This window comes from Pseudomonas sp. XS1P51, from assembly GCF_054897845.1.
On the sequence record NZ_CM142707.1, the window covers coordinates 2219686 to 3134302 of the forward strand.

The 914617-nt window shown below is 59.9% G+C and carries 837 protein-coding genes, 6 tRNA genes, 3 rRNA genes and 25 pseudogenes (2 of these 871 running past the window's edge); 441 read left to right on the forward strand and 430 right to left on the reverse strand.

The genetic code is table 11. From position 1 onward, the window contains the following. The 5 genes from ACYZUD_RS10120 to ACYZUD_RS10140 form a co-directional block, all read right to left on the reverse strand. Positions 1-1065: the 5' portion of an FUSC family protein gene (locus tag ACYZUD_RS10120; RefSeq protein ID WP_462023866.1), read on the reverse strand. The gene continues 954 nt to the left of window position 1, outside the view; the window shows 1065 of its 2019 coding nt (coding positions 1-1065); the start codon lies at positions 1063-1065; the stop codon falls past the left edge of the window. 63 nt (positions 1066-1128) lie between these two features. Continuing rightward, complete coding sequence (locus tag ACYZUD_RS10125) at positions 1129-2034, reverse strand: efflux RND transporter periplasmic adaptor subunit (RefSeq protein ID WP_462023867.1); 906 nt, start codon at positions 2032-2034, stop codon at positions 1129-1131. A 28-nt stretch (positions 2035-2062) separates the two neighbouring features. Further along, positions 2063-2263: a hypothetical protein gene (locus tag ACYZUD_RS10130; protein ID WP_321374973.1), complete on the reverse strand. Its 201-nt coding sequence runs from the start codon at positions 2261-2263 to the stop codon at positions 2063-2065. 359 nt (positions 2264-2622) lie between these two features. Continuing rightward, a complete protein-coding gene (locus ACYZUD_RS10135) occupies positions 2623-3414 on the reverse strand; it encodes an IclR family transcriptional regulator (protein ID WP_462023868.1) in 792 nt (263 codons plus the stop codon). 77 nt (positions 3415-3491) lie between these two features. Further along, positions 3492-4136, reverse strand: a complete 645-nt coding sequence (locus ACYZUD_RS10140) for a TetR/AcrR family transcriptional regulator (RefSeq protein ID WP_462023869.1) — start codon at positions 4134-4136, stop codon at positions 3492-3494. A gap of 144 nt (positions 4137-4280) precedes the next feature. On the opposite strand from ACYZUD_RS10140, the gene ACYZUD_RS10145 reads away from it, so the two are divergent. From ACYZUD_RS10145 to ACYZUD_RS10155, 3 genes are all read left to right on the forward strand, one after another. After that, positions 4281-5744 (forward strand): efflux transporter outer membrane subunit, encoded by a 1464-nt coding sequence (locus ACYZUD_RS10145; RefSeq protein WP_462023870.1) that lies wholly within the window; start codon positions 4281-4283, stop codon positions 5742-5744. A 228-nt stretch (positions 5745-5972) separates the two neighbouring features. After that, a complete protein-coding gene (locus ACYZUD_RS10150) occupies positions 5973-6635 on the forward strand; it encodes an IclR family transcriptional regulator (protein ID WP_462023871.1) in 663 nt (220 codons plus the stop codon). Between the two features lie 52 nt (positions 6636-6687). Next, entirely contained in the window at positions 6688-6966 is a 279-nt protein-coding gene (locus ACYZUD_RS10155; protein WP_462023872.1) for a LysR family transcriptional regulator, read from the forward strand. An 88-nt stretch (positions 6967-7054) separates the two neighbouring features. Here the strand turns inward: ACYZUD_RS10155 and ACYZUD_RS10160 are convergent, their stop codons facing one another. Further along, complete coding sequence (locus ACYZUD_RS10160; protein ID WP_462023873.1) at positions 7055-7819, reverse strand: glucose 1-dehydrogenase; 765 nt, start codon at positions 7817-7819, stop codon at positions 7055-7057. Positions 7820-8133: 314 nt separating this feature from the next. Between ACYZUD_RS10160 and ACYZUD_RS10165 the strand changes: the two are divergent. Next, positions 8134-8301, forward strand: a pseudogene (locus ACYZUD_RS10165) (FAD-dependent oxidoreductase); the annotation flags it as partial. A 98-nt stretch (positions 8302-8399) separates the two neighbouring features. Here the strand turns inward: ACYZUD_RS10165 and ACYZUD_RS10170 are convergent. The 10 genes from ACYZUD_RS10170 to ACYZUD_RS10215 all read right to left on the reverse strand — a co-directional run bounded on the left by ACYZUD_RS10170 (position 8400) and on the right by ACYZUD_RS10215 (position 18144). Continuing rightward, complete coding sequence (locus ACYZUD_RS10170; protein ID WP_462023874.1) at positions 8400-9332, reverse strand: LysR family transcriptional regulator; 933 nt, start codon at positions 9330-9332, stop codon at positions 8400-8402. A 107-nt stretch (positions 9333-9439) separates the two neighbouring features. Continuing rightward, positions 9440-11362: a flavin-containing monooxygenase gene (locus ACYZUD_RS10175; protein ID WP_462023875.1), complete on the reverse strand. Its 1923-nt coding sequence runs from the start codon at positions 11360-11362 to the stop codon at positions 9440-9442. 53 nt (positions 11363-11415) lie between these two features. Beyond that, positions 11416-12333, reverse strand: a complete 918-nt coding sequence (locus ACYZUD_RS10180; protein ID WP_462023876.1) for an alpha/beta hydrolase — start codon at positions 12331-12333, stop codon at positions 11416-11418. 15 nt (positions 12334-12348) lie between these two features. After that, positions 12349-12714, reverse strand: coding sequence for a Rieske (2Fe-2S) protein (locus ACYZUD_RS10185; RefSeq protein WP_462023877.1), 366 nt, complete (start codon positions 12712-12714; stop codon positions 12349-12351). Between the two features lie 3 nt (positions 12715-12717). Next, positions 12718-13029, reverse strand: a complete 312-nt coding sequence (locus tag ACYZUD_RS10190; RefSeq protein WP_462023878.1) for a YciI family protein — start codon at positions 13027-13029, stop codon at positions 12718-12720. Then, complete coding sequence (locus ACYZUD_RS10195; RefSeq protein WP_462023879.1) at positions 13026-13901, reverse strand: intradiol ring-cleavage dioxygenase; 876 nt, start codon at positions 13899-13901, stop codon at positions 13026-13028. Before ACYZUD_RS10195 ends, ACYZUD_RS10190 begins: the two co-directional genes overlap by 4 nt. 43 nt (positions 13902-13944) lie before the next feature. Next, positions 13945-15012 carry a maleylacetate reductase gene (locus ACYZUD_RS10200; protein WP_462023880.1) on the reverse strand — a complete coding sequence of 356 codons (1068 nt, stop codon included), beginning with the start codon at positions 15010-15012 and terminating at the stop codon, positions 13945-13947. Positions 15013-15021: 9 nt separating this feature from the next. Beyond that, complete coding sequence (locus tag ACYZUD_RS10205; protein ID WP_462023881.1) at positions 15022-16485, reverse strand: aldehyde dehydrogenase family protein; 1464 nt, start codon at positions 16483-16485, stop codon at positions 15022-15024. Positions 16486-16576: 91 nt separating this feature from the next. After that, complete coding sequence (locus ACYZUD_RS10210) at positions 16577-17599, reverse strand: hydroxyquinol 1,2-dioxygenase (protein ID WP_065836016.1); 1023 nt, start codon at positions 17597-17599, stop codon at positions 16577-16579. 47 nt (positions 17600-17646) lie between these two features. Next, positions 17647-18144, reverse strand: coding sequence for a cupin domain-containing protein (locus tag ACYZUD_RS10215; protein WP_462023882.1), 498 nt, complete (start codon positions 18142-18144; stop codon positions 17647-17649). A 427-nt stretch (positions 18145-18571) separates the two neighbouring features. On the opposite strand from ACYZUD_RS10215, the gene ACYZUD_RS10220 reads away from it, so the two are divergent. The 10 genes and pseudogenes from ACYZUD_RS10220 to ACYZUD_RS10265 all read left to right on the forward strand — a co-directional run. Beyond that, positions 18572-19831: an outer membrane beta-barrel protein gene (locus ACYZUD_RS10220; protein WP_462023883.1), complete on the forward strand. Its 1260-nt coding sequence runs from the start codon at positions 18572-18574 to the stop codon at positions 19829-19831. A gap of 664 nt (positions 19832-20495) precedes the next feature. Next, positions 20496-21173, forward strand: coding sequence for a GntR family transcriptional regulator (locus ACYZUD_RS10225; RefSeq protein ID WP_462023884.1), 678 nt, complete (start codon positions 20496-20498; stop codon positions 21171-21173). 84 nt (positions 21174-21257) lie between these two features. Beyond that, a complete protein-coding gene (locus ACYZUD_RS10230; protein ID WP_462023885.1) occupies positions 21258-21992 on the forward strand; it encodes an SDR family NAD(P)-dependent oxidoreductase in 735 nt (244 codons plus the stop codon). Continuing rightward, a complete protein-coding gene (locus ACYZUD_RS10235; protein WP_462023886.1) occupies positions 21985-23049 on the forward strand; it encodes a phosphotransferase in 1065 nt (354 codons plus the stop codon). Before ACYZUD_RS10230 ends, ACYZUD_RS10235 begins: the two co-directional genes overlap by 8 nt. Next, positions 23046-24311: an aminotransferase class III-fold pyridoxal phosphate-dependent enzyme gene (locus ACYZUD_RS10240; RefSeq protein ID WP_462023887.1), complete on the forward strand. Its 1266-nt coding sequence runs from the start codon at positions 23046-23048 to the stop codon at positions 24309-24311. The genes ACYZUD_RS10235 and ACYZUD_RS10240 overlap by 4 nt, the downstream gene beginning before the upstream one ends. A 227-nt stretch (positions 24312-24538) precedes the next feature. Further along, positions 24539-25639, forward strand: a complete 1101-nt coding sequence (locus ACYZUD_RS10245) for an ABC transporter ATP-binding protein (RefSeq protein WP_462023888.1) — start codon at positions 24539-24541, stop codon at positions 25637-25639. Positions 25640-25678: 39 nt separating this feature from the next. Beyond that, positions 25679-26707, forward strand: a complete 1029-nt coding sequence (locus ACYZUD_RS10250) for an ABC transporter substrate-binding protein (protein WP_462023889.1) — start codon at positions 25679-25681, stop codon at positions 26705-26707. 82 nt (positions 26708-26789) lie between these two features. Continuing rightward, a complete protein-coding gene (locus ACYZUD_RS10255; RefSeq protein ID WP_462023890.1) occupies positions 26790-28037 on the forward strand; it encodes an ABC transporter permease in 1248 nt (415 codons plus the stop codon). Between the two features lie 40 nt (positions 28038-28077). Further along, positions 28078-28863 (forward strand): ABC transporter permease, encoded by a 786-nt coding sequence (locus ACYZUD_RS10260; protein WP_462025018.1) that lies wholly within the window; start codon positions 28078-28080, stop codon positions 28861-28863. Positions 28864-29425: 562 nt separating this feature from the next. After that, positions 29426-30196: pseudogene (locus tag ACYZUD_RS10265) on the forward strand (alpha-hydroxy acid oxidase); the annotation flags it as partial. A gap of 52 nt (positions 30197-30248) precedes the next feature. On the opposite strand, the gene ACYZUD_RS10270 reads toward ACYZUD_RS10265, so the two are convergent. From ACYZUD_RS10270 to ACYZUD_RS10290, 5 genes are all read right to left on the reverse strand, one after another. Beyond that, positions 30249-30995, reverse strand: a complete 747-nt coding sequence (locus ACYZUD_RS10270; protein WP_462023891.1) for a class II aldolase and adducin N-terminal domain-containing protein — start codon at positions 30993-30995, stop codon at positions 30249-30251. A gap of 58 nt (positions 30996-31053) precedes the next feature. After that, positions 31054-31887: an ABC transporter substrate-binding protein gene (locus tag ACYZUD_RS10275; protein ID WP_462023892.1), complete on the reverse strand. Its 834-nt coding sequence runs from the start codon at positions 31885-31887 to the stop codon at positions 31054-31056. Positions 31888-31914: 27 nt separating this feature from the next. Beyond that, positions 31915-32787: a phytanoyl-CoA dioxygenase family protein gene (locus ACYZUD_RS10280; protein ID WP_462023893.1), complete on the reverse strand. Its 873-nt coding sequence runs from the start codon at positions 32785-32787 to the stop codon at positions 31915-31917. Between the two features lie 35 nt (positions 32788-32822). Continuing rightward, the gene (locus ACYZUD_RS10285; protein ID WP_462023894.1) at positions 32823-34346 is read right to left on the reverse strand and encodes an amino acid ABC transporter permease/ATP-binding protein; all 1524 of its coding nucleotides are present in this window, start codon (positions 34344-34346) and stop codon (positions 32823-32825) included. A gap of 414 nt (positions 34347-34760) precedes the next feature. Then, entirely contained in the window at positions 34761-35735 is a 975-nt protein-coding gene (locus ACYZUD_RS10290; RefSeq protein WP_462025019.1) for a LysR family transcriptional regulator, read from the reverse strand. A 319-nt stretch (positions 35736-36054) separates the two neighbouring features. Between ACYZUD_RS10290 and ACYZUD_RS10295 the strand changes: the two genes are divergently transcribed. The 12 genes from ACYZUD_RS10295 (at position 36055) to argE (ending at position 47812) form a co-directional block, all read left to right on the forward strand. After that, on the forward strand, positions 36055-37305 hold the full coding sequence (locus ACYZUD_RS10295) for a flavin-containing monooxygenase (protein WP_462023895.1): 1251 nt from the start codon (positions 36055-36057) through the stop codon (positions 37303-37305). Between the two features lie 798 nt (positions 37306-38103). Then, the gene (locus ACYZUD_RS10300; protein ID WP_462023896.1) at positions 38104-38529 is read left to right on the forward strand and encodes a RidA family protein; all 426 of its coding nucleotides are present in this window, start codon (positions 38104-38106) and stop codon (positions 38527-38529) included. 28 nt (positions 38530-38557) lie between these two features. Continuing rightward, positions 38558-39736: an ABC transporter ATP-binding protein gene (locus ACYZUD_RS10305; RefSeq protein ID WP_462023897.1), complete on the forward strand. Its 1179-nt coding sequence runs from the start codon at positions 38558-38560 to the stop codon at positions 39734-39736. 55 nt (positions 39737-39791) lie between these two features. Further along, complete coding sequence (locus tag ACYZUD_RS10310) at positions 39792-40796, forward strand: NAD(P)H-quinone oxidoreductase (protein WP_462023898.1); 1005 nt, start codon at positions 39792-39794, stop codon at positions 40794-40796. A gap of 96 nt (positions 40797-40892) precedes the next feature. After that, a complete protein-coding gene (locus ACYZUD_RS10315) occupies positions 40893-41507 on the forward strand; it encodes a glutathione S-transferase (RefSeq protein WP_462023899.1) in 615 nt (204 codons plus the stop codon). Positions 41508-41523: 16 nt separating this feature from the next. Beyond that, entirely contained in the window at positions 41524-41970 is a 447-nt protein-coding gene (locus tag ACYZUD_RS10320) for a type II 3-dehydroquinate dehydratase (RefSeq protein WP_462023900.1), read from the forward strand. After that, positions 41967-42899 carry a 2-hydroxyacid dehydrogenase gene (locus ACYZUD_RS10325; RefSeq protein ID WP_462023901.1) on the forward strand — a complete coding sequence of 311 codons (933 nt, stop codon included), beginning with the start codon at positions 41967-41969 and terminating at the stop codon, positions 42897-42899. The genes ACYZUD_RS10320 and ACYZUD_RS10325 overlap by 4 nt, the downstream gene beginning before the upstream one ends. Positions 42900-43119: 220 nt before the next feature. Continuing rightward, positions 43120-44148 carry an ABC transporter substrate-binding protein gene (locus ACYZUD_RS10330; RefSeq protein ID WP_462023902.1) on the forward strand — a complete coding sequence of 343 codons (1029 nt, stop codon included), beginning with the start codon at positions 43120-43122 and terminating at the stop codon, positions 44146-44148. Positions 44149-44251: 103 nt separating this feature from the next. Then, positions 44252-45106, forward strand: coding sequence for an ABC transporter permease (locus tag ACYZUD_RS10335; RefSeq protein WP_462023903.1), 855 nt, complete (start codon positions 44252-44254; stop codon positions 45104-45106). Position 45107: 1 nt separating this feature from the next. After that, complete coding sequence (locus tag ACYZUD_RS10340; protein ID WP_462023904.1) at positions 45108-45926, forward strand: ABC transporter permease; 819 nt, start codon at positions 45108-45110, stop codon at positions 45924-45926. 62 nt (positions 45927-45988) lie between these two features. Next, positions 45989-46663, forward strand: a complete 675-nt coding sequence (locus ACYZUD_RS10345; protein ID WP_462023905.1) for a DUF1028 domain-containing protein — start codon at positions 45989-45991, stop codon at positions 46661-46663. Further along, on the forward strand, positions 46664-47812 hold the full coding sequence (gene argE / locus ACYZUD_RS10350) for an acetylornithine deacetylase (protein WP_462023906.1): 1149 nt from the start codon (positions 46664-46666) through the stop codon (positions 47810-47812). A gap of 354 nt (positions 47813-48166) precedes the next feature. Here the strand turns inward: argE and ACYZUD_RS10355 are convergent, their stop codons facing one another. The 5 genes from ACYZUD_RS10355 to ACYZUD_RS10375 form a co-directional block, all read right to left on the reverse strand. After that, positions 48167-48667: a flavin reductase gene (locus ACYZUD_RS10355; RefSeq protein ID WP_462025020.1), complete on the reverse strand. Its 501-nt coding sequence runs from the start codon at positions 48665-48667 to the stop codon at positions 48167-48169. A gap of 8 nt (positions 48668-48675) precedes the next feature. Continuing rightward, on the reverse strand, positions 48676-50430 hold the full coding sequence (locus ACYZUD_RS10360; protein ID WP_462023907.1) for an ABC transporter permease subunit: 1755 nt from the start codon (positions 50428-50430) through the stop codon (positions 48676-48678). 48 nt (positions 50431-50478) lie between these two features. Beyond that, a complete protein-coding gene (locus ACYZUD_RS10365) occupies positions 50479-51810 on the reverse strand; it encodes an LLM class flavin-dependent oxidoreductase (RefSeq protein WP_462023908.1) in 1332 nt (443 codons plus the stop codon). Positions 51811-51851: 41 nt separating this feature from the next. Next, on the reverse strand, positions 51852-52922 hold the full coding sequence (locus ACYZUD_RS10370) for an extracellular solute-binding protein (protein WP_462023909.1): 1071 nt from the start codon (positions 52920-52922) through the stop codon (positions 51852-51854). A 76-nt stretch (positions 52923-52998) separates the two neighbouring features. Further along, positions 52999-54117 carry an ABC transporter ATP-binding protein gene (locus tag ACYZUD_RS10375; protein ID WP_462023910.1) on the reverse strand — a complete coding sequence of 373 codons (1119 nt, stop codon included), beginning with the start codon at positions 54115-54117 and terminating at the stop codon, positions 52999-53001. Positions 54118-54488: 371 nt separating this feature from the next. Here ACYZUD_RS10375 and ACYZUD_RS10380 point away from each other — a divergent pair, with 371 nt between their 5' ends. Beyond that, complete coding sequence (locus ACYZUD_RS10380; protein ID WP_462023911.1) at positions 54489-55163, forward strand: DUF1028 domain-containing protein; 675 nt, start codon at positions 54489-54491, stop codon at positions 55161-55163. A gap of 94 nt (positions 55164-55257) precedes the next feature. On the opposite strand, the gene ACYZUD_RS10385 is transcribed toward ACYZUD_RS10380, so the two are convergent. Further along, a complete protein-coding gene (locus tag ACYZUD_RS10385; protein ID WP_462023912.1) occupies positions 55258-56184 on the reverse strand; it encodes a LysR family transcriptional regulator in 927 nt (308 codons plus the stop codon). A gap of 878 nt (positions 56185-57062) precedes the next feature. Here ACYZUD_RS10385 and ACYZUD_RS10390 point away from each other — a divergent pair. The 12 genes from ACYZUD_RS10390 to rutF all read left to right on the forward strand — a co-directional run bounded on the left by ACYZUD_RS10390 (position 57063) and on the right by rutF (position 67745). Continuing rightward, a complete protein-coding gene (locus tag ACYZUD_RS10390) occupies positions 57063-57965 on the forward strand; it encodes a LysR family transcriptional regulator (protein ID WP_462023913.1) in 903 nt (300 codons plus the stop codon). A gap of 140 nt (positions 57966-58105) precedes the next feature. Further along, the gene (locus ACYZUD_RS10395) at positions 58106-58918 is read left to right on the forward strand and encodes an alpha/beta fold hydrolase (protein WP_462023914.1); all 813 of its coding nucleotides are present in this window, start codon (positions 58106-58108) and stop codon (positions 58916-58918) included. 15 nt (positions 58919-58933) lie between these two features. Then, the gene (locus ACYZUD_RS10400) at positions 58934-60052 is read left to right on the forward strand and encodes an LLM class flavin-dependent oxidoreductase (protein ID WP_462023915.1); all 1119 of its coding nucleotides are present in this window, start codon (positions 58934-58936) and stop codon (positions 60050-60052) included. Further along, positions 60052-60447, forward strand: coding sequence for a RidA family protein (locus ACYZUD_RS10405; protein ID WP_462023916.1), 396 nt, complete (start codon positions 60052-60054; stop codon positions 60445-60447). Before ACYZUD_RS10400 ends, ACYZUD_RS10405 begins: the two co-directional genes overlap by 1 nt. Before the next feature lie 60 nt (positions 60448-60507). Then, positions 60508-61470, forward strand: a complete 963-nt coding sequence (locus ACYZUD_RS10410) for a BMP family protein (protein WP_462023917.1) — start codon at positions 60508-60510, stop codon at positions 61468-61470. A 5-nt stretch (positions 61471-61475) separates the two neighbouring features. Further along, on the forward strand, positions 61476-62984 hold the full coding sequence (locus ACYZUD_RS10415) for an ABC transporter ATP-binding protein (protein WP_462023918.1): 1509 nt from the start codon (positions 61476-61478) through the stop codon (positions 62982-62984). Continuing rightward, on the forward strand, positions 62977-64062 hold the full coding sequence (locus ACYZUD_RS10420) for an ABC transporter permease (protein ID WP_462023919.1): 1086 nt from the start codon (positions 62977-62979) through the stop codon (positions 64060-64062). The genes ACYZUD_RS10415 and ACYZUD_RS10420 overlap by 8 nt, the downstream gene beginning before the upstream one ends. Beyond that, on the forward strand, positions 64044-64985 hold the full coding sequence (locus tag ACYZUD_RS10425) for an ABC transporter permease (protein ID WP_462023920.1): 942 nt from the start codon (positions 64044-64046) through the stop codon (positions 64983-64985). Before ACYZUD_RS10420 ends, ACYZUD_RS10425 begins: the two co-directional genes overlap by 19 nt. A gap of 59 nt (positions 64986-65044) precedes the next feature. Next, positions 65045-65446, forward strand: coding sequence for a Rid family hydrolase (locus ACYZUD_RS10430; RefSeq protein WP_462023921.1), 402 nt, complete (start codon positions 65045-65047; stop codon positions 65444-65446). Positions 65447-65524: 78 nt separating this feature from the next. Then, positions 65525-66532: an aldo/keto reductase gene (locus ACYZUD_RS10435; protein WP_462023922.1), complete on the forward strand. Its 1008-nt coding sequence runs from the start codon at positions 65525-65527 to the stop codon at positions 66530-66532. A 56-nt stretch (positions 66533-66588) separates the two neighbouring features. Continuing rightward, positions 66589-67179 (forward strand): malonic semialdehyde reductase, encoded by a 591-nt coding sequence (locus ACYZUD_RS10440; protein WP_462025021.1) that lies wholly within the window; start codon positions 66589-66591, stop codon positions 67177-67179. A 26-nt stretch (positions 67180-67205) separates the two neighbouring features. Further along, complete coding sequence (gene rutF / locus ACYZUD_RS10445) at positions 67206-67745, forward strand: NADH-dependent FMN reductase RutF (protein WP_462023923.1); 540 nt, start codon at positions 67206-67208, stop codon at positions 67743-67745. On the opposite strand, the pseudogene ACYZUD_RS10450 reads toward rutF, so the two are convergent. Beyond that, a pseudogene (locus ACYZUD_RS10450) lies at positions 67731-67988 on the reverse strand (transposase); the annotation flags it as partial. The gene rutF and the pseudogene ACYZUD_RS10450 sit on opposite strands and share 15 nt — an antisense overlap. A 272-nt stretch (positions 67989-68260) precedes the next feature. Here ACYZUD_RS10450 and ACYZUD_RS10455 point away from each other — a divergent pair. From ACYZUD_RS10455 to ACYZUD_RS10475, 5 genes and pseudogenes are all read left to right on the forward strand, one after another. Beyond that, a pseudogene (locus tag ACYZUD_RS10455) lies at positions 68261-69219 on the forward strand (ArdC family protein). Positions 69220-69438: 219 nt separating this feature from the next. Further along, positions 69439-69778: pseudogene (locus ACYZUD_RS10460) on the forward strand (integrase arm-type DNA-binding domain-containing protein); the annotation flags it as partial. A 189-nt stretch (positions 69779-69967) separates the two neighbouring features. Beyond that, positions 69968-70468: an RNA polymerase sigma factor gene (locus ACYZUD_RS10465; protein WP_462023924.1), complete on the forward strand. Its 501-nt coding sequence runs from the start codon at positions 69968-69970 to the stop codon at positions 70466-70468. A gap of 49 nt (positions 70469-70517) precedes the next feature. Beyond that, positions 70518-71468: a FecR family protein gene (locus tag ACYZUD_RS10470; RefSeq protein WP_462023925.1), complete on the forward strand. Its 951-nt coding sequence runs from the start codon at positions 70518-70520 to the stop codon at positions 71466-71468. A 105-nt stretch (positions 71469-71573) separates the two neighbouring features. After that, a complete protein-coding gene (locus ACYZUD_RS10475) occupies positions 71574-74093 on the forward strand; it encodes a TonB-dependent siderophore receptor (protein ID WP_462023926.1) in 2520 nt (839 codons plus the stop codon). A 427-nt stretch (positions 74094-74520) separates the two neighbouring features. Here the strand turns inward: ACYZUD_RS10475 and ACYZUD_RS10480 are convergent. Beyond that, a pseudogene (locus tag ACYZUD_RS10480) lies at positions 74521-74754 on the reverse strand (IS30 family transposase); the annotation flags it as partial. 596 nt (positions 74755-75350) lie between these two features. Here ACYZUD_RS10480 and ACYZUD_RS10485 point away from each other — a divergent pair. The 3 genes from ACYZUD_RS10485 to ACYZUD_RS10495 all read left to right on the forward strand — a co-directional run bounded on the left by ACYZUD_RS10485 (position 75351) and on the right by ACYZUD_RS10495 (position 79657). Then, on the forward strand, positions 75351-77360 hold the full coding sequence (locus ACYZUD_RS10485) for a putative bifunctional diguanylate cyclase/phosphodiesterase (RefSeq protein WP_462023927.1): 2010 nt from the start codon (positions 75351-75353) through the stop codon (positions 77358-77360). 205 nt (positions 77361-77565) lie between these two features. After that, positions 77566-78939, forward strand: coding sequence for an IS1182 family transposase (locus tag ACYZUD_RS10490; protein WP_462023928.1), 1374 nt, complete (start codon positions 77566-77568; stop codon positions 78937-78939). Between the two features lie 433 nt (positions 78940-79372). Next, positions 79373-79657, forward strand: coding sequence for a DUF6555 family protein (locus ACYZUD_RS10495; RefSeq protein ID WP_462023929.1), 285 nt, complete (start codon positions 79373-79375; stop codon positions 79655-79657). Positions 79658-80087: 430 nt separating this feature from the next. On the opposite strand, the gene ACYZUD_RS10500 is transcribed toward ACYZUD_RS10495, so the two are convergent. Next, entirely contained in the window at positions 80088-80762 is a 675-nt protein-coding gene (locus ACYZUD_RS10500; protein WP_462023930.1) for a hypothetical protein, read from the reverse strand. Positions 80763-81069: 307 nt separating this feature from the next. Here ACYZUD_RS10500 and ACYZUD_RS10505 point away from each other — a divergent pair, with 307 nt between their 5' ends. Beyond that, positions 81070-81321: an HAD family hydrolase gene (locus ACYZUD_RS10505; RefSeq protein ID WP_462025022.1), complete on the forward strand. Its 252-nt coding sequence runs from the start codon at positions 81070-81072 to the stop codon at positions 81319-81321. Between the two features lie 110 nt (positions 81322-81431). On the opposite strand, the gene ACYZUD_RS10510 is transcribed toward ACYZUD_RS10505, so the two are convergent. The 5 genes from ACYZUD_RS10510 to ACYZUD_RS10530 all read right to left on the reverse strand — a co-directional run bounded on the left by ACYZUD_RS10510 (position 81432) and on the right by ACYZUD_RS10530 (position 87185). Further along, on the reverse strand, positions 81432-82280 hold the full coding sequence (locus ACYZUD_RS10510; RefSeq protein WP_462023931.1) for an ureidoglycolate lyase: 849 nt from the start codon (positions 82278-82280) through the stop codon (positions 81432-81434). Positions 82281-82314: 34 nt separating this feature from the next. Then, a complete protein-coding gene (locus ACYZUD_RS10515) occupies positions 82315-83055 on the reverse strand; it encodes an SDR family oxidoreductase (RefSeq protein WP_462023932.1) in 741 nt (246 codons plus the stop codon). Further along, positions 83052-84434: an MFS transporter gene (locus ACYZUD_RS10520; RefSeq protein WP_462023933.1), complete on the reverse strand. Its 1383-nt coding sequence runs from the start codon at positions 84432-84434 to the stop codon at positions 83052-83054. The genes ACYZUD_RS10515 and ACYZUD_RS10520 overlap by 4 nt, the downstream gene beginning before the upstream one ends. A gap of 91 nt (positions 84435-84525) precedes the next feature. Then, complete coding sequence (locus tag ACYZUD_RS10525) at positions 84526-86106, reverse strand: aldehyde dehydrogenase (NADP(+)) (protein ID WP_462023934.1); 1581 nt, start codon at positions 86104-86106, stop codon at positions 84526-84528. A gap of 128 nt (positions 86107-86234) precedes the next feature. Further along, complete coding sequence (locus ACYZUD_RS10530; protein WP_462023935.1) at positions 86235-87185, reverse strand: LysR family transcriptional regulator; 951 nt, start codon at positions 87183-87185, stop codon at positions 86235-86237. A gap of 114 nt (positions 87186-87299) precedes the next feature. Between ACYZUD_RS10530 and ACYZUD_RS10535 the strand changes: the two genes are divergently transcribed. After that, positions 87300-88481, forward strand: coding sequence for a fumarylacetoacetate hydrolase family protein (locus ACYZUD_RS10535; protein ID WP_462023936.1), 1182 nt, complete (start codon positions 87300-87302; stop codon positions 88479-88481). Between the two features lie 48 nt (positions 88482-88529). Beyond that, positions 88530-90314: an IlvD/Edd family dehydratase gene (locus ACYZUD_RS10540; protein WP_462023937.1), complete on the forward strand. Its 1785-nt coding sequence runs from the start codon at positions 88530-88532 to the stop codon at positions 90312-90314. Between the two features lie 90 nt (positions 90315-90404). On the opposite strand, the gene ACYZUD_RS10545 is transcribed toward ACYZUD_RS10540, so the two are convergent. From ACYZUD_RS10545 to ACYZUD_RS10555, 3 genes are read right to left on the reverse strand one after another with little or no spacing between them, the layout of a single operon-like run. Beyond that, positions 90405-93095: a response regulator gene (locus tag ACYZUD_RS10545; protein WP_462023938.1), complete on the reverse strand. Its 2691-nt coding sequence runs from the start codon at positions 93093-93095 to the stop codon at positions 90405-90407. Next, positions 93095-95284, reverse strand: coding sequence for an EAL domain-containing response regulator (locus ACYZUD_RS10550; protein WP_462023939.1), 2190 nt, complete (start codon positions 95282-95284; stop codon positions 93095-93097). The genes ACYZUD_RS10545 and ACYZUD_RS10550 overlap by 1 nt, the downstream gene beginning before the upstream one ends. Continuing rightward, the gene (locus ACYZUD_RS10555) at positions 95281-95568 is read right to left on the reverse strand and encodes a hypothetical protein (RefSeq protein ID WP_462023940.1); all 288 of its coding nucleotides are present in this window, start codon (positions 95566-95568) and stop codon (positions 95281-95283) included. The genes ACYZUD_RS10550 and ACYZUD_RS10555 overlap by 4 nt, the downstream gene beginning before the upstream one ends. 432 nt (positions 95569-96000) lie before the next feature. Between ACYZUD_RS10555 and ACYZUD_RS10560 the strand changes: the two genes are divergently transcribed. Genes ACYZUD_RS10560 through ACYZUD_RS10575 form a run of 4 tightly spaced genes read left to right on the forward strand, consistent with a single transcriptional unit; the run spans position 96001 to position 99071 of the window. Continuing rightward, a complete protein-coding gene (locus ACYZUD_RS10560) occupies positions 96001-96522 on the forward strand; it encodes a putative pterin-binding protein (protein WP_462023941.1) in 522 nt (173 codons plus the stop codon). Next, positions 96503-98095: a sensor domain-containing diguanylate cyclase gene (locus ACYZUD_RS10565; RefSeq protein WP_462023942.1), complete on the forward strand. Its 1593-nt coding sequence runs from the start codon at positions 96503-96505 to the stop codon at positions 98093-98095. Before ACYZUD_RS10560 ends, ACYZUD_RS10565 begins: the two co-directional genes overlap by 20 nt. Positions 98096-98104: 9 nt before the next feature. Further along, complete coding sequence (locus ACYZUD_RS10570) at positions 98105-98467, forward strand: response regulator (protein WP_462023943.1); 363 nt, start codon at positions 98105-98107, stop codon at positions 98465-98467. A gap of 1 nt (position 98468) precedes the next feature. Continuing rightward, positions 98469-99071, forward strand: coding sequence for a chemotaxis protein CheC (locus ACYZUD_RS10575; RefSeq protein WP_462023944.1), 603 nt, complete (start codon positions 98469-98471; stop codon positions 99069-99071). 114 nt (positions 99072-99185) lie between these two features. Here the strand turns inward: ACYZUD_RS10575 and ACYZUD_RS10580 are convergent, their stop codons facing one another. The 15 genes and pseudogenes from ACYZUD_RS10580 to ACYZUD_RS10650 form a co-directional block, all read right to left on the reverse strand. Then, positions 99186-100445, reverse strand: coding sequence for an EAL domain-containing response regulator (locus tag ACYZUD_RS10580; RefSeq protein ID WP_462023945.1), 1260 nt, complete (start codon positions 100443-100445; stop codon positions 99186-99188). A 17-nt stretch (positions 100446-100462) separates the two neighbouring features. Next, positions 100463-101518: a protein-glutamate methylesterase/protein-glutamine glutaminase gene (locus tag ACYZUD_RS10585; protein ID WP_462023946.1), complete on the reverse strand. Its 1056-nt coding sequence runs from the start codon at positions 101516-101518 to the stop codon at positions 100463-100465. Then, a complete protein-coding gene (locus tag ACYZUD_RS10590) occupies positions 101515-102012 on the reverse strand; it encodes a chemotaxis protein CheD (protein WP_462023947.1) in 498 nt (165 codons plus the stop codon). The genes ACYZUD_RS10585 and ACYZUD_RS10590 overlap by 4 nt, the downstream gene beginning before the upstream one ends. Next, positions 102009-102845, reverse strand: coding sequence for a CheR family methyltransferase (locus ACYZUD_RS10595; protein WP_462023948.1), 837 nt, complete (start codon positions 102843-102845; stop codon positions 102009-102011). Before ACYZUD_RS10595 ends, ACYZUD_RS10590 begins: the two co-directional genes overlap by 4 nt. 10 nt (positions 102846-102855) lie before the next feature. Continuing rightward, positions 102856-103386 carry a chemotaxis protein CheW gene (locus tag ACYZUD_RS10600; protein WP_462023949.1) on the reverse strand — a complete coding sequence of 177 codons (531 nt, stop codon included), beginning with the start codon at positions 103384-103386 and terminating at the stop codon, positions 102856-102858. 12 nt (positions 103387-103398) lie between these two features. Beyond that, a complete protein-coding gene (locus ACYZUD_RS10605) occupies positions 103399-105027 on the reverse strand; it encodes a methyl-accepting chemotaxis protein (protein ID WP_462023950.1) in 1629 nt (542 codons plus the stop codon). A gap of 34 nt (positions 105028-105061) precedes the next feature. Then, positions 105062-107260, reverse strand: a complete 2199-nt coding sequence (locus ACYZUD_RS10610) for a chemotaxis protein CheA (RefSeq protein ID WP_462023951.1) — start codon at positions 107258-107260, stop codon at positions 105062-105064. After that, positions 107257-107595: an STAS domain-containing protein gene (locus ACYZUD_RS10615; protein WP_462023952.1), complete on the reverse strand. Its 339-nt coding sequence runs from the start codon at positions 107593-107595 to the stop codon at positions 107257-107259. Before ACYZUD_RS10615 ends, ACYZUD_RS10610 begins: the two co-directional genes overlap by 4 nt. A 13-nt stretch (positions 107596-107608) precedes the next feature. Further along, entirely contained in the window at positions 107609-107977 is a 369-nt protein-coding gene (locus tag ACYZUD_RS10620) for a response regulator (RefSeq protein WP_462023953.1), read from the reverse strand. Between the two features lie 32 nt (positions 107978-108009). Beyond that, a pseudogene (locus tag ACYZUD_RS10625) lies at positions 108010-108582 on the reverse strand (methyl-accepting chemotaxis protein); the annotation flags it as partial. 879 nt (positions 108583-109461) lie between these two features. Beyond that, complete coding sequence (locus ACYZUD_RS10630; RefSeq protein ID WP_462023954.1) at positions 109462-110103, reverse strand: response regulator; 642 nt, start codon at positions 110101-110103, stop codon at positions 109462-109464. Further along, positions 110100-113048, reverse strand: a complete 2949-nt coding sequence (locus ACYZUD_RS10635) for a PAS domain-containing sensor histidine kinase (protein WP_462023955.1) — start codon at positions 113046-113048, stop codon at positions 110100-110102. The genes ACYZUD_RS10630 and ACYZUD_RS10635 overlap by 4 nt, the downstream gene beginning before the upstream one ends. Positions 113049-113357: 309 nt before the next feature. Beyond that, a pseudogene (locus tag ACYZUD_RS10640) lies at positions 113358-113957 on the reverse strand (methyl-accepting chemotaxis protein); the annotation flags it as partial. A 303-nt stretch (positions 113958-114260) separates the two neighbouring features. Further along, positions 114261-114974, reverse strand: a pseudogene (locus ACYZUD_RS10645) (MCP four helix bundle domain-containing protein); the annotation flags it as partial. Positions 114975-115276: 302 nt separating this feature from the next. Further along, on the reverse strand, positions 115277-116146 hold the full coding sequence (locus ACYZUD_RS10650) for a LysR family transcriptional regulator (RefSeq protein ID WP_462023956.1): 870 nt from the start codon (positions 116144-116146) through the stop codon (positions 115277-115279). Between the two features lie 99 nt (positions 116147-116245). Between ACYZUD_RS10650 and ACYZUD_RS10655 the strand changes: the two genes are divergently transcribed. The 14 genes and pseudogenes from ACYZUD_RS10655 (at position 116246) to ACYZUD_RS10720 (ending at position 129398) form a co-directional block, all read left to right on the forward strand. After that, positions 116246-117256 carry a DMT family transporter gene (locus ACYZUD_RS10655; RefSeq protein ID WP_462023957.1) on the forward strand — a complete coding sequence of 337 codons (1011 nt, stop codon included), beginning with the start codon at positions 116246-116248 and terminating at the stop codon, positions 117254-117256. After that, the gene (locus ACYZUD_RS10660) at positions 117253-117912 is read left to right on the forward strand and encodes a GntR family transcriptional regulator (protein WP_462023958.1); all 660 of its coding nucleotides are present in this window, start codon (positions 117253-117255) and stop codon (positions 117910-117912) included. Before ACYZUD_RS10655 ends, ACYZUD_RS10660 begins: the two co-directional genes overlap by 4 nt. Positions 117913-118027: 115 nt before the next feature. Next, a complete protein-coding gene (locus tag ACYZUD_RS10665; protein ID WP_462023959.1) occupies positions 118028-118960 on the forward strand; it encodes a 4-hydroxyproline epimerase in 933 nt (310 codons plus the stop codon). Continuing rightward, complete coding sequence (locus tag ACYZUD_RS10670) at positions 118957-120072, forward strand: NAD(P)/FAD-dependent oxidoreductase (RefSeq protein WP_462023960.1); 1116 nt, start codon at positions 118957-118959, stop codon at positions 120070-120072. The genes ACYZUD_RS10665 and ACYZUD_RS10670 overlap by 4 nt, the downstream gene beginning before the upstream one ends. Next, the gene (locus ACYZUD_RS10675) at positions 120065-120301 is read left to right on the forward strand and encodes a (2Fe-2S)-binding protein (protein ID WP_462023961.1); all 237 of its coding nucleotides are present in this window, start codon (positions 120065-120067) and stop codon (positions 120299-120301) included. Before ACYZUD_RS10670 ends, ACYZUD_RS10675 begins: the two co-directional genes overlap by 8 nt. Continuing rightward, entirely contained in the window at positions 120298-121554 is a 1257-nt protein-coding gene (locus tag ACYZUD_RS10680; RefSeq protein WP_462023962.1) for an FAD-dependent oxidoreductase, read from the forward strand. Before ACYZUD_RS10675 ends, ACYZUD_RS10680 begins: the two co-directional genes overlap by 4 nt. Positions 121555-121628: 74 nt before the next feature. Then, positions 121629-122378 carry a PAS domain-containing protein gene (locus ACYZUD_RS10685; RefSeq protein WP_462023963.1) on the forward strand — a complete coding sequence of 250 codons (750 nt, stop codon included), beginning with the start codon at positions 121629-121631 and terminating at the stop codon, positions 122376-122378. A 240-nt stretch (positions 122379-122618) separates the two neighbouring features. Then, positions 122619-123437 carry an ABC transporter substrate-binding protein gene (locus ACYZUD_RS10690; RefSeq protein ID WP_462023964.1) on the forward strand — a complete coding sequence of 273 codons (819 nt, stop codon included), beginning with the start codon at positions 122619-122621 and terminating at the stop codon, positions 123435-123437. A 10-nt stretch (positions 123438-123447) separates the two neighbouring features. After that, on the forward strand, positions 123448-125076 hold the full coding sequence (locus ACYZUD_RS10695; RefSeq protein ID WP_462025023.1) for an aconitase X: 1629 nt from the start codon (positions 123448-123450) through the stop codon (positions 125074-125076). Then, complete coding sequence (locus ACYZUD_RS10700; protein WP_462023965.1) at positions 125069-125734, forward strand: amino acid ABC transporter permease; 666 nt, start codon at positions 125069-125071, stop codon at positions 125732-125734. The genes ACYZUD_RS10695 and ACYZUD_RS10700 overlap by 8 nt, the downstream gene beginning before the upstream one ends. A 10-nt stretch (positions 125735-125744) precedes the next feature. Continuing rightward, positions 125745-126380 carry an amino acid ABC transporter permease gene (locus ACYZUD_RS10705; RefSeq protein WP_462023966.1) on the forward strand — a complete coding sequence of 212 codons (636 nt, stop codon included), beginning with the start codon at positions 125745-125747 and terminating at the stop codon, positions 126378-126380. Beyond that, positions 126373-127095, forward strand: coding sequence for an amino acid ABC transporter ATP-binding protein (locus ACYZUD_RS10710; RefSeq protein WP_462023967.1), 723 nt, complete (start codon positions 126373-126375; stop codon positions 127093-127095). Before ACYZUD_RS10705 ends, ACYZUD_RS10710 begins: the two co-directional genes overlap by 8 nt. A gap of 107 nt (positions 127096-127202) precedes the next feature. After that, a pseudogene (locus ACYZUD_RS10715) lies at positions 127203-127597 on the forward strand (proline racemase family protein); the annotation flags it as partial. A gap of 220 nt (positions 127598-127817) precedes the next feature. Further along, the gene (locus ACYZUD_RS10720) at positions 127818-129398 is read left to right on the forward strand and encodes an aldehyde dehydrogenase (NADP(+)) (protein WP_462023968.1); all 1581 of its coding nucleotides are present in this window, start codon (positions 127818-127820) and stop codon (positions 129396-129398) included. A 141-nt stretch (positions 129399-129539) separates the two neighbouring features. Here the strand turns inward: ACYZUD_RS10720 and ACYZUD_RS10725 are convergent, their stop codons facing one another. Continuing rightward, positions 129540-130547: an Ldh family oxidoreductase gene (locus ACYZUD_RS10725; RefSeq protein WP_462023969.1), complete on the reverse strand. Its 1008-nt coding sequence runs from the start codon at positions 130545-130547 to the stop codon at positions 129540-129542. A gap of 641 nt (positions 130548-131188) precedes the next feature. On the opposite strand from ACYZUD_RS10725, the gene ACYZUD_RS10730 reads away from it, so the two are divergent. The 5 genes from ACYZUD_RS10730 to ACYZUD_RS10750 all read left to right on the forward strand — a co-directional run bounded on the left by ACYZUD_RS10730 (position 131189) and on the right by ACYZUD_RS10750 (position 133767). After that, entirely contained in the window at positions 131189-131395 is a 207-nt protein-coding gene (locus tag ACYZUD_RS10730) for a hypothetical protein (RefSeq protein WP_462023970.1), read from the forward strand. Positions 131396-131709: 314 nt separating this feature from the next. Beyond that, on the forward strand, positions 131710-132189 hold the full coding sequence (locus ACYZUD_RS10735; RefSeq protein WP_462023971.1) for a hypothetical protein: 480 nt from the start codon (positions 131710-131712) through the stop codon (positions 132187-132189). A 156-nt stretch (positions 132190-132345) separates the two neighbouring features. Next, positions 132346-132576, forward strand: a complete 231-nt coding sequence (locus ACYZUD_RS10740; protein WP_462023972.1) for a DUF6555 family protein — start codon at positions 132346-132348, stop codon at positions 132574-132576. Between the two features lie 81 nt (positions 132577-132657). Beyond that, entirely contained in the window at positions 132658-133278 is a 621-nt protein-coding gene (locus ACYZUD_RS10745; protein WP_462023973.1) for a hypothetical protein, read from the forward strand. A gap of 6 nt (positions 133279-133284) precedes the next feature. Beyond that, positions 133285-133767 (forward strand): hypothetical protein, encoded by a 483-nt coding sequence (locus ACYZUD_RS10750; RefSeq protein ID WP_462023974.1) that lies wholly within the window; start codon positions 133285-133287, stop codon positions 133765-133767. 96 nt (positions 133768-133863) lie between these two features. Here ACYZUD_RS10750 and ACYZUD_RS10755 read toward each other — a convergent pair whose 3' ends face one another. Then, the gene (locus tag ACYZUD_RS10755; RefSeq protein ID WP_093223403.1) at positions 133864-134061 is read right to left on the reverse strand and encodes a YbdD/YjiX family protein; all 198 of its coding nucleotides are present in this window, start codon (positions 134059-134061) and stop codon (positions 133864-133866) included. Between the two features lie 15 nt (positions 134062-134076). Then, positions 134077-136134 (reverse strand): carbon starvation CstA family protein, encoded by a 2058-nt coding sequence (locus ACYZUD_RS10760; protein WP_462023975.1) that lies wholly within the window; start codon positions 136132-136134, stop codon positions 134077-134079. A gap of 379 nt (positions 136135-136513) precedes the next feature. On the opposite strand from ACYZUD_RS10760, the gene ACYZUD_RS10765 reads away from it, so the two are divergent. Both ACYZUD_RS10765 and ACYZUD_RS10770 read left to right on the forward strand, forming a co-directional pair. Then, complete coding sequence (locus ACYZUD_RS10765) at positions 136514-137875, forward strand: cache domain-containing protein (protein ID WP_462023976.1); 1362 nt, start codon at positions 136514-136516, stop codon at positions 137873-137875. A 26-nt stretch (positions 137876-137901) separates the two neighbouring features. Further along, on the forward strand, positions 137902-138534 hold the full coding sequence (locus ACYZUD_RS10770) for a response regulator (RefSeq protein WP_462023977.1): 633 nt from the start codon (positions 137902-137904) through the stop codon (positions 138532-138534). Between the two features lie 182 nt (positions 138535-138716). Here ACYZUD_RS10770 and ACYZUD_RS10775 read toward each other — a convergent pair whose 3' ends face one another. The 12 genes from ACYZUD_RS10775 to ACYZUD_RS10830 all read right to left on the reverse strand — a co-directional run bounded on the left by ACYZUD_RS10775 (position 138717) and on the right by ACYZUD_RS10830 (position 150836). Then, complete coding sequence (locus tag ACYZUD_RS10775; RefSeq protein WP_462023978.1) at positions 138717-140051, reverse strand: OprD family porin; 1335 nt, start codon at positions 140049-140051, stop codon at positions 138717-138719. A 123-nt stretch (positions 140052-140174) separates the two neighbouring features. After that, positions 140175-141059 (reverse strand): NAD(P)-dependent oxidoreductase, encoded by an 885-nt coding sequence (locus tag ACYZUD_RS10780; protein ID WP_462023979.1) that lies wholly within the window; start codon positions 141057-141059, stop codon positions 140175-140177. A 60-nt stretch (positions 141060-141119) separates the two neighbouring features. Continuing rightward, entirely contained in the window at positions 141120-142505 is a 1386-nt protein-coding gene (locus ACYZUD_RS10785; protein WP_462023980.1) for an MmgE/PrpD family protein, read from the reverse strand. Positions 142506-142553: 48 nt separating this feature from the next. Then, positions 142554-143333 (reverse strand): SDR family NAD(P)-dependent oxidoreductase, encoded by a 780-nt coding sequence (locus ACYZUD_RS10790; RefSeq protein WP_462023981.1) that lies wholly within the window; start codon positions 143331-143333, stop codon positions 142554-142556. Further along, positions 143330-144178: an N-acyl homoserine lactonase family protein gene (locus tag ACYZUD_RS10795; protein ID WP_462023982.1), complete on the reverse strand. Its 849-nt coding sequence runs from the start codon at positions 144176-144178 to the stop codon at positions 143330-143332. Before ACYZUD_RS10795 ends, ACYZUD_RS10790 begins: the two co-directional genes overlap by 4 nt. Before the next feature lie 233 nt (positions 144179-144411). Next, the gene (locus tag ACYZUD_RS10800; protein WP_462023983.1) at positions 144412-145167 is read right to left on the reverse strand and encodes a carboxymuconolactone decarboxylase family protein; all 756 of its coding nucleotides are present in this window, start codon (positions 145165-145167) and stop codon (positions 144412-144414) included. A gap of 67 nt (positions 145168-145234) precedes the next feature. Next, positions 145235-145624, reverse strand: coding sequence for a cupin domain-containing protein (locus ACYZUD_RS10805; protein WP_462023984.1), 390 nt, complete (start codon positions 145622-145624; stop codon positions 145235-145237). Next, positions 145621-146532 carry an NAD(P)-dependent oxidoreductase gene (locus ACYZUD_RS10810; RefSeq protein WP_462023985.1) on the reverse strand — a complete coding sequence of 304 codons (912 nt, stop codon included), beginning with the start codon at positions 146530-146532 and terminating at the stop codon, positions 145621-145623. The genes ACYZUD_RS10805 and ACYZUD_RS10810 overlap by 4 nt, the downstream gene beginning before the upstream one ends. A 24-nt stretch (positions 146533-146556) precedes the next feature. Further along, the gene (locus ACYZUD_RS10815; protein ID WP_462023986.1) at positions 146557-147891 is read right to left on the reverse strand and encodes an MFS transporter; all 1335 of its coding nucleotides are present in this window, start codon (positions 147889-147891) and stop codon (positions 146557-146559) included. A gap of 57 nt (positions 147892-147948) precedes the next feature. Further along, positions 147949-148344, reverse strand: a complete 396-nt coding sequence (locus ACYZUD_RS10820) for a carboxymuconolactone decarboxylase family protein (protein ID WP_462023987.1) — start codon at positions 148342-148344, stop codon at positions 147949-147951. Between the two features lie 110 nt (positions 148345-148454). Beyond that, positions 148455-149885, reverse strand: a complete 1431-nt coding sequence (locus ACYZUD_RS10825; protein ID WP_462023988.1) for an aldehyde dehydrogenase family protein — start codon at positions 149883-149885, stop codon at positions 148455-148457. 57 nt (positions 149886-149942) lie between these two features. Then, positions 149943-150836, reverse strand: coding sequence for an NAD(P)-dependent oxidoreductase (locus ACYZUD_RS10830; protein WP_462023989.1), 894 nt, complete (start codon positions 150834-150836; stop codon positions 149943-149945). Between the two features lie 170 nt (positions 150837-151006). Here ACYZUD_RS10830 and ACYZUD_RS10835 point away from each other — a divergent pair, with 170 nt between their 5' ends. Beyond that, complete coding sequence (locus ACYZUD_RS10835) at positions 151007-151333, forward strand: NIPSNAP family protein (protein ID WP_462023990.1); 327 nt, start codon at positions 151007-151009, stop codon at positions 151331-151333. 68 nt (positions 151334-151401) lie between these two features. On the opposite strand, the gene ACYZUD_RS10840 is transcribed toward ACYZUD_RS10835, so the two are convergent. Next, the gene (locus ACYZUD_RS10840; protein ID WP_462023991.1) at positions 151402-152085 is read right to left on the reverse strand and encodes a GntR family transcriptional regulator; all 684 of its coding nucleotides are present in this window, start codon (positions 152083-152085) and stop codon (positions 151402-151404) included. Between the two features lie 267 nt (positions 152086-152352). Here ACYZUD_RS10840 and ACYZUD_RS10845 point away from each other — a divergent pair, with 267 nt between their 5' ends. Beyond that, on the forward strand, positions 152353-152583 hold the full coding sequence (locus ACYZUD_RS10845; RefSeq protein WP_462023992.1) for a hypothetical protein: 231 nt from the start codon (positions 152353-152355) through the stop codon (positions 152581-152583). Between the two features lie 198 nt (positions 152584-152781). Here the strand turns inward: ACYZUD_RS10845 and ACYZUD_RS10850 are convergent, their stop codons facing one another. The 3 genes and pseudogenes from ACYZUD_RS10850 to ACYZUD_RS10860 form a co-directional block, all read right to left on the reverse strand. Then, positions 152782-153801: an ABC transporter substrate-binding protein gene (locus ACYZUD_RS10850; protein ID WP_462023993.1), complete on the reverse strand. Its 1020-nt coding sequence runs from the start codon at positions 153799-153801 to the stop codon at positions 152782-152784. Positions 153802-153899: 98 nt separating this feature from the next. Then, positions 153900-154115, reverse strand: coding sequence for a TOBE domain-containing protein (locus ACYZUD_RS10855; RefSeq protein ID WP_462023994.1), 216 nt, complete (start codon positions 154113-154115; stop codon positions 153900-153902). A 155-nt stretch (positions 154116-154270) separates the two neighbouring features. Continuing rightward, positions 154271-154369: pseudogene (locus ACYZUD_RS10860) on the reverse strand (ABC transporter permease); the annotation flags it as partial. Between the two features lie 4 nt (positions 154370-154373). Between ACYZUD_RS10860 and ACYZUD_RS10865 the strand changes: the two are divergent. Next, positions 154374-154490, forward strand: a pseudogene (locus tag ACYZUD_RS10865) (ABC transporter permease); the annotation flags it as partial. Positions 154491-154826: 336 nt separating this feature from the next. On the opposite strand, the gene ACYZUD_RS10870 reads toward ACYZUD_RS10865, so the two are convergent. From ACYZUD_RS10870 to ACYZUD_RS10885, 4 genes are all read right to left on the reverse strand, one after another. Then, positions 154827-156173, reverse strand: coding sequence for a glutamine synthetase family protein (locus ACYZUD_RS10870; protein ID WP_462023995.1), 1347 nt, complete (start codon positions 156171-156173; stop codon positions 154827-154829). A gap of 24 nt (positions 156174-156197) precedes the next feature. Continuing rightward, complete coding sequence (locus ACYZUD_RS10875) at positions 156198-156752, reverse strand: helix-turn-helix domain-containing protein (protein WP_462023996.1); 555 nt, start codon at positions 156750-156752, stop codon at positions 156198-156200. 26 nt (positions 156753-156778) lie between these two features. After that, positions 156779-158068, reverse strand: a complete 1290-nt coding sequence (locus tag ACYZUD_RS10880) for an NAD(P)/FAD-dependent oxidoreductase (protein WP_462023997.1) — start codon at positions 158066-158068, stop codon at positions 156779-156781. Between the two features lie 138 nt (positions 158069-158206). Continuing rightward, positions 158207-159409 carry an NAD(P)/FAD-dependent oxidoreductase gene (locus tag ACYZUD_RS10885; protein ID WP_462023998.1) on the reverse strand — a complete coding sequence of 401 codons (1203 nt, stop codon included), beginning with the start codon at positions 159407-159409 and terminating at the stop codon, positions 158207-158209. 266 nt (positions 159410-159675) lie between these two features. Between ACYZUD_RS10885 and ACYZUD_RS10890 the strand changes: the two genes are divergently transcribed. Then, complete coding sequence (locus ACYZUD_RS10890; protein WP_462023999.1) at positions 159676-160245, forward strand: RrF2 family transcriptional regulator; 570 nt, start codon at positions 159676-159678, stop codon at positions 160243-160245. Positions 160246-160248: 3 nt separating this feature from the next. Here the strand turns inward: ACYZUD_RS10890 and ACYZUD_RS10895 are convergent, their stop codons facing one another. Together ACYZUD_RS10895 and ACYZUD_RS10900 are read right to left on the reverse strand one after the other, a co-directional pair. Then, on the reverse strand, positions 160249-160584 hold the full coding sequence (locus ACYZUD_RS10895; protein ID WP_462024000.1) for a hypothetical protein: 336 nt from the start codon (positions 160582-160584) through the stop codon (positions 160249-160251). A gap of 67 nt (positions 160585-160651) precedes the next feature. Continuing rightward, positions 160652-160870: a hypothetical protein gene (locus ACYZUD_RS10900; RefSeq protein WP_462024001.1), complete on the reverse strand. Its 219-nt coding sequence runs from the start codon at positions 160868-160870 to the stop codon at positions 160652-160654. 170 nt (positions 160871-161040) lie between these two features. Between ACYZUD_RS10900 and ACYZUD_RS10905 the strand changes: the two genes are divergently transcribed. After that, a complete protein-coding gene (locus ACYZUD_RS10905) occupies positions 161041-161280 on the forward strand; it encodes a hypothetical protein (protein WP_462024002.1) in 240 nt (79 codons plus the stop codon). A 13-nt stretch (positions 161281-161293) separates the two neighbouring features. Next, positions 161294-161659, forward strand: a complete 366-nt coding sequence (osmE, locus tag ACYZUD_RS10910) for an osmotically-inducible lipoprotein OsmE (RefSeq protein WP_462024003.1) — start codon at positions 161294-161296, stop codon at positions 161657-161659. Between the two features lie 52 nt (positions 161660-161711). Here osmE and ACYZUD_RS10915 read toward each other — a convergent pair whose 3' ends face one another. Continuing rightward, positions 161712-161915: a DUF2188 domain-containing protein gene (locus tag ACYZUD_RS10915; RefSeq protein WP_462024004.1), complete on the reverse strand. Its 204-nt coding sequence runs from the start codon at positions 161913-161915 to the stop codon at positions 161712-161714. 224 nt (positions 161916-162139) lie between these two features. Between ACYZUD_RS10915 and ACYZUD_RS10920 the strand changes: the two genes are divergently transcribed. Beyond that, complete coding sequence (locus ACYZUD_RS10920; RefSeq protein WP_462024005.1) at positions 162140-162502, forward strand: NUDIX hydrolase; 363 nt, start codon at positions 162140-162142, stop codon at positions 162500-162502. A 5-nt stretch (positions 162503-162507) separates the two neighbouring features. Here the strand turns inward: ACYZUD_RS10920 and ACYZUD_RS10925 are convergent, their stop codons facing one another. From ACYZUD_RS10925 to ACYZUD_RS10960, 8 genes are all read right to left on the reverse strand, one after another. Next, positions 162508-163281 (reverse strand): 1,6-dihydroxycyclohexa-2,4-diene-1-carboxylate dehydrogenase, encoded by a 774-nt coding sequence (locus ACYZUD_RS10925; RefSeq protein ID WP_462024006.1) that lies wholly within the window; start codon positions 163279-163281, stop codon positions 162508-162510. A 126-nt stretch (positions 163282-163407) separates the two neighbouring features. Continuing rightward, complete coding sequence (gene benC, locus ACYZUD_RS10930; protein ID WP_462024007.1) at positions 163408-164421, reverse strand: benzoate 1,2-dioxygenase electron transfer component BenC; 1014 nt, start codon at positions 164419-164421, stop codon at positions 163408-163410. Between the two features lie 10 nt (positions 164422-164431). Next, positions 164432-164920 (reverse strand): benzoate 1,2-dioxygenase small subunit, encoded by a 489-nt coding sequence (gene benB, locus ACYZUD_RS10935; protein WP_462024008.1) that lies wholly within the window; start codon positions 164918-164920, stop codon positions 164432-164434. Further along, positions 164917-166281 carry a benzoate 1,2-dioxygenase large subunit gene (gene benA, locus ACYZUD_RS10940; RefSeq protein WP_462024009.1) on the reverse strand — a complete coding sequence of 455 codons (1365 nt, stop codon included), beginning with the start codon at positions 166279-166281 and terminating at the stop codon, positions 164917-164919. Before benA ends, benB begins: the two co-directional genes overlap by 4 nt. A gap of 143 nt (positions 166282-166424) precedes the next feature. After that, positions 166425-167384, reverse strand: a complete 960-nt coding sequence (locus tag ACYZUD_RS10945) for an AraC family transcriptional regulator (protein ID WP_462024010.1) — start codon at positions 167382-167384, stop codon at positions 166425-166427. Between the two features lie 274 nt (positions 167385-167658). After that, the gene (catA, locus tag ACYZUD_RS10950; RefSeq protein WP_462024011.1) at positions 167659-168588 is read right to left on the reverse strand and encodes a catechol 1,2-dioxygenase; all 930 of its coding nucleotides are present in this window, start codon (positions 168586-168588) and stop codon (positions 167659-167661) included. Positions 168589-168639: 51 nt separating this feature from the next. Next, positions 168640-168930 (reverse strand): muconolactone Delta-isomerase, encoded by a 291-nt coding sequence (gene catC / locus ACYZUD_RS10955; RefSeq protein WP_462024012.1) that lies wholly within the window; start codon positions 168928-168930, stop codon positions 168640-168642. 10 nt (positions 168931-168940) lie between these two features. After that, positions 168941-170089, reverse strand: coding sequence for a muconate cycloisomerase family protein (locus ACYZUD_RS10960; RefSeq protein ID WP_462025024.1), 1149 nt, complete (start codon positions 170087-170089; stop codon positions 168941-168943). A 127-nt stretch (positions 170090-170216) separates the two neighbouring features. Here ACYZUD_RS10960 and ACYZUD_RS10965 point away from each other — a divergent pair, with 127 nt between their 5' ends. Further along, positions 170217-171104, forward strand: coding sequence for a LysR family transcriptional regulator (locus ACYZUD_RS10965; protein WP_462024013.1), 888 nt, complete (start codon positions 170217-170219; stop codon positions 171102-171104). A 77-nt stretch (positions 171105-171181) separates the two neighbouring features. Here the strand turns inward: ACYZUD_RS10965 and ACYZUD_RS10970 are convergent, their stop codons facing one another. From ACYZUD_RS10970 to ACYZUD_RS10980, 3 genes are all read right to left on the reverse strand, one after another. Next, positions 171182-171424 carry a DUF1652 domain-containing protein gene (locus ACYZUD_RS10970; protein ID WP_462024014.1) on the reverse strand — a complete coding sequence of 81 codons (243 nt, stop codon included), beginning with the start codon at positions 171422-171424 and terminating at the stop codon, positions 171182-171184. 119 nt (positions 171425-171543) lie between these two features. Continuing rightward, complete coding sequence (locus tag ACYZUD_RS10975) at positions 171544-172443, reverse strand: polysaccharide deacetylase family protein (RefSeq protein ID WP_462024015.1); 900 nt, start codon at positions 172441-172443, stop codon at positions 171544-171546. Positions 172444-172543: 100 nt separating this feature from the next. Next, positions 172544-173491, reverse strand: coding sequence for an ABC transporter substrate-binding protein (locus ACYZUD_RS10980; protein ID WP_462024016.1), 948 nt, complete (start codon positions 173489-173491; stop codon positions 172544-172546). A 298-nt stretch (positions 173492-173789) separates the two neighbouring features. Between ACYZUD_RS10980 and ACYZUD_RS10985 the strand changes: the two genes are divergently transcribed. The 5 genes from ACYZUD_RS10985 (at position 173790) to ACYZUD_RS11005 (ending at position 177497) form a co-directional block, all read left to right on the forward strand. Then, positions 173790-174776, forward strand: coding sequence for an aliphatic sulfonate ABC transporter substrate-binding protein (locus tag ACYZUD_RS10985; protein ID WP_462024017.1), 987 nt, complete (start codon positions 173790-173792; stop codon positions 174774-174776). Positions 174777-174924: 148 nt separating this feature from the next. After that, a complete protein-coding gene (locus ACYZUD_RS10990; RefSeq protein WP_462024018.1) occupies positions 174925-175773 on the forward strand; it encodes an ABC transporter permease in 849 nt (282 codons plus the stop codon). Between the two features lie 3 nt (positions 175774-175776). After that, complete coding sequence (locus ACYZUD_RS10995; protein WP_462024019.1) at positions 175777-176490, forward strand: ABC transporter ATP-binding protein; 714 nt, start codon at positions 175777-175779, stop codon at positions 176488-176490. A gap of 316 nt (positions 176491-176806) precedes the next feature. After that, complete coding sequence (locus ACYZUD_RS11000; protein ID WP_462024020.1) at positions 176807-177079, forward strand: hypothetical protein; 273 nt, start codon at positions 176807-176809, stop codon at positions 177077-177079. Between the two features lie 190 nt (positions 177080-177269). Continuing rightward, entirely contained in the window at positions 177270-177497 is a 228-nt protein-coding gene (locus ACYZUD_RS11005) for a DUF6555 family protein (protein ID WP_462024021.1), read from the forward strand. A gap of 95 nt (positions 177498-177592) precedes the next feature. Here ACYZUD_RS11005 and ACYZUD_RS11010 read toward each other — a convergent pair whose 3' ends face one another. The 3 genes from ACYZUD_RS11010 to ACYZUD_RS11020 all read right to left on the reverse strand — a co-directional run bounded on the left by ACYZUD_RS11010 (position 177593) and on the right by ACYZUD_RS11020 (position 178826). Further along, the gene (locus ACYZUD_RS11010) at positions 177593-177751 is read right to left on the reverse strand and encodes a hypothetical protein (RefSeq protein WP_462024022.1); all 159 of its coding nucleotides are present in this window, start codon (positions 177749-177751) and stop codon (positions 177593-177595) included. Between the two features lie 65 nt (positions 177752-177816). Further along, positions 177817-178128: an AzlD domain-containing protein gene (locus ACYZUD_RS11015; RefSeq protein WP_162830874.1), complete on the reverse strand. Its 312-nt coding sequence runs from the start codon at positions 178126-178128 to the stop codon at positions 177817-177819. Next, on the reverse strand, positions 178128-178826 hold the full coding sequence (locus ACYZUD_RS11020) for an AzlC family ABC transporter permease (protein ID WP_462024023.1): 699 nt from the start codon (positions 178824-178826) through the stop codon (positions 178128-178130). The genes ACYZUD_RS11015 and ACYZUD_RS11020 overlap by 1 nt, the downstream gene beginning before the upstream one ends. Positions 178827-178985: 159 nt before the next feature. Here ACYZUD_RS11020 and ACYZUD_RS11025 point away from each other — a divergent pair, with 159 nt between their 5' ends. The 3 genes from ACYZUD_RS11025 to ACYZUD_RS11035 all read left to right on the forward strand — a co-directional run bounded on the left by ACYZUD_RS11025 (position 178986) and on the right by ACYZUD_RS11035 (position 181366). Further along, a complete protein-coding gene (locus tag ACYZUD_RS11025) occupies positions 178986-179918 on the forward strand; it encodes a diguanylate cyclase (RefSeq protein WP_462024024.1) in 933 nt (310 codons plus the stop codon). A 47-nt stretch (positions 179919-179965) separates the two neighbouring features. After that, positions 179966-180340: a DUF2784 domain-containing protein gene (locus ACYZUD_RS11030; protein WP_462024025.1), complete on the forward strand. Its 375-nt coding sequence runs from the start codon at positions 179966-179968 to the stop codon at positions 180338-180340. 108 nt (positions 180341-180448) lie between these two features. Further along, positions 180449-181366, forward strand: coding sequence for a LysR family transcriptional regulator (locus ACYZUD_RS11035; RefSeq protein ID WP_462024026.1), 918 nt, complete (start codon positions 180449-180451; stop codon positions 181364-181366). A 10-nt stretch (positions 181367-181376) separates the two neighbouring features. On the opposite strand, the gene ACYZUD_RS11040 is transcribed toward ACYZUD_RS11035, so the two are convergent. Together ACYZUD_RS11040 and ACYZUD_RS11045 are read right to left on the reverse strand one after the other, a co-directional pair. Continuing rightward, positions 181377-182954, reverse strand: coding sequence for a sensor domain-containing diguanylate cyclase (locus tag ACYZUD_RS11040; RefSeq protein ID WP_462024027.1), 1578 nt, complete (start codon positions 182952-182954; stop codon positions 181377-181379). A 207-nt stretch (positions 182955-183161) separates the two neighbouring features. After that, the gene (locus ACYZUD_RS11045) at positions 183162-183689 is read right to left on the reverse strand and encodes a DUF3087 domain-containing protein (protein WP_462024028.1); all 528 of its coding nucleotides are present in this window, start codon (positions 183687-183689) and stop codon (positions 183162-183164) included. Positions 183690-183901: 212 nt separating this feature from the next. On the opposite strand from ACYZUD_RS11045, the gene ppnN reads away from it, so the two are divergent. After that, on the forward strand, positions 183902-185275 hold the full coding sequence (ppnN, locus tag ACYZUD_RS11050) for a nucleotide 5'-monophosphate nucleosidase PpnN (RefSeq protein ID WP_462024029.1): 1374 nt from the start codon (positions 183902-183904) through the stop codon (positions 185273-185275). A gap of 217 nt (positions 185276-185492) precedes the next feature. Next, positions 185493-185933 (forward strand): NUDIX hydrolase, encoded by a 441-nt coding sequence (locus ACYZUD_RS11055; protein WP_462024030.1) that lies wholly within the window; start codon positions 185493-185495, stop codon positions 185931-185933. Positions 185934-186093: 160 nt separating this feature from the next. On the opposite strand, the gene ACYZUD_RS11060 is transcribed toward ACYZUD_RS11055, so the two are convergent. Then, a complete protein-coding gene (locus ACYZUD_RS11060) occupies positions 186094-187131 on the reverse strand; it encodes an NAD(P)-dependent alcohol dehydrogenase (protein WP_462025025.1) in 1038 nt (345 codons plus the stop codon). Between the two features lie 125 nt (positions 187132-187256). Between ACYZUD_RS11060 and ACYZUD_RS11065 the strand changes: the two genes are divergently transcribed. From ACYZUD_RS11065 to ACYZUD_RS11075, 3 genes are all read left to right on the forward strand, one after another. After that, entirely contained in the window at positions 187257-187826 is a 570-nt protein-coding gene (locus ACYZUD_RS11065; protein ID WP_462024031.1) for a TetR/AcrR family transcriptional regulator, read from the forward strand. Between the two features lie 88 nt (positions 187827-187914). Beyond that, positions 187915-188649, forward strand: a complete 735-nt coding sequence (locus ACYZUD_RS11070; protein ID WP_462024032.1) for a substrate-binding periplasmic protein — start codon at positions 187915-187917, stop codon at positions 188647-188649. A gap of 108 nt (positions 188650-188757) precedes the next feature. After that, positions 188758-188982: a hypothetical protein gene (locus ACYZUD_RS11075; protein ID WP_462024033.1), complete on the forward strand. Its 225-nt coding sequence runs from the start codon at positions 188758-188760 to the stop codon at positions 188980-188982. A 127-nt stretch (positions 188983-189109) separates the two neighbouring features. Here the strand turns inward: ACYZUD_RS11075 and ACYZUD_RS11080 are convergent, their stop codons facing one another. From ACYZUD_RS11080 to ACYZUD_RS11130, 11 genes are all read right to left on the reverse strand, one after another. Further along, positions 189110-190537 (reverse strand): FAD/NAD(P)-binding protein, encoded by a 1428-nt coding sequence (locus ACYZUD_RS11080; RefSeq protein WP_462024034.1) that lies wholly within the window; start codon positions 190535-190537, stop codon positions 189110-189112. A 14-nt stretch (positions 190538-190551) separates the two neighbouring features. Further along, positions 190552-191319 (reverse strand): ABC transporter ATP-binding protein, encoded by a 768-nt coding sequence (locus ACYZUD_RS11085; protein WP_462024035.1) that lies wholly within the window; start codon positions 191317-191319, stop codon positions 190552-190554. A gap of 3 nt (positions 191320-191322) precedes the next feature. Next, positions 191323-192663 (reverse strand): ABC transporter substrate-binding protein, encoded by a 1341-nt coding sequence (locus ACYZUD_RS11090; RefSeq protein ID WP_462024036.1) that lies wholly within the window; start codon positions 192661-192663, stop codon positions 191323-191325. Between the two features lie 26 nt (positions 192664-192689). Next, entirely contained in the window at positions 192690-193739 is a 1050-nt protein-coding gene (locus ACYZUD_RS11095; RefSeq protein WP_462024037.1) for a branched-chain amino acid ABC transporter permease, read from the reverse strand. A 4-nt stretch (positions 193740-193743) separates the two neighbouring features. Continuing rightward, positions 193744-194625, reverse strand: coding sequence for a branched-chain amino acid ABC transporter permease (locus ACYZUD_RS11100; RefSeq protein ID WP_462024038.1), 882 nt, complete (start codon positions 194623-194625; stop codon positions 193744-193746). Next, positions 194625-195401: an ABC transporter ATP-binding protein gene (locus ACYZUD_RS11105; protein ID WP_462024039.1), complete on the reverse strand. Its 777-nt coding sequence runs from the start codon at positions 195399-195401 to the stop codon at positions 194625-194627. Before ACYZUD_RS11105 ends, ACYZUD_RS11100 begins: the two co-directional genes overlap by 1 nt. Continuing rightward, positions 195398-196303: an AMP-binding protein gene (locus ACYZUD_RS11110; RefSeq protein ID WP_462024040.1), complete on the reverse strand. Its 906-nt coding sequence runs from the start codon at positions 196301-196303 to the stop codon at positions 195398-195400. Before ACYZUD_RS11110 ends, ACYZUD_RS11105 begins: the two co-directional genes overlap by 4 nt. 190 nt (positions 196304-196493) lie before the next feature. Next, positions 196494-197897 carry an LLM class flavin-dependent oxidoreductase gene (locus ACYZUD_RS11115; protein WP_462024041.1) on the reverse strand — a complete coding sequence of 468 codons (1404 nt, stop codon included), beginning with the start codon at positions 197895-197897 and terminating at the stop codon, positions 196494-196496. Next, a complete protein-coding gene (locus ACYZUD_RS11120; protein WP_462024042.1) occupies positions 197897-198334 on the reverse strand; it encodes an acyl-CoA dehydrogenase in 438 nt (145 codons plus the stop codon). The genes ACYZUD_RS11115 and ACYZUD_RS11120 overlap by 1 nt, the downstream gene beginning before the upstream one ends. Positions 198335-198344: 10 nt before the next feature. Beyond that, positions 198345-199547 (reverse strand): SfnB family sulfur acquisition oxidoreductase, encoded by a 1203-nt coding sequence (locus tag ACYZUD_RS11125; protein WP_462024043.1) that lies wholly within the window; start codon positions 199545-199547, stop codon positions 198345-198347. Positions 199548-199703: 156 nt separating this feature from the next. Next, positions 199704-200267: a helix-turn-helix domain-containing protein gene (locus tag ACYZUD_RS11130; RefSeq protein WP_462024044.1), complete on the reverse strand. Its 564-nt coding sequence runs from the start codon at positions 200265-200267 to the stop codon at positions 199704-199706. On the opposite strand from ACYZUD_RS11130, the gene ACYZUD_RS11135 reads away from it, so the two are divergent. From ACYZUD_RS11135 to ACYZUD_RS11175, 9 genes are all read left to right on the forward strand, one after another. Next, a complete protein-coding gene (locus ACYZUD_RS11135; protein WP_462024045.1) occupies positions 200262-201293 on the forward strand; it encodes a DMT family transporter in 1032 nt (343 codons plus the stop codon). The two genes, ACYZUD_RS11130 and ACYZUD_RS11135, sit on opposite strands and share 6 nt — an antisense overlap. 507 nt (positions 201294-201800) lie before the next feature. Then, positions 201801-202085, forward strand: coding sequence for a DUF3077 domain-containing protein (locus tag ACYZUD_RS11140; RefSeq protein WP_462024046.1), 285 nt, complete (start codon positions 201801-201803; stop codon positions 202083-202085). Next, positions 202082-202348, forward strand: a complete 267-nt coding sequence (locus ACYZUD_RS11145) for a short-chain dehydrogenase (protein WP_462024047.1) — start codon at positions 202082-202084, stop codon at positions 202346-202348. The genes ACYZUD_RS11140 and ACYZUD_RS11145 overlap by 4 nt, the downstream gene beginning before the upstream one ends. Positions 202349-202630: 282 nt before the next feature. Beyond that, positions 202631-205549, forward strand: coding sequence for a monovalent cation/H+ antiporter subunit A (locus ACYZUD_RS11150; protein WP_462024048.1), 2919 nt, complete (start codon positions 202631-202633; stop codon positions 205547-205549). Further along, positions 205549-205893 (forward strand): Na+/H+ antiporter subunit C, encoded by a 345-nt coding sequence (locus ACYZUD_RS11155; protein WP_003202835.1) that lies wholly within the window; start codon positions 205549-205551, stop codon positions 205891-205893. The genes ACYZUD_RS11150 and ACYZUD_RS11155 overlap by 1 nt, the downstream gene beginning before the upstream one ends. Further along, a complete protein-coding gene (locus ACYZUD_RS11160) occupies positions 205890-207575 on the forward strand; it encodes a monovalent cation/H+ antiporter subunit D (RefSeq protein WP_462024049.1) in 1686 nt (561 codons plus the stop codon). Before ACYZUD_RS11155 ends, ACYZUD_RS11160 begins: the two co-directional genes overlap by 4 nt. Next, complete coding sequence (locus ACYZUD_RS11165) at positions 207572-208060, forward strand: Na+/H+ antiporter subunit E (RefSeq protein WP_462024050.1); 489 nt, start codon at positions 207572-207574, stop codon at positions 208058-208060. The genes ACYZUD_RS11160 and ACYZUD_RS11165 overlap by 4 nt, the downstream gene beginning before the upstream one ends. Then, on the forward strand, positions 208057-208335 hold the full coding sequence (locus ACYZUD_RS11170) for a K+/H+ antiporter subunit F (protein ID WP_462024051.1): 279 nt from the start codon (positions 208057-208059) through the stop codon (positions 208333-208335). Before ACYZUD_RS11165 ends, ACYZUD_RS11170 begins: the two co-directional genes overlap by 4 nt. Then, entirely contained in the window at positions 208332-208694 is a 363-nt protein-coding gene (locus ACYZUD_RS11175) for a Na+/H+ antiporter subunit G (RefSeq protein WP_462024052.1), read from the forward strand. Before ACYZUD_RS11170 ends, ACYZUD_RS11175 begins: the two co-directional genes overlap by 4 nt. A gap of 113 nt (positions 208695-208807) precedes the next feature. Here the strand turns inward: ACYZUD_RS11175 and ACYZUD_RS11180 are convergent, their stop codons facing one another. Beyond that, on the reverse strand, positions 208808-209245 hold the full coding sequence (locus ACYZUD_RS11180; protein ID WP_462024053.1) for a DUF3995 domain-containing protein: 438 nt from the start codon (positions 209243-209245) through the stop codon (positions 208808-208810). Between the two features lie 95 nt (positions 209246-209340). Between ACYZUD_RS11180 and ACYZUD_RS11185 the strand changes: the two genes are divergently transcribed. Together ACYZUD_RS11185 and ACYZUD_RS11190 are read left to right on the forward strand one after the other, a co-directional pair. After that, entirely contained in the window at positions 209341-209727 is a 387-nt protein-coding gene (locus ACYZUD_RS11185) for a DUF2946 domain-containing protein (protein ID WP_462024054.1), read from the forward strand. Between the two features lie 89 nt (positions 209728-209816). Further along, positions 209817-211949: a TonB-dependent receptor gene (locus tag ACYZUD_RS11190; RefSeq protein ID WP_462024055.1), complete on the forward strand. Its 2133-nt coding sequence runs from the start codon at positions 209817-209819 to the stop codon at positions 211947-211949. A gap of 122 nt (positions 211950-212071) precedes the next feature. Here ACYZUD_RS11190 and ACYZUD_RS11195 read toward each other — a convergent pair whose 3' ends face one another. From ACYZUD_RS11195 to ACYZUD_RS11205, 3 genes are all read right to left on the reverse strand, one after another. Continuing rightward, a complete protein-coding gene (locus tag ACYZUD_RS11195) occupies positions 212072-213088 on the reverse strand; it encodes an ABC transporter substrate-binding protein (protein ID WP_462024056.1) in 1017 nt (338 codons plus the stop codon). Between the two features lie 117 nt (positions 213089-213205). Next, on the reverse strand, positions 213206-213409 hold the full coding sequence (locus ACYZUD_RS11200) for a hypothetical protein (RefSeq protein WP_462024057.1): 204 nt from the start codon (positions 213407-213409) through the stop codon (positions 213206-213208). Beyond that, entirely contained in the window at positions 213409-213879 is a 471-nt protein-coding gene (locus tag ACYZUD_RS11205; protein ID WP_007907879.1) for a hypothetical protein, read from the reverse strand. The genes ACYZUD_RS11200 and ACYZUD_RS11205 overlap by 1 nt, the downstream gene beginning before the upstream one ends. A 411-nt stretch (positions 213880-214290) precedes the next feature. Between ACYZUD_RS11205 and ACYZUD_RS11210 the strand changes: the two genes are divergently transcribed. The 3 genes from ACYZUD_RS11210 to ACYZUD_RS11220 all read left to right on the forward strand — a co-directional run bounded on the left by ACYZUD_RS11210 (position 214291) and on the right by ACYZUD_RS11220 (position 215301). Continuing rightward, positions 214291-214539 carry a hypothetical protein gene (locus ACYZUD_RS11210; RefSeq protein ID WP_462024058.1) on the forward strand — a complete coding sequence of 83 codons (249 nt, stop codon included), beginning with the start codon at positions 214291-214293 and terminating at the stop codon, positions 214537-214539. 159 nt (positions 214540-214698) lie between these two features. Next, on the forward strand, positions 214699-214929 hold the full coding sequence (locus ACYZUD_RS11215; RefSeq protein ID WP_449643923.1) for a hypothetical protein: 231 nt from the start codon (positions 214699-214701) through the stop codon (positions 214927-214929). 132 nt (positions 214930-215061) lie between these two features. Further along, positions 215062-215301 carry a DUF2789 domain-containing protein gene (locus ACYZUD_RS11220; RefSeq protein ID WP_134099589.1) on the forward strand — a complete coding sequence of 80 codons (240 nt, stop codon included), beginning with the start codon at positions 215062-215064 and terminating at the stop codon, positions 215299-215301. A 160-nt stretch (positions 215302-215461) separates the two neighbouring features. Here the strand turns inward: ACYZUD_RS11220 and ACYZUD_RS11225 are convergent, their stop codons facing one another. From ACYZUD_RS11225 to ACYZUD_RS11285, 13 genes are all read right to left on the reverse strand, one after another. Then, on the reverse strand, positions 215462-217066 hold the full coding sequence (locus tag ACYZUD_RS11225) for a methyl-accepting chemotaxis protein (RefSeq protein ID WP_462024059.1): 1605 nt from the start codon (positions 217064-217066) through the stop codon (positions 215462-215464). A gap of 247 nt (positions 217067-217313) precedes the next feature. Next, complete coding sequence (locus tag ACYZUD_RS11230; protein WP_007907888.1) at positions 217314-217718, reverse strand: TraR/DksA family transcriptional regulator; 405 nt, start codon at positions 217716-217718, stop codon at positions 217314-217316. A gap of 327 nt (positions 217719-218045) precedes the next feature. Beyond that, positions 218046-219068, reverse strand: a complete 1023-nt coding sequence (locus ACYZUD_RS11235) for an ABC transporter permease (RefSeq protein WP_008153855.1) — start codon at positions 219066-219068, stop codon at positions 218046-218048. 57 nt (positions 219069-219125) lie between these two features. After that, on the reverse strand, positions 219126-220691 hold the full coding sequence (locus ACYZUD_RS11240) for a sugar ABC transporter ATP-binding protein (protein WP_462024060.1): 1566 nt from the start codon (positions 220689-220691) through the stop codon (positions 219126-219128). A 70-nt stretch (positions 220692-220761) separates the two neighbouring features. Then, complete coding sequence (locus tag ACYZUD_RS11245) at positions 220762-221688, reverse strand: sugar ABC transporter substrate-binding protein (RefSeq protein ID WP_462024061.1); 927 nt, start codon at positions 221686-221688, stop codon at positions 220762-220764. Between the two features lie 156 nt (positions 221689-221844). Further along, positions 221845-222897: a Gfo/Idh/MocA family protein gene (locus ACYZUD_RS11250; protein WP_462024062.1), complete on the reverse strand. Its 1053-nt coding sequence runs from the start codon at positions 222895-222897 to the stop codon at positions 221845-221847. Positions 222898-223019: 122 nt separating this feature from the next. After that, positions 223020-224030, reverse strand: a complete 1011-nt coding sequence (iolG, locus tag ACYZUD_RS11255) for a bifunctional inositol 2-dehydrogenase/D-chiro-inositol 1-dehydrogenase (RefSeq protein WP_462024063.1) — start codon at positions 224028-224030, stop codon at positions 223020-223022. Between the two features lie 35 nt (positions 224031-224065). Then, positions 224066-225997: a 3D-(3,5/4)-trihydroxycyclohexane-1,2-dione acylhydrolase (decyclizing) gene (gene iolD, locus ACYZUD_RS11260; RefSeq protein ID WP_462024064.1), complete on the reverse strand. Its 1932-nt coding sequence runs from the start codon at positions 225995-225997 to the stop codon at positions 224066-224068. Positions 225998-226127: 130 nt separating this feature from the next. Continuing rightward, positions 226128-226949 carry a TIM barrel protein gene (locus ACYZUD_RS11265; protein WP_462024065.1) on the reverse strand — a complete coding sequence of 274 codons (822 nt, stop codon included), beginning with the start codon at positions 226947-226949 and terminating at the stop codon, positions 226128-226130. A gap of 24 nt (positions 226950-226973) precedes the next feature. Further along, positions 226974-228476 (reverse strand): CoA-acylating methylmalonate-semialdehyde dehydrogenase, encoded by a 1503-nt coding sequence (locus ACYZUD_RS11270; RefSeq protein ID WP_462024066.1) that lies wholly within the window; start codon positions 228474-228476, stop codon positions 226974-226976. Between the two features lie 30 nt (positions 228477-228506). Further along, complete coding sequence (gene iolB / locus ACYZUD_RS11275) at positions 228507-229316, reverse strand: 5-deoxy-glucuronate isomerase (RefSeq protein WP_462024067.1); 810 nt, start codon at positions 229314-229316, stop codon at positions 228507-228509. Further along, positions 229313-230206 carry a myo-inosose-2 dehydratase gene (gene iolE, locus ACYZUD_RS11280; protein WP_462024068.1) on the reverse strand — a complete coding sequence of 298 codons (894 nt, stop codon included), beginning with the start codon at positions 230204-230206 and terminating at the stop codon, positions 229313-229315. The genes iolB and iolE overlap by 4 nt, the downstream gene beginning before the upstream one ends. 160 nt (positions 230207-230366) lie before the next feature. Continuing rightward, the gene (locus ACYZUD_RS11285; protein ID WP_462024069.1) at positions 230367-232304 is read right to left on the reverse strand and encodes a bifunctional 5-dehydro-2-deoxygluconokinase/5-dehydro-2-deoxyphosphogluconate aldolase; all 1938 of its coding nucleotides are present in this window, start codon (positions 232302-232304) and stop codon (positions 230367-230369) included. Between the two features lie 311 nt (positions 232305-232615). Here ACYZUD_RS11285 and ACYZUD_RS11290 point away from each other — a divergent pair, with 311 nt between their 5' ends. Beyond that, positions 232616-233536, forward strand: a complete 921-nt coding sequence (locus tag ACYZUD_RS11290; protein ID WP_462024070.1) for a MurR/RpiR family transcriptional regulator — start codon at positions 232616-232618, stop codon at positions 233534-233536. Positions 233537-233612: 76 nt separating this feature from the next. After that, on the forward strand, positions 233613-234224 hold the full coding sequence (locus ACYZUD_RS11295) for a glutathione S-transferase family protein (RefSeq protein WP_462024071.1): 612 nt from the start codon (positions 233613-233615) through the stop codon (positions 234222-234224). Positions 234225-234454: 230 nt separating this feature from the next. On the opposite strand, the gene ACYZUD_RS11300 is transcribed toward ACYZUD_RS11295, so the two are convergent. After that, positions 234455-235393, reverse strand: coding sequence for a hypothetical protein (locus ACYZUD_RS11300; protein ID WP_462024072.1), 939 nt, complete (start codon positions 235391-235393; stop codon positions 234455-234457). 358 nt (positions 235394-235751) lie between these two features. Here ACYZUD_RS11300 and ACYZUD_RS11305 point away from each other — a divergent pair, with 358 nt between their 5' ends. Both ACYZUD_RS11305 and ACYZUD_RS11310 read left to right on the forward strand, forming a co-directional pair. Next, entirely contained in the window at positions 235752-236435 is a 684-nt protein-coding gene (locus tag ACYZUD_RS11305) for a response regulator transcription factor (RefSeq protein WP_033058247.1), read from the forward strand. After that, entirely contained in the window at positions 236413-237807 is a 1395-nt protein-coding gene (locus ACYZUD_RS11310; protein WP_462024073.1) for a sensor histidine kinase, read from the forward strand. The genes ACYZUD_RS11305 and ACYZUD_RS11310 overlap by 23 nt, the downstream gene beginning before the upstream one ends. Positions 237808-237949: 142 nt before the next feature. Here the strand turns inward: ACYZUD_RS11310 and ACYZUD_RS11315 are convergent, their stop codons facing one another. From ACYZUD_RS11315 to ACYZUD_RS11325, 3 genes are read right to left on the reverse strand one after another with little or no spacing between them, the layout of a single operon-like run. Then, positions 237950-238360, reverse strand: a complete 411-nt coding sequence (locus ACYZUD_RS11315) for an SRPBCC family protein (protein ID WP_462024074.1) — start codon at positions 238358-238360, stop codon at positions 237950-237952. A gap of 27 nt (positions 238361-238387) precedes the next feature. Beyond that, positions 238388-239185, reverse strand: coding sequence for an SDR family NAD(P)-dependent oxidoreductase (locus ACYZUD_RS11320; RefSeq protein ID WP_462024075.1), 798 nt, complete (start codon positions 239183-239185; stop codon positions 238388-238390). 2 nt (positions 239186-239187) lie between these two features. Then, positions 239188-240204, reverse strand: coding sequence for an aldo/keto reductase (locus ACYZUD_RS11325; RefSeq protein WP_462024076.1), 1017 nt, complete (start codon positions 240202-240204; stop codon positions 239188-239190). A 117-nt stretch (positions 240205-240321) separates the two neighbouring features. Between ACYZUD_RS11325 and ACYZUD_RS11330 the strand changes: the two genes are divergently transcribed. Further along, the gene (locus tag ACYZUD_RS11330) at positions 240322-241221 is read left to right on the forward strand and encodes a LysR substrate-binding domain-containing protein (RefSeq protein ID WP_462024077.1); all 900 of its coding nucleotides are present in this window, start codon (positions 240322-240324) and stop codon (positions 241219-241221) included. Positions 241222-241370: 149 nt separating this feature from the next. Here ACYZUD_RS11330 and ACYZUD_RS11335 read toward each other — a convergent pair whose 3' ends face one another. Then, on the reverse strand, positions 241371-242714 hold the full coding sequence (locus tag ACYZUD_RS11335) for an MFS transporter (protein ID WP_462024078.1): 1344 nt from the start codon (positions 242712-242714) through the stop codon (positions 241371-241373). Positions 242715-242999: 285 nt separating this feature from the next. Here ACYZUD_RS11335 and ACYZUD_RS11340 point away from each other — a divergent pair, with 285 nt between their 5' ends. Then, positions 243000-244433: an aldehyde dehydrogenase family protein gene (locus ACYZUD_RS11340; protein ID WP_462024079.1), complete on the forward strand. Its 1434-nt coding sequence runs from the start codon at positions 243000-243002 to the stop codon at positions 244431-244433. A 224-nt stretch (positions 244434-244657) separates the two neighbouring features. Here ACYZUD_RS11340 and ACYZUD_RS11345 read toward each other — a convergent pair whose 3' ends face one another. Next, positions 244658-245944, reverse strand: coding sequence for an OprD family porin (locus tag ACYZUD_RS11345; protein ID WP_462024080.1), 1287 nt, complete (start codon positions 245942-245944; stop codon positions 244658-244660). A gap of 195 nt (positions 245945-246139) precedes the next feature. Between ACYZUD_RS11345 and gcvA the strand changes: the two genes are divergently transcribed. From gcvA to ACYZUD_RS11390, 9 genes are all read left to right on the forward strand, one after another. Continuing rightward, positions 246140-247045 carry a transcriptional regulator GcvA gene (gene gcvA, locus ACYZUD_RS11350; protein ID WP_462024081.1) on the forward strand — a complete coding sequence of 302 codons (906 nt, stop codon included), beginning with the start codon at positions 246140-246142 and terminating at the stop codon, positions 247043-247045. A 94-nt stretch (positions 247046-247139) separates the two neighbouring features. Beyond that, positions 247140-248036 carry an NAD(P)-dependent oxidoreductase gene (locus tag ACYZUD_RS11355; protein WP_462024082.1) on the forward strand — a complete coding sequence of 299 codons (897 nt, stop codon included), beginning with the start codon at positions 247140-247142 and terminating at the stop codon, positions 248034-248036. A gap of 251 nt (positions 248037-248287) precedes the next feature. Then, positions 248288-248647, forward strand: coding sequence for a Zn-ribbon domain-containing OB-fold protein (locus ACYZUD_RS11360; protein WP_462024083.1), 360 nt, complete (start codon positions 248288-248290; stop codon positions 248645-248647). Then, positions 248644-249789, forward strand: a complete 1146-nt coding sequence (locus ACYZUD_RS11365) for a thiolase family protein (protein WP_462024084.1) — start codon at positions 248644-248646, stop codon at positions 249787-249789. The genes ACYZUD_RS11360 and ACYZUD_RS11365 overlap by 4 nt, the downstream gene beginning before the upstream one ends. 4 nt (positions 249790-249793) lie before the next feature. Further along, a complete protein-coding gene (locus ACYZUD_RS11370; protein ID WP_462024085.1) occupies positions 249794-250558 on the forward strand; it encodes an SDR family NAD(P)-dependent oxidoreductase in 765 nt (254 codons plus the stop codon). Positions 250559-250568: 10 nt separating this feature from the next. Further along, a complete protein-coding gene (locus tag ACYZUD_RS11375) occupies positions 250569-251375 on the forward strand; it encodes an enoyl-CoA hydratase/isomerase family protein (protein WP_462024086.1) in 807 nt (268 codons plus the stop codon). Between the two features lie 19 nt (positions 251376-251394). Then, positions 251395-252606, forward strand: a complete 1212-nt coding sequence (locus ACYZUD_RS11380; RefSeq protein ID WP_462024087.1) for a CaiB/BaiF CoA transferase family protein — start codon at positions 251395-251397, stop codon at positions 252604-252606. A gap of 38 nt (positions 252607-252644) precedes the next feature. Beyond that, positions 252645-252854: a hypothetical protein gene (locus ACYZUD_RS11385; RefSeq protein ID WP_462024088.1), complete on the forward strand. Its 210-nt coding sequence runs from the start codon at positions 252645-252647 to the stop codon at positions 252852-252854. Positions 252855-252860: 6 nt separating this feature from the next. Next, on the forward strand, positions 252861-253781 hold the full coding sequence (locus ACYZUD_RS11390) for a LysR substrate-binding domain-containing protein (RefSeq protein WP_462024089.1): 921 nt from the start codon (positions 252861-252863) through the stop codon (positions 253779-253781). On the opposite strand, the gene ACYZUD_RS11395 is transcribed toward ACYZUD_RS11390, so the two are convergent. The 4 genes from ACYZUD_RS11395 to ACYZUD_RS11410 all read right to left on the reverse strand — a co-directional run bounded on the left by ACYZUD_RS11395 (position 253702) and on the right by ACYZUD_RS11410 (position 257977). Next, positions 253702-254295, reverse strand: a complete 594-nt coding sequence (locus tag ACYZUD_RS11395; RefSeq protein ID WP_462024090.1) for a DinB family protein — start codon at positions 254293-254295, stop codon at positions 253702-253704. The two genes, ACYZUD_RS11390 and ACYZUD_RS11395, sit on opposite strands and share 80 nt — an antisense overlap. A gap of 251 nt (positions 254296-254546) precedes the next feature. Continuing rightward, a complete protein-coding gene (locus tag ACYZUD_RS11400; protein ID WP_462024091.1) occupies positions 254547-255656 on the reverse strand; it encodes an NAD(P)/FAD-dependent oxidoreductase in 1110 nt (369 codons plus the stop codon). A gap of 28 nt (positions 255657-255684) precedes the next feature. Next, complete coding sequence (locus tag ACYZUD_RS11405; RefSeq protein WP_462024092.1) at positions 255685-256473, reverse strand: SDR family oxidoreductase; 789 nt, start codon at positions 256471-256473, stop codon at positions 255685-255687. A 295-nt stretch (positions 256474-256768) separates the two neighbouring features. Further along, positions 256769-257977, reverse strand: a complete 1209-nt coding sequence (locus ACYZUD_RS11410; protein WP_462024093.1) for an NAD(P)/FAD-dependent oxidoreductase — start codon at positions 257975-257977, stop codon at positions 256769-256771. A gap of 192 nt (positions 257978-258169) precedes the next feature. On the opposite strand from ACYZUD_RS11410, the gene ACYZUD_RS11415 reads away from it, so the two are divergent. Beyond that, positions 258170-259189, forward strand: a complete 1020-nt coding sequence (locus ACYZUD_RS11415; protein WP_462024094.1) for a GlxA family transcriptional regulator — start codon at positions 258170-258172, stop codon at positions 259187-259189. Positions 259190-259303: 114 nt separating this feature from the next. Further along, complete coding sequence (locus ACYZUD_RS11420) at positions 259304-259621, forward strand: DUF2388 domain-containing protein (RefSeq protein ID WP_462024095.1); 318 nt, start codon at positions 259304-259306, stop codon at positions 259619-259621. A 69-nt stretch (positions 259622-259690) separates the two neighbouring features. On the opposite strand, the gene ACYZUD_RS11425 is transcribed toward ACYZUD_RS11420, so the two are convergent. Both ACYZUD_RS11425 and ACYZUD_RS11430 read right to left on the reverse strand, forming a co-directional pair. After that, positions 259691-260620 (reverse strand): pyridoxal-phosphate dependent enzyme, encoded by a 930-nt coding sequence (locus ACYZUD_RS11425; RefSeq protein WP_462024096.1) that lies wholly within the window; start codon positions 260618-260620, stop codon positions 259691-259693. 103 nt (positions 260621-260723) lie between these two features. Continuing rightward, positions 260724-261515: an SDR family NAD(P)-dependent oxidoreductase gene (locus tag ACYZUD_RS11430; protein ID WP_462024097.1), complete on the reverse strand. Its 792-nt coding sequence runs from the start codon at positions 261513-261515 to the stop codon at positions 260724-260726. 122 nt (positions 261516-261637) lie between these two features. Here ACYZUD_RS11430 and ACYZUD_RS11435 point away from each other — a divergent pair, with 122 nt between their 5' ends. Continuing rightward, positions 261638-262585, forward strand: coding sequence for a GlxA family transcriptional regulator (locus tag ACYZUD_RS11435; RefSeq protein WP_462024098.1), 948 nt, complete (start codon positions 261638-261640; stop codon positions 262583-262585). 123 nt (positions 262586-262708) lie between these two features. Continuing rightward, positions 262709-263368, forward strand: coding sequence for a methyltransferase family protein (locus ACYZUD_RS11440; RefSeq protein ID WP_462024099.1), 660 nt, complete (start codon positions 262709-262711; stop codon positions 263366-263368). Positions 263369-263493: 125 nt separating this feature from the next. Here ACYZUD_RS11440 and ACYZUD_RS11445 read toward each other — a convergent pair whose 3' ends face one another. From ACYZUD_RS11445 to ACYZUD_RS11465, 5 genes are all read right to left on the reverse strand, one after another. Continuing rightward, entirely contained in the window at positions 263494-264162 is a 669-nt protein-coding gene (locus tag ACYZUD_RS11445) for an HAD-IA family hydrolase (protein WP_462024100.1), read from the reverse strand. Between the two features lie 151 nt (positions 264163-264313). Then, entirely contained in the window at positions 264314-264721 is a 408-nt protein-coding gene (locus ACYZUD_RS11450) for a response regulator (RefSeq protein ID WP_462024101.1), read from the reverse strand. A 127-nt stretch (positions 264722-264848) separates the two neighbouring features. Beyond that, positions 264849-265100 carry a pentapeptide MXKDX repeat protein gene (locus ACYZUD_RS11455; RefSeq protein ID WP_462024102.1) on the reverse strand — a complete coding sequence of 84 codons (252 nt, stop codon included), beginning with the start codon at positions 265098-265100 and terminating at the stop codon, positions 264849-264851. A gap of 71 nt (positions 265101-265171) precedes the next feature. Then, positions 265172-265957 (reverse strand): molybdopterin-dependent oxidoreductase, encoded by a 786-nt coding sequence (locus ACYZUD_RS11460; RefSeq protein WP_462024103.1) that lies wholly within the window; start codon positions 265955-265957, stop codon positions 265172-265174. Next, positions 265954-266571 (reverse strand): cytochrome b/b6 domain-containing protein, encoded by a 618-nt coding sequence (locus ACYZUD_RS11465; protein ID WP_462024104.1) that lies wholly within the window; start codon positions 266569-266571, stop codon positions 265954-265956. Before ACYZUD_RS11465 ends, ACYZUD_RS11460 begins: the two co-directional genes overlap by 4 nt. Positions 266572-266743: 172 nt before the next feature. Here ACYZUD_RS11465 and ACYZUD_RS11470 point away from each other — a divergent pair, with 172 nt between their 5' ends. Then, positions 266744-267682, forward strand: a complete 939-nt coding sequence (locus ACYZUD_RS11470; protein ID WP_462024105.1) for a class I SAM-dependent methyltransferase — start codon at positions 266744-266746, stop codon at positions 267680-267682. Between the two features lie 113 nt (positions 267683-267795). Here ACYZUD_RS11470 and ACYZUD_RS11475 read toward each other — a convergent pair whose 3' ends face one another. After that, the gene (locus ACYZUD_RS11475) at positions 267796-268407 is read right to left on the reverse strand and encodes an NAD(P)H-dependent oxidoreductase (protein ID WP_462024106.1); all 612 of its coding nucleotides are present in this window, start codon (positions 268405-268407) and stop codon (positions 267796-267798) included. A gap of 86 nt (positions 268408-268493) precedes the next feature. Here ACYZUD_RS11475 and ACYZUD_RS11480 point away from each other — a divergent pair, with 86 nt between their 5' ends. Continuing rightward, positions 268494-269123, forward strand: coding sequence for a TetR/AcrR family transcriptional regulator (locus ACYZUD_RS11480; protein ID WP_462024107.1), 630 nt, complete (start codon positions 268494-268496; stop codon positions 269121-269123). A 378-nt stretch (positions 269124-269501) separates the two neighbouring features. Here the strand turns inward: ACYZUD_RS11480 and ACYZUD_RS11485 are convergent, their stop codons facing one another. Further along, the gene (locus ACYZUD_RS11485; protein WP_462025026.1) at positions 269502-270125 is read right to left on the reverse strand and encodes a TetR/AcrR family transcriptional regulator; all 624 of its coding nucleotides are present in this window, start codon (positions 270123-270125) and stop codon (positions 269502-269504) included. Positions 270126-270292: 167 nt separating this feature from the next. Here ACYZUD_RS11485 and ACYZUD_RS11490 point away from each other — a divergent pair, with 167 nt between their 5' ends. Beyond that, entirely contained in the window at positions 270293-270733 is a 441-nt protein-coding gene (locus ACYZUD_RS11490; protein ID WP_462024108.1) for a hotdog fold domain-containing protein, read from the forward strand. A gap of 153 nt (positions 270734-270886) precedes the next feature. Here the strand turns inward: ACYZUD_RS11490 and ACYZUD_RS11495 are convergent, their stop codons facing one another. The 6 genes and pseudogenes from ACYZUD_RS11495 to ACYZUD_RS11520 all read right to left on the reverse strand — a co-directional run bounded on the left by ACYZUD_RS11495 (position 270887) and on the right by ACYZUD_RS11520 (position 279577). Then, positions 270887-271609 carry a GNAT family N-acetyltransferase gene (locus ACYZUD_RS11495; RefSeq protein ID WP_462024109.1) on the reverse strand — a complete coding sequence of 241 codons (723 nt, stop codon included), beginning with the start codon at positions 271607-271609 and terminating at the stop codon, positions 270887-270889. A 272-nt stretch (positions 271610-271881) separates the two neighbouring features. Continuing rightward, positions 271882-274483 (reverse strand): annotated as a pseudogene (locus ACYZUD_RS11500) (TonB-dependent siderophore receptor). Between the two features lie 175 nt (positions 274484-274658). Continuing rightward, a complete protein-coding gene (locus ACYZUD_RS11505) occupies positions 274659-277154 on the reverse strand; it encodes a TonB-dependent siderophore receptor (protein WP_462024110.1) in 2496 nt (831 codons plus the stop codon). A gap of 230 nt (positions 277155-277384) precedes the next feature. Continuing rightward, positions 277385-278314, reverse strand: a complete 930-nt coding sequence (locus tag ACYZUD_RS11510; RefSeq protein WP_462025027.1) for a FecR family protein — start codon at positions 278312-278314, stop codon at positions 277385-277387. A gap of 26 nt (positions 278315-278340) precedes the next feature. Further along, positions 278341-278886, reverse strand: coding sequence for a sigma-70 family RNA polymerase sigma factor (locus tag ACYZUD_RS11515; protein ID WP_462024111.1), 546 nt, complete (start codon positions 278884-278886; stop codon positions 278341-278343). A 121-nt stretch (positions 278887-279007) separates the two neighbouring features. Continuing rightward, positions 279008-279577: a YceI family protein gene (locus ACYZUD_RS11520; protein WP_462024112.1), complete on the reverse strand. Its 570-nt coding sequence runs from the start codon at positions 279575-279577 to the stop codon at positions 279008-279010. Between the two features lie 193 nt (positions 279578-279770). Here ACYZUD_RS11520 and ACYZUD_RS11525 point away from each other — a divergent pair, with 193 nt between their 5' ends. Further along, the gene (locus ACYZUD_RS11525) at positions 279771-280529 is read left to right on the forward strand and encodes an SDR family oxidoreductase (RefSeq protein WP_462024113.1); all 759 of its coding nucleotides are present in this window, start codon (positions 279771-279773) and stop codon (positions 280527-280529) included. A 12-nt stretch (positions 280530-280541) separates the two neighbouring features. Here ACYZUD_RS11525 and ACYZUD_RS11530 read toward each other — a convergent pair whose 3' ends face one another. Both ACYZUD_RS11530 and ACYZUD_RS11535 read right to left on the reverse strand, forming a co-directional pair. Beyond that, positions 280542-280973, reverse strand: a complete 432-nt coding sequence (locus ACYZUD_RS11530; RefSeq protein ID WP_462024114.1) for a tetratricopeptide repeat protein — start codon at positions 280971-280973, stop codon at positions 280542-280544. A gap of 72 nt (positions 280974-281045) precedes the next feature. After that, positions 281046-282116 (reverse strand): helix-turn-helix transcriptional regulator, encoded by a 1071-nt coding sequence (locus ACYZUD_RS11535; RefSeq protein WP_462024115.1) that lies wholly within the window; start codon positions 282114-282116, stop codon positions 281046-281048. 82 nt (positions 282117-282198) lie between these two features. Between ACYZUD_RS11535 and ACYZUD_RS11540 the strand changes: the two genes are divergently transcribed. From ACYZUD_RS11540 to ACYZUD_RS11550, 3 genes are all read left to right on the forward strand, one after another. Beyond that, positions 282199-283533 (forward strand): hypothetical protein, encoded by a 1335-nt coding sequence (locus tag ACYZUD_RS11540; RefSeq protein WP_462024116.1) that lies wholly within the window; start codon positions 282199-282201, stop codon positions 283531-283533. A 149-nt stretch (positions 283534-283682) separates the two neighbouring features. Further along, positions 283683-283976, forward strand: a complete 294-nt coding sequence (locus ACYZUD_RS11545; protein ID WP_462024117.1) for a hypothetical protein — start codon at positions 283683-283685, stop codon at positions 283974-283976. A gap of 165 nt (positions 283977-284141) precedes the next feature. After that, the gene (locus tag ACYZUD_RS11550) at positions 284142-285545 is read left to right on the forward strand and encodes a toxin-antitoxin system YwqK family antitoxin (protein ID WP_462024118.1); all 1404 of its coding nucleotides are present in this window, start codon (positions 284142-284144) and stop codon (positions 285543-285545) included. A gap of 61 nt (positions 285546-285606) precedes the next feature. On the opposite strand, the gene ACYZUD_RS11555 is transcribed toward ACYZUD_RS11550, so the two are convergent. Next, a complete protein-coding gene (locus ACYZUD_RS11555) occupies positions 285607-286497 on the reverse strand; it encodes a LysR family transcriptional regulator (RefSeq protein ID WP_462024119.1) in 891 nt (296 codons plus the stop codon). Between the two features lie 134 nt (positions 286498-286631). Here ACYZUD_RS11555 and ACYZUD_RS11560 point away from each other — a divergent pair, with 134 nt between their 5' ends. After that, entirely contained in the window at positions 286632-288068 is a 1437-nt protein-coding gene (locus tag ACYZUD_RS11560) for an amidase (protein WP_462024120.1), read from the forward strand. Between the two features lie 171 nt (positions 288069-288239). Here the strand turns inward: ACYZUD_RS11560 and ACYZUD_RS11565 are convergent, their stop codons facing one another. From ACYZUD_RS11565 to ACYZUD_RS11575, 3 genes are all read right to left on the reverse strand, one after another. Further along, positions 288240-288881 (reverse strand): glutathione S-transferase family protein, encoded by a 642-nt coding sequence (locus ACYZUD_RS11565; RefSeq protein ID WP_462024121.1) that lies wholly within the window; start codon positions 288879-288881, stop codon positions 288240-288242. Between the two features lie 148 nt (positions 288882-289029). Beyond that, the gene (locus tag ACYZUD_RS11570) at positions 289030-289890 is read right to left on the reverse strand and encodes an RES family NAD+ phosphorylase (RefSeq protein ID WP_462024122.1); all 861 of its coding nucleotides are present in this window, start codon (positions 289888-289890) and stop codon (positions 289030-289032) included. Positions 289891-290242: 352 nt separating this feature from the next. Then, positions 290243-291601: an MATE family efflux transporter gene (locus tag ACYZUD_RS11575; RefSeq protein WP_462024123.1), complete on the reverse strand. Its 1359-nt coding sequence runs from the start codon at positions 291599-291601 to the stop codon at positions 290243-290245. A gap of 441 nt (positions 291602-292042) precedes the next feature. Between ACYZUD_RS11575 and ACYZUD_RS11580 the strand changes: the two genes are divergently transcribed. The 3 genes from ACYZUD_RS11580 to ACYZUD_RS11590 all read left to right on the forward strand — a co-directional run bounded on the left by ACYZUD_RS11580 (position 292043) and on the right by ACYZUD_RS11590 (position 293692). Continuing rightward, positions 292043-292315, forward strand: a complete 273-nt coding sequence (locus ACYZUD_RS11580) for a hypothetical protein (protein ID WP_462024124.1) — start codon at positions 292043-292045, stop codon at positions 292313-292315. Positions 292316-292392: 77 nt separating this feature from the next. Continuing rightward, entirely contained in the window at positions 292393-292626 is a 234-nt protein-coding gene (locus ACYZUD_RS11585; RefSeq protein WP_462024125.1) for a hypothetical protein, read from the forward strand. 88 nt (positions 292627-292714) lie between these two features. Then, the gene (locus ACYZUD_RS11590; protein WP_462024126.1) at positions 292715-293692 is read left to right on the forward strand and encodes a Fic family protein; all 978 of its coding nucleotides are present in this window, start codon (positions 292715-292717) and stop codon (positions 293690-293692) included. A 95-nt stretch (positions 293693-293787) separates the two neighbouring features. On the opposite strand, the gene ACYZUD_RS11595 is transcribed toward ACYZUD_RS11590, so the two are convergent. Continuing rightward, positions 293788-294114, reverse strand: coding sequence for a low molecular weight protein tyrosine phosphatase family protein (locus ACYZUD_RS11595; protein WP_462024127.1), 327 nt, complete (start codon positions 294112-294114; stop codon positions 293788-293790). A 43-nt stretch (positions 294115-294157) separates the two neighbouring features. Further along, positions 294158-294847 (reverse strand): winged helix-turn-helix transcriptional regulator, encoded by a 690-nt coding sequence (locus tag ACYZUD_RS11600; protein WP_462024128.1) that lies wholly within the window; start codon positions 294845-294847, stop codon positions 294158-294160. Between the two features lie 104 nt (positions 294848-294951). Between ACYZUD_RS11600 and ACYZUD_RS11605 the strand changes: the two genes are divergently transcribed. Continuing rightward, positions 294952-295893 (forward strand): carbon-nitrogen hydrolase family protein, encoded by a 942-nt coding sequence (locus ACYZUD_RS11605; RefSeq protein ID WP_462024129.1) that lies wholly within the window; start codon positions 294952-294954, stop codon positions 295891-295893. A 29-nt stretch (positions 295894-295922) separates the two neighbouring features. Further along, entirely contained in the window at positions 295923-296357 is a 435-nt protein-coding gene (locus tag ACYZUD_RS11610; RefSeq protein ID WP_462024130.1) for a GFA family protein, read from the forward strand. Positions 296358-296416: 59 nt separating this feature from the next. Here the strand turns inward: ACYZUD_RS11610 and ACYZUD_RS11615 are convergent, their stop codons facing one another. Further along, positions 296417-297613, reverse strand: coding sequence for a hypothetical protein (locus tag ACYZUD_RS11615; protein WP_462024131.1), 1197 nt, complete (start codon positions 297611-297613; stop codon positions 296417-296419). Between the two features lie 518 nt (positions 297614-298131). Here ACYZUD_RS11615 and ACYZUD_RS11620 point away from each other — a divergent pair. The 6 genes from ACYZUD_RS11620 (at position 298132) to ACYZUD_RS11645 (ending at position 303175) form a co-directional block, all read left to right on the forward strand. Next, a complete protein-coding gene (locus tag ACYZUD_RS11620) occupies positions 298132-298641 on the forward strand; it encodes a hypothetical protein (RefSeq protein ID WP_462024132.1) in 510 nt (169 codons plus the stop codon). 346 nt (positions 298642-298987) lie between these two features. Then, on the forward strand, positions 298988-301075 hold the full coding sequence (locus tag ACYZUD_RS11625; protein WP_462024133.1) for a TonB-dependent siderophore receptor: 2088 nt from the start codon (positions 298988-298990) through the stop codon (positions 301073-301075). A gap of 290 nt (positions 301076-301365) precedes the next feature. Continuing rightward, positions 301366-301641, forward strand: a complete 276-nt coding sequence (locus ACYZUD_RS11630) for a metal/formaldehyde-sensitive transcriptional repressor (RefSeq protein ID WP_004575538.1) — start codon at positions 301366-301368, stop codon at positions 301639-301641. A 20-nt stretch (positions 301642-301661) separates the two neighbouring features. After that, positions 301662-302579 carry a CDF family Co(II)/Ni(II) efflux transporter DmeF gene (dmeF, locus tag ACYZUD_RS11635; RefSeq protein ID WP_462024134.1) on the forward strand — a complete coding sequence of 306 codons (918 nt, stop codon included), beginning with the start codon at positions 301662-301664 and terminating at the stop codon, positions 302577-302579. Between the two features lie 39 nt (positions 302580-302618). Beyond that, the gene (locus ACYZUD_RS11640) at positions 302619-302966 is read left to right on the forward strand and encodes a hypothetical protein (protein ID WP_462024135.1); all 348 of its coding nucleotides are present in this window, start codon (positions 302619-302621) and stop codon (positions 302964-302966) included. 26 nt (positions 302967-302992) lie between these two features. Further along, a complete protein-coding gene (locus ACYZUD_RS11645) occupies positions 302993-303175 on the forward strand; it encodes a DUF1289 domain-containing protein (protein ID WP_462024136.1) in 183 nt (60 codons plus the stop codon). Positions 303176-303310: 135 nt separating this feature from the next. Here the strand turns inward: ACYZUD_RS11645 and ACYZUD_RS11650 are convergent. Both ACYZUD_RS11650 and ACYZUD_RS11655 read right to left on the reverse strand, forming a co-directional pair. After that, positions 303311-303427 (reverse strand): annotated as a pseudogene (locus ACYZUD_RS11650) (AsnC family transcriptional regulator); the annotation flags it as partial. A gap of 40 nt (positions 303428-303467) precedes the next feature. After that, positions 303468-304124, reverse strand: a complete 657-nt coding sequence (locus ACYZUD_RS11655; protein WP_462024137.1) for a TetR/AcrR family transcriptional regulator — start codon at positions 304122-304124, stop codon at positions 303468-303470. A gap of 96 nt (positions 304125-304220) precedes the next feature. Here ACYZUD_RS11655 and ACYZUD_RS11660 point away from each other — a divergent pair, with 96 nt between their 5' ends. Continuing rightward, entirely contained in the window at positions 304221-304646 is a 426-nt protein-coding gene (locus ACYZUD_RS11660) for a hypothetical protein (RefSeq protein WP_462024138.1), read from the forward strand. A gap of 109 nt (positions 304647-304755) precedes the next feature. Here the strand turns inward: ACYZUD_RS11660 and ACYZUD_RS11665 are convergent, their stop codons facing one another. From ACYZUD_RS11665 to ACYZUD_RS11685, 5 genes are all read right to left on the reverse strand, one after another. Continuing rightward, a complete protein-coding gene (locus ACYZUD_RS11665) occupies positions 304756-305256 on the reverse strand; it encodes a GNAT family N-acetyltransferase (RefSeq protein ID WP_462024139.1) in 501 nt (166 codons plus the stop codon). A gap of 270 nt (positions 305257-305526) precedes the next feature. After that, the gene (locus ACYZUD_RS11670; protein WP_462024140.1) at positions 305527-306492 is read right to left on the reverse strand and encodes a bifunctional helix-turn-helix transcriptional regulator/GNAT family N-acetyltransferase; all 966 of its coding nucleotides are present in this window, start codon (positions 306490-306492) and stop codon (positions 305527-305529) included. Positions 306493-306567: 75 nt separating this feature from the next. Then, on the reverse strand, positions 306568-307164 hold the full coding sequence (locus ACYZUD_RS11675) for an eCIS core domain-containing protein (RefSeq protein WP_462025028.1): 597 nt from the start codon (positions 307162-307164) through the stop codon (positions 306568-306570). A gap of 146 nt (positions 307165-307310) precedes the next feature. After that, on the reverse strand, positions 307311-307790 hold the full coding sequence (locus ACYZUD_RS11680) for a VOC family protein (RefSeq protein WP_462024141.1): 480 nt from the start codon (positions 307788-307790) through the stop codon (positions 307311-307313). Between the two features lie 92 nt (positions 307791-307882). Beyond that, on the reverse strand, positions 307883-309157 hold the full coding sequence (locus tag ACYZUD_RS11685) for a flavohemoglobin expression-modulating QEGLA motif protein (protein ID WP_462024142.1): 1275 nt from the start codon (positions 309155-309157) through the stop codon (positions 307883-307885). A 195-nt stretch (positions 309158-309352) separates the two neighbouring features. Between ACYZUD_RS11685 and ppk2 the strand changes: the two genes are divergently transcribed. From ppk2 to ACYZUD_RS11725, 8 genes and pseudogenes are all read left to right on the forward strand, one after another. Then, on the forward strand, positions 309353-310174 hold the full coding sequence (ppk2, locus tag ACYZUD_RS11690) for a polyphosphate kinase 2 (protein WP_462024143.1): 822 nt from the start codon (positions 309353-309355) through the stop codon (positions 310172-310174). Between the two features lie 49 nt (positions 310175-310223). Continuing rightward, positions 310224-312008, forward strand: coding sequence for a SulP family inorganic anion transporter (locus ACYZUD_RS11695; protein ID WP_462024144.1), 1785 nt, complete (start codon positions 310224-310226; stop codon positions 312006-312008). Between the two features lie 438 nt (positions 312009-312446). Then, positions 312447-312533, forward strand: a pseudogene (locus ACYZUD_RS11700) (LysR family transcriptional regulator); the annotation flags it as partial. Between the two features lie 115 nt (positions 312534-312648). Beyond that, positions 312649-313053: an antitoxin Xre-like helix-turn-helix domain-containing protein gene (locus ACYZUD_RS11705; RefSeq protein ID WP_462024145.1), complete on the forward strand. Its 405-nt coding sequence runs from the start codon at positions 312649-312651 to the stop codon at positions 313051-313053. Continuing rightward, positions 313047-313739 (forward strand): RES family NAD+ phosphorylase, encoded by a 693-nt coding sequence (locus ACYZUD_RS11710; protein ID WP_462024146.1) that lies wholly within the window; start codon positions 313047-313049, stop codon positions 313737-313739. Before ACYZUD_RS11705 ends, ACYZUD_RS11710 begins: the two co-directional genes overlap by 7 nt. 303 nt (positions 313740-314042) lie before the next feature. Further along, complete coding sequence (locus ACYZUD_RS11715) at positions 314043-314522, forward strand: phage infection protein (RefSeq protein WP_338919374.1); 480 nt, start codon at positions 314043-314045, stop codon at positions 314520-314522. An 87-nt stretch (positions 314523-314609) separates the two neighbouring features. Next, positions 314610-314738, forward strand: a complete 129-nt coding sequence (locus tag ACYZUD_RS11720) for a hypothetical protein (protein ID WP_462024147.1) — start codon at positions 314610-314612, stop codon at positions 314736-314738. Positions 314739-314888: 150 nt separating this feature from the next. Next, positions 314889-315560 (forward strand): class I SAM-dependent methyltransferase, encoded by a 672-nt coding sequence (locus ACYZUD_RS11725; protein ID WP_462024148.1) that lies wholly within the window; start codon positions 314889-314891, stop codon positions 315558-315560. A 2-nt stretch (positions 315561-315562) separates the two neighbouring features. Here the strand turns inward: ACYZUD_RS11725 and ACYZUD_RS11730 are convergent, their stop codons facing one another. The 10 genes from ACYZUD_RS11730 to ACYZUD_RS11775 form a co-directional block, all read right to left on the reverse strand. Further along, the gene (locus ACYZUD_RS11730; RefSeq protein WP_462024149.1) at positions 315563-316258 is read right to left on the reverse strand and encodes a tRNA (adenine(22)-N(1))-methyltransferase; all 696 of its coding nucleotides are present in this window, start codon (positions 316256-316258) and stop codon (positions 315563-315565) included. 160 nt (positions 316259-316418) lie between these two features. Then, positions 316419-317840, reverse strand: coding sequence for a mannose-1-phosphate guanylyltransferase/mannose-6-phosphate isomerase (locus tag ACYZUD_RS11735; RefSeq protein WP_462024150.1), 1422 nt, complete (start codon positions 317838-317840; stop codon positions 316419-316421). Between the two features lie 115 nt (positions 317841-317955). Further along, entirely contained in the window at positions 317956-319044 is a 1089-nt protein-coding gene (locus ACYZUD_RS11740) for a mannuronate-specific alginate lyase (protein ID WP_462024151.1), read from the reverse strand. Further along, positions 319044-320441: an alginate O-acetyltransferase AlgX-related protein gene (locus tag ACYZUD_RS11745; RefSeq protein ID WP_462024152.1), complete on the reverse strand. Its 1398-nt coding sequence runs from the start codon at positions 320439-320441 to the stop codon at positions 319044-319046. The genes ACYZUD_RS11740 and ACYZUD_RS11745 overlap by 1 nt, the downstream gene beginning before the upstream one ends. An 11-nt stretch (positions 320442-320452) precedes the next feature. Beyond that, positions 320453-321967 carry a mannuronan 5-epimerase AlgG gene (algG, locus tag ACYZUD_RS11750; RefSeq protein WP_462024153.1) on the reverse strand — a complete coding sequence of 505 codons (1515 nt, stop codon included), beginning with the start codon at positions 321965-321967 and terminating at the stop codon, positions 320453-320455. Positions 321968-322050: 83 nt separating this feature from the next. Continuing rightward, positions 322051-323439, reverse strand: a complete 1389-nt coding sequence (locus ACYZUD_RS11755; RefSeq protein WP_462025029.1) for an alginate export family protein — start codon at positions 323437-323439, stop codon at positions 322051-322053. A 41-nt stretch (positions 323440-323480) separates the two neighbouring features. Beyond that, complete coding sequence (locus tag ACYZUD_RS11760) at positions 323481-324881, reverse strand: alginate biosynthesis protein AlgK (protein WP_462024154.1); 1401 nt, start codon at positions 324879-324881, stop codon at positions 323481-323483. Continuing rightward, positions 324878-326092 (reverse strand): PilZ domain-containing protein, encoded by a 1215-nt coding sequence (locus ACYZUD_RS11765; protein WP_462024155.1) that lies wholly within the window; start codon positions 326090-326092, stop codon positions 324878-324880. The genes ACYZUD_RS11760 and ACYZUD_RS11765 overlap by 4 nt, the downstream gene beginning before the upstream one ends. A gap of 116 nt (positions 326093-326208) precedes the next feature. After that, the gene (locus ACYZUD_RS11770) at positions 326209-327690 is read right to left on the reverse strand and encodes a glycosyltransferase family 2 protein (RefSeq protein ID WP_462024156.1); all 1482 of its coding nucleotides are present in this window, start codon (positions 327688-327690) and stop codon (positions 326209-326211) included. A gap of 60 nt (positions 327691-327750) precedes the next feature. Continuing rightward, positions 327751-329061 (reverse strand): nucleotide sugar dehydrogenase, encoded by a 1311-nt coding sequence (locus tag ACYZUD_RS11775; protein ID WP_462024157.1) that lies wholly within the window; start codon positions 329059-329061, stop codon positions 327751-327753. A gap of 668 nt (positions 329062-329729) precedes the next feature. Between ACYZUD_RS11775 and ACYZUD_RS11780 the strand changes: the two genes are divergently transcribed. Further along, a complete protein-coding gene (locus ACYZUD_RS11780; RefSeq protein ID WP_462024158.1) occupies positions 329730-330029 on the forward strand; it encodes a hypothetical protein in 300 nt (99 codons plus the stop codon). 616 nt (positions 330030-330645) lie between these two features. On the opposite strand, the pseudogene ACYZUD_RS11785 reads toward ACYZUD_RS11780, so the two are convergent. Continuing rightward, positions 330646-330750, reverse strand: a pseudogene (locus ACYZUD_RS11785) (alpha/beta hydrolase); the annotation flags it as partial. 46 nt (positions 330751-330796) lie between these two features. Between ACYZUD_RS11785 and ACYZUD_RS11790 the strand changes: the two are divergent. Further along, on the forward strand, positions 330797-330958 hold the full coding sequence (locus ACYZUD_RS11790; protein WP_462024159.1) for a DUF2986 domain-containing protein: 162 nt from the start codon (positions 330797-330799) through the stop codon (positions 330956-330958). A 69-nt stretch (positions 330959-331027) separates the two neighbouring features. Here ACYZUD_RS11790 and ACYZUD_RS11795 read toward each other — a convergent pair whose 3' ends face one another. Next, positions 331028-332701, reverse strand: a complete 1674-nt coding sequence (locus ACYZUD_RS11795) for a tetratricopeptide repeat protein (protein ID WP_462024160.1) — start codon at positions 332699-332701, stop codon at positions 331028-331030. A gap of 300 nt (positions 332702-333001) precedes the next feature. On the opposite strand from ACYZUD_RS11795, the pseudogene ACYZUD_RS11800 reads away from it, so the two are divergent. Then, positions 333002-333322 (forward strand): annotated as a pseudogene (locus ACYZUD_RS11800) (phage infection protein); the annotation flags it as partial. Positions 333323-333478: 156 nt separating this feature from the next. Continuing rightward, the gene (locus ACYZUD_RS11805) at positions 333479-334051 is read left to right on the forward strand and encodes a chorismate mutase (protein ID WP_462024161.1); all 573 of its coding nucleotides are present in this window, start codon (positions 333479-333481) and stop codon (positions 334049-334051) included. Positions 334052-334089: 38 nt separating this feature from the next. Here the strand turns inward: ACYZUD_RS11805 and ACYZUD_RS11810 are convergent, their stop codons facing one another. After that, on the reverse strand, positions 334090-335055 hold the full coding sequence (locus ACYZUD_RS11810; protein ID WP_462024162.1) for a GlxA family transcriptional regulator: 966 nt from the start codon (positions 335053-335055) through the stop codon (positions 334090-334092). 105 nt (positions 335056-335160) lie between these two features. Here ACYZUD_RS11810 and ACYZUD_RS11815 point away from each other — a divergent pair, with 105 nt between their 5' ends. From ACYZUD_RS11815 to ACYZUD_RS11850, 8 genes and pseudogenes are all read left to right on the forward strand, one after another. Then, positions 335161-335730 carry a thioesterase family protein gene (locus ACYZUD_RS11815; RefSeq protein WP_462024163.1) on the forward strand — a complete coding sequence of 190 codons (570 nt, stop codon included), beginning with the start codon at positions 335161-335163 and terminating at the stop codon, positions 335728-335730. A gap of 65 nt (positions 335731-335795) precedes the next feature. Beyond that, positions 335796-336281 carry an adenosine-specific kinase gene (locus ACYZUD_RS11820; protein WP_462024164.1) on the forward strand — a complete coding sequence of 162 codons (486 nt, stop codon included), beginning with the start codon at positions 335796-335798 and terminating at the stop codon, positions 336279-336281. Between the two features lie 166 nt (positions 336282-336447). After that, positions 336448-337821, forward strand: coding sequence for a glutamine synthetase family protein (locus ACYZUD_RS11825; protein ID WP_462024165.1), 1374 nt, complete (start codon positions 336448-336450; stop codon positions 337819-337821). Between the two features lie 7 nt (positions 337822-337828). After that, a complete protein-coding gene (locus ACYZUD_RS11830; protein ID WP_462024166.1) occupies positions 337829-339220 on the forward strand; it encodes an aldehyde dehydrogenase family protein in 1392 nt (463 codons plus the stop codon). 3 nt (positions 339221-339223) lie between these two features. Further along, positions 339224-340384, forward strand: coding sequence for an iron-containing alcohol dehydrogenase (locus ACYZUD_RS11835; protein WP_462024167.1), 1161 nt, complete (start codon positions 339224-339226; stop codon positions 340382-340384). Between the two features lie 143 nt (positions 340385-340527). Further along, entirely contained in the window at positions 340528-342093 is a 1566-nt protein-coding gene (locus ACYZUD_RS11840) for an amino acid permease (protein WP_462024168.1), read from the forward strand. Between the two features lie 154 nt (positions 342094-342247). Next, a complete protein-coding gene (locus ACYZUD_RS11845) occupies positions 342248-343519 on the forward strand; it encodes an epoxide hydrolase family protein (protein WP_462025030.1) in 1272 nt (423 codons plus the stop codon). A gap of 119 nt (positions 343520-343638) precedes the next feature. Continuing rightward, positions 343639-343755 (forward strand): annotated as a pseudogene (locus ACYZUD_RS11850) (helix-turn-helix transcriptional regulator); the annotation flags it as partial. Between the two features lie 43 nt (positions 343756-343798). Here ACYZUD_RS11850 and ACYZUD_RS11855 read toward each other — a convergent pair. Beyond that, positions 343799-344188, reverse strand: coding sequence for a c-type cytochrome (locus tag ACYZUD_RS11855; RefSeq protein ID WP_462024169.1), 390 nt, complete (start codon positions 344186-344188; stop codon positions 343799-343801). A gap of 323 nt (positions 344189-344511) precedes the next feature. Between ACYZUD_RS11855 and ACYZUD_RS11860 the strand changes: the two genes are divergently transcribed. From ACYZUD_RS11860 to ACYZUD_RS11875, 4 genes are all read left to right on the forward strand, one after another. Beyond that, positions 344512-346713: an LTA synthase family protein gene (locus ACYZUD_RS11860; RefSeq protein WP_462024170.1), complete on the forward strand. Its 2202-nt coding sequence runs from the start codon at positions 344512-344514 to the stop codon at positions 346711-346713. A 240-nt stretch (positions 346714-346953) separates the two neighbouring features. After that, positions 346954-347403 (forward strand): Ohr family peroxiredoxin, encoded by a 450-nt coding sequence (locus ACYZUD_RS11865; protein WP_462024171.1) that lies wholly within the window; start codon positions 346954-346956, stop codon positions 347401-347403. 94 nt (positions 347404-347497) lie between these two features. Further along, the gene (locus tag ACYZUD_RS11870; RefSeq protein WP_462024172.1) at positions 347498-347950 is read left to right on the forward strand and encodes an Ohr family peroxiredoxin; all 453 of its coding nucleotides are present in this window, start codon (positions 347498-347500) and stop codon (positions 347948-347950) included. Positions 347951-348082: 132 nt separating this feature from the next. Then, complete coding sequence (locus ACYZUD_RS11875) at positions 348083-348544, forward strand: MarR family winged helix-turn-helix transcriptional regulator (protein WP_462024173.1); 462 nt, start codon at positions 348083-348085, stop codon at positions 348542-348544. Here ACYZUD_RS11875 and ACYZUD_RS11880 read toward each other — a convergent pair. Both ACYZUD_RS11880 and ACYZUD_RS11885 read right to left on the reverse strand, forming a co-directional pair. Continuing rightward, complete coding sequence (locus tag ACYZUD_RS11880; RefSeq protein ID WP_462024174.1) at positions 348528-349214, reverse strand: phosphoribosyltransferase; 687 nt, start codon at positions 349212-349214, stop codon at positions 348528-348530. The genes ACYZUD_RS11875 and ACYZUD_RS11880 overlap by 17 nt on opposite strands. 106 nt (positions 349215-349320) lie before the next feature. Next, positions 349321-350211 carry a universal stress protein gene (locus ACYZUD_RS11885; RefSeq protein ID WP_462024175.1) on the reverse strand — a complete coding sequence of 297 codons (891 nt, stop codon included), beginning with the start codon at positions 350209-350211 and terminating at the stop codon, positions 349321-349323. Positions 350212-350480: 269 nt separating this feature from the next. Between ACYZUD_RS11885 and ACYZUD_RS11890 the strand changes: the two genes are divergently transcribed. Continuing rightward, the gene (locus ACYZUD_RS11890) at positions 350481-351044 is read left to right on the forward strand and encodes a GNAT family N-acetyltransferase (RefSeq protein ID WP_462024176.1); all 564 of its coding nucleotides are present in this window, start codon (positions 350481-350483) and stop codon (positions 351042-351044) included. Positions 351045-351097: 53 nt separating this feature from the next. Here ACYZUD_RS11890 and ACYZUD_RS11895 read toward each other — a convergent pair whose 3' ends face one another. Then, positions 351098-352021: a universal stress protein gene (locus ACYZUD_RS11895; protein WP_462024177.1), complete on the reverse strand. Its 924-nt coding sequence runs from the start codon at positions 352019-352021 to the stop codon at positions 351098-351100. Between the two features lie 320 nt (positions 352022-352341). Between ACYZUD_RS11895 and ACYZUD_RS11900 the strand changes: the two genes are divergently transcribed. Then, positions 352342-353268: a universal stress protein gene (locus ACYZUD_RS11900; RefSeq protein ID WP_462024178.1), complete on the forward strand. Its 927-nt coding sequence runs from the start codon at positions 352342-352344 to the stop codon at positions 353266-353268. 24 nt (positions 353269-353292) lie between these two features. Here the strand turns inward: ACYZUD_RS11900 and ACYZUD_RS11905 are convergent, their stop codons facing one another. Both ACYZUD_RS11905 and ACYZUD_RS11910 read right to left on the reverse strand, forming a co-directional pair. Further along, entirely contained in the window at positions 353293-353532 is a 240-nt protein-coding gene (locus tag ACYZUD_RS11905; protein WP_462024179.1) for a DUF2798 domain-containing protein, read from the reverse strand. 58 nt (positions 353533-353590) lie between these two features. Further along, on the reverse strand, positions 353591-354319 hold the full coding sequence (locus ACYZUD_RS11910) for a cysteine hydrolase family protein (protein ID WP_462024180.1): 729 nt from the start codon (positions 354317-354319) through the stop codon (positions 353591-353593). Positions 354320-354472: 153 nt separating this feature from the next. On the opposite strand from ACYZUD_RS11910, the gene ACYZUD_RS11915 reads away from it, so the two are divergent. Together ACYZUD_RS11915 and ACYZUD_RS11920 are read left to right on the forward strand one after the other, a co-directional pair. Then, complete coding sequence (locus ACYZUD_RS11915) at positions 354473-355366, forward strand: helix-turn-helix transcriptional regulator (protein WP_462024181.1); 894 nt, start codon at positions 354473-354475, stop codon at positions 355364-355366. Between the two features lie 23 nt (positions 355367-355389). Further along, positions 355390-355716, forward strand: coding sequence for an NIPSNAP family protein (locus ACYZUD_RS11920; protein ID WP_462024182.1), 327 nt, complete (start codon positions 355390-355392; stop codon positions 355714-355716). Position 355717: 1 nt separating this feature from the next. Here ACYZUD_RS11920 and ACYZUD_RS11925 read toward each other — a convergent pair whose 3' ends face one another. Further along, positions 355718-356176 (reverse strand): GNAT family N-acetyltransferase, encoded by a 459-nt coding sequence (locus tag ACYZUD_RS11925; protein ID WP_462024183.1) that lies wholly within the window; start codon positions 356174-356176, stop codon positions 355718-355720. A gap of 134 nt (positions 356177-356310) precedes the next feature. Here ACYZUD_RS11925 and ACYZUD_RS11930 point away from each other — a divergent pair, with 134 nt between their 5' ends. After that, entirely contained in the window at positions 356311-357747 is a 1437-nt protein-coding gene (locus tag ACYZUD_RS11930; RefSeq protein ID WP_462025031.1) for a M15 family metallopeptidase, read from the forward strand. Positions 357748-357752: 5 nt separating this feature from the next. Here ACYZUD_RS11930 and ACYZUD_RS11935 read toward each other — a convergent pair whose 3' ends face one another. Next, positions 357753-358592 (reverse strand): alpha/beta fold hydrolase, encoded by an 840-nt coding sequence (locus ACYZUD_RS11935; protein ID WP_462024184.1) that lies wholly within the window; start codon positions 358590-358592, stop codon positions 357753-357755. Between the two features lie 107 nt (positions 358593-358699). On the opposite strand from ACYZUD_RS11935, the gene ACYZUD_RS11940 reads away from it, so the two are divergent. Continuing rightward, positions 358700-359320, forward strand: a complete 621-nt coding sequence (locus tag ACYZUD_RS11940; protein ID WP_462024185.1) for a GntR family transcriptional regulator — start codon at positions 358700-358702, stop codon at positions 359318-359320. A 3-nt stretch (positions 359321-359323) separates the two neighbouring features. On the opposite strand, the gene ACYZUD_RS11945 is transcribed toward ACYZUD_RS11940, so the two are convergent. From ACYZUD_RS11945 to ggt, 16 genes are all read right to left on the reverse strand, one after another. Beyond that, entirely contained in the window at positions 359324-360877 is a 1554-nt protein-coding gene (locus tag ACYZUD_RS11945) for an ABC transporter substrate-binding protein (RefSeq protein ID WP_462024186.1), read from the reverse strand. A gap of 66 nt (positions 360878-360943) precedes the next feature. Then, positions 360944-362575 carry a dipeptide ABC transporter ATP-binding protein gene (locus ACYZUD_RS11950; RefSeq protein ID WP_462024187.1) on the reverse strand — a complete coding sequence of 544 codons (1632 nt, stop codon included), beginning with the start codon at positions 362573-362575 and terminating at the stop codon, positions 360944-360946. Beyond that, a complete protein-coding gene (locus ACYZUD_RS11955; RefSeq protein WP_462024188.1) occupies positions 362575-363447 on the reverse strand; it encodes an ABC transporter permease in 873 nt (290 codons plus the stop codon). Before ACYZUD_RS11955 ends, ACYZUD_RS11950 begins: the two co-directional genes overlap by 1 nt. Next, entirely contained in the window at positions 363444-364385 is a 942-nt protein-coding gene (locus tag ACYZUD_RS11960) for an ABC transporter permease (protein ID WP_462024189.1), read from the reverse strand. Before ACYZUD_RS11960 ends, ACYZUD_RS11955 begins: the two co-directional genes overlap by 4 nt. 67 nt (positions 364386-364452) lie before the next feature. Then, a complete protein-coding gene (locus ACYZUD_RS11965) occupies positions 364453-365586 on the reverse strand; it encodes a C45 family autoproteolytic acyltransferase/hydolase (RefSeq protein ID WP_462024190.1) in 1134 nt (377 codons plus the stop codon). 257 nt (positions 365587-365843) lie between these two features. Beyond that, a complete protein-coding gene (locus ACYZUD_RS11970; protein ID WP_462024191.1) occupies positions 365844-367256 on the reverse strand; it encodes a purine-cytosine permease family protein in 1413 nt (470 codons plus the stop codon). A 49-nt stretch (positions 367257-367305) separates the two neighbouring features. After that, positions 367306-368046 (reverse strand): TorF family putative porin, encoded by a 741-nt coding sequence (locus tag ACYZUD_RS11975; RefSeq protein ID WP_462024192.1) that lies wholly within the window; start codon positions 368044-368046, stop codon positions 367306-367308. 103 nt (positions 368047-368149) lie between these two features. Continuing rightward, positions 368150-369892, reverse strand: coding sequence for an amidohydrolase (locus ACYZUD_RS11980; RefSeq protein ID WP_462024193.1), 1743 nt, complete (start codon positions 369890-369892; stop codon positions 368150-368152). 18 nt (positions 369893-369910) lie between these two features. Continuing rightward, a complete protein-coding gene (locus ACYZUD_RS11985) occupies positions 369911-371779 on the reverse strand; it encodes an amidohydrolase (RefSeq protein ID WP_462024194.1) in 1869 nt (622 codons plus the stop codon). A gap of 187 nt (positions 371780-371966) precedes the next feature. After that, positions 371967-372989 carry a helix-turn-helix transcriptional regulator gene (locus ACYZUD_RS11990; RefSeq protein WP_462024195.1) on the reverse strand — a complete coding sequence of 341 codons (1023 nt, stop codon included), beginning with the start codon at positions 372987-372989 and terminating at the stop codon, positions 371967-371969. A gap of 78 nt (positions 372990-373067) precedes the next feature. Then, on the reverse strand, positions 373068-374102 hold the full coding sequence (locus tag ACYZUD_RS11995; protein ID WP_462024196.1) for a sterol desaturase family protein: 1035 nt from the start codon (positions 374100-374102) through the stop codon (positions 373068-373070). A gap of 179 nt (positions 374103-374281) precedes the next feature. Next, positions 374282-374902: a YajG family lipoprotein gene (locus ACYZUD_RS12000; protein ID WP_462024197.1), complete on the reverse strand. Its 621-nt coding sequence runs from the start codon at positions 374900-374902 to the stop codon at positions 374282-374284. A 147-nt stretch (positions 374903-375049) separates the two neighbouring features. Further along, complete coding sequence (locus ACYZUD_RS12005; protein ID WP_462024198.1) at positions 375050-375583, reverse strand: cysteine hydrolase family protein; 534 nt, start codon at positions 375581-375583, stop codon at positions 375050-375052. Between the two features lie 60 nt (positions 375584-375643). Then, entirely contained in the window at positions 375644-376231 is a 588-nt protein-coding gene (locus ACYZUD_RS12010; protein WP_462024199.1) for a putative adenosine monophosphate-protein transferase Fic, read from the reverse strand. Next, positions 376231-376713: a YhfG family protein gene (locus ACYZUD_RS12015; RefSeq protein WP_462024200.1), complete on the reverse strand. Its 483-nt coding sequence runs from the start codon at positions 376711-376713 to the stop codon at positions 376231-376233. The genes ACYZUD_RS12010 and ACYZUD_RS12015 overlap by 1 nt, the downstream gene beginning before the upstream one ends. A 245-nt stretch (positions 376714-376958) precedes the next feature. Further along, a complete protein-coding gene (gene ggt / locus ACYZUD_RS12020; protein WP_462024201.1) occupies positions 376959-378686 on the reverse strand; it encodes a gamma-glutamyltransferase in 1728 nt (575 codons plus the stop codon). Positions 378687-378822: 136 nt separating this feature from the next. Between ggt and ACYZUD_RS12025 the strand changes: the two genes are divergently transcribed. Further along, positions 378823-379338 carry a methylated-DNA--[protein]-cysteine S-methyltransferase gene (locus tag ACYZUD_RS12025; protein WP_462024202.1) on the forward strand — a complete coding sequence of 172 codons (516 nt, stop codon included), beginning with the start codon at positions 378823-378825 and terminating at the stop codon, positions 379336-379338. 14 nt (positions 379339-379352) lie between these two features. Here ACYZUD_RS12025 and ACYZUD_RS12030 read toward each other — a convergent pair whose 3' ends face one another. The 4 genes from ACYZUD_RS12030 to ACYZUD_RS12045 all read right to left on the reverse strand — a co-directional run bounded on the left by ACYZUD_RS12030 (position 379353) and on the right by ACYZUD_RS12045 (position 381925). Then, a complete protein-coding gene (locus ACYZUD_RS12030; protein WP_462024203.1) occupies positions 379353-380171 on the reverse strand; it encodes a helix-turn-helix transcriptional regulator in 819 nt (272 codons plus the stop codon). 4 nt (positions 380172-380175) lie between these two features. Beyond that, positions 380176-380715 (reverse strand): kinase inhibitor, encoded by a 540-nt coding sequence (locus tag ACYZUD_RS12035; RefSeq protein ID WP_462024204.1) that lies wholly within the window; start codon positions 380713-380715, stop codon positions 380176-380178. A 126-nt stretch (positions 380716-380841) separates the two neighbouring features. Further along, complete coding sequence (locus ACYZUD_RS12040) at positions 380842-381435, reverse strand: NUDIX domain-containing protein (protein ID WP_462024205.1); 594 nt, start codon at positions 381433-381435, stop codon at positions 380842-380844. Positions 381436-381487: 52 nt separating this feature from the next. Continuing rightward, positions 381488-381925, reverse strand: a complete 438-nt coding sequence (locus tag ACYZUD_RS12045) for a hemerythrin domain-containing protein (protein WP_462024206.1) — start codon at positions 381923-381925, stop codon at positions 381488-381490. 157 nt (positions 381926-382082) lie between these two features. Between ACYZUD_RS12045 and ACYZUD_RS12050 the strand changes: the two genes are divergently transcribed. Then, positions 382083-382514: a GNAT family N-acetyltransferase gene (locus tag ACYZUD_RS12050; protein ID WP_462024207.1), complete on the forward strand. Its 432-nt coding sequence runs from the start codon at positions 382083-382085 to the stop codon at positions 382512-382514. A gap of 140 nt (positions 382515-382654) precedes the next feature. On the opposite strand, the gene ACYZUD_RS12055 is transcribed toward ACYZUD_RS12050, so the two are convergent. After that, a complete protein-coding gene (locus ACYZUD_RS12055; protein WP_462024208.1) occupies positions 382655-383005 on the reverse strand; it encodes a hypothetical protein in 351 nt (116 codons plus the stop codon). 162 nt (positions 383006-383167) lie between these two features. Here ACYZUD_RS12055 and ACYZUD_RS12060 point away from each other — a divergent pair, with 162 nt between their 5' ends. The 9 genes from ACYZUD_RS12060 (at position 383168) to ACYZUD_RS12100 (ending at position 388182) form a co-directional block, all read left to right on the forward strand. After that, positions 383168-383416, forward strand: a complete 249-nt coding sequence (locus ACYZUD_RS12060) for a hypothetical protein (protein WP_008154823.1) — start codon at positions 383168-383170, stop codon at positions 383414-383416. Positions 383417-383437: 21 nt separating this feature from the next. After that, on the forward strand, positions 383438-383767 hold the full coding sequence (locus ACYZUD_RS12065) for a DUF6388 family protein (RefSeq protein WP_462024209.1): 330 nt from the start codon (positions 383438-383440) through the stop codon (positions 383765-383767). A 27-nt stretch (positions 383768-383794) separates the two neighbouring features. Then, complete coding sequence (locus ACYZUD_RS12070) at positions 383795-384499, forward strand: YoaK family protein (protein WP_462024210.1); 705 nt, start codon at positions 383795-383797, stop codon at positions 384497-384499. A 206-nt stretch (positions 384500-384705) separates the two neighbouring features. After that, complete coding sequence (gene tusD, locus ACYZUD_RS12075; RefSeq protein ID WP_462024211.1) at positions 384706-385098, forward strand: sulfurtransferase complex subunit TusD; 393 nt, start codon at positions 384706-384708, stop codon at positions 385096-385098. A 1-nt stretch (position 385099) separates the two neighbouring features. Next, the gene (tusC, locus tag ACYZUD_RS12080) at positions 385100-385462 is read left to right on the forward strand and encodes a sulfurtransferase complex subunit TusC (protein WP_462024212.1); all 363 of its coding nucleotides are present in this window, start codon (positions 385100-385102) and stop codon (positions 385460-385462) included. After that, a complete protein-coding gene (gene tusB / locus ACYZUD_RS12085; RefSeq protein WP_462024213.1) occupies positions 385462-385755 on the forward strand; it encodes a sulfurtransferase complex subunit TusB in 294 nt (97 codons plus the stop codon). Before tusC ends, tusB begins: the two co-directional genes overlap by 1 nt. Next, positions 385752-386087 (forward strand): TusE/DsrC/DsvC family sulfur relay protein, encoded by a 336-nt coding sequence (locus tag ACYZUD_RS12090; protein WP_462024214.1) that lies wholly within the window; start codon positions 385752-385754, stop codon positions 386085-386087. Before tusB ends, ACYZUD_RS12090 begins: the two co-directional genes overlap by 4 nt. Beyond that, positions 386084-387085 carry a glycosyl transferase family protein gene (locus ACYZUD_RS12095; RefSeq protein WP_462024215.1) on the forward strand — a complete coding sequence of 334 codons (1002 nt, stop codon included), beginning with the start codon at positions 386084-386086 and terminating at the stop codon, positions 387083-387085. Before ACYZUD_RS12090 ends, ACYZUD_RS12095 begins: the two co-directional genes overlap by 4 nt. Positions 387086-387174: 89 nt before the next feature. Beyond that, positions 387175-388182: a glutathione S-transferase family protein gene (locus tag ACYZUD_RS12100; RefSeq protein WP_462024216.1), complete on the forward strand. Its 1008-nt coding sequence runs from the start codon at positions 387175-387177 to the stop codon at positions 388180-388182. A gap of 136 nt (positions 388183-388318) precedes the next feature. Here ACYZUD_RS12100 and cysG read toward each other — a convergent pair whose 3' ends face one another. The 7 genes from cysG to ACYZUD_RS12135 all read right to left on the reverse strand — a co-directional run bounded on the left by cysG (position 388319) and on the right by ACYZUD_RS12135 (position 396240). Beyond that, complete coding sequence (gene cysG, locus ACYZUD_RS12105) at positions 388319-389713, reverse strand: siroheme synthase CysG (RefSeq protein ID WP_462024217.1); 1395 nt, start codon at positions 389711-389713, stop codon at positions 388319-388321. Further along, complete coding sequence (gene serS / locus ACYZUD_RS12110; protein ID WP_462024218.1) at positions 389714-390994, reverse strand: serine--tRNA ligase; 1281 nt, start codon at positions 390992-390994, stop codon at positions 389714-389716. Positions 390995-391009: 15 nt separating this feature from the next. Beyond that, positions 391010-391384, reverse strand: coding sequence for a fluoride efflux transporter CrcB (crcB, locus tag ACYZUD_RS12115; protein ID WP_462024219.1), 375 nt, complete (start codon positions 391382-391384; stop codon positions 391010-391012). Further along, entirely contained in the window at positions 391384-392706 is a 1323-nt protein-coding gene (locus ACYZUD_RS12120) for a replication-associated recombination protein A (RefSeq protein WP_074878169.1), read from the reverse strand. The genes crcB and ACYZUD_RS12120 overlap by 1 nt, the downstream gene beginning before the upstream one ends. A gap of 169 nt (positions 392707-392875) precedes the next feature. After that, the gene (gene lolA, locus ACYZUD_RS12125; RefSeq protein WP_462024220.1) at positions 392876-393499 is read right to left on the reverse strand and encodes an outer membrane lipoprotein chaperone LolA; all 624 of its coding nucleotides are present in this window, start codon (positions 393497-393499) and stop codon (positions 392876-392878) included. A 78-nt stretch (positions 393500-393577) separates the two neighbouring features. Beyond that, positions 393578-395983, reverse strand: coding sequence for a DNA translocase FtsK (gene ftsK, locus ACYZUD_RS12130; protein WP_462024221.1), 2406 nt, complete (start codon positions 395981-395983; stop codon positions 393578-393580). Then, a complete protein-coding gene (locus ACYZUD_RS12135) occupies positions 395980-396240 on the reverse strand; it encodes a hypothetical protein (protein WP_462024222.1) in 261 nt (86 codons plus the stop codon). Before ACYZUD_RS12135 ends, ftsK begins: the two co-directional genes overlap by 4 nt. A 38-nt stretch (positions 396241-396278) precedes the next feature. On the opposite strand from ACYZUD_RS12135, the gene trxB reads away from it, so the two are divergent. From trxB to infA, 4 genes are all read left to right on the forward strand, one after another. Continuing rightward, positions 396279-397238, forward strand: coding sequence for a thioredoxin-disulfide reductase (gene trxB, locus ACYZUD_RS12140; protein ID WP_462024223.1), 960 nt, complete (start codon positions 396279-396281; stop codon positions 397236-397238). Positions 397239-397302: 64 nt separating this feature from the next. Continuing rightward, positions 397303-397983: a leucyl/phenylalanyl-tRNA--protein transferase gene (gene aat, locus ACYZUD_RS12145; RefSeq protein WP_462024224.1), complete on the forward strand. Its 681-nt coding sequence runs from the start codon at positions 397303-397305 to the stop codon at positions 397981-397983. A gap of 58 nt (positions 397984-398041) precedes the next feature. Further along, positions 398042-398749 carry an arginyltransferase gene (locus ACYZUD_RS12150; RefSeq protein ID WP_462024225.1) on the forward strand — a complete coding sequence of 236 codons (708 nt, stop codon included), beginning with the start codon at positions 398042-398044 and terminating at the stop codon, positions 398747-398749. Between the two features lie 111 nt (positions 398750-398860). Continuing rightward, positions 398861-399079 (forward strand): translation initiation factor IF-1, encoded by a 219-nt coding sequence (gene infA, locus ACYZUD_RS12155; RefSeq protein ID WP_002553999.1) that lies wholly within the window; start codon positions 398861-398863, stop codon positions 399077-399079. A 238-nt stretch (positions 399080-399317) separates the two neighbouring features. Here the strand turns inward: infA and clpA are convergent, their stop codons facing one another. Together clpA and clpS are read right to left on the reverse strand one after the other, a co-directional pair. Continuing rightward, positions 399318-401588: an ATP-dependent Clp protease ATP-binding subunit ClpA gene (clpA, locus tag ACYZUD_RS12160; RefSeq protein WP_046032479.1), complete on the reverse strand. Its 2271-nt coding sequence runs from the start codon at positions 401586-401588 to the stop codon at positions 399318-399320. A 30-nt stretch (positions 401589-401618) separates the two neighbouring features. Next, the gene (clpS, locus tag ACYZUD_RS12165; RefSeq protein WP_015094394.1) at positions 401619-401981 is read right to left on the reverse strand and encodes an ATP-dependent Clp protease adapter ClpS; all 363 of its coding nucleotides are present in this window, start codon (positions 401979-401981) and stop codon (positions 401619-401621) included. Between the two features lie 225 nt (positions 401982-402206). Between clpS and cspD the strand changes: the two genes are divergently transcribed. Then, positions 402207-402473, forward strand: a complete 267-nt coding sequence (gene cspD, locus ACYZUD_RS12170; protein ID WP_462024226.1) for a cold shock domain-containing protein CspD — start codon at positions 402207-402209, stop codon at positions 402471-402473. A gap of 82 nt (positions 402474-402555) precedes the next feature. Here cspD and icd read toward each other — a convergent pair whose 3' ends face one another. Next, the gene (icd, locus tag ACYZUD_RS12175) at positions 402556-403812 is read right to left on the reverse strand and encodes an NADP-dependent isocitrate dehydrogenase (RefSeq protein ID WP_462024227.1); all 1257 of its coding nucleotides are present in this window, start codon (positions 403810-403812) and stop codon (positions 402556-402558) included. 509 nt (positions 403813-404321) lie between these two features. On the opposite strand from icd, the gene ACYZUD_RS12180 reads away from it, so the two are divergent. From ACYZUD_RS12180 to nuoN, 22 genes are all read left to right on the forward strand, one after another. Beyond that, positions 404322-406547: an NADP-dependent isocitrate dehydrogenase gene (locus ACYZUD_RS12180; protein WP_462024228.1), complete on the forward strand. Its 2226-nt coding sequence runs from the start codon at positions 404322-404324 to the stop codon at positions 406545-406547. A 229-nt stretch (positions 406548-406776) separates the two neighbouring features. Next, positions 406777-407223, forward strand: coding sequence for an NUDIX hydrolase (locus ACYZUD_RS12185; RefSeq protein ID WP_462024229.1), 447 nt, complete (start codon positions 406777-406779; stop codon positions 407221-407223). Positions 407224-407282: 59 nt separating this feature from the next. After that, a complete protein-coding gene (gene mnmA / locus ACYZUD_RS12190; RefSeq protein WP_462024230.1) occupies positions 407283-408428 on the forward strand; it encodes a tRNA 2-thiouridine(34) synthase MnmA in 1146 nt (381 codons plus the stop codon). Beyond that, entirely contained in the window at positions 408425-409048 is a 624-nt protein-coding gene (hflD, locus tag ACYZUD_RS12195; RefSeq protein ID WP_017339598.1) for a high frequency lysogenization protein HflD, read from the forward strand. Before mnmA ends, hflD begins: the two co-directional genes overlap by 4 nt. Positions 409049-409174: 126 nt before the next feature. Next, positions 409175-410545 (forward strand): adenylosuccinate lyase, encoded by a 1371-nt coding sequence (gene purB, locus ACYZUD_RS12200; protein WP_462024231.1) that lies wholly within the window; start codon positions 409175-409177, stop codon positions 410543-410545. An 86-nt stretch (positions 410546-410631) separates the two neighbouring features. Further along, positions 410632-411801, forward strand: coding sequence for a ribosomal protein uL16 3-hydroxylase (locus tag ACYZUD_RS12205; protein WP_462024232.1), 1170 nt, complete (start codon positions 410632-410634; stop codon positions 411799-411801). Next, positions 411794-412219 (forward strand): GNAT family N-acetyltransferase, encoded by a 426-nt coding sequence (locus tag ACYZUD_RS12210; RefSeq protein WP_462024233.1) that lies wholly within the window; start codon positions 411794-411796, stop codon positions 412217-412219. Before ACYZUD_RS12205 ends, ACYZUD_RS12210 begins: the two co-directional genes overlap by 8 nt. Positions 412220-412539: 320 nt before the next feature. Continuing rightward, the gene (locus ACYZUD_RS12215; RefSeq protein WP_462024234.1) at positions 412540-413301 is read left to right on the forward strand and encodes a secretin N-terminal domain-containing protein; all 762 of its coding nucleotides are present in this window, start codon (positions 412540-412542) and stop codon (positions 413299-413301) included. Positions 413302-413800: 499 nt separating this feature from the next. Next, positions 413801-415126: an isocitrate lyase gene (gene aceA / locus ACYZUD_RS12220; protein WP_053121621.1), complete on the forward strand. Its 1326-nt coding sequence runs from the start codon at positions 413801-413803 to the stop codon at positions 415124-415126. A gap of 588 nt (positions 415127-415714) precedes the next feature. Further along, positions 415715-416128 (forward strand): NADH-quinone oxidoreductase subunit A, encoded by a 414-nt coding sequence (locus ACYZUD_RS12225; protein WP_027616013.1) that lies wholly within the window; start codon positions 415715-415717, stop codon positions 416126-416128. A 10-nt stretch (positions 416129-416138) separates the two neighbouring features. Next, complete coding sequence (locus ACYZUD_RS12230; protein WP_008146035.1) at positions 416139-416813, forward strand: NuoB/complex I 20 kDa subunit family protein; 675 nt, start codon at positions 416139-416141, stop codon at positions 416811-416813. Between the two features lie 72 nt (positions 416814-416885). Then, entirely contained in the window at positions 416886-418670 is a 1785-nt protein-coding gene (nuoC, locus tag ACYZUD_RS12235) for an NADH-quinone oxidoreductase subunit C/D (protein WP_462024235.1), read from the forward strand. 2 nt (positions 418671-418672) lie between these two features. Then, positions 418673-419170, forward strand: a complete 498-nt coding sequence (gene nuoE, locus ACYZUD_RS12240; RefSeq protein WP_008146039.1) for an NADH-quinone oxidoreductase subunit NuoE — start codon at positions 418673-418675, stop codon at positions 419168-419170. Beyond that, the gene (gene nuoF, locus ACYZUD_RS12245) at positions 419167-420522 is read left to right on the forward strand and encodes an NADH-quinone oxidoreductase subunit NuoF (protein WP_150746608.1); all 1356 of its coding nucleotides are present in this window, start codon (positions 419167-419169) and stop codon (positions 420520-420522) included. Before nuoE ends, nuoF begins: the two co-directional genes overlap by 4 nt. Positions 420523-420660: 138 nt before the next feature. Then, the gene (nuoG, locus tag ACYZUD_RS12250) at positions 420661-423375 is read left to right on the forward strand and encodes an NADH-quinone oxidoreductase subunit NuoG (protein ID WP_462024236.1); all 2715 of its coding nucleotides are present in this window, start codon (positions 420661-420663) and stop codon (positions 423373-423375) included. Continuing rightward, positions 423372-424379 carry an NADH-quinone oxidoreductase subunit NuoH gene (nuoH, locus tag ACYZUD_RS12255; RefSeq protein ID WP_462024237.1) on the forward strand — a complete coding sequence of 336 codons (1008 nt, stop codon included), beginning with the start codon at positions 423372-423374 and terminating at the stop codon, positions 424377-424379. Before nuoG ends, nuoH begins: the two co-directional genes overlap by 4 nt. Before the next feature lie 12 nt (positions 424380-424391). Beyond that, positions 424392-424937, forward strand: a complete 546-nt coding sequence (gene nuoI, locus ACYZUD_RS12260) for an NADH-quinone oxidoreductase subunit NuoI (RefSeq protein ID WP_219847839.1) — start codon at positions 424392-424394, stop codon at positions 424935-424937. Positions 424938-424946: 9 nt separating this feature from the next. Continuing rightward, entirely contained in the window at positions 424947-425450 is a 504-nt protein-coding gene (nuoJ, locus tag ACYZUD_RS12265; RefSeq protein ID WP_462024238.1) for an NADH-quinone oxidoreductase subunit J, read from the forward strand. Positions 425451-425452: 2 nt separating this feature from the next. After that, a complete protein-coding gene (gene nuoK / locus ACYZUD_RS12270) occupies positions 425453-425761 on the forward strand; it encodes an NADH-quinone oxidoreductase subunit NuoK (RefSeq protein WP_007946416.1) in 309 nt (102 codons plus the stop codon). Next, the gene (gene nuoL, locus ACYZUD_RS12275; RefSeq protein ID WP_462024239.1) at positions 425758-427611 is read left to right on the forward strand and encodes an NADH-quinone oxidoreductase subunit L; all 1854 of its coding nucleotides are present in this window, start codon (positions 425758-425760) and stop codon (positions 427609-427611) included. Before nuoK ends, nuoL begins: the two co-directional genes overlap by 4 nt. A 39-nt stretch (positions 427612-427650) precedes the next feature. Beyond that, a complete protein-coding gene (nuoM, locus tag ACYZUD_RS12280; RefSeq protein ID WP_462024240.1) occupies positions 427651-429183 on the forward strand; it encodes an NADH-quinone oxidoreductase subunit M in 1533 nt (510 codons plus the stop codon). Positions 429184-429190: 7 nt separating this feature from the next. Then, positions 429191-430654 carry an NADH-quinone oxidoreductase subunit NuoN gene (nuoN, locus tag ACYZUD_RS12285; protein ID WP_462024241.1) on the forward strand — a complete coding sequence of 488 codons (1464 nt, stop codon included), beginning with the start codon at positions 429191-429193 and terminating at the stop codon, positions 430652-430654. 327 nt (positions 430655-430981) lie between these two features. Here nuoN and ACYZUD_RS12290 read toward each other — a convergent pair whose 3' ends face one another. From ACYZUD_RS12290 to ACYZUD_RS12315, 6 genes are read right to left on the reverse strand one after another with little or no spacing between them, the layout of a single operon-like run. After that, positions 430982-432724, reverse strand: a complete 1743-nt coding sequence (locus tag ACYZUD_RS12290; RefSeq protein WP_462024242.1) for an ABC transporter substrate-binding protein — start codon at positions 432722-432724, stop codon at positions 430982-430984. A 48-nt stretch (positions 432725-432772) separates the two neighbouring features. Further along, positions 432773-433045 (reverse strand): DUF2160 domain-containing protein, encoded by a 273-nt coding sequence (locus tag ACYZUD_RS12295; RefSeq protein WP_462024243.1) that lies wholly within the window; start codon positions 433043-433045, stop codon positions 432773-432775. Positions 433046-433055: 10 nt separating this feature from the next. Then, a complete protein-coding gene (locus ACYZUD_RS12300) occupies positions 433056-433856 on the reverse strand; it encodes a carbohydrate ABC transporter permease (protein WP_461978699.1) in 801 nt (266 codons plus the stop codon). 8 nt (positions 433857-433864) lie between these two features. Then, positions 433865-434731 (reverse strand): carbohydrate ABC transporter permease, encoded by an 867-nt coding sequence (locus ACYZUD_RS12305; RefSeq protein WP_462024244.1) that lies wholly within the window; start codon positions 434729-434731, stop codon positions 433865-433867. Next, positions 434728-435825, reverse strand: a complete 1098-nt coding sequence (locus ACYZUD_RS12310) for an ABC transporter ATP-binding protein (protein WP_462024245.1) — start codon at positions 435823-435825, stop codon at positions 434728-434730. The genes ACYZUD_RS12305 and ACYZUD_RS12310 overlap by 4 nt, the downstream gene beginning before the upstream one ends. Continuing rightward, a complete protein-coding gene (locus ACYZUD_RS12315) occupies positions 435825-436919 on the reverse strand; it encodes an ABC transporter ATP-binding protein (protein WP_462024246.1) in 1095 nt (364 codons plus the stop codon). The genes ACYZUD_RS12310 and ACYZUD_RS12315 overlap by 1 nt, the downstream gene beginning before the upstream one ends. 188 nt (positions 436920-437107) lie before the next feature. Between ACYZUD_RS12315 and ACYZUD_RS12320 the strand changes: the two genes are divergently transcribed. Together ACYZUD_RS12320 and ACYZUD_RS12325 are read left to right on the forward strand one after the other, a co-directional pair. Next, the gene (locus tag ACYZUD_RS12320; protein WP_462024247.1) at positions 437108-437290 is read left to right on the forward strand and encodes a hypothetical protein; all 183 of its coding nucleotides are present in this window, start codon (positions 437108-437110) and stop codon (positions 437288-437290) included. Positions 437291-437341: 51 nt separating this feature from the next. Continuing rightward, complete coding sequence (locus ACYZUD_RS12325) at positions 437342-439207, forward strand: sigma-54-dependent Fis family transcriptional regulator (RefSeq protein WP_462024248.1); 1866 nt, start codon at positions 437342-437344, stop codon at positions 439205-439207. A 177-nt stretch (positions 439208-439384) separates the two neighbouring features. Here ACYZUD_RS12325 and cysS read toward each other — a convergent pair whose 3' ends face one another. Further along, a complete protein-coding gene (gene cysS, locus ACYZUD_RS12330; protein WP_462024249.1) occupies positions 439385-440767 on the reverse strand; it encodes a cysteine--tRNA ligase in 1383 nt (460 codons plus the stop codon). Positions 440768-440782: 15 nt separating this feature from the next. Next, on the reverse strand, positions 440783-442480 hold the full coding sequence (locus tag ACYZUD_RS12335) for a glutamine--tRNA ligase/YqeY domain fusion protein (RefSeq protein ID WP_462024250.1): 1698 nt from the start codon (positions 442478-442480) through the stop codon (positions 440783-440785). A gap of 260 nt (positions 442481-442740) precedes the next feature. Between ACYZUD_RS12335 and ACYZUD_RS12340 the strand changes: the two genes are divergently transcribed. Together ACYZUD_RS12340 and lpxH are read left to right on the forward strand one after the other, a co-directional pair. Next, positions 442741-443244, forward strand: a complete 504-nt coding sequence (locus ACYZUD_RS12340) for a peptidylprolyl isomerase (protein WP_403107748.1) — start codon at positions 442741-442743, stop codon at positions 443242-443244. Next, complete coding sequence (gene lpxH / locus ACYZUD_RS12345; RefSeq protein WP_462024251.1) at positions 443241-443969, forward strand: UDP-2,3-diacylglucosamine diphosphatase; 729 nt, start codon at positions 443241-443243, stop codon at positions 443967-443969. The genes ACYZUD_RS12340 and lpxH overlap by 4 nt, the downstream gene beginning before the upstream one ends. Before the next feature lie 97 nt (positions 443970-444066). On the opposite strand, the gene ACYZUD_RS12350 is transcribed toward lpxH, so the two are convergent. From ACYZUD_RS12350 to ACYZUD_RS12380, 7 genes are all read right to left on the reverse strand, one after another. Continuing rightward, the gene (locus tag ACYZUD_RS12350) at positions 444067-445596 is read right to left on the reverse strand and encodes a DHA2 family efflux MFS transporter permease subunit (protein WP_462024252.1); all 1530 of its coding nucleotides are present in this window, start codon (positions 445594-445596) and stop codon (positions 444067-444069) included. A gap of 145 nt (positions 445597-445741) precedes the next feature. Continuing rightward, positions 445742-446944: an HlyD family secretion protein gene (locus ACYZUD_RS12355; RefSeq protein WP_462024253.1), complete on the reverse strand. Its 1203-nt coding sequence runs from the start codon at positions 446942-446944 to the stop codon at positions 445742-445744. 15 nt (positions 446945-446959) lie between these two features. Next, positions 446960-448429, reverse strand: a complete 1470-nt coding sequence (locus ACYZUD_RS12360) for an efflux transporter outer membrane subunit (RefSeq protein ID WP_462024254.1) — start codon at positions 448427-448429, stop codon at positions 446960-446962. Then, complete coding sequence (locus tag ACYZUD_RS12365; RefSeq protein ID WP_462024255.1) at positions 448426-448899, reverse strand: MarR family winged helix-turn-helix transcriptional regulator; 474 nt, start codon at positions 448897-448899, stop codon at positions 448426-448428. Before ACYZUD_RS12365 ends, ACYZUD_RS12360 begins: the two co-directional genes overlap by 4 nt. A 236-nt stretch (positions 448900-449135) precedes the next feature. Continuing rightward, positions 449136-452804 (reverse strand): translocation/assembly module TamB domain-containing protein, encoded by a 3669-nt coding sequence (locus tag ACYZUD_RS12370; protein ID WP_462024256.1) that lies wholly within the window; start codon positions 452802-452804, stop codon positions 449136-449138. Further along, positions 452801-454528, reverse strand: a complete 1728-nt coding sequence (locus ACYZUD_RS12375; protein WP_462024257.1) for an autotransporter assembly complex protein TamA — start codon at positions 454526-454528, stop codon at positions 452801-452803. The genes ACYZUD_RS12370 and ACYZUD_RS12375 overlap by 4 nt, the downstream gene beginning before the upstream one ends. A 65-nt stretch (positions 454529-454593) precedes the next feature. Further along, positions 454594-455244, reverse strand: coding sequence for a GNAT family N-acetyltransferase (locus tag ACYZUD_RS12380; protein ID WP_462024258.1), 651 nt, complete (start codon positions 455242-455244; stop codon positions 454594-454596). A 322-nt stretch (positions 455245-455566) separates the two neighbouring features. Here ACYZUD_RS12380 and xthA point away from each other — a divergent pair, with 322 nt between their 5' ends. Both xthA and ACYZUD_RS12390 read left to right on the forward strand, forming a co-directional pair. Beyond that, positions 455567-456379, forward strand: coding sequence for an exodeoxyribonuclease III (gene xthA / locus ACYZUD_RS12385; protein WP_462024259.1), 813 nt, complete (start codon positions 455567-455569; stop codon positions 456377-456379). Between the two features lie 152 nt (positions 456380-456531). Then, the gene (locus ACYZUD_RS12390; RefSeq protein WP_462024260.1) at positions 456532-457872 is read left to right on the forward strand and encodes a substrate-binding domain-containing protein; all 1341 of its coding nucleotides are present in this window, start codon (positions 456532-456534) and stop codon (positions 457870-457872) included. Between the two features lie 121 nt (positions 457873-457993). Here the strand turns inward: ACYZUD_RS12390 and ACYZUD_RS12395 are convergent, their stop codons facing one another. Together ACYZUD_RS12395 and ACYZUD_RS12400 are read right to left on the reverse strand one after the other, a co-directional pair. After that, complete coding sequence (locus tag ACYZUD_RS12395; protein WP_017339632.1) at positions 457994-458512, reverse strand: ankyrin repeat domain-containing protein; 519 nt, start codon at positions 458510-458512, stop codon at positions 457994-457996. A gap of 96 nt (positions 458513-458608) precedes the next feature. Further along, positions 458609-460447, reverse strand: a complete 1839-nt coding sequence (locus ACYZUD_RS12400; RefSeq protein WP_462024261.1) for a long-chain-acyl-CoA synthetase — start codon at positions 460445-460447, stop codon at positions 458609-458611. Positions 460448-460789: 342 nt separating this feature from the next. Here ACYZUD_RS12400 and ACYZUD_RS12405 point away from each other — a divergent pair, with 342 nt between their 5' ends. Then, positions 460790-461068, forward strand: a complete 279-nt coding sequence (locus ACYZUD_RS12405) for a DUF3509 domain-containing protein (protein WP_462024262.1) — start codon at positions 460790-460792, stop codon at positions 461066-461068. Positions 461069-461253: 185 nt separating this feature from the next. Here ACYZUD_RS12405 and mtnC read toward each other — a convergent pair whose 3' ends face one another. The 5 genes from mtnC to aroC all read right to left on the reverse strand — a co-directional run bounded on the left by mtnC (position 461254) and on the right by aroC (position 465474). After that, a complete protein-coding gene (gene mtnC / locus ACYZUD_RS12410; protein ID WP_462024263.1) occupies positions 461254-461937 on the reverse strand; it encodes an acireductone synthase in 684 nt (227 codons plus the stop codon). A gap of 4 nt (positions 461938-461941) precedes the next feature. Continuing rightward, on the reverse strand, positions 461942-462487 hold the full coding sequence (locus ACYZUD_RS12415) for a 1,2-dihydroxy-3-keto-5-methylthiopentene dioxygenase (RefSeq protein WP_462024264.1): 546 nt from the start codon (positions 462485-462487) through the stop codon (positions 461942-461944). Positions 462488-462585: 98 nt separating this feature from the next. Continuing rightward, a complete protein-coding gene (locus ACYZUD_RS12420) occupies positions 462586-463206 on the reverse strand; it encodes a methylthioribulose 1-phosphate dehydratase (protein ID WP_462024265.1) in 621 nt (206 codons plus the stop codon). Next, positions 463203-464354 (reverse strand): MFS transporter, encoded by a 1152-nt coding sequence (locus ACYZUD_RS12425; protein WP_462024266.1) that lies wholly within the window; start codon positions 464352-464354, stop codon positions 463203-463205. Before ACYZUD_RS12425 ends, ACYZUD_RS12420 begins: the two co-directional genes overlap by 4 nt. Positions 464355-464382: 28 nt before the next feature. Then, complete coding sequence (gene aroC / locus ACYZUD_RS12430) at positions 464383-465474, reverse strand: chorismate synthase (RefSeq protein WP_462024267.1); 1092 nt, start codon at positions 465472-465474, stop codon at positions 464383-464385. A gap of 83 nt (positions 465475-465557) precedes the next feature. Between aroC and ACYZUD_RS12435 the strand changes: the two genes are divergently transcribed. Continuing rightward, entirely contained in the window at positions 465558-466556 is a 999-nt protein-coding gene (locus ACYZUD_RS12435) for an alpha/beta hydrolase (protein ID WP_462024268.1), read from the forward strand. Between the two features lie 132 nt (positions 466557-466688). Further along, positions 466689-467480 (forward strand): hypothetical protein, encoded by a 792-nt coding sequence (locus ACYZUD_RS12440; RefSeq protein ID WP_462024269.1) that lies wholly within the window; start codon positions 466689-466691, stop codon positions 467478-467480. Between the two features lie 81 nt (positions 467481-467561). On the opposite strand, the gene prmB is transcribed toward ACYZUD_RS12440, so the two are convergent. After that, positions 467562-468470, reverse strand: a complete 909-nt coding sequence (gene prmB, locus ACYZUD_RS12445) for a 50S ribosomal protein L3 N(5)-glutamine methyltransferase (RefSeq protein WP_462024270.1) — start codon at positions 468468-468470, stop codon at positions 467562-467564. Positions 468471-468709: 239 nt separating this feature from the next. Here prmB and ACYZUD_RS12450 point away from each other — a divergent pair, with 239 nt between their 5' ends. The 5 genes from ACYZUD_RS12450 to ACYZUD_RS12470 all read left to right on the forward strand — a co-directional run bounded on the left by ACYZUD_RS12450 (position 468710) and on the right by ACYZUD_RS12470 (position 471493). After that, the gene (locus ACYZUD_RS12450; protein ID WP_462024271.1) at positions 468710-469300 is read left to right on the forward strand and encodes a cysteine hydrolase family protein; all 591 of its coding nucleotides are present in this window, start codon (positions 468710-468712) and stop codon (positions 469298-469300) included. A 131-nt stretch (positions 469301-469431) separates the two neighbouring features. Beyond that, positions 469432-469752, forward strand: coding sequence for a hypothetical protein (locus ACYZUD_RS12455; protein WP_462024272.1), 321 nt, complete (start codon positions 469432-469434; stop codon positions 469750-469752). Positions 469753-469839: 87 nt separating this feature from the next. Then, complete coding sequence (locus ACYZUD_RS12460; protein ID WP_017339764.1) at positions 469840-470397, forward strand: Smr/MutS family protein; 558 nt, start codon at positions 469840-469842, stop codon at positions 470395-470397. Between the two features lie 77 nt (positions 470398-470474). Further along, positions 470475-471020: a GTP cyclohydrolase I FolE gene (folE, locus tag ACYZUD_RS12465; protein ID WP_003204506.1), complete on the forward strand. Its 546-nt coding sequence runs from the start codon at positions 470475-470477 to the stop codon at positions 471018-471020. 101 nt (positions 471021-471121) lie between these two features. Further along, on the forward strand, positions 471122-471493 hold the full coding sequence (locus ACYZUD_RS12470) for a glutathione S-transferase N-terminal domain-containing protein (RefSeq protein ID WP_462024273.1): 372 nt from the start codon (positions 471122-471124) through the stop codon (positions 471491-471493). A 180-nt stretch (positions 471494-471673) separates the two neighbouring features. Here the strand turns inward: ACYZUD_RS12470 and ACYZUD_RS12475 are convergent, their stop codons facing one another. Then, complete coding sequence (locus ACYZUD_RS12475; protein WP_462024274.1) at positions 471674-472840, reverse strand: aminotransferase-like domain-containing protein; 1167 nt, start codon at positions 472838-472840, stop codon at positions 471674-471676. Between the two features lie 81 nt (positions 472841-472921). On the opposite strand from ACYZUD_RS12475, the gene ACYZUD_RS12480 reads away from it, so the two are divergent. From ACYZUD_RS12480 to ACYZUD_RS12490, 3 genes are all read left to right on the forward strand, one after another. After that, entirely contained in the window at positions 472922-473365 is a 444-nt protein-coding gene (locus ACYZUD_RS12480) for a MarR family winged helix-turn-helix transcriptional regulator (protein WP_462024275.1), read from the forward strand. A gap of 294 nt (positions 473366-473659) precedes the next feature. Continuing rightward, complete coding sequence (locus tag ACYZUD_RS12485; protein WP_462024276.1) at positions 473660-475009, forward strand: NCS2 family permease; 1350 nt, start codon at positions 473660-473662, stop codon at positions 475007-475009. A 72-nt stretch (positions 475010-475081) separates the two neighbouring features. After that, positions 475082-475708: a LysE family translocator gene (locus ACYZUD_RS12490; protein ID WP_462024277.1), complete on the forward strand. Its 627-nt coding sequence runs from the start codon at positions 475082-475084 to the stop codon at positions 475706-475708. Positions 475709-475913: 205 nt separating this feature from the next. Here the strand turns inward: ACYZUD_RS12490 and uraH are convergent, their stop codons facing one another. Then, positions 475914-476267: a hydroxyisourate hydrolase gene (gene uraH, locus ACYZUD_RS12495; protein ID WP_462024278.1), complete on the reverse strand. Its 354-nt coding sequence runs from the start codon at positions 476265-476267 to the stop codon at positions 475914-475916. 431 nt (positions 476268-476698) lie between these two features. Here uraH and puuE point away from each other — a divergent pair, with 431 nt between their 5' ends. From puuE to ACYZUD_RS12535, 8 genes are all read left to right on the forward strand, one after another. Continuing rightward, entirely contained in the window at positions 476699-477625 is a 927-nt protein-coding gene (gene puuE, locus ACYZUD_RS12500; RefSeq protein WP_462024279.1) for an allantoinase PuuE, read from the forward strand. Further along, entirely contained in the window at positions 477622-478137 is a 516-nt protein-coding gene (uraD, locus tag ACYZUD_RS12505; protein ID WP_462024280.1) for a 2-oxo-4-hydroxy-4-carboxy-5-ureidoimidazoline decarboxylase, read from the forward strand. The genes puuE and uraD overlap by 4 nt, the downstream gene beginning before the upstream one ends. Before the next feature lie 97 nt (positions 478138-478234). After that, positions 478235-479230 (forward strand): allantoicase, encoded by a 996-nt coding sequence (gene alc, locus ACYZUD_RS12510; protein ID WP_462024281.1) that lies wholly within the window; start codon positions 478235-478237, stop codon positions 479228-479230. Positions 479231-479351: 121 nt separating this feature from the next. Continuing rightward, the gene (locus ACYZUD_RS12515; protein ID WP_007988150.1) at positions 479352-479855 is read left to right on the forward strand and encodes an ureidoglycolate lyase; all 504 of its coding nucleotides are present in this window, start codon (positions 479352-479354) and stop codon (positions 479853-479855) included. A 51-nt stretch (positions 479856-479906) separates the two neighbouring features. Continuing rightward, positions 479907-481211: a urate hydroxylase PuuD gene (locus ACYZUD_RS12520; RefSeq protein ID WP_462024282.1), complete on the forward strand. Its 1305-nt coding sequence runs from the start codon at positions 479907-479909 to the stop codon at positions 481209-481211. A gap of 139 nt (positions 481212-481350) precedes the next feature. Beyond that, positions 481351-482718, forward strand: coding sequence for a nucleobase:cation symporter-2 family protein (locus ACYZUD_RS12525; RefSeq protein ID WP_462024283.1), 1368 nt, complete (start codon positions 481351-481353; stop codon positions 482716-482718). 151 nt (positions 482719-482869) lie between these two features. Next, the gene (locus ACYZUD_RS12530) at positions 482870-483655 is read left to right on the forward strand and encodes an outer membrane protein OmpK (protein WP_462024284.1); all 786 of its coding nucleotides are present in this window, start codon (positions 482870-482872) and stop codon (positions 483653-483655) included. A 375-nt stretch (positions 483656-484030) separates the two neighbouring features. Next, a complete protein-coding gene (locus ACYZUD_RS12535; protein WP_462024285.1) occupies positions 484031-484816 on the forward strand; it encodes an outer membrane protein OmpK in 786 nt (261 codons plus the stop codon). Positions 484817-484934: 118 nt separating this feature from the next. Here the strand turns inward: ACYZUD_RS12535 and ACYZUD_RS12540 are convergent, their stop codons facing one another. Together ACYZUD_RS12540 and ACYZUD_RS12545 are read right to left on the reverse strand one after the other, a co-directional pair. Further along, positions 484935-486107: a patatin-like phospholipase family protein gene (locus ACYZUD_RS12540; RefSeq protein ID WP_462024286.1), complete on the reverse strand. Its 1173-nt coding sequence runs from the start codon at positions 486105-486107 to the stop codon at positions 484935-484937. Between the two features lie 171 nt (positions 486108-486278). Beyond that, positions 486279-487211 (reverse strand): lipid A biosynthesis lauroyl acyltransferase, encoded by a 933-nt coding sequence (locus ACYZUD_RS12545; RefSeq protein ID WP_462024287.1) that lies wholly within the window; start codon positions 487209-487211, stop codon positions 486279-486281. 118 nt (positions 487212-487329) lie between these two features. Between ACYZUD_RS12545 and minC the strand changes: the two genes are divergently transcribed. From minC to ACYZUD_RS12580, 7 genes are all read left to right on the forward strand, one after another. Then, positions 487330-488067: a septum site-determining protein MinC gene (gene minC / locus ACYZUD_RS12550; RefSeq protein WP_462024288.1), complete on the forward strand. Its 738-nt coding sequence runs from the start codon at positions 487330-487332 to the stop codon at positions 488065-488067. A 201-nt stretch (positions 488068-488268) separates the two neighbouring features. After that, the gene (minD, locus tag ACYZUD_RS12555) at positions 488269-489081 is read left to right on the forward strand and encodes a septum site-determining protein MinD (protein WP_462024289.1); all 813 of its coding nucleotides are present in this window, start codon (positions 488269-488271) and stop codon (positions 489079-489081) included. Further along, entirely contained in the window at positions 489081-489335 is a 255-nt protein-coding gene (gene minE / locus ACYZUD_RS12560) for a cell division topological specificity factor MinE (protein ID WP_007898843.1), read from the forward strand. Before minD ends, minE begins: the two co-directional genes overlap by 1 nt. 182 nt (positions 489336-489517) lie before the next feature. Then, a complete protein-coding gene (locus ACYZUD_RS12565) occupies positions 489518-490153 on the forward strand; it encodes an RluA family pseudouridine synthase (protein ID WP_462024290.1) in 636 nt (211 codons plus the stop codon). A 182-nt stretch (positions 490154-490335) separates the two neighbouring features. After that, entirely contained in the window at positions 490336-491625 is a 1290-nt protein-coding gene (locus ACYZUD_RS12570) for a M18 family aminopeptidase (RefSeq protein ID WP_462024291.1), read from the forward strand. 282 nt (positions 491626-491907) lie between these two features. Continuing rightward, on the forward strand, positions 491908-492075 hold the full coding sequence (locus ACYZUD_RS12575) for a hypothetical protein (protein WP_462025215.1): 168 nt from the start codon (positions 491908-491910) through the stop codon (positions 492073-492075). Positions 492076-492153: 78 nt separating this feature from the next. Then, positions 492154-494310, forward strand: coding sequence for a mechanosensitive ion channel domain-containing protein (locus tag ACYZUD_RS12580; protein ID WP_462024292.1), 2157 nt, complete (start codon positions 492154-492156; stop codon positions 494308-494310). Positions 494311-494550: 240 nt separating this feature from the next. Here ACYZUD_RS12580 and ACYZUD_RS12585 read toward each other — a convergent pair whose 3' ends face one another. Continuing rightward, the gene (locus ACYZUD_RS12585) at positions 494551-496224 is read right to left on the reverse strand and encodes a DEAD/DEAH box helicase (protein ID WP_008146183.1); all 1674 of its coding nucleotides are present in this window, start codon (positions 496222-496224) and stop codon (positions 494551-494553) included. Positions 496225-496644: 420 nt separating this feature from the next. On the opposite strand from ACYZUD_RS12585, the gene ACYZUD_RS12590 reads away from it, so the two are divergent. After that, positions 496645-497436, forward strand: coding sequence for a crotonase/enoyl-CoA hydratase family protein (locus tag ACYZUD_RS12590; RefSeq protein ID WP_462024293.1), 792 nt, complete (start codon positions 496645-496647; stop codon positions 497434-497436). 111 nt (positions 497437-497547) lie between these two features. On the opposite strand, the gene ACYZUD_RS12595 is transcribed toward ACYZUD_RS12590, so the two are convergent. Further along, positions 497548-498303, reverse strand: coding sequence for a spermidine synthase (locus tag ACYZUD_RS12595; RefSeq protein WP_462024294.1), 756 nt, complete (start codon positions 498301-498303; stop codon positions 497548-497550). A 148-nt stretch (positions 498304-498451) separates the two neighbouring features. Here ACYZUD_RS12595 and ACYZUD_RS12600 point away from each other — a divergent pair, with 148 nt between their 5' ends. Continuing rightward, on the forward strand, positions 498452-499798 hold the full coding sequence (locus ACYZUD_RS12600; protein WP_462024295.1) for a class II 3-deoxy-7-phosphoheptulonate synthase: 1347 nt from the start codon (positions 498452-498454) through the stop codon (positions 499796-499798). 111 nt (positions 499799-499909) lie between these two features. On the opposite strand, the gene ACYZUD_RS12605 is transcribed toward ACYZUD_RS12600, so the two are convergent. Beyond that, entirely contained in the window at positions 499910-501139 is a 1230-nt protein-coding gene (locus ACYZUD_RS12605) for a winged helix-turn-helix domain-containing protein (protein WP_462024296.1), read from the reverse strand. 64 nt (positions 501140-501203) lie between these two features. After that, a complete protein-coding gene (locus ACYZUD_RS12610) occupies positions 501204-501419 on the reverse strand; it encodes a DUF1127 domain-containing protein (protein WP_034150155.1) in 216 nt (71 codons plus the stop codon). 96 nt (positions 501420-501515) lie between these two features. Here ACYZUD_RS12610 and ACYZUD_RS12615 point away from each other — a divergent pair, with 96 nt between their 5' ends. Further along, the gene (locus ACYZUD_RS12615; protein ID WP_462024297.1) at positions 501516-502370 is read left to right on the forward strand and encodes a LysR substrate-binding domain-containing protein; all 855 of its coding nucleotides are present in this window, start codon (positions 501516-501518) and stop codon (positions 502368-502370) included. Here ACYZUD_RS12615 and ACYZUD_RS12620 read toward each other — a convergent pair. Then, positions 502360-503094, reverse strand: a complete 735-nt coding sequence (locus ACYZUD_RS12620; protein ID WP_462024298.1) for a sulfite exporter TauE/SafE family protein — start codon at positions 503092-503094, stop codon at positions 502360-502362. The genes ACYZUD_RS12615 and ACYZUD_RS12620 overlap by 11 nt on opposite strands. A 126-nt stretch (positions 503095-503220) precedes the next feature. Here ACYZUD_RS12620 and ACYZUD_RS12625 point away from each other — a divergent pair, with 126 nt between their 5' ends. From ACYZUD_RS12625 to ACYZUD_RS12640, 4 genes are all read left to right on the forward strand, one after another. Next, positions 503221-504177, forward strand: coding sequence for a LysR family transcriptional regulator (locus tag ACYZUD_RS12625; protein ID WP_462024299.1), 957 nt, complete (start codon positions 503221-503223; stop codon positions 504175-504177). A 69-nt stretch (positions 504178-504246) separates the two neighbouring features. Further along, positions 504247-504708, forward strand: coding sequence for a MarR family winged helix-turn-helix transcriptional regulator (locus tag ACYZUD_RS12630; protein ID WP_462025032.1), 462 nt, complete (start codon positions 504247-504249; stop codon positions 504706-504708). Between the two features lie 366 nt (positions 504709-505074). Beyond that, positions 505075-505494 carry an organic hydroperoxide resistance protein gene (locus tag ACYZUD_RS12635; RefSeq protein WP_462024300.1) on the forward strand — a complete coding sequence of 140 codons (420 nt, stop codon included), beginning with the start codon at positions 505075-505077 and terminating at the stop codon, positions 505492-505494. A gap of 33 nt (positions 505495-505527) precedes the next feature. Further along, complete coding sequence (locus ACYZUD_RS12640; RefSeq protein ID WP_462024301.1) at positions 505528-506541, forward strand: alpha/beta hydrolase; 1014 nt, start codon at positions 505528-505530, stop codon at positions 506539-506541. Between the two features lie 159 nt (positions 506542-506700). On the opposite strand, the gene ACYZUD_RS12645 is transcribed toward ACYZUD_RS12640, so the two are convergent. Continuing rightward, the gene (locus ACYZUD_RS12645) at positions 506701-507270 is read right to left on the reverse strand and encodes an elongation factor P (protein WP_007943632.1); all 570 of its coding nucleotides are present in this window, start codon (positions 507268-507270) and stop codon (positions 506701-506703) included. Positions 507271-507318: 48 nt separating this feature from the next. Beyond that, positions 507319-508461, reverse strand: a complete 1143-nt coding sequence (earP, locus tag ACYZUD_RS12650; RefSeq protein ID WP_462024302.1) for an elongation factor P maturation arginine rhamnosyltransferase EarP — start codon at positions 508459-508461, stop codon at positions 507319-507321. Between the two features lie 124 nt (positions 508462-508585). Here earP and ACYZUD_RS12655 point away from each other — a divergent pair, with 124 nt between their 5' ends. After that, positions 508586-508996 (forward strand): hypothetical protein, encoded by a 411-nt coding sequence (locus ACYZUD_RS12655; protein ID WP_462024303.1) that lies wholly within the window; start codon positions 508586-508588, stop codon positions 508994-508996. 2 nt (positions 508997-508998) lie between these two features. After that, the gene (locus ACYZUD_RS12660) at positions 508999-509481 is read left to right on the forward strand and encodes a GreA/GreB family elongation factor (RefSeq protein ID WP_462024304.1); all 483 of its coding nucleotides are present in this window, start codon (positions 508999-509001) and stop codon (positions 509479-509481) included. Between the two features lie 9 nt (positions 509482-509490). Here ACYZUD_RS12660 and cysB read toward each other — a convergent pair whose 3' ends face one another. The 5 genes from cysB to ACYZUD_RS12685 form a co-directional block, all read right to left on the reverse strand. Further along, positions 509491-510465 carry an HTH-type transcriptional regulator CysB gene (cysB, locus tag ACYZUD_RS12665; RefSeq protein WP_008049066.1) on the reverse strand — a complete coding sequence of 325 codons (975 nt, stop codon included), beginning with the start codon at positions 510463-510465 and terminating at the stop codon, positions 509491-509493. 112 nt (positions 510466-510577) lie between these two features. Then, positions 510578-511081 carry a universal stress protein gene (locus tag ACYZUD_RS12670; protein WP_462024305.1) on the reverse strand — a complete coding sequence of 168 codons (504 nt, stop codon included), beginning with the start codon at positions 511079-511081 and terminating at the stop codon, positions 510578-510580. A 94-nt stretch (positions 511082-511175) separates the two neighbouring features. Beyond that, positions 511176-512081, reverse strand: a complete 906-nt coding sequence (locus ACYZUD_RS12675; RefSeq protein ID WP_462024306.1) for a 5'-nucleotidase — start codon at positions 512079-512081, stop codon at positions 511176-511178. A gap of 24 nt (positions 512082-512105) precedes the next feature. Continuing rightward, the gene (locus ACYZUD_RS12680) at positions 512106-513062 is read right to left on the reverse strand and encodes a putative 2-dehydropantoate 2-reductase (protein WP_462024307.1); all 957 of its coding nucleotides are present in this window, start codon (positions 513060-513062) and stop codon (positions 512106-512108) included. After that, positions 513059-513445, reverse strand: coding sequence for a thioredoxin family protein (locus ACYZUD_RS12685; protein WP_462024308.1), 387 nt, complete (start codon positions 513443-513445; stop codon positions 513059-513061). Before ACYZUD_RS12685 ends, ACYZUD_RS12680 begins: the two co-directional genes overlap by 4 nt. On the opposite strand from ACYZUD_RS12685, the gene ACYZUD_RS12690 reads away from it, so the two are divergent. Together ACYZUD_RS12690 and ACYZUD_RS12695 are read left to right on the forward strand one after the other, a co-directional pair. Then, positions 513444-513887 carry a PilZ domain-containing protein gene (locus ACYZUD_RS12690; RefSeq protein WP_462024309.1) on the forward strand — a complete coding sequence of 148 codons (444 nt, stop codon included), beginning with the start codon at positions 513444-513446 and terminating at the stop codon, positions 513885-513887. The genes ACYZUD_RS12685 and ACYZUD_RS12690 overlap by 2 nt on opposite strands. A 162-nt stretch (positions 513888-514049) precedes the next feature. Then, a complete protein-coding gene (locus ACYZUD_RS12695; protein WP_123432647.1) occupies positions 514050-515126 on the forward strand; it encodes a 3-deoxy-7-phosphoheptulonate synthase in 1077 nt (358 codons plus the stop codon). A 71-nt stretch (positions 515127-515197) separates the two neighbouring features. Here ACYZUD_RS12695 and ACYZUD_RS12700 read toward each other — a convergent pair whose 3' ends face one another. Continuing rightward, on the reverse strand, positions 515198-515485 hold the full coding sequence (locus tag ACYZUD_RS12700; protein WP_020800382.1) for a GNAT family N-acetyltransferase: 288 nt from the start codon (positions 515483-515485) through the stop codon (positions 515198-515200). 639 nt (positions 515486-516124) lie between these two features. Here ACYZUD_RS12700 and oprI point away from each other — a divergent pair. Then, complete coding sequence (gene oprI, locus ACYZUD_RS12705; RefSeq protein WP_003172710.1) at positions 516125-516376, forward strand: outer membrane lipoprotei OprI; 252 nt, start codon at positions 516125-516127, stop codon at positions 516374-516376. Between the two features lie 123 nt (positions 516377-516499). On the opposite strand, the gene ACYZUD_RS12710 is transcribed toward oprI, so the two are convergent. The 3 genes from ACYZUD_RS12710 to ACYZUD_RS12720 form a co-directional block, all read right to left on the reverse strand. After that, entirely contained in the window at positions 516500-517471 is a 972-nt protein-coding gene (locus ACYZUD_RS12710) for a L,D-transpeptidase family protein (protein ID WP_462024310.1), read from the reverse strand. 124 nt (positions 517472-517595) lie between these two features. Then, positions 517596-517889: a hypothetical protein gene (locus ACYZUD_RS12715; RefSeq protein ID WP_003226812.1), complete on the reverse strand. Its 294-nt coding sequence runs from the start codon at positions 517887-517889 to the stop codon at positions 517596-517598. A gap of 56 nt (positions 517890-517945) precedes the next feature. Next, on the reverse strand, positions 517946-518551 hold the full coding sequence (locus tag ACYZUD_RS12720) for an arylesterase (protein WP_462024311.1): 606 nt from the start codon (positions 518549-518551) through the stop codon (positions 517946-517948). Between the two features lie 10 nt (positions 518552-518561). On the opposite strand from ACYZUD_RS12720, the gene ACYZUD_RS12725 reads away from it, so the two are divergent. The 3 genes from ACYZUD_RS12725 to greB are packed head-to-tail and all read left to right on the forward strand — an operon-like array spanning position 518562 to position 522281. Then, positions 518562-519245, forward strand: a complete 684-nt coding sequence (locus tag ACYZUD_RS12725) for an ABC transporter ATP-binding protein (protein WP_438658197.1) — start codon at positions 518562-518564, stop codon at positions 519243-519245. Continuing rightward, a complete protein-coding gene (locus ACYZUD_RS12730) occupies positions 519245-521749 on the forward strand; it encodes an ABC transporter permease (protein ID WP_462024312.1) in 2505 nt (834 codons plus the stop codon). Before ACYZUD_RS12725 ends, ACYZUD_RS12730 begins: the two co-directional genes overlap by 1 nt. Before the next feature lie 34 nt (positions 521750-521783). After that, entirely contained in the window at positions 521784-522281 is a 498-nt protein-coding gene (greB, locus tag ACYZUD_RS12735) for a transcription elongation factor GreB (protein ID WP_462024313.1), read from the forward strand. 3 nt (positions 522282-522284) lie between these two features. On the opposite strand, the gene ACYZUD_RS12740 is transcribed toward greB, so the two are convergent. From ACYZUD_RS12740 to ACYZUD_RS12750, 3 genes are all read right to left on the reverse strand, one after another. Further along, positions 522285-522593: a class I SAM-dependent methyltransferase gene (locus tag ACYZUD_RS12740; RefSeq protein ID WP_462024314.1), complete on the reverse strand. Its 309-nt coding sequence runs from the start codon at positions 522591-522593 to the stop codon at positions 522285-522287. A gap of 248 nt (positions 522594-522841) precedes the next feature. Next, positions 522842-523276: a DoxX family protein gene (locus ACYZUD_RS12745; protein ID WP_095196537.1), complete on the reverse strand. Its 435-nt coding sequence runs from the start codon at positions 523274-523276 to the stop codon at positions 522842-522844. Positions 523277-523379: 103 nt separating this feature from the next. Beyond that, the gene (locus tag ACYZUD_RS12750; protein ID WP_462024315.1) at positions 523380-524801 is read right to left on the reverse strand and encodes an MltF family protein; all 1422 of its coding nucleotides are present in this window, start codon (positions 524799-524801) and stop codon (positions 523380-523382) included. Positions 524802-525036: 235 nt separating this feature from the next. On the opposite strand from ACYZUD_RS12750, the gene ACYZUD_RS12755 reads away from it, so the two are divergent. After that, positions 525037-525843, forward strand: a complete 807-nt coding sequence (locus ACYZUD_RS12755; RefSeq protein WP_462024316.1) for a TatD family hydrolase — start codon at positions 525037-525039, stop codon at positions 525841-525843. Between the two features lie 142 nt (positions 525844-525985). On the opposite strand, the gene ACYZUD_RS12760 is transcribed toward ACYZUD_RS12755, so the two are convergent. After that, positions 525986-527215 (reverse strand): acyl-CoA dehydrogenase, encoded by a 1230-nt coding sequence (locus tag ACYZUD_RS12760; protein WP_462024317.1) that lies wholly within the window; start codon positions 527213-527215, stop codon positions 525986-525988. Positions 527216-527379: 164 nt separating this feature from the next. Between ACYZUD_RS12760 and ACYZUD_RS12765 the strand changes: the two genes are divergently transcribed. The 7 genes from ACYZUD_RS12765 to ACYZUD_RS12795 all read left to right on the forward strand — a co-directional run bounded on the left by ACYZUD_RS12765 (position 527380) and on the right by ACYZUD_RS12795 (position 534804). Further along, positions 527380-528309, forward strand: a complete 930-nt coding sequence (locus ACYZUD_RS12765; protein WP_008148497.1) for a LysR family transcriptional regulator — start codon at positions 527380-527382, stop codon at positions 528307-528309. Between the two features lie 191 nt (positions 528310-528500). Continuing rightward, positions 528501-528902, forward strand: coding sequence for a MerR family transcriptional regulator (locus tag ACYZUD_RS12770; RefSeq protein ID WP_462024318.1), 402 nt, complete (start codon positions 528501-528503; stop codon positions 528900-528902). Positions 528903-529049: 147 nt separating this feature from the next. Continuing rightward, the gene (locus tag ACYZUD_RS12775; RefSeq protein WP_462024319.1) at positions 529050-529949 is read left to right on the forward strand and encodes a hydroxymethylglutaryl-CoA lyase; all 900 of its coding nucleotides are present in this window, start codon (positions 529050-529052) and stop codon (positions 529947-529949) included. 621 nt (positions 529950-530570) lie between these two features. Continuing rightward, positions 530571-531902, forward strand: coding sequence for an IS4 family transposase (locus tag ACYZUD_RS12780; protein WP_462020303.1), 1332 nt, complete (start codon positions 530571-530573; stop codon positions 531900-531902). Positions 531903-532027: 125 nt separating this feature from the next. Beyond that, positions 532028-532930, forward strand: a complete 903-nt coding sequence (locus ACYZUD_RS12785) for a LysR family transcriptional regulator (protein WP_462024320.1) — start codon at positions 532028-532030, stop codon at positions 532928-532930. A 111-nt stretch (positions 532931-533041) separates the two neighbouring features. Continuing rightward, positions 533042-533794 (forward strand): SDR family NAD(P)-dependent oxidoreductase, encoded by a 753-nt coding sequence (locus ACYZUD_RS12790; protein WP_462024321.1) that lies wholly within the window; start codon positions 533042-533044, stop codon positions 533792-533794. 20 nt (positions 533795-533814) lie between these two features. Next, a complete protein-coding gene (locus ACYZUD_RS12795) occupies positions 533815-534804 on the forward strand; it encodes a zinc-dependent alcohol dehydrogenase family protein (protein ID WP_462024322.1) in 990 nt (329 codons plus the stop codon). 118 nt (positions 534805-534922) lie between these two features. Here the strand turns inward: ACYZUD_RS12795 and ACYZUD_RS12800 are convergent, their stop codons facing one another. Further along, positions 534923-536620: an AMP-binding protein gene (locus tag ACYZUD_RS12800; RefSeq protein ID WP_462024323.1), complete on the reverse strand. Its 1698-nt coding sequence runs from the start codon at positions 536618-536620 to the stop codon at positions 534923-534925. 248 nt (positions 536621-536868) lie between these two features. Here ACYZUD_RS12800 and ACYZUD_RS12805 point away from each other — a divergent pair, with 248 nt between their 5' ends. The 4 genes from ACYZUD_RS12805 to ACYZUD_RS12820 all read left to right on the forward strand — a co-directional run bounded on the left by ACYZUD_RS12805 (position 536869) and on the right by ACYZUD_RS12820 (position 542559). Then, positions 536869-538032: an isovaleryl-CoA dehydrogenase gene (locus ACYZUD_RS12805; RefSeq protein WP_462024324.1), complete on the forward strand. Its 1164-nt coding sequence runs from the start codon at positions 536869-536871 to the stop codon at positions 538030-538032. Positions 538033-538044: 12 nt separating this feature from the next. Then, entirely contained in the window at positions 538045-539652 is a 1608-nt protein-coding gene (locus ACYZUD_RS12810) for a carboxyl transferase domain-containing protein (protein WP_462024325.1), read from the forward strand. A 142-nt stretch (positions 539653-539794) separates the two neighbouring features. Next, positions 539795-540610 carry a gamma-carboxygeranoyl-CoA hydratase gene (locus ACYZUD_RS12815; RefSeq protein WP_462024326.1) on the forward strand — a complete coding sequence of 272 codons (816 nt, stop codon included), beginning with the start codon at positions 539795-539797 and terminating at the stop codon, positions 540608-540610. Beyond that, positions 540610-542559 carry an acetyl/propionyl/methylcrotonyl-CoA carboxylase subunit alpha gene (locus ACYZUD_RS12820; RefSeq protein WP_462024327.1) on the forward strand — a complete coding sequence of 650 codons (1950 nt, stop codon included), beginning with the start codon at positions 540610-540612 and terminating at the stop codon, positions 542557-542559. Before ACYZUD_RS12815 ends, ACYZUD_RS12820 begins: the two co-directional genes overlap by 1 nt. Positions 542560-542597: 38 nt before the next feature. Here ACYZUD_RS12820 and ACYZUD_RS12825 read toward each other — a convergent pair whose 3' ends face one another. Next, positions 542598-543251: a LexA family protein gene (locus ACYZUD_RS12825; RefSeq protein ID WP_462024328.1), complete on the reverse strand. Its 654-nt coding sequence runs from the start codon at positions 543249-543251 to the stop codon at positions 542598-542600. A 129-nt stretch (positions 543252-543380) separates the two neighbouring features. On the opposite strand from ACYZUD_RS12825, the gene ACYZUD_RS12830 reads away from it, so the two are divergent. Together ACYZUD_RS12830 and ACYZUD_RS12835 are read left to right on the forward strand one after the other, a co-directional pair. Beyond that, complete coding sequence (locus ACYZUD_RS12830; protein WP_462024329.1) at positions 543381-543722, forward strand: DUF6124 family protein; 342 nt, start codon at positions 543381-543383, stop codon at positions 543720-543722. Positions 543723-544206: 484 nt separating this feature from the next. After that, positions 544207-545358 carry a M14 family metallopeptidase gene (locus ACYZUD_RS12835; RefSeq protein WP_462024330.1) on the forward strand — a complete coding sequence of 384 codons (1152 nt, stop codon included), beginning with the start codon at positions 544207-544209 and terminating at the stop codon, positions 545356-545358. Positions 545359-545448: 90 nt separating this feature from the next. Here the strand turns inward: ACYZUD_RS12835 and ACYZUD_RS12840 are convergent, their stop codons facing one another. From ACYZUD_RS12840 to ACYZUD_RS12850, 3 genes are all read right to left on the reverse strand, one after another. Then, positions 545449-546966, reverse strand: a complete 1518-nt coding sequence (locus ACYZUD_RS12840; protein WP_462024331.1) for a zinc metalloprotease — start codon at positions 546964-546966, stop codon at positions 545449-545451. A gap of 165 nt (positions 546967-547131) precedes the next feature. Then, positions 547132-547677: a cytochrome b gene (locus ACYZUD_RS12845; protein WP_462024332.1), complete on the reverse strand. Its 546-nt coding sequence runs from the start codon at positions 547675-547677 to the stop codon at positions 547132-547134. After that, on the reverse strand, positions 547674-548759 hold the full coding sequence (locus ACYZUD_RS12850; RefSeq protein ID WP_462024333.1) for a catalase family peroxidase: 1086 nt from the start codon (positions 548757-548759) through the stop codon (positions 547674-547676). The genes ACYZUD_RS12845 and ACYZUD_RS12850 overlap by 4 nt, the downstream gene beginning before the upstream one ends. A 156-nt stretch (positions 548760-548915) precedes the next feature. Between ACYZUD_RS12850 and ACYZUD_RS12855 the strand changes: the two genes are divergently transcribed. Both ACYZUD_RS12855 and ACYZUD_RS12860 read left to right on the forward strand, forming a co-directional pair. Then, positions 548916-549422: an RNA polymerase sigma factor gene (locus ACYZUD_RS12855; RefSeq protein ID WP_462024334.1), complete on the forward strand. Its 507-nt coding sequence runs from the start codon at positions 548916-548918 to the stop codon at positions 549420-549422. Beyond that, positions 549419-550171 carry an anti-sigma factor family protein gene (locus tag ACYZUD_RS12860; RefSeq protein ID WP_462024335.1) on the forward strand — a complete coding sequence of 251 codons (753 nt, stop codon included), beginning with the start codon at positions 549419-549421 and terminating at the stop codon, positions 550169-550171. The genes ACYZUD_RS12855 and ACYZUD_RS12860 overlap by 4 nt, the downstream gene beginning before the upstream one ends. A 104-nt stretch (positions 550172-550275) precedes the next feature. Here the strand turns inward: ACYZUD_RS12860 and ACYZUD_RS12865 are convergent, their stop codons facing one another. Beyond that, positions 550276-551112 carry an IclR family transcriptional regulator gene (locus ACYZUD_RS12865; protein ID WP_462024336.1) on the reverse strand — a complete coding sequence of 279 codons (837 nt, stop codon included), beginning with the start codon at positions 551110-551112 and terminating at the stop codon, positions 550276-550278. A 243-nt stretch (positions 551113-551355) separates the two neighbouring features. Here ACYZUD_RS12865 and ACYZUD_RS12870 point away from each other — a divergent pair, with 243 nt between their 5' ends. The 9 genes from ACYZUD_RS12870 (at position 551356) to ACYZUD_RS12910 (ending at position 560961) form a co-directional block, all read left to right on the forward strand. Next, entirely contained in the window at positions 551356-552381 is a 1026-nt protein-coding gene (locus ACYZUD_RS12870) for an ABC transporter ATP-binding protein (RefSeq protein WP_462024337.1), read from the forward strand. After that, a complete protein-coding gene (locus ACYZUD_RS12875) occupies positions 552378-553247 on the forward strand; it encodes an ABC transporter permease (protein ID WP_462024338.1) in 870 nt (289 codons plus the stop codon). Before ACYZUD_RS12870 ends, ACYZUD_RS12875 begins: the two co-directional genes overlap by 4 nt. Positions 553248-553253: 6 nt before the next feature. Continuing rightward, on the forward strand, positions 553254-554048 hold the full coding sequence (locus ACYZUD_RS12880) for an ABC transporter permease (RefSeq protein ID WP_462024339.1): 795 nt from the start codon (positions 553254-553256) through the stop codon (positions 554046-554048). Positions 554049-554055: 7 nt separating this feature from the next. Further along, complete coding sequence (locus ACYZUD_RS12885; protein WP_462024340.1) at positions 554056-554346, forward strand: (2Fe-2S)-binding protein; 291 nt, start codon at positions 554056-554058, stop codon at positions 554344-554346. A gap of 112 nt (positions 554347-554458) precedes the next feature. Further along, positions 554459-555814 carry an FAD/NAD(P)-dependent oxidoreductase gene (locus ACYZUD_RS12890; protein ID WP_462024341.1) on the forward strand — a complete coding sequence of 452 codons (1356 nt, stop codon included), beginning with the start codon at positions 554459-554461 and terminating at the stop codon, positions 555812-555814. Continuing rightward, complete coding sequence (locus tag ACYZUD_RS12895; RefSeq protein WP_462024342.1) at positions 555811-556926, forward strand: NAD(P)/FAD-dependent oxidoreductase; 1116 nt, start codon at positions 555811-555813, stop codon at positions 556924-556926. Before ACYZUD_RS12890 ends, ACYZUD_RS12895 begins: the two co-directional genes overlap by 4 nt. Positions 556927-556944: 18 nt before the next feature. Beyond that, a complete protein-coding gene (locus ACYZUD_RS12900; protein ID WP_462024343.1) occupies positions 556945-558006 on the forward strand; it encodes an ABC transporter substrate-binding protein in 1062 nt (353 codons plus the stop codon). A gap of 316 nt (positions 558007-558322) precedes the next feature. After that, positions 558323-559450 (forward strand): cell division protein ZapE, encoded by a 1128-nt coding sequence (gene zapE, locus ACYZUD_RS12905; protein WP_462024344.1) that lies wholly within the window; start codon positions 558323-558325, stop codon positions 559448-559450. A 197-nt stretch (positions 559451-559647) separates the two neighbouring features. Further along, on the forward strand, positions 559648-560961 hold the full coding sequence (locus ACYZUD_RS12910; RefSeq protein ID WP_462024345.1) for a protein kinase: 1314 nt from the start codon (positions 559648-559650) through the stop codon (positions 560959-560961). 130 nt (positions 560962-561091) lie between these two features. On the opposite strand, the gene ACYZUD_RS12915 is transcribed toward ACYZUD_RS12910, so the two are convergent. Further along, positions 561092-561796 (reverse strand): YebC/PmpR family DNA-binding transcriptional regulator, encoded by a 705-nt coding sequence (locus ACYZUD_RS12915; RefSeq protein ID WP_462024346.1) that lies wholly within the window; start codon positions 561794-561796, stop codon positions 561092-561094. A 230-nt stretch (positions 561797-562026) separates the two neighbouring features. Here ACYZUD_RS12915 and ACYZUD_RS12920 point away from each other — a divergent pair, with 230 nt between their 5' ends. Both ACYZUD_RS12920 and ACYZUD_RS12925 read left to right on the forward strand, forming a co-directional pair. Further along, positions 562027-563355, forward strand: coding sequence for a type VI secretion system Vgr family protein (locus ACYZUD_RS12920; RefSeq protein ID WP_462024347.1), 1329 nt, complete (start codon positions 562027-562029; stop codon positions 563353-563355). 386 nt (positions 563356-563741) lie between these two features. Then, entirely contained in the window at positions 563742-564290 is a 549-nt protein-coding gene (locus ACYZUD_RS12925; protein WP_462024348.1) for a cytochrome b, read from the forward strand. 74 nt (positions 564291-564364) lie between these two features. Here ACYZUD_RS12925 and ACYZUD_RS12930 read toward each other — a convergent pair whose 3' ends face one another. After that, on the reverse strand, positions 564365-565291 hold the full coding sequence (locus tag ACYZUD_RS12930) for a 1-aminocyclopropane-1-carboxylate deaminase/D-cysteine desulfhydrase (RefSeq protein WP_462024349.1): 927 nt from the start codon (positions 565289-565291) through the stop codon (positions 564365-564367). A gap of 157 nt (positions 565292-565448) precedes the next feature. Then, positions 565449-567488: an oxidoreductase gene (locus ACYZUD_RS12935; RefSeq protein ID WP_462024350.1), complete on the reverse strand. Its 2040-nt coding sequence runs from the start codon at positions 567486-567488 to the stop codon at positions 565449-565451. A gap of 210 nt (positions 567489-567698) precedes the next feature. Between ACYZUD_RS12935 and ACYZUD_RS12940 the strand changes: the two genes are divergently transcribed. Both ACYZUD_RS12940 and ACYZUD_RS12945 read left to right on the forward strand, forming a co-directional pair. Further along, positions 567699-568829 carry a carbon-nitrogen hydrolase family protein gene (locus ACYZUD_RS12940; protein ID WP_462024351.1) on the forward strand — a complete coding sequence of 377 codons (1131 nt, stop codon included), beginning with the start codon at positions 567699-567701 and terminating at the stop codon, positions 568827-568829. Between the two features lie 3 nt (positions 568830-568832). Next, a complete protein-coding gene (locus tag ACYZUD_RS12945) occupies positions 568833-569873 on the forward strand; it encodes an AraC family transcriptional regulator (RefSeq protein ID WP_462024352.1) in 1041 nt (346 codons plus the stop codon). A 3-nt stretch (positions 569874-569876) separates the two neighbouring features. Here the strand turns inward: ACYZUD_RS12945 and ACYZUD_RS12950 are convergent, their stop codons facing one another. The 3 genes from ACYZUD_RS12950 to ACYZUD_RS12960 all read right to left on the reverse strand — a co-directional run bounded on the left by ACYZUD_RS12950 (position 569877) and on the right by ACYZUD_RS12960 (position 572054). After that, a complete protein-coding gene (locus tag ACYZUD_RS12950; RefSeq protein WP_462024353.1) occupies positions 569877-570059 on the reverse strand; it encodes a hypothetical protein in 183 nt (60 codons plus the stop codon). Between the two features lie 164 nt (positions 570060-570223). Further along, a complete protein-coding gene (locus ACYZUD_RS12955) occupies positions 570224-571063 on the reverse strand; it encodes a DUF2242 domain-containing protein (protein WP_462024354.1) in 840 nt (279 codons plus the stop codon). Positions 571064-571154: 91 nt separating this feature from the next. Next, positions 571155-572054, reverse strand: a complete 900-nt coding sequence (locus ACYZUD_RS12960) for a LysR family transcriptional regulator (protein ID WP_462025033.1) — start codon at positions 572052-572054, stop codon at positions 571155-571157. A 123-nt stretch (positions 572055-572177) separates the two neighbouring features. Here ACYZUD_RS12960 and ACYZUD_RS12965 point away from each other — a divergent pair, with 123 nt between their 5' ends. Continuing rightward, on the forward strand, positions 572178-573383 hold the full coding sequence (locus tag ACYZUD_RS12965) for an MFS transporter (RefSeq protein ID WP_462024355.1): 1206 nt from the start codon (positions 572178-572180) through the stop codon (positions 573381-573383). Between the two features lie 136 nt (positions 573384-573519). Here ACYZUD_RS12965 and ACYZUD_RS12970 read toward each other — a convergent pair. The 11 genes and pseudogenes from ACYZUD_RS12970 to ACYZUD_RS13020 all read right to left on the reverse strand — a co-directional run. Then, a pseudogene (locus ACYZUD_RS12970) lies at positions 573520-574676 on the reverse strand (transposase); the annotation flags it as partial. A 120-nt stretch (positions 574677-574796) separates the two neighbouring features. Beyond that, the gene (locus tag ACYZUD_RS12975; RefSeq protein WP_462024356.1) at positions 574797-576668 is read right to left on the reverse strand and encodes a SurA N-terminal domain-containing protein; all 1872 of its coding nucleotides are present in this window, start codon (positions 576666-576668) and stop codon (positions 574797-574799) included. A 102-nt stretch (positions 576669-576770) separates the two neighbouring features. After that, positions 576771-576848 (reverse strand) — tRNA-Leu (locus tag ACYZUD_RS12980). Positions 576849-576901: 53 nt separating this feature from the next. Continuing rightward, entirely contained in the window at positions 576902-577174 is a 273-nt protein-coding gene (locus ACYZUD_RS12985; RefSeq protein WP_002552737.1) for an HU family DNA-binding protein, read from the reverse strand. Positions 577175-577320: 146 nt separating this feature from the next. Further along, on the reverse strand, positions 577321-579717 hold the full coding sequence (gene lon, locus ACYZUD_RS12990; protein ID WP_462024357.1) for an endopeptidase La: 2397 nt from the start codon (positions 579715-579717) through the stop codon (positions 577321-577323). 161 nt (positions 579718-579878) lie between these two features. After that, a complete protein-coding gene (clpX, locus tag ACYZUD_RS12995; protein ID WP_054596541.1) occupies positions 579879-581162 on the reverse strand; it encodes an ATP-dependent Clp protease ATP-binding subunit ClpX in 1284 nt (427 codons plus the stop codon). Between the two features lie 106 nt (positions 581163-581268). Continuing rightward, the gene (gene clpP, locus ACYZUD_RS13000; protein ID WP_105344076.1) at positions 581269-581910 is read right to left on the reverse strand and encodes an ATP-dependent Clp endopeptidase proteolytic subunit ClpP; all 642 of its coding nucleotides are present in this window, start codon (positions 581908-581910) and stop codon (positions 581269-581271) included. 93 nt (positions 581911-582003) lie between these two features. Then, positions 582004-583314: a trigger factor gene (gene tig, locus ACYZUD_RS13005; RefSeq protein WP_462024358.1), complete on the reverse strand. Its 1311-nt coding sequence runs from the start codon at positions 583312-583314 to the stop codon at positions 582004-582006. Between the two features lie 420 nt (positions 583315-583734). Continuing rightward, a tRNA-Leu gene (locus ACYZUD_RS13010) sits at positions 583735-583819 on the reverse strand. Positions 583820-583875: 56 nt separating this feature from the next. After that, positions 583876-583951 (reverse strand) — tRNA-His (locus ACYZUD_RS13015). A 40-nt stretch (positions 583952-583991) separates the two neighbouring features. Then, positions 583992-584068 (reverse strand) — tRNA-Arg (locus tag ACYZUD_RS13020). Positions 584069-584347: 279 nt separating this feature from the next. On the opposite strand from ACYZUD_RS13020, the gene folD reads away from it, so the two are divergent. Continuing rightward, a complete protein-coding gene (gene folD / locus ACYZUD_RS13025; protein WP_462024359.1) occupies positions 584348-585202 on the forward strand; it encodes a bifunctional methylenetetrahydrofolate dehydrogenase/methenyltetrahydrofolate cyclohydrolase FolD in 855 nt (284 codons plus the stop codon). 236 nt (positions 585203-585438) lie between these two features. Then, positions 585439-586377, forward strand: coding sequence for a D-alanyl-D-alanine endopeptidase (pbpG, locus tag ACYZUD_RS13030; RefSeq protein ID WP_462024360.1), 939 nt, complete (start codon positions 585439-585441; stop codon positions 586375-586377). 117 nt (positions 586378-586494) lie between these two features. On the opposite strand, the gene ACYZUD_RS13035 is transcribed toward pbpG, so the two are convergent. The 3 genes from ACYZUD_RS13035 to ACYZUD_RS13045 all read right to left on the reverse strand — a co-directional run bounded on the left by ACYZUD_RS13035 (position 586495) and on the right by ACYZUD_RS13045 (position 587749). Then, complete coding sequence (locus ACYZUD_RS13035; protein WP_462024361.1) at positions 586495-586701, reverse strand: hypothetical protein; 207 nt, start codon at positions 586699-586701, stop codon at positions 586495-586497. A gap of 17 nt (positions 586702-586718) precedes the next feature. Then, the gene (locus ACYZUD_RS13040) at positions 586719-586925 is read right to left on the reverse strand and encodes a DUF6021 family protein (protein ID WP_462024362.1); all 207 of its coding nucleotides are present in this window, start codon (positions 586923-586925) and stop codon (positions 586719-586721) included. A gap of 95 nt (positions 586926-587020) precedes the next feature. Beyond that, positions 587021-587749, reverse strand: a complete 729-nt coding sequence (locus ACYZUD_RS13045) for a peptidase C39 family protein (protein WP_462024363.1) — start codon at positions 587747-587749, stop codon at positions 587021-587023. 166 nt (positions 587750-587915) lie between these two features. Between ACYZUD_RS13045 and ACYZUD_RS13050 the strand changes: the two genes are divergently transcribed. Then, a complete protein-coding gene (locus ACYZUD_RS13050; protein ID WP_462024364.1) occupies positions 587916-588086 on the forward strand; it encodes a hypothetical protein in 171 nt (56 codons plus the stop codon). Positions 588087-588159: 73 nt separating this feature from the next. Here ACYZUD_RS13050 and ACYZUD_RS13055 read toward each other — a convergent pair whose 3' ends face one another. Both ACYZUD_RS13055 and ACYZUD_RS13060 read right to left on the reverse strand, forming a co-directional pair. Continuing rightward, positions 588160-588909, reverse strand: coding sequence for a TerC family protein (locus ACYZUD_RS13055; RefSeq protein ID WP_462024365.1), 750 nt, complete (start codon positions 588907-588909; stop codon positions 588160-588162). A 28-nt stretch (positions 588910-588937) separates the two neighbouring features. Then, positions 588938-589180, reverse strand: a complete 243-nt coding sequence (locus ACYZUD_RS13060) for a hypothetical protein (protein WP_008148410.1) — start codon at positions 589178-589180, stop codon at positions 588938-588940. A 278-nt stretch (positions 589181-589458) separates the two neighbouring features. On the opposite strand from ACYZUD_RS13060, the gene nhaR reads away from it, so the two are divergent. Then, a complete protein-coding gene (gene nhaR / locus ACYZUD_RS13065) occupies positions 589459-590358 on the forward strand; it encodes a transcriptional activator NhaR (protein WP_462024366.1) in 900 nt (299 codons plus the stop codon). Between the two features lie 4 nt (positions 590359-590362). Here nhaR and ACYZUD_RS13070 read toward each other — a convergent pair whose 3' ends face one another. Continuing rightward, entirely contained in the window at positions 590363-591517 is a 1155-nt protein-coding gene (locus ACYZUD_RS13070) for an MFS transporter (RefSeq protein WP_462024367.1), read from the reverse strand. A 279-nt stretch (positions 591518-591796) separates the two neighbouring features. Here ACYZUD_RS13070 and sstT point away from each other — a divergent pair, with 279 nt between their 5' ends. Next, positions 591797-593029: a serine/threonine transporter SstT gene (gene sstT / locus ACYZUD_RS13075; protein ID WP_462024368.1), complete on the forward strand. Its 1233-nt coding sequence runs from the start codon at positions 591797-591799 to the stop codon at positions 593027-593029. A 163-nt stretch (positions 593030-593192) separates the two neighbouring features. On the opposite strand, the gene ACYZUD_RS13080 is transcribed toward sstT, so the two are convergent. From ACYZUD_RS13080 to ACYZUD_RS13100, 5 genes are all read right to left on the reverse strand, one after another. Further along, the gene (locus tag ACYZUD_RS13080; protein ID WP_462024369.1) at positions 593193-593702 is read right to left on the reverse strand and encodes a DUF1993 domain-containing protein; all 510 of its coding nucleotides are present in this window, start codon (positions 593700-593702) and stop codon (positions 593193-593195) included. Between the two features lie 85 nt (positions 593703-593787). Continuing rightward, positions 593788-593943 carry a DUF2474 domain-containing protein gene (locus ACYZUD_RS13085; RefSeq protein WP_462024370.1) on the reverse strand — a complete coding sequence of 52 codons (156 nt, stop codon included), beginning with the start codon at positions 593941-593943 and terminating at the stop codon, positions 593788-593790. After that, on the reverse strand, positions 593930-594946 hold the full coding sequence (cydB, locus tag ACYZUD_RS13090; protein WP_462024371.1) for a cytochrome d ubiquinol oxidase subunit II: 1017 nt from the start codon (positions 594944-594946) through the stop codon (positions 593930-593932). Before cydB ends, ACYZUD_RS13085 begins: the two co-directional genes overlap by 14 nt. 17 nt (positions 594947-594963) lie before the next feature. Then, entirely contained in the window at positions 594964-596385 is a 1422-nt protein-coding gene (locus ACYZUD_RS13095; RefSeq protein WP_462024372.1) for a cytochrome ubiquinol oxidase subunit I, read from the reverse strand. Positions 596386-596518: 133 nt separating this feature from the next. After that, positions 596519-598843, reverse strand: a complete 2325-nt coding sequence (locus ACYZUD_RS13100) for an FdhF/YdeP family oxidoreductase (RefSeq protein WP_462024373.1) — start codon at positions 598841-598843, stop codon at positions 596519-596521. 354 nt (positions 598844-599197) lie between these two features. Here ACYZUD_RS13100 and moaA point away from each other — a divergent pair, with 354 nt between their 5' ends. Together moaA and ACYZUD_RS13110 are read left to right on the forward strand one after the other, a co-directional pair. After that, positions 599198-600196: a GTP 3',8-cyclase MoaA gene (gene moaA / locus ACYZUD_RS13105; protein WP_462024374.1), complete on the forward strand. Its 999-nt coding sequence runs from the start codon at positions 599198-599200 to the stop codon at positions 600194-600196. A 5-nt stretch (positions 600197-600201) separates the two neighbouring features. Then, the gene (locus tag ACYZUD_RS13110; protein WP_462024375.1) at positions 600202-601101 is read left to right on the forward strand and encodes a bestrophin family protein; all 900 of its coding nucleotides are present in this window, start codon (positions 600202-600204) and stop codon (positions 601099-601101) included. 173 nt (positions 601102-601274) lie between these two features. Here ACYZUD_RS13110 and ACYZUD_RS13115 read toward each other — a convergent pair whose 3' ends face one another. Both ACYZUD_RS13115 and moaB (ACYZUD_RS13120) read right to left on the reverse strand, forming a co-directional pair. Continuing rightward, positions 601275-602480: a molybdopterin molybdotransferase MoeA gene (locus tag ACYZUD_RS13115; RefSeq protein WP_462024376.1), complete on the reverse strand. Its 1206-nt coding sequence runs from the start codon at positions 602478-602480 to the stop codon at positions 601275-601277. After that, positions 602477-603016 carry a molybdenum cofactor biosynthesis protein B gene (gene moaB, locus ACYZUD_RS13120; protein ID WP_462024377.1) on the reverse strand — a complete coding sequence of 180 codons (540 nt, stop codon included), beginning with the start codon at positions 603014-603016 and terminating at the stop codon, positions 602477-602479. The genes ACYZUD_RS13115 and moaB (ACYZUD_RS13120) overlap by 4 nt, the downstream gene beginning before the upstream one ends. Positions 603017-603311: 295 nt before the next feature. Between moaB (ACYZUD_RS13120) and ACYZUD_RS13125 the strand changes: the two genes are divergently transcribed. The 7 genes from ACYZUD_RS13125 to ACYZUD_RS13155 all read left to right on the forward strand — a co-directional run bounded on the left by ACYZUD_RS13125 (position 603312) and on the right by ACYZUD_RS13155 (position 607532). Further along, a complete protein-coding gene (locus tag ACYZUD_RS13125; RefSeq protein WP_462024378.1) occupies positions 603312-604202 on the forward strand; it encodes a LysR family transcriptional regulator in 891 nt (296 codons plus the stop codon). A gap of 190 nt (positions 604203-604392) precedes the next feature. Next, positions 604393-605220, forward strand: coding sequence for a formate dehydrogenase accessory sulfurtransferase FdhD (locus ACYZUD_RS13130; RefSeq protein ID WP_462024379.1), 828 nt, complete (start codon positions 604393-604395; stop codon positions 605218-605220). 43 nt (positions 605221-605263) lie between these two features. Beyond that, complete coding sequence (moaC, locus tag ACYZUD_RS13135) at positions 605264-605770, forward strand: cyclic pyranopterin monophosphate synthase MoaC (protein ID WP_462024380.1); 507 nt, start codon at positions 605264-605266, stop codon at positions 605768-605770. After that, complete coding sequence (locus ACYZUD_RS13140) at positions 605767-606018, forward strand: MoaD/ThiS family protein (RefSeq protein WP_462024381.1); 252 nt, start codon at positions 605767-605769, stop codon at positions 606016-606018. Before moaC ends, ACYZUD_RS13140 begins: the two co-directional genes overlap by 4 nt. Positions 606019-606021: 3 nt before the next feature. Further along, entirely contained in the window at positions 606022-606483 is a 462-nt protein-coding gene (gene moaE / locus ACYZUD_RS13145) for a molybdopterin synthase catalytic subunit MoaE (protein WP_462024382.1), read from the forward strand. Beyond that, positions 606476-606721 (forward strand): sulfurtransferase TusA family protein, encoded by a 246-nt coding sequence (locus ACYZUD_RS13150; RefSeq protein ID WP_462024383.1) that lies wholly within the window; start codon positions 606476-606478, stop codon positions 606719-606721. The genes moaE and ACYZUD_RS13150 overlap by 8 nt, the downstream gene beginning before the upstream one ends. Before the next feature lie 157 nt (positions 606722-606878). Continuing rightward, positions 606879-607532 carry a YceH family protein gene (locus ACYZUD_RS13155; protein WP_462024384.1) on the forward strand — a complete coding sequence of 218 codons (654 nt, stop codon included), beginning with the start codon at positions 606879-606881 and terminating at the stop codon, positions 607530-607532. Between the two features lies 1 nt (position 607533). Here the strand turns inward: ACYZUD_RS13155 and ACYZUD_RS13160 are convergent. Both ACYZUD_RS13160 and ACYZUD_RS13165 read right to left on the reverse strand, forming a co-directional pair. After that, positions 607534-608037: pseudogene (locus ACYZUD_RS13160) on the reverse strand (cupin domain-containing protein); the annotation flags it as partial. Between the two features lie 188 nt (positions 608038-608225). Next, the gene (locus tag ACYZUD_RS13165) at positions 608226-609044 is read right to left on the reverse strand and encodes a shikimate 5-dehydrogenase (RefSeq protein WP_462024385.1); all 819 of its coding nucleotides are present in this window, start codon (positions 609042-609044) and stop codon (positions 608226-608228) included. A 246-nt stretch (positions 609045-609290) separates the two neighbouring features. Here ACYZUD_RS13165 and ACYZUD_RS13170 point away from each other — a divergent pair, with 246 nt between their 5' ends. From ACYZUD_RS13170 to ACYZUD_RS13180, 3 genes are all read left to right on the forward strand, one after another. Beyond that, positions 609291-609656, forward strand: a complete 366-nt coding sequence (locus tag ACYZUD_RS13170; RefSeq protein ID WP_462024386.1) for a hypothetical protein — start codon at positions 609291-609293, stop codon at positions 609654-609656. A gap of 234 nt (positions 609657-609890) precedes the next feature. Further along, positions 609891-610085 carry a hypothetical protein gene (locus tag ACYZUD_RS13175; protein WP_123409983.1) on the forward strand — a complete coding sequence of 65 codons (195 nt, stop codon included), beginning with the start codon at positions 609891-609893 and terminating at the stop codon, positions 610083-610085. A 112-nt stretch (positions 610086-610197) separates the two neighbouring features. Continuing rightward, complete coding sequence (locus ACYZUD_RS13180; RefSeq protein WP_462024387.1) at positions 610198-610380, forward strand: hypothetical protein; 183 nt, start codon at positions 610198-610200, stop codon at positions 610378-610380. Here ACYZUD_RS13180 and ACYZUD_RS13185 read toward each other — a convergent pair. Next, the gene (locus tag ACYZUD_RS13185; protein WP_462024388.1) at positions 610377-611441 is read right to left on the reverse strand and encodes an AI-2E family transporter; all 1065 of its coding nucleotides are present in this window, start codon (positions 611439-611441) and stop codon (positions 610377-610379) included. The genes ACYZUD_RS13180 and ACYZUD_RS13185 overlap by 4 nt on opposite strands. Positions 611442-611617: 176 nt before the next feature. Here ACYZUD_RS13185 and trhP point away from each other — a divergent pair, with 176 nt between their 5' ends. Next, the gene (gene trhP, locus ACYZUD_RS13190; RefSeq protein WP_462024389.1) at positions 611618-612943 is read left to right on the forward strand and encodes a prephenate-dependent tRNA uridine(34) hydroxylase TrhP; all 1326 of its coding nucleotides are present in this window, start codon (positions 611618-611620) and stop codon (positions 612941-612943) included. 118 nt (positions 612944-613061) lie between these two features. On the opposite strand, the gene ACYZUD_RS13195 is transcribed toward trhP, so the two are convergent. Then, entirely contained in the window at positions 613062-613925 is an 864-nt protein-coding gene (locus tag ACYZUD_RS13195; RefSeq protein WP_462024390.1) for a LysR substrate-binding domain-containing protein, read from the reverse strand. A gap of 96 nt (positions 613926-614021) precedes the next feature. Here ACYZUD_RS13195 and ACYZUD_RS13200 point away from each other — a divergent pair, with 96 nt between their 5' ends. Then, positions 614022-614927: a DMT family transporter gene (locus ACYZUD_RS13200; RefSeq protein WP_462024391.1), complete on the forward strand. Its 906-nt coding sequence runs from the start codon at positions 614022-614024 to the stop codon at positions 614925-614927. A gap of 76 nt (positions 614928-615003) precedes the next feature. Here ACYZUD_RS13200 and ACYZUD_RS13205 read toward each other — a convergent pair whose 3' ends face one another. Together ACYZUD_RS13205 and ACYZUD_RS13210 are read right to left on the reverse strand one after the other, a co-directional pair. Continuing rightward, complete coding sequence (locus ACYZUD_RS13205) at positions 615004-615552, reverse strand: hypothetical protein (RefSeq protein ID WP_462024392.1); 549 nt, start codon at positions 615550-615552, stop codon at positions 615004-615006. A 249-nt stretch (positions 615553-615801) separates the two neighbouring features. Then, on the reverse strand, positions 615802-616014 hold the full coding sequence (locus ACYZUD_RS13210; protein WP_462025216.1) for a hypothetical protein: 213 nt from the start codon (positions 616012-616014) through the stop codon (positions 615802-615804). Between the two features lie 166 nt (positions 616015-616180). Here ACYZUD_RS13210 and ACYZUD_RS13215 point away from each other — a divergent pair. Then, positions 616181-617254 (forward strand): annotated as a pseudogene (locus tag ACYZUD_RS13215) (enolase C-terminal domain-like protein); the annotation flags it as partial. Between the two features lie 118 nt (positions 617255-617372). On the opposite strand, the gene ACYZUD_RS13220 reads toward ACYZUD_RS13215, so the two are convergent. Next, positions 617373-618251, reverse strand: coding sequence for a LysR family transcriptional regulator (locus tag ACYZUD_RS13220; protein WP_462024393.1), 879 nt, complete (start codon positions 618249-618251; stop codon positions 617373-617375). Positions 618252-618410: 159 nt separating this feature from the next. Between ACYZUD_RS13220 and ampC the strand changes: the two genes are divergently transcribed. Then, positions 618411-619577, forward strand: a complete 1167-nt coding sequence (gene ampC, locus ACYZUD_RS13225; protein ID WP_462024394.1) for a class C beta-lactamase — start codon at positions 618411-618413, stop codon at positions 619575-619577. A 50-nt stretch (positions 619578-619627) separates the two neighbouring features. On the opposite strand, the gene ACYZUD_RS13230 is transcribed toward ampC, so the two are convergent. Next, positions 619628-620167 carry a DUF4174 domain-containing protein gene (locus tag ACYZUD_RS13230; protein WP_462024395.1) on the reverse strand — a complete coding sequence of 180 codons (540 nt, stop codon included), beginning with the start codon at positions 620165-620167 and terminating at the stop codon, positions 619628-619630. 177 nt (positions 620168-620344) lie between these two features. Between ACYZUD_RS13230 and ACYZUD_RS13235 the strand changes: the two genes are divergently transcribed. Continuing rightward, positions 620345-620713 (forward strand): VOC family protein, encoded by a 369-nt coding sequence (locus ACYZUD_RS13235; protein ID WP_462024396.1) that lies wholly within the window; start codon positions 620345-620347, stop codon positions 620711-620713. A gap of 18 nt (positions 620714-620731) precedes the next feature. Here the strand turns inward: ACYZUD_RS13235 and ACYZUD_RS13240 are convergent, their stop codons facing one another. Further along, the gene (locus ACYZUD_RS13240; protein WP_462024397.1) at positions 620732-621517 is read right to left on the reverse strand and encodes a sulfite exporter TauE/SafE family protein; all 786 of its coding nucleotides are present in this window, start codon (positions 621515-621517) and stop codon (positions 620732-620734) included. A gap of 204 nt (positions 621518-621721) precedes the next feature. After that, a complete protein-coding gene (locus ACYZUD_RS13245; protein ID WP_462024398.1) occupies positions 621722-622471 on the reverse strand; it encodes a hypothetical protein in 750 nt (249 codons plus the stop codon). 251 nt (positions 622472-622722) lie between these two features. On the opposite strand from ACYZUD_RS13245, the gene ACYZUD_RS13250 reads away from it, so the two are divergent. The 3 genes from ACYZUD_RS13250 to ACYZUD_RS13260 all read left to right on the forward strand — a co-directional run bounded on the left by ACYZUD_RS13250 (position 622723) and on the right by ACYZUD_RS13260 (position 625431). Beyond that, on the forward strand, positions 622723-623871 hold the full coding sequence (locus ACYZUD_RS13250; protein WP_462024399.1) for an aldose epimerase family protein: 1149 nt from the start codon (positions 622723-622725) through the stop codon (positions 623869-623871). 240 nt (positions 623872-624111) lie between these two features. After that, positions 624112-624933, forward strand: a complete 822-nt coding sequence (locus tag ACYZUD_RS13255; protein ID WP_462024400.1) for an aldo/keto reductase — start codon at positions 624112-624114, stop codon at positions 624931-624933. A 30-nt stretch (positions 624934-624963) separates the two neighbouring features. Then, positions 624964-625431, forward strand: a complete 468-nt coding sequence (locus ACYZUD_RS13260) for a DUF1810 domain-containing protein (protein WP_462024401.1) — start codon at positions 624964-624966, stop codon at positions 625429-625431. Here ACYZUD_RS13260 and ACYZUD_RS13265 read toward each other — a convergent pair. Further along, positions 625396-627756, reverse strand: coding sequence for a DNA polymerase II (locus ACYZUD_RS13265; RefSeq protein WP_462024402.1), 2361 nt, complete (start codon positions 627754-627756; stop codon positions 625396-625398). The two genes, ACYZUD_RS13260 and ACYZUD_RS13265, sit on opposite strands and share 36 nt — an antisense overlap. Positions 627757-628096: 340 nt before the next feature. Between ACYZUD_RS13265 and ACYZUD_RS13270 the strand changes: the two genes are divergently transcribed. Continuing rightward, on the forward strand, positions 628097-628537 hold the full coding sequence (locus ACYZUD_RS13270) for a CBS domain-containing protein (protein WP_462024403.1): 441 nt from the start codon (positions 628097-628099) through the stop codon (positions 628535-628537). 127 nt (positions 628538-628664) lie between these two features. On the opposite strand, the gene ACYZUD_RS13275 is transcribed toward ACYZUD_RS13270, so the two are convergent. Further along, the gene (locus tag ACYZUD_RS13275) at positions 628665-629288 is read right to left on the reverse strand and encodes a glutathione S-transferase N-terminal domain-containing protein (protein WP_462024404.1); all 624 of its coding nucleotides are present in this window, start codon (positions 629286-629288) and stop codon (positions 628665-628667) included. Between the two features lie 96 nt (positions 629289-629384). Beyond that, positions 629385-630005, reverse strand: a complete 621-nt coding sequence (locus tag ACYZUD_RS13280) for a cysteine hydrolase family protein (protein ID WP_462024405.1) — start codon at positions 630003-630005, stop codon at positions 629385-629387. Between the two features lie 225 nt (positions 630006-630230). On the opposite strand from ACYZUD_RS13280, the gene ACYZUD_RS13285 reads away from it, so the two are divergent. After that, positions 630231-630554, forward strand: a complete 324-nt coding sequence (locus ACYZUD_RS13285) for a hypothetical protein (RefSeq protein WP_462024406.1) — start codon at positions 630231-630233, stop codon at positions 630552-630554. An 80-nt stretch (positions 630555-630634) separates the two neighbouring features. Here the strand turns inward: ACYZUD_RS13285 and ACYZUD_RS13290 are convergent, their stop codons facing one another. Next, complete coding sequence (locus tag ACYZUD_RS13290) at positions 630635-631729, reverse strand: DUF1615 domain-containing protein (RefSeq protein ID WP_462024407.1); 1095 nt, start codon at positions 631727-631729, stop codon at positions 630635-630637. Between the two features lie 390 nt (positions 631730-632119). On the opposite strand from ACYZUD_RS13290, the gene ACYZUD_RS13295 reads away from it, so the two are divergent. Next, on the forward strand, positions 632120-634333 hold the full coding sequence (locus tag ACYZUD_RS13295) for a TonB-dependent receptor (protein ID WP_462024408.1): 2214 nt from the start codon (positions 632120-632122) through the stop codon (positions 634331-634333). 125 nt (positions 634334-634458) lie between these two features. Continuing rightward, a complete protein-coding gene (locus tag ACYZUD_RS13300) occupies positions 634459-635994 on the forward strand; it encodes an FAD-dependent oxidoreductase (RefSeq protein ID WP_462024409.1) in 1536 nt (511 codons plus the stop codon). Between the two features lie 110 nt (positions 635995-636104). Here the strand turns inward: ACYZUD_RS13300 and hemB are convergent, their stop codons facing one another. The 3 genes from hemB to ACYZUD_RS13315 form a co-directional block, all read right to left on the reverse strand. Further along, entirely contained in the window at positions 636105-637079 is a 975-nt protein-coding gene (gene hemB / locus ACYZUD_RS13305) for a porphobilinogen synthase (RefSeq protein WP_462024410.1), read from the reverse strand. Between the two features lie 124 nt (positions 637080-637203). Next, positions 637204-637977 carry an SDR family oxidoreductase gene (locus tag ACYZUD_RS13310; protein WP_462024411.1) on the reverse strand — a complete coding sequence of 258 codons (774 nt, stop codon included), beginning with the start codon at positions 637975-637977 and terminating at the stop codon, positions 637204-637206. Further along, on the reverse strand, positions 637974-638303 hold the full coding sequence (locus ACYZUD_RS13315; protein ID WP_462024412.1) for a nuclear transport factor 2 family protein: 330 nt from the start codon (positions 638301-638303) through the stop codon (positions 637974-637976). The genes ACYZUD_RS13310 and ACYZUD_RS13315 overlap by 4 nt, the downstream gene beginning before the upstream one ends. Positions 638304-638402: 99 nt before the next feature. Between ACYZUD_RS13315 and ACYZUD_RS13320 the strand changes: the two genes are divergently transcribed. Next, positions 638403-638759, forward strand: coding sequence for a winged helix-turn-helix transcriptional regulator (locus ACYZUD_RS13320; protein ID WP_462024413.1), 357 nt, complete (start codon positions 638403-638405; stop codon positions 638757-638759). A gap of 15 nt (positions 638760-638774) precedes the next feature. Here ACYZUD_RS13320 and ACYZUD_RS13325 read toward each other — a convergent pair whose 3' ends face one another. Both ACYZUD_RS13325 and ACYZUD_RS13330 read right to left on the reverse strand, forming a co-directional pair. Then, on the reverse strand, positions 638775-639617 hold the full coding sequence (locus ACYZUD_RS13325; protein ID WP_462024414.1) for a PhzF family phenazine biosynthesis protein: 843 nt from the start codon (positions 639615-639617) through the stop codon (positions 638775-638777). A 33-nt stretch (positions 639618-639650) separates the two neighbouring features. Beyond that, on the reverse strand, positions 639651-640349 hold the full coding sequence (locus ACYZUD_RS13330; protein ID WP_462024415.1) for a glutathione S-transferase family protein: 699 nt from the start codon (positions 640347-640349) through the stop codon (positions 639651-639653). Between the two features lie 329 nt (positions 640350-640678). Between ACYZUD_RS13330 and ACYZUD_RS13335 the strand changes: the two genes are divergently transcribed. Further along, a complete protein-coding gene (locus tag ACYZUD_RS13335) occupies positions 640679-641353 on the forward strand; it encodes a histidine phosphatase family protein (protein WP_462024416.1) in 675 nt (224 codons plus the stop codon). A 187-nt stretch (positions 641354-641540) separates the two neighbouring features. Here ACYZUD_RS13335 and mnmH read toward each other — a convergent pair whose 3' ends face one another. The 5 genes from mnmH to ACYZUD_RS13360 form a co-directional block, all read right to left on the reverse strand. Continuing rightward, on the reverse strand, positions 641541-642644 hold the full coding sequence (gene mnmH, locus ACYZUD_RS13340; protein ID WP_462024417.1) for a tRNA 2-selenouridine(34) synthase MnmH: 1104 nt from the start codon (positions 642642-642644) through the stop codon (positions 641541-641543). Further along, a complete protein-coding gene (gene selD, locus ACYZUD_RS13345) occupies positions 642644-643678 on the reverse strand; it encodes a selenide, water dikinase SelD (RefSeq protein ID WP_462024418.1) in 1035 nt (344 codons plus the stop codon). Before selD ends, mnmH begins: the two co-directional genes overlap by 1 nt. Before the next feature lie 156 nt (positions 643679-643834). Next, complete coding sequence (locus ACYZUD_RS13350) at positions 643835-644791, reverse strand: quinone oxidoreductase family protein (protein ID WP_462024419.1); 957 nt, start codon at positions 644789-644791, stop codon at positions 643835-643837. A gap of 30 nt (positions 644792-644821) precedes the next feature. Further along, positions 644822-644995 (reverse strand): DUF1427 family protein, encoded by a 174-nt coding sequence (locus tag ACYZUD_RS13355; RefSeq protein ID WP_140667893.1) that lies wholly within the window; start codon positions 644993-644995, stop codon positions 644822-644824. A gap of 257 nt (positions 644996-645252) precedes the next feature. Next, entirely contained in the window at positions 645253-646038 is a 786-nt protein-coding gene (locus ACYZUD_RS13360) for an AraC family transcriptional regulator (RefSeq protein ID WP_462024420.1), read from the reverse strand. Between the two features lie 145 nt (positions 646039-646183). Between ACYZUD_RS13360 and ACYZUD_RS13365 the strand changes: the two genes are divergently transcribed. Next, a complete protein-coding gene (locus ACYZUD_RS13365; RefSeq protein WP_059405408.1) occupies positions 646184-646411 on the forward strand; it encodes a DUF6555 family protein in 228 nt (75 codons plus the stop codon). Positions 646412-646497: 86 nt separating this feature from the next. Here ACYZUD_RS13365 and ACYZUD_RS13370 read toward each other — a convergent pair whose 3' ends face one another. The 3 genes from ACYZUD_RS13370 to ACYZUD_RS13380 form a co-directional block, all read right to left on the reverse strand. Continuing rightward, positions 646498-646665 (reverse strand): metallothionein, encoded by a 168-nt coding sequence (locus ACYZUD_RS13370; protein WP_462024421.1) that lies wholly within the window; start codon positions 646663-646665, stop codon positions 646498-646500. A gap of 151 nt (positions 646666-646816) precedes the next feature. After that, on the reverse strand, positions 646817-647269 hold the full coding sequence (locus ACYZUD_RS13375) for a DMT family transporter (RefSeq protein WP_462024422.1): 453 nt from the start codon (positions 647267-647269) through the stop codon (positions 646817-646819). Positions 647270-647271: 2 nt separating this feature from the next. Further along, positions 647272-647757: a DMT family transporter gene (locus ACYZUD_RS13380; protein ID WP_462024423.1), complete on the reverse strand. Its 486-nt coding sequence runs from the start codon at positions 647755-647757 to the stop codon at positions 647272-647274. A 225-nt stretch (positions 647758-647982) separates the two neighbouring features. Here ACYZUD_RS13380 and ACYZUD_RS13385 point away from each other — a divergent pair, with 225 nt between their 5' ends. After that, a complete protein-coding gene (locus ACYZUD_RS13385; RefSeq protein WP_462024424.1) occupies positions 647983-648918 on the forward strand; it encodes a LysR family transcriptional regulator in 936 nt (311 codons plus the stop codon). Positions 648919-649045: 127 nt separating this feature from the next. Here ACYZUD_RS13385 and ACYZUD_RS13390 read toward each other — a convergent pair whose 3' ends face one another. The 3 genes and pseudogenes from ACYZUD_RS13390 to ACYZUD_RS13400 all read right to left on the reverse strand — a co-directional run bounded on the left by ACYZUD_RS13390 (position 649046) and on the right by ACYZUD_RS13400 (position 652241). Then, entirely contained in the window at positions 649046-649867 is an 822-nt protein-coding gene (locus tag ACYZUD_RS13390) for a methyl-accepting chemotaxis protein (RefSeq protein WP_462025034.1), read from the reverse strand. An 84-nt stretch (positions 649868-649951) separates the two neighbouring features. Further along, positions 649952-650728, reverse strand: a pseudogene (locus ACYZUD_RS13395) (cache domain-containing protein); the annotation flags it as partial. A 196-nt stretch (positions 650729-650924) separates the two neighbouring features. Then, the gene (locus ACYZUD_RS13400; protein ID WP_462025035.1) at positions 650925-652241 is read right to left on the reverse strand and encodes a Na+/H+ antiporter family protein; all 1317 of its coding nucleotides are present in this window, start codon (positions 652239-652241) and stop codon (positions 650925-650927) included. 1517 nt (positions 652242-653758) lie between these two features. Here ACYZUD_RS13400 and ACYZUD_RS13405 point away from each other — a divergent pair. Both ACYZUD_RS13405 and ACYZUD_RS13410 read left to right on the forward strand, forming a co-directional pair. Continuing rightward, a pseudogene (locus tag ACYZUD_RS13405) lies at positions 653759-653815 on the forward strand (hypothetical protein); the annotation flags it as partial. 201 nt (positions 653816-654016) lie between these two features. Further along, a complete protein-coding gene (locus tag ACYZUD_RS13410; RefSeq protein WP_462025036.1) occupies positions 654017-654721 on the forward strand; it encodes a methyl-accepting chemotaxis protein in 705 nt (234 codons plus the stop codon). 144 nt (positions 654722-654865) lie between these two features. Here the strand turns inward: ACYZUD_RS13410 and ACYZUD_RS13415 are convergent, their stop codons facing one another. Genes ACYZUD_RS13415 through ACYZUD_RS13430 form a run of 4 tightly spaced genes read right to left on the reverse strand, consistent with a single transcriptional unit; the run spans position 654866 to position 657461 of the window. Next, entirely contained in the window at positions 654866-656179 is a 1314-nt protein-coding gene (locus ACYZUD_RS13415) for a sensor histidine kinase (RefSeq protein WP_462024425.1), read from the reverse strand. Next, on the reverse strand, positions 656176-656844 hold the full coding sequence (locus ACYZUD_RS13420; RefSeq protein ID WP_462024426.1) for a response regulator transcription factor: 669 nt from the start codon (positions 656842-656844) through the stop codon (positions 656176-656178). Before ACYZUD_RS13420 ends, ACYZUD_RS13415 begins: the two co-directional genes overlap by 4 nt. A gap of 3 nt (positions 656845-656847) precedes the next feature. Further along, positions 656848-657153 (reverse strand): PepSY domain-containing protein, encoded by a 306-nt coding sequence (locus ACYZUD_RS13425; RefSeq protein WP_462024427.1) that lies wholly within the window; start codon positions 657151-657153, stop codon positions 656848-656850. Beyond that, the gene (locus tag ACYZUD_RS13430; protein WP_462024428.1) at positions 657153-657461 is read right to left on the reverse strand and encodes a PepSY domain-containing protein; all 309 of its coding nucleotides are present in this window, start codon (positions 657459-657461) and stop codon (positions 657153-657155) included. Before ACYZUD_RS13430 ends, ACYZUD_RS13425 begins: the two co-directional genes overlap by 1 nt. A 252-nt stretch (positions 657462-657713) precedes the next feature. Between ACYZUD_RS13430 and ACYZUD_RS13435 the strand changes: the two genes are divergently transcribed. Together ACYZUD_RS13435 and queD are read left to right on the forward strand one after the other, a co-directional pair. Continuing rightward, complete coding sequence (locus tag ACYZUD_RS13435) at positions 657714-658793, forward strand: patatin-like phospholipase family protein (RefSeq protein WP_462024429.1); 1080 nt, start codon at positions 657714-657716, stop codon at positions 658791-658793. 74 nt (positions 658794-658867) lie between these two features. Further along, entirely contained in the window at positions 658868-659224 is a 357-nt protein-coding gene (queD, locus tag ACYZUD_RS13440) for a 6-carboxytetrahydropterin synthase QueD (RefSeq protein WP_017339724.1), read from the forward strand. Positions 659225-659334: 110 nt separating this feature from the next. Here the strand turns inward: queD and ACYZUD_RS13445 are convergent, their stop codons facing one another. Then, the gene (locus ACYZUD_RS13445) at positions 659335-662034 is read right to left on the reverse strand and encodes an RHS repeat-associated core domain-containing protein (RefSeq protein WP_462024430.1); all 2700 of its coding nucleotides are present in this window, start codon (positions 662032-662034) and stop codon (positions 659335-659337) included. Between the two features lie 184 nt (positions 662035-662218). Between ACYZUD_RS13445 and ACYZUD_RS13450 the strand changes: the two genes are divergently transcribed. The 3 genes from ACYZUD_RS13450 (at position 662219) to codA (ending at position 665830) form a co-directional block, all read left to right on the forward strand. Further along, positions 662219-663049 (forward strand): alpha/beta fold hydrolase, encoded by an 831-nt coding sequence (locus ACYZUD_RS13450; protein WP_462024431.1) that lies wholly within the window; start codon positions 662219-662221, stop codon positions 663047-663049. A 248-nt stretch (positions 663050-663297) separates the two neighbouring features. Then, the gene (codB, locus tag ACYZUD_RS13455) at positions 663298-664569 is read left to right on the forward strand and encodes a cytosine permease (protein ID WP_462024432.1); all 1272 of its coding nucleotides are present in this window, start codon (positions 663298-663300) and stop codon (positions 664567-664569) included. 13 nt (positions 664570-664582) lie between these two features. Further along, on the forward strand, positions 664583-665830 hold the full coding sequence (gene codA / locus ACYZUD_RS13460) for a cytosine deaminase (protein WP_462024433.1): 1248 nt from the start codon (positions 664583-664585) through the stop codon (positions 665828-665830). A 130-nt stretch (positions 665831-665960) separates the two neighbouring features. Here the strand turns inward: codA and ACYZUD_RS13465 are convergent, their stop codons facing one another. Then, the gene (locus ACYZUD_RS13465) at positions 665961-666953 is read right to left on the reverse strand and encodes a diaminopimelate epimerase (RefSeq protein ID WP_462024434.1); all 993 of its coding nucleotides are present in this window, start codon (positions 666951-666953) and stop codon (positions 665961-665963) included. A gap of 164 nt (positions 666954-667117) precedes the next feature. Here ACYZUD_RS13465 and ACYZUD_RS13470 point away from each other — a divergent pair, with 164 nt between their 5' ends. Together ACYZUD_RS13470 and ACYZUD_RS13475 are read left to right on the forward strand one after the other, a co-directional pair. Continuing rightward, entirely contained in the window at positions 667118-667369 is a 252-nt protein-coding gene (locus tag ACYZUD_RS13470) for a hypothetical protein (RefSeq protein WP_462024435.1), read from the forward strand. Positions 667370-667506: 137 nt separating this feature from the next. After that, complete coding sequence (locus ACYZUD_RS13475; protein ID WP_462024436.1) at positions 667507-668658, forward strand: MFS transporter; 1152 nt, start codon at positions 667507-667509, stop codon at positions 668656-668658. A 117-nt stretch (positions 668659-668775) separates the two neighbouring features. Here the strand turns inward: ACYZUD_RS13475 and ACYZUD_RS13480 are convergent, their stop codons facing one another. The 5 genes from ACYZUD_RS13480 to ACYZUD_RS13500 form a co-directional block, all read right to left on the reverse strand. Next, complete coding sequence (locus ACYZUD_RS13480) at positions 668776-671199, reverse strand: TonB-dependent siderophore receptor (RefSeq protein ID WP_462024437.1); 2424 nt, start codon at positions 671197-671199, stop codon at positions 668776-668778. Between the two features lie 97 nt (positions 671200-671296). Continuing rightward, a complete protein-coding gene (locus tag ACYZUD_RS13485) occupies positions 671297-672280 on the reverse strand; it encodes a FecR family protein (protein ID WP_462024438.1) in 984 nt (327 codons plus the stop codon). Between the two features lie 94 nt (positions 672281-672374). Continuing rightward, positions 672375-672875: a sigma-70 family RNA polymerase sigma factor gene (locus ACYZUD_RS13490; protein ID WP_462024439.1), complete on the reverse strand. Its 501-nt coding sequence runs from the start codon at positions 672873-672875 to the stop codon at positions 672375-672377. Between the two features lie 83 nt (positions 672876-672958). Then, entirely contained in the window at positions 672959-673213 is a 255-nt protein-coding gene (locus ACYZUD_RS13495) for a hypothetical protein (RefSeq protein WP_462009555.1), read from the reverse strand. Positions 673214-673246: 33 nt separating this feature from the next. After that, on the reverse strand, positions 673247-673633 hold the full coding sequence (locus ACYZUD_RS13500) for a DUF6124 family protein (protein ID WP_462024440.1): 387 nt from the start codon (positions 673631-673633) through the stop codon (positions 673247-673249). Between the two features lie 384 nt (positions 673634-674017). Between ACYZUD_RS13500 and ACYZUD_RS13505 the strand changes: the two genes are divergently transcribed. Further along, positions 674018-674617, forward strand: a complete 600-nt coding sequence (locus tag ACYZUD_RS13505; RefSeq protein ID WP_462025037.1) for a transcriptional regulator — start codon at positions 674018-674020, stop codon at positions 674615-674617. Then, positions 674607-675485, forward strand: a complete 879-nt coding sequence (locus ACYZUD_RS13510) for a queuosine precursor transporter (protein ID WP_462024441.1) — start codon at positions 674607-674609, stop codon at positions 675483-675485. Before ACYZUD_RS13505 ends, ACYZUD_RS13510 begins: the two co-directional genes overlap by 11 nt. Before the next feature lie 54 nt (positions 675486-675539). On the opposite strand, the gene queC is transcribed toward ACYZUD_RS13510, so the two are convergent. Next, positions 675540-676229: a 7-cyano-7-deazaguanine synthase QueC gene (queC, locus tag ACYZUD_RS13515; protein WP_462024442.1), complete on the reverse strand. Its 690-nt coding sequence runs from the start codon at positions 676227-676229 to the stop codon at positions 675540-675542. Positions 676230-676510: 281 nt separating this feature from the next. Between queC and tynA the strand changes: the two genes are divergently transcribed. Further along, on the forward strand, positions 676511-678799 hold the full coding sequence (gene tynA, locus ACYZUD_RS13520; RefSeq protein ID WP_462024443.1) for a primary-amine oxidase: 2289 nt from the start codon (positions 676511-676513) through the stop codon (positions 678797-678799). Between the two features lie 124 nt (positions 678800-678923). Here tynA and feaR read toward each other — a convergent pair whose 3' ends face one another. From feaR to paaY, 3 genes are all read right to left on the reverse strand, one after another. After that, entirely contained in the window at positions 678924-679838 is a 915-nt protein-coding gene (feaR, locus tag ACYZUD_RS13525) for a transcriptional regulator FeaR (RefSeq protein WP_462024444.1), read from the reverse strand. Positions 679839-679923: 85 nt separating this feature from the next. After that, the gene (gene paaX / locus ACYZUD_RS13530; RefSeq protein ID WP_462024445.1) at positions 679924-680847 is read right to left on the reverse strand and encodes a phenylacetic acid degradation operon negative regulatory protein PaaX; all 924 of its coding nucleotides are present in this window, start codon (positions 680845-680847) and stop codon (positions 679924-679926) included. Between the two features lie 82 nt (positions 680848-680929). Next, entirely contained in the window at positions 680930-681526 is a 597-nt protein-coding gene (gene paaY, locus ACYZUD_RS13535; RefSeq protein ID WP_462024446.1) for a phenylacetic acid degradation protein PaaY, read from the reverse strand. A 372-nt stretch (positions 681527-681898) separates the two neighbouring features. Here paaY and paaF point away from each other — a divergent pair, with 372 nt between their 5' ends. The 15 genes from paaF to paaZ all read left to right on the forward strand — a co-directional run bounded on the left by paaF (position 681899) and on the right by paaZ (position 697949). Continuing rightward, on the forward strand, positions 681899-682672 hold the full coding sequence (gene paaF, locus ACYZUD_RS13540; RefSeq protein WP_462024447.1) for a 2,3-dehydroadipyl-CoA hydratase PaaF: 774 nt from the start codon (positions 681899-681901) through the stop codon (positions 682670-682672). Between the two features lie 39 nt (positions 682673-682711). Further along, entirely contained in the window at positions 682712-683503 is a 792-nt protein-coding gene (gene paaG / locus ACYZUD_RS13545) for a 2-(1,2-epoxy-1,2-dihydrophenyl)acetyl-CoA isomerase PaaG (RefSeq protein ID WP_462025038.1), read from the forward strand. Between the two features lie 3 nt (positions 683504-683506). Next, positions 683507-685024 carry a 3-hydroxyacyl-CoA dehydrogenase PaaH gene (gene paaH, locus ACYZUD_RS13550; protein WP_462024448.1) on the forward strand — a complete coding sequence of 506 codons (1518 nt, stop codon included), beginning with the start codon at positions 683507-683509 and terminating at the stop codon, positions 685022-685024. After that, on the forward strand, positions 685017-685466 hold the full coding sequence (gene paaI / locus ACYZUD_RS13555; RefSeq protein WP_462024449.1) for a hydroxyphenylacetyl-CoA thioesterase PaaI: 450 nt from the start codon (positions 685017-685019) through the stop codon (positions 685464-685466). The genes paaH and paaI overlap by 8 nt, the downstream gene beginning before the upstream one ends. After that, positions 685459-686670 (forward strand): 3-oxoadipyl-CoA thiolase, encoded by a 1212-nt coding sequence (pcaF, locus tag ACYZUD_RS13560; protein ID WP_462024450.1) that lies wholly within the window; start codon positions 685459-685461, stop codon positions 686668-686670. The genes paaI and pcaF overlap by 8 nt, the downstream gene beginning before the upstream one ends. Positions 686671-686769: 99 nt before the next feature. Then, positions 686770-688095: a phenylacetate--CoA ligase PaaK gene (gene paaK / locus ACYZUD_RS13565; RefSeq protein WP_462024451.1), complete on the forward strand. Its 1326-nt coding sequence runs from the start codon at positions 686770-686772 to the stop codon at positions 688093-688095. 489 nt (positions 688096-688584) lie between these two features. Further along, positions 688585-689574: a 1,2-phenylacetyl-CoA epoxidase subunit PaaA gene (gene paaA / locus ACYZUD_RS13570; RefSeq protein WP_462024452.1), complete on the forward strand. Its 990-nt coding sequence runs from the start codon at positions 688585-688587 to the stop codon at positions 689572-689574. Between the two features lie 137 nt (positions 689575-689711). Continuing rightward, entirely contained in the window at positions 689712-689993 is a 282-nt protein-coding gene (paaB, locus tag ACYZUD_RS13575) for a 1,2-phenylacetyl-CoA epoxidase subunit PaaB (protein WP_003208899.1), read from the forward strand. Between the two features lie 8 nt (positions 689994-690001). Continuing rightward, positions 690002-690763, forward strand: coding sequence for a 1,2-phenylacetyl-CoA epoxidase subunit PaaC (gene paaC, locus ACYZUD_RS13580; RefSeq protein ID WP_462024454.1), 762 nt, complete (start codon positions 690002-690004; stop codon positions 690761-690763). After that, entirely contained in the window at positions 690750-691283 is a 534-nt protein-coding gene (paaD, locus tag ACYZUD_RS13585) for a 1,2-phenylacetyl-CoA epoxidase subunit PaaD (RefSeq protein WP_462024455.1), read from the forward strand. The genes paaC and paaD overlap by 14 nt, the downstream gene beginning before the upstream one ends. Before the next feature lie 33 nt (positions 691284-691316). After that, positions 691317-692393 carry a 1,2-phenylacetyl-CoA epoxidase subunit PaaE gene (gene paaE / locus ACYZUD_RS13590; protein WP_462024456.1) on the forward strand — a complete coding sequence of 359 codons (1077 nt, stop codon included), beginning with the start codon at positions 691317-691319 and terminating at the stop codon, positions 692391-692393. A gap of 202 nt (positions 692394-692595) precedes the next feature. Beyond that, a complete protein-coding gene (locus ACYZUD_RS13595; protein WP_462024457.1) occupies positions 692596-692904 on the forward strand; it encodes a DUF485 domain-containing protein in 309 nt (102 codons plus the stop codon). After that, the gene (locus ACYZUD_RS13600; RefSeq protein ID WP_462024458.1) at positions 692901-694547 is read left to right on the forward strand and encodes a cation acetate symporter; all 1647 of its coding nucleotides are present in this window, start codon (positions 692901-692903) and stop codon (positions 694545-694547) included. The genes ACYZUD_RS13595 and ACYZUD_RS13600 overlap by 4 nt, the downstream gene beginning before the upstream one ends. 34 nt (positions 694548-694581) lie before the next feature. Next, positions 694582-695835 (forward strand): OprD family porin, encoded by a 1254-nt coding sequence (locus ACYZUD_RS13605; protein WP_462024459.1) that lies wholly within the window; start codon positions 694582-694584, stop codon positions 695833-695835. Between the two features lie 59 nt (positions 695836-695894). Further along, complete coding sequence (gene paaZ, locus ACYZUD_RS13610) at positions 695895-697949, forward strand: phenylacetic acid degradation bifunctional protein PaaZ (protein ID WP_462024460.1); 2055 nt, start codon at positions 695895-695897, stop codon at positions 697947-697949. A gap of 63 nt (positions 697950-698012) precedes the next feature. On the opposite strand, the gene ACYZUD_RS13615 is transcribed toward paaZ, so the two are convergent. From ACYZUD_RS13615 to ACYZUD_RS13625, 3 genes are read right to left on the reverse strand one after another with little or no spacing between them, the layout of a single operon-like run. Continuing rightward, on the reverse strand, positions 698013-699563 hold the full coding sequence (locus ACYZUD_RS13615; RefSeq protein WP_462024461.1) for a diflavin oxidoreductase: 1551 nt from the start codon (positions 699561-699563) through the stop codon (positions 698013-698015). A gap of 6 nt (positions 699564-699569) precedes the next feature. Then, positions 699570-699989, reverse strand: coding sequence for a PAS domain-containing protein (locus ACYZUD_RS13620; RefSeq protein ID WP_462024462.1), 420 nt, complete (start codon positions 699987-699989; stop codon positions 699570-699572). Between the two features lie 48 nt (positions 699990-700037). Further along, the gene (locus tag ACYZUD_RS13625) at positions 700038-700388 is read right to left on the reverse strand and encodes a hypothetical protein (RefSeq protein ID WP_462024463.1); all 351 of its coding nucleotides are present in this window, start codon (positions 700386-700388) and stop codon (positions 700038-700040) included. Between the two features lie 434 nt (positions 700389-700822). Here ACYZUD_RS13625 and ACYZUD_RS13630 point away from each other — a divergent pair, with 434 nt between their 5' ends. The 3 genes from ACYZUD_RS13630 (at position 700823) to ACYZUD_RS13640 (ending at position 704918) form a co-directional block, all read left to right on the forward strand. Then, the gene (locus tag ACYZUD_RS13630) at positions 700823-701992 is read left to right on the forward strand and encodes an aromatic ring-hydroxylating oxygenase subunit alpha (protein ID WP_462024464.1); all 1170 of its coding nucleotides are present in this window, start codon (positions 700823-700825) and stop codon (positions 701990-701992) included. Between the two features lie 181 nt (positions 701993-702173). Beyond that, a complete protein-coding gene (locus ACYZUD_RS13635) occupies positions 702174-703835 on the forward strand; it encodes a choline dehydrogenase (RefSeq protein ID WP_462024465.1) in 1662 nt (553 codons plus the stop codon). Between the two features lie 9 nt (positions 703836-703844). After that, complete coding sequence (locus tag ACYZUD_RS13640) at positions 703845-704918, forward strand: GlxA family transcriptional regulator (RefSeq protein WP_462024466.1); 1074 nt, start codon at positions 703845-703847, stop codon at positions 704916-704918. Positions 704919-704920: 2 nt separating this feature from the next. On the opposite strand, the gene ACYZUD_RS13645 is transcribed toward ACYZUD_RS13640, so the two are convergent. Further along, the gene (locus ACYZUD_RS13645; RefSeq protein ID WP_462024467.1) at positions 704921-705649 is read right to left on the reverse strand and encodes a class II aldolase and adducin N-terminal domain-containing protein; all 729 of its coding nucleotides are present in this window, start codon (positions 705647-705649) and stop codon (positions 704921-704923) included. Positions 705650-705853: 204 nt separating this feature from the next. Between ACYZUD_RS13645 and ACYZUD_RS13650 the strand changes: the two genes are divergently transcribed. Both ACYZUD_RS13650 and ACYZUD_RS13655 read left to right on the forward strand, forming a co-directional pair. Next, positions 705854-707323, forward strand: a complete 1470-nt coding sequence (locus ACYZUD_RS13650; protein WP_462024468.1) for an aldehyde dehydrogenase family protein — start codon at positions 705854-705856, stop codon at positions 707321-707323. Between the two features lie 112 nt (positions 707324-707435). Beyond that, positions 707436-708368 carry a choline ABC transporter substrate-binding protein gene (locus ACYZUD_RS13655; RefSeq protein ID WP_462024469.1) on the forward strand — a complete coding sequence of 311 codons (933 nt, stop codon included), beginning with the start codon at positions 707436-707438 and terminating at the stop codon, positions 708366-708368. A 70-nt stretch (positions 708369-708438) separates the two neighbouring features. Here ACYZUD_RS13655 and ACYZUD_RS13660 read toward each other — a convergent pair whose 3' ends face one another. The 3 genes from ACYZUD_RS13660 to ACYZUD_RS13670 all read right to left on the reverse strand — a co-directional run bounded on the left by ACYZUD_RS13660 (position 708439) and on the right by ACYZUD_RS13670 (position 710732). Further along, positions 708439-708813 carry a hypothetical protein gene (locus ACYZUD_RS13660; protein WP_462024470.1) on the reverse strand — a complete coding sequence of 125 codons (375 nt, stop codon included), beginning with the start codon at positions 708811-708813 and terminating at the stop codon, positions 708439-708441. A gap of 109 nt (positions 708814-708922) precedes the next feature. Continuing rightward, complete coding sequence (locus ACYZUD_RS13665; RefSeq protein WP_462024471.1) at positions 708923-709288, reverse strand: hypothetical protein; 366 nt, start codon at positions 709286-709288, stop codon at positions 708923-708925. Positions 709289-709595: 307 nt separating this feature from the next. After that, complete coding sequence (locus ACYZUD_RS13670; protein ID WP_462024472.1) at positions 709596-710732, reverse strand: MFS transporter; 1137 nt, start codon at positions 710730-710732, stop codon at positions 709596-709598. Between the two features lie 100 nt (positions 710733-710832). Between ACYZUD_RS13670 and ACYZUD_RS13675 the strand changes: the two genes are divergently transcribed. From ACYZUD_RS13675 to ACYZUD_RS13685, 3 genes are all read left to right on the forward strand, one after another. Then, complete coding sequence (locus ACYZUD_RS13675; protein WP_462024473.1) at positions 710833-711597, forward strand: AraC family transcriptional regulator; 765 nt, start codon at positions 710833-710835, stop codon at positions 711595-711597. Positions 711598-711694: 97 nt separating this feature from the next. Beyond that, on the forward strand, positions 711695-712816 hold the full coding sequence (locus ACYZUD_RS13680) for an HlyD family secretion protein (protein ID WP_462024474.1): 1122 nt from the start codon (positions 711695-711697) through the stop codon (positions 712814-712816). Continuing rightward, positions 712813-714405: a DHA2 family efflux MFS transporter permease subunit gene (locus ACYZUD_RS13685; protein WP_462024475.1), complete on the forward strand. Its 1593-nt coding sequence runs from the start codon at positions 712813-712815 to the stop codon at positions 714403-714405. The genes ACYZUD_RS13680 and ACYZUD_RS13685 overlap by 4 nt, the downstream gene beginning before the upstream one ends. 23 nt (positions 714406-714428) lie before the next feature. Here ACYZUD_RS13685 and ACYZUD_RS13690 read toward each other — a convergent pair whose 3' ends face one another. After that, positions 714429-714869 carry a carboxymuconolactone decarboxylase family protein gene (locus ACYZUD_RS13690; protein WP_462024476.1) on the reverse strand — a complete coding sequence of 147 codons (441 nt, stop codon included), beginning with the start codon at positions 714867-714869 and terminating at the stop codon, positions 714429-714431. 214 nt (positions 714870-715083) lie between these two features. Here ACYZUD_RS13690 and ACYZUD_RS13695 point away from each other — a divergent pair, with 214 nt between their 5' ends. From ACYZUD_RS13695 to ACYZUD_RS13705, 3 genes are all read left to right on the forward strand, one after another. Beyond that, positions 715084-715590 (forward strand): sigma-70 family RNA polymerase sigma factor, encoded by a 507-nt coding sequence (locus tag ACYZUD_RS13695; RefSeq protein WP_462024477.1) that lies wholly within the window; start codon positions 715084-715086, stop codon positions 715588-715590. After that, positions 715590-716549, forward strand: coding sequence for a FecR domain-containing protein (locus ACYZUD_RS13700; RefSeq protein WP_462024478.1), 960 nt, complete (start codon positions 715590-715592; stop codon positions 716547-716549). Before ACYZUD_RS13695 ends, ACYZUD_RS13700 begins: the two co-directional genes overlap by 1 nt. Positions 716550-716650: 101 nt before the next feature. Continuing rightward, entirely contained in the window at positions 716651-719080 is a 2430-nt protein-coding gene (locus tag ACYZUD_RS13705; RefSeq protein WP_462024479.1) for a TonB-dependent siderophore receptor, read from the forward strand. Positions 719081-719228: 148 nt separating this feature from the next. On the opposite strand, the gene ACYZUD_RS13710 is transcribed toward ACYZUD_RS13705, so the two are convergent. The 3 genes from ACYZUD_RS13710 to ACYZUD_RS13720 all read right to left on the reverse strand — a co-directional run bounded on the left by ACYZUD_RS13710 (position 719229) and on the right by ACYZUD_RS13720 (position 722467). Continuing rightward, positions 719229-720671, reverse strand: coding sequence for a mechanosensitive ion channel domain-containing protein (locus tag ACYZUD_RS13710; RefSeq protein ID WP_462024480.1), 1443 nt, complete (start codon positions 720669-720671; stop codon positions 719229-719231). A gap of 183 nt (positions 720672-720854) precedes the next feature. After that, positions 720855-721481 carry an isochorismate family cysteine hydrolase YcaC gene (ycaC, locus tag ACYZUD_RS13715; RefSeq protein WP_008011497.1) on the reverse strand — a complete coding sequence of 209 codons (627 nt, stop codon included), beginning with the start codon at positions 721479-721481 and terminating at the stop codon, positions 720855-720857. Between the two features lie 119 nt (positions 721482-721600). Next, positions 721601-722467, reverse strand: coding sequence for a pirin family protein (locus tag ACYZUD_RS13720; protein WP_462024481.1), 867 nt, complete (start codon positions 722465-722467; stop codon positions 721601-721603). A gap of 104 nt (positions 722468-722571) precedes the next feature. On the opposite strand from ACYZUD_RS13720, the gene ACYZUD_RS13725 reads away from it, so the two are divergent. From ACYZUD_RS13725 to dkgB, 3 genes are all read left to right on the forward strand, one after another. After that, positions 722572-723480 (forward strand): LysR substrate-binding domain-containing protein, encoded by a 909-nt coding sequence (locus ACYZUD_RS13725; protein ID WP_462024482.1) that lies wholly within the window; start codon positions 722572-722574, stop codon positions 723478-723480. 96 nt (positions 723481-723576) lie between these two features. Next, positions 723577-724116 (forward strand): PaaI family thioesterase, encoded by a 540-nt coding sequence (locus ACYZUD_RS13730; RefSeq protein WP_462024483.1) that lies wholly within the window; start codon positions 723577-723579, stop codon positions 724114-724116. Positions 724117-724323: 207 nt separating this feature from the next. After that, positions 724324-725127 (forward strand): 2,5-didehydrogluconate reductase DkgB, encoded by an 804-nt coding sequence (dkgB, locus tag ACYZUD_RS13735; RefSeq protein WP_462024484.1) that lies wholly within the window; start codon positions 724324-724326, stop codon positions 725125-725127. A 3-nt stretch (positions 725128-725130) separates the two neighbouring features. Here dkgB and ACYZUD_RS13740 read toward each other — a convergent pair whose 3' ends face one another. The 7 genes from ACYZUD_RS13740 to ACYZUD_RS13770 form a co-directional block, all read right to left on the reverse strand. Beyond that, positions 725131-728367 carry a transporter substrate-binding domain-containing protein gene (locus tag ACYZUD_RS13740; RefSeq protein WP_462024485.1) on the reverse strand — a complete coding sequence of 1079 codons (3237 nt, stop codon included), beginning with the start codon at positions 728365-728367 and terminating at the stop codon, positions 725131-725133. Next, on the reverse strand, positions 728368-728994 hold the full coding sequence (locus tag ACYZUD_RS13745) for a response regulator (RefSeq protein ID WP_462024486.1): 627 nt from the start codon (positions 728992-728994) through the stop codon (positions 728368-728370). A 108-nt stretch (positions 728995-729102) separates the two neighbouring features. Beyond that, positions 729103-729516, reverse strand: coding sequence for a response regulator (locus tag ACYZUD_RS13750; RefSeq protein WP_462024487.1), 414 nt, complete (start codon positions 729514-729516; stop codon positions 729103-729105). A gap of 215 nt (positions 729517-729731) precedes the next feature. Continuing rightward, positions 729732-730448 (reverse strand): MgtC/SapB family protein, encoded by a 717-nt coding sequence (locus ACYZUD_RS13755; RefSeq protein WP_462024488.1) that lies wholly within the window; start codon positions 730446-730448, stop codon positions 729732-729734. Between the two features lie 150 nt (positions 730449-730598). Next, on the reverse strand, positions 730599-733301 hold the full coding sequence (gene mgtA / locus ACYZUD_RS13760) for a magnesium-translocating P-type ATPase (RefSeq protein WP_462025039.1): 2703 nt from the start codon (positions 733299-733301) through the stop codon (positions 730599-730601). Positions 733302-733823: 522 nt separating this feature from the next. Continuing rightward, the gene (locus ACYZUD_RS13765; protein ID WP_462024489.1) at positions 733824-735161 is read right to left on the reverse strand and encodes a lysine N(6)-hydroxylase/L-ornithine N(5)-oxygenase family protein; all 1338 of its coding nucleotides are present in this window, start codon (positions 735159-735161) and stop codon (positions 733824-733826) included. A 148-nt stretch (positions 735162-735309) separates the two neighbouring features. Then, positions 735310-735792: a sigma-70 family RNA polymerase sigma factor gene (locus tag ACYZUD_RS13770; RefSeq protein ID WP_462024490.1), complete on the reverse strand. Its 483-nt coding sequence runs from the start codon at positions 735790-735792 to the stop codon at positions 735310-735312. Positions 735793-736222: 430 nt separating this feature from the next. Here ACYZUD_RS13770 and ACYZUD_RS13775 point away from each other — a divergent pair, with 430 nt between their 5' ends. From ACYZUD_RS13775 to ACYZUD_RS13785, 3 genes are read left to right on the forward strand one after another with little or no spacing between them, the layout of a single operon-like run. Beyond that, a complete protein-coding gene (locus tag ACYZUD_RS13775; RefSeq protein WP_462024491.1) occupies positions 736223-737395 on the forward strand; it encodes an efflux RND transporter periplasmic adaptor subunit in 1173 nt (390 codons plus the stop codon). Continuing rightward, positions 737396-739369: a MacB family efflux pump subunit gene (locus ACYZUD_RS13780; RefSeq protein WP_462024492.1), complete on the forward strand. Its 1974-nt coding sequence runs from the start codon at positions 737396-737398 to the stop codon at positions 739367-739369. A gap of 7 nt (positions 739370-739376) precedes the next feature. Then, positions 739377-740771, forward strand: coding sequence for an efflux transporter outer membrane subunit (locus ACYZUD_RS13785; RefSeq protein ID WP_462024493.1), 1395 nt, complete (start codon positions 739377-739379; stop codon positions 740769-740771). 128 nt (positions 740772-740899) lie between these two features. Here ACYZUD_RS13785 and pvdP read toward each other — a convergent pair whose 3' ends face one another. Continuing rightward, on the reverse strand, positions 740900-742528 hold the full coding sequence (pvdP, locus tag ACYZUD_RS13790; RefSeq protein ID WP_462024494.1) for a pyoverdine maturation tyrosinase PvdP: 1629 nt from the start codon (positions 742526-742528) through the stop codon (positions 740900-740902). 245 nt (positions 742529-742773) lie between these two features. On the opposite strand from pvdP, the gene pvdM reads away from it, so the two are divergent. The 5 genes from pvdM (at position 742774) to ACYZUD_RS13815 (ending at position 751086) form a co-directional block, all read left to right on the forward strand. After that, entirely contained in the window at positions 742774-744123 is a 1350-nt protein-coding gene (gene pvdM, locus ACYZUD_RS13795) for a pyoverdine-tailoring dipeptidase-like protein PvdM (protein WP_462024495.1), read from the forward strand. A 31-nt stretch (positions 744124-744154) separates the two neighbouring features. Continuing rightward, positions 744155-745435 carry a pyoverdine-tailoring periplasmic protein PvdN gene (gene pvdN, locus ACYZUD_RS13800; protein ID WP_462024496.1) on the forward strand — a complete coding sequence of 427 codons (1281 nt, stop codon included), beginning with the start codon at positions 744155-744157 and terminating at the stop codon, positions 745433-745435. 143 nt (positions 745436-745578) lie between these two features. Next, complete coding sequence (pvdO, locus tag ACYZUD_RS13805) at positions 745579-746457, forward strand: dihydropyoverdine dehydrogenase (RefSeq protein WP_462024497.1); 879 nt, start codon at positions 745579-745581, stop codon at positions 746455-746457. Positions 746458-746698: 241 nt separating this feature from the next. Continuing rightward, positions 746699-748348: a cyclic peptide export ABC transporter gene (locus tag ACYZUD_RS13810; protein ID WP_462024498.1), complete on the forward strand. Its 1650-nt coding sequence runs from the start codon at positions 746699-746701 to the stop codon at positions 748346-748348. Positions 748349-748629: 281 nt separating this feature from the next. Then, positions 748630-751086 carry a TonB-dependent siderophore receptor gene (locus ACYZUD_RS13815; RefSeq protein ID WP_462024499.1) on the forward strand — a complete coding sequence of 819 codons (2457 nt, stop codon included), beginning with the start codon at positions 748630-748632 and terminating at the stop codon, positions 751084-751086. A 223-nt stretch (positions 751087-751309) separates the two neighbouring features. Here ACYZUD_RS13815 and ACYZUD_RS13820 read toward each other — a convergent pair whose 3' ends face one another. The 6 genes from ACYZUD_RS13820 to ACYZUD_RS13845 all read right to left on the reverse strand — a co-directional run bounded on the left by ACYZUD_RS13820 (position 751310) and on the right by ACYZUD_RS13845 (position 778578). After that, positions 751310-751669, reverse strand: coding sequence for a DUF6124 family protein (locus ACYZUD_RS13820; protein WP_462024500.1), 360 nt, complete (start codon positions 751667-751669; stop codon positions 751310-751312). 646 nt (positions 751670-752315) lie between these two features. After that, positions 752316-753272 carry an alpha/beta hydrolase gene (locus ACYZUD_RS13825; protein WP_462024501.1) on the reverse strand — a complete coding sequence of 319 codons (957 nt, stop codon included), beginning with the start codon at positions 753270-753272 and terminating at the stop codon, positions 752316-752318. Between the two features lie 181 nt (positions 753273-753453). Continuing rightward, positions 753454-765219 carry a non-ribosomal peptide synthase/polyketide synthase gene (locus ACYZUD_RS13830; protein ID WP_462024503.1) on the reverse strand — a complete coding sequence of 3922 codons (11766 nt, stop codon included), beginning with the start codon at positions 765217-765219 and terminating at the stop codon, positions 753454-753456. Beyond that, entirely contained in the window at positions 765219-776228 is an 11010-nt protein-coding gene (locus tag ACYZUD_RS13835; protein ID WP_462024504.1) for an amino acid adenylation domain-containing protein, read from the reverse strand. Before ACYZUD_RS13835 ends, ACYZUD_RS13830 begins: the two co-directional genes overlap by 1 nt. Positions 776229-776483: 255 nt before the next feature. Further along, positions 776484-777218, reverse strand: a complete 735-nt coding sequence (locus ACYZUD_RS13840) for a thioesterase II family protein (protein WP_462024505.1) — start codon at positions 777216-777218, stop codon at positions 776484-776486. 187 nt (positions 777219-777405) lie between these two features. Continuing rightward, the gene (locus tag ACYZUD_RS13845; RefSeq protein ID WP_462024506.1) at positions 777406-778578 is read right to left on the reverse strand and encodes an MFS transporter; all 1173 of its coding nucleotides are present in this window, start codon (positions 778576-778578) and stop codon (positions 777406-777408) included. A 370-nt stretch (positions 778579-778948) separates the two neighbouring features. On the opposite strand from ACYZUD_RS13845, the gene ACYZUD_RS13850 reads away from it, so the two are divergent. From ACYZUD_RS13850 to ACYZUD_RS13860, 3 genes are all read left to right on the forward strand, one after another. Beyond that, positions 778949-780775: a glycoside hydrolase family 15 protein gene (locus ACYZUD_RS13850; RefSeq protein ID WP_462024507.1), complete on the forward strand. Its 1827-nt coding sequence runs from the start codon at positions 778949-778951 to the stop codon at positions 780773-780775. Positions 780776-781089: 314 nt separating this feature from the next. Then, on the forward strand, positions 781090-781479 hold the full coding sequence (locus ACYZUD_RS13855; RefSeq protein ID WP_462024508.1) for a hypothetical protein: 390 nt from the start codon (positions 781090-781092) through the stop codon (positions 781477-781479). Between the two features lie 33 nt (positions 781480-781512). Continuing rightward, positions 781513-782415: an alpha/beta fold hydrolase gene (locus tag ACYZUD_RS13860; RefSeq protein WP_462024509.1), complete on the forward strand. Its 903-nt coding sequence runs from the start codon at positions 781513-781515 to the stop codon at positions 782413-782415. Here ACYZUD_RS13860 and ACYZUD_RS13865 read toward each other — a convergent pair. Then, entirely contained in the window at positions 782384-783367 is a 984-nt protein-coding gene (locus tag ACYZUD_RS13865; RefSeq protein WP_462024510.1) for a GlxA family transcriptional regulator, read from the reverse strand. The genes ACYZUD_RS13860 and ACYZUD_RS13865 overlap by 32 nt on opposite strands. Positions 783368-783458: 91 nt before the next feature. On the opposite strand from ACYZUD_RS13865, the gene inhA reads away from it, so the two are divergent. Then, complete coding sequence (gene inhA / locus ACYZUD_RS13870) at positions 783459-784145, forward strand: isonitrile hydratase (RefSeq protein ID WP_462025040.1); 687 nt, start codon at positions 783459-783461, stop codon at positions 784143-784145. Positions 784146-784214: 69 nt separating this feature from the next. Here the strand turns inward: inhA and ACYZUD_RS13875 are convergent, their stop codons facing one another. Next, a complete protein-coding gene (locus tag ACYZUD_RS13875) occupies positions 784215-784952 on the reverse strand; it encodes an SDR family oxidoreductase (RefSeq protein WP_462024511.1) in 738 nt (245 codons plus the stop codon). A gap of 190 nt (positions 784953-785142) precedes the next feature. Here ACYZUD_RS13875 and ACYZUD_RS13880 point away from each other — a divergent pair, with 190 nt between their 5' ends. Together ACYZUD_RS13880 and ACYZUD_RS13885 are read left to right on the forward strand one after the other, a co-directional pair. After that, the gene (locus tag ACYZUD_RS13880; protein WP_462024512.1) at positions 785143-786078 is read left to right on the forward strand and encodes an AraC family transcriptional regulator; all 936 of its coding nucleotides are present in this window, start codon (positions 785143-785145) and stop codon (positions 786076-786078) included. 186 nt (positions 786079-786264) lie between these two features. Further along, entirely contained in the window at positions 786265-786627 is a 363-nt protein-coding gene (locus ACYZUD_RS13885) for a hypothetical protein (protein ID WP_462024513.1), read from the forward strand. A gap of 674 nt (positions 786628-787301) precedes the next feature. Here the strand turns inward: ACYZUD_RS13885 and ACYZUD_RS13890 are convergent. Then, positions 787302-787790: an SRPBCC family protein gene (locus ACYZUD_RS13890; RefSeq protein WP_462024514.1), complete on the reverse strand. Its 489-nt coding sequence runs from the start codon at positions 787788-787790 to the stop codon at positions 787302-787304. Positions 787791-787987: 197 nt separating this feature from the next. On the opposite strand from ACYZUD_RS13890, the gene ACYZUD_RS13895 reads away from it, so the two are divergent. Together ACYZUD_RS13895 and ACYZUD_RS13900 are read left to right on the forward strand one after the other, a co-directional pair. Next, positions 787988-788908 carry an ADP-ribosylglycohydrolase family protein gene (locus tag ACYZUD_RS13895; protein ID WP_462024515.1) on the forward strand — a complete coding sequence of 307 codons (921 nt, stop codon included), beginning with the start codon at positions 787988-787990 and terminating at the stop codon, positions 788906-788908. A 51-nt stretch (positions 788909-788959) separates the two neighbouring features. Further along, positions 788960-789361: a lysozyme inhibitor LprI family protein gene (locus ACYZUD_RS13900; RefSeq protein WP_462024516.1), complete on the forward strand. Its 402-nt coding sequence runs from the start codon at positions 788960-788962 to the stop codon at positions 789359-789361. Between the two features lie 141 nt (positions 789362-789502). On the opposite strand, the gene peaD is transcribed toward ACYZUD_RS13900, so the two are convergent. From peaD to peaA, 4 genes are all read right to left on the reverse strand, one after another. Then, entirely contained in the window at positions 789503-790621 is a 1119-nt protein-coding gene (peaD, locus tag ACYZUD_RS13905) for a quinohemoprotein amine dehydrogenase subunit beta (protein WP_462024517.1), read from the reverse strand. Positions 790622-790645: 24 nt separating this feature from the next. Then, the gene (qhpC, locus tag ACYZUD_RS13910) at positions 790646-790969 is read right to left on the reverse strand and encodes a quinohemoprotein amine dehydrogenase subunit gamma (RefSeq protein ID WP_008027961.1); all 324 of its coding nucleotides are present in this window, start codon (positions 790967-790969) and stop codon (positions 790646-790648) included. Between the two features lies 1 nt (position 790970). Continuing rightward, a complete protein-coding gene (gene peaB, locus ACYZUD_RS13915) occupies positions 790971-792401 on the reverse strand; it encodes a quinohemoprotein amine dehydrogenase maturation protein (protein ID WP_462024519.1) in 1431 nt (476 codons plus the stop codon). A gap of 95 nt (positions 792402-792496) precedes the next feature. Then, on the reverse strand, positions 792497-794077 hold the full coding sequence (gene peaA, locus ACYZUD_RS13920; RefSeq protein ID WP_462024520.1) for a quinohemoprotein amine dehydrogenase subunit alpha: 1581 nt from the start codon (positions 794075-794077) through the stop codon (positions 792497-792499). 342 nt (positions 794078-794419) lie between these two features. On the opposite strand from peaA, the gene ACYZUD_RS13925 reads away from it, so the two are divergent. After that, positions 794420-794776 (forward strand): hypothetical protein, encoded by a 357-nt coding sequence (locus ACYZUD_RS13925; RefSeq protein WP_462024521.1) that lies wholly within the window; start codon positions 794420-794422, stop codon positions 794774-794776. Between the two features lie 47 nt (positions 794777-794823). Here ACYZUD_RS13925 and ACYZUD_RS13930 read toward each other — a convergent pair whose 3' ends face one another. Further along, positions 794824-795078 carry a DUF1652 domain-containing protein gene (locus ACYZUD_RS13930; RefSeq protein WP_462024522.1) on the reverse strand — a complete coding sequence of 85 codons (255 nt, stop codon included), beginning with the start codon at positions 795076-795078 and terminating at the stop codon, positions 794824-794826. Positions 795079-795350: 272 nt separating this feature from the next. Here ACYZUD_RS13930 and ACYZUD_RS13935 point away from each other — a divergent pair, with 272 nt between their 5' ends. After that, positions 795351-796841, forward strand: a complete 1491-nt coding sequence (locus tag ACYZUD_RS13935; protein ID WP_462024523.1) for an aldehyde dehydrogenase family protein — start codon at positions 795351-795353, stop codon at positions 796839-796841. Positions 796842-796965: 124 nt separating this feature from the next. On the opposite strand, the gene qhpG is transcribed toward ACYZUD_RS13935, so the two are convergent. The 7 genes from qhpG to ACYZUD_RS13970 form a co-directional block, all read right to left on the reverse strand. After that, positions 796966-798255 (reverse strand): flavin-dependent monooxygenase QhpG, encoded by a 1290-nt coding sequence (qhpG, locus tag ACYZUD_RS13940; protein WP_462024524.1) that lies wholly within the window; start codon positions 798253-798255, stop codon positions 796966-796968. Next, positions 798252-798929: a subtilisin-like serine protease QhpE gene (qhpE, locus tag ACYZUD_RS13945; protein WP_462024525.1), complete on the reverse strand. Its 678-nt coding sequence runs from the start codon at positions 798927-798929 to the stop codon at positions 798252-798254. Before qhpE ends, qhpG begins: the two co-directional genes overlap by 4 nt. Beyond that, on the reverse strand, positions 798919-800637 hold the full coding sequence (locus tag ACYZUD_RS13950) for an ABC transporter ATP-binding protein (protein WP_462024526.1): 1719 nt from the start codon (positions 800635-800637) through the stop codon (positions 798919-798921). The genes qhpE and ACYZUD_RS13950 overlap by 11 nt, the downstream gene beginning before the upstream one ends. After that, the gene (locus tag ACYZUD_RS13955) at positions 800637-802541 is read right to left on the reverse strand and encodes a sigma-54-dependent Fis family transcriptional regulator (protein ID WP_462024527.1); all 1905 of its coding nucleotides are present in this window, start codon (positions 802539-802541) and stop codon (positions 800637-800639) included. Before ACYZUD_RS13955 ends, ACYZUD_RS13950 begins: the two co-directional genes overlap by 1 nt. A 247-nt stretch (positions 802542-802788) precedes the next feature. Next, positions 802789-803814 carry a histone deacetylase family protein gene (locus ACYZUD_RS13960; protein WP_462024528.1) on the reverse strand — a complete coding sequence of 342 codons (1026 nt, stop codon included), beginning with the start codon at positions 803812-803814 and terminating at the stop codon, positions 802789-802791. 152 nt (positions 803815-803966) lie between these two features. Further along, on the reverse strand, positions 803967-805196 hold the full coding sequence (locus ACYZUD_RS13965; RefSeq protein ID WP_462024529.1) for a Zn-dependent hydrolase: 1230 nt from the start codon (positions 805194-805196) through the stop codon (positions 803967-803969). A gap of 23 nt (positions 805197-805219) precedes the next feature. After that, entirely contained in the window at positions 805220-806530 is a 1311-nt protein-coding gene (locus ACYZUD_RS13970; RefSeq protein ID WP_462024530.1) for an MFS transporter, read from the reverse strand. Positions 806531-806692: 162 nt separating this feature from the next. On the opposite strand from ACYZUD_RS13970, the gene ACYZUD_RS13975 reads away from it, so the two are divergent. Further along, positions 806693-807625 (forward strand): LysR family transcriptional regulator, encoded by a 933-nt coding sequence (locus ACYZUD_RS13975; RefSeq protein WP_462024531.1) that lies wholly within the window; start codon positions 806693-806695, stop codon positions 807623-807625. Here the strand turns inward: ACYZUD_RS13975 and ACYZUD_RS13980 are convergent. The 6 genes from ACYZUD_RS13980 to ACYZUD_RS14005 form a co-directional block, all read right to left on the reverse strand. Further along, positions 807622-808233, reverse strand: a complete 612-nt coding sequence (locus ACYZUD_RS13980; RefSeq protein WP_462024532.1) for an RraA family protein — start codon at positions 808231-808233, stop codon at positions 807622-807624. The genes ACYZUD_RS13975 and ACYZUD_RS13980 overlap by 4 nt on opposite strands. Then, positions 808226-808618 (reverse strand): RidA family protein, encoded by a 393-nt coding sequence (locus tag ACYZUD_RS13985; protein WP_462024533.1) that lies wholly within the window; start codon positions 808616-808618, stop codon positions 808226-808228. The genes ACYZUD_RS13980 and ACYZUD_RS13985 overlap by 8 nt, the downstream gene beginning before the upstream one ends. Positions 808619-808636: 18 nt before the next feature. Then, positions 808637-810013 carry an MFS transporter gene (locus ACYZUD_RS13990; RefSeq protein ID WP_462024534.1) on the reverse strand — a complete coding sequence of 459 codons (1377 nt, stop codon included), beginning with the start codon at positions 810011-810013 and terminating at the stop codon, positions 808637-808639. A 128-nt stretch (positions 810014-810141) separates the two neighbouring features. Further along, on the reverse strand, positions 810142-811083 hold the full coding sequence (locus tag ACYZUD_RS13995) for a 2-hydroxyacid dehydrogenase (protein ID WP_462024535.1): 942 nt from the start codon (positions 811081-811083) through the stop codon (positions 810142-810144). Next, entirely contained in the window at positions 811080-811835 is a 756-nt protein-coding gene (locus tag ACYZUD_RS14000) for a class II aldolase/adducin family protein (protein WP_462024536.1), read from the reverse strand. Before ACYZUD_RS14000 ends, ACYZUD_RS13995 begins: the two co-directional genes overlap by 4 nt. Next, positions 811832-813133, reverse strand: a complete 1302-nt coding sequence (locus tag ACYZUD_RS14005) for an MFS transporter (protein ID WP_462024537.1) — start codon at positions 813131-813133, stop codon at positions 811832-811834. Before ACYZUD_RS14005 ends, ACYZUD_RS14000 begins: the two co-directional genes overlap by 4 nt. Before the next feature lie 155 nt (positions 813134-813288). On the opposite strand from ACYZUD_RS14005, the gene ACYZUD_RS14010 reads away from it, so the two are divergent. Continuing rightward, entirely contained in the window at positions 813289-814248 is a 960-nt protein-coding gene (locus ACYZUD_RS14010; protein WP_462024538.1) for a LysR family transcriptional regulator, read from the forward strand. Positions 814249-814260: 12 nt separating this feature from the next. Here the strand turns inward: ACYZUD_RS14010 and mrdA are convergent, their stop codons facing one another. Further along, positions 814261-816153: a penicillin-binding protein 2 gene (gene mrdA / locus ACYZUD_RS14015; protein ID WP_462024539.1), complete on the reverse strand. Its 1893-nt coding sequence runs from the start codon at positions 816151-816153 to the stop codon at positions 814261-814263. A gap of 274 nt (positions 816154-816427) precedes the next feature. Here mrdA and ACYZUD_RS14020 point away from each other — a divergent pair, with 274 nt between their 5' ends. After that, positions 816428-817351 (forward strand): TIGR03571 family LLM class oxidoreductase, encoded by a 924-nt coding sequence (locus ACYZUD_RS14020; RefSeq protein ID WP_462024540.1) that lies wholly within the window; start codon positions 816428-816430, stop codon positions 817349-817351. A 104-nt stretch (positions 817352-817455) separates the two neighbouring features. Here ACYZUD_RS14020 and rrf read toward each other — a convergent pair. The 5 genes from rrf to ACYZUD_RS14045 all read right to left on the reverse strand — a co-directional run bounded on the left by rrf (position 817456) and on the right by ACYZUD_RS14045 (position 822655). Beyond that, positions 817456-817571 (reverse strand): 5S ribosomal RNA (rrf, locus tag ACYZUD_RS14025). A 155-nt stretch (positions 817572-817726) separates the two neighbouring features. Then, positions 817727-820618 (reverse strand): 23S ribosomal RNA (locus ACYZUD_RS14030). 235 nt (positions 820619-820853) lie between these two features. Then, positions 820854-820929: transfer RNA gene (locus tag ACYZUD_RS14035), tRNA-Ala, on the reverse strand. 28 nt (positions 820930-820957) lie between these two features. Then, a tRNA-Ile gene (locus ACYZUD_RS14040) sits at positions 820958-821034 on the reverse strand. An 82-nt stretch (positions 821035-821116) separates the two neighbouring features. Next, positions 821117-822655, reverse strand: a 16S ribosomal RNA gene (locus ACYZUD_RS14045). The 16S, 23S and 5S rRNA genes sit together here with 2 tRNA genes alongside, the layout of an rRNA operon. Positions 822656-823325: 670 nt before the next feature. Between ACYZUD_RS14045 and rhtA the strand changes: the two genes are divergently transcribed. Together rhtA and ACYZUD_RS14055 are read left to right on the forward strand one after the other, a co-directional pair. Beyond that, positions 823326-824213 (forward strand): threonine/homoserine exporter RhtA, encoded by an 888-nt coding sequence (rhtA, locus tag ACYZUD_RS14050; RefSeq protein ID WP_462024541.1) that lies wholly within the window; start codon positions 823326-823328, stop codon positions 824211-824213. 171 nt (positions 824214-824384) lie between these two features. After that, positions 824385-824666 (forward strand): hypothetical protein, encoded by a 282-nt coding sequence (locus tag ACYZUD_RS14055; RefSeq protein WP_462024542.1) that lies wholly within the window; start codon positions 824385-824387, stop codon positions 824664-824666. Positions 824667-824681: 15 nt separating this feature from the next. Here ACYZUD_RS14055 and ACYZUD_RS14060 read toward each other — a convergent pair whose 3' ends face one another. Beyond that, positions 824682-825242 (reverse strand): TetR/AcrR family transcriptional regulator, encoded by a 561-nt coding sequence (locus ACYZUD_RS14060; RefSeq protein WP_462024543.1) that lies wholly within the window; start codon positions 825240-825242, stop codon positions 824682-824684. Positions 825243-825335: 93 nt separating this feature from the next. Between ACYZUD_RS14060 and ACYZUD_RS14065 the strand changes: the two genes are divergently transcribed. Both ACYZUD_RS14065 and ACYZUD_RS14070 read left to right on the forward strand, forming a co-directional pair. Beyond that, a complete protein-coding gene (locus ACYZUD_RS14065) occupies positions 825336-826064 on the forward strand; it encodes an SDR family oxidoreductase (protein WP_462024544.1) in 729 nt (242 codons plus the stop codon). A 35-nt stretch (positions 826065-826099) separates the two neighbouring features. Beyond that, entirely contained in the window at positions 826100-826690 is a 591-nt protein-coding gene (locus ACYZUD_RS14070; protein ID WP_462024545.1) for a 2-hydroxychromene-2-carboxylate isomerase, read from the forward strand. On the opposite strand, the gene ACYZUD_RS14075 is transcribed toward ACYZUD_RS14070, so the two are convergent. Further along, positions 826687-827685, reverse strand: coding sequence for a zinc-dependent alcohol dehydrogenase family protein (locus tag ACYZUD_RS14075; protein WP_462024546.1), 999 nt, complete (start codon positions 827683-827685; stop codon positions 826687-826689). The genes ACYZUD_RS14070 and ACYZUD_RS14075 overlap by 4 nt on opposite strands. Positions 827686-827789: 104 nt before the next feature. Here ACYZUD_RS14075 and ACYZUD_RS14080 point away from each other — a divergent pair, with 104 nt between their 5' ends. After that, positions 827790-828710 carry a LysR family transcriptional regulator gene (locus ACYZUD_RS14080; protein ID WP_462025041.1) on the forward strand — a complete coding sequence of 307 codons (921 nt, stop codon included), beginning with the start codon at positions 827790-827792 and terminating at the stop codon, positions 828708-828710. Here ACYZUD_RS14080 and ACYZUD_RS14085 read toward each other — a convergent pair. The 4 genes from ACYZUD_RS14085 to ACYZUD_RS14100 all read right to left on the reverse strand — a co-directional run bounded on the left by ACYZUD_RS14085 (position 828703) and on the right by ACYZUD_RS14100 (position 832922). Continuing rightward, complete coding sequence (locus tag ACYZUD_RS14085; protein WP_462024547.1) at positions 828703-830511, reverse strand: M24 family metallopeptidase; 1809 nt, start codon at positions 830509-830511, stop codon at positions 828703-828705. The genes ACYZUD_RS14080 and ACYZUD_RS14085 overlap by 8 nt on opposite strands. Before the next feature lie 65 nt (positions 830512-830576). Next, positions 830577-831734, reverse strand: a complete 1158-nt coding sequence (locus ACYZUD_RS14090; protein ID WP_462024548.1) for a cysteine desulfurase family protein — start codon at positions 831732-831734, stop codon at positions 830577-830579. Between the two features lie 205 nt (positions 831735-831939). Next, a complete protein-coding gene (locus ACYZUD_RS14095) occupies positions 831940-832554 on the reverse strand; it encodes a LysE family translocator (RefSeq protein ID WP_462024549.1) in 615 nt (204 codons plus the stop codon). A gap of 98 nt (positions 832555-832652) precedes the next feature. Then, the gene (locus ACYZUD_RS14100; RefSeq protein WP_462024550.1) at positions 832653-832922 is read right to left on the reverse strand and encodes a hypothetical protein; all 270 of its coding nucleotides are present in this window, start codon (positions 832920-832922) and stop codon (positions 832653-832655) included. A 413-nt stretch (positions 832923-833335) separates the two neighbouring features. Between ACYZUD_RS14100 and msuE the strand changes: the two genes are divergently transcribed. From msuE to ACYZUD_RS14120, 4 genes are all read left to right on the forward strand, one after another. Then, a complete protein-coding gene (msuE, locus tag ACYZUD_RS14105; protein ID WP_084323526.1) occupies positions 833336-833899 on the forward strand; it encodes an FMN reductase in 564 nt (187 codons plus the stop codon). A 10-nt stretch (positions 833900-833909) separates the two neighbouring features. Then, on the forward strand, positions 833910-835055 hold the full coding sequence (gene ssuD / locus ACYZUD_RS14110; protein ID WP_462024551.1) for an FMNH2-dependent alkanesulfonate monooxygenase: 1146 nt from the start codon (positions 833910-833912) through the stop codon (positions 835053-835055). 111 nt (positions 835056-835166) lie between these two features. After that, positions 835167-836354, forward strand: coding sequence for an acyl-CoA dehydrogenase family protein (locus ACYZUD_RS14115; RefSeq protein ID WP_462024552.1), 1188 nt, complete (start codon positions 835167-835169; stop codon positions 836352-836354). Positions 836355-836378: 24 nt separating this feature from the next. Then, complete coding sequence (locus tag ACYZUD_RS14120) at positions 836379-837482, forward strand: sigma-54 interaction domain-containing protein (protein WP_462024553.1); 1104 nt, start codon at positions 836379-836381, stop codon at positions 837480-837482. Here the strand turns inward: ACYZUD_RS14120 and ACYZUD_RS14125 are convergent. After that, a complete protein-coding gene (locus tag ACYZUD_RS14125) occupies positions 837479-837844 on the reverse strand; it encodes an antibiotic biosynthesis monooxygenase (protein ID WP_462024554.1) in 366 nt (121 codons plus the stop codon). The genes ACYZUD_RS14120 and ACYZUD_RS14125 overlap by 4 nt on opposite strands. Before the next feature lie 95 nt (positions 837845-837939). Here ACYZUD_RS14125 and soxR point away from each other — a divergent pair, with 95 nt between their 5' ends. Beyond that, on the forward strand, positions 837940-838407 hold the full coding sequence (gene soxR, locus ACYZUD_RS14130) for a redox-sensitive transcriptional activator SoxR (protein ID WP_462024555.1): 468 nt from the start codon (positions 837940-837942) through the stop codon (positions 838405-838407). 109 nt (positions 838408-838516) lie between these two features. Here the strand turns inward: soxR and ACYZUD_RS14135 are convergent, their stop codons facing one another. The 3 genes from ACYZUD_RS14135 to ACYZUD_RS14145 form a co-directional block, all read right to left on the reverse strand. Beyond that, positions 838517-839287 (reverse strand): MetQ/NlpA family ABC transporter substrate-binding protein, encoded by a 771-nt coding sequence (locus tag ACYZUD_RS14135; RefSeq protein WP_462024556.1) that lies wholly within the window; start codon positions 839285-839287, stop codon positions 838517-838519. Between the two features lie 74 nt (positions 839288-839361). Beyond that, entirely contained in the window at positions 839362-840027 is a 666-nt protein-coding gene (locus ACYZUD_RS14140) for a methionine ABC transporter permease (protein WP_461953863.1), read from the reverse strand. Between the two features lie 2 nt (positions 840028-840029). After that, positions 840030-841244 (reverse strand): SfnB family sulfur acquisition oxidoreductase, encoded by a 1215-nt coding sequence (locus ACYZUD_RS14145; RefSeq protein ID WP_462024557.1) that lies wholly within the window; start codon positions 841242-841244, stop codon positions 840030-840032. 328 nt (positions 841245-841572) lie between these two features. Between ACYZUD_RS14145 and ACYZUD_RS14150 the strand changes: the two genes are divergently transcribed. The 5 genes and pseudogenes from ACYZUD_RS14150 (at position 841573) to ACYZUD_RS14170 (ending at position 845891) form a co-directional block, all read left to right on the forward strand. Next, positions 841573-842031, forward strand: a complete 459-nt coding sequence (locus ACYZUD_RS14150) for a VOC family protein (RefSeq protein ID WP_462024558.1) — start codon at positions 841573-841575, stop codon at positions 842029-842031. A gap of 296 nt (positions 842032-842327) precedes the next feature. Next, positions 842328-842417: pseudogene (locus ACYZUD_RS14155) on the forward strand (VOC family protein); the annotation flags it as partial. A 222-nt stretch (positions 842418-842639) separates the two neighbouring features. After that, on the forward strand, positions 842640-843515 hold the full coding sequence (locus ACYZUD_RS14160; RefSeq protein WP_462024559.1) for an alpha/beta fold hydrolase: 876 nt from the start codon (positions 842640-842642) through the stop codon (positions 843513-843515). A gap of 97 nt (positions 843516-843612) precedes the next feature. Then, entirely contained in the window at positions 843613-844920 is a 1308-nt protein-coding gene (locus ACYZUD_RS14165) for a dicarboxylate/amino acid:cation symporter (RefSeq protein ID WP_462024560.1), read from the forward strand. A 20-nt stretch (positions 844921-844940) separates the two neighbouring features. Beyond that, a complete protein-coding gene (locus tag ACYZUD_RS14170; RefSeq protein ID WP_462024561.1) occupies positions 844941-845891 on the forward strand; it encodes a LysR substrate-binding domain-containing protein in 951 nt (316 codons plus the stop codon). Between the two features lie 84 nt (positions 845892-845975). On the opposite strand, the gene leuD is transcribed toward ACYZUD_RS14170, so the two are convergent. Together leuD and leuC are read right to left on the reverse strand one after the other, a co-directional pair. Continuing rightward, positions 845976-846590, reverse strand: coding sequence for a 3-isopropylmalate dehydratase small subunit (gene leuD, locus ACYZUD_RS14175; RefSeq protein ID WP_462024562.1), 615 nt, complete (start codon positions 846588-846590; stop codon positions 845976-845978). Continuing rightward, on the reverse strand, positions 846587-848008 hold the full coding sequence (gene leuC, locus ACYZUD_RS14180) for a 3-isopropylmalate dehydratase large subunit (RefSeq protein WP_462024563.1): 1422 nt from the start codon (positions 848006-848008) through the stop codon (positions 846587-846589). Before leuC ends, leuD begins: the two co-directional genes overlap by 4 nt. 428 nt (positions 848009-848436) lie before the next feature. Between leuC and ACYZUD_RS14185 the strand changes: the two genes are divergently transcribed. The 8 genes from ACYZUD_RS14185 to ACYZUD_RS14220 are packed head-to-tail and all read left to right on the forward strand — an operon-like array spanning position 848437 to position 854676. Next, entirely contained in the window at positions 848437-849636 is a 1200-nt protein-coding gene (locus ACYZUD_RS14185) for a PepSY-associated TM helix domain-containing protein (protein ID WP_462024564.1), read from the forward strand. Further along, positions 849633-850175 carry a thiamine pyrophosphate-binding protein gene (locus ACYZUD_RS14190; protein ID WP_462024565.1) on the forward strand — a complete coding sequence of 181 codons (543 nt, stop codon included), beginning with the start codon at positions 849633-849635 and terminating at the stop codon, positions 850173-850175. Before ACYZUD_RS14185 ends, ACYZUD_RS14190 begins: the two co-directional genes overlap by 4 nt. After that, positions 850172-850498, forward strand: coding sequence for a hypothetical protein (locus ACYZUD_RS14195; protein WP_462024566.1), 327 nt, complete (start codon positions 850172-850174; stop codon positions 850496-850498). The genes ACYZUD_RS14190 and ACYZUD_RS14195 overlap by 4 nt, the downstream gene beginning before the upstream one ends. Next, a complete protein-coding gene (locus tag ACYZUD_RS14200) occupies positions 850495-851067 on the forward strand; it encodes a DUF6162 family protein (protein ID WP_462024567.1) in 573 nt (190 codons plus the stop codon). Before ACYZUD_RS14195 ends, ACYZUD_RS14200 begins: the two co-directional genes overlap by 4 nt. A gap of 35 nt (positions 851068-851102) precedes the next feature. Next, positions 851103-852029: a metal ABC transporter substrate-binding protein gene (locus tag ACYZUD_RS14205; RefSeq protein ID WP_462024568.1), complete on the forward strand. Its 927-nt coding sequence runs from the start codon at positions 851103-851105 to the stop codon at positions 852027-852029. After that, positions 852026-852865, forward strand: coding sequence for a metal ABC transporter ATP-binding protein (locus ACYZUD_RS14210; RefSeq protein ID WP_462024569.1), 840 nt, complete (start codon positions 852026-852028; stop codon positions 852863-852865). The genes ACYZUD_RS14205 and ACYZUD_RS14210 overlap by 4 nt, the downstream gene beginning before the upstream one ends. Continuing rightward, positions 852865-853764: a metal ABC transporter permease gene (locus tag ACYZUD_RS14215; RefSeq protein ID WP_218440037.1), complete on the forward strand. Its 900-nt coding sequence runs from the start codon at positions 852865-852867 to the stop codon at positions 853762-853764. Before ACYZUD_RS14210 ends, ACYZUD_RS14215 begins: the two co-directional genes overlap by 1 nt. Next, positions 853765-854676, forward strand: a complete 912-nt coding sequence (locus ACYZUD_RS14220; RefSeq protein ID WP_462024570.1) for a metal ABC transporter substrate-binding protein — start codon at positions 853765-853767, stop codon at positions 854674-854676. A 162-nt stretch (positions 854677-854838) separates the two neighbouring features. Here the strand turns inward: ACYZUD_RS14220 and ACYZUD_RS14225 are convergent, their stop codons facing one another. The 6 genes and pseudogenes from ACYZUD_RS14225 to ACYZUD_RS14250 all read right to left on the reverse strand — a co-directional run bounded on the left by ACYZUD_RS14225 (position 854839) and on the right by ACYZUD_RS14250 (position 860626). Then, positions 854839-855066 carry an MbtH family protein gene (locus tag ACYZUD_RS14225; protein ID WP_007990131.1) on the reverse strand — a complete coding sequence of 76 codons (228 nt, stop codon included), beginning with the start codon at positions 855064-855066 and terminating at the stop codon, positions 854839-854841. Positions 855067-855146: 80 nt separating this feature from the next. Next, the gene (locus tag ACYZUD_RS14230) at positions 855147-856559 is read right to left on the reverse strand and encodes a diaminobutyrate--2-oxoglutarate transaminase (protein WP_462024571.1); all 1413 of its coding nucleotides are present in this window, start codon (positions 856557-856559) and stop codon (positions 855147-855149) included. A gap of 143 nt (positions 856560-856702) precedes the next feature. Next, positions 856703-857187: pseudogene (locus ACYZUD_RS14235) on the reverse strand (GNAT family N-acetyltransferase). Positions 857188-857315: 128 nt separating this feature from the next. Further along, positions 857316-858287: an IS110 family RNA-guided transposase gene (locus ACYZUD_RS14240; protein ID WP_462019512.1), complete on the reverse strand. Its 972-nt coding sequence runs from the start codon at positions 858285-858287 to the stop codon at positions 857316-857318. A gap of 336 nt (positions 858288-858623) precedes the next feature. Continuing rightward, on the reverse strand, positions 858624-859949 hold the full coding sequence (locus tag ACYZUD_RS14245; protein ID WP_462024572.1) for an ATP-binding protein: 1326 nt from the start codon (positions 859947-859949) through the stop codon (positions 858624-858626). Next, positions 859946-860626 (reverse strand): response regulator, encoded by a 681-nt coding sequence (locus ACYZUD_RS14250; RefSeq protein WP_462024573.1) that lies wholly within the window; start codon positions 860624-860626, stop codon positions 859946-859948. Before ACYZUD_RS14250 ends, ACYZUD_RS14245 begins: the two co-directional genes overlap by 4 nt. 275 nt (positions 860627-860901) lie before the next feature. Here ACYZUD_RS14250 and ACYZUD_RS14255 point away from each other — a divergent pair, with 275 nt between their 5' ends. The 5 genes from ACYZUD_RS14255 (at position 860902) to dsbG (ending at position 865868) form a co-directional block, all read left to right on the forward strand. After that, entirely contained in the window at positions 860902-861609 is a 708-nt protein-coding gene (locus ACYZUD_RS14255; RefSeq protein WP_462024574.1) for a hypothetical protein, read from the forward strand. Between the two features lie 102 nt (positions 861610-861711). Further along, complete coding sequence (locus ACYZUD_RS14260) at positions 861712-862404, forward strand: hypothetical protein (protein ID WP_462024575.1); 693 nt, start codon at positions 861712-861714, stop codon at positions 862402-862404. Between the two features lie 115 nt (positions 862405-862519). After that, positions 862520-864256, forward strand: a complete 1737-nt coding sequence (gene dsbD, locus ACYZUD_RS14265; protein ID WP_462024576.1) for a protein-disulfide reductase DsbD — start codon at positions 862520-862522, stop codon at positions 864254-864256. Beyond that, entirely contained in the window at positions 864256-865122 is an 867-nt protein-coding gene (locus tag ACYZUD_RS14270) for a TlpA family protein disulfide reductase (RefSeq protein ID WP_462024577.1), read from the forward strand. The genes dsbD and ACYZUD_RS14270 overlap by 1 nt, the downstream gene beginning before the upstream one ends. Next, the gene (gene dsbG, locus ACYZUD_RS14275) at positions 865098-865868 is read left to right on the forward strand and encodes a thiol:disulfide interchange protein DsbG (protein WP_462024578.1); all 771 of its coding nucleotides are present in this window, start codon (positions 865098-865100) and stop codon (positions 865866-865868) included. Before ACYZUD_RS14270 ends, dsbG begins: the two co-directional genes overlap by 25 nt. A 94-nt stretch (positions 865869-865962) precedes the next feature. Here the strand turns inward: dsbG and ACYZUD_RS14280 are convergent, their stop codons facing one another. Together ACYZUD_RS14280 and ACYZUD_RS14285 are read right to left on the reverse strand one after the other, a co-directional pair. Then, positions 865963-866775 (reverse strand): alpha/beta fold hydrolase, encoded by an 813-nt coding sequence (locus ACYZUD_RS14280; protein ID WP_462024579.1) that lies wholly within the window; start codon positions 866773-866775, stop codon positions 865963-865965. 203 nt (positions 866776-866978) lie between these two features. After that, positions 866979-879962: a non-ribosomal peptide synthetase gene (locus tag ACYZUD_RS14285; protein WP_462024580.1), complete on the reverse strand. Its 12984-nt coding sequence runs from the start codon at positions 879960-879962 to the stop codon at positions 866979-866981. A 372-nt stretch (positions 879963-880334) separates the two neighbouring features. Between ACYZUD_RS14285 and ACYZUD_RS14290 the strand changes: the two genes are divergently transcribed. After that, on the forward strand, positions 880335-880883 hold the full coding sequence (locus tag ACYZUD_RS14290) for an RNA polymerase factor sigma-70 (RefSeq protein ID WP_010461205.1): 549 nt from the start codon (positions 880335-880337) through the stop codon (positions 880881-880883). 111 nt (positions 880884-880994) lie between these two features. Here the strand turns inward: ACYZUD_RS14290 and ACYZUD_RS14295 are convergent, their stop codons facing one another. From ACYZUD_RS14295 to ACYZUD_RS14310, 4 genes are all read right to left on the reverse strand, one after another. After that, positions 880995-882008: a GNAT family N-acetyltransferase gene (locus ACYZUD_RS14295; RefSeq protein ID WP_462024581.1), complete on the reverse strand. Its 1014-nt coding sequence runs from the start codon at positions 882006-882008 to the stop codon at positions 880995-880997. Positions 882009-882159: 151 nt separating this feature from the next. Next, complete coding sequence (locus tag ACYZUD_RS14300; RefSeq protein ID WP_462024582.1) at positions 882160-883014, reverse strand: carbohydrate binding domain-containing protein; 855 nt, start codon at positions 883012-883014, stop codon at positions 882160-882162. Positions 883015-883188: 174 nt separating this feature from the next. Continuing rightward, positions 883189-883983, reverse strand: coding sequence for a substrate-binding periplasmic protein (locus ACYZUD_RS14305; RefSeq protein ID WP_462024583.1), 795 nt, complete (start codon positions 883981-883983; stop codon positions 883189-883191). Positions 883984-884075: 92 nt separating this feature from the next. Beyond that, the gene (locus ACYZUD_RS14310; protein WP_462024584.1) at positions 884076-884702 is read right to left on the reverse strand and encodes a TetR/AcrR family transcriptional regulator; all 627 of its coding nucleotides are present in this window, start codon (positions 884700-884702) and stop codon (positions 884076-884078) included. A gap of 190 nt (positions 884703-884892) precedes the next feature. Between ACYZUD_RS14310 and ACYZUD_RS14315 the strand changes: the two genes are divergently transcribed. The 8 genes from ACYZUD_RS14315 to ppnP all read left to right on the forward strand — a co-directional run bounded on the left by ACYZUD_RS14315 (position 884893) and on the right by ppnP (position 894240). Continuing rightward, complete coding sequence (locus ACYZUD_RS14315) at positions 884893-886683, forward strand: acyclic terpene utilization AtuA family protein (protein WP_462024585.1); 1791 nt, start codon at positions 884893-884895, stop codon at positions 886681-886683. A gap of 12 nt (positions 886684-886695) precedes the next feature. Further along, positions 886696-887565: an SDR family oxidoreductase gene (locus ACYZUD_RS14320; protein ID WP_462024586.1), complete on the forward strand. Its 870-nt coding sequence runs from the start codon at positions 886696-886698 to the stop codon at positions 887563-887565. A gap of 3 nt (positions 887566-887568) precedes the next feature. Then, positions 887569-889185, forward strand: a complete 1617-nt coding sequence (gene atuC, locus ACYZUD_RS14325; protein WP_462024587.1) for a geranyl-CoA carboxylase subunit beta — start codon at positions 887569-887571, stop codon at positions 889183-889185. Positions 889186-889209: 24 nt separating this feature from the next. Further along, positions 889210-890367, forward strand: coding sequence for a citronellyl-CoA dehydrogenase (gene atuD, locus ACYZUD_RS14330; RefSeq protein ID WP_462024588.1), 1158 nt, complete (start codon positions 889210-889212; stop codon positions 890365-890367). Next, on the forward strand, positions 890364-891161 hold the full coding sequence (locus tag ACYZUD_RS14335) for an enoyl-CoA hydratase/isomerase family protein (RefSeq protein WP_462024589.1): 798 nt from the start codon (positions 890364-890366) through the stop codon (positions 891159-891161). Before atuD ends, ACYZUD_RS14335 begins: the two co-directional genes overlap by 4 nt. 149 nt (positions 891162-891310) lie before the next feature. Continuing rightward, entirely contained in the window at positions 891311-893272 is a 1962-nt protein-coding gene (locus ACYZUD_RS14340) for an acetyl/propionyl/methylcrotonyl-CoA carboxylase subunit alpha (RefSeq protein ID WP_462024590.1), read from the forward strand. Between the two features lie 71 nt (positions 893273-893343). Beyond that, the gene (locus tag ACYZUD_RS14345; protein WP_462024591.1) at positions 893344-893886 is read left to right on the forward strand and encodes a 3'-5' exonuclease; all 543 of its coding nucleotides are present in this window, start codon (positions 893344-893346) and stop codon (positions 893884-893886) included. Between the two features lie 69 nt (positions 893887-893955). Beyond that, entirely contained in the window at positions 893956-894240 is a 285-nt protein-coding gene (gene ppnP / locus ACYZUD_RS14350; RefSeq protein WP_010461229.1) for a pyrimidine/purine nucleoside phosphorylase, read from the forward strand. 71 nt (positions 894241-894311) lie between these two features. Here ppnP and ACYZUD_RS14355 read toward each other — a convergent pair whose 3' ends face one another. Beyond that, complete coding sequence (locus tag ACYZUD_RS14355; RefSeq protein ID WP_462024592.1) at positions 894312-895118, reverse strand: MOSC domain-containing protein; 807 nt, start codon at positions 895116-895118, stop codon at positions 894312-894314. A 203-nt stretch (positions 895119-895321) separates the two neighbouring features. Then, positions 895322-896257, reverse strand: a complete 936-nt coding sequence (locus ACYZUD_RS14360) for a chemotaxis protein CheV (protein WP_462024593.1) — start codon at positions 896255-896257, stop codon at positions 895322-895324. Between the two features lie 462 nt (positions 896258-896719). Here ACYZUD_RS14360 and ACYZUD_RS14365 point away from each other — a divergent pair, with 462 nt between their 5' ends. From ACYZUD_RS14365 to ACYZUD_RS14375, 3 genes are all read left to right on the forward strand, one after another. Next, complete coding sequence (locus ACYZUD_RS14365) at positions 896720-897190, forward strand: hypothetical protein (RefSeq protein ID WP_462024595.1); 471 nt, start codon at positions 896720-896722, stop codon at positions 897188-897190. A 344-nt stretch (positions 897191-897534) separates the two neighbouring features. Then, on the forward strand, positions 897535-898428 hold the full coding sequence (locus ACYZUD_RS14370) for a sensor histidine kinase (protein ID WP_462025042.1): 894 nt from the start codon (positions 897535-897537) through the stop codon (positions 898426-898428). After that, positions 898425-899084 carry a response regulator gene (locus tag ACYZUD_RS14375; protein WP_462024597.1) on the forward strand — a complete coding sequence of 220 codons (660 nt, stop codon included), beginning with the start codon at positions 898425-898427 and terminating at the stop codon, positions 899082-899084. Before ACYZUD_RS14370 ends, ACYZUD_RS14375 begins: the two co-directional genes overlap by 4 nt. Here ACYZUD_RS14375 and yegS read toward each other — a convergent pair. Beyond that, on the reverse strand, positions 899068-899985 hold the full coding sequence (yegS, locus tag ACYZUD_RS14380; protein WP_462024599.1) for a lipid kinase YegS: 918 nt from the start codon (positions 899983-899985) through the stop codon (positions 899068-899070). The genes ACYZUD_RS14375 and yegS overlap by 17 nt on opposite strands. 228 nt (positions 899986-900213) lie before the next feature. On the opposite strand from yegS, the gene ACYZUD_RS14385 reads away from it, so the two are divergent. Then, a complete protein-coding gene (locus ACYZUD_RS14385; protein WP_462024600.1) occupies positions 900214-900522 on the forward strand; it encodes a hypothetical protein in 309 nt (102 codons plus the stop codon). A 52-nt stretch (positions 900523-900574) separates the two neighbouring features. On the opposite strand, the gene ACYZUD_RS14390 is transcribed toward ACYZUD_RS14385, so the two are convergent. Together ACYZUD_RS14390 and moaB (ACYZUD_RS14395) are read right to left on the reverse strand one after the other, a co-directional pair. Then, a complete protein-coding gene (locus tag ACYZUD_RS14390) occupies positions 900575-901801 on the reverse strand; it encodes a molybdopterin molybdotransferase MoeA (protein ID WP_462024601.1) in 1227 nt (408 codons plus the stop codon). Further along, the gene (gene moaB / locus ACYZUD_RS14395) at positions 901785-902324 is read right to left on the reverse strand and encodes a molybdenum cofactor biosynthesis protein B (protein ID WP_462024602.1); all 540 of its coding nucleotides are present in this window, start codon (positions 902322-902324) and stop codon (positions 901785-901787) included. The genes ACYZUD_RS14390 and moaB (ACYZUD_RS14395) overlap by 17 nt, the downstream gene beginning before the upstream one ends. Positions 902325-902405: 81 nt before the next feature. Between moaB (ACYZUD_RS14395) and mobA the strand changes: the two genes are divergently transcribed. Next, on the forward strand, positions 902406-903008 hold the full coding sequence (mobA, locus tag ACYZUD_RS14400) for a molybdenum cofactor guanylyltransferase MobA (protein WP_462024603.1): 603 nt from the start codon (positions 902406-902408) through the stop codon (positions 903006-903008). 76 nt (positions 903009-903084) lie between these two features. Continuing rightward, the gene (locus ACYZUD_RS14405) at positions 903085-903306 is read left to right on the forward strand and encodes a YgdI/YgdR family lipoprotein (protein ID WP_462024604.1); all 222 of its coding nucleotides are present in this window, start codon (positions 903085-903087) and stop codon (positions 903304-903306) included. 70 nt (positions 903307-903376) lie between these two features. Here the strand turns inward: ACYZUD_RS14405 and ACYZUD_RS14410 are convergent, their stop codons facing one another. The 3 genes from ACYZUD_RS14410 to ACYZUD_RS14420 all read right to left on the reverse strand — a co-directional run bounded on the left by ACYZUD_RS14410 (position 903377) and on the right by ACYZUD_RS14420 (position 905037). Then, on the reverse strand, positions 903377-904267 hold the full coding sequence (locus tag ACYZUD_RS14410) for a pseudouridine synthase (RefSeq protein ID WP_462024605.1): 891 nt from the start codon (positions 904265-904267) through the stop codon (positions 903377-903379). A gap of 71 nt (positions 904268-904338) precedes the next feature. Then, entirely contained in the window at positions 904339-904659 is a 321-nt protein-coding gene (locus tag ACYZUD_RS14415; protein ID WP_192227859.1) for a transcriptional regulator, read from the reverse strand. 141 nt (positions 904660-904800) lie between these two features. After that, positions 904801-905037 (reverse strand): glutaredoxin family protein, encoded by a 237-nt coding sequence (locus tag ACYZUD_RS14420; protein WP_462024606.1) that lies wholly within the window; start codon positions 905035-905037, stop codon positions 904801-904803. Between the two features lie 209 nt (positions 905038-905246). Here ACYZUD_RS14420 and ACYZUD_RS14425 point away from each other — a divergent pair, with 209 nt between their 5' ends. Next, a complete protein-coding gene (locus tag ACYZUD_RS14425) occupies positions 905247-906959 on the forward strand; it encodes a cation:proton antiporter (protein WP_462024607.1) in 1713 nt (570 codons plus the stop codon). Position 906960: 1 nt separating this feature from the next. Here ACYZUD_RS14425 and ACYZUD_RS14430 read toward each other — a convergent pair whose 3' ends face one another. Then, positions 906961-908169, reverse strand: a complete 1209-nt coding sequence (locus tag ACYZUD_RS14430; RefSeq protein ID WP_462024608.1) for an ammonium transporter — start codon at positions 908167-908169, stop codon at positions 906961-906963. A gap of 327 nt (positions 908170-908496) precedes the next feature. On the opposite strand from ACYZUD_RS14430, the gene ACYZUD_RS14435 reads away from it, so the two are divergent. From ACYZUD_RS14435 to ACYZUD_RS14470, 8 genes are all read left to right on the forward strand, one after another. Continuing rightward, complete coding sequence (locus ACYZUD_RS14435; protein WP_462024609.1) at positions 908497-908811, forward strand: ElaB/YgaM/YqjD family protein; 315 nt, start codon at positions 908497-908499, stop codon at positions 908809-908811. Between the two features lie 2 nt (positions 908812-908813). Continuing rightward, positions 908814-909203, forward strand: a complete 390-nt coding sequence (locus ACYZUD_RS14440) for a phage holin family protein (RefSeq protein ID WP_064676499.1) — start codon at positions 908814-908816, stop codon at positions 909201-909203. After that, positions 909200-909541, forward strand: coding sequence for a hypothetical protein (locus ACYZUD_RS14445; RefSeq protein ID WP_462024610.1), 342 nt, complete (start codon positions 909200-909202; stop codon positions 909539-909541). The genes ACYZUD_RS14440 and ACYZUD_RS14445 overlap by 4 nt, the downstream gene beginning before the upstream one ends. A gap of 124 nt (positions 909542-909665) precedes the next feature. Next, positions 909666-910829 carry an EAL domain-containing protein gene (locus ACYZUD_RS14450; RefSeq protein ID WP_462024611.1) on the forward strand — a complete coding sequence of 388 codons (1164 nt, stop codon included), beginning with the start codon at positions 909666-909668 and terminating at the stop codon, positions 910827-910829. 69 nt (positions 910830-910898) lie between these two features. Next, a complete protein-coding gene (locus tag ACYZUD_RS14455) occupies positions 910899-912227 on the forward strand; it encodes a deoxyguanosinetriphosphate triphosphohydrolase (RefSeq protein WP_462024612.1) in 1329 nt (442 codons plus the stop codon). A 171-nt stretch (positions 912228-912398) separates the two neighbouring features. Further along, positions 912399-912803, forward strand: a complete 405-nt coding sequence (locus ACYZUD_RS14460) for a response regulator (RefSeq protein ID WP_462024614.1) — start codon at positions 912399-912401, stop codon at positions 912801-912803. Positions 912804-913059: 256 nt separating this feature from the next. Next, on the forward strand, positions 913060-913686 hold the full coding sequence (locus tag ACYZUD_RS14465; protein ID WP_462024615.1) for a response regulator: 627 nt from the start codon (positions 913060-913062) through the stop codon (positions 913684-913686). Positions 913687-913694: 8 nt separating this feature from the next. Beyond that, positions 913695-914617, forward strand: the 5' end (the start) of a protein-coding gene (locus ACYZUD_RS14470; protein ID WP_462024616.1) for a transporter substrate-binding domain-containing protein. The gene runs 2722 nt beyond the window's last position; 923 of the gene's 3645 nt are visible here — the first part of the coding sequence; the start codon lies at positions 913695-913697; the stop codon falls past the right edge of the window.

Below are 914617 nucleotides of genomic sequence, written 5' to 3' on the forward strand. Positions count from 1 at the left end.
ATGACGACGAACGCTGATCCCTTTGACGCTGACTTTCTCAGACTTCATCAGGCTCGCATAGAGCAGGGCAAAGCTTTTGAGGTGCTGCGCCAGATCTGCGATCTTGCCCAACAACATGCTCAGCTCGCCATCCTCGTGGGCTACGTCCTCGCTGCGCTCGCGCGCATCCACCATAAACATTTCAAGCCGATACAAATCGCCGGCGGCGGGTATGGCCTGGTGGGCCAGGACGTCAACCAGGTGCTCCAGTTCATTGAGTTCAACCGCCATACGCTGTTGATACACCGGAGTGAGTTGCGCCAGTGCATACGAATCAGTGGTGACCTCGATCGCCAGCTTGTTCATTTCCCGAGCGACCTGCGCTCCCCGTCTACCCCAAGCCCCCTCGAACTCGCAATGATCAGCCAGGTCCGCGTGTTCGATGATGCCGCTAAACACAGCCGACAGCCGCCCCTGCAACTGCTCAGGGTCAGATCCGAACTGCGTGTTGAGGGCAAACACCGATTTGAACAGGCGCCCGGAAGCCAGGCGCAACAAGTCCGAGGTGAACGTTGGCCAGATGCAGGCACTGACAAAAGATGCCCATACAATCCCAGCGATAATAGTGCCGATCCGATCAACGAAAATTTCGTAAATCTCTTCGCTGGTGGGCCCCAGCGTCACCGTCACCATGACCATGAGACAAACGGTTACCGCAAAGATCGCACACAGAAAAGTGAGGTTGGCATCGCGCGTGTGATAGGAAAGTGCGGAGGCTATGAATATAACGATGGCAACCGACAGAGCTGCCATGAGCGGACTTTGTCCGAAAAAATTCATAAGCACCACACCGACGATACCACCCAGCAGCGTACTGAAACATTGAAACAGACACTTTTTCAGTACTTGTGCATGGTCAGGCGCAAAAAACGAAATCATCCCAGTGATCATCGCCCATACCGGGTGTTCAAAGTTCATCAACAAGGCAATGAACAGCGCACCCAGGACCGAAATACTGATTTTGATACCTGTCTTGACGGCAACTTTGTTGCCTAACAGGTATGAATCCAGCGCTGTAGGAGCCATGAAATTTGCCTCGACTTTGCACGAAGGTGCTGCACTTGCTATCTGAAAAAATCGCGCCGGAGCCTACAACAACGATTTTACGTTTTCGCTGAAAGCATGAATAACCGATCGCTGGTCACGCTGATCACCAACTGGCACAACGACTTTCAGCGTGGCCGACATGCCAGAGCTCAAATTGACACCTTCAGGTACCTGATCGATTTTGATGTTGACGGGAATTCGCTGGGCCAGGCGCACCCAGGCGAAGGTCGCCTCGACACTTGGAAGCATCTGATTGCCCGGCGTGCTGTTACTGTTGGAGATACCGCTGTCGATCGATTCCACATGACCTTCGAGCTTCAAGGTCCCGGCCATCAGCCATATTTCGACCTTGTCGCCGATCTTGATACCGGGGATTTTGGTCTCTTCGAAATAGCCGGTGACGTAGTAACTGTCGTCTTTGACCAAGGCCAGGCGATTCACACCACGATTAACGTAGTCGCCTTTTTCCAGTTCAAGATTGATGATCTTGCCCGAGGCTGGCGAGGTATAAGTGGTTCGCGCCAAGTCAATCTTCGCGCTGTTCAGGACGGCGACTGATTGTTTGTAGCTGGCTTGCTTTTCCATCATGTCCAGGCGCGATGTATCGACCTCTTCACGACTCACGGCATCGGCACTCATTTGTGTCCGGCGTTTATAGACGTTGGTCGCCCGATCCCAGCTCACCTTGGCACTGTCCGATTGTGCCTGCGCCAGATCGACGGCGACTTGATAGCGTGCGTGATCCACAGTGAACAGGACATCGCCCGTTTTAACTTCACGGGAGTTCTGCGCATGCAACTCATCAATCCAACCCGATACATCGGGAGCGATATTAACGACATCGGCCCGGACCCTGCCGTCGCGCGTCCAGGGCGTGTACATGTAGCTGTCCCAGATGTAAACCAGGACTACGACAATGGCGCCAATCAGCACCAGTGTCATGGCCATATTTGCGACTCTTTTCATTTTTCGTCTCTCAGAAAGTAATTCGTACCAGGCCGGCGAGGATCAACATGAACAGCAGCATGCCCAGCAAACTTTCATTGCGTTGCATTGAATAGGGAATGATCCGATCCACAACTCGGCTGGTCACAACAGTCACGGCGGCGGCAATCAGCACCATCATGAATATCGGGCTGACCAGCAATCCCTGAAAACTCACTTCGTGCAGCGGCATAACAGGCGATCCTCTGGTTAAAGGCTAAATACGCAAAACTCGATCATCCGACTGCCAGCCATCTCCTGCGCAGGATGGGCCAGGGCGGACAACAACCGGGGCAAATGAATCAGCAAAAGGATGACCACAAGCAATCTCGTATTACGATACAGCATCCCGCCATACGAGACAACTCAGTAACTTTCTAATTTTTGATTTCTGTCCGGTTCTCGCATGGATCAACAAAACGCAGACACAGAAATGCTGCGACCGGCCCAGTCAGGGCCGACGCATCAGGGGTTTGGAATCAGGGGGAATGCCGACACCGGAAGTGCCGCAATAAGCAGTAAAACTGCTAACGCCGCGCCGCCTAACAGAACTTAGCGACTTGCCACAGCGCCCTTGGACATGCGACCGATCTTCTTCTCGATCTCGCGCTTGCAGTCCATCAGCGCCGCTTTGTACGTATCACCATTACGCCCGGCACGGATGCTCGGGGCGATGATGCTGATGGAGTAATTTCCGAGGTAAGTCTCCAGCGCCACGGCAAAGGTGCAGACGCCTTCAATGTGTTCCTGATCATCCACCGCGACGGCAGACTGACGAACGTCTTGCAGTTGGGTAATGAGCTGGGCGCGGGTCAGTGTGTGCTCGGTCAACTCCTGAAGCTTCTTCGGAAGAATGGCTTGCAATGCATCGTCGGAAAACGCAGCCAGCATTATTTTTCCGGCTGCGGTGGCATAGGCGGGAGCCTCGATGCCCACCGAGAAGACAACCCGCAACTCGCGCTCGACAATGATGCAATCGACGACGTTGACCTTGGCGCCCGCCAGCGTCGCCAGGCACACCGACTCGCGAACCTGCGCCGACAAGGAGTTCAGATATTCCCTGACACTGGAGATGATGTCGGCCTGGGTCTGGTGAATAAGCTGCCCGAATGCATGACCCAGGCGAAAACCACCGGATGGGCCGATCGACTCGACCAGGTGCTCTTCCTCTAGCGCAACGATAATACGGTGCACCGTGGATCGCGGCAATTTGACGATGTTGGCAATCGCCGAAAGACTCAGCCCGCCAGAGTTGCTCCCAAGCGCACGTAAAATGGCGGCGGCTCGGGCGATGACCTGGATGCTGGGTTGCTTGCTCTCGACCAGGTCGCTTGGATCAGACATGGAATCACTCCAGAAAAAAAAACATTACATCCCTAACGGCGACAGCTCGCAAATTTATCGCTGCCGATTTCGGTCTGTCAGGCAAGGACGTCGCCGCCACTGACCAGTTCCTGCAGCGTATGAACGAACGGCCCCATCAGTGTCTCGGTGGAATCGGGACTGTGTAGTGACTCGATGACAAGGCCGGTTATGGACAAGGCCATCAGATGAGTCAGCGCATTTAACTGGACCGCTGTGCGCTGTGTCGACATGCCGTCCAAAGCGGTCAAGAGCAACGTCAGTTGGGTCCGCAGGTTATGCTGCGCAACGCGCCAACGGACCACCACCGGACATTCCAGTGCGCCAATTTCGCCATCCTTCAACAAGATGGTGCAGAAGTCTCGGTGGTGTTGGACGTTGAGCGTGTCATTCAGTGCGCGAGCGAAATGCTCGAAACCTGGCGTCGGATCATCCGAGTTCACGAAGAACCCCTCCAGGGGCAATACCGAGGCGTTCATGATCGACAGCAGCAGATCCCCCTTCCCCTTGAAATGCCAGTAAACCGCACCTCGACTTAGACCTGCACATTTCGCGATGTCATCAAGCGTCGAATAGGCGTAACCGTACTTGGCGAACATCCGTGTACCCGCCGCCATCAACCTGATACGCGTCTGTTCTGACTCTTCAACCGTTTTTCTCGCCATGACAATTGTTACCTGATCCTGTGCACCGGTGGATGTCATTCAGCCCTCCACACACCTCGGCATCGCAAAAACCGAGCATTGTAGATGAGCCGCATTATGGTACACTTTCTCGCATTGCGGTACAGTTCAAGTTCCTTGCTTACAAGCTGGCAGTCCACACCCTCAAAAAATCAGGTAAGAACCATGAAGTTGAAAGCACTTATTGTTGCGATTCTGCTGGGCGCCAGCCTGCAGGGTTGCAGCTTGATCCCCGTCTACCACCGGCCCGAAGCGCCGGTGGATCAGAGCTGGCCTCAAGGTCCGGGTTATAAAGCCTCATCAGTGGGTGCGGCCAACAGCGCCAAATCCATCGCTGACTTGCATTGGCAGCAATTTTTTCGCGACCCGGCCATGCGCCAGTTGATCGGGTTGGCCTTGACTAACAACCGGGATCTGCGCCAGGCGGCCTTGAATGTCGATGCTTACCGAGCGCTGTATCGCATTCAGCGCTCCGAGTTGTCACCAACCGTTGACGTCAATGGTTCAGGCAGCAAACAACACCTTCCAGCAGATCGGGCGATTTCCGGGAAGAACGGAACCTATGGCGACTACGAGCTCAATGTCGGCGTCGCGTCCTACGAGCTGGACGTGTTTGGACGTATCCAGAGCCTGGACGAGAGCGCCCTGCAGACTTACCTGTCGACCGAAGAAGCCCAGCACAGCGTTCAGGTGGGCCTGGTGGCCAGTGTCGCCAGCGCTTACCTGACCTGGCGAACAGACCAGCAGCTGCTGCAGATCGCGCAATCGACAATGGACACCTACATCCATGGGCTCAACGTGATGCAGTCCGCCCGCTCTGCCGGCACGACCTCTGACCTGAGCGTGCGTCAGGCACGCACTCTTGTGGACACCGCACGCACCAAGACCCTGTCCTACACTCGCCGGGTCGCCCATGACATGAACACCTTGGCGCTGTTGGTCGGCACCCACATACCCGGCAATCTGCCTGACGACGGCGATTGGACGCAGCGGATGATCGCATCCATTCCGGCCGGTTTGCCTGCGGACATACTGCGGCAACGGCCTGATGTCAGAGCAGCGGAGCGCGACTTGATCGCCGCAAATGCCAACATCGGTGCAGCGCGGGCAGCGTTCTACCCCTCCATCACCTTGACGGCGAATGCTGGCGTGGCCAGTGCACAGCTGTCCCATTTGTTCGCCGGAGGCCAGGGTCAATGGACGTTCATCCCCCAGATCAATATCCCGATCTTCAATGGGGGGCGTTTGAAGGCGAACCTCAATTACGCAGAAATCCAGAAAGATATCCGCGTGGCTGCCTACGAGAAGAGCATCCAGGTCGCCTTCAGTGAAGTCGCCGACGGCCTGGCCTCAGCGGGAGTCTACGACGAGCAACTGCAAGCGCACCGCGATCTGGTGCAAGACAACAGCGCGTACCTGGATCTGGCACTTAATCGCTTCCAGCACGGCGTCGATAACTTCCTGCCCGTCCTGGACGCCCAGCGCAATCTGTTTGCGGCGCGCGAAGAACTCGCTTCCAACCGCTTGTTGCAGCTTCAAAGTCAGGTCCAACTCTACCGCGCCCTGGGCGGCGGCTGGGACGACACGCAACTTGCCAGTGCCAGACATTCCGATACCCATCTCGAATAGCCGAATGAGAACGTTGATATGACGGAGGGATGCCTAGGTTTTCGAGACAGGATGGCATTGGTTAACGGTGGCGGCATCGGCATTGGCCGAGTGACTCACGTGGTGTGCGAGTGATGCCTTGTAATGACGAGAAGTGATATGGGAATTGAATTGGTTGAAAGAAACAGCATCCAGGTTGTCTCCAGAGCCGCCCGAATACTGCGCTGCTTGGAGAGTGAGCCTGAAGGATTGAGCCTTGGCGTTATCGCCACCCGCAGTAATCTGCCCCGTTCGACCGTGCAACGGCTGGTCGACGCGTTGGCCGTCGAACAACTGTTGGATATCGGCAAGAACGGTGTTCGTCTGGGCTCTGCATTGATGCGTCTGGCTTCCCACAGCCACTTCGACATGACCTACAGCGCCCGGGCGCCTTTGGAACGACTGGCGCAACACACCGGCGAAACTTCAGCACTGGTTTATTCCAGCGGCATCGAGTTGATCATGTTGCACGCTGTGGTCTCCAGTCAGGAGTTACGGGTAGCTCCCATGGTTGGCAGTTTTCTCTGTGTGTACGGCACTGCCGCCGGAAAGATTTGCCTGTCCAAGATGAGCGACGAGCAGGTGACCAGCCTGCTGGGTGGCGTAACGGAGCCACTCACCTCAGATACATTGAGCTTGCCGGCGCTGCTCGACGACCTGCGCCATATACGTCAGCAAGGGATTGCCTTCGATCACGAGGAGCATCGTAAGGGGATCGGCTCGATCGCAATAGGCGTCGAGACCACCCAGGGCTTTTATTCCATAACCGTGGTCGGCCCGTCGTGGCGAATTCGCGATCAGCGTGAGCCGATCATCCTGGCGCTTAAAGAATGCCAGCTCAGTCTCAATGCCTCATCTTGCTCGACCGATTGACCGATAGATTCGGCAGATACCCGATGGCCCAAACGATGCCCACGCTCACGCCATGAAAATCAATCTCCGGATTTTTGCCGAGATCGACCTCAATCTGATGGTCGTCTTTATGGTTATTTACGATGAGCGAAATGTCTCGCGCGCGGCGCTCAAGCTTGGCGTCGGCCAGCCGGCGGTGAGTGGCTCGCTGGCGCGGTTGCGTGCGCGTTTTGGCGATCCGTTGTTCGAGCGAATGGGTAGCGGTATGGAACCGACTGCCAAAGCGCACGACATCGCTCATAAGCTAGCGCCTGCAATCAGAACGATCGAGGCGATCCTGGGGCAGCGCTGAAAGATGCACTCAGCGCAATGGCCGCCAGGCGGCCATGCTCTTGATGCCCGGAAACAGTCAGCCAGTCAGACGGTAAGTGATGATCTAGTCAGTGACTGGTCTGGCCGCCATCGATGATGAAAACCTGGCCTGTAGCAAAAGAGGCCATCGGAGAGCACAAGTAAAGAACGGTGCTCGCCAGTTCTTCCGGTTTGCCAGGACGTCCCATCAGCGGCCCGGCTAACACCGCGTCGCGCATATCGGGGTCTGCTAACCAGCGCTGGGTCATGGGCGTCTCGACCAAGCCGGGAGCCAGTGCGTTGACCCGGATCCCTGACTTGGCGTAGTCGACCGCTGCAGCTTTGGTCAGACCGATAACGGCGTGTTTCGCGGCGACATAAGGCGCCATTCCAGGATCGGCAATAACGCCAGCGACCGATGCGGTATTGACGATGACACCACCGCCCGCCTTCAACATATGCCTGATCTGATATTTCAGGCACAAGAACACGCCCTTGACGTCTACCGCCATCACGCGGTCGTACATTCCCTCATCCTGTTCTGCCAAGGGCAATGTCGGCGGTAAGATCCCGGCATTATTGAACGCGCAGTGCAGACCGCCATAGGTCTTCACTGTGGTGTCCACCAGCGCTCGGACTTGGGCGGCATCGGCGACGTTGGTCTTGACGTACAACCCCTCACCACCGGCGGTCTTGATCAACTCAATAGTCTTTTGACCTTCCTCGCTAACATCGCCAACAACCACTTTCGCGCCCCGTTTGGCGAACGCCAATGCTGTAGCACGGCCGATACCAGTACTCCCACCCGTGATCAAGATGACCTGACCGGTAAAATCAAGCAGCTCATCGTTCATGTTCGTTCAACCTCTCATTCGTTAGCGATTCAGTTGAGATGCGCTCTTCACATCTTGGGGCTCCCGGTCCCCATTCGGCGTCACAGACTCAACATTGAAAGATGCCTGTATCACAATGCAGCACACTGTACCATAATGTGAAACATGCTTTGCAAGCTAGAATCTGCCCGTGTCTGGCCGCAGCTGCATCGCGCACCGATTAATTTTTCTCGCCAGCAATGGTATCGAGCCTGGCTCCGCTGTTGCCGTCACCGGTTTGTTCTTTAGGCAAGAGATTGAACGCATGCCAGTCAACATCGTTGTTGTGGGAGGGGGGGGCCGTGATGGGCAGCGTCAAGGTGGAAGGACGGCTGGCCAAGTGCTTTTACGTCTCGCTGTACCGGATGCATCAGGTTGCTCTGTTCGGGTTGGTTCGCACGGACTTGCGCGTGCTGGGTGATCGCATAGGCAGCAGTACCAAAACTCGTCTAAAGCTTCACTAACTGACGCGAACCTGACCTCGGAACACGGATACGCCGGTTCCGGGGCAGCCAAGCCAACACTGCATTTTTTCGCCAGGGCAGCGAACCATCCCTCGCTGTCAGTGGCTCAGGATCCCGCAATCCAGCAATGCCTGGTCCCACTCCGGCACATCACCGATGCGCTCGATCAGAAAGTCGATCAATGTCCGCACCTTGAGGGCTCGACGTTGGGTTTCGGGATACACGGCGGCGAAATCAAAAGATGACAAATGATAGTCGGTAAGAATCGGCACCAGTCGCCCGGCGAGTAGCTCGCTGCTGGCAATGAGCGTCGGCAAGCAAGTGATACCGGCCCCGGCCAGGGCATAGTCACGCAACAGATGGACCGAACTGGAACGCACCTGACCGTGCAAGGTCAGTTCGATACACTCCTCGCCCCGGGTGAATTGCCAGCGATTGCGTGACGGGTAGCCTCCGTAAAGGGCAATGCGGTGATCCTTGAGCTGCTGGGGATGCTCGGGAGCATCATGTTCGCGCAAATACGCGGGCGACGCACAGAACAGCCGATGCACGTTGAACAGCTTGCGCACCACCAGACGCTCGGCCATCGGCGGGAACATCTGGAAGGCAATGTCAAAGCCCTCTTCGATCGGATCGACCACGCGGTCATTGACCACCACATCGAACTCGATCTCGGGATACATAGCGGTGAACTCCGCCAGCATCGGACCCAAATGATCGATCGCGAACCCTTGCAGCACCTGTACGCGCAACTGACCCGTGAGGTTGGAGCGCTGATTGCGCATCTTCTCGGTCAGGCCATGAAAACCGGCGACCATATCGGCGCATTCTTGAAAATAGGCTTCGCCAATGTCCGAGAGTCGAACGTGGCGAGTGCTGCGGTGAAAAAGCGGCGAATTGATGAACGTCTCAAGCTGTTGCACACGATTAGTAATCACTGAGCGGGTCACGCCCAGCTGCTCCGCCGCCTTGGAGAAACTACCGGTCTGCGCCACGTGCACGAACGCCTCAGTGATGAGTAGACGATCCATGACCTCCCCTTTTTTTGTAATGATTGGCTGGAATTCATTTTAGGTGAGTCCGGCACAGCCAGCCGTTTCATAGTAAGGCTGTGCCGGTGATCTCGCCAGCGAAGCGATCAGGAAAGGTGGTAATCGGTCGGCTCGACTTCATGAGTCCGGCGCCAGAACTCTACGGCGTTAAACGGGAAGTTCTGGGTGACCCGTCCTTTGCTGTTCTTGTACCAACTGTTGACCTTGGAGAAGCCCCAGGCGCGCAAGCCATTGGCCTGGTCGACCCTCTGGTTGTAGCTCTCGAACACCTGCGGCTTGATCTCCATGCTCTGGTGCCCCCCCTCCAACAACAGCCGCACGGCATCGACGATATAGGTCGCGGTGAACTCGGAGAATTGAATAATGGTGCTGTACACCACCAGCCCTGTGTTTGGCCCGTACATGCAGAACATGTTAGGGAATCCAGGCACGGTCATGCCCATATAGGCCCGAGCATCGTCATCCTTCCAGACCTCGTGCAGGGCCAGGCCGTTGCGCCCGGTGATGTTGATCGGCATAAGAAACTTGGAGGCATGAAAGCCGGTGCCGTAGACGATCAGATCGAACTCGTATTCAGTGCCGTCGACACAGCAGATGCCCTTGGGCGTGATCGCCTCGATAGGCTGGCGAATCATACTGACGTTGTCGCGCTTGAGCGTCGAGATCCAGGTGCCGTTGTCACGGATGATGCGCTTGCCGCCGACGGGAGAATCCGGAATCAGCACATCGCGCAGGTCCGGCCGGTCAGCGAACTGCGGCTCCATCCAGGCACTGATGTCCCGGCGCAATTGATCGTTGCGCGCCGATACCGCGACTTCTGTCGGTGGGTAATTGACATCGACAACGACATCCTCAAGAAAGCCGACGCTCTGCGGCATGACCATAGCCGCCCGGTACCACAGGCTGTAGTTGGGCAGGTTGGCGAGCAACCATTTACAGCTGTCGGAGATTTTCTCGTGCAGATCGGGCGTGGGTAGCAGCCAGTTGGTGGTGCGCGCGAAGACCTTGAGATCGGCGGCGGTCTCGGCCAATTGCGGGATGAACTGGGCAGCACTCGCCCCCGTGCCGATCACGGCAACGCGCTTACCGCGCCAGTCGACATTGTGGTCCCACTGCGCCGAGTGGAATGCCGGGCCTTGGAACGTCTCTTTGCCAGGAATGGCCGGGATCATCGGCCGATTAAGTTGCCCGACGGCGAACACCACCACGTTGCTGTCGACGCGGGTTTGCCCGGCACTGTCGCGGCAGATTAGTTGCCAGCGCTGGCTGTCTTCGTCCCAATGGGCATCAGTGACTTCAGTGTTAAATTGAATATGCTCATACAGCCCTTTCTCCCGCGCCACCGCCTGCATGTAGCCGAACACCTGTGGGCCGGGTGCGAAACAGTCGTCCCAGGTGCTGCGGGCGAAGGAGAAGCTGTAGAAGAAACTGTTGATGTCGATGCGGCAACCCGGGTAGGTATTTTCGCGCCAGGTACCGCCGACATCGCCGCCTTTCTCATAGACAACAAAAGGCACACCGGCCTGCTTAAAGCGCAACGCCGCGATCATGCCGCTCTCGCCCGCGCCGATGATCACCACCTTAAAGTCACGGCCGGCGGCCACATGTTCTTTATGCCAGCGAGGGGCGCGAGGGTCTTCTTCGGCCGTCACCAGTTCCTCGGCGACCAGGGGCAGATAGGGCTCGATGACAGGACCCATCAGCCAGGTCCCGATGGCGTGCAACTGGTCGCTGGTCGGCCGCGCTGGCACGGGCATCCCACTGTCGCGAAAGGCCATTAGTCTGTGCAAGCAAAATTCTCGCACCTCGGCTTCGACCTCGGCGCTCATCCCGCTTCCCGCCACGCCCATGGCAACGACAGGCTTCCAGTCCGGCTTGAGCACATCGAGTTCGCCAGTCAGGTGCGCGACGGTCATCAGCAAGGTCGGAATATCGGCCCCCTGCAGGTGCCCACGCAGGGTTTCATCATCACATTCAAGGGAAGCCACAGTGGTGTTATAGGTGCTCATATGTAAACCTCTTATTCTTGTTGTCGGGGTATTGACGATCGGTCGTACAAGGCTTAATCGGTCTGCAACCAGGGATCGATCTGCTCACTCAGCCAATCCAACGCCTCGCGGCTGGCACGCAGGAAAGGCATAGTCACGAAGCCATGCATCTGCCCGCTGAAACAGCGTTCACTCACAACGATGCCGGCCTCCGCCAGCCGGTTCGCGTAGGCTTGGCCTTCGTCGCGTAGCACATCGAGTTCCGCAGTCAGCACCACCGCCGGTGGCACGCCACGAAAGTCCATTGCCGCCAACGGTGATGCCGAAACCTGCTGGCGCTCGTTGGCATCCGGCAGGTAGTGATCCCAGAACCAACGCATGTCCTCACGGGTCAGCAACAGTTGCCGTTGCGGATCCAGATAACCTGGCCCGTCGAGATCCGCCTGGGTGGCCGGATAAATCAACACCTGCAAGGCCCAGTGCAACTGGCCACGCTGAGCAGCACGCTGGGCGAACACGGCCGCCAGGTTGCCGCCGGCACTGTCGCCCGCGACGATCAGTGGTCCGTTGGCCGAGCCGGCGAGCTGCTCGCGATGAGCCACTAGCCATTGTGCAGCACGCTCGACGTCATCCAGGGCGGCCGGAAAAGGAAACTCCGGGGCCAGCCGGTAATCGACCAGGACCACAGTGCAGTCGGTACGGTGCGCCAGCTGGCGAGCGAAGTGGTCGAAGTCGTCGGGCCCACCCACGACCCAGCCCCCCCCATGCAAGTAGAGGATGGCGCCGCGTACCGAGGCGCTGGGCGTCAATACACGCAGGCGCGCCCCACCCAATTGCACCTCCTCGACGCTGTGCATGGTCGGCCCCACAGCTGACGGGCGCAGGCTCGTCATGACTTCACGAGCCTCGTAGGGATTCATTAAATGAAACGGTTTCAAGCCGCTCTCGGCCAATTGCTCAAGCAATCGGACAGACTCGACATCAAGTGTCATAGCGTTGCTCTCCTGTCATAGGTGCACCTTCGTGGGTGCGTTCTGAACCTCGGCCAACCACAGCAAGCCGTCCTGCTGGTACACCGGGACGCTGTCCAGATGCGCGCCTTCGCACGGACCATCGATGCAGTGACCATCTTCGAAACGAAACATCGCCCCGTGGTGCGCGCACATCAGCAGTTGCGTCTGATAGGTGCTGAACGACCCCGGTTGATAGTCCAAGGGAATGGAAAAATGCGGGCAGCGGTTGCGGTAGACCCACACCTGCGTACCCCGCCGCACCGCGATCAAGGCAGTGGCTTGGCCTCGCAGCGTCGCCTCAAGCCCGAGTGCTCCACCATCGGGCACCTGATCGAGGGCGCACAGCCTAATATTCGCCACGGCTCATGCTCCCATCTGGGGATTACCCAGTCCCCAGCTCCAAGGCCGGATCTCGACGCGCTCGAACAGTCCGGCCTGGGCATAGGGATCGTCGGCAAAAAAAGCCTCGGCCTCGCTCAAGCTGCCGGCCTCCACCACCAGCAGGGTGCCATTCATGACTCCTTCGCAGTTGCTCAACGTTGGCCCGCCCAGGCACACCACCACACGATGGGGGTGGGGCTCACGCAGGTATTCGCGATGCCTAGGGCGAATCTCCCTGCGCAATGGCTCGTGGTCCGGCTTGTCGGTGGCGAAGATGGCAAAGAACTGGTTCATACCGTGGCCTCCAAGACGAAGTCGAACGTCACGACGTGGAAATCCGTACCGATATCGTATTGCTCGGCCAGTTGATCGCTGGCGAACCGCGGTTCGTACACGACGCGCAGCGAATCCTTGACCCCAAAGACTGCGTCAGAATCAATATAGGGATCGTCGTCGTTGAACAGATGGGTCACCAGGCGTCGATGACCCGGCGCATCGAGCATGAAATGCAAGTGCGCCGGGCGCCACGGATGGCGGCCGCTGGCCTGCAGCAGATCGCCAACCGGGCCGTCGGTGGGGATCGGATAACTCACCGGCACCACACTGCGAATCGCATAGCGGCCCTGTTCATCCGTGCGATAACGACCTCGCAGGTTGCCGTGCGGCTGCGCGACGTCCTGACCCGAGTACTGCCCGTTTTCGGCGGTCTGCCAGACATCCAGGGTGGCTCCCGACAAAGGGTTGCCAGCGGCGTCGCGCACATAACCGGTGATCAACGAGGCGCTGCCGGGAATCAACGCCATGTTTTCGCCGTATTCCCGTTCGGGCATGCCGGCGATGTAGAACGGTCCAAACACTGTGCTCTGCGTCGCCTCGACGCCACTACGGTGCTCGATGGCGTCGACCAGCATGGACAGCCCCAGCACATCCGAGAGCAGGATGAATTCCTGACGCACCACGTCGTCACACTTCTGCCCGGTGGCCGTGAGGAACTGGATCGCCTGCAACCACTCGGCCTCGCTGAGCTCGACTTCGCTGGCAAACTGGTGAAGATGCCCCACCAGTGTCTGCAGCAAAAAGCGCAGGCGTGCATCGGGTGTGTGCGCAAAGCTGTTGATGGCGCGGGCGGTAATCTCACGCTCGGAAGACAAGTCGAGGTTATTCATCTCGTTATTCTCGTGTGGCAATCGACGGACAGCGGCAACACCTTCAGGCCGGTGCATGTCCCTTCAGCGCCCGGGTCAGCAGTGCCTCAATGGCATCCTGTTCGAACGGCCGCGGGTTGTAGTACGGGCTGGCACAGGCAATGCTCGCCGCTTCGGCTGGACCATGCTCGGGAAAGCCGAACTCGACTAACGCCAAGGGAATGCCAAGGCGGCGGTTCAATTCGTACAGCAGCGGCCCGACTTCATCGGCTTGCTCGCCGCCCAATGCTCGTGCAGCGCGGCGCAACGGCTCGGCCGCCGCGCGGCGGTTGTAGTGCGCCGCGTGGGGCAGGACGATGGCGTGGGCCTGGGCGTGCGGCAGGTTGAAGGTGCCGCCGAGGGTGTGACACAGCTTGTGGTGGATCGCCATACCCACCGAACCCAGGCAGATGCCGGCCAGCCATGCGCCTTGCAGCGCCTGACCACGAGCCTCGACGTTTTGCGGGTCGTCGACGATTTTCGGCAGTGCTTGCGCCAATGCGCGGATCGACTCTTCGGCCATCAACGAGATCACCGGGTTGGCGTCTTCGGCGTACAGGGCTTCGATCGCATGGGCCATGGCGTTCATGCCCGAGCAGGCCGACATACCCACTGGCAGGGTCAGCGTCAGCTCCGGGTCGTAGATCACGGTCTTAGGCAGGACCCGTGGATCGCGACCGGTTTTCTTCAACCGGTTTTCGGTCAAGCCGTAGATCGGGGTCATTTCCGATCCGGCGTACGTGGTCGGCACCGCCAGGATCGGCAAGCCGCTGTCCATGGCGATGGCTTTACCCAAGCCGATGGTCGAACCACCACCAACGGCCACACAGCAATCCGCTTCGCGGCGCACGGCCTCCTCGCGAGCCGCTTGCGCGGTTTCCAATGGCACGTGCATCACCGCCTGGGGGTAGACGCCTGCGCTGCGATCACCCAGTAACCGCGCGACCTGTTCGCCCAGTTCCTGTTGCTCTGGGGTAGTCAGGATCAGCGCGCGACGCGCGCCCAGGCGCTGGATTTCGTCACTGAGGCTGGCCAGTTTGCCAGCGCCGAAAATCACTCGGGTCGGCGTGCCTTGATAGATGAATGCGTTCATGGGGTCACCTTAGCGCGGGTAATGGGGAAGGATCTTGGCGTTGACGTTGACCCATACCGAGCGAGCCTCGGTGTAGTCGTGAATGGCGTCGAATCCCATCTCCCGGCCGTAACCGGATTGACCCAAGCCACCGAACGGGCTGCCGGGGCTGACACGCTTGTAGCAGTTGATCCAGCACATGCCGACGTTGATCTGCTCCGCCACACGGTGCGCACGCTGCAGGTCACGAGTCCACAGCCCGCTGCCCAAGCCGTAGTCGGTGCCGTTGGCAATCTCCAGCGCCTCCTCCTCGGTGGAAAAACGCAGCACCGTCACGAACGGGCCGAACACCTCTTCCTGGGCGACACGGTCACCAGGCTTGGCTTCAACGATAGTAGGCTCGACATAGAAACCCGAAGCCAGCGCGGGATCACTTGGCGCCTTGCCACCGGTAAGAATACGGCCGCCCTGCTGGCGGGCGATGTCGACGAACGACAGTACGCGGTCGCGATGCAACGACGAGGTTAGTGGACCCATCTCGGTATTCGGATCCAGGGGGTCGCCCAGGCGAATCGAACGGGCCAGGGTGATGAAGCGCTCGAGAAACTCATCGGCGATGCTTTCTTGCAGCAGCAACCGTGAACCGGCGATGCAGGCCTGGCCCTGGTTGTGGAAGATCGCCCAGGCGGCGCCGTTGACGGCGGCGTCGAGATTGGCGTCTTCGAAAACGATGTTGGCCCCCTTGCCGCCCAGCTCCAGCTGCACGCGTTTGAGGTTGCCTTGGGAGGCTTCGACGATACGCCGCCCAGTGGCGGTAGAGCCGGTGAAAGCGATCTTGGCGACATCATGGTGTTCGGCCAGGCGTTGCCCAGCAGTATGGCCGTAGCCTGGGACGATGTTGACCACGCCGTCCGGGAAGCCCACTTCTTTCATCAGCTCAGCGATGCGCAGCGTCGACAGCGGCGTCAGCTCTGACGGCTTGAGCACCACGGTATTACCTGCAGCCAGCGCCGGGCCCATCTTCCAGCTGGTGAACATCAGTGGAAAATTCCACGGCACGATCTGACCCACGACGCCGATTGGCTTGCGCTGCACGTAGTTGAGAAAGCCTGCGTCGACCGGAATCACCTTGCCTTCTATCTTGTCGGCGATACCGCCAAAATAGCGGAAACAGGCGGCCGTGCGCGGTACGTCGAGGATCCGTGAATCCCGAAGGGGATGGCCAGTATCCAGCGACTCCAGGCGCGCCAGCTCATCACTGCAGGCCTCGATGCGGTCGGCCAGCTTCATCAGCAGCCGCCCCCGCTCAGCGCCCGGCGTGGCCGCCCAGCCTGGGAATGCGCGCTTGGCCGCGGCCACTGCGAGATCGACGTCCTCGGCCTGCGCCGCGGCAATGCGCGTGATCAGCTCGCCGTTGGTAGGGTTGATGACATCGATCTCGCCGCCTTCAAGGGCGGGGACGAACTGGCCATCAATGAACAATTGGTTTTGCATGAGCAAAGACTCCCTGCAGTGCCTGGATAGGCACTGTGAAATGCACTGGTATAAGGATGCCGGCCCAGCCTGAATCGCTGGGCCGCGACAATCAAAACTCGACGGGGTATGGCTTGAGTTCGCCGCTTTCGTAACGCTGAGGCAGGTTGGGGGTAGCGTTTTCCCAGACCAGCAGCATCGAGCGTTTGGTCGAGTAGCCTTGGTGGCGGATGTCGGCGGGCATCGCGCAGATATCGCCGGCGCGCATGGTGATCCGAGCACGGGGATTGCCATCGTCCTTGTCACCGATATCCCAGACGATCTCGTCGCTGAGCTGCAGGAACCACTCGATCCGGTCATTGCCATGCACAATCGGCAGGACGAACTCTTCGGTGGTCGGGCAGAACAGACTGGTTCGGCACACAGAGGTCACCGAAGGGTTCCAGCTAACGTCGGAGCGCGACAGGTACTTGAACAGGCTGAAGGCGTGCAGTTGGCCTTCAAAACCCTCGGCGGCGTGTACTTCGGGCTCGTCCTGGGCCACATCGGCAAAATGGCGGTTGACCGGCAGGTCGTCGCGCAACGGCGAATCCCCTTCCAGACCTGGCATACGCCGAGTGGCAACGCGGAAACGCTCGATTGCCTCGATGTTGTCGCCGTGCTTGCGGCCAAATGCCGTACCGGTTTCGGAAGGTGCGGCAAACGGGTCAAAGCCGGCGTTGGTCCAGTCGCGCAGGATCGCCTTGAAGGTGGCCATGATCTGCGGCGTTTCGAACTGCTCGGTGTAGTCGACACCGGCGGCTTTTAAGACACCATTGAAGGTGCCCGCGTACATGTCGACCTTGCCGTACAGGTTGCGAGTACCAAAGACGTGGTCGAAGTTTACCCAGCCGTAGAAAAAGCCCCACGCCACGTCACGCATGACGGCGCGCAGGAAAGCGTCCGCCGGAATCAGGTGCGAGCGGCGCTCACCCTTGGCCGGCCATTCGATACGGGCGAAGTATTCGTCGCGCGAGAGTTTGAAGGCACCCAGCGTATAAGCCTTGTAGCCGGTGATAGGGTGGGCGGCGCTGGCGTCCACCAGGTTGTCAAACGACAGTGCGTTCTCGGTTTCAACTGCTTCGAGCATAGCCATGATTGGCTCCTGTTATTTTTGGAGTGATGTCGAGGTCAGAACACGGATTATTTCAGGCAGATGTCAGTCCACTTCTCGACGCTGAGCGCGCCCTGCACGGTTTGCAGCAGCAGCACACAGGGGGCGCTGGCTTCGAAGCGATAAGCGCAGCCGGCAGGTAGCAGTGCCTGGTGGCCGCGCTTGAGCAGCACATAGCCCATAGGCCGACCTTTCGGCAGTTCACCAGCAAACTGGCTTCCCTCGCCTTGCGCCGTTGCCGCGTCGAGCTTGAGGAAGTCGACGCGTACGCTGCCGTCGACCGAGATGACGAATTCGTCGTGGGCACAGGTGAACCAGGGAGAAGTGCCTTCAGCGCGCAGCGTTTCGATCACATAGCCGAGATTGAGACCCACGACGACTTTCTCGTAGGGTGCCGATTGTGCGGCGACTTCGAAGATATTGGAGAAGGCATAGTGGCTTTTTTTTCCGGTCACCAGCTCGATAGAGCCCTTGGTGTAGTGCGCCAGCGAGCCGAAAACTGTTTCGAATGCAGATTGAGTACTCATCGTCTTAGCCCTGTTATTTTTGTGTTTGAGTGGCTCAACGTTAAGGCCCCCCCCACGCCCTAACAAGGCCATTATGGGCGAAATGACTGTTCGCGAAACGCGAACAGCGGTCCGGCACCGACCGAGCGCTCGGGCGCCGAAGTAGACGAGTTGTTCGTTTTCGGCGAATTATCTATTCGCCCAGATTGCACTTGTTGTGCGGGGGACGTGAAATTACCGTCTGGGCACTCGACTATAAGAACAACAGGGCCAAGCCATGAGTAACTCCCCCGCCTTTTAGACGATCTTCGGGTCGCGCACGCAATACCCACTGGACAAACAATAACAATAAGGTAATTGCTCTATGCGTATTCCTATCGCTTCGCTGTGCGCAATGTTTTCGTGCACCCTGTGCGCGGCGCCTCCCTCCCAGTCGGGAGAAGGTGACTTGGCAACCTGGCTGATACCTGAGTTGAAAAGAGACACCGGTATTCGCATTTATGGCGTCGTTGATGCGGGGTTTTCACGCAACAATACATCGACCCGTAGTGAGCGCCAAGGCGGCCTGACCAACTTGCCCGTGGCGGGATACGCCGACGAAAAGTTTCAATTGTCCTTTTTCAACCTGTTTATCGAAAAGCCTCTTAATACCAGCTATGTTCCGCGCGCTACGCCACTACCGGGACCGCAGCCTACCGAGGCGTCATTCGGTTTCACTTTCGGGTTGCTCTATGGTCGCGACGGTCAATTTGCGCGAACCACGGGCTGGGATGAGCACTGGGGGGTGAATGAGCCGGGCGCATCAGACTCGGCCAAAGCTCAGCGAAGCCGGCAAAACTTCTACGCGTTTCCCGACCTGTTTGGCACGGCCTATCTGCCTGTTGGCACTGGGATCAGCGTCATGGCCGGGATCTTCGGACCGGGAGTAGGCTACGAGATTCCACCGAACATCCGCATTGCTCGCAACGCTTTTGCTACCAAAACTTATGCATTTGTAACCGAGCCAGCGACCGTCAGCGGTGTCGTGCTGGGTACGAGGCTAATCAGTACCGAATCAAGTCTGCTTGGCGGCGAGCTAGGCATTGTGCAGGGCTGGAATAACCTGAGGGACAATAACGACAGAAAATCGGTGCTAGGCGCAATACGTTGGCGCAGAGCCGACATGCAAGGCTGGATCGATTATGAAGTTCTAATTGGTGACGAGCAGAATAAATCCATCGATGATATTCAAGCACCGACTTCGCGTTTGATTTCATCCAATGGCCAACTCAAGCAGCAACATTCATTGAATGGCTGGTTCGCGCTTAACCAGCATTGGTCAATCGGCGCCGAGGCTGTGTATGGACGCCAAAGTGGCGATGGCAAAGCTGATACTGTCGACATCGTGACAGGTCCACGGTTCTCAGGCGCTCAATGGTGGGGCGTGAACAGTTCGCTGAGTTATCAATATCGCGAAGACCTTATCTTCTCGGCGAGAGCAGAACATTTCGCGGATCCCGACGGCTTCGCACTGTTCCCGGTATCTACAGCTCACGGTGCATTCAACGCGCTGACTTTGGGCTTTCGCTATGAAGCCACGCGTAATCTATCGTTACGCCCTGAGATCCGATATGACTGGTTTACCGGCAGCGATGATGACAAACCTTTTGGCAATGGCAGCGACCGCAAGCAGGCCACCGCGACGGTGCAAATGCTCTATTATTTCTGACCATATACAGTCGCAAGTAATGGATCAATTTGGGGTGTAATCATCGCGGGATGATTGTGAGCTTTCGAAATGTGGGTCGCTTTTTCGTAGCAGGCTGAGACGCTTTATATCTCTTGTTACGGGTAAACATCAGGCTCAACGTACTTTTCCGGGAAGGCCACGCCTTACTTCGATGCAAGGAATCTTAGCGAAATGATGCTTACCGCCTGAAACGTCCTTCGGTCCTGAGAAGCGATAATGCGTCTTTTGCTTGGTGCATATATCTCGACAAAAGGCAAACGTGAACTACTTTTATACTCGCACAGCAATGACGACGCCATTGATTCTACCGCGAGATAATTAACTCTAAATAGTTCAGCAATTGCAGGCGGCTGACTTCAGCCGCCTAGAAGAACAGCTTTAGCTTAAGCACACCCCCCTCAACGTTTGGCGCCACCGTTGAATGACGCGCCCGACGCAAGTTTTGGCCGAAAAGGCCACTGCCCACTGAAAGCGTCGCCAAGGTCATGATTTGGCGAACACCACCTTGAGCACAGCCTCCTCTCTCAACGCCCCAACCGTGCGGGCCAACGCCTATCAATACTGCATGCCAATTTTCGCAAAAGGGTTAATGCATCATGTTGTATAGTCGTTGACCAACCTGTTCCATTGCACTCGGTGATCCATGTCTTACCCCCTCGACGTTATCACTCACACCTATCTGGGCAGCAACGTTTATTCCCAACTGCGCAACGCGTTGATCACAGGCGGGCTCAAACCGGACGATCGACTGCGCATCCGAGAACTGGCCAGTCAGTTGGGGACGAGCGTCACACCAGTACGGGACGCCATTCTGCAACTGGCCAAAGAGAAAGCTCTGGTGCTCAAGACCCCAAAAGACATCAGGGTGCCCGTGCTTGATAGTGCGGCGTATCTGGAAATCCGCACGCTTCGGCTGAATCTCGAAGGTCTGGGCGCCGAAACCGCGGCACGGCTTGCAACTTCCAGCGATCTGGCGCGCATCGATGACAATATCCAACGCAACCTCGAGGCCATCAACAATAATGACCTTCCTGAAGCACTACGCCTGAATAGCGAGTTTCACTTTTTGATCGCGGAAGCCGCTCGCATGCCTCTACTGCGCAGTTATCTGGATAGCTTGTGGATGCGTGCAGGCCCATTGATTGCCCAGGCCTACGCGCACTTTTCCCTGACCATGGCCATCGAGCACCATGTTGAGATACTCGATGCCCTGCGCCAGCAAGATGCCGCGGCGGCCAAGCACGCGATTCAGACGGACATTCTGGATGGCAATCAAAAAATGCTGGAATTCATAGCTGTCAGTCAGGAAGCAGCCTCCTAACGTCAGCTTTTCCTTGAACGGCTATTGACAGCAACTTCGTCTAAAAACATGATGCATCAAACATCAATTGATAGAGATGCGTCCATGAGCGAGAAAAAAAAGCTTCTTTTGACCGGAGCCAGCCGCGGCATCGGCCATGCGACGGTCAAGCACTTCAACGCGGCTGGCTGGGAAGTGTTCACCGCCTCCCGGCAAAACTGGGTCGCTGAATGCCCGTGGGCGGAAGGCTTGCTCAACCATATCCACCTGGATCTGGAGGACATTGACAGTGTCAGCGCCAGCCTGGCGACCATTAAGGAAAAACTGGGGGGACGCCTGGATGCGCTGGTGGACAACGCCGGCGTATCACCAAAAAGCCCGGAAGGCGGTCGACTCGGCGTGCTGGAAACCGATTACGCCACGTGGCTGAAGGTGTTCAACGTCAACCTGTTCTCCACCGCCCTCCTCGCTCGTGGCCTGTTCGATGAACTGAAAGCCGCCCAGGGCAGCATCATCAATGTCACGTCCATTGCTGGTTCCAAGGTGCACCCTTTCGCTGGTGTAGCCTACGCCACTTCCAAGGCGGCACTCTCGGCACTGACCCGGGAAATGGCCTTCGACTTCGGCCCGCACGGGGTTAGGGTCAATGCCATCGCCCCTGGCGAAATCGACACCGCCATCCTGTCCCCGGGCACCGCCGATATTGTCCAGCGGCTGGTTCCGATGAATCGATTGGGCCAACCCGAGGAAGTCGCCTCGTTGATCTATTTCCTGTGCACCAGCGGTGCTTCCTACGTTAACGGTGCGGAAATTCACGTCAATGGTGGCCAGCATGTCTGAGGCGATCATGGACAAGGTGTGTTGCGCCGATTTGATGACCACCGAGGCGCCCAGCGTGTCGCCTGCCGAAGCGCTGGAAATCGCCGATCGGGTATACGGCCTCAAAGGGACGCTGAAGCTGCTGAATGGCGAACGCGATGCCAACTTTCTCATCCAGTCCAGCACCGGCGCCTTCGTCCTGAAATTCATCAATGCGGCCGAAGATCCCAACGTCATCAGCTTCCAGACCCAGGCATTGCTGCACATCGAGGAACATGGCGCACACCTGCCGGTTCCACGGGTGTTGCCCTCGCGCGGCGGCGAAGTTGAACCGAACGTGCGGGTCAACGGGCAGTCACTGACACTGCGCACCGTCAGCTACCTGGACGGCATTTCGCAGAACCTGGGCACGCCCAGCGTCGCACTGATGCACGAACTCGGTACATCCCTGGCCGAAGTCAATCTCGCCCTCAAGGACTTTCAGCATACGGCGGCCTACCGCAACCTGCTCTGGGATGTCGGCCACGCCGAGCGGGTCAGGCCGTATCTGGATTACCTGGACGCCGATCAACTGCCGTTGGTGTCAAGTCTGCTGGACCGCTACGAAACCTCGGTGAAACCGCGCCTGGCCAGACTCAGGGCGCAGGTGATTCATAACGACCTCAACCCGCACAACGTCATGCTCGACTGCGCAACCGGCAGCCGCGTCTCGGCCATCATCGACTTCGGCGACGCGCTCCACGCGCCGTTGATCAACGAGCTGGGGACGGCACTTTCTTACCAGTTCGACGCTGACGCGAGCGATCCGCTATGGCAGATCAAGGCCTTCGTCGCCGCTTACAACGCGCGGATTCCGCTGCAGCGCGAGGAATTGGAGGTGTTAGGCCAACTGATCGCCATGCGCATGGCTATGGCCATCACCATCGCCCAGTGGCGCGCCAGCCTGTATCCGGATAACCGCACCTACGTGCTGCGCAACCTGCGCACCACCTGGAGCAATCTGCAATGCCTCAGCGTCTTGCCCGAAGGGTTGCTGACCCAAAGCCTGATCAACGCCTGCACACCGGAGGCCCCATGAGTTCATCCACCACCGCTGAACTGCTCGTCCGTCGCCAACGCACCTTGGGGGCCAGCTATCGATTGTTTTACGAGGAGCCGTTCGCTCCGGTGCGAGGTGAAGGTGTGTGGCTCTACGACCAGGACAACAGCGCGTACCTGGATGCCTATAACAACGTGGCCTCCGTCGGTCACTGTCACCCTGCCGTGGTCGCGGCGATTGCCGAGCAAAGTGCCCGGCTGAATACCCACACACGTTATCTGCACCCCTCGATCGTCGACTACGCCGAAGATCTGCTCAGCGAGTTTCCCCCGCCGCTCGATAACCTGACCATGACCTGCACCGGCAGCGAGGCGAACGACCTGGCGCTGCGCATCGCCCGCTGCCATAGCGGAGGCACCGGCATCATTGTGACTCGCTGGGCCTATCACGGCGTGACCAGTGCATTGGCCGAGGTATCGCCCTCGCTGGCCACCGGTCTGGCCACTGCCAGCCATGTGCGTCTGGTGGACGCTCCGGATTCCTACCGTCGAACCGCTGATTTCGTCGCCAGCGTCAAAGCGGCGGTGCAAGACATGCAGGCAAAGGGCATCAAGCCCGCGGCGCTACTGGTCGACAGCATTTTCTCCAGTGACGGCGTGTTCAGCCCGGCGAACGGCGAACTGGCGGCGGCCGCGCAGTGCGTACGCGAGGCCGGTGGGCTGTACATCGCCGATGAAGTGCAGCCGGGGTTCGGCCGCACCGGTGGGCAGCGCTGGGGGTTTGCCCGCGACTCGGTGATTCCGGATCTGGTCACGCTGGGCAAACCCATGGGCAACGGCCATCCGGTAGCGGCTGTGGTCGGCCGTTCGGCGCTGTTCGATCAATTCGGTCGGCAACAGCGTTATTTCAATACCTACGGCGGCAATCCGGTGTCCTGCAGCGCGGCCCACGCGGTACTACGGGTGTTGCGCGAAGAAGACCTGCAAGCCAATGCGCTAAAGGTCGGCGACTACCTCAAGGTCGGGCTGCAGGCATTGGCTGAGCGCCATGAAGTGATTGGCGATGTGCGTGGCGAAGGCCTGTTCATCGGCGTCGAGCTGGTGACAGACCGCGAGACGCAAGCCCCGGCAACAAGCGCCGCGGCGGCGGTCGTCAACGGCATGCGCCGCCGTCAGGTACTGATCAGTGCCACGGGGCCACAGACCAACATTCTGAAAATTCGTCCGCCGCTGGTTTTCGCCCGGGAGCATGCGGATCTGCTGCTTGAACGCCTGGATGAAACCTTGAGCAGCCTGAACTAAGCATCACATCTTGCCGAAGCAGGCTTTCCTGAGCCTGCATCGACACCGGCGCAAGCCCCCAATCCGGAGCGACTGAAACACCCTCGCACGGTTGTGGTGCGGCCTCATAAGCGCTTTCACCCGAAGAACCTCGCACCAGGCTGGATACGTTCAGTGGCACGGATTCTGCTTTGATAAAAACATGATGCATCATGCTTCAACACAGAAACACATTTGGAGGGTTTGAGATGACAGGTAACAGTGCCAGCGCTTTCGTCCGCTTCAAAGGGGTGGAGAAAAGTTACGACGGTCTGAAGACCGTGGTTAAGCGGTTGGACCTGGACGTCGCGCAGGGCGAATTCCTCACCCTCCTCGGCCCGTCCGGTTCCGGCAAGACCACCAGCTTGATGATGCTGGCCGGGTTCGAAACCCCGACGCAGGGGCAGATCTTTCTTGAAGGCAATGCCATCGAAAGCGTCCCCGCCCATCGTCGCGGCATCGGCATGGTGTTCCAGAACTACGCCCTGTTCCCGCACATGAGCGTCGCCGAAAACATGGCGTTCCCGTTGCAAGTGCGAGGCATGAGGCGCCATGAGATAGAAACCCGGGTCAAGAAAGCCCTGGAGATGGTGCGCCTGGGCGATCTCGCCAAGCGCTTCCCCGCACAACTGTCCGGTGGCCAACAGCAGCGCATAGCCCTCGCCCGCGCGCTGATTTTCGAACCGAAGCTGGTGTTGATGGACGAACCGTTGGGCGCCCTGGACAAACAGTTGCGCGAACAGATGCAGCTGGAAATTCGTCGCCTGCACCGCGACCTCGGCCTGACGGTGGTGTTCGTCACCCATGACCAGGCGGAAGCCCTGACCTTGTCCGACCGCATCGCGATTTTCAACGATGGTGTGATCCAGCAAGTCGACACGCCGCAGGCGCTTTATGAACGCCCAGCCAACTCGTTCGTGGCCACGTTCATGGGCGATACCAACGTCCTGCCCGGTGTGTTGGGCGCATTCAGTATCGACCACTGTCAGGTGCAGCTTGATCAGGGCGAACAGCTGACAGCCCGCACCACCTCGGGTTTGGCCACCGGCAGCCGCACCTCGCTGTCGATTCGTTCCGAACGGGTCACCCTCGATGGCGACGCCAGTTATGACAGTCGCCTGGCCGGTTGCATCGAGGAATGCATCTATCTGGGTGACCACGTGCGCATCCGTCTGAACGTCGCGGGCAACCACGACTTCAACGTCAAAGTGCCCATTGCCCAGATGCAATCTCACTGGCGCGAAGGTCACCGTGTTCCCGTCTGCTGGCACAGCGCGGACGCCTCGGCGCTCGACGCAATGCCTGCTTGATCCCTCCCCTTCATTGTTGATGACCTCAGGATATTTGCCATGCTCAAGCGTCTAGCCGCACTGACTGTTCTGACTGCCTTCGGTGGCCAGGTAAATGCTCAACCGCTGACCGTCGTGTCCTTCGGCGGTCTGAACAAGGAAGCCCAGGATAAAGCCTTCTATCAACCGTTCACGGCGGCTGGCAAAGGTGCCGTACAGGCCGGGGAATACAACGGTGAAATGGCCAAGATCCGCGCCATGGTGGAAACCGGTCAGGTCAGCTGGGATGTGGTTGAGGTCGAAAGCCCCGACTTGATCCGCGGCTGCGCCGAAGGCCTGTTCGAACCTCTGGACTGGAGCTCTCTGGGCGATGCCAGCAAATTCGTCAACGGCGCCGTCAGTGAATGCGGCGCGGGGATTTTCCTCTGGTCGACCAACCTGACGTACAACAGCGTCAAACTCAAATCCGCGCCGAAAGGTTGGGAATCGTACTGGGACACCAAGACCTATCCCGGTAAACGCGGCCTGCGCAAAAGCGCCAAATTCACCCTGGAAATCGCCCTACTGGCCGACGGTGTAAAACCCGCCGAGCTGTATCAGGTATTGGGCACTCCCGAAGGCGTTGACCGCGCATTCAAAAAACTCGACCTGATCAAACCCGATATTCAATGGTGGGAAGCGGGCGCCCAACCCCTGCAATGGCTGGTCGCCGGCGACGTGGTCATGACGTCGGCCTACAACGGCCGCGTGTCCGCCGCGCAGGGTGAGGGCCATGATTTCAAGATGGTGTGGAATCAGAGCCTGTACGACATCGACAGTTGGGCGATCGTCAAAGGCTCGCCGAACAAGGCGATGGGTGAGCAGTTCATTGCCTTTGCCAACCTGCCCCAACACCAGAAAGTCTTCGCGCAAAACATCCCTTACGGCCCGACCAACAAGGACACGCTGCCGCTGATTGACGCCAAAACCCGGGAGCAACTGCCGACGGCACCGGCCAACCTCGAGAACGCCCTGCAAGTGAACACCAACTTCTGGATCGAACACGGCGAAGAACTGGAACAACGTTTCAATGCCTGGGCGGCACGCTGATCGATTGCCCGCACAGACTGCCCGGATCGCGTCGGCACTGACTGCCGACGCGTCCGGGCCGTGTTGACGAAAGGAGACTCCCATGTCCGAAACGCTCGCCCTTCCCTCCGCGCCCTCAGCGGTTCAGACGCAACGTTTGCAGAGGCAATTACAGGCCACCAAACGGGCTTACATTCGACGTTCGATGCTGCTCATCCTGCCTCTGTTGGCCCTCTTGGTCGTGGGTTTTCTGACACCGATCGGGTCGCTCCTGACCAAGAGCGTGGAAAACCCGGAAGTGGCCAACGCCCTGCCCAAGACCCTGGCTTTGCTGGACAACTGGGATGCCCAGACACTACCAGGTGAATCCGTGTTCAGCAGCCTCGGTGACGATTTACGCAGTGCGCGCAGCAATGGTCAGTTGTTCGCCCTCAATCGGCGGCTGGGTTACGAAAACGCCAGTTTGCGCAGCCTCTCGACCGCCGTGTTGGGCCGGTTGCCGGCCGACGGCGTCAATGCTCGTGACGCGCTGATAAAAGGCATGCCGGCGCTGGCCGACATCAAGACCTGGTCGACCCTCAAACATCTCGGCCAACCCTACACCAGTTTCTACTGGCTGGCCGCCTTCGACCTGAAGATGGACGCCGGCCAGATCCGCGCGGTGGCGCCGGATAAAGCTCTGTACCTGGACGTACTGAAACGCTCGCTGACCATCGCCGGGTTGGTCACCGTTCTGTGCGTCCTGCTGGGCTACCCGCTGGCCTACTGGCTCTCGCGGCAACCGGCCCGACGCGCCAACCTGATGCTGATCCTGGTGCTGCTGCCGTTCTGGACGTCGCTGATCGTGCGCACGGCGAGCTGGATTGTTCTGCTGCAATCGGGCGGCCTGATCAACAACACGCTGATCGATCTGGGCATGCTCGACAAGCCGCTGCAATTGGTATTCAACCGCGCCGGCGTGCTGATTTCGATGACCCACATTCTGCTGCCCTTTCTGATCCTGCCGCTGTATGCCGTGATGAAAGGGATCGACTCCCGCTACGAGCGCGCGGCGATTTCACTCGGTGCCCACCCTTTCACTGCGTTTCGGCGGGTCTACCTGCCGCAGACGTATGCCGGCGTCACGGCCGGTGCGTTGCTGGTGTTCATCATGGCCATCGGTTACTACATCACCCCTGCACTGCTGGGTGGCCCGGGGGATCAAATGATCAGCTACTTCGTGGCGTACTACACCAATACCACCATCAACTGGGGCATGGCGACAGCATTGGGCAGTCAATTGCTGATCATCGTGTTGTTGCTTTATTGGGTGTACGCGAAGGTCTCGCGCCCCGCCAACCGAGCCCCATGAGGAGCCTGCCATGAAGCATGTCGAACCGTTCGAGATCCGCCTGCTGCGCCCTTTTTTAAGCGTCTACAGCCTGGCGTTGCTGATGTTTCTGATCATCCCGATCCTGGTCATCATCCCGTTGTCATTCAATGAGGGTTCGTTTCTGAGCTACCCGTTGAGCGGCCTGTCGTTGCGTTGGTATCGCGAGTTTTTCAGCTCCAGCGACTGGATGCCTGCTCTGCTCAACAGCCTGAAAATTGCCCCCGCTGCGACCTTGCTCGCCACTGTGTTCGGCACCCTCGCTTCGGTCGGACTGTCCCGGGGCGAATTTCGCGGCAAGGGGCTGATCATGGCGATCATGATTTCACCGATGGTCGCACCCGTGGTGATCGTAGCGGTCGGGCTGTATTTCTTTTTTGCCAGCTGGGGTTTGCTCAATAGCTATCTCGGTTTGGTCATCGCCCACGCCGTCCTGGGTGTGCCGTTTGTGGTAATCACCGTCAACGCCACGCTTGAAGGTTACGACCGCAGCTTCACCCGGGCGGCCGCCAGCCTCGGCGCAACACCCTGGTACGGTTTCAAGCGCGTGACCTTGCCGCTCATTGCACCAGGTGTCCTGAGCGGCGCATTGTTCGCCTTCGCCACGTCATTCGACGAAGTCGTGGTGACGCTGTTTTTAGCCAGTCCTTCCCAACGCACCCTGCCGATGCAAATGTTTGCGGGTATCAAGGAGAACCTCAATCCAACCATCGCGGCCGCGGCAACCATGATGGTTCTCAGCGCATTACTGTTACTGCTGGCCATGGAAGCGCTGCGACGTCGAAACGAGCGCATTCGGGGCACCTAACACCGAGCCCTGATCGAGAATGCAAATACGACTAGCTGACATAAATTGTCTCAGCTCAATCCTGCACAGTTGTTGAAATCAAGGAGTCTTACCGGTACTTGTAGATCACCATCTCTTTAGCAGGGAACACACCATGCAACCAAGATTTAAGGTGATCGAGACCACTAGATTGGACGATGGCAGTAGGCAATATAGGGTTGTAGATCTTGTGGCGGGAGGCTCAGCAAGCAAGCATGGCGTATACAAAGTCAGGGCTGAGGCAGAGGCCGTTTGCTCAACATTGAACGCCGAGCATCCAAGGGAGCTGGGGGTACTTCACCGCACCGTTTAGCACCAGCTAATCCTGATATGAGAACGCCCAAAACAGGGTACTATTTGGCCACAGTGAATACCTAAAGAGTTGGTATGGATTCTCGTTCTGAGTGGAGGCTATGTAGCCGCTCAAGGTTCATCTGCTGACACTCACTCTCAGCTTCTTTTCTGGTCTGATAGATTGTCTTCAGCCGACGCTTCTCCTCATTGTCATAGCGGTTGAAGCCTATAGGCGCGGACTGACCGCCATCCGTTCTGGTTTCAACTTTACGTGACGCGTGACCGAACCTTCGTCGAGGACCTGATCGAGCGCGCACGTAACGCCAGCTGCTCGGCACTCGTGGTAACCATGGACCTGCAGGTGTTCGGTCAGCGGCACAAGGACAAGAAGAATGGGCTGTCCATCCCGCCCAGACCGACCCTGCGCAACATCGTCAACATGGCAAGCAAACCGCGCTGGTGCCTGAATATGCTGCGCACCCGCAATCGTCAGTTTGGCAATATAGTCGGCCACGCCAAGGGCGTGGACAACATCAGCTCACTGGTCGACTGGACCCGGGATCAGTTCGACCCGCGGTTGTCCTGGCAGGATGTGGCGTGGATCAAGCAACGTTGGGGCGGCAAGCTGATCATCAAGGGCATTCAGGACCCTGAAGACGCCAGGCTGGCGGTTGAATACGGCGCCGATGCGATCATCGTTTCCAACCATGGGGGACGGCAACTGGATGGCGCGGGCTCATCGATTTCGGCGTTACCGGCGATTGTCGCTGCGGTGGGCAATTACGCCAAGGTCCATCTCGATGGCGGTATCCGCTCGGGTCAGGATGTGCTCAAGGCAATCGCGCTGGGCGCACGCGGCACCTACATCGGTCGCGCCATGCTGTATGGGCTGGGAGCCCTTGGCGAAAAAGGCGTGAGCACGGCCCTGGAATTGATCAGGAATGAGCTCGACCTGTCCATGGCATTCTGCGGCAGGACCGACATCCGCGACGTCAATCGCGAAATCCTGCTCCACCGCTGAGTCAGACTCAGCGCCAGCACCTTATGGTGCCGACGCCGGGCTTGTGCAGGGTTCAGTCGAGTAAAGACGGGTCGGCGTCGATCATCAACTGTTTCATTTCTTCGAAGTGCCGACGGGAGAAATCCGAGATCCCTTCCCAACCCTTGGCGGTTTTCTCGGCCACCTCGTCAGACAGCACTCGCAGCGGTTGGCCGGTGGACCAGGCCGTCACCAGAATCTGGCAGGCACGCTCCAGCGTCCAGATGTCATCGAACGCCTCACCGATATTTGGGGCAATGACCATGACCCCGTGGTTACCCATCAGCAGACGACTTTTACCGTCGAGCAATCCGGCCAGGCGCTCACCCTCGGCCTCGGTGTCGGCCATGCCACCGTACATCCCGTCTACCGCCACGCGGTTGAAATAGCGCGCAGTGTTCTGGTCGATCGGTGGTACATGGGGGTTGGCCAGGCAAGCCACGGCCGTGGTGTAGACCGGGTGCAAATGCAGGACCGCACGCGCTTGCGGCAAGCGTTGGTGAATCTGCCCGTGAATGGCCCAGGCGGTCGAATCGACGTCCGGGTGCTCCGCGCTGACGGGATCGTCAGCGTCCAGCAGCAACAGGTCACTGGCGCGAATGCGGGAGAAATGCTTCCACTTGGGATTAATCAGAAACTTTTTGCCATCGGCCGAAACTGCAGCGCTGAAATGGTTAGCCACCGCTTCGTGCATGCCCAGGTGGGCAACGATACGAAAGGTCGCAGCAAGATCGATGCGAGCCTGCTTCTCGATTGCCTGTTCTTCTATTGCTAAGGCCATGAATTTTTCTCCGCAGGGCGTGACCGCACCGGGGTGCGGCACGCGCTATAGGCTCGTATCAGGGTTTAGGCATCAGCGTGGCGATGTCTTCATCGGTGGGTGCCTGGAAGTTGTACTTCTTCATCAGGGCCGCATATTCAGGGGTGACGCGGTATTTGTTCAGCGCATCGACGAGAGCGTTCTTGACCTCGTCGTTGCCTTTCTTCACGCCCCAGCCGTTGAGAACCGGGTAGATCAGGGTGTCGGAAGAAATCACCACACGACCGCCCAGTTTCTCGACCACACCACGGGCCACTGCCGCGTCGGTGATCTGTGCCTCGACAGCATGGGCGAGTATCGCCTGAGTGGTTTGCGGGTCAGTGGCATATTCACTGATCGCGATAGGCTTCAGGCCATTCTTGACGCAGTACTCCTCCGACAGTTTGTTCATCTGCTGCAACCAGGAAGTTGCCGCCATCGAACCGATCTTGTGACCACAGAAGTCTTCCGGGCGCTTGGGTTGAAACTCGCCGCCCTTGAGCGCCAGGATGGATTCGCCGCTCTTCAGATAGGGAATCATGTCGATGACTTTCACCCGTTCAGCGGTGATGTACATCGAAGAGTTGGTGATATCGAAGCGCCCACCCTGCAGACCTGTGATCAGGTTGGGAAAGCGAGTGTCGACGGTTTCTACCTTGCGCCCCATGACCTTGCCGAGACCGTCGAGAAACTCGATGTCAAACCCTGCAGGGCGATTGTTATCCATGTATTCATAAGGGAAGAAAGTGACATCGGAACCGGCAATAATCTTGCCATCCTGCTGGAAAGCCGAGGCTGCCAACGAGCTCATTGCGACCGCTGCGCCAACCAGGCTCAGGGCAATAGGACGAACAATCTTGTGCAACGCTGTCATGGTGTATCCCCGCAAGGTTAAAAGATGTTAGGCAGTGGCTTGGTCTTGCCCGGCTTGTTGCACAAAGAAAGAGGCGCCACGAGGCTTCTGCGGCAAGCGCATCTGATTCGCCGTGCAGCGCACGAGGCCGCTTTCCTGACCGACCACCATCAGGCCGGAGTGCTCGCTGGGCAGAGGGTTTTCGCCGAATGGCTGCGCGTCTTCAGCGGCATAGACGCCGATGAACAGAGTGCGCGGCAGCTCGGTCTCGTTAGGGCTTGAAGCGTGCAACAACCGCGTGTGCATGAAGCACACGGAACCGGCAGGACCGAAACAGGCAACCGGCGCCTGGCAATGTTCTTCGACGACCTGATCATCCACCGCGCCGGTGAAGCGCTGATCATGCCAGTGCGACCACAGCGGGCCTTTGTGACTGCCGGGGATGACATTCAGCGGGCCGTTCTGCGGTGTCACCTCGCTGACCATCAGCAAGGCGGTGACGATGTCATCGTTACTGTGTGGGGTGAACAGAAAGTCCTGGTGCCACTTCACCTGAGTGGCAGTATGCGGCAGTTTGGAATTGACCTTGCTGTGGTGGAAGCGCGTACCGCCACCGCCAATCAATTGCGCAGAAATTTCCGCCATGCGCGACTGCAACGCGACGCGCCGGTAGGCCGGCGAGATCTCGGTAGGCGAACTCACGCGGCGCAATGAGGGATGATCGGCCCGGTGGTCGCCTTCGAGGTCGAAACGCATACGGCCGTCGATGGTTTCGCCCCAGCCCTGCGCGTGACCACGGCTCTCTTCTACCCACTGGTCGAAGTCGTGCTGCAGCGCAGCCACCTCATCTGCCGCCAGGACCCCTTCCACCACCAAAAAACCGTCCCGGTGGAACTGCTCAACCTGCGATTGCTCGATCATGCTCTTTCCTTCTTGAAACTCGAACGATATAGGGGTCACGCCAGCGAAACATCCTTGAGGAAGGCTTCGATGCGTGGGTTGTGACCGCCGCGCAACACCTGGGGTTGGTCATCGCATACCACGCGGCCTTTCTCCATGAAGACAATCCGGTCGGACACCTTGAAAGCGAAATTCATTTCGTGGGTGACGATCACCATGGTGATGCCTTCCTGCGCGAGGGCTTCGATGACCTGCAGCACCTCGTTGACTTTTTCCGGGTCCAGCGCCGAGGTGGGTTCGTCGAACAGCATGATCTGCGGACGCATCATCAAGGCCCGGGCAATCGCCACACGCTGCTGTTGTCCACCCGACAGTTGATGCGGGTACTTCCAGGCGTGGTCGAGCATGCCCACCTTGTGCAACAGCGCGTAGGCCTGTTGCTTGAGCTCTTGCAGACTGCCGAGGCGGTGGTAACGCGGCGCCATCAGCAGATTGTCGAGCACAGTCAGGTGCGGGAACAGATTGAAGCTCTGGAACACCATGCCGATGTTAAGGCGATGTTCTGCTTGCTCCACGTATTGCGGTTTCTGCGCGCCCTGCCTGTTCAGGTGAATGAAGGGTTGGCCGTTGATCTTGATATCGCCGTTATCGAGCTGCTCAAGACCGTTGAGCAAACGAATCAGCGTGGTCTTGCCCGAGCCGGACGGCCCGATGACCGACACCACTTCACCAGGCTGAACCTGCAGGCTGACGGCACCCAGCACCTCGACACCGTTATAGGCCTTGTGCAATCGGGTAGCTTGCAGCGCCGGAACCTGCGGCTCGCTGGTGGCCGCCCGCGGCACGACTGCTCGCTGTTGTGTCGCCAGCGCCAGCACTTCGGCGCTGGGTACTCGGGAGACATTGCGCTGGTTGACGTCCAGAAACTTTTCGAGGCGTTTGAGCAGGAAGTCGAACACCGTGACGATCAGCACGTAATAGAAGGCGACCGCCGCCATCGTTTCCATCACCAGAAAATTCTGCGAGTAGAGCCGTTGACCGACCATGAGAATTTCGGTCAACGAGATGACGGACACCAGAGAACTGAGCTTGACGATCGATATGTATTCGTTGGCCAGCGAGGGTAATGCCACCCTCAGCGCCTGAGGAATGACCACCCGCCATTGGGTGCCGAAAAACTTCAGCCCCAAGGCACGCGCCGCTTCGGCCTGCCCCTTGTGAATCGACAGGAGACCGCCGCGATGAATCTCCGCCACATACGCTGTTTCGCACAGGACCATCGCCAGCAGGCCGGCCCAGAACGGATCGCCGAGCATTACCGAGGTGGCCGGAAATGCCTGCGGGATGTTGTAGACGAAGATCAGCAACACCAGCAGTGGCACGCTGCGAAACAGCCAGATGTAGGCACGTGCCGGTGCGTTCAGCAACGGACGTTTGGACTGCTTGGCCAAGGCCACGAAAAACCCGAGTCCGATGCTAATGACCCAGGTCACGAAGCTCAGCTTGATCACGGTCCATGTCGCTCGCCAGAACTCGGCATCCAGAAGCAAACCAAACATGTAATTCCAGTCGAATGTCATTCGTCGCCGCGCTCTACAAAAAAATCTGAATGTGCAACCGGGCGCCCCACTTGAACGCGGATCACGGCGTACACCGCTGAAACGAGGTTCATGGAGAGAGGTGCTTACGGTCAATTAGGATTAACTGGAGCAGTGCGTAGGCAGAACCGATGCAGCGCCCACGGTTCTTTCCGGTGCCTTTTGCGTGCAGAGCCGGCCGCTACCGAATCGCGCCAAAAAGGCGCCCCCTCATCTCGCTCGCCGGTCGATGCCGTATTTTGGTGCGACCAGCCCGTGTTGGTCCTCGGGCTCGTCTCATGCCTGCAGTCTGAAGTCTCGGCTCCGTTGCTTAAATTCGTTTCTGATTTACAACTGGGGCGAGAAAATCCGAAGCAGCGTGACAGCGATGCATGATCGACCGTGGTGCGAGCGTGATCACTCGCTGACGCCGGTTGCCCGCACGGCATGGGGATCGAAGAAGCTCGGCGCGGCCATCCCGGGGATGTACTGATCGGAAACGAACATGCGGCAACGCTCGATGAACGCAGACACGACGCGAGACAACTGTGCATTGGTGGCCGTGGCATAGCCCAGTTGCAAGGCGTGCAGGCCGCCCGCCAAGCGAATGCGGATCAAGCGTTTGCCGTCCTGGGAAATATTGCCCTTGGGACGCGCGTTAGCAATGGTATAGCCGACGCCGTTGCCCACCATGGCACGCACGGTTTCAAGGTTGCTGGAACGCATGACGATGTTCGGGGTGGTGCCCGCCTGGATGAACAGACTGAGAAAATATTCCCGACTCCAGGGGATATCCAGCAGCACCATCGGATAGGGTTCCAGGTCCTGCAAGCTGATGGCCGGCAGATGTGCCAGTGGATGGTAATCACCCACCATAACGTAGGGCGGTAACTTCGCCAGGGGCTGGAAGTCGATGTCGGCGCTGGTCGCCAGGTCGTAGGTCAGCGCGATATCGATCTCGGCACTGCGCAGCTTTTCCAGCAATTGCTCATGATCGCCTTCGACCTGAGTGATCCGCACGCCTGGAAAGGCGCGACCGAAACCAAACACCAACTCGGGTGTGATCATCGGTGCCAGCGAATGAAGACAGCCAACTCGCAGCGGCCCGCGCACGGTATTCAGCGACTCCGAGGCGATCGTGTAAAGGTTGCTCATCTGCTCCAGGATGAGCTTGGCCTCTTGCATGACCTGCCGCCCCACTGCCGTGAGCGAGATGCCTTGCGCGTGATGCCGAATGAACAACTGAATGCCTAGCTCCGCCTCCACGTGGGTGATCGCCGCCGAGATAGAAGGTGACGACACATGAATGCGTTCCGAGGCCGCGCTGATGCTGCCGGCCTCCCCGGAAGCGACGAAATATTCCAGCTGGCGTTGAGTAATACGACTGAGCATCACGCCCCTCCACATCGGTAACGAGTTGGCGAACAATAACGCCAACCCTTTGAATGACGTCGCTGCACGGTTCATGCCGGACAGCCTCCGCAGGTCCCTGCACGCGACGGGCGCCATCATCCAATTGCGGATGCTCCAGCGGGGTTCGGTTTTTCCTAAGCTCTACGTTCAAAAAGCATAATTCCTATAAAACCTTTGCCTGATCACACTGGCGCCCTGGCTGGATGAAGTCTGCAAGGCTCCTGTGCCTTCTCGACGTGCTGTCGGTGCTTACGCATCGGCGAAACCGATCAAGGTCGATTCTCTTTAGGAAATTCAAATGTCAGTGGAAAAAATCAACACCTTGGTAGTCGGCGCAGGCCAGGCGGGTATCGCGATGAGCGAACATCTTTCACTCATGGATGTGCCACACGCTGTCCTGGAGCGCAGCCGAGTCGCAGAGCGCTGGCGCTCGGAACGCTGGGATTCGCTAGTTGCCAACGGCCCCGCCTGGCACGATCGCTTTCCAGGCATGAAATTCGAAGGCATCTCGCAGGAAGCATTTCCACCGAAAGAGCGCATGGCGGACTACTTCGAAGATTACGCCGCCATGCTCAAGGCGCCGGTTCGCACAGGCGTCGAAGTCCTCAAGGTAGAGCGTCATGTTGGACGCCCCGGCTTCAAGGTCACGACGTCGGACGGTGTCATCGAAGCCTCCAACGTGGTCGCGGCAACGGGCCCTTTCCAGCGGCCGGCCGTGCCGAATATCGTTTCCGAGCAGGTAAGGGTTCAGCAACTTCACTCTTCGGCCTACAAGAATCCGGGCCAATTGGCCGAGGGTGCTGTGCTGGTGGTGGGCGCCGGGGCGTCGGGCTCGCAGATCGCCGAGGAGCTGCAAAAAGCCGGGAAGAAAGTCTATCTCTCGGTGGGTGAGCACTACCGCCCTCCTCGCTCGTACCGTGGCCGCGATTATTGCTGGTGGCTGGGTGCGCTGGGCCTGTGGGACGAAGTCCGCATCACGCCCAAGAAAAAGCACGTGGCCTTCGCCGTCAGCGGCTATGAAGGCGGCAAGACGGTGGATTTCCGCCGTCTCGCGCATCAGGGAATCACACTGGTGGGGCTGACCAAATCCTGCGATGACGGTGTCATGACGTTCGAACCGGGCCTCGCAGTGAACGTGGCTGAGGGTGATCAAGCTTACTTCGATGTGCTGCGTCACGCAGACGCCTACATCGAGCAGAACGGCCTGCCGTTCCCACCGGAGCCTGAAGCGTGGGAGCTGCTGCCTGATCCGGATTGCCTGACCAACCCGGTGCTGAGCCTGGACCTGGAGCAAGCCGGAATTACAACAATTCTCTGGGCAACGGGGTTCAAGTTCGATTTCAGCTGGCTGCAGGTCAATGCCTTCGATGAGAAAGGCGACCCCTTCCACAAGCGCGGGATCTGCGCAGAAGGCGGGATCTATTTCCTGGGGCTGCCTAACCTGGTGAATCGTGCTTCCTCGTTTATCTACGGGGTGTGGCATGACGCGAAGTACATCGCCGATCACATAGTCTTGCAGAATGATTACATGGCTTATGAGCGGTCCTGAGTCAGGATGGCCGATCGCTGAACAGATGGATCACGCAATACCCTGTAGGAGCAATCGGAGGTTACGACGGTCGCGACGCAGTTTGTCTGACACGCTAGAGACTGGGTGAATATCCATTATTTGTGTGTACTGTTGTTATGGTTCCGCCCTTACGGCGGGTCACTTTTGTAAAAGCGACAAAAGTAACCAAAAACGCTTTGCTCCTAGCTTGGCCCTCCTTCGTCGGGTTCCCTCACTCCGACGACGCTCCGTGGGCACTCGCCGAACGGACATCCATGTCCTGACGGCGCTTGCCGGGCATCCATGCCCGGCAGTCCACTCCGCATCGCCTGCGTTCGGCCTGCCCCAAAGTCGCGTTTGGCGGTGTCTGGACAATTACGTTAGAAAAGCGAAAAGCGCATTTGATCGCTACCACGCGGAGCGTGGGAACCCCGACGAAGGGGGGCCGGATACGGGGAGCAAGGCCTTTTGGTTACTTTTTTCTGGGCCAGCATTCCGGGCTTCTGAAAAAAGTGCCCCTCGTAAGGACAGAACCAATACCAGCATCACCAAAATAACGGATATACACCCAATCCCGGGGTGTCAGACAAACCGCATCGCGACCGTCGTAATTTCCGATGACTCCCACGGGGAACTACGTGCCCCGCATAAAAAAGCCCCACATCTCCCAACGCCAGCCCCCCCCCCTATCCCCTCGTCTTCGGTTTTTCCTAACCAGTACCCCGCGCAAATGCTGGTTTCGTCAAATCAGGGTCAATGTGAAGCTTGAACCATTCACTACCCCAAGAGACGCCAGGCATGCCTACCCATACCCGCATCCGCATGTTCAACACCAAGCAGACCTACCCAAACCAGTCGCTGGACAACGACTTGTGCCAAGCCGTGCGCGCTGGCAACACCGTCTATGTGCGCGGACAGATCGGCACCGATTTCGATGGCAACCTTGTCGGCCTCGGCAACCCGCAAGCGCAAGCCGAGCAGGCGATGAAAAACGTCAAGCAGCTGCTGGAAGAGGCAGGCTCCGACCTCTCCCATATTGTCAAGACCACCACCTACATCATCGATCCTCGCTACCGCGAGCCAGTCTACAAGGAGGTCGGCAAATGGCTCAAAGGCGTATTCCCGATCTCCACCGGTCTGGTGATTTCCGGTCTCGGCCAACCTGAGTGGTTGATGGAAATCGACGTGATCGCCGTCATCCCGGATGACTGGACCGCCGCCTGAATTCCTTGCCCTCGCTACCGGAGCCGCCATGGCCACTGCACAGATCAAGACCTTTGAATCCGCGACAGTGACCGTAAATTCTGCGGCTACACCGGGGATCAACATCGCAGTGCAGCTGGACAAGGTGCTTAAGCGCTTTGGCGAGTCGATTGCGCTGCACGAAGTCTCGCTGAAGATTCAGGAGGGTGAGTTCGTCACCCTCCTGGGCCCCTCTGGCTGCGGCAAGACCACGCTGCTCAATCTGATGGCCGGCTTTGCCGACGCCGACAATGGCGAGATTTTCATCGACGGCCAGTTGGTGACCGAAACCCCGCCTTACCAGCGGGAAATAGGCATCGTGTTCCAGAACTACGCTTTGTTCCCGCATATGAGCGTGGCCAAAAACATCGGCTACGGCCTGCGTATGCGCGGTGTCGCCAAAGCCGAAATAGGCGAGCGCGTCGAGCAGGCTCTGGCGCTGGTCAAGCTGCAAGGCTATGGCGATCGTAAACCCCGTGAGCTCTCCGGTGGCCAGCAACAACGCGTTGCACTGGCTCGGGCACTGGTGATCAGGCCAAAAGTGTTGCTGCTGGACGAGCCATTCTCGGCGCTGGACAAGAATCTGCGCCTGTCGATGCAGATTGAGCTCAAGGACATCCAGCGCAAGCTGGGAGTGACCACGGTGTTCGTCACCCATGACCAAAGCGAAGCCTTGAGCATGAGCGACCGTGTGGTGGTCATGTCCGCCGGCCATGTCCGCCAGGTCGGCACGCCGGATGCGATCTATCGCCACCCACGGGACCCGTTCGTGGCCAGCTTCGTTGGCGACGTCAATGTCCTTTCGGGTCGTTACCTGAGCCGCGATGAACTGGCGACCCTGTCGCTGGGCGACAGCGTGCTGCGCCTGCCGGCCGAGCGGGTACATGCAGACGTCGGCGCGCGCGTGGACATTTATGTGCGGCCGGAGAACATCCGCCTGGGCGCACTCGGCCCGACTACGCTGCTGAGCGCCACCGTGGTGACCCATGTGTTTCAGGGGGGCCATGTCGACATCCATCTTGACGTCCCTGCCCTGGGACAGAATCGCCTGTTCGTCCGCCAGTCCGGGCTCGATGCCTTGACCCGCTGGCCCGTAGGTACCGCCGCCGGCCTGAGCTTCGATGAGGAAGGCGTTTGCGCCTTCGCCGCCGACGTCCCGCCCCCTTTATTGAATTCGAGCACTTCATGACCGCGATCCATCACATAACAATCAACATCAGCGCCTGCGCGACAGGGCAGCCATCATGAGCGCGCTCCCTGAAACCATCAGCGCCATCATCGCTCGCGAGCCAGGTGGACCAGAAGTGCTGCAGCGCGTCGAGCGCTCGATGCCGAGCCCCCAGCCCGGCGAATTGCTGATTCGTGTGGCCGCCGCAGGCGTCAACCGTCCAGACCTGATGCAGCGCAGCGGCATGCCGACGCCGCCAGGTGTCACTGACGTGCTCGGCCTTGAGGCGGCGGGCACGGTGGTGGCTGTGGGGAGTGGCGTTGATGACTTCTCCGTTGGCGACCGCGTCATGGCGTTGTTGAACGGCGGCGGTTACGCGCAGTACTGCGTCGCGTTGGCTGCCCATTGCCTGCCAGTCCCGCCCGAGCTGTCGCTGGTGGACGCCGCCGGGGTGCCAGAAGCGGCGTTCACGGTGTGGCATAACCTGTTCGAGCTGGGGCGCCTGCGTGCCGGCGATACCGTGTTGATTCATGGTGCCGCCAGCGGCGTGGGCAGCTTTGCCGTGCAGTGTGCCCACGCCGCTGGCGCTCGGGTGATTGCCACTGCGGGCGGCGCCGAGAAAGTTGCCATGCTCAAAGCGCTGGGTGTCTGGCGTGCGGTTGATCGCCACTGCGAAGACTTCGTCGCAGTGATTGCCGAATGCACCCAGGGGCGCGGTGTCGATGTGGTGCTCGACAATGTCGGAGGCCCTTACGTTTCGCGCAATCTGGAGGCCATGGCCGCCGGCGGGCGCCACGTCAGCCTGTCGTTCCTGCAAGGCGCGAAGATCGAGCTGGACCTGCAACTGCTGATGCGCAAAAGCCTGAGTCTGACGTCTTCCACGCTGCGACCCAAAAGTGTCGGGGAGAAGACGCGTCTGGCGGCGTGCATTCGCGAAAACCTCATGCCTTGGTTGGCATCAGGCCAGGTGCGGCCGCTGATCCACACCCGCTTGCCGCTTGATCAGGCCGCCGAGGCGCACCGCCTGCTGGAGAGCAATGCCAATCTCGGCAAGGTGCTGCTGATCGCCGGAGCACCGTAGCGCGGCGCTTGGCTACACCAGAAAAGCGCCGCCGAAACCTCAGCACCGCCAGCCCAAACTACGACCCAGAGTCACGCCAGAGTAAGGAAAGCGTCGATGTTCAAATTGTATTACGCCACGACCTCCCCCTACGTGCGCAAGGTCATGGTCACCGCCCACTACCTGGGACTGGCCGAGCAGATCGAGAAACTCGATTCGGCAGCCCACCCGATCAAACGCGACGAGCGCATCGCCGCTTTCAATCCGCTGGCCAAGGTGCCAGCGATGCAAACCGCCGACGGCCTGGCGCTGTATGACAGCCGGGTGATCTGCGAATACCTCGACGCCCATGCCGGCGGCTCGCTGTTCCCGCGCGAGGGCCAGCAACGGTGGATCAGTCTGGCACGCCAGGCCTTGGGCGATGGCCTGCTGGACGCGGCCATGCTGGCGCGTTACGAAACCGTTGCGCGGCCAGCCGAGAAGCAATGGGACGGCTGGCTCGACGGACAACTGACCAAGATCCGCGCCGTGCTCGCAGACATCGAACGTCAGGCCCCGCATTACAGCAACGTCCCCAATGACATCGGACTGATCGCTATCGGCTGCGGCCTTGGTTACCTGGACTTCCGCTTTGCCGAGTTCGGCTGGCGCAACGGCCACCCTGCCACCGCCGACTGGTTTGCCGCATTCGACCAGCACCCCGCCATGGTCGCGACCCGCCCCTTTGAATAACACCCTGGAGTCAGTCATGCCCCGTACCGTGTTTTTTCTCAACGGCCCCAACGCCAACCTTTACGGGCTGGACAAAAACGGCACCTACGGCAGCAAAAGCTTCGCCAGCATCGAGGCCCGCTGTCAGCGCCATGCCGCCGAGCTGGGGCTGCAACTGGAGTTTCGCCAGAGCAACCACGAAGGCGTGCTGGTGGACTGGATTCAGGAAGCGCGTCTGCATGCCGACGCGGTCATCATCAATGCCGCTGGCCTGACCTACAGCTCGGTGCCCATTCTCGATGCGCTGCTTGCCTTCGACGGCCCGATCATCGAAGCCCACATGAGCAATATCTGGAAGCGCGAGAGTTTCCGTCATCACTCTTACGTATCCAAGGCCGCCACCGGCGTCATTGCAGGTCTTGGCGCGCTGGGTTATCGGCTGGCGCTGACGGCCGTAGCGGATCTGTTGGAGGCAAAGCCATGACATCGACTTTGGTGTTCTATAGCCAGCACGACAGTTTCGAGGAGTGGCACACGCTGCTCGCACCGTTGTTGCCGGACGTGCGCATCTGCCAGGAGCAGGACGTCGAGGATCCGGACAGCGTGCACTATGCGCTGGCGTGGAAATCGCCGCAGGGCTTTTTCGCGCGCTATCGGCATCTTCAACTGCTGGTGAATCTGGGTGCCGGTGTCGATTCGCTGGTGGGTCGCGACGACTTGCCTGCGGTGCCCATTACGCGGATCTCCGACCCTGACATGGACCGCATGATGGCCAGCTACGTGCTGTTCGCGGTGCTTCGTTATCCCCGTGATATCCCGGCCTTAGAACGCGCCCAGCGCGAACGGCGCTGGCACTATCTGCACCCGCGCCTGCCTTCCAGCGTGCGGGTCGGTGTGCTGGGGTTGGGTGAACTGGGTGCGTATGCGGCGCTGGAACTGACGCGCCAGGGCTTCGACGTGCGCGGCCGGTCACGCTCGGAAAAACAGTTGGAAAACGTCGCCTGCGTGAACGGGATGGACAGCCTGGACGGTTTTCTCGCCAGCAGCGACATTCTCGTGGTGATGCTGCCACTGACCCCGCAGACCCACGGATTACTGAACGCCGAACGCCTGGCGCTGCTGCCCAGGGGCAGTTGCTTTATCAACGTGTCCCGAGGCGCGGTGGTCGATCAGCAGGCACTCACGGCTGCGCTGACCAGTGGTCAGATCGGTGAGGCGACGCTGGACGTCTTCGACCGCGAACCGCTGCCCCCGGAGGATCCACTCTGGGCGCTCGACAACGTGCTGATCACTCCGCACCTGGCCTCCGTCGCCATCCCGACCACGGCGGCGGCGCAAGTGGCCGACAACATCCAGCGCCTGGCGCGCGGTGAGCCGGTACTGCATCGAGTGGATCCGGCCCGAGGTTATTGAAGCGGGGGAAACGAGACGGTGACTGCGTCGGAAATTCCGATGCACAAGTACAGCAAACGCTGTTTTACCGCATCGGTTGCGCCACTCCATGATGGGTCATGGCTGATCGCTTCTCGGTAATGCCCAGGCCTGCCGGAACCCTGACGTGTGGGGGCTCAGTCAATGTGCGTTGTCCGCCCTGCGATTGTCCTTTTTCAGAATCAGCCAGAAGGAATAGAACATGCTGCGTAACGTCATTGCCTTGACCCTATTGAGCGCGAGCCTGCTGGCCGCCGCGAATGCCAGCGCCGCTGACAAGCTGGTCATCAGCACCTGGGGCGGCAGCTTCAAGGACCTGATCGACGAAGCCATCGGCAAGGAATTCACCAGGGAAACCGGCGTCGAGGTCAAGTACGTTACCGGCGGCACCATCGACCGACTCAACAAAGCCAAGCTGGCCGGCACCGCCGAGTCCGACCTGACCTTCACCACGTCTCATGTGGGCTGGCTGTACACCCACGACAACCTGTTCGAAACCCTGGACATGAGCAAGATTCCCAACGCTGCCAATCTGGTTCACCAGGCCAGACTCAGCTCGGCGCACATTGGGGTGTGGGGCGATGTCTACACCATTGGCTACCGTCCTGATCTGGCGCCCAAGGGCGAGACCTTCGACAGTTGGGAAGACCTCTGGAAACCCGAGCTCAAGGGCACCTTGGCCCTCCCGGACTGGGACCCGAGCCATATCATCACGGTCTCGGCCAAGCTTTCCGGCAGCGACGCCGAGCATTGGGAAAAGGGTGAGGACAAGCTCAAGGCGCTGATTCCCAACATCAAGTCGTTCTACACCAGCGATGCCAACAGCCAGCAGCTGATTGCCACGGGCGAGACGCCGGTGCAGGTGATGCTGTCCATGAACGCCTACCACATGATGGAAGAAGGCGTGAATATCAAACTCGCCATTCCCAAAGAAGGCGCCGTGCTGGGCGTCGATTCGATGGGTATCAACAAGGGCAGCAAGCATGCCGACCTGGCCCATAAGTTCATGAACATCGCCTTGTCGCCGGAGGTGCAAGCCGCTATCGCCAGGATCAACCGTGGCAGCCCGGTGGTGACCAACGCCCATGTCGATCCGGAAATCGCCAGGCTGCCGGGGATGCTGACCACCGCCGCCCAATGGGACGCTACCCTGAACATCGACCCTGAACTGCGCGCCGAGAAATCCGCGGAATGGCGCAAGTGGCTCTCGGAAAACATCATGGCGCACTAAACCCTGCTGCAAGCGCTGCGGCGAGCGCGTCCGGCGCGCCGCCGCAGGCTGATTGTCTTACTCCAGCGGCCAGCTTTCAGGACCGCTCGCCCGGGAAACACCCATGACTCGAAGACCCGCGTTTGTCCTGTGGTTGGTGCTGCCCTCGGCGCTGACCGCCATCGGACTGACCATCGCGATGCTTACCGTGCTGCAATACAGCGTACGCGCCTACATGCCTGGTTCGCTGAACGTTGGCGGCGTCACCCTCGACAACTTCCAGGACTTGTTCAAGCCCCTTTATGCCCAGGCGTTCTTCAACACCGTGTCACTGAGTTTCAAGACCGCCCTGTTCGGTCTGCTGCTCAGCTATCCACTGGCCTACGCGCTGGTCCGCACGCGCACCGGCTGGCTGAAGTCGAGCATCCTGATCATCGCCATCACCCCGCTGTTTCTCGGCGAAGTGGTGCGCACTTATTCATGGATCATTGTGTTGGGCAACAGCGGCTTTCTCAACAGCCTGCTGCTGGCCATGGGCGTGATCGACACTCCGCTGCAATTGATGTTCACCCAGACCGGCGTGGTGCTGGCGCTGGTCCACGTGACGATGCCGATCATGGTGCTGATGCTGGCCACCGGGCTTTCGCACATCGATCCGGCCTACGAAAAAGCTGCAACCAGTCTGGGTGCCGGGCCGATCCGTGCGTTCCTCACCGTGACCCTGCCGCTGTCGTTGCCGGGCATCGTCGCCATCCTCACGACGGCTTTCGCGTGGACTTTCAGCGCCTTCGCCACCCCGCAGCTGATCGGTGGTGGCAAGGTCAGCACCGTCGCCACACTGGTCTATCAACTGGGCTTTTCGTCGCTGAACTTCCCGTTTGCCGCTGCACTGAGCGTCGCCGGCCTGGTGCTGACGATCCTGCTGCTGACGGCGCTCAAGCGCATGACCCGCTCCCTGCAAAGCGTCGGAGGCCATTGAGATGACTCGTTCCAATCGCGACAAATGGCTCGGCCATGCAGGTCGCCTGCTGGTGGGGTTGATTCTGCTGTTCGTACTGCTGCCCACGATCGTGGTGATCATCTCCTCGTTCAGCGGCACCTCGGTGTTGTTTTTCCCGCCCAAGGGATGGTCGCTGCGCTGGTTCGAACGGGCGCTCGCCTACGACGATTTTCGTAAGGGCTTTTATGCCGGGCTCATCGTCACGGCCTGGGCCTCGAGCCTGGCAGTGGTGATCGGCACGACCCTGGCCATCGCGATTCACCGCTATGACTTTCGCTGCAAGCGCGTGCTCGAAGGTGTGCTGCTGTCGCCGCTGTTCATCCCGCACTTCACCATCGGCCTGGGACTGCTGATGCTGGTGGCGCAACTCAATCTGGGGCGTGGCTATGCGCTGGTGATCTTCTGCCACATCGTGCTGGTGCTGCCCTTCGTGCTGCGCAGCCTGTACGTGTCGCTGCATAATCTTGAGCAGCGTATCGAGCTGGCGGCCGCAAGCCTTGGGGCGTCGCCCTTGCGCGTGGTATGGACCATCACCGTGCCGTTGATGATTCCGGGGCTGTTTGGCGGCTGGCTGTTTGCGGCCATTCTCTCGTTCAACGAGTTCACCGCCTCACTGTTCGTCACCACTCAGGCGACCCAGACCTTACCCGTCGCCATGTATAACTACGTGCGCGAATTTGCCGACCCGACCCTGGCCGCGCTGTCGGTGATGTACATTGCCGCCACCGGGACCTTGTTGACGCTGGCCAATCGTTTTCTGGGATTGGGACGCGTGCTGAACGTTGAAGGCGCGCGCTGAGCGCTGCCCGAATATCGCCCGCTATGCTGGCGCCGAACACGTATAGAACAGGATCAAATACCATGACGTTTTCAATCGTTGGCCGTTGCGCCGAAACCGGTCAGTTGGGCATCGCCATCAGCTCGTCGAGCATTGCAGTGGGTGCGCGTTGCCCGTGGTTGCGTCCCGGCGTGGGCGCCGTCTCGACGCAGAACATCACCCTGCCTGCGCTGGGCAACCATGTGCTGGATCAGTTGGTTCTGGGACTGTCCCCCGAGCAAGCGATTGCAACGGTGCCGGCGCACGACGCCTACAGCCGGTTCCGGCAAGTGACAGTCATTGATCACCAGGGCAACACAGCGATCTTCAACGGCACCGAAACCCTGGGCTGCGTTCATTCGGTCGCTGGCGAGCAATGCGTCGGCGCAGGCAACATGCTGGCTGACACCACCGTCATCGATGCCCTGGTCAACGCTTTCGAAACGACGGAGGGACAACTGGCTGATCGTCTGATTGCCGCCATGCAGGCGGCGCTGGCTGCCGGTGGCGAGGCAGGTCCCGTGCATTCGGCCGCCTTGAAGGTGGTAGGCGACCTGAGCTGGCCGATTGTCGACCTGCGCGTCGATTGGGCTGAAGAAGACCCGATCGGCACGCTTGCACAGTTGTGGGCCGACTACCGCCCGCAGATGCAGGACTACATCACACGCGCCCTGGACCCGACCAAGGCACCGAGCTACGGCGTGCCGGGAGATGAATGAATGAACAGCAAGGCGCTACTCGCTGCACTGATCGGTTTCGACACCACCAGCCGCGAGTCCAATCTGCAACTGATCGAATTCGTGCGCGATTACCTCGCCCGGCATCAGGTGCCCTGCGAACTGATCTTCAATGAGGAACGCAGCAAGGCCAACCTTTTCGCGACCCTCGGCGTGGATGATCGTCCGGGTGTGGTGCTGTCTGGCCATACCGATGTGGTGCCGGTCGATGGTCAACCGTGGACGGTGCCGCCGTTCGAACTGAGCGAAAAGGACGGCAAGCTCTACGGCCGCGGCACCGCTGACATGAAGGGCTACATCGCCTGCGTGCTGGCCGCCGTACCGGGTCTGCTGGCCCAGCCGCTGCGCATGCCGGTGCATATCGCCTTGTCCTACGATGAAGAAGTCGGGTGCCTGGGGGTACGCAGCCTGCTCGCCGAGCTTGAACAGCGTCCGATCAAGCCGACGTTGTGCATCATCGGTGAGCCCACGGAACTCAAACCAGTGCTGGGCCACAAGGGCAAACTCGCCATGCGCTGCGATGTGCACGGTGCCGCCTGTCATTCCGCGTATGCTCCGCAGGGGGTGAACGCCATCGAATACGCGGCTGACCTGATTGGCGAACTGGGCCGCATCGGTTCACGACTGCGCGCCGAGCATCTGCAGGACTCACGCTTCGATCCGCCCTTCTCCACCGTGCAGACCGGCCTGATTGGAGGCGGCAAGGCCCTGAACATCGTACCCGCCGATTGCCGCTTCGACTTCGAAATACGCACCCTGCCCGATCAGGATGCCCACCACGTCGCTCAGCAGTTGCAGCAGTACGCGCAACAGCAGGTGGTGCCAAAAATGCAGGCGGTCAACGCCGGAAGTGGCATTCGTTTCTCCGAGCTGTCGTCCTATCCCGGACTGGCGACCGATGCCCATAGCGACGCGGCGAAGCTGATCGCCCAGTGCTGTGGTTCCAGCGAATTCACCACAGTGGCCTTCGGAACCGAGGGCGGGCTGTTCGACGCCATCGGCATCCCGACCGTGGTGTGTGGACCGGGGAGCATGGACCAGGGTCACAAACCTGACGAGTTCGTCAGCGTCGAACAGCTTGAAGCCTGTGATCGCATGTTTGAGCGCCTGACACTGGCGCTGCGCGGGTAAATCCCTACTTGAGGGAACTCCTTCAGAGCCTCGCCGCGATCTTCATCGTTCCACGCTCCGCGCCCCTGTGACGAGGAGCGTCATGCAAGGCATTCCCACGCGGAGCGTGGGAACGAGCAAACGAAATGTCGCCGCAAATCTGCTTCTGCCCGAAGGTCGCAGGAGTCCGGCTTGCCGACGATGGGCTGCGCAGCGGCTCTAAAGCCAAACGCCTCGGTACATCAGACACACCGCACGCTCAGGTCTTGCTGCCGCTTCGCGCCAGATCGCGAGCAAGCTGCGCTCCTACGGGCTCCGCCCAGAATCAAAAGCTTCGCGGGCAAGCCTCGCTCCAACAAAGGCCTGCGGCCAGAATCAAAAGCGATTTAAAACCGAATGGTAACTGCGGTCCACGTACAACAGCACAGGCGATTCGGGCTCACTGAGAATCGCCACCGCCTCGCAGATCAGCACGTCATGGGTGCCGATCTGCATGACATCGACGATGCGGCAATCGAAGTTGGCGATCGCGCCATGCAGCACCGGGGCGCCAGTCTGCAAGGTGGTCCAGGTGCCATGGCCGAAGCGCTCGGCCATCGGCGTCTTGCCGCCGAAAGCCTGGGACAGCGCTTGTTGCGACGAGGCCAGGGTGTTGACGCACAACACGCCGTTTTCCACCACGGCCGCGTACGCCGAAGCGTTTCGGTTCAGGCACACCAGCAGCGTGGGCGGCGTGTCGGTGACGCTGCACACGGCGGTCGCGGTGAAGCCGGTGGCGCCTGCCGATCCCTCACTGGTAACGACATGCACGGCAGAGCCTAGCCGGGCCATGGCGTCACGGAAGGTGGCAATGGCCAGTTGAGGATTCTCGATCATTTGTGCGGTCACGATGCACTCACCTGATGATCTGCGGGACGGAAATATTCCATGAGGGAAAACAGGGCACAGACGATCAACAGCACCACCACCGAAGCGGCGGCCAGGGTCGGTGTGACCTGAAGCAGAATGTCATCCCACATCTGTTTGGGCAGCGTGGTCTTGAGCCCGCCCCCAATGAACATGGCGACGGTCAGTTCTTCGAACGACTGCAAAAAGGCGGTGACCAGCCCGGCGAACATACCGCCCTTGATCAGCGGCAACGTGATCTTGATGAACACCCGCCACGGTGCGGCGCCCAGCGTCGCAGCAGCCTGATCGAGGCGCCAGTCATAATGTTTGAACGTGGCCAGCAACACCACAAAGGCCATCGGCAAGGCGATCACGCTGTGACCGATGATGATCCCGAGGTTGGTGGCCACCAGCGACATGTGCGCGAACAGGTAGAACAGCGACACGGAAATCACGATAGGCGGAACAATCATCGGTGTCATGAACAGCAAGAACGCCAGACCACCCAGCCGACTCCTGCTGCGGGCCAGACCGAATGCCGCCATGGTCGCCAGCAGCAATGTGATCAACGCGGTGGCGACACCGATACCGAATGAGCGAACGGTTGCGCCCACCCACAACGGTGACTGCAGGTATTGGCCGAACCATTTGAAACTCAGGCTGGTCGGCGGAAACGACAGGAAGTTCGATCCGGTGAATGCCATCGGAATGAATGCCAGGATCGGCACGATCAACACGGCAATGATCAGCCATGCATAGCTCGACAACATCCAGTCAGCGCTGCGTACGCCGAACACACGCGTGTAACCCCGCGCCAGCGCATCGCACAAGTCGCCCATCGCACAGCCGATCCCCAGACCGACGCGCCGCATCAAGCCATTGCCTTGGCGCCGGTCACTGGAGGCGCCAGACAAGGTCGACAGGCCGAAGGTACGGTCGTAGATAAAACAGGTGACCAGCGCGGCCAGAACCAGCATGACCGCAATGGCTGCCCCCATCTGCCAGTTCTGCAACTGGTTGATCTGCACGATGATCAGTTGGCTGAGCATTGTGTCCTTCGCCCCGCCCAACAAGGTCGGCGCGATGAAAAAGCCCAGCGCAGAAATGAATACCAACAGCCCGGCCGCCGCCACGCCAGGCATCGAAAGTGGCAGGTAAATCCGCCAGAACTGCTGTACAGCGCTGGCGCCCAGGGTATCGGCGGCCTGGGTCAACTGACGCTCTATCTGGTTCATGATCGGCAGCATGACCACCACCGCCAGGGGCAACATGGTGTGCACCATGGAAAACACCACCGTCGAGCGCTGGAACAGGAGCTCGGCAGGCGTGAAGCCCATAGAGGTCAGCAGATCGTTGATGACCCCGTTACGACCGAGGAACACCAGCCAGGCAAAGTTTTTCACCAGTGCGCTGGTCCAGAAAGGCAACAGCACGAAAAGCGCCGCCATGCGTTGCCGACGCGGACTCAACCGGGCCAGCCAGTAGGCCAGTGGATACCCCGCGAAAATGCACCACAGGGTGGTTTGCAACGCGACGACGAAGGTTGAACTCAAGGTACGGGTGTAAACGCCCCCGGCAAACACTTTGCTGAACGCCGCCAGGGTCCACGCACCTGTGCGTGGATCCTGGAGGCTGACAATCAGCAACTGGAACGATGGATAAAGTAGAAATGCCGCGAGGAACATCACGCCCGGCACCACCAGCCAAAGCGCACTCAGAGACACCCCTCGCGTGCGCGTCGGACTGGACATAACAGTGTGTATCGCTAGCTCAGCCATGGCAGCACTCTCCGGATCAGGTCACGCGTGTCGGTTGGCAGGCCGCGCCAGGCCCAGATGATCACGCAGGGTTTTTCCGGTGTACTCGCTCTTCATCAGCCCGCGTTGCTGGAGCAGCGGCACGACCTTCTCGACGAAGTCCTGCATGCCACCGGGCATGGTGTGGAAAATCATCATGAAGCCATCGGCGGCGCCAGCATCGAGCCATTCCTGCATGTGGTCGGCCACTTGCACAGCCGTACCGCGAAAGGTCACGTTGCCCCGCTCGTAGCGCATGCACATTTCGCGCAGGGTCAATTTCTCGACCCGGATCATGTTGACGATGTAATCGAAATAGGCGCGATGGAAATTGGAGGACGCAGGTATCCGCTCTTCCGGAATCGGCTCATCGAGGGGCAGGTCTGACAGATCAGTTTCAAGATCCTGCGCCAGACGCATGCGCCCGACATCCGGGTGGATCATGCTCTGCAGATGCTGATATTTGGCTTCTGCTTCTTCAGCGGTATCGCCAATGACCACCGACAACCCGGTCAGAATTTTCAGCTCGTCAGGCGAGCGCCCGAACTTCACTACCCTGCCCTTGAGGTCGTCGTAGAAGGCCTTGCCCTTTTCCACCGTCGGGTCAGAAGCGAACACGACCTCCGCCGTTTTGGCCGCGAAATCCTTGCCGGTTTCTGAAGCACCCGCCTGAATGATTACCGGCTTTCCCTGCGGCACACGGGCGATATTGAGCGCGCCGTGTACGGTGAAATACTTGCCGTCGTGATCGACCGGATGCTGTTTTTCCGGAAGGAAATTCAAGCCATTGGCCTTGTCATTGACGAAGGCGTCGTCCTCCCAGGTGTCCCACAGCGCGCCCACTACCTCCATGAACTCATTGGCTTTGTCGTAGCGTTCGGCGTGAGGCGGAAGCTTGTCCAGGCCAAAGTTACGCGCCGCGTAATCGTTGGCGCTGGTGACCACGTTCCACGCTGCGCGGCCATGACTAAGGTGATCGAGCGACGCGAACTGGCGTGCCAGATTGTAAGGTTCCATGAAGCTGGTGGAGGCCGTAGCGCCAAGGCCGATGTGGCGGGTGGCAACCGCCAGCGCCGACAGCAAGGTAATCGGTTCGAACACGTTCATGAACATAGGGAAACGCTTCCACGCGTACAGGTTATCGGTACGTGCAGCGGGCGTATCGGCAATGAAGAAGATGTCGAAACATCCCCGCTCGGCTAACTGGGCCATGGCGATGAAGTGCTCGATGCTGGTGGAGGCGTCGTCCGCCGTGCCGGTCTGCATCCAGGAAGCCGGGTGTGCGCCAGTGCCTTGAACCAGAGTGGCCAAGGCCATGTGTCGGGTGCTGCTCATGTGCAGGATCCTCAATTGATGGACATTGGTAACCGTCGGACTCAACCCAGCATCCATTCCTGGAAGCGCTCGGTGACGGCGTCGTAATTGCTGCCCCACCACACCGAATCCAGCTCGGTCAGGTGCTTGAAGTTTTCCGGTGCGCTCGGTAAGGCACTGGCTCTCTCGGCGGAGATGAACTCGAATGCGCGCTTGTTGCTCGGGCCGTTGGTGGTCAGCGACGAATACACCGCCTGCTGCTCTGGACGCATGCAGAACTCGACGAACTTGCGCGCCAGATCCAGTTTCGGAGTGCCTATCGGAATAGACCAGCCATCCACCGAGTACAGGCCCTCCCACAGCATATTCAGTGGCGCGCCGGAAGCGATGGCGGCATAACCACGAGCGGACCAGGTATCGGAGATATCCACCTCGCCGTTTTGCAGGGTCTGGGTATTCTGTGCACCGGCCGACCACCAGACAGCGACGTCGCCGCGAATCTGGTCGAGCTTTTTGAACGCCCGATCCACATCCAGTGGGTAAAGGTCCTTGCCAGCGACGCCGTCAGCGAGCAACGCCAGTTCTAGTACCCCCCACGGACTTTTGTACAGGCCGCGCCGACCCGGGAATTTCTTGGTGTCCCAGTAATCCGCCCAACTGGCAGGATGCGCGCCGGCGAACTTTTCCTTGTTGTAAGCCATGACGATGCCGAACACAGAGAAGCCCAGCCAGTTGTTGGTGAGCATGCCCGGCAGCACGTCCTGGCCTTTGGCGAACGGAATGTTCAGGTCTGCGAGGTAGTTTTTCGGCTGGGTGAGACGCGCTACGTGGTCCTGGGTGACCATGCTGACGTCCCAGATGTAAGTCTTTGCATCGACCAGCAATTTGAACTGGGTCACCGGATCGGAGTCGTGCGCAACGCCGATCACCTTGATTCCGGTCTCTTTCTCGAACGGCTCATAGAACGCCGTGCGAATCGCAGGTGCCACTGCCCCACCGACATCCGAAACGGTGATCGTCTCGGCACCAAAGGCACGACTGCCAGTCCACAAGCTCGGCACTGCCATTGCAGCAGTGACGACACCGGCCCCCTTGATCACATTGCGTCGCGAAATATTCTTGGCATCTGACATCACTGCGTCCCCGAATTGATTGGCTTTCGAATGATTTGGCAGGCGGGTAAAGCAAATGCGTGCTGCGCAGACAGCATCACGCCGAAAGAAAACGGGATTGATGCGCTTGCCACTCGAGGCCGACCACACTGCCGATGGCCATGGGCGCCTGACCGGAAAGGCGGCGCACGGTCATCAGGTTTCCCGACGCCAGTCGCAGCACGACGCGGGTCTCAACGCCCGCATAGACCGAGTCGACCACCTGGCCTTGCAACATCCCCTGATCTGCCGGGACCACGTTCAAGTGCTCCGGACGAATGATCAGCGCGCCGAGCTTTTCTGGCTGACAGCCGTGCCCTTTTGGCAGCGCAATGATCGCGTCGGCCGTCAGCAGCCGATCGCCCTGCATGACCGCGCCCTCGATCACATTGGAGATACCGATGAATCGCGCGACCGCAACCGTGCGTGGCCGCTCGTACATGGTCTGCGGATCGTCGATCTGTTCGATGCAACCGTTGTGCATCATGCAAATCCGGTCAGACAGCGCCAGCGCTTCATCCTGGTCATGGGTCACGAAAATGATCGTTGAACCGGTCTCCCGGTGCAGCCGCTTGATCTCCATCTGCATGGTTTCGCGCAGCTTGCGATCCAGCGCGGAAAGCGGTTCATCCATCAGGATCAACGAAGGTTTGTAGATAAAGCAGCGCGCCAGGGCCACCCGTTGCTGCTGACCGCCGGACAGTTCACGCGGAAAGCGCTCCTGCATCGCTTCCAGTCCGACCATGGCCAGCGCCTCGCTGATTTGCAGCCGGCTTTCAGCGCGAGAAATGCCGCGCATTTCCAGGGCAAACCCGATGTTCTGGGCCACCGTCAGGTGGGGGAACAGCGCATAGTTCTGGAACACCACACCGATGTCCCGTTGATGGGCCGGCGCGTGCGTCTGGTCTCGATCGTCAATGATGATCCGGCCGCTGCTGGGCGCGACCAGACCGCTGATGATCTGCAACAGCGTGGTCTTGCCCGAGCCCGAAGCACCCAGTAGTGTCAGCAATTCTCCGCTGCGAACTTCCAGATCGAGCGCGTGCAGGGCGTCGATGCTCCCATAACGCTTGCCCAGGCTTTGCACTCGAAGTTTAACCGGCGCGCCCTCCGCGTTCAGGTTCTGCGCCCGGTCTTGATCCGGCGATGTGGCTGGTAGCTTGGTCAGCGTGCTCAATATGATCTCCCCCCGCGAGTCGCCTTAGAAGAGCCAGACTCTGGCCTGAGCGTGTGTGCATGTCGTTAGGTGTGTCGATAGATCTGCAAGTCAAGTGCTAGCGTGTGCCGCGAATCAGGTGGTGGCCTCCAGGGTTGCCGGACCGTTGCATTCTGTTGGGGTCCAGGGGATAGCGAAACGATGTTTTTTATCGTTCGAAGGCAGGAAAAAACTAGGCTCTGTCCAGGCGACGCAGACCTCGTTCAATGCGAGGCTAAGCACTTCTCGATGCGGGGCTCAGCACCTTTCGGATTATCGAGCAGCACAAAAACTCGTTTCGCCTCCGACCCGACCCGACCCGGTCACTTCCCTCCGAACAGGAAGCACACACCATGACGTTCTCCATCATCGGGCGCTGCGTCGAAACCGGAGAGCTGGGCATCGCCATCAGCTCCTCCAGTATCGCCGTCGGCGCACGTTGCCCATGGCTGCAGCCCGGTGTGGGCGCGGTCTCGACGCAGAACATCACCCTTCCCGCGCTAGGTCCGCAGGTGCTCGGGCACATGGAGCACGGCCTGTCTCCGGAGCAGGCTCTGGACAAGGCGCTGACCAGCAATGGCTACAGCCAATACCGGCAGTTGACGGCCATTGATCATCTGGGACGGACTGCGCATTTCAGCGGCAGTCAAACCCTGGGCACGCACCACACGCTGGCCGGCGAGCAGTGCGTCGGCGCAGGCAACATGCTGGCGGACGTTTCGGTGATCGAGGCGTTGGTGCAAACGTTTGAAACCAGCGGTGGGCAACTGGCTGATCGCTTGCTGGCAGCGATGCAAGCCGCTGTGGCGGCGGGTGGCGAAGCGGGTCCTGTTCATTCAGCCGCGTTGGTGGTGGTGGGCGAATTGATCTGGCCGATCATCGACCTGCGTGTCGATTGGGCGCAAGAAGACCCCATCGGTGAGCTCACCAAAATGTGGACGGCTTACCGCCCGCAAATGCAGGACTACATTGTCCGTGCCCTCGACCCTACCAATGCGCCCAGCTATGGCGTGCCCGGCGATGAATGAAGCGTTTCAAGCTTCAAACTGGCTTCTGGCTTCTGGCTTCTGGCTTCTGGCTTTTGCCTTGCAGCTTGTAGCTTGCAGCTTGTAGCTTGTAGCTTCACGCTTCCGCCAGGACATTCATCTTGGGTGCCAATACCTGACGGCAATGATCGACGAACAACTGGGCCGGTTTGGTCAATTGCGCACGGCGCAGCCAGGCCGCCGAAAGCCCTGAGCCGGTCACCTTTTCGGCCAGCGGCACGCACACCAGCCTATGCCCGTCGTAGGTGTATTCGGAGTGTGGCCGGGTGACCAGGATGGAAAACCCGAACCCACAGCCCACCATGCCGCGAACCATCTCGATGGAGGGCGAGCTGAACTGAATATTCGGGGTCAATCCGCGCTCCTGGAAAATGCTCACAAAGTAGGTACGGCTCGGTTGCACATCGAGTAGCACCATGGGCTCGAGCACCAGATCATTCAGCGACACTTTCGCCTGATGGGCAAAACGGTGCCCTTCCGGCAACAGAGCGTACGGTTGTTGAGGCGCCATCAACGGGGCTGTGTCGATGGTGCTGTCCAGGTCGTGCTCATAGAGCATCGCCAGGTCAATACTTCCGGAAGTGAGTGCTTGAACCAGCTCTTGTTGCTCGCCGTCGCGGATGCGGATTTCCACCCCGGGCCAGCGTTCGCGAAAACCGGCAATCAGGCGCGGCAGATACAGCGGCGCCACGGTTTCGAAGCAGCCGATATCGATCTGCCCGGCAACGACGTCGTTGTCGGCCAAAGCGTTCTGTTCGAACTCGTGCGCCACTCGCAATAATTCCTGCGCCTTGCGATAGAAGCGCGCGCCGCCAGGGGTCAAGGAGACGCCTTGGGCATGGTGGCGGATGAACAGCTGGACGCCGAAACTCTCTTCCAGATGCTTGACCGCAGTCGAGACCGAAGGCTGGGCGATATACAGTTTGCGCGATGCCTCGGCCACACTGCCGCATTCGACAGTGGTCACGAAGTATTTCAATTGCCGAAGATTGTAGGCAGCCATTGTCACCTCGAAGTTGGTGAGTGACCGCATCAAAATAGGGCGCACGACCTCGACCGTGGTCGTGAGCGGGCGCAGCCAGGTGGTGAGTGCCCCGTTTCGTCTGGCCTGACGCTCGATGCAGGTTCATGACTACCAGCCCCTTCAAGAAGCGGGCCGCTTTGGCAAGCGACTCGGTTCTCATCGCTTTCCTGTGTGGACGTTGACGAACCAAGCTGCGAGATTCCCTTTCCTCTCCATAGGCCCGCCAACAAATCATGTCTACTTGCTACTCCATTCAAATCACGCCGAAGGGACCATTACCGACCTTCTATTGCATTGCTGAACATCTATAGGGAGCAGGATGCAGCAATTTTCCATGGAGGCGGGGGGTGTAGATATCCGCCGATCACTAACAGCTGAGCGTAGTGAGTCCACGTGAGGTGTTGCCATAATCCAATCGCCGTTGTGGAAGTAACGGCCCGATACCATGGGCAGCGAAAGAGCCGGTTTTCGACCAGATGACACCTCACATTCGCGGATGGGCAGGTGTGTGAATGCAGCCAGGTGCAGCCTAGTGACGTCCCATCAAAATGTACCTGTTGAGAGCTTAATGCATCCCGCTCCTCCCAACGACGACAGTCGAGCGCGATGTCATCCGGCCCAACTCCAGAGGCCATCAGACTGACAGCTAGCAACCCCAAGGCACACCTTGTGCATAGTCCTTGGTGCTGAGTCTCTCAGTACCCGGCCAAGGACCTTCGGCCGCGGTCTCATTCGACACCTTGGGTGACACACTGCTCTGCCTGATCAAGGCAAGGCACCGAATCCGTTCGTCTCGCCTGTTGACCAGATCACAACGGCAGATACATCTGCTTCCCAAGGCCGGTCTGGAGAACACCTTGAACTTCACCGCCTTCCGATACTTCAACGAAGTCGTACAATCCAAAGCGATCCGCCGCGCCGCTGACCGTCTGCACGTCACCCCTTCCGCCGTCAGCCGACAAATCGCGTTGCTGGAGCATGAGCTGGGCACACTGTTGCTCGAACGCACCAATACGGGCGTGGAACTGACCGCAGCAGGCGTCATGTTGGAGCGTTACACCCGCACGCTGTTTCGCGATCTGGAGCGCGTGCGCGAAGGCATTGCAGCATTTCGTTCGCTGGATCAGGGCGAGGTGAAAATTCATGCCATGGAAGGGGTGCTTTCGAGCTTCCTGCCAGAAACGATCGCGGCCTTCCTCCAACTGCACCCGCGCATCGACTTTCAAGTCACCACCTGCTCCAGCGATCTCATCGTCGAGGCTCTGATCCGAGACGAAACCGACATTGGCATTATCTACAACCCCGAGTTGCGCTTTGAAATCAGCGTGGTCGCCGAGCGCAAGGAGCCGGTGGTCTGCTTGGTCGCCAGGCACGATGAACTGGCCTGCGAACCCGTGGTGACCATGCAGCAGTTGTGTAAGCGACCACTTGCCCTCCCTCGCCCAAGCTTCGGTCTGCGCCAGCTGTTCGACCGGACGTCGGAAGCCCGTCAGCTCAAGCCACGCATCATCGTCGAAGCCAACAATCTGGACATTTTGCGGGCTACGGCGGTGCTCGGTGCATGTGTGACGATCGGCCCAGAAATCTCTGCGCGACGGGAGATCGATGCCGGATTGCTCAAGGCTATTCCCATCGATCTCGACGCCTTCAGAAACGTGCGCTCGGCCATCTGCGTGCACCAGGAACGGGTGCCCAGCTACGCCACCAACGCATTTCTCAAGTTTCTCAAGAGCCGCTTCCCACTGGCTGGCGAGGCATGAGGGTGTTCGAATTTGGGCAACATGGCATGCAGCAATCGCAGTTACGTGTCGCCTATTTCCCCGTGCAATAAATAGTCATCCGCGAACATCACCCACAGACATTCGCGACGAAACCGAACAGGGGACGCGAGATGCCGAGCATGTTTACCAATGGAATCCAGACCCACTACCAGATTCAGGGCAGTGGGCCAGCGCTGGTTTTCGTCTCTGGGCTTAGCGGCGCAGGCGGCTATTGGGCACCGCAAGTCGAACTGTTCGCGAAGCACTTCACGGTCGTGACCTACGATCAACGCGGCGCGGGCAAGTCCGACCACCCGGATGAGCCTTACAGTATCAAGACGCTGGCGGATGACCTCCAGGCGTTGATCGAAGGGCTGGAGCTGGATCGGCCGGTACTGATCGGGCACTCCACCGGCGGCGCGATCGGCCAACTGCTTGCCGCCCGCGAACCGCAGTTGCTGGCGGGCATGGTGCTGTACGCCAGTTGGTCGAAATCCGACGCGCATTTCAACTGGTGCTTCCGGATGCGCCGGACCCTGCTGGAAGGCACTTCGCTGGAAGAATACGTCCACGGCAGCGCCTTGTTTCTGTATCCGCCAGATCACATTCGCGCCAACGCCGAGTCGCTGTCGCCTGGCCTGCTAGCGTCTGTCGCCAACTTCCCGGCCCGGGAAATCGTGCTGCGCCGCATCGACGCGATCATGGCCCATGACGCCAGCGCACAGCTGTCGATGATCCGCATCCCGACCCTTGTGGTCTGCGCGGAGGACGACATCCTCACCCCACCCTATCAATCGCGGCTGCTGGCTGAGGCCATCGCCGGTGCCGAACTGCGCATCGTCCCCAAGGGTGGTCACAGTTTTTCGGAGACCGAAACCGCGACGTTCAACCGCATCGCCTTCGACTTTCTAGCCCGCATCGGTTTCGTGCAAACCGACGCCTCAGTCATTTGAATCAAGGAGTTCATCATGCTTGGCAACGACAGCAAAAGCGTGGAATTCGGCGTGTTCCTGCCAGTCGGCAACGGCGGCTGGATCACCTCTACCACCAGCCCGCAGCTTCCCGCAACTTACGATTACAACAAGCAAGTCACGATCCTCGCCGAAGAGCTGGGGTTTGACTTCGCCCTGTCGATGGCCAAGTGGCGCGGTTACGGCGGCCCGTCGCAACACTGGGACATCACTCTTGAAAGCATGACCACCATGGCCGGGCTTGCCGAAGCCACCAGCCGCATCGGCGTGTGGGGCACGGTTCACACGATGGTGTTTCACCCGGCAGTGGTGGCCAAGATGGCCGCAGTGCTCGATCAGATTTCCAAGGGGCGTTTCGGCCTGAACATCGTGTCCGGCTCGAACCCGACCGACCAGGGCCAGATGGGCTTGTGGAAAGACCTCGACCATTCCGAGCGCTATGAAATGGCCGAAGAGTGGCTGACCGTGCTCAAGCGGTTGTGGACCGAAGACCGCGTCGATCACAAAGGCAAGCATTACGAGCTGACCGATTGCATGTCCAACCCCAAGCCCGTCACGCCGCCGCCGATCATCTGCGCGGGGGCCTCCGACCGGGGCTTCCTGTTCACCATGCAGAACTGCACCGGCAGCTTCATGCTCGGCTCCGATCACGACGACTTCATCAAGACCGGTCTGCGTGCCAAGGAACTCGCTGTTCAGCAAGGCAAGCCGGACTTCAAGACCTACGGCCTGTTCACCATCGTCCCCGGCGCCACCGATGCCGAAGCCAGTGAGCGCGTTGTCCTGTACGACTCGGGGGTCGACACCGTCGCGCTGGACAATCAGACCCGCGAATACTCCGGCGACAAGAGCTTCAAGCAGAACACCATGGCTCAGCGTTTCGTCTCCCAGGGCGAACAACGCAATTCCATGACCCGCGCCGCCCTCGTCGGCTCGCCGGAAACCATCGGCGTCAAACTAGCGGAGATCATCAAGGGCGCGAAGCTCGATGGCGTGACCGTCATCGTTCCCGACTTCATCGATGACCTGAAGACAGTGGGCACCGAGGTTCTGGAAGTGCTCGAACTCAACGGTGTGCAGACCAACGCACGTGCCCATCAGAAGGCGCCCCGCTGATGATGACCGGTCCTTTCAATCCGACAGGCCTCAAGCGCCAGACTTACTACAACCACGCCGTCGTGCGCAGCGGCCAGCCGGTGTTCCTGACCGGCCAGGTCGCCTGGGACGCTGAGGGCAACGTGGTCGGCAAGGGCGATATCGACGCCCAGGCCGTGAAGATCTGGGAAAACATCGGGCTGGCCCTGGCCGCGTTCGGGGTCGGCCCGGAAGCGGTGGTCAAGCTCAACACTTACGCGCTGTCTCGGGAAACCATCCCGGCGTTGCATCGCGCCCGCTCAGCGTTCTTCGAGGGTTACGACCTGCCGGCGAGTACTTTTGTGGTAGTGGCCGGGCTCGCCGATCCAGACCTGCTCGCCGAGATCGATGTGACGCTCATTCTGCCGCAAGACTGAACAGATTTCTCAAGCCAGCCCCTTTGCAAACCGTCGCGGTGCGACCAGGAGTTTTTCGACATGAACGTTCATCAAGTCTTAGCGATCGCGGCCACGACCACCCTTGGCTTCGGCTCACTGGCTCACGCTGCCGACGCCCCACGCGTGGCCGCCCTGTTCACCCAGACCGTCACCCAGGGCACTTGGGACAGCGCAGGTTATGCAGGCTTCAAGGCGATGGCTGAGAAAGATGGTTTCAAACCCAGCTACCTGGAAAATACCTCCTACGAATCCGCGCCTGCCGCACTGCGGCAACTGGCCTCCGATGGCGTGAAGCTAATCATCGCGCACTCGTCGGGTTACTCGGCAGCGATCAAGGAAGTGGCGCCCTCCTACCCCAACACTCAGTTCGTGCTCTATTCCTATGAAGGCTCGACCGCCAACCTGCCCAACTATTCAGCCTGGTCGGTGGACTGGGACGAGTACGGTTTCGTGCTCGGCGCACTGGCTGCGTCGGCGAGTAAATCGGGGCACATCGCGGTGATCTCCGGCGAACCGATCCCTTCCGCTGAACGCACGATTCAGTTCATCAAGAAAGGCGCGGCGTACGTCAATCCCAAGGTTCAGGTGGATTCGGCTTACGTCGGCTCCTTCGTCGACGTCGCACGGGCCAAGGAGATCGCCACTGGCCTGATCGCCCGAGGCGCTGACTTCGTGATCCCGTCGGCCGACACCGCCGATGCAGGCATCCAGCAGGCGGCGGACGAAGAAGGCGCGCTGACCATCGGCTCCTACGGCGACCAGTCCAAGGCTTACCCCAACTCGGTGATAACGTCCACGGTGATAAACTTCGACAAATCCTACGCCGACATCGGCAAGGACTACGCCTCGGGCAAGCTCGGCAACCGTATCGTCACCGAGAGCCTGGCGTCCAACGGATGGGGCCTGGTCATGCCGTTTGCCCATGTCGATGCCAACGTGCAAGCCAAGGTTACGAAGGTCATGGACGACTTGAAGGCCGGCAAAATCAAGATCGAAGAGTGACGATCATGCCTGCCCCGGTCATTCAGCTCGATCACGTTTCCAAACGCTACCCCAATGGCTTTCTCGCCCTTGAGAACGTGTCGCTCACCCTTCATACGGGTGAGATCCACGCCCTGCTGGGAGAAAACGGGGCAGGCAAATCGACGCTCATGAACATCCTCTACGGTGTGCATGAGCCTACCGAGGGCGGCGTGCTGATGGAGGGCCGCGAGGTCATCCACCGGCGCCCTGCTGATGCCATCGCCAACGGGATCGGCATGGTGCACCAGCATTTCAAACTGGTCATGCCCTTCACGGTGACCGAGAACCTGGCCTTGGTGGCCAAAGGTGCAAGGCGTTCAGTGTTTCGTCGTCACGCCGATGCCCGCGCCTTCATGGAGCGCTACGGCGTCGATCTGGATCCGGCCGCCGTGGTCGGGCAATTGCCCCTGGCGTTGCAGCAGCGTGTCGAGATCCTCAAGGCATTGGTGAACGAGAGTCGCGTGCTGTTGCTCGACGAACCCTCGACCATCCTGACACCCGCCGAGATCGACAATCTTTACCTCACACTGCGCCACATTCGTGATCAGGGCACAGCCGTGGCGGTGGTCACTCACAACGTCGACGAAGTATTGGCCCACGCCGATCGCTACACCGTGCTCAAGCGCGGCCGTGCCAACGGCACCGGGCTCATCGCCGAAACCAATTCGGCGCAACTGGTCGAGCGTATCGTCGGGCATGCCGTGTCCAACGCCGCACGAATCGGAGGTGAACGAACGGCAGGCGCTGAACGCATGTCGCTGAGCGGCGTTTCATTACGCCCATCCAGCGGCTCACCGGGCCTGCATCAAATCGACCTGACCCTGTGTGCAGGCGAAGTGGTCGGTGTGGCGGGCGTTGAAGGCAATGGCCAGACCGAACTGTTTGACCTGTTGGCGGGGCAACGTCAGCCGGACAGCGGATCGGTCAAGCGCCGTTCTCAGGACGTCAGCGTGGCGCTGGTGCCGCAGGACCGTCATCACGAAGGCCTGTCGCTGGACCTGTCGGTATCACAGAACCTGCTTTACACGCGAATCATGCGTGGGGAATACCGCCGTGCCGGGCTGCTCGATCATCGCGCTATCGGCGAGCAGGCCAAAGTAATGATCGACGCATCCGACATTCGCACCCACTCCCACGCGACCCCTGCCCGATCTCTGTCAGGGGGCAATCAGCAAAAGATCGTCGTGGCGCGCGCCATGAACCAGGCCGCCTCGGTGGTCGTGGTTTACCAACCCACGCGAGGACTCGATGTGGCCGCAGCCGAAGCAGTACTGACGCGTCTGGCACAAGCGGCCGACACCGGCACCTGCGTAGTGATCATCTCGTCGAACATCGAAGAATTGATCCGCGTCTCGGACCGCATTCTGGTGGTCAACGGCGGGCGGATCACAGGCGAAGTCAAAGGAGCGGCCATGTCAGTCGCGGCCATCGGCCCGTTGATGACGCTCGGTCGGCAACCTCATTCAATTTCACTGGAGCCTGTCGATGCCTGAGTCCACCCCACAGATGGCGCCGCTGCGCCGATTACTGGCCAGACTCAGCGTTCCCCTTTCCCTGCGGGTTACCCTCAGCGCCTTCGCTGGCTCGCTGGTCTTAGGGCTGGGCTTGATTGCGATGCTCGGTTTTCCGGTCATGTCAGCGATGCGCGTGGCGGTGGAAGGCTCTTTCGGCGACGCACGGGCTATCGCCGACACTCTGGTGTTCATGACACCGAGGCTGCTGGTCGCACTCGGCGCTCTGGTGGCCATTCGCGGCGGCCTGTTCAATCTCGGCGGCGAAGGTCAGCTGCAAATGGGCGCCATCGGCGCGATGCTGCCCTTCCTGGCGTTCGGCGACATCGGCCCGCTGCTGTTGCCGCTTGCCATTCTCAGCGGTGCACTGTGCGGAGCGCTGTGGGGGGTTATCCCGGCGGTGCTGAAACTGTGGCGCGGTGCCGACGAAATCATCGTGACGCTGCTGATGAACTTCATCGCCATCTACTGCGTGAAGTACCTCGTTCAAGGCCCGATGCGTCCGGCGGGATCGACCTTCAACATGTCGGCACAGTTGCCGCGTGAAGGGATTTTCCTGCCGCTGATCGACGGCACCCGCCTGCATCTGGGCGTGATCCTGGCCGTGGTGATCGCCGTCGCAATCTGGGTCCTGCTGCAACACACCGCCTTTGGCCTGAAGCTGCGCGCCAGCGGCCAGAGTCCCGGGTTCGTGCGCCTGCAAGGGCAGTCGGCGGGCCGGATGATCCTGTCGAGCATGGCGCTGTCCGGTGCCATCGGTGGGCTGGCGGGCGCATTCGAAGTGCTCGGCGTGCAGTACCGCCTGATCGATGGGTTTTCTTCGGGGCTCGGTTTCGAAGGGCTGGCGGTTGCGTTCCTCGCAGGCCTTGAACCGTTCGGTGCAGTGATCGTGTCGCTGTACTTCGGCGCCATCAATAACGCAGCCCTGGCGCTGCAAAGCTCACTGTCGATCCCGGCGGCCCTGGCCGATGTACTCAGCGGCCTGCCGATCCTTCTTCTGGCCGTAATCAGCGGCGTGATGCTCACCAAAGGAAAGCCCGTATGGACCTCAACTCGGTAACGATCGCGCTGTTTCTGGCCGCTGGTGTCCGCATGAGCGTGCCGGTCTTGCTCGCCGCACTGGGAGAATTGGTGTCGGAGCGTGCGGGTGTCTTCACCATCGGTCTCGAAGGCCTGATGTTGTTCGGCGCCATGGCGTCAGCGGTAGGTCTGATGATGACCGGCTCCCCTGTCGCGGCACTGGCAATCGGCATGCTCGGCGGCATTCTCGCCGCCGCTGTGCTGGCGTTGGGCACCGTGCTGGCTCGCGCCAACCAGATCGTGATGGGCATCGGCTTCAATCTGTTCGCCATGGGTGCGACCTCACTGATCCGCCAACTGGTGTTAGTCGATGCGCCTCCGGCGGGATCGATGCGCTCGGTGACGATGATGAAGCTGCCGTGGCTGACTGACCTGCCCGTGGTGGGCCGTGCGCTGTTTTCCCAAAGCCCGGTGTTCTACGTCGCGGTGCTGCTCGCCGTCGCGCTGTGGCTAATGTTTCGCTTCACCCGGCTTGGCCTGCTGCTCCGCGCAGCCGGCGAGAATGCGTCGGCGCTCGACGCCGCCGGCCAGCCGGTCCTTGGCCTGCGTTTCGGCGCCACACTGTTCACCGGGGTGCTGGCCGGTCTGGGTGGCGCTTACCTTTGCATCATCGCCTCGGGTGGCACTTTCATCGACGACATGACCGCCGGGCGCGGTTACCTGGCGATCGCGATTGCCATCTTCGCCCGCTGGATGCCACTGCGCGCACTGCTGGTGGCCCTCGCTCTGGGCATGCTGGAAGCCCTGCAATTTCAGGGGCAGTACCTCGGCATTCAGATCGCCACGCCGTTGCTCATGGCCACCCCATTCGTGATCGCCCTCATTGCCTGGATCGTCATGGGCCGCACAGGGGCTGCACCGACCGATCTGGGCAAGCCGTTCCTGCGCGGCGCAGGACGCTGAGGAAGCGTCATCGACCGGGCCGAGATAACCCCTTTCATAACCACAATCAGGAGTCACACATGAATCAGGCAATCAACCCCGAAGGCTGGATTATCGGCAAGACCGCCACCGGCCTCAACCACCTCAACTGGGGCATCAAAGCCGGTAACCAGGTGTTTGTCGCGGGCATGCTGTCCACCGACCCGGTCGACGGCAGCCTTGTCGGCGAGGGCGATATCGAAGTGCAGACCCGCCGCGTGCTCGACAGCATCAAGGTGGTGCTGGAGTCCGCTGGCAGCAGCATGGACCACGTCACCATGAACCAGATCTTCTTGCGCAATCTGGAGGACTACCACGCCTTCAACGAGATCTACGTCACTTACTTCCCCAACCTTCTGCCAGCGCGTTTCTGCGTGAAGCTGGAAATGGTCAAGCCGGAATTCCTGGTCGAGATAGCCAGCACTGCGGTCATCCCATCCTGATCGATGCATGAGGGTCGGGCGAAACCGCGCGGCCCCTGCAACGAACTGAACCTGTGTTTGTGAGCGAGGGTGCTTTACATGCAATACAGCTATCTGGGCCGCAGTGGCCTCAAGGTTTCCGAACTGTGTCTGGGTACCATGATGTTTGGCGGCGTCACGGACGAAGCAACCTCACATCGGATCATCGCCAGCGCACGTGATAACGGGGTCAACTTTATCGACACCGCCGACATGTACAACAAAGGTGAATCGGAACGCACCGTCGGCCGCGCTATCGCCAGCGAGCGTGATCGCTGGGTGCTGGCGAGCAAGGTAGGCAACCCGATGGGCCAGGGGCCGAACCAAAACGGCATGTCGCGCAAATGGATTCGCGAAGCGGCCCACGGCTCGCTCAAGCGCCTGGGTACCGACTTCATCGACATTCTGTACATGCACAAAGCCGACTTTGACGCGCCCCTTGAAGAGATGGTACTCGCGTTCGCCGACCTGATCCGCGAAGGCAAGATCGGCTATTTCGCGGTCTCCAACTTCAAGGCCTGGCGTCTGGCGGAAACCGTGCGCCTGGCCCGTGAGGCCGGCATTGGCGGCCCGGTCGCTTCACAGCCGCTGTACAACCTGGTCAATCGCGAAGCGGAAGTCGAGATTCTGCCCGCTGCCGCTCATTACGGCGTCGGCACTGTCTGCTACAGCCCGCTGGCAAGAGGCATTCTCACCGGTAAATACCGCGAAGGCGTCATCCCCGAGGCTGACAGCCGCATCGCCCGCGCCGACCCGCGCATGCTCGAAGCCGAATGGCGTCCAGAGTCTCTGGCAGTTGCGGCGAAGCTGGTGGCCTACGCCGAACAGACCGGACGCAAATCGGCGCATCTGGCGCAGACCTGGGTCATGCGCAACGCCAAGGTGACCAGCACACTGGTCGGTCCGAGAACCTTCGAGCAGTGGGACGACGCCATCGCTGCCCTGGCCTGTCCGTGGACGAGCGAGGACGAAACCTTCTGCGATGCCCTGGTTTCCCCCGGCAAGAGTTCGACACTGGGACCGGTCGATCCGCACCACCCCATCGAAGGCCGCATCGCTCGTCTGTGACGGGCAAATTGAAAACGGGCTGTGACTATCGGCCCGTGGATTTCCAGAGGATGACCATGAAACCTGCATTGACCGACGACGCCCTGCGCGTGCTGTTCACCGAGGCTCGCACCCACAACGGCTGGACCGATGAGCCGGTGCCGGATGCGCTTTTGCAGCGTCTGTACGACCTGTTGAAGATGGCCCCGACGTCGGCGAACTGTTCACCCGGGCGCTTCGCATTCCTGCGCACAGCCGAAGCGAAGGAGCGTCTGGCACCGGCCCTTTCAAAGGGCAATCTGGAGAAGACCATGACCGCGCCGGTCACGGTCATCGCTGCTTGGGACACGACGTTCTTCGAGCATCTCCCGACGCTGTTTCCCCATGCCGATGCCAAGAGCTGGTTCACCCACAGCCCCCAGGCGGCTCACGAGACAGCCTTTCGCAATGCCTCGCTGCAAGGCGCCTATCTGATCCTGGCGGCAAGGGCACTGGGGCTTGATGCAGGCGCGTTGTCAGGGTTTGATGCAAAAAAAATCGATGAGGCGTTCTTCAGCGATTCCACCTGGACTTCAAACTTCATTATCAATCTGGGGTATGGCGACAGGACCCGGCTTCACGACCGTCTGCCCCGTCTTGCTTTCAATCAGGCCTGCAGCCTGCTTTGAACATTTCCTGAACTCGGTAACCGATCATGCACAGCACCCCCGTAGCAACCCGGAACGTCGTCGACAACGCCGATGAAGTCGTTCTCACTAAAACCGATTTCCGCAACGCCATGTCCCAACTAGGCGCTGCAGTGAACATCATCACCACGAACGGCCCGGCAGGAAGGGCGGGATTCACGGCCTCAGCGGTTTGCAGCGTGACCGACGAGCCACCAAGCCTGCTGGTCTGTCTCAACCGCAGCGCCTCAGTCTATGAGGCGTTCAAGGGGAATGCTGTGCTGTGCGTGAATGTCCTCGGCGCCGGTCATCAGGACATTTCCAATCTGTTCGGCGGCAAGACGTCGATGGATGACCGTTTTGCAGTTGGCAACTGGTCGCAAGGGCAAGCTGGGTCTCCAGTTCTGGACGATGCGATCGTGTCATTCGATTGCCGCCTGAGTCAGATCATCGAAGTGGGCACCCACGATATTCTGATTTGTGAGGTGGTATCAGTATCCACCCGTCTGGAAGGGCAGAGCCTGATCTACTTCAATCGCCAGTATCACGAGCTGCAGGCCGAAAACTGAGCAACGCAGCACCTCGTTGAACAGCCAGCGAAACAAGGAGCTGTCGCGGAAACGACCGTGCCGATTCTTGGAAAAGGTAGAGTGATTGGGGGCTTCTTCTTCGAGGCTCAAGCGGCAAAACCAGCGGTACACCAGGTTCTAATGAGCCTCTTCGCACAACCTGCGCTCGGAGCGAATACCGTAGCAGTAGCCCGCGACCAGCAGGCGAATCATCAACTCAGGATCAATCCACACAAGCCCTACGTGCTGTTCGAGGTAATCCACATTGAACCAACCGATCACTTAGACCACGCCCCGTTGCTGCAATTGAGTCTGAGCCTACTCCAAGAACCGGGTCAGCCTGCCGCCTTACTGATAGCGCTTGCAGGAGAACACCAGCGCTAAGCGCAATTGGCGGCGCCCAACGCCACATTCGGACGGCATGCAAGACCTGCATCAATCCAGCCCATCACCCAACCGGGGAACCCTCCCCGACGGGCAAGGCGTTCCTCCGTTTTTCTCTCGAGGAAAATGCCATGCGCGATATCTACCAAGACGTGACTGACAAAATCGTTGCCGCTTTGGCCCACGGCGCAGCTCCCTGGATCAAACCCTGGTCCTCCAGTGGCTCCGCTTACATCGGTCATCAACCCTACCCCATCAACGCCATCACGCGACGTCCGTATTCGGGCATCAATTTACCGCTGCTCTGGCCGAGGCCAGGTTGCAGGGGCTCACTCAAGATCGTTGGCTGACCTTCAACCAAGCCAAAAAGACCGGTGGGCACATTCGTAAGGGTGAGCACAGCACTCTGGCGGTGCTCTACAAACCGATGGAGCGCGAGGAACAGACCGAGTCAGGCCAACCCGTACTCGATGAAAACGGTCAGCCCAAGGTCGCTCACTTCGGCATTCTCAGGACGCATTTTCTGTTCAACACCGAGCAAACGGAGGGGCTCGAAATGCTCAATGAAACCCTACTCGAGACGAAACAGAGTGATCCCTTCCAGCCCAAGAGCGCCGCGGAAAATCTGCTGTTACGTTCGGGTGCACACATCGTTCATCGATCTGCCGACGAAGCCTTTTACCACCCGATCAGGGATCTCATCCAACTGCCGACAAAAGCACAATTTCACGATGAAGGCGGGTACTACGCCACGGCACTGCATGAGCTGACGCACTGGACCGGGCATCACGCTCGGTTGCAGCGCGAAGGCATGACGTCAGCCTGTCCGTTCGGCTCGCCAGGCTACGCGTTTGAGGAGTTGATCGCTGAGATGGGTGCTGCGTTTTTATGCGCCTACACCGGTATACAGGGGGAGTTGCGGCATGCGGGCTACATCGACTCCTGGCTCGGCCTGCTCAAGGCTGACAAACGCGCGATCTTTCGCGCCAGTGGTCACGCCCGAAGCGCCTCGGAGTATGTACTCAACCTGGAGCAGCAACTGAAGCGAGCGGTCTTGGACGACTCACTATGCATGAACGATGGAGCTTAATCGTTATCTCACAGTTGCAAACACTTCACAGGTCCCCAGCTCCGCCACTTCAACAAAAAAAGACGTCTACGGACGTCTTTTTTGTGAATAAAATTTAGTTAATTCAACTGCTTAAGATAAATTTTACTCCGTAGGCGAATTTCGAGTTCCGGTCGTTTTGGTATCCCCTACGGTATTCCAGCTACCCGGTGCTAATTTTTGGAATACCAAAAAAGTGGCATGGAGTACTTCTCATGTGCGCTCACCCGCTTCTCCGACCGCCGGCTCAAAGCTGTCAAACCGAAAGACAAGGATTTCGTCCTCAGCGATGGTGACGGGCTTCAGTTGCGAGTCAGGGTCAAACGCTTGCTGCAGTGGAATTTCAAATACAGGCATCCCGTAACAAAAAACCAAATCAACATGGCACTCGGCGTCTACCCGGATATTTCCCCGCGCGTAAACCAGGAAGAAAACGGTTGAGGCCGGAGAGCTGCTTGCGCAAGGCATCGATTCCAAAGCTCACCGCGATGAGCTGAGGCAAGCCAGGCTGGCGGAGACCGAACACACATTCGAGAAACTAAAAAAAATGATGGAAAGGGCCGGTTAGGATCAGCTTACTCCGGCGTAATTTGCTGCAAAAAAAATGTGAGGCATTCCTTTGCTTCCTGCAAGATCCCGATGTTCCTGTTAACGCCCCTAAAACAATAGAGAATACTTATCATTTGAGTTAAGGTGCTCAGCTGTTTATGGCGCCACAGGATGTTGGGCGATGTCTCAAGATCGCGAAAATCTATTAGCTGTGTTCATCGAGAACCGCGCAGCCCTGCAGTCTTACCTCGTCCGTCAATTTGGCAGTGTCAATTTGGCGGAAGACATCACCCAGGAAACCTGGCTAAGGGTCGCCAGTCGCAAACTGAGTCAACATATTGGCAATCCGCGTGCGTATGTATTCCGCATTGCCAAGAATCTTGGAACAGACATTCGCCGTCGCCAGGCGATGGGGATTGAGGTGCAGGCTGAACAAGAGATCGTAGAACAGGTTCCGGCACAAGGCATTGATCCGGCCAGCTCGGCCCAATTCAATAATGAGTTGCAGAGACTTGTACAAGTGGTTGCCCACCTGCCACCGCGTTGCCGTCATATTTTTATTCTCTGCCGTGTCGAAGGCCTCAACCATCAGGAGATAGCTGAACAATTGAACATCTCCAAAAGCACGGTCGTTTCACAAATGGTCAAGGCCATGCAACGAATCGAGCAGGCAATGGAATGAAGGTCTCGTTAAACTCAGTGATCATTCACTGCAGACTGATGTTCAGCGTATGACCCAACAAGACATTAAAACTCCTCTCGACCAAGCGCTGGAGTGGTGCATACGCCTGCAGGACGCTGGCGTTAGCGAAGCCGAGCTAAAGGCGTTCGACGAATGGCTGGCGCATGATCGCGCCCACCATGAAGCGTGGCAGCGTGCCCAACAAGTTTGGAGTACCTCGCGGACTGTCGCCAATGCTTTCGTTGAGTCTCGACGTGCAAAGCCAAAACCTCGCAGATTGTTTCAATGGATGGGCTGGGCTACCGCAGCGCTGATAGTACTGACGGTGGGCAGGATGAATATCTTGCCGCCTATTTTGGCTGATTACCGAACCTCAGTGGCCCAAACCCGTATCTGGAATCTAGAAGACGGCTCATCCATCCAACTCGCCCCTCAGACAGCCCTTGACGTGAAGTTCAGCACCGGAGAGCGGCGGATACTCCTTTATCAGGGCGAGGCTTGGTTTAAGGTGGCTGCCAATCCTTCGCGCCCCTTTATCGTCGAAGCCAGTGACGGAAGTACCCGCGCACTGGGCACGGCGTTCGATGTCAAGATCAAGGACGACAGGGTGGATGTGACTGTCACAGAACACGCCGTGCGTGTGGAGCAGCATGGGCAACAGGTGGACGTGCAGCAAGGGCAGACGCTACGGTACGATCGCACAGGTATTTCTCAGCCACTGGCCATCAACCTGAACCAGCAACTGGCTTGGCGACAGCAGCGCCTTGCCTTTAAGGGGGCGCCGCTGTCAGAGGTCATCGATCAGTTGCAGCCCCACTCTTCGTCGCGCCTGTTGATTACTGACGATGCACTCGACTCCCTGTCTGTCACGGCCGCCTTCGACGCCCAACAACCCATGGCCGCCCTGCAAAGCCTGGCAGTTATTCTGCCGATACAGGTCACCACTTTTGGCCCTTGGCTGACGCTAATTCGTGCTGACGTAAAAAAAATACGCGAATAAGAAAAAGCCTTGTCATTGTAGTTTTCCCCTCGTCCGTCTTAAGCCTTAACCGCAAACAAGAATTATTTGCGGTAAGACCGCCATCACTACGGATACCTGCACCTCATGTCCATTAACCCTGTTCGCCTCACCCCAGCCCCACTCTTCATCGACCGGCTAAAACCGCTGCTGCTGGCCAGCGCCATGGGCTGCGTTGCCTCATTTCCTCTGTCTGCGTCGGCCCAGCAGGATGCCGCGTCTCAGTCCGTTACGAGCCACTACGCAATCAGTACGCAACCGCTTGATGCTGCCATTCTGGAGTGGTCTGCTCACAGTGGCATACAGTTATTCGCCGATGCGGACCTGACGCGGGGCGTTACATCGAGCGCGGTCCAAGGGCAATACACGCCTCTCTCGGCGCTGGAGCAACTGCTCAAGGGCACGGGCCTGAGTTTCATTCTGGGCGAGAACAACCGGGCGTATCTGAAAAAAAAGCCTGATGCGGGCGCAGCCCTCGAACTTGGCGCGACCAACATCCAGGGCCAGGGCATGGGTCAGGCGACTGAGAACTCCAAGTCCTACACCACCGGTTTGACCAGCGTGGGCTCGAAAACCCCCACCAGCCTGCGCCAGACACCGCAGTCGATTTCTATCATCAGCCAGCAAATGATGGCTGATCAGCAGTTGACCGATATCAACGATGCACTGCGTATGACGCCGGGCATTACCGTGCAGAACAGTACCTATCGGACCTTCGACATTCTGTCCCGTGGTTTCAAGATCGAAAACTTCCAACTCGATGGTGCCGCGCCAATGGCGTTGGGGAGTTCGCTGGGCAGCTTCTATTCGTCCAACGTCTACGATCTGGCCGAGTTCGACCACATTGAAGTGTTACGTGGCTCGGCGGCATTGTTCGGCGGCACCGGTGATCCGGGGGGCATCGTCAATATGGTGCGCAAGCGCCCGCTGGACACCTACCAGCTGAAACTCACCGCGTCGGCGGGCAGTTGGGACAACTATCGCCAGGAAGTGGACCTCACCGGCCCGATCGCCTTCGACGGCAAGCTTCGCGGCCGCATGGTGGTTGCCAACACCGATCGGCAGTATTTCATCGATAACCGCAGCACGGAAAAACCGTTCGTTTATGGCGTCCTCGAAGCTGACATCACCGATGACACCATGCTCACCGCCGGTATCCGCTATAACAAAGCCCATGAAAATGGCACGCAAAACTCTGTACCGCGCTACCTCGACGGTTCCGATATCGGTCTGCCGCGTCACACCAGTCTCGGTCAAAACTGGGGTTATACCGACACCACAGGCCGCGAGATTTTCGCCAAGATCGACCATAAGCTCTCAGACGACTGGAAGCTCAACGTTTCCTATACCGATCTTTGGGATGTCGGTTACTTCAAGACCACTACCGTCAGCGGTGTAGGCGTCGATAAGGCGACCGGAGCCGGATTGTCCTGGAGCAGCACGACTGCCAAACAGGAAAACCAGCAGCGCATGTGGGACACCAACCTGTCGGGTACTTTCGATATGTTTGGCCTGAAACATGATCTGGTCGTGGGCGCTGATTATCAGGACGTGACCAGTCGCTGGCTCGGGGTTGCCCGAGTGGTCGGTGGTGCAATCAACCCTTACGACCCGGACAGCACGCCGTTCGCCGAGCCGCCAAACAACACCAACTACACACGTGATTACAGTCCCAACGACCAGAAGCAGTACGGTCTGTATGGCAGCTTGCGCATGCAGCTGGCCGAGCCGCTGCACTTGATCCTTGGCGCCCGTGTACAACGCTACAAATTCGATCAGACCTACAAGACGCTTACTGCGGGCACCTGGAAGACTTCATCGGAAATTTCCATGCGCGAACCGACCAAAGTCACCCCTTATGGCGGTCTGGTCTATGACCTGAATGATGAATGGTCGGTGTACGGCAGCTATTCGGAAATCTACAAACCGCAGGTAAGTTTGCTGAGCGGTTCGGGCTCCTCGCTCGAAGCTATGGAAGGCAAGACCTATGAAACCGGTCTAAAAGGCGAGTTGTTCGGCGGCAGCGTCAACACCAACTTCGCGCTGTATTACACCAAGCGTGACAATCAGGGCGTGCGCGATCCAGCCTATCCTGCCAACGACTATGACTTCTCCGGCAGCTGCTGCTGGATTGGTAGCGGCGAAGTGGTGAGCAAGGGCGTCGACATGGAAGTGTCGGGTGAGATCATGCCTGACTGGATGTTGATGGCCGGTTATACCTATAACCAGAACCACAACAAGAGCTCCAAGACGCTGCTGAGCACCCAGACGCCCAAACATTTGTTCAAGCTGTTTTCCACCTATCAACTGCCGGGTGTGTTGTCGGACTTTAAAGTGGGCGGCGGCGTGAACCTGCAAAGTTCCAACTACTACAGCGGCACGGTGACCAACAGCGGCGGTACCAATACCTATGACTTCGAACAGGCGGGCTATGCGGTCTGGAATGCGTTGGCCGAATACAAGGTCGACGAACACTGGACCGTCACCTATAACGCCAACAACATTTTCGACAAGACGTATTACTCCACCGTGGGATCGACATCCGCCACCAACTGGTACGGCGAACCGCGCAACCACATGCTAACCTTGCGCGGTACCTTCTGGTAATTTACAAGATCCATGAATAGCAAAAAATGATGGTGTTTCAAACAAAACGCCTGGTGCCGTACATCAGGCATTTTGTATACACTGAGACGCTAGAGTCTTTACGAATACTTTATTGGTGCTGTGCCCGAGACGTGCTTTGCAAGCTTTTTAGATACCGGAAAGGACGGAGGATCGCCCACACGCCAAACGTTGTCGACCGTGTTCGCTGAACAAACCGAACCTCACTACACTAATCCGACGTCGTAACGGTCTTTCATGAGGAGGTGTTTAGCTTTCGCCGCTGGAGACTTACCGACTTACGAGTTTTATTAGTTTTTTGATGCCCAGGTGTAAGTCAATGCCGCTTTGGAGTGCCTCGACATTGCAATAATAGTGAGTTCGCATATCTGCGTGCAGTCGGAGCTTGACTCTGCTCTTGGCTGTGGATTCAACCGATCGATGCAACAGACTGGCTAAATCGTTCAGCGGGCGTTTCGTAGTTTAGTGTTTTCCGAGGGCGGCTATTTAGCTACCTTGCCACTTCATTGAGGGTGGCTTGCGAGTGATCCGCAAGATCAGTCCCTTTCGGGAAGTACTGCCTTAACAACCCGTTGGTGTTCTCATTCGATCCCCGCTGCCAAGGACGATGAGGATCGCAGAAGTAGACCTTTATGTCGTCCACCACCGTTAGCGATTCAGCCTCGATTTCTTCACGCGCTTGGTTCGCCATATTGCTCAGTTGCCCACGGTCATTACCAATGTTGGTCACCTCATGGGCATAGGGCTGAGGGAAGCCGTGGCTTCTCATGAGGGAGATGAGTGCTTTTCCAGGAGTTTTTTCCTTCTTTGGACAATTTCTCCCTCAAGTAGATAACTGCACGGGATTAACCCACTGCTAAAAAATGCAGGATACCTACTCAAGAAAATATTTCTAAAAATCCCGCGATTTAAATATCAAAGGAAGACATTTTAAGCTATTAAGCTTTGCAGTGCGATATTAAGCGTTGCATCAGATGCGTTTTCTCCGTTGGTCGCCAGTAGCTACGCCTTAGGTCTAATAGAATTCATGGCATACATATGAGACGGCGCGAAAATCAAGCAATTAATATAAATAATAAAAATTTCCGAGCAGTATCAGTTTGTTGTTATTAGGTGTAATGAATGCCGTACAAAAAATTATCGAGCATCTCAACGTTAATTTAATTTTTCATCTAAGCTTAAGCTTTGGTGGATATTGCCAATAAGAATGGAAGCAGCCGCGTCTACATGAGGTAGCGTATGAGCAATTTACCGCCAGCAAGTCCGCAGGATCCTGAAGCCATTGGGCAAGTGAGTGCCACGCTTAATTTCCTGCGTTGGAGCAAATTAATTCCCAGCAGGTGGGCGCGCCATGGTCTGGTCGTTGTATTGCTGGCGATCAGCGGCTTTGCGGTATGGTCGTCCATAGCCACTGGACGCCTGGGGCAAGAGGCGATCGCCTCAAGCATTCTGTCTGACCACTATTCAGCAGCGGCGACTGCCGTGTTAGCCGCCGAGTCTTTGGAGCATAAATATCGGCTGGACCCCAGCCCTAAAATACTTCGTAATTTCAAAAGCGTCGCGGCGCAACTGAGCATGGCGCTGGAGCGTATTCACCACGCCGGATCGCCTGCCGATCATTTGCTTGTCGAGGATGTTCGTACCTCACTGGTTCCTTATCTGGAAAGCATCTACAAGATGTTCGACGCCGTGGAGCGTGGAGATTCCACGCTGGCGCGCCGAATTGATGAAGAGGAGGCCGACCCGCTGTTCGAAAAGATTGAAAATGTCGTCCTGCAAGCAGCGGCCGCTCACCACCAGGGTTCGATCGCGGCGCTGGAGAAGCTGCGTACACGGGAGTCTTTCAACGCCAATACCACTCCAATCGTTTTTATGGCCGGGCTGCTTCTCGCCAGCTTGTTCGCCCAAGTGCTACGGGGCACGCGTATCGAACTCGACAGTCAGCGCAAGGATGCCCTGCACGCGTCGTTGCATGACAAACTTACCGGGCTGGCCAATCGAACGCTGCTGGCCGACCGTTTCGAGCAGGCACTGCGCCTGGGCCGTCGCCAGGGAACTGACACAGGCCTGTTGCTGATTGACCTCGATCGGTTCAAAGAAGTCAACGATTCACTGGGGCATCACTACGGGGACCGCCTGCTTGACCAGATGGGCAAGCGCCTGCTCAGTGAAGCACGGGAAATCGACACAGTCGCCCGGCTGGGAGGTGATGAGTTTGCGATTCTGCTCCCCTCCGTCGAAGGCCTGGATGGGGCCTTGAAAGCGGCGCGGCGGCTGCACGCGGCGATTACCGAATCGTTCGACATCGATGGGGTCGAACTGGATGTCGAGGCCAGTTTTGGGGTCGTGGTTTCCGGGCTGCACGGTGACGATCCTTCGACACTCATGCAGCGCGCCGACATCGCCATGTATGCAGCCAAGAAGCAGGGCAAGGGCATACTCGCCTACGACCCGGGAGCAGATCGGCGCTCTCCAGAACGCCTGGCAATGCTCGGCGAACTACGGCGAGGTCTGGAGCGAGGCGAATTGTTCCTGGAGTACCAGCCAAAGGTAAGCTTGAGCACGGGAGCAGTCACCGGAGTCGAAGCATTGGTGCGTTGGCAGCATCCGGTACGAGGTCTGGTGAATCCAGATGAGTTCATTCCGTTTGCCGAACTGACCGGAATCATCGGCTCCTTGACGCGATACGTGCTGAACCTCGCGATGTCTCAGGTGCGAGCCTGGGCTGACATCGGGATATGCATACCGGTTGCCGTGAACATTTCTGCACGCAACCTGCTGGACGACAAGTTGGTGTTTCAGATCGTCGATCTACTTGAACACTATAATTTGGCCCCAAACATGATCGTGCTCGAAGTGACCGAGTCCGCGATCATGCTCGATTCCTATGCTGCTCGAACCATCTTGAGGCAGTTACATTCCATGGGTATCCATATCGCCATCGATGATTTCGGCGTCGGCTATACGAGTCTGGCTCAGTTGAAGGATTTGCCCATCAGCGAGCTCAAGATCGACAAATCCTTTGTACTGGCCATGCAGAGCGATCAGGCGAACGAGCTCATAGTACGAAGCGTCGTCGATCTGGGTCATAACCTTGGCATGGCGGTCATCGCCGAAGGCGTAGAAACAGCCGACGTGCTCAATGCGCTGGGTGACTACCACTGCGATATGGCTCAGGGCTTTCACGTCTGCCGACCGGTAAGCGCCGAAGCGTTCATACAATGGTATGAACAGCGAGAGCGCAAATAGTTGAGCAACTTTTACCGAATGGGTTCGTTGGAAGAAAGCCAATCGTATCGCCTGTGGAATGCTGCTAGCTGATATATGCATCCGCATGATTTGCTAGCTCTTACATTCGGTCACTGTCTGCTCATGGCCGATTCTGTTGAAAAAGTAGCTCCTCTGGCTGACCTCCGGCAAAATCTCTGCATTGGTCGGAGGGGGATCACGCAGCATGATGGGACAGTTATCGAGTGGGCAGGAGCGACTGTTTTACTCGTTCAACCTTGAAGATCACATCCCAGCCAATCACCTTCTGCGCAGCATTGATCAGTGTCTCGACCTGAGCGACCTGCGCCATTACCTCGCCGATTTCTATAGCCCGATTGGGCGTCCGTCGATTGATCCCGAACTAATGATTCGCATGCTGATCGTGGGCTATTGCTACGGCATTCGCTCAGAGCGGCGGTTGTGCGAAGAGGCCCATCTGAACCTAGCGTATCGCTGGTTCTGCCGGTTGAGCCTTGAAGATGAAGTCCCCAACCACTCGACCTTTTCCAAGAATCGACACGGCCGTTTTCGGGACAGCGATTTGTTTCGCTGGTTGTTCAATGAGGTGCTGCGTCGCTGCATGGACGCAGGTTTGGTCAAGGGCGAAGGGTTTGCCGTGGACGCTAGCATCATCAAGGCGGATGCGAGTCGGCAGCGCGGCGTACCGGGTGACGAACCGGTTAACTGGAGCGATCCGGTCCTGAGCACTCGCGCCGTGCGTGAGTACCTTGAAGCCCTCGATGAAGAGGCTTTGGCCGAAACGCTACCGAAGCGCCTGTCGCTGACGGATCCTCAGGCTCGCTGGACCGCTGCTCCAGGCGGCCCGGCGTTCTACGCTTATTCCACGAATTATCTGATCGATACCGAGCACGGCGTCATTGTGGATGTGGAACCCACACCAGCTCATCGCACAGCGGAGGTCGAGAGCACCAAGACCATGATCGATCGCGTTGAAGCGCAATTCGACATCAAGCCGGAACGCCTCATCGGTGATACCGCTTACGGGACCGCGCCGATGTTGGCCTGGATGGTGGAGGAAAAAGACATCGAACCGCACGTGCCGGTGTGGGACAAAACGGAGCGCAAGAACGACAGTTTTTCGAGCACCGATGTCCACTGGAATGAAGAGACTGAGGAATACCGCTGCCCGGCCGGCAACGCATTGCGCAGCGAATGGCGAGCCTTCAAGAACGAGCGTTCGCACGTCACAAAAGCCAACACCATCATCTTCCGATCCAGGCAGAGCGAATGCGTAGCGTGTCCGATGAAAGCCAAGTGCTGCCCGAACACTGCGTTCCGCAAAATCGCTCGCAGCGTCCATGAAGCCGCTCGTGATGTGGCTCGGCGCATTGCAGCAACGCTGGCGTATCAGCGCTCTCGCCACGAACGTAAAAAGGTCGAAATGTTGTTCGCCCACCTCAAGCGCATCCTGAAGCTGGATCGCTTGCGACTACGTGGCATGAGTGGCGCGACCGATGAGTTCACGCTGGCGGCTGCGGTACAGAACCTGCGTCGACTGGCCAAACTTACATCTCAAGGGCCACCTGCCACGGGATAGGTGCGTCTGCACGAAGCAAAAAACCTCAAAATAACCCAATAACCGAGCAGCAAAGGTCAACGAAGGGCCGAAAAACCACTCAACGTGGTGAGTAGGTTCTCCAGTGGTTGGCGTGCCTGAGTTCAAGCGAGCTGAAAATCTGACTTTTTCAACAGAATCGGCCGCTTCCCGCCTGACAAAACTTTCATATTTTTCCCTCCTCCGGCGTCCTGCCAACTGCCCCATCTCTCAATCGCTTGCCAAGGTCAGCGGCAGAATCGCACCAGCGGAGCCCCCCATCCTCACCGTACCTCACGAGCAGGACGTCGGCGGCAAGTTGTGCTCACTCGTCCGGCCACAGTCATCTCCTGGTTAATTTACGACGCCAATGCCCAAGCACTTGCCGCAAATGATAATATTTCTCAAGTGAAAACCAAGGACGAGCGCCTAGCCGATGAAGGAAAGTTACGAGATCCATTTTGTGGTCGGCGGATACAAAAAAGTCATCATCATCAAGCGATCGAGCATGTGTGATCTAGAGGCCTGGAAGGCAGCTCTCCTTCATCACGGGGAGTGCGCCGGAACCACCTTCAGCATTCGATACATCTCTGATGCCGTTGAAAGAGCGGAAGATCGCGGCATCCAAAAGGTGCGATGGAACAAAGCAACTCACACCGTGACCTGGAGCGAACGAGACAAACTGGCCCAGAACACAGTTGGGGTAAAAAACATCGAATAGCCCCGGAATGCGCGATGAAGGCAAAAAAGAAAAAGCCCCACCAGCCATCGCTTATATTGGAGCGCCCACTCAGGGCCGCACGCCGTACCGCTACGCAGCATATCGCTCACTACACGGAAACAATCATGCCCACAGAAAACAAATCACTGAGCCGCTGAAGGTTGAGCGCTCGACAGTCATCACCGTCTCGACTCGACTCGACTCGACTCGACTCGATAACGATGCCCTCGAGGACTTGGCCTGCGTGACTGCCTGATCGGCCAGCAGTCGTTCTGGTAATGCGAAAGGAGATGCAGAGGGGGATATGGGGGACAACAGAACAAGACACGCAACAAGATTCGTATTCAGATGAGCACTGGGCGGCGACTGAGCATGCCCTCGCGCGCGGGCTATACGACCGTGGTTACAACAGTTAGAAAAGGGACAAAACTCAACTAGATTTCGTGGCGGCCCACCCACAGGTCTCTGAAGATTTAGTCTGCGTATAAGAGCCCTTCATCTGAGTAGGACTAATAATCTGCCCTTCCATCTGAACTTTGTTTCCAAGCCAATGAGATGCCGTCATATGAACGCTATTGCCTTGAATTGATCCCGAGTCAATTTTTGCATTTGAAAGGTTGCCAGTAATTCTTCCGGTAGATTGATTATGCTGTACTTGCATTTCACTGTTTCCCGTCCCCCAACTACAGGTTTGGGTCATCGACCAGGTACCAGATAAATCATAGGAAACACTATCGGCTGCATTGCTATCCTTGTCACCCCGCGCGTCTCTTCCACCACTCGCCACAGAGGAGCAAACTTTACAAGACTCAAAGGTGATACTTTTTGCCGAGATTTGACTGGTACCGAAAACACTCTCCGGCTCGGTGTTTTTGTTCGCCAGAATCGTTTGGTACGGTGTACTTCCCACGACAAATTGAACTTTAGAGCACTTTTTCTCTGAGCTATGGATAATCAGATCAGCGCCAAAACTTGGTTTAGAGCCATAAGCCTTAACAAATTCAATCGACCCCAAACAACTTCCAATAACTTTTTGACAATCACAGTCAGCCGCAACTGCACTACCAGCCAACGCTAAAGACAAGCAACAAAATAATCTCTTCATAGCTGACCTCGCGTAATTTGGAGTTCGCCGCGGTGACATTCCAAGCATGAGTAAAGCATAAAATTTTCAATGCACCGCTTGGTCGCCGTGGGTTGCGACCCAGGGTCAGGCTATCGAGAAAATCTGCAGGCAAGATTCCGGCGAAGATAGACTGCCAAGCGTTCCGCAGTCCGGACATGGGCCTGCGAAAACCGGCTCAATCGGGAGCAGGCGTTTACACAAAGGGTTAGGGATGAATAATTGAAAGATCATTATTTTCGATCTCGATGGAACCGTACTCGATTCCGCGCCGGGAATTATCGAGAGTCTGACTGTTGCTATACGCCAGCTTGGCCGCGACCTCCATCCGCCCTCGGATATTCAGAGTCTGTTCGGCGTGCCAATGCATCATGTCGTTGCTCAACTTTTAAAACCGTTTAGCGACGACCGGATCACACACTGCCTGGAGCTGTACCGCGCCCATTACCGGCAATATAGGCTTTACAACTCCCCGCGGCCTTGCCCGAAACCATTGCCCGGCTGCGACTGGGTTAGCGTAAGCATTCAACTGCACCAGTGAAGACCTGCCGGGCCAATTTCTTTTGTGTGATCGGCGCTCGCCAGCTTTATACAAACCAACCTCAAGGTCCTTTCTTCCTGATCCAGACCCTGACGCAGTGCCCCACCCAATCAATCCGCCTGCACCGTAACCTGACACTGCTCCCCCAATCCCTCAATACCCAAACGCATGGTCTGCCCCGGTCGCAGGAAGACGGGATCAGGCTTGATCCCCAATCCCACGCCCGGCGGTGTCCCAGTCGAAATAACATCGCCGGGTTGCAGGCTCATGCAACGGCTCAGATACGCAATCAGTTGCGGCACATTGAAGATCAGCGTCCGCGTATTACCTTGCTGGTAACGGTGCCCATCGACTTCCAGCCACAGATCCAGCGAATGCGGATCGGCAATTTCATCGCGCGTGACCAGCCACGGACCGAGGGGGCCGAAGGTATCGAAGCCCTTGCCTTTGTCCCACGTGCCGCCGCGTTCCAATTGCCATTCGCGCTCCGACACATCGTTGATGACGCAATAGCCGGCGACGTGCTCCATGGCATTGGCTTCATCGATGTTGCGCCCGCCTTTGCCGATGACCACGCCCATTTCGACTTCCCAGTCGGTCTTGGTTGCGCCGCGCGGGATTTCGATGTCGTCATTCGGGCCACAGATGGCACTGGTCCATTTGCCGAAGATGATCGGCTCTTTCGGCACTGGCATGTTCGATTCGGCCGCATGGTCGGCGTAGTTCAAACCGATGCAGACAAATTTGCCAACCTGCCCGACACAGGCACCGATACGAGGCTGGCCGGCAACGATCGGCAGGCTGTACGGGTCGATAGCGGCGAGCAGTGCCAGGCTTTCCGGACTCAGGACCTGCCCGGCGATATCCGGCACGTGGGCCGAAAGGTCGCGGATCCGGTTATCGGCATCCAGCAGGCCCGGCTTCTCCGAACCCTTGTCGCCATAACGCAATAATTTCATGTCGCTCTCCTGCTCAAAAAGTACAAACCCGGTTTCAGATACTCATGCCACCGTCGATGATATGCACGCCGCCGGTGGTGTACGCGGAAACGTCGCTGCCCAGGTACAAGGCCAACTGGGCGACCTCTTCGGCGCTGCCGATGCGGCCCATCGGCTGGCGGTCGAGAAACTGCTGATAGACCTGCGCCTGGGCCACACCCTGTTGCTCGGCCTGGGCGGCAATCCGCTGACGCAGCGACGGTGATTCCACAGTACCGGGACAGATCGCATTGCAGCGTATGCCCTGGCCGATGAAGTCCGCAGCGACCGCCTTGGTCAGGCCCACGACCGCCGCTTTGCTAGCGGTATAAGCGAAGCGATTGGGCACGCCTTTGATGCTGGAAACCACCGATGACATGTTGATGATCGAGCCGCCTCCGCGTTGCAGCATGCCCGGCAGAAACGCGCGGATCATCCGGTACATCGACGTGACATTGATGTCCATGGAGCGTGCCCACGCCGCCTCGTCGCATTCCAGAATGTTGCCGCTGTGCACGTAGCCGACGCAATTGAATAGCACGTCCAGCGCACCAATGCGTTCACAGGCCTCGGCAATCGCGCTCGCCGAGGTCACGTCCAACGCGATGGCGGTGACACCCTGGATTCCCTCCAGCCCGCTGACATCGATGTCACTGGCAAACACCTCGGCACCGGCCCGGGCAAAGGCAATGGCGCTGGCCATCCCGATGCCCTGCCCGGCTGCTGTGACCAGCACCCGCTTGTTCTGCATGTTCATGCCGTTTCCAGCGTCGCTGTGGTGACCGCCGTTTTTGGTGTTCTTCCCAGCATCGCTGCGGGAATGGCCAGAATCAGTCCGCCGCTGACAAACAGACACAGCGCCAGCACATAGGTCCCGTTATTGATATTGCCGGTGAGGTTCTCGGCCACGGCGGTGATCATCGACCCGGTGAAGCCGGACAGGTTGCCGATGGCGTTGATCATGCCGATACCCGCTGCAGCCGCGACACCGGATAACACGGTCCCCGGCAACGTCCAGAAAATAGGCATCAGGCTGAGAATCCCCGAGGCGGCGACGCTGAGGAACAGCACGGACAACACCAGGTTGTCGGCAAAAAACGCGCTGAGGATCAATCCCACACCGCCGATGAAGGCAGGAATCGCCGCGTGCATGCGTCGCTCACCCGTGCGGTTGGAGTGCCGTGCGTTGAGCAGCATCACCACCGTGGCCACCGCGTAGGGAATGGCGGTCAGCAGGCCGATGTGCAGGCTGTTAGTGATGCCGGTGCTCTTGATGATCGAAGGCATCCAGAACGCCAGGCCATAGAAACCGGTATTGAAGGTCAACAGGATCAGCACCAGCAACCACACCCGAGGGTTGAAAAACACTTCGCTCAAACGTGAAGCCTTGCCCTGGTTATCGGTTTGCAGGTTGGCCTTGAGCAAGGATTTTTCTGCGGCGGAAAGCCACTTGGCCTTGTCGATGTTGTCGGCCAGGCAGACGATCACCACGAAGGCCATGATGATCGACGGAATCCCCTCGATGATCAGCATCCACTGCCAGCCGGACAGACCATGCACGCCTTGCATGCTGTTCATCAGCCAGCCCGAAAGTATCCCGCCGAGCGTCAGGCTGATCGGCATGGCCATCAGGAACCCGGACATCACCCGGCTTTGCCGATGCGTCGGAAACCAGTAGTTGAGGTACAGAATCACGCCTGGGAAGAAGCCGGCTTCACAGATACCCAGGAGGAAGCGCAACACATAGAACATGGTGTTTGACTGGATACCGAAGAACCCCGCCAACGGCACGGTGTAGGCCACGGCCATGGAGATCACCGCCCAGCTCAGCATGATCCGGGCGATCCAGAAACGCGCGCCGAAGCGATGCAGCAGCAGGTTGCTGGGTACTTCAAAAAGGAAATAGCCCCAGAAAAACATACTGGCGCCCAAGGCATAGATTGTGTTGCTGAACTGCAGCTCGTTGAGCATGTCCAGCTTGGCAAAGCCGATGTTGACCCGGTCCAGATACGCCGCCATGTAGCACAGGAGCAGGACAGGAAGGATGCGCCAGATGACCTTGCGGTAGGTCCGGTCTTCAAAGTCGAGTGCGCTGGCTTGCGCCTGCGCGGGCAAATGCTCGGATATTGTTTGCATGGAGGTAACCCCTGGGCATGTGGACATGCCTGATTGTTTTTATCGAATGGGTCTCGCCGACTGAGCTGTTCACCCGGCGTTGCTGCGATGACTAAAGTGCCTGGATGGTTTTCTCTCCGTTGACCAGGCGCGTCAGCCCCAGTGGATTGCGATTCTTCAAGGCGTCGGGAAGCAAGGCGTCCGGGAAGTTCTGGTAGCACACCGGGCGCAGGAAACGATCGATGGCCAAGGTGCCCACCGAAGTGCCACGGGCATCGGAAGTCGCCGGCCACGGGCCGCCGTGGACCATGGCTTCGCACACTTCCACACCGGTCGGATAACCGTTGACCAGCACCCGGCCGACCTTCTGCTCAAGCAAGGCCACCAGGTCGGCGGACTGTTCAAGTTCGGCCGGCTCCCCGACCAGCGTGGCGGTCAGTTGCCCGCGCAATCCGTGCAAGGCGGCCAGCAGCTCGGCCCGATCGGCCACTTCGACCACCACGGTGGCAGGACCGAAGATTTCTTCTTGCAGCAACTCATTGCCCGTCAGCAACAGGCTGACATCAGCCTGGAACAACTGCGCCCGAGCTTGGTTGCCCTGCTGCGCGAGCCCGGCGAGGTGGGTGATGTGTGGATGCGCCAGCAAGGCTTCGCAACCCTGTCGGTAACTGCGCAGGCCGCCGGTATTGAGCATGGTTTGCGCCGGCTGATCGGCCATCAAGCCACTGAGTGCTTGCACGAAGGCACTGAATGGCGCCGAGCGGATACCGATGACCAACCCGGGATTGGTACAAAACTGCCCCGCGCCCATGACCACCGAAGCGGCCAACTCGGCAGCAATCTGTTCACCGCGAACCTGCAACGCATCCGGCAGCAGGACCACGGGATTGATGCTACTCATCTCGGCAAACACCGGGATCGGTTGTGGTCGCGCAGCAGCCAGATCGCACAGCGCCCTGCCGCCCTTGAGCGAACCGGTGAAACCGACCGCCTGGATCAGCGGGTGCTTGACCAGCGCCGCACCGACACCGGAACCAAAGATCATGTTGAAGACACCGGCCGGCATGCCGGTTTTTTCGGCGGCGCGAATAATGGCGGCGGCGACCTGCTCCGCGGTTGCCATATGCCCGCTGTGAGCCTTGAACACCACAGGGCAACCGGCGGCGAGCGCGGCGGCGGTGTCGCCTCCAGCAGTGGAAAATGCCAAGGGAAAGTTACTGGCGCCAAACACCGCCACCGGGCCGACGCCCAGACGGCACTGGCGCAGATCGAGCCGTGGCAAAGGTTTACGTTCTGGTTGCGGCAGATCGATGCGCGCGCCGTAGAAGTCACCGCGACGCAGGGTCTGGGCAAACAGGCGCATCTGGCCGCTGGTGCGGGATCGCTCCCCCAGGATACGGGCGGGCGGCAAGGCGGTTTCCTGGCAGACCAGCGCCACGAACTCATCGCCCAATGCATCCAGTTCGCTGGCGATGGCCTCGAGAAATTCGGCCCGGCGTGCAGCCGGCAGATTGCGGTAAATCGGGCTGGCCTCTGCGGCAGCCGTGGCAGCAGCGTCCACTTCCTCGACCGTGGCCTGGATAAAAGCCGCGGGCAGCGTTTGCCCGGTAGTCGCATCAACGCTGTGCAGTACCACCGATCCGGCAGCGCTGCGGCCACCGGCGATAAAATTGTGACCGGACAGTTCGGGCATGACAGTCTCCTGACCCAAATGGGAATCTGGTCGGTACTCTACTGCCGCGAATCGATTCTTTCCCAATGGCATTTTTGGATTAACCGATAACGAACCGTTATCGAAATCAACCACCGATCTGCAATGCGTCACCCTGCCTGATCGCCTGCCAAGCGAGCGTTTTCCTTGAGGATTTCGGCAAATTCCAGGGCCGCCCCCACCAGTTGCTCGCCCTTGCGTGTGAGGATGCCGTAGTCCTGTGGCACCAGGTGCAACGGCGTATCCAGGGTTTTGAGCTGGCCGCTGTCGAGCAGCGGATGAACCATGGCATCCGGCAGCATCCCGATCATCGGGCCGCGCTGCAGGACCTGAAGGAACGTCTGCATGGAAATGGTATCGATGGTGTTCCTCGGCATCGACACGCCCGCCTCGGCGAACGCCAGTTCCATCCGCGCGCGAATCGGCGTGCCGACCGGGTAGAGAATCCACGGCAAATCCACCAATTGCTGCAACGAGATCGGGCCGGCGTCCGCGAGCGGATGACGACTGTTGACCACGATGCAAAACGGTTCAGGGGCCAACGGTTGGAAGTCATAGCGTTGCTGCTGGCTTTGATCGGTAAAACGGGCAATCGCCAGATCGAGCCTCTTCTCTTCGAGCATCTCCATGAGGTAGTTGCTGGTCTGCTCCACCACTTCGATCGACAACAACGGCCAGCGCTGTTTGATCTGTAAGATCGCCTCCGGCAATGCCACGGCCGTGGCGGCGAAAATCCCGCCGACCTTGAGATGACCATGGCCGCCTTCGCGCAGGCTGCTGATCTGCTCGACGAACGAGCGGGCATCGTTCAGGGCGATCTGCGCATAGCGCAGCACATGTTCGCCCAGTGCCGTAGGCGGCATGCTGCGTGGCTGTCGTTCGAACAGGGCGAAGCCGAGCAAGCTTTCGATTTCCTTGAGCATCTTGCTGATGGCGGGCTGGCTGAGGTTCATCTGCTGGGCTGCCAAGTGCATGTTGCGCGTACGCCCCAACGTGTCGATCAACAGCAGATGCCTGAATTTGAGCCAGCCGCAGAAGCTGGAGAATGACAGTTCCATCATGAGCATTCCTCGAGGCAACGATAACCAACCGTTATCGTTTACTGAAAATATCTCATTGGAGTTTATCGACTGCCAGCCCTAGCGTGAAGCCTTCAAGAACCAGGAAGATTCGCCATGTCGATATTGCTTACTCCCGAAAACACCCTGCCGGTCGATGGTGTGACCGGTACTCTGATCGGCCGCGCCTGGGTACCGGGGCGGATTGCCGGGCCTTCGCCGATTGTCCTGCGCGCCGATGGTGTGTTCGATCTGTCGGAACGCTTCGCGACCCTGAGCGACTTGCTGGAATCGGACTCTCCCCTTCAGGCCGTGCGGCAGACGCCCGGCACCTTCATTGCCAGTATCGAATCCCTGCTGGCCAACACGGGCGCCGATGCCGATCCAGGCAAACCCTCCCTGCTGCCGCCGCTGGACTTGCAGGTGATCAAGGCCGCCGGGGTCACCTTCGCCGCCAGCATGATCGAGCGTGTGATCGAGGAGCAGGCCGGCGGTGACGCGGCAAAAGCCGAAGCCGTGCGTGCCATTGTGCAGGGCGTGATCGGGGACAACCTGCGCTCGATCGTTCCTGGTTCCGAGCAAGCGATGCAACTGAAAGCCTTGCTGATTGAACAGGGCATGTGGTCCCAGTACCTGGAGGTCGGCATCGGCCCGGACGCGGAAATCTTCACCAAGGCACCGGTCCTGGCCGCCGTGGGCAGCGGCCACCGGATTGGCATTCATCCCGGCTCGAAATGGAACAACCCGGAACCCGAAGTGGTGCTGGCGGTGAACAGCCGTGGCCAGATCCACGGCGCCACCCTGGGTAATGACGTCAACCTGCGGGATTTCGAAGGGCGCAGTGCGCTGTTGCTGAGCAAGGCCAAGGACAATAATGCGTCATGCTCGATCGGGCCGTTCATTCGTCTGTTCGATGAGCATTTCAGCCTGGATGATGTCCGCGCTTGCGTGGTCGATCTGCAGGTGCAGGGCGAGGACGGTTATCGGATGCACGGTTCGAGTTCCATGAGTCAGATCAGCCGCGATCCCCAGGACCTGGCCGGTCAGACCCTCAACGCCAATCACCAATACCCCGATGGTTTCCTGCTGTTTCTGGGTACCCTGTTCGCCCCGACCGAGGACCGCGATCATGTCGGCAGTGGTTTCACCCACAAGCTGGGTGACCGGGTCACGATCAGCAGCCCCTTGCTCGGCAGCCTGCACAACCAGGTCACCCACAGCTGCGACGCCGCACCCTGGACCTTCGGCGTCAGTGCTTTATTGCGCAATCTTGCAACACGCGGTCTGCTCGCACGTTGAAGCCTGAGCCGGTTATCGATTCAACCAATTACAAGAGAGAAATGAATCATGAGTGACACCCCTAAACGGCCACTGCGCAGCGAGCAGTGGTTCAACGACCCTGCCCACGCCGACATGACGGCCCTGTATGTCGAACGCTACATGAACTACGGGATGACCCGCGAAGAGCTGCAATCGGGCCGTCCCATCATCGGCATCGCGCAGACCGGCAGCGACCTGACGCCCTGCAACCGTCACCACATCGAGCTCGCCCAGCGGGTCAAGGCCGGCATTCGTGATGCCGGTGGCATTCCCATGGAGTTCCCAGTGCACCCCATCGCCGAGCAGTCCCGCCGGCCCACCGCCGCACTGGACCGCAACCTGGCTTACCTGGGGCTGGTGGAGATTCTCCACGGCTATCCGCTCGATGGCGTCGTGCTCACCACGGGCTGCGACAAGACCACGCCAGCCTGCCTGATGGCCGCGGCCACCACCGACCTGCCCTCCATCGTCCTGTCTGGCGGGCCGATGCTCGACGGACACCATAAAGGTGAACTGATCGGCTCCGGCACCGTGCTCTGGCATGCGCGCAATCTGCTCGCGGCCGGCGATATCGATTACGAAGGCTTTATGGAAATGACCACCGCGGCGTCGCCCTCGGTGGGTCACTGCAACACCATGGGCACCGCCTTGTCGATGAACGCCCTGGCCGAGGCTTTGGGCATGTCTTTGCCGGGTTGCGCGAGCATTCCGGCACCGTATCGTGAGCGTGGACAGATGGCCTACGCCACGGGCAAGCGCATCTGCGAACTGGTGCGCCAGGATGTGCGGCCGTCGCAGATCATGACCCGGGAAGCGTTCGAGAATGCGATCGCCGTCGCCTCGGCACTGGGCGCATCGAGCAATTGCCCTCCGCACCTGATTGCGATCGCCCGGCACATGGGCGTCGAGCTGAGTCTCGATGACTGGCAACGCATTGGCGAAGACGTGCCGCTGCTGGTCAATTGCATGCCGGCGGGCAAATACCTGGGCGAAGGCTTCCACCGTGCGGGTGGCGTACCGGCCGTGATGCATGAACTGAAAAAAGCCGGGCGCCTGCACGAAACCTGCGAAACGGTCAGCGGCCAGACCATCGGCGAAATCGTCGGCAGCACCCTGACCAGCAATGCGGACGTGATCTATCCCTTCGAAGCCCCGCTCAAACACCGCGCCGGTTTCATCGTGCTCAGCGGCAACTTCTTCGACAGCGCGATCATGAAGATGTCGGTGGTCGGCGAGGCGTTTCGCAAGACTTACCTGTCCGAGCCCGGGGCAGAAAACAGCTTCGAGGCGCGGGCCATTGTCTTCGAAGGCCCTGAGGATTATCACGCCCGCATCAACGACCCGGCGCTGGAAATCGACGAGCGCTGCATCCTGGTGATCCGCGGTGTCGGCACCGTGGGCTACCCCGGCAGTGCCGAGGTGGTGAACATGGCGCCGCCGGCGGCGCTGATCAAGCAAGGCATCGACTCCTTGCCCTGCCTGGGTGACGGTCGCCAGAGCGGCACCTCCGCCAGTCCGTCGATCCTCAACATGTCCCCGGAAGCCGCCGTGGGCGGTGGCCTGGCGCTGCTGAAAACCAACGACCGCCTGAGCGTCGACCTGAATGAGCGGACGGTGAATCTGCTGGTCGACAAGGCCGAGATGAACCGACGTCGCCTGGAGTGGACGCCGAATATCCCGCCTTCGCAAACGCCTTGGCAGGAGCTGTATCGGCAACTGGTCGGACAGTTGTCCACCGGCGGTTGCCTGGAGCCGGCCACCCTGCACTTGCGGGTGATCGCCCGCAGTGGCGAGCCTCGGCATTCACACTGACTGTCGAGCATGAGCCGGGCTGCAAGCGGGCGTGAATGGCCCCCTGCAGCCCCGCTGCTTTTTACCAGACACACTCGTCTCAACAGTCAATCAGCTCGCCAGCCCTCCAACGATCTTCTTCGCCTCTGCAATGGTTTCGGCCAAGTCGGCTTCAAACCGGGACAGCAATGGCGGGAAGTGTTCCAACTGCCGCGCATCCAACGCAAATTGCAGCTCCATTGCCGTCTGCGCCAGGGTTTGCGCACCGACAGTGCCGGCCACCGATTTCATTGTGTGAGCGATGCGGGCCGCCTCGATATAGCTCTGTTGTTCCAGCAAGGTTTCGAGCTTTACGCTTTCCCCTGCGCGTAACTCGATGAATGTTCTCAACAGCTTTTCATAGAAGTCTTTCTTGCCGTAGCAGTACTTCAGGCCCTTGCTGTAGGAGATGCAACTGGCCGGTGAATTGTCCGATGGGGTGGCTGGCAACTCGTCGTCGATCTCATCCGCGACGACTGAAGTGCTCGGCAACCAGCGAGCAATCACGTCGAATAAATGCTCGGGATCAACGGGCTTGCTGATGAAGTCATTCATGCCAGCGGCGATACACGCATCACGATCGGTGGCCGAGGCATGTGCGGTCATGGCAATGATGGGCAGTTGTGCATAGAGCGGATTGCTGCGTATGCGTCGAGCCGTCTCATAACCGTCCATGACCGGCATCTGGATATCCATCAGCACCACATCGAAGTGTTCGGCAAAGACCAGATCCACGGCTTGTTGGCCATTGTCCGCCAGCGTCACGTGCATGTGAGCGATATCAGCCAGCAGCTCAAGGGCCACTTGTTGATTGAAGTCCGTGTCCTCCACCAACAACACACGTTGACCGGCCAGGCGAGAAGACGTCCGGATGCGGTCCTGATGGAGCATTACGCTGGGGGCCAGGCTGGTAGGCTGACCGAAAATCCCGTTGATGCCATCGAACAGCGTCGCTAGCGTCAGTGGCTTGATCAGGAAACCGTCAAAGTTGTACTGGGTGACGCGCTGTCGCACCTCATCGGAGGAATAGGCGGTCATCAGCGCGATCTTGGGTTGCTTGGTCAGCGCTGTGCTGCGGCGGATGAAATGCGCCAGTTTGAATCCATCAATACCCGGCATCATCCAATCGACCAGGACCAGGTCGAAGGGGTTAAGCGTCTCGGCCTCCAACGCCGCCAGCCCCTCGGCAGCCGACTCGACACCCACCCCGATGCACCCTAGCGTCGGCAGCAGCTCCAGGCATATCTGCCGTGCACTGGCACTGTCGTCCACCACCAGCACATGAATACGCCGCATCGCCGGTGCCTGTTCATAAGCGATGCGCTCTACCTGGTGACCTATCGCAAAGGGCACGGTGAAGTAAAATTCGCATCCCGGCTTGCGATCGGGGGTGATGCCGATCTCCCCTCCCATCAGTTCCACCAACTGCTTGCTGATGGCCAAACCCAACCCGGTCCCACCGAATCTGCGGGTGATGGACGTGTCTGCCTGGGTAAAAGGACGAAACAGGCCCGCAGCACTTTCGGCGGACAGGCCGATACCATTATCCCGAACGACAAAACGCAAGCAGGCGCTCTCGCCGGTTTGCGATTGCGCGACGATGCCGAGCATCACATTGCCGCCGGCCGGCGTGAACTTTATGGCGTTGCCGCACAGATTCAACAATACCTGGGTCAGGCGAGTGGGATCGCCGATCAGTGCATCTGGCACCGCCTCGTTCAGATCGACGCGAAAGCGCACCCCTTTCTCTTGTGCTTTGACCCCGACGATCGTGGCAACGCTTTCGATCACCTCCAAGAGACAGAACTGCCGAAGTTCAAGGTCCAGCTTTCCAGCCTCGATTTTGGAGAAGTCCAGGATGTCGTTGATGGTGCCCAGCAGGGCATCTGCAGCGGTGCGGATTTTGGCCAGATAGTCACGCTGCTTCGGTGTCAATTCCGTATTGAGTGCCAGGTGGCTCATGCCAACGATGGCGTTCATGGGCGTGCGGATTTCATGGCTCATATTGGCCAGAAATTCACCTTTGCTGCGATTCGCCAGCTCGGCCACCAGCCGCGCCTCTTCATGGCTACGCTGTAGCTCTACGTGATGTTTGATATTGCGAGAAATCGTTATCGCCATTTGCCGCAGCACCAACGCCACGACCAACACCAACACCCCCAAAGCGATCAATCCCAGGCCGAGCAACGAATTCTGCACCGTTGCGTGAGCCTCTTTCTCCATTGTCTGCTGGTAGTTCCTCAGCTCGAAAACCAATCGATCCACGGCGGCACGGTTGAGCTCATAGTATTGGCTCAAGCGAGCGTAGGAGGCCCTGAGTTGCGGTTGGTCATTGGCGCTCAGCGCCGGCGTCAAGGTGGACTCGACCTCTTTGAAAAAGGCATCGGCGGGGGCGAAAACGTCCTCGTTGATCAAACGCTTGAGTTCAACGGGCAAGTGACTGCGCTGCCAGTACTCCTGGCGTTGATAGAACAGAATCCGCTGGTGTTCCAGGCGCAGTTGTAATGGCCAACGCTCCTCGCTCTTGGCGCTCAGGATCCGATGGGTCAGGAGAAAGCTCTCCACGATGTATTGCGGTGGAGGCAGGATGTCGCCCTCGAGGTTCTTTCCGGCAATGATGCGCTCATACAGATCGCCGCTGATCATCACCGTCGTTACGGTGCGATATGACCACAGTGCCAACACCATCAACGCCAGCGTCACACCCGCCAGCAACAGGGTGAATTGCGCCTTGAGCGGCAGCTCTTTAGTCACTGGTTTCATCACTCCTCCCCTTGCACTGCTTGCTGCTGCCGCGCATGGGCAACACCGATGAAATCAATGAACGCTGCACAGTCCAGTGGTTTGGAGTACCAGTACCCCTGCAACAAGTCACAGCCCTGTGCGGCGAGGAAATTGCGCTGGGCGACCGTTTCCACGCCTTCGGCGACCACCCTCAGACCCAGGCTCTTGGCCAGTTTGATGACGGCCGAGACAAGCGCGGAATCGTTGGCATTGCCGGGAATGTGCTTGACGAACGAACGATCGATTTTCAGTTTCTCGACCGGAAAGGCCATCAGGTAGGACAACGACGAATAGCCGGTGCCGAAGTCGTCGATGGCAATGGAAAAATCGTGACTGGCGAGTTGATGCAGGGCGACAGCCGCCGCGTCGGCATCTGCCATTGCCGTGGTTTCGGTGATTTCCAGTTCAATACTGGTGGCCGGCACGCCCTCTTCGGCCACGATCCGGGCAATTTCATCCGCCAGGCTGGCTTGCTGGAATTGTCGGGGCGACAGGTTTATGGACATGCTCAAGGGGCTGCTGGAGACCGCGTTGAAAATTCTGAGGTGTCGGCAAGCCTCACGGATCACCCAATAGCCGATTTCAACTATTTGTCCCGACTCTTCCGCCATGGGGATAAAGCGGTCCGGCGCCACCATGCCATGCACTGGATGACACCAACGAATCAAGGCTTCGGCACCAATCAGGTTCGCGCTGTCGAGCGCCATTTGCGGCTGGAAGTGCATGACGAACTCCTGCCGCTTGAGTGCATAACGCAGGTCATACTGCAGCGCCAGATCCTGCTGCGTGTGCAGATCCAGTTCGGCGGAATAACAATGGAACTGGCCACGGCCAGCCGCTTTTGCGCGGTACATGGCAGCATCGGCACGCTTGGACAATTCGGAGACATCGCAACCATCATCGGGGTAGATGGCCACACCAATGCTTGCGCCGCTGTGCACGGTTTCACCGTCGATAATGAACGGACGATTCAAGCGCTTTACCAATTTGTCCGCCACATGCGCCGCCAAATGCACATCGCGAATATCACGCAACACCAACATGAATTCATCACCGCCCAGGCGGGCGATAATGTCCCCCTCGCGCACTTCATTGCGTAACACTTCGGCCACATTGACCAGCAACCGGTCACCCGCATCGTGGCCCAGCGAATCATTGATGCTCTTGAATTTATCCAGATCAATGAACATCACCGCCAACCGCTGGCCGTAACGTTTGGCGACGGAGATTTCCTGACTGAGCCGCTCGCGGAACATGGTCCGGTTCGCGAGTCCCGTCAGCGCGTCGTGATAGGCCAACTGGTGCAGTTGCTCCTGGGTGTGCTTGAGCGCACTAATGTCCGAGAAGACCCCTGCATAGTGTTTCAGTACACCGCTTTCGAGATCCGTGATGACGTTGAGCTCCAACCACTTGGGGAACATTTCGCCATTGCTGCGACGATCCCAGAACTCACCCGCCCAATGCCCGCGTTCGCGCAAAGCACGCCAGATCTGTGCTTCATCGCTGCCTTCGGTATCAATGTTCAGCTCACTGGGCCGCAGACCGATGACATCGTTGCGGTTATAGCCCAGCGTCCTGCAATACGCTGGATTGACTTCCAGGAGCCGGGCTCCCGTGTCAGTGATGTACATGCACTCGCCTGTGGTTTCAAAAATATGCTGGTAGATATGCAGGCGCTCTTCCGCGAGACGGCGCGTATTGACCTCTGATTGCAATTCTTGCGTTCGCTCTTTCACCCGTACTTCCATGTGGGCACGCTCGGCCTCCAGAAGCTTGCGCGATTGCATCAGGCCGACGTGGGTGCCAACCCTGGCCAGAACTTCTTCTGGCTGGTAAGGCTTGGAGATAAAGTCCACGGCACCCAGGCGAAATCCCTGCACCTGATCCTCTGTAGCATCTTGCACAGAGATGAACACGACCGGCGTCTTGATGTTGCCGTGCGCCTTCAAGCGACGGCACACCTCGAAACCGTCCATGCCCGGCATGCGGATATCCAGCAGGATCAAATCCGGCGGTCGTGCCAGCGCCTCGAACAACGCCCGTTCGCCGTTATCCACCTGACACACCTTATAACCGGCATCGGACAACAGATCGGCAAGCAACTGACGCGACTCGGGCGCATCGTCGACGACCAGAATTTCCCCCTGGACGGGCAGACCTCGCCTCATCGACGAAAGCCTGCTGCTGTTGAAATATCTACATTGCCAATAAGAATGCTGAAAACTTGAAGACGTTGGCCTTTGAATTTCTGGCCGACGGTTTTTGTATTGATAAGAACGAGTCGGGGCAGGACGCCCGAACCTTGATACCGCTCGCCAGCACGTAAATTGTTGGAATAGTGATATTCACTAGCCGGTTTCGTAATAGCAAAAGAGCAGGCCAACCTTGTGAAAGGTTCTGCTATGGCAAACTGCAGGCACTGAATAGCTCTAGAGATGCTGGCAGCATTCATGTGGTTAGTTCCCGCATATATTTTCTGATTTTTTTAAACGGCATCCTCGCAGCTGATCCATAGCGCGAAGGCATCACTTTCCAGGCCGGTGTCAGGTACTGACATGGCAGTATCCAGGGACCATCGGCTTACAAAAATGAGCCACGTAGCGTCCATGCATAGTGCCGCTCCAGACGACTGGAGGTCAATTCCAGGCCCCCTCGTATTTACTCCTCCAACAGCAGCAATTACCTGCCATCAACTGCGTATTTATCCCTATACAAAAGCCATGGGATACGTCTTAACATCCGCCAACGCTCATTTCCCTGTCCATCCGTAAACAACTGTGGAACAGGCCTGTCAGGGACATGAGGCATTCCGATTGAAAACATTCGCTACCGATATGCGGAAGTGCCTTCCTGCACGATTCCCTCAGGCCAACGAGACCGCAGAATGAAAAGCCGCCTGTATTGCTACTGCTCATTCCTGCTTATCGTTTTCTATCTTCTTTCACCGATACTCCTGGCTCGAGCAGAAGATGACATTCAACAGAAAATCGCATTGAAGCTAAGTTGGCGGGATGATCAAGGCAAACCTGTAGACAAGGCGTTCTCGCTGTCAGACCTGGAACTCATGGCACAAACGGCGATCATGCTGGAGTTGCCAGAGTCATTGGGAGTGGCCGGAGAACATACCTGGCAAGGCGTTCCCCTCCGCAGCCTCATCGCGCTCAGTGGTCGTCGCGCTGACTCCGTGACGGTTTCGGCCCTCAACGGCTATTCAGTCATTGTTCCAGGCAAGGATATTGAGCGCTTTAACCCGACGCTGGCTTATCGACGCGATGGGGTGCTGATGAGCGTGCGGGAAAAAGGGCCGTTCATGCTGATCTATCCCTTTAACAGGTTCTCCGAGCTCAATTGGCAGATTTACGTGAATCGTCAGGTGTGGCAAGTCAATGAAATCACCCTCCAGTAAGCGGGGTGCCCACGCCCAACAGGCCGTAAACGCCCACAAGAGCTGGCTCGCCGAGATTCTCCTTGTCGTCACCATCCTGATGGCTTGCGCAGCCTTGCTGGCGCTGCGCATCACCCAGGAGGAAATGACATCGCTCTCCACCCCCAACCAACACAATGATCTCTGGCTCATCGTTAACATCTCCCGAGAGCTGCAAAGGCTGGAATATGTAGCGCGTCATTGTCTCGTCGAGGCTGATCCGGTCGCTGACTTCGAAGAACTGTCCATTCGCCTTGACGTCTTGCAGAGCCTGCTCGGCCCTGATCAGAATGCTCCGAAAACGTCGACCCGAATCATCTCCGCGCAGCCTGCGGCACAACAGACACTGGCCAGCCTCAGCGAGCGGGTCGAGATATGGAGTCAGCAACTCAACACTCCCGCTAACGCTCGCACAGTCCCCTTACAGATCACTGCGCAGGCAGAGTCTCTGGCAGAGCAAATCAGCCAAGTGGCAGTGGGAGTACACCTGGGCACGTCGCAGATACTCGACAAAGAGCGGTTAGCCCTTTATTGGCGCTTCTCGTTGATCAACTGGATATTACTGGCCTTGTTGTGCGGAATGACTGTCCTGGCGATCAAGCTGATCAAGGGCCGATACCTGCTCAAACGTCTTTCAAGCCATCTCGGCTCCCTCAACATCCGACTGGAAAAACGTGTAGCGCGTCGCACGCGGCAGTTGGCCGAGACCAAATCCCTGCTGATCTTCATCCTCGACGCCAGCCCCAGTGAAGTCACCCTGGCCAATGCCGAAACCGGAGAGGTGTACTTCATCAACCAGCGCCTTCTGGAGCGGCTCGGCCAGGGTCCGGATGTCAATAAACTGTTCATTCCCGAGTTACTGGTGGATGAAAAAGAACGCAGCCGGTTCATGAATGAACTGGACCAATACGGTCGCGTGGACAATTGGGAAGCGCTGATCGCCCCCGACAGTCCGTACTGGAGTTCACTGTCGGTCAAGTTGGTTGAAATCGAAGGAAAGCTTTCCCATCTGCTGTGGGGCTATGACGTTTCAAAGCACAAGAAATTGCTCTCGACCCTTGAGATACAGGCAAGCACCGACCCCATGACCGGCCTCTACAATCGACGCGCCTTTTATGAGCGCAGCCGGCAGGCCCTGGAAGGCTCCAAACGCTATAAGCACCCCTACTCCGTTCTGATGGTCGACATTGATCACTTCAAACGGGTCAATGACAACCACGGACACGCCATGGGTGACGAAGCCTTGCGCTGGATCAGTCGCACCCTGCGCGGCGAACTGCGCGATGTCGACATCATTGGACGTTTGGGTGGGGAAGAGTTTGCCGTAGTCCTGCCCTACACCGATCGGCAACAAGCCCTGGACACCGCCGAGCGTCTGCGCAACACCATCGCCGAAACGGCGATGACCTTTAATGAGGTCAGCCTCAACCTCACCATTTCCGTTGGCCTCGCCTGCCTGACACAGGAAGTCAATAGTCTTGAAAACCTGCTTGATATCGCGGACAAGGCGCTCTATCAGGCCAAAAAAACCGGGCGCAACCGTGTTTATGTCTGAGAGGACACCATGACCAAAAGCTTTCTGATCGTTGATGACAGTCTGATTTCCCGCATGATGACCAAGAACATCGTTATCAAGCTACGTCCCGACTGGGTGATTTTCGAGGCAGCGACCGGCGCGGAGGCCATATCGCTCTGTCAGGCCCACCCGATCGATTTGATCTCAATGGATTTCAATATGCCCGGTATCACCGGTATCGAGGCCGCAACGGAAATTCTCAAGGGACGGCCGAGCACCAGGATCGCCATAATGACCGCCAACATACAGAACGCCATTCAGGCCAAAATACTTGAGTCCGGCCTGACGTTTGTCGCCAAACCCTTCACCGACAGCAAGGGCCCTGAACTTCTCAAAGCCTTGGGTGAATGACATGCAAATGCTATCGAGCATGCAGAAAGACACCCTGTGCGAACTGTTCAATATCAGCATCGGGCAATCCGCCGCGGCCCTGGGTGACATGCTGAACGATGAAGTGCTGCTCTCGGTGCCGGAAGTCCGCTTTGTCACGGTCAACGAAGTGACCGATCACCTGGGCAAGGCCAGCGCCACGATGTACTGCATACGCCAGCCCTTCAAGGGAACGTTCAACGGTAATGCCTTGCTGATCTTCCCTGAAGAAAAGAGCCTGGCGCTGGTGCAGGCCTTGGTGGGCGACCTGCTGTCCGGCAGCGAACTGGCCGAAGTGCAGAGTGACGCACTGCGGGAAGTCGGCAATATCGTCCTCAACTCGTGTATTTCCTCGTTGGCGCAAATGCTCGAAACGTCTTTTGAATGTGGCCTGGCCACAGTAGACAGTGGCGATACCCGCAAGATACTCGGCACACGCGTGCAGAACCACGTGGTCATGCTGATCCAGATCCGCTTCGCATTGAAACAGCAGAATATCGAGGGCTTCGTGGTCTTCGTGATGAACACCACCTCCTACGATGAACTCTTGCATGGAGTGGATGGCTTTATCGCGCGCATCAGCTGAGTCCCGGCCGAGGCGCGCCTCTGCGGATTCCGGGCAGCGTCTCAGTTGAAGCAAAGGCGTGATAGCCCGGGCACCGGTAGGTTGTTCAATGCCTCGGGCAGCTTCCCGTTTGCCTCAAATACCACCGAAAATGCGCCGAAAGAAGCCTTCGGATTTCAACAGTTTTTGCACTCGCTGCTGATTGGCACTCCACCACAGCAGCAAGGCTTCGCCGGGCATGGGTTTCGCGATGAAGTAGCCTTGCGCTTCATCACACCCCAACTCGCGAAGCAGTGCCCAGTCTTTCTGGGTTTCCACCCCTTCAGCGACGACCTTGAGCCTGAGACGGCGGGCAATGTCCAGGGCACTTTCCAGCAAAATCCGCAAATGCACACTTTCGCTCGCGCCATTGACGAACGCGCGGTCTACCTTCAACTCCGAGCAGGGAACCCGCGACAACTGCAACATGCAGGAGAAGCCCGTACCGTAATCATCCACAGACAGACCGAAGCCCTTCAGACGCAAACGCGCCAGCGTTCCCTGGGTAATCGCCAGGTCCGTCATCAGCGCGCTTTCGGTGATCTCCAGCATCAAAAAGTGCGGGGCAATACCGCTGGCCGCCACCCGTTCGATAATGGCGTCTGCCAGTTTCGAGTCCGCCAGCGAACGAGCGGACAAGTTGATCGAGACGCTGATCAGCGTCCCTGCGGCGTGCCATTTTTGGCACTGGCGCAACGACAGATCGAGCATCAGCATGGTGATCGCTGACATGTTGTCGCTACGCTCGACAACATCGAGAAAGTGCCCGGGAAGCAGCAAACCGTGCTCGGGATGTTGCCAGCGAATCAGCGCTTCCACACCGTTCAGGCGGCCATCGTGCAAAGAAATCTTCGGTTGGAAATAGGCGCAAAACTGCTGCTCGCGTAAAGCGGTGACGACCTCTTGCCCGGTCAGCTCCGGCCCCTTTTCGGTCAAGGCCTGAAAGGCACCCCGCTGCTGCACGGAGGCGAAACGCCCGAGACTGGTCGCCAACTGGCTGAGTGTCACGGGTTTCTGCAACACCCCCAGGAGCTTGACGCCCAGGCTCTTACCCATGCTTTCCACAACGCTCAGCAACACACTTTCCCGTGCGCTCGCGACAATCACGGCCGGGTCCATGCCGAGCCGAACCAGCTCGTGCAGAACCTGCACTCCGTCCATGCCCGGCATTTCCAGATCAAGGATGACCACGTCGATAAAAGGATGTTGATGTAACAAGGCGATCGCTTGATGACCATCCTCGGCCTGGTGAACTTCCGTAGCGCCCAGGCGCAAACACAGATCCACGGCAAACTCACGCTGTACCCGACTGTCGTCAACGACCAGGATGCGCTTGGGAGTAATGATCGACTGCATACCCGAATCCCCTTATCTCATTGCCAACTCATCAACAGCGCAGAAATGGCATCGAGCGCGATGGTCTGCTCAGCCCCTCCCAGCTTGATGGCTTCTTTAGGCATGCCGAACACCACGCAGCTTTCCTCGTCTTGCGCATACGTACGGGCCTTTGCGTCGAACAGCTCTTTCAGGCCACGAGCCCCGTCGCCGCCCATGCCGGTCATGATCACCCCCAGCACATTACTGCCGCCCTGCAGCGCAGCAGAGCGGAACAGTACGTCCACCGAAGGCCGGTGCCGGCTGACCAACGGACCGTCCTTGACCTCTACGTAATACTGCGTGCCACTGCGCTTGATCAGCATGTGCCGCCCGCCCGGCGCAATCAGTGCCAGGCCTGGCAACAGCCGATCACCGTCGCATGCTTCACGGACTTCAATGGCGCAGAGCGCGTTCAAGCGCTCGGCGAAACTACGGGTAAAACGCTCCGGCATGTGCTGCACAATGGCGATCCCCGGACACGTGACACCCAGTTCTCGCAACACGACTTCCAATGCCTGGGTTCCCCCCGTGGACGTCCCGAGCACCGCAATTTTTTGCGTTGTGCGCATACTCTGAGGCGCACTGGGGGCATCGGCGGTAACGCTCGCTGACAGCTTGAAGTCGCGGCTCGTTGCTGACTGGCCTTGACGTGGGCGTGCCTGCGCTGCAGCACGAATGGCCGTCACCAGTTCATGTGCACTTTGCTGCAGAAAATCGCGCAAGCCCATGGTCGGCTTGGCCATGACTTCGACCGCACCGGCAGCCAATGCCTGGAGCGTCACATCGGCGTCCTTTTCGGTCAGTGTCGAACAGATCACCACGGGCGTCGGCCGGCTGGCCATGATCTGACGAAGAAAGGTGATGCCGTCCATGCGCGGCATCTCCACGTCCAGCAGAATCACGTCCGGCCAGTTGCCCTGCATTTTCTGCAAGGCAACCAGCGGGTCCATTGCGGTGCCGATGACCTCGATATCTTTATGGCCGGACAACAGCTCCTGCATCACCTGACGCATGACCGCAGAGTCATCGACAATCATTACCTTGATGCTCATAGCGCCCTCTTGCCCCAACTGCCGGGCAATGCCAACGGTGCCCCATGCCGAACCCAGACATCCCCGTTGGAGAGATCAAATCTGAGGTAACGATGACCCCGTCCACCCAGGTCACAGCTGACGACCGCAACCCCTTCGGCACGCAGACAATCCTTGGCGAAACGGATGTTGCGCAGGCCCACGCCATGATGCCCATTGGTCCCGACCAAGGCCTGCGCGCCGCCGAACAACTTGGCTTCGCAATCACGGATATCCAGACCGTTTGCTCTCGCCTGACGCTTCAACCAGAGCAGAGCCTCTTCGCCATAACGGCCATCCAGGGACTGCAGGGCATCACGCAAGCGGGTTGGCAACATGAAATGGCATAACCCGCCCAGTTTCTGCTGTGAATGCCAGAGCGTAATCGTGACGCAGGAACCCAACACGGTTTCGACCTGACAGTCTCCGCCGCCAAAGAACCAGCCGCCTGGCTTGATGAACAGTTTTTCGCTCATGCGCAAACCTTGCGATAAACCGAGGGTGTTATCAGTTCCAATGGCAAGCGGGTGTCATGCAGGGACTCGGAATGGCCGACCATCAGCCAACCGCCCGGCTTCAACCGCTCCAGCACGTTACGCAGCACCAGCAACTTGGTCGGCGGATCGAAATAAATCAGAACATTACGCAGCAGAATCACGTCAAACAAACCCAGGTTGTTTTCCTGCTGCGTGAGATTTCCAGGAAGAAACTCGACACGTGCACGCAGTGACGACTCGACCAGGAAATACCCCGCGTAACGCCCATGACCTCGCAGACAATAGCGCTTGAGATAATGAGGCGGTATGCGCTCGCCGCGACTCATCGGGTACAACCCGCGCTGAGCGTTGATCAGCACTTGGCGGCTGATATCGGAGGCCGTAATCGACCATGGTTTTGGCGAGCGGAAGCTGTCCAGAATCATCGCCAGGGTATAGGCCTCTTCCCCCGTCGAACTGGCGGCACTCCAGACCCGTAACTCGGGACGGGTATGCAGGCTGGGAATGACTTTGGTTTGCAGCAGCTCAAAATGCTTGGGCTCTCGAAAGAAATAGGTTTCGTGGGTGGTGATCAGGTCGATGGCCGTTTCTCGCTCCTCCCCTCCGACCTTCGACACCAGCAGGTTGTAATACGCGCGATAGCTGTCCAGCCCCAATGCGGTCAATCGTTTCGCCAGCCGCCCACACAGCAATGGCTTTTTTACGGCGGTCAACTGGAGCCCGATCTGTTCATGAAAAAACCGCTGGAACAGACCGAACTCCTGATCGCTAATGGTCGATATCAACGTCGTACCCGCATTTTCGACTGCCATGGGCATGCCCCTATTTTTCGATCGAGGCGATGCCGACCAATTCGCAGATTTCGTCAACCGACAGAACCTGGCGGATATCGAGCACTATCACGAACTGCTCGTTCTGATTGAGGATGCCGGCAATGAAGTCAGCACGAATGCGCGCACCGAAGGTCGGCCGCGCTTCCACCTGATTGACCTCGACGGCCAGCACCTCATTGACCGCGTCAACAATGATGCCCAGCATCACGGCTTCGTCTTCCTGTACGACCTCGACAATGACAATGCAGGTTCGCCGACCAATCGCCGTGCGTTCCCGACCGAAGCGCAGCGACAGATCAATTACCGGTACCACCGCCCCGCGCAGGTTGATCACCCCGCGCAGGAAGGCCGGCATCAACGGAATTTCGGTCAGGTAACCGAACTCGATGATTTCGCGAATATGCTCGATGGGCAGCGCGTACAGCTCTTCACCCAGTGTCAGTGTGAGGAACTGCTGAATCAACGGCGCATCTTGCGGAGCCGGTGTGCGGCTCTGACTTTGCAGGCTTAGCGATGACATGGCGACAGCCTCTTAGAATCGAGTGAACGCTGCTTCATCGACTACCTCTTCCTGCAGAGGACGCCGCATCGGGATGACCTCTGCCCGCAAGGGTTTGCGCAGAGGAGCCAAGGCTTTGGTCGCATTCTTCAAGGCTTCGTCACCGATGCGGAAGAACTGGATCATCTCTTGCAGTTGCACCGCCTGAGTGCTCATTTCTTCTGAGGTGGAGGACAGTTCTTCAGAGGCCGATGCGTTGACCTGAGTTGTCTGTGCCAACTGGCCGACCGCCAGATTGATTTGTTCAAGCCCGGTGTTTTGCTCGCGAGAGGCCGAGGTGATTTCCTGCACCAGGTCGGCAGTCCTGCGGATCGAAGGCACCATCTGATCGAGCAACTGCCCTGCCCGCTCGGCCAGGGTCACGCTATCGCTGGCCACGCCACCGATTTCCTGGGCCGCCACTTGACTGCGCTCGGCCAGCTTGCGGACCTCGGCAGCCACTACCGCGAAGCCCTTGCCATGATCACCGGCCCGCGCCGCTTCAATGGCAGCGTTGAGTGCCAGCAGGTTGGTCTGGTAAGCAATGTCATCGATGATGCTGATTTTCTGCGCAATCTGGCGCATGGCGTGGACCATCTGACCGACCGCTTCGCCACCTTCTACAGCGTCCTTGGCCGATTGGCTGGCCATGCTGTCAGTGACTTTGGCGTTCTCGGTGTTCTGGGCCACGGTGGCGGAGATCTCCTCGACCGACGCACTGGTTTCTTCGACATTGGCGGCCTGCTCGGACGCGTTCTGGCTCAGCGCTTCGGAGGATGCGGCCACCTGCTCCGAGGCGGATGCCAGGGAGTCGGCGGTCATGCGGACGTCGCTCATGATCCCGCGCAAACGTCCCACCATCAGCTGCAGGCTGTAGAGCATGCTGGTGGTATCACCGTGGCGCAGTTTCACGTCGACCGTCAGGTCGCCGGCCGCCACACGTTGCAGGGCATCCATGGCGACGGCAGGCTCCCCACCCACCTGGCGGGAGATCACACGGGTAATCAACAACCCCAGGGTCAGGGCCAGCAGAAAGCCGCCAAGCATCAGCGCAATCATGAAATTGTTGATACCGGCAACGATTTGGTCGGCTTCTGTGTTGACCTGTTCGGCGGTTGCGCTATTGACCTCAACCAGGCCGGCGACGGTTTTCAACAAGGCGTCGAACAACGGCTTGGTTTCATTGCGCAGATGGTGGGTCGCTTCAGCCAACTGGTCGGCCTGCAACAAATCAGTCACGGTTTTCGCCGAGGCCAGATAGGCGGGCATCTGCTGGTCATACTGCTCAATCAGGCGTTTTTCCGCATCCACCAGAAACGTCTGACGATAGGCCGAAAATAGCTCGTCGATCTTGCGAATCGATTCCACGTTGTGGGCCAGTTGCACGCTCGTATTGACGGGATCGTTCATTGCCACGGATACATAAGCGCGGCGGTTATGTTGAACCAGTTCGATCTCAAGCTTGTTCAGATCGCGAATCGGCACCAGTCGATCAGCGTACATGGTGGTCATCAGATTGTTGACTTTACCGATGTTGATAACGGCTGCTACACCGATGGCCAGCGAGACCAGGGCAACCACCAGAAACGTGGAGATCAGCTTTGCGCCCAATTTCAGATTCATGAACCACTGCATATTTACTCTCCGACGACTTAAATTAATTCATCACACTGCGATTGACGTCAGGTGCAACTTCCACAGCGCGGCCAGACGCATCGCCCGATAGCGCACTGGCCCGCTGGAGCAGGTTGGCGACATCCAGAATCAAGGCCACGCGGCCATCTCCCAGGATGGTCGAACCACTCAAGCCGCGACTTCTCTGAAACAACATGCCCAGCGGCTTGATCACCGCCTGAAATTCACCCACGAGTTGATCCACCACCAGTCCGGCACGGTTGGCCCCGTGTTGCAGCACCACCAGGCTTTCGCGTCCGCCAGAAGCGCCGGAAATGCTGAACAGTTCACGCAGGCGCAGGAACGGCAAGGGTTCACCGCGCAGGTTGATCAGATGATGTCGCCCCTCCTGCGGGGGAAGGTCGACACACTCGATCACCTGTTCCAGCGGCAGCACGAAGTGCTCATCGCCGACCATGACCTGGAAACCATCGATAATCGCCAGCGTCAGCGGCAAACGGATCCGCACCGTGGTGCCTCTCCCGAAATCACTGAGCACTTCCACTTCGCCGCGCAACAGTTCGATGTTGCGGCGCACCACATCCATCCCCACGCCGCGACCGGATAAGTTGGTGACCTGTTCGGCGGTGGAAAAACCGGGTTCGAAGATCAGGCGAAAGACGTCGGCATCGCTCAGAGGCTGGTCGGGTTGAACCAGACCGCGCTGCACCGCCTTGGCCAGAATGCGGTGGCGATCCAGGCCTCGGCCGTCATCGCTGACTTCGATGACGATGCTGCCGGACTCATGGTAGGCATTCAGACGCAGTGAACCGCTGGCCACCTTGCCCGTCGTCAAACGTTCTTCAGCCGTCTCGATGCCGTGATCCATGGCATTGCGCACAATGTGCATCAACGGATCGGCGAGTCTTTCCACCATCGATTTGTCGAGCTCGGTGTCGGCACCGGTCACCAGCAACTGAATGTCCTTGCCAAGCTCTTTGGAGATGTCACGCACCACCCGCGGGAACCGCTGGAACACTTCACCGATCGCTACCATGCGCAGGCTCAACGACGCATCGCGGATGCTCTCGACCAGCACGGACATCGCTTGCGCCGACTCCTCCAGCATGTCCATATCCCGTCTGAGCGCATGCAGATTGGTCGCTGCACCGGCGATAACCAGTTCGCCCACAAGGTTGATCAACTGGTCCAGCTTGCCGACCTCGACCTTGATGAACACCTGCTCGTGAGCGCGCTTGTCTTCGGCATGTTTCTGTTTGTTCAGCGCCGCGGCCATAACGGGTTGCGGAACCAATTGATCATCCAGCAGCAGGCAGCCAAGCGGCGGTGCGGGCGGGCTCTCGCCCCGTTGACGAGCCAATACGCGATCGAGCTCGGCATGCGTGAGCGCGCCGCTTTGCAGCAATATTTCGCCCAGGCGTTGCGGCGACTCGGGGAGCGCCTTGATCAGGCGCAGGTACTCTTCGATCCGACTATAGGGAGGCAGAATGCGCAACAGGCAATCATCGCGAACGAATTCGAAAACATCCTCGATCTCCTGTTTGCTGGCCATCGATTCGAACTCCAGCTCAAATCCCAGATAGCAGCTTTCCGCATCGAAATGGTGGCTGGCGGGGAGTTGATCGGTGACCGTGTGAAGATGAACGATGCGCCCCAGCTTGCCCAGGTATCGCAGGAAGGACAGCGGGTCCAGGCCGTTGCGCAGAACGTCCGGAGACAGACGCAGGGACAGGTGCCAGAGGTGACTGTTCACCGATTCACCGTGCAGATGTTCCACCGATGATTCGCGCACAAAGACCGGTTCGACTGGCGGCCCTGAATCGCTGTGCGTGCGATCCAGATACTCTTGCAGTTGCTCCAGCAAGTGGGCGCGCAGCACCGCATTCGGCTCCTGCATTTCGCTGCCCTCCTCCACTGCTGTGAGGAGGCTGCCGATGTAGTCGCCGCAGGTCAGCAGCAGCGAGAGCATCGCGCCTTCGACAAACAGCTCCCCCGTGCGCACCTGATCCAGCAGGCTCTCTGCCACGTGGGTGAAACTGACCAGTGACTCAAGACCAAACAGTCCGGCCGAGCCTTTGATGGTGTGGGCGGCACGGAAAATCGCGTTGATCCGTTCCTCCGTGAAACCCTCGTCCTCGATGGCCAGTAATGCCTCTTCCATGGCCGCCAGCAATTCACGTCCTTCTTGCACCAGAGCACCACGAGCGCTGTCCAGATTCATTGGAAACCCTCCTCTTGATTGGACGTGTCCGCCGATGTATCACCCAACTCGTCGACCAGATTGAGCAGCTCCAGCACCTCCCACACGACGGCTGAGTGCCGGACAAAACGGATGGGATTGTTCTGTCGGGCCGCCTCGGCCTTGAATACCAGCAGCAGCTGGACGCCAGCGGTGTCGAAATCCTCGACACCCTCCAGATCGATTTCCAGCGGTTGGCGGGTCTCCAGGGCTTGCAAGAGTTCCTGCAGTACCGCTGCGGCACTGTAGATATTCAGCTCACCGACAAGACTGAGGCCGTGACTTTCAGCTCGTTGAACGTGACGGATCGTCGTCATGGCTGTCGTCCCCTCAAGGCAGAATAAGTTTGGACACAGCGTCCAGCAGGACGGGTGGCTGGAACGGCTTGACCACCCAGGCACGTACGCCGGCAGCCTTGCCTTCGTTTTTCTTGGCCTCGCCCGATTCAGTGGTCAGCATGATCACGGGGGTGAACTTGTAGGCCTGGAGTTGCTTGGCCGCTTTTACAAAGGTGATGCCGTCCATGACGGGCATGTTCACGTCGGAGACGATCAGATTGATCTTGCGACCGTCCAGTTTGCCCAGCGCATCCCGGCCGTCGAACGCTTCCAGTACGCTGTAGCCGGCATTCCTGAGGGCGATACCAACGACCTGACGAAAGCTGCTGGAGTCATCGACGATCAACACTGTCTTTGCCATGAGGCTGCCCCTTGTTTTGATCTTTGCGAGGATTAGAAAAAGGTCACGGATGACTGTTCGACGGGTGCATGGGCGTCGCCACCATGGATGCGGGTCTGTTCCAGCGTGGTGTAACCGGACTCCAGCACTTGCAGCCAGACCTGGGCATCGAGCGGTTCGGCCTCGTGCAGACGCTCCAACAGGCGACGCATGTCCGTGGTGATGTGGGACGTGATCTGGCTGACTCGGTCCTGGAACTGCAAATCGACGAGGACTTCGTTCACTGTGTGCTCGACCTCGCGACTGGAGCCCTGCAACAACGTGATGCGTTGCTCCAGTTGAGCAATGCCTTGGGTCAGCTCACCCAGTACCTGATTCACGATGCCTTCAGCTTCGCGGATCTTGACTCGCTCGGTCTCGGCGACCTGGCCGGCATGCTCGATCAGCTCATGCATGGACCCACCCATGACGCGAACTTTTTCAGTGATTCGTGCACCGGTCGCACCGGACATGGTGGAGAGTTTGCGCACCTCGTCGGCAACCACCGAGAAGCCGCGTCCTGACTCACCGGCACGGGCGGCTTCGATGGCGGCGTTGAGCGCCAGGAGATTGGTTTGCGAGGCGATTTTGGCGACATCTTCGGCCATGCCGAACAGCTCATCGACGAACAGGCCCAGCGTGCGGACCTCCGTCAGAAAGTGCTCGCGCTCGGCGCGGGTGGCGTCCAGAGCAGTGACGGCTTTCGGCAACTCGAGTTGCGCACTTCGGATAACCTCGAAAACGCTGTGGTGGCTGTTGTCGTCAGAGCTCAATGAAATGGTTTCACCCACTTGGCGGCTCATGGCGACGAACTTTTCGGTCAGCCCGCCAGCGGCGTTTTCCGTCTGTGTCCGAGCCAGCTCAACCTGTTTTTCCCACAGCGGCAATACGCTCGACAGCAGTTTGCGCAGGGCCTGTAGCCCGACCGAGTGATCATCCTCAAGAGGGGTTACGGCGCTGTCCACGCAGGCGACAGGTCCCTGCCGCCAGCACAGCCACAGGAAAAAACCTTGTATCACCGCGGCAAGACCCGCCTTCCACCACGCGTCCGCTAGTGCAATGCAAAGCAGAACCGTCAGCAGCAATCCTGTTATCAACACCCAAGGATTGCGCAGCCGACTGCGTGCCGGTTTCAGCTCCATCAGACTCACCCCATCATTTTTATTTTCTGCGGGGTTCTGCTACCTACACAGCGGCGTTCAAGCAAACGAAGACTGCTGGCAGAAGGCCACGCCATCATGGGTAAAGTCTAGAGGGGCGGGTTGAAAGCGACTACGAGTCAATTACGGGGAGCGACTAGGTAAAATAACCTATACGCGAACCGATATAGGCAGGCAGACCGATGAGGCCTGGGGATGCAGGCAACACTTCATCTCGGCAGGAAGAATGACCATGAAACGGGATCGGGCTGGAACAGACGACAAGTCGATTGCAGATAAAAGGACAGATGAGAAAACCTGTCCAGGTTATTTATCAAGATCCAGAATGCCTTGCCGGATGGCATAAACCACGAGACCGGCAAGGTCGCGAATGTTCAAACGCACCATGAGTTGTGCGCGATGAGCATCGACGGTCTTGACGCTGAGGTTGAGCTGGTAGGCAATTTCCTTGTTGGTTTTGCCATTGACCAGCCAGTAGAGCACCTCCCGCTGACGTGCGGTCAGCGTGGCCTCTTCGGGCTCGGAACCTTGTGTATTCATGGCCTCGATAACGCGGCCGGAAATTTTCGGGCTCAGGTAGCGATGCCCGCTCAGTACAGCCTGGATAGCCATCCTCAGCTCGACCTCAGCGGCATCCTTGAGCAGATAGGCAGAAGCCCCTTCCTGCATGGCCTTGAGCACAAAGTCACGGGTATCGTGCATCGACAGCAAAATCACGGGCAGCGTTGGCCATTGAATGCGCAGTCGCTTGAGTGCCTCCAGACCTGATAACCGTTCCATGGTGATATCCATCAGCAGGACATCCGGCTGGTGCAGCTGGAGCAGCCTTTCGACATCGTCTCCGTCACAGCCTTCGGCAACCACTGAATAACCCCAGTCCTCCAGCAAAACCCGAATGCCTGCGCGCACAAGATTGTGGTCGTCCACCAGGACAATTCGAACATTCATGCCTCGTTACCTCGTTCACTATTATTAGTATCTGGGATGATCACCTCTATCTGGGTGCCTTGCCCCGGTGTCGAGCTCACCAAAAACTCGCCGCCCAGAAGCTTGGCTCGCTCCGCCATGCTCATCAGCCCCATGCCACTGCCATCGGATAACGCTGCGTCGTAGTCGAAACCACATCCGTTATCAGCGATTTCCAGGTGAATATTGTCATTGATTCGTGCCAGCCTGATCTCGACAGAACGCGCTGCGGCATGCTTGAGCACGTTATTCAACGCCTCCTGGAAAATCCGGAAAAGCGTGATTTCCACACAGGAGGCCGTGCGCGGCTGCAGCTCGACACAATCGAGCCAGCAACAGACACTTTCCGGCAAGTCGGGCAGGTAATTATCGATCTGCCAACGCATCGCCGCCACCAGTCCCAGGCTGTCCAGCTGCACCGGGCGCAACATCCGCGAGAGATCGCGCACCTTGCTCAACGCTTCGTCGGCAATGCGCACCAACACCGCCTGCCGCAGCTCGATTTCGCCCTCCAGATGACGCTGAATCCCCGAAGCGCTGATTTTGATGCACGTCAGCAATTGCCCGATATCGTCGTGCAATTCACGCGCGAGATGACGGCGTTCCCGTTCCTGCACGTCAATAATCTGGCCGGACAGACGTTGCAAGCGGCCATTGACGGCTTCCAGATCTCCCTGCAACCGACGGTGTTCGCTGACATCCCGCAACATCACCTGAATGCAAGTCTGGCCATCCATCTGCAGGCGCCGGGCAGCCATCTCGACTTCAAACTCGGTGCCATCGAGTCGCCGATAATGCCGCGGCAAAAAGGCGGGCACATGATCGCGCCTCAAGACCAGTGCAAGATCATCCATGAGTTGCTGATGGAAACAGGGGTCGACCAGGCCATAAATATTCAGACCGATGAACTGATCAATCGAGTCAACGGCAAAGAACCTGGCGGCCGTCAGATTGGCAAAGATCACCCGGGCGTCGCGAAAAATCAGCAACCCTTCCGGTAACAGCTCGACCAGCTCGCGATAATGTCGCTCACCTTCGCTTAAACGGTGCTCCACCCGCTTCTGCTCGGTGATATCGAGCAAAGCCCCCAGCAACAGCGGCTTGTCATTATGAGGACGCAACTCACCGCAGAGGAGTACGTTACGCAAATGACCATCAGGCCTGCGAATTTGTAACTCGATATCAAGTCGCTCGCCTTTCAGGGCGCGGTCAAACGCCTTCTGGGCATACCTTCGCTCCTGAGGCACGATGCTGTCTAAAAAGTCCGTATACGTGCATTCACCCGAAGTGGCTGGCAAACCGAATATGCGCGAGCACTCATCCGTCCACATGGCATGTTCGGCACCGACTTCCCAGGACCACACACCCAACCCGGCAATCAACTGGGCCTCAAGTAATTTCTGTTGCGAGACCTTCAACGCATTTTCGGTTTGAAGCTGGGCCGAAATATCATGCAGGCAGGCAAGGACATAGACTTTCTTGCCCAGTTGAATCGGCGAGAAATGCACCTGACAGCAAAAACTGCCCTCTTGATCATCCAGACGCCTGAACTTCAAGGTCGCGCATATCTCTGCTCCGCCAGCGGCGTCGAGTAACAACTGGGCAATCAGCGGCGAAGCCTGGTGATTGTTTAGCTGTTCGGGGTAACAGAGGTCGGCGAATTGATACTTGCCGAGGTGCTCGGCACAGTCGACACCGAACAGTTTTGCAGCGCGTTCGTTGGCCTCCTGGACGCCTGATGAGCCCAGCAAAAGCACACCGTCGCCGATCGACTGAAACAGCCTGCGATAACGCTGCTCGCTACGACCAATACGTCGCCAGGCTGCTGCAAGCCCGACGGACGCCGCCAGGATCACCAGGCAGGTCAGGAAAATCGCAATGAAGGTAAAACGCTTCTGCTCGTTCCAAAGGGCCAGGTACTCCTGTGGCCATCTGGCGACGACAACCTGCAAGGGATAATTCGGTACGGCGGCGCGCACCAGCAGAACATCCTCAAGCCATTCCACGCCCTCTTCATCCGGCGCAAGTGCTTGCGGCGGCAAGCGGCCCTGCTGTCGATACACAGTGCCCTGAAGATCAAGCAAAACGTGTGAAATATTGAATGTGTAGCCACGGCTGGAGAAGTAATCACGCTGCTGCGTCAGCGGTACAAGCGCGCCGACGGTCAACCATTTGCCGTTGGGACATTGGTAACGACGAAACACAGGCAACAAGAGTTTGTCGCCCCGTTGCAGACTGGCCTGGAACCAGACGTCACGACCAACGCCCTGCGGAGGTTGCCAATCAACCCCCTGGAACGCAGCGTCGTACAACGACCAGTGTCGCTCTTCGGCACTGACAAACAGCGGTCCGTTTTGTGGGTCGGAGCCGACAAATTGTGCCAGTTCGTGACTGACCTGGGAGTCCGTCAGCGGCCAGTCCAGACCGAGCAGGTGATTGGCCAGGGCATCCATCGCGAACCTTCGCTGCTCCAGAGCCGTCGCGGTATACCCGGCAATCGCGGCGGCCAGCACCTGCGTACGAAAACTGACCGCACGCTGGCGCTCTTCAAAGTCGCGCCACAACGTCAAGCTGCCCAAGCCGACAATCAGGATGAGCAACGTAGCGCAACAACTCCAAATCAACAGGTAGGGGTGTGAGTCCGGGCGAATACATGTTTTCAGACGCGATACTCGCATAACAATCCGGGGGTCAGCTTCGACATAAGAAATGAGGATGTACGACCAACGCCCTGCAATAGCCCCCCAGTCAATCGAGCCACGCTCGACACAGGGTCGAGTCATCGGGGGAGGCGAATTTAAGGTCGGGGGTTGTCTACGGAAATTGGGCGCACACATTACTACGGAATTTGAAGGGGGTATTTTCAGGCCGACGTACGTTGCTCGAATGACGTTTTTAGCAAAACAGATACCGTTTCCAGTGCTCACAGCACTGACCACGAGTGATAGCTACTGGCCATCTGGATGCAATCATACCCAATTGGCGAGCTGGATCAGTACAAGTCTTTTCCTGGCTTCATTTAGAAAGTATTACCTATAGACCGCCAGAGTTTTCGTACAGAGGACGCAGCCATTCAGGGCCATGCAGTGGTGCAAGGCTGAAAACAGGATGCCGCCCCATGCGCAATCTCGCGCGTTTCGGGCGGCTGAAATACCAGCGCTATCACGGCTGGAGAGATGGCCGTTCGTTCGAACGAGGCGACGCATGCACCTCGAGCCTCGCAACCAAGGGTTGGGCTACATGCGAAACCGATTGACCAGGTGATTAAGATTGAGGGCCAGACGTGACACCTCGCCACTGGCCAACGAGGTCTGCTGAGCGCCATTGTTGCTCTGATCAGAGATGTCGCGGATGGCGATCAAGTTGCGATCGACCTCTCTCGCCACCTGGGCCTGCTCTTCCGCCGCACTGGCAATCACCAGATTCATCCCGTTGATTTCAGTGATCCGCTCGGCTATCAGAGTCAGCGCCTGGTCCGCTTCGCTGGCCGCAGCCTGGCTGCGCGCCGCGAACTCGCCACTCTGCTGCATATCGCGCACCCCCTCTTGGGTGACGCTCTGGATGGCGGAAATCATTCGTTCGATTTCCTGGGTAGAGGTCTGGGTACGCTGGGCCAGATTGCGCACCTCATCAGCGACGACCGCAAAACCACGACCCGCCTCACCGGCTCGCGCGGCTTCAATGGCCGCATTGAGGGCCAGTAAGTTGGTCTGTTCCGCGATGGCACGAATCACGTCCAGCACACGACCGATGTTCGATGCTTCCTCGGCCAACCGGACCACCGTGCTGGTGGTCACGTCGAGCTTGCTGCTGAGCTGATCAATGGTTTCACGCGTGAGCACTACCTGCTTGCGTCCCCCATCGGTCAGCTCCATCGCTTCACGCGAGGCACTGGAGGTACGACTGGCGCTATCTGCAACTTCATCCGCCGCCGCTGACATTTCGGTCACGGCCGTCGCCGCCATTTGCATTTCTTCATTTTGCTGATGGATGCCTTGCGCCGTACCTTCGGTGACGGCCTGAAGCTCCTCGGCCGCGGACGCCAGCTGAGTCGCCGAGCCTTGTATGTCCTGCAGCGTATCGCGCAACGTGGTTTGCATCGTCCGTACTGACTGCTGAACTTCAGTAACTTCGTCTCGCCCTTTCACCTCAATAGACTGGCTGAGATCTCCGGAAGCCACCCGGGCCGCGGCATCCTTGAGCGTCGCCAGCGGCCCGGTGATGCTACGTATAAGCAGCGTTGCGAACACACTGCCGCAAATCAGAACCCCGAGCATCAACACCACGAACATGTTTCGGGTGGACTCATACAGGACGATAGCATCGTCGTAAACCTGCTTTGATTCTTCCAGTTGAATATGGATCAAGTTACTGAATCGATCCGAAAGCGGGTCAATGACCGGGTACAGTTCGTTTTCAACGAAGTGATCAAGCGCCGCTTTGTCGCCACGCTGCAAAATGTCTTTAACGCGATCTATAGGCGCCTGAGCGGCCTCAACAAACTTCGAAAGTTCATCCACCGAGAGTCTTTCTTTCTCGACCATCCTGGTCTTTTGGTAAGCGGACCAGAGCTTGTCGATCTCGTGGTCTGCGTCGGTGACGTCAAGCGCGGCCTGGGCGAAAGTCATCTGACCGCTTCGCGCCTTGTGGCTGGTATCGACGATTTTCACCGCATACAGGTCAGCGATGACTTTCAGATCACGTAGCGGCACCACCCTGTCCAGGTAAACCGTATTGAGGCCGGCAATGCTGCGCTGAAGGGAACTGAGCCCCATCACGCCGACAACGATGCAACCAAGCAACATGGCGCCGACCAGAACAAGGAGCCGGGTTCGAATAGTTAAGTGCAGCATTGGTTATGCTCCTGTTCCATACAACTTGTCAGCGTGATGCAATCTGACAATTATTGGTTGGGTTCAGCGTTAGAATCGGGCAAGTAACGGCACCCAACTATCGACGGTGCGTAGCGGCTATGGAGTGCGGGGATTTATCTGAGTCAGAACTTGATCTTTTCCGCCCGGAAAAGCGGCGAGGCGAACGAAAAAATCATACTTAGATAAAAAACTGCCGTATGTAAGCGGTTTCCTGACGGCAATGCGTAAATCTACTTACACGGGACGATAAGACTGGATCAACGCTCACGGATGCCAACACGTCAGAGCTGAAAGCCATGTCCGATCAACCCCACCATCACCTCACCCGCCTCACTCAACGCCCCCGGGGCCAGCATCAGTCGCAGTTCATGCACGGGCAGTTCAGGAAAGCCGTCAGCAGCGGTCAGCACCCGCATACCTTGACGCACTTGGGCACGGTCGACGATGCCAACGGCCAATCCGGCCTCAATGGCGGTTTCCAGTGCGGTGACTCCGGCACTCATGATGACTGCCCGCCAGCGCCGACCTTGTTGGCCAAGCGCATCGACAGCCACACTCCGGTAAGGGCAACCCTTACCGTGCAATGCAAGCGGGACCGGTTTGGCGAGGTCTGGTGTGTAGTCGTGAGCGGCCACCCAGACAGGTTGGGTGATGCCGAAAGTCTTTATGCAACGCCCGTCCGACGCAGTCGCCTCAACCGGTTCCACCAGCAATGCCATATCCAGTTGTCCCCGCTGAAGGCGGGTGTTCAAGCGCCCGCTGGAGCCGGTTTCCACTTCCAGTTCTATGTAGGGAAAATCCGCCGTCAGGTGCGGCAGCGTACAGCCCAGTACCGCACCGGCGTACTCCTCGGAAATGCCCAGCCTGACTCGGCCACTGGCCACCGGCGCGGTGAAGCTGGCGAGCAACCGGTCATGGAGCAACAACAGCTCAGCGCTTTGCAACGCAAAGCGACGGCCCAGCGGTGTCAGGTTCACGGTCTGGTTGTCGCGCTCAAACAAGCGCCCTCCCGCCAACGCTTCCAGGCGACGAACATGCAGACTGACCGCCGACGGGCTTTTGTTCAAAAAGCTGGAGGCAGCAAGGAATTGCCCAAAGCGCACGATGGCATGAAAGGTACGCAGCAGTTCAATATCAAGCGTCTCGGCCATGATTCATAAATCCTGCATCACTGATGCTGATCGTATCGTTTGATTGCATCACCTGTTCATTCATACCATCGAAATCAGCCCACTGTCAGGTGCCATTCGATGAACGTTGCACACACTCGCTTATCGCTGCTGGGGAGTGGCTTGCTGCTGTTGGCCATGGTCGTCAGTTGGAGCTCCGGTTTCATCGGTTACCGCTATATCGCCGATCAGGGAAGTGTTTACCTGGCCTCTGTGTGGCGCTTCATCCTGGCGGCGGTTGTATTGTTTCCCTTCGCCTGGGCGGATTTGCGTGCCTTGCGCAGCGGCGACGTAGTGCATCAGGCACTGGTGGGGTTGTTCGCGATTGGCGGCTACATCGGCCCGATAGCCGGGTCCATTCAGCTGGGTGTAGCGCCAGGCACGGTCTCACTCATTGCCAATCTGTTGCCACTGACGATTGTGGTGTTGGCGGGTAGCGTGCCTGGGCAACGCACGCGCAGTTGGCAATGGTTGGGGCTGGCGCTGTGCCTGACCGGCATGCTGGTGGCCAGCGGTGCCAGCGTCGAATGGGATGCCGCTGACCTCTGGGTTTATAGCTTGCCGCTGCTGGCAGTTCTCTCCCTGGCGGCGGCCACGCTGTACCAGAAAGCCGCCCCCGGCGCGTCGATGTCCGCTCCGACCGCGTTGTTCATTCAGGTATGTGCAGTGATCCCCGTGTTTGCAGTGCTGGCGTGGGCTGAAGGAGAAATACGGCCGCCAGCCAGCGCAGGTTTTGCAGGGGGCGTTGTGTGGCTGGTGGTTTTCGCGACACTGGGTGGCTACGGATTTTACTGGCTGTGCCTGCAGCGATTCAGTATTCAGCTCATCAGCGGCGCACTGTTTCTGACGCCGCCGGTGACCATGATGTGGGCATGGCTGCAGTTCGGCGATCCGTTGACCCTCAGTGCGATGGTGGGTGTGGGATTGACTCTGTTGGGATTGCCATTGCTGGCGATGAGACCGGTGGACGCGCTTCGTGCCCGGCATCGATCCGGCCCGGGGCATGACCATCGGTCAGAGGCCTGCATAGCCATCGTCAAAGAAAATTCGTATACCATATCTCCAACTCATTCCGAACGACCGCCACCGTGACCCTACCCAAATTCAACGCTCCAGACCTTGGCAATGCGCCTTCGACGTCGGAAATCATCACCCGTCATCTGCGTGACGCCATCGTCGCGGGGCATTTCGCCGAAGACGAGCCGATTCGCCAGGACGACATCGCCCGTCAGTTCAACGTCAGCAAGATTCCGGTGCGCGAAGCCCTCAAGCGCCTGGAGGCCGAAGGCCTGGTGATGTTCCAGCGTAATCGCGGGGCGATGGTCACGCGGGTTTCCGATGCGGAACTGGCGCAGATGTTCGAAGTGCGCATGTTGCTCGAAGACAAGGTGCTGCGCCTGGCCATTCCCAACATGACCGAAGAAACCTTCGCTCGGGCCGAACGCATCTGCCAGGAATTTATCGGTGAAGATGACGTGGGACGCTGGGCCGAGCTCAACTGGGAACTGCACGCCTGCCTCTACGAACCGGCGCAACGACCATTTCTGGTCAGCCTGATCCGCTCGGTCAACGACAAGCTGGAGCGTTACCTGCGCATGCAGATGAGCCTCTCGGCCGGCAAGGACCGCGCCGATCACGAACACCGGGAAATCCTAGCGGCCTGCCGCGCCGGTGACGTGGAGCTGCTCGACGAGCACATCGCCGGGGTCTGCAAGACCCTGTTCGAGCATCTGCCCCACCACCACTGACAGTCTGCCCCCACTGTGCCGATTTCGTCATCGGCACTGGATAAAACCATCAAGCCGGCAAGCACCGCCAGAGGCCACTCTTTCGTTCACTCATCTGAACGGACGTGGCCCTCCCATGAAACGCATCACTGTGATCGACTCCCACACCGGCGGCGAACCCACCCGCCTGGTGACCGCCGGTTTTCCCGATCTGGGCAGCGGCAGCATGGCCGAGCGTCGACAGCAACTGGCCGACCATCATGATCAGTGGCGCGCCGCCTGCGTGCTGGAACCACGTGGCAGCGACGTGCTGGTCGGCGCGCTGCTCTGTGAGCCCGTGGACCCGAGCGCCTGTGCGGGGGTGATTTTCTTCAACAACAGCGGTTACCTCGGGATGTGCGGCCACGGCACCATTGGCCTGGTGGCGTCGCTGGCGCATCTGGACAAGATCGGCCCCGGCGTGCACAGCATCGAGACGCCGGTGGGCACGGTACAGGCGACGCTGCACGAAGACGGTTCGGTCAGCGTGCGCAACGTGCCCGCCTACCGTTATCGCAAAGCGCTGTCGTTGCAGGTGCCGGGTATCGGCCAAGTCACGGGGGATGTTGCCTGGGGCGGTAACTGGTTCTTCCTGATCGCCGAGCATGGTCTGCGCGTTGCCGGCGATAACCTCGATGCGCTGACCGCCTACACCTACGCCGTGCAGCAAGCTCTGGACGTCCAGGGCATTCGCGGCGATGACGGCGGATTAATCGACCATGTCGAACTGTTTGCCGATGACGAGCACGCCGACAGCCGCAACTTCGTGCTCTGCCCCGGCAAGGCCTACGACCGCTCGCCCTGCGGCACCGGCACCAGTGCCAAACTGGCGTGCCTGGCGGCCGACGACAAATTGCAGCCGGGGCAAATCTGGCGTCAGGCCAGTGTCATCGGCAGCGAATTCGAAGGCTCTTACGAAATCCACGGCGAGCGCATCGTGCCGACCATTCGCGGCCGCGCCTACATCAGCGCCGAAGCCAGCCTGATCATCGATCAGGACGACCCGTTCGCCTGGGGCATTCGCCCGTGAGCGAGGGTCGGGTGGCCGATGTGATCGTGATCGGCGCCGGCATCATCGGCGCCGCTTGCGCCCAGGCGCTGGCCCGACGCGACTTGCGCGTGCTGGTGCTGGACGCCGGCCTGCCCGGCGCGACGGCGGCGGGCATGGGCCACCTGTTGGTGCTCGACGACAACCCGGCAGAACTGGCACTCAGTCAATACTCCCTGCAACGCTGGCGCGAACAGGCGCCGACCTTGCCCGACGGCTGCGCCTACCGCAACAACGGCACCCTCTGGCTGGCGGCCAATGCCGAAGAAATGGCGGTCGCCCAAACCAAGTACCAAAACCTGCAGGAACAAGGCGTGGCCTGCGAGCTGATTTCCGATCGTGGCTTGCGCCGGCGCGAACCGGAACTGCGCGAGGGCCTGGAAGGTGGCTTACTGATCAACGGCGACGGCATACTCTACGCCCCGGCGACCGCACGCTGGATGCTCGACGCCCCCAACATCAGCCAACGCCGGGGGCGGGTCAGCGCAGTCGACGGCAACCGCGTGCGCCTCGACGACGGCCACTGGCTGAGTGCCGACGCGGTGATTCTGGCGAATGGCATCCAGGCCAGCGAACTGTGCCCCGAGTTACCGATCGAGCCGAAGAAAGGCCACCTGCTGATCACCGACCGCTACCCCGGAAAAGTCACCCATACCCTGGTGGAGCTCGGTTACGTCACCAGCGCACACAACGCCACGGGCCCATCGACGGCCTGCAACATCCAGCCGCGGCCGACCGGACAATTATTCATCGGCGCCTCGCGACAATTCGACACGACTGATCCGGAAGTCGAAGGCTGGATGCTGGCGAAAATGCTCAGGCGCGCCACCGACTACATGCCGGGCCTGGCTCAGCTCAACGGCATCCGCGCCTGGACCGGTTTTCGCGCGGCGAGCCCCGACGGCCTGCCGCTGGTGGGTCAGCACCCGCAACGCAAAGGTTTATGGCTGGCGGTCGGGCACGAAGGCCTGGGTGTCACCACTGCTCCCGGCACCGCCGATTTGCTGGTCGCACAAATGTTCGACGAAACCCCGCCACTGGCCGCACAACCTTATCTTCCAGAACGCTTTCTCAAGGAGCCTGCACATGCCTGACCTGATGCTGGACGGCCGGACCCTGAGCGTTGCCGAGGGCACCAGCGTCGCGGCTGCTTTGGCCTTGGGCGGCGACGGTTGCAGCCGCACCTCGATCAGCGGCCAGCGTCGCGCACCGCTGTGCGGCATGGGCATTTGCCAGGAATGCCGGGTGACCATCGACGGTCGGCGACGCCTGGCCTGCCAGACACTGTGCCGTGACGGCATGCGCGTGGAGACTCAAGTATGAGCGAGTACGCCGACCTGTTGATCATCGGTGCCGGTCCCGCCGGCATGGCCGCCGCACTCGCCGCCGCGCCGAGCGGTGGCCGCATCGTGCTGCTCGACGACAATCCGCTGCCGGGCGGGCAAATCTGGCGCGACGGCCCAAAGGCCAGCCTGCCGGATCAGGCGCGTCAGATGCGCGAGCGACTGCAGGCGTGCAGCAACATCCGCCACCACTCTGGCACTCGGGTGATCGCCTGCGCCGGACCGAAACAATTGCTGGTCGAAGACGCCGATCGCGGCTGGCTGATCGGTTACGACAAACTGATTCTGTGTACCGGTGCGCGCGAGTTGCTGCTGCCCTTCCCCGGCTGGACGCTGCCCGGTGTGACGGGCGCAGGGGGTCTTCAGGCATTGATCAAGGGCGGCCTGCCCGTGCACGACCAACGCCTGGTGATCGCCGGCAGCGGGCCGTTGTTGCTGGCCAGCGCGGCTACCGCGAAACACCACGGTGCCCGGGTGCTGCGCATCGCCGAACAGGCCTCCACGGCCGCCGTCGCCGGTTTCGCCGCGCAACTGCCACGCTGGCCCGACAAACTGATGCAGTCGTTCACCTTGTTCGACCGTCATTACCGAACCGCAACCCACGTACTGGCCGCCCTGGGCAATGAGCGGCTGGAAGGTGTGCGCCTGCTGCAACAGGGGAAAATCGTCGAACTGGAATGCGATCGCCTGGCCTGTGGTTTCGGTTTGATTCCCAACACCCAGCTCGGCCAGGCCCTCGGCTGCGAACTCGCTGATCAAGCGCTTGCCGTCGATGCCTGGCAGGCGACTGGCCGAACCGATCACTACGCGGCCGGTGAATGCACCGGTTTCGGCGGCAGTGAACTGGCGTTGGTCGAAGGCGCCATCGCCGGTCACGCAGCCGTCGGCGACGCGCATGCTGCCCGGGCGTTGTGGCCTCGGCGGGCGCGCTGGCAAGGTTTTGCCAAGGCCCTCAATCACGCCTTCAGCCTCGGCCCACAACTCAAGTCGCTGGCGCAGGCCGATACGCTGGTGTGTCGTTGCGAAGACGTGCCTTACGCGGCACTGACCGAGCACACCGGCTGGCGCGAGGCCAAACTGGCCAGCCGCTGCGGCATGGGCGCCTGCCAGGGCCGGGTGTGTGGCGGTGCAGTGCAGCACTTGTTCGGCTGGCAACCTTCGGCACCGCGACCACCGTTCAGCCCGGCGCGGATCGAGACCTTGTTGTGCCTGGACGACACCCCGCCGGCCTGAATGCCGGCCCGGGGCTTTCGGGTCCGCTGCCGAGTCTTTATGATCCCGCAGATTGCCCCCAGACACCCAGCGCCATGTATGCCTCGCTCACGACCTTCAAACCCTGCGACCTGCCGACCCTGCTGAGCAGTCTGCAGCCGATCGCTGCGCTGCTCGATACCCTGACGGACGTGGTGTTTTTCATCAAGGACAGCGAAGCCCGCTACGCCTTCGTCAACCAGACCCTGGCCCGGCGCTGTGGCTTCAAGCACAGCGACGAGCTGCTGGGACGTACCGCCGACATGGTTTTTCCGGAACGCTACGGCCCGCTGTACACCGAGCAGGATCGTCGGGTGCTGTCCAGCGGTCGCGAGCTCGCCGACCAGCTCGAACTGCACCTCTATTACGGTAACCAGCCCATCTGGTGCCTGACCCACAAACTCGCCTTGCATGACGAACAGGGTCGAATCGTCGGCCTGGCCGGCATCTCCCGTGATCTGCAGCTGCCACAGTCCAACCATCCAGCCTTCCAGAAACTGGCCGCGGTGGACGCGCATATCCGCACCCACTTCGCACGCCCCATCAGCCTCGCCGAGTTGACCGCCATCGCCGGGTATTCCGTGGCGCAACTGGAGCGCCACTGCAAACGGGTGTTCCAGCTCACCCCACGGCAAATGATTCACAAGGCGCGCCTGGAAGAATCCTCACGACTGTTGCTGGAAACCGACCTGCCCATCACCGAGATTGCACTGCGCTGCGGTTACACCGACCACAGTGCCTTTAGCCGGCAGTTCCGCGCCTTGACCAGCCTGGCGCCCAGCCAATATCGCGACAGCCGCCGCTGAAGCCCCGTCAGTGTTCCTTTAAGGGGCGTCAGGCGCACCGCTGCTCCCTTCTGTAACACCGATCCGATACAGGTCACGCTCGCCCTCCTTGCCCCCTCGACCTTGCAAGCCCCCTAACTCAACGCCTGGGAAGTAATTCTTGCGGGCGCTGTAAAACAGGCACGCTCGCTGCTAATTAAATATCGTATACGAAATTCTCAATACGATTCCAAACAGCACTTCACCCACAACGAGGCCTCTATGAAAAACCCAGCATTTGCCGTAGCCCTCAGCGCTGTTCTCAGTACCTCCTTCATCGCCACCGCCCAGGCGGACAAGCTCGACGACATCATTGGTTCAGGCAAGCTGCGCTGTGCCGTGACCCTGGACTTCCCACCGATGGGTTTCCGTGATGAAGGCAACAACCCGGCCGGTTTCGACGTGGACTACTGCCGCGATCTGGCGAAGATTCTCGGGGTCGAAGCCGAGGTGGTTGAAACGCCGTTCCCGGACCGGATTCCGGCGCTGGTCTCCGGGCGTGCCGACGTGATCGTCGCGTCCACCTCCGACACCCTCGAACGGGCCAAGACTGTCGGCCTCACCGTGCCTTACTTTGCCTTCCAGATGGTCGTGCTGACCCGCGACAACACCGGCATCAACAGCTTCGCCGACATCAAAGGCAAAGCGCTGGGTAACACCAGCGGCACCTATGAAGCCATCGCCCTGGAAAAAGACGTGAAGAACTGGGGCACGGGCACCTTCCGCGCCTATCAGTCGCAAAACGACACGTTGCTAGCGGTCGCCCAGGGTCACATCGACGCCACCGTGGTGACCAATACCGTGGCCGCCGCCACGCTCAAGTCGGGTAAATACAAGAACCTGAAAATCGCCGGTAACGCCCCGTACGTGATCGACTACGTGTCCCTCGGCGCCAAACGCAGCGAGTACGGTCTGCTGCGGTATCTCGACCTGTTCGTGAACCAGCAAGTGCGTACCGGCCGTTACAACGAGCTGTTCACCAAATGGGTCGGCACCGAGATTTCACCCGCCGACCTGACCGTGCCAAAGGTCTACTACTGAGGTGTCCGGCATACCTAGGCCAACCTCTCTGACCGGTCGCAGCCTGGTCGCCGGCGCCGCCCAGGGCGCCCTGCTGTTCGCCGATGTGGGCTTGAGCTTCTGGGGCGGGGTCGATCCGTATACCGGGGAGATCATCGACCGTCACCACCCACTCAGCGGCGAACATCTGGCCGGTCGTGTGCTGGCCATTCCCAGTGGCCGCGGTTCGTGCACCGGCAGCAGCGTGCTGATGGAACTGATCAGCAACGGTCACGCGCCGGCCGCACTGGTACTGGCCGAAGCCGATGAGATCCTGACCCTTGGCGTGCTCGTGGCACAGACCATTTTCGAGCGCTCCCTGCCGGTGCTGTGCATCGGCCGGGAGGCCTTCGCTGCCTTGCGCGGCCAGCATGGCAAGGCCGCCCAGGTCGCCATGCAGATCGTCCTGCGCATGGCGCAACTGCAAGGGGCTCGTCGTCTGGTGGATGTCACTCAGGCACACATCGACGGCTGTATCTATACCGGCCCTGCCAGCCTGCGTTTTGCCGAACAATTGGTGCAGTGGGGCGCAAAAGTGCGGGTACCGACCACCCTCAATTCAATTTCCGTCGACCAGCGCCGTTGGCGTGAGTTGGGCATCGACCCGACGCTCGGCGAACCGGCCAGTGCCTTGGGCGATGCTTATATGGCGATGGGTGCACAGCTCAGTTTCACCTGCGCGCCCTACCTGCTCGACAGCGCGCCGAAGGCTGGCGAGCAAATCGTCTGGGCCGAATCCAACGCAGTGGTCTACGCCAACAGCGTGCTCGGCGCACACACCCTGAAATACCCGGATTACCTGGATATCTGCATCGCCCTGACCGGTCGCGCGCCCCTGATCGGCTGCCATCTGGACGCGCAACGCAAAGCGGGTCTGCTAATCGAGTTGCCCGCGCTGGGCACACTGGACGATGCCTTCTACCCGCTGCTCGGCTACCACATCGGCGCGCTGGCGGGCAGCCGGATTCCTTTGGTGCTGGGACTGGAACAGCGCAAGCCGAGCCTGGACGACCTGAAAGCCTTCGGCGCAGCTTTCGCCACCACCTCCGCCGCGCCGTTGTTTCATATCGCCGGGGTGACACCGGAGGCACTCGATCCGGCACAGGTTCTGGAGCCGGACCTCACGCTGCCGGTGGAGAAAATCCGCCTGCAGGACCTGCTGCTCAGCTGGCATGAACTCAACAGTGCCCGCGACAACCGGGTGGATGTGGTTTCACTGGGCAACCCGCATTTCTCACTCAGCGAGTTCGCCCACCTGGCGCGGCTGTGTCGCGGTCGGCACAAACACCCGGACGTGGTCCTCGCCATCACCTGTGGCCGTGCCGTACTGGAGCAGGCCCGCGAGGCCGGACATATCGCGGTGATCGAAGCCTTCGGCGCCACGCTGGTCACCGATACCTGCTGGTGCATGCTCGGCGAGCCGGTGATCCCGCTGGCCGCAAAAAACCTGATGACCAACTCGGGCAAGTACGCCCATTACGCACCCGGACTGGTCGGTCGCAAGGTGCACTTCGCCAGCCTCGCCGAATGTGTCGACGCGGCCTGCGCCGCCACGGCCAGCGGTCGTCTGCCAGCCTGGTTGCAACCTGCCGCCCACCTGGAGAGCCACGCGCATGTTTGATTACACCTTCCAATGGCGCTCGGCCTTGCGCGCCCTGCCGGACATGCTCGCCGGTGCCCTGGTCACCTTCGAGACGGCGGCGCTGTCGATGATTTTCGGCGTGCTGATCGCCCTCGCCCTGACGGTGATGCGCGAAACCAAAAACCCGCTGCTGCGCGGTATCGGCAACGGCTGGGTGTCGATCGCGCGCAACACACCGTCGCTGTTCCAGATCTACGTCCTCTACTTCGGCCTTGGCTCGCTGGGTTTGCATGTCAGCTCGTGGCTCGCGCTGCTGGCCGGGATCACGTTCAACAACGCGGGTTACCTCGCGGAAAACTTCCGCGGCGGCCTCAAGGCCGTGCCCGGCACGCAAGTGCGCGCCGCGCGTTCGCTGGGCATGAGTGCCTTCCAGGCCTACCGGATGATTATCGTCCCGCAGCTGCTGCGGATCGTGTTCTACCCGTTGAGCAATCAGATGGTCTGGGCGGTGCTGATGACGTCGCTGGGGGTGATCGTCGGGCTGAACAATGACCTCACCGGGGTGACCCAGGATTACAACGTCAAGACGTTCCGCACCTTCGAATACTTCGCCATTGCCGCGGTGCTGTATTACCTGATTGCCAAGGCGATCGTCGCGACAGCCCGGCTGATGGCCTGGCGGCTGTTCCGTTACTGAGGACGTGACCATGTTTACCACCAGTTTTTCCGGGAATGACCTGCTGTTCCTGCTCAATGGCGCCTGGGTCACCCTGCAACTGACGTTCTGGTCGATCATCCTCGGCTCGCTCGCCGGGCTGTTATTCGGCTTGTTGCGAGCGCTGTTGCCACTGGCCTGGGTGCTGGACGTGTTTCGCAGCGTGCCGTTGCTGATTCAGTTTGTGCTGTTCAATTCACTGAAAAGCATCGTCGGTCTGAACATCAGCGCCTTCAGCGTCGGCTGCATCGTGCTCGGGGTTTACGCCGCCGCGTACTTCACCGAGATCGTGCGCGGCGGCGTGCTCTCGGTACCGTTCACCGTGCGCCGGGCCAGTCGTTCGCTGGGCCTGAGCTTCCTGCAGGACCTGCGCTGGATCGTCCTGCCGATGGCCACGCGCGTGGCGTTTCCCGGCTGGCTGAACCTGGTGCTCAGTGTGATGAAAGACACCGCGCTGGTGATGTGGATCGGCATCGTCGAACTGCTGCGCGCCTCGCAAACCATCGTGACCCGCATCCAGGAACCGCTACTGGTGCTGTGCATCGCGGGCCTCATCTATTACGTCATGAGCCTGGTGGTCGCTCGCCTCGGCGCTCGTCTGGAAAGAAGGTGGCAAGAAAATGATTGAGATCGACAACGTACACAAATCCTTCGGCGACCTCGAAGTGGTCAAGGGCGTCAACCTGACGGTGAGCAAGGGCGAGGTGGTGTCGATCATCGGCGGCTCCGGCTCGGGTAAATCGACCCTGCTGATGTGCATCAACGGCCTGGAGCCGATCCAGAAAGGCAACATTCGTGTCGACGGCGTCGAGGTCCACCACAGCGGCACCGACCTCAATCGCCTGCGGCAGAAGATCGGCATCGTGTTCCAGCAATGGAACGCCTTCCCGCACCTGACCGTGCTGGAAAACGTGATGCTGGCGCCGCGCAAAGTGCTGGGCAAGAGCAAGGCAGAAGCCGAGGAACTGGCCGTCCGGCAACTGACCCACGTCGGTCTGGGTGACAAGCTCAAGGCCTTTCCCGGCAAGCTCTCCGGTGGCCAGCAACAGCGCATGGCCATCGCTCGTGCCCTGGCGATGTCGCCGGACTACATGCTGTTCGACGAAGCCACCTCGGCCCTCGACCCGCAACTGGTGGGCGAGGTGCTGGACACCATGCGCATGCTCGCCGAAGACGGCATGACCATGGTCCTGGTGACCCACGAGATCCGCTTCGCCCGGGATGTGTCCGACCGCGTGGCGTTCTTTCGCAATGGCCTGGTGCATGAAATCGGCTCGCCGGACCAGGTCATCGGCAACCCGGTGCACGCGGAAATCGCGGCCTTTCTGAAATCAGTGAAGTAACTGATGGCCGCATCGCGAGCAGGCTCGCTCCCACAGGGGAATGCGATCCATTGTGGGAGCGAGCCTGCTCGCGATGCGGCCCCAACAGACAATAGAAGGAGTAAGCCATGCGCTCATCGAAAGTCATTCATGTAGTCAGCTGCCACGCCGAAGGCGAAGTCGGCGATGTGATCGTCGGCGGTGTCGCGCCGCACCCGGGGCCACCGTATGGGAACAGTCACGCTGGATCGCCAGGGATGAAACCCTGCGCAACTTCGTCCTCAACGAACCTCGCGGCGGCGTGTTCCGGCACGTCAACCTGCTGGTGCCGGCCAAGGACCCGCGGGCACAGATGGCCTGGATCATCATGGAACCGGCGGACACCCCGCCGATGTCCGGCTCCAACTCGATGTGCGTCGCCACGGTGCTGCTCGACAGCGGCATCCTGCCGATGACCGAACCGCAAACCCGGCTGGTGCTCGAAGCGCCGGGTGGATGCCGAATCCGCCGCGCGCATCGCCGCCCTCGACAACGCCGTACCCGCCGCCACACGCCGGGGCGATTCGCTGGCCTGAATCAGCCAAAAGATCGCAGCCTGCGGCAGCGCCTACAGGGATTGTGCATACCCACGAACTATCGGGTGTGCGCAACTTGTGTAGGAGTTGCCGCAGGCTGCGATCTTGGCGGTTTGGCATATAGCAAAAGACATGCTTGAGCCCCCCACTTTTCGACAGGAGTTTTCCATGCCGCAGATCATCGGCCATAACTACATCGGCGGTGCGCGCAGCGCCGCCGGAAATATCACTTTGCAAAGCCATGACGCCCTTACCGGTGAAGCGCTGCCCTACTCGTTCGTGCAAGCCACCGCTGAGGAAGTGGACGCCGCCGCCCAGGCCGCCGCTGCCGCTTACCCGGCGTTTCGCAATCTGTCGGCGAACCGGCGTGCGGAATTTCTTGAGGCTATCGCCGCACAACTGGATGCACTGGACGAAGCGTTCGTTGCGCTGGTAACCCGTGAAACTGCGTTGCCGACCGGGCGCATTCAGGGTGAGCGCGGTCGCACCAGCGGTCAGATGCGCCTGTTCGCTCAAGTCCTGCGCCGCGGTGATTTCTATGCCGCGCGCATCGACCGGGCATTGCCCGAACGTCAGCCGCTGCCACGGGTCGATCTGCGCCAATACCGGATCGGTGTCGGCCCGGTCGCGGTGTTCGGCGCGAGCAATTTTCCGCTGGCGTTCTCCACCGCCGGTGGCGATACGGCTGCTGCCCTGGCCGCCGGTTGCCCGGTGGTGTTCAAGGCTCACAGCGGACATATGGCGACTGCCGAGCAAGTGGCCGATGCGATCATTCGCGCCGCCGAGCAAACCGGCATGCCCAAGGGTGTGTTCAACATGATCTATGGCGCGGGTGTCGGCGAAGCACTGGTCAAGCATCCGGCGATCCAGGCAGTGGGTTTTACCGGTTCGCTCAAGGGCGGCCGCGCCCTCTGCGACATGGCCGCCGCACGGCCACAGCCGATTCCGGTGTTCGCCGAAATGAGCAGCATCAATCCGGTGGTGGTATTGCCCGAAGCCCTGCAGGTACGGGGTGAAAAAATCGCCGGCGAACTCGCCGCGTCGGTGGTGCTCGGCTGCGGCCAGTTCTGCACCAACCCGGGATTGGTGATCGGTATTCGCTCGCCCCGGTTCAGCACATTCATTGAAACCCTCAGCGCGCTGATGGCTGAACAGCCGGGGCAAACCATGCTCAACAGCGGCACCCTCGGCAGCTATGGCAAGGGGGTGCGGGCATTGCGCGCGCATCCGCGAATCACCCACCTGGCCGGGCGCGAACAACAGGGCAAACAGGCTCAGCCGCAACTGTTCAAGGCCGACGCCAGCCTGCTGCTCAACGGTGACCCGCTGTTGCAAGAAGAAGTCTTCGGCCCGACCACGGTGCTGGTGGAAGTGGCCGACAGCGCTGAACTGCAACGGGCGCTGCAGAGCTTGCACGGCCAGCTCACCGCCACACTGATTGCCGAAACCGGTGACCTGCAAACCTACGGAGAGCTGCTGCCATTGCTGGAACAGAAAGTCGGCCGGGTGCTGTTCAATGGCTACCCGACCGGCGTCGAAGTCTGCGATGCGATGGTGCATGGCGGTCCCTACCCGGCGACCTCCGATGCCCGTGGCACCTCGGTCGGCAGCCTGGCCATCGACCGGTTCCTGCGCCCGGTGTGCTACCAGAACTGCCCGGATGCGCTGCTGCCCGACGCACTGAAAAACGCCAACCCGCTGGGAATCGCCCGCCTGGTCAATGGCAGCAGCCACCGCGACCCGATTTAAAAGCACCACTCAAACCAGCAGGAAGCTACCTGCGGGAGCGAGCCTGCTCGCAATGAGGCCATCAGGTTCAACATCTTCGTTGATCCATACGCCGCTATCGCGAGCAGGCTCGCTCCCACAGAATTGGGTATTCCATTTCATTCAGTTCAACAACGCCTTCAAGTCGTTGTACAAGGCCTCGGGAATCTGCACGCCGTCTACCAGGCTGCGGGCTCGCGCCTCATAGCGCCGTTGCGACGGCAAGCGTGCCCCCTGCCCTTCAATGCTCTCGAACAAGACTTCGGCGCGGGCCAGGTGCCGCTCGGTGGCCTCACCGAGAAAGCGCCGCGGATCAAGTGCGATGATCAACTCGCCATGGTACGGCGACGACTTGCTGCCGGCGTCGTAAGCCAGGGATTCGGCACTGGTCAAGTCACCGATCAACGGCCCGGCGATCAACTCCACCATCGCCGCCAGCGCCGAGCCTTTGTGCCCGCCAAACGTCAGCATCGCGCCGGCATCGAGCACCACGTTCGCATCGGTACTCGACTGCCCTTGCGCGTCCACGCCCCAGCCTTCGGGAATCGCTTTGCCGGCACGCCGGTGCAACTCGATATCGCCACGGGCAATCGCACTGGTGGCAAAGTCGAACACAAAAGGATCCTGACCCGAACGCGGCCAGCCGAACGCAATGGGATTGGTCCCGAACACCGGTTGACTCCCTCCCGCAGGCGCGACCCAGGCATGGCTGGGATTACAGGCCAGCGCCACGAGCCCGACAGCGGTGAGCTGCTCGATCTCGACCCACAATGCGGAAAAATGCACACAGCGATTGATCGCCAGGGCCGCAATGCCGTTTGCCCGGGTTTTTTCCTCCAGCAATGGCAGGCCTGCCTGGAACGCCAGTTGGGAAAAACCGCCCGCCGCATCGACCCGCACGATCGAAGGTGCCTGGTCGATCACCTGCGGCGCGGCATCGGCCACGACCTTGCCGGCCCTGAGCGAATTGACACAGCCCAGAATCCGGTACAACCCATGTGAGGCGCAGCCATCGCGCTCGCCAGCGATCACCGTGGCGGCGACCGCCTGAGCGTGTGCAACGTTGAAACCATTGTGCAGCAGGATCGATTCGGCCAGCGTGCGCGCTTCGGTCAGAGACAGTCGGATCATCATCAACTCCTTGGTCAGACCGATCAGACTGGCGCATTGCAGGAACCGCGGCTTGATCGTTTTAGGCTTGGTCGATGACGAATTCGGCACATGTCCAAAGCTGCCGACCGCCCACGGTAACGTCCGCTGCGGTGAAGCAATCTACTGGATGGATGGGGGAGCGATTCAGAGGGTGCAGCCACGGGAAAAGAAAGGGGATCAATGAGCCCAATGCGCAGGTGCGCGAGCAGTTGGCCAAAGTCGCAGCTACATATCCCTGTATTGGCATCAGACTCATTGATCGTTGCCCAGCTCAATGTTGGGCGATTTCCATTGAACCGCAATGGAGATGCATAAGTGCCTTAACAGCAACCCTGCCCTCTTTTTTTAACAAAGCATTCCCTGCACGTCTAATCACCTTTTTTCCGCCCTTATAGGCTCAGGAAATATCCCCTTCAAAACAGGTCGCGATAGAGGCAATAAGCCACGCCACCATTCGTCGCTTATGAAAACGTGGCGGCGAATACTTGACCCTGTCTGGCTTAAGGATTGCTAAGTAGGCCGGTAGCGGCCCCAGAACGACGTAATTCTGACGCGGCGGCAATCACATTAACGCTTAGGACGCCAGCGAAACGCCTGGTCAGTCACCCGGGAGATGTAACGTGTCAACTCTCAATGAAATCGCAGCGAACCACGCGAGAATGGCGAAAGCACTGGCAGGAGAGTCGACCGAAATGTGTGAGCGACAACCCCAGGTAGTGGGTAGTTTCGAAGTCTCATCCAACGATGAGCAACAGCACATTCCCCTGCACCTGATCGCCGGCGTGCAGGACAATCCCCTCGGACTGGCAGCTGGCTACCTGGCCTGACTGTGCTTGATTCGGCTATCCACCCGCTCGACGCGAGTGTCCATCAGCTTGATGGTTTGATCCTTTAGCGCCCTTCGCCATTCAGGCGATGCTCGGCCAGATCGGTGTTGATTCGCTCTCAAGGATCAACTCCGACGCTTTAATTCTTGCGGCGACATTCCCTCATATCCCGTTCGGTATTGTCTTCGCTCGCCTCGGATTCTGTGTCAGTTGCAGTAGGCAATAGAAATAGTGGCATATCGCCTGTATCCTCCTTGGATCCACAGACGTTACGGGCACGTTTCGTACTGAATTTCAGTTTCAAGGAAGATGATATGAATACAGACAAACAGGTCATGATCGCCGCGGGTGTGGGTGTTATCGGCGTGTTGGTGGGCTCATTGATCAGTGGCATTTTCGCTTATCAGACCAGTCAGTCGCTGGTCGACATACAGCGCGCAACCATGAGGTCCGAAGCATCGTTAAAGCTCTTGGAGTACAGATCCAAGGCATACGAGCTTATTACCGTCGCCAGAAGCAAGATGAACGCGGGCAAGCCGGGGGATGTTGAACTTGATGATGCCGCCATGGAACTTGGAAGAGCCGCAGCAATGTGTGCCGCCAGATTCGGTGAAAGCGCCTCCAGACTATGCCTGGAGCTTCAAGTATCTGCTAACCGGTTCGCCAAGGCAGAACAACCGGACAGCAAGAAAGTTTACCAGCAAGAAATATTCGACAAGCTTGAAAAAATAGAGCGCATTTATCGCTCGTCGCAAGAAACTTATATAAGCGAAGCGCTTGGAAGTGCTCATTAGAAGTAAACGCGAAAAATACGCCGGGCATGCCCGACGGCAGGAAGTTTGGCGGGGCAATAGAAACCTCCACATCGGCCGCAATGGACAGGCATCCGAAAAAGAAAAGGAACTGGCATTACGCCACCAATGTCGTAGCGGCATCACCTGGAGAATCGGATGACCTGCGCCCGGCATTTTCAAATCACCTACAGCTTCAACAAGACCCGGCACGTTTTTGTCCAGCAGGACTCCCACATGAGCGAAGAAGATGCCTGGTACTACGCGTGCCTGCACGCTGGTGTGGGTCTTTTATATGGTGAAATCCACACTCAGCAAAATGGCGCGCAACTACGCGAGCATGCTGAAAAGTCCGGTTTGACACAGGTCAAATGGGAGGAACTCCCGTAATGGCGGGAGTTCACGCCAACCAGCAGAGATCGCAACCTCCCGCTACGCTCAACTCAACATCTACAACAAAAGGTAGACACCATGCCTTTGTATCTGAGGTTATCCGCCTGTGTCTTGAGTGTACTTCTCCCGATGCTGCTTGCTGTAAGCAGCGCTCAAGCAGAAGTCAAAAACTGCGAATGCGAATTCAATAGCCGGGACTATCAGGCCTACGGCACCAGAGGTGCCTGTGGTGTATTCATGTACGACAAAGCCAGCATCTGCGAGATCTCCTTCGCAGGCACAGGCGCCAATCCCGAAGTGTTGGACTCGATGCTGGGAACCGGTACTCAACAGGCCCAACTGGACGTTTCTCCCGATATATTCAGCCGCTACCTCGAGTTCGTTCGCACTGGCGATACCAAGCGCCTTAGCGAGCGTGAATTCATAGAGCGCAGCTTACCTGTGCTTGCACGCGCCAGCCTGTTTCGTGCGGCCCCACAAATAGCCGAAGCACCGATCAAGCAGCTGGATGCCCTGGTGCAGGATTTGGCTCGCAAATACAGCGGTGAGTTGGAAGCGGTCTTCCTCGGTGAAAAAGAACCACGCACCTTGAAGTGGGATTCCGAGAGTGACGTCGAAATAGGTCGCGGCTATGTCCAGATCAATTACAAAAAAGATGTACGACTGCGCGTTCTTTACTTCTCGCAAGCACAGAGGTGAAGGCTGATGAACTTCACATGCCTTGAAGAGCTGTCGGACCTCGACCGGACTGGTTTGATCGCAGCAATGATCGGTGCCGCGATTCTGCTGCTCATAGGCCTTGGCTTATCCTTTCGCCTGAAACTCTGGCAGGCACTCACGGAAATCATCTACGACAACATCCACTTGAAGTTACCGCCCCCCCTGCTTTGCGTGATGACAAGCTTCGCCGTGTTGGGAGGCATCTATTGGTGGCTGAATAACCAATACCCGGCCGACAGTATCGTGTTCAGTTCAAAGCCCTGGACACTGGGGGAGATCAAGCAGCGATTGGAAACGGTGTCGGGGGTGGATGTTCAACTCAAGGGCGACGTGGCGAGTTTCGCGATCGATAGACGCATCAGCGGAGCCTGTGCCAGTGATGTGCTGAAATCGATTTGCGACAACTACCGGGACAGGCTTGTTTGCCGCAATGAACCGGGGCGAGTCATCATCGAGCGTAAACCCTGACCCCTTTTGACACGCGCAAAAAAAACGCCGCTCAATGAGCGGCGTTTTTGTTTTTGGCAGTTGAATCGAGTTCAGCCTTGAGGCCTGTGTCGCCCATCAACAGCACTTCGGCCCGGCCTTGCTTCCGTAACGAGCCTCCTGACGTTCGCGAAAGAACGCCTCGTAGTCCATCAGCGGTTTGTCCGGGTGTTTGCTCTGCATATGCTCGACGTAGTTGTCGTAGTCGGGCATGCCGACCATCAGGCGCGCGGCCTGACCGAGGTATTTACCGAGGCGACTCAGGTCATTGAACATGCTGCAATCCCTCGATCAAGCTTGCGGTATCGCCTGGTATGGCGCTTCTTTATCCGTGCGTTCCTTGGTACCCCAGGCGGCAATACCGACCTTGAGTGCGAAGAACAGGATGCTGAACACCACGAACAGGAACAGCGCGGTCAACGTCGCGTTGGTGTAGGCGTTGTAAATCACGTGCTGCATCTGCTCGATGCTCTTGGCCGGCGCGAGTACCTGACCGTTGGCCAGGGCGTCGCTGTATTTCTTCGCCAGTGCAAGGAAACCGATTGCCGGATTGGCGTCGAACAGTTTGATGAAACCGGCAGTGGTGGTGCAGATCAGCAGCCAAACCGCTGGCAGCATGGTCACCCACACGTAGCGCTGGCGCTTCATTTTGATCAGCACAACGGTCGCCAGCATCAGCGCAATACCGGCCAGCATCTGGTTGGAGATACCGAACAGCGGCCACAAGGTGTTGATGCCACCCAATGGGTCGATCACGCCTTGATAAAGCAGGTAACCCCACATCGCCACGCAACCGGCGGTGGCGATCAGGTTGGCGGTCCAGGATTCGGTGCGTTTCAGCGCCGGCACGAAGGAGCCGAGCAAGTCCTGCAGCATGAAGCGTCCGGCACGGGTACCGGCGTCGACCGCGGTCAGGATGAACAGCGCTTCGAACAGGATCGCAAAGTGGTACCAGAACGCCATGGTGTTTTCACCCGGCAGGACACTGTGCAGGATCTGCGCGATACCGACCGCCAGGGTCGGCGCACCGCCGGCACGGGCCAGGATCGTGGTTTCACCGATGTCCTTGGCCACTGCTTGCAGGGCTTCCGGAGTAATGGCGAAGCCCCAGCTGCTGACGGTCTGAGCGACCGAAACAGCGTCGGAGCCAACAATCGCCGCCGGGCTGTTCATGGCGAAGTACACGCCTGGCTCGATCACCGAAGCGGCAACCATTGCCATGATGGCCACGAAGGACTCCATCAGCATGCCGCCGTAACCGATGTAACGGGCATGGCCTTCGCTGGCCAGCAGCTTCGGCGTAGTACCCGAAGCGATCAGCGAGTGGAAACCCGAGACCGCGCCACAAGCGATGGTGATGAACAGGAACGGGAACAGACCGCCCTTCCATACCGGCCCGGTGCCGTCGATGAACTGGGTCAGCGCCGGCATTTTCAGCTCGGGCATGGTGACCAGGATGCCGATCGCCAGGGCGACGATGGTGCCGATTTTCAGGAAGGTCGACAGGTAGTCACGTGGAGCCAGAATCAGCCACACCGGCAACACCGCAGCGACAAACCCATAGCCGATCAGCATCCAGGTGATTTGCACACCGGTGAAGCTGAACGCCTTGGCCCACACCGGATCAGCAGCAATCTGCCCACCGAGCCAGATCGAACCGAGCAGCAGAAACACGCCGATGACGGAGATTTCACCGATACGGCCCGGGCGGATATAGCGCATGTAAATGCCCATGAACATCGCGATCGGGAGGGTCGCCATCACCGTGAACATGCCCCACGGGCTTTCGGCCAGGGCCTTGACCACGATCAGCGCCAGCACCGCGAGGATGATGATCATGATCAGGAAGCAGCCAAACAGCGCGATGGTGCCGGGGATACGGCCCATTTCTTCACGGACCATGTCGCCCAGTGAACGACCATTGCGGCGGGTGGACATGAACAGGACCATGAAGTCCTGAACCGCACCGGCCAGCACCACGCCGGCAATCAGCCACAGCGTGCCGGGCAGATAGCCCATCTGCGCGGCCAATACCGGACCGACCAGCGGCCCCGCGCCAGCGATGGCAGCGAAGTGGTGACCGAAGAGCACGTGTTTGTTGGTCGGCACGTAGTCCAGACCATCATTGTTGAGTACGGCGGGAGTGGCGCGATTGGGATCGAGCTGCATCACCTTGTTGGCGATGAACAGGCTGTAATAGCGGTATGCGACGAGGTAGATAGCGACTGCTGCGACTACGATCCAGAGGGCGTTGATGGCTTCGCCGCGGCGCAAGGCCACGACACTCAGCGCAAACGCTCCCAGGACAGCCACGGCAAACCAGGCGAGGTGTTTAGCCAGACGGGGCATAGCGTGTCTCCTGCCGACAGCCAGTGGACTGCGGCGGTAATTTTTTATAATTGTGTCCGCTGTGCGGAGCTGGCCCAATATCCGCGCATGCCGTCTACAAATAAATCCGCGTTACTACGTACGTGGCATCTACGTAGTTCTACGTAGATGACATGAATCTGCCAGTTGAAATGCCCCCCTGTGGGAGCGAGCCTGCTCGCGAAAGCGGTGGGTCAGACGACATCAATGTTGAATGACAGATTGCATTCGCGAGCAGGCTCGCTCCCACAGGTTTGCATTTCATCACGGCCGCAGGTCATTCCGTCCAGCAGCGCTACTGGGCGCACGTATCTATGGCATATGATGCCCGGCGTTCGCCTTCCCCCGGTCAGGAGCAGAGATGCAGCTCAAACACAAAATCGTCGCGCTCGGGATTCTGCCGCTGGTGTTGGCGATCGCCGTCATCTGCGCGCTGGTGATTTCGCTGAACCGTCAGTTGGGTGATCAACAGGCGCAACTGATCGAAGACAGCATTCTGGCCAGCAAGCGCGCCGAACTGAAAAACTACGTCGAAATGGCGCAAAGCCTGATCGCCCCGCTGTACGACGACGGCCACGGTGATGCGCGCGCCCAGCAACAGGTGCTGGAGGAACTGCGCAAACTCAGCTTCGGTATCAATGGCTACTTCTTCGTGTACGACCGCGAGGGCCGCAGCCTGATGCACGCGCGCCAGGCCGATCTGGTCGGCCAATACCTGTGGGACATGAAGGACCCGCACGGCCTGCCGGTGATTCAGGCACTGCTCAAAAGTGCGCAATCGGGCGAAGGGTTTCAGCGCTACGCCTGGAACAAACCCTCTTCCGGCCAAGTGACCGACAAGCTCGCCTACGTAGTGATGCTCGACCGTTGGGGCTGGATGCTCGGCACCGGCATTTACCTGGAGGACGTTGAACGCGCCACCCAGCAGGCCCGTGACGAAGTGGCCATGGGTATCCGCAAAACCATGCTGGCGATTGCCGTCGTGGCCCTCGTGGCGGTGCTGTTTGTGTTCGCCAGCGGCATGACGCTGAACGTCAGCGAGCATCGTCTGGCCGACAAAAAACTGCAGCGCCTGACCCAGCGTATCGTCAGCTTGCAGGAGGAAGAGCGAACCCGGGTTTCCCGTGAGCTGCACGACGGCATCAGCCAGGTACTTGTTTCCATCAAGTTTCAATTCGAACTGGCCAGCCATGTGCTGGAGAGCGGACAAGACAAGGGCCTGGGTATTTTGAGGGAGGCCACGGAGCGTCTGGGCGAAGCGATTGGCGAAGTCCGCAGCCTCTCTCACGACCTGCGCTCATCCTTGCTCGACACCCTGGGCCTGTCCGCAGCCATCGGGCAACTCGCCGCAGAATTCGAGCAGCGCAGCGGGCTCACGGTGACCTACAACGATAATGAATTTGACTGCCACCTGGTCGATGGCGCGGCGGTCTCATTGTTTCGCATCGTCCAGGAAGGCCTGACCAATATCGAACGCCACGCCCAGGCGACAAACGTCTCCATTACCCTGCACGGCTCTGAACAATCCATACGGCTGACGGTGGTCGATGACGGTATCGGTTTCAATGTCGGCCAGGTCGAACGTCGGCAAGCGGGCATTGGCCTGCGTAATATCCGTGAACGTGTCGAGCATTTTGGCGGTCAGTTCGCCCTGATATCGATGCCGGGAAGAAGTGAGCTGGACGTTCTGCTACCGATGAAAATGCCCGGCGCAAAACGCTGACCCCACAACAAGAGTGAATGCCCGCGATGAACCTGCCCTACCCGATCCGCGTCGCCCTGGTCGACGATCACTCGCTGGTCCGCGACGGAATCAAAGCACTGCTGGCGGTCATGGCCCCCCTGGAAGTGGTGGGCGAAGCCGAGAATGGCGCCGATGCCATCGAGATGGTCGGGCGCTGCCAGCCAGACCTGTTGCTGGTCGACATCAGCCTGCGGGACATGAACGGGCTTGAACTGACGCGGGTGTTACGCAGCCAGTACCCGGCGCTGAAGGTGCTCGTGCTGAGCATGTACGACAATTATGAATACGTGAGTGAATCGGTTCGCGCGGGCGCCAGTGGCTATGTTCTGAAGAACTCCCCGTCACGGGAAATCATTGCGGCGATCGAAGCCATTGCCAGTGGCGGAACGTTCTACAGCGCTGAAATCGCCCAGCGACTCATCGCCGATAAAAGCACCGACAACGAGCTGACGCCGCGCGAGAGCCAGGTGTTGTACAAGATGGCCCAAGGCTTGAACAACAAGGAAATGGCCCGTGAGCTGGACATCAGCGTGCGCACGGTGGAAACCCATCGCTTGAGCATCCGCCGTAAACTCAACATCGACAAACCGGCGGCCCTGGTCAAGTACGCGATCGATCACGGGATCATCTCCCGGTAGCAGGCAATAACACTCAATGGAAACCCGGGAAATTTGTAGGAGCGAGCTTGCTCGCGAAGGACTTCAGGGCACCGCGTACATTCAGGCAGCCCTCGTCATCGTTAACGTCCATCGCGAGCAAGCTCGCTCCTACAAGTGACCGGCATAAACCTCATCAGCCGGGTTTTTCCCTTAGCGTGGCGTTACATGAAGTTGTAGGTGTAGTTGAAGATCAATCGGGTCTGATCCTGGTCGGCGATATTCGTGCCGCCACCACGATAGGTACCGTGACGCACTGTCGTGCCGAAGCCTTTGAGTGCGCCACTCTGGATGACGTAATCAACCCGCATGTCGGTTTCCCATTCTTTCTGATCGGCGCCACCGGCCGCGACGGACTTGATGTCATCGCCGCGCAGATAAGCGATCGAGGCCTTCAGGCCCGGCACACCCATCGGCGCGAAGTCATAAGAGTACTGACCGAAGGTGGTGTTCTCGCCCGCTCGCGCGAACTGGTTGATCACGCTGTCGGTGAACAGATAAAAACTGGCACCGCCCGCCCCCTCATTCGCCAGATTGCCCTGGTTCAACCAGACAAAACCACCGTCGTCGGATACCCGCTGATGACCGAGCATCAGTGCATTGCCACCCAGGGTGTAGGTGAACATCGCCGTCCAGGTCTTGTTGTCGACCTCGCCCGGATTTTTGGCGTAGCCGCCATTGTTGTTGAACATGTAGCCAGCCGTGCCGTTGGCACCGTCGGAGCTGCTGTCGAAATAGCGCAGATCGGTTTTGAAGGACTGGTCATCACCGATGGGCAGCACATGTACCAAACCGAGAAAGTGCTGTTTGTAGAAGTCTTCGAGGTTCGAGTAATAGTACTGCAACGTCAGGTCTTTGGTGACTTTCCAGTCGGCTCCGCCGAAACGGAACTGGTTGCTTTCCTCGGTGCCGCCGGCAACGGACAGACCGGTCCGGTTACTCGACGCACGCCCCGTTGCATGCTCAAGCTGGCCGGCCACAAAGGTCAGGTTGTCGATTTCCTTCGAGGTGATCATGCCACCCTCGAAGGTTTGCGGTAGCACCCGCGCATCGTTGGCCACGAGGATAGGCAGATTGGGGGCCAGGGTGCTGCCGTAACGGGCTTCGGTCTTGGAGAAGCGCGCCTTGGCGGTGGCACCCATGCGACTCCATTCATCCACCGCCGACCCGTCGCTGTCGCTGGGGGTGAAGCTGTTGTTATCGGGATGGTGGCCTTTACCGCCATCAAGGTGAATGCCGACCAGCGCTTGAAGGTCCAGGCCGAAACCGACAGCCCCCTCGGTGAAGCCCGACAAATAGTCCAGTTTGAAACCCTGGGCCCATTCGCGCTGGTCGGCACCGCCCTCCCGGTTGTCGTTGTCGTAGTAGAAATTTCGTGCAGAGACACTGGCTTTACTGTCTTCAAGAAAGGCGGCGTTGGCTGCCTGACTCAGGGTCACGCCCAAGGTCAAACTGGCCAGCGCGATGGATGCAGAGAGCGACTTATTGTTGTTGTACATGTGTACTCCTGAGGTGCATTTTTATTATGAGTGAATCATTCGGCACTACTTCGCCCGACAGCCCCTCTGAAGGGGGCCGCAGTGATAGGGTTGCTACAGCGATTTTTGCTACAGGCGCCTTTGTTAGAGGCCCGCCCACGCTTCGATGTCGAGCACCAGCTCAGTCAGGTCACGCTTGCCGCCGTCTTGCAGCGCCGCGACATTCCACATCTGGCGCAGGCTGCTGCCCACCCACATCGGCACACCCAGCGCCTGGCATTCATCGACCGCCAGGCCGATGTCCTTGCAGACGCTGCCAATGGGAAAGCCAAAGTCGAAAGTGCGCGGCAGTACGTGTTTGGGGAATTTATCCAGGGTCGCGCCGTTCTTGCCGCTGCCGGCATTGATCACCGACATCATCACTTCGGGATCGAGCCCGCCCTTCACCCCGGCGACGAAAGCCTCGGCGGTGATAGCAAAAGCGGTGGTCGAGAGCATGTTGTTGAGCAGCTTGAGCAACTGCCCTTGCCCGGCCTGCTCGCCCACCACGAACACCTTGCCGAAGACATCGAACAGATCGCGCACCTCGGCGATGGCGCCAGGCTTGCCCGCGACCATCATGGCCAGCGTGCCTTTTTGGGCCCCGGCTGCGCCGCCACTGACCGGCGCATCGACGGTTTCAATACCCCGAGCCAAAAGGCCTGCTGCGACTTCCTGTTCAACGCGTGAGCCAACCGTCGACAGGTCGACCAGAATCCGCACCGCAGTACCCTCGACGATGCCATTGGCGCCTAAGGCCACGGCTTTGAAAATCGGCGGATTGGGCAAACTGGTGAAGATGATTTCAGCACTGTTCGCGACCTCCAGGACGCTTTGCGCAACCCGTGCGCCCAGCGCCGACAACTCATCCAGCGCCTTCGCATCCGTGTCGAAGATCACCAGTTGATGGCCCTGCTCGATCAAACGTCGAGCCATGGGCCGCCCCATGACACCTACCCCGATAAATCCAAGCACTCTGTTGTTTGTCATGTCAGTTCCTGAAAATTGAAACCCGTTAAGCCGCGACCCTGTCGCGGCAGAGATCGGCATTCATCTACCGGCGGCGAGTTGCATCACGGCGCTTGCATCCGACGCCTGATCCAGTGACCACAAGGCATCGATCAGCGGCTGAACCGCGCAGCCTGAACGACCGTATTCGGCAAGTTCGCGCAGTTTGCTTTCAAGGTCCGAATCGCTGAGCGGCGCGGCCAGGCTGCCCCGCGAAACCGACACCTTGCGACACAGCGTCTGGCCGGATTGCAGAAAGACCCGGACCTGCGCCGCTTCCACCGCATAGTCGGCGTCATCGATGAACACCAGTTTTGGATACAGTGCCCGCAGCTTCGGGTCGGCGACGGCCGCATCACTGAATTGCGCAAGGCTTGCCTCCCCCGTCGACAAGACCACGGCGACAGCGTGCTGAGCACTGACCTGTGATTCACGTCCGCAGCGGATGTCTGGACGATCAGTCCGTTCGCGCAGCAGCGGGTGGCCGGTCAGCTCGACGCGCACGACGTCGTCCATCGACCATGCCCGTTCTTGATAAAGCGCTTGGCACGCCTCGATCACCGGGTTCAACACCACGCCACAGGGGTAAGGTTTGTAGGTGTTGGCCAACAACGCCCAGCGCTCCCCCAACCCCTCGCTGACCTGGAGAAAATCCGGGCATTCGCCCATGACCCGAAGGAAGCCGCGCTCACCCTCGATCGGTCGCTCGGGGCCGGCAAAACCCTCCTGAGCCAGCAGCGCGGAAAGCAGCCCGTTACGCGCCGCGTTGCCGACGCCGATGCTTTTTGACGCACTACCCAGGGTCTCCACCAGCCCCGAAGACTGGACACTGGCATTGCCCAAGGCCCACATATGCTGTTGCGCATCCAGGCCAAGCAGTTTTGCCGATCCGGCCGCCGCGCCGAAAACCCCGCACGTGGAGGTGATATGCCAGCCACGCTGGTAGTGACCTGGAGAAATCGCCATGCCCAGTCGGCACTCGACTTCAACCCCCAGGACAAAAGCCAGCAGCAGTTGTTCTCCGGTTAACGGCACCGTCTCGGCCAATGCGAACAACGCGGCGGCAACCGGTGCAGTCGGATGGATGATCGTCGGAATATGCGTGTCATCGAAGTCGTAGACATTGGCGCTCATCGCATTCAGCGAGGCGGCATTGAGGATGTCCATGCGCTCTGCGCGCCCGACCAGGCGAGCTTGCTGGCCCGAGCGAAACCGCTCGAACAACGAGATCGCCTTGGCCACATCGGGGTCATTGCACCCGGCCAGACACACCGCAAAATAATTCACCAGTGCCCGCTTCGCCTCGTGCCGCACGGTCTGAGGAATATCGCTCCACTGTGTGCGCTCGATGAACCCGGCCAGTTGTCGTGTCAGCGGCGGCGTTTCCATGGCGCGAGAAGTGTCGGGGCGAACTTCGCCTCTGGTCATGCTTGTCTCCTTCAATGTGGGTCCGGCTTTTGGCTGTCGTCGCGGGATTCAGCTGGCCAGCCAACCATCGTCCACCGGCAAGGTTGCACCGGTGATATGGGTGCCCGAGGCACTGCACAGAAACACCACCAGATCCGCCACATGCGCCGCGTCGATAAACCGCCCGGTGCCCTGTTTGCCCTGCAGGAATTCACGGGTCGCCGTGTCGCGGTCCAGTTGCTTTTGCGCCATCAACGCCGTGAGCCGGCTTTCGATATTGGCGGTCAGTACTGAACCTGGGCACACCGCGTTACAGGTGATGCCCTGCCCCTGCGTCTCCACCGCCACCGCACGGGTCAACCCGAGCAAGGCGGTTTTGGTGGTCACGTAATCGATGCGGTTGGCGATGGCGCGCGAGCCATAGGCGGAGGACATATTGATGATCCGTCCCCAGCCCCGTGCGCGCATGCCCGGCAAGGTCAACTGCACAGCGCGAAAAGCGGCGGTGAGATTGACCGCCAATGCCTGATCCCAACGCTCGCCCGGAAACGCTTCAATGGGTGAAAAGTGCCGGATCACCGCGTTATTGATCAGTACGTCAATGCCGCCCATCTGCGTCTGTGCCGCGTTTATCAGCGCCTCGGTGGCGTCGGGTTCTGTCAGATCGGCACGGACGTAGCAGGCCGCTACGCCATGCTCCCGTTCCAGTGCCTGGCAGGTCGACGTCATGTCCTGCGGCGACTCGAGTCCGTGCAGCACCAGGTTGCAACCGGCAGCGGCCAGGCCTTGGGCCATCGCCAGGCCGAGCCCGCTCGACGACCCGGTGATCAGCGCCGTTTTACCTTTCATGCCAGCGCCCTGGGTGAGCCGATACGGACCGCAAACGAAGGATCGCTCGGGTCCACCGGTGCAAAACGGTTCATGACGTCAGGATCATGCCCGGGGATGACCACCGCGCTAGGTTGTTCCTGCAGCCATTGGCGGATTTGCGCATAACCCTGGTACATGTCGGCCAGACTATCGAGCACGGCAAAAGGACGGTCCTGTTCCAGTTCTTCGTAATAGTGAATGGCGTCCGACGCGAGGATCACCGGCCCTTCAGGCATTTGCACCACAACCGCCAGTTGGCCCGGGGTATGACCGCCGATTTCGTAGAGCTCGATACCCGGGATCAAGGTGTTGCGAGGCTCGTCGAGCAAGGTGATGCGCCCCGCGTCGGCAAGCGCCTGAATGAACTGGATATCCAGAGGGTCGGTGTGGTGAGCGTACTGTGGCCGCTTGCCCATGTCCGTCGACCAGAAGTCGAACTCTTTGCGCGACATGACGATTTTCGCGTTGGGATACAGATCGAGATTGCCGGCGTGATCGTAGTGAGCGTGGGTCAACACCAACAGCTTGACCTCGGCCGGATCGATCCCCAGGCGCGCCAGTGCATCGGCCGGGGCAACCACCGGCTGACGGCGACGTGCAATGGCGGCTTCGGGGCTGAACCCGGTGTCGATGACGATGGTCTGGTCAGCGTTGCGGAAGATCCAGAAGAAATAATCCATGGTGATTTCGGCATCCGGCTCTTTGTAGGCGCGGAAGTTGTAATAGCACTCGCTTTTGGTGGTTTGCCGAGTGCCGTAACGCACGATGATGACTTCTGGATCGGTCCAGTCGGGCTTCACGGCAGCCGCTAATATGGTGTTCATATCTGACTCCTGAGGAGAAGAATGCATGGGCTTCCCATGACGCCGATCAGTTAAACGAAAATGACCCAATGTAGGAGCGAGCTTGCTCGCGATGAACTCCAGAGCCCCGCGTTTACCCAGTAAACACGCGCCTTCGTTAACGACCATCGCGAGCAAGCTCGCTCCTACAATTTCCTTGACTGATCGGCATGGTGGGCGTCCCACGCTTTTATTTTTATAGGGTTGTTTGATTGCTACCGGGTCTCGCCAAGCGCCTGTTCGAGCATCGGCGCCGCCAGCAGCGCACCGTGTATGCCGATGACACTGACGATCTCCAGCATCTCCATGATTTCCTCGGCCGTCGCGCCATAGCGCAACGCGTTTCGCATGTGCAGTTTCAAACCCGGAACATAGAGGTGAGTGGCGGCGGCATCGAAGGCGCAGTAGATCAGTTCCTTGATCTTCGGCGGCAGGACACCGGTGCGCCAAGGCACCGAAGAAAAGTCGACATAGGCTTCGAACAACTCCGGGTCGAGCTCCAGCAAACCTTCCCAGGACGAATGCCAATAGCCACGGTTTTTCACGAAGCTGTCCTTGAGCGCTTCGCGCCTGGCATCCCGCGGTGCCGGTCCGTTGCGCAGCCCTTCCTCCTCCAGCACTTCCAGCAGCACCGGCACGCCGACGTTCGAGGCATGGATGCCAACGGTGCTGATCAACTCCAGCACTTCCATCAATTCTTCAGCGGTGGCGCCATGCTTGATCGCCGCGCGCAAATGCTCCTGAACGCCCGGCGCATACAAATGCGTGGCAGCGGCATCGGCGGCAATGGCGATGAAGGATTTGACCTTGTTCTCCAGGTGGTTCTTTTTCCACGGGACCGCAGCAAACCCCGAGTACGCTTCGAGAAAACCGGCATCCAGACGCAGGATGCTGTCCCAAGCCGGGCTCCAGGCACCGCCCGCATAAATGAAAGCCTGTTTTACGTGCTGCTGTTTTTGCGTAAGCATCATCGTCTTTCCTTCATCAAGGGACCCCGGCGAACGGCACCGCCCGCCGGGATATCGGGCTATTGACCGGTCATCGCGCTGCGCGCAAATAGTCCTGATCCGAGACCGCTTCCTCCCAGACGGTTTTACCGATGGAGGTCGCCAGATGGACCATGAAGTTGGTGGTATTGGCGCCGTGCCAATGGCGCTCGTGCGGACCGATCCACACCGTGTCGCCCTGGCGAATGACTTCGGGCTCACGGCCTTCGATGCAGATCCAACCGCTACCGGCGCTGACGTAGAGCACCTGGCCTTGCTCATGGCTGTGCCAGAAGGTGCGTGCACCCGGTGTGAACGACACGTTGTTGATCGTGACACCGTCAGTGGTCGGCATCACCGGATCGGCCCAGACCACTCCGGTGAATGTCGACGACCGTTGCTCTGAAACGGCGCCACTGGCGTTACCGTGAATAACCTTCATGCCTTGCCTCCTGATGGTTCTGTGTGAAGCCGGATGCCGCCGGACATGTCGCCAATGGCATCCACTACCTTGTTGCTGATCTGGTCGCCGTAACCCAAGGCCACTTGCAGGCCGAAACTGGCCAGCGGCCCGGACGCATTGAGTGATGCGACACCGAGTTCACGGGCGCGCTCGATGTAGAGCACGACGTCCTTGCTCATCAACTTGCCGGTCAGGCCGCCTTCCAGGTAGTTGCCATCGACGATGTAGGGAAAGCGGTTCTGTGTAGCGAAGTTGACGCCGCTGCTGCTGTTGAGCACATCCAGCAGGCGGTGCAGGTCGAGCCCGGCTTTCTTGCCCGCGATCATCACCTCGGCGGTCGCCGCCAGGCTGACCGCATTGAGGAAGTTGTTGAGCAATTTGGTGGTGTGCCCGCTGCCGCTTTCGCCCATGTTGAACACCTTGCTGGCGATGGGTTCGAACACCCAGCCGAGCGCCTCGATCGTGGCAACGTCACCGCCCACCATCAGCGTCAACGTGCCCTTCTGCGCGGCAGCGGCGCCGCCGGAAATACCGGCATCGACATACTGCACGCCACGCTTGGCGAACAGGTCGCTCAAGCGGATGGTCAAGCTGGCGGCGGCGGTACTCAAGTCAACAATCGTCTGGCCTTCACGGCAATGCTGCAGAAGGCCGTCGACGCCCTCCACCACCGCTTCAACCACTTTGCTGTCCGGCAGCGACAACAGAATGACGTCGGCCCTGTCCGCAATCTCGCGGATCGAGGCGGCCGGTTGAGCGCCGGCCGCCTGCACCCGCGCTGGATCGGTGTCGTAACCGAGCACAGTCAAGCCCGAGTCGACGAGGCAGCGCGTCATTCTGCCGCCCATGTTGCCGAGTCCGACAAACCCTATTGTTTTGTTGCTCACGGCAGTTCTCCTGATGTTCAAACGTCAGAAATCCACGTCTTTGGTTTCCGGCCCCATGAACGCGCCCAGCGTGCCGATGATTCCGCCGATGAACAGCAGGACCGCAGGCGTGACAGTGAAGGGCATGACCAGGCCGAGCCAGTTCATGTAGAAAGCGTAAAAAGATGGAATGATCACCGACAGGCTGAAGCCGACACCGAAGCCCGTCGCCCGCACATCCGTGACAAAACGCTCATTGATGTAGGTCACGATCACGCCCCACGGCGCGGTCACCACCACCGACAACAGGCAGACCAGGAACATGATCAGCGGCAAGGACAGCCCCGGGACATTGGCCAGCACGTACATGATCGCGGCGCCCAGAATCGCAATGGTCGGCCCCAGAATCAGGAAGAAACGGCGCCGGCCGATTTTCTGTCCCAACATGCCCGAGGCGATGTAGCTGAAGAACAGCACGGAGTAGGAAATCAGCAGCGTGGCAGTCACTTCAAATCCGGACAGGTGCAGGGTTTTCACCAACAGGCCGGTCGGCAGGAAAATGGTGATGATGTTTTGCGTCAGCCAGAAACCGGTCATCATGACCAGCACCTGCAGCAGGTTGCGGCCGCTTTTGCCGCGCAGCAGATCCGTCAACGGCAACTTGTCCTTCGGCTTGCTGGCGTCCACTTCCCAGATTTCGGATTCAGACACCGCAAACACGTAGTACAGCGCCAACACCCCGGCCAGCAGCGCGCCGACTACGAACGGAATGCGCCAGCCCCATTGCACATAGGGCGAGTCGATGCCGGCCAGGGGGAAGAGCGCGAACATCAACATCGCCACCAGGTTGATGCTGACGTAGGCGAGCGGGAAACCGGCAATGATCAGCCCGCCGACAAAACCACGCTGGTGCTTTTTCGAATACTCGATGGCCAACGGCATGGCCCCGGTATAACCGCCGCCGAGAAAAATCCCGTCGATGAACCGTAGCAACACCAGCAGCAAGTAAGACCAGACGCCGATGCTGTCATACCCCGGCAGCAGCGCGATCAATAGCGTGACCACACCAAAGCCAGTCACCGAATAGATCGAAGCCATCCGCCGCCCCGTTGTATCGGCGATCATGCCGAACAACAGTGCACCAATCGGTCGCCCCAGCAGCGTGGTGATAAACACCAGCGAAGCGAGAATGGCTTCCATGCCCGGCGACAGGTTGGTCGGCTGAAAATAGAACAACACCGGCGCCAGAACCACGACCGGCAAGTAGATATCGAACATGTCGATGTACTCAGAGAAAAACGCACCTTTGATGGCGTTTTTCCTCTTCTTTTCTATCGACTGCTCCGACTCGATCGGTCGGACAGGTGCATAAGTAGCCATGACGTTTCCTTATAATTATTGTTGAGACGTTAAGCGTCGTATCGAACAGCGTTGAGATCAGTGCTTCTCGGCTTGTGCCTCGTAGGCCTTGATCGCTTCAGAGGCGACCCGGAATGCAGCAAGCCCCACCGGGACACCGCAATACACAGACGCCTGCATCAGTACCGCGCGAATTTCCTCCTTGGAAACCCCGTTCTTGAGTGCGCCCTTCACATGAACAGAGAGTTCATGGTGCTGACTCATGGCCGTTAACAGCGCCAGGTTAATGATGCTGCGCGTCTTGAACGGGAGCGTTGGATCGCCCCATATCTCGCCCCAGCAGTATTCGGTGACGAGCTTTTGCACGGGACGGTTGAAGTCGTCGGCCGACGCCCAGGATTTCTCGACATGGCTTTCGCCCAAGACTTCCTTACGATTGTCGAAGCCTTTATCAAAGCGGTCGTTATCTTCCATAGTCTCTCTCCAGCAGATTTATCGTAGTATCGAGTTATTGTCATACAATCAAAACAGGCAAATTTTTTTGATGCGGATTTCCCGCACCAAAAAGGTTGTCACCTTGAGACTTAGCCGCCGGCGTAGCCGACCATGGCTTTGACTTCGAGGTATTCGCGCAACCCGTACTCGCCCCATTCCCGCCCGTTGCCGGACTGCTTGTAGCCGCCGAACGGTGCAGCGAAATCGGCGGGCGGATAATTCAAATGGACGCTGCCCGCCTGCAGGGCGCGCGCCACCTGACGGGCTCGTGCCAGGTCAGCAGACTGCACATAGGCCGCAAGACCGTAGTTCGTGCCATTGGCGATCGCAATGGCCTCGGCTTCGGTGTCGTAAGCGATCATCGAGAGCACGGGACCGAAAATCTCCTCCTGCGCGATGGTCATCTCGGGGGTGACCCCGGCGAATACCGTAGGCTTGATGTAATAGCCGCGAGAGATACCGTCCGGCAGACCCGGCCCACCAATCACCAATTGCGCGCCCTCATCGATACCGGTTTGAATCAGCGCCTGTACGCGTTTGAATTGCGCGTGATTGACCACCGGCCCCAATTGAGTCGACGCCTCGGAAGTCGGGCCGACGCTGAAGGCCTGCGCTGCACGTTTGGCGATCTGGATCGCATCGGCCATCAATGCCCGGGGAATCAGCATTCGGGTAGGAATCGAGCAGGACTGCCCGCTGTTGGTGAAGCAGGCCGCGACCCCTCGGGTCACGGCGTCTTGCAGATTGACGTCGTCGAGCAAGATATTGGCGGATTTCCCACCCAGCTCCTGAGCCACTCGCTTGACCGTCTCGGCGGCGGATTTCGCCACCAGCACGCCCGCTCGCGTAGAACCGGTGAACGACAGCATGTCGATACCCGGATGCGCAGCGATGACCGCCCCGACACCGGGCCCGTCGCCGTTGACCAGATTGAACACACCCGGTGGTACGCCTGCCTCATCAAGGACTTCGGCGAACAGCAGCGCACTGAGCGGGGAGTACTCACTTGGCTTGAGCACCATGGTGCAGCCGGCCGCCAACGCGGGGGCAATTTTCACCACGATCTGATTGATCGGCCAGTTCCAGGGCGTGATCAGCCCACAGACCCCAACCGGTTCGAAGCGCAACATCGTGCTGCCTTGAGGCTCCTCGAACCGGAAGCGCTTGAGCACCTCGATCAGTTGATTGAGATGCAGCGGGCCGCGCGGGACCTGACCGTTACGAGCGAAGGTGATCGGTGAGCCCATTTCCACGCGCATCGCTTCGGCGAATTCTTCCTGGCGACGCTCATAAATGGTCACGATCCGTTCGAGCAAAGCGATGCGCTCGGCAACACTGCGCCCGGCGTAATCGGGTAACGCGGCACGGGCCGCCGCCACTGCGCGGTCGACGTCAGTGGCATTGCCCAACGCCAGACGATCGACAACGAGTTCGGTGGCCGGATCGATGACGTTGAACCATGTGGGAGAAGCCGGCTCCACCCACTCACCGCCGATATAAAAACTGGCTGCACGAGACATTCGATTCACTCCGTTACTGAATGATGGATTGCTGTGTTCAAAAACCCGGGCGAGCAATCATTCGCCGTCGTTGTCGACCAGCAGTCTGTACATTTCGGTGTGGTCGGTGGTTGGCGTCGACTGCTTCGACACCTCATCCCAGAGCGCGGTCGCGGTTTTGCCCAAGCGCATGGGGTAGCCGAGCGCGTCGGACAGGCCCCGGGCAATCTTCAGGTCCTTGTTCATCAGTTGCATCGAAAAACCGGAAGCGAACGAACCGCTGAGCATGAACTGCCGGGCTTTGTTTTCCGAGGTGTTGCTGCGCCCGCTGGAGGCGTTGAGCACGTCGACCATCACGTCCGGGTCGATACCAAACCGCTTGGCCACGTGCAGGGCTTCAACGGTGGCCATCAGCCCGGCCGCCGACACATAGTTGTTCAAGGCTTTGGCCGCATGGCCAGAACCGGCGGTGCCGATGTGCAGAATGTTCTTGCCCATGGCTTCGAGCAACGGCTGGCAGCGCTCCATCACCGCCGCATCGCCACCGACCAGAATCGCCAGCGTGCCGTCCACAGCGCGTTTGACGCCGCCGGAAACGGGCGCATCCAGGTAATCGAGGTCGAAGGCTTTCAATTTCAGCGCGAGATCACGGGAGCGCGCCGGCTCCGAGGAACTCATGTCGATTACCACCGCGCCAGGCCGTAACGAAGCGGCCCAACCGTCTGCACCTTCACTGCCCAGCAGCACGCTTTCGACGATGGCGGAGTTCGGCAACATGGTGATCAGTACATCAAGGGATCGGGCATTGCCAGCGTCGAGGCGCGTGGCCTTGAGCATGGGCAGGATTTCGGCCAGACGCGCTTCATCTGCGTCGGCCAGGAAAAGTTCATAACCTGCCTTTGCCAGACAAGTCGTCATCGGAACCCCCATCATGCCAAGCCCGATGAAGCCGATTCGTTGCGATTGAGTCATTTCCAAGCCCTATTGTTTTCTTGTCGGGTCATGCTTTGGCAGCCGTCGACAGCACAGAGGCTATTTCGAGGCAGGCCGGCAGTTGGACTAAAACTATAGGACTGTCATACAATCGGTCAATAGGCTAATCGGCCTATTTTTTTGATCAGTACCTTCCCCAGGAGATTCACATGATTGTTGAATTGCGTATTTATCACTGCGCACCGGGTCGCCTTCCCGCGTTGCACGAGCGCTTTACCAAGACGACGTTGGGGTTCTTCGAGAAGCATGGAATCGAGCAGTTGGGCTTCTGGACGACGCTGGCCGGTCCGACCAATCAGTCGCTGACTTACATGCTCAAGTGGGCGAGCCTTGCCGAGCGCGAGGCGAAATGGAACGCGTTCCAGGCGGATCCCGAATGGATCGCCAAGCGCGCGGAAAGCGAAGCACAGGCCATCATCGTCGAGCGGATCGAGAACCAGTTCCTGGCGCCCACCGCGTATTCGGCACTGCGTTAAGGCAAGACAGGGCCAGCCGCCGCCTGACGATCGTCAGCGGCGGCCTGGCTTTAAGGGATCAATGTTCTTCAGGCGACCGGGCTTGAACTGCCCTGCTGTTCCAGCAACTCCAGAACGTTTTGCGAGGCATTTTCCACGTGCAACAACGCCGCGGCACAAGCACCGGCCTCATCGCGCAGCTGGATCAAGCGAACGATTTCCTTGAGCTCTGCCAAGGTATGCACCATGCGCCCCTCACGCCCCAGGGATAACGCCCGCAACAGACTGACGCGATTGTTGAGTTGCGCCAGCATGCCGCCGACCACGGCGCTCTGCTCGATGTCCAGCAGCACGTGATAAAAACGCTGCTTGATGTCCAGCAACGCAGTACCGTCGCGCTGGGCCGTATGGGATTGCTGCACGAACTCGTCGAAGACAGCGGCCAGTTCGGCAACGTCTTCGTCAGTGGCATGGCGAACGAAATTGCGCACGGCCAGCACCTCCAGAGCCCCGCGTACGTCGTAGATCTGGATCGCGTCCTTGGCATTCACCGAGGCGACATAAGCCCCGCGATGCGGGACCTGCTCCACCAGGCCTTCAGCCTCAAGCTGACGCAGCGCCTCGCGCAACGAGGTACGGCTGACGTCCAGGGCCGTGTAGAGCGTTTGTTCCACGAGGCGGTCGCCTGGCTTGAATCGACCGGAAATGATTTCGTTGCGTAGGGCATCCTGCACCTGATGCCGCAATGAAGCCGCCTGGCGGTGAACTTTCATAATGTATTCCCAAAGCCTTAATAGTATTAATCATGCTAGCGGGCAGCATCTCCCCAGGAATAAAACTCCCGAGCGCCCCGGGCAACCGTGCCCAACGACCAGCGGTATCGCTGATGCCGCAAGTCAATATGATTGTATGACACGTAACCCCAAGAAAAATACAGAAGAAAATTTTTGCTCACGTGCACCGTCACAACCTGGCGGCAAATATCTCGAACTCCATCCTTAGCGCTGTATCCAATGTGTAGGTCAATGGAGGTAAGCGATATGAACAACGATGACCGTGTTAACGACCCCGAAACAAAAACTACGTGGCCCACCGATGCGTCCGGCAAACCCGTCAAAGTGGTCGAAAAAGATCTTGAGGAAAGCGAGGGTGACGCCAGCGGTGTCGATCAAACCCTTACGCCCTCTTCAACTCGAACCCAGGAGCAGGAAGCCGAGGAGCTCAGTCGAAAGATAGCCGAGATAGAACGTAAGGTCGCCGATGGCAACTAGCAAAATGCTTGAAGCTGCCGGAGTCGAGAGCGGCCAGGAACCGGGACGGGGTTGGCCGCTTTTTTTTCGATGAGAGACACAGGGGGCCGCCACCTGCTCGCTCTCGGAGCAAGCGTCGGAAGCGGCCAACCGTGAACCCGCTGGTGCGTCGGGCGTATGAGCTGATCAAAAGCAGTCAAGGGCACTGATGCCCCGATTTCAGCTGCCCGTACCGCCGTGGGCTTCTTCAAAGAAGTAGTCCTTCCAGCTCGCTGCCTTGTTTTTCAGCACGCCCAACTCCTGCAGTTTCTCGGCATAGATGAAGGTGCGCTGTGGCACGACGGTGAAGTCGATTTCGGGGTCGGCGACGATTTTCTCAACCAGCGGCAAGGCCAACTTCGATTGCTCCACCCGAATGTAGGTCTGGGCGGCCGCAGGCTTGTCGGCCTTGATGATTTTCTCGGCCTCGGCCAGTGCGTCGTAGAACGCCTTGTAGGTTTTCGGGTTTTCGTCGTGGAATTTTTCAGTGGTGTACAGCACGTTAAACGTGGCTTGGCCGCCGAGCACGTCGTAGGAGCTCAGCACCTTGTGCACGTTGGGATTCTGCAGTTCCTGATACTGGAACGGCGGGCTGGAAAAGTGTGAGTTGATCTCTGAGCCGCCCGCAATCAGCGCCGCCGTTGCATCCGGGTGCGCAAGGCTGATCGAGATGTCGTCAAACTTCTTGTAGTTGTCTTTGCCAAACTGCTTGGCCGTTTCGATCTGCAACGTGCGCGACTGGAAACCCACCCCCGCCGCCGGTACGGCGATGCGATCTTTCTCGGTGAAGTCCATGAGGCTCTTCACATTCGGATTGTTCGTCAGCAGGTAATTGGGCATCGAGCCCAGCGACGCGATGGCCTTGACGTTCTGCTTGCCCTTGGTCCGATCCCAGATCGTGAGCATCGGCGGCACACCGGCCGACACCACATCCAGCGCGCCGGCCAACAGCGCCTCGTTCATCGCCGTGGCACCGGAGATGCTGTTCCAGTCGACCTTGATGTCGAGGCCCTGCTCCTTGCCATGCTTCTCGATGAGCTGCTGATCGCGCACCACATCCAATATCAGGTAACCGATACCAAATTGCTGGGCAATGCTGATTTTGCCTTCGGCGTGAACGCCGGAGCTCAAGAACATACCCGCCGCAGCCAGGGAGGCCGCCAACACTGTCAACGCTGAACGCTTGAAGGGAGTTGCCATGAAAACCTCAAAGTCATTGCAAGAATTAAGAAATAAAAACGATAAAAAAGCGGCCGGGGCCGCGTTTTTTTTCCGACTCAAGCCTGAGTCCGACAATCTCAGAGCTTGGCGATCGAGACCTCGGTGGATTTGACGAAGGCGATGACTTCGCTACCAATTTTCAATTCCAGATCACGCACTGAGCGGGTGGTAATCACTGAAGTGACGATGCCGGAGGCCGTTTGCACATCGACTTCGGAAACCACTTCGCCTTCCAGAATTTCCTTGATGACGCCCTTGAACTGGTTGCGAACGTTGATTGCTTTGATGGTCATGTGAGGCTACCTGTCTGAGAGTGGGCAAATCAGCACTGCTGTGCAGGCCTTCAAAGTGCACCTCCTGAAATAATATTAAAAGGAATAAATAACGATTTATTTATTCCTGAAATGAATATCAAATCTGACGATTGCCCACCTACCTCAAACGATGACTACGCCAGACTGGCGTGCCCCCAGCGCCGATGAAGTCCACGGGCCAAGGCATCCAGGGCAAACCCCAACACGCCGATCAGCAGCACCATCGCCATCAGTCGCCTGCTGATCGGCGTGCCATTGGGGTTGATGATCGGCAGCTACCGACATCTGGAAGCGGCGACGACGCCGGTGTTTCAGTTCCTGCGGATGATCTCGCCGTTGTCCTGGATGCCGGTGGTGTGATGCTGGGCCCTGGACAACCCTGAGTCATCGGAGCAGTTCTTGCGGTCGGTCATCAATGCCTGGCCGGCCTCTCCACCTTTGTAAGTGATGATGCAGCACAGGAGCCGCTATTCAATTTCCGGCCCCCATCACTTTCCTTCAGGCAAAAAAAAATCCCAGGCAGCTGATGGACGCCTGGGACTTAAAAATGCATAAACCGTGGTGGTGAACGCGACGCGGATATTACGGAATATTTCGGCCTGTAACAAGATATTTTGATTAACCACAAGGTTACTAAGTCTTCTAACCCCTTAAATATCCACACATTTTTTAAGGACGACTGTCGGTCACCTACAGATACCAGCGATATTCACGCGCACTGATTTCGTGCATGAACGCCAAATGATCCTGACGTTTGTTTTCGCAGTAGACATCCACAAACTCCGCGCCCAACCCCTCGCGCAATTGCGCATGGCTTTGCATCGACTGCACGGCTTCCAGCATTTCCAACGGGAAATCGATACCACTGCCGCGATCTTCGTTGAGTGATGCTATCGGTTCACGACCGGCCTCCAACCCCTGCTCCAGCCCCACCAGAATCGCCGCCAACACGAGATAGGGGTTGGCATCGGCGCCGGCCAGGCGATGTTCGATGCGCAGGTTTTTAGCGTCCGACTCGGGCACCCGCAGGCAGGCGTCACGATCTTCAAACCCCCAACTGGCGCGCGTCGCGACGTTCACCGTGCCACTCAAACGACGCAGCGCGTTGTGATTCGGGGCAAAGATCGGCATGCAATGGGGCAACAACTCAAGACAACCGGCTACCGCATGGCGCAGTGGTTGCTGCCCGTTCGCCGCTAACAGGTTGTTGCCCGCTTCGTCGTAAAGACTGACATGAACATGCATGCCGCTGCCGGGGTGCTGCAAGTAGGGTTTTGCCATGAAGCTGGCGCGGTAATGGTGCTTGAGGGCTACACCTCGCGTGCTGCGACAAAACAGGGCGGCCCAGTCAGCGGCGCGCAGGCCGTCATCGAGGTGACCGAAATTGATCTCGAACTGGCCCGGGCCCAGCTCTGCCGTGATCACCGTGGTGTCGATGCCTTGTACCCGCGCGGTCTCGACCATGTCATCGAGCACCGGTGAAAACCGCGACAGCCGTTCGATGTGCATGTTCGGCTGATCATCCGCATCGTCGGTCAACGGATCGCGGGCAAATTGTGGCAAGCCGTCACGTAACTGCCGATCGAACAGGTAGAACTCCAGCTCGAACGCGACCACAGGGAAAATCCCTTTGCGAGCGAGTCGCTCCAGCACCTGCGCCAACACTTCACGCGGTTCGAAGACGATCGGTTTTTCAGTACCGCTGGAGGTAATCAGCATCTGTCCCAGCGGTTGCTTTTCCCAGTCCACGAGCTTGAGCGTACCGGGCACCAGGCGACGGGGAGCATCCGGGTCACCGTCGTTGAAACAGTAGTCGCCGATCTTGAACAGCCCACCCTGAGTGCCGAGCAACACACAATTTTGTGGCAGCTTGAGCGCGCTGCCGGCGGCCACTTTTTCGAGCATCTCGATCGGGTAGCGCTTGCCGTAAAAGTGCCCGGGAATGTCCAGGGAAATCAGGTCCACGTAACGCACATCCGGGAAGCGCTGACGGAACGTACGCACCTCGGCAACCAGATCAGAGCAGACAGCATCCATCGTTGTGTTTCCTTGTTGTTTTTATCAGGTGTAAACCCAGAGCACCCGGGTCAGTCGATCCGAGAGATTGCCGTAGCGACAATGGGCATGGCTGGCCAGTTGAAAACTGTCCCCGGTATGCAAGGTGACCGGCTCGTCGTCGCCCAGCCACAGCGTCAGCTCGCCCTCGAGGACATAACCACCCTGCTCCGAGCTGTCATTCATGTGCCGGTCACCACTGCTGGCGCCGGGCTCCAGCTGGCTTTCGAGCATTGAGAATGACGCCCTCATCTTCGGCGAAACCAGGATGTCGGTAATGCCGTCGGCGTAATACAGCGTGCGACGCTCATCCGGCCGGGTCACCCATGGCAGGGCCATGGGTTTGGGCAGGCTGTAGAAATAGGTGGTCGGCACGCCGAGGGTTTCGCTGATGGCGGTCAAATCCGCCACTGTGGGGCGTGACAGCCCACGCTCGACCTGGGAGAGAAAACCGACCGAGCGACCGATTTTGTCCGCCAGCTCCTTGAGCGTGTATTTTTTGTGTTTGCGCAGGTCCTGAATCAGGATCGCCAGCGCCGAAATTTCTTCTTGCATGTCCATCTAGAGGGTTTCCAGAAATTGATTTTTCAGAGGCTATCGCGCAGCCGATACCAGGCCTTGCCGATGGCTTCCAGCGGCGCTGCCATGTATTTTCCACCGGGAAAACTGCCGTTGATCAACCCCTGGTACAAGGCCAGTTCATCCGGCCGACCGAGTATCGCGTCAGACACGGCGCGAGCCCCGGCCAAGGTCGGCAGCACGCCGTGCCCGGAGTAACCCTGCATCCAGTAGAGGTCGCCCCGTCGACCGATATCAGGTGTGCGCTTGAGGGTGAGGTCGATGTGGCCGCCCCAGGCAAACTCCAGTTCGACGCCCTTGAGTTGGGGAAACACACGCTCCAAAAACGGCCGCGTCGCGGCGGCAATGTCCTTCGGCATGCCCCCAAGGTATGTGCAGCCACCGCCGAACAGCAGGCGGTTATCCGGGGTGCGACGGAAATAATCGAGGACAAACTGATTGTCGGTGACGCATACATTGCTCGGCAGCAGCGCGGTCGCCTGCGCTGGCGAAAGCGGCGCGGTGGCCACCTGATAGGTGCCGACCGGCAACACACAACTCGATAGTTTCGGATCAAGCCGATCAAGGTAAGCGTTGCACGCCAGCACCAGCACGTCTGCCCGAATGCGACCACGCTCAGTGGTAACCACGTACTGACCGCCCTCTTCGCGATAGCTCAGCGCCTTGCTTTGTTCATGAATGCGTCCACCGGCGCGCTCTATCGCGGCGGCCAGGCCGAGTGCCAGTTTCAGAGGGTTCAGATGCCCGCCTTCGGGATCAAACAGACCCGCCTGGTAACGTTCACTGGCGACCCATTGCGGTAACTGTTCACGCGCAATGAATTGCAAACCATCGTGGCCCCACTTGTGGCTGGCCTCGTGTTGCCACTCTGTCAGCAGATTCACCCGTCGCGGCATCACCGACGTCCAGAGGTGACCGGCCCGATAGTCGCAATCGAAATCATGCCGTGCGGGTAATGCGCGTAATTCCTGTGCTGCCCAGCGCATGCCGTCCCACAACCGCCGCGCGCGCTCGTAACCGAGCGCAGCCTCCAACGGCGGCATATCACACGACCAACCGAGAATGGCCTGACCGCCATTGCGCCCCGACGCCGCCCAGGCCACCCGACTGGCTTCCAGCAGCGTCACGCGCTTGCCGGCCAGGGCCAGGCGCAATGCCGTATGCAAGCCACTGAAGCCGGCTCCGATAATCAACACCTCGGTGCTCTGCTCGCCTTCCAACGCAGCACGATCCACCAGGCGATCCGCGCAGGAATGGGCGTAATAACTGGCAACGTGGCGGGTTGATTGCTGGAACATGCGGGCCTCATGAAATTTTATACTTTTATTTTCATGAAAAACTACACGCTAAATTTCACAACGGCAACTGTTCGAACCGCAAAAAAAATCCCGCCCAAGATGATTTGGGCGGGACTTTTTCACACAGCGTTGCCGAAATCAGGCAATCGGGATCAGCGGATCCGCTGCTGCCCAGGCGGCTTCGCGGTTAGCCGCCGGTGGGTAGATCCACACGGTGTTGATCTGCGTCTTCAGGTTCTTGCCTTCCTGTCTGGTCAGTTTGACCTGGCGATCCCAACCCTCAGTGTAAACGGCACCCCAGGCGCCAAGGTCCAGGCAGGTCACGTATTTGGGCTGGCGGTACGGCGTCGGATCCACACCCAGAATCTGCGCAGCGACGTTATTGCCGGCATGACGGCCCAGAACAATGGCGTGCTGGCAGGTCATCAGCGCGTAGTTGCCGATGTCATCGGTGGCGGCGTAAGCGACGTCGCCGGTAGCGAAGATATCGTCCTGGCCGATTACTTTCAGTTGGCTGTCCACGTGCAGACGGCCAAGGTGATCGCGTTCCGCCGGGATCTGTTCGGTCAGCGAGCTGGCGCGCACACCGGTGGTCCAGATCACGGTCTTGGCCTCGATACGCTGGCCGTCGGTCAGGGTGACACCGCTTTCATCGACGGAAACCACCGACGCCTTCAAGCGCCATGTCACACCCGTCTCAATACTGGCTTCCTCAATCGACTTGGCGATTTCAGCGCCCATGGACCCGCCAATTTTGTCGCCGCGATCAACGATGATCACCTCGATGTCTGCGCGATCACCCACGATGGCCCGCAGACGCGCCGGCATTTCAGTCGCCGTTTCAATCCCGGTGAAGCCGCCACCGGCTACCACCACGGTGTTGCGGGCTTTGCTTTGCGGCAGGCTGGCCAGGGACTTGAGGTGGTTTTCCAGGCGAACGGCCTGTTCGATCTGGTCGACATCGAACGCATGTTCGACCACGCCCGGGGTGGCAGGGTTGGCGAGACGGCTACCGGTGGCCAGAACGAGTTTGTCGTAGCTGCACACGTGTTTGACACCCGAGGCATCGACGTAACCCACCTGCTTTTGCTGCACGTCGATGGTCTCTGCAGCGCCCTGGATGAACTTGACGCCGACCGCATCGAACAGTTCGCCGATCGGCGCGGCCAGTTGGTGTGCATTCGGTTCGTAGAAGCGTGGACGCACGCGAAGCTCGGCCTGCGGGGCCAGGACGGTCACTTCAAAGTCGTCATGACCATGAATGTCGAACAGGCGCGTGGCGCTCAGAGCCGTCCACATGCCACCGAAACCTGCGCCGATTACCAGGATGTGTTGTTTCATTTTCTACTCCGGGGGAAGACCGATCAGTGAATTTGTCAGAGGTCATGCGCTTGCCGACGCCGATCGAACAACTACGACTGTATTGATCCTAGTTAAACCACGCAATCGGTTTTTATCGATGGCAACTATCGAAAAATTTGACTCTCCATCGCGAGCACCACAGCAGCACAGCGCTGCGTTCACTAAAGAGGCTTCACGGGATGAGGTTCGTTGCCCGGCTAACGCTCAGCTGTTAATATTTACGACAACATTAGTCGGAGATCGATATGTCTCTTTACAGCGCGGGCGTTGAGTACGGCATTCATTGCCTGATTTTTCTGGTGGGTCATTGCGGCGACACCCGTGAGGCGAGCGTGCGCGACCTGGCTGAGCTGCAAGGCGTACCTCTGGACTATCTGGCAAAAATCTTCACCAAACTGGCCAAGGCAAAACTGGTGGTGGCCACTGAAGGCGTGCGTGGCGGATTCAAACTGGCCCGGCCCTCCGACGAAATCAGCGTGCTTGATATCGTCAACGCCATCGATGGCCAGAAGCTCATCTTCGATTGCCGCGAGATTCGCGGTCGTTGCGCCTTGTTTGAAGGTTCCGCCCCGGCCTGGGCGGTGGCAGGTCCCTGCTCGGTCCATGCCGTCATGATGACCGCGCAGAAACGCATGGAAGACGCCCTCGCCCAGCAGACCATTCTAGATCTGGCCAGAAAGGTGGGACGAAAAGCGCCAGAGCCATTCAATGCTCAGGTGGACAACTGGCTGAACGACCGTCGAGAAAAGAAAGGCGGTGCAAGCCCCCAGGCGAACGACGAGCAGATCATCCAGGTGACCGACATCACCGACTGACGCTTACAAGCAGTCTCGCACGGCCTTGCGCAGCGCCTCGGACTTGGCCCAGGGCGGGCCCTGATAAAGCGATACCCGGCTGCCATCCCTGGATTTCACAATGTCCACGATCTCGTCGGCCGTGATAATGCTCGGGGCGTTGATCCTGTAGCCATTGGCAATCGCGGATTGAGTCGTATTGGGAATTTCCCGCTGCCACGCGGGCAGCACGCACGCGGCATAGTCCTTCGGCGCCTTCTCACTGTACTTGCTGACATTCGGCTCACCCGGCACCAGAGACGCGGGCAACGAACACCCCGCCAGCAGCGCCACCACCACGCCCCCCATCAACATCCGCATGACGCTTCCTTATCCTGAAAACAGAAATGTAGCCTGTCGCTGCCCGGACACCACCGCTTAACAGCCCTTAGCGCGGGGCGTCAGGATCGCCGGGGTCCGGGTATGACCGCTCGTTCAGATAGGTCATCCATCTTTCATACGCTTCATGCTGCCATTGAGTGACCCGCTCCCATTCCGGGCCGCTCAGCTGATGAGCAGAAATCAGCGTCATCATTTCCGTCGTCGCCGCGTCCAGGTCAACGATCAGCTCATGAGCATGAAACCTAAAGTCATCGGTCGTCGTCATTTGAAGTGGCCTCGCCCTAGCGACAATTCGCTACTTGAGTACGACACCAGATCTGCGCATTCGCGTGCATCTTCCCGACAAAAGGCTGTACCCACGGTTCAGACGAACAAAACGTCCTGTCCCGGGAAATGGGACTAAAATTTTGTAGCGGAGATTGTCAGGAGGTCATCATGTGGCTCAACGAATCTGAAAACGAACTTCGACGCGACCTGCAAGGCCTTGCGTCGGACTTGAGATGGTCAGCGGTAGAGCTTTTGCGCATCGCAGAGCAACTACGCCAGGCCGGCAATGATGTGGATGCGCAAGCAACCCTGAAGCTGTGCGAGTTGTTTCAGGGAAATGAAGAACGACTGAAGGGTTATGCCGAGGAAGTGAAAGCCAAGCACATCACTCGAACAAAACCTCACTAGCAGGAGCGCGGTCATGAACAAGCCTCTATACGCGCTGGTCATCATGCTGGCAGCGTCGGGTGGCTGCAGCACTGACTCACACGTCTATCGCGACCAGCCGCTGGTCGCCAAAGTCGACACCGGCATGAGCAAGGAGCAAGTCCAGCAGATCGGCGGCCAGCCCTTATCGATAACGCAGCGCACGGTTGTGCCCGGCACATGCTTTGACTACAAGCTGACGCAGGATGGTCATCAGAAGCCGTACAACGTCAGCTTCGACGGCCGGGGCAAGGTCGATCACACAAGCTTCATGACCTGCGCGGAATGGAGCCACATACAACAAAAAGCCCGGGAACCGTCCCACACCAGCGGCGGTATGGGTGGAGGCGGCGGTTACTGATCATCACCCCCGGCGTAATAAAAAGCCCCGGCTGGCCGGGGCTTGAGGCGCACTATCGATCCGCCTTCGGGTTGCGTGCAGGCCGACTCGAAGTGGCCCTGTAGCCAGGAAGCGACGCCGCATAGGCCAGTGCTTCTTCTCTGCTGCCAAACGATCCAAGGCGGTCACCTTTGGTGCACACCCGCCAGGGTCCGTTGTTTACGCTGAGTACGTCATAGCCGTTCATGTGCATTTTGTTCAGCATCGGAACGCTCATAGTCACCTCCATTTCGGCAGTGATATCCAGGATTGACTTACCTACCTTACACCCACCCCTTGCCCAGGTGCCGACCAGACGTCGCGACAGGATTCCGGCATTCGATTGCACTTCCAGCCCCCTTCTCCCCTCCAACCAGCCAGCCAGATAGACGCATAAATCACTCCCGGCCTGAATATTGCAGTTTTATGACTGTTTTATGACAAGCGGCAGTTAGGTAACACATGAAAGTACGCGCAACCGTCATTTGTGAGCACGACCGACATATTCTTCTGGTGCGCAAGCCAAGGTGTCGCTGGACGTTGCCCGGCGGAAAGGTCGAGCGCGGTGAAACCATCGCGGCAGCTGCCACGCGCGAGCTTCAGGAAGAAACCGGCCTGGGGGTCGATGGTCTGCTGTACCTGATGGAACTGGAAACCGGCAGCACCCGACATCACGTTTACGAAGCCTCGGTGCTGAACCTGGATGAGGCCCGTCCGCAAAACGAAATCTTCGACTGCATCTGGTACCCGCTGGACGCGGTACACAACCTGAACACCAGCGACGCGACGCTCAGGATTGTCAGAGCGTTTCAGCGTCGCCTGTAGGCTGTTCAGCCCTGGTCGCCGCCGCCCACCGGCATGATCATGCCGGTGATATAGGACGCTTCGTCGCTGGCCAGAAACAGAATAGCGCCCGCCTGCTCATCCAGCGTGCCGTAGCGCTTCATCAAACTGCTGTCGAGCGTCTGGTCGACGATTTGCTGATACCACACCTTCTCTTGAGCACTCTGTTCGGCGCTGTTGCGCGGAATCATCCGCGGTGGCGCCTCGGTGCCGCCGGGCGCGGTGGCGTTGACCCGCACGCCGCGACCGGCGGTTTCAAATGCCAGGCAAGCCGTCAGCGCATTGACCCCGCCCTTCGCCGCCCCGTACGGCACGCGATTGATGCTGCGAGTGGCAATGGACGAAACATTGACGATGGCACCACTGCCCTGCTCAAGCATGATCGGCAGCGCGGCATGGCAGCACCACAGCGTCGGGAACAGCGAGCGGCGCACTTCGGCCTCGATCTGCGCGGCTTCGTAGTGTTCGAAAGGCTTGGCCCAGATCGTCCCGCCGACATTATTGATGAGTATGTCCAGACGACCGAAACGCTCGACAGCGGTCTGCATCACCCGGCTGCATTCGCCGTACTGCTCAAGATCGGCGGTCAGGGCAAGCACCTGGCTCACCGCCCCCAATTCCTTCTGTACCTCGAACACCAGCTCGGAGCGATCAACCAGAATCAACCGCGCCCCTTGGGCCGCCATGCGCTCGGCCACCCGCCGACCGATGCCTTGGGCAGCACCGGTGATCAGTGCGACTTTTTCGTGAAATCTGTTCATACCTGCCTCGTGTTCACGCCCCTGTAGGAGCTGCCGCAGGCTGCGATCTTTTGCTTTTGTTTTTCAAAATCAAGATCAAAAGATCGCAGCCTGCGGCAGCTCCTACAGGGCTCATCGTAAAAAAGGTTATGCCGCGCTGGCGGCAAACTTCTCGTAGTAGAAATTCGCCGGCGCGATGCCTTGCTCGCGAATGAACTGACTGACCGCTTCGACCATCGGCGGCGGGCCGCACAGGTAGACATCGACGTTGCCATCGTTCAAATGCTTGGGCTCGATATGCTGGGTCACGTACCCCTTGAGCGGGTGTTGACTGTCAGGGCTGGCGACACAAGCACTGAAGCTGAAATTCGGAATTCGCGCGGCGAAGGCTTCCAGTCGATCCATTTCCACCAGGTCGAAATCGTTGGTCACGCCGTAGATCAAATGCAGCGGATGCTCACTGCCCTGCTCGGCGATTTTTTCCAGCATCGCGGTGAATGGCGCCAGACCGGTACCACCGGCCAGCAGCAACAACGGACGGCGAATATCGCGCAGATAGAAACTGCCCAGCGGCCCGGCCAGGCTCATGCTGTCGCCAGCCTTGGCCATGCTGGTGAGGAAACTGCTCATCAAGCCACCGGGCACGTTGCGAATCAGGAAACTGACTTCGCCGTCACGCTGCAACGAGCTGAACGAATAGGCGCGAGTCTGTTCGCTGCCGGGAATCCCGAGGTTCACATACTGCCCCGGCAAAAACGCCAGTTTGCTCAAGGCTTCGCCCTTGATCGACAGCGCGATGGTGCTGTCGGACAACTGGCGCACGGCGCTGATGGTCGCGTCGTAGCTGGCCTGGCGGGTGCGGCAAACGTCCGAGGAGGTCGGCACCCGGACCACGCAATCGCTCAGGGCGCGCATCTGGCAGGTCAGGACGAAACCTTGCTCGGCTTCATCACTGCTGAGGGCGTCTTCGATGTATTCCTCGCCCAGGTCGTAGCGACCGGCCTCGGCGAAACACTTGCAGGTGCCGCAGGCGCCGTCGCGGCAGTCCAGCGGAATATTGATGCCCTGGCGATACGCGGCGTCGGCCACGGTTTCGCCAGCGTTGGCGTCGATGAAACGGGTGACGCCGTCTTCAAAATTGAACGCGATGGAATGAGTCATGACGGCTGCCTCACAGGTGGTAAACATCGATGACCTGGCGAACGTAGTCGTTCTTCAGGATCACTTTCTTGGCCTTGATCAGCGGGTTTTCACCGCGCACATCGAGGGTGTAGAAACTGCTGCCAAAATAGCTGTCGACGGTCTTGTAGCGAAAGCTCAGGGTGTGCCAATTGAAGCGCACCTTGCACAGGCCGTCGGCCTGTTCAAGCAGCTCGATGTTGTTGATGTTGTGGGAGGTGCGGGTGTCCGGCATGGTGGCGCTGGAACGCTCGGTCTTGATGCGGAAGACGCGGTCTTCCAGGCCGGTGCGGTTGCCGTACCAGATCAGCGAGATTTCCCGCTGCGGGTCTTCGGTCAACTCGTCATTGTCATCCCAGGACGGCATCCAGAACGTTGCATCCGGGGCGTACAACTCCAGCCACTCGTCCCACTGCCGGTCATCGAGGTAACGGGCTTCGCGGTAGAGAAAGTCGCGCACGGCTTCATAGGTGATGGTCATTGCACGGCCTCCACTGCAATCAGTCCGGACTGTTCGGCCGCTAATGCCTTGAGCATGGTTTGCTGCCAGTACTTGTGTTGCAGCACGAACAGGCCTTCGTCTTCAGTGCGCACCCCGCTGAGCAGCGGATGCAGGTCGATTTCCTTGGCCGCGTCATCGGCGCCTTCGATCCAGTGCTCGGCGCCACGGGACATGTCGTTCCAGGCGGTCACGCTGCCCTGATAGCTGGTCTGGCAGGAGCGAAACTCTTCCAGATCGTCCGGGGTGGCCATGCCGCTGACGTTGAAGAAATCCTCGTACTGACGAATCCGGCTCGAACGCGCGTGGTCGCTTTCACCTTTGGGGGCGATGCAGTAAATGGTGATTTCCGTGCGGTCGACCGAGATCGGCCGGGCGATACGGATCTGCGAGCTGAACTGGTCCATCAGGTACACGTTCGGGTACAGGCACAGGTTGCGCGAATTCTCGATCATCCAGTCGGCGCGAGCCTTGCCGAAGTCCTCGGCCAGCTCATCGCGACGCTCGTACAGCGGACGGTCTTCGGGGTTGGCCCAACGGGTCCAGAGCAACATGTGGCCCTTGTCGAAGGAATAAAAACCTCCGCCCTGCTTGGCCCAGCTACCGGCGCTCATGGTCGGATTGCAATCGCCGGCCTCGCGTTGCTTGCGCTGGTTCTGGGTGGCGGCGTAGTTCCAGTGCACCGAACTGACGTGATAGCCGTCGGCACCGTTCTCGGCGGTGAGTTTCCAGTTGCCTTCGTAAATGTAGCTGGAGGAACCGCGCAGCACTTCCAGGCCATCGGCGGACTGGTCGACGATCATGTCGATGATCTTCGCCGACTCGCCCAAGTGCTCGACCAGCGGCACCACGTCGGCCTTCAGGCTGCCGAACAGGAAGCCGCGATAGGACTCGAAACGCGCGACTTTGGTCAGGTCGTGGGAGCCTTCACAGTTGAAGCTCGCCGGGTAGCCGGCTTCGGCCGGGTCCTTGACCTTGAGCAGCTTGCCGGAGTTGTTGAAGGTCCAGCCGTGGAATGGGCAGGTGTACGAGCTTTTGTTGCCGGACTTGTGCCGGCACAGCGTCGCACCGCGATGGCTGCAAGCGTTGAGGAATGCGTTGAGCTCACCGTCCTTGTTGCGCGCGATGAAGATCGACTGGCGCCCCATGGTGGTGGTGTAGAAATCGTTTTTGTTGGGGATCTGGCTTTCGTGGGCGAGGTACAGCCAGTTGCCTTCAAAGATGTGCTGCATCTCGAGATCGAACAGCCGCGGGTCGGTGAACATCTCGCGTTTGCAGCGATAGATGCCCTGCTCTGGATCTTCTTCAAGCAGGGAGTGAAGGTATTCGGGTCGCAGGGTCATGGCCGCCGCCTCCATTGTTATTGTTCAGGCAGGGCCATGCTAGGACGGGGGGATGGGGCGGACTATCCGATGGGTGCAGACCTGTATCCGTTTTGTGCAAAACCCACAAACCCCCTGTAGGGATCGGGTACACCCGGTGAGCTTCAGTGACGGCGCTTGAGGGTATCGGAGGGCAACTCGCCGAACTGCTTGCGGTAGTTGTCGGAGAACCGTCCCAAATGCAGGAAGCCGTAATCCATCGCCACTTCCGTGACGTTGCGCACGTTGCAGGTCGGGTCGCTCAGGCAGGCGTTGATGCGCTCCAGGCGTTTTTGCCGGATGTAGTTTTTCGGCGTGGTGCCGGCGTTGCGCTCGAACAATCCGTACAGCGAACGCAGGCTCATCCGCGCCTGGCGCGCCAGTTCTTCACTGTCGATGTCTTGCTTGAGGTGGTTAGCGATGTAGTCGGCAATCACTTCGAACGTGGCCGTCTGCGAGCCGAGGCTGATGCGACTGACATTGGTCTTCATCAGGCTGAGCATCTTGCTGACGATGATCTGTGCGTAGTGCTCCTGCACCTTGGGGATCTGCTCGGTGGCCTCGGCCTCCTGGCAAATCATCGCCAGCAGACCGACAAAACCTTCCAGCTCATTGAGCTGATAACGGTTTTCCAGAAACCGCACGCCCTGCCCCGGATACCGCCAGCGCCGCTCGTCGCACACGGAGGTCAGCAACGACGTGGGGATTTTCAGGATGAATTTTTCGCAATCGTCCGAATAGGTCAGGTCCACCGGATCGTCGGGATTGATCAACAGCAACTCGCCCGGGGCGAAGTAGTGTTCCTGACCGTGGCCACGCCACAGGCAGTTGCCGCGCAGCAACACTTGCAAGTGATAGATGCTTTCCAGCGCGCCGGAGGTGACCCGCACGCTGCCGCCATAACTGATGCGGCACAGGTCGAGGCTGGCAAACTTGCGGTGATTGAGACTGGCCAGCGGCTGCCCGGCCCGGGGCATCAGGATGCAATGGTTACCGACATGCTGATTGACGTAGCCCGACACCGCGTAAGGGTCGGCGTGGTCGAATACGGTGCTGCGCTGACTCAACAGTTGCGCTTGCATCATCGGGTCACTCTCATTGTTGTTATAGATGTTGTCGGGCCATTCTAGGGCAGTGCTCGCATCGATGTGTCAGTTGACTGACCTGTGGAATGTTCTGGCCCCTTCGCGAGCAAGTCGATCGTCGCACCGCCGCTCCCACATTTGACCGGATTCCTTCAGGGCGAACGCGGTTGAATGTGGGAGCGAGCCTGCTCGCGAAAGCGGACTGTCAGTCAACCTTGATGTTGAAGCTGACTCCCCCTTCGCGAGCAGGCTCGCTCCCACACTGTCGCGCCTGTCAGTCCTCGAGCGCGCGGACCCGCTCGTGGCGCTGCTGTTCATCGGGTTGCGCCGAGGTCTGCAAGGTGAAATCGAATTCGATTTCGGCAAAACGACCGCTCACGCCATGGGCCGCCGCACGCGCCTGATCGTCACTGAAGGTGATTTTCGCGATCAGTTCGTCACGGGTGGCATAGGCGAAATCGTCGTGCAGGTATTGATCACCGTCGAGGTTGATCTGGGTGGTCAGGTGACGATGATCCGGCGCGGAGATGAAGAAGTGAATGTGCGCCGGACGTTGCCCATGACGGCCCAATTGATCAAGCAGTTGCTGGGTCGGACCGTCCGGCGGGCAGCCATAGCCCGACGGCACGATGCTGCGAAAACGGTAACGGCCGTCGGCATCGGTGACGATACGGCGACGCAGGTTGAATTCCGATTGCGTGGTATCGAAGTAGGAATACGTGCCGCCCGTATTGGCGTGCCAGACATCCACCACGGCACCGGCCAACGGTTCGCCGGCGGTGTTCTTGACCTGGCCCTGCATGAACAGCACCACACCTGGATCGAGGCCATCATCCAGTCGCGCTTCGCCTTCCGACAGCGGCGCACCCGCCACGTACAGCGGCCCTTCGATGGTCCGCGGTGTGCCGCCGGCCTTGCCGGCCTGCTCGTCTTCGGCGTCCATCAGCAGGTCCAGGTAATGCTCCAGACCGAGCCCGGCCACGACGAGCCCTGCCTCCTGGCGCGCACCCAGCACGTTGAGGTAGTTGACCGCTTTCCAGAATTCTTCCGGCGTCACCGCCAGGTCTTCGATGATGTTCACCGAATCACGCAGGATGCGATAAACCAGCGCCTTGACTCGCGGATTACCGGCGTCGTTGAGCAGACCGCTGGCGTCTTCAAGAAACTTCTGGGCGGCGGCAGTGTGGGAAATCTTGACGTTCATGGTGGTTCCTCATCTTGTAATTATTAGCGTAGCGAACTGAACAGGCTGGGTTCAGCGGTCATCCTCGCGAATCGAAGAAGGATGCCGGCACATCGCGGTGACTTCGATCGCCATGTACGGGTACAGCGGCAATTGCATCAGCAGGTCGTGCAGTTCCTGATTACTGTCGACATCGAACACGCTGTAGTTGGCATAGAGCCCGGCGATGCGCCACAGGTGACGCCATTTGCCCTGCTCTTGCAGGCGTTGGGCCAAGGCTTTCTCGTCGGCTTTCAGCTTGGCGGCTGTTTCGGGATTCATGTCGATCGGCAAATTCACGGTCATTTTTACGTGGAATAGCATGATGCACTCCTCAGACTTGATGAAGGACGGTGGAAGTTTTATCGCGACGGAAAAACGCCAGGCGCTCTTCATCCAGGCTCAGGCCCAGGCCCGGTGTTTTCGGAACGTGCAGCTCGAAATCGCGATAGACCAGCGGCGCGGCGAGGATGTCTTCAGTCAGCAGCAATGGACCGAACAGCTCGGTGTCCCACGCCAGTTTATTCAGGGTGACAAAGGCATGGGCCGACGCCAGCGTGCCGACCCCGCCTTCAAGCATGGTGCCGCCATACAGGCCGATACCGGCCGCTTCGGCAATGGCGGCGGTTCGCAGCACGGCGCGTGGGCCACCGTTTTTGGCGATCTTCAGGGCGAACACCGAGGCCGCGCCTTCCCGCGCCAGATTGAACGCATCTTCCACGCACTCGATGGATTCATCGGCCATGATCGGTGCCGGGCTCATGGCGTTCAGGCGCGCCATGCCGGCTCGGTTGTTGCGCGAGATCGGCTGTTCAATCAGGTCGATACCGTTGGTGCCCAAAATCCGGCAGGCGCGCAGCGCAACCGCTTCGTCCCAGGCCTGATTGACATCGACCCGCACACTGGCGCGGTCGCCCAGGGCTTTCTTGATCGCGATGACGTGGGCCAGGTCGCGGTTGACTTCGCCGGCACCGATTTTCAGTTTGAAGATCCGGTGACGGCGCAGGTCGAGCATTTTCTCCGCTTCGGCGATGTCCTTGTCGGTGTCGCCGCTGGCCAGGGTCCACGCCACTGGCAGCGCATCGCGAACCCGACCGCCCAGCAGTTCGCTGACCGGCAGGCCAAGGCGCTTGCCCTGGGCGTCGAGCAAAGCGGTTTCGATACCTGATTTAGCGAAGGTGTTGCCACGGATGCTGCGCTCCAGGCGCAACATCGCCGCGTTCACATTGGTGGCGTCCTGCCCCAGCAACAGCGGCGCGAAGTGTCTGTCGATGTTGGTTTTGATGCTTTCCGGGCTTTCGTTGCCGTACGCCAGGCCACCGATGGTGGTGGATTCGCCAATGCCTTCGATGCCGTTGGCGCAGCGCACACGAATGATCACCAGGGTCTGGTTCTGCATGGTGTGCATCGCCAGCTTGTGCGGACGGATGGTCGGCAGATCGACGATGATCGTCTCGATCGATTCAATGGCTGTTGCAAGCATGTCGATACCCGTCAGGTTCTTGGAGTTCTGGAATCGATTCTCGTACGGCTTTTTCCAGGCGGCCAATATAGAATTGGTCTGGCTTGATACCTTAAAGGTATTCAACCACTCGACATCCGGAGGCCCCATGGAACTGCGTCACCTGCGTTACTTTCAGGTGTTGGCTCAAAACCTCAATTTCACCCGCGCCGCCGAACTGCTGCACATTGCCCAGCCACCATTGAGCCGGCAGATCCAGCAACTGGAAGACGAACTCGGGGTGTTGTTGCTGGAACGCGGCCGGCCGCTGAAGCTGACCGACGCCGGACGGTTTTTTCATGAGCACTCCAGCGCCCTGCTCGAACAACTGGGCAAGGTCTGCGACAACACGCGACGGATCGGTCTGGGCGAAAAGACTTGGCTAGGGATCGGCTTTGCGCCGTCAACGCTCTACGGCGTGCTGCCGGAACTGATTCGCCGCTTGCGCAGCGGCGAGCCCCTGGAGCTTGAGTTGGGGCTCTCGGAAATGACCACGCTGCAACAGGTACAGGCGCTCAAGGCCGGGCGTATCGATATCGGCTTCGGCCGAATCCGCATCGACGACCCCGCCATCATCCAGACGGTCTTGACTGAAGACCGGCTGGTCGCCGCACTGCCCGCCGGTCACCCGCTGCTGGCCGGGCCGATCAGCCTTCGCGAACTGGCGAAGGAACCCTTCGTGCTGTACCCCGGCAACCCGCGCCCCAGCTACGCCGATCATGTGATCGCGCTGTTCGAATCCTATGGCGTGAGCATCCATGTGGCGCAATGGACCAACGAGCTGCAAACCGCCATCGGTCTGGTGGGAGCAGGTATCGGGGTCACGCTGGTGCCGGCCTCGGTGCAGTTGCTGCATCGTGACGACATTGGCTTCACGCCGCTGCTGGAAGACAACGCCACCTCGCCGATCATTCTCAGCCGGCGGGTGGGCGACGTTTCGCCGGGGTTGAATCATTGTTTGCAAATGATTGATAAACTACTGCCGCGCGGACAATGAGCACCTGTGGCGAGGGGGCTTGCCCCCTCGCCACAGAAGCTCCCTCGCCACATGTTAAGTGTTCGGCTTACAACCCATCACCCGGCAAACGCCCGGCGCCCGGCGCGGATTTCGGTGCGAAGCTCGCCAATCAGGTTGGAGATGGCGCGAACGGTGGTCAGTTGCGCGGGCGATACGCCGGTGATCAACAGATCAATTCGCCCGGTGGAGCGGTCAAAGATTTTGATCCGTAACGACCCATCGGGATTCACCGTGCAGGCACAGGAAAGCGGTTGAAAACCGGACTCCACGATGCGGCAAAGCTCTGGAATTGAAACCATGACTGGCGCCTCCATGGCGGTTGATCAAATTCAACCTGTTCAGGATAGATGCACTTCTCCCATCCTGCGCCAGCCAATCCCCGCAATAAATGTTAGCGGCGTCTCACTTTGGCGACCTCTCAGCGAGAATCCCCGTTCCACAGCCAGTTCCAGATCCCCGGAAGCTTCACGGGCTGTGAACTGTCGGTGACGGTGCGCGCCATGGCCGCCTTTTGCAGGGCGGCCGTATCGCCGTAAAACGGCTTATCGGCCAGCTTCACCCCCGTGGCGCGGGCGCTGTCGAGGAGGATTTGCAGGTACTCGCGGGCATGCCGGGCGGTGTAGCGATTGAGGTCGTGGAAGGTCACCACCACCGGAATGACCCCATCCACCACCGGCAGCTCTCCCTGCGCGATGCGTTCGCGCACTTCGGACATGGTGCGTAACAGGTGAGCCCGTCGCCGAGGGCTGGCGTTAAAGCCCCAGATCTTGCCGTCATTGGCACTGAGGTCGGTCAGTAGCACATGCATTCCGTGCTGCTGATAGGCGGCGAAGGTGCGTTTGTCGTAGCTCCAGAATGGTGGACGCACCAGGGTCGCAGACGCGCCGGTGATCGCGGCGATGTCAGCGCTGCCGTTGCTGAGCGACGCCTCCAGTTCTGGCGCATCCAGCAATCGATGATTGCTGTGACCGGGCGTGGCGGTGTGGAAGCCCAGGATGTGACCTTCGGCGTGTTCGCGGCGCATGATCTGCTGCCCCAACTCACTGCCGCCGGCCCGCGAGGCACGGGTCTGCACGAAGAACACGGCTTTGATGTCCGGTTGCAACGGATTGCGCGCAAGGCTTTCAAGCACGGTCACGGTCGGATTCCAGAAGCTCGAAGCACTGGGACCGTCGTCGAACGTCAGCAGAAAACGGATCGGTGGTTGCGCGTGCAGACGTTGTTCGGTCTGCGGCGTCATTTCGATGGGAGAAGCGATGCAACCCAGCAGGCTGACTGCCATGGCGAACGCCGATAGAACCTTGACCAACTGTTTCATCTTTTGCCTTGAGCCAGACCGTTACGCCCGCACATCTGTGCGGGCGCGGGTTGGATCAGGGTACACAGTGTTTGGTTCCGGCGCTGCCCGGCGTCGTCGGTTACTGGCTGAAGGACTGCTGGAACGAGTTGTCGATAATCGGCGCCGTTGCCAGCGCGGCCGGCAGCGCCTTGACCTTGAACAGGAAGTCCGCGGTGCTCTGCAGGTCCTTGGCGGCCTGCGCATCGACCGGGCCGACGGTCATGTGGGCCTGGCGCAACCAGTGGCGCGAAACGTTCTGGTCGAGGTTGGCTTTCTTCGCCCAGAGATCGGCGTATTCGTCGGTGTTGTTGTCGACCCACGCCCGGGCCTTCTTCAGGCGCACCAGAAAGTCGGCGATGGCTTCGCGCTTGCTGTCGATCGAAGGGGTCGACGCGGCGATGGCGCTCAGGCCGGGCATCAGGTTTTTGGCGGTGAGAATCGGCCGGGCGCCAGAGAACAGAATCTGCTGGGAAATGTAGGGTTCCCAGACCGGAAACGCGTCAATGCTGCCCTGAGGCAAAGCGGCGGCGGCATCAATCGGCATCAGCTTGATAAAGTCGACGTAGTCTTCCGGCAGATCGGCTTTTTCCAGGGCGCGCAGGGTCAGTTGCTGGCTCCAGGCGCCGGGCCAGTAAGCGACTTTCTTGCCCTTGAGATCGGCGATGGTTTTGACCGGCGAATCCTTGGGCACCAGCAAGGCGATGGTGTCCGGGTTCTGCCGCGACACACCGATCAGTTTCACCGGCGCCTGTTTGGCGGCGAGGAACAGGAAGCCAGAATCACCGAGAAAGCCCAAGTCCAGCGCGCCGGTGTTCAGCGCTTCAGCCAGCGGCGCGGCAGCCTGGAAGTGCTTCCAGTCGACCGTATACGGCGCGTCTTTGAGTACACCCGAAGCCTCCACCGAGGCGCGAACGTTGTAGTAATTCTGATCGCCGACGTGCAGGACGACGGGGTCGGCAGCGTAAGCGAGTGGCGCGGCAAACAGCGCGCTGGTCAACAGACTGCGCACGAATCGGGACAGGTTCATCGGGGGGCTCCTTGAGGGTGAGTGCGATAGACCATAACGCTCTTACAGCATGCTTTTTAAATTCTATTTATGCATAAGCTAATGACCGCCTGCCAACACTGTCTGCCTGGCAACAGCGACCCAACAGACTGTTTTCCCGCGAACACTCCTGCGCTCCATTGCGTACCCCAAAGCCCGGAAAACGCTTGATCTCCACGACATGGCACAGAGCCTGCAATATTCCGTTTATGCAGGAAGCATTTATAAAAAATGATTTTTTAGAAATAAGAACCTCGACGCCTTGCCCGGAGCTGATCCCATGAAATCCACCTTCCGTTTTCCCAAAGTCAGGTATCTGCTCAGCGCCTGCGCCCTGGCCTTGAGCCTGCAACCCGTAGCGCAGGCTGCTGAAACGCCGCCCGCCGAAGTGCATCTGGATTACGCCTATTACTCACCGGTCAGCCTGGTGCTCAAGCACTTCGGCTTTCTGGAAAAAGCCCTGCCGCAGACCAAGGTCAGCTGGGTGCTGAGCCAGGGCAGCAACCGCTCGCTGGAATACCTCAACAGTGGCGGCGTCGACTTCGCCTCCTCCGCCAGCCTGGCTGCGGTACTCAGCCGCGCCAATGGCAGCCCGATCAAATCGGTTTACGTCTACAGCCGCGCCGAATGGACTGCGTTGGTGGTACGCAAGGATTCGCCCTACAAGACCGTGGCCGATCTGAAAGGCAAGAAAATCGCCGCCACCAAAGGCACCGACCCCTACCTGTTCACCCTGCGCAGCCTGCAACAGGCCGGCCTGACCAAGGACGATGTGGAACTGGTGCACCTGCAACACCCGGATGGCCGCACCGCGCTGGAAAAAGGTGACGTCGACGCCTGGGCCGGGCTCGATCCGCACATGGCCGCCAGCCAGGTCCAGGCCGGTTCGCGCCTTCTGTATCGCAACACCCACTTCAATAGCTATGGCGTGGTCAGCGTCACCGACAGCTACGCGAAAGAACACCCGCAAACCATCGACACCGTCCTGAAGGCGTACGAACAAGCCCGCGAGTGGGCGGTGAAAAACCCTGACGAACTGGCGAAATTGCTTGCCACCGAATCGGGTCTGCCGCTGGAAGTGGCCAAACTGCAATTGTCGCGCACCGACCTGAGCAGCCCGCAATTGACCGCCAAGGATGTGATCGCCTCCAAAGCTGCCGCGCCGATTCTGGTTTCCGAAGAACTGGTACGTCGCGGGGTGAATGTCGACCAGGTGATCGATCAACTGATCGACACCGGTTTCAAGGAAACCGTGGCTCGTCAGTAAAAGCAAAAGATCGCAGCCTGCGGCAGCTCCTACATGGGGGATATGCGTTTCCCTGTAGGAGCTGCCGCAGGCTGCGATCTTTTGATCTTGCTTCAAATCAGCGCTGTAAACCGCGCCCGTCGCGGATTCGTCGTGACTGGAGAACCCCATGACCAGCAAAAGCAAAGACCTGCCCGCCCGCCTGACAGTGCCGGTGCCAGGTCGCGCCACCGCTATCCTCAGCAACGCCTGGCGCCTGCGCCTCAAGGGCCTGGCCCTGCCGGTGCTGATCCTTCTCGTGCTGGAATTCGTCGTACGCATCGGCTGGCTGCCGTCCTACCAGATGCCCGCCCCCAGCGAAATCGCCCTGACCTTGAGAGACCTCGCCGAAGGCGCCCTGTGGAAGCACATCAGCGCCAGTCTGTTGCGGGTATTGCTGGGTTTCGCCATCGGCGCCAGCCTGGCCCTGGTGTTCGCCGCGTGGGTCGGTTTGAGCCGCGAAGCCGAAGCCTGGCTGGAGCCGACCTTCGCCGGCCTGCGCTCGATTCCGAGCCTGGCCTGGGTGCCCCTGTTGTTGCTGTGGCTGGGCATCGACGAGACGTCGAAAATCGTCCTGATCGCCATCGGCGCATTCTTTCCGGTGTACCTCAATGGCGTCGCGGCGATTCGCGACATCGATCGCAAACTGGTGGAAGTCGGCCAGATGTACGGCTTCAGCCGAACCCGGCTGGTGCGGCGAATTCTGCTGCCCGCCGCCCTGCCCGGCCTGTTCACCGGGCTGCGCAGTGGCATGAGCCTGTCCTGGATGTTTCTGGTGGCTGCCGAGCTGATCGCCGCGACCAAGGGCCTGGGCTACCTGCTCAGTGACGGTCGCGAAACCTCACGCCCGGACATCGTGCTCGCGGCAATCATCGTGCTGGCGCTGCTGGGCAAACTCAGCGACGGCATCCTCGCCAGCCTGGAGAAACGCTTCCTGGCCTGGCGCGACACCTTCAACGGCCAAAGCGCAGAGGATTGAGCCATGACCGCACACCTGCTGGACATTCGCGTCGAACGCAAAACCTTCGCCACCACCACCGTGCTGCAGAACATTCATCTGCAATTGCAGCCACGGGAAGCTGTCAGCCTGCTGGGCCCCAGCGGTTGCGGCAAAAGTACCTTGCTGCGGATCGTCGCCGGCCTGGAAAAAGACTTCCAGGGTGAACTGAACAGCAACGCCGGTGAAGTCGCCTTCGTGTTTCAGGAGCCGCGACTGATGCCGTGGCTGACGGTCGAGCAAAACATCGGCTTCAGCGCCGACAGCCATTACGACAGAGCCTGGGTCGCGCAACTGATCGACGAGGTAGGCCTGAACGGTTTCGCTCAAGCCCTGCCAAAGGCCCTGTCCGGCGGCATGGCGCAGCGAGTGGCCATCGCTCGCGGCCTCTACTCGCGACCGCAGGTGCTGTTGCTCGACGAACCGTTCAGCGCGGTGGACGCCTTCACCCGGATGAAGTTGCAGGATTTGTTGCTGCAACTGGCCGAGCGTCACGCCATCGCCCTGCTGCTGGTGACCCACGATGTGGACGAAGCGCTGTACCTGAGCGATCGCGTACTGGTCATGGACAATCGTCCCAGCAGCATTCGTCAGGAACTCGCGGTGCAACTGGCTCATCCGCGTGATCGGCGAGATCCGCTGCTGGCGCAGCTCAAGGCATTGTCATTGACTGAGTTGCAGCGGGCGCATGTGATCTGATGTGAGAACTCAGGACGCCACATTGATTGAAGAGATGGCGTGAACTTATCAATTCGACAAAGGTGCATGCACAAATAACAATTGTTTATAGGAACCAATAAACAAAACGTTACGGAAAGTGTTTCAGGCAAGAGACAACTCTATATGTCAGGAAGTTTTACGCATCAACCGCTTGTCTGACACTTTGCTTGTCATACATACATTTAGAATAAGTACGGATAGCATGCGCGCCGCATTTCCGTAGCACCGCCCAGTTGACCAAAGAGTCAGCAAAACAAGGAAATCCCACTACAACAAGCCTTTGCAGAGAACTCAATTGCGCGACGACATTGCAATTAATCAAGTCGTGAGTCTGGAGTGCGTTTATCGCTCGACGACAGAACACTTTCGACTCGACAGTTTTATCGGGCAATACATAACGACCCGAAACCTGCGATCAATTCCGGGGATCGATGGCATCCTGCGTTCAACCCTCAAAAACTATCCGGGCAAACCTCCGGTGATGGTCAATGAACTGAACGCCTGGATCGACAAGACCCTGGGTTATAGGGCCTCCTACCCCGATATATTGCAGCTGGACGACGCTTGAAACGATGCGCGGGTATTGATTCGGCAATAGAACTGAACGAACCCCCGATCGATGCACTCTCAATAGCAGAGGCTCACTGAGCCTCTTCCTTTCAGCCTTCCCATTTCTGCACGACGCTTGCACCGCAGATCTCTCTGAATTCCCTGTTGGACTACTGAGCCAAAGCCCTGGCTGGCTTCAGGAGGAATATATGAGCGAACTCGTCCCTTATGCCGTGCATTACTTGTTCGACGGTGTGCGACAACACTTTTTCAAGTTGGCCGTGCATTTCTCGGATGTCGAGGCCATACATTCTGCTTCCGCACATGCTTATCCCAAATGTGGCCGTCAAATCGCCGCCCATGCCAGCCTCGAAACCGCCCGCATCGAAGCGCAGCAGTTGGGAATTACGCAGATTCGCTGGAATGTTTCGATCTGACTCACACAAATCAAAAGATCGCAGCCTCCGGCAGCTCCTACACCGATTTCTGTAGGAGCCGCCGGAGGCTGCGATCTTTTGATTTTGATATCCAGTCAGGGCTTCAGAGGAATCTCCACATCACGATCTGACAATTCTCTGCTGTCGTCATGTTTCCAGGTCTGAGATGAACGCCTCTGCCGCTCAAGCTCTTCTTCCGTCGGTTCATCCATGTCTTCATCATCCGGGTCCGGACGCTTTTGTTCAGTTGCCATGCTCACCTCTCTTCCTAAGGGATCAGTCACCAACGTTAAGCGTAGAACAGATTCGGGCACCCGGCTCAGAGCCACCAACGCAGCAAAAAGAAAAAACCCATGCTCAACAGCATGCTGAGCAAGGTATTGCGGGTGTAGAGCACCAACCCCACCGCTACCAGCGAACTGATCAGATACGGGTTGTCCCACTGCAGGTTCAGTTGTTTGTCCGGCATGAACACGATAGGGCCGCAGATTGCGGTCAACATGCCGGGCACCGCAAAACCGAGAAATTGCCGCGCATTGCTGCTCAGGCGCACCGGCAACCGAGGTTCCAGAAAGACGTAGCGGTTGAGGAAGACCAGCACGCCCATCCCGATAATTACAGCCCAGACCATCATGCGCGGCCACCATAGAATTTGTTGCAGATGAAACCGGCGGTCATGCCCGCCAACCCCGACAGCACCAGCGCCGAGCCCCACTGCCAGTAACTGAACAGCACCGAACAGAACAGCGAAACCGCCACGCACACCACCGTTGGCACGTTACGCACCACCGGGGTGATCAGGGCGATGAACGTGGCCGCGATGGAGAAGTCCAGCCCCAGGTGTTCCAGGCCCGGAATGCTGCTGCCCAGCACGATGCCGGCCAGGGTGAAGAGGTTCCAGGCGATGTAAAACGTCAGGCCCACGCCCAGGGCATACCAGCGATTGAACTGTTGTTTGTCATGCTGGCTGGTCAGGGCGAACAGCTCGTCGGTGAGCAAAAAGCCCAACCCCACACGCCAGCGACCCGGCAGTGGCGAAATCACCGAACGCAGGCTCATGCCGTAGAGCAAATGCTGGGAGGTCAACAGCAACGTGGTCAGCAGAATCGAAAAGATCCCGGCACCGCCCTTGAGCATGCCGATGGCCACCAGTTGCGCCGCACCGGCAAACACGATGCTCGACAAGCCCTGGCCTTGCAGGGGCGTGAGATTGGCTTCGATCGCCATGGAACCGGCCAGCAGCCCCCACGGCGCGGTCGCCAGGGACAACGGCATGATCGCCGCGGCGCCGCGAAAAAAGGCGCTGCGCGGCATGAATGAATTGGACATAACGCTCTACAAACCGGGAAAGACGCCTGACTGTGCCAGCAGTCGCCGCCGATGGCTTGAACAATCTTGCGCACTTGTGCCATTCATCGCCTGCACGCTTGATTCACTTCGATAGTAGCAACATGATGGCACTGTATTTCCCTCGAGATCCGGCCCGTCATGAGCTCAATCGACACCGACAGCGACGTCTACAAAACCCTGCTTGAATCGACCAGGGCGATTCCGTGGCGAATCGACTGGAAGACCATGACCTTCAGCTACATCGGCCCGCAGATCGAAAGCCTGCTGGGCTGGAAGCAGGACAGCTGGGTCTCGGTCAATGACTGGGTCGAGCGCATGCACCCGGATGATCGCGATTACGTGGTGGAGTTCTGCGTCTCGCAATCGCGCGTGGGTGTGGACCACGAGGCGGACTACCGCGCGCTGACCCGCGACGGCGACTACGTGTGGATTCGCGATGTGGTGCACGTGGTGCGCAAGGACGGAGAGGTGGAAGCGCTGGTGGGCTTCATGTTCGACATCAGTGAGCGCAAGAAAACCGAAGAACACCTGATTCGCCTGCAGAAGCAACTCGAAGAATATTCATTCCAGGACGGTCTGACCGGCATCGCCAACCGACGCATGTTCGACACCGTGCTGGAGCGCGAATGGAGCAACGCCCAGCGCACGGGTTTGCCACTGTCGCTGATCATTCTGGATATCGATTACTTCAAGCAGTACAACGACCACTACGGGCACATCAAGGGCGACGAATGCTTGCGCCAGGTGGCCCAGACCTTGTCGCTGGCCGCCAATCGACCGCGGGATTTCATCGCCCGGATCGGCGGCGAAGAATTTGTCTGGCTGCTGCCCGAAACCGATGCCGAATCCGCACGGTTGGTGGCGCGCAAATGCCTGCACCTGATTCGCCAGCAGCAAATCCCCCACGAATTTTCTGCGGTTTCGACGCTGTTGAGCGTAAGTCTGGGAGTCGGCACCACCACCGCACCGCTGCAGGCGATGGCGCTGGAATTCGTCGAACGGGTCGATAAGTTGCTCTATCAGGCCAAACGCAATGGCAGGATGCGTGCGGAGTTCGCCGAGGTGCTCTGAGCACCGAGTACCCTGCAGCCATTGGCATAACGCGTCAGGGAGTGAACATGCTTTACCGGATCGCCGCCGACGGGCTGGTGCTGTTTCACCTATTGTTCATTCTGTTCGTGCTGTTCGGCGGGCTGCTGGTGCTCAAATGGCACCACCTGATCTGGTTGCACCTGCCCGCCGCCGCGTGGGGCGTGTGCGTGGAGGTTTTCCACCTGTTCTGCCCGCTGACGGAGTGGGAAAACCTCATGCGCCATGCGGCCGGGCAAACCGGTTATGGCGGCGGTTTCATCGAGCATTACGTGTGGCCGGTCATTTACCCGGCGGGCCTGACACCCACTATTCAGCTGGGGCTGGGCGGCGTGGTGCTGGTGATGAACGTGCTGGTTTATCTTCACTTGTTGCGGCGATGGAAGTTACGCCGTACCACCTGAATCAAAAGATCGCAGCCTTCGGCAGCGCCTGCGCCGGAATATGCGTTTCCATGCAGGAACTGCCGAAGGCTGCGATCTTTTGATCTTACTCGCTCAAGGATTTCGCCCATGTTGTCGATCGAAGACCTGGCGTTACTCGAAGCCATCCGCGAAAGCGGCAGCCTGTCGAGGGCCGCGGCCCACCTCGGCAAGGCGCCATCCACCGTGTCCTATGCGGCGCGGCAACTGGAAGAACGCTTCGATGCGCTGCTTTTCGATCGGCGCCGTTACCGCTTGCAGCTGACCCCGGCGGGCGAGTTACTGGTGAACGAGGCGGCGCGGCTGATGCAGGACGTCTCGCGGCTGACCCAACGGGTGCAGCAAGTGGCCAATGGCTGGGAAAGCCGACTGTGGATCGTCACCGACGAACTGCTGGAGTTCGAAGCCCTGATCCCGGTGATTCACGAGTTCGATGCGCTGGAATCCGGCGTTCCACTGCGCATTACCCAGGAGGTGCTCAAAGGCGTTTGGGAGGCCCTGCGTGAAGGCCGTGCGGACCTGATCATCGGCGCCACCAACGAGCCGCCGGCCATCCCCTCCTTGCGCTGGATGCAACTGGGGGAAATGGAATGGGTGTTCGCGGTTTCACCGAAGCACCCGCTGGCCAAGGCCAGGGAACCGATTTCACGGGCAACGGTGGCGCAGTACCGGGCGATTGTCGTGGCCGATTCGTCCAGAGCCACCGAGGGCAGCACTTATGGCGTCTCCAGCGGACAACCGGTACTCGCCGTGCCGACCATGCGCGCAAAAATCCTCGCCCAGTGCGACGGATTGGGCGTGGGTTGGTTGCCCAGACATCGGGTCGGATCGTTACTGAAAAACGGCACGCTGGTTGAAAAACAGATGGCCGATCCGCGCGAGCCGAACATTCTGTACGCCGGCTGGCGTGGCGATCATGACGGGCGTGCCCTGGGCTGGTGGCTGGAAAAACTCAAACAGTCGTACCTGTCCACCAAGCTGGTTCAGGGCAGCGATCGGTTTGTCTGAACCAGCGCGGTCAGTTGGCAATGACGCTCATGTTCCGACCGCTGGCCTTGGCGACATACAGCGCCTTGTCCGCGGCGCCGACCAGGTCATCGGGCTGAGCCTGTGAGTCCGGGTTGTAAGCGCAGACCCCCAGGCTGACGGTAACCGTCCCCTCCACGCCCTCACTGTGCCGGATGCCGGCCTGCTGAACCGCCCGACGGATTTTTTCCGCCACCAGAAAGGCGCCCACATAGTCGGTCCCCGGCAGCACCACCGCAAATTCTTCTCCGCCATAACGGGCGGCCAGGTCGCCGGGACGCTTGATGCTGTCCCGGATGATCACGCTGATGTTGCGCAAACACTCGTCGCCGGCCACATGGCCATAAAGATCATTAAAACTCTTGAAGCGATCGACATCGATCATCAGCAGCGCGAGGTGGGTCTGGTTGCGCCTGGCTCGGCCCATTTCGGCCAGGATGAACAGATCGAACTGACGCCGGTTGGAAAGCCCGGTCAGGGCATCCTCCAGGGCCAGCAACTCAAGGCTGCGGTTGACCTCAAGCAGCTTTTCCTGAGCATCGAGCAATACGCTCTGAACGTGATTCTGCTGCTTCATCAGGCGAATGAGGCGATAACCGAGCACGCCCAGAAACCCCAGAAACAACGAGACGATCCCGGCACTCAGCAGTACCTCTGCACGCCAGGCTGCCAGGACTTCATTTGTATCCAGCGCCGCAAAGACGATCAGTGGATAACCGTCGACCCGGCGAAACCCCACCACCCGCTCGACACCGTCCACATAGGACGGGACCGTTGCCGTGCCTGAATTTCCCAGGGGCAACAGCTGCGTAAACAGCGGTCCCTTGGCGACGCTGGTGCCGATTTCCGCTTCTTTGAACGGTCGGCGAACGATGATGCTGGCATTGTTGGCGATCAGGCTGATCACGCCGTTACGGCCCATGTCGATGCTGTCGTAGAGCCCAAGGAAATGGCTGATATAAATCGTCGCCAGCGCCACGCCGGCAAAGCGCCCGTCCGGATGATTGACGCGGCGCGACACCGTCAATATCCATTCACCGCTCGAACGGCTTTTGATCGCCGGGCCGATGTGGGGGCCACGGTCGGGATGATCGCGATGGAAGATGAAATATTCACGGTCGGAATTGTTGGCATCGGGCAGGGCCACGCCGTTGGAATTGGCAATCCAGCGCCCCTCTTCGTCGTAGACGAACAAGCCATGGAGCTGGCCCAGTTCGTTGCGCTGATCGCTGAGCAAACGCTGCAATCGAGGTATCCGGGGGGCGTCGATGCCGTCGTTTTCGAGGCGGTCCACCAGGGTAAACAGCAGCGTATCGGCTTGCTTGATCGACGCCTGAGCTTGAGAGGCCAGCGTCTGCGCAAGGTTGGACATCGCCACTTCCTTGTCATGCAGATGGTATAGGCGCGAGCTCCAGGCTTCCCACAACACGATGGCCGTCATGGCCAGGCACACCGCCACGAGCAGAAACACCGCAGAACGAACCTTGAGCGTTGCGCCAGCCTGCCCGGCCACCCAAGGCACGCCGTGCAGGGATTTTTCTATTCGGTCTTTAACGGACGGATGCCCCATGACTCTCCCTGAACCCTGATGACGCGGCGACAGATCCCGGTCGCCTTTTTTTACAACCGCGTGGTCAGTTCACTATGCCTGATCGACACCCGGATAGGTGATGAAGTGCCTTCCAGGCCCAAAACGTCAGGACAGTGAATTCAGCCTAGCCTCCACCGCCCCGAAACCCCAGATCCAATGGTGCGGTTTCTGCCCACACCCTGGGTATTACCGAGCTGCCTGCTTCACGGCCTCAAGCCAGGCTGGATTCAACTGCGTCTGTTCGGTCTCGATGCCCAACGCTTCCATCCGCGCCTTGTGCTGGTCCATCTCGCGAGTCAACTGGCTATGGTCACTGGAGTTACCGTCCAGCTGGTGCATCTGGCTCAACCCTAAATGATAGAAGCGCAACAGCTTCATGGCAGTCGGATCACCCGCCTCTACCGCCGCCGTCACCTGATGCATGACGTTGGTGATGCTCATCAGGCTGCGCTTGAGCTGCCAGCCATAGACCGCCGGGGCCATCCATTCCTGGGTCCAGAACATGCCGCGCATCAGCGCCACCATCAGCAGCACCGCAACAAACACACCACCCACGTTGAACCGCAGATTGTCGCCCCCCGGCTCACCGAACAACGCCACCGCCGCAGTCGACAGCACCATCGCCAGCGCCAGGAAACTCAGGGCGATGATGATCGTGCTGCGCCGCGTCTGGCTTCGATAGATTTCGGGATTCTTCGGCTGGATTTCGAACATTGCGTCGGGTTTCCTTGGGGGCATGGGCGAAAAGACTGCGGGGCATTATCGCCTCCCCGGGGGATTTAGCTATGCTGGGGCTCCTTTTCATCTTTTCATCGTCAAACGGGGAACATGGCGATACAGCGCAGTTCGTGCCATCTTCTTTCATGGATACACACTATTCGGATGCCATTTGCCTGTATGAATGGCATCGTTTTAAGGATCATTGAATGACCCAACGACAAGTAATCAACGCCTCGGTCAGCCCAAAAGGCAGCCTGGAAACCCTTTCTCAACGTGAAGTACAGCAACTGAGCGAAGCCGGATCCGGCAGCACCTACACCTTATTCCGCCAGTGCGCCCTGGCCATCCTCAATACTGGCGCCCATGTTGATAACGCCAAAACCATTCTCGAAGCCTACAAGGACTTTGAAATCCGCATTCACCAGCAGGACCGCGGCGTACGCCTGGAACTGCTGAATGCCCCCGCCGACGCCTTCGTCGACGGCGAAATGATCGCCAGCACCCGGGAAATGCTCTTCAGCGCCCTGCGCGACATCGTCTACACCGAAAACGAACTCGACGCCCAGCGCATCGACCTGAGCACCTCCCAGGGCATCAGCGACTACGTCTTCCACCTCCTGCGCAATGCCCGCACCCTGCGCCCCGGCGTCGAGCCGAAGATCGTGGTGTGCTGGGGCGGCCACTCGATCAACACCGAAGAATACAAATACACCAAGAAAGTCGGCCACGAACTGGGCCTGCGCAGCCTGGACATCTGCACCGGTTGCGGCCCCGGCGTGATGAAAGGCCCGATGAAAGGCGCAACCATCGCCCACGCCAAGCAACGCATCCACGGCGGTCGCTACCTCGGCCTGACCGAGCCGGGCATCATCGCGGCCGAAGCGCCGAACCCGATCGTCAACGAACTGGTGATCCTGCCGGACATCGAAAAACGCCTGGAAGCTTTCGTGCGCGTCGGCCACGGCATCATCATTTTCCCGGGTGGCGCCGGTACGGCCGAAGAGTTCCTGTACCTGCTCGGCATCCTGATGCACCCGGACAACGCAGGCGTGCCCTTCCCTGTGGTCCTCACCGGGCCGAAACACGCCGCGCCCTATCTGGAACAGTTGCACGCCTTCGTCGGCGCGACCCTCGGTGAAGCGGCCCAGCAACACTACGAAATCATCATCGACGACCCGGCTGAAGTGGCGCGTCATATGACCCAGGGCCTGAAAGAGGTCAAACAGTTCCGCCGCGAGCGCAACGACGCGTTCCATTTCAACTGGCTGCTGAAGATCGATGAAGGCTTCCAGCGCCCGTTCGACCCGACCCACGAAAACATGGCCAACCTGAAACTGAGCCGCAACCTGCCCTCCCACGAACTGGCCGCCAACCTGCGCCGCGCGTTCTCCGGCATTGTCGCCGGCAACGTCAAGGACAAGGGCATACGCCTGATCGAAGAGCACGGGCCGTACCAGATTCGTGGCGATGCGGCGGTCATGCAGCCGCTCGATCAACTGCTCAAGGCCTTCGTCGCCCAGCACCGGATGAAGTTGCCGGGTGGTGCGGCGTATGTGCCGTGTTATCAGGTGGTTGCGTAACCAAGTCAGGAAGTCATCCTGTGGCGAGGGAGCTTGCCCCCGTTGGGCCGGTACGCGCTCGGGCGAAGCAGTTGTCGAACGGGCGCATGCGGTCTTTCCGAGAGACTGGGGGGTGCAGGTTTTGGGGCCGCTGCGCGGCCCAACGGGGGCAAGCCCCCTCGCCACAAATAGCTGCCGGACTGCCTAGGGTAGTTGACCTATGGAAAGAGAAACGCTGATGCGCCAACGCAATGCCGCAAGACTCCTCGTCATCAACCCTTCAAAGCAGGTGCTGCTGTTTCGCTTCCAGCACAAGGGTGACGCCCTGGACGGGCGCGACTATTGGGCAACGCCCGGTGGCGGTCTGGAGGAAGGTGAAACCTTCGAAACGGCGGCCGTGCGCGAACTGCTTGAGGAAACCGGTCTGCACGTCGACACGGTGGGTGCTTGCGTAAGTGAGCGCAGCTTTCCGATGATGTTGCCCAGCGGTGAAACGGTCCTGTCCGTGGAACGCTATTTCGTCGTCCACGCCGACGATGAACGGCTGACACGTGACGGCTGGACTGCCGATGAAATCCGGGTCATGACCGAGCACAAATGGTGGTCTGTGGCCGAACTGCAGGAAACCCGCGAAACGGTCTGGCCAGAACGGTTGATCGAAATGCTGGAAAACGCCTGACCGTCTGGATGCCCCGGTCTGCCAACCACCACACCTCCCCTGTGGGAGCGAGCCTGCTCGCGATAGCGGACTGACAGACAACATGGGTGTTGTATGTCATGGCCCCATCGCGAGCAGGCTCGCTCCCACACTGGTCATGTGTTGAGTGTGGACGTTCCTGCTACAACCCCTTCTGCATATCCACCACAAACCGATAGTGCACGTCGCCCTTCTCCAGCCGCTCGAACGCCTCGTTGATGTCGCTCATGGCGATCACTTCCACGTCGGCGACGATGTTGTGCTCGGCACAGAACGCAAGCATCTCGCGGGTATCCAGCGTACCGGCGGCGCCGGAGCTGGCAATACTGCGACGGCCCATGGCGAGCAGGATCGGGTTGAAGTCGAACTGCTCGGGAATCCCCAGGGAACACAGAGTCGCGTCGAGCTTGAGCGCGGTCAGGAACGGGTCCATCGGGTAACGCTGGGACACGGTATCGAGGATGAAGTCGAAGCGAAAAGCCTGGGCCGCCATCTGCTCGGCATCGGTGGACAGCACCACCTCGTGGGCCCCGAGTTTCAAGGCTTGTTCGACTTTCTTCGGCGAGGTGGTAAACGCCACCACATGAGCGCCCATGGCCCGGGCGAATTTCACCGCCAGATGGCCGAGACCGCCAATACCGACGACACCCACGGTTTTGCCAGGGCCGATGTTCCAGTGACGCAGCGGCGCATAGGTGGTGACACCGGCGCAGAGCAACGGTGCGGCGGCGGCCGGATCAAGGCCCTCGGGCAGCAAGTGCACGAAGTGTTCATCGGCCACGTACAGCTCGGAGTAACCGCCGCGGGTCCGCGAGCCGTCCACCCGGTCGATACCGTCGAAGGTCAGGGTCGGGTATTCGCGGCAGTAGATTTCGTTTTGTGCCTTGCACGGTTCGCAGTGCCGGCAGGAGTCGACAATGGTGCCGATCATCACCGTGTCGCCGACCTTGAAGCGACTCACCTCGGAACCGATTTCCGTCACTTCACCGACGATTTCGTGGCCCGGCACCAGCGGGTACTCCTGGCCCCACGCTTTCATATAGTGCACGTCAGAATGGCAGACCCCGCAAAACAGGATCTTCACCGCCACATCCTTGGGCCGTGGCGCCCGGCGCTCGAACGTCCACGGCACCATCGGGCCGCCCTTTTGCAGCGTTGCGTAAGCCTTGGTGCTGCGCATGCCGGAACCTGCTGGAACATTGCTCATTGCTTGATCCTCGCCTGCCACTTTACAATTTATTAATTCTGTAAAGACATTAACACCTTTACATTTATCGTCAACTGTAAAGAATCAATCGGAATCCCATGGACACCAAGGAAGACCGCATCACCGGCGCAGCGCTCGAGCTGTTCCTGCGTCACGGCTATCGCAAGGTCAGCATGAGCGACGTGGCCGAAGCGGCGCAGATGTCGCGCCCGTCGCTATACGCCTCGTTCGCCAACAAGGAAGCGATCTTCGCCGAACTGGTGCGCCGCCAGCGCGAGCGCAATCTGGCTGAAATCGAGGCGCGCCTGCCCCCGTTCAACGGCCTGCAGGAAAAACTCGGGTGCGTGTTCGACATCTGGCTGATCGAACCGATCGCCTCGGTGATCGATTCAGAAAACGCCACGGAAATGCTGGCCAACTGCGCCGTCTATGCGCCGCAAGCGATAGCCGATTTGTATCAAGGACTGGAGCAGACATTGATCGCGGTGCTGACGCCGCACATGAATGCTCAATCGTTACTGCCCGTCACAGACCTCGCGCGAATCCTGCGACTGGCCTCCACCGAGATCAAAGCCTCGACCGAAAACCTTGAAGAACTGCGGCGGATGGTCGACGGCTTGATGGTGATGGCGGTGGCTGCCGTGGCGAGCGATACCCATAAGTCCTGAGGTCTGACACAAAAGCCCCGTCAATTCCTCGGGACAGTTGCAGTACGGTCGTAATAATATTTGCGCCTCATCTGATCAAGGACGATTCATGAAGCGCATTGCCGGTTGCCTGCTGTCATTCCTGACGTTTGGTGCGGTCGCCGCCGACCTGAACCTGCTCACCGACAACCATCCTCCCCTGCATTTTCAGCAAGGCAACGCGCTGGTGGGGTTTGGTGTGGATGTGGTGCAGGCGCTGGCCGAAACCGCCGGTGACCAGGTGCACTTGCAACAAGTCCCTTTGCTGCGCGCCTTGCGCATCGCCAGCACCGACCCCGACACCGGGGTATTTACCGTGTTGCGCACCGCCGAACGCGATGACCAGTACCAGTGGGTCGGTCCGCTGATGGAGGTGGAAACCGCGCTGTACTCCACCGACAGCACCCGGCAACCGGTGCGCAGTTTGCTGGAGGCTGGCCATCAGGGGCGTATTGCCGTTCCGCGAAAATGGCGGGTCTACGGCTACTTGCAGAAACAGGATCTGAACAATCTGTATGGCGTGGAAACCCCCGAACAAATGATGCGTCTGGCACGCCTGGGCCGCACTGAATTTGTGGTGGCCGACACCCTTTCCGTGGCGACAATGGCCCGAGAGGAAGGCTTGCCACCCGGCCAGTTGTACTACCAGATGCCGTTGATGAAGCAAGGCACCTACATCGCCTTTTCGCCACTGACCGATGCGCGTCGGGTGGCGCGCTGGCAGCAGGCGCTGGACGAGATGAGCCGGAACGGACGTCTGGAACAACTCAAGCAGCGTTGGCTGGTGGACCGCACGCCGCGCTGACGGAGAATCAACGTTCTCGATAACGACTATGCGCCAGGGTGTTTTTTCATCACGAAGCTCCAGCACTACAGTGGCCACATCTTCTCCCCACTCTTCTGGAGCAACATCATGAAAAGCATTATCGGTCTTGGTTTCGCCCTTTCGGTTCTTGGCGCTACTTCCGCCATCGCTGCACCGCACGCCACGTCGCAAGTTGTTGCGGCGGCTAAAGTCAGCCAACCGGCCACACTGAATGTGAACACTGTTGGCGTTGATCACAAGGATAGCCAGCAAGGCAAACTCTACGTTGCTGAAAACCGTCCTGAGTTTGGTTCGAAGTATCAGCGTTATTGATTGACGGCTTTGTGCCGCTTGAAACGGGAAACCCCGGGGAGATTCGATCTTCCCGGGGTTTCTTTGTTTGATTGTGTACATATCCGTTACCGCAGAAATGGGTATACCCCCCGAACCCAAGCAACCATCACAGTGCCAGGCGAGCAGCAAGAGCCTTGGCCTGACTCGCCACATCAGTCACCGCCGTACTCTCCCACCACATCCCCCGCAACGGCGGCCCCATGGCAAACAGCCGACTGGCAACCTGCCCATCAACATCCAGCACCCCACCGCCGACCGCTGCCGCAACCCCCAACGCCAACGGCCCCGGACGCACCAGCCCACGAGCCAGTAACTGCTGTGGCAACGGCCGCGCCACCCGTCGCCAGTCATATTCAATGCCGCTGGAGTTGATCAACGCCGCACCACGGACGACAACCGTTTCGGCCTCACCACGACGGCGGATGCGAATGCTCACTTCACCGCCCGAAGAAGGCTCCAGCCCTTTGAACGAAGCCGCCTGAATCCGCAACCGCCCTTCCCCGTACAACCGCGCCACCAACTCCGCACTCAACGGCGGCGAGCGGTGGTGATGGCTTTCCCACCACGGCCGCACATGCCGCACAAACTGCCGACGCTGCACGTCCGTCGCCTGACTCCACAAACGACCAATGTGCGCCCGCACGGTGTCGAGCGGCGCTTGCCAGTCGATGCCTTGCGCGATGGCGTCCCGGCAATGCCGACGCAGTTCGCGCACCAGTTGTCGCGGTGTGCGAATGCCATGATCCTCGGCGAGAAAATCCATCCAGGCCGGCGGTTGCCGACGCACCTGCGGCAGCAGCCCATGCCGGGAAAACACTTCGATCGGCCCGCGATGCCCGGCCTGTTCCAGCGACACCACGGCATCGACCATGGTCAGCCCCGAACCGATGATCAGCACCGTCGACTGCGGGTCCAGCTGCTGCATGGCGGCGACATCCCACGGGTCGAGTGCCGTCGCGTTCAAGCCACTGGATTGGGTTTGCGGCGTGCGTGCGGCGGGGAACATCCCCGTCGCCAACACCGCATAAGCGCCCTGCAAGCGTTGCCCGTCACTCAAGGTCAGCCGTACCGAATCGTCCAGCGCTTCCAGGTCAACCACCTCGGCCCGCACATGCTCGACCGTTGAACCGTTCAACGCCCCCACCGCTTGCGCTTCGGCCAGGCGCTGTTGCACGTACAAACCGAAAATCCCCCTCGGCGGGAACAACTCGCTGACCGGCACATGCTGCTCATCGGATTCGGGCCAGCCGCCGGCCGCGATGTACTCGCTCAGCCATTGGGTCAGATCATCGGCATTGTCCGGGTCGACACTCATGCGCGCCGCGTTGCCGTTGAGCGTATGCCCCAATTCGACCGCGCTGTACGCCTCGCCCCGGCCAAGTTCTGCACGGGGTTCGATCACTAGCAGCTGACGCTTGCCGGGCAGACGCAACAACTGCGCCGCCAGCATCGTGCCGCTGAGGCCGCCGCCGACGATCAGGATGTCTGCGTTGCGGATGGCGTCGGTCGCCTGTCCGCCTTGGGTTTCAGTCATGCGGTTCTCACTGGTCAGTGTTTACCAAGGTAAAAGTCGTGCAGATCGCCCCGCGCCAACAGCGCTTCGCTGCTGCCGGACAGCACCACCCGGCCAGTGTCGAGGACGTAGGCCTGTGATGCGTACTTGAGCGCCACATTAATGTTTTGCTCGGCGATCAGGAAGCTCACCTGCTCGTCGCGATTGAGCTGGGCGACGATCTCGAAAATCTCCTCGACGATAATAGGCGCCAAACCCATGGAAGGCTCATCAAGCAGTACCAAAGTAGGACGCGTCATCAACGCCCGACCGATGGCGACCATTTGCTGCTCGCCACCGGACGTCAGCCCGGCCTGGGTCTTGCGCTTGGTTTTCAGCCGTGGAAACCAGGCGTAGATCCGCTCCAGGTCCCGGGTCATGTCCTGGCGACTCAAGCGCCGCACGAAACCGCCGCTGCGCAGGTTGTCCTCGACCGTCAGTTGCGGAAATACGTGCCGGCCCTCCAGTACATGCACCATGCCCTGGCGCACCCGAACGCTTGGATCGACACCCGCCGTGTCACGGCCGAGAAACTCGATCGTGCCGCGACTGACCTCCGCCCGTTCGGCCCGCACCAACCCGGAAATCGCCTTGAGCGTGGTGCTTTTGCCCGCGCCGTTGGCCCCGAGCAACGCAACGATGCCGCCCTTGGGCACCGTCAGCGACACCCCGGCCACGGCCAGGATCGCGCCGTCGTAGATCACCTCGATGTCTTTGACTTGCAACAGGTCATTGGCGGCAATGTCGCTGGCGGTTTGGTTCATGGGTTATTCGTCCCCGGTGCAGGTGCGTGGCGTCAGGCCTTTTTCCTTGGCGAAGGCTGCGGACTTTTCATCGATCAACGGCCGCAGCAAGGCGCGGTCGGCCGGGATCCAGTCGCTGATCAGCGTCCAGTTCGTGCCGTCCCACTGTTGAACCCGCGCCGAACCGCCGCCCTCATGATCCTTGCAAGACAGCTTGAGGTTCTGCATCAGGCCGAAGTAGCCCATGTCCTTGAGCCGCGCGTCATCGATGTTCAAGTGTTCCAGACCCCAACGCCCTTCTTCGCCGTTGAGCGGCCGCTTGCCGAATTTGCCTTGCGCGGTACGGATCGCTTCCACCATGACAGCGGCGTTTACCAGCCCGGAGTTGTAGTAGACGCTGCCGAAATTCTTCAGGTCCTTGAGGTCGCTTTTGCCCTTGTCGAGGATGGACTGCTTGAGGCGTTTGTGAATCTCGAAGTCGGTGCCGGCCGGGTATGGTGTCAGCGCCAGATAGCCTTTGGCAGCGGCGCCTGCGGGTAGTACGTCCTCGCTGGAACTGGCCCAGATATCACCGACGATGTGGTCCACCGGGAAGCCGAAACGCGCCGCGGTCTTGACCGCCACCGGCGTCGACACCCCCCAGGTACGCAGGAACACCCAGTCCGGGTTGACCTGGCGAATCTGCCGCCATTGCGACGACTGTTCGTTACCCGGATCGGCCACCGGAATCTGGATGTTTTCGAAGCCGTATTTCTCCGCCAGCAACTTCAGCGGGCCGAGGGTTTCCCGGCCGTACGCCGAGTCGTGGTAGACCGTGGCGATTTTCTTGCCCTTGAGTTTGTCGAAGCCACCCTCGCGCTGGGCGATGTAGTTGATCAGGCTCGACGCCTCGCTGTAGAAAGTCAGCATCACCGGAAAGTTGTACGGAAATACCGTGCCGTCAGTGGCTTCGGTGCGACCGTAGCCGAGGGTGATCAGCGGGATCTTGTCGACCTCGGCCCGCTCGCTCAGCGCATACGCCGCCGGTGCACCATTGGGTGAATAGATCGCCACCGGAGCACCGTCCAGGCCTTTCTTGAAGCGCTCGTAGCACTCGATGCCCTTCTCCGCCGTCCACTCGGTTTCGCACTCCTGCCAGACCAGTTTGACGCCGTTGATCCCGCCTTCCACGTCGTTGATGTAGTTCAGGTAATCGAGCATCCCGGCCCATACCTGCACGCCGCTGGAGGCGTAGGCACCGACCCGGTAAGTGGCCAACGGGAAGAACTGCTGGTCCGGCGACGCCTGAACCACTGGCACTGCACTGCCGAAAACCGCCAGCGTCAGGGCGGCGCCGGCCAGGGAACGTTTCAAGGATGCACGCATGTTGTCTCTCTGATAAGTGAAGGAATTCAGAAGCGCAGCGGCCAATGGCTCAGCCGTTCACGAAGGTTGCTCAGCAGGCGGATCAGGCCTTCCGGTTCCTTGATCAGGAACAGGATGATCAGCACGCCGAAGATGATTTTTTGCAGGTTCTGCAGCTGCCCGGCGTCCACCGAACCACCGAACAAGGCTTGCCCGGCGTGGCTGAGCAGGATCGGCAGCAAGCTGATAAACGCCGCGCCGACGAAGTTGCCGGCGATGCTGCCCATGCCGCCGATAATGATGATGAACAGGATCTGGAATGACCGATTGATATCGAAGCTGCTGGCGCTGGCGGTGCCCAGGTAGGCGAAGGCCCACAAGGCGCCGGCGATGCCGAGGTAGAACGAGCTGACGGCGAACGCCAGGTGCTTGTAGCGCACCACCGGAATACCGATGACAGCGGCGGCGGTATCCATGTCGCGGATCGCCATCCAGTTGCGGCCGATCTGGCTTTTCACCAGGTTCACCGCGACCCAGGTCAATAGCAGCACGGTGGTCAGGGTCAGCAAGTAGCGACCCAGTGGCGTGTTCAGGTCATGGCCGAACAACGCCAGTTTCGGTGCGGAAATCGTCCCGGAGGAACCGTAGTTGTAGAACCAGGGGAATTTGACGAACAGCCACTCCAGAAAGAACTGCGCCGCCAGGGTGGTGACCATCAGGTAGAAGCCTTTGATCCGCGAACTCGGTAGGCCAAAAACAAAGCCCACCACCGCGCTGATCAGACCGCCGCCCAGCAATGCCACTGGCAATCCCAACTCAGGCAAACGCAGCAAAAACCCATAAGTAGCAAAGGCGCCGACCGCCATGAACCCGGCCGCGCCGACCGAGGTCTGGCCGGTGTAGCCGGTGAGCAGGTTCAGGCCGAGCCCGGCCAGGGACAGCACCAGAAACGGGATCAGAATCGCGTTCAGCCAATAGTCGTTGCCGGTCAGCGGCACCGCGACGAAGGCGATCAACAGCAGTGCGATCAATCCAGTCGGCACACGACGCTGGATCAATACCGCCGGCGCGGTTTCGCGGGTAAGGGAAATCGACATGAGTTCAGACTCGCTCGATGGCACGCTCGCCGAACAGGCCGGCGGGACGGATGTACAGGAAGGCCAAAGCCAGGACGTAAGCGAACCACGGTGTGATGCCACCGCCGATCAGCGGGCCGATGTAGACCTCGGCAAGGTTCTCCGCCGCGCCGACGATCAGCCCGCCGACAATCGCCCCGCCAATCGAGGTGAAGCCGCCGATGATCAGCACCGGCAAGGCCTTGAGCACCACCAGCGACAGGGAAAACTGCACCCCTTGGCGTGCGCCCCAGAGCAGACCCGCGACCAACCCGACAATGCCGGCCACCGCCCAGACGATCTGCCAGATGCGGTTGAGGTTGATACCGATCGAGAGCGCGGCGGTGGTGTCATCCGCCACGGCGCGCAGGGACACGCCGATCCGCGTCTTGTTGAACAGCAGCGCCAGCACCGTCACCAACACGATGGCGGCAGCGGCGGCGATCAGGTCGAACTGGCTGACCATCATCCCGCCGATAAAAATCGGGACGTCGTCGATGCCCAGGTCCAGCGCCCGCACTTGCGAGCCCATCAAGCCTTGAGCCAGGCCTTCGATGATGAATGACAACCCGAGGGTCGCCATGAACAGGGTGATCTGCGAGCGATTGACCAGTGGCCGCAGTACCAGCCGCTCGATTAGCAGCGCACCGACGATCATCACCACGACGGTCAGCAACAACGCGAGGGCAAACGGCACGCCTTGATCGTGGAGGCTGACGAAGGTCAGCGCGGCGAACAGCAGCATCGCGCCCTGGGCGAAATTGAACACACCGCTGGCTTTGTAGATCAGCACGAAGCCGATGGCGACCAGTGAATACATGGTCCCGGCGAGCAAACCGCCGAGCAGGGTTTCGAAGAAGAACGTCATCAGTGCACCACTCCCAGATATGCCGCGATCACATCGGGATTGGCCTGCACTTCGGCGGGCGTGCCGTCGCCGACCTTGCGCCCGTAATCGAGCACCACGACGTGGTCGGACAGGCCCATGACCACGCTCATGTCGTGCTCGATCAACACCACCGTGGTGCCGAGGTCGCGGTTGATGTCGGCGATGAAGCGGGCCATTTCCTGTTTCTCTTCGGCGTTCATGCCGGCCATGGGTTCGTCGAGCAGCAACAGGCTGGGACCGGCGATCAAGGCGCGGCCCAACTCGACGCGTTTTTGCAGGCCATAGGACAAATTGCCCACCGGCACATCGCGATGGGCTTGCAGCTCCAGGAATTCGAGAATGCCCTGGGCCTGCCGACGAAAATCGGCGGCCTCGCGCTGGGCTCTTGGCAGGCCCAGCGCCTGTTCGATGAAGCTGCTGCGCAGGTGCCGCGACAGACCGGTGAGGATGTTGTCGATCACACTCATCTTCTTGAACAGCGCGTTGTTCTGGAACGTGCGGCCAATGCCCCGGCGTGCGGCGGTCAACGGGTCGATGCGTTTGAACGATTGCTGTTCGAACACGATTGAACCGGCGTCGAAGCGGTAAACGCCGTTCAGCACGTTGAGCAGCGAACTCTTGCCCGCGCCGTTGGGACCGATCAGCGCGCAGATCTCGCCCCGGCGCACGTCGAACGACAGCTCATTGATGGCCTTCACGCCTTTGAACGACAGGGAAATACCGCTGACTTGCAGGATGGAATCGGTCGAGCTCATGCGATATCCCGTTTGAATTCGGCTAGCCAGTTCGGCGCGGGTTGAGCGTTGGCTGTGCGTGTGGCTTGCCAGATGAAATGCAGATTGTGGAACCCCAGCAGTCGGCGGACGCGGTTCTTGATCAGCCGCTGCAGGCCTTTTTCCGGGTGGGTGATGGCCCAGTCGCAGAGGCGCCGACGCCACGTGCCCTGAGGCGCGAGACGGCTTTCGATTTCTGCAGCCAGCACGTGCAAGCGTTCGGCGGATAGCAGCAATCCGGAAGGCGCCACTTCACGACGGTCGCGACTGGCGCTGCCGGGACTTTCCGGGAAGGCCAGGGATTGGCCGCTGGTCAACCATTGTTCAAGCAGCACGGTCAGACCGTTCTGCCATTGAGTGCCCTCTTCACTCCACAGCTGCGGGCCTTGGCCCCAGCGGCTGAGGCGTTGCGGGGGTTCGGCGGGGCCGAGCAGTTCGGCGAAGTTCAGCAATGACTGGCCCTGATTGAGCCAGAGTTGCTGCGTCTGCCGGCCCTGGACGAACGCGTGAGTGGCACGGCTGCGCCACAGGACTTTGTGCAGTGATTCCGGGGCGAGGTTGTCCGGTAGCGTCAGCAATTCACCGCCGACGTGTTGCGCGGCCAAGGCCAGTAGCAGCAGATCCGGCTCAAACGCGCCGCTGACGGCCAGGCGTGAGTCCTCGGTAAACCCCTGCTGACGCAAGCCATCGGCCAGGCGCTCGACATCGCGCAAGGCATCGATCCAGCGCCAGACAAACCACTGGCCGTGGCGCTTGTGCCGCAAGGCCGGCTGCAACGGGCTGACCTGCGCCCAGTGGCGCAATTGCTCCAGCGCCCTGGGCACTTCGACCCGCCACTCGGCGGTGTCCGCGGTTGGCGGACGCTTGAGTTCGTGCACGCTCATGGGTTGACCTCCTGTTCATGGGCAAAAGCGTGCGGTGGTCCGCTGGGCTGAAATCTGGAAAACACCGCCGAACTACTGTGGGAGCGAGCCTGCTCGCGATGGCGGTCGGTCAGACGACATCAATATTGAATGTGCCGGCCTCATCGCGAGCAGGCTCGCTCCCACAGGGATAGGTGTGGTGTTCGAGCCTTTACGCCGACACCACTTTCTTTTCCTGCTGATGCAACGCCCCCAGGTCCCGATAACCCGCTCCCGGATGAATCTCCGGCAACCGCGGCCCGTCCCCGAACAACTTCTCGCGCAAGGTCCCCGGCGCGTATTCGGTCTTGTACACCCCGCGCTTCTGCAACTCCGGCACCAGCAGTTCCACGGCGTCAATGAACGTTTCATGAGTCAGCGCATACGCCAGGTTGAAGCCGTCCACGTCGGTCTCCTCGACCCACTCCTGAAGCAGGTCGGCGACGGTTTCGGGACTGCCGACAAACAACGGTCCAAACCCACCGATACCCACCCAATCGGCCAGTTCATTAGGTGTCCAGACCTTGTTCGGGTCCGCCGTGGAAAACGCTTCCACCGCCGATTGAATCGCATTGGTGTGCACGTGCTTGAGCGGTTCATCGGGTTTGAACTGACTGAAATCGATCCCCGTCCAGCCCGAGATCAGCGCCATGGCACCTTCGTAACTGACCCAGGTTTTGTATTCCTCGAACTTGGCCTTGGCCTTGGCATCGGTCTCGCCGAGGATCACGGTTTGCAGGTTGAAGATCAGGATCTTCGACGGATCGCGTCCGGCCTCGGCGGCGCGACGACGGATGTCGGCAACGGTTTTCTTCAGCAGCACTTTCGACGGGGCAGCGACGAATACGCACTCGGCATGTTCGGCGGCGAACTGCTTGCCGCGACTCGATGCGCCCGCCTGGAACAGCACCGGTGTGCGTTGCGGCGAAGGTTCGCAAAGGTGAATACCCGGCACCTGGAAGTGTTTGCCGACGTGCTGGATCTCGTGGATTTTGCTCGGGTCGCTGAAGATGCGGCGCTCGCGATCGCGCAGGATCGCGCCCTCTTCCCAGCTGCCTTCCCAGAGTTTGTAGCAAACCTCCAGGTATTCTTCGGCGAAGTCGTAACGGGCGTCGTGTTCGGTCTGGGCTTTCTGGCCGAGGTTCTTCGCGCCGCTTTCCAGATACGACGTGACGATGTTCCAGCCGGCACGGCCCTTGGTCAGGTGGTCGAGGGTCGACAGGCGTCGGGCGAACGGATACGGATGCTCGAACGACAGCGACGCGGTCAGGCCGAAACCCAGATGCTCGGTGACCAGTGCCATCGGCGGAATCAGTTGCAGCGGATCGTTGACCGGCACCTGCGCCGCCTGACGGATCGCCGCATCACCGTTGCCGTTATAGACGTCGTAGATGCCCAGTACGTCGGCAATGAACAAGCCGTCGAACTTGCCGCGCTCGAGGATTTTCACCAGATCGGTCCAGTATTCGAGGTCCTTGTACTGCCAGGAGCGATCCCGCGGGTGCGCCCACAAACCCGGCGACTGGTGGCCGACACAGTTCATGTCAAAAGCGTTGAGACGAATTTCGCGGGCCATCAAACGGCACTCCGAAAGCTGGGTGGATGAATGCCGTTGAGGCGGAAGTTACCGATGAGGTGGAGTTTCCAATGCAGCGGGTCGTGCACTGATCCGGGCAACACAGTGCGTTGGCCAGTGAGTTCGAATTCAGCGTTGCTGACGGCGTTCAGCGCGTCTGCACTGGCCAGATGCGACTCGGCGATGGCGACGCTGATTTCGGTGTCGTCATCAACACTGTTCAGCAAACCTTCGGCGCGTTCCAGCAGCGCAGCGGCGACTTCGACGCGGATCTGCAAATCGCCGAATCGGCTGATGACATAAGGATCAGCCGTGGGCTGAGCCTGCTGACGGACGAAGCGCAGCGTCGCCTCGAGCAGGCTGCGTGCGTTGTGCAAGTCATGCTGACTTTTGGCCAGGGGTGGCCCGGCAACGATGGGTTGGGTCAAGGCGTTCATGGTGGGCTCCTCAGTTCCAGGCGTGGCGCGCGGGCTTCACGCCGTTGAGCAGGTAGTTGCCGATCAGGTGGTATTTCCAGCGCGCCGGATCGTGCAGCGTGTGAGTGCGGGCGTTGCGCCAGTGGCGGTCGAGGTTGTACTTACCGAGCACCGAGCGGGTGCCGGCCAGTTCGAAGAGTTTGCTGCTGGCGAGCAAGGCGATCTCGGCGGACAGGACTTTCGCCTGGGCGACCACCACCGAGGCGTTCGCCACGGTGTCTTCATTGGGGTTGAGCAACGCGACGTCGATGGCCTGGCCGGCCTTTTTGAGAATCGCTTCGGTACCGTGGACCCGCCATTCAAGGTCGCCAATCGCAGCGATGCTGAACGGGTCCTGCCAGCCGTGATCCTGCTGGCTGTCGATCCACGGCCGGGCTTCGCGGGCGTAGCGTTTGGTTTCTTCCAGGGCACCGACGGCGATGCCAGTGTCCACGGCGGCCTGGATGATTTGCGAGATCGGTCCGTCGGCGGTGGGTTCGTCGAAAGCTTTGTGGGCCGGGATCACCGCGCTGAGCGGCACCTTCACCGCATTCAGGGTCACCCCGCCGCTGGCGGTGGTGCGCTGGCCGAATCCGTCCCAGCTGTCGATCACGGTCAACCCCGGATTGTCACGCTCGATGAAGGCGATGAACGCCTGGTTCTGTTCGTTGACCGCCACCGCCGGCACGATGTGCGCGAACAAGGCGCCGGTGCAATAGAACTTCTCACCGTCGATCTGCGCGGTGTCTTGATTGAAACGGATGCGGGTTTCGAAAGCGCCGGCGTTTTTGCTCTTGGATTCGGAGAAAGCATTGCCGAAGCGATAACCCTGCAGGACTTTGCCGAAGTAGTCGCGTTTCTGTTCCTCGGTGCCGACTTGCAGCAGGATGTCGAGCACACCGAGGTGGTTTTGCGGGATCTGGCCGAGGGACGAATCGGCGGCGGAGATGATCTTGATCACTTCAGCGACAGTCACGTAGGACACGCCGGCGCCGCCGTATTCCTTGGGAACGGTGATGCCCCAGAGGCCACTGGCGGAGAACTCGTCGAGCTCGGCGACCGGCAGGCGTCGCTCGCGATCCCGCACGCTGGCTTCGATGGCAAAGCGTGCGGCGAGCTTGTGAGCGACGGCAATCGCCTCGGCGTCCGAGCGGATCACATGGGCGGTGCGAGGGGGTTGGGCAGAGGCTGTCATGGGCCGACTCCGGGATTCTGGTGAATGCACCAGAGCTTTTGCAGGAGTCGTGCCTGAAATTAAATCATTTAAATTTCAATGATTTAGCCAATTACTCGAGAATGGCTTGTAGTTTTAAAACAGCAAAGTGTCTATCCGCTGTTGACTGGCAAACAGTTAGATCACCACGTTACGCACGAACCGCGCGGCCACCGGGCCATCGTTGCGATAGGCATGGGGCTGGTTGCTGGCAAACATATAGAACTCGCCGGCGGCAACCTCGTGTGGCGTGTCGCCGAGCATCAAGGTCAGGCAGCCTTCGAACACGTAGATTTGTTCACTCCAGCCATCGGCATCCGGTTGCGACGGGTAAATTTCTCCCGGTTGCAGGCACCATTCCCATTGCTCTACTTCGCGGGTGGCGGTGGCTTTGGACAGCAAAACGGCTTTGCTGCCGGCAATCGTACCGGCCCAGGCCACTTCGTTGATGCGGCTCGGGTCGCGGGCGTCCGGGGCCTGGATCAGGTCGCTGAACGCCACGTCCAGCGCTTCGGCCACGCGGTCGAGGGTGGTCAGGCTGACGTTCTTTTCACCGGCCTCGATGGCCACCAGCATCCGGCGGCTGACCCCGGACTTTTCCGCCAGCGCGGTCTGGCTCATGTCGGCGGCATGACGCAAGCGTCGAACGTTCTGACTGACGTGCTGGAGGACCGAAGCCCGTTGCGTGGAATCTTTGTGCACTATATTGCTCACTTGGTGGGGTTGGGCAGTATACTGCGCAACATTCGGCGCATTGTGCGTCCCCTTCAGGTAGCGCGCAAGGTCATGACGTCGATGAACGCTTCACAGGCTTCTTCCCATAAGTTCAGCAAAGCCGAGTGCGTGCTGGTGCTGATCACCATGGTCTGGGGCGGCACCTTTTTGCTGGTGCAGCATGCGATGACCGTCAGCGGCCCGATGTTCTTCGTCGGCCTGCGCTTTGCCGCGGCGGCGATCATTGTCGCCCTGTTCTCCTGGCGGCACCTGCGGGAACTGACCCTGTTCGAACTCAAGGCCGGGGCCTTCATCGGCGTGGCGATCATGCTCGGCTATGGCTTGCAGACCGTGGGTTTGCAGAGCATTCCCAGCAGTCAGTCGGCGTTCATCACTGCGTTGTACGTGCCCTTTGTGCCGTTGCTGCAATGGCTGGTGCTGGGACGCCGTCCGGGGTTGATGCCGAGCATCGGCATCATGCTGGCGTTTACCGGGTTGATGTTGCTGTCCGGACCTGCGGGCGCTTCTTTCAATTTCAGTCCCGGTGAAATCGCCACGCTGATCAGCGCCGTGGCGATTGCGGCGGAGATCATTTTGATCAGCACTTATGCCGGCCAGGTCGATGTGCGTCGGGTGACAGTGGTGCAATTGGCGGTGACTTCGGCGCTGTCGTTCCTGATGGTGGTGCCGACTCAGGAAGCCATTCCGGACTTTTCATGGTTGCTGTTGTGCAGCGCGCTGGGGTTGGGCGCGGCGAGTGCAGCGATCCAGGTGGCGATGAACTGGGCGCAGAAGAGCGTTTCGCCGACCCGGGCGACGTTGATTTATGCGGGTGAGCCGGTGTGGGCCGGGATCGTCGGGCGGATTGCCGGGGAGCGGTTGCCGGCGATTGCGCTGGTGGGGGCGGGGTTGATTGTGGCGGCGGTGATTGTGAGTGAGTTGAAGACCAAAGGCAAAAATCGCGAATCAGCAGAGGATACGTTGGCGAACGAGGCCGTCGACTCAAACAAGTGACCGTCCCGCCGGATGCTCGGGATGACGGCCAGGGCGCAAAACCTGCGGGAGCGAGCCTGCTCGCGATTGCTGTAGATCAGCCGAAATCGATGTTAAATGTAATGATGCCATCGCGAGCAGTCCCGCTCCCACAAGGATTGCGGTGTTCAGATCTTTAACTGACTGGCATCGCAGGGGTTGTTGGCAGACTCGGAACAGACCTACAAGCAGCACAGCTATTTCGGGCTTTTCGCCGGTTAACTGCCCTGCCCTCACTCCCTATCCTCGCGCCTGTCACGACTCATTCGTGATCGGGTTTGACGGCTCGGCTGTATCTCTCAAGACGTAGAGTTCCTTAACTTTGTGCGCGTACCTATTCGTCCGCGGCAAAGTCATATGGTGACTGTGCGTGGGGCATCTTCGGGTGCGCCGGGTGCTTGAGACCGGTCCGTCAACCTGCGCACAGTTGCCACCCATTCGTTTGACGGCGAACAGGTGGTAGCCCTAACTGTCTCAAGAGTTAAATCCATGACCAACGCAACCACAAAATCCACCCCCTTCGCCCGCTGCGATCACGTCGACCACCACCTCTTCGCCGTTCAACCCGACATCCCGCTACTCGACGCCCTTGAACACGCCGCGGTCTATCTCAGCTGTGCCGAAGCCCTCGCCCATCAAGCCCCCACCGCCACCCGCCCGGAACACAAAGCGTCGTTACGCTGGGCCAGCCAGCAAATGTTGGGTACTGCGCGCTCACTGGTGCAAGCCTCAATCGACGGCATTCACGTGGCTCAAGCGGAAGGTGACGCATGAACCCGCACATGCCGATGACCAACAACGACTGCGACATCCCGGTATTTTTGGTCGCGACTCAGGCGCCGCTGGATGTGTTGCACAGCAACGCGGCCACCCGCTTTCTGGCCATGACGCAGATGATGGAAAGCCTGGCCAGTCTTGATATCACTCAAGCCAAGGGGGCCGATGTGCAGCAATTGGCGCATGCGGCGGCGATGTTGCTGCGTGATGGTTGTGATGTGATGAATGTGCTGGGACGGCAGATTCGGGCGCAGGTTTGAAGGTAGTCGTCTGATCGCCGAATTTTATGTTCGTCGTCAAAGCCTCGGGAATTAAACAGCAAGATCAAAAGATCGCAGCCTTCGGCAGCTCCTACAGGAGTACGCATTCCCCTGTAGGAGCTGCCGAAGGCTGCGATCTTTTCGGGACGCTCATATCACCCTTGAAACAATGTGAATCAGGAATTTTCCATCTACCTTGTAGGATTCTGCGACAGCTTGGCGTTTGGCGATCCGGGGACTGGCACGTATGATGCTTCACAAACTTCCGCAGATTAGAAGCCTATGTCCCTGATAGTTCTACTGCTTCTGCCTTTCATTGGCAGCTGTCTGGCAGCCTTGCTGCCGCACAACGCGCGTAACACTGAATCTTTGTTGGCTGGCCTGGTTGCCTTGATCGGCACCATTCAGGTCGCTCTCCTGTACCCGCAAATCGCCGATGGCGGCGTAATCCGCGAAGAGTTTTTCTGGCTACCGAGCCTGGGCCTGAACTTCGTCCTGCGCATGGACGGTTTCGCCTGGCTGTTCTCGATGCTGGTGCTGGGCATCGGCACGCTGGTCTCTTTATACGCCCGCTACTACATGTCGCCGGACGATCCGGTGCCGCGGTTCTTCGCGTTTTTCCTGGCGTTCATGGGCGCGATGCTCGGGTTGGTGATCTCCGGCAACCTGATCCAGATCGTGTTTTTCTGGGAGCTGACCAGCCTCTTCTCGTTCCTGTTGATCGGCTACTGGCACCACCGCGCCGATGCGCGACGCGGTGCTTATATGGCGCTGATGGTCACCGGTGCGGGCGGTTTGTGTCTGCTGGCGGGGGTCATGCTGCTTGGCCATGTGGTCGGCAGCTATGACCTGGACAAGGTCCTGGCCGCCGGCGATCTGATTCGCGCACATGCCCTCTACCCTATTCTGTTGCCCCTGATCCTGATCGGCGCGCTGAGCAAAAGTGCGCAGTTCCCCTTCCACTTCTGGCTGCCCCACGCGATGGCGGCGCCGACACCGGTCTCGGCCTATCTGCACTCGGCGACCATGGTCAAGGCTGGCGTTTTTCTTCTGGCACGGCTGTGGCCATCGTTGTCCGGCAGTGAAGAATGGTTCTACATCGTCAGCGGGGCCGGCGCGTGCACCTTGTTGCTCGGCGCGTACTGCGCGATGTTCCAGAACGATCTCAAGGGCTTGCTGGCCTACTCGACCATCAGCCATTTGGGCCTGATCACCCTGCTGCTGGGCCTGAACAGTCCGCTGGCCGCCGTGGCCGCGGTGTTCCACATTCTCAACCATGCGACGTTCAAGGCCTCGCTGTTCATGGCCGCCGGGATCATCGACCACGAAAGCGGCACCCGGGACATTCGCAAGCTCAGCGGCCTGATCAAACTGATTCCGTTCACCGCCACCCTGGCCATGGTCGCCAGCGCCTCGATGGCGGGCGTGCCGCTGCTCAACGGCTTCCTCTCGAAAGAGATGTTCTTCGCCGAAACCGTGTTCATCAACGCGACGGCATGGGTCGAGATGACCCTGCCGATCGTCGCGACCATCGCCGGCACGTTCAGCGTCGCCTACTCCCTGCGTTTCACGGTCGACGTGTTCTTCGGCCCCACCGCCACCGACCTGCCGCACACCCCACACGAACCGCCACGCTGGATGCGAGCGCCGGTGGAGTTGCTGGTGTTCGCTTGCCTGATCGTGGGGATTTTCCCGGCGCAAGTCGTCGGCTCGTTACTAGCTGCTGCCGCTTTGCCGGTTGTGGGCGGCACGCTGCCGGAATACAGCCTGGCGATCTGGCACGGCTGGAACGCGCCGATGATCATGAGCCTGATCGCCATGTCCGGCGGTATCGTGCTCTACCTGTTGCTGCGCAATCAGCTCAAGCGCGGACGTTTCAAATACCCGCCGATCATCGGTTTGTTCAACGGCAAGCGTCTGTTCGAGCGCAGCCTGGTGATCATGATGCGCCTGGCCCGTCGCCTGGAGCGGCGGATCAGCACCAAACGCCTGCAAACCCAATTGTTCCTGATGGTGCTCGCCGCCGTGCTCGCCGGGTTGATTCCGATGCTCCACAGCAGCCTGAGCTGGGGCGACCGGCCGAAGATTCCGGGCTCGATCGTGTTCGTGACCCTCTGGCTGCTGGCGATTGCCTGTGCCCTCGGCGCGGCGTGGCAGGCCAAGTATCACCGACTTGCGGCCCTGACCATGGTCAGCGTCTGCGGCCTGATGACCTGCGTGACCTTCGTCTGGTTCTCGGCGCCGGACCTGGCGCTGACGCAACTGGTGGTCGAAGTGGTGACCACGGTGCTGATCCTGCTGGGCCTGCGCTGGCTGCCGCGACGGATCGAAGAGGTCTCGCCGCTGCCGAGCAGTCTGCGCAAGGCACGCATCCGCCGTATCCGCGACTTGTTGCTGTCGACCGTGGTCGGCGGCGGCATGGCGCTGCTGTCCTACGCGATGCTGACGCGCCAGACGCCCAACGACATTTCCTCGTTCTACCTCAGCCGCGCCTTGCCCGAGGGCGGCGGCAGCAACGTGGTCAACGTGATGCTGGTGGACTTCCGTGGCTTCGACACCCTCGGTGAAATCACCGTGTTGGTGGCGGTGGCCCTGACCGTGTTTGCCCTGCTGCGACGCTTCCGCCCGCCGAAAGAAAGCTTGCAACTGCCCGCGCAACAGCGTTTGCTGGCGCCCGACGTGGTCACCGACCTGGTCAACCCGCGTTCGGCCAGCGACACCGCGCTCGGTTTCATGATGGTGCCGGCGGTGCTGGTGCGCCTGCTGCTGCCGATTGCGTTCGTGGTGTCGATCTACCTGTTCATGCGCGGCCACAATCAGCCGGGCGGCGGGTTTGTCGCGGGGCTGGTGATGTCGGTGGCGTTCATCCTGCAATACATGGTGGCCGGCACGCAGTGGGTCGAGGCGCAAATGAGCCTGCGACCGCTGCGCTGGATGGGTACCGGCCTACTGTTTGCCACGGTCACCGGACTTGGGGCGATGGTGGTCGGTTATCCGTTCCTGACCACCCACACCTGGCATTTCGAACTGCCGGTGTTCGGTGACATTCACATCGCCAGCGCGCTGTTCTTCGACATCGGCGTATATGCCGTGGTGGTCGGCTCGACCCTGCTGATCCTCACCGCCCTCGCCCACCAATCGGTACGCGGTCACAAGACCGCTGCCCTGCCCAGATCCGTCGCCACGCAAGGAGCCGTCTGATGGAAGAAGTCATCGCAATCGCCATCGGCGTGCTCGCCGCGTCCGGCGTGTGGCTGGTGCTGCGGCCACGGACGTTCCAGGTGGTCATGGGCCTGTGCCTGCTGTCCTATGGCGTCAATCTGTTCATCTTCAGCATGGGCAGCCTGTTTATCGGCAAGGAGCCGATCATCAAGGACGGCGTGCCCCAGGACCTGCTGCATTACACCGATCCGCTGCCGCAAGCGCTGGTGCTGACCGCCATCGTGATCAGCTTCGCCATGACCGCGCTGTTTCTGGTGGTGCTGCTGGCCTCCCGGGGCCTGACCGGGACCGACCATGTCGATGGCCGGGAGCCTAAAGAATGAATCTGATGCCGCACCTGATCGCCGCACCGATTCTACTGCCGCTGCTGACCGCCGCCGTGATGCTGATGCTGGGTGAGAAACACCGGCCGCTGAAGGCCAAGATCAATCTGCTTTCCAGTCTGGTGGGACTGGGCATTGCCGTGCTGTTGCTGCAATGGACCCAGGAAACCGGCGTGCCCGGCTCCATCGGCGTGTACCTGCCCGGTAACTGGCAAGTGCCGTTCGGAATCGTGCTGGTGGTCGATCGCCTGTCGGCGCTGATGCTGGTACTGACCGGGATCATCGGCGTCAGCGCCCTGCTGTTCGCCATGGCCCGTTGGGATGGCGCCGGTTCGAGCTTCCACGCGCTGTTCCAGATCCAGATGATGGGCCTGTATGGCGCGTTCCTGACGGCGGACCTGTTCAACCTGTTCGTGTTTTTTGAAGTGCTGCTAGCGGCGTCTTACGGCCTGATGCTCCACGGTTCGGGTCGGGCGCGGGTGTCGTCGGGGCTGCATTACATCTCGATCAACCTGCTGGCCTCGTCGCTGTTCCTGATCGGCGCGGCGCTGATCTACGGCGTCACCGGCACCCTGAACATGGCAGACCTGGCGCTGAAAATCCCGCTGGTGCCGGAAGCCGATCGCGGTCTGTTGCATGCCGGCGCGGCGATTCTGGCCGTGGCGTTCCTGGCCAAGGCCGGGATGTGGCCCCTGAACTTCTGGCTGGTGCCGGCCTATTCCGCGGCCAGCGCGCCGGTGGCGGCGATGTTCGCGATCATGACCAAGGTCGGCGTCTACACCTTGCTGCGCCTGTGGACCTTGCTGTTCTCCGGTCAGGCCGGTGCCTCGGCGTATTTTGGCGGCGACTGGCTGATCTACGGCGGCATGGCGACCATCGTCTGCGCGGCGGTGGCGATCCTCGCCGCACAACGCCTGGAACGCATGGCCAGCCTGAGCATTCTGGTATCGGCGGGGATCCTGCTGTCGGCCATCGGTTTCGCCCAGCCGAACCTGATCGGCGCGGCGCTGTTCTATCTGGTCAGTTCGACCCTGGCGTTGAGTGCGCTGTTCCTGCTGGCCGAGTTGATCGAGCGTTCGCGTTCGGCCAATGAAATGCCGCTGTTTGACGACGGCGACCTGCTTCCTCGACCGATGGAATCCCTGCAACCGCCCAAAGGCATCAACCTCGATGACGAGCAGAAAGCCGTGGTCGGCCAGGTGATTCCCTGGACCATGGCCTTCCTCGGTTTGAGTTTTATCGCCTGCTCGCTGCTGATCATCGGCATGCCACCGCTCTCGGGCTTCATCGGCAAGCTCGGCCTGCTCAGTGCCCTGCTCAATCCGCTGGGCCTGGGCAATGGCAGTGATGAGCCGGTATCGAACGCGGCGTGGGGCTTGCTGGCGTTGCTGATCCTTTCCGGGCTGGCGTCGCTGATCGCCTTCTCGCGTCTGGGCATTCAGCGCTTCTGGACCCCCGAGGAGCGGCCGTCGCCGTTGCTGCGCCGTTTCGAATGCGTGCCGATCATCGCCCTGCTGGGCTTGAGCATTGCGCTGACGTTCAAGGCTGAACCGCTGCTGCGCTACACCCAGGCCGCCGCCAATGCCTTGAACAACCCGCAGCAATACGTGATGGCAGTGCTTGGCACCCGGGCGATTCCCAGTCCGGAGGCCAAAGCGGCAGTGGCGGAGGTGCAACCATGAAGCGTCTGTTTCCTGCGCCGTGGCTGTCGCTGGCACTGTGGTTGTTGTCGCTGGTACTGAACCTGTCGATGAGTCCCGGCAATCTGTTGTTGGGCGCTGTACTGGGGTTTTGCGCGCCGCTGATGATGCGCAAGTTGCGGCCGCTGCCGATCCGCATTCGTCGTCCCGGCGTGATCCTGCGTTTGTTCTTCCTGGTCGGTCGCGACGTGGTGGTGTCCAACCTCGCCGTGGCCTGGGGCGTGCTCAATGCCGGTCGTCGTCCGCCACGCTCGCGATTCATCAAGGTGCCGCTGGACCTGCGCGACGCCAACGGCCTGGCCGCGCTGTCAATGATCTGCACGGTGGTGCCCGGTACGGTCTGGTCGGAACTGGCGCTGGATCGCAGCATCCTGTTGCTGCACGTTTTCGATCTGGATGATGAAGCGCTGTTTATCGAGCACTTCAAGGCGACCTACGAGCGCCCCTTGATGGAGATCTTCGAATGAGCGCATTGCTGTCGAACACAATCCTGCTGAGCCTGTTCATTTTTTCGGTGGCGATGATTCTGACCCTGATCCGCCTGTTCAAAGGGCCGTCGGCCCAAGACCGGGTCCTGGCGCTGGATTACCTGTACATCGTCGCCATGCTGATGATGCTGACGCTGGGCATTCGCTATTCCAGTGACACGTACTTCGAGGCGGCGCTGCTGATTGCGCTGTTCGGCTTCGTCGGCTCGTTTGCCCTGGCGAAATTCCTGCTGCGCGGCGAGGTGATCGAATGAGCGCTGAACCGTCTTTGTGGGTTGAAATACCGGTGGCGATCCTGCTGGTGCTCAGCAGCCTGTTTGCGCTGATCGGCGCCATCGGCCTGGTGCGGATGAAAGATTACTTTCAACGCATGCACCCGCCGGCCCTGGCGTCGACGCTGGGCGCGTGGTGCGTGGCATTGGCTTCGATCATTTACTTTTCGGCACTCAAGTCCGGGCCGGTGTTGCATGCCTGGCTGATTCCGATTCTGCTGGCGATCACGGTGCCGGTGACGACATTGCTGCTGGCGCGGGCGGCGTTGTTCCGCAAGCGCATGGCGGGGGATGATGTGCCGGCTGAGGTGAGTAGTCGGCGCACTGAGAGCGGGAGTTAGACGCCAAAAGATCGCAGCCTCGTTTCACTCGACAGCTCCTACATGGGTTTTGCATTTCCCTGTAGGAGCTGTCGAGTGAAACGAGGCTGCGATCTTTTGATCTTGCCGTGCTCTCAGATCCAGGCGACTGCCAACAACCCCGCCCCCAACACCACACACAACGGCGAGTAAGCCCAAGTATCCAGCCGGGCAAACCGCGAATCCTTCACCTGCTTGAAAAACCCCACCAGATTCGAATCGCCGATCGCCCGGGCGAACATCAGCATCGCGATGGCACTGATCACCCATTGCAGCGACCAGTGATGCACCGTGGGCAAATACAGGCCGACCCGCAGGCACACCAGCATGGCGATCAGCAACAACCCGACCGCCACCAGTACCGTGGCAAACCGTGAAGGCTTGAAGGCCGGCCTTGATTCCCCGCCGCCCTCCCCGGGCATTCGTGGGACCGCCGCCTCGCTACCCAACTTGCCACCCGCCGCCCAATACAGGTGGATCAGACTGATCAACAGAAAGATGGCAGCCATCCATTGCGCGATCATCAGGCTCATATTCAGACATCCAGCGTGAAATGTCGCAGCAGGATGAACTTCCTTGAACGTTTTTGTAAGGGTATTCGTGATGGGCGGTGGTAAAGTGCCGCTCCATGAAACTTGCCCGAACCGATCGCTCACTCATTGCCTGGATGCTCTATTGCTGCGTCCTGTTCAATGTGTTCGCCTGCAGCATCGGTCACGGGCAAATGGTCGGGATGCAACTCAACGGCATCGGCGGCCAGTTCTGTACGGTCGACCCGGCCACCCAGGTGCCGGCTTCCTCAAACACCTCCGAAGACCAACTGCCGACCCTGTCCAAGGCCTTCGGCTGCCCGTTGTGCTCCACCGGCGGCATGGGCCCGGCGCTCAACTCCAGCCTGACCCTGGCGATCCTGCCGGAGCAGCACAGCCCGCCACTGGCCGTCATCGCCAACGCTGACCTCCCCGCCCGCTTCACCTGGCCATCGGCCAATCCTCGCGCCCCACCGCTCGCCTGAGTTTTTTTGCCTTTTCCGATCAGCCCACTTCGCCAACGCGTGGCGTTTGCCTGTGCGCTGTTTCCTAGCCAAGAATTCAGGATTCATCGATGAAAACCATTCCTTTGCTGGCCAGCCTGTTCGGCTGCCTGTCCGTTAACGCCTGGGCGCAATCCACGGTCGATCTCGCGCCGATCACCATTGATGGCGAACAAGGCGCCGATCCGGGCCTGAGCCTTGATCAATCCAGCGGCATGGCCTCGCGCCTGGGCTTGAGCGTGCGGGAAACCCCGGCGTCGGTGGCGATCGCCAACCGCAACGATATTGAACGCCACGGCGCGCAGAACTTTCAGGACGCCGCCAACACCTTGCCCGGGGTGAATGCCAGCGCACCACCGGGCTTCGGCGGATTCATCTCCTACCGTGGTTTCACCAACAGTCAGATCACCCAGATGTTCAATGGCATCAACGTCTCCAGCGGGCTCGCGCGGCCGGTGGATGCGTGGATTTATGATCGGGTCGAACTGGTGGGCGGACCGTCATCGCTGATCAATGGTGCCGGCTCCGTGGGCGGTTCGCTGAACTACGTGACCAAACTGGCGACCCGTGAAGAACAAGCCGTCGAAGGCCGGGTCAGCTACGGCACTTACGACACCACCGAAACCGCCTTCGGCCTCAACCACGCCCTGAGCGAGGCCGGCGCGGACGTGCAGCACTACGCGCGCCTGGACGTCAGCCACAACACCGGCAACGGCTACATCGACCGTCAGGAACGCAATGCGTGGAGTGTGGCGTTCTCCTTGCTCAGTGACCTGACGCCGAACCTGTCCCACACCCTGGCCCTGGAATATCAGGATGAACACGAGGACAGTCCTTACTGGGGCACACCGGTACTCAACCCGAAGGCCGGCGAGTTAAGGATCGACAAGCACAACCGCTTCAACAACTACAACGTCGAGGATGGCCGCTACGAGCAGCGCACGATCTGGGTTCGCTCGATCATCGACTACCGGATCAATGACAGCACCACCCTGCGAAACACCCTCTACCACCTCGACAGTCAGCGCGATTACCGCAACCTGGAAACCTACCAGTACAACGCCGACAACAGCGCGGTGAATCGCTCCACGGCGTATCAGGTCCGGCATCAGGGTGAACAGAACGGCAACCAGTTCGAACTGCGCCACGACAACACCTTGTTCGGTCTGGACACCACCTGGGCCGGCGGCTTCGAGTACAAGGTCAACCAGACCACCAACTCGCCGCTGAATGTCAAAGGCGCCAGCACCGTCGACCCGAACAATTTCCAGCCGGGGCATTTCTATGACATCCCCGGCACCAAACCGGGGTTTGTCAGCGACAAGACCAACGAGGTCACCACCAAGGCCCTGTTCGCCGAGAACCGCTTGGCGCTGACCGACAAGCTGGCGTTGCTGACCGGCTTGCGTTACGACGACATCGACCTGGACGTGACCAATCACCGGGAGGTGACCACCAGCAATCCCCGGCATTTGAAACGCAGCTGGGAGCCGCTGACCGGTCGGGTCGGCCTGACCTACCAGTTCATTCCCTCCGCCAATGTCTACGTGCAATACAGCACCGCCGCCGAGCAGCCCAATGGCACTCAGGACTTCGACGTGTCCACTGGCAAACAATGGGAAGTCGGCAGCAAGTTCGATTATCTGGACGGTCGCGGTTCGGCGACAGTGGCGGCGTACACCATTGAGCGCAAGGACTTCGCGGTGACCGATCCGCTGGACCCGACCCGCAGCATTCCAGTGGGTCAGCAGACGTCCAAAGGCATTGAGTTGGCCAGCTCTTTCAGGATCACCGACAAGTGGCTGGCCGAGGGCAACTTCGCCTGGGTCGACGCCCGGTACGACGAGTTCACCGAGAAGAATGCTGCGGGGGTGACGGTTTCACGCAAAGGCAATACACCGACCAACGTGCCGGACCGGGTTGGCAATCTGTGGCTGACCTATGACCTGGCGCCGCAATGGCAGGCAGGCGTCGATGCGCGGTACGTGGCTTCGGTGTTTGCCGACAGCGCCAATACCATGACCGTGCCGTCGTACACGCTTTACGGCACGTTTCTCAGTTACAAGGTCGATCAGCACACCACCGTCACGGGCCGGGTGCGCAACCTGACCAACGAGGTGTATGCCAAGTTTGCCCATGTGTCGCCGGCGTATTACCTCGGTACACCGCGGACTTTTGAATTGGCGGTGCAGACCCGGTTTTAGTCCTCGATCTACCGGATGTACCGATTCCTGTAGGAGCTGGCGAAGCCTGCGATCTTTTGATCTTGTCGTTAAAAACAAAATCAAAAGATCGCAGGCTTCGCCAGCTCCTACGGGTTATCGGTTTATTTCAACTCGGCAGCCACCTTATCCGCCACATCCTTAGGCACCCACGCCTGCCACACCTCCGGGTGCGCCTTCATGAACGCCTCCGCCGCCTGACGTGGCGGGGTGTGTTTTTCGCTCATTCCAGCCAGCGCCTTGTTCAACGGCTCGATCGGAAAGTCGACCTTGCTGAAGAACTCGGCAATTTGCGGATACTGCTTCTGGAAGGGCGTGGACACGCCGATGGACAGCTTTGAGGCCAGGGAGCGCGTCGGTTTCGGATTCGGGTTATCGGCGTCGGTCAGGGTTTTCCAGGCTTCGGCGTCGAACGGCGGCTCTTCCAGCTGAATCAGCTTGAAGCGACCCAGCAATGGCGTAGGCGACCAGTAATAGAACAGGACCGGCTTGCCGCGACGAATCGACGAACTGATCTCCGCGTCCAGCGCCGCCCCGGAGCCGCTGCGGAAATTCACATAACTGTCGTCCAGGCCATAGGCCTTGAGCTTCTGCTTGTTGACCACTTCCGACGTCCAGCCGATCGGGCTGTTGAGGAAACGTCCCTTGCCCGGGGTTTCCGGATCGCTGAACACGTCCTTGTACTTCGGCAGGTCGCTGATACTGCGCAAGCCCGGCGCCAGCGGCTTGATGCCCTTGGCCGGGTCGCCCTTGATCACATACTCCGGCACCCACCAGCCTTCGGTGGCGCCCTTCACCGTATCGCCCAGGCTCACGACTTTGCCTTCGGCCTCAGCCTTGACCCAGACCGGACTGCGCCCGGCCCATTCTTCGCCGATGACCTGAATGTCATTGTTGGCCAGTGCGGTCTCCAGGGTAATGGTCGTCCCCGGCAAAGTATCGGTCGGCAGCCCGTAGCCCTTCTCGACAATGATCCGCAGGATGTCGGTGATCAGGCTGCCGCTTTCCCAGTTCAGGTCGGCGAAGTGGATCGGGGCCTGGGCCGCGAACACCGGGACGGGAGAAGCCAGCAAACCGAACGTGGCCAGGGCAGCGGCCAGCAACCGTCGAAATCCGTTCATGCTTTTGCACCTCGTGCTGTTCACAGCAATAGCGGGATGGCCTGACAGAAGACCGCAAGCCTCAAAATACTCAGTCAACTGACTGTAGTAGAGGTTCCTGCTTTCGAGGGATGTCGATCAGTTTTCGGAAGGTTCCTGCAAGCGCGCCAGCTCTCTTCGTACCATGCTGGCGTACTCCGCCGGACGCAACAGGTAGATCTGTGACGCCACCCAACCCAGCCATGCACCGTGTAAAACAGCCTTCTGGTCGAACAGCCGCCGGGCCTCGACTTGCGCGTTGGCGTGGTTCTGTTCGTGAAAATCGGCGCGGGTCAGGGGCATTACTCGCTGGCCTTGAAGGTCACCAGTTCACCCTTGCGCCACTTGGCGGCCTTGGCCGTCACGGCTTTCAGGGTTTTGGTCAGGCCTTCCTGCAACTGTTGGTGGGCAGCGAACACCATCACCACGCTATGACCTTCCTTGAACACGATCCCGTGGCCGTCGGCGGTGGTCACGAATGCGTAATCACCCAACCCGTAAACCGTCAGCTTGATTTCGCGGAACTTGATGTCCAGCTTGCCGCCTTCGCGACTGGGCAATACAGAAGCGCTGAAATGGTCGCCGACCTTGAGTTTGAGTCCTGGCTTGTCGTCCACCACCAGCGCTGATTCGGTGTCGAGTTCGGCAATGTAAATGCCTTCAGCGTTCTGTTCGGTGATGTAAACGAAACGTGACTGAAACTGTTTAACCAGCTTTGCGCGCAAATCACCCAGCACGAACAAAGCATGCATATCGAGATTACTTACTGCCAAGGAAACATCCCCACATCTGAAATGGTGCTGCACACAGGAAAGCGGCGCACAGCAGAAAAAAGCGGCAATGCCGAAGGTGTCGCCAAATGACCCGGGCTGAAATCCTGAGACGAGCAGAGGGCTCATCCATCGCGAGGTTTGAGAAGACTACTGGAACGTCCCCCACGTCGTCTTGCCCGGAGTTCGTCAGAGGTTGAAGGAAAATGCCCTTCTGACGGCCAGAAAAAACGGATTACCAACCTTAGGGAAAAAACTCTTTAAAAAAAGCACTTTTCCGACATATCGCCAGAAAAAAATTGCTTTAGATGAACATCGATCCTAACCAGTGACGCTGATTCTAGAGCAGCGATGCTCACCGAGACTACCCAAAACGACGTACACACGTCGGTAAAACAATGAAAAGGACTTCATATGTGCACCCTGACACACTTCGCCAGCACCCAGGCACGCGACATAAACAACTCGTCGACGCCGCCTTCCGTGGTGTTCGAGCCGCATGAGTATCCCCCTGAATACCTTGCCCCGCCACGGTTTCAGGTCGTTCTGGCCGGCAATGCCTTCTTCCACATCAAGGAAATTTCCACTGGTCACGTCAGAGGTTTCCGCAGCAATCATAACGAAGCCTGTGCCCTCGCCCGCTCACTCGAATCACGCCTTTGACACACCCGCATCGTTCATCCCTATAGACGTTTCGTCATGCCGACGACTTAACTCAGCCGTCGGCAGGCAACTACTGCCATACTGGTCGGCCATTGAAGCGCACCCTCCCGGGCGGGCAGCGTTCAACACAACAGAATATTTCCAAGGGAAGGCTGCTACGTGACGGAATTTGATATCGGCGAATTTTTTATCCGGGGCGAAGCCAGAGAAGTCGAAGGCGAATTCCAGGCAGTCATTGTCATGCGCGCCAAACCCCCGCTGACTACAGTGACGTATCACCAGGTCGAAAAGGATCGCTGGTTCAAGACTTCCGACGTCGCCGCGATCGCCGCCCAGGAGGCCGCCAAGGCCCTGAAGCTTGCCGTCGATGAAGGTGCATTGAAAGCCTGACAGTCGATTTGCCGTCTATGCTCACTCCTGCTCTAGAACATCGCTATCGAACTCCTGGAGCGCGGCCCCCTCAGATGCAATAGAAGCCGCACCTCAGATCTCGCACTCGGCGCGACCCGCAAGGAGATGAAGATGGATTCACCTACACACGACTTGAAAGGCTTGTTCGACCAGCTCGGCCTGGACTCCAGCGAGAAAGCCATCGACGATTTCATCGCCAGCCATTCACCCTTGGCCGACGACAAGAAACTCATTGATGCCGAGTTCTGGAGCCCGCAACAGGCGGGTTTCCTGAAAGAACAATTGCGTGAAGACGCCGATTGGGCGCGGGTGGTGGACGACCTCAACCTGCGCATGCACCAGATTCACTAGCCCGCCTATCCTGAGTCTACGAAAAATCTGTGGCGAGGGAGCTTGCTCCCGTTGGCCTGCGAAGCGGCCCCAAGATTGGACTGCTACGCAGTCCGGCGGGAGCAAGCTCCCTGCCACAATTAAGCGTCATGCTTAACTCTCCGGTTATCAGGCTACGCACCTAGCGAGGATTTTCCGGCTTGTAGCCCAGCCGCAAACCACCCCAATGTCGCCCTTTCAGCATGATCGGCACCGAAAGATCGTGCATCAGTTCGCCCGTGTCGCGGGTGTAGGTTTGCAACAGTACGGCCTGTTGATGGCTGCCGCAGCGGATCCCGGTGCGGTCGGCGAATTTGCGTTTGGTGCGGTTTTGCAGGGTATCGACCTGCACATCACCGGTCAGTGGCTGGCTGAAAACCTTGTTATGGGTCGGCACGTAGCCTTGCTGGGTGCAGGCGATGGCGAACACCAGACCCTCATGGCGCGGCAGCAACGGTTCCTGGATCGTCGGCAGTACCTGATCGGTGTAGCGATCGAAGCGAGTCTGGTACTTGGCCGGACTGGTGTTGGGAATCGCCTGGTAGTTGCGATCAAACAAGTCGTCGAGGCTGACACGGCCCGCGTCGATATCCGCTTCGAAGCGCGCCGCAATCTGACTCGCCCCTTCACGGGCCAGGTCATAAATCCGCTGGTGATAGTCATCCAGTCCGACTTCGGCGAGGCGTTCGCTGATGGTTTCAGCCTGACCTTCCATTTGCACAGCCGCGTGGGCCAGACGTTGGGTCTGTTGGTCGCTGATCGCCAGATCGCTGCGCATCTGCTCGATGGAGTGGAACAGGCTGTCGAGTTGTTCGCGGTTGGTGTCCGCGCCTTTGGCAATTTCACCGACCTGGCTTTCGACGCCGGCCGCCAGACGTGCGATGTTTTCCAGGTGCTGACCGGTGTGCTCGACCTGCTGCACGCCGATGTCGAGGTCACTGGACAGTTGACGAATCTGCTCCACCACCTCTGCGGTGCGTTGCTGGATATCGGCGACCATCTCACCGACTTCACCGGTCGCCGTCGCCGTGCGTGCGGCCAGACCGCGAACCTCATCGGCCACCACCGCAAACCCGCGACCGTGTTCCCCGGCCCGCGCCGCTTCGATCGCTGCGTTCAAGGCCAGCAGGTTGGTCTGGCTGGCGATGGACTGGATCACCAGGGTGACCCGCTGGATGTCGTCGCTACGCAGGCTCAGGGCTTCGATCAGTTCGCGACTGTTGCTGGCGCGCTGACTGAGTTGATGCATGCGCGAGATGGACTCGATCAGCTCCGTACGCCCCGCCGCGCTGCTCTGATGAGCCTCGCTGGCCGCGCCGAGGGCGGCTCGACTGAGTTTCGAGGTGGCTTGTTCGGTGGCGATCATCACTTCGGCGTTGCTGACAATTTGCGCCGCCGCGTCGAGTTGCGATTGCAGCTTGTCCGCCAGTTGCTTGACCGAGAAGGCCACGCCGGCGGCCGACAGTGCGTTATGACTGGTGGTGTAGGAAAGATCGCGAGTCAGCTCGGCGATGGCGCTGGAACCCTGTACGGGGATCTCTTGCGGCGCGGAACGCGAGCGCAGGCGAGGCAGCCAGATAATCAGCACGACCAATGGCAGGCCGACGTAAAGCGACCAGCCGCCAAGCGACATGCCGCCTAACAAGAGCATCAGGGCGATGCTTTGCAGGGTCGGCGTCAGCCAGCGGGTTTTCGCCACAAGCACCGGTGCAGGCACTGGCCCGACCAGAGTTCCGTCTCGCGTCATCTTGTCACCCCATGCACTTCTAATTGTTGTACCGGCATTAAACGCCACTACAGGGCCATTATCTATGGTCCGTTAGTAGTGGGCGCTGAAGCAGATCAACAGAAGTACGCGGGATTTTTCGCAGACGTCGAAAAGCAAAGATCGCAGCCTTCGGCAGCTCCTACAGGTTTATGCGAACGCCTGTATGAGCTGCCGAAGGCTGCGATCTTTTCAAGACAACCCACATTTAATGGGTTGCCTTGCAGAATCAGGCCTGACGCTGGTGCTTGTCGATCTGCTCGTGACGCTCTTGAGCTTCGATGCAGTACTTGGTGGTCGGGCTGATCAGCAGGCGCTTGAGGCCAATGGCCTCGCCGCTGTCGTCGCACCAGCCGAAGCTGTCTTCCTTGATGCGTTCCAGAGCCTGTTCCAACTGAGGCAGCATGCGCTGGTCGCGATCGATCGCGTTCACCAGCCAGGTGCGCTCTTCTTCAACGGAAGCAGCGTCGGCCGGATCGGCCGGGGTGTCCAGGCTCTCGATGGCGATGCGGTTCTGTTCGATACGCTCATGGGTTTCGACTTTCATGTTCTGCAACAGCTCGGAGAAAAAAGCATGTTGCTCGGCATTCATGTAGTCATCCGCCGGCATGGCCAGCAACTTGTCCTTTGTCATTGATATCTCTATAAAAAAACGTGCATTAAGGCGAATTAGGGAGCGTTCCGGCGGACCTGGGCAGGCCATCGGAAAGGCGCCGTTTGTTCCAAGCGCCACCCGGCACTCAATTTACGAGGGGCGGCAGTCTAAGGCCGACTTGAGGCCTCAGCAACTGAAAAGACAGCGAATTTGTCCGACAAAGCCCTGAAAGTGCTCTATGGCGCCCTTTGCGGTGGTTATCGGAGTGCGTTTATAGCAAGAAATTCAACCGAGCGGCTGTACATAGAAGACAAACGGCTGCGCCACGCGGGTCAGGCGTGGCGCATTGGCTGCTTCGACTGCGGCTCAGCGCTTGAGTTTACGCTTGTTGCGATACTGGTCGATGACCACCGCCACCACAATAATCAGTCCCTTGATGATGTCCTGAATATACGCATCCACCCCCACAAAGGTAAAGCCGCTGGCCATCACCCCGAGGATCAGTGCACCGATCACCGTACCGGTGATGCGCCCGACGCCCCCGGCCAGGCTGGTGCCGCCGATGACCGCCGCGGCAATTGCATCCAGCTCATACGACATGCCCATCCCGGCCTGACCGGTCGCGGCCCGTGCCGAAGCCACCACTCCCGCCAGCCCGGCAAGCAACCCGGCGATGCTGTAGACGATCACCAGATGCCGCTTGACGTTGATCCCCGAGGTGCGCGCCGCCTGCATGTTGCCGCCGATGGCGTAGGTGTACTTGCCGTACTTGGTGTAACGCAGGGCGATGTGAAAAATCACCGCGACCACCAGGAAAATGATCACAGGCATCGCGCCGTGTCCTATCGCGGTGTAGGAATCCGAGAGCATGCTCACCGGTTGGCCTTCGGTGTAGTAGCGCGCCAGGCCACGGGCCGACACCATCATGCCGAGGGTAGCAATGAACGGCGGAATCCCGGTGATGGCGATAATGCTGCCGTTGATTGCCCCCGCCAGCAGGCCCACCCCGAGCCCGGCGATCACCGGAATCCATACCGGCAAGTCGGTCAGCGACGGAAACACCGCCCGGGCGAAGTCCGAAGTCTGCGCCAGGCTGGCGGCAATCATCGCCGACAGCGCCAGCACCGAGCCGGAGGACAGGTCAATGCCGGTGGTGATGATCACCTGGGTCACGCCGATGGCCAGCAGGCCAATGATCGACACTTGCAGGATCATCAACACCAGACGCTGTGAGTTCATCAGGAAGCTCTGGTCCCGCACGATCCAGCCGAACACCTCAAACACCAGGCCGATGCCAATCAGCACCAGGAAGATACTCAGTTCGGTCGGAAAGCGCCGGCGACTCTTGACCGGTGCCGTTGCTGGCTTGTTTTCCAGTATCGCGTTCATAACCACTCACCCTTCTATCGCGTCGTCGACGATGGCCGCAGTCACCGCCGGCATCAATTAGTGAACCGCGGACATGCCCGAGGCCAATTGCATCACCCGTTCCTGGGTCGCTTCGCTGCGGTCGAGGGTGCCCATCAGATCGCCCTCGTGCATGACCATCACCCGGTCGCTCATGCCGAGCACTTCCGGCAGCTCCGAAGAAATCATGATCACCGCCATGCCTTCGCTCGCGAGGTAGGAAATCAGCCGGTAGATTTCGGCCTTGGCGCCGACATCGATGCCGCGGGTTGGCTCGTCGAGAATCAGGATTCGTGGGTTGGTCATCAGCCAGCGCGCCAGCAAGGCCTTCTGCTGATTACCACCGGACAGCGTGTCGATGCACTGCTCGAGCGACGGGGTTTTCACCCGCAACTTCTTGCACATGTCTTCGCACAAGGCGCGCAAGGCTTTTTGCTGGATGAACCCGTGGCCGGCGTAGTGTGGCAGCACGGCCATTTCCATGTTCTCCAGCACCGACAGGCACGGGAACAGGCCGCTGAGCTTGCGATCCTCGGTCAACAGCGCGAAGCCCTTCTCGATCGCCATGTGCGGATCGCTGATGCGCACCACCTCGCCATCGAGGCGAATCTCGCCACCGTCGCTCGGGGTGATGCCGAAAATCGCTTCGGCAACGTTGGTCCGCCCCGACCCCATCAACCCGGCAATGCCGAGGATCTCGCCGACATGCAGGTCGAAGGACACGCCTTTGAAAATCCCGTCCAGTTTGAGGTCGCGCACCGACAGCAACAGATCGCCGATCGGCTTCTCGCGCACCGGGAACAACTGGCTCAATTCGCGGCCGACCATCATCGATATCAGACTGTCGCCGTCCATGCTGTCGGCCCGTTGCAGGCCGATGTAGGCACCGTCGCGGAACACCGCCACTTCATCGGCGATGCTGAACACTTCGTTCATTTTGTGAGTGATGTAGATGATGCCTTTGCCCTGACTCTTGAGGTCGGCAATGATCGAAAACAGGTGGGCAACTTCCTTGTCGGTGATGGCGGAAGTCGGTTCGTCCATGATCAGGATATCGGAGTCATAGGACACGGCTTTGGCAATCTCGACCATCTGCCGCTCGGCGATACTCAGGTTGCCGACCTGCTCTTCCGGGTCGAGGTTGATCCGCAGCCGTTCCAGCAGCTTCGCCGTGCAGCGGTGCATCTCGCGGTGGTCGATCATGTGCAGGCCGTTGAGCTGTTCACGGCCGATCCAGATGTTCTCGGCGATGCTCATGTGCGGCATCAGGTTGAGTTCCTGGTGGATCATCGCGATCCCGGCCTGAAGCGCCGCCAGTGGCGTTTCGAACACCACCGGCTTGCCCCGCAGGCGCAGTTCGCCGGCGTCCGGCTGATAGATGCCGGCGATGATTTTCATCAGGGTGGATTTGCCCGCGCCGTTCTCGCCCATCAGGGCCAGCACGGAGCCGGGGCGGACTCGCAGTTGCACATCGGACAAGGCCACCACACCGGGAAACCCCTTGCTGACGTTGATGATCTCCAGCAGATACGGCTCATCGACAGGTGTTGCGGTTGGCTGGATCCCCACCAACGGTGTGCTCGAAGCAGTCGCTGAAGCGAACATGATCAGGTACTCCATCAGCAAGGTCGCGGTCGCCACCTTGCGTACTTATTGTTGTTATTGAGCGGACGGACTATTTGAACTGGTCGACGTTTTGCGGAGTGATCAGGCGAAATGGCACCCAAACGGCTTTTTCGACCGGCTCGTTCTTCGCCATTTTCACTGCAGTATCGATGGAACCGTCGGCCTGGCCCTTGGCGTCCTGGAACACCGAAGCCGCCAGAGAACCCTTCTTCACAGCGTTCAAACCGTCCGGCGTACCGTCGACACCCGCAATCAACACGCTGCCTTTTTCAACGCCGGCCTGCTGCAGGGCCATGGCGGCACCGATGGCCATTTCGTCGTTGTTGGAGACAATCGCATCGAACTTGCGGCCCTGGGTCAGCCAGTCGTTGACCAGGGTCATGCCTTTATCCCGCAGCCAGATGCCGGTCTGCTCTTGCTCGATCTTGATGTTCGGGTACTTGGCCAGCACCTCTTTGACGCCCTTGGTGCGGTTGGTGGTGGAGTTGTTCGCGAGGTCGCCCAGCAGAATCACGATATCGCCCTTGCCGCCCATCTTGTCGGCCAGGTACTGCATCTGCATTTGCCCGGCTTCGAGGTCATTGGAGGCAACCGTCACCACGCCTTTGGGCAGGTTCAGGTCATCGGGACGACGGTTGACGTACACCAGCGGGATGCCGGCCTTGACGGCGGCTTCGGTGATTTTTTTGGTGGCGGCGGTATCCACCGGGTTGACCACGATGGCATCGACTTTCTGGCTGATGAAGCTTTCTACCTGGCTCAGTTGCTTGACCACGTCGCTGCGAGCGTCTTCGAACTGCAGCTGGACACCGTCGGGATAGGACTTGGCTTTCTTGTCCATCGATTCACGCAGGTAGGTCAGCCAGGTGTCATCGAACTGCGACATGCTGACGCCGATCTTCAGGTCGGCCAGTGCAGCGCCGCTGGCGAACATCAGGGACAAGGCAAGTGAGGCAAAACGGATCTTGGTCTTCATGAAAAGTCTTTCTCCACATTCTTGTTGGTTTTATGGATGAGGCGTGACGATTTCAGTAAGCGGACAAGCAGGAAAAGAGTTGAAACGTAGCGCGTGGCAGGTCGCTGGAAATGACTTTATTGGAAAATAATTTCTATATCAACTCATTTTAGAATTTTATTCTGATTTTATTCCATGACTCTCGAACGGGCTCAATTCCACCACTTGATGCCGCTCGAAGCTCAGCCGCGCAGCGTCTAGCACGCGGGTGGCCGCCAGTGCATCACGGGCATCTACGGGCAGTGGGCCACCGCTCTGCAACGCGGTTTGCAGCTGCAAATAGAACTGATTCCAGCAGCCACGTTCGGAGGGAACCCGTTCGCGCACTTCGCCCTGTTCGAACCAGCCCCAGCGGCGATGCTCTTCCACGCCCCAGCGTTCGCCTTCGGATTTCGGCGTCAGCCCGGCGAGCGCCGAGGCCTCCTGCCCGTCCAGGCCGTCGACGCTGTAGCAACCCTGAGTGCCGGTCACCCGAAAGCGAGGGCCGGGGGTGTTTTGCAGGCAACTGCCGCCCAAGTGCGAGGTCACGCCATTGGCGTGGGTCAGGGACATGAAGAAGCCGTTGTCGAAGGCCTGGCCTTTTTCCAGGTATTCCAGTTCGGCGTAGACCCGTGTCACCGGGCCAAATAAAAGCAACGCCTGATCCACCAGATGACTGCCCAAATCCCGCAGGAATCCGCCGCCACTGCCGCTGTCCACCGACTGTGGCGAGTAACGTTCGATCCGCGATTCAAAACGGGTAACCTGGCCGAGCGCGCCGGACTCGATGAGTTTGCGCACGGTGAGGAAGTCCGAGTCCCAGCGACGATTCTGATAGACGCTGAGCCGCACACCCTGGCGCTCGGCCATGGTGATCAGGGTTTGCGCCTGCTGCGCATCGGCGGCAAACGGCTTGTCGCTGACCACCGCCACGCCGTGCTCGATGCCGTCGAGCACCAGCGCCGGACGGCCCTTGAGCGGGGTCGACACCACCAGCACATCGATCCCGGCTTCCACCAGTTGGCTGATGCTGTCGAAGGCCGGCACGCCGGGATGTTCAGCCGCCAGCAACTGTCGGCGCTCCGCTGAACGGGTGACCACGCCCACGAACGTCGCCGCCGGCAAACTGCTGATCAACGGGGCATGGAAAAACCGGCCGCCATGGCCGTAACCGACAAGTCCGATACGCATGAATCCACTCCTTCTTATAGTTATGCACGTGTGTAGGAGCTGCCGAAGGCTGCGATCTTTTGATCTTGATTTTGAAAAGCAAGGTCAAAAGATCGCAGCCTTCGGCAGCTCCTACATTGGGGTTAGCCGTAGAAGTGTGGGCGCTCTGGCAGTGCGACTTTGACGATAGCCCCGCTGTTCTGCGCTTCGATGCAGGCATCGGCGGCGACTGCCGCCGCAAACCCGTCCCACGCCGAAGGCCCGCCGACCTGCCCGGCCCGCACGCCATCGATGAACGCCTGCAACTCGACGTCATACGCCGCGATGAAGCGATCCTTCCAGTCCATCAGAATCGCATTCGACAACTTCGCCCCGCTGCGCAATTGAACCTGGGACGGCTCGGGCAATTTGGCGATGCCGGTCTCCCCCACCACTTCGCACTGGATGTCGTAGCCGTACTGGCAATTGACGAAAACCTCCACGTCGATACGCGTGCCCTTGGCGGTTTCCAGCAGCACGATCTGCGGGTCTTTCAAATGCCCGAGGGCCTTGCTGCTCTTGCGCGGGAACACCACCTGCACCGACACGTAGTCGTCATCGAGCAACCAGCGCAGCACGTCCAGCTCATGGATCAGCGTGTCGGTGATCGCCATGTCGGTCTTGTAGTTCTCGCCCACGGTCGGGTTGCGGTGGGCGCAGTGCAGCATCAGCGGCTCGCCGATCTGGCCACTGTCGATCACCGCTTTGAGTGCGCGATAACCCTCGTCGTACGGGCGCATGAAACCGACCTGGACCAGGCGTTTGCCGTGGGCCACTTCGGCCTCGACGATCTTGCGGCAACCTTCGGCAGTCACCGCCAGTGGCTTCTCGCAGAACACCGGTTTGCCGGCGGCAATTGCGGCCAACACAAACGCTTCGTGGCTCGGGCCCCAGGAGGTGACGAGGATTGCCTCGACGTCCGGTGTCTTGATCAGTGCGTGGCCATCGGGATAGATCTCGGCGGTCAGTTTCAGCTCGGAAACGACCTTGGCCGCTTGCTGCAAATTGATGTCGGTGACGGCGACCACCTGGCTGTTGAGCAAGGTCTGGCTGCAACGACGAATGTGATCCTGGCCGATGGCCCCGGTGCCGATGACGCCTAACTTCAATGACATGTAAGGACTCCTTGTTGTTGTTCGATTCAGGGCAATCAGTACTGACGGGCCTTGGCCAGTCGTTCATTCAGGGTCTTGGCCACCGCGTCGGTGCGGGCGCTGGTGGAGACTTGCGCCACGCCGACCCGCCACCACGACAGGTAGCCGTGAATCATGGTCTTGGGCAGGACCTTGATGTCGATCAGCGTCGACACCGTCTGCAAACGTGCATCAGCCAATGCTGCCTGGAGCTCTTCAACCGTGTTCACCTTGTAGGTCTTGCAGCCATACGCCGCCGCGCTCATGGCGAAATCCACCGGCACGAAACCGCCGTCGAGCTTGCCGGTTTCCGGGTTGCGGAAACGGAACTCGGTGCCGAAGCTGTCCATGCCGTTGCCCATCTGCAAGTTGTTGATGCAACCGAAGGTCATGTTGTCGAGCAGCACCACGTTGATCTTGCGGCGTTCCTGGATCGAGGTCGCCAGCTCCGAGTGCAGCATCATGTAAGAGCCGTCGCCCACCAGCGCATAGACCTCGCGCTCAGGCTCGGCGAGCTTCACCCCCAACGCGGCGTTGATCTCGTAGCCCATGCAGGAATAGCCGTACTCGACGTGATAGGTGTTTACGCCCTTGCTGCGCCAGCTGCGTTGCAAGTCGCCGGGCAAGCTGCCGGCGGCGGCGACGATCACTGCGTCGTCGGCGAGGGTTTCATTGAGCACGCCGAGCACACGGCTCTGGGTCAGGCACGAGCCGGTCAGTTCGATGAATTCGCGCAGCACCGCCGGGTCCAGGTGGTCGTTGATTTCCGGAGTGAAGCCCTGGTTCTGGTATTCGACCTGATAGAGGCGATCGACTTCCTCTTCCAGTTGTACCTTGGCCTGCCGGGGCTGTTCGCCCCACGCCGAACGGTAATCGCCCAAGGCTTCGGTCAAGGCCTGCAACCCGACTTTGGCGTCGGCCAACAGTTGCACGCCATCAAGTTTCAGGGCATCGCACGGGCTGATATTGAGATTGAGAAATTGCACTTCAGGATGCTGGAACAGCGATTTCGACGCCGTGGTGAAATCGCTGTAGCGAGTGCCGACACCGATAATCAGATCGGCCTCCTTCGCGAGCAGATTCGCCGCCAGGCATCCGGTTTCGCCGATACCGCCGACGTTCAGCGCATGGCTGGACACCACCGCACTCTTGCCAGCCTGGGTTTCGGCGAAGGGAACATCGAAGCGCTCGGCGAACGCCTGCAATGCCGCATTGGCACCAGAATATTTGACCCCGCCACCACAAATGATCAGCGGTTTGCGCTTGCCTTTGAACAACGCCAGCGCATCACCGAGCATCGCTTCAGTGGCCGGACGGCGCTCGATACGGTGCACGCGTTTTTGCAGGAAGTAATCGGGATAGTCGTAGGCCTCGGCCTGCACGTCTTGCGGCAAGGCCAGGGTCACGGCGCCGGTTTCGGCGGGATCGGTGAGCACGCGCATGGCGTGGATCGCGGCGGTCATCAGCTGCTCGGGGCGGTTGATGCGGTCCCAGTATTTGCTCACGGCCTTGAACGCATCGTTGGTGCTGATGCTCAGGTCATGGAACTGCTCGATCTGTTGCAGCACCGGGTCCGGTTGACGGCAGGCGTAGACATCGCCGGGCAACAGCAGCAAGGGAATGCGGTTGGCGGTCGCGGTGGCGGCAGCGGTCAGCATGTTCGCCGCGCCTGGCCCCACCGACGAGGTGCACGCGTAGATCTTGCGCCGCAGGTGCTGCTTGGCGAAACCGATCGCGGCATGGGCCATGCCTTGCTCGTTGCGGCCCTGATGGACGATCAGGTCGCCGCTGTCCTGCTCCAGGGCTTGCCCCAGGCCCAGCACGTTGCCGTGGCCGAAAATGGTAAAGATCCCGGCGACGAATTTGCTTTGAACCCCGTCGACCTCGATGTACTGGTTATCGAGGAATTTCACCAGGGCCTGGGCCATGGTCAGTCTTGTTGTGGTCATGCTTGCACCTTTTGTGAATGCAAATCCGATCCCCCTGTAGGAGCTGCCGAAGGCTGCGATCTTTTGATCTTGATCTTAAAAAACAAAATCAAAAGATCGCAGCCTTCGGCAGCTCCTACAGGGGACGGTGTCAACTCAGGGATTTTTGCAGGTGAGCCATGCTCGCGCCGATCGCCTGCCGGATATCCGCCAGGCCATGAACACTGTCGGCAAACGGTTCGAACGACAGATAGCCGCTGTAACCGCTGCCGAGCAAGGTTTCGATCTGCGCGGCGTTACCGAGAATGTCGCCCTCGCCCACCAGCACCCGATGCCCGTCACGAATGGTCGCCAGCGGCGCCTCGGCATCTTCGACGCCGGAGATGTGCACCAGCCCGGTCAGCTCAGGGAAGAATTCATGCTCGCCAGCCAGGTGATGGTGAAAGGTGTCATGCACCAGACGGAACACATCCAGCCCACCGATGGCCTTGATCGCCTCCACGGCTGTGCGTTTACGGCGCAGCGAACACTCCTCAAAACCCAGCGGCTCGATGAACCCGAGAATGCCGTGATCGCGCAGGATCGGTGCCAGCTCTGTCAACGCCGTGCGCAAACCTGATGCACGCCCGGCTTCGCTGCGCGGGTCGGCACGGTCATTCAACGGGCACATGACCAAACCTTGCGCACCGCAATCCCGCGCATAGGCGGCAAACTTCAAGGCCTGCGCCCGGCGCTCGTCGTTCCACACATCAAACGGGTACAGCGCGTTGATCGACAGCACAGTGACGCCTTTGGCCGCGCACAACTGACGAATGTGTTCGGGTGCGGTGCCGTCTTCGATCTCGATGCCTTTGAGGTCATTACGAATCTCGATGGCGTCGGCCTTGAGGGTCACCGCCAGCTCGATGAAATCTGGCAGCGACAAGCGTGGGGCGACCATACGGTTCAGGGCGAAACGCAGGGGCTTGCTCATTATTGTTGTTCTCCGCGCAGTGAATTATTTGGCTGTCGGCATGCTGAATTCAGGGCCCTTGACGATACTGTCGGGCCAGCGCTGCATCACGCTTTTGTAGCGGCTGTAGAAGCGGATGCCTTCTTCGCCGTAGGCGTGGTGATCGCCGAACAGCGAGCGCTTCCAGCCACCAAAGGAGTGCCAGGCCATCGGCACCGGAATCGGCACGTTGATGCCGACCATGCCGACCTTGATGGTACGAGCGAAGGCGCGGGCGATGCCGCCGTCGCTGGTGAAACACGACACGCCGTTACCGAATTCGTGGGCGTTGATCAGGGCCACGGCGCTGGCGAAATCTGGAACCCGCACGATGCCCAGCACCGGACCGAAGATTTCCTGCTGGTAGATGCTCATCTCTGTGGTGACGTTATCGAACAGGGTCGCGCCGACGAAGAAGCCGTTTTCGGCGCCCGGCACTTTGAAGTGGCGGCCATCGACGATCAGCTGTGCGCCCTGGGCTACGCCTTCATCGATAAACCCTTCGACCTTGGCCTTGTGCTCGGCAGTGACCAGCGGCCCCATGTCGCTATCGCCCTGCATGCCGTCGCCGACGTTCAACTGATCGATGCGTGGCAGCAATCTGGCAATCAGTTGGTCGCCCACATCGCCCACCGCCACGGCAATCGAGATCGCCATGCAGCGCTCACCGGCCGAGCCGTAAGCGGCGCCGATCAAGGCATCCGCCGCTTGATCCAGGTCCGCGTCGGGCATCACGATCATGTGATTCTTCGCCCCGCCCAGGGCCTGCACACGCTTGCCCCGGGAGGTCGCTTGCTGGTGGATGTATTCGGCAATCGGGGTCGAGCCGACAAAGGAAATCGCCTCGATGTCCGGGTGTTGCAGCAAGGCATCGACCGCGGTCTTGTCGCCCTGGACCACGTTGAACACACCGTCCGGCAAGCCCGCTTCGGTCAGCAGGCGAGCCATCAGCAAACTCGCGGACGGATCGCGCTCGGACGGCTTGAGAATGAAGCAGTTACCGGTGACCAGCGCCAGCGGGATCATCCACAACGGCACCATCACCGGGAAGTTGAACGGCGTCACCCCGGCACATACACCCAGAGGCTGACGCAGGTTCCAGTTGTCGATGCCGCCACCGATGTTGTCGCTGAACTCGGTTTTCAGCAGGTTCGGCGCGCCGCAGGCGTATTCGACGATTTCGATGCCGCGGGTGACTTCGCCCTTGGCGTCCGAAAACACCTTGCCGTGTTCGCGGCTGATGATTTCTGCCAGTTCATCGTGATGGCGGTCGAGCAGTTCCTTGAACTTGAACATCACCCGCGAACGGCGCAGGGACGATTGCTCGGACCAGGCCGGGAATGCCTTCAGCGCAGAGGCAACGGCGTCGTCCACGGTCGTCTGGCTGGCCAGCCCTACGCGCGCCTGAACGCTGCCGGTGGCCGGGTTGAAGACATGGCTGAACCGCTCGCTGCCGCTGTCTTGCACCTGACCGCCGATGTAATGGCCGATGACCGGGACGTCGCTCATTGTTGGTGTTCTCCGTTCGAATGTTGGAATTCAGAGGTCCAGCAGCCAGCTGTGCTGCGGATCGTTATGGAACTGCCAGACGCGTTTCGGGCCGGCCATGACGTTCAGGTAGTACGACTCGTAGCCATACGGCACGCTGACCGGGTGATAGCCCTTGGGCACGACCACCAGATCGCTGTTTTCCACGGCCATGGCCTGGTCGATGCTGTGGTCGTCGGTGTACACGCGCTGAAACACGAAGCCTTGGGGCGGGTTGATCTGGTGGTAATAGGTTTCTTCGAGAAAGCTCTGGTGCGGCAGGTCGTCGGTGTCGTGCTTGTGCGGCGGGTAGCTCGATGAGTGTCCCGACGGCGTGCGCACTTCCACCACCAGCAGCGAATGGGCGGGCTCGGTGTCTGGCAGGATGTCGCAGACGTAACGGGTGTTGGCCCCTTTGCCGCGCACGCTGCGCTTCATGCTGTCGGGTTTGATCAGGCGTGGGCCGAGGGATCCGGTGGTCGAACCCGGCGCGGCGCACACAGCAACTTGCACATCACTCAGGGCGACGACCTGGGCCTGACTGCCAGGCGGCAAGTACGCGGCGAACGGCGACTTGTCTTCGAACACCGACTGCCTATCGCCAATGTTGTCCCAGTCGAACGCGCCCTCCCCCGGTGCTTCGCCCTTGATGCTGACCCGGCCGCTGAGCAAGACCAGGCACAGTTCTTTATCACCGGCGGCGACCGGCAATGTTTCGCCGAGGCTCAAGCGGTAAGCGGCGAAGCCGACGTATTCCAGCTGCCCCTGTCCCAACTCGACCATGGTCCGGCCGCGTGCATTGCTTTTGACCAGCAGGCTCATAACCCAATCCTCTCGTCGAGCAACGTACGCAAGGTGTCGTAGCCTTTTTTGGCGTAGACGTAACTCGGCGCCACGGCCGGATCCTGTTCGGCTTCGACCACCAGCCAGCCGTGGTAATCGGCGGCCATCAGCACATCGAGCAATGCAGCAAAGTCGATATCGCCATCGCCGGGCACGGTGAAGGTGCCGTTGATGATGCAGTCCGGGAAGCTCCACAGATGGTTGCGCGCCAGTTGCACCACCGGTTTGCGCACGTCCTTGAAGTGCACGTGGCAGATGCGCTCGATGTGTTTGCGCAGCACGTGCAACGGTTTGCCGCCTCCCATGTAGCAATGGCCCGAATCGAACAGCAGGCCGACTTCGCTGCCGGTCAGCGCCATCAGTTTGTCGATGTCGGCCGGGGATTCGACGTAGGCGCCCATGTGGTGGTGATAGGCCAATCGCACGCCTTGGGACAGGGTGAAACGCGCCAGTTCGGTGAGTTTGTCGGCGTATTCCTGCCAGGCGTGTTCAGTGTGGAAACGCGGGCGTTCGACCAGTGGAATGTGCTGGCCTTGAATGGAGTCCGCAACCTCGCCATAGACCAGCACCTTGGCGCCATTCTTGGCCAGCAGCTCGACATGGCTGCCGATGGCGTCGATTTCTTCGGCTACGGATCGGCGGGCCAGACGGCTGGAATACCAGCCGGACACCAGCGCCAGGTCGTAGGGCCGCAGCACGTCGCCGACGCCTTTGGCGTCCTTGGGGAATTTACCGTTGAGCTCGAAACCTTCGTAGCCGATTTCCTTGCCTTCACTCAGGGCCGTGCTCAACGGCGTCTCGCCGCCGAGGGACGGCAGGTCGTCGTTGCTCCAGGAGATCGGGTTGATGCCAATTCGGATAGCGGGCATGGCTGCACCTTTTATTGTTTTACATAACCAGTAAGAGCGACGCTGAACCCTTGTGGGAGCGAGCCTGCTCGCGATAGCGGTGTGTCAGGTGACATTAATGTTGACTGTCAGTCCGCTATCGCGAGCAGGCTCGCTCCCACAGGGGTTTCGCGGTGTGACGTCAGGCGCGGGCCATACGCCAGGCATTAATCAGTTCAACAAACGTGCCCTGCACCTGACGGATCAGCGCTTCATCGTCGATTTCACCGGCCAGCCACGCGCGGCTCGGTTCCTGGAAAATCGTCCGGCCCACGGCGAACCCGCGGCAGGTCTGGCTCTGGCTGGCCTGTTGAAACCCTTCGGCCAACGCTGATGCCGGGGCATTCAAGCCCAGCAGCACCACGCCTCGGCAGTACGGATCGCGCGCCTGGATCAGTTCGTCGAGTTGCTTCCACTCCTCGGCGCTTTGCGCTTCGATCTTCCACCACGCCGGGTAAATGCCCAGGTTGTAGAGGCGTTTCAGCGCCCGATACAACACGTCCGGGTGGGTCGAGGGGTGATCCTTGGGCGGGATGATTTCCAGCAGCAATTCATGACCGCTGACCTGGGACGCCTGATACAAGCCCTTGATCTGCGCTTCCTGTTCCAGTCGCAGCAACGGCTCGTCATCGGGGTGAAATTGCACCAGGCACTTGATGATCTGCTCTTGCGGCCAGGCGATCAGGTTACTGCCGATGGAGCGCCCATGTTCGAAGGCCAAGGGTCGCGAGCCTTGCACTTCCACCGGCCGCGCCACCCACCAGCCGCGACCGGTGGCGGCGTTCAGCGAGTCCTGACCGAAACGTTGATCGGCCAGCAGCCCGACATCGGCGTCGATGCCTTGCTCACGCAAATCGGCTTCGACCCGCTCCACGGCCAGGATGAACAGTTGCTTGAGTTCGCTGATAGCGTTGAGGTCGCGACCGCCCTTATGGGCCAGTTCCACCAGTTGCCCGCGATGGTCGAAGGCAAAAATGAACAGCTGCTTCCACTGTTTGCGCGGCACGCTGACCTGATGCAGGCGCTGCAGGACAGCGTCCTGATCCGGCCGGGTAATCGGCACCGGGCTGTTGAACAGATAGTCGAGTTCGGCGGGGGTCGGCATTGCCGGGGCGCAGGCGTGGCGCGACACCACCAGACCGCCACAGGCATTGGCCAGTTGGCAACAGCGCTCGTCGTTCGCCTCGATCAACCAACCGCTGAGGAAGCCCGACATGAAGGCATCGCCGGCACCCAGCACGTTGAGCACTTCCACACGAACACCGGGATAGATGGCACCCTCTTCGAGGCGATCCGGGATCTCGTCGTGAATCACCGTGCAGCCCTGCGGACCGAGCTTGACCACCAACGTCGCGTTGCTCAGACGGCGGACATTGCGCAGTGCGGTGAGCAGATCCCCGGCGCCGCCGGCCATCAGAAACTCTTCTTCAGTGCCGACGATCAGGTCGAAACGCGGGAGGATTTTCTGCACATGCTGACTGACGTTCTGGTCGGCAACAAAACGGGTTTCACCGTCCGCCTTACTCGCCAGGCCCCAGAGCACCGGGCGGTAATCGATGTCCAGCACCCGTTTGACGTTGTGCTTCTCGGCGTAGTCCAGCGCCTGGATGCTCGCCTTGTACACGCCCTCGGTGGAGAAATGGGTGCCGGTGATCAGCAAGGCCTTGCTGGAGGCGATGAAGGCTTCGCTGATGTCTTGCGCTCGTAGCGCCATGTCGGCGCAGTTTTCGCGGTAGAACACCAAAGGAAAGGTTTCGCGATCCTTGAGGCCCAGCAGGACCATGGCGGTCAGGCGCTCCGGATCGATCTTGATGCCGCTGACGTCGCAGCCTTCGCGGGCCAGGGACTCGACCAGGAAGCGGCCCATGTGGTCGTCCCCTACCCGGCTCAGCATCGCTGACTTGAGTCCCAACCGGGCGGTGCCGAAAGCGATGTTGGCGGACGAGCCGCCCAGGTACTTGGCGAAGCTGCTCACATCTTCCAGCCGCGCCCCGACTTGCTGCGCATACAGGTCGACGCCAAGGCGCCCCAGGCAAATCAAATCCAATTGACGCCCACTGGCAAAACGAGTCTGGCCCATGCTGGCTCCTGTTATTTTTATCAGCCTGCGTTCGGGGCAATGACCGCGCCGAACACTCTTGGTGGATGCAGACTAAAACGTCCGGGACCGAACAATCAATAATTATTCCAAATATTTTTTACGTGGAATATTTTTTCCAATAAACTTTTGTACAAGCATTCCAGACACAGTGCATCGTTTCAGCAAACCCCACGCTGATGGCAAGCTCAAGATTTTATTCGGGCCGACCCTGTAGACTGCGCACAGCCAACCTATTGTCAGGGGACGATTCGAACTGTCGTCCCTATAAGAACAAGCCAGAAGGATTCCCTATGTCCCGCACCGATCAGCCGGCTACGACCGAGAGCACGCCCGAGAGCGTTCTCGTCAGCCCCCCGATCAATGCCGAGCGTCTGCTGCAGCTGATCACCGAGGAATACGAAAGCCTGCCGCGCCAGCTCAAACGCATCGCCAGTTACATGAGCCAGCAAAGCGACCGGATCATGGTCGACCGCATCAGCGACATTGCCCGCGAATGCGAAGTGCATCCGTCGGCCATCGTGCGGTTCTCCCAGCGTTTCGGGTTCAGCGGTTTCAGCGAGATGCAGGCGCTGTTTCGCGAGGCCTACACGCACAAGACCACGCCGGTGCAGAACTACCAGCAGCGCATTCGCAGCATGATCGCCAACAAGTCGCAGAAGGCCAGCGGCGGTGACCTGGCGCGCGAGTGCATCAATGCCACCCTTTCGGGCATCGAACGGCTGGGGCTGGAGCTCGATGACCAGGCCTTCGACAAGGCCGTGGACCTGGTGGTGAATGCCGACAACATCTACGTGGTCGGCGTGCGTCGCTCGTTCGCCGTGGCCGATTACCTGGTCTACAACCTGCAACACACCAACAAGCGCATCCACCTGGTCTCCGGGCTCGGTGGCAGTTATCGCGAGCAGATGCGCAGCGTGCGCGCCAATGACCTGGTGATCGCCATCAGCTTCACGCCGTACGGCAAGGAAACCCAGCACTGCCTGCGTATCGCCCAGCACCATCAGGCGAAAACCCTGATCATCACCGACAGCAACCTCTCGCCCCTGGCCAAGCGCGCCAGCACCGTGCTGCTGGTCAATGAAGGCAGTTCATTTGCCTTCCGCTCGTTGAGTGCGACGTTGTGCCTGTGCCAGGCGTTGTTTATCGCCGTGGCCTACCGACTGGAATTGAAGGTCGATGAGATTCACGAACAAGTAGGCTTCGAGGATTAGCGCGACGCCGGTTACAACGAGCTGAACCTCAGCTAAGGTTGTCCATCCCGAAATGGCCATCTTATGGAGAGGTTCAATGAAGCTGATCGGCATGCTGGATTCACCCTATGTGCGACGCGTCGCCATTTCTGCCAAACGCCTTGGCATACCGCTGGAGCACGAATCGGTTTCGGTGTTTCGGCACTTCGAGCAATTCCAGCAGATCAACCCGGTGGTCAAGGCCCCGACCCTGGTGCTGGATGACGGTGAAGTGTTGATGGACTCGACGCTGATCATCGATTACCTCGAAGCGCTGGCCGGTCCCGGCAAGAGTTTGATGCCTGGCGATCTCGATCAACGCCTGCGTGCGTTGCGCCTGATTGGCCTGGGGTTGGTGGCCTGCGAGAAATCCGTGCAGCTTTACTACGAGCGCAACCTGCGGCCGGCGGAGATTCAATTCGAACCGTGGGTGGAAAGGGTCGAAGAGCAATTGGCGGCGGCGTATTCGGCACTGGAACGGGAGCTGGAAAAGCAGCCACTGAAGACTGATGGTTCGATTGATCAGGACGGGATTACGTTGGCGGTGGCGTGGAGCTTCACCAACCTGGTAGTGCCGGATCAGGTGGAAGCTGGGCGGTTTCCGTTGATCAGCGCATTTACCGGGTATGCCGAGGGGCTTGAAGTGTTTGTCAGTACACCGATCGAGTGATGGTTTGAAGATCAAAAGATCGCAGGCTTCGCCAGCGCCTACAGGGATTGGGTACACCCGCTAGATTGCGGTTGCACGCGGTCTGCGTAGGAGCTGCCGAAGGCTGCGATCTTTTGATCTAAACGTATTCACTCAATGGATCAATGCATGAACAAGGCGATCAGGATGATGATCGGGATCGGCACGCCAAGAAAGAACAACAGTAATGAGCGCATGGTAGTTCTCCTGGGTTAGCGAACAGGCAGTGGAGTGGTGGTCACATAAGCATCGGATTCCAGATACACCACCGCATCCCGACGACGACCGCCGAAGGTTGCCGCGAGGCTGGCAAAAAACGCTCCGATCAGCAGGGCAATGAACATCCACAGCGAGGTCCAGGCAGCGACCTTGGCGGCGGTGTCGGCAGCTTGCTGGGCAGCCAATTTGGCGTCGGCGACGGCTTTTTGGGTGCGGGCATAGACTTCGTCGACACGACGTTCAGCGTCCGCTTGAGTGAGGTTGGTCCGTTGGGCGACCAGTTGCGCCAGGTAGGTGCGGTCTTCGGCAGCCAGTTGACCGTCATTGCTCAGACTGCGCACGAAGATGCGGGTCACGGTGCCACGGGCGGCATCGTCGTTGACGGCAACCGGGCGATCATCGCGGAACAGGCTGTCAACGAAGTAGCCGTACGGGTCACTGTCGGCAGTGCCCGCCGCCGCGCCGGCCGCTTGAGTCATGGCACTGGCGGCACCACCGGCCACATTCGCCCCGGCCTGCACACCGCCACTGACGATACTGCTGACCGAGCCGACGACCAGCGTCGCCGTCACCAGCGTCGCCACGCACCAGGCCAGAAAGCCATGGGCCGTGTCACGGAAGTAGACCTCATCACCATGCATGTTCGCCCACTTCACCCGCAGGCGACCGGCGATGTAACCACCGAGCCCGGACGCCACGATTTGGGTAACCGCCAGCCAGACAATCGTTGAAATGCCCAGGCCCTTGGCGCTCACGCCTTCATTGGCCCAGGGCGACACCGCCGAAAAACCCAGGCCAAAACCGAGCAGGACGAGGATCAGCGACAACGCCGCTGCCGCCGCGGCACCGGCAAAAATCGCCCCCCACGACACGCCGGAGAGCGTGCTCGTTTCTTCTGCGACCGGATAGAAACCATCAGAGGATCTATTCATTGTTGTATCGCTCCAGGCAGGAAAGATGGTGTTACAACTCTTCAACGGAGGAATTGCAGCCAACGTGCCAGATACCAACTTTTAATAAATCGATTTATTTCAACGTCTTATAAGTTTTTAACTTCATATACCCATGCAATTTGCAAGGAACAATCAATATCAGCGGGTTTTATGCATTGGTCGTCGAAGATCAAAAGATCGCAGCCTTCGGCAGCTCCTACGTTTAGGACGCGGTTCCCTGTAGGAGCTGCCGAAGGCTGCGATCTTTTCGCCTTATATGAAGTTTTATTTAGAAAGCCTGCCATCATTTCTTGGCAAAATGCCGCTCAACGTTGTGAACCCTTAATCAGGCAAGCCTATGACCCGCATCTTGACCATCGAAGACGACGCCGTGACCGCCCGGGAAATCGTCGCCGAACTGAGCAGCCACGGCCTCGATGTGGATTGGGTCGACAATGGCCGCGAGGGGCTGGCACGCGCGGTCAGCGGCAACTATGACCTGATCACCCTCGACCGCATGCTGCCCGAGCTCGATGGCCTGGCGATTGTCACCACGCTGCGGACCATGGGCGTGGCGACGCCGATCCTGATGATCAGCGCCCTCTCCGATGTCGACGAGCGCGTTCGCGGCTTGCGTGCCGGGGGTGACGATTACCTGACCAAACCGTTCGCCACCGATGAAATGGCCGCCCGGGTCGAAGTCCTGCTGCGCCGCCAGAACACCGTGACCGCCCAGGCCACCACGCTGCGGGTGGCGGATCTGGAATTGAACCTGATCAGCCACGAAGCCAGCCGCGACGGCCAACTGCTGACGCTGTTGCCCACCGAGTACAAGCTGCTGGAATTCCTGATGCGCAACACCGGGCAGATTCTCTCGCGAATGATGATCTTCGAAGAAGTCTGGGGTTATCACTTCGACCCCGGCACCAACCTGATCGACGTGCACATCGGCCGACTGCGCAAGAAGATCGACCCACCCGGCAATGTCCCACTGATTCGGACTGTGCGAGGCTCGGGTTATGTCATTGCCGAACCCCTCTAAAGGCTGGCGCTCTTCCAACAGCCGCCTGCTGGCGCTCTACAGTTCGCTGTTCGTGATCTGGAGCGGGATTCTCATGGGGGTCATGTACTACGAGGTGTCTGCTTACCTGGACAACCTGGCCAAACACTCGCTGATGCAACGTCAGCATTTGTTTTCGCGTTTTTCCGGCGAACAACTGGCGGACGCCCTCGCCGTCAGCATGACCTTCGACATTCGCGGCATCGATGCCTACGGCCTGTTCGATGATCAGCATCACTACCTCAGCGGTGCCCTGCGCCACATCCCCCAGGGTCTGCCGCTGGACGGCAAGATCCACATGCTCAGCGACTGCGCCGAATCCGACGACCCGACCCTGCCTGCCGACAGCTGCGACGCGGTGGCGACCCAGACCAAGGACGGCCGCTGGCTGGTATTGGTGCGGGACAACGGCTCGCTGTTTGCCGTGACCCGAATCATCCTGCACGCGTTGTTCTGGGGCGTGACCCTGACCATTTTGCCGGGCATCGCCGGTTGGCATTTGCTGCGCCGCCGGCCCCTGCGGCGCATTCGCGGGATTCAGGCCAGCGCCGAGGCCATCGTCGCCGGCGACCTGACCCGACGCCTGCCGCTGTCCAATCGCCGCGACGAACTGGACATGCTCGCCGCCATCGTCAACGCCATGCTCGAACGCATCGAGCGTTTGATGAACGAGGTCAAGGGTGTCTGCGACAACATCGCCCATGACCTGCGCACACCGCTGACCCGCTTGCGGGCGCAGCTGTATCGCATGCAGCAACAGGCGGGCGAAGGGTCGACAGAAGCGGCGCAACTCGATTCAGTGCTCGCCGAAGCGGACACCCTGATGGCGCGTTTTCGCGGCTTGCTGCGGATTTCCGAACTGGAAGATCGCCAGCGGCGTTCCGGTTTTGTGCAGCTGGATCCGGTGCCGTTGCTGCAGGAACTGCACGACTTTTACCTGCCGTTGGCGGAAGAAGGCGAGCTGGCTTTTCAGCTGCAACTGCCTGACGTCTTGCCGACACTGAATGGCGATCGGGCACTGTTGTTCGAAGCTGTGGCGAACCTGCTGAGCAACTCGATCAAATTCACACCGCCGGGTGGCGAGGTGATTTTACGCGGGGTCAATGCAGGTGGGCATACGCGCATCGAAGTGCTCGATTCGGGTCCCGGAATTGCGGTGGCGGAACGGGAGGCGGTGTTTCAGCGGTTCTACCGCGCCGAGGGCGGGAATCAGCAAAGCGGGTTCGGACTGGGGCTGTCGATCGTGGCGGCGATTGTCAGCCTGCATGGGTTTACGCTTGAAGTGGGAACCGGCGAACTCGGTGGCGCACGGTTGCTGCTCGATTGCCGGCAGAGCCTGATTCCCCAGACCTAGCGCTCATTCAAGACCAAAGCAAATCCCTTGTGGGAGCGAGACCGGCTTGCCGGCGATGGCTGCCTCCCAGTCAACATTGATGTTGTCTGACGCGGCGCTATCGCGAGCAGGCTCGCTCCCACAGGGGGATTGGTGGTGTTTATCAGGCCGGGTAGTTGGCCCGCAAGGCTTCGAGACCTCCCTGATAAATCCCGGTAAACAACGCCACCACTTCCTCGTCACTCACGCCAACCGGCGCAAACCGCCCCGACCAGCTCACCCGAGCTCCCTGCCCTTGCGCTTCCACACTAATGGTCGCCAGGTAGTCAGTAGCCGGAAACGGTGCCTGCAAAATCGAGTAGCTGTAGGTTTTCGCTGCGTTGTCGAACGACTCAAGCCGTTCAACCACCACCGCGCCTTCCGCCGTTTGCAGACTGCGCACCCGCCCGCCTTCACTCAGTTCGCTCTTCGCAATGAACGGCAGCCAGTCCGGCAGCGAGTTGAAGCCGCCGATCAATTGCCAGACCTGCTCGGCGGTCGCCGGGATGTCGATGAATGCTGATGCACTTGCCATTTAATGTTCTCGCTTAATCAATAAGGTTCAAATCGCCAGGCTGTCGACGACACCGCCGTCGACCCGCAGGGCTGCGCCGGTGGTGGCCGACGACAGGGGTGAAGCGATGTAGGCCACCAGGTTGGCGACCTCTTCGACATCGACCACACGTTGGATAATCGAACTCGGCCGGGCCTTGCGTACGAACGCATCGGCTTCTTCCCGGACACTGCGCCCCGATTCGGCCGTGGCATCCTTGAGCATCTGCTCCAGTCCATCGGTCAACGTCGGGCCGGGCAGGATCGCATTGACCGTCACGCCAGTACTCGCCAGTCGCTTGGCCAAGCCATGGGACACCGCGAGGTTAGCGCTTTTGGTCACGCCATAGTTGAGCATGTCGGCCGGGATCGCGATCCCGGATTCCGAGGACAGGAAAATCACCCGCCCCCAGCCCTGCTTGACCATGTCCGGCACGTAATGCCGTGACAGGCGCACGCCGGAGATCACGTTGACCTCATAGAAGCGCGTCCACTCACTGTCCGGCGTGTCGAAAAAATCCACCTCATTGAAGATCCCGAGGTTGTTCACCAGGATGTCGGCACTCGGTTCGGCGGCGAACAACTGCTCGGCGCCTTCGGCAGTGCCCAGGTCGGCGGTCAGGCCGCGCAACCGGGCGCCCGGCACGCTCTGGCGAATGCTCGCCAGCGCTTGCTCGACCTTGGCCGTCTCGCGGCCGATCACCACCACCACGGCGCCGGACTCGGCCAGTGCCTTGCTGATGCCCAAACCGATGCCGGCGGTGCTGCCGCTGACAATCGCCAGTTTTCCAGTCAGATCGATCTTCATGTTCAAACTCCTGTGATTGGCAATGGGGCGCGTTCGGACACCAGCTTCGCCTCACGCATGGCCTGCCAGAACGCACCAGGAATCACCGCCGACAACGCCGCGACATCTTCAGCTATCCGGTCCGGACGGCTGGAACCTGGAATCACCGCCGCCACCGCAGGGTTAGCCAGGGAGAACTGCAACGCCGCCGCCTTGATGGCGACACCGTGGGCCGCCGCGATGCGTTTGATCTGTTCGACCTTGTTGATGATCGCCGGGCTGGCCTTCTGGTATTCGAAGTGCGTGCCACCGGCCAGAATGCCCGAGCTGTACGGACCACCGACCACGATTTCAACGTTCTGCGCCAGGGCTGCGTCCATCAAACGCTGCAAGGCCCGGTCGTGATCGAGCAATGTGTAGCGACCCGCCAACAGAAAACCGTCTGGCTGCGCTTCGGTCAAATCCAGGGTCAGTTCGCAAGGCTCGACCTTGTTCACGCCCAGCCCCCAGCCCTTGATCACGCCTTCTTCGCGCAAGCGGGTCAGCACTTTGAAGGCGCCGGTGCGGGCCTGATTGAAGTACTCCAGCCATTGATCGCCGTAGAAGTCCTGGGCGATGTCATGCACCCAGACGATGTCCAGGCGATCGGTTTGCAGACGCTTGAGGCTGTCTTCAATCGAACGCATCGTCGCGTCGGCGCTATAGTCGTTGACGATCTTGTTCGGGCGACCGTGTTCGAACACCCCGCTCTTCTCGCCCAAGTCGCGGGCCGCAGCGTCTTCGACTTCGTCGAGAATCACTCGGCCGACCTTGCTGCTCAACACGTAGTCGTCACGGTTGTATTGGGCCAGCGCGGCGCCCAGGCGAATTTCGGAAAGGCCCGAACCGTAAAACGGCGCGGTGTCGAAGTAACGCACGCCGGCATCCCAGGCCGCGTGCACGGTGGCCAGCGCCTCTTCTTCAGGGATGGCGCGGAACATGTTGCCCAGTGGGGCAGTACCGAAGCCCAGCTTGCCGGGCAGTTTGTCTTTCAAGCTCATGATTCAATCCTCGTCAGTTTCAGAGGTCAGTTGAATGACCGTTGAGCAGATCGTAGATTGCGATGATCGGACCGTCCAAGACATAATGCGCAGCACTTAAGTCCCTATAGGTCTTACATGATCGACATCCGCCAATTGCGCTACTTCGTCGCCGTCGCCGAAGAAGAACACGTCGGTCGCGCCGCCGAACGTTTGCACATTTCCCAATCACCGCTGAGCCGGCAGATCGCCCAGCTCGAAGAACGCCTTGGCCTGACCCTGTTCGAGCGCAGCCAGCAGCGCATTCGCCTGACTCGAGACGGCCAGACTTTTCTCGCCGAGACCCGCGCCCTGCTGACCCACGCCAATCGTCTGGAATCCCTTGGCAAACGTCTGGGCCGCGGCGAAGAAGGCGGCTTGTGCATCGGCTATATCGAGAACGCCATGCACGCCGGCGTGCTGCCGAATGCGTTGCGGGTGCTGCGGGTCGACCGGCCGAACGTGCACGTCGCGCTGTACAACCTGAGCTCCGACGAACAACTCGAAGGCCTGCGTCAGCGTAGTCTGGATATCGCACTGGTCAGTGAACCGCCCGTCGCCGACGATCCGGACCTGTTGGGTTTTCAGGTGCTGGATGACCCGATGCTGCTGGCCTTGCCCGAGCACCATCCACTGGCACAGCAGACGACACTGACCCCGGCGGACCTGGCCGATCAGGAGTGGATCGGCGTGCAATACCGCCAGAACTGCGCCAGCCGCGAAGACTTCGTCAGCGCCTGCATCCGCGCCGGTTTCATCCCGGACATCCGCATGGAAGCCACCGAACCGTTCACCGCACTGGGGCTGGTGGCGTCGGGATTGGGTATCGCGATGATTCAGAAAGGCTTGAGCCGTAACGCACCACCGGGCGTGGTGCTGCGGGAAGTGCCGTGGATTGCCTTCACCTCCCCGCTGTGGGCGGCGTGGCACCGGATCAATTTGCGGCCATTGGTGGAGACGTTCAGGAAGGTGCTGACAGAGCCGGGCCCGGCCACATAAAAGGGCGGACGACCCCACTCCCTGTGGGAGCGAGCCTGCTCGCGATAGCGGTTTGACAGTCACATAAATGTTGAATGTACTGCTGCCATCGCGAGCAGGCTCGCTCCCACAGGGAGTGGGGTCATCCGCCCCTTCTCATTTGCGCAGGATCAACGCAACGGCTGCCCCCGCGTTTCCGGCATCCGCAGGTAAACCACGGCGCTGATCGCACTGATCACCACCAGGTAAATCCAGAACAACCCGCCATAACCCCAGCCCGCCATGGCGGCCATCAGGTACGGCGCGGTGCCGCCGAACAGGGTCACCGACAAGGCATACGGCAAGGCAATGCCAGTCACGCGAACCTCCGCCGGAAACTGCTCGGCCATGGTCACCGCCGACGCCGCGCCGAATCCGGTCATGATCACCATCGAAACGGTCTGGATCAGTGTCACTTCCATCAGGCTGATGCCCACATGCAGCAACCCGAAGCTCGGCCAGGCCCAAAGGATCGAGGCGATGGCAAAGGCGATCAGCACCGGACGCCGCCCGACCCGATCCGCCAACTTGCCGGCGAACGGCAACAACACCAGTGACGCGCCAACGGAAATCACCCCGGCCAGCAAGGTGTCGCGGATCGACATGCCCGTGATCAAGTGCACCTGGTTGGGGTAGCTGACCATCCACACGTAGTTGAGCAGGTTGCCGGCCATGGCGATGCCGATTACGCGCATGGCATCCCGGCGATGGCTGAACAGCAGTTCACGAATCGGGCGTTTTTTCGCGTTGGTGGCAATCCGCGATTTGAAGATCTCGGTTTCGCGTACCGACAGGCGAATCCACAGGGTGATCAGGCCCATCAGCGCGGCAATCACGAACGCCACGCGCCAGCCCCAATCGTACAGCGCGGTATCGCTGCCCATGGACGCCAAAGCGAACCCAAGCAGGAACGACACCAACGTGCCGGCGTTGATTGCAAACCACTGCCATGAACCGGCGAACGCCCGGCGATGTGGCGGCGCCGACTCAATCAGGAACGCCGAAGCGGAACCGAACTCGCCGCCCGCCGAGAAGCCCTGAACCAGACGGGCAAGCACCAGGATGATCGGTGCGGCGATGCCGATACGTTCATAGTTGGGGCAGATGCCGATCACCAGCGATGCAACAGACATCAGCAGGATCGACAGCGTCAGGCCTTTCTTGCGGCCATAGCGGTCAGCCAACTGCCCCAGCACGGCACCACCGATGGGGCGCATGATGAAACCAACCGCGAACACCGCCAGCACCGACAGCAATGCCGTTACCCCGTCACCGGCGGGGAAAAATTGTTTGGCCAGGATGGAAGAGAATGTCGCGTAGATGACCCAGTCGGTGTACTCGACGATGGTGCCCAGGGTCGCGGCGACAATCGCTTTCTTTTCTGCACTGTTCAGCTGGCGGCCCTGGATTTCTGGCGCCGCCGTTGATGTGGATGACGATGGCAGTTCACCGTCCACAATATTGTAGTTGCTCATTTCATGACTCCCGTGGGCGCTATTATTGTTGACCTTTGGACGCGGCCTCAGCGTTGCTACGGGAGAAATATCCGGCGTTGCCTGCTTCTCGTGAAGCGAGTTTTCAGGGGGGTTCGGTTGACTAAATATCAACCCTCTGCCTTGAGATTTTCTCAATGGACGGTGCTTTAAAACTCGGTTGAAGCGACAACGGCGAGGGAGTGTAAATGCCAGTCATCATGGGGCTGCCCTCTACCCTCCCCATGCCCTGCATCGACAAGAAGAGTTTCACGAGGAGAACCGGCAATGTTTGAGAAAACCAACAGCTTCATCGATGGGCGCTGCGTGCCGCCGCTGGATGGCCGATACGAAGACAAGATCGACCCGCGCACCGGCGAAAAACTCAACGAAGTGGCCAACAGCGGTCCTGCCGACGTGGCCATCGCCATCGATTCTGCGGCCGCGGCGCTACAAGCCTGGCGCGACATGCGCCCCGCCGAACGCGGGCGTATCCTCAACGATTTCGGCCGTTTGATCCGCGCCAGCGAAAGCACCCTCGGCGCGCTGGAACGGGCCGAAACCGGCAAGCCCGGCCGCGAAATGGCGGCGCTGATGGACCTGACCGCGCAGTACTTCGAGTTCTACGGCGGCATCGTCAATGTCATGGACGGTGAAGTCATCAACCAGGGGCCGAACTACCACGTCTACACCCGCCGCGATCCCTTCGGTGTGATCGGCGTGATCCTGCCGTGGAACGCCCCGCTGCATCAGGCCGCCCGCGCCATCGCCCCGGCCCTGGCCACCGGCAATACCGTGGTGGCGAAACCCTCCGAGCACACTTCGGCTTCGTTGGTTGAGCTGGCGCGCATGGCGGTGGAGGCCGGGGTTCCGCCCGGCGTGTTCAACGTGATCGTCGGCAAGGGCAGCATCATCGGCCCGGCCATGGCCCACAACCCGCACATCCGCAAAATCTCCTTCACCGGCGGTATTCGCGCCGGCCAGGAACTGGGCCACATTGCGGCGGACCGCATCCTGCCGCTGACCCTGGAACTGGGCGGCAAGTCGGCCAACATCGTGTTCGACGACGCCGACCTCGACGCCGCCGCCAAAGGCTCGACCACCGCGTTCACCTGGAACAGCGGCCAATGGTGCGCCGCCGGTACGCGATTGCTGGTGCAGGAATCGATTCACGATCGCTTCGTCGACAAACTGGTGGCTGAAGTCGGCAAGCTGCGGGTCGGCCCTCAGGACGACTCCACTTCTGGCCCGATCACCACCCATGCGCAGTTCGAGAAAATCCAGAGCTACTTCGCCATCGCCGAACGCGAAGGCCTGACCCCGGCCATCGGCGGCAAGGTCGCGAGCCATGCCGGTTTCGAAAACGGTTGGTACATCGAGCCGACCGTCTACACCGGCGTGACCAACGACATGACCTTGGCCCGGGAAGAAATCTTCGGGCCGATCGTTTGCGTGATTCCGTTCAAGGATGAAGCCGATGCGTTGCGGATTGCCAATGACAGCGAGTTCGGCCTCGGGGCCGGGATCTGGAGTCGCGATATTGGTCGGGTGCATCGGGTCGCGGCGCAACTGGAGGCAGGACGGATTGTGGTGAACGAGTACAGCGGTGGCTTTGTTCAGACGCCGTGTGGTGGGTTCAAGCAGAGTGGTTATGGGCGTGAGCAAGGGGTGGATGCGTTGTCGCATTACACGCAGCTCAAATCAGTAATCATCCGTCTGTAAATCCCGCAATCGACGCACCTTTGTAGCAGCTGGCGAAGCCTGCGTTCGGCTGCGAAGCAGTCGTGAATCCAGGCGATGCGGTGTTTCAGGAAGACTGCGTTCACAGGTATTACGACTGCTTCGCAGCCGAACGCAGGCTTCGCCAGCTGCTACATAGGTGGGTCATGGCTGAAATGGCTTACCTCATAAAAAACGCGACCTCTTGGTCGCGTTTTTTCAGTGGTTTACCAAAGCGCCAACGAGTAAGTAACGATCAACCGATTCTCATCAATGTCACTGGAAAAATTGCTCCGTGCACTGGCGTTTTTCCACTTCAGCCCCACGTTCTTCAACGGCCCGTTCTGGATCACATACCCCAACTCGGAATCGCGCTCCCATTCCTTGCCTGCCTCCGAACGATTGCGCACGGTGACGTCATCACCCGACAGATAGCGCGTCATGAAGGTCAGCCCCGGAATGCCCAACGCGGCAAAGTTGTAGTCATAGCGCGCCTGCCATGAACGTTCGTCCTGGTTACCGAAGTCGTTGATCTGCACCAGATTCACCAGGTAGCCGTCGGTGCCGTTGATGTTGGCGAAACCGGTGTCGCCGCTCATGCGCTGATAGCCCAAACCCAACGAATGGCCACTGGCACTGTAGGTGAACATCGCACCCAGCGCCGAGTTGTCGACATTGCTGCCGCCCTCGTCGAGGCTGCGCGCCCAGCGCAGGTCGGAGCTCAGGGTCTGCCCTTCGCTGATCGTCCATTTGTGGTTGAGGGTCAGGTAATGCTGCTGGTAAATCCCTTCCAGCTCACCGTAGTGATACGCCGTACTCAGTGACGGCGCCCAGCGATAGGTCGCCCCGGCAAAATCGAAGCGGTCACTGGTGGTGCGGTGGCCGAGGCGAATGTTGCGCGACACGCCGTTGTAGACGCTCATGTCTTCGTTGTCGGACGAGTTGCGCAAGTTGGTCTGGTCGAGACGCCCAAGGTCCAGGGACAGGTTGTCCAGGTCCGCGCTGTTGAGCCAGGCACCGCGAAAGGTTTGCGGCAGCAGGCGCGAGTCGTTGTACATGACCACTGGCATTTTCGGCAGCAGTGTCCCGACCTTCAGCGTGCTGCGGGCCATGCGCAGTTTGCCGGTCAGGCCCAGTTCGCCATAGTCGTCCTCGGCCCGTCCGCCAGGTCCGCGCGAGGTATTGAGCAGGCCGGTGCCGGTGCGATCGGGCGATGAGTCGAGCTTGATCCCGACCAACCCCATGGCGTCGAAGCCGACGCCGACCAGCCCTTCGGTGTACCCCGATTCAAGCCGCAGGATGAAGCCCTGGGCCCATTCCTCCGCCTTGCTTTGGGCCACGCCGGATTGGCGAAAATCACGATTGAAATAGTAATTGCGCAGCTCCAGGCTGCCTTTGCTGTCCTGAAAAACATCGGCGCAGGCCGGATTGAGTACGGCGCTCGCCGCGACGCAGATGGCCAGGCGCGATACCGGCGGGAAGCCTTTTCGGGACGTGTAGGAGGCGTTCTTCATGGACGAGTTTCTCTTATTGTTGTCAGGTTCGGTCACGTGCAAAAAAGCCACGTGACGGTCGATCCTGAAAGCCGCGTCACTGGCCGACAATCGAGAAAAACACGCCCTTTCCTTGAGTTTTAATCAAGTGGGTTTAGGCTCTGGTTTACGTACACTGCGCGCCGCTCCTCCCATAAGAACAAGAGTTTGCTCACTATGGAACGCCTGCCTCCCCTGAATGCCATCCGTGCCTTCGAAGCTGTTGCCCGGCATTTGAGCATCACCCATGCCGCCGATGAATTGAACGTTACCCCTGGCGCGGTCAGTCGACAGATCCGCACGCTGGAAGAATTCCTCAAGCTCGATCTGTTTGTGCGCGGGCACCGGCAGATCACCCTGACGGCGGCCGGAGAGCAGTACTTTCGCGCCGTGGCCCGGGTGGTCGAAGACCTGCGCGGGGCCACCAAAAAACTCATGTCCCCGCCCCTGCGCCGCCAGCTCAAGGTGCGCGCCTACACCACGTTTGCCATGCAGTGGCTGATCCCGCGACTGGCGAGTTTCCATGCGCAGAACCCGAAGATCGAAGTGCTGCTGACCGCCTCCCTCGACCCGGTGGATTTCTACAAGGAAGACATCGACGCAGCGATCCGCCTCGGCTCCGGCGAGTGGCCCAACTGCAATTGCTACGTGCTCAGCGATAACCAGTTGGCCCCGGTGTGCAGCCCGTCGCTGCTGCAACATGGTCCGGGGTTGCAGACCCCGGCGGACATCGCCAACTACACCATGTTGCACTCGATTGCCCGTCTCGAAGACTGGCGTTATTGGCTGGAGGCCTGCGGCGTCAGTCGCGAAGTCGATGCGCACGCCGGCATGACCTATCAAAGCTCGTCGATGGTTTACGCGGCGGCTGTCGGTGGCCAGGGCATCGCCATGGCGCAGCTGTTTCTGGTGAACAAGGAACTGCAGGACGGCAGCCTGATCCGGCCATTCGAGCAGGTGGTGGACATGGGCGTGTACACCTATTACCTGTTGATTCCCAAGCACCGCGAAGAAAGCGAAGACCTGCGGATTTTTCGTGAATGGGTGCTGGAACAGGCGCGCATCACCCGTGGTCTGGCTTGAGCTTTAGTCAAGGCACAGCGGCGTAAAACTGCTTTGTCGGTCACTTGTTGTCGTGCCTAGCATGGGGTCTCCCTCCATAAAAAAGAGACCTGCCATGACTACGCCTTCCATCGGTTTTATCGGCCTCGGCGCCATGGGCCAGAAAATGGCCCGCCATCTGCTCGACAAGGGCTTTGCCCTGAGCGTGTTCGATCCCAATCCGCAAGCCCTGGCGCCACTGCTTGAACGCGGGGCGCGCAGTTATGCCACACCTCGGGAAGTGGCTGACCACGCGCAGATCGTGCTGGTTTGCGTGCCGACCCCGGACATCGTGGAAGCCGTGGTGCTGGGTGCCGACGGCGTGATCCACGGCCGTCAGGTGAACATTCTGGTCGACCATTCCACCACCGGGCCGAGCCTCGCTCGACGGCTGCACGCGGAGTTGGCCGAGCGAGGTATAGACGCCCTCGACGCACCGCTGGCCGGTGGCGTCGCCGGCGCGCAAAACGGCACGCTGTCGGTGATGGTCGGCGGTGATCGGGCGGCCTATGAGCGCTGTGCGCCGGTATTCGCCGCCTTCGGCAAGAAAGTCGAGCACATCGGCACCGAGCCGGGGCTGGGTCAGACCCTGAAGCTGGTCAACAACATGATCGTCGCCGCGACACTGGTCGCCACCAGCGAAGCCATGCTGTTCGGGGTCAAGGCCGGGCTCGATCCGCGGCAGATGGTGGAAATGCTCAACGCCAGCACGGCGCGCAGTTTCACCAGCGAACAGATCATTGCGGGGACCGTGATGCAGCGCGAGTTTGATTTCGGTTTTCGTCTGGATTTGATGCGTAAGGATGTGCGGCTGTTTCTCGCGGAGGCGGAGAATACGGGTGTGCCGGTGTTCACCAGTTCGGTGGTTAAACAGTTCTTTGATCAGGCGTTGAGCGAGGGCGATCCGGCGCGGGATATGACGCATGTGGTGCAGGTGCTGGAGCGGTTGGCAGGCGTGACGCTGCAAGAGTAAAGCGCTCAGCCTGACGTAAGCCAAACATTGCCCCTGTGGGAGCGAGCCTGCTCGCGAAGACGGAGTGTCAGCCGACATTTATCTTGACTGACACACCGCTTTCGCGAGCAGGCTCGCTCCCACAGGTTCAGTGCCATGGTTTGATTTTTTCTCAAGCCAGCAGGGTTTTTATATCGTTTGTCGGGCCTTGTGCCCTGTCCGACCATGACCTCCAGAGCTTGCCTGCAAGCCCATAACAACAGGAGGTCATCATGAGTTTTTCCACGTCCATTTGGACACCGTCCACGCCACCCGGTCTCCACGCCTCGCGCCATCGCCGCAGCGGCGACATCTTCTTCCCCGCCGTGCCTGCCGGGTCGCCCCTGAGCAGCCAATTCGACGACGCCGTGCTCAACGTCGAAGGCCAGGTCTATAGCTTCACCATCATGCACCCGAGCCCAAAGAGCGGCCTGCCACCGTTCGTCCTTGCTTATGTCGACCTGCCCGGTCCGGTGCGTTTGTTCGGCCGTCTGATCGACAGCCCCGAGCGCCCCGCCATCGGCGAAAAATGCCGAGTCATCGCCGACGACACCTTCGGCTACGTTTTCCAATCCCTGGAGGCACGTCCATGAGCCAGATGCATGTAATGGGCGGCGCCATGACCGTCTTCGGCCGCCACCCCGGCGTCATGGCCCCCGAGCTTGCGCAACGGGCGATCCTCGATGCCGTGGCTGACGCGGGCCTGCAACTGGCCGACATTCAGGCCGTGTACTGCGCCAACGTGCTGGGCGGGATGATTCTCGGGCAGGTGATCCTGCGCGATCTGGGCCTTAAAGGGATTCCGGTCTACAACATCGAAAACGCCTGCGCCAGCGGCGCCACCGCCGTGCACCTGGCGCGCCACGCATTGCTGGCCGGCCAGTACGAGCGCGTATTGGTGTTCGGCATCGAGCAACTGACCGCATTGGGCGGCGGCACGATTCCGATGCAGCGCAATGACCGCATGACCGATCTTTACGCCACGGCGGGCATGGTCTTGCCAGCGGTCTACGCGATGCGCGCCACTCGCTTCATCCACGAACGGGACGCCAAACCTGCCGACCTGGCAGCGGTAGCGGTGAAGAATCGCCATCACGGTTCGCTCAACGAATACGCCCAGCAACGCACTGAAGTCAGCCTCGAAGAAGTGCTCGCCTCGCGCATGATCGCCGACCCGCTGACCCTGCTGCAGTGCTGCCCGTCGCAGGTGGACGGCGCCGCTGCGCTGGTGCTGGGCAACCAACCCGGGCCTCATGCCAAGGACGTGAAAGTGCTGGGTTCGATCATCGTCTCGGGCCTGCGTGAAAGCGGTGACGAGGACATCCTCGACGCCGAGATCACCGCCCGCGCCGCTCGCCTGGCCTATGAACAGGCCGGTGTGTCGCCAGCCGATATCGGCGTGGTTGAGTTGCACGACGCCTTCACCATCGCCGAGCTGCTGTATTACGAAGCCCTTGGTTTGGCGGCGCCGGGTGAAGCCGTGGCGCTGTTGCACAGCGGCGCAACTTCTCTCGGCGGCCGGGTGCCGGTCAACCCAAGCGGCGGTCTGTTGGCCAAGGGTCATCCACTGGGCGCAACTGGCGTCGCACAAATGGTCGAGTTGCTCTGGCAATTGCAAGGTCGCGCCGGTAACCGGCAGGCCGGCACACCACGCCTGGGTCTGGCGCAATGCACCGGCGGCGGTATCGCCGGGGTCGACCACGCGGCCTCCGCCGTGCACATCCTGGGAGTCTGAAGCCATGAACCCTAAAAACTTTGCCACCGGCCAGATCGCCGTGGTCACCGGTGCCGCCCGTGGCATCGGGCTGGCCATTGCTCAACGATTGGCGCAGCAAGGCGTGTTTGTCTACCTGCTGGATCGCGACGAGCAGGCGCTGAACAACAGCGTCAGCGCGTTGCAGGCTGAACGCTTGCCGGTCGCCGGAATTGCTCTGGATTTGACCGAAGGTGAGTCGGTCAACGCTGCCTTCGTGCAGATTCGCGAAGCTCACGGCCGCCTCGATTTTCTGGTGAACAACGCCGGCGTCGTGCGCGACAAACGCTTCCTGAACATGACCGAGCAGGATTGGGATCTGGTGGTGGACACCAACCTGCGGGCGCAATTTCTCTGCTGCAAGGCGGCCTTGCCGTTGATGCTGGAAAGAGGCTTCGGACGGATCGTCAACATGTCGTCCCGGGCCTGGCTTGGCGGCTTCGGCCAGGCCAATTACTCGGCGGCCAAGGGCGGCGTGGTCAGCCTGACCCGCAGCCTGGCGATCGAATTCGCGGCCAAGGGCATCACCGTGAATGCCATCGCCCCCGGCATCGTCGACACGCCGCTGTTCCAGAGTTTCGCCCCGGAAGTCCAGGCAAAACTCAAGGACACCGTACCGGTGAAACGCATCGGCACACCGGACGACATCGCCAATGCCGTGGAATTTTTCCTCGCCCCGGCCAGCAGCTACGTCACCGGGCAAACCTTGTATGTCTGCGGCGGACGCAGTCTGTCCTCGGCCAGTGTGTGAGGTGAACGCCATGTCAGTCACCTTCGAAATCCACGGCGCCGTGGCGCTGATCACCCTTGATCGACCGCAAGCGCTGAATGCCCTGGACCTGGACTCGCTCCAGGCCCTGCGCGGCCATCTGCTGGAAGTGCGCGACCGTCGGGAACTGCGCGCGGCGGTCCTCACCGGCAGCGGTGAACGGGCGTTCTGCGTCGGTGCCGATCTGAAGAGCACACGGGCCTCATCGGCCTCCTACGCCGAGGCGCTGTTCCTGGCCAACGAGCCCGCCGCAGACGCCGGGCTGTACATCCGCCAGATGGACCTGACCGACCTTGACCTGCACAAACCGTTGATCGCTGCCGTCAATGGCCACTGTCTCGGTGGAGGCCTGGAGTTGGCGTTGCAATGCGATCTGCGCATCGCCAGCAGCAGCGCGACATTCGGTTTGCCGGAAGCCGCAGTCGGCTCGATTCCGGCGGTCAGCGGCCTGCATCGCCTGATGCGCGCGGTGCCACCGGCTCATGCGATGCAAATGGCCCTGACCGGCGCGCGTATCGACGCCGCGCAGGCCCTGGCCATCGGCCTGATCTCGGAGCGTCTCGACACCCGCGAGGCCCTGCTGCAACGGGCGCTGGCCCTGGCCGAGCAGATTGCCCGGCAAGCGCCGTTGGCGATTCAGGCCTTGCAGACCCTGGCGCGTAGCACCGCGCACCTGAGCGATCGCGAGGCTCAGCGCCTGACCGAACTGTATTGGGGCGTGCTGCGTGACACCGAAGACCGCATCGAAGGCCGCCAGGCGTTCGCCGAGAAACGTGCTCCGAAATACAAGGGCCGCTGAACGGCCTGAGGAGGCGAACATGTTACGCAAAGCTCTGGACGGCCTGACCGTCCTCGATTTCACCCAGATCGCCGCCGGCCCCACGGCGACCATGTTGATGGCCGACATGGGGGCGCGGGTGATCAAGGTCGAATCCCACGAAGGCGAGTTGGGCCGTACCCTCGGCCCGGCGTGGGTTGGTGACGATAGTGCGCTGTATCACGCGTTCAATCGCGGCAAACTGGGCCTGAGCCTGGACCTCAAACACCCGGACAGCCAAGCGGTGATCAAACGTCTGGTGTTGCAGGCCGATGTGCTGGTGGAAAGCATGCGTCCCGGGGTCATGGCCCGGCTGGGTCTGGGCTACGAAGCGTTGGCAGCGCTGAAACCGGACCTGATCTACTGCTCGATTTCCGCCTATGGCCAGCAAGGTCCATATGCCGACCGGGCGGGGGTCGACGGCATTCTGCAAGCCGATTCCGGGCTGATGAGCCTGATCGGCACGCCGAATTCCGCGCCGTCGAAGGTGCAGGCGCCGGTGGTCGATGTGGTCACCGGCTACATGGCGTGCATGGCCGTGTTGGCCAAGCTTCACGCCCGGGGAAAGGACGGTTTGGGCGGCCACCTCGACGTCAGCCTGATGAACTCGGCGCTGGCGTTGCAGCAGGCGTCGCTGGCCAGCTTCCTGTGCGATGGCAAGTTGCCGACCCGGATCGGCAGCGCCGCGCCCTACTCGGCGCCCAACGAAGCTTTTGAGGCGGCAGATGGCTGGCTGATGGTCGCCGCCTACAACGGCAATCGCTGGCCGGCCTTGTGTGGTGTGCTCGGGCGCCCGGAGTGGATCGACGATCCGCGTTTTGCCAGCTCGGCGCAGCGGGTTGTGCATCGCGAAGCCATGTGTGCGGCACTGACCGAGGTGTTCATGACCCAATCCACCGCGCATTGGCTACAGGTGCTGCGTGAAGCCGACATCCTTTGCTCGAAGGTCTGCGATTACAACGATGTGCTGGCGCATCCGCAGATCGCCAGCAACGGCATGCTGGTGGAATTGCACCATCCACAGCACGGCGTGGTGCGGGTTCCGGGGTTTCCGATCAACAGCCTGGAGGCCGCGCAAACACCCTATGCGCCTGCGCCGGAGAATGGCGAACACTCATGTTCGGTGTTGCGTGATTTCGCTTTTTCCGAGGAAGAAATCGCCGATCTGCTGGCCTCCGATGCCCTGCGCTGCCCGGAGACGGCGCTGGCCTGAATGGGGCTCGGACAAATATCCGACCTGTAGGAGCGAGCTTGCTCGCGAAAAACCCGAGGCCGCCGCTGGGCATCTGGTTTTACGCGTTACCGTTCACGATCTTCGCGAGCAAGCTCGCTCCTACAAGGTCGATGTACATTCGCAAAACCCTGCTCGGCCGTCGGGCCACCTTCGGATCGCCGCACCGCTTTTTTCTGCAAAAAGCGGTTTGGTGCTTTACTGAAAAGATTCTGAAGCCCTGCGAGTAGCCCCGCATGAACCGCAACGACCTGCGCCGCGTGGACATGAACCTGCTGGTGATTTTCGAAACCCTGATGTTCGAAAAGAACCTGACCCGGGCCGGGGAGAAATTGTTCCTTGGCCAGCCCGCCGTCAGTGCCTCGCTGGCCAAATTGCGCGATCTGTTCGACGACCCGTTGCTGGTGCGCAACGGTCGCGTGCTGGAGCCAACCCAGCGCGCGCTGCAGATTCTCAAGGAGTTGCAGCCGGCAATGGACACCATTTCCGGCGCGGTCAGCCGGGCCAAGGATTTCGACCCGTCCACCAGCCGCGATGTGTTTCGCATCGGCCTGTCCGATGACGCCGAGTTCGGCCTGTTTCCGCCGCTGCTCAAGCAAATACGCGAAGAGGCGCAGAACGTCGTGGTGGTGGTGCGTCGGGTGAATTTCCTGCTGATGTCGTCGATGCTCGCCAGCGGCGAGATTTCCGTCGGGATCAGCTACACCACGGAACTGCCGGCCAACGCCAAGCGCAAGAAGCTGCGGGACCTGAGCGTCAAGATCCTGCGCGGCGATAATCGGCCCGGCACCCTGACCCTGGATGAGTACTGCGAACGGCCTCACGCGCTGGTGTCGTTTTCCGGGGACCTGACCGGTGCCATCGACAACGACCTGGCGCGTATCGGCCGCTCACGGCGAGTGGTGCTGGCAGTGCCGCAGTTCGCCGGCCTGCGCGCCTTGCTGGCGGGCACCGACATGCTCGCCACCGTGCCGGACTACGCGGCATGCGCGCTGATCGAAGGCAGCAGCCAGTTGCGTGCCGACGACCCACCGTTTGACATCAACCTGTCCGAACTGTCCATGGTGTGGAACGGGGTCAACGATAACGATCCGGCAGAACGTTGGTTGCGCTCGCGAATTGCCCAACACATGGCGGCGCCACTGCCGGGGCATTGATCGCGTTGAAGTCCGGATCGGTCTCGCGCAGGAATATCGGCATGTCTGTCATCGGCGGCATGGCCGGAATGTCGAAATACATCTGGATCACCCAACCCCGGTGATAACTGGCGTGATTGACCACGTGCAGCAGCATCGCGCCGGCGCTCATGGTGCCGCTTTCGCCCGAGACAAAGGTGAACTCGACGGGTTTATCCAGCGAGGCATCGGTCTGCCGGGCACTCCAGTCGCAGTACCAGTGATCGATGTCCTTTTGCGCCATGCGCAGCTCAGCGAGGTCGGGGTGCAGCAGATCGTGTGACGTCTTGAAGCCGTGCCCTCGGCCTTCGAGGTGGGCCTGCCAAATGCAGTCCACGACGTAGATGTGGTTCAGGGTGCCGATCATGTTCTTGAACACCGACACGCGCTCCTTGTTGACCTCGCCCGGCGGCAACGCAGCCAGGCTGTCAAAGAGGCGCTGATTGGCCCAGCGCTTGTAATCGGCAAGCATGCGGGCAGTGCGTACGTTGATCATCGAAGGTCTCCCATTGTGATGGGCGCACTGCCAAGCATAGCCCTCATGACGAATGGCAGCGCAGACGCTGATCATCGGTAAAGCTCTACGTGACCTTGTAGCAGCTGGCGAAGCCTGCGTTCGGCTGCGAAGCAGTCGTGAATTCTGGCACTGCGGTCTATCAGGTAGACCGCGCGTGCAGGTTTTACGACTGCTTCGCCGCCAAACGCAGCCTCGCAGGCTCGGCAGCTGCTACAAATAGATTGTTCGGATTAAATAATGGCCAACCGCTGAACCACCCGGTCGGCCAGTGCCAGGCAACTGGTCAGCCCCGGTGATTCGATGCCGAACAGGTTCACCAACCCCGGCACGCCATGCTCGGCCGGGCCGCTGATGACGAAGTCGGCGGCCGGTTCTGTCGGCCCGGTGATTTTCGGGCGGATGCCGCTGTAGGCCGGTTGCAGGCTGTCGTCGGGTAGCGCCGGCCAATAGCGGCGGATCGCCTGATAAAAGCCGTCGGCGCGGCGCGGATCGACGCGGTAATCGACATGATCGACCCATTCGACATCCGGCCCGAAGCGCGCCTGGCCGCCCAGGTCGAGGGTCATGTGCACGCCCAGCCCGGCACTTTCCGGGGCCGGATACACCAGGTGCCGGAACGGCACCCGACCGCTGAAACTGAAATAGCTGCCCTTGCACAATCGAGCCTGCGGAACGTGTTGCGATGGCAGGCCGACGATCCGGCTCGCTACCTCAGGCGCGGACAATCCGGCGCAGTTGATCAGCGCTCGGCAGCTCAATGTCATGGGCTGGGCGCCGCCCAGGTGCAGCTCAAAGCCTTGCTCGATGCAACGGGCCGAGACCAGTGGCGTGTGAAAGGCCACCGACGCTCCGCCCGCCTCGGCATCGGCCTGGAGCGCGAGCATCAGGGCATGAGAATCGACAATCCCGGTGGACGGCGACCAGAGTGCAGCCACGCAGGACAACGCGGGCTCGAGTTCCCGCGCCTGTTCGGCATCCAGCCATTGCAAGTCATCGACACCATTGCGCCGACCTTGCTCCAGCAACCTCTGCAAAGCCACGCGCTGCGGGTCATCGGTGGCCACGATCAGCTTGCCGAGGCGCTGGTAACCGACACCGCGCTCATCGCAGAAGGCGTAAAGGCGTTGCTTGCCCTCCACGCACAATTGCGCCTTGAGACTGCCGGTCGGGTAATAGATACCGACGTGGATCACTTCCGAATTGCGCGAACTGATCCCCACGCCAATGCCCTCGCCCGCCTCGACCAGGATCACTTCCCGACCGCTGCGGGCCAGGGCTCTGGCGACCGCCAGCCCGACCACACCGGCCCCGACCACCACGCATTCGATATCGACACTCACCTGCCCTGCGCTCCTTTCAAGCCAGCGATCAAAACGTACCGGGGTAACTGCCGCCGTCCAGCAACAGGTTTTGCCCGGTCAGGAAACCGGCCTGGGCGCTGCAGATAAACGCGCAATAAGCGCCGAACTCATCGGGCTGACCGAAGCGCTGGGCCGGAACGTTTTTGCGCCGTTGTGCGCTGATGCTTTCCAGCGTAGCGCCGCTGGTTTCGGCAGCGGCACTCAGGGTTTTGTGCAAGCGCTCGGTCTCGAACGGGCCGGGCAGCAGATTGTTGATCGTGACGTTGTTTCCGGCCAGTCGCGACTGACGCGCAAGCCCGGCGATGAAACCGGTCAACCCGCTACGGGCGCCATTGGACAGGCCGAGCACATCGATCGGCGCCTTCACCGCACCGGAGGTGATGTTGACGACGCGTCCAAAACCGCGCTCGGCCATGCCATCGACACAGGCCTTGATCAGCTCGATGGGCGTGAGCATGTTGGCATCCAGCGCCTTCAGCCAGTCTTCGCGCTGCCAGTCGCGGAAGTCGCCCGGTGGCGGGCCGCCCGCGTTATTGATCAGGATGTCCACTTGCGGACAGGCCGCCAACACCTGCTCGCGCACCGCCGGCTCGCTGATGTCCCCGGCCACCGTGCGCACTTCGATGGTCGGCGCCAGGCTGCGCAATGCTTGCGCGGCGGCCTGCAACGTTTCATTGCCACGGGCATTGATCACCAGGTTGACGCCCTCCTTCGCCAAGGCTTGCGCACAGGCCAGACCCAGGCCCTTGCTGGCGGCGCAGACAATCGCCCAGCGTCCCGAGATACCCAATTCCATGACGATGCTCCTGACAGTTCGAATGCTTTACGTTACCACTGCGCAACAGGTTGATGACGTGGGCAATACACTTGTTCCGGATTATCACGAGTGGCAACGAAGCACACGCACAGGCAAAAAAAATGGGCGCTCAAGATGAGCACCCATTTCAGCCCAACTGGCGTAGGAGCTGGCGAAGCCTGCGATCTTTTGACTTTGCTCTTCGATGTCACTGGCGTTGCCGAAGATCAAAAGATCGCAGGCTTCGCCAGCTCCTACACGGGGGCAGTCAAGGACATACAATGCGACGAGCTGATCAGCCGTAGGACACCTCAGGGTTGCCGGCTTCCAGCGCATCGGCGCGATTCGCCGCCGGCGGGTAGATCCACTGGGTGTTGATCATGCGTTTGCGCGCCTTGCCTTCGTCGTGGGTGAGCAACACCTGACGGTCCCAGCCTTCGGTGTACACCGCGCCCCACTCGCCCAGGTCCAGGCAGGTCGCATAGAACGGCTGGCGGTATTCGAGGGTCGGCACGCCCACCAGGTCGGCGGCGACGTTATGCCCGGCGTAACGGCCCATGAAGATTGCGTGCTGGCAGGACATCAGCGAGTAGTGACCTTCGTCATCGGTCAGGGCCATGGCCACATCGCCGGCCGCGAAGACATGCTCCGTGCCGACCACGCGCAAGTCGCCGGTGACTTCGACCCGGCCCTGGCGATCCAGCCGCGAGGAGATTTGCGACGTCAGGCTGCTGGCGATCATGCCGCCGGTCCAGATGACGGTTTTGGCGTTGATGCGCTGTCCGGCAGCGGTCAACACGCCGTTCTCGTCCATGGCGATAACACCGGAGCCGACCTGAAATTCAATGCCCATGGATGCCAGCGCTTCGGTGATCATTGGCCGAGGGCTCGGGCCCAGATCCGGGCCGATGTCATCGGCGCGCTCGACCACGACGATCTTGAATCGGGCCTCCGGGCCAAAGATTTTGCGCAAGCGTTCCGGCAACTCGGTCGCCACTTCCAGGCCGGTGAAACCACCGCCCACCACCACGATGGTATTACGCGCTGCCGACTCGGGCAGCGTGCCCAGTTCAGCCAGGTGCCGGTCGAGTTTCACCGCGTCGGACAGTTGATCCACGGCGAAGATGTTTTCCAGCAACCCCGGAACCGGCGGACGATTGAGTGTGCTGCCGCTGGTCAGCACCAGGCGGTCATAGGGCACGTTGATGCGACGGCCATCGGTCGTCAGTGCATGCACGAAACGTGCGTTGGAGGTGTCGATGCGCTCGACCTCGGCTTCGATGAATTTGACCCCCGCCGCTTCCAGCAACGGCAGCAACGGTGCGCTCATTTCGTGGGGGGCCTGTTCGTGCAGGCGCGGCCGAATGACGATCTCCGGCCGAGGGGAAATCAGGGTGACTTCAACGTCGTCGGTCTTGCCGTGGGTGTCCAGCACCCGTGCCGCGCCCAAGGCGCTCCAGACACCGGCAAAACCGGCACCGACGATGAGTATTTTCTGGGACATGATCTCTACCTTCGTTCTCGTTATGGAGGCAGACAGCGAGCGACTGTCTGTTTCAATCGAGGGTGGATGGTAGGGTTGAACCCTGGCGCCCCAAATGACATAAAACCCTGAAATGCTGCCATCCGATCAGATGGGGTCACGCCTATAACGTTTGCGACTTATCATTATTCCAAACGGTTAAACCAGATGCCCATGAACGAATTCCCCCGCCCTGCCGATAACGCGACACCTCGCCCCGATCAACCACGCTCAATCGTCTTCGTGGCCTATCCCGAGATGGGGCTGCTGGATTTGACCGGTGCTCAGACCGTGTTCTGGGCCGCCTCCAAAGCCATGGCCGAACGCGGCTTGCCAGGCTACGACCGGCACACCGCGAGCCTCACCGGCGGTTTGATTCAAACCGCCGAAGGCCTGGCGGTCGACACCCAGGCACTGAGCGACTTCGCCAGTCATTCGATCGATACGCTGATCGTCCCCGGCGCGCCGAACATTCGTCAGGCGATGAATGATTCCCAGGAGCTGGTCGGCTGGCTGAAAGTTGCATCGGCCAACGCCAGACGCACCGCCTCGGTGTGCAGCGGCGCCTTCCTGCTGGCCCAGGCCGGTTTGCTCGACGGCCGACGCGCTGCCACACACTGGGCGATGTGCGACATGCTCAAGAGTGGCTTCCCGTCGATTGAAGTCGACAGCGATGCCATCTTCATTCAGCAAGGTTCGGTGTGGACTTCGGCGGGCGTCAGCGCCGGCATCGACCTGGCATTGGCCCTGGTGGAAGACGACTGCGGGCGTGAAGTGGCGCTGGAAGTCGCCCGGGAATTGGTGGTGTTTCTCAAGCGACCCGGCGGCCAGGCCCAGTACAGCCAATTGCTGCAATCGCAAACCGAGGACGGCGCCGCCTTCGACGACCTGCACCTGTGGATTGCGCAGAACCTCAGCCACCCAAGTCTCACGGTGGAAGTACTGGCCCAGCAAGTGCAAATGAGCCCGCGAAACTTTGCCCGGGTCTACAAACTCAAGACCGGCCGCACCCCGGCCAAAGCCGTTGAAGTGCTGCGATTGGAGGCTGCCCGACGTTTGCTGGAAGACTCTGAGCGCAATATTGATCAGATTGCCCGGGTGTGCGGGTTTGGGGATGAGGAGCGGATGCGGTTTACGTTTCAGCGCAACTTGAGCATCTCGCCGCGGGATTATCGGAAGCGGTTTTCGCGGTGAAGTGTGTGTGGGCGCTGGATCGATAACGGATCGACAGGGAACTCCTGACCACCGCCGCGCATCCTAAACTATGTGGTACTTCCTTTACGCTTCACGCTTTCGGAGGACACCGTCATGCGCCGTCTGTTTCTCATCTCTTCGCTAGTGCTTTGCTTGCCCTTTGGTTCGGCCATGGCCGATGTGGATGCAGGCGACGTGGCCACCTCGGCAGGTCTTTCTGCGTCCCTGTACTCGACCTTCAAGGATGACAAAATGATGATTCCCGCCCGGGATGACGCCTCCAGCTTCGTGGCCAGTGGCGGCACGATTCGGGGTGTTTACCTGGAGTCGGTGTTGCAGGAAATTCGTCAGAATAATCCTGGCCTGAAGGCGAGCGATGAAGACCTGGCCAAAGCCATCCTGGTTCAGGAAGGCCTGTCTGTCGGTCATTGAAGCCAGCAAAACCCGGCGGTCGGGCTCGTGAAACCTCAATAGCGTTTCCGGCCCTGCCTTGCTTGTGCGCTACCGTTCAGCCGCGGTGGACAAGCGCGCCCATCCAGCGACCAGCTGCGCACTGATGCTCACCCCGCCGCACACCACAATCACCACGTCATGGGCGTCGGCAATCGCCGGATGGTCCAGGTACGCCACCGCCAACGAAACACCGCACGCTGGTTCGACCAACTGACGCAGATCGTTGGCGTAACGCACCACGCCCATGATTGCCTCGTCATCGCTGAGCACCACGCATTCGTGGGGAAAATCGAGGATGTGCTGAACCGGCCACGCCGCCACCTGAGCCGCACCAAGCGACGTGGCGACGGTGTCGATCCGCGCCAGCCGCACCGGATGCCCGGCATCGACCGCCGCCGCAAACGATGCCGCGCCCAGGGTTTCACAGGCAATGATCCGGCAGTCCCTGCGGCCGTGGCGGATCAATCCGGTGAGAAGGCCCGCCAGTAATCCACCGCCGCCCACCGACGTCACCATCGTATCGACCTGAGGGCAGTCCTCGAGGATTTCGTCGATCATCGTGCTGTGCCCTTCCCACAGCACCGGGTGATCGAAGGCCGGCACGTATTCGGTGTCCGCGCCCTGTGAAAGCTCCTTCGCCCGTTGATTGGCTTCGTCCCAGACCTTGCCATGGACGATCACCTCGGCACCGGTTTTCCTGATCCTGGCGCGTGTGGTTTCCGGGGTGGTGTGCGGCACCACGATGCAGGCCTGCAACCCCAGGATCGCGGCGGCCACGGCGGTGGCGAAACCGGCGTTGCCACCGGAAGGACAAACTACTTTGCGTTTGCCCTGCGCCTTGGCCTGGCTGCACAGAAGCCCCATGCCGCGCAATTTGAACGAGCCGCTGGGTTGCAGGTTTTCCAGTTTGAGCCAGATGCGCCGGGTCGGCGTCGACAGGCCTGGATGTAGAATCAGGGGCGTTCTGATGTGAAGCATGGTGGCTCCCTTTGGCACGCCATCGGCTCGTCGAGATTTTCAACGAGCCCAGGTGAACGGTCCTGATTCAAGCTTAGTTCACCCCGCCCCCGGCCTTGTCGTTTCAACGATAACGCGGTGCCGCCGTGGAGTTGCCGAACAACCCGGAAAGGGTCTGGCGCTGGGCTTCGTAACGATCCCACTGCTCACCATCGTGCAGGCCCGGAATGCTCACCACTTCGCCTTCTGCCAGGCCCGCCAGCGCGGCGTCGACCATGTCTTCGGCGGACATCACGATCTCTTGCGGCAGGTTTTCCACCGGGTTGCCGGCCTCGCTCCAGAAGTCGGTGGCGGTGGCGCCTGGCAATACAGCCTGGGTACGAATGCCTTTGTCGGCCAGTTCGTGGTGCATGGACTGGCTCAGGGCGAGGACAAACGCCTTGGTCCCGCCGTACACGCCGTTGAGGATTTCCGGCGCGATGGCCACGATCGAGGAGATGTTGATCACGGTCCCGGCGCCACGAGCGACGAACCCCGGCACCACCGCGTAGGCCAGACGCATCAGCGCGGTGACGTTGAGGGTGATCATGTCTTCCATCTCATCCACGGGGCTTCCCAGCAATGGCATGACACCGCCGACCCCGGCGTTGTTGACCAGCAAGGTGATGCTGGCATCGGAGCGCAGAATATTTTCGACCCGCAGCAGGCCGGCCTTGTCTTTCAGATCGGCGGCGACCACTTCCACGGCGCGCCCGGTTTCGTTGCTCAGGTGGTTGGCCAGGGCGTTCAGTCTGGCCTGGCTGCGGGCGACCAGAATCAGGTCGTAGCCCTGCCGGGCGAGACGGTCGGCATACACCGCGCCGATGCCCGAAGATGCGCCAGTGATCAGTGCGGTGCCTTTGGATGAGAGTGCCATGTCGATTTTCCTTCACAGTGAGGCGATACGTTCGCCGGGTGAACCGTTATAAATTGACTCACGCTCGTCTCAAATGACGTTTAAAGTACGTTTTTCGGACATGACCTTTTGAGGGCATCTCGATGACTTCCGTGGCATTTGTGGTTTTTGAAGGTTTTCAGTCCATGGCGCTGGCGGCCATGCCGGTGTTCGAATACGCCAACTTCAGCGCCGGCGAAACGCTCTATGAGGTGAGAGTGGTGTCCGAAGACGGCCGCACATTGCGTGCCTCCGGTGGCCTGAGTGTCGGAACCGAGGCGTTCGATGAGCGGGTGTTCGACACGGTGATCGTGGTCGGCGGCGATGCCATCCTCGAGCAGGCGCCCGAGGGCGTGTTGAACTACCTGCGCGCCAGCGTCAAGACCGCGCGGCGCACAGCGTCGATCTGCTCCGGGGCGTTCGTCCTGGCCCAGGCCGGTTTGCTCGAGGGGCGCCGGGCGACCACCCACTGGGCTTATGCCCGGGAACTGCAAGCGCGGTTTCCGTCGATCAAGGTGGAAGAAGACCGCATCTACGTCATCGACGGTTCGATCTGGACTTCCGCCGGGATGACCGCCGGCATCGACCTGGCGCTGGCCATGGTCGAAAAGGATCACGGCGCTGAACTGGCCCGCTCCGTGGCGCAGAAACTGGTGATGTACCACCGCCGCGCGGGCGGCCAGTCGCAGCACTCGACGCTGCTGGAACTGGAACCGAAATCTGACCGCATTCAGACAGTCCTCGGTTATGCGCGGGAACACCTCGCCGACGCCTTGTCGGTGGAACAATTGGCGGACGTGGCGAGCCTCAGCCCACGGCAATTCAGCCGGGCCTTTCGCGCCGAAACCGGTCAGTCGCCGGCCAAGGCCATCGAGAACCTGCGCCTGGAAGCCGCTCGGCAATTGCTGGAACGCGGCCGCCTGAACCTCGACCAGATTGCCGCAGAGACCGGCTTCAGCGACCGCCGCCGCATGCGCGAAGCGTTCCTTCGGGCGTTCGGACAACCGCCGCAGGTGATCCGGCGCAATGCCCGGACGGACACCGCTGCGTAGGAGCTGCCGCAGGTTCGGGCCGCGGTCGAACGATCTTTTGATTTTGCTTTTCAAAACAAGATCAAAAGATCGCGGCCTTCGGCAGCTCCTACACTGTGTCGTATGCCTTTCACGAAGTGAGCCATGAAAATCTCGGCCAGACTGGCGTTTTTCGCCATCGTCATCACCCTCGCCTACCTCGGGCTCGCGGTTTGGGGGCTGGGCGGGTTTGCGGCTTTTTTCGCCCATGCGCCGCTGGTGGTCGTTGTGCTTGCGACCCTGGTGATGGTGATCGCGTCCCTGTTCACCGAGGTCAACCTGAGCTCGGGCGAACGTGAAGACCGGGCCAATCGCTGGGTGCTTCCGGCCTTCGGGGTGATCGGATTATTGAGCGGGTTTTTGCCGGCCTACACCGACCGGGTCGACGTCTGGACCTTCGGTGGCGAGGGCGTTCGCTGGTGGGGAGCCCTGCTGTTCATCGTCGGCGGTGCACTGCGGATGTGGCCAGTGTTTGTGCTGGGCAAGCGCTTCAGCGGACTGGTGGCGATTCAACCGGGGCACAGCCTGGTCACCGACGGGATTTATCGCACCTTGCGCAACCCCAGCTATTTGGGGATGTTGATCATTGGCGTGGGTTGGGCGCTGGCCTTTCGTTCGGGTGTTGGCCTGCTGCTGGCAGCGCTGACACTGATCCCGCTGATCGCCCGGATTCACGCCGAAGAAGCGCTGTTGAGGGCGCAGTTTGGCAGTGAATACGAGGCGTACTGCGCTCGTAGCTGGCGGTTGATTCCGGGGGTTTACTGATATCGATCACAAATTTGTGAGCACCACGAATCAAATGTGGGAGCGGGCTTGCTCGCGAAGGCGGCGTGTCAGGCAAGATCAATGTCGACTGATACACCGCTTTCGCGAACAAGCCCGCTCCCACATTAGCTTGTGTGGAGGCGAATTTGGCCGGAGGGATCCACTACTGCGGTCACCAAGTCATAACTAACCAGCGTGGCATGCTCGGTCTCGATCGGATGGACGTGTGTCGATGTCATGACGACAAGATCTGCACCCGCCGCCTCGGCTGCGAGAATCCCCACCGCAGCGTCTTCGAAAATCAGGCAATCAGTCACCTCAACACCTAGCCGTTGCGCGGCCAGTCGATAGCCCGCAGGGTCGGGTTTGCCAGCACTGACGTCTTCGGCCGTGACCATCATCGCCGGTTCTGGAATTCCCGCCGCCGCCATCCGCCGCAGCGCCAATGCCTTGGGCGCCGACGTGACGATAGCCCACTGGTTGGCCGGCAACGACTTCAGGAAGTTTGCAGCGCTGGCGACCTCGACAATCCCCTCGACATCCTCGATTTCCGCTTCGGTGATAAACGCCGCTTCAGCCTCGGCATCCACACCGGGCAGTGCCAGACGATTGATGGTGTCGATGGCCCGGGCGCCGTGGATGGTTGGCAGGAAAGACTCGACATCGACGCCGTGGCGCAAGGCCCAGGCGGTCCAGATCCGCTCGGCGGCGGCGATGGAATTGAGGACGGTGCCGTCCATATCGAACAGGAATGCGCGGTACGGGGTATTGAAGACGGAGTTGTGAGCGGACAAAGGGTAACTTCCTTTTCGCAAGGGCCAGGCGGGTATGTCGAGCAAATGTACACCACCCCTGTAGGAGCTGCCGCAGGCTGCGATCTTTTGATCTTGATTTTCAGCGATCCCGAGAAGAGCAAGATCAAAAGATCGCAGCCTGCGGCAGCTCCTACGGGGTCCGGCCAGACTGCAATGCGCTTTGCACACAATCGAGCAACTGCCCCAGCGCCCACGGTTTCTTGATGAACGAAACCGGATGCCTGACCCCGGCACTTTCCGGGGTTTCGAAGCCGGACATGATCATGATCGGCTTGTCCGGCCAGCGGTCGCCGAACTGATTGGCCAGGTCCGCGCCATTGAGTTTGCCGGACATGGTGATGTCCGTCAGCAACAGCCCCACGCCCTGGGCGTGCTGTTCCAGGTACGCCGACGCAGCATCCGCGCTGATATGCGGCTCAACCACAAACCCTTCATCCTGAAGAATTTCGCAGAGAAACTCCAGGATCAGCGGGTCGTCCTCAACCACAAGAATCAACCCGCAAGGAAGGTGTCCGCCCGCCGTCGATACTGGACTCATGACTTCGCCACTCCCTGATTGCCTCAATGATTTCGCGGGCTCAAATCCGCTGTCTATCAGGTATGAGCAGCGGACTTCGCGGAAATTCATTTTTGATACAAGCAAGTGTCGAAATCAGGTGTCCGGGTCAGTACGACGTGTCGGTTTTTTTCATGGCGTCCTTGGACATCGCGTCTTTTTTCATGGCGTCCTTGCTCATGGTGTCCTTCTTCATGGAGTCCTTGGACATGGTGTCCTTTTTCATCGTGTCTTTCGTCATGGCGTCTTTGGACATCGAATCCTTGCTCATGCTGTTGTTGGTTGTAGCATCGGCAGCAAAAACGCTGGCGGCGCCCAGTGCGATGCACAGGGACAGTACGGCGGTGGTCAACTTTTTCATGATGAAACTCCTTCAAGCACAGGTTGCGAATGAACGCAGCAGAAGCTGCGTGGTGAAAGTGTCGAGCGCCGTCAGCTGCCACCGAACCAGTTGTAGCCCTGGTCTTCCCAGTAGCCGCCGCTGTAGGTGTTACTGACGAAAATCGCCTGAATGTGTTTGGGATTCTTGTAGCCCAGCTTGGTGGGCATGCGCAGCTTCATCGGGAAGCCGTATTCGCGAGGCAGGACCGCGCCGTCATAGGTCAGCGCCAGCAAGGTTTGTGAATGCAGCGCGGTGGCCATGTCGATGCTGGTGTAGTAGTCGTCGGCGCATTTGAAGCCGACATATCTGGCCTCCGTGTCGGCACCGACCCGTTTCAGGAAATCGCTGAACCGCACACCGCCCCAGCGCCCGATCGCGCTCCAGCCTTCGACGCAAATGTGCCGGGTGATCTGCTCGGTCTGCGCCATCGCTCGCAGTTCTTCGAGCCGCCAGCTGCGCTTGTCTGCGACCAGCCCGGTCACCTCCAGTCGATAACTGTCTTCCTCAACCGTCGGTGCCTCGTCAATGCCGTAAAAGGCATTGAACGGAAACGGCCGGGTGATCATCGACTCGGGATAGGTCGGCGCCAGTGCGTTGGGGTTGAACAACCAGCCCTGCACCCGATCGTTGAACCGCGACATGGAAGATAACGCCGTCTCGACGCTTTCGTTGTCGGAGAGGTTGCAACCGGACAACATGGCCACGCCACCGAGGGTCAGGCCGCGCATCAGGAACGAGCGCCGTGAGCGCTCCTCAATCTGCGGTGCAATGACTTTTCTGGCGTCTGCCAGGATGGACGACTCGTCCAGCCTCGAACCTTCGATGCGCTTTTTCATACCGGCTCCTTACGACCGACAATCATGGCCCACAGCGTTTTTGGAACCAGTGCGACCATCACCAGATGAATCGCGACGAAGGCCACCAACAGCGACATCGCGATGAAGTGCACGTGCCGCGCGCCTTCGTAACCGCCCAGCAATTCACGCAACAGCGGGAACTGCACGGACTTCCATAACACCAGCCCGGAGACCACCAGCAGCGTGATGTCGACCATCACGAACAGGTACGCCACTCGTTGCACCTGGTTGTAATGACTCAGGTCGGCATGCCCCAGCCGCCCCCGCAACGCAGCCCACAGGTCATGCAGGACACCGTTGGGAGAGACGGGGAAAAAGCGCCGTTTCAGGCGACCGCTGAACAGATTGATGGCCAGGTAGACGAGGCCGTTGGCGGCCAGAAACCACATCGCCGCGAAATGCCATTGCAATGCGCCACCCAGCCAGCCGCCCAAGGTGATCGATGCGGGAAAACTGAAGTCGTACAGGGGCGAGGCGTTATAGATTCGCCAACCGCTGGTGACCATGACCAGCACCGCCAGGGCGTTCAGCCAATGGGTCAGCCGCAGCCATCGAGGATGGCTGGCCTTGGGTGAAGCAGATCGCTGCGACATGATGGGCTCCCGGCGGTTGTTGTTGTTTGTTGGAGCCGAGTATGGGAGCCGACAGATCGCCAAATCCTCACGTAAAGTTAAATTAAACGTGATAACTCTCGACGCCTGGCAGCGGTCCTCGCGCGCTAAATGTGGTTAAAATGCCGCCCCCTCAAAATGCCGACCCCGCCCGATGAACTCAGACGCGCTCACCACCCTCCACGATCATCTGCTGACCGCCCTGGCCGCGGCCCCCGCGGAAACCCGTCGGTTGTTCCACGGTCGCGGTCGATGCTGGCCGGGGCTGGAGCAGTTGACGGTCGACTGGCTGCAGGGCGTGGTGCTGGTGGCGCTGTTCAAAGAACCTGAAGCGACACAGCTGGATGCGTTGAAACAGTTGCTGACGGAAATCACTCAGTCGCCCGAATGGAAGCAATCCGGCGCACATACATTGGCGCTGCAACATCGCTACCTGCTGCAAAGCACCACTGAATGGCTGCGCGGGGAAGCGCTTGAGGAAATGATCATTACCGAGGGTGGCCTGCGCTACCGCGTGGACCTGGGCCGCAAACAGAACACCGGCCTGTTCCTCGACATGCGCTATGGCCGCGATTGGGTGCGAGCCAATGCCCAAGGCAAACGGGTGCTGAACCTGTTCGCCTACACCTGCGGATTCTCGGTGGCGGCCATCGAAGGCGGCGCCGAACACGTGGTCAACCTGGACATGTCCAGCCCGGCCCTGAACCGTGGTCGTGACAATCACCGCCTGAACGGACACGACCTGAGCAAGGTGAGTTTTCTCGGCCACGACCTGTTCAAATCCTGGGGCAAGGTGATCGGCAAAGGCCCGTATGACCTGGTGATCATTGACCCGCCGTCCTTTCAGAAAGGCAGCTTTCTGCTGACCAAGGACTACCAGCGCGTGCTGCGCCGACTGCCGGAACTGCTGAGCCCGAAAGGAACGGTGCTGGCCTGCATGAACGACCCGGCCTTCGGTGCGGATTTCCTGATCGACGGCGTTACTCGCGAGGCGCCGAGCCTGCGGTTTGAGCAACGGCTGGAGAATCCACCGGAGTTTCCGGATGCGGATGTCGAGTGCGGGTTGAAGGCGTTGGTGTTTACGCTGGGCTAGCTGAAGATCAAAAGATCGCAGGCTTCGCCAGCGCCTACATTGACTGCGTTTAAACCCGATACTGTAGGAGCTGGCGAAGCCTGCGATCTTTTGATGTTGATCTCACGAACAGGTCAAGCAGGATTGAGCTGTCTGGATGCCGCAAAGAGCTTGCGACCCAAGTCTCGTGCGGCATCCAGATGAACCTGCGGGTCGAGGGTTTCCGATTCGAGCATCAGCTCGGACGTCAGCACCTGCGCACCGCAGTAATCGAAAATCCCATAGTCGATCTGCGTTTTCATGGCCTCGGCATAACCGTGCCGGGCAAAGGTGCCTGCATCGGCACCGCCCACACCGATCAGGTGAACCCGCAGATGGCCAAGCTTCTTCTCAAACTTCACCTTGCCCGTGAAATCGAATGCCCAGCCGTTGGAGAACACCCGATCGATCCAGCCCTTGAGCAGCGCCGGCATCGACCACCAGTAGACCGGATAGACCAGCACCAGGTGATCGGCGCGGTCAATTCGCGCTTGCTCGGCAACGACATCACCCGGCGGTGGCGCTTCCCGGTGATGCACGGCCAGGTCCGCGGCACCGAACCTCGGATCGAAGCCTTCGGCCGAGATGTCGGCGTACTCCACGGTGTTGTCGGGATCGTCCATCACCAGACCTTCAGCGATCTGGGCAGCCAGGCTATGAGTGAGTGAGCGAGGATCGTGATGAGCCACAACGATGAGCGTATGCATGCTGGAAACGCCTGATTGAGCCTACAAGGCGGACCTTATATACTCTTGGTAAGTTACGATCAGTAAGTTACTTTTGGTACATAGCCATGTCAAGCACCGAAAAACCCGAGCAAGATCCCACCCTGCAGCTGCGACGACGCCTGTCCCGTGAGGACCGCCAACGCCAGTTGCTGGACGTCGCCTGGCAGCTCGTTCGGGAAGAAGGCACGGACGCGCTGACACTGGGGCGGCTCGCCGAGCAGGCCGGGATCACCAAACCGGTGGTTTACGATCACTTCACGGCGCGACCCGGGCTGTTGGCAGCGCTTTATCAGGATTACGACGTCCGGCAGACGGCGCTGATGGATGCCGCGCTTCAGCGCTGCGAAGCGACGCTGGCCAGCACCGCCAGGGTGATCGCCTCGTCGTACGTCGACTGCGTGTTGCTTCAGGGCAACGAGATCTCCGGGGTGATTGCCGCATTGGCCAGCTCACCGGAACTGGAGAAGATCAAGCACGAGTACGAAGCGATTTTCCTGAACAAATGCCGGACCGCCCTCGCCCCTTTTGTTGGCACGGGTGAGATCAGGCCAGCCGGATTGCACGCGATGCTCGGTGCGGCCGAAGCGCTGTCCCACGCTGCGGCGAATGGAGAAATCAGCGCCGCGCAGGCACAGGACGAACTGTTCGAAACCATTGTGGGGATGGTTGAGAGAAGTGCGCGAGACCGCCGTTAGATGGAGTCGACTAGCGGTACTTGAGTGTGAAACTCCATCTTTCTACGATGGTTCTACGCAGCCGCTTGTTTGCTCTACTCAAGCCGTTGCGTAAGTGGTGAGTGAACTGAACCCCAACAAGCTCACCACTTGTTTCATGCGCATCTTGAGCCTCAAGGGCTCTACTTCCTCCCCATCAAAGAGCGTTGAGGCTCTTTTTTTATCTGCACGTTTTCCAGACACGAAAAAAGCCCGGCACCTGGCCGGGCCCATGTAGGAGCGAGCTTGCTCGCGATGAACTCCAAAGCGCCGCGTTTACCCAGTAAACACGCGTCTTCGTTAACGACCATCGCGAGCAAGCTCGCTCCTACATTGATGGGGTCGGGCCAGGTGCTTTTTTTACGTTTGATCGACACTGATCGATCGCCATGCTGCCTCTGCAAGCAGGTCCCTGTACGCCTTCGGGCTGCCCTTCACCCGGCCCGATAACCACGTCCGGCAATAGCTATCGGCCTGGCCGATGATCAGTGACGGTATCAACTCTGCCGGAAAACCTTTCAACTCATCGCCTCGCGCAGAAGCCGTCAGCCATTCCAGCAATTGCTTGTTGCGTGCCTTGTTGCGGGTCGCCAGTTCGTCCTTGAAAGGCCCTTTGGTGACGGCAAATCGCGCGTGATACTGGAATCGCGCCCATTCGGGCTGGCTGTCGACCCAATCCACATAACTGTGCACCAGCGCGTACACACCCTCTTGCGTCGTTCCCGCCTCGCTCAGGTAGCTGTCGCGCAGCCTGGCCTGATCATCCAGGGCAGTGAAAAATAACGCCGCCACCAAACCTTCCTTGTTCCCGAAGTGGTGATAGATCGCACCCACGCTGGTCTCGCATTCGGCGCGGATCATCTCGATGGTCGTGGCCTCGATCCCCTGTTCGTTGAACAGCTTGAGGGCCTTTCTAAAAATGTCGCGCTTGAGTTCGGCGCGTCTTCCGGGGTAGCAGCGCTCGAGTAAATCTGACGTTTGCATGTTGAACACAGACCCAAAAAATCAACGGTAAAAGGCAGATGACTGCCATGGGACAAGAGGCGCTAGGTTGACAGATTTCCCACCAACAGAATACTGTTCCGTCACAGAACATTATTCCGTTACGGAACATCATTCTGTTTTTACCAGCCAATCAGCGAGGCTTCAAAATGAGTCAGGTTCTCAGCATGTTCACCAGCGCCGGCCCGCAAGCGTTCAGCAAAATGGCCTGCCAGATGGCGCCCTACTTCAGCACCATCAATCCGCTGGTCACGGCGTTGCGAAAAGGCTTCGCGACGGTGCTGGTGCCGTTCGCCAAGGACATCACCAACCACCTGGGCACGGTTCATGCGATTGCGCTGTGCAATGCCGCCGAACTGGCCGCCGGGATGATGACCGACGTCTCGATTCCCGAAGGCGCGCGCTGGATTCCAAAAGGCATGACGGTCGAGTACCTGGCGAAGGCAAAAACCGATGTGACGGCAGTGGCCGATGGGAGCGCCGTCGACTGGACCACTGAAGGCGACAAAATCGTGCCGGTGGACATTCACGACGTAGAGGGCAAGAAGGTGTTCACGGCGCGGATCACCATGAACGTGAAGCTCACTTAAACGCTGACCGATTTGCCTGAGTAGACGCAGAACAATGTGGGAGCGAGCCTGCTCGCGATGGCGGCGGAACAGTCGATATTGATATTGAATGATCCATCGCTATCGCGAGCAGGCTCGCTCCCACAGTTGACCGGGTTGCCTGGGCGAATGCGGTCAGACCAACCGCAACCGTGGGCCGCTGGTTGGCACGGCGCCTTCGCCCAATCGCTCGCGAACAAACTCATTGGCCTTGCGTGTCATCTGGTCCAGATGCCGGTCACGCTGTTTTTCCGCATCGAGCATCGCTCGCTTGCCGTGTTTTTGCAGCAGGTACGTGTGAATCTGCCGCACCTCCAGCGAGCTGTAGATCGATGCCACGTCCAGCAGCGCCATCAACCCGTCGGAGCCGTGATCGCGGGTGTTCATCAGCACCTGAGTCCCGCGCGCACCGACTACCTGAAAGCCCATCGACTCAAAATACGCAACCTTGGCAACGGCGCAGGTCAGCTCGGCATGGGGGTAGCGGCCTACCATCTCCCGCAGCATTCGCCGGGCGACGCCCTGACGCCGATGGCTGGCATCCACCGCCATGTACGCCACGCCGCACGCCTCGGAATCGTCCTTGACCGGCAGGTACAGCAAGAAGCCGATGACCTTTTCCGGATCGTCCACGTCCGTCGCGACGATCAACTCCACCGCAATCCCCTTCGCCCCGTTCAGCGCCTCCAGATAGAGATGAACCTCATAACCGATCGCGTACTGGTACACGTTGTACAACAGGTTGCTCGGCGGGATGGCGACCATGCTGATGTCGGTCAGGTTATCGACGACCAACTGCAGGATCTGGCTATTGATGTGCTCGGGGCACGGGGTTTTGAAATGGGTGATCTGGGGCATTGTGGTTCTGACTCTGGAGCGAACGTGAAGAGTGTGTTCGCGGGCGTGCCTATCATAACGTGCCGGCGTGACCGAAGGTGGTGTGTCAGTCGACAGCAATGCTGGATGTGCCGGCCTCTTCGCGAGCAGGCTCGCTCCCACACTGGATTTTCTGTGAGCACATTATTTGTGCACACCAGCGATCAAATGTGGGAGCGAGCCTGCTCGCGATGGGGCTAGAAGCAACGCCGATAAACCGTTGCCTTCGCTGCAACGCCCCGATCGGCCCGAAGTTACCAGTCGTAACTCATTTCAACCGACGCCACACGCTCCTGACCGTAGTAGCAACCGAACGAGTAGTTGCAGTCCGACACGTACTCGCGGTCGAAGATGTTCTGCACGTTCAGGCGGGTCTGCAAACCACGCAGGCTGGGGTCCAGTTTGCCCAGGTCGTAGCTGATGGTGGTGTCGTAAACGACGTAGGACGGGACGTCGAACGAGTTGGCCGAATCACCCGGCTTGCGACCGGTGTAGCGGGCACCCGCGCCAAAGGTCAGGCCATTGAGTGTGGCCTGAGTGAAGTGGTAGTCCGTCCACAACGACGCGGAAACCGGCGCCTGTGCTTCGCTGCGGTTGCCCTGATCACCATAGGTGCTCTTGGTGTAGAACGAGTCGATGTAGGTCGCCGCGGCCAGGACGTCGACGTTGTCGATGCTGGATTTGACTTCCAGTTCGACGCCGCGAGAACGCACTTCGCCGTCCTGGGCCTGGTACTGCGGATACTCGTTGTCGCCGGTCAGCACGTTCTTCTGTTTGACCTGGAAGACCGAAGCGGTGATCAGCGTCTTGTCGAACGGCTGGTACTTCACGCCCACTTCGTATTGCTCGCCCTCGGTCGGTTCGAAGGCCTTGCCACCGCGCTCGGGGGCGGAAGTGCCCAGGGTCGGCAGGAACGATTCGGAGTAGCTGATGTACGGCGCCAGACCGAATTCGGTGACGTAGGTCAGGCCTACGCGGCCGGTGAACTTGTTGTCCCGTTGCGAAGCGATGGTGCCGGCCAGAATGTCCTTGTTATCGATTTCGGCCCAGTCCTGACGGCCGCCGATGGTGAGGATCCACTGCTCCAGTTTGATCTGGTCCTGCAGGTACACACCCGTCTGGCGCAGGGTGTTGTCCCACTGGGTGTCCAGCACCGGGATCACGCGGCTGTTGTCGAAGTTATTCTTGCCGTAGAGGTCGACCGGCGTCACGTTATAAGCGTTGAGGCCGTCGTACTTGCGGCTGAAGTGGCGATAGTCCACGCCCGCCAGGGTGGTGTGCTCCAGGGCGCCGGTGTTGAATTTGTATTCCAGGTTGTTATCGATGGTGTAGGCGATGTTGTGCTGGCGCCAGTCCACTTTGGTGCGGCTGGCCCGAGTGAAATCGGTTTCGCCCGCCGCATCGGTAGCGAAGGCGCGAAGGTAGAAGCCTTTGTATCGGTCGCGCACGTCGGTGTAACGCGCGGTGGAGCGGTACTTCAGGTCTTCGGTGAAGTTGTGGGTGAAGTCGTAGCCGAAGATGTACTGGTTACGTTTGTAGTCGTTGTAATGCGAATCACCGGAGAAAAAAATCGCGGTTGATCCTCTCGCCGGTCGGGCCGCGATCGAGCGAACCGATCCTTGGCAGCGATTGATAATCTTCCAGGCCGTCATCGCGCTGAACTTGCGCCAGCAGGGTCAGGGAGGTGTCGTCGTTGGGCGTCCAGGTCAGGCTTGGCGCCAACAACATGCGTTCACTGTGGGTGTGCGCGACTTGTTGGTTGCCTTTATTCGCGACGCCGATGAGGCGATAGGTGAATTCTTTTTGATCGTCGATCGGACCACTGGTGTCGATGGCGCCGTTGACCCGGTTGTAACTGCCCGCGCCCAGTTTGACCTGGCTGCGCTGCTCCGTGGTCGGGCGTTTGGAGACCATGTTGATCAGGCCGCCCGGCTGGTTCTGCCCATAGAGAACCGACGACGGGCCTTTGAGCACTTCGATACGCTCCAAGGTGTACAGGTCGATTTGCGGAGCACCGCCCAGGCTGCCGGCATAAGGGATGTAGGCACCGTCCAGGTACAGCGGGGTCGGTGCGAAGCCACGGCTGGTGATTTCGTCGGCAATCGAGTTGCGGTCGGTGAAACCGCCGGTGTTCAGCCCGGGCGTGTAGCGCAGGGCCTGGGTCAGGTTGCGGGCGCCCTGGGTTTCGACCTGATGCGCCGTCACCACGTTGATGGCCTGGGGAATTTCCAGGATAGGCGTGTCGGTCTTGGTGCCGGTGGCGCTGCGGGTGGCGACGTAACCGTCCACCGGTCCGTAGGCCGATTCAATGGCAACCCCCGAAATACTGGTCGCGCCCAGTTGCAGCGCCGAGCCCTCCACCACTGGCAACAGCGAATAGCTGCCGTTGTCATGACGCACCGCCTGCAATTTGCTGCCGGCGAGCAACTGGCGCAAACCGGCATCCACCGAATACCGGCCGCGCAACCCTGCCGTTTTCTGGCCTCCGGTGTAGGCCGGATCGAAGGAAACGGTCACACCGGCGATGGAGGCGAATTGCGTCAGTGCCGAACCCAAGGAGCCGGCCGGAATATCGAATTGAGCTTCGACATCCGTCTGCGCCCAGGCCTGCTCCACCGCTCGACGCCGGAACATGTCGATCATCAAGCTGCGGGCCACCGTACTCAGGTAGGCGCGCGGCTCGCGCAGTTCGGGTACCTTGCGCTGGGTCAGCACCCGAATGAAGGTGTCCTGGGCCAGGTCCGCGGCGTTGTCGATACAACCGAGCCGTTTGCGCAGCCAACCACAGAGCCATGAGTGATGGTCCTCGTAAAGCGTATGCACGGCGCGTTGCAGCGAGAGATCGACGGAGGACATGGAGAAGGCCCAATGCAAAGATTATTTGATAATGAATCTCATTTTCTTCCAAGGCACTCCGTTTTGGCAAGACCGACCTCCTGCGCCGGGTACGATTGCCTGAATGTATCGGTGCGGCGACCCCGTGAATGACCGCGCAAGTCACTTCATGCAGTCGCCTGACCTCATCTGACGCTTACCACTGATACGTCGCACTCGCCTGAACCGTGCGCTGTGCGCCATACCAGCACCACGAGTAGGAATAGCAGGACGCTACATACTCTTTGTTGGCGAGGTTGCTGGCATTCACCGCCAGGCGCAGGTTGTCCTTGAGACTGTTGATGTGCGGGATGTCGTAGTGCAGCGCGGCATCCAGCAGCGTGTAGCCCGGCACTTTCAGGGTGTTGGCGGTATCGCCCCAGGAAGAGCCGACATAACGCGCACCGCCGCCGACACCGAAACCTTTGGCGACGCCGTCATGGAAGGTGTAGTCGGCCCAGACGGACGCCGTGTGGCGCGGCACGCCGTAGGTGGTGGTGCCTTTGGCGGGCACGGCCGGGCCTACGGCAATGTCGGTGAGGGGTGCGTAGCTGACGGTGCTGTTGGACTTGCTGATGCGGTTATCCAGATAGGCGTACGCGGCGGTGATGTCCAGGTTGTCGTTGAGGTTGGCCTTGCCTTCGAGTTCGAAGCCACGGGAGCGCACTTCGCCGGTCTGCTCCTGGCAACGCCCGGTGCCGCAAATGTGGGTCGGGTCCGGATCAAGCGTCGGCACGTTGCTTTGGCGCAGGTCGAAGATCGACGCGGTGATGAAGCTGTTGCTGCCCGGTGGCTGGTACTTGATCCCCACCTCGTATTGCTGGCCTTCGGTGGGTTGGAACACCGAGCCACCGAAGCCGGTGCCCGATTGCGGTTCGAACGATTCCGAGTAGCTGACATACGGCGACAAGCCGTTATCGAACAGATAGACCAGGCCCACGCGGCCGGTGAACGCTTCGCTGTCGAGTGAGGTTTTGGTCTTGAGGTTGTTGCGCAAATTCAACGTGCTGTTGTTGTTGGTCGCCCAGTCGTAGCAGCCGCCCATCAGCAACACCCACTTGTCCCACTTGATCTGGTCTTGCAGGTACAGACCTTTCTGTTGGTTACGTTGTGTGGCGTCGCTGGTGAACGCCGGCGTGGCGACCGGGACACCGTAGACCGGATCGAAGATATCCAGCGTCGGGCCCGTGCCGAAACCGGACTTGGTATCGGTGCTGGTGTTCTGATAATCGCCACCAAACAGCACGGTGTGTTGCACCGGCCCGGTGTCGAATTTTGCCTGGACCTGGTTATCCAGAGTGTAGGAATCCAGGTTGACGTCGGTGGCAATGGTGGAACGGTTGGAGGTGCGGTAATCGGCGCGCAGGTTGCTGTTGTAGAGACTGCGATAGTCGCCTTCGCTGCGTAGGTAGCGAGCGTTCTGGCGCACGGTCCAGACGTCGTTGAGGTGGTGTTCGAACAGATAACCGAGGGAGAAATATTCCCGGTCGATCTTCTCGAAATCTTTGTCGCCATCATAAAAATCGACGTCGATGTCGCGCCCGATCGGGCTGTCCAATACCGACCCCCACGCCGGCGTCGAGCCGTACGAAGCGCCTTTTGGATCTTTCTGGAAATGCCCGAGCAAGGTCAGGGAGGTGTCGTCGCTCGGACGCCAGGTGAAGGCGGATGAAATCGACTGGCGCTGGGTTTCGGTGTGTTCGAGTTGACCATCGGCTTCGTCGTACAGACCGGCCAGGCGATAGGAGTAGACACCTTGATCGTCCAGCGGGCCGCTCAAATCGAAGGTCGTGCGTTTCTTGTTGAAGGTGCCGTACTCGACGCCAATTTCATGGAACGGCGTGTCCAGCGGTCGCTTGCTGACCATGTTCACCACACCGCTGGGGCTGGCCTGGCCGTAAAGCACGGACGACGGCCCGCGCAGGATGTCCACGCGCTCCAGGTCAAACGCGTCTTTTTGCGGCGAGGCGTCGCGGCTGCCGGGCATGCGCAGGCCGTCCAGGTACACCGCCGGGGAGAAGCCACGGATGGTCATCTGATCCAGGCGGGAGGCAGTAGAGCCGCGGGTTTCAGGAATCACCGCGGCGGTATAACGCAGGATCTGGTTGAGGCTTTCCGCGCCTTGGGCTCGCATTTGATCCTTGGTGACCACGGAAATCGATTGCGGCGTTTCGTTCAGCGGCGTATCGGTCTTGGTCGCCGACAGCGCACGCGTCGCGACATAACCTGCCACCGGGCCGGTCGGGCTCTCGGTCTGATAGGCGCCGTTGATGTTGGTGGCCTGCAACTCCAAAGAACCTTCGCCCGCCGCCGGAGCCGGCTCGATGCGATAGCGCGTGGCCGACAGCGCGATGGCGCTCAGGCCGCTGCCCTGCAGCAATTGCGCGAGGGCATCGCCCGTGCTGAATTGCCCGTTCAGGCCGTTGCTGCGTTTGCCGCGAGTCAGCGCCGGATCGAATGCCAACACCAGGCCCGCCTGCTCGGCCAGGCTGTTCAGCGCCTGGCTCAAATCCCCGGCGGGTATCGAAAAACTGCGTACTGCGCTGGTTTGTGCACCAGTGACCGGCAATTCGGCAGCCAGCAGCGGCGCCGCGACAAAAGCCATCGCCACTGAAAGCGCCAGTGGAGGCAACGGACGAGCAAAGCGTGACATGGGAAATCCTGTGAAATGGAAGGCGTTACTAACCATGACGGCCATGTCGGAAAAACAGACAATGAATGCGAGCGATTTGCATTAATTTTTTTGAGGTAAAGGATCGCGTCATCGTTCATCGCGAGCAGGCTCGCTCCCACAATGGAATGCGCCTCTTGTGGGAGCGAGCCTGCTCGCGATTGCAACACCTCGGTCTACCGCCTGGCGATGCTCGGCAGCGGCTACAGGGGTCAGAGGGGTTTGATCACCACCAACAGATCAGTGAAGTGCTCGACGTTGATCGGCAGGTTGTCCGCCAATGTCGCGAGCGCGGCGTCGGTGTCGTCCAGGCGGAAGACGCCGGAGACGCGCAGCCCTTGCAGCGCCTGTTCGTCGAAACGCACCAGGCCGTGGCGGTAGCTGGCGAGGGCCTGAAGCACTTCGCTCAGTGGCCGGTCATCGACCTTGAGCAGGCCACGGGTCCAGGCATCCGGGGCGGTGTTGCCGATGGACTGCGGTGCTTGCACCCGCCCATCCCTGAGCGTGGTTTTCTCACCGGCCGCGACCCTCACCACCTCGCCGCCGTTGGGTTTGGCCGCAACGACGGACTCAAGCACGCTGACCACCGTCGAACCATCGTCGGCGCGCTTCACCAGATACCGCGTGCCCAGCGCCGTCGCGGTGCCTTGATCGGTGCGCACCACGAACGGACGCTTGGTATCCTTGGCCACGTCCACCCACAACTCCCCGGCCAGCAACTCGATGACGCGTTGCTGCCCATCGAACTTCACGTCCACGGCCGAGTGGCTGTTGAGTTGAATACGGCTGCCGTCCGAGAGTGCCACCTCGCGCCGCTCGCCCACGCCGGTGCGCTGATCGGCGAGCCACACCGGCAGGTTGTCCAGACCGATCCAGCCACAGAACAACACACCCAGCAGCGCAATGGCCTGGGCGCCACGACCCGAGACTGACGGGCGCGGTCGGGTAAATGCCTGCTTGAGGGCAACGCGCGCGGGGGCGGCGGGCAACTCATCGAGGCTGGTCCACAGTGAACGCATGCGCTCCACCGCGACAGCGTGTCGCGGATCGGCTTCGCACCAGGCATCGAATGCCGCGTGGTCGACTTCAGTGGACAGATCGTCGTGCAACAGCGTCAGCCAATACGCCGCCTCGGTGATCATCCGCTCGGAAGGTTGATCGGTAATCGTCACGACAGTTCATCCGCGCCATACAAGGTTTTGTAGCAGTGCACGAGCGCACTCGCGACGTAGTTCTTGACCGTGCTGGCAGACACCTTCAGCTCGATCGCGATTTCGCTGTAAGTGAGGCCATCGAGCCGGCTGAGCAGGAAGGCCTCGCGGGATTTGGCCGGCAACCCGGCGAGCATCACGGCAATTTTTTCCAGCGCTTCGAGCGCCACATGAATCGCTTCGGGATTCGGCATCCCGGCATCACTGGCCTGTATGGCCAGGGCTTCGAGGTACGCGTGCTCGATGCGCCGATGCCGCGCGCTATCGATCAACAAGCGCCCTGCCATCGTCGCCAGAAAGGCCCTGGGCTCCTTGATGGTGTGCGGCTCGGTGAGGGTGAGCACACGAATGAACGCGTCATGGGCCAGATCGGCCGCCCGTTGCGAACAGCCGAGTTTTTTCCGTAGCCAGCCGTGCAACCAGGAATGGTGCTCGCCGTAGAGCTCGGTGAAAGTCTGCTGACGACGGGCCAGATCGTCATCGGCGACGGAAAATTCGCGCATACGAAAAAATTTCTCAAATAAGAAAGATTAACATTAGCGCGAACGATGACAGCAAAACCATGGCAGAGCAAGCGACGAAAAGCCGCGACGGATCAGAAACGTATGGGACGCCGCTCAACGCCTACTGCTCCGGCGCAACCATGCGGAACCTGATGTTGATATCGTCGGAAACCACCGTGTCCGCCCACTCGCCCGCACCGATTTTGAAGTCGCTGCGCTTGAGCGTTAACCGGCCATCGAAGATCCCGATGGCGTTCTCGGACTTCAGCAGGACCGGCACATCCACCACGCGAGTGATACTTCTGAGGGTGAGTTTGCCGGTGATCAAGTAGCGGTTGTTACCCAAGGCTTTCACGCCGGTCGATTCAAACGTCCCCATGGGCCAGGTGGCCGTGTCGAACCAGGCAGGCTTTTTCAGCTCTTCGTTGGCGTCAGAGCTGCCGGCATCGATGCTGTCGAGGTCGATGGTGAGCGCGGCGTGGCCCGCTGAAGGGTTCGCCGTGTCGAAATCAAGCGTGGCCTCGAACTTGCCGAACGTACCGTAGACCCGCGAGCTGAACTGCTTATACGTGAAGGAGATGGTGCTGGCCGTCGCATTCACCTGGGTGTATTCGACCGCCTCGGCGCCGGACAAGGCGCCGACTGTGAGCGCGACAACCCATGCAGCGGAACGCGGCAATCGAGGCTTCATGGGATGCTCCCGTCATGAGTTTCAGCGCCGCGCACACAGGCCAGCCACAGGAGGACTAAAGCAAAGAACCGCCGTTTATTCCACTGGGCCTGCTGACTTCCGACCACCTGTCGGTCAGCGCCGTTGCGCGCCTGATGCACCTGCAACGCGGGTGTTTAATGGGTGTTCCATTCACCGCATCAGGAGACTGGTCATGAAAATCGTCGTTATAGGAGGAACGGGGCTGATCGGCAGCCAAGTCTGCAAAAACCTGCAAGCGCTGGGGCACGAGACCCTGGCGGCGGCCCCCAGTACAGGCATCAACGTCATCACGGGCGACGGGTTGGCGGACGCCTTGAAAGGCGCGAACGTCGTTGTGGATGTGGCGAACTCACCCTCATTCGAAGACGCCGCCGCGCTGCACTTTTTCGAAACCGCCGGGAAAAACCTGTTCGCTGCGGAGAAAATCGCTGGCGTCAAACACCATGTCGCCCTGTCCGTCGTCGGCACCGAACGGATGCTCGACAGCGGTTACTTCCGGGCCAAAATGGCCCAGGAAAAACTCATCAAGGCCTCGGGCGTTCCCTACACCATCCTGCGCGCCACGCAGTTCTTCGAGTTCATCAGCGCCATTGCTTTCTCGGGTCGCGAGGACGGCAACACCGTCCACCTGACCTCCGCCGCGCTGCAACCGATTGCCTCGCTCGATGTGGCGGCGGCGCTGACAGACATTGCATTGAAAGCGGCGGACAACCAGACCGTGGAAGTGGCCGGACCGGAGCGCAAGCCACTCGTCGAGTTCGTCGCCCAGTACCTGCAACACGAAAAGGATCCGCGCCAGGCCGTTTCGGACGACACGGTTCCGTACTTCGGTGCGCCGATCAATGACCGGTCGCTGACGCCAGGGGCGAACCCGATCGTGGGAGCGACAAGGTTTGATGACTGGCTCAAGACCAGCAAGGTGCCCTCCTGAGTCGAAGCGGGATTAGTCCGGGCTCGATGATGCCTCAAGGCACAGTCGATCCGTCATTTCCCGCAGCGCCTCGACCGAGGGTTTGTGGTGTAACCGCGCGCCCTGCAAGAAGGCCCCCCAGGCCGCCAGCAGGTCCTGTTCGACGACAACTTCCGTCGGCAGCCTTGCTGGCGGCCGTTCAGAGAACATCACGCCCATCTGGTAGTAACCCTCGGCCTGACCGTGCAAGGCTGCCTTGCGGTAGTAGCGCAGCGCAGCCTTTTCGTTGATTCGGGTTCCCAGACCGTGGTGGTGCATGTAGCCAAGGTTCAACAGCGCCAGCACTGAGCCGTAGCGGGCGGCAAGAACGAACACTGTCCGCGAAGGATAATACGCACCTGCGCTGAACAACTTTTCCGGTCGTGGCAACTGCCCTGCCCATAACTCGAATCTTGACCCGCACATAACCACCGCTCCCTGTTTTCATTCGACAGGCGAAGCGTAAAACGGGCTCGCGACATTTCCTGTCGCAACGGCTCAGGCGGGATCAGCCGCGTAGACAGAAAGGGCTTCGAATAATGTTGCGCGCATGTACTGGCGCAGGTCGGCAGGCGCCACCACTTCAACCTCGTCCGCATTGCTCAGCAGCCACAGACGCAGGCCCTGACCATCATGGATGCGGCACTTCAACAAATAGCGGTCAGCGCCGTCGGTCGCAATAACCTGGTCGGCCGCGAGAGGGTTTTCGGTCAGGCGTTTTTGAAGATTGAATTTGAGTCGAAGCTCAAGCTCGATCGGCTCAAGGGTGTAGAGCGAAACCAGATCTTTCATGACAGCGATTGAGTTGATGTCATAGTCGACGGGAAGCTCGACATGCCCTGCCACACCCTCCTCCACCCGCGTGACACGATGCATCTGCAACACGGACATCGTTTTCGGCCCAGCGCTTTCATACTTGTAGCGCGGTTGGCCAGGTGCAGGTGCCTTCCCGTCCTGCCACCACTCTTCCTGCACATAACACGATAGGTAAATGTTGGAGTCCTGAAACGAAAGCCCCTGCGGGTGCAGCAGGTAGCAGACGACAAGATTGTCGCGCTCCGGGATGCGGTACCACACTTTGATTGCATATCCGCGGAGCAAGGCGTCCTGGATATTTTCCAGCAAGTGCTGACCGATCGGCGCAGGGCTCAGCGTAATGAAGCGGGTAGCACTCGTCAGCCTTTTGGAAGACCAGTTCTTTTTCGGGCTTGCTTCGCGCAGTACTCGTTCTGCGTAGTCCTTTATCTCGGACAGTCCCTCCACCTGCGCGCTCATGCCAAAACGCGCGCCATGCTCCAACACAAGTACCATGTCCATCGCCTGATTGGCTTTCAGGTAAACCTCTTCGATCATTCCTTTTTTGAACCAGTGATTACCATTGCCACGTTTTACAAACCCGGCGACGTTTGCATCGCGCAAACTGTTCAGATCCCGTTGGGTGGTGCGCAGCGATCGCTGGCGCCCGAGCCTTTCAACCACCTGCAGGTGAAACTCCTCGGCACCGACCGGATCGTGTTTTCCGGGCAGACAATCGAGTATCTGCAGCAACCGGGTTGTAAGCCGTTTCATATAAAAAAGAGCCTTGCGACAAGAAGTGTCGCGAGATTAGCGATGATGGGCTCATTCAACAATGAGCCTCCAAGGAAACCCAATGAATCGCCGCGATTACCTTGCCCAAACATCCGTTCAGCACTTCATCGAATGGCTAAGCGCCCACCTGGATAACGCCACGTTCAAGCATGACTACCTCAACCGCTTGCGTCGCACCCAATGGAGTTGCGACAGCCTTTTCGATGCCTACCGCAACTACCATTGGGCTCATCCGGCGATCAGTCGTCTGAAGGTACCGTCAGGATCGACCGCCGCAAGTAACGATGCGGCACTTCAGGCGCTGAAGGCAGACCTGGAGCGAGCGCTGAAGACACCGTCCCAGGATCAGGCAGTATGTCAGGCGACAATCGACGTGATGCTCTGGGGCGGCGTTCAAGCTCACAATGTCAGTTGGCTCAATACAAACCGTCAGGGGCTGGCGGCTGTGCTTGCAGCGTCGCGTGACGCCATCGACGGGGGCTGCCCGAATGTCGCGCAGCTATCGGCCCCGGACCTGCGGTTTAACGCCGGGATGACCAAGGTCTATTCGCTCATCTGCCGCCACTTTGTCATCTACGACAGCCGTGTCGCCGCGGCGCTCGGCTGGGCGGTCGTGATGTATTGCAAGGAGAACGGCCTCGCCACTGTACCGCCTGAACTGGCGTTTCCATGGGCTCCGGCAAAGGAAGCAGGCGCGGTGACCGCAAAGCGTCGTAATCCGAGCGAGGGGACACTGGTTTTTCCGCGGCTTAAAGCAGGGCCACACCATGCCAAGTGGAATATGAAAGCGAGCTGGGTTCTGCGCGCGGCACTTGATCATCCAAACGCCATCAACAGCGGTTTCAAATCGGGCGATGGCTGCATGATAGATAGCCTGCGCCAGTTGGAGGCGGCACTCTTCATGATCGGCTATGACCTCGGCTCAACGGCCAACGAAGAGCAATACATGCCCACACCACGCGAAACCGATCCTGACTGGATCGATTGCTTCACCGCGGCACGACGCATCCCCTTTCGATACCAACTGACGGTAAAGGAATTCGTTGTCGAGAACGGGCCGCGTTTTCCGATAGCGGTGGTTAACGAGATGCTGGAAAACCTCAAGCAAGTGTTCGGATCGTCCCCTTTCCCGTTAGCCAATAAAGCTGATGACGTGCGCAACGAAGTCAGTGCCGAGGGCATAGGCACCGCCTACTTCCGCGCTACCGCCAAACGCGGCAATGCACCTGACACCAGCAAACTGTCCGCGATATTGGAGGACCTGGGTATTTTCTCGCTCACGCAGGGAAGCAAGCGCTGGATGCTGAACAGTGACCTTCTGCCTTCAGGTCCGGATGGAAAAATAGACATAGGGCCCGTGGTTCAGCGGGCAATGGATGAAGAATCTGTCAGCTGAGCCCAGTCAACACAGGGGATGGGCCTTGAATTGACGGCCCCTCCCCGTTAGCCCCTATTACGGAACTGAATTCGATGAACCATTCGCCCAGTCAAACGTCGCCACAGGAGATCGTCATGCCAGCCAGGTAACCCTCTTGAGAAATAGACATGGCTCGCACTTACCGACGACTTGGCTGCCGCTACGATTACCTGTTTGTCCTCTGGGAATTCGAACCCGCTGAGATAGAGTCTGGATCCCTGAAGGTCCGCCAGCGTCTGGCACATTTTCACAGTGATCATTTTGCAAGCTATCGCAAGCGCCCGCCGAAATGCTTCCGCGCGGTTGACGACCGCAAACTTCGGTTGAGCAATCGTACGGCACTGCGCAACTGGGTCCGATACCAGGACTTCGAACTGATACTGCGTGACTCCCGCCGCTGCCTCGCCTGGCAACCGATGTGAACAACCAGATGTCGGAGGCAGCCCTCTATAAATGTGATGGTCTGGCAATAGGCCATACCCTACAATGGCGACCCTCTCGGCCCGGCAGTTGCTGATCGGCCAATGAATAAGGAGATTCAGGTGTTTCGAAGCCCTCCCCGCGTTTTATCTTTAGGTTTTGTCCTGTTGTCCAGCCTGTCGCTGTCCGGTTGCTTCACCGAAGAAGTCGACACTCGCCAGACTCATGAAATCCAGGGCTTGCTCTACAAGATTCATGAAAAAGAACCCTTTACTGGCCGCATATTGAACTACCCGATGTCCGTGATGGGTCTGTTCAGTGTCGGGACCTGCAGCGTCGAGATCAAAAAAGGGTTGCCTGATGGTGACATGCGCTGCTCCGACAACGCCGGCACGCTGGTTGCGCTCGCCCAATTCGAGGGCGGAAAACGTGAGGGGCGTGAAGAGAAATACGATCCCAAAACCACCAAGATGACCAGCCGGGGTCACTGGTCGAAAGGCCAACTGGACGGTGTCCAGGAACTGTTCAATGCCGAGACCGGTGATCTGATCGGCGAGACGCACTACATCGCCGGGAAGAAAGTCGGTACGGAAAAACTCTGGGACGCGTCAGGCAAAACCCTGATCACCTCACTGGACTGGCAAAACGGCCTGCAAAGCGGCTTCGACAATCGAGGCGAACACCGGAGCAACAGGCTCAACGGCAAGGAGCACGGGCTACAACAGTCATTTAGCGTGCACAGCAACAAGTATTACCTGAGCAGCGAAAATAACTACGTGAACGGCACGCTTGACGGTGCCCAGAAAGAATTCGACTTCCAGGGCAATGTGCTGGAGGAAAGCGTGTTCAGCAACGGTGTGCGTCAGTCCCATACGCAGAACAAGTACGAGGACGGTCGCCTGGTTCATCATGTCAGCCAGATCGAAACCAAAAACAACACCAATATCTACGATTTGGATACCTTGGCCAATCAGGGGACAGAACAGTACTGGGATGCCAAGACCGGCGATCTGGTCCGCGTACTCGAATGGAACCGCGGCAAACTGGTCAGCGCCACCCGCACCGTCTGGCTTAACGGAAAAGTTGAAAGCCAATACCAAGGGATCGGCAAGGATGGCTACCGGACCAATCAGAGCGTCGAGAAAACCGGCATCGAGCGCGTTTTTGACCAACAGGGCGAGCTGATGGCTCATCTTCAATGGGCCGATGGAAAACTCATCGGTGCCATTGTGCAGCTACCCAAAACCCAGCGCCCCGACCACCCGGGCAAGATGGGTGTCATGGATCTGCGGATGAACAGCTATTACAGCAGCCCGCTGGAGGGTGACCCGGACTTCTATAAAGACAGCCTTTACGATGAATACTCCAACTTCCAGTTCCAGGCATTCATCGATCCGCCTTCGGCCAATCAAGCGGCGATGCCGACCGTAACGTCCATGGCGACCGGGAAAAAATCGCAAGCGGATATCGACGCCTGCGTGCAAAAACAAGTAGACGCTGTCCACGCCGAAGATGAAGAAGCGCTGATCCGCGCCGACATGCTCGAAGAGTTTGAGCAAGGCTGCAGCTGAGTCAGACACTTGAGAATCCGATAGACCTCAGTGCATGAAAGACCGGGCACGCCCGGTCTTTCTACATCCGCGCCTTCAAAAACCCGATAAACGCCGTGACCTTCGGCGACGGCAAATGCTCCCGGGCCGTCACGGCGTTCAGGTCCTGGGGCGGCCCGATCCACTCGGGCAACACCCGGCACAACCGCCCCGCGTCCACCTCGGCCTGCATACTCTGATCCATCCCCAGGGTCAGCCCTTCACCCGCGCACAGCGCCTCTTTCAGCAGCGCAGGATCGTTGGCGATCACCGACGGTTCAACCCGATAATTACGCAGCTTTGCGCCCGCCTTGCGCATCGGCCAGACATACCCGACATCGCGCCGGGCCTGATGCAGCACCAACGCGCGGTGCTCGATCAGCTCGTCGGGCGTCGCCGGTTGGCCATGGCGCTCGATGTAGTGCGGCGCGGCATAGATGCCCGTGGCGTAACTGGCCAGGCGTCGGGCCACCAGACTGGAATCCGGCAAGGTGCCGAGGCGCAGGGCCACGTCGATCTCCTCCGTGACCAGATCCAGCGGCACATGGGACGCCAGGATCTCCAGTTTGATTTCCGGATACGCCTGCCGAAACCCGGCCACCAACGGTGAAAACCAACTGACCCCGAATGAGTACGGCACCGTCACCCGCAACCAGCCCCGGGGGCCGTCGCGCAGTTGATGCACCGCCGATTCGGCGTGTTCCAGCGTGGTGGCGATGTCCTTGCACTGCTCAAAGTAAACCGCCCCTGCCTCGGTGAGGCTCAACTGGCGGGTGGTGCGGCGCAGCAGTTGAACACCGATGGCCTGCTCCAACTCGCGCACGCGGCGGCTGACGGTGGTCTTGGGAATCTGCAAGGCATGGGCCGCTGCAGTAAAGCTGCCCAGGCGCACTACGCGCACAAACACCAGCGTGTCGTTCAAGTCCCTGATCATGTTCGAGCAACCTGAGAGGCAATGTTTGAGAGGGCTTTATTGTGCCACTGACGGCACATTCCAAACCGCTTTTATGGGCTAATCAGCACACTGCGTGCAACCTATCATCGGGTCTCCCAACTGGAGTCCCCCCCATGAATCTCAACGAATACGCAGCCTGTGACGGCATCGGCCTGGCCCGGCTGGTGGCCGCAGGCGAAGTCACCTCCACGGAACTGGCCGAGCTGGCCATCGACGCCGTGCAACGGCTCAACCCGCAGATCAACGCCGTCATCGAAACCTGGTCGCCGACAGTCACCGAGGGCACGGGGCCGCTGGCCGGTGTGCCGTTCCTGATCAAGGACCTGGCGATCACCTCGGCCGGGCGGCGTGTCGAACTGGGCAGTCGCCTGGCCCAAGGTCTGGTGGCCGAGTCGGACTCCTACCTGATGCAACGCTTCAACGCAGCCGGCCTCGCCACCCTCGGACGCACCACCACACCGGAAATGGCCTTCAGCACCGAGACCGAATCCACCCTTCAAGGCGCCACCCGCAACCCGTGGGACACGCGCCTGTCGGCCGGCGGATCGAGCGGTGGTTCCGGGGCAGCGGTGGCGGCCGGCCTCGTGCCGATTGCCCACGCCACCGACGCGGCGGGTTCGATTCGGGTGCCGGCGGCGTTCAATGGCCTGGTCGGGCTCAAGCCAACCCGTGGTCGCGCCTCGAACGGCCCGGCGCTCGATGAAGTGTTCGCCGGTTTCGGCGTGCAGCTCGGCCTGTCGAGAACCGTGCGTGACACTGCGGCGTTGATGGACATCGTTCAGGGTTATGCGCCGGGCGATCCCTACTACACCGCCGCGCCGGCCGAGGGTTTTCTGGCTCAGGTGGGGCGCGATCCGGGCCGCTTGCGCATCGGGCTGCTCGACACTCCGTGGAATGGCACGGCCCTCGACCCGGAGATTGCCGATGCCACACACGCCGTGGCTCTGGAACTGCAAGCACTCGGTCATCACGTCGAGCGCGTCAGCGCCCCGCTCGGCACTTCGTGGGACGCCTTTGTCGAAGCCAACGCGCACATCTGGTGTGCCACCCTCGTCCGCTGGATCGACGGGCTCGCCGCCGCCACTTCACGGCCCATCGACCTGACCACCCTGGAACCCGCCACCCTCGCCTGCTACGTCTATGGCCAACAATCGCGCGCGGTGGAATTCGCCGCCGCGCTGGAAGTGCGCAACCTCATTTCCCGCAGCGTGGCGGGTTGGTTCGATGATTTCGACGTGCTGCTGACACCGACCCTGCCGCGCCTGCCCCAGCGGCTCGACACCTACAGCCGAGGCGCCGAGAACATGGATGGTTTGCAATGGACCTCGCGGGTGTTCGAGCACTCACCGTTTACGCCGGTGTTCAACGTCGCGGGCACTCCGGCGATTTCGTTGCCGTTGGGCATGTCTGGCAAGCACGGGTTACCGATCGGGTTGCAGTTTGTCGTGCGATTCGGCGCGGAGGATGTGTTGTTGCGATTGGCCGGGCAGTTGGAGCAGGCGTTGCCGTGGCATCAACGGAGGCCGAAGGTCTGGGCTGGCGACGCCTAAGATCAAAAGATCGCCGCCTGCGGCAGCTCCTACATTGATCGCGTGTAAACCCGACCCTGTAGGAGCTGCCGAAGGCGGCGATCCTGGCGCCCGCAATCCCACCGTAACTTTCAAACGAACAAAAAGGCCGCCCTGTGAACGGCGGCCCCTCAATCACAAGCGGACTTCAACTCATGCCGCTTTTGCGTTATGAACCGCCACCAGCTCCGCCTCATCCTTCAACGCTTTCTGCGCCGAAGGACGCGCCTCAACCCGCGCCACATACGCCATCAAATGTTCCAGATGCTCAATCTGCGCACCGGAGCGCGGATGCCACATGGTGCTCCACACATAGGCGTCGGCCACGGTGAACTGATCGCCGGTGAGGTAAGCGCGACCATCCGCCAGACGCTGATCCAGCACGGTGTAAGCACTCACCAGTTTCGCTTGGGTCCACGCGGCGCCTTCTTCGGTCAGCAATTTTCGCATCAACGGAATGTGCTTCTGGGCGATTTCAGTCGCCAGGAACGTCAGCAGTGGATCGAAGCGAACGCGTTCCAGCGTACCGTGAGCGGGAATCAGCTTCGCCTCGGGATGCTGGTCCGCCAGGTACGAGGTCAGCACGATGGTTTCGCTGATCCGGTCCTGTTCGGCATTGTCGAGCACCAGCACCGGCACATAACCCAGCGGATTGACCTCGGCAAAATTGTCGTCGTTGGAAGTGGTTTTGTCGAAGACGTTGTAGTGAATCAGTTCCGGGGTCAGACCCAGTTCGTTGGCCACCAGTTGGGCGGCGAGGGAGCAGGTCTGGGCGGCGATGTAGAGCTTGTTCATGGTGGCGATTCCTGGAGGATCAGTGGTCATTCGGCCCCGTTGTCAGGGCCGTTGAACACAGTCTGTTCCTCTCCCGAATACCGATAAACCCGGCAAATAGCGACGCACTGTAGACCATCAAGCGACAATCAAATCTTTAATGGTGCATTTAATAATAGTAATCACCGCCCTCAACGACCAAATCCTCCTGAGCATATTCATATTTTACAGACTTAATTAAGGCTACCTCTGCGCCTGCCTCTACTTGCGTAGTGCAACGGCCATCAAATAAAACAACATTTTTACCGCTGCCCACAGTACTACTGAACATTATTCCGTCGAATCCAAGCTGCCTAACGCAATCAGCAATGAGTTGGGTTATCGAATATTGATCCCTTTCCGACGGAGGGATAGTTCTACTAAGAAAAACACCTAGCGTATTCAATGCTCGATACCCATCAAGTTGTTCATCAGTTTTGAAATAATGAATTAACTTGCTTTGCGACAGATCAAACAATCGTTTGGGACTATTTACTCGCATCACTGCAATAGAGACTCGATCACCCGGATGAGGACGAACCTCCGCCAGAGCGGTATCTTTTTCAGTCGCGCAATACAGGAACGACACTCCGGCCCGATTCACTCGGCCGCTACTGGCCAAATAAGGAGGTGGAGCCCCAATTTCCTCTTGTGTATAGGGTTTGAAATGGACTCCCATTTCAAAGCCGCCAGGGTAATACTCCTTCTCCTCTTTGATCCCAACACGCGCTCGGTACAGCGTGTCGCTACCATCCAGGAAGGACGCGGCGACTTTCTGATACGGCCGCAAAATCTCTATAATTTCTTGCTCTAGAACAAAATGATTCTCCCGTGCCAAACGCTCAGCAACATGTAAAATTTTTCCATCAAGATCAGTTTTAATTGACCGAAGAATACCATTTTGCATTCCTTCAGAATCATAACCTGCGAAGAGGGTAATACCTTTATTGTAATCTTCGTAAACTGGCCCCTCACAGAGTTCCAGAACCAAATCATCATACCTGTCCTTATGGACGACTCTACCCTCGTCAAAAAAGATATTATCAGGACGATAAAATAGCGACTCGAGACTGTCCCCACCCAAGTGGCCATTGTATTCCCACTCAGAATAGTGATATCGAATCAGTGCTTTTATAAGCTGAAAAAAATCCCTCCTCTTCGAACTTAGGGTTAACCCTATCTGACCGCAAACATGACACGTATTACTCTTCCCCTTTTGAACCAGCAGTTCTTTTAGATGTGGTTCCTTCGCGCAACTGATACAAATCCTTGTCACCTTTCCCCCTCAAACAAAGCATTCGTTTAATCGATTGACAGATAAAATTAAAGCGCTCGCTATGCACTCACACCAACCGCTCAATCTTCTGATGCTGCCAGACCATTTTGTAATACGCCGTCTGCAACACCAGCATCCCCAGATACGCCACCGGAAACGCCATCCACACGCCCTGCAACCCGAACTGCGCATCCAGCACATACGCCACCGGCAACTGCACCCCGACCACGCAAACAATCGAAATCGCCATCGGCACCAACACCGTGCCGCTGGCGCGCATGATGCCGCCGATGATCGCCTGGAAGCCGAACACCAACAGACTCCAGAGCATGATGTGCAGCAAGTGCTCTGCCATCGCCCGAGTGGAATCATCCGTAAGGAACAACCCCAGCAACCAGTGCGACAGCAAATAACCCAACACCACCAAACCACCGGTCAGGCACACATTGATCAACAACCCCGTGCGCAGAATCGGCCCGATGCGCTCGATGCGCGCGGCGCCAATCGCCTGCGCGCCAAGGATCGACGCCGTGATCGCAATCGACAACGCCGGAAACTGCACATAATTGACGATCTGCGTCACCGCCCCGTACGCCGCCGTCGCCTGCGAACCGTGCTGATTCACCAGCGCCAGAATCACCAATTCCGACACCGACAACACCACCATCTGCAACCCGGTCGGCAAGCCGATGCGCAACACCTTGCCGAGAATCACCAGGTCCAGGCGCATCGCCGCGAACATCTCCCGATCCGGCGCCAACGGATGCCCCTTACTGATCAACCGCCACGCCAGCCACCCCATCGCCGACAAATTCCCCGCCAACCCCGCATACGCCGCACTCTGAATCCCCAACATCGGCAACCCGAACCAACCGCGAATCAACGCCGGCGTCAGCGCCAACCCGATGCAGGTCGACACCACCAACGCGATCAGCGGCGACACCGTATCGCTCACCCCGCGCAGGAGTTGGGTGAAGAGTACGTAGACCAGGAGCGACGGCATGATCCACATCATGACGTGGGCGTAGGACACGGCGTCGTCCAACACGTCGGCGGGCGTGCCCAAACCCTGCAAGGCTGGTCTTGCGAAGACGCTGCCGAGGATGGCTGCCGTTAAGCCGATCACTGCGCCCAACAGCAGCGTTGTGCCGGCGATGGTTTTTACCAGATGCGGTTCACGCGCGCCCCAGGCTTGGCCGATGAGCACACCCGCCCCCGCGCCGAGGCCGATGACCAGGGCGATGAAGAAGAAGACGATGGGGAACATGCCGGAGACGGCAGCCAGGGCTTGGGTGCCGAGCATTTGGCCGATGTAGATGCTGTTGATGGTACCCGACATGGATTGGAGGAAGTTGGAGAGGACCATGGGGGCGAGGAAAAGGAGGTAGGTTTTCCAGAGGGGGTGTTGGGTGGTCGGGGTTTGCATTGGGTGGAAGTCCAGCTCGGGTGCGGGGTTGGGATTCTAGAGGATAGCGTTAGCTGGGATGAACAAAGTTGAATGAATGTTTTGGCGCTGTTTTCGATCCATTCAACAATGCTGATTATTGGTCCTAGGACGGCATAAAATTTCCTACACAAACCTCGGAATCCCTCACCTTCCCCGCCGTTCTGATGAAGCTTATAGTCGGTCCCGTCGCCCAAAAATGGCGATACGGGTTTGGCGACCCGAGATACGAATGCGAGGGCCGCCTGCTCATTTGCAGGCGTCGTCGCAACTGCAAAACCGCTGTACTATGGCGGTTGCGCGCGGGAGACCTTCGGGTCTGCCGGTTTTCGTTCCCGGTTCGCCAACCTGCGCGCAACTGCCACCCTATTCGTTTGGCGACGATCTGTTGGCGGTCTCATCTAACTGAACGAGATCTAACCTATGGAAAGATACATGCCCCTCACCGGAATCGACCTGATCCCGGCCTCCCTGCTCATCGATACACAAGCACCACTCGACGTTCTGCAAGCTGCGGCTGATTACCGAATTCGGACGGTTACTCAGGTGCTGGAAAACATCGCCTTTCGTGCCGAGCTTGGTTGCGACACGGTTGTGCTAAAGGACTTTTCTCAGCTGCTGGCTATTCCATTGCGGGATGGTTGTGACTTGATGGACGTGATCGGTCGGCAATTGCGGGCGCAGGCGAAGGAGTAAGTAAAAACGGGCGTCTCAATGGGCGCCCGTTTTCTGCAATTGCGGTATGTGCATAAACGCGGGTGACGGAGCCTTTCGTGAGCCCATTGACCGAAGTCATTTCACAAAAAATATGTGAAATAAAATGTGAAGACTTTCATACGGTACAAACCGCTATGTCCCTGATCACATCAAAAGCCTGGCTCGACCCGATTCTCCCTGACGCATTGCCTCCGTCAATCATCGCTCTCGCGGACGCGCTGCCCAGAAAGACACAATTTCTAGCCGGACGCCTGCCGCCTGCCGCCTGCCGCCTGCCGCCTGCCGCCTGAAACCGCTGCACGCCTCGGTCGTCTCCTGCAAATCACCAATACGTACTATTCGAACCTGATCGAAGGGCAATACACCGAACCTGCCGAAATGCAAAAAGCGCAAGCGGCACCGGTCAAAGATCGCAAACAGCTTAAAAACCTGGCGGTTGAACAGATGGCGGTGCAAGCGTTACTCGAACGGGCGTTGCGCCAGCGTGCGCTGTTTGCCTGGGGTGACATGTTCGCGCCTGAGCTTGTGAGCACCGCACACAAACGGCTTTTTCGCGGTGCCAGTGACGCGGAACGAACGCTGTCAGATGGTTCGATCATGCAGCCCGGTATCCTGCGGTCGGTCACAGGTCAGAACGTTGTCGTTGGCAATCATGATGCGCCGGACGCGTCCGCTGTAGACGGGATGCTGCGACACCTTCAGGCAGGCTTCGGACGACAAACAGACTCCCGCCGTCAGCTTATTTCTGCGCTTGCCTACCATTATCGCCTCGCTTGGGTTCACCCCTTCGCGGACGGGAATGGTCGGGTTGCCCGGTTGGTCACTCATCTTCAGTTGGTGAGTTTGGGGCTGAAGCCAACGTTATGGTCACTGTCTCGCGGTCTTGCAAGGCAACACCAGAATTACTACGCCGCCCTGACCATGGCCGACCGCCCAAGAGAAGGTGATCTGGACGGACGCGGCCAGCTGTCTCAGCGACGCTATTTCGAATTCATCGAGTTCATGCTGCAGGTTTGTCACGAGCAGGTCGATTACATGACCGCAGCGGTGGACCCGTCCCAACTTCGGGAGCGCGTGATACGCGCGTTTCACTACAACGAGAAACTTCAACAACAAGGTATTCGCCCGGAAAGTGCGCCAGCGATCATTGCGCTCATCACTCAAGGTAGCCTGCCACGCAATGAAATAAAGACCTTCACCGGCCTTACTCCACGCCCGGCAATCGATGAGCTTTCGCGTCTGATCAAGGCTGGCTTGGTGGAAAGCCAAACGCCTAAATCCCGGATCGTCACACCCGGCCTTCCCGCTTGGTTTGCCCAAGATATTTTCCCGGATTTGCATCGACGGTTTCAGTAATTGGGATGAACGAAAACGGGCGCCATGACGGCGCCCGTTTTTTGTGTCCATGATCAAAGTGGTTCACACGCATCCATCTGACGGCTGATCTTCCTTCAGGAAGGCAAATACCGCCTAACTCTCGCATCCAACAGCTTGATCAGCGCAGGCTCCATGTACTGAAACTCATCAGGTATGTCCAAACAAACGATGCGTTTGTTCGCCAGTTCCGAGCGAAATCGAGCCGACAATTTGTTGCGATGAATCGGCTCCATGACAAATATCAGATCAGCCCACTGCAGCAGTTCCGGGCTGACGGGAACATCCGCATCGTTGCTGATACCCGCTGACGCGGTTTCCACGCCCGGCCAATCAGCAAAGTGTTGTTCGCCCGTGGGGCTGCGCAGTCGGTTTTGGCTGCAGATGAAAAGCACATTCAACATCGGGTAACTCCAAACAGTGAACGTGACTCGGGCTCAGAAGAGATTACCGATTTACTGTCGCGCTCCGGGTACCGGCAAACGCACTCGTACCCAGCCAGCGCCACAAACTTTCCGCATCCTTCACCGCGCCATCCACCCGCAGCTCTCGCGACTGAAGCACCTCCCGTGGTGTGCGGTCGCCCGCCCACACTTCGGTCAACGCGCGCACGCTGGAGTCCACGACGAGTGTCAGTTCGCGTCCGGGGTCGTCGCGGCACAAATCTGCCACACCCTGTTCGACCACCAGCCACCACGCTTGCTCGCCGGGCCGGGCGTCGCGGAATTTGAAGTGGATGACCACCGGTCGGGGCGGGAACGTTTCGAGGCGTACGAACCGGCGCACGTCCCACATGAGCAGGCCGGCGTCGAGTTCGTCATCGCGAAGGCGGCTGCCGATCCAGCGTGCGCCCCAATGTCCTAGCGCCATGATGATGGGGCGCAGTTCCTCGCCCGCCTCGGTCAGGCTGTACTCCCAGACTTTGCCGGCGGCGGTGCGATGCACGACGCCGATTTCTTCCAGATGGCGCAGCCGCTGGGCCAGCAGGCCGGTGGACATCCGTGGTACGCCGCGGTGCAGTTCGTTGAAGCGTTTGCTGCCGCACAACAGCTCGCGCACGACCAAAGGTGTCCAGCGTTCGCACAGTGCTTCGGCACCGCGTGCGACCGTGCAGAACTGACCGTAGCTTTCGTCCATTGCCTGGGCTCCGCAAGTACAACGCTTCAGATTCTGAACTAGCCCCGCTACTTCGTCACGCGCACGCTGAGGCCTTCGAAAGCCAATCGCCGAAGGAGAACGCCATGACCAAGGTAGCCATTATTCAGCGTCCGCCCGTGCTGCTGGATCGCAGCGCGACGATCGCCCGGGCCGGGCAATCGGTCGCCGAGGCAGCGGCGGCGGGAGCCGCGCTGATCGTTTTGCCCGAATCGTACATTCCCGGTTACCCGTCGTGGATCTGGCGGCTGGCGGCGGGAAAGGACGGGGCTGTCATGGGCCAGTTGCACACGCGGCTGCTGGCCAACGCCGTCGATATCGCGAACGGTGACTTGAGCGAATTGTGCGAGGCCGCCAGGGTTCACGCCGTGACGATCGTGTGCGGCCTCAATGAATGCGACCGGCAAAAGGGTGGCGGCACGCTCTACAACAGCGTAGTCGTGATCGGCCCGGACGGCGAAGTGCTCAACCGACACCGCAAGCTCATGCCAACGAATCCAGAGCGCATGGTGCATGGCTTCGGTGATGCCTCCGGGTTGCGCACGGTCGAGACGCCGGTCGGTCGCGTGGGTGCGCTGATCTGCTGGGAAAACTACATGCCGCTGGCTCGCTATTCACTGTATGCCCAAGGGGTGGAAATCTACGTCGCCCCCACGTACGACACCGGCGATGGCTGGATCAGCACGATGCGTCACATTGCCCTCGAAGGCCGCTGTTGGGTGCTCGGCAGCGGCACCTCGCTGCGCGGCAGCGACATTCCCGAGGACTTCCCGGCGCGTAAGCAACTGTTTCCCGATCCGGACGAATGGATCAACGACGGCGACTCGGTGGTGGTCAGTCCTCAAGGCCGGATCGTGGCCGGTCCGTTACACCGAGAGGCCGGCATTTTGTATGCGGACATCGACGTCGAACTGGTGGCGCCAGCGCGGCGGGCCCTCGACGTCACCGGCCACTACGCGCGCCCTGACATTTTCCAATTGCAGGTGCGGCGCACACCGACGACAGCGGTGCGTTACATCGATGAGTGAAGGTAAACCATTGATCAAGGAGTCATGCCATGAGCATTGAACGGTCTTACAAGGGCAGTTGTTTTTGCGGCGCCGTCGAGTTCACCGTCAGTGGCGAGCCGGCCGCGATGGGCTATTGCCATTGCGAGTCATGCCGGCATTGGTCAGCAGGACCGGTCAATGCCTTCACGCTGTGGAAGCCCGAAGCGGTGCAAGTGACTCGGGGTGCCGACAACATCGGCACCTACAACAAGACACCGAAAAGTGACCGCAAGTGGTGCAAAACGTGCGGCGGGCACCTCTTCACCGAGCACCCGGGGATGGGGCTCATCGATGTGTATGCCGCGATCATCCCGGAGCTCGCGTATTCGCCAGGCGTTCACGTCCACTATCAGGAGACCGTGCTGCGCATCAAGGATGGATTGCCCAAGCTGAAGGATGTCCCCGAGGAACTGGGAGGATCGGGCCTCAGCGTCGACGAATAGCGCTGGCAAGGTAAGCGTCTGGCGATCAAATCTGGCTTCGCGGAGCCCACCTGTGATGGTCAAGGGCTGGATGGCTCCGGCTCGCCCATCCATTTCGGTAACTCCTTGACAGTTTGCACCGTTGGCGCATTAAGAACTCCATATGGGCCGGGTTTTATAGTTACGTCGCCGCCCAACCACTTGTCTAACTGACTAACTTCCAGGCTTATACCTCGATAACCGACCGCAAGGGGAACGTCGTAAGTTCTCCTGAGGCCAATTCTGTTATCGGAGGCATGTGTTATTTTTGCGGCCACTCCGAAATTTCCTTGAGTGGGGCTTGTTAACAGATCATCGATTTTTATCGCCCCATTCTCTAGATTGGTTTTATAAGCATTACCGGAGCTGTCTGTATTCCTGGCCCTACTAAAACCCACGGAGGCATTGAAACTCCCCGTGTATTCAACATCAAATATGGAAGAATAATAAATCTCATAAGGTATTACTATATTTGCCTTACAGTCTTCACAAAGGGTAGAAACGGCGTCACTGGTATAGACGCTATTCAACCCTTTGAGCTTCTGCACTTTGTTTATTGCAATAGAGTTTCTGTTATTTTTCAGATAGGCAATCAACTCTATCGCATTGACGGCGTAGTACTGTGCGGCAGGAATGGACACAGAGTAAGATTCAATATTATTTACGCCAATCCCAAAATTTGGCAGCGAGTCCATGGGTAGCGAGGCGGCAAGACTTCCACCCGTACTCTTTGACTTGAAAAAATCAGGAAATCCCACTCGGCGCAAATTCATATGCTCCGCAGGCTTTGCGATGACATCGGAGGCAAAACATTCTCTACTTGGCCGGGCGATATAACTTGGCGGAGCTTCCAGTTTGGCAGTGTCCGAAGGGTCGGGCTTTGAACCGGCGGTAGAGGGGGCAAGCGATATCTTACATTCGTCTGTAGCCGCTCGAAAAGACCAGGTTTCACCGTAATTATTTTTTAGCAATGAATATACTTCCTCTGCGGGGAGCTGGCCGATTTTTATAGAAACGAAATCACACCCTGCAGTTTCATACTTATTCTTTTCTTCGCATTTCGCGTTGTATACGTGTAGGTAAACGTTACCTATGTAGTAATCTTCCTTGGGTGGGTACATGGGATTTATACGGTATTCGTTGATGGCGCTGACCCATTTTTGATCAAGGTCCCCACTCGGTAACGAACAGGCCGTCAACACAAACGCAGCGCAGGCAGAAATCGCAGTTTTTTTCACTTGTGATTCCTTTGGCTATTCAGGGAGTGGCCTTGATTGCTTCTATGCGATTGAAGTTGACGAGAATCACACCATTTGGGGAGCTCGTCTGGTACTCCCGACAGGCCGGCGAGGCGCCTGTAAGATAGTCCTTGAAGTCATTCAGAATGTCTTTAGCGCTGGACACTGTCATATCAACATCCAATATCGTGCCGCTGTTAAAGCTGAGCGATACATTTGACATTTTCGATCATCTATTTTAATGACGATGCTTATGTGATAGCTGAGTTTAATAGTCTGTCAAGTTTGACTTGAGTAAAAAACAGGGTTCTGTCTGTGTGTTCGGGCATCGGACATCTCACCGCAATTCTGCTGGCCCGCTGTGTATCACAGTGTATCTAGGTAGTAGCTTGATACATGAGTTTTCACCCGGCCTCCGATTCGACACAGGCCAGATACGTCACCGTTTTCAAATGCAACTAAGGTTTGAAGGGATCAGCCAGACCCCTTGGCCAACGGCTTGCAACGGAGACATCACCATGAAGATGGCACTGCAGAACAATAAAACCGGCACTACTCGCCGCCGTCTGGTCAGCTCGTCGATCCTCGCGTTTACCCTGTTCGGCGTCCTCGGTGCGGCCTACGCACAAACGCCCGCCGCCACCAATGAAGGCGGAAAATTCACCGCGCAAGAACAAGCCTCGGCACAAGCCTTGATGCGTCAGCAAGCCCGGCTCGCCACCGGTTATTACAGTGGTCCGGCGGACCAGGAAAAAAACTGGAAAGACCCGTTTACCAATGACCCTTTCGGTCGAGCCAGCGCGGCTCTGGATTTCCTGGACAACATGAGCCCTGAAGAAAAAGCCACCCCTGAGTGGCTGTCTCAGCACCTGGCTCTGGAAGCGGCACTGAATCAAAGCGCAAGTGTGGATCCCGCCGAGAAAAAGACTGGACACTTTCACAACCTGGCTGAAATCCTGGCGGGTGTCGTGACTGATGGATCTGACACCGAACAATCCAGCGAAGCCAGCTCGCTTTCACCGAGGTAACGACCTTGGGTCGTGTCCTGTCGCTGTTTGTCCGACAACAGATTGGTGGCCGTACGATAGAGATAGACCAGGGGCTTGTCAGGTTCCAGAAAACTCCTTTTGAAGTAATATTTAGTAATCAATCACATTTGCGTATGATACATATTCTCAATAACGCCAAAACCAAATGTGAGTCCGTATGTCCTCCCCAATCTCCCTGTGTTCACAAAACACCGTTACGCCGCGCGCGCCTTTGGCCCTGCGCCCCCTGGCTCTCACAGTGCACATGCTTGCAGCCGGTATCGCCTTCGCTGCGCCTTCCGTGCAGGCGGCGGAACAGACTGAGCAAACCGAGACTGGGAGTTCTGTGACGTTGGCTCCGATTGCGATCACGGAGACCGCCACTCGTGAACGCAGTGCCGTGACCGAAGACACTCACTCATACACGACTGAAGCAGCACGCACGGCCACGCCGTTGAGCATGTCTCTGCGGGAGACGCCGCAGTCGGTCAGCGTCATCACCCAGCAGCGCATACAAGACCAGAAGCTGCATACGATCCTCGACGTGGTCAACAACGCCACCGGTGTGTCGGTCAACCGCTACGAGACAAGCCGGGCGCAGTTCAACGCCCGTGGCTTTGAACTCAACTCGCTGATGATCGATGGTGTGCCCACCATCTATGAGCAACCATGGAGCTCGGGGGAAATTTTCAGTAGCCTGGCCATGTATGACCGCGTTGAAATAGTACGCGGCGCCAACGGCTTGATGACCGGTGCTGGTGATCCATCCGCGTCGATCAATATGGTGCGCAAGCGCGCCAACAGTACTGAACTGAAAGGTTCAGTAGAACTAAGTGCCGGCACCTGGGACACCTATGGCGTGGAGGCCGATGTATCCACGGCGCTGAACGAGGAAGGCACTATTCGCGCGCGGCTGGTCGGGGAGACTAACGAAGGCGACACCTGGATCGATATGAACTCGAACAAGCGCCAAACCCTGTACGGCACAATGGATATCGACCTGACTCCCGACACCACGCTCTGGTTCGGTTTGAGCCGGCAAGAAAGCAACGCCGAGTCTCCGATGTGGGGTGGCCTGCCAGTCTGGTACGCAGACGGCAGCCGCACCAACTGGAGCCGCTCGAAGTCAACCTCCGCCAAATGGAGCAAGTGGGACACCACCTACGAGACCTACTTCGTCAATCTTGATCACACCTTTGCCAACGACTGGCAGGTCAATCTGAGCTACAACCGTGGCGAGCGAACCGGCGACTCTTCCCTGCTGTACCTGTCCGGCAATCCAGGCAGGAACGGTAGCTCCGGCATGTTTTCGTTCCCGGCGACCTACAAGACCGAGACCACCCAGGACGACTACGGCATCCGCTTCAATGGCCCGTTCTCGTTCTTGGGTCGTGAGCACGAATTGGCCTTCGGTTATGTGGATAGCAAGCAGAAGTTCGACGCCGATTCACTCGACGCGCAAACAGGATTTGGCGGCGTCGCCAATTTCGATTCCTACAACGGCAATTTCGCAGAGCCGGTATGGGGCCCGAGAACAGACTACGGCTACAGCGAGACCCGCCAAAAAGGGCTGTACGCAGCAACCCGCCTGAACGTGACCGACGACTTGAAAGTGATTCTTGGCGCGCGTGAGAGTTGGTACGAGAAGACCAGTGATGACATCTTCTCGGAAGTGAGCAAGACCGATGTCGATCATGAGCTGACGCCCTATGCAGGTGTCGTCTACGACCTCACCGACAACCTCTCGGCCTATGCCAGCTACACGGAAATTTTCCTGCCGCAATCGGTACGCGACCGCAGTGGCCAGCAATTGGAACCGATCGTTGGCGAGAGTACTGAACTCGGCCTGAAGGGTGAGTACTTCGGTGGCCGCTTGAACACCTCCGCTGCGATTTTCCAGATCAAGCAGGATAATCTGGGCCAAAACACCGGCGAGCTGATCGATCCTTCGAACCCCGTCGGCGGCTTCGCGTACGAGGCAAGTGAAGGTGCGACCAGCAAGGGTTTCGAGCTGGAAGTTTCCGGCGAACTCGCAACGGACTGGAATGCATCGGTGGGTTACACCCAGTTCACGGCCGAAGATGCCAAAGGCGACGACGTCAACACGCTGTACCCGACCAAGTTGCTGCGCACCTTTACCACCTACCGTCTGCCAGGTGTTTTCAACAAGCTGACCATTGGCGGCGGGGTTAACTGGCAGGATTCGATCTACACCTACGCCCTCAACCCGGCCGGCAATTCCGAGAAGATCCAACAGGATGCCTATGCCCTGGTCAACCTGATGGCTCGTTATGAGATCACCAAAAACCTATCGGCTCAGGTGAACGCTGACAACATCACCGACGAGAAGTACTTCGACATCTTCGATGCCTACGGTGCCTTGACGTACGGTGCACCGCGTAGCATTACTGCTTCCGCGAAGTACCGCTTCTAAGGCTCCCGCAGCTCTTTTCTATCCTGATTATTCACGACGCAGAAAGCACAACACCGGCCTTACGCCGGTGTTGTGCTTTCTCCTGACTGCCAAGGACATTTCGTTTTCCACGGTGGAAGGTTTCAGTGCGGTAAGAGTCGCGGCTCTTACTGCCAAAGAAAGAGGTGATGTCGCAATTGAAGCCTCTCTTTCCTGCCAGGGGCTGTAGATGATTTCTCCGTCCGACGACCTTATATAGGTATAGGGGGTATGCCTATCATGCGTAGCACATAGGTAGGGGGGGGTATCCCATGGGTCATATCGCAGCAAACAAAGACGATCTTCTCAAACGCGTAAAACGTATCGCCGGACAAATCCAAGCCGTTGAACGGGCATTGGAATCGGATCTCGATTGCGCCAAAACACTGCACCTTGTTGCCGCCACTCGCGGAGCCATCAATGGCTTGATGGAGGAAATCATTGAGGACCACGCGCGGGAGCATGTCGCGAACCCTGCGCTCAGCGAAGAAGAGCGTAACAAGGGCGTCGAAGAGCTTCTTGAAGCCATTCGCCGTTACTCCAAGTGAACGCATCCAGGTACACACTCATGAGCAGCACCAACATCAACCACACACATGACCACGTGTTCCTTGGCTCAGCGCACGACGAAAATGCCAAGCGTACGCTTTGGGTTGTGGCACTGACCGTTGTGATGATGGTTGGCGAGATTACCGCCGGCTATATCACCGGCTCGATGGCGTTACTGGCCGATGGCTTTCACATGGCAACCCATGCCGGCGCATTGGGCATCGCGGCGGCCGCTTACGGATACGCAAAACGCCACGCTTCCAGCCAGCGCTACAGTTTTGGTACCGGAAAAGTTGGAGACTTGGGCGGGTTCGCCTCGGCGCTGATTCTCGGGATGGTCTCCCTGGGAATTGGCGTTGAGTCTGTCATGCGCCTCTTGCAGCCAACGGAAGTTCAGTTCGGCACCGCTACGCTCATCGCGATTGCCGGTTTGATCGTCAACATTGTCAGTGCCCTGCTGCTGGGCCACGGGCACAGTCATGGACACGATCATGATGATCATGGTCATGCCCATCACGGGAACGACAACAACCTGAAATCGGCCTACGTCCACGTCATCGCGGACGCGCTGACTTCGGTTCTGGCCATTGCTGCACTGCTCGCCGGCCGGTATCTCGGCTGGGTGTGGCTGGACCCGGTCATGGGCATCGTCGGCGCCATCGTTATCGCGCGTTGGGCATGGACCTTGATGGGGGTTACCGCAGCTGTACTGCTGGATCAGACAGATGCGCACGTTGCCGAGGAAATCCGCGAACTGGTTGAGAAACCGGGGGATGCCACTATCACGGACTTGCACGTCTGGCGAGTTGGACCGCAAGCGCATGCGGCCATCGTCAGCGTCCTGGGTGAGGCCACTGCAAACGCCGACAGCATTCGTGAACGTCTCAAGCCAGTTCACGAAGTCAGCCATCTGACGGTCGAGTTTCGGCTTGTCTGATTCACCGCCTCCCCTTCATTGTCTCCAAAGGAACCCGCAATGCCCCTAGGGAAACGCGAAATGGCGCGGATCGAACGCCGGTTGATTACCACGCTCACCGAAGCGTGCGAAATAGCAAAAGGCGAAATCAAAGGCTTTACCTGGCTCACCCACACCGCTGACCTGAACGCGTTGGCTGAAACCCTGAAGGTAATCTGGGTGTTCGAAACCCTGGCTGACAAAAAGCTCGCCCTGGTTGACGCGAAGGCGCGCATCTTTGAGCTGACGGCCATCGCGTTGAATGAGGCCAACATCGACGTGCCCCCTTCAGACCACAGTGTCCGCTTCGACTCTGAGGAAGAGTGCCAACGCACTCACGGTGGCGACTGGAAAAATCGCCTGACTTGATCACGCGTGGCCAGAGGTGACTGACAATGGCTAAAGAAATCGAAAATCCCTGCATCTCAGTTTGCCAGCTGAGTGGTGATCTGTGTGTGAGTTGCGGGCGAAGCAAGGAAGACATCAGAAAGTGGAAACGCATGAAGCGGCCTGAAAAAAAGGCCGCTGTGCAAAGGGCGAATGTGCGCTTGAAAGGGCTGAAGAAAGCACACGGATAGTCACTTGCACTGGATGACCGCTTTGGGTTGTGGATTCAACCGGTCGATGCAACAGGTAGCTATCAGCCAAAAGCAGGCATTCGCCCTCTTACATTCGCCTACTCATAACTCGAACCCTGTCGCCAGCCTTACTCATTACAGAGGCAGAGGCCTATCCTGCACGACCCGTTTCATAACCAGTGTCGAAGTCAGCCGCTGCACATTGGGCAACGTCGAAAGGCTCTCATCGTAGAGTCTTTGAAAGGCCGGCAATGGACTTTCAGTGTGGTGGTGGAGAAGACCGCGAGCTCGTCTACTTGGCGTTGCGCTTTCGTCGCGCGTGTTCATCCTCCGCCAGTGCCTGACGAACAAGCGCCCGAGCCGCCCAGGCGGCGGTGTCGAGTGACTCGTCGATGCTCGCGCGACTGATATCGCGCACGGCGATCAACGCCTCGGTGCCCATGACGATCGACAGCGCCTGCTTCAACCGTTTGCGCGCCCGGGGGGTGAGCACGTCCTTCAGCGAGTCGACAATCGGCTCGATGTAGCTCATGCGCCGGCCGGGCCGCAGGGGTTCGTGGGACTCACTTTCGAGCCACACCGTCATGAACGAACGCTCCATCACGTGCAGGCCGATCTCGTCGTCGATCAAGAGTTTGTTCAACGCGGTCGCCGCCAGGCCAATGCCTTTTACCGGATCGTCTCCCGGCCGCCAGATGTGCTCCAGCGGCTTCATGTCACGATCGGCCGCCGTCTCGCTTATCAACGCTTCGATCGAGGGAAAGTAGCGATACGCCGTGGCCCGCGACACCATCGCGCGCTCGGCCACTTGCGCAACAGTCGGGTTTTGGCCCTCGTCGCGTAGTGCGACGGCGGCATCGATCAGCGCTTGACGCGTGCGCAGCCGCTGGTTGGTGCGGCCTTGCGGATCGCCGTCTCGGATAGACGGGCTTGACTTCGGAGTCGACATGGAATAAATGAGATCCTGTCTTGTAATGAGATTCGAGTCTCATTATAGACGATTTTCAGCAACTGAGCGCGCCTCAGGGCGCATGAGGTGAATGCCATGAATCACAATCCCCGTTCGCGGACCTGGTTTCGGCTCGCTGCCCTCTACTTTGCCATTGGCGTGGCGCTGGGTGTGGCGATGGGCGCTTCCGGCGACCACTCGCTCTTCGCGGTACATGCCCATGTCAATCTGTTGGGATGGGTGTCGATGGCGCTGTTCGGAATCATCGGCACCGCACACCCGTCAATCACCGAAGGGCGCGTTGCGGCTGCACAGTTCTGGACGTACAACGTTGGCGTCCCGGTGATGCTCGGCGCACTGACGCTGCGCCTCAAGGGCTTCCCGTCAGTCGAGCCCTTGATTGCCGCCGCATCAATCCTCATTGGCTGCAGTGTGCTGCTTTTTGCGTGGCTGGTGTTCTCGCGCATCGGTGTAACGGCCGAGCGCTTGAGCAGCGCGACACGGGAGTCGCGCCTGTCATAAACCGCAAAACAAGTGGCCGCTTTTGGGCAGCGTATCGGTCCGGGGGGAGTTCTGCCCCGGATCGATAGCTGCCCTTCCGCGCTTATGCGTAAACCCTGCGAACATTTATCTAGATCGAAAGGATAAATCGGCTTTCGCCCCCCGCTTTGTCGTCACAAGAGGGTTGTTCAAGCAAGAAGCCGCACCGACCCAGTACTTTTCTTGAGGCAACATTTTCCTCATATACATAAGCAACCAGTTGCGTGAGTTTCCAGCGTATCTGTGCCTCCTGGATCAGATGTCTCAACGCCAGTGTTGCCAGTCCCTGCCCGCCAGCGCGTTGATCAATCCGATAGCCTACTTCCGCAGACCCCTTCGTCGAATTTATGCTTTTCAAGTTTGCTCGACCCACGATTCTTTCACTGGAATCCTCGATAACAAACGGGTGCCAGGCGCCGACAGCAAAATCGGATAAGTAACCTTCAATATGATCGGCGACACCCTGCAATGAGTAAAAAGAAGGGTCGCGCGCATCAATATGGGATTCGAACCATTCACGGTTATGGATTTCGAATGCCAGCAACGCTTCAGTATCAGTACTTTTTAGCTCGCGAACGCTAAATGATTCCATTAATTACATCTCCTGTGCCTCAGGCCCGCAATCGGCCAATTCTGTTGAAAAAGTCGGTCTGCCAAAACTGCCTGTTCATTGACTAGTGAAAACGCCTTTTTTGCACGCTGCTATGTGAAATCCGAGTCCGGAAGCCTCTGCCAAAAGTAAAGATTTCAATCTCAGACGCGTACTTTTCTGCTGAGGAAACCATGACCGACTTTTTCAACACAATCGGCCAGGTGCGGTCATTCAAGACTGCGTAAGAAGCGGTCGTTGGCGGCCGTTTCTTCAAAGAGAATCTGGTACACGGGATCTGTAACGGGTGAACTGCTGTTCGGTGACAACGGTACCCCACTGACTCCCCTGCGCCTCTTTCGTCAGCTCAAATCCAAAGGCCTCATAAAGCCGACGCGCGGCGTCCAGACCTTTGAAAGTCCAGAGTTGAATAATGTCGAAGCCAAATCGGTCACAAAACGCCACTGCCTCACCCAGCAGTTGTCGGCCAACTCCACTTCCACGACATCCATCCTCAAGGATAAACCACCTCAAGTGAGCCTCGTTGCTGCCCAAATCCTGGCCGTCAATTGCGATCGAGCCCACGATACGGTCGTTGATTGTCGCCACCCAGATGTTGTTGCATGGCTGATCCAGGCGGCCAACGAACTCAGCAACCCCGCAGGCTACCTGTCGCTCAAAGACCGACCCGAATCCAGAATGCCTGGAGTAAAAATTTGCATGCATTTCAGCCACGCGCCCAATGAGCCCGGGGCGATAGCCGGCACTGAACTCGACGGAAGTACGCGGTATTTCATCTTCTCCCGTTCGGCATTCTTTCAGGGCGTGGGCATACGCAGCGAGCCCTCGCGCCACGGTCTGTTGTTGCGACGGATTCAAGTACTGCATCGCAGTTTTGACCTGTGCTTGCCCGTAAACATGGATCTCGGCAACCGTATTCATCCCCTGCCCAGTCAGACGCAGCAGCTTGACGCGACCATCATCGTCGGCACGTTCCTCCAACTCTCCCGCCTTGATGAGTTTGCCGACCATGCGACTGACACTGGATTTTTCCAGGCCAAGAACCTGCACAAGCTGGGCGGCAGTCAGGGCTCCCGCCGACTCGATTTCCAGCAGAGCGTGTACGCCGGAAGGTGAATAGCCAGTAGCCGCGAGAGTTGCGCGCATAAAACCCAACTCACGAACCATCGTGCGCGACGCAGCACGGATTTCTTCAATCAGGGCAAGATGGATGTTCATTTTAAACCGCCGCTTAAATATGGTTGCACGATACAACCATATTTGAGCCAGGCTGTCCAACGGGTCCACGCCCCTTCAGTAAGCCCACTCCCGCATCAACCGTCTGACCTCAGCCTGTATGGCATAAGCCGGCGCCTCCACAGCATTGAAATCCTGGGTATACCGCTGGGCAAATCCTTCTACCCCCCATTCCTGATACTGCTGCACATGCTTTAGTTCGTGAGCCCAGAGCGCGATGTTCTGTTCTGCGGTTTGAGCGTCCCGGAAGAGGATGATGTCAATCAGCGTCACGGCGCCGACATCGGGGTTTTGTAGCATGGCAGTGGCGGCGCTGAATTGGCTGTTGTCGCTAATTTTGTAGCGCGCGGTATCGAGGACGCTGGGGTCGTACCAGCGCAACAGTTGCTCCCGAATGTGCGGTGGAATGGGTTGAATGCCGGCGCTGGCTGCTTCAGCGCGGGCTTGGGTCAGCCACAGCGCCAGGGCAGGTGCCGCGATCTGGTAGAGGCCATCAGGCAGGGGGCCGAGCAGTTGTCCCAGGTCTGGCAGGCAGATGCAGCCGTCCAGGCACACCGGGTTCTCGCCAGCTGGGCAGGCGTTATTCTGGGCGGCCACTTCAAGAGTCAGGCAAAGCACAAACAGCGCCGCCAGGCGCGTGATGATGGGCGACATTGGGCGCTCCAGGGACGGACGCAGCGCGAACAGTGGGTCACCACTGATCATAGACATGCGTGCGCGGCAGCTCTTGGCCAGTGACTCCGCACGTCGTGACCAGCAGAGGCCGGCCTGTTAAGCACGCAGCCCAAAGTAATGCCGGGTTAACGCCCAAGTGCCGCCTCAATCGCAGCGATGTCGATTTTCCTCATTTCCATCATGGCGTCAAACGCACGCTTGGCCGCCGCTCGATCGGGATCGGTTATCGCGGCCGTCAGGACGCGTGGCGTGATCTGCCACGACAGTCCCCACTTGTCCTTGCACCAGCCGCATGCGCTTTCCTGGCCGCCGTTTTCGACAATCGCGTTCCATAAGCGGTCCGTTTCGGCCTGGTCGTCGGTCGCCACCTGGAACGAGAACGCCTCGTTGTGCTTGAACGCTGCCCCTCCGTTCAGCCCGAGACAAGGGATACCCATCACCGTGAACTCGACCGTCAAGACATCGCCCTGCTTGCCCGCCGGATAGTCGCCAGGCGCGCGATGGACAGCGCCCACCGCGCTATCCGGGAACGTCTCGGCGTAGAACGTCGCTGCGTCCAGCGCGTCGCCGTCGTACCAGAGGCAAATCGTATTTTTGCTGACCATCTTGGTTCTCCAAAATCAGGCATGACACGTTCATTCTAGCTGCGCAGCCGGACGACTTCGGTACCTTAGCTACGGCGTGATAGCCCACATTTCTAAGCGCTGGCATCGGCTTCATGTTCGTCTGCAAAGGTCATGAGCAGCTCCAGATCGAGTACATCCAGTTTGATCCGGGCGATAAACGCGGAGAAGGCCAGGTTGGCGGCGAGCAATCGCAGGTCGCAGGCCCAGGCCGGGAGATAGGCAGGTCCCTGGAGCCAGCCGGACTCGAAGAGCGGGGCCAAGCGAACGGTATCACTCAGACTGAGGCGCCCGGCGAATAAATGGCCTACCAGTTCCGGTCGGTTGTCGCGGATCGCGATGCGCAACAGGGTATGGACGCCGAGCAAACCGGTCAGGTAGGCAGCATCCTTGGTGAACGCCGAACCGCCACGCAGGTCGGCGCCGCGAAAAACCCGCTGGGTCGAGCGGAAGGACTCCTCTTGCGATTGACCGGCCGCGAGAAAGCCTTCAAAAACCTGAATGAAGTCGGCGCCATCCAGCGCCTGCTGGACCGCTAGCACGCGCAGGGCGAGGCGGCGCAAGCGGTTGATGTCCATGCTGCCGGTGAACAGCTCGGCCAGGGTGGCGATGCCCTCCTGAGTCTGGGTTGTGCGTGGTGCCCCCAGCCCCAGGCTTTTGAGGTTGGGTTGAAGCGCGCCGTTTTGTGCGGTGGCGACATGCACGAAGGCTTCATGCTGCAACAGCTGGCTCTTGTCCAGTTCCGAGAACAGGGCGCTGGCACGCAGGCGGATGCGGCTCGCCCCGGCGATGGCCTTGGCGGCCAGGGTCGGATCGAGCACGACCGTGATCCGGCCCGGGCCGAAGAAGCGATCCAGTTCCGGCTGCATCCAGGCGGCGAAGGCCTCAGCCGGGATTTCGGCCTGGCTGGGTGGAATCCGCGCACCACCCAAAAGCGCATCGGTGGTCTTGAGGAAGAATTGGGCCGCGTCCAGCATGCTCAGTTTCTGACTCAAGTAGTAGAAGTCCGGGCGTCGGTACAGCGCTGACGAATACCGAGTGAAATCGGGTGTGCCGATGGCACCCAGCATGCGCCCGGCCGTGGCATAACTGCGCGCCGTCACGGCAAGGTAGCGCCCGGCCGGATGCCCCTCATCGCAACGGCCGGAAAAGGCTTCCAGCGCGGCGATGTCGGTACTGTGCTCGCGCGGGCGCAATTGGACCCTGGGCAGTTCTACCTGCCCGGCGCGCCACCGCGCCAGGAATATTTCCTCGACCCCCTCCGGCCAGGCCAGAGCATCCAGCACGCGGATTTTGCGCGCCAGTCCGGGGAGAGCGGCATCGAGTTCGGACAGGGGCGCGGTGCTCACAAAAGGCTCCTTGGAGGACGATGTGCCATTGCAAAAGCTTAGTCGTTGTCGGTGCATCGCGTTGTGATCGGTCAAGTCGCTCGATACAGCTGAATCACCAGGGAGCATCGGGTGGAGAGCTGACGTCACAGGAGCGAAAAGGTCTTTTCAAACTACACTGGAAGTGGGTTAAAACCGCCCTATGAGGTCTTGGTCATGGCAAAGGACAACAAGAAAGCCCCTAAGCGTCATCCTGCTGAAAGCCTGAAGCTGAAGAACAAGGATTACCTTGATCAGCTACGCGACCTGCATGTCGAACTGGTCAAGTTGCAGGAGTGGGTAAAAGCGAAGGGCATCAAGATCTGCATCGTCTTCGAGGGGCGCGATGGCGCGGGCAAGGGCGGGACGATCAAAGCGCTCACCGAACGCGTGAGTCCGCGTGTCTTTCGTGTGGTGGCGCTGCCGGCGCCGACTGATCGAGAGAAAAGCCAGATGTATGTCCAGCGTTACCTCCCGCACCTGCCCGCAGCTGGCGAAGTGGTGATCTTCGATCGCAGCTGGTACAACCGCGTGGGCGTCGAGCGGGTGATGGGGTTCTGCACCAAAGAACAGGTTGCCACTTTCCTGAAGTCAGTGCCGCTCGTGGAGCGGGCGATCGTCGACTCGGGCGTTATCCTGCTCAAGTATTGGCTGGAAGTCAGCGAGCAAGAGCAGACCCGCCGGCTTGAGGCGCGGATCAAGGATGGGCGCAAAATCTGGAAGCTGTCCGGTATGGATCTCAAGTCATACAGCCGCTGGTATGACTACTCGCGCGCACGTGACGACATGTTCAAGGCAACCGACACCGAACATGCCCCATGGCTGGTCGCCAATTCAAACGACAAGCGGCGGGCGCGCCTCAACATCATCACCGATTTGCTCAGCCGCATCCCGTACAAGGATGTCGCTCGCGAGAAAGTGATCTTGCCTAAGCGACAGAAGCCCGGCGGCTATCGCGAACCGGATTATCCGCTCAGGCGCATTCCCGAAAAATTCTGACGGGCACGTGTAAGCGAACCTGCGCTGTACACCAAAGGGCCACAGTCCTATGAGCCATTCGGATGCTTCGCCTCCCCTTCCGGAACCGGGCCGGATTGCACGTCGCAAAACCGGCGAAGAAACCGGCTGGACCCGCTGGTTCCCTGGACTTCGCACGCTGCGCGAATACCAGATTGCCTGGTTGCGTCACGACATCATGGCCGGACTGGTGCTCACCACGATGCTGGTCCCCGTCGGCATCGCTTACGCCGTGGCATCGGGCGTACCCGGTATTTACGGGCTCTACGCGACCATCGTTCCGCTGCTCGCTTATGCGCTGTTCGGACCCAGCCGGATTCTGGTGCTCGGTCCGGACTCTTCGCTGGCCGCCGTGATCCTTGCCGTCGTCCTGCCTCTGTCGGGCGGCGACCCCCATCGTGCAGTCGCCCTCGCGGGCATGATGGCGATCGTGTCGGGAACCGCGTGCATCCTGGCGGGCATCATGCGCCTGGGCTTCATTACGGAGCTGCTTTCCAAACCGATTCGCTACGGGTACATGAACGGGATCGCAGTGACGGTATTGATCAGTCAATTGCCCAAGTTTTTCGGTTTTTCGATTGAGTCCGACGGCCCGCTGAGAAACCTGTGGGCCATCACCACCGCGGTGCTGGAAGGCAAGACCAACTGGACCGCGTTTATGGTGGGCGCAGCCACTCTGGCGGTGATCCTTCCGCTCAAGGACAACAAGCGCGTGCCGAGCATCCTGATCGCCGTCGCAGGCGCGACCGTCGCCGTGGGTGTGCTGGACCTTTCCGAGCGCGCCGGGGTGTCGGTCCTCGGTTCTCTTCCCCAAGGTTTGCCTGCGTTCGCCATCCCTTGGATCACCCGCGCCGATATTGTCCCCGTGCTCATCGGCGGTTGCGCCGTTGCCCTTGTCTCGTTTGCCGATACCAGCGTGCTCTCTCGTGTCTATGCGGCGCGGACGCGGACCTACGTCAACCCGAACCAGGAAATGGCGGGGCTTGGTTTTGCCAATCTGGCCGCCGGATTTTTTCAGGGCTTTGCGATCAGCAGCAGTTCGTCACGCACGCCCGTGGCCGAGGCCGCAGGCGCCAAAACCCAACTGACCGGAGTCGTCGGCGCGCTTGCTGTGGCTGTACTGCTGCTGGTGGCGCCGGACCTGTTGCAGGATCTACCCACCAGCGCACTGGCGGCAGTCGTGATTGCATCGGCTATCGGCCTGATTGAAGTCGCCGACCTGCGACGCATTTATCGCATCCAGCGCTGGGAGTTCTGGCTGTCGATCGTCTGCACTGTCGGCGTGGCCGTGCTGGGTGCGATCGAGGGTATCGGCCTGGCCATCGTGATCGCCGTCATCGAGTTTCTGTGGGATGGTTGGCGGCCGTATTCCGCAGTGCTGGGGCGAGTCGACGGCGTCAAGGGCTACCACGACATTCAGCGTTATCCCGACGCACACCTGATACCCGGCCTGGTCCTGTTTCGCTGGGATGCGCCGCTGTTTTTCGCCAACGCCGAACTGTTCAACGATCGAGTGCTCGACGCGGTGGCTGCATCGCCTACGCCAGTGCGCTGGTTGGTCGTTGCGGCGGAACCCGTCACTAGTGTGGACGTGACCTCTGCCGACATGTTGGCTGAGCTGGACGAAACCTTGCACGCGTCGGGTATCAAGTTGTGCGTGGCCGAGATGAAGGACCCGGTCAAGGACAAGCTGAAACGATTCGGGCTTTTCGCGCGGCTTGGCGAAACAGCGTTCTTCCCAACCATAGGCGACGCAGTCGACAGCTACCTCGTGATCCATCCCGTGGAAGGAAGCTCAGTCAATTTTCAGGAGTGAGGGCTACCTCGGCATAGGCCTTGGCATCGGCTGGATTCGAGGATCGATTTGCTGCCGGGGCACTATTTTGTAACCCGTCCGATTATTGCCACTGCCCGTCGCGGACTGGTTTGGCGAATTGTCTGCGCCCTCACCTTTCCCAGGATCATGGCAGGACGATCCGCTAACAGCGATGGCAACGGCAACGATTACAAAGGGGATTAAGTGCCTGGGCATCGGGATCTCCAAGGGTCGGACAACCTGGATTCCAATCCGTGGATGCATTAACGGACAGCGTTTCATAGTGTGCTGCTATCCACTTTCAGCGGTACAAATCGCCCTCTAGAGCTTAGGTGATTGCTTGGTATTTTCTACCTTCAAGGCGCACCAACCGGACGAACACCGATCAAGCCAACGGTTGGTGACTGAACGCCGGCCGGAAGTCACTTCACAGTGGCGACCATCGACCTCGCGGTGCGCGATGATATCAGCTCCCAGGCCGAGTGCAGCTTCAAGGTGCTGCACGCCGACCGCCTCTATCCCGCCAGCAGGCGCGCGCCAACGGATTGCTGCAACCGCTGTCCGCTGGTCGACGCACCATTGCTCTATAGACGCAATAAAACTATCTTTGAGTCTATAGATTAGAAATGAGGTATTGAACATGGCCGTTGCCCTCCAGGAACAAGCCTTTACCAAGAGCCAATGCGTTACAGGCCTGCGTGCCGCTGTAGGCATCCTCGAAAAATGGGGCGCCTCCAGCGATCAGGCCTGCCGTATCCTGCGCATTTCCCGCAGCACCTACACCCGCGCCCGGCAGCGCGATCCGGAGTGGGCCGTGGCGCTGGATTCAGACCAGATGCAGCGCATCAGCTTTGTGCTCAACATCCACGCTGCGTTGCGCCTGGTCTTCGATAACCCGGAAAACGTTTATGGTTTCCCGTCGATGGCCAACGACAACGAGTTTTTCAATGGGCGCAGCCCGCTCGAGATCATGGCTCAGGGCGATATGATTTCTTTGTATGAAACCTTTCGGCGCATTGACGTGCTGCGAGGCGCGCAATGGTGACGGTGAGCGAACTGGCAGTGCTTGCCGGCGAGCAGTTACAGGCCTATCGACTGGTCAATTCAAAGTTTCCACCCGTAGCATTGTTTGATGACGTTGCGAACGCGGACGAGTTTGAGGTGCTGTATCAGATACAGGAACTCACTAACCCCAGGCTGAAAAATGAAGTGGGTCATCTTGAGCTGATTCCACGAGGCGAGATCCCGTTCGGGATTCCTGGCTGCTCTTACGCGACAGCGCCTTTTACCCACGTCAACCCGGCGGGCTCGCGATTCAGCGATGGCAGCTTTGGTGTGTTGTATCTCGCGGACTCCATGGAAACGGCGTTGGCCGAGGTGCGGCATCATCAAAGCCTGTATTGGTCGAATGTGCCAAGCCTCAACTATGAGCGGTTCGTCTTCCGGGGGCTGTCCTGTTCTTTTGTGGATGCAGCGATGAAAGATGCGGCATCCATTTCGATGACTGATCCTGTTTATGATCCCGACGATTACACGCATTCCCGTCGTCTGGGGAAGTCGATCAAAGACGCGGGTTGTCCTGGGCTTCGTTACAACTCTGTGCGAATGCTGGGCAGTTATTGCTGGGCGCTGATGACGCCGAGACCGGTTTTATCGGTTATTCAAGCAGCGCATTACGAGATGATCTGGAATGGTCAGGTCACGAGTGTCAGTAAGATCAGTGAGGCCTGATTGCGATTGGGTGGTGGTGGAACAAATGAAAACGGGCGCCGTGTTGGCGCCCGTTTTTTTTGTTTGTGCGGCGGTGTTTACCAACTGCCGTAAGGAATGCCGTACTTCCTTGGTGCAACGAAGCGCTGAGGGCGCCATTGCGGATCCAATCAAGCAACGCGTAGCCAGATGCCATCATCTAGCCCTGCGTCCCCATCCATTGACAACTTCAATAGTCACCATTAACGCAATGAAGTTCTCTTAAAAATTCCGCGGCGTAACATCGCCTCCATACCCAACAACTACACCCCGGAGCACACCCTCATGAAACGCCAAGTCCTTCTCAGCATCGCTTTCTCGGTTTTTGCAGTTAACGCTTTCGCCGCTACCTCTGCTCACCCGGTTGTCGCTGAAGGCGGCTCGGATCGTCTGATTGAAAGTCGTGTGGCTGAAGGTGGTTCGGATCGTTTGATCGAGAATCGTGTTGCCGCTGATGGTTCGGATCGTTTGATCGAGAATCGCGTTGCCGCTGATGGTTCGGATCGCTTGATCGAGAATCGCGTTGCCGCTGATGGTTCGGATCGTCTGATCGAAAACCGCGTTGCCGCTGATGGTTCGGATCGCTTGATCGAGAATCGCGTTGCCGCTGATGGTTCGGATCGTTTGATCGAGAATCGCGTTGCCGCTGATGGTTCGGATCGCTTGATCGAGAACCGCGTTGCCGCCGATGGTTCCGACCGTCTGATCGAGAACCGCGTTGCCGAAGGTGGCTCCGATCGCCTGATTGAAAGCCGTGCTGTATGAAGAATGTCTTTACCGCGGTACCCAACAAAAAGCCCGGCCTGATAAGCCGGGCTTTTTCGTGCGCCAAACAGAGCGGCGGAGCAGGCAATGCAGCGCCTGCACGAGCTGGATCCATCGTTGCGCGTCTCCAACCTGAAGGACTGGCTGCCAATCCAACGGCCCGAGGATCTCGCGCGGTTCGCGGATGGACTGCGGCTGGCCGGGCTGCCCGAGTGACGGACCAATAGCCGCCACTCGCGAGAAGCTGATCCCGGCCAGAAAAACGACCCTCATGGCGCGTCTCCATACACTCGCTGACAAGCTCAAGGTCCGCTCCACCCGCACTTGTCCTATCCTTCCATACAACCACCCACTCCGGACATCGACATGCCCGCCCCCGAATCCGCCCTCCTCCAAAGCTGGCACCACAACGCCCGATCCTGGATCGAAGCCATCCGCACCGGGACCATCGAAAGCCGTCTCAAGGTCACCGACCAGGCAATCCTGCTGGCGGTGCTGGGCCGCCAGCCCGAGCGCGTGCTCGACCTGGGTTGCGGCGAGGGCTGGCTGTTGCGTGCGCTGGCTGATCGGGGCATCACGGCGGTCGGTGTGGATGGCGATGCGACGCTGGTCGAGGCGGCGCGGACGGCGGGCTCTTCGCCAGTGCATTTGGCGAGCTATGAAGCGTTGGTGGAGGCAAAGGTGGACATCGGTAGTGACTACGACCTGATCTGCGCCAACTTCGCCCTGCTGCACCAGGACATCATCCCTCTGCTTGCCGCCATGAACGCCCTGCTCGCCCCTGGCGGCGCGCTGGTGATCCAGACGCTGCATCCGTGGACTGCGGCGGCGGGCGACTATCAGGATGGTTGGCGCGAAGAAACCTTTGCCGGGTTCAAGGGCCAGTGGCAACCCATGCCGTGGTACTTGCGCACCTTGTCCAGCTGGTTCAATGCGCTGGACATGGCCGGTTTTCGGCTGGCCGGCCTGCAGGAGCCGCAGCACCCGCAAAGCCCTGTGCCGCAATCGTTGCTGCTGGTGGCCGAGCAACGGGGGTGAGCTCAGGCCAGCAACTCGGTGATCCACCGGGCCTGCCGGGCGACGTCCTGCACCTTCTCCTCGGGCACGGCCTGCCGCGCCCGGGCGAAGTGGGTCAGGGTCTTCTGCTTCTGGCGCAGCCTGCGCTGCCACTTGACCAGAAACGCCGGGCTGCGGGCCTGCATCTGCAGCGGGCCGAAGTACAGCTCCTCGGCGGTGTACATCACCGGCCCGGCGCGCTCGGCGACGATGATTTCGTAGTCGAAGCGGTTTTCCCGCAGCAATTCCTCGTAGAGGATGCGGTAACCGTTTTCCATCAGCCATTGGCGCAGTGGCTGCTCGCCGCCGTTAGGCTGCAGAATCAGGCGCTCCTGGCCGCTCAGACGCGCCTTGCCACTGTCGAGGATGTCACGGATCGTCTCGCCGCCCATGCCGCAGATGCTGATCGCCGTGATCCCGTCTCCCGGCTCGATCGCCGCCAGGCCATTGGCCCGGCGCACGGTGATCCGCTGGTCTAGGCCGTTCTCGCGCACGGTACGTTCAGCCGAGCGGAACGGCGTCAATGCCACCTCGCCGGCCACCGCCGCCGCGATGGCACCACGGCGCATCAACGCCACCGGCAGGTAGCCGTGATCCGAGCCGATATCGGCCAGGCGCGCACCTGCTGGCACATGCGCCGCCACGCGCTCCAGGCGCATGGACAATGTCTGTTCGTTCAACTGCAGCCCCTTTTTCACCACGAACGCCCGGCACCTTTGACCGGATCGGGGCGCGATTCTGTCGCGCAACGCCGTGCATTTCAAATGCCTGCGACCAGGGCCATGGCTCGCCCGTACCTGCCTCGTTGGGTAAACACGCCAACGCTTCGGGTGAATGGGCTCAACTCTTGACCTGTTGGTTCCTGCCGTAGACATCTTCCAGGCGCTCGATATCGTCCTCGCCCAGGTAGCTGCCGGACTGCACCTCGATGACTTCCAGCGGGATTTTGCCGGGGTTGGACAGGCGATGCACCGACGCGATCGGGATGTAGGTGGACTGATTTTCAGTGAGCAGGAAGACCTTTTCGTTGCACGTCACCTGGGCGGTGCCGGAGACCACGATCCAGTGTTCGGCGCGGTGGTGATGCATTTGCAGGGAAAGCTGCGCGCCAGGTTTCACGGTGATGTGTTTGACCTGGTGGCGGATGCCGTTGTCCACCGAATGGTAACTGCCCCAGGGACGATACACCGCGCAGTTGTTCTGGGTTTCCGAGCGGCCCTTGGCGTCGAGGGCGTTGACCAGTTTTTTCACGTCCTGCACGGTGTCGCGGTGCGCGACCATCAGTGCATCCTCGGTTTCTATCACGACCAGATTTTCCACCCCGAGCAGCGTCACCAGCTTGCTGCTGCCATGGACGAAGCAACTGCGGCTGTTGTAGCTGACGACATCGCCCTTGAGCACATTGCCATCGGTGTCCTTGTCATGCACATCCCACAGCGAAGACCAGCAACCGACGTCACTCCAACCAGCGCTGAGTGGAACGACCCAGGCGCGGCTGGTGCGTTCCATCACCGCGTAGTCGATGGAGTTGTCCGGGCAGCATTCAAAGGTGACGCGATCGATGCTGGTCACGCCTTCATTGTTGGGGCTGCGTTCCAGGGCCAGCACGCAGGTGTCGTACATGTCTGGTTCGTGAGTGCGCAACTCGTCGAGATAGCGGCTGGCCCGGAACAGGAACATGCCGCTGTTCCAGAAGTACTCGCCGGACCGGACAAATTCGCTGGCGGTTTGCTGGTCGGGTTTCTCGACAAACTTCTCGACCTTGAAGGCGCCGGCGCCAGCATCCGCGCAGTCGGCCTTGATATACCCAAAGCCGGTTTCCGGACGTGTCGCCGGAATGCCGAACAGCACCAGATTGCCTTTGAGCGCCTCCTCCTGCGCGCGTGAAAGCGTGGCGCGCAACGCGGGCACGTCACTGATCACATGGTCGGCCGGAAGCACCAGCAGCAACTCGTCGCGGCCCTCGGCGATCAGCTTGAGGGCCGCCAGCGCCACCGCCGGTGCGGTGTTGCGGCCGAAGGGTTCGAGCAGGATCGCCTGCGGCGTACAGCCGATGGCGGCGAGTTGTTCATTGACGATAAAACGATGCTCCTGATTACAGACCACGATCGGCTTGCCGATGCCATCGAACGCCAGGCGCTGCAGGGTCTGCTGAAACAGCGATCCTTCGCCGGCCAGACTCAGGAATTGTTTGGGATACAACTTGCGCGACAATGGCCACAACCGTGAACCACTGCCGCCGGACAGAATGACTGGAATCATTTTTCTTTCCTCCCGCACCTTCATCACTCGACATGAAGGCGCTTCGAACAGCGAAGGACTGCCTTCCCTTACAACACAAGCCCGATGACGAATGGCCCCGTGTTGGCTGTTGCCTTTATTCTTTCTGCTCAGCAAATAGCTGGGTGATGTCGCCGCCCAGGCGGTAGTTTTTCATCGGTTCGACCGATTGGCGCCAGCGGTTGGTTTCCACCGAGCAGTCGTACAGCACGCAGTACGGTTCCAGCCAGGCAAACTTGCCATCCTCGTTGAGGTCTTCGAGCGCTTGCTTGTAGCCGGTCTTGCGTTCAAACGAGCGTGGATCCTTGATCCCTTCCTCCACCCGCGCCGCCAGACGCCGCATGGCGCCGTTGTTTTCTTCGCGCAGGTCGACGCCATTGGCTTGGGCGAAGGAGGCGATCATCATCAGCGGCCCCATCGCGTAGTTGTGGTAAGCCAGTGCGCGGGTGTCGCGGCCCAGTTCGTTGGGCAAATACCCGTCGGCATCGACCTGGGACGCGCCGATGCGAAACTGCGCTACCGACCAGTCGAACAGGTCGCGCCGGTCGACCACCACCGAGGCCGCCATGACGGACCATGCTGCCCAATACTGGTGATTGTTCAGCCGGTCCAGCGGCTGGTCGCGCCAATCGCGCACCACCTGTTCGGCGACCTGGCCGATCCAGGCCTCGATCGGTCGGGTCTGCGCTTCGCGGCCCCTCAATGGCTGCGAACGCGAAAACTTGAGCCGCAGCCAGGCCGAGGAAATACTGCCCAGCGCCCATTTGCGCATCGACTTGCCGGTATGGGTGTAGGTGGTACTCAGCAGTGCCTGCGCCTTGGCCCAATCGCCGAGCCAGCTCAAGGTGCATTCCACATGACCTGCGCGGCCGAGCCGTAAATAGGCGGCGACTTGTTTGTTGACGCCTTTTTCCAGTTCGTTGATATCGCCTGACATTTCTTTGTAGCGCTTGTTGGATTCAGCGTTGAGCTGATCACGTGCCTTGCCCGAGCCCTCGTACTTGCTGGGGATCAACAGGTCACCGGTATAGGGTTTGGGCGCCGCCGGACAGCTCTGCGCATCGCCCCTCTTGACCACCGCCGGCGCGTAATAGCCCTGGGGTGGGCGCAGTTGAGCAGCCGCCTGCACGGTCGACCCCGCCAAAATGACGGCCACGCCAAAGGCGGCCCAGTATCGCGCATGCATCACTGCCCCTCCGTCTGCGCGGTGCGCAGGGATGGTGCCGCCGTGATGGCTGGTTTGGCACACAAGCGGGTCGACAGCTCCATGGCGTTCGTTCCCGGCGGTGGCTGCACGTCCATGGAAAGAAAAGTCAGTTCGTCCCAGTCCGCATCGGCGCGCAGCTCGAAGGCGAAGCGGCCCTGGGTATTGACCGTCGGCGAACGGCTCAAGCTGATATTTTCCTGACGACCGTTCATGTAAGTCAGGGTCGCGTTCATCAAGCGCACACCGGGATCCGCAAACTTGAGGTCGACCTGATAACGATTGCCCTTGATCGGATACACATTGCCGCCACCGCCGTTGAACAACACCTGATTGCGCCCGCTGTGCAGCGTCGCATTACTTTTCAGCAGCGCGGCCTGGTTGTCGCAGCCATCGCTCAGCGCCGCCATCGCCTGCCGGTAGAAGCTGGATTTGCCGAGGCTGTCGAGATTATCGGTTTCCCAAACCAGCACCGCCGGCGGGTCTTTCTGGAAGTCGTCGCCGAGCAGGTAGGCGATCAACGAATCATCGTAGCCACCGCCGGGCACACTGAAGTTGCGGACCGGAGTCTCCAGATATTGCTCAAGGAAACCGGCAAAGTTGAACAGCTCACCGCTGGCGCTGGTACCGATCAATGCGACCTTGGCGGGGGCCTTGGAATCGCCTTGGGCCCGGGTTTGATATCGGGTGACATACTGCGGCGCATAGCCGTTGCCGCAGATCTGCGCGGCGGCTTTTTGCAGCGTGCCCGAGCGTCCCAGCAGGCCAGCCGGCTGGCTGGTGAAGACCTGACGCGGCAACGCCTTGAGCACATCGCTGCCCCTGAGCGTCTGGGCCACCAGCTGGGCGCTGCGTTCGGCGCCATAGGGCGTCCAGTTGTGGTCGCCCTTGAAGTAGAAGGGTTGCCCGGCGGGCTGTGGCGCACTCAACAGGTTGGTAAAGTCAGGGACCAGAATTCCGAAGTTGCGCAGCCGGTCCAGCGTTTGCAGGTAGTTCTGCCGGGCCCTGGCCTGATCGAAGCTGGCCAGTTCCAGCGGCGTCAGGCGATCGGCGTGCAGCATGCCGCGGCTGGGTGGCATTACCAGCACCAGCTCGACCCCGCGCTGGGCCAGCCCGTCGCGCAGGCGCTTGAGGGCTTTGTAACCGCTCTCATCGAGACCGAAGTCAGTGCGCAAATCGCTACGGGTGCGGAACAGCCACTGGTCCTTGGCCTCCACCAGGGTCGCGTAGTTTTTCAACTCCGGCTGCTCGTAAAACGTCGCCTGCGCCGCTTGTGGACACAGCTGACAGCAAGCCTCGGCCGTGTACTGCGGCTGTGACTGTGCCCACATCGACATGGACAGCAGGTACAGAGCGGCAAATCCATGAAGGGTGTTCATCGGAAGGCTCCTCACAGTGTCTCGGGCAGAATCAACGCGGCGGCATGGCGGCGCAGGAGAATGTCCATCAAGTCGCCCTGCACCTCCCCCAGCAAACCGGTGAAGGCAAGGCCGTCCTGTTTCTGTGGCGCCAGAAAGGTCAAGTCATAGAGTTCCAGACGCGAGGGTGAAAACACGGCGATGGGGCTGGAACCGTTGCCGATCAGCTTGCCGCCGACCACGGTGAGCGACAGTTTGGCTTCGTAGGGGTCTTCCTTCAGATCGCGGTCGCTGCCACGCAAATCCTTGATGTGGCCGTAGATGCCGGTCAGGGCATTGGCCATCAGCTCGTTTTCATAAAGCCGCACGCCGGTACTGTTGCGGACCCGGATCCCGTGCCGTTCATTGTCGGCTGCGCGGTTGCGCCAGAGCAGGTTGTTGCCGCTCTCGTACAAGGTGATGCCGTCGGAGCCGTTTTTGTAGGTTTCGTTGTAGGCCAGCAGGTTATTGACGCTGGAACGGTCCAGGACAATGCCGGACAGCTGATTGTTGTAGGTGCGGTTGTAGATGATCCAGCTGTCGTTGACCTCTCGCGAGAGGATGATGCCGTGCTTCTTGTGGGTACCGAAGACATCGTTGTGGGCAATGATCAGCCGATGCGAACGGTCGTGCGGGTCGATGCCATAAACGATGTTGTCGCGATAGGTGTTGCGCAGAATCACCACGTCGTCGGCCTCATAGCAATAGAAGCCGAAAAAGTTGTCAACGAACTGCGAATTGATGAGCCAGCCGGTCGGCCGTTTGCGCTTCATCTTCGGCGCCATGCTCGGGCTGTACTGGGAAATACTCACCCCATAACTCTTGCTCGCGGTGTAGCCGAAACTGGTGATGGTGCTGTTGACGATGTAGGTTTCGGTGCCGCCCCAGGAGATGAGAAAGGGCCGAAACGCGTCCTCTTTTTTGTACCAGGCCGGGCTGTCGTCTTTCTCGCTCCAGGCGCTGACCTTGGTATCGGTGATAAACAGCTTGCCGTCATTGACCAGGAAGGAACCGCCCTCCTGGGACAATCGCAACTCCTTGACCGATTTGTCGATATGCAGGGTTGCGCCGGGGCGTATGACGATCGGCAGGCGCGCCAGAAACACCCCTGGCGCGGTTTCTCGCAAGGCGGTCGGTGGCAGGCTGCGGGCCAGTTGCGTGAGGCTCATGTAGCCACGGTCGATGAAAATCGCCACAGGCATTTGCTTCTGGCGCACCACCCATTCCTTGAAGCGATCCTGTCCGCCGATAAACTCGTCGAGCGCGTTTTCCTTGAGCATCGGCTGGATCAAGGCACGGCCGGCAGGTTTGTGAGAAATCTTCGCTGCGACTGCCTCGGCCGTATAGCCGGACAGGTCGGGCATTTTCGGTTCCTTGATCAGCAACGGCTTTCCCGGAGCCTCGGTGATGGTGTAGCGCGGAATCAGGACGTCACCCGCCGTGGCACCTGCCGTCTGCATCAACAGCATGGCGGCGAGCAATAGTCCTATCTTGACGACACAGTCCATAAGTCTCACTCATCAAAAATGCAGCCTGGTGTGATCAGTGCGCCGTTGCCCACGGTGGCATCACCGTGGGCAACGACCTGTTTCTAGATTTTCCAGACAAAATCAATGAACGCCCGGTGCATGCTCGAGTCGGTGTCGCTGGCGTAGGCGTCACCCGGGAAGAACACGCCCAGGCGCAAGCGGATCAGCGCCGAGGGTTCGTCGACCCAATCCACCATGCTCGCGGGCAACAGGCCTTGCTTGAAGTACTTGGTCATGACCAGATCGACTTCCTGGCCCAGGTCCTTCTCGCCGTCCACCAGCGCCGCATTGACGATCCCGTCGTCGCCGGTTTCCTGTTCGTCGTCGACCCGCCAGAAGCGGTGGTAGACGAGGCTGGCGTCGTAGTCCTCGCGCATCTGCCAGGAGCCGAACAGCGTCGCCGTCTGGAGGTTGCTCAGTTCACCGCGAAAGGCTTCACCGAAGCGGTGTACGCGCGAACGCGTGCCGGTGTAGTTCGAGCGGTTGCTCTGCAGGCCGGTTTGCTGGAACTGATTCTCCTGGTCGTTACCGCCGCCGTCGCCGCGGGCGGCAGCCGCACCGAGGCGCCAGCTTTCATCGATGTTCCAGCGCAAGCCCAAATCCGCGGCCCAGGCGTTGACGTCGCCACTGGTATGGCCCGTCGCGACTCGAGTGCTGTCGGGGGCGACCACGCTGGTGAGGTTGTCGCGATTACCGGTCAGCCAGGTTGCGTTGACCCAGTAATTGACCGGCATCGTCGAGCGATAGTTGTAGCCGTCACCGTTCGCTTCGAGACCGACCCAGGTCAGGCTGCCGGTGTTGGTCTTGTCGAGTGTATCGACCTGCTCGCCGGCATCGGGCAGGCTGCCGCTGTCCTCTGAGTGATGGACACGCAGGCCTACCCAATTATTGGGCATCCATTGTGTAGAGATGTCGGCGAAGACATGGGAACGGTCTTCATCTTCGGGCGCCAGGTCGTCGAAATCGGTGCGATAGTCGGAAAAGCGTTGGGCGGCGCCGAGGTGGGTGCGCAGCAGTGTGGTTTCGAAGGTCCAGTTGAGCGCTTCGATGTTGGTGTCCATCCACTCGCCACTGTCCTCACGCAGACGCTGGCGTCCCAAGCGCAGATGCTCGCCCGGATAGGCCGTGATACCCGAATAATCAACCCAGAACTCGCGAAGCGCGAGGTAGCTGTCATCCGCTTCACGGGCATTGCTTTGGTCGGCGCCGTTGTTCACCGTATCGGTGTCAATGGTGTCGGTCGCCGCCACCGCCTGCGCCATCGTGTAGGCACTCCAGTTACCCCATTGGCCAAAGGCCCAGGGGCGCAAGTCGATACCAATATCGTTGAGGGTGCCACCGGGTGCAGTGCCCAAGTCCCGGTCGTCCTGCGACTCACCGGTAATCTTCACATCCAGGCCGAAATTCTTCGGTGCCACTTCCGCCGCCAGCACCAGACCGGCGCTGCACATCAGCGAAACTCCCAGACCATAACCTGCCAACAATGCTTGCTTCATAGTAAGTCCTGTCCATTTTCCGGAGTTTGCAGCCTGGCTAAAGCCGCGCCCGTCAGACGGGCCTGGGCTTCTTCCTCAAGCAGCGGCTGCGCGATTTTCCTTTCTGCCGGGGTCATCCCCGACTGCACGGCCGACAGCACTGGCCCTGCATTTACCACGCCCTGGCGTTGCGCGAGTTGCGCAAAGACAAAAGCATTGACCCGATTGACCTTGACACCGCGGGAGTCGGAAAACATGTGCGCCAGGGCCAGATCGGCGTTGGGCGAGCCGTTGCGGGCTGCCAGCAACAAATGTAGCAGTGCTTTCTGTGGTTCGACGTGGCCCAGATAACCGCGCCGGTACAACTGGCCCAGGTAGTAATGCGCCCCGACTTCACCGGCCGCGGCCGCCTTGAGCAAATGCTCTTCAGCCAGGCGCGGATCCTGCGGCAACCATTTGCCGAGGTAATACAGCCGCCCGGTCAGCAGTTCCGCCCGTGGGTCGCCCGCTTCGCGCCCGCGCTGCAAGGCCGAGAGCAATTGCGGCGCATCGCCTTGCGCGGGGTAGTCGTCGATCAACCGTGCCAGGCTGGTCCAGGCCGGCGCATAGACCGGTGCCAGTTCCTCCAGCAGGCGCTGGGCGCTTTGCGCGTCGGCCGGACCTTCCAGCGCTGGCGACGACAGGACGCGCGCCACCGACTCGACCCGCAAGGGCGCTACTCGTCCCTCGCGCAAACCCTGGCGCAACTGCGCCAGCAGGTCCGCTTGCGCTTTGGGCTGGGCACGCATCCGGTTGATGGTAGCCAGCTCCACATAACAGCCATCGAGTACCGCCAGCCGGGCCCGGCACATCTGTTCGATCTGCGGCAGGTGAGCGTTATAGGTGCCCTGATTGCGGTAAATCAGGATCTGCGCCAAGTCTGCCTCGACAATGCCCTGGGCGCGCCAGCCATTGACCTTCTGCTGCGGATCCACCCCGGGCACCAGTTGCGGGTAGCCCAGGTACAACAACGTCAGCGGCACCACCGCACTGAACTCGCCTTTATCTAGCGCGCCTTCCAACAGCTGCCGGGCCTCGTCCACTTGCTTGGGATCCGTCGGTCCCTGACGCAGCAACAAGCGGCCCAGGCGTGACTGCGCCTTGACCGACTCCGGCGCTGCCTGCCGGTACAAGGCTTCAGCCTCTTTCAGGCTCGCCGGGTCGCCCGCCGAGGCCGTCAAGTCGCCCATCCCGGCCTGGGCATCGGCATAGCCGTCCTCGGCCAGCGCCGCGTAGTTCTTGCGTGCCGTTTCATAATCGCCGCGCGCCATGGCCTCGCGCGCCAACCCCTGATCCGGCAGGGTGCCGCAACCATGAATCATCGTCAGAACAGCGGTCAGCGCAGAAAACCGCAGCCCCGATCGCCATGCGCCGTTCATTTTCCGGCCGCCATGACTTTATTCTCCCAGGCGTTTTTCACCCAGGCATTGGCCGCCGAGGCATTCTGCACCCAGGCATTACCCTGCAGGTCTTCGATACTGACCTCCACCGGACGCCCGGCCATATCGGTGGGCAACGCGCTGTCAGGCTCAATGGTGACCCGCAGGTCGGAGGCCAGGCCGCCGTTGTCCAGCACCACCGCGGCGATTTTGCCCGTGCGTGGCTGTTCTTCACCGACCAGTTGGAAGCTCACGACCTTGCCCGGCTGGATCTTGGCAAAATTCTTATAGGGGAAGCGCGCCTCGATGGTCGCCACCCCATCGATCGGCATCAACTCGTACACCGTGGTGCCCTTGCCGACGACCTGGCCGTCCGGCACCAGCTGCGCCACCACCCGGCAATCGCAAGGGCTGGTCAGCGAACCTTGCAGGGTCCGGCTGAACAGGCGCTCGAGGTTCTCCGGGGTCGCCTGCCCGGGCGGCAGGTTGCCCTTCATCACGTCCAGCAGCGAGGCGGAAAAGGTCGCCAGCGGGGCCCCCTTGGGCACCACCGACCCGACCTTGACCAACGACTTGACGCTGCCGTCGCGCGGCAGGCCGATCAACTGACCGGGGACGTTGACCCGCGCCGATTCGGCGTGAGTGACGAAATAAATGCCATACACCTGGTGCAGCACATAACCAAAGGCAGCCAGCCCCACCAGGAAAATCAGCAGGCTCACCGTGGTCGCCCGCAAGCGTGCGAAAAGGCCCAGGCCGTTGCCACTTTCGTGCTTGCGCGGTCTGGTGAAGCTGTCGCGTTGCTGAGTCGCGAGCATGTCCCCCAGGCTGATGACGCCCCCCGAGAGGTAGGAGGTGATCAGATAACGCAACGCGGCAATCTCCTGTGGCCGCAGATTCTGGAACTCGCAACCCACTCGCCGCCCTTCGCTGGCTACCGAGCGCACGACAAATTCCACGTCGATGGCAAACCCAAGGGCTTCGACCTGGAACAGCAGCTTGCCTTTGTACTGTCGACCGACAATAAGTGGTGTGCCCGGCTGACTCACGCTGAAGCCACCCGCCGACAGATCGATCAGCTCGCAATCGAACATCTCCCGGTTCGGTCCGGCAAACTTGATCCTCGCCGGAAGTTTTAGCCGCGCATGCTGGCGCTGCACCTCCGACTCATGCACGACATTGTCATCAACTGCAATAAAGGCTGTGTTCATAGTGCGTCCCTTTCGATGCACGATTGAGATCGATCCGGCAGATCAGAGCCGGTGTTCAGCTTTATCCTTTACGCTGTGCAGACCGGCACGGCATGCCGACAGCCCTGACACCTGCGCTACACCATCCACATCAGCAGTGCGCAAAACACACTGCCGGCCGAAAACGTCATGGCCCGCGACGACCAGGTATTGAACCAGCGCTGATAGCTCGCCAGCCCGCGGTCGAGCCGGGTTTTCTGGCGCGTCCACGATTGCTGGTCGAGACGGAAGAACACATAGATTTTCACCATGGCGCCGACCAACTGGTTGTAATAGAGAATCAGTGGATAAGCCGGCCCGACCGGGTGCCCCGAGGCCAGCAACAGCAAACTCAGGATCAAGCGAGTCAGGCCGATCCAGAGCACATAGATCATCAGGTAGGCCATGCTGTATTTGAGGCTGGCAATGATCGCCACTGACGGCCCGAGCAGACTGGCCCACATCGATACGCGTTGGTCGAACAGCACCAGCGAGGTGAACCAGCCCAACCGCTGCACACCCAAGTGCAGGGCCCGCGAGTTCTGGCGCAGGTTATTGCCATACCAGCGGAACATCAGCTGCCGGCTGGCCTTGAAGAAGCTCTTTTGCGGGGGGTGTTCGACCGTGTTGATCGCCGCATCGGGCACATAAAAGGTGTCGTAGCCCAGCCGCATCAGGCTGTACCAACTGGACTTGTCATCACCGGTCAGGAAGCGGAAACGCCCCAGGCGCCAGTGCTGCAGATAATCGCTCTCAACGTCTTGAATAAAGCCGGGGTCGGTCACCACCCGGGCACGGAACACCGACATCCGCCCGGTCATGGTCAGCACTCGCTTGCCCAGTGCCATCGAACACATATTGATGTGCCGCTGGGCGAACCGCAGCTTGTGCCATTGGCTCATCAGGTAGCCTCCGCGCACCTCGCAGAACTCATTGGTGGTCAGCCCGCCGACGTTCGGGAACAGCTTGAACCAGGGCACGGTCTGACGCACCAGCCCGGGTGAGAGCACGGTGTCGCCATCGACCACCGCCACCACCGCATCGGCATCCGGCAAATGTCGGGAGATCGCCCGAAAACCATGGGCCAGGCCATCGCGTTTACCGGTGCCGGGAATCCGCACGAAGCTCAGCTTGACCTGCTCCGGCGGGGTATAGCTATCCCAGAGCGCTCTGATCAGCAGTTCGTCGGCCAGCTCGACGATGGAACAGACCACCGTGGTCGGGTAACCACAACCGATGGCCTCTTCGATCACCGAGCGGTAGACCTGCGCCGTGGTCAGCGCATCGATACGAAAACTGGTGACCAGCAAAAACACTTGCGACGGATCGGCACTGCTACCCAGCCGGGTGACTTTGCGTCTGTAATAAGGAAATACCAGATAAAGGAACAGCATCCCTCGCAGGTAATGGATCGCGCCCATCGAATAACGCCAGATACCGACCGCCCCCAGCAACAGGAGAAAGTCCCTGGATTCGGGATCGAATACGGTGCGCGGCAGCAACAGTGCAAGCCCCATCAGCGCGGTGACGTAGAACAGCCAGCCCGCTGCTTCGCGCAAGTAAACCCTGGAATCAGCCATAGATGTGACCCCTGTTCGATAAACCCATGTTGCTCGGGACGCGTCAGCTCAGCGCCTCGCTTACCAGCAGATACCCTCGAGCCGATCGTCACTGGCGTGTGGAATGAAGCCCACCAGGTCGACCACCTGCTTGCCCTCGGGCACGTCAAGCGCAATGGCTTCGAAGGACTCGTCACCGTTACCCAGCACGATCACATCCGCCTGCTCGATCACCTTCGCGAGGTCAGGACATAACAGCGAAGCCAGGTGCGGAATCTTCGACTCGATGTATTCCTTGTTGGCCCCGTAGATACGTGCGTATTCAACGTTGCGGTCGAAGATGTGCAGGTCGTAGCCCTTGCCGATCAACATCTCGGCCAACTCCACCAGCGGACTTTCGCGCAGGTCGTCGGTGCCCGCCTTGAAGCTCAGGCCGAGCAGCGCGATACGCCGCTTGCCATAACTGCTGATAATGTCGAAGGCTCTTTGTACCTGCGCCGCATTGCTGCGCATGATCGAGGCCAGCAGCGGGTGCTCGACGTCCATTTGCCCGGCGCGATAGTTCAGCGCACGCACATCCTTGGGCAGGCAGGAACCGCCGAACGCGAAACCGGGGCGCATGTAATAACGCGACAGGTTGAGTGTGGTGTCCTGGCAGATCACGTCCATCACATCGCGACCGTCCACGCCGGCGGCCTTCGCGATATTGCCGATCTCATTGGCGAAGGTCACTTTGGTCGCATGCCAGACGTTGCAGGTGTACTTGATCATCTCCGCCACTTCGATACTGCGGCGCACGAGCGGCGCGTCCAGCTCTTGATAGAGCGTGGCGAGCATGTCACCGCTGCGCTGGTCGAGTTCACCGATCACCGTCATGGGCGGACAGTTGTAATCCCTGATCGCGGTACTTTCGCGCAGGAACTCCGGATTGATCGCCACGCCGAAGTCGACCCCGGCCTTCTTGCCGGAACAGTCTTCAAGTAGCGGGATCACCACGTTCTTCACGGTGCCCGGCAGCACCGTGCTCCGCACCACGACCGTATGCCAACTGTCCTTGTCGTGCAGGGCTTCGCCGATCTCGCGGCAGACTGACTCTATGTAGACCAGATCCAGATCGCCATTCTTCTTGCTCGGCGTACCGACGCAGATGAACGACATATCCGTGCCCATCACTGCCGCCTTCACATCACTGCCACCCCGCAGCCGCCCAAAATTCACCCCCAGATGGAGCAGCGGTTCCAGGTCCGGCTCAACGATGGGGGACTTACCCTGGTTGATCAGGTCGACCTTGACCTGCGAGACATCCACCCCGATGACGTCATGACCGCGAGCAGAAAGACAACCTGCACATACAGCGCCCACATAACCCAGACCAAATATGCTGATACGCATCGGTGAATCCCTCGTATATCCAGATTCAGGAAGGCCATCGGCATGCCGAACAGCCGAAAGTCGCTCTACCGCGCCAACTAACGGGCAGCTAGGTACAACTTGGTTCTCGATACACACTCGAAAAACTAGAGTGTAGACAAACATCACATAGGCACTGTCATATTTTTAACAGAAACGTCGAGCACTTCGCGCTTACAACATGCGTAGTTAGATCAGCAAAGCTAGTGCCACATTCAACAATAAGCTAATTACTATAAATAATAACTATTAAAATCAAACAGATGCAAAGATAACTGCCACTAGAAACTTAAACAAAACAATTTATTCACGCACCAAAAACAAGCAGACAATTACGATACTTGTCGGACAGACGCGCATAAAGCACTGACACGGTGCAACGCTAACGTTACAACTTGGCAAGCACACTCGTTAAGTAAACCATAGAGTGTAAAGCAACTGAAACACTGTCAATTTTTAAATAACTATTTATTGGCGCTTGTCCTACACGCAATAGTTAATATCTTTTAAAAACTCTTCAGAACTCTCCGGCCAAGTCCTCGAATGCACCAAGCCCGCTAAACCGACCGATGGGCAGGTGCCACACCGTCTAATCTGAGTAGAGCACGAGCACAAACACGCCTCTTGCCTCTTAATGCAGGGGAAATGCGATGACCGGAAAAACAGAGCGCCAATGCTTGTCATGGATCCTGCACTCCCTGCTCGCCTTCAATCTGGTGCTGACAGCGGGATGTGCAGGCAAAGCGGCCACGGCTCGCTATTCGGTCTCAAGCATAGGCTCAAGCTGCTACGCAAAAGCGCTGCCCACTACCGGCGAAGGCGGCCTGGCTTGGGGCTCCACCTTGAACATGGCTCGCAAGAAATCCCTGGATAATTGCATACGCTATGCCGGCCGATCCGGTGGCACGCCGGATACCTGCCAAGTGGTGTTGGCGGAGTGCAGAAATTGAGAGAGCGGCATCGAAGCGGGGTTCAATGGGTCGTTGCAGCGGGCCGCCAAAAGCTATGGTTTACGCCGCTGAACGTTTAGCCGGGGTGGACTCAACCGGCAGCAGGGTGCGGACGATGTCACCTCGTGTGGCGGGGGACGCCCCTGCCTCCATCGAAGGAGCAGTAATGCGGCGGACGTCCACGTCAGAAAATCGAACACAAACGAGGAATAAAGTCGGTCTTGGAACCTATGCAAATCCGAGGAACGACAGGATAACCACGACGATCACAACTAACCCGACGATGTAGATGATGTTGTTCATGAAATCCACCCCTCAACCAGAATAGGTTTGCGGCACGAGAGCGTTACAAATACAAAGTACTGCACCTTTGCTCGCAATTCCATTCGGCAACGCGCGAGTGACAGAAAAACAGAGATCCGATGCACTGAATTACCCGTATCTTCATGGTGTCCTCCCTGAAGAAGTGTGAGCCGGACGATTGGTCGCACAGATGGCATAATCGCAAACTGTTCATAACAGGCGCGTATCAATGACCGCCGAAAGCTACGACCAACTCGCGATCTTCTCGGCCGTGGCACAGGCGCGCAGTTTCACCCGCGCCGCTGCCAAACGCCTGGAACCCGTCACGTCCGTCAGCCGTCGCTTCCCAGGATTTCGCAGACGGCCCTGCGCCATGCCACATGACGATCGGGAGCGGGCTACAGGGATCTGGTCCAATACTTTAAGCTGATATCATTCAAGAAGTTACAAGCCGAGTAGAAAATATGAATCGTCGCAAAAAAATAAAGCAGTTATTAAAGGCTCACGCCAAAAAGGCGAGTGCCAAATTGGCACCGCCAAGCAAGTCTAAATACATTAGTAAAGCTGACCGATTGAAGCTAGAGGCTGAGTCCAGTCACGACTCAATCATTTCCTCTGAAAGCTGATCTATGCAGCTTAAGCACCACCGGAATTTATAAGTGGTTGGGCCAGGCATTCCGATGGCTCGTACCGCATTACTCGCAACAACGCTCCCCAACCCGGCAAAAACACGACGCCGTGATTTCCACATCCGCCCGGGCCATTGCCAGGTCGAGGCGGATCTGGGCGGCGCCCGCCTCATCGTCCCTGCCCAGCCGTTTCAGGCATTCCACGTAGCCGTGAAGGCTCCAGACATTGTCCAGATGCCAGGATGCGCGGCTGAGCGTGTTGTCCAGTCCCAGATCGGCGCGATAGGCCTGCAAGGCTTCTTCTACCCTGCCCTGCTCCAGCAACAGCGCGCCCAGCGCATGCCTGACCGGTTGCATCCAGCCCCATGGCTCGTCGTAGGGCAGGTTGTCGTCCAGTGACAGCGCCTGGCGCAAGTGGGCAAAAGCGCTGTCGTAATGGCCTTTGCGGTACTCGATTTCCCCGCGCAGCATGGCGCCGGCCACCGTCAGGATGTCGGTGCACGTGTTGTTGAAGAGGTAGCGTGTTTGCGGCACTCGGGTCTGGGCATTGTGGAAGAGTTTCTGTTCGGTTTCGGCGGCGGCTATGTGCCCGCAGGCGGCGTGCGCCACGCCTCTGGCGTAATGCAGCATCGCCGTTGTGACGCAGTACAACGCCTGGTCGTTCGGCAGCGGGGTGGCGAGGATGTCCTGCCATTTGCCGAAGCGTATCTGTACGTGCACCTTCATCGACACGAAGCCTTCCAGCCAGTCGGCCATGGGTGGCTGCTCCACGCGCAGCAGTTCTTCCTTGATGGTCGAGATCAGTTGATCGGCGGCTTCCAGGGCCGGTTGGTACTGCCCGAGGAACATCGCCGAATAGAGTTTGAAGTGGTAGTTGTGGCATCGGTACAGGGTGTAGAAGTTGATTGGCCCTTCCTGTTCCAGGTATTTGCTGTCGGCCAGGATCGCCCGGCTATTGGTGACCATGGCCCCACGGTAATCACCACAGAGCACGTCGATGTGCGACGGCATATGGCGCAGATGTCCGGCGTCCGGCACCAGGTCCCGCAGGACATCGCCGGCGCGCAACGCCCGCTCCGGATGGGGCGACATTTCCATGGTGTGGACGTACATGTGCAGCACGCACGGGTGCGGCGCATCGCCCTGCTGCTCCATCCGCCGTAGCGCGTGTTCCAGCACGGCCACCGCCTCCAGCGTGTCGGCGCCCGGTGCCGGCGCACCGGTTTTCAGGTCCCACAACAGCCAGGGCGTGCGGTCGATCATCGCTTCGGCAAACAGCGCAGTGACGTCGGGATCTTCGGGAAAGGCTCTGTAGACATCCCGCATGAACGCCGCGTAGGCATCGTTCCAGGTGAAGAGTTGCTCAAGGCTGACCGCCTGATCAGCCTGGTAGCGTTGCTCCAGCGCGCGGATCAACGCTTGCTCCACCGCTGTTGCGCCGTCGATATGCGCCAGCGCGGCTTGTGTCGCCAATCGGGCCTGGGCCACGGCCTCTTTCAACTCCTGCTCGATGAAGGCATCCCAGCGCTTGTTGTAGTTGGGCCCCGAAGCATAGGCGATTCCCCAGTAGGCCATCGCACAATCGCGGTCGTGTTCAATCGCCTTGCGAAAACAACGGATGGACTCGTCGTGGTTGTAGCCGTAGCACCATAACAAACCACGATCGAACCAGAGCTGGGCCTGGGACGAGTTCGTCGTCACCGGGCGACTGTAGGTGCCCAAATCGTAATAGTCATGCATCGGTTTATCCTCTCGATCAGAGCATGGAACCTCGCAGAAAATCCTCGCAGGCCTGGAAGGATGTAGCGGTCTGATTTCCTGGAGACCGTCGATCGTTTAAGAGGTCCAGCATACCCCGGCAGTCCTGACTGAGCGGCGTAGCCGACGACAGGTGTGGAGCCGATGGAAGCCATGCGTACTCAGGCCCGGAGGACCATTGCTGACGTCGATAGTCACCATCAACTCAATGAAGTTCTCATAAAAAATCCGCAGCGTAACATCGCCTCCATACCCAACAACTACACCCCGGAGCACACCCTCATGAAACGCCATGTCCTTCTCAGCATCGCTTTCTCGGTATTTGCAGTTAACGCTTTCGCCGCTACCTCTGCTCACCCGGTTGTCGCTGAAGGCGGCTCGGATCGCCTGATTGAAAGTCGTGTGGCCGAAGGTGGTTCCGATCGTTTGATCGAGAACCGCGTTGCCGCTGATGGTTCGGATCGCTTGATCGAGAATCGCGTTGCCGCTGATGGCTCGGATCGTCTGATCGAGAATCGCGTTGCCGAAGGTGGCTCGGATCGCCTGATCGAACGCCGCGTCGCCGAAGGTGGTTCCGACCGCCTGATCGAAAGCCGCGCTGCATGAATGAATAGCACGACAGCAATACTCAACAAAAAGCCCGGCCTCACCCGCCGGGCTTTTTCGTGCACAAAGAATTCAGTCATCCCTTAATGCCTCTGCCGCACCTGTGATACATAACCACCTGATTGTGAATCACGTGCCCAATGAGGTTTGCCCATGTCCCACTCCCCACGCATACCGCAGCGGCTGACCTGCGCCCTGCTCGGTTTACTCGCTTGCGGCGCACAGGCCAGTACGCCCTCCCCGGCGCCCGACAGTTTGCAACCGTTGCTGGTGACGATGAACGAGCGCCTGAACATCGCTGATCTGGTGGCGCTGACCAAATGGGACAGCGGCAAACCGATTCAGGACAGTGCCCGGGAAGCGCAAGTCATCACCAACGCCAGGAAGATGGCCGTTGACCGAAAACTGAACCCGGACGAGGTCGCCGAATTGATCGCCGCACAGATCGAAGCCAACAAGCTGGTGCAGTACGGACTGCTCGCTCAATGGCACGCGGCGGGCAAGGCACCTGATATGCCACGGCCGGACCTCGCCAATCAAATCAGGCCACGGCTGGATGAGCTGCAAAACCGTCTGTTGCAGCAATACGCGGCCTTCGCGCCTTATCGCAACGACCCGGAATGTGCGAACTGGCTAGCCACGACGCGAGCCGGCCTGATCAAGGATGGCCTGCACGGTCAGGCACTGATTCGCGCCACCGGGGAGCTTTGTGTCATTGATCGATGACCGAGTAATTTATGCCCTTCGGACAGAGTGCCCAGGAATCAACTCGCGCCCGGCTGAAATTTCTTCCGGTAGGCCGCCGGAAGCAAGCCCACTCGTTGCCGGAAAAGCCTGCGAAATGAATTGCCGTCTTCGTAGCCCACTTTGTAGGTGATGCTGTCCAGGGTCATTCGTGTGGATTCGAGCAGGTGCTTTGCCTTCTCCAGACGCAGGGTTTGCAGGTAGGTAATGGGCGTGTAGCCGGTGGCTTCCTTGAAACGCCTTTTGAAATTCCTGACACCGAAACCGAATTGCCCGGCGACGTCATCGATCAGCAGCGGCTGATCGAAGTGCTCCTCCAGCCAGTTCTGGACCCGCAGGATGTCGCCATCCCCATGAGCCTTCGGCATTGACCACATGACATACACCGATTGCTCGCTGCGCACCGTGTCGATCAGCAAGTATTTGCCGCATTTCTGCGCCAGGTCCAGTGAAGCAAAGCGGCGCACGAGGTGCAGCAAAAGATCCATGGCGGCACTCGCACCACCGCTGGTGATGACGCGATTGTCTTCGCAGACGATCTGCGCCTCCTCCAGACAGACGTCGGCATACCGGCGGCGAAACAGGTCTGCAAAAGCCCAGTGCGTGGTGGCGCGAACACCGCCCAACAGACCCGCCTCGGCCAGCATGAACGCCGCCGTGCACATTGAAGCCACGACGGCGCCCTGTGAATGCTGTTGACGCAACCACGGCCCATAACCTGGAAAGTCAGGCAAGGCGTCCTTCAGGGTGAAGAGGAATCCGGGAATCAGCACCAGATCCGTTCGAGGGATCTCGGCGGTGGACCGGTCCACGTGCAGCGTCTGCCCTCCCCACGCGGTGACATTCCCCCCATCAAGAGAAGCGATGACCACATTGAACGGCGAGCCTGCGGTGTCGGCGAACAGGTTGGCGGCGCTGAGCACTTCCAGCGCCATCGTGGCGCTGGCGGCGGAACATTGATCGGCCAATAGCAGGGTGACGTGCATGAAGAGCCCCGTTGCGCTTTTCGCATGAAAAAAGTCATTTGCGCACCTACCTTACCCGATTCCCGCCGCCTAAAGTGCACCGGTCACTCAACCTTCGGCGTACTTATGAATCTCTGGTTTCGACTGTTCCTCATGCTGTTTCGTCGTCCATGGCGCAAGCCGGTCGACGCCTTGGCCACCACCGTCATCCGCCTGCGCGTGTGGCCGCTCGATCTCGACCTCAACCGGCACGTCACCAATGGCCGCTACTTCACCCTGGCCGACATCGGGCGCATGGATTACGTCTTGCGCAGTGGCGCGTTTCGCGTGGCGCTGCGCCACAAGGCGGTGCCGATCGTTGGCGATACCTGGGGCAAGTTTCGCCGTGAGCTGAAGCTGTTCCAGGCCTTCGAAATTCATACCCGAATGCTCGGCTGGGACGAAAAGTGGAGTTTTATGGAGCACCGCTTCGTGAGCCAGGGACGCGTGGTCGGCGTCGTCGTGATGCGAGGTCTGTTCCGCACCGCCAAAGGCACGGTTGCCCCTGGCGAATTCGCCCTGGAGTTAGGCTTGGCAGAACAGTCACTCGACATGCCGAAGTGGCTGACAGACTGGTCGCAAAGCTGCGACGACATGAGCCGCCAGCTCCGGGAGGAAGAAGGTCAACCCGCCCGGCACCCACAGACGGCGGAGTAAAATGAGTCGCTATGCTTGAACTGTTGCCAGGCTTGGCAGCAACTTCGTGAACGGAGGTGTTCGAGATGCAACTCATCATGCTGAAAATCGATAAACCGGAGGCAACGAACTTCATTTTGGGTCAGACGCACTTCATCAAGTCCGTCGAGGACATCCACGAAGCGTTGGTCAATGCCGTACCAGGTATCCAGTTCGGCGTGGCTTTTTGTGAAGCCTCCGGCCAATGCCTGGTGCGGTGGTCCGGCACCGACACCGCCATGATCGAGCTGGCGCAGAAGAACGCGAAAGCCATCGGCGCCGGCCATAGCTTCATCATTTTCCTGGGCGACGGTTTCTATCCGCTGAACGTACTGAACACCATCAAGATGGTGCCAGAGGTGTGCCGTATTTTTTGTGCCACCGCCAATCCCGTTGAAGTGGTTCTCGCCGAGACGGACCAGGGCCGAGCGATCCTCGGCGTCGTGGATGGCTTCTGCGCCAAGGACATTGAGGGCGACGCAGACATCCTGTGGCGCAAGAACCTGTTGCGGCAAATCGGCTACAAGCTGTGAATTGAAAGGGGTTTCGCTCATCGAGACTTGCATACGGCAACAGTAGGCTAAGCTTGGAGCAGCTCATTGCTCACGATGCTCGGTTCTGCAGGTTTTGGTTTTTTCTGGAGAGCGTCTGCAACAGCTACTTCAGACAGGCCCAAACATTTCACGCAGGATTGACGTGATGACCGAGCCCCTCCTCAGCTTTGATGCACTCAAGCGCGCCGCTGCCGCCGGTGAGATCGATACCGTTCTGGTCTGCATGGTCGACATGCAGGGACGATTGGTCGGCAAGCGATTCCAGGTCGAGTTTTTCATCGACAGCGGTCATGAAGAAACCCATTGCTGCAATTACCTCCTGGCCGACGACATCGACATGGAGCCGGTGCCGGGGTATGCCGCAGCCAGCTGGAGCAAAGGCTACGGCGACTTTGTGCTCAAGCCTGACATGACCACGCTGCGGCGCGTGCCCTGGCTGGAATGCACGGCGCTGGTGCTGTGCGATGTGCTCGATCACCACCATCGTCAGGACTTGCCCCACAGCCCGCGGGCCATTCTGAAAAAGCAGGTCGAGCGCCTGCGCGAGCGCGGCTACACCGGCATGTTTGCCTCAGAACTGGAGTTCTATCTGTTCGACGAGAGCTACGAGGCGATCCACAAGCGCAACTATCACAAACCGAAAACCGCCGGCCATTACATCGAGGATTACAACATCCTCCAGACCACCCGCGAGGAGCCGGTGCTGCGGGCGATTCGCAAACATCTGCAGGCGTCCGGCATTCCCGTGGAAAACTCCAAGGGTGAATGGGGACCGGGACAGGAAGAAATCAACATCCGCTATGCCGATGCGCTGACCATGGCCGACCACCACGTCATCATCAAACACGCCTGCAAAGAGATCGCGCAATTGCAGGGCAAGGCGATCACGTTCATGGCCAAGTGGCGCTATGACGCCGCCGGTTCCAGCAGCCATATCCATAATTCGCTGTGGGACAAGAACGCCAAAAAGCCGTTGTTCTTCGACGCCAAAGCCGAGTTTGGCATGTCGAAACTGATGCGTTCGTGGGTGGCCGGGCAGCTCAAGTACGCCAACGACATCACCTGCTTTCTCGCGCCCTACATCAATTCGTACAAGCGTTTCCAGGCCGGCACCTTCGCGCCGACGCGGGCCGTGTGGAGCCGCGACAATCGCACCGCAGGCTTTCGTTTGTGTGCAGAAGGCAGCAAGGCCATCCGCATCGAATGCCGCATCGGCGGCGCCGACCTCAACCCCTATCTGGCTTTCGCCGCGTTGATTGCGGCGGGCCTGGCCGGTATCGACGAGAAGCTCGACCTCGCACCGCCTTTCGAAGGCGATGCGTACGTTGACGAGCACTTGCCTGAAGTGTCGAAAACCCTGCGCGATGCCTGCGCCGGACTCAAGGCCTCAAGCATGTTGCGCGAAGCGTTCGGTGATGAAGTGATCGATCACTACGTACACACCGCCGAGTGGGAGCAGAAAGAGTACGACCGGCGAATAACCGACTGGGAATTGCAGCGCGGCTTCGAGCGCTATTGAGCACATCATGACTGTGAAGATTCAGCTCATCTCACCGGTCGATGGCCGGGTCTATGTCGAGCGCCAGTGTGCCGATATGGCGCAGGTCGATCGAGCGCTGGCCGACGCCACAATCGCCCAGGCGCAATGGCAGCGCCGGCCACTGAGCGAACGCGCTGTTTTGTGCAACGCGGCCGTGGACGCAATGCTGTCGATGCAGGCCGAAATCGTGCCCGAGCTGGCCTGGCAGATGGGCCGCCCGGTGCGCTTCGGCGCCGGCGAGTTGCGTGGCTTCGCCGAACGCGCCCGCCACATGATCGCTATAGCGCCTGAAGCCCTGGCAGCGGTGGAACCTGAGCCTGTCGCGGGTTTTCGGCGCTACATCAAACGCGAGCCGCTGGGTACGGTGCTGGTCGTCGCACCGTGGAATTATCCCTACCTGACGGCAGTGAATACGATCATCCCGGCGCTGATGGCCGGCAACAGCGTGATCCTCAAGCACGCCACGCAAACACTGCTGGTCGGTGAACGTTTCGCCGAGGCGTTTCGCCGCGCCAATCTGCCTGAAGGCTTGTTCCATAACCTGTTGCTTGATCATCGGCAGACCGCTGCGGTCATTGCTTCGGGGCGCGTGCAGCAAGTGAATTTCACCGGTTCGGTCGAAGCCGGAAAAGCCATGGAAACCGCCGCCACCGGACGTTTCATCGGCATGGGGCTGGAGCTCGGCGGCAAAGATCCGGCCTACGTACGGGCAGACGCCAACCTTGAGCAGGCGGTGGAGAACCTGGTGGACGGCAGCTTCTTCAACTCCGGACAGAGTTGCTGCGCCATTGAGCGCATCTACGTCGATCAAAAAATCTACCCGGTCTTTGTCGAGCGCTTCGTCGCCCTGACTCGCCAATACGTGCTGGGCAACCCGCTGGATGAAGCCACGACGCTGGGCCCTCTGGTGACACCGGGCGCGGCTGAATTCGTACGCGGACAGATCACCGATGCCCTGTCGAAGGGAGCCACTGCACTGATCGATCCAAAAGCCTTTCCCGCCGACGCACCCGGCAGCGCCTACCTCGCCCCGCAGGTCCTTGTGGACGTCACCCATCACATGTCGGTGATGCGCGAAGAAAGCTTTGGTCCCGTGGTCGGCATCATGCCGGTGGCCGGCGACGACGAAGCCATCGCCTTGATGAACGACAGCGCATTCGGGCTCAGCGCCTCCCTCTGGACCCAGGACCTCGCCGCCGCTGAACGGCTCGGCAACGAGATCGCCACCGGCACCGTTTTCATGAACCGCTGCGACTATCTGGACCCGGCACTGGCCTGGACCGGAGCGAAGAACAGCGGGCGCGGCGTCACCCTGTCGCGCCTTGGCTACGAGCACCTGACCCGAGCCAAATCCTTCCATCTGCGCCACGAGGTGTAGAACATGAGCCTGACTGGAAACTGGAATTACCCCACGAGCATCCGCTTCGGTGTCGGCCGCATCGCCGAGCTGGCCGAAGTCTGTCGCAGCCAGGGGATCCAGCGACCGTTGCTGGTCACCGACAGTGGCCTGGCCCGTGCCCCGATCACCACGGCAGCGCTGGACGCCTTGCGCGCCGCCGGACTTGGCGTCGCGCTGTTTTGCGATCTCAAGCCCAATCCGGTCGAAGCCAACCTGGCCGGTGGGCTCGACGCCTGGCGCGTTGGCAAACACGATGGCGTGGTCGCTTTCGGCGGTGGCAGCGGCCTGGACATGGGCAAGCTCATTGCCTTCATGAGCGGCCAGACCCGACCGGTCTGGGATTTCGAAGACATCGGCGACTACTGGAACCGCGCCGACGACAGCCACATCGCCCCCGTCATTGCCGTGCCGACCACCGCGGGGACCGGTTCCGAAGTCGGCCGTGCGGCGGTGATCATCGACGAGCGGACGCACACCAAACGCATCATCTTTCATCCGAAGATGATGCCGCGGGTGGTCATCAGCGACCCGGCCCTCACCGTCGGCATGCCGGCCAAGGTCACCGCTGGCACCGGCATGGATGCCTTCGCGCATTGCCTGGAATCGTACTGCGCCCCCGGTTTTCATCCCATGGCTGAAGGTATTGCGGTGGAAGGCATGCGCCTGGTCGCCAATGCCCTGGTGCGGGCCGTGCACACACCGTCTGACCTTGAGGCCCGAGGGCAAATGCTCGCGGCGGCCGCGATGGGCGCGACTGCCTTCCAGAAAGGCCTGGGCGGGATGCACGCGCTCTCGCATCCGGTGGGCGCCCTGTACGACACCCATCACGGCATGACCAATGCCACGTTCATGCCCTATGTCCTGCAGTTCAATCGCTCGGCCATCGAAGAGCGCATCACCCGTCTGGCGGCGTATCTGCGCCTGCCCTCGCCGGGTTTTGACAGTTTCCTGGCCTTCGTCCTCAAGCTGCGCAAGGACATCGGCGTACCGCATACGCTGGTTGAACTGGGCGTGGATGATCGGCAGGCCGACCTGATCGCGGACATGGCGATTGTCGATCCTTCGGCCAGCGGCAACCCGCTGCCACTGACACGGGACGGCGCGGCACACATTTTCGACGCGGCTTATCACGGCCGTATTTAGAGCAGTTGACTGTCCATGGTCGAGACATGAACACATGGCATGGACAGGTCAGTGGGACACAGGAGCAGTACGACAAGGGGTTGAAGGCCAGCCCATCCGGCCATCCGGATGGATGCGTATCAAAACCTGAAGGGGCACACATAATGAATCCAGCAAGCCAACCCGGCACCAGCGCGTCGCAAGACGATGACGTCAAGGTGTTGCACAGCATGGGTTACGCCCAGCAACTCTCACGACGAATGGGCGTTTTCTCCAACTTTGCCATTTCCTTTTCGATCATCTGCATCCTCTCGGGTGGCATCAACTCACTGGCTCAGGGCACTTCGGGCGCGGGCGGTGCGGCAATCGGGATCGGCTGGCCAATCGGGTGCCTGATCTCCGGGGTATTCGCCATGGCCATGGCGCAGATTTCCTCGGCCTACCCCACCGCTGGCGGCCTCTATCACTGGGGCTCGATTCTCGGTAACCGCTTCACCGGCTGGCTGACGGCCTGGTTCAACCTGTTGGGACTGGTGACGGTGCTCGGCGCGATTAACGTCGGTACCTATTACTTCTTTTTCGGTGCTTTCGGACCGGCCCTGAGCATGGAAGACACCACCACGACACGGGTCATTTTCCTGGCCATCCTGACCGGCATCCAGGCCTTGTGTAACCACTTCGGTATCGGCCTGACCGCAAAGCTCACCGACTTCTCGGGCTATCTGATTTTTGCCACGGCGATCGCCTTGACCATCGTTTGCCTGATCGCGGCACCCAGCTATGAGTTCGCCCGGTTGGTGACCTTCGGCAACTATTCCGGCGAGGCCGGCGGCAGCGTCTGGCCACAAGTCTCCAATGGCTGGATCTTCATGCTCGGCCTGCTGTTGCCGATCTACACCATCACCGGCTACGACGCCTCTGCGCATACCTCCGAGGAGACCCGAAATGCGGCGATCTCGGTGCCGGTCGGGATGGTCATGTCGGTGGTCTGGTCACTGCTGTTTGGCTGGCTCATGCTCAGCTCGTTTGTGTTGATGCTGCCCAGCATGGACGAAGCGGCGACGCACGGCTGGAACGTGTTCTTCTGGGCGATGGACACTCAGGTGAACCCGATCGTCAAGACGGCGCTGTACCTGGCGATTTTCATCTCGCAATTTCTCTGCGGGCTGGCGACCGTGACCTCGGTCTCACGGATGATTTTCGCGTTCTCGCGTGACGGCGGCCTGCCCTGCTCAACCGCACTGGCCAGGGTCTCGCCCAAGCATCGCAGCCCCGTGGCGGCGATCTGGACCGGTGCCACACTGGCGGTGCTGTTCGTTTGGGGATCGTCCGTGATATCGATCGGCGAAACGCCGGTCTACACCATTGTGGTGTCCTGCACGGTGATCTTCCTGTTCTTCTCCTTCGTCATTCCCATCATCCTCGGCCTGTTTACCTACGGCACCTCAAAGTGGCCGACCATGGGGCCGTGGAACATGGGGCGCTTCTGGTATTCATTCTTCGCCATCCTCTCGATCCTCTCGATGGTGATCATTTTCGTCATTGGCATTCAGCCGCCGAACGATTGGGCGCTGTACATCACCATCGGTTTCCTGATCCTGACGGCCATCATCTGGTTCGGTTTTGAAGCCCGACGCTTCCAGGGGCCACCGACGGGCGACATGATCGTCAAGCGCCAGGCGGAAATCGCCGCGGCTGAAGAGGCGTTGAATAAACAGGCGGGTAGCTGATTGCCGATCAGTTAAACGAAAGTGACCCCATGCAGGAGCGAGCTTGCTTGCGATGGTCGTTAACGAAGGCGCGTGTTTACTGGGCAAACGCGGCGTTCTGGAGTTCATCGCGAGCAAGCTCGCTCCTACAAGGGTGCAGGGTGGAGTCGAGACGATGAAGCACCTATTCACGGTCGTTGCGGCGACCCTCGCACTGTGCGTTTCGGCCCTCGCCAGCGCAGCGCCCGCTGATAACGCCAAGGCCCTCCAGCCCTTCCACGTCGATGTGCCGGACAAGGATCTCGCCGATCTGCGCAACCGCCTCGCGGCGACCCGCTGGCCGGACAAGGAAACGGTTCCCGATCAGTCCCAAGGCGCACAACTGGCCAAGCTGCAGGCGTTGATTCACTACTGGGGCACCGATTACGACTGGCGCAAGGCCGAGGCGCAGCTCAATGCCTTGCCGCAGTACACGGCCACCCTCGACGGAGTCGACATCCACTTCATCTGGGTACGCTCCCCTCACCCGAACGCGCTGCCAATGATCATGACCCACGGTTGGCCAGGCTCCGTGTTCGAGTTCATCAAGGTCATCGGCCCGCTCACCGATCCGCCCGCCCACGGAGGCAACGCCGCCGATGCATTCGATGTCGTGATTCCGTCCATTCCGGGTTACGGTTTCTCCGGCAAGCCGAGTGGCATCGGTTGGGACCCGGACCACATCGCACGGGTCTGGGCGCAGCTGATGCAGCGCCTCGAGTACAGCCGTTACGTCGCCCAGGGAGGCGATTGGGGCGGCCCCATCACCAGCGCAATGGCACGCCAGGCACCGGCCGGATTACTCGGTATCCACCTCAATCTGCCGGCGACGATACCTGCGGAAGCAACCGCCGCGCTCGCTGTCGGCGGGCCGGCACCGGCAGGATTCTCCGACGAGGAACGCGCGACCTTCGACGCCGTCTCCACACTCGTCAAACAGGGAAACCTGGCCTACAGCGCGATGATGGCCGCGCGGCCGCAGATGATCGGTTACGGCGCGACGGATTCACCGACCTTCCTCGCGGCGCTCATGCTCGTGCATCCAGGCTTTGCCAAATGGTCGTACGGCGCCGACCCGCAACAGTCGCCGACGAAGGATCAAGTGCTGGACGACATCACGCTGTACTGGCTGACGAACAGCGCCACCTCGGCGGGACGGCTCTACTGGGAGAACATGGGACGAAGCCCTCTTTCTTCAGCGGCACAGAAGACCACCGAGATTTCGCTGCCAGTGGCCGTCACCGTGTTTCCCGATGACGTCTATTACCCCCCGGAGTCCTGGGCCAGGCGCGCCTATAGCCACCTGATCTACTTCCGCCAGGCCGACAAGGGCGGCCACTTCGCGGCCTGGGAACAGCCGCAGCTCTTTACCGAGGAACTTCGCGCGGCGTTCCGCTCGCTGCGCTAAGTCCCAAGGCGCTACCCATGGCTTTCTGGAAAATGTCGGATTTGCGCATCTCTCATCGTGTGGCCGGTGATGGCGTTGATGTGGATCATCGGGCTCATGGTCGCCAAACGCCGCTATCAATGAAAAACAAACTGAAAGAGCTGCGTGCCGAGCTCAAATGGTCGCAGGTCGACCTGGTCACTCGACTGAATGTCTCGCGACAAACGATCAATGCGCTGGAAAACGGCCGGTATGAATGAAAACGGGCGCCTGAAGAGGCGCCCGTTTTGTTTGTCCGGATCACTGCGGCTGAAAGGTCTGAAGGTAAGCCAACACGTTTTCGATTTTCTCCAGATCGCTGAGCCCCCAGAAAATCATGCGGGTGCCGGGGACCACTTTCTTTGGATCTTCGAGGTACGCGGTGAGGGTTTCGCGGGTCCAGACGATGCCGGCTGATTTCATCGCGTCGGAATACTGGTAATCCGTCGTGCTGCCAGAAAGTCGCCCAAAAATACTATTGAGTTGCGGACCAAAAGAACCCCGTGCCGAATCCCCGACCTGATGGCAGCCGCCACATATCCGGTTGAACAGTTTGCCGCCCGCCTCGGCATCGCCGGCCGCTTCGGCCAGGGTGCTGAATAGTCCCGCATTGAGCACCAGGGCAAAAGTGAGTGCAGTGATGTTCTTCATGTACGTTTCCGGATCGGGTGTTGTTGACAGCAACGGTGGGCCATTTCACCACGGCAGGCTGAAGAGGCACAGGGGGTGAACCTCTCGGGACGGGGGTGATTTGGCCAAGACGATGTATCCCCGACGTATCAAACAGGGACATTTGTAAGCAACTCCCTGAGCATGCCCCTCGGATACAGCGTGATACACAACGCCGTGCGACTGAACCGACAATCCGCAAACACAGGCAGAAACGAAGATCAGGCCGCAAGCCGCCCATCACTTGGTAACATCCAGCACACTTATATGAAGATTTAATGTCTGGAAGGTTTTTGGTGAACACCATGCGTCACTGGTTACAGCGCCCCCACGCGCGCCTTATCGCCCTGATCGGACTGGTTCTGATCGTGCCTTTGTGCCTGCGCGCGGTGCTGGGTTGGTCAAATCCGCTCGGCTACCTGTCTGACGTGGGCATCGCGAGCCTGCTCATCGTTCTGTTGCATCGCCGTCCCTGGTGGTTGGCGCTCCCGTTTCTGCTGGCCTGGGGCCTGATGACGCTGGCCACCGCCGAACTGGTCAGTGCAGTGGGCAGGCTTCCCAATGCCTCGGACCTGCACTACCTGATCGACCCCCAGTTTCTGGAAAACTCTACCGGCGGCGGTTTCGCCCAACCCTGGCTGGCGGCCGCCCTGTTGGGCGCACTGACGGTCTGGCTGCTCACTCACTGGGCAGGTCGTTCGACATCCGCCCCGGGCCTGCCTCGAAATGCCTGGGCCGCCCCGCTGCTGCTATTGGTCGCCCACTGGGGCGCCCAGCACCTGCACCCCTCTGATGAAGACCAATGGCGCCTGTTCAACCTGCCGCATCAATGGCTGGCCGCGAGCGTTGGCGATGTTCAGATACGCGCAGAAGAGTGGCTGGACGGTGACGTTGTCGATATCCCGCCGCGGATGGCCGGGCTTACCGAACTCGATCTGGACGGGCAGAAGCTGCTCGCAGCACCGGGACGCGCACGTAACGTATTGATCATCGCGCTGGAAGGCATCCCCGGCGCTTACGTCGGCGTTAACCGCCAGGCCTTGCACAGCAGCTATCAAGAAAACCTCATGCCCAATCTCAGCCGCTGGGCAGAACGCGGCATGAACACGCCGGACTATGTGCTGCACAGCCATCAAACCATTCGTGGCCTGTACGCGATGCTTTGCGGCGATTACGACAAGCTCGACAACGGCACCCCCAAGGGCGTCGAGATGCTGACCCAGAACGAACGCAACCGGGCATGCCTGCCGGCCCAGTTGCACAAGAACGGGTTTGCCACGCACTACCTTCAGGGCGCAGGCCTGCGTTTCATGGCCAAAGACAAGATCATGCCGCACATCGGCTTCGATACGACGCTGGGCCTGGAATGGTTCACCAATGCGTCCTACCTGGATTTCCCCTGGGGCAAGGATGACAAGGCCTTCTTTGAAGGAGCGCTGGATTACGTCGGCCAGCTGAAAAAACAGGACAAGCCATGGATGCTGACCCTGCTGACCGTCGGCACCCACCAGCCCTACTCGGCGCCCGAAGACTACTTGCAGCGCTATGACACACCCAAGCAGGCCGCCGTCGGCTATCTGGACGATGCCTTGGGGGAATTTCTAGGCAACCTGGAGCGTCAGGGCATCTTGAAAGACACCCTGGTGGTGATCACGTCAGATGAATCCCACGGCATCGATGGCGTGCGCCTGGCGTCCTCCTGGGGCTTCAATCTGATGCTGGCCCCCGAGCAGGCGCAGTTGCCGAAGGTGAAGTCCGGGGTGTATGGACATGTTGACCTGAGCACTTCGATACTCGACTATTTCGGCCTCCCCGTCCCCACGGCCCTGAGTGGTCGCTCGCTATTTCGGGACTATGAAACGGGTCGCGAAATCATGTCGTTCACCAACGACAAGCTTCGCTATCACGACGGTCAGGGCACGTTGACCGAATGCGATTTTCAACAGCGCTGCCGGTACTACACCAGCGCCGGCTTCATCGCCGACCGTGCGACGTTTGCCGGCCAGTACGGCGGCAAGCGCGCCCGACAGATCACCGCCAGAGCCACGGCCCTGGATCGCACCGTGTTGCCGACACCGCTGAACCAGCACTACCAGTTCGGCAGCCCGGCGATCATCGCGCTTCAATCGCAAATCAAGGATGACTGGGCCGATAACCTCATCGGCGCGCAGTATCTGGAAATGCCCAAGGGTTCACAGACGCGTGTACGGCTGACCGTGCGCTCGGTAGACCCGCAACAAGACGCCTACATCCTGCTCAAGGCCAAGGAGCTGGAGCAGGATGTGCCACTGGGTCTGCCGGCAGAAATGGTCGTCACCGCTGACCAGCCGCTGGTGATGGATTTCAGCTTTGACAATCCGCAATCGCGCAAGGCGTTCTCGTTCCATTTGCTGGGCTACGGGTTGGGGGCTGTTGAAGTGAGCGACTTCAGTGTGACCACTGAATTACCGGGGCAAGAGGAGTCGCAGCAAGAGGCATCCGACGACAGCATCGCCCAATCCAGCTGAGTGGCACGATCCGAACAGCACCGTCAAAAAAGCCCGGTTAATCCGGGCTTTTTCACGTCAGTGCGCTGGTCAGCGGGTGCAGCGCTGAACTGCTTCGCGCAATGCCACGACCATTCGTCGGGAAGACATCAAGCGCCCCATTGACACCAACTGTCTTCTGCGTGAATATTATTACATCGTATGCGATACAAGCGTATGCGATAACAAATAAAACCTACCGTCATTTTGAGAGTTCATCCCATGAGCAAGATCGAAAAAGTCCTGGCCACCGGCAAAACCCACACCGCCAGCAGCACCGGCAATACTTCCCGCGGCCATAACGGTAGCCTCGACATCACCCTGTCGACCCCCGGCAACGCGAAGCCGGCACACGTGTTCGCCGCTACTCAACCGCACCCGACTGCCGAGCAACTGTTCGCCGGCGCATGGTCGGCCTGCTACACCGCCGCCGTCGGGCTCGTGGCCAATGACTTGAACGTGGTGCTGCCATCTGATCTGTCCGTCGACATCGAAGTCGATCTGGGTCAGACCGGTGCGGCCTACTTCCTTCAGGCTCGGTTGACTCTGCGAGTGCCAGGCCTGCCGCTCGATATCGCAACGACCCTGGCGCACACCGCCGACCAGATCTGCCCGTACTCGAAAGCGACGCGCGGCAACATCGACGTGGCCCTGAACGTTCTCACCGCGTGAAACTGACAACGATTAACGGCTTTAATACATCATATATATCGCATGCGATATAAGCGCATACGAAACTTACTCTGAAGCATTTAGGGAGTCACCCATGAGCAAGATCGAAAAAGTCCTGGCCACCGGCAAAACCCACACCATCGTCAGCGCTGCTGGCAACACTTCACGCGGCCATAACGGCAGCCTCGACATCACCCTGTCGTCGCCTGGCAGCGCGAAACCTGCGCACGAGTTCTCGGCCATCCAGCCGCACCCGACCGCAGAGCAACTGTTCGCCGGGGCATGGTCGGCTTGCTTGATCGCCGCAGTCGGCCTCGCGGCCAAGGACATGAAAGTGACGCTGCCAGCCGATCTGTCCCTCGAAATCGAGGTCGACCTGGGCCAGACCGGTCAGGCTTACTTCCTGCAGGCCCGGATTAATCTGCGCGTGCCGGGCGTGGCGCACGACGTCGCAACAGCGCTGTTGCATACCGCCGACCAGATTTGCCCGTACTCGAAGGCGACACGCGGCAACATCGACGTGGCCCTGAACGTTCTCACGGCGTAATGAAGTCTGTGGCCGATTCGCCTTTGCTGGCGAACCGGCCACAGCCAAACGTTAGAGCCGTTCCCGACACGATCGCATACGAGGTATATTTCACTTTTGCAGGCCTGCAGTCGCTGGCCAAAGAGGATGCACATGAAACCCAACGACGAAACGGCCCTGGAGAACCTGAAGCTCGCCGACTTCCTGTGTTTTGCGGTCTATTCCACAAACCTGGCCTTCGGCAAGGCCTACAAACCGTTCCTCGAACAACTGGGGCTCACCTACACGCAATACATCACGATCGTTGCGTTGTGGGAGGCAGACCATCAAACCGTCGGCAGCCTCGGCGAAAAGCTGTTTCTCGAATCGAACACGCTCACGCCGATCCTGAAAAAGCTCGAAGCGATGGGTTATCTGCAACGGCAGCGCGACCCCGAGGACGAGCGCCAGGTGCGGATCAGCCTGACCAAGAGCGGCCGGGATCTGCGCGACAACCAACCGGAAACGGGACTCGCCGACGCGACGGGCCTGACACCGGACGAATTCATCCAAATGCAGCGGTCGGTCGTGAAGCTGCGCAACAGTCTCATCAAGTCGGTCAAATCCGGGGAGTGAGCGATTCTCTCTGCCACGCCCGACGCAACAGACCGATAACCTCGTCATCCGAGGTCTGGGAAAAATCCATGTACCAATGGCCGATCGACATCAACCACTCGGGCATGAGTGGGCATACCAGCTCGTCCACCTCGCTGCGCAGCGCCTCGGCCGTCTCAAGCGGCGCCACGGGCACGGCAACGGCAATGCGCGACGGCGCCTGCACACGCACTGCGTGTATCGCCGCCATCATCGAGGCGCCTGTCGCCAGGCCGTCGTCGATCAGAATCACCCGTTGATCCTTGAGTTGCACAGGCGCGCGCGTTGCGCGGTAAACCTGCTCACGACGCAACAGCTCCCGGGTTTCCCGCGCGACCACGGCATCGAACGTGGCCTGATCAATCGGGTGAACCCGCAACGCGTCTTCATTGAGGATTTGTATGCCGCCGCTGGCAATGGCGCCCATGGCGAACTCCTGGTGGGACGGAACCCCCAGTTTGCGCACCAGCATCAGGTCCAGGCGAACCTCCAGGGCCGTGGCTACTTCATAGGCGACCGGAACGCCGCCACGGGGCAAGGCAAGGACGATGACATCGGGTCTACGCGCGTATTTGAGCAGCGGTGCCACCAGGCTTCGACCGGCAGCAGCCCGGTCCTGCAAGATGGTTTGCGATGAGGAACTCTGAGTCACTTGAATACCTCCTAAGGCGATCACGCCTGTCGGTTCGCATCACACGACTACCCAGGATTGTCGGTCTGACTGTGGCCGACATCAAGTTCAGCCATGACGCTCGCCACTAGACCGCCAGAATGCTGCAAGGCACCTGATACAGAATATGCTCGGTCGTGCTGCCCAGAAGCTTTTCCAGCCCATGGGACCGGGTTCTGCCCATCACGATCACATCCACCTGGTGCTCGTAGGCGAACTCGCTCAACGCCGAGACGGGATGCCCCTTGATGAAATGTCGTTGGTCAGCGGGCACGCCAAACCTTCCGGCCAACTTGAGGAAAGATTTTTCCAGGTCTGTGCGCAACTCCCTGGTGAGCTCCGCCAACGTCAGACCGCTGCCGCCCAAATCCCCCAGGAAGGCTGCCGAAATGTCACAGGCATACAGCAAATGCAACTCGGCATTACACTGCATCGCCAGGCTGGAAGCCTGCTTGATGATCCGGTCATTCAGCTCGTTGTCCGCAGACTCCGATTCCGACACTTCGACCGCGGCCACGACCTTGCGCGGTAACACATAGCCGCTCCCGCCCACCAGATAAACCGGTACCGGGCAGTGACGCAGCAAGTGCCAGTCCAGCGGGGTGAAGAACGCGCGTTTGAGCGCTGATTCATGCTGAACTTCCTTGATCAACAGGTCGGGCTGCATGTCCGTGACGTGATCAAGAATGTCTTGCTGAAGGTCATCGGCCCATGCCACTTCCGTGGTCACGTCGAGCCCGCGGCCACGCAGATTTTTTGCCTGAGCCTTGAGCCAGTCGCGATGATCCTGCAGGTAATTTTCCCTGGCCGTTTCACGCACGCCCTCTTCAAGCAGCGACAGCATGTCCAACGATTTCATCAACGCCGCCATATGCAAACTTGCCCCACTGGCCTTGGCCAGCGCGGCGGCGTGATTGATCGCTTGGGAATCGCGCAGGGCCGGGTTGATGATCAGTAACAACCGTTGATACTGGCTCATGATCTGACTCCAGGCAGATGGGTATTCGACGCCTGCCGCTGCGTCTTCGCTGGATCAGGCACCAGCGTTATTCCAGATTCCGCCCCCAACGTCTGCCTGATCTTGACCTATATCAAACCCCTGCATTTCCCATTTGTCGACTATTGAACGCCACCGTCACGAGTCTCTGATCCAGATCAAAGTCAAACGGCGTCAGCGGCGTAAAAAGGAATGAGCCGCGTGGTTCGTTACCGCACGCGAACCTTTCAAGCCAGCTGGAGGATCGCACCATGCTCAATGTCAAAGACCACAATGATCGGGCCGCTGCCGCCTACGCCGCCGTCACCGGACAATACTGGATCGAAGCACTCAGGGATGGTCGCCACGTGTTGATCCGGCCGCTGGAGGACAAGGACCGCGATCGTGAATATGCCTTTATCAAGCGTCTGTCCCCCGAGTCCCGGCACATGCGCTTTCTCGCGCAGATCAACGAACCCGGCACCGCCTTGCTCGATCAGTTGATGGACACCGACGGCAAGCACCGCCTGGCGTACTGCGCACTGGTCCACGAGAACGGCGAACTGATCGAGATCGGCATCAGCCGCTACGCCGCCACGGGCGAGCGCGAGTGTGAATGCGCGGTAACGGTCGCCGATGAATGGCAGCGCCTGGGCCTCGGCACGATCTTGATGGAGCACTTGATCAAGACCGCCCGCAGAAGCGGTTTTCGCCAGATGTATTCGGTCGACTCCTCCAGCAATGGCCCCATGCGAGCACTGACCAAAGCCTTGGGTTTCGAGACGCGAAGCGATCCCGACGACAGCTGCCAGGTCATTCATCGCCTCCACCTGTAAAACAATCGCCCTGCGACGTCTCGACCAACGGTTCGTCGCGGGGCGATCTATATTCACGATTGCAGGGTTCTGCCCGGCTTGATCGCCAGCACACTGCAGGGCGCCTGATGCAACAGCTGCTCGGCGGTGGTTCCCAACAGTTTGTTCAATCCCTTGTGCTGCACCGTCCCCATGACAATGACGTCCGTACGGTGACTTGCTGCGAAATCACAAATGCTCGACAGCGGCGCACCCTCGATGAAATGACGACGATCCGGCGGCACCCCGTGGCGTTCGGCCAGGGCGGCGAATGTCTCAAGTTGTGCCTGGCCCAACACTTCATAGAGGCCTGCGCCCAGAGGCAACGCGCCAGCCCCCATATCCTGGACATACACCGCCGTCCAGTCATAGGCATGCAGCAGCTCAAGGCTGGCGTCGCATTGCTCGGCCAGCTTCACCGCCGCGTCGATGATCTGATCGTTGAACACCTGGTCCTGGTCTTCGCTGCGCAGTACATCGACGATGGCCAGCACGTTGCGTGGACGCGGGTTGAGGGCGTTGGTCACCAGATGCACCGGCACCGGACAATCGCGCAGCAACTGCCAATCCAGCGGCGTGAAGAAGACCCGTTTCAATACGGATTCCTCCTCGGCGTCCTTGATGATCAGCGCCAGGGGCATTTCGCTGACAAAGTGCAGGATTTCCTCGAAAGGATGCTGTACCCAAACCACTTCGCTGGTGACCTCGACCCCGTGCCTGCTCATCAGCTCGGCTTGCTCCTCTAGCCATCGCCGGTGGCGCTCCAGATACCCGTCCCGGGCCCGGCTGACTTGCTCGGGAGCGAACAGGCCGACCAGCGCCAGGGCCTGCAAATAATCGAACGCCACGATGTGCAGTGGCATTTGCATCACGCGGGCCAATGCGGCGGCACGGTCGAACGACGGTGTGCGGGTCATGGCTGATGGGGCGATTAACAGTAAACGCTGAGTCTGCGGCATAAGGCACCTCGGCACGTAGCCATCTCAATGCTAAAGGGAACTCCAGATTGAGCGCTACAGGTTCAGACGACTTGATCTTAGTCAGCTACGGGGCAAGATGCCTGTCAGTGCAGCAAGGTGCCGGCCTCGCGATCAACACGGTGGATGGTGCCGTCATGCGTCACCGCACGTCGGACGGCCATCAGCGTTTTTCGCCTGTTTGACACAGATCAAGCCCCCTCCCCTGACCAACGGCAGGATCAGCACAAGCCTTCACGGCTGACGTCGCGTCCCTGCCATCGAGGGCCAGCGTCTCTGCGGTTACTCAAGGGAGATTTGTCATGTCTGAGCAATCACGTTTCATGCTGGTCGCCTCGCCCCTGATGGAAAACAGCCCCGCCTTCGACCGGGCCGCAGCGCTGGCCAAGGCTGAAGGCGCGGCGCTGCACATTGTGGCCTTCGATTACCTGGAAGGTCTGGCGACCGCCAGCATGGTCAACGAACAAGCGCTGGAGCAGATGCGGCTCGGGTATGTCGAGCGCCATCGCCAGTGGCTTGAAGAACAGGCCCGTCCGTTGCGCAAAATCGGTGTGCAGGTCACCACTGAAGTGGTCTGGGTGGAAAGGCCCTTGCAGGAAATCCTCGTTCACCTCAAAGAACAACCGATGGCCGTGCTGATCAAGGCGCTGGAGCACGAGTCGCTGCTGTCGCGCCTGATGTTCACGCCCCTCGATATCCATCTTTTACGCGAATGCCCGGTGCCTCTGCATTTTGTCAGCCATGTAAAGCACGCTTTGCCGCGCAAGATCGTTGCGGCGGTCGATCCCTTCCATCGCGATGGTCAGTACAAAGGCTTCAATGACAGGATTCTGCGCGAGGCGACAAAACTGGCGAGTAGCTGTAACGCCGAACTCGATGTGATCTATGCCCATGACCTTTCATCCATCAGTGCGGACGAATTCGGCTTCGACAATGGCTCGGCGTTTTTCTCGTCAGGCACCGCCAAGACCCTGTTCGATGCACAGGCCGATGCCTTCAGGGAACTGGCCGAACGCAACGGCATTGCGCCGGAGCAGCAGCACATGATCATGGGCAACCCGGCCAAGGTCCTCGCCAGTTACGCCGCGGCCTATGACGTCGATGTGATTGTCATGGGCAGGATCGGGCATCGCGGCCTGGGTCGCCTGGTGGGCAGCACGGTCGAGCATCTGTTGTACAAAATGCCGTGCAGCGTCTGGGTGGTTTCGCCAGAAGTACTGACCGATTGACTTCAGGCATCACCCGCCAAAGCCCTAACTGTGCAGCTCGTCCGTCACGAAAAGCGCGCTCAGCCGTTTGATCCACGGCGTTGCCAGCAGCACGACGGGGACGATGGTGAGCCAGGCCAGTAACCAGGCGTTGAACCAGTGTGCGAGCAACGCACCCACCGAAAGGCCGGACGGGCTGGCAATCGCCGTGGCCACTGCGCAGGTGATTGCAGACTGGATCACAGCCGCAGCCTGTGGACGATAACGTGGGGAGAGTCTGGGCATTTTCCGGGTCTCGTCATGGCAGGCTGCACCCCGTCCAGCGAGGTGCAGCCAGATTGCGTCAGGCCTGCTTGGCCTGGAGATACTCAAGGGTTTGCGCGGTGCTCCACAGGGCATTGGCGATGTAGCGATAGTTGATCAGCGCCGCCAGATAGCCATCCCCTTCGGGGGTCGTCGGGCCGGCAGTCGCGTCCCGGACTACCGCCACTTCAAAGCCAAGTTCCAGCAGTTCACGAAGGTGCGATTCGACGCAGAGGTTCGCCGCCATCCCCGCCAGAATGATTTGCGAGACGCCTTTCTTGCGCAGCTGCAGCGCCAGGTCATTGGTTTCCGGGCCGTACACCTTGTGCGGCGAAGCGATGATGGTTTTGCCGTCGAGGATGTAGGGTTTGTACTCGGGCATGAAGTCGGCACCGGAGTTCTCGAAACCGTCGAGGGTCAACGGGCCTTTGCGATCGAACATGCAGATACTGTGCATGACTTTCTCGAGCGGCCCGCCGAAATGCCAGTCGTGGTCGCAGGGATAGTAGTAATGCGGCGAGACGGCGACGGTGATGCCGGCACCCTTGGCGGCAGCAAACAGCTGCCCCAGGTGTTTGACCACATCGTGCTCGACGACGCTCTTGCCAAATACAGCCCAGCTCACGCCTTCGGGACTGAGGAAGTCGATCTGCGGGTCGATGACCACCAGCGCGGCCCGGCTGAGGTCAAGCTTCATGCCCGGATCAGGCAGTGCAGGCTCTGTCGGGTCGGCATACGGGGACGCGGTGCGAGGTGAAGGGGTGCTCATGACGATGGACTCCGGTCAACTTCAGGAAATATCTCGTCCCGCCATGGCGCCCGGGTGGGGTGTTGTCTACCATCGGCGAGAACTTCATCCTATTGCCGCGTCCTGTCGGGGTTTTGCCCGGACGTGCTGAGTCTTTACCCGGTCGTCTCTATCATGGATATCCTTTCCGAATTCTTCGAGCGCACCCACCTCCAGGGCCGGCTGTTCTTCTCCGGTCGGGTGGAGGGCACGCTGGTCCTCGACAAGCCACCGGGCATGGCGTTCATCCACGTCATCAGTCGGGGTGGCATCGACCTGGTTCAGCCCGGACTGCCGAAGATTTCGATCGCCGAGCCCAGCGTGCTGTTTTGTCCGAGCAGTTGCCGTTACCAGTTGCGCTCAAGTGCATCACAGGGTGCCGAGCTGATCTGCGCCTCGTTCCAGTTCGGGCGCAACTCGCTGCAGCCCTTCCCCCTCGGGCTCACGGAAACGCTGGTTTTTCCTATCAGCCGCCTTGAAAACATGGCCCCCGTGATCGGTTCGCTGATCGGCGAATTCCAGGATCAGGCACCCGGCAGAACCAAGGCGCTCAATCTGCTGCTCGAATACATTTTCGTGTTGCTGGTGCGGCGCTCCGTCATCGAAGGAAAGATCTCCAGCGGCCTGTTCTATGCCCTCCAGGACGGGCGTTTAGGGGCGGTGTTCAACCGCATCCACCTGGAACCCGAGGCGCTGTGGACCGTCGAGAAGCTGGCTGCCCTGGCGAACATGTCCCGGTCGAAATTCTCGGCGTGCTTCACCCGGATCATGGGGGTATCGCCCATGGGTTACGTCACCGCGTGGCGGATGAAAGTGGCCCAGGACCTGCTGCGCGACGGAGTTCAGATCAAAGTGATCGCCGCGTCGGTCGGCTACAGCTCGCAAGCCTCGTTCTCCAGAACCTTCCTGAACGTGGTGGGCTCGCCGCCGGCCGAATGGCTCAAGCGCGATGCCAGCGGGGACACACCGCCCGTAACGGCCTACGTGCGCCGAACCGGGTCGGACGACTCGCCCATTGAAATGACTTAACCGCCCGCCAAAGAGAGAGAAAAATGGTCACTTGTTATCTGCGGTATGTGCTTGATCCCTACCAGATCGAAGCGTTTGAACACTATGGAAAACTGTGGATTCCCCTCGTCGAGAAATTCGGCGGCCAGCATCACGGCTATTTCCTGCCGTCCGAAGGCGCCAACAACATTGCCTTGGCGATGTTCACCTTTCCCAGCCTTTCAGCCTACGAGCGCTATCGGCAGGACTCCATGAACGATCCGGAATGCATCGCGGCCTTCAAGTTCGCCGAACAGACAAAATGCATTCTCAGCTATGAACGCAGTTTTTTCAGGCCGGTGTTTGGCGCCCAAGGGGATCAGGCGGTTTGACTCAGCCGTGTTTCAAATCGAGGCAGTAGGTGTAGTAACCGGCATCGCGCACATAACCCAGGGACTCATACAACCGTTGCGCCCCGTGGTTATCCGTGGCCGTTTCCAGCACCATGCCTTTGGCGCCGGTCAACAGCGCAAAGGCACGTGCGGTGTTCATCAGCAACGTCCCTACCCCTCGCCCTCGGGCGGCGGGTGTGGTGAAGAGGTCGCTGAGCAGCCAGGCGCGGTGCGCGTCGATGGAGGAAAACGTCGGGTACAGCTGGACGAAACCCAGCGCTTCGCCGTTGACGTCCCGGGCATAGAAGATCGCGGATTCGTCCCGGGCGATGCGCTCGGCGATGAAGGCGCGAGACTGCGGCAGGTTCGAGGGCTGGCCGTAGAAGCCTCGGTAGGCATCGAAGAGGCCGGCGATGGTGTCGATGTGGGTTGCGTCGGCGCGCAGGGCCTGGATCGCCATGATTGTGCTCCACTCAGGTTTTGATTGGGCTCAGAGAGATAGAATCACAGCCTAGCAACGGGATTGAACAGGGACGGATTTATTTCCGGAAAAAGCCCTGGTCGGTCTGGCCTTCATTCCCCTGGAAGCATGCCATGCGCCCTCTATGCAAAATCATACCGATGTTCTTCTTGATACCACTCCTGGGCATCATCGCGCCAAGCATCGCCGATGCCGAACCAAGGCCCGAACACATGGTGTATGTGCGCACGATTGATCCGGGCATCGAGCAAGACATCCGCTATGCCAGCGCCCACAACTTCACCGGGCATCCCCTCGACGGTTACGCGGCCCCCGAGTGCCTGTTGTCGCTGGAAGCCGCCAAGGCCCTGGCCCGCGTGCAAACGGCGCTGCGTTCAGAAGGTTATGGCTTGAAGGTTTTCGACTGCTATCGACCGACTCGCGCGGTCGCAGACATGGGGCGCTTCGCGACAGAACCGGGTGACCCGCGAAAGGCCGAATTCTATCCACGCGTGGACAAAAAAGACTTCTGGCGCCTTGGCTACGTGGCACGGGTGTCGAATCACTCCAAAGGCAGTACCGTTGATCTGACCCTGACAGCTCCGCAGGCCCTGCCCGCCGAAACCTGGACACCTGCAGCGCCCCCCGTCGATTGCACGGCCCCCTATGAGCAGCGTTGGCATGACGGCGCACTCGACATGGGAACGGGTTTCGATTGCTTCGATGAACGCGCCCATACCAACAGTGCGTTGATCAACGCGACCGCCAGGGAAAATCGCCAGCGACTCAACAGTGCCATGGAAAAAGAGGGATTTACCGGCTACTCGGCCGAGTGGTGGCATTTCACCTATACCCGGGACGATACGTTGAAGAGCGTCATGGATTTCCCCATTACGCCGCTGGCGTCCAGCGGCGTTCTCGACACCAGCCATCAGCTGATTGTGGTCACCACCAAAAACTGGGCTGACATCCAGGGCACCGCCCAGCGTTATGAACGGCAGGGGAAAACGTTTCGAAAATACGAGGCGTCATTTCCGGTGGTGTTAGGCAAAAACGGACTGGCCTGGGGCAAGGGTTTAAGCAGCGTTGATCAGCGCGAGGGGCCGATCAAAGTTGAAGGTGATGGAAAAGCGCCTGCCGGGATTTTCAAACTGGGAACGGCGTTCGGCTACGACGCCAGGGCCGACACCAGACTGCCTTATCTCGCGCTGACATCGACCACCGAATGCGTGGATGACAGCCACTCCACACGCTATAACCAACTGGTCGACGCGCCGACAATCGCCAAGGACTGGAACAGCGCCGAACGCATGCGTCGCGATGATGACCTGTATCGAAAAGGCATTTTCATCGAGCACAACACGCCGGCGGCCCCCGCTTCTGGCTCCTGTATTTTTTTCCACATCTGGCGAGGACCCACGTCCCCGACACGTGGCTGCACCGCCATGGATCAAGCGGATATCGCTCGACTGTTCAGCTGGCTGGACCCTCACCAATCCCCTTTATTGGTGCAAATGCCCGAAGCAGAGTACGAGCACTTTCGCGCAAGCTGGAACCTCCCCGAGCGTTGAGGCGGTCACGCGCCCAGTTGCAACAGAAAGTCTTGTACGTAGGGTACGACTGACATACCGGCGTGGGCGGTATTGGGGACGATGTCTTGTTGAACACGAATGTCATGAGACTGAAGGTTGCGCGCCAGGGTCGTGTTGCGCTCCACCCGAGTGCGCCCGGCGTCGTTGATGCCTTCCATGTATTGCACTGATCCCGGAGCGTAGTGAATCTCCCAGGTTTCCAGGTCTGCCGCGCCCACCAACAGTTGAACGTCCACCTCACGCAGGGCATCGAGGTTCAGGCGCTTGCCGAAAATCGCCTCGATCCCCCCGGTCCCTACCCACCAGTCGAGCCCTTCATCGATCAGCGTCACCGAGCCCGGCGCACCGATCGACACGGAACGTAGACGTTCGGGGTGCAGGTAGTAAAATCGGTTGGCGAAGTGCCCGCCGCCCGAATAACCAAACAATGAAAACTTCTCGAACGAAGTGCCTAGAGCTTCGGAGACTTCATCCACCATGGCCAGCAGGACTTCGTCGTAACGAATGTCCCCTTCCTTGAGGTATTTGAAACCATGCGGGTTGCCATCGCCCAATGGACCGACCGGAAACAGCGGCGCCAGAATAATGTAGCGATTGAAGCGACCGAACTCGGCAAACGCGTCCCGATACTCGACCATCGTGCGCCCGGTACCATGTACCGCGACCAGCAGACGGTGACCTTCAGGTGCTTGATCGAAGGTTTGCGGAACATAAAGGCAATAGGCAAAACGCGGGTCCTTGCGGCACGAAAAAATGGTCGTGCTACCCCGATAATACATCTGGCGATGCCGCGCTTCGGGGGTGTCTTGAGGGTTGGCCAACATTGTGAAACCTCGTTGATAATTGTGCCATTATTGATAACTACAGCGGGTAAGGGTCATGCACGGTCGACGACTCACACGCCCACGTCCAAGTTTTGCGGAAGTCACCCTTGAACAAAAAAACTACTGATCGCAGCCAATTGGTGCTGCTGATTTCAAACGACATTAATGCCGGTGTTCTTCCGACCGGCAGCTGGCTCAAGCAGATCGATCTGGAACAACGTTACGGCTGTACGCGGCTGGACATCCGCCGTGCACTGGACCAACTGACCCTGAAAAACATGGTCGAACACATCCCCAATCGGGGTTACTACGTCCACACGCCGGACCTGGCCCTGGTGGCCGATACCCGTGAAGTCCGTATCGCACTCGAATGTGCAGCGGTCGATCAAATGGTCGTCACCGAAGAACGGTTGCAGGCGCTGGACATCGTTGCCCAGCGCTTCAGTCGCCTGGTCAACGAAGGCACGATGCAAGAGTGCTACAGCGCGAATCTCGAGTTTCATCGCGGGATCTACGACATGTGCACCAACCGGGTAATGATCGAGTTCATTGAAGAAATTCGCAGCCGTCCGCCGTCGTCGCCGGGCGGCACCTGGCGTACGCACCTGCGCGCCGAGCAGTCGAGTCGCGAGCACTTCCAGATACTCGACGCCCTGCGTAACGGTGACCGCGATCTACTCAAGCGACTGATCGCGGCGCACATTCGTCAAACCCCGCTGGAGCAATGAATATCAAGGCTTGATGCTGACGCCCCAGAGGCGCGGCTTCTGCCCGATCCAGGCGTCGTAGCCCTCGACTTTCTGATTCAGCGCGACGATGTCCAGGCCGTTGTACATGACGATCATCGGCACCTGATCGATGAAGCGCTCATGCAGTTGATCGAAGATCGACTGGCGCTTGGCGACGTCACCTTCCTTCAGTGCCTGGGTCAGCAAATCAATCGCCACCGGATCCTCCCAGACCTTGCGCGACTCTTTGTCCTTGTTACCCGTCACCTGCTCGAAACTCAGCGCCGGATCGAAGCGTGCCGAATAGGTGAAGGACATCGCCTGATAACGCCCGCTCTGGTAACGCTCAAGCTGAGTGCCCCATTCCATGACTTCAACCTGCGCGTTGATGCCGACGGCTTGAAGCATGGCCTGGGCAATAATGGCCAGGTCATAACTGGGCACCATCGAACGCTTGTTGGCGACAATCGTCAGCGGCTGCCCGCGATAGCCCGCCTCCTGGAGCAGTTGAGCGGCCTTCTGGGGATCGTAGGTGAAACCGCGCTGCTCGCTTGGGCCGTAGTAGTTGGAGGCCACGCTGATGATTGAGTTATTGGGCACGCCGAAGCCGTTGCTCGTCGTCGCCACCAGCTGTTTGACATCAATCGCCGCCGCAATGGCCTGACGAATGCGCTTGTCCTTGAGCAGCGGATCGCGGGTCTGGAACATCAGCACATTCATGGTCGCGCTGGGGTCTGTCGAGACCTTGAGTGTCGCGTGCGTCTTGATTTCAGGCAGGTCCGTTTCGGTGACTTCAGCCATGTCCAGGTCGCCCGAAAACAGCGCTGCCTTGACCGTCGCCTGATCGGGAATAATCACAAACCGCACTTCATCGGTCAGCGCGTTCTTGCCCCCGGTGTAACCGTCCCGTGGACCGGGCAAGGCTTGGTAGCCCGTGAACCTGGTCAGCGTGACGTACTGCCCGCGCTTCCACTCACCTAACTGATAAGGACCGGTGCCGATCGGCGTCAGGAACTCGCCCTGAGCATTGACCGAGGCTTTGTTCAGAACCGCAGTGCCGCCGCAATCGGTACGCGCCAGCGTGGCGAGGAACATGCCGCTGGGCTTTTCCAGCTCCATCACCACGGTATGGTCATCCGGTGCTGTCACCTTGGTCACTTTAGTCAGACCGCTGCCGTCGAATTCCGGAAGGCAACGCCACTGCGTCTTGGGGTCCATGTCCCGGTTCCAGCTCCACAGCACGTCGGGGGCGGTCAACAACTCGCCGTTATGGAATTTCACGCCTTGGCGCAAGGTGAAGGTGTAGGTCAGGCCATCAGCCGAGACATCGATCTTCTGTGCGAGCAACGGTTTGACTTCGCCCTTCTCCCCATAGGCCACCAGCCCTTCGGTCATATGCAGCACGACCGCATCGGAACGGTCATCACGATTGACCCCGGGGTCGAGGCTGCGGACATCGGAGTTCATAGCCAGGCGCAAGGTTTGCGCCTGTGCGATGCCGCAACCGATCAGGGTCATCATGCTCAGCGTCAGAGCGTTTACTAAAAAGCGGTTCATAAGCGAGTCCTTGATAAAGATGAAACGAGTTCTCGCCGCCACAGGTGTGACGGCCTCAAAAGTCCTTCACACAGCAACACTGCTGCGCAATTGATAACTGCCGTCGGCCCGTCGCACCAACGGATTGGCGGCCGCCAGCAGTCGAAGCGTGAAAGCGTGTTGCGGGTTATCGAACACCTGCGCGGTGGTACCTATTTCAACCAGTCGGCCTTGCTGCATGACGGCCACGCGGTGGGCAATTCGTTCCACCGCCGCCAGGTCATGGGAGATGAACAGACAGGCAAAGCCGTACTGCTTTTGCAGGCGTTCGAACAACTCCAGAATCTGTTTTTGAATGGTCATGTCGAGGGCAGAAATCGGTTCGTCGGCGATGACCAGTTTGGGGTGACGAATCAGCGCCCGACCAATCGCCACGCGTTGCCGCTGGCCACCTGAAAGCTGATGGGGAAAGCGGTTGGCGAAGAGCGGGTCCAGACCCACATCCTGCAGAATGGTGCGCACGCGCTCGGCACGCTGCTCGCGACTGAGGCCCGGCACATGGCGCAGCGGTTCAGCGAGAATTTCGGAAATCCTGGCGCGCGGATCGAGGGACGATACCGGGTCCTGAAAGATCATCTGGCATTGCAATCGGTGCTCACGGTTGGCGCTTTTCAGGATGTCGACGCCATCGAAAAAAATCTCACCAGCAATCGGATTGACCAGCCCGACGACCGACCGGCCAAGGGTGGTTTTACCCGAACCACTGCCGCCGACCAGTGCCAGCGTTTCACCTGCTGCGATTTGCAGACTGACCCCGTCCACGGCGCGTTTGGCCTTGCCACGCCACAGGAAACCCTGACGTCCCGGGTGCTCGATGGTGACGTTGCGCATATCAACTAGCGGCGAGGCCAGTGACGCGCTGTCAAGGTTGCCTCGGGTGGGCAGCGCTTCGAGTAATTGCCGGGTGTAATCAGCCTTGGGGCCCAGCAGGATCTGCTCGGTCGGGCCGCTTTCGATGGCTTTTCCGTTGCGCATCACCACGACTTTGTGGGCATGGCGCACCACCAGCGACAAGTCATGACTGATGAACAAAATAGCCGTGCCCTCCTCCCGCGTCAGTTCAAGCATCAACTCGATCACGTCGGCCTGGGCCAGGGTATCCAGGGCCGTGGTCGGCTCGTCGGCGATCAACAGCGCCGGGCGCAACAACATGACCGAAGCCAGCATGATGCGTTGTCGCATGCCTCCGGAGAACTCGTGGGGAAACGCATTCAAACAGCGTTGCGGATCATCCATGCCAATTCGGCGCAGCATCTCCAGCGACCGGGCAAGAATGGTTTTTTCATCCAGATCGGTGTGCAGGCGCAACCCTTCCGCCATCTGCTGACCGATCGTCAATGTCGGGTTGAGCGAGACCATTGGTTCCTGAAACACCATCCCGATCTTCGAGCCGCGAACATCACGCAACTGCTCGTAAGGCAAGGTGCACAGATCGGTATCGGCAAACACAATACGACCGGACGCGACCCGCATCGGCGGCGGCAATAAACCGATGACCGCGCGCGCCGCCATCGTTTTGCCGCTGCCGGACTCCCCCACCAGCGCGACGATCTCGCCGGGGGCCATGTCGAAGCTGAGGTGGTCAACCGCAAGCGAACCCTCGGTTCCCACTTGAATGCAAAGATTACTGACGCGAAGCAAAGGCTTGACGGTATCCATTAGCGACTCATCCGGGGGTCAAGGCGATCACGCAGGGCGTCACCGAAAAGATTGATGCCGATCAGGGCAATGGAGATCATCAAACCCGGGAAGAAACCCAACCAGGGTGCCGTGACCAGATGCGGCCGGCTGGAGGCAAGCATGTTGCCCCACGTGGCCGCCGGCGGCGGAACGCCCAAGCCAAGGAAGCTCAGGGCGCTCTCCGAGAGAATCGCCCAGCCAAACATGCTGGTGGCGAGGACAATCAACGGTGCCACGCAGTTCGGCGCGATATGCCGCCACATCGTGTACAGCTCGCCATTGCCAATGACCCTGGAGGCTTCGATGAACTCGCGTTCACGCAACGACAACACCGTGCTGCGCACCACCCGAACCACGGTGGGGATATAAGCCAGGCCCAGCGCCAGCACGATGCCGTACTGACTCGCACCCACAATGGCGAGCAACCCCAGCGCCAGCAGCATCCCGGGGAATGCCAGCAAGGCATCGTTGACCATCATCAACAGGCGGTCCGTCCAGCCACGCAGGTAGCCGGCGAGCAATCCGAACAGCGTGCCGATGCTGATTGCCAATATCACCGTCAGCAGGCTGATCCACAGGCTGGTGCGGGCACCGATGATGATGCGGCTGAAGACATCGCGGCCGAACTCGTCAGTGCCCAGAATGTGTGGCCAGGACGGCGCCATGAATCGGTTGGCCAGATCCAGGCGCAGCGGGTCGTAAGGCGTCCAGACGATACCGGCTACCGCCATCAGCACCAGGATCACCAGCAGGCTGCCGCCGATCAGCGCGTTGAACGAGAGCGGACGCTTGCTCCCGCCGACCTTTGGCAAAGCGGTGGGCGGCGCGGTAACTTCGCTTAAAATCTTCATGCTTTCACCCGAGGATCGAACAGCGGATACATCAGATCTACGAGCAGGTTGACCAACACGTAGACAAACGTAATGAGCAACAGGCAGCCCTGCAGCACGGGGTAATCACGTGCATAAATGGAATCGACCATCAGGCGCCCGATGCCCGGAATGGTGAACACCGTTTCGATCACGGCGATCCCGCCCAACAGGTTGCCGAGGATCAGGCCGATCAGTGTCCAGGTGGGCGCAAAGGCGTTGCGCAGCGTGTGTCGCCACAGCACCGCGCGCTCGGACAACCCTTTGGCGCGTGCATGGGCGATGTAGTCCAGGCGCAGGACTTCAATCGAGCTGGCCCGCTGCATCCGGATAATCACGCCGCTTTCATGCAACACCAGCGTGGTCACCGGCAAGATGATGTAGGCCAGCGCCTTGCCGAAGTCAGCCGAAAACGGCACATACCCCACCACCGGCAACCAGCCTAATTCCAGGCCAAACACATACAGCAACAGCAGGCCCATCCAGAAACCGGGGATCGACAGCAGCAACGTCGCGGTCGTCACCAACCCCAGATCAATCAGCGTGTCCTGCTTCCACGCCGCCAGCATGCCGAGGGGAACGGCAATCACCGCGGCCAGCGCCACCGCGGTCAGAACGATGGTCACACTGACACTGAACCTTTCCAGGACCAGCGGCAAAACGGCCTCATGACTGGTAATCGAAAACCCCAGGTCCCCTTGAAACAACGCCTTGAGCCAGATCAGGTACTGTGCGATCACCGGTTGATCCAGCCCGAGCGACTGCCGCAATTTGACCAGACTGGCCGGGTCAGCCATGTCGCCCAGCATCAACAACGCCGGGTCACCGGGTATCAGCCGGATCATCGCGAACACCGCGATAGAGATCAGCAATAACGTCGGGACCGCCATGGCCAAACGCTGAACGATCAAACGAAGCATGTAGGTTCCTCGATGTTGAAGCACCGCCCTCGTTTGGGCAGTGCACAGGCTACCAACGGTTCAACGTTTACCAGGTGGCGTAACGGGCGTAGTCGGATTCCATCTCCAGGCGGTACTGCCCGAATGTGCGGTTGATCGCCGGCAAGGGAGCGATTTCCATGAACCCGCTGGCCGGGCGCATCAGAATCATCGCCACCGTTGCCGACAGATTGTCTTCGCCGCCAGAACTGGGACGGGGTGGCCGGCAGACCGCGAATGGCGTGCCGAAATCGTCGAAAAACGCACTTTTCAGGTGTTCCAGCGTCAGGCTGCCATGAAACGGCTTGAGCAATTTCTCGACACGGATATCACGATAAAAGCTTTCGGGTGCACCGCTGATGCCAGTGTTCTTCAATTTGATTTGCGCAACCGGACTGCGCCAATGGTTGGCATGCACCAACAGGTCGCTGACCTCGAACAAGGGGAACACTTCATCGGGGGCACATTCGTAGTTGATGCCGAATCCGGCCGCATGGCTGAGCATCATGTTGTTCGAACCGGATTTGGCGGTCACTGCCACGGTTTTCATCGACAGCGCGAAATGATTGGCTTCCAGCGCCTTGCGGCGGATCAGCGGCAATGGCACGCCGAGCGCTTGATAGTCACGGTCGGATTCCAGGTTATTGCCGGTAATCGCCGTGCCGATGGAGTTCATGCCCGCCCGGGCCAAGCCGCCTGCTTCGGTGAACGTCAGCACATCCGGGCCGTCGTCACGACGAATATGCAGGACCACGCCGGTCTCTGCACACTCCATGCGCCAGTCCCAATTCTGCCCGTGCAGCACTTCATTGTTCGCCGTGGCGCCAGGCAGGATGATCGCGCCGGTACAGCCATCCAGTTCCGGCTTGTCCTGCATCGTGCGCCGTCCGAGGTGAATGATCTCGGTACGGGCATTGATCAGGACAATGGCCTCAAAGTCATGCCCGGAGCCTTCAGCGATGCCGCGCATCTCTTCCAGGTATTGCGGCTCGAACGCTTCAATACTGGGAATGAATTGATTGACCAGGCGCCGAATGCCAGCCCAGTCGTAACCCATGTCCAACAATTGCTGACTGTAGATTTCAATGCTGCGGGCGATGATCTGCGGGCAGGCCTTACCGTATTGCACGCCTCGGGCAAACGGTGCCCCACTCAGTTCGATACACGGAAATAGACCGCTCATGCCATGCCCTCAAATAGTTTGAGCAAGACCTAGAGCAAGGATCAGACCAATTCCACTAAAACCCAATCATTATTGGCGCCAATTTGGATTCCAATAAGTAAACCCTCTCGAAATGCACGCTTTTCGTGCATCAGGCTGGGTAGTAAATTCACAAATGTGTGGAAAAGTGGCACGCGAAAACGAACTCAGGCGCACAAGCCAAATGGCCTGTGCGCCTGCCTCCCCTGTTACTCGGTCAAGCTAACGGAGGGTGTCAGTCACACTTCTGAACTTCGTTCAACCGACACGGCAAGCCCTGAGTGCCTGGCCAGCCAGTAATAAAGAATACCCGGCACCACCAGACCGACGATCCAGGAAATATCGACACCGCCGAGCTGCGCGACCATCGGGCCGGAGTAAAAGTGAGTGTCGACAAAAGGCAGCTGAATCAGCACACCGATGACATACACACTGATGCCCAACACGTTCCAGCGACCGTAGCGACCTGCCGGGTCGGACAACGCCGGGATGTCATAGCGCTCCTTGTTGATGAAGTAATAATCCACCAGGTTGATCGCGCTCCAGGGCGTGAAGAACGTCAGCAGGAACAGGATGAAGTACTTGAACGTCGTGAGAAACGTGTACTGCCCCAGCAATGCCAGCGCGGTGGATGCGCCGACAATCAGCAGCACAAACAGCATGCGTTTGCCGGCGGATATCTCGAAACGCCGACGGAAGCCACTGATGATGGTCGCCACGCACATGAAGCTGCCATAGGCGTTGAGGGTGGACACCGTGACCTTGCCAAACACCACGCTCAAGTACAGCAAAGTCGCCATCACACCGGTACTGCCCAACCCGACGATCGTCGCCACCTCATGACCGCGAAAATTCGCACCGGCCAATGCGGCAGCAAACACCCCAAGCACCATCGAGGCCTGGGCGCCCAGCACCGTGCCCAGGCCGACGGCGGCGAAGGTTTTCCAGGACGACGTCTTGCTCGGCAGATAGCGCGAGTAGTCGGCCACATACGGGCCAAAGGCAATCTGCCAGGACGCGGAAAGGGACACCGCCAGCAAGAACGAACTCCAGCCGAAGTGACGGTTTTCCAGCAGCAGACCGATATCGTTGAGGGTCATCAGCCGGGTGAACAGATAAACGAAGGCAATGATGCCGAGCACGCTGGCCACCTTTCCGACCAGGTGGATGACCCGGTAGCCGAAGACGGTCAGAAACGCGATGCACGAGGCGAAGATCAGGATGCCGGCGCTGTCGCTGACATGGATCAACTGCGCAATGGCCTGCCCTGACAGGACCGCGCCGGTGGCGCTGAACCCGAGATACATCAGGCACACCAGCACGATCGGGATGGCCGCGCCATACACCCCGAACTGCACGCGACTGGAAATCATCTGCGGCAGTCCGAGTTTCGGCCCTTGGGCTGCGTGCAGGGCAACCACTGCGCCGCCGAGCAACTGGCCGATCAGCAAGCCGATGAGTGACCAGAACACATCGCCCCCCAGCACCACGGCCAGCGCACCCGTGACGATCGCCGTGATCTGCAAGTTGGCACCGAGCCACAGGGTGAACTGGCTGTAGAGACTGCCATGACGCTCGGCCTCGGGGATGTAATCGATCGAACGTGTCTCGATCAGGGGGGTTCGCTGCTGACTGTCGCTGACCTTGGTCATACGTTGTTTTCCTTAGAGGAGCTTGTTTTTATTGTGTGAGCTTGAACGTTTAGAACGTCTTGCTGGCACTGGCGACCACAGTGGCCGTGCACAGGTCACCATAGCCGTACCAGCCCGCGCATTCGCTTTTCGACAAGTCGGTATCGATGTAGCTGAGGCCCCAGGTCACCCCCACGAAATCACGGGTCAGCTTGGCTTCCCACTCGTGGTAAGCATCACGGCTTTCGCCGCTGGTGGACCAGAAGGCCGGATCTTTGACATCGTTACGACCGAAGCGCAAGTCCAGGCCGATCTCGGCCGGCAATTCGATTTTGTAACTGAGGTAGGTGTAAAGGGCGTCCTGGTCCTCGCCAAAGAAGTTCGGCGTATCGTTTGAGTAATAGGCGCCAAGCTTCACGCCGTAAACATCAAGGATGGCGTAGACCTCGCTCAGGTTGAATTGGCTCTCCTTGGGATAGTCGTACTTGATGTACCCCAGATCGAGACTGATGGCCTCGGTCGCCTGCCAGTAATAGCCCGCGTAGTACTCGAGTTCCTGACGGGTCTTGAACTCGCCGCCGAAGTCGACGTTCGACGTCCAGGCGCCCATGTACAGGCCGCTGCCGTGCACCAGCGTGGCGCTGGCCTGAGCCGCCGGATCACCCAGGGTTTGCGAGATGCCGCGGGTGCGGTAGTCGCTGAAAATGCCCAGGGTCATGTCCAGGCTGAAGTCATCATTGAGTGTCAGTGCCTGGGTGGTCAGGGGTGCCAATACAAGACTGGCAAGGGTCAATACTGAGCGTGCGTTCATACAGGTCTCTTATTTTTATGGAGGTGCGGGTTATTTCAGTCATGGCGATGCCGTGCCCCTCGCAACACGAGGGGCCGGGCGTCTTTTGCGGGGTGCGGGGCCATCAGGACGCGGGCGCGTAAACCTGCTTGCCGGCGAAGAAGGTCTTCAGGACTTGGGTGTCGAACAGTTCGTCGTCGCTGACCTTGAAGACATCGCGGTCGAGGATGATCAGATCGGCCTGTTTGCCAGGTGCCAGCGAGCCAATCTGCTGCTCCAGGCGCAGGGCCTTGGCGGCATTGAGCGTGTAGGCGTAGAACATGGTCTGGCGGTCGATACTTTCCTTGGCATTCAACACACCCAGCGGCCCTTTGCGCGTGCTGGCCTGAGCGATGGCGTTCCACGGATTGGGGCTGGACACCGGCCAGTCACTGCCACCGGCGATGACCGCACCGGCGTTATGCAAGGACCTGGCGGGATACTGGTAACCGTAGGCAAATGCGCTGATATAGGGTTTGACCAATTCCACGGTGTAACTCTCGCCGGTGGCCCACAGCAATTGCATGGAGGCGATCACGCCAAGCGGCTTGAAGCGTGCAAACTCGCCGGGGTTCACCAGTTGCAGGTGGCTGATGCTGTGGGCCATCGGGGTCGGGTTGAGCTTGCGTGCGTATTCAAAGCCATTGAGGGATTCACGCACCGCGCGGTCGCCGACCGCATGCATGTGCACAATCCAGTCGCGCTTCTCCGCCGCCACGACCAACTCACCGAAGTGTGCGGGGTCGATCAACAGTTGACCGTCTTTATGACTGTTCTTGAAGGGAACAATGACCGCTGCCGTCTGCCCCGGAAACTCCAGAACGCCGTCGGCGAAGACCTTGATGCCTGGAAAACTCAGGTTGGGCACGCCCTCGAATTTCTTCATCACCTTGGCCAGCACCTCCAGGTCGGCCGGCCGGCTTTTCGGGTTGGCCAGCAGCAGCGCGGCGACGTGGGCGTTGAGCTCGCCCTTCTCTGCCAGTTCGCGATAAAGCGGCAGCACGCCGTCACTCTGCTCGGTGGCCTTGAAGTCGAACAACGAATCGCCACTGCCGGCATTCGCGGCGGCGTCCATCCAGGCAGTGACGCCGTATTGATTGTTGACCTTCACCGCCTCACGAGCCGCCTTGAGCATGACCTCGTTAGTGGGTGCGGGAATCTGGCTGCGGACCTGGTCCCAACGAGATTCGGCAAAAAAACCATTGGGCGTGAAATCCGCCTCGTGGCCCACGAAGCTGCGATCTTGCTCGGACAGCCCCTTGACCAATGCGGCATCGATCTTCAGACGCTTGAGCATCGCGTTGTTGGCCCAGCCGGTGTGCCCGTCGATCCCGCTGAGGACCACCGGTTGATCCGCCCAGCGCCCCTGATTGAAGCGCTTGCCGAGCTCACGGCTTTTCTCCCAATACGCCGAACTCACCCCGGCAATGCTGATCACGTCACCGGCCCGCGCACGGCCCGCCTGATCCTGCTCGATCATCCACTGCTCAAGCTCCGCCAGCGGCTTGACTTCATCCAGCAGGTTGGCGCCCAGGCTGTCGTAGGCCGCAACGACCGGGTGACTGTGGGTATCAATCATGCCAGGCATCAGCACCTTGCCTGCCAGATCGATGCGTTGCGTCCGGGCGTCGGCCAGGGCGTTGATGTCGGCATCGCTGCCCACTTTCAGAATCTTGCCATCTTGCACCGCCACGGCCTGAACCAGTCCTTGACCGGGCTCGGCGGTGAACACCTTGCCGTTGAACAGCACGAGGTCGGCGGCGGCCATCGCCTGCACCGAGGAAAACGCCAGCGCGGCGGCCAACAGGTTGGGAATAAATCGTTGCATCGGAACGCTCTCTTGTTTTTATTGGGCGGTTCGGGAAATGGATGTCTGGGATAACGCCTTCGGATCAAGCCCCGTGAACGGCGCCTTGGCCCACACGACTTTGCCGCCCACCACGGTCAGCAGCACGTCGTTGCGGGCCAACTCGTCCTCGGGCACCTGCATGAAGTTCTTGTCCAGCACGATCAGGTCGGCGAACTTGCCGACCTCGACCGAACCGACAACGGCGTCCAGTCGCAGCTGCTCGGCGGCGTTCAGGGTGATGGCGCGCAGCACTTCGGTTCGCGACAGGGCCGGGGCGGCGTTGAGTCTTCCCGCATAGTTGGCGCCATAGCTGTGTGGGTTCGACGGATCGCCCGAGCGGGTGACACCGACCTTCAGTGCAAGGAACTCATCGAGCGGGTCGACGGGCCAGTCGCTGCCAAAAGCCACACGGCCACCGGCACGGCTGATGCTGCCCGATGGCTCCATGCGGGCAAAACGCGCGGGCCCCAGATGATCACTGGTGCCATCGACCGTGGACGGCGCTTGCTGGGCCCACTGAAAGGACATGTTGGCGGTCACGTCGAGCGCCTTGAAGCGCGCGTAGTCGGCGGGGTCCACCGATTCGGCGTGAGTGATGGCAGGACGGAAGCCGTTGCCGGGCAGTTGCTGGCGCACGTATTCGATGCCGTTGAGCGAGTCACGCACCGCTCGGTCGCCGGTGGCGTGAAGGTGCGGATCGAGGCCGGCCTGGACGGCCTGCAACAGCAGCGGGTTGAGGACGGGCGCCGGGAAGTACAACTCGCCTGCGTTCTTGCCAGGCGTCCACTTGGGCGCTGTATCGGTGCCGGCATTGCGCAGGTACGGGGTCAGCATTGCACCCGTGTCAGCCGGCGCATTGATGATGCCATCCATGAACAATTTGACGTGACGCATGCTCACACCCGGCGCGACTTTGGCCTCCCCCTGGTCGTAGGTGTCGGCCAGTGCCTTGGCCTCGGCGATGGTTTTCGCCGGGTTGGCAGTGGCGGCGGCAGGGTCCAGCTTGATGGCCAACAAGGCCCGGGCGGTCAGCTCGCCCGACTGCTGCAGGGCGGTGAACGCTTTGCCATTCTCGGGTCCCGACAAGGCATCGAAGAAACTGGTGATGCCTTGCTGACGCATGGCGTCGAGGGCGGCGCGGGTCTGGTTGAGTTTTTCTGCGTCGGAGGCTGGCGGCACTACGGCGGCCATGGCATCGGCTGCACCGTCTTCGCAGATACCGTTCGGGTTGCCGGCGCTGTCGCGCACGTACTTGCCATCACCCGGATTGGCCGTCTGCTTGTTGATACCGGCGAGCGCCAGACCGCGAGAGTTGGTCAGTACGGTATGGAAATCGGTGGAACGGACCTGAATCGGGCGACTCGTCTTGAGCGCGTCCAGCGTCGATTTGTCGGGGTCGCCATCAAGCCCGGTCATGCCCATGCGATCCCAACTGCCCACCTCCAGCCAGACATCGCGGCCTTTGTCCTTGTCGGCATCCAGGCACGCCTGGATGGTTTCCTGGAAAACCTTGCGGGTCATCGTCTGGTATTTCAGGTCGCACAAGGTCATGGCGCGACCGCCGTCCCCCGGATGCATGTGGGCATCGATGAAGCCCGGCATCAACATGCGGCCCGCCAGATCAATCAGTTGTGTCTGTGTGCCGATGTACGAGGAAACCCCTTCATCGCTGCCGACATAGACGATCTTCCCGCCCGTCACGGCGATCGCCTGTTGCACGGAATTCTGGCCATCAACGGTGTAGACATAACCGTTGCGCAACACCATGTCGGCGGGCGTCGAACCGTGTGTCTGACACCCCACCAGGGCCATGCAGGAAAAGGCCGTTGTCGTAGCAACGGCAATAAACAGCCTGGAGAATTTCAAATGCCTCACCTCTATTCTTATAGTTGTGGAAGTGGCCCGAACACGCTGCCGTGCAACCCCGCGAATGCAAGGCACACCTTATAGAGCGCAGCAGAAATCCGGACCTCCACAAATGAGGAGGGGTAAGGCTAATACCAGTCATTTAAATAATCTGTGGCCACAGACTTTTGTAGCAGCTATGTCTTACCTAGTCTCGACGTGCAGCCTCGGCGAGCGAAGTGGGCGAGCGCAAGGCCGAACCCAGTTCGACCTTGCTTTTGACGCCGAGCTGCAAATAGCAGTTGCGCAGATAGGTGCGAACGGTGGCAGGACTCAAGGCAAGGATTTTGGCAATCTCCTTATAGGAGTGACCGGCGGCGAACAGCATGGCGGCCGTCCGTTCCCGGGGTGCAAGCACCACCCCACGCGACAGCGTCGCCAATGACAGAATGACGTGATCGGCGTTGGGACTCAGTGTCAGCGCGCAGCGACCCAGGCGCATCACGCAGGGCGCCTTCTGCAATTGCTCGATCACCTCGACGGGCAGCATTGAACCGCTCCAGCCGGGTATCTCGCGTTGAATGGCCGCGCACAGGCTTGACCCCACATAAAGCAGACTGCCGTCCAGGCGCGCGACCCCAAAGTCGGTTGCGCCGTTGCCCGTCTCGAACCGGATCATGTCCTGCACCTGGAATCGCCACAGCTGCAACAGGTGGTCGCAGAAGGCGGAAAACAAACCGGCCTCGCTGTCATTGAACGCCGGAGCATCGAGGCCGCGGTAGAGACAGACGAAGAACATCAACCCGCTTTCGGGCAACTCGAAGGTGATGCACATCGGGTGGTAAAGGTCATGGCGACGGGCGAAGGCGTCCACTTCTGCATCGGGGTCGGTGAACCCGCTGTCGCGTATGACCTCACTGGGTTGGCTTAAGGTGTCCTGGGAAAATTTATCGCTGCCCGCACTCCGTTGCCATTCGGCGGCAAAGGATTCGGGCAGATCGATTCGCCCGTGCATCCAGCTTTTGGGAGGCGCATTGGCGTCCGACGTCGACATCTCTCCCCACCACGCGGAGGCGAAGGGCACCAGTTGACGAAAGGCTTGCAGACCGTCTTCGATGAACTGGGAGGCACCGCGATCCCGGGCAAGACGCCCCAGGTGAAGCACACAACGATTGAACGCTTTCAGCGTTGCCATCGACGTCCTGGCGCCGATCTCATCACCCTCCTCCATCGTTCTGTTCCTGTCTGTGAATGGCCTGGGAGGCGACCATGCCATGGCGTAATAATCGCGTCCAGCCGCAGCGGTCGGTCAGGGTGTTTCGCAAACCTTGGGCGCGACCGTCTGCGGGCGTTTCACTGGGCGGATCTTGCGGGCTGTTTCCACAAAGGGAGTGACGATCAGGCTATAAATCGTCAGGTAGCGGTCATGATCCTGTTCGCCGGTGCCGAACCGGATGGGCTCGGATTTCGAGGTGGTGACATAGAGCGTGCCGAACATCCAGTCCCAGAGTGACAGGTTGATACCGAAGTTCTTGTTGAGATGCGCGGGCGCGTCACTGTGGTGAATCTGGTGTTGGGCCGGGCTGTTCAGCACGTGCTCGACCATGGGCCCGAAGGAAAACCAGACATGGCTATGGCGCAGGTTTCCCGCCAGCCCGTTCAGGATAAACACCAGATAGGTCACGCCGAACAAGGTATAGCGGCTGATCTCCCCGCCGCAGGCGTACCAGAAAACACCGACATAGGCGCCGAGGCAGACGCCGGCGGCCAGTTTTTCGACAATCTTTTCCACAAAATGAACCCGACTGGCCGTCGCCGGAACCAGGACAGTCGCCGAATGATGGACTTTGTGAAACGCCCAAAGCCATCGCGAATGAAAGGCGCGATGGACCCAGTAATTGACGAAGTCTTTCACCAGAAACACACCCAGTCCGTAGAGCAAGGAGAGCGCAAGATTCTCCTCCACTTGCACGCGCGCGCCCCACAGGTGGGTGAAAAACGCGATGTAGTCCCCGGAGCGCAGGATGAGCGGGTCCACCAGGCCAACGATCGGCAGCACCAGTGCGACTTTCAGGATGGCCCGTACGAAGTAGTACCGGTAATCCAGCAGCGCCGAGCGATGAAGATAAACCCGGCGCCCGCCGATGAACTGCCAGAAAGAACGCGCATCGGTCAGCCCGCGATGTTTCCTGAATCGGAAAAGACCGTAGGCGATGCTGTAGGCGGTGAACAGGAAGACCAGACCGAAGCGGCCGTTCAGATCGAAAATACCCAGGAACTGGTGGGTGACCGGTTCGATCACCCACTCGTTCAGGTAGTCATAGAGAAGCGCCAGAACATCCACGAAAGGCTGGCCTCCATCAAAGAAAGGGCGTCGCCAGACAGACGGGCCCGATGGACAGGCTTTCAGTGTAGCCGTGCGCTAGGCCCCTGCACCCTCCTTCAGCCGTTACCCGACCGAACGGTTCACCCGTACAGCCGCGGACGCCTGGTTGGGCGCCCGTTTTGTTTGCCAAGCGTTGCCTAAAGCTTCTTGGCCATTTCTTCGGTGATGGCTTGCAACGCTTGTTGGGTGCTCTCTTGCCAGTCGTTATCGGTGACGACCTGCACGCCTTCACGTTTCTGCCGTACGATTTCGACAACCGGGGATGCGTTGCCTGTTTCCACCTTCAAATGAATCCTGTTGTTCACACCTACGGTGAAGAAACCTGGCGACATCCAGGACCAGAACTCGATGACGTGCACGGTGACGGCTTGGGTATCGGCTGTCTTTTCACCGCTCTGAACTACGCGATAGCCCGCTTGGCCATAGGCTGCGGCGATGCTTTTGGCAATCAGGTCGCTGAGTCTGGTGCCTTGCGGCAACAACACATCACCCAGCGCCATCCCGTAACCGCTGCGTTTACGGGCGATTGCACGTTCGGTAATGGTTTTGTCGGTGATCTCGCCATCCTTGAGGGACGGGATCTCGGGAATTCCAGGTTTGAGTTCGAAGCGGCGCTCGTCGAGTACGGTGATAACGACTTTCTGGCCATTGCCGTTCGCAACTTCAGGCGTGTCGACGCCGATTTCCGAACGACTGGTCGCGCAGCCGAACAGGGCGGTCGTGGCCAACAACAAGCAGGCGAGTTTCAGGTATTTCATGACGACTCCGGTCATTGTGATCAGTCCGATTTTCGATTCAGGAAGGCAGGCTGGTGTCCTGTGCCATCGAGCCCCGATGAAAAACCGGGGCTTGCAGGAGGCATGAAGAGAATCGGCAGCGCAGCGGGAATCGTGAGCGTTTAATGTTTAAACGCGGATTTCGCTTGTCGGGATGACATCGATCCGGGACACGGGGCTGGTCAGGTGCGCGAGGATGGCATTGTGCTCGGCGATGATGTCGTCGGCGGCCATGTTGCCGTTGTCGACCGTGGAATGGGCGTCGGCTGCAAGCACCACATCGTAGCCCAGCGACAAGGCCTGGCGGACGGTGGCGTTGACACAGTAGTCGGTTTGCAGCCCGCAGATGATCAACCGGTCAGTGCCTTGCTTTTGCAGCAGTTGGCGCAGGTGGGTCTGGTAGAAAGAATCCGGGGTGGTTTTGCGCACGTGCAGGTCGTTGGGTGAGGTTTCCAGGCCGTCGGCGAGTTGCCAGCCTTTGGCGCCGTGCTGCAGCAAGTCACCTTCCTCTTCATGCTGAATGAGGATGACCGGTATATCGGCTTCCCTGGCCTTGGCGCTCAAACCGTTGATGTTGTCGATGACGCGCTTGATCTCAAAGCATTCGTATTCGCCGGTGCACAGCGCGTGTTGGACGTCAATAATCAGGAGTGCGGTGGTCATGTAATAAGAACCTCCAAGGGAAATAATGAGGTTTAACAACAATCAAATTTTCGCTGCAAATCATGACAACTTCAGTATTCGACTAAAGACAGCCTCCATTTTTTTATAATCGACATTCACTCCATCAATATTGGCGAGAACCCATTCACTCGAGGTAATATCCGACCAATCCAACTCATAACCATTAAATAATGCCAAATGCTCGAATAGCACTCTTTGCACGCGACCATTGCCTTCGCGAAATGGGTGTATCATATTAATTTCACAATAATATTCTGCAAGTGCAGCACAAAACTCCTTCTTCGATAAACCTGACAACCACCGATCACCAGCAAGCCGGGAAAACAGCTTCTCAGCTTCAGGCTCAACTCTGGAACTAATACAAAATACGGTCCCACCCTTGGCGATACTCACATCCCTTACACTGCCTGCCCACTCATAAAGAGGAGAAAACAAAGTCGAATGAATACCTTGCAAATATTCGAGACCATAGGGTGGCGGTTGATAGCTGACAAGATCGATTGTCTTGTTTGTAATGTCTCTTTCTGCTAGTTCCAGCTTGTCCGCATCCTTTATATTAAGCTTGTTTTTTAGGACACCTCCTCCCGGGTAGCAGTAATGATCATTGGCGGCATCGTATCTATCCATCAGGCACTTTCCCTGTATTTATTGAGTATTTCTTCCAACGATTCGTCTGGAGCGCTTTCAGGCATTTCAACACCTTCAAGCCTGGAGCTGTTTTTAAAATTCCTTCTTTTATTATTTTCGTAAGCTTCATAGGGTGTAATAGCTGGCTTCGAAAAAAAACTTATCAACAAATCCAAACCGATCTTCAGTTCATCAATACTCTTCGCCAATACTCGGACACCAAGAATGGTCTCTGCCTTTTTTCTGGCGATAGATACATTTTCTTCGAGGAGTAAAGCCTCCAGAAAAGCCTTTTTATCCTCTACGGCAGACGCCATAAAAATGATTTTCTTATACAGCGCACTCCAGCCTCGCACACCCAGTTTAAATCTTCCCTCCCCCTCAACTCTCCGTTTTACCGAAAGATAACCTCCACATGCCTTTAACGACTCAAGGCTATCGATGTGGGTCATATCAAACTTTAAACATTGATCATTATTCATTGCATTAAATTCTGATTATCGTGAACCGTAAAATGGGTACTGCCTGCTTCAACGACTCAACAACCACCTGCGGGACAAGGCCAGCATCGGTGGTGAAGCATGCTGACGCTTCGACCGAGAAGTCATACCTCAAACAATAGTGGACAAAGGCGCTTTTTGATACTGCTTCCAGTACAAAAACGAGCGCCTCAACGGCGCCCGTATCGCAGTGGAAGGAATGGGGATTTTTTTCGGGCTCCTTGAACTCAGTAACCCAATGACAACCCGGTATTACGACGTGGATCGTTCGCCCCGTAGAAGCGGTTTTTGCCCACCGGCTTACCCTCCAGCGACGGTGCCCCGACCAGAATCGCCGCGATATGGTTGGCATCCTGTGGCCCTGCGAACTTGTGGCCCCAGCTTTCGAGCATCTTCACCGTATCCGGACTGGTGGTGAAGGTCTCCAGGTTGGTCTCTTCCGGCAACCACTGCTGGTGGAAACGGGGTGCATCGACCGCTTCCTGAATGTTCATGCCGTAGTCGATCACGTTGAGGATGGTCAGCAAGGTAGCGGTGATGATGCGGCTGCCACCGGGGGTACCGACGACCATCACCACTTTGCCGTCCTTGGTGACGATGGTCGGGCTCATGGACGACAGCGGTGCCTTGCCGGGCGCGATGGCATTGGCCTCCCCTTGCACCAGGCCGTACATGTTCGGCACGCCGATTTTCGAGGTGAAGTCGTCCATTTCGTCATTGAGAATGACCCCGGTTTTGCTGGCCATGACGCCAGCACCGAACCAGTCGTTCAAGGTGTAGGTCACCGAGACCGCGTTGCCCCATTTGTCGACGATGGAGTAATGGGTGGTGTTGCTGCCCTCGTGCGGCGCTACGCCGGGTTTGATTTCGCGGGACACCCCGGCCTTTTGCGGGTCAATGGCGGTACGGATTTTGGTCGCGTAGTTTTTATCCAGCAGGTGGGCAATCGGGTTTTTCACGAAGTCCGGGTCGCCCAGGTAGCTGTTGCGATCCACATAGGCGTGGCGCATCGCTTCGATCTGGTAGTGCATGGCTTGGGCCGAATGGTAGCCCAGGTCTTTCATCGGATAGCCTTCGAGAATGTTCATGATCTCGCAGATCACCACGCCTCCCGAGCTTGGCGGTGGCGCCGAAACCACGTGGTAGCCGCGGTAATCGCACTCGATCGGCGCCAGTTCGCGGGTCTTGTATTTGTCGAGGTCAGCCTGGGTGATGATGCCTTTGTTGGCCTGGCTCGACGTGACGATGGCGTCGGCCACCCAGCCTTTATAGAACCCGTCGGCGCCCTTCTCGGAGATTTCCCGCAGGGTTTTGCCGAGGTCTTTTTGCACCAGTTTCTGGCCGACCTGCATCGGTTCGCCGTTGCTCAGGAATATCGAGCCGGAGTCCTTGATGTCCTTTTTGAACACGTCGGTGGCGTATTCCAACAGTTCGACATCACCCTGCTCCAGCACGAAACCGTCTTCAGCGAGCTTGATGGCCGGGGCGATCACTTCCTCGCGGGGTTTGGTGCCGTACTTCTTCAACGCCAGTTCCATGCCGGACACCGTGCCCGGCACGCCAACGGCCAGATGACCACGGGTACTCAGGTCAGGGACAACGTTGCCCTCCTTGTCGAGGTACATGTCCGGGGTGGCGGCCAGCGGGGCTTTTTCGCGGAAGTCGAGGAAGGTCTTGCGCCCGTCCGCCAGTTGAATGGTCATGAAACCGCCGCCACCCAGGTTACCTGCTGCGGGATAAACCACCGCCAGCGCATAACCCACCGCGACCGCGGCATCCACAGCATTGCCGCCGTTCTTGAGCACATCGACGCCGACATGACTGGCCAGGTGCTGCGCGGTGACCACCATGCCGTTTTCGGCCGCGACCGGGGCCACGGAGGCCGCATGGGCCATCAGGCAGCTCAGCGCCAACGAGGTCGCAATGAGCGATTTGGCAAAAGGTTCAAACTTCATGAGTCGGTCTCTTCTTGTTTTAAAGTAGGAAAACGCTTCAAGAGCAGTAGGCAGTATGGCTGGGATTGCGTATTGCGCCTCCCCGTCGAGGCAGTATGCTGGGCCTCTGTTCAACCCTTCTGCGGAGTCCGCCAGCATGACCTACACCTTCACCACCATGGCGTCTCCGGTTGGCGAGCTGAAGCTGGTAGCGAAAGGTTCAAGACTGGCGGCCATCCTCTGGGAAAACGACAAACCGAACCGGGTCAGGCTGGGCCCGATGAGCGAAGCCCCGGACAATCCGATCCTTGCGCGCGCCGTCCAGCAGTTGCAGGAATACTTCGCCGGTACGCGCAATCGTTTCGAGCTGGAACTGGATTTTGTCGGGACGGAATTTCAGAAGAAGGTCTGGGAAGCGTTGCTGACCATTCCGTTCGGCGAGACGCGCAGCTACAGCCAGATTGCCGAGCAGATCGGCAATCCCAGTGCGGTTCGGGCGGTGGGTGCGGCGAATGGCAAGAACCCGATCTCGATTGTTGCGCCGTGTCATCGGGTGATCGGCGCGTCGGGGAAATTGACGGGGTTTGCCGGGGGGCTTGAGGCGAAGGAACAGCTGCTGACGCTGGAGGGTTGCGAGTGGTCAGGCGCCAGCAGGATGGATGATTTGTTTTGATGTAACCGTAATGCCTAAATCGTCGCCCGCAATTCCCGTGGCGACAGGCCATAGTGCGAGCGAAAGCGCACGGCAAAACGTGAGGCCGAGGCGTAACCGCTGGCACCGGCAATTTCACCGATGGGACAAGACGTGGTTTGCAACCATTGCAGCGCCGTTGCCAGCCGAACGTTTTCCAGAATATTCCTGAAACTGTCCCCTTCATTGGCCAGTTGGCGACGCAACGTCGACTCACCCATGTTCAGATGTTGCGCGACGCTCGCCACCGTCCAGTCTCTCTCCGGGCGGCCCATCAACAACTGCTGCACACGTTCGCACAGTGGATCGTTGCGATCCATCAGCAGAGGCCCGGCCAGGCCGCCAAGGCCCAGGCTCAGAAGAACCGCTTCACCATAATGTGTGCGAAGTGCCTGCGGCGCGTCTGCATGGATGGCGGCCAATAATTGATCCCATGCCTGTGTGGTATGCCGGTCCAGAGGGACACACAGATCTGTGTTCAGGGCACGGTGGCGACTCATGATCTGATGGCCATAGCGAGTGCTGAAGTTGCGCAGCGTCGAGGCGGGAAAGGTCACCGCATCGGCGATGTAGTGACCGTGAAGACCGGGGAAGTTCGAGATCCCAAGCTCGCGCCCGGCCGGCATCAGAATCAGATGTTGCGGCCCGGCACGCATCTGCCGGTCATCCCATTGCAGCAGTTTTTCCCCCTGTCGCACTCGACACAAGGTGGTGGCGAATATCGGCACCCGTTGCAATGTATGGGGTTGTCGCGCCCGTATGACACAAGCATCGATAATATTTTCCCGGTGCTGTATGCCGACACAAGGGCGCATCGTTTTAACGTCCGTAAGTTGAAGTGATGGTCGCTTTGGCCAGGGCGTTGGCATTGAGCATATAGCCCACCAAGGCTCCGCTGGCCTGGTTGTCGAGGGGTAGCTTATCGACTTTCAACGCCCATACGGTGAACTGATAGCGATGGGGCTTATCCCCTGCCGGAGGGCACGCCCCGCCAAACCCCGGTTGGCCATAATCGGTTCGCCCTTGTACGGCACCGGCAGGCAGGTTCGAGCCGACCCCTCTCGGCAAACTGCTGGTAGAAGTGGGCAGGTTGACCACCGTCCAGTGCCACCAACCGCTGCCGGTCGGCGCATCGGGATCGTAGACCGTGATCGCGAAACTTTTAGTCCCCGCCGGGGCGTTGCTCCAGGACAGTTCGGGAGAGGTGTTACCCCCTTCGCAGCCGAAACCCTGGAACACTTCGCGTTTGCTCAGCGGGCGGTTTTCAGCAATGTCCTGGCTGGTCAGCGAGAAGTCGGCAGCGTGTCCAGTGAGAACGACCCCCATGGACAATGCGGATAGGATTATTCTGATGTTCATCGTGACCTCATCTGAGTCTTGTCGTGAAGCCACGAGTCTAGAGAGGGCACAGGGTGATTACTGTGCCGAAATGCTCGACCATTGTGCCTGAACGCTCTCTCGATTCAGATGCCCGCTAACCCCTGATCAAACCGGTCCGAAGACATTCTTCATCGCCGCATATTGCAACAGCATGATGGTCTTCGCATCGCAGATCTCCCCGCGATAAAACGCCTCAAGCGCCTCGTCGAACGTCCACTCCAGCACTTCCAGTTCCTCGGTCTCTTCCTCCAGTCCGCCGCCCTCGCCGACTTTCGATGAAGCGTCGTATTCGGCGATGAAAAAATGCAGCTTTTCAGTCACCGAGCCGGGGCTCATGTAAGCCTCGAAGACCTTCTGCACATGGTGCACGCGATAGCCGGTCTCTTCCTCCGCTTCGTCGCGAATGCGCTCTTCGGGGGCCGCACCTTCAAGCAGCCCTGCCGCCACTTCAATCAGCAAACCGTCATGGCCGTTGACAAAAACCGGCAGCCGGAACTGGCGTGTCAGCACCACGGTTTTCTTTTCACGGTTGAACAGCAGAATCGCCGCACCATTGCCACGGTCGTAGACCTCGCGGGTCTGGCGTTGCCATTCGCCATTGTTGCGCTGGTAATCGAAGGTGATTTTCTTGAGCAGGTACCAGTCGTGGGACAACACCTGAGACTCGATGAGGTTGACCCGTTCGGCTGTGTTCGACATGACAACGCATCCTTTTTTCGTCAGAAGGCGCCCATGTTAGACGAAAACGCCGTCACGCAAGCTGAGCCTGGTATTCCTTCTCATATTGCCCGGCCAGCGTCTCTTTCTGTTTGTCGTCGAGCAGCTTGCCGGCCATCTGGAAGAACTTCTGCTCTTCTTCCTCAAGGTGATGATGCACCTTCTCGGAGAGCTTCTTCGCGGTCGCCAGCCAGGCTGGACTGGACATCTCGGTCTCGTCCAGCTCTTCCATCATTTCGTCCATTTCGTGGTGTTCGGAAATGGCATGGCGGCTAAGGTCGACGCCGTTGTCGAACTCCATCAGCGGGATGTAGAAATGCCGCTCTTCAGCGGTTTCGTGGGCCTGAAGTTCAGACTTGAGCTGCTTGTAGGCCTCGACTCGCTCCGGGGTGTCGCCGCGGGTCTGGATCAGTGCGTCGGCGTAGGTGCGTTGGCGGTCATGACTTTCGCGCAAGGCTTCGAAAATATTCACAGGGTGTCCTCACTCATAGGCTGCGTTCTGAAATGACGCTCTTTGAGGCTAGACATCTGTGCGCTGGCGACGGTTCCAACCAAGGGGCTGGAACAACGACCGCTGGCCGCGATAGGCTTGGGAAGTTGTGCCCCTCATAGCCATAAGGAAGTCACTGATGAACCTGCGAATCGAACAGTCGCAAAAACCCACGGATGACGAGGAGCAGGCAATCCTCCTGCCGTTGCGCGCCTATAACGCCTCAAAGGCCGGGGTCTCCGTATCAGAGCCGCTTGCCTTGCTGGTCCGCGACGAACACGACGAGATTCTTGGCGGTCTGTATGGCCATTTTTTTTATCGATGGCTGTACGTCGAATTGCTGTCGGTGCCGGAGCAGGCCCGGGGCCAGGGCATGGGTTCGAAGCTGATGCAGATGGCCGAAGACCTGGCACGGGAGAAGGAATGCGTGGGAATCTGGCTCGACACCTTCGACTTTCAGGCCCCGGAGTTCTACAAGAAGCTTGGCTACAGCGAGTTGGGGCAGATTGCTGACTACCCGCCGGGCCACAAGCGCTTCTTTTTCCAGAAGCGCCTGATCAACGACGCGTAACCCTGTGGTGATCGACACCGAACCACTGTGGGAGCGAGCCTGCTCGCGATGGCGGCGCGCCAGTCGACATCAATGTTGAACGATAAATAGCTATCGCGAGCAGGCTCGCTCCCACAGGGGATTTGGGTCAGCCCATCAGCTCAAAGGCAGGTCGCCAACGCCGCCAAACGGCGCTTGGCGACAAAGTCGTCGTGCTGCGCGTAGTAACTCAACACCGTACCGGACGCGTCAGTGGTCACGTCCACAAAAGACTCCGCCGAGCGCGTGTAAACGGTGGAGCCGCCCTTCTTGCCCGGCTGCAGATACGCGCCCGCGTCGACCCCGAACACCGCCTCGTCCTGCCAGGAAAACTGCACGCACTGGGCGACGACTTTTTCCGGTTTGTCCGAGGTCAGGGTCTTGTACGGGGTTTGGGTACGGGCATCGTTCATCACCGAGCCCGCGCATCCCGCCAGCAACGTTACGGCCAGCGCCGCCATCAGAATTCGCATTGCATTCGCTCATCAAGAAAAAGCGGACTGTATCACCGCGAGGCGGCGTATCGTTCTGCTTTACTTCATTTATACCGCGACACCGCGCAACGATTCGCGCACCCTGTCGCGCCATTAACGTCGCATCGCCCAATGTTCCGGGCTCCATTTTCTGGAAACGCCATGACACCCAACGCCGAATATTACAAACCGACCGCTGAATATGCCGACAAGCTGATCAGCCAGATCGGTCAGACACCGTCCTGGATCGCCAAGCGAATCGGCGTCACCGACAAGCGGATTCGTTACATCCTCGACGGCGAACGCACCGTCAAAGGCGAAACCACGCCGATCCAGATGACCTACCCCGAGCAGTTTGCCCTCGAGTGCCTGGCCGCAGCGGCCAAGGCCAGCAAGAAGCAGTCTTCGTAAACCCACCCTCAAGGAGCGACCATGGCGGCGACCGAACAGCAACACGAGCAAGCGCTGAAGAAGTTTCTCGATGAGCGCCCTGAACTGCGCGTCGAACTCGACAACCTCAACCCGCTGCTGGCTCAGGCCAAGGGCGAGACCCCGGCGCAGTACCGCGACGAGCGCCTGCATGAAGCCTTCGAAGCCGAAGCCGAGCGCCTCGGGCTGTTTGCCTGGGAACTGACGTTGCAACTGACCGCCGCGACGGATGAGGACTATCAGGCCCAGCGTATGGAAGTGCACAAGGAAGTGGCGGAGATGGCGGGTATGGACTGGCTGGAGTATTGCGAGTTATATGGGTTAGGCAAGTAACCGTCGCCGCTCAAGGATCCTTCATCGATGTTGCCTTCATCCTTCAGTGCCCGCGCCAGTGCGGGCCATTTGCATGTCCAGAAATGGCGCGGGCGCATCGGCCTGAGCCTGGTCGCCAGCCTCTCGGTACTCGCCGGCATGACCGACGCCATCGGCTTCATGGCCAGCGGCGATTTCGTCTCGTTCATGAGCGGCAACACCACCCGCCTCGCCGTGGCGATCAGCGACGGCGACATGGGCCTGACCCTGCGCCTGCTGATCCTCGTGGCCACGTTCGTCATCGGCAACGCTCTGGGCATCGTCGTCAGCCGGCTCGGCGGTCGTCGGGCATTGCCCTTGCTGCTGTGCATCGCCACGTTGCTCTGCGGTTCGGCGGCGTGGCCCTATGACGAACAATTGCCGGCGCTGCTGGCGGCGATCATTGCGATGGGCATGCTCAATGCGGCCGTTGAGGAAGTGAACGGCCTGCCGGTCGGCCTGACGTACGTCACGGGCGCCCTGTCGCGTTTCGGTCGTGGGTTGGGGCGGTGGATGCTCGGTGAGCGGCGCAACGGTTGGCGGGTTCAGTTGGTTCCCTGGACCGGGATGTTTGCCGGCGCGGTGCTCGGCGCCGTGCTGGAGCATCACCTCGGGCTCAAGGCCTTGTTTGTCAGCGGTCTGCTGGCCGGCGCGCTGGGGCTGCTGTCGCTGAAGATTCCGCGGCGCTGGCAGTTGGGCTATATGCCGCGCTGATCGGCGGGGGACCGCGATCACTGTAGGAGCTGCCGAAGGCTGCGATCTTTTGACTTTGTTTTTAGAATCAAGATCAAAAGATCGCAGCCTTCGGCAGCTCCTACAGTTGGATTGCGTGTTCCTGACAGGCCGCATCGCGGCAAAGCCCTTCGCCGCCCTGGCGATAAAGCTTTATCATGGCCGCAGTTTTACTGATCGAGTCCGTCATGAAGTTCGCTATTGCGCTGTTTTCCGCCGCCCATGCGCCCTCCTCGCGCCGCGCCTTGCTGTTCGCCCAGGCCGCGCTGGCCGGTGGGCATGAGATTGTCCGGCTGTTTTTCTATCAGGACGGCGTCTACAACGCCTCCGCCAGCGTGGTCACACCTCAGGATGAACAGGACTTGCCCAAGCAATGGCGCGCCTTCGTCACCGAGCATCAACTCGACGGCGTGGTCTGCATCGCCGCCGCCCTGCGCCGTGGCGTGTTGAACGAGGAAGAGGCCCGGCGTTATCAGCGTGAGGCTGTCGCCGTCGGCGCGCCGTGGGAATTGTCCGGCCTCGGTCAGCTGCATGACGCGGTGCAGGACGCCGACCGCCTGATCTGTTTCGGAGGCGCGTGAAATGCCTAAATCCTTGCTGATTATCAGCCGTCAGGCGCCGTGGTCCGGGCCAAACGCGCGGGAAGCGCTGGACATCGTGCTGGCCGGCGGCGCCTTCGACCTGCCCATCGGCCTGCTGTTTCTCGATGACGGGGTGTTCCAGCTCGCCGCGAAACAGAACGCCAAGGCCCTGCAACAGAAAGACCTGAGCGCCAACCTGCAAGCGCTGCCGATGTTTGGCGTCGAAGACCTGTTCGTCTGTGGCGACAGCGTTGCAGAACGCGGTCTGGACCCGAATGGCTTGTCGCTGGAAGAAGCCCAGGTACTGGCCGCCCATGAAATCACCGCACTTATTGACCGTTACGACCAGGTGATCACCCTCTGATGTCGACTTTGCATGTGTTGTCTCATTCCCCGTTCGGCGATGACCGCCTGACCAGTTGCCTGCGCTTGATCGGTGCTGACGATGCGCTGCTGCTGTCTGGCGACGCCGCCTATGCCTTGCAGCCCGGCACCGCACCGTTCAACGCGCTCAACGGCCGCGGCCTGAAACTCTATGTCCTGGCCGAAGATGTTCAAGCGCGGGCCATCGACGTTCCGGGCTGGGCCAAAGCCATCGATTACCCGGCCTTCGTCGAGCTGTCGACTCACCACGACAAGGTCAACAGCTGGCTATGAATTCCCTGACGGTCGGCGCTCGCGCCATCGAGTTGGACAAGGACGGTTTTCTGGTCGAACTGAGCGACTGGTCCGCTGAGGTGGCCAGTGCCCTCGCTGCCGCCGAAGACATCGAGTTGAGCCCCGAACACTGGGAAATCCTCGAATTGCTGCGCAGCTTCTACGACGAATTCCAGTTGTCGCCGGCCACCCGCCCGCTCATCAAGTACACCGCATTGAAGCTGGGCCCGGACAAGGGCAACAGCCTGCACCTGAACCGACTGTTCAAAGGCACCCCTGCCAAACTCGCCGCGAAACTGGCGGGCCTGCCCAAACCGACGAATTGCTTATGACCGACTTTCCAGCGCTGACCCTCGAAACGCCCGCCGAGCATCCGTTTGCCCAGTTCGTGCGCATCCTTGGCAAAGGCAAGCGTGGCGCCCGCGACCTGACCCGCGAGGAAGCCCGCCAGGCCATGGGCCTGGTGCTCGACGACAAGGTCGAGGACACCCAGCTTGGCGCGTTCCTGATGCTGTTGCGGCACAAGGAAGAAAGCGCCGAGGAAATGGCGGGGTTCACCGAAGCCTTGCGTGAACGGTTGAATCCGCCAGCGCTGGCCGTCGACCTGGACTGGCCGACGTATGCGGGCAAGAAGCGTCATCTGCCGTGGTATCTGCTGGTGGCCAAGTGCCTGGCACAGAACGGCGTGCGCATTTTCATGCACGGCGGCGGCGCGCACACCGCCGGGCGGTTGTACAGCGAGCAACTGCTGGCTGAGTTGAAGATCCCACTGTGCCGCAATTGGCAGCAGGTGGGGGCAGCGCTCGATAACGGCGGCCTGGCCTTCATGCCGCTGGTGGACTGGGCACCGCAGTTGCAACGGATGATCGACCTGCGCAACACCCTGGGCCTGCGCTCGCCGATCCATTCCCTGGCGCGGATTCTCAATCCACTGGGCGCTCGCTGTGGCCTGCAAAGCATTTTCCACCCCGGTTACCAGGCGGTGCACCGCGATGCCAGCGGCTTGCTCGGCGACACCGCCATCGTGGTGAAAGGCGATGGCGGCGAAATCGAGATCAACCCGGACGCCGACAGTCACTTGTACGGCACCACCGGTGGCGAAAGCTGGGACGAAGAATGGCCGCAACTGTCGACCCAGCGCCACGTCAAACCGGCCAGCCTCGAACCCGAGCATTTGAAAGCCGTATGGCGCGGTGATGTGGTCGACAGCTATCCGCAAATGGCCCTGATTTCGACCATGGCCCTGGCCTTGCGCGGCTTGGGCCAGACCCGCGAGCAAGCCTTCGAGACCGCCCAGCAGTATTGGGATGCCCGGGACAAATCGATTTAACCGATCATAAGTGCCCAACCTTTGCGCTTTTTTATCGAACCTATGCGAATAGACTCCTCTCCAACGCTTATGAGTTGAGGAGTCTTGAAATGGGTTTGTTAGTCGAAGGTCGCTGGCATGACCAGTGGTACGAAAGCAGCAAGGACGGCGCGTTCCAGCGTGAACAAGCGCAGCGCCGCAACTGGATGACCGCCGACGGCAAGCCTGGCCCGAGCGGCGTCGGTGGCTTTGCGGCGGAGGCTGGTCGCTATCACCTCTACGTGTCCCTCGCCTGTCCGTGGGCCCATCGCACGCTGATCCTGCGCAAACTCAAAGGCCTCGAAAGCCTGATCGACGTGTCGGTGGTCAGTTGGTTGATGCTGGAAAACGGCTGGACCTTCGACCAGACCCTGGGCTCGACCGGCGACAAGCTCGATCACTTCAATTTCATGCACCAGCGCTACACCGCCGATACCGCCGACTACACCGGCCGCGTCACCGTGCCGGTGCTCTGGGACAAACAGCAGCATCGCATCGTCAACAATGAATCGGCGGAGATCATCCGCATGTTCAACAGCGCGTTCGATGATTTGACCGGCAATGACCTCGACTTCTACCCGGCACCGCTGCGAGGCGAGATCGACGCGCTGAACGAGCGGATTTATCCGGCGGTGAACAACGGCGTGTACCGCGCCGGGTTCGCCACGTCGCAGAAGGCTTATGAAGAGGCGTTCGATGAGTTGTTTGCCGAGCTGGATCGTCTGGAGCAACTGCTGGGCGCCAATCGCTACCTGACGGGTGAATACCTGACTGAAGCTGACATTCGGCTGTTCACCACGCTGATCCGCTTTGATGCGGTGTATTACGGGCACTTCAAATGCAACCTGCGGCGGATTGCCGATTATCCGAATCTGTCGAACTGGCTACGGGAGATTTATCAGTGGCCGGGGCTTGCCGAGACGGTGAGTTTTGAGCACATCAAGAATCACTACTATGGCAGTCACAAGACCATCAACCCGACTGGGGTTGTGCCGAAAGGGCCGGCGCAGGATTTCACGGCTCCTCATGATCGGGAGCGGTTGAGCAGGAAAGGAGTTTGGCGCAAAGCCCAGATTTGATTTGAAGCAGGAGTTGGTTTTGAGGGCCCCATCGCGAGCAGGCTCGCTCCCACAGGGGATTTGTGAACGACACAAATCAAATGTGGGAGCGAGCCTGCTCGCGATGGGCCGGGGTCGCGCTCGACCGACTCGGTATTCAGACTTGCGCCTGAGCCCCTTCAAACCACGCCAGTTTCTCACGCAGTTGCACCACTTCCCCCACGATCACCAGCGTCGGCGCATGCACTTCATGCTCCGCCACCAGCTGTGGAAGGTTCGCCAACGTACCGGTAAATACCCGCTGATTGACCGTGGTGCCCTGCTGGATCAACGCCGCCGGGGTATCGGCTGCGCGACCGTGTTTGATCAACTGCTCGCAGATGATCGGCAAACCCACCAGCCCCATGTAAAACACCAGGGTTTGCGCCGGAGCGACCAGGTCGGCCCACGGCAGATCGGTGGAACCGTCCTTCAGGTGCCCCGTGACAAACCGCACCGACTGCGCGTAATCGCGGTGGGTCAGCGGAATCCCCGCATAGGCCGCGCAACCGCTGGCCGCCGTGATCCCCGGCACGACCTGGAACGGAATGCCATGGGCCGCCAGTTCTTCGATCTCTTCACCGCCACGCCCGAAGATGAACGGATCACCGCCTTTCAACCGCACGACACGCTTGCCCTGCTTGGCCAGATCCACCAATTGCTGGTTGATCTGCTCCTGCGGCACGGCGTGATCGGCGCGACGCTTGCCGACGTAAACCCGCTCGGCATCGCGACGGCACAAATCGAGAATCGCCGGCGCCACCAGACGGTCATACAGCACCACATCGGCTTGCTGCATCAGACGCAAGGCGCGGAAGGTCAGCAGGTCGGGATCACCCGGCCCCGCACCGACCAGATAGACTTCGCCGGTCGCATTCGGCGCTTCACCGGCGATTTTCGCCAGCATCAAGCGCTCAGCCTCGGCGCCCTGCCCGGCCAGTTGCCGGTCGGCAATCGGGCCCTGGAACACATCTTCCCAGAACGCCCGACGCTGCTGCACATCCGGGAACAGGCGTTTGACCTGGCTGCGAAAACGCGCCGCCAGACCGGCCAATTGACCGTAGGTGGAAGGAATCCAGGTTTCGAGCTTGGCGCGGATCAACCGCGCCAGCACCGGCGCATCGCCGCCGCTGGACACCGCAATGATCAACGGAGAGCGGTCGACGATGGCCGGGAAGATCACGCTGCACAAGGCGGGCGCATCCACCACGTTGACCGGCACGCAACGCCGATGGGCATCGGCGGAGACTTGCGCATTCAGCGGTTCGTCGTCGGTGGCGGCAATGATCAGCCCGCAACCGTCCAGATCCGCTTCGACATAACCGCGCAATAGGCACTCGCCACCGCTGCCGGCCACCAGTTCGCGCAGTTGCGGTTCGATTTCAGGTGCGACGACCCGCAGCAGCGCACCGGCTTCGGCCAGCAGGCGGGATTTGCGCAAGGCAATCTCCCCCCCGCCGACGACCAACACACGACTGCCGCGAAGGTTATGAAACAGCGGCAGATAGTCCATTTAGCCGATGACCTCGAGGCCACCCATGTACGGTTTCAGTACTTCAGGTACACGGATCGAACCGTCGGCCTGCTGGTAGTTTTCCAGCACCGCCACCAGCGTACGACCGACCGCCAGGCCGGAACCGTTGAGGGTGTGCACCAGTTCAGGCTTACCGGTTTCCGGGTTGCGGAAACGCGCTTGCATACGACGGGCCTGGAAGTCGCCGCAGTTGGAGCACGACGAAATCTCGCGGTACTTGTCCTGGCTCGGGATCCACACTTCCAGGTCGTAGGTCTTGACCGCGCTGAAGCCCATGTCGCCGGTGCACAGAGCCAGGGTGCGGTATGGCAGTTCCAGCAGTTGCAGGACTTTCTCCGCGTTGGCGGTCAGGCCTTCCAGCGCTTCCATCGACGTCGACGGCTCAACGATCTGGACCATCTCGACCTTGTCGAACTGGTGCTGGCGGATCATGCCGCGAGTGTCACGACCCGATGCGCCGGCTTCGCTGCGGAAGCACGGTGTGTGGGCGACGAACTTGATCGGCAGCAGTTTCGAATCGACGATCTCGCCGGCGACGATGTTGGTCAACGACACTTCAGCGGTCGGAATCAAGTACAGATCGGCTTCGCCTTCGCGAGCGATCTTGAACAGGTCTTCTTCGAATTTCGGCAGTTGACCGGTGCCCTGCAGGGCTGGCGCTTGTACCAGATACGGCGTGTAAGCCTCTTCGTAACCGTGTTCGCTGGTGTGCAGGTTGATCATGAACTGCGCCAGGGCGCGATGCAGACGGGCAACCGGGCCGCGCAACAATGCGAAACGCGCGCCGGACAGCTTGGCGGCGGTTTCGAAGTCCAGCCAGCCGAACTTCTCGCCCAGTGCAACGTGGTCCTGAACCGGGAAATCGAACGCGGTCGGGGTGCCCCAACGGCGCACTTCGACGTTGCCGTCTTCGTCGTCACCGATTGGCACCGATTCGTGCGGCAGGTTCGGGATGCCGAGCAGGATCGAATCCAGATCGGTCTGGATCGCGTCCAGCTCGACTTTACCGGCACTCAATTCGTTCGCCATGCGCTCGACGTCGGCCATCAGCGGCGCGATGTCTTCGCCACGCTGCTTGGCCTGACCGATGGATTTGGAGCGCGCATTACGTTCAGCCTGCAGTGCTTCGGTGCGGGTCTGGACGGTCTTGCGCTGTTCTTCCAGCGCTTCGATGCGCGCAACATCCAGCGTGTAGCCACGGGATGCCAGGCGGTCCGCTACGTCCTGAAGGTTGCTACGTAACAGTTTGGAATCGAGCATGTCGGTTTCTCGTTATCAAAGTTTGGTCAAGGACAGGCCAGCCCAGGTGGCGAGCAGCCCGCCGAATACGCTGATGGCCGCATAGCCTATGGCCAGCGGCATTTGCCCGGTTTCCAACAGGCGCACCGTATCCAGTGAAAAAGATGAAAAAGTCGTCAGCCCCCCAAGGAAGCCGACCATCAACCCGGCGCGCACCTCGATCGGCACTTCCGGGCGTATCAAAAACAGGCCGTATAGAACGCCAATCAGCAGACAGCCCACGATATTAACGGCGAGCGTCGCGGTATAGAAGTGCCGAGGCCAATTAGCGTTGATCCAGTTACCGGTGGCGAAGCGCAACAGAGTGCCGGCGATCCCGCCGACGGAAACCGCAACGATCAATGGAATCACTATTTTCTCCGCTGCCGGGGGCTGAGGCGATCAAGTTGCGCAAGGTGGTTGAGCTTCTCGCCAATCTTCAGCTCCAGGCCTCGGGGCACCGGCTGATAGAACGGTTGTGGCTCAAGCTCCTCGGGGAAGTAGTCTTCGCCGGCGGCGTAGGCATCCGGCTCATCGTGGGCATAACGATACTCGTCGCCATAACCCAATTGCTTCATCAGTTTGGTCGGCGCGTTGCGCAGGTGCAACGGCACTTCGAGTGAACCGTGTTCGGTGGCACTGCGCATCGCGGCCTTGAAGCCCATGTACACCGCGTTGCTTTTCGGCGCGCAGGCCAGATAGGTGATGGCTTGGGCCACGGCCAGTTCACCTTCGGGGCTGCCGAGGCGCTCCTGCACTTCCCATGCGGCCAGACACAGGCTCAGGGCGCGGGGGTCGGCGTTGCCGATGTCTTCGCTGGCCATGCGCACCACACGCCTTGCCAGGTACAGCGGATCGCAACCGCCGTCGATCATTCGCGCGAACCAGTAGAGTGCGCCGTCCGGGTTGGAGCCGCGCACCGATTTATGCAGCGCGGAAATCTGGTCGTAGAATGCTTCGCCACCCTTGTCGAAACGCCGACGGGTATCACCGAGCAGACTTTGCAGCAGATCGACACCGATCTCGCTGTTGTCTTCGGCCAGGTCCGAGGCGTTTTCCAACAGATTCAGCAGACGCCGACCATCGCCATCGGCGGCCGACAACAGCATCTGAAAGCCTTCATCGCTGAGGGTCAGTTGCCGCTTGCCCAGGCCGCGCTCTTCGGTCAGCGCGCGATGCACCAGTTTGCGCAGGGCCGCTTCGTCGAGGCTTTTGAGCACGTAGACGCGTGCCCGGGACAACAACGCGTTATTGAGTTCGAACGAGGGATTTTCCGTGGTCGCGCCAATGAAGATCAGCGTGCCGTCTTCGACGTACGGCAGGAACGCATCCTGCTGGGACTTGTTGAAACGGTGCACTTCGTCGACGAACAGGATGGTGCGCTTGCCGTATTGCCCGGCCTGCTGCTTGGCGACTTCAACCGCCTGACGAATCTCTTTGACCCCGGCCAATACCGCCGAGACCGTTTCGAAGTGCGCATCCGAGACTTCCGCCAACAGCCGCGCCAGCGTGGTTTTACCCACGCCCGGCGGCCCCCAGAAAATCATCGAGTGCAGGGCACCCTGCTCCAGGGCTTCGCGCAAAGGCTTACCGCGAGCGAGCAGGTGTTCCTGACCGACGTACTCGTCCAGGTTGGCCGCCCGCAAACGGGCGGCCAAGGGCTGAGCAATCGGGGCACTGCGAAACAGGTCCATCACGTACGTTTAAAACCTCTTTATTGGGTCCTGATGCCGATCAGCCAAGGCATTGAACACCGTAATTCCTGTGGGAGCGAGCCTGCTCGCGATGCTGTTTGTCATTCAACATTGATGTCGACTGACTCGCCGCAATCGCGAGCAGGCTCGCTCCCACAAGTCCTGCGTTTTATTCCTGGATCACATCGGCACCCTTGGGGATGACGAACTTGAACTTGGACGCCGGGATCGGCTCGTTGGCCTTCACGCCGGTGAACAGGATATTGGTGCGCTGACCGACGCTGTCGATCAGTTGCATGTCATTGACCAGGCCATTACGGAACGACAGGCGCAGGCTGTCGAACAGGGTGTCCTTGGTTTTCGGCTTCAGGGTGAAGTCGATCACGCCGCCGGCTTCCTTGGCGCTGATGTCGAAACTCTGGCTGATCTTGGACACGTCACCGGACAGCAACAGCGCCGGGGTCTGGGTTAGGCGCTGATCGAGGTTCTTGATGGTGACCTGCTCCAGGTCCGGGTCCCACAGGGAAACCTTCTTGCCATCGGACACCATCAGCTGCTCTTGCGGTGCGTCGGTGTGCCAGTAGAACAGGCCCGGACGCTGCAGCGACATTTCACCGGCCGTTTCCTGCAACTGGGTGCCGCCGCCATCAAGGGTCAGCTGCGAAAAACGTGCAGTCAGGGTCTGGGATTTTTCCAGCAATTGGGTCAGACGCGCCACGTCCTTGTCATCGGCGTGGACCGAGAGCGTGGTCAAAGCCAGTACCGGCAGCAACAGCATGCGGATAAGACGCATGGGAGTCCTCATAACATTCGTGGGGGGTGCGGCGGCGCATCACCGCGCCGCCGCTTTTCAATTCAAGGCAGATTCAAATCAGTCGCGTACCGGGCCAGGCGCCAGGACTTCACGCGAACCGTTGGTATTCATGGAGGTCACGACCCCGGCCATCTCCATGGCTTCGATCATGCGCGCGGCGCGGTTGTAGCCGATTTTCAGCTTGCGCTGAACCGCGGAGATGGACGCGCGACGGCTTTCCAGGACGAACTGCACCGCTTCGTCGTAGAGCGCGTCGGTTTCCGCATCATCGTCACCACCGCCGCTGCCGCCGTCAAAGCCGCTACCGGGCTCTTCGACACCGGCGAGGATCTCGTCGTTGTATTCCGGCGCACCGCGAAGTTTCCAGGCCTCGACCACCCGGTGAACCTCGTCATCGGAGACGAAGGCACCGTGGACACGGATCGGCAGACTGGTGCCCGGCGGCATGTAGAGCATGTCACCGTGACCCAGCAGTTGCTCGGCGCCGCCTTGGTCGATGATGGTCCGGGAGTCGATCTTGCTCGATACCTGGAACGCCATACGGGTCGGAATGTTCGCCTTGATCAGGCCGGTGATCACGTCGACCGACGGACGCTGGGTCGCGAGGATCAAGTGGATACCGGCGGCACGGGCCTTCTGGGCGATACGGGCGATCAGCTCTTCAACCTTCTTGCCGACGATCATCATCATGTCGGCGAATTCGTCCACCACCACGACAATGGTCGGCAGCTTGGTCAACAGCGGCGCTTCGTCGTGAATGCTTTCGCGCTTGTACAGCGGGTCGGTCAGCGGCGTGCCGGCGTCCTGGGCTTCCTTGACCTTGGCGTTGAAGCCCGAGAGGTTACGCACGCCCATCTTCGCCATCAGCTTGTAGCGACGCTCCATTTCCGCCACGCTCCAGCGCAGGGCGTTGGCCGCGTCCTTCATGTCGGTCACGACCGGGCAGAGCAAATGCGGAATGCCTTCGTAGATCGACAGTTCCAGCATTTTCGGGTCGATCATGATCAGCTTGGCGTCTTCCGGGCCGGACTTGAACAGGATCGACAGGATCATCGCGTTCACACCTACCGACTTACCAGAACCGGTCGTACCGGCCACCAGCAAGTGGGGCATCTTCGCCAGGTCAGTGATGACCGGCTTGCCGCCAATGTCGTGGCCCAGGGCCAGAGTGACCGGCGACTTGAAGTTGTCGTACTCGGGGGTCGACAGCACTTCGGAGAAACGCACGATCTGGCGGTCTTCGTTAGGAATCTCGATACCGACCGTGGTCTTGCCCGGAATGACTTCCACGACACGCACGCTGGTCACCGCCAGGGAACGCGCCAAGTCTTTCGCCAGGTTGGAGATGCGGCTGACCTTGACGCCTGCCGCCGGCTGGATTTCGTAACGGGTGATCACCGGGCCCGGGTGAATCGAATCCACCGAGACTTCGACGCCGAACTCCTTGAGCTTGATTTCCAGCAAGTGGCCGACGGCTGCCAGCGACTCCGGGGAATAGTTGAGTTGTTTCTTCTCTGCCGGATCGAGAATCGAGATCGGCGGCAAGGTGCCTTCCACCGCGCTGTCGACGAACAACAGCGCCTGCTTCTCTTTTTCCACGCGCTTGCTTGGCGCTGACGGCTTGGGTGGGGCCGGGGCAATCACTGGCGGCACCTGTTTCTCACGCTCGGACATGTGCTTGCTCAGGGCCTGCTCGCGCTCGATCAAGCGCTCCTTGACCTTGGCCTGCTCGCGCTTGTCGGTGACAGTCGGCGCAACCACGTCATGCACGCGATCATCGACTTCACGCAACTGCGCAACCAGTTGCTTGCGCTCGACACGGGCGGCCCACCAGCGATTGGCCGCGCCCTGGAACAGTTCGAACAGGTCGAGGGTGATCTTGCCGGTGACGTCCATCACCTTGAACCACGACAGATCGGTGAACACCGTCAGGCCGAACAGGAACAGTGCGATAAACAGCAATGTGCTGCCCTGGATGTTCAGGGCATTCCTGGCCAGATCACCGAGGCTTTCGCCCAGGGCGCCACCCGCACCGGCCGGCAGACCGGTTGCCGCGTGGAAATGAATATGCGCCAGGGCCGCACCGGACAGCACCAGGAACACCAGGCCAATCAGGCGCCAGGAAAACAGCCAGCCGCTCCACTCCCACGGCTCGTGGCGCTGACGGAAGATCTGATACACCTTGATCGCCAGCAACAGCGGGAAGATATAGGCGAAATAACCCAGCACCATGAACAGGATGTCGGCGCTGTAGGAGCCGGCCGGCCCGCCGAAGTTCTGCACGTCGTCGATCTTGCTGTTATGGCTCCAGCCCGGATCGTCCTTGCCATAGGTCAACAAGGCCATCATCAGGAACAGGCACAAGGCACCGATGGCGATCAATGCACCTTCCTTGAGCCGGTAGTGCAAGTGCTGGCGCCAGGCCGGAACGACTGTTTTTGGTGCTGCGGTGGATTTCTTCAAAACGCTTCTTTTCCTGCGCCTATGGCGCGTCCATCTGTTGAATGACTATAAAAAACTGCCCAATCCAGGCAGGTAAAAAAGTTAACAGGCACAACCGGGACTACTTTTAACACTGCGCCCCCGCTTTTATAAACACAGAGCGCACTGAATATTCTGTAACAACCACGCATTGTACGGGTTTGTTCGCCCGATGCCATGCTGGCAGCCCTTGGGTGTAGCATAGCCAACAGCGCATTACTTGCGGTCAATTTGAGCATGCATTCTCTTTTGTGACAAAGGCTTATGAGGTGTTTTTATGAGCGAAGCGAAGCATTCCCGCCTGATCATTCTGGGTTCCGGCCCTGCCGGTTACAGCGCAGCGGTTTATGCCGCCCGCGCCAACCTCAAACCCGTTGTCATTACCGGCATACAGGCAGGTGGCCAGCTCACCACCACCGTCGAAGTCGATAACTGGCCCGGTGACGTCGAAGGCCTGACCGGTCCGGTACTGATGGAACGCATGCAAAAACACGCCGAGCGCTTTGACACAGAGATCGTTTACGACCACATCCATACCGCCAAGTTGCAACAGCGCCCATTCGAACTCATCGGCGACAGCGGCACCTACACCTGCGATGCGCTGATTATCGCCACCGGTGCCTCGGCGCAATACCTGGGGCTGCCCTCGGAAGAGGCCTTTGCCGGCAAAGGCGTTTCGGCCTGCGCGACGTGCGACGGTTTCTTCTACCGCAATCAGGTGGTCGCCGTGGTCGGTGGCGGCAACACTGCGGTCGAGGAAGCGCTGTACCTGTCGAACATCGCCAGGGAAGTGCACCTGATTCACCGGCGCGACAAGTTACGCTCCGAGAAAATCCTTCAGGACAAACTCTTCGAAAAGGCCGCCAACGGCAACATCCGCCTGCACTGGAACCAGAACCTGGATGAGGTACTGGGCGACACCAGCGGCGTGACCGGCGCCCGTCTGCGCCACAGCCACACCGACGAAATCACCGAGTTGCCGGTGACCGGCGTGTTCATCGCCATCGGCCACAAGCCCAACACGGACCTGTTCGAGGGCCAGCTGAAGATGCGTGACGGCTATCTGTTGGTCAGGGGCGGCAGCGAAGGCGATGCCACCGCCACCGAAATCGAAGGTGTGTTTGCCGCCGGTGATGTGGCCGATCACGTGTATCGCCAGGCCGTCACTTCTGCCGGAGCCGGCTGCATGGCCGCACTGGACGCCGAGAAATACCTCGACGACATTCCGACCGTTTGACGGCACACTTTACGGCGGGCCTTCCAGCCCGCCACTGCCCTCCCCTTCTGTAAGTCCGGATGCCATGCTGACTTGGTTACAACGCAACACCCTGACCTTCCCGCCGCTGGAAAAAGCCATGCGCGACCCCAACGGGCTGCTGGCTGCGGGCGGCGATCTGTCTGCCGATCGTCTGATTCAGGCGTACCGCCACGGGTGCTTTCCGTGGTTCTCCGAAGGCCAGCCGATTCTCTGGTGGTCACCTGATCCGCGCACCGTATTGTTTCCCGACGAACTGCATGTCTCGCGCAGCCTGAACAAATTGCTGCGCCAACAACGCTATCAAGTCACCTTTGATCAGGATTTCGCCTCGGTCATCCGCGCTTGCGCTGCCCCCAGGGATTACGCCGACGGGACCTGGATCACCCAAGCGATGCAGGACGCCTACCTCGAGCTGCACAAGCGTGGCTACGCCCATTCGGTGGAAGTCTGGGACGATGGCCTGCTGGTCGGAGGCCTCTATGGCCTGGCGATGGGTCAGCTGTTTTTTGGCGAGTCCATGTTCAGTCGCGCGGACAACGCCTCCAAATATGGCTTTGCCACACTGGTCCGACATCTGAAAGACTCAGGCTTTGTGCTGATCGATTGCCAGATGCCCACCGACCATCTGCACAGTCTCGGCGCCCGAGCGATTCCTCGCCGCGAGTTTGCCGGCTACCTGGGGCAGCACCTGGATCAACCCAGCCGTGCCACCTGGGTTTGCTGAGCGACTTTTGCGCGCGTGGCTTACACTTAATGCAAACGCTTATCCCCGAGGGTTGATCATGACCGAGTTGGCGCGCTTGAAGTTCTATGCCACTCAGCCCCACTCTTGCAGTTATCTGCCCGAGGAGCAGGCCACAACCTTGTTCCTCGACCCTAGTCAGCCCATGGATGTGCACGTCTACGCAGACCTGTCGGAAATGGGTTTTCGTCGCAGCGGCGATCATCTCTACCGGCCTCATTGCCAGAATTGCAATGCGTGCGTACCGGCGCGCATTCCCGTGGCGCAATTTACGCCCAACCGCCAGCAAAAACGCATCTACAAGCGCAACGCCGATTTGCAAATACGCCCCGCCAGACCCAAGTTCAGCGAAGAATACTTCGACCTGTATCAGCGCTACATCGAACAGCGTCACGCCGATGGCGACATGTACCCGCCGAGTCGCGATCAGTTCTCGACCTTCCTGGTACGTGATTTGCCGTTTTCCCGATTCTACGAATTTCGCCTCGAAGGCCGGTTGCTGGCAGTGGCGGTGACCGACTTGCTGCCCAACGGTCTGTCGGCGGTCTACACCTTCTACGAGCCCTCTGAGGAGCGCCGCAGCCTGGGACGTTTTGCGATCCTCTGGCAAATCGCCGAGGCCCGCCGCCTGGGGCTGGAAGCGGTCTACCTCGGCTACTGGATCAAAAACTGCAAAAAAATGAGCTACAAGACGCAATATCGCCCGATCGAACTGCTGATTAATCAGCGCTGGGTGATCCTGAACTAGAGCACGCCCTAAACCCCTTGGCTTAAACCCCCTTTTTCGGGCACAATGCACGCCGCTTTTGCCTGGCGCAGTTGCACCGGGCCATTCATTGGACACCGAGGGCTTTACTGCATGTCGAAAGAAGACAGCTTCGAAATGGAAGGCACTGTCGTCGACACCCTGCCCAACACCATGTTTCGCGTGGAGTTGGAAAATGGGCACGTCGTAACCGCGCATATCTCCGGCAAGATGCGCAAGAACTACATTCGTATTCTTACCGGTGACAAAGTGCGCGTCGAGCTGACGCCCTATGACTTGAGCAAAGGGCGCATCACTTACCGCGCTCGCTAATCAAGTCAATACAAAACGCCCGGCTATGCCGGGCGTTTTTGTGTGCGCGAGATTTAACGAATACCGTACATCTGCCTTTGTAGGAGCTGCCGAAGGCTGCGATCTTTTGATCTTGATTTTTCCTATGGCCAATAAAAAGCAAAATCAAAAGATCGCAGCCTTCGGCAGCTCCTACAGGGGAATCGGTGTGCATAGCAAAAAGGCGCCTTTCGGCGCCTTTTGCTTGTTGCGGTTAACGTCAGGCCATTTCAGCCGTGGTCTCGAACTCGAAGGTGAGCTCGCCGTCCTTGAGGTCGATGTGTACCACACCGCCATGGTCGGCCAGTTCGCCAAAGAGGATCTCTTCGGCCAGTGGACGCTTGATCTTGTCCTGGATCAAACGCGCCATCGGTCGAGCGCCCATTGCCGTGTCGTAGCCACCCGCTGCCAGCCAGCTGCGTGCAGCATCCGTCACTTCCAGCTGTACGCGCTTGTCTTCCAGCTGCGCCTGAAGCTCGGTAAGGAACTTGTCCACCACGCTTTTGATGACCTCATGGCTGAGGCGACCAAACTGGATAATGGTGTCCAGACGGTTGCGGAACTCTGGCGTGAAGCTCTTCTTGATCACTTCCATCGCATCGGACGAGTGGTCTTGATGAGTGAAACCGATCGAAGCACGCGCTGCAGTTTCGGCACCGGCGTTGGTCGTCATGATGACAATCACATTACGGAAGTCCGCCTTGCGCCCGTTGTTATCGGTCAACGTACCGTGGTCCATGACCTGCAGCAGCAGGTTGAAGACTTCCGGATGCGCCTTCTCGATTTCATCGAGCAACAGCACGCAGTGAGGCTGCTTGGTGATGGCTTCGGTCAGCAGACCACCCTGGTCGAACCCGACATAGCCTGGAGGTGCACCGATCAGACGCGATACGGTGTGGCGCTCCATGTACTCGGACATGTCGAAGCGAACCAGTTCGATCCCCAACGCCTTGGCCAGCTGACGCGCCGCTTCGGTTTTACCGACACCGGTAGGCCCGGCGAACAGGAACGAACCGACGGGCTTGTCAGGCGACTTGAGGCCGGCACGGGACAGTTTGATCGCGGTCGACAGCGAGTCGATCGCAGCATCCTGGCCAAATACCGTCAGTTTCAGGTCGCGCTCAAGGTTACGCAGCAGCTCTTTGTCGGAGCTGGTGACGTGCTTAGGCGGAATCCGCGCGATTTTCGCGACGATGTCCTCGACCTGAGGCACTTCGATGCGTTTTACGCGCTTCTCGATCGGCTGCAGACGCTGATAGGCGCCCGCCTCGTCGATCACGTCGATGGCCTTGTCCGGCATATGCCGGTCATTGATGTAGCGCGACGCCAGTTCGGCAGCGGCACGCAGGGCCTCATCGCTGTATTCGATGTTGTGGTGCGCTTCGAAACGCCCTTTCAGGCCGCGCAGAATGCCGATGGTGTCTTCCACCGAAGGTTCCGACACGTCGACCTTCTGGAAGCGCCGAGCCAGGGCACGGTCCTTCTCGAAGATGCCCCGGAATTCCTGGAACGTGGTCGAACCGATGCAACGGATATCGCCCGACGACAGTAGCGGCTTGAGCAGGTTCGAGGCATCCATGACACCACCGGACGCGGCACCCGCACCGATGATGGTGTGGATCTCGTCGATGAACAGGATGGCCTGCGGACGTTTTTTCAGCTCATTGAGCAACGCCTTGAAGCGCTTCTCGAAGTCACCGCGGTATTTGGTCCCGGCCAGCAAGGCCCCCAGATCGAGGGAATACACCACGCTGTTGGCCAGCAGGTCCGGCACCTGGTTGTCGACAATGCGTTTGGCCAGGCCTTCGGCAATCGCGGTTTTACCCACGCCAGCCTCGCCCACCAGCAGCGGATTGTTTTTGCGACGACGCGCCAGGATCTGCGCGACACGCTCGACTTCCAGCTCACGGCCTACCAACGGATCGATACGACCCTGGCGCGCGAGTTCGTTGAGGTTGCTGGCATAAGCATCCAGAGGATTGCCTGAAGAAGAAGACTCACCGCCCTCGTCGTCCTGCATATCTTGCTCACCTTCAGAGTGATCGCCATGCCCCGGCACTTTGGAAATGCCATGGGCGATGTAGTTGACGACATCGATGCGCGCAACGCTCTGCTGTTTCAGCAGGAACACTGCCTGACTCTCTTGCTCACTGAAGATCGCGACCAGCACGTTGGCGCCAGTCACTTCGCGTTTGCCCGAGCTCTGTACGTGAAAGACGGCACGCTGCAGAACACGCTGGAAGCCCAGGGTTGGCTGGGTCTCGCGGTCCTCGTCATGGACGGGGATCAACGGCGTGGTGGAGTCGATGAACTCCTGCAGGTCATGCTTGAGTTTGTCGAGGTTTGCGCCGCAGGCACGCAAAACGGTGGCGGCAGCCTCATTGTCCAATAGGGCCAGCAGGAGATGCTCGACGGTCATGAATTCATGACGCTTCGAACGGGCCTCCTTGAAGGCAAGATTGAGGGTGACTTCGAGCTCGCGGTTTAACATAGCTTCACCTCATACCCAAGTGTCCGGCGATTAACCGTCCTTCTCGATTTCACAGAGTAGCGGATGCTGGCTTTCCCTGGCGTACTGGTTGACCTGCATGGCCTTGGTCTCGGCGATGTCGCGGGTAAACACTCCACATACTGCCCGTCCTTCTGTGTGGACGGCCAGCATGACCTTGGTCGCCAGCTCGCGATTCAGGTTAAAAAACACCTCGAGCACTTCGACGACGAAATCCATCGGTGTGTAGTCATCATTGAACAAAACCACCTTGTACATCGGCGGCGCCTGTAAAGCAGGCTTAGCCTCCTGAACAGCAATGCCTGCGGAATCGTCGTCGTGTAAATCAGGGCGATCCTGATTGAATGTTAGTCGAATCTGGCTGATTGCATGCATGGAAAGAAAGGTTCGTCAGTTGTGCGAATACAGTAGTGGGGACGGCTATCAACGATTTCAACTCCGACTGCCTGGTCACCTTGACTATCGGCAAAACGGTGTTACAACCAATAGAGCCCACAGTGGGTAAAAAAGGTCCGCGGAGTCAATCTTATTTACAGGATTCGACTGCGGATGAACTGGATGATACTCCAGTGATGGAGTCTGTTGCAGAGGGATATGGGTATGTCAGGCGTCAAGGTCAGCGGCAAGGTCAAGTGGTTCAATAACGCCAAGGGCTACGGCTTCATCAATGAGGAAGGCAAGAGCGAAGACCTGTTCGCCCACTACTCCGCCATCCGGATGGACGGTTATAAAACCCTGAAAGCCGGCCAGGCTGTGGTCTTTGAGATCATCCAGGGACCCAAAGGCCTGCACGCCGTGAACATCGCCGCCCCTCAAGACGTCGAGTCTGTAGCCGCGCCGACCGGGCAACAAACCGTTACAGCTTAAATTCGCACCCATCCTCCAGTCATAAAAAAACCGCCCGACTCAATCACTTGAGCCGGGCGGTTTTTGTTACGCCCGAAATCGCTTACATGTGCGAAATCAGTGCATCACCGAACGCAGAAGAAGACAGCAGTTTCGCGCCTTCCATCAGACGTTCGAAGTCATAGGTCACGGTCTTGGCGGAAATCGCGCCATTGGTGCCCTTGATGATCAGATCAGCGGCTTCGGTCCAGCCCATGTGGCGCAGCATCATCTCTGCGGACAGGATCAGCGAACCCGGGTTGACCTGGTCCTTGCCGGCGTACTTCGGCGCAGTACCGTGGGTCGCTTCGAACATCGCAATGGTGTCGGACAGGTTGGCACCCGGCGCGATACCGATACCGCCCACTTCCGCCGCCAGGGCGTCGGAGAGGTAGTCGCCGTTCAGGTTCAGGGTCGCGATGACATCGTACTCGGCCGGGCGCAGCAGGATCTGCTGGAGCATGGCATCGGCGATGGCATCCTTGACGATGACGTTCTTGCCGGTTTTCGGGTTCTTGAACTGCATCCACGGACCGCCGTCGAGCAGGGTCGCGCCGAATTCTTCAGCCGCCACTTCGTAGGCCCACTCCTTGAAGGCACCTTCGGTGAACTTCATGATGTTGCCTTTGTGCACGATGGTCAGCGAGTCGCGGTCGTTGTCGACCACATACTGCAATGCCTTGCGCGCCAGGCGCTTGGTGCCTTGCAGGGAAACCGGCTTGATGCCGATACCGCAGTTTTCGTCGAAACGGATCTTGGTGACGCCCATTTCATCTTTAAGGAACTTGATGATCTTGGTCGCTTCCGGCGAACCGGCTTTCCATTCGATACCGGCATAAATGTCTTCCGAGTTTTCGCGGAAGATGGTCATGTCGACGTCGCCTGGTTTCTTGACCGGGCTAGGCACGCCTTCGAACCAGCGCACCGGGCGCAGGCAGACATAAAGGTCGAGTTGCTGACGCAGGGCCACGTTCAGGGAACGGATGCCGCCGCCGACCGGCGTGGTCAGAGGGCCCTTGATGGAAACCACGTAATCCTTGACCGCGTCCAGGGTTTCCTGAGGTAGCCAGGTGTCCTGATCGTAAACCTGAGTCGCTTTTTCCCCGGCGTAGACTTCCATCCAGGAAATTTTGCGCTCGCCGCCGTAAGCCTTCTTAACAGCAGCATCGACAACCTTGATCATGACCGGGCTGATATCAACGCCAATGCCATCGCCTTCGATGAAGGGGATGATCGGGTTGTTAGGAACATTGAGAGAATGGTCCGCGTTGACGGTGATTTTGTCGCCGACGGCTGGAACCTGAATCTTCTTGTATCCCATGCTGAACTCCATTGTTTGGATTGAACATCTGGCTTCGTTCGAGCGTACCCCAGTTAAATCGGCACGCAAACCCTATGTTCCATCCATCTGCCGCAAAGCTGCACAGTTCGCGACGTACAAGCCTGAAAGCAAAGGGAAAAGCGCCAAACTCAAGCACGGTGCAAGACTCTACGCCCCCCTCGCCCCTGCGACCTTTAGACCAATGGACGACAATCGTTGCGTATGAACCATCGGCAGATTGCCAGCTACCTATGTATAATGCCGCCCGCTGACCACAGAGTCACGACGGCCGACCTCTCCTGCAACTGAATAAGTAGCCGAGGACTTTGGGCCTGAAAGCAGGACTGTTACCGCAGTCCACCCGCTTGACGCTCGACTGATGCACCCAACATCACCGCGAAGAAATCTCGACATTCGGCTCATGGATGACTTTGAACGAACGCGCTTACCCGGCGCCCCTCGAGTTTTTCTGCGCACGCTTTAGCAAAGAAGAGAGAGTTAATCCGAATATGCCCACCCGCTCGAAGATCATCTATACCTTCACCGACGAAGCTCCCGCCCTCGCCACCTATTCACTGTTGCCTATCGTAGAGGCCTTTACCGCCTCGGCTGATATCGCCGTTGAAACCCGCGATATCTCTCTTGCAGGGCGCATCCTGGCCAGCTTCCCCGAGCAATTGGGTGACAAAGCCGTAGCCGACCACCTCGCCGAACTGGGCGACCTGGCCGTTACGCCTGAAGCCAACATCATCAAGTTGCCGAACATCAGCGCCTCGGTTCCGCAACTGCAGGCCGCGATCAAAGAGCTGCAAGCTCAAGGCTTCGCACTGCCGGACTACCCGGAAACCGTGACCAGCGACGCCGACAAGCTCGCCAAGTCGCGTTACGACAAGATCAAGGGCAGCGCCGTGAACCCGGTCCTGCGCGAAGGCAACTCCGATCGTCGTGCCCCGCTGTCGGTCAAGAACTACGCCCGCAAGCACCCGCACAAAATGGGCGCCTGGGCCAAAGACTCCAAGTCCCACGTCGCGCACATGAGCACCGGCGATTTCTATGGCAGCGAAAAAGCCGCCCTGATCGACGCCGCTGACGCCGTCAAAATCGAACTGATCGCTCAAGACGGCACCACCACCGTCCTGAAAGAAAAAACCACCGTGCAAGCCGGTGAGATCCTCGATTGCGCCGTATTGAGCAAAAACGCGCTGCGCAGCTTCATCGCGGCCGAGATCGAAGACGCCAAAGCCAAAGGCGTGCTGCTGTCGGTTCACTTGAAAGCCACCATGATGAAAGTCTCCGACCCGATCATGTTCGGCCAGATCGTTGCCGAGTTCTATAAAGACGCACTGGCCAAGCACGCTGACGTGCTGGCACAGATCGGCTTCAACCTGAACAATGGCATCGGCGACCTGTACGCTCGCATCAAGGCCTTGCCTGCCGAGCAGCAAGCCGCGATCGAAGCGGACATCCAGGCGGTCTACGCCGCTCGTCCGTCGTTGGCCATGGTCAACTCCGACAAAGGCATCACCAACCTGCACGTGCCGAGCGACGTTATCGTCGACGCCTCGATGCCGGCGATGATCCGTGACTCCGGCAAGATGTGGGGCACCGACGGCCAGTTGCACGACACCAAGGCTGTGATCCCGGATCGCTGCTACGCCACCATCTACCAGGCGGTGATCGAAGACTGCAAGCTGCACGGCGCTTTCGATCCAACCACCATGGGCAGCGTGCCAAACGTTGGCCTGATGGCGAAAAAAGCCGAAGAGTACGGCTCCCACGACAAGACGTTCCAGATCAAGGCCGACGGCGTGGTTCGGGTTTCCGACAGCGCTGGCCGCACCCTGCTGGAACAGTCGGTTGAAGCCGGCGACATCTTCCGCATGTGCCAGACCAAAGACGCGCCGATCCAGGACTGGGTCAAACTGGCCGTCAACCGTGCTCGCGCAAGCGCAACGCCAGCGATTTTCTGGCTGGACCCAATGCGCGCCCACGACGGTGTAGTGATCGAGAAAGTTCAGGCCTACCTGAAGGATCACGACACTTCGGGCCTGGACATCCGCATCATGTCGCCCGTCGACGCGATGGCCTTCACCCTGGGCCGCACTCGCTCCGGCCTCGACACCATCTCGGTGACCGGCAACGTATTGCGCGACTACCTGACCGACCTGTTCCCGATCATGGAGCTGGGCACCAGTGCCAAGATGCTGTCGATCGTTCCGCTGATGAATGGCGGCGGTCTGTTCGAAACCGGCGCTGGCGGTTCGGCACCGAAGCACGTTCAACAGCTGCTGGAAGAAAACTTCCTGCGCTGGGATTCACTGGGTGAGTTCCTGGCCCTGGCCGCTTCCCTTGAGCACCTGGGAGTGACTTACAACAACCCGAAGGCGCTGGTGCTGGCCAAAACCCTGGACCAGGCCACCGGCCAGTTCCTGGACAACAACAAGTCGCCATCGCGCAAAGTCGGCAACATCGACAACCGCGGCAGCCACTTCTACCTGGCGCTGTACTGGGCCCAGGCCCTGGCCGCCCAGACCGAAGACGCTGCACTGCAAGCGCAATTCGGCCAACTGGCCAAGACCCTGACCGAGAACGAAGCAACCATCGTTGCCGAGCTCAACGCCGTTCAGGGCAAGCCAGTGGACATCGGCGGTTACTACCACGCCAATGCCGAGCTGATCAGCAAGGCCATGCGCCCGAGCAACACCTTCAACGCCGCGATCGCTGCGCTGGTTTAAGGTTGTAAGGATGCAAAGAAGCCCCGGCCAAGTGCCGGGGTTTCTGTTTGTGGGTTTCACACATAATTATCTGTAGGCATCCGCCCCTGTGGGAGCGAGCCTGCTCGCGATAGCGGTATATCATTCAACATTGATTTTGCCTGACCGGCCGCTATCGCGAGCAGGCTCGCTCCCACAAGGGCCGGCTCCCACATTGAAATCTTTGCGCACCTGAAATCGAGGAAGCTTCATGGACTGGCTACCCCACATCACCGTCGCCACTATCGTCGAAGACAACGGCCGCTTCCTGATGGTCGAAGAACTCAAGCACGGACGAACGGTTCTCAACCAACCCGCCGGCCACCTCGACCCCGACGAAACCCTGATCGACGCCACCGTACGCGAAACCCTCGAGGAAACCGGCTGGGACGTCGAGCCGACCGGCGTGGTGGGCATCTACCTCTACACCGCCCCCAGCAACGGCGTGACCTATCAGCGAGTCTGCTTCACCGCCAAACCGGTCAAGCATCACCCCGACTATCAACTGGACGACGGCATCGTCGGCGCAAAATGGCTGACGCGTGACGAACTGCTGGAACAGCGCGCAAACTGGCGCAGTGAGCTGATCATCCGCTGTATCGATGATTATCTGGACGGCCAACACTTCGGACTCGAACTGATCCGCCCTTCTCTTTAGCCTTGTGGGCTGCGGCCTGTTAGAATCGCGTCCTTTTTCAAGACACTCATTGAATCCCTATGCGTGATCCAGCCCCTTCTGACACACAAAAGAAGCGCGTCATTGTCGGCATGTCCGGCGGCGTGGACTCTTCCGTTTCCGCTCTCCTGCTGATCGAGCAGGGTTATGAGGTGGAAGGCCTGTTCATGAAGAACTGGGAAGAAGACGATGGAACGGAATACTGCACCGCCATGGATGACCTGGCGGACGCCCAGGCCGTGTGCGACAAGATTGGCATCAAGCTGCACACCGCCAACTTCGCCGCCGAGTACTGGGACAACGTGTTCGAGCACTTCCTGGCCGAATACAAGGCCGGTCGCACGCCGAACCCGGACATCCTGTGCAACCGCGAGATCAAGTTCAAGGCGTTCCTCGACTACGCCATGATGCTCGGCGCCGACCTGATTGCCACCGGCCACTACGTGCGCCGCCGCGATATCGATGGCCGTACCGAATTGCTCAAGGGCCTGGACCCGAACAAGGACCAGAGCTATTTCCTGCACGCTGTCGGCGGCGAACAGATCGCCAAGACCCTGTTCCCGGTCGGCGAGCTGGAAAAACCCGAAGTGCGCGCGATTGCCGAGAAACACGATCTGGCCACGGCAAAGAAAAAAGATTCCACCGGGATCTGCTTTATCGGCGAACGTCGCTTCAGCGACTTCCTCAAGCAGTACCTGCCGGCCCAGCCCGGCGAGATCAAGACCACCGAAGGTGAAGTCATCGGCCGTCACCACGGCTTGATGTACCACACCATCGGCCAGCGCCAGGGCCTGGGCATCGGCGGCTTGAAAGACGCCGGCGACGAGCCTTGGTACGTGCTGATCAAGGACCTGGAGCACAACGAGCTGATCGTTGGCCAGGGCAATGATCATCCGTATCTGTTCTCCCGCGCCCTGCTCGCCTCGGACATCTATTGGGTCAACCCGATCGACTTGACCGAACCGCGCAAGCTGACCGCCAAAGTCCGTTATCGCCAGAGCGATCAGCCTTGTACGCTGGAAAAGACCGCCACCGGCTACCGCGCGACCTTCGATGACCCGCAACGCGCGGTCACCCCGGGCCAGTCCGTGGTGTTTTATGACGGCGAAATCTGCCTCGGCGGCGGCGTGATCGAAATGGCCGAACCGTGGACGAGCAAGGGCACTCCTCAAGGCGAGCAGCAATGAGCCCGACTCAGGAACAACTGACGGCGCTGGGCGGTGTGTTTCTCGCCGCCGTGCTGGTCGACAAGATCGCCAAGACCGGCCAGACCACCGAAGCTGGCCTGACGTGCATGCTCGGCAGTCTGCTGATTCGCGACCCCAAGGACACCCTGGAAGTCTACGGCGGCGACGACATCAATCTGCGTGAAGGCTATCGCGCATTGATCGGCGCCCTTGAGCGCGACCCGAGCACCCTTCAGCGCGAGCCGCTGCGTTACGCCTTGGCGATGCTGGGGCTGGAGCGTCAGCTGGCCAAGCGTGGCGACATGCTGGACGTGATCGGCAAGCGCCTGCCCCAGATCCAGTCCCAGGTCGAGCACTTCGGCCCGGCGCACGAAAATGTGATTGCCGCCTGCGGCGCGCTGTACCAGGACACCTTGAGCACCCTGCGCCAACGGATTCAGGTGCACGGCGACATGCGCAACCTGCAGCAACCGAGCAACGCTTCGAAAATCCGTGCCCTGTTGCTGGCCGGGATTCGCTCGGCGCGCCTGTGGCGGCAGTTGGGCGGTCATCGCTGGCAGCTGGTGGTCAGCCGTCGCAAGTTGCTTAAAGAGCTTTACCCGCTGATGCGCAGCAGCTGAACCGCGCCCGCAAGACCTTGTGTAATTTGTAACGCGTAAGACGCTGGTCAGTTGGCAACGGACCGGCGGATTTTTTCATGTATGATACGCGCCCCATTTCGTTGCCCGACTGTCCGAGAACACCCCATGCAGCTTTCTTCGCTCACTGCGGTTTCCCCTGTTGACGGCCGCTACGCCGGCAAAACCCAGGCCCTGCGCCCAATTTTCAGCGAATACGGTCTGATCCGTGCTCGCGTTCTGGTTGAAGTGCGCTGGCTCCAGCGCCTGGCCGCTCACCCTGCCATCAGCGAAGTGCCGGCGTTCTCCGCCGAAGCCAGCGCTGTGCTGAACACCCTGGCGGAAAACTTCTCCCTGGAGCACGCCGAGCGTGTCAAAGAGATCGAGCGCACCACCAACCACGACGTCAAAGCCATTGAATACCTGCTCAAAGAGCAAGCGGCGAAGCTGCCGGAACTGGCTGCCGTCAGCGAGTTCATCCACTTCGCCTGCACCAGCGAGGACATCAACAACCTGTCCCACGCCCTGATGCTGCGTGAAGGCCGTGATGACGTGATGCTGCCGCTGATGCGCCAGACTGCCGAAGCCATTCGCGAACTGGCCATCCGTTTCGCTGACGTGCCGATGCTGTCGCGCACCCACGGTCAACCGGCCTCGCCGACCACCCTGGGCAAAGAACTGGCAAACGTGGTTTACCGTCTGGAGCGTCAAATCGCTCAGGTCGCTACCGTTCCGCTGCTGGGCAAGATCAACGGCGCCGTCGGCAACTACAACGCCCACCTGTCGGCCTACCCTGAGATCGACTGGGAAGAAAACGCCCGTGCCTTCATCGAAGACGAACTGGGCCTGGGCTTCAACCCGTACACCACGCAGATCGAACCGCACGACTACATTGCCGAGCTGTTCGACGCGATCGCACGTTTCAACACCATCCTGATCGACTTCGACCGCGACATCTGGGGCTACATCTCCCTGGGGTATTTCAAACAGCGCACCATCGCTGGCGAAATCGGTTCGTCGACCATGCCGCACAAGGTCAACCCGATCGACTTCGAAAACTCCGAAGGCAACCTGGGCATCGCCAACGCACTGTTCCAGCACCTGGCAAGCAAGCTGCCGATCTCCCGCTGGCAGCGCGACCTGACCGACTCCACCGTCCTGCGTAACCTCGGTGTCGGTTTCGCCCACAGCGTGATCGCGTACGAAGCGAGCCTCAAAGGCATCAGCAAACTGGAGCTCAACGCTCAGAAGATCGCTGCTGACCTGGACGCGTGCTGGGAAGTATTGGCCGAGCCGATCCAGACCGTGATGCGTCGCTACAACATCGAAAACCCGTACGAGAAGCTGAAAGAGTTGACCCGTGGCAAGGGCATCAGCCCTGAAGCACTGCAAACTTTCATCGACGGCCTGGACATGCCAGCCGCCGCCAAGGCCGAGCTGAAACTGCTCACCCCGGCGAACTACATCGGCAACGCTGTAGAGCAAGCCAAACGCATCTGATCGACCGCTTTACCCGTTTGAGACGCCCGGCAGCGCCGGGCGTTTTTATTCCCGTATGAAAAGTGCTTTTTTTCAATAGGTTACACATGAATCCTGATATTCCTCTTCAACTTCTGGGCGGCATCACGGCGCGCGAATTCCTGCGCGACTACTGGCAGAAAAAACCGCTGCTGATCCGTCAGGCAATTCCTGATTTCGAAAGCCCGATCGACGCCGACGAACTGGCCGGCCTGGCGCTGGAAGAAGAAGTCGAATCGCGCCTGCTGATCGAGCACGGCGAGCGCCCTTGGGAATTGCGCCGCGGCCCGTTTGCCGAAGACGAATTCAGCAAGTTGCCGGAACGCGAATGGACCTTGCTGGTTCAAGCCGTCGACCAATTCGTACCGGAAGTCGCCGAGCTGCTGGAAAACTTCCGCTTCCTGCCGAGCTGGCGCATCGACGACGTGATGATCAGCTTCGCCGCCCCGGGTGGCAGTGTCGGTCCGCACTTCGATAACTACGATGTGTTCCTGCTGCAAGGCCACGGCAAGCGCAACTGGAAAATCGGCCAGATGTGCGACTCCGAGAGCCCGCTGCTGCAGCATGCCGACCTGCGTATCCTCGCTGATTTCGAAGAAACGGCTGAATGGGTGCTGGAACCGGGCGACATGCTTTATCTGCCGCCACGCCTGGCCCACTGGGGTGTGGCCATCGACGATTGCATGACTTACTCCGTCGGTTTCCGCGCACCGAGCGCCGCTGAAGTGCTGACCCATTTCACCGACTTCCTCAGCCAGTTCCTGCCGGACGAAGAGCGCTATACCGACGCCGACGCCCTGCCTGCGGTCGATCCGCACCAGATCCAGCACGACGCCCTTGATCGCCTGAAAGCGTTGCTGGCCGAGCACATGAGCGACGAGCGCCTGCTGCTGACCTGGTTCGGCCAGTTCATGACCGAGCCGCGCTACCCGGAACTGGTGGTGGGCCCGGAAGACATCGAAGAAGAAGACCTGCTCGCCAGCCTGGAACAAGGCGCGGTGCTGATTCGCAACCCGAGCGCACGCATGGCCTGGTCCGAAGTCGATGACGACCTGCTGCTGTTCGCCAGTGGCCAGAGCCGTTACCTGCCGGGCAAGCTGCGCGAACTGCTGAAGCTGATTTGCGCCGCTGACGCCCTGCACGTCGACAATCTTGGCGACTGGCTGAGCGACGAAGACGGCCGCGGTCTGCTGTGTGAGCTGATCAAGCAAGGAAGCCTGGGGTTTGCTGATGAATAAAATTCACGTACGTGTCGCAGACTGGCAAAAGGATAACGCCGAGATCCGGCGCATTCGTGAGACGGTGTTCGTCGCCGAGCAGTCCGTTCCGCCTGAACTGGAATGGGATGCCGATGACGCAACAGCGGTGCATTTCCTGGCCTTCGAAGGCGACTTTCCGATTGGCACTGCCCGCCTGTTGCCCGACGGGCATGTTGGCCGGGTGTCGGTGCTGAAAGACTGGCGCGGCTTGAAGGTTGGCGACGCGCTGATGCAAGCGGTGATCAGCGAAGCCGAGAAGCGCGGGCTGAAGCAGCAGATGCTCAGCGCACAAGTGCAGGCCACGGCGTTCTATGAGCGCCTGGGTTTTAGCATGGTCAGCGAGGAGTTCCTGGAAGCAGGGATTCCGCATGTGGACATGGTGCGTCATTCGGCTTGAGACCGCGGCGCGGCCATCGCGAGCAGGCTCGCTCCCACAATTGGAATGCATTTCCCTGTGGGAGCGAGCCTGCTCGCGATAGCGGCCTCAAGAACACCACAAAACGCCCCGCCATCTCCGGATGCCGGGGCGTTTTGCTGTCTACGATTCAACTTGCCCCACCCCAGGCCGACAAACTGGCAATATCAACACCTGTAGGAGCGAGCTTGCTCGCGATGAGCGTCAACCATGACGCGCCCCACCTGGAAAAACGCGTCGCGTTCAAATTCATCGCGAGCAAGCTCGCTCCTACATACACCACAAAGTCGGAGATAACGGATATGTCCCTACGCACCCTGCTCACCACGCTGCTGTTGACCTGCAGTTTTTCGGTCATGGCCGCCACCGAGATCGTGCCGCTCAACTACCACACCAGTGCCGACATGTTGCCGATGGCGCAGGACTTTATCGGCAAGGACGGCCAGGTCAGCGCCTACGGCAACCAGCTGATCGTCAATGCCGAGCAACGCAAGATCGACGAACTTAAAGCCCTTATCGCGCAACTTGATACCAAACCAAAACGCCTGCTGATCACCGTCGACACCAACGAAAACAACTTTCAGGACGACCAGGGCTACTCCGTGAACGGTGCCAAACCGAGCCAGACCCGAATCATCAATCGCAGCACCGAAAGCCGCGACGGCGGCATTCAGCAGATCCAGGCCAGCGAAGGCGCGCCGGCACTGATCCAGGTCGGCCAGAGCGTTCCGCTCACGAGCACTCAGACCGACTCCTACGGCGACCTGCGCAGCCAGACCGAATACCGCAACGTCACCCAAGGCTTCTACGTCACCGCCAGCGTCACCGGCGACATCGTTCACCTGGCGATCAGTACCAACCGTGACCGCATGAGCCAGGAACGTCCCGATGTAGTGAACGTGCAGAGTACCGACACAACCGTCACGGGACGCCTGGGCGAATGGATCACCCTGGCCGGTGCAAATCGTCAGACCCAGGCCGACAAACAGGGCGTAACCCGCAGCTACTCGACTCAGGGCCGGGATGACATGACGTTGCGGGTCAAGGTCGATACTTTGGACTAAACCACCGAAAACTGACTGATTAGTCGTATTAGACCAAAGATGTAGTGGCGCAAAAAAAGCACTACAAAACGTTTGACGATACAAAAAAGCAAAGGCATGATGGCCTCGCTCCCGCTAATCAGGGGCCCTGGCAAGGGCCTTCGAGGCGCCGTTCGCACCTACCCCGCGAGCCGCTTCGTGTCTGTACCGCCCATAAGGTGTGTTTGACGAGGTTGTCGACTGGAACGAAGTTGTCCCGAGGGACGGAAGCGTATTTAGGTAACCCGGCACCACACTGAAGTTTGTATAAAGGCCCACGACGCCCGAATGCGCTCGCCAGTTCGCCCTTACCTGCTCACTTCCCCTCGAGCCCATCGTTCATCCCGTCGCCATCCCCGCCGAATCCGACTTGACCACCTAAGCTTCTGGTCAGCGAGCAGCCTTTTACGCCTCTCTAATATGCGTATTTGGCAGGAGCAGGAATTTTCCACCCCAGACCTATGCGACGAGGTTTATCTCCATGGCACTGACACGCGAACAGCAAATTGCAGCCCTCGAAAAAGATTGGGCTGAAAACCCACGCTGGAAAGGCGTGACACGCGCTTACTCCGCTGCTGACGTCGTCCGCCTGCGTGGCTCGGTTCAACCTGAGCACACCTTTGCAAAATTGGGCGCCGAGAAGCTCTGGAACCTGGTAACCCAGGGTGCCAAGCCGTCCTTCCGTCCTGAGAAAGATTTCGTCAACTGCATGGGCGCCCTGACCGGCGGCCAGGCTGTACAACAAGTCAAGGCCGGTATCCAGGCGATCTACCTGTCGGGCTGGCAAGTGGCTGCGGACAACAACTCCGCCGAATCGATGTACCCGGACCAGTCGCTGTACCCGGTGGATTCGGTTCCAACCGTGGTCAAGCGCATCAACAACTCGTTCCGTCGTGCTGACCAGATCCAGTGGAAAGCCGGCAAAGGCCCGGGCGACGAAGGTTACATCGACTACTTCGCTCCGATCGTGGCTGACGCCGAAGCCGGTTTCGGTGGCGTACTGAACGCTTACGAACTGATGAAGAGCATGATCGAGGCAGGCGCCGCCGGCGTTCACTTCGAAGACCAACTGGCTTCCGTGAAAAAATGCGGCCACATGGGCGGCAAAGTACTGGTTCCTACCCAGGAAGCTGTACAGAAGCTGACCGCTGCCCGCCTGGCGGCTGACGTTGCCGGTACTCCGACCATCATCCTGGCCCGTACCGACGCTAACGCGGCAGACCTGCTGACTTCCGATTGCGACCCGTACGACCAGCCATTCGTGACTGGCGAACGTACCCAGGAAGGCTTCTACAAAGTGCGCGCCGGCCTGGACCAGGCGATCGCTCGCGGCCTGGCTTACGCTCCGTACGCCGACCTGATCTGGTGCGAAACCGCCAAGCCGGATCTGGACGAGGCTCGTCGCTTCGCTGAAGCGATCAAAAAGGAATACCCGGACCAACTGCTGTCGTACAACTGCTCGCCTTCCTTCAACTGGAAGAAAAACCTGGACGACGCGACCATCGCCAAGTTCCAGCGCGAACTGTCCGCCATGGGTTACAAGCACCAGTTCATTACCCTGGCCGGCATTCACAACATGTGGCACAGCATGTTCAACCTGGCGCACGACTACGCCCGCAACGACATGACTGCCTACGTGAAACTGCAAGAGCAAGAGTTCGCTGACGCCGCCAAGGGTTACACCTTCGTGGCTCACCAGCAGGAAGTGGGCACCGGCTACTTCGACGACATGACCACCGTGATTCAGGGCGGCACGTCGTCGGTGACCGCGCTGACCGGTTCGACCGAAGAAGAACAGTTCCACTGATCTGCTTCGCCTGAACAAACGGCCGTTGCGGACCGAATAAAAAGCTAACCGCAACGCCGCACATCTGACGCCCCGACTGGTTCGGGGCGTTTTTTTTGCCCACAATTTACCAACGACCACCCCTCCCTGTAGGAGCAGCCTCGTTTCACTCGCCTGCTCCTACAGGGGTCGGCGGCAGTCTGGGGAAAAACCTTGATCCAGAGCATTTTCCCGATCAGGAAAAAAGGGTAAAACGACCCCGCTCGCTACTTGCAGTAACGCGCATATAAGACAACTTCCCAGCCACTCACCCGTTAACCAGTTTAAAAACCAACCCAAACAATATTGATTATCATTTAGCCGCAACTATGTTCGTTACATTCCCTACAAAACATAATTGATGAAATGCCGGCTAATGCCCGCAACGCATGGGCTGCGGGACTTTGGAGGTACGCTATGTCCTTATTCCTGTAAATAATTTCGCTATAGGAATTTTACTTGCACGGAGTTGTGCCATAAAATCAGCGGGATTGATTGCTGCGACATATCGTCACTGCTTTGTTTCTTTTCAAGCTCAGAGACCTTTGCTCTCTGTTAAGGATTACCAGCATGCCCGAAGCGACAGGACTCATGGCCCACAACTGGGGCTTTGCCATTTTCCTTCTGGGCGTCGTCGGCCTTTGCGCCTTCATGCTCGGCGTCTCCGCCCTCCTCGGGTCAAAAGCCTGGGGCCGCAGCAAAAACGAACCGTTCGAGTCCGGCATGCTACCTACAGGTGGCGCCCGCTTGCGGCTCTCAGCCAAATTCTATCTGGTCGCGATGCTCTTCGTGATCTTCGATATCGAAGCCCTTTTTCTCTTTGCCTGGTCTGTGTCCGTCCGCGAAAGCGGCTGGACCGGATTCGTCGAAGCTCTCGTTTTCATAGCAATTCTGTTGGCAGGTCTTGTCTACCTATTCCGAGTGGGCGCCCTTGACTGGGCTCCGGAAGCTCGGCGCAAGCGGCAAGCGAAGCTGAAACAATGAGGCTTTGGCAATGCAATACAATCTCACCAGGATCGACCCCGATGCTCCTAACGAGCAGTATCCGATTGGCGAACGGGAAACCGTTTCCGATCCGTTAGAAGATCAAGTCCACAAAAACATTTTCATGGGCAAGCTCGAAGACGTGCTTAACGGCACGATCAACTGGGGGCGCAAGAACTCCCTGTGGCCGTATAACTTCGGTCTTTCGTGCTGCTACGTGGAAATGACCACCGCCTTCACGGCGCCCCACGACATCGCGCGCTTTGGCGCCGAAGTTATCCGGGCATCGCCGCGTCAGGCGGATTTCATGGTTATCGCCGGTACCTGCTTCATCAAGATGGCGCCGATCATTCAGCGTCTCTACGAGCAAATGCTCGAACCTAAATGGGTCATCTCCATGGGTTCGTGCGCCAACTCCGGTGGCATGTACGACATCTACTCCGTCGTTCAAGGGGTAGACAAGTTCCTGCCCGTGGACGTCTACGTGCCTGGCTGCCCGCCCCGCCCTGAAGCTTTTCTGCAAGGCTTGATGCTTTTGCAGGAGTCGATTGGACAGGAGCGTCGTCCGCTTTCCTGGGTCGTCGGCGATCAAGGCGTGTACCGCGCCGAGATGCCTTCGCAAAAGGAACAGCGCCGCGAACAGCGAATCGCAGTCACCAACCTGCGCAGCCCCGACGAAGTCTGATCCAGATCTGCTTCTTTAATAGAACGAGAAACTGGCTTCATTCTTTACGTTGACCGAAAGCGATAAATAACCATGACTACAGGCAGTGCTCTGTACATCCCGCCTTATAAGGCAGACGACCAGGATGTGGTCGTCGAACTGAACAACCGTTTTGGCCCCGAGGCGTTCACCGCCCAGCCTACCCGCACCGGCATGCCGGTGCTTTGGGTTGCCCGCGCCAAACTCGTCGAAGTAATGACCTTCCTGCGCAACCTGCCCAAGCCGTACGTCATGCTCTATGACCTGCACGGCGTGGACGAGCGTCTGCGCACCAAGCGTCAAGGGCTGCCAAGTGGCGCCGACTTCACTGTGTTCTATCACTTGATGTCGATCGAACGTAATAGTGACGTCATGATCAAGGTCGCCTTGTCCGAGAGCGACCTCAGCGTGCCGACCGTTACCGGCATCTGGCCGAACGCCAACTGGTACGAGCGTGAAGTGTGGGACATGTACGGCATCAACTTTGCCGGTCACCCGCACCTGACCCGCATCATGATGCCGCCGACCTGGGAAGGTCACCCGCTGCGCAAGGACTTCCCGGCCCGTGCCACCGAGTTCGACCCGTTCAGCCTGACGCTGGCCAAGCAACAGCTTGAGGAAGAAGCCGCGCGCTTCAAGCCTGAAGACTGGGGCATGAAGCGTTCCGGTGCGAACGAGGACTACATGTTCCTCAACCTCGGCCCTAACCACCCTTCTGCGCACGGTGCGTTCCGCATCATCCTGCAGCTGGACGGTGAAGAGATCGTCGACTGCGTGCCGGACGTCGGTTACCACCACCGTGGCGCCGAGAAGATGGCCGAGCGTCAGTCCTGGCACAGCTTCATTCCGTACACCGACCGTATCGACTACCTCGGCGGCGTGATGAACAACCTGCCGTACGTGCTCTCGGTCGAGAAGCTGGCCGGCATCAAGGTGCCCGAGAAGGTCGACGTCATCCGCATCATGATGGCCGAGTTCTTCCGGATCACCAGCCACTTGCTGTTCCTGGGAACTTACATCCAGGACGTCGGCGCCATGACTCCGGTGTTCTTCACCTTCACCGACCGCCAGAAGGCGTACACGGTGATCGAGGCCATTACCGGTTTCCGTCTGCACCCGGCCTGGTACCGCATCGGCGGCGTCGCCCACGACCTGCCACGCGGCTGGGAAAAACTGGTGAAAGACTTCGTCGAGTGGATGCCAAAGCGTCTGGACGAATACCAGAAAGCCGCCCTGGACAACAGCATCCTGCGTGGCCGGACCATCGGCGTCGCCGCCTACAACACCAAAGAAGCCCTGGAATGGGGCGTCACCGGTGCCGGCCTGCGTTCGACCGGTTGCGACTTCGACCTGCGCAAGGCTCGCCCGTACTCCGGTTACGAGAACTTCGAATTCGAAGTGCCGCTGGCGGTCAATGGCGATGCCTACGACCGTTGCATCGTGCGCGTCGAAGAAATGCGCCAGAGCCTGAAGATCATCGAGCAGTGCATGCGCAACATGCCGGAAGGCCCGTACAAGGCGGATCACCCGCTGACCACGCCGCCGCCGAAAGAACGCACGCTGCAGCACATCGAGACCCTGATCACGCACTTCCTGCAAGTTTCGTGGGGCCCGGTCATGCCGGCCAACGAATCCTTCCAGATGATCGAAGCGACCAAGGGCATCAACAGTTATTACCTGACGAGCGATGGCGGCACCATGAGCTACCGCACCCGGATTCGCACCCCAAGCTTCCCGCACCTGCAGCAGATCCCTTCGGTGATCAAAGGCAGCATGGTCGCGGACTTGATCGCGTACCTGGGTAGTATCGATTTCGTTATGGCCGACGTGGACCGCTAAGCATGAACAGCACGCTTATCCAGACAGACCGTTTCGCCCTGAGCGAAACCGAGCGCTCGGCCATCGAGCACGAGCTGCATCACTACGAAGACCCGCGCGCGGCGTCGATCGAAGCCCTGAAGATCGTCCAGAAGGAACGTGGCTGGGTGCCTGACGGCGCGCTCTACGCCATCGGCGAGATCCTCGGCATCCCGGCCAGCGACGTTGAAGGGGTGGCTACTTTCTATAGCCAGATCTTCCGTCAGCCGGTTGGCCGCCACATCATTCGCGTCTGCGACAGCATGGTCTGCTACATCGGCGGCCATGAATCGGTTGTCAGCGAAATCCAGAGCAATCTGGGCATCGGCCTGGGTCAGACCACCGCCGACGGTCGTTTCACCCTGCTGCCGGTCTGCTGCCTCGGCAACTGCGACAAGGCGCCGGCGTTGATGATCGACGACGACACTTTCGGTGATGTGCAGCCTGCCGGCGTTGCCAAATTGCTCGAGGGCTACGTATGACCCTGACTTCCTTCGGTCCTGCCAACCGCATCAAGCGTTCGGCCGAGACTCACCCGCTCACCTGGCGTCTGCGTGACGACGGCGAAGCTGTCTGGCTCGACGAGTACCAGGCCAAGAACGGTTACGCGGCTGCGCGCAAAGCCTTCGCCGACATGGCTCAGGACGACATCGTCCAGACCGTGAAAGACGCAGGCCTTAAAGGTCGCGGCGGTGCCGGCTTCCCCACGGGGGTGAAGTGGGGCCTGATGCCAAAAGACGAATCCATCAACATCCGCTACCTGCTGTGCAACGCGGATGAAATGGAGCCGAACACCTGGAAAGACCGCATGCTGATGGAGCAACTGCCCCATCTGCTGATCGAAGGCATGCTGATCAGTGCTCGCGCGCTGAAAACCTACCGTGGCTACATCTTCCTGCGTGGCGAATACACCACCGCCGCCAAGCACCTCAACCGTGCCGTGGAAGAAGCCAAGGCAGCGGGCCTCTTGGGCAAGAACATCCTGGGCAGCGGCTTCGATTTCGAGCTGTTCGTCCATACCGGCGCCGGGCGTTACATCTGCGGTGAAGAAACCGCACTGATCAACTCCCTCGAAGGCCGCCGCGCCAACCCGCGCTCCAAGCCGCCCTTCCCTGCCGCCGTTGGCGTGTGGGGCAAGCCGACCTGCGTGAACAACGTTGAAACCCTGTGCAACGTGCCGGCGATCATTGCCGACGGCGTGGACTGGTACAAATCGTTGGCCCGCGAAGGCAGCGAAGACATGGGCACCAAGCTCATGGGCTTCTCCGGCAAGGTCAAGAACCCGGGCCTGTGGGAATTGCCGTTCGGCGTCACCGGTCGCGAGTTGTTCGAAGACTACGCCGGCGGCATGCGCGACGGTTACAAGCTCAAGTGCTGGCAGCCAGGCGGCGCCGGTACCGGTTTCCTGTTGCCGGAACACCTCGACGCACAAATGTACGCCGGCGGCATCGCCAAAGTGGGCACCCGCATGGGTACCGGCCTGGCCATGGCGGTGGACGACAGCGTCAATATGGTTTCCCTGCTGCGCAACATGGAAGAGTTCTTCTCCCGTGAATCCTGCGGCTTCTGCACCCCGTGCCGTGACGGTCTGCCGTGGAGCGTCAAGCTTCTGCGCGCGATCGAGAACGGTGAAGGACAAGCCGGCGATATCGAGACCCTGCTGGGTCTGGTCGGTTTCCTCGGTCCGGGCAAGACCTTCTGTGCTCACGCACCGGGCGCCGTGGAGCCGTTGGGCAGCGCAATCAAATACTTCCGCCATGAGTTCGAAGCCGGCATCGCGCCTGTCAGCGCCGTCGTCCCGCCTCTGGCAAGGCCGATCGTAGTCGGCGCGTAAACGCTTAAAAGAGGCGAAGGGTCCGTGCCCTTCGCCTTCTCGTGTGATGACGCCGCAAGCGGCTGTGTTGATTCACGCGAATAACAAGATTCCATTAGCCACGCCCGCTGACACCGGGCCAACGAAGAACTTTGAACCATGGCCACTATCCACGTAGACGGCAAAGAGCTCGAAGTCGATGGGGCAGACAACCTGTTACAGGCATGTCTGTCGCTAGGCCTCGATATCCCTTATTTCTGCTGGCACCCCGCCCTTGGCAGCGTTGGCGCCTGCCGCCAGTGCGCGGTCAAGCAGTACACCGACGAGAACGACAAGCGTGGTCGGATCGTCATGTCGTGCATGACGCCAGCCACTGACGGCAGCTGGATCTCCATCGACGACGAAGAAGCGAAAGTGTTTCGCGCCAGCGTCGTCGAATGGCTGATGACCAACCACCCTCACGACTGCCCGGTCTGTGAGGAAGGCGGTCACTGCCACCTGCAAGACATGACCGTGATGACCGGCCACAACGAGCGCCGTTATCGCTTCACCAAGCGTACTCACCAGAACCAGCAACTGGGCCCGTTCATTTCCCACGAGATGAACCGCTGCATCGCTTGCTACCGCTGCGTGCGCTTCTATAAGGACTACGCCGGCGGCACCGACCTCGGCGTATTCGGCGCCCACGACAACGTGTACTTCGGTCGCGTTGAAGACGGCACCCTGGAAAGCGAGTTCTCCGGCAACCTCACCGAGGTCTGCCCGACCGGTGTGTTCACCGACAAGACTCACTCCGAGCGCTACAACCGCAAGTGGGACATGCAGTTCTCGCCGAGCATCTGCCATGGCTGCTCCAGCGGTTGCAACATCTCCCCGGGTGAGCGCTACGGTGAACTGCGTCGCATCGAAAACCGTTTCAACGGTTCGGTGAACCAGTACTTCCTGTGCGACCGCGGCCGTTTCGGCTACGGCTACGTCAACCGCAAGGATCGCCCGCGTCAGCCACTGCTGGCCAACGGCGCCCAACTGACGCTCGACGAAGCACTGGATAAAGCCGCCGACCTGCTGCGCGGTCGCAACATCGTCGGTATCGGTTCGCCCCGTGCCAGCCTTGAAAGCAACTACGCGTTGCGCGAACTGGTCGGCGCCGAGCACTTCTACTCCGGTATCGAAGCCGCCGAGCTGGAACGCATTCGTCTGGTCGTGCAGGTGCTGAAAGACAGCCCGCTGCCAATCCCGAACATGCGCGACATCGAAGACCACGACGCAATTTTCGTCCTCGGTGAAGACCTGACCCAGACTGCCGCCCGTATGGCGCTGTCCCTGCGTCAATCGGTCAAGGGCAAGGCCGAAGACATGGCCGATGCCATGCGCGTTCAGCCTTGGCTCGACGCCGCGGTGAAGAACATCGGTCAGCACGAACTGAACCCGCTGTTCATCGCCAGCCTGGCTGAAACCAAGCTCGACGACATCGCGGAAGAATGCGTTCACGCAGCGCCCGACGACCTGGCCCGCATCGGTTTCGCCGTGGCTCACGCCCTCGACGCCAGCGCACCGGCCGTTGAAGGTCTGGACGCCGAAGCCCTTGAGCTGGCCAAGCGTATTGCCGACGCCCTGCTCGCCGCCAAGCGTCCATTGATCATCGCCGGTACCTCGTTGGGTTCCAAGGCGCTGATCGAAGCCGCGGCGAACATCGCCAAGGCCCTGAAGCTGCGCGAGAAGAACGGTTCCATCAGCCTGATCGTGCCAGAGGCCAACAGCCTCGGCCTGGCCATGCTCGGTGGCGAATCGGTCGACGCCGCCCTGCAAGCGGTCATCGACGGCAAGGCCGACGCCATCGTCGTGCTGGAAAACGATCTGTACACCCGCACCGACAAAGCCAAGGTCGATGCAGCCCTGACCGCCGCGAAAGTGGTGATCGTGGCCGACCATCAGAAGACCGCCACCAGCGATCGCGCGCACCTGGTTCTGCCAGCCGCCAGCTTCGCTGAAGGCGACGGTACGCTGGTCAGCCAGGAAGGCCGCGCCCAGCGCTTCTTCCAGGTCTTCGACCCGACTTACCTCGACGCCAGCATCCTGGTTCACGAAGGCTGGCGCTGGCTGCATGCCCTGCGCTCGACCCTGCTGAATCAGCCGATCGACTGGACCCAACTGGATCACGTCACCGCTGCCGTTGCTGCAAGCACGCCGCAACTGGCGCGCATCGTTGATGCCGCGCCGTCCGCCGCGTTCCGCATCAAAGGCCTGAAACTGGCGCGCGAACCGCTGCGTTACTCGGGTCGTACCGCCATGCGCGCCGACATCAGCGTGCACGAACCGCGTACTTCCCAGGATAACGACACCGCGTTCTCGTTCTCCATGGAAGGTTACTCGGGCTCGGTCGAACCGCGTCAGCAAGTGCCATTCGCCTGGTCTCCGGGCTGGAACTCGCCGCAAGCCTGGAACAAGTTCCAGGACGAAGTCGGTGGTCACATCCGTGCTGGCGACCCGGGCACCCGCCTGATCGAAAGCACCGGTGATTCGCTGAACTGGTTCGCCAGTGTTCCGCGCGCATTCAACCCGGCTCCGGGCACCTGGCAGGTTGTGCCGTTCTTCCACCTGTTCGGCAGCGAAGAGAACTCTTCCAAAGCCGCACCGGTTCAGGAACGCATCCCGGCCGCCTACGTCGCTTTGGCCAAATCCGAAGCCGACCGCCTGGGCGTCAATGACGGTGCCATGCTGAGCTTGAACGTGGCCGGTCAGACCCTGCGTCTGCCGCTGCGCATCAACGAAGAGCTGGGCGCCGGGCTGGTCGCATTGCCGGCCGGTATCGCTGGCATTCCGCCAGCGATCTTTGGCAAATCCGTTGACGGTCTGCAGGAGGCAGCTCAATGACCTGGTTCACGCCTGAAGTGATTGACGTGATCATCGCGGTCCTCAAGGCCATCGTGATTCTGCTCGCCGTGGTGGTGTGCGGCGCGCTGCTGAGCTGGGTCGAGCGTCGTTTGCTCGCCCTCTGGCAGGACCGTTACGGTCCGAACCGCGTCGGCCCGTTCGGCGCGTTCCAGATCGCGGCCGACATGATCAAGATGTTCTTCAAGGAAGACTGGACCCCGCCGTTCGCCGACAAGGTGATCTTCACCCTGGCGCCGGTCGTGGCCATGAGCGCCTTGCTGATTGCCTTCGCAATCATCCCGATCACCCCGACCTGGGGCGTGGCGGATATCAACATCGGCATCCTGTTCTTCTTCGCCATGGCCGGTCTGTCGGTCTACGCGGTGCTGTTCGCCGGCTGGTCGAGCAACAACAAGTTCGCCCTGTTGGGCAGCTTGCGGGCCTCGGCGCAAACCGTGTCGTACGAAGTGTTCATGGGCCTGTCGCTGATGGGCATCGTGATCCAGGTCGGCTCGTTCAACATGCGCGACATCGTCGAGTATCAAGCGCAGAACCTGTGGTTCGTCATTCCGCAGATCTTCGGTTTCCTGACCTTCTTCATCGCTGGCGTCGCCGTGACTCACCGTCACCCGTTCGACCAGCCGGAAGCGGAACAGGAACTGGCCGACGGTTACCACATTGAATACGCCGGCATGAAATGGGGCATGTTCTTCGTTGGTGAGTACATCGGCATCGTGCTGATTTCGGCGCTGCTGGTGACCTTGTTCTTCGGTGGCTGGCACGGTCCGTTCGGCATTCTGCCGCAGATCCCGTTCATCTGGTTTGCACTGAAAACCGCGTTCTTCATCATGTTCTTCATCCTGCTGCGCGCCTCGATCCCGCGCCCACGGTATGACCAAGTGATGGATTTCAGCTGGAAGTTCTGCCTGCCGCTGACCCTCGTCAACATGCTGGTGACCGCTGCGATCGTGTTGCTCAGCACGCCCGCCGTCGCGGCTCAGTGAGGATAGAGAATCATGAAGTACATTTTTGACATCGTGCATGGCTTCTTCACCCAGCTTCGCAGCCTGGTGATGATCTTCGGCCATGCCTTCCGCAAGCGCGACACGCTGCAGTACCCGGAAGAAGCGGTGTACCTGCCGCCACGCTTCCGTGGCCGTATCGTGCTGACCCGCGACCCCGACGGCGAAGAGCGTTGTGTAGCCTGCAACCTGTGCGCCGTGGCGTGCCCGGTGGGTTGCATCTCGCTGCAGAAAGCTGAAACCGAAGACGGTCGATGGTACCCGGACTTCTTCCGCATCAACTTCTCGCGCTGCATTTTCTGCGGCCTCTGCGAGGAAGCCTGCCCGACCACCGCGATCCAGCTGACACCGGATTTCGAGATGGCCGAGTTCAAACGTCAGGACCTGGTTTACGAGAAAGAAGATCTGCTGATCTCCGGCCCCGGCAAAAACCCTGATTACAACTTCTATCGTGTTGCAGGTATGGCGATTGCCGGTAAGCCAAAAGGCGCCGCGCAGAATGAAGCCGAACCGATCAACGTGAAGAGCTTGCTGCCTTAAGGAAGAAAGATGGAATTCGCTTTCTATTTCGCATCGGGTATCGCTGTTGTGTCCACGCTTCGCGTGATCACCAACACCAACCCCGTGCACGCCCTGCTCTACCTGATCATTTCGCTGATCGCCGTGGCCATGACATTCTTCGCCCTCGGCGCACCGTTTGCCGGTGTACTGGAAGTGATCGCCTACGCTGGCGCCATCATGGTGCTGTTCGTGTTCGTGGTGATGATGCTGAACCTGGGGCCTGCCTCGGTTCAACAAGAGCGCGTCTGGCTCAAGCCCGGTATCTGGCTGGGCCCGGTCGCACTCGGCGCCCTGTTGCTGATTGAACTGCTGTACGTGCTGTTCAGCGACGCCAGCGGCCAGGCCATCGGCCACACCACCGTAGACGCCAAGGCCGTGGGCATCAGCCTGTTCGGTCCTTATCTGCTGGTGGTCGAACTCGCCTCGATGCTGCTGCTCGCCGCAGCCGTCACGGCGTTCCACTTGGGCCGCAACGAAGCCAAGGAGCAATGACGATGCCTGCTATCCCTATGGAGCATGGTCTGGCGGTCGCCGGCATCCTGTTCTGCCTCGGTCTGGTCGGCCTGATGGTCCGGCGCAACATTCTCTTCGTGCTGATGAGCCTGGAGGTCATGATGAATGCCTCCGCACTGGCGTTCATCGTTGCCGGTAGCCGCTGGGCGCAACCGGATGGACAGATCATGTTCATCCTGGTGATCAGCCTCGCAGCCGCCGAGGCCAGTATTGGCCTGGCGATTCTGTTGCAGCTGTATCGCCGCTTCCACACTCTCGATATCGACGCTGCCAGCGAGATGCGCGGATGAATCTTCTCTATCTGACTTTCGTATTCCCTCTCATTGGTTTCCTGCTGCTGTCGTTCTCCCGTGGACGCCTCTCGGAAAACCTTTCGGCGCTGATCGGCGTCGGCTCCATCGGCCTGTCGGCCATCGTCACGGCTTATGTGATCTGGCAGTTCAACGTTGCGCCACCTGAAGGCGGTCACTACACCCAGGTGTTGTGGCAGTGGATGGCGGTGGAAGGCTTCACGCCGAACTTCGCGCTGTACCTGGATGGTCTGTCCCTGACCATGCTCGGTGTGGTGGTCGGCGTCGGCTTCCTGATCCACCTGTTCGCCTCCTGGTACATGCGCGGTGAAGCCGGTTACTCGCGCTTCTTTGCCTACACCAACCTGTTTATCGCCAGCATGCTGTTCCTGGTGCTGGGCGATAACCTGTTGTTCCTGTACTTCGGTTGGGAAGGCGTGGGTCTGTGCTCGTACCTGTTGATCGGTTTCTACTACAGCAACCGCAACAACGGTAACGCGGCACTGAAAGCCTTCATCGTCACCCGTATCGGCGACGTGTTCATGGCCATCGGCCTGTTCATCCTGTTCCAACAGTTGGGCACGCTGAACATCCAGGAACTGCTGGTGAAGGCGCCTGAGCACTTCAAGGTCGGCGACTTCTGGATCGTGGTCGCGACCCTGATGCTGCTGGGCGGCGCTGTCGGTAAATCCGCGCAACTGCCGCTGCAAACCTGGCTGGCGGACGCGATGGCTGGTCCTACCCCGGTTTCGGCACTGATCCACGCCGCAACCATGGTAACCGCCGGTGTCTACCTGATCGCCCGTACTCACGGCCTGTTTGCCCTGGCGCCGGATATCCTGCACCTGGTCGGCGTCGTTGGCGGCGTGACCCTGGTACTGGCAGGTTTTGCCGCACTGGTTCAGACCGACATCAAACGTATCCTCGCCTACTCGACCATGAGCCAGATCGGCTACATGTTCCTGGCCCTGGGCGTTGGCGCGTGGGATGGCGCGATCTTCCACCTGATGACCCACGCCTTCTTCAAGGCCCTGCTGTTCCTTGCGTCCGGTGCGGTGATCGTTGCCTGCCACCACGAGCAGAACATCTTCAAGATGGGCGGCCTGTGGAAGAAACTGCCACTGGCCTACGCCAGCTTCATCGTCGGCGGCGCGGCCCTTTCGGCCCTGCCACTGGTGACTGCAGGCTTCTACTCCAAGGATGAAATCCTCTGGGAAGCGTTTGCCAGCGGCAACCACGGTCTGCTCTATGCAGGTCTGGTCGGCGCCTTCATGACTTCGCTGTATACCTTCCGCCTGATCTTCATCGCGTTCCACGGTGAAGCGAAGACCGAAGCGCACGCCGGCCACGGTATCGCTCACTGGTTGCCGCTGTCGGTGCTGATCGTGCTGTCGACCTTCGTCGGCGCCATGATCGTTCCGCCACTGCACGGTGTGCTGCCGGAAAGCGTCGGCCATGCCGGCGGCGAAGCCAAGCACAGCCTGGAAATCGCCTCGGGTGCCATTGCCCTGGCCGGTATCCTGCTGGCCGCCTTGCTGTTCCTCGGCAAGCGTCGTTTCGTCACTGCAATCGCCAACAGCGGCATCGGCCGCTTCCTTTCGGCCTGGTGGTTCGCTGCCTGGGGCTTCGACTGGATCTACGACAAACTGTTCGTCAAGCCCTACCTTGCGATCAGCCACGGACTGCGCAAAGACCCGCTCGACCAGACCATCGGTCTGATCCCGCGTATGGCCAAAGGCGGTCACTCCGCCCTGAGCCGTACCGAAACCGGTCAACTGCGTTGGTACGCGGCCTCCATGGCTGCCGGCTCCGTGCTGGTCATCGGCGCCATCGTGCTGGTAGCGGTCTGATATGAACCTTGCGAACTTGCGAAAGGAATTGAGCCCGTCATGATTCTGCCTTGGCTAATCCTGATCCCCTTCATCGGCGGCCTGCTGTGCTGGATGGGTGAGCGCTTCGGCGCTACCCTCCCCCGCTGGATTGCGCTGTTGACCATGACCCTGGAACTCGCTCTCGGCCTCTGGCTGTGGGCCCATGGTGACTATTCATTTGCACCGGCGCCTGGCGCCGATCCGACCTGGGTGATTGAGTTCAAACACGTCTGGATCCAGCGCTTCGGCATCAATGTGCACCTGGCCCTCGACGGCCTGTCGCTGTTGATGATCCTGCTGACCGGTCTGCTGGGTGTCCTCTCGGTACTCTGCTCGTGGAAAGAGATCCAGCGTCACGTTGGCTTCTTCCACCTGAACCTGATGTGGATCCTGGGCGGTGTCATCGGCGTGTTTCTCGCCCTCGACCTGTTCATGTTCTTCTTCTTCTGGGAAATGATGCTGGTGCCGATGTATTTCCTCATCGCGCTCTGGGGTCACAGTTCTTCGGACGGCAAGAAAACCCGGATCTACGCGGCAACCAAGTTCTTCATCTTCACTCAGGCTTCCGGCCTGATCATGCTGGTGGCGATCCTGGGCCTGGTCCTGGTCAACTTCAACGAAACCGGCGTGATCACGTTCAACTACGCCGACCTGTTGAACACCAAGATGTCGCTGACCACCGAGTACATCCTGATGCTCGGCTTCTTCATCGCCTTCGCGGTGAAGCTGCCGGTGGTGCCGTTCCACTCCTGGTTGCCTGACGCTCACGCCCAGGCGCCGACTGCGGGTTCCGTCGACCTGGCCGGTATCTTGTTGAAGACAGCTGCCTACGGTCTGCTGCGTTTCGCCCTGCCGCTGTTCCCGAATGCCTCGGCCGAGTTCGCGCCGATCGCCATGACCCTGGGTCTGATCGGGATCTTCTACGGTGCGTTCCTGGCCTTCGCACAAACCGACATCAAGCGTCTGATCGCCTTCTCGTCCGTTTCCCACATGGGCTTCGTCCTGATCGGCATCTACTCCGGCAGCCAACTGGCGCTGCAGGGTGCGGTGATGCAGATGCTGGCGCACGGTCTGTCGGCCGCGGCACTCTTTATCCTCAGTGGTCAGCTGTACGAGCGCACCCATACCCGCGACATGCGTGAAATGGGTGGCCTGTGGTCGAAGATCGCTTACCTGCCGGCCCTCAGCCTGTTCTTCGCCGCCGCGTCACTGGGCCTGCCGGGTACCGGTAACTTCGTCGGTGAGTTCCTGATCCTGATCGGCACGTTCGCCGCTGCGCCATGGGTCACGATCATCGCGACGTCCGGCCTGGTGCTCGGTTCGGTCTACTCGCTGATCATGATCCACCGTGCCTACTTCGGCCCGTCCAAATCGGACGCGGTCCTGCATGGCATGGACGGTCGCGAACTGATCATGGTGGTCGGGCTTGCGGCGCTGCTGATCTACATCGGCGTGTACCCGCAACCGTTCCTCGATACCTCTGCCGCTACGATGCATGGCGTGCAGCAATGGCTCGGCACCGCCTTCACTCAACTCGCTTCGGCCCGGTAAGAGCGCTATGGAATTCACGACTCAACACTTTATCGCGCTTGCGCCGTTGTTGATCACCAGCGCCACGATCATCGTGGTGATGCTGGCGATCGCCTGGCGCCGCAACCACTCACAGACCTTCCTGCTGTCCGTGGCGGGTCTGAACCTGGCTTTGCTGTCGATCCTCCCGGCCCTGAAAGTCGCGCCTCTGGCCGTGACACCGTTGCTGCAGATCGACACCTTCGCTTGCCTGTACATGGCGCTGATCCTGGTCGCCACCCTCGCTTGTGTGACCCTCGCCCACGCCTACCTCGGCGATGGCGGTTCGGGTTACCCGGGCAACCGTGAAGAACTGTACCTGCTGATCCTGATGGCCGCCGCCGGTGGCCTGGTTCTGGTCAGCGCGCAGCACCTGGCCGGCTTGTTCATCGGCCTGGAACTGCTGTCGGTGCCGGTCTACGGTCTGGTGGCTTACGCCTTCTTCAACAAGCGTTCGCTGGAAGCCGGTATCAAGTACATGGTGCTGTCGGCCGCCGGCTCTGCGTTCCTGTTGTTCGGCATGGCCCTGCTCTACGCCGATTCCGGCAGCCTGAGCTTCGTCGGTATCGGCCAGGCCCTGGCGGCTACTGGTCTGCCAAGCTCGCTGGCGCAACTGGGCCTGGGCATGATGCTGATCGGCCTGGCGTTCAAGCTGTCGCTGGTACCGTTCCACCTCTGGACCCCGGACGTTTACGAAGGTGCTCCGGCACCGGTGGCCGCGTTCCTGGCCACCGCTTCGAAAGTCGCCGTGTTCGCGGTGATGGTGCGTCTGTTCCAGATCTCGCCTGCGGCGAGCAGCGGTGTGCTGAGCGACGTGCTGACCATCATCGCCATCGCGTCGATCCTGTTCGGTAACCTGCTGGCACTGACCCAGAGCAACCTCAAGCGTCTGCTGGGTTACTCGTCCATCGCGCACTTCGGTTACCTGTTGATCGCCCTGGTGGCGAGCAAGGGTCTGGCCGTGGAAGCCATCGGCGTGTACCTGGTCACCTACGTGATCACCAGCCTCGGCGCTTTCGGCGTAATCACCCTGATGTCCTCGCCGTACAACGGCCGTGACGCGGATGCCCTGTACGAATACCGAGGCCTGTTCTGGCGCCGTCCGTACCTGACCGCGGTAATGACCGTAATGATGCTGTCCCTGGCCGGCATCCCGCTGACCGCGGGCTTCATCGGCAAGTTCTACATCATCGCTACCGGTGTCGAGTCGCACCAATGGTGGCTGGTCGGTTCCCTGGTACTGGGCAGCGCCATCGGCGTCTTCTACTACCTGCGCGTCATGGTCACCCTGTACCTGATCGAACCGAACCTGCGTCGTCACGATGCACAACTGCACTGGGAACAAAAGGCAGGCGGCGTGATGCTGCTGGCCATCGCCGCACTGGCGTTCTTCCTTGGGCTGTATCCACAGCCGTTGCTGAACCTGGTTCAACAATCGGGGTTGGCGGGTTGACCGCTTAGCGGTACTTGGCAGCAAACAGAAACGGCACCTTCGGGTGCCGTTTTTGTGTTTGGGGTTTCAAGATCAAAAGATCGCAGCCTTCGGCAGCTCCTACATTTGGATGGGGTCCATCTGTAGGAGCTGCCGAAGGCTGCGATCTTTTGATCTTCATAGGGTATTCGCGAGCAAGCTCGCTCCCACAGTGGATCTCCTGTGAACACACCACTTGTGAATGTCTGCGATTAATTGTGGAAGCGAGCCTGCTCGCGAAAGCGGTGGAACAGACACAAACAAAAACGGCACCTTTCGGTGCCGTTCGCATTTCACAACCTCAGCAGTTTATTTACGCGCCGCCTCCCACGATTTCAGCAGTTCGGCATAGCTCACGGTTTCACCCTTAGGCTTCTCGTTCGCCAGTTTCGGTTTCGGTGCACCCGGCTGGTCAAACCAGTATTGCGCATCGCGCTCGGGGTTCATTTTCGGTGCGCAGGTGGCTTGGGCTTTCGAGCGCTCCAGACGGGTCATGATCGCGTCCTGATCCTTGGCCAGACCGTCCAGTGCCTGTTGCGGGGTTTTCTCGCCGCTGGCGGCTTCGGCGATGTGGCTCCACCACAGTTGCGCCAGACGCGGATAGTCCGGCACGTTGGTCCCGGTCGGGGTCCATTGCACACGGGCCGGGCTGCGGTAGAACTCCACCAGGCCGCCGAGTTTCGGTGCCAGGTCGGTCATGGCTTGCGAGTTGATGTCCGACTCACGGATTGGTGTCAGGCCGACAATGGTTTTCTTCAGCGAAACGGTTTTCGACGTCACAAACTGCGCATAGAGCCAGGCTGCGAGTTTCTGTTTCTCAGGCGTGGACTTCATGAACGTCCAGGAACCCACGTCCTGATAACCCAGCTTCATGCCCTCTTCCCAGTACGGCCCGCGTGGTGATGGCGCCATGCGCCATTTCGGCGTGCCATCGGCGTTCATCACCGCCAGACCCGGTTTGGTCATGTCGGCGGTGAACGCGGTGTACCAGAAGATCTGCTGGGCGATGTTGCCCTGGGACGGCACCGGACCGGATTCGGAGAAGGTCATGCCCGCCGCTTCCGGTGGTGCGTATTTTTTCAACCAATCCACGTATTTGGTGGTGGCAAACACTGCCGCCGGGCCGTTGGTGTCGCCGCCGCGGGTCACGCTGGAACCGACCGGATGGCAGTCCTCGACGCGGATGCCCCACTCGTCCACCGGCAAGCCGTTGGGAATGCCCTTGTCGCCGCCACCGGCCATCGAGAACCAGGCATCGGTGAAGCGCCAGCCCAGCGACGGGTCTTTCTTGCCGTAATCCATGTGCCCGTAAACGCGCTTGCCGTCGATTTCCTTGACGTCTTCGGTGAAAAACTTGGCGATGTCTTCATAGGCCGACCAGTTCACCGGCACGCCCAACTCATAACCGTACTTTTCTTTGAATTTTGCTTTCAGGTCCGCCCGCTCGAACCAGTCGGCGCGGAACCAGTAGAGGTTGGCGAACTGTTGGTCAGGCAATTGATAGATCTTGCCGTCCGGCGCGGTGGTGAACGAGATACCGATGAAATCCTTGATGTCCAGGGTCGGCGAGGTGAAGTTCTTGCCCTCGTTGGCCATCAGGTCGGTGATCGACTCGGTCTTGCCATAGCGAAAGTGCGTACCGATCAGGTCCGAGTCGTTGACCCAGCCGTCATAGATGTTCTTGTCCGATTGCATCTGGGTCTGCAGCTTTTCCACCACGTCGCCTTCCTGCAGCAGATCGTGGGTCAGCTTGATCCCGGTGATCTCGGTAAAGGCTTTGGCCAGCGTTTTGGATTCATATTCGTGGGTGGCGATGGTTTCCGATACCACCTTGATGCTCATCCCGCGAAACGGCTCCGCCGCCTTGATGAACCACTTCAGCTCTTCGAGTTGTTGATCGGCCGTCAATGTGGACGGTTTGAATTCGCTGCCAATCCATTTCTTGGCAGCGTCTTCATAGGCATCGGCCCAGGCCGCAGCGCTCAACCCGCTGAGTGCCACCATGACTGCCAATGAAACGCTATGTCGCAGCTTATTGTTTTTGTCGAACATAGAGACCTCCTGTTTGGGTTTCGGAGCAACATTGCCGATCGATTTCGACTAGCCCCAACGCATCACAGCCAACAGCCACACCAGGGACAACGCGAACGCCACCCAGATGCTCCAGTCGGTGACGCCGATTACCAGCAAATGCAGGTAGGCGCTGCCGAGAAGACCGATAAACAGCCGATCGCCACGGGTGGTGGCAATCGGCAAAAAACCACGCCGTGGGACACTCGGCGAACGCAGTTCCCAGGTCGTCATGCCCACCAGGATCAAGGCAATGACGGTGAAGAACGCCGCCGTGGGGCCGGTCCAACTCATCCATTCCATCATCAATTCCTCAAACCCGGCCCAGGGCAAAGCCCTTGGCCACGTGGTTGCGAACAAACCAGATCACCAGCATGCCCGGCAGGATGGTCAACACCCCCGCCGCCGCGAGCACGCCCCAGTCGATGCCGGACGCCGAGACCGTTCGGGTCATCACCGCCGCGATGGGCTTGGCGTTCACCGACGTCAGGGTGCGCGCCAGCAGCAATTCAACCCAGGAGAACATGAAGCAGAAGAACGCCGTGACACCGATCCCGGAACCGATCAACGGGACGAAAATCTTCACGAAGAACTTGGGAAAACTGTAGCCGTCGATGTAGGCGGTTTCGTCGATCTCCTTCGGAACACCCGACATGAAGCCTTCGAGGATCCACACCGCCAACGGCACGTTGAACAGGCAGTGAGCCAGTGCCACCGCGATGTGCGTGTCGAACAGACCGATCGAGGAATACAGCTGGAAGAACGGCAGCAAAAACACCGCCGGCGGCGCCATGCGGTTGGTCAAAAGCCAGAAGAACAAGTGCTTGTCGCCGAGGAAACGATAGCGTGAAAACGCATACGCCGCCGGCAACGCCACGCTCAGGGAAATCACCGTGTTCAGGCTCACGTAATACAGCGAGTTGAGGTAACCGGTGTACCAGGCCGGATCGGTGAAGATCACCTTGTAGTTGGCAAAGGTGAAATCCTGGGGAAACAGCGTCAACCCGCCGAGGATTTCGGTGTTGCTCTTGAAGGACATGTTCAGCAGCCAGTAGATCGGCACCAGCAGGAACAGGATGTAGATCAGCAACGGAATGAGCTTTCTTTTACTCATGGCAGACCTCAGCGGTTGGCATCAGAGTGAGTCATGGCGGTGTAGAACAGCCAGGACACCAACAGGATGATCAGGAAGTACACCAGCGAGAAAGCCGCCGCCGGGCCGAGGTCGAATTGCCCGATGGCCATCTGCGTCAGGGTCTGACTGAGGAAGGTCGTGGCATTCCCCGGACCGCCACCGGTCAGCACGAACGGCTCGGTGTAGATCATGAAACTGTCCATGAAGCGCAGCATCACCGCGATCAACAACACACTCTTGAGCTTGGGCAACTGGATGTGTCGGAAAACCGCCCAGGCCGATGCCCGATCAATCCGCGCTGCCTGGTAGTACACGTCCGGAATCGCCCGCAGACCGGAGAAACACAGCAACGCCACCAGCGACGTCCAGTGCCAGACGTCCATCACCAACACGGTGACCCAGGCGTCCATGGTGTTCGCCGCATAGTTATAGCTGATGCCCATGGCATTGAGGGTCGAACCGAGCAGGCCGATATCCGCCCGGCCGAAGATCTGCCAGATCGTCCCGACCACATTCCACGGGATCAGCAGCGGAATCGCCAGAATGATCAGCACCAGCGACGACCAGCGCCCCTTGGTCGGCATGGTCAGGGCGATGGCGATGCCCAGCGGGATCTCGATCAACAGCACACACCCGGAGTAGATGAACTGGCGCAGCAGCGAGTCGTGCAAGCGTGGGTCGAGCAGCACCTGCCTGTACCAGTCGGCACCGACAAAATAACGGCTGGACTGGTCGAAGATGTCCTGCACCGAGTAGTTGACCACGGTCATCATCGGGATCACCGCACTGAACGCCACCAGCAAAAACACCGGCAACACCAGCCACCAGGCCTTGTTGTTCTGCACCTTGTTCATGGCTGCACCTCCAGGAGGTAATCGTCGGCATAAACCATCAACCACTGTACCGGGAAGCTGATGTGGGCGATGCCCTCAGGCACTGGCTTATCTTCGGCCAGGCGCACTTTCAGCGGCGCGCCGTCGAGGTTCAGGGTCATGATCTTGTAAGTGCCGAGGTCTTCGACGTGTACGACCTGTGCCTGCATCGCGTCATCGAACGGCTCGTCCCACACGTGGACGAACTCCGGACGGATACCGACCTTCAGGGTTTTCCAGTCGGCTTCGGCGATGCGTTTCTGCATTGCGTCGGACAATGGCAAATGGGTCGAAGCAAACCCCACACCCCCCGGTTGCGGCTGCACCTCGATCAGGTTCATCCCCGGGCTGCCGATGAAATAACCGACAAAGGTGTGGCTCGGGCGCTCGAACAATTCCCGTGGTGTGCCGAACTGCACGATCTGCCCGCCGTACATCACCGCGATCTTGTCGGCGAAGGTCGAGGCTTCCAGTTGATCGTGGGTGACGTAGACCATGGTGATGTTGAACTGCTCATGGATCTGTTTGAGCTTGCGTCGCAGTTTCCATTTCAGGTGCGGGTCGATCACCGTCAGCGGTTCATCGAACAGGATCGCCGAAACGTCATCGCGCACCAGCCCCCGGCCCATCGAGACCTTCTGCTTTTCATCGGCGGTGAGGTTGCGGGCCTTCTTGCTCAGCAGCGCCTGGAGGTCGAGGACTTCGGCAATTTCCTGCACCTTGCTGTGAATTTTCGCCTCGGCCATGCCCTGATTGCGCAACGGGAAGGCCAGGTTGTCGAACACCGTCATGGTGTCGTAGACCACCGGAAACTGGAAAACCTGGGCGATATTGCGCTTTTCCGGGGTCAGTTCGTTGACCACTTTACTGTCGAACAGCACCTGGCCCTGGGACGGGCTGAGCAGGCCGGAAATGATGTTGAGCAAGGTCGACTTGCCGCAGCCCGACGGCCCGAGCAAGGCGTAGGCGCCACCCTGCTCCCAGACGTGGTCCATCTCGCGGATGGCGTAATCCTCAGGGCCGGTCGGCGTGCTGGTGTAACTGTGGGCGAGGTTCTGCAAGCGGATTTCAGCCATCAGGCAACCCTCGCGACGCGGCGACCGGGCGCCTGGACCAGCCGCCCCTGCGCATCGAACACAAACAGTTTATGGGTCGGGATATAGATGCGAATCGGCGCATCGACGTCGTACTCGTGCACGCCGGGCAAATGCAGCACCAACAGGAAATGCTCGTTGCGCACGTGCAGGAAGGTTTCCGAACCGCTGATCTCCGCGACTTCGACGGTCACCGCCAGTTCCAGGTCATCATCGTTGCTCGGCACCAGCGAAATGTGGCTGGGCCGCACACCGAAGCGGAACTCGCCCTCGCCCACCGGGCGCAGATCCACGTTCAACGGGAAGTGCACGAAATTGGCGAAACTCACTTCGTTGCCGGCGATACGACCCGGCATCAGGTTGATCGGCGGCTCGGAGAACAGCTCCGCCGCCAAAACGGTTTGCGGCTGGTGATAAACCTCGGAAGACTTGCCGCTCTGAATGACCCGGCCTTCGTGAAGAATGGTCGTGGTACCGCCCAGGGCCAGGGCTTCGTTGGGTTCGGTGGTCGCGTAAATGGCAATGGTGTGGCGAGCCTTGAACAGTTCGCGCATTTCCTGGCGCAGCTCTTCGCGCAGCTTGTAGTCGAGGTTCACCAACGGTTCGTCGAACAGAATCAGTTCGGCATCCTTGACCAGTGCCCGGGCCATCGCCGTGCGCTGTTGCTGGCCGCCGGAGAGTTCGAGGGGATGACGCTGGAGGAATTTCTCGATGCGCAGCATTTTCGCGGTTTCCAGCACTTTGCTCTGGATCAACTCATTGGAAACGCCGCCCTGGCGCAGGGGCGAAGCAATGTTCTCGAATACGGTCATGGTCGGGTAGTTGATGAACTGTTGATACACCATCGAGACGTTGCGCAAGCGCACCGGGCGCTGGGTCACATCGACGCCATTCATCAGGATGCGGCCGCTGTCGGGCTTGTCCAGGCCGGCCATCAGGCGCATGAGACTGGTTTTGCCGGACAGGGTGCGCCCGAGCAAAACGTTGAAGGATCCGGGTTCGAAACTAAGGCACGCATCGTCGATCCAGGTCTGGCCCTCGACGGTGCGGCTGACATGCTCCAGGGTTAATGACATGGCTCGGCCTTTTTATTATTTGGAGTCAAGCGACCTGAGCGGTAGAGCGACTTTCGTGCCAGAAATGGCAAGCCGTTGATCCGACTGAAAAATCCTTCAAAAGGAGAAAAAACAGCGTTCGTTGCTGAACAGAAATGAACAACCGCGATTGAACAATTGAACAATTCGCCGGTTGACAATGAACAATAGTGAACAACACTCTACAGATGCTTTTTGCCTCACCTGCCGCGATTTACGTGGTCACTGTAGGAGCTGCCGAAGGCTGCGATCTTTTGATCTTCGGCACCTTTATTGACGCTAAAGATCAAAAGATCGCAGCCTTCGGCAGCTCCTACGGTATTGTTTTCGGCGCGATATCCGCGGCGTGCTGACGTTATGCAAAACCATAAAAACAATAAAAGCTTGCTCAGAGATCGACTGCCATGGCCGAACCTGCATCAAAGCTCTCCCACGATGCCATCATCCAGGACTCCTGGTCCCGTTGCCGCGCGTTCGGCCTTGATCATCAAAGCGCCCCGGCGTTCGATCAGCTGCCGGCCGAGGGCATCGCCCGATTGCTGGAGAGCCAGCATTCACTGGTGCAGACCACCCACCAGGAAGTCCTGCCGTATTACGAGAACATCCTGAGCAACTCCAATTGCCTGATCATGCTCGCCGACAATCAGGGCCAGGTGCTGACGTCGTGGGGCACCCAGCGTTTTATTGAGCCAAGCCTGACCCGTGGGTTCAGCGCCGGTGCCAGCTGGATGGAGCGTTGCAGCGGCACCAACGCCATCGGCACCGCGCTGGCCTGCGAGCAAGCGGTGCACATCGAGCACGATGAACATTTCCTCAAGGCCAACCGTTTCATGACCGGTTCCGCCGCGCCGATTTTCGATGCCGAACGCAAGGTGATCGCGGTGCTGGATGTGTCCAGCGACAGCTACCTGCCGCCGTCCCACACCCTCGGCATGGTCAAGATGATGAGCCAGACCGTGGAAAACCGGCTGATCCTCAACCTCTTTCATGGCCAGCATTTCCAGCTGACCTTCAACACCGGACTGAACAACCTCGACAGCCAATGGGCCGGGCTGTTGATTTTCGACGAGACCGGTCAGGTATTGTCCGCCAACCGTCGCGCCGACAACCTGCTGGGCATCAGCCTGTCGCGGGTCAGCATCGAAAGCCTGTTCAAGGTCTCGCTGCTGGAACTGCTGAACCAGCCGGATGGCCTGCCGTTTGCCCTGCAAGCGTCCGGACGCAACCGCTTTCAATGTTTGTTGAAACGGCCGAAACAGGTGCCGATTCAGGCGCGGCTATTCTCTGAAACAAAGAGTGCTGAACCCAATAGCACCGAACCCACCGTGGTGGCACCGGCAGCGATCAGCCTTAACACCCTGCATTTCGGTGACAGCCGCGTGGAAAAAGCCGTGCGCCAGGCCGAGCGTTTGCTGGAGAAAGACATTCCGCTGTTGATCCACGGGGAAACCGGGGTCGGCAAGGAAGTCTTCGTCAAAGCCCTGCATCAAGCCAGCTCCCGAAGCAAACAACCGTTCATTGCCGTCAACTGTGCAGCGATCCCCGCCGAACTGGTGGAATCCGAGCTGTTTGGCTACGAGAAAGGCGCGTTCACCGGGGCCAACCAGAAAGGCAGCATCGGGCTGATCCGCAAGGCTGACAAAGGCACGCTGTTCCTTGATGAAATCGGCGACATGCCGCTGCCGACACAGGCCCGGCTGCTGCGCGTGTTGCAGGAGCGGTGCGTGCAACCGGTGGGCAGCAGCGAGTTGTTCCCGGTGGATATCCGGATTATTTCAGCGACCAACCGCTCGTTGCGTGAGCAGGTTCAACTCGGGCGGTTTCGGGAAGACCTCTATTACCGCATTGGCGGCTTGACCCTGGAGCTGCCGCCGTTAAGAGAACGCAGTGATAAAGAGGCTCTGTTCAAGCGCCTGTGGGAGCAACACCGCGAACCGAGTCAGTGGGCCGGCCTGAGCCGGGAAGTGCTGGAGTTGTTCAGCCGTCATCCGTGGCCGGGGAATTTAAGGCAGGTCAGCAGCGTGATGCAGGTGGCACTGGCCATGGCCGAAGAGCAACCGGTGCGGCCGGAGCATTTGCCGGATGATTTTTTTGTGGATATGGAGATGGAGCCGGTGGATACGGCAGAGCCGCTGGCGGTGGATTTGAATGATGCCGAGGACTTGAATCGGCAGTTGCAGGCGGCTGGGGGGAATATCTCCCATTTGGCCCGCAGGCTTGGGGTAAGCCGCAATACCCTTTACAAGCGATTGCGCCAGTCGGAAAGTTAACGGCAAAGATCAAAAGATCGCAGCCTTCGGCAGCTCCTACAGGATTGTATTCGCCCACAATGGCACGGTTGGATTCGGGCCTGTGTAGGAGCTGCCGAAGGCTGCGATCTTTTGATCTTCGAGCAAACAAACAAAAACCCGCACAAGGCGGGTTTTGTTTCACAGCCAATACGGCAATCAGTCAGCCAGACGCCAGGTCGTACCGCCCTTCCCGTCTTCCAGCACCACACCCATTGCAGTGAGCTGGTCGCGGATGCGGTCGGATTCGGCCCAGTCTTTACCCGCACGAGCCGCCAGACGCGCAGCAATCAGCGCGTCAACCTCAGCCGCATCGACACGCCCTTCAGCGCCGGCCTGCAGGAAGTCATCCGCTTCAAGCTGCAACACACCCAACACGCTGGCCAGTTCCTTCAAGCGCGCCGCCAGACCGGCCGCCGCATCGAGATCGCTCTCGCGCAGGCGGTTGATCTCGCGCACCATCTCGAACAGCACCGCACAGGCTTCCGGCGTACCGAAGTCGTCGTTCATCACCTGGGTGAAACGCTCGACAAAGGCTTCGCCACCGACCGGCGCCACGTTCGGCAGGCCTTTCAACGCATGGTAGAAACGCTCAAGTGCGCCCTTGGCGTCCTTGAGGTTGTCTTCCGAATAGTTGATGGCGCTGCGGTAATGGCTCGACACCAGCAGGTAACGCACGACTTCCGGGTGGTACTTGTCGAGCACATCGCGAATGGTGAAGAAGTTGTTCAAGGACTTGGACATCTTCTCGCCATTGATGCGAATCATGCCGCAATGCATCCACGCGTTGGCGTAGGTCTTGCCGGTGGCCGCTTCGCTCTGGGCGATTTCGTTTTCGTGGTGCGGGAACTCGAGGTCGCTGCCGCCGCCATGAATGTCGAACGTCTCGCCGAGGCAGCAGGTGGACATCACCGAGCACTCGATATGCCAGCCCGGACGACCGGCGCCCCATGGCGATTCCCAGCTCGGTTCACCCGGTTTGGCGGCTTTCCACAGCACGAAGTCCAGCGGGTCCTGTTTCGACTCGTCGACTTCGATCCGCGCGCCGATGCGCAGGTCTTCGATTTTCTTGCGCGACAGCTTGCCGTAGCCCATGAACTTGGCAACGCGGTAATACACGTCGCCATTGCCCGGGGCGTAGGCGTAACCCTTGTCGATCAGGGTCTGGATCATCGCGTGCATGCCGGCGATGTGCCCAGTGGCGCGCGGCTCCATGTCCGGCTTCTTGATGTTCAGGCGCGCTTCGTCTTCGTGCATCGCCGCGATCATGCGCTCGGTCAGCGCTTCGAACGACTCGCCGTTTTCACGGGCGCGATTGATGATCTTGTCGTCGATGTCGGTGATGTTGCGCACGTAGGTCAGGTCGTAACCGCTGAACCGCAACCAGCGGGTCACCAGGTCGAACGCGACCATGCTGCGGCCATGGCCCAGGTGGCAATAGTCGTACACGGTCATCCCGCAGACGTACATGCGCACCTTGTTGCCATCCAGCGGCTTGAAAACTTCTTTGCTCTTGGTGAGCGTGTTGTAGATCGTAAGCACGTTAAATCCCTTGAATCACTGGCCCCACGAATCACGCAAGGTCACGGTACGGTTGAATACCGGATGACCGGGTTTCGAGTCCTTGATATCCGCGCAGAAGTAACCTTCGCGCTCGAACTGGAAACGGTCTTCCGGCTGTGCATTGCCCAGCGAGGGTTCAGCACGACAACCGGTGAGAACTTGCAGCGAGTCAGGGTTGATGTTGTCCAGGAAACTGGCGCTGTCTTCGGCCTTCTCAGGGTTGGCCGAACGGAACAGGCGATCGTACAGACGCACTTCGCACTCGACGCTGGCCGCGGCCGGCACCCAGTGAACCACGCCTTTGACCTTGCGGCCTTCAGGGTTCTTGCCCAGGGTTTCGGGGTCGTACGAGCAACGCAGTTCGACGATGTTGCCATCGGCGTCCTTGATCGCTTCGTCGGCACGGATCACGTAGCTGCCGCGCAGGCGCACTTCGCCGTTCGGTTCCAGGCGCTTGTAGCCTTTTGGCGGCTCTTCCATGAAGTCTTCACGGTCGATGTAGATCTCACGGGCGAACGGCAGAACGCGCACACCCATGTCTTCTTTCGGGTGGCATGCCAATTCGAGGTTCTCGACCTGGCCTTCCGGGTAGTTGGTGATCACGACTTTCAGCGGACGCAGCACGCACATGGCACGCGGGGCGCTGTGGTCGAGGTCGTCACGGATGCTGAATTCGAGCATGCCGAAGTCCACCACGCCATCGGAGCGGTTGGTGCCGACCATTTCGCAGAAGTTGCGGATCGATTTCGGCGTGTAGCCACGGCGGCGGAAGCCGGACAGCGTGGACATGCGCGGATCGTCCCAGCCGTGAACGTGCTTTTCATCGACCAGTTGCTTGAGCTTGCGCTTGCTGGTGATCGTGTAGTTCAGGTTCAGACGGCTGAACTCGTACTGACGCGGTTGCGCCGGCACGGGCAGGTTGTCGAGGAACCACTCGTACAGCGGACGATGGCTTTCGAACTCCAGGGTGCAGATCGAGTGGGTGATGCCTTCGATGGCGTCCGACTGACCATGGGTGAAGTCGTAGTTCGGGTAGATGCACCACTTGTCACCGGTCTGATGGTGATGCGCGTGGCGGATGCGATACATGATCGGGTCGCGCAGGTTCATGTTCGGCGAGGCCATGTCGATCTTGGCCCGCAGCACGCGTGCGCCGTCCGGGAATTCGCCGGCCTTCATGCGGGCGAACAGATCCAGGTTTTCTTCCACGGAGCGATCACGGAACGGGCTGTTCTTGCCCGGCTCGGTCAGGGTGCCGCGGTATTCCTTGGCCTGTTCAGGGCTCAGGTCGTCGACGTAGGCCTTGCCGGCCTTGATCAGTTCAACGGCCCAGTCGTGCAACTGGTCGAAATACTGCGAGGCATAGCGCACTTCACCAGACCATTCGAAGCCCAGCCATTTGACGTCGCTTTCGATCGCGTCGATGTATTCCTGGTCTTCCTTGGCCGGGTTGGTATCGTCGAAACGCAGGTGCGTGACGCCGCCGAATTCCTGGGCCAGACCAAAGTTCACGCAAATCGACTTGGCGTGACCGATGTGCAGGTAGCCGTTGGGCTCAGGCGGGAAACGGGTGACGATCTGCGTGTGCTTACCCGAGTCCAGGTCCGCCTGGATGATCGGGCGCAGGAAATTGACCGGCACGGCAGGGCCGGTCTTGGAATTCGAGGTAGGGTCGACAGTGGGCTTGCTCATAGGATCCTTGAACGTACAAGTGCGCGGCCAGTTGGCCAAATCAAAGCGGCTGTTAAATCAAAGGGGCTTATCATAGCCGATGCCGTCAAGCTGCTGACAGAGCAGGCCCGAAAACGGCTGCATTTAATCGGATGCAAATGAAAAACAGCCTCGAAATTCGCGCCCGGCACGCTAAACTGCGCACCTTGGCTGTTGCTGGCCAGACCGGTTGGGGGCCCTGAAGCCCCGAAACCCACGAATTCATTGAAAGAGTACCGATCATGACCCAAGTCAAACTGACCACCAACCATGGCGATATCGTCCTGGAACTGAACGCTGAAAAGGCACCGTTGACCGTTGCCAACTTCATCGAGTACGTCAAAGCCGGTCACTACGAAAACACCGTTTTCCACCGCGTCATCGGTAACTTCATGATCCAGGGCGGCGGTTTCGAGCCAGGCATGAAAGAAAAGAAAGACAAGCGCCCAAGCATCCAGAACGAAGCCGACAACGGCCTGCCGAACGACAAGTACACCGTGGCCATGGCGCGCACCATGGAGCCGCATTCGGCTTCCGCCCAGTTCTTCATCAACGTTGCGGACAACAGCTTCCTGAACCACAGCGCCAAGACCACTCAGGGCTGGGGCTACGCGGTTTTCGCTAAAGTTGTTGAAGGCACCGACGTGGTCGACAAGATCAAAGGTGTTTCCACCACCATGAAATCCGGCCACCAGGACGTACCGGCAGAAGACGTGATCATCGAGAAAGCCGAGATCATTGAGTGATACTGCTGATTTCAGACTTGCATCTGGAAGAGGAGCGCCCGGACATCACCCGGGCGTTTCTGGATTTGCTCGCCGGACGCGCCCGCTCGGCGAGTGCGTTGTACATTCTGGGCGACTTCTTCGAGGCGTGGATTGGCGACGATGCCATGACGCTCTTCCAGCGTTCCATCTGCCAGGCCCTGCGCGAACTTAGCGACAGCGGCACGGCCATTTTTCTGATGCACGGCAATCGCGACTTCATGCTCGGCCAGGCCTTCTGTAAACAGGCCGGTTGTACGCTGCTGAAGGACCCGAGTGTCGTGCAGTTTTACGGCGAACCGGTGCTGTTGATGCACGGCGACAGCCTCTGTACCCGCGACGAAGCGTATATGAAGCTGCGTCGTTACCTGCGTAACCCCGTCACCCTGTTCATCCTGCGACACCTGCCCCTGGACACCCGTCATAAACTGGCGCGCAAGCTGCGCAACGAGAGTCGCGCGCAAACACGGATGAAGACGAACGATATCGTTGATGTCACGCCGGAAGAAGTACCGCGGATCATGCAGGAATATGGCGTGAAAACCTTGATCCATGGGCACACCCACCGCCCCGCCATCCACAAGTTGCAGATTGGCGAGCAAGCGGCCAAGCGCATTGTGCTGGGGGATTGGGATCGCCAGGGCTGGGCGTTGCAGGTGGATGAGCAGGGGTTTGCGTTGGCGCCGTTTGATTTCACAGCTTCTTGAGATCCAAAGATCGCAGCCTTCGGCAGCTCCTACAGATGTACACATAACCCTGTAGGAGCTGCCGAAGGCTGCGATCTTTTCAACAGTCGCCGCTTAATCAATGTCCTGCCGCAGCAGGCCCGGCCTTCGCCGCAAACGGCGGTTTCGCCAGCCACACCAGCAGAATCAACCCCATGAACCCCCACCCCAGCAACGTGAAGTAATCCACGGTGGAGAGCATGTACGCCTGACTCGTCAGCACGTGATCCAGCTGCGCATACGCCGGATTACCCGCCCCGCCCAGGCTGTTCAACGCATCCCGGGTCGCTGGCTCATAGGTGCTGAGGCTTTCGCTCATATAGGCATGATGCTGATCCGCCCGGCGAATCCAGATCCAGGTGGTCAGCGATGCCGCAAAACTGCCGCCCAGGGTCCGCAGGAACGTCGCCAGGCCCGCGCCGTCGGCGATCTGGCTCGGTGGCAGGTCCGACATCAAAATGCTCAGTGTCGGCATGAAGAACAGCGCCACGCCAATCCCCATGAACAGCTGCACCAGCGCGATGTGCTGGAAGTCCACTTCATTGGTAAACCCGGCACGCATGAAGCAACTCAGGCCGATGCACAGAAACGCGCCGCCGGCCAGCAAGCGCAGGTCGAACTTGTGCGCGTACTTGCCGACAAACGGCGACATCAGCACCGGCAGAATCCCGATCGGCGCCACCGCCAGCCCGGCCCAGGTCGCGGTGTAGCCCATCTGGGTTTGCAGCCATTGCGGCAGGATCAGGTTGATGCCGAAGAACCCGGCATACCCGGCCACCAGCACAATGGTGCCGATGCGGAAGTTGCGATACGCGAACAGCCGCAGGTTGACCACCGGATGCTTGTCAGTCATTTCCCAGATCACGAACACCGCCAGCGCAATCACCGAGATGGCCGCGCCGATGATGATGAAGTTCGACTCGAACCAGTCCAGGTCGTTGCCCTTGTCGAGGATCACCTGCAACGCCCCGACGCCGATGATCAGGGTGATCAAACCCACGTAGTCCATTGGCTGATAGCTGGTCACCACCGGCCGCGCCTTGAGCTGCGAGCGCACGACCATCACCGCGAAAATCCCGATCGGCACGTTGATAAAGAAGATCCACGGCCAGCTATAGCTGTCGGTGATCCAGCCGCCGAGGATCGGCCCGGCAATCGGCGCCACCACCGTGACCATCGCCAGCAATGCCAGGGCCATGCCCCGCCTGGCGGGCGGATAGACCGCAATCAACAGCGTTTGGGTCATCGGGTACAACGGACCGGCCACCAGGCCTTGCAGCACGCGAAAGCCGATCAGCTCCGGCATCGAGGTCGAGATCCCGCAGAGAAACGAGGCCAGCACGAACAGAATCGTCGCCCACAGAAACAGCTTCACTTCACCGAAACGACGGCTGAGCCAGCCGGTCAGCGGTAGCGCAATCGCGTTGCTCACGGCGAACGAGGTAATGACCCAGGTGCCCTGCTCCGAGCTCACGCCGAGGTTGCCGGAAATGGTCGGCAACGCCACGTTGGCGATGGTGGTGTCTAGCACCTGCATGAAGGTCGCCAGCGACAGGCCGATGGTGCTGAGCAGCAGGCTGGGCGGCGTGAAAGACGCGTTATTGCTCATCGCGAATCCTTTGAAACTGGGCTGGCGCTGCGCCTGTTACAGATGCAGCTGACCTTGTGGGAGCGAGCCTGCTCGCGAATGCGGAGTGTCAGATACAACGCTTTCGCGAGCAGGCTCGCTCCCACAGGGGCGGTGTGATGGCGAATCAGCGTTGCGCGGTTTTGCTGACCGCAGCGCTGTTGTCGTGGATCAACTGAGTGATCATCGCGTCGGCCTCGGCCAACTGACGGTCGTAGACGTTGGTGCTGAACGAGGCCCTTTGCGGCGGCTGTTGCGCCAACACCGGGCCGCTCTGGTCGCGCAAGTTCACATCGACCTGCGTCGACAGGCCGACCCGCAACGGGTGCTTGGCCAGCTCTTCGGCGTTGATGTGAATCCGCACGGGCACACGCTGGACGATCTTGATCCAGTTGCCGGTGGCGTTCTGCGCGGGCAGCAGGGCAAACGCGCTGCCGGTACCGGCGCCAAGGCTGTCGATGGTGCCGCTGAACTTCACGTCGCTGCCGTACAGGTCGGCCTGGACGTCCACCGGTTGGCCGATGCGCATGTCACGCAGCTGGGTTTCCTTGAAGTTGGCGTCGATCCACAGCTGATCCAGCGGGATCACCGCCATCAGCGCCGTGCCCGGCTGCACCCGCTGACCGAGTTGCACGGTACGTTTGGCGACATAGCCTGTGACCGGCGCGATCAGCGTGCTGCGGGCATTGTTCAGGTAGGCCTGACGCAACTGCGCGGCGGCGGACATCACGTCCGGGTGCGACGAAACCACGGTGTCATCCACCAAGGCGCTGGTGGTTTTCAGTTGCTGTTTGGCGTTGGCCAGGGCGTTTTGCGCCGAGGTCAGATCGTCGCGAGCGTGGGACAGTTCTTCCTGGGAAATCGCCCCACCAGCGGCGAGGTTCTTGCGGCGATTGAAGTTGTCCTGGGCCTTTTGCACTTCGGCCTGCTGGGCGTTGACCTGGGCTTTCATGCCGTCGACGTTGCTGTACAAGCCGCGAACCTGACGCACAGTGCGGGCCAGATTGGCCTGGGCACTTTGCAGACCGACTTCGGCGTCGTTCGGGTCGAAGTTGATCAGCACCTGGCCTTCATGGACCAGGTCGCCATCGTCGGCGCCGATGCTCACCACCGTGCCGGTGACCAGCGGGGTGATTTCCACCACGTTGCCGTTCACATAGGCGTCGTCGGTGCTTTCATTCCAGCGACCATAGAATTCGTGATAACCCCAGACGCCGACACCGGCGAGGATCACCATGATCGCGAGCACCACCAGCATGACTTTGCGTTTGCGCGGGTTGCGGGTGTCTTGAGTGTTGTCAGGGGCTTGAGTTGTTTCGGCGGTGGCCATGACGAGTACCTTGAATTAGTTGTTCAGCGTGGCTGGGGAGGTCTTGGCTGCGGCCAGGGTTTCGCCCTGGAAGCCGCCGCCCAGCGCCTGCATCAGTTGGATCGACAGATCGATCTGCTCGGCATTCAGGTTGGCCAACTGACGCTGGGCCTGGAGCAATTGCTGTTCGATGCTGAGCACGTCCAGGTAGTTACCGATGCCGGAACCGTAGCGCTGGACCACGGTGTTGTAAGAATCCTGGGCGATGTCGGTGGCATGTTGCTGCGCACCGATCTGCCGGCCGATATCGCGCAACTGGTTGATGGTGTCGCTGACATCGCCCAGGGCTCTCACCAGGCTTTTGTTGTACTGCGCCACCGCGAGGTCGTAATCGGCGTCACGGGCATCGAGGTCGGCACGCAGGCGGCCACCGTCGAAAATCGGCACGGAGATCGTCGGCGCAATGTTGAAGAAACGACTGGCTGAACCGAACATCGCATCCCCCAGCAACGACTCGGCACCCGCGGCCGCGCTCAGGTTGAGGTTGGGGTAGAAGCGGGTTTTGCCGGCGTCGATGTTCTTGCTCGCCGCCTCGACCCGCCAGCGCGCAGCCACCAGGTCCGGACGACGACCGAGCAACTCGGCGGGCAGCACCGATGGCAGTGCCACGGCGCTGGCCTGGAGGATTTTCGGCCGGGCGATTTCGTTGCCGCGATCAGGGCCTTTACCGAGCAATACGGCCAGGGCGATTTTCGCGCTTTGCAGGCGTTTCTCGGCGTCGATCAGGCTCGCCTCGGAGCTCGCTTCCAGGCTTTCGGTCTGCTGGAACTGGTACTGGCTGTCGATCCCGGAACTCAGGCGACGCTGGCTCAGGTCGAGCATCTGCTTGGTGCGCTTGAGGTCTTCATTGGCCAGGTCATAAACGATGTGCGCCTGCCCCAGATCGCTGTAGGCGCGGGCGACGTCGGCAGACAAGGTCAACTGCGCGGCCTGCTGATCGACTTCGGCGGCACGGGCCTGGCCCAGTGCGGCTTCCCAGGCGTCGCGCTGACCGCCCCAGAGGTCAAAGTTGTAATTGAAACTGGCGCCGATGTTACGCACGGTGGAGTAAGTATCGCCCTGCCCGCTCGGGTCTTGATCGCGCGCCAGACGCGAACGGCTGACGCCGGCGCTGGCATCGAGGGTCGGCATCCGCGCAGCGTCGGCCGCGTAAGCGGCGGCGCTGGCCTGATGGGCGCGGGCGTCAGCGATCTGCATATCCGGGCTGTCGTGCAGGGCTTCGCGGATCAGACCGTCGAGCTGTGGGTCGCCGAGGCTTTTCCACCAGTCGCTTTTCGGCCAGGCCGCTGGCGACAGGGTCACGCCGCTGAGGGATTGCCCGGCCTTGAGGTTTTTCGCCTCGAGGCTGACGCCTTCGGTGGTCAGGCCGCTGTAACTGGCGCAACCGGCCAGGGTCATTGCCGCCAGCACCAGGCTCAGGCCGGTGCGCAAGGTTTTGCTACTCATTTGTCACCTACCCGCAGCAAGGTGATCGAGTCACCGGCTGCCACCAGGATTTTCTTGAGGATCCGTTCCAGGGTTTCCAATTCTTCCGGGGTGATGGCGCCGGCCAGTTCATTCATGGCGTCGGCACCGATCTCCGGCAGGCGGTCGGTCAACTGCTGGCCTTGTTCCGTCAGCACCAGTTGCACCTGGCGGCGGTCCGCCTCGGAACGTTGGCGGGCGAGGAAGCCTTTCTGTTCCAGACGATCGAGCATGCGAGTCATCGAACCGCTGTCCAGCGACAGGTGACGGCACAGCTCGACCGGCGTATCGACGCCGAACTGGGCCATGATGATCAGCACTTTGAACTGCGCGGCGGTGATGCCGTGCGGTTCCATGTGCGTGTCGATGATGCGGTCCTTGAGCAACGCAGCGCGCCCGAGCAGGAGGCCGAGATGGCAAGTGTGGAATGCGTCCGGGGTGAAATGTTTCATCTGACCACCAATTAGCTGCCTAGGCAGAGAATGTATGTCGAGATGTTACTGCCTAGGCAGCGAATGTCAACGCAATAGTTAGGTTGCTTTGTATTTAGCTGACAAATGGTGGGTCGCAAGATCAAAAGATCGCAGCCTTCGGCAGCTCCTACAGGATCGCGTACACCCGATATATACGGGCGAACACAGTCTATGTAGGAGCTGCCGAAGGCTGCGATCTTTTGATCTAGAAGGGGTTAGAAATCCCGCTTATAGAAGATGTCCAGCGAACTGGCCACGCCGCCGGCGGCTTCGAGGTAGACCTTTTTGCTCAGCTTGTAGCGCAAGGCAATGGTGTTGGCCGGCTCGAACACGCCAACCCCGTAACGCAAGCTGAGTTTTTCCGAGAGATTGCCGCTGGCCACCACGGCGGTGCTGGTGCCGCTGCCCTGGGTGTCGAGCTGGAAGTCCTGAATTCCCAGGTTCTTGGCCAATCCGCTGGTCACCCCGGAACTGCCCATCAAACCCAACCCGAGCGCGGCCTGAGCCAACATGTTGTTGTCTTCACCGGTGGTGCTCAGCGGACGCCCGAGCACCAGATAGGACAACGCCTGTTCCTGGCTCATGGCCGGCTCGGAGAAGATCTGCGTGGTCGGCTGCTCGGCGCTGCCGCTCAGGCGAATGCCGGCGATCACGTCGTCGGTCTGGCGAATCGCCTCGATGTCCAGATACGGCTGGTCGATGGGCCCCGCAAACAACAACCGCGCCCGGCGCACGGTCAGCCGCTGACCGTAGGCCCGATAACGACCGTCGTTCAGCCAGAGCTCGCCGCGGGTGTCCATGTTGTCGCCGATGTGCACGTGACCTTGCAGATTGGCGGTCAGGCCAAACCCGGCAAAGCTGAGTTTGTCTTCGCCGACCACCACATCAATGTCCATCGCCATGGCCATCGGCGGCTTACCCTCTTCGGTCTGCTGCCCGATGATCACCGTGTCATCGGACACTTTCACCGTCGACGGCGGCAACTCGCGCACGGTGATCTCGCCCCTGGGCACCAGCACCTTGCCGGCAATCGCCAGTTTGTCGTCCTTCATCGAGATCTTCAGGTCCGGCGCCACTTCCAGTTTGGCGTACGGCTCGACGGTGACCGGTAACTGCGTCCCTTTGAGCGCCAGATCCACCACCAGCGCCTGACCCCAGGCGATGTTGCCGTTCAAGCTGCCCTGCCCGCTCTTGCCACTTTTCCAGCCACCGTTCAACTGAATGGTTTCGCCGGCGATCACCGCTTGAAGTTGCAAGGCTTCAAACTCCATCGGCAGTTCAGGTCCGGAAATCTCGCCGTCGCTGAGCACAAGGTTGCCGTTGACCAGCGGTGCCAGCAACCCGCCAGAAAGCGTGCCGCTGCCGTTCAAACGCCCGGTGAGTTTCTCGACCATGGGCACGAACGGCCGCGCCACTGACAGGTCCAGACCACTCAGGCGGAAGGAGCCGGTCAGCGGTTTGTTCTTCGGCAACGGATTGATCTGCGCCTGCACCCTCAATTCGCCGAGTTTGCCGCCGACGAAGTTGAGGTCGGTGTCGATGCGTTTGGGCGTGAGTTTGCTGGTGAGTGTCAGGGTCTGGTACGGGAAGTCCAGCCACTGGTCTTTCTCACGCATGCGCAAGGTACCGCCGCTGGCATCGACGCTGATCTGGCCGTTCGGGCCGCTGGCCGGCAGGTCCAGTTGCAGGTCGGCGTTGAGCCGGCCTTTCCAGGCGAAGTCCTTCGGCAACCACTGCGCCAGGCTGTCGATCGGGAATTGCTTGAGGTGATAACGCAGCTTCGGCTCCGGCATCAAACGCTGGTCTTCACCGCACAGACTGGCCGGGCCGGACATCCAGCAATGGGCGCCAAAGTTGATTTTGCCGTCCGCCAACCGTTCGAGCTTCGCCGGACCTTGCAGCTTCCAGTCCTGCCCACCGGCCTGGATATCACCACTGGCCAGACGTCCGCGCCAATTACCTTTATCCAGAGTGCCGTCGAGGCCGAGGGCGAGCTTCAGCTGCGGCCCTTTCAGGTCGAGAGTGAGCTTCTGGTTTTTGATATCGCCCTGGCCGCTGGCGGTCAGCGTCCCCAGCGAGGTGTCACCCGCCTGGATGCCGTTGCCCTTGAGGTCGATTTTCGCCCGTTGCGCGCTGTCGAGCGTGGCGTCGAGGTTCAGGCTTTGCAGGCGATTGTCTTCGAAGGCCAGTTGCGTGCCTTGCAGCCCGAGCTTGCCTTGCGGCGCCTTGAGCGTGCCGGCGACATCGACCCGGCCATTGAGCTGACCGCGCAATTGCGGCCAGAGCTGGGCCAGACGCGGCAGCTTGATGTCGATCTGGCCGGCGAGCTTCTGTTGCAGGCTGCCCTTGCCGTTGATGCTGTTGTCGCCCAGGCGTATTTGCAGCGCGCTGAGGTTCCATTGCTCGCCGCCACCGTCGGCCTTGGCCTGGATCACCGCCGGTTGGCCGCGCAGCTTGCCTTTCAGATCCAGGTCCGCGTTCAGGCTGAGTTTTTCATCCTTCATCTCGCCTTTGCTGCGCAACGGCCCGGCCAGCGTGCCCGGCAACTCCGCGACCCAATACGCCGGGTTGATCGCCGACAGGTCGAGCGCGGTGTCCCAGGCAATGCCCTCGGCAAATTGCAGGTTCAGGTGCCCTTCGGCCTTGCCCTGCCCGGCTTCGAGCTGGATTTGTTGCAGGTAGATTTTCGTCAGGTCACCGGCGAACGGGCTGGTCAGGCTGAACGCACCGGCCGGGCCATCGAGCGCAGCCTTGAAATTGCCGAGGTATTGGCTGTCGGTGTAGGAGACTTCACCGTTGAAGCTGCGCAACGCCACTTCCGGCTCGTCGATCACCGGATAGAGGCGGTGCCACGGGAAATCCAGCCAGTCTATTTTTGCATCAAAGCTCAGGCCTTTGCTCCAGTCCAGATTCCCTGTGAGTTTGAGGCTTTGTTTGTCGTTGGCGGTCAGGTCCAACCCGGCGATCTGCGCGCCGTTGGCGTCGACCTTGCCTTGCAGCAACAACGCGACCGGGCCCTGCTCGGCGGGCAACGTGGCTTTGCCGAGCAACTGGTAACCGTTTTTCAGGTCGCCATCGCCGGTGAGTTCCAGTTGATTGAGTTGCAGGGTGTCCGGCAGATCAGCGGCAGGTTTGAAGCCGTCAGCAGTGATCCGCACCTTGGCCGGCAGGTTTTCCACCAGCGGTTGCAGTTCACCGGTCAATTGCCCGTTCAGGTAACCGCTGCTGTCGGCTTTCAGGTTCAGGGTTTTCAGCAGGTCGCCGTCGACCTTCAGGGCCAATGTCCAAGGCTCCGGGGCCGGCAGGGTCAGTTTGCCTTCGACCTTCAGCGGCCAGTTACCGGTGGGTTGCAGCAGACCGGACAGATTCAGGCTCAGCTCATCCCGTTGCAGATGCACGGAATCGATCTGCAAACCCTGTTCGGTCCAGTGCGCCGCCAGTTGCAATCCTTTGAGTTCTTCGCTGCCATTGAACAGCAGACTGCCGACCTGGACGTCGCCCAGCTCAATGGCCAGTGGCAATTTCAGGTCCGGGAGCGTGATCGGCCCGCTGCTTTCCTCTTCCGTGCCCGGCGGGAATTGCAGGCTGACCTGATCGGCCTTCAATTGCCCGATGCACAGGGTCATGCGCGTCAGGCACAGCGGCGACCAGGCGAAAATCGTTTTGCTCAGTTCAACCCGGCTGCTGTCCTGCTGCCACAGCACATGGTCGGCGCTCCATTGCCCGCCCAGGCGGCCCTGGAAATTGTCCACGCTCAAACCCGGCACAAACCCCAGTGCCCAACGGCTGCCCGTCGCCGTACCCAGCACGGTGGCCACGGTCAGGACGACCAGCATCAGCAGCGCCAGAATTGCCAGCAGCGTTACTTTCAAACCACGCGTCACAGCTCAGGCCCCATGGAAAAGTGCAGTCGAATACCGCCGTCGTCGTCCATCGCGTGGGCCAGGTCGAGGCGAATCGGCCCCACCGGGGAAACCCAGCGCACGCCGATACCGACGCCGGTCTTGAGGTTCGGCAGTTCGAGTGTATTAAAGGAGTTGCCCTGGTCAATGAAGGTCGCGACCCGCCATTTCTCGGCGATCGAATACTGATACTCGACGCTGCCGGCCACCATGTAGCGGCCACCGATGCGGTCGCCCTCGGAGTTTTCCGGCGACAGGCTTTGATAGTCATAACCGCGCACGCTCTGATCGCCGCCGGCGAAGAAACGCAGGGACGGCGGTACCGATTTATAGCCGTTGGTGGCGCTGCCGCCGACCTGCACCCGACCGAGGAAGCGGTGCTTGTCGAAGACCGTGGTCAAGCCTTTCACCAGCGCGGTGCCGTAGAGCAGATTGGTGTCCGAGCCCAGGCCTTCCTTGGCGACTTTGCTCTCGAACTCCAAGCGATAGCCGTTGTGCGGGTCGATGCGGTTATCGCTTTTAAGGTACGAATAGCTCACGCCGGGCATCAGCAAGGTGCTGAGACCCGAGTCGTCACCGAGTCGGTATTCTTCGCGTTGCCATTTGAGCGACACCACCCGCTGCCAGCCGCTGGGCAACTTGCTGTGCCACTCGGGACCGACAGTCAGCAGTTTGCTGAGGGAGTCCTTGTCGGCGATTTCTTCGTTTTGATAGCCACCGGCGAACCGCAGTTTGTCGGTCAGCGGCGGGTCCAGGGGAATGTCATAGAACACCCCGACGTTTTGCCGTGGCGCCGAGACTTCGGTTTCCCAGCCATAGCTGTGACCCTGAGGGTTGACCCAGTGCCGGGTCCAGTTGGCCTTGACCCGTGGGCCGACGTCGGTGGAATAGCCCAGCCCCAGGCCCATGGTCCGCGGCTTGCGGGTTTCGAGTTTGACGTCTACCGGGATGACATCGTTCTTGGACGCGGTGGGGGCCGCGTCGACGCGCACACCTTCGAAATAGCCGCTCGATTGCAAATTCTGATTGAGCTCGGCGATCAGTTCGGAGTCATAAGGCGCGCCGGCCTTGAACGGCACCATGCGTTGCAGCAACTCTTCGTCAAACGGTGTGTCGCCTTCGAAACTGACGTTGCCCAAGGCATAACGCGGGCCGCTGTCGTAGATCAGCTCAATGTCGGCAACGCCGGCCCGCGGGTCTACCGCCAGTCTCTGGCGGGTAAAGCGTCCGCTGAAAAAGCCGTAGCGCGAGGCCTGATTCTGGATCAGCCGCTTGGCGTCTTCGTAGCGACCATGATTGAGCACCGCGCCGGGTTTGAGCACATCGCTTTTGGGTACACGAAAGGATTTGAGAGCGGCGGCAGGACCGTCGATGCGCACGGTGACGTTACGCAAATGCACCGGTTCGCCGGGATCGATGTTCAACACCAGGCGCGGCGTCTTGCCGCCCTTCACGTCCGTCTCGATCTGCGGCTGGTAGTAACCCAAAGCCTGGGCGGCCTTGCGCGCCTGTTCCTCGGCACCACGACTGAAGCGCAACAAGGCTTCCTCGTCACGATCGCCGAGGCTGCCGATATAGCCCTCTATATTGGCCTTCAGTTCATCGTTGGACGGTTTGATCCGCACATCCAATTCACTTTGCGCCAGCGCCGCGCAGCTGGTGATCAGCATCAGCGCGGCGCTGGTAATTCTTCCTGGAAACTTCATAGGCGCGGATGCTATCACGAGCGTGGGAGCGTGATAGAGCCTGGCGTGCGATGAAAGTTCGACCTTTATGCCGTGGCGGTTTGCACCACCTGAGGGTTGGCGTGGAAAAACACGTGCTCGCGGATCGGTCCTACGGCAACCTCGCCGATTTCCTCATAGCCCTGACGTTTATAGAACTCCAGATAACGAGGATTTCCGGTATCGAGAATGACGCCCTGGGAGTTTTCATCCACCGCGCACCAGTTATGCACCGCTTGCAGCAGCTGCTCGCCGAAGTGTTTACCCTGGAATTGTGGGTGAACCCCCAGTAATGGCAGGACGTGCACCGAATCGGACGGCACGCAGGCTGCCACGGCGGCGTGGTAGTCGAGGTAGCGTCGGGTGCAACGGAATCCGGTGCTGAGCACCATGCGCAGGCGCCAGGCCCAGCTTTCGGTGATGCCCAGTCGACGTTGCGGCGGAGCGATCAAGGCGATGCCGATCAAGCGATCGTTGACCAGCAGGCCGATGGCCGGCAAATCTTGAAGAAAGTGCTGCTTGACCAGTTCGCGCACCGTGGCCCGTACTCGATGCTCGTAACCGGGGCGCTCAGCCTCGAACAGGTAACCGAAGGTCGGCTCGTGCCGGTAAGCGTGATACAGAAGGGAGCGCGCTTCGTGGGAATAGCCACTGTCGAGCATGTGAATATCGGCGATGGCGGTCGAAGTTTCAGGCATAACGGTATTTCTCCCCGGGGCACAGGTCAGATGACTGCGCTCTTGTTGTTACGAGCCTATAAGCAACGACACAGTTCCCTGCTGATCCAAATCAGCGTTGGCTGTGGAATCGCCTTCGCGAGCACGCTCGCTCCCACAAGTTATAGACCAGACTCAAGAAATTTGGCGGTCTGTACCAGGAGCTCATGTGGGAGCGAGCCTGCTCGCGATGGCGCCTGAATTGTCGAAACAAGACTTACCGACAAACGCGAATCGCCTCACCCCACACTGGCCCCAATCCTACATGTCAGCTAGCATCGCCCTTTTGCCAGGACTGCCGACCATGAAGATCGTCTCCTTCAACATCAACGGGCTGCGCGCTCGCCCCCATCAGCTGGCGGCGCTGATTGAAAAGCATCAGCCGGACGTGATCGGGCTGCAGGAAACCAAGGTCCACGACGACCAATTCCCGTTGGCCGAGGTTCAGGCGCTGGGCTATCACGTGTATTTCCATGGGCAAAAGGGTCACTACGGCGTCGCCCTGCTCTCGCGCAAAGAACCGCTGGCGTTGCACAAAGGTTTCGCCACCGATGAAGAAGACGCCCAGCGCCGCTTCATCTGGGGCACGTTCGCCGACGCCAATGGCGTGCCGGTAACCATCATGAACGGCTATTTCCCACAGGGCGAAAGCCGCGATCATCCGACCAAATTCCCGGCCAAGGAACGCTTCTACGGCGACTTGCAACAATTGCTGGAAAGCCAGTTCAGCAACGATCAGCCACTGGTGGTGATGGGCGATGTGAACATTTCCCCGGAAGACTGCGACATCGGTATCGGCCCGGACAACATGAAACGCTGGCTGAAAACCGGCAAATGCAGCTTCCTGCCGGAAGAGCGCGAGTGGATGGCGCGCTTGAAGAACTGGGGCTTGGTGGACAGCTTCCGTCACCTGAACCCGGACGTGGCCGACCGCTTCAGCTGGTTCGACTACCGCAGCCGCGGGTTTGAGGATGAACCCAAGCGCGGTCTGCGGATTGACTTGATCATGGCGTCCCATGGCTTGCTGCCACGGGTCAAGGATGCGGGCGTGGATTACGAACTGCGCGGGATGGAAAAACCATCGGACCATGCGCCGATCTGGCTTGAGTTGAGCTAAAAGCAAAAGATCGCAGCCTGCGGCAGCTCCTACAGGTGTACCCCGAATCAATGTAGGAGCTGCCGCAGGCTGCGATCTTTTGATTTGTCATCTTTCGGAAATCTTTCTGACTTATTCTCCCGGCACTTTCCTTGGCTTTATAAGGTGCCGGCATGACGCTGCGCGGGTTGTTCCTGTTGATGCTGTGTTCGTGGCTGCCGCTGACGGCCTCGGCCGGCGATTTGCCGACGCCCGAACGGGGCCCGGTCTTGCGCATCCAGGGCTCCAATACCATCGGTGCGGCATTGGGCCCGGCCCTGGTCGAGGGCCTGATGCGCGAACAGGGCCTGCTCAAGGTCCACAGCGAGGCCCCGGACAAAGCCAACGAGCTGCGCGTGGTCGGCGAAACCGCTCAGGGTCGCCGGGTCGTGGTGGAAGTCGCGGCCCACGGTTCCAGCACCGGTTTCACGGCCCTGAAAACCGCCACTGCGGACCTTGCCGCTTCCTCGCGGCCGATCAAGGACAGTGAACTGGCGGCCCTCCAATCCCTGGGCGACCTGAAAAGTCCCCGCGCCGAGCAGGTCATCGCCATCGATGGCCTGGCGATCATCCTTCATCCGCAAAATCCGCTGAGTCAACTCAACACCGAACAACTGGCGCGCATCTTCAGCGGTGAAGCCAAGACCTGGGAAGAACTCGGCGGCACCGGTGGGACCATTCATCTTTATGCGCGGGATGACCAATCGGGCACGTACGACACCTTCAAGGAAGTGGTCCTCAGCCGTCGTGGGAAAACGCTGAGCAGTGTCGCGAAACGTTTCGAATCCAGCGAGCAATTGTCCAACGCCGTCAGCCTGGACCCGCAAGGTATCGGTTTCATCGGCCTGCCCTACGTGCGCCAAGCCAAAGCCGTGGCGATTGCCGATGGCCAATCCCAGGCCATGTTGCCGCTCAATAGCCTGATCGCCACGGAGGACTATCCGTTGTCGCGCCGGTTGTTCTTTTACCTGCCACCTGATGAGAAAAATCCGTGGGCCGAAGCACTCGTGACGTTCGCCCAGAGCAGCAACGGCCAGGCCATCGTCGCGGCCAATGGTTTTATCGCCCAGACCGTCCAGGCCATGGCCGTCACACCGAACGCATTGATGCCCGAGGGTTATCAGGCGCTCAGTCGTCATGCCCAACGGCTGTCGGTGAATTTTCGGTTCGAGGAAGGCAGTGCGACGCTGGACAACAAGGCCCGGCAGGACCTGTCACGGGTGCTCGACTATATAAGGCAGCACGAGAAAACCAACCGGCAGGTGGCATTGGTGGGGTTCGGCGATGCCAAGAGCGATCCGGCGCGGGCCGATCTTTTGTCCAAACTGCGGGCCATGGCGGTGCGACGGGAACTGGTGAAAAGCGGCGTGGTGTTTCGCGAGATTCGCGGCTTTGGCGCCGAGATGCCGGTGGCGGCCAATAGCGCAGATGAAGGGCGGATCAAGAATCGGCGGGTTGAGGTTTGGGTGTATTGAGGCTTTTGCTCGATTCTTCAGTATGTAAACAACTTGTGGCGAGGGGGCTTGTCGGCACGCCCCCTCGCCACAGGAAGCCTCCCTCGCCACAGGTTCTTAGCTCGCCTCAGGATTTTGTCGATTAGCCGAGCAGCTTCTCCAACTGCGCCGTGGTATCCACCGCGCCCAACGTCTTGGCGGCATCCAGCGCAGACACGCCATTGGCGTCCTTGGCTTTCGGGTCGGCCCCTTTGCTGATCAGGTAGTCGACGATTTCAACGCGGTTGAACATCGCCGCCATCATCAGCGCCGTGCGACCGTCGAACGACGACCCTTCCACTTGCGCGCCACCTTCAACCAACGCCTTGACCACGGCCAGGTCACCCTTGAAGGCCGCGCCGGCAATCGGGCTCTGGCCGTTATCGTTGCGAATTTCCGGATCGGCCTTGTGCTCCAGCAAGACTTTTACCGTCTCCACATGGCCGTGGTAAGCGGCCAGCATCAGCAAGGTGTCACCCTTGTGGTTGCGCAGGTTCGGCGGCAGGCCTTTGGTCAACAGCGCTGCCATCATGGCCGCATCGCCCTCGCGCGCTTTGTTGAATACCTGTTCGGCAAATTCAGCGGCTTCTTCGGGGGTCATCTGGCGGCTTTGGTCTGACATTGGGGGCTCCACTTTCTGTTATTCGCAAAGCCGACAGTTTCCCGAGCGGCCCAGAAACTGTCACTTCTTTTTTCTCATGGGCGGCCATAGCCACATTCAATAGCGGTACTTGCCGTCGTGAATCTCCACCAGCAACTGTTCGGTGACCTGCACGTAAGTCTCGGTGCCCGGTAACCAGGCGTAGATCGGGTCGTCGCCGGTTTTACCGGGGTCGAAAGCCTCATCCTTGAGCCGGGTCTTCTGGTACTTGAAGGTCCCGGTGGTTTCCATTTTCACTTTGACCCGCAGGAACAAGGGCACCGCATAAGCCGGCATTTGCTCGCGGGCGAAGGCCAGCAATTCGCTGAAATCCAGGGTTGCCAGGGATTCGGCGGGCGTGATCGCCGCCATCCCGGCGCGCCCGTTGGTGTTGCGGATTTCCACACCATAGGCCACGGCTTCGGAAATATTCGGGTGTTGCAGAAGGATGTTCTCGACTTCGGTGGTCGAGACGTTTTCGCCCTTCCAGCGGTAGGTGTCGCCCAAACGGTCGACGAACTGGGCATGGCCGAAACCGATGTTGCGCAGCAGGTCACCGGTGTTGAAATAACGGTCGCCTTTCTCGAACACGTCGTGCAGCACGACTTTTTCAGTCTTCTGCGGATCGGTGTAGCCGTCCAGCGGGGCCTTGTCGTCGATCTTCGCCAGTAACAACCCCTGCTCGCCTTTGGCAACCTTGCGCATGAAACCTATGGCATCCCGAATCGGCGCGCCGCTGTCGTGGTCGTAGGCCGCCAACTCCCAGGACATCAGGGAAAAACCCACGGTGTTGTCGAAGTTGAGAATGTTGGTGAAACCGATATTGCCGTCGCTGGCAGCGTACAGCTCGCAGATGTGGTTCACACCGAATCGCGTCTTGAACTCGCTCCACGCGCCCGGACGCAGTCCATTGCCGATCATCTTTGTCACGCCGTGCTTGCTGTCCTCGACACTGAGCGGTTGATCCACCAGGTAGCGGCACAATTCGCCGACGTACCCGAGGGTGGTCGCACGGTATTTGCGCACGTCGTTCCAGAACTGACTGGCGCTGAATTTGCGGCGGATGGCAAAGCCCGAGGCACCGCTGATGGCCGAGCCCCAGCACACGCAGAGCCCGGTGGCGTGATAGAGCGGCAAGGTGCAATAGACGACGTCTTCGGGGCGCATATCCAGCGCGATCAGGCCGAAACTCGCGGAGCTGCGCATCCAGCGGCCATGCTTGAACACGCCGGCCTTGGGCAAACCGGTAGTGCCCGAGGTGTAGATGTAGAAACAAGGGTCGTCGAAGAAAACCTGCTGGCTGGCGGCGGGGTTGTCGCTGGCGCTGTCGGCACTGGCCGTCATCAGGTTGATGAATCCGTCGGGCGCAATGCCCGGCTGGCGGTAGGTGTCTTGATCGGCGACAAACCAGGTGCGCACAGGCTCGATCGACACCCGCTCACGGACCGCCGAAAACGCCGGCACCAGCTCTTCCCCGACTATGATTGCCGCCGGTGCCACCAGGTTCAGGCTGTGCGCCAGGGTATCGCGGGTTTGCGAGGTATTGAGCAAGGCGCTGATCGCGCCGACCTTGGCCACCGCCAGAATCGTCACCAGCAGTTCCGGGCGGTTTTCGATGAACACCGCCACCACATCGCCCTTGCGAAGGCCTTGGGCAATCAGGTGATGGGCGATGCGATTGGCCCATTGGTTGACCTGGGAATAAGTCAGTGCCACCTCACCCTGCAGCAAGGCCGGGCCGTCGGGATTGCGCACGGTCGCTTGCTCGAAGCTCCAGCCCAGGCCACACGGTTGGGTCGGATCCTTGACGTTGGCGGCCTTCATGCCTTTCACCACCCGGGGGATGGCTTTGGCAATGGAAGGCAGCTTGCGGAGCATCATGCCCCAGGTAATCGTGTCGTTCGTCGTGCGGCTCATGCTTGCTCCCGTTCGATCTTTTTATTGTCGGGCGGCGTTGATTGAGGCCGAAAATACGTCAACGGTTCTTGCGCTGTACACGCGGTTTTTGAAATGTTTTGTATCCGCGGCCGGCGCACTGGAAACCGTGAACCTCTGGCGGGCGAATGGTTCCATCGAATCCGCACCGACCACGCAAAATGCAGGATGCACGATGGCCATTCATGCAGATTGCACGAAATAAAAAAATCACCATAAAATTAACCTATTGATTTACAACGAATTTTAAAAAATCAGGTGCTGGCACAATCACTGCAACTACCTCTGCATGCTTGCCATTCAAGAGCTAACGGAGCTGATGACATGAGCCTGATTCAAGAAAAATTTTCGTCCCTGTTCTCCAACTTCGAAGTGAACACTCAGCCACGCCCGGACGGTGGCATTCTGCTGACGTTGTGCAGTACCGAAGGCAAAGTGTTCAAACGCTCGATTTCCTACCAGCAATTGCATGCTGGCGATCAACTGTCGTGGGTAATCAGCGCCATTCGCCGTGACATCGCCGAGCAGGCCAGCGAGCTGCCGCAGATCTCCATGCTGCAAAGCCAGCAACGGTTTGCCCTGCCGACCTACCACTCGGTGTAAATCACCCAACGCTGTAAACGATCAGGCCGTGAGAGCTTTCGCTTCACGGCCTGAGTTGTTTCTGCAATCGAGCAATCCATGTGGGAGCGAGCCTGCTCGCGAAACGGCGTGTCAGGCAACATCATTGCTGAATGGCACACCGCTTTCGCGAGCAGGCTCGCTCCCACAGGTTATGTGCCTTGATCTTAAAACGTTGAAGGGTCTATTCGCGCAAAGCTGTCGACGGTCACATGCCCCGCCAGTTCGCCACCTTCACGGGCCAATCCGCAGGTCGCCATCCCGGCCGTCCGCGCCGCGTCCAGTTCCTCGACGACGTCCGACAGAAACAGAATCTGCGAAGCCTGAAGGCCAATGGCCTGGGTGATGCGCTCGTAGGACTGTGCTTCACGCTTGGGCCCCGAGGTGGTGTCGAAATAGCCGCTGAACAGCGGCGACAAGTCACCCGCCTCCGAGCAGCCGAAGATCAGCCGTTGCGCCTGGATCGAGCCCGACGAATAAACGAACAGTTTGAAGCCGTCGTGATGCCAGCGCTTGAGCGCTTCGACGGCGTCCGGGTACACGTGACCTTTCAATTGCCCGGCCTGATAGCCCTGCTCCCAGACCATGCCTTGCAACGCCTTGAGCGGTGTCGCCTTGCGGTCCTCGGCGATCCAGCCCAGGAGGATGTCGATGACCCGCTCGACATCGGCGTTCGGTTCATCGCTGTCCCGGCGAACAGCGGCCAGTTGCTCCGCCACATCGGCGCGCCCGGCGTTCTGGCGAACGAAGTCCGGCAGGTGTCTGGCGGCGTAGGGAAACAACACGTCAAACACAAAACTCACCGCGCTGGTGGTGCCTTCGATGTCGGTGAGAATCGCTTTGATCGGCATCGGTTCAGTCCTCAAGGCGCGGGAAGCGACTCGCGATGTCTTCGCCGGTGAAGTTGGCCACCCAGCCTTGCGGATTGTTGAACAACCGGATCGCGACAAAATGCGGATGCTCGCCCATGTCAAACCAGTGCGGCGTACCGGCCGGCACCGAGATCAGGTCGTTTTTCTCGCAGAGCACGGCGTAGACGTAATCGCCGATGTGCAGGGTGAACAAGCCACGGCCAGCAACGAAAAATCGTACTTCGTCTTCAACATGGCGGTGTTCGTCGAGGAACTTGGCGCGCAACTCGGCTTTTTGCGGGTGATCGCTGTTCAGGCTGATCACATCGACGGTGATGTAACCGTGTTCGGTCATCAGCTTGTCGATTTGCTCCTGGTACGCGGCGATCACTTCTTCCTGACTGGCGCCGGGCTGGATTTTCGCCGAGGCTTGCCAACGGTCGAAGCGCACGCCCTGTTCGGCCAGGGTCGAGGCGATGTCTTCAAAGTGGGTCAGCACCTTGTTCGGTAATTCGGGGCTTGAAACGTGATAAACGGACAGGCTGCTCATGGGGCACTTCCTCGGTATCGGCCTCGCCGTCCGGTTTTTACAGACCGGTCAGGCATGGCATTTCATCAGGCGGTTGGCGACTTCTTGTGAAGGAAGTCTTAACGGTTCAATACGGTGCGCATTTTCAACTCGCACTCGAACAAAAATTCAAAGGCCTCGACCTGCCGCAATGCATCGCTCATGCGCGCACCCCAGGTGTAGAGGCCGTGGCCGCGGATCAGGTAACCGACGCAATCGGGATGGACTTCCAGCCAAGGCTGCACCTTGGCGGCGAGACGCGCAATGTCCTGATCGTTGTCGAAAATCGGCACGCGCACCCGGGATTCGTGGGTCGAGACGCCGCTGAAGGCTTTTTGCAGTTCGTAGTCTTCGAACTCGATGAAGGCTTGCGGCGTCAGGCGCGACAGCACCGTGGCGTTCACCGAGTGAGTGTGCAGCACCGCGCCGATCTCCGGGCGCCAGCGGTAGAGCTGGGTGTGCAGCAGGGTTTCGGCGGACGGTTTCTTGCCCGGCTCCAGGCTGTTGCCCGACAGGTCGGTCGCCAGCACATCGTCGATACCCAATTGGCCCTTGTGTTTGCCGGACACCGTCAGCAAGGCTTCGGTCGGCGACAGGCGGGTCGAATAATTGCTGCTGGTGGCTGGCGACCAGCCTCGGCCATACAGAAAACGCCCGGCGTCGATGATTTCCTGAGCGAGGTGCTCACGGGTAAGGCTCATGGCCTGTCCTCTTGCATACGTGTGGCAATGATAATGGCGGCGGCGAAGGCGGCGAGACTGGCAATACTAAAGGTGAACGCGCCCCCGAGAGCATTCCAGCTGTAGCCGGAGATCAACGCACCCAATGCACCGCCGGTGCCGGCCAGTGCGGCGTATAGCGCCTGGCCCTGCCCTTGCTGCCGTGCACCAAAGCTACGTTGCACGAACTGGATGGCAGCCGCGTGAAAGCTGCCGAAGGTGGCCGCGTGCAGCACCTGCGCGAACAGCAGCACCCATAGAAATTCAGCGAACGAACCCAACAGCAACCAACGCAGCGCCGCCAGCAGAAAACTCGCCAGCAGCACCCGACGTACGGAAAACCGCGCAAGGATTTTGCTCATGGCCAAAAACATCAAGACTTCGGCGACCACGCCGACCGCCCACAGCAGACCGATCAGCCCGCGGCTGTAACCGAGCCGCTCAAGGTGCAACGTCAGAAAGGTGTAATACGGACCGTGGCTCATCTGCATCAGTGCCACGCAACCGTAGAACGCCAGCACACCGGGGCTGCGCAACTGCTTGAGAAACCCGTCCCCGGCAAGGCGTTCGCCCTGGGCCGGCTGGGCATTCGGTACCCAGAGGCTGCTGACCACGATCCCGGCCATGATCAGCACCAGCGCCACCGGGTAGATGTCGAGGCTGAGCCCTTCGAACAGCCGACCGAGCGCGACCACGGTGATGATGAAACCGATGGAACCCCACAAGCGAATCTGACTGTAGCGGGACGTCTGCCCCTTCAAATGCGCCAGGGTGATGACTTCGAACTGCGGCAACACCGCGTGCCAGAAAAACGCGTGCAAGGCCATGACCATGGCCAGCCAGGCGTAGGTCTTGCTGACGAAAATCAGCGAGAAGGTCAGCAGCGTGCAGACCGCGCCGAAGCGCACGATGGCCAGGCGACGGCCGGTGTAATCCCCGAGCCAGCCCCAGATATTGGGGGCGACGCAGCGCATCAGCATCGGGATCGCCACCAGTTCGCCGATGCGCGCGCTGGAGAAACCCAGGTGATCGAAGTACAGCGCCAGAAACGGCGCTGTCGAACCGAGCAAGGCGAAATAGAACAGATAGAAACTGGAGAGCCGCCAGTACGGAAGCGCCGCCACCGTCATCAGACCGCAGCGGCTGTGAGGTCAGCCATTAAAGCTGACCCAGCACCGGCGTGCTCACGCGCACACCAGCGTTCTGTCCGCGGTGACGCAGCAGGTGATCCATCAGCACGATGGCCATCATCGCCTCGGCAATCGGCGTGGCGCGGATGCCGACGCACGGGTCGTGGCGCCCCTTGGTGACGACTTCCACCGGGTTGCCATGGATGTCGATGGAACGACCCGGCGTGGTGATGCTCGACGTCGGCTTGAGTGCCAGGTGCGCGACGATCGGCTGACCGGACGAGATGCCACCGAGAATGCCGCCGGCGTTGTTGCTGAGGAAACCTTCCGGGGTCATTTCATCGCGGTGCTCGGTGCCGCGCTGGGCGACGCTGGCGAAACCGGCGCCGATTTCCACGCCCTTGACCGCGTTGATGCTCATCAGCGCATGGGCCAGTTCAGCGTCGAGGCGGTCGAAGATCGGCTCGCCGAGGCCCGGCATCACGCCTTCAGCGACGACGGTAATCTTCGCGCCGACCGAATCCTGGTCGCGGCGCAACTGGTCCATATAGGCTTCCAGCTCCGGCACTTTGTCCGGGTCGGGGCTGAAGAACGCGTTCTCTTCGACCGAATCCCAGGTCTTGAACGGGATTTCGATCGGGCCGAGCTGGCTCATGTAGCCGCGAATGACGATGCCCTGGGTGGCCAGGTACTTCTTGGCGATGGCGCCGGCCGCCACGCGCATGGCGGTTTCCCGCGCCGAGCTGCGACCGCCGCCGCGGTAATCGCGTTCGCCGTATTTGTGGTGATAGGTGTAATCGGCGTGGGCCGGGCGAAACAGATCCTTGATCGCCGAGTAGTCCTTGGACTTCTGGTCGGTGTTGCGGATCAACAGACCGATGGAGCAACCGGTGGTGCGGCCCTCGAAAATGCCGGAGAGGATTTCGACTTCGTCGGCTTCCTGGCGCTGGGTGGTGTGGCGGCTGGTACCGGGTTTGCGGCGGTCCAGGTCGCGTTGCAGATCCTCCAGGGAAATCTCCAGACCCGGCGGGCAGCCGTCGACAATGGCGACCAACGCCGGACCATGGCTTTCGCCTGCGGTGGTGACAGTGAACAGCTTGCCGTAGGTATTGCCGGACATGCAGGACGCTCCGTGAAATCGAACCAAATACGTAATGCGCGCCAGTATACGCAGGCTACCCGAGTAGTTCATCCTCGAACCTTATGGGTGCCCGCGAGTCCAACCGGCATCTTGTTCATGATGGCGTGATGATGCTGCGAGTTCTAGCCTTGAGCCTTACCCTGTTTACCGGCTTTGTCCAGGCCACTGTCCTGCAACGGCCGATCACTTTAGACACAGGTACCGGGGAGCTTTTCGGCTCGCTGCTGCTGCCGAAATCCGACACACCCGTGCCGGTTGTCCTGATCATTTCCGGCTCCGGCCCTACGGATCGCGACGGAAACAACCCAGACGGCGGACGCAACGACAGCCTCAAACGGCTGGCCTGGGTGCTGGCCAAACACAACATCGCCAGCGTGCGTTACGACAAGCGTGGCGTCGCGGCGAGCCTGGCGGCGACCCCGGACGAGCGCAATCTGTCGGTGGAAGCCTATGTGGCCGACGCCGAGGCCTGGGGCCAGAAACTCAAAACCGACCCGCGCTTTGGCCAGCTGATCCTGCTGGGTCACAGTGAAGGCGCGTTGATCGCCAGCCTCGCGGCGCCGAGCATAGATGCCGCGGCGGTGATTTCCATGTCCGGCAGCGCCCGGCCGATCGATCAAGTGTTGCGCCAGCAACTGAGCAATCGCCTGCCGCCACCGCTGATGATGCGCAGCAACGAGCTGCTCGACAGCCTCAAGGCCGGGAAAACCGACGACAACGTGCCGCCGCAATTGCAGGTGATTTTCCGCCCGAGCGTGCAGCCGTACCTGATTTCGCTGTTCCGCCAGGATCCGGCAGCGGCTTTCGCCAAACTGAAGATGCCGGCGCTGATCATCCAGGGCAGCAACGATATCCAGGTCGGTGTCGATGATGCCCGGCGGCTCAAGGCGGCCAAACCGGACGCCGAACTGGCGTTGATCGAAGGCATGAACCACGTCATGCGCATCGTGCCCAACGACGTGAAGCGGCAATTGGCCTCCTACAAGGATCCACAATTACCGCTGGCGGCCGAACTCGGCGCACGAATCCTCGGGTTTATTGACGGACTTCGCACCAGTTAACCGGTGTCAGGGGGCGTTCTCAACTAGTTTTCACGCCCCCTAGCCCTCCAGTCCTGAAAAAAACGGCCGATAAGCCTTTGTCGCCAGCGTTATGACTGGCGACAAGCTGAGCTTGGACAGGATCTCGCCGTTATGACTGATACCCAGACTTCACCCGACACCACCGCTGAAAAGGACGCACCGCCAGCGGTCGAACTGCCGTGGGCGGACGTCCACGTCGAGCACCACAAGCTGCTCCGTCTGGCGCCGTTGCAGACCGACCGCAACACCGGTGGACGGCCATTGCGCTTTGTCGAATTCGGTTACGCCGAACGCAACGACAAGAAACACAGCCTGATGCGCATGACCATCTCGTTGCCCGGCCAGCGCGTGCGCAAGGAACAGAATCATCTGGACGTGTGGGTCGATCACACCACCAAACGCGTGCATTTCGGGCCTGACAGCGGCTTGCAGATCGAGCCGATGAACCGTGGCATCGGGCGTTACATCGCGGCCCAAGGCATTACCTGGGCAAAAAAGAGATGGCCCGGTTACACCGTCGACGGCACTGACCTGAACAACAAGGACGCGCTGAACGAAGACACTCGCCTGCGCCGCGATCACTTTCTGCGGGTGCACGGTTTCGACGTGGCCTACGCCGACGCCCAGCATTTGAAGGGCAGCGTCAAAGAGGTGCAGGTCGGTGACTTGCTGGCGGACTGGAACACCGAAAAGCTGCAGCAGGTGGAAATTCTCGAGGCGGCGCAGATGCTCCAGCAAGCCGAACAGAATCTGGCCGAGCAGGAAGTCAAACTCAAGAAGCAGGAAGAAAAGGTCAGCAAGTTCAAGCGTGAAGACGCGGGACTGCGCTTCACCATCACCTGTCTGGTGGCGTTTTCGGTGTTTCAGGCGGGGCTGTTGATCTGGATTGCTACGCACCGGTAGATCAAAAGATCGCAGCCTGCGGCAGCTCCTACACCGATCGATGTAGGAGCTGCCGCAGGCTGCGATCTTTTGCTTTTAGGGTTAGACGCGGGACGCGAACAACGCCTGATGATCGCGGCACTGCTCCGCCGTCAACATGAACACACCATGCCCGCCGCGCTCGAAATCGAGCCACGCGAAGTCGACTTCCGGGTACAGCGCCTCGACGTGAACCTGGCTGTTGCCCACTTCGACAATCAGCAAGCCTTTCTCGGTCAGATGATCCGCCGCTTCGGCAAGCATGCGTCGCACCAGGTTCAACCCATCGTCACCACAGGCCAGGCCCAGCTCCGGTTCGTGCTGGTATTCGTCCGGCATGTCGGCGAAATCTTCCGCATCGACGTAAGGCGGGTTCGACACGATCAGGTCGAAACGCTGACCCGGCAAACCCTCGAAACCATCGCCCTGCACCGTGTACACCCGCTCATCGACGCCATGGCGTTCGATGTTCTGGTTGGCCACTTCCAGTGCTTCAAATGATAGATCGGCCAACACCACTTCGGCGTTCTGGAACTCGTAGGCACAGGCAATACCGATGCAGCCGGAACCGGTGCACAGGTCAAGAATCCGCGCGGGGTCGGCACCCAGCCACGGTTCGAAACGCTTTTCGATCAGCTCGCCGATCGGCGAACGCGGGATCAACACGCGCTCGTCGACGATGAACGACATGCCGCAGAACCACGCTTCACCCAGCAGGTAAGCGGTCGGAATGCGCTCTTCAATGCGGCGCTTGAGCATACGTTGCAGGTTGACCAGTTCATCCTCTTCCAGATTACAGTCGAGGTAGCTGTCAGCAATTTCCCACGGCAAGTGCAAGGCACCCAACACCAGTTGACGGGCTTCGTCCCAGGCGTTGTCGGTCCCATGGCCGAAAAACAGATCCTCCCCATGGAAGCGGCTGACGGCCCAACGGATATGGTCACGCAGGGTACGAAGTCGGGAAGTGATCACGGGGGCAAACTCCAGAAAAAACGACTGGCGATTCTAACAGCCAAAACGCGCCACGACGACGCAGGAAAAACACCGGCTCAGATGTAGGACATATCCATTTTTACCGCTGGCTATTGAACAAAACGGGCATATTGACAAGGCTGCGAGCCAGCAACGACGGCGCCTACGATGGTAGCGATTCACAGAAGCGCTCAGCCAGAGGACAATGTCGCAAAAGCCCCACCCGAAGGAGCCCCAGAATGTCCGTTCCAAAAACGATGTTTCAACTCAGCGGCCGCGGTTACGCAGCAGCCAATCTGGGTCATGCGACCCTTGTCATCATCGATGCCCAGAAAGAATACCTCAGCGGCCCGCTGGCCCTGAGCGGCATGGATGCTGCCGTCGCGAACATCAAGCAACTGGTGACCGCTGCCCGTGCAGCCGGTCGGCCGATCGTGCATGTGCGTCACCTTGGCACCGTCGGTGGGCTGTTCGATCCGCAGGGCGAGCGCGGTGAGTTTATTCCGGGCCTGGAACCACTGGCCGACGAAACCATCATCGGCAAATTGCTGCCAAGTGCGTTTCACGGCACCGAGCTGCTGGAGCGCCTGCAGAATCTCGGCTCGCTGGATTTGATCGTTTGCGGTTTCATGAGCCATTCCAGCGTCAGCACCACCGTGCGCGCCGCGAAGAACCTGGGCTTTCGTTGCACGCTGGTTGAGGATGCCTGTGCCACTCGCGATTTGCCCTACAAGGGTGGAGTCCTGAGTGCCGAGCACGTTCAGCAGACCGAAATGGCGATCATGGCGGACAACTTCGCCACCCTCGCCCTCACCCACGATCTGATCTGATCGACGCTCGATGAGCGGTTCATGCCGCCGCTCATCCGCTAAAGCCTCTCATTAGCTGTAATTGTCTTAGCCTCAGGAACATCCCTGTCAACTCCCGGTCGAAGGGCCGATACCCATTGAGGAAGGTCGGAATGAAGTTATCCGATGGATTTGACGCACGCCGCTTGCGGCCCAAAGGCCAAAGCAACTGGCGTTTTCGATTCGGCGCAGCGTTTGCTGCCTTGCTGGCAACGTGCGGTGTGTTGCTGGCGATGGCCGGTACCGCCAGCCTGCTGGGTCGCCCACCGGCACTCGGCGAGTTGAATGCCAGCCCCTTGGGCTCGGCAATCATTCTGGCGGTTGGCCTGTTCTTGCTGTACATGGGCGTGTGGCTGTGGCGTCGTTGCCGTCGCCGTGCGCGCCAGTCGCGGGAGCTCAACATGTCCCCGCACCTGATGAAAAAACACGACTGAATTGAGGGCCTGGCGTTTTGCCGGACCCCAATTGTTATGGATAGCGCCTCGACTTGGGTAAACTGGCCGCCCTTCGCGGAGGCTGACATGCAAGACGACGATTTTTCCCTGTTCAAAAGCGCGATCCAAGGCGTCAAGCCGATCAAGCACGATCGCGCCGAAACCGGCAAACCCAAGGCTGACCGCGCGCAAATCGCCAAGCTGCGTCAGGCCGCCACCGTGCGCACCGACGCCACCACCGTTGACGGGCTGTCCGATCAGTTCGTCATCGACGTCGGCCCGGAAGACGAGCTGATGTGGGCGCGCGACGGCGTTCAGGAAAGCCAGATGCGCAAGCTCAAGATCGGACAGATTCCGTTCGAAGGCAGCCTCGACCTGCACGGCATGAGCGTGGAAAAGGCCCGGGAAACCCTCTGGGCCTTCCTGGCCGAAGCAACCAAATTCGAAATCCGCTGCGTACGCGTCACTCACGGCAAAGCCGTGCGTCTGGACGGCAAGCGACCGATGATCAAAAGCCACGTCAACACCTGGCTGCGCCAGCATTCACAGGTACTCGGCTTCACTTCGTGCCAGGCCAGACACGGCGGCGCCGGAGCGGTTTATGTAATGCTCAAACGAACCATGATGGAGGGTCGCGACGAGTAAAGCTGTCGCTTCACGCTTGCAGCGCCGTGTTTGCCACCGTACCCTTGCCCTTTGCGTAAAATCCCACAGGTAGTTTCATGTCCCTGGAACAGAATTACACCGCGATTCTCGGCCAATTGGGCGAGGACGTGTCCCGCGAGGGCCTGCTCGACACGCCAAAACGTGCCGCCAAAGCCATGCAGTACCTCTGCCGCGGTTACGAACAGACACTCGAAGAAGTCACCAACGGTGCCTTGTTCAGCTCCGACAACAGTGAAATGGTGCTGGTCAAGGACATCGAGCTCTACTCGTTGTGCGAACACCACCTGCTGCCGTTCATCGGCAAGGCCCATGTCGCCTACATCCCGAGCGGCAAGGTGTTGGGGCTGTCGAAAGTCGCGCGGATCGTCGATATGTACGCCCGCCGCCTGCAGATCCAGGAAAACCTCAGCCGCCAGATCGCCGATGCGGTCCAGCAAGTCACCGGCGCCCTGGGTGTTGCGGTGGTGATCGAGGCCAAGCACATGTGCATGATGATGCGCGGTGTGGAGAAACAGAATTCGTCGATGATCACCTCGGTGATGCTGGGTGAGTTCCGCGAAAACGCAGCCACCCGCAGCGAGTTTCTCAGCCTGATCAAGTAACGGGCAGCACGAAGAAAACCGGCATTCATCGCCGGTTTTTTTTCGTCTGCGAAAAATCAGGTAAGCTGCGCGCCTTCTGTCGCCCCTGTGAGGCTTATACCGTGTTCGTTAAAGCGCTTCGTGTCGGCCTTGGCCAACTGATCATCTTCATCGACTTCATCACTCGCCCTGGCAAGAAGCAGCGTCCTGCCGAGGCTCAGGCCCAGGTCGAAGCGGTCGCCAAAGGCCTGACGCTGTATCAGTTTCACGCCTGCCCGTTCTGCGTGAAAACCCGCCGCACTCTGCGCCGCCTGAATGTGCCGGTGGCGTTGCGCGATGCGAAGAACAATGAGCAGGATCGCCAAGCGCTGCTGGAACACGGCGGCAAGATCAAGGTGCCGTGCCTGCGTATTGAAGAGAATGGCCAGACGACCTGGATGTATGAGTCCAAGGTGATTATTGATTATCTGGATAAGCGGTTTGCGGCGGACTGATGTTTTTGTGGGGTTCTGACTGACGCTATCGCGAGCAGGCTCGCTCCCACAGTAATTTGTGATCACAACAGAATCCAATGTGGGAGCGAGCCTGCTCGCGATGACGCCTCCCCAGGCACCGCAAACTTCAAACAAAAATAAACCGGCCCAATGGCCGGTTTATTTGTTTCTGCCCTTCCCTCAAGCCGCTTTTGCCGCCTGAGCCTCACGCACGACAGCAGCCAATCGCTTGAGCCCTTCATCCAGCCGTGCCGGGTCGATGTGGCTGAAGTTGAGCCGCAAATGCCCCGGATTGTTGTCCGGCTCGGGGAAGAACGGCTCGCCCGGCATGAACGCCACATCCGCCGCCAGCGCAGCCTTGAGCAGGGTGCGGGTATCCAGCGGTTGCTTGAGCGTCAGCCAGAAAAACAACCCGCCCTGCGGCACGTTCCAATCCGCCAGATCGGAAAAGTGCGTTTGCAATGCCGACTGGAATGCATCCCGACGCACCCGGTAAAACCCTCGCAACTCGCTCAGGTGATGGCGGAATTTCTCTGTGCCGATCCATTGCAACGCTTGCCACTGGCCAACCCGATTAGTGTGCAGATCCGCCGATTGTTTGAGCCGCAACAGGTGCGGGAACAAATCCGGACTGGCGATCAGATAACCGACCCGCAACCCCGGCAACAGGGTTTTCGACACGGTGCCGGTGTAGATCCAACTGGTCTTTTTCAAACGACTGACAATCGGCGTAGCACTGCCGCCGTCGAACGTCAGCTCGCGGTAAGGCTCGTCTTCGATCAGGGTCACATCGAACTCATCCAGCAAAGCTGCCACGGCATCGCGCTTGGCTTCGCTGTAGCGCACCGCCGACGGGTTCTGGAAGGTCGGGATCAGGTAGATGAACGCCGGACGGTGTTTTTCCAGGCGTGCGCGCAGCTCCGTCAGATTCGGACCATCAGCCTCCAGCGGGACGGTGATGCAGTCGGCGCCGAACAGCTGAAAGATCTGCAATGCCGCAAGATAAGTCGGCGCTTCGAGCAGGATCTCGGTGCCTTTGTCGATGTAGAGCTTGGCCGCCAGATCGAGGGTTTGCTGTGAACCGCTGACCACCAGCACCTGACTCGCCTCGCACGGCACGCCCAGCGCCCGCGCCTCGGCGGCCAGGGCTTCACGCAACGCCGGTTCACCTTCGCTCATGCCGTATTGGCCCATGGACAGCGGCATGTCGGCCCACTCGACTTTCGGCAGCATGGCTTCGGCAGGCAAGCCGCCAGCGAACGACATCACTTGCGGACGCTGGGCGGCGGCGAGGATTTCACGGATCAAAGAACTTTTAAGGCGCGAGACACGTTCGGAAAAAGCCATGGGGTCACCGGTAGCGAGGCCTGAGGAAAATGAGTCAAACTGGTTGACCGAAATTACGACAACCCGAGTGGATACGTCAACATGCTTGACCTTAAAAACCCCGGTACCCAGCAACAAGCCATGGAAGCGTTTTTCTTCGGCTATCAGGCCTTCACCGCCAAGGCCGACGAAATGCTCGAACGTCGCGGTCTGAGCCGGGTGCATCAGCGCATCGTATTTTTCATTGCCCGTTACCCCGCCCTGAGCGTCAAGGAGTTGCTGGCGTTGCTCGGTGTGAGCAAGCAGGCGCTGAACATTCCCTTACGGCAGTTGGTGGAAATGCATCTGGTGAACAGCGTTGCGTCCGAGACCGACAAGCGTAAGCGGCTGCTGGAATTGACTGATGATGGGGCGCGTTTCGAGCAGTCACTGCGGCGTGAGCAGGTGAAATTGCTGGAGCGGGTGTTTGCCGAGGCTGGGGAGACGGCGGTGAATGGATGGTTGGCGGTGAATCTTGCGCTTGGTGAGAACCAACAAAAAACCTGATACCTGAAAATCCATCGCGAGCAGGCTCGCTCCCACAGGGGAATGCGGCCAACTGTGGGAGCGAGACCGGCTTGCTCGCGATAGCGTCCGTTCTGGCGATATATCCCTATTGCCAAACTTTTCGTCTACAAAATCAAAAACATTATTTGCTTTCTTTGTATACAAAAGCATAATCCACTTCGTGCGAGTTCTTGACCAACAGGTCAACAAATTCGCAAGTGCCTCAAAGGGCCGCCGCCACCCTCATGGGTCCGGCCCTGGAAATAACAATAAAACTCTTGAGGAGTACTCGCTGTGGAAAGCCGCAAATCCGAAGCCCCTACGCTGGAACTCTCGCCGCCGTTACGCAATGGCTGGCTGGAGCGCATCTTCAAACTCAGCTTGCACGGCACCACGGTGAAGACCGAGTTGATTGCCGGTCTGACAACCTTCATCACCATGGCTTACATCATCTTCGTCAACCCCAACATCATGGCCGACGCCGGGATCGATCACGGTGCCGCATTCGTCGCCACCTGCATCGCCGCCGCGCTGGGTTGCCTGCTGATGGGGCTATACGCCAACTGGCCGGTTGGCCTGGCGCCGGGCATGGGCCTGAACGCCTTCTTCACCTACACCGTGGTCGGCACCATGGGCTACAACTGGGAAACCGCACTCGGTGCAGTGTTCATCTCCGGTGTGTTGTTCATGTTCCTGACCTTTTCCCGGATTCGCGAATGGTTGCTCAACAGCATCCCGGTGAGCTTGCGCTATGCCATGGGCGCCGGCGTGGGCCTGTTCCTGGGGCTGATCGGTTTGAAAACCGCCGGCATCGTCGTCGATAGCCCGGCCACCCTGATCAAACTCGGCTCCCTGCGCGAGCCTGGCCCACTGCTCGCCGCCATCTGCTTCCTGATGATCGCCGTGCTCAGCTACCACAAAGTGTTCGGCGCGATCCTCATCAGCATCATCACCGTTACCTTGGCCGGTTGGGGCCTGGGGCTGGTGCATTACGAGGGCCTGATGTCGGCTCCGCCGAGCCTGGCCCCGACCTGGATGGCCATGGACATCGCCGGCGTATTCAACGTCAGCATGATCAGCGTGGTGCTGGCGTTCCTCTTCGTGCACATGTTCGACACCGCCGGCACCTTGATGGGTGTAGCCCAACGCGCCGGCCTGGTGAACGCCGACGGCAAGATCGAAAACCTCTCCCGCGCCCTGAAAGCCGACAGCGCATCCAGCGTATTTGGTGCGGTGGTCGGTGTGCCGCCGGTCACCAGCTACGTGGAAAGTGCCGCGGGTGTAGCGGCAGGTGGTCGGACTGGTCTTACCGCAGTGACCGTAGGTGTGCTATTTATTGCGGCAATGTTTTTCGCCCCGCTGGCTGGCATGATTCCCGCTTACGCCACCGCCGGTGCGCTGATTTATGTGGCGATGCTGATGATGGGCGGCATGGCGCACATCGAATGGGACGAAGCGACCGACAGTATTCCGGCGATCGTCACGGCGATCATGATGCCGCTGACCTTCTCGGTCGCCGACGGCATCGCGCTGGGCTTTATTACTTACGTGGTACTGAAGGCCTGTACCGGCAAGCACAAGGAAATTTCCATCAGTCTGTGGGTGCTCTGCGCGATCTTCATCGCCAAGTTCATTTTCTTGTAAGCGTCAGGCAGTACGCGTTTCAAACCAGCCTCACCCCGTCGGGTGGGGCTTTTGCACAAATGGAGGAAAGTGATGAGTCTGGAAACCTGGCTGCTGTTCAGCGGCGCGGCGCTGGTGGTGATCCTGATCCCGGGGCCCCTGTCTTTGCTGATGATCAGCAACAGTCTGAATTACGGTTTGCGCCGTTCTTACCCGGCGTTTCTGGGCGGTGTGATTGCCTCGATCTGCTTGCTCAGTGCTTCGGCCTTGGGGCTGGGCGCGTTGCTGCTGGCGTCGGAACAGCTGTTCAGCGCCCTGAAGATCGTCGGCGCGCTGTACCTGTTCTACCTCGCCTGGCAGAGCTGGCAGCAGTCGCGTCTGCCTTCGGTGGGCGCCGAAGTGCCCCAGGCTGCACCGGTTCCACGCTTCCGTGCCCTGTTCGGGCGCGCGTTCATGCTGGGTGCAAGCAACCCGAAAGACATTCTGTTCTTCGCCGCATTTTTGCCGCAGTTCTTGAGCGCCGAGCAGCCGTTCCTGCCGCAACTGCTGGTGATGATTGCGACCTGGACGGTGCTGGATTTGCTGTGCAAGTTGGCCTATGGCCTGGGCGCCCATGGCGCAGCGCGGTATCTGCGCAGTGGCAAGGGGCAGAGTTGGTTTAACCGGGTGAGTGCGGGGTTGTTCAGTGGTGCCGGTGCGGCGTCGTTGTTGAGCCGTTAGTAAAGCAAGATCAAAAGATCGCAGCCTCGTTTCACTCGACAGCGCCTACAGGAAACCGCGATCCCCTGTAGGAGCTGTCGAGTGAAACGAGGCTGCGATCTTTTGACTTTCCCAAAGGCAAAAAAAAGCCCGCAGTGTGAGCGGGCAAAAGACCAAAGAAGCTATATGCGCAGTCGCTTCCAGATTGAGGCAGCTGCTTGGGGGATCAACTGCCGCGGTACGTGGAATAGCTGTACGGCGAAATCAGCAGCGGGACATGGTAGTGATCCTGCTCCGCAGAGATGCCAAAACGCAGCACCACCACATCCAGGAACGCAGGTTCCGGCAGCTGAACGCCACGAGCGCGGTAGTAATCGCCCGCATGAAACTGAACCTGATAGACCCCGGAGCGGTAGTCATCGCCTTGCAGCAACGGCGCATCGACACGGCCATCGCTGTTGGTAACCGCAGTGGCAACCCATTCCAGCTGCGAGCCTTCAACGCGGTACAGCTCGACCTTGATCGAACTGCCCGGACAACCGTGTGCAGCGTCCAAAACGTGTGTAGTCAAACGTCCCATTGATTCTGCGCGCCTGCCTGCGTGGAGCAGTCAGACCTCGCGCCTCCCGAAGTCAGTTGAAAAGGAGACCGCACCGTTTCGAAGCACGAAAAGCTGCGGCGAGCGACTGATTAAGACATTTTTCAAAAAAATTGTACACAATAAAAACGACATTTTTACCGCCACCAACGCCATCCAGGGTTTCTCGGCGAATCCGTCGGAAAACCATACAATCAAAGGACCTTTCATCCATTAGCTGACCAATCGGGCAGGTTTCTTGCAATAACATGTGAAGATGACAGCTGATGAAAAATGCAAAAAATCAGGCTTACAAAGTGGATATAAAGTTGTATACAATCAGCCCATCACTGTGACGCCAGCCTGTCATCTCATCGCCAGGCCGCCACACAACCCTGACTTTGTAAAAGCCACGAATAAGAAGGAAGACTGCAGTGAGCGCTGACTACCCACGCGACCTGATCGGTTACGGCAGTAACCCTCCTCACCCACACTGGCCGGGCAATGCCCGCATCGCCCTGTCCTTCGTGCTCAATTACGAAGAAGGCGGCGAGCGCAACATCCTGCACGGCGATAAAGAATCCGAAGCCTTCCTTTCGGAAATGGTCTCGGCGCAGCCGCTGCAAGGCGCGCGCAACATGAGCATGGAATCCCTTTACGAGTATGGCAGCCGTGCCGGCGTCTGGCGGATTCTGAAACTGTTCAAGGAATTCGACATTCCGCTGACCATCTTCGCCGTGGCCATGGCCGCCCAGCGCCACCCGGACGTGATCCGCGCGATGGTCGATGCCGGTCACGAGATCTGCAGCCACGGCTATCGTTGGATCGACTACCAGTACATGGACGAAGCGCAGGAACGTGAGCACATGCTCGAAGCGATCCGCATCCTTACCGAAATCACCGGTGAACGCCCGCTGGGCTGGTACACCGGCCGCACCGGCCCGAACACCCGTCGCCTGGTGATGGAAGAAGGCGGTTTCCTCTACGACTGCGACACCTACGACGACGACCTGCCCTACTGGGAACCGAACAACCCGACCGGCAAACCGCATTTGGTGATCCCGTATACGCTGGACACCAACGACATGCGCTTCACCCAGGTCCAGGGTTTCAACAAGGGCGACGATTTCTTCGAATACCTCAAAGACGCGTTCGACGTGCTGTACGCCGAAGGCGCCGAGGCGCCGAAGATGTTGTCGATCGGCCTGCACTGCCGTCTGATCGGCCGTCCGGCGCGCCTGGCCTCGCTCAAACGCTTTATCGAATACGCTAAAAGTCATGAACAGGTGTGGTTCAGCCGCCGCGTCGACATCGCTCGCCACTGGCACCAAACCCACCCGTACCAAGGGGCTGCGAAATGAGCCACTTCCAGACACTAAAGCCCTCGACCCTGAGCCGCGACGCGTTTGTCGCCGCTTTCGCCGACATCTACGAACATTCGCCATGGGTGGCCGAGAAGACCTTCGACCTGGGCCAGGACGCTGCGATCGATGAGATCGAAACCCTGCACCAGCGCATGAGCGACATCCTGTTGAGCGCCGATCACGCCAGTCAACTGGCCCTGATCAATGCTCACCCGGACCTGGCGGGCAAAGCCGCCGTCCAGGGCCAACTGACCGAAGCCAGCACGAATGAACAGGCTGGCGCCGGTATTCACCAATGCACGGCCGAAGAGTTCCAGCGCTTCACCGAGCTGAACGACGCCTACAAGGCCAAGTTCAAGTTTCCCTTCATCATGGCGGTAAAAGGCAGCAACCGGCATCAGATCCTCGCGGCGTTCGAAACGCGCATTCACAACTCGGCAGATACCGAATTCAAATGTGCGCTGGCGGAGATCAACAAGATTGCCTTGTTCCGTTTACTGACCCTATAGCGAGCTGCCCTTGTAAAAAGTACCCGGGTGTTTAAAAGGCGAAGACACCAAGGGCAGCAAGCATCCCAAGCCAACTAATTAAAGGCAGACAAGAAGAATGAAAGCTTACGCCGTACCTTTCGAGAAGTTCGTCGACCTGGCCGACGCCCGTCTGGGCACCAAAATCATCTCGGTCACCGATGACTGGTTCGCTGATGCCAACCGCCTGTTCCAGCCGACCCCGGCGGTGTGGAAGGAGGGCGTGTTCGATGACAACGGCAAGTGGATGGACGGCTGGGAGTCGCGCCGCAAGCGCTTCGAAGGCTACGACAGCGCCGTGATCCGCCTGGGCGTGCCAGGCTCGATCAAAGGCGTGGACATCGACACTTCATTCTTCACCGGCAACTTCCCGCCATCGGCTTCGCTGGAAGCCTGCTTCCTGGCCTCGGGCGAGCCGGACGAAAACACTCAGTGGACTGAAGTGCTGTCGGCCGTCGAGCTGCAAGGCAACAGCCACCACTACCACGAAATCAACAACGACCAGGCCTTCAGCCACCTGCGCTTCAACATCTACCCGGATGGTGGCGTGGCCCGTCTGCGTGTTTACGGTATTCCGTTCCGCGACTGGTCCGCTGTGGGCGACAACGAGCAGATCGACCTGGCAGCCGCCCTCAACGGTGGCCGCGCCCTCGCCTGCTCCGACGAACACTTCGGCCGCATGAGCAACATCCTCAACCCTGGCCGCGGCATCAACATGGGCGATGGCTGGGAAACCGCACGTCGTCGTACGCCGGGCAATGACTGGGTCATCGTCGCGCTGGGCCATGCGGGCGAAATCGAGAAAGTCATCGTCGACACCCTGCACTTCAAGGGAAACTACCCGGACACTTGCTCGATCCAGGGCGCGTTCGTGAAGGGCGGCACCGACAGCCAGATCGAAACCCAATCGCTGTTCTGGCGTGAACTGTTGCCGGCGCAGAAACTGGAAATGCACGCCGAACACACCTTTGCCGAGCAGATCAAGGCACTGGGCCCGATTACCCACATCCGCCTGAATGTGTTCCCGGATGGTGGTGTGAGTCGCTTGCGCGTTTTGGGCAAGGTCGCTAAGTAAGCGGCGCGGCCATTCGCGAGCAGGCTCGCTCCCACAGGGGAATGCATTTCAAATGTGGGAGCGAGCCTGCTCGCGATAGCGATAGAACAGACAACAACGAATTCAAGGTAAGAAGACCAGCATGCGCACACTGACGATTGAACCGCTGACCAAAGAAGCCTTCGCCCCTTTCGGTGACGTGATCGAAACCGACGGTAGCGATCACTTCATGATCAACAACGGTTCGACCATGCGCTTTCACAAACTGGCGACGGTTGAAACCGCCACGCCAGAGGACAAAGCGATCATCAGCATCTTCCGCGCCGACGCGCAGGACATGCCGCTGACCGTCAGCATGCTGGAGCGTCACCCGCTGGGCAGCCAGGCGTTCATTCCGCTGCTCGGCAACCCCTTTCTGATCGTGGTCGCGCCACTTGGCGATGAACCTGTATCAGGCTTGGTCCGCGCCTTCGTCACCAACGGCAGGCAGGGCATTAATTACCATCGCGGCGTCTGGCACCACCCGGTGCTGACGATCGAAAAGCGGGATGACTTCCTGGTGGTTGATCGCAGTGGCACAGGCAATAACTGCGATGAGCATTTTTTCAAAGAGGATGAGCGTTTGATCCTCGCCCCCCACCAATAAGAGAAGGTCCGATCACGCGACAACAAGCGTGACGGGCGAGAGGTAAAGACTGTGGAAGCACATCTGTTGGAATGGCTGAACCTGAGCGTGCGCTGGGTTCACATGATTACTGGCGTGGCCTGGATCGGCGCTTCGTTCTATTTCGTCTGGCTGGAAAACAACCTCAATCGGGTCAACCCGAAAAGCGGTCTGGCGGGCGATTTGTGGGCGATCCATGGCGGCGGTATCTACCACCTGGAAAAATACAAACTGGCCCCACCGACCATGCCGGACAACCTGCACTGGTTCAAATGGGAAGCCTACTTCACCTGGTTGTCGGGGATCGCGCTGCTGTGCGTGGTGTTCTACTCCAACCCGACGCTGTACCTGCTGGCACCGGGCAGCAGCCTGACCGGCCCTGAAGGGGTCGCACTGGGCATCGCTTCGCTGTTCGTCGGCTGGTTCATCTACTCCTTCCTTTGCGATTCGGCCTTGGGCAAACGCCCTGCCCTGCTCGGTTTCATCCTGTTCGTGCTGATCATTGGCGCCGCTTATGGTTTCAGCAAAGTGTTCAGCGGCCGTGGTGCGTACCTGCACGTCGGCGCGATCATCGGCACCATCATGGTCGGCAACGTGTTCCGCATCATCATGCCAGCCCAGCGCGCACTGGTGGCCGCGATTGCCGAGAACCGCACGCCCGATCCGGCACTGCCGGCCAAAGGTTTGCTGCGTTCGCGTCACAACAACTACTTCACCTTGCCGGTGCTGTTCATCATGATCAGCAACCACTTCCCGAGCACCTACGGCAGTCAGTACAACTGGCTGATCCTGGCCGGGATCGCGGTGCTGGCGGTGTTGGTGCGTCACTACTTCAACACCCGTCACGACAGCCACAAATATGCCTGGACCCTGCCCGTGGCAGCGGTGGGCATGATTTGCCTGGCTTACGTCTCCGGTCCGAAGCCGATGTCCAGCGCCCCTGAAGTAGCCAAAGCAGCTGGCGTCATCGAGTACCAGCCGCTGCCGGAAACCGCCCTCGGCGGTGGCAAGAAACCGGCTGACGCCGCACCCGCGACGGCACCTGAAACTGCACCGGCCCAAGCGTCAAATGCCGGCCCGGGCTTTGACAAGGTGCACAACGTGATCCAGGAACGCTGCACGGTCTGCCACTCGGCCAAACCGACCAGCCCGCTGTTCAGTGCCGCACCGGGTGGTGTGATGTTCGACACACCCGAGCAGATCCGCCAGAACGCGGCGCGCATCCAGGCGCAAGCCGTCACCAGCCAGATCATGCCACTGGGCAACATCACCCAGATGACCCAGCAGGAACGTGACCTGATCGGTGCGTGGATTGTTCAGGGCGCTCCAACCAATTAAGTAGCGAAAAGCTTCGCGAGCAGGCTCGCTCCCACAGGTTTTGCACTGTCTGTGTGGGAGCGAGCCTGCTCGCGAATGGCCGCAACGCGGTCTACCTGATGCAAATAATCACAAGAATAAAAAAGATCCGAGGTGTTGCATGTCCGAGCTATCCGAAGCGCGCATCCCCGACGCACCCGCCATTCAGCGATTACCCCTTTTGCAGCTGATTCTGGTCGGTCTGCAACACGTTCTGCTGATGTACGGCGGCGCCATCGCCGTGCCGCTGATCATCGGACAGGCCGCTGGCCTGAGTCGTGAAGAAATCGCCTTCCTGATCAACGCCGACCTGCTGGTGGCCGGGATCGCCACCATTGTGCAGTCGCTGGGCATCGGGCCGATGGGCATCCGCATGCCGGTGATGATGGGCGCCAGTTTCGCCGCCGTCGGCAGCATGGTCGCCATGGCTGGCATGCCCGGCATCGGCATGCAGGGGATCTTCGGTGCGACCATCGCCGCCGGCTTCTTCGGCATGATCATCGCGCCGTTCATGTCCAAAGTCGTTCGGTTCTTCCCGCCTCTGGTGACCGGCACAGTCATCACCTCGATCGGTTTGTCGCTGTTCCCCGTGGCCGTGAACTGGGCCGGCGGCGGTGCTAGCGCCGCGCAATTCGGCTCACCGATTTACCTGGCCATCGCCGCGCTGGTGCTGGCGACCATTCTGTTGGTCCATCGCTTCATGCGCGGTTTCTGGGTCAACATTTCCGTGCTGATCGGCATGTGCCTGGGCTACGTGATCTGCGGGTTAATCGGCATGGTCGACCTCAGCGGCATGGCCGAAGCGCCGTGGTTGCAGATCGTCACTCCGCTGCATTTCGGCATGCCGACGTTTGAACTCGCACCAATCCTTTCCATGTGCCTGGTGGTGGTGATCATCTTCGTCGAGTCCACCGGGATGTTCCTCGCGCTGGGCAAAATCACCGGCCAGGAAGTCTGCCCACGGATGCTGCGTCGCGGTTTGCTGTGCGATGCCGGCGCGTCGTTCTTCGCCGGGTTCTTCAACACCTTTACTCACTCCTCGTTCGCCCAGAACATCGGCCTGGTGCAGATGACCGGCGTGCGTTGCCGTTCGGTGACCATCGTCGCCGGTGGCTTGCTGGTGGTGTTGAGCCTGTTGCCAAAAGCGGCGTTTCTGGTCGCGTCGATTCCCCCGGCAGTACTGGGCGGCGCGGCCATCGCGATGTTCGGCATGGTCGCCGCCACCGGGATCAAGATTCTTCAGGAAGCCGACATCGGTGACCGTCGCAACCAGTTGCTGGTAGCGGTGAGCATCGGCATGGGGCTGATCCCGGTGGTGCGCCCGGAGTTCTTCGCGCACCTGCCGTTGTGGATGAGCCCGATCACCCATAGCGGAATCGCCATGGCCACGCTGAGTGCGCTGACGCTGAACCTGCTGTTCAACATCCTCGGCGGCGCCGAACGCGCGACCATCAACGACTGCCACGCCCCCCCCGCATTAACAGACTAAAGCCACAAAACCTGTGGGAGCGAGCCTACTCGCGAAAGCGGTATATCAGTCAACAGTGATGTTGAAGCCGATGGCCCCTTCGCGAGCAGGCTCGCTCCCACAGGTCAGGCACACCTGCGCCTTGAAGAATAAAAACAAGAGGGAGCAACAGATGATTCGGACACAGACAAACATGCTGTTGGGCGGTGGTCTTCTGGCCGCCAGCCAAGCCATGGCCGGCGATTTATTGCTCTGGCAGACCAACAGCCTGAGCTACCTGTACGGCAAGAACTTCGCGATCAACCCATCTATCCAACAGACGGTGACGTTCGAGCACGCCGACAAATGGAAGTACGGCGACAACTTCCTGTTCGTCGACAAGATCTTCTACAACGGCGAAGAGGACCGGAATAAAGGTCCTCACGCGTTTTACGGCGAGTTCAGCCCGCGCCTGTCCTTCGGCAAGATCCTCGACCGCCGCTTCGAGTTTGGCCCGATCAAGGACGTGCTGCTGGCCATGACTTACGAGTACGGCGAAGGCGACAGCGAGGCCTACCTGATCGGCCCCGGCTTCGACCTCGCGGTGCCGGGCTTCAACTATTTCACCCTGAACCTCTATCGCCGCCAGACCGAAGGCCCGCGCCCCGGCGACGGCGTCTGGCAGATCACGCCGGCCTGGTCCTACAGCATTCCGTTGGGCAACTCGGACTTGCTGATCGATGGTTATCTGGATTGGGTCGTCGACAACGACCAGAACTCCCGCGGCACTTACCACGCCAACTTGCACATCAATCCGCAGATCAAGTATGACCTCGGCAAAGCCTTGGGCTGGGGCCAGAAACAGTTCTACGTCGGCACCGAATACAGTTACTGGAAGAACAAGTATGGGGTCGAAAACCGCTCGAACCTGGACACCCATCAAAACACCGCCAGCCTGCTGGTGAAGGTGCACTTTTAAGATGGCCCGCAACCGTGCCCCAAACCTGTCGTCGGTGCGCTGTTGCGGGGCACTTGAGACCTGGCCAAGGAGTCAGTATTCTCCGCGGCAGCCTGAATCCGCTTTAAAAAAAAGCCCGGATTTAATTCCTGACCAGAAAGCCAACTTATCCCGGCCCTGGACGGTACCAAGGCAATCCACCCCCCTCTCAATCGACTGTTTTCGAGCAGCCGAACGGGAGTTTTTTTGCTTTTCGAAAGCCTTGGCCCAGCTTTTGCTAACAGCACTAAAGCTGACCGAATGGATGATTTTTTACCGCTACAGATAAAGGCGCCACACCAGAGCGCCGACCTTAAAAAAATAACGTGGAACCACCTACTTTTTGGGAGCAACCGAATGAAACGTACGTGCACTAGCCTGATGCTGGCGGGATCCTTGCTGGCCGGGGGCCAGGCCATGGCCGGCGACTTGCTGCAATGGCAGAACAACAGCCTGACCTACCTGTATGGCAAGGACTTCCAGGTCAACCCGCGCATTCAGCAAACCGTGACCTTCGAACACGCCGATGGCTGGAAATATGGGGATAACTTCCTGTTCGTCGACAAGATCTTCTACAACGGGAAGGAAGATGGCGGTGTCGGCCCGAACACCTACTACGGCGAGATCAGCCCGCGTTTGTCGTTCGGCAAAATCTTCGACCAGAAGATCGAGTTTGGTCCGGTCAAAGATGTGCTGCTGGCCATGACGTACGAGTTTGGTGAAGGCGATACCGAGTCCTACTTGATCGGCCCGGGTTTCGACCTGGCAATTCCGGGCTTTGATTACTTCCAGTTGAACTTCTATCAGCGTCACACCGAGGGCAGCCGCGCGGGTGACAACGTCTGGCAAATTACGCCGGTCTGGTCCTACACCATTCCGGTTGGGGATTCGAGCATCCTGATCGATGGTTTTATGGACTGGGTGGTCGACAACGACTCGAATTCCAAAGGCGATTACCACGCGAATCTGCACTTCAACCCACAGGTTAAATATGACTTGGGTAAAGCGTTGAATTTTGGTGAGAAGCAGTTGTATGTGGGTGTGGAGTATGACTATTGGTCGGACAAGTACGGGATCAAAGATAGTCAGTACTTCAAGACTGATCAGAGCACTACGAGCTTCCTGGTGAAGTTTCACTTCTAAGTCAAAAGCATCGCGAGCAAGCCCGCTCCCACATTCGATCACCTGTGAACACACTATTTGTGAACACCACCGCTCAAATGTGGGAGCGGGCTTGCTCGCGATAGCCGCACCGTCAATCTCAAGCCGGAACCACCGGCTCCGCCAACCCGAGAAACCGGCACAACTCCCCACGCTTGGCCAACGCATCGCGCCGCCCCAAATCAATCAACTCGCTGCAATACCCCGCCTCAAACAGCAAATAACTCAACACCCCTGCCCCGCTGGTCTTGGTCGCCCCCGGCCCGCGCAGAAACAACCGTAGCGCCGCGGGCAATTCCTGCCGATGACGCGCGGCGATCTCATCGATCGGCTGGCTCGGGGAAATCACCAGCACCTCCACCGGCGCCACACCCAGCGCACGAGTCGGCGTGCCATCGGGCAGCAGGTGACTGAACTGATTGAGCCGCTGCAGCAACTCGATGTCACTTTCCAGGCTGTCAATGAACGTACTGTTGAGCATGTGCCCACCGATCTGCGCCAGGGTCGGCTGCTGACCGGTATAGGCGCGTTGCAGCGGCTGTTCCGGGTCGACGCCGCGCGGGTTGCCGCTGACACCCACCACCAGCACCCGGCTGGCGCCCAGGTGCAGCGCCGGGCTGATCGGTGCCGATTGGCGTACCGCGCCGTCGCCGAAGTACTCCTCGCCGAGTTTCACCGGTGCGAACAGTAAGGGGATGGCGGAACTCGCCAACAAATGTTCGACCGTCAATTGCGTCGGCACACCGATTCGCCGATGGCGCAACCATGCGTCGATGGTGCCACCTCCCTGATAGAACGTCACCGCCTGACCGGATTCGTAGCCAAACGCCGTGACCGCGACGGCCTGCAACTGCTTTTGCGCGATGGCTTCGGCGATGCCGCTCATGTGCAGTTTGTCGTTGAGCAACCCGCGCAGCGGCGAGCTGTTGAGCAAGGCCACCGGTACCTGAGCGCCGATGCCGAGCAAGCTGTGGCTGACAAAGCGGCTGGCCTGATGGATCACGCCCGGCCAATCGCTGCGCAGCACCAGATGACTGCGAAAACCCTGCCAGAACGCGGTCAGCCGTTCGATGGCACCGCGAAAATCCATGGCCCCGCTGGCGAGGCTGACCGCGTTGATCGCCCCGGCCGAGGTGCCGACGATCACCGGAAACGGATTGCTGGCACCCACCGGCAGCAGTTCGGCAATTGCCGCCAACACGCCTACCTGATAGGCCGCCCGAGCCCCGCCGCCGGAAAGAATCAACCCCGTAACCGGTTCAGCAGGACTCATCGCAACGCTCCATGGTGCTTGATGGGATTTCATTGCTCCAACCCTGTCTACACGAGACCTGTAGGAGCGAGCTTGCTCGCGAAGGTCGTCAACGATGACATTGGCAGCCTGACACCCCGCGGTGGTTTTAAGTTTCTCGCGAGCAAGCTCGCTCCTACAGGGGATCGTGGTTCAACCGCGTTTTTTGTACAGCTTGGGCTCGCCCGGCGGACGGCTCTTGAAGCGGCGATGGGCCCAGAGGTATTGCTCCGGGCATTCGCGCAAGACGCCTTCGATCCATTGGTTGATCCGCAGGCAGTCGGCTTCTTCGGTTTCGCCGGGGAAACCCTCCAGCGGCGCATGGATGACCAAACGATAACCGCTGCCATCCGCCAGACGTTCCTGAGTGAACGGCACGACCAACGCCTTGCCCAGCCGCGCAAACTTGCTGGTGGCGGTGACGGTGGCGGCCTGAATGCCGAACAACGGCACGAAAATGCTCTGCTTGGCGCCGTAGTCCTGATCGGGTGCGTACCAGATCGCCCGGCCGGCCCGCAGCAGCTTGAGCATGCCGCGCACGTCTTCACGCTCCACGGCCAACGAATCGAGGTTATGCCGCTCGCGGCCATTGCGCTGGATGTAATCGAACAGCGGGTTCTTGTGCTCGCGGTACATGCCGTCGATGGTGTGTTGCTGGCCGAGCAGCGCCGCGCCAATTTCCAGCGTGGTGAAATGCACGGCCATCAGAATCACGCCCTTGCCCTCGCGCTGGGCTTTTTTCAGATGTTCCAGCCCTTCGACATGGGCCAGCCTCGCCAGACGCTCACGGGACCACCACCAGCTCATGGCCATTTCAAAGAAGGCGATGCCGGTGGAGGCAAAGTTTTCCTTGAGCAGGCGCTTGCGCTCGGCGGCGGACTTTTCAGGGAAACACAGTTCAAGGTTGCGCTTGGCAATGCGCCGTCGGTCGCCGGCCAGGCGATACATCAATGCGCCCAGGGCGCGACCGATAAACAGCAACGCCGGGTACGGCAACTGAACAATCAGCCACAACAGCCCCAGGCCACACCACAGCGGCCAGAAACGCGGCATCAGAAATGTTTTTCGAAAACGCGGGCGATCCATTAAAGGTTCCGGAAAGACGATGGCCGCGCATTCTACATCGTTCGACCCGGCTTGCGGCTCGCGAGCGTTCTCGTTATAAGTCTCGGCACTTTTAGTGACAAGCCGTTGTATGCCGACCATGAGCCAAACCGATCTGCTAGACCAAGAGCCCGTGTTCCAGTTGAAGGGCAGCATGCTCGCCATTACCGTGCTGGAGCTGGCCCGCAACGACCTCGAGAACCTTGATCGGCAACTGGCCGCCAAGGTTGCCCAGGCGCCTAACTTCTTCAGCAACGCGCCGCTGGTACTGGCGCTGGACAAGCTCCCGGCCAGCGAAGGCGCGGTCGATCTGCCGGGCCTGATGCGCGTCTGTCGCCAGCACGGCCTGCGCACCCTGGCGATCCGCGCCAGTCGCATCGAAGACATCGCCGCGGCCATCGCGGTCGACCTGCCGGTGCTGCCGCCGTCCGGCGCCCGGGAACGTGCACTCGATCCGCACGAAGGCGAAGTCAAGAAAAAACCGGAAAAACCACCGGAGCCGACCATCAAACCGACCAAGATCATCACGTCGCCCGTGCGCGGTGGCCAGCAGATCTATGCCCAGGGTTGCGATCTGGTCGTGATCTCGTCGGTCAGCCCGGGGGCGGAACTTCTCGCCGATGGGAACATCCATGTATACGGCCCGATGCGCGGTCGCGTGTTGGCCGGGGTCAAAGGCGACACGAAAGCCCGGATTTTCTGTCAGCAAATGAGCGCTGAACTGGTCTCCATCGCAGGCCACTACAAGGTTTCGGAGGATCTGCGTCGCGACCCTTTGTGGGGGGCGGGTGTACAGGTCAGCCTGTCGGGCGATGTGTTGAACATCATTCGGCTTTAACGGATACTGCCGCATTTTCCAAGCATCTCTAAAACGTAGCGAAAACGGCTCAAACGAAGTAGGAAAAAGGCCAAAAGCAGTGTTTACCGGAGGTAAGTGCCGTTATGGACCGGATTCCAGCCAAGGCTGTCCGACTGCAGTAGTTTTTCTAGAGATGTTTTTCAGGGGCTAAATGTCCTTTTTCCTTAGGGGTGAAACACCTTGGCCAAGATTCTCGTGGTTACATCCGGCAAGGGTGGTGTGGGTAAGACCACCACCAGTGCTGCTATCGGTACCGGCCTCGCACTGCGCGGTCACAAAACAGTCATCGTCGACTTCGACGTCGGCTTGCGTAACCTCGACCTGATCATGGGTTGCGAGCGTCGCGTGGTGTATGACTTCGTCAACGTGGTCAACGGCGAAGCCAACCTGCAACAAGCCCTGATCAAAGACAAACGCCTGGAAAACCTCTACGTACTGGCCGCCAGTCAGACCCGCGACAAAGACGCGCTGACCGTGGAAGGCGTGGAAAAAGTCCTGATGGCACTCAAGGAAGACTTCGAATTCGTGGTCTGCGACTCCCCGGCCGGCATCGAGAAAGGTGCTCACCTGGCCATGTACTTCGCGGATGAAGCGATTGTCGTGACCAACCCGGAAGTCTCCTCGGTACGTGACTCGGACCGTATGCTGGGCCTGCTGGCCAGCAAATCGCGCCGCGCTGAAAACGGCGAAGAGCCGATCAAGGAACACTTGCTGCTGACCCGCTACAACCCGCAACGGGTCAGTGACGGCGAAATGCTTGGCGTCGAAGACGTCAAAGAGATTCTGGCTGTCACCCTGCTGGGTGTAATTCCCGAATCCCAGGCGGTACTAAAAGCTTCCAACTCCGGTGTGCCGGTGATTCTCGACGACCAGAGCGATGCCGGCCAGGCGTACAGCGATGCCGTTGATCGCCTGTTGGGCAAGGATGTGGAGCATCGTTTCCTCGATGTTACGAAGAAGGGCTTCTTCGAGCGCCTGTTTGGAGGTCGGTAATGAATCTTTTTGACTTCTTTCGTGCCAGCAAAAAGGTCAGCACCGCGTCGGTAGCGAAAGAGCGTCTACAGATCATCGTGGCGCATGAACGCGGCCAGCGCAGTACGCCGGATTACCTGCCAGCCTTGCAGAAGGAACTGGTCGAGGTGATTCGCAAGTACGTCAATATCGGGTCCGATGACGTGCACGTCGCCCTGGAAAACCAGGGTAGCTGCTCGATTCTGGAACTCAATATCACCCTGCCAGATCGCTAGTCGATCCGGCTGGAGCCACGGCGGCTCAGTGCCCTTCGGGCCTTTGTAGGAGCTGCCGAAGGCTGCGATCTTTTGATCTTGCTTGCAAAAAAGGCAAAATCAAAAGATCGCAGCCTTCGGCAGCTCCTACAGGGGTCATTGGGTTCTGAGCCGCCGTTGGCGTTTGTTACGAGGCTGTTTTAATGCCGTTGTCCAACATCAGCATCATCCATCAGGACGCCGCCGTACTGGTGGTGAACAAACCGACCCTGTTGCTCTCTGTCCCCGGCCGGGCCGATGACAACAAGGACTGCCTGATTACCCGCCTGCAAGAAAACGGCTACCCGGAAGCGCGAATCGTCCATCGGCTGGACTGGGAAACCTCCGGCATCATTCTGCTGGCCCGCGATCCGGACACTCATCGCGAGCTGTCTCGGCAATTTCACGACCGCGAAACCGAAAAGGCCTACACCGCCCTGTGCTGGGGACAACCGGAGCTGGACAGCGGCAGCATCGATCTGCCCCTGCGCTATGACCCGCCGACCAAGCCGCGCCACGTGGTAGATCATGAGTTCGGCAAAAATGCCCTGACCTTCTGGCGCGTGCTGGAACGTTGCGGCGACTGGTGCCGCGTTGAACTGACGCCGATCACCGGCCGCTCCCATCAGTTGCGCGTGCACATGCTCTCCATCGGCCACCCGCTGCTGGGTGACGGGCTCTACGCCCACGAGCAGGCGCTGGCCGCCTGGCCACGACTGTGCCTGCACGCGAGCATGCTCAGCTTCACCCACCCTCAAACCGGTGAACGCTTGCGCTTCGAGTGCCCGGCACCGTTCTAGGCGCACGCATGGCAAATCCTGTAGGAGCGAGCTTGCTCACGATGGTGTGTCAGTCGACACCAATGTAGCTGATACACCATCGCGAGCAAGCTCGCTCCTACAGGGATCTTCCACAGCAGCAGTGCGCCGCCAATTCTGCGATCAATACGGTAAACTTGCGCCATTGCTGTCTGGAGCTACTTATGCGCGAAGAGTTGAACCAAGGCCTGATCGATTTCCTCAAGGCCTCCCCTACCCCGTTTCATGCCACCGCCAGCCTTGTTCAACGCCTGGAAGCGGCGGGCTATCAACGTCTCGACGAGCGCGAGCCCTGGACCACCGAAGCCAACGGTCGCTACTACGTCACCCGTAACGACTCTTCGATTGTCGCCATCAAGATGGGCCGTCATTCACCGCTGCACGGCGGTATTCGCCTGGTCGGCGCCCATACCGACAGCCCGTGCCTGCGGGTCAAACCCCAGCCGGAACTGCAACGCCAGGGCTTCTGGCAACTGGGCGTCGAAGTCTATGGCGGCGCGTTGCTGGCACCTTGGTTCGACCGTGATCTGTCTTTGGCCGGCCGCGTGACCTTCCGCCGCGACGGCAAGGTCGAGAGCCAGTTGATCGACTTCAAGACGCCGATCGCGATCATTCCAAACCTGGCCATTCACCTCAATCGTGAAGCCAACATGGGTTGGGCCATCAATGCCCAGACCGAATTGCCACCGATCCTCGCGCAATTTGCCGGTGACGAACGCGTGGACTTCCGCGCCGTCCTCACCAACCAGCTGGCCCTGGAGCATGGCCTCAACGCCGACGTGGTGCTCGATTACGAGCTGAGCTTCTACGACACCCAAAGCGCTGCGATCATCGGCCTGCATGGCGACTTCATCGCCGGTGCGCGCCTGGACAACCTGCTGTCGTGCTACGCCGGCCTGCAAGCCTTGCTGACGACCGACACCGAAGAAACCTGTGTGCTGGTCTGCAACGACCACGAAGAAGTCGGTTCCTGCTCGGCCTGCGGCGCCGATGGCCCGATGCTGGAGCAAACCCTGCGTCGTTTGCTGCCCGAGGGTGACGAATTCGTACGGACCATTCAGAAATCCCTGCTGGTCTCGGCCGACAACGCCCACGGTGTGCACCCCAATTACGCCGACAAGCACGACGCCAATCACGGCCCGAAACTCAACGCCGGCCCGGTGATCAAGGTCAACAGCAACCAGCGCTACGCCACCAACAGCGAAACCGCCGGGTTCTTCCGCCATCTGTGCATGGCCGAAGAAGTGCCGGTGCAGAGCTTCGTGGTGCGCAGCGACATGGGCTGCGGCTCGACCATCGGCCCGATCACCGCCAGCCACCTGGGCGTGCGCACTGTGGACATCGGCCTGCCGACGTTCGCCATGCACTCGATCCGCGAGCTGTGCGGCAGCCATGACCTGGCGCACCTGGTCAAAGTGCTGAGCGCGTTTTACGCCTGCCAAGAGTTGCCGTAATTCACTGATCCAGCGACAAACCTGTGGCGAGGGGGCTTGCCTCCGTTCGGCTGCGAAGCAGTCGCAAAGCCAGTGAATGCGGTCTGCCTGAAGGATCACGGTTGCTGGTTTTGGGGCTGCTGCGCAGCCCAACGGGGGCGAGCCCCCTCGCCACAGAAACTCCTTGCCGCCGATGTCTCGCTGCACTTCTGACTCATTTTTGATACACGTCATCACCGGTCGCCCAAAAGCCACCTAGACTTTAACTATCCCCTTTCGACAAGGCAGTCGCTCATGATCTCAATGTCTTCCTTTCACACCATGCTGATCCCGATTCTTGGCGGGATGATCCTGCTGGCCATCGGCTTCAATTTTCGCGACAAGAACGCCGGGGTGTTCGCGATGTGGATCGGCATGCTGACCATCCTCGCCACCGTGGTTTTCAAGATCCTCGCCAAACTCAACGAATAAATCCTCGCCCCTGGCTCGCATTGATTTTGGCGGGCTCGTACACTCGATCGATCCGCTCATCCCGAGGTTGACCGCCTAGTGTTCGCTCGTCTTTTTGCCCTGCCCTGTCTTTTCCTCGTCTGCCTCATGACGCTGCTGCCGATGGCTCCTGCCCACGCAGTCAGTTTGCCGGGCTTGCTCAACAACTCGGCGAAAACCCAGCCAGAGGCACAAGAACCCCTGGGGCAATCCCTGGACGAAGTCATCAAGTCGCTGGAAAACGACCAGCAGCGGAGCAAATTGCTGGCCGATCTGAAGAAGCTGCGCGACGCCACCAAAAAAGCCCAGCCAGTCACCGAAAAAGGTGTGCTGGGCCTGATTGGTGGAACCCTGGCCAGTTTCGAAAAACAGTTTTCCGGGGTCGACAGCCCGCTCACGCGCTGGTCCGAAGAATTCGATCTGGCCAAGGATGAGCTGACGGCACTGATGCTGCCCGCCAATGAATGGCTGCCGATCATCTTTGCCTTCGCCATGATTTTGATGGTCTGGAGCTTGCTGGCCGCCGCGCTGATCTGGCTCGGGCATCGGGTGCGGATGCGCTTCGGCCTGACCGAAGAACTGCCGCAACACCCCAAGGCCCTCGACATGTTGCGCTTCGCCCTGCGTAAACTCGGGCCATGGCTGATTGCCTTGGTGATGACGGTCTATATGACGTACGCCCTGCCCTCGTCATTGGGCAAAAGCCTGGCCATGGTGCTGGCCTATGCGCTGGTGGTCGGCACGTGCTTTTCGGCGATCTGCGTGATTGCGTTCTCCGTGCTCGACGGCCCGCACCGCCACCGCGCCTTGTACATCCTGCGACACCAGGCCTTTCGGCCGCTGTGGCTGATCGGCAGTTTCGCCGCGTTCGGCGAAGCCCTGAGCGATCCACGGCTGGTTACCAGCCTCGGCAGTCACCTGGCGCACACCGCCGCAACCGTGGCCAACGTACTGGCCGCATTGTCCACCGGGCTGTTCATCCTGCGCTTCCGTCGACCCATCGCTCACTTGATCCGCAACCAACCATTGTCGCGGCGCCTGACCCGTCGCGCCCTCAGCGACACGATCGAAATCCTCGGCACGTTCTGGTACGTGCCGGCGCTGGTGCTGGTGGCCATCTCGCTGTTCGCTACCTTCGTCTCCGCCGGCGATACCAGCACCGCATTGCGTCAGTCGCTGATCTGCACCGTGCTGCTGGTGCTTTGCATGGTCATCAACGGGCTGGTACGCCGCCACGCCCTCAAACCGCAACGCGGCGTGAAGCGCCATGCGCTGTATTCGGAACGCCTGAAAAGCTTCGTCTACACCCTCGCCCATCTGGTGGTGTGGCTGGCGTTCATCGAACTCGGCCTGCGGGTCTGGGGCATGTCGCTGATCGCGTTCACCGAGGGCGAGGGCCATGAAGTCAGCGTCAAACTGTTCAGCCTCGGTGGCACGCTGATTTTTGCCTGGCTGATCTGGATTCTCAGCGACACCGCCGTGCACCACGCCCTCACCCGCTCGCGCAAAGGCCTCGCCAATGCCCGCGCGCAAACGATGATGCCGCTGATCCGCAACGTGCTGTTCGTGGCAATTTTCATCATCGCGCTGATCGTCGCCCTGGCGAACATGGGCATGAACGTCACGCCCCTGCTGGCCGGTGCCGGCGTGATCGGCCTGGCCATCGGTTTCGGCGCGCAGTCGCTGGTTGCCGACCTGATCACCGGGTTGTTCATCATCATCGAAGACTCCCTGGCCATCGACGACTACGTCGACGTCGGCGGCCACCTGGGCACGGTCGAAGGCCTGACTATCCGCACCGTGCGCCTGCGGGACATCGACGGCATCGTCCACACCATCCCGTTCAGCGAAATCAAAAGCATCAAGAACTACTCCCGGGAGTTCGGCTACGCGATCTTCCGGGTGGCGGTGCCCTCCAACATGGACATCGATAACGCGATCAAACTGATGCGCGACGTCGGCCAGAAAATGCGCACCGATCCGCTGCAACGGCGCAACATCTGGTCGCCACTGGAGATTCAGGGTGTCGAGAGCTTCGAGTCCGGCAATGCGATTCTTCGTGCCCGGTTCAAGACCGCGCCGATCAAGCAGTGGGAAGTGTCCCGTGCGTTCAACCTGTCCCTCAAGCGCCATCTGGATGAAGCAGGGCTCGACCTGGCGACGCCGCGCATGAGCGTGCAGGTGATCACGGCGGGCAGAGGTCCGGTTTCGGAGTAACGCCAATACCTGTAGCAGTTGCCGAGCCTGTGACCCATGTGGGAGCGAGCCGGCTCCGGGCGGCGTTCCGACGATAGCGGAGTATCAGATACATAAATGTTGACTGATCCGGCGCTATCGTCGGAACGCCGCCCGGAGCCGGCTCGCTCCCACACTGGTCCGCGGTACAAAACGCAGGCCAAAAAAATCCCCGAACCAGTCGGGGATTTTTTATGTTCGATCAATCAGCCCGAGAGCGGATCAATCTTCGCGGTAGCGACGCAGCTTCAACTGCTTACCGGCAACGCGAGTGTCCTTCAGCTTGGTCAGCAGACGCTCCAGACCATCTTCCGGCAGCTCGACGAGGCTGAAGCTGTCACGCACCTGGATGCGACCGATTGCTTCGCGAGCCAGGCCACCTTCGTTCAGGATAGCGCCCAGCAGGTTCTTGGCAGCGATACCATCACGCGCACCCAGCGCGGTACGGCAACGAGCACGACCTTCGGCCAATGGAACCGGAGCGCGACGCTCACGATCACCACGGTCCGGACGATCACCGGTACGCTCTGGACGATCGCCACGCGGTGCGTTGTTCGGCACCAGTGGACGTTCTTTCTCGATTGCAGCCAGGGTCAACGCCTGAGCGTTGGTTGCCTTGCGCAGCAGAGCAGCGGCCAGGGCACGCGGGGTGCAACCGATGTCGGCGGTCAGGCGATCCAGCAGATCACCGTGAGTCGATTCGGCGTCAGCCACCAGCGGCGACAGGCTGTTGGTCAGTTTCTTGATGCGGGCATCGAGAACTGCCTGAGCGTCCGGCAGGCGAACTTCGGCAACTTTCTGACCGGTTACACGCTCGATCACTTGCAGCATGCGGCGCTCGCGTGGCGTCACCAGCAGCAGTGCACGACCTTCGCGACCGGCACGGCCGGTACGGCCGATACGGTGAACGTAGGACTCTGGATCGTAAGGCATATCAACGTTGAACACGTGAGTGATACGCGGAACGTCCAGGCCACGGGCAGCAACGTCGGTCGCCACAACGATGTCCAGACGGCCATCCTTGAGGGATTCGATCACGCGCTCACGTTGGTTCTGAGCAATGTCGCCGTTCAGCGCAGCGGCTTTGTAGCCTTTGGCTTCCAGGGCACTGGCCAGGTCCAGGGTCGCTTGCTTGGTGCGCACGAACATGATCAGGGCGTCGAAGTCTTCAACTTCCAGCAGGCTCAATACAGCCGAGGTCTTCTGGTCAGCGTGAACCAACAGGTGAGCCTGTTCGATCGCGGTAACGGTCTGGGTCTTGGTCTGGATCTTCACGTGCTGCGGATCACGCAGGTGACGTTCGGCGATAGCACGGATCGACTGCGGCAGGGTGGCCGAAAACAATACGGTCTGACGGGTAGGAGGCAGAGCCTTGAAGATGACTTCGAGGTCGTCCATGAAACCCAGTTTGAGCATTTCGTCGGCTTCGTCGAGAACCAGGTGGTTCACGGTCGACAGGACTTTTTCGTCACGACGCAGGTGGTCGCACAGACGGCCCGGAGTGGCGACAACGATCTGTGCGCCATTACGGATTGCTTTCAGTTGTGGGCCCATAGGGGCGCCGCCGTAAACGGCCACAACGGTAACGCCCGGCATTTGCTTGGCGTAGGTTTCGAAAGCGGTTGCTACTTGCAGCGCCAACTCACGGGTTGGCGCCAGGATCAGGGCTTGCGGTTCGCGCTTTGCAGGATCGATGCGATGCAGGATCGGCAGGGCGAACGCGGCGGTTTTACCCGTACCGGTTTGCGCCTGACCAATCATGTCGTGACCGGCCATGATGATCGGGATCGATTGCTGCTGAATAGCCGAAGGCTCTTCGTAGCCGGTCGCGATGACGGCTGCAAGAATGTTCGGATTAAGATTAAAAGCGGCGAAGCCGCCGGTTTCCTGGGTCATGGGTCTGCCTCTAAGTGCATCCGCAAAGACCCATGCTCCAAAGCTGCGCATGCCGTGTAAGACTCAAGAGTCGCCCTGGCTGCTTTGTCGGCGGGGATTTGCGAAAACGAATGAATGAAAAAGATTCGTCAAGGGAGAGTCCGCTGTGCGGACGTGCAGCCGAAGCTGACTTCGGGGAATTGCGCTACCTAAACGCGGCCCGGTTAAAGGCCGGCGCGCACTATACCGGAATTCGGCCAAAAAGGGAGCATTATTTGTCGGAAAACTGACGTATACACCGTTGTGTCACAGGCTTTGCGGATAATCGTGCAACGGTCTATTTTTCAAAGGCCCGGCCCTGCTGGCGATGGCGCTAAAACGGTTCATCCTGGTGACGCAGACCTGCGGTCTGATCCCCCCTTCCGCCCGAGGAAATGCTCCATGAATCAGCCCGCTTCCAGTCGTGTAACCCGCGAACGACACGGTCATGTCCTGTTGATCGGCCTGGATCGGGTGGCCAAGCGCAACGCCTTCGATCTCGAGCTGCTCAATGAATTGAGCCTGGCGTATGGCGAGTTCGAGGCTGACAGCGAGGCACGGGTGGCGGTGGTGTTCGGCCATGGTGAACATTTCACCGCCGGACTCGATCTGGTCAGTGCCAGCGCGGCCCTGGCCGAAGGTTGGCAGGCACCGCCCGGCGGTTGCGATCCGTGGGGTGTATTCGCCGGTCCCAGGGTGAGCAAACCGGTGATTGTCGCCGCGCAAGGCTACTGCCTGACCATCGGCATCGAGTTGATGCTGGCCGCCGACATCAACCTGTGCGCCAGCAATACCCGATTCGCCCAGAAGGAGGTGCAGCGCGGGATCTTCCCGTTCGGCGGCGCCACGTTGCGCCTGCATCAAGTCGCCGGCTGGGGCAACGCCATGCGCTGGCTGCTGACCGGCGACGAATTCGATGCCCATGAGGCGTTGCATCTGGGGTTGGTGCAGGAAGTCATGGCCAGTGAGGATTTGCTGCCGCGAGCACTTGAGCTGGCTGAGCGGATTGCCCGGCAGGCGCCGCTGGGGGTTCAGGCGACGTTGATGTCGGCCCGGCAGGCGCGTTATGAGGGTGAAACCGCCGCGGCGCAGGGGTTGCCGCCGCTGGTGAAGAAGTTGCTGGCCAGTGAGGATGCCCGGGAGGGTGTGCGGTCGATGGTCGAGAGGCGGCCCGGTGTTTTCAAAGGGTTTTGAGAACTGTATTGACGGGTAGAAAGCTATCGCGAGCAGGCTCGCGCCCACATTTTGATCGCGATCCCATGTGGGAGCGAGCCTGCTCGCGATGAGGCCAGCCCAGACAGCAAATCAAGTCGCCGGGCGAATCACCTTGATCAACGACTGCAACGAATACCCCAGTCGCGGTGCCAACCCTTCGGCCCGGGCGATCAAGCCAGCCATGTCCAGTTCCTGATCCAGCTCGGAAGGCACGATCAGAATCACGTTGCCCTCCTTCACCGGCAGTTCCCAGTAATGCCGGTGATAGAGCCCGCGCAACAACGCCGCCCCCAACGGTTTGCCGTCGTCGGTAGCCCACTGATTAATGACCAGCCAGCCGCCCGGATTCAGACGCTTCTGACAGTTTTCCAGGAAATTCCAGGCAAGGTGACCGACGCCCGGTCCGACATCGGTATAGAGGTCGACGAAGATCAGGTCAGCCGGCTCGGCGGTATCCAGCAACTCCAGGGCATCGCCGACGCGGATGTACAGCCGTGGATCGTCGTCCAGCCCAAGGTATTCGATAGCCAGGCGCGGCACGTCGGGGCGTAGTTCGATGGCTTCGACGTCTTCCAGCGGCAGGAACTTCAGGCAAGCCTGGGTCAGCGTACCGGCCCCGAGGCCAAGGAACAGCGCGCTTTCCGGTTGCTCATGGCACAACGCGCCAATCAGCATCGCCCGGGTGTAATCGTATTCGAGCCAGCTCGGATCGGCGGTGAACACGCAGCTCTGCTCGATGGCATCACCGAACTCGAGAAAACGGTAATCGGCCACTTCCAGCACGCGAATCACGCCGAACTCATCCTGCACCTCGGCGAGCAAATGCTCGACGCGCTCCTCAGTCATTTCGTCTCCTGATCGTTACCGGCCCCGGCAACGCGACAAGCCGCAACATAAAGCGGCAAAGGCGCGATTGTCCGCGAAGCGACGGGAACAGGTCACGCACTAATTGCTGATAACATGACAGTCCGAGCGTAAAACACTAGAGACCGTGATGAGCCAACCCTGGAGCCCTGACAGCTGGCGCGCCCTGCCGATCCAGCAACAACCCCAATACCCCGACACGGCGCATTTGCGGCAAGTCGAGCAAACGCTGGCCAGCTATCCGCCGCTGGTGTTTGCCGGTGAAGCCCGGGAGTTGCGCCGTCAGTTTGCCGAAGTGACCCAGGGCCGGGCGTTCCTGCTGCAGGGCGGCGACTGCGCCGAGAGCTTCGCCGAGTTCTCCGCCGCAAAAATCCGCGACACCTTTAAAGTGCTGCTGCAAATGGCGATCGTCATGACCTTCGCCGCCGGCTGCCCGGTGGTCAAGGTCGGGCGCATGGCCGGCCAGTTCGCCAAGCCGCGCTCGGCCAACGACGAAACCATCGACGGCGTGACGTTGCCCGCTTACCGTGGCGACATCGTCAACGGCATCGGTTTCGACGAAAAAAGCCGCGTGCCGGACCCGGAGCGTCTGCTCCAGTCCTATCACCAGTCCACCGCTACCCTGAACCTGCTGCGCGCCTTCGCCCAAGGCGGTTTTGCCGACCTGCATCAGGTGCACAAATGGAACCTGGACTTCATCGCCAACTCCGCGCTGGCAGAAAAATACAGCCACTTGGCCGATCGCATCGATGAAACCCTGGCCTTCATGCGCGCCTGCGGCATGGACAGCTCGCCGCAACTGCGCGAAACCAGTTTCTTCACCGCTCACGAAGCGCTGCTGCTGAACTACGAAGAAGCTTTCGTGCGACGTGACAGCCTGACCAACGATTACTACGATTGCTCGGCGCACATGCTGTGGATCGGCGACCGCACCCGTCAGCTGGACGGCGCACACGTCGAGTTTCTGCGCGGGGTGAACAACCCGATAGGGGTCAAGGTCGGCCCGAGCATGAACCCTGAAGACCTGATTCGCCTGATCGACGTGCTCAACCCGGACAACGATCCGGGCCGTCTGAACCTGATTGCGCGGATGGGTGCGAACAAGGTCGGCGATCACTTGCCGCAGCTGATCCGCGCCGTGCAGCGTGAAGGCAAGCAGGTGCTCTGGAGCTCCGACCCGATGCACGGCAACACCATCAAGGCCAGCAGCGGCTACAAGACCCGCGACTTCGCGCAGATCCTTGGCGAAGTGAAGCAGTTCTTCCAGGTTCACGAAGCAGAAGGCACGTATGCCGGCGGCATCCACATAGAGATGACCGGGCAGAATGTCACCGAGTGCATTGGTGGTGCGCGACCGATTACCGAAGACGGGTTGTCGGATCGGTACCACACCCATTGCGACCCGCGGATGAATGCGGATCAGTCGCTGGAGTTGGCGTTTTTGATTGCCGAGACGTTGAAGCAAGTCCGCCGGTGAGTCAAAAAGCCTTTCGTTGCTTGTGACACCGCTATCGCGAGCAGGCTCACTCCCACAGTTGACCGAGTTGTCCGGGCATGTGGGAGCGAGCCTGCTCGCGATCGCTTCAGTTCAGTCACCGCCAATGGTGGCCAATGCCACCCTCAACCGCGCCGCACTCGCCCGCGGGCAATTCAACTGAACTTGCGCCAGCCCCAACCAATCCGCCATCCGCCGCAAATTCACCGCCAACGCCGTCATCCCCTCCTCATCCAGCCCCGGCTCTTCCTCATGTACGGCATGTACCGCCAGCCGCCCCGACGCCCGCTCGGCACGCAAATCCACCCGCGCAGCAATCCGTTCGTTGTGCAAAAACGGCAAGACGTAATAGCCGTAGACCCGTTTGTCCGGCGGCGTATAAATCTCCAGCCGATAACGGAAATCGAACAACCGCTCGGTACGGCTGCGCTCCCAGATCAGCGAATCGAAGGGTGAAAGCAAGGCACTGGCCTCGACTTTGCGCGGCACTTTGGGCTCGGGCAGACAAAAAGCCGGTTGCCGCCACCCCTGGACTTCGCAGGTCAGCAACTCGCCCGCCTCCACCAGCTCCGCCAGGCGCGGACGTGCATCACCGGGGCTCAGGCGAAAGTAATCGCGCAGGTCCTTTTCAGTGGCCACACCCAAGGCGCTCGTGGCATGCCGCAACAGTCCGCGCTGAGCCTCGGCTTCCGAGAGCAGAGGCTGCTGGAGAATCGCCGAAGGGATCACCCGCTCCGGCAGATCATAAAGCCGCTCGAATCCGCGTCGCCCGGCAACGGTCACTTCACCGGCAGCGAACAACCATTCCAGCGCATGCTTTTCCGCGCTCCAGTCCCACCACGGCCCTGCCCGCTCCTGACGGGTCGACAGGCTCCCGGCTCCCAGCGCGCCGAGCTCCTCAACCGACGCCAGCACCCGGCGAATCGTGTCCTGCTGCTCACGACCGAAACGGGCCAGTTGCTGATAAATATCTTCGCCACGGGTCGCGCGCAGCATGCGCCAGCGCATCAACGGGTACATCGACAAGGGCAGCAAGGAGGCTTCATGGCCCCAATATTCGAACAACGTGCGGCGCCGGCCCGAACTCCAAGCAGCCTGGTCGAGCAAATCGGATGAGTAATTGCCGAGGCGGGAAAACAAGGGAAGGTAGTGCGAACGCACCAACGCATTGACCGAATCGATCTGCAGAATGCCCAGCCGCTCGATCAGGCGATTGAGCTGAACCGCTTTGATCGCCGCTGGCGGCTGGCGCCCGTTGAATCCTTGGGCGGCCAGCGCCAGACGCCGAGCCTGTTTGAGGGAAAAGGACAGTGTCGCGGGCATGAGCATCTCCTTGTCTGCTCGCAACCTACCTCACCGGGAGACGGTTTGTGTAGTTGTGCCTTACTCATTTGTGCATCGGGTCATCCCAGAATGGGCGGATGGCTTCGTGCTCGACATCCGCACGGCTCAGCCCGATGTCCTTCAACGCTTCATCACTCATGCCCGCCAACATTTCCCGTTCACGGTGCAGTTCGTACCAGCGGTTAAATTTGTGCAGCAAATCGGATATCAGGTGGATGGAGTGTTTTTCTACGTCGACATAACCTTTTTGACCTTTCATCGTGTTGCCCTCCGTTTGGGATGGCTCAAGTGTCGCGCCGAGACTAAGATCAATCCAACGAATGTTTCTTATGAAACACATCTCGGAGATTGATGAATGTCCGCCTTCCCAAGTATCGACACCGAAGTGCTGCGCACCTTTGTCGCCATCGCCGACCAGGGCGGTTTTACCCGCGCCGGGGAATTGGTCAATCGCACCCAGTCTGCCGTGAGCATGCAGATGAAACGGCTGGAAGAGGACGTGTTGCAGCGCCAGTTGTTCCAGCGCGACGGCCGTCAGGTGCGGCTGACGGCGGAGGGCCAGGTGCTGCTGGGTTACGCCAGGCGCATCCTCAAGTTGCACAGTGAAGTGTTCAACACGTTGCGCGAGCCGCACATGGTCGGCATGGTGCGCATCGGCACCCCGGACGATTACGTGATGCGTTTTTTACCGGGGATTCTGCGGCGATTTGCCCAGTCGTATCCGCTGATCCAGATCGAGGTGCACTGCGAATCATCAAAACAATTGCTGCTGCGCCAGGATCTGGATCTGACGATCGTCACCCGAGAGCCGGGCAGCGAGATCGGCCAGTTGTTGCGCAAGGAACGTTTTGTCTGGGCCGAGGCGCAATGTTTCAGCGCCCATGAGCAAACGCCGCTGCCGCTGGCGATGTTCAACAGTGATTGCTTCTGCCGCTTATGGGCCTGCAATGCGCTCGATGCCATGGGCCGCGATTATCGCGTGGCCTACAACAGCGACAGCCTGTCGGCGATCATGGCGGTGGTCAGTGCCGGCCTGGCGGTGACCGCGCAACTGGAAAGCCTGGTCACCCCGGACATGCGCATTCTCGGTGAAGCCGAAGACCTGCCGATCTTGCCAGAGGCGAGCATCATGCTGGTGCGCAACCTGCACAACCCGTCGCCGATCACCGAGAGCCTGGCCGAACACATCGTCGAAGGCTTCAAACTTTAAAGGCGAGCATCACCGCGCACAGCACCAGGAAGCCACAGAACAGCCCGCGTAACAGCCGCTCCGGCATGGCGTGGGCGATCCTCACGCCCCAACTGATGCTCATCAGACCACCGACCGCCAGTGGCACGCCGATCATCCAGTCCACCTGATGGTGCACGGCATAGGTGACCAGCGTGACACCCGTGCTCGGCAATGCCAGCGCCAGCGACAAGCCCTGCGCAACCACCTGCGTCGTACCGAACAGACTGGTCAGCACCGGCGTCGCCACCACCGCGCCGCCGACGCCGAACAATCCGCCCATGGTGCCGGAAGCCGCGCCGAGTACACCCAGCCATGGCCATGAGTAATTCATCTGCGAAGTAGCCGGTGCGTTGGCATAGAACATTCGCATCAGGTTGTAGGCCGACAGCGCGACCAGGAACGCGACAAATCCCACGCGCATGGTTTGCGCATCGATGCCCACGGCCCAGATCGAACCGGCCCAGGCGAAGCAGAAACCCATCGAGGCCAGCGGCAGTGCATGGCGCAATTCGATCCGGTTGCGCTGGTGGTAACGCCACAGCGCCAGCATTACGTTCGGCACCACCATCACCAGTGCCGTACCTTGGGCAACCTGCTGATCGAGACCGAACAGCACGCCCAACAACGGGATCGCGATCAAACCGCCGCCAATGCCGAACAACCCACCCAGGGTTCCCAGGGCAGTGCCAAAGACCAGATACATCAAAAACTCAATCACAGGCGATTTCCCCTCACGTCAGGCCATTCATCCTACGCAGTCGAGGCTGGCGGGGAAACGCACAGCAACGCACAATGGCTGTGCCAATTTCGCACAAGCATTGACAAAACCATGAACCCCAATCAATTAACGGAACAGCTGGGCTTGTTCCTTGACGTGCTGGAAACCGGCAGCTTTTCTGCCGCGTCCCGCCGTCATCCGCTGACCCCTTCGGCAGTGGCGCGGCGCATCGACAGCCTGGAAAACGCCGTCGGCAGCCAGTTGTTCATTCGCAGCACCCACGCGGTGCGTGCAACCCCGGCCGGTCTGGCCTTTGCCGAACGCGCACGGCGGATCGTCGCTGAGCTGCGCCTGGCCCGGGCTGAAGCGGTGTCTCTGAGCAGCGCACCGGAAGGCTTGATCCGGATCGATGCACCGGCAGCGTTCGGACGGCGGCATCTGGCGCCGGTGATTGCCGACTTTCTGATGCTCTATCCCGGTCTCGACGTGCAACTGCACCTGATCGATAGTTTTGTCGATATGCAGGGGCTGAATCTGGGCAAGGTCGATCTGGTGCTGCGCGCCGGGCAAATGGCCGATACCCGGCTGGTAGCCACGCCGCTGGCGAGCATGGTGCGCATTGCCTGTGCCAGCCCCGACTACCTGAAGCGTCGTGGCGTACCGACCGACCCGGCGCATCTGATTGAACACGATGGTCTCGACTGGGATGGCCTGGCCCCGCCCTTCGCCTGGCGTTTCGAGCGGGACGGGCAAATGCACTTGCACCGCCCGGCGCGCATCCGCATGCGTGCCAACAATGCCGAGGCGCTGGTTTGCGGCGCATTGGCCGGGCTGGGTATCGCGCATCTGCCGACCTGGCTGGCCAGCGAATACTTGCTACGCGGTGAACTGCTGCCGTTGTTTTGCGAGAACGGTCTGCCACAACCGGAAACCACCGGCATCTATGCCCTGCGCCTGGAGCAACAACCCAACTCCCGCAGCCGTTTGTTGCTGGAATACCTGAAAACCCGCTTCAGCCCTATTCCACCGTGGGATCTGGCGCTGCAAACCAACCTGGACCGGCACTAGTCCAGAATTGTCTGGCGCATTAAAGATTCGCCCGCTAGATTTATGACGATCACTGATCAAGGCTTCGAAATGACCACCGAGCGCAATACCCCGGATAACTGCGACGACCTGCTGCTGGACAATCAGGCCTGCTTCGCCCTGCACTCCACCTCGCTGCTGATGACCAAGGTCTACAAGCCGCTATTGCAAGCACTGGGCCTGACCTATCCGCAATACCTGGCGATGATGGTGCTGTGGGAACAGGACGGTTTGACCGTAGGCGAAATCAGCGCGCGACTGCTGACCGATCCTGGCTCACTGACGCCATTGCTCAAACGCCTGGAAGTCGAAGGTTTGCTCAGCCGCACCCGCAGCCGCGAAGACGAGCGGGTGGTGATTGTCGAACTCACCGAACAGGGTCGTGCCTTGCGGGACAAGGCGCGCGGTATTCCCCAGTGCATCCTCGGCGCCAGCGGGATGACGCTGGAACGACTGCAGAAACTGCAAGCTGAGCTGCAAGCGCTGCGTAGCAACCTGCAAGACAGCCTCTGATCTCAACCCGCCGCAAATCCCCTGTGGGAGCGAGTTTGCTCGCGATAGTGGCCCGACATTCAGCATGGATGTGGACTGTTGCACCGCTATCGCGAGCAGGCTCGCTCCCACATTTTGTTTTGCAGTGCTCTCACGAATCCGGTTCGCCTTCACCCTCCTCGAAAAAAAATCACCGCCCAAAAATCCTGCCTCAACCCCTCTAATTCAATAGTCTTGCCAGCAAGCGCTGACGCGCACTTCTATCTTTTCCAAACTTTTTCAAAATTTATATTGCGCACTAAATATCAGCGCGCTACATTTACCTCGCACTTACTTAGCGCGCAAATATTTAGCGCGAACAACCCAAACCCGAACGAGGCTTACATCATGCAAACTCTCTACACCGCAATCGCAACCTCCACTGGCGGCCGTGACGGTCGTGCGGTTTCCAGCGACAACATCCTCGACGTCAAACTCGCCACCCCAAAAGAACTCGGCGGTGCCGGCGGCGCAGCGACCAACCCTGAGCAACTGTTCGCCGCCGGTTACTCGGCCTGCTTCATCGGCGCGCTGAAATTCGTCGCCAGCCAGATCAAACGCACCATCCCGAACGACGCCTCGATCACCGCCCATGTCGGCATCGGCCAGATCCCTGGTGGTTTCGGCCTGGACATCGACCTGCACATCAGCCTGCCGGGTCTTGAACAAGCCGATGCGCAAAGCCTGGTCGACGCCGCCCACCAGGTCTGCCCGTACTCCAACGCCACCCGTGGCAATGTCGATGTGCGCCTGCACGTTGCCGTCTAACCGCTGACTCCAAGGCCCGAAAAGGAAACGAACATGAACACTTTCAGCAAAGTCTTGACCGGTACCCTTCTCGCCCTGTCCATCCACAGCGCGTTCGCTGGCGACGGGGTTGAACACAACACCCAGGCGTTCCTCGACGTCCTGAATGCCGGCACCGGCAAGCCGATGGAACAACTCACCCCGAAAGAAGCCCGTGCCGTACTGGTCGGCGCGCAGGCCGGGGTGAAACTGACGCTGCCAAAAGCAGACGTCAGCGAGAAGACCATTCAAGTCGACGGTCAACCGCTCAACCTGACCATCGTCCGCCCGGCCGGGGTCAAAGGTGAGTTGCCGGTGTTCATGTTCTTCCACGGCGGTGGCTGGGTCCTGGGGGATTTTCCGACCCACGAACGCCTGGTTCGGGACCTGGTTGTGGGTTCGGGTGCGGCGGCCGTGTTCGTCAATTACACGCCGTCGCCGGAAGCGCATTACCCGGTGGCGATCAACCAGGCTTACGCCGCGACCAAATGGGTGGCCGAGCACGGTAAAGAGATCAACGTCGATGGCAAGCGCCTGGCCGTCGCCGGTAACAGTGTCGGTGGCAACATGGCGGCCGTGGTTGCGCTGATGGCCAAGGACAAGGGCACGCCGGCGATCAAGTTCCAGGTGCTGCTGTGGCCGGTGACGGATGCGAGCTTTGAAACGGCGTCTTACAACCAGTTTGCCGAAGGGCACTTCCTCACCAAAAACATGATGAAGTGGTTCTGGGACAACTACACCACCGATGCCAAACAACGTAACGAGATCTACGCCTCGCCGCTGCGGGCAACCACCGCTCAACTCAAAGGCTTGCCACCGGCACTGGTGCAGACGGCCGGCGCCGATGTACTGCGCGACGAAGGTGAAGCCTACGCTCGCAAGCTCGATGAGGCCGGCGTGCCGGTCACGGCGGTGCGCTACAACGGCATGATCCATGACTACGGCTTGCTCAACGTGGTGAACCAGGTGCCGGCGGTGCGTTCGGCGATGCTGCAAGCCTCCGAAGAACTCAAGCAACACCTGAAATAAAGCAAAAAGATCGCAGCCTCGTTTCACTCGACAGCTCCTACATGGGTTTGGCATTCCCCTGTAGGAGCTGTCGAGTGAAACGAGGCTGCGATCTGCTGATCTTGGTGGCACAAAAAAGCCCGACTCAATGGTCGGGCTTTTTCATTCCTCAAGCGGTGCTTATTTAGCACGGCCTTTGTAGGAACCGCCTTCGCGGGTATCGATCTCGATCATGTCGCCGATTTCGATGAAGTCAGCAACCGACAGCTCGGTACCGTTCTTCAGTTTGGCAGGCTTCATTACCTTGCCGGAAGTGTCGCCGCGAGCGGAACCTTCGGTGTAGTCGACCTGACGCACGATGGTGGTCGGCAGTTCTACGGAAACCAGACGCTCTTCGAAGAAGATCGCTTCGCAAACATCGGTCATGCCTTCTTCAACGAAAGGCAGAACGGCTTCGATGTCTTCAGCGTTCAGCTCGTACATGGTGTAGTCGGTGGTGTCCATGAACGTGTAGGTGTCGCCGCTGATGAAGGACAGGGTCGCTTCTTTGCGGTCGAGGATTACGTCGTCCAGTTTGTCGTCGGCGCTGTAAACGATCTCGGTCTTGTAACCGGTCAGCAGGTTTTTCAGCTTGGTCTTCATGATCGCGCTGTTACGACCAGACTTGGTGAATTCAGCTTTCTGAACCAGCCAAGGATCGTTTTCGAGACGGATCACGGTACCGGGTTTCAGTTCTTTACCAGTTTTCATTGCGAATATCCGAATTTGGATGGGATTTACAAAAATCTAGGCCGCGTATCATATCCAATTTACATAAAACTGTACCAGCGCTGCGGCAAGATCAGCCTGCAAGGCCTGTTCCAGACACCACGCTTCGGCATGTTTTTGCAGTTCCGGCCAGTGTTTACGGCTCGATTGCCAGTGGTCGGTCATTGTCTCACCGGCATTCCAGGCCCGCCAGAGACCGCTGATCGCCTCGCGTGCAGGGGCAGACAAGCCTTTTGTGTACCGCGTCAGGAAGGCTTCGAGCTTGTCCAGGTGTATGTCTTCGTCCTGGCGATAGATGTGCCAGAGCAGCGGCCGCCCCGCCCATTGTGCGCGAACAAAGGAGTCTTCGCCGCGCACGGCGTTGAAATCGCAGCTCCACAGCAACAGGTCATATTGGTCTTGTCGGACGAACGGCAGGACTTGCACGGTCAAGGCATCGCGCACATGCAGAGCGCCCGCCGCCAGACCGTCCACGCCGAGCCACCGCTCGACATCCCCCAGAACACGGCCTTCGGGCACCAGCAGATGAGTGGGCGTCGAATCGGCGGCCATGACATCCAGCCAACTGGCCAGTCCGGCATTCTCGTAGGCAAACAACGAGATCAGTTGTGCATTCGGCGCGCGATCAATCCCAAGACTTTGCAGGAATTCCCGCTGCGCTGGGGGGCTTTGCTGAAATTGCCTGCGACGCTCAAGCAATCCGCTTTCACGCAACAAGCCACCGGTGCCCTTCTGGAACCCCGGAAAGAAGAAGTACTTCTGCACCGTTTTGTACTTCACCGACGGCAAGCCATGGCAGCCGACGACCCAGTCCTCGGCGCTCAGGTAGTCGAGATTCATCCACAACGGCGGCTTTTGCCGTTCGGCCATGGCGTCCATGTACGCGCTCGGCAACTGGCAGGCGAACGCGGCGATCACCACATCAGCCGCTTCGGTGGGTTGCCAGTCAGTGGGCCACTGACGCACTTCGACACCTTGCTGCCACTGCTGCGGAGCATGGATGTCGATTTCCGGACAGATACGTTCGAAGGCCCGCAGGTCATCGACCCACAAGCGCACCGTCACCGAATGCTCGGTCACCAGTTGCCGGGCCAGACGCCAGGTCACGCCGATGTCGCCAAAGTTGTCGACCACGGTGCAAAAAATATCCCAGCGGGTATTCAATTCAGGCATTCCAGGCTCCCGTTGGCAAAGGCGCCGATTGTCCGCATAAATTACCTCGTGCAGAAGAGCCGACGGCGATTAATCTTCGTGCGACAATCGCCACTCGCCCGCGACCACCCGCCAGGAGGCAGCCATGCCCTACCGCCCCAACCCGCGCCGCCCGTTGCCAATCCAGCTCAATGCGCTGCAATTGACCGGCAGCATTGCCCTCGGTTTGTGGCTGGGATTCATCGCGATTGCACTGACCTGCTGGCTCGCCTCTCGCCTGTTGTTCAGCGAGCAACTGGCACCGGTGGCCGCAGCGGTGGAGCAACTGGCCAAACCGCCGGTGGTGGTGCAACCGGTGCCGGATATTCCGCCCCAGAGCCCGTTGTTCGAACAATACGAAGAGAACCTGCGCAAGGACGAGCAACAGCAACGACTTGATCAGGCCCGCAGCACCCGGCGCAATCTGGCCAATCCAAAATGCCAGTTCTGGCTGCAACAGGACCAGACTGCGCCGAGCGAAAAAAGCCGCGCCAACGTCCTGCAATTCTGCGACTGACCATGAATAAACAAACCGTCCACCAACTGATTCTCGACAAGCTGCGCATCGATCTCGACATCGCCGAGCGTGCCGCACAGACCGCTTACGAAACCGCGACCCACGAAGAAAACATCGCCGAAAACAAGTACGACACGCTGGGTCTGGAGGCGTCCTATCTCGCCGCCGGCCAGGCCAGACGGGTGGAGGAAATCAGGCAGTCGCTAGCGCTTTGCCAGAACCTGACACTGCGTCCTTATGACGATCAACGTGGTATCGAAGTGGGCGCCCTGCTCGGGCTGGAAGACGAAAACGGTCGTGAGCAGTGGCTGTTCCTGGCACCCGACGCGGCGGGTTTGAAGGTCGATCTGGTGGGGCAAATGATCACCGTCATCACCCCCCGCTCACCGCTGGGCAAAAGCCTGCTGGGCAAGTTCAAAGGGGACGAGGTGGAGATTCTGGTGGCGGGTGCTCGGCAACAGTTTTCTGTCACCGAGGTGGTCTAGCAGGGAGATTTAATGGACCGGCAGTTCGACGCCGTCGAACAGCTCTTCCAGTTCCTGCTTGTTGTGGCACTGGATGGCCTTGGCCATGACTTCACGGGTCAGGTGCGGGGCAAACTTCTCGATGAAGTCGCACATGAAGCCACGCAGGAACGTCCCGCGACGGAAACCGATCTTGGTCACGCTGGACTCGAACAGCTCGCTGGCATCGAGCACCACCAGGTCGCTGTCGAGTTTGGTATCGACCGCCATTTTCGCCACGATGCCCACGCCCAGACCGAGGCGAACGTAAGTCTTGATCACGTCGGCGTCGGCCGCAGTGAACACCACTTTCGGCGTCAGGCCGCGGTGGCTGAACGCTTCGTCAAGCTTCGAACGGCCGGTGAAACCGAACACATAGGTCACGATCGGGTATTCGGCCAGGGCTTCGAGCGTCAGCTTCGACAGCTTGGTCAGCGGGTGGCCCTGAGGCACGACCACGCAACGGTTCCAGCGATAGCACGGCATCATCACCAGGTCGCCGAACAGCTCCAGGGCTTCGGTGGCGATGGCAAAATCCACGGTGCCGTCAGCGGCCATCTCGGCGATTTGCATCGGCGAACCCTGGTGCATGTGCAGGGCGACGTCCGGGTATTGCTTGATGAAATTGCTGATCACCGGCGGCAACGCATAACGCGCCTGGGTGTGCGTGGTGGCGATCGACAGGGTGCCTTTCTTCTCGTTGGAGAATTCCTGGGCGATCTGCTTGATGCTTTCAACCTTGCGCAGGATCTCGCCGGCGGTGGTAATAATGCGCTCGCCGGCCGGGGTGACGCGGGTCAGGTGCTTGCCGCTGCGGGCAAAAACCTCGACGCCCAATTCGTCTTCCAGCAGACGGATCTGCTTGCTGATGCCCGGCTGCGAGGTGTAAAGACTTTGGGCTGTAGCGGAAACGTTGAGGTCGTGGTGCGCCACTTCCCAGATGTAGCGCAGTTGTTGAAGCTTCATATGAATCCCTCAAAGCAGGTAGACGCCACGGGCATCAGCGACGGTATATAACTATATTAATGGTTTGAAGAATAAATCTAGAACTTTTTATCAAACTGCCACTATTCGTGTTCTAGCGATCCCCAAGGCGCCGCCGTTCCACCAACGGCACCAGATAGACCGGGACCCGAGCCAACTGCAATACCCGCGCTGCGGTCCTGCCCAAAGGTGTTTCCGCGCCAGCACCATGGCTATGACTACCTACGATCAACAAATCCACGGAGAGTTTCTGCGCCTGGTCGAGAATTACCTGCGACGGATCGCCCTGAAGCACCCGCACCGCTTGAATCCGGTCCAGGTCGTGCGCGCCCTCGTCTCCCAGTTCCTCACGAAAGCTGTCGAGCACCCGCTGCTCGATATTGGCAATCACCGTGTTCAGGCCCTGACTGTGAAACTCGTTCAACGCCTGCTCATCGAGGTAACTCTGAAGCACCGATTCGGCAAACAGCCCCATGGGCTCAACCGCGTGCACCACATACAAGTCGGCATTGAATGTTCGAGCCAGCTCCAGGGCATGCTGCATCACTAACGGTGCGTACAGGCCGAGGTCAGTGGCATATAGCATCGAACGAATCATATGACCTCCTCGAGTGCCAACATGGCGGAGATTGATTCAGCTTAGCAGTGCCTTGGCGAGTACGACGCTTCGCGTAACGCGTTGAACCGCGGGCTTAAACCTTTTGCTCGTTGCTTATGCCATGGGGCACGTGGCCGGTAGCGACCACCTCCCGGGCCAACTCGCAATGGCCGGCCTGGTCATCGAAAAACACGTCGGCGGCAAAGGCTTCGAGAAACGCCGACTTGGTCAGGCCACCGAGGAACAGCGACTCGTCCAGACGAATGTCCCATTCGCGCAAGGTGCGGATCACCCGCTCATGGGCCGGCGCCGAACGCGCGGTCACCAGCGCTGTGCGGATCGGACAGGCGTCATCGGGGAACTCGCGCTGCAACAGATTGAGCGCCGCGAGGAAGCCTTTGAACGGCCCACCGCGCAGTGGCTCGCGGGCGCTTTCGCGTTCGCTGGCCTGAAACGCTTCCAGACCGCCGGACTGATAGACGCGCTCCGATTCGTCGGAAAACAGCACCGCGTCACCGTCGAAGGCAATGCGCAACTCATCACTGGCCGCACGGCTGGCGCCACCGGACAGAATCGTCGCAGCGGCGAACCCGGCATCCAGTGCACTGCGTACGTCTTCGGCATGGGTCGAGAGAAACAGGTCGCAACCAAAGGCCTTGAGGTACGGATAAGGGCTGCGCCCGCCGATAAACGCCGCACGGGAGATCGCCAGGCCATAGTGGTGAATCGAGTTGAACACCCGCAGGCCGGTATCGGCGCTGTTGCGCGACACCAGGATCACCTCGACCCGGGCGCGGCCGAGGCTGGTATTGAGGTTCAGGAGTTTTTCCACCAACGGGAATGCATCGCCGGGTTCGAGGATTTCGTCTTCGTGTTCAATCTGATATTGCCGGTAGGCTTCGACGCCACTCGACAGGTAAACCTTGTGGCTTTCGCTCAGGTCGAACAGCGCTCGCGAAGAAATCGCCAGCACCAGTTTGTCGTCAATTGCCTTTGGCATGCCTTCCCCCTCAGGTTGATCGACTCAGGTGTTACGTCGATCGATAAAACTCAAACTGCGATACAAGGCTTCGATTCGCGGCAACTCGCACCCTGCAACCTTGGCCGCCGCCAATGGCCGGGCGTAAATCGCGGCCAGCTCCAGCGGTCGCTTGTGCAGAAAGTCGTGGTACATGCTCGGCCAGTAATCGAGCATGTTCTCGGTCATCATAAACAGATAGTCGGCATAACCGACCGGCACCTCGTGACCGCAGGCTTTTGCGCCCTGAACCACTTCGGCCATCAATGCCTTGATCAATTCCCGACTGTCGGGATCGGCCATCAACGGTGTGGTGCTCGCCCCGAGCAGAACTGACAGACCGTTGTAGGGGATATTCCAGACCAGTTTTTGCCAGCGTGCCTGATGCAGGTTTGGCATGGCCTGGGAGTCGATACCGGCGGCGCGGAACAATCCGGCCCCCTCCTCGACAATCGCCATGCGCGCCTGATCATCGGCGGCCGGGCCACTGTGGTAACCGACATTCACCGCGCCGAGCGCCTGATGGGTAATGACCCCAGGACCGGCGCGATGGACACAGATCAGACAGAGCCCGCCGAGCAGGTGCAACGAATCGGGGAGCAGCTCGCGCAGACTGTCCTCGACGTCCAGGCCGTTTTGCAGCAACAGCACCTTGGCATTCGGCGCTGCGGCTTGAATGATCGCCGGTGCCAGATCTGCATTACTGGTGGTCTTCGCCCCCACCAGCAGCCAGTCGCAGGGCGGCATGTCTTCGGCTGTCGAATAGGCCTGAACCGGATTCAACGTCAGCGCGCCATGCACCGCACTGTCGAGTTGCAAGCCGCGTTCGGCCACTGCGGAAAATTCACTGCGTAGCAAAAAGTGCACATCAAAGCCGGCCCGCGCCAGCATCAGCCCGTAGAAACCGCCGATCGCACCGGTTCCGATAATACCGATTGTCGGTTTGGCAACTGCCCCCATCATGGCAACTCCTCTGCTGTTCTCATCAGCGCCTGACCTACGGCTTCATTGAGCTCGGTGCTGGTCAGGCGCGATTTTAGTGCCCCGAAGAATTCACCGTCGCGCACCACAAACAGCGCCGGCAAATGAAAGACCTGATAACGCTCAACCACGCCGCCATTCTCCTCGGCATCGATCCAGCACAGGCGATCGACGGCCAGATCGAGCCTGGGCAATTGTTCACGGGCAAAACGGCAACCGGCGCAGCCGACACTGGTGAAAATCACCAGCGACACACCGCTCATCGCCAGCAGCCGTTGGTCGGCGTCGAAATCCGTCAGTTCCGATTCGACCACTATACTGGGGGAAACAATGTCAGATGGCCGACACATGGAGTCCGTGCTCATGGGACGTTTTATTCCTCATCCTGACGATGTACCCGTCGAATTAACGTTGCTCAAACCTGAATGTATTTCACGGCAACAGCTGCACACTATCAGCCTCGGGGGCATGGCTTGCAATTATCACCGGGCGTGGCGCCATGGTACCGCGCTGGAAGTTCGCATGCCGACCTTGAACCCCGATTTGCGGTTTCTGGGCTATGTGGCTTGGTGCCTGCGACGCAAGCGCGGCTATCTGGTGGGCATTGCCTTTGTTGACGAGCAGATGCTGTTCAGTGCCCGGATGGGCGAGCAGGTGTGCCAGATCGAACGTTACTGCCGCCTGCATGACGCGCACGACGACCTGCAGGAAACTCAAGCCCTGGCCCTCGAATGGGTGCAGCAGCACGCCGACGAGTTCTCTCACGACACGGTTCGCAAGGCATTTGCGCAGGCTGTGCTGGATTAGGGGTCGTAATCAATTAGTTGTGAATGGCCGCTAAACCGGTGTCTGCCCATTGTCGAGCCACGGTGTAACGCGCTAAGGTTCCGCTCCCCGACGCGCTTAATTTGCTGTGCTCCGCCGCGCGGGTTCGCTGGCGGCCGGCACCCGTGACCTGACGAGTAAACGATGGCTGATTTACCGATCAACGACCTAAACGTCGCCTCCAACGAGACGCTGATCACTCCTGATCAGCTCAAGCGTGACATCCCCCTGAGCGATGCTGCCCTGCGCACCGTCACCAAGGGTCGCGAAGTCATTCGCAACATCCTGGATGGCACCGACCACCGCCTGTTTGTCGTCATCGGGCCGTGCTCGATCCACGACATCAAGGCTGCCCACGAATACGCCGAGCGCCTGAAGACACTCGCAGCAGAAGTGTCCGATACCCTGTATCTGGTCATGCGCGTGTATTTCGAGAAGCCACGCACCACCGTCGGCTGGAAAGGCTTGATCAACGACCCGTATCTGGACGACTCCTTCAAGATTCAGGACGGTCTGCACATCGGTCGCCAGCTGCTGCTGGATCTGGCAGAGATGGGCCTGCCGACCGCGACCGAAGCCCTCGACCCGATCTCTCCGCAGTACCTGCAGGATCTGATCAGCTGGTCGGCCATCGGCGCGCGCACCACCGAATCCCAGACTCACCGTGAAATGGCGTCCGGCCTGTCCTCGGCTGTCGGCTTCAAGAACGGCACCGACGGCGGCCTGACGGTTGCCATCAACGCCCTGCAATCGGTTTCCAGCCCGCACCGCTTCCTGGGCATCAACCAGGAAGGTGGCGTGTCGATCGTGACCACCAAGGGCAACGCCTACGGTCACGTCGTGCTGCGCGGTGGCAACGGCAAGCCGAACTACGATTCGGTCAGCGTCGCGCTCTGCGAGCAAGCGCTGAACAAAGCGAAGATCAAGCCGAACATCATGGTCGACTGCAGCCACGCCAACTCCAACAAGGACCCGGCCCTGCAACCTTTGGTGATGGAAAACGTTGCCAACCAGATCCTCGAAGGCAACCAGTCGATCATCGGCCTGATGGTCGAAAGTCACCTGAACTGGGGCTGCCAGGCGATCCCGAAAGACCTCGCCGACCTGCAATACGGCGTGTCGATCACCGATGCCTGTATCGACTGGTCCGCCACCGAAAACACCTTGCGCAGCATGCATGCCAAGCTCAAGGATGTGCTGCCAAAACGCGATCGCACCTGATCACTTTTCGCCGCACAAAAAAACGCCGGGCTTAACCCGGCGTTTTTTTATGTGTTCGTTTTTTTAAAAGGTCACTGGCTCAGTTTGGCAGCATGCCGCTGGTGACGCTCCATGTAACGCTCCACGTAGGAGCACGATGGAATGACTGTGTAGCCCATTTCCTCAGCGTACTGCAGCGCCTGCTCGGTCAGTGCCGCAGCGATGCCGCGCCCCCGCAGCGCGTTGGGCACAAACGTGCGATAGATATCCAGGGTCTGTTTCCCCAGATCCATATAGGTCAGGTAGGCACGATGACCGTCCACATTGGTCTCGAACTGATGACCAGCCTGGTCATGGTGGATGGACAACGCCTCGCTCATCACTACTCCTCGCGGGTCTTGAATTCTGACCCCTACCTTACCGATGTTTTTCCGGCGAAGGAACATCTACGCCACCCTGTGCCTGAATGGACACCGAGAAGAGCTGCACCAATCTCGCGCAACCGAGCACGTATCAAATAGTAGGCACCATTGGCAAAAATGCTCAAGGTACGCTCGTCATCGTGCTGGTTGGCGGGTGCCGCTCCGGGTTACGCAGGAAAGGCTCGACCGATGATCTTCTGAAGGTCGATAGCCCGAACATTGCCGGATGTTGAGACTTAAGACGAGCGCCCTTTGTTAAAGTCACCTCAACATGGAGAAAGATATGAGAGGCGCTACGCAAAATCCGAACAAAAGTATGGACGAATCCATGTAGGCAGACTTTAGCCAAGACTGAGAAAAGAGCTGCGACATCGCGGAACTTTTCTTCGGCAGCTCGCTCAGCTCGGGCCTCGCAGCTGGATATTTTTTAAACAATGCAGTTAAAAGTTGCTCGAAAAAGAATCAACGCCTACAATTTTTTTTGCTTCTTGCTTTACGTCAGTTTACTTACGACAAGTAATGGGTAGTATGTACGCCGGCTATTTCCTCACTCTGAGGAGACAGCTACTTAATAGAAAGTCCTTGAAGGGGAACACGATGAACAACGTTCTGAAATTCTCTGCTCTGGCTCTGGCCGCAGTTCTGGCTACCGGTTGCAGCAGCGTATCGAAAGAAACCGAAGCACGTCTGACTGCTACTGAAGACGCAGCAGCTCGCTCCCAGGCTCGTGCAGACGAAGCTTACCGTAAAGCTGATGAAGCTCTGGCTGCTGCTCAAAAAGCACAACAGACTGCTGACGAAGCTAACGAGCGTGCTCTGCGCATGCTGGAAAAAGCTAGCCGCAAGTAATAGTCCTTCGGGATTGTTATCAAGCCGACCCATTTTTGGGTCGGCTTTTTTATTGCCCGGCGTTTTGTACAGGCAATAAAAAACCCGCCGACGCAGTCAGCGTCGGCGGGCTCCGTTCAAGCATTACTGCAGCGGGTCGATCGGTGCACTCGTCACCATCGGCGCCGAAGTATTCGGCACTCCGATTTCCACCGGCAGGCCATCTTCAGCGGCAACCACGTCGCGGACCACATCCCAGTTCATGCGCAGGTTATTGGTGATGTCCTCACGCTTGAGCATCGCGTTGATCACCGCCGTGTGCTTGTCGACCACCGACGGGTTGCCCTTGTCGTCCAGCGGCGTGTGCGCTTCCAGATAGACCTTGCCGCCACTGATGCCGAATTTGTACGGATCGCTGAGGATGCGCACCGACGTCCCGACCGGAACCATGCTCGCCATTTCCAGCACGTTGTTGTTGAACATGCGGAAGCAACCGTGGCTGGTGCGCATGCCGATGCCGAACTTCTTGTTCGAACCGTGGATCAGGTAGCCCGGTGTACCCAGCGTGAACTTGAACGGCCCCAACGGGTTATCCGGGCCAGCCGGCACCACGTTCGGCAGCGGATCGCCATCAGCGAGGTGCTCGGCCTTGATCGAGGCTGGAGGGGTCCAGGTCGGGTTCGGCGTCTTGGCGATGATGCTGGTGTGGGCAATCGGCGAGCCCCAGCCTTCACGACCGATACCCAGCGGGAAGGTGTAGACCACGTTCCGGCCTTTCGGGTAGTAGTAGAGGCGGTATTCAGCCAGGTTGATCACGATGCCTTCACGCGGGCCCGGCGGCAGGATGAAGCGCGTCGGCAGTACGATCTCGGTGCCGGCGCCCGGCAACCATGGATCGACGCCAGGGTTGGCCGCGACCATTTCCGAATAGCCCAGATCGTAGGTGGTGCCAAGGTCGGCGAAGGTGTCTTCGTACTTGGCCTTGATCACTTGCACCTGGCCGACGATATCTTCACCAGGGGGTGGCAGGGGCAACTCCAATGCTGCAACGGGACCGGCCACACAGAGGGCGGCGAGGGTCAGGCAGCGGGTGACGGCAGGAAAGCGCGGCAACATCCGGAAAATCCTTCGCATGATCGACAAGGGTATAAAAACGGGATTGTACACTGGCGTCTGGAATTTCGGGGAGACTCCGATAGATCGCGCCATGCCGGGAAAAAATCGCAGCCTGTGGCAGCTCCTACAGCTCGAAACGCAGCTCCGGCCAGATCGGCGAAGTGCCGCGTTTTTGCGATTCCAGAATGGCCCGGCACAGGGAGCACAAGCGCTGGTCCTGGAACACGCGGCGGTCCACGCTCGACCAGCGCGGCTGCGCCGGCAGCAAGCTGCCGCACAAGGTTCGATCCGCCGAGCCGCCCAGCTCCAGCTGACGGGTCACCAGATGTACCCGCACTTCCTGGCAGGCGAACAGATCCAGCTGTTCGTCAGGCTCGATCAGTTGATAGGCAAAAAGTGACCAGGCGGGACGCGGCATCGGGGGCTCCAAATCGGGGGCGCCACCTTAGCCGAAACACCGCCGCTAGAAAAGCGTCAAAGCAGCGGTTTCAGTGTCGGCCAGACATTTTCCAGCAACTTGTCCTGAGCCCCCGCAGCCGGGTGCAGGCCGTCGGCCTGCATCAAGTCCGGATGACCGCCCACGCCGTCGAGAAAAAACGGTACCAGCGGGATTTTTTTCTCATCGGCCACTTTGGTGTAAACCTCGGCAAAGGCCTTGGTGTAGCGCTCGCCATAGTTGGGCGGCAATTGCATGCCAAGCAGCAGCACCTTGGCGCCACTGGCGCGGGAGCTGTCGATCATCGACGCAAGATTTTGTTGCAATTGCGTTGGCAGCAGTCCGCGCAGCCCGTCATTGCCTCCCAACTCGAGGATCACCAGTTCAGGTTTATGCTCTGCAAGCAGCGCAGGCAGGCGCGCCTGACCTCCGGCACTGGTGTCGCCGCTGATGGAGGCGTTGACCACCTTATCGTCGAAACCTTCGCGCTTGAGCCGTTGCTCAAGCAATGACACCCACCCCAAGCGGGTATCCAGTCCGAAACCGGCGCTGATACTATCGCCAACGATCAGGACTGTACCCGCCGCTGCGTTCTGGGCCATGCACATCAAGGCCAGGCCAGCACTCAAAAACCACACACGCATCGGATTCTCCATGGGCGCAAGCATTCTCACCGCGAAGAACCTCAGCAAAGTGGTTCCCAGCGCGGAAGGTGAACTGACTATCCTGCACGAACTTAGCCTGGAACTGAACAAGGGCGACAGCCTGGCCATCGTCGGCGCCTCCGGTTCCGGCAAATCCACCCTCCTCGGCCTGCTCGCCGGCCTCGACTTGCCGAGCAGCGGCGAAGTCACCCTCGCCGGTCAGGGCCTGAGCACGCTCGACGAAGATCAACGGGCGCGCATCCGGGCCGAGCATGTGGGTTTTGTTTTCCAATCCTTTCAACTGCTCGACAGCCTCAACGCCCTGGAAAACGTCATGCTGCCGCTGGAACTCGATGGCCGCAAAGACGCCCGCGAACGCGCCACCGAACTGCTGCAACGGGTCGGCCTGGGCCAACGCCTGACCCACTCGCCCCGCCAGCTCTCCGGCGGCGAGCAGCAGCGCGTGGCGATTGCCCGTGCGTTTGCCGCAGAACCCGACGTGCTGTTCGCCGACGAACCCACCGGCAACCTCGACAGCCACACCGGCGAGCGCATCAGCGACTTGCTGTTCGAACTCAACCAGGAAAGCGGCACGACCCTGGTGCTGGTAACCCACGACGAACGCCTGGCACATCGCTGCCGGCGCCTGATCCGCCTTGAAGCCGGCCTGCTGGTCGCCCCTCTGGAGCCTTGATGGCACGCCTGCCGCTGTTGCGCCTGTTCAGCCTTGCCATCCGCCAATTGCTGCGCGACGCCCGCGCCGGTGAGTTGCGGGTATTGTTCTTCGCCTTGCTGGTGGCCGTGGCGTCGAGTACCGCCATCGGTTACTTCGGTGCCCGCCTGAACGGCGCCATGATGCTGCGCGCCACCGAGTTTCTCGGCGCAGACCTGCTGCTCGAAGGCAGTTCACCGGCGCGCCCCGAACAGATCAAAAGCGGCACGGAGCTGGGCCTTGAACACGCTCAGGTGGTGGAGTTTTCCAGCGTCATTGCCACGGACAACGGCATCCAACTGTCCAGTATCAAAGCCGCGGATGACGTCTACCCACTGCGCGGCGAGCTGAAAAGCGCTCCCGCCCCGTTCGCCCCGGAAGAACCCGGTGGCGGGCCGAAACCCGGTGAGGCCTGGGTCGAAGCGCGACTGCTGACCGCGCTGGATTTGAAGATCGGCGACAACATCGATGTCGGCATGCGGACCCTGAAACTGGCCCGGGTCCTGACCTACGAACCCGACCGGGCCGGCAATTTCTACAGCCTGACGCCGCGAGTGCTGATCAACCTCAACGACCTCGCGGCCACCGGCGTGGTGCAACCCGGCAGCCGGGTCAGCTACCGCGAACTCTGGCGCGGCAATGCCGAGGCGCTGGAAACCTATCGTCAACTGATCAAACCCGGCCTGGCCGCCAACCAGCGAATACAGGATGCCCGCGACGGCAACCGGCAGATCGGCGGCGCACTGGGCAAGGCCGAACGTTACTTGAACATGGCCAGTCTGGTGGCGGTTCTATTGGCCGGTGTGGCGGTGGCGCTGTCGGCGACGCGCTTCGCCACCCGCCGGTTCGATGCCAGCGCGTTGCTGCGCTGCCTGGGGTTGTCACGTCGGGAAACCATGGTGCTGTTCAGTTTGCAACTGACGGTGCTTGGGCTGCTCGCCAGTATCAGCGGCGCCTTCATCGGCTGGGTGGCGCAGCTCGGTCTGTTCGCACTGTTGCATGATTTGTTGCCGACCGATGTTCCACCGGGCGGACTGTTTCCGGCCCTCGCCGGGATCGGCACCGGGCTGGTGGCGCTGGCCGGTTTTGCCTTGCCACCACTGGCTGCCCTCGGTCGCGTTCCGCCATTGCGGGTATTGCGCCGGGACATGCTGCCGATTCCTTCCAGCACCTGGATGGTCTACGGCGCAGCCTTGGGCGCCCTCGGCCTGATCATGTGGCGCCTGAGCCTGGACCTGGTACTGACCTTCGCCTTGCTCGGCGGTGGCGTGATTGCCGCGCTGGTGCTCGGTGGCCTGCTGTTGCTGCTGCTGAAAAGCCTGCGCCGGATGCTGGCGCGTGCCTCCTTGCCGTGGCGCCTCGGGCTGGGTCAACTGCTGCGCCATCCATTGGCCGCCGCCGGGCAATCCCTCGCCTTCGGTTTGATTCTGTTGTCCATGGCGCTGATCGCGTTGTTGCGCGGTGAGTTGCTGGACACCTGGCAGAACCAGCTCCCCAAAAACGCGCCGAACTATTTCGCGCTGAATATTCTGCCGGCGGACAAACAGGCGTTCACCGATCGCCTGATCGAACTGTCGGCGCAATCAGCGCCGCTCTACCCGGTGGTGCCGGGGCGACTGATCAGCATCAACGGCGAACCGGTGCAGGAAATCGTCAGCAAGGATTCGGCCGGTGATCGGGCAATCCAGCGCGACCTCAGCCTGACTTGGGCGGCGGACCTGCCGGCGGGTAACAAGCTCACCTCAGGCAACTGGTGGCCAGAACAGCCACCGGATGAAATTCCTGGTGTCTCGGTAGAAGGCAAAGTGGCCGAGAGCCTGAAACTCAAGCTGGGCGACCACATGGTCTTTACCGTCGGCGGGATGAATCGCGAAGCGAAAGTCACCAGCCTGCGAGACATCAACTGGGACAACTTCCAGCCGAACTTCTTCATGATCTTCCAGCCCGGCACCCTGAAGGATTTACCGGCGACCTACTTGACCAGCTTCTATCTGGCGGCGGGTCACGACCAACAGATTGTCGACCTGTCCCGGTCATTCCCGGCGGTGACCATTCTGCAGGTCGAAGCCTTGCTGGAGCAGCTGCGCAGCATCCTCGCTCAGGTCACCCTGGCGGTGGAATACGTGCTGTTGTTCGTGTTGGCGGCGGGGATGGCGGTGCTGTTCTCCGGCCTGCAAGCAACGCTGGATGAACGCATTCGCCAAGGCGCCTTGTTGCGCGCGCTGGGGGCCGAACGGCAGTTGCTGGTCAAGGCCAGGCGGATCGAGTTCGGCCTGCTTGGCGCGGTCAGCGGGTTGCTGGCGGCGCTGGGCTCGGAACTGGTGAGCCTGGTGCTTTACCGGTACGCGTTCGACCTGCCCTGGCACCCGCATCCGTGGCTGTTGGTGTTGCCGCTGATCGGCGCCGTGCTGATCGGCGGGGCCGGCGTGTTCGGTACTCGCCGCGCGCTGAACGCCAGCCCCCTGACAGTCTTGCGCGAGGGTTGATAGACTCGAACCTTCCCAACCACAAGAAGTTGTCATGAGCCGTTATCGCCCTCCCCGCACCGCCGGCACCGCGCTGATCACCCCCGAAGGTGAAGCGCGGATGCGGGCCGAGTTCCATGAGCTCTGGCATGTGCGCCGTCCGCAGGTGACACAGTCGGTCAGCGAGGCCGCGGCACAAGGCGATCGCTCGGAAAACGCCGAGTACACCTATGGCAAGAAGATGCTGCGCGAGATCGACAGCCGCGTGCGCTTTCTGACCAAACGACTGGAAGCGCTCAAAGTCGTCAGCGAAAAGCCCAGCGATCCGAACAAAGTCTACTTTGGTGCCTGGGTGACGATTGAAGACGAAGACGGCAAGGCGTCGCGCTACCGCATCGTCGGTCCGGATGAACTGGACTTGAAACTGGGCCTGATCAGCATCGACTCACCGCTGGCGCGGGCCTTGATCGGCAAGGCGCTGGACGCCGAAGTCCGGGTCCAGACTCCGACCGGTGAGCAGTGCGTGTACATCGTGACGATCGACTATCTCTGAGCCTCAGCGGCGGGTAATCAGCCCCTGCCGGGCAACGCGGGTCAGCTGCTTGATCATTTCGGGGGCGTCTTCGATACCGGGCGATTGAATCACCGCCAGATCAAAACTGTCGCTGGCAAATCGGGCCAGGGATTCACCATCTTCGACAAACTGGATCAGGAAGGCGGCGGGCCCACCGGTGCGACGTGGCCAGCCATCGAGGTAACGCAGGAGCGTTGGCTGATGTTTGCCGCCAAGCAGGATTTTTGGATTGCGCTGGGTGAGATGTGCCGTGATCGGCGCGGGGCGTATAACGGGGCTTAGTGCATTCATCGTGTCGTGTCTCTGCCTCAAAAGTCTGCATGGCAGGTGAGAGGCAACACCGAACCAGCGCTTTAGCGGTATTTCGAAGCCTGTTTCAGGCTTCTATCGGCAACTGGGTGAGTCGCCTGGCGCCCCGCAAGTAGCTGTTTAAATCGGCGCATGGGCAACATCCTAGAGAAGCTGACCGGACAGTGTCAAGAATGACGCACAACAAAAAAGGCTCGCGCAATGCGAGCCTTTTCGTTGAGCCAGAGCGGTCAGCCAGCGATGGCACGGTCTGCCGACAGCTTGCCGGCGCCTTCGATCAACACCGCGATGCTGCCACCGAGCAGGGCCAGGGCGAATTCATAACCGTTGTTGGCCATGAACAGGCCGTTGCTGATATGCACGCTGAAAATAGCGACCAGCGAGAGGAACGTCAGCCCAAGCGCCGCCGGCCGAGCCAGCAGACCGATGATCAGGGCCAGACCGCCGAAGAATTCGGTACCGCCCGCCAGCGTCGCCATCAGGTAGCCAGGAGCCAGACCGATGCTCTCCATGTACTGCGCGGTGCCGGCCAGACCGTAACCACCGAACGCTCCGAAAAGTTTCTGCGCACCGTGGGCAGCGAAGATGATGCCGACGAAGATCCGCAAAACAGTCAAGCCGTAGCCAGCGCGGGTAAACAGTACCTTGTTGATCAGTGTGCTCATGCTGTGTCATCCATTGTGAGTGTGTGTTGGTTGGCCGCTATATTAATCAGTAAATCTCATGTTAAAAGCGCAAATATTGCAACTTAACAATCAGTTTATTCGATCATTTCCGTGTGGCAACTTTCTGTCCTTGAGGCTCCAACGACTCCCGCTCCCGATCGAACGCCAGGTAATACTTGTTCACGCTATTAACATAGCTGACGGCACCCATTCCCACCTGCTCCATGGCGATACGCTCGACCTGGAAGAACCACTGATTGGGATTCAAGCCGCGCCGACGCGCCTCGGCACGCATGCCCTGCACCCGTTCCGGCCCCATGTTGTAGGCCGCCAGTACGAACGCCATGCGCTCGCGCTCATTGAGTTTGGGGCTGGCGAAGAACTTGCGACGGATCATCGCCAGGTACTTGGCCCCGGCCTGCACATTGGCGTCGAGATTCTGAATATTGTTGACCCCCACCCGCTGCGCCGCGGACGGAGTGATCTGCATCAGGCCGGTCGGGCCGCTGCCGCTGCGGGCGTTGGGTTGCAGGGCGGATTCCTTGAACGCCAGTGCCGCCAGATTCAGCCAGTCCATGCCTTGGGCATCGGCGTGTTTTTGCAGCACCGGTCGAAGTTTTTCCAGGCGCTGTCGATCAGCCTTGGCCAATGGATAGTGGACTTGATACAGGCGTCGATAGATCCGCAGGAACGCGGCATCCTGATCCGACGGTTTTTTGTAACCGACCAGGAATCGATCGATACTCGCCCGCAGCATCGAAGCGTCGCGGCGCACAAACCAGAACTCCTCGCCCGGTTCACTGATGAGCACCTGCCGATCGAAACGCAACTTGGGCAGGATCTTGCCCCAGCGCTCGGCGATCGGTTGCTCGACGATGGTCAGGTGAAAGATTCCGCCCTGAACCATCTCCAGCACATCCTCAACCGCAAGGCTGGGATCGACCCACTCGATCTTCACCGGTGCCAGTTTGTGCAGGGCGAGTTTTTGATTGAGCTGACTGATCGCGTCCCCGGCGGCACTGCCGGTGGGCAGCGCAAGGGTTTTTCCAGAGAGTTGTTCGAGGCGCGTGTAGCGCTTCTCGCCTTTGATCCCGACCAGCAACAACGGCACGTTGCTGGAAATCGGTTCGCTGGTACTGACGGCGTAGCCCGGTTGCAGATCGAGCAATTCCCCCGGCGCAACCAGATCACCCTCCCCGCGCTGCAACGCGCCGAGCAGTTGATCCTTGGCCTTGGGAATGATCTTGAGGGTGATGTCCTGACCGTCACGGGCGTGACCGTTGAGGTATTGCTCGAAGGCACGCAAGCGATGGTATTCGACGCCGATGGCCTGGCCCTGGACTTCGCCCGAGCTGTTGCGGCTCTGATTGACCAACACCCTCAGCACGCGGCTGCTGCGGATTTCCGCCAGATCGCGCACCTTGGCTGCCGGCACGGCTTGCAGTGGCCCGGCCAGACGCGCAACCGCCGGCATCGGCAGCAGCAACGAACAACACAGCAGTAACAAAATCGAGGGACGTGTCATCCACTCTCCGGAAAGAATACTGGGCCGATCTCAGGCATTTTCATGAAATCGAACGACAGAAACAGAGCGCCTTGAGCGCTGGCAAAGTGCGAAAGACTGGCACAGTGATGGCTCATTAGCCAACCCGACCTGTCTCGCGGCATCAAGAGACAGCTTTAACTCGTTGTAGTTCTTGGCTTTTCTTATAAATCTACAGCTCTGATATGCTTTCCGGCCTTTGGTCCGAGGTAGCACCATGCAACTCATCGATATCGGCGTCAACCTGACCAACCCCAGTTTTGCCGACAAACACCAGGCTGTACTCGACCGCGCCTATGCCGCCGGCGTCTGCCAATTGGTGCTCACCGGCACCAGTGTCGACGGCAGCGAACAGGCGCTGGAGCTGTGCCACCAACTGGATGAAACCGCGCAACGGCTGTTCGCCACCGCCGGCATCCACCCCCACTCGGCCAGCGATTGGAATGCCGACAGCGCCCAGCGCCTGCGCAGTTTGCTCAAAGAGCCAAACGTGGTGGCGGTGGGTGAATGCGGGCTGGATTTCAATCGCGATTTCTCGCCGCGGCCACAGCAGGAAAAGGTCCTCGAAGAACACTTGGCGATGGCGGTCGACCTGCAATTGCCGGTGTTCCTCCACGAGCGCGACGCCAGTCAGCGCTTGCTGGAAATCCTCCGCGACTACCGCGATCAGCTGCCGGCGGCTGTCGTGCATTGCTTCACCGGGGAAAAGAAAGCGCTGTTCAGCTACCTCGACCTGGATTTGCACATCGGCATCACCGGCTGGATTTGTGACGAGCGCCGGGGCACGCATCTGCACCCGTTGGTGAAAGAGATTAAACGCGGACGGTTGATGCTGGAGAGTGATGCGCCGTATTTGCTGCCGCGCAGTTTGCGCCCCAAACCGAAAAATGGCCGCAACGAACCCGCGTACCTGACTGAAGTGTTGCGGGAAGTGGCGTTGCATCGGGGGGAAAGCGAGGAAGACCTGGCGGCTCACAGCACCGCGTGTGCGCGGGCCTTTTACGGGCTGCCAGTGGTCGACTGAGGCATCGTTAGCGTTAATAGGTGTTTGAAAAACTCAATGTAGGAGCGAGCTTGCTCGCGATGGTCGCCAACGGTAACGCGTGTTTGCTGGAAAAACGCGGTGCTTTGGTGTCCATCGCGAGCAAGCTCGCTCCTACCTGGTCTTAGTGACTGCTGCGCATCATTTCTTTAGGCACGTACTTGCCGATCTCGAACTTGCCGATCGCCGCGCGATGCACTTCGTCCGGGCCATCGGCCAGGCGCAGGGTGCGTTGCATCGCATACATGTAGGCCAGCGGAAAATCGTTGGAAACCCCTGCCCCGCCATGGATCTGGATCGCCCGGTCGATGACCCGCAAGGCCACGTTCGGCGCGACAACCTTGATCTGCGCGATCTCGCTCTTGGCCACTTTGTTGCCGACGGTGTCCATCATGTACGCCGCTTTCAATGTCAGCAGGCGCGCCATGTCGATTTCCATCCGCGAGTCGGCGATCTTGTCGATGTTGCCGCCCAGACGTGCCAACGGCTTGCCGAACGCGGTACGGCTGACCGAGCGTTTGCACATCAGTTCCAGCGCACGCTCAGCCATGCCGATCGAACGCATGCAGTGGTGAATGCGTCCAGGGCCAAGGCGACCCTGAGCGATTTCGAAGCCGCGTCCTTCACCCAACAGGACGTTTTCGTACGGCACCCGGACGTTTTCGAACAGCACTTCGGCGTGGCCGTGTGGGGCGTCGTCGTAACCGAACACCGGCAGCGGACGGACGATCTTCACACCCGGAGCATCCACCGGCACCAGAATCATCGAGTGCTGCGCATGGCGCGGCGCATCGGGATTGCTCAGGCCCATGAAGATCAAAATCTTGCAACGTGGATCGCAGGCACCCGAGGTCCACCATTTCTTGCCGTTGATCACCCATTCGTCACCATCACGCACGGCGCGGGCGGCCATGTTGGTGGCGTCGGAGGAAGCCACGTCAGGCTCGGTCATGGCGAACGCCGAGCGGATTTCGCCGCACAGCAACGGTTCGAGCCAGCGTTGCTTCTGTTCTTCGTTGGCATAACGCACCAGCACTTCCATGTTGCCGGTGTCTGGCGCCGAGCAGTTGAACGGCTCGGGGCCCAGCAGAGAACGGCCCATGATTTCTGCCAGCGGCGCATATTCGAGGTTGGTCAGGCCGGCACCGAGTTCGGACTCAGGCAGAAACAAATTCCACAGGCCTTCAGCCTTGGCCTTGAGTTTGAGCTCCTCCATGATTGCAGTCGGCTGCCAGCGATCACCTTCGGCCACCTGGCGCTCGAACACGGCTTCGGCGGGATAAACGTAGGTGTCCATGAACGCGGTCACGCGCTCACGCAGTTCTTGCACCTTGGGCGAATAAGCGAAATCCATGGGCAGCTCTACCTTTTTAGCAGGGGTTGAGAGGAGTTGTTCAGGTCATGCAATCGATGCTAGAACAGCTACGAAAATTTACCTAGCCTATTCTCGGCGTGTATTAACATTCATCACCGATATATGATCGGGTGATTGAGACCCAACAATAAGAGTGCAGCGCAATGAATCTGAGCAAGGTCGACCTCAACCTTTTCATCGTCTTCGACGCGATCTACACCGAAGCCAACCTGACCCGTGCCGGGCAGATTGTCGGCATTACTCAACCGGCGGTCTCGAACGCTCTGGCCCGCCTGCGCGAGACCTTCAACGACCCGTTGTTCGTGCGCACCGCCCAGGGCATGGTGCCGACACCCATGGCCCAGAACATCATCGGTCCGGTGCGTAACGCCCTCTCCCTGCTACGGGTGTCTGTGCAGGAAAGCCGTATCTTCAACCCGTTGCAGGCAGTCAAGACTTACCGCATCAGCATGACGGACCTCACCGAAGCGGTGATCCTGCCACCGCTGTTCCAGCGCCTGCGACGCCTGGCGCCGACGGTGATCATCGAAAGCTTCCTGTCCAAGCGCCGCGAGACCACCAAGGAACTGGCAGCCGGTCGCCTCGACTTCGCCGTCGATGCGCCGCTCAACACCGACCCGCAAGTGCGTCACGTCAAGTTGATGGAAGACCGTTACGTGTGTGCCATGCGCAAGGGCCATCCGTTGGCAGGCAAGGAAAAATTCACCCTCGATGACTATCTGTCCCTGACCCACATTCATATTTCCAGCCGTCGCAGCGGGCTGGGCCATGTCGACCTGGCCCTGGGCAAGATGGGCATCCAGCGCAAGATCGCCCTGCGCTCCCAGCATTACCTGATGGCATCCCAGGTGCTACAACAGACCGACATGGTCATGACCGTGCCGGAACGCTTCGCCCGCCGCCATGATTTGTACTCGGTAAATTTGCCGGTCAACGATGTGCCGCCGGTGGAAACCCACCTCTATTGGCACGAAAGCACCGACCAGGACCCGGCCAACCGCTGGATGCGTGAGCAGATGATCGAGTTGTGCCAGCAAGTGACGGCGCATGAGAAGAAGCTCGATAAAGTGTAGGACCTGGAACCGAGGCGCCTTCATCGCGAGCAGGGATCTCTGCAATACACAGATAGTGTGTTCACTGAAGATCTACTGTGGGAGCGAGCCTGCTCGCGATGAGGCCCACAAGAACACTGAAGATCCCTGCCCCTTGACGTAAACGTCAACCTGCCATTAGCTTAGCGCCATGACCTTATTCGAGCGCTTCCATGAGCAGCCAGACCTATAGCATTTCCGACCTCGCCCGCGAGCTCGACATCACCACGCGGGCCATTCGCTTCTATGAAGAACAAGGCCTGCTCAGTCCCGAGCGGCGCGGTCAGGAGCGCATCTATTCGCCCCGTGACAAGGTCAGCCTGAAGCTGATCCTGCGGGGCAAGCGCATTGGCTTCTCCCTGGCCGAATGCCGCGAGCTGATCGAACTCTACGACCCCACCGGCGGCAATCAGAAACAGCTGCAAACCATGCTGACCAAGATCGCCGAGCGTCGCGAACAACTGGAGCAGCAGATGCTCGACATCGAACAGATGAAACTGGAGCTGGATACCGCGCAGGAACGCTGCACCCAGGCGCTGGAGCAGACGATCAAGAGCCAGGAAGTCATCCAGTAATCAAACGCAATCCACTGTGGGAGCGAGCCTGCTCGCAATAACGCCGGACCAGTCGACATCATTGTTGAATGTGTTACCGCCATCGCGAGCAGGCTCGCTCCTACAGGGTTTTCTGAGCATTTATACAACCAGCACAGGTCGATTCCCATGTCCCTCCCCGCCCACGTACGCCTGGTCGAAGTCGGCCCCCGCGACGGTCTGCAAAATGAAGCCCAACCCATCAGCGTCGCGGACAAGGTGCAATTGGTCGACGCGCTGACCGCCGCAGGCCTGGGCTATATAGAAGTCGGCAGTTTCGTCTCGCCCAAATGGGTCCCGCAAATGGCCGGTTCCGCCGACGTCTTCGCGCAGATCCAGCGCAAGCCGGGCGTGACCTATGGCGCACTCGCCCCCAACCTGCGCGGGTTTGAAGATGCGATTGCCGCCGGGGTCAAGGAAGTCGCAGTGTTCGCGGCGGCGTCCGAAGCGTTTTCCCAGCGCAACATCAATTGCTCGATCAGCGAAAGCCTGGAGCGCTTCCTGCCGATCATGGACGCGGCCAAACAACACGGCGTGAGCGTGCGCGGTTACGTGTCCTGTGTGCTGGGCTGTCCCTATGAAGGTAACGTCGCGCCGGAGCAGGTCGCCCGGGTCGCCCGCGAGCTCTATGCCATGGGCTGTTACGAAGTCTCGCTGGGTGACACTATCGGTACCGGCACCGCTGGCGCGACCCGCAAGATGTTTGAAGTAGTGTCGGCCGACGTACCGCGGGAAAAACTGGCCGGACACTTCCACGACACTTATGGCCAGGCCATGGCCAACATCTACGCCAGCCTGCTCGAAGGTATTGCGGTGTTCGACAGCTCCATCGCCGGCCTCGGCGGTTGCCCTTACGCCAAGGGCGCCAGCGGTAACATCGCCACCGAAGACGTGGTTTACCTGCTCAACGGCCTGGGTATCGACACCGGCATCGACCTGGACGCCTTGATTCTGGCCGGCCAGCAAATTTGCACTGTGCTGGGCCGACCAACCGGTTCGCGCGTGGCCAAGGCTCGCAGCGCACAGTGAGTACGCGGGTGTGTCCGGGTGTTACCGCAATGTTCTGAAACGTGGGCGCAAGCGAGTAACACGGAAACAAATTGTCGGATTTTGGCTGAACGAAAAATCCCACAAAAAACCAAACTACTGATTTTAAAGGACTTTTAAAAGTTGGCACGGCTTCTGCTATCTCTATGGCATAACAAGAACAAAAAAAGCAGCAAACCTAATAAAAATAAGACGTAACGACTCTGACATAACAAAAACAACACGGCAGAGACGCAGCTAACAGATTTTTTTGGAGAAGGTGTGCTTTTCAGGGTGCTTTTCGGAGTAACCCGCAACCGGGCAGAGAACAATAAAACTACCTTCAGGTAGCTCCCGAACTGGTTGGATCGCTTGGCGAAAAAGTAGATCAGCGCTCAAAAAAATACGTTTGCTCTTGATCCCGGATGGGGATCGACAAAAACAGCGGTAAAGGGTCACGGTTTCCAAAAACAACAACAGACCGCCCCTCAATAATAAAAAAAGAGCACGTAACGACAAAATTAAAGGGGAGCTTCGGCTAATGCCGATCAGTTAAGCCCTCCCGCTTGACCTTTGGCCGCAAGAAATCAAAATCCGATGCCTGTACTGGCATCGGATTTTTTTATGCGTCTCGCTCGGGCACTGGAACTGACCCACAACATCGCGTCCACCCCCAACTCCATTGAGGGATTGGATTCCTTACTCGACCCTTCTTTGGTTGAGCAAGCCCTTGAACAGGCAGGCGTCGCGACCCTGCGCAAGCGGCGCCTGCCGTTGGAAATGATGCTCTGGTGCGTGATTTCCATGGCGTTTTTTCGGCGCATGTCAGCCTGGGATGTGGTCAGCCGCATGAACATCATGCTGCCGGGCCAACGTCCGTTGGTGGCACCCAGCGCCGTAGTCCAAGCCCGTCAGCGATTGGGCAGCGAAGCTGTACGACAGGTCTTCGATCTGACTCAGAAAAGTTGGCATGAGGCGGCCGGTCATCCGACTTGGGCCGGTTTGCGCTTGCTGGGCGTCGACGGCGTCGTCTGGCGAACGCCCGATACACCGGAAAACCGGGCGCGCTACGACTCCGCCAGCAACCAGCATGGCGACACTGGTTTTCCTCAGGTGCGCATGGTCTGCCAAATGGAGTTGACCAGCCATTTGCTGATCGGCTGTGCGTTTGACGGCTATCGCAGCAACGAAATGAAACTGGCGGAACAACTGATCGAAACCACGCCCGATCACTCGTTGACGCTGTTCGACCGCGGCTTTTATTCCCTGGGTTTGCTGCACCAGTGGCAGCAAGCAGGCACCGAGCGCCATTGGCTGATGCCACTGCGTAAAGGTGCGCAGTACGAAGTTATTCAGCGTTTGGGGCGTCAGGATGCGGTGGTCTCGTTAAGCACTTCGCCGCAGGCCCGCAAGCAATGGCCGGGGCTACCGGAGCGCCTGAGCGCGCGACTGCTGAGTAAAACCGTCAAGGGCAAGGTGTGTCAGATCCTGACGTCGATGGCCGACCCGCTGCGCTTCCCGTCCGACGAAATCGTCGATCTGTACAGCCAGCGCTGGGAGATCGAATTAGGGTTTCGGGAGATGAAACAGACGCTGCTCAACAGCAGTTATACGCTGCGCAGCAAAACGCCCGAGATGATCGAACAAGAGTTGTGGGGCGTGTTGTTGGGCTACAACTTGTTGCGCTATCAGATGGTGGAAATGAGCCGCCATTGTCCCGGTATTTACCCATGCGAAATGAGCTTTACCGCGTGCACCTGGGCGATCCTCGGTTTTATCAACAGCGTCTCGGCTGATCGCTCCGGGAACATCCCCAAATACCTGGCCGAGCTGCATGCTTCAGCCACGCATTACGTCCTGCCTCATCGACGGGAGGAGCGCGTTTATCCCCGGGCCATCAGGCTTAAATCCCCGAAGTATCCGATCAAAAATAAAAATGCCAGTCAGCTTAACTGACTGGCATTAGGAGCTTCGGCTCCCCTTTGTGCTTTCCGGTATTTCCCCCCGCCTTACCTGATCCACATTCCTGTTGTCCTCGATTTGCCGTTACTCTCTGTTTTTTTGCAGGAGTACTAACGCATATGGACATGTTCCAGGCCATGCAGATCTTTACCCAAGTGGTCGATACCGGCAGTTTCAAAAACGCTGCCGACGCCCTGCAACTGCATCGCCCGGCCATTACCAAAGCCATTCAACAGCTGGAAAAGACCCTCGAAGTTCGCCTGCTGAACCGCACCACCCGCAAAATCAGCATGACCGCTGAAGGCGAGCGGTTCTACGAACAGTGCTCGAAAATTCTCGGTGACGTCGTCTCTACCCTCGCCACATTTTCCCTTGGCGCCGACAGCCCCCGGGGCAAACTGCGCCTGGACTTGCCGGTGACACTGGCCAAGGAGGTCATCATCCCGGCCTTTCCGGATTTTCGTGAGCGTTACCCGGACATCGAACTGGTGGTGGGTTGTGGTGATCAGCCGGTCGACATGATCAACGATGGTATCGACTGCGTGGTTCGCCTGGGCGGATTATCCGATTCCAGCACCATTGCCAGGCGAATCGGCGCCGTGCCCATGCTGACGTGTGCGGCCCCGGCTTATCTTGCGCGGCAAGGCACACCGACACAGCTGTCGGACCTGAACCAGCACCTGGCCGTGAACTACTTTTCCGGGCCCCATCGAAAAATCATGGACTGGCAGTTTTGCATCGATGGAGAAACGGTTGCCATCCGCCTCAAAAGCGGCATTCAGGTCAACGACTCGGACGCTTTTCTCGCCTGCGGCCTGGCGGGACTGGGACTGTTGCACGGCTTGCAGCTGTCCTTGCAACCCTACGTGGACAGCGGTGAGCTGGTGCCGATACTGCCTGAGTTGCAGGCGCTGCCAAAACCGATTTCGGTGCTGTACCCCAACAAGCGCTATCTGGCACCCAAAGTCCGGGTGTTCATCGATTGGCTGACCGAGCTGCTCAAGCACAAGGGTCTTGCCTGACTCATTGTTATCTTTTCAATAACAATGAATACACCGGACAGCTATTTTTCTTTCCAATCCAGCCGCCTATCGTTCCCTTTCCATCGGTATACACACCAGGACAATCGAACAATGGACCTGAAACTCAACGGCAAAACCGCCCTGGTCACCGGCGCCAGCATGGGACTGGGCCGCGCCATCTGCAAAACCCTCGCCGCCGAAGGCGTCCAGGTACTCGGCGTAGCGCGTAGCGGCGACCTGCTGCAAAGCCTGGTCGAAGAGGTATGGGCCGAGGGCAATCTCGTGCCTCTGATCTTCATCCAGGACTTTGTCGCACCTGACGCGCCCCAGCGGATTGCCACCGCCGCACTGGAGCGCCTCAAGCATGTCGACATCCTGATCAACTGCGCCGGCGGCAGCCGCCCGATGGCCATCGATGCTCCCGAAAGCCAGTGGATCGAGGGCATGACGCTGAACTTCGACCGCCACCGTCAGCTGACTCAACAGTTGCTGGCGCAGTTCATCGAGCGCAAAAGCGGCACCATTATCAATATCAGCGGCAACCTGGAGCCCGAGGTGGTGAACGCCGCCATCGTCGCCAAGGCCGGTCTGGTGGCCTGGTCCAAAGGCCTTTCCGAGCAGTTGGGTCAGTACGGCGTCACCGTCAATTGCGTGCAACCCGGCCTGATCGATACCGCGCAAATTCGTCGCCTCTACCCCGGCGACGCCCGACGCGAGTTTGCCGAACGCAACATCGCCCTGGGGGACTTCGGCGAGCCGAGCGACGTGGCGCATGCCGTGACCTTCCTCGCCTCCCCCCTCGCGCGATACATCACCGGGACCGTCATGACGATCGACGGCGGCATGCGCGGGTATTCGTTCTGACCGGATTCAAGGAAATATCCATGACACGTGTCGTCCGCTTTCACTCAACCGGTGGTGCAGAAGTACTACGCATCGAGGACATTGAGATCGCCGCGCCCGGCCCCGGCGAAGTGCAGATCGCCGTCAAGGCACTGGGTATCAACCGCGCCGAGGTCATGTACCGCTCTGGCCAGTACACCTTTGAGCCCAGGTTCCCGGCCATCCTTGGCTATGAGGCCGCCGGCCTGGTTCGAGCACTCGGCGAAGGTGTCGAAGGTCTTGCCGTCGGGGACGCCGTGAGTGTGATTCCGGCCTTCTCGTTCAGCGACTACGGGATGTACGGCGAAGTGGTCAATGCGCCCGTGCACGCGGTGGTCAAGCATCCGCAACAGCTGTCTTTCGAGGAAGCGGCGGCCACGTGGATGATGTTCGTCACCGCTTACGGTGCGCTCGTGGAGTTCGGCGACTTGAAGGCTGGCGAGACCGTGCTGATTCGCGCCGCTTCAAGCAGTGTCGGCCTGGCCGCCATTCAGATCGCCAACCTGCTGGGGGCGATCCCGGTCGCCCTGACCCGCACCCGGGAAAAGCGCCAAGCCCTGTTGGCCGCCGGTGCCGCCCATGTGATTTCGACAGAGGAAGACGATCTGGTGGCCGAGGTGATGAGCCTCACGCGCGGCCAGGGCGCACGCATCGCCTTCGACCCGGTGGGCGGTCCCGAGGTGCGCAACATCCTCGGCGCGTTGAGCATGCAAGGCCTCTTCTTTCAGTACGGCGCCCTGGATACTCGCGACCTGTCGGTGCCGATCATGGACATTCTCGGCAAACACCTGACGTTGCGTGGTTACGAACTGTTCGAAATCACCCAGGACCCGACCCGCCTGGGGAGAGCCAAACGTTTCATCCTTGACGGACTCAACGACGGTAAATTACGGCCGGTGATCGGGCAGGTGTTTCCGTTCGAGGACATCGCCGTTGCCCACCGTTTCATGGAGTCCAATCAGCAGATCGGCAAAATTGTCGTCACCTTGTAAGTCCCGAATCGGAACCTGTGGGAGCGAGCCTGCCCGCGAAAAGGTCAGTACATTCAACAGTGATCTCGACTGACCCAACGCTATTCGCGAGCAGGCTCGCTCCCACAGTGGATCATGTTTAGCCTTTGTTCTCGCGCAGCTCCTCGATACTGATCTCGCGCATCCGGAACTTCTGGATCTTGCCGGTCACCGTCATCGGAAACTCCTCGACGAACTTGAAGTGACGCGGCGTCTTGAAGTGCGCGATGCGCTCCTTGCACCAGGCTTGCAGCTCTTGCTCGGTGGCGCTGTGGCCGGGGTGAAACTTGATCCACGCGACAATCTCTTCGCCATAGCGCGAACACGGAATCCCGATCACTTGCACATCCGCCACCGCCGGGTGCGTGAAGAAAAATTCTTCCAGCTCCCGCGGGTAAATATTCTCACCGCCACGGATGATCATGTCCTTGTTGCGCCCGGCAATGCACACGTAGCCTTCGTCGTTCATGCTCGCCAGGTCACCGGTGTGCATCCAGCCGGCCTGATCGATGGCCTCCGCCGTACCTTGCGGGTTGTTCCAGTAACCGAGCATCACGCTGTAACCGCGGGTGCACAGTTCGCCAATGGTGCCGCGCGGCACGAGGTTGCCCGCCTCGTCGATGATTTTGCTTTCCAGTTGCGGCTGGGTGCGACCGACGGTGGTGACGCGCAGCTCCAGCTCGTCTGAAGGACCGGTCTGCAAAGACACGGGACTTGTTTCCGTCATGCCGTAGGCAATCTGCACTTCACTCATGTGCATTTCACTGATGACCCGGCGCATCACCTCGATCGGACAGGTGGCGCCGGCCATGATCCCGGTGCGCAGGCTCGACAGATCGAACTCGGCGCGTTTGGGCTGATCGAGCATGGCAATAAACATCGTCGGTACGCCGTAAAGCGCGGTGGCCTTTTCTTCGGCGACGGTGGTCAAGGTCAGCAACGGGTCGAACGCATCGTTGGGGTAAATCATGGTGCTGCCGTGGGTGATGCAGCCGAGGTTGCCCATGACCATGCCGAAGCAGTGATAGAGCGGCACCGGGATCACCAGCCGATCACCGGCGGTCAGGCCGAGGCTTTCGCCGACCATGTAACCGTTGTTGAGAATGTTGTAATGGCTGAGGGTCGCGCCCTTGGGGAAACCGGTGGTGCCGGAGGTGTACTGGATGTTCACCGCCTGGTCGAAATGCAGGCTGTCCTGACGTTCGCGCAACTGCTCGACCGACACGCCACCCGCCAGATCGGCCAGTTGCGACCACGGCAGGAAACCTGATGGCGGCTGCGCATCAAGGCTGATAACCCCGCGTAGTTCCGGCAGACGTTCGCTTTGCATTTTTCCGATGGATTGCTCCGCCAATTCAGGCACCAGGCCTTGCAGCATCCCGTGATAGTCGGAGGTCTTGAACGCGCCGGCACACACCAGCCATTGGCAACCCGACTGTTTCAACACGTATTCGAGTTCGGAACTGCGATACGCCGGGTTGATGTTGACCAGAATCACACCGATTTTCGCGCTGGCGAACTGGCTGATGCACCACTGGGCGCAGTTCGGTGCCCAGATGCCCAGACGGTCACCGGCCTGCAAGCCCAACGCCAATAATGCTCTGGCGTGCAGATCTACCGCGTCGGCGAGTTGCTGCCATGTGTAGCGCAACTGCTGATGACGCACGACCAGCGCCTCTCCGGCCAGGTATTGCGCGGCCGTGTTGTCGAACGCCTGGCCGATGGTCATCGCCAGCAAGGCTTTGTCCTGGGAACCACGGGTATAGCTGCGCTGCGGGCTTGCACTGGGTTGATCCATGACGACCCCTATTGTCTTTATTGTAGGAGCGAGCTTGCTCGCGAAGGACGTAAGAGCGCTGCGTTCATCCCGGCAGCACCCGTCATCGTTAACGTCCATCGCGAGCAAGCTCGGCCCCTACAGAATCACCCAAGTTGACGTTAACGTAAAGGGTGATTGACAGCCATTCGTCACAGGCTTACGTTAACGTAAAGGTGAGAGCCATATCACTGCCCTCCCCACCCTACAAAAAAGCCAAAAGGTGACCCATGAGCTACCCATCCCTGAACTTTGCCCTCGGTGAAACCATCGACATGCTGCGCGATCAGGTTCAGTCCTTCGTCGCCAAAGAGATCGCGCCTCGCGCTGCTCAAATCGACATCGACAACCTGTTCCCCGCCGACCTGTGGCGCAAATTCGGCGACATGGGCCTGCTGGGCGTTACCGTTCCGGAAGAGTACGGCGGCGCCGGCCTGGGTTACCTGGCCCACGTTGTAGTGATGGAAGAAATCAGCCGTGGTTCGGCTTCGGTTGCTTTGTCCTACGGCGCGCACTCCAACCTTTGCGTCAACCAGATCAACCGCAACGGCAATCACGAACAGAAAATCAAATACCTGCCAAAACTGATCAGCGGCGAGCACGTCGGCGCCCTGGCCATGAGCGAACCGAATGCCGGTTCCGACGTGGTGTCGATGAAACTGCGCGCCGACAAACGCGGCGACCACTACGTCCTCAACGGCAGCAAGACCTGGATCACCAACGGTCCCGACGCCAACACCTACGTGATCTACGCCAAGACTGACCTGGAAAAAGGCCCGCACGGCATCACCGCGTTCATCGTTGAACGTGATTCCAAAGGCTTCAGCCGCAGCAACAAGTTCGACAAGCTCGGCATGCGCGGTTCCAACACCTGCGAGCTGTTCTTCGATGACGTGGAAGTACCGGAAGAAAACATCCTCGGCGTGCTCAACGGCGGCGTGAAAGTGCTGATGAGCGGCCTCGACTATGAACGTGTCGTCCTGTCCGGCGGCCCGACCGGGATCATGCAGGCGTGCATGGACCTGATCGTTCCGTACATCCACGACCGCAAGCAGTTCGGCCAGAGCATCGGCGAATTCCAGCTGATCCAGGGCAAGGTCGCCGACATGTACACCCAACTCAACGCCAGCCGCGCCTACCTCTATGCAGTGGCCCAGGCCTGCGAGCGCGGCGAAACCACCCGCAAGGATGCCGCTGGCGTGATCCTCTACAGCGCCGAACGCGCCACGCAAATGGCCCTCGACGCGATCCAGATTCTCGGCGGTAACGGCTACATCAACGAATTCCCGGCCGGTCGTCTGTTGCGCGACGCCAAGCTGTACGAAATCGGTGCCGGCACCAGTGAGATCCGTCGCATGCTGATCGGTCGCGAACTGTTCAACGAAACCCGCTAAACGGAGCTGTCCATGGCTATCCTGCATACCCAGCTCAACCCCCGTTCGGCGGAGTTCGCGGCCAACAGCGCGGCGATGCTCAAACAGGTCGACGCCCTGCACACCCTGCTCGCACAAGTGCAGCAAGGTGGCGGCCCGAAGGCTCAAGAACGCCACACCTCGCGGGGCAAATTGCTGCCCCGTGAGCGGATCAATCGTCTGCTCGATCCGGGCTCGCCGTTTCTTGAGATCAGCCAACTGGCGGCTTACGGGGTCTACGGCGAAGACGTTCCGGCCGCTGGCGTGATTGCCGGGATCGGCCGTGTGGAAGGCGTCGAATGCATGATCGTCGCCAACGATGCCACGGTGAAAGGTGGCTCGTATTACCCGCTGACCGTGAAAAAACACCTGCGCGCCCAGACCATCGCCCAGCAGAATCGCTTGCCGTGCATCTATCTGGTGGACTCCGGCGGCGCCAACCTGCCGCGTCAGGATGAAGTGTTCCCCGATCGCGAACACTTCGGGCGGATCTTCTTCAACCAGGCCAACATGAGCGCCATGGGCATTCCGCAGATCGCCGTGGTTATGGGTTCCTGCACGGCCGGTGGCGCTTACGTGCCGGCCATGGCCGACGAAGCAATCATGGTGCGCGAGCAAGCGACGATTTTCCTCGCCGGCCCGCCGCTGGTGAAAGCGGCGACCGGTGAAGTGGTCAGCGCCGAAGACCTCGGCGGGGCCGATGTGCACTGCAAGATTTCCGGGGTCGCCGATCACTACGCCGAGAGCGACGAACACGCCTTGGCCATTGCGCGCCGCAGCATTGCCAACCTCAACTGGCGCAAGCTCGGCGAAGTGCAGCAACGCACACCGATAGCCCCGCTGTACAGCAGCGACGAGTTGTACGGCGTGGTGTCGGCGGACGCCAAGCAGCCGTTCGACGTGCGCGAAGTCATCGCACGGCTGGTGGACGGTTCGGTGTTCGACGAATTCAAGGCGCTGTTCGGGACTACGCTAGTATGCGGCTTTGCCTACCTGCACGGTTATCCGATCGCGATCCTCGCCAACAACGGGATCCTCTTCGCCGAAGCGGCGCAGAAAGGCGCGCACTTTATCGAGCTGGCCTGTCAGCGCGGCATCCCCTTGTTGTTCCTGCAAAACATCACCGGCTTCATGGTCGGTCAAAAGTACGAGGCCGGCGGCATCGCCAAGCACGGCGCGAAACTGGTGACCGCCGTGGCGTGCGCCAAGGTGCCGAAATTCACCGTGATCATCGGCGGCAGTTTCGGCGCAGGTAACTACGGCATGTGCGGGCGGGCTTACGACCCACGCTTCCTGTGGATGTGGCCGAATGCACGGATCGGCGTGATGGGCGCCGAACAGGCCGCCGGTGTGCTGGTGCAGGTCAAGCGTGAGCAGGCCGAGCGCAGTGGCCAGGGTTTCAGCGCCGAGCAGGAAGCCGAGATCAAGCAACCGATTCTCGATCAGTATGAAGAACAGGGTCACCCCTACTACTCCAGCGCACGGCTGTGGGACGACGGCGTCATCGACCCGGCGCAGACCCGCGATGTACTGGCCCTGGCCTTGTCGGCGTCGTTGAACGCGCCAATCGAACCGAGCCGCTTCGGCGTGTTCCGGATGTGATCCTGATGTAGGAGCGAGCTTGCTCGCGATGGACTAAAGGGCGGCGCGTTTATTCAGAAAACACGCGTAATCGTTAACGTCCATCGTCGGAACGCCGCCCGGAGCAAGCTCACGCCTACAAGTGCCGTGGAGACGGAAGAATATGAGCGACTTCAACACCCTCGAACTGCTGACCGACCCGCGTGGTTTCGCGACCCTGTGGCTCAGCCGTGAAGAAAAGAACAACGCCTTCAACGCCGAGATGATCCGCGAACTGATCCTCGCCCTCGACAAAGTTTCGGGCGATGCCAGCCTGCGGTTTCTGCTGGTGCGTGGACGCGGCAAGCATTTCAGCGCCGGCGCCGATCTGGCCTGGATGCAGCAATCGGCGGAACTCGATTACCAAACCAACCTCGACGACGCCCGGGAACTGGCGGAGTTGATGCACAACCTCGCCAAGTTGAAAATCCCGACCCTGGCGGTGGTGCAAGGCGCGGCTTATGGCGGCGCGCTGGGCCTGATCAGTTGCTGCGACATGGCCATCGGCGCTGATGACGCGCAGTTCTGCCTGTCGGAAGTACGCATCGGCCTGGCGCCGGCGGTGATCAGCCCGTTCGTGGTGCAAGCCATTGGCGAGCGCGCGGCACGGCGCTATGCGCTGACCGCCGAGCGTTTCGGCGGGCAACGGGCTCGGGAAATCGGCTTGTTGTCGGAAAGTTATCCAGTCGCTGAGCTGGAACAAAAAGTCGAACAGTGGATCGACAACCTGCTGCTCAACAGCCCGGCGGCCATGCGCGTCAGCAAGGACTTGCTGCGTGAAGTCGGCAACGGCGCGCTGACCCCGGCGCTGCGGCGCTACACCGAAAACGCCATCGCACGAATTCGCGTCAGTCCCGAAGGCCAGGAAGGTCTGCGGGCCTTTCTGCAAAAGCGTCCGCCGAGCTGGCAAGCCGCAACCACCACCAAGGAGCCGCGTTGATGAGCGCACCTGTTCTCACCACCCTGCTGGTGGCCAACCGCGGCGAAATCGCTTGTCGGGTGATGCGCACCGCCAAGGCTCTGGGCCTGACCACCGTCGCCGTGCACAGCGCCACCGACCGCGAAGCCCGGCACAGCCGCGAAGCGGATATCCGCGTCGACCTCGGCGGCAGCAAAGCCGCTGACAGTTACCTGCAAATCGACAAACTGATCGCCGCCGCCAAGGTCAGCGGCGCGCAGGCCATCCATCCGGGTTATGGCTTTCTGTCCGAGAACGCCGGGTTCGCCCGCGCAATCGAAGCGGCAGGCCTGATCTTCCTCGGCCCGCCCGCCTCGGCCATCGACGCCATGGGCAGCAAATCCGCCGCCAAAGCCTTGATGGAGACCGCCGGCGTGCCGCTGGTGCCGGGCTATCACGGCGAGGCTCAGGACCTTGACACCTTCCGCGATGCCTGCGAACGCATCGGCTATCCGGTGCTGCTCAAGGCGACTGCCGGTGGTGGTGGCAAAGGCATGAAAGTGGTCGAGGACGTCAGCCAACTGGCCGAAGCCCTGGCCTCGGCCCAGCGTGAAGCGCAATCGTCGTTTGGCGATTCGCGGATGCTGGTAGAGAAGTACCTGCTCAAACCGCGTCACGTGGAAATCCAGGTCTTCGCCGATCAGCATGGCAACTGCCTGTACCTCAACGAACGTGATTGCTCGATTCAGCGTCGGCACCAGAAAGTTGTCGAAGAAGCGCCCGCGCCAGGCCTCAGCCCGGAACTGCGTCGCGCCATGGGTGAGGCCGCCGTGCGTTCGGCGCAAGCTATCGGTTATGTCGGCGCCGGCACCGTAGAGTTTTTGCTGGATGCGCGCGGCGAGTTCTTCTTCATGGAGATGAACACGCGCCTGCAAGTCGAGCACCCGGTCACCGAAGCCATCACCGGCCTCGATCTGGTGGCCTGGCAGATTCGCGTGGCACGCGGTGAAGCGCTGCCGATGACCCAGGAGCAGGTTCCGCTGATCGGCCATGCCATCGAAGTGCGGCTGTATGCCGAAGACCCGAGCCATGATTTTCTGCCGGCCACCGGGCGGCTGGAGTTGTATCGCGAATCCGCCGAAGGCCCGGGACGTCGGGTGGACAGCGGCGTTGAAGAAGGTGACGAGATTTCGCCGTTCTACGACCCGATGCTCGGCAAACTGATTGCCTGGGGCGAGGATCGTGAACAGGCGCGCCTGCGGTTGTTGAGCATGCTCGATGAGTTCGTGATTGGCGGCCTCAAGACCAATATCAACTTCCTGCGCCGGATCATTGGCCACCCGGCGTTTGCCGCGGCCGAACTGGATACCGGGTTCATTCCGCGTTATCAGGAACAACTGCTGCCAGAACCATCGGACCTCAGTGATGAATTCTGGCAGGCCGCTGCGCAGGCGTTTGCCCAGAGCCAGCCGGGCACGCCCCGTGCCGATGACCCGGGTTCGCCTTGGGCCGTTGGTAATGGTTTCCGTGCTGGACTGCCGAAAGAGATCACTCTGCATTTGAGTTGCGAGGGACAAGACCGGGCACTGACCCTGGGTAACCATTGCTCGGCGCATCTCAAGGGCGAGCAACTGTGCACAGAGCACAACGGCTTGCGTCACCAGCACCGGGCCATTCGTCGTGGCGACTTTGTGTATCTGCAGTGGGAAGGTGAATTGCGCCGCATCGAGCCCTACGACCCGATCAGCGCTGTCGAAGCCAGTCACAGCCATCAGGGCGGGCTGACTGCGCCGATGAATGGCAGCATCGTGCGGGTACTGGTGGAGGCCGGACAAACGGTCGAGGCCGGCGCGCAACTGGTGGTACTGGAAGCAATGAAGATGGAACACAGCATCCGTGCGCCACACGCCGGGGTGATCAAGGCGCTGTATTGCCAGGAAGGCGAGATGGTCAGCGAAGGCAGTGCGTTGGTCGAGTTGGAAGAAGCGTGAAATGAGATCGGTCCTACGCCTTGCGAGGACCGATCTGATTAGAACCTGGCTGTCGCCTGAACCACCACGCCGATGATTCGGCATGCGTCGGTGTAAAGGGCCTTCGGATACGTCGGATTGAGCGGGACCAGGTAACGCTGCCCGCCCTCTTCGATCAGCTTGCGGAAGGTCGCCTCGGTACTGTCCGGCCATTGGGCGATCACCATCTTTCCGGGTTCCGGCACAATCGCCGGGTCCACCAGGATCAACATGCCCTCGGCGATGCTGACGCCGCTGGGCGCGGTCATCGCATCACCCACCACCGTCAACCAGAACGCCGCGCCTTGAGCGTGGTAATCGGTCAGCTCGAAACGCGCCTTGCCGTACACCGCCGGCTCACCGTCACGCACCTCGGCGGGCTCTCGCCAGTCACTGACCGGGTAGCGGAAATACGGGTTGTACTTTTTCACCAGGTCCTGGCCATCGTCCTCCGAAGCGTCCGGGTCCGGCTCCCTGATCACCAGCGCCACCTCGAGAAACTCCAGGCCCAGCGCCCGCAATACCCGGTTCATGTCATCAATGCCGGGTTGACGACGTTTATTCAGCCAGTGACCGATGCCACCCTGGGACATCCCGAGGCGCTCGGCGAGTATCTCTTGAGTGACTTTGAGTTCACTCATCTTGGCCTTGACCAATTCAATCCATTTATCCATGTGCGGCACGATACGTGGGGGACTCCGGCCATCAAAACACAAATTGTAGTATTTAAATTCTAGTCACAAATACAGTTCGTACTAGGATTGATTCACGGATCTGAACCTATCACGGAGCTTGCCATCGTCATGACCATCCCCAGCAACGACCTGCCAGACCTGCAAATCGACACGTCCCTCACCTCGCCCAAAGGCTCTGCCGCCGCACAGCGAGCGCTGGACTATTACTTGAAACCAGCTGTTTCAGAGGAGGTAGTCGAGGAGCGTTTTTTTGATGTGAACCGCAACATCAGCTGCGAAGAGGCGCTGGTCCATGCTTCGGATCTGCTGCGTTGTGCCGCCGCCACCGCGTACGAGTCAGCCAGCAATCTGCACGGTTCAAGCCGGGATCTGGCGTTTTCGGCGGTGCACATGATCGACATGGCCAAGGCGATGGTGGACCGCTCCCTGGAGGGCGATCAGAACGGCTGAAGCGGAGGTGCTTGAAAGGAGGACAGGAAAGAATTTTCCAATCGAGCAGATAAAAACATTTGACTTGCAAACGAGAATGATTATTATTGCATGCAGCTGGTCGCGAGATCGGTCGATTGTCCAAGTGACCTTAGGTCGGTCTCCTGGACTATCTCCTCATCAGGCTAATCACGGTTTTTGACCCGGCTTTTGCCGGGTCTTTTTTTTGCCAGTTATTCTGGCTTTACCTTCAGGCTAATGAAGTCTTTAGGTGCTGCGAATTCGATGGCGCGGATGATATCAAAAGAATATCTGTTGGCAAGAGAAGCCCGGCATCATTGGCTCAAACTAATGAAAAATAGCACTTGAGAATCAATCGCACAGTCTCTAAGCTTCGACAGCGTCAAGGAGGACGCCCCCCCGCTCAACCCCGCAATTTCCCCCGGTTTTTCCCTTCCCAGCGTGTAAAGTAGCAGCCATAAAAAATCATATTCAGGAACCGACTATGACCGTGGCTAAATCCTCTTTCGACATCAGCGCCAATTTCGACAGCGGCAACATTGAAGTGCTGGACATCAGCAATCCGTTGCAAGCGCTGCTGGCCATCAAGCCAGACACCCGCAGCCAGCACTTTCAGTGGTTCCACTTCAAGGCCAGCGGTCTGCATGTCGGTCAGGAGCATTGGTTTCGACTGAACAATGCCAGCAAGTCCTCGTACAACAAGGCCTGGGATGGTTATCAGGCAGTGGCGTCCTACGACCACGTCAACTGGTTCCGGGTGCCGACCATCTTCGAAGGCGACTGCCTGCGCTTCAGCCTTGAAGCCACCGCCACCCACGCCTGGTTTGCCTACTTCGAACCCTACAGTCGCGGTCGTCATGACTGGCTGATCGAACAGGCGCTGACCAAAGCCGGCACCGAGCTGCTGGCCACCGGCAAAAGTGTTGAAGGTCGCGACATCCAGCTACTGCGTAAAGGTACCGGCGCCGAAGGTCAGCGCAAGGTCTGGATCATCGCCCAGCAACATCCGGGCGAACACATGGCCGAGTGGTTCATGGAAGGCGTGATCGAGCGCCTGGAAAAGCATGACGATCCGGTGCTGAACAAATTGCTGGCCAACGCCGACCTGTACCTGGTGCCGAACATGAACCCGGACGGCGCCTTCCACGGTCACCTGCGCACTAACGCCATGGGCCAGGACCTCAACCGCGCTTGGCAGAGCGCCAGCCAGGAAATCAGCCCGGAAGTCTTTTTCGTACAACAGCAGATGGAAAAGTACGGCGTCGACCTGTTCCTCGACATCCATGGAGATGAAGAAATCCCCTACGTGTTCACCGCCGGCTGCGAAGGCAACCCGGGCTACACGCCGCGCCTCGAAAAACTCGAAGAGCATTTCCGTAGCCACCTGAAGCACCTGACCAAGGACTTCCAGACCAAGCACGGCTACACCCGTGATGAGCCGGGTAAAGCCAACATGACTTTGGCGTGCAACAGCGTCGGCGAGAAATTCGACTGCCTGTCGCTGACCCTGGAGATGCCGTTCAAGGACAATAATGACGCACCGAATGCACTGACCGGCTGGTCGGGGAAGCGTTCGAAGCAGTTGGGCAAGGATGTGTTGACGACTGTGGCGGAGATGATCGCTGTTTTGCGTTGACCCACCTTTCTCATTAAGACCTGACCTTTCTAAAAGTCAGGTCTTTTTCTATATATTCCGGCCAAATGAAACCCGGATTACCAAAAAGCATTAATAAGCGCCGCGAATCGATATCAATACATCTATAGGAACCACCCAACTCCCAAGCAGATTTCGCACCTCCAACTTTAAATATCCACTATAGATAGTCGCAGGCAGCTGCGGATTATCCGCCTTATTATAGATCAATTTGAAAGTAAGATCCCTGGCGGCCTCACCCGAAAAAGAGCATCCCTGATAAGCATTCATTGCCAACCATTTACACCCGCCGACAACCCGTTCTCCACGTAAATAAACGTCTCGCTCATTTCCAGCGCCATCTTTTAACTTCACCGTAAGTCGAGCATAGCCTGCGGGAGCGAGCTGTAACTTTATAGGTCCCTCAGACTCTTTCAAGGCAACAATACCCGCTTGATAGATTGCTGGCATTCTTAACTCAAGCTCCGCTACAGCAGTTTTTCCAATACTCACTAACGACATACGTGTGCCAACAAAGGGTGGCGCGTAACCCGAGAGTCGCGAGGCATTTTCGCGCCAAACACGAGCCGTATCGGCAGTCTCTGTGTTCCCTAGCGGCAAACCATACTGATCTATGATGGCGGGTGTCGAATAGTAACGTGAGTTAGAACCGTTGCATAAAACACTGCGTGATTTTCCGTTGTCGTATCCAAAACGATAATTAGCCACGCCTTCATAATTGCAATGTTGGCTACCTGCATTGTGGCCAAGCTCATGAGCAAATGTCGAAGCGCTACTAGATACTCCTATTGCGGTGCGGCCTGGCCTATACCCCCATCCAATTGCTCCCCCTGGCACGATATAGGCAAAATTACCGTAAATAACATCTGGCTTGAACTTATCCATACCCTGAGAAAAAATAACAGGCAATTTCGCAAGAGTTTCGGTAGTAATCGGATAATCATCCTCAACGACTTGCACACCCGCTAAGTTCAATGAAACGTTTAATACCAATGAATTACGGAGCATTAGATTAACCCATTCAACCTTAGCCAAAGCATCGGCACCTGGATCACCGCCCATTCGATCAACCCCTGCCTTGGAATACCCCATCAACACATCGACAACCAATGGCTCTGCACTGGTCAAATCCACGGGTGCGGTGGCGACCTTTTCATTCAGATTGGTAACCGCGTCTTCAGCATCCATATCAACAGCAGGCTCAGGAATGAAGCGGCTCATACCCGTACTGTCAATATGCAATGAACCGCGCTGCCCCGGCCTATTGATCAAGGCTGTCAGGCTTCCATCAGCCGAACGAACCGTCACGAGTGAACCATCGTTTTTATCCGGCATACGCAAATTACCGCTTTCAACGGTATAACCATCAATCACTTTCGAGCTGGAGCGCTCAAACACCCCCGGCGCAATCAAGTCTGCATACAACTCCTGCGTCGTCTTGCTTGCAATATTCTCGACAACCCAGCTTTTCGGTTCACCTGTGTCCGACGGCGAAGGATTCATACAGGCGCCTAGCAACACAGCCAACGACACCATCGAAAGCGCGGAAAAAAACCGCCGCATGAAACGCAAACCTGCCGACTTGAACATGGTTCATCTCCCTGAATGACGCGATCAGTGCTATTCGACTGACCTCGTCCGGGGCCACTGCAGTCTGTGAGCATTGAACGTGCTTTTTCAGGGGAGCGAAACTGTCAAAGTTGACAGGTGGATGAGTCCTCTCCGTTAAACAGACCGAATCACAACATCGTGAATTCAACCGCGATCCTTACCCCGCAACATGCTATCCAGCACCTCATCGCGCCGCACCCAGCCGTGAAATAACGCCGCCGCCAAATGCAGCAGCACGGTCAGAAACAGCAGATACGCCAGATACCCGTGAGCCTTGCGCAGGAACGCAAACACCTGCGCATTCGCCGGTACGATCGAGGGTAACTGCAACGAACTGCTGAGCATCACTGGGTCGCCGGCCGCCGAAATCATCGCCCAACCGAGCAGCGGCAGGATAACCATCAAGGCGTACAGCAAAGCATGCGAAGCCTTGGCCGCGAGCACTTGCCAGCCCGGCAAGTCCGCCGGCAGCGGTGGCTGTCGAGTGGAAAACCGTACCGCCAGCCGCACGATCACCAGCAGCAGGATCGCAACGCCCAAGGGCTTGTGCAGATTGATCAGCCATTCATGGCGCTCGGACACCGAGGCGGCCATGCCCGCGCCGATAAACAGCATGGCGATGACCATCAGCGCCATCAGCCAGTGCAGCAGTCGAGCCAGCGGTGCGAAGTGGTTCGGTTGAGCACTCATTGTTGTGCCTCCTGTTTAGCGGCAGGCAATTGGCTGACTTCGCTGGTACGACGCAAGTAGGACTTGGCGTAACCGGCTGAACGAGCGGCCAGCAGCGGGTCGTCGGAACCTTCGATACCGGCGGGCAGTACGAGCGGGTCGTAGTTGATGTCACGGCACTCGCCATTGAGTTGCGGCTCGGCTCTTTCCAGCACCAGGGTGCCGGCGTTCACCACTTTTCGACCTTCGGGCCAGGTCTTGCTGGCGTCATTGACCGGGTCGCCGGGGTTGGCCAGCGTGATGTTCAACTGCCAACGCAGCGGGCCTGTGGAAATACGCTGAACCAGGTCTTTCTCCAGAAAGTCACCTCCCTCCGGCGCCGTGGCACCCGCCGCGTCCTGCGCCATCGGCACCATGCTCCAGCGCACCGCCTGCCGTTGACCGGCCGCGTTCACCAGGTAAAACGCATTGACGCTGTTGTAGGTTTCCGTCACGTAACTGGCCGACGGCTTGGCGGTTTTGATCCAGGCCAGGAACGGTCCGGCTTCCGGATGCGAACCGAAGAACGCCGGCACCGCAGCAGGATTGGGTTTGCCGGTGGCCGGGTCCGGTGACTGGGCTTGCTGCAATTGGTAGAACGCCTCGGGTGTGCCTACCGGGAACACCGGCATGCTGTTCATCCCGGTGCGCCACTGCTGGCCGTTGGCCTGGGTGAAACGCAGTGCCAGGCTGCGGATCGGCACGCTGTTATCCGGCGCATAAGGATTACCGGCCGGCAAGGCGAAACGTCCGACCACCGGAGTCCGCGCGTCATTGAAAACCTGAGCGCTGGAATAGCTGCGTGCTTCGCCGCTGCTCTCGAAATGCCCGATCACGCACACGCCTTTTGAGTGGTTACGCCGAAACCCCGGGTGCACGCCGTTGTTGGTTTCCAGCACATTGATCAGCTTTTTCGGCGTCAGACGCTGTGGGTCAAAGGTGCCATTGACGTAGGCAAATGCCCCGGCGACTGCGGCGACCACCACGGCGATAGCGCCCAGGCGCAATACCAGGCTCGCGGCACTCAAGGGTGGCCGGGTTGGCGGTGATGAGCGATCTACCATGAAAGACTCCAGGGCCATCGGCCACAAGTGAGAAGGATCAAGCAGACGCACCCCGTGAAGGTTTATTCCATCGCGCGGTGTTTATTTTTTCAGGCGTGGAATAACCTCGAATGCCGGGCGTCTTCCTAGTCCAGCGTAGTGACTAGTCAGAAACTCATGAACGATATCGACGAACAACTGAGAGAAATCATTCCCAGATTGCGACGGTTTGCCGTGTCGTTGACGCGCAGTCCCAGCAGTGCGGACGATCTGGTCCAGGCCAGTCTCGAGCGGGCGCTGTCGAGTTGGGGCGACAAACGCCCCGAGGGCGATTTGCGCGCGTGGCTGTTTTCGATTCTTTATCGGCAGTTTCTCGACGCTCACCGGCGCTCCCGGCGTTATGCGCGGATGCTCGAATTCTTTACCGGACGTGACGATACCCAGCCGTCGGTAGAACGCACCGTGATCGCCCAATCGACCCTCCAGGCCTTCGATCAGCTCACGACCGAACAGCGCGCGCTGCTGCTTTGGGTGTCGGTGGAAGGCCTGAGTTACAAAGAGGTCGCCGAGATTCTCGACGTCCCCACCGGCACCGTGATGTCGCGCTTGTCCCGCGCCCGCCAGGCCTTGCGCCAACTCAGCGACGGCGAAATCACCCGCCCTTCCCTGCGGAGACTCAAATGATCAGCATGCCCCCGAGCGAGCGAGACCTGCACGCCTATGTCGACCACCAACTGAGCGATGACGACCGACGCCTGGTGGAGACTTTTCTGGCAAGCAACGCAGAAATGGCTGCTCAAGTGCGCGCCTGGCAGCAGGACGCCCAGCAACTGCGCGCGGCCCTGAGCGGCGCCTTGCAACAACCCGCCAACCCGGACCTCGACCCGGCGCTGATTCGCCAGCGCCTCAAACGACAATCGCGCCGCCATCTGGCCAGCGCCGCAGCGTTGCTGATAGCGGTCAGCATCGGCGGGGTCAGCGGCTGGCAAGCCCGGGAGATGACGCTCATCAGCGCTCAGCAACCCATGACCGATGCCCTGCAGGCCTATCGTTTGTTTGCCCAGCAAGGCATTTTGCCGGCCGACTACAAGGCCAGCGACAACGGCGATATGCAGGGTTGGCTCGACCGATATTTCACTCAGGCCAATCGCTTGCCGGACCTCTCGAACGCGGGCTTCAAACCGGTCAGCGGACGGTTGCTCAGCACCGAGCAAGGACCGGCAGCGATGGTGGTTTACGAGGGCCAGGACGGGCACAAGATCAGCTTTTACGTGCGCCCACCGGGACCGAAAAACTTCTTCCTGCCCCGTGGCAGTCGCAGCGATGGCGAGTTGCAGGCCGAGTACTGGTCGGGGGGCGGTTACAACTATGCGATGGTCAGCCCGACCGATACACCGGCGGCGCAGATGCTCAGGCAAACCGTGCAGTTCTGATCACACCATTACCCTGTGGGAGCGAGCCTGCTCGCGATAGCGGTCTGTCACCGTCAGGCCGTCATCGCGAGCAGGCTCGCTCCCACTGGGAATTGGTGTAGGTTTCAACCCTGCCCGAACACCTGCGAAGGCCGGCGCAACAGCGGGTCGAATGGATTGATTCGCGGTCCGATCAGCGCCGCTTCGCGCTTGAGCATTTCCACCACCGTCGGCAAGCGATCCGGCCCGAGGCGATCACTGACGGTGGCCACACTCAACGCCGCCACGGCCCGCCCTTCACGGTCCAGAATCGGCACGGCCACCCCGGCCATGCCCTGCAACACGCCAGTATTGCGCCCGGCGTAACCGAGCTTGCGCACGTTCTCCACTTCCGAGCGCAGGAACACCTCGTCATACAGGTGAAAATCCTTGAGACGCGGCAGGTTGTAGTGAATCACCGTGTCGCGCTCCTCGTCCGGCAGAAACGCCAGAATCGCCAGGCTGCCCTGCCCCACCCCCAGCGCTACCCGCCCGCCGATGTCCCCGGTAAAGGTGCGAATCGGAAACGGCCCCTCGCTGCGGTCCAGGCAGATCGCATCAAAGCCACTGCGCGCCAGTAAAAACAGCGAATCCCCCAACGATGCCGACAGTCGCAGCAACGCCGGTCGCACCAGTTCGCGCAGGTTTCCGGTATTCCCGGCACGCGCCGCGAGCGCAAAAAACTCCAGGCTCAGGCGATAGCGTTTGCTGCGCGCGTCCTGCTCGACCATACCCTCGTCCATCAGGCTGCGCAGCAAGCGATGCGTGGTCGGTTGCGACAAACCGATACGCTGGGCCAGTTGCGTCACCCGCTCCCCACCCTCGACGGTGTCGCCCAGACTGCGCAGCACGGCAAACAGCCGGGAGACCGCACCGACACCGACGTCATTCCTGCTTTCATTCCGCTCAATGGAATCCGACATGACTTTTCTCAATAGTTAATTTACTCACCGAATGAAACTGAAAATAGTCATCGCTTCAGTGAAATAGGCCATTGAGCCCATCCTAGTCTTCGTCCTACTCTGCGTCCATACAGGGGCGATTCGAACAACAGCGGCAGCCGACTCAAGTCGAGCGCCAACGCACCCGGCAACATCTTTCGTATCTGCCCATACAAAAAAGCGCGCCTTCGGGCGACGCATAACAATCTCAGGTGGAGCGCAGTTATGGCTTTTGTGCAACTTGAAGGACTCGGCAAACGTTACGGCGAGATCGACGCCGTCGTCGCCACCAATCTCTCGGTCGAGAAAGGCGAGTTCGTCTCGCTGCTCGGCCCCTCCGGCTGCGGCAAAACCACCACCCTGCAAATGATTGCCGGCTTCGTCGAAGTCAGCAGCGGGCGCATTGTGCTGGACGGTCGCGACATCACCCACGCCAAACCCGCCAGCCGTGGCCTGGGGGTGGTGTTCCAGAGTTACGCGCTGTTCCCGCACATGACCGTGAAAGACAACGTCGCCTTCGGCCTGCGCATGCGCAAAGTGCCCAACGGCGAGTTGCAGCAACGGGTGGACCGCGTGCTGAAGCTGGTGCGATTGAACCAGCATGCCGAGCGTTACCCACGGGAACTCTCCGGCGGTCAGCGTCAGCGTGTTGCGTTGGCCCGAGCGCTGGTGATCGAGCCACCGGTCCTGTTGCTCGACGAGCCGCTGTCCAACCTCGACGCCAACCTGCGCGAAGAGATGCAATTCGAGATCCGCCGCATCCAGCGCGAAGTCGGGATCACCACGCTGATGGTCACTCACGACCAGTCCGAAGCGTTGTCCATCAGTGATCGCGTGGTGGTGATGCAGGCCGGGCGCATCACTCAGATCGACGCGCCCTACACCCTTTACGAACACCCGCGCACCGAGTTCATTTCCGGCTTCGTCGGCAAGGCCAATCTGCTGCCCGGTGAACGCGACAGTGCCGGTGTCGCTCAGGTCTGCCACCGCGGCGATGGCGAGCTGACGTTGAGCCTGCGCCCGGAAAAAATCGATCTGCGCGATGCCGGTTCAGGTCGTCTGCAAGGGAAAATCGTCAGCCGCTTCTTTCTCGGCAGCCAATGGTTGTACGGCGTATCGACGACCCTGGGCGAACTCTGCGTGGTGCGGCGCAACGACGGCTCGGCGCCGATGAACGAAGGCACGGCGGTCGGCCTGGACTGGGACGCGGCGCTGCTGCGGGTGCTGAGTGTCGACGAGGTGTCGGCATGAGCCTGATCATTGCGATGCGTCAGGGACGGCAAGGCTATCTGTTGTCGGCGCCGGCACTGGCCTTGTACCTCGGCTTGCTGGTCATCCCGCTGATGCTGACGCTGGTGCTGTCGTTCAACGTCTTCGACTACAGCTCGGGGATCAACGACGACGCCTACACCGCCGACCATTACAGCAGCCTGCTGGGCGACCCGTACTTCTACGAGATCTTTCTGCGCACGATGTGGATCAGCGCGCTGACCACCTTGCTTTGCGTGGTGATCGGCGTACCCGAGGCCTACATCCTCAGCCGCATGGGCACGCCGTGGCGCTCGATTTTTCTGATTCTGATCCTCACGCCGCTGCTGATTTCGGTGGTGGTGCGCGCCTTCGGCTGGAGCCTGTTGCTGGGTGCCGACGGCCTGGTCAACCAAACCCTGCAAGCCTTCGGCGGCTCGCCGATGAAGCTGCTCTACACGCCGTTCGCGGTGGTGATCGCGCTGGTCCACGTGATGCTGCCGTTCATGATCATTCCGGTCTGGACCTCGCTGCAGAAACTCGACCCGGCCGCTGAACAAGCCGCCCTTTCACTGGGCGCCAGCCATCTTACGGTGATGCGCAAAGTGGTGTTGCCGCAAATCATGCCGGGCGTGCTCTCGGGCACGTTGATCGTGTTCGGTCTGGCGGCCAGCTCGTTTGCCATTCCCGGTTTGCTCGGCGGACGCCGGCTGAAGATGGTCGCCACGCTGATCTACGACCAGTACCTGTCAGAACTCAACTGGCCCATGGGCGCGGCCATCGCCGTGGCCCTGCTGTTGCTCAACCTGCTGATCATGCTGTCGTGGAACCGGATGATCGAAGGCCGCTACAAGAAGTCATTGGGATAACTCGTCATGTCCAAGAACGGTCCTTTCGCCCTGCTGTTCCATACCCTGGTGGTGCTGTTCATGATGGCGCCGCTGGTGGTGGTCTGCCTGGTCGCCTTCACCCCGGAAAACACCCTGAGTTTGCCGACCACGGAGTTTTCCCTGCGCTGGTTCCGCGCGGTGTTCGAGCGCGCTGACTTTGTCGATGCGTTCTACAACAGCCTGATCCTGGCGTTCTGTGCCGCGACGCTGGCGACGCTGATTGCGGTGCCGGCGGCGCTGGCGATCACCCGTTTCGAGTTCCCCGGACGGGACTTTTTCAACGGTCTGTTTCTGTCGCCGATCATCATTCCGCACCTGGTGCTGGGCGTCGCGTTGCTGCGCCTGTTTGCGCTGATGGGCGTCAACGGCAGCTTCGCCTGGCTGATCTTCGCCCATGTGCTGGTGATCACGCCGTATGTGCTGCGGTTGGTGCTGGCGTCGGCCATCGGCCTGGATCGCAGTGCCGAACACGCCGCGCAATCCCTGGGTGCCGGGCGCTTCACGCTGTTTCGACAAATCACCTTGCCGATGATTTTGCCGGGGGTCGCCGGTGGCTGGTTGCTGGCGTTCATCAACAGTTTCGACGAAGTCACGCTGTCGATCTTCGTCACCTCGCCGGCCACGCAAACCCTGCCGGTGCGGATGTACGTGTACGCCACCGAATCCATCGATCCGATGATGGCGGCGGTGTCGGCACTGGTGATTGCGCTGACTGCGCTGACGATGATTCTGCTTGATCGGGTCTACGGCCTGGATCGGGTTCTGGTGGGCAAACAATGAGGGCGCCATGGCTCTGCTGAAACGACTGGCCGAAGGCGACCGCCCGGCCCTGCACTTCACCCTCGACGGCGCGCCGGCCACCGGCCTGCTCGGCGACACCCTGCTGACGGCGGTGCTGACCAGTGGCGAACACTTGCGCGGCAGCGACTTCAGCGCCGAACCCCGGGCTGGGTTTTGCCTGATGGGGGCGTGTCAGGACTGCTGGGTACGCCTGGGCGATGGCCGCCGGGTGCGCGCCTGCTCGACGTTGCTTGAAGCCGGGCAACAGATCAGCCGCGAGCCGGGGCGTTGCGTATGACAGTCATTTCTCCAATGCGCCCAAAAGATCGCAGCCTTCGGCAGCTCCTACGCCGTGCGCGGTCTCCTGTAGGAGCCTGCGATCTTTTGATCTTGAATATCGTGGGGTCTATATGAAGTCTGTGGTCATCATTGGCGCAGGCCCGGCCGGGATTCGTGCGGCGCAGACGCTGGTTGCCCATGGCGTGCGCCCGGTTCTGCTGGACGAAGCCGCGCACGGTGGCGGGCAGATTTATCGGCGGCAACCGGCGAACTTCAAGCGCTCGCCGGTCAAGTTGTATGGTTTCGAAGCACGCAAGGCCAGCGCGCTGCATCAAACGATCGACACGCTGCGCGAGCAACTCGATTACCGTCCCGAGACCCTGGTGTGGAACGCCGAGGACGGTGCGCTCGACACCGTGCATGAAGGCCGCGCCGCACGGTTGGCGTTCTCCCGGGTGATTGTCGCCACGGGGGCCACCGACCGGATTCTGCCGGTGCCGGGCTGGACGCTGCCGGGGGTCTACAGCCTCGGTGCGGCGCAGATCGCCTTGAAATTTCAAGGCTGCGCCATCGGTGAACGGGTGGTGTTCGCCGGCAGCGGACCGTTGCTGTACCTGGTGGCTTATCAATACGCCAAGGCCGGTGCCAAGGTGGTCGCGGTGCTCGACAGCTCGCCCTTCAGTGCCCAGGCCCGCGCACTGCCCGGCCTGCTGTCGCAACCGGCCACCCTGGCCAAAGGCATCTATTACCGAAGCTGGCTGACCGCCCACGGTATCCCGGTGCATCAGGGTGCAACGTTGAATCGCATTGATGGCGAACAACGCGTGCAGTCGCTGAGTTGGTCCAACTCAAAAAGCGAACATCAACTGGAGTGCGACGCCGTAGCCTTCGCCCACGGTCTGCGCAGTGAAACCCAACTCGCCGATCTGCTCGGCTGTGAGTTCGCCTGGAACCCGCTCAACCGCGCCTGGCTCCCCCAGCGTGACAGCGCTGGTCGCAGCAGTGTCGCCGAGGTTTACCTGGCCGGTGACGGTGCCGGCATCATGGGCGCCGATGCGGCCGAAATGGCCGGCGAGCGGGCCGCCCTCGCCTTGCTCGAAGACATCGGTTACCTGATCCCGCCGCAGCGTCCCACTGAACTGGAAAACGCCCTGAAGCGCATCGGCGATTTTCGTCTGGGCCTGGAGCGAGCCTTTGCCTTCCCCGAGGACTGGGCCAGCAACGCCACGGATGAGGTGATGGTCTGCCGCTGCGAAGAGGTGCGGGCCGGCGATATCCGCGAGGTCGTGCGTGAGGGCCACTGGGAGATCAATCGGGTCAAGGCTCACTGCCGGATCGGCATGGGTCGCTGCCAGGGACGCATGTGTGGCGCCGCCGCTGCGGAAATCATTGCCTGCGAAAGTCAGCGGCCGGTGTCCGGCATCGGCCGACTGCGCGCGCAGGCGCCGATCAAACCGCTGCCGTTTGGTCTGGAGGTGGAGCCATGATTGAAGTCGATGCAGTCATCATTGGTGGCGGCATAGTCGGCGCCTCCGCTGCACTGTTCCTGAGCAAGGCTGGGCGTCGCGTGGCGCTGCTGGAGCGAGACTTTTGCGGCTCGCACTCCAGCGGTGTCAACTATGGCGGCGTGCGCCGGCAGGGTCGTCCGCTGTCGCAATTACCGTTGTCGCAACGAGCTCACGCCATCTGGGGACAGTTGCCGCAGTTGATCGGCATCGACGGCGAGTATCAGCGCAGCGGCCACTTGAAACTGGCGCGTAGCCTCAACGATCTGCAGGCGTTGCAGGACTATGCCGTCAGCAGCCAGGGTTTCGGCCTCGATTTGCAGGTGCTCGACCGCCGTCAATTGCGTGCGCGGTTCCCGTGGGTCGGTGAGGTCGCCGTGGGCGCCTCGTTTTGCCCGGATGACGGCCATGCCAACCCGCGACTGGTGTCCCCGGCGTTTGCCCGGACGGCGCGGCGCCATGGTGCGCAAGTTCATGAACAGTGCGCGGTGACCGCGGTGGAACACGACGGTCAGCGCTTTCGCGTCAGCACTCAGAACGGCCTCGAACTGCATGCTCCCTGGCTGCTGAATTGCGCCGGAGCCTGGGCCGGCAACCTCGCAGCACAGTTCGACGAAGCGGTGCCGATGCACGCCGGGCACCCCGCGATGCTGGTCACCGAGCCGTTGCCATGGGTGATGAATGCCAGCACCGGGGTCGAGGGCGGCGGTATTTATGCGCGCCAGGTCGCTCGCGGCAATTGCGTGTTGGGCGGCGGCCAGGGTTTTGCCCTCGACGATGCCCGCGCACGGCCCGGTCAACACGCGGTGATCGAGATCCTGCGCCAGGCCGTCGAGCTCTATCCATTTCTTGAGGGCGCCCAGGCGATTCGCACCTGGAGCGGCACCGAAGGTTACCTGCCCGATCGCCAACCGGTGATCGGCCACAGTGGTACTCAACCCGGTCTGTTGCATGCGTTCGGCTTTGCCGGCGCGGGTTTTCAGATCGGCCCTGCGGTGGGCCAGGCGCTCACCGAGATCATCTGTAGCGGCGCGTCAAAGACGCCGCTGGATGCGTTTTCCATCACCCGGTTTCACTCCATCTCCGTTGCTTGATAGAGGAAGGTCGCGCCAATGAATAACGTCAAACGCAGTGCACTACTCGGTTTCTCCTGGCTAAGTTTTTCTTGCGTGGGCGCCCTGCTCACGGTCAGCCAGGCCCAGGCCGAACCGACGCTTTACCTGGGCATGAACGGCGGGACCATGGAGCGGCTCTACGCCGACAAGGTGCTGCCGGTTTTCGAGAAAGCCAACAACGTCAAAGTGGTGATCGTGCCGGGCACTTCCGCCGATATTCTGGCCAAGGTTCAGGCCAGCAAGGGCAATCCGCAGATGCACGTGATGTTCCTCGATGACGGCATCATGTACCGCGCCATCGCTATGGGCTTGTGCGACAAACTCGAAGACAGCCCGACCCTGGCGCAGATTCCGGCCAAGGGCCGTATCAAGGATCAAGCCGTGGCGGTCAGCCTCGGCGTCACCGGGCTGGCGTACAACACGCGGCTGTTCAAGGAAAAAGGCTGGAACGCACCGACCTCATGGATGGACATGGCCGACCCGCGCTTCAAGGACAAACTGGTGTTCCAGTCGATGGCCTCGTCGACCTTCGGCCTGCACGGGTTCCTGATGTTCAACCGGATCCAGGGCGGCAGCGAAACCGACGTCGAGCCAGGGTTCAAGGCCTGGCCGAACACGGTCGGGCGCAACGTGCTGGAATACATTCCAAGCTCGGCGAAGATTTCCGAAATGCTCCAGACCGACGAAGCGGCGCTGTTCCCGCTGACACCCACCCAGGTCACCGCGCTGAAACTCAAGGGCATGCCGGTGGAGTACGCGCAACCGAAGGAAGGCGCCGTGGTGCTCAACGTCGCCGAATGCGCGATTGCCAACAATACCCAGCCGGAACTGGCGCAAAAACTTGCAGCCTTTTTGCTGACGCCTGAAGCACAGGCCGCCGCACTTGAAGACGGCGACCAGATCCCGTCCAACCCGAATACCCCGACCACCGACAAAACCCGCGGCCAGGTCGAGGCGATGAAGCAGTACCTGACCACTGCCATTGCGATCGATTGGGATCAGGTCAACGAACAGCGCCCGGCGTGGAATGCACGATGGAATCGCAGTATCGAGCGGTAGCTTCCGGCGTAGCACTCTCTATGTAGCAGCTGTCGAGCCTGCGAGGCTGCATCCGGCTGCGGAGCAGTCGCCAATCCATTCACCGCGGTTCATCTGGAAAGCCGAGGTATCTGGTTTACGACTGCTCCGCAGCCGGACGCAGGCTCGACAGCTGCTACACATACCGTTGCTGCCGGGTTCACGTCCAGCACCACACTGTCCAGATACGTCCCCCCGCTGGCGCTTGTCGACACAACTGGAATGAAAATTCCCCCATTGGTTACACTAGGCCGCCGCCGCTCGGGGAGCCGGCCTTAAGATCAGGGGGGACATCACCGTGGCCGTTCGACCGCCCAACCGTTCGCGCTTCACACCTCGCTGGCCCGCGCTGCGCCGCTTCTTCGGCAAGGCATCGGCCGCCCCCGCCAGCAGCACCGCGAGCGGACGAGTGGTCCACGACTACTTCCATCACAAGGCCCACTCCCAGGGCTACACCCTCAGCCACAGCCAGCAGCGCGTGATCGACTGCATGGCGCAGCACGCCACGGCGTTGCTCGGCACGCCGGCGAAAACACTGCCAGGCCTTTACCTGCACGGTGCCGTGGGGCGCGGCAAGAGCTGGCTGCTCGAGGTTTTTTTCCAGGCCATCCCCCTTGCGGCAAAACAGCGCCTGCACTTCCATGAGTTCTTTGCTCGACTGCACCAAGGCATGTTCAATCATCGCGATCAACCCGACGCCCTGGCGGCCACCCTCGATGAACTGCTGTGCGATTGCCGGGTGCTGTGTTTCGACGAGTTTCACGTCCACGACATCGGCGATGCGATGCTCATTACGCGGCTGTTCAAGGCCCTGTTTCGCCGGGGCATCCTGCTGTTGGTCACCTCGAACTACCCGCCGGAAGGCTTGCTGCCCAACCCGCTGTACCACGCACGTTTCAAACCGGTGATCGACCTGATCAACGCGCGCATGCAGGTCATGGAAGTCGGCGGTCCCCACGACTACCGCAGTCAGGTGCGAACCCACACCCTGCAGCTGTTCGCTCAGGGTCATTACGTCTGGCCGGCGACCGTGGCGCAGCGTCAGGCGTTGAACCTGCCCGCACCCGACGCCCCGGCCATTGCGCTGCCCGTCGGCACCCGGCATCTTCCAGCCCGATACCGCGAAGGTCGAACCATCGGTTTTACCTTCGACGATCTGTGCGACCACCCGACGGCGGTCATGGATTACCTGGAGCTGTGCCGGTGTTTCGATCACTGGATCATCGACCAACTGCCCGATCTCGCCGCGTGTTCAATCGCCGCCCAGCAACGCTTCATCAACCTGATCGACGTTTTGTACGACCAGGACAAGCATTTGATTCTGCTCGGACAGCGGTCGTTGCGCGAAAGTCTGGGTGGCGATGCCATTGATCTGGCGCGCACGCGCAGCCGGTTGGGGCAGTTGGTGGAGATCAGGGAGGCGTAGGTTTTGTATTGCCTGTCAGATCGCTATCGCGAGCAGGCTCGCTCCCACAGTTGACCGGTTTGCTTGGACGGACGCGGTCTAATGTGGGAGCGAGCCTGCTCGCGAAGGCGGACTGACAGTCGCCACACCTTTCCCGCTATCATGTCGCCCATTTCCAGGCCCCCGCGCCCTTCTCTCGATCAATAGCGAATCTGTTCATGCATACCCTTGCCCAACTGCGCGCCGGCCAATTGTCGGGTATCACCCGCCTGGACCTCGGCGGCGGCCTGACGGAGTTTCCCCGGGAGATTTTCGACCTCGCGGACTCGCTGGAGGTGCTCAATCTCAGTGGCAACGCCTTGAGCAGCCTGCCGGACGACCTGCATCGCCTGACCCGTTTGCGCGTGCTGTTCTGCTCGGACAACCTGTTCACCGAACTGCCCGCCTGCCTGGGCCAATGCGCCGCACTGACCATGGTCGGTTTCAAGGCCAACCGCATCGAACACGTGCCGGGCGTCGCGCTGCCACCGTTATTGCGCTGGCTGATCCTGACCGACAACGCCGTCAGCGAACTGCCGACCGAGCTGGGTGAGCGCCCGCTTCTGCAAAAACTCATGCTCGCCGGCAACCGCTTGCAGCGTTTGCCCGAGAGCCTGAGCCAGTGCCATCGACTCGAGCTGATCCGCATCGCCGCCAACCAACTGACCGAGCTTCCCGAATGGCTGCTGACCCTGCCGAGCCTGACCTGGCTGGCCTACGCCGGTAACCCGCTGGAAACCGAAGCCGACGCGGCGGCCCTTGAAGCGACCGCGAACATTCCCTGGTCCGCGCTGCGCCTGGAGCAGCAACTGGGCGAAGGCGCTTCGGGGGTGATTCACCGGGCAACGTGGGAACGGCCCGGCCAACCGGCCACCCCGGTCGCGGTCAAACTCTACAAAGGCGAAATGACCAGCGATGGTTCGCCATTGCACGAGATGAACGCCTGTATCACTGCCGGTATCCACCCCAACCTGATCCGGGTCGAAGGGCGGATCGTCGGGCATCCGCACGCGCAGGCCGGGCTGGTGATGGAGCTGATCGATCCGAGCTACCGCAACCTGGCCGGCTTGCCGAGCCTGGCCTCCTGTAGCCGCGACGTCTACGCCAACGACACCCGGTTCAGCGCTGGCGTGGCTTTGCGCATCGCCTGTGGCATCGCTTCGGTGGCCGAGCATTTACACCGCCAGGGCATCACCCATGGCGACCTCTATGGCCACAACATTCTGTGGAACGAGCAAGGCGATTGCCTGTTAGGGGACTTTGGCGCGGCGTCATTCCACGCCACCTCGGACAGCCTTGAAAGTCGCGCATTGCAACGGATCGAGGTGCGGGCATTCGGGGTTCTACTGGGGGAATTGCTGGAGCGGATCGACTCGGGGTTGAGCGATGAGGGGCGCGGACAGTTGGAGGATTTGCAGCAACGCTGCTGCCAGCCGGATGTAATGATGCGGCCGGGGTTCAGCGAGATTGTGCGGGAGTTGCAGGGTTGGTGACCGCCGCGCGGTCAATCGCGAGCGGGCTCGCTCCCACATTGGTTTTGTGTCGTACACATGGTGTGTGACCGACACAGATCTATTGTGGGAGCGAGCCTGCTCGCGATGGCGTTGTCACTGAAGAAACAGATTAACCCGCCAACCCGACAAACATGTCCTGCACGTCATCATGGTTATCGAGGCCTTCCAGGAACGCTTCGACTTCAGCCATCTGCTCATCGCTCAGGCCGCTGACCGGGTTCTTCGGCTTGTAACCCAACTTCGCCGACAACACGGTGAAACCCTGCTCGGGCAAGGCTTTTTGTACCGAATCCAGGTCGCTCGCTTCGGTGATGAACAGCGTCGCGCCGTCTTCGGCAGGTTCGAAATCCTGTGCGCCGGCTTCAATCGCGGCCATTTCCGGATCAGCATCCGGGCTATCCGGGGACGCCTCGATCATGCCCACATGGTCAAAGTCCCAGGCAACGGAACCGGAAGCCCCGAGCTGCCCCTTACGGAACGCCACACGGATTTCGGCAACGGTGCGGTTAATGTTGTCGGTCACGCATTCAACGATCAACGGCACCTGATGCGGTGCGAACCCTTCATACGTCACGCGATGGTATTGCACGGTTTCGCCGAGCTGGCCGGAGCCTTTCTTGATCGCACGTTCCAGGGTTTCGCGGGGCATCGAAGCCTTTTTCGCCTGCTCGACCACCAGACGCAGGTGTGCGTTGGTGGTGGTATCGGCACCGTTGCGTGCAGCAATGGTGATTTCCTTCACCAGTTTGCCGAAGATCTTGCCCTTGGCGTTGGCTGCCGCTTCTTTGTGTTTAACCTTCCACTGTGCGCCCATTACTCACTCTCTTATCTGTGGCGCCGAGACATCTATTGGCCGACGCTTTGCGCAAGTTTATACGGCCTAAAGTTGGCAATCGACCAAAAATTCCACTCTGTCACCGGCATGACGGATCGACATCTTCACCGGTAGTTGTAGGGCGATTCTGAAACGTCGATTTGCGGTGACCATAAAGGGCCGCGGTTTCGTACCCTCTGTGCCCATATTCCATGGCAGAAGCGCGTTCGATGCAAAACGACAAGGAAAGTCCCTTCACCCTGACACTCCTCGATGGCGATTTGAGTTTTCAGGTGGTGCAGTTCAGTGGCCATGAAGCTCTCAACCAGCCCTATCGATTCGACATCGAAGTGATCGGCCTGGCACCGGCCATGAACCCCGATCGGTGGCTGCAACAGCCGGTTTTCCTCAGCCTGGCAGATGGTCGGGGCATTCACGGCATCGTTCACAGCGCCAGTTACGAACATCGCGGCCCGCACCGGATCGGCTCCAGACTGGTGTTGGTGCCCTGGCTTCAAAACCTGGACCGACAGCGCTCTCGTCGGGTATTTCATCAACTCGGTGTGCCCGCCATCCTGCGCCAGCTGCTCGCAGAAAACGCGCTACCTGAAGGCAGCTATCGCTTTGAACTACCGAACGGTCGCTATCCCGTCAGGCCGTTTTGCATTCAGTTCGATGAGAGTGACCTCGCGTTCCTGCAACGGCTCTGCGAAGAAGAAGGCATCCACTATCACTTCGAACATCAGCGCGACGGCCATGTGCTGGTACTGGCGGATGACAGCCTGAGTTTCCCCCAGGAACCGCTGCTGATGCCCTTCCACAGCGAAACGCCCCACCACGCAAACTTGCCGGTGATCAGTGAATTGTTCCAGCGCCACACCTCGCCTCCAGTCACCCTGCGCCCCGCTCCACAACAACTCGACCGCGAACAACTCAGTCGTCGAATACTGGAGCGCCTTCGTTGCCAGCATCGGCAGATACAAGGTCAAAGCAACCATAGCGAATTGCGCAGCGGACGAATCGTCCAAGTGTCGGAACATCCGCTCTCGAACTTCAACGACCAATGGCTGCTGACCGAGATCCGGCATCAGGGCCAACACCCGTCGATTCTCGCCCGGAACACCACCGACATTGCCCGGCGTTACAGCAATCAGTTCACCGCCATTCCGTGGTCAACGGTGTTCCGGCCCGCGCTCATACAAGCCAGACCCGGCATTCCGGGCTTTCAGACGGCTCGGGTGCTGGGTCCTGTCGGCCAACCCGCTGTGGTGGATGATCAAGGTCGGATACAGGTCAGGTTGTGGCCTACCCCGGAGTCCGATGACGATGAATCCACCGGCCTCTGGCTACCCGTGGTCCTCGCAGCGCCGGACGGTCGCGTCGATACGTCCAGGCTACCTGTGGCCGGAACCGAGGTGCTCATCAGTTTTCTCGACAGCGATCCGGATCGTCCGGTGTTGTGCGCCGTTGTAAGCCATCTGGCAGCGCCTCGACCCGCCCTGCAACCACGCGGCGGCGACCGTCTACTGCTCGATTGGCTGGTCAACCGCCAGACCTGATCAGCCCTTGTCAGCCTTGCCCGCCGCCACCGCAAACTTCGCCAGGTGCACATCCAGGTGCCGTGGCAGGTCCAGGCAGGTTTCGCCTCATCGCGAGCAGGTTCGCTCCCACAAGGGTTTTGCGTCAGACGCAACATGCGTGACCAACGTAGATCCCTGCTCGCGATGAGGCCCGATCAGTCGACATCGATATTGAATGGCCGTCCGCTATCGCGAGCAGGCTCGCTCCTACAGCAGGAAACTGCGCTTTTTTGCTGTCTATCAGCTGAACCAACGCATTGCCCCCCCCTTGAACCTCAGGCAAACCCGAAGAAACAGGCTTACAGTTAATGAACACCGTCGAACAAGAACGGTGGACGTGAGACCCGACCTGTGAGGAACACCGTATGCCGTGGAAAAATTCCGACTCACGCTACAGCACCGTGTCGATCGCGTTGCATTGGTTGATGCTGGTTTTGCTGGCGCTGGTGTACGCCTGTATCGAATTGCGCGGTATCTTTCCCAAAGGCAGCGGTGGCCGGACGCTGATCACCGAATCGCACTTCATGCTCGGTCTCACGGTGTTCGTGCTGGTGTGGCTGCGATTGTTCGCGCGTAGTCTCGGCCCGGCACCGCAAATCTTCCCGGCGTCGCCGCACTGGCAGACCGTGCTGGCCAGGCTGATGCACTGGGCGCTGTATATTTTCATGATCGCCATGCCGATTCTTGGCTGGCTGGTCACCAGCGCCAAGGGTCATCAAGTGATGTTCTACGGTTTCGACTTGCCGCTGCTGGTCGCGGAAGACAAGTCACTGGCCAAACAGATTCAGGGCTGGCATGAACTCGGCGGCACCATTGGTTACTGGCTGGTCGGTCTGCATGCCGTAGCGGGGATTTATCACCACTACGTAGTGGGCGATAACACACTGCTGCGGATGATGCCCAAGCGTGGTTAAACACCGTTACCGAAAACACACATCACTTGTGGCGAGGGGGCTTGCCCCCTCGCCACAAAAGTACAAAGCGTTCTCTAGGTTTGTGAACTGAAACCCCGTAGGCCCTGCAAGCCGCCGGTATGGATGAATATCAGGCGCGTGCCCCTTTCGAATCTTCCGGCTTCGACGTGCTGGTTGAGCGCCAGCAGCGCTTTGCCGGTGTACAACGGTTCGAAGGGAATGCCGCTGGCCTGTTCGGTCTGTTCGATGAATTCGAGTAACACTGGATCGACTTTGGCAAAGCCACCACGACTGGCGTCGAACAGTTCGTAAACAGGATTCTGCAAGCCCGCTTCTTGCACTATCGACTCGACCTGCTGTGTCACGCCATGATCGCCGGGCACCGCGAGCGCGCCGTAAACCGGGTGGTCACCCGCTTCGGCCAGCACCAGGCCGGCCAGGGTCGTGCCGGTTCCGCTCGCCAGCCACCAGCCACTGTAATCGGTCCAGCCCAGATCGCTCAGTTGTTCCCTGACCATTGTCTTCAGCTGCATGCAGCCCTTTGCTCCCGGCAAACCGCCACCACCTTCCGGCACCGGATGCAGACCGGGATACTGCGCCTGCCATGGCCGCCAGAAACCCGCCTCATGCCGCGCGCGATAACCGCCATAACCGAGCCAGTGCAACTGCATGCCGAACGCCTGCAAGTCCTTCACCGTCGGGGTGTCTTGCGGATGACCGCGTAACAGCCCGACGGTGGTGAACCCGAAGCGCTTGCCGGTGGCCGCCAGAGCATGCAGATGATTGGAGTGAGCACCGCCCAGGCTGATGATGCCTTCGGCACCGACAAGGTCAGCGGCTTTGAGGTGTTCGATGAGTTTGAACCACTTGTTACCGCTGATCAGTGGGTCGATCTGGTCCAGGCGCAGGATGGCGACTTCGATACCTGATCGGGTTAGCCAATCAAGATGCAGAAGCTCGAGCGGGGCTTGGGGTAGCCGGTGGGAAGAGGGAAAAAGCATTGGCGCCTGATTGTGCTCAGTAAAGAGCCAGCATTCTAGTCGCTCAAAGGCAGCCATCGCGAGCAGGCTCGCTCCCACATTTGATCTTTGGCGCGACATAGATCCAGTGTGGGAGCGAGCCTGCTCGCGAAAACCATTGGCACGCTCGACCTGCGGTTTACAACTCCGCCGCCAGACGCGAACCCTGATTGATCGCCCGTTTGGCATCCAGCTCCGCCGCCACGTCCGCACCACCAATCAAATGCACGTTCTGCCCCGCCGCCACCAGACCGTCATGCAACTCACGCAGCGGATCCTGCCCGGCGCAGATCACGATGTTATCCACCGGCAGCACTTGCGGCTCGCCGGTTTCGCCGATGCGGATGTGCAGGCCTTCGTCGTCGATCTTCAGGTACTCGACGCAATTGAGCATCTGCACCCGCTTGTTCTTCAGACCGGTGCGGTGAATCCAGCCCGTGGTCTTGCCCAGGCCATCGCCGACCTTGGATTTCTTGCGTTGCAGCAGGAACACTTCACGCGCTGGCGCATGCGGTTCAGCCTTGATGCCGGCCACACCGCCACGCGCTTGAAGATGGGTATCGATGCCCCACTCTTTCCAGAACGCTTCGCGGTCCTGACTGGTGGCAACGCCCTGATGAACGAGGAACTCCGAGACGTCGAAACCGATACCACCGGCGCCGATCACGGCGACGCGCTTGCCCACCGGTTTGCGTTCGAGGATCACGTCCAGGTAGCTCAGCACCTTGGCGTTCTCGACACCCGGAATCGCCGGTGTGCGTGGCGCAATGCCGGTGGCGAGGATGATCTCGTCGTAACCGCCTTCAACCAGTTTGGCCACGTCGACGCGGGTGTTCAGGCACAGTTCGACGTTGGTGGTCTGCAGTTTGCGGTTGAAGTAGCGCAGGGTTTCGAAGAACTCTTCCTTGCCCGGCACACGCTTGGCGATGTTGAACTGGCCGCCGATTTCGCCGGCCGAATCGAACAGCGTCACCTGATGACCACGCTCGGCAGCCACGGTCGCAGCCGACAGCCCCGCAGGGCCGGCACCGACCACCGCGATTTTCTTGATCTGCTGCACGGGCAGGTAATTGAGTTCAGTTTCATGGCAGGCCCGCGGGTTGACCAGGCAGGTGGTCAACTTGCCGCCGAAGGTGTGGTCCAGGCAGGCCTGATTGCAACCGATGCAGGTGTTGATTTCGTCGGCGCGGCCAGCGGCGGCCTTGTTGACGAAGTCCGGGTCGGCGAGGAATGGCCGCGCCATGGAGACCATGTCGGCATCGCCTTCGGCCAGGATCTGTTCTGCCACTTCCGGGGTGTTGATGCGGTTGGTGGTGATCAGCGGAATGCTCACCGAGCCGCGGAGCTTGGCCGTGACTTTGCTGAATGCACCACGTGGCACCTTGGTGGCGATGGTCGGAATCCGCGCTTCGTGCCAGCCGATACCGGTGTTGATGATGGTCGCACCGGCCTGCTCGATGGCCTTGGCCAACTGCACGATTTCTTCCCAGGTGCTGCCGCCTTCCACCAGGTCGAGCATCGACAGGCGGAAGATGATGATGAAGTTCGGGCCTACGGCTTCGCGTACACGGCGGACGATTTCCACCGGCAGGCGCATGCGGTTTTCGTAAGCGCCGCCCCAGCGGTCGGTGCGGTGGTTGGTGTGAGCGGCGAGGAACTGGTTAATGAAATAACCTTCGGAGCCCATGATCTCGACGCCGTCGTATTCCGCTTTTTGCGCCAGGGTCGAACAGGTAACGAAATCGCTGATCTGCTTCTCGATGCCTTCCTCGTCCAGCTCTTTAGGCTTGAACGGGTTGATCGGCGCCTGAATCGCGCTCGGTGCAACCTGTTTCGGGCTGTAGGCATACCGGCCGGCGTGAAGGATCTGCATGCAGATCTTGCCGCCCGCCTCGTGCACCGCGCGGGTCACGATCTGGTGTTTGAGCGCTTCTTCTTCAGTGGTCAACTTGGCCGCACCGGAATACACGCCGCCCTCGTCGTTCGGACCGATACCGCCGGTGACCATCAAGCCAACGCCGCCACGGGCACGCTCGGCGAAGTACGCGGCCATGCGCTCGAAACCGCCGGGTTTCTCCTCAAGACCCGTGTGCATCGAGCCCATCAGGGTGCGATTGCGCAACGTGGTAAAACCCAGGTCCAGCGGGGCCAACAGGTACGGGTAATGAGCGGCGGTCATCGGTAACTCCACAACGAGCGTTCACGGAAAAAGTGTGGGCGCTCTTTGGCGCCCCTCTGTCATGTGCAACAGACTATGGGCACTCCCCTGGTCGCTCAATGACCGTAACTGACAACTTATTGATCCAAATGTGCAGCGCCCCTTGGCAAGCGCTGGCATGGGCCCTACCCTAGTCAGCGAATCCTGCACACGGCCGTTGACTGTCTACCCATGCGCAAACTTCTGTACCTGACCTTCTCCATGGCATTGATTGCCGTCCTCACGACCTACGCCATGTGGGCCGCGGATCGTCCGGTGGGTCATTACCTGTCGGATTTGCGCATCGATCTCGCCGTCGACCAGGGCACCCCCGCCGACCGTGGCAATTTGCTGGGTATCCAGCCTGAACTGTTTCCCACCGATTATCAAAGCTCCGAGCGCTTGCATCGCAAACTCGCAGCCTATTTGCAGAAGGCTCAGGAACAAGGCCTGCTCAACGAAAAAACCATCGTCGTGTTGCCCGAACATGTCGGCACCTGGCTGATGGTCAGTGGCGAGAAAGACGAGCTGTACCAGGCCACCACCCTCAAGGAAGCCATGAACTGGCTGGCGGTGAGCAACCCCTTGAAGTTCGTCCGCGCCCTGTTCAATGCCAAGGGCGACAACCGCCTGGACGATGCCCATCTGCGCATGAAGGCCAAGGGCATGGCCAAGGATTACCAGGCACTGTTCGGTGGTCTGGCGAAAGAGTTCCACGTGACCCTGGTGGCCGGCTCCATCGTGCTGCCCGAGCCCAGCATCATCGACGGCACCCTGAAAGTCGGTCGCGGTGCGTTGTATAACAGCAGCGTGGTGTTCGGCCGCGACGGCCTGCCGATCGGCCAGCCCCAGCGTCAGATGCATCCGATTTTCGATGAACATGAAGTGATCAAGGCCAATGGCGAGCATACGCTCAACGTCGTCGACACCCCGGCCGGACGCCTGGGCGTGCTGATCGGCAGCGACAGCTGGTACCCGGACAACTACCGCAAGCTCGATGATCAGGGCGCGCAACTGGTGGCGGTCCCGGCGTTCGTCATCGGCCGCGAGGCCTGGGATAAACCGTGGCGCGGTTACAAGGGCTTGTCGACACCCGGTTCGGTCAGCCTCAAGGCCGGCGAGCTCAGCGAGGGCCAGGCCTGGCATCGCCTGACATTGACCGCTCAACCGCCCAGCAGCCAGGCCATCGCCGGCATGAGCGTTTTTCTGCGCGGTCAGTTCTGGGACCAGGGCAGCGCCGGTCAAAGTTTTCTCAGCAGCAACGGGCAGCATTTCGCCGGCGGCAATGCCCGTGGCGCGCGCTTGCTGAATCTCTGGTTGTAACCCATGAAACCGTTGCCGATGCGTCTGGGCGATCTGTCGGTGGGCTTTGTTCATAGTCTGGCCGACGCCGTACGCAGCCACGGTGTCGACCCTCAGCCATTACTCGAGCAATACGGCCTCGATACGGCTCGCCTGAGCGAAGCCGGTGCCCGGCTCTCCATCCCGCGTTACATGCGCCTTGGCCACGGCGCCATTCAACTGACCGACAACCCGGCCCTGGGTTTGCGCATGGGCCAGCTCAGTCGCTTGAGCCAGGCCGGCCTGGCCGGGGTCACCGCCGCCCAGGCGCCGACGGTGCGAGAAGCGGCGCGCTGCCTGATTCGCTTCGAAGCCTTGTACGGTTCCAACTATCGCGGCCAATCGAGCTTTCACGAAGACGCCCAGGGCGCCTGGCTGCGGTTCTATTCCATCAGCCCTTACAACGCCTATAACCGCTTCGTGGTGGATTCGATCATCTCAGGCTGGTTGCAGCAATTGTCCAGCGTCAGCCCTGCCCCGCTGCGCGCCGAACGCATCGAGATCGAGTTCAGCGAACCGGATTACCGTGACGCTTATGCCGTGCTGGGCGATTGTCCGATCCAGTTCGGCGCCGAACAGAATCAACTGCGCCTGAGTCTGGCCAGCCTCGCTCAGCGCAATCCGGTGCACTGCCCCAGTACGTGGCGGCATCTGCTGCAACTGTGTGAACGGGAACTGGAACAACTGACACGCACCCGCAGCCTGCGTGAACGCATCACTCAGTTACTGGGGCCGTTACTCAATGGTGGTCGGGAACCCGACCTGGAAGAAGTGGCGGCACGCCTGAAGCTGCCCACCTGGACCTTACGCCGCAAACTCGCCGAGGAAGGCACGCAATTTCGCGCAATTCTCAACGACACTCGTCGCGACCTGGCCATGACCTACATCCGCGACACCGAACTGGCGTTCGGTGAAATCGCCTACCTGCTGGGTTTTGCCTCAGCCGAAGCGTTTCAACGGGCCTTCAAACGCTGGAGCGGCCAGACACCCGGCGAATTTCGCCGCAGTCATCGCCAATCCGCCTGATGCTCACAGCTCGGTGGCGTCTTCGGCCGGTTCCAGCGGGTCCAGTTCAAACGCCTGAAACTCGAGCAGCTCTTCTTGATAATCGTCCATTGTGAATCCCCCACAGCCCGTTGAAAAAAACGCCTGAATAAATGACCTGCGCCCTGAGCATAAAGTGCCCGCGTGAAAGAAAAATGACGCAGGCACGACGCTACGCCGCTACTTGATAAAACGTAGCAGGTGGTCAGGAATTTATCACAGGATTTTTTCGATACAGACCGTAGGAACGGGCCTGAGTTGACGCGGGTCAATCTTGAAAACGGTTCCGGGATCAGTGTCGACTGAACCGCCCCCGGAACGTCAGAAGCCGATTACTGGCTGGTGACAGGCATGGCGCTGATCGGCTCGCTGGGTGGGGGCAAGCTCGAGTCCGTCGGTGGTGGCGTGACGGTTTCCGTGGACGGTGCCGGTTCGGTGCTTTCGGCCGGACTGATCGGCGCAGCTTCAGGCGGCGGAGCAACCGGTTCCGAGGCAGCTGGTGCCGGGGCAGGCTCCGCGGCCGGGGCTGGAGTCGGTTCGGCTGCAGGTTCCGGAGTTGGCGCCAACGGAGCCGGTGCGGATTTGGCTTCAGGCACGCCCAGAACGGTTTTCGGCTTTTCGGTGATGTGTGCGGCCTTTTTCGCTTCCGGCGGCAGGAACAGCTCGACCAGGGCAAAGAAGCGCTCGTAGAACTTGGGCGACGATACGGTTTCGCTGGCGACCTTGACCATCGAGTCGTCGGACGAGCCGATCGGCATCGATACCGAGCCCAGCACGCCCACACCGAGACTGGCGGAGTTGTTGGTCTTCTTCAGCGCATAGCGATCCTGCAGGGCATTGGCGAACATGGTCGCGTGGTGGCCCTCGCTGCCATCATCGGCACAGACCACACTGAAGCTGATCTCCATGTGGGTCTCGCCAGTCTGCTGGAAGCTCTTGTGCCCGCTGACCAGTTTCGGGTCGCTGCTGGTGATGATGTAGCCCTGGCTGAGCAGCGCCCGACGGGCGGCTTCGCAGGTTTGCGCATCGGTTACCGGGTAATTGCGTGAAAATGTTCCGGAGTCGTCAAAGCTCTCATGCTCATAGATGGGGGCTTTCTTCGACGAGCAACCGGCCGCGACGGCCAGCACCAACGCCAGCCCGACAACCCGCATGGGAATTGATTTAAACATTGAACATCCTGAGAGAAACGGTCCGGGGCGTATTGTGCAACAGATCGATGCTTAGCGTCGCACCGATTAGTGTCTTGAAACAGTTACAGGGTTACTGACCCTCGTTTGCAGGAAAAAGTCGCGCGCATAAATGATCGATGAACACTCGCAGCTTGGCGGCGGCGTGGCGGCTGGACGGCCAAAGTATCCAGAATGTGCCAGCATGCTCCAGGTAATCGTCGAGCACCCGCTGCAATCTGCCGTGCCTTACGTGGTCATGGACCATGAAGTCCGGCAGACAGGCAATGCCCATCCCCTGAAGGGCCACAAAACTCACGACTTCGATCGAGGTGCTGACCATCCGCGTCGGCAGCACCGGCTCCGGGTCGCCAGCCCCGCGACGCAAAGGCCACGGCTCCAGCTTACCGGTGGCGTGAAAGGTGTGACGCAGGCAGGCATGACGGGCGAGATCCGTGGGTGTCTGCGGTATACCGTGAGCCTTGAAATACTCAGTCGTGGCGACCAGCACCATGCGAAATCCGCCGAGCGGCCGCGCCATCAGTCGGGAATCCTTGGGTCTGCCGGTTCGCACCACCGCATCGAAGCCCTCCTCGACCACATCCACCATGCGGTCGGACAAATCGATATCCAGTTCGATCTCCGGATACAGCGCCATGAACTCCGTGAGCACCGGCATCACCAGCCCGGACACCAGCGGCAAGCTGATCCGCAGCTTGCCGCGAGGCGCCGACGCGGCATTACACAGCTCGAATTCGGCAGCCTCGACCTCGGCCAGGATCTTGCGACAGCGCTCCAGAAACAGCGCGCCTTCCGACGTCAGGGTGATGCTGCGGGTGCTGCGATGGAACAGGCGCACGCCCAGCCGCGTCTCGGTGCGGGCGATGCTTTTGCCGATCGCCGATGACGACACTCCCATCAAACGCGCGGCCTGCGTGAAGCTGCGGGTCTCCGCCACCTGCACAAACACCGAGATACTGCCCAGACTATCCAATCCGTTACCCTCGCGATTAACGACATCCATGTCCGATATGTTCGGAACCTTAACCTGTTTTTCCCGGAGGCGCAGCGCCCTACGCTCTGTCCGTGGCTACTCACCTGACAGGGACCTGAACGCATGAACGAACCCGAATTGACCGTGCAATCACTGCGCACCGAAGCACAAGCCCGCGAACGCCTGCCCCTCAGTGGCCTGCTGGCCCTGGCCACCGCCGGTTTCATTACCGTACTGACAGAGGCCATGCCGGCCGGCCTGTTACCGCAGATGAGCGCGGACCTGAACGTCTCGCAAGCGTTGGTCGGGCAACTGGTGACGCTGTACGCTATCGGCTCGCTGCTGGCGGCGATCCCGCTCATCATCGCCACTCGCGGATGGCGCCGCCGCCCCTTGCTGCTGACTGCGATTGGTGGCTTTGCCATCGTCAACAGCATTACCGCCCTTTCAACCGACTATGCGCTGACACTGGTTGCCAGGTTATTTGCCGGCATCTTCGCCGGGCTGCTCTGGGCTCTGGTGGCCGGGTATGCCAGCCGCATGGTTGCACCGCACCTGCAAGGCCGGGCCATTGCCGTGGCGATGCTCGGTGCACCGCTGGCCTTGTCTCTCGGGGTACCTGCCGGGACATTGCTGGGCACGGTCGTGGGTTGGCGGCTGAGCTTTGCGATCATGACGGCGCTCACCTTGATCCTGATCATCTGGGTGCGCTGGCAGGTTCCGGACTTTCCCGGTCAAATCGCCGAAAAGCGCCTGCCGCTGCGCAAGGTGTTTGCCCTGCCGGGACTTCGCTCGGTCCTGTTCGTGACCGTTTCCTACGTGCTGGCTCACAACATTCTCTACACCTACATCGCCCCTTTCCTGCAGCCGTCCGGACTTGCCGCAACAATCGATCGCGTGCTGCTGGTCTTCGGCCTGGCGTCAGTGCTGAGCATCTGGATCGTTGGCAGTCTGATCGACCGCTGGTTGCGCGAACTCGTGCTGATCAGCGGCGGGTTGTTCATTGTGTCGGCACTGGCGCTGGGATTTTGGGGCGAATCGGCGGCGGTGGTCTATGGTGCCGTGGCCGTCTGGGGACTGGCGTTCGGGGCGATGCCTTCGCTGTTGCAGACCGCTTCGGCGAAAACGGCCGGGGATGCGGCGGACACCGCGCAGTCAATGCTGGTGACGATGTGGAACATCGGGATTGCCGGCGGCGGACTGGCGGGAGGATTGTTGCTCGATAGCCTGGGAGTAATGGCGTTCCCGTGGGTGGTCGCCGGGTTACTGGTACTGACCTTGCTGGCCACGGCGAACGCGCGGACCGACGGTTTCCCTTCGGCGCGCTGAAACAAAAAACCCCAGCCTTGGGAGTATCAGTTTTTTTGTGTTCGGGCTGGTTAGGGCCTGCCGCTGCTTAAAAACAAATGCCCCGACTTGTCGGGGCATTTGCTTTTCTGAAATCTGAAAAATAAAGGGCCTCTCTGCCCATCAACGCCATCAGCTTTTGTGCTCCCAGCACCTTGATCGCCCTTTTCAGGTTGTAGGCTTGTACCGCCAATGCCATTTCGGCTCTGGCGCCTTTCAGCTGTCGCAGCAAGAACCGGCCATTGCCAAATAGCCATTGCTTGAGATTGCCGAAGGGGTGTTCGACGATGGATCGCCGGCTAACCATCATCTCGGGATGGGCCCGCATTCGCTGCTCCATCCGTTCAAAAGCGGCTTCATGAGCATGGCGCGTGAGGTAGCGGCGGCTCGTTTGGGTGCAGCGGCTTTTTAACGGACAAACGTCACAATCGGCGATAGTCGCCTGATAAATCCGATTGCCTTTGTTAATCTGCTTAAGTGTTAGCAATTTACCGCCAGGGCATTGATAAGCGTCGCGTTGTTCCTCGTATTTGAAATCCGTGCGATCAAAAAACTCAGTACCGTCACCTTGATTGTTGACCGAGCGATTAGGCGGTACGAACGCCGTGATGCCGGCATCTTCACAGGCTTGAAACTGTTCGCCATTGGAGTAGCCGGCATCGGCCGTGACGCTTAATTGCGATTGATTCAGCTCAGCAAGCAGCTTTTGCCATCGGCTCAAGCTGCTGCCGATCGGCGCCATCCTGAGTTACCTCGTGGTGCAGAATCAGACAATGCTCAGCATCCACAGCGCTTTGGATGTTGTACGCCACGAACGTGCCAGAAGGCGTCCGCATTTTTTGCGCATCGGACTCGCCCACAATGGGTTGAACCAGACCTTGAGCTTCCATCAGCCCTTGGCAGGTCTGGTTATTGGCCTTTTTTATCTGCAACTCCCGAAGAGCCGTTTGCACGGCTGAGCGATTGATCGACTCTCCTCCCTCATTACGATCCGCTTCATCGAGCTGCGCCAGATAGCGCGCAATTCGCTGATTGAGCACCGCGTCCTGGTGCTTGAGTTTTTTCGGGGTCATCTGTTTGCGGCTTGAGGGCAGGATCGTACGAAGGGCGTCCGGTGGCCTTGGGTCTGGCTTTGTCGAAACCCAGTGGCTCAAAGTCCAGAAGCGAAACATAGGCTTCGATGACGCGAACCAGATGGTCATCAGGAATAAGTTCGTCCAGCGACACTGGAAACAGTGCTGTCTGGGAGCGGTTTTCACCTTGGATATAGCGCATAAGAAAAATGCCCGTATCTTGCGATACGGGCATTTTCTTTAACCGGCCAGCAGATTGCTAGGTTTTCACACAGTCTGCTTTCGGCTGGGGTCTTCATGTTGCGGGAAACTCAGTCAGGCATCAGAAACGCTTGATGTCCGCTTCGCTTTCCAGCTGTTTGCGGTACGCCGCAAAGTCTTGCTGGCCAATGCGCGAGGCGAGGAAGCGACGGTATTGAGCCTTCTCTTCTTCGGTCGGTGCAGCGGCTTCGTTCACGCTGTTCAGGCGCACGATCACCAGGCTGCCATCAGATAGGGTCACGCTGCTGAAGGTCGGCTTGTCTTTGGTCGCTGGTTTCGGCATGCGGAACAGCGCTTGCAACACGGTTGGGTCGATCCCTTCCTGAGCACGAGTCGCGGCTGCGGTCACTTTCCAGCTCTGGCCATCAATTGCCTTGTCCAGCGGTGTCTTGCCCTCACGCAGGCTGGCGATCAGCTCATCAGCCTTGGTCTTGGCGGCAGCACTGGCGTGCTCCTTGGCCAATTGCACACGAATGGCGGCAGACACGCTTTCCAGCGGCAACTGCGCAGGCTTCAAATGCTCTTTGGCGCGCAGTACGATCACGGTTTCCGGATCGAGCTCGATGGCGGTGCTGTTGGCACCCTCATCCAGCACTTCAGGGCTGAACGCGGCAGTGATCACAGCACGGTTGGCCGTAACACCTTCGCCACCTTCACGCCCGAACGGCTTGGAGGTGTGGACGGTCAGTTTCAGGTCCTGCGCTGGCTGAGCCAGATCGGAGGCTTCGAACGACGAGTCTTCCAGTTGCTTGGTTGCCTCGACGAAACGCTGCTCGACCTGCTGGGCTTTCAGCTCACGGGTCAGCTTGTCTTTCAGGCTGGCCAACGTAGGAACTTCCGGCGCTTCGACACCCAACAGCTTGATCAGGTGGAAACCGAAGTCGGTGCGAACCGGTGCCGATACCTGATCCTTGGACAACGCATACAGTGCTGTTTCGAACGCCGGATCGTAGACACCAGGGCCTGCGTAGCCGAGGTCACCGCCGTTATTCGCCGAACCCGGGTCCTGGGAGAATTCCTTGGCCAATGCCTCGAACTTCTCGCCTTTGGCCAGACGTGCCTGAACTTCTTCGATCTTGGCCTTGGCTTGCGCCTCGGTCACCTTGTCGTTCACTTCGATCAGAATATGCGCGGCCCGGCGTTGTTCGGACAGGTTCGCGATTTCTTTCTGATACGCCGCTTGCAGGTCTTCGTCCTTCACAGCGACCTGATCAAAGAAGGAAGACTTCTTCAACTCGAGGTAGTCGATGATCACCTGATCCGGCGTCATGAACTCCTTGGCGTGTTCGTCGTAGTAAGCCTTGACTTCTTCGTCGGTCAACTTCACAGCCGCCGGGTCGGCCTTGACGTTCAGGGTGGCGAAATCGCGGGTCTGTTTTTCCAGACGGGCGAAGGACAGAACCTGTGCGTCGGTGACGAAACCGCTACCCGCCAGACCCGCACGCAGTTGACCGATCAGCATTTCCTGAGCCAGCATCTGGCGGAATTGCATGCGGCTGTAGCCGAGTTGACGGATAACCTGATCGAAACGCTCGGCGCTGAACTTGCCATCCACCTGGAATTCAGGTGTTTGCAGGATCACCTGGTCCAAAGCCGCTTCGGAGAAAGCGAATTTCGATTTTTCTGCGCCTTGCAGCAGCAGTTTGCGATCGATCAAGCCTTTGAGGGCCGATTCGCGCAGCATTTTTTCGTCGAGCAAGGAAGCATCGAAATCCTTGCCCAGCTGTTGCATGAGTTGACGGCGTTGCATATCAACCGCCTGGCTCAGCTCGTTCTGGCTGATTTCTTCGCCGTTGACCTTGGCCGCATCGTTACGACTGGTGGTGGCCTGAAAAATGGCGTCGAAACCGGTCAAAGCCATCAGTGCAACGATGACCCCGATAATGGTCTTGGCAATCCAGCCTTGTGAATTGTCCCTGATATTCTGCAGCATGCGTCCCCCAGAAACGGTTGAACTTCAAAATTAGGCAACCGTGGAGCGTGGGTAGAATCCGGATAGAAGAAAGGCGCATCCGAGGATGCGCCTTCTCGTAACTGGCGGAGCGGACCGAGGGTTCGAACTTGCGACCCTCGGTGTCTCGGACCGGCGACTTGCCGACTGGACTACCGCTCCGCTGCCAGGTCAGGCATGACCCCGACCCGGATAGGCAAAAACCTGAATCGAACTTAGTTGACAGCTTCTTTCAGTGCTTTACCGGCTTTGAAACCTGGTTTTTTAGCTGCTGCGATTTCCAGCGTCTTACCGGTCTGTGGGTTACGACCAATGCGAGCTGGACGATCAGTCACGGAGAAAGTACCGAAACCAACCAGAACAACAGAGTCGCCAGCCTTGAGAGCGCCAGTGACGGATTCGATTACAGCGTCCAGCGCACGGCCAGCAGCAGCTTTCGGGATATCAGCGGATGCAGCGATAGCATCAATCAGTTCCGACTTGTTCACTCTAAGTCCCCTTATATCTATTTGAGTTTGATTCTAAGTTTTTTGGTGAAAGCAAAAACAGTGCTGAATGGCCTACAGACACTTAAGAGCCGCTTTATAACAAGGGCTCTAAAAAGCTGTCAACAAGCCCCCCAGGCAAATGCGTACTAATGCGTGCTAATTCTTTCCTTAGAGTCAGACTCGCGTTTTTCATCCTTTGCAACTATCTCTGGAGCTACATCAGGTAAGGGCTCCGGCGCGTATTGCAGCGCAATTTGCAGGACCTCGTCAATCCATTTAACCGGTTTAATCTGCAGATCTTGCTTGATATTGTCAGGAATTTCCTTCAGATCGCGCACATTCTCTTCAGGAATGATCACCGTCTTGATGCCGCCACGGTGAGCCGCGAGCAGTTTTTCCTTCAAACCGCCGATCGCCAGTACCTGGCCACGCAGGGTAATTTCACCCGTCATGGCAACATCCGCGCGCACAGGAATGCCGGTCAATGCCGATACCAGGGCCGTGCACATGCCTACACCGGCGCTAGGGCCGTCCTTCGGGGTTGCCCCTTCCGGCATGTGGATGTGCGTGTCGCGCTTCTCGTGGAAGTCCAGGGGGATCCCCAGGCTCTTCGCACGGCTGCGGACGACCGTCAGGGCTGCGGTGATCGATTCGACCATCACATCACCCAGCGAACCGGTCTTGATCAACTGGCCTTTACCCGGAACGACGGCAGCTTCAATGGTCAGCAATTCGCCGCCCACTTGAGTCCATGCCAGCCCGGTGACCTGGCCGATCTGATCCTGCGACTCAGCCAGACCGTAGCGGAATTTACGCACGCCCAGGAAGTGTTCGAGCATCTCGGCAGTGACCTTCACCGAGAAGCGTTTTTCCAGTGCATGCTCTTTGACCGCCTTGCGGCAAACCTTGGCAATCTGACGCTCCAGCCCACGTACACCGGCCTCGCGGGTGTAATAGCGGATGATGTCGCGGATCGCCTCGGCGTCAAACTCAATCTCGCCTTTCTTCAAACCGTTGGCAGTAATCTGCTTGGGCGAAAGGTATTTGACGGCGATGTTGATCTTCTCGTCTTCGGTGTAACCCGGCAGACGAATCACTTCCATCCGGTCCAGCAGCGCTGGCGGAATGTTCATGGAGTTCGAGGTGCAAAGGAACATCACATCAGACAGATCGTAGTCGACTTCCAGATAGTGATCGTTGAAATTATGGTTCTGCTCGGGGTCGAGGACTTCCAGCAACGCCGACGCCGGATCGCCACGCATGTCGCTGCCCATTTTGTCGATTTCATCGAGCAGGAACAGCGGGTTGCGGACGCCCACCTTTGTCATCTTTTGAATCAATCTTCCTGGCATCGAACCGATATAAGTCCGGCGATGACCACGAATTTCCGCTTCATCGCGCACACCACCAAGGGCCATGCGCACGAATTTACGGTTGGTGGCGTGAGCAATCGATTCCGCCAGGGAGGTTTTACCCACGCCAGGAGGACCGACCAGGCACAACACCGGACCACGAATCTTCTTCACGCGCTTTTGCACGGCGAGGTATTCGAGGATCCGTTCTTTGACTTCTTCCAGACCGTAATGGTCGGCGTCGAGAATGTCTTCTGCTCGCGCAAGGTCCAGACGCACTTTGCTCTGAGCCTTCCACGGCACCTGAACCAGCCAGTCGATGTACGAACGCACCACGGTCGCTTCCGCAGACATTGGCGACATTTGCTTGAGCTTGTTCAGTTCGCCCTGGGCTTTGGCCAGGGCATCTTTCGGCAGGCCGGCGGCATCGATGCGCTTTTTCAGCTCTTCGATTTCGTTATGGCCTTCGTCGCTGTCGCCGAGTTCCTTCTGAATGGCCTTCATCTGCTCATTCAGGTAGTACTCGCGCTGACTGCGCTCCATTTGTTTTTTAACACGACCGCGAATGCGTTTTTCGACTTGCAGCAGGTCGATCTCGGCATCCAGCAACGCCAGAACGTGCTCGACCCGGGCCGACAAATCAATGATTTCGAGGATTTCCTGCTTCTGCTCGATCTTCAGGGCCATGTGCGCGGCCATGGTATCGACCAGGCGGCCTGGCTCGTCGATGCTGTTGAGCGACGACAGGACTTCAGCGGGGACTTTCTTGCCCAGCTGCACATATTGTTCGAACTGAGCCAGCAGGCTGCGGACAAACACTTCCGACTCGCGCTCGGGCGCGTCGACTTCGTCGATCAATGAGACTTCGGCACGGCAGTGGCCGTCCACTTCGCTGAAGCGCTCCACGGCGCCCCGCTGCTCACCCTCGACCAAAACCTTTACCGTGCCGTCAGGCAGCTTGAGCAGCTGCAGAACGGTGGCGATTGTACCTACGCGATAGAGTGCATCTTCACCGGGATCGTCGTCAGCAGGGTTTCTCTGAGCCAGCAGAAGGATCTGCTTGTCGCCCGTCATCGCAGCCTCGAGGGCTTCGATGGATTTCTCGCGCCCCACGAACAGCGGGATAACCATGTGCGGATAAACCACAACATCACGCAATGGCAGGAGAGGCAATTCGATGGTTGTCTTCATGATTTCGCCTCTACGGCGGCCATAAGGCCGTAAACAGATGGAAGTAAGCTTGAAACCAAGATGGGGGCTGCCTTCAAAAAAAACAAGCGCAAAGACAGTGTTAAAACGCGCAAATAGCAAAGGGGCCCGAAGGCCCCTTCTTTGTTCCAGCTGCGTGACGCTTAAGCGTCTGGCGCGGCCTTGGCAGCCGGCTCACTGTTTTCGTAGATATACAGTGGCTTGGACTTGCCTTCTATAACGCTTTCGTCGATCACTACTTTACTCACCTCGGACTGCGAGGGGATTTCGTACATAGTGTCGAGCAATACACCTTCGAGAATCGAACGCAGTCCACGGGCACCGGTTTTACGTTCCAGGGCACGTTTGGCGACCGACTTCAGCGCGTCGGCCCGGAATTCCAGGTCCACACCTTCCATCTCGAACAGCTTGGCATACTGTTTGGTCAGAGCATTTTTCGGCTCGGTAAGGATCTGCATCAACGCAGCCTCATCAAGCTCGTCCAGCGTGGCAAGTACCGGCAGACGACCGACGAATTCCGGGATCAGACCGAACTTGACCAGATCGTCAGGTTCGACTTCACGCAGGGACTCACCGACTTTCTTGCCTTCTTCCTTGCTGCGCACTTCTGCGTTGAAACCGATGCCGCCACGGGTGGAACGGTTTTGAATAACCTTTTCCAGACCGGAGAACGCACCACCGCAGATGAACAGAATGTTACGGGTGTCGACCTGAAGGAATTCCTGCTGCGGATGCTTGCGACCACCTTGAGGCGGAACGGAAGCGACCGTGCCTTCGATCAACTTGAGCAGGGCCTGCTGCACGCCTTCACCGGAAACGTCCCGGGTGATCGACGGGTTGTCAGATTTGCGCGAGATCTTGTCGATCTCATCGATGTAGACAATGCCCATCTGGGCTTTTTCTACGTCGTAATCGCACTTCTGCAGCAGCTTCTGAATGATGTTCTCGACATCTTCACCCACATAACCCGCCTCGGTGAGGGTGGTTGCGTCGGCGATGGTGAACGGAACGTTCAGCAAACGAGCCAGTGTTTCGGCAAGCAGGGTTTTACCCGAGCCTGTCGGGCCGATCAGCAAGATGTTGCTTTTGCCGAGTTCGACGTCGTCATTCTTTTTGTCACGCTGATTCAGGCGCTTGTAGTGGTTGTACACCGCTACGGCCAGAACCTTTTTCGCACGTTCCTGACCAATCACGTACTGATCAAGGATGCCGCTGATTTCTTTAGGCGAAGGCAATTTATGCGCGCTGCTTTCGGCCTGGGCTTCCTGCACCTCCTCACGGATGATGTCATTGCACAGGTCGACGCACTCGTCGCAGATGAAGACCGAGGGGCCGGCAATCAATTTGCGTACTTCATGCTGGCTTTTGCCACAGAAGGAGCAATAGAGCAATTTGCCGTTGTCCTCGCCGTTGCGGGTGTCAGTCATTCGATCGATCCAAATCCGATAGGCTTGCAACACAAGATGAAGGCTATTGCGGGCTTTTTCAAGTCCGCAGGCGGTCAGTTAACCTGACCACCTACATTTGGGCTGCTTAGGCGGGCATTTTACGCTTGTCGATGACGGAGTCGATCAGGCCGTATTCAGCCGCACGCTCAGCGCTCATGAAGTTGTCACGTTCGGTATCGCGCTCGATGGTTTCGAGGCTCTGGCCGGTGTGATGAGCCAACAGCTGGTTCAGACGCGAACGGATGTGGAGGATTTCCTTGGCATGGATGTCGATATCCGACGCCTGACCCTGGAAACCGCCCAACGGCTGGTGAATCATCATGCGCGAGTTCGGCAGGCAGAAACGCTTGCCGGCCGCGCCGCCCGCCAGCAGGAACGCGCCCATGCTGCAGGCCTGACCGATGCAGGTGGTGGAAACGTCTGGCTTGATGAACTGCATGGTGTCGTAGATCGACATGCCTGCAGTCACCGAACCGCCGGGTGAGTTGATGTAGAGATGGATGTCCTTGTCCGGGTTTTCCGCTTCAAGGAACAGCAGTTGCGCCGCAACCAGGTTGGCCATGTAGTCTTCTACCGGACCCACCAGGAAGATCACTCGCTCCTTCAACAGGCGCGAATAGATGTCATAGGCACGTTCGCCACGGGCGGACTGCTCGATAACCATCGGGACCAGACCGCCTGCGGCCTGGATGTCAGAGCTCTGCTGATAATAAGAATTGCGGGACATGTCTCGCAGTCACTCCCAAATAGTTATGTCTTGAATACGCATAAGCCAGCACGAAGGCTGGCTTATGGTGTGTACTTCTTACCGCAAAAACGATCAGTCGGCTTGTGGAGCTTCTACCGGCTTGACTGCTTCTTCGTAAGAGACCGATTTGTCGGTCACGCTAGCTTTCTGCAGAACAGTATCCACAACTTGCTCTTCCAGCACAACCGAACGGACTTCGTTCAGTTGCTGGTCGTTCTTGTAGTACCAGGACACGACCTGCTCAGGCTCTTGGTAGGCCGAAGCCATTTCCTGAATCATTTCGCGAACGCGGGCTTCGTCAGGCTTGAGGTCGAATTGCTTGACCACTTCAGCCACGATCAGACCCAGAACAACGCGACGCTTGGCTTGTTCTTCGAACAGCTCGGCCGGCAGTTGGTCAGGCTTGATGTTGCCGCCGAACTGCTGAACAGCCTGCACGCGCAGACGGTCAACTTCGTTGGACAGCAGGGCCTTCGGCACTTCGATCGGGTTGGTGGCCAGCAGACCGTCCATTACCTGATTCTTGACCTTGGATTTGATCGCCTGACGCAGTTCGCGCTCCATGTTCTTGCGAACTTCGGTGCGGAAGCCTTCCAGGCCAGTTTCCTTGATGCCGAATTGAGCGAAGAATTCTTCGTTCAGCTCTGGCAGTTTTGGCTCGGAAACAGTGTTCACGGTAACGGTGAACTCAGCAGTTTTGCCGGCCAGGTCAAGGTTCTGATAGTCCGCAGGGAAGGTCAGGTTCAGAACGCGCTCTTCGCCGGCTTTAGCGCCAACCAGACCGTCTTCGAAACCAGGAATCATACGACCCGAGCCCAGAACCAGCTGAGTACCCTTGGCAGAACCGCCAGCGAACACTTCACCGTCGACCTTGCCGACGAAATCGATATTCAGTTGATCATCGTTTTGGGCAGCGCGATCGGCCACTTCGAAGCGGGTGTTCTGCTTGCGCAGCACTTCCAGCATTTTGTCCAGATCGGCATCAGCCACGTCAGCGCTCAGGCGCTCTACGGTGATACCTTCGAAGCCGGCAACGGTGAACTCAGGGAACACTTCGAAAATGGCGACGTATTCCAGATCCTTGCCAGCTTCCAGCGATTTCGGCTCGATCGAAGGAGCGCCAGCCGGGTTCAGCTTCTGCTCGACAACCGCTTCGTAGAAAGAGGACTGGATCACGTCGCCGACAGCTTCCTGACGTGCATCAGCACCGAAACGGCGCTTGATTTCACTCATTGGCACTTTGCCTGGACGGAAGCCAGCAATCTTGGCCTTTTGGGCAGTCTGCTGCAGACGCTTGTTGACCTGAGTCTCGATGCGCGCAGCCGGCACGGTGATGCTCATGCGGCGCTCAAGAGCAGAAGTATTTTCAACAGAAACTTGCATGGATATTCCTCGTTGCACAGACGTTAGCCGGCCGTTTCCGACCCCAGAATCAAGGGCATGCATTCTAGTGGGTCATACTCAAGAAGTCACCCTACTGAAAACGGGTAAAAAAGCAGCAGGCAATTTATAGGCGGGGACAAACGGTTGTGCCTCGCCCTGTTAGCAATACAGCCAATCAAGCCAGGGCCCTGCACCAATCCTTCTATATATAGAAGGAATCGGCAATCCATCCCTGACAGCCGACCCCACAAGGGGACCGACGGACGAATCGGCATCATCGAGAAACACAAATGCGACGAACCAACCCGCCCTCTCGACCCGGAACCTGCGGTCGTTTTGAATATTTCGGCTTCTAAAACAAAAACGGCGCAGCCCTTTTCAGGTGCTGCGCCGTTTTCTGCTATTAAATAGCTACTTGTATGGTGCGGACGGAGAGACTCGAACTCTCACACCTTGCGGCGCTGGAACCTAAATCCAGTGTGTCTACCAATTCCACCACATCCGCGTATCAAGCTTTTAAAGCAAAGGCGCCAGATTATTAATCTGGCGCCTTTCTAAATATGGGGTGGACGAAGGGGATCGAACCCTCGACAACGGGAGTCACAATCCCGTGCTCTACCAACTGAGCTACGCCCACCATATTGCCATGTTGCGTTACTTGTGCCAAAGCTGCCTAATGGCGCACCCGGCAGGACTCGAACCTGCGACCATCCGCTTAGAAGGCGGATGCTCTATCCAGCTGAGCTACGGGCGCCTTGTTAATCTGTATTCTTGGACGATTACAAACTAAGTGCTTTCAGTCTCACCGAATTAAACATCAACTCTGCTTGACCTTCTTAACCAGTGCTAGGCTGTGCCCGACAAGTGCGACGAATGTTATAGGTGGCCCTGAGGGTCGTCAACTCTTTTTTAAAAAAAATTCATTTAATTAAAGGGGTTAGGGGAATTTGCAGACCAAGCGCCTTTGCCCTCACCTCATGACATGCGAGAATGCGTTCTCTTTTTTTCCCCTCTCGATGGTTAACCACGCGCAATGACTGCACAACTAATCGACGGCAAATCGATCGCCGCCAGCCTTCGCCAGCAGATCGCCAAACGCGTCACCGAGCGTCGCCAGCAAGGCCTGCGCACGCCCGGCCTCGCGGTGATCCTGGTCGGCAGCGATCCTGCCTCTCAGGTTTATGTCTCGCACAAGCGTAAAGACTGTGAAGAGGTCGGCTTCCTTTCCCAAGCTTATGACCTGCCTTCCGAAACCACTCAAGAAGCGCTGACCGATCTGATCGATCGACTGAACGACGACCCGGCAATCGACGGCGTTCTGCTTCAGCTTCCTTTACCGGAACACCTGGACGCCTCCAAATTGCTGGAGCGCATTCGTCCGGACAAGGACGTCGACGGTTTCCACCCTTATAACGTCGGCCGTCTGGCCCAGCGCATTCCGTTGCTGCGCCCCTGCACCCCCAAAGGCATCATGACCTTGCTGGAAAGCACCGGTGCGGATCTCTACGGGATGGACGCAGTGGTTGTCGGTGCGTCCAACATTGTTGGCCGTCCGATGGCGATGGAATTGCTGCTGGCCGGTTGCACCGTCACTGTCACCCACCGTTTCACCAAGGATCTGGCGGGCCATGTCGGTCGCGCCGATCTGGTGGTGGTCGCCGCCGGCAAGCCGGGCCTGGTCAAGGGTGAGTGGATCAAGGAAGGCGCGATCGTGATCGACGTCGGTATCAACCGCCAGGAAGACGGCAAACTGGTTGGCGATGTGATCTACGAAACCGCCCTGCCCCGCGCCGGCTGGATCACTCCGGTCCCGGGCGGCGTTGGCCCGATGACCCGTGCCTGCCTGCTGGAAAACACGCTGTACGCGGCGGAAACACTGCACAGCTGAGTCCAGTTACCGGCCACATCAGCCAGTAAAACGACCCCGCCCATGGCGGGGTTGTTTTTGCCCGCAGAAAAAGATCGACCATCCGCCGGAAAATGACTTTTTTTTCATGTTTCCAAGGACTTTCACCTCTCCCCTGAACAACCATCGACAGTTATTCAGCCATACTCCAGAATGTCGCGCTTTTACGAAATAGCCCGTTACATAACGGCTTATCAACACTTTATGAGTCTGCCCGCGTGAAAATCCGTCTTTCCATCCTGAGCTTGTTTTTTGCGATTACAGGGACTCTCATCGCACCGCTGGCCAACGCTGCCGAAACCACCTCGGCACCAAGGGATACCAAGCAACTGAAGATCGCTTCCGGCAGTGCATTGCTGCTGGACATGCAGACCAACAAGGTCATCTACGCGAGCAATCCCGACGTTGTTGTGCCCATCGCTTCCGTCAGCAAGCTGATGACGGGCCTGATCGTGGTCGAGGCCCGACAGAACATGGACGAATACCTTTCCATCAACATCAGTGACACGCCGGAAATGAAGGGCGTGTTCTCCCGGGTCAAACTGAAGAGTGAATTACCACGCCGGGAAATGTTGCTGATTGCCCTGATGTCCTCGGAAAACCGCGCCGCCGCGAGCCTGGCTCATCATTATCCGGGCGGGTATGTCGCGTTCATTGCCGCCATGAACGCCAAGGCCAAGGCACTGGGCATGACCAGTACCCACTTTGTCGAACCGACCGGTCTTTCCCCGCGCAACGTGTCCACCGCCCGTGACCTGAGCAAACTGCTGATCGCCGCACACAAGTACCCGCTGTTGACCGAGTTGAGTACCACCAAGGAAAAAACCGTGTCGTTCCGCAAACCCAACTACAGCCTGGGTTTCCGTAACACCGACCATTTGGTCAGAAAGCCGAACTGGGATATCCGATTGACCAAAACCGGCTTCACCAACGAGGCGGGTCATTGCCTCGTGCTGGTAACGCATATGGGCAATCGCGAGATGGCGTTGGTGATCCTCGATGCTTTCGGCAAATACACGCACTTCGCCGATGCCAGCCGTATTCGCAGTTGGGTCGAGACCGGCAGGAGTGCCGATGTGCCGTCGGTGGCCTTGCAGTACAAATCCGACAAGAACCTCAAAAGCCGCCAAAGCGGAGTGGTTGAAGCGTCGAAATAAGGCCTGCACGTGTAGGAGCGAGCTTGCTCGCGATGGTCTCAAGAGCGACGCGTTCATTCAGAAAAAGCGCGTTAAATTAACGTCCATCGCGAGCAAGCTCGCTCCTACAGCTAATGACTAATCATTGGGTAACGGCATCTGATCGTCATCCGGAATGCCATCTCCGGCGCTTGGATCTCTCGGAGGCTCCGTTGGCACCACCACCGGTCTGGCTAACGGGTCCCTTAACGGGCTGTCCGGATCCATCACCGGGTCGATATCCTTTTCAGGGGTGGTTGGAACGCTGTCCGGACGTTTGTCGTTGAAACTCGAATCGGTAGACATACGCACCTCACTGGGGCTCAGGGTTTCAGGTCAGCGAGTGGATCGTAAGGCTTTGCTGGAGCCTTGCCATTGTCGCCCGGCTTCACATCCCTGGGCGCCTTGGCAGGTCCGATGGGATCGACCTGAGGATCGGCGAGGTCCGGGGAATCGGGGTCGAAACCCAACTCATCGCCGGACGAATGCTCCGACGAATGCGGGCCGACGGGAGTATTGGAATGTGCCATGGTCGCCTCCTCAAGACTGGCCCGGAAAAATCCGGGCTCTTATACCTCAGAGGCCAAGGGCACCTGGCAGTGCCACGCAAATGACGAACGGAAACTTACTGCGCGGTCAGCGCCTTCTTCGCACGAGCCGCTGCCTGCTCCTGACCTGCCTGGGCAAGATCGTTTGCCGCCTTCAACCAGCGCGGCTGATCGACGTTGGCGGGAAGCTGGTTCGGCTTCTGGATCAACACCGCCCAGCCACCCGCGTCCTTGAAAGCCGACTCAAACGAGCCAAAGCTCATCAGCACCCGGCGATTCATCCCGGAGCGAAGCAACACGGTCTGCTTTTGACGGTTGTACCCGGCGAGAATGGCGTAACGCGGTTCAGCCCAGAACGCCGAGCCCTCCGTGAAACGCACCATCACCGGGTAACCGGCCGCGACCTGGGTCAGCAGCGCCGGCAGATTGTTGTCGAGGGGATAAACGACCATGCCGTACTCGCGGGCGAGGTTCTGCATGTTCTGCTGTAGCTGGGCTTCGGCGCCCGGCAAATGCAGGGGTTTGTCGAGCAAGCCCGGTGTAATCACGATGCCCTGCTGGGACAGCAGGCTGGCCAGGACCTGAGGTCCGCTTTGATTGCTTTTCCCACGGTAGAAGGTACCGCTGAGTTCGACCCGTTCCGGCAGACGCTTGATCTCAGGCGCCACACTCCCCGCGCAGCCAGCCAGACTTGCAACGCAGCCGACAATCAGCGTTGCACAAAGCATTCGAGAAAATACCCACACCATCATCACTCTCTTGTTCAGACGCCAGGCATTCGCGCTCCCGGCTTGGCTGTCGATCATAGGACGCCGCGCGGCAGCGGTATAGCCTTAACCGGCAGTTGATTGCATTCGATAGAGCGAACTGGTTGGTTACAGCCGACCTTTGGTCAATAGCCTGAAACACAGCAGCGACTAGACTGTCATTTGCAAGAGTGTGTGCCCGCAGCAGGGCAAAGAGGAGGCACCGATGAGCCTGACAATGACCATAGTGATGTTGATTTCCGGCTGGCTGGCCGTGGCCGCCGCCATGTTGTGGGGAGTCCTGCGTATTACCCGCCGGCACCATCACCACCCGGTTCAACCGGCGTCGCTTGCGAAAACCGATAAATCGACCAGACGCCACGCCACCGCACACTGACGGTTGCTTTTCAGTCAAAAAAAACGGCCGCCTGACCTCTTTCGAGTCAGGCGGCCGTTTCGTTTATCGCAGGTTATGCTTCAGTAGCAACACGCTTCTGCTTGGCCCGCCGCGAGAGCATGTTCAAGCTCTCGATCGTCGCCGAGAACGCCATGGCCGCGTAGACGTAGCCTTTCGGTACGTGGGCGCCGAAGCCTTCGGCGATCAGCGTCATGCCGATCATGATCAGGAAGCCCAGCGCCAGCATCACCACCGTCGGGTTGTCGTTGATGAACTTGGCCAACGGGTCAGCCGCCAGCAACATCACCAGTACCGATACCACCACCGCGATGATCATGATCGGCAAATGCTCGGTCATGCCGACAGCGGTAATGATGCTGTCGATGGAGAACACCATGTCCAGCATCAGGATCTGACCGATCGCGGCCGCAAAGCCCAGGGTCACGGTCGAGGTGGCCGACTTCGGATCTTCCGGTGCCGGGTCCATGCTGTGATGGATTTCGGTGGTCGCCTTCCACAACAGGAACAGGCCACCGGCGATCAGGATCATGTCCTTCCAGGAGAACGCGTGGCCGAGTATCTCGATCACCGGCTCAGTCAGCTGGACGATGAACGCGATGGTGCTCAGCAGGGCCAGTCGCAGGATCAGCGCCATGCCGATACCGATGCGCCGCGCCTTCTGCCGATGCTGCTCGGGCAGTTTGTTGGTCAGGATCGAGATGAAGATCAGGTTATCGATGCCGAGCACGATTTCCATCACCACCAGCGTGGCCAGGGCGACCCAGGCGGTAGGGCTTGCAGCAAGTTCTAAAAGGTATTCCATGGGTCAGTCCTGACTCGTTTAAGACGGTTTAGATTTCCTGGGACGAAGATTCGGTTTTATCCGTTTCTTTGGCCGGTTGTTCTTTCTTGCTGATCAGGCCGCCGGTGGCATCGCTGATCGCTTGTTCGGCGGCTTTGTGGGTGTCGTCGATCGCTTGCTTGGCGGTTTCGGCAGCCTTGCCCATCAGTTGCTGAGCGCTTTTTTCGGCCTGGTCGCAACCGGCCAGTACCAGTAAAGACGTGATCAGCAGCGCCGTGGTTTTAAGCTTCATGATGCTTTCCTCGATAGAACAGACGGAGCCGAAACGATGGCCCGTTGATAGCGACGCATTCTAGGGAGGCAAACACTTCAGGAAAATTCGTATTTTTAGCGGTTATACTTCGGCTTTTACGAATCCAGCCTCAAAACGTGCAAGGGCCCCGTAGGAACTGTCGAGTGAAACGAGGCTGCGATCTCTTGATCTTGCTCCTTAAAAGCAACGTCAAAGGATCGCAGCCTCGTTTCACTCGACAGCTCCTACAGATGATGTGAACAGGGGATTACAACGAGATGCTGAATTATCGACAGCTGCATTACTTCTGGGTGGTGGCCAAGACCGGCAGCATCGTGCGCGCCTGCGAGCAACTGAACCTGACACCGCAAACCATCAGCGGGCAGATCTCGTTGCTCGAACAAACCTACGGCATCGAGCTGTTTCGCCGGGTTGGTCGACAGTTGGAACTCACCGAAGCCGGGCGTCAGACCCTGCCCTACGCCGAGCAGATGTTTCAGCTGGGAGGTGAACTGGAATTGATGCTGCGGGCGCAACCCAATGAACAGCAGATTCTGTTTCGAGTAGGCGTGGCGGATGTGGTGCCAAAATCCATCGTCTATCGCCTGATCGCGCCGACCATGGAGCTGAGCGAGCCGCTGCGCATTACTTGTCGCGAAGACAAACTGGAACGCCTGCTCGCCGACCTGGCGATCCAGCGCCTGGACCTGGTGATCTCCGACAGCCCGATGCCGTCGCACCTGGACATCAAGGGCTACAGTCAGAAACTCGGTGAATGCGGGATCAGCTTTTTCGCCACCGCCGAACTGGCGGCACGTTACGGCCAGGATTTCCCGCGCAGCCTGCACGGTGCACCGCTGCTGATTCCCGGGCCGGAAACCGTGGTGCGCAGTCGCCTGCAACGCTGGTTCGCCGAGCAGCAGATCCAGCCGCGGATCGTCGGCGAGTTCGACGACAGTGCCTTGATGCAGGCCTTTGGCCAATCCGGCAGCGGGATTTTCATCGGCCCGAGCGTGATTGCCGACGAGATGAAACGCCAATACGGCGTGGAGTTGATTGGCCAGACCGACGCGGTCAGCGAGTCGTTCTACGCCATTTCGGTGGAGCGCAAGGTCAAGCACCCCGGCATTGTTGCCATTACCGAAGGTGCCCGACGCGAACTGTTTACCGAGATGTGATGTATCAGACGCAGACTTCGCGGGGTTTGAAGGTCATCAGCGCCATCGCCAACAGGATCGACACCAGGATAAAAGCGGCCGCCGCGAAACCAAGGCCTTGCAGGCCAACGCTGTCGATCACCCGGCCGCCGACCATGGCACCCAGGCCAATCCCGAGGTTGGCACCGGCGATGTTCAGCGACGCCGCGAATGCCGGCGCCTCGGGGGCAGCCTTCATCAAACGCACGTGACTGACCAGGAACAGCGCCGCTTGCGTCACGCCCCAAATCCCCATCGCCGCCGCCAGGCCAAGCGGCGAATGAATGTTCGGCACCAGCGCAACCATGCCGGCGATCATGAACGCGCAGAACATCACCGAAGCGATCAGCGGGTGACGATCCACCGCGCGACCGCCCAACGAGTTGCCAATCAGCCCGACCGCACCGAAGCCCATCAGGCACCAACCGACCACCGTGCCGTTGAACCCGGCCAGCCGCTCAAGGATGTCGGCCAGATAGGTGTAAGCGGTGAACATGCCGCTGAACACCAGGATCGACAGCAGCACATGGCCCAGCATCAGCGGGCTGCGCAGGATCCTGAACTGCGAACGGAAACTCACCTGATGCTGATGCAAGTTGGTTTTCGGCAGGTAGATAAACAGCAGCAGCGCCTTGGCAAACGCGATCACCGCCAGAATGCCGAAGGCACTGCGCCAGCCGAACGCATCGGAGATCAGCGTGCCCACTGGGATGCCGAACACCGTGGCGCAGACAATCCCGAAGCCGATCTTGGCGATGGCCCGTCCGGCGTAGTCCGGCCCGACGATGTCCACCGCCGTCTCACTGGCCAGGGCCCAGAACACCGGCAAGCCCAGCGCCGGAATCAACCGGGCGATGGCCATCACCCAAATGTTCGGGGCAAACGCCGCGAGGGTGTTGGCCAGGCCGAACATGATCAGCACGCTGATGAACAGCTTGCGTCGTTCGAACCTGGCGAAGTACGCGGTCAGGAACGGCCCGAACGCCGCCACGGTGAAGGCGAACAGGGTCACCAGCAAACCCGCTTGCGGGATGCTGACCGCCAGGTCTCGGGCGATGGCCGGCAGCAGGCCGACGATGATGAACTCCGTGGTCAGCACCGTGAAACCGGCGGCGGACAACAGAAGGATGGGCAGCAGCATGCAGAACTCCAGAAAACGACGACACCAGCGATAGCCCGAAGGCCCACTGGCAGAACATGAAAATGAGGATGGCGAATCTTAACAGAGTGTTCCCGATCAGGGTTGCACGAACCTGCCGATCGCGTTGAACGTTCGGGCGGCAGATCGTCACAGGTCTGAAAGACGAAGACCACGCTGTGATAAAGTCCGCGCCCCGCGATACGTACACCCTATTCATCGGCCAGTTCCTGGCATTGATGTCGCGATACCCCCGCACCTAAAAATCAGAGATGCCGTTTTATGACCGCTTCATCCCCTTCGTTATTGCAACGCTTGAAACGCCTGAGCCTGGTCACGCAGATCATTATCGGCCTGATCGCCGGGATTGCCCTGGCGCTGGTCGCGCCGGACGTGGCGAACTCCACCGCATTCATCGGCAAAGTGTTCGTGGCGGCGCTTAAAGCGGTCGCGCCGATCCTGGTGTTCGTGTTGGTCATGGCGTCGATCGCCAACCACAAGCACGGCCAGGAAACGCACATCCGGCCCATTCTGTTTTTGTATCTGCTGGGTACGTTCGCTGCCGCTGTGGTCGCGGTGGTTGCCAGCATGATGTTCCCGTCGAGCCTGGTGCTAGCCACTCACGACGTCGCGGTCAGCGCGCCGGGCGGTATCAGCGAAGTGCTGCAAAGTCTGTTGCTCAGCGTGGTCGACAACCCGGTCAGCGCGCTGATGAACGCCAACTTCATCGGCATTCTGGCCTGGGCGATCGGCATGGGCGTTGCCATTCGCCATGCCGGCGACACGACCCGCGAAGTGCTCGGCGACCTGTCCAATGGCGTGACCCTGATTGTGCGTCTGGTGATCCGTTTTGCGCCGCTGGGGATCTTTGGCCTGGTCGCTTCGACCCTGGCCACCTCCGGTTTCGGCGCCTTGATCGGCTACGTGCATCTGCTGGCTGTGTTGCTGGGCTGCATGCTGTTCGTGGCGTTGGTGATGAACCCGGTCATCGTGTTCTGGAAGCTGCGTCGCAATCCGTATCCGCTGGTGATCACGTGCTTGCGCGAAAGCGGCATCACCGCATTCTTCACCCGTAGCTCGGCGGCGAACATTCCGGTCAACCTGGAATTGAGCAAACGCCTGGGCCTTCACGAAGACACCTACTCGGTGTCGATCCCGCTCGGCGCCACCATCAACATGGCCGGAGCGGCGATCACCATTACCGTGCTGACCCTGGCGGCCGTGCATACCCTGGGCATTGCGGTCGATGTTCCGACGGCCATTCTGCTGAGCGTCGTCGCGGCGATCTGTGCGTGCGGCGCTTCGGGTGTGGCGGGCGGTTCGTTGCTGCTAATTCCACTGGCGTGCAGCCTGTTCGGCATTCCGAGCGAAATCGCCATGCAGGTGGTGGCGGTCGGTTTCATCATCGGGGTGTTGCAGGACTCGGCGGAAACCGCGTTGAATTCTTCGACTGATGTGCTGTTTACCGCGGCGGCTTGTCTGGGTGAGGACGAGAAAGCCCAGCGTCTGGCGTAACGAAGATCAAAAGATCGCAGCCTCGTTTCACTCGACAGCTCCTACAGGGATAAGTATTTCAATGTAGGAGCTGTCGAGTGAAACGAGGCTGCGATCCTTTGATTCACCCAAAAAAAGCCCGCCAAGGCGTAAACCTTGGCGGGCTTTTTTGTACCTGGGCGGTTTAGAACGCGCCCATGTAATCGCGCTTGCCCACTTCCACACCGTTGTGACGCAGCAAGGCGTACGCGGTGGTGACGTGGAAGAAGAACTGCGGCAGACCGTAGCTCAGCAGGTAAGCCTGGCCGGTGAAGCGCTTCTCTTTCGGCGTGCCTGGACGGGTAACGATCTCGATACCTTCCTTGCCGTTGATTTGTTCAGGCTTGATCTCGCCGATGTAAGCCAGGACCTTGGCGATCAGCGCTTGCAGTTCGGCGAAGGTGGTTTCGGTATCGTCGTACTTCGGCACGTCGATCTCGGCCAGACGCGAAGAAACACCCTTGGCGAAATCAACGGCGATCTGCACCTGACGCACCAGCGGGAACATGTCCGGGTACAGACGGGCTTGCAGGAAAGCGTTCGGATCGATGTTCTTGGCGGTGGCGTGGGCTTCGGCCTTGTTCAGCACGTCGCTCAGGGCGTTGAGCATTTGTTTGAAAACCGGAACGGAAGCGTCGTACAGGGAAATAGTCATGGCAGTCTCATGGTGTGGCAGGAGGGAAACGTCGGCCGATTATAGCCATGCGTGTCCCTCCTGCGGCGTGTCTTTTATCCGCTGATCAGTGGGTGGACATGCCGGCCGCATGCATCAACAGCCGCAATGCCCCCGCCACCACGCCCAGGGCCAGCACACTGCCCAGCCAGATCAGCACCAGCCACCCAAGGCGCCGATACCAACGGCACGGTTCCGGTTGACGCGAATTAATGGTAGCCATCGCCGATCCTCACTTTGCCGCGGAACACGTAGTAACTCCAGACGGTGTACATCAGGATGATGGGGAGAATGAACAACGCCCCGATCAAGATGAACAACTGACTGGTGGCTGGCGATGCCGCCGCCCACAGGCTGATGGAAGGCGGCACGATGTTCGGCCAGATACTGAACGCCAGGCCGATGTAGCCCAGGAACACCAGCATCAAAGTGAAGGCGAACGGCCAATGGGTGTGGCGCTGACGCAAGGTCTTGAGCAGCCCGAACATCGCCAGCAGGGCCAGCACCGCCAGCGCGCCGAACACCGCCAGGTGCGCGTCGGCAAACCAGCGCGTGGCGATCTCCGGGTGCAGGATCGGCGTCCAGACGCAAATCACCCCGATCACCGCCAGCAACAACCAGGCCAGAGGGCGGGAGAACAGGCGCATCCGCGATTCCAGCATGCCCTCGGTCTTGACCAGCAACCAGGTGCTGCCCAACAGCGCGTAAGCCACGATCAGACCGACACCGCAGAACAACGGAAACGGCGCCAGCCAGTCCAGCGTGCCACCGGCGAACTGCCGATCGACCACCGGGATGCCGGCAATGTAAGTGCCGATGACCACACCTTGGGAGAACGTCGCCAGCAGCGAACCACCGATAAACGCCATGTCCCAGATGTGGCGTTTTTCAGGGCTGGCCTTGAAGCGAAACTCAAACGCCACGCCGCGAAAAATCAACCCGCACAACATCAGGATCAGCGGCAGGTACAACGCTTCCAGAATCACCGAATAGGCCAGCGGGAACGCGCCATACAGCGCCGCGCCACCCAGCACCAGCCAGGTCTCGTTGCCGTCCCAGACCGGTGCGACGGTGTTCATCATCACATCGCGTTCTTTTGTGTCCGGGATCAGGGGAAACAGAATGCCCAACCCCAGATCGAAACCGTCCATGATCACGTACATCATCACGCCGAAGGCGATGATCACGCCCCAGATCAGCGATAAATCGATACCTTGAATACCCATGTCTCAACTCCCCTTCTTCAATTGGCGCGGGCGTCGGTTTCGAGGCCTTCGGCGTCGGCGGACAACGGCCGGCGTGGCGTGATCACCTGCCCGGGATGGCCCGCCGCCGAATGCTCGTGATGAGGCTGCGGCCCTTTGCGCACCAGTTTCATCATGTAGCCGATACCCACCGTGAACACCGAGAAATAGATCACCACGAACAGCGCCAACGAGATGCTCAACTGCATGGCGGTGTGATGGGACGCGGCATCGGCGGTGCGCAACAGGCCGTACACCACCCATGGCTGACGGCCCACTTCGGTCGTGATCCAGCCGGCCAGCATCGCGATCAAACCGCTTGGCCCCATCCACAACATCAGGCGCAGGAACCAGCGATTGCGGTAGATGGCGCCACTGCGGCGCAAGGCCAGGCCCAGCACACCGGCCAGCACCATCAACATGCCCAGGCCGGCCATGACGCGAAAACTCCAGAAGATAATCGTCGCGTTGGGTCGGTCTTCTTTCGGGAAGCTCTTGAGCGCAGGGATCTGCTTATCCAGGCTGTGGGTCAGGATCAGGCTGCCCAGATAAGGAATCTCCAGGGCATAACGGGTTTTCTCCGCCTGCATGTCCGGAATGCCAAACAGCACCAGCGGCGTCGCCTCGTTACCGTTGTTTTCCCAGTGCCCTTCAATGGCGGCGATTTTCTCCGGTTGATGCTCCAGGGTGTTCAAGCCATGAGCGTCACCGACCACGGCCTGAATCGGGCAGACGATCAACGCCATCCACAACGCCATCGACAGCATTTTGCGCACTTGCCTGGTGTCATTGCCGCGCAGCAGATGCCACGCCGCCGAGGCGCCGACAAAAAACGCGGTGGCCACGAACGCCGCAATCGCCATGTGCGCCAGGCGGAACGGGAACGACGGGTTGAACACAATGGCCAACCAGTCCAGCGGCATGACGCGGCCATCGACAATCTCGAAACCCTGGGGTGTTTGCATCCAGCTGTTGGACGCGAGAATCCAGAAGGTCGAAATCAACGTGCCAATGGCGACCATGACCGTCGAGAAGAAATGCAAGCCGCGCCCTACCCGGTTCCAGCCAAACAGCATGACCCCGAGGAAGCCAGCTTCAAGGAAGAACGCCGTGAGCACTTCATAGGTCAGCAGCGGCCCGGTGATGCTCCCGGCAAAGTCCGAGAAGCGACTCCAGTTGGTGCCGAACTCGTACGCCATGACCAGCCCCGAGACCACGCCCATGCCGAAGTTGACGGCAAAGATCTTCGACCAGAAATGGTAGAGATCACGATACGTATCGTTGTGGGTTTTCAGCCAAAGACCTTCAAGCACCGCCAGAAAACTGGCCAGCCCGATAGTGATGGCGGGAAAGATGATGTGGAACGAAACCGTGAACGCGAATTGAATTCGCGCCAGGTCCAGTGCCTCCAGGTTAAACATGATGAACATCCTCATCGATGCTGAAAAAAAAGCGGCACACGGTCGGGCCACCGTCAAGCCGTAAGGCCTGCAGCCAACAAAGGTTGAAAGGTTTGCGGTGAAACCGGAGCGGCGCTCGCCACTCCGGTTTGAACTACGCGACGGAAGACATGATCACGTTACTGGCGCCCGCCTGTTCGAGCCGGATGGCCACGAACTTGGAGGTCGGGGTGAACGTGCGATCACCAAAACTTTCCAGCGGCACCAGCGGGTTGGTTTCCGGGTAATAAGCAGCCGCCTGGCCGGATGGAATGTCGTAGGCGATCAAGGTAAAACCGCTGACCCGACGCTCGCGATCATCGTCCCAGAGTGCGACCAGATCGACTTTCTGCCCCGGCTCGAAGCCGAGTTTGCGAATGTCCTGCTCGTTCACAAAGATCACATCGCGCATGCCGTAGACCCCGCGATACCGATCATCCAGGCCGTACAACGTGGTGTTGTACTGGTCGTGAGAACGCATGGTCTGCAGGATCAGATGCGGTTTCACTTCCAGGTCGCGCACGCCTTGGCTGATCAGATGCTCCGGCAATACGCTGGCCGTGAATTGGGCTTTGCCGGTCGCGGTTTTCCAGACGCGGTTCGACGCGTTGTTCGGCAAATGGAAACCGCCCGGGTGCAGCAACCGTTGATTGAAGTCCTGGAAGCCAGGAATGGTGTCGGCAATCATGTTGCGGATGCGGCCGTAGTCACCGATGGCCCAGTTCCAGTCGATCGGATGTTTGCCCAGTGTGGCGGCGGCGATCCCGGCGATGATTGCCGGCTCCGAGCGCAGGTGCACGGACTTGGGTTTCAACTGGCCGTGGGAGATGTGGATCATGCTGAACGTATCTTCCACGGTGACGCCTTGCGCCCCTTCGTCTTGCAGGTCGATGTCGGTGCGGCCCAGGCACGGCAGAATCAGCGCCTCACGCCCGGTCACCAGATGGCTGCGGTTCAGCTTGGTGGCGATGTGCACCGTGAGGTCGCATTTGCGCAGGGCGTCATGGGTGCGCGGGGTGTCCGGGGTGGCTTGAGCGAAGTTGCCGCCCTGGGCGATAAACACTTTCGCGCGCCCCTGTTCCATCGCGGAAATCGCCATCACGGTGTTGTGCCCATGTTCGCGCGGCGCCTTGAACGAAAAGCGTTTTTCCAGCGCATCCAGCAACTCGACCGGTGCCAGTTCGTTGATGCCCATGGTCCGGTCGCCTTGCACGTTACTGTGACCGCGCACCGGCGACAGGCCGGCGCCGGGACGACCGACATTACCGCGCAGCAACATCAGGTTGATGACTTCCTGCAGCATCGGCACCGAATGCGTGTGTTGGGTCAGGCCCATCGCCCAGCACATGATCACGGCTTTGGCCTTGGCGTACATGCGTGCGGCGAGTTCGATGTCGGCCAGGGTCATGCCGGACTGCTGCTCGATGTGTGCCCAGGTGGTGGCGTCGACTTCGGCCAGGTAGGCGTCCATTCCCGAGGTGTGTTCCGCGATGAAGGCGTGGTCGAACACCGGCTCGCCCCCCGTGGCTTGTGCTTCGCGCTCCCACTGCAGGAGGAACTTGACCATGCCGCGCATGACTGCCATGTCCCCGCCCAGCGCCGGACGGAAGTAGGCGGTGTTGGTCGGCTCGGAGCCGTTCATCAACATCTCGATCGGATGCTGTGGATGCTGGAAGCGCTCCAGCCCGCGCTCTTTGAGCGGGTTGATGCAGATCACCTGCGCCCCGCGCTTGACCGCTTCGCGCAGTGGTTCGAGCATCCGCGGGTGGTTGGTGCCGGGGTTCTGGCCGATGACGAAGATCGCGTCGGCATGCTCCAGGTCGTCAAACACCACGGTGCCTTTGCCCACGCCCAGGCTTTCGATCATGCTGACGGCGCTGGCTTCGTGGCACATGTTGGAGCAGTCCGGAAAGTTGTTGGTGCCGTAGGCCCGCACGAACAACTGGTAGAGAAATGCAGCTTCGTTGCTGGCCCGGCCCGAGGTGTAGAACTCGGCCTGATCCGGCGACTCCAGCGCATTGAGGTGCCTGGCGATCAGGGCAAACGCTTCGTCCCACGTGGTTTCCACGTAATGATCGGTCGCCGCGTCGTAGCGCATCGGATGGGTCAGTCGCCCCTGATACTCCAGCCAGTAATCACTTTGCTCGGACAGGGTCGATACGGTGTATTTGTTGAAGAAGGCCGGGTTCACCAAGCGACCGGTCGCTTCCCAGTTAACGGCCTTGGCACCGTTTTCGCAGAACTTGACCATGCCGCTTTCCGGCGACTCGCCCCAGGCGCAACCGGGGCAGTCGAAGCCGCCGTTCTGGTTGGTCTTGAGCATGGCGCGGATATTTTTCAGGGCATTTTCGCTGCCCAGCCAGTTCTTGGTAACACTGATCAACGCGCCCCAACCAGCAGCGGCGCCCTTATAAGGCTTATAACGGTCGACTTGAGACATGGTTCTTCTCCGTGACATTGCACACAGGCTTCGACCTGATTCAGGTCTTTGTTCGAATGACGGAGCAAGAATATGAATAGGGTTTAAATATTGTCTAATCGCTATTAATGACCACATTATCGAAAAGATCTATCACGGATTTTTTATATTAAAAATCAATAGATTAAACAATATTAAAATAACTTTTATGCGAAAAATAATCCGTCATAGACCCTGTCGATCACTTGGTCATAAATAGTGATTGGACGGCCTTCCAAGTTGTTCTTAGTCTGCGCTCAACAAATCCGTTAATGACGGAATATCCATTCAAAAGTGCACTGGTCACCGCGACCAGGATCGCCAAGCGAGGCTGTCATGTCAGAGCGAGTCTTGATCGATGGGTTCTCCAGACGTGTGGACTATCTGCGGATGTCTGTCACCGATCGTTGTGACTTCCGTTGCGTGTATTGCATGGCCGAAGACATGCAATTTCTGCCACGCCAACGGATCCTGACCCTGGAAGAAATTTATCAACTGGCCGAAAGCTTCGTGGCGTTGGGTACGCGCAAAATCCGCCTGACCGGCGGCGAGCCGCTGATCCGCCCGGGCGTGGTGCAACTGTGCGAAAAGATCGCCGCCCTGCCCGGTCTGCGCGAATTGTGCATGACCACCAATGGTTCGCAGTTGGGCAAACTCGCAGGCCCGTTGTTCGATGCCGGGGTCAAGCGGCTCAATGTCAGCCTCGACAGCCTGGACCCGCAACGCTTTCGTGAAATGACCCGCACCGGTGATCTGGCGCAGGTCATCAACGGCATCGACGCCGCCAACCAGGCCGGATTTCGCCACACCAAACTCAACTGCGTGGTGATGAATGGGCGCAACGATCATGAGATCAACGACCTCGTGAGCTTTGCCATCGACCGCCAACTCGACATCTCGTTTATCGAAGAGATGCCCTTGGGCATCATCCACGAGCACAGCCGCGCGGAGTCGTTTTACTCCAGTGCCCAGGTGCGAGAGCGCATCGCCGAACGCTACACCTTGATCGAGTCCGCGGAGTCGACCCAGGGTCCTTCGCGCTACTGGCGCCTGGCGGAAGCACCGGAGATTCGCCTGGGCTTCATTTCCCCACACAGCCACAACTTTTGCGGCACCTGCAATCGGGTTCGGCTGACCGTCGAAGGTCGCCTGCTGCTGTGTCTGGGCAACGAACATTCCGTCGATCTCAAGGCGGTGCTGCGCAGCCATCCCGGGCAACCCGAACGCCTGGAAAAAGCCATCATCGAAGCCATGAAGCTGAAACCCTACCGGCACAATTTTGAAGTCAACGACGACGTACAGGTTGTTCGCTTCATGAACATGACAGGCGGCTGAAGACCATGATCGTGAGACCCAAACCCAATCTGATCGGCGTCCTGACGTCACTCAAGGGTTCGATCGCCAAACGAATTGCCTGGCGCAGCCTGATGGTAACGTTGCTCGCCTCGGCCATCGTACTCGTGGAGACATTGCACCCCAGCTATTTTTCCAAGGTCAGCGCCACGCCGTTCACCCTGCTGGGTTTGTCGTTGTCGATCTTCATGAGCTTTCGCAACAACGCCTGTTATGACCGCTGGTATGAAGCGCGCAAAGCCTGGGGCGACGTGATGGTCGAGATCCGCTCGATGATTCGCGAAACCCAAGTCATCAAGGACGCGCATGAGCGCCATACAATCCTGCGTAACCTCTGCGGTTTCGCCCATGCGCTCAACGCCAAGCTGCGTTCGGAAAATGAACTGGACGCAGGTTGCGACTGGCTTGAGCCCATGCCATCGAGCAACGCACCGGACATCAGCGGGCGCATTTTGACCCAGGTCGGCCAACAGTGTTCGGCACTCGCTGAGTCGGGCGCAATCAACGAGTGGCGCTACACGCTCATGGCCAATCACCTGGCGAATTTGACCCGGTCTCAGGCCGTCTGCGAACGAATCAAACAGACCCCACTGCCCTTCCCCTACACTTTGTTGCTGCACAGAACCATCTACCTGTTCTGCATCTTGCTGCCCTTCGCCATGGCCGAACCCCTGGGCTGGCTGACGCCGATTTTCACCGCCATTGTCAGTTACACGTTTTTCGGTCTGGATGCGATTGGCGATGAACTGGAAGACCCGTTCGGCCGCGATGAAAACGACCTGCCCACCGATGCCATCGTGCGCACCATCGAGCGTGACGTGCTGGCGGCGCTGGGTGCGACGCAGCTGCCACCGAGGCTGGAGCCGGTTGATTTTGTGCTGGGTTGATCGGGTCGGTGTTTTTCAGCGGTGACCAGCGCTCCGCAAATCCGGGCGAACGCAGAACCTGTGGGAGCGAGCCTGCTCGCGATTGGCCGGCACATTCAGTATCTATGTCGACTGACAGACCGCCATCGCGAGCAGGCTCGCTCCCACAGTGTTTTTTTGTCGCTCACGTATTTTTAGAACAACTCGCTGAACGGAATAAACCGCACCGTGTCACCGATTTCCAGGGTGCGTCCTTCCGGAATTTCGGCCAGACCATCCGCCCAGGAAGCGCCCTGCAACACGCCAGAGCTCTGGTTCGGATAGAGCAAGGCCCGCCCCGCCGCCACCTTGACGCGCAGATATTCCCTGCGGCTTCCAGCCTTCGGCCAGGCAAAGCCGACGCTGATCGGGAAGCTCAATGGCGTGACTTCCTCAACACCCTGGATCCGCAACAGGTACGCCCGGGCCAACAGCCCAAAAGTCACCAGCGCCGAGGCCGGATTACCTGGCAAGGCGATGACCGGCACGCTGCCAAAGTGCCCCACCGTCAGTGGTTTTCCCGGTTTGATCGAAAGTTTCCAGAGCAACGGCCTGCCGCCTTCACGCAGCACCTGCCCGAGACAATCGGCATCACCTGCAGATACGCCGCCGGTGGTGAGTATCAGGTCTGCCGCGTGCTGCAACTGTTCAAGCTTGAGCCGGGTCTGTTCGGGCCGGTCAGGGAGAATACCGGCATCGATCGCCTCACAACCCAATGCACTCAACCAATGGCTCAACAAGGTGCGGTTGCTGTTGTAGATGCTGCCGGGCTTGAGCGGCATCCCCGGCTCGACCAGTTCATCACCCGTGGAAAGCAGCGCGACCCGTGGCCGCCGCACGACCTGCAGCTGCGTAACGCCCTGAGCGGCGGCGACCGCCAGTTCGAAAGGCCCCAGGCGCGTGCCTGCACGCAGTAAAACCTCCCCGGCCCGGTTCTCCTGGCCTTGCGGTCGAATGTTCTGACCAGCCTTCAAGGTTTGCTTGAAACTGACGCGGGCGTCGTCCAGAACCTCGACGTTCTCTTGCATCTCGACACAGTTGGCGCCCTCCGGCACGGGCGCTCCGGTGAAGATGCGTGCGCAGGTTCCCGGCAGCAATGGTTCGGGGGCCTGACCGGCAAAAATGTGTTGCAACACCGCTAACGGCTCGCCGTCCCAGTCGTCCACATTCAACGCATAACCATCCATGGCGCTATTGGGCCAGGGCGGCAGATCCAGGGTCGCGACCAGGTCATTGGCCAGCACCCGTAGTCGTGCGGCACTCAGGGGAACGGGCTCGTTTTCGTTGAGACGTTGGGTCTGCGCCATCGCCAGCAGCCTGGCGACGGCCTCCTCGACCGGCATCAGCGGTGACGGACTCATCCCCGAGGCCCGCAGGCTTGCACCGGTTTGAGGTGCGGCACGAAATTGCACGGTCTGTGGCGGGCGTCGAGTTGCTCGGCAAGGATGCCTTCCCACGCGGTTCGACACGCGCCGGTCGAACCCGGCAGGCAGCACACCAACGTACCGTTGGCCAATCCGGCCAAGGCCCGACTCTGAACCGTGGACGTGCCGATATCGAGGATGGAAATCGCCCGGAACAACTCTCCAAAGCCGTCGATCTGTTTATCCAGCAGACAGGCCACCGCCTCGGGTGTGCTGTCGCGGCCGGTAAACCCGGTGCCCCCGGTAATCAGCACCACTTGAATCCCTTCATCGGCAATCCAGTTGGCGACCTGTGCGCGGATTTTATACAGGTCGTCCTTGAGCAGGTTTCGTTCACTGAGGGTGTGACCGGCTTCCAGTAATCGACTGACCAGTAATTGCCCGGAGGTGTCATTGGCATATTCACGGGTATCACTCACGGTCAGCACAGCAATATTCAAGGGGAAAAATAACGCATCCGATTTCACGCTCATGTCATTCTCCGGCAGATATCAATTAAATAACTTTCAGAGACTAAATGGCTTTAATCAGCATTGTCTAATCACCCTAACCAACCAGACTATCGAGCGCCTCTATCAAAAAAATAAGTGAGTGTTAATTATAAAAACCCAACAGTGATAGAGCTGATCGATTGTTCCTTAAATACTGCTGATTGGACGCACGACAATGACAGTGAGATCGTTTGACCCTCACGCTATCCGCCAACCCGTGCGTGTTCGGCATCTGAGTCAATACTTACCTCACATTCCTCCCTCAGCAGGTGCCATCGTGGACATCAAACAACTCAAGTTCCTGATCGCCTTGGAGCAGACCCGACACTTCGGGCAGGCTGCTGCACGCTGCCACATCACCCAGCCCACCCTGTCCATGCGCCTGCGCAATCTCGAGGATGAACTGGACCTGGTCCTGGTCACCCGAGGCCAGCGCTTCGAAGGTTTTACCCAGGCCGGTGAACGCGTGCTGGCATGGGCCAGAACCTTGCTGGCGGCCCACGACGGGCTGTTCGCCGAAGCCGCGGCGTGTCGCGGCCAACTGGTCGGCAGCCTGCGCCTGGGCCTGGTTCCGCTGAGCAACTTCAATCCGGTCAGCTACATCCAGGGGCTTTCCCACCGTTTTCCAGAGCTCAAATACAGCCTGTCGTCCATGAGCTCGGACCAGATCATCGAAGGTCTGGGTAACAACCAGCTGGACCTCGGCGTCTGCTACCTCGACCACGTGAATCCGAATTACTTCGAGTTTTTCGAAATCGGCGAGACCCGCGTCGGCCTGCTCTACGACACGCGTCACTTCCATTTCGAAGGCACGGAAATGAGTTGGGAGGATGCTGCCGAGCTGCCACTGGGGATGCTCAGCAATGGCATGCATTACCGAAAATCCATCGACCTGAGCTTCCGCAGTCGCGGGCTCAACCCGCAGCCGATCATGGAAAGCGATTCCACCTATCAGTTGCTGCAGGCGATTCACGAAGGTTTTTGCTGCGCCATCATGCCGCTGGACAGTGGCCTGGAAACGCCTATCGAGCATCTGGCCTTTATCAACCTGCCTGACGCCAGTGTGCTTGCCCCTCTGGGCCTGGTCATGCGCAAAACCGAACCGCGCTCGGCGATTGCCGAGAAATGTTTTGCTGAGGCCCGGAAGTTGCTGACCACGACCGACTGACAACTTCGCCGTTATCATTGATAGCGGCGAATGTTTTTTCTTCCTCCGTTTAACCCCTAACTAAAAACAAACCAATCAATACTTTATCTCGATGATAGAAATCGCCGATCACTGCATCGGAACAAGCGATTGGACGCAATAAACAGTTCTCCGTAGCCTGAACTAAATCCAGCGCTTCGAGGGTGTTTTCATGCTTTGCCAAGTTGAACAATCACGCGAACAAAGTGATGCGAATGCACCTGCACCGATGCCGCTGAATGTGCCTTTTCGAGAATACGATACGAGCGCGTCCGTCTCTCAAGCTGCATTGGCCTCCGAAATCGCCTTGGCCATCACCTACAACGGTCTGAGCCAGGCCGTGATGATGGTGTCGCCCGGCAACATCGAGGATTTCATCCGCGGTTTCAGCGTCAGCAACGACATCGTCGAAGACCTGAGCGAGATCTACGATATCCGTCTCACGCATTTCGACCAGGCCTGTCAGGCGGACGTGCAGATCTCCAGCCGTGCTTTCTGGGCGCTGAAGAATCATCGCCGGCAAATAGCGGGAACCAGCGGCTGCGGATTGTGCGGTGTCGAGGCGCTGGAGCAGGCACTGCCGCAACTCGACATTATGGACCCCGTTCCCCTCCCTGCCGCAGAGCACTTCAGCGGCATACGCGAGCGCATCGAACAGGCTCAGCAGATGGCGCGCAGCAGTGGCGCACTGCATGCGGCGTTGTACTTCGACGCCCATGGCTCGGCGCGTTTGTGCCGCGAAGACATCGGTCGCCACAACGCGCTGGATAAATTGATCGGCGCGCTGCAGCACGCTGGGATCGACCCGCGTTGCGGCTTCACGGTCGTGACCAGCCGCTGCAGCCTGGAACTCATTCACAAAGCCGTCAGGGCGAAGCTTGGCACGCTGGTCAGCCTGTCGGCGCCCACCGCATTGACCGTGCAGTGGGCCATCCGGCACCGCCTCAACCTGATCCACGTGCCCCATCGAAACGCGCCGCGCATTTACAGCCCGGCTTAACGCCTCCACGCGATTACCGCTCTCCTGAGCGCAGGATCCCGACATGACCGAAACCTCCGATACCCCGCCCGACACGCTGACTCACCTCGACCGGCAAGGCCACGCGCACATGGTCGATGTGAGTGACAAGACATCCACCGAGCGCGAAGCCAGGGCCCAGGCCTGGGTCCGTATGCGCCCACAGACCCTGAAACTGATTCAGGCGGACGGACACCCCAAAGGCGATGTCTTCGCCGTCGCCCGGATCGCGGGCATCCTGGCGGCGAAAAAGACCCACGAATTGATCCCGCTCTGCCACACCTTGCTGCTCAGTTCGATTCATCTCGAACTCAAGGCCTGTGAGCCCGACAGTGTGAAAATCGTCAGCACGTGCCGCCTCACGGGCCAGACCGGCGTCGAGCTGGAAGCACTGACCGCCGCCAGCGTGGCCGCGCTGACCATCTATGACATGTGCAAAGCGGTGGACCGGGGCATGGTCATCAGCGACATCCGCCTGCTCAGTAAACAAGGTGGCCGGTCGGGGACGTTTGAATGGGAGGACGCACAATGATTCTGATCAGCTACTTCGCCCGCTACCGCGAGCAGCTGCAACTGGGTGGTGAAAAATTGCCACTGACCGCCTCACTCAAGAACATCGATGACGTGCGCCAATTGCTGATCGCCCGGGGTGGGGTGTGGGAAAACGTCCTGGGTGAGAGCAACCTGATGTGTGCGCTGAACCAGGAGCTATGCCATCTGGATCAGGCGGTCGAAGACTTCGACGAGATCGCCTTTTTCCCACCGGTCACCGGGGGTTGAAGCATGACCGTTCGAATCCAGCGCGATGTGTTCGACATCGGGCAACTGATCGAAGCCCTGCACGGGAACAATCCTGGCGTGGGCGCCGTGGTCAATTTTGTCGGCTACGTTCGTGACATCAACGAGGGTCACGAAGTCTCCAGCCTGTTTCTCGAGCACTACCCGGGCATGACGGAAAAGTCCTTGCAGCAAATAGCCTACAAGGCCAGCGACCGCTGGCCACTGAACGCTGTCGAGATCGTTCACCGGATCGGCCATCTGGATGTCGGTGAACCCATCGTGTTTGTCGGCGTGAGCAGCCAGCACCGTCACGCGGCATTCGAGGCCTGTGCGTTCATCATGGACTATCTCAAAACCGAAGCGCCGTTCTGGAAACGCGAAGAGATTGAGGGCGGCGTACGCTGGGTGGCCGCCCGAGGCAGCGACCGCGCCGCGGTTGACCGCTGGGTAGACGCAGATGAATGAACAATGGCCGGTCACCACAACGCTGGACGCCAGTGGCCTGCGCTGCCCATTGCCATTGCTGAAGGCGAAGCTCGCGCTGAACGAACTGACGCCGGGACAAGTCCTTGAGGTGATTGCGACGGACGCCGGATCCCGGCGCGACTTTGGGGTATTCGCCAACCTTTCCGGCAACCGCCTGCTCAAACAACAGGTCAGTGACGGACGCTATTACTACTGGATTCGCAAGAAGTCTGGCTAGATAGGCTGCAATTGCGCGAATGTCTGCCAATATTCCCGCATCGCCATTATTTTGTTGGCTGGCAGTACAGGCAAACGCGTCGGCTTCGACCCTTTGAAAGCGCCGAATCCACCCGTAACCGCCCATGAACCTAACTGTTTGTAAGGGTCCAGAACCTATGAGCACCGAGCAAGAGACGACCTTCGACGAGCCGCGCCTCAACAGCACGGAAATCCGCATCCTGGGGTCGTTGATCGAGAAACAGGCCACCAGCCCGGAAACCTATCCGCTGACCCTCAATGCCCTGGTGATTGCCTGCAACCAGAAAACCAGCCGCGAACCGGTGATGAACCTCACCCAGGGCCAGGTCGGCCAGAGCCTGCGCGCCCTCGAGGGTCGCGGGTTCACCAAACTGGTGATGGGCAGCCGCGCCGACCGCTGGGAGCATAAGGTCGACAAGGCGCTGGAGCTGGTGCCGGCGCAGGTCATTCTGGCGGGACTGCTGTTCCTGCGCGGTCCGCAAACGGTCAATGAACTGCTGACCCGCAGCGGTCGCATGCATGAGTTCGAAGATACCGAACAGGTTGTGCATCAGCTGGAACGCTTGATTGCTCGCGGTCTGGCGCTGCTGATTCCGCGCCAGGCCGGCCAGCGTGAAGACCGTTACATGCACGCGCTGGGTGATCCGGCGGATATCGAAGTGATCCTCGCGGCGCGGCAGAACCCGGCGGAACGTGGTAGCGGCAGCGGCAGCGGCGTCTCCGTGGAGCGAATCGAAGAGCTTGAGGCACGGATCGCGGCACTGGAAGAGCGTCTGGCACGCCTCGAATAATCCAGTCCCCCAATCCAGATGTGGGAGCGACGGCGACGAAGCCCGTGGCATTGCCTTCGGCGTCGACCTTGAAGTCATCCATCACCACGTACTTTCCGGAGTCCGGATACTCGCAAATGTCCGGCGACTGTTGGGTGCTGACTGCCAGGTAGCGCAGCTCACCGTTGCTGGTGTTGATGATCTGATGCGCGGTCTCGGGACCGCCCGCCGGGCAAGCCACCACATCGCCCACACGGATCGGGAAGCGCTCGGCGCCAAGGCGTATCTCCCCTTCACCGGCCACGATGTAGAACATTTCCTCGTTGACCCGATGGCTATGAAACGGGCTGCCACGCATGCCCGGCTCCAGCGCATACAAGCGATAACCCAATGTCTGTGCGCCCAGTTGCTGGCCGATGCGCGCCAGTCGCTGCTGATAGCGGCCGGCGGTTTCGCCTTCGGGAGCAAAACCTGGAGGCAACGGTTCAAGTTCGACCTGATTCAGGTTGAGGATGGCGGGATGCATGAAAACCTCGGTCACGGGGGTGTTATTGGAGGGCAAGTCTTTGCTTGCTGGCGATGAGTATAAGCGGGGATTTTTGAACATCCGCAAGACCGCGTCGCGGCCATCGCGAGCAGGCTCGCTCCCACAGGGGGTCTGAATCCAGTGTGGGAGCGAGCCTGCTCGCGATGAGGCCAGCACTGCCGAAAAGATCAGCTCCGGGCAAACTCCACCGCTTTGTGGAACTGCTCATCCGTTGGCCGCACACCCGTGTACAACACGAACTGCTCCAACGCCTGGATCGCAATCACTTCCAGTCCCGTGATCACCCGCTTGCCCTCGGCACGACCACGCACGATCAACGGTGTTTCCGAAGGGATCGCCACCACATCGAAGACAGTCTCGGCTGCTGCGATGGTTTGCGCATCGAACGCCAGCTGATCCGCCTCGGGCCCGCCGGTCATGCCGATCGGTGTGACGTTGATCAACATTTGCGGGCGCCGGGCCCCCAGCTCAGCTTGCCATTCATAACCCAGCGATTCGGCCAGCGCGCGCCCGGCGCGCTCATTGCGGGCCACGATCAGGCCGTTTTTGTAGCCACCATCGCGCAAGGCGCTGGCCACCGCCTTGGCCATGCCGCCACTACCGCGCAGGGCAAAGGTCGAGTCCTTAGGCACCTGGTGGGTTTCAAGCAACTGAGCGATGGCGATGTAATCGGTGTTGTAGGCCTTGAGGTGACCGTCAGTGTTGACGATAGTGTTGATCGATTGAATAGCTGCAGCCGATGCATCCAGCTCATCGACCAGCGCGATACAGGCTTCCTTGAACGGCATCGACACGCCACAGCCACGAATGCCCAAGGCGCGAATGCCACCGACTGCGCCAGGCAGGTCCTGGCTGCGGAAAGCCTTGTAGTAGAAATTCAGGCCCAGCTGTTCGTACAGATGATTGTGAAATCGCAGGCCAAAGTTCCCGGGGCGCCCCGACAGGGACATGCACAGCTGGGTGTCTTTGTTGGGGTTCATCTGCATGAAAAATCTCCTTCGAATAGCACTTTCAGATGGACGGGATTAGCCATTCCATCGCGTTCTGATCGATCATATTGACGTGCCTGCCGCTGCATCGCACGATGGTAAAGAAGCCGGTACAGACCTTACACAAAATTTACCCAACGGCTGTGCTGATTTTCAGAAATACGCTGTCTTAGAAGTATCCCCGCGACAATCCTTGGGTCTATTGCAGACACAAGCGCCGGGTCGAAGAACCGAGGAATTATCATGATCCGTAAAATCCCCACAGTTGCCTTGCTGATTGGTGCCCTCGCTATCGCCGGGCAGGCAGAGGCTGGCGGCGGTCACGGCTGGCAAGGCCCGGCGGTGTTTGGTGCGATCGTCGGCTCAGCCATCGTCGGCTCGGCAATTATCAATAGCAATCGGCCGGTCTATGTCCAGCAACCGGTTTACGTTCAGCCACAGCCGGTTTACGTGCAACAACCGCCACCGGTTTATTACCAGCCGGCACCGGTCTATGTGCAACAACCGGTCTATTACGCCCCGCCACCGGTTTACTACGGTCCGCCCCGTGGTTACTACGGCCCACCCCGCGGCTACTACGGCCCTCCCCACGGTTATGGCCGCTGGTAACGGAATCATCAGGCCCCGCCCGACAGCGGGGCCTTTTTTGTGTCCGCTCGTCGGCGCAGGTCTGAATAAATCGCATCGAGGTCGCTGTCGGGACAGTCTTTGTGGTTCAAGTAGGCAAGATTGACTCGCCGCCCTTCCCCCGCTTTGGGGAAAACGGTCATATTTATGACATACCAGATCCTCAAGCTTGGATCTGTCCGCAATCAACAGGTTGATAACAACAAGGACGACCTCATGCCCACGCAAAACCCGCACCGCAATGTCGGCTTGTGCACTTCCAGCAAGGTGTACAACGCACTGACCGAACTCAAGCACCTGGAAGGCCATCGCAGCGCCAAGTTTCTCTCGCTGCTGGCGGAAAACCTGGTGCGTAAAGGCCTGCTCAACGAGCAGGAAGTGGTCCATATGCTTGATCTGGTGGTCGACTGACCGACAGGCGGTCGTTTGGGCCCACTGGCGTCAATGTCGACTATTGAAAGCGTTGATTGTTCGTCAAAGCGGCGGCCCCGTAAGGTAGCTCCATAGATTGATGGAGGTACTTATGTCCCAGGTTCAGATCATGTCCGTTATCGGCAGCGCCGTTCCCGCACCGCTTCGAGAGCTAGGATTGCTCGCCTGTTGGTATCTGGTGCAGGACGGCGAACCGATCAGCGGTCCGCTCACATCGCTGACCGCCGCCAAGGCCCTGTCGCAACGAATTGGCCAAAGCCAACTCAGCGCTTAAGGCAGCTGCACCCGCGGTTTGGTTTCGATGAAGATGGCCCAGCTCGACATGAACAGCGCAGCGATCAAAGGCCCGATGACAAAGCCGTTGAGGCCGAAGATAGCCAGACCGCCCAAGGTTGAGATGAGGATCAGGTAGTCCGGCATCTTCGTATCCTTGCCCACCAGAATCGGTCGCAGTACGTTGTCCACCAGGCCGATCACGAAAATCCCGAACAGCACCAGCACCACGCCCTGCCAGATCGCGCCGCCGATCAGGAAAAACGCGGCCACCGGCGCCCAGACAATCCCCGCCCCCACCGCTGGCAACAGCGATAAAAACGCCATCAATACCGCCCAGAGCAATGCGCTCGGGATGTCCAGAAACCAGAAAATCAAACCGCCCAGCGCGCCCTGCGTGATCGCCACCAGCAAGTTGCCCTTCACCGTGGCCCGCACCACGCGGTTGAACTTGAGCTGCAAACGGCGTTTCTGGTGTTCCTGCAACGGTACGGCAGAGCGGACTTTGCGTGCCAGTTCGGCGCCGTCTCGCAAAAAGAAGAACAGCAGGTAGAGCATGACGAAAAAGCTCACCAGGAAATCGAACGTGCCCTGGCCGAAACTGAAGGCCTGCGTGGCGAAGAACTCACTGCCCGTCACCGCACTCTTGATGATTTTTTCCCGTAGCCCGTTCAACTCGCCGATGCCGAACCGGTCGAGCAAGTGCTGGAAGTACGGCGGCAAGCTGTGTTTGAAATGGGTCAAATACCCCGCAATGTCCAGTTCGCCGCTTTCGATGCTCTTGTAGAGCGCGGCCCCCTCTTGAACCAGCAAGATGCTGAGGATGATCACCGGCAGGATCGCGATCACCAGGCAGATGCTCAAGGTCAGCAGCGACGTCAGGTTGCGCTGCCAGCCTAACTTCAATTGCAGTCGACGCTGCAGGGGAGCGAAGAGGATGCCGAGAATCACCGCCCAGAAGACGGCGCCGTAGAACGGCAGCAAAATCCAGATAAACGCAGCGGTCACCAGCCCCAGCAGGATCACCAGCGATTTGTCTTGTAGCGTCGTTTCTTCGTTCATGTCCGATCCATGTCAGTCCGCAGGGGCGCAGGCTCTTGTACTCAAGAGCCGTCCTGATGCTTAGTCCGCCACGGTTCGCGCGAGTGCCATCCGTTTGTTCATCAAGCATAGATCCAGATCAATGAATCCCGAGGGCAAGCCGCTTACGCTCGGCGGCTTTTGCGATCGACACTCCAATGACCCTTGCCACGCCTGAACTGCTCGCCCCCGCCGGCACCCTGAAAAACATGCGCTATGCCTTCGCCTACGGCGCCGATGCGGTGTACGCCGGCCAGCCGCGCTACAGCCTGCGGGTGCGCAACAACGAATTCGATCACGCCAACCTGGCCCTTGGCATTCGCGAGGCCCAGGCCCAGGGCAAGCGCTTCTACGTGGTGGTGAACATCGCGCCGCACAACGCCAAGCTCAAGACGTTCCTCAAGGATCTGGAGCCGGTGATTGCCATGGCGCCGGACGCGCTGATCATGTCCGATCCAGGCCTGATCATGCTGGCGCGCCGGCACTTCCCGCAGATGCCGATTCACTTGTCGGTGCAGGCCAACACCGTGAACTGGGCGAGTGTCGAGTTCTGGCAGCAACAGGGCTTGAGCCGGATCATTCTGTCGCGGGAACTGTCCCTGGAAGAAATCGCCGAAATTCGCCAGCAAGTTCCGGCCATGGAACTGGAGGTGTTCGTCCACGGCGCGTTGTGCATGGCCTACTCTGGCCGATGCCTGCTCTCGGGTTACATGAACAAGCGCGACGCCAATCAGGGCAGTTGCACCAACGCCTGTCGCTGGAAGTACTCGGCGCAGGAGGCCACAGAAAATCAGCTCGGCGAAATCGTCCAGACCTTCCAGCCCGAACCGACCCTGGGCATTGGTGCGCCGACCGATCAGGTGTTCCTGTTGCAGGAAGCCAATCGACCTGACGAACTGATGCCGGCCTTCGAGGATGAACACGGCACCTACATCATGAACGCCAAGGACCTGCGCGCCGTGCAACATGTCGAGCGCCTGACCCGGATGGGCGTACATTCATTGAAGATTGAAGGCCGGACCAAATCCCACTTCTACTGCGCGCGGACCACTCAGGTTTATCGCCGGGCGATCGACGATGCCGTGGCCGGGCGTGAGTTCGACCGCAATCTGATGACAGACCTGGAATCCCTCGCTCAACGCGGCTACACCGAAGGTTTTCTGCGCCGGCACGTGCATGACGAATACCAGAACTACCAGAACGGCAGTTCGGTGTCGGAGCGGCAACAGTTTGTCGGTGAGTTGACCGGCGAACGGCGTGATCGACTGGCCGAAGTCAAAGTGAAGAATCGATTTGGCCTGGGCGATCACATGGAGCTGATGACCCCCAAGGGCAACTTCCACTTTGATTTGCATCAGCTGCAAAACATCAAAGGCGAACCGATCAACGTGGCGCCGGGGGACGGGCACACGGTGTATGTGCCGATTCCGGATGCGGTGGAGTTGCAGTTTGGTCTGTTGATGCGCGATGTCAGCGTGAGCTAATCATCAAAAACACCCACATTCTGTGTGCGAGCCTGCTCGCGATGACGGACTTTCAGCCAACATCATTGTTGAATGTTGGACCGCTTTCGCGAGCAAGCTCGCTCCCACAGGTAACCCGTTACGCGAATTCCTCGCGCAACATCGCCACAAACGCCTCTCGCGCCGGGTGAACCCCGGCGTTCTCGTGCCAGTAAAACAGGTTGTCGATGGCGGTCAGTTCGGGGAACTCATACCCCGCGCAACCGGCACCTTTGGCGTATTGATCGAAGACCCCTTTGGGCACCAGCGCGACACCCGCCCCGGCGCTGACGCAACCGACAATCGCGCCGTAGCTGGCCAGGCTGACAATCGGCAACGCCTGCCCCTGCCGTAACAACCAATGCTCCAGCGCCGCCCGATAGGGACAGCCCTGTGGCCACATGAAAACGGTCTTGTCCTGCAAATCCGTGATATCGCGCACCGGCCCCAGGGACGTCGAGGCAATCAGCAGCAACTCCTCGCGATACATCGGCGTGCGCTTGAGCTGCGAGCGCTCGACATCCACCGCGACGATTGCGCCGTCGAGCCGGTGGTTGAGGGTGTCATCGAGCAATTGGCTCCAGGTGCCGGTGGTCAGTTCCAGCGCAACGGCGGGAAACCGCTTGTGGAATTTGGCCAGCAAGCGCGGCAAGCGCCCGGTGGCTGATGATTCGATAGCGCCAATGCGCAACGGGCCGCAGGGCTCGGCCGACGGGTCCACCGCGCGCTTGGCTTCAGCGGTCAGGGCGAGAATCTTCGAGGCGTACACCAGAAAGATCTGCCCCGACGGACTGATTCGCAGCCCTCGGCCCTCACGCAGAAACAGCGCGACACCGAGCTCCGCTTCCAGGGACTTGATCCGTGCCGTGATGTTCGACGGCACGCAATGCAGCAGCTCGGCCGCCCGAGCAATGCTGCCGACGTCGGCGACGGTCTTGAACATGCGAATCTGTGCCAGCTCCATACATCATCCAAAGTGAAGAGTTAATGCAGTATAAGTCAGTTGTGGCGAACGGTCAGGGTTCTGATACTCGGTGCATACGCTCACAGGTGCCCGACCATGCAACCGCTCACAACCACGTCCCGCTCTCCCGTCAAAATCATCCTGGCCATGGCGTTTGTCGTGGCTTGCTGGGGGTATTCCCCGACCGGCATTCACATCGGTTTGCAGGGTTATGACCCCGGACATCTGGCATTGCTGCGGTTTCTGCTGGCGTCGGTGTTCATGGCTGTTGTCGCGGTGTTCAGGGGCATCAGCCTGCCGAAAATGCGTGATGTGCCACTGCTGATCATCCTCGGTTTTTTTGCGGTGAGCCTGCATCACGTTGCGCTGAACTTTGGTCAGCAAGGCATCAGCGCAGGCGCGTCCAGTGTGTTGGCGCAATCGACGCCGCTGTTCAGCACGCTGCTGGCGCGTTTCGTACTCAAGGACCGCGTGAGCGTCTGGCGTTGGGGTTGTGTTTTTCTGGGGCTGCTCGGCGTAGTGATCGTGGTCGCCGGTGATCGCGGGATGGGCAGCATCGACGCCCACGGTTTGTTGATCCTGCTGGCGGCGGTGTCCTGGAGTTTTTACTTCGCGTTGCAGAAACACCACTCCGGGCGGTACGACGGACTGACGCTGGTTTGCTACACGGTGTGGTCGGGGACGGCATTGTTGCTGGTGTACCTGCCGGGGTTGGCGGCGAAGGTCGTGAGTGCACCGGTTCATGTGCAGTTGGCGGTGGTGGCGTTGGGCGTGTTTCCGAGTGCGCTCGCTTACCTGGCTTGGGCGTTTGTGCTGGCGCACATTGATCTGAGCCGGGCGACGATGACCCTGTATCTGGTGCCGCCGACGGCGATGGCGATGGCCTCGTTAGCGCTGGGGGAACGGCCGACTGTGATGATTGTTATGGGGGCGATGGTGGTGTTGGTCAGTGTGTTGGCGTTGAATCTGGAACGAAAGCAATCAGTTATCGCTAGTGCCTGAATCGTGTTCTGTTTTATAGCCGATCGACGCCTGAACCCCCACCTGGTTCAGGCGGAGATTCAATAACGGAAGATATTTATTTAAGCCCTCTCTCTACAATATGCAAGTTGATAAATGCGGGCTGAGCAGTAAAGCTGAGAGGTTTATAACTCCACTGATCTTGTATCATCGCCAGATAAGTGCCATCGCCTCGGCGATCGGTCTTGGGAACCGCGAGCATGAAGTTATAAAGCACGTCCAGATCATCGAAGGCGGTGAGACCTTCCATATTCTGCTGCACATACGAGCCATTGTGCGATTGAAGGTAAATGGTTTGTACATCGGACCGCATGTTCTCTAATGTAAGAACAGCTCCCTGAGTTGTTTTCAGCACGAAATGACCGGCTTTTTCGGAGACTGCAAGGAAGCCGTCTTGTTCTTGGGGCCTGATCCACTTCCCCCTGTGCTCTCCAGACAACACAGCGATGAGGTATCCTTCATTGAAGTAGTAAAAACCAAACTGCATTTGATCTGTTTTTTCAACCTGGGTACCCATCCGACCGGAACCGTCATTGGAACTGATCAATGTCACAGGATGCCTCCTGATGTTCATGCCTGCAATAAACGAAAGACTTTTATCAAACATACATAACTTCCTTGTATTAATTTAGTTATACGAAATAGACACAAATAAACATACCAAACATTACGCCAAACACCATATGGGTGACAGGCCATCAAGTGCGACTTTTTGTTTACGCTCATCGCTGCCATCTGGAAACTATCAACAAGTTACCCAAGAAGAAAGAAACTCTAAAAAAATCATATTTCAGCATTTATACTTACAGCAGAAGTATTGGATGCCATCTGATTGTTTTCAACAGTGCTCTTACCTTCAAAAAAAGCCCGACAAGCAGAACCTGTCACGCGTCCCGAACTCATTGATCCGGGCCACCGGCCGGCAGTGTTTATCGCCTGTCATCAGAGAGCGGTGTTGGCTGATCCGCCGGAGGAACATCTTCATCCGCCGCCGGATCCATCCAGTCTTCAGGTCGATCAGGCTCTGCGCCGGCCGGGTCGCGCGCAGGGTCCATGCCAGGTGGAGCATCGTGATCCATTGAGTCAGCCATGACGCACCTCATTGATGAGGTCCAGCAAATCTGGGCCGTACTCGTTGGAAGCAGGCGGGCAAGCGGCGTGCTATCGAGTAGACCAATGGTTAATCGCGATCCGCAAGAAACCGGTCCCGGCTGTTGCTCAGGTGCAACCACATCGCCGATCGCGATGCCGGTGGTCGTGGCCTGCAGACGTTCGACCTGCGCATCACCATTCACGCCGTCACCGGCCTGGAAGCCGCCCTGCTCGATTTGCTCGATTTGCTCGGCCAGCACCTGGACGTGCCGGTGACGGCTCTGCTCGGCGAAGGTCAACAGCGAGACGAAGTGAAGATGCTCGGTTATCTGTTTTACGTCGGTGATCGCAACGAAACCGATCTGGCCTACCGCAGTGAGCCGGACGCCGACAACGACTGGTTCCGCGTGCGCCACAAGAAAGCGATGACCGCCGATGCCGTGGTGCGCCTGGCGGTCGCCGCCCACGCGCGTTATGGCTTCAAGGATTTCAAACTCAAGGGCGGCGTGTTGAGTGGCGATGAGGAAATCCAGGCCGTCACCGCCCTGGCCGAACGCTTCCCCGACGCGCGCATCACCCTCGATCCGAATGGTGCGTGGTCGCTGAAAGAAGCGATTCGTTTGTGCCGGGATCAACATCACGTACTCGCTTACGCCGAAGACCCGTGCGGTGCGGAAAACGGTTACTCGGGTCGCGAAGTCATGGCTGAATTCCTCCGCGCCACGGGCCTGAAAACCGCGACCAACATGATCGCCACCGACTGGCGGGAAATGGGCCACGCGATCCAGTTGCAATCGGTGGACATTCCCCTGGCCGATCCACACTTCTGGACGATGCAGGGTTCGGTTCGGGTGGCGCAGATGTGCCACGAATGGGGCCTGACCTGGGGCTCGCATTCCAACAACCACTTCGATATTTCCCTGGCGATGCTCACCCACGTCGCGGCGGCTGCGCCGGGTGAGATCACCGCCATCGACACTCACTGGATCTGGCAGGACGGCCAGCGCCTGACCAAGGCCCCGCTGCAAATCGTCGGTGGCTGCGTGCAAGTGCCGAAGAAAGCGGAACTGGGTGTCGAGCTGGACATGGATCAATTGGCCAAGGCCCATGAGCTGTACAAAGGCATGGGGGTGGGCGCGCGGGATGACAGCGTGGCGATGCAGTTTCTGATTCCGGGCTGGACGTTCGATAACAAGCGGCCGTGCCTGGTGCGCTAACGATCTAAAACCCTGTGGGAGCGAGCCTGCTCGCGATAGCGGTCTATAAAGTCACATTGATGCAAGATGTACCGCCGTCTTCGCGAGCAGGCTCGCTCCCACAGGAGTGGCATTCACGCTAATTCGTCTGTGCCGCTTGCAGCAGCCAGCCCTTGAACGCCGTCATCGCCGACGTTTCGGGGCGCGACTGCAAGCGGGTCAGCCAGTAACTGCCCGTGGTGATACCAATCGCGAACGGTTGCTGGATTGCCCCCGCCGCCAGTTGCCGGGCAAACATCAGCGGCGGAGCCAGCGCAACACCCACGCCTTGCAACGCGGCCTCCATCATCGCCAGCGACGAGTCGAAGACGATGCTGCGGGTCGGCACGATATGGGCCGAAAGGCCGGTGGCCTGAAACCATTCCGGCCACTCGTCCGTGCGATAGGAACGCAGCAGCGTTTGCTGCAAAAGGTCCGTCGGTGTTTTCAGTTGCCGGGCAATCTCGGGAACGCAAAGCACCGACAATGGCGCCTCGATCAAGCGTACCGCTTCAATGCCGTGCCACGCCCCCGCACCAAACCGGATTGCGTAATCCAGTCCTTCAGCCGCCACGTCCACTCGATTGTTGTTGGTCGACAGGCGCAAATCTATGAACGGATGTTTCGCCTGAAAGTCCGCCAGCCGTGGCAACAACCAGCCCACCGCAAACGTTCCCACCGCGCCCACCGTCAGCACTTCGCGAAAGTGCCCGCCCTCGAAACGTTCCAGGGTTTCGGCGATTCGGTCAAAGGACTCGCGCAGCACCGGCAACAAGGTTTCCCCTTCACTGGTCAGCATCAGCCCGCGGGGCAAGCGTTTGAACAGCGTTACGTTAAGCTGGTTTTCAAGACTCTTGACCTGATGACTCACCGCTGCCTGCGTGACGCACAACTCCACGGCCGCCCGGGTAAAACTCAAGTGCCGCGCGGAGGCCTCGAAGGCGCGCAGTGCATTGAGCGGTAATTGAGGCCGGATCATGCCCACTCCCAAATTTTTCTAATGGCTCGTCCGAAATATCGTCGGTTGTCGAACGTAGGCAGACTGCATAGATTTGGCTCGCCCATCAGCGGCCCGTTTTAAAAACCGCTCGGAGTGTAGCGGGTTTAACCATCAAAACTCATGGACAGTGACTCAATCATGCACAACTTAAAACTCAGAAAGGTCTTATCCTACAGCGCCTTCGGACTTTTCCTGGGCGCAGGTTACTGCGTTGCCGGGAATCAGAATGACGAGCAGGTCGAAGCGGTGATTAAAGCCGCCGTTGTGCCGGTCATGCAGCAACAGAACATTCCGGGCATCGCGGTCGCGGTCACCCTCAACGGCAAGCAGCATTACTTTAACTACGGCGTGGCCTCGAAAGAAAACGGCACAGCCGTCACCGAAGACACCCTGTTCGAGATCGGTTCGGTGAGCAAAACCTTCACCGCCACCCTCGCCGCCTACGCCCAGGCGACAGGCAAACTGTCCCTGTCCGACAAGGCCAGCCGTGTGCTGCCGGAACTGCGTGGCAGCGCGTTCGATAACATCAGCGTGTTGCAACTGGGCACCTACAGCGCTGGCGGCCTGCCGCTGCAATTCCCCGGCGATGCCGATGCGCCGGACAAGATGCTGGGCTATTTCAAACAGTGGAAACCGACTTACGCCGCAGGCACCCATCGGCAGTATTCGAACCCGAGCCTGGGGCTGTTCGGTTACCTGGCGGCCAACAGCATCGGCGCGCCGTTTGATGACGTGATGGAAAAGACCCTGCTGCCGAAACTCGGGCTCAAGCACACCTACCTCAAGGTGCCGCAGGATCAGATGGGGCTTTATGCTCAGGGTTACAACAAGGAAGACAAACCGGTACGGGTTGGACCGGGCGCACTGGATTCGGAGGCGTATGGCGTAAAAACCAGCGCCTCGGACCTGATTCGCTATGTTGAAGCGAACATCAAACCGACGGCGCTGGAACGGCCGTTGCAGCAAGCAATCGCCACCACTCACACCGGTTACTACAAGGTCGGCGACATGACCCAAGGCTTGGGCTGGGAGTTCTACAACTACCCGATCACCCTCGATAAATTACTCGCGGGCAACTCGACGCAAATGGCCATGGAAGCTCACAAAGTCCACTGGCTGAACCCGCCGCAACCTCAACCGGAAAACGTGCTGATCAACAAAACCGGCTCAACGGGCGGCTTCGGTGCTTACGTGGCGTATGTGCCGTCGAAAGACATCGGCATCGTGATTCTGGCCAACAAAAACTATCCGAATGCTGAGCGGGTCAAGATTGCTCATACGATATTGAGTGCATTAACCGAATAATTTTGTGGCGAGGGAGCAAGCGCCCTCGCCACAAAGGGGTTTGCGCGGATTCAATCGTCCGGCATTTCAGGCGGTTTGGCGGGCTTCGCCGGTTTGCCCGGTTTGGCCCCCTTGGCCGGAGCGACTTCAGCCGCCGGTGGTGGCGTCGGTACCGTGGCTTCTTTTTCGGTCGCCGGCAGTTGATCGATGGTGCTGAAAATTTCTTTCAGCTCGATCGGCCCCGACTGGTCAAGTTTCTTTTCCCCGTCCTTGCCCACCAGGATGACTTTGCTCTTCGCGCCGGCCCCCAGTTTGAGCGAGCGAATCAATGCCGCCGTGTCTTGTGGCCCCAGGTCTTTGCCTTCGCGCTGGCCCATCAAGTTGAGTACGGTGTACAGGACCATGTTTCGCTCGGTGAACGCCTGGCGGTTGGCGGGCTCATCCAGCGACTTTTTCAGGTTGACCCACGTGGGATCGACCGTGCTTGGAGCGATGACAATCAACGGCCGGGACCTGCCCTTGTCCATATCCAGAGGTGAGTCGCCATCGGCGGCGAACAAGGGGCCGGCGAACGCCAGCAGGGTAGTCAGGGTCAATGACCTGATGAGCATGCGCATCTCCTTTTGATATCCACGCTCTAATGATTGCGCATCGCGGCGTTCGTTCCGGGTGACGCACCGCAATTGTGTTTCGCCTTGCCCCAAGCTTAGGTCAGGGCGGTCATTGCGCAACAGGCTGAGCTAATCTCATGACTCAATACACACCTGAACCGCCGTGAGGATCACGCCATGAGCGCTCAGTTGAACCACACCATCGTCTGGTGCCGCGACAAGCACATCTCGGCGAATTATCTCGTCGACATTCTGGGGCTGCCCGCCCCTGAACCCTTCGGGCCGATGCTGATCGTCAAGCTCGACAACGGCGTGTCGCTGGACTACTACGACAACGACCCGCCGATTGCCTCGCAGCACTATGCGTTTTTGATCGGCGACGACGATTTCGACAACGCCTTTGCGCGCCTGCAGGCACGCGGGCTGCCGTGGTGGGCCGATCCGGGCAAGCAGCGGCCGAAGCAGATCAATGACCATGCGGGTGGACGGCGGGTTTATTTCGATGATCCGGATGGGCATCTGCTGGAAATATTCACCCGCGAATGAGGGTCGCGTGAGGTTGAATCAGAACGCCAGTTTGTACCCGATCAGCACCAGCATCGTCGCCAGGCACGGACGCAACACCTCATCGGAAATACGCCCGGTCAAGTGGCTGCCCAGGTAAATGCCCGGCAGCGAACCGACCAGCAAGTAGCCCAGCACCTGCCAATCCATGTTGCCCATGCTCGCGTGGCCAAGGCCGGCGACCAGGGTCAGCGGTACGGCATGCGCGATCTCCGTGCCGACGAGGCGGCGGGTCGGCAGCAGCGGATACAGAATGAACAGCGCCACGGTGCCCAGGGCGCCAGCACCGATGGACGTCAGGGCAACCATGGTGCCCAGGACCAGCCCGGTGATGACGGTCAGCCCGTTCAAGCGTTTTCCGCTCGGGTTGTAGTGGCCGCCCGCGCGTTTGTGGGCAAAATCGAGCAAGCGCTTCTTGAAGAAAATCGCCAGCGCCGTGGCAAACAGTACGAAGCCCAAGGCCTGTTTGATGACGGCGTTCATGGCATCGGGGGACGTTTGCAAACGGCTGAGGAACCACAGCGTCAGCGCCACCGCCGGCACACTGCCGAGGGTCAGCCAGCCGGTAATCGCCCAGTCGATATTCTTGTTTTTGCGATGAACCAGCACGCCACTGGATTTGGTGATGGCCGCGTACAGCAGATCGGTGCCGACCGCCGTCGCAGGGTTGATGCCGAACCACAACAAAATGGGAGTCATCAACGAACCGCCCCCCACGCCCGTCATGCCGACAATGAAGCCGACAACCAGCCCGGCCACGATCAACCCGAAGTTCACTAAATCCATTAAGACGTCCACAAAGACCGCAGGGAAAAACTGGCCCGCAGCATAGCGATTTTTCTTATAACCACTTATATCGATACGATCTATCGTTATGCCGCACCGCCCTCATTGTGGGAGCGAGCCTGCTCGCGATAGCGATCTGTCAGTCACTGCAAAGGTGTCGGTCCTGCCGTCATCGCGAGCAGGCTCGCTCCCACAGGGGGAAGGTCATTGCACGGGCAGGAAATTGAGGAACAGCAGGCTCTGCGCGTAGTTCAAACCGATCCGCCGGTAACGCTCATCCAGCATCTGCGTCAGCAAGTCCAGACGCGCGACGATCTTGCCAAACTCCACGGCAAAACTCAGGTTGCTGCCCTCCTCCGAGATTTCATTGGAGAACAGTAGTGGCTCGCCGTTCTTGTTTTGCCGCTGGCTCAGGATCCACGTGGCCTTCTCGATGTTGCGCGCCGCGTTGCTGACGAACACCGGATTGATCGCATCGGTCATGTAGAACTCGAGACGATTGCCGTGGGCGGTGACCAGCATGCTGCCGATGGCGTAGATGAAGGCACCGACGCGGTCACCGAGAAACTCCGGGCTCATGGCGTAACTCAGCGCCGCCAGGTCTTTTTTGCCACCCAGGGTCGGCAGCGGCTGCTGCTGTTCGATGGCCATGCGCACTTGCTTTGCAGCGGCGCGGGCGTCGAGGAAACCGGATTTTTTCAGCTCCTGCGGGTTGCGCAGGTAGAGCTTGCTCATCAGCAGGTAGAGGCTGTCGAGGTTGTCGCGCATCGACAGGGTCGCCATGCGGTCGACGCTGGTCTGCAGGAATTCCTGGGGCCTGCCTTCGCGGAACTGGCTGATGATGTCGCTGCCCTGCTGCTGGCTGCACCCCGTGACGAAGAGCATCGACAAGCAGGCCATCAGCAGGCTGCTACGGCGGATGTGCGTCGTGATGAGGGGTAAAACTCGAGCCATGGGTTCTTGGACTTGGACATGGGCCTGTGGTGGGGATCGCCGCAGGCTGGCCAAGGATAGAGCCATGAAAACTGAAAAAGTGCAGTGCCGACGGTCCGCAACCACAGGTTAGCGAAAACACGACGATCTAATTAGTCATACTTTATAATTGCAACTCCGCCCAAACCAGCTATAAATCCTGCCTTGATCGAATTAATTTTCAATCATTAGTATGACTAATTTTCAAATAACAACAAAAAGGAAGGTCAACCATGCTTAAATCCCGACACCCACTCTGCGGCCTTGGACTGTCCCTGATGATCGCCACCCTCTCCGCCCAGGCCGCCGGCCTGTCCAGCGAACACAAACCCTTTGGCAAAACCATCGACGGCACGCCGGTCGAGCAATACGTTTTGCGCAACAGCCATGGCCTGCAAGCCACAGTCATCACCTACGGCGGGATTTTGCAGTCGCTGAAAGTGCCGGACAAAAACGGCCAGTTCGAGGATGTGGTACTCGGCTTCGATGACGTGCAGGGCTATCAGCGCGGCATAGCGTACTTTGGCGCGACCATCGGGCGCTTCGGCAATCGCCTGGCCAACGGCGCCTTCGAACTGGACGGCAAGCGCTATCAGGTGCCGCTCAATGACGGCACCCATTCGCTGCACGGCGGCCCGCAGGGTTTTGACAAACGGGTGTGGAAGGCCGAACCGAGCAACGGCAAGGACTCCGTGGGCGTGACCCTGACGTACCTGTCGGCGGACGGTGAAATGGGCTTTCCCGGCAACCTGAAAACCGAAGTCACCTACAGCCTCAACGACAACAACGAGCTGCGCATCGAGTACAGGGCTTCCACCGATAAACCCACGGTGCTGAACCTGACTAACCACAGCTATTTCAACCTGGCCGGCGCGGGCAACGGTGACGTGTTGAAACAGGTCGCCACGTTGCACGCCAGCCACTACACGCCCGTCACCGGCAAGTTGATCCCGACCGGTGAGCTGGCCCCGGTCGCCGGTACCCCAATGGACTTCACGCAGCCGACCGCCATCGGCAAAAACATCCAGGCCAATCATCCTCAGCTGAAATTCGCTGAACCGAAACACGGCGGCTTTGACTTCAACTGGGCACTCGATGCCAAGGGCGATGTGAGCCAACTCGCCGCCGATGTCAGCGATCCGCAATCCGGCCGCCGGTTGCAGCTCTACACCACCGAACCCGGCGTGCAGTTCTACACCAGCAACTTCCTCGACGGTTCGGTCAGGGGCAAGGCCGGCAAGGTCTATCCACATTGGGGCGCGTTCACCCTGGAAACCCAGCATTACCCGGACTCGCCGAACCAGCCGGATTTCCCCTCGACGCGACTGGACCCAGGCAAGACATATACTCAGAGCACTGTGCTGAAGTTCTCCGTACGGTAAAGATGCCGACACCGCGTAGTCCCGTAGCAGCTGCCGAGCCTGCGAGGCTGCGTCCGACTGCGAAACAGTCGTAAAATCAAACACTGAGGTGTTTCAGGCAGCCCCCCCGTGCACCGAATTTGCGAGGACTTCGTCCTCGAACGCAGCCTCGCAGGCTCGGCAGCTGCTACAAGTGATGGAACCACCGGGTTATTCTGCTGCCAACCGGAGTATCCATTGAATGACAAAAAGGAGGTTTTCATGCGGACCCTCGAACTGGCCGGCGTCAACGTACCCGTCATCGGCCAGGGCACTTGGCAGATGGGCGAAGACCCTTCCCGACGCACAAAAGAAGTCGCGGCGTTGCGCCTGGGTATCGAGTTGGGCATGACTCTGATCGACACCGCTGAAATGTACGCCGAGGGCGGTGCGGAAGAAGTGGTGGGTAAAGCCATCGCCGGCCTGCGCGACAACGTCTTTCTCGTCAGCAAGGTCTACCCGCACAACGCCAGCCGCAAAGGCATCCCACAGGCGTGCGAACGCAGCCTGCGGCGCTTGAATACCGATTACATCGATTTGTACCTGCTGCACTGGCGCGGCCAGTCCCCCCTGGAAGAAACGGTCGAGGCCTTCGAGCGTCTGCGTGAAGAAGGCAAGATCGGTCGTTGGGGGGTGTCCAATTTCGACGTCGACGACCTGGAGGAATTGAACGCGCCGGCCTGCGCCACCAATCAGGTGCTCTACAACCTGGAGGAGCGCGGCATAGAATTTGATTTACTGCCGTGGAGCCAACAGCAACACCAGCCAATAATGGCGTACTGTCCGATTGGTCAGGGCGGAAAATTGCTGGAGCATCCGACGCTCAAACAGGTGGCTGCCCGTCACGCGGTGACACCGGCTCAGGTGGCGCTGGCATGGATTCTGCGTCAGCCAGGCGTGATCGCCATCCCCAAAGCGGTCAAACCTGAACATGTGCAACTGAATGCACAAGCCGCCCACGTGCGGCTCGAAGCTGGGGATCTGGAGGCGCTGGACCACGCGTTTCACGCGCCACAACGCAAGCAGCGGTTGGCCATGGTCTGAGCCATCGCGGTTTTGTCAGAGGGCTTCTGCATGAGAAGCACCGATCACGACCCCTTCAACCTGCAACGCTTCATACAGGCTCAGGGTCCGGTATTCGAACGGGTTCAGAAGGAGCTGAGTGAAGGCCACAAGCGTAGTCACTGGATGTGGTTTATTTTTCCGCAGTTCACCGGGTTAGGTGGCAGTGAGATGTCCCGTCACTTTGCGATTCGAACCAAAGCAGAAGCGACGGCCTACCTCGAACACCCCTTGCTGAGCGCACGGTTACGCACCTGCACTCAATTGGTCATGAACATCGAGCAGCGCTCGATTGCGGCGATTTTCGGCCACCCCGACGACCTCAAGTTTCACTCCTCGATGACACTGTTTGCCCAAATCGCCCCGGATGACAGCCCCTTCCATCAGGCCCTGGAGCAGTATTTCCACGGCATACAGGATGACTGGACGCTGTCGCTGCTGGACTCAAAACAAGCCCAGTTGCCCACCAATCAGGGTTGAAAAGTCGTCGTCAACGAACGGCAGGATCGCATCCGCCACCGGTTGCAATTGCCGGGTGACGTAGTGGTCGTAATCGATGGGCGCGCTGCGGATTTCCAACGGCTCGGGGCCGGCGACGGTGATCACGTAGCTGATCCAGCCACCGTTCTGGTACTGCCGCGGGCGGCCCTGCTGGTCGTTGTAGTCGTCGGCAATCCGCGCCGCCCGCACGTGGGGCGGCACGTTGCGCTGATAGTCGTCGAGGGTGCGGCGCAGGCGCTTGCGGTAAATCAGGCGGTCGTCGAACTCACCGGCCACGGTCTTGCGCACGTAGTCGCGTACATAATCCTGATAGGGCTTGCGATTGAAGATGCGCAGGTAAAGCTCCTGCTGGAACTGCCGGGCCAGCGGCGACCAGTCGGTGCGCACGGTTTCCAGGCCCTTGTAGACCATCTCGTCGGTGCCATCGGCGCGGGTCACGAGCCCGGCATAGCGCTTCTTGCTGCCCTCTTCGGCGCCGCGAATGGTCGGCATCAGAAAGCGCTTGTAGTGGGTTTCGAACTGCAACTCCAGCGCGCTTTCCAGGCCGTATTCCTGCTGCACGTGCTCGCGCCACCACTGGTTGACGTGGTCCACCAGCGCGTGGCCGATCTGCGCCGCTTCCTGCTGACCGTGGGCGCGGCGCAGCCAGACGAAGGTCGAGTCGGTGTCGCCATAAATCACCGTATGGCCCTGGGCCTCGATCAGCTGTCGGGTGCGCAGCATGATCTCGTGGCCGCGCAAGGTAATGGACGACGCCAGGCGTGTATCGAAAAAACGGCAACCGCTGGAACCGAGCACGCCGTAGAAGGCATTCATGATGATCTTCAGCGCCTGGGACAGCGGCGCGTTGTGGTCGCGCTTGGCAGTTTCGCGGCCTTCGGCGACCCGGGCGACGATGGCCGGCAGGCAATGCCGGGTTCGCGAAAAACGGGCGCCACGAAAGCCTGGCACCGACTCACTATCGTCGGGATGTTTGAGCCCCTCGATCAAGCCCACCGGGTCAATGAGGAACGTGCGAATGATCGATGGGTAAAGGCTTTTGTAATCGAGCACCAGCACCGATTCGTACAGCCCCGGCTGGGAGTCCATGACAAAACCGCCGGGGCTGGCTTGCGCGGGCTTGCCGCCGAGATTGGGCGCAACGAAACCCTGGCGGTGCATCAGCGGCATGTAGAGATGGGTGAAGGCCGCCACCGAACCGCCGCTGCGATCCGCCGGCAGCCCCGTCACGCTGGCCCGTTCCAGCAGGAACGTCAGCAGCTCGGTCTTGGCGAAAATCCGCGTCACCAGCTCGCAGTCCTTGAGGTTGTACTTGGCCAGGGCCGGTTTGTCCTCGGCGAACATGCGGTTGATTTCGTCCATGCGCTGGTACGGATTGTCGATCGACTTGCCCTCGCCCAGCAGGGTTTGCGCGACGTTTTCCAGGCTGAACGAGGGAAAGCTCCAAGTGGCCGAACGCAGGGATTCGATACCATCGATGATCAGCCGGCCAGCGGCCGAGGCGAAGTAATGGTTACGGCTGCCATGTTCGCGCCACTGCATCTCCTCGCCGTCACGCCCCAGTTTCAGCGGCACCGCCAGGCGCCGGGCGTGTTCGTGGAGCACGCGCAGATCGAACTGCACGACGTTCCAGCCGATGATCGCGTCGGGATCAAAGCGGGCGAACCATTCGTTGAGTTTTTTCAGCAGCTGGGTTCGGGAGTCGCAGTATTCGAGCTGGAAATCCACCTCGCTGTCGTCACCGTTGGGCGGGCCGAGTATGTAGACCTGGCGCTCACCGCAGCCCTCGAGGGCAATGGAATACAACTCGCCCTGAGCGGTGGTTTCAATGTCCAGGGAGACCAGCCTGAGGCTGGGTCGGTAGTCGGGGTCAGGTTTCATCTGCGCGTCGAGCAGCAGGCCCTCGGTATTGGCCGTGCCGCCAAAGACCACCGGCGCCGTGATGAAGCGCTCCATCATGTAGCGTTCCGGCGGACGCACGTCGGCTTCGAACATCTCGACGCCAGACTTGCGCAGCGCAGTTTCCAGGCGCATCAGTTGACCGTGTTGCTGGCAATACAGCCCGAGCACCGGGCGATGCTCGAAATCCTGCAACGCCAACGGCCGCAGCTCGACGTTCTTTTCGCCACGCAGTACGGCTTCGGCCTGCTCACGCTGGGCCGCCGGGATGAACGCCACCGACGGTTGATGAGGCAGGCGAATCCGCCGGGGGCCGGTATCGGTCGCCAACCAGAACTCGACTTCCGTTCCGGCCGGGGTATCGCGCCAATGCCGGGTCAGGACGAAGCCCCGCTGTAAATCCACCACTGCAACCTCAAATCCGATTCAGGTGGCAATTCTACGCGTCATCGCAGGCGATAGCCCGACCTCTCAAGCAGTCATAAACCCTGTAGGAGCGAGCCTGCTCGCGATTGCTGTTTCACATTCAACGATGATGCTGGCTGGAGTCCGCAATCGCGAGCAGGCTCGCTCCCACAGGGTTGATTGAGCCCGTGGATCAGTGAATAACGGTGGATTACTCGATGTTTACCCAAGAAAAACCGCCGAATGACGTTTTTTGCGTGTTATCTGCCGCTTTGCGCCTTGCCCTCTGCGCCTGGGTCTACGATTCTTCAAGAACAACGACAACACCTGAGAAACCGCCATGAAAACCGTCGCCCAACTGCTGAAGTTAAAGGCCCAACAAAATCAGGAAGTCCACACCATTGCGCCTCATCAAATGGTGCTGGAAGCGCTGATGGTCATGGCCGCGAAAAACGTCGGCGCCTTACCGGTCGTGAAGAATGGCGAGGTCGTCGGCATCATCAGCGAGCGTGACTATGCGCGCAAACTGGTGCTCAAGGGCCGCTCCTCCGTCGGTACACCGGTCGAAGACATCATGGTGTCACCGGTGATCACCGTGGACACCCATCAAACCGTCGAAACCTGCATGGGCATCATGTCCGACAAACGCCTGCGCCACTTGCCGGTGGTGGAAAGCGGTCAGTTGATCGGCTTGCTGTCGATCGGTGACCTGGTCAAGGAAGCCATTGCCGAACAGGCTGAGCTGATTCGGCAGTTGGAGCAGTACATTCGCGGCGAATAACTCCGAAACACCACAAATCCCCTGTGGGAGCGAGCCTGCTCGCGATTGCGGCGGGTCAGTCGACACAGGTATTGACTGACCCGCCGCAATCGCGAGCAGGCTCGCTCCCACAAGGGATCTGCGGCGCTCAGGCGGGCCAATGCCGGGCGAAGACCGGTGCCAATGTCGGGTGCCGGTCGATGCGCTCCAGCCACGCGAAAAAGCCGGGTCGGGTACTGCGCAAATGCTCTCGACTGCCCGCCCACCGCGTGACCACCGCCGCCAGCACATCCAGCGCCCCCGGCGTCTCGTCACCCAGGTACAGTTCGCCCGAGAACTGATCGGCAAACACCTCCCAACTCCAATGCAGGCGCTCGCGAGCACCGGCCATGAGGTTTTGCCTGGACGCTTCATCGGCCTCGGCCAGCCAGCGCTCGGGGTAATCGATGATGCCAATGGCCGCATAGCAATTGCAGACGATATACACCAGGCCCCGGATGGCCTGATCACGTTCGGCGGCCTGCCGGGGCAGCAGATTCGATTGGGGAAACGCCAGGCCCAGATGGATGAGGATCGCCGCACTCTCGGTAAGAATGCTGCCATCGGGTAGCTGCAAAGTCGGAATCTGCTTGAGCGGGTTGAGTTTCTCCAGGGCCTTGGCTGCCTCCGAGGACGATTCAACGTCGATGAAGCGGTAAGCAATCTCGCAGAGCTCAAGGGCGGCTTCTATCGCCGCAGCACCCGAGTTCTTGTGTCCGTAGAGCTGGTACATGGTGCAGCCTCCTGGCGAGACAAGAATATAGTCAATAGAGGCGCTGCTACCCAGCCTCGTTCCCTGCCATTGGGCGAGTGGCGACGCTGATCGTACTTAACCGAGCGCCGCGATCAACTCCGCCGTCGTGACAATCGAATGGGCATACGTCGGCCCGTTGATGTCATGGGCCGCGTGCATCGCTTCCGCGCTGAAGGCTGCCGTCGCGTCACGTACCAGCGTCACGTGGTAACCCAGCTCGGCAGCGAATTTGCCGGTGGTTTCGATGCAGGTATTGGCGAGCATCCCCACCACCACGACGTTCTCGATGCCGTGTTGTTTAAGCAGGAAATCCAGGTCGGTGTTGGCAAAACCGCTGCCGCCCCAGTGCTCCTTGACGATCACATCACCGGCCTTGGGCTGGAAATCCGGATGCCACTCCCCGCCCCAGGTTCCGGCGGCAAACACTTGAGCGCGACTGGCGCCTTGTTGGTAGGGGCTGGGGTGTTTCCAGCGGGCCAGTTCATCGGGTTCGGCGCGGTGGTGCGGCACGTAGAACACCTGGATGCCGGCCTTGCGTATCGCCTCGACCACCGCGTTCAGATTGGCCAGGGTGCCCACATTGTCGGCCACCGGTTTGGCATGGCCATGGAGCTTGCCGCCCTCGCTGAGGAAATCATTGTAGGGATCGACCAGCAGCAGGCCGGTGTGGGCGGGAACATAGGAACTGGCATTCATGGTCGACTCCTGTAAGGCAAAGGCACGCGCCAGCTAACCAGTGTAGAAGCCGCCACCGACAGCACCGCGACCACCCGACGATCGAACCATCACGCCCGCATGGGGTTCGCCGTTCGTCCCATCACTGCCGTCGATGTTCACCATCACGCCAATGAAGTTCTCATAAAAAATCCGCAGCGTAACATCGCCTCCATACCCAACAACTACACCCCGGAGCACACCCTCATGAAACGCCAAGTCCTTCTCAGCATCGCTTTCTCGGTTTTTGCAGTTAACGCTTTCGCCGCTACCTCTGCTCACCCGGTTGTCGCTGAAGGCGGCTCGGATCGTCTGATTGAAAGTCGTGTGGCTGAAGGTGGTTCCGATCGCCTGATCGAGAATCGCGTTGCCGCTGATGGTTCGGATCGTCTGATCGAGAATCGCGTTGCCGAAGGCGGCTCGGATCGCCTGATCGAACGTCGCGTCGCCGAAGGTGGCTCTGATCGCCTGATCGAACGTCGCGTCGCCGAAGGTGGTTCGGATCGTCTGATCGAAAGCCGCGCTGCATGAATGAACGTCTTTACCGCGATACTCAATGAAAAACCCGGCCTCATCAGCCGGGTTTTTTTACGTGTTTTTTTTGAGTTCGCTCACTTCCCCGCCCGCGCCATGCACCGCTGATAACGCTCATCGACCCGTTTGGCGAACCACGCCGTGGTGAGCTTGCGGGTGATTTTCGGACTCTGCAGCACGATCCCCGGCAACACCGCACGAGGCAATGACCGCCCTTCGGCCTGTTCGGCCAGTTCGAAGACCCGCTGATAGAGCCGGGTGTCCTCGAACTCGAGGCTTTTGCCCTCCTCCAGTTGATCCCTGATCGTGGGATTGCGCATGCCCAGTTGTTTGCCGAGGGTGCGCACGGCCAGCTCCGTGGTGCCGGGCATGATCGAGTCGTAGCGCACCAGATCACCGTCCAGGGCCAGGGGAATGCCCGAAGCACGACTCACCGCGTTCTGAAACGCCGCATTGCGGCTGGCGTACCAACCGGCGTTGAAATCGGCGAAGCGATACAGCGGCTGCTTGTAGCTCACTGGATAACCGAGCAAGTGGGCGATACCGAAATACATGCCGCCGCGACGGCTGAACACTTCCCGACGAATCGTACCGTCCACCGGATACGGGTAATCCCGCGCCTGCTGCTCGGCAAAGTCGATGCTGACCTGCATCGGCCCGCCGGTATGCACCGGGTTAAAGCCACCGAACAGGGTCCGTCCCATGGGCACGATGCCAATGAAGTCATCGAAAATCGCACTGAGCTCTTTTTCGCTGCGCGCGGCATTCAGGCGGTCGCTGTAGCTTTTGCCATTGGATGAACTCACCTGCAGCGCACCGCTCACCAACAGGCCGGGGATATGGGCTTTGGCGGCACGGCGGTCGATTTCTTCCCGGGCGATCTTGCCCAGGCCTGGCACAGGGGGATCGACCTGGAACGTTGACTCCTGCTCGGTGACCGCCAATACCGAGCACAGGTTTTGGGTGGATGGATAGATATTCTGGGCGGCAAATGCCGCGTATATGTCCGTGGCCCAGCCCTGGCGGTCGACGGTCTTGGCCGGCAGCAGGCGCACGATTTCTGCCTTGACCTCGGCGGGCTTGCGGGCCGGGGCTTCCTGGACACGCTGAGTGCCGCAACCGGCCAGCACCAACAGCGCCGCGACGCTCATGATCAATCGATTGGCTTGCATGGTGCTCCATCAAATCCGTTGAGCCGGGTTAACCATACGATCAATGGCATGGGCAGGCTATGACTGTGCTGACGACGCACTGTTCCCTCACAGACACACTGACCTGTGGGAGCGAGCCTGCTCGCGATAGCGGTATGACAGGCAAAGGAAATGCCCAATGTTATGGCCTCATCGCGAGCAGGCTCGCTCCCACAGGTCAGTCCCTCGCCACAAAAGTCCTCATCACCCCGGTTTTTAAATCCATCGATCATTATCTACACACCGTAATGACAAACTAATCGTGCAACGCTACTGAGAACTACTACCATTCGTGAGTGGAGTCGCATTTGCGCAAGGAGTCCCCGCGCGGTCAATTCTTTTCTCACTAGCGGCGCGCCGCAGGTACGAAATATGACTACTCCAGCCCGAATCGGTGTTCCCTTTCGCCCGACTCTCCTCGCCTTGCTTTGCTCCCTGTCCGTGACTGCCCATGCTGCAACGCCCGCGACCGATCCCGAAAGCGACGGCAAGGCGGTGGTGCTGGACAACGTCAACATCAATGCCCAGGCACCCTCGCCGTCCGCCCTGCCCCCGCCGTATGCGGGTGGTCAGGTGGCGCGCGGTGGACAGTTGGGCGTGTTGGGCAATCAGGACATCATGGACGTGCCGTTCAGCATGGCCTCCTATACCGAGCAATTGATCCAGGATCAGCAAGCCGAAAACGTGGGCGACGTGTTGCTCAATGATTCGTCGGTCCGTCAGGCCTCCGGTTTTTCCAACCAGGCCCAGACCTTCATGATCCGCGGCCTGCCCCTCAACAGTGACGACATTTCCTACAACGGTCTGTACGGCGTCCTGCCTCGGCAGATCATTTCCACTGACGCCCTGGAGCGTGTGGAAGTCTTCAAGGGCCCGAACGCATTCATCAATGGCGTGACCCCGACCGGCTCCGGTATCGGCGGCGGCGTGAACCTGCAGCCCAAGCGCGCCGGTGACATACCGCTGCGCCGTTTCACCACCGACATCAGCGATGAAGGCCGAATTGGCCAACATCTGGACATCGGCCAGCGTTTCGGCGAGGACAACCGCTTCGGTGCGCGCGTCAACCTGTCTCAACGCGAAGGCGACACCGCGATCGACGACGAAAACCAGCGCTCCAAGCTGTTCGCTATCGGCCTCGACTATCGCGGCGATGCCCTGCGCATTTCCGGCGACTTCGCCTATCAGAAAGAACGCGTCAACAGTGGTCGCAGCTCGGTGAACCTCGGCAACGCCACGCACATTCCAGATGCGCCCTCGGCCGACACCAACTATGCGCAGAAATGGGGTTTCACCCAGATCGAAGACACCTTCGGCATGTTGCGCGCCGAATATGATCTGAACGACATCTGGACCGTCTACGCCGCAGGTGGCGCCAAGCACACTCGGGAAGTCGGGAATTACGACGGCACCACCCTGGTGGGCAACGACGGCAGTTCCGTTACGAGCGGCTCATTTATTCCCCACGACGAGGACAACAAAAGCGTCATGGCCGGCCTCAACGGCAGGTTCGCCACCGGCCCGGTCAGCCACAAACTAAACTTCGGCCTGGCCGGAATCTGGACCGAACAGCGCAACGCCTTCGATTTCGATTCGAACCAATACCCGAACAACATCTACCATCCGGTCGCAGTTCCGGCACCTCAGAGCGGCTTCGCCCTTGGGGACCTGCACGATCCGGGTATCACCGGTAAAACCTTTGTGCGCAGCGGCGCGGTGTCCGACACCCTGGGCTTCATGGATGATCGCCTGCTAATCACTGTCGGGGTGCGTCGGCAACAGTTGGTTGTGCAGAATTACGCTTACGGTTCCGGGCCGCGCACTTCCAAATACGACGAGTCGATCACTACCCCGGTTTACGGCATCGTGTTCAAGCCATGGGAACACGTGTCGTTCTATGCCAACCGTATCGAAGGTTTGGCCGAAGGTCCGATTGCACCAGACACATCCGGTTCTCGTGTCGTAGTCAATGGCAGCGAGGCCTTTGCGCCAGCCCGCTCCAAACAGATCGAAGCCGGTGTAAAAGTCGACATGGGGACCTACGGCGCCAGTCTTGGTGTGTATCGCATCGAGCAACCCAGCGACGGCTACACCCTACCTATCGACGACTTCACCGCACGCTTTGTGCACCAAGGTGATCAGGTCAACAAAGGCGTCGAACTCAACGTCTTCGGCGAGCCGATTAGCGGCCTGCGCCTCATAAGCGGCGTGACCGTAATGGACACCGAGTTGAAGAAAACCGAAAACGGCGCCAACGACGGCAACCACGCCATCGGCGTGCCGACCTTCCAGTTCAATGCCTCGGCAGACTGGGACGTCCCCGGCCTGCAAGGTGTAACGCTGAATGCTCGGATGCTGCGCACCGGCGGTCAATACGCCGACGCGGCAAACAACCTGAGCCTGCCGACCTGGAACCGTTTCGATGCCGGCTCCCGCTACGCCTTCAAGGTCCAGGAAAAAGACGTGACCTTGCGTTTTGGGGTCGAGAACGTGGCTAACAAGAAGTACTGGGAATCGGCCCAGGGCGGCTACCTCACCCAGGGCGAACCACGGGTGGCGAAGTTGTCGGGCACCATCGATTTCTGATCAACCCCGCCCCACAAAAAGGCCCCGCAGCGTCATGGCTGCGGCGCCTTTTTCCGTTGGGCAGCCAACCTGTCCGTTTGCCCCGACTGAACCATACTTGGTCGACCATCGTGGAGGACAGCCTCATGAACCGTAGCGACGTTCTGATCATCGGCGCCGGCCCCACCGGGTTGGTGCTGGCGTTGTGGCTGAGCAAACTGGGGATCCGCGTACGGATTCTCGACAAGACGCCCGCCCCCGGCACCACCTCGCGGGCGCTGGCCGTCCAGGCGCGAACGCTGGAGCTGTATCGCCAACTCGACCTCAGCGAGGCCGTTGTGCAGAACGGCCATCGCGTGGCCGCGGCGAATTTCTGGGTCAAGGGTGAGCCCGTGGCGCGCTTGCCGCTGACCCGCATCGGCGAAGGTCTGACGCCTTACGCCTTCCTCGAAATCTTCCCGCAGGACGAGCATGAGCGACTGCTGATCGAACGCCTGGAAACCTTTGGCATCCACGTCGAGCGCAACACTGAACTGAAAAGTTTCGAGGAGACCGGCGACGGCATCACTGCCCGATTGCGCTTGCCCGATGGTCAGCAGGAAACCTGTCAGGCCTGTTACCTGGCAGGTTGCGACGGCGCCCGGTCGATTGTGCGCAAGACTCTCGATACGGGATTTCCCGGCGGCACCTACCAGCAGGTTTTCTACGTGGCCGACGTGCAGGCCAGCGGGCCGGCACTCAATGGCGAGCTGCATCTGGACCTGGATGAAGCGGACTTTCTGGCGGTGTTCCCATTGGCCGGCGAGGGGCGCGCCCGACTGATCGGCATCGTGCGCGACGAGCGCGCCGAACAGGCTGACACCCTGCGGTTCGAAGATGTCAGCAGCCAGGCCATCGAACATCTGAAGGTGCAGATCGAACAGGTGAACTGGTTTTCGACCTACCGTGTGCATCACCGGGTGGCGGATCACTTTCGCAGCGGGCGGGCGTTTCTGTTGGGTGACGCCGCCCATGTCCACAGCCCCGCCGGTGGCCAGGGCATGAACACCGGGATTGGCGATGCCATCAACCTCGCCTGGAAACTCGCGGCGGTATTGAGCGGCGGCGCCACGGCCAACCTGCTCGACACTTATGAAACCGAGCGCATCGCCTTTGCCCGCAGACTGGTCGCCACCACTGACCGGGTGTTCAGTTTCGTCACGGCCGAAGGACGCATGGCCGACTTGCTGCGCACCCGTCTGGCGCCGTTCCTGCTGCCAAAAATGGCCTCGTTCGAGACGTCCCGAGAGTTCCTGTTTCGCACGGTCTCGCAGATCACCCTGAATTATCGCGGCATGCCATTGAGCACGGGCGTGGCCGGGCATGTTCATGGCGGCGACCGGCTGCCCTGGGCGCACGACGGTGAAGGGGACAATTTCTGCTCGCTGAAGTGTCCGACCTGGCAAGTGCATGTGTATGGCGACACCAGCGATGAAATGATTGCCTGGTGCCACGAACATCATTTACCGCTGCAGGTTTTTGACTGGCGGCCAGCGTTCGAAGCGGCGGGCCTGGGGCGTAACGGGTTTTATCTGTTGCGGCCGGATACGTATGTGGCGATTGCCGAAACGTGCTCCGATCCGAAGGTGATCGAGCGGTACTTCCGGGATCACGGGATCAGGCCGTTTTTTGGCGGTTCCTGAAGACACCGAAGATCAACTGTGGGAGCGAGCCTGCTCGCGAAAGCGGACTGTCAGTCATGCCGCCGCCCTCGCGAGCAGGCTCGCTCCCACAGTGGGTTGTGTGGTGGGTTTTAGATCCCGGCCAGTGCCAGGTCCATCGCGAAGTAGGTGAAGATCAGGTCCGCGCCGGCCCGCTTGATCGCGCCGAGGCTCTCACGTACCACACGGTCCTCATCGATCGCACCGGCCTGCGCGCCGAACTTGATCATCGCGTACTCGCCGCTCACCTGATACGCCGACAGCGGCAGACGCGACACCTCGCGAATGTCGCGGATGATGTCCAGGTAGGCACCGGCCGGTTTGACCATCAGCGCGTCGGCGCCTTCCTGCTCGTCCATCAGCGATTCGCGCACCGCTTCGCGGCGGTTCATCGGGTTCATCTGATAGCTTTTGCGGTCGCCCTTGAGCGCACTGCCACCGGCTTCTCGGAACGGGCCGTAGAGCGCCGAGGCGAATTTGGTGGAGTACGCCATGATCGCGGTCTGGGTGAAACCGGCCTCATCCAGTGCCCGGCGAATGGCCTGGACCTGTCCGTCCATGGCGGCTGACGGGGCAATCACATCGGCGCCGGCACGGGCGGCGGCCACGGCTTGTTTGCCGAGGTTGATCAGGGTCTGGTCGTTGTCGACTTCGTGGTTGTGCAACACGCCGCAATGGCCGTGGTCGGTGTACTCGCAGAAACAGGTGTCGGACATCACGATCATCTCCGGCACCGCATCCTTGGCGATGCGCGACATGCGTGACACCAGACCGTTGTCGTTCCAGGTGTCGCTGCCACTGCCGTCCAGGTGATGGGACACGCCGAAGGTCATCACCGACTTGATCCCGGCCCGGGCATAACGCTCGATCTCGCCGGCCAGTTTCGATTCCGGAATACGCATCACCCCGGGCATGCTTTTGATCGGTACGAAATCGTCGATCTCTTCCTCGACGAAAATCGGCAGCACCAGATCGTTCAAGGTGAATTCGGTTTCCTGGAACAGACTGCGCAGGCTCGCATTGCGGCGCAGACGGCGTGGACGTGCTTCGGGGAACTGACTGGACATGGGCATTCCTGAAAACGGCGGACGCGACGAAAGTCGTAGGGAGGCGAAGCTTATGCCCTGAACGGTTCAGGGCACAAACACCGGTTCGGGAAGACTTTGTTACCGGCTCGGCAATAATGCTCGATCACACCGAAGGAATGGTACCGCCGTCGATCACATATTCAGCGCCCGTAATCGAAGCGGCCCGTGGCGAAACCAGGAAGGCGATCAGGTCCGCTACTTCGGCAGGCCTGGCCGGGCGACCGAGGGGAATGCCGCCCAAGGCGTTCATGATGATCTGGCGTCCGCCCGCTTCGTCCGTCCCGTTCTGACGGGCAATTTCCTGAACCATGCGCACGGCGGCGTCGGTTTCTACCCAGCCTGGCGCGACCCGCACCACCCGCACGCCTTTGGGGCTGACCTCCTTGGACAGGCTTTTACTGTAGGTGGACAACGCGGCTTTGGCCGCCGCGTAGGCCGTGGTGGATTCGGGCAGCGGCAACCGCCCCTGAATCGAAGTGACGTGGACAATCACACCCGAACCCTGGGCCAACAGGCCAGGGAGCAAGGCGCGGTCCAGACGCACCGCGGCGAACAGGTTCTGGTCCAGGGCCTGCTGCCACTGCTGATCGTCCAGTACGGCAAAACCACCGGCCGGCGCCGAAGATCCGCCCACGACATGAACAATGATGTCGAGGCCTCCCAGCCCCGCCTTCACCGCCTCGGCCACCTTCAGGCAACCGTCGGCCGTGGAGACATCCGCGACCACAAAGGCCTCGTCCATCAGGTGCTCGGGCCTGGAACGAGCGGTGGTCATCACCCGGGCGCCGTTCTCCCGCAGCCGCTTCACCACGGCCTCACCGATGCCTTTGGTGCCGCCCGTGACCAAGGCGCGCAGGCCTTGCAGTTCATCACTCATGCGCCGATCTCCAGCGACGCGATCCGCCGGTCTTGCAGGACAAATCGGTAGGTCACCTCGGCCGGACTACCGGGGAAATTGCCGGTCAGCCGCGCCCGAACCCGGGTGACGTCATCGGTTTGCGAGACATTCAGCGGCTCGACGCTGTACTGATATTTCGCCTGGGCCGCCACTTTCCAGGCTTTGATCGCCGCCAGCCCTTCATACACGCGGCCTTCGTCGAGCACCTTGGCATCGGCGGTGAAGCAACGCTCCAGCGCAGCGGTGTCGGTGTTTTTCTCGCCCGAAAAATAATCGGCAAGAGGTTCTGGCAAAACAATACTCATCAGATCGTTCCTCATTGGACCACGCAGACTTGCGTCACCGGACTCTGCGCGGTACAGCTAAGGCTGACAAGAACGCACGAAAAGGTAAGTCAGGTACCCATGAGTAAGGTCTACACGCCACAAACGGCGGCAAACGACGTGGTCTCGGCACTCAAGCAACTGGAGGGCCGCTGGAAGCTGGAAATTTTGTTCCACCTGTTTGGCGGTCAGGTTCAGCGCTTTTCGGAACTCGAACGGCTGATCCCGGAGATCTCGCAGAAAATGCTCGCCCAGCAACTGCGGCAACTGGAAGCCGACGGCATCGTGCATCGCACGGTTTATCCGCAGGTGCCGCCCAAGGTCGAGTACCGAATGACCGAATGGGGCCAGGGGTTGTGTCCGGTGCTGGATGCGCTGTTGAAATGGACGGATGTGCGGCCCGTCGAGCAACAGGCGTCGTCCCGCGACAACGCCTGATCACGACAAGGTGAGCTAGAGCGTCAGCGTTCCCTGGATGCAGGTCACCACCGCGCCGCCGATCCAGATTTCGTCCCCGATTTGCTCAACCTGAATCCGCCCGGCGCGGCCCATGGTCAGGCCCTGGCTGACCACGTAGGACGTCGGCGCCAGCCCTTCGCTGAGCAGCCATTGCGCGATCCCGGCGTTCAGGCTGCCGGTCGCAGGGTCTTCCGGCATGCCGTCGCCGGAGATGAACGCCCGCACTTCGAACTGCGCATCATCGCCATCGCGCTCGGGGTGCCACGGCGCGATGACACCGACGGCGAGGCCAATCATCTGCGAATGGTCCGGTTGCAGGTCGAGTACCTGCTGGCGATCCTCGACCATCACCGCCAGCCAGCCGGCGCCGTTATCGACCCACTGCGTACGCACAATGGCCCCCGGTTCCAGCCTGAGCCCGCGTCGCACACGCTCCACAACGTCGGCCTCTACCGGCCCGGTCTTGATCAGTGGCGGTGCGAGAAAGGCCAGCTCCGCGCCTTGTCGACGGACCCGCACCAACCCGACGCCGCACTCCTGAATGATCTCCTCGCCCTTGGGCACGCCACCGGCCTCAAGCCAGGCGTGACAGGTGCCCAGGGTCGGATGGCCGGCGAACGGCAACTCGTTGAGGGTGGTGAAGATACGCACTCGGTAGTCGGCCCGAGGATCCTGCGGTTCGAGTATGAACGTGGTCTCACTGAGGTTGGTCCACGTCGCGAACGCTGCCATGCGCTCGTCGCTGAGCGCATCGGCGCCGAACACCACGGCCAACGGATTGCCCTTGAGCGCAACACGGCTGAAAACATCTACTTGCCTGAAATCGAATGAACGCATGGCCTGCCTTGGTCTTGTTGGAATCGAAACGTTTTACTTGGGGATTTCCAGCCCGCGCATCACCGCCGGCCGCGCCAGGAAGCGCTCCAGCACCCGCGTGACGTTGGGGAAGTCCTTGATGCCCACCAGGTCGCCCGCTTCATAGAAGCCGATCAGGTTGCGCACCCACGGGAACGTGGCGATGTCGGCGATGGTGTAGCGCTCGCCCATGATCCAGTTGCGCCCTTCCAGACGTCCATCAAGCACCTTGAGCAGGCGTTTGCTTTCATCGACGTAGCGGTCACGGGGACGCTTGTCCTCGTAGTCCTTGCCGCCGAATTTGTTGAAGAAACCGAGCTGGCCGAACATTGGCCCGATGCCCCCCATCTGGAACATCAACCACTGAATCGTCTCGTAACGTGCCGCCGACTCCTGGGCCAGCAATTGCCCGCTCTTGTCGGCGAGGTAAATCAGAATCGCCCCGGATTCGAACAGCGGCAGCGGTTGGTCGCCCGGACCGTGGGGGTCGAGAATCGCCGGGATCTTGTTGTTGGGGTTCAACGACAGGAATTCGGGAGACATCTGGTCATTGGTGTCGAAACCCACACGATGCGGCTCGTAGGGCAGCCCGATCTCTTCAAGCATGATCGAGACCTTGACGCCATTGGGGGTCGGCAACGAGTAGAGCTGAATCCAGTCGGGGTACTGGGCCGGCCACTTTTGGGTGATGGGGAACGCAGACAAATCGGTCATGGGGAGCATCCACGAAAAATTGGGAACGCTGATCATAATGTAGGCGCTGCCGCAGGCTGCGATCTTTTGATCTTGTCTTTCAAAAGCAAGATCAAAAGATCGCAGCCTGCGGCAGCGCCTACAACCGTAACACTCCATCGATAATCTGCCCCTGACCCCTTCAAGGTCACCGCCGCAATCGAATCGAACGAATCGGGCTTCAGGGGACTCTGAACACTGCCCTTTCGGAAACAGACCGGCTCAACGACATGGAAAACACCCGATGCTGGGAGCTCGCGGTGTAAAGGTTTGTCAGCCTTAACCGAATGCGCTGAAGATCACCTATTCAAATGACGAACCTTTTAAAATTCGCCACACGCTTCAAACAACGCGCGTATGTCTTCCTCCCCACGCTGTTGGCCGTGAGTGCCTTGTTTCTGTCGTTGGAGTCCAGCGAAAGTCGCGCCCAACCGGTTGACGGCACCCAGACGCTGGTCTTCCTGCGTCACGCGGAAAAACCCGCCGGCGGCCTGGGCCAGCTCAATTGCCAGGGCCTCAATCGCGCCATCGACCTGGCGACTTTGCTGCCGGAAAAATTCGGTAAGGCCAATTATGTGTTCGCAGCCAACCCCACGCGCAATATCGAGGAAGGCGAGCGGGACAACTCCTACAGCTACATTCGCCCGCTCATGACGATCAGCCCCAGCGCGATCAAGCTCGGCTTACCGGTGAACATCAACTTTTCGGCCAATGACACCAGCGACCTGGCCGATGAACTGCTTCATGACAAGTACCACAACTCAGTCATCTACACCGCCTGGTCCCACGGCTACCTGCCCGAGCTGATCAACAAGGTCGCCGCAGAGGCGGTGGGCAGGAAACAGAACATCACCAATGACTGGGAATCGAGCGACTACGATTCGCTGTATGTGCTCACGCTGACCTGGCACAACGGCAAGGCCAGCCTAGAGAGCCACAGCTACAAGCAAGGGCTGGATAACGGTCAGGAGAGCTGTCCGACGTAAGCTGCCGAATGCAAGCCATGATGTCCTTGGGGATGGGTGTAATCAGTTCGAGGTTTGCAGCGTCTGCAAGGCCCCTTCGCGAGCAGGCTCGCTCCCACACTGGACCTTGGCAGTACACAAAACCTGAATTCACTGAAGATCAAAAGTGGGAGCGAGCCTGCTCGCGATGGGGCCGGCAAAAACACCATCATCCTCGCTGATTCATGCGCTCGCGAAGATACTCAAGAACAGCCCCCCGCTCCCCGGCAAACTCGATCCGCAGTCCCTTCCTCTCCCGCTGAAACGCATACATCGGGTCGTAATACTCGCGAAGCAACCCTTCGATCCAGCCCCGGTGCAAGTCCACTGCGCCGCTGTTCGCCTGCTCCGCCAGTGCTTCTTCCAGCAAAATCAACATCCGCCGATGGCGCTCACCGCCCAGTCGCTTCTGAACATTGTTCAGGCTGGCCAGCAAGCGCTCGGAAAACAGCGCAAAGCCTTCATCGCCATGCACGCCTATGAACTCGGCACACAAGTCCACCACGTAGTCGCGCAGGATCCGTTCGACCCGCCCTTCCAGAGTGTCTTCCAGCCAGACCATCGGAAACTGTTGCATGCCCTGAAACAGCGGCAGCGGTAATGCACAACTGCCGATCATGCGGCTCTCATCTTCCAGCACGAACTGATCGATGCCACGGGCGCGCTTTTTCAGCACGTCCACGGCCAGGCGGTTTTCAAAGTCGATGTTGGACGGTTGGCCAGTGGCACGTTTGCCGAAGCTGGAACCGCGATGATGGGCGTGACCTTCCAGGTCCAGCCCGTTGCTCAGCTGCGTGAGCACCTCGGTCTTGCCGGTGCCGGTCATGCCGCCCAGCAAGACAAAATCGCACTGGCTGACCGCCTGATCGACCGTGTCCAGCAAGAACGTGCGCATGGCCTTGTAGCCGCCACCGACTCGGGGATAGTCGATGCCCGCCTCGTCCTTGAGCCACTGCTGGACGATCTGCGAGCGCAGTCCGCCGCGAAAGCAATACACGTACCCATCGGGATGAGCCCGGGCGAAACCGGCCCAGGCCTGAAGGCGCTCGGCCTTGATCGTGCCGGACACCAGTTGATGCCCCAGCGCAATGGCCGCTTGCTGACCGTGCTGCTTGTAACAGGTACCAATCCGTTGCCGCTCGCTGTCGTTCATCAGCGGCAGGTTGACCACACCGGGGAACGCGCCTTTGAGAAATTCGACCGGCGCGCGGGCATCCATCATCGGCCGGTCATTGAGAAAGATGTCGCGGTAATCGGTGAAGTCGATAGACATCAAGACACCTCAACCGCGTGGGTCTGTCGCTCGACCAACTCACCAATCGGTTCAAGGGTCAGGCCCAGCCCGACGGCCACGTTGAGGAACTGCTCGTTGCCCTCGGGGGTGACTGCAACCAGCAGGCCACCGCTGGTCTGCGGGTCGCAGAGCACCAGCTTGTGCATTTCCTGAAGCCGCCCGAGTTTGCTGGCATAGCTGTCGAAATTGCGCAGCGTCCCGCCCGGCACGCAGCCCTGATCGAGGTAATATTCGACACCCGGCAGACGCGGCACGCGGTCGTACTCGATACGCGCGGTCAGTTGGCTGCCATCGGCCATTTCCACCAGATGCCCCAGCAGACCAAAACCGGTGACATCGGTCATTGCGGTCACGCCATCGAGTTTGCCGAAACGGCTGCCGGGTTTGTTCAGGGTGCACATCCAGTCACGGGCGAGGCCGATGTCGGCATTGCGCAACTTGCCCTTCTTCTCGGCGGTGGTAAGGATGCCGATGCCCAGGGGTTTGGTGAGGTAGAGCAGGCAACCGGCGGTGGCGGTGTCATTGCGCTTCATGTGGCGCTTTTCCACCAGCCCGGTGACGGCCAGGCCAAAGATCGGCTCCGGCGCATCGATGGAATGCCCGCCGGCCAGCGGAATGCCTGCCTCATCGCACACCGAACGCCCGCCGCGAATCACTTCCCGGGCAATCTCCGGCGCCAGCACATTGACCGGCCAGCCGAGGATCGCGATCGCCATCAACGGATCGCCGCCCATGGCGTAGATATCGCTGATGGCATTGGTCGCGGCGATGCGGCCGAAATCGAACGGGTCGTCGACGATCGGCATAAAGAAGTCGGTGGTCGACACCACGCCGCGTTCTTCATCGATGGCGTACACCGCCGCGTCATCGCGCGAGGCATTGCCGACCCAGAGTTTCGGATCAAGGTTCTGCGCCCCGCTGCCGGCCAGAATCACCTCCAGCACCTGGGGGGAAATCTTGCAGCCACAACCTGCGCCGTGGCTGTATTGGGTCAGACGAATCGGCTCGCTCATGGGGTGGCACCTCGTGAAGTCGGTGGGGCCGATTCTAGCAGACGAGCATCCCGGCCTGTGGGAGCGAGCCTGCTCGCGATGAGGTTGGCACATTCACCCTCCATGGTGACGGTCAGATCGCTATCGCGAGCAGGCTCGCTCCCACAAGAGTGGGTGTCAGGGCAACAAAATCACTTTGTCGCCGCGGCCCTGATTCACTTCCGCATACCGCTCCAGCCCTTCGGCCAACGGCGACTCAAGCAACCCTTCCGGCAACGGCAGCAAGCCCTGATCAAAGAATTTGCCGAACTGATCCAGCATCGCCGCACACGCCTGGACGCCGTACAGCAATGAGTTGATCCCCACCACCGAACCGCCCTTGCGATACAGCGCCAGCGCCGGCAATTGCACCAGACCGTCCACCGGCGCGGCGATGATCGCGATGCGGCCAAACGGCGCCAGGGCCGCCACCGACGCCGGCAACCAGAAACCGGTGGTGTCGAAAATCACATCGGCGCCGCCGGCGTACACCGCGCTCACTTGTGCGCCCAAATCCTCAGGCTTATCCAGTTGCAGCGTCTGATACCCCAGAGCCTGCAAATCCTTGACCTGCTCCGGTCGCCGCGCCGCCGCCAGCACCTGAGCGCCGCGCACCTTCGCCAGTGCCAGCGCGGCACTGCCGACCGCCCCGCCGCCAATCACCAACAACCGCGTACCGGCCGTCACCAGGCTGCGCTCCAACGCATCCCACGCCGTGGTGTAAGGCACACCGAGGCTGGCGGCCTGGGCGAAGCTCAGGTGAGTCGGCTTCAGCGCCACGCCATTGGCCGGCAGTTTGACGAACTGCGCGTGGGAGCCATCGGCGAAAAAGCCCAGATCACGGCCGGTGCCCCAGACTGCCTGGCCGATCAATGCCTGCGGGCCTTCAACGACGATACCGGCGAAGTCCCGACCGGGAATTCGCGGCAAGGTGGTGTATGGGAAGCGTCCCAGTACGTTCTTCACATCGCTGGGGTTGAGGCCGGCGGCCTTGATCTCGACCAATACGTCATCGACGCCGGGAACCGGGGTTGGAACCTCAACATACTGCAGGGAAGAGAGGTCGCCGGTTTTGTCGAACTGCAATGCTTTCATGAACGTTTCCATCAAATAGAAAGAGAGGTTTCAGGAGATCCAGCCAGCGACCAGTTGCCGGCCCATGGGCCACAGCTTTTCGCCAGCGAGCATGCCCAGCAGCCCGATCAGGGCGATGGCCGGGGGTGCGGGAGAACGAAAATCCAGTGCGCCGTAGAGCAAGCCGACGCCCAGACCGATGACCAGCGAGATGAGGTAGCTCATGGCAGGCTCCGGGGCTAATTCAGGTAGGCCCGAAGTCTAGAGGGAGGCGGCGGCGGGCATCGGCCAAGTGCTTCTGAATTTCGGCCAAAGCGCTAATGCCGGCCGCGCACGGCAAACTTGTAGCAGCTGGCGGAGCCTGCGTTTGGCTGCGCAGCAGTCGTGAAATCAGGCAGCGAGGTGCTTCAGTAATATCGTGCACGCAGGTTTACGACTGCTGCGCAGCCAAACGCAGCCTTCGGCAGCTGCTACAGGTTTCGTTATGGCTGGGCCTGTCGCTGACTCGCGCAAAACTGCGAAGGTGCGACACCCAGTTCCCGGCGGAACATGTCGCTGAAGCTGCTCGGCGAATAGCCCAGCTCCCGGGCGATTGCGCTGACCGGCACGCCCTGGATCAACTCCGCGACGGCGGTCGCCAATTGCACCTGCCGCCGCCACTCGGCGAAGCCCATGCCCAGACCGTCCTTGAACAGCCGCGCCAGGGTGCGCACGCTGGCACCGGCATTTTCGGCGTGTTGCTCGAAGGGAATGTCCAGCGATGGCGCAGCCATGACCGCCTGACAGAGGTTCATCAGACGCCGGTCGGAATCGTCCGGCAGCGGGATCTTCAACAGCGAGCGCTTGGCCCGTTTGAGCTCCAGCAACGCCAGCCCGACCAGCGCTTCGTAATACTCCGGGGCACCCTCGTCGCCCTGCTCCACCAGCCCGACGATCAGTTCACGCAGCAGCCCGCCGACCTCGATCACCTGAACCGTGTCGTCCAGGGTCGCCGCCAGTGACGGCCGCAGGTAGATGTTGCGCATCTGCAAATCCGACACCACGCGAATCCCATGGGGCACGCCCGGCGGCAGCCACACCGCCCGTTGCGGCGGAACCACCAGCGCCTCATGGGGCGTCTCGACCCACATCACTCCGCTCATCGCGTACAACAACTGGCCCCAGACATGCTCGTGCGGCTCGATATACAACCCGCGCGGGTAGGTGCGCGCCAGCGGTTGCACGGGCACATCGGTATCACTCAGGTCTGGGGGGGCGGCAAGGGCCATGGGCAAGGATCATTGGGGTTTTCCGGTAATGCATGGTAACGAGCCACCGGCCTTGCCGCTACTGGCCGCCGCCGTCCGACAATCCGAATGAATTTTCCGTGCCCCCGACGATCCCTGTATTACCACAGGGAGGAATACGGGCTTTATGAACAACGCAAAACTTTTTGTCATTGAATACACCCTTCATGGCGCGCCCAAGTCTTTCATTATCCGCCTGGACAAAATGGACAACGCGGAGGCCTGGCATTGGGCGAGCTGCGACGCCGGGGTGGGTCGGATCCCGCGCTTTGGCCGGGAGAAGGTGCAGAAGACCAGCAAGCCGATGGCAGAGAAATTCGGGGTCGAAAATGTAACCTGGCGACCGGCGAACTGAATATCAAGGAGGATGCAGAAGTCAGAAACTGAAAGTGGAGCCAGTCAAGGAAATTGTAGGAGCGAACTCGCTCCTACAGTGATGAGCTATTTGGCGTGGGCGCACTTGCAGCCCTTGCTGGCACATTCTTCACCATGTTCGTGATGCTTGGCGCAGGCTTCGCAGCAATAGTGCTTGCCGTGGCGCGCGATCGGATGTTGGCCCAGTTTGCATGAGCATTTGGGGCAGTCGCAGATACTTTCACTGTCGATCATGAGCTGACTCCATTGTTGTGGTCGTCTGGTGCCGCAAATGGGCACCGTATTACCAGTGTAGGAGCTGCCGCAGGCTGCGATCTTTTGATTTTTCGGTTCAAAAGCAAGATCAAAAGATCGCAGCCTGCGGCAGCTCCTACAGGGGTCGGCGTTACGCCTGCCGTGTGTTGCTGCGGTACATGAACAGCAATGCCAATGCCAGCAGCACCATCGCCAGTATCCGGCTGCCCGACAACTCGATCGCCGGATTGCCCAGCCAGCCGAAGTTATCGATCAGCATGCCCATGCCCAGTTGCCCGACGATCACCGCTACCGTCGCCACCGCCGTACCCACCCGCGGCACGGCGCCGACCATGACCATCATGTAAACCACCCCGAACAACGCGCCGCCGAGCTGCCATTTCGGCACGTCCAAAAGGCTCACCGCGTGGGCCGGTTCGAAAAACACAATCAGCAACCCGGTGCTCACCGCCCCCACCACGAACGTCAGCAAACTGCTGCGCAACACCCCGACCGTTTCACCCAGGCGCCCGTTGATCGCCGCTTGCACGCTCAACACCGCACCGGCGGCCACGACCACCGCCAACAAAATAATCAGATTCATCATCAACCCCGAGCAATCAGAACAAGTGCCGCGACAATCAGCAGCAAGGCCAGCCAACGTTCACCGTTGACCTTTTTGCGGGTGGCGCCGAACCAGCCGAAGTGATCGATCAGCACACTCTTGCCAACCTGCCCGGACAGAATCGCGATCATGGTCATGGCAATGCCGATGTGCGGCGTAGCCAGGGTCAGCACCACCACGTACATCGGCCCGAGGAAACCACCGATCAGTTGCCAGCGTGGCAACGCGTTCAAGGCCGGCCCCTGTTGCGGGCCGCTGAACAACAGCAGCAAAAACAGAATCGCCGAGCCCACGCCGAAGATGCTCAAGGTCGCCCACAAGTGCCCGACCTGAACCCCGAGCGGCCCGAGCAGACCGGCCTCCACGGAAAGGCCCATGCCGGCCAGAATCACCAGGGGCAGCAGCAACAGCCGCAGCCCCGGTTTGGTCGCTGGCGTTACAGCAACGTCGATTGAAGAAGAAAGCATAACCAGCACCTCGCGCCCCTCTGTAGGAGCTGTCGAGTGCAACGAGGCTGCGATCTTTTGACTTCAATGATCAATATCGAAAGATCGCAGCCTCGTTGCACTCGACAGCGCCTACAGGGGTTGTGTTGTCAGTGGAATAGGCGCGCATTATCGGCTGGCGATCCTTTGCGATAAATGGGAGCATCCGGACAACACTTTTGCGCAACTCGCACAGCAGGATTCACCATGCACGGCCTCAACGAATTGGGATTCAAGGCACTTCGATTGTTTGTCGCGGTTCTGGACCACGGCAGTTTTTCCGAAGTCGCCCGCCGCGAGGGCCTGGCGCCCTCTTCGATTTCCCGGCAGATCCAGCTGATGGAACAGGCCCTGAACCAGCAATTGCTCTACCGCCACACCCGCGCCGTCACGCCCACCGAGGCCGGGCGGATGCTCGGGCATCACGCACGGTTAGTGCTGGTGCAACTGGAAGAAGCCGAGCAGGCCTTGCAGGAACAGCAAAGCGAGCCCAGCGGACTGGTACGGATCAATGCGCCGGTGGTGTTCGGCCAGCGGCACCTGACACCCTGGCTGGGGCAGTTGTGCGAGCGTTACCCGAAACTGCAACTGGATATCCAGCAGACCGACAGCTACGTCGACCCGCTGCAGGAAGGCGCCGACCTGCTGTTTCGCATCGGTGCGCTGCACGATTCGAGCATGCAGGCGCGGATCCTGGCGCCGCATCGCTTTCAAGTCGCCGCGAGCCCCGCTTATCTGCAGCGTCACGGCACGCCGCAACATCCCGAAGACCTGGCGGCCCATCGGTGCCTGGCCTACAAAGGCGTGACCGGCCAGCAGCGCTGGTTTTTTCGCAAGGATCAGCAGGACTGGACGCCCTGTTCGGTGAAGGGGCCGATCACCGGCAACCACGCCGACACACTGACCCAGGCTGCCGAGCAGGGCCTGGGGCTGGTGATGTTTCCGTCGTGGCTGATTGGCGAAGCGGTGCGCAACGGCACGCTGGTGCCGGTGCTGGGGGCGTATCAGGTATCGAACAGCCTCGAACCGCAGCAGATCGCCGTGCTCTGGCCCGGCAGCCGACGGCTGTCGGTGAAGGTGCGGACCGTGATCGATTTCTTTGTCGAATGTTTTGGCGCGGTGCCGTATTGGGACAGGCCGTAATATCTGCCGGCACCGCAATCCTTGTGGGAGCGAGCCTGCTCGCGATGAGGACCTGACAGTCAACAGAGATGTTGGCTGACAGACCGCCATCGCGAGCAGGCTCGCTCCCACAGGTTCTTCGGGGGTGTCAGATTCGGAACTGCCCCACCAGACTGCCCAGACGCTGACCGAGATCAGCCAGGCTGCGAGAGGTCTGGGCGCCGAGCTGGGTTTCGCCGGCAACGTTGTCCACAGCCACTGCGATCTGATGCACGCTGCGGTTGATCTCTTCCGCCACGGCGGTCTGCTCTTCGGCCGCGCTGGCGATCTGGGCGTTCATCGAGTTGATGGTGCCGATCAACTGAGCCATGGTGTCGAGCGACACACCCGCTTCGTTAGCCTGGGCCGAGGTGCCGTCGCCGGCCTCGCTGGAACGACGCATCGCTTCCACCGCCGATTGTGTGCCGGCCTGCAAGCGATCGATCATGCCCTGGATTTCCTGCGTACTGATTTGCGTGCGGCTGGCCAGCGCCCGGACCTCGTCCGCCACCACCGCAAAACCACGACCGGCCTCACCGGCACGGGCGGCTTCAATTGCTGCGTTGAGCGCCAGCAGGTTGGTCTGATCGGCAATCGAACGGATTACCCCGAGCACGCTGACAATCGACGACACGTCTTTTTGCAGGCTGTCGAGGGACACGCCGCTGCTGCGAATGTCGTCGACCAATGCATGAATCTTCACGATGCTGCCCGCTACCACGCGTTTGGCAGCCTGACCTTCTTCGTCGGTCTGCTGGGCGGCAACCGCCGCGTTTTGCGCGCTCTTCGCCACTTCCTGGGCCGCCGCCGACATTTCGTTGATCGCCGTGGCCACCTGATCGGTTTCGTGACGCTGACGTTCCATGGCCTGATCCGAGCGCTGGGCCTGGTCGGACACCTGATTCACCAGCCCGGTCAGTTGCGAGGTCATTTCAGTGATCTGGCGCACCAGGCCGTGGATCTTGTCGACGAAGCGGTTGAACGAGCCGGCCAGTTCACCCAGTTCATCCTGGCTGGTGATGGTCAGGCGACGGGTCAGGTCACCCTCGCCTGCGGCGATGTCATCGAGGTTGGCTTTCATCAGGTTCAGCGGACGCAGAATGGTGTTGGCCAGCAGCATCCCGGCGGCAGCGATCACCAACAGCACCACAGCGGCGATGCCGACGATGGTCAGCACCACGCCTTCCATACGCTCCTGAACCTTGGCCTGGACCAGCGCGACTTGCGCTTCGATACCGTCGAGGTTCACCGAGGTGCCGACCGCCATGTCCCACTTCGGCAGGTATTCGGTGTAACCAAGCTTGGGCACCAGCACCTGGGTGTTACCGGGCAACGGCGAGCTGTATTGCAGGTAGTGAGTGCCGTCCTTCGCGACTTTCACCAGGTCGCGGTTGACGTAGACGCCATTCGGGTCGCGGTTGTCCTTGAAACTCTGGCCCACGCCGTCGGGGCTGTTGGCCTTGAACAGGCGCACAGTGTTTGAGTCGTAGCCGAAGAAGTAGCCGTCCTTGCCGTAGGTGATGCTCGACAGCAACTTGATCACTTGGGCCCGCGCCGCGTCATCACCAGGGGCGGCCGCGTCGTAGAGCGGCTTGATCGTGGTCATGGCCACGGCAACGTAGCTTTGCAGGGTCGCCTTGGCATCACTGAGCAGGCGCTGGCGCGTTTCTTCGACTTCCTTGCGGGCCTGCTCCTGCAGAATGAACAACGTGGTCAGGCTGATGACCAGCGCAAAGAGCAACACCGGGAGGACGGCAAGGGACAGGACTTTAGCCTTCAGGCTCATGCGCATGACGGTTCACTCTTTTGATTTTGTTGGCGTGGTTAAAGGCTTTAACGGCACGCGGAGCCAAAAGTTGAATGCAGTCATTGTGGATCCCCCCCTGTGGGAGCGAGCCTGCTCGCGATGAGGGCCTGACAGTCAACAGAGATGTTGGCTGACAGCCCGCCATCGCGAGCAGGCTCGCTCCCACAAGGGGGTGATGTGGCTACAAGACCATCGCCGCCACCCAGCCGAACGCCAGCAGCGGGAGGTTGTAGTGCAGGAAGGTCGGGACCACGGTGTCCCAGATGTGGTGATGCTGGCCGTCGATATTCAGACCGGAGGTCGGGCCGAGGGTCGAATCCGAGGCGGGCGAACCGGCATCCCCCAACGCGCCGGCAGTCCCGACAATGCTGACGATCGCCAACGGGCTGAAGCCCAGTTGCACACACAGCGGCACGAAAATCACCGCCAGGATCGGCACCGTGGAAAACGACGAACCGATGCCCATCGTCACCAGCAGGCCCACCAGCAACATCAACAACGCGCCAATGGCTTTGCTGTGGCCGATCCACGAGGCGGAGGTTTCGACCAGCGTCTGCACTTGCCCGGTGGCTTTGATGACTTCACCAAACCCGGACGCGGCAATCATGATGAAGCCGATCATCGCCATCATCTTCATGCCTTCGGTGAACAGGTCGTCGGTGTCACGCCATTTGACGATGCCCGACACCGAGAAAATCAGAAACCCCACCAGCGCGCCGATGATCATCGAGTCCAGCAACAACTGAATGATGAAGGCCGCGGCGATGGCCAGACCGGCCACCATCAGGCTCAGCGGGTTGTACTGCACCGCCACCTGTTCGACTTGCTCGATCTTTTCCAGGTCGTAGACGCGCTTCTTGCGGTAGCTGATAAACGCGACCGCCAGCCCGAACACCATGCCCAATGCCGGGATGCCCATGGCATGGGTGACGTTGATGCCACTGATGTCCACGCCACTGCGGGCAACGTTGGCCAGCAGGATTTCATTGAGGAAGATGTTGCCGAAACCTACCGGCAGGAACATGTACGGCGTGATCAGACCGAAGGTAATGACGCAGGCGATCAACCGGCGATCCAGTTGCAGCTTGGTCAACACATACAACAGTGGCGGCACCAGCAACGGAATAAAGGCGATATGTATCGGCAAGATGTTCTGGGAGGCGATGGCCACCACCCACAGCAATCCGATCAGCAGCCACTTGACCTGACGGCCACCGGTGGCGTGCTGGCGATCGACCATTGCCAGTGCCTTGTCGGCCAGGGCATGGGCCAGGCCGGACTTGGCGATGGCTACCGCGAACGCGCCGAGCAAGGCGTAGGACAACGCCACCGTCGCCCCGCCACCGAGGCCGCTGTTGAAGGCTTTCAGTGTTGCGTCGATGCCCAGGCCACCGGTCAAACCACCGACCAGCGCGCCCACGATCAGCGCGATCACCACATGCACGCGGGACAGGCTGAGTACCAGCATGACGCCGACCGCGGCAATTACTGCATTAATCATCAAAACCTCAAGACAAGCGAAATGAGTCCGGCCGGCAGTCTGCGAAGAGCCGCCAGCGGATAAAGAATGGGTTTTATTAGAGGGCGCGCACTGTGCCGCAGAGTCACCTCCATGTCAAAGCCCCTACGCGATCCCTGTAGGAGCTGCCGAAGGCTGCGATCTTTTGATCTTTTGATCTTTAGGTCCTTGAAGACGCCGAAAATCAAAGGATCGCAGCCTTCGGCAGCTCCTACGGGGAGAAGTGGTCATTCGTCGGGGATCATAAAGAAAGCCGAATCCCGGCCGTTACAGTGCAAAGTCTCAGATATTTATCGAATAAGGACGTCTCCATGTCGCTCAGACAACTTTCCATCCAATGGAAAATCACCCTACTCGCCGGCCTGTGCCTGGCGGGTATCGTGACCCTGCTGGTGGGTCTTTCGCTGTATCGCATGGAACACAGCTCCGAGCTGGTGAAAGCGTCGAGCATGGAGATGCTGACCGAAGCCGCCCAGGCCCGGATCGAATCCCAGGGTGAAAACCAGGCGCTGGTGATTCGCCAGCAGTTCATGGACGCCTATCAATATGGCCACGGCTTCTCCCGCCAGGTGTTGTTCCTGCGCGATCAGGCCGAGAAGCGCTTTCTCGATGCCTTCGACCTGCGCGAAGACCTGACCCGTCAGGTCAAGTCGGCCCTGCAAGCCAACCCGGAACTACTCGGCCTGTCCCTGGTGTTCGAAGCCAATGCGCTGGACGGCAAGGACGAACTGTTCGCCGGCCAGAGCGAAGTCGGCAGCAATGACAAGGGGCGCTTTGCCTTGTACTGGTCGCAACCGACCCCGGGCAATCTGACCGCCATGCCACTGCCCGAAAGTGACATGGCCGACACCCGCACCGGCCCCAGCGGCGAACCGGCCAACGCCTGGTTCACCTGCCCGCGCACCACGCTCAAGCCCTGCGTGATCGAACCCTACTTTTACGTGATCGACGGCCAGAAGGTGCTGATGACCAGCATCGTTTTCCCGCTGATGGTCAACGGCAAGGTCATCGCCTCCCTGTCGGTGGACATCAACCTCAACAGCCTGCAAACGGTCAGTCAGGGCGCGAGCAAGAAGCTCTATGACGGCCAGACCAACGTCAGCATCATCAGCCCGGTCGGTTTGCTCGCCGGTTACAGCCCTGACGCCAGCAAACTCAGCCAGCGCCTGGACACCGTGGACACAACCAACGGTGCCGAGCTGATCCGCCTGCTCGCCGCCAGCAACCGGACCGAAAGCCTGCACAGCAATCAGCAGTTGAAAGTGCTGGCGCCGTTCCAGCCGATTCCCGAAGGCAAGTCCTGGGGCGTGTTGCTTGAGGTGCCGGAGAACGTGCTGGTCGGCCCCGCCGAAGCCCTGAAAAAACAACTCGATGACAGCAACACCGCAGGCACCCTGGTCGAACTCGGCCTGGGCGTGCTGGCCGCGTTGATTGGCCTGTTGCTGGTGTGGCTGATGGCGCGCAGCGTGACCAAACCGATCCTCGGCGTGGCGCATATGCTCGAAGACATTGCCAGCGGTGAAGGCGACCTGACCCGCCGCCTGGCCTATGACAAAAAAGATGAACTGGGCCAATTGGCCGGCTGGTTCAACCGTTTCCTCGACAAGCTGCAACCGATCATTGCCGAAGTGAAACGCTCGGTGCAGGACGCGCGCAGCACGGCGGACCAGTCGTCCGCCATCGCCACCCAGACCAGCGCCGGCATGGAACAGCAATACCGTCAGGTCGATCAGGTCGCCACCGCGTCCCACGAAATGAGTGCCACCGCCCAGGACGTTGCCCGCAGCGCCGCGCAAGCGGCACAAGCAGCGCGAGATGCCGATCACGCCACCCGTCGTGGTCTGACCGTGATCGACCAGACCACCACCAGCATCGACAACCTCGCCGCCGACATGAGCGCAGCGATGGTGCAAGTCGAAGGCCTGGCGGCCAACAGCGAGAAAATCGGATCGGTGCTGGAAGTGATTCGCGCCATCGCCGAACAGACCAACCTGCTGGCACTCAACGCAGCGATTGAAGCGGCCCGTGCCGGTGAGGCCGGACGCGGTTTTGCCGTGGTGGCCGATGAAGTACGTAACCTGGCGCGGCGGACTCAGGAGTCGGTCGAGGAAACCCGCCTGGTGATCGAGCAGTTGCAGAGCGGCACTCAAGACGTGGTCGGCTCGATGAACAACAGCCATCGTCAGGCCCAGGGCAGCGTCGAGCAGGTCAGCCAGGCGGTGACGGCGTTGCGCCAGATTGGCGACGCGGTAACGGTGATCAGCGACATGAACCTGCAGATCGCCAGCGCGGCGGAAGAGCAAAGCGCGGTGGCTGAGGAAATCAACAACAACGTGGCGACGATTCGCGATGTGACCGAGTCGCTGTCGGGGCAGGCCAATGAATCGGCGCGAGTGAGTCAGTCGCTCAACAGCCTGGCGAATCAGCAGCAGCGTTTGATGGATCAGTTTCGGGTTTAACCCAAGTTCAGCCCCACTGAAGATCCAATGTGGGAGCGAGCCTGCTCGCGATGACGGCGGCACAGTCAGCATCGATGTGCCTGTCAGACCACTATCGCGAGCAGGCTCGCTCCCACAGGGTGATCAGCGTGCTTCAGATCGGTGTCAGCGTTTGGGCAACTCGATAACCACCTTCAACCCGCCCCACTCGCTCTCCTCCAGCCGCAAAACCCCGCCCCATGTATCGACGATGTCGCGCACAATCCCCAGCCCCAACCCATGCCCATCCGTCTGTTCATCAAGCCGAGTCCCGCGGCTGAACACCTGATCGCGCTGCCCCTCGGGAATCCCCGGCCCGTCGTCCTCCACGCTTAACTGGAAACCTTCGGCCGTCTCGACAACGCTTAAGCGAACCTCGGCATCCGCCCATTTGCAGGCGTTATCCAGCAAGTTACCCAGCAGTTCGAGCAAGTCCTCACGATCCCATGGCAATTGCAAACCGGCAGGTGCGCGATAACTGAGTTCAAGGTGTTCACCGTGAATCATGTTCAACGTCGCCAGCAACCCCGGCAATTCCTCATCGCAATCAAACAACGCCCCCGGCAGCGCATCGCCGGACAATCGCGCGCGGTTGAGTTCACGATTGAGTCGTTGCTGAACCTGTGCAAGTTGCGCCTGAATCACCTTGCGCAGCTCCGGATCCGCATCGAGTTTCTCGCTTGAAGCCAGGCTCAACAACACCGCCAACGGGGTTTTCAAGGCATGGCCAAGGTTGCCCAAGGCATTGCGCGAACGCTTGAGACTGTCTTCGGTGTGTGCGAGCAAATGGTTTATCTGCGCCACCAGCGGTTCCAGCTCCACCGGCACCTGATCATCCAGTTGCGAACGCTGGCCCTGCTGCAACTGGGCGATCTGCTCACGGGCCTTTTCCAGCGGACGCAAGGCGCGGCGTACGGTGATCCGCTGCAACAACAGAATCAGCAGCAACCCCGCCAACCCCAGTCCCAGCCCCACTTGTTGCATGCGCTTGAAGCTCTCGCGCACCGGGGTGTAATCCTGGGCCACGCTGATCGAAATCGACTGGCCCAACCGGCGATAGTCCGAACGCAACACCAGCAACTGCTGCCCTTCGGGGCCCAGTTGCAGGTTGCTGTGCAGACCGGGGTGTTCGAGACGCGGCAGTTCCTGATCCCATAGCGAACGGGACCGCCAATGGCTGTCGGCAAAATCGATGCGAAAGTAATGCCCGGAGAACGGCCGCTGATACGCCGGCGACAGGTGTCGCTCATCCAGTTGCAAGCCCTGTGGCCCGCGCACCAGCGCCACCAGCAGATTTTCACTGTCGTTGCGCAAACCGGCTTCGAGGTAGCGCTGCAAACCCATTTCGAACAGCCACAGGCTGGTTTGCGCCAGCACCAGGCCGACAATCACCATCACGCTGATCAGGCCCAGGCTCAAGCGGCGCTGGATCGATCTCACTTGGCTTGCCCGCCGAACAGGTAACCCTGACCGCGACGGGTTTCGATCACACTGCGACCGAGCTTGCGCCGCAGGTGGTTGACGTGGACTTCCAGCACGTTGGAATCGCGCTCGGTTTCGCCGTCGTAGAGGTGCTCGGCGAGGTGGCTTTTGGAAAGGATCTGTTCAGGGTGCAGCATGAAATAGCGCAGCAGACGAAATTCAGCCGCAGTGAGCTGGATGTCGGCACCGTCGCGGGTCACGCATTGGCGACCCTCATCCAGATGCAAACCGGCGGACTTGAGCATTGGCTGATTGGCCTGGCCGTGAGAGCGGCGCAACAACGCCTGAATGCGCAGGTGCAGTTCTTCAGGATGGAAGGGTTTAGTCAGGTAATCATCGGCGCCGGCCTTGAGGCCTTCGATGCGTTCGGCCCAGGAACCGCGAGCGGTCAGGATCAGCACCGGCGTGGCCAGCCCTGCCGCCCGCCATTGCGTCAGCACCTCAAGCCCCGGCAGACCCGGCAGGCCGAGGTCGAGGATGATCAGGTCATAGGGTTCGCTGCTGCCCTGGTAGACCGCGTCGCGACCATCGGCCAGCCAGTCCACGGCGTAACCCTGTCGGTTGAGGCCGGCCATCAATTCGTCGGCCAGGGGCACGTGGTCTTCCACCAGGAGCAAACGCATCGGTCAATCTTCCTTGTCTTTCAATAACTGGCCAGTGGTGGCATCGAGGTCCAGTTCACGGACCACACCTTCGGTGGTCAGCAACTCGACTTCATAAATGTAGACGTCATGTTTTTCTTCAAGCTCGGCTTCCAGCAATTTGGCCCCGGGATAGCGGTCCAGAGCCTGCTTCAGCAGTTGCTCCAGCGGCAGGATCACACCCTGCTGGCGCAGGCGCAGGGCTTCGTCCTGATCCAGGTCGCGGGCCATGACCACCGAGCAAAACGCCAGAAGCACCAACGTTATGCGTGAAAACGAAAACACCTTCATTACGTATCCTGATGATCCTTGAGAACCTGCCCGCTGACAGCGTCTAATTCCAGGTCCCACTCAATGCCTTGTGGGTCACGCAACTCAACCTGATAGATGTACTTGCCGTACTCTTCTTCCAGCTCGGTTTCGGTGATTGTGGAACCTGGGTGTTTGCTCAGTGCCGTGGCGTTGAGCTTCTCGAAAGACACAATGGTACCAGCGTCGCGCAGCCGTAGGGCTTCGTCGGGGCCCAGGTCGCGAGCGTGGGCGAGGCTGGCGGTCATGCCGATGAGGGTGGCGGTGATCAGGGCAGTCAGGGTTTTCATGGGGTGTCTCCGTATTTTTTTGTGTGTTGCCTACGGGAGCCACCTTAGCGATTCGAACTTAATTGAAACTGAATGGCCATCATTGGAGTGCCCCACAAACCTGTGGGAGCGAGCCTGCTCGCGATGCCGGAGTCACATTCACTATCCATGTGACTGTCCGTCCGCTATCGCGAGCAGGCTCGCTCCCACATTGGATTCGTACACCTGCATAACGCGCTTATAATCCCCCGCTCGCCAGACATTGAGACCGGTATGACCGCCATCCACATCAAGTTCCCTTCCCTGACCCTCAAGGCCGGCCCGCGGGCCTTTGCGCGCATCCGTGAAAATGGCTTGAGCGCCGCCGACGTCGGCACGCTGCCGGGTGCCGCCGGTGGGCCCAAGGCGCTGGGGATTCAGGGTCTGGACCTGGCGTTATTCGGCGAATGGCTGCCGGCTGCGCCGCGGGAACGCTCGCTGATCGGCGCCTCGGTGGGCTCCTGGCGCTTCGCCAGCGCCTGCCTGCCGGACGCCGCCGAAGGCATCCGCCGCCTCGGTCATTTGTACACCGAGCAGAACTTCGCCAAAGGCGTGACCATGGCGCAGATCAGCCAGAGTTCGCAACGCATGCTCGATGAGCTGCTCGACGGCCGCGATGCCTCGATTCTGGACAACGCCCATTACCGGCTGAACATCATGGTGGTCAAAAGCCACGGCCTGCTGGCGGACGATCATCGCGGGCGGCTGGGGCTGGGCCTGTCGTCGGTGATCGCCGACAACTTGCGTGGTCGCGCACGGCTGTCGCGGCATTTCGAACGGCTGATCATCCACGACCCCCGCCTCGCGCCACCGGTCAATGCGCTGAACGACTTCCCGTCGCGCTTCGTTGCACTGGACGCCAACAACCTGCGCCAGGCCTTGCTCGCCTCGGGCTCGATCCCGATGGTCATGGAAGGCGTGCGTGACCTGCCGGGCGCCGGCGCAGGGACTTTCCGCGATGGCGGCCTGCTGGACTATCACCTCGACCTGCCTTACAGCGGCAACGACATCGTGCTCTACCCGCACTTCACCGACCGGGTCATTCCTGGCTGGTTCGACAAAACCCTGCCATGGCGCCGCGCCTGCCCGACGCGCTTGCAGGATGTTCTGCTGCTGGCACCGTCGAAGGAATACCTGGCGCGCCTGCCCTACGGCAAACTCCCGGACCGTAACGACTTCAAGCGCTTCATGGGTGATGCCCCGAGCCGGCAGAAATACTGGCGCACCACGATGGATGAAAGCCGCCGCCTGGGTGACGAGTTCCTCGAACTCGCCGCCAACGGTCGCCTCGGCGAGCGCTTGCTGACCCTTTAGTCAGGACAAACTGTTAAACTCGCCGCCTGCCCACATCGCCCCGGCGATCGCCACCTGACAGAGCTGAAACCACTGTGGAAATCTTCAAAGAGTTTACCTTCGAATCCGCCCACCGCTTGCCTCACGTCCCGGAAGGCCACAAGTGCGGCCGCCTGCACGGTCACTCGTTCAAAGTGGCGATTCATTTGAGTGGCGATCTTGATCCGCATACTGGCTGGATACGGGACTTTTCGGAGATCAAGGCGATCTTCAAGCCGTTGTATGAGCGGTTGGATCATAACTATTTGAACGACATTCCGGGGTTGGAGAATCCCACCAGTGAAGTGTTGGCGAAGTGGATCTGGGGTGAGTTGAAGCCGTTGTTGCCGGAGCTTAGTGCGATTCGGATTCATGAGACTTGTACGAGTGGGTGCATTTATCGCGGGGAGTGAACTCTAGATTTGAAAAACCACCGGAATCGGTGGTTTTTTATGTCTGTCATATAGCTTGCTGAAGCTATTTTTGATTTTGATTCGGAGAGAAACATCCTTCGGTTTAAAATTCAAGTATGTACACGCATATGCTGGGAAAAATTGGCCCTATTCACAAGCACTCGACCACATACATGGCAAGTAAGTGATTTCCCACAGTTCCCCGCTCGTTTGTGCCTAGCCGCGCTACTCGAGTTCGAAAAAGTCGCTCCGCATTGATCACAGTTGTAAGGCCTCTCAGTACTATGCGTTTGCATATGCACCTTCAAACCGTTTGGTTGAGAAAATTTTTTATCACACACACTACAGCTGAATTTCTTTTCTTCGGCATGCGTTAAACGATGTTCCTGCAAGTGGGAGTTACGAGCAAAGCTTTTGCCACAATCTATACAGGACAATGGCTTCACCCCTGTATGCATTTTCATATGCCTGGCACGATCACCAGACGCCGAAAATCTTGCTTTGCAAGTAGTATCAAAACAGCCGTAAGGCTTCTCACCAGTATGAATACGTTTATGACGAACGAGTGCACTGGAACTCGAAAGCCCCTTATTGCATGTCTCACAAGGAAAACGTTTGGTGGAAACGGGCAAAGGGACCAACGATGGGTCTGCAATAGGAGAACTAATGGGCTGAACAGATACGGAGTCAAACGCCTTTGACATCGCAATATGAAAATCCAACTCTGCTGAAGCATCTGTTTCTCCATGGAATGAAGACATGCTCCATGTCGAATCCTGCGACCTTAAATCCTCTTCATTTATATCGATCGGAGGCAAGGTCCTCGCATTGGGTATAACAAATCTATTGAGCACTTCTTCCGGCACTGACCCTTGGGAGTTGTCAAACAATGGATCATTTCCGCTCCACATCCGCCCATCTCGATCCACCCTCCCCACCGGCGAATTCCCAACAAAACAATACAAATTCAACCCATCCACCGCCCCCGCCGGGTCCGGGTTGATCCATCGACACAACCACGGCGCAAAGTAGCGATAACCGTAGTAATACAACCCGGTCGCATCCCGCTCCTTGCCTGAATAACGAATGGTTTTGTACGCACCACTCTGATCGCTGTGATCCTCCCAAGCCGTACCGCCAAACGGGTAATACACTTCCCGGCTCAGGACGTTGGCCTGTTCATCGCACTCCACGGTGCTGGAGCCCAAGTGGTCGGTCAGGTGGTAGCGCAGAGGGTGTTCGGGAGCATCGGGCCCGTGCAGCCATTTCACTCGATTGCGGCCGCCTTCGAGGTCGAGCACTTCGTGTTCTTTTCCACCATGGCGTCGGTGCAGTTCCAGGCCCGGAAGGTAACGCACTTCGGCGATCACAGTGTGCGCAGCGGCCATTGCAGTGCGGACTTTGCGCAGGCGCTTGCCTCCGCCGCCGTAGATGTAGCGTTCAGTGTCGTCGTCGCCTTCGCGTACGACGGGCGACACGCTGGAGAGCTGATTGCGCAGGTCCCAGGTCATGACTTGCCCGCGATGCAAAAACTTGAGGTTACCGTTGTCATCAAAATGGCTGTCGAAATCCGGGAGTTGGTCATCCTCGATCAGGCTGCGGTTGCTGTTCGTGGCCACGGCCCAACGACGGGTGAACGGCTGGACACCGAGATGCCGCAGCTCGGTCATGTTGCCGGCCGCGTCGTAGTCGTATTCTTCGCGGTAGTTGACCACGGCGTTCGGGTCGTTCGAGGGGCGATACGGCGCGATGGGATAAAAGGCTGATCGTTCGGCTTCCCTGCCAGTGGCGCTGATTAACTGGCCAAAGGTGTCATAGCCGTAGGTGCATTGGGCGTTGATGCGCTGGTTCTTGTAGTAACGGATCGGCAGTGCGTGATCGTCGATCTGAAGGATGTTGCCGACCGGATCGACGGTGTAACGCAGGTCTTGCAGCGGCGGCGAATTTGGCAAAGCAGCAAACAACCGCTCCAGCCGGCCATCGCTGAGCACGTACTCCGCTTCGGTCACCACGCCGTTCCCGGCCGTTTCCCGTTCGACCTGACCGCTGGGGTTGTAGCGGATGTCGTGCACCAGGCACTGTCCGGGTGCCGCAGTATTCGCCGGTTGCAGCCAGCCTGTCTTGAGCTGGCCGGCCACGGTGTAGGTGAAGTGTCGGCGATGATTTTTGGCGTCGGTGAGGCTCAGCAAATCACCGAGCGGGTTGTAAGCCCAGCGGCTTTCGAGTCCGGAGCCGGGTTCCAGCAGTTCATTGCGCGACGCTTCCTCAAGCGGCCAATCGGGCGGATCGAGGGTTTTCAAAAAATGGCTGATTTCACATTGCGCCAGCCCCAGCAAATTGTACGCCGGCATATATCGGGTGCCGGCCGGGTCGTCGTGGCGGATCAACCGGCCACATTGATTGCCGGGATTGACCTGAGGATCAGCGGTGCCGTACTCCAATAGTTCCACAACCCGTGTCGCTTCCCCGCGAGCCTGCTCAGTTACGGCCAAGGGCCGAAGTGACGTGTCGTACTCAGTGTCCTGCCGAGTGCCCCGACTGTCCCACCGACTTAAGCTTTCGTCGGCCAGCCCAGCCAACAAAATCCGCCAACCTGAATCGACACTGTCAGCCGCCAACACCTTGCCCGACAAACTGTAGCAATGACTCAAGGCTGGGGCAGACAATCGCGGATCCCACTGATCAATCCCCCTTCCGACCGCATCGAATGACTGACGCGTCACCCGCGCCTCGGGTGTTTGCCCTATCTCCCCACGCCAGTACGCCACGCTGCGCACGACCAGGCCGCGCGGGTCGATGACCGTTGCCATGGGCGTTCCTTGATGCAGGCTGATATTGTCCATTAACTCTGGATAGCATCCGCCTTCAACAGCCGTCTACTGTCACAAATCACAGGCATTCATCCCGCTGATCCGATAGATCAAAAAAACCAACGAGACCGGTGGTTTTTTATGCCTATGCTTTTCCGCTTGCACCCGCCAAGAGGACGCCCCCATGACTGACTGGCCACTGGCTCAGACTTATCGCTTCAACGGGCACTCCGTTCGCTACGCCGTCCGTGGCGACGGCCCGCCGTTGGTGTTCGTGCATGGCACGCCCTTCTCTTCTTATGTGTGGCACCGGATTGCGCCGCACTTCATTACCACGCACCGAGTGCATTACTTCGACCTGCTGGGCTATGGGCTGTCCGAGAAAGTCGAGGGCGATGTGTCCCTCGGCGTGCAGAACGAACTGTTGGCGAAACTGCTGGAGCATTGGGGTCTGGAGCGCCCGGACGTGGTGGCCCACGATTTCGGCGGTGCCACGGTTCTGCGCGCGCATCTGCTCAACGGCAAGGATTACCGCAGCCTGACGCTGATCGACCCGGTGGCGCTGTCGCCCTGGGGTTCACCGTTTGTGCAGCATGTGCGCCAGCATGAAGCGGCGTTCAGCGGGCTGCCCGATTACATTCAGCGGGCGATTGTGCTGGCCTATGTTCGTGGGGCGATCAAGCGTGAAATCCCGGACGACGAGCTCGCGCCTTACGTGCAGCCGTGGCTGGGTGATCCGGGGCAAGCGGCGTTTTACCGGCAGATCGCGCAGATGGATGAGCGTTATACCCGTGAGATTGAAGGGCTGTACCCGACGATTCGCTGCCCGGTGCAGATTCTTTGGGGGGAAGACGATCAGTGGATTCCGATCGAGCGTGGGCAGGCGTTGCAGCAGATGATTCCGGGGGCACAGTTTCACCCCATCCCCCATGCCGGGCATCTGGTTCAGGAAGATGCGCCGGAGGCGATTGTCGCGGCTTTACTGCGGTTTCTACCTCAACACTCATCCTCCTGAAGAAACCAAACTCTCTGTGGGAGCGAGCCTGCTCGCGATGACCGCGGCACTTTCAACATTGAGCTGACTGTCAGGCCGCCATCGCGAGCAGGCTCGCTCCCACATGGGTTCTGTATTCCTTCAGGTGCACCGATTTTGTGCCCTCCCCGAGCCAAACGCCCTCGCTCGACTATAAATAACCACAGCCACCCCGCTTGGCACGACCACTGCAACACTCCCCCGCGTCACCATTCAGCAAGGAACGCCACATGACGCAGAACGATCCGGGCAACGACTACCCCCTCAGCGAAGTTCCGATGCATGCCCGCAAAGGCCTGGCCTCCACGGCCATGGTGCTGCTGGGTTTCACCTTTTTTACCGCGACCATGTTTGCCGGCGGCAAGCTCGGTGTGGCGTTCAGTTTCGGCGAGATGATGGCGGTGATCATCGTCGGCAATCTGTTGCTGGGCATCTACGCAGCAGCGCTGGGCTATATCGCTTTCAAGAGTGGGCTCAATTCGGTGCTGATGGGGCGGTTCTGCTTCGGCGAAATGGGCAGCAAGCTCTGCGACCTGATCCTCGGTTTCACCCAGATCGGCTGGTACGCCTGGGGCACCGCGACTGCGGCCGTGGTGCTGGGCAAATATTTCGAACTGAGCGAAGGCACCGTCCTCGGCCTGATGGTGCTGTTCGGCCTGGTGTTTTGCGCCACGGCGTATGTCGGTTATCGCGGATTGGAAATCCTCTCGTACATCGCGGTGCCGGCCATGATGTTGCTGCTGACGCTGTCGATGTGGGTCGCCACGGTGAAGGTCGGTGGGCTCGATGGTTTGCTCGCGGTGGTCCCGACGGGAACCCTGGATTGGTCGACCGCCATTACGCTGGTGTTCGGCACATTCGTCAGCGGCGCGACCCAAGCGACCAACTGGACACGTTTCTCCCGCTCCGCGCGGGTCGCGGTGCTGGCGAGCCTGATCGGCTTCTTCATCGGCAACGGTCTGATGATCCTGATCGGCGCCTACGGGGCCATCGTTTATCAACAGCCGGACGTGGTCGAAGTGCTGCTGTTGCAAGGTTTCGCCATGGCGGCGATGGCGATGTTGCTGCTCAATATCTGGAGCACCCAGGACAACACCATCTACAACTTCGCCGTCGCTGGCTGCAACCTGCTGCGTACCGGCCGGCGCAAAACCGTGACCCTCGCCGGCGCATTGATCGGCACGTTGCTGGCGCTGCTGGGCATGTACGACATGCTGGTGCCTTACCTGATTCTGCTGGGCACCGTAATTCCGCCGATAGGCGGGGTGATCATGGCGGACTTTTTCTTCCGTTATCGCGGTCAATATCCACGTCTGGCCGATGCTCGGTTGCCGGCGTTCAACTGGCCTGGTCTGAGCGCTTATGCGGTCGGCACGGTTGCCGCGTTCAGTTCGCCGTGGGTCGCGCCGCTGGTAGGGATTGCCGCTGCCGCGCTAACGTATGTGTTACTGACTGGCGTACTCGGTGCCCGTGCCGCCAACGCACCACTACAAGATCTATAAAAGGATTCGCCTGATGCACATCATCAACGCCCGCCTGCGCAACCAAGAAGGCCTGCATGAGTTGCACCTGGAAAACGGCCTGATCAGCAACATCGCCCGGCAGACCGAGGCGCCGACCCTGGGCCCTGATGATCTGGACGCTGGCGGTAACCTGGTGGTGCCACCCTTCGTCGAGCCACACATTCACCTCGACGCCACGCTCACCGCCGGCGAACCGCGCTGGAACATGAGCGGTACGCTGTTCGAGGGCATCGAATGCTGGGGCGAGCGTAAGGCGACCATCACCCTGGAAGACACCAAGACCCGCGCGAAGAAAACCATCCAGAGCCTCGCCGCCCACGGCATCCAGCATGTGCGCACCCATGTCGACGTCACCGACCCGACATTGACCGCCCTCAAGGCCATGCTCGAAGTGCGCGAGGAAAGCCGTCACTTGATCGACCTGCAGATCGTCGCGTTCCCTCAGGAAGGCATCGAGTCGTACCGCAACGGTCGGGAATTGATGGAAGAAGCGATCCGCATGGGCGCCGATGTGGTCGGCGGCATTCCACATTTCGAATACACCCGCGATCAGGGCGTGAGTTCAGTGAAATTCCTGATGGACCTGGCCGAGCGCACCGGTTGCCTGGTGGACGTGCATTGCGATGAAACCGACGACCCGCACTCGCGGTTTCTTGAGGTGCTGGCCGAAGAAGCCCGCAGCCGCGACATGGGTTCGCGGGTCACCGCCAGCCACACCACGGCCATGGGCTCTTACGACAACGCCTACTGCGCCAAACTGTTTCGCTTGCTCGGGCATTCGGGGATCAGCTTTGTCTCCTGCCCCACCGAAAGCATTCACCTGCAGGGGCGCTTCGACAACTTCCCGAAACGCCGTGGCGTGACCCGGGTCAACGAGTTGCTCGAAGCGGGGATGAACGTGTGTTTCGGCCAGGATTCGATCGTCGACCCGTGGTATCCGCTGGGTAACGGCAACATCCTGCGAGTCCTCGAAGCCGGCCTGCACATCTGCCACATGCTCGGTTACCGCAATCTGCAAAGTGCGCTGGACCTGGTCACCGACAACAGCGCCAAGGCCATGGCCCTGGGTGATCGTTATGGACTGGAGCGGGGGCGGCCGGCGAATCTGCTGATTTTATCGGCGGACAGCGATTACGAGGTGATTCGCAGCCAGGGCTTGCCGTTGTATTCGGTGCGCGCGGGCAAAGTGTTGATGAAGCGGCAGATGCCGGTGGTGGAGTTCTTTGGCGATCAGGGCTGAATTTTGCGTTGATTTGACTGGCCCCATCGCGAGCAAGCCCGCTCCCACATTGGTCTTCAGTGGACACAAATGCTGAATACACCGCAGCCCCCCTGTGGGAGCGAGCCTGCTCGCGATGGCAATCTCGAATTCAACCCATCAACCGCGCCGTACCAAACAACCTGACCCGACTCAACTCACCGTCCGACTCTTCCAGCAAAATCGGCGCCGTGCCGCCGGGCATCACCACCTTCACCTCTCCAGCACTCACCCAACCCACCCGCCACGCCGCGCAAGCCACCGCACTGGCGCTGGTGCCCGACGACGCCGTCGGCCCTTCACCGCGCTCGAACACCCGCGCGATGACTCGCCCCTCGGACTCAAGCATCGCCCATTGCAAATTGATCCCGGCGGGACACGGCTCCCCTGCCCCGGTCGGCATGGCGTAGGCGATACGCGTCAGCCCCTCGGACAACTTCGGTTCTCGCATCTGCTCATTGCCCGGCAACGCATCCGCTTGTGTCACCAGCGTCACACAATGAGGATTGCCAATGCGCACGAACTGACTTCGGGACCATGCGCGATCAAGTGATGACAACGGCGGCACCTGGCTGACGTCGCGACCGTTCAACACTTCACGCTCAACCCCTTGGCCCCCCACCGCTTGCGGCCCGAACGACGGTTTGCCCAGGTCCAGCCAGAACCCTTCCACACCCTCGACTTCTGCCGGCAGCACCGAAGTTTCCACCGGCGAAACCGCATCGGCCTTGTCGTGATGAACCCTGAGCAAACAAACGTCGTCCGCTGGCAGTAACCCTTGCTCACTGAGCGCCTGAGAAAAAATCGTCAGGCCATTGCCGCTGCGTTCCGCCAACGTGCCATCGGTGTTGACGATCAGCAGATCAAAGGGCGGCGCCGCTTGAAACGGACCGACCAGCAAGCCATCGCAGCGATGATCCTTGCTGCCGGGCGGTTGCGTGCCGGGGGCCCAGCCACAGAAGGCCTCGATAGCCGAAACCGCCCATGCCGCACGGGTTTGCGCAGCCTGACTGGCAAGCAGAGGTAAATCGACACCTTCACGGCGCACGGCCTCAGGCGCCACCACCGCATAGATATTGCCCCGAGCATCGTAAAACGGCGTCATGGATCGCTCCTGAAGTCAGCCAGAAAGTGCCTGTACTTTAGGCGTCAATGTCCGGCGATGAAATACCGTCCCGGCGTCACCCCGAACGTGCGGCGAAACATGGCCATGAAGGCGCTGACATTAACCCCGCTTTAAGCTGAACACTCATTCACAGGAGTTTCCCCATGCGCGCCGAAGACCTGCTTCCCGATGAACTCAATGAAGGCCAATTCAATGGCATCGCCGTGCGCAAAGGCACAGTCGGCGCCTTTCTGATCAATACCCGAACGCTGAGCGATCCGCTTGCCAGCGATGAACAGCGGCGCATGGCCGAGCACGACATTGTCGAGGCCTTGCCGGCACTGCGCGCCCTGGGGCTGTTCGATATCCTGCAAATACGCGACGAATCCCTGCGTGCCATGTGCCGACAACACTGACACGCGGCCTCGCGGTTGAGGGTCAGGCTGTGCAAGGATGTCATCCTGCCTGACCGCGAACCCGTCCGGACGCTGATCGAACCTCACCGGTGAGTCAGTGTCCCTTGGACACGCGACGTTTTTTGCCAAGGATTGAAATGACCAACCTCAACACCCAGACCTCATTCGTTCCCGGACGCCTGGAGCAGATGTCCACGCGCATCGCCTTTTTCATCGCCGGTTTGGGGATCGCCGCGTGGGCGCCACTGGTGCCTTATGCCAAGGCCCGGGCCGGGCTGGATGAAGGGACCCTCGGTTTGCTGCTGCTGTGCCTGGGGGTGGGCTCGATTCTGGCGATGCCGATGGCCGGGATTCTGGCCACACGCTTCGGCTGCCGCCGGGTGGCCGTCGGCGGGACGTTGCTGATTTGCCTGGCGCTGCCGCTGCTGGCGACGGTGACTTCAACTCCCGCATTGATCGCGACGTTGTTTCTGTTCGGTGCCGGCCTCGGCACGGTGGATTCGACGGTGAACCTGCAAGCGGTGATCGTCGAACGGGCCAGCGGCAAGACCATGATGTCGGGTTTCCATGGGTTGTTCAGCCTCGGCGGGATTGTCGGGGCGGCGGGTGTCAGTGCCTTGCTCGGCTTCGGGGTTTCTCCGCTGGGGGCGACGCTGGTGGTGATCGTGTTCCTGCTGATCGCGCTGTTCAAGGCCGCGCCGCACCTGTTGCCTTACGGCAGCGAGAGTTCGGGCCCGGCGTTTGCCGTGCCCCATGGCATCGTGCTGTTCATCGGCGGGATGTGTTTCATCGTGTTCCTCGCCGAAGGTGCGGCGCTCGACTGGAGCGCGGTGTTCCTGGCGCAGGAGCGCGGGATCGACACCGCGTATGCGGGGCTGGGTTATGCGGCGTTTGCGCTGACCATGACCGTCGGGCGCCTGACCGGGGACGCGATTGTGCGGCGCCTGGGCGCAACAAAAGTCATCGTGTTCGGTGGGCTGACGGCCGCTGCGGGCCTGTTTCTGGCGACGTTCGTACCAAGTTGGGAGATGGCGCTGGTGGGTTATGCGCTGGTCGGGGCGGGTTGTTCGAACATTGTGCCGGTGCTGTATACCGCCGTCGGCAAACAGACCGTCATGCCCGAAAGCATCGCGGTGCCGGCCATTACCACCCTGGGTTATGCAGGGATTCTTGCGGGGCCTGCATTGATCGGCTTTATCGCCCACGGCAGCAGTTTGAGTTTTGCCTTTGGGTTGATGGCGATATTGCTGGTGGCGGTGGCCATTGGCGGGAAAGTGCTTAAGGTCTGAAAAGCATCGCGAGCAGGCTCGCTCCCACACTTGATCCGTGTCGTACACATAAACTGTGTGCGCTGAAGATCCCCTGTGGGAGCGAGCCTGCTCGCGATGAATCCACCTCGGTCTAAATCAGAACCCGACGCTGGCCTGCACAAAGAACGTGCGCGGTGCGCCGACGTACATCCCCGAGTTGTTGTCGCTGGAACGGGTGAAGTACTGCTTGTCGAAGATGTTTTTCACCCCGGCGCCGACTTTCAGGTTCGACAGCTGTGAGCCGAAGTCATAGCCGCCGCGTACGTTCCAGGTCACGTAACCCGGAATGTCGCCGTACTGACCATCCGCGGTGCCTTCGGTGATGTAGTTGTTGGTGAAGCTGCCGTCCGCATTCACCGCGACGCCCGGTGAACGCTGCTTGGACTGGGCAAAGGCATCGATGTTGTAAGTCCAGCGGTTGATGTCATAGCGCAGGCCGGCGGTCGCCACCTGGCGCGAGTAGAACGGCAGGTCACGGCCCTTGAAGCCTGGAATTTCACCTTCATAGACGGCACGGGTGTAGGTGAACCCGGCGTTGGCAGTCAGGCCGTCGAGTCGTGGGTCCAGTGCCGCCATGTCGTAGTGAACCGAGGCTTCGATACCCTGGTGCGTGGTCGCGCCGAGGTTGGTCCAGCCCGCATCGTTGCTGATGTATTGCAACTCTTTATCGAAGTCGATGTAGAACAGCGTCACTTCGCCGCCCCACACATCATCGTTGTAACGCGTGCCGATCTCGTAGGTCTTGGCCTTTTCCGGTTCCAGGCCATTGGCCGTGTCGTCACCCGTACCACCCTGGCCGAGCTGGAAATACTGCAGGCTGCCGAACGACGTTTCGTAGTTGGCGAACAGCTTCCAGGCATCGGACAGGTGATACATCACGCTCAGCGCCGGCAGCGGCTCGTTGCTTTCGATGCTGCGGTTCTTTTCCGGCACGCGCCTGCCGGCAGTGTCGAGCACGGCGCGATCGTGCCAGTCGGTGCTGATGTGTTCGAAACGGATGCCGGGCGTGATGGTCCAGTTACCGACGTCGATTTTGTTATCGACGTACACCGAGTTGGCTTCAGTGCCGCCCGTGCGATCCTGATACACATGCCCGTCCGAACCCGGGCGCACCACCGGCTCGTTGTTGACCAGCGCCAGGCGGCTGGCCTGTTCGTGCATGGCTTCCTTGAGGTAGCGATAACCGACACTGACTTCCTGGGTGGTCGGGCCGACGTCGAACACACGGGACACCCGTGGTTCGATTCCCAAGGTGTAGTAGGTGCGCGGGAACGAGCCGATGGTCCTCTGATCGCGCGCAGCGATGTTGCTGCCACGGAAGCTGTCGGTGTAGTAAGTCAGCACTTCAGCCTGGGTACGATCATCGATCTGCCGCGTCCACTTGAACGAGACGTCCTTGCGGCGTCCGCTGAAGTTGTCGTTGTTGCGGTCGGACTGAAACGGATTGGCGTCGTACTGCGCCTGGGTCAGGCCGCCGGGCATGTCGGCGCTGGCGTCGTAGTAGTGGAAGTTGAGGCTGAAATCGTCCACATCGGTGGGCGCCCAATGGGTCTTGAGCAGCACGTCGTCGATGTCGTTGCCGTTGTTGCGCTCACGGTAACCGTTGCCGTTCACGCCCGAGTACAACAGCGCCATGCCGATGCCGTTGTCCGCCGTGCCGCCGACAAATGCCGTATCGATGTGCTTCCAGCCACCGTGCTGGGAGGTTTCCAGGGTGGTGCCAATTTCAGCAGAGGCTTTTTCCGGGATCGCACGGGTCACGAAGTTGATCACCCCGCCCACGTTCTGTGGCCCGTAGCGTACGGAGCCGGCGCCACGTACCACGTCGATGCTGTCGAGGTTGCCGGAGGAAATCGGCGCCATGGACAATTGCGGCTGACCGTAGGGGGCGAACGCTGCCGGTACGCCGTCGATCAGCACGGTGGAGCGTGGCGACAGGCGCGAGGTCAGGCCACGCACACCGACGTTCAGGGAAATGTCGCTGCCGCCGGTGCCGTTGGCTTCCTGCACTTGCACACCCGGCACGCGCTTGAGCACGTCGCCGACGTTCATCGCGCCTTGCTCGACCATCGCTTCGCGGCGGATCACGGTACGCGCGCCGGGGTGGTTCTGCACCACGGCGGCATCGGCGTCGCCGAGCCAGTCGCCGACTACCTTGATGTCGGTCACGCCCAGCTCCAGCGGGCCATTCGACGCGGACGTCAGTGCCGGCAGCAGGGTTACCGAACCTTGGTCGATCTGATACTGCAGGCCGCTGCCTTGCAGTAATTGGCGCAGCGCCTCTTCCGGCGAGAGGTTGCCATCCACCGCCGGGGCTTGTTTGCCGGCGACCAGCTCAGGACTGAAAAAAACCTGCAACGAGGTTTGCTGACCCAGCTGACTCAAGGCCTGCCCCAGCGGCTGCGCCTGAATATGGATGGCATCGGCGGCGAAGGCCTGGGGCATTGCCGTGCTGACCGCCAGGGCGAGAGCGAGCGGCAGCCAGGAGGATTTGTTGTTTTTAGCGGTGGTTTTTTTCACGTCGAACGTTGTCCTGTGAATCGCAAGAGTGTGCGGTTGTTAATGCAAACCAGTTGCAGTTGGACAAGAAGACGATGAACTCGAAAAAAACCTGAATTTATTTTGAAATTATTTCCTGGCTGCCGTCATCGAGGGTCCGCACGGCCACCGGCAGAATGCTCGGCAAGGCCTTGAGCAGCGCGTCGGTGTTGTCGGACTTGAACACGCTGGTCAGGCGCAAATTGCCCACTTTGTCGTTGCCGACGGTCAGCGGTTTCTCGCGATAGCGCGACACTTCCTCGGCGACGTCGCGAAGGCTGGCGTTGTTGAACACCAGTTTTCCGCTGCGCCAGGCGGTCAGTTCTTCAGGGTTGACCGCATAGGCGGCCGCCACTTTGCCTTGGGCATCGACTTGCGTACCGAGGCCGGCGGTGAGGCTGATGAAATCGCTGTCGGCGGCGTCACGCCCCTGGACCTTGACAGTGCCCTGCTCCACCGCGACCCGGGTTTTGGTGGCGTCACGGCGCACATCGAAGCGGGTGCCGGTGACCGTGACCTTGCCGCTGCCCGCCTCGACCACGAACGGCCGACGGCTGTCGTGCTCGACGCTGAACATCGCCCCGCCTTCCGTCAACTCGATGCCGCGACGATCCTTTTCATACCGGACCTGCAGCCGACTGCGACTGTTCAGGTCAATCACCGAACCATCCGGCAACGCCACATGCCGACGCTCGCCCAGCGCCGTCGAATACTCGGCGGTATAAGTCCCACGGTGATTCAAACCACTGAACAGCCCCAGCCCGAGCGCGACCGTCAGCACACTGGCAGCCACCGCATAACGCACCAGCGGGCGACGTTTGCTGCGGCTCGGCGGGGTTTCACACAAGGCTTGCAGGCGCGCTGCCGGCACAAGATCAGCCGCCGTCCACAAGCCCTGAAGCAATTGAAATTCGTCTCGATGCTGGGGGTGTTCGTTCAACCAGCGCTCAAAGCGTCGGTGTTCTTCGACGTCCACGGCCGGTTCCTGCAAACGCACAAACCACCGCGCCGCATCGTCGCGAACCGTTGTTTGCCCGCACGCACAATCACGAGTATCCATCATGGAAGTTCCTGTTTGGCTGGGGATGAGAAGGCGCGCCGCTTCTGTCTTCTGTAGGAGCTGCCGAAGGCTGCGATCTTTTCAGGGCAACGCAGAATCATGATTGCAACCCATCCAGACGATCGCGTAAATGCCGCAGCGTGCGGATCATATACTTTTCCACCATGTTCTTGGACAGTCCCAGGCGTTCGGCGATTTCGGCCTGGGTCAGGCCTTCGATCTTCTGCCACACAAACACCTTGCGGCAATTGACCGGCAGCTCGGTGAGCGCCCGCTCGATGGAATCAGCCAACTGGATCGCATGCATGAAATGCTCCGGGTCGCCGGATGACGACACACTGTGATCGATCGCCTCCGACTCCATGGCGCCCCGCCGATCCTCACGCCGATAACCATCCACCGCGATGTTGCGCGCCGTCTGGTGCAAGTACGCCCGAGGCTGTTCCACTGCCGCCGAATCGGACTCAAGCACCCTCACGAAGGTGTCGTGGGCAAGGTCCTCGGCCTGCTGACGATTTCTCAGGCGACGGGTCCAGGTGCCAACCAACTCTTCGTAATGCTCGAAAAAGCCGTGTCTGCGGGGCAGCTTGGGGGTCATTGCGGTGTGCTGTGAAGACGGGGCGTGAATAGTAATGCTTCCTATTAACCGGAAGCAATGGGGCGCTGACAGGCGCCCGTTTTCTATGCTGAAACCTGCCCCTGCAATCGTCGCCCGACAACATCCAGCAAATCACAGCCATCGCGCAGTGAAGTCACCAACACCCGCGCCAGTTCACTGTGCACACCCTCTCCGCACGCAAAACTCTCCAGCAGTTGCGTTGCGGTACGAATGCGGTAGGCCGCCGTTTCGTGCAACACGTCCAGTGGTGCTTCAGTGTCGATCAGCAATGACGGGACGCTGCAGTCGATGCCGGTAACAGGCATGTATCGATCCATGACGAAAAACCTCCAATGGGAAAAGGCACACGATTATTCAGCGTTGGCAGTTGGACGACCTTCAGACGATCCACGGGGCGGCTCCAGGTTTTCCAGCGCTCGATTGACCAGTAACTCGCCAATTGCGGACAGTTGCTGGATGGCCAGTATGACTTGGCGACGCGGCCCCTCGAGTTCCCGAGCAAGATCGGTGGCCATGACACTCAGGGAAGCAAGCGTTTCCGAGGCGTGACAGAGCATGGCTTCCGTATCGGCATCCGGCACTACGGTGAAGAAATGGCTAGCTGATTCGGGGCGTTTGTGAGTGCGCAAGGGCACGCTGACGAGTTGTTCGGAGACTTTGGAGTGATTGGGTGAAGGGACGGTGGTGTTGGCCGGAAGGCCTGATGATTCGGTTGCGATTGGGCTGGACTGTTTCATGCCGGAGCTCCTTGCAAGGTTTAGAAAGTGCCTGTCTCTTGCCTTCAACCAGATTTGATTGACGGTTACACATGACGGAACGGTAGATTTATTACCAGAAAATTCCATTTTATTAATCAAATAAATGAACATCTGTGTAATTAAATGATTCTCTCCACTTACACTTCCTAATTACTGTAAGACGATTCTTTTAGCTGAGTAGGCCGCGTCTTACATGTAGTGATGACACTAACTCGCACAATGAAAACCGTTTCACCTTTGTTGGATTATTTTCGAAAATTATCATTTTTGTCCGAGCGACAGATGTGTAGGATGCTGCGCTCAATGAGAGTCACCTACATACGCGCGACCTATTGCAACAACAGGAAAATGGTAGATATTTTAATGCACAAGAAAAACAGAACAGAAAAACTAAAGAACAACATCAAGTACCTGATAAAGAGCCGTGGAGAGACTCGGCTATCTTTGTGCAACTCCAGCGGTCTGACCCGGACAACCATCTATAACATTTTGGAAGGACGGGTTATCCACGTACAACAATCCACTATTCGGAAAATATCGGATTTCTTTGGCGTCTCATATAAGGAAATAGAGACGGTAGATTTTGAAGAAAAAGAAATAATCGAGAGTAGCGCCTCTCCGGATGGAAACATGAATCCGGCAGCAGTCCCGATTATTAGAGAGAGTTTGCTGATACAGAGTCTTGACAAAAGAATTGGTGAGTTGGCCATCATGCACCCACTGACATATTACTTTGGTACAGCCTGCAATTTAATAGGCGTGCTCCTGGAAAACAAAATTAGCGGGACGAATGAGGCAGGAGATATTTTGATTGTAAAGAGGGGCCTATCAACTGACACCGGTGATAAATTGGCATACATCGAAGCAACAACAAACCTGACCATAATCAGTGGCGACGACTTTAACCCCGATGCTATTTATATTATTGGAGACGTGATTGAGGAGAGATTTAATGGAAAATAGCAATGGAACTGCTAACAGCAAATACAAATTATTAGGATTTGAAAAAAACAAAAGCCTTGTCGTAATCATGGTGATCTCCACGGGAAAAGTTATAAAGGTAAAATTAGGCGAGGTAATGAGAAGTGAAATAATTGACAACCTAAGCAAGGTTGAAATCAAGGACATATACCGAAAATACTATTCCGGCGGTGCTGCGTTAACTACCTACGAAATGAATGATCGCCACGAAAGGTCGTGGATGACTTACGTTGCCCTCAACCTGCTCCTTTTTGCACTCTACATTTTCACAAATATTGCCGCGACAAAACTGGTACATATAGAACTATTTGACATTGTTGTTACCCCGGGTGTTTTTCTATACCCTCTGACTTTTCTAATAGTAGATATACTGAATGAGTCTTACGGCCTAAGACTCGCCAGACGAGCCATACTATTCGCTTTTGCAAGCAATGCATTTATTATCATTCTACTGAGTGGCACGAGCTATCTTCCAGGTTTAACCGGCTGGAAACTCGACGAGCCCTACAGCGAGGTAATTAGCCATGTGTCATCTGTACTAGTAGCATCCTGCATTTCCTTCCTTTTCTCTGAGTACGTCAACTCTTACCTTCTGTGCAAAATAAAAGAGCTAACCAATTCTAGATTTCTATTTTTACGAGTTTTTTTCAGCACTTTCTTTGCGGTGATAATAGACAGTTCTCTATTCTGCTTTATTGCATTTTATGGAACCATGCAAAACAGCGAAATACTCCATATCGTTTATGTTCAAATAGCTATTAAGATGTGTTTCGCAGTTTTCAACATTCTACCCGCCTACGGGGCAAGATCACTATTTAAAAAATATATAGCAGCAGGTCAAACTACATAAGCCCAGGAAGAAGTTAGCACTAACAGCTAACCCCCCTCCACAGCAAATGTATTTTTACATTGCTAGTTTAGCTTTTAAACTATTCCTGACTTCCATCCTATTTTCCAGAAACTCACTCAGCCCTTTTGCACGAAGAGCACACGCATCACAGTCGCCGCACCCACTTCCCGCTATACCGTTGTAGCAAGTCAATGTTTGGTATCGAATTAGATCCAGTTGATTATGGTAATCAGCCAAAGCCCAAGTCTCAGCTTTACTCAACCGCATAAGCGGCGTTTCAATCCGTATTTTATAGTCCATACCCAAGTGGATAGCGCTGTTCAAAACTTTAACAAACTCATCACCACAATCAGGATAGCCAGAACTCTCTGCTTCACAGACACCTGTAATGACAGCCTCAGCACCCACTTGATAGGCATAAATTGAAGACAGAGTTAAAAACAGAATGTTCCTGCCAGGTACAAACGTATCAGGCACACCGCCCCCCGTACTCATTGCAATCGGAATGTTGTCACGCGTCAAGCTGCTAATGGCCAGTTCATTCAACAATGAAGTGTCCAATACTTTATGCACCTTCACGCCAAGCTGTTTTGAAAGCTGTTGCGCCACTTCGATTTCCGCACGATGGCGCTGGCCGTAATCAAACGTAATGCAATGAATTTCGTCGTACATAGGTAGCGCATGGATCAAGCAGGTGGTTGAGTCTTGTCCTCCGCTGAAAACGATAACGGCCTTTCTGGTCATGGTTCGTTCATCCTTGGGGTGTCCCAGCTGGATGCCGGGGCCGTTGACCCTACCGGGAAGCTCAAAATCTGACTGTGGGAAGCTTCCGAAAAGGCCGTCTCCTATTTCCGTTCGTGTCGTTTCTTTACTGGATTACCCGCGGGGCGGCTTGGCGGACCAGCGGGAAAAGTTGATTTAGGCACACAGCCAAAGGATTCTGGCAGGCATCCAAAAGAAGCCATCCACCGGCTGTAGCAAAGTGCAGTATTGCCCGTCCCCGGCTTTTCCCAAGGAACCCGAAAATGTTCACGTCCGTAGCGTTGCTCAAAAGAAAACCGCTTGCCCGGCTTGCGTTGGCCATTACCTTGGGGACGCTCGGCTTGCCATGCTGGGTAACTCAGGCCAACGCCCACGGCGCAGCCGCCGAAATGGTGCCGCTGCAATCGGGACTTGAAGCGTTTGGCGCCACGGTCAAATGGGACGACTATGCCGACCTGTTCGTGATTGCCAAGGACGGGGTCTACCTCAAGGTCAAACCGGGCAACAAGGTGGCCGTGCTCAACGGCAAGCGGATGGAACTGACGGTGCCGGTGGTGTTCAAGGGCAAGACCGCGTACATGCCCAAGGACTTCATCAACCAGGTGTTCCAGTCCGGGCTGGACAAGACCTTTGTCGTTGAGACCCGCCCTAACCCGCTCAACCCGCTGAGCGCGGACGAAATCAAAAGCGCGGTGGACATCGTCAAGCAATCGGAGCACTACAAGCCCGGTTTTCGCTTCACCGAAGTCTCGGTCAATGAGCCGCCCAAGGATCAGGTCTGGAACTTCGTCTATACCGGCCAGACCGTTTCCCAGCCGCGCCAGGCCACTGTCGTGGTGCTCGACGGCAAGCATGTGATCGAGGGTCTGGTCGATCTCGACAGCAAGACGCTCAAGTCCTGGAAACCGGTCGAAGGCGCCCACGGCATGGTGTTGCTCGACGATTTCGCGACGGTGCAATCGGCCATCGAAGCAAGCCCCGAATACGCGCAGGCCCTGGCCAAACGCGGCATCACCGATGTGAAAAAGGTCGTGGCCACGCCGTTGACGGTCGGGTACTTCGACGGCAAGGACGGCCTGGCGCAGGATAAAAGGCTGCTGAAAATCGTCAGTTACCTGAACACCGGGGATGGCAATTACTGGGGCCATCCGATCGAAGGCCTGGTGGCGATTGTCGACCTGGAGCAGAAGAAGCTGATCAAGATCGAAGACGACGCGGTCATTCCGGTGCCGATGAAGCCGACACCTTATGACGGACGAGGACGCAAAAGCCCGCAGGTCAAACCGCTGGAGATCATCGAGCCGGAAGGGAAAAACTACACCATCACCGGCAACAGCATTCACTGGCAGAACTGGGACTTCCACGTTCGCCTCGATTCGCGGGTTGGCCCGATCCTGTCCACGGTCACCTATGACGACAAGGGCAAGAAACGCAAGATCATGTACGAAGGCTCGCTGGGCGGCATGATCGTGCCGTACGGCGATCCCGACGGCGGCTGGTACTTCAAGGCTTATCTCGACTCGGGCGATTACGGCATGGGCACCCTGACCTCACCGATTTCCCGCGGCAAGGACGCTCCGGAAAACGCCGTGTTGCTGGACGCCACCATCGCCGACTACACCGGTGCACCGACCACGATTCCGCGCGCCATGGCGGTGTTCGAGCGCTACGCCGGCCCGGAATACAAGCACCAGGAAATGGGCCAGCCCAACCTCAGCACCGAACGTCGCGAACTGGTGGTGCGCTGGATCAGCACCGTCGGCAACTACGACTACATCTTCGACTGGGTCTTCCAGCAGAACGGCACCATCGGCATCGATGCCGGCGCCACCGGGATCGAAGCGGTCAAGGGCGTGAAATCGAAAACCATGCATGAGGCCACGGCCAAGGAGGACACGCGCTACGGCACGTTGCTGGACCATAACATCGTCGGCACCACCCACCAGCACATCTACAACTTCCGCCTCGACATGGACGTGGACGGTGAAAACAACTCGCTGGTGGAAGTGAACCCGGTGATTGCCCCGAACGACCGTGGCGGGCCGCGGACCAGTACCATGCAGACCGAGCAACAAGTGGTCGGCACCGAACAACAGGCCGCGCAGAAATTCGACCCCTCGACCGTTCGCTTGCTGACCAACTTCAGCAAGGAAAACAAAGTCGGCAACCCGGTTTCCTATCAGTTGATTCCGTATGCCGGCGGTACCCATCCGGTGGCCAAGGGCGCCAACTTCGGCAAGGACGAATGGCTCTATCACCGCCTGAGTTTCATGGACAAGCAACTGTGGGTGACGCGCTACAACCCGGACGAAAAGTACCCGGAAGGCAAATACCCGAACCGCTCGGACAAGGATGCGGGGCTCGGCCAGTTCACCCACGATAACCAGTCCATCGAGAACACCGATGATGTGGTCTGGCTGACCACGGGCACCACGCACATCGCCCGGGCCGAAGAGTGGCCGATCATGCCGACCGAGTGGGTGCATGTGCTGTTGAAACCGTGGAATTTCTTTGATGAAACGCCGACGCTGAACCTCAACGCACCGAAGTAAATCCCCCCCTGTGGGAGCGAGCCTGCTCGCGATTGCGGACTGTCAGGCACCATCTCCATGCCTGATGCACCGCTATCGCGAGCAGGCTCGCTCCCACAGGGTGATTCCATTCCTCGATGAAATCTCAAGCGTGCTGCTTGCGGTACTCACCGGGCGAAATGCCGAAGCGCGCCTTGAACGCCGTGGAAAAGTAGCTCGAATCGGAAAAGCCCCACGAGTAACCCAGCACCGACAACTTCTGCTCCGTGCGTGATTGGCGCAGGGATTCAGCACACAAATCCAGACGTCGATTCTTGATGTACCGCGCGACCACCAAGCCCTTCTTGGCGAACATCCGATACAGCCCACGCGTCGACATGCCGACCTCTCGCGCCAGCCATTCCGGGCAGAGGTCTTCCGAGCGAATGTGCTCGTCAATAAAACCCAGGGTCTTGCGGAAGATGCGCTCATGCACATCACTGCAGTCTTCGGTGTGGCTGATGACCGGACGCAGCAAGCTGACAATCGCCTCCAGCGTCGCTTCGCTTTCTTGCCGGCTCAGGCATTGCTGGTGAGTGGCGTCCAGGATCAGGCGGTGCGAAAGCATCGCGATGGGGGATGTCGCAGCGATCCGGTGACCACACCGGACCTGGTTGAAGCGCAGGGTTTGCTCAACCAGTTGCGACGGCAGAATCAGCGACAACTGCCGGGAATTTTCACTGTAGGTAAAGTCGCTGGGGCGCGAAGCGTCGATCAGCGTGATGTCACCGGCCGAGAGTAAAACCTTGCTGTCGCCCTGGGCCATGCCGGCCGTGCCGTCGAGCTGGAACACCGCGAAGTATTTCCCGCCCTCGCCTGCGGCGACTTCCTGAGGCGTGCGGTACAGCCGCGCCTGGCGGGCATCGACAAAACTGAGCTTCAGCGCGCCGTCCTGGTGCTCGCGGATCTGGCCGGCAAACTCATCGCCCAGGGGTTGCGCATTGAAGGCGCCACAGATCTGGTTGATCTGATGGATCCACTGATCGAACCCATCACGGCGCTGTGCAATTGAAGAAATCATGTCGGGCCTCACGCAGGCTTATTTTTATTGTCTACGCCAATCCACAGGTTCTCCTGAACAGTCACGCTCCCTGAATGCTGACGGGCTACTTCAGCCCGCCGAACCGCCGATAGAAACTTTCACCCACGTCCGGCAACGGCCCATCGGCGGTTTCCAGTGTACTGTTCAGCCATTCCTCGGCCTTGGCGTAGATCAACCGGTAAATATTGCGGCACAACTGTCGGGCGGCGCGTCCTTCCCAATCGCCGGGTAGCAACTCGTCCGGTAATTGCGGGTCGCGCAACAGCAGTTTGCGGTACTCATGAATAAGCAGGACGCGTGCCAGGAAGCAGTCGGACGGTTGCAGGTTCTCTTGCTCGCGAAGCGCTTGCCAGAGCGGTCGGAACAGCTGAATGAACTCGCTGTAATGAGTCGCCAGCTCCTCGATGTTCCAGCTCTCGCGCACCTGCAAACGCAGGGCCTTGGAGGCCAAAACGTCCTGAGCGGTGGTTTCGAAGACGATGGTCTCTTCCTGGGCGCCAAGGTCGAGCAGCGTCGCGTTGACGTCGGCCCGGTCGCTGCGCGGGCAGGCCAGCACTGCCGGCGAAATCGCACCAAAACCTTGCCACTCCAGTTCTTCGCGCACTTGTTTGCGCTTGTCCTGGGTCAGTTGCGTCAGCATCACCAGGCACCAGGAACCATCCCAGGCCGGCACGGTGGAGCTGTAGACCCGCTTGAAGGCCTTATCGAAACGCCGGCGACCGGCACCGGTCAGGCTGTAATAACTGCGGCGCCCGACTTTTTCGGCGGTCAACCAGCCTTCCTTGGTCAGGCGAAAGATCGAGGTGCGGATCAGCCGTTCGTTGATACCGATGGGCTCGAGCAATTGAATCAGGCTGCCCAGCCAGACCGTTCCGCCGTGGGGTTCGATGGCGTCCCCGTACAACGTGATGATCAAGGAACTGGCGCGGATCGGCGTCTGCTCCTGAAAGCGGGTAATCAGATGGTTCAAGGGTGTCAGGGACGACATGGGCGTACCGAGCAGAAAAAGAAAAGGAATATACCGAATGTCTGTAGGAGCTGCCGAAGGCTGCTCCTACAGGGGATTGCGTTCACAGTGCGCTGCCCTTGGGCCGAAGACCGCTGTCGCTGATACGCGGGCGATCAGGTTCCGGCTCGGTCAGCGGCTCGCACACCTGCATCTGCTCCAGGCAACGCTTGGCCAGTTGCTGATACTCACGGGTGCCCGCCTGCTTCCACGACACTTCTTCATCGCTGAGGCTGCGCTTGACGCTGGCCGGTGCGCCCATGATCAGTGATTGCTCCGGGCATTCGAATCCGGCTTTGACAAAGGCCGCCGCCGAGACGAAGGAGCGAGGGCCGATCCGCGCATTGTCCATCACCACTGCATTCATGCCCACCAGCGCATCGGCGCCGATCCGGCAACCATGCAGCACCGCACCGTGACCGATATGGCCATTGCGTTCGACCACCGTGTCGCTGTCCGGGAAACCGTGCATCACGCAGGTGTCCTGCAGATTGGCGCCCTCCTCCAGCACGATCCGGCCAAAGTCCCCGCGCAGGCTGGCCAGCGGCCCGACATAACAATGGGGGCCGACAATCACGTCACCAATCAGCACGGCTGACGGATGAACATAAGCGGTGGGATCAACCACCGGGGTCAGGCCATCGAGGCTGTAGCAGGTCATGGGAGGTTCCTTTTAAACGCAATGTCGGGCGGATTCGAAAAGCGATGCCGATATAGGAACATTTTGTATCACATCACTTTTACTATCACAAAGATAAAAAACCGTATCACTTAACCGCAGCACTTCAAGACGATCTATCGGGACCTCTAAATCCGCCATTTCGACCAATAAATCCGGCAAAAAACCAGTGATACCCCCTTCCATAGAGCCAACCTACAAAAACACACCGCCCATCAATAAGACACATTAAATCAGTTTTAGTATTGTATTTTAGTATCACGTTGTAGTTATACTCAGGCAAAACCGGCCCACCTGGCCGATCCAATAATGAGCCGGCATTGCAGCCGAGCGTGCACCGTGAGGGCATCCGCCATGCCTCTAACCCATGCTGTCGAGTTCCTCGAGCCGGGCGTTCGCCTGATTACCTTGCAGCGCCCCCAGGCTCTGAATGCCCTGACCACCGAATTGCTCGGTGAACTGGCGGATGAACTCAACGCCGCACAAACCGATCCCGACACCCGCGTCGTGGTCCTGACCGGCAGCCGCAAAGCCTTCGCGGCCGGCGCCGACATCAAGGAAATGGCCGAACGCAACCTGGTCGGCATCCTCGACGACCCGCGCCAGGCGTCGTGGCAAACCATCACCCGCTTCAACAAACCGCTGATCGCCGCCGTCAACGGCTTCGCCCTCGGCGGTGGCTGCGAACTGGCGATGCACGCCGACATCATCATTGCCGGTGAAGACGCCCGCTTCGGCCAGCCGGAAATCAACCTCGGGATCATGCCCGGCGCCGGTGGCACCCAACGCCTGTTGCGCGCCGTCGGCAAATCCATGGCCATGCAGATGGTCCTGACCGGCGAGCCAATCGATGCCCGCCAGGCCCAACGCGCCGGCCTGGTCAGCGAAGTGACGCAACCGGAATTCACCGTCGAGCGCGCCTTGCAGATTGCCCGCGTCATTGCCACGAAAGCCCCGCTGGCCGTGCGCCTGGCCAAGGAAGCGCTGCTCAAGGCGATGGACACCGACCTCGCCAGCGGCCTGCGTTTCGAGCGCCACGCCTTCACGGTTCTGGCCGGCACCCGCGACCGCGATGAAGGCATTGCAGCCTTTCAGGAAAAGCGCGCACCGACCTTCACCGGTCAGTAATTACCGAATTCGTACGACCTCTCAGAGAGCGCCATGACCATGAACTTCGAACACATCCTGTTTTCCATCGAGGCCGGCGTCGCCCTGCTCAGCCTCAATCGGCCGGACCAGCTCAACAGCTTCAATGCGCAGATGCATGGCGAAGTAAAAGAAGCGTTGAAACAGATCCGGCAAAACCCGGACGTGCGCGTGTTGCTGCTGACCGGTGAAGGTCGTGGTTTCTGCGCCGGGCAAGACCTCAGCGACCGCAATGTCGCACCGGGCAGCGCCGTGCCGGATCTGGGCGAGTCCATTGAGAAGTTCTACAACCCGCTGATTCGCCAATTGCGTGACCTGCCGCTGCCGGTGATTTGCGCAGTCAACGGCGTGGCGGCCGGGGCTGGCGCCAACATCCCGTTGGCCTGCGATCTGGTGCTGGCGGCGCGCTCGGCCAGTTTCATTCAAGCCTTCTGCAAAATCGGCCTGATCCCCGACTCCGGCGGCACCTGGACTTTACCGCGCCTGGTCGGCATGGCCCGCGCCAAGGCCCTCGCCTTGCTGGGCAATCGCTTGAGTGCCGAGCAAGCCGAGCAATGGGGGCTGATCTACCGCTGCGTCGACGACGCTGAACTGCGCAACGAAGCCCTGACGCTTGCCCGCCATTTGGCCACTCAACCGACCTACGGCTTGGCGCTGATCAAACGCAGCCTGAACGCTAGCCTGAGCAACACATTCGACGAACAGCTTGAGCTGGAAAAGGACCTGCAACGCCTGGCCGGGCGCAGCGAGGATTACCGTGAAGGCGTCAGTGCCTTCATGGAAAAACGCAGCCCAAGCTTCAAGGGGCGCTGAGCCATGAGCGCACTGAACACCAACGCGCGCATCGCGGTGATCGGCGCCGGCGCCATGGGTGCCGGCATCGCGCAAGTCGCCGCACAGGCCGGCCATCCGGTGCTGCTGCTGGACAATCGCCCGGGTGCCGCGGCACAGGCCATCGATGGCATTGACCGGCAACTGGGCAAACGGGTCGAGAAAGGCACGTTGTCCGCCGAAGCAAGGACGGCGACCATCGCCCGTCTTCAGGCGGTGGAATCCATCGAAGCGCTGGCCGATTGCGAACTGATCATCGAAGCCATCGTCGAGAACCTTGAGGTCAAGCGCGTCCTCTTCCGCCAATTGGAAAGCATCTGCGGCGAGCACTGCATTCTGGCGAGCAACACCTCGTCGCTGTCGATCACCAGCATTGCTGCGCAACTGGACCGTCCGCAACGCTTACTCGGCCTGCACTTTTTCAACCCGGCACCGATCATGGCGCTGGTTGAAATCGTCTCGGGCCTGGCCAGCGATCCAGCATTGGCCGAGTGCCTGTACGACACCGCCAGGGCCTGGGGCAAAAAACCGGTGCACACCCGTTCGACGCCGGGCTTTATCGTCAACCGCGTGGCTCGGCCGTTCTACGCCGAAAGCCTGCGCCTGTTGCAGGAAGGCGCCGCCGATTGCCCGACGCTGGATGCGCTGATGCGCGATGCCGGTGGTTTCGCGATGGGCGCGTTCGAGCTGACCGATTTGATCGGCCATGACGTCAACTACGCCGTGACCTGTTCAGTGTTCGACGCCTATTACGGCGACACGCGTTTCCTGCCTTCGTTGATCCAGAAAGAACTGGTGGACGCCGGACGGCTGGGACGCAAAAGCGGTCAGGGTTTCTATCGCTACGCCGAAGGTGCCGAGCGCCCGCAGCCGACACTTATCAGCAGCGAACACGCCGCTGAAACTTGCGTTGTCGAAGGTGATCTCGGCATTGCCGACGCACTGATCCCGCGCTTGCGCGAACACAACGTCGAGGTCATTCAGCGCGACGGCCAAGGCTTGCTGCGCGTCGGTGACGCGGTGCTGGCCTTGAGCGACGGGCGCATGGCGTGTCAGCGAGCCAAAGAAGAAGGCCTGCGTAATCTGATTCTGCTGGACCTGGCATTCGACTACGGCAAAGCCAGCCGAATCGCCATCAGTTGCTCAGCGGACATCGAGCCCTGCGCCCTCGAACACGGCGTTGCGTTATTGCAACGGGCCGGGCTCACCGTCAGCCAACTCAGCGACAGCCCGGCCCTCGCGGTGCTGCGCACCGTGGCAATGCTCGCCAACGAAGCCGCCGACGCGCTGCTGCAAGGCGTTGCCTCGGCCGCCGACATCGATCTGGCGATGCGCGCCGGGGTCAATTACCCGCAAGGCCCGCTGGCCTGGGCCGATGCCATCGGTCTTTCGCACATCCTGACCGTGCTGGAAAACCTGCAAGCCAGTTACGGCGAAGAACGCTATCGGCCGTCGCTGCTGTTGCGCCGCCGGGTCGCCGAAGGGAGGACTTTTCATGACTAACCATGAAGCGATGAACCTGGCCAGCACCTGCGCGCAAGCGATGTTCAAGCGCGATGCGGCCAGCCAGGCAATGGGCATGCGCTTGCTCTCGGTGGCGCCAGGTGCCGCCCGCGTGGGCATGAGCGTGCGCGCCGACATGATCCAGGGCCACGGCACCTGCCACGGCGGCTACCTGTTTGCCCTCGCCGACTCGACGTTCGCCTTTGCCTGCAACAGCTACAACGACGCCACCGTGGCGATCGGTTGCAGCATCGACTACATCGCCCCGGCACGCCTGGGCGACACCTTGACCGCCGACTGCATCGAGCAAAGCCGCTCCGGTCGCACCGGCAACTATGACGTACGCATTGAAAACCAACTGGGCCAGCTGATCGCCCTGTTCCATGGCAAATCCTACAAAGTGCGCGGCACTGTGCTGACGCAGGAGAACCCGAATGAATGACGCCTTGATCATCGATGCGGTGCGGACCCCGATCGGCCGCTACGCCGGAGCCTTGAGCAGCGTGCGCGCCGACGACCTCGGCGCGGTGCCGCTGCGCGAACTGCTGCGCCGTCACCCGCAAGTCGACTGGAATGCCGTCGATGATGTGATCTACGGTTGCGCCAACCAGGCCGGCGAAGACAACCGCAACGTCGCGCGCATGTCGGCGCTGTTGGCCGGGTTACCGGTCAGCGTGCCCGGCACCACCCTCAACCGCTTGTGCGGTTCCGGGCTGGATGCGATCGGCACGGCGGCCCGAGCGATTCGCTGTGGCGAGGCCGGGCTGATGCTGGTGGGCGGTGTCGAATCGATGTCCCGCGCCCCGCTGGTGATGGGCAAGGCCGAACAGGCGTTTTCCCGCGAGGCGCAGCTCTACGACACCACCCTCGGCTGGCGCTTCGTCAATCCGTTGATGAAAAAGACCTACGGCATCGACTCCATGCCGGAAACTGCGGAGAACGTCGCCGAGCAGTTCAACATCTCCCGCGCCGACCAGGATGCCTTTGCCCTGCGCAGCCAGCAGCGCGCCGCCGCAGCCCAGATTAGCGGACGCTTTGCCAAGGAGATCGTCGCGGTCGAAATCCCCCAGCGCAAAGGTCCGGCCAAGGTCGTTGAGCACGACGAGCACCCGCGCGGCGACACCACACTTGAGCAGTTGCAGAAGCTCGGCACGCCGTTTCGCGAAGGCGGCAGCATCACCGCGGGCAATGCCTCCGGAGTGAATGACGGCGCTTGCGCGCTGCTGCTGGCCAGCCCGGAAGTCGCCAAACGCCACGGGCTGAAGGCTCGCGGCCGGGTCGTGGCAATGGCCACTGCCGGCGTCGAACCGCGAATCATGGGCATCGGCCCAGTGCCCGCAACACGCAAAGTGCTGGAGCTGGCCAACCTGAGCCTGGCGGACATGGACGTGATCGAACTCAACGAGGCCTTTGCCGCGCAAGGTCTGGCGGTGCTCCGCGAACTCGGTCTGAGCGACACAGATGCGCGGGTCAACCCGAACGGCGGTGCGATTGCCCTCGGCCATCCACTGGGCATGAGCGGCGCACGACTGGTGACCACCGCCCTGCATGAACTGGAAGAACGTCAGGGTCGCTACGCCTTGTGCACCATGTGCATCGGCGTCGGCCAGGGCATCGCGCTGATCATCGAGCGCCTGTCCGACTAAAGAATCGCGATTCCCGGGGAACCGAGAGGTATCCTTGGGGCATGCACTCTAAGCCCTTGTGCGAAAGGGCTGAAACACAAAAATAATTCGAGTGAAGTTATGAACATGCCAATTGCCAAAGCCGTGCTTGACCCTGTGCTGGACCCGATTGAAACCGCCAGCATCGACGAACTCCGTCAGCACCAGCTGGAACGCCTGCGCTGGAGCCTGAACCACGCCTACAACAACGTGCCGCTGTACCGCCAGCGCTTCGATGCGCTCGGCGTGCACCCGGATGACATCAAATCCCTGGAAGACCTGGCGAAGTTTCCGTTCACTACCAAATCCGACCTGCGCGACAACTATCCCTACGGCATGTTCGCCGTACCGATGCATGACGTGGTGCGCCTGCACGCATCCAGCGGCACCACCGGCAAACCGACGGTCGTGGGCTACACCCAGAACGACATCAACACCTGGGCCAACGTGGTCGCACGTTCGATCCGCGCAGCGGGCGGGCGTCGCGGCGACAAAGTGCACATTTCCTATGGCTACGGCCTGTTCACCGGCGGCCTGGGCGCGCACTACGGCGCCGAACGCCTGGGTTGCACGGTAATCCCGATGTCTGGCGGCCAGACTGAAAAACAGGTGCAGTTGATCAAGGATTTCCAGCCGGACATCATCATGGTCACGCCGTCCTACATGCTCAACATCGCCGATGAAATCGAGCGCCAGGGCATCGACCCGCACAAACTGGCCCTGCGCCTGGGCATCTTCGGCGCCGAGCCCTGGACCGCCGAGCTGCGCAGCGCCATCGAGGCGCGCCTGGGCATTACCGCCCTGGACATTTACGGTCTCTCGGAAATCATGGGGCCAGGCGTCGCCATGGAATGTGCGGAAACCAAGGACGGGCCGACGATCTGGGAAGACCACTTCTACCCGGAAATCATCGACCCGGTCACCGGTGAAGTGCTGCCGGACGGTCAGATGGGCGAACTGGTGTTCACCTCCCTGAGCAAAGAAGCCTTGCCGATGATCCGCTACCGCACCCGCGACCTGACGCGGCTGCTACCGGGCACTGCGCGGCCGATGCGGCGTATCGACAAGATCACCGGGCGTAGCGATGACATGCTGATCATTCGCGGGGTCAACGTGTTTCCGACGCAGATCGAGGAGCAGGTGCTGAAAATCAAACAGCTTTCAGAGTGTTACGAGATCCATCTGTATCGCAATGGCAACCTGGACAGTGTGGATGTGCATGTGGAGCTCAAGGCCGAACATCAGCACCTGGGCGATGATCAGCAGAGAGCTGTCGCCGCCGAGTTGAGTCGGCATATCAAGACGTACATCGGGATCAGTTCGCGGATCGTTTTGCAGCCCCTGCATTCGATCAAGCGGTCTGAGGGCAAGGCTTGTCACGTGATGGACAAGCGCCCGAAAGCATGACTGCTGCACCTTTATGGCCCCGCTTTTGCGGGGTTTTTTTGGGGTGTACGCATGCCTCTGTGGGAGCTGGCTTGCCTGCGATGGCGGCCTGAAAGCCGACCATTTTCTTTCGGGTGTACATATCCGTTTCTGCGGTAACGGCGGCTGACGGTTCCGCCCTTACGGCGGGTCACTTTCGAAAATCCGGAATGCCGGCCCAGGCGAAAGTAACCAAAGCGCTCTTGCCCCTGACGTACGGTGCCGAGCCTGGGCGAGGCACCGTACGTCAGGGGCAAGAGCGTTTGGTTACTTGGCGCTTTTCCAAGTGACCCGCTGTAAGAGCGGAACCGTCAGCCGCCGTTACCGCAGAAACGGATATGTACACCAGACCACTCATCCCAAAGCGATACAAAAACACATACGACACTATATTTTGTGTTTGATATTAATTTCTGTATCGCTTATAAAGTTCTCCATGCCCTCGATCAGATTCAAGGCGGGAGACCCCCCATGTACGCACAGCTTGTAGAAACCGGCGTAAAGCGCATCAAGGACCTGGCGGAGATGTCCGAACAGGAACGCGCCTTCCAGGAAAAAATCGATTCAGAAATCAAGATCGAAGCCAAGAACTGGATGCCAGATGCCTATCGCCAAACCCTGATCCGGCAGATCTCCCAGCACGCCCACTCCGAAATAGTCGGCATGCTGCCCGAAGGCAACTGGGTCACCCGTGCACCAACGCTCAAACGCAAACTGCAACTGATGGCCAAGATTCAGGACGAGGCCGGTCATGGCCTGTACCTCTACAGCGCCATGGAAACCCTCGGCGCCGACCGCGATGAAGAGATCGCCAAGCTGCACAGCGGCAAGGCCAAGTATTCGAGCATCTTCAATTACCCGACGCTGAACTGGGCCGACATGGGTGCGGTGGGCTGGCTGGTGGACGGTGCGGCGATCGTCAATCAGGTGGTCCTGCAGCGCACCTCCTATGGCCCCTACTCCCGGGCCATGGTGCGGATCTGCAAGGAAGAAAGTTTCCACCAGCGCCAGGGCTACGAAATCCTCCTGACCATGATGCGTCATGGCAATCAGGCGCAAAAAGACATGGTCCAGGACGCGATCAACCGCCTGTGGTGGCCGTCGCTGATGATGTTCGGACCAAGCGACGAACACTCGCCGAACAGCGCGCAATCCATGGCCTGGAAAATCAAACGCCAGAGCAACGACGAACTGCGCCAGCGCTTCATCGACCAGACCATCCCGCAGCTTGAGCTGTTGGGCTGCACCTGCCCCGACCCGGACCTGAAATGGAACGCCGAACGCGGCCACTACGACTTCGGCGACATCCAGTGGAGCGAGTTCTACGAAGTGCTCAAGGGCAACGGCCCGTGCAACCAGGAACGCGTGGCCACCCGCCGCAAAGCCATTGAAGACGGTGCCTGGGTGCGTGAAGCCGCCGTCGCCCACGCTCGCAAAAAACAGAACAAGAACGCCGCCTGAATCGCACGCCGGTAACCCCTGTAGGAGCTGCCGCAGGCTGCGATCTTTTGATCTTGATCTTCGGCGGTTTCAAAGCTGCCAAAAGATCGCAGCCTGCGGCAGCGCCTACAGAAGCCTAACAATGTGGAGTCACTGAAATGTCTGAATGGACCCTTTTCGAAGTCTTCGTGCGCAGCAAGCACGGCCTCAACCACAAGCATGTCGGCAGCGTGCATGCCGCCGACACCACCATGGCCATCGAGAATGCGCGCGAGTTGTACACCCGTCGCAGCGAAGGCGTGAGCCTGTGGGTGGTGCCATCGGCACTGATCACCGCTTCGTCGCCGGATGAAAAAGACCCGCTGTTCGACCCGGCCGACGACAAGGTCTATCGCCACGCCAGCTTCTACGAGCTGCCGGCCGAAGTCGGGCACATGTGAGGTCGACCATGAACAACCAGACTGATCTGATCGAATACCTGCTGCGCCTCGGCGACAGCGCCCTGATCCAGGGCCAGCGCCTGTGCCAATGGTGCGGCAAGGCCCCGGCGCTGGAAGAAGAACTGGCGCTGATGAACGTCGGTCTCGACCTCGTCGGCCAGGCACGCAACTGGCTGGATTACGCCGCCGAATTGCTGGACGACGGTCGCGACGCCGATCACCTGGCATTTCGCCGGGATGAGCGGGCCTATCGCAATCTGCTGCTGGTGGAACAACCCAACGGCGATTACGCGGTGACCATCCTCAAGCAATTTCTCTACGACGCCTGGCACTTGCAGGTACTCAGCGGCCTGAGCCAGTCCAGCGACGAACGCATCGCCGGGATCGCCGCCAAAGCGGTGAAGGAAGTCACCTATCACCTGCGCCGCTCAGGCGAGTGGGTCGAGCGTCTGGGTGACGGCACCGAGGAAAGCCACCAGCGCATGCTCGCGGCCATCCCCGAGGTCTGGCGTTTCACCGTCGAACTGACCAGTGCCGACGACAGCGAACAACGCCTGTGCGACGCCGGCATCACCCCGGACGCCGCGCAAGTCGCTGCTGCCTGGCAAGCCAAGGTCAACGAGGTTTTCGCCAGCGCCACCCTGCCCGTGCCCGCCGCGCCCAGCTATTTCTACCTGAATGCACGCCAAGGCCTGCACACCGAACACCTCGGCATTCTGTTGGCCGAGATGCAGTTCCTGCCACGAGCGTACCCCGATGCAACCTGGTGAGCTGATCGCCAGCGACCTCGGTGCACGGCCGGCTCAACCGACCGACCTGGCCGCCGCGTGGGCAACTCTGGCGCAGGTCATGGACCCGGAAGTGCCGGTGGTCAGCGTGGTCGATCTCGGCATCGTGCGCGATCTCGACTGGCAGGCCGGGCATCTGCACGTGGTGGTCACGCCGACCTACTCCGGCTGCCCCGCCACCGAAGTGATCGAAAGCGATATCCGCGAGGCGCTGGAACTGGCCGGTTTCAACGCACCGCAACTGGAACGCAAATTGACCCCGGCCTGGACCACCGACTGGATCACTGAGAGCGGTCGCGAACGCCTGCGTGCCTACGGCATTGCTCCGCCCAACGGCAGCACCAGCAAACGCAGCCTGCTCGGTGAAAGCCCGGTAATCACCTGCCCGCAATGCGGCAGCGCACACACCGAAGTACTCAGCGAATTCGGCTCCACCGCCTGCAAGGCGCTGTACCGCTGCTGCGATTGCCGGGAACCGTTCGATTATTTCAAGTGCATCTGAGCGGCGTTCGGCCGTCCCAGCTGGAGAATAAAAATGAGTAAATTTCACAGCCTGACCATCAAGGACGTGCGCAACGAGACCCGTGACGCGGTGTCCATCGCCTTCGAGATTCCGCAGCACCTGCAAGACAGTTTTCACTTCACCCAAGGCCAGCACCTGGTGATGCGCACTCAAATGGACGGCGAAGAAGTGCGCCGCTCCTACTCGATCTGCACCGGGGTCAACGACGGTGAACTGCGCATCGCCATCAAGCGCGTGGCCGGCGGGCGTTTTTCCGCGTTTGCCAACGAGCAGCTGAAGGCCGGGCACAGCCTGGAAGTGATGCCGCCGGCCGGGCACTTTCATGTCGAACTCGACCCGACTCACCACGGTAATTACCTGGCCGTCGCGGCGGGCAGCGGCATCACGCCGATCCTGTCGATCATCAAGACCACCCTGCAAACCGAACCGCACAGCCGCGTCACGCTGCTATATGGCAACCGCTCAAGCTCCGGCGCGTTGTTTCGCGAACAACTGGAAGACCTGAAAAACCGTTACTTGCAGCGCCTGAACCTGATCTTCGTGTTCAGCCGCGAGCAGCAGGATGTCGACCTGTACAACGGCCGGATCAACGCCGAGAAGTGCGAGCAACTGTTCTCCCGCTGGCTCGACGTCAAAGCCCTCGACGCCGCCTTCATCTGCGGCCCGCAGGAGATGACCGAAACCGTGCGCGACAGCCTGAAAGCTAAAGGCATGGCGCCGGAGCGCATCCATTTCGAACTGTTTGCCGCCGCCGGCAGCCAGCAAAAACGCGAGGCTCGCGAAGCGGCCCGGCAGGTGGATGCCGCGGTCAGCCAGATCACCGTCATCAGCGACGGCCGCGCCCTGGCCTTCGACCTGCCGCGCAACAGCCAGAGCATCCTCGATGCCGGCAACGCCCAGGGCGCCGAACTGCCCTATTCGTGCAAGGCCGGCGTGTGCTCGACGTGCAAATGCAAAGTCATCGAAGGCGAAGTGGAAATGGACAGCAACCACGCCCTGGAAGATTACGAAGTCGCCGCCGGTTACGTGCTGTCGTGCCAGGCGTTTCCGGTGAGCGACAAGGTCGTACTGGATTTCGACCAGCTCTAAGACAGCGCCCCACAGGAATAACGCCAAACAATTGTGGGAGCGAGCCGACTCCGGGCGGCGATCCGACGAAGAGGCCATTAAATTCAACATTGATGTCGCCTGTTAAACAGCCTTCGCGAGCAGGCTCGCTCCCACATTTGTCCGATGGTCGACCCAGATCCACTGTTACACCCACAACAAAAACAACAAAAGAGAGCGCGCCATGACCCCCGAAGACATAGAACTCATCCGCCAGCATCCCGATTTCATCCAGCTGGTTCGTCGCAAACAGAATCTGTACTGGTCACTGAGCCTGGCCATGCTGGTCATCTATTACGGCTTCGTGTTGCTGGTCGCGTTTTCCCCCAGCACCCTCGGCCAATCCCTGAGCGGCGGCGTGACCACCGTGGGCATGCTGGTCGGCGTGGTGATCGTGATGCTGGCATTCGCGCTGACCGGTTTCTATGTCTATCGCGCCAACAACGTGATCGATCCGCTCAACGAAAAGCTGAAACAGGAGTGCGCCCGATGAGCCGTCTTCTTGCGTTGTTCCTGCTGCCCCTGGCCTTTGTCGCTGACTTTGCGGCAGCCGCCGACGGCGCGTCCCGCCCGCTGAACTGGAACGCGATCGGCATGTTCCTGGTGTTCGTGCTGTTCACCCTCGGCGTGACACGCTGGGCTGCATTGCGCACCCGCTCCGCCAGCGACTTCTACACCGCGGGCGGCGGCATGACCGGTTTCCAGAACGGCCTGGCGATTGCCGGCGACATGATCTCTGCGGCGTCCTTCCTCGGCATCTCCGCGATGATGTTCCTCAATGGTTATGACGGCTTGCTCTACGCACTGGGTGTGTTGGCAGGCTGGCCGATCATTCTGTTTTTGATCGCCGAACGCCTGCGCAATCTGGGTAAATACACCTTCGCCGATGTGGTGTCCTATCGCCTCGAACAAACCCCGGTGCGCCTGACCTCAGCCTTCGGCACCCTGACCGTGGCGTTGATGTACCTGGTGGCGCAGATGGTCGGCGCCGGCAAGCTGATCGAATTGCTGTTCGGCATCGATTACCTCTACGCGGTGATGCTGGTCGGCGTGTTGATGGTGTTTTACGTGACCTTCGGCGGCATGCTCGCCACCACGTGGGTGCAGATCATCAAGGCTGTGATGCTGCTATTCGGCACCACGTTCATGGCGTTCATGGTGCTCAAGCATTTCGGCTTCAGCACCGAAGCGATGTTCGCCGGCGCCACCGCTGTGCACGCCAAGGGCAACGCAATCATGGCCCCCGGTGGTTTGCTGTCGAACCCCATCGATGCGATCTCGCTCGGGCTGGGCATGATGTTCGGCACCGCCGGCCTGCCACATATCCTGATGCGCTTCTTCACCGTCAGCGATGCCAAGGAAGCGCGTAAAAGCGTGTTCTACGCCACCGGTTTTATCGGCTACTTCTACTTGCTGCTGATCATCGTCGGTTTCGGCGCGATCGTCATGGTCGGCACCGACCCGACATTCCGCGACGCCAACGGCGCGATCATCGGCGGCGGCAACATGATCGCCGTGCACCTCGCACAAGCCGTCGGCGGCAACCTGTTCCTCGGCTTCATCTCGGCGGTCGCCTTCGCCACCATTCTGGCGGTGGTTGCGGGATTGGCGTTGTCCGGTGCTTCGGCGGTGTCCCACGACCTGTATGCCTGCGTGATGCGCAAGGGTCAGGCCACCGAGCAGCAGGAAATCCGCGTGTCGCGCATTGCCACGCTGTGCATCGGCGTCCTGGCAATCATCCTGGGTCTGTTGTTCGAATCGCAGAACATTGCGTTCCTGTCCGGCCTGGTACTGGCCATCGCCGCGTCGGTGAATTTCCCGGTGCTGTTCCTCTCGATGTACTGGAAAGGCCTCACCACCCGTGGCGCAGTGACCGGCAGCCTGGCGGGGCTGATCTCAGCGATTGTCCTGCTGATCCTGAGCCCGGCGGTGTGGGTCAACGTGCTGCATCACGACAAGGCGCTGTTCCCCTACTCCAACCCGGCGCTGTTTTCCATGAGCCTGGCCTTCTTGAGCGCCTGGGTGTTTTCCGTCACCGACACCTCACCCCGTGCAGCCCTTGAGCGTGGCCGTTATCTGGCGCAGTTCATCCGCTCGATGACCGGCATCGGTGCCTCCGGCGCCAGCAAGCACTAAACAACAATCGATCTGATGGCAGGGAATAAAAATAATGAAGCCCGCGCGTACCGCACCCTATGAATCACTGTTTTCGTTAGCCGCCGCATTGACTCTGCCCATGGTCGCCCCCAGCGCCATGGCCGACTTCATCGACGACAGCAAGGCCCGCATTGAAATGCGCAACCACTACATCAATCGCGATTTCCGTCAGGACAACGCGCCACAATCCAAGGCTGAAGAATGGGCCCAAGGATTCACTGCGCGCATCGAGTCCGGGTTCACCGACGGGACATTCGGCTTCGGTCTCGACGCGCTGGGGGAGCTGGGGCTGAAACTCGACTCCAACCCGGATCGCCGAGGCACCGGGCTGCTGCCCTTTGGCCCGAACAGCCACGAGCCTGCGGACGAGTTCAGCGAACTGGGGCTGACCGGCAAGCTGCGGGTATCGAAAAGCGTGTTGAAGCTCGGCACCCTGCAACCCTTGTTGCCGGTAGCGACCTACAACGACACCCGTCTGCTGGGTTCGACCTTTGAGGGCGGCTTGCTGACCAGCCAGGAAATCAGTGGCCTGACGGTGAATACCGGGCGCCTGACCAAGGCCAACCTGCGGGACTCCTCCAGCAACGATGACATCGGCTACGGCGCCGCCAGCAGCGATCACTTCGACTTTGCTGGCGGCACCTACACCTTCAGTCCGCAACTGAACCTGAGCTACTACTACGGCAAGCTCGATCAGATTTATCGCCAGCAGTTCGTCGGGCTGGTGCACACCCAGCCCTTGGGCAACGGTTTCAACCTGCGCAGCGACCTGCGCTATTTCGACAGCCGGGGCGACGGTGCCGAACGCGCCGGGCGTATCGACAACCGCAACTTCAACAGCATGTTCACCGTGTCCCACGGTGCCCACAAAGTCAGTGCCACGTACCAGCAGTTGTCCGGCGACAGTGCGTTTCCGTTCCTCAACGGCGGTGACCCGTACGTGGTCAACCTGGTGACCTACAACACCTACACCCGCGCCGACGAGGACTCCTGGCAGCTGCGTTACGACTATGACTTCGCGGCGCAAGGCATCCCCGGCCTGACCTTCATGACGCGCTACACCGACGGCCGCCACGTCAAGGCCGGCAGTGTCGACAACGGCCGCGAGCGGGAGCGCGACACCGACATCAGTTACGTCATCCAGAGCGGTGTGTTCAAGGACGTCAGCCTGCGCTGGCGCAACGTGACCTTCCGTTCCGGCAATGGCTTGAACACCGCCATCGATGAAAACCGGCTGATCGTCGGCTACACCGTGGCGCTCTGGTAATCCCTGAAGGGCGCGGTTGCGGCCGCGCCTGACCTTTTTCATAACCCGGAGGAATCGTGATGCCTCACGCCCCTACCCTGCAAAGTTTCATCGCCGGTCGCTGGATCGGCCAACACGGCGCCCAGGTGCTGCGCAGCGCCATCGACGGCCATGAGATTGCACGCACCCACGAAGAGCGTCCGGACTTCGCCGAAGCCGTCGAGCACGGTCGCCGCCAGGGCGTCAGCGGGCTGATGGCGCTGGACTTCCAGCAACGGGCCCAGCGTCTCAAGGCACTGGCCTTGTACCTCAGCGAACGCAAGGAACAGCTCTACGCGATTTCGCACCACAGCGGCGCCACCCGCGCCGACAGTTGGATCGACATCGAAGGCGGCAACAGCACGCTGTTCACCTACGCCAGCCTCGGCTCGCGGGAACTGCCGTCGGGCAACATCGTTCACGAAGGCCCGGCGATGCAACTGAGCAAACTGGGCACCTTCGCCGGCACGCACATTCTGGTGCCCCGTGGTGGCCTGGCCGTGCACATCAACGCCTTCAACTTCCCGATCTGGGGCATGCTGGAAAAGTTCGCGCCGAGCTTTCTCGCCGGCATGCCGTGCATCGTCAAACCGGCCAGCGCCACCAGCTACCTGACCGAAGCCGTGGTGCGGCTGATGGACGAATCCGGTTTGCTGCCGGCGGGCAGTCTGCAATTGATCATCGGCAGCACCGGTGACCTGCTGGATCGCCTGCAAGGCCAGGACGTAGTGACGTTCACCGGTTCCGCCGACACCGCGGCCAAGCTGCGGGTCAACCCGAATCTGATCCGCAACTCGGTGCCGTTCAACGCCGAAGCCGACTCGCTGAACTGCGCGATCCTCGCCCCGGACGTCACGCCGGACGATGAAGAGTTCGAACTGTTCATCAAAGAAGTCGCCCGGGAAATGACCACCAAGGCCGGGCAGAAATGCACCGCCATTCGCCGTGCCATCGTGCCGGCCAAACACATCGATGCGGTCGCCACCCGTTTGCGTGATCGCCTCAAGAAAGTCGTGGTCGGCGACCCGTCGGTGGAAGGCGTGCGCATGGGTGCGCTGGCCTCCCACGATCAGCAAAAAGACGTCGCCGAGCGTCTGGAAAGCCTGTTGCAGAGCAGCGACATGCTGTTCGGCGCCCGCGACGGTTTCGAGCCACGCGGCGAAAACGTCAGCCAGGGTGCGTTCTTCGCGCCAACCCTGTTGCAATCCCGCGACCCGCACGCCGAAGGCGGCGCCCACGACATCGAAGCGTTCGGCCCGGTCAGCACCCTGATGGCCTACGACGATCTGGACGAAGCACTGGTTCTGGCGGCTCGCGGCAAAGGCAGCCTGGTGGCCAGTTTGATCACCAAGGACCCACAGATCGCGGCCAAGGCCATCCCGGTCGCCGCTGCCTGGCACGGTCGCTTGCTGGTGCTGGACCGCGAATCCGCCGCCGAATCCACCGGCCACGGCTCGCCCCTGCCACAACTCAAACACGGTGGCCCGGGTCGTGCCGGCGGCGGTGAGGAACTCGGTGGTTTGCGTGCGGTGAAACACTACCTGCAACGGGCGGCAGTGCAAGGCTCACCGACCATGCTGGCAGCGGTCACCGGCGAATACGTGCGCGGCGCCAAGGTCATCGAAACCGAAGTGCATCCGTTCCGCCGCTTCTTCCAGGATTTGCAGATCGGCGAATCGTTGCTGACCCACCGTCGCACCGTGACCGAGGCTGACCTGGTGAACTTCGGTTGCCTGTCCGGCGATCATTTCTACATGCACTTCGACGACATCGCCGCCAAGGAATCGCAATTCGGCAAACGCATCGCCCACGGTTACTTCGTGCTGTCGGCAGCGGCCGGTCTGTTCGTCTCGCCAGCACCCGGCCCGGTCCTGGCCAACTACGGCCTCGATACCTTGCGCTTCATCAACCCGGTCGGCATCGGCGACACCATCCAGGCGCGCCTGACCTGCAAACGCAAAATCGATCAGGGCAAAAAGAGCCCGCAGGGCATCCCGCAAGGCGTGGTGGCGTGGGACGTGGAAGTCACTAATCAGTTGGGCGAGCTGGTCGCCAGTTACGACATCCTGACCCTGGTGGTAAAGCGCGAGGACTGACCCGCATCAAAAAAAGACGGGTAGACGAGATGCGGCTCGCCTACCCGTCCAAGGCGGGAACTTTCAATACAATTCTTTATGCACGCGGTTCGTGGCCGACAGTTCTGCGACGAACCTTTGTGCGTCTTCTTCGGTGAGCTGGCCGAAAGTCATGGCGACCGTCAGCAGCGCCTGATCGATGGCCCGCTCCAAGTGACTTTTGTTGCCGCACAAATAAATGTGCGCGCCTTGGCCGAGCAGTGCCCACAGATAGGCGCCGTGTTCGAGCATCGCGTCCTGCACGTAGTAGCGGGTTTCAGCGTCCCGGGAGAACGCGGTGATCAGCCGATCCAGCACGCCATTGTGTTGCCAGGCTTCGAGGCGCGACTGGTAGAGGAAGTCCGATGCCCGGCGACGATCGCCAAAGACCAGGCAGGTTTTCGCGGGACTGCTTTGCTGCTCGATCTGTTCCAGCAACGCAATCAATGGCGCAACGCCGGTGCCCGTGCCGATCAGCAACACCGGATGATCGACCTGCCGCGGCAAGTGGAAACGCGGATTGCTGCGCGCAAACACCTGAACCTGAGGCTGCTTCCCCGCCAGACAGCCCGTCGCGGTGCCTGTGCGCGGACGATCCGCCAGCTCATATGCGACTTCACGTATGCACAGGTCCACGTAGCCGGGATTGTCGTGAGAGGCAATGGAATACGCCCGGGGCAAACAGTCGGGCAACCACTCGGTCAACTCCTCCAGACTCAGTTGCCCGGGCTCACAAAAATCGCCGAGCACATCGAGGATGTCCTTGCCGTACAGATAGGCTTCAAGTTCTTTGCGGTTGCTGACCTTCAACAGGCTTTTCAAGGTGTCGTGCTGACCGACCCTGGCGATCTCGCGCAACAGGGATTTACCCAGTTGTCGCAGTTCCTTGGTGGCCAACAGCGTGTGGGCATCGTCCCGACCGAACCACTGGCCGATCTGCGTTAGCAGCTGCGGATCATTTTGCGCCAGGACGTAGAGGTTGTCCCCGGCGCGGTATTTGATGCCGCTGCCCTCGATGTCGAGGCGGATCTGCCAGGCGTGAGGCGCGGTTGCATTGAGTCGCGTGCGAGAGATAACCCGCGCGGGCCACGCCGCATTTTCCCCATAGGCCGTCACTTGCAATTGCAAGGTGGTGCCGGCACGACGGTCGCCCTTCAGCACCGCGTCGAGGATGGCGCACCAGGTGTCGAAAAAACCTTCGAAATCGGTGTCTGCGTCCACGCGATTGATCCACGGTTGCGCGTGTTTTTGCAGCAGGGTTGCGTCCAGGTCTTTGGTGAAGCCGCAGAAGGTCGGGTAGGCCGTGTCGCCCAGGCCGAAGATCGCGTAGCGCAGACCGGCCAGGCTGTCGTGCGATTTGAGTTGATCCATGAAGCGATCAGCATTGGCCGGCGGTTCGCCGTCACCGAACGAGCTGCAAACGATGATCAACAGATCCCGCGCGGTCAGCGCGTCAAGTTCAAGGTTGTTGAGATCCTGCACGGTCAATTCATACGGCTGCACACAAGGCAGACGCAACAACCGTTGCGTCAGCCCATGGGCATTGCCGGACTCAGAGCCATAACCGATCACGATGCGTTCGATTAACCCTGGCATGGCCGCTTACCTGTCGTAGTGGTCGTCGAATTGCTCCTTGGAAAACTCCAGTGCTTCGAAGTCACTCATCAGGTCGTTGATCACGCGGCGGATGCTGATGTATTCGACAATGTTGCCCTGCTCGTCGAAGAGCGGCTGAACCGTGGTATCGACCACGTACAGGCCACCGCCCTTGCCGACGTTGGGGATCACGCCAGTCCAGATTTCACCTTTCTTGATGGTGTCCCACATTTGCTTGTAAGTGCTCTTGGGCACGGAAGCATGGCGGACGATGCTGTGGGGTTGTCCCAGCAACTCTTCCTTGTTGTAGCCCGTCAGCTTGCAGAACAGGTCGTTGACGTAGGTGATATTGCCTTGCAGGTCAGTGGTGGAAATCACCATGACGTTTTCCAGTGCGTTCAAGACTTTGGTGTTGATGGCTTGCATTGTGTTGCCTCTTGAGGATTAAAAATTTGCACGTCGGCGAGCGTCGACTCAGCTGTCCCGAGCCACCAGGCGTGGGCCTTTGCGAGTGACCTGCTGGCCCACTTCGAAGCGGGCATTGGGCGAGCGCACGGTACTGATGTCGCCTTCGGCATCCTTCACTTCGTAGGCGGTTTCCGTGAGGCCGGCCGCTTCCTGTACCGAGCTGCCGGCAAAGAATCCGGCGCCAGCGCCGATCAGCGCGCCCACTGGGCCACCCACTGCGCCGACCATCAGGCCGGTCAGGGCACCGAAGCCTTTGCCAGCGGTGGTATCGGGAACCTCGCGGACCACTTGATCGGCCATGCAAAGTGGAGAGAACAACAGACAGAGGGTAAAGCCGAGGGGAATGGAGCGCGTCATGACGATTTCCTGCTTCGGTTGGTTTGCCCTAACTATTTCACGAAGCGTGCCAAAAATTAAAACTAATAAATTCATTAACTTACAAAAATTGATAGTCGCAATGACAACTTAGAATAAGAGTCATTACGACAACAACATAGTCTTAATGACACTATCAGGCTTTTCGTTTCGCCGTTTAGGATCAAAAGATCGCAGCCTTCGGCAGCTCCTACATTGACCGAGTACATCCGCAATATTGCGTCGTATGCATACCCGTAGGAGCTGCCGCAGGCTGCGATCTTTTCGCCTCGCACTCCGCACCGGCGTCATTTCACCTTGATGTTTTTACCGGGCAACTGGTCGCTTTACGTCAATCCCGCCCCCGCCCCACCCCCTAGATTAGGTCTCAGAACACCTCGCCGTGCCGTGCGGCCAGTCACTGTGGAGATCACCCCATGCAAAACTTCCAAACCCGCAAACAGCAAAGCCCCGTAGAGGGTTGGGACCATCAGGACCCGGAAGAAGCCTTCACCCTGCCTTCGCGCTATTTTTTCGACGAGAGCCTGTTCAAGGCCGAGCGCGACAACATTTTCATGCACGCCTGGCACGTGGCCGGGCACGTCAGTGAGTTCGCCGAGCCGGGTCAGTACGTGGTCACGGATCTGTTCGACCAGAGCGTGGTGGTGGCGAAGAATCGTCAGGGGCAGATCCATGCCTTCCACAACGTTTGCCAGCATCGCGGCAATCGCCTGCTCGAAGAGCGTCGCGGCACCACCGGCGGCGTGGTGCGTTGCGCCTATCACTCGTGGTGCTACGAAATGGACGGCAGCCTGCGCAGCGCGCCGCGTTGCGAGAAGATGAAAAACTTCGAGTTGCAGCAGTTCAACATTCCGCAGATCCGCACCGAAGAGCTGGGCGGGTTTGTCTATTTCAACCTCGACCCGGCCGCGCCGTCGCTGCGCGACCTGTTCCCCGGTGCCGATGAGGAGATGCGCCGCGTCTTCCCGCACCTCGACAACATGCGCCTGATCGAGGAACAGGACGTGATCGTGCCGGCCAACTGGAAGGTGATCATGGACAACTCCATCGAGGGCTATCACTTCAAGTTGTCCGGACCGTGCCATATCGACCTGGCCAAACTCATCGACTTCAAGGGCTATCAGTTGACCAAACGCGACAACTGGTGGACCTACGTCGCCCCGGCCAACCTCTCGGTGACCGAGGCTTATGGTGTGCCGTTGAAAAGCGAACTGAACCCGGACGAATGTTTTTTCAACATCGGCATGTGGCCGAACAACACCTTCTATACCTTCCCGTTCTCGGAGTTTCTCGGCTCGTTCATCATGATCCCGCTGGATGCCGAACGTTCGTTGCTGCGCTTCGGTTACTACACCAACAACACTGAGACCGCTGCCGTTTCCGAGTCCTGCATGAAGTGGATGAACGAGGACCTGGGGCCGGAAGACATCGCCTTGAATATCTCGGTGCAGAAAGGCCTGCATTCGCTGGGTTACGACCAGGGCCGCTACATGATCGACGCCCAGCGCAGCAATGAAAGCGAGCACCTGGTGCATCACTTCCATCGTCTGGTGTTCAACGGGATTCACGGGCCGTCCGCCGTCTGAACCCTTCAGTCAGACGCAGCCCAAGGTGGGAGCGAGCCTGCTCGCGAAGAGGCCATTAAATTCAACATTGATGTCGCCTGTTAAACAGCCTTCGCGAGCAGGCTCGCTCCCACAGGTTTCGCATCGTCCCTGACTGACATTGTTTGTTCATGCAGCACTTTTTGATGGAGCACCACGAACCATGACCGATCATGAGTTTGATTACCTGATTGTGGGCGCAGGATCTGCGGGCTGCGTGCTGGCCAACCGCTTGGGCGAAGACTCAGGCGTGCAGATCCTGGTGCTGGAAGCGGGCCCGGCGGACAAGAGCTGGACCATCGACATGCCGTCCGCAGTGGGGATCGTGGTCAGCGGCACGCGCTACAACTGGAGCTACACCTCCGAACCGGAACCGTACCTGGATGGACGCAGGATCGGCACGCCTCGCGGCCGGACGCTGGGTGGTTCGTCGTCGATCAACGGCATGGTTTACATCCGTGGCCATGCCCGGGATTACGACGCGTGGGCCGAACAAGGCTGTGACGGCTGGAGTTATCAGGAGGTGCTGCCGTACTTCAAGCGCGCACAAAACCATGCCGACGGCGAGGACGATTACCGAGGGGCGACGGGGCATCTGCACGTCACGCCCGGCGATGTGCGAACACCGCTGTGTGCGGCGTTTCTCGCGGCGGGTGCCGAGGCGGGATATGGCATCAGCAGCGACTTGAATGGCTATCGTCAGGAAGCGTTCGGGCCGGTGGATCGCACCACCCGCGCCGGGCGTCGCTGGAGCACGTCGCGGGGTTATCTCAGCGAAGCGTTGGCGCGAGGTAATGTCCGCGTCGCAACAGATGCGCTGGCGTTGCGCATTTTGTTCGACGGCAATCGTGCCATGGGAATCGAGTACGAACAGAACGGTGAGACCCATCAGGTTCACGCCCGACGCGAAGTGCTGCTGACGGCCGGAGCAATCAATTCGCCGCAGTTGTTGTTGCTGTCGGGGATCGGTCCGGCGGCGGAACTGCGGGATCTGGGGGTCAAGGTTGTTCACGATTTACCGGGGGTCGGCCGACGACTCAACGATCACCCGGACACCGTCGTGCAGTACCTGTGCAAGAAACCGGTGTCGCTTTACCCCTGGACCACCGCTCCAGGCAAATGGTGGATCGGCGCACGCTGGTTCGCCACCCACGACGGGCTGGCAGCGAGCAACCATTTCGAGGCCGGAGCGTTCATCCGTTCCCGGGCCGGGGTCGAGCATCCCGACCTGCAACTGACCTTCATGCCGCTGGCGGTGAAACCCGGCAGCGTCGATCTGGTGCCGGGGCACGCGTTCCAGATCCACATCGACCTGATGCGCCCCACCAGCCTGGGCAGCGTGACCCTGAACAGCGCCGACCCTCGACAGCCGCCGCGCATCCTGTTCAATTACCTGAAAACCGAGCAGGATCGAGCCGACATGCGTGCCGGCGCGCGGCTGGTGCGCGAGATCATCGAGCAACCGGCCATGGCGGCGTTCAAGGGTGAAGAATTGGTCCCCGGCCCCCATGCCCAGAGCGACGCAGCACTGGATGCGTGGGCCAGGCAGGTCACGGAAACCGGCTACCATGCCAGCGGCACCTGCAAGATGGGGCCGGTGGGCGACCCGGAAGCGGTGGTCGATCCGCAGCTGCGCGTGCATGGCCTCGACGGCTTGCGGGTGGTGGACGCCTCGATCATGCCGGTGATCGTCAGCGGCAACACCAACGCACCCACGGTGATGATTGCAGAAAAGGCCAGCGACATGATTCGCGGCATGAAACCACTGCCGGGCAGCGATGCACCGGTGTGGCGTCATCCGCAGTGGCAGACACGGCAACGATAGAGATGACTCATGAGCAATCAACCGTCTGACAGCGCTACGCCGCTGGAAACCCGCTTCACCTGGCGGCGCGGCGATGTCGCGCCGTTGCGGGTGGCGGTGCTGTTGCTGCCGTCGTTTTCCAACTTTGGCCTGGCCGCCGTGCTGGAACCATTGGCCATCGCCAACTGGCTGTCCCAACGCGAGCTATTCCAGTGGTCGCTGCTGTCCCTGGACGGTGAACCCGTGCAGGCCAGCAATGGCCTGAACACCGTGGCCAACGACGGGCTACGCGCCGATCAGGGTTTCGATGTGTGCCTGGTGATCGCCAGTTTTGATGTACACAAACACAGCCGCAACCTGGCGCTCAAGAGCTGGCTGCGCAAACAGGCGCTGTTCGGCGCCGTGTTGGCGGGCGTGGAAACCGGCACGGAATTGCTCGCGGCGGCCGGCGTACTCGACGGTTACGAAGCCGCGGTGCATTGGGACAATCTTCAGGGCTTTCAGGAGAGTTATCCGCGCGTCCACGCCAAGCCGCAGCTCTACACGCTTGAGCGTCAACGCATGACCTGCGCCGGTGCAACGACGACGCTGGACATGCTGCTCGGCTGGATCGGCCAGAGCATCGACAGCGAACTGGCGCGGGAAATCGGCATGCACCTGTTGATGGGCCATGTGCGTGCACCGGCGGACAATCAACTCGACGGAGGCCTGACCAACACCGGGATGTACGGCAGCAAAATTCGCCGTGCGGTGCAGTTGATGGAGCAGGCGCTGGAAGAACCGCTGGATTGTGAAGCGATTGCCGGCCAGGTCGGTCTCTCGCGGCGGCAACTGGAGCGGCAATTCAAGCATCAGACCGGCCTGTCACCGCTCAAGTACTACATCACGTTGCGCCTGGCGAAGGCCCACAGTTTGCTGCAACAGACGCGCTTGAGTGTGGCGCAAGTGGCGGCGTGTTCGGGGTTCGGCTCGCTCGAGCATTTTTCCCGCACCTACCGCGCCCGTTTCGGTTGCCCGCCCAGTGAAGACCGCAGCCAGGTCTGGACCGCCCCGGTGATGCGCCAGCCATTGCGCAAGGAGCACCGGCCGACCGGGGCGGATTGAGTTCACAGCCGATAGCCCGCCTCTTCCTCATCCAGAATGCCCATCAACGCGTTGAAATGCTTGTCGGCAAAACCCGGATAGTCGAGCCATTGCCGGCAAGTCTTGCGGGCGATGTCATCACTGGCGATGCGCAACTCGCGACCGGTCGAGAGCGCGGTGATGTAGGTTTCGCAGGCGCGTTCGAAGTAGTACAGATCATCGAACGCCTGAGCGATGGTCGGCGCTGCAACCAGCAGGCCATGGTTACCCATCAGCAGAATCGGTTTGTCTGCCAGCAGATGGCTGACCCGCTCGGCCTCGTCCCCCAGGCCCATGCCGTCGAACCCGTCGTCGATGGCCACGCGCTCGAAAAAGCGCATCGAATTTTGCTCGATCGGCGGCAGCCGTGAATCCGTCAGGCAGGCCAGCGCTGTCGCGTATTTCGAATGCGCGTGCAGGATGCAGCGGGCGTGCGGTTGATTGCGATGCAAGGCGCTGTGCAATGCCCACGCGGTGATGTCCGGCGCGTCCGGGCGATCGAGGCTCGCCGGATCATCGGCATTCACCAGCAGCAGGTCGCTGGCCTTGATCCTGGAGAAATGCTTGCCATACGGGTTGATCAAAAACTCCCGGCCGTCCCCCGACACCGCCACGCTGAAGTGATTGGCAATGGACTCGTGCAGGTTCAGCCGCGCGGCCCAGCGAAAAGCGCAGGCCAGGCGGATTCTCAGTTGCTCGACAGCTTGATTCATCACGTCCCCTCTCGGTTCGTTTGGCGGTTGTTTGCCAGTGTAGAGAGACGCCGTGCCCGCACTTGACGGGAAACGACATGGGTTGCCGTTATTTCGCGGCGTGGCGGCCGTGGAAAAACGGCGTGGTTATGCCGCGTTTGATCAAGAGCAGCGTTGCCGACACCGCCATAGTCAGCGCCACGACCCACTTGGCTGGAGACGCACATGCTGCAGATTCCGTTGTTCATCTCAGGTAGTTGGCAGGCGCCGCAAGCGGCGCATTTTCGGGAGGTGATCAACCCCGCGACCGAAGAGGTATTGGCGCACGTGGCGGTGGCCGGGCCTGCTGATGCGCAGCGTGCGATCAGTGCCGCGCGCGAGGCATTCGACGCCGGGCCGTGGCCGACGATGGCGGTGACCGAGCGTGCGCAATTGATGCAGCGGATCGCCCGTTTGATCGAACTGGATGCTGAAAACCTCGCCCGCCTGGAAACCCTCAACGCCGGAAAAACCCTGGGCGAAAGCCTCGGTGACGTGGGTAATGTGGTCGCGACCTTCCGTTATTACGCCGCGCTGCTGGAAACCGAAAGCGCCAGCGTCAACAGCCATGCGCCCGCCCATGTCATCAGCTTCAACCAGCGCGAACCGGTGGGCGTGTGTGCCTTGATCGCGCCGTGGAATTACCCATTGCTGCAAGCCGTATGGAAGATCGCCCCGGCCCTGGCTGCCGGCAACACAGTGGTGTTCAAGCCCAGCAGCCTGACGCCAATGACGGCTCATCGTCTGACTGAACTGCTGGCTGAAGCCGGTTTGCCCGACGGCGTGTTCAACCTGCTCTGCGGCCCGGGTGACGTCGGAGAATTGCTCGCTGCCAGCGATGAAGTGGACCTGGTGTCGCTGACCGGTGGCGCCGGTGCAGGCGGTAAGGTGATGCGCGCGGCCACGGGCAATTTCAAGCGTGTGGCGCTGGAGTTGGGCGGGAAAAATCCGAACATCGTGTTCGCCGATGCCAACTTCGAAGTGGCGCTGGATCAGGCACCGAACGCGGTGTTTTTCAATGCCGGGCAGATTTGTTCTGCCGGCTCTCGACTGTTGGTCGAGGACGGGATTCACGACCGATTTGTTGAAGCCTTGCAGCAACGCATCCTGAACATTCGGCTGGGCGATGGCCTCGACCCATCGACGCAAATGGGCCCGCTGATTTCTGCCGGCCAGCGCGACCAGATCCTCACCATGATTGCCGGCGCCCTCGAACAAGGCGCGACGTTGCTGGCGGGCGGCACGATTCCCGAGCAGTTCGAACGCGGTTTCTGGTTGCGCCCGGCCTTGTTGGGCAACGTCACGGCCGACATGCGCATCGCCCGGGAAGAAATCTTCGGCCCGGTGATCACCGTCGAGCGTTTCAGCGGTGAAGCCCAGGCACTGCGACTGACCAACGACACACCTTACGGTCTGGCTGCTGGCGTCTGGACCCAGGACATCGGCAAGGCGTATCGCATGGCCAAACGGCTGCGGGTCGGCACCTTGTGGATCAACGACTACAACGCCGCGTTCCCGCAAGCGCCGTGGGGCGGCTACAAGTCCAGCGGTATCGGTCGCGAACTGTCCCGGGCCGGGCTGGATGAGTTCACTGAGCTCAAGCACATCTACCTCAACACCGAACCGGCGCCGTTGAACTGGTTCGGGGTTAGTTAAGGGAAAGGGTCAACGAGCCCCTTCGCCACAGGCAGGTTTTGCTGCACCTCTAACAACAAGAAAACCAAACAACCCAAACCGCTGCCGACGTTTACCTTTGAGGAGTTGATCCATGAAAGTCTTGCTCTTGCTCGCATCCCTCAGCCTGCCGTTGCTCGCCCAGGCAGCGGAACCGGAATCCTGCGCCACGGTGCGGTTTTCCGACGTCGGCTGGACCGACATCACCGTCACCACAGCCATCGCCAGCGAAGTGCTGGAATCCCTTGGCTACAAAACCAAAACCACCCTGCTGTCGATTCCCGTGACCTATCGCGCGCTGTCCTCAGGCAAAGAACTCGATGTGTTCCTCGGCAACTGGATGCCCACCACCGAAAACGACATCAAGCCCTACCGCGACGCCGGCACCGTGGAAACCGTGCGCGCCAACCTGCACGGCGCCAAATACACCCTGGCGGTGCCCGACTACGTCTACGACGCCGGGCTGCATGACTTTGCCGACATCGCCAGATTCAAGGACAAACTCAACGGCCAGCTCTACGGCATCGAACCGGGCAACGACGGCAACCGGCTGATCCAGAGCATGATCGACAAGGACGCCTTCGGCCTCAAGGATTTCAAAATCGTCGAATCCAGCGAAGCCGCCATGCTCTCGCAACTCAAACGCGCCACCCGCAAAAACGAATGGATGGTGTTCCTCGGCTGGGAACCGCATCCGATGAATACCCGCAACAAAATGAAGTACCTCAGCGGCGGCGACGACTACTTCGGGCCGAACTTCGGCCAGGCCACGGTCTACACCAACGTGCGCAAGGACTACCTCAAGGAATGCAGCAACGTCGGCAAATTGCTGCAGAACATGGAGTTCACGTTGGCCATGGAAAACCAGTTGATGGATGCGGTACTGAATCAGAACCAGAAACCGCGAGCGGCGGCCAAGGCGTGGTTGAAGGCCAATCCGGCGGTGCTGGAGGCGTGGTTGGCGGGGGTGAGCAGTCGGGATGGAAAGGATGGGTTGGTGGTGGCCAGTTCTCGATTGGCACCTTGATAGCAGCGGGAGGGTATTAACGTGCCTGCCCTTTCAAAGGCAGGCACTTTTCACGCTCGGACGATCTTTATCACAGCGCTCTAAGCATATGCTGGATGGCCTTGTGACTCGACTTTGGAGCGTCGGTAAAGAAGTCCGCGATACGTGCTGCAAACTTTTGAGAGTTCTCGAAGGATTCATTCATTGTCAAAGCAGTGTCGTTGATAGACACCATGACAAAAGCACATTGACCGTTGCCTATAAAACCAATGGATGCGCGATCAACACCATGATTCAAAATAATCAAAAATGAATTTTTGGTAATCGGACACTTTTCAACTTCCCACTCTGGAGGCTCGTCCTCATGAAAAACCTGAGCAAGCCGGGATAAAAACGAAGCCCGACGCGTTGCTTCCCCCTGCAGTCGCTGTTTGGCCAGAACCAATACTTGACTCCAGGTCAACATCAAAAGAAACCTGTTTAGGGCATTCGTCGCACTCACTGGCCGACTCATTGAGTACATATGGCAACTCGGAAGTCGCGCAAGAGCCATAAGAAGTAGATCCAACCACTTCTTATTTATATGTACTCAAGAACGTTTTTACAGTTGCCCCGACAGGCCCGGCCATCGGACTTGCATCTTCAGTTCCCGTCGGCGAATCAAAACAAAGGTCATCTGAAACCTGTGATGCTGAACTCCTGTCCACGGGTAAACCGTCATTTACCCAGCGGGTAGCTGAACGCTCAGGGTGATCTTCTTCAAACTGCTCCAGTAATGAAACGAGCCGATCTCGTTGAATCGGGTCGGCCATGATTTCAGGGATCAACGCCGCTGAAGCGTCGTAACCACTTTGAGTATCCAGATCGGCACTGAACCCCTTCAGTTCGCGAAGCGCGTGGGCAAGTTCAGTCTTTGAAAGTTGAGGTCTGGCATCTGTCATAAATTTCACTCTACCTTTCGGTATTCAGTAGCGCAAAGCGTAACCGTGACCGCCTATCGCCGAGCATCATATAGCGCAGAAAACGCCTGATGGGCCGCTGTAACGGCATAATTGAACGTCCTTGTATATGAAGATTTCGAAGTTTTGTGATCTTGAGCAATGCTTTACAAAGAGCCACTACCCATGCGTTTCAACATTGCCAGCCAAACTAGCACAGGGTTTTATTTTCCTACATGAATTGTTTGAAGCTACATAGCTTCGCGTCGTTGCCTACAACTGCACCGGAATCGGCTGACCACGGGAACGATCAAACAGCAATGGGTTTGCTTTCTACCGACGCCAGCAGCAACGCCAGCGCACCGCACACCATCAAGGTTTCACCCAACGCCTGCCCCCAGGCTGCAAGCATCAGCCCGCCACCGATCAACAAGTAATACAGCAAACCGAACAACGCACCAGCCGTGCCCAGTCGATCGCCATAATTCGCCAGGGCCGAACCGAGGATGTTCGGAATCGCCATGCCGAACGCCAGTACTACCAGCAGCATCGCCAGTACAAACAAACCGCTTTCCTCCATCAGCCACACGCCACTGGCCCCCACCAATGTTACCGCCCCCGCCAGCTGAATCAGTTGCGAGCTACCGAGTCCTCGACGCAGCAAGCGTTTGTTGAGCCAGGCGCCGAGGCCGGAGCCCAGAGCCAGGATCACACCGCTGTAACCGAACAACTGCGCACTCAAACCCAAACGCTGAAACACGAAAGGACCGAGACTGTAATAGCTGAACAGGGAAATGTTGAATAGCGCCACCAATAGCGTCGAGCGCCAGATTTCGCGGTCCCTCAGCATTGTCCACAGCGTCTCGAAGAGCGCAGGCGTCGTTAAGTTCTGCGGTCGGGTTTCCGGTAGAGCCCGCAGGCACCACAACCACAATCCCAGGGACAGCAGCAACAGGCATCCCGATACACCTCGATAACCGAAGCCTTGCACCAGACTCGTCCCGGTGAACAAGCCAATCGCCGGGCTGGCCGCTAGGGCGATGCCCATTACCGAAAATACTTGCGCCAATTCCGCGCCCTTGAAGCGGTCGCGCAATACGGTTTGCGTGACGACCGAGCCCACCGCCGCACCGAACGCGGCCAGCGCCTGGGTGATCAACAGGGCATTGAATGTGCTGACACTGAGCGCCAGCATCGAAGCACCGGCGTACAACGCCAACCCGGCGAGCATCGAAGGTCGCCGACCGATCCGGTCGCACATCCGGCCCCACACCACCACGCCGAACGCGAAGGCCAGAAAAAACACCGAGAGGGTTTGCGCCGCCTCTTGCGGGCCAACGTCAAACGCCTGACCGATGTCTGCCAGTGCCGGGCTGTAAAGGGTTTGGGCGATCTGCGGAAACATCAGCAAGGCGATTGCCAACACCAACAGGCTTTTGCAATTCATCACGACTTCACTCTTCAGGGAAAACTGGCGAGCAGCTTAAGAAGCCGTGACTGACGTATTATCAAAACCCAGACAACTAATCGATGAAATCAGACAAAGCATGGCTTGGCTCGATGCCCGCGCACGATTCGACCCCGACAGCTACCCGGCACCCGTCATCGGTATCGCCGCGACCCTTGGCGATCACGATTCGGGCGTGCATCAGCATCAACGCGGCCAGCTGTTATTCACCCGAAAAGGCTGCACGCGAATTACGCTTGCGCAGCAGTTGTGCCTGTTGCCACCCTCCCGCGCCGCGTGGATTCCGTCCGGGGTTGCCCACCGCGCCGTGATGCAGCAGAGCGTCGACTACCGATCGATTTACCTGACTCCTGAGGTGTGCGTCGACCTGCCGCAACACGTCTGTGTGATTGAAGTCAGCCCGTTGCTGCGCGCGGTGCTGGAGCCGATCGCCCTCGCCGACTTCGACACCGATTGGCAGCAGGGCAAATTCGTTCATTTGCTGGGCCTGTGCCTCAGCGAAATTCGCGACGCCGCGCAACAACCAATGCTGTTGCCATTGCCTCGGGACAAACGCCTGGCGCCACTGCTCGCGACGCTCGATCAGTTGCCGCCGGAACTTCAGGCCTTGCAAGCGCGGATCGGCGCCAGCGGCCGCACCATCGGGCGAATCTTCCAGCGGGAAACCGGCATGAGCTATCAGCAATGGCGCCAGCAGTGGCGGTTGATGCGCGCAATCGAACTGCTCACGACCGGAAGAAACATCGGCTACAGCGCCTTCGAACTGGGTTTTGCCAGCGACAGTGCGTTTATCTCCTTCTTCAAGGACATGACCGGCCTCACCCCCGGCGCCTGGTTGAAATAAGCACCTGACGACCGGCAGCAAAAACCAATTGATACCAAATATTACATGCGTCATATTACGTACGTAATTAAACGCCGTTTCCCATAGGTAATTCTCCATGACCAGCATGCCCACCCTTGAACCCGACCTTGCTGTCCCGGTGAACACCCCCAAACCGCCCCTGCTCAAACGCCTGTTCCTGCTGGCCCTGGCCATTGCCGCGCTGGTGTTCATCGGTGTGTATGCCATGCATTGGTGGACCGCCGGCCGTTTCATCGAAGAAACCGACGACGCTTACATCGGCGGCGACGTGACGGTCATCGGGCCGAAAGTCGCAGGGTACATCGAAGAAGTGCTGGTCACCGACAACCAGAAGGTCAAGGCCGGTGACGTGTTGATCCGCCTCGATTCCCGTGACTACCGCGCCAACCTGGCCAAGGCCGAAGGCGCGGTCGCCGCTGAAGAAGCCTTGCTCGCCAACCTCGACGCCACCGAACAACTGCAACACGCAGTGATCGGTCAGGCCCGCGCCGGCATCGATGCCACCGGCGCCGAAACCGCCCGCTCACGGGACGACAATGCGCGCTACAAACGCCTGGTCGGCAGCAATGCCGTCTCGGTGGAAAGTGCCCAACGGGCCGACGCCACCTTCAAGACGGCACAAGCCCTGAGCGCCCGGGCCCAGGCTGAATTGCTGGCGGCGCAACGTCAGCTGAACGTGATCGAAACCCAGAAACAGCAAGCCCGCGCCGCGCTGATGCAGGCCCGGGCCGAGCGTGATCTGGCGCAATTGAACGTGGGTTACACCGAGCTGCGGGCGCCGATGGATGGCGTGATCGGCAATCGCCGGGCGCGGGTCGGCGCATATGCTCAGGCCGGTTCCCAGCAGCTGTCGGTCGTGCCGGCCAGCGGGCTGTGGGTGGACGCCAACTTCAAGGAAGATCAACTGGCACGGATGACGCCGGGGCAGCGGGTGATCATTCATGCCGATGTGCTCTCGGGGCAGGAATTCCACGGCCATCTGGACAGCCTCGCACCGGCCAGCGGTTCGCAGTTCAGCGTCCTGCCACCGGAAAACGCCACCGGTAACTTCACCAAAATCGTTCAGCGTGTGCCGGTGCGGATTCTGCTTGATCCGGCCGATGGCGTGCTCGGGCATCTGCGTCCGGGGCTGTCGGTGACTGCTGAAGTGGATACGCGCAAGGAGCCTGAAACCCCAGCCGTGGCCAGCGCGCCATGAGCCGCACCCTCGCCGCCCCCGCGCAACCGTTCAATGTTGCCAGCATGGCGACGGCGACCAAGGTCTTCGCCTTCGCCAGCATGTGCATCGGCATGTTCATTGCCCTGCTGGATATCCAGATCGTCTCCGCCTCGTTGCGCGACATCGGCGGCGGGCTCTCGGCGGGCACGGACGAAACGGCCTGGGTGCAAACCAGTTACCTGATCGCCGAAATCATTGTAATTCCGCTGTCCGGCTGGCTCTCCCGAGTGTTTTCGACACGCTGGCTGTTCTGCGCGTCGGCGGTGGGTTTCACCCTGGCGAGCCTGCTGTGCGGCGCGGCCTGGAACATCCAGAGCATGATCGCCTTCCGTGCCCTGCAAGGGTTTCTCGGCGGTTCGATGATCCCGCTGGTGTTCACCACGGCGTTCGTTTTCTTCACCGGCAAACAACGTGTGATTGCAGCCTCGACCATCGGTGCGGTGGCTTCATTGGCGCCAACCCTGGGGCCGGTGATTGGCGGCTGGATCACCGATGTGTCGTCCTGGCACTGGCTGTTCTACATCAACCTGGTGCCGGGTATCTTCGTCGCCGTGGCGGTGCCGATGCTGGTGAAAATCGACCAGCCGGAACTCTCGCTGCTCAAGGGCGCCGATTACCTGAGCATGGTGTTCATGGCGCTGTTTCTCGGCTGCCTGGAATACACCCTGGAAGAAGGCCCACGCTTCAACTGGTTCAGCGACAGCACGATTCTGACCACCGCGTGGATCAGCGGCCTGGCCGGTCTGGCCTTCATCGGGCGAACCCTGCACGTGGCCAACCCCATTGTCGATCTGCGCGCCTTGAAGGACCGCAACTTCGCCCTCGGCTGCTTCTTTTCGTTCGTCACCGGGATCGGCCTGTTCGCCACCATTTACCTGACGCCGCTGTTTCTTGGCCGGGTGCGTGGCTACGGTGCGCTGGACATTGGTCTGGCGGTTTTTTCCACCGGCGTGTTCCAGATCATGGCGATTCCGCTGTACGCCTTTCTGGCCAACCGCATGGACCTGCGCTGGATCATGATGACCGGCCTTGGGCTGTTCGCGTTGTCGATGTGGGATTTCAGCCCGATCACCCATGACTGGGGGGGCAAAGAACTGATGCTGCCGCAAGCACTGCGCGGGATTGCCCAGCAACTGGCGGTGCCGCCGGCGGTGACCCTGACCCTCGGCGGGCTGGCGCCAGCGCGGCTCAAGCATGCGTCGGGATTGTTCAACTTGATGCGAAACCTGGGGGGTGCCATCGGCATCGCCGCGTGCGCGACCATCCTCAACGACCGGACCAACCTGCACTTCACCCGGTTGGCGGAAAACCTCAACAGCACCAACGAAGCACTGAATCAGTGGCTGGCCCAGGTCGGCACCAACTTCGCCGCTCTGGGCCGGAGCGGTGACGAGGGCGTCACCGCCAGCCTGCATCAACTATGGCTGCTGACCTACCGCGAAGCCCAGACGCAAACCTACGGCGACGCGTTTCTGATGATCGGGGTCTGCTTCGTCATCGCTACGGCGATGGTGCCCTTGATGCGTAAGGTACAACCACCGGCCGCGCCGAGTGCGGAGGGTCATTGAGCCTCGGCACCACGCCTGAACAATCAGGCCTGAGGCATTTTGCGGAAACCCACGGCCAGGCGATTCCAGCTGTTAATGGTGGAGATCGCCACGGTCAGGTCGACCAGTTCTTTGGGGGTGAACTGGGCGGCGGCCAGTTCGTAGTCTTCGTCCGGGGCGTGGGTCAGGCTGAGTTGGGTCAGGGATTCGGTCCAGGCCAGAGCGGCACGCTCGCGGTCGGTGAAGAACGGCGCCTCGCGCCAGGCCGTCACGGCGAACAGGCGACGCGAGGTTTCACCCCCCTTGATGGCATCGGCGGTGTGCATGTCGATGCAGAAAGCGCAGCCGTTGATCTGCGACGCGCGCAGCTTGACCAGTTCGATCAGGTTTTTTTCCAGTGGCAGCTTCGAAACAGCGGTTTCCAGGGCGATCATGGCTTTGAGGGCGTCTGGGGACGCCGTGTAGAAATCGATACGAGGTTGCATGGTGAGCTCCAGTTACCAGTGGGGTTGGAACTACGTTAATCCCCCATGCCCCTCCCACAAATAGCCAATATTTCATAAGTCGAGGAGGCCATTGGGGGGCCGCAAAAAATAAAGTGCGTTTTGAGAATTGCCAGCACTCGGTCTGCGCCACTAGAATGCGATCAATTCTTAATTGCAATCAGGCCAGGACGCCCGAAACGAGTATCTGTCCCCCATGTCGTCAGCCGACCAGCCTTCGAACCAGCAAGTCCAGAACCTCTATAGCGAACACCACGGTTGGCTTCAGGGGTGGCTGCATCGAAAACTCGGTAACCGCTGCGACGCGGCTGATCTGGCCCACGATACGTTCCTGCGTCTGTTGACCCGACAATTTGTCAAACCCTTGGGCAGCGAACCCCGGGCACTGCTGACCCACATCGCCAAGGGCCTGGTGATTGACCGCTGGCGTCGGCAGGACATCGAGCGAGCTTATCTGGAGACCATTGCTCACATGCCGGTCGCCGAAGTGCCGTCACCGGAAACCCGCCTGCTGATTCTCGAGACTCTGATGCGCATCGAGGCATTGCTGCGCGAATTGCCGGCCGCCACCCGTGACACCTTTGTGCTGTCACAGATCGAGGGGTTGACCTACAGCCAGATCGCCGCGCGCCTGGGGGTGTCGCTGATTACCGTCAAACGGCACATGCGCGCCGCGTTCATTGCCTGCCTGAGTGTCGCCTGATGAGTTCGTCGATGATCAACCCGCAGATTCTCGGCGAGGCCGCCGACTGGCTGGTGCAGCTGCATTCAGGTACGGCGACGCCTCACGACCACCAGGCCATTGCCCAATGGCGCAATCGCAGTGCCGAACATGCCCAGGCCTGGCAACGGGCCGAAGCGCTGCTTGGCGAGTTTCAGAGCGTGCCGGCCAACCTGGCCATCCAGACCTTGCAGCGGGCCGCGCGCAAGGATGGCCTCAGTCGCCGCCAGACCCTCACCCGCCTGGGCTTGCTCCTGATGGCGGGTCCCTTGGGCATCGCCTCGCAACATGTGCCTTGGCAGCAATGGACCGCCGATCAACGCACGGCGGTGGGAGAACAGAAAAACCTGCAACTGCCCGACGGCAGTCAGGTGCTGCTCAACACTGAAAGTGCGGTGAACATTGCTTTCAACCTGCGAGAGCGCCGAGTCGTGTTGCTGGATGGCGAAATATTGATCAGTACCGCCAAGGACCCTCGCGCCCGGCCGTTCATCGTCGAGACCCCGCAAGGGATCGCACGTGCGCTGGGCACCCGGTTTTGTGTGCGGATCAATGGCTCGCGAAGCCAGGTGTCGGTGCTCGAAGGACGGGTGGAGGTCACGCCGGAGTTACTTCACCAAAGCATCACCCTCAAGGCCGGTGAACGTCAGAGCTTCAAGCTCAATCGGTTTGAGCCACTGGAAAGCTTCGACACCAGCGCCCTGGCCTGGGACAAAGGCATGCTGCTGGCCAACAATATGCGTCTGGATGAACTGCTCGGCGAATTGGGCCGCTACCGCCCCGGCGTGTTGCGCTGTCACGCCGATGTCGCAGGGCTGCGGGTGTCGGGGGCGTTTTCCCTGCGCGACACCGACGCCAGCCTGCGCCTGCTCAGCGATACGCTGCCGCTGAAAATCAGCAGCCTGACCCGGTATTGGTTGTCGGTCGAACCGCGGGTCTGACGGCGCTGCGGTTTTTTTTCACTCTCCCCTGATACCTTTCTGCGCTTCGTTCGGTGTGTGGATATACCTCTTCAATTCCACGCGCTCGACAGGAACGCCGAATGACTTCAACGCCACTGCACCGCCCCGCCGATTTCCCGCTCAAGGCCTTGAGCCTGAGTGTTGCCATGGCCTTTATCGCGTTGCTGCCACTCAACAGCCAAGCGGCGGATACCGTCAACGAAAGTACCCGCCGTAACGTCAACATCGGCCCCGGTTTGCTCAGCCATACCCTGGCGCAATTTGCCGTGAGCGTCGGGGTGCCGCTGTCGTTCGACCCGGCACAACTGGGCAATCGCCAGAGTCCGGGATTGCAAGGCAGCTACAGCGTGCAATCGGGCTTCGCACAGCTGCTGGAAGGCAGTGGATTTGAGCTGATCAGCACGGGCGGCAACGGTTACACAGTGGCGCCGCGATTAGCGGCCGACGGTGCGCTGGAACTGGGCGCCACCAACGTCAGCGCCGTGCGCGATGACAACGCCGACACCTACGCTGGCGGTCAGGTCGCCAAGGTTGCGCAGGTCGGCATGCTCGGCAATCAGGCGTTGAAAGACCTGCCCTTCAGTGTCACCAGCTATACCGCCAAGACCATCGCCGACCAGCAAGCCCAGACCGTTGGCGATGTGCTACTCAACGATGCCTCGGTGCGCCAGTCCGCCGGGTTCGGCAATTTCTCCCAGGTGTTCATGATCCGCGGTTTGCCGCTGGCGTCCGATGACATTTCCTATAACGGTCTGTACGGCATCCTGCCCCGACAGATCATTGCTACCGAAGCGCTGGAACGGGTGGAATTGTTCAAGGGGCCGAACGCCTTCGTCAACGGCGTCACCCCCAGTGGCAGCGGCATTGGCGGCGGCGTCAACCTGCAACCCAAGCGCGCCAGCGATGTGCCGACCCGCAGCGTCACCCTGGATTACAGCGCCGATGGGCGCGTGGGTGGGCATCTGGATCTGGGCCAGCGCTTCGGCGAAGACAACCGCTTCGGTGCACGGCTCAACCTGATGCAACGCGAAGGCGATACCGCCGTCGACGATGAAGACCAGCGCTCGTCGCTGATCAGCCTGGGCCTGGACTATCGCGGCGATCGCCTGCGGGTGTCGACTGACCTTGGCTACCAGAAGCAGGTGATCAACCAGGGCCGCGCGGTGGTCTACGTCGATTCCGCCCTGAAGAAAGTGCCCAAGGTTCCGGACGCCAACGCCGGCTATGCGCAGAGCTGGAGCTATTCACAGCTGGAAGACACCTTCGGCATGGCCCGCGCCGAGTATGACCTCAGCGACAGCTGGACCGCCTACGTCTCAGGTGGTGCCAAACATACCCGGGAAAACGGCGTTTACTCGTCCCTGACCCTCACCGATCTCAATGGCAATGCCCGTGGCGGCATGCTCTACCCGCCCCACGACGAGGACAATCAAAGCCTGATGGCCGGCCTCAATGGCCACCTGAATACCGGCCCGGTCAGCCATCAACTGAACCTCGGCCTGGCCGGCATCTGGGGCCAGCAGCGCTCGGCTTTCGAAACGATTGCCACCGCCGGGCGCTACAGCACCAACATCTATGACGTCACCGATAAACCGCGGCCACGAGCCACTTCGTTCGGCAGCGACATCCATGATCCGCGCATCGTCGGCAAAAACACCCTGCGCAGCGCGGCGGTTTCCGACACCCTGGGCTTTATCGACGATCGCGTGCTGCTGACCCTTGGCGTGCGGGGCCAGACCCTGAACGTCGACGGCTGGAACACCACCACCGGCGCTCGCACGTCCAGCTATGAAGAGTCGATCACCACCCCGGTCTACGGTCTGGTGATCAAGCCGTGGGAACACGTTTCGTTTTACGCCAACCGCATCGAAGGCCTGGCCAAGGGGCCGACACCGCCGACCAGTGCGATCAACCGCGACGAAACCTTCGCCCCGGTGCGCAGCAAGCAAATCGAAGCCGGCGTGCGCCTGGACATGGACAGCTACGGCGCGAACCTGGGCGTGTACCGTATCGAACAGCCGTCGAGCTATACGCAGAACGGGATTTTCCGGGTCGACGGCCAACAGCAAAACAAAGGCCTGGAGCTTAACGTCTACGGCGAACCGCTCGATGGCCTGCGCCTGCTGAGCGGCGCGACGCTGATGAAGACCGAGATCGAAGGCAGCACCAATGGTGTCAACGACGGCAACCGCGCGGTCGGCGTGCCACGCTTTCAGCTCAACGTGGGCGCCGACTGGGACGTGCCGGGGATCGAAGGCGCGGCGCTCAGCGCACGGATGTTGCGCACCGGCGGGCAATATTTGAATGCCGCCAACACCCAAAGCATCCCGGCGTGGAATCGCTTTGATGTGGGTTCGCGGTATGCGTTCAAGGTCGATGAAAAGGAAATTACGCTGCGCGCCAATCTGGAGAACGTTGCGAACAAGGCGTATTGGGCTTCGGCGAATGGGGGGTATCTGACCCAGGGTACGCCGCGTACTTTGAAAGTGTCGGCGACTGTGGATTTCTGATCTGAATTCTGCGGTGGGCCTGCTGCCGCCATCGCGAGCAGGCTCGCTCCCACAGGGATCTGTTGTGAACTCGAATCCTGAGTAACCCACAATCATTGTGGGAGCGAGCCTGCTCGCGATCCGCGCAGCGGCCATTCACCGAAAATCTCTATGCCCTATTACGCAACCACTGCAAAAACCCCTTCTTCTCCACAACCTTCGGCTCTTCCTGAGTCAATGTCCGCGCCTTGTTCAAGCGGAAATCCAGCACCGCTTTCATCGCTTCGCTGATGTCATGCCGCGCATCCAGGCATGGTTTGAGGTATTCCTTCTCGATCCGGTACAAACTACAGAACGTCTTGGCGCTGAAGTCCGCCGGTAGCGCCGTATCCGACAAAATCCCGCCCTCGCCAATCACCTCACCCGGCCCCATGCGCCCGGACTCGAACTTGACTCCGCCCCGGGTCAGTTCCACCGAGACCACGCCCGACTCGATGATGAACAAGTGATCGCTGACCTCCCCCGCCGGCAGGATCATTTCCCCGGTGCGGAAGGTTTGCAGCGTCATGTTCTGGCTGAAGGTTTCTTTCTCTTCCTGACGTAACGTCGAGAAAATGCTCGAGGCGTCCAGCAGTGCCCGTGGCCGTGACAGGTTGGCCGGTGCATTCGGCTCGACGCTCGACAACAGGCTGACACCCGACGCCTGCAAGTGCCGGTACGCCAGGTCGAACAGCAGATTTCGGACCATGCGTTTCTGATCCATGGAGACCACGAAACCACTGATTTCGTATTCCACGCCGGTGGCGCTGGAGCCTTTGAGCGCTACGCATGCCGCCGGTTTGTTCAACAGATAGCGACACCCCTGCATCGCCCGTTCCAGTGCGTCGATCACGGTTTGCGGACGCGCGTGCGGGCTCAGTTGCAGGCTGATCGAGACGCCAAAAATATCACTGGGCCGGCTGAAGTTGATGATCTTGGCCTTGGCTGCCAGCGAGTTGGGAATCACCGCCATGCTGCCCTGGGCGGTTTGCAGGCGTGTGGCGCGCCAGTCGATGTCGGTGACCCGGCCTTCGGTGCCGTCGATAGAGATCCAGTCATCCAGTTGATAGGGTTTAGTGGTGTTCAGGACGATCCCCGAGAACACATCGCTGAGGGTGCTCTGCAAGGCCAGGCCGACGATGATCGCCAATGCGCCAGACGTGGCCAGCACGCCTTTGACCGGCAGTTCGAGCACATAGGCCAGGGCGGCGATGACCGCGATCAAGAAGATCACCGCACCGAGCAAATCTTGCAGTAACCGTCCGGTGTGCCCGACCCGTTGCATCATGACTGCGCCGATCAGCACCGTCAGGGTGCGCGCGCCGAACAGCCACCAGCCGATCTGCAAACCGATCGCGGCCAGGTGCAGCGGGATGTTGTCAGCCCAGGGCGCCGGCTCCAGCGGGTTCAGGCCTTCGTTGAACAGCACGACGCTGAACAACGAGAAAATCACCAGCCGCACAACCAGTTTCCAGTTGCTGCCGTTGGCACTGATCAGCCGCCACAGGCCGAGATCGATCAGGATCAGGACCAGCGCGCAGAGCAGTGGATGATCGGTGAGCAGTGACAGCATCGAGCAACTCCAGCAAGTACGGATGGGCACAGTGTAGGAGCAATTGATGCCTTCAGAACAACACAAAACACGGTGGGAGCGAGCCTGCTCGCGATGGCGGTTGAACAGACACATTTGCAGTGACTGATCGACCGCCATCGCGAGCAGGCTCGCTCCCACAGGTAATGTGTGTTGTTGCCGGGTTTATTTGCTATTGGTCAGGGTGTTGTAGCTGGTCATCAGGTTGCGGTAGTCCGGGATGTGGTTGGAGAACAAGGTCGCCAGCCCTTCCACGTCGTTGCGCCAGTCGCGATGCAGCTCACAGGCCAGGCCGAACCAGGTCATCAACTGCGCGCCGGAAGACGACATGCGGTCCCAGGCCGATTGACGGGTCAGTTCGTTGAAGGTGCCGGAAGCGTCAGTCACCACGAACACCTCAAAACCTTCAGCCAGGGCCGAGAGGGCCGGGAACGCCACGCAAACTTCCGTCACCACGCCAGCGATGATCAGTTGTTTTTTGCCGGTAGCCTTGATCGCCTTGACGAAGTCTTCGTTGTCCCAGGCGTTGATCTGGCCAGGACGGGCGATGTACGGCGCATCCGGGAACAGCGCTTTGAGCTCAGGCACCAGTGGGCCGTTGGGGCCGGTTTCGAAACTGGTGGTGAGGATGGTCGGCAACTTGAAGTACTTGGCCAGGTCGGCCAGGGCCAGCACGTTGTTCTTGAAACGGTCCGGATCGATGTCGCGCACCAGAGAAAGCAGACCCGCCTGGTGATCGACCAACAGAACGGCGGCGTTATCCTTGTCGAGACGTTTGTAAGAAGTAGTCATGGGGTGATCCTCGCTTTTTATCGATGCCGAACAGGCCGGCGTAAGTGTTTTTCGTTAAAACGCGGCCAGGCAAGCGTAATCATCCAAGCCCGGCACGCCACAGCGTTACAGCCATCAATTCAACCACTTATCCGACCGAACCGGCCCGACTGGAAGTCGGCAAAGGCCTGGTGGATTTCCTGCTCGCTGTTCATCACGAACGGGCCGTGACCGACGATGGGTTCGTCGATCGGCTCGCCGCTGAGCAGCAACACAACAGCGTCGTTATTGGCTTCCAGACTGATCTGGTTGCCGTTGCGTTCGAACAACGCCAATTGCCCTTCGCGCACCAGTTCCAGGCCATTGACCTGAACCGTGCCCCGCAGCACCACCAACGCCGTGTTGCGACCCTCATGCAGATCGAGGGTCAGCAACTTGCCGCCGTTGAGGCGCAGATCCCAGACGTCAATCGGCGTGAAGGTCCGGGCCGGGCCGGTGTGGCCGTCGAACTCACCGGCGATCAGGCGCAGGCTGCCGGCGTTGTCCTTGAGCGGGATGCTCGGGATGTCGCCATCGAGAATCGTCTGGTAACCGGCGTCGGCCATCTTGTCCCTGGCCGGCAGGTTGACCCACAGCTGAACCATTTCCAGGGTGCCGCCGGTCTTGGCGAAACCTTCGGAGTGGAACTCTTCGTGGAGGATCCCCGACGCTGCGGTCATCCATTGCACGTCGCCGGGGCCGATCTTGCCGCCGCTGCCGGTGGAGTCGCGGTGTTCCAGTTCGCCCTTGTAGACGATGGTCACCGTTTCGAAACCGCGGTGCGGGTGCTGGCCGACGCCACGACGCTCGGTAGTCGGGGTGAACTCAGCGGGACCGGCGTGATCCAGCAGCAAAAACGGGCTGATGTGTTTGCCCAGGTTGTCGTAGGAAAACAGCGTACGAACCGGAAAACCGTCGCCGACCCAATGGGTCCGTGGGCTGGTGTAGATACCGATGATGTTTTTCATCCTGCCTCCAATTCTGTGGTGTGACGCGATGGATAAAGCTTAAAACCGAAGCCTTTGATGCACTAGACTGCAAAAATCGGCTTTAGCGTTCTATTTGGAGAACGATGGTGGAAGACCTCAACACGCTGTACTACTTCACCCAAGTGGTGGAGCACCACGGCTTCGCCCCGGCCGGGCGGGCGCTGGACATGCCCAAGTCCAAGCTCAGCCGACGCATCGCCGAACTCGAAGAGCGCCTCGGCGTACGCCTGCTACATCGCACCAGCCGGCATTGTTCGCTGACGGAAATCGGCCAGGCTTACTACCAGCGTTGCCTGGCCATGCGCGTGGAAGCGGAAAGCGCCGCCGAACTGATCGAACGCAACCGCTCCGAGCCTCAGGGTCTGGTGCGCATCAGTTGCCCGACCGCGCTGCTCAACTCCTGGGTCGGGCCAATGCTGACCCGCTACATGCTCAAGTACCCGTTGGTGGAGTTGTTCATCGAGAGCACCAACCGCCGGGTCGACCTGATCCACGAAGGTTTCGACATCGCCCTGCGCGTGCGCTTTCCGCCGCTGGAAAACACCGACATGGTGATGAAGGTGCTGGGCAACAGCACTCAATGCCTGGTGGGCAGCCCGTCGTTTGCCGAACGGCTGTCGTCGCCCGCCTCCCCGGCCGACCTCAGCGGTTTGCCGAGCGTGCACTGGGGCGCGGCGCAGCGTGAATATCAGTGGGAATTGTTCGGCGCGGACGGCGCCAGCGCGCTGATTCGGCATGCGCCGCGCATGGTCACCGATGACCTGCTGGCGTTGCGTCACGCGGTGCTCGCGGGGATTGGCGTCGCGCACCTGCCCAGCGTGGTGGTGCGCGACGACATCGCTGCCGGGCGCCTGGTGGAACTGGTGCCGGGCTGGGCGCCCAAGTGCGGGATCGTCCATGCGATTTTCCCGTCGCGCCGTGGGTTGCTGCCGTCGGTGCGGGCGTTGATCGACTTCTTAGGGGAGGAATTCAGCCACAGCGATATTGCATGAGGGACTCGACACACGGGGCTGGCGGAGTTTTTATTTCGGGCATAATATTAGCGAAGATTACAACCATAATATCCGCCCCTGTTCGAGGACATGATCATGCAAAGCCCCACCCGCGACGCCACGCTCGCCCAATGGATCGCTCAAGAACAGGCCATGCGCACGCGTCTTGCCGGGCCTGGCAGTTTGTCGATGGCCGAGGTCAGCGCGCTGTCTCCCGCCGAGTTTTTCGAAGGCATCGGCAACGGTGAACTGCCCTCGCCGCCCATCGGCACACTGATGGACTTCATTCCCATCGAATGGTCTGCCGGGTTGTTCATCTTTCAGGGCACACCGGACTCGCGGCATTACAACCCGCTGGGCAGTGTGCATGGCGGCTATGCCGCGACCTTGCTGGATTCGTGCATGGGGTGTGCGATTCATACCCAGCTGAAAAAGGGCCAGGGTTATACGACGCTGGATTTGCGCATCAGCTATGTGCGTGCGCTGACCGGGGCCAGCGGACCGGTGCGGGCCGAGGGCAAGATTGTGCATCTGGGGCGCTCGACGGCGCTGGCCGAGGGGCGGATTTACGATGTGGATGGGCGGTTGTATGCGACGGGCTCTACCACTTGCATGATTCTTGAGGCTCGGGGGTAGAGCTTAAGATCGAAAGATCGCAGCCTCGTTTCACTCGACAGCTCCTACAGAGTTCGCAATCCCTTGTAGGAGCTGTCGAGTGAAACGAGGCTGCGATCTTTCGATTCATGACTTGCGGTAACCATTGCTTTGCCCCACCAGCGGTTTTTCTCACGGATGCAGGCGCGGATACTCGTGCCCATTCCCACTGCAACCCTGGAGTCATTGATGTCTATTCCTGCATTCGGTCTTGGTACGTTTCGCTTGCAAGGCCAGGTGGTCATCGATTCGGTGAGCACCGGCCTGGAGCTGGGCTACCGGGCCATCGATACCGCGCAAATCTACGAAAACGAAGCCGAAGTCGGCGAAGCCATCGCCGCCAGCGGCATTGCCCGTGAAGAGCTGTTCATCACCAGCAAGATCTGGGTCGCCAACTTCGCCAAAGATCGCCTGATCGACAGCCTCAAGGAAAGCCTGCAAAAACTGCAAACCGACTACCTGGACCTGACCCTGATCCACTGGCCATCGCCGGAAGACCAGGTGCCGGTGGAAGAATTCATGGGCGCCCTGCTCGAAGCCAAAAAACTGGGTTTGACCCGACAGATCGGTGTGTCCAACTTCACCGTCGACCTGATGAAACAGGCCATCGCCGCGGTCGGTGCCGAGAACATCGCCACCAACCAGATCGAACTGCACCCGTACCTGCAAAACCGCAAGGTCGTTGAATTCGCGCAAAGCCAGGGCATCCAGATCACCTCATACATGACCCTGGCGTACGGCGAAGTGCTGAAAGACCCGGTCATCCAGCAAATCGCCGATCGCCTTCAGGCAACACCGGCACACGTCACCCTCGCCTGGGCCATGCAACTGGGTTACGCGGTCATTCCTTCGTCGACCAAACGCGCCAACCTTGCCAGCAACCTGAAGGCTTGCGCCATGACGTTGAGCGACGCCAACATGGCCTTGATCGCCGGCCTGGATCGCGGCCATCGGTTGACCAGCCCCAAAGGCATCGCCCCGCACTGGGACTAAGCTTCAGCCCTGCGCGAGGCTTTGGTCCAGGCGTGTCATGGCCTGTTGCAACTGATCGACGGCGTCGTCGATCAGTGCCGCGCGGCCCTCGCCGCAGGCACGCTCCAGTTGCTCGCAACACTCGATCAGACTGACCGCCCGGACCATCAACGCCCCGCCCTTGATGCGATGCGCCAGCGTCTGAAGCACATGCTGATCGCCACTGGCATGCGCCTTGAGCAGATCATCCCGGTCACTGCGATTGGTCATGGCCAAGTCGCGCAACAATTGATTGATCAGCTCATGGTCCGCGCCGACGTATCGCTCCAGACTGCTCAAGTCGATCTCGCGGGCTAAAGGTGCTTCGACCACCGGCACCGATCCACCCGCAAACCTCGACGCCAACCAGACGCTCAAATCCGCCAGCCGGATCGGTTTGAACAGACAGTCGTCCATGCCCGCCTCCAGGCAACGGGTCTTCTCCTCGGGCTGCGCATTGGCGGTAAACCCCAGAATCAGCGTCGGTTCCAATCCCTGGCTGCGCTCTGCATCGCGTATTGCACCCGCCAGTTCATAACCACTGAGCACCGGCATGTTGCAGTCGGTAATGAGCACATCGAAGTCATACTCGCGCCATCGCTCAAAACCTTGCTGACCGTCCTCTGCGTCCATGACGCGGTGCCCCAGATAGCTCAGCTGCCGCGAGAGCAACAATCGATTGGCCGGGTAATCGTCAACCACCAGAATCGTCAGCGGCCGGGTCGGCACTTGCCCTTCGCTATCCGCTGATTCGCTGGCGGGCAACGCTTGCAATGCGAGCAAATCAAGGCTGACGTCGATCCGCGTACCCCGGCCAAGGACGCTGTCGAGCTGCAATCGACCGCCCATCATTTCGCACAGGGTGCGGCTGATCACCAGTCCCAGTCCGGAACCCTGTCGACCTGACTGCTGGTTGTTATCGGCCTGCACGAACGGGCTGAACAGCCGTTGCTGGTCGATCGTGCTGATTCCGATGCCGGTGTCTTCAATGCGAACGCTGAGCGCCAGATGCCCCGACACCCCTGGCTCAACCTGCAGCGTCAGGCTCACTTCGCCTTCACGGGTGAACTTGATCGCGTTGCTCAACAGATTGGACAAAACCTGTTTGAAGCGCGTGGGGTCAATCAACACATCGCGGTCGCTGTGCTCGTCCAGTTCGACGCGCCACTCCAGGTTCTTCTGCCGGGCCAGGCCTTCGAAAACCCGGCACACCGACTCGACCAGCGTGCGCAGATTGGCCCGTTCCGGTGTCAGTGACAAATGCCCGGACTCGATGCGGGCGATGTCCAGAATGTCGCCGATCAGCGCCAGCAATTGTTGCGCGGCCGTGGACGCCACCTCGATGGCGGAACGGTCAGTGACACCCTCGTCCGCACGTTTGAGCGCCAGTTCCAGCATGCCGATCATGGCATTCATCGGCGTGCGGATCTCATGGCTCATGGTCGCCAGAAACGTGGTTTTGGCACGGTTGGCATCGTCGGCCGCGTCCTTGGCGTCCTGCAATTGCCTGAGCCACTGCTGACGCTGGCGGATCTGCCGACGCTGCCACGCGATCCAGGCCAATGCCAGTAACAGCAAGGCCCCGGCAGCGGCGAATGCCTGGAAAATGTTCTGACGATGACGCAGCCAAAAGCTTTGATCCACCATCAGATCATTGCGCCAATAGAGGGTCAGCTCATCGATTTCTTCGGGAGCGATACTGAGCAGCGCCTTGTCCAGAATCGAATGCAGCTCAACGGCATCCCGACTGGTCGCCAGGGTGCTACGGGCCGGATCGGTGCCGACGGTACTGGTCACTTGCAGCCGATCCCGGTATTGCCGGGAAATCATGATCCGGGCACCGATCAATGAGTTGATGCCGCCGTCTGCCTTGCCCTGGGCGACCATTTCCATCGCATCCGCCGTCAACGGTGCATTGACCAGCCGGATCTGCGGGAAATGCTGGCGGATGAACTCACCGGCACTGTTGCCCTGGGTCACGGCCAGCGTTTTGCCGGCCATCTCATCCAGGGTCCTGGGGCTGTCCGGCGCGATGCGAGTCACCAGCACATTCGGGCTGGTCAGGAACGGTCGAGTGAAGCGCAACCCGGTTTCACGCTCGATGCTGGGGCTGATGCCCGCCACCAGGTCGACCTGTCCGGTCTTGATCCACTCGAACATCTCGGCCACCGATCGGGTAGGCCGTATGTCGAATTTCAGTCCGGTGCGCAGGCTGATCTTCGCCAATACATCTGCGCCAATACCACGAAACCGCCCTTCGCTGTCAAAGAAGGAAATCGGCATGAGGTTGGGGTTGATCGCCACGCGTAAACGCGGATGCTGATCGAGCCAGTGTTGCTCCGCCACGCTGAAATGCAGCGCCCGGGTTGCCGCGATGGACGTCCCGCTCGCCCCCCATCGACGCAAGATGTTCAGTCGCTCATTGGTCGTGACAGCCGCCAGCGCCCGGTTGACGATGCGTTGCAACGGTTGGTTATCGCGGGTCATCGCAAACGCGAAACGACCGGACTCCATGCGCGAGAAATCGGCCAGTTGAACATTGTTGAGGTAGTTTTTCCTGATCAGGTAATGAGCGCTGATGGCGTCGCCAAGATAGACGTCCGACTGACGAAACGCGACGGCCCCCACCGCCCCCAGCATCGAGGAGAACAGCTGAACATCAGCCTTGGGGTAGAACACCCGCACTTTCTGCTCGGGCAAATAGTGGTACAGCACCGCCAGGCGTTTTCCGGCCAGTTCCGGGTCCAGCGGTTGGGACGAATCGGTGCGTGTCACCAGCACCGGTTGATCGACCGCGTAGGCACTGGACATCCATAACTGCGGATCTTCGGCCTCATAACGATTGGCCGTTCCCAGCAGATCAGCCGTCCCTTGCTTGATCGCGCGCACCGCCTCTTCTCGCGATGTATAGCGCTGAACGTCTATGTCCACGTGCAACAGCTGCTGGAGCAGACCGGCGTAGTCAGCCGTCAATCCTTCGTAGTCCGTGCCCGTGGTGGTGATGTCGAAGGGCGGGTAATCCGGCGCCGAGACGGCGAGCACCAAACGACCCTTTTGCCGCAGCCAGCGCGAGTCGGTTTCCGACAGTCCGGCGTTGTAACCGTCGACGCTCGAGCGCCCCAGCAACGTCAGTGTTTGCGGCTGCGCGCAGGCGCCAGACATCCATAGACAAAGAGCCAGTAACGTCTTGGCCAGGCAACGCAATCGTCGGAAGGCGTTCATTCAGATCAGATGATTACGCTTGGCGAAATCCCTCAAATGCACCGAGGACTCCACGTTGAGCTTTTCTATCAGACGGGTCTTGTAGGTGCTGACGGTCTTGTGGCTCAGGTGCATGACCTCGGCGATCGCCTTATTTCCGGCACCCCGGGCCAAGTGTTGAAAGATCGTCAGTTCCCGGTCGGACAGCCTGTCGATCATTTCCTTTTCGCTGCGTTGCAACGTATTCAATGAAACCGAGCTGGAGGACAGTTTGACGAAATAGGTATAACCGGCCATGACCGCGTGCACGGCTTTGTGCAAATGCTGCAAATCGTTGGTCTTGGAAACATACGCCGCAGCGCCGGCACGCATGCAACGGTCCTGATAAAACATGGGCTCCTGCGATGTGAACACCAACACCCGGCACCGCACCTCACTGGCCTGGATCCGGGCCAGTACATCCAGCCCGTCGAGACTGGGCATGACCAGATCCAGCACCACCAGATCAGGCTTGTGTTCGCGGATCATCGGCAACACTTCGTTGCCGCTGGATACCTGATAAATCAGTTTAAAACCTTCCTGTTTAAGCACGATTGCGACTGCAGCGCGAACCACTGGATGATCGTCCGCTATCAGCGCTGACTTCATGGCTACTCCCTGTGCGAAGGCACGACGATTGGGCAATGACCCCATGGGCCAGGCCCGGTTGATACGCAGCGGCTGCGCAAAGACTTTTGCACGGAAATCCGCGCAAAACTACCTGACAGAAATGACAGTGCCGACGAACGGTAGTGCAGGATCAATGATCGCCATCAGCCGCTGAACGGACGCCAGATCAGGCAGTGCCGCGTGGCTCACCTGAACCTTCTGCTGCACGCAGGCAGGGATTGGCGGTAACTGCGCCCGCTGGCCGTCGTAGATCAAGGTGTGATGAACCTGAGGGTTATCGAGGAAGAAATCGAGCAAGTCCAACGACCCGCTCGCCAACGAGGCATTGATGACCACCAGATCGAAAGGCACGCCACCGTACTCGACCAGGGTCAGCAGCTCCGCAAGGCTTTGTACCGGTGCCACCCGGTAGTAATCGAGCCGATTGAACAGGCGCTCGATTCTCATCCGCTGAAAATGCTGCTCGTCCGCGATCAGGATACGTAAGGCTTTGTTCGACACATGGGCCCCCAGCAGGGTGTCAGATTCGTAGGAACGCAAGGCTACGGAAGACCCATCGAGCTTTCTGTAGGACTATTCCTAAAAACCAGGGCGCCACATCCGGTGGAGGGGGGAAAATAAACTCAAAAGATCGCAGCCTGCGGCAACTCCTACAGAAGTACACCGCATTCCTGTAGGAGCTGCCGCAGGCTGCGGTCTTTTACCGTCAACACCTATTATTCTGTCGTACTCGGACTCCAGAACGCCTGCACCACCAGCGCCGAGGTCGAGATCCGTGCCACCAGTGCATCCAGCTCGTCCCCATCTACCGACGTCGTCGCGAGCGTCGCCTCCACTTCGATTTCATCGGCACCGAACGCATGCACGTCCACATCGCTCGCCGGGTAATTGCTGTGCTCAAGTTCCGCTTCGAGCAGCGCCAGCACCGCTTTCTGTTGCGAGCGTCGGGCAATCACATAAACGATGTTGGTGACTTCAGCCGAAATCACATCCAGCGGCTGACGGTTGATATTGTTGACGATCGGCCGCAGCAAGGTATTGGCCGCCAGGACGAACAGCGTGCCCAGCAAGGCTTCCAGGACCAGATCGGCACCGGCGCAGGCACCGACCGCCGCCGAGGCCCAAAGCGTTGCGGCGGTGTTGAGGCCCCGGACGTTGCCCTCCTCGCGCATGATCACCCCGGCACCCAGAAAGCCGATGCCGGAGACCACGTAAGCGACCACCCGCACCGCGCCTTCGGCACCGCCGAGGCGGTTGGCCATATCGACGAAGATCGCCGCCCCCACCGCCACCAGCACGTTGGTACGCAGGCCGGCGGTGCGCTGGCGGTATTGGCGTTCGAAGCCGATCAGACCGCCGAGAATGAAGGCCGCACTGAGGCTGACCAGTGTGTCGACCAGAGAGGTCAGGTTGATGTTGTTGAGTGCTTGCATGAGTAGATTTCCTGGATCTTCAGCCTTAATACGATCCCCTGTAGGAGCTGCCGAGTGAAACGAGGCTGCGATCTTTTGATCCTGCCTTTGAAAAGCAAAATCAAAAGATCGCAGCCTCGTTTCACTCGACAGCTCCTACATTTGGCAGCATTACTGCCAGCCAAACCGGCGGATGTAGAAGCCCTTCACCGCCTGGGTCAGCGCCATGTACGCCAGCAGAATCACCGGCAGGAACACGAAGTACAGCGATGGCAGCGCCTGCAATTTGAAGTAGTGCGCCAATGGCCCCATCGGCAGGAAAATCCCCACGGCCATGATGATGGCGGTCATCACCAGCAACGGCATGGCGGCGCGGCTTTGCAGGAACGGGATCTTCGGCGTGCGGATCATGTGCACGATCAGCGTCTGGGTCAGCAGCCCGACCACGAACCAGCCGGACTGGAACAGGGTCTGGTGGTCCGGGGTGTTGGCGTCGAACACGTACCACATCAGGGCAAACGTGGTGATGTCGAAGATCGAGCTGATCGGGCCGAAGAACAGCATGAAGCGCCCGACATCCGCCGGTTGCCAGCGCTGCGGTTTACTGAGCATTTCTTCATCGACGTTATCGAACGGAATGGCGATCTGCGAGATGTCGTAGAGCAGGTTTTGCACCAGCAAGTGCATCGGCAGCATTGGCAGGAACGGGATGAACGCACTGGCCACCAGCACCGAGAACACGTTGCCGAAGTTCGAGCTGGCGGTCATCTTGATGTACTTGAGCATGTTGGCGAAGGTCCGGCGGCCTTCCAGCACGCCCTCCTCCAGCACCATCAGGCTCTTTTCCAGGAGGATGATGTCCGCCGCTTCCTTGGCGATGTCCACGGCGCTGTCCACCGAAATACCGATGTCAGCGGTGCGCAAGGCCGGCGCATCGTTGATGCCGTCGCCCATGAAACCGACCACATGGCCGTTGCCCTTGAGCAAACGGACGATGCGTTCCTTGTGCGACGGGGTGAGTTTGGCGAAGACGTTGGTGGTCTCCACCGCCACTGCCAGTTCAGCGTCCGACATGCGCTCGATGTCGTTGCCCATCAACAGGCCTTGCTGCTCCAGGCCGACTTCGCGGCAGATCTTCGCCGTCACCAGTTCGTTGTCGCCGGTCAGGACTTTCACGGCCACGCCGTGAGCGGCCAGCGCCTTCAGGGCCGGCGCGGTGCTTTCCTTCGGTGGGTCGAGAAACGCCACGTAACCGATCAATGTCAGTTCCTGCTCATCGGCCAGGCTATAGGTGTCGCGCCCCTCAATCATTGGCCGTGCGGCGACCGCCACCACTCGCAAACCTTCGGCATTGAAGGTGGCGGTGACCTGACGAATCCGCGCCAGCAGTTCATCGCTCAGCGCTTCATCGACCACGCCGTGACGCACCCGCGTGCACACCGCCAACACTTCTTCCACCGCGCCCTTGCAGATCAGCAGGTGCGAGTGATCCCGCTCGGCCACCACCACCGACATGCGCCGACGGGTGAAGTCGAATGGAATCTCGTCAACCTTGCGAAACGCCGTGCCGACTTTCAGTTCACGGTGGATTTCGACGTGTTCGAGCACCGCCACGTCCAGCAGGTTTTTCAGGCCGGTCTGGTAGTAGCTGTTGAGGTAAGCCATTTCCAGCACGTCATCGGAGTCGTTGCCCCAGACATCGACGTTGCGTGCGAGGAAGATTTTGTCCTGGGTCAGGGTGCCGGTCTTGTCGGTGCAGAGCACGTCCATGGCGCCAAAGTTCTGGATCGCGTCGAGACGTTTGACGATGACTTTTTTACGCGACAGGAACACCGCGCCCTTGGCCAGCGTCGAGGTGACGATCATCGGCAGCATTTCCGGGGTCAGGCCCACGGCAATCGACAGCGCGAACAGCAGCGCTTCGGTCCAGTCGCCCTTGGTGAAACCGTTGATGAACAACACCAGCGGCGCCATGACGAACATGAAGCGGATCAACAGCCAGCTGACGTTGTTGACCCCGGTCTGGAACGACGTCGGTGCACGATCGGTGGCGCCAACCCGCTGGGCCAGCGCGCCGAAATAGGTGCTGTTGCCCGTGGTCAGAATCACCGCCAGCGCCGTACCGGACACCACGTTGGTGCCCATGAACAGGATGTTGTCCAGGTCCAGCGGATTGCTGGTGTCGCCGTCCTGCTGCCGGGAAAATTTTTCCACCGGCATCGATTCGCCGGTCATGGCCGCCTGACTGACGAACAGGTCCTTGGCGTTGAGTACCCGGCAATCGGCGGGGATCATGTCCCCGGCCGAGAGCACGATCAGATCGCCCGGCACCAGTTGCTTGATTGGCAGTTCGGTGCGCGGTGCGCCCCGACGCATCACCGTGGCCGTGTTGCTGACCATCGCCTTGAGGGCGTCGGCGGCCTGGTTGGATTTGGTTTCCTGCCAGAAGCGCAGCAAGGTCGAGAGCACCACCATGGAGAAAATCACGGTGGCGGCTTTCATGTCCTCGGTCAGCCAGGAGATGATCGCGAGCAATGTCAGCAGCAGGTTGAACGGATTTTTGTAGCAGTGCCACAGGTGGGTCCACCACGGCAGCGGCTGCTCGTGCTCGACTTCGTTGAGGCCCAATTGCACGCGCAGCGCATCGGCTTCGAGTTCGCTCAGGCCGTCGGTGTGGCTGCCGAGAGTGTCCAGCAGCTGCCCGGTGTCGCTGTTGGCGGCGCTCACCAGGGTTTGCGCCAGCGTCGGCGGCACCTCACGGCTGACCGTGGTGTCGGTGAAGTTTTCCAGCAGCGCCAGTCGACGGAAGTGTCGAGCGATGTGGCGGGTGCGCAGGAATCCGGCGAAGAATTCCTTGAGCAGGGTCAGGTTCATGGCGTTGCCCCCCAGGGTCAGCCGGGAAACCGTCGAGCAGGCGTGTCGATACGCCGCGATGACGACAAAAAAGTCGAACATCACGCACGGTTCAGCGTCGATGAGAGGACGTCGGGACACGGACCAGGACTGGCCGCGATCGGGATGCCGCTGCTCGCTTTTCGGCGAGACAACGGCACAAAAATTTGCGCGTTATCTTGCCGAGGATGTGCCGGTTATCGAAACCGGCCGACGACTGTCACTCGAACAAGTACCCACTGTGGATCTCCGCTATTGATGAAAACGCGCGAAGCATACGCCGCGAGTTCTGGAGAGTAAACGCTGTATTGGGGGGTGGTCGGGGGAATCGCGGGGTTCTTCAGGAAGGGTTCAGGATTCGGGATTTGTATCGTTTTTTCGGGCCCTATCGCGAGCAGGCTCGCTCCCACAGGGATCGTCTGTGAACACAGGTTTTGTGTAAGACAGAGATCCAATGTGGGAGCGAGCCTGCTCGCGATGGCGGCTTCGCAGACGCCGAGGATTTTAGCTGGCAGTGGCTAGCAACAAATCCATCACCGAACGACCATGCCCACGGGACTTGCCATGGTCATACAGGGAACCGGCAATCTCATCAGCGCGAATCGGCAGGATCGACAACAAGGTGTCGCTCAAGCCATGGCTCGCCTGGCAGAAGCCCTGCATATAGATGCCAGCCTTGCAGCGCTCGTCAGTGATCAGTTTGTAATTGCGATCAACCTCGAAATCGCCCAGGTACTGCTCCAGCGGCGCCAGCAATTTGCGGTGCATCTGGCGCTCGTAACCGGTGGCCAGCACCACGGCGTCGTAATGACGAACCGTCACTTCACCGGTGGCGTTGTTGCGCACGGCCAGTTCGATACCGCGCTCGGTGGCGGTGGCTTTTTCGACAGTGGTCAGGGTGCGGAACGCATGGCGCGCAATGCCCGAGACTTTCTGCCGGTAGAAGATGCCGTAGATGCGTTCGATCAGATCAATGTCCACCACCGAATAGTTGGTGTTGTGGTACTCGTTGACCAGACGCTCACGCTCGCTGCTCGCCTGCTGGAACACCAGGTCGGTGAACTCCGGCGAGAACACTTCGTTGACGAACGGGCTGTCATCCGCCGGCTTCAGCGCCGAGCCGCGCAGGATCATGTCCACCTGCACCGACGGGAAGCTGTCGTTCAAATCGATAAAGGCTTCCGCCGCACTCTGCCCGCCGCCGATGATCGCGATGCTCATCGGTTGGTTGTTCACGCAGGGCTGCTTGGCCATCTGCGCCAGATATTGCGAGTGGTGGAACACGCGACCGTCATCCTTGAGCGCCTTGAACGCTTCGGGAATGCGCGGTGTGCCTCCGGCGCTGACCACCACCGAACGGGTGCTGCGCACGTGTTGTTGACCCTGAGTATCGCGCGAGATCACCCGCAACGCCTCGACCTGCTGGTTGTGCAGCACAGGCTCGATGGTCAGCACTTCTTCGCCGTAACGGCTTTGCTCGGTGAATTGCCCGGCCACCCAGCGCAGGTAGTCGTTGTACTCCATGCGGCACGGATAGAAAGTGCCGAGGTTGATGAAGTCCACCAGACGACCGTGGTGCTTGAGGTAATTGACGAACGAGTAAGGGCTGGTCGGGTTGCGCAGGGTCACCAGGTCCTTGAGGAAGGAGATCTGCAACTCGCTCTGGGTCACCAGCGTGTTGCCGTGCCAGCGGTAGTCCGCCTGCTTGTCGAGAAACAGAACATCCAGTTCGCCCTGACTTGGCCCGCGCTCTTGCAGAGCGATGGCCAGTGCCAGGTTGGAAGGGCCGAAACCGATGCCGATCAGGTCGTGAACGATGGGCGATGCAATTGCCTGTGTCATTTCCAGTGTCCTCTGGATGAACCCCTCAACAGTGGGGAGTAAGCCTAAGTGACCTGACCGGCCTTGAGCAGGACAGCAGGTCGTCTGTTGATAGGGAACGAGGACAATGAAACAAAATTTAATATTGTTTTTTAGGAATCAGAACCGATCAGTGCGCATCCCATTGCAGCATCCGCACCCGGCAATGCTTCATCGCATTGACGATGTGTTTTTCTACCAGCGCCCGGGAAATACCCAGGTGTTCGGCGATTTCCGGATGGGACATCCCCTCGATCTTGCGCAGCAGGAAACTCTCGCGGCACAACCGGGGCAATTCCGCCAGTGCACGCTGGAGCATCTCCAGGCGCTGACCGTGATCGAGGCAATTGTGCGGGGATGGGGAGAAGTAACGCTCTTCGTTGTCGAGCACTTCCAGCGATTCGACCTGACGCAGGGCATTGCGCCGATGGTCGTCGATCACCAGGTTGAGCGCCGTGCGATAAAGAAACGCCCGGGGCTGCTCGATCGGCGTGTCGCTGGAACGCTCCAGGACCCGCAGATAAGCGTCATGCACCACATCTTCGGCCACCTGACGGTTGCCTAGCTTGGCGTTCAGGAAACACACCAGCTCGCGATAGTAGTTTTCCAACATGACTCCCGGCCGCACGGGTGCGGTTTCTGTCCTTGAGCCAGATCGACGACTGCCGAAATGGGCAGTGGCACGATAGTGGCAGTTCGAGGTGCGTAATTTATAGTAATTCTCATATAGATTTAAAGTGTTGCTTCGTCTTGCCCGACAAATAGTCATGATCTAGCGTTTGTACGCCGTTCTAAAGTAGGAGCTGCCGCAGGCTGCGATCTTTTGATCTCTAGCGCGATCAGGTATGCAGAGGATCAAAAGATCGCAGCCTGCGGCAGCTCCTACAGGTGTAACGCTATGTGTCCGCAGCTAAATTCCCCGCGACTTTTCTCGTATAAAGGACAGCTCCCCGTCTCTGTCGGCCCCCCGACAGCGTTCAGCTGTTGCCGGATTTTGTCCGTTGGCTGAGCGACGGGCCGATATTCATTGGCCGGAACCCTGCATGAAACGTCCCCGACACACCCGACGCGCCCTGCTTGTAGCACTTTGTCTGATCCCCGTTATCGCTATCGCCGCCTGGCAGGTCATCCCGCCCGGTCGCGACAAGTTCGCCACCGTGCCCGTCACCCGTGGCGACATCGAAAGCAGCGTCACGGCCCTGGGCACCCTGCAACCTCGACGCTATGTGGACGTCGGCGCCCAGGCGTCCGGGCAAATCCACAAGATCCACGTGGAAGTCGGTGACGTGGTCAAGGAAGGCCAGTTGCTGGTGGAAATCGATCCGTCCACGCAACAGGCCAAACTCGACGCCGGGCGTTTCTCCATCGAAAACCTCAAGGCGCAGCTCCAGGAGCAACGGGCACAGCACGACCTCGCCCGGCAGAAATACCAACGCCAGCAGAACCTCAAGGCCGGCGGTGCCACCCGCGAAGAAGACGTGCAGACCGCCGAGGCCGAACTGCGCGCCACCCAGGCCCGCATCGACATGTTCCAGGCGCAGATCCGCCAGGCCCAGGCCAGCCTGCGCAGCGATCAGGCCGAACTCGGTTACACGCGGATTTATGCGCCCATGAGCGGCACTGTCGTTGCGCTGGACGCCCGGGAAGGCCAGACCCTCAATGCCCAGCAGCAAACGCCGCTGATTCTGCGCATTGCCAAGTTGTCGCCGATGACCGTCTGGGCCGAAGTCTCGGAAGCCGATATCGGTCACGTCAAACCCGGCATGAACGCCTGGTTCACCACCCTCAGCGGCGGTAACCGGCGCTGGAAAAGCACCGTGCGGCAAATCCTGCCGGTGCCGCCCAAGCCTTTGGACCAGACCAGCCAGGGCGGTGGCAGCCCGGCCAGTTCGAGCAAAAGCGGCAGCGCTCGCGTAGTGCTTTATACGGTATTGCTGGACGTCGATAACGCCGACAACGCGCTGATGGCGGAAATGACCACCCAAGTATTCTTTGTTTCGGATCAGGCGAAAAACACCCTGACCGCGCCCATCGCGGCTTTGCAGGCCGGCACTGAAGCCAATGTACAAATTGCACAGGTCGTCGCCAAAAACGGCAGCATCGAGCAACGCGACGTTCGCACCGGCATCAGCGATCGCCTGCGGGTGCAGATTCTCGACGGTTTGCAAGAAGGCGATCACCTGCTGATCGGCCCGGTCGACGGGAGTGGCGGCTGAATGCAGACGCCCCTGATCGACCTGCAGGACATCCGCAAAGCCTACGGCGGCGGCGATTCACCTGAAGTTCATGTCTTGCGTGGCATCGACCTGTCGATTCACGCCGGGGAATTCGTGGCGATTGTCGGCGCCTCCGGTTCCGGCAAGTCGACGCTGATGAACATCCTCGGCTGCCTCGACCGCCCCACTTCGGGCGAATACCGCTTCGCCGGGGAAAACGTCGCCGCCCTCGACAGTGATGAACTGGCCTGGCTGCGCCGCGAGGCCTTTGGTTTTGTGTTCCAGGGCTATCACCTGATCCCGTCCGGCTCGGCCCAGGAAAACGTCGAGATGCCGGCCATCTACGCAGGCTTACCGGCGGCCGAACGCCACGCCCGCGCCGCCGCCCTGCTCGACCGCCTCGGGCTGGCCTCGCGCACCGGCAACCGTCCGCACCAGCTCTCCGGAGGTCAACAGCAACGGGTGTCCATCGCCCGCGCCTTGATGAACGGCGGCCACATCATCCTCGCCGACGAACCCACCGGCGCCCTCGACAGCCACAGCGGCGCCGAGGTGATGACCCTGCTAGACGAACTGGCGAGCCAGGGCCACGTGGTGATTCTCATCACCCACGACCGCGAAGTGGCGGCCCGGGCCAAACGCATCATCGAAATTCGCGACGGGCTGATCATCAGCGACAGCGCGCAAGACAACCCCGAGGTGCAAACCCCAGCCAATCCCGGTGCACTGCAAGCGGTGGATCTGCGCAAGCGCCTCACCGAGGGCGCCGAAGCCACCGGAGCCTGGAAAGGCGAACTGGTGGATGCCGTGCAAGCGGCCTGGCGGGTGATGTGGATCAACCGCTTTCGCACGGCGCTGACGTTGCTGGGGATCATCATCGGCGTTGCGTCGGTGGTGGTGATGCTGGCCGTTGGCGAGGGCAGCAAGCGTCAGGTGATGGCGCAAATGGGTGCGTTCGGCTCCAACATCATTTACCTCAGCGGTTCGTCACCGAACCCGCGAACGCCATTGGGCATCATCACCCTGGATGACGTCGCGGCGGTGGCGAGCTTGCCCCAGGTGATGCGCATCATGCCGGTCAACGGCCAGGAAGCCGGGGTGCGCTTCGGCAACCTCGACCATTTGAGCTACGTCGGTGGCAACGACACCAATTTCCCGGCGATCTTCAACTGGCCGGTGGTGCAAGGCAGCTATTTCACCCAGGACGACGAACGCAACGCCGCGGCGGTCGCCGTGATTGGCCACAAGGTGCGGACCAAGTTGCTCAAGGACGTCGCCAACCCGATCGGCCAATACATCCTGATCGAAAACGTGCCGTTCCAGGTGGTCGGCGTGCTCGCCGAAAAAGGCGCCAGCTCCGGCGACTCCGACAGCGACGACCGCATCGCCATCCCCTACTCCGCGGCCAGTGTGCGGCTGTTCGGCACCCACAACCCCGAATACGTGGCCATCGCCGCCGCCGATGCGCGCAAGGTCAAGGAGACGGAAATAGCCATCGAGCAATTGATGCTACGCCTGCACAACGGCAAAAAGGATTTCGAACTGACCAACAACGCGGCGATGATCCAGGCCGAGGCCCGCACGCAAAATACCCTGTCGCTGATGCTCGGCTCGATTGCCGCGATTTCGCTGCTGGTGGGCGGGATCGGCGTGATGAACATCATGCTCATGACCGTGCGCGAACGCACCCGGGAGATCGGTATCCGCATGGCTACCGGTGCCCGTCAGCGCGACATCCTGCGCCAGTTTTTGACCGAAGCGGTGATGCTCTCCGTGGTCGGCGGGCTGGCGGGGATTGCCCTGGCAATGATCGTCGGCGGCGTGCTGATCCTCAGCGAAGTCGCTGTCGCGTTCTCCTTGATAGCGGTGCTCGGCGCCTTCGGCTGCGCCCTGGTCACCGGTGTTGTCTTCGGCTTCATGCCGGCCCGAAAAGCTGCCCGACTCGACCCGGTCACGGCCCTTACCAGTGAATGATCTCTCCATGAAGCCGCAACTCAGCCTGCTGACCCTCTGCCTGTTGCTCGGCGCCTGTGGCAGTCCCGCCCAGCGTCCGGACAGCGGCATCCAGCCGCCTTCGTCCTGGCAATCGCCGCACACGCAAAGCGCCACGCGCAGCAACCTGCAGTGGTGGACGCAATTCGGCAGCCCGGAGCTTGACCGCCTGATCGAGCAGGCCCGTGTCGGCAGTTACGACCTGGCCGCCGCCATCGCTCGGGTGCGCCAGGCGCAAGCCGACACCGTGATTGCCGGTGGCACGCTGCTGCCGGAGGTCAAGGCCGGGGCGAACGCCAATCGGCAAAAGCTGTTGCGCGGCAACGGCTACAGCCAGCTCGATGCCGACGGCGATAACAAGGCCGTCGATTACTTCAACGCCAACCTCAGTGCCACTTACGAAGTCGACTTCTGGGGCGGCCAACGGGCGTCCCGCGACAGTGCGCAATTCGGCTTGCAGGCCAGCGAGTTCGATCGGGCGACAGTGGAGTTGACGTTGCTCAGCGGTGTCGCCAACACCTACGCGCAAACCCTGTCGCTGCAAGAGCAACGTCGCATCGCCGAGCTGAATCTGGCTAATGCGCAGCGCGTGTTGAGACTGGTACAGACCCGTTTCGACTCGGGCTCCGCGACCGCGCTCGAGTTGGCGCAGCAGAAGAGTCTGGTGGCTGCGCAACAACGGCAGTTGCCGCTGGTGCAGCAACAGGCTCAGGACGCATTGATCAGCCTCGCTGTCCTGCTCGGTCGGCCGGTTCAGGAATTACGCCTGGGTGGTGAGCGCTTCGATCAATTGTCATGGCCGACCATCGCGGCCGGCGTGCCCAGCGAACTGCTCAGCCGTCGCCCGGACATCGCCCGTGCCGAAGCGCAATTGTCCGCCGCACAGGCCGACGTCACCGTCGCCCGCGCCGCCATGTTGCCGGCCGTGACCTTGAGCGCCGACCTGGGTTCGGGCGCCGACCGCGCCGCCGACATTCTGCGCAACCCCTTCTACAACCTGACCGCCGGCCTGCTCGCGCCGGTCTTCAATAATGGTCGCTTGAGCGCCGAGCGCGACAAGGCCACGGCCCGCCAGGAAGAACTGCTGGAGACTTACCGTGGGGCGATCATCAATGGCTTTGCCGACGTCGAGAAAGCCCTGAACAGCATTCGCGGACTGGACGAACAGCGGCAGTGGCAAGGTGAGGAGCTGAACCAGGCGCAGACCGCGTTCAACATTGCGCAAAGCCGTTATGAGGCCGGGGCCGAGGATTTGCTGACGGTGCTGGAGACGCAACGCACGCTGTATGCAGCGCAGGATTTGAATGTGCAGCTGCGGTTGTCGCGGTTGCAGGCGAGTATTGCGTTGTACAAGGCGCTTGGGGGCGGGTGGCAGGCTTTGTAATGGTGGCGTCTATTCGACCGCCATCGCGAGCAGGCTCGCTCCCACATTTGATCGCATTCCCCCTGATGAAACGCGGTCGAGTGTGGGAGCGAGCCTGCTCGCGAAGAACGATAACCCGGTATCGCGGTTTAACTGGTAATCGGCTTGGCCTTCAAGTGCCGCGCATACCAAGGCCGCTGCGGCACCTTGCGGAACAGCTCCGTCAGTTTCTTCTCGTCATCGCCAAAGGTAATCCGCAACGCCAGTTTCATGGTTTCCGGGTCCATCTCCACCGACTTGCCCGTCTGCAACCCCGGCGTAGTGCTGCAACCATGGGTACTCGGGCCGAGCCATGGGTCGTCGATTTCGACCCAGCGACCGGGTGCGAACCACGGCACACCATTGACCTCCAGCCGACTGACCTCCCCCGGATGAAAGCGCTCGTGTGCGCGGAACCAGTCTTCCAGTCGATCATCGATCCAGCCGTGGAAATGCCAGAACACCGGGCTCACGTGGGAAGAAAACGGATCACCGAGGAAGTCGTTTTCCGGCGCAAACCAGCGCGCGGAAAAATCCGACGGATCCCGGGCGAACGGTACCGGTTGGCCGTTTGACAGATCACGTGGCACCGAGGCCCAGCGCATGTGCAGCCAGTCGTGCAGGCCCAGTTCGACTTCGGAACCGAACTGGCCCAAGGTCAGTTTCGACAGGTAGCGTGGATCGCGGTAGCGCGACTCCCAGACCTGAAAATTGCTGTGGTAAGTCTCGGCGGTCTTGATATCGCTGACCCATTGCGAGTACTCGGCATCGTCGTCGGCCAGCCACGTCGGCGGCAGCGCCGTGCCGTCGTGGTTGTCGAAATAGTTGGCGAAGCCGATGCGATCCCGCGCCAGTTCCGGCTGCGGCAACGGGAAGTGTTGCCACGACGGCAGGTCCTGCAGGGAGCGCGCCGTGCCGAGCATGTGCCGGTGCATGAAGAAAAAATCCACACCCGAGCCGTTGCGATCCTTGCGCGGGCCACGGGCATCACGCTCCTTGTCGCGCGGGCCGGGCTGCCAGCCAATGCCCCGCAAGGCGCCGCGCTTGTCTTCGGAGAGTGTGTGCCATTTGTCCCGGGAGGCATGCCAGAGCTGGTGAAACAGCCGATGCTCGGCGGACACCAGCCAGGCCAGCAGCGGAGCGTTAAGACCAGTGCGCTCGCGGGCTTCAGGGAATACGCGTTTGACCGCGATGAAGCGGTTATCCTGCGCGGTCAGCATCAGTGGACGATCCAGGTTCAACACCCGGCCACTGAGCGTGCCGCTGCCGGCGTTGCCGAAACCGGCCCAGACTTCGTCCAGCGCCATGCTGAATTCGTAATCCGGAGTGCCGTTGGCCGCCTTGGCGCTGACCAGCCGCCAGCTCAGTTGGGCTGGTTTGGCGTCCGCCAGATCGCCAAGCACCCGGTACCGGGGCTCTTCGCTCGAGCGCAAGCGTTCGGCGGTGTCGAGGAACCCGATCAAGCCACGACCTTTGTGCCCGATGTCGAGAAACACTTCCAGCCCGTCCCGTGGCAGGCCTTCGATGCCGGCGTCACGCCCCTCGAAACGAATCTCCCAGACACCGCGCAAGGTGTTCGCCAAATGCTGGCCGGCGACATCCGCGACGTCGAACGAAGCTTCGCCAGGGGTGATCGTCAGATCCGGTTTCGTCCATTCGCGATGCCCATAAAAAGCCGCAGGCACGGCGGCGCCAGTCAGCGCCAGGCCTGCCATGAACCATCGTCGAGAAATCGTCATTGCCCTACCTGTGTCAGCCATGAAGCAGGCTTTATCCAAGCTAGAACGTTTGTTGCGTCCAAAAATTTAAAAGCTTCGCGAGCAGGCTCGCTCCCACAGTGGACCGAGGTGTACGCAGGTGGGAGCGAGCCTGCTCGCGATGAGGCCGGTACAAACACCTAAATTATTGGATGGGCCACTCGTTCTTCCCAGATAGCAAAGGCCCCTGCGCACGTACCGGGGCGGCGAACCTGACTGAGACGGCAATGACAAAACCACGTTCGAAAAAGGCTCTTTACATCGGCCTGCCGCTGGCCCTGGCGATCAGCGCAGGTGCAGGCTTTGCGGCCTGGGATTACGGGTTCAAGGACAATCCCGGTTACCCGGTCAAGGTGATGAAACAGGCCGATGAACTGCAGGAGCGCATGCTCTCGTTCGACAGCCATATCACCGTACCCATGGACTTCGGCACCGCAGGCAACGAAGTCGACAAGGACGGCACCGGGCAATTCGACCTGGTCAAGACCGCACGCGGGCGCCTGTCCGGCGCGGCCCTGACCATTTTCGGCTGGCCGGAAATCTGGAACGGCGAAAACGCCCCGCACCGCCCCACCGCCGGCTTCATCGACGAGGCACGGTTCGAGCAGGAAACCCGCTACAAAATCATCAGCACGATGGTGCGCGACTTCCCCAATCAGGTCGCCATCGCCTACACCCCCGACGACTTCCGACGCTTGCACGGCGAAGGCAAGTTCGCGATTTTCATGAGCATGCTCAACGCCTATCCTCTGGGCAACGACCTGAACGCCCTGGACAAGTGGGCCGCTCGCGGCATGCGCATGTTCGGTTTCAGTTACGTCGGCAACAACACATGGGCCGATTCGTCGCGGCCGCTGCCGTTTTTCAACGATTCCCGCGACGCCCTCGGCGGCCTGTCGGCGATTGGCAAACAAGCCGTGCAGCGCCTCAACGACCTCGGCGTGATCATCGATGTCTCGCAGATGTCGACCAAGGCCCTGGAGCAAGTCGCCCGGTTGAGCCGTACACCGATGGTCGCATCTCACTCGGCGCCGCGAGCGCTGGTGGACATCCCGCGCAACCTCAGCGATCAGGAAATGCAGCTGATCAAGAACAGCGGCGGCGTGGTGCAGATCGTCGGTTTCCCGACCTACATCCGCCCGCTGAGCCAGGCCACCCAGGACAAACTCAACGCCCTGCGCGCACGCTTCGACCTGCAACCGCTGCAAGGCCTGGAGATGGCGCTGATGCCCGGCGATCCGATCATCACCGTCTGGTCCGAGCAACGTTTCGGCGAGTACGCCAGCCAGCTCTATGCGATTGTCGACGAAGAACCCAAGGCCACCCTCAAGGACTACGGCGACGCCATTGACTACGCGGTGAAAAAAATCGGCATCGACCATGTCGGCATCAGCTCCGACTTCAACGACGGCGGCGGCCTGGACGGCTGGAAGGATGTCAGTGAAGCCCGCAACGTCACCGCCGAGCTGATCAGCCGGGGCTACAGCGAGGCGGACATCGCCAAGCTCTGGGGCGGTAACTTCCTGCGGGTCTGGGACCAGGTGCAGAAGTCCTCCAAGCCTGTGGCCAAACGCTGATCCCCTCTTTTTGCAGAAGCGAACCGAGCTCATGACCAACCGTCGATCATTCCTCAAGCAGGCCGGCATTCTCGCGGCCGGCCTGCCCCTGGGTGCTGCCGTGAACCTGCCGGCGCTGGCCGCCAGTCCGGCACCGCTGCCCAAGGACAAATGGGCGCAACTGCGCCAGTTGTTCAATCAGGACCCTGATTACCTGCACTTCGCCAACTTTCTGGTGACCTCACACCCAAGACCCGTGCGTGACGCGATCGACCTGCACCGCGCCACGATTGACCGCAACCCGGGCCTGGCCATGGACTGGGACCTGCAGGAAACCGAGAAACGCGAACATAACGTGCGGGTCTGGGCCGGTCGTTACCTCAAGGCCAAGCCTGAGCAGATCGCCCTCACCGGCAGCACCACCGAAGGCCTGGCGATGATTTACGGCGGCATTCATGTGCGCCCGGATCAAGAAATCCTCACCAGCGAGCACGAACACTACGCGACCCACTACGCGCTGGATTACCGCCAGCAAAAGGACGGGGTCAAGATTCGCAAGCTCAAGCTGTTCGAGAACAGCCGCGATATTTCGGTGGATGAAGTCCTCGGCTCGATCGCCAAAGGCATTCGCCCGAACACTCGCGTGCTCGGCATGACCTGGGTGCAGTCCGGCAGTGGCGTGAAACTGCCGATCGGCGAGATCGGCAAACTGGTGGACGAACAGAACCGCAACCGTGAGGAAAAGGACCGCATTCTTTATGTGGTCGACGGTGTGCACGGCTTCGGCGTCGAAGACCTCGACTTCCCCGACATGCACTGCGATTTCTTTATTGCCGGTACGCACAAATGGATGTTCGGCCCGCGCGGCACCGGGATCATCTGCGCTCGCTCGGCCGAGCTCAAGGACGTGACGCCGACCATTCCGACCTTCTCCGAAGCCACCTCGTTCTCGACCATCATGACCCCCGGTGGCTATCACAGCTTTGAACATCGCTGGGCCCTGGACGAAGCCTTCAAGTTGCATCTGGACCTGGGCAAGGCCGAGGTCCAGGCGCGCATCCATGCCCTCAACACCTATGCGAAAAATCGTCTGCTGGAGCATCCGCAGGTCGAACTGGTCACGCCGAAAAGCCCGCTGCTGTCCGCCGGTTTCACCTTTTTCCGGATCAAGGACCGCGACTGTGAAAAAGTCGCCGCCCAACTGATGGAAAACCGCGTGGTTTGCGACGCGGTGGACCGTGACGTTGGCCCGGTGATCCGCATCGCCCCCGGCCTGCTCAACAGCGAAAACGATATCGACCGGTTCATGGCCGTGTTGAGCAAAACCGTATGACGCAGAACCCTGTGGGAGCGAGCCTGCTCGCGAAGGCGGACTGACAGCCAACATTGATGTCGACTGACACGCCCTCTTCGCGAGCAGGCTCGCTCCCACATTGGGCCTGGCGTGACACCCGTTTTTTTATATCGAGATAACTCATGTCCAGTGATCTGTTGCCCCGCCCGCTCAAGGCTCTCGCCCTCACCGCGCTCATGGCTGGCCTGCTGCCGACCACCGCGCAAGCCGCCGCCACTGCGCAACCGGGCAAAGTATTCAAGGACTGCCGGGACTGCCCGGAGATGGTCGTGCTGCCCGCCGGCACCTTCACCATGGGCACCCCGGACGATGAAGTCGGTCGTGAGCCCGACGAAGGTCCGATGCACGACGTGACGTTCGCCAGACCGTTCGCCATGAGCCGCTTCCAGATCACCGCCGGTGAGTGGGACAGCTACGTGCGCGAGAGCGGCGTGACCATCGCCAATGGTGACACCCGGCCCGGCCGCGAGTGCGTCGCCAGCAAGCCGCGCTATCCGCAAAGTCCGCGTCAGCCGGCGGTGTGCATGAACTTCGACGACGTGAAAAACTACGTCGCCTGGCTGTCGAAAAAGACCGGGCAGAAGTACCACATGATCAGCGAAGCGCAACGCGAATACGCGGCACGCGGCGGCACCAAAGGCCCGTTCCCCTTCCCGTTCGATGAGGGCAAGGAATACAGCATCGCCAAGCACGCCAACACCTATGGCCCGGCGGACGGTTACAGCTACAGCTCGCCGGTGGGCAGCTACCCGCCCAACGCCTTCGGCATGTATGACATGCATGGCAACGTCTACGAGTGGGTCGAAGACTGCGAACACCCGGACTACGTCGGCGCCCCTACTGATGGCAGCGCCTGGGTCGAGCCCAATTGCGAAGCGGTGCGGATTCGCGGCAACGACTGGGGTGAAGCCCCGGTGTTTTCGCGCTCGGGCAACCGCAATAGCCAGTACCCGCAAGAGCGTGGCGACTGGATGGGTTTCCGTATCGTGCGGGATCTCTAACCCAGAGTTTTCTGGATGACTGTGCTCTCTGTAGGAGCTGACGAGTGAAACGAGGCTGCGATCTTTTGATCTTGTTTTTAAGAAGCAAAGTCAAAAGATCGCAGCCTCGTTTCACTCATCAGCTCCTACAGGGTTTTGTGTGAAGCCAATGCTCCACCGCCAGTCGGCGACCTTGTAAATTAAGCCTTCCACCAGACGTTCTACTGGGTATCTGCCTTTACGACCCAAGGAACTGTCTTCCATGACCCAGCCAACCCGTGGCGCCATCGGCGAATTGTTCGCCCTGTTGAAACCCTTTCGGCTCATTGTCGCCGCGTCCATTTTCCTGGGCATGGTCGGTGGCCTGAGCGTCACGGTATTGCTGGCGACCATCAACAATGCCCTGCATTCGGAAACCGGCCTGACCCAGGGCGTCGTCGCCCTGTTCGCCGGCCTGTGCCTGCTGGCACTGGCCAGTTCGATCTGCTCGGACATCGGCACCAACTACGTCGGCCAGCACATCATCGCCAAGCTGCGTAAACAGCTGGGTGAAAAGGTCCTGTCGGCGCCGATCGAACAGATCGAACGCTATCGCAGTCACCGCCTGATCCCGGTGCTGACCCACGACGTCGACACCATCAGCGACTTCGCCTTCGCCTTCGCGCCGCTGGCGATTTCCGTCACGGTGACCCTCGGCTGCATGGGCTACCTGGCGATTCTGTCGTGGCCGATGTTCCTGATCATGGTCGCGGCGATCCTGATCGGCACGGCGATCCAGGCTTACGCACAAAGCAAAGGTGTGCAGGGCTTCATGGCCGCCCGGGACGCCGAAGACGAATTGCAAAAGCACTACAACGCGATTGCCGAAGGCGCCAAGGAACTGCGCATTCACCGCCCTCGCCGCCAGCGCATGTTCGTCTCGGGCATCAAGGCCACCGCCGAGTTCATCTGCAACACCCAGGTGCGCTCGATCAATACCTTCGTCATCGCCAAGACGTTCGGCTCGATGCTGTTCTTCGTGGTGATCGGCCTGGCGCTGGCGCTGCAAACCTTCTGGCCGAGCGCCGACAAAACCGTGATGAGCGGCTTCGTACTGGTGCTGCTGTACATGAAAGGCCCGCTGGAACATTTGATCAGCACCCTGCCGATCGTCAGCCGTGCGCAGATCGCTTTCCGCCGGATCGCCGAGTTGTCCGAGCAGTTTTCCACGCCAGAACCGCATCTGCTGCTGAGCGATCAGGGCAACGTCAAGCAAGCCGTGCACGAATTGAAACTGGCCGATGTGCGTTTCAGCTTCCCGGCGGCCGAAGGCGCCGCGCCGTTCCAGTTGGGGCCGGTGAATCTCACGATCAAGCAGGGCGACATCACGTTCATCGTCGGCGAAAACGGCTGTGGCAAGACCACGCTGATCAAACTGCTGCTGGGCCTGTACACGCCGCAGCAGGGTGAAATCCGCGTCAACGGCGAGGCAATCGACGCCGAAAACCGCGATGACTATCGCCAGTTGTTCACCACGATTTTTGCCGACTATTACCTGTTCGATGATGTGGTCCAGGGCGACACGCACATCCCCGAAGACGCCAACAAATACCTGCAACGATTGGAGATCGCACACAAGGTGAGCGTCAAGGACGGCAACTTCACCACCACCGACCTCTCCACTGGCCAACGCAAGCGCCTGGCCCTGGTCAATGCCTGGCTCGAAGAGCGTCCGGTGCTGGTGTTCGATGAATGGGCGGCCGATCAGGACCCGACCTTCCGCCGGATTTTCTACACCGAGCTGCTGCCGGACCTCAAACGCCTGGGCAAGACCATCATAGTGATCTCTCACGACGACCGTTACTTCGATGTGGCGGACCAACTGGTGCGCATGGAAAGCGGCAAGGTCATCACCGAGCTGACGCCGGCCTGATTACCGTTTTCACAGACCTGCGGGGCCCTGTGGGAGCGAGCCTGCTCGCGATGGGGCCATCACATTCACCATTGATGGCGACTGATCCACCGCTATCGCGACCAGGCTCGCTCCCACAGTTGGATCGGGCCAGCCCACTACCTCCGGTTTCTGCGCAGGTTTGCCCCCCTGAAATTTATTTTTCCGGTTTCTTTCCGGTTTTTCATTCGTGCTGCGTCTAATAATCATTCCTATTAACAAAAAACTCTGCACAACACTTTCTTCAGGAGCTCAGGTAAGTAATGCGACCTCAACCACGCCGCACACCTCTCGCGCTGGCCGTACAGCGCCCGACTTTGCATCGCACCCTGTTCACAAGCGTACTGCTGGCCGCCACCTTGCTGGGGAGCTCGATGGCCAATGCTGCACCTGTGAAAGTGAACATTGCAGGTCAATCGCTTTCCAGCGCGCTGACCGAGCTGGGCATGCAGACCAATCTGCAAATCCTCTACAGCCCGGATCAGGTTGCAGGGATCAAGTCCCGCCCGGTGTCCGGTTCCCTGGAACCGTCCGACGCCCTGAAAGCCCTGCTGCAAGGCACCGGCATTTCGTTCCAGATCAACGGCAACAGCGTCACGTTGGTATCCGGCGGCGGTTCGAGCCTGCAACTGGGGGCGACCACCATTTCCGGCCAGGCCCTGGGCCTGACCACCGAAGACACCGGTTCCTACACCACCGGCGCGACCACTACCGCGACCAAACTGCCGCTGACCCTGCGTGAAACCCCGCAATCGGTCACCGTGGTAACCCGTCAGCAGATGGACGATCGCGGCGCAACGAGTGTCAGCGACGTGTTGCGCAACACTCCCGGCGTCACGATGCAGAAGTACGACAGTGACCGTACCGAGTTTTCCTCCCGCGGTTTTGCCATCACCAACTTTCAGTACGATGGCGTCAACATTCCCTACGACGGTGTTTACGGTGAAAACCCGAACAACAGCGACGACTCCGCCAGCCTCGACCGCGTTGAAGTCATCAAGGGTGCGACCGGCCTGATGACCGGTTCGGGCGACCCGTCCGCCACCGTCAACCTGGTGCGCAAGAAGCCGACCAAGGAATTCAAGGCCTCGGTCAGCGCCACCGCCGGCTCCTGGGACAACTACCGCACCGAAGGCGACATCTCCGGTCCGTTGAACGATACCGGCAGCGTGCGCGGTCGCTTCGTCGGCGCCTACCAGGACAAAGATTCGTACATCGACCACTACAGCCAGAAGAAAGACCTGTACTACGGCATCCTCGAAGCCGACCTGACCGACGACACCCTGCTGACCTTTGGTGTCGACAAGTCCAGCGCGACCCCACGTGGCAGCTCCTGGACCGGTAACTCGCCGTTCTTCAGCGACGGCAGCCGTACCGACTTCCCTCGCAGTTTCAACCCGGGTTCCACCTGGAGCCGTCGTGATTTCGACAGCACCACCTACTTCGCCTCACTGGAACAGGCACTGGCCAACGACTGGAAACTCAAGGTCAGCCTCGACCAGAAAACCACCGATCACGATACGCGCCTGGCTTCGGCCAGCGGCGGCAACCCGGACCGTACCACCGGTGAAGGCATGTTCCTTTATTGGGGTCGCTGGGAAGGCCATCGCGTGCAGAACACCGCTGACGTGAACGTCTCCGGCCCATTCAGCCTGGGCGGTCGCGAGCACGAACTGGTTGCCGGTTTCATGGCTTCGCACTCGCGCCAGACCGGTGCAACCTATGACTCCAGCGCCTTCGAAATGGTCCCGGGCAGCATCTTTGACTGGAAAGGTAACCTGCCCGTACAAAACTTCCCGAAAAACGGCAAGTACGAGCGCACCACCAGCCAGAACGGTGTTTACCTGGCCACCCGCCTGCGCCCGACCGACGACCTGTCGTTCATCCTCGGCAGCCGTCTGAGCACCTTCAAGTACGACGAAGATTACACCTACTACCCAGGCACCCTGACCGACACTCACGCCGGTTACAAGGAACATGGCGTCGTCACTCCGTACGCCGGTGTGGTCTATGACCTGAACGATACGTACTCGGTCTACGCCAGCTACACCAAGATCTACCAGCCGCAAATCTACAAGGACGCCCAGGGTTCGACCCTGGCGCCGGTTGAAGGCGACGCCTACGAGACCGGCCTGAAAGCCGCCTACTTCGAAGGCAAGCTGAACGCCAGCCTGGCGTTCTTCCGCATCGAACAGGAAAACGTTGCCCAGTACGTCACCACCGACGGCACCGGCCAAGACGTTTACGAAGCCATCCCTGGCGCCACTACCAAGGGCGTGGAACTGGAACTGGCTGGCGAACTGGCGCAGGACTGGAACGTGTCTGCCGGCTACACCTATGCCCGTACCCGCGACAAGGACGAACAACGCATCTTCGGTTTCCCGCTGGCGACCACCAAGCCGGAACACAGTGTGCGTACGTTCACCACCTACCGCCTGCCCGGCGTGTTGAATCAGGTCACCGTCGGTGGCGGCGTCAGCTGGCAGAGCGCATTCTACGGCCAGACCTTCCGCCCTACCGATGGCAGCGTCAACATCAAGCAGGGTGGCTACACCCTTGTGGACCTGATGACTCGCTACGAATACGACGACCACCTGAGCTTCACCGTCAATGCCAACAACGTCTTCGACAAGAAGTACCTGACGGGCCTGGGCAACTTCGGCACCACCTTCTCCGGCGAGCCGCGCAACCTGCAACTCACCGCGAAGTATGATTTCTGAGTAGTCAGCTGAAATGAAAAATGCCCGTATCTCGCGATACGGGCATTTTTTATGGGCGAGATATTTGTAGTGACTGGCAGGCCGCCATCGCGAGCAGGCTCGCTCCCACAGGGGATCTTCAGTGGATACAGAATTGATGTTCACATCGGCCAACTGTGGGAGCGAGCCTGCTCGCGATGGCGATAGTAGCCCTCCTGCAAATTCCGGCACCAGACACTGATTGTTAAGGCGAATCGAGCTGATCCAGCGCCCGGTTCACCGCCAGCTCACCGAGCATGATGACCTGCGCAATGCCCAGCAGAGAGTTGCGACTCGGCCCCTCCATATGATCCGCAAGATCCATGGCCATGACATTGGCCGACGCCAACGACTCGCAAGCGTGGGCCAGCAGGGTTTCGGTATCGAGTTCGGGGTTGACGATGAACATGGTGCCAGGTGTGCGCGGGGTGGCTTTGATGTCGGCAGTCGACGGGAAGTGAAAATCGAGGGCGCGCTCGGCGGCTTCGTGGAGCTTTTTTGAATCGAGGTTTTCGTACGGGGATGCTGGATCGGTGTCCGGCGGATTCGGTGTGACCTTGAACATAAGCTGATTACTCCTGAGTGGAGCCGCTAAAACTTCTCTACTAAAAGAAGGGTGGCGGCTGTACGCAGGTTAGTAGACCGGGGAGATCAGCATTTACCGGCGCGCCGAAGCGCCCTGCGCACAGCCACCATCAAGTTCAGGGATGGGATACCTGACTGACAGAGCTTTGCACCTTGCTGATAACACCACGGGCTACTAAACCCGATCACTGACAATCAGTGACGGGAACCAAGTTACCGAGCGGCCCCAAGGCGCACAAGCCGGCGGATTCTGGCGTAACTGTAGGCAACGACGCAAGGCGCTGTAGCTTTCACGAAGTAACCTTGCGGGGGTTTAAACACGTACAGCCAAACACCGTTTAATGAGCGGATGACAGTGCCTACACGCGATGAACACAACCAAAAATGAAAATGCCCGTATCGCGAAATACGGGCATTTATTATGGGCGATGGATTGTGGTGAATGTCAGGCCGCCATCGCGAGCAGGCTCGCTCCCACATTGGCGGGTGTGAACACAATTCACGTATTCACTGAAGATCCCCTGTGGGAGCGAGCCTGCTCGCGATGGCGATGGTCGCCCCACTACAAATCCCGACAGCAGACATTGATCGTTCCCACTCCTACGTGGGAACGCTCTGACTTCAGATCACAACCGCGAACGCACCCACCCCGCCACTTGCGCGTGAATCCCTTCCACTTCGCTCAGCAACCCGCCCATGCGCATAAAGTCATGGGTCATGCCCGGCTGTTCCAGCAACGTCACCTCATTCCCCGCAGCACGCAAGCGCTCGGCATACGCCAGACCTTCGTCATGCAACGGATCATGCCCGGCCAGGTACACCAGCGCCGGCGCCACGCCCGACAGATCCTGCGCCAGCAACGGCGAGCAGCGCCAATCCGCCAGATCCTCTGGGGTGCGCCCGTAATGCGCATAGAACCAGTCCAGCGTCGGCGTTTCCAGCAAGTAGCCTTCGGCAAAGTCTCGATGAGACGCCCGCTTGGTGGTGGCATCCGTCACCGGGTACACCAGCAACTGCGCCTTGGGTTTCAACGCCAGCTCCTCAGGCTCGCGCACGGCCATGATCGACAACACCGTGGCCAGCGTCGCGCCGACGCTGTCACCGGCCAGCGCCACCCGAGTCGCGTCCAAACCACGCGCCGCGCCCTCGCGAACCAGCCAATTACCGGCATCGCAGGCATCCTGCACCGGCGTCGGAAAACGCCATTCCGGCGCCAGGCGATAGTCCACCGTCAACAAGGCAAAACCACCCTGCGCCGCCAGCCGCCGACACAACGCATCATGGGAATCGAGGCTGCCGACCACGTAACCGCCGCCATGGAAATACAACACCATCGGCTGCAACCCTTCGACCGCTTGCTCGTCGCGATACAGCCGCGCCGACAGGCTATGGCCGTCCCGCGCAGCAATCGTGAAGTCCTCGCAGGCAACGCCGTCCAGCGACACGTCGAGAAACCCCGACGACGCCTCAAAATCGATCCGCGCCTGTTGCGGCGACAGTTCATGCATCGCGCGACTTTTGCCGGTCAGGCGGCCGAATTCGGCGAGTTCGAGAAAAGCTTCAAGTTCTGGCAAAACAGCCATGGGACGAATCCTTTTACACAAAGAGGTCAATAATCGGGCGATTCAAAATTTTGAAAGGTGCGGGATTCTGTAGGAGCTGCCGCAGGCTGCGATCTTTTGGCGGTGTTCGACACACCGATAAAATCAAAGTCAAAAGATCGCAGCCTGCGGCAGCTCCTACAGTGGACCGTGGCGCTCCCGTTTAAGCGATAGCCAAACGGCGTTCCAACAAGTCTTCAAGCTCATCGAGCAACTCGTCACCACACAGCAGTTCGTAATGCCCGCCGGCCAACAAGCGGTCCACGCCATGGCTGCCGACTTGCGCCTCGAACACCCGACGCTCGTCGTCGCGCCCGACCACCCACCAGCGATGCGCCGCGACCTGAATCGCCGGCAGTTGCCGATGCGCCAGGGCCAGTTGCTTGAGCGATGAACCGGTGGCGAAGATCTGCGTAAGCTCTCCCGCCCCCAACGCCGCGTGGCCATTGGAACCGTGCATGACCGCCTCGATCACCGCTGCGGCACCTTCGCGCTCATTCAAATCAGCGGCTTTCAGCGCAATCAGCGCCTGGGCCTCCTCGACGGGCAGACCGAGCACAAACCTCAGGAAGTCCCCAAGGTCTTCGCGCCAGTCCCCCGCTTCTGCGGTGCCCGCCACATAACTGTCGACCAGCCCGGCAAACGCCACCGTCTCGCCCTGCGCTTCCAGTTCATGAGCGACCAATTGCGTCAACGCGCCACCCAACGACCACCCCAGCAAGTAATACGGCCCCTTGGCCTGCTGAGCACGAATCCGTTGCGCATAGGCTTGAGCCATGGCCAGCAGCGACGCGTCCTGCCAGTGCGGGTCGAGCAACATGCGGCATTGCAGGCCGTACACCGTGCGCCGTCCTTCCAGTCGGCGAGCCAGCGGTTCGTAGTCGAACACCGTGCCGAAACCGGCGTGCAGGCAGAACAGCGCCGGCACGTTGGGGATCCGCGCATTCAACGCCAGCAACGGGTCCGGCGCCGCTGCAATGGGCTCGGCAGCCTGATAACCACTGAGTTCGGCGATGCACGGTTTCTGCATCAGATCCCGCAGCTTCAATTCAAAGCCCAGTTGCGGCTGACTGCGAACCCGCGAGATGACTTTGAGCACCTGCAACGAGTCGCCGCCCAGTTCGAAGAAGTTGTCGTCGATGCCCACTTGCGGCACGCCCAGCACCTCTTGCCAGATCGCCGTCAGCGCCGTTTCCAGTGCGTTGCGCGGTGCGCGATAACCACCGAGTGCCCATTCAGGCGTAGGCAGTGCGCGACGATCGAGCTTGCCGTTGGCCGACAGCGGGAAGCGCTCCAGCACCAGGATTCGCGCCGGCACCATGTAGTCCGGCAGCTGCGCTTGCAGTTCAGACTTCAAGCGCCGATCCAGTCCGACAGCACCGGCCGCCACCACATAACCGACCAATTGCTTGCCGGTCGGCGTGTCGTGCACCACCACGGCGGCATCCTGCACCCCGGCACAGTCACGCAGACGGGCTTCGATTTCACCCAGTTCAATGCGAAAACCACGGATCTTCACTTGCTGGTCTAGACGCCCCAGGTAGTCGATCAACCCGCACTCGCGTTGGCGCACCAGATCGCCAGTGCGATACATGCGACCACCGGCCTCGAACGGATCGGGGATGAAGCGTTCGGCACTCATGCCCGGACGCTGGTGATAACCACGCGCCAGGCATTCGCCGCCCAGGTACAACTCGCCGCTGACACCGACCGGCAACGGATTGAGGTCGGCGTCGAGCACGTACAAACCACGCCCGGCCACACCACGACCGATCGGCGCATAGGCCGCGTCGCAGGTTTCGCTGGCTTCGGCACGCCACAACAGCGGCGTGACCACCGTTTCAGTCGGGCCGTAACCGTTGACCAGACGTTGCGGACGCAGGGCCCGCTTGACCTGCTCGAAACTCGCTTCCGGCACCGCATCACCGCCAAAGCAATACACCTCGACCGCCGGCGGATTGCCCAGGCGTTCGGCCACTTCGGCCATCTGTTGCAGGTACGCCGGCGGGAAGCAGGCCACGGTGACGCTGTGACGGTGCAGCACTTCCAGGGTTTGTTCCGGGGTCCACAGGCTGTCGTCGCGGATCACCAGACTGCCGCCGGCCAACAGCACACTCAGCCAACGCTCCTGAGCACCGTCGAAGGCGAACGACATGAAGTGCAATTCGCGGCTACGCGGTGCCAATTCGTAAAGGTCGATGATGCCTCGGCAATGCCGGGCAATCGGACCGCGCGCCACGGCCACGCCTTTCGGCTGGCCGGTGGAACCGGAGGTGTAGATCAGGTACGCCAGATGCCCCGGCAACGGTCGGGAAACCGGGCACTCAGTGTCGTCAGCAACGGCCAACTGATCGAGCAACAAACGTGGCGGGCTGTCGGCCAGGGGCAGCCGGTCGCCCAGATCGCTGTCGCAAAGCAACAGGCTGGCCGCCGAATCGCTGAGCATGTAGGCCAGTCGCTCGGCCGGGTATGCCAGGTCCAGTGGCAGGTACGCCGCACCGGCCTTGAGTACCGCGAGGAACGCCACGATGGTGCGTTCGGAACGCGGCAACGCCACCGCCACCAGACTTTCCGCACCAATGCCGCGAGCGATCAGTTGCTGCGCCAGCCCATTGGCCTGCGCCTCAAGCTCGGCATAACTGACTTCCCGGTCCTCACAGAACAGAGCAATTTTCTGCGGTTGCGTACTCACATGGTGATTGAAGCTGTGTAGCAAATCCGCAGAGTCGTCGGACGCCTGCGGCAGACTCAAACGTGCCTCAGGCAAGCCGATGTTGCCGAGCAGACACGTCGCGTCTTCCGGCAACGTACGCAGCAACCCTTCAAGTTGCGCACGAATCCGCTGCACTTCCAGCTCGCTGAAGCGATCACGCAGGAACAGGTATTCGACTTCCAGACCTTCCTCGTTAGCGCTGACCATCAAGTCCATCGGGAAGTTGGTCACCCCGCCACTGCCGACTTCGGCAAAGCGCAGTTCACCTTCCTCGCCGCCGCGCAAGGCGCGGTCCACCGGATGGTTTTCGAACACGATGATGCTGTCGAACAAGCCCTGGCCACCCTGCCCGGCCCAGCGCTGAATGTCGGACAACGGCGTGTGCTCGTAGTCGCGCACCATCAGGTTGTAATCCTGCAGGGCACGCAGCCACTCGCCCAATGGTTGCTGCGGGTCGAGGGTCTGGATCACCGGCAAGGTGTTGATGAACAGCCCGAGCATGTCCTGCGCACCGGCCAGCCCCGTCGGACGCCCGGCTACCGTGGCGCCGAATGCGACGCTGCGTTGGCCGCTGTGGCGTTGCAACAGCAATAGCCACGCGCCTTGCACCAGCGTGTTCAGCGTCACGCGTTGATGCTTGGCGAACGTGTGCAGTTTGCGCGTCGCCTCGGCGTCGAGGTTGCTGTACATCACGCCGTGACCAGAACCTGCGGCGCCCGACGCCTTGGCCAGAATGGTCGGTTCTTCGAGCAATGCCAGCCGCTCACGCCAGAAACCTTCCGCCTGCGCGCCGTCCTGGCGTTGCAGCCAGGCAATGTAGTCAGCGTAACGACCGGTCAGGGTTGGCAGGCTGTCGTTGTGATACAGGCGCAGCATGTCGCCCAGCAGACGCGACGCACTCCAGCCGTCCAGCAACAGGTGATGGTAGATCCAGATCATCTGGTAACGGTCATCACCCAGGCGAACCAGGATGAAGCGCATCAGCGGCGGGCAGCTCAGGTCGAACCCCTTGGCCTGTTCCGCCGCCGCCAGTTCACTCAGTGCCTGTTCGGTGTCGGTGCGCTCGCGCCAGTCGAGTTCTTCAATCGGCAACTCGACGTCGGCGAACACCGCTTGCAGCGGATCGGCCAAACCATCGCGCCAGCGGAACGCCGCGCGCAGCACTTCATGACGTTCGACCAGGGTTTGCCAAGCGGCGCGGAAACGCGGCACCTGCAAGCCGTCCACCGCCACGCTCAACTGGTTGACGTAGGGGTTCAGCTCTGGCGAATCGAGGCAGTGGAACAACATGCCTTGCTGCATCGGCGACAGCGGATACAAGTCTTGCAGCCCTTCACGGGCAGCGATGTCGATGTGCGGCACCAACGAGAAAGCTTCGACTTGCGGCGCTTCAACCAACGCCGCTTCACGGCGGGTCGCCACCGCGGCGAGGGCACGAATGGTCTGCTGTTCGAACAGTTGCTTCGGACTGAACACCAGCCCGCGCTGCCCGGCACGACTCACCGCTTGCAGGGAAATGATCGAGTCACCGCCCAGCTCGAAGAAGTTCTCGGTGACACCCAGCGACTCCAGCCCCAACAGTTCTTGCCAGACCTCCACCAGCAACGCTTCGGCGGGCGACGCGGCGGCCACTTGATCGTGATTCTGCCGAGTGGCTTCCGGCGCCGGCAGGCCTTGACGATCGAGCTTGCCATTCGGTGTCAGCGGCAATGCGGCCAGGCACATCAAATGCGCCGGCAGCATGTGCGCCGGCAGACGGCTGCGCAGGTGCAGCGTCAGTGCTTCACGCAAATCGTGCTCGTCGGCGAGCGGATCGCGTGGCACCACGTAACCGACCAACTGGCGGCTCACCGGGCCTTCGCGGTCGATCACGAACGCTTCACGCACGCCTTCGTGTTCGAGCAGGCAGGCTTCGATTTCGCCCAGTTCGATACGGAACCCGCGAATCTTCACTTGCTGGTCGATACGGCCTAGGTACTCAACGACGCCGTCGGCACGGAACCGCGCGAGGTCGCCACTGCGATACAAACGCCCACCTGGCACGAATGGGTCCGGCACGAAACGTTCAGCGGTCAGGTCCGGACGTTGATGGTAACCCCGCGCCACGCCCTCGCCGCCCAGGTACAACTCGCCCGCCACGCCGACCGGCAGCGGCTGCAAGCCGCCGTCCAGAATGTAGGCGCTGCGGTTGCCGACTGGCCGGCCAATCGGCATGAAGGCCGAGTCGAATTCGGTATCCGGATACGCCAGCCAGATCAGCGGCGTGATCACCGTTTCGGTCGGGCCGTAGCCGTTGATCAGGCGCTTGGGTTGCAGCACTTGCTGGACCTCGTCAAACGCATGTTTGGCCATGCCTTCACCACACGGGGTGTAGGAACGGATCGGCAGATTGCGCCCCGCCTCGCCCATGAAATCGGCGATCTGCGCCAGGTAGCTCGGGGTGAAGCAGGCAATGGTGATGCCGTGTTTTTCGATCTCGGCGCAGGTGCGCTCCACGCTCCACAATTCGTCGTCGCGCGGCATCACTGCCGAACCGAACACCAGCGGCGTCAGCCAGCGCTCGTGGGCGCCGTCGAAGCTGATCGAGGCGAATTGCAGCTCGCGGTCGTCCGGGGTCATGCCGTACAACTCGCCGATCGACAGGCAATGCATGGCCAGCGGACCGTGGGCCACGCTCACGCCTTTCGGCCGACCCGTGGAGCCCGAGGTGTAAATCAGGTACGCGAGGTTCTCGCCGCAGGTCAGGTTGACCGGGTTGGTGTCGGCCATGAATTCCAGCGGTTCACGGTCTATTTCCAACACCGGCAGGCCTTCGGGCAACGGCAGTTTTTCCCGCAGCCACGATTGGCTGATCATCAGCGAAATTCCGCTGTCTTCCATCAGGTAACGCAGGCGTTCGGCCGGGTAAGACGGGTCCAGCGGCACGTACGCGCCACCCGCCTTGAGGATCGCCAGCAAGCCGATGATCATTTCCGGCGAACGTTGCATCGCCAGGCCAACCCGCACTTCCGGGCCGATGCCCAGTGCGCGCAGGCGATGGGCCAACTGGTTGGCGCGACGGTTGAGTTGGTCGAAGCTCAATTCCAGGTCATTGAAAATCAGCGCCGTGGCGTCCGGACGGATGACGGCCTGGGCCTCGATCAACTGATGCACGCAGAGCGGGTTTTCCGTCGCGGTAAACGCCGGGTTCCACTCGACCAACTGTTGCGCACGTTCCGGCGCGGTCAGCAGGTCCAGTTCACTCAATGCGGCGTGTGGCGCGGCGACCATCGCCGCCAGCAACGCGCCCAGATGCTCGCTCATGCGGGCAATGGCATCGCTGCTGAAGTGGGCGCACTGGTAGCTCCAGTTCAGGTTCAACTGGTTTTCGGCGGTGGCCGCCAGGGTCAGCGGGAAGTTGGTGCGTTCATGGTTCTGCGGGATGGAGAAGCTCAAACCGGCCGGCGCACCTTGTTGCAGCGCTTCGGCCACCGGGAAGTTTTCGAACACCAACAGGCTGTCGAACAGCGGTTCACCGGCACGCCCGGCCCAACGCTGAATGTCGCCGAGGGCGGTGAATTCGTGCTCGCGCAGTTCCAGGTTCTGCGCCTGCAAGCGGGTCAGCCACTGGCTGACGCTTTCAACGGCGTCCGGGCTGCTGATCACCGGCAAGGTGTTGATGAACAGGCCGAGCTGGCTTTCGGCGCCCGGCAAGTCCACCGGGCGCCCCGCCACGGTCGCGCCGAACGCGACGCTGCGTTGACCGTTGTAGCGTTGCAGCAACAGTGCCCAGGCACCTTGCACCAGGGTGTTGAGGGTGACTTTCTGCTGACGGGCAAACTCGCTGAAGCGTTGGCTGGTGGCCACATCGAAGGTCTGGCGATGGTCGGCAAAGTCCGCCGTCGACAGTTTTTTACTGTCGCCATGGGCCAGACTCTGGGCCAGCAGGGTCGGGTTGTCGAGGGTCGCCAGTTGCTCGCGCCAGAAGATCTCGTCAGCGTGAGCGTCCTGACGTTGCAGCCAGCCAATGTAGTCGGCGAAACGTCCGACCGGTGCCTGCACGGCTTGCCCGGCATAACGCTGCAGGACTTCGCTCAACAGCAGCGAATTACTCCAGCCATCCAGCAACAGGTGGTGGTGGGTGTAAATCAGTTGCTGACGCTCGTCGTCCAGGCGCACCAGGGTCAGGCGCATCAGCGGTGCCTGGGTCGAATCGAGCTGCAAACGTTCGCTGTCGATCAGTTGCGCCAGTGCTTCGGCCTGATCGCTGCGGCCACACCAATCGAGGCAGGTCATCGGCAATTGCAGATGACGGTGGACCAATTGCACCGGCGCTTCGAAACCGTCCGGGAAGTGGAAGCTGCTGCGCAGGATCGGATGGGTGTCGAGCACCGCCTGCCAGGCACGGCCCAAACGCTCGGCATCGAGGCCACGGGCTTCGACGCTGAGCTGGTTCACGTACGCACCGGAATCCGATTCGTAGAGGCTGTGGAACAACAAACCGGCCTGCATCGGCGACAGCGGATACACGTCCTCGATTTGCGCCGGCGGCACCGGCAAGCCATCGAGTTGCGCCTGGGTCAGACGTGCCAACGGGAAGTCCGCCGGGGTCACGCCGCCCGCGCCATCGCTCAGGCAGTGGGCGATCAGCGCCAGCAACTCGCTACGAAAATCTGCGGCCAGCGCTTCGATCTCGCGCTGATCAAAGCATTCGCGACTGAAGGTCCAGTCGAGTTTCAGTTCGCCGCCATACACCTGACCGTCCACCGACAACCAGTTCGGTAGCGGTGCATCCGCCGATTGTGCGGCACCGCTGGATTCGCGCGCCGGGGTGAACAGTGCGTCCTCGGCAAAGCTCTGGTCGAACTGCCCGAGGTAGTTGAACGTCACGCGCGCTTGCGGCAACGCGGCCAACGCCGCTTGGGTCGCGGCATCGCCCATGTAGCGCAACAAGCCGTAGCCCATGCCTTTGCCGGGAATCTCGCGCAGTTGCTGCTTGATTGCCTTGATCGACCCCGAAAGGTCGGCGGTTGGCGTCAGGCGTACCGGGAACAGGCTGGAGAACCAGCCGACGGTGCGGGTCAGGTCGACGTCGTCGAACAGTTCTTCGCGGCCGTGGCCTTCGAGTTGAATCAGTGCCGACACGTCGCCGGTCCAGCGGCTGAGGGTACGGGCCAGTGCGGTCAGCAGCAGGTCGTTGACCTGCGTGCGGTAGATCGCTGGCGCCTGTTGCAGCAACTGGCGGGTCTGCTCGCGGTCCAGACCGATGCTGACGCCCTGACGCAGATGCCCGGCCTGACTGGCCTGAGCGTTAGCGGCTGGCAGCGCATCATTGGCGAGGCTCAGTTGCGCTTGCCACCAGTTCAGTTCACTGAAGGCCGCTTCGGAGCGTGCATAAGCGTCGAGTCTGTCGGCCCAGGCCTGGAAGGCGCTGGTCTTCGGTGGCAGGTCCTGGCCCTGATAAGCCGCCTGCAAATCTTCCAGCAACACCCGCCAGGACACACCGTCCACCGCCAAATGGTGGATGACCAACAGCAACCGCTGGGAGCCATCGGCCTGAGCGATCAACGCCACGCGCAGCAACGGACCGTCTTGCAGACTGAGGCTACGCTGGGCTTCATCGCACACCGATTCCAGCGAGGCATCGCTGGCGACGCGAGCGGTCCAGAGCATGTCGATCACATCGGCGCTGTCGGCCCCGACATAGCGCGCCGACCATTGGCCGTCGACCTGACTGAAACGCAAACGCAGGGCATCGTGCTGCTTGAGCAGGCGTTGCAGCGCGGCTTGCAGGCGCGGCAATTCGAGGGTTTCCCGTGGTGTCAGCAGCACGGCCTGGTTCCACTGCGCGCGCTGCGGGATCGGCTCGTCGAAGAACCAGCGCTGGATCGGCGTGAGTTTTTGCACACCGTCCACTGGCCCTTGTTGTGCCAGCGGTGCGGCCTGCTCTTTCACCACCGCCGCCAACGCTTGCAAGGTCTGCTGCTGGAACAGGTCTCGGGGTTGCAGGCTCAAACCGGCACGACGGGCACGGCTGACCACTTGAATCGAAATGATCGAGTCGCCACCCAGTTCGAAGAAGTTGTCCTGACGGCCGACCTGTTCCACGCCCAACACGTCTTGCCAGATCTGCGCCAGCACCTGTTCGTGTTCGCTGCGCGGTGCTTCGAAGGCGCGCTGGCTGACCTGTGCGGTCGGTGTCGGCAGGCGTTTGCGGTCGAGTTTGCCGTTGGGGCTCAACGGCATCTGCTCGATCAGCACGGTCTGCGCCGGCACCATGTAATCCGGCAGGCTGGCGAGCAAATGGCTTTTCAGGGTTTCGCGCCAAGCGCCTTGTTGCTCGGCATCGGCGTCCAGCAGTGCGCGATTCTGCGGCACGATGTACGCGACCAATTGCTTGCCGCTCGGGCCGTCGAGGGCCAGCACCACGGCTTCCTGCACGTCGGCATGCTCTTGAAGACGCGCTTCGATTTCACCCAGTTCGATGCGCAAACCGCGAATCTTCACTTGATGGTCGATGCGACCGCAGTAGTCGATGGCGCCATCAGCGCGATAACGCGCCAGGTCACCGGTGCGGTACAGGCGCTCGCCGCTGCCGAACGGATCCACCACAAAACGCTCGGCAGTCAACGCGCCACGACGGTGATAACCGCGAGCCAGGCCGATACCGCCCAGGTACAACTCGCCCACCGCGCCTAGCGGCAATGGTTGCAGTTCACTGTCGAGGATGCAGGTACGCAGGTTGGCAATCGGGCGGCCGATCGGCACGCTGTCGCGGCCCTCTTCCACGCAGGTCCAGTGGGTCACGTCGATGGCCGCTTCGGTCGGGCCATAGAGGTTGTAGAGATGGGCTTGCGGCAGGCTGCGCAAAGTCTGGCGTTGCAGTTCCATCGGCAGCGCTTCACCACTGCAAATGATCCGTTGCAGCGAGGCGCAGGCCAGCGCCTCGTCGGCACCGATAAACGCCGAAAGCATCGACGGCACGAAGTGCAGCGTGGTGATCGACTGTTCGACGATCAGCGCGGCAAGGCGTTGTGGATCACGGTGCTCGCCGGGCGCGGCGATGACCAGTGTGGCGCCTTTCATCAGCGGCCAGAAAAACTCCCACACCGACACGTCGAAACTGAACGGCGTCTTTTGCAGCACACGGTCCGTAGGCAGCAAGTTGTAGGCTTCCTGCATCCATTCCAGACGGTTATGCAGCGCCACATGGCGGTTGCCCGCGCCCTTGGGTTTGCCGGTGGAGCCGGAGGTGTAAATCACATAAGCGAGGTTTTCCGCGATGGCCAGGTTGGGTAGATCAGTGCCCGGCAGATCGCTCAGCCAATCGGCCTCGGCGCGCAGGCACAAGGTGCGCACGTTGTCCGGGGTCGGCAATTGCGCCAGCAAATGCTCCTGGGTCAGCAACAGCGAAATGCCGCTGTCTTCGATCATGTAGCTCAGGCGATCAATCGGGTATTCCGGGTCCAGCGGCACATACGCACCACCGGCCTTGAGAATCGCCAACAGGCCGACGACCATTTCGAACGAGCGGTCGCAGGCAATCCCCACCAGCACTTCCGGGCCGACACCCTGAGCGCGCAAGTGATGGGCCAGACGGTTGGCGCGCAGGTTCAATTCCACGTAACTCAGACGCTGCCCCTGAAACACCAGCGCGGTCGCTTCACCGTCTTCAATCACGCGTTCTTCGAAATGCCGCTGCACGCAGACTTCGCCCGGATAGGCCTGAGCGGTGTCGTTGAGGTCATCGAGAATGCGCAGACGCTCGTCGGCATCCAGCAGCGGCAATTCGGCCAGCGGGCATTGCGGGTTTGCCAGCACACCGGCCAGCAGGTTGCGCCAGTGCCGAGCCAGGTGTTCGATGCGCTCGGCGTCGAACAGGTCGGTGGCGTAGGTCAGGCTGGCGAACAACTTGTCGCCCACTTCCTGCGTGTCCAGTTGCAGGTCGAATTGCGTGGTGTGCGCCGTGGCGTTCAGCGCCTCGACCCGCAGGCCTGCGAGCAAGCCGCTGACCGCCGCCGGTTTGGCTTGCTGGTGGTTGAACATCACCTGGAACAACGGGCTGTGGCTCAGGCTGCGCTCACCTTGCAGCGCTTGCACCAGTCGCTCGAACGGCAGGTCCTGATAAGCCTGGGCATCCAGAGAGGCGTCGCGGGTCTGGTCGAGCAACTGGCTGAATGGCAGACGCCCGTCGAGCTCGGCACGCATCACCTGGGTGTTGACGAAGAAGCCGATCAGGCCACGGGTTTCCGCGCGATTACGGTTGGCAATCGGCACGCCAACGCGCAGATCGGACTGACCGCTGTAGCGATAGAGCAAGGCCTGGAAGCTCGCCAGTAACAGCATGAACGGCGTGACGCCGCGCTGTTTGGCCAGGGTCATCAGGCCGCTGGCCAAGGTTGCATCGAGGGCGAAATCCAGACGCGCGCCGCGTTGGCTCGGTTGCGCCGGGCGTGGGCGATCAGTCGGCAATTCCAGCAGCGGTTGTTCGCTGCCCAGTGTGTCACGCCACCAGTTGAACTGACGTTCCAGCTCGCCCGCTTCCATCCAGCGGCGTTGCCACAGGGCGTAGTCGGAATACTGGATCGGCAGCGCTTCCAGCGCAGCGTTCTGCCCTTGGCAATGCGCGGCGTAGAGCCGGGAAAACTCCTCCACCAACACGCCCATCGACCAGCCATCGGTGACGATGTGGTGCAGGGTCAGCAACAGCACATGGTCTTCGGTATCGAGTTGCAACAGGCTGACCCGCAGCAGCGGACCGTGCTGCAGATCGAACGGCCGGGCGATGTCCTGCTCAACCGCTTTCATGGCCAAATCGAGACGCTGATCCTGAGGTTCAGCGCGCAGGTCGATCTGTTCGATCGGCAACGAAGTGAACGCGGCCAGTGTCTGCACCACCTGACCGTCGTCCTCGACGAATCGGCTGCGCAGGCTCTGATGCCGCTCCAGCAACACGTCGAAACTCTGCTGCAACGCCGCGACATTCAACGGCCCGTGCAAACGCAGGGCGGCCGGAATGTTGTACGCCGAGCTCTGCGGATCAAGCTGCCAGAGGAACCATTGGCGCTGCTGCGCATACGACAGTTCGAAGGTTACTTGCGGTTCGGTGGCGGGCGGAATCGGCAGTTGCCCGAAGCTCACGCCCTGCTCTTGCATTTTTGTCAGAAACTCGCGGCGTTTGTCGGCAGGCAGGCCGGCGAAGCGGGTGGCGATACGCTGGGCAGTGGTGTGTTCCATCAGTTGATCTCCATCTCGTCGAGAAGCGACTCAAGCGCATCAAGACGTGCATCGTTGTCAGCCGGGGCGTGTTGCCCGGCCATGGCGGCATAAGCCTGCAGGTCGGTGGATTCGAACAGCGCGCGCAGCGGCAGCTCGATGCCCAGTTCCAGTTCCACGCGGGCACTGGCCTGGGCGGCGAGCAACGAATGCCCGCCCAATTCAAAGAAGTTGTCGCGCCGGCCGATCTGCGCCACGCCCAGCACGTCAGCCCAGATCGCTGCCAGTTGCTGTTCGAGGTCGCCTTCGGGGGCTTCGAAGGGTCGCTGCCATTCCTGCGCATCGGGCACCGGCAAGGCCTTGCGGTCGAGCTTGCCGTTGCCGGTCAGCGGCAAGGCATCGAGCAGCAACCAGTGGCTCGGCACCATGTAGTCCGGCAGATCGACCTTGAGCGCGGCGCGCAGGTTGTCGCGCCAGGCAATCGGGTCGTGCGGGGTTTGCTCGGCGACGACGTAGGCGCAAAGCTGCGGGCCGCCATCGCCCGAATGCACGCTCAACACTGCTTGGCTCACGCCCGGTTGCGCCAGTAGCGCGGCTTCGATTTCACCCAGCTCGATGCGGAAACCGCGAATCTTCACTTGCTGGTCGATCCGGCCGAGGTAATCGATGCTGCCATCGGCACGCTGACGCGCCAGGTCGCCGCTGCGATAGAGGCGTTGCGCGGCATCGAACGGGCTCGGCACGAAGCGTTCGGCGGTGAGGCCGAAACGCCCGTGATAACCACGGGCCAGGCCGGCACCGGCGATGTACAACTCGCCCGCCACACCCACCGGCACCGGTTGCAACTGGCTGTCGAGCAAGTACCAGCGCAGGTCGCGGATCGGCAGGCCAATCGGGCTTTGGGCCTTGCCTTCAAGATCGGCCAGGCGAATGGCGCGGTAGGTCACGTGCACCGTGGTTTCGGTGATGCCGTACATGTTCACCAACGTCGGTTGCTGGTCACCGAAGCGTTCGAACCATGGGCGCAGGCTCGCAACTTCCAGCGCTTCGCCACCGAAGATCACCTGGCGCAGCGCCATGTTTCGCGGGCTGGCGCAGGCAATCGGCAACAGTTGGCGGAACGCGGTCGGAGTCTGGTTCAACACCGTCACGCCTTCATCACAGAGCAAGCGGTGAAACTCTTGCGGCTCGCGGCTGATGTAATACGGCACGATCACCAGACGCCCGCCGGTGCACAGCGAACCAAACAGCTCCCACACCGAGAAGTCGAAGGCGTAGGAGTGGAACAGGGTCCAGACATCGTCCGGGCCGAAGTTGAACTCGGCAGCGGTGGCCGTGAGCAGACGCCCGACGTTGCCATGGCTGAGCAATGCACCTTTTGGCCGACCGGTAGAACCAGAGGTGTAGATCACGTAGGCGAGGTTTTCCGGGGACGCCAGCGCAGGCAGGTTGTCGGCGCTGTAGGCGTCCAGTTGCAACGACTCCAGGTTCAGCACCTGCACGCTGTCGCGGGCCGGCAAGCCATCGATCAAATGTTGTTGGGTCAGCAGCAACGTAATGCCGCTGTCTTCGATCATGTAGCTCAAGCGCTCGACCGGGTATTGCGGGTCCAGCGGTACGTAGGCGCCACCGGCCTTGAGAATCGCCAGCAAACCAACCACCAGCGGCATCGCCCGTTCGGTGGCGATGCCGACCCGCACCTCAGGCCCGACGCCCTGCTCGCGCAGTTTGCGCGCCAGGCGGTTGGCCTGGGCGTTGAGCGCGGCATAGGTCAGTTGCTCGCCTTCGTAGACCAGCGCGATGGCGTTCGGCCGTTGAGCGGCTTGATTTTCGAACAACTGGTGCAAGGTTGGCGGCGACGGTTGCGCTTGGAACGTCGGGTTCCAGTGCTGGATCAACGCAGCGTATTGCGGCGCGTGCAGCAATGGCAGTTCGGCGACGCGTTGCTGCGGATCGTTGACCACCGCGCGCAACAGGTTCAGCCACTGCTCGGCGAGGCGGTTCATCGACGCTTCGTCGTACAGATCCGTGGCGTAGGTCAGGCTGGCGTCCAGTGCTTCGCCCTGCTCTTGGGTATCGAGCACCAGATCGAATTGCGTGGTGTGTTGCTGCCATTGCAGACGTTCAACCTGCAAGTCGGCGACGCTGCGCTCGACGCTCGCGCCCAGCTGCTGCTGGTGGTTGTAGAGCACCTGGAACAACGGGCTGTGATTCAGGCTGCGGTCAGGCTGCAAGGCGTCGACCAGTTGCTCGAACGGCAAGTCCTGATTCGCCTGTGCCCCCAATGCGACCTGTTTGACCTGTTGCAGCAAGGCACTGAACGGTTGCTGCCCGTCGATCTCGGCACGCAGCACCTGGGTGTTGATGAAGAAGCCGATCAGGCCTTCGGTTTCGATGCGCGAACGCCCGGCACTCGGCACGCCGACGCTGATGCTCGACTGGCCGCTCTGGCGATGCAGCAAGGTCTGGAAACTCGCCAGCAACAGCATGAACAGCGTCACCTGTTGTTCCTGGGCGCGTTGGCGCAAACCGGCGAGCAAGTCGCGATCAACGTTCAGCACCAGACTGGCCCCGCGCTCGGTGCGACGGGCCGGACGGGTCAGCTCACTCGGCAATTCAAGCGGTGCCTGGCTGCCATCCAGTTGCTCGCGCCACCACGCCAGTTGCCGTGCACCCTCGCCGGCCTCCAGCCAGTCGCGCTGCCAACGGGCGTAGTCGCTGTAGTTCACCGGCAAGCTATTCAGGTTTGCAGCATTGCCTTCGACGGCAGCCTGATACAGCGCACTGAACTCATCGACCATGACCTGCATCGACCAGCCATCGGCGGCAATGTGGTGCACGGTAAGCACCAGCACATGCTCTTCGGCGCGCACTTGCAGCAGCAACACGCGCCACAGTGGACCGTTGCGCAGGTCGAACGGCCGGGCGATTTCTTCGGCCACGGCGCTGTCGATCGACGACTGATCCAGCGTGCGTTCTTGCAGTTGCAACGGCAGTTTTTCATGCAGCACCGGACGCGCCTGCTGACCGTCCTGTTCGAAGGTCGTGCGCAGGGTCTGGTGACGGGCCTGCAATTGGGCGAAGGCCTCGCGCAGGGCTTCGCGGTTCAGCGAGCCCTTGAGGCGCAGCGCGGCTGGAATGTTGTAGGCCGGGCTTTGCGGGTCCAGTTGCCAGAGAATCCACTGGCGCTGCTGGGCGTAGGACAGGATCTGCAGCTGATCGATTGGCGCACGCTGCAGAAGCGGTTGGCCGCTGATATTTGCCAGCGCCGCACGCTCGGCAAATTCCGCCAGATTCGCGGCGGAGAACAGGCTGCTCACGGACAGTTCGAGCTGCAATTGCTGACGCACCCGGGAGATCACCTGAAGCACCAGCAACGAGTGCCCGCCCAACTCGAAGAAATTGTCGTCGCGGCCCACTTGCTCGACCTGCAACACCTCCTGCCAGATCAACGCCAGTTGCGCTTCAAGCCCTTCGGTCGGGGCGACGAATGCCCGTTGCGCATCGCAGGCGGAAGCGCGCGGCAAGGCTTTGCGGTCGAGTTTGCCGTTGTTGTTGAGTGGCAGTTTGGCCAGCAGGATCAGGTGGTTCGGCACCATGTATTCCGGCAACGACTGGCGCAAAACGGCCTTGAGGGCATCCAGATATTCGGACTGATTCGCCGCAGGGCTGTGGATAAGTGTGTCGTCGCTGGCCACGATGTACGCCACCAGTTGCGTGCCGTCCTGAGCAATGACGGCCGCTTCGCGCACTTCGTCCCGGGCTTGCAGGCAGGCTTCGATCTCGCCCATTTCGATGCGGAAACCGCGAATCTTCACTTGATGGTCAATGCGGCCGACGTATTCCAGATCATCGTCGGCGTTGTAACGCGCCAGGTCGCCGCTGCGGTACAGCCGCGCGCCCGGCTCACGGGCGAAAGGGTCCGGCAGGAAACGCTCGGCGGTCAGCGCCGGACGATCAAAGTAACGTTGGGCCAGGCTGGCTGGAGCGCCGATGCACAATTCGCCGACACCGCCAGGTGGCAGCAACTGACCAGCCGCGTCCAATACATAGAGCGCCCGACCGGCGATGGCTCGACCAATCGGGATACCAAACGCGTCGCTGGCATCTTCGAGACGGCACTCATGAACACTGGACACCACGGTCGCCTCGGTCGGGCCGTAGGTGTTGAGCAAACGCACATGGCTCAACCCGGCCTGATGCCACAAGCGCAGACCTTCAACCGACATCGCTTCGCCACCGACGTGAACCTGGCGCAAAGCACCGAGACTGCTCACCACGCCGCTCGCGCATTCGCGGGCCAGCAAATACCAGTAAGCGGCCGGCAAGTCCGCGACGGTCACGCCCTGCTGGACGATTTCGGCGGCGAGTCGGCCAGCGTCCCACAAGTCATCGCCACGCATGATCAACGCCGCGCCGACGCACAGCGCCGGGTAGCACTGCTCGACAAAGCCATCGAAGCTGAAAGTCGCGAATTGCAACACGCGGTCCGACGCCGACAGCACCGAATAGTCGGCGGCGGTCTGGCAGAACTCGCGCAGCGCGGCATGGGCGATGGCCACGCCTTTGGGTTGGCCGGTGGAGCCGGAGGTGTAGATGACGTAGGCCAGGTCTTCGGCGACGGCGTGATTCTGTGGATCGCTATCCGGGTAGTCGGCGTTGTCTTCGAGGCTGAGGCGCAGCACACCTGGCACATCTTCCAGCAGACCGGATTCGCACAGCAGCACGTCAAGACGGCTGTCATCGATCATGTACGCCAAACGTTCAGCCGGGTATTTCGGGTCCAGCGGCACATACGCCGCGCCACTTTTGAGCACGGCCAGCAGGCTGACGATCAACTGCGGACCACGATGCAGTGCCAGGCCGACCCGCTTGCCGGGACCGGCGCCGTTGTCGAGCAGGCGATGGGCCAGGCGGTTGGCCTGAGCGTTCAACTGATGGTAGCTCAACGATTGACCGTCGACCTGCAACGCCATCGCGTCTGGCGTAGCGGCGGCCTGAGCCGCGATTTGTTCGTGCACCAGACGCGTTGTGGATAACTCCACCGAAGCCGGTTGGCTGATCGCGAGCAGCGCCGTTTTGCCGTCGACATCGAGCAGTTCCAGCGCGCCGAGTGCCGCGTCCGGCTGCGCAACCAACTGCGTCAGCAGGTGCTGCAGATTGGCCGACAACCCGGCGACCTGCGCCGCACTGAACCGCGCCGCGTCGTAGCTGAAGTCCAGGCTCAAACCTTCGCCCAGTTCGATGCCCAAGGTCAGCGGATAGTGGGTGCGTTCGTGATTGTGCAGGTTGCCGAACGACAACCCGGCCGGCGCCCCTTGCTTCAGCGCTTCGGCCACCGGGAAGTTTTCGAACACCAGCAGGCTGTCGAACAGCGCCGACCCCTGCTGCCCCGCCCAGCCCTGAATGTCATACAGCGGCACATGCTCGAACTCGCGCATGGCCAGGTTCAGCCCTTGCAACTCGCCCAGCCACTGGCTGACGGTTTGATCCGGCTTCATCGCACACACCAGCGGCAGCGTGTTGATGAACAGCCCGAGTTGTTCTTCGATCCCCGGCAACGGTGCCGAACGGCCGGCCACGGTAGCACCGAACACCACGCAATCCTGACCGGTGTAGCGATGCAGCAACAGGCTCCAGGCCGCTTGCAACAAGGTGTTGAGGGTGACTTTCTGCTGGCGGGCAAATTCGGCCAGACGCTGGGTGGCGTTGCTGTTGAGGACTACGCGGTATTCTTCGCTGCCTTCGGCGCCGACCGGGGGGCGCAAGGCTTCGGCCAGCAACGTCGGTGCTTCCAGCGGTGCCAGGGCGGCTTTCCAGAACTGCTCGCCAGCAACGGCGGACTGCTGCTGTAGCCAGCCCAGGTAATCGCGGTATTGGCCGGTCGGTGCCGGCAGCGATTGCCCGGCGGCATAGTGTTGGATCACTTCGGCGAGCAACTGTGCGTTGCTCCAGCCGTCCATCAAAATGTGGTGGCTGGTGTAGATCAGATGCCAGTCATTAGCGCCCGTACGGACGAGCTTCAAGCGAAACAGCGGCGCCGTTCCCAATACAAAACCCTGGGCGCGTTCAGCGTCAGCCAGCGCATCGGTGTCGGTCGCTTCCAGCACTTCAAGCGGCAGCGCCACTTGGCGAACAATGGCCTGATGCGCGATGTCGAGACCCTGCCAGTGGAAGCTGCTGCGCAGAATGTCGTGACGCGCAAGCGCCGCTTGCCAGGCTGCGGCGAATCGCTGCGGATCGAGGCCCTGAATATCCAGGCGCATCTGACTGATGTAGGCGCCGACTTCCGGTTCGTACAGCGTGTGAAACAGCATGCCCTGCTGCATCGGCGACAACGGATAAAGGTCTTCGAGGTTAGAGACCGACAGTTCATCGAGCTGCGCCTGACTGATGCGCGCCAGCGGGAAGTCCGACGGTGTGGCTTGCGCTGCTTCAACGGCACAGCAATGCTCGATCAGCGCGTTCAGTTCTTGCGCATAGTCGTCCGCCAGACGCTGGATGGTTGCGGTGTCGAACATCTCGTGGCTGAAGCCCCAGCTCAGCGACAACTCGCCGCCGTAGACCTGGCCCTCGACGGTCAACCAGTTGCCCAGCGGTGCCGATGGATCCTGCGCCACGCCGCTGCCTTCAGTGGACGGGACGAACATCGCACCGTCATCGAACTGCCGGTCGAACTGCCCCAGGTAATTGAAGGTGATGCGCGGTTGCGGCAACGCCGCCAGTTCGGCGCGAATTGCCGGTGCGCCGAGGTAACGCAGTGCGCCGTAGCCCAGGCCTTTGTCCGGCACGGTGCGCAGTTGCTCCTTGATGCTTTTGATCGAGGCGCCAAGGTCACTGGCCGGTATCAGGTTGACCGGGAACAGGCTGGTGAACCAGCCAACGGTGCGAGTGAGGTCGATGTCGTCGAACAGGTCTTCGCGGCCATGGCCTTCGAGCTGGATCAGCGTGCTGCCCTGCCCGCTCCAGCGGCAAACGGCACGCGCCAGCGCAGTCAGCAGCAGGTCGTTGACCTGGGTGCGATACGCCGCCGGGGCCTGTTGCAGCAGTTTGCGGGTTTGCTCGGTGTCGAGTTTGAGTTCGAGTTTCTGTTCGAAGCGGTTTTCCAGCGCACCGCTCGGGCGGTCGCACGGCAGATCGGTTGGGGCGTCGCGCAGTTGGGTCTGCCAATGACCGAGGCTGTTTTCAAAGACTGGCAGATGATCTTGCAGGCGTGCGGCCCAGCGTTGATAAGTGCTGGTCTTCGCCATCGTCACGGCACCGCCGCTGTAGAACTGCTGAAGGTCTTCCAGCAACACGCGCCAGGAAACACCGTCCACCGCCAAGTGATGGACGACCAGCAACAAACGTTGAGTGCCGTCAGCCATCGCCACCAGCAGCGCCCGCAGCAACGGGCCGTTCTGCAAGTCGAGACTGCGCTGGGCTTCGTCGCATAAGGCGTTGAGTGCTTCGACCGACTGCGCCTGACGCTGCCACAATACCGACTCCGTGGTCGGCGCGGCATAGGCCTGTTGCCAGCCTGCTTCAGTCAATTCATAACGCAGGCGCAAGCTGTCGTGATGGGCCAGCAACTGCTCTAAAGCACGATCCAGCACCTGGACGTTTAACGTCTCGCGCGGCACCAGCAGCAACGACTGGTTCCAGTGCTGACGCTCAGGGATCGGTTGTTCGAAGAACCACTGTTGCACCGGCGCCAACGCCACCGCGCCAACCGCCGGGCCTTGATCGATCAGTTGTTGCTCGCCGCTGCGGGCGGCCTGGGCCAGGCTGCGGATGGTCTGGTGCTGGAACAGGTCTTTCGGGCTCAACACGATCCCGGCCTGACGGGCGCGGCTGACCACTTGCATGGAAACGATAGAGTCGCCGCCCAGTTCGAAGAAGTTGTCTTCGAGACCGACGTTGTCGATGGCCAACACGTCCTGCCAGATCGCGGCGAGGGATTTTTCCAGGGCACTGCGTGGCGCGACGTGTTCACGTTGTTGTTGAGTGCCGTCGACGGCCGGCAACGCCTTGCGGTCGAGTTTGCCGTTGGGGGTCAGCGGCAGTTGATCGAGGAACAACAGGAACGCCGGAACCATGTAATCCGGCAAGTGCTGACGCAGTGCCGCTTTCAGGGTTTCACGCAGGGTTGCCTGAGCGTCGACATCGCCCAGCAAGGCTGCCGGATCGGTCGGCACGATGTAGGCGACCAGTTGCTGACCGTTGACGCTGTCCTGCGCCAGCACCGCCAGTTCGCGCACGGCGTCTTGCTGCAACAGCCGCGCTTCGATTTCACCGAGCTCGATGCGGAAGCCGCGCACCTTGACCTGATGGTCGATGCGGCCGACGTATTGCAGCTTTCCGTCCGCCTGATAACGGGTCAGGTCGCCGGTGCGGTACAGGCGTTCGCCATTGCTGGCGAACGGGTTCGGCACGTACTTTTCAGCGGTCATGCCCGGCCGCGCCAGGTAACCGCGGGTGATGCCGGCACCGCTCAGGTACAGCTCGGCCGACACGCCTTGGGGCACCGGTTGCAGCTCGGCGTCCAGCAAATAGCTGGCGGTGTGCTTGAGCGGTCGGCCGATATTCGCGCTGCCACCGGCCTGGCGGCGGGTCCAGGTGGAATAGGTGGTGTCTTCCGACGGGCCATACAGATCGTAGACGTGCTCGACGGTCGGTTGCTCGTACAGCGCGTCCACCAGACTTTGCTTCAGCGGCTCACCCGCGAGGTTGATGATGCGCACGCTCGGCGGGATCTGCCCGTCGCGTTGCAACGCATTGATCGCCGACGGCACGGTGTTGATCAGACGCACCTGATCCCGCGCCGGCAGTTGCGGCAACTCCAGGGCATTGCGGGCGATGATCACCGAACCGCCGTTGGCCAGGGTGACGAACAGCTCCCACACCGACAGGTCGAAGCAGACCGAGGTGGAGGCCAACACCCCTTGAATGTCCTCGCGGCTGTAGACCGATTTCGACCAGTCGATCAGCGCCAGCACGTTGCGATGGGCGATGGCCACACCTTTGGGTTTGCCGGTGGAACCGGAGGTGTAGATCACGTAGGCCAGGTTGTCCGGCGTGACGCGGGTAACCGGCGCGCTGCTCGGGTAATCCGCCAGCGAGAATTCAACGGCGTCCATCAACAGCACTTGCGTGTCGGCCGCTACGTTCAACGTCGCCGCGATCGCCTGTTCGGTCAGCAGCACCAGCGCGCGGCTGTCTTCAAGCATGTAGGCGACCCTCTCGGCCGGGTAATCCGGGTCCAGGGGAACGTAGGCACCACCGGCCTTGAGCACCGCCAGCAACGCCACCAGCAGGCATTCGGAACGTTGCATCGCCACGCCGACCCGGACTTCCGGGCCCACACCCAGTTCGATCAGCTTGTGGGCCAGGCGATTGGCCTGGTTGTCGAGCGCGGCGTAAGTCAGCTGTTTCGCCGCGAAAGTCACGGCCAGTTCACTCGGACTCACCGCCGCTTGCCGGCTGATCAACTCATGAATGCACAGGTCCTGGGGGAAGCGTTCGTCCGCACGATTCCAGTCATGCACGATGCGCTGATATTCGGTTTTATCCAGCAGCGGCAAATCGCTGATGCGCTGCCGCGAATCGCTGACCATGCCGTGCAGCAGGTGCGTCCAGTGCTGCGCCATGCGCGCGATGGTCGCGGCGTCGAACAGGTCGTTGGCGTAGGTCAGCGCGGCGTGCAGCTTGCCGCGCTTCTCATTGGTGTTGAGGTCGTAAGTGTCGAGGGTCAGGTCGAACTGCGTGGTGCGCCCTTCCCACTCGATCACGCCCAGCGCCAGACCGGAGGCGGTGCTGACGGTGGAAATATCGGCGACCTGCGGCTGATGGTTGTACATCACCTGGAACAGCGGCGTGTGGCTGAGGCTGCGTTCCAGTTTCAACGCTTCGACCAGGCGCTCGAACGGTAAGTCCTGATGGGCCTGGGCACCGAGGGCGGTTTCCTTGATGGCGCGCAACAGATCGTCGACGCGGGTCTGACCGTCGAGCTGCGTGCGCAGCACCTGGGTGTTGACGAAGAAGCCGATCAGGCCTTCGATTTCCGCGCGGTTGCGGTTGGCGATTGGCACGCCGACGCGAATGTCGGTCTGCCCGGTGTAGCGGTGCAACAGCACGTTGAACGCACCGAGCAACAGCATGAACAAGGTGATGTTGTGCTTCTGCGCCGTGGCCCGCAGTTGTTCGGCCAGTTGAGCGTCGACGGCAAACTCGTAACGGGTGCCGCGATAGCTCGGCATCGCCGGGCGTGGATGATCGGTGGGCAGTTCCAGCACTGGATGCTCGTCACCCAGTTGGCTCTGCCAGTATTCGAGTTGGCGTGCCTGCTCGCCGGCCTCCAGCCAGCGGCGCTGCCACAGCGCATAGTCGCTGTACTGGATCGGCAACGGCGCGAGTTGCGGTTGGGCATCGGCGTCAAAGGCGTCGTAGCAGCGAATGAACTCGTCGATCAGCACGTTCATCGACCAGCCGTCGGAAACGATGTGGTGCAAGGTCAGCAGCAGGACGTGTTCCTGTTCGGCAAGCTTGAGCAACGTGACCCGCAGCAGCGGGCCGACCGACAGATCGAAGGGCAGCACCGATTGCTGCTCGGCTGCCTGGGCGACTGCCCGCTCGCGCTCCGGGGCCGGCAACGCGCTGAAATCCACCTGATCGATCACCAGCGACGCGCCGGCCGGGACTTGCAGCAAGGTGTCATCCGCCTGACGCTGGAACACCGTGCGCAGGGTTTCGTGACGCGCCACCAGACTGGCAAACGCCTGTTCCAGGGCTGACAAATTCAGACGCCCGGTCAGACGCACCGCCCCCGGCAGGTTATAGGCGCCGCTTTGCGGGTCCAGCTGCCAGAGAAACCACATGCGTTGCTGGGCGTACGACAACGCCTGGCGATCCTCGGACTCGACACCGGCAGGAATCGGGAACCGGGCGAAATCAACACCTTCCTTTTGCAAGGCCGCAAGGAACATCTGGCGCTTTTCCAGGGGCAACCCGATAAACCGGCGAGCAAGTTTCAAGGAGTCTTCAGCATTCATTTCTTGGTATCCGGATCAGTAGGCAGAAAGCACAAAGGCACGTCGTCCCTATAAAACGAATACAGACCGGAAAAATTAGCGAATGAGAACAAGTATCAGAAGGGAGGTAGAACGCGGAGTGTGCGGGTGTCGAAAATCATTGTGGGAGCGAGCCTGCTCGCGATGAGGCCATCCCAGTCGACATTAATGTTGAATGTAAGATCGCTATCGCGAGCAGGCTCGCTCCCACAGGATTCTGGTGATATTGGGATGGGGTCAGGCGCTGGCGGCCATGGCGTGGCGCCGATGATGGACCTCCAACTGATCCTTGATCACCCGCAATACCTTGGCCTCGTGTTCATGGATGAAGAAGTGTCCGCCCGCCAGCATGTCCACGGAAAAACTGCCGTGGGTTTCCTTGCGCCAGCCGATCAACTGTTCGGTGGTGGCGCGGTCGGCCTTGCCGCCGAGCACGTGCACCGGGCATTTGAGCAATGGTCGCTGCACCGGCTCGAAACGCCCGCACAGCAGAAAATCCGCGCGCAGGACCGGCAGCGTCAGGCTCATCAGCTCTTCGTTGGCCAGGACTTCTTCGCTGGTGCCGTTAAGGGTGCGCAATTGCTCGATCAGTTCGGCGTTGGTCTTGGGCTCGGCGAAACCCCGGTCGTAGTCGGCACGCATCGTCGGTGCAGCCGTGCCCGAAGCGAACAGCGCCACCGGTTCCGGGCAACCCAGCGAGCGAAAGGCATGAGCCATTTCACAGGCCAGCAACGCGCCAAGGCTATGGCCGAACAAGGCGTACGGCGCCTTGAGCGTGGCTTTTTGTTCATGGGCCAGCTGCAGCGCCAGGCGCCGCATGTCGGTGTGCAACGGCTCGCCAAACCGCGCGCCACGGCCGGGAAGTTCCACGGGCTGCAGCTTGAGCCACTCCGGCAGTTTGCGCCGCCAGCGGCTGTAGACCATGGCGCTCGCGCCTGAATAGGGCAGGCACAGCAATGTCAGCTGGGTCACCGGGCTTACCTCGAAAAGTTGTCTGTTAAGAGAACGGATGAGCGCCGCGGGGAATTAGTCGTGCACATAACCTTGTGGGAGCGAGCTTGCTCGCGATAGCGACCTGACATTCAACATCAATGTCGCCTGTTATGGCCCTATCGCGAGCAAGCTCGCTCCCACAGGTTAATGTTCATCACAGAAATCTTTATTTCAAATGGCGGAAGCTTTGGACTGCGGAACCGAGGACCACCGCCCCCGCCACAATCGCCACCCAAAACCCGCTGCGCGCCCCGAACGCATCCACCAGCCACCCCGAACTGGCGGCGCCAATCGCCACGCCAATGCTCAATCCGGTGACCAGCCAGGTCAGGCCCTCGGTGAGTTTGGCCGGCGGTACGATTTGCTCCACCAGCGCCATCGCCACAATCAACGTCGGCGCAAAAAACAGCCCGGCGACAAACACCGCCAGCGACAATCCGAGAATGTTCGTCGCCAGCAGCAACGGCAGCGTCGTCACCGCCGTCGCCACCCCGCCGTACAGGAACAGTCGCGGCAGCGGCACTTTCGAACGCAACGCCCCGAACGCCAAACCGGCCAGGCACGAACCGATGGCATACACCGACAGCACAATACTCGCGGCCGCCGGTTGCCCCTGCTGCTGGGCGAACGCCACGCTGACCACATCCACCACGCCGACGATGGTGCCCATGGCGACCATCAACAGCATCAGCAACTGGATCTCGCTGGAACGAATGATCGAGCCCTGATGGTGTTCTTCATGGGGATGCACCGGCGGCTCGGTGCCTCGTTGCAACACAAACGCGGTCACCCCGATCGCCAGCATCGACAACGCCGCCAACGGCCCGGCTTCAGGGAACGCCACCACGCACAACCCCACTGACAGCGGCGGCCCGACGATAAAGCTGACCTCGTCCAGCACCGACTCCAGGGCATAGGCGGTCTGCAATTCAGGCTGGCCGCGATACAGCTCGGTCCAGCGCGCCCGCACCATCGCCGACATGCTCGGCATGCAACCGGCTAAGGCTGCGAACACAAACAACGTCCAGTGCGGGGCCTGCAAGCGAGTGACGAGCAACACCATCAGCAACGCCCCGCCACCGATCAGCGCCGACACCGGCAAGATCCGACGCTGCCCGAAACGGTCCACCAGCCGCGAAACCTGCGGCGCGCAAAACGCCGTCGCCAGGGCAAACGTCGCGGCCACCGCACCGGCCAATCCGTAACCCCCCTTCACCTGCGAGAGCATGGTGATCAGGCCGATGCCTGTCATGGAAATCGGCATGCGCGCGATCATGCCGGCCAGTACAAAGGCTCGGCTGCCTGGGGCGTTAAACAGCTGGCTGTAAGGGTTTGCCATGGGTTGCAGGTCTCGACAAGGGCCTGCAAGTTGCCATAAGGCTGAACGAGGGGAAAGCGGCTAATTGTTGGTTGAATGTGAAGGCACCATCGCGAGCAGGCTCGCCCTCACAGTGGATCTACTGTGAACACACTGTTTGTGGACACTAAAGATCAAATGTGGGAGCGAGCCTGCTCGCGATGGCGCCAGTGCAGTCACCAAATGAACTCTCTGCAACTCAAACCAGTCAGCTAGTTAAGCCCTCTACTCAAGGCTTTAACCTCCATGCAGATGTCCCTCAACCAACAAGTCGCCCTGATCACCGGCCCCAGCTCCGGCACTCCCCTGTTCATCGACGGCGGCATGAGCCTCTATCCGGAGTTTCGCGGCAATGGCTGATCATCATCCCGAACGACAAAGCGCCATCGACGCCCACGGCATCATCGGCGACATGCGCAGTGCGGCGCTGGTCAACGACAAGGGCAGCGTGGACTTTTTCTGCTGGCCGGAATTCGACAGCCCGTCGATTTTCTGCTCGCTGCTGGACACGCCCGAGGCCGGCATTTTCCAACTGTCGCCGGACTTGCCCGATGCCCGCCGCGAACAAATTTACCTGCCCGACACCAACGTGCTGCAAACCCGCTGGCTCAGCGAACGGGCCGTGGTCGAAGTCACCGATCTGCTGCCGATCGGTGACAACGAGGATGACTTGCCCGTGCTGATGCGTCGGGTTCGGGTGGTCAGCGGCAAAGCGACCTTTCACATGCGCTGCGCCGTGCGGCATGACTATGCCCGCGCCAGCACCCTCGCGCGCATGGATGAAAAAGACGTGACCTTCGAGGCCGCCGGTCAGCCGTCTCTGCGACTGTCATCGGACCAGATCTTAAGCCTCGACGGCAATGCCGCCGTCGCCGAATTCACCCTCGAACAGGACCAAAGCGCCGAGTTCCTGCTGGGTGGTCTCGACGATCCGCGCTTCCAGGAAGGCGCCGCCGCACTGTGCCTGGAACGCACGCTGAAGTTCTGGCGTGACTGGATTGGCCAATCCACCTACCGCGGCCGCTGGCGGGAAATGGTCAATCGTTCGGCGCTGGCCTTGAAGCTGCTGACCTCGCGCAAGCACGGCGCAATCCTCGCCGCCGCCACCTTCGGCCTGCCGGAAACCCCCGCTGGCGAACGCAACTGGGACTACCGCTACACCTGGATCCGCGACGCGTCGTTCACCGTCTATGCCTTCATGCGCCTGGGCTTCGTCCAGGAAGCCAACGCCTACATGAGTTGGCTGCGCGGACGGGTCAGCGACTGCCAGGGCACGTCGATGAAACTCAATATTCTCTACGCCATCGACGGCCGCCAGGAACTGCCGGAAACCGAACTCCCGCACTTGTCCGGCCATGGCGGCGCGACGCCGGTGCGCATCGGCAATCAGGCTTACGATCAGGTCCAGCTCGACATCTTCGGCGAATTGATGGATGCGGTGTACCTGGTCAATAAGTACGGCGACGCCATCTCCCATGAAGGCTGGAAACACGCCGTGGAGGTGGTCGATCAAGTCTGTGTCACCTGGCAACAACAGGACGTCGGCATCTGGGAAATGCGTGGCGAGCAACATCACTTCCTGCACTCGCGGTTGATGTGTTGGGTCGCGCTGGACCGGGCCATTCGCCTCGCCTCCAAACGCTCACTGCCCGCCCCGTTCGCCCGCTGGGACCAGACCCGTCAGGCGATCTACGCCGACATCTGGGAAAACTTCTGGAACGAGGAGCGCGGGCATTTCGTCCAGCACATCGGCGGCACCGCCCTGGATGGTTCGATGCTGCTGATGCCACTGGTGCGCTTCGTCAGCGCCAAGGATCCGCGCTGGCTCTCGACCCTCGACGCCATCCAGAAAAGCCTGGTGCGCGACGGCATGGTCTACCGCTACCGCAACGAAGACACACATATCGATGGCCTCGCCGGCACCGAAGGCGCGTTTGCCGCGTGCTCGTTCTGGTACGTCGAATGCCTGGCCCGGGCCGGTCAGGTGGAAAAGGCTCATCTGGAGTTTGAACAACTGCTGAGGTACGCCAACCCGCTGGGGTTGTACGCCGAAGAGTTCGACAGCCATGCGCGGCATCTGGGCAACACACCGCAAGCGCTGACGCACCTGGCGCTGATCAGTGCAGCGAGTTTCCTGGACCGGAAACTGAGTGGGGAGAAAAACTACTGGCAACCGTGAAACCGCGTCGCCCCCTTCGCGAGCAGGCTCGCTCCCACATTATGTGTGAACACCTCAGATCAACTGTGGGAGCGAGCCTGCTCGCGAAGAGGCCATCAACCACAGCACAAGACTGGCTGAATACCCGCGAAAGAAACGGTGGACGATGTAGGCTCAGCTCCTACAACCACTAAACAATCCTGCACAATCACCACGAAACACCTCATTCCTGCAGCCGAAAATCGTTTGTTGCCAGCCGTTACATCCCCACCTACCATCGACGCTCAACGGGTACAGCGGAGCTGTCCAACAAAACCCGAATTCAAGGAACCAGAATGACCCAGCGTATCCACCGCAGCATCGACACCCCACTCCGCTCAGGCCTGAACCGCGATGAGCTGTGGGAAGGCCCCGACAAAGGCCTGATCAAATGCTGGGAAGTCGGCCGCCAGCGCGCTGCCCGATTCCCCGACCTCGCCCGACAATGCCTCGCCGGCGAACTGCCGGTACTGGGCTGGAAAGGAGGTGTCAGTCGCAGCCTTAAAAAACTCGAAAAATACGGTTCACTCAAATACCTCGCCCAATGGCAGGGGTTGCGCGGGGAGGACCTGGATATTGATCTGGCTGAAGAGCGGGCGCTGACCTGTTCACGGACCAGGATGGTGGTAACGTTTACGCCGGATCGGTCGAAGTACTTTAATCAAGTGGCGGAAGTCGACGCTTAGGAACAGGTCAAAACAGCTTCTCTGGAGTAGCGAATGAACGATGACGTGCAGACCAAATTTGTCCTGACCCCAAGCCTGCAAATCGCCTACGAAGAACACGGCCTCGCCACTGGCGAGCCGATCATCCTCCTCCACGGCTTCCCCTACTCCCCCCGCGCCTACGACGAAATCGCCCCGGCCTTGGCCGCAAAGGGCTACCGCGTCGTCGTCCCTTACCTGCGCGGCTACGGCCCCACCCGTTTCAACAACCCGGATACCCTGCGCTCCGGTCAGCAAGCCGCCCTCGCCCAGGATCTTCTGGATTTGATGGAAGCTTTGGGTATCGAACAAGCCGCCCTCTGCGGCTACGACTGGGGCGGTCGGGCGGCGTGCATCGTCGCGGCGCTATGGCCGGAGCGCGTGCGGTGTCTGGTGACCGGGGATGGTTACAACCTTCAGGACATTCCTCGCTCGACCCGACCGCGAGCCCCGGAAACCGAACACCGTCTCTGGTATCAGTACTACTTCCACACGCCACGCGGCGTCGACGGCCTCACCGAAAATCGTCGAGCCCTGTGCGAATTGCTCTGGAAGTTGTGGTCACCCACCTGGGCCAAAGGTCCCGAGTTGTACCCGCTGAGCGCCCCGGCCTTCGACAACCCGGATTTCGTCGACGTGGTGATTCACTCCTATCGCCACCGCTTCATGTATGCCCCCGGCGATCCGGCGCTGGAATGGATTGAGGAAGCGCTGACCAAACTCCCCCCCATCAGCGTGCCGACGATTTCCCTGTGCGGTGCCGACGACGGCGTTGGGCCAGCCCCGGAAGTGGACGACGACATCGACCATTTCACCGGCCCCTACGAGCGTCAGGTGCTGGCAGGTGTCGGGCACAACATTCCCGAAGAAGCGCCCGAGGCCACGATCAAGGCACTGCTGGATCTGCTGCAGCGCTGACAGAAAACCGCTCGCGATAGGCCTGCGGCGTCACGCCCATGGCCCGCAGAAAACTGCGCCGAAGCGTCTCTTCGCTGCCAAACCCGCATTGCACCGCCACCCGCTTGATCGGCACGCCGGTATCGCTGAGCAACCGGCGCGCCGTCTCGACCCGAATCAGTTCGATGGCCCGCGCCGGGGTCTGGCCGGTGTCGGCGCGGTAGTGACGGACGAAGCTGCGTTCGCTCATGCCGGCCTGCAAGGCCAGGGTCGGGATGCCAAGGTCCATGGTGAGGTTTTCGCTGATCCAGGCGTGAAGATCGTCGAAACGGTTGCCTTCCTTTTGCAGCGACAGGGTCACGCTGAACTGCGATTGACCGCCCGGGCGCTTGAGGAACACCACCAGTTGCCGGGCGACTTCCAGGGCCATATTGCGGCCCAGGTCTTCTTCGACCATCGCCAGCGCCAGGTCGATACCGGCGGTGACCCCGGCCGAGGTCCACACCGGGCCGTCGTTGATGAAGATCGGATTGGGTTCGACCCGCAGCCGTGGATGCTGCTGCGCCAACTGCTCGCAACGGGTCCAGTGAGTCACCACCCGCCGACCATCGAGCCAACCGCTGGCCGCCAGCAAAAACGCCCCGGTGCACACCGATGAAACCCGGCGACACCCCGCCGCATGCTCACGCACCCACGCCACCAGCGACTCGTCTTGCACCGCCGCGTAAACGCCCCAGCCACCAGCAATGATCAACGTGTCACTGCCTTGCCCGGGCAGCGGCTCGGCCAACAGCGCCAACCCCGCCGACGACATCACGGCCCCGCCGCCGCTGGCAATCACCGTCGGCGCGTAAGGCGGCGGCAAGCCTTTCTGGCGGGCGATATCGTTGGCCGAGGCAAACACCTGCAACGGCCCGGTGACATCGAGCAGTTGCACGTTAGCGAATGCGAGCACATGAATGGTCTTTGGCATGATTGGCGTAATTCGTGGGGTAATTGGCGTATGCGCCAAATCCTACGAGCCTACAGTGAAGCCGTCCACCCACTTCATGAGAAAAAACGCCATGACGTTGCAGATCGGTTTTCTGTTGTTTCCACAGGTTCAGCAACTGGACCTGACCGGCCCTTACGACGTGTTGGCCTCGCTGCCGGACGTGAAGGTGCATTTGATCTGGAAGGACCTGGTACCGGTCACCTCAAGCACGGGCCTGGAGCTGAAACCGACCACCACCTTCGACGATTGCCCGGTGCTGGATGTGATCTGCATTCCCGGCGGCAGCGGTGTCGGGCCGTTGATGGAAGATGACGAGACGCTGGCCTTCATCAAGGCCCAGGCGGCCAACGCCCGTTATGTCACCTCGGTCTGTACCGGCGCGCTGGTACTCGGCGCGGCCGGTTTGCTCAAGGGCAAACGCGCCACCACCCACTGGGCGTATCACGAATTGCTGGCGCCGTTGGGCGCAATCCCGGTGAAGGATCGGGTGGTGCGCGACGGCAATCTGTTGACCGGCGGCGGGATCACGGCTGGGATCGATTTTGCCCTGACCCTGGCTGCGGAGTTGTTCGATAAGGACACGGCAGAGCTGGTGCAGTTGCAGCTGGAATACGCGCCGGCGCCGCCGTTTGCTTCGGGCTGCCCTGAAACCGCGCCGCGGAGCGTATTGGCAGAAGCTCATCAACGTTCGGCGCAATCGCTCCTGCAACGGACGCAAATCACTGAACGGGTGTCAGCCAGACTCAATCAACGGTAAATCAACCCGGACCGCCAGCCTCAATCAGGCTGTCGGTCCGGCACCATTGCGTCGTGTTAATGCACAGGGTCAGAACGGACTGGCCGTCGGCCGCACGATCAGTTCGCTGACATCCACATCGGCAGGCTGGTCGATAGCGTAGGCAATGGCCCGGGCAATCGCCTCGGCGGGAATGGCGATCTTGCGGAATTCGCGCATTTCGGCGCGGCCACCGGCATCGGAAATGCTCTCGGCCAGTTCGGATTCGGTCACGCCAGGGGAAATCACCGTGACCCGCACATCGCCACCGACTTCCTGGCGCAACCCTTCGGAAATCGCCCGCACGGCAAATTTGGTAGCGCAATACACCGCGGCCGTCGGGCTGACGGCGTAGGCGCCGATGGATGCGATGTTGATGAACTGACCGGAGCGCTGGGCCTGCATCAGCGGTAACCCGGCGGCGATGCCGTGGAGGACGCCGCGAATGTTGACATCGATCATCCGGTCCCATTCATCGACTTTCAGCGCATCGAGTTTCGACAGGGGCATGACCCCGGCGTTGTTGACGATCACATCGACCCGGCCGAAGCGCTCGACGGCGAAATCGATGAAGGCCTGCACGTCATCGCGACGGGTCACGTCGACCGCCCGGAACGCCGCGCTGAGACCTGCCGAGTGAAGTTCTGCGACCAGTGTTTCCAGTCTCTCGACGCGCCGGGCGCCAAGTAGGACATGGGCGCCCTGGCTAGCCAAAAGACGGGCGGTGGCTTCGCCGATTCCGCTGCTGGCACCGGTGATGACAACGACTTTGCCTTGAATGCTGGACATGATGGTTTTCCTTCATCTGGAGGTGATAAGTTGCGACAGGTCCAGATTAGGGAGGCTTGAAGGCGTCTCGTTAGCCGATTTCTCCTGGGTTCTTGCACGATCCTGTGGAAGCGAAACCGACGCTGGTCGGTAGGCGCACAATCGGTTTTACTAACCCCGGTCCAACCATTGGCCAGGGAGAGTGAACAGTATGTCGACTTCCACTTCCGCGAATGCCCAGCCTCAGGACGGCGTCGATCTGCGTCGTGCCGAACTGGCGAGCCTGATGAAACGCTTTGCGCCGGAATACGGCGTGCACGCCACGGCGATCAAGGACTTGCACCTGATCCGCAGCGATCACCCCACCGAAGATTTGCACACGGTGCACAAGCCGGGCCTGTGCGTGATTGTCGACGGGCGTAAGGAAGTGCGCCTGGCCGCCGAAAGCTACATCTACGACCCGCTCAATTATCTGGTGGTGTCGGTCACCCTGCCCCTGACCGGCAAGGTGATCGAAGCCAGCCCGGAGCGGCCTTATCTGTGCCTGCGCCTGGACATCGACCCGGCACAGATCTGCCGTTTGATCGCCGATGTCAGCCCGATCGGTGTTCCGGGCGTGCGCAGTACGGGCCGCGGCTTGTTTCTGGACCGGATCGACGCGCCCCTGCTCGATGCCGTGTTGCGCTTGCTGCGACTGCTGGAAACGCCGGACGACATCAGCACCCTGGCGCCGCTGGCCCAGCAGGAAATCTTCTATCGGTTGTTGCGCGGCGAGCAGGGCCAGCGCTTGCATGAAATCGCCATTCCCGATACCCAGACCCACCGCATCAGCCGCGCCATCGAATGGCTGAACAACCATTACGCCGAGCCCCTGAGCATCGAAAACCTGGCGCAGATGATCAACCTCAGTACTTCGGCGCTGCATCACCGCTTCAAATCGGTGACGGCCATGAGCCCGTTGCAGTACCAGAAACAATTGCGCTTGCAGGAAGCACGGCGGCTGTTGTTGTCGGAGAGCAGCGACGTTTCGTCAATCGGCTACAAGATGGGCTACGAAAGCCCTTCGCAGTTCAGCCGTGAATACAGCCGTCTGTTTGGCGCCTCGCCGAGCAAAGACATCGCCCGCCTGCGCGCCCAGGCGATCTAGCGGTTTTGTGCACGCAAACAGAATCAGGCAAATCAAGGGCAGTAATCGTCTAACGCCAGCACCAGCGCCAGCCCTAATCTGAACCCATGCAGAAAGACAACCGTACGGACTGCAACGGGTTCACCAGATCACGATTATCTGAACGACCCGGCACTCAAATCCTTGATTACGACCGGAGTCATTGCCATGAAAACTGTTAGCCAACTGATTGCTGTTGCCACCTTCGCCCTCAGCGCCAGCGCCTTCGCTGTACCGAGCCATCAGGAAGATCGCTTCTTCACTCAAGTCACCGAACAGCAACAGCCGATTGCGGCAGATGGTTCGGACCGTACGCCGGGCATGCAAGTGGCTGCCGACGGTTCGGATCGCACGCCGGGCATGCAGGTCGCTGCCGACGGTTCGGATCGCACGCCGGGCATGCAGGTCGCTGCCGACGGTTCGGATCGCACGCCGGGCATGCAGGTCGCTGCCGACGGTTCGGATCGCACGCCGGGCATGCAGGTCGCTGCCGACGGTTCGGACCGCACGCCGGGGCAACGTAACGCATGAAGACCCTGCACCTGTTCCGCCCGGCCAATGTGCCGGGCTTTTTTTTGACCGGGCTTTTGTGTCGGGCATAAAAAAACCCGCCTAAGCGGGTTTCTCAAGACCATTGCGACATCCTGTCAGCAGCCATCCGGGCTTATGGTCGATCATCCGTGATCCTGAGTGCATCCTGCACCTCAGTTGATGGATCCAGAGTATCCACATCAGTGAACCGTAAACAGACGACATACCAGCGCTCTGGTGTAAGCCATTGACCATCAAAGAGCCAAAGCTGCACGCGGACACTGTGGGAGCGAGCCTGCTCGCGAAAGCGGTGGGTCAGCCAGCATTGACGTCACTGACAGATTGCATTCGCGAGCAGGCTCACTCCCACAAAGTAAGTGGTCGTCTTTTCAACAGACGAAAAAAAACCCGCCGAAGCGGGTTTTTCCCAAGACCATTATCGACTCCCTGTCGGTAGCGAATCCTTGCTGATGGTCGATCGTCCGTGATCCTGGAGCACTTCCTGTGCTTCAGTTGATGAGGCTAGATTACGCATCGGATCCAATCCGCAATAGACGACATAGCTACCATCGCGTGTAAGACATTCGCTATGGCAGCCCTTCCGAAAACCCTTAGACGCGTCAGGTATGGAGCACCAGCGCCGGCATTTCAACCTGGCTTCAAGCAGGCCGCCATCACTCGGCCTGATGCTCGCGTGCCTTGGCGCTGACTTTCAGAAACTCTTCGATATTGCTCATCTGCTCATCCCAACCGCGGCTGTCCATGCGAAATGCTTTGAGTCTGCGCGTTTGGGGAATGTGATCGAAACCGGACTCGACGACCGTCAGCAAGGTGCCTTCGTCCATGTCCTGGAGTTCAAACTTCACCAGGGTGGTGGGCTCCTGGGAGTAATCGACTTCCGGCTGCACGGCATACGGATGCCAGCGAAACGAAAATACCCGCTCCGGCTCGACCCGCTCCACCAGCACATTCCACAGCAAGTGCTCATAACCGGGGTATGTGATCTGCCCCTGAGTCCACTCACCGGCGACAAAACGCTTGCCCTCCAGCGCCACGCCAAACCATTGCCCGAACGCCTCGGCATTGGCCAGCACGCGCCAGACATGCGAGCGCGGCGCCTTGAGCAGGATTTTCCTTTCAATGCGATCTGATGCTGGGTTCATAAGTCACCTCCTGTACTGAACAGTAGGCCTGTAAGACCACAAGACCCACCTTAAAGTTGTATCAATCGGGCTGCGCAATCAACCCTGCCTGAAATATTCGGCTGCATTTGCAACGGTAAGTTCTGGCCTGTAGACGAAAGTCAGTGGACCGAAACTGCTAACGTTCAGAACGAAGTTGACTCAGACAAGGACGATTCATGCAGCCTTCACTCGCCAAGCGTTATCGCGGGGCCCTGCTGGGCCTGGCCTGCGGCGATGCCGTGGGCACCAGCGTCGAGTTCCAGCCACGCGGCTCGTTCAAGCCGCTGACCGACATGGTGGGCGGCGGCCCCTTCAACCTGAAGCCCGGGCAATGGACCGATGACACCTCGATGGCGCTCTGCCTGGCCGAAAGCCTGTTGAGCAAAAAAGGCTTCGATGCGGCCGACCAGATGGGCCGCTATCTCAATTGGTGGCAGTGGGGTTATTTGAGCTCAACCGGTGAATGCTTCGACATTGGCATGACCGTGCGCGACGCCCTGACCCGATATCAGGAAACCGGCGAACCCTTCGCCGGCTCCACCGACCCCTTCACAGCGGGGAACGGTTCGCTGATGCGGCTGGTGCCGGCGGTGCTGTTTTACTTTCCGGACCGCGACCGGGTCAGGACGTTTTCCGCGAGCAGCTCGCGAACCACCCACGCCGCGCCGGAAGCGGTCGAATGCTGTCAGCTGTTCGCCGAGTTGATCTGCAATGCGTTGCAAGGCATGCCCAAGGCGAATGTGCTCAGCGTTTCAGAAACGAAGTTTCTGGAACCCAAAGTTGCTGCCATCGCCCGAGGCGATTACTTCGACAAACCCGAACTCGATATCCGTGGCAGCGGTTACTGCGTTGCCTCACTGGAAGCGGCCCTGTGGTGTTTTCATCACACCGACAGCTTCAAAGCCGCGATTCTGAAGGCCGCCAACCTGGGCGACGACGCCGATACCTCCGCCGCCATCGTCGGCCAATTGGCGGGGGCTCATTACGGTGTGCCGGCCATTCCTGACCGTTGGCTGGCGAAGTTGCACCTGCGTGAAGACATCGAGGCTTGCGCAGACCAATTGCTCAGCGCCTCAAGCACTAACACCGCAAGCTGATATCGGTTCGCTACACTGCACCTCAATTTCCATGTCACAGCGAGAATCCCTATGCACCCACGCTTTCTCCTGGCGTTGACGCCTCTGCTGTTCATCACCGTTGCCCATGCCGCGGACTGCGACAACGCCACTGATCAAGCCACGATGAACCAATGCGCGGCGCAGCAGAACAAGGCTGCCGACAAGGAGCTGAATGCGCTTTACCAGCAGATCACCGCACGTTTGAAGAGCAGCCCCGACAGCAAGAAACTGCTGGTCGGTGCGCAGCGAGCGTGGATTGCGTTCCGGGATGCCGAGTGCAAGTTCTCGGCTTCCGGGGTGGAGGGTGGCAGTGTTTATCCGTTGATTTACAGCAACTGCATCACGGACCTGACGAAGGCGCGGGTGGAGACGTTCAAGACTTACTTGAAGTGCCAGGAAGGGGATTTGAGTTGTCCGGTGCCTGGGGCTTGATGCTTCGGTGTCTGTAAGGGCCTCATCGCGAGCAGGCTCGCTCCCACAGGGTTCAATGATGTTCACACGATAGTGATCACCCTGAAGATCCACTGTGGGAGCGAGCCTGCTCGCGATTGGTGTCCGCTCAGACGCCCCAAATTACCGAACAAAAATCTGCGCAGTCGTGACCGCCATATCCCCACCCGGCAATTTAATGCTGCCGATCTGCTTCATGCTCTCGGGATCAAAGATCGCCACATCATTAAACGTCCCGGCCAGGTAGATCTTGCTGCCGTCCTTGTTGAAGGAGATGCAGTAGTAGGAATGATCCAGCGTCGCGGCCTGAAGCATTTTCTTCTGCTTGATGTCGTACTTGGCCAGACGGTTGAGCACGCCGAACATCAGGTTCGGGTCCTTCGGTGAACGCATGCCGCTGAAGTAGATTTCCGTCAGGGGGCCGAAGTCGGTGGTTTCGGTCTTGCCGGTTTTCAGGTCGATGCTGAACAGCCCGTAGAGGTACTCCGCCGTAGCCGGGTCCTGCTTCTTGTCCTTGAATTTCGCCGCGGTGTAGAGCAGCGAGAAGTCATGACGATACGTCTGCTGGTTCCACACGTAGAGCACGTCCGGCGCGCTGTAGTTCGGGCGTTTCCAGTGGCGGCTGGGGATCAGCACGTCGAACTTGCCGGTTTTCACATCGACCTTGTAGACATCCGCCCCCGCCACGTACAGCGTGCCGTCGTCGCCACTCTGCATGATGGTCAGCTGCCGGGGTGCCGGGAAACTGCGCACGGGTTTGGCGTCCAGGCCGGCGTCGGTGGCGTACACGTCGAGCCGCGGTTGCTGCACTTCGTAGCGGTCGTTGAGCATCAACGTCGGGTTGGCAATGGTGAACAGTTCCTTGCCATCGTGGCTGAGGGTGAAGGCGAACATGGACTTCGCTTTCTCCCCCGGCTTCTGGGTGATGCTGGCATGGAACACCTGCTTGCAGCTGTCGAGCTCGACGCCGTAGACATCGGCGTAGTGGTTGTTCAGCACGTAGGCGGTCTTGCGATCCGGCGACAACTGCACGGTGCCAGGACCGAAAGCATCCGGCATCTTGCAGGTCTTGAACACGGCATCGCTCGCCAGGTCGATAACGTGCAGATTGTTCGGATAATTGGTGACCACCATGTACTCGCGACCGGTTTCGAGTGCGGTGTTTTCATCGGCCAGAACCGTGAGCGAACACGCGCTCAGGACGGCGAATGCGGCCAGGCCGCAGGCTTTGATGCTAGGCATGCTGGAATCCTTCTTCGTGTCCGATCACTTATCTTTAGGGAAGACAGTGCCAAGGTTGCGCCAGTTGTCGTTGGACGCCTGGGCATCCTTGTTCCAGTCCGGGTAGGTGCTCATCATGTCGGGCACCTGGGCCGGCCACCAGCAAGGGTCGGAGCAGCCATAAAGGTCGGCTTCCATCGGCTGGCACAGCGACGACACCCCGCCAAACGCATCGATTTCCCAACCCGGGTCGGTGGTCGAGGCGCAGCCGGCGACGGAACTCATCGCCACCACTTCTTCGATGCGGTTTTCGGCCGCGGCCTCATCGAGTTTCAGCGCTTTGTTATTGATTGCCTTGAGATGTTTCATATCAGTGAGCCTTGCGCGGAGTGATGTAGCTGCTGATAAACGCAGGGTTGTGGGCCATGATCCGGGTGTAGACGTCGATGCCGAAGTCGACCCAGTCACGCATCAGTTCGCAGTAGTGATAGGTCGGATGAGTCGGGTCGCCGTAACGGGCGTAACTCTCGTGGTAGCAGCCGCCGGAGCAGAGATTGCGGATCTGGCAGTCCTCGCAACCGGTGTTGGTACGGTCGAGGCGCAGGGACAGGAAGTCGTTCAACTCGACCTGCTTCACACCGCTGTGGACGTTGCCGAAGGTCGGCAGCGATGAACCGGTAAACCGATGACACAGGTTCAGTTCACCCTTGTGGTCCACCGCCAGCATCTTCAGGCCCGCGCCGCAGGGCAGGGCTTTTTTGTGGCCTTCGTGGATGTCGGTGATCAACTGGTGCAGGTTGGAGAAACCGATGTTGCGGTGCTCCAGCGCTGCTTCCAGGTAACGCCGGCCGAGCTTCTTCATGTTGGCGAAGACTTCGATCAGCTCGTCGCTGGACAGGTTGAAGGTGCTGATATCGCCGGACGTCACCGGTGCAAACCCGACCTCGGCAAAACCCAGTTCGTTGAACAGGTGATCCCAGATGGTTTCGACGTCGGTGACGCCAGTGGTCAGGGTCACCCGCGCACCCACCGGACGGCTGTTGTAGCGCGACAGCAGCATCTCGGCCTTGCGCCGCACCACGTCATACGTGCCCTGCCCGCCCACCGTAATGCGGTTGCGGTCGTGCACGGTTTTCGGCCCGTCGATACTGACCGAGAGCCCGAAACGGTGGGCATTCAGATAGTCCACGGTCTCTTCGGTGAGCAGCGTCGCGTTGGTGGTCATGACGAACTCGACGAACTTGCCGGCCTCGCGGAAACGCTTCTCGCAATAGTCGACCATGTACTCGATCAGCTTGCGATTGCTCAGTGGCTCGCCACCGAAGAACACCACGGTAAAGCGCTCTTCATCCGGGGACTCACGCAGCAGCATCTCCACCGAGGCCACCGCCGTTTCGACGTCCATTTTCTTGCCGGCCGACGGTTTGTCGAGGTCTTCCTTGTAGCAGTAAGTGCAGCTCAGATTGCAGCCGGTGTTGACGTTGAGCACCACGGTATTGATTGCGGTGCGCTCGACCCGTTTGGTGCCGATGTCCGGGGTCAGCGGCGAGCCGTCGCTGACCAGTTCCAGGGCCATCAACTCGCGCAGGGTCTCGGTGATTTCTTCGCCGTTGAAGCGCGCAGCCAAGCGCTCAATCAGGTCATCCGACGAACAGCCGGGACCGCGCAAGGTATCGATGATGGTGCCCGTCAGCTCATCGCTGGCGAACAGCGAACTGCTGGGAATGTGAAACAGCATGCGGTCGGCATCGACGTGCACTTCGTGCAGGTTCCGTTCGACCAGATTCAAAATAGCGCCCATTGCAACCTCCTGTGCAAACCCCGCCTGGCGGGGCCTGCGGTCATTCCGAAAAGATGTCTGAAACCGTTAACGTCAGCCAGCTCACGTTTTCAACATCAGGGAATGGGTGGATTGTTCCAGCGTTGCACGGTGACGATCATGTGGCCTTCGCCGGTCAGGGATTTCCCTGCGTCGTCGACGGCGGCGATCACCTTCAGGTTGCCGGCATTGTTGGTGGACATTTTGCGTTGTGGGTTCGGCCCGGCATCGCCCGGTGTGAACACGCCGCTGTCAGCCTGCATGGTGCCGGCGAACTTGACGTCCTCATCTTCCTTGGCGCGATCGTCGAAGGCTTCGACCGACCATTGCGCCGGGAACACACCGATGCGATACGGCTTGCCATCGGCACCCTTGCCCCAGGCTTCGGCGTCGAAACGGCCCTGGACTTTCGGCGTCGAGCCACCGCCATCACCGATCCGCGCCACAGAGAATTCAGGCACGACTTTGACTTCGGCGATCTTGCTATAGACCGACAGGGTCGGGCCTTTCAGCGTGCCGACGGTGACGGTGCGCAGGCCCGGTTGGGCATTGGCAGCGGCTTTCAGTTTGACCTTGATCCGATCCGGGCTCTGCTCGACGACTTCGAGCACTTCCACACCTTTGCCGAAGTTCGGCTTGCCGGTGAGACCGCTGCCGATCAGGGTGACTTCAGTTTCGGCGCCGGCCTTCAGATAACCCGGCTGCACCGCCAGCAAACGACTGCTGCCCTGCTTGGCGGCGACGAAGTCCAGACCGCGTTCGTCATGCTCGGCCTCGAACATCCGGCCTTGCATCGCGTTGCCCTGGGCGGCGAACACCTGGCGCATGGTCACACCGTCGATGGTCACGTTGCCGCGCCATTCGTAGCCGGTATAGAGAATCGCGCTGCCGTCACCATTGAACGGCGCTCCATCGGCGTACTGGCCTTTGACGCTGACCTTGAACGTGTCGCTGCCATCGGCGCTGACGCTCATCACCCCGGCCAGTTCGCCTTTACCCGGCAAGTGGCCGCTGAAACTCCAGTCGCCCACCAGCGCATCGGCTTTCGGCGCGGTGCCCAGCCATTTTTTCCAGGCCGGGTTGTCCAGCGGATAACGCTTGGCCAGCAGCGGCACCATTTCTTTTCGGGCCAGGTCGAACCAGTCACGGTCGCGAGACAGGGCCTGGTATTCCAGAGACGGCCATTGGCCGAGGTGGAAATTCACCAGACGCTCCCATTCCTGGGCCGGACGCCGTTGCAGGGCGACGCGCGCACCGGAGTGACAGCGGCCACACATCTGGCTGACCTGGTCGTCGAACGTCTCGACGGTATTGAGCCGGCGCTCCAGTGCATAACGCACCCCGTCGGTTTCGCTCGGCGCCAGCCCTTGGGTGTCGGCCAGGTATTTGACCAGGGTGCGGCGGTCGTCATCGCTGATCTGCAAACCGTGCATGGTCTGCATGCGGGCGATGCTCATCAGCCAGCCTTCGGGGGTCTTGCGCTGGTGACTGATGCGGCTCAGGGCGGTATCGGCTTCGGGGGTGTGACAACCCTGACAGGTTTCCTTGAGGATGGCCTGGGCGTCGCGGGCTGCCAGGCTGTAAGGCGAATGCAGCGCTACACAGGCCGCCACGGCCAGCAGACTGGCGCTCAGGCCTGATCGGAGTTTTCTCTTCATCAACGTCGAACCTCGCACGGTGCTTTCTTATTTTTGTGGCTTATCGTTTTTATGGTTTCTGCCGTCGGCGGCGAACCGCTGACGGAGGCAAGAGAAACGTCTGCAATGAGCAATACACGGAGCGTGCCAGCTTGCCGATATCCTTTTTTATCAATCAGTTGCGTTAAGACATGGGCTTTGAACGGCGTCTTGACGAGATCGCCTGCGTCTAATATCGCGACAGTTGTTGCAGTCTGAGACAAGCATAGATGCCCACGCCGGGACAGTTCATCGCACGACGATTGACGACGGATCACTGCAGGCGCGAAATGGTGATTCCGATTGCCAGTCAGGGGATAAAAAATGGCAAGCATCACTGTCTTGGCGGGGGACTTTCTGCAGGGTGATGGTGAGTACAGGGACGGTGTTTTTACCCTCAGGACGTCGCTTCACCCGTGGCCCGGCATTACCCTGCCACTCTCGTCGTTCAAGCGCGTGGAAGTCGCCAACGAGGAGTCGATCAACACCATCAAGGATGCCATCGGCTTCGGCGTAGCCGGGGCCATGCTGCTGGGCCCTATCGGCGCGATTGCCGGGTTCATGCTGGCCGGCAAGGAAACCGAAGTGACCTTTCTGGCGACGCTCAAGGATGACAGAACGTTGCTGGCGGCGGTGGATGGCAGCACATTCGAGGAAATCTCACGGGAAATTGCCGCTTGAACCCTCGGCGTGGCCGCCCCCCTCGCGTGGTGCGGCGTGACACCGGTTCAGATGTAAAAGGTCGGGTGAACGCCTTTGTGAGCCTCGATTTCTTGCCGCATGTCCGCCACCAGGGAGGCGATGGCATGGGGACTGTCCAGTGTCCACAGGGGAACGTGCGTGGCCACCAGATCCACTTTGCCGGTCATGCAATCACAGACCCGAATCGTCAGGGACTGGTCTGCCTCCATGTTGCACGTGCAGACGGCGGGCAGAAAACTGTGCTCAATGATGTTTTGAATTTCCAGGGTTGAAAGGAACATCGCTACCTCCCTCGGGCCAGATATCTTGCCGATGAACGGTCCGTCACTTCACCCACCGAGCCTGAAAATTCTAATCCTCAATGGTGGGTGTCTCAAGGATGAAACCGGTTGCTCGTCGTCTCAGCGGCTGTCGCAATTTGCGAAAAATTGCGACCATCGTCATCCCTTTGCACCCTGTAAACCCCGCCAGCCAAGGGCTGTCCCGCTCTTCCCGGTCACTTGGCACAGCCATTGCGAAAGCCCTGTTCTCACGAACAACAAGAGGCCTCGCCATGTCGCTCCCTTATCTGCTTCCCGCCACCTCGGCATTCATCCAGCGCGCCCCGCGCATGCTTATCGGCGGTGACTGGGTCGAAGCCGCCGACGGCCAGACCATGCCCCTGCACAACCCGGCCACCGGCGAAGTGTTGTGCGTGGTGCCACGGGCCACGCCCGACGATGTCGACCGCGCCGTGCTCGCCGCCCGCCAGGCCTTCGATGATTCGGCCTGGACCCGCACCCGTCCCCGGGAGCGGCAGAACCTGTTGTGGAAACTCGCCGATCTGATTGAGCGCGACGCCGAACTGCTGGCGCAACTGGAATGCCTGAACAACGGCAAAAGCGCGGCGGTCGCCCAGGTGATGGACGTGCAGCTGTCCATCGACTTCCTGCGGTACATGGCGGGTTGGGCGACCAAGATCGAAGGTTCCAGCGTTGAAGTGTCGTTGCCGCTGATGCCCAACGATCAGTTCCACAGCTTCATTCGCCGCGAAGCGGTGGGTGTGGTCGGCGCCATCGTCGCGTGGAACTTCCCGCTGCTGCTGGCCTGCTGGAAACTCGGCCCGGCCCTCGCCACCGGTTGCACCGTGGTGCTCAAACCCGCCGACGAAACCCCGCTGACCGCGCTCAAACTGGCCGAACTGGTGCTGGAAGCCGGTTACCCCGAAGGCGTGTTCAACGTGGTCACCGGCACTGGCATCACGGCCGGCTCTGCCCTGACTCACAACCCGCTGGTCGACAAACTGACCTTCACCGGCTCCACCGCCGTGGGCAAGCAGATCGGCAAGATCGCCATGGACTCCATGACCCGGGTCACCCTGGAACTGGGCGGTAAATCACCGACCATCGTCATGGCCGATGCCGACCTCAAGACCGCCGCCGCAGGCGCCGCCAGCGCGATTTTCTTCAATCAGGGCCAGGTGTGCTGCGCAGGCTCCAGGCTTTATGTGCAACGCAAGCATTTCGACAATGTGGTGGCGGACATCGCCGACATCGCCAATGCCATGAAACTCGGCAATGGCCTGGACCCGAGTGTCGAGATGGGTCCGCTGATCTCGGCGCGTCAACAGGAGCGGGTGTTCCGTTACATCGAAATGGGCCGCGAAAGCGGCGCGACCATCGCCTGCGGCGGCGAGCAGTTCGGGCCGGGGTTCTTCGTCAAACCGACGGTGATTGTCGATGTCGATCAGAAGCACTCGCTGGTGCAGGAAGAAATCTTCGGCCCGGTGCTGGTGGCGATTCCGTTCGATGACGAAGCCGATGCGTTGCGCATGGCCAATGACAGTCCTTATGGGCTGGGGGCCAGCGTCTGGTCCAATGATCTGGCGGCGGTGCACCGGATGATTCCGCGGATCAAGTCGGGCTCGGTGTGGGTCAACTGCCACAGCGCCCTGGACCCGGCGCTGCCGTTTGGCGGGTACAAGATGTCCGGGGTTGGGCGGGAAATGGGGTATGCGGCGATTGAGCATTACACCGAGTTGAAGTCGGTGTTGATCAAGCTCTGATCTGCGGGCGTCCACACTGGCGCCATCGCGAGCAGGCTCGCTCCCACAGTAGTTTTGCGTCGATCACAAATCCACTGTGGGAGCGAGCCTGCTCGCGATAGGGCCAGACCAGTCGGCTCACATTTCAGGGTTTGAACCCCTGAGCCAACAACCAACTCCGAACCACCCGCCCCTGCTCTACCGTCAACCCGGCCAACGCCTGTTCAGCAGGCTCGGTCTGTAACCGCCGCACCAACGGCGCCAGCTCAACCCCCTGAACATGCCAGATCCCCAAGGGCTGATCCGCCGTGATCACCACCTCGGCCTCATCCACAAAACCCTCCTTCAACACCGGCGCCCGCTCAATCCTCAACGCCGCAAAATCCGCCTCGGCATGCGCCACCTCAGCATCCGGCCACAGCCGCCGCGCCTGCCAGAACGGCTGATCCAGCCATCGCTGCTCATCGGCATAAAAATCCCGTCCGATCCGCGCAAATCGCAAAAACAACTGCTCCACCCGTTGCTGATGAAAGCGCTGGGCCAATGCCGCCCGCTCGGGTTTACGCAGCAGCGTGTTGATCACCGTCGGCGCCTGTAATGCCGAGGACAGGGACTGAAAAATACCGTTGCCCGACAGCGGATCCACCGCCATTGCCGCATCGCCGACCCGAATCCAGTGATCGCCACAGACCTGTGGACACAAAATCGCCGTGCTGCTGCGGGCATGCAGTTGCAGATCCCGTTCAGGCCCGGCGCCGAAAAACGCCTGGGCCAACGCCGAGCCCTGGCGTCGCTGACGACAGTAATCGAGCAACAGCGCCTTGCCCGGCAACTCGGCGCTGGCCACGTCCACCGTCCACTGCCAGTAACACTGACCGTCAGCCTGCCGCGCCATCCAGGCCCAGCCGTCTTCAAGGCTTTCTACGGCACTGGCGGTGCTGCCCGGCGTGCCTTGCCAGCGATTGAGCAGGCTGACCGTCTCCGGTCCGCGCAGGCCTTTGCCGAGGGCCGGCGCCTGACGTCCACGGGCCTCCACCAGAAAATCCGCGACCAGCGCCTCGCGCCCTTCGATCTCGACCCGGTACCCCGAAGTCGATGTGTGAACGGTCAACACCCGACCTTCGATCAGCTCAACGCCAGCCAGGCGCAAGTCTTCACGCAGGCCTCGATCAAAGCTCGGGCGATCCAACAGAAATTCAATGTTCTGCGCATGCTGCTGGCCGTTCCACGACACCTGCCGCTGGGAAGGCAATGCCGCATCCGCCAGCGCCTGACTCAGGCCAGCGCCGCGCAAGGCATCGAGCACCCGCACGGACACCCCTTCCAGCGCGGCAAACCGGCGCCACTCGCTGACCAGCGTCACGGGATAACCGAGTCGCCGCAGTCCCAACGCGACCGCCGCCCCGGCTGGCCCGGCGCCAAGAATCACCATCATGGCCCGAAGCGCCGTTCAGGACCGCGATAACGGGCGTTCTCTCGCAGCCACTCAATCACCTGCGCATTGCTTGCATCAGGATGCGCAACCAGAAAACCGGCAATGTGCCCGCTCAACGCCGCACACCCAAGACTGGCGCCGGATTGCCCCGGATAGGTGCCATGCACACACGCGGCAAAATCCGCCTGGGCGCTGTTGAGCCACGACCATTCCTGTTCAGCGCAACGCGCATCGCCCGTCACTCGCAGCACCTGTGGATAATTCGCCGGGAACACCCCGTCCCCCTGGGCCGGGCTGGACGCGCAAAGCAGAATGCCCCGGGCCACCGCCGCCGCGCAGGCTTCACGCAACAGGCTGCGATCCTGACGCAGACCGAGGCTCAAATTGATCAGCCGTACATCCTGCGCCACCAGCCAATCGATGGCCGTGGCGATCTGCAAGGCGCTGGTGACGCCACGCTGGTCGAACACCTGGCCCACGCAAAACACCGCCGACGGCGCCCTCCGACCGATGGCCTCGATCACCGCGCTGCCATGGCCCAGCGGATCGTCGCGCAAGTCGCTTTCGGCCAACCCGTCTTCCAGCAACGAAAACCGCCGCCCGGCGACCACCTGCACCCGCTGCGCCGCCGAATGACCACTGTCCACCACGCCAATGCGCAACTCAGGCTTCATGCAGCACCGTTTTTGAAGTGAGTACGCCGTCAAGCAATTCGAAGCGCAGATCGGCATCGGCCAGGGTTGAAGGACGATGGCTGATCAGGATCCGCGTACGCCCGGCAAACAGTCGGTCGATGGCCTCGATCACTTCGCGTTCGGTGGCTTCATCCACCGCCGAAGTCGCTTCGTCCAGCACCAGAATCAGCGGGTCCTGCAACAGCGCCCGGGCAATCGCGATGCGTTGTTTCTGCCCACCGGACAGCTGCTGGCCGCGCTCGCCCAAGGGACTGTCGAGGCCTTCGGGCAAGGAGTCGATCAGGCTGTCGAGTTGCGCCAGCCGCGCCACTTCGGCAATCGCTTCGCGGCTGGCGTCCGGTACGGCGTAGGCCAGGTTGTCGGCGAGGCTGCCGCGAAACAGCACGATGTCTTGACTGACCACGGCAATCCGCCGACGCAGCTGGAACAGGTCCAGTTCGCGCAAGTCGATCTCCCCCAGCAAGACCCGGCCGGACTGCGGATCGTGGTGCCGCTGCAGCAGGTCGATCAAGGTCGATTTGCCGACCCCAGAACCGCCGCTCAGGGCAACCTTCAGGCCGTAGGGGATCGTCGCTTCGATACCGCGCAGGGTGGTCGGGCGACCGGGATGGCTGAAGTGCACATTGTCGAAACGCAGCTCGCCGGAGGTCGGTATCGGTTGCGGCGTGACCGGCGTGAGAACGGTCGGCTCCTCACCGCGCAACTCCATGACTCGCCCAAGGCTGACAGTCATCCGTTGAATCGCGACATAGAGGCCGAGCAGGCTCTGAACGGGGCCGACCGCCATTCCCAGATAGGTGGAAAACGCGATCAGCGCGCCCAGTTGCCACGTGCCCTGCACCACCCAATAACCACCAATCAAAAACGCACAGGCCCGGGACAACGAAGTCAGCGTACCCGGCACTGCCTGGGTGAAAAATTCGGTGACTTGCAGGCGCAGCAACTGGCTCATGTAGCCGTGACCCAGCGTCTCCAGCCGCCGCGCTTCACGCTGTTGCTGCCCCGCAGACTGGATGAACTTCATCACCGGCAAGGTCTCGACCATGAACGACGACATGTCCGCCGAACGCTCGCGCAACTGCCGAACATCGCGCTCTACCTTGCGCCGCATCCAGCGCAGCCAGAGCACGTCGAGGGGAATCAGCACCAACGCCAGCAGCGAGAGTTTCCACGACAAGGTCAACAGCATCGCCACGGCGACCACCAGGCCAATCACGCTGGACACCGCCGAAAACAGTGAGTCCACGGCAAAGCGCTGGATCTCTGCCACATCGCCATCAAGGCGCGACATCAGGTCGCCGATACGCCGCTGGCCGTAGAAGCTCGGCGACAGGGTTTGCAGATGCCGATAAAGGTCATCACGCAGGGCAAACAGAATCCGCCCGGACAACCGTGTGTGCAGGTAACGATTGATCCCCGACAGCACCGTGCCGAGCAGCCCGGCCACGATCATCAGCCCGGCAATCAGCACCAGCATTGGAAAGTTGCGCGCCAGCAGGCCGTCGTCGATCAGCAACTTGGTCAGCCAGGGTTGCACCAGCACCAGCGACGAGGCACAGGCCGATAAACCGAGCAGCCCGGCAATCGCCAGACGATGCGGTCGCACAAAGCTGTAGAGCCAGCGCAACGCCGCTTGCAGCGCTTCGGGGTTCTGGCTGTCGACCAGCCGAACGATCAAGCGCTGCATCACGAGCGCAACTGTTTGAGCTTGCGATACAGGGTCGCGCGGCTGATGCCCAGAGCGTCGGCGGCGGCCGAGACGTTACCCTGATGAGTGTCCAGGGACTGGCGAATCAGCTCCAGTTCGTTTTCACGAATACTGCCAGCCTGAGGGCGTTCGCAGGCAGCCAATTCGTCGAGCATGCTGTCGGGCAAGTGGTCAAGGGTGAGCACAGTGTCCCCCGGTTCGCGCATGGCCAGTGCGGTTCGTAAAACCATCTCCAATTGGCGGATGTTGCCCGGCCAGTGATAGGCGCCGAGCAAGCGGCTCAAATCGTCATGCAAGACCACCGTCGGTGCGTCGAGCTTGGCCAGCAAGCGGCCGACCAGGCCGCTGAAATCGTCACGTTCGCGCAGGGCCGGGAGCATCACGCTGATACCGTTGACCCGGTAAAACAGATCTTCACGGAAGTGCTTGTCTTCCACCAGACGCTTGAGGTCGCGGTGGGTGGCGCAGATCAACGCGACGTCGATGTCCTGTTCCTCGCCGGCCCCCAGCGGGGCAACCTTGCGGTCCTGCAACACCCGAAGCAGACGAGCCTGCAGGGCCAGCGGCATGTCGCCGATCTCATCGAGAAACAAGGTGCCGCCGTGGGCCTGTTGCAGGCGTCCGATCATGCCGCCACGACGGGAACCGGTGAACGCACCTTCGCGGTAGCCGAACAGTTCCGACTCGATCAGGCCTTCAGGGATCGCCGCGCAGTTCACCGCGACGAAGGGTTTGTCGCAGCGGGCTCCGGCCATGTGCAAGGCGCGGGCAATGACTTCTTTACCGGTGCCGGTTTCACCCAACAGCAACACCGGCAATTCATTGGCCAGGCCTTGGCGAGCCATGCGCAAGGCACGGGCATATCGGACGTTGCTGCCGGCCAGGGAATCAAGGTCCGGTTGTGGTTTGGCGGTTTTGGCTGTGGTTCGCGGTGGACTGCTGACGTTGATCGAACGCTGCGGCGCGCGCAGGGTTTTGTAGAAGAATTCGCCTTTGGCGGTCTGCAAACTGCCGATGCCGCCCTGATGCAGGCGCGATAGCAGTTGCAGGCCATCGACGCCCAGAAACTCTTCGCAGCGCCGACCAACCAGGGCCGAACGCTCGGCATGCAGTAACTGGCAGGCCTGGGCACTGACCGCGAGAATCTGCCCGCCAAGGCTCACCGCCAACAGGCCTTGCCAAGGGGATTCGAGGTACTGCCGACGGCTATGGAACGCCAGAACGATCTGGTCCGGAAAACGGGCGTTGAACACCCGGCTTTCGATCTGGCTGACGGCCATGGCCAGCAATGCAGTGCTGTCATGAACGCGGCCGAGCGGGCCTTCGCGGGTCAGGTCGAGGACGCCGAGGATGTCGCCCTGTGGGCAATAAATCGGCACCGAGGTGCAGGAGAAATCGGTCAGGCGATCAAGGTAATGCTCGCCGCAATCGATCATCGTTGGCCGGGCTTCCACCAGCGCGGTGCCCAGCGCATTGGTGCCACGAGCCGCTTCGCTCCAGCAGGCACCGAGGGTGATGTCTTGCAGGCCGCTGCCCTTGAGGCGATCGGCGCGTCCTTCGACGGCGAGGATGGTGGCGTCGGAATTGGCGAGGATGATCAGCCCGTCCTTGCCCTGACGCTCGGCCAGGTAATCAATGGCCGGCAATGCCGCGTCGATCAGCAACCGATTGCTCGCCAACAGCACGTCGAGACTCGCACTCGATTCCAGCGCCAGTTCATGCTTGCCATTGAAATGCACGCCATGGCTGAGGCTACGCCGCCACGACGCATCGATTTCCGCCCGCAACACCCCATCGGGCACTTCGCCTTCGAGATGGAGTTTTTCCCGGGCCAGCCGGGCTTCGCGGTGCAGCTTGGGGGAAGGTGTTTTTATTAGCGTCATCAAGCGCTCCGGATCGGTCCGCTTTGCGCTTTTTAAGTTCAGCGCCCTGGCGCAATCTTTACGTTAACGTCAGGGCGATGGCAAGTGCCTTACAGCGCTTGTGTTTCATCTTGAGGACCGCGTTATCGTTCATCGCGAGCAGGCTCGCTCCCACATTGGCCGGTATTGACTGGAAATCTTCAATTCCACTCGATCACCTGTGGGAGCGAGCCTGCTCGCGATAGCGATCTACCAGACACCAAAGATCTCAGAGTAGCCACATCTCAGGACTCACAAAAAACGCCCGGGCATTATCCTCCAGACTCTCCAGGTGATACCCCCCCTCCTGCACAATCAAACACGGCAACCCCAGGCTGCGAATCCGCTCGCCCAGCCGCGCAAACCCTTCCCGAGTCACCGCCACTTTACTCTGCGGGTCCAGCTCGAAAATATCGAACCCCAGGGACAACACCAGCACCTCGGCACCAAAGTCTTTCACTGCCGCCAACGCCGCTTCCAATTGCCCCAGGAAGTCCGCCTCACTCGCCCCATGCGCCATCGGCAAGTTGAGGTTAAAGCCCTCGCCCTTCCCGACACCGCGTTCATCAGCAAACCCGGCAACCCCCGGATAGAAGTTGGTCGGATCACCATGCACCGAGACGTAGAGCACGTCCTCGCGGTCATAGAAAATCTCCTGAATCCCCTGACCGTGGTGCATGTCGGTGTCGAGCACCGCGACTCGCTCAAACCCGCCGCGCAGTACCTGCGCCGCCACCGCCGCGTTGTTCACATAACAGAAACCACCCGCCGCTTCCGCCCGCGCATGGTGCCCCGGTGGACGGCACAGGGCGTAAGCCGCCGGCTCGCCATCCAGCAACGCCTGGGCGCCGGCAATCGCGCTTTGCGCCGACCAATACGCCGAACGCCAGGTCTGCTCGCCCACCGGGCAACTGCCGTCAGCCAGATAACGGGCGGCCTGAGCGAGAATCCCGCGCAGGGCGTTGGGCTCGCGAACGAAGATGTTCGACATCACTTCGTCGCCCCAGTCCTCGGGGATTTCCTTCCAGCGCTGATGTGCTTCCTGCAAAAACGTCAGGTATGGCGCACCGTGAACCGCCAACAGCGGAGCGAGCCCGGCATCGGCCGGTTGTTCGACTTTAAAACCCAGCGAGTGCGACGCCTGCACCAATCGCTGCGCGCGCTCCGGCACTTCCTGCGGCGTACGCATCTGCCCACGGGAGTAGTAGCTGCGTGGATGGTGAAGCAATTGTTCAGGGTGGAAAAAACTGCGCATCGGTTAATACCTGTCAGTTAACGTAGATCTTGAAACTTTGTGCCCCCCTCCTGTGGGAGCGAGCCTGCTCGCGAATACGGTGTGTCATCCAGCAATGATGTTGGCTGACAGCCTGCATTCGCGAGCAGGCTCGCTCCCACATGGGCTTGCGTTTACTCGACTTTATCGGCGCGAGCGAGCACGGCGTTGAGCAAGACATCAGTGCCCTGACGCACGTCTTCGGGCAGCACATCTTCGGCTTCGTTGTGGCTCAACCCACCGACGCACGGGATAAACACCATGGCCGTCGGGCAGAACCGCGCGAGATGAATCGCGTCATGCCCGGCACCGCTGACGATCGATTGCTGAGCGTAGCCCAGCGCGTCCACCGCCTGCTGCACCGCCGCCACGCAATCGGCATCGAAGGGGGTTGCCGGGCTGATCCAGTGCGGCGTGATCGTCAGATTCAGACCACGACCGTCGGCAATTGCCTGGAGTCGCTCGCGGACCTGCTGCTCCATCGCCTCGATGGCTTCGTCGCAGTGATGACGCAAGTCGACAGTGAAATTCACCAGCCCCGGAATGGTGTTGCGCGACGACTTGTTAATGCTCAACTCGCCGACGGTGGTCAGGCCTTCCGGCGCAAAATCGGTGGCCAAGCCTTCGATCGCCTGGATCATTCGCGCCACGCCGTACAAAGCGTCCTTGCGCAACGGCATCGGCGTGGTGCCGGCGTGGGCGGCCATGCCTTCGACCCGCACGTCGAGCCAGCGGATCGCCTGGCCTCCGCTGACCACACCGATGCTTTTCGCGTTGTCTTCGAGGATCGGCCCTTGTTCGATGTGCGCTTCAAAGTACGCGTCCACCGCGCCGCCCAGCGGACGTTCCCCGGCGTAACCTGTGCGCTGCAGAGCCTCGGCGACGCTGATGCCGTCCACGTCCCGCACGGCCAGCGCCGCGTCCAGTGGCATGATCCCGGTGAACACCGCCGAGCCGAACATCGCCGGGGTGAAGCGCGCGCCTTCTTCGTTGGTCCAGACCGCCACTTCCAGCGGCTTGCGGGTCTGGATGCCGAGGTCGTTGAGACGACGGACCACTTCCAGGCCGGCAAGCACGCCGTAGACGCCGTCGAAACGGCCGCCTTCAGGCTGGGTGTCGAGGTGGCTGCCCATCATCACCGGCGCAGCGTCCGGGTCGGTGCCGGCGCGACGGGCGAACAGGTTGCCGATGGCATCGACGCTCAGGGTCATGCCGGCTTCGCGGCACCAGTGGGCAAACAATTCGCGGCCGGCCTTGTCTTCATCGCTCAGGGCCAGACGGCAGCTGCCGCCACGGGCGGTGGCGCCAATTTCGGCCATCGCCATCAGGCTCGCCCACAGGCGTTCGCCGTTAATCTTCAACATGATTCTCTCCTGGAAAACTTGGATTAAGCGCTGGCCAATTCGATGCGTTCAGCGCTGGCATGGCGACGGGCAAGGGACAGGACGCAGATCAGCGAAGTCGCGGCGATCAGGCTGTAGAACACCGCCATCGGCCACCATTGACCGGCGAACGTGTGCGCCAGCATCGTGCCGATCAGCGGCGTCAAGCCACCGGCCAGGGCACCGCAAATCTGATACGCCAACGAGATCGCTGTGTAGCGCACGCGGGTCTCGAACATGCCGCTGACGTAACCGGCGATCACCGCGTAGAACGACGCCATGCACACCACCGCCAGGGCGATGCCGAGGATGATCAGCGGCGCCTGGGCCGAGCTGACCAGCACGAACATGGGGTACGGCGACGCCATGGCCAGCAACGACACCAGGCACAGGAAGCGCGTGGCGCCGATCTTCTCGGCCACCCACGCCGCCAGCGGTTGAATGCAGAACTGAATGATCGCCACCACAAACAGGCACTCAAGGATCAACGAGCGCGGCAGTTCAAGTTGCTGGGTGGTGTAGGCGATCATGAAGGTGTTAGTGAAATACACCCCGGCAATCCCCAGGGTGTTGGCGCCGATGCACAGCAGCAGCGGACGCCACGCGGTGCGCAGGACTTCCATCACCGGCGCCTGCTCCTTGCGCGTACTTTTGCTGGCCAGTTCGCGGCTGGCGAGGAATTCCGGAGACTCATTCACGCCCAGGCGAATCGCCAGCCCCACCAGCAGCAACAGCGAACTGGCGAGGAACGGCAGGCGCCAACCCCAGCTCATCAGGTCTTCTTCCGGCAAACGGGTGACCGCGCTGAACGCCAGCAACGACAGGATCAAACCGGCCGGGCTGCCCAGTTGCGCAAAGGACGCAAAGAAGTTGCGTCGACCTTTCGGCGCATGTTCGCCCGCCATCAACACCGCCCCGCCCCATTCACCACCGACGGCGATGCCTTGGACGATGCGCAACAGAATCAACAACACCGGTGCCGTGGCGCCGATTTGTGCATAAGTCGGCAGCAAGCCGATGCACACCGTGACCACGCCCATCATCAACAACGTGATGATCAGCGATTTCTTGCGGCCAATGCGGTCGCCGATATGGCCGAAAATAATCCCGCCCAACGGTCGCGCAAAGAAGCCCACGGCGAAGGTGCCGAACGCGGCCATGGTGCTGAACAGTTTGTCGTCGGAAGGGAAGAACAGCGCGCCAAACACCAGCGCGGCGGCGGTGGCGTAGATGTAAAAGTCGTACCACTCGATCATCGTGCCGATGAAGGCGGCGGCTGCCGCACGGCGCGGCTGTGACGAAGCTTGGGGCTTCATGGGTCGGGCTCCTTTGATTGTTTTTTTGGCAGGAGTGAAACAGCAAATCCGAGGCACTCTGGCGGCGCCTGTCTGGGGATGATTTATCGTCCCGGGGCTATGATTAGTCAATTTTCTATTTATTATGCTGATTATTACTACGGCTTATAATCGAGAGCCGCCATGGCCGAACGCGATGTACAACGCCTGCTCAATGACCGTCTGGACTGGAACCTGCTGCGCACCTTTCGGGTGATCGGTCAGGAACTGAGCATCAGCCGCGCCGCCGCCCGCCTGCACCTGACGCAACCGGCGGTGAGCCAGGCGCTGAAGCGTCTGGAGGAACAGCTGGGACGCCAACTGATCGCCCGTCGCGGACCACGGTTCGCCCTGACTGAAGTCGGCGAACAGATTTTCGAACTGGCCGGGGAAATCTACGGGCAGATGTCTCAGGTCAGCAGCGTGCTGGAGCAGCCGGCTGACGAAGTGATCGGCAAAGTTCGCCTGCTGATCGTCAGCCGGATCTTCTCGGAACGTTTCGATGACTTCCTGGCGGACTTCCACCGCCAGCATCCGCGAGTGGATCTGGAAGTCGATGTGATGCGCAGCTCCGACATCGTCAGCGCCTTGCAGGAAAAGACCGCAACCCTTGGCCTGAGCCTCAATCGCCGCTCGCAACCGCGCCTGGAACAACGGCTGTTCCTGCGTCAGCGCTATGCGTTTTTCTGTGGCAAGCATCATGCGATGTTCGGCCGGCAGAACGTGGTCGAAGGCGATCTTCAGCGAGAGAATTTTGTCAGTTTCACCAGCGACCAGATCGGCGGCATGCTCTCGCCACTGACGATTTTCCGTGATCAGCAAGGCTTCAGCGGACGGATCGTTGCGTCGTCACCGAGCCTGGAGGAAGTCCGGCGGCTGGTGATCGCCGGGTTCGGTATCGGTTGTTTGCCCGAGCATGTGGTGGCGGCGGACGTTGAAGCCGGATTGCTCTGGCGTCTGCCGCCCCACGAAGGGATTGCCGACGTGGACATTCATTTGCTGTGGAACCGCGAGCAGCGCATGAGCCGGGCCGAGGCGGTTTTCCTCGAAAGCCTGCAACGCTGCCTGACGGTTTAGACGCGCAACACCTGCGCCACCGGTTCTCCGGCGCGCAAGCGCTCCAACAAACGCGGTTCGGCTTGATCGGAGGCCAACGCCTGGTCGATGACACCAGCCGCGGTTGGCCAGTCGAGAAACAGCACACCGTTGTCGTCTGCCAGCACCAGGTTCCCAGGGCGAACCGTGACGCCGGCGCAGTGGATCGGCTGATTGATCTCGCTGTCACCACGGCCATACAGTTTGGTGGTCAGCAGGCTGGTACCACGGGCGAAGACCGGCAGCCCGGCCTCACGCAGTTCCAACAGATCGGTGACGACGCCGTCGACCACGATGCCCACCGCACCGGCACAGCTCGCCGCGCAACTGGTGACGGCGCCCACCGGGGCGTGTTGCCAGTCGCCGCCGGTGTCGATCACCAACACATCACCGGGCTGGATCAGCGCTAAGGCCTGGTTGACCGCGATGGCATCGGCGCCAACCAGTTTCAGGGTCAGCGCGCGGCCGACCAGTTTCACATTAGGCACCATGGCCCGCAGTTGCGAATCGGCAAAGCCCTCCTCCAGGAAGTGCCCCAAGGTCGGAAAGCTCACCTTTTTTAGCGGCTCGATCAGCTGCGACTCATCCATGTTGCGGCTCCTTTGCAATCAACTCGGCCACACAATCGATTTCCAGCGACACGCCCCACAGCGCGACGCAGACGGTGGTGCGTGCCGGCGGCGCATGGCCAAGGAACTCGCGATACACCGCGTTGAACGGCTCCAGTTGCGCGGGATCGGTCAGGTAGGCGTTGACCTTGATCACGTGGCTGAAATCCGAACCGGCTTCAATCAGGATCGCCTGCAGATTGCGCAAGGTTTGCCGCACCTGTTCAGTGAAATCGGCGGGTTGATCATCAAGCCCGCTCTGGGCCGGAATCTGCCCGGCGGTGAACACCAGATGGCCGCTGACCACCGCCTGGGAGTAAGGCCCGACCGGACCGATGAAGCCCGGGGCCGACTGAATTCTGCGCATGTTGTTGAACTCCATGGATCAGGCCGCAGCCGATTTGAAGGGTTTGCGAACGGGTTGGTCGTCGGTCGCAACCGCCGTCGGGATTTCGCTGATGTCTCGCTTGAAGGTCTCGGTCAGCAGTAACAGCGCCACCAGGGAAATCAGCGCCGAGCCGATCATGTACCAGGCCACCGACGAGCCTTTGCCGGTCGCCGCCAGCAATGCCGTGGTGACGATCGGCGTCGCAGCGCTGCCGAGCAGCCCGGACAACATGTAGCTGATCGACAGCCCCGAATAGCGCACACGCGTGCCGAACAGCTCGGCGAGGAAGGTCGCAATCGGTCCGTAGTTAGCGGCGAACGCGGTCATCAGCAGCAGGTAGCCGAAGATCACCAATGACAGCTCTTTGGTGTCCATCAACCAGAACATCGGGAACGCCACCAACGCTTCAGCCACGATGCCGGCGACGATGATCGGCTTGCGTCCGTAACGGTCCGACAGCGCGCCGAACACCGGCAGCATGACGATGCACCAGGCGCAGGACAGCAACACCACGCCGAGCATCACGCTGCGGCTGAAGCCAAGATTCTGCGTGCCGTAAGTCAGGCCGAACGCGACGATGATGTTGAATGAAGCACCGGTCGACATCGTGGCGATCCCACCCAGCACCACTTGCTTCCAGTATTTGCGGAACACTTCGGTCAACGGCATTTTCACCTGGACCTCCGCTTCCTTGACCTTGTTGAAGGCCGGGGTTTCAGAGATGTTCAAGCGGATGTACAAACCGACGGCGATCAGCAACACGCTGGCCAGGAACGGGATACGCCAGCCCCAGGCCAACAGGTCTTCAGGCGACAGCCACGCCGCAATCAGCAGGAAGGCCAAATTGGCAATCATGGTCCCGGCCGGAACGCCGATCTGCACCCAGGAGCCGTACAAACCGCGCTTGTTGGCCGGTGCATGTTCCACCGCCATCAACACCGCCCCGCCCCACTCGCCACCCAGCGCCAAGCCTTGAATGACCCTCAGCAGCAACAAGAGGATCGGCGCCCAGATGCCAATGGATGCGTAGTTCGGTAATAACCCGATGGCGAAAGTCGCAGCCCCCATGGTCAACAGCGAAACCAGCAACATCGACTTGCGTCCCAAGCGGTCACCGAAATGTCCGAACAGGGCCGCGCCGACAATCCGGGCCAGATACGCCGAAGCAAACGTACCGAAAGCCAGTAATGTACCGATCAGCGGATCGAAGTCCGGAAAGAACACTTTGTTGAACACCAGCGCCGAAGCCGTGGCGAACACAAACAGGTCGTACCATTCCACCGTAGTGCCGATGACACTGGCCACGGCCACTTTCTTCATGTTTGCAACTTCAGGTGGTGCGCCGGACTTTTCTACAGACGATAGATCGCTCATCACTGACTCCAGGAATTCTTCAAGAACTCGTTATTTAATTGTTTTAACTGGCAGTAAAACGTTCGAGGTGAGGGATTGTTGTTATGTATCGCCCAACTCAGTGGGCGAGTTTGCAAGGCACTTTCTTATTAATAACCCAGTGTTCTGTCCGCACAATTCAATAAGGGCTCACCGGCATTCAAACGGCGGAAGTTCTCCGCGACTTGTTCGGCGATACAGTCGTGGGAAGCGGCCGACGCCATGTGTGGGGTGATGGTGACGCAAGGCATAGACCAGAGACGGTGATCGACCGGCAGCGGTTCCTGTTCGAAAACATCCAGCAGAGCACCGCGCAGTTTTCCTCGTTTGAGCGCGTGTTCGAGATCGTCGATGTTCAGGTGCCCGCCCCGGCCGCAATTGACCAGCGCGGCGCCGTTGGCAAGTCGGTCGAACGTGGCATTGCCGAGGATGCCGCGGGTTTCACTGGTCAACGGCAACAGGTTGATCAACAGCTCCAGGCCGTCGAGAAACGGGTTCAGCTTTTCCGCTCCTGCAAACGTCTGAACGCCTGGCAAATCCTTGCTGCGGCGAGCCCAGCCACGAACGTCGTAACCGGCGGCCGCCAGGTCCTGGGCAATGGCGCTGCCCAACGACCCGAGCCCCATCACCCCGACCTTGAACTGCCCCGCCGCCCGTTGCAGTGGCCGCTCCCAACGTTGTTCCTGTTGCTGCAACAGCACTTGATCGAAGCCGCGGTGATAGTGAATCACCGCCCAGCGCACGTACTCGGTCATCCCCTGACGGTGGCCGGGATCGACCACCCGGCACACCGGCAAATCCGGGCACGACGGATCGTGATCGAGGTGATCGATACCCGCCGCCACCGAGTGAATCACTTGCAGGTTCGGCAACGCGGCGAGGCTGCCCGGCAAGGGAAACCAGCACGCCGCGATCTGCGCATTCCTCGCCAACGGATCATCGGCCAGCACGGTGGTGAGTTGCGGCGCACTACGGGCAAACGCAGCTTGCAGTTGCTTGAGCAGCAGAGTGTCGCGGGACAGCAAAACCACGGTATTGATGACGGTTTTCAAGATAAATAGGACTCGCGCTGGGATTCGATCAGGGTCAGGGCGGCCTCCCAGGCCAGGTCGATGATGTTGTCCTGCTCATCGCGGTCAAACTGTTCGGCGGTGTGTGCGCAGACTTCCGGGGACGGGTAATGCAGCGCCGAACCACCGGCCAGCGCCGCAATCTGTGCCTGACAGGCGCGCTCGAGGAAATGGATCTCCTGAAACGCCTGAGCCACGCCCGAACCGCCGACCAACAACCCGTGATTGCGCAGGATCATCGCCCGGTGCGGCCCCAGGTCGGCAATCAAACGCTCGCGCTCATCCAGCGACAAGGCGATGCCTTCATAGGTGTGATACGCCAACTTGCCGTAGAACTTCAAGGCGTGCTGACTGATCGGCAGCAAGCCTTGCTTCTGCGCGGCGACGGCCATGCCGGCGGCGGTGTGAGTGTGGATCACGCAGTTCAGATCCGGGCGAGCCATGTGGATCGCCGAGTGAATGACGAAGCCTGCGGCGTTGACCCGATGACCTTCGTAGTGCGGGTCGACTATTCGCCCGTCCTGATCAATACGCACCAGGTCCGAGGCACGCATGCGATCGAAAATCACCCCGTAGCGATTGATCAGGAAGTGATGCTCCGGCCCTGGAATCCGCAGGGTTATGTGGGTGTCGATCAGGTCGGTCATGCGAAAGTGTGCGACCAGCCGATACAGCGCAGCCAGTTCGCAACGGGCTTGCCATTCAACCGGGCCGATGTGTTCAGGTTTACTCACGAATACACCTCTTTAGCAGCGTGGGTGACGACCGGGTTGGCGCGCAGGCGGGCCAGGCCGCAAACACCGATCAGGGACAGGGCCGAGAGCAAGGTGAAGAACACCGCCAGCGGCAACCATTGTCCGGAAAATTTTCTGGCCAGCAGCGTGCCGATCAGCGGCGTGGTGCCGCCAGCCAGCGCACAACTCAATTGGTAGGCGATGGAAATGCCCGAGTAGCGCAGGTGCACCGGGAACGCCTGGGTCATGTATCCGGCGATCACCGCGTACAACGCCGAGAGAATCACCACCGCCAGGGCGATGCCGAGGGTCATCAGCACAATGTTCTGCGTCCCGACCAGCATGAACATCGGGTACGGCGTGACCATGCACAGCAGAGCGACGAGTTTGAGGAAGCGGCCCTCGCCGATGCGCTCGGCGAGCAGCGCGGAGACCGGTTGCGAGAGCAACTGAATGACGGTCACCAGGAACAGGCAATCGAGAATCGTCGAGCGAGGAATGCCTTGATACTGGGTGACGTAAGTGATCATGAAAGTGTTGGTGAAGAAGAACCCCGCCGAACCGATGGTCACGGCGGCAGCCGCGAACAGAATCTGCCGCCAGCAAGTGCGGATCACATCCTTCACCGGGTATTTGGCGGTCTCGTTGTTGTCCCGGGCCTTGGCGAATTCCGGCGACTCGTGGACGCCGGAGCGGATCATCAGCCCAACCATCATCAGCACACCGCTAGCGAGAAACGGCAGGCGCCAGCCCCAAGCGAGAAAGTCTTCCGGTTCAAGGGACGTCACCAGACGAAAGGCAATCAAGGCGAGCAACAAACCGGCCGGGCTGCCGAGTTGGGCAAAAGACGCGTAGAAAGTTTTGCGCTTGGCCGGGGCGTGTTCGCTGGCCATCAACACCGCACCGCCCCACTCGCCACCGACCGAAATGCCCTGGATAAGGCGCAGGACGATCAGGCCGACCGGCGCCCAGATGCCGACACTCGCGTAGCTGGGCAACAGACCGATGCCAGCGGTGGCCACGCCCATCAGCGCCATGGTCACCAGCAACATTTTCTTGCGGCCCAGACGATCACCCAAGTGACCGAAAACCATGCCGGCCATGGGACGGGCGATGAAACCGACGGCGAAACTGCCGAAGGCTGCCAGGGTGCTCATCACCGGGTCGCTGCTGGGGAAGAACACTTGCCCGAGCACCAGCGCCGCCGCCGTGGCATAGATGTAAAAGTCGTAGAACTCGATGGTCGTGCCAATAAAGGCTGCGGCCGCGGCTCGTCGCGGTTGTGGGGTGGTGTGCATGCAAGGACCCTGTGTATTTATAGTTTTGGGCAGGTACTGAAGGCTGATGACGGTTGCGCTCTGTGGCGCTTGTGGGCTTTATCGCTTCCATGCCAGGATTAGTCAATTTTCATATTCTTATCTTTACTATTAGCATTGCTACTACATGGAATTTTATGCCCTCCACCACGAACCCTTGGGTAGGTCGCCGTTTTCTCAATGACCGCCTCGACTGGAACCTGTTGCGCACCTACCTGGTGATTGGTCAGGAAGGCAGCATGAGCCGCGCTGCGGCGCGGTTGCACATCACCCAGTCGGCCGTCAGCCAGGCGCTTAAACGACTGGAGGAACAGTTGGAATGTGTGCTGATTGCCCGCAGCGGTCGGCGGTTCGATCTGACAGAAACCGGGGAAGAAGTCCTGCGCATTGCGGCGGATATCTACGGTGATATTTCTAGACTGGGAACGGTGGTGGAGAGTCGCCACGACGACGTGGTGGGCAAGATTCGCATCCTCACCGTCAGCGGCGTACAGGCGCGGCACTACGATGAGTTCCTCGCCGACTTCCATGAAACGCACCCGAAAATCGAGCTGGAAGTTGAAGTGATGGGCAGCTCGAACATCATCAGTTCACTGCTGCAAAAGACGGCGACCATTGGCGTTGGCCTATGTCGTTTACCGCAGCCGCGTCTGGAACAGCGGGTGCTGTTTCGCGAGCGTTATGCGTACTTTTGCGGCCAGCGCCATCGGCTGTTCGGGCAAGAGAATCTGACCCTGGAACAGCTCGCCGCAGAGAACTTCGTCAGCTTCACCAGTGACCAGTTGGGCGGCAACCTTTCTCCGCTGACGCTGTTCCGCGACCAGCAAGGCTTTACTGGCAAGATCGTCGCTTCATCGACGAGTTTCGAAGAGATTTACCGTTTGATCTGTGCAGGCTACGGCATTGGCTGCCTGCCGACGCACTTGGTGCGGCGGGATGTCGAACAAGGTTTGCTCTGGCGTTTGCCGCCGGAAGACGGGGTGGTGGATTTCGATATCCAGCTGTTGTGGAATCGTGAACAGAAGATGAGCCAGGCCGAAACCGTATTCCTCGAAAGCTTCCAGCACATGCTCAGTATTCGTGAGCCTGTGCTGTGAAGCTTTGATCGATCAGACGTGAGGGTCGCCTGGCGCTTTGCTCGGTACAGCATATTGCGGCTTCAGGTGGCCATCCTGATCGAGTAACCAGGCGTCCATGATCTGCCGCACCACAGGGCCGGCGACGCGACCACCGGCCTCACCGTTTTCGATCATCACCGAGATGACGATCTTCGGGTGTTCGGCCGGGGCGAAGCCAACAAACAAGGCGTTGTCGCGGTTACGCTCCAGGGTTTTCGCCCGGTTGTAGCGTTCGCCCTGCTTGATCGCCACCACTTGCGCGGTACCACTTTTGCCGGCGATGCGGTACTGAGCCCCCGCCGCTGCAGCTCGGGCAATCCCGCGCGCGTCGTGCATCACCATCTGCATGCCGTGGTTGACCTGCTCCCAGTCTCGCGGGTCTTTCAACAGGATGTTTGGCATCGGGTGCTCATCCACCGGTGCGACACCGTCCACGGTCTTGGCCAGGTGTGGTCGGTTCCAGACGCCCTTGTTGGCGATCAGCGCAGTGGCCTGGGCCAGTTGCAACGGCGTGACCTGCATGTAGCCCTGGCCGATGCCGAGGATCACGGTCTCGCCCGGGAACCAGGGCTGACGGCGCGTGGCGCGCTTCCAGGCCTGGGACGGCATCAGACCGGCAGACTCTTCGAACATGTCCAGCGAGACTTTCTCACCGAGGCCAAACATGGCCATGTAGTCGTGGAGGCGATCGATGCCCAACTTGTGGGCCAGGTCGTAAAAGTAGGTGTCGTTGGAGCGCATGATCGCCGCGTCCATGTCCACCCAACCGTCGCCGCTGTGGTTCCAGTTGCGGTATTTGTGATCGAAGTCCGGAAGTTGGTAATAACCAGGATCGAAGACACGAGTCTGCGGGGTCACGACCCCAGCATCCAGGCCAGCAATCGCCACTTCCGGCTTGATGGTTGATCCTGGTGCGTAGAGACCGCGCAAGACGCGGTTGAACAACGGCCGGTCGATGGAGTCGTGCAGCGCCGCGTATTCCTTGAAGCTGATACCCGTCACGAACATGTTCGGGTCGAAACTGGGTTTGCTGACCATGGCCAGCACTTCGCCGGTCGATGGATCGAGTGCAACCACGGAACCGCGACGATCACCCAACGCGTCCTCGGCAGCTTCCTGAAGTTTGACGTCGAGACTCAGGACAATGTTTTTGCCGGGGACTGGATCGGTGTGTTTGAGCACTCGCAACACACGGCCCTGTGCGTTGGTTTCGACTTCTTCGTAACCCACATGGCCGTGCAGTTCTGACTCGTAGAATTTTTCGATACCGGTCTTGCCGACGGATTGAGTGCCACGGTATTCCACCGTATCCAGGGCCTTGGATTCCTTCTCGTTGATGCGGCCGACGTAGCCGATCGAATGCGCGAAGTGCGCGCCCATCGGGTAGTGACGAACGAACTGTGGTTCGACGTCGATCCCGGGCAAGCGGAACTCGTTTACCGCGAGTGTCGCGATTTGTTCTTCGCTGAGTTCATAGAACAAGGTGACCGGTACAAACGGATGCCGCGCCTGCTTCATGGCCTTGTCGAACAGCGAGCGGTCTTCGGCCGGCAGGTGCAGCAGGTTGACGACCTCATCCAGTTCCTCTTTGACATCAGTGGCGCGTTCGCGGGTGATGGTCAGGTTGAAGCTGGGCCGGTTGTCTGCCAGAACTACGCCATTGCGGTCGTAGATCAATCCGCGGGTGGGGGTGATCGGCAGGACATGGACGCGGTTGTTTTCGGAGATTGTCGAGTGATAGTCGTACTCGACCACCTGCAGGACGTACATCCGCACGACCAGCGCGCAGGTAATGGCGACGACGAACAAGGCGCAAGCCATCAGTCTTTTATTGACCAGGCGCGTCTCTTTTTCGTGGTCCTTGATCGGTATCGGTTCAGGCATTTCTGCAGCAGCTCTTTGACGATAAAAGGACACGCCGATCCGTAGGCTTGAAATCAGTCCGTTAAAAAACGAGCTGCACCATACCAAAAACTGTGCGGTCACTTTAGTGCGATTTTCTCTAAGGGTTGTCCTTGAGGGCCAAAACGACGGTCGGCTTTTTTATGACTCGTGCGTTTGAATCAAGATTGATATTCCGATTCATGCATTTTTCTTGCAGGAGCGGCTGTAGATACTGGGTGCATGTCATTCCATTTTGTTTTTTTGGAGTTTTTACATGCATCCAAGATTTAAGCGATTACTTGGCTCGACAGGGTTTTCCATCGGCCTAGAACTACCTCTGGATAACGACTGGTCCAGCGATGGCCAGCGTCTGCGGATAGCCGAGGACAGGCCATTTGGTGTTCCCGACCTGAAGCAGCATGCAGCCATAGCGCGTCTTGCCGACAAGTCGGGTTTTCGCGCCCTGTGGGTCCGTGATGTGCCGGTTTACGATCCCAATTTTGGCGATGCGGCACAGGTCTTCGAAACCTTTTCTTATCTGGGTTACTTGGCCGGGATTACGGACAACATCATGCTCGGCACAGCGGCCGTTGTATTGCCGCTGCGGCAGCCTTGGCTCACGCTCAAGGCAGCCAACAGTGTCGATGAGTTGAGTGATGGACGCCTGCTCCTGGGTGTAGCCAGTGGCGACCGACCGCTGGAATATCCGTTGTTTGGAGTGGACTACGCTCAGCGGGGAGAGATCTTTCGCGATACAGTTGAGCTGTTGCGCAACCAGGGTGAAGGGCGACTGCCTGAGGGGGCTCGCTTGCTTCCGGAACGTGATCAGTCGGCGCCTTTGCTGGTGGCCGGTCTTGGTCAGCAATCTCCGGCATGGATTGGTCAACACATGGATGGATGGCTCGCCTACCCCGGCACTCCGGATGAGCATCTGCGTCGAGTGGGGTTGTGGCGGGAGGTCGGTGGCGATAAACCGTACATCAGCTTCGTTCACCTGGATCTGGCCGCCAATCCTCATGCGCCAATGCGGCGCGTGCGATTCGGTGGCAGCTGCGGGAGGCTGGCATTGATCGATGAGCTTCAGGCCTTGCGCGAGGCAGGTGTGCAGCACGTTGGCTTGCACCTGCGTCGTAGCGAAAGACCGGTTGCCGAGGTGATTGAAGAGATCGCTGAATTCGTACTGCCGAAGTTTCACTGATAATGCCGGGATAGCCGTTGGGCTATCCCTTTTCGTCGCGTCACTTTCCTGCGGACAAAACAAAACCCCTACCTGCATACGCAGATAGGGGTTTCGGAATTTAATCTTGACGATGACCTACTCTCACATGGGGAAACCCCACACTACCATCGGCGATGCATCGTTTCACTGCTGAGTTCGGGATGGGATCAGGTGGTTCCAATGCTCTATGGTCGTCAAGAAATTCGGTAGCCAGTTCGTGTTCTCTTGCGAGATCACGCGCCAGCGAATGGGTATGCGATAGATTTGTGTGTTTGTACTCGAACTTTCGGTTCGTTTCGTCTTCACACACCGCAATCTGGCCTCTTTCGAGTTCACAAATTGCTTGGGTGTTATATGGTCAAGCCTCACGGGCAATTAGTATTGGTTAGCTCAACGCCTCACAGCGCTTACACACCCAACCTATCAACGTCGTAGTCTTCGACGGCCCTTCAGGGGACTCAAGGTCCCAGTGAGATCTCATCTTGAGGCTAGTTTCCCGCTTAGATGCTTTCAGCGGTTATCTATTCCGAACATAGCTACCCGGCAATGCCACTGGCGTGACAACCGGAACACCAGAGGTTCGTCCACTCCGGTCCTCTCGTACTAGGAGCAGCCCCTCTCAAATCTCAAACGTCCACGGCAGATAGGGACCGAACTGTCTCACGACGTTCTAAACCCAGCTCGCGTACCACTTTAAATGGCGAACAGCCATACCCTTGGGACCGGCTTCAGCCCCAGGATGTGATGAGCCGACATCGAGGTGCCAAACACCGCCGTCGATATGAACTCTTGGGCGGTATCAGCCTGTTATCCCCGGAGTACCTTTTATCCGTTGAGCGATGGCCCTTCCATACAGAACCACCGGATCACTAAGACCTACTTTCGTACCTGCTCGACGTGTCTGTCTCGCAGTCAAGCGCGCTTTTGCCTTTATACTCTACGACCGATTTCCGACCGGTCTGAGCGCACCTTCGTACTCCTCCGTTACTCTTTAGGAGGAGACCGCCCCAGTCAAACTACCCACCATACACTGTCCTCGATCCGGATAACGGACCTGAGTTAGAACCTCAAAGTTGCCAGGGTGGTATTTCAAGGTTGGCTCCACGCGAACTGGCGTCCACGCTTCAAAGCCTCCCACCTATCCTACACAAGCAAATTCAAAGTCCAGTGCAAAGCTATAGTAAAGGTTCACGGGGTCTTTCCGTCTAGCCGCGGATACACTGCATCTTCACAGCGATTTCAATTTCACTGAGTCTCGGGTGGAGACAGCGCCGCCATCGTTACGCCATTCGTGCAGGTCGGAACTTACCCGACAAGGAATTTCGCTACCTTAGGACCGTTATAGTTACGGCCGCCGTTTACCGGGGCTTCGATCAAGAGCTTCGCGTTAGCTAACCCCATCAATTAACCTTCCGGCACCGGGCAGGCGTCACACCCTATACGTCCACTTTCGTGTTTGCAGAGTGCTGTGTTTTTAATAAACAGTCGCAGCGGCCTGGTATCTTCGACCGGCATGGGCTTACGCAGTAAATGCTTCACCCTCACCGGCGCACCTTCTCCCGAAGTTACGGTGCCATTTTGCCTAGTTCCTTCACCCGAGTTCTCTCAAGCGCCTTGGTATTCTCTACCCAACCACCTGTGTCGGTTTGGGGTACGGTTCCTGGTTACCTGAAGCTTAGAAGCTTTTCTTGGAAGCATGGCATCAACCACTTCGTGTTCTAAAAGAACACTCGTCATCAGCTCTCGGCCTTAGAATCCCGGATTTACCTAAGATTCCAGCCTACCACCTTAAACTTGGACAACCAACGCCAAGCTGGCCTAGCCTTCTCCGTCCCTCCATCGCAATAACCAGAAGTACAGGAATATTAACCTGTTTTCCATCGACTACGCTTTTCAGCCTCGCCTTAGGGACCGACTAACCCTGCGTCGATTAACGTTGCGCAGGAAACCTTGGTCTTTCGGCGTGGGTGTTTTTCACACCCATTGTCGTTACTCATGTCAGCATTCGCACTTCTGATACCTCCAGCAAGCTTCTCAACTCACCTTCACAGGCTTACAGAACGCTCCTCTACCGCATCACCTAAGTGATACCCGTAGCTTCGGTGTATGGTTTGAGCCCCGTTACATCTTCCGCGCAGGCCGACTCGACTAGTGAGCTATTACGCTTTCTTTAAAGGGTGGCTGCTTCTAAGCCAACCTCCTAGCTGTCTAAGCCTTCCCACATCGTTTCCCACTTAACCATAACTTTGGGACCTTAGCTGACGGTCTGGGTTGTTTCCCTTTTCACGACGGACGTTAGCACCCGCCGTGTGTCTCCCATGCTCGGCACTTGTAGGTATTCGGAGTTTGCATCGGTTTGGTAAGTCGGGATGACCCCCTAGCCGAAACAGTGCTCTACCCCCTACAGTGATACATGAGGCGCTACCTAAATAGCTTTCGAGGAGAACCAGCTATCTCCGAGCTTGATTAGCCTTTCACTCCGATCCACAGGTCATCCGCTAACTTTTCAACGGTAGTCGGTTCGGTCCTCCAGTTAGTGTTACCCAACCTTCAACCTGCCCATGGATAGATCGCCCGGTTTCGGGTCTATTCCCAGCGACTAGACGCCCTATTAAGACTCGCTTTCGCTACGCCTCCCCTATTCGGTTAAGCTCGCCACTGAAAATAAGTCGCTGACCCATTATACAAAAGGTACGCAGTCACCCAACAAAGTGGGCTCCCACTGCTTGTACGCATACGGTTTCAGGATCTATTTCACTCCCCTCTCCGGGGTTCTTTTCGCCTTTCCCTCACGGTACTAGTTCACTATCGGTCAGTCAGTAGTATTTAGCCTTGGAGGATGGTCCCCCCATATTCAGACAAAGTTTCTCGTGCTCCGTCCTACTCGATTTCATGACCAAGAGATTTTCGCGTACAGGGCTATCACCCACTATGGCCGCACTTTCCAGAGCGTTCCGCTAATCTCAAAGCCACTTAAGGGCTAGTCCCCGTTCGCTCGCCACTACTAAGGGAATCTCGGTTGATTTCTTTTCCTCAGGGTACTTAGATGTTTCAGTTCCCCTGGTTCGCTTCTTAAGCCTATGTATTCAGCTTAAGATACCTAACTTATGTTAGGTGGGTTCCCCCATTCAGACATCTCCGGATCAAAGTCTGTTTGCCGACTCCCCGAAGCTTTTCGCAGGCTACCACGTCTTTCATCGCCTCTGACTGCCAAGGCATCCACCGTATGCGCTTCTTCACTTGACCATATAACCCCAAGCAATCTGGTTATACTGTGAAGACGACATTCGCCGAAAATTCGCGATTAAACTCACAAATTTTACCTTAGCCTGAGCCGTTACCAGTGAAAGTAACGTTCAGTCTATCTTTCTATCACATACCCAAATTTTTAAAGAACGATCTAGCCAAAGACTAGAAATCAACATTCACCATCTCGCGATGGAATGCTCATTTCTAAGCTTTACACAATCAGAAGCAGTAGTGGTGGAGCCAAACGGGATCGAACCGTTGACCTCCTGCGTGCAAGGCAGGCGCTCTCCCAGCTGAGCTATGGCCCCGTATTGCTACAGGATCCCACACAAAAATTGGTGGGTCTGGGCAGATTCGAACTGCCGACCTCACCCTTATCAGGGGTGCGCTCTAACCAACTGAGCTACAGACCCAATTTCGGGCTGCTTCTTATCGTCTTCTTCAATGAATCAAGCAATTCGTGTGGGAACTTATGGAGCAGCTGATGTCGTCGATTAAGGAGGTGATCCAGCCGCAGGTTCCCCTACGGCTACCTTGTTACGACTTCACCCCAGTCATGAATCACACCGTGGTAACCGTCCTCCCGAAGGTTAGACTAGCTACTTCTGGTGCAACCCACTCCCATGGTGTGACGGGCGGTGTGTACAAGGCCCGGGAACGTATTCACCGCGACATTCTGATTCGCGATTACTAGCGATTCCGACTTCACGCAGTCGAGTTGCAGACTGCGATCCGGACTACGATCGGTTTTGTGGGATTAGCTCCACCTCGCGGTTTGGCAACCCTCTGTACCGACCATTGTAGCACGTGTGTAGCCCAGGCCGTAAGGGCCATGATGACTTGACGTCATCCCCACCTTCCTCCGGTTTGTCACCGGCAGTCTCCTTAGAGTGCCCACCATTACGTGCTGGTAACTAAGGACAAGGGTTGCGCTCGTTACGGGACTTAACCCAACATCTCACGACACGAGCTGACGACAGCCATGCAGCACCTGTCTCAATGTTCCCGAAGGCACCAATCCATCTCTGGAAAGTTCATTGGATGTCAAGGCCTGGTAAGGTTCTTCGCGTTGCTTCGAATTAAACCACATGCTCCACCGCTTGTGCGGGCCCCCGTCAATTCATTTGAGTTTTAACCTTGCGGCCGTACTCCCCAGGCGGTCAACTTAATGCGTTAGCTGCGCCACTAAGAGCTCAAGGCTCCCAACGGCTAGTTGACATCGTTTACGGCGTGGACTACCAGGGTATCTAATCCTGTTTGCTCCCCACGCTTTCGCACCTCAGTGTCAGTATCAGTCCAGGTGGTCGCCTTCGCCACTGGTGTTCCTTCCTATATCTACGCATTTCACCGCTACACAGGAAATTCCACCACCCTCTACCATACTCTAGCTCGACAGTTTTGAATGCAGTTCCCAGGTTGAGCCCGGGGATTTCACATCCAACTTAACGAACCACCTACGCGCGCTTTACGCCCAGTAATTCCGATTAACGCTTGCACCCTCTGTATTACCGCGGCTGCTGGCACAGAGTTAGCCGGTGCTTATTCTGTCGGTAACGTCAAAACAATTACGTATTAGGTAACTGCCCTTCCTCCCAACTTAAAGTGCTTTACAATCCGAAGACCTTCTTCACACACGCGGCATGGCTGGATCAGGCTTTCGCCCATTGTCCAATATTCCCCACTGCTGCCTCCCGTAGGAGTCTGGACCGTGTCTCAGTTCCAGTGTGACTGATCATCCTCTCAGACCAGTTACGGATCGTCGCCTTGGTGAGCCATTACCTCACCAACTAGCTAATCCGACCTAGGCTCATCTGATAGCGCAAGGCCCGAAGGTCCCCTGCTTTCTCCCGTAGGACGTATGCGGTATTAGCGTCCGTTTCCGAGCGTTATCCCCCACTACCAGGCAGATTCCTAGGCATTACTCACCCGTCCGCCGCTCGCCACCAGGTACAAGTACCCGTGCTGCCGCTCGACTTGCATGTGTTAGGCCTGCCGCCAGCGTTCAATCTGAGCCATGATCAAACTCTTCAGTTCAAACATCTTTGGGTTTTTAAGAAACCCTAAACTTGGCTCAGCAATCGTTGGTTACATCTTTGATTTCTCGCGGAGTAACTTGTGATGCTGATAATCTTGTTGACTATCAGTCTGACTCCACAAGCACCCACACGAATTGCTTGATTCAGTTGTTAAAGAGCGGGTGGTTAAGATCTTTCGTCTCAACCGAGGCGCGCATTCTACAGCGTCCTCTGTATCTGTCAAGCGGTTATTTTCATAAGTTTTCAAAGTTTCCTCTGCAACTTCAACCACTTGCGCTTCCGATCTCTCGTTAGCGGGAGGCGAATTCTACAGCGTTACTCGCTGCTGTCAACACCTCTTTTTCACCGCTTTCGACCGAGAAGATCGAATCGTCAATAAGACGAAAACACACGGCCTTACCAACTCCTTCCAGGCCTCGATGAACTGAAGCAAGCCACTGCCGAAAGCTGCGTAACTCTTTGTTTACCAAGGAGTTTTCCGTTTCGACTGCGCCGGAAGTGGGGCGAATTATAGACTTCCAGAATCTGCCGTCAACCCCTAATTTGGCTTTTCTATCAAGACGCTCAAAATCACTGCTTATATATAGACGCCACCGTCATGAATGCGCAGTATATTGCCCAATACAAAGAACAACACTCTCGCTTCCTACTTTGGACGATGCCTAGCAATGAATGATCATCCCCGCAGCCTTGCCTCGACCCTTTTTTCGGTCGGCCTGCTATTGATAGCCATGGCATCGATCCAGTCCGGTGCCTCTCTGGCCAAAAGCATGTTCCCCATTGTCGGCGCTCAAGGGACCACTACCCTGCGACTGATCTTCGCCAGCGTGATCATGCTGCTACTCCTGCGACCGTGGCGGGCGAAGCTCACCGCAAAATCCCTGCGCACCGTCATCGTCTACGGTATGGCCCTGGGCGGCATGAACTTCCTCTTCTATATGTCTTTGCGCACTGTCCCTCTGGGTATCGCGGTAGCGCTGGAGTTCACCGGACCATTGGCGGTAGCCATCTATGCCTCTCGTCGCGCGATCGACTTTTTATGGATCGCCCTGGCCGCCGCCGGCTTGTTGCTATTAATACCAACAGGGGCAACGACAGCCGGAATCGACCTGGTAGGTGCCGGCTACGCCTTGGGAGCGGGTGTCTGCTGGGCGTTGTACATTCTGTTTGGCCAGAAGGCCGGCGCCGACAATGGCGTGCAGACCGCAGCATTAGGGGTGATGATTGCCGCACTGTTCGTCGCCCCCATCGGCATCGTCCATGCCGGTGCCGCACTGCTGACTCCATCGCTGATCCCCGTGGCCATCGGCGTCGCCCTATTGTCCACCGCCCTGCCCTACACACTGGAGATGGTCGCCCTCACACGGATGCCTACCCGGACCTTCGGCACATTGATGAGCATTGAACCCGCGATCGGCGCACTGTCCGGATTGTTGTTCCTCCAGGAATACCTCTCACTGTCACAGTGGATGGCTATCATGTGCATCATTCTGGCTTCCATTGGCGCAACCATGACCATGGGGAGTGCCGCCAAGCCTGCGGTCGCAGCGGATTGATACCGGATTTGACGAGGGTCTGGTATTTGCCGCTCAATTAGGCCATGTTTAGGCCCGCAACCCAGTGTCAGACATGGATTTTTCAGGATAGGGATATCAGAACGCTTCGAGCAAAAAGCGAAAACAGCCAGACCCGGGCACAAAGATCCGGGGACGCTATTAAGGACAGCAATGAAACGAATTTTGATACTGATCGCCGTACTTGCAGTTGCGGGCTGCGCGGCGACATCGGAAACGCATACCAAACGCGGCAAAAAAGGACTGCATATCAACTGTTCGGGGCTGTCGTCATCCTGGGACAAGTGCTACACCAGCGCAGCCAACTCGTGTACACCCAAGGGATACAAAGTCATCGCCAAATCGGGAGATGGTGTGGAGGAACCGGGCGATTATCCGTTTGGTCTCAACCCCGCCGGCTATACCAGCCGCAGCATGATCGTCATCTGCAAATAGGTTGATGCCGCCTTGTCAGGTTCGTGGACCCGCGATCTGGCGGCCAATCTCATCGTAACTGGACTTCAGAACTGCACGCTGAATGTCTGGAGTCGCCAGCATTCGCGCCACAACCAGCGCACCGATGCATTGCGACAGAATCGCCCAGGCCAGGCTGTCGCTTTCCAGAACCCGCGCCCAACTCTCCTGAAGCCGACAGATCCAGTGTTCCGCCTGCTGACGAACCACCACGTCTGAGCGGGCAATCTCGGCTCCCAATGCCGGCAAAGCACAACCGGACTCAGGGTGCTCGACATGGGCCATGCTCAGATAGTGCTTCAGGCAGCGTTCGAATCTGTCGCGGTCCTGGTCAGCGCCCAATCGCTCCAGGCTTTGGCATAGCTCACGCTCGACAATTGAGGCGAACAGTTCATCCTTTGATGAAAAGTGGCTGTAGAAAGCCCCGCCGCTCAAGCCGATCGCCTTCATCAAGCCGTCGACACCCACCGTGGAAAAACCGGACTTCTTGGCCGATATCGCACTGCTTTCCAGTAGTTTCTCTTTGGTTTCCTGCTTGTGATTGGCCGAGTAACGCATTGCCTTGCCCTCAGAATTTGATCGCCTTGACGCCTGCCAAATCGTAGCATAACGTTCGTTCAGTTAACGATCGTTTAGCAAAGGGATCTACCCATGAATAATAAGAAGGTCGTACTGGTTGTAGGTGCAGGGGATGCCACGGGCGGCGCCATTGCCAAACGTTTTGCACGGGAAGGATTTGTCGTCTGCGTCACCCGTCGTAGCGCAGACAAACTGCAGCCCTTGGTGGATGCCATCAAGGCCGATGGTGGTGAAGCACACGGTTTTGCCTGCGATGCGCGCAAGGAAGAGGATGTGATTGCGCTGATCGAGCAGATCGAAAGCCAGATCGGCCCAATTGAAGCGTTCGTCTTCAATATCGGCGCCAATGTGCCTTGCAGCATTCTCGAAGAAACGGCCCGCAAGTATTTCAAGATCTGGGAAATGGCCTGCTTCTCAGGGTTTCTCAACGCCCGTGAAGTGGCCAAGCGCATGGCCAGGCGCCAACGCGGCACGATCCTGTTCACCGGTGCTACCGCCGGCATGCGCGGTGCAGCGGGGTTTGCGGCATTTTCCGGAGCCAAGCACGGAATTCGTGCCCTGGCGCAAAGCATGGCTCGTGAACTGGGGCCGATGAATATTCACGTTGCCCACGTCGTCGTCGACGGTGCGATCGATACCGATTTTATCCGCGACAGCTTTCCCGAGAAGTACGCGACCAAGGACCAGGATGGCATCCTCAACCCCGAGCACATCGCCGAGAATTATTGGTACCTGCACAGCCAGCCCCGGGACGCATGGACCTTCGAGCTGGACCTGCGCCCCTGGAACGAACGCTGGTAAGCCCTCCCCACAACAATAATTAGAGTGCATCGACCATGAGCAAAACCGTGGAGTTCTTTTTCGACCTCGGCAGCCCCGCCACCTACCTTGCCTACACACAACTGCCGAAGATCTGCGAGCAGACGGACAGCCAGTTGATCTACGTACCAATGCTGCTGGGCGGTGTGTTCAAAGCCACTGGCAATGCCTCCCCGGCGACCATCCCGGCCAAGGGCAGCTACATGTTTCAGGACCTGGACCGCTACGCCAAACGTTACGGTGTGCCATTGAAGTACAACCCGCATTTTCCGATCAACACCCTGATGCTCATGCGTGCCGTCACTGGCATGCAATTGCGCCACCCCGAACGCTTTCAGGCGTTCATCGACTGCCTGTTTCACGCCCTCTGGATTGATGGCCGCAGCCTCGATGACCTGGCGACCGTCGCATCAGTGCTGACACAGAACGGTTTCGATCCAGATGAGGTGCTGGCCCTGACGGCTGATGAGCAAGTCAAGGCAGTGCTCAAGGACAACACCGAGAAAGCGGTGCAACGCGGCGTCTTCGGTGCACCCAGCATGTTTGTTGGCAATCAGCTGTTCTTCGGCCAGGATCGACTGGACTTCGTCCTTGAAGCCTTGAGCTAAATCTCAATCACCAACCGCCGCTGGGCAGCTCCCGAAACGAGCAGCTCATGGGCTCCCTCAGCGGTTTGCAATGTGAACTGCCGAGGATCAACCAACGGCTTGAGCTTACCCGTTTCAATCAACAGTGCCGCCTCCCGAAGAATCTCCCCGTGATGCTCACGTCCCTTGCCCGTCAGTAGCGGCAACAAGGTGAACACGCCTGAGTAGGTTGCCCCGCGAAACGAAAGCGGCGCCAAACTGTGCTGCCCCCATCCAAGACAGCTCACCACGTGCCCTTCGTAAACGCGCGCAGCCTTGAACGATGCATCAAGGGTTTCACCGCCCACCGTGTCATAGACGATATCGAAGCCCTCCCCGCCCGTATGCTCCGCCACATAGTCTTCAACAGACGTCTTGCGATAATCGATGAACGTCGCGCCGAAACCCTCGATGTTTGCCTGCTGTTTCTCGGAGCCTGTGGCAAATACCTCGGCACCAAAGGCACGGGCTATTTGTACGGCAACGTGGCCAACACCACCCGCGCCCCCATGAACCAGCACTTTCTGACCCGCTCGCACCCGAGCCCGGTCCACCAAGCCCTCCCACGCCGTAATCAGTACCAACGGCAATCCCGCCGCCTCGCGCAGACTCAGATTGCCCGGCTTGCGCGCCAGCAACCGTGCATCGACTGCGGCGAATTCAGCCAGTGAGCCCTGCACACCGCCGATTCCGGTGGCCATGGCATAAACCTCATCGCCCGGCAGCCATCCATTGACGCCCTCCCCCAAGGCCTCAACGGTTCCCGCGAGATCAATGCCCAATATCGCCGGTAAAGGCTGACGCGCATGGGCAGCCTGACCCGCGCGGATTTTCCCGTCCAGCGGGTTCACCCCGCTGGCCTTGATCCTCACCAACACCTGACCCGCTGCAGGCACCGGTCGTTGAATGGAAGCCAAGCGTAGCGGCGCGTTAGCCGAGTCGACAATCAGGGCACGCATTTCAAGTGAGTCAGTCATTTCGCCTATTCCCGTCAGAGGTAGCTGAGGGACAAATCCTCTGCCAACTCACTCATGCCGATAAGAGGCTAAATAGCTATAGTGATCATGCCGATTTGGCATCAATGAGAATCCCTGTGGACAAACTCAATGCAATGGCAATCTTCGTCCGTGTCGTCGAGCGCGGCAGTTTTTCTGCCGTTGCCCGAGAGATGCAGACCAGCCAGCCAACCATCAGCAAAGTGCTGCGCGCGCTGGAAAGCGAATTGGGCGGAAAGCTGATTGCCCGCAGCACCCGTCAACTGTCCCTGACCGACGAAGGTCAGCGGTACTACAACGAATGTCTCCAGATCCTGGCCGCCGTGGACGCGGCCGAGCACAGTTTTCAATCAGGACGCGAAACTGTTGCCGGCAACTTGAGAATCGGATCCTCCGTAAGCTTCGGACGGTTGCAGATTGCCGCTCGCCTTCCCGCGTTCCTGAAGCGCTATCCCCAAATCAACATAGACCTGCAGTTGAGCGATCAGAACCAGGACCTGGTCAGTGAAGGACTGGACGTCACGTTCAGGATCGGCGAGCTGAATGACAGCGGTTTGATCGCCCGTCACATCGGCACCACGCACCGGGTGACCGTCGCAACGCCCGACTACTTAAGAGAACACGGCCAGCCGCAAACACCAGAGGAATTGAACGGGCACAATTGCCTGCAGTTCAACCTGCTGAACAGTCAGAATCTATGGATTTACGAGAAAGATGCCCGGCACCACGAAGTGCGAATCAAGGGCAATGCGCAAAGCAACAACTCCGAGGCGATCCGCGAGATGGTGCTGGGGGGACTGGGGATTGCGCTGTCGCCGGTGTGGCTGTTCAGCGAGGATTTGAAGGCCGGGCGAGTGAAAGCGATTTTGCTGGACTACACCGCGCAGTCACTACCGATTCATGCCGTGTCCCCGGCGAATCGTCGCCAATCCGCCAGGGTCAAGGCCTTTGTCGACTATATGAGTCAGGCGCTGGAAACAGCGCCTGAACTCCAACCGATCAAATAGCCGCAGTACGGGTGTTCAGCCACTCAAGGGCTGCACCGTCGAGCAACGGGCTCAAGCGCTCGCGCACCTCGGCGTGGTAAGCGTTGAACCACTGCTTCTCCTCCAGCGTCAGCAACGACGGCTCCAGGCATCGAGTGTCGATCGGGCACAGGGTCAGGGTTTCGAACTTCAGGAATTCACCGAATTCGCTTTTGCCCGCTTCGCGGTTCAACACCAGGTTCTCGATCCGCACACCCCAGCGGCCCGGACGGTAAGTGCCCGGCTCGATGGAAGTGATCATGCCGGGTTGCATCGCGGTTTGCGGTGCCGCTGCAGCCTGATACGCGATGACCTGCGGACCTTCGTGGACATTGAGGAAGTAACCGACGCCATGACCGGTGCCGTGACCATAATCAACGCTTTCGGCCCAGATCGGCGCACGGGCAATGGAATCGAGCAACGGCGACAGAATGCCTTTCGGGAATTGTGCACGGGACAAGGCAATCACGCCTTTGAGCACCCGCGTGCAATCGCGCTTCTGCTCATCCGTCGGCGTACCGACCGGCACCATCCGCGTGATGTCGGTGGTACCGCCCAGGTATTGGCCACCGGAGTCGATCAGTAACAGGCCGTCGCCCTCGATCACCGCGTGCTCTTCTTCGGTGGCGTGGTAATGCGGCATGGCGCCATTGGCGTTGAACGCGGCAATGGTGTTGAAACTGAGCGACACATAACCCGGCCGACGGGTACGGGCGGCGGTCAGGTGTTCGTCGATGGTCAGTTCGGTGATGCGCTCACGACCCAACGCGGTATCCAGCCAGGTGAAGAATTCGCACAGCGCCGCGCCATCCTGCTCCATGGCCTGACGAATATGCTCGGCATCGGCCAGGCTTTTCTGCGATTTGGCCAGGGTGGTCGGGTTCAGGCCTTCGACCAGTTTCACGCCACTGTCCAGGTTATCCAGCAAACCCGCCGTGACCCGCGCCGGGTCGACTTGCAGGCTCGCGCCACTTGGCACCGCACGCAATGCGGCGGCCACTTCGGTGTAATCGCGCAGGGTCACGCCGTCTTGTTCGAGGATCGAGCGCAGCTCGGCGCTGACTTTGCTCAGGGCCACGAACAGAGTGGCTTGCTCCTGGCTGATCAAGGCAAAGGACACGAACACCGGGTTGAACGACACATCGCCGCCACGCAGGTTGAACAGCCAGGCGATGTCATCGAGGGTGGCGATGAAGTGCCAGTCGGCACCGCGCTCTTTCAATACTTCACGCAGCTTCGCGAGTTTTTCACCACGGCTGACTGTCGCCTGAGGCGGCAAGTGTTGATAGATCGGCTCATTCGGCAGGCTCGGACGATCGCTCCAGACTTCGCTCAACAGGTCGATGTCGGTGCGCAGACGTGCGCCGCGTTCTTCAAGCTTGCCACCCAACGTACGCGCCGAGGCCACGGCCATCACCGCCCCGTCCACCGCGACGACGCCGCCTTCAGGGGTTTGCTCGGCCAGCCAGTCCAGCGGGCCGGGCTGACCCGGTTGCAGCTTGACCAATTCGATGCCGCTGCCCTTGAGTTCCTTGGTCGCTTGTTCCCAATAACGACTGTCGGCCCAAACGCCGGCAAAGTCCTGTGTCACGATCAATGTGCCGACCGAGCCATGGAAGCCCGACAGCCATTGCCGTCCTTGCCAATAGCCCGGCAGGTATTCCGACAGGTGCGGGTCGGCCGACGGCACCAGCAGGGCATGAATGCCCTCCCGGCTCATCAGCTCGCGGGTTTGCGCCAGGCGCTCGGGCACCGATCCATTGATCGAAGGCTGCGTACTCATCGTGTCTCCTGCTAACCACTTCATCATTATTGTGTAGTACCGATCCAGGTCGGCGCTTTATGGCTCTACTGCCAGAATGCCGGAGCACTGGCGCAGGCCGCTTTAATCAGTTGTACCGCTTGATCGATATCCTGCTCGGTGGTGAATCGCCCCAGGCTCAAGCGAATGGTGCGACTCGCCGAGCGGACGTCATGCCCCAGGGCCAGCAACACGTGGGACGGAGCATGGCTGGCGGAGTTGCAGGCCGAGGTCGCGGAAAACGCGATCGAAGTGCTCAACGCCGCGGAATTGAACTCGCCTTCGTTGAAGGTCAGGCTCAGGGTATGGGGAATGCGTTGGGTCGCGCTGCCATTAAGGCGCACGCCGGGAATGCTCAGCAGCGGCTCGAGCAAGCGCTCCCGCAGTCGCGCGATCGTGGTTTTTTCTTCATCGAACAATTGCGCCGCCAACGCGAAGGCCACGCCCATTGCCGCAATCTGGTGGGTCGCCAGGGTGCCGGAACGCAAACCACCTTCGTGACCGCCGCCGTGGATCTGCGCCTGCAAACGCTGTTGCGCGCGGGGGCCGACATACAGCGCGCCGATGCCTTTGGGGCCGTAGATTTTGTGGGCGGAAAATGACATCAGGTCCACTGGCAATCGAGCCAGATCGATCGCCACTTTCCCCGCGCCCTGGGCCGCGTCGACATGGAACAACGCATCACGAGCACGCACCACCTCGCCGATGGCCGCGATGTCATTGACGGTGCCCAGCTCATTGTTGACCAGCATCAGCGACACCAGAAAGGTGTCCTCGCGCATCGCCTCGCTGACCGCTTGCGGGGTGATCAAGCCTTGCTCATCCGGCACCAGATAAGTTACCGCAACACCGGCGTCCTGCAATTGTTTCGCGGTGTCGAGAATCGCCTTGTGTTCGATCTGGCTGGTGATGACATGGCCGCCTGAAACCCCACGGGCCTGGGCCACGCCCTTGAGGGCAAGGTTGTTCGATTCGGTGGCGCCGGAGGTCCAGACGATCTGTTCCGCCTGGCCACCGACCAGCTCGGCCACCTGACGCCGGGCCTGCTCGACCGATTGCCGGGCCTGCTGGCCAAACGCATGGGAGCTGGACGCCGGGTTGCCGAAGTTACCGCTGAAACCCAGACACTCGACCATGACCTTGATGACCCGCTCATCCACCGGCGTGGTGGCGGCGTAGTCGAAATACAACGGACGTTTATTCATAAAAGACTCGCAGAGCGTGTTCCGGGATCAGGAGGCTCGTGACTGCAAACGTCAAAGCGCAGCCTTGTGAGCTACGCAGATATTTCAGCACGTTAGAAATACCTGATCGGAGGCCGTTAAAGAAGAACAACTTCATTTAAAAGTGCGTAGGAACGCTCCTGAAGTCGAGCTTAACAGGCATCGGGCAACCGGTTGAAGCAATGCGTCAGCTAAAGCTTTCCAGCAACAACGGATACAGCGAAACCACCAGCAGCGCGGCCATACCCCAGTTGAACAGACGCAACCAGCGGCGGTCCTTCAGCACATTGCGCAACAGCGTGCCGCAGGCGGCCCAGACACCGACGCTCGGCAGGTTGATCAGGGCGAACACCGCGGCAATCACGACCACGTTGGTGAAATAGCCCTGCATCGGTGTGTAGGTGCTGATGGCACCAATGGCCATGATCCAGGCCTTGGGATTGACCCATTGAAACGCGGCCGCCCCCAGGTAACTGATCGGCCGGGCCTCACTCTGCCCATCATCGGAAACGGGCCCGGAATGGGCAATTTTCCATGCCAGGTACAGCAAATACGCCGCGCCGACGTAACGCAGAACCGTATAGAGCACTGGATAGGTTTGAAACACTGCACCCAGGCCAAAACCCACCGCCACGACGAGCACGAAGAAGCCGCAGGTGATGCCAAGCATGTGGGGGATGGTGCGGTTAAAGCCGAAGTTCACACCCGATGCCAGCAACATCGTGTTGTTCGGGCCAGGCGTGATCGAGGTGACGAGGGCAAACAGGGCGAAGCCCAGCAGCAGATCGAGCGAGAGCGTCATGGGTGGCAGTCCATCAAGGTCAGTCAGGTATTGACCCTATCGCACACCCCGAGGGAAACCCACGGACAGTTACGCAAAACTTCGAGCAGTACAGTCGCTCAGCTTGGGCGGCCGTGCAGTTGTACGGCACGTTCGGCGTTCATTTCGCCTTGTTTGTCGAAACTGAACGATTTCTGCGGTTCGCCCAGCAGCGCGGCTTTTTTCGCCTGGTATTCATCGAAGGACAAGCCGCGACGATTCAAGGACTCCAGCGCCAGTTGCTTGCTTTCTTCAGCGGTGTAGGGCCGCAGTTCCGGGGAGACATGGCTGGCACATCCGGCGAGAACGGAGGCTGCAAGCAGCAAGAAAGTGGCAAGTAGAGGTTTCATTGTCTGGCGTCCTGACATCTGGGTTCGGGGCAATGAACACAGGCTACTCGCGCCTCCGGGCGAGCAGAAATCAACGCTCTCGATAGTGGCTATCAACTTTGCCTAACGTCACTTTGGCGAGCGCCTCATATCTCCAAACGATCTATAAATATTAATTTAATGTCTTTTACGGAATAACAACGAAGCTCTATAACAACTCCATCGCTTTTCACGCACTGTTGCTCAGGCAACTGTTTGTCAGGCAACAGTTATTCAACAAACAGCCCTTCAAATCGAACAGCGCTGACCGCCCCATGCGCTACAAGTCCCGTAAAACGGGGCCCCGAGGGATTGGTACAGCTCTTGCTGAGTATGGGAAAAGCGCAGTGATTGCTCACTGCTCCCACAGCAACTGTTTAAAAAAGGAACTGATCATGTCGCGTCCATTGAAAGTCGTTGCCCTCTCCGGCGGTACCTGGCGTCCGTCCCGCACGTTAGTGCTGACCCAGGCGCTGTTGGCCGAACTGGCCGGGCAATTGCCGATCGAGAGCAAGCTGATCGAACTGGGCGACATCGCCCGACCACTGGGCGCTGCACTGTCGCGCCAGGAACTGAGCGCAGACATCGAAGCCGAGCTGCAAGCCATCGAGAACGCCGACCTGCTGATCGTCGCCGCACCGGTCTATCGCGGTTCCTATCCGGGTCTGCTCAAGCACTTGTTCGACCTGATCGACCTGAATGCGCTGATCGACACCCCGGTACTGCTCGCCGCCACCGGTGGCAGCGAACGGCATGCGCTGGTGCTCGATCATCAGCTGCGGCCACTGTTCAGTTTCTTCCAGGCCCTGACGCTGCCGATCGGCGTCTACGCCACCGAAGCCGATTTCGCCAATTACCAAATAACCAGTGAGCCCTTGAAGGCCCGCATTCGTCTTGCCGCAGAACGCGCCGCGCCGTTATTCGGCGTGCACCCCAAAAATCTGCTAAAAATCGCTTAAGGATTTCTTCATGGATGTTTTCTGGTTTCTGCCGACCCATGGCGATGGCCATTACCTGGGTACCACGCTGGGTGCTCGCCCGGTGACGCTCAACTACCTCAAACAAGTAGCCCAGGCCGCTGACAGCCTCGGCTACCACGGCGTGCTGATTCCCACCGGGCGTTCCTGCGAGGACTCATGGGTAATCGCCTCGGCGCTGGTGCCACTGACCGAACGCTTGCGTTATCTGGTGGCGATCCGGCCGGGGATCATCTCGCCGACAGTTTCGGCGCGCATGGCGGCCACCCTGGATCGACTGTCCAACGGCCGCTTGCTGATCAACGTGGTGACCGGCGGCGACCCGGACGAAAACCGTGGCGACGGCATCTTCCTCGATCACAGCGAACGCTACGAAGTCACCGACGAATTCCTGAAAATCTGGCGCCGGGTACTGCAAGGCGAATCGGTGGATTTCGAAGGCAAGCACCTGCAGGTGCAGAACGCCAAGGCGCTCTATCCGCCGGTGCAGAAACCGTATCCGCCGTTGTACTTCGGTGGTTCTTCCGAAGCGGCCCATGAGCTGGCTGCCGAGCAGGTCGATGTCTACCTGACCTGGGGTGAACCGCCGGCCGCTGTGGCGGAAAAACTCGCCGATGTGCGTGAGCGTGCAGCACGTAACGGGCGCACGGTGAAGTTCGGGATTCGCTTGCACGTGATTGTTCGCGAGACGGCCGAAGAGGCCTGGAAAGCCGCCGACAAACTCATCGAGCACATCAGCGACGAGACCATCGCCGCCGCGCAAAAGTCGTTCTCGCGCTTCGATTCCGAAGGTCAACGGCGCATGGCGGCGTTGCATGACGGGCGGCGTGACAACCTGGAAATCTCCCCCAACCTCTGGGCCGGTGTCGGTCTGGTGCGTGGCGGTGCCGGGACTGCGCTGGTGGGCGATCCGCAGCAAGTGGCGGCGCGGATCAAGGAATACGCGGACCTGGGGATCGAGAGTTTCATCTTCTCCGGCTACCCGCACCTCGAAGAGGCTTATCGTTTTGCCGAGCTGGTGTTCCCGCTGCTGCCTGAGCCGTACGCAAGCCTTGCGGGGCGGGGCGTCACCAACCTTACTGGGCCGTTTGGCGAAATGATCGCCAATGATGTTCTCCCGGCTCACGCCAAAGCCTGATCCTGACCTCGGTCCTGTAGGAGCTGCCGCAGGCTGCGATCTTTTGACTTCAAAGATCAACATCAAAAGATCGCAGCCTGCGGTGGTCCATCGACATATAGGAAATTCCGCGTGACTGCCAAACCGCTAAGCGCCCTGTTATCCCCGTTGCAAACTGCCCGCCAGTTGGCCGCCGAGTTTGCCCTGACTGCCGTCGAGCGTGATGAACGCGGCGGTACGCCGAAAGCCGAACGTGACGCCCTGCGCCACAGCGGCCTGCTCGCCTTGAGTATTCCCACCCAGTACGGCGGCCTCGGTGGCAGCTGGACGGAAACCCTGACCATCGTGCGCGAGTTCTCCAAGGTCGACAGTTCGATTGCCCATGTTTTCGGCTTTCATCACCTGATGCTCGCCACCGTGCGCCTGTTCGCCCGTCCCGATCAGTGGCAGCCGTGGTTCGAACAAACCGCGCGCAAGAACTGGTTCTGGGGTAACGCCCTTAACCCGCTGGACACCCGCACCGTGGTGAAAAACCTCGGTGGCTGGCGTGAGTTTTCCGGCAAGAAAAGCTTCTGCTCCGGCGCCAGCGACTCGGAAATGCTGATCGCCTCGGCCGTCGATGAAAGTGCCGGCGGCAAGCTGTTGATCGCCGCCATTCCCAGCGGCCGCAGCGGCATCACCTTGCACAACGACTGGAACAACATGGGCCAGCGCCAGACCGACAGCGGCAGCGCCTCATTCGAACGGGTGCGGGTCGAAGAGTCGGAACTGCTGCTCGATCCGGGACCGTTGAGCACGCCGTTCGCCTGCCTGCGGCCGCTGATCGCCCAGTTGACGTTCACGCACATGTTCCTCGGCATTGCCGAAGGCGCCTTCGAAGAAGCGCGTCAATACACCCTCACCGAGACCCGGCCATGGCACAAATCCAGTGCTCAGGATGTGCGCCAGGACCCTTACGTGCTCAGCCATTACGGTGAATTCTGGGTGGCGCTTGAAGGCGTTCGGTTGTTGGTGGAACGGGCTGCCGATCTGCTCGACAAGGCCTGGGCCAAAGGTCCGAATCTCAGCGCCGACGAGCGCGGACATTTGGCAACAGCCATCGCCACGGCCAAGGTCGCCGCCACGCGCAACGGCCTGGAAATCTGTAGTCGGCTGTTCGAAGTGACCGGCGCGCGTTCGACTCACGCCTCACTGCGACTGGACCGCCACTGGCGCAACCTGCGCACGCAAACCCTTCACGACCCGGTGGATTACAAACTCCATGAACTGGGCGACTGGGCGTTGAACCAGTCCCTGCCGATTCCGACTTTTTATTCATAGCCTTCCCTTCATGGAGAGTGCCTCATGCAGCTGCTGACCTTACCGCCCTCGCCCGCCCTGGCCACCTCGATCCGCGCCACCGCGCAGGTGTTCGAAGACCCGAAATCCCAGGCCTTGCTCGCGCATTTGCAACAAGTCGCGCCGAGTGAAGCCAGCGTGCTGATCATCGGTGAAACCGGCACCGGCAAGGAGTTGGTGGCGCGACATATCCACAACCTCAGCGCCCGGCGCAACCGGCCATTCGTGGCGGTGAACTGCGGTGCGTTCTCCGAATCCCTGGTCGAGGCCGAACTGTTCGGCCACGAAAAAGGCGCGTTCACCGGCGCGTTGAGCGCCAAGGCCGGCTGGTTCGAAGAGGCCGACGGCGGCACGTTGTTCCTCGATGAAATCGGCGATCTGCCGATGGCGATTCAGGTCAAGTTGCTGCGAGTGCTGCAGGAGCGCGAAGTGGTGCGACTGGGCTCGCGCAAAAGCATTCCCATCGACGTGCGGGTGCTGGCGGCGACCAATGTGCAACTGGAGAAAGCCATCAACGCCGGGCACTTCCGTGAGGACCTGTATTACCGCCTCGACGTGGTCAGCCTGGAATTGAGCCCGCTGCGTGATCGCCCCGGCGACATCCTGCCGCTGACCCGGCATTTCGTCGAGTCCTACAGCCAGCGTCTGGGCTACGGCACCATCACCATCAGCAAAGAGGCCGAACTCAAACTGCGCAGCTACAGCTGGCCGGGCAATATTCGCAAGCTGGAAAACGTCATTCACCACACCCTGCTGATCTGCCGCAACGGCGTGATCGAACGCGATGACCTGCGTCTGTCGAACATGCGCATCGAGCGTCAGGACGATTACCACAGCAACGTCGACGACTCCCCGGAAGCCTTGCTCGATCGGGCCTTTCAAAAGCTCTTCGAGGAACAGGCCGGCGCGTTGCACGAGAAAGTCGAAGACGCCTTGCTGCGGGCGGCCTATCGCTTCAGCCACTACAACCAGGTGCACACCGCTGCGCTGCTGGGGTTGAGCCGCAACGTGACCCGCACGCGACTGATCAAGATCGGCGAACTGGCGGTGAACAAGCGCCGGCCCACGGAAAACGTGCAAGGCGAGCGCTTGATGCAGTTGTCGATTTAACTCACCAGATTGCAATGCAGCGCGTTGTCATGGCTGCGTTCCAGGCTGTGCAACACCTGGAACGAGTCGAAGGTGACGGTTTTCGCCTGATGGGCGCGGATCAGTTGCCAGAAATCCTGCTCGCCGCTTTCAAACCCCTGAAACGCGGCCTCCCCGGCCTCGCGGGTTTGCCATTGCAGGTAATTGAGCACCCGCCGGCCGTCGTCGCTGGCCTGGATGCTAGCGCTCAGAAACCCGGTGTGGCGCTGGGCCAGACGTTCGGTTTGTGCCGACAGCGCCGACACCAGCGCCGGTTGCTGATGGGGTTCGATCTCGAATTCGATCAGTTGGGTGAAGCTGCGGTTTTTCTCTAACGGCTGCATGAATAGTCCCCACTTACGTGTAAGCCGGATCTTGCGATCCGAAGGCCTGCAGGGTAAAACCTCTAGCTAACTAGAGGTCAAGGGGCATTTTCCAAATGATCACCTCGGAAAATCTGCATAAGGAACTCACCGTCGGCCAAGTGGCCGCCCGCAGCGGTGTGGCCGTCACGGCGTTGCACTTTTATGAATCCAAGGGGCTGATCAAAAGCACTCGCAATCAGGGCAATCAGCGACGCTATCCACGTGAGGTGTTGCGGCGAGTGGCGTTGATCAAAGTGGCCCAGCGCTTGGGAATTCCGTTGGCGGAGATTGGCGAGGCGTTGAAATCCCTGCCGGACAACCGGGCACCGACGGCGGCGGACTGGAAGGTGCTGTCGGCGCAGTGGAGCCGGGATCTGGATGAGCGGATCAATCAGCTGACCTTGCTGCGGGACCGGCTCAATGGCTGCATCGGGTGCGGGTGTTTGTCGATGGAGGCGTGTCCGTTGCGCAACTTTGGCGATGTGCTCGGGGAACAGGGGACGGGGGCGCAGCTGTTGAAATCAGGGACAGATCAGAAATAGAGGCGCGGCCATCGCGAGCAGGCTCGCTCCCACATAGGATCTGTGGCGTTCATACATCCAGTGTGGGAGCGAGCCTGCTCGCGAAGGCGGCCTATCAGTCGATGAAGCCTTAGAACCCCGGTGCAATCTGCCCTTTGTAGCGGGTCAGGATGAACTGCCGAACCTCATCGGAATTCAATGCCTTGGCCAGTTTCTGCAAGCTTGGGTCATTGATGTTGTCCGGACGGGCCACGAGGAACTCGATGTACAGGCTCTTGCCCTTCTCGACGATCAACGCGCTGTTGGTGTCGATCCCCGCTTCCAGGGCGTAGTTGGCAAAGACAAACGCCAGGTCCACCTGGCTCACCGAACGCGCCAGCAACGCACCTTCCAGTTCACGAATTTTCAGGTGTTTCGGGTTTTCGATGATGTCCCGTTGGGTGGCCAGCGTGTTGCTCGGGTCTTTCAGTTTGATCAGCCCTGCTTCGTGCAGCAGCACTAGTGCGCGGCCGGTGTTCACCGGGTCGTTGGGGATCGACACGGTGGCGCCATCCTTCAGGTCGGCGATGTTTTTGATCTTGGTCGAGTAAGCGCCGAAGGGTTCGATGTGCACGCCGACCACCGGCACCAGGTCGGTGTGGCGAGTCTTGTTGTAATCATCGAGAAACGGCCGGTACTGGTAATAGTTGGCGTCGAGGTTCTTCAGGGCCAATTGCTGGTTGGGCTGGATGAAGTCGGTGAAGACCTTGATGTCCAGGTCCACGCCTTCCTTGGCCAGGGTCGGTTTGACGAACTCGAGGATTTCCGCGTGCGGCACCGGTGTAGCGCCGACGGTGAGTTTTTCGTTGGCGTGAACGCTCAACGACACAAGGGCAGCCAGAATGGCCAGGGTCTTTTTCATGATGTGCTCCTAGGCAAATTAAGTGGCCGTCGTGGGGTGGACGTGGGGCCTGTTCTGTTTTTTGGATCGAATCATTAACGTCGGCTGTAGCGCGCCACCAGTCGGTCGCCGGTCATTTGCAGGGCCTGGACCAGGATCAGTAACAGCACCACGGTGACCACCATCACGTCGGTCTGAAAACGCTGATAGCCGTAACGGATCGCCAGGTCGCCCAGGCCACCGCCGCCAATCACCCCGGCCATGGCCGTGTAATCCACCAGCACGATCGCCGTCACCGTGACCGCCGCCAGCAACCCTCCCCGGGCTTCGGGCAACAAGGTGTGGCGGATGATCTGCCAAGTGGTGCCGCCCATGGCCTGGGTTGCTTCCACCACGCCACGGTCGACTTCACGCAACGCGGTTTCCACCAGCCGCGCAAAGAACGGCGTGCAGCCGACCACCAGCGGTGGAATGGTCCCCGGAACACCGAGGGAGGTGCCGACCAGCAGCGTGGTCAACGGAATCAGCACGATCAGCAAAATGATGAACGGCAGCGAGCGCAGCATGTTCACGATCACCGACAGCACCCGATAAACCCCGACGGCTTCATGTAACTGGCGCTTGCCGGTGAGGAACAGCACCACGCCCAGCGGCAGCCCCAGCAACACGGTAAAACCGAGGGCCGCGCCAAGCATGCTCAGGGTGTCGAGGCACGCCTGGCCGATGTCGGCCCAATAAATGTTCTTGAACAATTCCGCCATGGTCAGGACCAGTCGTGACGCGGTGGTTTCACGCCGTTGAGCAGCCAGTTGCCGACCACGTGGTATTTCCAGCGCACCGGATCATGCAGGGTGTGAACCCGGGCGTTACGCCAGTGGCGGTCGAAGTTGTGCTTCTTCAGGGTCGAACGGGTGCCGCCGAGTTCGAAGAGTTTGTTGCTGGCTTCGATGGCGATTTCGGTGGTCAGCACCTTGGCTTTGGCAACGGCCAAAGACGCTCGGGCGACGTTGTCCTCGTCAGGTGCCGGACGCGCCGCATCCAGCGCCCGACCGGCCCGCTCCAGCAAGGCTTCGGCCGCTTCCAGACGAATCTCCAGACCGCCGACCTGAATGATGGTCAGCGGATCTTCGCTTGCTTTCTCCACCCCTGCATCGATCCACGTCCGGGCAAATTGCTGCACGAACGCGATGGTGTCGCGCAGGGCCGCGCGGGCGATGCCGGCGTCGATGGCTGCGGTGGTCAATTGCGCGAACGGGCCAGCCAGGGTTGGCGTTTCATAAGAACGATACGTCGGGAACACATTGAACGCCGAGACGTGCAGATCCTCGGCCAGCACCGTGCCGCTGGACGTGGTGCGCTGGCCGATGCTGTCCCAGTCGTCGACGATCGTCAGCCCCTGGGTGCCGCGCTCGACGAAGGACAACTGGCCCTTCTGCTCTTCATCCAGCGCCAGCACCGCCACCCAGTGAGCGTAGAGCGAACCGGTGCAGTAACCCTTGCGACCGTTGATCACATGGCCGTCGCCATAGCGGCGGATGGTCGCCTGAATGTCCTGCACGTTCTTGCCGCCGGTTTCCGACAGGGCATTGGCAAAGCGATGACCTTGCAGTGCAAGCGCGAAGAAGTGCGCCTGCTGCTCCGGGGTTCCTTGCAGGCGGATATCTTCCAGCAGGCAATAGTGGTTTTGCGGGATCTGTCCCAGGGACGGATCGGCCGCCGAGATGATCGCGATGACCTGCGCCAGCACCGCGTAGGACACCTGCGCGCCACCGAACTCTTTCGGCACGCTGATACCCCACAAACCACTGTTGGAATAGAGGTCGACGATCTCGGCGGGCACTTGGCGACTGCGGTCGCGCTCGGCGTCCTGCTCCAGCAGGATCGCGGCGACACGTTCGGCCACGCGCAAGGCTTCGGCTTCGTCGGCGATCCGATGGGCGGCCGGTGGGTTGATCGGATAAACGGCAGATTCAGGCATACATGTCTCTCGGCAACAGTGTTTACCAGAGGACATTGCAGCTTCTGTGCCTGACCGCCTTAGCCCGTATTTTCGGGTGGTTCAGGGCTTTTTCAGCGGCTATTGGGTGAGGAACCCAAGCATTCTGTTGCTTCACTGTTGATGGCTGAACAGTGGCGTTGTTATGCCCTATACCTGTAGGGGCTGCCGAAGGCAGCGATCTTTTGATCTTGATTTTTCCTCGGCCGCGCCGACGCCAGGGGGCAAAAGATCGCAGCCTTCGGCAGCGCCTACTATCTTTGTAGGCTCGCGACATTTTTATCCCATAACAAAATCAGGGAGAACCGTCATGAGCGTCAAACCCATTCCAGAGGGTTATCACAGCATCACCCCCTATCTGGGCATTCAGAAAGCTGCCGAAGCTATCGAGTTCTACAAGAAAGCCTTTGGCGCCACCGAAGTCATGCGCCTGGCCATGCCTGACGGCGGCATCGGCCACGCCGAGCTGCGTATCGGCGACTGCCCGATCATGCTGGGCACGCCGTGCGACCAGGGGCCATTGAGCAATCCGGACAAGTCGCCTTCCGTCGGGCTGCATCTGTATGTGAACGATGTGGACAAGTCTTACAAACAGGCCATTGCCGCCGGTGCCACGGTAGTGTCCGAGGTGAAAGATCAGTTTTATGGTGATCGCTCGGGGACGTTGAAAGATCCCTATGGGCATTTGTGGTTTCTGGCCACGCGCAAGGAGAATCTGACTCAGGCGCAGATTGAGCAGCGGGCGAAGGAGATGTTCAATCAGGGTTGAGTTTTGTGGTGACTGTTAATGCCTCATCGCGAGCAGGCTCGCTCCCACAATGGTTTTGTGTACACCGTTCCATGTGGGAGCGAGCCTGCTCGCGATGGCGTCCGGGCAGGCGCCGCGTCTGGCCACGCGCAAGGAGAATCTGACTCAGGCGCAGATTGAGCGACGGGCGAAGGAGATGTTCAATCAGGGTTGAGTTTTGTGGTGAATAGTAAGGCCTCATCGCGAGCGGGCTCGCTCCCACAATGGTTTTGTGTACACCGCTCCATGTGGGAGCGAGCCTACTCGCGATGGCGTCCGGGCAGGCGCCGCATCTGGCCACGCGCAAGGAGAATCTGACTCAGGCGCAGATTGAGCAGCGGGCGAAGGAGATGTTCAATCAGGGTTGAGTTTTGTGGTGACTGTTAATGCCTCATCGCGAGCAGGCTCGCTCCCACAATGGTTTTGTGTACACCGTTCCATGTGGGAGCGAGCCTGCTCGCGATGGCGTCCGGGCAGGCGCCGCACATCCTCTTGAACACACTTCATGAACAAGCGCACCACGCTTTGCGCCTTGCCGTAACCGCTCAACAATTTCAGGATGCAGGCAACTACAACAAGGAGTCACCCCCATGTTTGCCGGATTCCTGAAAGACCAGCGCCACGTCAACGGCGTGGACATTGCCTACCGCATCGGCGGCAGCGGGCCGGGCCTGCTGTTGTTGCACGGTCACCCGCAAACCCATGTCATCTGGCACAAGGTGGCCGAACAACTGGCCGAACACTTCACCGTGATCGCCGCCGACCTGCGCGGTTACGGCGACAGCGGCAAGCCGCCGGCCAACGATCACCACACTAATTACTCGAAACGCGAAATGGCCAAGGACGGTGTCGAGCTGATGAAGTCCCTGGGCTTCGAACAGTTCTCGGTGCTGGCCCACGACCGTGGCGCCCGCGTGGCCCATCGCCTGGCGCTGGATCATCCCGATGCCGTGCATCGCATGGTACTGCTCGACATCGCGCCCACCTTGTCGATGTATGCGCAAACCAACGAGGCCTTTGCCCGTGCCTACTGGCACTGGTTCTTCCTGATCCGTCCGGCGCCGCTGCCGGAAACCCTGATCGAAGCCGACCCCGAATCCTACCTGCGCAGCGTGATGGGCAGTCGCAGCGCCGGGCTCAAACCGTTCACCCCTGAAGCCTTTGGCGAATACCTGCGCTGCCTGAAACTGCCGGGCACCGCACGCGGCATCTGCGAGGATTACCGCGCCAGCGCCGGCATCGATCTGGAGCATGACCGCGCCGACATAGACGCCGGCCGTCATCTGGACCTGCCGCTGCTGGTTCTGTGGGGCGCCGAAGGCACCGTCGGGCGCTGCTTCGAGCCGCTCAAGGAATGGCAACACGTGGCCACCGATGTCCGCGGCAAAGCGCTGCCCGCCGGCCATTACATCGCCGAAGAAGCCCCCGACCTGTTGCTCGCCGAAGTCCTGGGTTTCCTGCGCTGACACCCGCGCCTTACTGATCTGAATCCACCTCCCACCGTGGGCCGCCACTGGCCTGCGCGGGATCGTCATGCCCAAAAACCGTCTCGAGATAATAAAAATGACAACCAGAAAACTGCTGGGAACCCTCTATGTGCAGGTGCTCATCGCTATCGCCCTGGGCATTGTGATCGGTCATTACTGGCCGCAAATCGGCGTCGACCTCAAGCCGTTGGGCGACGGTTTTATCAAGCTGATCAAGATGATCATCGGCCCGATCATCTTCTGCACGGTGGTGTCCGGCATCACCAGCATGCACGACGTGAAACAGGTCGGTCGGGTGGGTGGCAAGGCGCTGCTGTATTTCGAAGTCGTCTCGAGCATCGCCTTGGTGATTGGCATGCTGGCGGCGCATCTGCTGCATCCGGGCGTGGGCTTCAACATCGATGTGAAAACGCTCGACACCTCGGCGATTGCCGGTTTTGTCGGTCAGGCGGAACACGGCGAAGGCGTTACCGGTTTTTTGCTGCACGTGATTCCGACGACTTTTTTTGATGCGTTCTCCAAGGGTGAAATCCTGCCCGTGCTGTTTGTCTCGGTGCTGTTCGGCATTGCCCTGGTGATGGTCGGTGAAAAGGGCCGGCCGCTGGTGGGCGTGATCAATCAGGCCAGCGAAGTGTTCTTCCGCATTGTCGGCATCATCAGTCGCGTGGCACCGATCGGTGCGTTTGGCGCGATTGCGTTCACCATCGGCAAGTACGGCCTCGGCTCGTTGCTGCCGCTGCTGAAACTGATCGGCACCTTTTACCTGACAGCGTTCATTTTCATAGCCTGTGTACTCGGCAGCATCGCCCGCTATGCCGGCTTCAGCATTTTCAAACTGCTGGCGTACATCAAGGCCGAACTGTTGATCGTGCTCGGCACCAGCTCTTCGGAATCGGCGTTGCCGCAGCTGATTCAAAAACTCGAAAGCCTGGGTGCGTCCAAAGGTGTGGTGGGGATTGTCGTTCCGACCGGCTACACGTTTAACCTGGACGGCACCAACATCTACATGACCCTGGCGGTGCTGTTCCTCGCCCAGGCGACCAACATCGACTTGAGCCTTGAGCAGCAACTGACGCTGCTGGCGGTGGCGATGCTCACGTCCAAAGGTGCGGGCGCGGTGGTCGGCGCGGGCTTCGTCGCGTTGGCAGCGAGCCTGGCGGTGGTGCCGACCGTACCGGTGGCGGCGATGGTGTTGATTCTCGGCGTCGACCGTTTCATGGCCGAATGCCGATCCCTGACCAACATCATCGGCAACGCCGTCGCAGCCCTGGTAGTGGCGGCATGGGAAGGTGAACTGGACCGCAGCAAGATGGCACCGATTGCCCTCAAGCGCGGTCGCCATGCCCGGGCAGCAGCGGCTGCGGCCAAGCTGTCCGCCGAATAATCAGCCCTCGCGGCGATGCTATGCTGGCGGCTCATGCCGCCAGTGCCCGTTCTGTGATGACCACCAAGAAAGACACCGTGCCCCTACCCGAAGACCTGCGTGTATTGCTCACTGTCATCCGCAAGAGCGGTTTTGCCGCCGCGGCGGATGAACTGGGCCTGTCACCCGCCTACATCAGCAAGCGCATCCAGATTCTCGAAACCACCCTCGGTACCCGCCTGCTGCACCGCACCAGCCGCCGCATCGCCCTGACCGAAGACGGCGAGCGGGTGCAGCGCTGGGCCCTGCGGATTCTCGATGACTTCCAGCAACTGCACGACGAACTCTCCGACGCCCACGACAGCCCTCGCGGGCGTCTGCATTTGTGCAGCAGTTTCGGTTTCGGGCGTAACCATGTGGCCCCGGCCCTGTCGCTGCTGGCCGAGCGTTATCCGGATCTGGAGATTCGCCTGGACCTGTTCGATCGGGTGGTGGACATCGTCAGCGAAGGCTTTGATCTGGAGATCCGCGTGGGCGATGACATTCCCGGTCAGCACATCGGCCGGCGGCTGGTAAGCAATCGGCGAGTGCTCTGCGCGGCACCGACCTACCTGCAACGGCACGGCACACCCCAGACGCTGGGCGAGTTGGAGCAGCATCATTGCCTGGTGATCAAGGAGCGCGACAACGCATTCGGCATCTGGAACCTGGAGCGCGACGGGGTTCAGGACAGCGTGCGTGTCAGCGGGCCGTTGTCGTCCAACAGCGGGGAGATTGTCTTGCAGTGGGCACTGGATGGGCGCGGGGTGTTGCTGCGTTCGCTGTGGGATGTGAAGCCATTGCTGGAACAGGGACGATTGGTGCAGTTGCTTCCCGAATACACACAAAGCGCCAACGTCTGGGCGGTGTACCCGACGCGGTTGGCGTACTCGGGGAAGTTGCGGGCGTGTGTGGAGTTTTTGCAGGAGCATTTCAAAGGGTTGTCGGTTTAGAAGATCAAAAGATCGCAGCCTTCGGCAGCTCCTACAGGTGTACGCAAAACATTGTAGGAGCTGGCGAAGCCTGCGATCTTTTCATCAGGACAACCAGGGATTCGCGGCCAGGTGCTGGCGTTCGAAGGCTCTGATCTGCTCACTGCGTTGCAAGGTGCTGCCGATGGCATCGAGGCCCAGCAACAGTGAAGTCTTGCGCAAGGTATCGATCTCGAACGGGATGACCTGCCCCTCCTGCAACCTGATCTGCTGCGCCTCCAGATAGACACTGATCACAGCGCTGTCCGGCTGACTGACTACCTGTCCGAGCCGCTGTAACACCGGCTCATCGAGGGTAATCAGCAGCACACCATTGCGCTGGCAGTTGTCATAAAAAATCCCGGCAAAGCTGCTGCCGATCAGCGCCCGGATGCCCATCTGCTTCAAGCCCCAGACCGCATGCTCGCGGCTCGACCCGCAGCCGAAGTTCGGCCCGACCACCATGAAGCTCGCGCCGTGCCACGCAGCTTGATTCAGCACAAACCCGGGGTTGAGTGAACCGTCGGGCAAAAACCGCAAATCAAAAAACAAGCCACGGTCCAGCCCGGCGCGGTCGATGCCCTTGAGGAATTGCTTGGGCATGATCACGTCGGTGTCGATGTTGGCCGCGAGCATCGGGGCTGCCTTGCCGCTGACTTGGGTGAAAGGTTGCAGGCTCATGAGCGGTCTCCAAAGTGACGGATGTCGGTCAAGCGGCCGGTGATCGCTGCGGCGGCGACCATGGCCGGGCTCATCAGGTGGGTGCGGGCACCGGCGCCCTGCCGGCCTTCGAAATTGCGGTTGGTACTGGAGGCGCAACGGTCGCCCGGCGCCAGCACGTCGTCGTTCATGGCCAGGCACATCGAGCAGCCGGACTGCCGCCATTCGAACCCGGCGTCGATAAAGATCGCCGCCAGCCCCTCGGCTTCGGCCTGGTCACGGACTTCGGTGGAGCCGGGAACGATCATTGCCCGCACATGCCCGGCCACGTGTTTGCCGCGTACCACGCTGGCGGCATCGCGCAGGTCTTCGATACGCGCGTTGGTGCAGGAACCGATGAACGCATGGCTGATGACGATTTCACTCAGCGGCATGCCGGCTTCAAGGCCCATGTAATTCAGGGCGCGGCGCATGTCCTGGCGCAGGATCAGGTCGCTGACGTCTTGCGGGTCAGGCACGCGAGCGCCGATTGGCGATGCCTGATCCGGGCTGGTGCCCCAGGTGACCATCGGCTCCAAAGCGCTGGCGTCCAGATAAACTTCACGGTCGAACTGCGCATCGGCGTCGCTGTGCAAGGCGCGCCACTTTTCCACGGCGCGCGCCCACAACTCACCTTTGGGCGCGCGGGGTTTGTCCTTGAGGTAGGCGAAGACTTTTTCGTCCGGCGCCATAAATGCACCTCGCGCCCCGGCCTCCACCGCCATGTTGCAGATGGTCATGCGCGCTTCGACGCTCAGGGCATCAATGGTCGAGCCGCGAAACTCGATGGCGTACCCGGTGGCCCCCGACGCGCCGATCTGGCCGATCAGCGCCATGATCACGTCCTTGGAGGTCAGCCCCGGCGCCAGTTCGCCATCCACCGTCACCCGCATGCTGTTCAGGCGTTTGTAGACCAGCGTCTGGGACGCCAGCAGGTGTTCGATCTCGGAGGTGCCGATGCCGAAACCGAAGGCGCCGAGGGCACCGTATGTGGTCGTGTGGCTGTCGCCAGCGGCAATCACCATGCCCGGCAGGATGAAGCCCTGTTCCGGGGCAATCACATGTTCGATGCCTTGGCGCTTGTCGAGGATGTCGAGCAGTTCGATGCCGAAATCCCGGCAGTTTTCCGCCAGGTACGACACTTGCCGCGCGCCACCGGGATCGGGCATGGCCGCAACACGCTCGGGCGCCGTGGGGTTGACGTGATCGACCACCGCCAACGCGGTTCCGGCGCGCCACACCTCGCGCCTGGCCTCGCGCAGACCGCTGAAGGCCTGGGGGCTGGTGTATTCGTTGATGACCTGGCGATCGATGTACAACAGGACATGGCCTTGGTCATCGAGGCGACACACCGTGTGGGAATCGATGTGTTTGTCGTAGAGGGTTCTTGCTGGAGTCATGGAAGTACTCGCTCAGGCTCGCGGGTGACAGCGTCTGGGCTCCATCTTAGGCAGTCGCCCGCCCCCATCAATGGCCTGAAAGTGATCCCTTGGAACATGGTTCGTGTTGGATCGAGGGTAAATCCCCACGTCGAAGTGATTGCACATCCCTTGTGGGAGCGAGCCTGCTCGCGAAAGCGGTGTGTCAGTCACCTCACTGTTGGGTGTGCCGCCACCTTCGTGAGCAGGCTCGCTCCCACAGGGGGGAATGCGTTTACAGGAACGCGAAACATTTACTTTCATATCCCGGTTCGGGATTTTCGATGCTCATCCGTCTTATATAGATGCAGTCGGCCCGCGTAGGCAAAAGCCACGGACGGACTTTTCATGGACCTCATCGCTGGGAAGCCCGCAGCAGAGGCCCTCTCATCGAAACAAGACTTCTAATCATGTCGAAGAAATCCCGTTCAAAACTCTGGTTTTTGGTCCATAGCTGGCTGGCGCTGCCGATCTGGTTTTTCGTACTGATCGTCTGCGTGACCGGCACCCTGGCGGTGGTCAGTCAGGAAATCGTCTGGCTGGCCAACCCGCAAATGCGCGCCAGTCAGCCCACGGACGATGCGCCACTGCTCAGTTATGACCAGATCATCGCCGCCATCAAGAAGGCCGAGCCGAACACGCTGGTGGAGTCCATCAGCCGACCGGACGAATCTCACTTCGCCCTCGACGTGGACGTCAGCTACCCCGACGGTCGCTCGGTGACGGTTTACGTCAACCCGTACAGCGGCGTAATACAGGGCACCGCCCCGCAATTCAATTTCAAGGCGTTTACCCGCGCGCTGCATGGCTGGTGGCTGGTGCCGTTCACCAACGGTTACAGCTGGGGCTGGTACCTGGTGTCGTTCCTGAGCCTGCCATTGCTGGCGTCTCTGGTCACCGGCCTGGTGGTCTACAAACGCTTCTGGAAAGGCTTCTTCCGACCGACCCTGCGCATTCGCCACGGCGCGCGGATTTTCTGGGGCGACTTTCACCGGCTCAGCGGCATCTGGTCGATCTGGTTCATCGCGGTGATTTCCGTCACCAGCACCTGGTTCCTGATTCAGGCATTCATGTTCGATAACCAGATTTCGATTTCCACCGCGCCGGTGGCGTTGGTGGTGCCGCGCGAAAGCGTGCCGGTGAGCACCGATGGCTCGCCGGCGTCGATGATCAGCCTGGAAGCCGCGATCCAGGAAGCCAAGGCACGTATTCCCGGCCTGGACGACAGCTTCGTCAGCATGCCCGCCAATGCCTACAGCTACCTCACGGTAGGCGGCCGCAGCTGGTATCCGTTGATGTTCCAGACCGCCGACATCAACCCTTATAACGGTGATATCGCCGCCACTCGCCTGCTGTCGGACCGTTCCGGCCTGGAGTTGGTGACCGAGTCCATGCGTCCGCTGCACACCGGCGATTTCGGTGGTATCTGGATCAAACTCATCTGGTTCTTCTTCGGCCTGATCCTGAGCATGATGGTCCTCAGCGGCCTGCTGATCTGGACCAAGCGCACCGCCCTGGCCACGGCCAACGCCCTCAAGCGCAGCAATAAACGCCCACGCAGTCAGACTGCTCCGGTCACCAGTCGCGAAACCACGGAGGCCAACCAATGAGCCTGTTCATCGCGGAAAAACCGGCGTCGAAACTGAGCCGGTTCTGGCACAAATGGCGCTTCCACATCAACGTCCTGCTGTTGCTGGTACCGCTGGGTTTCATGCCCAAGTACTTCGCCGACGCCGCACTGTTTCGCGGTGACACCGGTTTGGGTGAGCGGGAAATCGGTGAAGTTCAGGTCGGCCCCTGGAGCGTGCGCCTGGCCGAATTGCGTAACGAAGCACCGAGGCTCGATGGCCCGGCCGGTTACATGAAGAACTTCAACGCGGCGCTGTGCGACAGCTGCCGCGATCAGGTCAAGGCGACTTACCTGCGCATCGGCAAACCGCGCAGCCTGCGCGCCGCCGGGGTGATTTTCTTCGGCACGCCGTATCGCATGGGCGCCATGTTGCCGATCCCGGAAAAAACCAAAACCGACGCTGAACTGTGGATCACCATGGAAGGTTGGGACGGCGCGATGCATCAGGCGTCCATCCCCCTGAGCCAGGCATCCCCGGCCACCCTTGAATGGCTGAACAAACAAGGAGGCAAACCATGATCAACTTTCGCCCTCTCCACGCGGCATTGCTGCTGCTTTGCGCCGGGTTCAGTGCCAGCGCCCTGGCCCACAACCCGATGTGCGAGTGCAAGGCCATCGACGCTGAACAGATTCAGTGCACCGGCGGGTTCTCCGATGGCAGCGGCGCACCGGGCGTGACCCTTGACGTGATCGGTTACGACGAAACCATTCTGGTACCGGGCAAGCTCGGTGCCGACTCCAAGCTGACCTTCAAGAAGCCCAGCGCCGAGTTCTACGTACTGTTTGACGCCGGCCCCGGCCACGTCGTCGAGATCGACCAAGCGGACATCGAAGCCCCATGACCACGCCAACCACAAACGTCGTCCGCCCGGCCGGTGCCGGCCATGAAACCCTCTATGTGCTGCTGTTGTGCCTATTGATCCTGGCGGTTGCCGGCTCGGTGGTCGCGTGGCGCGGTGAATCCCAGGAGGTCAGCAGCGTCAGCAGCCATCAACTGGATGCCCGCCGCGACCTGAGCGCCTCCGAACAAGGCATTTACGCCGACCTGCGGGTGACGCTCGACGAGATTCACCTGTTGCGTCAGGAACAACAGACCCTCCCCGCGCCTGCGGCCCTTGCGGATGAAGGCTTTGCGCCGTTCGCTCAGGACGCCAGTTCGGTCAGCCGTGGCGGTCATGCCTGGCAGTTGCTCGATGCCAAGGCTTACTTCGGCCAGAGCCAGTCGCCCGCCGTGGCGGGTTCGTTTCTGATGCGCCTGACCGCTGAAGACGACGCGCCGGACATCTGGCTCAACCGTGGCAAGGCCCTCACCGCCCCGACCGACGTCACTGACGCCGCGCTCGAAAGCGCCGGCTGGCAGCAGATCGTCGCGCAATTCGATGCCGGGGTTACCCGCCAGCATCGGCACTGAACCCTCGCACTTACCCGAGAGAAGACCGCCTTCCCATGCCTAGTTCATCTCAACGTTCTTTCCTGCGCCTGTTAGTGGCCGGCTTGCTGGCTTGTCTGCTGACACCGCTGGCCAATGCCGACGAAGCCAAACACCTGCGCATCGGCATCACCCTGCACCCTTATTACAGCTACGTGGCGAACATCGTCGGTGATAAAGCCGAGGTGGTGCCGCTGATTCCGGCCGGTTTCAACCCGCATGCCTACGAACCCCGCGCCGAAGACATCAAACGCATCAGCGGGCTGGACGTGATCGTGCTCAACGGGGTGGGTCATGACGACTTCGCCGACCGCATGATCGCTGCCAGCGAGACCCCGAACGTCCCGGTGATCGAAGCCAACGAAAACGTGCCCCTGCTGGCCGCCACCGGCGTCGCCGCCCGGGGCGCGGGCAAGGTGGTCAATCCGCACACCTTCCTGTCGATCAGCGCGTCGATTGCCCAGGTCAACAACATCGCCCGTGAATTGGGCAAGCTCGACCCGGCCAACGCCAAGACCTACACCCAGAACGCCCGCGCCTATGGCAAACGCCTGCGGCAGATGCGCGCCGATGCCCTGGCGAAACTGACCGAGGCGCCGAACGCCGAACTGCGAGTCGCCACCGTCCACGCGGCTTATGACTATTTGCTGCGCGAATTCGGCCTGGAAGTGACCGCCGTGGTCGAGCCGGCCCATGGCATCGAACCGAGCCCGAGCCAGTTGAAAAAGACCATCGATCAACTGCGGGAACTGGACGTGAAGGTGATCTTCTCCGAGATGGATTTCCCGTCCACCTACGTCGATACCATCCAGCGTGAATCCGGGGTGAAGTTGTATCCGTTGTCGCACATTTCCTATGGCGAATACACCGCCGACAAGTATGAAAAGGAAATGACCGGCAACCTCAACACCGTGGTCCGGGCGATTCAGGAGTCAGGCAAATGACCGCTAAAGAAACCCTCAGCGAATCCCCTGTGGGAGCGAGCCTGCTCGCGAAAGCGGTGGATCAGTCAACATCATCGTTAAATGAGACGCCGCATTCGCGAGCAGGCTCGCTCCCACAATTATCATCGGGGCCGACGCTGGATTTTGCGGATGTCAGCCTGACCCTGGGCCGCACGACGATCCTCGACAACGTGACCTTTCAGGTCCAGCCCGGCAGCGTGCATGCGCTGGTCGGCCCCAACGGTGGCGGCAAGAGTTCGCTGATCAAGACCCTGCTCGGGCAGATGCCGCATCAGGGTCGTTTGAGTCTGCAATGGCCCGGCGAACCCGGCACCATCGGCTACGTGCCTCAAGCGCTGGAATTCGACCGAGGCCTGCCGATGACCGTCGACGACTTCATGGCGGCCATGTGTCAGCGGCGCCCGGCCTTTCTCGGCTTGAGCAAGCACTACGCCGCCGCCATTGGCGAGGCACTGGAACGGGTCGGCATGCAGGACAAGCGCAAGCGGCGCATGGGCGCTTTGTCCGGTGGTGAGCGCCAGCGCGTGTTGCTGGCACAGGGGCTGATTCCGGCCCCGCAATTGCTGGTGCTCGATGAACCGATGTCGGCCCTCGATGAGGCCGGCATTCAGGTGTTCGAACGACTGCTCGGCGACTGGCGCCAGAGCGGGATCACCGTGCTGTGGATCGAGCATGACCTGGAAGCGGTCGGGCGTCTGGCAGATCGGGTCACGGGGCTCAATCGCCGGGTGCTGTTCGATGCCACGCCGAAACAGGCACTGACCCCGGAACGTTTGCTGACCTTGTTCTCGACCCATCCACGGAGCGCTGCCTGATGAGTTACGAAGCCTTTCGTTTGATGGTCCAGGGGTGGGCCTCGTCCGGTTATCTGCCGGAAGCGCTGGCCTACGGTTTTGTGGTCAACGCGTTGCTCGCCGGCCTGTTGATCGGTCCCGTGCTGGGCGGTCTGGGCACGCTGGTGGTGGTCAAGCGCTTCGCGTTTTTCTCCGAAGCGGTGGGTCACGCAGCGCTGACCGGCGTGGCCATCGGCATCCTGCTCGGCGAGCCCTACACCGGGCCTTACGGCAGCCTGTTCGGTTACTGCCTGCTGTTCGGCATCCTGCTCAACTACCTGCGCAACCGCACGGGTCTGGCGCCGGATACCTTGATCGGCGTGTTCCTTTCCGTGTCGTTGGCCCTAGGCGCCAGTCTCCTGCTGATTCTGGCCGGCAAGATCAACGTGCACATTCTGGAAAACGTGTTGTTCGGTTCGGTGCTGACGGTCAACGGCAATGATCTGCTGGTGTTGGCCATCGTTGGCTCGCTGGTGATGGCACTGGCCTTGCCGCTGTACAACCGCATCATGCTCGCCAGTTTCAATCCGCAGTTGGCCGCTGTACGCGGCGTGGCGGTGAAGACTCTGGATTATCTGTTCGTGATTCTGGTGACGTTGATCACCGTGGCGGCGGTGAAGGTCATCGGCGCGATTCTGGTGGGTGCCCTGTTGGTGATTCCCGCAGCGGCCGCGCGTTTGCTCAGCCAGTCGCTGAAGGGCTTCTTCTGGTGTTCGGTACTGATCGCCACGGTCAGCACGCTGTGCGGGATTCTTGCGCCGATCGTCTTCGACCTGCCGATCCCGTCCGGCGCCGCGATCATTCTGGTGGCCGGTATCGCCTTCGCCCTGTCCGCGATTGCCCGGGGCGTTGTCCCCAGTCTGAAAGGGAACCTTGGATAAATGTCTTTTTCTCTGCGTCAACTGACCCTGGCCGTCGCCCTGTGTGGGCTGGTCAACACTTCCTTTGCGGCGGACAGCGCCAAACCGCTGCACGTGCTGGCGTCCTTGCCGATCACCTACGGCCTGGGCGAAGTCTTGCTCAAGGGCACCGATGTCAACCTTGAACGGGCGGCACCGGCCAATTTACCCGGCAGCCGCCAGACCGCCTACTTCACCGGGCGTGGCGCGCCGGCGCTGGCCAAACTGGCGACTGACGCCGATGCGGTGATCGGCCTGCGCTCGCTGTGGCCGGATGACCCGCTGTACCCGATCTCCCGGCGCAGCAACATTCGCATCGTCGAAGTCGACGCCGCCCGCCCGGTGGACGGCGCCCTGCCCGGCATCGCCGTGCAGCCCGGCAACAAGGTCGACGGCTTGAACAGTCAGCCGTGGTTTTCCAGCAACAACATGGGACGGATGGCGGATGTAATGGCGGCGGACCTGGTGCGCCTGGCGCCGGCGGCCAAGCCGAAAATCGAGGCCAACCTGGCGGCGCTGAAACAGCGACTGCTCAAGTTCAGTGCCGACAGCGAAGCGCGGTTGGCCAGTGCCGACAACCTCAGCGTGATGAGCCTGAGCGATCACTTCGGCTACCTGATCGGCGGCCTCAACCTGGAGCTGATCGGCCTCGATGCGCGGCCGGATGCCGAATGGACACCGGAAGCGCTCAAGCAATTGGGTGCGACGCTCAAGGACAATGACGTGGCGGTGGTGTTGCATCATCGGCAGCCATCGGACGCGGTGAAAGCGGTGATCGCCGAGGCCGGGAGTCGGTTGGTGGTGTTGAGTGTGGATGCGGCGGATCCGGTGGCTGAGCTGGAAGGGAATGTGGATTTGGTGATCAAGGGCTTGAGCGGTAAGCCATCGGCCTAAGATCAAAAGATCGCAGCCTCGTTTCACTCGTCAGCTCCTACAGGTTTACGCGAATCCCTTGTAGGAGCTGACGAGTGAAACGAGGCTGCGATCTTTTGATGTTCCACACGAAAAAGCCCGCTGACCGTTACCGGTTCAGCGGACTTCTTTTTGCGCAGTGACTCAGTGAGCCACAGCCGCCTGTTCTTCCATCTTCTGGCGCAGGCTCAGCGGACGCATGTCCGTCCAGGTTTCTTCAATGTAAGCCAGGCATTCCTTTTTCAAACCGCTCTTGCCCACGGTGCGCCAGCCTTGTGGCACGGCCTTGTAGTCCGGCCAGATCGAGTACTGCTCTTCGTGGTTGACCACGACCTGAAAGAGGATGTCCTCGCGGTCGAATACTGACGTCATGGTGTCTCTCCATCGCTGTAAGGTGGGCTGCACTGCATGCGCAGCCGTATGTAGAAGGAACGTTCCAGAGGCTGAAAAATTTAGAGGCTGGTGGTGGCGGCGGCCATGGCCCGGCCAAAAATCTCGGCTACCCGGTCGATTTCCGCGGCGGTAATCACCAGCGGCGGCAGGAAGCGCACCACGCCGCCATGACGGCCACCCAGTTCGAGGATCAACCCGCGCTTGAGGCATTCGCGCTGCACCAGCGGCGCCAGTCGACCGAAGATCGGCGGATGACCCAGCGCATCCGGCGCGCCGGTCGGATCGACCAGTTCGACGCCAAGCATCAAGCCGCGACCGCGAATGTCACCCAGTTGCGGAAAGTCCCGCTGCAGGATGCGCAGGTGTTCGCTCAAGCGTTCGCCCATGGCGGCGGCGTGATCGCAGACTTTGTGTTCGATCAGGTAACGCATCACCGCGGAGCCCGCGGCCATCGCCATCTGATTGCCACGGAACGTCCCGGCATGGGCGCCCGGCAACCAGGTGTCGAGCCAGTCGCGATAGACCACCACCGCCAGCGGCAGGCTGCCGCCGATGGCTTTGGACATCACCACCACGTCCGGAATGATCCCGGCGTGTTCGAAGGCAAACATCTTGCCGGTGCGGGCAAAACCGCTCTGGATCTCATCGACGATCAATGCCACGCCAGCCTTTTCGGTGATCCGCCGCAAGCCGCGCAACCAGTCGAGGTCAGCCGGAATCACCCCGCCCTCGCCCTGCACGACTTCCACAATCACCGCGGCCGGCAATTGCACACCGGCCTCGGGATCGTTCAGCAGGTTTTCCAGGTAGTTGAGGTTAACCTTCACGCCCTGCGCGCCACCGAGGCCGAACGGGCAGCGGTAGTCATAGGGATACGGCATGAACTGCACGCCATTGCCGAGCAACGCCCCCAAGGGTTTTTTCGGCCCCAGGCTGCCCATCAGGCTCAACGCGCCCTGGCTCATGCCGTGATAACCCCCCTGGAACGACAGCACGGTGCTGCGTCCGGTGGCGGTGCGCACCAGTTTCAACGCGGCTTCCACCGCGTCGGTGCCGGTCGGGCCACAGAACTGGATCTTGGCTTCAGCCGCCAAGGCTGGTGGCAGCAAACCGAACAGGTCCTGCACGAACTGATCCTTGACCGGGGTGGTCAGGTCGAGGGTGTGCAGCGGCAGCTCATCGGTCAGCACTTGCTGGATCGCGTCGATCACCACCGGATGGTTATGCCCCAAGGCCAGCGTCCCGGCACCGGCCAGGCAATCGATGAAACTGCGGCCTTCAACGTCTTCGACATAAATGCCCTTGGCGCGCTTGAGTGCCAGGGGAATACGTCGCGGGTAGCTGCGGGCATTCGATTCCTGCTGGTTCTGACGCGCCAGCAACGGCGATTCGTTGAACTGATAAAGCGTCTCCGCCGGCGCCGGAGTGATCCGGGCCGACTGATCTTCCATAAGGCTGGTAGCGACTGACATCTCTCGACCCCTCAATACGCTGTTGATAGTGACCAAAACTGCACACCGGACAGGTGCGCGTTCCGTTCACGGGGCGCACTTGCAGGTTTTCCTGTTCTGGAAACGCATCAGCGCCTCAAGGATTTAGACCCGTGATCAGCTTTCTATGAAGGTGGCGGCAGGCCTTTGTGCATGGGAATGGCGTGAAGCCCCGCGACCACGAAGGTTTGGGCGCGGGGCTGGTAACCCAGATGACGGTAAAACGCTTCGCTGGTTCGGGTGCTATTGAGTTGTGCCTGACGCAAACCCAGACCGCGCAACAGCCTTCGAGGTCCTGCACCAGTGCTTGCCCGGCCCCGCGACGAAACCATTCCGGCTGCACGTAACAGAACGCGACCTTGCCGCTGATCGCGGCCATGGCAACGCCGACCGGTTTGTCCTGCAGCAAGGCGATGTTCAGGTACAACCGCTGGTCGGTCAGCCAGGGCTGGACGTGTTCGATGGTCTTGTTGTGGGTCCAGAGGGCAACGGTCCGCGGGTCGTTACGGTGGTCGAGCGCGCAGCCCACGCGGATGGAGCGCTCGATGATGCGGCAGATGATGCCGGCGTCGGTAGGGGTTGCCTTGCAGATGTGTATGGGTGCATCCATGGCGCTGCTACCTCAATCCATTGAGAAAAAGCTGCCGGGGACGATAGCGCTATGACGGCAAGGTGACTAATGGAGAGAAGTTACATTTGGTGTGCGACATAGAACGAATGTAGATACCGTCTTGACTCTCACCGAGCAAGCGCAAGTTTCGGGTCGAAGGGTTGACCCGACTTGAGCACGCCATAGACGAAGTGCAGCAGCTTGCGCATCGCGGCACAGATGATTTGCTTGGGAGCCTTGCCGTTGGCCTTCAGGCGGTCTTTGAGAGCGATGATTGCTTCGTTGTGTTTCAGCGCCACGATTCCTGGCATGTAGAGGCTGGCGCGCAGTCGTACCGAGCCGATTTTCGAGATCGGGGTGCGGCCCTTGAGCATGCCCGAGTCATGCAGCTTCGGGTTGAGTCCCGCAGCAGCCACCAGTTTGCGCGGATCGTCGTATTTGCGCAGGTCGCCCAGTTCGGCCAGTAGTCTCTCAAGTGTTTTTTCGCCGATGCCATCGATGGTCACGATCAAGTCGCGCATCTGACGCATGTCGGGGTCGTCATCGATGTGTTGCTTGATTACCTTGTGCGTCTCAGCGATCTCTTTTTCGACGTGGCGCAGTACCGACTGGATCGAGTCTTTGACGCTTTCGTCGGACACGTCCAGACGATTACGCTCCATTTGCTGCATTTCCTGAAGATCATCGAGGCGGCGAACCATCGCCTTCAGTTGGCGAAACTTCAGCGGTTCCGGGGCCCAGAGCGACAGTTTTTCATGTTTTTCTCTGGCGAAGTCAGCGATCAGCTTGGCGTCGCTTTTATCGGTTTTGACTCGACGCAGTTCGCTGTTGGCATAGGCATGGGTCGTAGCCGGGTTGACCACACAGACCCGATAACCCTTGTTGTAAACAAACTCGGCGAGCGCCAGGTGGTAGACGCTGGTGGCTTCCATCACGATCAGGGCCGAAGGCTCGGCCTGCTTGTGCAACCAAGCCTCAAGTTCCTTGAAGCCCTTGGCATCGTTAGCGAGTTTGGCCTTGGTTTTGTGTTTGCCATTAGGCAGATGAGTGGCGATATCAAAAGTATTTTTTGCGACATCGACGCCAACGAAACTGGACATGAATACCTCCAATCAGATCAATTGCGATCATCACTGCACTCTGTCCAACCTTGCAAATGCGGGCTCTCGCCGAAGACGGGCCCAAGATACCGTTCGAACTATACGAGTGAGTGTGGAGGGTTGGAGCACCATCTACATTGCAGGCATAACGCCTAAGGAGCTGCGCGTCTTCCAGATCCCTCCCTCGATGATCAGTCGAGAACTATCGCTCCTGACGGAGCGATAGTCGAGATACAAGGAGCTGCCGAAGGCTGCGATCTTTTGATCTGGCTTTTAAAAAAGAAGATCAAAAGATCGCAGCCTTCGGCAGCGCCTACAAAGGGATTGTGGCGGTTGTCAGACCGGTTGCAACGGCATGGTCAGCTCAACCCGCAACCCATCCGGCCGGCTGTCGAAATGCAAGGTGCAGCCGCAACGCTGGACGATGGCCTGGACAATCGCCAGGCCCAGCCCGCAACCGGTGCTCTGGCCGTTGCGCCAGAAGCGTTGGGTCAAGTGTTGCAGATCGTCTTCGGCAATGCCCGGCCCATGGTCGCGGACTACGAACTGCACGCGGTTGCCGGTGGTTTCCAGGCTCAGCTCCACCGCACCGTCACCCGGCGTATGGCGCAGCGCGTTGTCCAGCAGGTTGCGCAGCGCGGCAATCGACAGCACCGCGGGCATTTGCACCGGGGCATGAGAGATCTTCGGCGGCATCTTGAACTTGATCCGCTGACGATCACCGCTGGCGGCGTCCTGGATAGCCAGTTTCGCCACTTGTTCGGCGCTGCATTGCACACCGTCATCGAACGACAGACTGCCCTCGACACGCGCCAGCAGCAGCAATTGTTCAAGGGTCCGGTGCATACGATCGGCGCCCTCTTCGGCCCGGGCCAGGGACTGATCCCGGGCCGCACCGTCGGTCATGCGTGCCACTTGCAGGTGAGTCTTGATCGCCGTCAGCGGGCTGCGCAATTCGTGGGCCGCGTCACCGGTCAGGCGACGTTCGCGCTCGATGGTCTTGCCGATGCGCTGGAACAGCTGGTTCTGGGTGTCCAGCAAGGGTTGCAGCTCGCTGGGCAGCGGCTGGATCTGCAAAGGTTCCAGAGAGTCGGCGCTGCGCCGCATCAAGGCATCGCGCATGCGATTGAGCGGCGCCAGCCCCTGGCCGATCCCCAGCCAGAGCAGACACAGGCAGCCAAGCAGCGCCACACCCACCGGCACCGATGCGGCCAGCAGGATCGACATGTTCAGCGCTTCGCGCTCGATCTGCCGGTCGGCGGTGGTGATGCGCAAGTCGCCGCGGGCCAGGGTGAAACTGCGCCACGGTGCGCCGTCGATCATCTGATCGTGGAAACCCATTTTCTCGGCTTCCAGGGTTTGCTGCGGGTCGGTGTGACTGCGGGCGAGGATTTCGCCGCGCAACGAGCTGACCTGACACGCCATGCCGCCCGGAATGTTCAGTTGCTCAGCGCTGAAATGGGTGCCCTCGCCTTTGCTCGGCAACGCCGGCAATTGCTCCATCAGGCCGGCGACCATGCGCGCCGACGCCACCAGCCGCTGGTCGAGGGAAAACATCATCTGGTTACGCAGGTCGCTGAGCATCCAGGCCGCCGCCAGGGCCCAGATCAGTGCAAATGCGGCGCCGAGTGTCAGGCTCAGGCGCAAACGCAGGCTCATCACTTCGATTCTTCTCCGCCATCGGCCGGCCCCAGGCGATAGCCCAGGCCGCGCACAGTCTCGACAATGCCGTTGCCCAGTTTACGCCGCAGGTGATGGATATGGACGTTGAGGGCGTTACTTTCCAGTTCGTCGTTGAAACCGTAGACGCTGTCCTTCAGTTGCTCGGTAGACAGCACCCGGCCACGGTTATGCAGCAAGGCCTGCAACAGCGACTGCTCGCGACGCGACAGGTCCACCGGCTGACCGCCGAGGGTGGTTTCGCGACTGCTCGGGTCGTAGCTCAGACGGCCGTGCTCGATCAGATTGACGCTGCGCCCTGCCACTCGTCGCAACAGCGTGTGCAAGCGCGCAGCAAGTTCGCGCAGGTCAAACGGCTTGAGCAGGTAATCGTCGGCCCCGGCCTGCAAACCGTCGACACGGTCGGTGACCGAATCCCGGGCGGTGAGGATCAGCACCGGCAGTTCCAGGCCGTTATGGCGCAACTGCTGCAACAGCTTGAGCCCGTCTTCGTCCGGCAGACCGAGGTCGAGCACCATCACGTCGAATTCGGCGACCTTGAGCATCGCCCGGGCCGCCGAGGCGGTGGCAACGTGCTCGACGGTCAGGCCCTGGGCGGTGAGGCCGGCAACAATGCCGCTGGCAATCAGCTCGTCGTCTTCGCAAACCAGTACGTGCATGGTGAGCTCCATAGAAATCGCGATTCAAACAAACCGACATTAAGACGCGATTATGTCCGGGAGCGCGACAGGAGAAAAGCACGAATATCCGGGCTGAACAATACGCAACGAAAGCCTTTCCAGAAAATCGATACATGACCTTCACAACTAAAAAACAAACTAACCTTGCCAAACATTGAAATAAATCCATCGTAAAAAACAGCACACAAGATACAACTCAGACTGTTATCTTTAAACCACGCATCAAAACCAAACCAAACGAAAAGGAACTAAAAATGCCCGAAGCCAAAAATTTCGTCGCCGTTGACTGGCGATCTGGAAAAGACAGGTGCTACTTCTTCTTTAAAGATACCAACACATACTCCCGATTTGACAATGATGATGACCAAGTTCCCGAAGGCTATCCGAAGCCCATCACTTATTCCTGGTGGAGTGACTTCCATCAGCACGCGAAAAACTTGCGCTTCGGGTTCGCCACCAGCCGGCTTATCACGGCAAATAGAATTGAACTCGATCCCGACATCCTGTGGCTATTTTACTACGACGGTGAAACGCCCATGTTTTGTGAATATGATCAGGATGTCGACAGCATCAGGGGCCTGCATACTGTCGCGGGATCGATATGGGCTCCATTGCTCCCCTATTTCGACCGTATTGTTGCAGGCACCTGGTGGAAAAAACCGCACAAGTTCAATCAATCACATAAGTACAGATTCCTTTTGAATGACGGGAACGGCCTCGATTTTGACTGGAATACCAGAGAGATAACCCTGCATGCGATCAACGACGATTCATGGCCAGGACTGGAACCTTATAAACACAGAATCCTGACTGCAGTACAAATGAATGCAGACTTTGGTGATAGCTATTACTTTATATTTCTTACTCGCAACCAATATTTGAAATACAACATCGATAAAAACAAATTAGAGGTCGGCCCCCAATCATCCAGCAAGCACTGGCCAGGACTATTCACTGACTGAAAATTCATCACACAACCATAACTCACACTCAAAACATAACCATTAAAATGCAAGCACTCTAATAAATCCAGAAAAAACTGCCCGAGCGAATGGAATCATTTCATGCCAACACTGAAAAACTTTGTTGCCGTCGACTGGCGAGCAGGCAAAGATCAAATTTACTTCTTTTTTAAAGACACCAATACATATTCGAGATTTGACGTAGTTTCCAACAAGATAGCAGAGAATTATCCACGAGACGTTTCCGAAAAAAACTGGGGCGATTTCAGCCCATATATAAAACATGTTCGCTTTGGATTCACTACCACAGGGCTTGATCCGCAAGGGGCCCTTGATGCAGATATTTTGTGGCTATTTTACTATGCAGACAAAACCCCCATGGTCTGTAGGTACGATCAGGACCTTGAATCCAGTAAGACATACCCACTTGAACAATCAATATGGCGAGTATTACTTCCCTATTTCGACCGCATTGTAGCGGGCACTTGGTGGGAGGCCCTCGGGCAAAAATTCTTGTTCAGGTTCATCATGAAAGACGGCTACTCTCTCACTTTCAACTATCTGAAACGACGCTCAAGACACGAAGCTATTACCTACGATACCTGGCCAGAATTAGAGCCCTACAAAAACAACATTATTACTGCCGTCCAGTGGGACCGAACCTTCAGGGATAGTTATTACTATATTTTCCTGAACGACAACCAATACATCAGATACAACCTTCAGCAGGACAAGGTGGAGAGCGGCCCACACGCGGTAGATGATGAATCCTGGCCAGGGTTATTAATCGATTGAAACTGAGTCCGGCGCAGCGACGGGGCACGAGGGACGGCGTCTGTGCGCGGTTAATCATCGGTTAATCGCCGTCTCTCATTGTGCTCCTCACCTGCACAGGGATAAGGCTTACCCAATGCGTCGACTGTTTCTCTTCTTTGTTCTTTTGTTCTCGGGTGTGGCCCAGGCAGGGACCAATCCGTTCGAAACCAAACCCGATTTTCTTCCCGTCGGCAAAGCGTTCATCTTTACCTCCGAACGCCTTGAATCCGGTGAAACCCAGCTCTACTGGCAGATCGCCGATGGCTACTACCTGTACCAGCAACGGCTGAAATTCGATGGCTTGCCGGCGGAGCACAAGCCGGCATTGCCCCAAGGCGAATCCCACAGCGATGAGTTCTTCGGTGAACAACAGGTTTATCGCCAGGGCCTGGAACTGAAGATTCCGGCAAGCGCGACCGGCCAGATCAAGGTGGGTTTCCAGGGCTGTGCCGATGCCGGTTTGTGTTATCCACCGCAAACCCAGGTCGTGGATCTGGGCGACAATGCTGCCAGTTCTGCGACCAACGAAGCGCCGGATCAAGCCTTGGCCAGCGGTCTGCAACAACGGGCATTGGGCTGGAGCCTGCTGGTGTTCTTCGGGCTGGGGCTGCTACTGGCGTTTACCCCTTGCTCATTGCCGATGCTGCCGATCCTGGCCGGTTTGATCGTCGGCAGTGGTGCCACGCCCAAGCGCGGTTTTGCGTTGGCCACCAGTTACGTCGTCAGCATGGCACTCGTGTATGCAGCGATGGGTGTTCTGGCCGCAATGCTCGGGGCGAATTTGCAGGCGTTGTTGCAGAACCCCTGGTTGCTGGGCAGTTTCGCGGCGGTGTTTGTGCTGCTGGCATTGCCGATGTTCGGCTTCTTTGAGCTGCAACTGCCGGTGGCGGTGCGTGACCGGCTGGAGAATGTTTCGCGCAATCAGCGCGGTGGCAGCCTGATCGGCGCTGGCGTACTGGGAGCCTTGTCCGGTCTGCTGGTGGGCCCGTGCATGACCGCGCCACTGGCGGGCGCGCTGCTCTATATCGCGCAAAGCGGCAATGCGCTGCATGGCGGGCTGATTCTGTTCGCCATGGGTATCGGCATCGGTGTGCCGCTGCTGTTGCTGGTGACCGTCGGCAATCGCTTCCTGCCCAAACCCGGGGCCTGGATGAACCTGCTCAAAGGCGTGTTCGGTTTCCTGTTCCTCGCCACGGCCCTGCTGATGCTGCGCCCGGTGCTGGATGAATCGCTGTGGCTCGGTTTGTGCGGTGCCTTGCTGGTGATCGCTGCCTACAGCGCCTGGCGTCAGGCTTCGGGTTTCAGTCGAAGCGCCCATGTGTTCGGCGCCGGTTCGCTGCTGTTGGGGTTGTGGGGCAGTCTGCTGATGATCGGCGCCGCCGGTGGCAGCGACGATCTGCTCAAGCCGTTGCAGGTCTACAGCGCTTCGACTTCGAGCCGTGCCGCCAGCCCTGTCGGCCACGACGCCTTCATCACGATCAAGGAACCGGCCGCGCTGCAACGGGAACTCGACGCGGCGCAGACTCAGGGCCAGTGGGTGTTGCTGGACTACTACGCCGACTGGTGCGTGTCGTGCAAAGTCATGGAAAAACAGGTGTTCGGCAAAACCCGAGTACTGGAAGCCTTGAGCGACGTGCGCTTGCTACGGCTGGACGTCACCGCCGACAATGCCGCCAGCCGCGAACTGCTCGGCCGTTATAAAGTGCCGGGGCCACCGAGCCTGCTGTGGATCGGCGCTGACGGCATCGAGCGGCGCAGCCAGCGCATCACCGGCGAGGTCGATGCCGACACCTTCCTGCAACGCTGGACTATCACCCGAGACGCCCGTTAATGCTGACCTTTACCCTCGGCACTTTTGCCATCGCGCTTAATCACCTGCTGCTGATCAGTGCCCTGGCGCTGGCGACGTTTGTCGGCTGGCGGGTGGCCAAGCGCGGCGGCGAGAATCCCGAGTCGGTCCTGTTCAGCCTGTTCCTGCTGGGCATGCTGGCGGCACGGGTGGGGTTCGTCGCCGTTTACTGGGCCCATTATCGGAGCGATCCGTGGCAAGTCATCGACCTGCGCGACGGCGGTTTCCTCGCCTGGCCGGGCGTGGTCGTGCTGCTGCTCGCCGCGCTGCACCGGGGCTGGCGTCGCCCGGGCTTGCGCCGTCCGTTGGGCTTTGGCGTGGCCAGCGGTCTGGCGTTCTGGCTGCTGGCGACCTTCTCCCTGAGCATTTACGAACAAGGAACACGCCTGCCGGACATCGCCCTGCGCAATGCCGCCGGCGAAACCGTGCAACTGGCGGACTACAAGGGCGGCCCGCTGGTCATCAATCTCTGGGCCACCTGGTGCCCGCCCTGTCGCCGGGAAATGCCAGTGCTGGAAAACGCCCAACAACACCGCCCGGACCTGACCTTCCTGTTCGTCAATCAGGCCGAGAGCATGCAAAGCGTCAGCACGTTTCTGGAAACCCAAGGCCTGAGCCTGTCCAACGTGCTGTTCGACGGCAGCGGCCGTTTGGGCCAGGCCGTCGGTTCCATGGCATTGCCGACTACGCTGTTCTATAGCCCCGACGGTCGCTTGCTGGGCAGTCATTTGGGCGAGTTGTCGGAAGCCAGCCTGGCTCGGGCCATGGAAAACTTCGATACCCCGAATCCTGCCGCACCGGCCACCTCTTCAAGGAAACTGCCATGCCCCGCCTCCGCCACCTGCTGACGCTGACCCTGGGCGCCGCCCTGCTGCACCTGCCGTCAGTGCAGGCTGCCGAAGAATTGCCCGAAGCGATCAAGAAGATCGAAGCCAAAGGCGCGAAAATCGTTGGCCAGTTCGACGCACCCGACGGTCTGCGTGGCTATGCGGCGCAGTATCAGAACCGTGGCATGGCGCTGTACCTGACCCCGGATGGCAAGCATGTGCTGCTGGGTAATCTGTATGACGCCGAGGGCAACGACCTGAGCTCGGCGCCCCTGCAAAAACTGGTTTACGCCCCCATGGCCAAGGAAGTCTGGGGCAAGATGGAGGCCAGCAACTGGATCGCTGACGGCAACAAGGACGCACCGCGCGTCGTTTACATGTTCAGCGATCCGAATTGCCCTTACTGCAACATGTTCTGGGAACAGGCGCGTCCGTGGGTGAAGGCCGGTAAGGTGCAATTGCGCCACATCATGGTCGGCATCATTCGTGAAGACAGTCCGGGCAAATCCGCCGCGCTGCTCGCTGCCAAGGATCCACAAAAAGCGCTGCAGGACCACGAGAGCTCCGGCAAGGCCAGTTCGCTCAAGGCGCTGAAAGAGGTGCCGCCGGCGATTCAGGCGAAACTCGCGGCGAACATGCAGTTGATGGAAGACCTGGAGCTGTCCGCCACCCCGGCGATTTTCTACATGGACGACAAAGGTGAACTGCAACAGCAGCAAGGCGCGCCGTCGCCGGACAAGTTGGTGAAGATTCTCGGGCCAAAGTGAGTTCACTGGCCCCATCGCGAGCAGGCTCGCTCCCACAGGGATACACGATCGCCTGTGGGAGCGAGCCTGCTCGCGATGGCGTCTATATGACCGACTAATTTCTCCGGGCTAGAAACTTCAGCAGCGCATCTGTAACGAACTCGGGATTCTCCAGATTGGAGATATGCCCAGCCTCCGGCACCAGCAAGTAAGGACAACCGATCAACTCGGCCATTTCCCTGGTTTCCGACGGCGGCCGTGGCTTGTCCTGATCGCCACACATCACCAGCGTGGTTTCAGGATTCAACTCGTCCAGACGCGGCAACAGATCATCCCGACCAAACGTAATCCGCCCCATCGGCACGATGCTTTCTCGCAGACGTTCAGGTGGCAGCGCGGCCAGTTTCGCGCGGAAATCCTGATACAGCGCCGACTGCGCATCGATACCCGGACGGAAGAAGATCGGTACCACGATGTCAAGCAGTTGTGGCGCGATCACGCCCGTCTCTTCGATCTGTTTGAACAGCGAGAAATAGTATTGGCGGGTTGGCTCTGGCTCGACGCCGACGTAGGTGTCCATCAGCACCAGACCGTTGATCCGCTGCGGCGCCGACAGCGCCAGGCGCACGCCCCACATGCCACCGACCGACAGACCGACCAGCGTGACACGGTCGATATCCAGATGATCGAGCAACGCCAGTGCCTGGCGTGCCACGTCATCCAGCGACGTGGTGCCTTCGGGCAGTGGCCCGGACTCACCGTGGCCCCAGAGGTCCAGGGCGATCACCCGATACTGCTGCGACAGGGCGGTAATCTGCGGCGCCCACATGGCTTGGTCCCACAAGTAGCTGCCGGCCAGCAGCACCGCAGGGCCAGTGCCTTGATCAATGTAGTGAAGCGATTGTCCATCTATTGTGACGAAGGGCATCGACTGTCTCCTCTGTGAAATGGGATTCATCAAAAAAAGGCAGAGGCAGCCTGAGCCGACCGGACGCGGCAGTCAACGCGCAAATTCGCGCAAACTTCAATGACGCCATCGCGAGCAGGCTCGCTCCCACATTCGTCCTGCGAACACAGGCCCAGTGTGGGAGCGAGCCTGCTCGCGATGGCGCCTCCACAGACGCTAGAGAATCAAAGCCCCTCCAACTCCGCCATCAGATCATTCAACCGATCCGCCTTGTCCTCGGTAATATCACTCGCCGCCAATCCATCGATGTACTCAGCCAACTCCTCCACCGTGCTGCACTCGAACATCGCCCGCAGCGGCACATCACGTTGCAGGGTTTTCTGCACCCGCGAAGCTATCTGCGTCGCCAACAACGAATGTCCTCCAAGCTCGAAGAAGTTGTCGCGGATACCGACCTGCTCGACCTTCAGCACTTCAGCCCAGATATCAGCCAACGTCTGCTCAAGCTCATTGCGCGGCGCCTGGTAGTCCTGGCTCTGCAACTGGCCGATTTCCAGCGCCGGCAAGGCCTTGCGATCGAGTTTGCCGTTGGCATTGAGCGGCATGCGATCGAGCCACAGCCAATGCAGCGGCACCATGTATTCCGGCAGTTCGGCGCGCAGGCGTTGCTTGATGCGCTCCAGACGTTCGCCCGGATTAAGCGCCGAATCCGCCGCCACCAGATAGCCAACCAGGTGCTTGCCATTGACGCCTTCCTGCACACCGACCGCCGCTTCGCGGACTTCCGGTTGTTCGTGCAGACGCGCCTCGATTTCACCGAGCTCGATGCGGTAACCGCGAATTTTCACCTGATGGTCGATCCGCCCGACGTATTCCAGTACGCCGTCGCTGCGACGGCGAGCCAGGTCGCCAGTGCGGTACAAACGGTCGCCCGGTTCACCAAACGGGTTCGGCACAAAGACCTGGGCCGTGCGCAACGGATCGCTGACATAACCACGCCCCACCCCGGTGCCCGCGACGCACAACTCACCCACCGCACCCAATGGCACCAGTTCCAGTGCGCCATCAAGCAGGTACAAACGGTTGTTGTCGGTCGGCGTACCGATCGGCAAATAGCTGCCACGCGTCGAGGCCATGTCGACACGGAAGAACGCCACGTCGTCCGAACATTCCGCCGGGCCGTAGGCATTCACCAGGCCGATGTCCGGGTAGCGCAGCAGCCATTGGTGCGCGAGTTCCGGCGGCATCGCTTCACCGGTCGGCAGCATCCAGCGCAGGCCGTCGAGGCTCATGCGATCCTGGGCGAGCATGCCCTGGATCAACGACGGCACGCTCTCCAGCACCGTGATGCCCTGACTCTGAACATGCGCCAGCAACCCCTGCGGGTCATGGGCGATGGTGTTCGGCACGATGTCCACCCGAGCGCCGAACAGCGGCGAAGCGAGGAACTGCCAGACCGAAATGTCGAAACTTTGCGAGGCAGTCTGGGCGATCACATCGGCATCGCTCAGGTTCAGATACGGCACCTTGCTCAACTGGTTGTTGAGCATGCCGCGCTGCTCGACCATCACGCCCTTCGGCAACCCGGTGGAACCCGAGGTGTAGATCACGTAGGCGAGGTTATCCGGACCGCTGTAGAGGCCGGGATTCTCCGCCGAGACACCGCTCGCTTGCACCTCTTCCCACACCAACAACTTGGGCCGATTGGCGCAACCGAACTCGTCCAGCAACGCCAGCGCTTGCTCGCGGCAGGCTTGGGTGCAGACCAGCAACGGCGTGCGACTCAGGTCAATGATCCGGCTCAAACGCTGACTCGGCAGCCCCGGATCCAGCGGCAGATAACCCGCGCCAGCCTTGAAGCTGCCGATGATCATGCCCAGCAGATCGAGGTTACGCTCGGCGAGCAACGCCACCGGTTGATCCAACCCGACACCGGCAGCGACCAGCGCATGACCGAGGCGGTTACTGCGCTGGTTCAGCTCAAGGTAACTGTGTTGCTGATCCAGGCAACTGGCGGCAATCCGCTGCGGATGCCGGGCCACCTGCGCTTCGAACAACTCGACGTAACTCTGCTCCAGCGGGTAATCGTGCTCGCTCTGGTTGCAGCCATGGATCAGGAAGTCCTGTTCCTCGGCGCCCAACAGCGGCAAGTCAGCCATGTCGCCATGGAAGCCTTCGACCAGCGCCAACAGCAAACGCTTGAACTCACCGAGCATGCGCTCGACGGTCGACTCGTCGAAATAACGCTGGTCGTAGGACAGGTGCAAGCCCAGGTCATCGCCCGGATAACACACCGCTGTCAGTGGGAAGTTGGTGTGGGTCCGACCGGAATCCGACGTCGCGTTGAGGCTTTGCGCACGGTCCAGCACCGAGACTTCCACCGGGGCGTTTTCGAACACGAACAGGCTGTCGAACAGCGGCTGGCCCTTGGGCAGTTCGCTGTTTTCCTGAATGCTCACCAGCGGCAGGTATTCGTACTCGCGCAGCTGCATGTTGCTGTCGAGCAAGCCGCTCAGCCACTGACGAACGCTGCAACGCTGATCGTCTTCCGGCATCTTCACCCGCAGCGCGATGCTGTTGATGAACAACCCGACGGTGCGCTGCATTTCCGGCATTTCCACCGGTCGCCCGGCCACCGTGACGCCGAACAGCACGTCGCGATCACCGCTCAAGCGACGCAGCACCAGGGCCCACGCCGCTTGGGCGAAGGTGTTGATGGTCAACTGATGCGCCTGCGCCAGTTCCCGCAGTTGCGCACCGTCACGGGCATCGAGCCGTGTGTAGCGGTCGCCGACGATCATGCCGCCGCTTTCACCGGCATGTTCGCGCAGGAACGGCCGGTCGCTAGGGATCGGCGTGGTCCGTTCGAAACCTTGCAGGTTCTGTTTCCACCACTGCCGCGCCTCGGCCAGGCTCTGGCGTTGTAGCCAGCCGATGTAGTCGCGATAGCGCGGCGGCACTGCCAGTTGCGCTTCCCGGCCTTCGCCGAGGGCCGTGTAGATTTCGAAGAAATCGTTCATCAACAGCGAACGGCACCAGGCATCGATGAGGATGTGATGGTTGCTCATCATGAACCAGTAACGCGCTGCGTCGACCTTGATCAACCGCAGATGGAACGGTGCCTGGTTGAGCAAATCGAAGCCGGCCTCACGCTCACTTTTCAGCAGCGCCTGCAACTTCGGTTCTTGCTCGGCTTCGGCGACAGCCGTCCAGTCGAGGTACTCGATCGGTGTGCTGCCCGGCTTGTGGATCACTTGCAGCATGTCTTCGCCGACGTTCCAGCAGAACGACGCGCGCAGGGCTTCGTGACGGGCAATCACCGCTTGCCAGGCCTGGGCGAAACGCTGCGGATCGAGCTCGCTGTTGATGCGGTAGCGATCCTGCATGTAGTAGAGGCCGGTGCCCGGTTCCAGCAAGGTGTGCAGCAGCATGCCTTCCTGCATCGGGGTCAGCGGGTAGACGTCCTCGATGACCGCGGCCGGAATCGGCAGCGCATCGAGTTGTGGTTGCGTCAGTTTCGCCAGCGGGAAGTCCGATGGCGTCAGACCGCCCGCGTCGCCCTCCAGGCAATGCGCGATCAGGCTGTGCAATTCGCCGAGGTAGGCGTCCGCCAGTTCGGTGATGGTCTGCGGATCGTGGCGTTCGGCGCTGAAGGTCCAGCGCAACACCAGCTCACCACCGTAGACCTGACTGTCGACGCTCAACTCATTGGGCAGCGGCGCTTTTGGATCGTGTGCGGCACCGACCGGCTCATCCAGTGGACGGAACAACGCGTCATTGCCGAAGCTCTGGTCGAACTGGCCGAGGTAGTTGAAGGTAATCGACGCCACTGGCAGCGCGGCCATGGTCTGGCGGCACAGGTCGTCCGCCAGGTAACGCAGCACGCCATAACCCAGCCCCTTGTGCGGTACGGCGCGCAGTTGTTCCTTGATCGCCTTGATCGATGCGCCCTGCCCGTCCACTGGCGTCAGCCGCAATGGATAAGCGCTGGTGAACCAGCCGACGGTGCGGGTCAGGTCGATCTCGTCGAACAGGGTTTCGCGGCCGTGGCCTTCGAGTTGAATCAGCGCCGATTCGTGACCGCTCCAGCGGCACAACACGCGGGCTAATGCGGTCAGCAACAGATCGTTGACCTGAGTGCGATAAGCGCTCGGCGCCTGTTGCAGCAGTTGTCGGGTACGCTCGCTGTCGAGGCGCACGCTGACGGTTTGCGCATGACGATTTTGCCGCCCGCCCTCGGGGCGATCACACGGCAATGCGGTGCTCGGCCCGGCCAATTGCGACCGCCACCAGCTGCGTTCTTCGCGCAGGGATTCGCTGCCGGCATAGGCCTGCAAGCGTGCGGACCAATCCTTGAAGGCGCTGGTTTTTGCCGGCAATTTCACTGTCTGCTGCGCGGTCAATTGGCGATACACCGTTTGCAGATCGTCCAGCAGTACCCGCCAGGAAACCCCGTCTACCACCAGGTGGTGAATGGCGATGAACAGCCGTTGTTCCCCTTCAGGACCGTCGACCAGCAAGGCCCGCATCAGCGGCCCCTGTTCGAGGTCGAGGCTGCGCTGGGCATCGGCGAACAGTGCCGTGCATTTCTCCATGGTCGACACACGCACTTGCCACAGCACGGGCACGTCGGAAACCGCCTGGTGCCTGGCGGTCCATTCGCCTGTTGCCTCAGAGAAGCGCAGCCGCAAGGCGTCGTGCTGTTCGATCACCGCCAGAAACGCTTGCTCCAGGCGATGAGGTTCCAATGCCTCGGTGGGTTCCAGCAGCAATGCCTGGTTCCAGTGTTGCCGCTCAGGGATATCAGTGTCGAAGAACCAGTGCTGGATCGGCGTCAAACGCGATTCGCCCGTCAGCAAACCTTGCTCGGCGGTGACCTGTTCGGTGCGAGTGGCCACGGCGGCCAGCGTCTGCACGGTCTGGTGCTGGAACAGGTCTCGCGGGCTGAAGTGAATGCCCTGCTGCCGCGCACGGCTGACCACCTGGATCGACAGAATCGAGTCGCCGCCCAGTTCGAAGAAGTTGTCGTTAAGGCCGACCTGTTCGACGTTCAGCACCTCGCACCAGATGTCGGCCAACGTCAGCTCAAGCTCGTTGCTCGGCGCTACGTAGTCCTGACGATTGAGCTCCGGGTCCGGTGCCGGCAGCGCACGGCGGTCAAGTTTGCCGTTGGCGGTCAGCGGCCAGTGCGCCAGCAGGATCAGGTGTGTGGGCACCATATAATCCGGCAGTTGCGATTTGAGGTGCGACTTGAGGGATTCGCGCAGTCCGGCTTGCTGCGTTTCGTCCTGCTCGGCGATGTCAGTCAGCAGGTAGCCGACCAGTTGTTTGCCGCTCGGCGCATCGAGCGCCAGCACCACGGCTTCGCGCACGGATTCGTGTTCCAGCAAACGGGTTTCGATTTCGCCCAGCTCGATGCGGAAACCGCGAATCTTCACTTGATGGTCAATACGCCCGAGGTACTCCACCAGCCCATCGGCGCGCTGACGCACCAGGTCGCCGGTGCGGTACAGACGCCCGCCATTGGCAACAAAAGGGTCGGCGACAAAACGCTCGGCCGTCATGCACGGACGTTCGTGATAACCCTGCGCCAGACCGGCACCGCCCACATACAATTCGCCCGTTGCGCCTTGCGGCACCAACGCCAGATCGGCATCGAGGATGTACGCCACCCGAGCGCCGATCACGCTGCCGATCGGCACACTGCCCAGGCCTTCTTCCAGTTGCTCCGGCGCCAAACTGGCCAGCGGCATGACCACGGTTTCGGTCGGGCCGTAGGCGTTGAAGAACAGGCTCGGTTTGAACGCCGCGCGAATCCGTTGCAAGTGTTCACCAGTCAGGGCTTCGCCGCCGGTGATGCACATCCGCACCGGAAGGATTTCACCCCGGGTTGCCAACCATTGAGCCAACTGGCTGCCGTAGCTTGGCGTGAAGCCGAGGATGTTGATGTGGTGACGACGGATCAACCCGCAAATTTCTTCCGCGTCCCACTGACCTTGCGCACGCAGAACGACTTGCGCACCACTCAACAGCGGCACCAGCAAACGCTCGGTGGCCGCGTCGAAGTTGATTGAATAGAAATGCAGCTCGCAATCGTCCGGGCGCATGCCGAAGCGCTCGATCACGGCGCGGCAGTGCATGGCGATTTCCCCGTGGGACACCACCACACCTTTCGGTTTACCGGTGGAGCCCGAGGTGTAAATCAGGTACGCCTGATGTTGCGGCAGGCTGATAAACGGCAGCTCGGTGGCCGGGTAGTTGGCCAGTTGCGCCGCGTCGTCTTCAAGGCACCAGCGGGCGACGGTGGATGGCAACTCACCGAGGGCGTCGAACATCGCCGCGTCGCTGAGCAACAAACCGATGCCGCTGTCTTCGATCATGTAATGCAGACGATCCAGCGGGTATTCCGGGTCCAGCGGCACGTAGGCGCCGCCCGCCTTGAGGATCGCCAACAGACCGACGACCATGTCCAGTGACCGCTCAAGCGCCAGCCCCACGCGAACCTGCGGGCCGACACCGCGCTCGCGAAGCATCCAGGCCAGGCGATTGGCGCGGCTGTCGAGCTCGGCGTAGCTCAGGGTTTGCCCGGCGAAGGTCAGCGCGGGCGCATCTTTACGGGTCAGGGCCTGCTCGCTGAACAGGTGATGAATGCATTGATCCAGCCGATGTTCGCCCGGCTCGACGCCGAGGCTGTCGAGCAGGTTTTGCTGTTCCGTGGCTTCCAGCAACGGCAGCTCACTCAAGCGCTGTTGCGGGTCGGCCAGCAGCGCTTCGAGCAGGTTGCGCCAGTGCCCGGCCATGCGCGCAATGCGCGGTTCATCGAACAGATCGGTGCTGTAGGTCAGGCAGCAACCCAGGCGATGGTCGAGGTCGGTGACTTCCAGGTTGAGGTCGAACTTGGTCGCGCGGGCATCGTTGGCCAGGTACTCGACGGCCATGCCGGCCAGGGTTCGGCTCTGCTGGAATTCCCAGCGCTGGACGTTGCACATCACCTGGAACAGCGGGTTGTAAGCGGCGCTGCGCGGTGGTTGCAACGCTTCCACCAGATGATCGAACGGCAGGTCCTGATGGGACTGGCCTTCGATCACGGTGTGGCGAACCTGCTCGAACAATTCAGTCACGGACATCTGCCCGTCGAGCTGACAACGCAGCACTTGGGTGTTGAGGAACGCACCGATCAGCCCTTCGCTTTCCGGACGAATCCGGTTGGCCACCGGCGCGCCGATGCGCAGGTCGGTCTGGCCGCTGTAGCGGTAAAGCAGCACGGCCAGCGCGGCGGTCATGGTCATGAACAGGGTCAGGCCGTTTTGCGCGTTGAAGGCGCGGACCCGTGCGGCGAGGTCATCGCTGAGGTCGAAACGGAACAGTTCGCCTTGATGGCTTTGCACCGGCGGACGCGGACGGTCAGCCGGTAATTCCAGCAGCGGATGTTCACGGCCCAGTTGTGCGGTCCAGTAGTCGAGCTGACGCTGACGTTCGCCGGACTCCAGCCACTGGCGCTGCCAGACGCTGTAATCCAGATACTGAACCGGCAGCGGTGCCAACGGCGATTCGCGGTCATCGACAAACGCTTCGTACAGCGCACTGAGTTCGCGGGCGAAGATGTCCATCGCCCAGCCTTCGGTGACGATGTGGTGCAGGGTCAGCACCAGGTAATGTTCCTGCTCGGCCGTCTTGACCAGACAGGCGCGCAGCAACGGTCCGGTTTCCAGATCGAAGGGCTTATGGGCCTCGTCGTCGGCCAGTTGCTGCACTCGTTGTTCGCGAACATCAGCCGCCAGTGTCGAGAAATCCTTCCAGTCCATGCGCATCCCGGTTTCCGGATGCACCTGTTGCCGGGCCACGCCGTCAATGCTCGGGAAGGTGGTGCGCAGGGTTTCGTGACGCATGATCAACGCTTGCAGTGCCGCCTCGAAACGCCCGACGTCGAGCCCCCCGCGCAAGCGTGCCATACCGCCGACGTTGTAGGCTGGGCTGTCCGGTTCCATTTGCCACAGAAACCACATGCGCTGCTGGGAATAGGACAGCGGCACCGGTTGGCTGCGGTCGACTTTTTCAATCGGTGGTTGTTGGTTGGTGCTGCCACTGGCCTGGATCAGGCGAACCTGTTCGGCAAACGCGCCCAGCTCACTGTTCTCGAACAGCGCGCGCAACGGCAACTCGACGTCGCAGGCCTGACGGGTGCGGGAAATGATTTGCGTGGCCAGCAGCGAGTGACCGCCGAGGGCGAAGAAGTCGTCGCGCAGACCGATTTGCCCAAGGCCCAGGACTTCGCGCCAGATGCCGGCGATTTGCTGTTCCAGCGGGGTGACCGGTTCAACGTGCTCGCGAACCTGCCACTGCGGTTCAGGCAAGGCGCGACGGTCAAGTTTGCCGCTTGGGCTCAGAGGCATGACGTCCAGACGCATGAGCTGCGCCGGGACCATGTATTCCGGCAGCTCAGCCGCCAGTGCGGTTTTCAGGCGTGCCGTTTGATCCTCGACCGTTTCTGCGGAATCGGTGGCGGTGTAGTAACCGATCAACTGCGCACCGGCCGCCGTTTCGCGCACCAGCACCACGGCCTGAGCGACGCCCTCCTGGGCCAGCAGACGTGCTTCGATTTCTTCCGGTTCGACGCGGAAGCCGCGCAGTTTGACCTGTTGATCGAGACGGCCGAGGTATTCGATCACACCGTCAGAAGTCCAGCGCGCACGATCACCGGTGCGGTACAGACGCGCACCCGGCTCACCCAACGGGTCAACCACAAAACGTTCGGCGGTCAGGCCTGGACGGCCCAAATAGCCGCGAGCCAAACCGATGCCGCTGATGCACAGTTCACCCGGCACACCGGCCGCAACCGGGTTGAGGTCACTGTCGAGCACGCGGCACACCACGTTGCCCAGCGGACGGCCAATCGGCGAGCGCTCGCCATCAGCCGTTGTGCAATGCCAATGGGTGACGTTGATCGCGGTTTCGGTCGGGCCGTAGCGGTTGTGCAGTTGCACCGCCGGCAGTTGTTCCAGCACGCGGTTACGCAGTTCGGCGGGCAAGGCTTCGCCGCCGCTGAATACCCGGCGCAGGCTGGTGCATTCGGCGGAGAGCGGTTCGTCGATAAACAGCGCCAGCAGCGGTGGCACGAAGTGCAGCGTGGTCACGCCGAATGCTTGAACCAACTGCGCAATGCGGTGCGGATCGCGGTGTTCGCCGGGGCCGGCGATCAGCAAGCCGCTACCGGTGATCAGCGGCCAGAAGCATTCCCATACCGACACATCAAAACTGATCGGGGCCTTTTGCATCAGCACGTCGGTTTCGTTCAGGCGATAGGTGTTTTGCATCCATTGCAGGCGTTCGGCGAGGGCGGCGTGAGTGTTGCCGACACCCTTGGGCTGGCCGGTGGAACCGGAGGTGTAAATCACGTAGGCGAGGTTGTCGCCGTGCAAGTGCAGGCCCGGCGCCTGACTCGGCCAGCCATCCAGATGCAGGGCGTCCATGGCGATCACGCTGACGCCATCGGTGGCCGGCAAGCGGTCAAGCAGTTGGGTCTGGGTCAGCAGCAATTCGACGCCGCTGTCATTGAGCATGTAGGCCAGGCGTTCGGCCGGGTAATCCGGGTCCAGCGGCAAGTAGGCGCCGCCGGCCTTGATGATCGCCAGCAGGCCGATCAGCAACTGCGGCGAACGCTCGGCGGCGATGGCCACGCAGACATCCGGCCCCACGCCCTTGTCGCGCAGGTAATGGGCCAGGCGGTTGGCCTGGGTGTGCAGTTCGGCAAAATCCAGGCTGCCGCCGTCCCACATCAACGCGATGCGTTCCGGGGTCAGGCGCGCTTGTTCGTTGAGCAGTTCCGGCAGCCATTGGCTGGCCGGTATGCACGGTGCGGCGCTCCACGCGGTTTGCTGATCGTGCTCGGACGGGGTCAGCAGTTGCAGGTCGCCGATCGCGGTTTTCGGTTGCTCACAAACGGTTCGCAACAGACTGCTGAAATGCTCGGCCAGGCGCTCGATGGTCGCGGCATCGAACAGTTCGCAGGCGTAGTCGAAGGACAGGCTCAGGCGACCGTTACGGTCTTCCTCGCTGTGCAGCTGCAAGTCGAACTTGGCTTCGCGGCTGTGCCACGGCAGTTCTTCGGCCAGCAATCCCGGCAGGCGGCGCAGTGCGCTCAAATCCCGTTGCTGGTGGTTGAACATGACCTGAAACAAGCCTTGTTCGCGAGCCTGCGGGAACGCTTCGAGCAGTTGTTCGAACGGCAGATCCTGATGCGCCTGTGCGCCCAATGCGGCCTGACGGGTTTGCGCCAGCAGCTCAATGAATGGCAGCCGCGAATCCACCTCGGCGCGCAGCACCTGGGTGTTGATGAAGAAGCCGATCAGCCCTTGGGTTTCCAGGCGCGGACGGTTGGCGTTGGGGACGCCGATGCGGATGTCGCGCTGACCGCTGTAGCGGTGCAGCAGGCTCTGGAACGCCGCGAGCAACAGCATGAATGAAGTAGATTCGTGAGCCTGGGCGGTCTGGCGAATGGCATCGCTAAGGCTCGTGCCCAACTTAACGGTGTGGCGCGCTGCACGGTGAAGGTGTTGCGCCGACCGCGGGTGGTCCGTGGCCAGGCTCAGGACCGGATGCTCATCACCCAACTGTGCTTTCCAGTAGGCCAGTTGACGCTCGCCCTCCCCTTGCGCCAGCCATTGGCGCTGCCAGCTGCCGTAGTCGGCGTACTGGGTCGGCAATGGTGCGAGCGTCGCCGTTTGTCCCTGGGACGCGGCGGCATACAGGCGCGAGAACTCGTCGATCAACACATTCAGCGACCAGCCGTCGGCGATGATGTGGTGCATCGTCACCAGCAGTTGGTGATCCTCATCGTCGAGACGCACCAGCGTCACCCACAGCAGCGGGCCTTTTTCCAGATCGAATTGGCTGTGAGCTTCGTCCTCACGGATTTGCTGCGCCCGAGCCTCACGTTCGGCGGCTGGCAGGTCGCTGATATCGATTAATTGCAGGTTGAACTCACCGGCAGCATCGACCCGTTGCAGCGCCACACCGTCACGTTCGAAGAACCGCGTGCGCAGGGATTCGTGACGCTCGACCAGTTGTTGGAAACTCGCGCGCAAGGCGTCTTCATCCAGCTCACCGCGCAGGCGCAAGGCGCCGGGAATGTTGTAGGCGCTGCTCTGCGGGTCCAGTTGCCAGGTGATCCACAGACGGTTTTGCGCCAGGGATTGCGGCATGGCCTCGGTGCGCGACAACGGTGTGATTGCGCCTTGGGCCAGGCCACCGTCCTGTTGTTGCGCAACGACAGCGGCGGCGAACGCGCCAAGGCTCGGCGCCTCGAACAGCAGGCGCAGGTTCAGCTCCAGACCGAGCGCTTCGCGCAGGCGCGCAACCACTTGCGTGGCAGCGATGGAGTTGCCGCCGAGCAGGAAGAAGTGGTCATCGGCGTTGACCTGTTTGACCTGCAAGTGCTCGCACCAGATCTGACCGATCAAGGTTTGCAGCTCCGAGCCCGATTCCGTGTTTGCTTCGCTTTCAGTGACTGCGGACGGGAACAATGCATAGCTGTCGAGGCTGCCGTCCGCCAGGCGATTGCGGCACGCCGAGCGTTGCAGTTTGCCGCTGGACGTCTTGGGCAATGCGCCCGGATTGAGCAACACCACCACACTCGGTGCTTCCTGATACGCCTCGGCGACGGCTTGGCGAATGGCTTTGATCAACGCATCCGGCGGGAGGATTTTCTGCACGCTGCGGCTGATTTCTGCGGCGATGCCAATGCCTTCCTGCCCGTCGATGTTGACGGCGAACGCAGCGACGCGACCTTTGCGCACCACTTCCACTTCGCGCTCGACGGTCTGTTCGATGTCTTGCGGATAGAGGTTGTGCCCGCGAACGATTAGCATGTCTTTCAGGCGGCCGGTAATGAACAGTTCACCGTCGCGCATGAAGCCCAGGTCGCCGGTGCGCAGCCACGTACGGCCGGCGTGCTGGACGAAGGTATTGGCAGACGCTTCAGGGTTGCGCCAGTAGCCGTGGGCGATGCTCGGCCCGGCGGCCCAGACTTCGCCGACCGCGTTGTCGGCCAACTCGTTGAGCGCTGTCGGATCAACAATGAGCACCGCGTGATCCGGCTGGCTGATGCCGCAACTCATGATTGCGCTGCCATCGCCCGGCTCGGCACGGTTCTGTGCCAATGCCTGATCATCCACGCGCAGGTTGCCAATGCCCTGACCGCGAGGACTGCCGGCCACGAACAGCGTGGCTTCCGCCAGACCGTAGGACGCCATGAAACTGTCTGCGGTGAAACCGCAGGACGCGAACCTCTCGGCGAAGCGCTCCAGGGTGTCGAGACGAATCGGTTCCGAACCGGAATAGGCCACGCGCCAGCCGCTCAGGTCGAGGCGTTCAAGGGCCGATTCGCTAACCCGCTCGCTGCACAGCCGATAGGCAAAATCCGGCCCGCCGCTGATGGTGCCGCCGTACTCGCTGATCGCTTCCAGCCAGCGCAACGGCCGGCCAAGGAAGTATGCGGGCGACATCAGCACGCACGGCACACCGCTGAAAATCGGCTGCAACAGACCGCCAATCAGGCCCATGTCGTGGTACAGCGGCAGCCAGCTGACAATCACGTCGTCAGGGTTCAGGTCGATGCCGAAACCGTGACGAATCAGCAGCTCGTTGGCCACCAGGTTGCCGTGGCTGACTTGCACGCCTTTGGGCAATGCAGTGGAGCCGGAGGTGTATTGCAGAAAGGCAATGTGATCGTCTTGCAGGGCCGGCGCGACCCAGCGCTCGGCGTGGGCACTGTCGAGGGTGTCGACACAAAGCAGCGGCGGCGCCCCTTCAATTTGCAGCAACGCATCGCGCAGGCCGGCGCTGGTCAGCAGCAGACGCGGTTCGGCATCGCTGATGATCGACAGCAGGCGCTCCTGATGATGACGACGTGTCGACTCCGGCGGATAGGCCGGCACCGCAATCACCCCCGCATACAGGCAGCCAAAAAACGCCGCGACATAATCCGGACCGCTGGGAAACAGCAGCACCGCGCGATCACCCAACTCCGCCTCGGCCTGCAAGGCACCGGCAATGGTCCGCGCCCGCTGGTCCAGCTCACGATAACTGAGCACCACAGCCTGATCCTGGGTTTCGGCGAGAAAACGCAAGGCCACCCGGTCCGGCGTCAGGGCCGCGCGGCGCTGGAGGGCTTGGACCAGATTGCTTGGGAGTTCGAACGCGTCGGTCATGAGGTTTCCTGCCTGAATTCGGCTTGCAAATGGAATCGGTTTTCTAACGTCACACCCCTTGGAGGGCATGCAGGACGCGGTCTTCGCCGACCACGCAAGGCATTGGGAATGCTGTTTTGGCCGGGGCTTGCGCCCGGAGCCATTCACCAATGAGAACGGATGACGTCTTGAAATAATTAGTCGGCAGGCTTGATCGCCAACGGGGCTGCACCGCGACAGCGTGTCGCAGTTCTCAATCCGCACCTTAAAGGAGCATTAATTCTCTTTCTCAATTGACAATCATTATCATTCAGCATAATTTGTCGCTCGATGTGTAGGGCGACACCGGTCTTCTGGTCGTCCCACTAACCTATTTGCAGCAGGGTGATGTCCATGACGGAACAAGTGTCCACAAGCAGGTGCGATTCACCGCTACTTCAGGCATTCGTCGACAATCGACTGATTCTGGTCAAAATTGCAGCGCGTATTACCGGCTGCCGGTCACGCGCCGAAGACGTGGTGCAGGATGCATTCTTCCGGCTGCAATCGGCGCCGCAGATCACCTCATCCTTCAAGGCTCAGCTCAGCTATCTGTTCCAGATCGTGCGTAACCTGGCGATCGATCACTACCGCAAACAGGCGCTGGAGCAGAAGTACTCAGGCCCTGAAGAGGAGGGTCTGAACGTGGTGATTCAAGGCGCTTCGCCGGAAACCTCGCACATCAATTTCTCGACCCTGGAAAACATTGCCGATGCGCTGACGGAGCTGCCGAGCCGCACCCGTTACGCCTTCGAGATGTACCGCCTGCACGGCGTGCCGCAAAAGGACATCGCCAAGGAACTCGGTGTTTCGCCGACGCTGGTGAACTTCATGATTCGCGATGCGCTGGTGCACTGCCGCAAGGTGTCGGGCAATCGTGTGGATACCTTTGCCCGCCGCTGAAACCTTGCCGGTTTCATAAAAAAGATCGCAGCCTTCGGCAGCTCCTACAGGGTGTACGCAATCCCATGTAGGAGCTGCCGAAGGCTGCGATCTTTTAGTCTTAACGCAGCATCACGCCAACACACACCGATCAAAAAACCGCTCACGCCCCAACACCATCAACGCCGCGCGCTTGTGCGGGAAGTCGAACTCTTTCTCGCAATGAAAACGCTGATCCTGCATATACCCGATCATCTTTGCATTGTCGGCGCGAGGCTCGGCGACCACCCGCTGGGTGCGTGGATCATCCAGAAACAGGTAATGCGTCAGCGCCGATAACCAGCTTGCGACCTTGTACGGGCCACGGTGATTTTCCTCACCGACCAGCATATGAATACCGCGGTCGTAATCGCCGGCGTCATAGAACGGCGCGATGCGATCTTCCTTGGCCCAGTAGGCTTCGAAGTAGGCAAACGGCTGATCATCGAAACAGCCGATCAGCGTCAGGGTGTGGGGGTCGGCCTCGAGTTTTGTCAGGTACTCGCGATGCTGTTCGAGACTGCCCTCCTCCTGCCAGAAACTCGCGACCCGCGCACTGTTCTGCCAACGATTGAACCGTGCCAGGTCCAGATCGATGTCCACCGTACGCAGGGAAATCCACGCGCCCAGCCGCGCATCAAAACGCCGATAGACCTCGCCCCGCGGTTTCACCGGGCGCAACGGATGACGCTTGCCGCCACTGATGTCCATTTGCTGTGGATAACTGTCGGTCAGCGCCTGGCTCAGCCACGGCTGAGGCAACTGCCAGAACAGCGTGCGTTCGCAACGATACTGGCCGGCGGTTTCGGTGGGGATCAGCAACCCGCTGAGCAGGGCTTCGGTGGGGGCGTCATCGAGTTGCCAGGTCAAACGCTGGCAGGCCGGATCACGGGCAAACAGCCAATAACAGGCCACCCGGATAGCCTGATCGTCAGGTCGACCCAACGGTGCCTCGACCTGCACAAGCCACTCGGGCTCACGCATCAGACGCAGCGTGATCAGTGGCTGCGTTTCCAGGCTGAGACTCAAACGGCTTTGGGTTTCATCAGCTACAAGACGGCTTCCTGAGGGCAAGGCCAGGGCAGTCAGGTCATTCAGATTGGGCATGGGTCGGGCTCACGATAATCGTCGACAGTTCTACGATGAACGTGAGCCAGCGAGGGGAATTTAATGAAAACGACCGCGAGCACGAACTCCGTGCTCGCGACTGGCTGCAGGCAACCTGGTTCAGTCGCGATCCATTGTTGCTCTTGAGGCGCTAGATGGCCTTGAGCCAGATATCGTGGAAAGCATAGTCATTACCGTATCCGGTGCTGATTTTACTGGCGATAAGCAACTCCATTGTAGATTGGTCCGCGGTAAACGTGCCTTTGAGCTCCGTCCAATCCATGCTGGTAATTTCTTCGCTAGCCACCTCCTCCGTTGTCATGTCGGCCTTGAGTGCCATGAGTGCCAATTTCGGTATTGCGTGCTGTCCATCAGTCCTGCGCACAGTGATCCCGAACTCATAGATTCTATTGGCTTTAAGATCTGAAAAGGTTTTGCTCAACACCGTCCCCGCGGACCGGCCGGTATAAGTTCTATTTTGAAGCATGTAGAGGCCGCCGCCACTGGACCTGATGATCAGATCTCTTCCATCAGACGCCGCTGCCCCTCGCATCCAACCATTCCAGTTATCCGTCCCGTCCTCCGTACTGAACGTCGTTCTATCTTCGTAACCCTCCTGAATTTCAAGGCTCAGCGGCGGAAACAACGCCGGGCAAGCACATTCGCTTTCTTCCAGTACGGCCTGAAAAACAAACGTGAGATGACTGCGGTGTTCCAGCTCTTGCAATTGATCCCAACCAATACTTCGACACCAGCCAGCTTCCGCTTCTGCCTTGGTAACAGGCTCGGCGTCAACGACGCGCACCATCATTGTCGAGCCGTCGTGATTTTGCCCAGAGATATGCAAAGTGGTCGGCTGACCGACCGCAATAGCCCGCCAACGTGCCACCTCTACGGTAATGCCGGATGCCCCATCGGGCTTTTGCAGGGTAAGTAGCTTTCCGACTGCTTGCGCAACCAAGGGGCGTGGAAGGCGCGGAACAGGAATCAATTGGCGATTTGACATGACCGTTGTCCTTTCTGATGAGGCTCCCAACCCATCAAGGGCTTGGCATCGGAAAGTCATCTAACCGCAAGTTAATTCGAGCGTCTACTGTCAGATATGACAGTGTGATCATGGAAAATCCGGAAATACGACGAATGGACGACTGCCTCCCTCAAGGGACAAAAGCTGTAGCGGTCAATCCTGGAGAACCGGCACCACCGCGATCTTGTATGGATCGAAAATCTTCAGCATCTGGCCATTGTCCCGCAACCCTTGCAGCAAGTTGCCGAATGCCTCGCCACTGATGGGCGCCGTCGGACGCAGGATGGCGTAGTGGTGGTAGACCTGATCGACGCGCTCGGACACCAGCAGTTGATCGGCGACCTTCTCGTTGCGCAACAGGTAATCGCTCAGGTAAGAGCGCGTCACCAAGGCAATGTCTGCCCGCCCGCGCAGCACCATCAGCAGGTTGCTGTCATGGGAATAGGTCAGCGTGGCGTTGTAGTTTTGCGCGAGGAATTTCGGATCGGCATTGAAGTTGGCGAATTCGTAGTGATAGCCGCTGAACACTGCCAGTCGTTTGCCCGTGAGATCGGCAAAGTAGCTCTGCTGACGATCCGGCAGACGTTGCGCGACAAAAATCTCGGCGTCTTCCAGCCCCATGTCGACGCTGGTGTGAGGAATGTCCTTCCAGCCCCAATCCGGATTCTCGAAAATCGCCATGTCCACCCGGCCCTGCTTGAAGTCACCAAAGCGCCGGGGAATGGAGGTCGGCACGAGCACGAACTGATAGTCGCTTTGCAAGGCATTGAGCGCCTCGACCAACTGCGGCAGCAGGCCGGTGTCGGCACCGGTTTCCGGGCGCACGGTATAAGGCGGGAAGTGTGCGGCACCGACCCGCACCAGTTGCGCAGCCTGGGACGGCACCAGCCATAACGCCGCAAGCGATGCCAGCAAAAGCCGCGAGGCCGTCCGAATTGGCGAAGACATCAAAACAACCCACTCCCCAAAAAATGCGCTTCAATCCATTCAAACTAGGCGGTTTCGGCCACTTAGCCAGTTTCCTGCCGGCCAAGGCAAAACTATTGTTTCTCTTCCAGCACCAGAATCAACGCCTCATCGGCCAATTGATCGAGGCTCATGCTGCCACCGGCGCGAAACCAAGTGGTGGTCCAGGACAGCGCACCGGTCAGAAAACGCCGGGTGATGAACACGTCCCCGCGAATAAAACCGGCATCCTTGGCCTCGCCCAGCACCTGCAGCCACAGCTCTTCATAAATGTCACGCAGTGCCAGCACCCTGGTCTGCCCGTCCTCGGACAGCGAACGCCATTCATACACCAACACCGCCATGGCTTCACCGCTGCCGCCCATGATCGACTGCAATTCGCAGCGGATCAGCGCCAGCACCCGCTCGCGCACGTTGCCCGCTTCGGCCAGGGAAGCGCGCATTAACGCGGTGTTGTAGCGAATGGTCTCCTCCATCACCGCCCGCAGGATCTCGTCCTTGCTTTTGAAGTGATGAAAAATGCTGCCCGACTGAATCCCCACGGCGCCGGCCAGATCGCGCACGGTGGTGCGTTCATAACCTTTGTTGCGAAACAGGTGGGCCGCCACTTGCAGCAGTTTGCCGCGAGCGCTGTCCGGGTCGGTCAGTTGGCCGTTGTCGACCAAATCGCGCATCACCCTCAGGGCTTTTTGCTCGTCCACCCGTTCTCTCCTACAGTCGATCAATCAAATGCGCCGCTCATCGCCAAAACAGCGGGGTTGCGCGGGCAATTTAAGCTGGCAATGGCGACCAAGCAAGCGCTCGGGCAGAAGATATTTGAGCCATTTACAAACCAAGCGCTTGCTTGGTAGTCTCGATGCACTGCTGTCGGAGGTGGCTATGGAGTCGACTGTGCCCAAAACAATTCGCATCGGTTGCGCCAGCGCGTTCTGGGGCGACACCTCGACTGCCGCCGCGCAACTGGTGGAAGGCGGGCGACTGGACTATCTGGTGTTCGATTATCTGGCCGAAATCACTATGTCGATCATGGCCGGTGCGCGGATGAAAGATCCCCAGGCCGGCTACGCCAGCGACTTTGTCGAAGTCCTCGGCCCTCTGCTCACTCAGCTCGCCGAACAGCAAATCCGCGTCATCAGCAATGCCGGCGGGGTCAATCCACAGGCCTGCGCCGCCGCTCTGCAAGCGGCCTGCGACAAGGCCGGGGTGCCACTGAAGATTGCCGTGCTGCTGGGTGACGACCTGCAACCGCAGTTCAAGCAACTGAGCAGCAGCGGCATCCATGAAATGTTCAGCGGCGCGCCACTGCCGCCGATGTGCGTCTCGACCAACGCCTACCTCGGCGCACCGGGCATCGTCGAAGCCCTACGCCTGGGTGCGGACATTGTGATCACCGGGCGCGTGGTCGACAGCGCGGTGGTCAGCGCCGCGCTGGTCCATGAGTTCGGCTGGTCCTGGCACGACTACGACAAACTCGCCCAGGCCGCGTTGGCCGGTCATATCATCGAATGCGGCGCCCAGTGCACCGGCGGCAACTTCACCGATTGGCGCGACGTGCCCGACTACGAACACATCGGTTTTCCCATCGTCGAAGTCAGCGCCGACAGCCAGTTCATCGTCAGCAAACCCGACGGTTCCGGTGGCCTGGTCACGCCACTGACCGTCGGCGAGCAGATGCTCTATGAAATCGGCGACCCGCAGGCCTATCTGCTGCCCGATGTGGTCTGCGACTTCACCCAAGTCAAACTCGTGCAACAAGGCAAAAGCGCGGTTCAGGTGCACGGCGCCAAAGGCTTGCCGCCGACGGATCAGTACAAGGTCAGCGCAACGTACCCGGACGGTTTTCGTTGCACCGCCAGTTGCCTGATCGCGGGCATAGACGCGGTCGACAAGGCGCGTCGGGTCAGCGAAGCGATCATCAACAAGACCTCGGAGATTTTCCGCCAGCTCGGCTGGGCGCCCTACAGTGAAGTGAACGTCGAACTGCTCGGCAGCGAGGCCACGTACGGCCCGCACGGCCAGCGTCAGGACAGCCGCGAAGTGGTGATCAAACTCGCGGTGCGCCATCCGGGCAAACAGGCGTTGATCGTGTTCTCCCGGGAAATCGCCCAGGCCGCCACCGGCATGGCGCCGGGGCTGACCGGGATTGTCGGCGGACGGCCGACGGTGTATCCGCTGATCCGGCTGTTCTCGTTTCTCATCGACAAAACCGCCTGCTCGCTGGAAATTGATCTCAAGGGTCAGCGCCACCCCTGCGCCCTGCCCGCCCTCGATGTACTCGCCACCGCTGACTTGCCTGTACCGTTCGACCCGCCCAAACCCACCGGCCTGGCCGACGCCAGCGTGTCCCTGGTCAAACTCGCGGTCGCGCGCTCCGGTGACAAGGGCAACCACAGCAACATCGGCGTCATGGCCCGCGAGCCCGAGTACCTGCCGTGGATCGCCGAAGCCTTGACCCCGGAAGTGATCGTCGACTGGATGAGTCACGTGCTCGATCCAATCCATGGACGTGTCGAACGCTGGTACTTGCCCGCCACCCACAGCCTTAATTTTCTGCTGGAAAACGCCCTCGGTGGCGGTGGCGTGGCCAGCCTGCGAATCGATCCGCAAGGTAAAGCTTTCGCCCAGCAACTGCTGGAAATCCAGATTCCGGTGCCTCAAAGCATCGCCGAACAGGTCAACTAGAGGACTGCCGCCGTGGCCTACGATTCGATATTCAAAGCCGATCTGTTTGCTGGCCAAAACATTATCGTCACCGGTGGCGGCAGCGGTATCGGCCGGTGCACTGCCCACGAACTGGCGGCTCTCGGTGCCCATGTGCTGTTGGTCGGGCGCAAGGCCGACAAGCTCAAAAACGTCGCGGCCGAGATTGCCGAAGACGGCGGCAAGGCTGACTGGATGACCTGCGATATCCGCGAGGAAGAAGCCGTCAAGCATCTGGTCAGCGAGTTGATTCGCAAGCACGGCCCCATTCACGGCCTGGTCAACAATGCCGGCGGGCAATACCCGTCGCCGCTGGCCTCGATCAATCAGAAGGGTTTCGAAACCGTCATGCGCACCAACCTGGTGGGCGGTTTCCTGATGGCCCGGGAAGTGTTCAACCAATCCATGAGCCAACACGGCGGCGCCATCGTCAACATGCTCGCCGACATGTGGGGCGGCATGCCCGGCATGGGCCATTCGGGCGCGGCGCGCTCGGGCATGGACAATCTGACCAAGACCGCCGCGTTCGAATGGGGTTACGCCGGGGTCCGGGTCAACGCCGTGGCGCCGGGATGGGTCGCCTCCAGCGGCATGGACACGTACGAAGGCGCGTTCAAAGCGGTCATTCCAACCTTGCGCGAACACGTGCCGCTCAAGCGTATCGGCACCGAATCGGAAGTCAGCGCAGCGATCGTTTTCCTGCTCAGCCCGGCGGCGGCGTTTGTCAGCGGCAGCACCTTGCGCATCGACGGTGCGGCCAGCCTGGGCGGGCGCGCCTGGCCGATCCACAAGGTGCAGAACAGTGAGTCGTACAACGGCTTCCACCGGGCCTACTTGCCCGATGTGCTCAAGGACAAGGAATAAGTCATGCCGGTGATCCAGTCGCAAGTGGATCCGTTCAGCGAACAGTTCGCCCGCAATCGCGCGGCGATGCTGGTGGGTATCGAGCAAGTCCGCCAGCTTGAACAAAACCTGCTGAACAAGGCCGGCGAGGCCAAACCCAGGTTCGACAAGCGCGGGCAACTGCTACCCCGCGAACGCCTCAACCTGCTGCTGGACCCCGGCGCACCGTTCCTCGAACTGGCGAGCCTGGCCGGCTACAAACTGCACGACGACAAGGACGGCAGCTCGGCCGGTGGTGGTTTGATCGCCGGGATCGGTTATGTGTCCGGCGTGCGTGTACTGGTGGTGGCCAACAACAGCGCGATCAAGGGCGGAACCATTTCCCCCAGCGGCCTGAAAAAATCCCTGCGCCTGCAACAGATCGCCATGGAAAACAAACTGCCGGTGATCACCCTCGCCGAGAGTGGCGGCGCCAACCTTAATTATGCGGCGGAGATTTTCGTCGAAGGCGCGCGCAGCTTTGCCAATCAGGCCCGAATGTCGGCCATGGGCCTGCCGCAGATCACCGTGGTCCACGGTTCGGCCACGGCGGGCGGGGCTTATCAACCGGGGCTTTCGGATTACGTGGTGGTGGTGCGCGGCAAGGCCAAGCTGTTTCTCGCCGGCCCGCCCCTGCTCAAGGCTGCCACCGGTGAAGTGGCCACCGATGAAGAACTGGGTGGCGCCGAGATGCATGCGCAAACCGCCGGCACCGCCGAGTACCTGGCCGAAAACGATGCCGATGGCGTGCGTCAGGTGCGCGAGATTGTCAGCCTGTTGCCGTGGAACGATCAGTTGCCATGGTTACCCGAACGTCGCTGGGAAGAGCCGCTCTACCCCATCGACGAACTGCTGGGCCTGATCCCGGATGATCCGAAAAAACCCTACGACGTGCGCGAAATCATCGCCCGGATTGCCGACGGCTCGAACTTCCTCGAGTTCAAGCGCGAGTTCGATCAGCAAACCGTCTGCGGTCATTTACAGATTCAGGGCCGTGCCTGCGGCTTCATCGGCAACAACGGCCCGATCACGCCCAAGGGGGCGAGCAAGGCTGCGCAGTTCATCCAGCTTTGCGACCAGAGCCAGACGCCGCTGCTGTTTTTCCATAACACCACCGGGTTCATGGTCGGCACCGAATCGGAACAACAAGGCGTGATCAAGCATGGCGCGAAAATGATTCAAGCGGTGGCCAACGCTCGCGTGCCTAAACTGACGATTGTCGTCGGCGGCTCCTACGGTGCCGGCAACTACGCGATGTGCGGCCGCGGCCTCGACCCACGCTTCATCTTCGCCTGGCCCAACAGCCGCACCGCCGTCATGGGTGGCGCACAGGCCGGCAAGGTGCTGCGAATCGTCACCGAGGCCAAACAGCTCAAGGACGGTTTGGAACCCGATCCGAAAATGCTCGACATGCTGGAACAGGTCACCGCGCAGAAACTCGACAGCCAGTCCACCTCACTTTATGGCAGCGCCAATCTGTGGGACGACGGGTTGATCGACCCGCGGGATACCCGGACCTTGCTCGGGTACTTGCTGGATATTTGTCATGAGGCCGGGGTGCGGCCGCTGCAACCCAACAGTTTTGGTGTCGCCCGGTTCTAGGCCGGCCAGAGGAGAACAATAAAAATGATCTTCACCCAGGAACACGAAGCACTGCGTCGCACCGTCCGCCAATTCGTCGAGCACGAGATCAATCCGCACGTCGAGGAATGGGAAAAAGCCGGGCGCTTTCCGATCCACGACATCTTCCGCAAGGCCGGTGAACTCGGCCTGCTGGGGATTTCCAAACCGGAAAAATTCGGCGGCATGGGGCTCGACTACAGCTACTCGATCGTCGCCGCCGAAGAGTTCGGCACCATTCATTGCGGCGGCATTCCGATGTCCATCGGCGTGCAGACCGACATGTGCACCCCGGCCCTGGCCCGCTTCGGCTCCGATGAACTGCGCGAGGAGTTTCTGCGGCCGGCGATCACCGGCGAGCAAGTCGGCTGCATCGGCGTTTCCGAAGTCGGTGCCGGTTCTGACGTCGCAGGGCTGAAAACCACCGCGCGCAAGGACGGCGACGACTACGTGATCAACGGCAGCAAGATGTGGATCACCAATTCGCCGAGCGCCGATTTCATCTGCCTGCTGGCCAACACCTCGGACGATAAACCGCACATCAACAAATCGCTGATCATGGTGCCGATGAACAGCCCCGGCATCAGCCTCAGCTCGCACCTGGACAAGCTCGGCATGCGCAGCTCGGAAACCGCCCAGGTGTTTTTCGACAACGTGCGCGTGCCGCAACGCAACCGCATCGGCCACGAAGGCGCGGGGTTCATGATGCAGATGCTGCAATTTCAGGAGGAACGATTGTTCGGCGCAGCGAACATGATCAAGGGCCTGGAATATTGCATCGACAGCACCATCGAGTACTGCAAGGAACGCAAAACCTTCGGTAATGCGCTGATCGATAACCAGGTCATTCACTTTCGCCTCGCCGAATTGCAAACCGAAATCGAATGCCTGCGGGCGCTGGTCTATCAGGCCACCGAGCAATACATCAAAGGTCAGGACGTCACGCGTCTGGCGTCCATGGCCAAACTCAAGGCCGGGCGACTGGGCCGCGAAGTCAGCGACAGCTGCCTGCAATACTGGGGCGGCATGGGGTTCATGTGGGACAACCCGGTGGCCAGGGCTTACCGCGATGTGCGGCTGGTGTCGATCGGCGGCGGTGCCGACGAAATCATGCTGGGGATCATCTGCAAACTCATGGGCATCCTGCCGGGGAAAAAGAAATGACGACCCTGCCGGTTTGCCAGACCTTGCTGCTCGAACCACATAACGGTGTGTTGCACATCACCCTCAACCGTCCCGAAAGCCGCAATGCGATGAGTTTGCAGATGGTCGCCGAACTGCGCGCGGTGCTGGCGGCGGTGCGTGTTGACCGGGAGATTCGGGCGTTGGTGATCGGTGGTGCCGGCGGGCATTTCTGCGCCGGGGGCGACATCAAGGACATGGCCAATGCCCGCGCTCAAGGTCCGGGCGCCTATCGCGATTTGAATCGCGCATTCGGCGCGCTACTGCAAGAGGTGCAACACGCGCCGCAAGTGGTGATCACAGTGCTGCAAGGTGCGGTGCTCGGCGGTGGTTTGGGTCTGGCCTGCGTCAGCGATGTCGCCCTGGCCGATCATCAGGCGCAATTTGGTCTGCCGGAAACCAGCCTTGGTTTGCTGCCCGCACAGATCGCGCCGTTCGTGGTCCAGCGGATCGGCCTGACCCAGGCTCGCCGCCTCGCGCTGACGGCGGCGCGGTTCGATGGCACCCACGCGAAGCGGATCGGCCTGGTGCATTTTGTCGAACATGACGCACAAGCGCTGGCCGAGCGTCTCGATGAAATCCTGGCCCATGTGTTGTGCTGCGCCCCAGAGGCCAATGCGCGGACCAAAAAATTGTTGCTGGCGAGTGCGGGGCAACCATCGGATGCCTTGCTGGATGAGGCGGCCGAGTGGTTCAGCGAAGCGGTGACCGGGGCTGAAGGTGTCGAAGGGACCATGGCTTTCGTGCAGAAACGCAAACCGGGGTGGGCCTCTTAAAAGCATCGTCGGAACGCCGCCCGGAGCAAGCTCGCTCCCACAGGGATCCTCAGTGGTCATTCAATTCTGGACACACCAGAGATCCCTTGTGGGAGCGAGCCTGCTCGCGATGAGGCCATCACCTTCACCGCACAACTTGAGAGAAGCCCATGCCCGGACTCAAAAAAATCCTGATCGCCAACCGCGGTGAAATCGCCTGCCGCATCCAGCGCACGGCCCAGGCCCTGGGCTATCGCACGGTCGCCGTATTCAGCGACGCCGACGCCGACGCCCTGCATGTGCACATGGCCGACGAAGCCGTAAACATCGGCCCCGCCCCGGTGCAGCAGTCTTACCTGAACATCCCGGCGATCATCGACGCGGCGCGGCGCACGGGTGCCGATGCGATCCACCCCGGTTACGGTTTCCTCTCGGAAAACGCCGGGTTCGCCCTCGCCTGCCAACACGCTGGCATCACCTTCATCGGCCCCAGCCCCGAAGCCATCAAATTGATGGGCAGCAAACGCCTGTCGAAAATCGCCATGATCAACGTCGGGGTGCCGTGCATCAAAGGCTATCAGGGCGCCGAACAGGACGACGCGACCCTGAGCCGCGAAGCCGAACGCATCGGCTACCCGCTGATGATCAAGGCCAGTGCCGGCGGTGGCGGGCGCGGCATGCGTCTGGTGCACGACGCGGGTGACTTGCTGGAACAGCTCCGCACCGCCCGCTCCGAAGCCCTGCACGGGTTTGGCAGTGACGAGCTGATCCTCGAACAGGCGCTGATCGATCCGCGCCATGTCGAGGTTCAGCTGTTCGGTGACCAGCAGGGCAACCTGATCTACCTCGGGGAGCGCGACTGTTCCGTCCAGCGCCGCCACCAGAAAGTCATCGAAGAAGCCCCCTGCCCGGTCATGACCGTCGAACTGCGCCAGGCCATGGGCGAAGCCGCGCTCAAGGCGGGACGCGCGGTGAATTACGTCGGCGCGGGCACCGTTGAGTTCCTGCTGGATGCACGCGGGCAGTTTTACTTTCTGGAGATGAACACCCGACTGCAAGTGGAACACCCGGTGACCGAACTGATCACCGGCCTCGATCTCGTGGCCTGGCAGTTGAGCGTCGCCGAAGGACTGCCGCTGCCGTTGCGACAGGAGCAAGTGCAACTCAACGGTCACGCCATGGAAGTGCGCTTGTATGCCGAAGACCCGTCGCAGGGCTTTCTGCCGCAAACCGGGCGGATCGCAATCTGGGAGCCAGCGTTGCAAAGCGGCGTGCGAATCGACCATGGCCTGATCGAAGGCCAGAACATCAGCCCGTTTTATGACCCGCTGCTGGGCAAGATCATCGCCCACGGCGCCACCCGCGAAGAGGCCCGGCGCAAGTTGCTGCGCGCGGTGCAGGACAGCGTGCTGCTGGGCGTACAGAGCAATCAGCACCTGCTCGCCAGCCTGCTGGAACACCCGCAGTTCATCAGTGGCGAGTTCAGTACCGGGTTTATTCCGACGTATTTTGCCGACCATGGCTGCCTGCATCCCCACGTGCCCAGCACAGAAGAACTGGCGATTGCCGCGGCACTGTTCTATCAGGCGTCGGCACAGGTTCATCTCGCCCCGCTGGCCGGTTGGCGCAACAATGCCAGCGTACCGCTGCACTATCGCATCGGCGTGGAAGATCAGGATTGGCCGGTGAAGTTGAACGCTGTGCCTGGCGAACCGTACCGGATACAAGTCGCCACCCGGGCCCTTGAACTGAAGATCATCCAGTGCGACGCACGCTCCGCCACCCTGGAAATCGACGGTATTCGCCAACGCCATGCCTACCGCATCGAATCCGGCCAGCTCCACCTGTTCACTCGGCCCGGCAGCCTGAAACTGATTGATCGGACCCAGGCGTTGGTCAGCAGTCAGGCCAGCGTCAGCTCCGGCACGCTCAAGGCGCCGATGGACGGGGCGATCGTCGACGTGCTGGTCACTGAAGGCAGCCCGGTCAGTAAAGGCCAGCTGTTGGTGGTGCTGGAGGCCATGAAGATGGAGCATCCGCTCAAAGCGGGCATCGACGGAGTGCTCAAGCGCTTGCAGGTCAGGGTCGGCGATCAGGTGAAAAATCGTCAGATTTTGTTGGAGGTCGAATAAGCCGCTAGGCGGATCCGTCGGGTTTGGCTACGCTCAAGGCCTATCAGGACGCGGATACCAGGAACCCTGCGATGCCTCACTGGCTGGTCATTGATCTGGAAGCCACCACCGATGAGGGTGGTTGGCCAGTAACGGAAATGGAAATCATCGAAATCGGCGCCACCCTGGTGGACCGCAAGGGGCGAGAACTGGATAGCTTCCAGCGCTTCGTGCGCCCGACGCGTCGGCCTCTGCTGACGCCGTTTTGCCGGGAACTGACCCACATCACCCAAGCCAACATCGATACGGCACAGCCGCTGAACGAAGTCTGGCCATCGTTCGAGCGCTGGCTCGGCGAACATCATTCACGCCTGGAAGGCTGGGCCAGTTGGGGCGATTACGACCGCAAACAACTGCTTCAGGAATGGCAGCGCTTGCAACTCGACAGCGCCCTGAGCCGGGTGCCGCACATGAACCTCAAGCAGCGCTTTGCCAAGGCCCGTCGCCTGGAACGCCCGCTGGGGCTCAATGGCGCCCTGCAACTGGCGGGCATGCAGTTCACCGGGCAGCAACACCGGGCGCTGGAAGATGCGCGCAATACGGCCCGTCTGCTGCCACTGGTTCTCCCCCTCTAGAGAGGTGACGGCGCCAAAGGCCTTGTGCATACTGGCCGGCCCTTTTCAGTCCTTTTCGAGGAATCGCCCATGTTTAAAGTCAACGAGTACTTCGACGGTACCGTCAAGTCGATCGCCTTCGGCACCGCAGAAGGTCCGGCGACCATCGGCGTCATGGCTCCGGGCGAATATGAATTCGGCACCAGCCAGCGTGAAATCATGCACGTGGTGACCGGCGCCCTGACCGTCAAACTGCCTGACAGCACCGACTGGGAAACCTTCGCCGCCGGCAGCCAGTTCAACGTACCCGCCAACAGCAAATTCCAGCTGAAAGTGGCCGTCGACACTGCTTACCTGTGCGAATACCGCGGCTAACCCCCCGGGTTTTCACAGCGACAAAAAAATGCCCGTGTCCTTGGACACGGGCATTTTTCATTCAGGGTCGTTTATTCGAGGATCGTGACCGGCATACCCACTTCAAGCTGGCCATTGCCGTCGTTGACCAGATTCTGGCCGAACATCGCACCGTCTTCCTGAGCACGGTATTTCTGCAAGGTCGCCAAGGGTTCGCGATCTTCGCTGCGTTCGCCGGTTTGCGGGTCGATGGTGGTCAGAATGCAACGTGAGCAGGACTTGACCACCCGGAACTCGACATCGCCGATGCGGAGGCGCTTCCAGCCATCCTCGGCATACGCCTCGCTGCCCTCGATCACCAGATTCGGCCGAAAGCGCAGCATTTCCAGCGGACGCCCGACGCGTTGCGACAAATCTTCCAGAGACGCCTGACCGATCAGCAACAGCGGAAAGCCATCGGCGAACGCCACTTGATCGTCGTCCTTGCCGTAGCCGGCCTGGGTGGTTCGTGCACGATCAAGCGGCACTTGCACCAGGCGCGTCGGTTTACCGATGAACTCACTGACCCAGGCAGCCGCTTCGTCACCCGCATCGGGCACGCGCAACGTATCGCGCCAGATGGTCACACCACGCAACTCAGCATCGCTGGCCGGCAAGGCGATATCGATCGGTGAGCGGCCCGGGGCGCTGAGGGTCAAGCCGCCGTCGGCATTCCACAACGCCGACAGCTGACTCATCTGCGCCACCGCTCGCTGGGTCAGGAAGCGCCCGCTGGCCTCGTCCACCAGCATCCAGCGTCGATCCCCATCCAGACCGAGCTTGTCGAGGCTGACCTGTTGCAGGGTCTCACCCTTGCCGGATTTCAACGGATAACGATAAAGCGCGCTCAGACGCAGCATGGCCAGCTCCCTGGTGGGCAAAAAACGCCACCCTATACGAGCTTGATCACCGAATCAAAGACGAAAAATGCGTCTCTGCGTACCTTGTGGGAGCGAGCCTGCTCGCGAAAGCGCAATGACAGTCGACATAGGTTGCATGTAAAACCGCCTTCGCGATCAGGCTCGCTCCCACAGGTTGACCGTGGGTAGCGTTTGAATCGCTATCAGGCAGGCACTTCATCGAGCATCAGGCGTTGGCGCACCACGTCGACGAGTTTGTCCGGCTGGAATTTGGAGAGGAAGTTGTCGCAACCGACCTTCTTGACCATCGAGTCGTTGAAGCTGCCGGACAAGGAGGTGTGCAGCACCACATACAGGCTGCGCAAACGCGGGTCGTTACGGATTTCGGTGGTCAGGCGATAGCCGTCCATTTCCGGCATTTCCGCGTCGGTGAACACCATCAGCAGTTTGTCGGTCATGTTCACGCCGGTATCGGCCCAGGCCTTGAGCATGTTCAGCGCTTTCAAGCCGTCGCTGGCGATGTGCATCTTCACGCCCAACTGACCGAGTGTGTCGCGCAATTGCGCCAGGGCCACGTTCGAGTCGTCCACCAGCAGCACTTCCCGGCCACGGGCACGCTCCAGGATCGGGTCGTCGAGTTTGTCGCGGGACACCTTGGCGTTGTACGGGACGATTTCGGCCAGGACTTTTTCAACGTCGATGATTTCCACCAACTGATCGTCGACCTTGCTGATGGCGGTCAGGTAGTGCTGACGACCGGCACTGGTCGGCGGCGGCAGAATGGCTTCCCAGTTCATGTTGACGATGCGGTCCACACCGCCTACCAGGAACGCCTGCACCGAACGATTGTATTCGGTGACGATGATCGTACTGGTAGGGCTTGGAACCAACGGACGCATGCCGATGGCCTGGGACAGGTCGATGACCGGCAGCGTCTGGCCGCGCAGGTTAACCACGCCGCAAACAAACGGATGGCGCTGGGGCATCAGGGTCAACTTCGGCAGTTGCAGCACTTCCTGCACCTTGAAGACGTTGATCGCGAACAATTGCCGTCCGGCCAGTCGGAACATGAGAATTTCCAGGCGATTCTCACCCACCAGTTGCGTGCGTTGGTCTACCGTGTCGAGAATGCCGGCCATCAATGACTCCTGGGCTTGTTCTGATGAATTCACTAAAGAGGGTTATCGGCTGTTTTTGCCGGATCTTGACCCCTATACAAAATGCCACGATCAGGCATTGATGTCACATTAACATCATGCTTTACTGACGCCGTTGATTCATCTGCTTCATTCCCTGCGGCGCGACACCAGTTCGCTCGTAAGGTTCCCCTGCGTAAGGGATTCCCCTAGTAACAATCAGGCCCAACCTGATATTCGCAATATCCAATAGCCATTAATGTGACGCCATTCTCATTGCATGAACGGAGTCAGGCTTTTGTGTGCGATCGCAGGTCAGTGGCCATCCACCCTCTCGAGTTCCCCAGCCTGCCACCCGGCCGGCCGGAGCGCGATCTCACGACGGCACGGCAACGCCGGGACTCTAATCGTCCTCGCCGACACACACGACATTCCCTCATTTGACATGACGTTGTGGAGATAAGCATGCCGAACGACCGTAAAGAGTGGACCAAGCGGCTGCCGGAATTTCTTGTCGAGGCTGAAACACTCCTGGCCAAATCCGAGGAATGCCTGAGTCATCTGCAACTGATCAGCAATGACAAGGACGCCATCGACTGCATGTTGAGCACCCTCCTCAAACTGGCCAGCAAGGCCGACGCCCTCGCACTGGCAGCCGTTTCGGAGTTTTCGTTGCACATTCATGGCTTGCTCAGCCATGCCCAGAACCACATTGACCTGCACGACCAGGCCCTGGGTGCACTCAAAGACTGCTTCACCTTGATGGCCTGGCAACTCGAACTCATCGATCAGACCACCGGCCAACTGAGCCTCGATGACAGTGAACAGACATCCCTGATCGAAGCCTTTGCGTTTCAGGTCGGGCAGAGTCAGTTTCAGCCACCGGTTAATTCCAAACCGTTCACGCTCGTTTCCCTCTCCGAACGGCAAGCTTAAATTTACTGATAACTAGGCTTTGCTCTCCGTATTCCTATTGCCATGACGCCATGTCTGTAACTTGAGCGCGCTCGTGTCGCAATTGAATATTTCATACCAGTCAACGACAGCCCGATACAAATAACTATTCCTTCGCCAAACTTTTTTCCATTGTGGAACTGCCGTCCAGAAACTTTATTTCCCGACTGTACAGACATATATACCAAACGCGACCAACGGTATCTTAAGTGGTATTATGCCGACCATTAGTTGACGTCAATTAATGGCAGAGTGACTCCAGACAGAGACCCGTCAGTCAATATGACCGGTCTGCCCGCAGCGAACATCCATTGGCTCCATCCGCTATGTACGCCAGCCTCAAGTCAATCACCATGTGGCCACCTTCCCGAGAAAACGCTCGCCGGTTCACGCTTTTGCTGTGTACCTGCTCGGCGCTTGGCAGCCTGCTGGTCTACGCCCTGTCCACTCACCTGCCGCTAAGTCTGCTGGTGCTCAATATTGCAGCGCTGATTTGCGTCTGCGTGCAGCATTGCCTCTCACGCAAGTCGATAAAGTTTGAGCCTCAAGAACTGGCCGACCGATTGTTGAAGGTTCAGGAAAACGAACGTCACCGACTCAGTCGAGAATTGCATGACGATATCGGCCAGTTACTGACCGCGGCAAAACTTCAAAGTGAATGGCTCAAGCGCCGAATGCCCGAAGAGCTGCAGGAGCAGTGTTCCGCGCTCTGCGACACACTGGATGAAACCCTGGCCAAAGTTCGTGATGTATCGGCCATTCTGAATCCCAGGCAGCTGACCAGTCTTGGGCTGGAAGCCAGTCTGCGCGCGCATTTGCTCAAGACTCTGGGCAATACGCCAGTGCACTGGAGCCTGGAATGCCATTCACGCTTGACCGGAATTCCGGAAGAAATGGCCGTCGCCGCCTTTCGAATCACCCAGGAAGCGGTGACCAATATACTGCGCCATGCCGAAGCGAAAAATCTGTTGGTCCGCCTGCAACGACTGCCCCAGGGCCTGTCGCTGTTGATCAGCGACGACGGTCTGGGTTTCGCACCCGCGACAAATCCGGGTCGTGAGGGGCAACGCGGAATGGCCGGGATGTCGGAACGGATCGATCAGTTGGGCGGCACGCTGAGCGTTACCAGCGAACCGGGCAAAGGCACTCAAATCGAAGCTCTCTTCCCCTGGGCGCCTCGTGCGCTTGAACGGGCCAGTACGAATAAGGTTATGCGTTGACTTGTAACTTACTTCTAGTGGATGACCACTCGCTGATCAGGGCTGGCGTGCGCGCCCTGGTGCTGGATATTCCCGGTTATGCGGTAATCGGTGAGGCCAATGACGGCTCGCAATTACTCGAGATGGTCGAGCGGCTGGCCCCGGACATTGTGCTGCTGGATATTTCCATGAAGGAAACCGGCGGCCTTGAAGCCCTGCAGCGACTCAAGCGAATACGCCCGCAGAGCAAGGTGCTGATCCTGTCGATGCACACCGACCCTGCACTCATCATGCAGGCACTGGAATCCGGCGCCCATGGCTACCTGCTCAAGGACACCACGGCCACCGAACTCGAACATGCCCTGGATGCCTTGCGCAATAACGAGCGCTACCTGAGCCCGGCCATTGCCCATACCGTCATCAACCAGGCGCTGATCCGCACCCAGAAACACCAGCCGGAACCAGCGGACTCGCATAACCTGACGGCACGACAGCTGGAAATCCTTCGGCTGATCGTTCGTGGAAAATCCACCCGGGAAATCGCCAACGGCCTGGGCCTGAGCATCAAGACAGTCGAAACCCATCGCTCGCAGATCATGAAGCGCCTGCAGATCTACGACGTGGCAGGCCTGGTGCTGTTTGCCGTGCGCGAGCAGATCATCAGCCTGGATGATTAGCCGGTGTAGAGCCGCTCAGCAGCGGTGAGTTTTCGGGCAAATGCACGCGCAGTGCCGCCGGGCGCGCCGAGAATCGCAGGCTGTCGCCCTCCAGCGGTTCGCCATCAAGATTGATGTAAAGGCCTTCCGAGACCTTGATCTCGACCCATGGCAGGCGGGCACGCACAAACATGTTGTCGATACCGAAACCATCGGCCAGCAGGCTTTTCAACGTACCCACCACTTCCTGCGGTGCAGGCAGAATGCTGATATCCAGCAGACCATCGTCAGCCAGTGCCTGCGGGCACAACACGTGACCACCGCCCGCTTGCCGGCCATTGCCGATTCCCAGCGCCAGCAGCTCGCCACTCCACTGAAAATCCGGGCCATGCAACTCTCCATAGGCCGCATGCAACTCACTGAAGCGTGATAAACCGGTGAACAGGTACGCCGCGCCCCCGAGAGCTTTTTTCAAATCTTCAGAGGTGTTGGCCGTGACCTGGCTGCCAAAACCGCCCGTGGCCATGTTCAGGAACACCTGCCCGCCGACTTCACCCAGATCAATGGCTTTGGGCTTGACGTCCAGCAGATCCAGTGCCTGTTCGGGTTCCAGAGGTACGCCAGCGGCGCGAGCGAAGTCATTGGCGGTCCCCAGGGGCATCAGCACCAGACTGGCCTGCGTCGAATGCGCCGCCATGGCCTCGGCAATATCTCGCAAGGTGCCATCACCGCCACCCGCAATGATCTGCCTGTAGCCTGCCGCCAGTGCTTCATCCACCAGCCGCTGTGCGTCGCCGGCCTCCCAGGTCAGTCGAACGGCCAACTCCCAACCCTGCGCACGTTTGCCCGCGACGGCCGCACGGACCTCCTCGTTGAGCGCCTGCTTGCCATGCAGAATCAACAGCGCCTTGCGTTCGCTCATTGTGGTCGCTCCCATTAATGAATTCCGTACGGGATATGTGGACCGCGTCCCACCCCATAAAAGTCGCAAGAAGTTGATTTATTTCAAGTCGTAGGTCCTGGGTCCTACAAAGCGGGATTTTTTCTTACAAAACATGAGGAATCGGCTCAATTGACCCATCAGTGTGATTGGTAGACCTTTGCATCTGCGGTCTATCAGTCATCAGCAGGAAATACACAGGGACGTGCCATGCAAAGCCATGACATCAGATTACCGGTCACTCCGGTCGCACCGCTCGCAGAAAGGCGGGCCAATCATCAAGCCGAATTCGAAAACAGCGCAAAACCCAGCGGAGAAGTTGAAATGGAACCTCGCGTCGTTGAACTGGAGACACACCTCAAATACATCCGAAGAGACATGGATGAAGTCCGTGGCGACGTCAAATCCATCAAGCACAGGCTTGCCTATTCAGCCGGTGGGGCCGCCGTGATCCTCGGGCTCCTCGGTTGGGTCGCCAATAGCCGCTTCGACCAGGTCGTGTCACTCCTGACTCATTGAGGTGTCATGAACGCAAAACCCGGTTCGATCAACCGGGTTTGCGTAGCTGCCATCAGTTCAGTACTTCGCTCAACGGGATGAAGCTCACCCAGTCACCTTCGATCAGCGTGCGGCCCTCCAGCACTTCAACCAGACCATCGGCCCAGGCGGCGCTACGCAGTACACCAGAGCTCTGATTCTTGTAGATGATTGCCTGGCCGTTCTCCAGACGCCCACGCAAGTACTCGCGCCGATTACCAGCCTTGGGCCAGGCAAACCCCGCGGGCACCTGAAACTTCAGGGGCTCAACCTCTTTTACGCCCTGACGGCGCATGAGATAAGGCCTTGCCAACAAGGCAAAGGTCACCAGGGTCGACGCCGGGTTGCCGGGCAAACCAATCACCGGTACGCCGCGAAAATGTCCGAAGGTCAGGGGCTTACCGGGTTTGATGGCGAGTTTCCACAACGTCAACTCGCCCTCTTCGCGCAAGGCAACACCCAGAAAGTCAGCCTCTCCCACCGATACGCCACCGGTCGAGAGGATCAAGTCGACATCCTTCAATTCACCCAGGCGAGCGCGAGTGGTTGCCAGGTCATCCGCAAGAATACCGGCGTCGATCACCTCACAGCCCAAGCGCTGCAACCAGCTGCAGAGCAACACTCGATTGCTGTTATAGATCTGCCCTGGCCCCAGCGCCTGACCCGGTTCAATCAACTCATCGCCGGTGGAAAGAACCGCAACGCGAACCTTGCGAATCACGTCCAGCTCTGCGCATCCCAGTGATGCCGCCAGCCCCTGCTCGATCGGACCCAGGCGCGTGCCGGCAGGCAGAATCAGTTCACCGACGGTGGCTTCCTGGCCTTGTGGACGGATGTTTTGCCCTGAGGTCATGGTTTCGGTGAAACGGACTCTTTCATCCGCCTGGACTTCGGCGTTCTCCTGCATCTCGACGCAATCGGCATTTGCTGGAACAGGTGCGCCGGTGAAGATTCGTGCACAGGTGCCGGGCTTCAAGGGTTCTGGAGCTTTACCTGCAAAAATCTTCTGGCTGACCACCAACGGCTCTCCCGTCCAGTCGGCCATGCGCAAGGCATAACCGTCCATGGCACTGTTGGGCCAGGGCGACAGATCAAGCGTCGAAACCAGGTCATCGGCCAGTACGCGGCCCTGAACCTGCGCCAACGGCAAGCGTTCACGCTCACGAATCGGTGTGGCTTCGGCCATTTCCAGCAAGCGCGCCAGCGCCACCTCGACAGCCATCAGACTGCCAGTCTTGCCTGGCTTACCCGCGGGATTCACAGGGTGCCGCCTGTTTCAAATGAGGAACGAAATTGCACGGGCGGTGCCGCGAATCCAGCTGTTCGGCAAGAATACCGTCCCAACCGGTGCGCACAGCGTTGGTCGAACCCGGCAAGCAGCAAACCAGCGTGCCATTGGCCAGGCCGGCCAGGGCGCGGGATTGAACAGTGGAGGTGCCGATATCCGCTACCGATATTTGCCGGAACAGCTCACCAAAACCATCGACCTGCTTGTCCAGCAGGCAGCTCACGGCTTCCGGCGTGCTGTCGCGCCCAGTGAAACCGGTGCCGCCAGTGATCAACACCACCTGCACCACATCGTCGGCAATCCAGTTGGCGACTTGCGCGCGAATTTTGTAGAGGTCATCTTTGAGTAACACCCGGGCAGCCAGGTTGTGGCCGGCAGCGATCAAGCGGTCGACGAAGACCTGGCCTGAAGTATCGGTTTCCAGGGTACGGGTATCGCTGACCGTCAGCACCGCGATGTTGAGCGGCGCGAAAGGTACATCAGCCTTGGCTTTCATAGGCTCGTCCAGTTGTAGGAGAAACAGCCCGGTGTTATATCACAGCGCCCCATTTTTTCGCCGCCCCCATGGAGACCTGCCATGACCTCGAATATACAAATACCTTCCTGCTCCATTCTGCTCCTGGCAGGTGGTCGTGGCCAACGCATGGGCGGTCGGGATAAAGGGTTGCTGGAGTGGCACGGCGAGCCACTGATTGCGCATCTGCACCGCAAGACTCGTCCGTTGAGCGATGACCTGATCATCTCCTGCAACCGAAACCTGGAAAAATACGCGCCCTACGCCGACCAGTTGGTCCATGACGACGAAGGCGACTTTCCAGGGCCCCTCGCCGGTATTCGAGCGGGCCTGAAGGCCGCTCGCCATGGGCATTTGATGGTGTTGCCTTGTGACGTGCCGCGCATTGATGCAGCACTGCTTCACAGCATGCGTGAAACCGCCAGCCAACACCCGGACAAGCCGCTGATGCTGCGCCATGACGAACACTGGGAACCTTTGCTGTGCATTATTCCCGTTGCACTTTCCGACGCTTTCGAAACTGCCTGGAACGACGGAGAACGCAGCCCGGGTCGCCTCATGCGCAAATTGGGCGCGACCGCCCTGCAATGCCCCGACAACGACCCTCGGCTGGCCAACCTCAACACGCCGGAACTGTTAAGTGCACATAACACTGTGTCAGACTGACAGGAGAAGGAACTTGCGCACGTCGTACACGTCTCAAGCTCAGTAACCAAAAGAATTCATATTCGGAGACACACTCATGACTCAACGGACCCTCGCCGCTTTCATGCTCGCACTGGGCCTCGCGACCCTTGCTGGTTGCGCATCGCCTACCGTGATCACCTTGAATGACGGGCGCGAAATCCAGGCCGTCGACGAACCAAAATACGATCAGGATTCGGGTTTCTACGAATTCGAACAGCTGGACGGCAAGCACACCCGTGTCAACAAGGATCAGGTACGTACCGTTAAAGAGTTGTAATCTTTGCGACGACAACCGGATACAGAAAAGCCCGCTTGATGCGGGCTTTTTCGTGTCTGAAGAACAGCGATCACCATTGCAGGGTGAGGGTGCTTTCGAAGTCTCTTGCCTGGCCGGTGACCGGATCGACAAACCGCAGCCCCTGAGCAAGCAGTTTCAAGGGGTTGGCGAAATCGTCTTCAACACCCTTGAGTACCTGCGGATAGAACGGGTCATTGCAGATGCTGGCGCCCAACGCTGTCATGTGCACCCGCAACTGATGTTTCTTGCCCGTCACCGGGTACAGCGCATAACGCCAGAGATCACCGTTCTTCTCCCTGACCTCGACGGCCGTCTCGGTATTGCTGACGCCCGGACCTTCCTGCATGCGGAAGAATGGCTCGCCATCGATGAGTCGGCTCTTATGGACCAATGGAAAAGAGAGTTCGGGTAATGCCCTGGCAATTGCCTCATAGCGCTTTTCGATCTGCCGCGTAGGAAACAATGACTGATACGCCGCACGGCTCTGAGGGTTGGCGGAAAACAGCACCAACCCCGCCGTATGCCGGTCAATGCGATGCAACGGGACCAGATGCGGATTATCCAGCCGACGGATCAGCCGCCGCAGCAGGGTCTGCTCCACGTATTCGCCCGCCGGTGTTACTGGCAGAAAATGTGGTTTGTCCGCCACCACCAGATGCTCGTCCGCGTAAAGAATCAACTCCACCACCGGGATCGGCTTTTCGTCCGGCACTTCCCGAAAATAATGAATCCGCAGGCCTTCCTTGTAAGGCAGATCAAGGGCAATCGGCGCGCCATGCCCGTCGAGGACACGACCACGCGCAATTCTGTCCAGCCATTGCTCACGGCCGATGGCGCTGAAGTGTTCGCACAGGCAATCGAGTACGGTCTGCCACGGGCCAGGTGGCAAGTAGAGCGTGCTGGCCTGATTGTGTGCGGCAGAAAAAGATGAAGTGGACATACGAAAGCTCTGACCCTCAATACAGGGCGGCATTATCCAACAGCGGCCGAAACGAACCTAGAAGAGAATCCTCAAGCCGGTATCGACTGCGTTCGCGCTGCCGCCTCAGTGAACTCCTTCAGCCAGCGCAATACATCGACTGCCTCCCAGCGCCCCGGATCATAAAGTGCATACAGCAACCCCTGATAACCCACGACATCCAGCTGCCGGTGATAGCCCGCACGCTGGAACAACGCTTCGATTTCGGCGAAACAGGTATTGAAATGCAGTTTGTTGAAGGGGGTTTTTCCTTCCGTCACCAGGCCATCCAGACGCAATTCGAGGACCGCCTCGCGCACCACGTCCACCGACATCCGGTTCACGCTGTTCTTCAACTGTTCGACATTGACCAAGGTTCATCCCTCTGACTTCCGGGATCGCCTGCCCAAACTCACATGACAGGCAATCCGAGCAACTGTATGAACATACAGTAACCGAATAGCCTGTCTTTCGCCAATGGATGAAACGTAAACCGCGACGGGAGGGGCATCGGGTCAGCGCAAGAACGCCACGACCTGTTCGGCGTCGAACGGCCAATCGAGTTCAGCGCCGTTATCCAGGCGTCGCAATACCGGAATCCGTAAACCGTAGTCTTCGACCCAGTCTTCGTTTTCCGCAATGTCGACCAGCTCCACCATCAAACCGTGCTCGACCAGAGGCATCAGTTCGACTTCGGCGACTTCACAGAGATGGCACCCAATGGTGCCGAAAAGCTGACATTCAGGAGGCATGACCACAGACCCGGTAAAGTAGGCGTTCATTCTAGGCCGGTGATGAAAAGCAGTCGAGCCAATGACCCAAGCGTCTGAGCAACGGCGAATTTCAAAAGATTTCAGCAAATTCCTGACTCAAATCATTCGTGCCGGATGACACTTACGCGATGCTCGCGACTTTTTTGCCTCTACGCTTGAGTAGCCAGAACCCATCGCCGGAGTTTTTTGTGTTCGCCAACCTATTGATCATCCTCGCCTCCTCATTGGTGGTGATTGCACTGTTCCAGCGCCTGCGCTTGCCACCGGTGCTGGGCTACCTGTGCGTGGGGCTGATGATCGGGCCGACCGCATTCAACTGGGTGAATGAAAGCGAAGAGTTGCCGGACCTCGCCGAGTTGGGGGTGGTGTTCCTGCTGTTCTCCCTTGGGCTGGAGTTTTCGCTGACGAAAATGCTCGCGTTGCGCCGGGTCGTGTTTGGCCTTGGCAGCCTGCAAGTGCTGGGCACCGGAATACTGCTGGGTGGTTTGCTGATGTTGCTCGGCATGCCGACCACACCTGCGCTGTTACTCGGCGCTGGCCTGTCACTGTCTTCCACCGCCATTGTCAGCAAGGAACTGGGCAGTCTCGGCGAAATTTTCAGCAGCCACGGCCAGAATGCTATCGCCGTGCTGCTGTTCCAGGACGTGGTGGCGGTGTTGCTACTGACCCTCGTGCCCGTATTTGCCGGCAGCAGCGATCAAGCCTGGTACTGGGCGTTGCCGCTCACGCTGGGCAAGACCGTGGTGCTGTTCGTCGGCCTGCTGATGGCCAGTCGCTGGTTGCTGCCGCGGCTGTTCCATGAAGTGGCGGCGGCGCGCTCCGCCGAGCTGTTCGTGCTGCTGGCGCTGGTGATCGTGCTGCTGACGGCCTGGCTGACTCATCTGCTCGGCCTCTCCCCGGCCCTGGGTGCATTCCTCGCCGGTATGTTGTTGGGGGAAAGCCACTACAGGCACCAGATCGAGGCCGACATCCGCCCGTTCCGCGACATCCTGCTCGGGGTGTTCTTCGTCAGTATCGGCATGCTGATCGACTTGCAGTTGTTCGCCAGCCACAGCCTGCTGATTCTCGGCCTGACCCTGGGGTTGCTGCTGCTCAAGGGCAGCGTCGTTGCACTGCTGGTCAAATGGCGTGGCAGCGATGGCGAAACCGCCTGGCGCAGTGGCCTGGCACTGGCTCAGGGCGGCGAGTTCTGCTTTGCACTGATGGCGCAGATGCAACAAAACAAACTGATGCCCGCCGACTTCGGCGGCTTGCTGCTGGCCGCCACTTTTTGCTCGATGCTGTTGACGCCCTTGCTGCTGCGCGCAGCGCCCCGCATCGCAATACACCTGCACCGCAAGCCCAACGAAGAAGCGAAGCTGGAGGAAATCAGCGCACTCAACGCCGACTTGCATAACCATGTAGTGATCTGTGGCTATGGTCGTGTAGGCCAGTCAATCGGACGCGCACTACGCAATGCACAGCAACCCTATATCGCACTGGATACTGATCCGGTGCGTGTCCAGGAAGCCGCCGTTGGTGAGGCCTGTGTGCATTATGGCGACTCACGCCGCGGTGAACTGCTGGTCGCGGTAGGGCTGGAGCGCGCCAGGCTGCTGGTGATCGCCGTGGATCAGACCGATATCGCTTTACTGATCCTCAAGGAAGCGCGGCGACTCAACGCGAGCGTGCCGATTCTGGTGCGCACGCGCGACGACAGCCAACTGGCCGAGTTGAAAGCGGCCGGCGCCAGCGAAGTCGTGCCCGAATTGCTGGAGTCGAGCCTGATGCTCGCCTCCCACGCGCTGATCATGCTGGGTTTGCCCGCGCATCAGGTACAGGAGCGGGCCGACCAGATTCGGCACGACCGCTATCGCCTGTTGCACGGTTTTTATCCTGGGGCCGAAGATGAAGAAAATTGACTCAGTCTTGACTGACAGCGCCGATCTTGTGCACCGACAAGTCTGCGCCGTAATACTCTTCTTCCTGACTCAGGCGCAGACCATGGAACGCCTTGATCACGCCATACACCGCGAAGCCACCCGCCAGCGCCACGATCACCCCCAGTGCTGTTCCGATCAACTGGCTGATCAGGCTCACCCCGCCCAGACCACCCAATGCGCTCTGACCGAAAATGCCGCAGGCGATTCCACCCCAGACACCGCACAGGCCATGCAACGGCCATACACCCAATACATCGTCGATGTGCCATTTGCCTTGGGCGGCGGTAAAACACCAGACAAACAGTGCCCCGGCGATGGCACCGGTCACCAGCGCGCCCACGGGGTGCATCAGATCGGAACCGGCGCAGATCGCCACCAGCCCGGCCAGCGGGCCGTTATGCAGAAAACCCGGGTCGTTGCGCCCGGCGATCAGCGCCGCCACGGTGCCGCCGACCATGGCCATCAGCGAATTCACAGCCACCAGCCCGCTGACCCCTTGCAAGGTTTGCGCGCTCATCACGTTGAAACCGAACCAGCCGACGATCAAGATCCACGACCCCAATGCCAGAAAGGGAATGCTCGATGGCGCGAACGCCACCAGGCGCCCGTCGCGATAACGACCATTGCGCGGCCCGAGCAACAATACGGCGGCCAGCGCCAGCCAGCCCCCCATGGCGTGGACCACCACCGAGCCTGCGAAATCATGAAAGCTCGCGCCAAAACGCTCCAGCAACCAGTCTTGCAGGCCAAAGTTGCCGTTCCAGATCATGCCTTCGAAAAACGGATAGATGAACGCCACGATCAACGCCGTCGCGCACAACTGCGGGACAAACCGGGCACGCTCGGCGATACCGCCGGAAATGATCGCCGGGATCGCCGCGGCAAAGGTCAGCAGAAAGAAAAACTTCACCAATCCGTAGCCATGATCGGCATTGATCACTGCCGCCGGTTGCATGAAGGTGACCCCATAGGAAATCCAGTAGCCTATAAAGAAGTAAGCCAGAGTCGAAATGGCGAAATCGCTGAGAATCTTCGACAAGGCGTTGACCTGGTTCTTTTGTCGAACCGTACCCACTTCGAGAAAGGCGAAACCGGCGTGCATGGCCAGCACCATGACTGCGCCGATCAGAATGAACAACGTATTGGAGCTATGGACTAGAGTGTCCACAGCGCTTTGCAGATTTTCCATGGGGTTGGCAGACCTGAAGGCTAAAAAAGCACCAAAGCGGTTCGCACAAACAATTCACGCACCAAGTTGCGGCCTACCTTGATCAGGACATCTGTTCCCGATGAACCGCTTTGGCGCACAAGATTCATCACGGCAAATCACGACCGGGACGTTTGCGCGGGTTTTGATTGTTTGAGTTAGGGTTTTCCTGAAATCATGCCCAGCAACAGCGCAACGACGCAGGCTGACGCACCACGACGTAGCAAAAGTTGTACCAGTCATTTGTAACTGAACCTTCACCCAAGGCTCATACTCGAACGCAACAGAAGCCACTTACGGAGATCACCAATGGCCAGCATCAAGGCAAAGACTGCTCAAGAAATCCTGATGAACGATTTTCAGACACTGGTCAGCGACACCGAGCGGTTGCTGGAACACACCGCAACGTTGGCGGGCGATCAGGCGGATGAGTTGCGCGAGCAGATTCACGACAGTCTGCTGCGAGCACGGGAAACCTTGAAACTGACCGAGGACTCCCTTCGTTTACGCGGCCAGGCAGCCGTCACCGCCACTGAAGACTATGTCCAGGCCAACCCATGGCAATCGGTCGGAATCGCAGCCGGCGTGGGTTTCCTGATTGGTCTGCTGGCAACCCGGCGCTGATTATGGCGATCGGCGAATCCGGCTCGTCCGCGACGGGCCCAAGCTCCTCACCGCGGCGCCTGGGTGCCGCTTTCCTTGGACTGCTGCACAGCCATGTTGAATTGTTCGGCATCGAATTGCAGGAACAAAAAGCCCGCACGGTAAGCCTGTTGCTGTTCGCAGGCCTCGCGCTGGTTTTTGCCTTGCTGTTGCTGGTGGGGTTGTCGACGCTGGTGTTGATTCTGTTCTGGGACACCTATCGCCTACCCGCCATCATCGGGCTCTGCGTGTTCTACACCCTCGCGGCCATCTTCTGCGGGATGCGTTTGAGAGCGGCGATTTTCGATGAGTCCTCGCCCTTCCATGGCACCCTGGAAGAACTGGCCAACGATCGGGAGCGTCTGCTGCCATGAGCCTGCCTGAACTGCCTCACAACAGCTCGCGCACCGAAATGCGCAAGGCGCTGATCCGCCTGCGCATGGAAATGCATCGCCAGGAAATTCGCCACGAATCCGCGCAACTGCTGCAGCCCTTGCAGCGCGTGCGCGGCATGACGCAAAACCTGCATGAGGGTTTCGGCATCAAGCACGCGCCACTCTGGGGCGTGGCGGCCGTCACCCTGCTGGGCTTTCTGACCGGCAAGGGCGCCAAAAGCGGCGGCGTGAGCAGCCTGACTCGACTGGTTCGCCTGGGCACCACTTTGGGGCCTCTGATCAAGCTGGTCCTGCAAGGCTCTTCGCGCAAAGACTAAAGCCACTATCTGGCTGCATTCTTGCAATACCACCGGGATGAACCTCTTTATCGAGGGGTTCAACCCTGCGTGCCTGCTCGGCCACCAGGTTTTATCCCAAAACAAGACCTACTAAGGAGGCCTCGTGATCGACGGGCAACCGCTCGCCTTCTTTCAGCCGTTCATCGATACCGCCACCGGCCGTATCGCGGGCGTCGAGGCCCTGGGTCGACTGCGCCAGGCCGACGGTCAACTGGCCTCTGTGGGCCCCCTGTTCGCAGACCCACGAACGCCCGCCATCGCCCTGCGCCGTCTTGATCGCCAGATCCGCGATAACGCACTGAGCCGTCTGCATGAAGCACCCTCGGACTGGTTTCTCAGCCTGAACATGTCACCGCGCTGGATCAGCCGCTTACGCCCGGATCAGGCACTGCCCAGCCTCAAGCAACTGGACAGGCATGGCGTCGACCCGCAGCGAATCGTGTTCGAAATCACCGAGCTGGGTGGCGACATTCAACGCCTGGCAGACGTGGTGGCGCGATACCGGCAAGCCGGTGCGCGGATCGCCATCGATGATTTCGGTGCCGGTTACTCTCAGCTCGATCGCGTGCTGGCCCTGCAACCGGACATTCTCAAGCTCGACATGCGGCTGTTCCAGGCCGCCGCGCTTGGCGGTCCCAGCAGCGACGTGGTCAAGGCCCTGGCACAAATGGCGGAGAAAACCGGCTGCTGGATTATTGCCGAAGGGGTGGAAACCGAAGCCCAACTGAATTTTGCCCTCGAGTGCGGCTCGCGCTACGTGCAAGGTTTTCTGTTTGCCCGGGCACAAGAGGATTTCTTTGCCACCGATGCCTTTGTCGAGCGCTTCGCACACCTTCGTCAGCGCTATGTTCAGCAGAAACTGGCCGAGCGCGGTCGCCTAATGATCATGCGCCACCAACTCAGCGAGCTGATGGCGATCCTGCAAGCCTGGGCCCAGGCCCGCGCGCCTCTCAGCGCCCTGCCCCAGCTGGACGCCTTTCCCTGGCTGTTGCGCTTCTATCAATGCGATCGCCACGGCACCCAACTGACGCCCAATCTTGAATGGCGCAATAACGGCTGGGAAGCCGACGATCGCTACCTCGGCCACAACTGGTCATGGCGCCCGTATTTCTATCATCTGCTGGCAGAGGGCTGGGATGAGCGTCGGCTGACGCTTTCCAATACTTATCGCGACGCCACCAGCAACCAGTACTGCCTCACCGCCGGGCAATTTTTCGACAACGGCGAGCGACTGCTACTCATCGATATCGATGCCGCCGGGCTCTAGTTCCGCTTGCAGGTCCTGACGCGAACCGGGAAGCTTAAGCGATCAGTCACCTGACGGAGAGAACCAGCCTTGGATTGGCAAACCCTGCTTACCCGCGAACGACTCGGAAAGCCTCTGCACAGCCCGGAAGAAGTCGGCCGCAGCCCTTTCCACAAAGACCACGACCGCATCATTTTCTCGGGGGCGTTTCGCCGTCTCGGGCGCAAGACCCAAGTCCACCCGGTGTCCAGCAACGATCACATCCACACACGCCTGACCCACTCGCTGGAAGTCAGCTGCGTCGGCCGTTCGCTGGGCATGCGCGTCGGTGAAACCATTCGCAGCGCCCTGCCCGACTGGTGCGACCCCAGCGACCTGGGGATGGTCGTGCAATCGGCTTGTCTGGCTCACGACATTGGCAATCCGCCTTTTGGTCATTCCGGCGAAGACGCGATCCGTCACTGGTTCCAGCAAGCCGCCGGCCGTGGCTGGCTGGATGCAATGAGCGAAGTCGAACGCAATGACTTCCTCAATTTCGAAGGCAATGCCCAAGGCTTCCGGGTACTCACCCAACTGGAATATCACCAGTTCGACGGGGGCACCCGGCTGACCTACGCCACGCTGGGTACTTATCTGAAATACCCATGGACGGCCAAGCACGCCGACTCATTGGGCTACAAAAAGCACAAATTCGGCTGCTATCAGAGTGAACTGCCGCTACTGGAGCAGATCGCCCATAAGCTCGGCCTGCCGCAACTCGAGGAACAACGCTGGGCACGTCATCCGTTGGTGTATCTGATGGAAGCCGCCGACGACATCTGCTACGCGCTGATCGACCTGGAAGATGGTCTGGAAATGGAGTTGCTGGAGTACGCCGAAGTCGAGTCCCTGCTGCTGGACCTGGTGGGCGACGATCTACCGGAAACCTATCGCCAGCTCGGCCCGCTGGACTCGCGCCGACGCAAACTGGCGATCCTGCGAGGCAAAGCCATCGAACACCTGACCAACGCCGCGGCCCGCGCCTTTGTCGAACAGCAGGAGGCGCTGCTGGCGGGCAGGTTGCCCGGTGATCTGGTGGAGCACATGCACGGCCCCGCCAAGCGCTGCGTACTGAATGCCAAGGACATGGCACGCAAGAAGATCTTTCAGGACAAGCGAAAGACCCTGCACGAAATCGGCGCCTACACCACGCTGGAAATCCTGCTCAACGCTTTCTGCGGCGCGGCACTGGAACAGCACAACGGTCGAACGCCGTCCTTCAAGAGCCGTCGCATTCTCGATCTGTTGGGTAACAACGCACCGGACCCTCACGGTCCGTTACACACTTCGTTCCTGCGCATGATTGACTTCATCGCCGGCATGACCGACAGCTACGCCAGTGACATGGCGCTGGAGATGACCGGTCGCTCGAGTCACTGATGAGACCTGGTTGATCAGCCATTACGCCGTCCGGAATGGCTGATCAGCCCCTCAAAGTCCAAGTGCACTCAACGTTCGCTGAATTCCCCTACACTTCACGCCGAGCAAGCTGATCGATTGCCCGCCATTCTCGCGAAATAATCAGACGCCCCTCGCCTTGAGAGATGAAGCGTGAGTAATCCCCTGTTCAAAGACGATCTGCGGATCCTGTTGGTGGAAGATCATCCCTTTCAACTCAGGGCGACTCAATGCCTGCTTGAAAGTTACGGCTTCACCCAACTGACCACCACCAACAGTGCTGCAGGCGCCTTGCAACAAATGCTCACGGCGGCGCAACCGTTCGACATTCTTTTGTGTGATCAATGTTTGCCCGACCTTCCCGGCCTTGAATTGGTCGAAATCGCCAGTCACCGAGGGATGATAAGACAGGCCATACTTCTAAGTAGTCTGACATCCGCAGAACTGGACGGACTTGAAAAAAAGGCCAGCGAACACGGGACCCCCTTGCTGGGCTACTTGATCAAGCCTTTGAAACAATCCGAATTTAGAAACTTATTGACCTTGGCCTCACTATAAAAACAGCGAACACCAAACACGTCGAAAATATCGCCACAACATAATTTGAAACTTGCAAACCAAAACTTTCTACCCACTAGCCAAACACCAACAAACACCACCATTCCTCATTAAAAACCTAGTTGTTCCGTAGCCTCATTCTTCTTCGCTTGTAGGATTATTCCTATATTGCTGCTACAGGTCAGTCAGTTCATACGTCTCCTCAACTATCTGAGCTAAGGTGCGCGCTTTATTCGCGCTCGTATGGGATTTGATTATGAACTCCGTTTTTATTGTCGACGATCACCCCGTCATCCGTCTTGCCGTCCGAATGTTGCTGGAACACGAAGGCTACAAAGTCATCGGCGAAACCGATAATGGCGTCGACGCCATGCAGATGGTTCGCGAATGCATGCCCGACCTCGTGATTCTTGATATCAGCATTCCAAAACTGGACGGACTGGAAGTTCTCGCACGCTTCAACGCCATGAGTACCCCCCTTAAAACACTGGTGTTAACTGCACAATGCCCAACACTTTTCGGCATTCGCTGCATGCAATCCGGCGCATCGGGATATGTGTGCAAACAGGAAGATTTGAGTGAATTGGTTAGTGCTATAAAAGCGGTATTATCAGGTTACAACTACTTCCCCAGTCAGGCCTTGAATCCTGTTCGTGGTGATGACGCGCGCTATGCCGAACTGGAGTTATTCAAATCCGTCAACGACCGAGAGCTGATGGTATTGCAACTTTTCGCACAGGGCCGCACCAACAAGGAAATTGCCAAAGGCATGTTTCTGAGCAACAAGACCGTCAGCACCTATAAAAAACGACTCATGCAAAAACTCAAAGCCAAATCCCTGGTTGAACTCATCGAGATGGCAAAACGTAACGCGTTAGTGTGAGACACAGGATGCCCAGTCGTATAAAGGATTATCTGATACTCATGGCCACAGGTTTATGCCTGAGCACCTCAGTGCCCGCTGCGCAGACCGCCAGCGAGAACTACACCTTGCTCGGTCGCTCAACGGTCGGACATCTGGAAGTCCGGCTGGATCAATCACAACAACAATGGATCACCCATAAACGTGAACTGATCCTCGGTACATCGGCCCCGGATTATCCTCCTTTCGACCTGACCATCAGCGGCCAGGACTATGAAGGTTTCACCGCCGATTACGCGGATATTCTCGGCAAGACTATCGGTTTGCCAGTCAAGGTTCAGCGCTTCGCATCCCGGGGGGCGGCGATCGTGGCCCTTGAAAAAGGCGAGGTCGATCTGCTCGGCACGGCCAATGGATTCGAGGCTCACAATGCCGATATCGTGCTTTCCACGCCCTATGCCGTGGACCAACCGGTGCTGGTGACACGGGAAGGAGAAACCAGATCCCTGACCGATGGCCTTGCCGGTCTGCGACTAAGCATGGTGTATCACTATTTGCCCCTGGAGGAAGTCAGGGCCCTGTACCCCAAGGCGATCATCACCTCCTACCCTTCCTACCAGAATGCGATCAATGCGGTGGCCTTCGACCAGGCTGACGTTTTCCTGGGCGACACCATTTCAACCCATTACATGATCAACAAGGGGTTCCTGAACAACATCCGCATGGCCAATTTCGGCAAACACGAAGCCCACGGTTTCAGCTTTGCCGTGCATAAGGACAATCCGCAACTGCTCGGGATCATTAATGCGATGCTCGCGGCAATCCCCGCCAACGAGCGAGAAAACATCGCCAAACGCTGGAGCGCTGGCAGTGACATTCTTCTCACCGATCAAAAACTGCAGCTCACCGACTCCGAAGAGCGCTGGCTCGCGCAACATCCAGTGGTGCGCGT

Coding starts and splice junctions, on each gene's coding strand:
- ACYZUD_RS12040 (WP_462024205.1), bottom strand. CDS start 381,435: ATGTCGAACACAGCCGAACGGGTCAACCTCATCGAGTCTCAGGTGTTG.
- ACYZUD_RS14340 (WP_462024590.1), top strand. CDS start 891,311: ATGCCCGGACTCAAAAAAATCCTGATCGCCAACCGCGGTGAAATCGCC.
- ACYZUD_RS11725 (WP_462024148.1), top strand. CDS start 314,889: ATGCCCGCCCCCGAATCCGCCCTCCTCCAAAGCTGGCACCACAACGCC.
- ACYZUD_RS10855 (WP_462023994.1), bottom strand. CDS start 154,115: ATGACCATCAAAGCAATCAACGTTCGCAACCAGTTCAAGGGCGTCATC.
- ACYZUD_RS10125 (WP_462023867.1), bottom strand. CDS start 2,034: ATGGCCATGACACTGGTGCTGATTGGCGCCATTGTCGTAGTCCTGGTT.
- ACYZUD_RS10720 (WP_462023968.1), top strand. CDS start 127,818: ATGCCGCAGATCATCGGCCATAACTACATCGGCGGTGCGCGCAGCGCC.
- ACYZUD_RS13235 (WP_462024396.1), top strand. CDS start 620,345: ATGAGCGCTCAGTTGAACCACACCATCGTCTGGTGCCGCGACAAGCAC.
- ACYZUD_RS12420 (WP_462024265.1), bottom strand. CDS start 463,206: ATGAGCCTTACCCGTGAGCACCTCGCTCAGGAAATCATCGACGCCGGG.
- ACYZUD_RS10170 (WP_462023874.1), bottom strand. CDS start 9,332: ATGGATCGTCTACTCATCACTGAGGCGTTCGTGCACGTGGCGCAGACC.
- ACYZUD_RS11070 (WP_462024032.1), top strand. CDS start 187,915: ATGAAGCGCATTGCCGGTTGCCTGCTGTCATTCCTGACGTTTGGTGCG.
- uraD (WP_462024280.1), top strand. CDS start 477,622: ATGAGCCACTTCCAGACACTAAAGCCCTCGACCCTGAGCCGCGACGCG.
- qhpG (WP_462024524.1), bottom strand. CDS start 798,255: ATGATGGTGATTCTTGGCGCCGGGCCAGCCGGGGCGGCGGTCGCGTTG.
- ACYZUD_RS13635 (WP_462024465.1), top strand. CDS start 702,174: ATGACCGATCATGAGTTTGATTACCTGATTGTGGGCGCAGGATCTGCG.
- ACYZUD_RS11020 (WP_462024023.1), bottom strand. CDS start 178,826: ATGTCCAATTCATTCATGCCGCGCAGCGCCTTTTTTCGCGGCGCCGCG.
- ACYZUD_RS10465 (WP_462023924.1), top strand. CDS start 69,968: ATGTCTCAAGATCGCGAAAATCTATTAGCTGTGTTCATCGAGAACCGC.
- ACYZUD_RS12480 (WP_462024275.1), top strand. CDS start 472,922: ATGCTTGACCTTAAAAACCCCGGTACCCAGCAACAAGCCATGGAAGCG.
- ACYZUD_RS11435 (WP_462024098.1), top strand. CDS start 261,638: ATGACTTCCGTGGCATTTGTGGTTTTTGAAGGTTTTCAGTCCATGGCG.
- ACYZUD_RS10235 (WP_462023886.1), top strand. CDS start 21,985: ATGTCTGAGGCGATCATGGACAAGGTGTGTTGCGCCGATTTGATGACC.
- cysG (WP_462024217.1), bottom strand. CDS start 389,713: ATGGACTATCTGCCGCTGTTTCATAACCTTCGCGGCAGTCGTGTGTTG.
- ACYZUD_RS13500 (WP_462024440.1), bottom strand. CDS start 673,633: ATGAAACAGTCCAGCCCAATCGCAACCGAATCATCAGGCCTTCCGGCC.
- ACYZUD_RS11225 (WP_462024059.1), bottom strand. CDS start 217,066: ATGACGCGAGACGGAACTCTGGTCGGGCCAGTGCCTGCACCGGTGCTT.
- ACYZUD_RS14060 (WP_462024543.1), bottom strand. CDS start 825,242: ATGCGTTACTCGGCCAATCACAAGCAGGAAACCAAAGAGAAACTACTG.
- ACYZUD_RS13895 (WP_462024515.1), top strand. CDS start 787,988: ATGCAGCCTTCACTCGCCAAGCGTTATCGCGGGGCCCTGCTGGGCCTG.
- ACYZUD_RS13130 (WP_462024379.1), top strand. CDS start 604,393: ATGCTTTGCCAAGTTGAACAATCACGCGAACAAAGTGATGCGAATGCA.
- paaI (WP_462024449.1), top strand. CDS start 685,017: ATGACTAACCATGAAGCGATGAACCTGGCCAGCACCTGCGCGCAAGCG.
- ACYZUD_RS13445 (WP_462024430.1), bottom strand. CDS start 662,034: ATGGCAACGGTCATCGACCCGCGCGGCCTGGTCGTGCGCAGCGTGGCG.
- ACYZUD_RS13780 (WP_462024492.1), top strand. CDS start 737,396: ATGCAGACGCCCCTGATCGACCTGCAGGACATCCGCAAAGCCTACGGC.
- ACYZUD_RS10945 (WP_462024010.1), bottom strand. CDS start 167,384: ATGATGCAAGCGCAACTGTTGAGTCAGCGCAGCACCGTATTCGACCAC.
- ACYZUD_RS10895 (WP_462024000.1), bottom strand. CDS start 160,584: ATGCGGATGTTGATGGGGGGCGTGGTGGTGGCGCTGCTGGCGGGGTGT.
- ACYZUD_RS10245 (WP_462023888.1), top strand. CDS start 24,539: ATGACAGGTAACAGTGCCAGCGCTTTCGTCCGCTTCAAAGGGGTGGAG.
- ACYZUD_RS10815 (WP_462023986.1), bottom strand. CDS start 147,891: ATGGCTACTTATGCACCTGTCCGACCGATCGAGTCGGAGCAGTCGATA.
- ACYZUD_RS11775 (WP_462024157.1), bottom strand. CDS start 329,061: ATGCGTATCAGCATATTTGGTCTGGGTTATGTGGGCGCTGTATGTGCA.
- ACYZUD_RS13975 (WP_462024531.1), top strand. CDS start 806,693: ATGGCCGAACGCGATGTACAACGCCTGCTCAATGACCGTCTGGACTGG.
- ACYZUD_RS12575 (WP_462025215.1), top strand. CDS start 491,908: ATGTCTTCCTTTCACACCATGCTGATCCCGATTCTTGGCGGGATGATC.
- ACYZUD_RS13670 (WP_462024472.1), bottom strand. CDS start 710,732: ATGAATTGCAAAAGCCTGTTGGTGTTGGCAATCGCCTTGCTGATGTTT.
- tig (WP_462024358.1), bottom strand. CDS start 583,314: ATGCAAGTTTCTGTTGAAAATACTTCTGCTCTTGAGCGCCGCATGAGC.
- ACYZUD_RS11640 (WP_462024135.1), top strand. CDS start 302,619: ATGCCCCTAGGGAAACGCGAAATGGCGCGGATCGAACGCCGGTTGATT.
- ACYZUD_RS13980 (WP_462024532.1), bottom strand. CDS start 808,233: ATGGATGAGTCGCAGCTGATCGAGCCGCTAAAAAAGGTGAGCTTTCCG.
- ACYZUD_RS11980 (WP_462024193.1), bottom strand. CDS start 369,892: ATGCAACGATTTATTCCCAACCTGTTGGCCGCCGCGCTGGCGTTTTCC.
- nuoF (WP_150746608.1), top strand. CDS start 419,167: ATGACCCTGACTTCCTTCGGTCCTGCCAACCGCATCAAGCGTTCGGCC.
- ACYZUD_RS13170 (WP_462024386.1), top strand. CDS start 609,291: ATGATCCGTAAAATCCCCACAGTTGCCTTGCTGATTGGTGCCCTCGCT.
- ACYZUD_RS11190 (WP_462024055.1), top strand. CDS start 209,817: ATGAAAACCATTCCTTTGCTGGCCAGCCTGTTCGGCTGCCTGTCCGTT.
- ACYZUD_RS14295 (WP_462024581.1), bottom strand. CDS start 882,008: ATGCCCAATCTGAATGACCTGACTGCCCTGGCCTTGCCCTCAGGAAGC.
- ACYZUD_RS13490 (WP_462024439.1), bottom strand. CDS start 672,875: ATGACCCCCAAGCTGCCCCGCAGACACGGCTTTTTCGAGCATTACGAA.
- ACYZUD_RS12030 (WP_462024203.1), bottom strand. CDS start 380,171: ATGCGCCCTTGTGTCGGCATACAGCACCGGGAAAATATTATCGATGCT.
- ACYZUD_RS11770 (WP_462024156.1), bottom strand. CDS start 327,690: ATGGCTGATTCCAGGGTTTACTTGCGCGAAGCAGCGGGCTGGCTGTTC.
- ACYZUD_RS13150 (WP_462024383.1), top strand. CDS start 606,476: ATGAATGAACAATGGCCGGTCACCACAACGCTGGACGCCAGTGGCCTG.
- ACYZUD_RS12760 (WP_462024317.1), bottom strand. CDS start 527,215: ATGGATTTCGCTTATTCGCCCAAGGTGCAAGAACTGCGTGAGCGCGTG.
- ACYZUD_RS13785 (WP_462024493.1), top strand. CDS start 739,377: ATGAAGCCGCAACTCAGCCTGCTGACCCTCTGCCTGTTGCTCGGCGCC.
- ACYZUD_RS13955 (WP_462024527.1), bottom strand. CDS start 802,541: ATGACGCTAATAAAAACACCTTCCCCCAAGCTGCACCGCGAAGCCCGG.
- leuC (WP_462024563.1), bottom strand. CDS start 848,008: ATGACTCCAGCAAGAACCCTCTACGACAAACACATCGATTCCCACACG.
- nuoI (WP_219847839.1), top strand. CDS start 424,392: ATGAAGTACATTTTTGACATCGTGCATGGCTTCTTCACCCAGCTTCGC.
- ACYZUD_RS14215 (WP_218440037.1), top strand. CDS start 852,865: ATGAGTTACGAAGCCTTTCGTTTGATGGTCCAGGGGTGGGCCTCGTCC.
- ACYZUD_RS11805 (WP_462024161.1), top strand. CDS start 333,479: ATGTCCCACTCCCCACGCATACCGCAGCGGCTGACCTGCGCCCTGCTC.
- ACYZUD_RS12805 (WP_462024324.1), top strand. CDS start 536,869: ATGAGCTACCCATCCCTGAACTTTGCCCTCGGTGAAACCATCGACATG.
- cspD (WP_462024226.1), top strand. CDS start 402,207: ATGTCAGGCGTCAAGGTCAGCGGCAAGGTCAAGTGGTTCAATAACGCC.
- ACYZUD_RS10225 (WP_462023884.1), top strand. CDS start 20,496: ATGTCTTACCCCCTCGACGTTATCACTCACACCTATCTGGGCAGCAAC.
- ACYZUD_RS11575 (WP_462024123.1), bottom strand. CDS start 291,601: ATGCAAACCCCGACCACCCAACACCCCCTCTGGAAAACCTACCTCCTT.
- ACYZUD_RS13035 (WP_462024361.1), bottom strand. CDS start 586,701: ATGTCTACCGATTCGAGTTTCAACGACAAACGTCCGGACAGCGTTCCA.
- ACYZUD_RS12815 (WP_462024326.1), top strand. CDS start 539,795: ATGAGCGACTTCAACACCCTCGAACTGCTGACCGACCCGCGTGGTTTC.
- ACYZUD_RS10750 (WP_462023974.1), top strand. CDS start 133,285: ATGAACTTCACATGCCTTGAAGAGCTGTCGGACCTCGACCGGACTGGT.
- ACYZUD_RS14440 (WP_064676499.1), top strand. CDS start 908,814: ATGGCGATCGGCGAATCCGGCTCGTCCGCGACGGGCCCAAGCTCCTCA.
- ACYZUD_RS13665 (WP_462024471.1), bottom strand. CDS start 709,288: ATGACAGATGCCAGACCTCAACTTTCAAAGACTGAACTTGCCCACGCG.
- ACYZUD_RS10570 (WP_462023943.1), top strand. CDS start 98,105: ATGACCAAAAGCTTTCTGATCGTTGATGACAGTCTGATTTCCCGCATG.
- ACYZUD_RS11520 (WP_462024112.1), bottom strand. CDS start 279,577: ATGAAGCCTCGATTGCCGCGTTCCGCTGCATGGGTTGTCGCGCTCACA.
- ACYZUD_RS12765 (WP_008148497.1), top strand. CDS start 527,380: ATGAATCTGAGCAAGGTCGACCTCAACCTTTTCATCGTCTTCGACGCG.
- ACYZUD_RS13640 (WP_462024466.1), top strand. CDS start 703,845: ATGAGCAATCAACCGTCTGACAGCGCTACGCCGCTGGAAACCCGCTTC.
- mnmH (WP_462024417.1), bottom strand. CDS start 642,644: ATGTCTATCGACTTCACCGATTACCGCGACATCTTTCTCAATGACCGG.
- ACYZUD_RS12000 (WP_462024197.1), bottom strand. CDS start 374,902: ATGAAATACCTGAAACTCGCCTGCTTGTTGTTGGCCACGACCGCCCTG.
- ACYZUD_RS10690 (WP_462023964.1), top strand. CDS start 122,619: ATGAAAAACCCAGCATTTGCCGTAGCCCTCAGCGCTGTTCTCAGTACC.
- ACYZUD_RS12870 (WP_462024337.1), top strand. CDS start 551,356: ATGGCTTTTGTGCAACTTGAAGGACTCGGCAAACGTTACGGCGAGATC.
- ACYZUD_RS13240 (WP_462024397.1), bottom strand. CDS start 621,517: ATGGATTTAGTGAACTTCGGGTTGATCGTGGCCGGGCTGGTTGTCGGC.
- ACYZUD_RS13180 (WP_462024387.1), top strand. CDS start 610,198: ATGTCCCAGGTTCAGATCATGTCCGTTATCGGCAGCGCCGTTCCCGCA.
- ACYZUD_RS12750 (WP_462024315.1), bottom strand. CDS start 524,801: ATGACACGTCCCTCGATTTTGTTACTGCTGTGTTGTTCGTTGCTGCTG.
- ACYZUD_RS10770 (WP_462023977.1), top strand. CDS start 137,902: ATGAACCTGCCCTACCCGATCCGCGTCGCCCTGGTCGACGATCACTCG.
- ACYZUD_RS11025 (WP_462024024.1), top strand. CDS start 178,986: ATGAGCTCAATCGACACCGACAGCGACGTCTACAAAACCCTGCTTGAA.
- ACYZUD_RS14065 (WP_462024544.1), top strand. CDS start 825,336: ATGAATAATAAGAAGGTCGTACTGGTTGTAGGTGCAGGGGATGCCACG.
- ACYZUD_RS13155 (WP_462024384.1), top strand. CDS start 606,879: ATGAGCACCGAGCAAGAGACGACCTTCGACGAGCCGCGCCTCAACAGC.
- moaC (WP_462024380.1), top strand. CDS start 605,264: ATGACCGAAACCTCCGATACCCCGCCCGACACGCTGACTCACCTCGAC.
- ACYZUD_RS11095 (WP_462024037.1), bottom strand. CDS start 193,739: ATGTCGATTTCCCTTACCCGCGAAACCGCGCCGGCGGTATTGATCCAG.
- ACYZUD_RS12535 (WP_462024285.1), top strand. CDS start 484,031: ATGAAACGTACGTGCACTAGCCTGATGCTGGCGGGATCCTTGCTGGCC.
- ACYZUD_RS12640 (WP_462024301.1), top strand. CDS start 505,528: ATGAACACTTTCAGCAAAGTCTTGACCGGTACCCTTCTCGCCCTGTCC.
- ACYZUD_RS14210 (WP_462024569.1), top strand. CDS start 852,026: ATGACCGCTAAAGAAACCCTCAGCGAATCCCCTGTGGGAGCGAGCCTG.
- ACYZUD_RS12590 (WP_462024293.1), top strand. CDS start 496,645: ATGAATCAGCCCGCTTCCAGTCGTGTAACCCGCGAACGACACGGTCAT.
- ACYZUD_RS11300 (WP_462024072.1), bottom strand. CDS start 235,393: ATGAATAGATCCTCTGATGGTTTCTATCCGGTCGCAGAAGAAACGAGC.
- ACYZUD_RS13630 (WP_462024464.1), top strand. CDS start 700,823: ATGCAAAACTTCCAAACCCGCAAACAGCAAAGCCCCGTAGAGGGTTGG.
- ACYZUD_RS10920 (WP_462024005.1), top strand. CDS start 162,140: ATGAAAGTACGCGCAACCGTCATTTGTGAGCACGACCGACATATTCTT.
- ACYZUD_RS14335 (WP_462024589.1), top strand. CDS start 890,364: ATGACGACCCTGCCGGTTTGCCAGACCTTGCTGCTCGAACCACATAAC.
- ACYZUD_RS13360 (WP_462024420.1), bottom strand. CDS start 646,038: ATGGCCCTTGCCGCCCCCCCAGACCTGAGTGATACCGATGTGCCCGTG.
- hflD (WP_017339598.1), top strand. CDS start 408,425: ATGAGCCCGACTCAGGAACAACTGACGGCGCTGGGCGGTGTGTTTCTC.
- mgtA (WP_462025039.1), bottom strand. CDS start 733,301: ATGAACCTGACCCTGCTCAAGGAATTCTTCGCCGGATTCCTGCGCACC.
- ACYZUD_RS13365 (WP_059405408.1), top strand. CDS start 646,184: ATGAACAACGCAAAACTTTTTGTCATTGAATACACCCTTCATGGCGCG.
- ACYZUD_RS12920 (WP_462024347.1), top strand. CDS start 562,027: ATGCAAAACGACAAGGAAAGTCCCTTCACCCTGACACTCCTCGATGGC.
- ACYZUD_RS10410 (WP_462023917.1), top strand. CDS start 60,508: ATGAACGTTCATCAAGTCTTAGCGATCGCGGCCACGACCACCCTTGGC.
- pcaF (WP_462024450.1), top strand. CDS start 685,459: ATGAATGACGCCTTGATCATCGATGCGGTGCGGACCCCGATCGGCCGC.
- ACYZUD_RS13470 (WP_462024435.1), top strand. CDS start 667,118: ATGCGCGCCGAAGACCTGCTTCCCGATGAACTCAATGAAGGCCAATTC.
- ACYZUD_RS11315 (WP_462024074.1), bottom strand. CDS start 238,360: ATGGCAAGTGCATCAGCATTCATCGACATCCCGGCGACCGCCGAGCAG.
- ACYZUD_RS10490 (WP_462023928.1), top strand. CDS start 77,566: ATGATGGGACAGTTATCGAGTGGGCAGGAGCGACTGTTTTACTCGTTC.
- ACYZUD_RS10890 (WP_462023999.1), top strand. CDS start 159,676: ATGTCTCTTTACAGCGCGGGCGTTGAGTACGGCATTCATTGCCTGATT.
- ACYZUD_RS12955 (WP_462024354.1), bottom strand. CDS start 571,063: ATGTTTAAATCAATTCCCATGCGGGTTGTCGGGCTGGCGTTGGTGCTG.
- ACYZUD_RS11990 (WP_462024195.1), bottom strand. CDS start 372,989: ATGGAGGAGGGTGATGAGATCGGCGCCAGGACGTCGATGGCAACGCTG.
- paaK (WP_462024451.1), top strand. CDS start 686,770: ATGAACATGCCAATTGCCAAAGCCGTGCTTGACCCTGTGCTGGACCCG.
- ppk2 (WP_462024143.1), top strand. CDS start 309,353: ATGGCAAAGGACAACAAGAAAGCCCCTAAGCGTCATCCTGCTGAAAGC.
- ACYZUD_RS13370 (WP_462024421.1), bottom strand. CDS start 646,665: ATGATCGACAGTGAAAGTATCTGCGACTGCCCCAAATGCTCATGCAAA.
- leuD (WP_462024562.1), bottom strand. CDS start 846,590: ATGAGCCTGCAACCTTTCACCCAAGTCAGCGGCAAGGCAGCCCCGATG.
- ACYZUD_RS10295 (WP_462023895.1), top strand. CDS start 36,055: ATGTCAGTGGAAAAAATCAACACCTTGGTAGTCGGCGCAGGCCAGGCG.
- ACYZUD_RS10210 (WP_065836016.1), bottom strand. CDS start 17,599: ATGGCTATGCTCGAAGCAGTTGAAACCGAGAACGCACTGTCGTTTGAC.
- peaD (WP_462024517.1), bottom strand. CDS start 790,621: ATGCCTAGCATCAAAGCCTGCGGCCTGGCCGCATTCGCCGTCCTGAGC.
- ACYZUD_RS10765 (WP_462023976.1), top strand. CDS start 136,514: ATGCAGCTCAAACACAAAATCGTCGCGCTCGGGATTCTGCCGCTGGTG.
- ACYZUD_RS13175 (WP_123409983.1), top strand. CDS start 609,891: ATGCCCACGCAAAACCCGCACCGCAATGTCGGCTTGTGCACTTCCAGC.
- tusD (WP_462024211.1), top strand. CDS start 384,706: ATGAAGTTCGCTATTGCGCTGTTTTCCGCCGCCCATGCGCCCTCCTCG.
- gcvA (WP_462024081.1), top strand. CDS start 246,140: ATGGAACGCCTGCCTCCCCTGAATGCCATCCGTGCCTTCGAAGCTGTT.
- ACYZUD_RS11375 (WP_462024086.1), top strand. CDS start 250,569: ATGTCAGTCACCTTCGAAATCCACGGCGCCGTGGCGCTGATCACCCTT.
- ACYZUD_RS13390 (WP_462025034.1), bottom strand. CDS start 649,867: ATGACCTCGCAACTGACCGGGCTGGTGAATCAGGTGTCCGACCAGGCC.
- ACYZUD_RS11485 (WP_462025026.1), bottom strand. CDS start 270,125: ATGCAAACGTCAGATTTACTCGAGCGCTGCTACCCCGGAAGACGCGCC.
- ACYZUD_RS11865 (WP_462024171.1), top strand. CDS start 346,954: ATGAGCAAGATCGAAAAAGTCCTGGCCACCGGCAAAACCCACACCGCC.
- paaF (WP_462024447.1), top strand. CDS start 681,899: ATGCCTCTAACCCATGCTGTCGAGTTCCTCGAGCCGGGCGTTCGCCTG.
- ACYZUD_RS13285 (WP_462024406.1), top strand. CDS start 630,231: ATGAAACGCCAAGTCCTTCTCAGCATCGCTTTCTCGGTTTTTGCAGTT.
- ACYZUD_RS12845 (WP_462024332.1), bottom strand. CDS start 547,677: ATGAGTGCTCAACCGAACCACTTCGCACCGCTGGCTCGACTGCTGCAC.
- ACYZUD_RS11845 (WP_462025030.1), top strand. CDS start 342,248: ATGAAGCACCTATTCACGGTCGTTGCGGCGACCCTCGCACTGTGCGTT.
- ACYZUD_RS14095 (WP_462024549.1), bottom strand. CDS start 832,554: ATGACGCTCTCGCTCGATCTGCTGCTGGGCTTCGCCCTGTTTGCCCTC.
- ACYZUD_RS12770 (WP_462024318.1), top strand. CDS start 528,501: ATGAGCAGCCAGACCTATAGCATTTCCGACCTCGCCCGCGAGCTCGAC.
- ACYZUD_RS10205 (WP_462023881.1), bottom strand. CDS start 16,485: ATGCAAAACCAATTGTTCATTGATGGCCAGTTCGTCCCCGCCCTTGAA.
- ACYZUD_RS11010 (WP_462024022.1), bottom strand. CDS start 177,751: ATGGCAACTGAACAAAAGCGTCCGGACCCGGATGATGAAGACATGGAT.
- trhP (WP_462024389.1), top strand. CDS start 611,618: ATGACCCTTGCCACGCCTGAACTGCTCGCCCCCGCCGGCACCCTGAAA.
- mrdA (WP_462024539.1), bottom strand. CDS start 816,153: ATGCCTGAACCGATACCGATCAAGGACCACGAAAAAGAGACGCGCCTG.
- ACYZUD_RS13290 (WP_462024407.1), bottom strand. CDS start 631,729: ATGCAAGCCAATCGATTGATCATGAGCGTCGCGGCGCTGTTGGTGCTG.
- ACYZUD_RS11410 (WP_462024093.1), bottom strand. CDS start 257,977: ATGTCCCAGAAAATACTCATCGTCGGTGCCGGTTTTGCCGGTGTCTGG.
- pvdO (WP_462024497.1), top strand. CDS start 745,579: ATGTCCAGTGATCTGTTGCCCCGCCCGCTCAAGGCTCTCGCCCTCACC.
- ACYZUD_RS13900 (WP_462024516.1), top strand. CDS start 788,960: ATGCACCCACGCTTTCTCCTGGCGTTGACGCCTCTGCTGTTCATCACC.
- ACYZUD_RS10195 (WP_462023879.1), bottom strand. CDS start 13,901: ATGAATAACCTCGACTTGTCTTCCGAGCGTGAGATTACCGCCCGCGCC.
- ACYZUD_RS12880 (WP_462024339.1), top strand. CDS start 553,254: ATGTCCAAGAACGGTCCTTTCGCCCTGCTGTTCCATACCCTGGTGGTG.
- ACYZUD_RS11075 (WP_462024033.1), top strand. CDS start 188,758: ATGAAAAGCATTATCGGTCTTGGTTTCGCCCTTTCGGTTCTTGGCGCT.
- ACYZUD_RS11035 (WP_462024026.1), top strand. CDS start 180,449: ATGTTGTCGATCGAAGACCTGGCGTTACTCGAAGCCATCCGCGAAAGC.
- ACYZUD_RS10710 (WP_462023967.1), top strand. CDS start 126,373: ATGATTGAGATCGACAACGTACACAAATCCTTCGGCGACCTCGAAGTG.
- ACYZUD_RS11230 (WP_007907888.1), bottom strand. CDS start 217,718: ATGACAAAGGACAAGTTGCTGGCCATGCCGGCGGATGACTACATGAAT.
- ACYZUD_RS12405 (WP_462024262.1), top strand. CDS start 460,790: ATGAGCCTGATTCAAGAAAAATTTTCGTCCCTGTTCTCCAACTTCGAA.
- aat (WP_462024224.1), top strand. CDS start 397,303: ATGCTGACTTGGTTACAACGCAACACCCTGACCTTCCCGCCGCTGGAA.
- ACYZUD_RS13770 (WP_462024490.1), bottom strand. CDS start 735,792: ATGTTGGAAAACTACTATCGCGAGCTGGTGTGTTTCCTGAACGCCAAG.
- ACYZUD_RS11910 (WP_462024180.1), bottom strand. CDS start 354,319: ATGAGCACCCCTTCACCTCGCACCGCGTCCCCGTATGCCGACCCGACA.
- nhaR (WP_462024366.1), top strand. CDS start 589,459: ATGCTGAATTATCGACAGCTGCATTACTTCTGGGTGGTGGCCAAGACC.
- ACYZUD_RS10780 (WP_462023979.1), bottom strand. CDS start 141,059: ATGACAAACAACAGAGTGCTTGGATTTATCGGGGTAGGTGTCATGGGG.
- moaB (WP_462024377.1), bottom strand. CDS start 603,016: ATGAGCGTGAAATCGGATGCGTTATTTTTCCCCTTGAATATTGCTGTG.
- ACYZUD_RS13810 (WP_462024498.1), top strand. CDS start 746,699: ATGACCCAGCCAACCCGTGGCGCCATCGGCGAATTGTTCGCCCTGTTG.
- ACYZUD_RS12035 (WP_462024204.1), bottom strand. CDS start 380,715: ATGAACATCAGAATAATCCTATCCGCATTGTCCATGGGGGTCGTTCTC.
- ACYZUD_RS13835 (WP_462024504.1), bottom strand. CDS start 776,228: ATGAATGCTGAAGACTCCTTGAAACTTGCTCGCCGGTTTATCGGGTTG.
- ACYZUD_RS10755 (WP_093223403.1), bottom strand. CDS start 134,061: ATGTTCAATGACCTGAGTCGCCTCGGTAAATACCTCGGTCAGGCCGCG.
- ACYZUD_RS11140 (WP_462024046.1), top strand. CDS start 201,801: ATGACCAACGCAACCACAAAATCCACCCCCTTCGCCCGCTGCGATCAC.
- ACYZUD_RS10400 (WP_462023915.1), top strand. CDS start 58,934: ATGCTTGGCAACGACAGCAAAAGCGTGGAATTCGGCGTGTTCCTGCCA.
- ACYZUD_RS10515 (WP_462023932.1), bottom strand. CDS start 83,055: ATGAACATGCAGAACAAGCGGGTGCTGGTCACAGCAGCCGGGCAGGGC.
- ACYZUD_RS14075 (WP_462024546.1), bottom strand. CDS start 827,685: ATGACTGACTCACTTGAAATGCGTGCCCTGATTGTCGACTCGGCTAAC.
- ACYZUD_RS13705 (WP_462024479.1), top strand. CDS start 716,651: ATGACTTCAACGCCACTGCACCGCCCCGCCGATTTCCCGCTCAAGGCC.
- ACYZUD_RS11510 (WP_462025027.1), bottom strand. CDS start 278,314: ATGATCACCGAGGCGGCGTATTGGCTGACGCTGTTGCACGACGATCTG.
- ACYZUD_RS14125 (WP_462024554.1), bottom strand. CDS start 837,844: ATGCAGCCGTTAGAGAAAAACCGCAGCTTCACCCAACTGATCGAATTC.
- ACYZUD_RS11185 (WP_462024054.1), top strand. CDS start 209,341: ATGAAACTTGCCCGAACCGATCGCTCACTCATTGCCTGGATGCTCTAT.
- ACYZUD_RS13950 (WP_462024526.1), bottom strand. CDS start 800,637: ATGCAGCGCTTGATCGTTCGGCTGGTCGACAGCCAGAACCCCGAAGCG.
- ACYZUD_RS10545 (WP_462023938.1), bottom strand. CDS start 93,095: ATGAAACCAGTGACTAAAGAGCTGCCGCTCAAGGCGCAATTCACCCTG.
- ACYZUD_RS11900 (WP_462024178.1), top strand. CDS start 352,342: ATGTCTGAGCAATCACGTTTCATGCTGGTCGCCTCGCCCCTGATGGAA.
- ACYZUD_RS10470 (WP_462023925.1), top strand. CDS start 70,518: ATGACCCAACAAGACATTAAAACTCCTCTCGACCAAGCGCTGGAGTGG.
- ACYZUD_RS12525 (WP_462024283.1), top strand. CDS start 481,351: ATGTCCGAGCTATCCGAAGCGCGCATCCCCGACGCACCCGCCATTCAG.
- ACYZUD_RS13730 (WP_462024483.1), top strand. CDS start 723,577: ATGCAAAGCCCCACCCGCGACGCCACGCTCGCCCAATGGATCGCTCAA.
- ACYZUD_RS10980 (WP_462024016.1), bottom strand. CDS start 173,491: ATGAACCTGTCCCGATTCGTGCGCAGTCTGTTGACCAGCGCGCTGTTT.
- ACYZUD_RS13205 (WP_462024392.1), bottom strand. CDS start 615,552: ATGTTTGATAAAAGTCTTTCGTTTATTGCAGGCATGAACATCAGGAGG.
- ACYZUD_RS11285 (WP_462024069.1), bottom strand. CDS start 232,304: ATGGGCCAGACTCGTTTTGCCAGTGGGCGTCAATTGGATTTGATTTGC.
- ACYZUD_RS10485 (WP_462023927.1), top strand. CDS start 75,351: ATGAGCAATTTACCGCCAGCAAGTCCGCAGGATCCTGAAGCCATTGGG.
- ACYZUD_RS14160 (WP_462024559.1), top strand. CDS start 842,640: ATGTTTGCCGGATTCCTGAAAGACCAGCGCCACGTCAACGGCGTGGAC.
- ACYZUD_RS10680 (WP_462023962.1), top strand. CDS start 120,298: ATGAGCGAGTACGCCGACCTGTTGATCATCGGTGCCGGTCCCGCCGGC.
- ACYZUD_RS12795 (WP_462024322.1), top strand. CDS start 533,815: ATGACACGTGTCGTCCGCTTTCACTCAACCGGTGGTGCAGAAGTACTA.
- ACYZUD_RS10805 (WP_462023984.1), bottom strand. CDS start 145,624: ATGAAGGTTATTCACGGTAACGCCAGTGGCGCCGTTTCAGAGCAACGG.
- ACYZUD_RS12775 (WP_462024319.1), top strand. CDS start 529,050: ATGTCCCTCCCCGCCCACGTACGCCTGGTCGAAGTCGGCCCCCGCGAC.
- ACYZUD_RS12895 (WP_462024342.1), top strand. CDS start 555,811: ATGATTGAAGTCGATGCAGTCATCATTGGTGGCGGCATAGTCGGCGCC.
- minE (WP_007898843.1), top strand. CDS start 489,081: ATGAATCTTTTTGACTTCTTTCGTGCCAGCAAAAAGGTCAGCACCGCG.
- ACYZUD_RS11460 (WP_462024103.1), bottom strand. CDS start 265,957: ATGAAAAAGCGCATCGAAGGTTCGAGGCTGGACGAGTCGTCCATCCTG.
- ACYZUD_RS10685 (WP_462023963.1), top strand. CDS start 121,629: ATGTATGCCTCGCTCACGACCTTCAAACCCTGCGACCTGCCGACCCTG.
- ACYZUD_RS11720 (WP_462024147.1), top strand. CDS start 314,610: ATGCAGCGCCTGCACGAGCTGGATCCATCGTTGCGCGTCTCCAACCTG.
- ACYZUD_RS12700 (WP_020800382.1), bottom strand. CDS start 515,485: ATGAGCGAGGCGTTGTCCATCCACCATGACCAGGCTGGTCATCAGTTC.
- ACYZUD_RS13620 (WP_462024462.1), bottom strand. CDS start 699,989: ATGCAAGCCATCAACACCAAAGTCTTGAACGCACTGGAAAACGTCATG.
- ACYZUD_RS10875 (WP_462023996.1), bottom strand. CDS start 156,752: ATGGACATGCAAGAAGAAATTTCGGCGCTGGCGATCCTGATTCAGGAC.
- ACYZUD_RS13875 (WP_462024511.1), bottom strand. CDS start 784,952: ATGTCCAGCATTCAAGGCAAAGTCGTTGTCATCACCGGTGCCAGCAGC.
- paaY (WP_462024446.1), bottom strand. CDS start 681,526: ATGACCTGCTACAGCCTCGATGGCCTGACCCCGGTGGTTGATCCCACC.
- ACYZUD_RS13865 (WP_462024510.1), bottom strand. CDS start 783,367: ATGCCAAAGACCATTCATGTGCTCGCATTCGCTAACGTGCAACTGCTC.
- ACYZUD_RS11240 (WP_462024060.1), bottom strand. CDS start 220,691: ATGTTCGCTTCAGCGACTGCTTCGAGCACACCGTTGGTGGGGATCCAG.
- ACYZUD_RS11320 (WP_462024075.1), bottom strand. CDS start 239,185: ATGAAGATCGATCTGACTGGAAAACTGGCGATTGTCAGCGGCAGCACC.
- uraH (WP_462024278.1), bottom strand. CDS start 476,267: ATGGGACGTTTGACTACACACGTTTTGGACGCTGCACACGGTTGTCCG.
- iolD (WP_462024064.1), bottom strand. CDS start 225,997: ATGACCACAACAAGACTGACCATGGCCCAGGCCCTGGTGAAATTCCTC.
- ACYZUD_RS11155 (WP_003202835.1), top strand. CDS start 205,549: ATGGAAGAAGTCATCGCAATCGCCATCGGCGTGCTCGCCGCGTCCGGC.
- ACYZUD_RS12095 (WP_462024215.1), top strand. CDS start 386,084: ATGACCGACTTTCCAGCGCTGACCCTCGAAACGCCCGCCGAGCATCCG.
- ACYZUD_RS10385 (WP_462023912.1), bottom strand. CDS start 56,184: ATGGCTGCCTACAATCTTCGGCAATTGAAATACTTCGTGACCACTGTC.
- ACYZUD_RS13755 (WP_462024488.1), bottom strand. CDS start 730,448: ATGCAAGCACTCAACAACATCAACCTGACCTCTCTGGTCGACACACTG.
- minC (WP_462024288.1), top strand. CDS start 487,330: ATGAGCCAAACCGATCTGCTAGACCAAGAGCCCGTGTTCCAGTTGAAG.
- ACYZUD_RS13680 (WP_462024474.1), top strand. CDS start 711,695: ATGACCAGCATGCCCACCCTTGAACCCGACCTTGCTGTCCCGGTGAAC.
- ACYZUD_RS10915 (WP_462024004.1), bottom strand. CDS start 161,915: ATGAGCGTTCCGATGCTGAACAAAATGCACATGAACGGCTATGACGTA.
- ACYZUD_RS10885 (WP_462023998.1), bottom strand. CDS start 159,409: ATGAAACAACACATCCTGGTAATCGGCGCAGGTTTCGGTGGCATGTGG.
- ACYZUD_RS12010 (WP_462024199.1), bottom strand. CDS start 376,231: ATGGATAGATACGATGCCGCCAATGATCATTACTGCTACCCGGGAGGA.
- ACYZUD_RS10405 (WP_462023916.1), top strand. CDS start 60,052: ATGATGACCGGTCCTTTCAATCCGACAGGCCTCAAGCGCCAGACTTAC.
- ACYZUD_RS14385 (WP_462024600.1), top strand. CDS start 900,214: ATGCAAAGCCATGACATCAGATTACCGGTCACTCCGGTCGCACCGCTC.
- ACYZUD_RS11355 (WP_462024082.1), top strand. CDS start 247,140: ATGACTACGCCTTCCATCGGTTTTATCGGCCTCGGCGCCATGGGCCAG.
- aroC (WP_462024267.1), bottom strand. CDS start 465,474: ATGTCCGGCAATACCTACGGCAAGCTGTTCACTGTCACCACCGCAGGC.
- ACYZUD_RS13930 (WP_462024522.1), bottom strand. CDS start 795,078: ATGTTCCTTTCAACCCTGGAAATTCAAAACATCATTGAGCACAGTTTT.
- ACYZUD_RS12025 (WP_462024202.1), top strand. CDS start 378,823: ATGACCTACACCTTCACCACCATGGCGTCTCCGGTTGGCGAGCTGAAG.
- ACYZUD_RS11475 (WP_462024106.1), bottom strand. CDS start 268,407: ATGCATACGCTCATCGTTGTGGCTCATCACGATCCTCGCTCACTCACT.
- purB (WP_462024231.1), top strand. CDS start 409,175: ATGCAGCTTTCTTCGCTCACTGCGGTTTCCCCTGTTGACGGCCGCTAC.
- ACYZUD_RS14150 (WP_462024558.1), top strand. CDS start 841,573: ATGAGCGTCAAACCCATTCCAGAGGGTTATCACAGCATCACCCCCTAT.
- algG (WP_462024153.1), bottom strand. CDS start 321,967: ATGGACTGTGTCGTCAAGATAGGACTATTGCTCGCCGCCATGCTGTTG.
- ACYZUD_RS12375 (WP_462024257.1), bottom strand. CDS start 454,528: ATGAAGTTTCCAGGAAGAATTACCAGCGCCGCGCTGATGCTGATCACC.
- ACYZUD_RS12720 (WP_462024311.1), bottom strand. CDS start 518,551: ATGCGTGTGTGGTTTTTGAGTGCTGGCCTGGCCTTGATGTGCATGGCC.
- ACYZUD_RS10840 (WP_462023991.1), bottom strand. CDS start 152,085: ATGAAAGTTCACCGCCAGGCGGCTTCATTGCGGCATCAGGTGCAGGAT.
- ACYZUD_RS12540 (WP_462024286.1), bottom strand. CDS start 486,107: ATGAGTCCTGCTGAACCGGTTACGGGGTTGATTCTTTCCGGCGGCGGG.
- ACYZUD_RS10340 (WP_462023904.1), top strand. CDS start 45,108: ATGACTCGTTCCAATCGCGACAAATGGCTCGGCCATGCAGGTCGCCTG.
- mnmA (WP_462024230.1), top strand. CDS start 407,283: ATGCGTGATCCAGCCCCTTCTGACACACAAAAGAAGCGCGTCATTGTC.
- ACYZUD_RS13495 (WP_462009555.1), bottom strand. CDS start 673,213: ATGGATCGATACATGCCTGTTACCGGCATCGACTGCAGCGTCCCGTCA.
- ACYZUD_RS11540 (WP_462024116.1), top strand. CDS start 282,199: ATGAATCGCCGCGATTACCTTGCCCAAACATCCGTTCAGCACTTCATC.
- ACYZUD_RS11325 (WP_462024076.1), bottom strand. CDS start 240,204: ATGAGCTTGAAAGACAAACTGCCCGGCAAGCTGGGCTTCGGTACTGCC.
- greB (WP_462024313.1), top strand. CDS start 521,784: ATGAGCCGTTATCGCCCTCCCCGCACCGCCGGCACCGCGCTGATCACC.
- nuoL (WP_462024239.1), top strand. CDS start 425,758: ATGAATCTTCTCTATCTGACTTTCGTATTCCCTCTCATTGGTTTCCTG.
- ACYZUD_RS10425 (WP_462023920.1), top strand. CDS start 64,044: ATGGACCTCAACTCGGTAACGATCGCGCTGTTTCTGGCCGCTGGTGTC.
- ACYZUD_RS13765 (WP_462024489.1), bottom strand. CDS start 735,161: ATGACACAGGCAATTGCATCGCCCATCGTTCACGACCTGATCGGCATC.
- ACYZUD_RS10565 (WP_462023942.1), top strand. CDS start 96,503: ATGAAATCACCCTCCAGTAAGCGGGGTGCCCACGCCCAACAGGCCGTA.
- dsbD (WP_462024576.1), top strand. CDS start 862,520: ATGCGTCGACTGTTTCTCTTCTTTGTTCTTTTGTTCTCGGGTGTGGCC.
- ACYZUD_RS12070 (WP_462024210.1), top strand. CDS start 383,795: ATGTTGCCTTCATCCTTCAGTGCCCGCGCCAGTGCGGGCCATTTGCAT.
- ACYZUD_RS14270 (WP_462024577.1), top strand. CDS start 864,256: ATGCTGACCTTTACCCTCGGCACTTTTGCCATCGCGCTTAATCACCTG.
- ACYZUD_RS12060 (WP_008154823.1), top strand. CDS start 383,168: ATGACACCCAACGCCGAATATTACAAACCGACCGCTGAATATGCCGAC.
- ACYZUD_RS10990 (WP_462024018.1), top strand. CDS start 174,925: ATGACCAGCAAAAGCAAAGACCTGCCCGCCCGCCTGACAGTGCCGGTG.
- ACYZUD_RS10735 (WP_462023971.1), top strand. CDS start 131,710: ATGAATACAGACAAACAGGTCATGATCGCCGCGGGTGTGGGTGTTATC.
- ACYZUD_RS13080 (WP_462024369.1), bottom strand. CDS start 593,702: ATGACTATTTCCCTGTACGACGCTTCCGTTCCGGTTTTCAAACAAATG.
- ACYZUD_RS13375 (WP_462024422.1), bottom strand. CDS start 647,269: ATGAATCTGATTATTTTGTTGGCGGTGGTCGTGGCCGCCGGTGCGGTG.
- ACYZUD_RS12825 (WP_462024328.1), bottom strand. CDS start 543,251: ATGGATAAATGGATTGAATTGGTCAAGGCCAAGATGAGTGAACTCAAA.
- ACYZUD_RS10960 (WP_462025024.1), bottom strand. CDS start 170,089: ATGCTTGCAACAGCCATTGAATCGATCGAGACGATCATCGTCGATCTG.
- ACYZUD_RS12790 (WP_462024321.1), top strand. CDS start 533,042: ATGGACCTGAAACTCAACGGCAAAACCGCCCTGGTCACCGGCGCCAGC.
- ACYZUD_RS12390 (WP_462024260.1), top strand. CDS start 456,532: ATGACGCTGCGCGGGTTGTTCCTGTTGATGCTGTGTTCGTGGCTGCCG.
- ppnN (WP_462024029.1), top strand. CDS start 183,902: ATGACCCAACGACAAGTAATCAACGCCTCGGTCAGCCCAAAAGGCAGC.
- ACYZUD_RS12755 (WP_462024316.1), top strand. CDS start 525,037: ATGCAACTCATCGATATCGGCGTCAACCTGACCAACCCCAGTTTTGCC.
- ACYZUD_RS13600 (WP_462024458.1), top strand. CDS start 692,901: ATGAGCCGTCTTCTTGCGTTGTTCCTGCTGCCCCTGGCCTTTGTCGCT.
- ACYZUD_RS13605 (WP_462024459.1), top strand. CDS start 694,582: ATGAAGCCCGCGCGTACCGCACCCTATGAATCACTGTTTTCGTTAGCC.
- ACYZUD_RS11915 (WP_462024181.1), top strand. CDS start 354,473: ATGGATATCCTTTCCGAATTCTTCGAGCGCACCCACCTCCAGGGCCGG.
- ACYZUD_RS13815 (WP_462024499.1), top strand. CDS start 748,630: ATGCGACCTCAACCACGCCGCACACCTCTCGCGCTGGCCGTACAGCGC.
- ACYZUD_RS10200 (WP_462023880.1), bottom strand. CDS start 15,012: ATGAACGCATTCATCTATCAAGGCACGCCGACCCGAGTGATTTTCGGC.
- ACYZUD_RS12655 (WP_462024303.1), top strand. CDS start 508,586: ATGCCCTACCGCCCCAACCCGCGCCGCCCGTTGCCAATCCAGCTCAAT.
- ACYZUD_RS10530 (WP_462023935.1), bottom strand. CDS start 87,185: ATGATGGAACTGTCATTCTCCAGCTTCTGCGGCTGGCTCAAATTCAGG.
- pvdN (WP_462024496.1), top strand. CDS start 744,155: ATGACCAACCGTCGATCATTCCTCAAGCAGGCCGGCATTCTCGCGGCC.
- nuoJ (WP_462024238.1), top strand. CDS start 424,947: ATGGAATTCGCTTTCTATTTCGCATCGGGTATCGCTGTTGTGTCCACG.
- ACYZUD_RS10520 (WP_462023933.1), bottom strand. CDS start 84,434: ATGCAAACAATATCCGAGCATTTGCCCGCGCAGGCGCAAGCCAGCGCA.
- ACYZUD_RS13255 (WP_462024400.1), top strand. CDS start 624,112: ATGCGGACCCTCGAACTGGCCGGCGTCAACGTACCCGTCATCGGCCAG.
- ACYZUD_RS10310 (WP_462023898.1), top strand. CDS start 39,792: ATGAGCGCGCTCCCTGAAACCATCAGCGCCATCATCGCTCGCGAGCCA.
- ACYZUD_RS12490 (WP_462024277.1), top strand. CDS start 475,082: ATGAGTCTGGAAACCTGGCTGCTGTTCAGCGGCGCGGCGCTGGTGGTG.
- ACYZUD_RS10620 (WP_462023953.1), bottom strand. CDS start 107,977: ATGGCAAAGACAGTGTTGATCGTCGATGACTCCAGCAGCTTTCGTCAG.
- ACYZUD_RS13100 (WP_462024373.1), bottom strand. CDS start 598,843: ATGTCTCAAGTCGACCGTTATAAGCCTTATAAGGGCGCCGCTGCTGGT.
- ACYZUD_RS10240 (WP_462023887.1), top strand. CDS start 23,046: ATGAGTTCATCCACCACCGCTGAACTGCTCGTCCGTCGCCAACGCACC.
- ACYZUD_RS13645 (WP_462024467.1), bottom strand. CDS start 705,649: ATGAATCAAGCTGTCGAGCAACTGAGAATCCGCCTGGCCTGCGCTTTT.
- ACYZUD_RS12675 (WP_462024306.1), bottom strand. CDS start 512,081: ATGCCAAAGGCAATTGACGACAAACTGGTGCTGGCGATTTCTTCGCGA.
- qhpE (WP_462024525.1), bottom strand. CDS start 798,929: ATGAAGCCTGAGTTGCGCATTGGCGTGGTGGACAGTGGTCATTCGGCG.
- ACYZUD_RS10975 (WP_462024015.1), bottom strand. CDS start 172,443: ATGAAACAGTTGGTCAAGGTTCTATCGGCGTTCGCCATGGCAGTCAGC.
- ACYZUD_RS11760 (WP_462024154.1), bottom strand. CDS start 324,881: ATGAACGGCGCATGGCGATCGGGGCTGCGGTTTTCTGCGCTGACCGCT.
- ACYZUD_RS12885 (WP_462024340.1), top strand. CDS start 554,056: ATGGCTCTGCTGAAACGACTGGCCGAAGGCGACCGCCCGGCCCTGCAC.
- ACYZUD_RS12630 (WP_462025032.1), top strand. CDS start 504,247: ATGACCACCGAGCGCAATACCCCGGATAACTGCGACGACCTGCTGCTG.
- ACYZUD_RS13115 (WP_462024376.1), bottom strand. CDS start 602,480: ATGAGTCCGTCACCGCTGATGCCGGTCGAGGAGGCCGTCGCCAGGCTG.
- ACYZUD_RS12205 (WP_462024232.1), top strand. CDS start 410,632: ATGAATCCTGATATTCCTCTTCAACTTCTGGGCGGCATCACGGCGCGC.
- ACYZUD_RS10995 (WP_462024019.1), top strand. CDS start 175,777: ATGACCGCACACCTGCTGGACATTCGCGTCGAACGCAAAACCTTCGCC.
- ACYZUD_RS10925 (WP_462024006.1), bottom strand. CDS start 163,281: ATGAACAGATTTCACGAAAAAGTCGCACTGATCACCGGTGCTGCCCAA.
- ACYZUD_RS10535 (WP_462023936.1), top strand. CDS start 87,300: ATGTCGATATTGCTTACTCCCGAAAACACCCTGCCGGTCGATGGTGTG.
- ACYZUD_RS10380 (WP_462023911.1), top strand. CDS start 54,489: ATGACGTTCTCCATCATCGGGCGCTGCGTCGAAACCGGAGAGCTGGGC.
- tusB (WP_462024213.1), top strand. CDS start 385,462: ATGTCGACTTTGCATGTGTTGTCTCATTCCCCGTTCGGCGATGACCGC.
- ACYZUD_RS10845 (WP_462023992.1), top strand. CDS start 152,353: ATGAACAACGATGACCGTGTTAACGACCCCGAAACAAAAACTACGTGG.
- ACYZUD_RS11825 (WP_462024165.1), top strand. CDS start 336,448: ATGACCGAGCCCCTCCTCAGCTTTGATGCACTCAAGCGCGCCGCTGCC.
- ACYZUD_RS12715 (WP_003226812.1), bottom strand. CDS start 517,889: ATGCCGCGTCCCGCCTGGTCACTTTTTGCCTATCAACTGATCGAGCCT.
- ACYZUD_RS11040 (WP_462024027.1), bottom strand. CDS start 182,954: ATGGGGCATCCGTCCGTTAAAGACCGAATAGAAAAATCCCTGCACGGC.
- ACYZUD_RS13880 (WP_462024512.1), top strand. CDS start 785,143: ATGTCGACTTCCACTTCCGCGAATGCCCAGCCTCAGGACGGCGTCGAT.
- ACYZUD_RS12425 (WP_462024266.1), bottom strand. CDS start 464,354: ATGACGGTGGCGGCGCTTCCGTACTGGCGGCTCTCCAGTTTCTATCTG.
- ACYZUD_RS11345 (WP_462024080.1), bottom strand. CDS start 245,944: ATGAAGAACGCCTCCTACACGTCCCGAAAAGGCTTCCCGCCGGTATCG.
- ACYZUD_RS11595 (WP_462024127.1), bottom strand. CDS start 294,114: ATGTTGAATGTGCTTTTCATCTGCAGCCAAAACCGACTGCGCAGCCCC.
- ACYZUD_RS14135 (WP_462024556.1), bottom strand. CDS start 839,287: ATGAAAAAGACCCTGGCCATTCTGGCTGCCCTTGTGTCGTTGAGCGTT.
- lon (WP_462024357.1), bottom strand. CDS start 579,717: ATGAAGACAACCATCGAATTGCCTCTCCTGCCATTGCGTGATGTTGTG.
- ACYZUD_RS12865 (WP_462024336.1), bottom strand. CDS start 551,112: ATGTCGGATTCCATTGAGCGGAATGAAAGCAGGAATGACGTCGGTGTC.
- paaH (WP_462024448.1), top strand. CDS start 683,507: ATGAGCGCACTGAACACCAACGCGCGCATCGCGGTGATCGGCGCCGGC.
- ACYZUD_RS11170 (WP_462024051.1), top strand. CDS start 208,057: ATGAGCGCATTGCTGTCGAACACAATCCTGCTGAGCCTGTTCATTTTT.
- ACYZUD_RS12440 (WP_462024269.1), top strand. CDS start 466,689: ATGACTGATACCCAGACTTCACCCGACACCACCGCTGAAAAGGACGCA.
- ACYZUD_RS10355 (WP_462025020.1), bottom strand. CDS start 48,667: ATGATCGAGAATCCTCAACTGGCCATTGCCACCTTCCGTGACGCCATG.
- ACYZUD_RS11530 (WP_462024114.1), bottom strand. CDS start 280,973: ATGTGCGGGTCAAGATTCGAGTTATGGGCAGGGCAGTTGCCACGACCG.
- ACYZUD_RS12595 (WP_462024294.1), bottom strand. CDS start 498,303: ATGACTGAGGAGCGCGTCGAGCATTTGCTCGCCGAGGTGCAGGATGAG.
- trxB (WP_462024223.1), top strand. CDS start 396,279: ATGAGCGAAGCGAAGCATTCCCGCCTGATCATTCTGGGTTCCGGCCCT.
- ACYZUD_RS11620 (WP_462024132.1), top strand. CDS start 298,132: ATGAAGATGGCACTGCAGAACAATAAAACCGGCACTACTCGCCGCCGT.
- nuoE (WP_008146039.1), top strand. CDS start 418,673: ATGAACAGCACGCTTATCCAGACAGACCGTTTCGCCCTGAGCGAAACC.
- ACYZUD_RS12565 (WP_462024290.1), top strand. CDS start 489,518: ATGCCGTTGTCCAACATCAGCATCATCCATCAGGACGCCGCCGTACTG.
- dmeF (WP_462024134.1), top strand. CDS start 301,662: ATGAGCAGCACCAACATCAACCACACACATGACCACGTGTTCCTTGGC.
- ACYZUD_RS10420 (WP_462023919.1), top strand. CDS start 62,977: ATGCCTGAGTCCACCCCACAGATGGCGCCGCTGCGCCGATTACTGGCC.
- ACYZUD_RS11220 (WP_134099589.1), top strand. CDS start 215,062: ATGGATTCACCTACACACGACTTGAAAGGCTTGTTCGACCAGCTCGGC.
- atuC (WP_462024587.1), top strand. CDS start 887,569: ATGCCGGTGATCCAGTCGCAAGTGGATCCGTTCAGCGAACAGTTCGCC.
- ACYZUD_RS14170 (WP_462024561.1), top strand. CDS start 844,941: ATGCTGGCGGCTCATGCCGCCAGTGCCCGTTCTGTGATGACCACCAAG.
- ACYZUD_RS12120 (WP_074878169.1), bottom strand. CDS start 392,706: ATGGACCTGTTTCGCAGTGCCCCGATTGCTCAGCCCTTGGCCGCCCGT.
- ACYZUD_RS14285 (WP_462024580.1), bottom strand. CDS start 879,962: ATGACCGACGCGTTCGAACTCCCAAGCAATCTGGTCCAAGCCCTCCAG.
- ACYZUD_RS12090 (WP_462024214.1), top strand. CDS start 385,752: ATGAATTCCCTGACGGTCGGCGCTCGCGCCATCGAGTTGGACAAGGAC.
- ACYZUD_RS10725 (WP_462023969.1), bottom strand. CDS start 130,547: ATGATCCGACTGTCTCTGACCGAAGCGCGCACGCTGGCCGAATCGATC.
- cydB (WP_462024371.1), bottom strand. CDS start 594,946: ATGGGTATTCAAGGTATCGATTTATCGCTGATCTGGGGCGTGATCATC.
- ACYZUD_RS11420 (WP_462024095.1), top strand. CDS start 259,304: ATGCGCCGTCTGTTTCTCATCTCTTCGCTAGTGCTTTGCTTGCCCTTT.
- ACYZUD_RS11905 (WP_462024179.1), bottom strand. CDS start 353,532: ATGCCCAGACTCTCCCCACGTTATCGTCCACAGGCTGCGGCTGTGATC.
- ACYZUD_RS12340 (WP_403107748.1), top strand. CDS start 442,741: ATGACCCAAGTCAAACTGACCACCAACCATGGCGATATCGTCCTGGAA.
- ACYZUD_RS12310 (WP_462024245.1), bottom strand. CDS start 435,825: ATGGCTGAAATCCGCTTGCAGAACCTCGCCCACAGTTACACCAGCACG.
- benB (WP_462024008.1), bottom strand. CDS start 164,920: ATGACCATCACCTATGAAGCCGTGCGCGACTTTCTCTACCGCGAAGCC.
- ACYZUD_RS13245 (WP_462024398.1), bottom strand. CDS start 622,471: ATGGCTCGAGTTTTACCCCTCATCACGACGCACATCCGCCGTAGCAGC.
- ACYZUD_RS10160 (WP_462023873.1), bottom strand. CDS start 7,819: ATGAACGATGAGCTGCTTGATTTTACCGGTCAGGTCATCTTGATCACG.
- ACYZUD_RS13985 (WP_462024533.1), bottom strand. CDS start 808,618: ATGCGCAGAATTCAGTCGGCCCCGGGCTTCATCGGTCCGGTCGGGCCT.
- sstT (WP_462024368.1), top strand. CDS start 591,797: ATGACCGCTTCATCCCCTTCGTTATTGCAACGCTTGAAACGCCTGAGC.
- clpA (WP_046032479.1), bottom strand. CDS start 401,588: ATGTTAAACCGCGAGCTCGAAGTCACCCTCAATCTTGCCTTCAAGGAG.
- ACYZUD_RS11600 (WP_462024128.1), bottom strand. CDS start 294,847: ATGGACGAAAGCTACGGTCAGTTCTGCACGGTCGCACGCGGTGCCGAA.
- ACYZUD_RS13350 (WP_462024419.1), bottom strand. CDS start 644,791: ATGAAAGCATTGCAGTTCGACAAAACCGGCGACCTCTCTTCCCTGCAG.
- ACYZUD_RS11085 (WP_462024035.1), bottom strand. CDS start 191,319: ATGAACCAAACCGCCAGCGACATTGCCGCCAATGACCTGTTGCAAGTC.
- ACYZUD_RS10180 (WP_462023876.1), bottom strand. CDS start 12,333: ATGACACTTGATGTCGAGTCTGTCCGATTGCTTGAGCAATTGGCCGAG.
- cysB (WP_008049066.1), bottom strand. CDS start 510,465: ATGAAGCTTCAACAACTGCGCTACATCTGGGAAGTGGCGCACCACGAC.
- ACYZUD_RS11835 (WP_462024167.1), top strand. CDS start 339,224: ATGAGCCTGACTGGAAACTGGAATTACCCCACGAGCATCCGCTTCGGT.
- ACYZUD_RS14370 (WP_462025042.1), top strand. CDS start 897,535: ATGTACGCCAGCCTCAAGTCAATCACCATGTGGCCACCTTCCCGAGAA.
- ACYZUD_RS11780 (WP_462024158.1), top strand. CDS start 329,730: ATGACCGGAAAAACAGAGCGCCAATGCTTGTCATGGATCCTGCACTCC.
- peaA (WP_462024520.1), bottom strand. CDS start 794,077: ATGAAGAGAAAACTCCGATCAGGCCTGAGCGCCAGTCTGCTGGCCGTG.
- ACYZUD_RS10800 (WP_462023983.1), bottom strand. CDS start 145,167: ATGATGCTTACGCAAAAACAGCAGCACGTAAAACAGGCTTTCATTTAT.
- ACYZUD_RS13185 (WP_462024388.1), bottom strand. CDS start 611,441: ATGAACGAAGAAACGACGCTACAAGACAAATCGCTGGTGATCCTGCTG.
- ACYZUD_RS12350 (WP_462024252.1), bottom strand. CDS start 445,596: ATGAGCAATAACGCGTCTTTCACGCCGCCCAGCCTGCTGCTCAGCACC.
- ACYZUD_RS12360 (WP_462024254.1), bottom strand. CDS start 448,429: ATGAGTAGCAAAACCTTGCGCACCGGCCTGAGCCTGGTGCTGGCGGCA.
- ACYZUD_RS11160 (WP_462024049.1), top strand. CDS start 205,890: ATGAATCTGATGCCGCACCTGATCGCCGCACCGATTCTACTGCCGCTG.
- ACYZUD_RS13070 (WP_462024367.1), bottom strand. CDS start 591,517: ATGCTGCTGCCCATCCTTCTGTTGTCCGCCGCCGGTTTCACGGTGCTG.
- ACYZUD_RS13685 (WP_462024475.1), top strand. CDS start 712,813: ATGAGCCGCACCCTCGCCGCCCCCGCGCAACCGTTCAATGTTGCCAGC.
- ACYZUD_RS11930 (WP_462025031.1), top strand. CDS start 356,311: ATGCGCCCTCTATGCAAAATCATACCGATGTTCTTCTTGATACCACTC.
- ACYZUD_RS12785 (WP_462024320.1), top strand. CDS start 532,028: ATGGACATGTTCCAGGCCATGCAGATCTTTACCCAAGTGGTCGATACC.
- ACYZUD_RS11030 (WP_462024025.1), top strand. CDS start 179,966: ATGCTTTACCGGATCGCCGCCGACGGGCTGGTGCTGTTTCACCTATTG.
- benA (WP_462024009.1), bottom strand. CDS start 166,281: ATGACCCTGCGACCCGAATACCTTCACTCCCTGCTTGAAGAAGATCCA.
- ACYZUD_RS13720 (WP_462024481.1), bottom strand. CDS start 722,467: ATGAAAAACATCATCGGTATCTACACCAGCCCACGGACCCATTGGGTC.
- ACYZUD_RS13695 (WP_462024477.1), top strand. CDS start 715,084: ATGTCGTCAGCCGACCAGCCTTCGAACCAGCAAGTCCAGAACCTCTAT.
- ggt (WP_462024201.1), bottom strand. CDS start 378,686: ATGAAGTTTGAACCTTTTGCCAAATCGCTCATTGCGACCTCGTTGGCG.
- ACYZUD_RS11265 (WP_462024065.1), bottom strand. CDS start 226,949: ATGAGCAAGCCCCTGCGTTTCGCCCTGAACCGTATGGTCGCCCCACGC.
- ACYZUD_RS10320 (WP_462023900.1), top strand. CDS start 41,524: ATGCCCCGTACCGTGTTTTTTCTCAACGGCCCCAACGCCAACCTTTAC.
- ACYZUD_RS10145 (WP_462023870.1), top strand. CDS start 4,281: ATGAAGTTGAAAGCACTTATTGTTGCGATTCTGCTGGGCGCCAGCCTG.
- ACYZUD_RS10580 (WP_462023945.1), bottom strand. CDS start 100,445: ATGCAGTCGATCATTACTCCCAAGCGCATCCTGGTCGTTGACGACAGT.
- ACYZUD_RS13200 (WP_462024391.1), top strand. CDS start 614,022: ATGCAACCGCTCACAACCACGTCCCGCTCTCCCGTCAAAATCATCCTG.
- ACYZUD_RS10610 (WP_462023951.1), bottom strand. CDS start 107,260: ATGAATCTGGACAGCGCTCGTGGTGCTCTGGTGCAAGAAGGACGTGAA.
- ACYZUD_RS12355 (WP_462024253.1), bottom strand. CDS start 446,944: ATGGCCACCGCCGAAACAACTCAAGCCCCTGACAACACTCAAGACACC.
- ACYZUD_RS11925 (WP_462024183.1), bottom strand. CDS start 356,176: ATGGCGATCCAGGCCCTGCGCGCCGACGCAACCCACATCGACACCATC.
- ACYZUD_RS10615 (WP_462023952.1), bottom strand. CDS start 107,595: ATGACGACGATCCGTCACGTTCAACGAGCTGAAAGTCACGGCCTCAGT.
- hemB (WP_462024410.1), bottom strand. CDS start 637,079: ATGTCCAGTCAGTTCCCCGAAGCACGTCCACGCCGTCTGCGCCGCAAT.
- ACYZUD_RS10370 (WP_462023909.1), bottom strand. CDS start 52,922: ATGTCAGATGCCAAGAATATTTCGCGACGCAATGTGATCAAGGGGGCC.
- ACYZUD_RS13230 (WP_462024395.1), bottom strand. CDS start 620,167: ATGCTCATCAGGTCATTGACCCTGACTACCCTGCTGGCGTTCGCCGGC.
- ACYZUD_RS12800 (WP_462024323.1), bottom strand. CDS start 536,620: ATGGATCAACCCAGTGCAAGCCCGCAGCGCAGCTATACCCGTGGTTCC.
- ACYZUD_RS13315 (WP_462024412.1), bottom strand. CDS start 638,303: ATGAGTATTGTTTTGCCAGAACCTCTTGCCGATTATTTTTCGGGCGAG.
- ACYZUD_RS12810 (WP_462024325.1), top strand. CDS start 538,045: ATGGCTATCCTGCATACCCAGCTCAACCCCCGTTCGGCGGAGTTCGCG.
- ACYZUD_RS12230 (WP_008146035.1), top strand. CDS start 416,139: ATGCAATACAATCTCACCAGGATCGACCCCGATGCTCCTAACGAGCAG.
- ACYZUD_RS10290 (WP_462025019.1), bottom strand. CDS start 35,735: ATGCTCAGTCGTATTACTCAACGCCAGCTGGAATATTTCGTCGCTTCC.
- ACYZUD_RS11055 (WP_462024030.1), top strand. CDS start 185,493: ATGCGCCAACGCAATGCCGCAAGACTCCTCGTCATCAACCCTTCAAAG.
- ACYZUD_RS13220 (WP_462024393.1), bottom strand. CDS start 618,251: ATGATCCGGCCTCAATTACCGCTCAATGCACTGCGCGCCTTCGAGGCC.
- ACYZUD_RS11125 (WP_462024043.1), bottom strand. CDS start 199,547: ATGACAGCCTCTGCCCAACCCCCTCGCACCGCCCATGTGATCCGCTCG.
- ACYZUD_RS13300 (WP_462024409.1), top strand. CDS start 634,459: ATGAACCGTAGCGACGTTCTGATCATCGGCGCCGGCCCCACCGGGTTG.
- soxR (WP_462024555.1), top strand. CDS start 837,940: ATGATCACCTCGGAAAATCTGCATAAGGAACTCACCGTCGGCCAAGTG.
- ACYZUD_RS11195 (WP_462024056.1), bottom strand. CDS start 213,088: ATGAACGGATTTCGACGGTTGCTGGCCGCTGCCCTGGCCACGTTCGGT.
- ACYZUD_RS11830 (WP_462024166.1), top strand. CDS start 337,829: ATGACTGTGAAGATTCAGCTCATCTCACCGGTCGATGGCCGGGTCTAT.
- ACYZUD_RS10870 (WP_462023995.1), bottom strand. CDS start 156,173: ATGGATGCTGTCTGCTCTGATCTGGTTGCCGAGGTGCGTACGTTCCGT.
- ACYZUD_RS12135 (WP_462024222.1), bottom strand. CDS start 396,240: ATGCTCAAATTGACCGCAAGTAATGCGCTGTTGGCTATGCTACACCCA.
- ACYZUD_RS12365 (WP_462024255.1), bottom strand. CDS start 448,899: ATGAAACATTTCACCCCGGACGCATTCCACACTTGCCATCTCGGCCTC.
- ACYZUD_RS12625 (WP_462024299.1), top strand. CDS start 503,221: ATGAACCCCAATCAATTAACGGAACAGCTGGGCTTGTTCCTTGACGTG.
- paaX (WP_462024445.1), bottom strand. CDS start 680,847: ATGTCGTCCCTGACACCCTTGAACCATCTGATTACCCGCTTTCAGGAG.
- ACYZUD_RS10305 (WP_462023897.1), top strand. CDS start 38,558: ATGGCCACTGCACAGATCAAGACCTTTGAATCCGCGACAGTGACCGTA.
- ACYZUD_RS11340 (WP_462024079.1), top strand. CDS start 243,000: ATGTTTGAGAAAACCAACAGCTTCATCGATGGGCGCTGCGTGCCGCCG.
- ACYZUD_RS14100 (WP_462024550.1), bottom strand. CDS start 832,922: ATGAAACCTCTACTTGCCACTTTCTTGCTGCTTGCAGCCTCCGTTCTC.
- ACYZUD_RS11870 (WP_462024172.1), top strand. CDS start 347,498: ATGAGCAAGATCGAAAAAGTCCTGGCCACCGGCAAAACCCACACCATC.
- paaG (WP_462025038.1), top strand. CDS start 682,712: ATGAACTTCGAACACATCCTGTTTTCCATCGAGGCCGGCGTCGCCCTG.
- nuoC (WP_462024235.1), top strand. CDS start 416,886: ATGACTACAGGCAGTGCTCTGTACATCCCGCCTTATAAGGCAGACGAC.
- ACYZUD_RS13045 (WP_462024363.1), bottom strand. CDS start 587,749: ATGATCGACAGCCAAGCCGGGAGCGCGAATGCCTGGCGTCTGAACAAG.
- ACYZUD_RS10675 (WP_462023961.1), top strand. CDS start 120,065: ATGCCTGACCTGATGCTGGACGGCCGGACCCTGAGCGTTGCCGAGGGC.
- ACYZUD_RS11480 (WP_462024107.1), top strand. CDS start 268,494: ATGTCAAGCACCGAAAAACCCGAGCAAGATCCCACCCTGCAGCTGCGA.
- ACYZUD_RS14185 (WP_462024564.1), top strand. CDS start 848,437: ATGTCGAAGAAATCCCGTTCAAAACTCTGGTTTTTGGTCCATAGCTGG.
- ACYZUD_RS11145 (WP_462024047.1), top strand. CDS start 202,082: ATGAACCCGCACATGCCGATGACCAACAACGACTGCGACATCCCGGTA.
- ACYZUD_RS13465 (WP_462024434.1), bottom strand. CDS start 666,953: ATGACGCCGTTTTACGATGCTCGGGGCAATATCTATGCGGTGGTGGCG.
- ACYZUD_RS10740 (WP_462023972.1), top strand. CDS start 132,346: ATGACCTGCGCCCGGCATTTTCAAATCACCTACAGCTTCAACAAGACC.
- ACYZUD_RS14290 (WP_010461205.1), top strand. CDS start 880,335: ATGACGGAACAAGTGTCCACAAGCAGGTGCGATTCACCGCTACTTCAG.
- ACYZUD_RS12685 (WP_462024308.1), bottom strand. CDS start 513,445: ATGAGCACGGACTCCATGTGTCGGCCATCTGACATTGTTTCCCCCAGT.
- ACYZUD_RS13485 (WP_462024438.1), bottom strand. CDS start 672,280: ATGATGGATACTCGTGATTGTGCGTGCGGGCAAACAACGGTTCGCGAC.
- ACYZUD_RS12570 (WP_462024291.1), top strand. CDS start 490,336: ATGCGCGAAGAGTTGAACCAAGGCCTGATCGATTTCCTCAAGGCCTCC.
- ACYZUD_RS11920 (WP_462024182.1), top strand. CDS start 355,390: ATGGTCACTTGTTATCTGCGGTATGTGCTTGATCCCTACCAGATCGAA.
- ACYZUD_RS11565 (WP_462024121.1), bottom strand. CDS start 288,881: ATGAACAAGCTCTACATCGCCGCCCAGACCTGCTCCCTCGCCGCCCAA.
- ACYZUD_RS13050 (WP_462024364.1), top strand. CDS start 587,916: ATGAGCCTGACAATGACCATAGTGATGTTGATTTCCGGCTGGCTGGCC.
- ACYZUD_RS11840 (WP_462024168.1), top strand. CDS start 340,528: ATGAATCCAGCAAGCCAACCCGGCACCAGCGCGTCGCAAGACGATGAC.
- tusC (WP_462024212.1), top strand. CDS start 385,100: ATGCCTAAATCCTTGCTGATTATCAGCCGTCAGGCGCCGTGGTCCGGG.
- ACYZUD_RS11165 (WP_462024050.1), top strand. CDS start 207,572: ATGAAGCGTCTGTTTCCTGCGCCGTGGCTGTCGCTGGCACTGTGGTTG.
- ACYZUD_RS10575 (WP_462023944.1), top strand. CDS start 98,469: ATGCAAATGCTATCGAGCATGCAGAAAGACACCCTGTGCGAACTGTTC.
- ACYZUD_RS12400 (WP_462024261.1), bottom strand. CDS start 460,447: ATGAGCCGCACGACGAACGACACGATTACCTGGGGCATGATGCTCCGC.
- ACYZUD_RS12925 (WP_462024348.1), top strand. CDS start 563,742: ATGCCGTGGAAAAATTCCGACTCACGCTACAGCACCGTGTCGATCGCG.
- ACYZUD_RS13420 (WP_462024426.1), bottom strand. CDS start 656,844: ATGCGTTTGCTCCTGGTGGAAGACCACGTGCCCCTGGCCGACGAATTG.
- ACYZUD_RS14435 (WP_462024609.1), top strand. CDS start 908,497: ATGGCCAGCATCAAGGCAAAGACTGCTCAAGAAATCCTGATGAACGAT.
- ACYZUD_RS12050 (WP_462024207.1), top strand. CDS start 382,083: ATGAACCTGCGAATCGAACAGTCGCAAAAACCCACGGATGACGAGGAG.
- ACYZUD_RS12745 (WP_095196537.1), bottom strand. CDS start 523,276: ATGAGCACACTGATCAACAAGGTACTGTTTACCCGCGCTGGCTACGGC.
- ACYZUD_RS11425 (WP_462024096.1), bottom strand. CDS start 260,620: ATGCTTCACATCAGAACGCCCCTGATTCTACATCCAGGCCTGTCGACG.
- ACYZUD_RS14140 (WP_461953863.1), bottom strand. CDS start 840,027: ATGGCGGAATTGTTCAAGAACATTTATTGGGCCGACATCGGCCAGGCG.
- ACYZUD_RS10285 (WP_462023894.1), bottom strand. CDS start 34,346: ATGACATTCGACTGGAATTACATGTTTGGTTTGCTTCTGGATGCCGAG.
- ACYZUD_RS11235 (WP_008153855.1), bottom strand. CDS start 219,068: ATGAACGCGATACTGGAAAACAAGCCAGCAACGGCACCGGTCAAGAGT.
- ACYZUD_RS13885 (WP_462024513.1), top strand. CDS start 786,265: ATGAAAACTGTTAGCCAACTGATTGCTGTTGCCACCTTCGCCCTCAGC.
- ACYZUD_RS10275 (WP_462023892.1), bottom strand. CDS start 31,887: ATGACAGCGTTGCACAAGATTGTTCGTCCTATTGCCCTGAGCCTGGTT.
- ACYZUD_RS11665 (WP_462024139.1), bottom strand. CDS start 305,256: ATGGAATCATTTAGCGTTCGCGAGCTAAAAAGTACTGATACTGAAGCG.
- ACYZUD_RS11890 (WP_462024176.1), top strand. CDS start 350,481: ATGCTCAATGTCAAAGACCACAATGATCGGGCCGCTGCCGCCTACGCC.
- ACYZUD_RS11735 (WP_462024150.1), bottom strand. CDS start 317,840: ATGATTCCAGTCATTCTGTCCGGCGGCAGTGGTTCACGGTTGTGGCCA.
- ACYZUD_RS12710 (WP_462024310.1), bottom strand. CDS start 517,471: ATGTTGCCGCGCTTTCCTGCCGTCACCCGCTGCCTGACCCTCGCCGCC.
- ACYZUD_RS12055 (WP_462024208.1), bottom strand. CDS start 383,005: ATGCGAATTCTGATGGCGGCGCTGGCCGTAACGTTGCTGGCGGGATGC.
- ACYZUD_RS12450 (WP_462024271.1), top strand. CDS start 468,710: ATGTCCGTTCCAAAAACGATGTTTCAACTCAGCGGCCGCGGTTACGCA.
- ACYZUD_RS11065 (WP_462024031.1), top strand. CDS start 187,257: ATGGACACCAAGGAAGACCGCATCACCGGCGCAGCGCTCGAGCTGTTC.
- ACYZUD_RS12900 (WP_462024343.1), top strand. CDS start 556,945: ATGAATAACGTCAAACGCAGTGCACTACTCGGTTTCTCCTGGCTAAGT.
- ACYZUD_RS12830 (WP_462024329.1), top strand. CDS start 543,381: ATGACCATCCCCAGCAACGACCTGCCAGACCTGCAAATCGACACGTCC.
- ACYZUD_RS12005 (WP_462024198.1), bottom strand. CDS start 375,583: ATGACCACCGCACTCCTGATTATTGACGTCCAACACGCGCTGTGCACC.
- ACYZUD_RS10365 (WP_462023908.1), bottom strand. CDS start 51,810: ATGAGCAGCACCCGACACATGGCCTTGGCCACTCTGGTTCAAGGCACT.
- ACYZUD_RS10700 (WP_462023965.1), top strand. CDS start 125,069: ATGTTTGATTACACCTTCCAATGGCGCTCGGCCTTGCGCGCCCTGCCG.
- ACYZUD_RS11895 (WP_462024177.1), bottom strand. CDS start 352,021: ATGCCGCAGACTCAGCGTTTACTGTTAATCGCCCCATCAGCCATGACC.
- ACYZUD_RS10130 (WP_321374973.1), bottom strand. CDS start 2,263: ATGCCGCTGCACGAAGTGAGTTTTCAGGGATTGCTGGTCAGCCCGATA.
- ACYZUD_RS12015 (WP_462024200.1), bottom strand. CDS start 376,713: ATGAATAATGATCAATGTTTAAAGTTTGATATGACCCACATCGATAGC.
- ACYZUD_RS12460 (WP_017339764.1), top strand. CDS start 469,840: ATGCAAGACGACGATTTTTCCCTGTTCAAAAGCGCGATCCAAGGCGTC.
- ACYZUD_RS13830 (WP_462024503.1), bottom strand. CDS start 765,219: ATGGAACACACCACTGCCCAGCGTATCGCCACCCGCTTCGCCGGCCTG.
- ACYZUD_RS12975 (WP_462024356.1), bottom strand. CDS start 576,668: ATGCTGCAGAATATCAGGGACAATTCACAAGGCTGGATTGCCAAGACC.
- ACYZUD_RS10190 (WP_462023878.1), bottom strand. CDS start 13,029: ATGAACCAGTTCTTTGCCATCTTCGCCACCGACAAGCCGGACCACGAG.
- ACYZUD_RS10175 (WP_462023875.1), bottom strand. CDS start 11,362: ATGAGCACCTATAACACCACTGTGGCTTCCCTTGAATGTGATGATGAA.
- clpS (WP_015094394.1), bottom strand. CDS start 401,981: ATGCATGCAATCAGCCAGATTCGACTAACATTCAATCAGGATCGCCCT.
- ACYZUD_RS10440 (WP_462025021.1), top strand. CDS start 66,589: ATGAAACCTGCATTGACCGACGACGCCCTGCGCGTGCTGTTCACCGAG.
- aceA (WP_053121621.1), top strand. CDS start 413,801: ATGGCACTGACACGCGAACAGCAAATTGCAGCCCTCGAAAAAGATTGG.
- msuE (WP_084323526.1), top strand. CDS start 833,336: ATGTCGCGTCCATTGAAAGTCGTTGCCCTCTCCGGCGGTACCTGGCGT.
- ACYZUD_RS14305 (WP_462024583.1), bottom strand. CDS start 883,983: ATGTCTTCGCCAATTCGGACGGCCTCGCGGCTTTTGCTGGCATCGCTT.
- ACYZUD_RS11310 (WP_462024073.1), top strand. CDS start 236,413: ATGTCATTGCCGAACCCCTCTAAAGGCTGGCGCTCTTCCAACAGCCGC.
- ACYZUD_RS11605 (WP_462024129.1), top strand. CDS start 294,952: ATGACCAAGGTAGCCATTATTCAGCGTCCGCCCGTGCTGCTGGATCGC.
- ACYZUD_RS13110 (WP_462024375.1), top strand. CDS start 600,202: ATGATCGTGAGACCCAAACCCAATCTGATCGGCGTCCTGACGTCACTC.
- ACYZUD_RS12475 (WP_462024274.1), bottom strand. CDS start 472,840: ATGGCTTTTTCCGAACGTGTCTCGCGCCTTAAAAGTTCTTTGATCCGT.
- ACYZUD_RS11965 (WP_462024190.1), bottom strand. CDS start 365,586: ATGAGCGGTCTATTTCCGTGTATCGAACTGAGTGGGGCACCGTTTGCC.
- ACYZUD_RS11100 (WP_462024038.1), bottom strand. CDS start 194,625: ATGACGTTCTTCTTCGAAACCCTGCTCGGCGGTTTGCTCGCCGGGACC.
- ACYZUD_RS11680 (WP_462024141.1), bottom strand. CDS start 307,790: ATGGTCAGCAAAAATACGATTTGCCTCTGGTACGACGGCGACGCGCTG.
- ACYZUD_RS13675 (WP_462024473.1), top strand. CDS start 710,833: ATGGCTTGGCTCGATGCCCGCGCACGATTCGACCCCGACAGCTACCCG.
- ACYZUD_RS13850 (WP_462024507.1), top strand. CDS start 778,949: ATGGCTGATCATCATCCCGAACGACAAAGCGCCATCGACGCCCACGGC.
- ACYZUD_RS11490 (WP_462024108.1), top strand. CDS start 270,293: ATGAGTCAGGTTCTCAGCATGTTCACCAGCGCCGGCCCGCAAGCGTTC.
- ACYZUD_RS12915 (WP_462024346.1), bottom strand. CDS start 561,796: ATGGGCGCACAGTGGAAGGTTAAACACAAAGAAGCGGCAGCCAACGCC.
- ACYZUD_RS12965 (WP_462024355.1), top strand. CDS start 572,178: ATGAACGAACCCGAATTGACCGTGCAATCACTGCGCACCGAAGCACAA.
- ACYZUD_RS12875 (WP_462024338.1), top strand. CDS start 552,378: ATGAGCCTGATCATTGCGATGCGTCAGGGACGGCAAGGCTATCTGTTG.
- paaB (WP_003208899.1), top strand. CDS start 689,712: ATGTCTGAATGGACCCTTTTCGAAGTCTTCGTGCGCAGCAAGCACGGC.
- ACYZUD_RS13040 (WP_462024362.1), bottom strand. CDS start 586,925: ATGGCACATTCCAATACTCCCGTCGGCCCGCATTCGTCGGAGCATTCG.
- ACYZUD_RS12890 (WP_462024341.1), top strand. CDS start 554,459: ATGAAGTCTGTGGTCATCATTGGCGCAGGCCCGGCCGGGATTCGTGCG.
- earP (WP_462024302.1), bottom strand. CDS start 508,461: ATGCCTGAATTGAATACCCGCTGGGATATTTTTTGCACCGTGGTCGAC.
- ACYZUD_RS12100 (WP_462024216.1), top strand. CDS start 387,175: ATGGGTTTGTTAGTCGAAGGTCGCTGGCATGACCAGTGGTACGAAAGC.
- ACYZUD_RS13355 (WP_140667893.1), bottom strand. CDS start 644,995: ATGAGCTACCTCATCTCGCTGGTCATCGGTCTGGGCGTCGGCTTGCTC.
- ACYZUD_RS10745 (WP_462023973.1), top strand. CDS start 132,658: ATGCCTTTGTATCTGAGGTTATCCGCCTGTGTCTTGAGTGTACTTCTC.
- ACYZUD_RS14225 (WP_007990131.1), bottom strand. CDS start 855,066: ATGACGTCAGTATTCGACCGCGAGGACATCCTCTTTCAGGTCGTGGTC.
- ACYZUD_RS14465 (WP_462024615.1), top strand. CDS start 913,060: ATGAACTCCGTTTTTATTGTCGACGATCACCCCGTCATCCGTCTTGCC.
- ACYZUD_RS12065 (WP_462024209.1), top strand. CDS start 383,438: ATGGCGGCGACCGAACAGCAACACGAGCAAGCGCTGAAGAAGTTTCTC.
- moaA (WP_462024374.1), top strand. CDS start 599,198: ATGTCAGAGCGAGTCTTGATCGATGGGTTCTCCAGACGTGTGGACTAT.
- serS (WP_462024218.1), bottom strand. CDS start 390,994: ATGCTCGATTCCAAACTGTTACGTAGCAACCTTCAGGACGTAGCGGAC.
- ACYZUD_RS10360 (WP_462023907.1), bottom strand. CDS start 50,430: ATGTCCAGTCCGACGCGCACGCGAGGGGTGTCTCTGAGTGCGCTTTGG.
- ACYZUD_RS10705 (WP_462023966.1), top strand. CDS start 125,745: ATGTTTACCACCAGTTTTTCCGGGAATGACCTGCTGTTCCTGCTCAAT.
- ACYZUD_RS11655 (WP_462024137.1), bottom strand. CDS start 304,124: ATGTCGACTCCGAAGTCAAGCCCGTCTATCCGAGACGGCGATCCGCAA.
- ACYZUD_RS13660 (WP_462024470.1), bottom strand. CDS start 708,813: ATGTTGACCTGGAGTCAAGTATTGGTTCTGGCCAAACAGCGACTGCAG.
- ACYZUD_RS11645 (WP_462024136.1), top strand. CDS start 302,993: ATGGCTAAAGAAATCGAAAATCCCTGCATCTCAGTTTGCCAGCTGAGT.
- ACYZUD_RS11970 (WP_462024191.1), bottom strand. CDS start 367,256: ATGACCAAGGTCAGCGACAGTCAGCAGCGAACCCCCCTGATCGAGACA.
- ACYZUD_RS12605 (WP_462024296.1), bottom strand. CDS start 501,139: ATGCCCGCGACACTGTCCTTTTCCCTCAAACAGGCTCGGCGTCTGGCG.
- ACYZUD_RS14240 (WP_462019512.1), bottom strand. CDS start 858,287: ATGTCCAGTTTCGTTGGCGTCGATGTCGCAAAAAATACTTTTGATATC.
- ACYZUD_RS13925 (WP_462024521.1), top strand. CDS start 794,420: ATGGCAAGCATCACTGTCTTGGCGGGGGACTTTCTGCAGGGTGATGGT.
- ACYZUD_RS10525 (WP_462023934.1), bottom strand. CDS start 86,106: ATGCCCGAACTGTCCGGTCACAATTTTATCGCCGGTGGCCGCAGCGCT.
- mobA (WP_462024603.1), top strand. CDS start 902,406: ATGACCTCGAATATACAAATACCTTCCTGCTCCATTCTGCTCCTGGCA.
- ACYZUD_RS11935 (WP_462024184.1), bottom strand. CDS start 358,592: ATGTTGGCCAACCCTCAAGACACCCCCGAAGCGCGGCATCGCCAGATG.
- ACYZUD_RS10475 (WP_462023926.1), top strand. CDS start 71,574: ATGTCCATTAACCCTGTTCGCCTCACCCCAGCCCCACTCTTCATCGAC.
- ACYZUD_RS11695 (WP_462024144.1), top strand. CDS start 310,224: ATGAGCCATTCGGATGCTTCGCCTCCCCTTCCGGAACCGGGCCGGATT.
- alc (WP_462024281.1), top strand. CDS start 478,235: ATGAAAGCTTACGCCGTACCTTTCGAGAAGTTCGTCGACCTGGCCGAC.
- ACYZUD_RS10590 (WP_462023947.1), bottom strand. CDS start 102,012: ATGAGCGAAAAACTGTTCATCAAGCCAGGCGGCTGGTTCTTTGGCGGC.
- ACYZUD_RS10255 (WP_462023890.1), top strand. CDS start 26,790: ATGTCCGAAACGCTCGCCCTTCCCTCCGCGCCCTCAGCGGTTCAGACG.
- ACYZUD_RS10795 (WP_462023982.1), bottom strand. CDS start 144,178: ATGAACACCATATTAGCGGCTGCCGTGAAGCCCGACTGGACCGATCCA.
- ACYZUD_RS11955 (WP_462024188.1), bottom strand. CDS start 363,447: ATGAAGATTTTAAGCGAAGTTACCGCGCCGCCCACCGCTTTGCCAAAG.
- ACYZUD_RS12645 (WP_007943632.1), bottom strand. CDS start 507,270: ATGAAAACTGGTAAAGAACTGAAACCCGGTACCGTGATCCGTCTCGAA.
- ACYZUD_RS14410 (WP_462024605.1), bottom strand. CDS start 904,267: ATGTCCACTTCATCTTTTTCTGCCGCACACAATCAGGCCAGCACGCTC.
- ACYZUD_RS11660 (WP_462024138.1), top strand. CDS start 304,221: ATGAATCACAATCCCCGTTCGCGGACCTGGTTTCGGCTCGCTGCCCTC.
- pvdP (WP_462024494.1), bottom strand. CDS start 742,528: ATGACGATTTCTCGACGATGGTTCATGGCAGGCCTGGCGCTGACTGGC.
- ACYZUD_RS11755 (WP_462025029.1), bottom strand. CDS start 323,439: ATGTGCAGCGCCGGTCTGGTGCTGGCGGCGGAAGTGGCACCGAAGAAT.
- clpP (WP_105344076.1), bottom strand. CDS start 581,910: ATGTCCCGCAATTCTTATTATCAGCAGAGCTCTGACATCCAGGCCGCA.
- ACYZUD_RS13425 (WP_462024427.1), bottom strand. CDS start 657,153: ATGAAGGTGTTTTCGTTTTCACGCATAACGTTGGTGCTTCTGGCGTTT.
- ACYZUD_RS10820 (WP_462023987.1), bottom strand. CDS start 148,344: ATGGAAGATAACGACCGCTTTGATAAAGGCTTCGACAATCGTAAGGAA.
- ACYZUD_RS11675 (WP_462025028.1), bottom strand. CDS start 307,164: ATGTCGCCCATCATCACGCGCCTGGCGGCGCTGTTTGTGCTTTGCCTG.
- ACYZUD_RS10495 (WP_462023929.1), top strand. CDS start 79,373: ATGAAGGAAAGTTACGAGATCCATTTTGTGGTCGGCGGATACAAAAAA.
- ACYZUD_RS12820 (WP_462024327.1), top strand. CDS start 540,610: ATGAGCGCACCTGTTCTCACCACCCTGCTGGTGGCCAACCGCGGCGAA.
- ACYZUD_RS11105 (WP_462024039.1), bottom strand. CDS start 195,401: ATGAGCTCGACCGATTCCATCCTGCAAGTCAGCGGTATTTCCCTGTCG.
- ACYZUD_RS10345 (WP_462023905.1), top strand. CDS start 45,989: ATGACGTTTTCAATCGTTGGCCGTTGCGCCGAAACCGGTCAGTTGGGC.
- nuoN (WP_462024241.1), top strand. CDS start 429,191: ATGGAATTCACGACTCAACACTTTATCGCGCTTGCGCCGTTGTTGATC.
- ACYZUD_RS10830 (WP_462023989.1), bottom strand. CDS start 150,836: ATGACTCAATCGCAACGAATCGGCTTCATCGGGCTTGGCATGATGGGG.
- ACYZUD_RS11250 (WP_462024062.1), bottom strand. CDS start 222,897: ATGCGTATCGGACTTGTCGGTTACGGCCATGGCGGCCGGTTTTTCCAT.
- ACYZUD_RS11245 (WP_462024061.1), bottom strand. CDS start 221,688: ATGAAGACCAAGATCCGTTTTGCCTCACTTGCCTTGTCCCTGATGTTC.
- ACYZUD_RS14430 (WP_462024608.1), bottom strand. CDS start 908,169: ATGGAAAATCTGCAAAGCGCTGTGGACACTCTAGTCCATAGCTCCAAT.
- ACYZUD_RS12835 (WP_462024330.1), top strand. CDS start 544,207: ATGACCGTGGCTAAATCCTCTTTCGACATCAGCGCCAATTTCGACAGC.
- ACYZUD_RS12930 (WP_462024349.1), bottom strand. CDS start 565,291: ATGCTTTTTCCCTCTTCCCACCGGCTACCCCAAGCCCCGCTCGAGCTT.
- ACYZUD_RS10270 (WP_462023891.1), bottom strand. CDS start 30,995: ATGGCCTTAGCAATAGAAGAACAGGCAATCGAGAAGCAGGCTCGCATC.
- ACYZUD_RS13595 (WP_462024457.1), top strand. CDS start 692,596: ATGACCCCCGAAGACATAGAACTCATCCGCCAGCATCCCGATTTCATC.
- ACYZUD_RS10970 (WP_462024014.1), bottom strand. CDS start 171,424: ATGGTTTCAATTCCAGAGCTTTGCCGCATCGTGGAGTCCGGTTTTCAA.
- ACYZUD_RS12215 (WP_462024234.1), top strand. CDS start 412,540: ATGTCCCTACGCACCCTGCTCACCACGCTGCTGTTGACCTGCAGTTTT.
- ACYZUD_RS12730 (WP_462024312.1), top strand. CDS start 519,245: ATGGCACGCCTGCCGCTGTTGCGCCTGTTCAGCCTTGCCATCCGCCAA.
- ACYZUD_RS11740 (WP_462024151.1), bottom strand. CDS start 319,044: ATGCATGCGCGATACTGGGCCGCCTTTGGCGTGGCCGTCATTTTGGCG.
- rhtA (WP_462024541.1), top strand. CDS start 823,326: ATGAATGATCATCCCCGCAGCCTTGCCTCGACCCTTTTTTCGGTCGGC.
- ACYZUD_RS13385 (WP_462024424.1), top strand. CDS start 647,983: ATGCACGGCCTCAACGAATTGGGATTCAAGGCACTTCGATTGTTTGTC.
- ACYZUD_RS11960 (WP_462024189.1), bottom strand. CDS start 364,385: ATGCTTCGTTTGATCGTTCAGCGTTTGGCCATGGCGGTCCCGACGTTA.
- infA (WP_002553999.1), top strand. CDS start 398,861: ATGTCGAAAGAAGACAGCTTCGAAATGGAAGGCACTGTCGTCGACACC.
- ACYZUD_RS11710 (WP_462024146.1), top strand. CDS start 313,047: ATGGTGACGGTGAGCGAACTGGCAGTGCTTGCCGGCGAGCAGTTACAG.
- ACYZUD_RS11295 (WP_462024071.1), top strand. CDS start 233,613: ATGAAGCTGATCGGCATGCTGGATTCACCCTATGTGCGACGCGTCGCC.
- ACYZUD_RS13655 (WP_462024469.1), top strand. CDS start 707,436: ATGAAAGTCTTGCTCTTGCTCGCATCCCTCAGCCTGCCGTTGCTCGCC.
- ACYZUD_RS12545 (WP_462024287.1), bottom strand. CDS start 487,211: ATGGATCGCCCGCGTTTTCGAAAAACATTTCTGATGCCGCGTTTCTGG.
- ACYZUD_RS14005 (WP_462024537.1), bottom strand. CDS start 813,133: ATGCACACCACCCCACAACCGCGACGAGCCGCGGCCGCAGCCTTTATT.
- ACYZUD_RS13210 (WP_462025216.1), bottom strand. CDS start 616,014: ATGCTCCACCTGGCATGGACCCTGCGCGCGACCCGGCCGGCGCAGAGC.
- ACYZUD_RS10280 (WP_462023893.1), bottom strand. CDS start 32,787: ATGATCGAGCAATCGCAGGTTGAGCAGTTCCACCGGGACGGTTTTTTG.
- inhA (WP_462025040.1), top strand. CDS start 783,459: ATGACGTTGCAGATCGGTTTTCTGTTGTTTCCACAGGTTCAGCAACTG.
- ACYZUD_RS12620 (WP_462024298.1), bottom strand. CDS start 503,094: ATGTATCTGGTCTTTGGCACTGCCCTGGGAACCCTGGGTGGGTTGTTC.
- ACYZUD_RS13690 (WP_462024476.1), bottom strand. CDS start 714,869: ATGCAACCTCGTATCGATTTCTACACGGCGTCCCCAGACGCCCTCAAA.
- ACYZUD_RS10140 (WP_462023869.1), bottom strand. CDS start 4,136: ATGACATCCACCGGTGCACAGGATCAGGTAACAATTGTCATGGCGAGA.
- ACYZUD_RS12225 (WP_027616013.1), top strand. CDS start 415,715: ATGCCCGAAGCGACAGGACTCATGGCCCACAACTGGGGCTTTGCCATT.
- ACYZUD_RS10905 (WP_462024002.1), top strand. CDS start 161,041: ATGTGGCTCAACGAATCTGAAAACGAACTTCGACGCGACCTGCAAGGC.
- ACYZUD_RS13505 (WP_462025037.1), top strand. CDS start 674,018: ATGCACAAGAAAAACAGAACAGAAAAACTAAAGAACAACATCAAGTAC.
- ACYZUD_RS11945 (WP_462024186.1), bottom strand. CDS start 360,877: ATGAACCGCTTTTTAGTAAACGCTCTGACGCTGAGCATGATGACCCTG.
- ACYZUD_RS13745 (WP_462024486.1), bottom strand. CDS start 728,994: ATGAAGTCAGCGCTGATAGCGGACGATCATCCAGTGGTTCGCGCTGCA.
- ACYZUD_RS13310 (WP_462024411.1), bottom strand. CDS start 637,977: ATGAGTGATGAACTGCAAGGCCTGCGCGCCTTGGTCACGGGCGGCACC.
- iolE (WP_462024068.1), bottom strand. CDS start 230,206: ATGCCCGCTATCCGAATTGGCATCAACCCGATCTCCTGGAGCAACGAC.
- ACYZUD_RS10560 (WP_462023941.1), top strand. CDS start 96,001: ATGAAAAGCCGCCTGTATTGCTACTGCTCATTCCTGCTTATCGTTTTC.
- ACYZUD_RS12695 (WP_123432647.1), top strand. CDS start 514,050: ATGGCTGATTTACCGATCAACGACCTAAACGTCGCCTCCAACGAGACG.
- ACYZUD_RS10230 (WP_462023885.1), top strand. CDS start 21,258: ATGAGCGAGAAAAAAAAGCTTCTTTTGACCGGAGCCAGCCGCGGCATC.
- ACYZUD_RS10775 (WP_462023978.1), bottom strand. CDS start 140,051: ATGTACAACAACAATAAGTCGCTCTCTGCATCCATCGCGCTGGCCAGT.
- ACYZUD_RS14090 (WP_462024548.1), bottom strand. CDS start 831,734: ATGAATAAACGTCCGTTGTATTTCGACTACGCCGCCACCACGCCGGTG.
- ACYZUD_RS13435 (WP_462024429.1), top strand. CDS start 657,714: ATGACCGCCATCCACATCAAGTTCCCTTCCCTGACCCTCAAGGCCGGC.
- ACYZUD_RS13275 (WP_462024404.1), bottom strand. CDS start 629,288: ATGTACCAGCTCTACGGACACAAGAACTCGGGTGCTGCGGCGATAGAA.
- ACYZUD_RS12210 (WP_462024233.1), top strand. CDS start 411,794: ATGAATAAAATTCACGTACGTGTCGCAGACTGGCAAAAGGATAACGCC.
- ACYZUD_RS11465 (WP_462024104.1), bottom strand. CDS start 266,571: ATGTCGCAGCGATCTGCTTCACCCAAGGCCAGCCATCCTCGATGGCTG.
- paaZ (WP_462024460.1), top strand. CDS start 695,895: ATGCCTCACGCCCCTACCCTGCAAAGTTTCATCGCCGGTCGCTGGATC.
- ACYZUD_RS10415 (WP_462023918.1), top strand. CDS start 61,476: ATGCCTGCCCCGGTCATTCAGCTCGATCACGTTTCCAAACGCTACCCC.
- peaB (WP_462024519.1), bottom strand. CDS start 792,401: ATGGGCGCTATTTTGAATCTGGTCGAACGGAACCTGCACGAAGTGCAC.
- codA (WP_462024433.1), top strand. CDS start 664,583: ATGCACATCATCAACGCCCGCCTGCGCAACCAAGAAGGCCTGCATGAG.
- ACYZUD_RS13330 (WP_462024415.1), bottom strand. CDS start 640,349: ATGACCGATTTGTCTGCGTTCCCCATCACCCAAAAGTGGCCGGCCCAG.
- ACYZUD_RS11820 (WP_462024164.1), top strand. CDS start 335,796: ATGCAACTCATCATGCTGAAAATCGATAAACCGGAGGCAACGAACTTC.
- pvdM (WP_462024495.1), top strand. CDS start 742,774: ATGACAAAACCACGTTCGAAAAAGGCTCTTTACATCGGCCTGCCGCTG.
- ACYZUD_RS11535 (WP_462024115.1), bottom strand. CDS start 282,116: ATGAAACGGCTTACAACCCGGTTGCTGCAGATACTCGATTGTCTGCCC.
- ACYZUD_RS11515 (WP_462024111.1), bottom strand. CDS start 278,886: ATGCGCGAATTTTCCGTCGCCGATGACGATCTGGCCCGTCGTCAGCAG.
- ACYZUD_RS10965 (WP_462024013.1), top strand. CDS start 170,217: ATGGAACTGCGTCACCTGCGTTACTTTCAGGTGTTGGCTCAAAACCTC.
- ACYZUD_RS14250 (WP_462024573.1), bottom strand. CDS start 860,626: ATGCACGTACTGGTTTGCGAAGACGACGAGCTGATTGCCAGCGGCATT.
- ACYZUD_RS13430 (WP_462024428.1), bottom strand. CDS start 657,461: ATGAAAACCCTGACTGCCCTGATCACCGCCACCCTCATCGGCATGACC.
- ACYZUD_RS12185 (WP_462024229.1), top strand. CDS start 406,777: ATGGACTGGCTACCCCACATCACCGTCGCCACTATCGTCGAAGACAAC.
- ACYZUD_RS12335 (WP_462024250.1), bottom strand. CDS start 442,480: ATGAGCAAGCCCACTGTCGACCCTACCTCGAATTCCAAGACCGGCCCT.
- ACYZUD_RS11450 (WP_462024101.1), bottom strand. CDS start 264,721: ATGAGTCCAGTATCGACGGCGGGCGGACACCTTCCTTGCGGGTTGATT.
- ACYZUD_RS11115 (WP_462024041.1), bottom strand. CDS start 197,897: ATGGCCCGCGAAATTCGTCTCAACGCTTTTGACATGAACTGTGTCGGC.
- ACYZUD_RS12435 (WP_462024268.1), top strand. CDS start 465,558: ATGGGTGCCCGCGAGTCCAACCGGCATCTTGTTCATGATGGCGTGATG.
- ACYZUD_RS14055 (WP_462024542.1), top strand. CDS start 824,385: ATGAAACGAATTTTGATACTGATCGCCGTACTTGCAGTTGCGGGCTGC.
- ACYZUD_RS13320 (WP_462024413.1), top strand. CDS start 638,403: ATGAGTAAGGTCTACACGCCACAAACGGCGGCAAACGACGTGGTCTCG.
- ACYZUD_RS13335 (WP_462024416.1), top strand. CDS start 640,679: ATGACGAACCTTTTAAAATTCGCCACACGCTTCAAACAACGCGCGTAT.
- ACYZUD_RS14365 (WP_462024595.1), top strand. CDS start 896,720: ATGCCGAACGACCGTAAAGAGTGGACCAAGCGGCTGCCGGAATTTCTT.
- ACYZUD_RS11455 (WP_462024102.1), bottom strand. CDS start 265,100: ATGAAAAAGTTGACCACCGCCGTACTGTCCCTGTGCATCGCACTGGGC.
- ACYZUD_RS13775 (WP_462024491.1), top strand. CDS start 736,223: ATGAAACGTCCCCGACACACCCGACGCGCCCTGCTTGTAGCACTTTGT.
- ACYZUD_RS14010 (WP_462024538.1), top strand. CDS start 813,289: ATGCCCTCCACCACGAACCCTTGGGTAGGTCGCCGTTTTCTCAATGAC.
- ACYZUD_RS14190 (WP_462024565.1), top strand. CDS start 849,633: ATGAGCCTGTTCATCGCGGAAAAACCGGCGTCGAAACTGAGCCGGTTC.
- ACYZUD_RS11290 (WP_462024070.1), top strand. CDS start 232,616: ATGTCCCGCACCGATCAGCCGGCTACGACCGAGAGCACGCCCGAGAGC.
- ACYZUD_RS10335 (WP_462023903.1), top strand. CDS start 44,252: ATGACTCGAAGACCCGCGTTTGTCCTGTGGTTGGTGCTGCCCTCGGCG.
- ACYZUD_RS13510 (WP_462024441.1), top strand. CDS start 674,607: ATGGAAAATAGCAATGGAACTGCTAACAGCAAATACAAATTATTAGGA.
- ACYZUD_RS11335 (WP_462024078.1), bottom strand. CDS start 242,714: ATGAGCAACTACAATATTGTGGACGGTGAACTGCCATCGTCATCCACA.
- tynA (WP_462024443.1), top strand. CDS start 676,511: ATGTTCACGTCCGTAGCGTTGCTCAAAAGAAAACCGCTTGCCCGGCTT.
- ACYZUD_RS10760 (WP_462023975.1), bottom strand. CDS start 136,134: ATGCCCCGTCTGGCTAAACACCTCGCCTGGTTTGCCGTGGCTGTCCTG.
- ACYZUD_RS11180 (WP_462024053.1), bottom strand. CDS start 209,245: ATGAGCCTGATGATCGCGCAATGGATGGCTGCCATCTTTCTGTTGATC.
- ACYZUD_RS14220 (WP_462024570.1), top strand. CDS start 853,765: ATGTCTTTTTCTCTGCGTCAACTGACCCTGGCCGTCGCCCTGTGTGGG.
- ACYZUD_RS11365 (WP_462024084.1), top strand. CDS start 248,644: ATGAGCCAGATGCATGTAATGGGCGGCGCCATGACCGTCTTCGGCCGC.
- ACYZUD_RS14345 (WP_462024591.1), top strand. CDS start 893,344: ATGCCTCACTGGCTGGTCATTGATCTGGAAGCCACCACCGATGAGGGT.
- ACYZUD_RS10605 (WP_462023950.1), bottom strand. CDS start 105,027: ATGAATCTGAAATTGGGCGCAAAGCTGATCTCCACGTTTCTGGTGGTT.
- mtnC (WP_462024263.1), bottom strand. CDS start 461,937: ATGCCGATCAAAGCGATTCTCACCGACATCGAAGGCACCACCAGCGCG.
- ACYZUD_RS11765 (WP_462024155.1), bottom strand. CDS start 326,092: ATGAACACAGCCTTTATTGCAGTTGATGACAATGTCGTGCATGAGTCG.
- ACYZUD_RS13845 (WP_462024506.1), bottom strand. CDS start 778,578: ATGGCAAACCCTTACAGCCAGCTGTTTAACGCCCCAGGCAGCCGAGCC.
- ACYZUD_RS13475 (WP_462024436.1), top strand. CDS start 667,507: ATGACCAACCTCAACACCCAGACCTCATTCGTTCCCGGACGCCTGGAG.
- ACYZUD_RS11380 (WP_462024087.1), top strand. CDS start 251,395: ATGTTACGCAAAGCTCTGGACGGCCTGACCGTCCTCGATTTCACCCAG.
- rutF (WP_462023923.1), top strand. CDS start 67,206: ATGCACAGCACCCCCGTAGCAACCCGGAACGTCGTCGACAACGCCGAT.
- ACYZUD_RS13725 (WP_462024482.1), top strand. CDS start 722,572: ATGGTGGAAGACCTCAACACGCTGTACTACTTCACCCAAGTGGTGGAG.
- paaA (WP_462024452.1), top strand. CDS start 688,585: ATGTACGCACAGCTTGTAGAAACCGGCGTAAAGCGCATCAAGGACCTG.
- ACYZUD_RS11860 (WP_462024170.1), top strand. CDS start 344,512: ATGCGTCACTGGTTACAGCGCCCCCACGCGCGCCTTATCGCCCTGATC.
- ACYZUD_RS11795 (WP_462024160.1), bottom strand. CDS start 332,701: ATGCATGACTATTACGATTTGGGCACCTACAGTCGCCCGGTGACGACG.
- nuoK (WP_007946416.1), top strand. CDS start 425,453: ATGCCTGCTATCCCTATGGAGCATGGTCTGGCGGTCGCCGGCATCCTG.
- ACYZUD_RS11470 (WP_462024105.1), top strand. CDS start 266,744: ATGAACTCAGACGCGCTCACCACCCTCCACGATCATCTGCTGACCGCC.
- ACYZUD_RS11390 (WP_462024089.1), top strand. CDS start 252,861: ATGAACCGCAACGACCTGCGCCGCGTGGACATGAACCTGCTGGTGATT.
- ACYZUD_RS13710 (WP_462024480.1), bottom strand. CDS start 720,671: ATGCTGTCACTGCTCACCGATCATCCACTGCTCTGCGCGCTGGTCCTG.
- ACYZUD_RS11150 (WP_462024048.1), top strand. CDS start 202,631: ATGTCCCTGATAGTTCTACTGCTTCTGCCTTTCATTGGCAGCTGTCTG.
- ACYZUD_RS13325 (WP_462024414.1), bottom strand. CDS start 639,617: ATGCGTTCATTCGATTTCAGGCAAGTAGATGTTTTCAGCCGTGTTGCG.
- ACYZUD_RS12935 (WP_462024350.1), bottom strand. CDS start 567,488: ATGACCGCCGCTCATTACCCGTACCTGTTGGCCCCGCTGGACCTGGGT.
- ACYZUD_RS11330 (WP_462024077.1), top strand. CDS start 240,322: ATGATCGACATCCGCCAATTGCGCTACTTCGTCGCCGTCGCCGAAGAA.
- ACYZUD_RS13250 (WP_462024399.1), top strand. CDS start 622,723: ATGCTTAAATCCCGACACCCACTCTGCGGCCTTGGACTGTCCCTGATG.
- ACYZUD_RS13380 (WP_462024423.1), bottom strand. CDS start 647,757: ATGCTTTCTTCTTCAATCGACGTTGCTGTAACGCCAGCGACCAAACCG.
- ACYZUD_RS11060 (WP_462025025.1), bottom strand. CDS start 187,131: ATGCGCAGCACCAAGGCTTACGCAACGCTGCAAAAGGGCGGCCCGATG.
- ACYZUD_RS14360 (WP_462024593.1), bottom strand. CDS start 896,257: ATGGCCGGCATTCTCGACACGGTAGACCAACGCACGCAACTGGTGGGT.
- ACYZUD_RS12850 (WP_462024333.1), bottom strand. CDS start 548,759: ATGGTAGATCGCTCATCACCGCCAACCCGGCCACCCTTGAGTGCCGCG.
- paaE (WP_462024456.1), top strand. CDS start 691,317: ATGAGTAAATTTCACAGCCTGACCATCAAGGACGTGCGCAACGAGACC.
- ACYZUD_RS11545 (WP_462024117.1), top strand. CDS start 283,683: ATGGCTCGCACTTACCGACGACTTGGCTGCCGCTACGATTACCTGTTT.
- ACYZUD_RS11715 (WP_338919374.1), top strand. CDS start 314,043: ATGAAACGCCAAGTCCTTCTCAGCATCGCTTTCTCGGTTTTTGCAGTT.
- codB (WP_462024432.1), top strand. CDS start 663,298: ATGACGCAGAACGATCCGGGCAACGACTACCCCCTCAGCGAAGTTCCG.
- ACYZUD_RS11210 (WP_462024058.1), top strand. CDS start 214,291: ATGTGCACCCTGACACACTTCGCCAGCACCCAGGCACGCGACATAAAC.
- ACYZUD_RS13260 (WP_462024401.1), top strand. CDS start 624,964: ATGAGAAGCACCGATCACGACCCCTTCAACCTGCAACGCTTCATACAG.
- ACYZUD_RS11610 (WP_462024130.1), top strand. CDS start 295,923: ATGAGCATTGAACGGTCTTACAAGGGCAGTTGTTTTTGCGGCGCCGTC.
- ACYZUD_RS14080 (WP_462025041.1), top strand. CDS start 827,790: ATGAGAATCCCTGTGGACAAACTCAATGCAATGGCAATCTTCGTCCGT.
- ACYZUD_RS12180 (WP_462024228.1), top strand. CDS start 404,322: ATGCCCACCCGCTCGAAGATCATCTATACCTTCACCGACGAAGCTCCC.
- ACYZUD_RS13625 (WP_462024463.1), bottom strand. CDS start 700,388: ATGACGCGCTCCATTCCCCTCGGCTTTACCCTCTGTCTGTTGTTCTCT.
- ACYZUD_RS11440 (WP_462024099.1), top strand. CDS start 262,709: ATGAAAATCTCGGCCAGACTGGCGTTTTTCGCCATCGTCATCACCCTC.
- ACYZUD_RS11015 (WP_162830874.1), bottom strand. CDS start 178,128: ATGGTCTGGGCTGTAATTATCGGGATGGGCGTGCTGGTCTTCCTCAAC.
- ACYZUD_RS11110 (WP_462024040.1), bottom strand. CDS start 196,303: ATGAGCGTGCACGAACTCAAGCGTCCGCCAACCGCGGACACCGCCGAG.
- ACYZUD_RS13860 (WP_462024509.1), top strand. CDS start 781,513: ATGAACGATGACGTGCAGACCAAATTTGTCCTGACCCCAAGCCTGCAA.
- ACYZUD_RS10395 (WP_462023914.1), top strand. CDS start 58,106: ATGTTTACCAATGGAATCCAGACCCACTACCAGATTCAGGGCAGTGGG.
- ACYZUD_RS12325 (WP_462024248.1), top strand. CDS start 437,342: ATGGCCGAACCTGCATCAAAGCTCTCCCACGATGCCATCATCCAGGAC.
- ACYZUD_RS12150 (WP_462024225.1), top strand. CDS start 398,042: ATGACCGAGTTGGCGCGCTTGAAGTTCTATGCCACTCAGCCCCACTCT.
- ACYZUD_RS13965 (WP_462024529.1), bottom strand. CDS start 805,196: ATGTTGAAGATTAACGGCGAACGCCTGTGGGCGAGCCTGATGGCGATG.
- ACYZUD_RS10595 (WP_462023948.1), bottom strand. CDS start 102,845: ATGGCAGTCGAAAATGCGGGTACGACGTTGATATCGACCATTAGCGAT.
- ACYZUD_RS13740 (WP_462024485.1), bottom strand. CDS start 728,367: ATGAACGCCTTCCGACGATTGCGTTGCCTGGCCAAGACGTTACTGGCT.
- ACYZUD_RS12585 (WP_008146183.1), bottom strand. CDS start 496,224: ATGACCCAGGAAACCGGCGGCTTCGCCGCTTTTAATCTTAATCCGAAC.
- ACYZUD_RS11875 (WP_462024173.1), top strand. CDS start 348,083: ATGAAACCCAACGACGAAACGGCCCTGGAGAACCTGAAGCTCGCCGAC.
- ACYZUD_RS11790 (WP_462024159.1), top strand. CDS start 330,797: ATGAATCGTCGCAAAAAAATAAAGCAGTTATTAAAGGCTCACGCCAAA.
- ACYZUD_RS11370 (WP_462024085.1), top strand. CDS start 249,794: ATGAACCCTAAAAACTTTGCCACCGGCCAGATCGCCGTGGTCACCGGT.
- ACYZUD_RS13195 (WP_462024390.1), bottom strand. CDS start 613,925: ATGGAGCTGGCACAGATTCGCATGTTCAAGACCGTCGCCGACGTCGGC.
- ACYZUD_RS14405 (WP_462024604.1), top strand. CDS start 903,085: ATGACTCAACGGACCCTCGCCGCTTTCATGCTCGCACTGGGCCTCGCG.
- ACYZUD_RS11590 (WP_462024126.1), top strand. CDS start 292,715: ATGCAAAAAGCGCAAGCGGCACCGGTCAAAGATCGCAAACAGCTTAAA.
- ACYZUD_RS13450 (WP_462024431.1), top strand. CDS start 662,219: ATGACTGACTGGCCACTGGCTCAGACTTATCGCTTCAACGGGCACTCC.
- catA (WP_462024011.1), bottom strand. CDS start 168,588: ATGAACGTCAAGATTTCCCACACTGCCGCCGCCCAGAAGTTTCTTGAA.
- ACYZUD_RS10510 (WP_462023931.1), bottom strand. CDS start 82,280: ATGAAATTATTGCGTTATGGCGACAAGGGTTCGGAGAAGCCGGGCCTG.
- ACYZUD_RS11395 (WP_462024090.1), bottom strand. CDS start 254,295: ATGATCAACGTACGCACTGCCCGCATGCTTGCCGATTACAAGCGCTGG.
- ACYZUD_RS12530 (WP_462024284.1), top strand. CDS start 482,870: ATGATTCGGACACAGACAAACATGCTGTTGGGCGGTGGTCTTCTGGCC.
- ACYZUD_RS11705 (WP_462024145.1), top strand. CDS start 312,649: ATGGCCGTTGCCCTCCAGGAACAAGCCTTTACCAAGAGCCAATGCGTT.
- yegS (WP_462024599.1), bottom strand. CDS start 899,985: ATGAGCGAACGCAAGGCGCTGTTGATTCTGCATGGCAAGCAGGCGCTC.
- ACYZUD_RS13055 (WP_462024365.1), bottom strand. CDS start 588,909: ATGGAATACCTTTTAGAACTTGCTGCAAGCCCTACCGCCTGGGTCGCC.
- ACYZUD_RS11080 (WP_462024034.1), bottom strand. CDS start 190,537: ATGACTGAAACCCAAGGCGGACAGGCGACCGACGCCATCCGCAACGCA.
- ACYZUD_RS12855 (WP_462024334.1), top strand. CDS start 548,916: ATGAACGATATCGACGAACAACTGAGAGAAATCATTCCCAGATTGCGA.
- ACYZUD_RS11045 (WP_462024028.1), bottom strand. CDS start 183,689: ATGTTCGAAATCCAGCCGAAGAATCCCGAAATCTATCGAAGCCAGACG.
- ACYZUD_RS10435 (WP_462023922.1), top strand. CDS start 65,525: ATGCAATACAGCTATCTGGGCCGCAGTGGCCTCAAGGTTTCCGAACTG.
- catC (WP_462024012.1), bottom strand. CDS start 168,930: ATGCTATTCCACGTAAAAATGACCGTGAATTTGCCGATCGACATGAAT.
- ACYZUD_RS10825 (WP_462023988.1), bottom strand. CDS start 149,885: ATGTCTCGTGCAGCCAGTTTTTATATCGGCGGTGAGTGGGTGGAGCCG.
- ACYZUD_RS13960 (WP_462024528.1), bottom strand. CDS start 803,814: ATGCGCAGTTTTTTCCACCCTGAACAATTGCTTCACCATCCACGCAGC.
- ACYZUD_RS11200 (WP_462024057.1), bottom strand. CDS start 213,409: ATGCCCCTGACCCGCGCCGATTTTCACGAACAGAACCACGCCAACGCG.
- clpX (WP_054596541.1), bottom strand. CDS start 581,162: ATGACTGACACCCGCAACGGCGAGGACAACGGCAAATTGCTCTATTGC.
- ACYZUD_RS10650 (WP_462023956.1), bottom strand. CDS start 116,146: ATGGCCGAGACGCTTGATATTGAACTGCTGCGTACCTTTCATGCCATC.
- ACYZUD_RS14230 (WP_462024571.1), bottom strand. CDS start 856,559: ATGTCAGTCGCTACCAGCCTTATGGAAGATCAGTCGGCCCGGATCACT.
- ACYZUD_RS11270 (WP_462024066.1), bottom strand. CDS start 228,476: ATGAGCGACGTCCCGGTCATCGGCCATTACATCGGCGGTCAGGTGCAA.
- benC (WP_462024007.1), bottom strand. CDS start 164,421: ATGACTCATTCCATCGCGTTCAATTTTGAAGACGGCGTCACCCGTTTC.
- ACYZUD_RS11405 (WP_462024092.1), bottom strand. CDS start 256,473: ATGGAATTGGGTATCTCGGGACGCTGGGCGATTGTCTGCGCCGCCAGC.
- folE (WP_003204506.1), top strand. CDS start 470,475: ATGTCCCTGGAACAGAATTACACCGCGATTCTCGGCCAATTGGGCGAG.
- ACYZUD_RS10665 (WP_462023959.1), top strand. CDS start 118,028: ATGAAACGCATCACTGTGATCGACTCCCACACCGGCGGCGAACCCACC.
- icd (WP_462024227.1), bottom strand. CDS start 403,812: ATGGGATACAAGAAGATTCAGGTTCCAGCCGTCGGCGACAAAATCACC.
- ACYZUD_RS12290 (WP_462024242.1), bottom strand. CDS start 432,724: ATGTTCGACAAAAACAATAAGCTGCGACATAGCGTTTCATTGGCAGTC.
- ACYZUD_RS13615 (WP_462024461.1), bottom strand. CDS start 699,563: ATGCCAGGGTTAATCGAACGCATCGTGATCGGTTATGGCTCTGAGTCC.
- feaR (WP_462024444.1), bottom strand. CDS start 679,838: ATGATTTCTTCAATTGCACAGCGCCGTGATGGGTTCGATCAGTGGATC.
- paaD (WP_462024455.1), top strand. CDS start 690,750: ATGCAACCTGGTGAGCTGATCGCCAGCGACCTCGGTGCACGGCCGGCT.
- ACYZUD_RS11175 (WP_462024052.1), top strand. CDS start 208,332: ATGAGCGCTGAACCGTCTTTGTGGGTTGAAATACCGGTGGCGATCCTG.
- xthA (WP_462024259.1), top strand. CDS start 455,567: ATGAAGATCGTCTCCTTCAACATCAACGGGCTGCGCGCTCGCCCCCAT.
- nuoG (WP_462024236.1), top strand. CDS start 420,661: ATGGCCACTATCCACGTAGACGGCAAAGAGCTCGAAGTCGATGGGGCA.
- ACYZUD_RS13085 (WP_462024370.1), bottom strand. CDS start 593,943: ATGGCTACCATTAATTCGCGTCAACCGGAACCGTGCCGTTGGTATCGG.
- ACYZUD_RS12680 (WP_462024307.1), bottom strand. CDS start 513,062: ATGATGGGGGCAGTTGCCAAACCGACAATCGGTATTATCGGAACCGGT.
- ACYZUD_RS12690 (WP_462024309.1), top strand. CDS start 513,444: ATGGGACGTTTTATTCCTCATCCTGACGATGTACCCGTCGAATTAACG.
- selD (WP_462024418.1), bottom strand. CDS start 643,678: ATGAGCGAGCCGATTCGTCTGACCCAATACAGCCACGGCGCAGGTTGT.
- ACYZUD_RS10325 (WP_462023901.1), top strand. CDS start 41,967: ATGACATCGACTTTGGTGTTCTATAGCCAGCACGACAGTTTCGAGGAG.
- ACYZUD_RS13140 (WP_462024381.1), top strand. CDS start 605,767: ATGATTCTGATCAGCTACTTCGCCCGCTACCGCGAGCAGCTGCAACTG.
- ACYZUD_RS10135 (WP_462023868.1), bottom strand. CDS start 3,414: ATGTCTGATCCAAGCGACCTGGTCGAGAGCAAGCAACCCAGCATCCAG.
- ACYZUD_RS10430 (WP_462023921.1), top strand. CDS start 65,045: ATGAATCAGGCAATCAACCCCGAAGGCTGGATTATCGGCAAGACCGCC.
- ACYZUD_RS11525 (WP_462024113.1), top strand. CDS start 279,771: ATGAAAATCGTCGTTATAGGAGGAACGGGGCTGATCGGCAGCCAAGTC.
- ACYZUD_RS13970 (WP_462024530.1), bottom strand. CDS start 806,530: ATGAAGCCCCAAGCTTCGTCACAGCCGCGCCGTGCGGCAGCCGCCGCC.
- ACYZUD_RS14165 (WP_462024560.1), top strand. CDS start 843,613: ATGACAACCAGAAAACTGCTGGGAACCCTCTATGTGCAGGTGCTCATC.
- ACYZUD_RS11305 (WP_033058247.1), top strand. CDS start 235,752: ATGACCCGCATCTTGACCATCGAAGACGACGCCGTGACCGCCCGGGAA.
- ACYZUD_RS13165 (WP_462024385.1), bottom strand. CDS start 609,044: ATGCAGATGAACCCCAACAAAGACACCCAGCTGTGCATGTCCCTGTCG.
- folD (WP_462024359.1), top strand. CDS start 584,348: ATGACTGCACAACTAATCGACGGCAAATCGATCGCCGCCAGCCTTCGC.
- ACYZUD_RS11555 (WP_462024119.1), bottom strand. CDS start 286,497: ATGATCAGGGACTTGAACGACACGCTGGTGTTTGTGCGCGTAGTGCGC.
- nuoM (WP_462024240.1), top strand. CDS start 427,651: ATGATTCTGCCTTGGCTAATCCTGATCCCCTTCATCGGCGGCCTGCTG.
- oprI (WP_003172710.1), top strand. CDS start 516,125: ATGAACAACGTTCTGAAATTCTCTGCTCTGGCTCTGGCCGCAGTTCTG.
- ACYZUD_RS12740 (WP_462024314.1), bottom strand. CDS start 522,593: ATGAATGCACTAAGCCCCGTTATACGCCCCGCGCCGATCACGGCACAT.
- ACYZUD_RS13095 (WP_462024372.1), bottom strand. CDS start 596,385: ATGTTTAACCTGGAGGCACTGGACCTGGCGCGAATTCAATTCGCGTTC.
- ACYZUD_RS14195 (WP_462024566.1), top strand. CDS start 850,172: ATGATCAACTTTCGCCCTCTCCACGCGGCATTGCTGCTGCTTTGCGCC.
- ACYZUD_RS12295 (WP_462024243.1), bottom strand. CDS start 433,045: ATGGAATGGATGAGTTGGACCGGCCCCACGGCGGCGTTCTTCACCGTC.
- ACYZUD_RS14205 (WP_462024568.1), top strand. CDS start 851,103: ATGCCTAGTTCATCTCAACGTTCTTTCCTGCGCCTGTTAGTGGCCGGC.
- ACYZUD_RS14145 (WP_462024557.1), bottom strand. CDS start 841,244: ATGCCTGAATCTGCCGTTTATCCGATCAACCCACCGGCCGCCCATCGG.
- ACYZUD_RS11560 (WP_462024120.1), top strand. CDS start 286,632: ATGAATCTCAACGAATACGCAGCCTGTGACGGCATCGGCCTGGCCCGG.
- ACYZUD_RS12660 (WP_462024304.1), top strand. CDS start 508,999: ATGAATAAACAAACCGTCCACCAACTGATTCTCGACAAGCTGCGCATC.
- ACYZUD_RS12945 (WP_462024352.1), top strand. CDS start 568,833: ATGAAACCGTTGCCGATGCGTCTGGGCGATCTGTCGGTGGGCTTTGTT.
- ACYZUD_RS13270 (WP_462024403.1), top strand. CDS start 628,097: ATGAAAACCGTCGCCCAACTGCTGAAGTTAAAGGCCCAACAAAATCAG.
- ACYZUD_RS13935 (WP_462024523.1), top strand. CDS start 795,351: ATGTCGCTCCCTTATCTGCTTCCCGCCACCTCGGCATTCATCCAGCGC.
- iolB (WP_462024067.1), bottom strand. CDS start 229,316: ATGAGCCTGCTGGTCAAAAGCAATGCACGCGGCCGGACCATGGTCGAG.
- lolA (WP_462024220.1), bottom strand. CDS start 393,499: ATGCGTCTTATCCGCATGCTGTTGCTGCCGGTACTGGCTTTGACCACG.
- ACYZUD_RS14300 (WP_462024582.1), bottom strand. CDS start 883,014: ATGTCAAATCGCCAATTGATTCCTGTTCCGCGCCTTCCACGCCCCTTG.
- ACYZUD_RS12455 (WP_462024272.1), top strand. CDS start 469,432: ATGAAGTTATCCGATGGATTTGACGCACGCCGCTTGCGGCCCAAAGGC.
- ACYZUD_RS10880 (WP_462023997.1), bottom strand. CDS start 158,068: ATGTTCCAGCAATCAACCCGCCACGTTGCCAGTTATTACGCCCATTCC.
- ACYZUD_RS12670 (WP_462024305.1), bottom strand. CDS start 511,081: ATGATTCGTTCGATGCTATATGCCACTGACCTCGGCCTGTACGCACCG.
- ACYZUD_RS11815 (WP_462024163.1), top strand. CDS start 335,161: ATGAATCTCTGGTTTCGACTGTTCCTCATGCTGTTTCGTCGTCCATGG.
- argE (WP_462023906.1), top strand. CDS start 46,664: ATGAACAGCAAGGCGCTACTCGCTGCACTGATCGGTTTCGACACCACC.
- ACYZUD_RS14420 (WP_462024606.1), bottom strand. CDS start 905,037: ATGCCTCCTGAATGTCAGCTTTTCGGCACCATTGGGTGCCATCTCTGT.
- ACYZUD_RS12305 (WP_462024244.1), bottom strand. CDS start 434,731: ATGAACAAGGTGCAGAACAACAAGGCCTGGTGGCTGGTGTTGCCGGTG.
- ACYZUD_RS14355 (WP_462024592.1), bottom strand. CDS start 895,118: ATGCTGCGTCTGAGCGCGCTTTATCGTTATCCGTTGAAATCCGGCAAG.
- ACYZUD_RS11975 (WP_462024192.1), bottom strand. CDS start 368,046: ATGAACGCACGCTCAGTATTGACCCTTGCCAGTCTTGTATTGGCACCC.
- ACYZUD_RS10630 (WP_462023954.1), bottom strand. CDS start 110,103: ATGAATGTTCGAATTGTCCTGGTGGACGACCACAATCTTGTGCGCGCA.
- ACYZUD_RS10835 (WP_462023990.1), top strand. CDS start 151,007: ATGATTGTTGAATTGCGTATTTATCACTGCGCACCGGGTCGCCTTCCC.
- ACYZUD_RS14200 (WP_462024567.1), top strand. CDS start 850,495: ATGACCACGCCAACCACAAACGTCGTCCGCCCGGCCGGTGCCGGCCAT.
- ycaC (WP_008011497.1), bottom strand. CDS start 721,481: ATGACTACTTCTTACAAACGTCTCGACAAGGATAACGCCGCCGTTCTG.
- ACYZUD_RS11120 (WP_462024042.1), bottom strand. CDS start 198,334: ATGAACGCCTTGACCCAACCCATCGTTGCCGGGCCACCCCTGGCCAAA.
- ACYZUD_RS10790 (WP_462023981.1), bottom strand. CDS start 143,333: ATGAAAGGTAAAACGGCGCTGATCACCGGGTCGTCGAGCGGGCTCGGC.
- ACYZUD_RS12415 (WP_462024264.1), bottom strand. CDS start 462,487: ATGAGCAGCCTGTCCGTTTATCACGTTTCAAGCCCCGAATTACCGAAC.
- ACYZUD_RS14020 (WP_462024540.1), top strand. CDS start 816,428: ATGCATCCAAGATTTAAGCGATTACTTGGCTCGACAGGGTTTTCCATC.
- ACYZUD_RS13060 (WP_008148410.1), bottom strand. CDS start 589,180: ATGAAGCTTAAAACCACGGCGCTGCTGATCACGTCTTTACTGGTACTG.
- ACYZUD_RS10850 (WP_462023993.1), bottom strand. CDS start 153,801: ATGGCAACTCCCTTCAAGCGTTCAGCGTTGACAGTGTTGGCGGCCTCC.
- ACYZUD_RS12725 (WP_438658197.1), top strand. CDS start 518,562: ATGGGCGCAAGCATTCTCACCGCGAAGAACCTCAGCAAAGTGGTTCCC.
- ACYZUD_RS10555 (WP_462023940.1), bottom strand. CDS start 95,568: ATGAATGCTGCCAGCATCTCTAGAGCTATTCAGTGCCTGCAGTTTGCC.
- ACYZUD_RS11005 (WP_462024021.1), top strand. CDS start 177,270: ATGAGCGAACTCGTCCCTTATGCCGTGCATTACTTGTTCGACGGTGTG.
- dsbG (WP_462024578.1), top strand. CDS start 865,098: ATGCCCCGCCTCCGCCACCTGCTGACGCTGACCCTGGGCGCCGCCCTG.
- osmE (WP_462024003.1), top strand. CDS start 161,294: ATGAACAAGCCTCTATACGCGCTGGTCATCATGCTGGCAGCGTCGGGT.
- ACYZUD_RS12300 (WP_461978699.1), bottom strand. CDS start 433,856: ATGAGTAAAAGAAAGCTCATTCCGTTGCTGATCTACATCCTGTTCCTG.
- ACYZUD_RS12315 (WP_462024246.1), bottom strand. CDS start 436,919: ATGTCATTAACCCTGGAGCATGTCAGCCGCACCGTCGAGGGCCAGACC.
- ACYZUD_RS13890 (WP_462024514.1), bottom strand. CDS start 787,790: ATGAACCCAGCATCAGATCGCATTGAAAGGAAAATCCTGCTCAAGGCG.
- ACYZUD_RS12380 (WP_462024258.1), bottom strand. CDS start 455,244: ATGCCTGAAACTTCGACCGCCATCGCCGATATTCACATGCTCGACAGT.
- ACYZUD_RS11495 (WP_462024109.1), bottom strand. CDS start 271,609: ATGCCCCAGATCACCCATTTCAAAACCCCGTGCCCCGAGCACATCAAT.
- ACYZUD_RS14280 (WP_462024579.1), bottom strand. CDS start 866,775: ATGCCCTTCGTCACAATAGATGGACAATCGCTTCACTACATTGATCAA.
- ACYZUD_RS10250 (WP_462023889.1), top strand. CDS start 25,679: ATGCTCAAGCGTCTAGCCGCACTGACTGTTCTGACTGCCTTCGGTGGC.
- ACYZUD_RS13650 (WP_462024468.1), top strand. CDS start 705,854: ATGCTGCAGATTCCGTTGTTCATCTCAGGTAGTTGGCAGGCGCCGCAA.
- ACYZUD_RS13700 (WP_462024478.1), top strand. CDS start 715,590: ATGAGTTCGTCGATGATCAACCCGCAGATTCTCGGCGAGGCCGCCGAC.
- ACYZUD_RS10500 (WP_462023930.1), bottom strand. CDS start 80,762: ATGAAGAGATTATTTTGTTGCTTGTCTTTAGCGTTGGCTGGTAGTGCA.
- qhpC (WP_008027961.1), bottom strand. CDS start 790,969: ATGAAACATCTCAAGGCAATCAATAACAAAGCGCTGAAACTCGATGAG.
- moaE (WP_462024382.1), top strand. CDS start 606,022: ATGACCGTTCGAATCCAGCGCGATGTGTTCGACATCGGGCAACTGATC.
- dkgB (WP_462024484.1), top strand. CDS start 724,324: ATGTCTATTCCTGCATTCGGTCTTGGTACGTTTCGCTTGCAAGGCCAG.
- ACYZUD_RS10215 (WP_462023882.1), bottom strand. CDS start 18,144: ATGAGTACTCAATCTGCATTCGAAACAGTTTTCGGCTCGCTGGCGCAC.
- ACYZUD_RS10785 (WP_462023980.1), bottom strand. CDS start 142,505: ATGACCAGAGGCGAAGTTCGCCCCGACACTTCTCGCGCCATGGAAACG.
- iolG (WP_462024063.1), bottom strand. CDS start 224,030: ATGTCATTGAAGTTAGGCGTCATCGGCACCGGGGCCATCGGCCAGGAT.
- ACYZUD_RS11745 (WP_462024152.1), bottom strand. CDS start 320,441: ATGAACACCCTTCATGGATTTGCCGCTCTGTACCTGCTGTCCATGTCG.
- ampC (WP_462024394.1), top strand. CDS start 618,411: ATGCACAACTTAAAACTCAGAAAGGTCTTATCCTACAGCGCCTTCGGA.
- ACYZUD_RS11810 (WP_462024162.1), bottom strand. CDS start 335,055: ATGCACGTCACCCTGCTATTGGCCGATCAATGTTCCGCCGCCAGCGCC.
- ACYZUD_RS13410 (WP_462025036.1), top strand. CDS start 654,017: ATGAGTGCCACCGCCCAGGACGTTGCCCGCAGCGCCGCGCAAGCGGCA.
- ACYZUD_RS11950 (WP_462024187.1), bottom strand. CDS start 362,575: ATGGATACCGTCAAGCCTTTGCTTCGCGTCAGTAATCTTTGCATTCAA.
- ACYZUD_RS11505 (WP_462024110.1), bottom strand. CDS start 277,154: ATGTCACGCTTTGCTCGTCCGTTGCCTCCACTGGCGCTTTCAGTGGCG.
- ACYZUD_RS11885 (WP_462024175.1), bottom strand. CDS start 350,211: ATGAGCCAGTATCAACGGTTGTTACTGATCATCAACCCGGCCCTGCGC.
- ACYZUD_RS11670 (WP_462024140.1), bottom strand. CDS start 306,492: ATGAACATCCATCTTGCCCTGATTGAAGAAATCCGTGCTGCGTCGCGC.
- ACYZUD_RS14120 (WP_462024553.1), top strand. CDS start 836,379: ATGCAGCTGCTGACCTTACCGCCCTCGCCCGCCCTGGCCACCTCGATC.
- ACYZUD_RS10655 (WP_462023957.1), top strand. CDS start 116,246: ATGAACGTTGCACACACTCGCTTATCGCTGCTGGGGAGTGGCTTGCTG.
- ACYZUD_RS14260 (WP_462024575.1), top strand. CDS start 861,712: ATGCCAACACTGAAAAACTTTGTTGCCGTCGACTGGCGAGCAGGCAAA.
- ACYZUD_RS13280 (WP_462024405.1), bottom strand. CDS start 630,005: ATGAATGCCAGTTCCTATGTTCCCGCCCACACCGGCCTGCTGCTGGTC.
- ACYZUD_RS14085 (WP_462024547.1), bottom strand. CDS start 830,511: ATGAGTACGCAGCCTTCGATCAATGGATCGGTGCCCGAGCGCCTGGCG.
- ACYZUD_RS11090 (WP_462024036.1), bottom strand. CDS start 192,663: ATGCGTGCATCCTTGAAACGTTCCCTGGCCGGCGCCGCCCTGACGCTG.
- ACYZUD_RS12940 (WP_462024351.1), top strand. CDS start 567,699: ATGCGCAAACTTCTGTACCTGACCTTCTCCATGGCATTGATTGCCGTC.
- ACYZUD_RS10300 (WP_462023896.1), top strand. CDS start 38,104: ATGCCTACCCATACCCGCATCCGCATGTTCAACACCAAGCAGACCTAC.
- moaB (WP_462024602.1), bottom strand. CDS start 902,324: ATGAAAGCCAAGGCTGATGTACCTTTCGCGCCGCTCAACATCGCGGTG.
- ACYZUD_RS12600 (WP_462024295.1), top strand. CDS start 498,452: ATGAGCCAACCCTGGAGCCCTGACAGCTGGCGCGCCCTGCCGATCCAG.
- ACYZUD_RS13820 (WP_462024500.1), bottom strand. CDS start 751,669: ATGTTCAAGGTCACACCGAATCCGCCGGACACCGATCCAGCATCCCCG.
- ACYZUD_RS14070 (WP_462024545.1), top strand. CDS start 826,100: ATGAGCAAAACCGTGGAGTTCTTTTTCGACCTCGGCAGCCCCGCCACC.
- ACYZUD_RS12860 (WP_462024335.1), top strand. CDS start 549,419: ATGATCAGCATGCCCCCGAGCGAGCGAGACCTGCACGCCTATGTCGAC.
- ACYZUD_RS10585 (WP_462023946.1), bottom strand. CDS start 101,518: ATGAGCATCAAGGTAATGATTGTCGATGACTCTGCGGTCATGCGTCAG.
- ACYZUD_RS11415 (WP_462024094.1), top strand. CDS start 258,170: ATGAACGAATTCCCCCGCCCTGCCGATAACGCGACACCTCGCCCCGAT.
- ACYZUD_RS13825 (WP_462024501.1), bottom strand. CDS start 753,272: ATGGCTGTTTTGCCAGAACTTGAAGCTTTTCTCGAACTCGCCGAATTC.
- ACYZUD_RS12395 (WP_017339632.1), bottom strand. CDS start 458,512: ATGTCAGACCAAAGCCGCCAGATGACCCCCGAAGAAGCCGCTGAATTT.
- ACYZUD_RS11360 (WP_462024083.1), top strand. CDS start 248,288: ATGAGTTTTTCCACGTCCATTTGGACACCGTCCACGCCACCCGGTCTC.
- ACYZUD_RS14445 (WP_462024610.1), top strand. CDS start 909,200: ATGAGCCTGCCTGAACTGCCTCACAACAGCTCGCGCACCGAAATGCGC.
- ssuD (WP_462024551.1), top strand. CDS start 833,910: ATGGATGTTTTCTGGTTTCTGCCGACCCATGGCGATGGCCATTACCTG.
- ACYZUD_RS13855 (WP_462024508.1), top strand. CDS start 781,090: ATGACCCAGCGTATCCACCGCAGCATCGACACCCCACTCCGCTCAGGC.
- ACYZUD_RS10600 (WP_462023949.1), bottom strand. CDS start 103,386: ATGTCATCGCTAAGCCTGCAAAGTCAGAGCCGCACACCGGCTCCGCAA.
- ACYZUD_RS12610 (WP_034150155.1), bottom strand. CDS start 501,419: ATGAAAGGTCAAAAAGGTTATGTCGACGTAGAAAAACACTCCATCCAC.
- ACYZUD_RS10315 (WP_462023899.1), top strand. CDS start 40,893: ATGTTCAAATTGTATTACGCCACGACCTCCCCCTACGTGCGCAAGGTC.
- ACYZUD_RS12635 (WP_462024300.1), top strand. CDS start 505,075: ATGCAAACTCTCTACACCGCAATCGCAACCTCCACTGGCGGCCGTGAC.
- ACYZUD_RS10900 (WP_462024001.1), bottom strand. CDS start 160,870: ATGACGACGACCGATGACTTTAGGTTTCATGCTCATGAGCTGATCGTT.
- queC (WP_462024442.1), bottom strand. CDS start 676,229: ATGACCAGAAAGGCCGTTATCGTTTTCAGCGGAGGACAAGACTCAACC.
- ACYZUD_RS12615 (WP_462024297.1), top strand. CDS start 501,516: ATGTCCGCCTTCCCAAGTATCGACACCGAAGTGCTGCGCACCTTTGTC.
- ACYZUD_RS10330 (WP_462023902.1), top strand. CDS start 43,120: ATGCTGCGTAACGTCATTGCCTTGACCCTATTGAGCGCGAGCCTGCTG.
- ACYZUD_RS11630 (WP_004575538.1), top strand. CDS start 301,366: ATGGGTCATATCGCAGCAAACAAAGACGATCTTCTCAAACGCGTAAAA.
- paaC (WP_462024454.1), top strand. CDS start 690,002: ATGAACAACCAGACTGATCTGATCGAATACCTGCTGCGCCTCGGCGAC.
- ACYZUD_RS14255 (WP_462024574.1), top strand. CDS start 860,902: ATGCCCGAAGCCAAAAATTTCGTCGCCGTTGACTGGCGATCTGGAAAA.
- ACYZUD_RS13990 (WP_462024534.1), bottom strand. CDS start 810,013: ATGAGCGATCTATCGTCTGTAGAAAAGTCCGGCGCACCACCTGAAGTT.
- ACYZUD_RS12840 (WP_462024331.1), bottom strand. CDS start 546,966: ATGTTCAAGTCGGCAGGTTTGCGTTTCATGCGGCGGTTTTTTTCCGCG.
- ACYZUD_RS11580 (WP_462024124.1), top strand. CDS start 292,043: ATGGAAAGATACATGCCCCTCACCGGAATCGACCTGATCCCGGCCTCC.
- ACYZUD_RS13295 (WP_462024408.1), top strand. CDS start 632,120: ATGACTACTCCAGCCCGAATCGGTGTTCCCTTTCGCCCGACTCTCCTC.
- ACYZUD_RS12515 (WP_007988150.1), top strand. CDS start 479,352: ATGCGCACACTGACGATTGAACCGCTGACCAAAGAAGCCTTCGCCCCT.
- ACYZUD_RS10540 (WP_462023937.1), top strand. CDS start 88,530: ATGAGTGACACCCCTAAACGGCCACTGCGCAGCGAGCAGTGGTTCAAC.
- ACYZUD_RS12910 (WP_462024345.1), top strand. CDS start 559,648: ATGCATACCCTTGCCCAACTGCGCGCCGGCCAATTGTCGGGTATCACC.
- ACYZUD_RS11855 (WP_462024169.1), bottom strand. CDS start 344,188: ATGAAGAACATCACTGCACTCACTTTTGCCCTGGTGCTCAATGCGGGA.
- ACYZUD_RS11430 (WP_462024097.1), bottom strand. CDS start 261,515: ATGGCACTCTCATCCAAAGGCACCGCACTGATCACTGGCGCATCTTCG.
- ppnP (WP_010461229.1), top strand. CDS start 893,956: ATGTTTAAAGTCAACGAGTACTTCGACGGTACCGTCAAGTCGATCGCC.
- nuoH (WP_462024237.1), top strand. CDS start 423,372: ATGACCTGGTTCACGCCTGAAGTGATTGACGTGATCATCGCGGTCCTC.
- atuD (WP_462024588.1), top strand. CDS start 889,210: ATGATCTTCACCCAGGAACACGAAGCACTGCGTCGCACCGTCCGCCAA.
- ACYZUD_RS10155 (WP_462023872.1), top strand. CDS start 6,688: ATGAAAATCAATCTCCGGATTTTTGCCGAGATCGACCTCAATCTGATG.
- ACYZUD_RS12780 (WP_462020303.1), top strand. CDS start 530,571: ATGCGTCTCGCTCGGGCACTGGAACTGACCCACAACATCGCGTCCACC.
- ACYZUD_RS10985 (WP_462024017.1), top strand. CDS start 173,790: ATGAAATCCACCTTCCGTTTTCCCAAAGTCAGGTATCTGCTCAGCGCC.
- ACYZUD_RS10550 (WP_462023939.1), bottom strand. CDS start 95,284: ATGAGGCGAGGTCTGCCCGTCCAGGGGGAAATTCTGGTCGTCGACGAT.